We start from the raw sequence: 851,723 nt of genomic DNA, 5'->3' as shown, positions 1-851,723 counted from the left end.
ATAAATTAGACCTGCACTTCTCAGCCATTCAAAAGACATCTCATAGGTACTTGCTCTCGCATTACTATTGACATCTTTGTACTTAAATTTTTTATTTTCTTTAGCTAGCTGATAAGGAATAGAGTTCCAGATTTCAGAAATTTTTAGAGATTGCGACTTGTCTGCATATTTCGAAAAGTCTCTTTGATACGATTTAAGGATCTCCATTTGAATCTGTCTCACCTGGCGTATATCTTTATTCGTGATATAGTCTTGAATCACCTCTGGCATACCTCCTAAAAACATATATCTTTTGAGCAGCTCGAGGAGTTTTTCGTGTAAAAAGTCAGGAATGGCCTCTAAGGAAGTATTTTTTATTACAAAGTCTAAAGCCATTTTTTCTCCAATAGCCTCTAAAAACTCAGAAAAGCTCAGTGGATACAGCGTTAAAAAATTTACCTTTCCAACCGGAAAACTACTTTGTTTCCCAATACTTACACCCAGTAGCGAACCAGCGGAAATGATATGATATTCAGGCGCTTTCTCTTGGAAGTATTTGAGGCTGGTCAACGCTTCAGTACATAGTTGTATTTCATCAAAACAAATCAAAGTATCCTCGGATACAATTTTCTTATTTAGCTTGAGACTAAGTTTTTCGATTAATTGTGCGGGATCTTTGTTTCCGCTGAAAATATTATTTAATTCAGGATCATCTTCAAAATTGAAGTAATAAAATTCTTTATATTCATGCGTTGCAAATTCTCTGATGAGCCATGTCTTACCAACCTGCCTTGCACCCTCCAAGAGCAAAGGTTTGCGGCTCTTGCTTTGTTTCCATTCCAGTAATTTTAAATAGCTATTTCGCTTCACTTATACCTTTGATTTGAACAAATTTAACATTTTTGTGTCAAAAAGTGTATAAGTAAGACAAATTTATGTGTCAAAAAATGTTTTATTTAACTAAAATAAGGTGTCAAAAAATGTAAAAAACGGCAAATTTATGTGTCAAAAAATGTAACCCTCCACTTAATAGCCCGCAGCCTGGCCATCTTTCCTGGACTCACTAGCCCCAAAATAAACCTTTCTGATCGGATCAAACCGAATGCACTGGTAGCCTCCGTAACCTCCCAGTCCATAGCCCACTTTGTGTCCCTTACGCATAAGCTCCCGAATCGTTTCATACGGAAATCCGGACTCCAGCATCACAGTACCGGACCCTTCCATTTTTTCTCCCGTAGGCTCTGAAGACCCGTCATGGTCTATACGCGGGGCATCGCCTGCTTCCTGTATGTTCATGCCGAAATCGACGACATCCATCACGATCTCTACATGACCCAGTGGCTGATACCCTCCGCCCATGACTCCAAAACTCATGATGGGCTGCCCATCTTTAGTCATGAAAGCAGGAATAATCGTGTGAAATGGCCTTTTATGAGGAGCATAGGTATTGTTTTGACCATCTGTGAGGCTATATAGCTCTCCACGATCCTGAAACATAAAACCAAGCCCGTCTGCCATCATACCTGAGCCAAAGCCCCTGTAATTACTTTGAATCAGCGATACCATATTACCATCCTTGTCGGCTACCGTCAGATAAATGGTATCCCCATCTTTGAGCGCAGGATTGCCGGCGTCGATGCGACTCAAAGCGCGATCAGGATTGATCAGTTTTCGTCTTTCATCAGCATATTCTTTTGAGATAAGGGATCGCACCGGGATCTTTACGAAGTCCATGTCTGAATAAAATTTGGCCCGATCTTCAAATACAATTTTTTTGGCCTCTACAAATAGATGAATATGCTCCGGACTACCCCAGGGAATTTTAGAAAAATCATAGCCTTCCAGGATATTGAGCATTTGGAGCGCAGCGATGCCCTGACCATTTGGAGGCAATTCCCAGACATCGTAACCGCGATAGTTGGTAGAGACTGGTTCTACCCAGGTACTGGTATGATCCGCCAGGTCTTTATAACTGAGATAGCCCCCTACTTTTTTAAAGAAAGCATCGATGGTTCTTGCGATCTCTCCTTTATAAAAAACATCCCGACCACCTTTAGCGATTTTCTCAAGTGTATTGGCCAGGTTGGGATTTTTAAAGATATCTCCTTTTTTAGGCACTTCACCATTGGGGTAATAATGTTCTTTGACATTGGGATACTGACCATAGATACGGGGTATGGCCCGCAATGATCCTGCGAGCTCATCATGCACCGGAAAACCATTCCGGGCATATTGAATGGCGTGACTCAAAATCCGCTCCATTGGCATGCTTCCAAATTTTTTATGTAGCTCAAACCAGCCATCGACACATCCGGGTACACTCACCGGCAATGGTCCGGTCGATGGGATATGGGTGAGTCCTCTTTTTTTGAATTCGGCCAATGTCAGCGAATACGGGGACCGACCTGATCCATTGAGTCCATATAGTTTTTTAGTTTTATTGTCCCAGACGATGGCAAAGATGTCTCCGCCTATACCGTTGACATGGGGCTCTACGACTCCTTCCATTGCATTGGCAGCGATCGCTGCATCGATGGCATTCCCACCGGCACGCAAGATCTCTATGCCGGCTTGGGTACTCAATGGATGGGAAGTACAGACCATTCCGTTTTGTGCGATGACTTCACTGCGCCCAGCCCAGGTCTTACCTGATATACGGTCCTGGCCAGAGGCTGAAACCAAAATCATCATTTGGCACAAGCTTAATAGAATAAGTTTTTTCATTTTTAAAAATTTGAGGATTGAATTTATTCAAATTATCCTGAATACAATTAATAAGACTCTTCAAGTCAAAGATAGGGAGGATACTCTGGGTGTAAATAAATGAAATAGCTTTTGTACTGGTCTGAGTACAAAAACTAAAATATTTTATGATTGAAGAATGGAATAGTTGGACAATTCCTTTAGATATTCCATCTTTGTAGGCAGTGGGGTCACGGATAAAGTATCTCGAATACTTCGATCGGATCTCCAATAATTAAATGTATTAATCTTACTTAAAAAAACAACAACATGGGTACTTTTGTCATCAAAACAAGAACTAACGGAGAATTCCAGTTTAACCTTCAGGCAGGAAATGGTCAAAACATTCTAAGCTCCGAAGGATATTCTGCTAAAAGCGGTTGCCTGAATGGTATTGAATCTGTCAAAAAGAATTCTCAAGACGATGCGAGATATGAAAAGAAGACTTCTACAAATGGCAAATTATATTTTAACCTAAAAGCTACTAATGGACAAGTGATTGGTGTCAGTGAAATGTATGAATCTGAATCAGGCAGGGACAACGGTATAGAATCCGTCAAAAAGAACGCCGCAGAAGCTTCCGTCAAAGATCAAACTGTCTAAGCACTGAATATTTTTCCAGTTTTGAGTGGCTGGGATAAGACTAAAATTAGTCAAAGTGGTATGATTTAAAGATATTTGTGGGATAAGCACCACTTACAAACCATGTCAGAAATAATACCTCTTGCTAAATCATATGTCCAACAATTATTAACGCAACTCCCTGAGTCTCATTATTACCATGATTGGAAGCATACACAGGAGGTGTATGATGAAGCTTCCCATTTGGGGGTAATGGCCAAACTATCTGAAGATCAGATGGAACAACTTCAATTAGCTGCCTTGTTTCACGATACCGGATTCGTCAAGTCGTACGAGGACCATGAGACCAATAGTAAAGCAATAGCCGCCGAATATCTGCAGAGCATTGATTATCCTCCGGTTCAGATCAGAATGATTCAAGAGGTGATTGAGGCAACCAGGATGCCACAGCAGCCTACTGATAAAGTTGGGGCACTTTTACAAGATGCTGATCTTGCTTCATTGGGTAGTACTACCTGGGAGACCAGGTCGGATCTGCTGAGAAAAGAACTCTTTGCCGTCCATCAAAAAGAATATACCGATGCCGAGTGGGTAAGGTACAATATGGATTTTTTCAAACAGACGGTCTATCAAACCATGGAGGGCAAGTCTAAATATGATGCTATCAAAGACCGCAACAGGGATGAACTCAAAGAAAAGAATAAGTCATTGAAAAAAGAGCAAATAAAGTCACTCATCAGCGGCAATCGGACTGCGGATATGCTTTTTAAAACTGCACTCAGAAATCACATCAGTCTGACCCAGATCGCAGATAATAAGGCCAATATCATGCTCACACTTAATGCACTGATACTCACGTTTGCCTTGCCCATCTTATTTAAATCGTCCTCTTCTTCTGACTATACCATTTATAGCATGATTATTACCGGGGTGGTGCTTGGAGTCGCTTGTGTGATCTCCATGATCTATGCGGCCCTGGCTACTCAACCAGGCAAATTCAAAGGCAAGTTTAACCTGGATGATATACAAGCAGGCAAGGGCAGTTTGTTTTTTTTCGGCAATTTTTATAATAGTTCGCTTAAAGAATATACCGAAGGAATGAAAACGGTCCTTGCCAAAGAAGAAGGACTCGATGACAGTGCGATCCTGGATCTTTATTTTCTTGGGAAATCTCTTGGGCGAAAATTTCATCTTTTGCGGATGTGTTATTCGTTTTTCCTGATTGGCATTATGGTATCAAGCGTTCTATTTGTTGCGGGATTTATAATTTCTTATCTGGTGCAGCATTAATAACTGCTGATTATTTCAGCCGACTTGACAGATCTCAAGGATTGTCCATTCCGAAAATTAACGGTTGATTACCAATCATAAATTTTCTATAATACCAACAAGCCAGCTGCCCTAAGCTTCTTTAATGATTCGCTTTCCCAATATTTTTCAAACGAATACGATCTGTTATTCTGCTCATCGTACATTTCCTTTAAATTTTTATATGTCATTGATCCTGAATTTTGGGGTGAAGTCAGCTTCAAAATCTCCACCAACCAGTCAGCTTGTTTTTTTTCTACATCAAACCGGGTCGTTTTTTGGTTTTCATGCACGGTCACTGTGACAAGATTATTTTGATCATCTGAAGAGACCTTGATCTCAGGAGTATTGCCGATCCATACAATCTTGCTGGAAGAGGTGAGTGTATCCCGTTCTTTTTCCAGCAATACATTTTTAATATAGGTTTTCTCTATTTTGTCCTTAGGTACTTTAAATTCAAACCAATCCTGCAATCTATAATCGAAGCAAAGGCCGTGCATGTAGTTGAGGATGGATTTTTTAAGGCCATAACTGAATGCATCATGATCGGTGCCGGTGGGGTCTTTAAATTCCAGATCATTGTTGGCGAAAGTACCCAAAGGTCGATCCGATTTTTGCACTTTAAATAAATCAGGATATAAACCAACCGGGCTGTGCACTGTCATGGCAAATTGATGCCAAAATCCTGATTGAATGATACCTGCTTCAAACATTTGTCGAACCATCTCCAGTGAATCGATCGTCTCCTGGGTGGTCTGCGTTGGAAAGCCATACATCAGGTAGGCATGGACCATGATACCACACTCAGTAAAATTGCGACATACCTGTGCTACCTGTGCGACAGTCACCCCTTTTTGTATCAGCTCCAGCAATCTGTCTGAAGCTACTTCTAACCCTCCGGACACGGCGATGCATCCGGATGCCTTGAGCAGTTTACAAAGATCGCGGTTAAAGCTTTTTTCAAATCGGATATTGGTCCACCAGGTGACATTTAATTTTCGTTTGAGTATCTCCAGCGCAAGGTCGCGCATGCGTGCGGGAGGAGCCGCTTCGTCTACGAAATGAAAGCCAGACTGACCTGTCTGACTGATCATCTCCTCCATTCTGTCACAGATTAGTTGCGCAGCCAGAGGTTCGAATACCTTGATATAGTCAAGAGAGGTATCGCAAAAAGTACATTTGCCCCAATAGCAACCATGAGCAAGGGTAAGTTTATTCCACCGCCCATCACTCCAGAGCCGATGCATAGGATTGACGATTTCGATGACCGAGATATAAGAATCTAATAAGAGATCACTGTAGTCTGGAGTGCCTGTTTGGGCTTGGGGGTAATCCGGAAGGGGTGAATTGTTCAAATACTCTACCTGTCCATCCACCAGCATAAAAGTGCGTTTAAAAAAATCCGATTCTAGAATGATATTTTTTCCAGGATCACTTTGTGACGGCAGTGTCGATACATAATTTACCAGGCATTCGAGAGGTCGTTCACCATCATCGAGGGTGATAAAATCAAAAAATTCAAAGACACGTGCATCGGACAAGGATCTTAATTCTGTATTGGCAAACCCACCACCCATAGCAATTTTTACTTCGGGATGATATTTTTTAATCCATTGAGCACATCGAAAAGCACTAAATAAATTTCCGGGAAAAGGCACAGATATGGCGACCAATTTGGGCGAAACTAAAGTCATTTTAATTTCCAATATCTTCACCAAAAGTAGATCGATATAGGAATACTCGTGTTGTAGAAGCTGATAGATTTCGTCAAAACTATTGGCTGACCTCCCCAATCGCTCCGCATAGCGGCTAAATCCAAAATGAGGATCTACGCACTCTTTGATCAAATCTGAGATGTCTTCGATATAGAGCGTAGCCAGGTGTTTGGCTTCATCTTGTGATCGCATGGATCCAAAGGTTTTACCGTGATAAGTCTCCAACTGCTCAAACCGCGAAGCCTCAGGCAAATACCCTTTCTGGCAGATCTGGTGTACCAGGGTGGCATTGTGACCTTGAAGGAATGATATCACCGAGTCAATGGTATGAATATATTGGTGCCGCATGCCGATGATGCGCAGTGCATTGTCTGAAAAGTCTACGGGATTTTTTTCGATATAAGCAAATAGATCTTCAAACCCTTTTTTAGAATACAATTCCAGGATCACTTCGATGCCCAGGTCTGCCTGACGACAAGCTATGGCTTTGGTGTTGAGAAATCCTTTGAGGTAGGCCGTAGCAGGATAGGGGGTATTGAGCTGGGTAAATGGAGGGGTGATAGCAAAAACAGTGGTATTCAAGTAAACCTGATTGTAGTGATTTGAGCCCATAAAGGTAGTGAAAATGCGTGCGGAATGAGTGAGACATTTGAAGGCATGCGGACTTCTTTGAAAGTAAGTGGTTGATTTTTTTAAATCTTAGCAATGATTTAACCAATCTGCTACTTGAAGATTTAGCGAACGGAATAATTTTTAAAGGCTACCAATAGTAAAAAAAATTCGTTTTAGTCTTTATATGAAATCAAATCTATATAACCGATGGTTTTCGGTACTTCTGGTATGCCTGTTGATTTTTGTTGTTTCAGGATGCTCTAAAGATGAAGGTGGAACTCAGGTGTCCCCGGATGAAATTCTGGGAGTGAAAGGGGATTTGACCGTACAATTCTCAGCTCGTTTTGGAACGGAACCATTTGCAGCAGCTAAAGGCTACGCCTATCAGGGAAAGCAAAAAGTGATGTTTTCAAAGGTAGAGTTTTACATCACAGATATCCAATTAGTGGGTACTAACAAGGCTGCTAGTGATCAGGCAGGTCTGATAAATCTCACCGGTTCCACTGAAGCATCCAAAAATATATCCCTGACGGGCCTGGCCAGCGGCCATTATACCGGAATCGAATTTACTTTGGGGGTGACCCCAGCTTTGAACAAAAAATCACCCAGGGATTTTCCGCCGTCTAATCCGCTTTCATTGTCCGGTGGCTTTTGGGAGGATTGGGGATCATACATTTTCACCCAGATTCTCGGATTAGTAGATCCGGAAGGGAGTGGTCATTTTACTAATGGCTTTGCTATCCAGACAGGCACTGATGAATGCAGCGTCAAGGTGACCATAGAAAAAGACATTACCATCAAGGAAAGTAAACCGGCGTCCATCACCCTGGATGTAGATGTATTACAATTTTTTAAACAAGGCAATACATATTATGATTTGATAGCCGATCCACTAAGTCATAATATTGGTGATCTCGGTTCCCTGCGATTATTTGCAGAGGCTATAGCTAAAGCGATCGTCGTCAAGCTATAAGTTAAGATTTGGATAAATGAAGGTGTCTTGATTTTGATCCAAATTAGAAAATTATTTTTTCTACCTAATATTAAGTTGCGTCCCCCCCCCACCGCTAAACTACACTCTAATTTGGGACATTCACCACAGGTTCCTAGCAAACCCCCCCCCCCCCCCCCCTTCACTTGCTCCCCACTTGCTTTCATTCAATTTTTTTCAATTCACCTTTCTGACCGGTATTTAAAAACCACGCCTTGGTCACTTTGCCTTCGGTATCCACTTCAAACTCTATCTGCCTGTCAGTACCATCACCATAAAAGAATTTTGTTTCAGATTCGGGGATAAGTTCGATATTACCCGTGCCTGGACGAGTCCGGAAGAGTTTACCATTTTCGACGATAAACTCCAGGGTCATAAAAGCAAAATACTTGCCGGCATACCGATCGATCAAGCCCGGTGGTAAGGTCACTGACTGGTGCTCATAGGGCATGACCAGTTCTTCTGCGGCCAGGATGGATTCAATGGCTGCTCTTATATTTCCATTGCTGGTTTGATTATTGGATAATACGATAATCGTCTCCTTCATGTCACTTCTGCGCACCAGCATCGTAGCATAGCCGGGCCACCCCCCCGTATGGGACACTACCTTGCCAACCGTTGTGAAAGGTTGCACCCGTACCCCGAAACCGTAGAAGGTGGTGGAGTCGCCAGGTGTAATACGCACGAGGGGTGCCATCATCTCATTAATCGATTTACTTTTGACCAGGGTATTGGAATCCAGCGCACGATCCCAGATCAATAAATCACCGGTGGTGGAATTGACACACCCGTCGCCAACTATACCATCCAGATAGTATACTTCATCATATGCTGCCAGACTATCCGGCAGCGTATACCGATGCAAACTATCTGAATAGACATAACCCAGGGCATAATTGTCTGGAATCACGCGGGCAGATCGCCTCGAATTATACACGAAGGTATGGTTCATGCCCAGCGGCTTAAAAATATTTTGGCTCATAAAATCATTGTAACGCATACCGGATACTTTTTCAATGATGAGGGCCAATAAGGCGTAACCGGTATTGCTGTATCTCCATTGACTGCCTGGCTCAAAAAATAACGTATCCCGATGTGCAGCCAGCATGGTCAGGACATCCTTATTATAAGCTATTTGATGGTGATCCCAGAACTTCTCAAATTGGTCTTCATAAGCAGGCAATCCCGAAGTGTGGGTCAATAAATGCCGGATCGTGATTCCATCATAGGGAAAATCCGGGAGGAACATTTTTATGTCGTCGACCAGGTCCAGCAGACTCCGGTCCCGGCAGATCAGGATACCCAAGGCTGTAAATTGCTTTGACACGGAGGCCAGTTCGAAAACTGTATTCTCATTTAAGGTCCGCTGGGTATTAAAGTCGGCATAGCCAAAAGACGCCTGATAGATCGGGACTCCACCTTTGGCGATCAATACATTTCCGTTAAAATGGTAATAATCGTGCTGACCTTTAAAAAACTGGCTGAGTAAGGATTTTTGATCTTGCTGTGCACCCAACAGGATGGGCAGAAAGAGAAGAATAAGAATTTTTTTCATTAGGAAAATATTGAACTTTTTAAATGGGCCTCAAAGATAAGGATTGTATTCCCACCGGGCATCTGTGTGTAATCCTATACGAACTATCAAACTGGAATACATTGATTTCAAAATGAGCTGGTAAGGTTAGAACATAAAAAATTGATTCAACTGAATAGAGACCTCTAAATATTTTCTATATTACCCTTGATTAAAACCCTTATTTAAAATTCCTTCTTATGCAATCCTCTCCTTACTGGCCTTTTGTGGTATTGTTCATTAGCATGGCCGCGGTGATCTACATGATTTCAAAACTGAAGATCCATGCCTTTATCGCGCTGATGGTAGCTGCCATGATCGTGGGTTTATTTTCATATCATATTGCTGCTATGGATGGAGTCAATCATCTCATCAAATCCATCGAGTTGCCCATGGTCGAATTTGGCAATACAGCCGGTAAGATCGCCTGGGTGATCGCACTTGCGTCAGTGATCGGTACAGCTATGTTGGAGTCCGGAGCTGCTGAAAGAATGGTCAATGCGATCATCTCTCTGCTAGGAGAAAAAAGAGCTCCTATCGCTTTATTGATCAGTGGATTTATTCTTTCAATTCCCATTTTTTTTGACACGGTATTTTTTCTAATGATTCCACTGGCTATCGCTTTGGTCAAAAAGACCGGCAAAGACTACCTCTTATATATCCTGGCGATCAGTGGCGGAGCCCTGGTCACCCACTGCCTCGTACCACCTACTCCAGGACCGCTGATCATGGCAGAAAACATGAAGATCGACCTGGGAGTCACGATTATGGCAGGTTTGGCCTTGGGTTTGATCCCGGCATGGGGAGTGTATAAGGTAGCACAGTATAGAAATAAAAAGTTTGTCTTACCGCTGCGGGTAGCCGGTGATCAAAGTTCCGTCACTACTGCTGTGCCCAGCTTGTTTTATTCAATCATCCCAGTCATGCTGCCCTTGGTATTGATCAGTATGTCCTCTGTTGCCGATATCCTGATGCAGGGAACCAAGCCAAACTGGATTTCCTTTTTGGGGAATAAAAATGTTGCTATGACGATCGGTACAGCAATGGCGCTATGGGTCTGGGCCAAACAAAAAAATTATTCAGGATCTCAACTTTGGGACGCCTGCGCCAAACCGCTGGAGATCGCCGGTATCATCATCCTCATCACTTCTGCTGGTGGTGCTTTCGGAGCCATGCTGGGACACAGTGGCATCGGAGCAGCTATCAAAGAGCTCACCAGCCATTTCAGCATCCACTACGTATTATTAGCCTGGCTCATCGCAGCGATCATGAAGGTAGCGCAGGGATCCAGCACAGTAGCGATGATCACTACCTCGAGTATCATGTACGCATTGATCCAAAGTGGCGATGCTTTGGCCTACCATCCTGTATACATCTTGATGGCGATAGGATTTGGTAGTTTGTTCGTGCCGTGGATGAATGACAGTGGATTTTGGGTGGTATCCAGGATGTCTGGTATGACTCCAGATGAAGCATTGAAAAACTTTAGTGTGACAGTGGGCAGTTTGGCTGTGATGGGATTGGTAGAGATACTGATCTTATCCACGGTTTTGCCTTTTGCTTAGACTCCTTTCACAGAGTCGATAATATTGCTACTCATAAGTTATGAGATTTTGTTTAATCTTTCTGTTTCTCATACGTAGAGAAATTGAGACTAATAAACTTTTTAAGGTGATGAATATAATTTTAATTCAATCGCTCTTGCTCTGCTAGTGAACTAGCCTTTTGTACTGGAGGTTTGGCAGAAAGAGAAATATTAAAATTATTAAATTTCCATTCATCTATATATTCCAGATCACCGATTGAGGCTGCACTGATCATACTGTTTGTAAAATTAAAATTGGATAAAGTAGACTGTTGTAATCCTGTCACTTCAAATACTTTTTTAGAGTTGGTAGCCTGGAGATTAGATACGAATATATTTTTTGCTGCAGGAATTCCTTTTGATTCCGGTTCTACTTTATGCAGCATGACTTTCCACAGCTCAGGGATAGAATCATAAATATATCCATCAGGAAGCAGAGAATAACTGAAAGCCGGATACCAGTTGAGATTAAACTGAAACACATTGATAGTGGAATCGAGTTCTGAGTTTTGAAAATATATATTCTCCAAAGTACCTCCCCGGGTAGTCGCTGATTTGATACGAAGACCATTGTCCGTATGTCTGGCCGACAAATCTGTAGCGAGGATATTTCTGATACCACCTGCGGTTTCACTACCCAGGGTCACCAGACCTGCTCCTCTTCTGGCTATGCATTTACGGATCACCACATACTCTGTGGGTCTGTTGACCCGCAAGCCGTCCCAATCTCTTCCAGCTTTTAAACAAAAATTGTCATCATTGCAGTCAATATCACAGTTTTGGATCAATACCCAACTGGATGAATCCACATCAATGCCGTCTGTCGAAGGTCCACTACCATCTTCATTGTTTTTGATCACCAAACCATCGACAGTCAGGTGATGGGAATACAATAACTGGACTGTCCAGAATCCTGCATTTTTAAAGGTCAGTCCTTTGAGCGTCACATCCGAAGCGTTTTGTACCAACAGTGTTCTCACCCGTTTGGCATCATAATCCACAATCCATCTTAGTCCCTTTGCTACGTACTCTTCACGCATCTTCCAGTACTTGTTCCAGCAAAATTTGCCTCTGGCATTGACAATTCCTTCGCCGGTGACTGCGACATTCTGAGCGTCTATTACATTGATCAAGGCTGCAGGCCAGGTAGTTTCTATCCCTGCTATTCTGGTTTTTATCTCCGGATAGTCATCAAAATCCTGAGACCCCAGTAGGAGCACCTCTCTGTCTATCCTGAGATGCACATTTGACTTTATAAATATCGAGCCGGTGACATATACTCCGGGTGAAAATGTCACTATGCCTCCTCCTGCGAGCGCGCATGCATCGATGGCATCCTGTATATCTTTAGTCACTGTTTTGGAGGAATCACCAGATGCTTTGACTAAAAATGTTTTTTCAGTTTTGGGAAATCGTTGAGCACCTACTTTTATTGCCCAATCCAATTCCTTTGTTTGATCACATGCCTGGATCATAATAAATATAGAAAGTATTAAAATTATTCGTGTCAGCATATATGATATTTAAGCAGTAAGAATATTAAAAATCATTTAGGCAACCGTTTAAACTCTTCCTGGGTGATCATGAATACGGTACCATGCCGGGTCCCTCCGGGGAAACTCACTTTTTCTGATATATCGGTCCAGTGGATCAAGTCATTCGAAGTGACAGCGCCATATTTGTGCTCAGTATACTTATCAAAATACACTACCCAATCATCCCCAACTTTGATCGCGGAGGGTCCTTCCGCCCAATAATGACCAGTGATAGGTGATGATGCGAAGCTGTAATTTTTTGAAAGCTTATTACTTGTGGCTGTACGAATATTTTTTTGCGGCGGTGTCCTGGTCTCGTCTTTTAAAAACATGGTGTACTGTTTGCCGATTTTATGAATGGTAGCATCTATCACATTGAAGCCTCTGTCATACAATAATCTGGTTTTGCTGAACTTCTTAAAATCTTTTGTGACTACGTAGTAGAGCCGATGATTGTATTTACTGTCTCCGGATATATCTCCCTGGCTAAACCGACCGGGAATAGTAGTCGACCAGTAGATCATATATTGTTTTTTGCGCTCATCATAAGTGATCTCGGGAGCCCAACAGTTTCTGGCTGCCACTTCCTGTTCCATCACCGGTATATATTGTTGCTCACTCCAGTGGATAAGATCCGGAGAAGATGCATACCCGATGCCTTTAGCATTCCAGCTCACTGTCCACACCATATGAAACTTAAGGTCTGCTCCGCGGATGATGCAGGGGTCCCGCATGAGTTGGTCTTTGCTGATGACCGGGGTCAAAAATGAACTGTCCTGTTTTAGTGCAGTGTACGTATATCCATCATGACTATATGCCAGATGCAGTCCATCCTGCCCATTGTCTTTAAAATAAGAGAACATATATATTGGCTGCTGAGCCTGGCTGCTGACTCCACCCAGTATACATAAAATGGTTATCGTAAAGTTTTTCACCCTCATTTATTTTCAGTCAAGGCTTAGTTTTGAATCGATTCGGTCAGTATGCCCACGCAGGTTTGTATGCCTTCCAGAAAATTGCCCACACGAATGTTTTCATCCGGACTATGGATATTATTGTCGGGGTTGGGTATGCGTACTGACACAGCCGGCAGATCAAGGGTGGTGATAAACGGGGAGATCGGTTGCGAACCTCCGGTGGTACGCATTCTCACTGGTTTTTTTCCAAAGGTCCTGGTCAGGGCACCGGTGAGCCATATATCAATGGGGGAATTATATGGGGTTCGATATGCTTTGTATCCAACTTTAGATTTGAAGGAAATGAGTTTGTCATATTTAGCTCTCTCGTCTACCGTAGGAGCTCCATCGACAAAGTGATATCCCAGGTCTGCAATATATTTTCTGATCAACTCTATCATATGATCACCATCAGACTCAGGTACCAACCTGATATCGAGCTCAGCTAATGCTTCCGAAGGTATGATCGTGCGGGACTCATCGCCTACCCAGGCTGCCTGAAGACCTCTGACATTTAAAGTGGGATATGCCAGTGCCTCCTGGTAGGTGCCCCCTATTTTCTCAGGACTGGATATGCCCAGTTCTGCCACGATTTCATGTTGATCTTCCGGGACATCATTCATGATCGTTTTATCAGATTCACTCAGGGTGATACCATCATAATATCCGGGTATGGTGACCCGACCATCTTCATCTTTCATGCCTGCCAGTATCCTCGACAATCCAAATACCGGGTTAGGAGCATAATTGCCGTATTGACCACTGTGCAGGGGGACGAATCCGCCAAATACTTTTAAAGAAACAGTAGCTATACCCCGGGCACCAAACATGAGAGTAGGCTCATTGGACAAATGCCGGGTGCCATCCATGACTACCAGCATATCGGCAGCAAGTTTTTCTTTGAATTGCATGACTACCTTTGGCAACTGAGGTGAACTCATCTCTTCCTGAAAGTCCATGATCACCTTGATATTAAAATCAGGTTTGATCGTTTGTTCGTTCATGATATCCAGGGCTGCCATAAAAGCCATTGCAGGTCCCTTGGAATCTGAGGATGATCTGGCAAATATTTTCCAGGTGGGATTGATCTCTTTGGCCAATAAATTCCAATCGATGATATGCCACAGGCCATCTGCATTCGATTCTTTTAATACTGCCTGGAATGGATCCGGCTGTGACCACTTGGCAGGATCGACAGGCTGACCATCGATCTGTAAATAAAATAATACTGTCTTCTTATTGCCGGCAAAGTTGCGCTGAGCCAGGACAAATGGAACTCCACCACTTTCAATGACTTCGGTGCTAAATTTTCTTTTATTGAATGCCTTGACACACCACTGGAGATTAGTCTGGATCTGATCCGGATAGTGACCATCATTGTGCAGGCTCAAAAATTCTCTGTATTCAGGAATGATCTTGTGAAATTGTACTCTGGAAAGTTGTTCTATTTTTTGTTTGGTGAAGGTCTGTGCAGAGGTTGGAGAATAAATGGCATTACTAACCATGCCTAGTAATAAAAAATAAATGTATCGATTCATTTCAATTAGGTGTATTATTGGGTAAAAGATAAAAGTATCGTTTATTATCCATTTCTATTTTGTTCACCCTAGCCCAGCTGATGCCTGCAACTGTACAATAGAGATTATTAATTGCTTTTTTCTATTTCTACTGCATATACATTGGTCGTACCTTCAAAATTGGCTCTGAAGATTACCTGTTTTTCATCAGGACTAAAATGCACTTTAGGTTCTAAACTGTACCGATGGTGTTTCATAAATAATAAGCTTTAGCAGGCATTAGATTTAAACAATTCTTTTTCCTGGTCACTGGATTTGGCTCCAGCCAGCAAGGTCCCATCAGTGTTGATACAAGTGATATTTGCTTTAAAATCATCCGGGAAAACATAGATCAGTGTTTCTTTTTTTGTATATATATTGACACTAAACACAGAATCCATCACCTGATAAAAAACCTCTTTTCTCACCGTCGAAACAATCTCTCCATTCATCGCAGCCGCATGATGCGTGAGTTGTTCGATCTGAAGGGTCGATAGATCCACGAGATACAATTGTTTGTCCTTACCATTGATATTAGAAGTCTCCTGTTTGGCTGCTTTGTCAGCCTCAGGTTGTGGGGCCATATTGTAAAAAACCATTTTATTATCTACAAATGGATTGTTGTGAAAATAAAAACCCATATTGTCACCGGGCTGCCCGGTCAGCCTGATTATTTTGTGGTGCGTTTCCTGGTCTATCCATTCGTTTGGCATGTTATGGCCACCTGTCTCCAGGATTGGCTGGGCGGCAATCCTTCCTGTCGAAAGAAAAACTATTAGATGATATAAAACGTATTTTTTATTCCACATAAAATCAATGCTTAGTACCTTTAAGTTAATTCAATTTCAATAAGGAAACTCCTTGTCTTGGTAAAGTAATTTTTATTTGCACCTTGCCTTTAGGGGTCTTAAGTTTATATGGATTTCCTATAGCGCTCAGCATGCCTGCTTTTTCCAGCAAAGCGATCTGGTCGGGACTCGGATTTTGTGGCGAACCCATTTTCTTCCACACTTCATACGAGTTGCAATGCTCCTGATCTATTCGATATTCTGTCAGGGTCACAGATCTTCTTCGCAGTCCATCTACATTGATCATTATTTCTTCCGGAGCTTGCAATTTGTCTGCATCGTGATAGTTCCAGACCATGATGGTAGTAGATTTTTTATATTTCGCAGCGAGCCCTCCTATATCCGGTAGAGCTCGTGCACTGGAATCAACAAATGTTTTGAGATCTAACATACGATTGCCGACTACCTGTACCCGTTTTCCTTTCATCATGCCAAACATCCTGAATACATTGAGCACCGGCTTATCGACTCCATTGGTAGCCAGATCGCGGAATCCTGCAAACCAGGGTTGGTTTTCAAATTCAAAAGACCAGGAGACAGCTCCGATCAGGTTGACTTTGTATTGATCTGCCAATAAAAATTTTCGTGCGAAGGAGGCTGCTGTATAACTGGAGTACATCGTCCCGTTGCGATAGGCATTTTCAGGATTGGTGCTCATCCCACAGGCGGCGCATCCTTCCGGATCTGATTCTCCGATGACCAGCGGGATGTTTTTTAAAGATGGAAATTCATTGACTGTATTCATCGCATCCCTGATGTTGCGCATCTGCGCCCCAACATTCATGACGACAGTTCCATCAATTACTTTTGGCTGACCTTTGGCATGAAACAACACCATATCGAGGGGTGAACCTTTTTGGCCAGTAGCATAATTGATACCCTGAAGACAATGCTCTATAAACGCATGGAGAAATTTTGACCCACCTCCGGTGATATCACAGCCACCGATTCGTGCGGTCGGCAATGCTTTTTTCAAACCATCGGCTGCATAGTCATATGTTTTTAAAAATTCTTCCTGGGTTCCTTGCCAGTAACCAATGTTGGGTTCGTTCCACACTTCCCAATACCAGCTTTCAACTTCTTTTTTTCCATATCGTTCTACACAATGGTGGACCCATTGGAAGATGAGCTCCCGCCATTTGTTATAATCATTTGGAGGATAAGCCCAACCGGTAAAAACCTCTTTGTAAGATATACCCGGCTTCCAATAATGACGATAAGGCTCCGGCTTGGAAGAAAGTGCCTCAGGCATAAACCCGATCTGTGCCAATGGTTTCATGCCCCGATCAATATAGGTATCAAAAATACTGTCTACGATGGTCCAGTTGTATACAGGCTTGCCTTGCTCGTCCTCCGTATAGGCATTGGTAGAGCCCCATTTTAACGCAGCGATGCCATTGCCGGAAGTCAATAGATTGTGCGCGCGTACATATACCGGTACCGGACTGAGGGCTGCGAGCTCTGATAATAATTTTTTTCCATCTTTCATATAAGTATAGTTGGGCTCATCGTATCCAAACCAGGCCCAAATGGGGGTCATATCGCCGGTGACTTTATGTAAATCTATTTTCAAACTGGCAGTTTGAGCAGAGACGATATAGGAAAAGAACACATATAGGATAGTCGGAAATAATTTCATCCTTGCAATGTAAAAAGAAACTACGGTTTCATTTGGGTTGTAGCAGAAGTCAAATTTCGAGCGCAGCATGATTTGTTAGCTTTTGACTTCTTTGTGCATAGGCTTCATTAGGTTAAAGAAGTTCCCATCAACACAGCACAATGAGCATCCACTCCTCTACAAAACAGAAAAGTTTATATATTACTCTCCTAATAAAAATTTATGCACATTTTAATACTTGGTGGTGGTGGATTCCTGGGGCAAAAACTTGCCAAACAACTTATTACCAATCAGTCCATCACCGTAAATGGAGTGCCGGGCCAGATCACAAAAATCGAATTACTCGATAGATTTTGGCCGCAGCATAAAGTAGAAGATCCGATTCTCATCTATACTCAGGGTGATATCACGGACGAAGCTGTGGTACAGTACGCTTTAAATGCAAAGCCTCATGTCATCTTTCAACTGGCTGCCATCGTCAGCGGCGAAGCCGAAAAAAACTTCGATCTCGGTATGCAGGTCAATCTGCTCGCCAATCTGCGACTATTAGAGATGATCCGTACCATGGGAACACGACCGGTCGTGGTCTTTGCGAGTACCTGTGCGGCATTTGGTGGAGAGGTATCCAGGGTGATCGATGATTTTACGGCTCCTGCCCCGCAAAGCTCGTATGGAACACAAAAAGTCATGACCGAACTCTTGATTAATGATTACAGTCGTAAAGGTTTTTTTCATGGAAGGGTTCTACGCCTGCCTACTATAGTCGTGCGTCCCGGCAAAGCCAACGCAGCCACTTCCTCCTTTGTCAGCTCCATCATCCGGGAACCGCTCCAGGGACTAGCCGCTAACTGCCCTGTATCCGAAGATGTAAATGTCTGGATACTTTCGCCCCGCGCAGTCACTTATAATTTTATTCACGCAGCCGGACTGACCAACGCACAACTGGGCACTAAAAGAATCATCAACCTCCCCGGCAATACGATACAAATAAAAGATATGGTCACTGCCCTGGATGACATCGCCGGATCGCCGGTGAGTCAATGGATCGATTGGACTCCTGATGCATTTATACAAAGTATAGTCCTCACCTGGCCACCTTTTTTTAAAACGGCCTGGGCTGATCATTTGGGATTTATCAAAGATGAATCTATACAGGATATCATCAAAGGGTTTATAGAAGATGAATTGTGTGGAAGGGTAATAAGCCGGTGATTTTAGTCTAAGGTGGTGTATTCGGGTTCTTCTTTTAATTCAAAACCTGTCTCCACTATTATGTGGGTATCCTCTGCTTTGACAAGTTTAAGTTTTTCAAAAAAATCTCTTTCTTTTATTTCAAGAAGTGCGCCTGGTGGCAGCTGGCCGAGTGCCAGATCTTCTATACTCACCCGGATCAATCGCTTGCATTTATGCCTGATCGCTGTAATCATTTTGCGTACCTGGTGATACTTGCCTTCCGTAAGGGTGATCAAGATCCAGGTATACGGTGGGTAGGCAGTCAGCCTGTCTTCTAAGGTATATAACTTCTCCGGGTTATCTACGATATTGACCTGGCAAGGTGGTGTTGTATAAAATTGCCCGGCTTTTATTTTAATGGCTACTCCTGTTCTCAAAGCCTCCAGGTTTTCTATCGAAAGCTGATGATTGACCTGTACTAGATAGGTCCTTTGGTGTGGAGTCTGACTTTGAAACAATAAGCGGGTTACTTTTTTGTTGGTAGTCAGGATCAGCAAACCTTCTGAGTCTTTGTCCAGCCTGCCGATCGCATGTATGTCTTGCGGAAAATCAATATCCAGGTCCGCCAGGCATCTTACCTCATGAGATACTATGAATTGAGAGACCATATCAAAGGGCTTGTGTAGGATAAAATATCGGTGGGGAGAGCTAGTCATATTTATCGGCGGGAAATTTAGCTGAATTCGTTGAGAATGTATTTTTTAAGTATAATTACAAAGTAAATGCTCAGATTTTCGGACATTATTTTCAGTCAAAGTTTAAGATCAGGCTGAGTACGCTTATAAAAATTAATTCATTATCTTATGATGAAAGTGGGTGTTTTGCTTTTTGAAAATTTTGAAACGCTGGATGTTTTTGGCCCTGTGGAAATACTCGGACGGCTTACAGAAGAGTATCAGATATATTATTACTCGCTGGTTGGTGGGCTGGTCACCAATCAGCATGGGATCAAAATCATGTCAGAGCGTTTGTTAGATGGAGCCTCGGCGCTTGATATTTTTCTCCTTCCCGGAGGGCCGGGCACCAGGGTAGAAGTACATAATCGTGAGTTGATATCAGCCATCCAACGCCAATCTCAGATATCAAAGTATGTGCTGACTGTATGCACCGGAAGCGCCTTACTCGCTATGACCGGGCTATTGGATCATAAGAAAGCGACTACCAACAAAAGAGCTTATGATTGGGTAATATCTCTTAATAAAGAAGTCGAGTGGGTCAAACAAGCGAGATGGGTCGTGGATGATAAATATTATACCTCATCAGGAGTGAGTGCCGGCATGGATATGACTCTGGGGTTCTTAAGTGATCGGCATGGAATAGAGTTTGCCAGAAAGGTTGCTTTTCAGATAGAGTACACCTGGACGGAAGACCGTAGTTACGATCCTTTTTGCAATCAATAAATATGATCTTTAGGAAAAATGTGTACTGTGGCTATCATTGACTATGCCTGTTTGAATTGTTCAAATGAATCAGGTTGTAAAGGATTGTCTTAGGTGGCAAATAACTGACTGATGTCCTGAAAAGATTTGAACTCAAGGGCATTGCCCGAAGGATCTAAAAAAAACATAGTAGCTTGCTCACCGGGCATCCCTTTGAATCGAATATAGGGCTCGATGATAAATTTTATCTGATGGTCCCTCAGTCTTTTTTCTAATACATGCCAGTCATCCCAGTCCAAAACTACTCCAAAATGTGGAACGGGCACATCGTGACCATCTACCGGATTAAAATGATGTTTTGCTTCTGCCTCCGGCCTTGGCTTCAGATGGATCACAAACTGATGCCCATATAAGTCAAAATCTGTCCAGTTCGTATCACTCCTTCCTTCACCACAGCCCAGTACTTCACGATAAAATTTTCTGGATTCTTCCAGGTCATATACGGGTACCGCTACATGGAAAGGAGTTAATTTTTTCATGTTTGATTTGTTTTTATAATGGATGGCTGGTGATGGGTTGAGGGTTGAAAATTACAAATTATTTAAGTGAAATTTGTCACAAAATGTATAGCCCTTGATCCATTCCGATAGATAGAAGTGATATTTCCAACCAAGTGTGCAGGGGTCATAAAAAATAATTTTGGAGCAGTTACGCTGTAAGAGTTGACTGGAGTGTTGTAGTCCAGATAGGTAGTATGATTCACCTCAGGACGATATGCAGCATGCCTTACCAGGTATGGGCTTTTATTCAACTTTAAATAATTTAATAGTGTAATCCAATAAATCAATATTTCCCGGCTTACCATGTCCAGGTATAATTACTTTAGCTTTTTCGTATTTGGATTTAACAGCCTGTACTGTATTTGACCAGTCCATTACATTAGCATCTCCTAGATATCCTTTACTTGCACCTAATTCCTTAATTAAACATCCACCAAATAGAACTTTTTCATCTGGAAAATAGGATACAATGTTATCAATGGTATGTCCTTCTCCAAAGTATTCATTGACTACTTTTTTATCTCCAACAATGAGCTCTAAAGATTTTTCAAATCCTATTTGTGGAATCTGTACACTATCTGCACGTGCCAGTTCAATTGTTTTAAATGAAGCATAGGAGGGAATTTGCCTTGCATGAAATTCATGTAGACCACCTAAACAGTCAGCATGAAAATGTGTAACAACAATACCAATTACTTTAGATTTTAAAGTATTTTCTACCCAATCGATTAATTCTTTGGAATCGGTATCATTTGTAGGCGTGTCAAAAATTAATGCTTCGCTGCCATCCATTACGATCATTCCATTACAATTTACTTTACCAAAATCTTCTGTGGAGAGATAGGATATATGCCTATACGTGCGGTTCGTAAGTTTTTCTACTTTCAGGTTACTGCTTTCGTGCATGGAGATATATTTCTGAGTCTTACAACTTAGAATTCCTAAAAGCAGGATGGAAATAATAGGCGTGGTTAAACTCAATTTCATGGTTTTATTGGGATATGCTGTGAGTGGTTCGGATCTTTTATCGATGTCGTTGGTTTCCTGTCTTTTCAACAAGTAGCTTCCAGTTCTATTATTAGGTAATTCATTCATTTATGATTTAAAATTTATAATAATCCCACCTATTATTTAAGTATTTGTGACCGCTTTCCCCACCTCAATATCCCGCCAATGCAAACAACGCCTTCCAAACTCTATTTCCATATCTCGTCACTTGTAGCACCGGCACCCTGACACTGCCAAACGATCTAAACATACGCTCCGGCCCTTCTAACATACTTCCTTCAAAATCAAAAGTCTCATGTTGATCGATGTGCTCCAGGATACAAGTCCACAGGATACCATGGATACTTCCTCCAGGATCCAGATGGTGATCACGACCAAGTACCAGGTTGTAGACCTTGTCCTCATCTTTGACCATAAACATACAGGCCACCGGTGTATCATCGTTGGTCAGCCTGGCAAGGTAGATATCACCGGCATGATGTGCTTTGACTGCTGCATACAATCTTTGAAACTGGACAAGGCTATACGGAGTCTGCAGCCCCTGTTTATTAAAAGTCTTGCTGACTAAATCATAGGCTATCCGGGTATCATCACTTTTGGTGACGGTCACTAACTTCAGCGTTTTGAGAAGTTGGGTCCTGGCCGAGCCTTCCATCTGCTCCCAAAGGGCTTGCTCTGTCTGGCGCAGCGATAGATGATAGGTGTATCTCCAGTCCAGGCGATAGCCCTTCCAAAAAAATGGAAGCCCATAAGTAAGGTCCGGGAAAAATTTTTGTTGCAAATAGGGGGTATGGGGCAATTGGCTGATCAATTGATCCAGGACCGACTTTTCAAAATCATACCTCGAGTTGAGTTTTTGCCCGTAGGGGTATTGCAGATGGATACCCATATAAGGTGTCAGAAAGGGCATCCCTGTGACGCGAATACCACGCTTGACAAACTGATAGTGCGGTAAGGCACCGATGATCTTCTGTTCTTTATTATAAGCCAGGCAGGCATCCCAGTGGTCTGGCATACAGACCGCATCAAGCCACCATGGCCTTAGAAATATAGGCAGTGAGTCTTCTTTATCAGCACTCCACGATCGATAAGCATCTTGATAAGCCAATTGGATTATTGCCTGTTAAGCGATAGAGGTTTTATTTTTTTTCCAGAGGATATAACAACCGACTACTCCGGTCAGGAACACCAGTAAACTGATGATTTCTGCCTGGGTCATAGAAAGACTACCTATATGGATCTTTTCATTGACACGTATTTTTTCAATAAAAAACCGCTCGACTCCATTAAATATACAATAGATGAAGAACAGCATACCGGCGATTTTGACCCTTTTGCGAATAGCCCAAAGGATGCCAAATATCGCTAATCCCATCAGGGCCTCCCACAATGGAGTAGGGTATACCGGCTCGGGAAGTTGCATACAATGTCGATAAGTACAATCTGCGATCTGCACCCCATCATTGAGGATATTGTGAGGATAAGTATAGGCCCACCAACTATCAGGTAGAAAGAACCAGCCTGGTTTGGGCAGGTGGTTGACAACACCCCAATCACCATCACCAGACAATTGACATCCAATACGGCCCACCGCATAGCCCAGGATCAAAGCAGGCGCCACAATATCCATAACATGTATTGGTTTGAGCCCCTTTTTCCTGACATAAATATAAACGGTGATGAAAGCAACGATCAGGCCTCCATAGATAGCTAGTCCACTACCGGAGAAAAATGCTTTCACCGGATCACGCATAAATGAACTCCAGGTCTGCTCTCCTTCAAACAATGCGAAAATCTTTGCGCCCAGTATCCCTGAGATGGCAGATACGACGGTAATGTCAGGCACCAATTGATAGGGGTGAAACAACACCTCCTGAGGAGCAGCATTGGTTTTTTTTACTTTGAGATAATCCCAATATTTTATTGCACCAAAGACCAAAGCGCCGATGATGCCGCCGATCAAATTACCTTTAGTAGACAAAAGCACTGCTACAGCATCGCCTTTCATCGCATCGAGGTGCTGATAAGCATACACAGCTTTGAATCCGATCACAAACCCAAACAGGGCATTGATCAATATATCCACAGGTCTGGCAGCAGCAGCAGGGTCAATCCAGATTTTATGGGGAGTCAGGATACCTTCTTGTTCTTTGCGCTTAAACTCAAGATAAAGTATGTAGGCACTGGTCAAAAAAGCCAGCGTAAGAAATAATCCAAAGGTTTTGACTATTGAGGAGGCACCATCAGGAGCTGAGCCAAATAGGAATTGCAAAATATAAGACAGATCTGGAAACATGCAGCAGAGATTATTGTAAAGGTAAAAATAACCCAATTTGATAGATACTCCATAAGACTTATCGATCAGCGTATGGATTCGATTAGATAAAAATAGGGTATGGGTATACTATTTGTACTATAATTGCATTTATTAAAAGGATATGACTAAGATAACTGTACTATGGGTGACATTGATATTTGGGATACAGACCATCCTCGCTCAGGAAGTCAATTTGAAAACCTCGGTATCAAGCTCCATTTTTACAGACGAACAGTGGCCGGGTACCAGCACGCGTCGCCAGGGTTATAGCGTTGGTTTTGATGTGATTATTAAAGATGGGAGTTCAGTCATCATGCCGGGCTTGCATTTCCAAAAGACCAGCTTGTTTCCAGTGACAGTAGATTGGAAAAAACCATATCAGGAGTACACTGATTTCAAAACTATAAAAATGCCCCTGCAGTTAGGACTCTATGCCTTGACCAATAAGTATGCTCATATTTTGCTACATGGCGGCCTGGTGGCCCATTTTCTGCTGGGTATGGATGAGAATGACAAAGTCATCGAAGAAGATCTCAACGAAATCAGAGGTGGCGCCATCATAGGGGTGTCTGCAAGGATACTTTTTTTGACTGCCCATGCCTCCTATGAGTACGGGCTTACACCGGTTTTTGTCAAAAATGGCCCATCCGGCATTATTAATAAAAGTAAAGAGAATGCATTTGCAATAGGAGTAGGCGTTTTTTTCTAGATTTAACTTAGTTCTTCACATTCTTGAATACCAATAATCATTGAGCGCCTTCTGACTTTTTTAATCAACTTCCAGGCGAACTACATTAATTATTAAGTAACGGGAGCTTCCTTCAAATCAATTTTTCTGTTCAAAATCTTTCATTTCATATGCCATGCCTCTGCCGACCGTACTATTCTTGATATTCCTGACTTGTCCACCGCCTACCTGGTCGGTCTGATGGCCAAATGCTCCTCTTACATAGGTGAGTATATCCCCAATATTTGGATTTGTCAGATCAGGGACGCTGCGGTGCCCAGGCATGATGGAGGTATTCGTGCCATAGGGTTTACCATTGATCAATATCGGTCCTTTCAGTCCATCCAGGACCACCCTGATGAGTCGATCTTTGTCCCCCATGACCCAGTCAGAATTGACCAGGCTTGGTGCAAGGCCAGGGGTACCTGTCCCGTTTTTGCCATGGCAGATAGCACAGTGATGCGAAAACAATTCATATCCTCGTTTAAAAGACTGCATAGCCAGCGGATCCATTTTCAGAAGTTGATCCGGCAAGTTTTTCTTTTTTTCGACCATCTCCTCCAGGATCTTTTGATAACCCAGGGTATGTTTTAAATAAGCTGTTTCGTGTCCGCTAATGGTTTTTATAATGGCATCTTGTACCAGGGTGTCCCCGGGATATTTTTTCTCCAGACGAGCCAGCCAGGCCAGCCCTGGTTGCTCATGACTGACTAAAAGTTTTTTTATGATAGGCAATGCGGAGAGATAGTCTATTTTTTTACTACATAAAGAATCGATGGTGGGTATGGTATTTACAGCAACTGGCCTGTTTTGAATCAATTTGAGTAAGGTCAGGTTCACTCCGGCCAATTTCATTTCTGCAAGGCCATGAATCATCTGAAGGTTGAACAGTCCCAATCCATCCAAAGTCCATATGAAAGGCAGAAGGTTGTTTTCAGTAACGACGGTCACCAGGGTCTGCATTGCATTCATGACAGCAGTACCTGCTTTTCGCTGTATCAATAATTCACGGGCCCTGTCCCGGTAATAAGCTGCGGGGTTTATAAGCATCATAGACAAGGCTTCGTCGGATTTGTCTGATAAGGTCTCTATAGGCAACCGATCTCCCTGGTAACAAATTCTAAATATTCTGCCCAGTTCCTGCCGAGATTGTAGATCCCTGTACCCAATCTGTCTTTTGAGGTAGGAGGTAAGGTAATTTTTATGTTGGATGACCCCCCGATGCATGTCTACCAGGTAAATACATCCGTCAGGGCCATCAAACAAATCTACCGGTCTGAATCGTTCATCCCTGGACCTTAAAAATTCACGGTTCAGGTCTGCTGGAGTAGCATGAATAAATCCCTCCTCATCAGTAGAGATCTTGATCCTCTGAACCAGGTTAGCCGCTGGTTCGCAGACAAAATAATTTTGATCATATGCCGGAGGAAACTGATGATTGCGATATACCAATGCCCCGCAGGCAGCTGTCACTTCGGTGAGTTTACCGGTGGAGTCAAGCACTCCTTTGGAGTATGCTCTGTTGACACCGGGATTGATGCCTGAGGGATGCACCAGGTTGTCCGTCCGGGGCAGACCGATGATGCCTCTGCTGCTGGCTTCATAGTATGGATTTTCAGTCAACCAATCTGCCAGTCCGTCATCACACTGCAGGGCTGTACTATTATTGTTGTAATATAAACGCCCAAAATCATCTGAGGAGATACCCCACTGACCACGAAACTCGGTGTTAGAACTGATCCATTCGCCGGTGCTATCCTGTTTAAATCTTTTGGCAGATTTTGCGCTATAAATCCAATTATCAAGGTTCCAGTACAGGGCATTGGGTTTGTGTTCAATATCTCCTTCGGTCGCATACATAGAGTCGATGAGCGTACGCGCTGACATGGTACCATCAGCCAGAGGATACCACCAAAGGTTTGGAGGCTCCGCCAATAAGATTCCTTTGTCGAGTACCTTAAATGCACGAGCCAAAATCAGGCCATCTATTTTGACTTCTTTGGTTTCATAATATCCGTCATGGTCTTTATCACTCAGTTTCAGGAGCTGCCCGGAAGGGTTGTTTTCGTTGGAACCAAGGGTGTCAGTCATGTAGGAGGGCATCGTCAATAACCATAGGTGTCCATCATAATCAAAATGCGCCACGATGGGTGTTTCGATTAAAGGCTCGGCGGCTACCAGTTCAATTTTAAATCCGGGTTCGAGGTCAAATTCCTTCAGTGCCTCCTCAGGGCTCAGGATTTTTGAAGCAGGTGTCAAAGATGGGTCGATAGGATCGTCTTTCATATCTCCCGTAGGCCTGGAGCTGATGGGCTGGTCTTCACGACAACTGAACAGGATAAAAAGGGTAACTAGAATCGTAATTAAGCGCATAATTCTGTTTGAAGGCACAAATTAGATTAACCAATTTTTATGAGCGGATTTTTTGAAATAAATTTTCATTTTTATCCGATTTAATGATCTTATATACTTGATTTCGTCACTCTGGCATGTCATCGTATCTTTGCGTCCTTTATTATGAATATATCACTTAATTGGCTCAAAGAATTTTTGACTATACATCAATCACCTGCCGAGCTGGCAGAGACCTTGACCAATCTTGGCCTCGCCGTGGATGGGTATGCTGACTACGAGAGTATACCAGGAGGCTTGAAGGGAGTAGTAGTCGGTAAAATAATCGAATGTCATAAGCATCCCAATGCAGACCGTCTTTCCTTGACCAAAGTCGACATCGGAGCAGGTGACTTGCTACACATCGTCTGTGGTGCCCCAAATGTCGCTGCCGGCCAGACGGTGCTCGTCGCCACGATCGGCTGCACTTTGTATACCATCAAAGGGGACAAAATAGAGATCAAAAAGGGGAAAATCAGGGGAGAGGTATCAGAAGGCATGATTTGTGCATCAGATGAGCTCGGACTGGGAGAGGATCACAGCGGTATCATGGTATTAGAAGACCACTATTCCGCCGGCACACCGGCTAGTGATATATATAAGGTATACACGGACACTATTTTTGAAGTAGACCTCACACCCAATCGATCTGATGCCACCAGTCATATGGGCGTAGCCAAAGATCTGGCCGCTTATTATGCCATTCATCATCCTGATCAGGGAGGATGGATCGCGCGGCCTGACATCACCTTGGATGCTCCATCGGATACACGGGCTGCCACCATTGTGCTGGAAGATGAAAAAGCCTGCCCCCGATACACCGGCATCACGCTTACCGATGTGACCATCGCTGAGTCACCATCATGGCTCAAGGACAAACTCAAAGCGATAGGTGTAAGAGCCATCAACAATGTAGTCGATATCACCAATTATATACTGCACGGCTATGGACAACCACTGCATGCTTTTGATCTGGACCAGGTAGAAGCCGGTCAGGACCTGGCTCCGGTCATCCGGGTCAGGCGTCTACCTGCCGGTACCAGGTTTGTGACCCTGGATGGCATTGATCGAACCTTGCACCAGGATGACCTCATGATTTGTAATAGCCAGGCTCAACCTTTATGTATCGCTGGTGTATTTGGTGGCCTTCATTCGGGTATCACGGGAAAAACCAAAAACATATTTTTAGAAAGCGCTCACTTCAATGCTTCCTCCATACGGCGCACCAGTATGCGACAAGTACTGCGGACAGATGCTGCTACACGGTATGAAAAAGGGACCGATCCTAATCTAACTGTACGGGCTATCCATGAAGCTGCACACCTGATCATGACGCTGGCTGGAGGCAAATTGGGCTCCCGGGTGATCGATCAGTACCCCCGGGTGGTGGAGCCGGCTGTGATCAATGTATCTCCTGACAAAGTGAGGGCAGTCATAGGCCAATCCATCTCGGATGAGCGCATTCTCCAAATACTCCACGCTCTCGAGATGCAACCAGAAATGATCGCTAATGATCAGATTAGAGTCAAAGTGCCTACCAATAAAGCAGATGTAAAGAGGGACATCGATGTGATCGAAGAGATCCTGAGGATCCATGGATTTAATAATGTACCTATGCCCGCCAAGATGGAGGTATCCTTTGCGATATCGTCTGAAGCCAGCAAAAAGCAACAATTGGTGGAAACCACGGCATCCTTGCTGTGTCATCAGGGATTTCATGAGATGATGGGGCTGTCCTTGATGGAATCGAGAGTGGTCACCGGCTCAGGCTTTGACACCAAAGACCTGGTATCTATCAATAATACCAGCAATGTGCACCTTGATGTCATGCGGCCAGATATGCTGCGCAGCGGCCTGAGTGCTTTGCAATACAATCAAAACCGGCAGCAATCCGACCTGAAACTATTCGAGTTTGGCAAAACTTATCTACCCAGACCCAATGATTCCTGGCCATTTGCGGAGCAGGATTATTTGTCCATTTTTGTTTCAGGTGCGGTCAGCCCACCTCATTGGCAATTAAAAGAAAATAAAGAAGCCTTTTTCTACCTCAAGGGACTGGTAGACCAATTGTTACGATTATGGGGAGTGACCAAAGCCCAATTTGAAGAAGTACCTCATCCTGATTTGAATCAGAGCCAGGAGGTCAAAATTGGTCCAAAGGCCTTGCTGCACTTTGGGCGTCTTTCCCCCGAACTGGCCAAAAAATTTGACCTCAGGGGAGAGGTATATTATGCACAGGTCGATATGCTCACCTTGTGGCAACACCTGAAAAATCTCCAAACTGAAAAAGTAGTTGCCCCCGGCAAATTTCCAAGCGTCCGAAGGGACCTGGCTGTCATCGTAGATAAAACGGTCAGATGGGCGGATATTTCCACCGTACTAAAGTCAATTAAATCTAATCACCTGAAGACCTTCGACCTTTTTGATGTGTTTGAGCAGGAGGAGCGGTTAGGAAAAGACAAAAAATCTTTGGCAATAAGCCTTATATTTGAAAATCCAAATCAGACCCTTACGGAGAATGAATTGGAAAAATCAATGGCCTTGATCCAGGATAAGCTGAGGGAAAAAACCGGAGCTACTTTGAGATAGACCAGCGAAAAATTGAGTTTTATACATTATTAAAAAATATTATATATTTGTTCGTGAAAGCTGTTCCTGTTATATTAGATCGATTGGAAGAGAAGATCAAAACAGCTGCTCAAAAAGTTGAGTTGCTCAGACAGGAGAATAAATTGCTTCATGACGAAAATGTCAAGTTGAATAAAGAGTTGAAATTAAGAGAAAAGCTCATCAGGGAATTGGAAGACCAACGCAATCTTTTTTCAGAGTATGCCGACTCACCCAAAGTAAGTCATCGTAAAGTAGAGCATGCCCTGGATCAATATATTCGTCAGGTAGATCAATGTGTCGAAATGGTCAAAAATATAGGATAGTCAAGTAGAATGAAAACACTACAAGTCATGATCGAAGGTCGTAACTACTCACTACAAGTCAGTGAGCAAGATGCCCCGTCGATGCAAAAGATTGTAGATGAAGTCAATGAGACCCTTAAATCGCTGCATATTTCATTTCCCAATAAAGATCGCCAGGATTGTATGGCCATGGCCTTACTGACCGTAGCGGTAAAACTGTATGAATCCAGGGCAGAAAGTATCTCGCCCGAAGTCCAGGATAAACTGGATACCATGGAGCACATGCTGGATGAGGTCCTGACTCATTGATTCCTTCCCCTTTATTCATTTTTTTATTTAACTTATTTTAAAAACTATAGAGTACTATGGAATGGATAGTAGGATTGATCGCAGGTCTACTCGGAGGAGGAGGTGCCTGTTATGTGTTGCTGACGAATATCAATAAAAAATCACAACAAAAACTTATAGAACAGTCAAATCAAAAATCTGATCTGATCTTAGAGCAGGCCAAAATCGCGGCCAAACGCATCACGGATGAAGCGGAGGTAAATTCAGAAAAATTGCTTTCAAAAGCGGAAGTAAGAAATGAACAAATAAAACAAAAAAAGATCCAGGAAGCCAAGGATCATTTTAATAGCAAACGATCTGAATTTGAAAAAGAAAAATCATCCCATGTAGTAGAGATGAAGGAACGTGAGCTGACCGTAGTCTCCATGGAAAATGACTTTAAACGCAAACAATCCGACTTTAAAGCCAAGATGGACGCTATCGAATTAAAAGAAAGTGAGCTCACTGCCGTCCGGGATAATCTCGAAAAACAACTTAAAATCGTCAGCAAACGCAAAGAAGAGCTCGATGCCTCTACAGAAAAACAAATCAAAGCATTGGAGAATATCGCCAAGCTCTCTGAATCTGAGGCCAAAGAGCAACTGATCGATGCGATCAAGGCCAAAGCAGAATCTGATGCCATGTCTTATGTAAAAGATGCAGCAGAACAAGCCAAAGTCACTGCCAGCAAAGAAGCTAAAAAAATAGTCATCCAGTCGATTCAGCGGATGGCTTCTGAGATTACGATTGAAAACACCGTATCGGTATTCCACCTGGACAATGATGATATCAAAGGCCAGATCATCGGTAGAGAAGGTCGTAATATCCGTGCTCTTGAAGCAGCCACTGGGGCAGAAATCGTGGTTGATGATACACCTGAAGCCATCGTAATCTCCAGTTTTGACCCTATACGCAGAGAGATATGCCGATTGGCTTTGCAAAGATTGGTGGCCGATGGTCGTATACACCCGGCCCGTATAGAAGAAGTCGTAGCCAAAGTCAAGAAACAGCTCGAAGAGCAAATCAGGGAGATCGGCGAACGGGCGGTGATAGAGCTGGATATCCATGGACTGGACCCTTACCTTATCTGGATGGTCGGTAGGATGCGATTCAGATCTTCTTACGGTCAGAACCTGCTCAAGCACTCTATCGAAACTGCCAATCTCTGCGCTACTATGTGTGCTGAACTTGGTCTCAATACCAAACTGATCAAACTCGCCAAACGGGCAGGTCTGCTACATGATATAGGAAAGGTCACTGAAGAAGAAAGTGAGCTGTCTCATGCCATCATCGGCATGAAGCTCTGCGAAAAATACAATGAACATCCGGCGATCATCAATGCAGTAGGTGCTCACCATGACGAGATAGAGATGAATAGCATCATATCTCCCATCACCCAGGCGTGTGATGCTATATCAGGTGCCAGACCAGGTGCCCGTCGTGAAATTCTCGAGTCTTACCTTAAGCGTATCGGCGAGCTGGAAGATCTGGCGATGTCTTACGATGGGGTTCAAAAAGCCTATGCACTGCAAGCCGGTCGAGAACTACGCGTAATCGTAGAAAGTGATAAAGTCTCTGACGGTTTTGCAGATGAGCTGGCATTTATGATTTCTCAGCGTATAGAAAAGGAGATGCAATATCCCGGTCAGGTGAGAGTCACTGTGATCCGGGAGAAAAGGGCTACTTCCATTGCGAGATAGAAATCTGCTTTGAGCTAAGTCTATTGGTTGAAACCAGGTATTTCTTAATTCGGAATAGTTTTTTAATCCCGGGACTGGCTGGTTTTACCAGGAATTGTCTACTTTCATTCTTAGTGGCGTTAGAATACTATATTTCCATTGCAGCGCCTACATATATATATAAGTATGCAGGGATTACAAATCATAGACAAGACAGCCAATCGCTTTGACGCTATCGTCATCGGATCAGGCATGAGTGGTGGTTGGGCCGCAAAAGAATTGTGCGAACAAGGGTTCAAGACCCTGGTACTCGAAAAAGGCCGGCTCGTCAATCACGTAAGAGATTACCCTACGATGAATCAGGAACCCTGGCAAATGGACCATCGTGGGGGCCTGACTCCGGACCAGGTTAGCCGTCAGCATATTCAGATCCGAAGTGGTTTTGTAGGAGAAAGTGGTCACCATTTTTTCACCGATGATATCGATAATCCCTACCAGGAAGACCGTCGGTTTGATTGGATACGAGGCAATCAGACAGGGGGTAGATCGCTCACCTGGGGCAGACATACCTATCGATGGAGTGATCTTGACTTTAGTGCCAATGCCAGGGAAGGAATAGCCATAGACTGGCCGGTGCGATACCAGGAGCTAGCTCCTTGGTACAGTTATGTTGAAAAATTCATAGGCATTTGTGGAGAAAAGCTTGGTTTGGCCCATGTGCCCGATGGTGAGTTTTTAAAACCTTTTGATCTCAACTGTTTAGAGCAGGAGTTTAAGAAAAAAGTAGCTCAAAAATTGGATGGAAGGATCGTCACGATAGGCCGGGTAGCTCATCTGACTGAGCCGCAACCCTGGCACCTGGCATTGGGTAGAGGTAAATGTCAGACACGCAATAAGTGTTCAAGGGGTTGTCCTTTTGGAGCATATTTTAGCAGTAATGCCGCTACCCTACCTGCCGCCAACCTGACCGGCAATCTTTCAGTCCGTCCTGACTCGATCGTTCATTCCCTCCTATTTGATCAAAAAACACAGCAGGTCACCGGCGTAAGAGTCATAGACAGCACTGATCATACCGAACACGAATATTTTGCCAAAATTGTATTTATGTGTGCCTCTGCGCCTGCTTCGGCCCAGATCATGCTTCACTCCGTATCCGATCGATTTCCCGATGGACTGGGCAATGACAGTGGTGAGCTGGGCCATAATATCATGGATCACCATTATCATGTTGGAGCGATGGGTGAGTATGAAGGACTGGAAGATCAATACTATACAGGCAAAAGACCAACCGGCATCTATATCCCTAAATATGTCAACTTAGACCCAAAATCCAACCATTCGGATTTTTTGCGTGGCTTTGGCTACCAGGGTGATTCTGGCAGAGCTGGATGGGGTCGCGGAAATGACTTGCCGGAAGTCGGTGCTGATTTTAAGGAAAGTTTATTTAAACCAGGAGGCTGGAAAATGAGCCTGATGGGCTTTGGCGAAGTATTGCCAGATCATAAAAATCGTATGTATCTGAGTAAGGACAGAGTGGATAAATGGGGCATCCCTCAAATCGTCTTTGATGCTTCCCATGGAGAAAACGAAATGAAGATGCGTGGTAAAATCAAAACCGATGCCATGGAAATGTTAGAGATATCCGGATTTAAAAATATTATCGGTTTTGATCACATTGGGGGCCTGGGCAATGGAGTGCATGAGATGGGCACGGCCAGGATGGGACATGATCCTAAGTCCTCGGTATTGAATAAATGGAACCAGGTGCATGCTGTCAAAAACCTGTATGTCACAGACGGATCATTTATGGTGTCGTCTAACTGTGTCAATCCTTCCTTAACATATATGGCCTTTACTGCGCGCGCAGTGGATCATGTTGTAAAGGAGATCAAAAAGGGTAACTTATAAAAATTTTCTAATAGGGATCAATGAATCGCAGAGAATATATCAAATACACGACGGGACTTTTGGGTTATGCTGTATCCTCTACAGCAGTACTTCAATTAATGGCATCCTGCAATAACCAACCGGGGCTTGAGTGGAAACCGGTTTTTTTTAGTCTAGCACAAGCCTCGCTGATCACAGAAGTGGCTGGCACTATCCTGCCTGAGACCCAGACACCGGGAGCGATTTCTTTGGGTATTCCACAATTGGTGGATCGATTGTTTGCAGAGTTGTTATCAGCGGACGACAAAAAAAGTTTCCTGGAAGGAATGTCCACTTTTGAAGAAGATTGTATCAAAAAATATGGTAGGGGCTTTCAATCGCTGGATAAAGCACAAAAAGAGCAGTACTTAATCGACCAGGATAAAAACGCTCCAAAATTTCCCATCTCGATGTGGGGTATCAATCTCGATCCGCACCCTCAACCAATCACTTTTTACAGGCGACTCAAAAGTATGGTGTTGATGGGATATTACACTTCAGAAAAAATAAGTAAAGAGGTATTGGTATATGCGCCGGTACCTGGTGATTATATTGGTTGTGTGCCGATCGGTGCTCGTAATAGTTATGCTGATTGAGTTCATTCTTTATTTAATTATTTCAATTATATCTATGTCCCGGTTATTAAATAAAATCAAAATTTTTATCATAGGGCTTGCCTTATTATTTCCAATTTGGATTATTGAAATCCATGCACAATCAGGTTCTCTGCCCTTTCTCTATGGAGACGCATTACCGGATGCACCTGAGCTAGCGACAAGAGGAGAATTTAAAGTGGGTGTACGCACCCTGGAATTAATCAATAAAAATCAGGTCGATATATTACATTCAAGGGGCGTCCAGGATACCCTATACGACCGTAAGCTCAAAGTAGAGATCTGGTATCCGGCAGTCCTGGCCACCAATGCGCAGGAGTTGGTCGTTTATGACGAGGTGATGGGCCAGTTTAATAATCCAGCCCGCCCGATCATACCATTTACTTTTCAAGGCCGGGCTGCCCGCGATGCTGCCCCTGATTTAGTTGCAGGTGGATATCCGTTGATTATAGTATCGCATGGATATACCGGATCGCGACTGATATTCACTTATCTCACCGAAAACTTAGCTTCCAAAGGATATGTCGTAGTCTCTATTGATCATACCGAATCTACTTTTCTGGACGCAGCTGCTTTCACTAGCACTTTACTTAATCGCGCCAAAGATGATTTATTTGTACTCAATAAAATGGCGGAACTGGGCAAACCGGGAAGCAATAGTTTTTTGACAGGATTGGTCGATGCTGACCATACCGCATTGATCGGATATTCTATGGGTGGATATGGAGCATTGAACGCAGCAGGGGCAGGGTATAGTAAAACTGCTGCAGCGCTGGTAGCTGGTTTTTCCGGAGGAAACAAATCGTTTGATTCAAGAACTACAGGACATCCTCAATATGTAGCTTCATATGATACACGCATCAAAGCAGTCGTCGCTTTTGCTCCCTGGGGTATGGAGCGAAATGTATGGGATGCAGAGGGTCTGCAAGGATTAAAAGTGCCTACTTTTTTTGTAGCTGGCAGCCAGGATGATATATCCGGTTATGAAAAAGGCACCAAAGCGATTTACCTGGGTGCCATCCATGCCGACCGATATTTATTGACTTATCAAAATGCCAGACACAATGTGGCTACCAATCCACCTCCACCAGAATCTTTACAGCCTGGGCTCCACTTTGACGAATACTACCGATATGCTGATCCTGTCTGGAATGAAGCACGCATCAATAATATCAATCAACATTTTGTAACTGCTTTTTTAGGTATTCATTTGAAGCATAGAGATTTTGGAAAATATTTGGAATTGCAGGAGAATGCTAATGAAAAAACATGGACTGGATTTAAACCACGTGCGTCAACAGGACTTGAATTGTTACACGCATTGCCTTCCCAATAGTAATTCCAAAATGAATATCGATGAGGGGCATTAGCCCAATTTCCTGGTATGACTATTCAATTTACCAAAGGAGACACTGCCAGGCGAAGCACGATCTTCTGCATAAGGGAAGACGGATCATCTACTTATTCTTATCTGCATCCAGGCATTGAAGTACATGACCTGGCACATTATGCAGTAGAGACCATATTGAGTTTTGATCAGAGTTTTTTTGGTTTGCTTCGGGCAGGATATCAAATCGCTGACTTTGAGGCACCGAGGGATAAAAGAGTCGAAGCGCTTCTACCAGCTAATATACCAGTACAATCTATTCAAACGGAATACCTGGTCAATCAGTTGATGACAGAATTAAACTCAGGACCCATCGATCATTTTATAGAAATGTTTAAGTCGACTTTGCAGCAGAGGTCTATAGATTATCCATCAGTGCTGGATGAAGATAAGCTCAAGGAGATACGATCACTTTTTTCAGATTTAATCCGGCAATGGAACTGTATCCGCTCCGGCGAAAGACTAGAACTCTGCTTTTGATACTAAAAAATCCACCCTTTTGGTTTTATTTTAGTCCTAAATTGTCCCTCAATGCATGGAGCTACTGAAAATGGATCGCCAACAAATGGAGTAGGGTCAGAGATTACTTTTTGAGTGGCACCCGCTATCGGAGAATCCAGATCTATATAAATTATTTTTTTCTCATAGGAGAATACGCTAAATACTCCAAGTAGTTTTTCGGAAGGATCCGATTGATTAAATACATTGGGATTGAACCTGGTCTGTGGAGGAATGTCAAATAAGGTACCCAGGTTTTCTGTAGTGGATTCTAAAGATCGAAGATATTCAAAAACAAGTGGCGTAATAGCCCTCTGTTCTACCTGGATATAATATTGTTTTGGAGGATTGGCATATGGGACACGTACTACTTTTTGAGTCAATGGCTGTCCATCACGCTGCTTGTCCTGTTGTATAATGACTTTCTGGTTATACACTATATTCCAACACTCGGGTGGAACACAAGGCTGCAACACTTCTCTACCCTCTGCCCTGCTGAATATTTTATTGCAAGAACTTGCCTTTTCATAATGAACCCAACTCCATTGATAATAATTTTCAACCCCGGGTATATCATTTGCTTGTGCATAGACATCAAAGCCATCATAGGGTAGATCTGATGGCGAACGAAATTGTTCACGGGTGTATAAAACGACCACACTATCCAGTTTAGGACTTGGCCGCATAGTTTCTTTGGACGATGTGTAGACCTGTCCATTCGCCTCTATAAATAATTGATAAGAATTGCCTACTTTCCCTTTGAAAGTGGTATCCGCAATGCCAAGTGTATTTTTAAAATCAAACCTTTCGCCTTTATCATCCAATAAATAAGCGACAGACTTTGGTGGTTGAGGTAGGGTGTAGGCACCTTTAGAGGTCACTTCGTCAAGGCTATAGTATACATTAATAGCTGCATAATCCTGAGTCACCTGGGCATCAATGATTAAGAATTTTTCGGTCTCAGGAAGTGAAGAGATACTCACCGGGTACTGGCATTGGACAAATACAAAGGAGAGCATCATCCATTGAATAAGGTATTTCATTTTTTCTGAAATTTAAAATTATAGGTGAGAGAAAATATAGGGGTTGGAAATACGCTGATCTTAAAAGGCTTGAAGGATGACTGATCAGGATTGAAATAATAGGAAAATGCATTTTTTCTCCCATAAAGATTATAGACAGTGATCACCCAGGACCCTTCCCAATCATGATCTTTCATAGATGGATTGGTAATGATCCAGGAAAAATCAAGTCGATGATAATCGGATATTCTACCATTATTACGCTCAGTATATATGGGTACATACTTAAATCCATTTCGATAAAAACTTACGGGGGCAGTAAAGGGTCGTCCGGTACTGTAGGTAAAAGTAAGCGATACCGCATTGTGTTTTTCTGTTTGAAAATTGAGGAGGGTATTTACCGTATGTGGTTTATCTATAATGCTGTTGTACCACTGTCCACCATTAAGTTGTTGTATAGCTGGGTAGTCACCTCTTATTTGTTGGAAGCTGCGTGCATAAGTGTAGCTGGTCCAGCCAGTCATAATGCCTTTCTTTTTATTGATCATAAGCTCAGCACCATAAGCCTTTCCTTTGCCGGAGATCAATTGGTTCTCCACATCCTGATTGATGCTGAGTTCGGCTCCGTTGACATAGTCAAATATCGATTTTTGCCATCGATAATACCCTTCCAGTGACCACTCCCATCGATGAGATCGGGTATCCTTAAACAGTCCCATGGTGACAAGGTCACTTTGCTGAGGTGGTGTATATCTATCAGCGGTTTTCCATCTTACGGTTGGAAGCGGGGTAGAATTACTCGACACCATATGAATGAATTGATTCATTCTGTTATAACCAGCTTTTATTGAAGTAATATCATTGATCTTGTATCGGATACCCAGCCGGGGTTCGATCCTGAAATGATTTGATTCCACTCCCCCAACAGCCAGTCGATTGATGATAGTACCTTTTGATTTTGGAGTGCCAGGTTCGTATTCGGCAATATCTTTATTGCCAAAATTGCTAAAATTTACTATTCTAATACCTCCTTCAAATAAGGTATTTCTATCAAGCTCGATCTCGTCAGAGAAATAAAAGGCAGACTCTAGTCCACTTTCCCGGGCCAATACTATGGGTTGGATCGAAGATCCTTCTATTGATTGTAATTCACCGGGTTTTATTCCCCAATGCACTATGGATATTCCAGCATTGATACGGTTTAATGAGTTAGGTGCATAGGCGACTTCTGCCTTTAGGTTTTGATAAAGCAGATTGGTTTTAAACTTAAATCCACTTTTTAATTCATCTGAGGTAGTAGATGTTTGATAATCAGATCTCACTCCCAGGATATTGAGGTTTAATTTTGGAGAAAAATAATGATTCCATCTCATAGCCCAGTTGATATGACCATAACGCATATTGGCCTGTGTGGGTACTATCCCTGCTATGCTAAAGAGTGAATCTATTCGATAAGCATCGTGGCTGATATAACTAATCAGAGAGAGATTGTCCTTCCCACTCAGCCTCCAACTTATTTTATTTGCCAAGTCGAAAAATTCAGGTTTATTGTCTGGCAACCTCCTATCGCCAATCGATTTAACCAGATTGTTATTATAAAATTTGATCAGATATTCGTTAAAAGATACTCTCGCTGAAGTCATAAACCCCATTTTTTCCTGGATTAGCGGTATTTCAGCATGAAGTCTGTTGGAGATAAGGCCTATACCCCCTTTTATGCTAAACTGCTCCATATCAGGTTCTGCCATTTTGATATCTAATACCCCGGCCGTGCGACCTCCGTATTTGGCAGGGATAGATCCTTTATACAACTGCAACTCCCGGATACCATCAGTCGGAAATAAGGAGAACAGTCCCAATAAATGAGTAGGATTGAAGATGGGCATATTGTCGATATAAATCAGATTTTGATCTACTGATCCTCCCCTGATATTAATACCGTTAGCTCCTTCGCCCACTGCGGAGACTCCGGGCAAGTTTTGCAAGCTCCGTAGTATATCTATTTCGCCGGCAGCAGGAGGCAGTTTTTGTACTGCTTTAAGATTCATCATACTTACACCTAAAGAAGGACTTTCCAGATTACGCGAATCACTCTGGCTGCTGATCACAATCTCCTCCAGCATGGTCGATATATTTTCCATTCGGATCTCTATGGGTTTGGTCCGTGCTTGAATGTCAAAAGGTCGAGCATATGGTTTGTATCCGTATACCTGAAAAGCAAAATCATGTACCCCGCACTTGACACCTACCCTGACCATACCTGCACTATCTGTAATTCTGAAAGTCTCATTGCCATCAATCCTTAATACGGCACCTGCTAAAGGATCGCCGGTTTGATCGTCTACTACTCTTCCTGTAAAATAACAAGGTTTGGGCTGCTGTTGAGCGAGTATAAATGGACTTTTGCAAAAAAGAAAAAGGGAAGCAAGAATTAAGTATTTATTCATTAGCAATACCAACCGGTTTTATCGACTCAGGAAGGGGGGCTGAATTTAAAGAATATACTTAAGAAAAATATACTTTAGAAGAATATAATTTAGATGAGCACACATTTTGACATGGAAATAATTTAGTTTATTCTAATGATGTATGCTCTTGATGGACAATAGTAATTTTCTTATTATTTTAAAGCTTTAATTAGCAATACTAAATCATGTTGGTAAAAGCACACGCGAGCGCCGTCCATGGAGTAGATGCCTTCCCTATCACGGTAGAAGTCAATGCAGGTGGTATAGTGGCTGCCGGCAAACAATATTATTTTTTGGTTGGCTTGCCGGACAATGCTGTCAAAGAAGGACAGCAGCGTATAGAATCTGCCCTGAAAAACATGGGCTACAATATGCCTCGCATGAAGATCGTAGTTAATCTCGCCCCGGCTGATATCCGCAAAGAAGGCTCTGCTTATGATCTCCCTATCGCAATGGGTATACTAGCGGGCTCGAGACAAATACAATCCACCCATCTGGAAGATTTTCTCATCATCGGCGAGCTCTCCCTCGATGGCACCTTGCGTCCAATCAAAGGAGCCCTTCCTATCGCCGTGATGGCGCAAAAAAACAAATACAAAGGACTCATCCTACCCATAGCCAATGCCCGCGAAGCAGCGATAGTATCCGGATTGCCTGTGTATGGTATCGATAATCTCCAGGAAGCCATCGACTTGATTGAAGGCAAAGTCAGAGCTCCAATCATGGTGGATATCAATGCCGAATTTAATGCTGCCGTCAATATTTATGATGTGGACTTTTCTGATGTCAAAGGGCAGGAAAATATCAAGCGCGCCTTAGAACTCGCTGCTGCTGGTGGACACAATGTAATTCTCATAGGGCCGCCAGGGGCCGGCAAAACCATGCTGGCTAAAAGACTGCCGACCATCCTTCCTCCACTCAGCCTGGATGAAGCGCTGGAGACTACCAAGATCCATAGTGTGTCCGGCATGTTACCCATCGGTGCCAGCCTGGTCACCACGCGTCCGTTTAGATCACCCCACCATACGATCAGCGATGTCGCCCTGGTAGGTGGTGGTTCCAATCCTTCACCAGGAGAAATCTCCCTCGCTCACCACGGAGTACTGTTTCTGGATGAATTGCCCGAATTTAAAAGAGCAGTCCTCGAAGTGCTGCGCCAACCCATGGAAGAAAGAAGAGTCACTATATCCCGCGCCAAAATAAGTGTAGACTACCCTGCGAGTTTTATGCTGATCGCCTCGATGAACCCATGCCCCTGTGGTTATTACAATCATCCTGATAAAGAATGCGTCTGTGGTCCCGGGGTCGTCAAAAGATACCTTAATCGGATCAGTGGTCCACTGCTCGATCGAATCGATCTGCATGTAGAGGTCACTCCGGTCTCTGTCCACGAACTATCCAATTATACATCCAATACAGAGCCCAGCAAAAACATCGTCGAACGCGTGATCCGTGCAAGAAAAATTCAGGAACAACGATATCAGAACATAGCGGATGTATATTGCAATGCACAGGTGGGTGGTAAGATGCTCCGTGAAATCTGTGAGCTGCAACCCGAGGGTGTAGCCCTGTTGCGCAACGCCATGGAGCGCCTGCAGCTGTCTGCCAGAGCGCATGACCGAATCCTCAAAGTAGCGCGCACAGCAGCTGACCTCGAAGGCAGCCCATCAATACAAAATCATCATCTTGCCGAAGCGATCAACTACAGGAATCTCGATCGCGAGGGATGGGCCGGATGATAAATTATTGTTTTGCAATATGACTTCTCACCATTCGTACGTGGCCACTGCTTTGCCGATCAAGCTGGTTTGAATTATTTTTCCACCTGCCTCGATATTAAATTTTTTAGCCTCGATGCTTTCATTCAAAACGATCAAAACTGTTTTTCCTCCAGGCGTGATAAAAGCCACGTTAGCGAGCTCATCAGGCATATTCGAATCAATTCGGATAGATCCAGGTACCACATATTTTGAAGCATGAGCAATGATATAATAAGCTACATTTTTTTGGATGTGCTCTCCATCAATGGTCAGAGACCCCAGGCATTCTGTGCAACCTCCATCCGTATGAGGTCCATATTGAATATCATTGGCCAGGTTCCATTCGAGTGCTGTCCGACTCCAATGCCGCATAGACCCGATGATCACATTTTTGATATGCCAGTTGAGGTCGCCTTCAAAATCGCTTTTGGCTCCAGTCCATTGTTCTGTAAAATATAGATCCTTGGCAGGAAAGGAGTCATGCACCCTACTCAGCGCATGGATATCACCCCCATATAAATGAAAAGCGCTGCCACTGACAAAAGGATAAGCCGAAGTGTCGCTCAGGATCTCAAGTGGAAATTCTGGTTGATCACAATTATGATCCCAGATCAGTATTTTGGTTTTTAAATTTTTAGATCTAAACAAAGGCCCCAGATGATTTTTAATAAAATTTGCTTGTTCGCGTGATGACATCAGGAGGCTTGGATTGTTTTTGTCATTTTGTGGTTCGTTCTGAATAGTAATAGCGTCAATAGTGATACCGTTGGATGCCATCAATGATATGTAGTGAGTGAGATAAAGTGCATAAGTCTCATAATATGCAGGCAACAAACTCCCCCCGTTGCTTTGAAGATTCGTTTTCATCCAGGGAGGCGGGCTCCAGGGTGAAGCGATGATCATTAAATCAGCTTGGATAGCTAATATTTCTTTTAATATTGGAATTAAATGCAGTGTGTCCCTCGATAGAGAGAAGCTTTTTAACTGAGGGTCGACCTTGCCCGGCGGTAAGTCATCGTAGCTGAAAACTTCCGGATCCAGGTCAGAAGCACCGATGCTAAGCCGCAGACAAGAAATATCAATGGAGCTATCCTTTGCCCCAAATAATTCTTTTAATATGTCGTGCCTGGTGCCTTGAGACAATTGATGCAACAATAAAGCACTGGATCCCGTGAGTGTAAACCCAAATCCGTCGACCGACTGAAATGTTTTGGTCGGATCAATATGGATGACAGGCAGTGTATCTTCCACCCTGGCAGAAAAATCAATGGATGACTGTGAGAATAATAAAGAACGATCACCGGAAGTAGTTACTACACGAATGGGTAGCAAGCCCAAGACATCACTTTCATGATGGCAACCGCAGCATAAGGATAGATACACTCCTAATATTATGATACCATGTATTGGATTTAAAAAACGAAGCGGTAAGAAAATTAATTGGCAGAACATCATCTGTTATTTATTTATCTATTCGTAATGTCCCGGCGGAAATTATACAATGATTTTATTGCCTTCTGTCTCGACTTTATATAACATCAGACCTGCAATACTTTTTGCTCTGTACTTGGCTTCTGACACTTTCTCACCCGAGTACAACTCATCCGCTGTATCATTAAAGAGTCTCAGCCATTCATCAAAATGGACATTCGTTAAAGCTGATTTTCTATGTAAGCTAATATGGACCTCCATTGCATTGCGAGTATAAGACATATCTCCTAAGAGCAGTGTACACCAAAAGTCATACAGTATCGGCATATGAGCGTCAAAATCCAGTTGTGCAACATCCACAAATATTGGTCTGAGCAGGGTATTGACTTTTATTTTTTCATAAAACTGATCCATGAGTATGATGATATCTGCTCGGGTCTCAATATCTTTTTTCATAATCAAAAATCCATCATTAAATTAAAAGCAAGGTACGGTGAATTTGGCAGCTGGTTTTTTGCAGCGTATCTTCAGTCCATTCAATTTAGAAATATGACAATAAAACATGGATATTTGTAATGATCAATTGACAGTATGAAATTTAAACTCACCACCACCATCCCAACTTCGCCGGAACGTGTATACCAGGCCTGGTTATCTTCAAAACAACATACCTCGATGACAGGTGGCGAAGCCAAATGTACCAAACGCAGTGGTGGTACCTTTACTGCCTGGGACGGATACATCCATGGTAAAAACCTGGAGTTGCGACCCAATGAATATATCAAACAATCCTGGAGGACAGTAGAGTTTGAAGAGGATCAACCAGACTCCGTCATAGAAATTATCCTGGAGGCCAAAGGAGCTGACCAATGTAAACTCACCTTGTTGCATTCGGATTTGTCATCAAAAGATAAAAAATATAAACAGGGATGGGTAGATAGCTATTTTGATCCCATGAAATCATATTTTAAATCCACCGGCAAATGATAGAATTGGTTTGCCTAAAATGTCATTCGAAAGAGGTCATGACCGGAATAGGGCTGATGACCAATACCACGGATGGGAATAAAATCGCAGAGTTATTTATTGATGAAGATCCCGACGCCATTTTTTTTAAATCCCGAATTACCTCAGCCTTAAATGCCAGGGTATGTAGTGTCTGTGGATTTGTAGAGTTTTATGCTCAAGATCCTGGAAAGCTCAAGGAGGCCCATGATAGAATAATGCAAAAGCTGGCTGGAATGATAAGTCGCGGAAAAAGCAAGTTTCCCCCTAAATAATATGATTTAAACAAATTTATTTTTTAATTGTAGACATAAACTATTTTCAAAAATGAAATTACTTTCTATATCCTTTTGCCTATTTATAATTGTACGCATCCATGCTCAGAATCCCAATGCTTTTCCAGTAAGAGCTACTATCGAACATGGGATCATTGAAGGAGATTACGATACCAAGTCCGGGATCCAGACTTATTTTGGAATACCTTTTGCCAAACCACCGGTTGGATCTCTCAGATGGAAAGCCCCGCAACCACTATCACCCTGGACTGGAATAAAACAGACTAAAAAATTTGGTCCTCGTCCAATGCAAAAACTGATCTGGGATGATATGCATTCCCGATCAAATGGCGTCAGCGAAGACTGCCTGTATCTCAATGTGTGGACACCTGCAAAACGCAACACCAAAGATCTACCTGTATTGGTGTATTTCTATGGCGGGGGATTTGTAGCCGGCGATGCTTCTGAGCCCAGATACGATGGAGAAAGCATGGCAAAACAAGGGATCGTCGTGGTCACCTGCAACTATCGATTGAATATATTTGGTTTTTTTGCACATCCTGCCTTGAGCGCGGAGACCAGTTACAAAGGATCAGGCAACTATGGATTGATGGATCAGGCTGCAGCCTTAAAATGGGTCAATAAAAATATTGGAGCCTTTGGTGGAGATCCTAAAAAAGTAACCATCGCAGGCGAGTCTGCAGGATCTATATCCGTGAGCTATATGATGGCTACTCCACTAGCCAAAAACCTGATAGCCGGAGCCATTGGCGAAAGTGGCGCTGGTATCAATCCTACACTGGCTCCTGTAGCACTGTCAGAGGCAGAAAAAGTAGGCGTAGAGTGGGCTCAGAAAGCCAGCGTCAACAGCCTGGCAAAATTAAGATCTATGCCTGCGAGAGATATCTATGAATTGTATGAAGAGTCAAAAAGGTTTGGATTCCCGGTAGTGATTGATCATTATGTATTACCTAAAACCTTACCAGAGATCTTTAGTGCCAAAGAACAAGCACAGGTACCTTTATTATTAGGATGGAATTCTGCTGAAATACCTGGTCAGGCATTTATGCAAGGTCAGGCCTACACCGACGAAAACTATAAATCGAAGCTCAAATCCGTCTATCCGGATATGTTTGAAGAAGCACTCAAAGTGTATCCTTCCGGATCCGAGCAAGAGATCGAGCGGGCAGCGACTGCGCTGGCTTCTGATCGTTTCATTGCCTATAGTACCTGGAAATGGTTTGACTTGCATCGCAATAACAGCAACCAACCTGTGTATAGATATTTATTTAGCAAATTACGACCCTCTACTATCAATTCAGCAGGGATCGTCACTCCACAAAGCAATACGGTCGGTGCGCCCCATGCCTGTGAAATAGAGTATTGTATGGGCAATCTCCGATTGATCAAAGACTTCGTCTGGATCGACGCAGATCACAAAGTGTCGGAGACCATGTTTAATTATTTTGCCAATTTTATTAAGTCCGGAGATCCAAATAGTATGGGGGCTGCACTTACATTGCCTGAGTGGCACCGCTCCATTCCAGGTGATCCCAATCCTGCTGTGATGATCATCAATACAGAATCCAAATCAGTACCTGCAACTGAGGATGCACGTTACCAGTTTTTGGATAAGACATATAAGAATAAATAGCCTGATGATGCAGACTACTTGAAATAGTCGAATTTGGATTTGAAATCATGTCCTTTTTGGAAAATAGATACACGCTCCAACATGTTCGGAGTCATTATTTCTTATTCCTCACATAAAATACAGCAGGTACAGGTCTTTGCCCCGTAGCATCTGAAGGGGTGATCGTCTCTACTCCATGGATGAGCATACAACTACTGCCCCCACCATCCAGGTTAAGTGCCTCGACACATCCCAGGTCTTTTAATATTTGTGCCTCCTGCATCAGACTCACTCCATCTGCAATGCCAGGATGCCTGCCTTCAATACTCAGGATGATGAGGTGATGATCTGAAGTATATCCCATGGCAGTACGAGGATGTTTGACATCGGCTGATTCTACAAACATTCTTTCTTCCCGATTGGTGATATGTATCTCGCCATCCTGGATAAGCACGGGGCCTCCTCCAATGGCAGTTTTCACACGCCACTTTTTATTAAAATCATGCTGATGGGCTTTTATTATATCTGCAAGGTGCTCATGAATCGAAATGGTCGAAAGTTCATTTTTTATGACAAGGTGTGCCTGTTGGAATGCATAGGGTTTGCGCCGGGTAGAATCTGCAAACAACCAGGCCACATCTGCTTTGCGGTGTCGACTGATCCCCAATGCACTTCTTAGTGGATGATAATAGTAGAGGGAATCCCTGCCACTTCCTTTGATGGTTGTAGGACCAAAAGCCAGCTGTTTGCCATGGCCTATTACTGTGTTTAGATTTTGATTGGTGACGAAAGAGAAAAACGTGCCATTGATGACCAGGAGTGGAGAGTCGAGACGGTCATAAAATTGTGATGGAGTCAATCTGCGGCCTTGCGTAGTGTCTACATCAAAGTCGAGCTTTTTGTCCAGGAGGTCTATTTTGGCAAAATATCCTCTAAATGGTGCTCCTTCTAACGGTTGATGATTATAATAAATCTCCATACCTTGAGGCAGTCCTGCTTGTAACGAGCTGTCGCGATCCCATTGCACTGATTGCCCAGTCAATACCCCAGAAAACAAAAAAATAGAAAAAAAAGAAATGCTACGGAAGTCAAACAAAATCATGACCGCAAGATCATCATTTTAAGCTGGCCATTTTGGCTTCCAGTTCTTTTTCGCTGCCAGGTACATACCCGCTTGCCTGATAGACGATATTACCTTTTTGATCTAGCATATACAGTTGCGGGATACTATTGAACCCAAGCTGTCGCTGCAGATCACTGTTGCTATCTACCAACACAGTATATGGCCATTTTTTTTCAGAGACCATTGGTTTAATCTTTGCCTGACCACGGATATCATCGATACTGATCGCCAATAGTTGGGCCCCATATTTTTTTGACCAATCCTCATAATGCGGTGCATAGGCATCCAATTCTTTTTTACAAGGTCCACACCAGGTGGCCCAAAAGCTGACGATGGTGATTTTGCCGGATTGGGTATAGGTACTCAAATCCATTACTTTACCATTGGTGTCTTTGACCTTACCATCAGGCAAAAGTTTTAAAGCAGTAGATTTTTGTGCTTGTATGGTTAAAGAAAAAGCAATAAATAATATCAAAGAAAAAGTCTTGTTCATGGATTGGAGACTGTGTTTGTGATAAAGTTGTTACAAAACTAAGGTTAAATTTGTGCAAATCATTTAAATGCTTCTTTGGTTTAACTCCATATTAACCTCCCTGTCCAAGTTGCGATTGACTAAAACTGTTTTTCTCTTCTTGTTTATTCCTACATTGATTTTTGCACAGCAGGAGGAGCATCAAGGCGTATTCAATGCATATCTCACTACCCAGGCTGGTATTTTTATTCGCGACAGCTCCATCGGAGCCAGTGGCACTCCACAGTATGATCATCAGCTTTTTGGTGGTGAAACCTGGCTTGATGCCCGGTATAGCAATTGGGGTTTTGATTTTGGTATCCGGATGGACTTTTATCAAAATAGCAACCTGATCAATCCGCAAGCTTCCTTTAATCAACAGGGTATCGGCAGGTGGTTTGTTAAAAAATCTTTTTCTAAGCTGGGATTTGAAGCTGGATATATCTATGATCAGATCGGAAGTGGCATCCTCTACAGAGCGTACGAACAAAGAAACCTGGGTCTGGACAATGCCCTTTATGGACTCAAGCTTAATTATGACATCTCACCGGACTGGCGTTTGAAAGCATTCTCCGGAAAACAAAAAAAACAATTTGAAACCTACGAATCATTGATCAAAGGACTGTCTATCGAAGGGTATCTACAGGGATCAGACTCCTCACATTGGTCCTGGGCTCCCGGCTTTGGAATGACCAATCGTACACTGGATGATGCAAGCATGAACAATCTCCTCGCAACGCTGGGTACTTATCAACCTGCAGATCAGTTTTTACCTGCTTATAATTCGTATTCATTTACTCTGTTCAATACCGTTCAGATCAAGGATGTGGGATTTTATCTGGAGACCGCCATTAAAAATGATGATGTATTGCAGGATGCTAATGGTAGGAGGTTAAATGCTGCCGGGGAGACTATACTGGGGCCAAAATTTATAAAAAAATCAGGGCATGTGATTTACGGATCGATGAACTATAGCAATGCGGACTGGGGTCTTTCTATTGAAGGCAAGCGCACTCAATATTTTGGGCTTCGCACGCGCCCGCAGGAAGGGGGTAATAATGGCCTGATCCACTTTATTCCTCCCATGTCCAGACAAAACTCCTATCGATTGCTTTCATTTTACCAGCCTGCTACGCAGGAGCTCGGTGAACTTGCTTTCCAGGGGGAAATGCGTATCACCCTCACCAGTGATTGGGACCTGCTGCTTCATCACAGCAATATTGATGACCTTCATCAGAACAAACTTTACCGTGAATATCTGGTAGAATCTACAATTACCAAGAGCGACAAGTATACTTTAATCTTCGGTACACAGCTGCAGCAATACAACCAGGAGGTCTACGAAGGTAAGCCCCAGGCTCCTTTGGTCAAGACACTGACTCCATTTGTCGATTTCACCCACCAATGGCGGGAAACCCGTGCCTTGCGCATCGATGCTGAATATATGATGACCGCCCAGGATCAGGGAGACTGGACCAATTTATTGATCGAATACAGCGTGGCGCCGCGCTGGATTTTTTCAATATCTGATATGTACAATTTAAAACCACTGCAAGGTCCCAAAAACAATTATTACACAGGAGGCGTTACTTATGCCAAAGATGCAGGTCGTGCTTCCATCAATTATGTACGACAGCGGGCCGGCATCGTATGTTCCGGAGGTATATGCAGGTATGAGCCGGCTTTCAATGGAGTGAAATTTAATCTAGAAACCAGGTTTTAAATGCAAAATGGACTTTTTTATATAGCTGTTATCTTTCAATGCTGCCTGTATAGTTGCATCGAAGTGCCGGTGGTATTGCCCACAGGCTCTGATCCTACTACTAATCAGACCACCCAAAATGTATTGATCGAAGAGTATACAGGTGTACGATGTCAAAACTGCCCGGCCGGTGCACAACTCCTGGAAGAACTCAAAACGATCCATGGAGATCAGCTCATCGTTCTTTCGATTCATGGAGGATTTTTTGCTCAACCCACCAATAAGGAAAACAAACTCACTCTGGATAATACTTTTGGTGCACAACTCATCTCCCGATTTAATCAACCTCAGGGCTATCCCTCCGCCATGATCAATCGGAAAGTGTTTGGTGGTCAATCTTCCATATTTGTCGGAGGAAGCTTTTGGCCGGGATATGTCGTGGAGGAAAAATCAAAGACCCCCACCATCAAACTGTCACTCACGCTGCAACACCTGCCTGCTCAGCGTCTTATAAATATACAATGTAGTATCTCGGGTATGAAGGATTTGACTGCTCAGTCGCTCGGACTTTCACTGGTAGTGGCAGAAAACAATATTAAAGATGCACAACTCACTCCTACCGGCGTCGATACCAACTATATACACAGGCATGTGATGAGATCCTTTGTCACCGGCACCCAGGGAGATGCCATCCAACCCATTGTCTCCGGAGCTTCTAATACATATAATTACACCACCACTTATCAGGCAGATTGGAACCCCGACCAATTGTCCATCATCGCCTTTGTCCATCAAATGGGTGGAGACAATGTAGTGATCCAGACGGTAGAGAAGAAGCTGTAACTTAAAACAAGATCTTTTTCTAAGCACTAACGAAAGCCCCTCAAACATTCCTGTACAAACATTCCTGTTCAACCCCATTTAGCTCTATCTTAGATTCTCCAATAATAACAGCATGTTTCGAATCCTACTATTTCTTCTACTCACCATCCCGAGCTTCGCTCAAACCTGGCAGCCTTTGACTACAATTAACTCCTGTACTGCCCGGGGAGAAAGTGCTCTCGCACACATTCAAAATCATATCTACCTATTGGGGAGTCGCAAAATCAGGCCTGTAGATGCGCTCGATCTAAAGACGAATACCTGGACTCCGATGCAGAGCCCACCTATAGAATTGCACCATTTCCAGGCAGTAGTTTTTAAAAAGGAGATTTGGGTTCTCGGTGCGCTGACCGGCAACTATCCACATGAACTGCCTGTCGATCATGCTTATATCTTCAACCCTGACAAAAATGAATGGAGACAAGGCCCCGCTTTACCCCAAGACAGAGTACGGGGATCGGCTGGTGTCACAGTATATAAAAATAAAATCTACCTCGTCAGTGGCATTCAAGATGGCCATTGGGATGGTCATGTCACCTGGTTTGATGAATACAGTCCCAAAACCAATACCTGGCAATCCCTCGCGGATGCACCTCATGCGCGTGACCATATCTCTGTCACGGTATATAAACACAAACTCTACGTGATCGGCGGCAGACGCACCACTGCCAAAACCAACAATGTCCTGAATATCAAAGAAGCCGCTGTAGACATTTTTGATTTTAAATCCCACGCCTGGAGCACACTGCCTGCCTCCTCCAATCTCCCTACCCTGCGCGCCGGTGCCAATGTCATTGCTTATAAAGGCCTGATCATCGTCATCGGAGGCGAAAGTGATACGCAAGTGCCTGCTCACGCTGACACAGAAGCTTTAAATATCAGGACGCTGACCTGGACTAAACTACCTGACTTACATCAAGGCCGGCATGGCACTGGGTCGGTGAGAATAAAAAATAAAATCTATATCATTGGAGGTGTAGGCAATCGTGGGGGGAGTCCGGAATTGGGGAATGGAGAGATATTGGTTTTCTGATAAAGCACAAGTAAAAAATTGAATTAAGGCTATCTCTAAATACCCTGAAAGTAATTGAAAATAATCAAAATGAATTTAGACGAGGCGATTCGAAGAAGCATAGCAGGGCTTCTCTGTGACTGAGAATCAACGAAGTATAAATTCATTTTCATTTTTAATAAAATTGATAAATTTTATGTTTCAATACTTGAATGGGTTTTTAGAGATAGCCTTAATAATTTTTTATTATAAATCAAGTTTATAAAAAACATTTAAATGTCAATTAAAATAGCTGATAATTCAAACATTTCATCTGACATTTGGGAAATAAGAAATACACAGTGATCTGCCTGCGAATTTAATCTTGAAAATAAAAAATTCGCTATGCGGCATTTGATATTATGCTATGAGTATTTAAGAGGATATGACCTGACTATATCGATCGGAGGTCAAATCCAGATTAATTGCGATCTGGATCAATTTGTATCCAATCAGTTCCATGAAAAGGATGATATGATGGTATGTGTACATCATGAAAGGAATTGGATTTATGACTAAGCTGAAGTATGTAAGCAAGACGCAATTGATGTACCTGAACGCATAGACATTCAAATGAAAAAATATCACGAAGAAGGATATCCGCCCAATCACGGCCTGATATATCAACTGAATTGGGTAAAAATGCAGAAAACATTTTTTTTTGCGTTGATCACCCCAATTTGGAGCGGTAGGAGAGTTTTATTTCCAATCCCGACGATTACAAAAGCAGATTTTTTATTCTTAAAAAAACTTGTAGATAAAGGGGTGTTTAAACCAATCATCGACAGGCTCTTTAATTTGGACCAAATCGTAGATGCCTACAAATATGTTGATTCGGGTCAAAAAACTGGTAATGTCGTATTAAAAATAGGTGAATGATATCGACTATAAAAACCGTAAGCATAAGCATGGGAATTGATTATATTTAGTGGTTGCTACTAAATCTTCTTTTTCCGATTTGGATTGTATTTAATTGAATATCATGTATCTGTACCAAAAATTAACCTTAGTCTCCTTATGCTTCACACTTGTTGTACTATCCGGCTGCAGTTCTGCCAAATCAAAGGCAGCGCATTCGAAAAAAAACATAGAGGACTTTGACCGATTCTATGATAAATTCCATCAGGATGGAGCATTTCAGATGTCCAGGTTAAAATTTCCACTTCAGGGGCACGACGGAGTTGGAAATAAATGGACCAAAACTAATTGGACCTTGATGAAAGGCCGGATCTATGAGGTGGACAAATCGCAATACAAAGTAGAATACAAGAAGACCGACAAATCATTTTTTCAAAAAGTCTGGATTGAAAACTCAGGATTTAATTCCGAATGCAGATTTGAATTAATAGATACCAAATGGTACCTGGTCTATGCACTCGAAATCGATAATTAAATTCCGAAAACCTAGTTCTTAGGCTTTTCTATCAGGTACTGCTGTCAAACCCACTTCAAAATAAGTATCGGCTAATCTATACCTGCTCTCAAAAAACAACTTCCGGATAAAATGAAACTTTGAAAAACAAGCTTCGTCAGCGATATTGTCAAGGGTTGTCGATTAACCAGTACTGTGGTTATTTAATTAGCAAAACTATTGGACGCTCTAAAGAATTAATAGATTGATAAACGAAAGTATAACAGCACATTTGCGATAGGCTGGGAATCTCAGCTAAGGTGGGGGCGGCTGTGTTCCAAGGACAGTTTTAAGGTTACAGAATGGTAGCCTATTTTGAAAACTGTAATCATAGAGTAATAGATTCGGTCACTTTGGGAAAATCTTTATATCGTTTCAATGGCTGTCATTAGTAGTCCTACATTCACAGTTCAATTGAAGTGCCCTCTTGTGCCAAAGTGCAGGAAAATGTATAATTCTTGTTGGCAATTACTTTTTGGCAAAATTCAGAAATCTGATCCATGAAGGCGTCGTCATGATCAGGGTCATGATGAATGATAGCCAACCGTTTTACGTTTGCTTCAGCTGCACGTTCCAAAGCATCGAGGAAAGTGCTGTGACCCCATCCCTTTTTCTCTACATACTCCTCCTCAGTATATTGCGCTTCAGAGATCAGCAAATCCGCATTCTCGGCAAAGCGGGCTATTTCCAGGTCGAGTGGATGCGGACCTGCCCCACCAGGCGACAAACGCCCATAATTCTCGTGATCGCTAATATAAACCAAAGATCGGCCCGCAAACGACATACGGAACCCTATTGCAAGACCCGGATGGTTCAGGAACATATAAGAAACCTGGATTTCTCCCAAGTTCACTGCTGACTCCAATTCGCGAAACTCCAGGTTTGCCTTCATTTCGGTCAAAGGGACAGGAAAGTAGTCGTTATCCATCAGTCCCCTGAATACTTTTTCGAGTGGTTTTTCCGCACCGTGCAGGCTGTAAATTGTAAATTCATTTCCTTGGATGAAAGCTGGTGCAAAAAAAGGGAATCCCTGAATATGATCCCAGTGAGTGTGCCCTACAAAGATGTGTCCATTGATCGGTTTTTGCTTAAATTCATGGAGTAGGGAAAGCCCCAGCTGGCGAATCCCTGTTCCGGCATCCAGAATCAGCAATTGTTCGCCGCATCGTACTTCAGTGCAGGCGGTATTCCCACCATATTTCACTGTGTCTGGTCCTGGCGTTGCAATCGACCCGCGTACTCCCCAGAACCGAATGTTAAAAGGTAATTTGGTTTCTCCCAGAAGGTCAGCGATAGTTTTCCAGAACACCTGCAAGTCGAACGGTTTGCTCAAATATCGATCTGCCCCGAGCCGAATAGTTCTTTCTAAGTCTGCTGTATACGTTTTGGCAGAGATCACAAGGATCTTGACCTTGCTCAGGTTGGTATCATTGCGGATCTCTTGAATGAGGGTGTAGCCGTGCATCTTAGGCATCATCAAGTCCAGAACCACCACATCTGGGTAGTGTTCTCTTGCTATTCGCAATCCATCTGCTCCATTGTCAGCAGTCAAGGTCTCGACATTTTCTGATTTTAGCCGTGCAGCCATGAAAGTCAAAATCGCAGCATTATCGTCAATCAGTAGAACTTTTGTCATAAACTAAATCTTATGGGTTGATAAAAGATAAATCTAGTACAATAGGCACGATGCACCGTCCTGGGTTTATTTGGTTTGTCGAAGTCATTTCATGAAATATTAAGCGCCAAATTCAATGCATCCATAAATGCATTGATCCTGATCGGTTTGGTGAGATACAAAAAGAAACCTGCCTGCAGGCCCTTTTCAATGTCGCGTTCCATAGCACTTGCAGTAAGGGCGATGACGGGGATGTGTGCTGTAGCCGGGTTTTCGCGCAAGATTTTCAGGGCTTCGATACCGCTCATACCTGGTAAATTGATATCCATCAGGATCACATCCGGTTGGCTTGAACATGCAAGCTCGATTCCCAGATTCCCGTTTATGGCGCTTAGAAGACGCATGTCAGGGCGGCGTGCTATGAGTTGCTCCACCAGTTTTAAGTTAGCCGGGTTATCCTCAATGTATAGCACGGTGTGTAATGTCGCGCCATAATCAACTTCCGATTGGTCAACTACGGTGTGCTCAGCCTGGTCAACGATATGTTGTGGCGCTTCCACCGAGCCCAGTTCAATCCAAAACTTGCTTCCCGTGCCTTCCTTGCTTTCCACTCCAATCGAGCCACCCATCAGTTCGACCAATCGTTTGGTTACCACAAGACCGATACCTGTACCTTGATTGTTTCCACCCTCTTGTCCGAGGCGATTAAACGGCTGGAAAAGCTGAGCCAGTTTTTCTTCAGATAATCCCTGGCCTGTGTCTTCAATATTGATATACATGCGTCCAGAAGTGCCCGGTGTGGAGGTAACCATCACCATTCCCCCTGATCGGTTGTATTTTATAGCATTGGATAACAGGTTGATGAGAACTTGCTTTAACCGGGTCCGGTCAGCATGGACAAAACAAGGGATTTCGAATCGTGGAAAGGAAATGTGAATATTACTTTGTTGCGCCTGTGGCTCGATCATGGCCTGGCATTCGAGCATGACTTCAGACAACAAAACCGGTTCTGGTGACAGAGACACCTTTCCGGACTCGATAACTGCGAGATCTAGAATTTCGTTGATCAGTTTCAGAAGGTGCCATCCCGCTTGAAGAATCTGGGTAACATTTCCCATTTGAGTGGAAGTAGGCGGAGGAGTACTAGACTCCATGAGTTGTGCGAATCCAAGGATGGCGCTGAGCGGAGTGCGAAGCTCATGGCTCATGTTGGAAAGGAAATCTGATTTCGCAAAGTTAGCCTGCTCCGCCGCTAATTTAGCGATCTCCAGTTCGACATTCTTATCCTGTAGTGTTCTTTCAAAGCGTTTGAGTTCAGTGACATCGCGTGCCGCCGCGAATACTCCCTGCAGTTTCCGGTCCCGGTTATAAAAGGTCGTTGCATTGTAAGATACCACGGTCTCATTTCCGTTTCTGGCGCGGGCAGTCAGCTCATAGTTGGTGACCTTTTTTTCGTTGAGCACTAGTTTAATACCCGCCTCAGCCCGCTCCGGGTCAGTGAAGTAGTTCTTAAATGGTGCACCGATTAGTTCGTCGCGGGTGCAGCCGGTGAGCGCTTCCATCTGCTTGTTTACATCGGTGATGATACCGTATGGGTCAGTGGTCATCAACGCGTCTATATTGGATTCGATTAGAGAACGGGTGTAGAACTGCTGATCGCGCAGACGCTGATCAAGCTTCTTCTGCTCTTCTTCGACCTCCTTACGCGCTGTATTATCAGTCCCTATCAGAAGATATCCGATGATGGTGTCCTGATCATCGCGTAGTGCAGTCACTGATACGACTGCCGGAAAGCGACTGCCATCTTTGCGGATGTAGGTCAATTCGTAGATGTCTTCGATTCCACGCGAGGCCTTGAAGACCAGGGCCTCAAAACCCGGAGTAATGGTGGTTGCAAGCTCAAGGCTTAAAGTCTTAGCACGAGCGATTACTTCCTGCGGATCGGAAATGTCAGCCGGGGTGATCTTATCTAACACTTCAGCAGCTGAATAGCCCAGCATACGCTCAGCTCCGACATTAAATATTTGAATGACCCCTTTTGCATCGGTGGCAATACTTGAGAAGTTAGCACTATTGAAAATCGCGTTCTGCAAAGCCCCAGCTCTTAACAGTGCATCTTCTGCCTGTTTGCGCGCCGTGTTATCGGTACCGATCAATAAGTAACCTATGATGTCGCTTTGAGCGTCGCGCAGCGCGGTGACCGATACAACGGCTGGGAAACGGCTGCTGTCCTTGCGGATGTAGGTCAATTCATAGATGTCTTCAATTCCGCGTGAAGCCTTAAAGACCAAGGCCTCGAAACCTGGTGCTATCGGGGTAGCTAGTTCGAGGCTCAATGACTGGGCGCGCGCGATCACTTCGTGAGAATCAGAAATCTCAGCAGGAGTGATTTTGTTCAGCACATCGGAGGCAGTGTAGCCGAGCATTATTTCGGCTCCGACATTGAATAGTTGAATAACTCCATTCGCGTCGGTAGCGATAATCGAGAAGTTAGCGCTGTTGAAAATCGCGTTTTGTAAGGCTCCTGCTGCAAGTAGTACTTCTTTTCTTCGTACCTCGCTAATGACATCTATTGCTTCAGCGGCCACGGTAATAACGGTAGAGTCAAGATTCCTGTTAGACATTGCTCATCCTCCTCTTAATAATGGCTGAAATTTCATTATTCATGATTCAATCTTGTATTTAATAGTCGGCTTAATATTGGGTTAAGAATTATGCCTCAGGCGCACAGGTCTCAATTTTTAATCAGCTCATTAATATTGCTATCATCCCCAATTTACGATTTATTGATACCATCTGGTTATAAATTAATTAATAAGCCCCAGTTCAGGAGATAATACGTTTTCAATCCTTTGCCTCTATACTGCATGAAGGATGGAAGCCAATGGCGAAGTTGGCAAGATTTATATCTCAAAGATCACTTATACCTTAGTCAGGGAAAAATACAATTGTTTGCCCAGAGCCCAGCTGTATGTAAAAGGAAGTTTGAATATGTATTTTGTAGAATGATAAAGAATTAATATTAATGATATTGAGTTAGGCGAGAAGATGGATAGAAATAACCACTGTCTATTGGCAATTGACTATATTTAATGTTGGGCTGCAATTTGTTGTTATTCTATGCAGTTTAAAAATTAACCAACACTTATGATCAATTTAATTGCCTTTCTATAACAATCAAATGAACAAACTTCAACTTTTGAGCACGATTGTGTTCGTTTGCTGTCTACTGCTGTCCTGTAATGGTCCTTCTAAAAATCAGGTGGAATTTTCGATTGAACAAAATAAAGCTTTTACGCAGGCACATACCAATGGAATATTAGTCAACGAAGGATTAGAGAGATGTAGACACTTTGTGAAAGATTGGCTGGCTTATTCAGATCCTGTTTCCGGTCTCATCCCCAGAAATTTGTACGAGGATGCTGATATCTGGAATGCAAAGGACGCCGCCGCGGACAATTATCCATTTATGGTATTAACTGCATCGATAACTGATCAAGCACTTTTCCTGGGACAGATGACTGAAATGCTGAAAAACGAAACTCGACTTACCTCACGTATCGACAGACTCCCGGATACCTATTCTTTTAGTAAAAAAGGGTTTGATAATCCAAAAGCTGATTTAGAAAGTATACTGTTTGGCTCCTCTGAGTATGTTAAAGATGGGTTATTACCTCTAACTGAATGGTTGGGAGAGAGCCCGTGGTCTACCAGGATGATTGGTATCCTGGATGATATTTGGTTACATGCACCGGTGGAGACAGTTTATGGCAATATAGTCTCTACCAATGTAGAACTCAATGGTGAAATGCTCCAAGTGCTTTCACGTATCTACTGGATGACCGGAGAACAAAAATATCTTGATTGGGCCATACGCTTAGGCGATTATTATTTATTAGGGACCCATCATCCAACCAGAGATTTTTCTGAACTCAGGTTGCGTGATCATGGATGTGAGATTGTATCCGGACTCTGTGAACTTTATGTGACCACGAGTTTTGCAGCCAGCGAAAAGAAGGAGGAATACCAGTCTCATATCCACGAAATGCTGGAAAGGATCCTGGAAGTTGGTAGAAACGAAGACGGACTTTTTTATGATGCCGTTAATCCACAAAACGGAGTTATAACTGAAAATCGAATTGCTGATAATTTTGGATATACTTTCAATGGATTCTATTCTGTTTATCAGGTTGACTCTGTAGAAGCCTACAGGATGGCCACTTTGAAGGGACTGGCCGCTTTAAATGATAATTATCGCAATTTTGATTGGGAGTCTGGATCTTCAGATGGTTATGCAGATGCTATCGAGGGTGCTTTGAATTTGTATGCCAGAGAACCTTTAGCGTCTACAGCTGCCTGGATAGACAGCGAAATCACGGTGATGTGGTCTATGCAAGACTCGAGTCACCGGTCCAATACCTCACAATGGCGCTCATCTGGTATCATTGAAGGATGGCATGGTGATGGGAATTTTGCCAGGACTACCATCATGTATTGTCTTTGGAAAACCCAGGGCGTGACAGCCTACCCCTGGCGATCTGATTTACAGATAGGTGCTGTGTTAGATAAGGATGATTTACTTATAAACATTACCCTTGAAAAAGATTGGGATGGTGTGTTGAAATTTGATACTCCCAGGCACCAAACTATCATGCATATGCCCTTGGATTGGCCTCGAATCAACCAGTTTCCAGAGTGGTTTACAATTGGAAAAAACGGAAATTATGAATTAATCGAATTTAGTAATAAAACCAAAAAGGTCATATCCGACCGGGAGTTGATCAATGGAATTCCACTTTCATTGCATAAGGGAGTAAATAGATTCATATTGAAAAAGCAAAACCCAGGAATATGATATTTGGCATGAATCAGGTACATTGTCTCAAGTCACTTGAAAGAGCTTGGGTTTTATGCAATAAATCGTCATGGAGACTATGTTCATTTAGAGCAGAGAGTTTCACCTTGGGCTATAAGTATTTGAAACTATTACATTTTGCTTATTTTTAATCTCCTGCTGCTAAACCTGCTTATTCAACCAATGTAAAGTGTTGACCAAACACGTATGATCAAATATTCAAAATGGACCATGCTTTCATTCTGCTTTGCCTTGGCTTTATTGCCAAGTTGTAGCTCGACCAAATCGAAGGCAAGTAGGGCGAAAAAAAAATAATAATAGAGGACTTTGACCGTTTCTACGATAAATTCCATAAAGACAGGGTATTTCAACTATCCAGGCTCAAGTTTCCACTGCAGGGGCATAGCGAGACCGGCAAAAAGTGGACTAAGGCTAATTGGAATATCATGAAGGGTCGCATCTATGATGTGGACAAATCCCAATACAAAGTCGAATGCAAAAAGACTGACAAATCATTTTTCCAGCTAGTCTGGATTGAAAATGCAGGATTCAACTCCGAATGCAGGTTTGAATTAATAGATAACAAATGGTACCTGGTCTATGCACTCGCAATAGATATTTAAACCAGTATCTTATTCTTTAGGTTTTTCTGTGAGTGAAAACCAATTTCCTGAATCGTCGCAAAACAAGGCTTCATATGCATAAAATTCTTTCGTAGGCGGTTTTTTGAATACGACTCCTTTAGTTTTCAGCTCTTCATAAGTAGCATTGAGGTCATTGCATTGAAACACCCCAAATCCAAAAGTCCCTTTCTTCACAAGATCTCTCATTTGATCTGCGGCCTCTTCTTTAAACATCATACCTTTTTCAATAGCCATGAGGGATATTTCTAAATCCGGTTGATCCGGCGGACACACCGTCAGCCAACGCATACCTGGCCCGATAGGTGCGTCAGTATGAACTTTGAAACCAAGTTTGTTTACGTAAAATTCGAAAGCATGGTCCTGGTTTAAGACAAAGATGCTCACATGATTCATTTTAGTGATCATAAATTTCTATTTTTAGTTTAGTGAAATATAGCATCGAAGATCCGAAGGCTTCAATCAAACCACTTCTTGAAAATTGCTTTTTTTCGTCCAACCTTTTTGTTCAGCAAAACAGTTTGGAATAAAATGAAGGGGACTTTCCTGAATTCGTTTTTGCCTTGCTTTATATTGGCGCTGATATACTGAAGGCGACACTCCTTCGTTTTTTTTGAATAAACCTGTAAAAGAGGTTACGCTGTCAAAACCCACCTCAAAACAAGTCTCTGCCACGGTACAACCACTTCTCAAAAATAATTTTGAATTATCAATCCTCACCTGTATCAGATATTGATGTGGCGTTTTTCCATAGAGGGTTTTGAACAACCGAATTAAATGAAATTTTGAAAAACAGGCTTCGTCAGCGATATTGTCAAGATCTAGTGATTCACTGAAATGGGTGTCCATGAATAGTTTAGCTTGCACTATTCTTTGATACAGAAAATATTTAGGATAGGTTTTGAGCATATTGGTATTTTGTGCCCGGCGTAAAGTTTATTTATCTACTAATTTCAACCATGCCCTTATGGTTTTACTCAGTAATTTTTCTTTGGTCTTCACATCAGCCAGATCATTAAATACAATAGTCTTCCGGCCATCTTTAAAATCACCTTCCAACAGACCCGAGGAGTCTTTTACTTTTGCTCCGCTCGGCCATACCAGCATGATCTTGCCTTTGTGGAGATTCATCACGATGATTTCCCTTTTATATTCCTTCGGATCGAAGGGTTTCATTTCACCGGTATAATAAAAACTTGGATTGTTCCATTTGATTCTTTCACTGATCTCAGGGTCTGTGCTCAGTATGAATTGGCGGATATATTCTATGATCTTACCCAAAGATGGTTCCAGTTTTTGGATATGCTGAGAGACTTGTTGTTGATCAGACAATACTTGTTTAGCCATAATAAACATTTCTTTTATGTACCTGCGAAATTACTGATCTCCATTGAATTTCATTGACTCATGAACTATTATGTTTTAGTATGATATTGTAAGTCTCAAGATATATTCATTTCAAATTGCAGACTTCATAGTCCCGATAGAAGCCAAATTTGCATCAAAGTAAATGAAACCATTTTAGTTAGGATCATTTCCAGTTAACTTTTCTAGTCTGCCAGATCATGAATTCAAAAAATTGAGTACATTGGATTGTTAAAGTATCATTTGATACAAAACCCGAATATGATGATCGCTGCTAAAATCTTAATCATAATTGTCGTCCTGGAGCACTTTTATTTTTTATGGTTGGAGATGTTTGCCTGGGAGACCAGTGGCAAAAAAGCATTTAAAGGAATCATGCCTGATCACTTATTTACACCTACCAAAGGCCTGGCTGCAAACCAGGGATTATACAATGGATTTCTGGCTGCAGGTCTGATCTGGTCATTGCTTATTACTGATACGATGTGGAGTCGTAATGTGGCTCTGTTCTTTTTAGGATGTGTGGTCGTAGCCGGACTGTATGGGGGCATCACAGCGAGTAAAAAAATACTCTACATCCAGGCGATGCCGTCGATTCTGGCTTTGATATTGGTATACTTTAGTAAATAGAAGATCATCATTCTGACTTGCGGAAGATTTAACTCTGATACACCAATTAATTTTTATTGACAGATGGTGACTCCGGGTATTTCACCGGCCTCAAACAATATTAAAATTCCTTCCTGCTTCAAATTTTCCACTCCTGAGCGATTCCTTTTTTGGATCAATTCCTAACTTAATTTCAAAGACTATAATGAAGCATTTTTTTATGCCATAAGTAGTAGGAAAGGAATAAAACAGCCATAAAGATGAACATGAGTGTCATGGAAAGGTGAAATCCCTCTTTGTAAATAGCCGAATAAGTAGCCCCAGCGAGGTCAAAAAACAAACCCGCATATGCCCATTCTTTTACCCGGTCAAAGTTTGGAATAAGAATGGCAATAGCACCCAGTAACTTGGCTACTCCTATAAAGGGGATAAAATAATCCGGATAGCCCAGCCCGGTGATCATATTTACCGCATCTGGCGACATCATGATATCTGGTATAGCAGTAAATGCCATAAAAGCAGCAAATAGTCCGGTTACGATCCAATACCAAAGGTTTAAGTTTTTTTTCATCTAGCTTTTATTTATAAGATTTATACTTTTTCTGCACAATTAAACATCCAGTTGATTCCATATTTATCAATACAGCTTCCAAAATAGCCACCCCAAAACATTTCTTGTAGGGGCATGGAGATATTACCTTCTGCAGAGAGTGCTTCAAACAGTTTTTTTGTTTCTTCCCTGGTAGCAGGTTCCAGGTTGATATGCATATTATTGCCGGTAGTCACTGTAAATCCCATACTGGCCGGTGCATCGGTAGCCATCAATATATGACCTCCGAGTATAGGCAGTTCAATATGCAGGATCAATTTTTTATCTTCATCTGATAGCGATGGATGCTCCGTATCCACAGGGATATCTCCAAAACGCTGGATACCTCCTCCTGAAAATTCGCCTCCAAATACTGATCTGTAAAAAAGAAAAGCCTCCTCTGTATTGCCTGGAAAATTAAGATAGGTGCTGACTCGGGACATTATATTATTTTTTAATTGATAACGTAATTTGATTTGAGAGGCCAGGTAAGTTTCTAATTGATTGAAGGTGCCACCAAACCCTTGTTGCATACTTTCGTGCATAGCATCATATGTGGCCAATTGGGCATCGGTAGCTTGACAAGGTCCTCCAGTCAGGGTCAAGGTGGTCACTCCCTGATGCTCTTCCAACGAGATTTGATTAAAGATTTCCTCAGGGAAATCTATATCGAATGGGGCCTTACAAACATTACCTGATTCGTCAGAAAATGAATTGACAAATTCGATTTTATTCGGTTTTTGGATGGTTACATATTTAAATAGTCCCCACATCGTATTAACTGGCCCTTCCATTTTGTAGTGAAAACTACCGCCTGGTCTAAAATCTAATTTTTTTACTGTGATCGCCATTCCTGCAGGACCCCACCAATCAGCCATTGCAGCAGCGTTTTCAAAAGCTTCAAATACCATTGATATAGGTGCATTGAAAGTCCGTACTAATTGAAACCTTCCAGACCTAATATTTGTCCGAACATTTGGTAGTTGCCTTGCCAGGTATGCAGTAAGTTTCTCTACATTTTGTTTTAGTCCTTCGTCTGCTTTAAAGGTTTTCACTACCTGGATAAATTGATCACGGGATTCGAATAACATATGCCAGTTGAGTAAGGTATTTTGACCTTGAGCTTCAAATTGAATGGTGGCTATAAAAGGCGGTACAGAGACATGCTTATACACCAGTTTTTGATGATGGATGACTTCACTAAATATGCTTTTGTTATTGTAATCCGTACCATCCGGCCCATGCATGGTTAGGTTCCATATTCCCCCGGCTTGTACTTCCATATCCTGAATTGTATTGGTAAATCCATTAGGTCCCCACCATTGAGCAATATGTGCGGGCTGGGTCCACACATCCCATACCAATTCGATCGGTGCTGACAATAACCGGGATATCCTGAGCTCACGATCTGCAGTGTTTTCTTCTTGCTGTATCATGATGATTATTTTTTTTGAATTTTATCGAGATAGACTTCGAGTGCGTCTAGTTTGGATTTCCAAAACTGTTTATATTGATCTATCCAGGCAGATACCTCACCGAGCTGTTCCAGTTTTGCTTCGCAGATGCGCTCACGGCCATGTTGTTTGATTTCGATGAGCCCACATTCGCTGAGTACTTTTACATGTTTTGATACAGCGGGTCTGCTGATATTAAAATTCTCCGCCACCGCATTGAGCGATAATGTCTGTACCGCTAAAAGGCCCAGAATAGCCCTGCGGGTTGGGTCTGCGATAGCTTGAAATACATCTCTTCTGGTCTTCATAATGTAACTACTTGGTTACGCAAATATATATGAAACCTTATGGTTACACAATAGAAGTTGAACTTTTATTTTTTGCTATAAATTTTTGAAACTTTTTTTGCCGCATTTTCAAGACCCAATCCAGAGCTAATAACTTGATTATCTTTGTCATAATGTTAAAGCCGGGTTCATATCATAAACTCAGACTATTGCGGGAGACTGCTCAGGGGGCCTACCTGGATGATGGGGCTGATGGGGTATTGTTGCCGAAAAGGTTTTTGCCACCTGATGTAAAATTTGGTGACGAGATAGAAGTGTTCATCTATCATGACAAAGAAGGCAGGCCGATCGCTACCACCCAAAAACCATATGGCGTGGTAGGGGAAATCGTAAGGCTCCGTGCTGTCACCGTCACTCCACATGGTGCTTTCCTGGACAATGGATTGATGAAAGATCTTTTCGTGCCCAAAAGCAAGCAACTGCGTGGTATGGCGCCGGACAATGAATACCTCGTGATGATCTACCTGGATGAGATCACAGATCGGCTTTGCGCTACGGAGAGACTGGAGCCCTTCCTCACTAACGAAACATTGACGGTCAAAGAGCAGGAAGAAGTCGACTTGCTCGTATACCGCAAAACCAATATTGGGTACCAGGTCATCATCAATAAGAGACATCTGGGGGTGTTGCACCACAATGAGATCTATCGTCCCATAGCTATTGGTGACACCTTTAGAGGATATATCAAAAAAATATTGCCTGATAATAAAATCGATGTTGTTGCAGGTAAACTAGGATTCAAAAGGGTAGAGGATGAAGCGCAAAAAATCGTCCGCTTACTGCAGGAGCATGATGGATATCTTCCCTATCACGACAAATCTGATCCGGAAGCTATTTATGCCTTTTTTGGAATGAGTAAAAAAACTTTTAAAATGACCCTCGGCGGATTGTATAAATCGAAAAAAATAGAATTAGAAAAGGAGGGGATCAAGTTGATACCCGGTATAAAATAAAAAACCATTTCGTGCACGGAGCACCTCCTGATGCTTCTTGGAATCGACATATTTTATGTCAGAAGTTTCATGATTAGTGGAGACTACACTATCACGCTGCTGACTACTCATAAAGAATTTCTCTCTGCCATTGAATACCCCACAAAGGTTATGGAACAAGGCAAAAACAAATAATTTTTGCTCATCAATGCCGCACAGGACTTCGAGCCCACCTATCCCCCTGCGATTTCACTTACCAGGTTACCTTTAGTTTCTCCCTGCATAGATACCCGAAACAACCTTTTTATTTAACCTATTTAATTTATTACATCATGTTATCATTAATGATTCTTTACACGATTTTATTTCCATTGATGACGATGAAATCAACACTGATCATCATGTAGGAAATACCGCAAACTTTATTTTAAAGTTACACTCCAGAGTCTAATCTGAAATAAAAGAAGCTTGGTAAAACTTTGTCAGTACTTTCCAATATCAGAAATGAATGTCAACCAGTCACTGACAAAGCTTTGCCTCTCAAAGCAGGCGACATCAACCAAAGGCCCCACCCACCACTGATCACACTACTTCCGATCCAGAACCAGGTACCAAAATATCCCCAATCCACTTTATGGAGCTGAGCATCTACCAATAATAGACCTGCTACTGCACCAAGCCCAAATACCACGAGCACTGCACCATAGGTCTGATACTCTCTGGCATGAGCTCCTTTCCACATCAGGTAGTTGCCATACAAGGTCAAGGCAAACAGCGCCGCATAAAATCTACCGCTAAATGCATCCAGCATCCAGGGCCAGTAATTGGACGAAAATGCAACCGGAGACATAAGCAATCCCATGATATGAATGCCCATAAGGGTAGAATGGACGATGAGTATGATTTTCGTCAAAGTAGAATTGCGGACGAGGTCCTTCATACTATATTCTCTGGTCAGGTATAAAAACCATCCGGTGATGAGGCATGAGCCGCCATAGAGCCCAAACCATAGGGCGATTTTCCAGGTTTTAGTGAAAGGCACCGTGTCGCAATATATCAAGGTCAGTAAGGTAGCCCATAGTGTAAATAGAAAGGATGCCGTGATCACAAAGCGGGCAGGACTCCACCGGTTATATTTGATCAACAGACCAACGGCAGCCATTTCGGCAGTATAGAAAAAGCCAAGAAATCGGGTATTGAAAGGCTTTAAGGGCCAGAAAAAAGCTGGACCCGTCTGCTGAGGTAGAAAGATCAACCCCAGTGCAATCGGCAGTACCAGGATGATGATGAGGATAAAAAAATAATAGATAGATTTTGGCAGGATTGAGTCTTGATGCATACGAATGATCAATGGTGTAAATAAAGATAATTAATCAGCCATAATTTGTCCAATTAAACATTTTTGTCATGAGGAACCCGGCTTGCGATAGTTAAGTCTGATGCTATCTTTATTTACAGCTTTGACATTCCCCCTCAATCACCTATTTTTGCAGCTCAATCATCAGATACTCCATAATCAATGAAAAGAATCATCCTGACCCTTAGTATTGTTGTCACTGCTTTAGTAGCATGTAAAAATGAACATCCAGACCTCAAGACAGCTTTTGACCTGTTTAAAGATGCTCAATCCACCAGGCAAAATATAATTACTACCAGTGCTGACCTTAAAAATCAAGCTAAAATGGTAGATGGCAAGATCAGAAATGAAGACGAGGAAAGTGTATTTGCCATATCCGAAGTGTACAATCACCTCGAGTTTGTAGAGAAGGGTCTGGGCAAGTTGGCTGGTAGAGAAAGAGCTGTGCCCGGGCATGAAAAAGAATCCGGTGGGGCACCAGCGATAGAAGGGAAACTAGGCCCGTCAGAAGTGTTGATGCTTCAAAAAAACTATCGTGATTCCATCTTGCTCATCAAAAACGACCTCGATGCGGCAGCGACCCTGCTTAATCACCTCAAAACCAAATTTAACCAATAAGGCGTTTTGAGGAAGTGGCTGATATTCACTTCATTCTGCCTTTTTTACATCTCGTGCACTAGCTGGCAGGATAAGGATCTGTACATTCCGGAGATCTTCGTCAATGCCAGGCAAGAAGTATACCTTATAATTAAAAATCAAGGCCATACCCCCATCGATGAATCCAATATCGATCTCGAGGTCTATTGGGACCGGCTTCTGCCGATAACATTTAATTTAGATAGCCTGGACCCCCACTTTCGAAAACCTGGCGACAGCAGTATTATCAAACTACCCTTTAACCCGGGTACTAAACCTCATATTGTTTCTGCCAGGATTGATACCAAAAATGCTGTTCAGGAAACAGATGAAGATCACAATGTATACCTCAGGACCATTTCGTCGGATTCAATTCCACAATCCCTCATATTTAACTATCCAACACCGACTCATCAGTTTGACGAAGCCGTCTACGATAACTTGATAGACCATAGTGTGATGACAGATCAGGTCATTTGGTACGAAGGCAAGCATCCTTATGTGTTAAAATACTGGCAAGCCGCCTGGAAGGATCGCCTCAAACTGGAGATTCAAGACATATATAATGGTGTCGCGGTTTCTTATCCGGATACTTTAACCAGTGAATTTTCAAGGGAACAAGCTTTCGATATTTTTCTTCGGTACGTGGCCCACAGTCTATATATCGAACAAGAGCATTTGGTCCCATGGTCTGTCAATGAATTTGCCCCGGGTGATTACAACACACTGTGGGATGCGCGATCTTACTTTGATTGGGATAGCCTCCAACATACCTATCATTATGACTATCAGGCTGGTGGTGCTGTCAGAGTCTTCCACCCTCTGATAAGCTATCTGGCAGCCAGATCGGTACTGACAGGATCAGCTACGCAGCTTGATAAGGCATTGAGCGATCTATTTGGCTTTATCCGCGGATACTTTAACCATACAGAGCGGTCTGGACTGATCTTTTACCAAGATGTAAGGAGCACCTGGTTTCCTCAACCCGGGCAACAGCATACTGTATTTACATGTTGGGCGACTGGTGGTATGATCCTGGAATTTTGCCGGGCGATGAATATGCCGGTGAGGCGGGCTGACATCGAATTGTATAATGGACTGCACACTCAATTGCATTTCCCGACCCTGGGCTGGCATCTGACCCATGCCGATGATTTGTACGACCCCATGTTTTATCCAATTCACAAACAAGTACTCTCTACAGAGGTCCTGATGAATGAAAATGAATATTATTCTTTTCAAAAAAACCACCCCATTTGTATCCTTGACTCCTGTCACACCCGTCGAACTCAAAACACCTATGACCGCAGGAGGTGGATGGTGCAAAAAGCAGCATCACATGGATCCAACGGACTCGGCACAGGCTTCCTTTCTTTAAAACTCGATGAGAGCCAACTTGCTTTTAAGTCTTATCTCTCTGGCGATGAATTTCCCGATATCCTGGCACCTTTATTTTCTGTCGAAGAGCAGAAAAGAATCAACCAGTCGTTATTGTGTCCAAGGTCCGATATAAAAATGATGAAAGAGCGATATCAACGCTACCTTGCTTGTAAAAACAACACGAGGTGATTTTTTTTTATTGTTACTATTTAATTCCCAATATCAAAGGCTACAAAATATCTTTGCACACTTTTTTATAACCATACAGCAACAAGATGAAAATAATGAAATTTGGCGGTACCTCCGTGGGCAAACCAGAACGCATGAAGGAAGTATCCCGATTGATCACAGCAGATCAGGAAAGCAAGATCGTAGTACTCAGTGCATTGAGTGGTACTACCAATAAGCTCGTGGAGATCAGTAAACACTGCTTCAACAGAGACAAGGTGACGGCCAAAGCCGAAATAGATGCCCTGGAAGTACATTACCGAAATTTTATCAAAGAACTCCTCCATCAGGACCCAACCTATCAAAAGGCAGAATCCATCTTAAATGAGCATTTTGATTTTTTAAATATCACGACCAAGGTATCTTACAGTGAAGCTCTAAACAAAGATATTCTCGCCCAGGGTGAGCTGTTATCGACCAAATTGTTTAGCTGTTACCTTGAAGAAAATGGTATAGCACATCATCTGTTGCCTGCACTTGATTTTATGGTGATCGATGTCAATGATGAGCCCCAGATCCCAATGATCAGATCCAAACTGTTGCCCATCCTGGCAGCTACCAGCGATAGCCAGATCTATGTGACCCAGGGGTATATCTGCCTCAATGCCCGTGGCGAGGTAGACAATCTCAAACGGGGAGGCAGTGATTACAGTGCTTCTTTGATCGCGGCAGCTGTGCAAGCCAGTGTCTGCGAGATATGGACGGATATCGATGGTATGCATAACAATGATCCACGGATCGTCAAAAGTACCCGCCCGGTAGAGCAGTTGAGTTTTGATGAAGCGGCTGAGTTGGCTTATTTCGGTGCCAAGATCCTGCATCCAGCCACGATCTGGCCGGCTCAACAAGAACATATCCCGGTAAAACTTTTAAATACCATGGCGCCTCAGGCCAAGGGAACCCTGATCTCTAAATCTGCTGCCAGCCAGGGGGTCAAAGCAGTTGCGGCCAAAGATGGCATCGTCTCGATCAATATAAAAAGCAGCCGAATGCTCCTGGCATATGGGTTTTTGAGAAGTGTATTTGCTGTATTTGAAAAATATAAGACGCCTATCGATATGATCACCACTTCAGAAGTGGCGGTATCCATGACCATAGATCAAATGGCCTATATCAATGAAATCATCGCTGAGCTCGGTCAATTTGGTGCAGTGTCAGTCACGCCCAACCAAACCATCATATCTATCGTAGGTCACAATCTCGTCAAGTCTGAAGATCTTCTGGAAAATATTTTTGCATGTATCACTCATATTCCTGTGAGTATGGTCAGTTATGGGGGCAGCCCTCACAACGTATCTATCCTGGTACCAGCCGATCATAAAAATGAAACACTGGTTGCTTTGAATAAGAAGTTGTTTGGTTTGGATTAGGCGTTATTTTTTAAATCTTCATTTCCAACATTTGCCAATTTTACCAGTTTGGTGTCTTTTGTTTAAGATAGAATCTATAAGTATATAAAATGATTAATTAAATATTCAAACCCCCAAAGGTTACTATAGTTATTTTATGATCAATAACGATGACCAATACCATGAACTTCCCGAATGGCAGGATGACTTTATGGATGAAGAAGAAGAAGGTGAATCATGGAAGCCCAATCCTACCCGTGATGCCTGCAAAGCTATGTATGAGCAATGGAATGAAGTAGTACTTATACTCAAGGCTGCGTTCGACAGTTTAAAAGAACCCAAAGACAATGATCGTTTTGACAAAGAATATACAGAAGAGTTTAAAGCATCGTTGTTGTCAGATGCCTTCCAGGTCGCTATCAAAATCAGAAGCTCAGTGGTGGATCTGTATATGCTCAAAATGGAAAATGCGTGCCTGATCAGAAAAAATGCAGAAAATATTCGGGTAGCTACCAATCATTTTTTATTGACCGGTACCATGGAAGAAAAACATTATTATATCGTACGTGCCGAGATAGATCAGTTTAGAGAATTATTTAAAATCTGGGTTTCCACTTTTGAAAAAGATGAACATGAAGACGAATGGGGCTTATTCAATTAAGTCGATCAAGCTTACATTTGTACGTATATAATATTCTCCATTGAAATCATTTTTCAAAAAAGGTCTTATTGAAGCAGGTGTAGACGAAGCAGGTCGGGGTTGTCTCGCAGGACCGGTCTATGCCGCTGCGGTGATTTTGCCTCGGGGATTTCGCAATCCGGGTATAGATGATTCAAAAAAGCTAAATCGCAAAGAAAGAGATCGTCTACGCTCCATTATTGAAAAAAAAGCGATTCACTGGGCAGTAGCGGCCTGCGATCCCCTGGAGATCGATCGACTCAATATCTTATGGGCTTCTGTCCGGGCCATGCATCTGGCTTTGGATCAGATACCCCTGGAGCCTGATATGATCCTTGTAGATGGCAATAGATTCAAACCTTATCGATCGGTAGCCCATACCTGTGTCATAGAGGGGGATGCCATCTATCTCTCTATCGCAGCTGCTTCTATCCTGGCCAAGACGCATCGTGACGAACGCATGCAAGCCCTGCACCAATCTTTTCCACAGTATGGATGGGATACAAACAAAGGTTATCCAACTCCTGACCATAAAAAAGCACTTAGGATGTATGGAGACTGTGATCATCATAGAAAAAGTTTTCGTTGGGACTTACCTGTCCAGGGCGTATTATTTGAATAGAATGCTAAAATATTATGCCATTATGGCTTGACTTTCAACTAAAGCAAGGCCCTAAATTGTCTTTTTGGCTGAAAAACAAAGAAGGAATGTTATTTGTTGATCGAATGTTGGCGTTATATTGCCCTTTCAAATTATGTTCAATACTGATTTATATAGACTGTCAAGCCCCGATGAATTGGAGTTTCCCATTATGGCTACGGACGAGGAGGAAGAAACTACTGAAGATGGTGATCAGCCAGAAGAGCTGACCATACTGCCCATGATCAATGCAGTTCATTTTCCCGGAGTCGTGATGCCCACCACGATCACCCGAGAAAAGTCGATTCAGGCAGTCAATCAAGCTTACAGGGAAAAGAAAAGAATCGCGGTCCTGACACAAAAGGATGCCAACTCAGAAGATCCGGGGTTCAATGATCTGTACAAAATAGGCACAGTCGCCAGAATTCTGAAAGTACTCAGAATGCCCGATGGTACCACTACGGCTATTTTGCAGGGCCGTAAAAGAATAAAAATCATTCATGAGATCTCAGACGAACCTGTATTAAAAGCCAGCTTTCAGGGACTTAATTATAAAGAACCCTCTGAAAAGCTTGAATTTGAGGCATTGATCTCCACCATTAAGGATCTGGCCAAGAAAATTATTGATCTTTCTCCGCATATCCCCGGCGAAGCCGCTACGATGTTGAGAAATATCAACGACAATGTATTCTTGCTCAATTTTATCGCGTCTAATCTTGGTGTCAATCTCAGCCAAAGACAACAATTGCTGGAGAATAATGACCTGGTAAAAAAAGGCCAGGCCATCCTCGAATACATTCATAAAGATCTCCGACTCCTGGAGCTTAAAGATCAGATAGAAAGCAAAGTCAGAGGAGATATCGAAAAACAGCAACGCGACTATTTCCTCAATGCACAACTTAAAACCATCCAGGATGAACTGGGTCAAAATCCTCAGGAGGACGATCTGAAAAAACTGGAAGTCAGAGGAGCTGAAAAAAAATGGCCCAAAACCGCCAAAGAAGCCTTTAATCGCGAGCTCGGCAAACTGCGTCGCACTAATCCTCAAATGGCGGAATATGGAGTGACGCTCAATTATGTGGAGTTATTGCTTGATCTTCCCTGGGAGGAGTATACCAAGGACAATTTTGATTTGAAAAAAGTAAAAACAGTTCTGGATAAAGATCATTTTGGCCTGGAAGATGTCAAAGAGCGCTTGCTAGAGCATCTTGCAGTCCTCAAATTAAAAGGTGATATGAAGTCACCTATACTGTGCCTGGTGGGCCCTCCGGGAGTTGGTAAAACCTCTCTCGGCAAGTCAGTGGCCAAAGCCTTAAAACGCAAATTTGTCAGAATGTCCCTCGGAGGATTACATGATGAAGCCGAAATCAGAGGCCATCGAAAGACCTATATCGGTGCACTGCCTGGTCGGATCATGCAGTCAATCAAAAAGGCAGGTTCTTCCAATCCTGTATTCATCCTGGACGAAATAGACAAATTGGGCAAAGACTTTAGAGGCGATCCATCTTCTGCTTTGCTGGAAGTCCTCGATCCGGAGCAAAACACCGCTTTTTATGACAATTACCTGGAGCTGGAATACGATCTGTCCAAGGTATTGTTTATAGCTACTTCCAATTCACTCAATAGTATACAGCCGGCCTTATTAGACAGGATGGAGATTATAGAACTCAGCGGTTACTCTACCCAGGAGAAAATAGAGATCGCCAAGCGTCACCTCATCCCAAAGCAGCTCGAAGCACATGGACTAAAACCAAAACATATCAAATGGAGTGACGAAGTCCTCACATTTGTAGTAGATAGTTATACCAGGGAATCTGGAGTGAGATCTATGGAGCGCCAACTGGCAGGTATCATGAGGCGGGTAGCCAAAGAAGTGGCTATGAAGTCTACTTATACCATTACCCTCAAAAAAGCAGATGTCATCAAAAAGTTGGGACCAGAGAAAGTAAATCCCGAGATGTACCAGGATGTCTCTATGGCCGGAGTTGCCATCGGTCTGGCCTGGACCCGGGTAGGTGGTGATATCCTCTACATTGAGTCTAGTTTAAGTAAAGGCAAAGGCAAGCTCACCCTGACCGGCAATCTTGGTGATGTGATGAAAGAGTCAGCCCACACCGCGCTGAGTTTTGTCAAGTCCAGAAGCAAACAGTTTGGTATTGATGACACCATGTTTGAAAATTTCGACATCCATATCCATATACCCGAAGGTGCTATTCCCAAAGATGGACCTTCTGCAGGTATCACTATGCTGACTACACTGGTATCCGCTTACACTAATACTCCCATCAAACCACATTTGGCGATGAGTGGCGAGATCACACTGAGAGGCAAAGTCCTTCCGGTAGGAGGTATCAAAGAAAAAGTACTTGCAGCCAAGCGAGCTGGTATCAAAGAGATTATCCTATGCAAAGAAAATGAAAAGGATGTCAATGAGATAAAAGCTGACTACATCAAAGGCTTGCATTTTAAATATGTAGACAGAATGGAGGAGGTGATCAGCCTCGCTATCTAGGGACTGGTTAGATTGAAAGCCTCACTATAGAGGATGAATAACCTTAACTACGTTAAATGTGATTTCTTTTTTGTGCAAAAACCAAATGTATTAATCCAAACGGGATAACATACCATCCTGGGTTTTCACTTCTGCTGTGGTTTATTGCGATATTTAAAATTTGATAGGCACCATGGCTACAGTATGATCCCATCCGAGATACATCGATACTCCACCATCTTCAGATTTTTCGATCACCATGGAAAAATTTTCAATCACAGCATCTGAATTGCTCACACGCGCTTTGAATCGAACCAGGTCTTTTTTGTCATCATAACTGTAGGCACCCCATTGATCCAGATCTTTATTTAGTATTATCGTCCATTCAGTGGCTTCAGGTATAGCAAACAAGGTGTAGGTACCTGCCTTCACCGCCTGGCCACCCAATATCGCATCACGATATAGTTTGATCTCCGTATTTTCATTGGCACCTAATCTCCAGACCTTACTATAGGGTACCAGCGTACCAAAGACTTCGCGATTATTTTTGGATGGACGACTATAGATCACTCTGATCATAGCCGGATCATCACCGATTTTCTGCGGAGCAAACTTTCGATCATGAGCAAACTCATTAGGATAATAACAGATGTCCAGGGGACTTTTATCTACTTTGCTAAATTTTTGAGCCGAAGCAGCCAAGCCAACCAATATCAATAAAGTCATCAAAATTGTTTTCATTTCGTATTATTTTGGTTATAAAGATAGGCCTCCCACAGCTAAATAGATATCTTTATTCTGATGAAACAATCACTACTATCGCACAAAGGCGCTAAGTCGCAACGGATTACTTTGCTATAATTCAGGACCACATGATGAAACAATCACCGCTGTCGCGCAAAGGCGCTAAGCCGCAACGGATTACTTTGCTCACTATTCAAGACCACATGAAGGAAATACATTCAAAACCAACTTTGCGCCTTCGCGCCTGCCTGCCGGTAGGCAGGTCTTTGTGCGCTAACTATTATTCTGATGAAACAATCGCTGGCATATATAGCACTCCTGGTCAATGATTATGACGAAGCGATCGACTATTACACTTCGATCCTGCATTTTAAGCTGATACAAGATATACCCATGGAGGAGGGTAAACGCTGGGTCCTGATAGGTCCTTCAGAGGGCAGCGGCTCACAAATATTGCTGGCCAGAGCAGTCAATGAGGTGCAGACCCAAGCAGTTGGTCATCAGTCCGGAGGAAGGGTTTTCTTGTTTTTATATACAGACGATTTTTATAGAGATTATGACTCCATGATATCCAAAGGAGTCGAATTTGTCAGAGCTCCTTCTTCGGAAGCTTATGGTATGGTAGCAGTATTTAAAGATTTATATGGCAATCTTTGGGATTTGATAGAACCTAAGGATGGGTTTTAGAGAGGTCACTTGTTTAATTTGTATACTTTTAACCAAACTACTCTTCCCCCGCCCAAACATTGTCCATTACGCTGATTATATTACCTTTGCGCGCTTAATTTAATTTTAAAAGATATCAATGAAAAATCTACCTTGGATATTGACTGCCATTCTGGCGTTGGCTGTAATCAACTTATATTTTAAAGTCTACAACTTAACCGGTCCTTCAAAATCTGCTTCAATGACAGCATCTGACGGGAGTGCTACGCTAAGACTTGCCTATGTCAATGCAGATTCGATCCTTGAAAATTTTACACAGTTTAGAAAGGAGAAAGATGTTTTGGATAAAAAACAGATGGATATAGATGTGAGCCTTGGAAGTAAAGGCAGGACACTGGAGAACGAAGTGGCTTCTATACAGCAAAAAATTCAATCTGGCTTACTTACTCCAAAGGAAATACAACAGCAAGAGCAACGATTCAGTGCCCGGCAGCAGGCACTCATGGCCGAAAGAGATAAGCTGGCCAAAGAGGTGATGGATGAGGGGACTGCTATCAATGAAAGGTTACAAAAAGTACTTATGGCTTCTTTGGAGACCCTCAAAAAAGATAAGGGCTACAATTATATATTTTCTTATGTCAAAGGAGGACAGATCCTGATTGGCAACCCTGCGGATGACATTACTGGTGATGTATTAAAGATGTTGAACAATCCAGGGACAGCCCCAGCCGATTCTACAGGCAAATAAAAGAATTGCACCCTGGAGCCCTGGGTATGATGGTTTATGTGACAAGCTGCTTCAAATAGTGGAAGAATTTTATTACTAATGAAGGATGCATGTCTATATAATTAATTAAAGTGCTACCTTGAATTATCAAAATCAGCACTTGTAATATGAAAAATAGTTTTTCCAGACGAGCGTTTATCCAAAAATCAGCCTTTGGGGCATTAAGTATCTCCTTAATCCCACAAGAAAATATTCTTTTTAAAATCAAAGGCATCAAACTGGGGGTGATCTCATACTCCTTCAGAAGTATTCCGCATACCATCGATCAATTACTTGGCTTTTGCCGGACCAGCGGAGTGAATGCTCTTGAGATGATGGGGGATCCTATGGAAACTTATGCGGGCAAACCTGCTAATCCAATCGTTTTCACTCCTCCCACCCAGGGTCAAAGGCCCAGCTTGTCAGAGGAGCAAAGAGCTCAACTAGCTGCTTACAACAAACAGGTAGCTGATTGGAGATCGACGGTGTCTATGGATAAATATGTAGAAGTGGGCAAAAAATTTAAAAAGGCGGGGATCAATATCTATGCATTCAAACCCAATGCCTTTGGGGTCAATAATTCCGATGCAGAAATAGAATATGGGATGAGAGCCGCCAAAGCGCTGGGTGCTACTTCGGTTACGGTAGAGTTGCCAAATGACGCCAAACAGTCTCAGCGATTGGGTGACTTGGGTGCGAAGCACAAGATATATGTGGGTTATCATGCCCACCTGCAAGCCACGGATACACTTTGGGATGTAGCTCTCAGCCAGTCACCTTATAATTCGCTCAACCTGGATTGTGGACATTATATAGCCGCTGGAGGCAGCAATACCAAAGAATCATTGCTCGCCCTCATTGAACGCAAACACGATCGCATTACGAGTATGCATATTAAAGACAGGACTACAGCCGCCAACGGGGCTAAAAATCTACCCTGGGGTACTGGCGATACACCGATCGTCGAGATTTTGCAACTCATGAAATCCCGTAAATACAAATTTCCTGCTACCGTAGAGCTTGAATACGATGTACCCGCTGGATCTGATGCCGTAAAAGAAGTCCAAAAATGTATTGCATATGCCAGGAAGGCCCTTAGTTGATATTTTGATGATTTTTTAAAGTCTATTTTGAAAAGACTTGTTCGATCTGAGTGGCCGGTTATCCTGGGAATCAGCCTCTATTGCATCTTTTATTATTATGCATCGACCTTGTATCCGGGAGGCTCACAAGCTAATATTCATACCTATGGATTTGACTGGATCAACAACTATTGGTGTAACCTATTGAATGAAAGAGCTCTCAACGGACAGGTCAATCCTGCCAGAACTTATGCCATATTTGGGACCGTGGTATTGTCCCTCACTATGATTTGGTTTTTTGTGCGATTTGCTCTCCTCCTTAGTGTGAATAAGTCTTACCAATCTACTATCATTGCTTTTGGAATCATTTCAATGGTATTTGCCATATTTTTATATACGAGCTACCACGATATTGCTTCGATATTGTCTGGTGGAGCCGGTGTAATAGCCTTGACAGCCTCATTCTATCAACTATATCTGCATAAAAGATTTTCGTCGGTGTACTACGGTTTATGGTGCATGGCGATTATCGCGATTAATAATTTTATTTATTTCTCCGGCTTTAAACTCGAATGGCTTCCTTTGATCCAGAAGGCAACCTTGCTCTTCATATTCGGATGGGTACTCACTGTCAACCAGGCTTTGAGCAAAATCTGAAACTCCAGTATTGTGTCCAAAAGAGGGTTGATGGGCGATTGTGCCTTAATGATCAGGCAAAAATTATTTTACAAAAATTAATATTAGATATGGTTTGAATTAAGGTAGGATCATTATAATTTTAGGTCCAATTAATTACCCTTCATACTTCATAAGATTTGTAACTATTTAAAAATCAAATGAATATGAAAAATTTTCCTCATGTACCAATCATGATGGCCTTTATGGCTGTTTTCTTTGTCTTTTCAAATATGTCTGGGTCAATAGATCTCAATCCACCTGGTGAAGTATTAGAATATAACGCTGACCTGGATCTGTACCTGGACAATTGCGTAGAGCAAGTTCATCTTACCGGGAAGCTCACCAGCAAATTTAGATTAGACAAAAACCCAGAGGATAATCAGTATAAAACCAATTTCCATTTGACAGCCCACGGCGTAGGCGAAGGTCTTGTATCTGGCAAAAAATACAGCTATTCTGAAAATAGGGCGGAAATCATTCACTCCACCCTGATCAATGGTCATTTTAATTTCATCTCAAAGTCCAAAGTTAAATTGATTGGACGGGGATCAGCACCTAACTCAGAAATGATATTTACACTGCATATTACGATCAATGCCAATGGCGAATTGGTAGTCGTAATAATAGATGCCTCCAGTGAATGTAGTTAAAGAAAGATCTTAGTCTTTCCAGTTCCACCATTTTAGTTTTTCAGGCTCTCTGGACTGTGCAGGAGTTTCTGCAAAATACACTGCCTCCCGAAATACATAAAGAAGACATCGGTCTTGTATACACCCGGCATATTGGTTGGATCGATCATATAAAGACTGAGGATCCTGACCATCTAACTGGTCGATGGAAGTGATACCGATATGAATAAGGTCTTGAGCGATAGATCTGCCTACTCCTGGTATCTGGCAAAGCTCTTGGATGATAAGTTTGTCAGTAGGTATATGTTGGAGGTTTTTCAATCTTATAAAATAAATATTTTTTTACAATTCCTCATCCTTCATGGTCGCGAATGCCCTCACCGGAAAAGTACCCATGCCTTTTATTTTTGGTGGTACTGCTGAAAACAAGAACTCATCCACAGTGATCCTGCTAAGCTGGCAGAGGTGTTCTACGATGAGGATTTCATTTTTAAGTAAAATACTGTGTACAGGCCTCGCATTGCTGCGGGTGTCATCTATATTGTGTGAATCGATGCCTACCAGTAAGACTCCCTGATCTACCAAATAGGCTGCTGCATCAGTAGCTAAATAGGGATGATCATGATAATATCCATCTGTCATCCAATGGTCTGACCAATCCGTTTGAATTAAAACAGCCTTGTTTTTTACGTTTATTTGTTCAAAATGATGTAGATCTACTTTTAATCCGGCGGAATAGGGAACATGAATTTTTACTGCAGGCAAGTCTACAAACCGCGTTAACAAAACCTCGGACAAGTCTTTTCCATTTTCGTATCGATGAAAAGGACAGTCGATATAAGTGCCGGTATTGCCGACCATATCGATCCTGCCTATCTGAAAGCTGGTGCCTTCTGAATAATATTTTTTGCTTTCAGCTCTCGAAAGATAATCACATATCAATGGGGCAGGCAGCCCTTTATAACTAATTACATTTTGGTCAATGACATGACTGAGATCCACATAGGTCGACATAGTAATCTGGTTAATTATGCATTCTAATTTTTTTGATCAAAGCTATCATCGATACTAAAGCCCAGGTAGCTTCGAGTATGGTAAAAGGCATAGATTTTATCAGCACAGAAGACCAGCAAGCAAGCCCCGCACCGACCAGGTTCATCAGGATATATGCCAGGTGTTCAGGCTCAATCTTATCAAATAAGTTGAGAAAATACGCGATTAGGATCAGCGAGACACCTCCTGTACCCAGTAGATCAGCCATAATATACTACAGTTATCTTCTTAATGATCGTACCAAACTCAAGCTTTGCCTTTCTGCGCTACTTTAAATAGCTTTCCGGCAGGCACTACATCTTTAAGTTGCATACCATTGAGTATGGCAAATTCTTCGAGTCGTGCTTGGGTGATACCGTAGCTGGTGAGTAATTCACTGAGGGTAGCAGTTCTGGGTGCATTCACTACAGAGATATATTCTGGGAAGACATTTATTTTGTTAGGATCTGTCAGGTTATTAAACCCTTCCATCGTGTTGAGAAAAAGATTTTGATAGCTCTGGTAGTCCTTATTGGCACAGACTCCGTGCAGACAAAAAATGTTTTGTTCTTTCTGAATATAATAACTCAATACAAGGGTTTTCTCGGCTTCCGCAGGTGCTTGTTGCCCGGCGGCTATAGTAGGTGAAGCCAGTACAACTACTGCCCGATAACCATTGACCGTCCTGTTTTCTGATCTGATCGCAGTCAATCCAAACTGGGTATTGCTATTAGCGATCACTTCGTCAAAGGTGGCGCCCTGTCCCATGGTCAGCAACATCATGGCTTTGCCAGCCGGTTCTGCCATGACTAGCTGTGAAGGTGAGTTTTGTACTTGCCAACCTGTAGGTACAGGAAATCGGAATCTTAGCTGCGGATGATAAAATACACCTCCATCTACATAGCCTTCATTTGGATCTTCGCCATACATCAATCCGTGGATGCGCCTAAGATATTCATCTCTGTTGACCTTAAGAGAAGCCTTATTGATAGTGGATGCTGTCTGCGCTTGCTCCGCTAATTTATGCACTCTATTGAATCGGTCTCCAGGGTCAGGATGGGTACTTAAAAATACGGGAATGCGAGCCCCTGCCTGATCTGATATTCTGCCGATAGTCTGAAAAAATTGGGCCATCTGGTGAGCATCATATCCAATCTTGGTGGAGTATTCGACTCCTAATTCATCAGATTGAGACTCATGTGCACGGCTAAATTTGAGCAATAATAATTGGGCTCCCTGCATGAGGGACTCAGCCATCGAAGCTGCAGCCGGAGAGATGACTAAAAGCCCAATCACACCGACCTGGGTAAGCAGTTGATCTTTAGCCTGGGCATTGGCATGCCTTGCTGTGATGTGGCCAATCTCATGTCCAAGCACCCCGGCAAACTCTGCCTCATTATTAAAATGTGCCATGATACCCCTGGTGAAGTACACATAACCCCCTGGTACAGCAAAAGCATTTACTATGGGAGACCCTATAATCTGAAAGGTATAACCATGATCTGGTCGGTGACTGATCTTGGCCATCTCCTGACCTTTTTCGTTGATAAAAGCCTGCAAAGCAGGGTCATCATATTTGCCAAATTCGGCGAGGACTTGCGGATTACTTTCAAGGCCCATTTGCTTTTCCTGTGCTTCCGACATCAGGTTGAGCTGCTTCTTGCCGGTCACGGGATTACGAGAACATTGATAAAACAGCATCGCAAGGATGAGGATGCTTATAAAATAATTGAGTCTTTTCATTTTAAGTTGATGTTTAAATATAAATCTATCCGATATAACCGTAGAAATTAATTAATTCAATGGAAGGTATGGTGAAATACAGCTTTTCAAATTTGGTTTTTTAGCTGCCAGGCAATTTTATTGCCGTTAGGTTTATGTATCAAAGATACTGATGCCTATTTAGATTAGCTGTATTATTTTTTTCGGTTTCAGGTGCCTTGTACGAGGTCATTTGATTAAGGTGTTTAATGGTTAGCTTTGCCTGGCCAATTCAAATTTATGCACGCTTCTTTCCATAAGCCCCCTATTTTTTCGACCATACTCTTTTTCAAGATTGGTATTTTCTTTTTACTCCTGGCACCGGGGTCGATGTCTGCTCAGTTACTTTCCTGGGCACCCGCTTTTCCGAAGGCATCTGATCCAATTACGATCACCCTCGATGCTACCAAAGGCGATTTGGGCCTGATGGGATATAACGGTAATGTGTATGTGCATGTTGGCGTGATCACCTCCTCCAGCAAAAATGCTGCAGATTGGAAATATGTTCCTTTTGCCTGGGGCGGTACTGCCATTACTTCTCTAACTACTGCGGTCGGAGTCAATCGTTGGCGATATACTATCTCCAATATCAGGTCCTTTTTTAATGTACCTGCCAGTGAACAAATTCTCAAGATAGCTGTCCTGTACAGGCAAGGTGGATGTACTAACTGTGCTTCACATAGGAATGCAGATGGCAGTGATATGTATATCCCCGTATATGATGATCAATTGGCATTGAGATTTGAGCAACCACCGCTCGTCCCGCTATATCGTCCACAACCTGAACCGATCAAAATCAGCCAGGGTCAAAGTCTGCAAATAAAAATAATCAGCAATCAATCAGCAGATCTCAGCATCAAGCTCAGTCAGGTCACCCTATCGCAAGCATCGGGCATGGACAGCCTTGGCGGTATGATAGCCATGATCGGTCCAGGTCAATATACAGTCACAGCCAGTGCATCCGCTGGTGGCAAAGAGGTTAAAGATTCGTTCGCATTTACGGTGCCAGGTACTGTCACAGGTACTAAACCATTGCCATCCGGCTTAAGACCCGGCATCAATCGGGGAGATGGAGATAGTTCTCTAACCCTGGTGCTGGTCGCTCCTGGCAAAAACAAAATAAGTGTGTTGGGTGATTTTCCCGGCAATGATTGGTCTGATCAGCCTGCCTACCAGATGAATCTTGACCCCGATGGTCGTACCTGGTGGTTGAAGATACCTGGTTTGGACCCGAAGGTAGAATATAGTTACCAATATGAGGTAGATGGCGCACAGAAGATCGCTGATCCTTACGCTGAAAAAATTCTGGACCCTACCTATGATGCTGTGATCACGAGCCAAACTTATCCCGGACTCAAAGCATATCCTTCAGGCAAAACCAATGGGATCGTCAGTGTAGTCAGGACAAACAATTCAGCCTATCAATGGAAGCATCCATTTATACGGCCTGATAAATCTCAATTGGTGATCTACGAAGTTCTGTTGAGGGATTACCTTGCAAATCATGATTTTAAATCTCTGACGGATACGCTAGGATATCTTTCACGCCTAGGCATCAATGCCATCGAACTAATGCCAGTCAATGAATTTGAAGGCAATCAATCCTGGGGATACAATCCGGATTTCTTTTTTGCAGTAGACAAATATTATGGTACAGAGCATGATTTCAAAAGTTTTATAGATTCATGTCACGGCAGAGGCATCGCGGTGATCATGGACATGGTATTGAATCATGCGACCGGCAGTTGCCCCCTGGCAGCTTTGTACTGGGATGGAGTCAATCAAAGACCTTCTGCAGACAATCCCTGGTTTAACGTGACCGCGCGTCACCCGTTTAATGTATTCAATGATTTTAATCACGAAAGCCCCGATACGAAGTATTTCAGCAGCCGGGTTATGCAGTACTGGCTCAAAGAATACCAGGTCGATGGATTCCGGTTTGACCTATCCAAAGGGTTTACTCAAAAAAACAATCCCAATGATGTAGGGGCCTGGAGCGCTTACGATGCCAGCAGAATCGCCATTTGGAAACAATATTATGACAGCATTCAATCTTATGTTCCCGGAGCATATGTCATCCTGGAACATTTTGCTGACAATGCTGAAGAATTTGCATTGGCAGATGCAGGTATGCTGCTTTGGGGGAATCATAATGGCGCTTATAGTGAAGCGGCTATGGGTTATGTCAATAATGCCAATCTGACCAATTCTTTGTACCAATCCCGCGGCTGGACCAAACCACATCTGGTCAGCTATATGGAATCCCATGATGAAGAACGACTCATGTATAAAAATCTTCAATTTGGGAATGTTGCAGGAGCCTATTCGACAAAAAATCTTACTACTGCGCTGGACCGGATGAAACTCGCCACTTCATTTTTTTTATTATCCCCCGGGCCCAAAATGATCTGGCAGTTTGGTGAGTTGGGCTATGACTATTCGGTCAATACCTGTAGCAATGGTACTGTCAATACCAACTGCCGCCTGGACGGTAAACCCATCACCTGGCAATACACCCAGGTTCCTGCCAGAAGTTTAGTTTTAGATTGGTATCAAAGATTGTTGCAATTGAGAAAATCAGATGCCTTTCAAAATGCAATGAAACAATTTGATTATAGCCTTACATCGGCTTTTAAATATCTTACGTTTAAATCCAATGATCTCAATGTAGTCGTCGTGGGCAATTTTGATGTCACCAATGCCAGTGGCACGGTTACTTTCCCCAGGACCGGAATGTGGGTAGACCTGAAAGACAATCAAACCAAAGTGATTAACCAGACTAATAATTCCTTTACACTGGCACCAGGAGAATATCATGTATACCTCGATCGCCCTCTGGATCAAGTGACAGCCAATCGGGAGACACTCAGCACTTCGGTCAAAGTAAAAGTGTACCCCAATCCATCTTTGGGTGCCGGCACTTTACAATTAGAGTTAGTCAAAGCTGCTACCATCCACCTGGTCATTACTAATATCCATGGGCAGACCATACTTCAAACGAAAAACCAAAAATGGCCTGCCGGTACCCACCAGCTACCAATCGGGATCGATGTACCCGGCACCTATTTTATCAAAGTCAGAAGTTCGGAAGGGATGCAGGTCCTGAAGTATGTGCGATGGTAAAAAGGATGATCTTATGCGAGACTTTGCATGACCAACCGATAAAACTCAGGGTGTGATTGCCAGGTCTGACCGGTAATGATCTTGCCATCTTGTACCGCTTCCTGATCTTTAATATAGGTACCACCGCAAGAAGTGACTTCAAACTTGACATGTTCATAGCAGGTGATGTTTTTGTTTTCAACCAGTCCGGCAGTGACCAGTATCTGAATACCATGGCAGATGGCAAATATGTATTTACCTTGAACATTAAACTCTTGCACCAGCCTGATCACTCGTGCGTCATTGCGCAAGTATTCAGGGGCTCTGCCACCGATACAAATTACAGCATCATAGTCTTGCGAGGCTACGTGGTCAAAGTCCACATCGGACATCACCTGGTAGCCCGGGCTTTCTTTGTAGGTATCCCATCCTGGTTCAAAATCATGGATGACCAGATTCATTCTTTTGACTGCAGGGGCAGCGATCACAGGAAGATGGCCAGCCTCGATCATACGTTGTTTGGCATAGAGTACCTCGAAGCTTTCGCCGGCATCGCCTGTGATGATGAGTATTTTTTTGGATGACATGAGCTATTAATTATTGGAATAAAGGTTAATGGGATCGAAGATAAACAAGATGGCCGAAAAAGGACAAAAACAGCGTTTTAGTTATAACTTATCTATTTCTTAAATTCTTAATCAAAGGCATGATCTTCGAATTGTCATATCGATATAGGTAGACAAGCCCAATGATGCCCATCAATGCTGAAAAGTAAAACATATAGGGTACCCGTCCTACATGATCACCGATATATGATCCAGATATGAAGGCACCTCCGCCGATCGCTATCTCCAGCGAGATATACATCGTAGCCATGGCTCGGCCTCTTTTGTCATGCTCCCCTAAATCAATCGTCCAGGCAGAGATAGCCGGGAAGAATATCCCGATACCGAATCCAAACAAGACAGAGGCTATGTAAAATAAGGCAGGGGTATGACAAAGAGCATAAACCAACATCGCCAGGATGATAATAAAGATCGATGCTTTAATGACTGGCACTCTGCCCACTCTATCTGCTATTTTACCTGCAAAAAACCTGGTGGCGATGCTGGATAATGTAAATACCGTAAAATAAATACCCCGATTGCCCAATTGTAATCGGTCACTGATATCGGGCGCTAAGGTCAAAAGGACTCCGTAAGAAAAATAACAGCAGATCATCACGATGGCTGCCGGCAACACTAAAGGATCAAATATATCCTGCTTATCGACTTTTAGATGACTTAATTTAAATTTTTTATTTCCTACCAGGGTCTCTGGCAGCTGAATTAAAATAATGAGAGAAATAAATGCAAGCAAAGAAGATACATAAAACATCATATTGATTCCATAGGAGGATACAACCCAGCTTCCCAAAGGTGGTGTAGCAGAGGACCCTACGCTGGAACATATACCTAAGATGCCAAGCGCTTCACCCCGGCGATTCCAGGGCACGATATCCGCTACATAAGCCGAAGAAGCGGTCGGTTTGAATCCCGTAGAAAACCCATGAAAAAACCGTATCCACAAAAAACCCGCTACAGTATGCATCACCGGGTATAAAAACCCACAAATAATACAAGCAAAAACGCCAAAATACATGACCGGCAGCCGACCAATCGTATCGGTCAGTTTACCACTAAATGGACGGGATGCTCCTGCAGTCACCGTAAAAAGTGCAATGATCAAGCCAATATATTGTGCACCGCCCATTGATCGCAGATAATTTGGCAGCTCAGGGATCATCATATTGAAGCTGCCGGCAAACAAAGCATGGGACAAACAAAGTAATAAAAAAGGGGTGGTATACAGTCGGGTGGCCTCAGGCACAGGTGGCATGGTGCGAAGATAGGGATTGGCTTGCTTTCGTCACTGATCACTTATTTTAACTACCGAACTTAATTATTTTATTTACCTATCTGACCATTATAACATTGATCGGTAAGACATTAAGTATTAGACAATCCTGTATGATGATTTTAACCATAAAAAATGCTATTACTTATATATGTTTTTCGGATATTTGATTGCCCCCTGATTATTGTGTATCAATCGGTTAATCAGAATACTATGAAAAAAATTCTACTTGGTTTTATTATCATTTGCCTCCATAGCCTGGCTACCTCCGGTCAAAACTGCAACCTCAATTGCCCTAAAAATTTAAGCACTTCTCTGCACCCTGAATTTGGATGTACCAGAGCTTTGAGTCCGTATGACCTGATGACCAATCCATCTGATATCTCGCCGACTTGCCAGGCCTATCAGCTCAAGTTAGACTATCCCTATGGCACCCATCAAATGAATACTGACGGTGCGCTGGACATTAGTCATTCCGGTTATAGCATGACCTATCATATTATAGACTCCGTCTCAAAAAACTCTTGCTGGGGGACATTAAAAGTAAATAGTTGTGACCTCTGCCAGATACCTACCCCTCCGGTGATCACCAGCTTTACGGTTACGCCCGAACCTATAATCCCAGGCACCACAATCAATCTGAGTGTAACTGCTATGGATAATATCTCTATCAGCAAAGTTGAATTTTATAATGGAACTAGCTTGTTCAAAACAGATTATAGTGCTCCGTATTCAACTACTTATACCACGCACGCAGAATATGCTTCTAAAAATTACTTTAAAGCCATCGTTTACGACAATTGCGGTGACAAGGATACTTCCGATGTGCTCGTGCGTACGACTCTTTTTCCCACATGTTATGATGGAGTAAAAAATGGTTCTGAAACCGGAGTAGACTGTGGTGGTGGCTGTCATGATATATGTCCAGTAGCATGTTACAAGCCTTCTGGTTTGACTGCGTCAGTGAGTGGTTCTTACGTGACATTAAGCTGGTATGGCACCGTGACCCAATACGATCTTGAAATCTTTAATATTTCAACCTCTACCCTGGTAGTCACTATACCCATCGCCACAAACCCCTATCATATCAACCTGGTAGATGGCAATTATAAGTACAGGGTAAGACAGGGCAGTTCCTGCCTTTGGAGTGATTACGTTTCATTTTCAGTCAATACATACTATGGTCATTGTTATGTACCAACCAACCTGGCTCATACTATCAATGGATCCCAGGTGAGTCTATCCTGGACGGGTTATGCCTCCCAATATCATCTCGAGATCATCAATACCACTACCCATGCTACTGTGGTGACCAGCCTGATATCTACTACCAACTATCAAATCTCCCTGCCCAACGGATATTATAAATGGCGAGTTAAGAGCGTCTGTGGAAGCCAATACAGTGATTGGTGTACAGATCAGATCTTTGCTGTTAATTATACAGACCCGCATTGTTATGCTCCCAGTTATTTGACCTCGTCCGTCAGTGGCGATAAAGTCACTTTGACCTGGTCGGGATCCGCTGCTGATTATCATCTGGAGATCATCAATGTCAATACTTATGCCACGGTGGTTTCAGCTACCTGGGCTAGCTCACCTTACCAGGCTACTTTGCCCAATGGTACCTATAAAGCTAAGGTGCGCACCGTATGCGGATCAGGCTATAGCTCCTGGACCTCTGAGGTAATATTTACAATCAATTATGCTTCGCATCCTCCTTGTGCCAAGCCTTATCATATGCTATTTTCCATCAATGGTACCTATGCCACTATTTCGTGGTCAGGAGATGGTAGTCAATATCAGATAGAATTGGAGAACACCGATAAGAATGTCATGGTCAATAACGATATCATGGCAGGCACGATTTTTCAATCTACGCTGGCTCCCGGCAATTACCGATGCAGAGTAAAGAGCAAGTGTCCACCTGATTGGAGTGATTGGTGTGATTATGGTTGGTTTACCATCCAGGGTGATCATCCAATCCCAGGACCGGGCAGCCCACCAAGTACTTGTGCAGCTCCAACTCAACTTTTTCCATCTGTCGCCTTACATGATGTGACTTTATCCTGGTCGGGATCGGCAGATCAATACCAGCTCCAGGCTGAAAACAGGGTCACCGGCGAGGCTGTGATTTCGGCAGGCTTGAATACAAAATCCTATCTGGCTACCCTTCCAAATGGTGGTTATCATTACCGAGTAAGAAGCCAGTGTGGCAATGATTATAGCGAGTGGAGTTCCTGGTCAGAGTTCACCGTCAATGCTGCAAGTCCTGTGGTCACCACCCCCGAACCAGATACTTGTCATCGTGTTCCTACCGGACTATCTGCGATGGTAGTTGGTCATGCAGTGACCCTTACCTGGGCTGGAGGGACAGCTCAATATATGCTTCAGTTAAATAACACTAATGCAGCTACCAATCTTATTGAAGAGGTTTTGCTTGATAAGACTTATTCGACCACTTTGACTGAGGGTGTATATGAATTTAAAGTGCAAGGTGTATGTGGAACTCAACAGACTTCGTGGAGTCAGACTGCTATCGTGGTCATTGGAGGATCGGATGACGAAGCCATCGGCCATTATGCTCCTGTCGATTCAAGTTGTACCAATTCAATTTCACCACGGATCATTCAAGCAACCAAAAATTCTGTGACCTTAAAATGGAACAAAGGAAGTGGCGCTGCAAACTACACCATAGAAGTAATCGATGTGGCCCATCCGGAGGTATACCGATATATCACTACGCAGTATACTGATTCCACCATCACCATCACTGGTCTGTTGCCCAATAATGTTTATAATATTTTCGTAAAAACTATCTGTGGCACTGGGGTATCTCAGCGTACCAGCCATACGATAGTGACTACGCCAGCCACCAACAGCACTGCTACCAGCAAATTTGATTGCGATGCACCTCCGGGCCTCGCTGTGAATTTCATCTCTGCCACAAGTGCTCTCGTATCCTGGGGGCCAGTGACGGGATTGAAATATTACAAACTAGTGGCAGAATCCACCGGCGATACACCTGCCTTCAGCTTGCTTCAAACTGTGCTCAACAATCAATTTACGGTGACCAACCTGGCCCCCGGAGGCAGCTATCAGTTTAAGGTAGGAGCTGAATGTTTCTTTTCTAAAAGCGTGTATACTCCTAATATGGCTTTTACCATGCCAGATGCCCCTTCTGCGTTGTTTTCTCTGGAGGCAAGATCTGCTCCAATACATCCGATGACCGTAGAAGTATTTCCAAACCCGGTACGGTCTACCTTAAACATCAAGTTACATGATAACGTAGACCATCAGGGATGGTTAGAACTCACCAATATCAATGGTCAGATTCAATCCACCTGGAAAAATATACCACTTCATGAATCTATGTCATTAAATGTAGAGCAGCTTTCATCAGGAGTATATTTTCTAAGGATAAATACTGGCCGTAATCAAATCGTCAAAAAAATAGTGGTCGAGTAGATTCTATTATTGCTGGCGGTGAAAATAGGCGGCATTATTGCGTAACTTCTGTTTGAAGTCATTGATATTGGTCGTATGACTATCTATCCGTACACATTCTATACCGGCTAAGTCTGCATAATCTTGCAAAGCATCCGCACCTATATTTTGACTAAAGCAGGTGTGATGGGCACCTCCTGCTACTATCCAGGCTTCAGCTGCCAGGGCAAGATCCGGCAAGGGCTTCCAAAGGGTCCTCGCGACAGGAAGGTAGGGCATGTCCTCGCTGATCTCAAGGGCTACGACCTCGTTAATCACCAATCTGAATCGATCTCCCAGGTCTATCAGCGATGCATTGATGGCTGGTCCGGGATCACCTTCAAAAACCAATCTTACAGGATCATCTTTGCCACCTATCCCCAATGGATGTACCTCACACCGCGCCTTAGATGAACTTATTGAAGGACAGATCTCTAACATATGGGCTCCCAGTACCAGGTCATCAGCCTCGTCAAAATGGTAGGTATAGTCTTCCATAAAACTATTGCCCCCAGGCAGCCCTGTGGCCATGACTTTCATGCTACGTACCAATGCAGCGGTCTTCCAGTCGCCTTCTCCGGCGAATCCATATCCTTCTGCCATCAATCGTTGGACTGCGATGCCCGGGAGCTGGCGTAAACCGTGGAGATCTTCGAAAGTATCTGTAAAAGCTTGAAATCCTCCATCATTCAAAAAATGTCTCAATCCGACCTCTATACGGGCTGCTTCTACCAGGGATTGTCTTTTTTCGAAACCGTGATGCAGGCTTATCATCACCTCGTACTGATCTTCGTAAGCTTGCATAGTATGGATGATTTCGCTTTCAGTGACATCATCGACATATCCGACCAGGTCACCTACACCGTACGTGTTTACCTGGTAACCAAATTGGATTTGTGCAGATACTTTATTGCCTTCTGTGACCGCTACTTGTCGCATATTATCACCTATCCTGGCCACTTTCATGGTTTGACTGTCCTGCCAGGCAGCTGCTATTCTGGTCCAGGTGGATATTTTATTGATGACAGCTTGATTTTTCCAGTGACCGACGATGACCTTCCTTCTCAGGTGCATCCTGCTGGCCATAAACCCAAACTCTCTATCACCATGAGCGGACTGATTCAGGTTCATAAAATCCATGTCGATAGATGACCATGGGATACTGGCGTTGTATTGAGTGTGCAGGTGAGCAAATGGTTTGTGCAGGATATTCAGACCATTGATCCACATTTTAGCCGGGGAGAAAGTGTGCATCCAAAGGATCAAACCGATACAGGAATCCTGATAGTTAGCCTCTTTGATCAATGCAAAGATCTCTTCAGGAGTAGTGAGGACGGGTTTGAAAATGATCTTGACCGGAATCGAGGGCTGCTCATCCAGGTATCTGGCGATTTCTTTTGAATGGGTATTGACTTTGGTCAGGGTGGTATCACCATACAAATGTTGACTACCGGTGACAAACCAGATTTCGAATTCAGCTAATGAAGGAAGCATAAAAAGATCAAATTTTTAAGAGTTATAAAACCAGGGTAATATAATAAGAAAGGTGCTACTGGTGCCATATTTCAGACTGGGATTATTCTGTATCTTTCTTCCATCGTTTTTTTGAAAAAACAGACCCTTCATGAAACCTGATCTTTTTTTGAATCGAAGTGCCATCTACGTGTTTATTATTTTTTTCCTGTTTGCACTCTGGGCATTTTGGCCGGGTTATTTCTCCCCGTTGATCGAATCTAAAGAAGTAGCTATAAAATATCATACCCATGGCCTGGGTATGATGATGTGGTGTATGATGTTGATATCGCAGGCCCTGCTCATCAGAATCAATAAAAATTCTATTCACCGGTTGATTGGAAAATTTTCTTACCTACTGGTTCCTTATATATTTTTTTCCACCCTAGACCTGGTACATTCGTTGATGGCTGAGGTAACTACCTGGAGGGCTATAGACCTTTTTAACCTGGCCCTCATGGTCAATGCAACTTTTCTTTTTGTCCTTTTATTTGCCCTGGCGATCTATCATCGAAAACATCCAGGTTTGCATGCCAGGTATATGGTATCAACTATTTTTCCTTTGTTTACGCCGGTCACAGATAGGCTCATCCATCATCATTTTAAGCCCATATTGGCTTTGGTGCCGAAGTTGGAGGGTATACCCCTGGTGCCTACAGCCGGATTTTTGCTGGCAGATATCCTTTTGCTTTGCCTGGTAGTTTGGGACTGGAGCGCTAATAAGAGAAAAGATGCATTTCTAACTGCTTTGATTTTAGTCATGGTCTACCATATCACTACTTTGACGCTCTATCAATTTGATTTTTGGAGATCATTCGGGGTATGGTTTGCGGGACTGTGGTAATTTTTTCAACCTGTCGCTCAAGTATAAAATTCACTTCTTTTTTGAGAAACCAATTTTATTCCTGTCCATAATAAGAACCTTGTCCGTGTTTTCGGGCAAAGTGTTTATCGATGAGGGAAGATTTCATGCGTTTGGTTTCAGGGTCGATTTGCAGGGAGATAAAAGCCATCTTGGCTATGGCTTCGCAGACAGCGCTGTTGTAGACTGCCTTGTAGACATCTTTGCCCCAGGTAAACGGGGCATGATTACCCACCAGGATCATCTCCACATCCAGATAGGACAAGTCACGATTACGCAAGGTCTCCGTGATTTGATGACCGGTCATATGTTCATAATCCCCCTGTATATATTGGTCATTCATTGGTGGCGCACAAGGGATATCTACCGTAAGGTGATCCGCATGGGTGGTACCCAGGATCGGGATATCCTGGAGGCTTTGGGCCCAGGCAGTAGCATAGGTAGAGTGGGTATGTGCTATGCCACCGATCTCCGGCCAGGTTTTATACAACACCGCATGGGTCCTGGTATCAGAGGAAGGCTTTAACCTACCTTCTACCACTTTGGCATCGAAGTCTACGATGACCATATCTTCCGGAGACAATAATTCGTAAGCGACTCCGCTAGGTTTGATAGCAAAGACTCCTGCCGATCTATCTACTGCACTGGCATTGCCAAAAGTAAATAATACCAAACCTAATTTGGGGAGTTGCAGATTAGCTTCGTAGGCGGCTTGTTTTATTGATTGGTATTTGCTCATATTACTGTTTGAAAAAAAAATAAAATTATTGGTCCATCACCGCACAAAGCTGTTTGTAGGATTGATAAAGTTTTTCGTATTGATCGACTGATCCTGTTTGTGGCAGATATTCTTTATCAAAACCTGATCCCATGACCTCCATGGCCTCATTAATATCGCGATACACTCCTGCGGCTACGGCGGCAAACATGGCGGCACCCAAAGCACAAGTCTGCTCGGACTTGACGATGCGGATAGGCATATTCATCACATCGGCCATAATCTGCATGATAAAGGGTGATTTTTTGGCTACACCTCCCAGGCCTATCAATCCTTTGATTGGAATGCCTTCTTCAATAAACCGATCTACGATCAATCTTGCCCCATAACAAGTAGCCTCTACCAGTGACCGGAAGATCTGCGGAGCATCACTACCGAGATTGAGCCCACTGATCACGCCTTTGAGCATTTGATTGGCATCTGGAGTCCTGCGTCCATTCATCCAATCGAGAGATAGTATGCCACCCGAGCCAATAGGGACGGCTGAAGCATCCTGACTGATTTGTAGCATTAATTTATCAGCAGACTCCTGTATTAATTGCGATTTAGTTGCTGCATCCAGCATGGAGGATGATTCTATTATTTCACGCACTCCATAGGTCAATACTTTGACAAACCAGGCATAGATATCTCCAAATCCGGATTGACCTGCTTCCAGCCCTAGCATCCCGGGTATCACTGATCCATCTACCTGACCACAAATGCCTCTGACCAGGGATTCTTTATCTTGATTGGGTGCCACGAGAATGTCACATGTAGATGTCCCCATCACTTTGGATAGGTAATATGGTTGGATCTGTCCTCCGACGGCCCCCATATGTGCATCAAAAGCACCGACGGACACGACCACTTCCGTAGTCAGTCCCAACTTTGTCGCCCAGGCAGCGGACAGATGCCCTGCCACAGTATCCGAAGTAAAGGTCTCCTCAAACATCCTTTCCCTCATACCGTCCAACACTGGATCCAGTGCTGCAAAAAAATCATTGGAAGGCAATCCATTCCAGGAGGGATGCCATAATGCTTTATGACCGGCTGCGCAGCGACTTCTTTTCATCGATTTTACATCTTTACCGCCCGTCAATAAAAATGGAATATAATCGCAATGCTCTACCCATGAATAAGCGTGTGCCAATATAGATCGATCTTCCCGGGAGACCTTCAATATCTTTGCCCAAAACCATTCTGAAGAATAGATACCACCTTCAAATTGTGTGTAATCTGTAGTCCATCGTCTGCAGAGGGCATTGATTTCTGCAGCTTCCTGCACTGCAGTGTGATCTTTCCACAAGACGAACATGGCATGAGGATTAGATTCAAATCCGGAAAGCAAGGCCAGTGGGGTGCCACTTTTATCCACAGCGACCGGAGTGGAGCCAGTGGTATCTACACTAATCCCTACGACCGAGGAGGTGATTTCCGGACCAGCCAATTTGAGGGCTCCTTTGATAGCAGCTTCCAATCCCTCGATATAATCCAGGGGATGTTGTCTCCACAGATTAGTGGAAGGATCACAATACCATCCTTTTGCCCAACGGGAATAAAAATGTACATGAGAGGCTATCTCGTATCCGGTAGCAGCATCGACTACCAATGCCCTCACAGAATCTGTACCAAAATCAATACCAATTACTGTCTTCATCCTGACAGCTAAGATGAGGATTTATCCAGAAAACTGTTAAATGAAAGCAATTAATCTTTAAAGACCTCTATCTCTTTGGTCTCCATAATGAGATCAGTGAATTTGCCTTTAAACCGGGTAGCACGGACGATATGATTATCAATCCAATGGTAATTGCCACCGCGTGGTTTGCCCATCAGCATGCCATGATATTTAAACCCGTGTTTGCGGAGCCATTCTTCGGTGATCTGGCGATGTTCTTCAGTTCTTGAAGTAAAATAATAAATGATATGGCCTTGATCGTACCACTTATTGATGATCTCGAGGGCATCAGCATAGGGTTCGATATGACGCATTCTCTCGGGTTGTTCATTAGGTACATCATCACAAATAGTACCATCTATATCGATCAGATAGTTTTTGACGCCTTCAGGTAATATGGGGCTGAGTGCATTCCCTTGATCATCATAAATTTTCTTTAGTTCAAGATTTTGATCGTGATCCATTGATTGTATTAAAGAGATTAAAAAGCCGCAAAGTTAAACTTGTTTTTATACTCTATCATGTATTACGCCAAAAAACTATCATCGGTGGAAATGTAAATTTCGAGATAAGTTGGTTGCTAAATACAGTCCAACTAATTGTAATTCAATGAGTTTAAAACCGCATATAGTCTTCAGGATTCATGGCCTTTCCCTGGTACCATAGTTCGAAGTGCAGGTGAGGGCCGTTGGTGAGCTCGCCGCTATTGCCGGCGATGGCGACGACTTCACCGGCTTTGACATAGTCACCGGCTTTTTTGAGTAGTTTAGAATTATGCCTGTAGACACTGAGCACTTCATTGTGGTGTTGAATGACCAGGCTATTGCCCGTCTCCTGGGTCCAGTCCGCGGAGATTATATAACCATCCATAATCGATTTGACTTCAGTGTTTTTAGGCACGATGATGTCGATACCCAGGTGATTTTTTTCAACAGACATTTTTTCGCTGATCTCTCCCTGCACTGGCGGAACAAAATACAGTTGTTCTAAAGGAAGGTTGACCGCAAAATTGGATAGTTTTTGGTTTTTCACATTGGAGATCTGCCTTTCGAGCAATTGTTCGTCTTCCAAAGCGATTTCTTCTTTGCTTTTAAGCACCGGGTCCGAATTGAAGGGCTTAACCATAGAATCAATCAACATATCTTTCGGGTCATCCATGATTATCTCGCCATTGATCAGGCTTTGCATTTTCGAAATATAGAGGGTTTGGGCCTCCATTCCTTTCTCGAGCGTCTGCACTTTTTTATACAAATTGGTGTAGTCATCGTGATTGGTATTGCCATAGCCGGGGATCAATCGTTTGACAGGGGTAAAAAACAACAGCATCGTCACCAATAATGCACCAATGACCATCAGCATACTAAGCAACGTATATACATTGAGCAGGTTGAGCTGATAGGAACCTATTTCTTTATAGGTCTCATGGTTTAAAATGACCAATCTATAAGGAGTTTTTATTCTATGTAAAATCCTTTGTATCAATGTCTTTTGCATTTCTGATTTGATTTCCTGAAGAAAATAAAATAAATTTGCATTTTATCGGTTTATAATAGGCCAACAAATAATGCATTTCGATGAATCTAAACGCTGTTTCCCGTAGTTTTTTAATCATACTGGTTTTTATACTGGGGGCATGCTCAGTACAGAAAAGCAGGAATGATGTTTCCAAAACGGGATTGTTTTATCATAATCTAACGGCCAAATATAACGGCTATTTTAATGCTAAAGAATTATTGGATCAATCAGCCGAAGCGCTGGATACCCGATATGTAGACAATTACACCAATGTCCTTGAATTATATAAATACAATGGCATAGAAGATGCCAGTGACGCTTCTGCCAACCTGGACATCGCCATCAAAAAAGCTAGTACGGTGATCAACCTGCATCGACCCAGCCATTGGGTAGGCGACAGCTACTTGCTCATCGGGCAGGCACAGTATTACAAAAAGGATTACGAGACGGCAGAGGAGACTTTCAAATTCATGACTCAGAATTATAATAAACTGCATGAAAGTCCCAAAACAGACTCTAAGGCTCAAGCGGCCAAAGACCGGGCTGTCCGCGTCCAGGAGCAAATAGAAAAAAGAGAAACTGCTCAAAAGGATAAAGAAAAGCTCAAAAAGACGCAGGACAAAGAACGGAAAGCAAAACTCAAGACCAGGGATCAGGAAAATAAAGAAAAAGCAAAAGCGAGAAAACAGCTCATCAAAGATCGTAAAAAAGGTATCAAGCGACCTGCGCCTGCTACATCTAAGACTACACCAAAGCCTGCCGTCAATGGTCGGGATTCCAGCGCGACGATCGCCAAAACTTCGAAAAAGGAGGAGAAGCCAAAACCAGAAGATGTCCCAGAAAAAACCAAGGCACCTAAACAAAAAGGCAAACACAGACCAGTTTTGCAAGATGCTCAAATGTGGCTGGCCAAGACTTATATCATGCGCAAAAACAGTATAGCTGCAGGCATCATACTCCATCAACTAAAATCTGATCCGGCGCTTTACAAAGAACTGCAACCGGAGATCCCGATCCTGCAGGCATACAATCATATCAGAGCAGAAGAATATGAAGATGCTATCCCTTACCTCGAAGAGGCTTTAGCGCTCAGAGAGGTCCCCAATCGCCGAAAAGCCAGGCTGGCGTTTGTATTGGGGCAGCTCTATAGCATTCAGAAGAACGATGTAGCGGCCTATGATGCTTTTGAGAAAGTATCCAAACTAAGTCCAAATTATGAGCTTGAGTTTTTTGCAAAATTGAACAGTGCCCAAAAAGGAATGGCCGCAGGCAAAAAAAGCAAAGATCAATTGTTGGATGAATTAAAAAGACTCACCAAAGACGATAAAAATACGGATTACGGCACCGCCATCTATCATACCATGGCATTGGTGACCCTGGCAGATGGTCAGCGGGATCAAGCCAAAGAATACCTGGTAACCGGACTTTCCCATGGAGGCAGCGCTACTCAAAAAACGGAGAGCTTTTATCTCCTCGCAACTTTATACAATGATGACGAGGTCTATCTCAAAGCAAAAAATTATTATGACAGCACGCTCTCTGTCATGGGCGAAAAAGATCTTAGAAGACCCGAGGTGATGAAATACAGTGCGTCGCTGACTGATATTGCCCAGCATATATCCATCATAGAGGTACAGGACAGCCTGCTTTTAGTCAGTACCTGGCCTGAAAAAGATCAAAAACAATGGGCGAGAAAACTTTTAAAAGAGCGTGAAAAAAATCTTAATGTAAAAGTTGGACTCACCCCTCCCAGCAGGCAGTTTGACGCAAGTGCATTGTCCCGCGGCAATATCGATATCAATCCTGCCAAAAGCACTTTCTTTGCATATGATGAAAAAGCGCTGAAAAAAGGAATCAAAGATTTTGAAAATACCTGGGGTAATATCAAATTGCAGGATAACTGGAGGATAAGCCAAAAAATACAAAACAGTTTTGTCGACAATAATGCCCAGGATCCTAACAAACCCAACCAGGAAACTGCTGATGCCAGCGAGGACCTCGCCTCTGTACTAAAAGACATCCCCAATACCCCGGAGCTAAAAGATCAGGCACACGAGAAAATACGCAACAGCATGTACGCGCTGGGTGTATTGTATCGCGAAAAACTGGAGAACTATCCTAAGTCTATCGCTGTTCTGGAAGAATTGCTGCAAAAATATCCGGCTTCCTCTATCGAACAGGATGTACTGTACCAGCTCTATCTCGCCAGCATGCAACATGGTGACCAGATCAGGGCTACTAAATACAAAGAGCGGATCATCACAGAGTATCCCGGCAGCAAGTATGCACAATCCCTGTTACATCCTGATTTTATAGAAACCACTGAAGACAAAATCGCACAACTCAATAAATACTACGATGAGACCTATCGTATTTTTAATTCCGGAGAATGTGGCGAAGCCATGGGCCGGATCCACCAGGTAGATAGTCTGTTTAAGGAAAACCCCCTTCGGGCCAAATTTGCCATGGTAGAAGTGCTTTGCACCGGTAAAACGCAGGGAAAAGAAGCTTATCAGCTGGCGCTTAAGGATTTTATCGCCCGCTATCCTCAATCTGCCGAAAGGGACAAAGCCAAAGACATGCTCCGCTACCTGATGGGTGATGAAAAAGCTTTTGAAACGCCTGATATATTAAAAGTCAATACGGATCCCAATGCCTTTGAATACCTGGAAGATGAATTGCATTACGTGATCGCGATCGTCTATGACAGAAAAGCCGCCACCTTGTCTGATCTAAAAATATCGATCTCTGACTTCAATCAAAAGTATTTTCAAAACGACGATCTGAAGATATCCAATATTTTCCTGGATCAGGATGCTACCATCCCCATCATCATGATCAGGAAATTTGACAATGCCTCTAAAGCAATCCGGTATTATGAGACGGTAAAAAATAATAGCAAACAATTTATCGCTCCCGAGATCAATAATGAAGTATTCGCCATCTCCCAATCGAATTATCGGAAGTTATATGCCACCAAGGATGTAGAATCTTATAAAAGCTTTTTTAAAGCGAAGTATGGCAAGTAGGTGGGAGTGAAACCGTCAAGGCTTTCACATGTGATTACACTCAAACCAAGTCTTTTTGTTTATCATCATATGGTGGAGCTTAACATTTCGCTACACTGCCAGGCTTCATTTTTAAACCTTTCTGTTTCCTCCACTGCAAAAATATAATCGTTGTGCGCCAGACGGTAGGACGACCAAAAAGTGATGAGAAATGGTTAAATTTGAAATTATGAAAACAGGGACCTATAATATTGACTTGGGTTTTGACCAGATTTTGGACTTAGTAAGACAATTACCCAGGAAGGAAAAAATACGACTTTCAAAAGAACTTGAGAGAGAGATTATTGATGCTAAACTGTCCGCCTTATTGAAGGCATTCAAAACTGACGACCTGGACCAAGAAACGATTGATACGGAAGTAGAAATCGTAAGAACTAAATTGTATGTCAAGTCAAAAGCCAAGTAAGGTAATTATTGACACGAATCTTTGGATTAGCTTTTTAATTGGCAAGGAACTCCAAAATCTTAAAGACATAATTGTTACAGAGAAAATAAGACTAGTCATGACTGACCTGTTAGTCAATGAAATTAAATTCGTTACAGCACGACCAAAGCTCCAAAAATACTTTAACCAGGAAAAAGTAAATGAGTTAATTTCTTTACTCGACATAGTATCGGATAAAATCAAGATTAAAAAAATTGAAAAAATATGTCGTGACCCTAAAGACGATTTTCTACTAGCCTTATGCAAAGAGAGTAAAGCAAATTATTTAGTAACTGGCGACAGCGACTTGTTAGCGATAAGAGTTTACGGTAGAACAGAAATATTGACAGTAAATAAATTTAAAGAGAAGATTAAGAATTAAGACCCAATCCAGGTAGTAGTGGTATAGAGCAAAGCTATATAATATACCCCAAAAGGAGCCCAACGGCCAAAGCTGTCCATTTCGATTTCATAGCTCCAGTCGAATCAATGCTCTAATTGGTTTTTATCCTCAAAACCTTTAGCATATTTGAACTTGCGAAGTAGAAACCAAAACTCAGAGCCGAGAATGGGACTTGAACCCACGACCTGCTGATTACGAATCAGCTGCTCTACCAGCTGAGCTATCTCGGCTTTTATAAAAAATATCCGGACGAAGTTATCAAAAAAACCACCCTCAAGGGTAAGACATTCCGATTAGCAAGTAAATAACTTTGTACGACAGTTAAACCTAATCGCTATCATGGCATCTAAGCAGAATATACTTCGATATTAAAAGCCATAAACTATAATTAACTTGATAAAATCATACATCTTATGAAAAATTTAATCTTAACCCTAAGTCTGATCCTGGCTCTATCCCCATGGATGAAAGGCCAGTCAGACGAACCTGCCGGCCTGCCCGGCGACCAATTTAGCCTGGAAGGTGCTCTGGAAATGTTTAAAAAAGCGTCCAGTCCTGAAGATTTTGAGAAAATGCTCAATCAAGACGACAATCATGTCAATAACCTGGACCTCAATGATGATGGCGAAGTAGATTATATCCGGGTCATAGACAATATGGATGGGGATGCACATGCCCTGGTCCTGCAGGTAGTGGTATCTGCTACAGAAAACCAGGACATCGCTGTCATCGAAATAGAAAAAAGCGGCAAAGAATCAGCGATGCTTCAGATCATCGGTGATGAAGACATCTTTGGTGAAAGCACCATTATCGAACCGGGAGACGGCTCGGAGGATGCCAATAAGATTAAAAAAGGCCCCAGCCTCAATGATTTTGATGAAGATATCGTCGTCGTCAATGTGTGGTTATGGCCTTCTGTGAGATATGTATATGCCCCGGTCTACCGACCCTGGGTGTCCCCTTTCCGCTGGGCTTTTTATCCTACCTGGTATAGACCTTGGAGACCCCTGGCCTGGTCTGTGTACCATCCATTTAGAGTGAGATATCATGCAGGATACGTGGTGGCGCCCATGCATCGTATGACTGTGGCCCATCGGGTATATAGCCCTGTGAGAGTCACTTCAGTCACCGTGAGGACCCGTAATCATACTGCTGTCAATAACTATAGAGTCAATCGCACCAAAACCAATATCAACACTTCCAAAGGCAATAAAGAAATGCATGCCACCAAGACGACGACCAGTGTGACCGGCAAACGTGGGAATACGGCTACCAAAACAAATACCACGGTATCCGGAGAAAACAATCGACGCAAGGTGAAATCTACCAGGTCCACGACCACTGTTGCCGGCAAAGAAGGCAAGGTAAAAGCCAGTAGGACTAAAACAAAAGTCTCCAGGAAAAAGAACTAATCACTCAGGCAACTTTAAAAGCAAAAGCCCCGAAGTGCTCGATGCTTCGGGGCTTTTTTAAACTACCAATCAAGTTCTAAAGGTCATTATACAGCTATTACTTCTCAAAGTCGTTTATAAAGGTTTGTCCTGCCATGTGCACCTCCAGGTAATAATTGCCATGATCTAATTTTTTGATATTAAATCTCCTGGTGACACTCACTTCATTTTCGATTTTCTCAGTAATCATGACCTTTCCTTCTTCGTTTTTGATCATAATTTCGGCCGACTTGCCTTGGGTCATGAGATTCATATCCAGAAACTGGTTGTTCACCTTAATGTTTGGCTTGTAGATCGTAGAGATCGCTTTGCTCTGTAAGATGCCATCATGTAAAGACATGGTCTGAATTCTTATCTTTTGATCATTTTCTACTTCGAGGATATACTCACCATCGGGTACATTTTTGAGATTGTACTTTGTGGTTTGACCGATGCTTTCATGGATCAGAACAGCTCCACTATTTTCCCGGATCAAAACATCTATTGAAGGTGAATTCCACTTTGCTTTTTCGACGATGATCCATTTATTGGCGGCATTGATATGTACAGGTATGTCAGCAGCCATCAGCCCGGTATTCACCGCGGCCATCGTAAGGATTAAAAGATACTTCATCATAATAAATTCGATTTAAATTAGTTTTTTAAAATTTTTATAATAATTCCTAGTCCATGCATCGAACACAAGATTCAATGCGTGGGACGATAGCAGTAGATTATACACACAGCGGTCTAGATCCGAAGGCGTACAGGATCACTGCCATCAATCAAAAAAATAAAGGAGTCTTCGGGAGAGTACAACATCCTGGATTTTTACCCAATCCGGAAATTGTACTATTTAGGTGAGTCAATTTATAATAATGAGACAATGTTACTATAAAGGTTGCTTACCTGTCAAGTGTATTGGATGAAAACAGGTTTATTGACGACAAAATTTAAGGCAGACCGGAAAGGTAAAGGTTAAAAAATAAAAACATTGTCGTGCTCAAAGTACTAGTGCTGCAAGGACTTTAGGGGATACCTTTCTTATTTAATTTTTAAGCTACCGGCCTCTTATTAAAATTTTATTAAAAAAAATTACGAATGAACTTTGACAAGGCATAGTCACCATGTACTCAGATTCTTCAAAAATATTTTATCCTGGCTGTAACCTTTATGTTAATTTCCTGTATATAATTCATAAGCGGCCAAAATAGCGGAGGATGACTGACGGACTACTAATGCAAAAAGTTAAAGAGGGTGATCTTTCACAAGCTTCATTATTGTTCCAACGGTATCATCGAAGGATATATCTGTACCTGGGTAAGATGGCAGGCGACTATCACCTCGCTGAAGATCTTACACAGAATGTTTTTGAAAAATTGATCCTCTACAGAAAAAGTTTTGAACTGGATCAAAATTTTGAAGGGTGGGTGTACAGAATTGCTAAAAATGTATTTCTGGATCACACCAAACTTCAAAATCGCATGCGCAAAGGAAGTGAAGAAGAGCTCATCAAAGCAGCGGAGCTGCCTGATCACCAACCCAGTCCGGATGAGGCAGAACAGAAACTGCATACGGCCCTTGCAGCACTGCCGGAACAAGATAGGGAGGTCTTGATCCTGACCAGGTTTCAAAAGATGAAATATATAGAAGTTGCGGCATTATTAGGAACTACTGAATCGAATATTAAAGTAAAAGTATACAGAGCCATGGATAAACTCAGAACTCAATACTTTCAAATAGAATCAATATGAATATAGAACAAGATCATATCCTCGAAAAATTGGTCCAATATATCGATGGCACTTTGAGTGAAAAGGAAAACCTGGAAATCAAACATTGGATCGAAACCAATAAGGAGATGGAGACTCAATACAACCAATTAAAACAGGCAGATACACTCATGAACAGCAACCTTGACACGATACCGTCGGATAGAATGACAGCCCGCTTCGAGCATTGGCTGGACCACTATGAGACAGATATCAAGAAGACAAAACTAAAAAGACTGAATTGGTATAGGATTGCTGCCGGCCTGGCCATCCTCCTGGTCGGATATGGAGGTGCAATGACGATCAGCAAATTGAATCAACAAAAGCAGGAGCTGACTAAAATAAAGGTGGAACTGCAGGCCACCAAAGACCTCGTGATGGACAATCTTAATAATCAAAATTCTGCCAGTCAGCGGATGAGCGGGATCTATGCGTCACAAGACCTTACCACTCCCGACCTGGAAATCCTGCAGGTACTCATCAAGACCATGAATACCGACCCTAGCTCTAACGTGCGGGTAGCTGCACTGGAAGCGCTGGGCAAATATTATCATCTTCCTTCAGTGAGATCGGCTTTGATACAATCTCTCACCCACCAGGAAGACCCGGTAGTACAGATCGCACTCATACAAATGCTGGTACAAAAGAAAGAAACGGTCATCGTAGATGAGTTGGAGACACTCACGCGTCAAGAAGATCTGATCAAAGCGGTCAAAGACGAAGCATACAAAGGCATATTCAAGTTAACTTAAATAAATATCGATTAAAAAACATTCATTTATCACAATCATTAAAAATTAAATCAACCCATGAAAAATAGTAGATTAATCCTGGCTTTTTGTTTAGCCATATCTTCCTTGCATCTGTTTAGCCAGGAGTACAAAGTCCAAAAAAGTTCCGGCAGGCTGGAGCTGCATATAGGCAATGTATCGGTCGAAGGGACCACCGGAAGTGAAATCATTTTTACTTCCAGGGATGGACATGACAACAAAGACGAGCGCGCTGCAGGTTTGGTGGCGATCAATGGTTCAGGCCTGCAGGACAACACAGGCCTTGGCATCAATGTGAATAATTCCGGGAGTGCCGTCGTAGTCAATCAATTGCAAAAAACTAAATCCCCGGGTATAAAAATCCTGGTACCCAAAGGTGTGATCATCTCCTACGAATATGAGTCACAATATGGACATGAGGCAAAGTTTAAAAATTTGGAAAATGAGCTGGAGATTTCAGCAACCTATAATAGTATTGAATTGGAAAACATCACCGGACCTGCCACTGTCAAAACCATATACAGCAGCATCGATGCAGAGTTCTCTACCAATGTGAAAGGCCCAATCTCTCTTATTTCCATATACAGCACCGTAGATGTTACCTTGCCTGCTAGCCTCAAAGCCGATCTGAATATGAAGACATCCTATGGAGAAATGTATGTCGCTCCGGAATTTAAAATAGAACTAGATCGTACTACCGACAAGGACTCTGACATGGTCAATATGAGCGCTAATAAAGTGCTGGGCAAGATCAATGGTGGAGGTCTTAAACTTGACTTAAGATCTGATTACAGCAAAATCTACCTTCGCAAAAAATAACCATACTTTTCATAGAGTAGATTTGAACACCCTTATTTTAAATTTTGTAATCTAAGTCTATAGATTAATTTTTTCATCATCCAAATCAATTTGTAATGAAATATCTATATCTCCTGGTCACCATGGGATGGGGGCTGATGAGCCTTGCTCAAACTCAAATCAACAAATCTATCCCTGTAGCCTCAGGCCAAAAAGTGAATCTTCACTTTGATTATCCTCAGCTCATCAAAGTCTCCAGCTGGGATAAAAATGAAGTGCTCATCACAGGTACTGTCAGTATCAATGGAGGGGAAAACGACGAAGCTTTTAAACTCACCTCTAATTCAAGTGGCCGGGAAGTCAATATAAAAGGGGAAATACCTAATATCAAAGATCTGCCTCAACGTATCACGGTAAAACACAATGGCGAAAAAATAGTTTTCAAAAACAAGCAGGAGTTTGAGAAATATAAAAAAGATCATGGCGTTGGTTTTGATATGACTTCGTGGGGACATGATGTGGATATCGTGCTCGATATTAAAGTACCAAAAGGTATGGCGACCGACATCGTATCCGTGTATGGTATCGTGGAGCTCAAAGATCTGCAACAATCAATGGAATTGACTGCAACATCCACTTACGGCGGAGTAGATGCTGCGATCAATACAACCCAGGTAGGAGAGTTGTATGCCACCACAGATTATGGTCAGATCTATTCTAACCTGGATATCAAATTTAAAGGTGATGGTTTAGTCCAGAGAGACTTTCATACAGAGCTCATGGCTCGACCAGGTAAAGGTCCTAAATACAGTTTTGAGTCAAAATATGGCAATGTCTATCTGAGGAAAAAATAAATTCTTCTAGTCATGCCCTGTAACCTTTGACTTAAACGAAGGTTATGATATCTGAAACCAGCTTTGAAGTAATAGGGTAATATGAATGATGGGTTAGATATGGTTTGTAGTATTAAAAGCATAGATTAACTTTTTATTAATAAGAAAACGATCTTCTTTCCCCCTACTTGGGTGAGTGATTAGATATTCTTCTGACTATTTTTGAGCCTTGCGTCACATCAGAACATAGAAATTTAGAGTGAGTCTTTTTATATTAAAGCCCACCATATTTTTTTTACCCAAAAAATATGTGTGGGTTTTTTGTTAAATTTATTTAGGCTGAGGAAACTTGATCACCATTCGATCCAGGGGTATTTTTGTTTAAATAGATTGATCTCTTCTTCTAACTTTATTTTAAATCTTAAATGATCGGCTGAATCCTGGTGATGAGGCCTGTGTAACCTTGCTCTGTGTAACTTTTCTATTTTTTCATTAATCAACAAGGTATCTTCTTCAAAATAGGATCGTGAAAATTTATTCCAGATATAATTGATCGCCTGATCGCCAGGATGGATCATGTCATCTTTGTAAAACCGATAATCTCTAAGATCGTCAAGCAGGATTTCATAGGAAGGAAAATAATGTACAAAATCATATTGACTGCAGAGGGTTTGAATCATGAGATATAAACTGGCTTTGCTCAGCGTGTTGTCAGTGAATCCTTCTTTAAGATATCGGACCGGACTGAGTGTAAGCAGTATCTGTAGCTCCGGCCTGGCTCGATGAAAATCTTCTATCCACTGCTGGCTAGCGTTGACCATTTCATCGGGGCTTAATATCTTTCTTATAAATTGACTGGCTGGAATTTTGTGGCAGTTAGCGACCAATTGCGATGTCAATGTATGGGTATAGGTGATCGCCGATCCAAAGGTTACGATCAGACGATCCATCTTTGAGATATAGGATCTGAATGTAGATGCAGTTTCGTTCATATTCTTCAAAACACCTTCTTTAGAAATTCCGGAAAAATTTCCATGATGGTGTATTCCATGATACAGTCCCTGATCAAATAAGATATCCTCCTCTGCCCAAATACGTTGACTCAATAAACCCAATAGTTGAGTTCCAATACTTATCGGATTATATACAATTCCATTTGGATTGCACCTGGAATTAAAACCGGCATCTTTAAGCCTCTCATGAATGTGCTCGGAAAAGCAGGACCCTATACTCAATAAGGTATTGGCATGATCGATTTTAAAATGACCCGGACTGATTCTGATTTCAGTTCGGAAATTCTGATTTGTCATAGTCAAAGGTAAATGTATAATAAATGTCTCCGGCAAACATGATCTGGAGAATTTTGTCGTTGTCATTTTTTAGTTGGCCATACGAGAACAAGCCTTGAAGGAAATATTTTTGAAGAGCAGGTAGCTATTACTTCCTTATTTTGTGCCACTTTACGCTACAGTTATGAGTCTTTGGGATAAAATATTTAGTAAGAAAGAGGAGGTGAAGGATGTCGAAGGGATCAAAGCTTATTTTGGTCGATTTACAGATGCCTATAAATCTACTGAGCAATACGAGGCCTGGGACAAAGCCGTTTTACATTTTGAAAACAGAGACTTTCAGGATGCTATTGCAGAATTTATCAATTATATCCAGGATACATCAGAACATAATGTAAGCAAGTTAGCCAGTGGTGCCCTGGATTTCGATATCCTGCAAGGATCTAAGACCATTATGGTTAGAACAAAAAATGGCCAAATAAGAGTAAACTGTAAGATAGCCCATGCAGACCAATTGCACATTGGATTTATGCGTCGATTGCTGGATCTCAACTACGAATTAAAATATGTCAGGTATGGACTATCCGAAGACGAGGTAATCCAACTTTTATTTGACACCGCGCTGGAAGACGCCTCGCCCTATAAACTATATTTTGCACTCAAAGAGCTGGCGATCCATGCAGACAAACAAGATGATCTATTGGTGGATGAGTTCAGTTTTTTAAAACCCATCCGATCAGGTCAGATTGAATCATTGCCTGTAGCAGAAGTAAAACTAAAAACCGATTTTTTCTATTCATCTATTAATAAAGCCCTTCAGATAGTAGACCAGGGAAAACTCAAAATAGAGCAATACCCTGCCGCGGGAGGTTACATTCTTTTGGCGCTTTTATACAAACTGGATTACCTGGTGCGGCCTGAAGGTTCTATGATGGATAGGATCGAACAAATCCACAAATCCTATTTTAGCCAGGATAATAAAAATCAACTCCATAAATTAAAGTCCTTGCGACAGGATTTAAGTTTGATGGGTCAGCAAAATGAAGAGACACTAATAAGAGATCTCCACCATTCTATTTTTACTTTTGGCGTCACCTCACCAGGCAATACCGCCATGGTAATGGAAGTATTGGATCGGGAGATCAACAATATACAGTGGTATCTCGATAATCATCATCATGAATATGCCATAGCTATAGTGGAATATGCCGTAGGAATCTGCTTGTTTAATTTTGCCCTGCCGGATCCAATCAAGGACCTTTTTACTTTGGTATATCGAGTCACTGAGCCAGCGTTTTTTGACTCTATAGATAATTATGAAAAATTGGCCTTGCCGTCCGGTTTGCCTGACAAATCAGCTATCAAGTCAGCATTGCACCGTATAGAAAAAATGCATCAAAAAGTCTACCCGGGCTTTGCACTGGATGCAAGACAATTGGATTATAGCCAGGTAAGTTATTTTGTGCATAGCCTGATACTACAGGTGCGTAAAATTCAAATGCAAAAGTCGAAATGAAAGGCATTATAGAAAAATACAGAGACTATGTAGTTCAGATCGCTACTCCTTATAATACAGGTACTGGCTTTGCCTTGCCTGATGATCATATCATCGTCACCAACGAACATGTAGTGCGTGACAACCAGGAGATAGTAGTGGAAGGCAGATTGATAGCTAAACAAATCGTCAGGGTAGTTTTTTTGGATCAGAAATATGATCTGGCATTTATCCAATTGCCTGTCTCCACTCCGTCTGATCAGCATATTGAAATAGAAAAAACAGAAAAACTTCATGAAGGTGACCTGGTCATCGCTGTAGGCCATCCTTTTGGACTAAAATATACTGCTACACAAGGGATTGTATCGAATACGATGCATCTGCAGAATGATATCCAATATATCCAACACGACGCTGCCCTCAATCCCGGCAACAGTGGAGGCCCACTGATTAATGAATCCGGCAGGGTAGTAGGGGTGAATACTTTCGTGATGCAGAATGGAAATAGTATTGGGTTTTCTTTGCCTGCAAACTATTTGGATGACACCCTTACTGCCTTTAAAGCAGGCGGAGGTAAGGAAGCAACGAGATGTGACTCCTGCTCCAATATCGTATTTGAATCACCGGACAAAAGTCATTATTGTATTCACTGTGGGGCCAAAATAAAATTCCCTTCAGATGCTGTGCCTTATGAGGCAGTCGGGTTGCCAAGGACCATCGAAGATATATTGATCAAACTCGGATTTCCGGTTAATATCTGCCGGCGAGGCCCCAATAATTGGGAGCTCAATCATGGCAGTGCTACGATAGAGATCGCCTATCACGATCAAAGTGGTCTCATCTTATGCGATGCCACGCTCTGTCACCTGCCCAGGACCCAGATCCAGGAATTATACGAATATCTACTGCGCCAGAACTTTGCGATGAAGCAATCCAGCTTAAGTCTTCGCGGCAATGAGATTATACTTTCATCTATGTTGATTGACAGGCAGCTGGATGTCGTACAAGGATATCATCAAATTAAAAATCTCATGAACCTGGCCGACTATTATGATGATCAATTAGTGAACAAGTTCGGCGCACATAGGGAAAGGTGCTGAAGGGTGCGCAGACACCCATCGGCTGAGTAGGGCGGGGCGTTGCAAAGCGCTGCAAACACCCTTCATGGCCGGGCTAGTGCGAAAGCGTGAGGTTACGAAATATGCGGCAGACACCCATCAGGGCTTGGGTAGTGCGAAAGCGTGAATTTGAGAAATTGCAGCCGACTCCCTTAGGGTTGGAGAAATCAAATCTCTTACTCTTGGACGAAGGTCCTTTTTACTTGTTTTTCGTTCTCAATAATGCTAAAAAAGGACCCTAAAAATTTATTTACATTGTTTTTCGCCTTATCGTCCAATCCCTGGCAATCGGTCACTGCCTGGAGAAGTTGTGGCTTTTTTTCAAGAAAATATTTTGCTGTGGCCATAGCGTCCTCTTCGGAAACACCATGTCCCTGATACAATCTTTCGAAGATACTCTTTATAGGGAGTGACTCATGGGGTACCGCATAGGAGGCTCCTACTAAAGCGGAATAATCAAAGTCATAAGCCAAGGGAATGATTTTTTGATTTTCCGGGACTTTGATCATTTCTATGTTATGTCGGTTGGGTAGTGACCAATCCGTGTTGCCTATCATATATTGAAAAAAAGTCATGCGCTGATAAATAGTCTTATCCAAAGAAGGAGACATCACTTTGCCGGTCTCTACTATCCTGGCATTGAATCGGTCACCAAGTTTTTCTTCGTCTTCGACGATCAGGGCATCCAGGGTATATTTTACTTTACCCTCATCGATGCACTCTATTTTGACTTGTTTTTGAAAGACATAATATTCAGGGTTGATGATTTTGTATAGTTCATAAGCCAGTTTCTCCCTCATTAGCAACTCTGTATTGGCATCACCGGTCCGACACTGGAACACTACTTTTAGTTTATCCGTAGCAGTATCCAATTTGTTTTTCATCAAGGCTCCTTTTTTGAAATCAATTTTTATTGGAGGGAAAAAACAAACCTGCTTCCTCATATTCCCACGTGCGCGCGTGCGGATTTCGAATTTTAATGTTTCTCCATGACAAGGCATCTCTATCGTACCAGGTAAATATTCCTCATCCATTTTTTGATTGATCACTTTGTTCCAATTGGTTTCAATTTTGATCACTGGGATGCCTTCAGTTTCATAGATACAATCAAAAACTGTCGGGCCTTTTTGGGCGTGAATTAAAGTAAATACTCCAAGAAGGAGAAAAGAAAATACAATCTTTTTCATGCGTAGGTTTGGGTAAAGTGATTGGTACATAACATAAAGGTGTAAAATGAATAAAAATAGTTACTGCAAAACTAAGTGAATTATATTAATTGCTTAAAATTACCAAACAAAGCAATAGTTTTCTATTTTATTTTACTCCTTAGTGTGTAGCCAATTGGAGGGCGTGAGTAGTGGTATAATATTTTGCTATCATATTGGGTACTTCCCAGGAAGGCATATCCCCTGCTTGCACATACTGTAAAAACTTTTCCATAACCCTGGCAAAATGAGCCTCATGGCCTTCCTGGATAGCAGGTGGAATATTTAATTTCCAACCTCGCGGAGTGGTTTCAAGGTTTATACCAGGCCATTGCTGGCTCTGAGCTGATAATTTGTTATTGATAGCCATGGCGATAGATGAGTCTTTTGAATCGTTGGCTTCTATGTACAAGGTGGGTTTGTACCCCTCTTCTTTTCCCTGGCGAATCATCAGGTTACACTTAGTGCCACGCATGATTGAATAATGGGTATCTCCAGTGCCCTCCGGAGCCTGGTAATTCCATATCACGGAAGTTTTGGCATGTTTACCGTTGATGGTATAATTGATCTCTCCATTAGAATACACATGCAGACTATCCGCATGAACATCCTTTTTTAAATATTCCGGATAAGTGGATGATTGGGTGATCGTGTTAAATTGATCGGCCGACATGATGGTAGGCCAGCGCCTGGCGAGATCAATATGGATAAGATTGGTATCTATGACCTGGTCCGGGAAACACTCCCATTGTACAAGATCTACCAGGTGGGTCATCACATCTACAAGACCTTCTCCCTGTTGATTTACATCCAGAAACCAGGCTGGTCTGACCAAGACATTACCGGAAACAAACTTGTAAAAATGATGAACGCTTTCTTTGGTGATAGCAGGTTGGTCCATAGTACCATCGACGAGCTCACCAAAGATAGCCTGATCCATAGAAAACAGCCTTTGAAGTTGAGTAGTGATCTCATAACGCTCGGTCATGATATCGTACAATAAAATATTTTGTTGTGTTGCCAGGTCGAAAGAAGATTTGAGCCTGCCAAAGTCTTCATATCGGATGATCATCGGTTTGTCTGCAAATACATGCATGCCGGCATTTAAAGAGGCATCGATATATTCAGGTTTGATTCTATTGTTACCGGAGAGTACGACCACATTGCCTTTGTGTTCAGTTGCCATTTTTTGTAGATAGTCAGCACCGGTATATTGCACCAGGTTCCAATGAGTAGGATGATCAGCACGCGTGTTGTAATTTTTTATCCTGGCCAAATGCATATCCAGGTCGGGACCTCCTTCACTATAGATATACACTGTACTGTCCACAGAAGGATACATTGATTTTTGCACCAGGGCAGCATGAAAATGTCCGGGATCGAGCGTAACCAATCTGATGGGCTTTTGTATCGGCTCCTTGGTAGGAGAGCATGCAGTCATAATAATAATGAATAGGAATAAACCAGGTATAATATTTTTCATCTACAGCGTTATTTCTTGAATATCCGGCGTAAGATAGCGAGACCTGGCTTCAGATGAAAGCAATCTTTCTTTTGTGTAAAATTTAAATCCAATATCCCTGGCACTATAAGGCGATGATAAAAAAGCATCACACAGGTCTTCGTAGGAAAATTCCCTATGTCGCTCGACAAATAAGTGAATCAGACTCCACCAGAGTATGGTGATGGTTTCATGATATCCATTCTGTCCCGTATTCTCTCCTCCTACTGCGAGATTGTACGCTATGATACCAGATTTGATGCGGCAGAGTGCATCATCTGGCTCATAGTGCATCAAAAACCAAATGGCAGTGATCTGATGTGCATCATGAGTCCATAAGGATTTATCGAGCGTGCGGGATATAAAACCATCGACTATATCCATTCTTGGGTTTTGCATAGGACAAATTTAGGTACAAACCTGAAATTGTACTATTCGCTACCACCCTTTAGTGTTAATCCTATTCTTGTATACTATTTGCGCCCAAATAAGAGGTAAAGCAAGGTAAAAATTTACGTACCTATTATACTCCAAAAGGCTCTCGCTGTGCTCTGGATAACATGGCCCTGGCCTCGGCATCATAGATGAAGTTTTCTTTAGCAGGATCCCAATATATCTTTCGATCAAGTTTCATCGCAATATGATTTAACAGGCAGGCGGTACAAGATCTATGGGCTTCCTCCACCGGAGCTATAGGGTTTTTATTGTCGCGAATGGCTTCTAGCCAGTTACCATGATGTTCTGCACTGACTTCAAAATGAAATTCATTAGGTCCTATGACGGAAGTAAGGAGCTTTGGATCACTCGCGTCTAGTGGTTTGGTACCATCAGAGTTGACAGGATCAGAATCGGTCGCACGATAATTTCCTCTGGTCACCCAGATCCAACCATCTGTCCCTTCAAACTTGATCCCATTGGGCAATTCGTTGCTGACGATCATATGTACTCCATTGGCATATTTGGCTTCGGTACGAAAGATACCATGTACATTCCAAAGGCCGCTTTTAGGAAAGTCAGCATGACCCCAGATCTCAATAGGACCCGTACGTTCTGTACCCATGCCCCAATGAGCGGAATCAATATGGTGCGCTCCCCAACCGGTGATCATGCCGGCGCCAAACTGTTCGCAACGCAGCCAACCCGGTCGGTCATATCCCACCTGGGGATGAACTCTCTTCTCCGTGTAATACACTTCGGGGGTGCTACCGAGCCATTTGTTATAATCAAAACCGGCAGGTACGGGCATTGCAGGCTCTTCATCGCCGGAAGGATCACCAGGCAACCCAACATATACTTTTTGTAACTGACCAATTCGGCCGTTGCGTACCAGCTCTGCTGCATATCTAAATTGCGTGGAAGATCTTTGTTGGCTGCCTACCTGGAACTTTATATTACTGGCCTGTACGGCATTGGACATTTTACGACCTTCTACGATGGTTAGCGAAGCAGGTTTTTGCATATAGATATGTTTGCCGGCTTTGGCGGCATCAATAGCTATCCGGGCATGCCAATGATCAGGAGTAGATATCAATACTGCATCGACATCTTTATTTTGTAACAGCTCTTCATAATTGTTATATACGGTGACGCCATCATAATCTTTGCCTGTTTTTTTTGCATAGACACCGTTCACCAGTTTTTTAGCATCCTGGGCACGATTATTGTCCAGATCACATACAGCCATGATCCTGGCATAGTCATACTGCCATACACCAGGCATGTCATGTGTGCGTGAGATACGACCTGTACCGATAGCCCCTACATTGATTCTATTGCTGGGAGCGTTTTTGCCAAATACACTGGAAGGTACGATCGAGGGAAGGCTTATAGCAAAAGCTGTCTGAGCAGATTTTTTAATAAAGTCTCTTCGGCTTTTGTTGGATAAATTTGTTTTCATATCAATCAAAATAATAAATGAAGATTAAAGATACTCGATCTTAGCATTCATCATTGGAGTTTCCATTTTATATAAAAACATAAATTTATGCATTTACCTATAGATAAATCAATATCAGCTTTGTCGAAGCAATCATCCCCTTTTATCAAACTTTTTACCCATGGTAGTTTGAATATTGAACTGTATGCACCACACCTGGTAGATGATCAAAAACCTCATACCAGGGATGAAGTATATATCATTGTTTCAGGAAGTGGTCGATTTCGAAATGGTGACCAAATAGTCGATTTTGGACCAAAAGATTTTTTATTTGTACCTGCCGGAGTAGAACATAAGTTTTTTGATTTTACAGATGACTTTTGTACCTGGGTGATATTTTATGGGCCTGAAGGTGGTGAGAAAGCCGCTGAATACGATGGCGTCAAGGAGCAATAGATGGTATGCAATTTTCAATTATCCCTCGAAAGTTCAAACACTTTGCTGACCAGAATCATCTTTCATTTTTGCTCACTAGCAGGATAAACTTGTATTTTTATGCCCATGTGCAGAAGGTGGTGTCTTATTATATTTTTTGGGTTCGCTGTTTTTGGAATTAATCGGTCAGACCAATATCAACATAAAAGGCGAGGTCCGATCAGCGTATACTTCCGGCGCTATAGCATTAGCCACTATCGTCTATACCAGCCAGGATGGGCATGTGTGGGAGGCTATCACTGACAGCACAGGACGATTTGAGATACTTCAGATTGTGCCGGGCAGATATAATATTACGATCAAAGGTGAAGGTTACCGTACCAACGAGATCGCCAGATACCTGATCGGCAGGACCAATATTCTTCAAAAATTTGAACTTACTCCAGCTTCCACAGATCTGCCGGAGCTCGTGATTACAGAACAAAGGTCTGGTCTGTTTATACACCCTCTTTCCAATGCACTGTTGGTCACCCGGGAAGAAACAGAAAAATTGCCTGCTGGATTTTTTGATCCCGCTCGCCTGTTTACCAGTCAATCAGGGGTCACATCGATGAATGACGGGGCCAATCATTTGGTGATCAGGGGCAATAATCCTGCCTTCGTCAAATGGATGATCCACGGCACCGAAATACTCAATCCCAATCATCTAAGCAATGCCGGTACTTTCAGCGATCAGGCGAGTCCCAGCGGAGGAGGTGTCAATATGGTGAGTGCCTCTGTCCTGGACAATACCTATCTGTACAAAGCTCCGTACTCTGCTATGCAGGGCAATGCTTTGGCAGGTGCCATCGATCTGAACTTAAGAAATGGCAATATCGAAAAACTGACCACCGAAGCTCAAATCAGCTTGTTGGGGATGGAGCTTGGGCTGGAAGGGCCCCTCTCCAAAAATGGAGCTTCATTCATCACGAGGTACAGATATTCTACCGTAGGGCTGCTTTCACAACTTGGAGCACAATTTGGGGATGAAAACATCAACTACCAGGATGTCATGGCCTCCGCTTCGTTTCCTTCCAAAAAGAAAGATTTGAATTTTTTCTTTTTCACCGGTAATAATATGAATGACTATGTGGGTAAAAAAGATCTGGCTGAAAGAACTATACCAAAAGAATGGAGCAATATTCTATTCAAAGGCAATCAAACTCTTGGTGGCATCCTTTATGAATACAGAATCAATGCACATCATCGATTGATGACGGACCTGGTGTATTCTCAACTTAAAAACAAACACTACACGGAGTTGATAGACCGCCCATCTACCTCCTCAGAAAATCAACTCTACGAACGAAAGTGGAATCTTCACCCCAGGTGGATAGCTGTATTGAATGATAACCAGGTATGGACGACAGGATTTCAACTTCAGGCTAACAAGGATACCTATAATTACCTGGCCGGAGGTATTCCGACTGAATTTGCCTGTTGTAATGATCAGGACAATACCACCCTCCAACCTTACAGCAATCTATTGATAGAATCCGGCAGGCTTTCTGTCCAGACCGGGCTGCATGCTATGGTGGCTCACGAGACTTCGATCGATCCGAGAGCCCAGATCTCCTATAAACTCGGCGCTCAGCATTCCATTCAATTCAGTGCAGGAAAATATTCTCAAATCGCGACTCCATTTGCTTACTATTTGTCCAATAATAATCTGTTGATGCGCTCACTGCAAGCTCAGTTAAGTATCCAGGGAGAAAAGAAAAATACCCAATGGAGCATAGAGGGGTATTATCAATATCACTATAATGTGCCTGGGGCAGCAAATACACTTTCCTTAATCAATGAAGCACCTGCACCACAGTTGTTTGTTACGGGCGACGAATCCACCGGCAAAGTGGTCGGTATGGAAGGGAACCTCTCAGGCAATCTCGGCTTATGGCGATATACTGCCAACCTGGCATTGTTTCATGCAACTTATGAATCTGTAGCAGGCAATACTTATAACAGCCGATTTGACCAAAAATATCTTGTTCATACGAGCATTGGTCGTGAGTGGGAAAAACAAAAAACAAAATTTAAAAAATTGTTTGGATGGTATACCGCGTTCCAGGCAGGGGGAGCCTTAAGGGATAGCCCATTGCTATTTTTTCCTGCTCCCATCGAACCATTTTCCATCACGCGGCAGGGACTGTTCAGAGCAGATCTGAGAGTATATCGAAGACGGTTTTATAAACATCTCAATACCATGCTCGCACTGGATATACAGAATCTGACCAATCAACAAAACTTCGGTTCATCTTATTATGATGGCTATACAGGAAGAGTCGGCTATAACTATCAGTTAGGTATCCTTCCAAATATTTCGTTTACTATAGAATATTGATATGAAATACATTTATCTCGTACTCGCTTTGATGTTTGTACTTTTTGCCCTGGTACAATACAATGATCCTGATCCCTATATCTGGGCTCCTTATTATCTTTTGATCGCAGCTATCTGCTTTATCCAATTCAGACAGCGGAAATATCCCTGGCTGGTGTGGTCAGCGCTTTTATTGACTATCGCCTGGTCGGCTTTTTATATACCCGATGTGATAGACTATTTTAAAATGGGTGAGCCTAATATCGCCTCGGAGATGAAAGCGACCACACCGTATATTGAAAACATGCGGGAGTTTCTCGGCCTGGTCATCTGTCTGATTACCTTGGGCAGTATCCTGATTAAAAAGGACATTATTACTTAGTAAGGAAGAATTTTTACCGTTAGCAACCGGATTTTACAACAAAGTATTCTCCAAAAATCCATGTTCCTCCGGATAATCGGTAGTAAAATGAAGGCCACGACTTTCCTTGCGAAGATCGGCTGACCGGGTGACTAAATATCCGATAGATATTAAATTGCGCAATTCACATAGCTGGGGAGACAGCACAGTGGTATTGTAGAGGTCTTCAGTCTCATTGTATAATATATGTAGTCTATCCATAGCCCGCTTAAGACGGACATTGGATCGCACGATACCCACATAGCTACTCATGATCTCCTTGAGTTCTTTCCAGCTTTGTGTGATGAGGACCATCTCTTTAGGTTCGGTAGTGCCGCTGGCATTCCACTCAGGGATAGCATTTTGATAATCGACGCCATCTATCACTGCATGGATGTCCTCAGCGATGCGTTTACCATATACCAGGGCCTCAAGGAGTGAATTGGATGCCAGGCGATTGGCCCCATGGAGTCCGGTACTGCTGCATTCTCCTGCAGCATATAGGTGGTTGATGGTAGTTCGTCCACGCTGGTCTACTTGCACCCCTCCACACATATAATGGCATGCCGGCACCACCGGGATCATAGCTTTCATGGGGTCTATGCCGATGCTGATACATTTATCATAGATAGTGGGAAAATGGGCTACAAAGGCTTCTTTCTCCAGGTGCCTGCAATCGAGATAGACAAAGTCATCTCCCCGTACTTTCATCTCGTTGTCGATGGCGCGTGCGACGATGTCCCTGGGAGCAAGCGATTTGCGGGGATCATAACGTTGCATAAATTCTTCGCCATCTTTGGTTTTGAGAATAGCGCCAAATCCCCGTACGGCTTCTGAAACGAGAAAATCCGGATTGTCGCCGGCAGGATTATACAAAGCTGTAGGGTGAAACTGTACAAACTCCATATTCTCCACCCTGCCTTTGGCTCTGTAGACCATGGCTGGTCCATCACCGGTCGCGATTTGAGGGTTGGTGGTATTGCGATAGATTTGGCCGGCTCCTCCACTGGCCAGGATGGTGATCCGTGCTACCCAGGTCTCTATTTCTTTGGTGGCTTTATTTAAGATATAGGCGCCGTAACATTCTATATTGGGTGATACCCGTGTCAGGGAATATCCCAGGTGATGCTGGGTAATCAGGTTGATGGCATAATAATGCTCTTTGACAGTAATATTGGGAAAGGAATTGGCCTTTTCAATCAGGGCTCTCTGCATTTCGGCCCCACTGAGGTCTTTATAATGCAAGATGCGATTGACACTATGGCCACCTTCGCGACCCAGGTCGTAATCGGCCTCTGACTTAGTCTTGTCAAAATGCGTACCCCACTCGATGATCTCACGCACACGCGCAGGACCCTCTGTGACTACATTGTACACAGCTTCTTTGTTACAGAGCCCATCGCCTGCATCGAGAGTGTCTTCGATATGTTTGTCAAAATTGTCTTTGGTCTCGTCCCAGACAGCGGCGATACCGCCCTGGGCATACCTTGTATTGCTTTCGAATTGCACAGTTTTGCTTAGGAGGGTTATTGAAAGTTCCGGCCTGAGCATGGCCATCTGTATCGCTGATGAAAGTCCCGCTACCCCTGATCCGATTATTAATACATCCGTCTTATTCAAAATGATTCCGTTTTTTAACTTTTAGCAAAAATAAGATTACTCTATTGGTTTGTGGTTTTTAAATAAGTGATTTGTCATCTAATGGACCAGTTTTAGAAAGATAAGCTTGGTTGGCACCTTGATCTTTTAGTCAAAATATGGATGAGCTACACGGGCTATTTAGAAGTAAAAAGTTCAGTGAGTACCACAGTAGTTGATCATTTGAAACCGCCAGAACAAACAATTGTATTCAACTAAGCTATAATACTATAATCCGGGATATGAATCGTATGATCTATCTCCGCATGGGTAGCAGAAATCGTTTCACCAAAAAGACACTCGCCCGGCTATCAAAATCATTTTCGGAGTCCGTGGTGTAAAACTTATAATCACTGTGTTGCCCGATCCGTGCCTCAATTTCCGGATGCCTTTGCAGATAATCTGCCAGGCTATGCGCGACGATAGGACCCTGGCTTAGGATATTCACTTCGGGCCAAAACTTTTTGATCTTGGGTACTAAAAGCGGGTAATGGGTACAGGCCATCAGGACCGTGTCTATATCTGGTGATTGAGCTCTGAGGGCATCGATGTACTTTTTGATATAATAATCGGCTCCTTCATTATCATATTCATTGTTTTCCACCATAGGCACCCACATTGGACATGCTTGTTGAAAGACTTGGAGTTCAGGGAATGATCTGTGTACCTCTATCAGATAGGATCCGGAGACTACTGTGCCTGTAGTCGCCAGTATACCGATTTGCCCGGATTGAGTATGGTGACCTATTACTTCTGCGGTTGGTCTGATCACACCCAATACCCGGTTGTCCGGAGCCATATGGGGTAAAGCAAAATGTTGGATATTTTTCAGCGCTTTGGCAGAAGCGGTATTGCATGCAAGGATGACCAGGGGACAGCCTTGATTAAAAAACCATTGTACACATTCTAAAGTGTATTGATATATGGTTTCAAATGATCGTTGACCATAAGGTGCTCTGGCATTGTCACCGAGATAGATATAATCATACTGTGGTAATACCCGGGTGATCTCTTTAAGGATGGTCAGTCCTCCGTAGCCGGAGTCAAATATTCCTATGGGTCCTTTACTCATATTGTATGCAAAGGTAGTGTGTCAGGGTTTAATTTTTTTGGAATAGGTTAGAGCAGAAGCTTTTGGTATAATGGGTAAAACTTTAACTAGGCGGGGGGAGGACATAGGGTGGTTGGGGTGAAACTCCTCCAAAACGGCTATGCTTTGCGACGGTTTTGAATAGCCAAACTGGCGTCAAAGTACTTGTTCTAACAGGTTTTTTAATTTAAGGTGATAGTGCATTTAATATCAAAATATCAAACGATTTTTTTAAAATTTCTGCAAGCATCTCTGTCTGTCAATTTTTAGTTTTTGTATGTCTGTTGTGAACTGTCTTAGCATGACGCATAACGTTTTAGTGTAGCAACAGTGAGGGATTGAGGGCTTCAAACCTGTCAAGTTACACCGAAGTTTATGCGGGGCAGGGTGCTTGAATTACCACAGAAACCCTTATTGCTGCTACACTTTGTTGGCAGCAGTTTTTCTTTTCTTTCGCCATACTTCAGTCCCTATTACTAAAACACTAATCAAAAGTATTCCTGTCAATATTATTTTGGTCATTTTCCCAAGTAACATAGTAAAAAGCAATGTGTCAGTTTCTCCTGTTTCCAAAAATACCCAGTCGCTTGCTATTCTTGTGGCTAAATCTGGGTTACCTGTTTCTAAAATAATTATCCCGTCACCAGTAATTGGATTTATTCTTATTGCAGTATTAATTGGTGGAGTACTTTTCCCATCGTGTCCAAAAATGTCTTCATTGTTTTCAATACCGATATATAGCATACAGCCCAAACCATATATTCTTTCACCCATTATATCCCAATGTGATTTTCTCATTAATTTTAAGGATTCAGGACTTATTTGCCCTCTGCCAATAGGTTCACCGTTTTTGCCTTTTAAGAAAAGTTGAAAAAATTTCTCTAAATCTGATAATGAAGAATATAAAGAGGTCGCAGCCAAAGATGTGTAATACAAATGTGGAGCTTTAGTATTATCGGAATTATAAAACTCACAAAGTCTATTTTGTAAAGTGTCATTTAAAATATAAGTACTGATAGTCATATTTAATGGTTTGAACAATCGGTCTTTCATAAAATCATTGTAAGATTGACCACTTGCTTCCTCAACCAATAACTGCAAAAGAGTAAACCCACCGCCAGAGTACTTCCATTTTGAACCGGGTTCAATCCCTACTTTTACTATACCGCTTGTTCCTTTATCAGCGTCTTTTGCATTGGTAAGCGATTGTTCCAGTGATTGAACAGAATCCCTGCTTTCAAAACCATTGTAGCCTAGCTCATCAGTTAAACCGGCAGTGTGGCTTAATAACCCCCTTACTGTCACCTGTTCATTATCAAATTCACTTGGTGGTAGTTGCCATCTTTTGAGGTACTTACTAACAGGAGTATCTAAATTTAATTTACCTAATTCAACCAATTTCATTATTCCTACTGCAGATACAAATTTTGAAAGAGACGATACTTGAAATATCGTGTTATTGTCAACTTTTTTATTTTTTGAGTAAAACAGTTCATTTTCTATCGCACCATCTTTCATTATTGCCATAGCAAAGTTGCCTACAAATTCTTTTTCTATTTGTTGATTTACGGCTTCGGTAAATAGTTTAGGGTTCTTATTGTCTGTAAAAGGCTTGTGCCACCAACCTTTCAGTGTGCCGTAAAATGCAATACCACTCCATAAAATAGATAGTAAAATAAATGTAAAAATGTATTTAAAGATTCTTTTCATTTCCTAAATTATTGAACTCGCGGTCTTTTTTTAAAATTGCTGCCAACGGACAGTATATGCGTAGTTCGACCGTTTAGGGAGGATTATCGCATATACATTGTGTGTGCTTTCGTTATTGCAATAACATTTGGGTATTCAATTTTTTTAATATTTCATCAATTTCCCGATTAGTGTCAATTAATTGACTTTGATACCAGGCCATATGCACAAAATGGTGATACATATCATCCAAGAGTTCAGAAAGCTGTGAAGCACTCATGTTTTTTTTAATTCCAATTCGTCTTTCATGACTGTATTTCTTACCAAGGTAATCCCATCTTTCATCGCTTATTTCACCATTGTCAATTAATCGTGTATAAGTGGTATTATAAAGCACAATAAGTGAACTTATAATGTCCTTGTTTTTATAAGAATTGATTTGATTACCTGAAACTGCTGACTGAAAAGAGCCAGAGATTGGATAAAATGTTCGTTGACTGGTAAAATAGATTTTAAATAAAGAATCCACTGCCATTTGATTCTCATGGTAGATTTCCGGTAAATGTGTGTTAAAGATATTAAATACTTTAATCTTTGGAATTTGTAGTTGTATAATAATGTTAAGGTATTCTTGGTCCTTCTTTAAATCAGTTTTGATGCCTTCCAGAAATTCCATTTCAGCAAAAGCGAGTTTTCTGTTTTCATTCCAGCTATTAATTTGAAAGGCAATCAAAATTCCTATAACGACCAATACAATTTCCCCGATGGCATATTTTAGGTATTTGCTAGGTGCATTTTCTTCCAGTAATTTTTGTCTAATTTGTCTAAAGAATTTTATCATTGGTTAAGTTTGTTATAATGAAGCACAACATCTGCGTTTACGCATGTTCTATTTCGTGTATTTTCTAATATCCACTTAAGCTCATACCTTATTGTATTAGCCCTTTTTTCAATAATTATCTGATATTCAATAAATTACTTTACATTATATGGACACAAACGGCTACAATTATTTACATTCACATATACTATAAATTCTAAGTCGTAATTTTTATTTAAAACAATTTAAAATCTCTATCACCACTTTTCTACCCAAATCTAATTGCTTACCTAGCAATCTAAAATCATAATCAGGTATTTCAAAATTGCGCGCTGACTCTATAAATTTAATCAAGAGATTGAATATTACAACACTTTGGTAGGTCGGAGTGAAACTCCTCCAAAACAACGGGAATGGAAGACTGAAAACTCTAAGACTTCTTTTTTAAGATGTCTTTTTTGATCCAGGCAAGACAATCATCAAACCAGTCTACTGGTGATGTAGGGTTGTGCATACCATATCCATGACCACCTGCAGTATAAAAAAAGGATTTTACGGGCACTTTATTGCGTTGACAGGCCGCGATAAAAACGATGCTGTTGGCTACCGGAACTGCCGGATCATCGTAGCTGTGCGTGATATACACCGGAGGGGTAGAGGGAGTCACCTGCAGTTCGTTGGAATAAAGCAATACCAGTTTTTCATCCAGGGGATGGTTGGGCGACTCCCGGATAAGGTTGTCCCTGCTTCCGTGGTGTGAAATACTATCGGCAAAGCTAATGACCGGATAATTGAGGATCATAAAATCAGGTCTCAAACTGGCCTGGCCTGGATTGTCAATCACAGCGGTAGCAAAATGGGTGCCAGCCGTTGAAGCGAGGTGTCCACCTGCAGAAGACCCAAGAATACCTATGAGGTTGGGTTTTATTTTCCAGGCTTTTGCATTTTCCCTGACCAATTGAATAGCGCGCTGAGCATCCTGCAGTGGCACGGTCGATTTATTGATTACATAGAGTGGATTGGGCATCCTGTTTTTCAAGACGATGCCTGCTATTCCTTGATCTGCAAATCGCCTGGCCATATCGTGACCTTCATGATCTATAGCCAAGCCTGAGTATCCGCCACCAGGACAGATGATGACAGCAGCACCTGTATTCTTTGTAGTTGGCAAATAAACATATACTTCAGGTGCGATGATCCTGGTAAGGAAATGTCCTGTCTGACCATTGGCTGTGATAAAAGTGCGGGCAGTGTCCCTAAGCCCTTCATTAACCTTGTTATTTGGTATAGTACCCGAATACAGCGGCATAGATCGTTGAGCTGAACTGTGCAGAGCTATTGCCATAAGTAAAATAAAAAGAAAGCGGTATTTCAAAATGGAGGGGTTAATTCAGGTTCACTTTTGGCCAAAGGCTTACTGAATTGTTGAATATAAATAAGGAATGAATTTCGTAAGTAAAATAATCCCGAATCGGGAAGTTATCCAGCATAGCTCTGACTTGATTTTCATTCTCCACCTGGAATACTATCCAACCCTGGGAGCGATCCTCATTGATAGCATACATCTCTATAATGCCCTCCACTAAAAGGTCATTGACTATTTTGCGGTGAGCTGGTAGCAACTCCCAAAAGTCGGCATCAAATGGAGCTAAATCAAGATGAACAATAAAACTTCCCATGTAAGTGGTTAAAATTAGACATTTATATTTATGTGCCCTAAAAACAATGGAATTCTTTTTTTAAAAATCTGAGCCCAGGGAAATATAAAACCTGGGTTTGAGAATCTCCCTGGTTTCTATTCCCCAGGCATAATCCACTTTCAACTGATAGCCCATCAAAGACATCCGCACACCGGTACCATAGCCTAATACCAATGGATCCCTGGCGTAGACCAGATCTATGGTCACCTTAGGGTTGGATACAGAAGTAGTGTTGAGGGGACTGTTTTGGTCAAATGGATTTTTACCAAACCAGGCGGTACCTGCATCTGCAAATGCTACTACCTGCAAGTTACGTAGAAACACAGAACGCAGCTCTCTATTGACCAGGTATTGGACGATAGGTACTCTCAGTTCGGTATTAAAGAGCACATAACTGGCACCATTGCGTATATTTTGTTTGAATCCCCTGAGATTGGTGCCTAAAGCATTATAAGCATAGTTATTGTCATTTGGGATCGGTGTGTCCTCATCGTATTGTGGGGTCAACCAATTATCCACGCCGCCGAGGAAAAACAAAATTCGCTCAGATCCAAAAGAAGTGGCGCCACTCAATCTGAAAGCCAATATACTTTTGCGATCGAGCCCAAGGTAATGTCTTGCATCAAATCCCAATACAGTCATAAAACCTTTGGCCAGATCCAACTTCCAATCGTCTACAACCTGAATTTGCATCTTTTTGATTACCTCTCCGTATATCTTTCCTCTTGTACCGGTAAATCGATTGATATCTATAGGCGTAGTATTGTCATAGACATATTCTCCTCTTAAGCCCAGTCTTTGCGTTGAGGAAGCTATTTGATCTAAACTGGCTGGATCTGTGGCCAGCACAGTAGATCGATCAAATCGCAAAGTAGTAGCTAACCTGGCGCTTTGATAGGTGTCAAACGGATATTTCCATTGATAAATAGCGATCATGGTCTTGTTGCGGATCCGCTGAGAAAGGATCGTACTGAGGTCTTCAGTGACATAACGTGTCTGTCTGTATATAGCCAGTCGTTTATCTATCCGTTGTTTATTATTGTCAAAAGTTAGAAAGTATTCGGTGCCGTTAAAATTGGTGGGTATACGCACCCCACCTTCCATGACATAGTCTTCAAATATATCCTTGATTTGAGCTTTGATCAAAAATCCGGCTGGAGGATATTCAAATCCACGTTTTTGGCCAGCATAACTATTGAGCCCACCGAATAACAATCCATTGTCCATGGTGGTGACCATGTCATCCAGCTTAAACTTTAACCTGGAGGCAATCATCCGTGTAAACTGAAATTTATCTGGTATTTCTGTTTTTAGTGGATGAAACTCAGTGGAATCCAATTTGTTCTGAATGTCCGCTATTTGTGTTTCATTTGCTTTTTGCTGAGCAGTGATGATGCCCGCCGGATCAGGAAATTCACTTTGAAACAAACTAATTTCCTTTTTAGGTGAAGCAGGAGCAGGGCTGCTTATTTCACCAGGAGAATTATAGATCAGTTGGGAGGAGTAGATTTTCTTTTCCTTTACCTGATGATATCGGTAAGTAGTGAGACTGGCATCTATGGTGTCTGTCTTGTTGACTACATCTTTATACAGTTGATAGTATTTGCCATTTTTGATCACTCCTGCACCCACCTGGTCAGCTGCATGATAGGATAAATAATCATGATCACCGTGAGTGGAGAGGGTTTGTAAAACTTGCCCCTGCGCATTGAGTTTAATGGTTTTTCTTTGTTTTACACCCTGGTCATCCTGCAGAAAACTAATCTGATCCGGGCCTGAGATAGAAGGAAGATCCAGGTCGTAAAACTGGTTTTGTGTAAGCCTTATCAGTTTTTTACTTTGCTGATCACCAGATACTTCGTAAGGATAAAAGTACAAGTTAAAAGGTTGGATAGGCATCAGTGTGTCTACAGGCATGGTGAACAAGGTATCCAGAGCCCGATTGGATTTGAACAGGATACCTTTTTGGCCGAAGAGTGTACCATAGGAAGCATTCAGATCATCGTAAAAGTCCTGCGTCAGGCGCTTACTCTCCCTGGTCAATGGCAGATAAAGATATAGATCAGACAGTGCATCTGTGCTTGCATTGAGTAATAATGTCTTGTCATCCATCCAATCGACCTGGTATATCCGCTGATATTCGGGTGATATTTTATCCTTGCTGAGATCACCGGATTCTACATCTAATCGGTAGAGCATCCACGTATCATGTTTTTCTGTGACTAGTGCCAGCTCTCTATTATTTGGGTGCCAGGCAAATACCGGTATAGTATAGTCCGTCTCCTGTACATTGTTTTTTACACCTCCGGACAAGACTTTACGAGGTTTGCCTGATCTGAAGGATTGTACATATACTTTGTATCTGCCACGATTATTCACTGCATAAGCTAAAAGGTTGCCATCCGGTGATACTCTGACTGAATGCACCGGCAGTCTTTTTTTGTTTTTAATGGCCAGTGCTTGTTGAGGATGAAAAGATTTGAAAGCATTTTTGTCATCCTGATAGTTTTTTCTAAAATAATCCAGCGTAGATGAAGCAATCTGCTCGAATGGAATACCCAGGATGTATAAAAAAGAGGATTTAATGTTGCGGTTGATCCTGGCCAGGTAGAGGATATTGGAGACATTGGACTTGCCGTACTCCCGGGTCAGGTAATTCCAAAACGCATACCCCATGAGCCGTGGATGGTCCCTGGCCAAAGTTTCAAATTTCTTTTTACTGGATACCGTCTGCAGTAAGTCTCTGAATTCATTGTCAGTTTTGACACTCCATTCTTCGCCCAGATATGCGATCAGCCCTTCTTTAAACCAATCCGGGATTTTTAATTGTATGGATTTTTGGACCAGGCCGGATAATCCACTACCATAGATCATGGCATTTAAGTATACTTCGCCGATACCTTCTCTGATTTGTTTTCTCAGGTGATTGTGATCGCCATCAAAATAGACAAATACTTTATTGCCCAAGACCGTAGTCCTGTTGTTTTGACTGATAAATACTTCGTCAATACCAATATTAGACTGTTTGAGGTCACTCAGATCGGTATAACAGATCAGTTCTATTTTGTCATTGAGTTTGTGCTCCAGGATGCTTTCGATACTTTTAAAATCGTATTCAGCCATAGACAATGCCAACTGCCCTACATTACGTGCCTTGCCATACCAATAGGTGACGAAATTTTGGGTTTCATACATGTACCAGTCATCAAAATCATCATGATGCTGCACCCGATTCTTACCAAACTCTGTCTCAATACCACTCTGGGCCCGCACACCAGTAGTCAGCCAAAAACAAAATAAACATAATAAGTATCGAGACATGAGCAATAAAGATAAAGGATTTTTGTATTCAGATTGAGCGGTCCAAAATTAGTTTGAGCTGCACTAGCACATTAACGATATATTTTGGTGTTGAGTAGGCTTGTAGCTATAAAGTTTGCAGGCAAATACATATTAAAGTTTCCTACATTTAGAAGATAAATAAAAACTAACATTAAAAGGATAGCGCCATCACCTATGAAGTACATCGTCCATTCAAGTTCCGGTCTATTAAAAAAATTGATAGGAGGTATCTGCATCATCTCCGCAGGCATACTAGGATGGTATTTGGTAAAAAAACCGGCGGCGATAGGAGATCAGGCTCCGCTTGAAAAAAGCTTCAAATTAAGTTTTGTAGATGACAACATGAGATATGCCCAGGATGTATGGCCTGAAATCCAGGAGGTCAGAACGCTTGCGCGCGCAGGATGGAAAGGTGAAACCTTGAATGCCCAGGTGTTAATATGGAGTGAAAAACCCATTAAAGCTATACACGTTATACCTACTGAATTGACCGGTACCAAAGGAAATGTCCTGGCCAAGGAAATAATTGGACATGCTTTTGTGCGCTATGTACTGACAGACAGTTATGGTGAAGGATGTGGTGAGCATGCTATCGACTTTAATGGTACTTATACTGTACCAGATCTATTGGATAACACACCTGCCTCTTCGATGCCCGGGCTTTCGGCGATGCCGATTTGGATCAGTATCTCCCTTCCGCCCAATATCGATGCGGATAATTATACCGGTTTCATCCAGGTCATCACGGATGACAAAAAAACACAACTCCAGATACAAATAAAAGTCATCGATCGGACCTTACCCCCACCAGATCATTGGTCGTTTGATCTGGATCTCTGGCAACATCCTGCAGCGATAGCACGTATACACCAGGTACCTTTGTGGAGCACTGCTCACTATGATGCTATGCGACCCTATTATCAAAAACTGGCTAGCCTTGGCCAAAAATGTATCACAACCGGTATCATTCATGAGCCATGGAACCATCAGACCTTTGATGATTATCCTTCACTGATCCGTTGGACCAAACACTATAATGACCATTGGAGTTATGATTATTCGCTTTTTGATGAATATGTATCCTTTGTCTTAAGTTGTGGGATCACCGGGCGGATCAACTGTTATACCATGATACCCTGGAAACTTTCATTTGGATATTATGACGAGGCTTTGGCCAAAGATACTTTTCTGTTGGCAGAGCCGGGTAGCACAGCCTACAAAAAACTGTGGTTGCCCATGCTGAAGGACTTTGCCCAACATTTGAAAACAAAAGGATGGTTTGATAAGACCAGCATCTCGGTTGACGAAAGACCCTTAAAAAGTATGCAGGTGGCCATCAGCATACTCCATCAAGCCGATCCGGATTGGAAAATAGCTTTGGCAGGAGCCTATCATCCGGAGATTGCGCACGATGTTTATGATTACAGTATTGCATCTGCCTGGATGTTTGATTCCACCATCCTGGCAAAAAGAAAATCGGAGCATAAGCCAAGTACATTTTATACCTGTTGTGTTGAAGCATTCCCTAATGGCTACACGTTTTCACCGCCTGCAGAAAGCACCTGGCTGGCCTGGTACGCGGCTGCGAAGGATTTTACGGGATACCTTCGATGGGCATTCAATAGTTGGACAGTGGACCCTTTAAAAGATTCCCGATTTACTTCCTGGCCGGGTGGAGATACCTACCAGATATATCCCGGGCCCCGGTCTTCGATTCGATTGGAAAAATTGAGGGAAGGCATTCAGGACTATGAAAAAATTCAGATCATCCTGCAGGACAATTCAACTTCCGGTATCCAGCGGGCAGAAGAATTAAAAAATTTTCTGACTACTATTAATATATCCGAATTGAAGCAGACCAAGGCTCAGGACATGTTGCAGCCAGGAAAAAAGATTTTAAACTCGGAATAATTATTCATTGGAGGATCTGTGCTGCATGGGACTTTGATTTGACTTCATCTATTATGCGTCTGACAATTCCATTTTCTAAAACAAAAGTAGTCCGGAGTACACCATCATATTCCCGACCAAATAATTTTTTTGGTCCCCATACTCCAAATTTTTTTATAAGCGTCAGCTCCGGATCGGAGATCAGTTCAAATGGCAGTTGGTATTTTTTTATGAAATTCTGATGTTTGCGCTCAGAGTCAGGACTCACTCCATAAATTTTAAAACCGGCATGCTGGAGCGCAGCATAGTGATCTCTAAGATTGCACGCTTCTTCCGTACAAGTTGGTGTATTGTCTTGAGGATAAAAATACAGTATAACTTTGCCTTTGGACAAGTCCTCCTGCGTGATAGTAGCACCACTTTGTAGCCTGTTTGTAAATGATGGAATTTTGGAACCTTCTTTGAGCTTAACCATAATCGCCAATTAATTTATAAATCTTTGATGAATGAAGTCCGACCTAATATGTTCATTTATTATTTTATGAAAGTCCGACTTAATCTTTTTATTTGTTATTTAAGAAAAGTCTGAACGAAGGTCTTTGCATTGCCCCGGTCGTCTTTGACCTGAATGCGCAAGGAATGTTTGCCTGATTTTGTCCGATAATCAAATCTGTGGGTGATCACATCATTTCTCGAGTCTAGTTCCATCAATATCCATTGACCGTCAATATATGCGTCGTAGACCAGTTCTTTAGCATCCCCGGATACTCCAAAATTGTCTAATATTTTAAATTTCATGTAAGTATTTTTGGTCATATCCGTCTTAAAAGTGACAGGTTTGATCGTCGGAGGGATCGTATCTATTTTAACCGCAAAGCTTCCGAAAGAATTTACATTGGTTTCCAGCCAATCTCCATTCCATTTTCCACCCTGATTGGATACTGAGTTGCCACTGATTGAAGCTATGACTGCTTTCTTCATCAAGTTGGCGGGGAGTCCAGATGGTTTAATGGCAAGTTTGTAGGATCTGTGGAGCGGAGTAGAAGGATCATGAATCTTATGGACTAATGAATAAGAATTTTCTTTGGCTTGGGTGGAATAATCCAAGTAAGTATCTGTGTATAATCGATTGGCAGGAATATCGATTTTTACCTCACCTTTTTGCATAGAAAATGGTTGGTCAAAAGATACTAATTGTGATCCGCCCGGTAGTGATTTGGGTGGGCCATCACTGCGTTTTAAGAATAATTTAATCTCAGATTTATTGTTTTCATGGTCGTAGACTTCAATTCTGATCCGGCGTAAACCATCTGTAGATCCTGGTAGCGATATCCAGCCATCATCTTTTTTCTGATAGATAGGCAGCTTGTTTCCAGCCAGTCTAAAAAGCCTGTGATAAACCTGCCTGCTCTTGGATTGCTCTTCATAGTCACGATGGGCATTGGAATATCTCATCTGATCAAAAGAAAATGTGTTCATGTCAAATTCATATTGAAGGGATTCATCCACAAATAGTTTGATGCCGTATACCCCCAATCGCTGGCTGCTCTGGAAACTTTGATCATACGTTTTGATTGCCATTCCTGCAAAATCACTATTGAGCAATATGGTATCCTGTTCTAGCTCAAACCTGGAAGGGATCTTATTGCTTACCGGGAGTGTCATAAGTGGAAAAGGGATACCTTGTTGTTTACCATAAACTTTAAGTGAAAAGATTTTGGGAGCATCTGTATCTTTTACCGTAATGCCAAACTCTAGCGGATTAAGTACTTCTTCCGTCATGCTGTTACGTACTTCAAAATGCAGATGGGGTCCCGTGGAGCTGCCGGTATTGCCGAGATAAGCAATGATTTGACCTTGCGTTACAGGAAAAGTAGTTGCAGTCAATGAAAGATCCAACTCGAAGCGTTGTCTTTTGTAATGCTCTTTGTCAATGTATTGTTCAAGCTCTGGCATAAATCTGTCCAGATGTCCGTAGACGGTAGTATGCCCATTGGGATGTGTAAGATAAAGGGCTCTTCCATATCCGTAGGCTGATATTTTGATTCTGGATACATATCCTTTAGCTGCTGCATAGATGGGTTCACCGACTTGTCCATTGGAGGATTTGATATCGAGGCCTGCATGAAAATGGTTAGAGCGAAGCTCACCAAAGGTACCTGATACGGATATCGCTCTTTTTAAGGGAGAAGAAAATAAAGCAGCCACCTCGTTGGAAGGATCTCCAACATGTTCTATAGGCAGCCTGTATGCCGGCGTTTCAACCTTTTCACCAATCCCAATCAATAAGATAAACCACCAAAACAATAATCTCAACATCAAGTGAATAAATTTGAAGCCAAAGATATATTAAATATATTTTTAATATGTTACTTTAACATTTTTACTAAATTAGTGAAAATTTTTTTATTTATTAGCAAAGCCGATTCAATGTAATAAAAGGAACTCATGGATATTTATTCCCGGCTGATTAAATTTTTTAATTTTTTGATATAATCCAGGCTCAATTTATTCAGATCCTGGTCAGGCTCGAGGGTTTTGGATTCTATTGATTTTAAGATTTTGTGGTTACTCCATTTGTGCCATTCCGAAAGCCATGCATATTGTGTCTGGGTCTTAAAGATTTTGAGTCTTTGTGATTTTCTTTTTTTATACCAGGCTCCTGATTTTTTTTGGTCGTTTATCCACAGAGTTAAATAAGCCTCTATAAGTTCTATCCCTTTTGAATAGGTGCTGGAGCAACGCATTACTTTTATTTTTTTATCGGCTAAAAGATTCAAGGCTTGCTGATATTGATGCTGCGTAGTTTTAGCAGCATCTTCAAGTCCTGAATCATCTTTATTGACTATGATAAGATCAGCTATTTCGGTGATACCTCTTTTGATACCCTGCAGTTCGTCGCCGCCTCCGGGACTGATCAGTAAGATGGTGAGGTCAGTAAGATCTTTGACCGTTAATTCGGATTGACCTACACCTACCGTCTCAATAAGAATATAATCGTACCCGGCGTATTCACAGAGTTGGATGCATTCGCTGGTACGTAAATGAACTCCTCCAAGGTCGTCGCCTGCAGGAGAAGGTCGGACAAACACACCAGGCATCTGTGACAAGGTCTGCATGCGAGTTTTGTCACCAAGTATACTTCCTCCTTTTATGGGACTGCTAGGGTCTATGGATAACACGGCTATCTTTTTAGTATCATCATCTAATAGATTTGATGCCGAAAGATTCTATAAAAGAGCTTTTGCCTACACCTGGAGGCCCCGTGATGCCTATTCTTATCGAGCCTGCTTTATTAGGTTTGCACTTGCCCAATAGGGTAATTGCTTTTATTCTGTCCGATGCTGATTTGCTTTCAATCAGCGTAATAGCTTGCGACAAAATAGCCACATTGTTTTTTTTTATTTCAGACGGCCATGTATTATAGGCAATAGCAGACCTTCCGGAAGAAATTATTTTTTTCGCGAGAGGATTGATATAACCAGCACCTGATGATTTCACGTAGTTAAGCTTTTTAAGGAAAAAAATAATATGGTTAATTACATTAATTGGGGATCAAAATCGTCAATTTATTTGATTATATGTATAAGCAATGGGAGAAAGGCCGGCGACCCGGAAAAGTTTCGGGTGATTTGGTGGTACGCTTACTGCTCGCCGGCCTTATTTTATCTTCTCTTCCTGTAGCTTAATATATTCCGCCCATACTTTTTCTACAATCAATTTAGTCAATCCTTCAATTACAAAGGACCCTTTCAGCGGATCTGCTATTTGTTGAAAAAACGATTCCTCTCTCATGATATATTGGGTTTTGATACCCCAGGCAGGATTTTGATGCTGACGCTCCGGAGCTTCGATTGATAATGCATCAACTCCTCCCACCAGGACACCCACTGCCAAGGCACTGCTGCGGATCATATGGTCATATTTGCCTCCATCAGGATTATTTTTAATGATCGCCGAAATATATATCGGATGATGATGGTCATCCAGTCCTGCGCTCCAAAGTAATTGCATCCATAGCAGGCGCATAGCTCTGATCATACAAATATTTAATACCAGGTCATCACCCGGCATATAATCGATAGCTACTGAGGATATCAATTGCTGTGGGTCATGATGTAAACTTAGAGATTCAATAGAGCGTGCGAGGTGATTCCAATAAGCAGCAAGATCTGCAGCAGTATCATTGTGATTAAAATTAAAAGTAAGCTGTTTAAATGCAGAAAATTTTGAAAAATAGGGACCCTGTGTTTTGTTGACCATGACAGGAAGATTCCACCAGATACCTTTTAGTCCGGTATTCTTTTGCATGACCAGGTACTTACGCAAAGCATCATTGGCTTGTGATGACTGCAGATCAACTTGTATTCCAATCCAATCCAGATGAACATCCTGAAACAAGGTGTTCCAATCGTAATCCGTTTTTTGACCTCTCAGCCGGATATAGCCGGCGCCTAGCTGTAAAGACTCCAACAGGTCTTTGTTGGTGTGCAGATCGAGATTGATGTCAGCGACGATATGCCATGGAGTCGCGGCCTTCAGGCATGTAGGATGAAAGAATAATTTTTTTTCTTCAAATGGCGAAATTCGTGCTCCATCCCAGATATAATCATAGGTTGAGAGATCACCCTGTTTTAGTTCTGATCGAACCTTCTCTAACCAGGTAGGGTAATCTACATTTGATCGAATGACACCATCCATGCTATTTAGCTCTTGATACCAGATCAGCGCGAGGGATGGCGGCCATACGACCTAAAATTTTTCCATCCTTTACAGTGACGAATCTCAAAGTCACATCCCCCATAGGTATCTCGAAAGGACTGTTATATTTTGTAGAATATTGGTCAGGAAAGGTATTGTCCATCGAGTAATAAATGTCAGTCCCCGGCATTTCTGTGGATAAGGTACAGATGATATCATCCCCTTGTTTTTTGACGGTCGCTGTAGCATCGTGAAGTGATCGGGATACATTCCATTGCAATTGATCAAATAATTTAAAATGGTGTTCAGTACGTTGGATAAATGAATCCCAATTTTTAAGGGACTTAGGACTCCAGGCCGTTTCCGCCAGGGCAAATGCTCGCGGATAAGTCATATAAAATGCGTGTCTGATGGTTGGCACTTTTTCTGACCAAAGATTGGCTTGAGCTCCAAGGATATATTTAGGGTCTACCTCATCTGGTACTGGTTCGAGGGAATATACCTTTTGCAGGGTGAGCGAAGCATAGATCCAAAATTCAAGTGCACGATCTCCCTGCATATAGTCTATATAGGTGTAAGCCTGTGGAGTCATAACGACTTCATGTCCTTGCTGTGCTGCTTCTATTCCGCCTTTCATACCACGCCAGCTCATCACTGAAGCTCCAGGAGCCAGTCCACCTTCTAAAATCTCGTCCCAGCCGAGTAATTTTTTGTTTTTTGAAGCTACTATTTTTTCAAGGCGTTTGATAAAATAGCTTTGCACCTGGTGGATATCTGTAAAGTTTTCTTTGGCCATCAATGCTTTGACTGCGGCATTTTCCTCCCAATATCCATGGTAACACTCATCCCCTCCGATGTGGATATAAGGATTGGGAAATAACATAGCTACTTCTGTAAATACTTTGTCGAGATATTCATATACCAGTTCATTGGCGGGATTGAGGGTATTATCGATGAGCATCTTAAAAGTGCCATTACCATACCACTCAGCGAAATTAGTCCCGGGATTGACATATACTTTTTCGTGGGTGCAGGAGAGCTCAGGGTATGCAGCCAGCATCGCCATAGAATGACCGGGTACATCTATTTCAGGTACAATGGTTATCTGATGATCGGCGGCATAACGAACCAATTCCCTGACCTGCTCATGGGTATAAAAACCACCGTAGGGAGTTGCCTCCCCTTCTTTAGGACTTTCCCGATCACCAAAGGTGCCTGCCCGCTCCACTCTCCAGGCACCTACCGAAGTCAGTTTGGGCAGAGATTTTATTTCGATTCTCCAACCATTGTCGTCCGTGAGATGAAGATGAAGTGTATTTAATTTGTAGAGTGCCATGGCATCGATATACTGCTTGACCTCATCCACGGTAAAAAAATGCCTGCTGACATCCAGCATCAAACCACGCCACCCAAACCTGGGGTGATCCTTAATCATGGCGGATGGTATTTTGTAGATGCCCCGATCCGATTCCAGTGGCACCATTTGCAATAGTGATTGGATACCATAGAAAATGCCTGCTGGTTTGTTGGCAGCGATCTGGATGATCTTTGACTTGATGGTTAGAGAATAACCTTCGTCGCCCAGATCAGCGGAGGGAGATTTGAGTATTTCTAAGTTGATCACATTGGTCGATCGATTTTTGGCCTGCAGACGGAGAGATTTGACGATCGGGCTGGAGATAAGATGATCTGCCAGCTTTTTCAGATCTTCACTTTTGGAGGATATACCCACTGCGGAACCCGGCTTCAGTGCAAAATACCCCGAGCCGGCCTGGTAATCTACAGGCATCGGTATGATCGGTGACTGAGCCCTGAGCAGGGAAATGGTGGAAAACAAAAGTATAAATAGTCGTTTCATCTAGTAAATAATGATAAATTAATAAATTACAGCTCCAAATTTAGTCATACTATAGCAGCTATTGGCTTAGCAAACAAAGAAAAACAAATCCATTGAAATCAAAGAAACACCTTCAACCAGACCCGGCGTCGAGCATTATGCCTTCACGAAAATGGAAATGGTTCGTCATAATCCTTGCATTGGTAGTCAACCTGGACACCATCCGATATGATTTTACCCTTGACGATCCCCTGGTCATCACGGGCAATGCATTTGTACAAGAAGGGTGGAAGTCTATTCCTAAAATATTTTCTACTGTCAATCTTGAAGGCTACAGTGGTGAAAAGGAATCCAACTACCGTCCATTGTCTATCAGCCAATTTGCTATCGAAAAAAGCATATTTGGGTTGAACCCGACAGGATTTCACCTTTTGCACATACTCTATTACAGTTTGGTCTGTATGCTGGTCCTTGTATTTCTGACTTTAATTCTTAGAGGTTTGGACCCATGGATTCCTTTTATCATCACGATATTATATACTATACATCCTATCCATGTCGAAGTGGTAGCCAATCTCAAAAGCCGTGATGAAATCATGGGTATGATCGGCATTCTATCCAGTCTGATTTTAATTCTCCGTCCGACAAATTCACTGATGAGCAGACTGGCCCTGGGATTAACTGCATGTGTGGCATTTTTCTCAAAAGAATCCGCCTTGCCATTGATTCTTGTTGCCCCTTTGACTTTATATTTTTTTAGAGAAAAGAGTATTCGACAGATCGTGTCGGATTGTGCGCCGATCTGGATCGCTGCGATCCTTTATCTGTTTATGAGGCAAGTCATCGCCAGAACACCAGGGCCCAACTTTACTCTTGAAGAAAATGCTTTATTCTACTTTAGTGCCCCTGAGCGATGGTTTGCAGCTTTGGCTTTGATAGGACACTATATTCAATTGATGTTATTTCCTTTGACTTTGAGGGCTGACTATTCTTTTGATCAATTGCATTTGAGGGGGTGGTCTGATCCCTGGGCGTACGCAGGTCTATTGATATTGACCATCGCTGTGTATATGGTAGTCAGAGGGTTCAAATCAAAAAGTATGTGGAGTTATGCCTTGATTTTTGCCGGACTGTTTTATAGTGTAACAGCCAATATCCTGGTGATGACCGGGGCTACTTTGGCAGAACGATTTATGTTTGTCCCTTCTTTGGCTTTGATGATATTGTTTGTGTATGCGGTTCAGTCACTTTCTAACAAACTAGCCTTATCGAGAAAGGTAATGTTTGGAATATGTGGTGTATTTGGACTTTTTTGGGTGATTAAAACATTGGATCGCAATCCGGACTGGAAGACCAATGACCTTATCTATGAAGTGTCTGTCAGGGACTCTCCTCAAAGTATCAGAACAATGACCAAAATGGCCAGAAGTAAATACAATCAGGCCCTGGATCCCATGAATCAAGCGAGCAAAGAGGCACTCCTTGCTGAAAGTCAAAGCTTGCTTGATAAATCTATTGGTCTTTATGATGGATATGGATTGTCCCATTTACTCAAAGGGCTTATCCTTAGATTGCGGAATGATTACCCCGGAGCCATAAAACAGCTGACGATGGCAAGTACTTCCAGACAGGAAGCGCCGACTGCACATTTGCAGCTGGGAATTACCTACAGAATGATGCAAAATGATGCAATGGCTACCAGAGAATATCAAATGGCAGAATCCAAAGGGCTGAAGTCGGCTCTATTGTATCATGAGATGGCAACCTTATATGCTGATACGAATCAACCCCAAAAAGCAGTAGAATATTACAAAAAATTGAACGACCTGGATCCAAAAGATAAAAACACCCTCAGCCAATTGGTCAAAATCTACCGGGACGAGTTAAATGATACGGAGCATGCCAGGTTTTACAATGAAAAGCTAAAACAACTGATAGAAGCTAAGCAATGAAAGATCATCAAATGGCTTAAAATTTTATTCATCATGGTACATCTATGGTTCTTAAAACCTTGTTGATGTCTATTCTGCCCAGGATGATCTCACTCACTTTATCTATCGACACCCGATCTTGTATTAAAGTATCTCTGTCGCGAATGGTTACGGTATTATTTTCTAAGGTGTCATGATCGATGGTCACGCAATAGGGAGTACCGATGGCATCCTGGCGACGATAGCGCCGGCCGATCGCATCTTTTTCATCATATTGACAATTAAAAGAATATTTGAGTTGATTGAATACCTCCTGGGCTTTGGAAGTAAGGCGGTCATCATTTTTTAGCAAGGGTAAGATCGCACACTTCACAGGCGCAAGTGCAGGATGGAGTTTGAGTACCAGTCGTGTACTTTCTTTGCCATCTGCGTCTGGCACGATATCTTCCTGAAAAGCCTGGGACATGATCGCAAGGAACATTCTATCCAACCCTATCGAAGTCTCTACCACATAAGGCACATAAGACTCGTTGGCTTCGGGATCAAAGTATTGCATTTTCTTGCCACTGTATTTTTGATGCTGGGTGAGATCAAAATCAGTCCTGCTATGGATGCCTTCTATTTCTTTAAAGCCGAAAGGAAAATCGTATTGAATGTCGACTGCTGCATTGGCATAATGGGCCAGGTTTTCATGGTCATGGTAGCGCAGTTTTTCTGCCGGGCTCCCGATGGCCAGATGCCAGGCGAGGCGCATTTTCTTCCAATAATTATACCATTTCATTTCTTCGCCGGGCTTGACAAAAAATTGCATTTCCATTTGTTCAAATTCGCGCATACGAAAGATAAACTGGCGGGCTACGATTTCATTTCTAAATGCTTTGCCGATCTGGGCTATACCGAATGGAAGTTTTTGACGGGTAGTTTTCTGCACATTGAGAAAATTGACAAAAATACCCTGTGCAGTCTCCGGTCTCAGATAAAGCTTGCCTTCTTCGCCGGCGATATTGCCGAGCTGGGTGCTGAACATGAGATTGAACTGCCTCACTTCGGTCCAATTGCGTGAGCCGCTGTCTGGATCTGCTATTTCACAATCTTCAATAATCTGCTTGAGGGCTGCCATATCTTTGTCCCGCATCGCAGCCTGGAGCCGATCATTGACTTCAATGGATTGGCTATGCCATTTTGAGGCTTGAGGATGCGTTGCCTTAAACTGAGCCTCATCGAAAGCCTCGCCGAATCGCTTTCGTCCTTTTTCTGCTTCTTTATTGACCTTGTCTTCCAGTTTGGCGATAAAGTCCTCAATCAGTACATCTGCGCGATATCTTTTTTTGGAGTCCTTATTGTCCACCAGAGGATCATTAAAGGCATCTACATGTCCTGAAGCCTTCCAGGTAGTCGGATGCATAAAGATGGCAGCGTCAATACCTACGATATTCTCGTGCATCTGGACCATGGCTTTCCACCAATATTCTTTGATATGGTTGCGCAACTGCGCACCGTATGGTCCATAGTCGTATATGGCCCCTGGTCCATCATAGATCTCGGAGGCGGGAAATACAAAGCCATATTCTTTACAATGGGACACTAATTTTTTAAAGACATCTTCCGGAGCAATAGCCATATTTTTAAGTTTTTTAACCCAATTCCAAGGATAAGAGTCTGCATCACTGCCCGTGGCATGACCCTACTCAGAAATTGGAGCCCGCAAAGATAATCAATCTGGCTATTGTGTAATTAGGAGGTTTGAATGAAAGTAATTACGGTGTATTTTAACATTTAATGATAGCAAAGCGAAAATTAATTTGCCTGGGAGTATCATCTAGATTATCAAATCCAAGACCAACGCATATAAAATTTAATCTTCAGAATCATCATCGGTCTCTTTTTTGCCTGCATTTTTAGATGGGTACAAGACTTCGGCATGCACACTTTCCAGATAGGTCATCAATCTTGTTTCCAGCTCTTTCACTTTTGGCTTATTGGATGAGGATATATCATTTAACTCACCTAAATCATTTTTCAGATCATACAGTTCAACCTTTTTTGATTTCCAAAACTTGATGAGTTTATAATCACCAACCCGAATGGAAGAATGGGCGTTTCCAAAATAATGAAATACCAGCTGATCATTTTCCCTTTTGAATGGATGAGTGGATGAGGATGCAAACAAAGGCTTGAAGCTCTTGCCATCCAAATTGGGCGGAAGCGCATGCTTGTTTTCTGCCAAATCACTCAAAGTAGGCAAGATATCCCAACCTGTGACAGGGACATCCGATTGGCTGCCAGGCTTGATGCCAGGTCCAATCACCATGAAAGGTACTCTGATACCACCTTCGTACAGGGTCCACTTGCCGCCCCTCAAAGGATAATTCCTAGTTTTCCTGGCAAAAGTCGAGGGGTGATCAAACTTGTTTTTTACAGGAGGGATAAATTCGACGCCACCATTATCGGTCATGAGTATGATATAGGTGTTGTCACCAATGCCCAATTTATCCACCATGTTTAATATTTTACCTATACCCGTATCCATGTCTTCCAACATTCCTGCATAACCGGGATTGTTATGAATCGCTCCTTTCGTTTTATTGCTGTATTTCTCGTAGGTTTTTTCTCTGGTTTGGAAATCCACATGCGTAGCATAATGGGAAACCTGAAGGTAAAAGGGATGACCACTTTTTGCCTGGCGATTCATGAAGTTTAAGGCTCTTTTGGTAATGCTCTCAATGCGTTTCGGATCATTGTTCAAAAAAAGATCCGACCACTTAGTCTTTTTGGTGGAGTTCATGTCACCATTATTGTTTCCGGTATCACCATCGCTTTCGTCATAGCCCAGGTCTTCAGGAAAAATATCAGCACGTAAATCCCACTTCCCAAAATGGGCAGCCCGGTACTCCGGTGAAATGGATTTCAACATTTGGGGAATAGCTGTAACTTTTTTGAAATCAGGATGATAGTTCTGTTTGAAATCTGCATCTCCCTGGCGTGCAGGTGTCTGCCCAAATTGGATACTTCTCCTGGTGGGACAGCACAAAGCACATGGAGCATAGCCATTGGTAAAACGCATTCCCTTTGCAGCGAATCGTTCGAACTGCAGCGTTTCAAAGTAATCACTTTTTGAATTCGGCAGCTTATCGTCCATCAACTGAGAGGTGCTTGTCCAACCTTGATCATCTGTAAGAATGAAGATAAAATTTGGTTTATTGGCTGGCACTGATTTATGGGAAGAAAATAACAGCACAGACAAAACCCCAATTCCAATGAACGCAAAAGGTAACAAACTAAAGACTTTCTTGGCTGGATTACTCATTTTGTTGATTTTAAATATTTGTATTGCGATTGGCTTTTTGCTCTTTGGTGCTTTAAGATAGGGTCAATAATCAATGATTCCTATTCAATACTATTTTGATTGAATTTGGTATTTGGTCCATTGTTTCCTGAAAAGATTGTTTTCCATCGATGATCTCCAGGAGCTTAGAACTTTCAGAGGTAGCTCCATTAAATGTAGTACCCTTGCTGATCAAACTGCCTTCAGAAACCAAACTGGCGCCCAACCGATCACTCCAAACTTTGATACTGGCCGGCTTTGATACATCCATTTCTGCTTTGATTTCCCAACCGCCAAAGCTAAACACACCAAGGGTTTCTTTAGCATCAATTTCCTCAAACTTTCCATCAGGCTTTATTTGAAAAATGGCCAAATACCGCATCTTCCTAGTTTTTTCCCTGGTGACTCCACTAAAATGCCATTGGTTTTTCATCTCCAAAAGTTCACCATCCTCATCCCTTTTCTGTTTCCAATTTTCTACAGATACTGAAAATGTATCCGTCAAAACGAAATCTATTGGTGAAGAACTGTATAAAGAAACCTTAGCTTTGGCTGTCTGATTATGAGCGAGCAGTGTTTTAGATAATGGGTCTGCCTGGAATCCATCTTCATTGTGCAAAAGCCAAGTCCATGCTGCTGGATGATCTGCTTCCAATTCATCATATAGCACCATAACGGAAGGTCGAAGCATGATATAATGACGCCGGAAGGTTTTCATACCCAGATCAATCTTTTCGCCTTCATCGAATCCTGAATAAGCATTCGAAGCATCACCTACTGCATATGAAATTACTTTACCATGTAGAAATCTTGGAATCCATCCATAAGCACCTGCATTGAATGGTTGCCCAAGGCCATCTATCAAAACACCATTGTGCCCACGGGTATCTTTATACCAACCCATGAAGTGTGGATCGCCCATATTGATGCGGTACCCGGTGTTGTAAAAAGCTTTTTGCCACCGTACGCTAAGTTGAAGGTGTTCTGCTCCGCATGTGCGTGAGCCAAAGGCCCAAATGGACTGCTGCGCAGGGACAGCATTAAATCATTTTTGGAGTCCTGCAAGGCAGTATGCATATAAGCAACACCTCCCTCTAGAAAGACAGCCGCTTGTGGAAGATCAAAGTGATCGATGGGCTTCGGCATGTTCCATGTATTTCCTCGCACAATCCGAAACCAATAGAACTCCGGATCATCGTGAACAGAATAATTAAGTGTCTTCAAAGATTCAGCAGCATACCAAGCTGAATATGGATCATTGAATATAGCAGAAGATAAGTGCACATACGCTGCATTTCGAATGACAGTTTGAGCATTGCCATCACTACCATTGCAAAAACCATCCGTGACTGAACCCGGAGGAAATGCGTACATCATCCACCTAGGATTGTTCTTGTACCACGGATTGCTTAAAAAATCTACTCCAGTGAGGTCTTTTAGTGAAAAAGCAATTTCAAGCATAGCCAAGGTATTCAACTTGAAATAACCAATTCCATTAAACCAACTACCATCCGTCTCCGCCATTTTAGGAGCCTGGGCTATCCACAATTCATATACGTATTCCATCCATTTAGGTGCGTCTCCTGTCTCATGCATCAAAGCCATAGAGGTCCTGTAAAGATCCAAAAGAAGACCTTGCCATACATGCATAGAAGACGATCTTACCTCAACCTGATTGCGCCATTGATCATAGAATCGATTGGCACGGGCAGAGACCTGTTTAACTATGGTTTCACGTTCTGCAGTAGTGAGCAATTCCCAAAAGGTATCTACACCAATGGCCAGACTTGACATGATGCTGCCATCACCAAAGTTGCCCAACACTGTTATGCCATCGGGATCAAGCGCCGAAGCATCCAGCATCCATTTTTTTGCAGCGACAAAATATTTTTGATCTCCGGTCAGGATGAATGCTTTGGACATGAAAGCCAAAGGCTCACTAATTCTACCTCCTAATTCTTTGCTGGCATGAAGGGCTAGCTTTTCGTTTTCATAATCATTTTTGCCTTGAATTTTAGGCTTGCCTGAGCTTTCATCAGGGAGAGATTCGTTAAGATACTTATTAGCTTCGTTAATGACAAAAATGTATTCCTTGTAATTCAGCGTTCTATATCTTAAATCAGGTAATAATTCTTTTGAAGCAAGAACTCTCGGGTGTGAGACACTTATTTTATCGACCAACTTACTAAATTCAGGTACCAAAAAATTCGGTGTTGACCGGGTGATTTCAAAGGAATCTATTTTTCCCCAATTGCCTTTTTCGGTTTTGAATTGCCAGTACCACTTACCGACTGAAAGTTTAGTATGTGGATTAAAAATAGCAAAAGGGATTCCGTGTTTTTCGATCCGGTGATCAGAAAAATCTTTTAAAGTCGACATTCTGATCCCATAAGATCCTTTCTTTGTTGACGGCCATTGAAAACTGGGAGAGTTGAATGCAGGTTCTTCATCTAATGCCGGACTGGTCCAAATACGAATTTTGGGGTAGATCACAGGAGCATCAACTTTGAACATCGCCTGTTCATTCTGCGAAATAGCAGATCCATTACACATCAAAATAAAAAAGAAAAAGTATAACAGATGTTTCATTTGAATTTATAAAATTTTGGAAAGATCACAACTTACTGTTTATCTATTTTGAAACAGGTTTTTAAGCACTCGTGGTACTTCATCAACAACTTCTTGAAATTTTTCATTGTTGTCAATGACTTCAAACAATTTAGAGCTTTCACTTTGCTTTCCATTAAATGCTTTACCCCGGCTCATCAAAGGCCCATTCGAAACCAAACCGGCGCCGGTTTTATCATTCCAAACTTTAATACTGGCCGGCTTAGAGGCATCTAATGCGGCGTCGACTTTCCAATCTCCCACGGCGAATAAACCGGTATGACTTCCAGGAACTATTTTTTCAAATGAACCATCGGGTTTAACCTGTATGATAGCCAGGTAACGCATGTCTGTAGATTTTTGATCACTGGTACCTTTGAAATGCCATTGATTTTTAAAGGTAATGGTATCGCCTTCTTCATCAATCTTTTTTGTCCAATTGTCAACAGGAATGGTAAACTGATCAGTGATATTATATGAAATTGGAGCAGATGAATAAAGCATGACCATTGATCTGGCGACTTCACTCTCTGCGGTAATACAATGTGTCTCTTCGTCAACTGCCAATCCATTATCATTGTGCAACAGCCAGGTCCATTCAGCAGGGTGATCAGCTTTTAGTTCATCATATATGATTATAATTGAAGGTCGGAGCATGATATAATGACGCCTAAAGGTTTTCATTCCATAGTCTATTTTTTGACCTTCATCAAAGGCGGCATAAGCATTGGACGCATCACCGACGGCATAGGAGATGTCTTTGCCGTGCAGAAATCTTGGTATCCAACCATAAGCACTGGCATTGAATGGCTGACCCTGGCCATCGATCAATATACCATTGTGCCCTCGGGTATGCTTGTACCAGTCTAAGAAATGCGGATCACCCATGGCAGGTCGATAACCAGTGTTATTAAAAAGCCTTTTTCCTCCATAAGCGATATTGAAGGTGTTTTGATCAGCGTGTGCATGACCCATAGGCCCAAAAGGACTACTTCGTAAAGACAGCATCAGGTCGTTCGCTTCATGCTGAACGGTGGTATGCATGTAAGCGACGCCACCTTCCGGGAATACTGCAGCTTGTGGAATGACCGATTCATCTACAGGCATAGGTGTTTTGAGCTTGGACCCGGTTTTTATCCTGAACCAGCTAAAGTCTTGGTCATCAGAAAGTTCTTTGGTCAGTGAGTTGGTCACGGCCTTTGAATACCAGGCAGCGTATGGATCCTGGAAGATCTTTGACAAGACATCTGTATATCCGGCATAATTAAGCGGAGGGCGAGGATGTTTATCGCCATCATTTGAAAATCCGTCAGCGATGGAACCGGGGGGGAAAGCATACATCAACCACCTTGGATTGTTTTTAAACCAGGGAGAAACCATAAAATCGACCCCGGTCAGATCTTTGAAAATGGTTGAGACATCTACCAAAGTCAACATGTTCATACCAAAATAGGAAGTACCATTAAACCAGGCACCATCTTCTTCTGCCATCTTAGGTGATTGCGCTATCCACAGTTCATAGATGTATTCCATCCATTTAGAGGCAGCCGGCAACTCTCCTTTCAAGGCCAATGAAGTTTGCAGTAGGTGATGCATGATGTGTTGCCATACATGCATGGAGGAGGACCGACTCTCTACCTGACCAATCCACAGCTTATAAAATTGATCAGCACGAACAGCCACATGACTCATGATAAGACTTCTTTCATCTGGTGACAAAAGGTCCCAAAAAGAATCGACACCAACTGCAAGTCCGGACATAATGCCGGCATCACCAAAATTATTAGTATGGGTAGCTCCGTTTGGATCCCATTTTGCGACTTGCAGCATCCATTTTTTTGCAGCGATAAAATATTTTTCATCCCCTGTAAGCAGGTAAGCCTGACTGAAACCTAATACCGCCTGATGTACTCGCCACCCCAGCACTTTACTGGCGTTCTGGGCTATTTTCTCATTTTCAAAATCGTCTTTGCCAGAAAAGGTAGGAAGCGCCAATGATTCATCTGGCAGTAGCTGGGTTAGATCAAGATTTGCCTTTTCTATGATAAGATTGGATTCTTTAAGGTTTTTTGAGGTGGTACGCAATGTAGCGATATCCTTTTTTTGAATAAGTACTCTAGGGTGTACCACAGGAATATTGGCCAACACTGTATTGATGGCAGGGGCATCAAATGTAGGGGTGGTAGACTTTATGGTAAAGGAATCTATAGGGCTCCAGGCGTCGGCATTAATCTTATGCTGCCAATACCATATACCTGATTGAAGCTCCTGGTGAGGATTGAAAATAGCATACGGCAGATCAGTACGTTCAATCAGGTTTACTTGAAAACTTCTGGATGTGGAAACACGGATACTGTATTTTGATTTTTTTCTTGAAGGCCACTCAAAACTCGGTGAATTCCACCTGGGCTCTTCCCCCGAAGATGGTGAGGTCCAAACCCGGTATTTTGGATACGGAGCAGTAGCCTTTGTTTTTTTGATAAAATTGGTTTGAGCACTTATGAGGCCAATCTCCACTGACAAAAAACAAAACCAAAAAATCACATGTCTCATGTTTATTTATTTTTATTGTGCGATAACCACTGCTGATACTGCTTGTTCAATTCCTCCACTTTTTCAGGATATAATTTTGCAATATTCTTCATTTCGCCAGGGTCAGATTCTAAGTCTACCAGGAAGAGGGCATCGTCTTTAGTCAATTCACCTTTATTGCTTTTGTCATCAGGATTTCCCAATAGCTTCCACTTTCCTTTTCTGGCAGCCCACATGTCTTTACCGAATGCCCAACAATATCCTTCTTCATGAGGAGATGATGCGGTTTGATTTTTGATTACAGGGACAAGACTCTTTCCATCCAATTTATTATCATCTAAAGGAACATTGCACAATTGAGCAAGTGTAGGCATCCAGTCTGTGTTGACAGCAAATTGGTCCCTGACCTGATTTGCAGGGATTTGACCGGGCCAGCTGATCATGGATGGTACCCGGATTCCTCCTTCAAACAGACAAGCTTTGGCGCCTCTGTATATCCCTGCGTTCCCTCCACCAAAATGAGCCCGTTCTTCGGTTGAATAGCCATTGTCAGATTGAAATAGGATGATCGTATTTTCCATTAAACCAAGCTCAGATACTTTATCCAGCAACTGTCCAATCTTATCATCCAGGGTAGACATAAAAGCTGCATACAGATTACGAGGATAAGGCACTCCCTTTGTATTATAATATTCAAGCCATTTGGGATCGCCCTGATACGGATAATGAGGCATATTGATAGCAAAATACATAAAGAAAGGATCCTTTTTGGCTTGAGCCATATAGGTGCTGGCTTCCTGCACCATCAGGTCTGGAAAATATTGTCCCGGATAATATACCTCTACCCCGTTTCTAAAGAGATCATGCTTGTTCGGGCCATTCCAATAAAAAAAATGTGAATAATTATCTATGCAGCCCGCAATATGACCAAAGGAATAATCAAAGCCCTGAGCATTTGGAGACATCTCCGGAGTATACCCTAAATGCCACTTACCTATATGCGCTGTTTTGTATCCGGCATCTTTGAACATTTCTGCCATGGTGTATCGATTATTTGGCATGCCGCCATTCAAATTGGTTGCGCTGGCATTGCCCGGCATTCCCGCTCTTTGTGGTGTCATACCCGTCAGTAAGGATGCCCTGGATGGTGAACAAACCGGTGAGGCATAAAACTGGGTAAACATAACCCCGCTTCGAGCCAATTTGTCAATATGAGGTGTTTCCAAATCTTTCGAACCATAGCAGTTGAGGTCTATTGCCCCCTGGTCGTCGGAGTAGATTAGGATCACATTAGGCCTTTGTTGTGCTTTAGAAAATATGGAACACAACAATAATAAAAGGAGTCCAATGTACTTTTTCAAATCAACTATGCTCATCCACTATCTTTTTTATTTAATGAGAAATTTAATAAAGGGGTCATTATTTGCCTTGGCCCATTCCATCAATTGTGTACGGCACTCATTCAATTGGGTCTTATAGGATGGGTCATTGATAAGATTGACCATTTCGCCAGGGTCATTTTTGAGGTCATATAGGGTTTCTCTTTGATTACCCAGATCATATATCCAATATTTAAATTGTTTGTTTCTGATCATTCGACCTTCTGGTTCTGGTTTTTGTCCATCTATAGCCTCTCCTTGTGTAAGATGATCTGATACGACAATATATTTTCTTTCCGGAGCAGCCTGGTTATTTAATATTTGTCCTTTCAAGCTTACACCTTTTTTGTTGGAAGGAAGGGGAATACCTGCAAAATCACACAAGCTAGGCAGCATATCTATACCGGATTGAACCAGAAATTCAGATTGTCGGGCTTTCATACCCGGGTAGCTAAAGATCAAAGGCACTTTTGCAGATTCTTCATACAAAACAGTCTTTTGGTTCCAACGGTGTGCACCCTGCATGTCTCCATGATCGGAGGTGAACACAATTAACGTGTTTTTGTCAAGTCCTGATTCGCGAAGCGCAGCAAGCACTTGTCCTATCTGCTCGTCTACCTTTTCTATGAGTCGATAATAAGCCCATAGGTACTGTCGCCACTTATCATTAGAAAAATCGCCTACCGGAAATAGATGACTTTTTTGCATCGATGTTCTGATCAACTGCATAATATCTGTTTCGTCCACAGAAGGCAGTGCATTGGGCCTCAAAGGCGGGCAGGAATCAGGCGAGGGTGCTTCACCGATTGCCCCATCCGGCAAATCTTCATCCCTGGCCCATTGACAAATATTATGTGGATTCATGAAAGAAACCACTAAAAGAAAGGGAGCATTTCGCTTAGTTTGAATGAATATCTTTGCTTTTTGTGGAGATAGGCTATCATCTCCATTTCCTTTCTTGTCAGGAAGAAAACTAAATCCATGAGACGCAGTATTGTTTCTGTCATAGGGCAAGTGCCATTTGCCTACAAAACCGGTTTCATATCCGACATTTTTGAATATGGTACCCATGGAAGGAAATTCTTTCGGATCGATCAATTTTTCATCATTCGTCTGGATACCTGTCTCGTGTGGGTATCTTCCAGTAAACAATGAACTTCTGGATGGAGTACACAGTGGATTCGCACAGTAGGCATTGGTGAAGCTAACACCTTTAGAAGCCAACAAATCCATGTTAGGGGTATTGATATATTTATTTCCCAAACGGTGGCTCATAACATCTGCTGATTGTTGATCGGTGATGATGATTAATATATTGGGCTTTTCTTGAGCTGATAAGGTCAGTTGAGAATGTACCAATATGAAAAACATGCAGGTCTTTAGCCAGGTGGCTTTAAGCTGTAGTCGTTTTTTTAAATTTTTCATTACGCCTATTTTGATTTTCATTGATTAGCTGTAGTCTTGGTTTTGAATACCTGATTGCCAGGATAAAGTTATCATACCAGGAGTCATAAATTACTTTTTATTGTCTCCAGTCTTTTCTATGCTATTAAGAATTCGTTTCATATCATGTGCATAACGCTCTCCCATCAAAATGGCACTTTGAACATCGAAGTGTGTACCATCCTGGGTAAGGGTACCTTGAGAAATCGCAACTGCGGTATGATCCATAAAGTCTGGTAGCTGGAGGATCATTTCGTTGAATGTAAACCGCCTTCCGTTAAAAAGAAATGCACGATCTACAACAGCACTATCTTCTTTTCTTATAGGAGCTCTACCTGACATATTTGATTGCCCAATGACCAAATAAATATCCAAAGATCCAGGAGTTTGAGGTGGTACGATGTCTGTGTCAAATATTAAGACCTGGCCAATAGCAATCTGTTGAAGATGAAAAGTAAGTAGTAGAAGAATAAAACACCGATACTTCAACCTGTTAATTTGCATTCTTTATTTTTTTATATCCCAGACCTGGAAATTTCTATATTGAAAATCGGTCCATTGCATTTGCCTGAATCCCATCTTGCCATCGCGTAAGACAGGTCCGTATTTCTGCCCATCATCCTGCCAGTCAATAATTTTTCTGCCATCAATAAACATAAGGATATGGGCTTCCTCTTTGATTAAGGTTATTTTATGGATAGCTTTCGATTTAATGGGAATGCCTGGCTCAACTTCCTGTACTAAATTGAATCCTGTATTTTTCCGGAGATGGGATATTTCTCTACCGGGAGCGTCCCTCCCGTTAGCGTAATAGGATATATGATAGCTGTTGAACAGATCACTTTTGGTATATTGACGAAAGGTTCCGTCCCTTACAGGAAAAGAAGGATCAAATATGCTTTCCCCTTTGGCGCCTTTAGCCGCAAAAAATATAATGCACAAGCCGGCTTCTGTTTTTAGGTTTTGCACCTCCCACTCAGCCATAAAGCTGGAAGGAAAATCTTGTGGACACCAAAAAACATGATGGAATTTTTCATTGGGTGAGTACATCCTCATCCAACCTTCCTTAAAAGAAATCACTCCTGGTCCTTCCATTCTCCAACCCATGACATCAGCATCCATAGCCAGGGCATTGTCATAAATCAATGTTCCTTTTGAGAAGTCTGATATCTTATCCTGGGCAGATATATTGATCCACAAAAAACAGATTAAAATCAACCAAAGTGTTTTAGATATCATATTCAAAACTAGTTTATTGAAGCGGCCTCCATTAGAATCCATCATCATCATCATCTGGAGACTTTGGTTTTTTATCTTTTTTATCCGCTTTTTCTTTTTTCACTTCAACTCTAACCATCTTTGGGAATACTTCTCTGAATGAGGTGATGAGTTTTATTTGATCCTCCGTTAAACTACTTTCCGACACACGATTTTCCTCCAATGGATCCTTGAGAACATTGAAAATCTCTCCGGACTCATATAACTTCCATTCTTTATTGTGTACAAACCTGGCTTTTGCAAAACCACCTTTGTGGGGATCATAATGAGAAAACAACCAAGGGTGAGGTTCATATTTATTGCCCATGATCAAAGGCAGGAAACTCTTTCCATCAGTAACAAAATCATAGGGTAAATCAATGTTGGCAACCTCAACCATGGTTGGAAGAAAATCTGAAAAATCAATCAAGTTATCCGTGACCTGTCCCGGTTTTATTTTTCCTTTCCAATAAGCTACCAGCGGAACATGGTTGCCATATTCATTGGTATGGCCTTTCATGCCGGGTATGATTCTGCCATCTTTCATAGTAGAAGATATTCCAACCCCGGTACCATTATCACCAGTAAATAAAATGAGTGTATTCTCAGCCAGTCCCAATTCGTTCACTTTATCTATAATTGCTCCAACATTCTTGTCCAGATAGGACATTTCATCTTTGAAAAATGAATTATTTGAAGGAGATCCACCTGTACCACCTTTAGGGACTACTTTAAAATCCTGATAAACCTTGCCATTGCCAGGGGTTGGCACGAAAGGCCGATGCGAAAGGACCATCGGATAATAGACTAAAAATGGAACATCCTTTTTGCGGGTGATAAAACTTTTGATAAACTTAACAAAGAGCTCAGGACCATACTCTGAGTTTTCATACTTTTTCATTTTGCCATTCTCAATCAACTGCGGATTTTTATAACGCTCATTGTAAGTCGAGGTTGTATCAGTGAGGTTCCAAAGTAAATATTCATCAAACCCTGCTTTATAGGGCACGAACTGATCTCCCCGCAATTGCCATTTGCCTGCGATGCAAGTGGCATAGCCAGCTGATTTCATGATATGAGCAAAATTTGTTTCGTTTTGATCCAGATATCCCCAACTTTCGTAATTCCGGAAATTGGATTTACCGGTCATAATCTGAACCCTGGAAGGAGAACACAAAGGCTGAGAATAACAATGCTCAAACCTGATGCCGCCTTTGGCCATTTGATCGATCCTGGGCGTATGATAGGAAGTACTGCCATAAGCACTAATGGTTTCAAATCCAATATCGTCCGCCAGGATGAGGATGATGTTTGGTTTTTTGGCAGTTGGGCTGTTTTTCTTATCCACATTGATGAAGGCAAAGGTGACGACCATGCCCAAAACAGATAATAGGATGAATAACAATTTTGACTTTTTCATAAGTAGTTCTATTAAAAGAATTATGATGTGTAAAATCCTGACTTAGGATATCTGCTCTTAAATTACGCTTACACTTGCTTTTACTTGGTAACTAGTAGCATCAAAACCGGTTCGGTGTATTGATGAAAAAGCATTGAACTTCCGCAAGCTGGCCATACCCTATGATTTTTTGTCTCTATAACCTAAGATTTTACAGGCAATAAAGATATAACTTATTTGCCAAAGTCTGTCCAGCTGATTTATGTCAAATAAGTGTACTAAATATTTTTTGAAGGCAATGAATTTAATATCAGGCGCTCCCTAAAATTGGTGAGAAAATCGTTTTAGATTACCTGCACTAGATATTATCCGACGAGTTTTACTTTTTTTCCAGTTTTCACTGCTTTAAATATGGCATCTATAATCTTGAGATCTTTCAACCCCTCCGCTCCATCTACAGGAACGACTGGTTTTTTCCCCTGCAGAATAATGTCAGACATTTCATCCATTTGGACGGTCTGATGGGTGATATGTTCGTATATGATTTCCCCTTTATTGCTCCTGGCTTTGATAGGACCATACCCGGTAGATGGTTGCATTTCGGCAAATCCTTTTTCACAATTGAGATAGAATTTGTCCAGGCCATTCATCGCATAGGTAGACAGGCAGGAAGCAGTGGCACCGCTTGGGAATCCAAATTGGAAAGTGATGGTTTCATCTACGCCATCTTTAAATTTGACTTTGTCATTTTTAGTCTCCTGGGCAGTGACCCAGATAGGTTCTTCGCCGATCATATATCGGGCGCCATTGACCGCATAGATACCGATGTCCATCATAGACCCTCCACCTGCTAGTTTTTTATTGAGTCGCCATTGGGTAGGATCCCCTATTCTAAATCCTGCCAAGCCCTGGAAAAAAAGTGGTTTGCCCAATTCGCCATCCTTCCTCATACGGATGATCTCCAGTGTCTTTGGTTCCAGGTGCATGCGGTAACCGACCAAAAGTTTAACATTGGCTTGTCGACATACATCGATCATTTCCTGCCCCTCCTTTGCATTCAAGGCCATCGGCTTCTCAGAGATCACATGTTTGCCGGCTTTGGCTACACGGGCTGCAAAAGGTTTGTGCAAAGAGTTGGGAGTTATGATATACACCGCATCAATATCAGGATTGTCCTTGATGGCATCCATGTTTTCATAATTGTAACAATTGGCAGCAGGGATATTATATTTTGATTGCCACGTAGTGAGCTTAGCAGGGGTACCACTAATGGCTCCTACGAGTTTGGCCCGGGAACAAGCTTGCATCGCATCGGCTACCCGTGTACCATAACTGCCTAGTCCTAGAATAGCTACTCTTAATATCGGGCCGTCGTACGGTTTTTCTTCTGAATCAGACAAAAACTTAGTTTGAGTTAAGTTCAACAGAGGCAAAGCCAGCACCGGGGCTGTCAGCTTTTGAATAAATTTTCTTCGAGAACTCATGATAGTTGTAAGTTTAAAATTAGTTTATTGAATATACGGTGAATATACAAACTGAATCGACTTTTGGGGAATAGAGATCTTAGTTTTATTTCTATTGTATTAATAATTCATAAGTTTTCATTAATAAAAATACCCGGTATGGAGGAATATTTATGAGCAGTGAGTTGAGTAGTCAATTTAATTTTGACAATAGGTGTAACAAATGATTTTTATATTTGAACCTACCTTTCAAAAACAATGGGATGCGAAATAGCCTTCTTGTTTTATACGCTACACTTTTTTTTAATTCCGTTTTTTCGCAGATAGCATCTGGTAAAGGTAAATGGCTGGGAAATGTAATCAACTCCACTACCCCAGCTAATTTTATTACTTATTGGAATCAGGTTACTCCGGAGAATGCCGGTAAATGGGGATCTGTAGAAAATAGCCAGGATGTAATGCAATGGGGCATCCTCGATATGGTATATGACCAATCACGCACGAAAGGTATCCCATTTAAGTTTCACACGCTTATATGGGGCCAACAAGAGCCGGCATTTATAAAAAATCTCTCATCCTCATTGCAGCTCAAAGAAGTAGAATCCTGGATCATGCAAGCCTGCAGCCGATACCCTGAGGCGGAATATATAGATGTGGTCAATGAACCCTTGCATGCACCTCCATCGTATGCTGCTGCTTTGGGAGGTCAGGGCATTACAGGTTGGGACTGGATAGTTTGGGCCTTTGAAACTGCCAGGAAATATTGCCCTAAAGCAAAGCTAATACTCAATGACTACAACATCCTCAGCAATGATGAAAATACTTCCAAATTTATCGAAATCATAGAGGTGCTCAAAAGTAAAAAATTAATCGATGGAATAGGAGAGCAAGGTCATTTTTTTGAAACTACTCCGCTCCAAACAATACAGGACAACCTGGGTCGCTTAATATCGACCGGACTACCGATTTATATTTCAGAATTTGATGTCAATATAGCCAATGACCAGGATCAATTAGAAAAATATAAACAACTGTTTCCAATATGGTGGGAGCATCCGGCGGTGAAAGGTGTGACACTGTGGGGATATCAGCAAAACCAAATTTGGAGGACCAACGCATATCTTTTGCGGTCGGATGGATCTGAAAGACCTGCCATGACCTGGCTTAAAGGTTATATAGGACTATCCACCTCGATTCGACCATTGCAATTGCCTGATCAATACTTAAAGATTGTAACCAACCCTGTAACCAACCATCGTCTGAGGTTGGAGTATGACGAACAAATAAAAAAATTGGAAATACTATCTGTTATGGGTAGTCTGCTGCAAACCTATAGAAATGTCAGCACCAATGCCAGCACGATGGATATCGATCTCCCTCATGGATTATATTTTGTTAAAGCTTATTCTGCTCAAGGATTTGTATTAAAAAAATTTATTTTAGATTAATTCCTTTACTGTTGGCTGATCTATCATGATAACGCTTCAAAACTTTCAACTCATAGCACTTTCATTTCCTGACACCGACCAGGCTGTTCATTTTGATCTAATTTCTTTTCGGGGTCCATAAAAAATATTTGCGACCCTCAACCTTCTGAAAAAAAGATGCACCTTAAAATTTTATACCACGTATCAGGATATATTCACTTCTTTAGGTAAAGGAAAGATATATGCTGAGCCCACGCCTGGGGCAAATATGGTTAGACCACAGTGGAGCTCACAGGTGTCGATAATGAATTCTTGAAGGATGCGTTATTGATTGCCTGGAGATGTACAGCGCCTAAGAAGTTTAAAAAAGTTTATCCCGCTTATTAACAGGATGAATAGCTGCCTGGATGTCACTTCTAAAAAACAAAGGCATTGGCCATCGGGGCCAACACCTTTGACATCATTAAACTTATTACGATTATCCTAAATAATGAAGCGCTTCCTTTTGAGTAAAAAATTCTTTTTTGGCTTCAAGTTTTTTTAAGGGATCAGGTATTTCGCCATAAAAAATGTGATCGTTGTTTTCTAATTTATAATGATCAGTGAAACCTTTCAGTATCAACGATATATTTTTAGATTTGACGATATTAGACTGGAACTCCTTGATGATCTCCACTACATCATGATCGATATAGGTGGCATGGGAAGCATCGATAAGCACTTTGCTGTTTGGAGGAAGTTTGTCCAGGGTCAGGCGAATAGCTGCTTTATTTAAAAACGAAACCTCTTCAGCCAGAAGAATGGTGATCAGCTTGCCATCTTGATATTCTTCAGATTTAAAAAAGTAAGAATGTTTGATATTGCCAATCAGGATACTCAGGATACTAAAAGCTAATCCGATCATAACTCCTGTCAGCAAATTGGTCAAAACAATTGCCACCACAGTGATGATAAAAGGTAACCACTGATATTTTGACATGCTGAACATACCTTTAAACAAAGCTGGATTAGCCAGTTTATATCCAGTGGCGATCAGGATCGCTGCCAGGGATGCTAATGGAATATTGTTTAATTGAGTTGCAAAAAACAATACACCGAGCAATAAGATCAGTCCATGAATGATGCTAGATAGCTTTGATTGAGCACCTGCGTTGAGATTGGCAGTAGATCTTACGATGACGGAAGTCAATGGCAAGCCACCGATTAAGCCTGAAATAATATTGCCTGTGCCTTGCGCGAGTAGTTCACGGTTAGTTGGGGTTACTCTTTTAAGTGGATCTATTTTATCTGTAGCCTCAATGGTGAGCAAGGTCTCTAATGAAGCTACTATACCCAAAGTGAATGCCACGATCCAGACCTCTTTATTAAATATACCTGAAAAGTCTGGAAATGACAACTGGCTTATCAATCCGGAAGTACTCTCGAATACAGGTAGATGGACCATATGAGCATCAATGACGACTAGATGCGCTTGAGCTGTGGCTATAAAAACCTGATTGAGAATCACACCCAACACAACGGCAATCAAAGCCCCCGGCAATAATTTTAGGCTAGCAGGTTTCATTTTATCCCAGGCAAATATTACGATAAGACATACTATTCCTATGATAGCAGCTCCAGGGTGAATATTGTTAAACATGCTAAAGATGGAAGAAAAGCTATTTTCTCCATCAGCCTGGAAAAAGTCGAGGTCACCTTCTGTATCTCTATCATATCCAACTAAGTGAGGTATTTGTTTGAGAATAATAATGATGCCTATACCAGTGAGCATTCCTTTGATCACATTGGAAGGAAAATAGTATGCTATGCTTCCCGCCTTCAAGACAGATAATATAAGCTGGATAAAGCCAGCCAATACGGTTGCCATGAGAAATAATTCAAAACTGCCTAAACTCGTGATACCGGCAAGACAAATCGCTGTAAGCCCTGCTGCAGGGCCGCTTACGCTCAATGGAGATTTACTGAGTGTGCCGATCACCAGCCCGCCGACTATACCAGAGATCATGCCTGCAAATAGTGGAGCACCGGATGCAAGCGCTATCCCAAGACAGAGAGGTACTGCTATTAGGAAAACTACAAATCCAGACAAAATGTCTGTCTTCAGATTAGATTTAATACTCGTTAAAGTCATATGATTTTTATTTTTCAAAGTTGATTTATGCAATTCCTACCATTGATTTATTACGTATATGATCGGCGATTTTTTCATCAAATAATACGGTGCCGGTCTTGATATCATACACAGCTCCTACAATGTTGATCTGGTATTGGTAATACATATCTTTGAGAATATCACTTTGATCCAATATGGTTTGTATCTGGTATTCGACATTATGCCAGAGCACCTTATCTACAAAATCCTTGTTTTTAGAGGTTCGATTGGTTAGGATGGAGGTTTCTTTATCCACTGCAGGTTCAATGTGTTTTAACAAGGCGGTGATATGGCCCAATTCCGTATGGTCACAAGCTGCTTTGACTGCACCACATTCGGTATGGCCCAAGACCACGATGATTTTGGATCCAAGTACCTTGCAAGTAAATTCAAGGCTACCTATAGCATTATTGCTGGCTATATTGCCTGCCAACCGTACTACAAAAGATCACCAAGTCCCTGATCAAATATGAATTCAACAGGCACCCGGCTATCACTACATCCCAGGACGGCGGCAAATGGAAACTGTCCTGTTGAATACTGGTCCACAAGCTGTAATAAATTGCGGTTTAGACTCAGGTTATTGATAAATCGAAGATTACCTTCTTTGAGATAATTTAAGGCATTGGCAGGGGTGAGGGTCTCACTATTTTCAAATGTATGTATACGCATGATGATGGTTATTTAAAAGATTATTGATATATATTGTTTTTCTAAAAAAGTTGACACATGAATAGTGCACAGCTACTTCGTAGTTAGAAGTTTATAAATTATTCAGTATTACCGATTGAAAATTGGGGAATCAATTAAGCTTTGAAAATTCAAAAAACTTAATACTGCTTAAACTCCAAAAAATGGTTAGGAAAAGTCGGGAGGAGGAGTCTCAGTGCTCCTGTATGCTTTAGAAAAAATCAAATGCAGAACAAAAATGGATTGACTTTCAACCGGTTCGGTGATAGACAGGGAATGTTTACTGGCCGCGAACTTGTCTTTTAAATCTTTTTCTGGATCATCCTTTGATTCAGAGCTCTGTTTCTCAAGGTCTAAAAGAACAGTGATACCTGACTCCTTTTTGATGGAGTGTAGCACAGATTCAACTGGAAAAATGCCAATTAGTAGAATAAATAAAGTGATATGTTTGAGAAAACATTTCATGTCAGCCTTTAAAACAAAGTTAATATTACAAAGGTTCTCAATATTTTGTTAAAAAAATTACTTTTTTGAGTTTGGGTTTTCCAATCTCAAAATATAACTAACACAATCGTCAAATCGATCAAAAAGCTGCCCTTCCAGAATAAGATCCGGGATAAGATGGATGGCCTCCAATCGCTGTCTTGGTTGAGGCTGCAACCCGACAAACAGTACTTCAATGCCTCTTTTTTCCAGCATAATAATAGAATCTTCCAGGGCGTATAAGCCAGTCTGATCGATATAAGGCACTTTTTCTAATCGGATAATGACATATAAAGTCTCCGGCATTTTTTGTAAAATATTTTGAAAACCGGTCGCCGAGCCAAAAAACAATGGTCCATCCACATGTTTTACAAATATTTTAGTACTCAATGGGGCAGGAATAGACTCGTCCGGTCGCATAAAATCTTGAGAAATATTATCTAAGGAGACTAATTTGGAATTTTCTTCCATGAGGTCACCCATCTTTTTCATGAATAATAAGGATGATAATAGTATACCCACGCCTACAGCTATCAACAAATCAAAAAATACTGTAATCAAGAGGACAAAAACCATGATCACAGCGTCTGTGCGAGGAATTTTCGAAATATGTTTCAAAGATTTATAATCCAAAATGCCAATACCTACGGTAATCAATATACCTGCCAGGACAGACTTCGGAATCAGGCTTGCATATTGGCCAAGCCCCAGTACGATGATCAACAATATTACGGAATGGATAATACCCGAAATTCGATTTTTGCCTCCGGACCTGACATTGACCAAGGTCCGCATAGTTGCACCTGCTCCCGGCAAGCCGCCAAACAAACCCGCTATCGAATTGCCAATACCTTGTCCGATCAATTCTTTATTGCTATCGTGTTTTGTCTTGGTGACATTGTCAGCAACTACAGAAGTCAGCAGGGAGTCTATAGCTCCTAGTGCAGCTAAAGTAATCGCTGCCTCTATTACTGTCCAGGTCCATTTGGTATCAAAAGCTAACAGGTGGTGGAGATGCAATTTTGGAAAACCCTGCGGGATATCTCCAATGATAGGTATTTCTATCTTCAACACCAATGATAAAATGGTGATGGCCAGCAAAGCAACCAGTGTGCTGGGCACTGATTTTAAAATTTTTGGAAGTAGGTAAATAATTACAATAGTCAGTGTCGTATACAATAAGGAAGTAAAGTTTATAGACGACAACGCACCCGGAAGTTGTGTTACGACAGCAATGGTGCTGGACGGAGAGGCCAATCCTAAAGCAGGAAATAGTTGGTATAAAATAATAATCAGACCTATACCACTCATAAAGCCTGATACAACTGGGTAGGGAATATAACGAATATAACTCCCCAGTTTCAACACTCCCATCAAAATTTGAAAAAGGCCGGCCAGGATAAATGTGGCAATGATCGCATGCAGCACACCTTCTAGACCACTAGCTCCGCCCACAAAGGAAGCTATGGTGGCCGCAGACACCACCGTCATTGGGCCGGTAGGTCCGCTGATTTGCACAGGCGTTCCTCCAAATAAAGCAGCAAAAAAGCCTAAAAATATAGCCCCATATAATCCAGCTGCTGCACCCATCCCGGATTGTACACCAAAGGCGAGTGCCAGGGGCAAGGCTACAATGCCGGCAGTCAGTCCGCCGAATATGTCCCCTTTGTCTGGAATGCTGATTAAGCTTTTTTGCATAGGAAGAATTAAATTCTAAAATATTAAACCTTTAAACCATTAAATAATTAGGAGTTAGATTTAAATAGAATCCACCTAGATAAAACCTCACCCGAAAAGATTACCTGCCAACAATAATTAATAAAGAAGCCTTCCGGAAAATTTATTAGTTGTTAGGAGGAGGGGTCTCCGTATCCGGGTGGTATTTTGGAAGATGAATAGCAATTTCTAAACTCAAAATACAAGGCTGTATTGGCGACACTAATAATCTTGCAAAGTCTGCGACCATGATGTCCTTGACTTTTTGCTCTACCTCTTCTTCATTGTCCGATGGATAGTCTTTCTGGATAGCATTTACAGAATAACCTGAATCCTTGAGTAGATATGCTGCGAGCTCACCTGAAGGACTCAAGCACAATATCGTTAAGATAGCAAAAAACCTTAAAAATCTCATCAATTGGCAACAAAGATAAAACAATGATGCTCAATGCCATTACTTCTTGTATTGTTATGACTAATTTAATATTTGATAAATTTTGCGTTCATTTGAATGGTTTAACCTGGTTAAAACTTTGACTCAAGCCCAAGCTTTTGAATCTTTTCATGAATTATTTTATTTTTTTATATTTATTTTTTTTAGGTGTCCCTTTAAATTTAGATGCAGCATCCCCGATAGATCGGTATGCATTGGTGCACAGGCACTCAGTCATTATAAAAAAATGGATAGCCTTTCATCCCTTTCTGTAGGTAATGGAAAATTTGCATTTACAGTTGATCCTACCGGATTTCAAAGCTTTCCATCCCATTACGAACGTGGAGTGCCTTTGGGTACTCAGAGTGAATGGGGGTGGCATAGTTTCCCAAATCGGGAACATTATGGTTTTGATGAAACTTTTAAAGAATATGATTTCCATGGAAAAAAAATAAACTATAGCGTACAAGGTCATTCATCAGACAGAAAAAATAAAGCAACAGAATATTTTAGATCTAATCCTCATCGATTACAATTGGCCAATATAGGACTCGAGATCGAGATGAAGTCCGGGGCGATGTTCCAGGTCGAAGATATATCCAGCATTGAACAGACATTGGATCTTTGGGAGGGTATGATCCATAGTCGTTTCAGTGTTGATGGGCATGTGGTGAAAGTGATTACAGCGGCCCACCCGACCAATGATGCAGTGTCTTTTAAGATTGAAAGTGACCTGCTGCAATCACATAAAATAAAAATCAGGGTACGAATCCCAGCTCCCAATGGTGCCTGGAAGGATGCAGGAACTTTGTGGCAATATGGTCCCGGTCAGACTTCTACCAGTCACTTTAATCGAAGAGTCGCTCAGATCACCAGTATCATCGACAGCACACAGTATCTTATTCGGCTGCATTGGAAGCATGACGCTCAACTCATTAAAAAAGCAGAGCAATATTATATTTTAGATCCAGCTCCAGCCTCAAGCTTTGAGTTGACGATTGGATTTGACCCGAACTTTAGAAAAACTTCCAACCCTTCCTACAATAAAACAATACAAGCCAGTAAATCGGCCTGGAAAAAATTTTGGATGAGCGGAGGCGCAATAGACTTGTCTGAATCTACTGACTCAAGAGCATTCGAATTAGAACGAAGAATCATTTTGTCTCAATACCTCACGCGGATACAATGTGCGTCTGCCAATCCTCCCCAGGAGACCGGCCTGACATTCAATAGCTGGTATGGCAAACCTCATATGGAGATGCACTGGTGGCATAGCCTGCATTTTGCACTTTGGGGTAGACCGGAATTATTAGAGCAAAGTCTGCAATGGTACCTGAAAAATGTCCTTCAGGCCCAGGCTCTGGCCACTCGTCAAGGGTACAAAGGGGTTCGATGGCCCAAAATGACCGATCCGGAAGGACAGGAAACACCTTCGTCCGTGGGATCTTTTCTTATTTGGCAGCAACCTCATATCATTTATTTTAGCGAACTGCTGTATAAAATCAATCCATCTCAAAAAGTACTGACCAGGTACAGGGAGCTTATTAATTCCACCGCGGAGTTTATGGTAGATTATTTGAGCTATGATTCATTGGGCTCGAGATATGTTCTGGGGCCTGGATTGATACCTGCACAAGAAAGCTTTTCCCCTTTAACCACCATCAATCCTACCTATGAGCTAGCGTACTGGCGTTGGGCTTTAAATGTAGCCCAATCCTGGAGGACTCGAACAGGATTGTCCAGGGAGGCTCGTTGGGACGAAGTGATTTCAAAACTCTCGGCTTTACCGCAAAAAGATAGCACTTATCTCGCCTGTGAGTCGGCACCTGACAGTTATAGCGATCCTAGACATATGACGGATCATCCGGCGGTGCTTGGAGCTGTTGCAGGCTTACCTATTGATCATTTCATAGATACTGGTGTGATGAAAAATACTTTCCTGACCATCTGGCAAAAATGGGATTGGGCCTCCACCTGGGGTTGGGACTATCCTATGATGGCCATGGCTGCCACCAGGTTGAATATGCCGCAATATGCACTGGAGGCCATACTCATGAGGCAACAAAAAAACACCTACCTCATCAATGGCCATAACTATCAAACAGAACGATTGCCTATCTATCTCCCAGGCAATGGTGGCCTGCTGGCTGTGATCGCTATGATGTGTACTGGTGTCGAAGGAAAACAAATTGAGTCACCAGGCTTTCCAAAAAATGGTGCCTGGAAAGTGAGGTGGGAAGGATTAAATAAAATATTTTGATCTCAGATTCACTCAGCAAGAAACGGGTCTATATGACTAGATGATCCATGTAGCTTTGCATCATCATGACAGACTACCAAAGAATAGAAAAAGCCATCCTCTATCTAAAGGAAAACTTCAAATCTCAACCGGATCTTGACGAGGTGGCAAAGCAGGTTTATTTGAGCCCTTTTCATTTTCAAAGATTATTTAAAGATTGGGCAGGAGTCACGCCTAAAAAGTTTTTACAATTCACCAGCCTGGAGTATGCCAAAAAATTATTAACCCAACAATTATCTGTTTCACAAACCAGTTTTGAAACCGGATTTTCAGGCACCAGCAGATTACATGATCTCTTTGTAGGAATAGAAGGAATGACTCCTGGAGAATACAAAAACGGTGGAGAGACATTATCTATCCAATACAGTTATGCCGAGACTTTATTTGGAGATGTTCTGTTAGGTTCTACGACCAAAGGAGTATGTCACCTGGCATTTGTACAGAATGAAAAAGATGGTTTGGAAAATCTACGACACCTATTCCCCAGGGCAAAGCTTGCACAAAAGACAGATTTTTTTCAACAAAATGCCTTACAGGTTTTTACCAAAGATTGGACTGATCTGACTAAAATAAAGCTTCATTTGAAGGGTACTGCTTTTCAATTAAAAGTATGGCAGGCATTATTAAAAATTCCTATTGGCGATATTTCTACATATACTCACCTGGCTCAATCCATACAACATCCCTCTGCCAACAGAGCGGTTGGTACTGCTGTGGGTAGCAATCCTGTGGCTTATCTCATCCCTTGTCATCGGGTGATAAAATCTACAGGTGTCCTGGGCGAGTATCATTGGGGGAGTACAAAGAAAGCTGCCATCTTAGGCTGGGAGGCTGCTCAAAAACATGGAGATCAGGATTCCAATGATACAGATAATTAATCATGAAGATCATCCTTCATATTGCGCTCTCAGACCTGGCGGTCAGAGAAAAAATACACCATAAAGAAATCACTTTGGCTGGCAATAGTAGATTGAATATTTATGGGCATCTTCGATGTGCTTCGGGAAAAAGAATGAAAAGATTAAATAGGGTGTTTTTTAGATCTGAACAAGAAGCGATAGACTCAGGATACAGGCCATGTGGTCATTGCATGAAGGCAGCTTATAAAAAGTACAAACAAAAATTATAGAGTATATGTCAATTCAAGATATTAAAAGAATGCCCAACATACTTCCTTATGACGGAGAGGTCTATTATTATGGATTGATGATGTCCCTGGAAGCGTCACAGTATTACCTGAAAATATTCCTCGATCAAATACAATGGAAAAACGATGAAGCCCGAATCTTTGGCAAACATTTTATCACCAAACGCAAGGTGGCCTGGTATGGTGACCAGGGATATCAATATACTTACTCGAAGACCACTAAACAAGCGTTAGCCTGGACTCCAGAATTGTTAACGCTGAGGGACCAGGTACAAGACCTCACCCAGTCAGCTTATAATTCATGCCTGCTCAATCTCTACCATACTGGAAGTGAAGGTATGGCCTGGCATAGCGATGATGAAAAAGCATTGGGCAAGGGTGCCGCCATTGCATCGGTGAGCTTTGGTACGGAGAGGCGCTTTTTATTTAGACATCGTCATACTAAAGAAACGATAGAAATAGTGCTGGCTCCGGGAAGTTTATTGGTGATGCAGGGAGAGACTCAATTTCATTGGGTTCATCGACTTCCTGTCACAAAAAAAGTGACCGAAGCCCGGGTAAACCTTACTTTCAGGATGATGGTGCAGGAGGCTATAGAGTAAAGTAGTGTTACAAAACCATGCTCATTTTTTCGTCAGCATTTCGTACACCCAATTATTTAATCGCTCAGATTCTTCGGGGTAGATCCAGTGGCCTGAGTCAAGGTACAACCATAAGTCCTTAGGAGCTGTGATGATATTGTACGCCGGGTACATCGAAGTCGGTGGGCAAGTTTCGTCATTAAATCCCCAGGCATATCTGCCAGGCACTTTGATCTGCCGTGCAAAATTGACTACATCATAATAACTTGCAGTGGTCAGTTTGGATTCCGTGAGATTGGCCGCGTTATTTTTATCAAACATATGGGGCCATCCTCCTGCTCTATTTTGAGTATAACCGGCCATATCAGACATAGCGGGGTGTATAGCTGCCAGGTATTTGACTCGTGAGTCCAGGCCGGCGGTTACGATCGACAAAGCTCCACCTTGACTACTACCCATGACCGCCAGGTTACTGCCATCATATTGTGGTAGGCTATTGATAAAATCATTTGCCCGGATACAACCAAGGTAGACCCGCTTGTAATAATATTTGTCTTTGTCATCGAGATTATAGACCCAGTACCCTGCAAGTGGACCCGCTCCAAGATTTTGATATACCACCGGATCCATATTGACCGGCACACCATGGATACCGATCTCAAAAGTAATCACTCCCCGATCAGCCATGCTGACATCTCCATTATAAGGCCGTACGCCCGCTCCCGGTACTCTCAACAAAGCCGGATATTTGCCCTCTGCTTTGGGCACACAGAGGATGCCGTACAACCTGGCGGTGCCGCCATCTCTGTAATTTTGCAGATTGACCTGATATACATTTGATTTTTCTGTACATCGCTCAGGCATTAAAGTCATGCGCGCATCCATAGGTACTTTGGCGAGGTCGGCTTTGGCCTGATCCCAATAAGTCATAAAGTCTGCAGGATACTTTACTACCGGTTTAAGGTTGAGGGGATTAAAACCGGCAGTAGCTAGTCCGCGATAAATTTTCCCATCTATGGTTGTTGACACCACACACCTGGTAAAACCTTCATTGGTCATCGTACCACCATCCAGTTTGACCGTTCCATTGGTCAATATCATTGAATCTTTTTTCATGGGGGTCATTTTCTCCTGGCCGATTTCGTACCGGATCATACAGTTAGGCACCAGCTCCTCATTGCGGGTGACCGTGACGGTATAGGTTACTTTTTCGCCGGGTTTGTAGGTCCAGTCAGTGTGATCGGGTGATACATGGATTTTGATGGGTCGCTCAGGAGGTTGTGCACTCATTCGAAGTATAAACAACAGAAACACCGAGAGAAATGAAAACTTAATAAAAGAATTCATAGATCATATTTTGAGTTTACAAAGTAAAAATATTGAATAAGTAAATAGATTGTAACCGGTCATTTTAAATGGATGGAATAAATTTTGGAGCTCTTCGCGCTTTAGTCAATTGTTCGAAAGCAAAAGCCAGCTTGATCAGATTCTGTTCATCATAAGCGGTACCCATAAAACTCAAGCCTATAGGGAGCTCGTGGATATAACCCATCGGTACCGTCACACTGGGATAGCCTGCGACTGCAGAAATACCATAAGCACCATAGCCGGTCCAATGATCCCCATTGACTTTATCTATGCACCAACTGGCCCCGGTGGCAGGACCTATCAAAGCATTCAATTTGTTTTGTTTAAGCAGACTGTCGATCGCTATTCGAGCCACTTCATGTGAATTTTTAAGGGCAAGCAGATATTCTTTGGTCTGCAGATCACCCAGTTCAGCACATTGTTCCAGGATCTCTTGTTGGAAGTAAGGCATAGCTTCCTCTTTATGGTCTTTATTAAATTGAATGATATCTTTCAGCGTTTTATATTTAAAATTTTCAGTTTGTAGATATTTTTCAACCCCATATTTAAATTCATATTTGAGGACCATAAATTCAGGATCATTGATTTTGCCATTTGGCCCCATATAATCTACCTCGACTATAGCAGCGCCGTTTGACCGGAGAAGGTCCAGGGTCTTTCCAAGCAAGTCATCGATCTCCTCATGCCGTTTAAGTAATGAAGCATCGATACCCAACCGCATGCCTTGCATGGTCGCCAGGTTTAAATCTTTGGCATAATTCAAGCCAGAATCCGGATTTGCATTCGTAGCCTCATCCTGAGGATCTTTGCCCTGCAAAGCGGTTAATAATACAGCAGCATCCGTCACCGTTCGAGCCATCGGACCTGCCGTATCTTGAGTATGCGAGATAGGGATGATGCCTGAGCGGCTCCAAAGTCCTACAGTAGGTTTGATGCCAACCACTCCATTGATACTGGCCGGACAAGCTACAGATCCGTCTGTCTCTGTACCTATAGCTATTGTACACAGATTGGCAGATACCGCTGAGCCTGACCCTGAACTGGATCCACAGGGACTGTGGTCCAGGACATAAGGGTTTTTGGTTTGACCACCACGACTACTCCACCCGCTGCTGCTTCGGGTGCTTCTAAAATTGGCCCATTCACTGAGATTGGTTTTGCCCAGCAGCACTACTCCTGCTTGTCTGAGTTTTTCTACAATGAAAGCATCTTTGGAGGCAATATTGCCTACCAAAGCCAAGGCTCCTGCAGTAGTCATCATTTTGTCAGCCGTATTGATATTGTCTTTGATCAGGATTGGGATGCCATGGAGCGGTCCTCGTATGGTACCGGCTTTGCGCTCAGCATCCAATGCTTTTGCTATCAGGAGTGCATCAGGATTGATCTCTATGATAGCATTGAGTTTGATACCAGCCTGATCGATGGCGGCAATCCGTTCGAGATAGGCTTGAGTCACCTTTTCAGCGGAAGTAGAACCGGCACTATACATTTTTTGCAATGATTCAATCGTCACCTCATCCAGGTCAAATACATCGGTTACTTCAGATTTAGACTGCACAGTTAGGTCTTTGCACCGACTCAGGAGGAGTGTATTGATACCAGCTGCAGCCAGGATTGAATGGTGTATAAAACGGCGTCTGGAAGACATAAAGATTAATTTAAGTTGTTGAAAATAAGCTAATTTTAATAAGGATCACAAGATTTTCCATTAATCCAGTTATAAAAATGAAAACATTTAAGAGCGATATTTCTGATAAAGAATTTCCTGAGACAGATAGAATATCAGGTAGGACTATCCGCCCAATGATCATGGATTTGATAAGACAGGATAGTTCTTCATTTGGCCAGGAAAGCAATATATCACTGAGTGAACTTAATTTTTACAGAGAAAAATACATCTCCCAGTTTTTACTCAAAGAAATCGGCGAACTGTCTGAATTGGAAAAAAATGTGATGACTTCTGTATCTGAAGAATCCACCTTGTCGGATAAAATAAATAAAGAGGATACCGATTCCATCACATATGGTCAGCATATTGCAGATAAAGTAGCCATATTCGGTGGAAGCTGGACCTTTATCATTTCTTTCGGAGTTTTTCTGGTCATTTGGATCATGGTGAATGCGTTTTGGTTGTCCAATAAAGGCTTTGATCCATATCCATTTATCTTGCTCAATCTGATCTTGTCTTGCCTGGCTGCTATGCAAGCTCCGGTGATTATGATGAGTCAAAACCGGCAGGAAGAAAAAGACAGAGAGCGGGCAAAAAAAGATTATATGATCAATCTCAAATCAGAGCTGGAGATCAGAATATTGCACGAAAAAATTGACCACCTAATCATGAAACAACAACAAGAGCTGTTAGAAATACAAAAAGTTCAAATTGATATGATGAATGATATTTTAACACAAGTCAATCTAAAAAAATCAGCTTAAAATGGTTCTGAATTCTGAGAGATTATTTTATGCATTTTATAAAAACTTCTTGAAAAAATTTAAATCTTTTAAACAATCTCATTTTGAAGGAAATAAGCATGCTCAGTACTTGACTAGCAATATTTTACGTAGTCTAAAGCCTATACACCAACAGGTTATCCACACCAAACCAACAGGGTGAAAACCCGAATGCACCGTTATAAAGATTTTTAATTGCAACAGCCTCACTACATTTGAGACGATGACTGATATTAAAGTTCAGTTATATATATTTTTTAAGATTATGTTTGTCACTGTATAATGGAAAAACCTGATTCAATAGTCAATATCAATACCGCGGGACGACGAGCGATCAAGAAAGTGGAGGACGATGCGAGTGTCATGACTTATGGCAGGATACAACCACAGGCAGTACCACTCGAAGAGGCAGTGCTTGGAGCCATTATGATCGACAAAGATGCACTCGCCGTAGTTATCAATATACTCAAGCCTGAAAGTTTTTATAAACCACAAAATCAGCTGATATACCGATCTATGTTGGGGCTTTTTGAAAAGACTCAGCCTATAGACCTGCTCACGGTACACGAAGCGCTCAAAAAAGCTGCTGAACTAGAAAATGCAGGCGGGATCCAATACCTGGTAGATCTGTCGAATAAAGTAGGCTCTGCAGCCAATAGTGAGTATCACGCCCGCATCGTGGCTCAAAAATTTATCCAACGTGAATTGATCCGTATAGGTACATCGACGATTAGTGGTGCTTTTGACGAGACCATGGATGTCTTTGACTTGCTGGACGAGACAGAAAAAAACCTGTATGATGTCACCCAGGGCAACCTCAACCGGGGTTATGAGACCTTAGGTGCTTTGGCAGCCAAAGCTCAAAAACATCTGGAGCAAATATCTCAAAGGGAAGAAGGTCTCACCGGAGTTCCTTCCGGATTTACAGCCCTGGACCGTCTAACCTCCGGCTGGCAACCATCAGATTTGATCATCGTAGCGGCCAGACCGGGTATGGGTAAAACTGCATTTACCCTAGCTATGGCACGCAATGCAGCATTTGATCACAAAATGCCGATCGCTATATTTTCTTTGGAGATGGCCAGTCAACAATTAGTGACCAGGTTGCTCTCCCTCGAAGCTGAGATTGAAGGTGGCAAAATGCGGAATGGTCGCCTCGAGCCGGAGGAGTGGTCCAAACTTCATCAGGCCATCGAAAAAATGAGTGATGTGCCGATCTATATCGATGATACACCTGGTATCAACATTTTCGAGCTCCGGGCTAAATGCCGAAGGCTCAAAATGCATCATGACATCAAAATGATCATCATAGATTATCTGCAGCTCATGAGTGGCCGCAGCGATAACAAATCGGGTACTCGTGAGCAAGAGATATCGTCTATCTCCAGAGCACTCAAAGGGCTTGCCAAAGAATTAAATGTACCCGTAATAGCCTTATCTCAGCTCAGCAGGGCGGTCGAGACCAGGGGTGGAGCTAAAAGGCCCATGCTATCAGACTTGAGGGAATCTGGCGCCATCGAGCAGGACGCGGATATCGTCACTTTTATATACAGGCCGGATTATTATGAAATGGAAGGCGTAGACGATTCCTTGCCCAAAGGTGTGGTAGAAATCATTATTGCCAAACATCGAAATGGTCCGCTAGATACTGTTCAACTCAAATTTATTGATCGATTTGCTAAGTTTACAGACCTGGAGGATTTTGATTTTACAAAATTACGTGGGGATATGCCTACTCCTGCACAAACGCCATTTAGTGGATTAATCACCCGACAAAGCAGGATGAATTCTGACGACGATGTGCCATTTTGATTAGAGGGTAGCAGTCAGAATCGGCAGTCAGCAGTCAGAAGGTAGCAGTCAGTAGATAGCAGTCACATTTCTGAGTCTGAGTCTAATCTCTGAAATCTGAAGTCTGATCTATTAAAACCCTATAGAATTACCACCATCCACACAAAGAACAGTTCCGGTGACAAAACCTGAATCCGCTGAAGCATAATAAGCTGCCGCAGCACCGATATCGGAGGGTTGGCCCATCCTACCCATAGGCGTACGCGCGAAGACTTTGGCTTTGCGAGCAGGATCGTCATTGAGCGCTTTAGCTGTCATAGCAGTTTCGATAAAGCCGGGGGCGATACAATTGACTCGGATACCCCTGCCGGAGAGTTCAGCTGCCATCGCCCTCGTAAATCCTTCAATAGCGGTCTTGGAAGCTGAATAGGCAATGACCCTGGGCAATCCATACTGAGCAGCCATAGAGCTAATATTGATGATAGACCCTTGCTCGCGAAGTAACATGTCTTTCACTACTTCCCGAGTGATGGCAAATACTGCGCAGAGGTTGGTCGTCAATACTTTTTGAAAATCTTCGTCGGTCACTTCGACAAAATCTTTTTTCATATTGATACCGGCATTATTGACCAGGATATCTATTTGACCAAACTCTTTGACCAGATTAGCTATGAATGGTGGTATAGAGGAGAGGTCAGACAGGTCACATGCCCGGGCATAAGCTCCATCGCCAATCTCGGAAAGTGCAGCATTGAGTTTAACCTCGTCCCTACCGACGATAATGGTCCTGATACCTGCTTTTACAAATTTCTGGGCAATACCCAATCCGATGCCTGAGCCACCGCCGGTTACAATAGCTATTGGTGAAGTTTCACTCATGATTCTGTTTGTTGTGATAATGGTTTTGTATAGATAGGAAGCACAAAATATAAAATTACTTTCTAAGACTGGATTGCCGGACCAGCAATTCGTGATGAAGAACAATAGTTTTGGTCATTTGTAATGAATGTGATCCTCGGAGATGACTGATGAGCTGACTGGCGGCGAGCTCACCCATTTCGTATCCCGGATAATTGATGGTAGTCAAATTGGGTTCGATCACAATAGATATAGGGTCATTGTTAAATCCAACTATGGCGATGTCTTCAGGAAACTTGATACCGTTTTCTTTAAGTTTAATCATACATCCTACTGCTGAGCTATCGTTGGCAGCAAAGATACCATCTGGTCTTTTTCTCATAGCGAGTATGCGCTTAGCAATTTCATGCCCTGATTCCATGCTTAGGTTGGCTTCCAGCACAAGTTCTTCTTTAAATTCTATTTGATGTTTGGCCAGGGCATTTTGATAGCCTTGCAGACGGTGACGGTATATCTCCAAACCTGTATCGGCAGTGATATGTACGATCTGTCTACATCCCTGGTCTATCAGATGCTGCGTGGCGTCAAAAGCTGCTTTTTCATTGTCCAGCACTATATTGGTAAAAGGAGATTGTGATGAGGTCCTGTCAAAAAATATGAGGGGAATCTTTTTATGGAGAAATTGATCAAAATGATTAAGATTGGTGGTGCCATATCCAAGTGAAACAAGGAGGCCATCTACCCTGTTTTTAAACATTGTTTGCGCACTATCTATCTCTTTTTCAAGGGCTTCGGCGGATTGAGATATTATCAGATTATATCCGGCCCGATTGGCTATAGATTCCATCCCTGCTATGACTGTAGACATAAAATAGCTGTTGAGACGGGGGATAATGACTCCGATCGTATTTGTTTTTTGTGTCCTTAGGTTTTTTGCAAAATGATTGGTCCTGTACCCGAGGGATTCTGCTAATTCTATAATTCTCTTTTTAGTCTTTTTGTTGACGACAGGGTCGTCTTTTAAAGCTCTGCTTACAGTCGCAATAGAAAGTTTGAGCGATTTAGCCAGGTCATATATGGTGATGTCTTTTTCTCTCATCATTGTTGAGGAAGAAGACAAATTTAAAAAAAAATTATGAAAAAATTGTAAGCGATTACATTTTTATCAAAATCGTGTTATATATTCGTTCTTTCTAAAAAACGCTTGCTTTTTTCTGTATTTAATCAAAAAATGATATGATAAAAAAACTTTACTTAACACTGTTTCAAGCCAAAACGGCTTTTTTACTGATGTTACTAGGCAGTTCCTTTACGATTCTTGCCCAGGACATCAAGGTTTCTGGTATTATACGGGACGAAAACGGGGATGGTGTGCCGGGTGCTACTATTCTAGTTAAAGGTACTAATTCAGGCACAGCCTCAGATGTAAACGGTTACTATTCACTCTCTGCACCTGCCACTGGTATTCTTACCGTCTCATACATAGGTTATCAATCCATGGATATTTCTATCAATGGGCAATCAACACTGGACATTACTATTACCCCGGCGGCCTCTTCACTAGATGAAATCGTGGTAATAGGCTATGGATCTCAGAAAAAAAGAGATGTGACCGGATCGGTTACCTCTGTCAGTGAAGTTACGCTCAAAGAAGTACCAGCTCCCAATATTCTTAGTCAACTGAAAGGTAGAGCAGCTGGTGTTTCAATAGTAAGTAATGGATCTACTCCCGGATCTCAAGGATCTATTCGCATACGGGGAAACAGGACTTTGACTACCGGAAACGGCGATGGTTTGGATGGTCCCCTGGTGGTGGTAGATGGTATCCCATATGGAGGCTTAAATGATATCAATCCGGATGATATAGCTAGTATGGAGATATTGAAAGATGCTTCTGCGACTGCCATCTATGGTTCGAGGGGTGCAGGTGGGGTCATTTTGATTACTACCAAAAGAGGAAAAGTGGGTAAGCCGGTCCTGACATATGATGGTTACCATGGTGTGACTGATGTTTTAGCTAAATACCATGTAATGAATGGCCAGGAATATGCCCAGTTTAAAGATGATGCAGCCAAATACAACACGGTCTCTCCAGGGACTACACCTTATCCGTTGACGGCCTTAGAATCGGCTAATCTGGCAGCTGGGGTAAACACGGATTGGCAAGACTTACTTTATCAACAAGGATTTAATACCAGCCATCAACTCGGCTTACAAGGTGGAGTAGAAAATACGCAGTATTCTCTTGGACTTGGTTATTTTAATGAGAAAGGTGTTATTTCTCAGCAAAATTTTGACAGAATGAGCATCCGGGCCACGCTGGATCAAAAATTAGGAAAAAGCATAAAAATTGGATTAAACACCATCAATACACTTTCTCATACCAATAATCCTGGCGGCGGTGGCGTACCGGGATTTTTGACTGGCCTTTCTCCATTGTCAAAACCTTATAATGATGATGGATCTGTAAATTTATTTCCAAAACTCGGTTCCATCGATGCCGCTCAAATCTCCCCACTTACCTTGATATCCAGGGCAGATGACATCGTATCGAATTCAAGAAGCATTCGCACATTTAACAGCTTATATGGAGAAGTAAATATCCTGGATGGTTTTAAATACAGATTCAATGCAGGTTTGAACTTTAGCCAGTCTGCATTCAATGGTTATGGACCTCCAAATACATATGTCAATAATGCAACAGTACAGAGTTCATCGAATGCTGATCTGAGTAATACAGAGTTTTGGGATGTAAATCTTCAGCACTTATTATATTACGACAAAGTCTTTGCTCAAAAACACAAATTAGGCTTGACTGCCTTGTTTGAAGTAACCAAAAATCATTCTTTGGGATCCAACTTCAATGTCAAAGGGGTGCCTGCTGATTATATTCAAACTGCCAATTTCGCTTTGGCATCCGGTGCTCCTACTGCTAATGCCAACAATGGAAATTTCTTTTCCGAGACAGGTCTATTATCCTACATGGCACGGGCAAACTATTCCTATGATGGAAAATACATGATCACTGCTACTTATCGCAGAGATGGTTCTTCTACACTCTCCCCTGGAAATCAATATTTTGATTACCCTGCTATTGGTCTTGGATGGAATGTAACGAACGAACCCTTTATGAAAGACCTTTCATTCCTGACTAATTTGAAGCTTAGAGGTGGATGGGGTATCTCAGGTAACAGAAATGTTGGGGCATACTCCACCCTAGGAGCATTATCTGCCGGATATTACAATTTTGGCACTACGACCGCCGGTCAGGTTCTGGCGTATACCGTGACTAATTTGCCTGCGAGTGATCTTGGGTGGCAGTCTACATCACAAATAGACTTTGGATTAGAGATTGGCCTGTTTAAAGATCGTATTACCGGCAATTTTGATGTCTATCATCAGAAGACCAAGGACATCTTACTTTCTGTGAGTCTGCCACCGAGTAACGGTGCCGGCTCTACATTAAAAAACCTGGGAAGGACTGAAGGCAAAGGATTTGAATCTTCTGTGACGGTTGATATTTTTAGAAACCCTTCTGGCTTTAATTGGAGTACAGATCTGATATACTTTTACAACCGGGAGGAAATCACTCAGCTCACTACACCTAAGGAGTTGGATAACAAAGGCAATGGCTGGTTTGTAGGCCAACCGCTCACCGTAATCTATGATTATAAGAAATTAGGCAACTGGCAATTGACTGATGCCAGCGATGGCACTTTGGCCAAACAAACTTCGCCAATACAATTACCTGGACAGATCCGTGTGGAAGATGTAGATGGCAATGGCAAAATAGATGCAGCAGATCGACAAATTATAGGCAATTTCCAACCTAAATGGGAAGGAGGATTTACAAACAGAATTAGTTACAAGGGATTCGATTTTTCAACAGTAATATATGCACGCATGGGTATGAAAGCCTTAGTGCCTTATTTATCAGGTACCTCAGGCGGCGGGTCTGGTTTTGGATTCTTTAACCAGGGTCGATCAAATCAATACAAGGTCGACTATTGGACCAATGAAAATCCTACCAATGCATTTCCCCGCCCTGATGGCAATGCTGGGGTAAAAGATTTTGCTTCAGTGAATACTTATTATGATGGTTCTTTTATAAAAATGCGAAGCATCAATCTTGGCTATACTTTTAATTCAAAATCTTTGAGTAAAGCCGGGATATCAGGGGCCAGGGTTTATTTAAATGCAACAAATCCTTTCATTATATGGGCACCATTGGTCAGGGATGATTTGGGGGTTGATCCTGAAGGCAATAGTAATGCGACTACCGGAACTGTCATTGGAGATGGCGTTCCTACACGACAAATAAGTGTGAACCTAAACAATCCGCCTGTCAAACAAATTACTGGTGGTATAAATCTTAAATTCTAAATTGAATACAAAATGAAAAAAATACAATCATTTATTATAGCATGTTTTTTACTCGTTACATTGGGATGTGAAAAAATACTTGAAGAGCACCCCCAATCACAGATCGTACCGTCTTTTTTTACCTCTTCTGCCGGAGTACTGGGTGGAATAGCCGGAGTATATAATGATATAAGAAGTCAATGGGGTACCGAAGGATTTTCTATAGAAATGCAGGCCGGTACCGACGAATTCTTGCAAGGAGCCAGCAGCGGAGGAGGACCGGTGCATACTTATAATGGCCTCAATGCAACCAATTTTGGTTCTGCGTGGGGAGTAGCTTTTACGGATATTAATACTTTAAATGGAGTGTTAAAGTTTGGCCAGGAACTCAATGAATCAGAGACTATCAAAAAACAATATTTAGCGCAGGCCAAATTTCTCAGGGCATTTTGGTATTTTTATTTGGTTCAGACCTGGGGAGATGTGCCTCTTCACACGGAGTTTATCACAGTAGCCTCACAAAGTGCTACAAGGGATCCAGCTTCAGAAGTATATAAACTAATAATCCAGGATCTCACAGATGCCTCCGCCGACCTGCCTGATAAACCTACCGCTCCCTTCCTGGGGAAAGCTGCTACAAAGCCTGTCGCCAAATTTTTCCTGGCAAAGGCTTATCTTACCAGAGGTTGGTTGACTAATTCACAAGCAGATTTTGCAGAAGCGGCAAAAATTTCGAGTGAAATCATTGCCAACAAAGGAACCTATGGATTGGATTTGTGGCAAGATTTTGGGGATGCTTATCTACAGGCCAATGATTATGGAAAAGAAACCATGTTTGTCAGTGACCATGCCAATGATGCCAAATACGGTTATTATACGGTAGGGGGCGCTGCCTCAGGTGGTGCCGCTCAAAATCTTACGCCCTGGTTTACTAACTGGAATTACCCGGCTGTAAGTGGTATCAATTCTTTTTTAAATGCAAATGGCGCCCTCTCCAACAGTGGTACTGCGGGCATGGTCAGGGATGCATTTTACGGTCGGCCATATATTCGTATCAGGCCTAATAGTTATAAGTGGCCCACAGGACCCAATGCAGGCAAAAATTACTTTTTAGACCAGGCTTTTGTGAAAAGAGATATTGATTCAAGATTTGCCAATACTTTCTACACGGTATATATCTCCAATACGGCTACCAACAATCCTTCTACAGCTGCTAATAATAAACGTGGGATCGGATACACCATGCGGGTAGGCGTAGATACAGCTGTTTTGTTTACCGATTACGAAGTCCCAGGCGCACCGCAGTTCATGGGCACCACTCCTTTCAAGGGAATAATCGTACCTCCCAGTCTTTGGAAATCAGATATATACCCGGCGGTTAAAAAGTTTATGGATCCGACCCGAGGTTCCAACTTCAATGATCCTTCTACGAGGCCGGTAGTGCTGACTCGTTTTTCTGAAGTATATCTTGTTGGAGCCGAAGCTTATTTACAAGCCGGCGATAAAGCCAAAGCAGCAGAACTACTCAATGTAATTCGCCAAAGAGCCGCGTATCGAAAATCTAATACCGCTGATCAAAATACTGCAGCTGCCGAAGCCATGAAAATTACCGCTAGTGATGTGACAGTTGATTTTATTTTGGATGAAAGAAGTCGTGAACTTTTTGGCGAGTGGATGAGATGGCATGACCTGGTTCGTACCAAATCTTTAGTCAGTCGCATCAAAGCATGGAATCCTGAGTCAGGCGCTAATATTAAAGATTTTCACGTGTTGCGACCGATCCCACAATCGCAAATCGATCGAACCGTGGAAGGGCCTGCATTTCCTCAAAATACTGGATATTGATTTCCCTGGAGCATTTATTATAAAAATTGTTTAAAAATAGAGGTAGTTCGAACTGCCTCTTTTTTTTGTGCAGTTCGGTAACTGATCATCCCAGGCTAAGGATCTCCTCCCACACCTTTTTCAAAACAGGGATACCATGTTCCGTGTTATGTTTCCTGTTATTTAAAACCCTTTCTCCTGGATAAGTGATCTTGGTCGAAGGGTTCATCTTGATGGATTGATGATAGTCGTCTATGATTTGTTGGACGGTTTTTGGGATAACCGAATGATTGCCCAACCTGCCCAATTCGATGGCGATAAATACCTGGGATATATCCGTTTCGATACCCGCTTTAGTGATTTCGTGTCCGGCCAGCCCAGCGGATAATACGGAAGATAAAATGTCCAGCAAAAGTGATAATCCGGCACCTTTCCAATAGCCGATTGGCAAAGCTCTTCGGCTGGTAAGGACAGAGGCTGGATCGAGTGTCAATTGGCCTTCCGGATCATAACCGCCGTATACGGCTAAAGGTTGATCATTGAAAACGGCCAATTCCATGGCACCAAATGAGTACTGGGACATCGCCATATCCAATACAATTGCTTCGTCCTGATAAGGCAAGGCCATGACGAAAGGATTGTTGCCCAATCTGGAGTCCAAGGCTCCCCAGGCAGGCATGACACCAATCGTGTTGGTCATACCTATAAATACATATCCGGCTTTGGCGGCATGCCAACCATAGGTTCCACCCCTGATCCAATGATTGGTATTGGCCAATGCTACGCATCCGATACCATACTCATGCGCGAGCCGCATTGCAGCGTCCGTGGCATGTAGTGCATTCAAGGCACCGGGCCCACGATGACCCACCCATTGCTCGATCGCCCCAAATTTGTGATGCAAGGTAGGTACTGCCTGAGGCACCACGTACCCATCTTTTACATATTGCACAAACCTTGGAAACCGATTTACCCCATGGGTATAGATGCCGTCCACACTATTGACTGTAAATATTTCGGCCAGGGCAGTGGCTCTGGATTCAGTAAATCCCAACGGCAATAAGATGGATGTAAACCGATCCCGCATCTCGTCAGCGGCAATGATTATAGTAGGAGCAGACATGTACTATTGTTTTAAAAATGATTCACTTTGGAGCTTCAGATAGGAGGATTTTCCTGAAGGTTGCCGGACTACCGTTCTGAAAAATGATTAAACCTGGAGCTGCACTTTTAATGAAGTCACCTTATCAGCAGCAAGGTGCATCGCCTGATTGACATCATTCAAAGGGAGCACGCCGGTAATAAATGGGTTTAAGTCAATTCTGCCAGACATAACCAACCTGATGGCTTCATCAAATACATTGCCATACCGAAAGGATCCTAAAAACTGAATTTCTTTGACCATCACCATATTGGCTGGCAAGGGCACATCTATAGTACCCAAAGTACCTATCTGAACTATCGTACCGCCCGGTCTGACCAGGTCAAAAGCTTGTCGTAGAGCAGGTCTGGCTCCGGAAGCTTCAAATATCACATCAAATCCGTCACCGGTCATTTCTTTTACCTTGCTTTCTATCTGTGGGTCTGTTGGATCCAGGGTATAGTCGATCTTACATTTCGAGGCAAAGGTGCGTCTCTCCTGAACGATATCACTCACCACGACCGGTACCGCACCAAAGGCTTTGGCTGTGATCGCTGTCAGCAGTCCTATAGTGCCACCTCCCGTCACCAATACTCTTTTACCAGCTACTGTCATCGGTCTTTTGACTGCGTGGAGGGCGACAGCCAGTGGCTCGATCATCGCACCATGTCCGTCATCCATGCCATCGGGTAAGAGATGGCATTGATCTGCTCTCACTGTGAGATACTCCGCCATAGCCCCATTGGTGGGAGGGTTGGTACTGCCACTACCCAGCATGACAGTATGCCGGCAAAGGTTGCCCCGACCACCTTTGCAGTAATCGCAGTATCCGCAGGCTCGGGCAGGATTGACAGTGACCCGGTCTCCGGTACGCAAAGAAGATGCTCCGTTGGCATCAGCAACTTCAGCTGTTAGTTCATGACCTAATATGAATGGCCGGGTAGGAGTAAAACTGCCACAATATCCATCCTCAAAATAGTGAAGATCGGATCCGCAGATGCCTACTCGCTTCACCCGGAGCAGTACCATACCGGGCAGGAGGTCAGGTTGATTAAATTTTTCGAGCCTAAGGTCTTTAGCACCGTGCAGCACTGCCGCGTTCATAGAATTGTCCACTCAGTAGATATTGAATTGTTTTAAATTTATAACTCATAGACAAAATAAGGGTTTCATCCTGATTTGTTTCTGATTATAATCTACAATTTTATGAAGAAATATTTGCATTTCAATTAAATTTCAAACGAGATGTAATTAGGCTTAGGATAAACCAGGTTTTTAATCTAATGGATAAATAAATAAAGTTTTACTTTTTATATGGAATCAATAACCAGGAAAAAATTTTTACAGCGCACGGCACTGGCAGGTGTAAGTATTCTTTTAAACTCGCTGCAGGGCTGGTCTTCAGCCAACGGGGATAAAAAACTGCGGGTGGGCCTGATCGGATGTGGAAGTGTCAGCAATCGATATATACCACACCTTCAATCATCCCCTTTGGTAGAGATAGTCAGCCTTTGTGATATAAAGTATGAACGGGCGGTAGCTCAAAATAAGCTATACCAGGTGAATGCCGCTACTTATCCTCATATCGATCAGATGCTGGCCGGTGTACCTTTTGATATGATGATCACGACGACTGATATGCAGCTGCATGGAGCACTCAATAAAAAAGCTTTGATGGCCGGCAAACATGTATGGAGCGAAAAGCCTATGGCCAACACTTATGCAGAAGGCAAGGCCTTGCTCGACCTGGCCAGGAGTAAGAATCTTCGGTTTTGGGGTGCGCCGGCCGTAGTTAATAGTCCTCAATTTGCTTTTATGAGCAAATGCATCCAGGAAGGCAAACTCGGCAGAATCGCCAGTGCACATGGTCAATATGGGCATACAGGACCAGGCTGGAGCGCCTTTTTTTATGAGAAAAATGGTGGGAGTATGCCTGATCTTGGCGTGTACAATATAGCCTCCCTCACAGGTCTTTTGGGTCCGGCAAGATCAATAGTATCCATGTTGAGTATAGTCAATCCCGATCGGACTGTCGACGATAAAGGCAAAATCAAAGTCGAAGCTGAAGACAATGCACATATCCTGATGCAGCACGATCATCATGTGATCAGTCATGTCATGTGTGGTTTTAATTATTTTGACCCTCATGGTCATGAAGCCAAAGATCAAAAATTACACTCGATTCAGATCTATGGGGATCAGGGTAATCTCAGATTGATTGGTTATGATTGGGAGTCCAATGGCGTATACCTCGATAATTCGTGGGACCACCCTCCAGTCCTGTATCAGGAAGATTCCGAGGGTTATGTCTGGCAAGAAGGAGCTACCAGGGTAGCTGAGTCTTTAATCAATCATGCAGAGCCAAGGATCAATGTCGAGCATGCACTCCATGTGCTTGAAATCATTGAAGCTGCCAGGAAATCTTCCGCCTCTGGCAAAAAAATTCCGTTGAAGAGCACATTTAAATGGCCCATGGTTTGATATGGACTCAATAACATTTAATTTAACCATACTGAATATCCGCAAACGCTGCTCTGGGGGCATACCCAATATTTTTGTAGATATGATTGGATGTCGGATTGGCTTTGTCAGTAAATAAACCGCAGTATCTGAATCCTTGTGATAAGATGACTTCACTCAACCTATGAACGCAGGAGGTGGCATATCCTCTGCCTCTCAGGTTTTCTGGAGTATATACGTAGCCTACGATCCCGATATTTTTTGTTTTGCGTGCGATCGCAGCCATGCTGACTATCTCACGGTGGTCTACCCATTTGAAAAAATTACCTGCATTGATTTTACCCAACACGCTTTTATGTATTTGTTCTAAAGGTTGTTTAGGAAATATATTTGCATCTTTTTCGAACTGGATCGTCCATGCAGTCAACAGATCCAAATCATCACTCGTGGCTGATTCAAAATCGCCGGATGCCAAAGGCAATGGATTGACTTTGTCTAATTGGTGCACAATTACAGTTTCCGTTTTGATTTGTTTTTTACCATAAAAATTTGAAAATTCGGTGGCATAAAATGTTTCTCCAATGGCTCCATAAACCTCTATACCTTGATCCAGGTAATAATCAGCCAAAGGTCTTATCTGCGCTGTATTTTTTGTGGACCCTGTCACGATGACTTTGGCTATTGTTTTGATAGAAGAAGCTTGAATCTGGTCAGCTTCGATCGAGTTGATAAAAACACATTGATCATACACTTTCATTTTATCCTCGAAACCATAACAGATACCCAGCATGAGGTTGTTCTCAAGTTCTTTCTGCTCCAAAACGGATTCGGTAGCATCGAGGAAAGCTTGTGGAGTGTTATAGGATACAATCGTGGACATTGCAGTTCAATTTTTTTTTACAGAATTGCCGGTTTCAACAAAGCACCGGCTTCTTTGTCTATGAATACGTAACCCTCCGGATGAATCTGCATAATACTGGCAGGAAATGAGGTAGTGATCGGCCCTTCGACGGTGTTTTTGATGACTTCAGCTTTTTTGCCTCCTGTGGCTATAAGTATTACCCTGATAGCTTCGATTAAGTAAGATAGCCCCAGGGTGATCCCTTTGGTAAGAGTCACCGGTTGGTCAAAATATTTTTTACTTACCTCGATTGTAGTTTTGTCCAGTAGGATGACATGGGATTTGAGATCGATATCCACCTCTGGTTCATTAAACCCGATATGACCATTCATACCCAATCCTACGATCATGATATCGATGCGGCCGCCCCGTGCTTGAATAAAGTCGTCCATGAGGTCACATTCCTCATGAAGATCGCGCGAAAGCCCATTGAATAGGTGATATTGATCTTTAGATAGATGTAATGGATGGGCCAGTCTATGCATAAAATCATAATGACAACTTCCTTTGATCTCAGGGGATACACCTACCCATTCATCCAATTCGATAAAACTGCATCGAGATATATCTATTTTTTCCTCTAACACCCTTTGTACAAATATTTCACAAGTGAGTTTGGGGGAATCTCCGGATGCAAAGCATATCAATGCATTTGGTTTTTTTGCTATCACACTGAGAAGGTCTGTGGCTGCCTGTACCGCGAGTGAATAAGTATCTTCAAAAATTTTTATTTTCATGGGTGTAGATTGATAATGAATAAGGCTATTTTTAGACTGGCATCCGGTGGTCCATATAACAATGCATGCCCTCCGCAGAAAAAGATCGATCCCAGTATCAGAAGAAGCACTTTGAGCATGAAGAAATTATATATTGGCCTCTAAGATAATTTATAGTTCCCAACAAGGCTTCATACACGCTTGATTTAAAATATTTATAAAATTTCTAATCAAAAAGGTGAATGTTTTTTTTTCGAATCTATTTTCTTCAGCTGGAGCATTAACTTTAACCCTTTCTCTTTTAATTAAAATGCTGCATCATGAAATCAAAAATCATTATTTTCTTTTTTTTCAATATCCTAAGTACCCTTTCAATTAATGTGCAAGGGCAATCTGACACCAATATCCTGGTCAAGCCAGAACGGATCGTTACGAAGCACACCGTCAAAATTGATAATAAGGTCATCAATTATACAGCCGTCGTAGGTACTTTAATATTAAAAAACGAAAAAGACGAATCCATTGCTTCGATAGGGTATACCGCTTATACTAAAGAAGGTGAAGCAGATCTTTCGAAAAGACCCATCACCTATTCATACAATGGAGGACCTGGATCCTCCTCTATGTGGTTGCATATGGGTATCATGGGGCCGCGTCGGGTAGTTGTCAATGATCCTTTGCCCAATGGTCCTGCTCCATATAAAATTGAAGACAACAACTATTCATTGCTCGATATCTCAGACATCGTGATGATAGACCCTGTGGGCACTGGCCTTAGCCGGGCTGTTGGCAAATCCAAAAACAGTGAATTTTGGGGTGTCGATTCGGACATAAAATCTGTCAGTCAATTTATCAGGGATTACACGAATGAAAATGAAAGATGGAATTCGCCCAAGTATTTGTTAGGAGAAAGCTATGGCACTTTTCGTTCAGCAGGAGTGGCTGATTACCTGCAATCCAGACTTGGAATAGCATTGAATGGTATTGTCCTGGTATCCAATGTCCTGGATATCCGGACCCTTTCTTTTAATCCCGGCGATGATATTTCTTATATTCTCAACCTTCCATCCTATGCTGCTGTAGCGTGGTACCACAATAAAATCAGTCCCAAACCAGGCAGTTTGACAGATTTTTTAATGGAGGTGAGAGCTTTTGCTTTAAAAGAATATGCCCTTGCATTAATCCAGGGGGATCAGTTGACTGCGGGAGATCATGACAGCATGATCAAAAAATTGGCCGGTTATACAGGGATTTCCACTTCCTATTGGGCCAAAGCCAACCTGAGGGTCAATCAACCACAATTTTGCCAGGAACTTTTAAGAGATGAAGGCCTGATCGTCGGGCGTTTAGATGCCAGATATACCGGGGTCACACAGAATTTATTGAGTGAGTATGCTTTTGAAGATCCACAATCGTCTGACATCAGCCCAGCTTATATTTCTTCTTTTATGCATTATTTTACGACCGAGTTAAAAGTAGGTAAAGACAAAAAGTATAATTCAAGTGCTTATGGTCTCACAGGATTTGACTGGGACTGGAAACATAAAAGAAGTGAAGGGCTATTTGGAGATGCCACATCTCCCAATACTGGCCCAGATCTCATCCATGCAATGTCCAATAATCCCAGGTTGAAAGTACTGGTCTTGAATGGCATATATGATCTGGCCACTCCTTTTGGAGCTTCAGAGTATACATTTGATCACCTTGGGTTACAGCCTAAAATCAGATCCAATATCTCCCATAAATATTATGAAGCGGGTCATATGATGTATGTGCAATCAGAGTCCGCATCTAAGTTTAAAAAGGATGTTGCGGAATTTATTTTAAGTGGTTTGAAATAATTAATTTTTACAAGATGAATGGTACTTTATTAATCGCGCTGATACTTAATCTCAATCTATACACTGCTGCTTCTATCCAGGGTGCCTGGCAATTAAAAGGGTCAGGTGATCCCGGAGAAGTAGCTTCGCTCATCATCACTGCTGATTACATGTCGGTAGCAGTGTACAATGAGTCTACCCATGAATTTTTGCGGACCTACGGAGGGACCTACACTTTGACTGATCAAAAACTTAAATGGTCCCTGGAATATGATTCAAAGGATACCATGATGATCGGTAAAATAGTAGATTTTTCATACCAACTTTCCTCCAATGCTCTGACGCTGGAGCGAGAGTCCAAAGTCACCTGGACCAGGATAGATGACCATCAATCCGACCTCGCAGGCTGTTGGCGAATCACTGCACGTGTGGGTAACGATGGCACAATGAATGCCATGCCTCAAGGAGCTCGAAAAACGTTAAAAATCATGAGTGGGACAAGATTCCAATGGTTTGCGATCAATCCATCTACCAGACAGTTTTCCGGCACGGGAGGAGGTACCTACACCTTGGTGGATGGCAAGTATACAGAGACCATTGAATTTTTCTCCCGAGATAAATCAAGGGTGGGCAGTTCTTTAAGCTTTGATGCAAAGGTGGATGGCGGGACCTGGGACCATAGTGGCAAAAGTTCTACAGGCAATCCGGTACATGAGATTTGGACCAGGCAGTAGCTATTGACCATAGGCAATCCGAAACATCGGTAGATAATGAGCAATAAAAAATGGCCAATTCGGGGTGAATTGACCATTTTTAAATTGAACCACGGAGCTCTTTTCTTATCAGCTTATAGGCATCCGACTGATATTATGAGACAACCACATATCAAAAGATTGTAATTCAGGATTGAGTTCTTTAGAAAAATTGACATCCCGAGTTTTAGTGCATTGTTCTTCAAATTCCTGGTAAAACTGAAACATATTGCCCAGGTCTTCAGCTCCCGGAAAACCAAAACTTCTATAAGCCGCAGGAGATACTTCATTATAAGTGACTTGCTCTCCAAGCGCTTTGGTGAGCGAATCAGCCATTTGTTGGCAGGTCGGTTCGCCTCCGGCTATACCGATTCGTTTTCCAATCATGTCTGCACCAAGTTTAAAAATGCCATAGGCACACTTTCCTATATCCTCTCCGGCGATGCCGGATAGTTTTTTGTCACCCATGGGGAAGGTGATCGATAATTTGCCATCAGCACCTCTTTTGGGGCCCATACCAAAATGGATCAAATTGTCCCAATAAAAAGAAGCCAGCAAAAATGTAGTAGGTACACCAGCTTCGGTAAAAAACCGGTCTGACTCTCCTTTCCCATCAAAATGCGGTACGGTATACTTTTCCATCAGGGTCGGCATCCTGTCATCGGTGATAGGCACCCATAGACGGGTATGTTCCAGGGTAGACCAGATGACATGTTTTAAACCGGTCGCTTTGGCAGCATCTGCCATATACTTGACATGCATACCTTCTTTTTCCGGTGAAAAATGATCCCAAAAAAAAGTGACACAGTAAGCACCGTAAGCACCTTCCATAGCGTGTTTGACACTTTCAGGATCATCGATATTGGCGACTATTACCTCTGCTCCCAGCGCAGCCAGTGCCTTCGCCTTGTCGGTGTTGGCATCACGAGTCACCGCCCGCACTGCGAACTCAGAATTTTTGTCATTCAAAATAGCCCGGGCCAGACCCCCGCCCTGGGCACCTGTAGCACCAAAAATGGTAATTATTTTTTTCTGCGACATATAGATTTATTTAATTGTTTACGATGATGGAATATACTCCTAAAAAGAGCTCTGATTTGATTAACATTTTGTTTTCATTTTAGTTCAAGGTCATATGAATAAAAACAATTACTTCTTACATTTAAAAAAAGTGGTTTGAGATGAACCTCAACTCCATCTTTGTGATCAATCTGTGACAAAAGTCCTTTTATCTTTATACTCATCAAAAGTCTTTAATCATGAAATGCCTGGCTCTACTGACCTACGCCCTTATCTTACACACAATAAGCTTCTCTCAAAACCCTGTCGAACTAGGAGATGTGCATTGGCTCCGTGATCTCGCCCAGGCTCAGTCCCAATCTAAAGCCAGTGGCAAACCAATTCTCATCCTCTTCCAGGAGATACCCGGCTGTGCTACTTGTCAGCGGTATGGCACTCAGGTCATGAAACATCCGTTGATTGTAGAAGCTATTGAGACAGAATTCATACCTCTGGCGATCCACAATAATAAGGGTGGTGAAGATGGCAGAGTGCTTAAATTATTTAAAGAACCCTCCTGGAACAATCCGGTAGTTCGGATCGTAGATGCCCAGCTTAATGATTTGGTGCATCGATTGGATGGTGATTATTCTCCAAAAGGAGTGATTGTATCTATGGTCAATGCTTTGAAAGCAGCTCAAAAGCTTATCCCAACTTACCTTCAGCTCCTGAGAGAATCTTTTACAGAGAATACTCGGCAATTGACTTTTGGCATGTATTGTTTCTGGGAAGGAGAAAAGCGATTGGGGCGATTAGATGGGGTCATAAGCACTACACCCGGATATATGCATGGTCACGAAGTAGTCAAAGTAGATTTTGATCCTACCATCATCAGCCCTAAGACCTTGGTGGCAGAAGCGAAAAAGCAAGAATGTGCCAGTCAGATATACACCAGGTCGGAAGATATACAAGGTTTGAACCAGGACAATCCTGCTATTCAGCTCGAAGGAAAATTTAGGGAAGATCAGGAGCCACAGTATTATCTGCGTCATACTCCGTATATATTTGTATCCATGCTCCCCATACAAGCCAGTCGGATCAATAGTGCTCTGGGGCATCAGCAGGATCCTTCGGTATTTCTATCACCCAGGCAAAAGCTTACTTTGGAATACTTCAAAAAACATCCTGATGAAGGTCAATCTCAAGCGTATTTGGGATCCAATTTTAAATGACAAAATTTCGTGTATTTATTATTATTTCACTGACCAATGGTATCATTAGTGTCCTCATACCAACGTATTTGGTGGTATGTATTGGCTCAAAATCAAGGATGAGAAAAACAATGAAAAGACATTGGTACTTGCGGTTACTAGCTAGCAGTCTGATTATTGCTTACTTCTTTTTGTATCATAAAATATCATAGGGTTTCAACTGAAGCCCTTTTTGTTGATATTTGCTGGATGAAGTTCTGCCTCCTTCTATTCATTTTTGGAAGTTTTATTAGTTCCACCTTTGGTCAGCTCAGCACTGACATCCCCAAAGAAAAATACCATTGGGGTATCATCACTCAGGATACCGTGTATGGTTATGCAGGTGTGGTGAGGCAGGGCAATACACTTTACTTTTCCGGTGTCACTGCCTCCGGGGATTTTCCTACCCAGGTCAACAAGGTGTACATCACCCATGAAAACAATCTCAAAAGGTTTGGAGCTACTTTTCAAAATGTGGTCAAGGAAAATATATTTACCACCAGCATCGATTCTATCAAAAAATATGCTTATATCCGAAAATCCTTCTACCATCAGGATTATCCCGCGGCTACCTGGATCGGCATCAATGAATTGTTTTTACCAGACCGGAATATTGAGGTAGAACTGATCGCTCAATTGCCTTCAGTAGATCCCAAAGCGTCCATGAAAGAAGTCACCTGGCCGGCTGAATGGCTCCAGGGTCAATGGCTGATGAATACGCCACGAGGCCAGATCATGGAATCCTGGTCTGTGCTTTCATCGAACAATATACTGGGCCATACTTATAGCATCAGCAATGGTGATACCTCCCTGATCGAATCTATCAACCTGCTCAAAGAATCCGATGGGATATACTATGTACCCATCGTCAAAGATCAGAATCAAGGCAAAGCGACCAGGTTTAAAATGACCAGCGCTCAGAAAAACACCTTTGTTTTTGAAAACCATACACATGATTTTCCCAAAAGGATAGTCTATGATTTTAAATCGCCTGACATCCTCCATGCCTGGGTAGATGGTGGGGTAGACATGCTGTCGAAGCGGTCAGATTTTTTCTATCACCGGATCAGGTAAGCATTGGAAACAATCATAGTCAGATTGGGTACGCAAACTGAAGATGATTTACTTTGATCCTGCTATCTTCCCTGCGGACTCTTGGATCAGCCTTGCTCCTGCTGACCATTCTTGACATTTATTTTTTATTCTGTTAACTTGCATGTCCGCGGAATACCCAACAGTTAGGATCTGCATTTTTAATATTAATTTAATTTTTATGAAAGCACTATTACCAATAATTTTTTCAATTTTTATATTGAGTTCAGTAAAACTCATGGCAGTCGATATCCCTTCATCAAATGGTTATACGGTTCATGTGACTTTTGGTGCCATCTCTATAGTACCAAGCAATGGTTGCAGTTCGGGTGTCTACAATGTTCACATACCTTACAGCATCACATTTACAGGCAGCAATATTCCTGGCAACTTATACACTTTGCAGGCTACGATTGATTGCAGTTCCGCCTCCGGGATATTTTTTAATTTGCCCAAAACGGGGGGCAACGGCACTGCAATAGCTTCTAATGCATCCACTGGTAACAATCAGTGTGGATCAGTCACTTGTAGTACTATTCACCTTACTATTGGAGGCCCGGGCATTAGTAATCAAACCATCGATGTGAATACTACCTTACCTCTCGGGCTAGCCTACTTTAATGTGTTTAGGGAGAAGAATGCTGCCAGGATTGAGTGGGAAGCATACCAGGTCATTGCTATGGATCAAGTCGAAATTCAAAAATCTTCTAACCTAAATGATTGGAGTACTATCAAAATTATTGACCAAATTAATTCAAACCAATTAATCAGGTATACTGATATGTATCCCTTTGCTCACAAGACCTATTATAGACTAAAGATGGTTGATCTTGATGGTGATTTCACTTATTCACCTATCCGAATTTTAAAAATGGCAGCTGCTGATCTCTGGAGTATCTATCCTAATCCTGTCCGAACAAACTTGCAATTTGACTTGAGTGATCCTAATGCTACGGTATTGATCAAAGATCTGTCAGGAAGAACCCTGATTCATTATAACTCAAATACTAAGAATATCAATCTCAATCTTTCATCATTGAACAGTGGAATGTATTTGATATCTGTCAACGGAAGTACTCAGAAACTGATCAAGGTGGATTAATTGGTTTAAATCAGTTATAGTGCATTTCTGGAATTACAGTTGGTTTGAAAAGGGCAACTGAAATATCAGCGTAAAATTTTTCCAATTTAAATCGAATTAAGGTCTGATTACTGTACCATCTTTCCTCCGCGTAGTCCCCCAGGAATAATCAAAAGTATGGCCTTCGGGAAATGGGAATTTTGCAGCCAGCTTTTCATCAATGTCCATACCAAGACCTGGTCTTTCCTGTGCGTACATATAGCCATTTTTAGTCTCCGGACAGCCAGGGAATACATCCTTGGTGTTTTGCGGAAAGACATATCCCTCGTGGACTCCAAAATTATATGAACATAACTCCAGGGAGAGTTGGGCAGCATGGGCGATGGGTGAGGCATCGCCAGGGCCATGCCAGGCAGTTTTTACGCCAAAAAACTCACATAGTGCCTGCACTTTTCTGGCAGGGGAAAGACCTCCTATCTGGGAAATGTGGATACGTATAAAATCGATGAGTTTGTCTTTGATGAGTGGCAAATACTCCTGCTGGGTATTGAATAGCTCGCCCATAGCGATCGGAACACTGGTCTGCTGGCGCAATATACGGAAGTGCTCATTGTCTTCCGGTGGGAAAGGATCCTCGATAAAGAATGGTCGAAATTCTTCCAATGACTTACAGAGATTGACTGCCATATTGAGTGGTACCCGTTCGTGCATGTCGTGCAGGAGCTCTACTTCTTCGCCAAATTTTGACCGGATATGTTCAAACATTTTGGGGACCTGGCGGGCATAGACTGCAGGCTCAAAAATAATCTTGGGATCCGTCGGTCCAGCCTGCTCAGGTGGTAATCCAACCGAACTGGCAGGGGTACCGGTAGGACCATGCACTCCATAGTTGGCATTGCCTTTTTGACCCATTTGGATACGCACATGTCTGTAACCGCTTTCTATTGCAAAAGATACTTTTTCATCGAGTTCTGCAAAGTCCAAACCCTGTGCATGGTAATATAAGTCTGCTCCAGCCCTCACTTTACCGCCCAGCAACTGGTATAAAGGCATATTAGCCCTTTTGGCTTTAATATCCCAAAGGGCAATATCGATACCAGACATGGCATTGAACAGCACAGGTCCATTACGCCAATACGAGCTCACATAAGATGATTGCCAGATATCTTCGATCTCATCGACATTGCGGCCGATGAGGAAAGGTTTGAGATATTGTTCGATCGCAGTAGCTACAACGAGTGCTCTTTGAGTAAACGTGGCACAACCGATACCGTATAAACCCGGCTCCGAAGTCATGATTTTAACCACCACCAGTCGAATACCATTGGGTGCTGTGAGGATGGTTTTGACATCGGTGATTTTGACGGTACCTAGTCCTACTGTTTTAGGTACACTGGATTGAGCCAAAGCCTGATGGAGAGGCAGTGTCACTGCCGCTGAGGCAGCCACCAGGTTTTTGAGCATATTGCGTCGTTTCATAGAGAAGGATTTTTATTATTCAATTGATCCCTCTAAAGTAGGAAACATTTATTATTTAATCTCTTCGGATATTGCCGAAGGAATGAGCAGATGTATAATCTTTTGAATTATGCCAGCAGTGTATTCTAGAGTGCGCCTATCTCTGATTCTTTGACATGTACGGTCCTTTTAATCTCCGTCCTGGTATCTATATCGAGGCTGCCATTCTCCAATCTCAACACACCTCGAGGACATACTGCAGAGCAAATACCACATCCCACACAGGACGATCTCACGATGTCCTGGCCTTGTTGGGCATACGCTTTGACATCGATACCCATCTCACAATAAGTAGAACAGTTGCCACAGCTGATGCATTGACCTCCATTGGTTGTAATGCGGAATTTTGATTTTGCTTTCTGAAGGATTCCAAGGTACGCAGCCATCGGACAGCCAAATCGGCACCAAACCCTGCTACCCATCAGCGGATAAAATCCCACCCCTACAACTCCGGAGAAAGCAGCTCCGATCAAAAACCCATACCATGAACTCAACTGATAACTACTGAACAAAAACAGATTGCTGAATCCGGTAAAACGGGTCACCAGTACAGCGACCGTCATCAATACCACAAAGGCCAGTACTCCGTGGATGAGCCAGCGCTCGATCTTCCAGGCCCGGGTAGACTTGTCTGATAACTGTCTGAATGGATCACCCGCTGTCTCTGCCAGGCCACCGCATCCGCAGACCCAGCTACAATACCACCTTTTGCCAAAAAAATAAGTCAGTATCGGGGTAAAAACCAGGAAGGATAAAATACCCCAGAATAATATGAAATATCCAAACACTCCATTTTTTATCAATTCGTCGATATGCCAGTCAAAGAAAAAATAGTAATTCAATGGCCAGATATTTTTAAAATCATTGTAAGGCATATTGAGGCCTTGCAGGATCTCCGGAAGAATAAAGGCGATCACTGTCTGAAAAAACATCACCGAGATGGTACGAAAGACCTGGTATCTATTGTGACGATATTTGTGAATGAATTTGACCCCCATCAGTAGTATCAGGAGCGTATACAAGGTCCCATACACAAACCATTGACTCGCCGGCTTGCCTTTTAAAAACAGGCTTAATGGATCAAACAAGCCGACCAATCCTTTGTTTGCCTGACCATCAGACCCCATACCCAGCCATTGCGGATACCAGTACAGTAGCACATAAAATCCGGTCAGAAAAATAGCTAATACCCATGCCCAGGATCCCCGGTTGGTGAGAGCAGCATGCCAGACATGATTGTTTTTGATGCCGGGAGATTCGCCCTGGTAGTGCAGACGAATGTACCAAAGAGACCCTATGACTGCCAGTAAAATCGATATCCATAACCAGGAAGCAGCCTGATCAGTTTTGAAACTAAACCAATAGACTAACTGCATCAGACAGGCTATACCGACCAGGCTTAGAGCTATTTTTTTGGGATAGTTGATTGTGTTTTGATTAGCGGCATTATTGATTGCCATGCTGGGTTCGATCGCCATAAACTTATGATATTTTTTTGTTTAAAAATCTGGTGACCTGATCCAGTTTGCGTTGAGATTTGAGTGCCAGTTTATTTCCGGTAGTACGTTGAAACTGTTCAATCAGATTATGTTCATATTCATCAAAGAACTCCGGATCAAAATTGGCCAGGGAGAGATTTTGTAAAACTTCTTCAATCCGGGTATTAGTATGAATCCATTTTTCACAGACCTCATGACGATACCTAATACCCATCAGGTTGAATCCTGTCACGACCTGATCAGCTTTATTAAAGTTGATTCGGATAGATTTTTTGCTGAGAGGGTGCTGCCAATAAAGTGTGTCCGTGGAATCCGGTAATTGTGCAGGTATGTCACCGTATACCTGATATTCAATATTGAAAAATTTTGCTGAATTATACCAGATACCTGGGTCGTAAGCCAGTGGTGAACTACAGATGGTATGAGCCAGCGTCTGTCCCATCATACGGCCGGTATACCAAATAGCTTCAATCGGTCTTCTGCCCGGCCTGGGAGCCATTAATTCGGCACAATCTCCTATCGCATAGATGTCTTCCTGCGAGGTCTGTAGATATTCATTGACCAGCACGCCCCTTTTTGTATCTATACCTGAATCCTTCAGAAAAGCGATATTAGGACTGACCCCCACAGTCAGACCTACAAACTCAGCTTCTATTCGTTCGCCGCTGGCGGTCATGACTGCTTGTACGTGGCCAGCTCCATCATCCAGAATTTCTTTAAGTTCATGTTGAAGTCTCAAGTCTATCCCATGCTCCAGGATCTCCTGGTTGATCATGGCAGATTCTTCGGCAGGTAAGATATTATCCCAAAAGCTAGTCTCTCTGACCAGGAAAGTCACCGGAATGTGTCGACTGTGAAACATCTCTGCCATCTCAATACCGATAAGGCCTCCGCCTACGATCACCGCTGCTTTAATATCTTTTGACTTTTTTTCCATCGTCTCAAGATCCTGAAGATGGTATAGCCCCTGCACTCCGTGGAGGTCCTGACCTGGCCAACCGAATTTATTGGATTTGGATCCGGTCGCGATGATTAACTTATCATAGTGAAGCTCAAGGCCACCGAGGAGGAACAGGGTATGGCTGGAAGGATCTATTTTTTTGACTAAGTCTTTAATCCTGTTGATCCTGTTTTTCTCCCAAAATTGATCTTCGTAAAGCTTGATGTTATTAAACTGCATATGCCCCATATAGATATACATCAGGGCAGTCCTGGAAAATGGATAGTCCGATTCGTTCGAGATCATGGTGATCTCGTGATCGCTGTATTTGCGGATGTATCGCGCGGCATTGGTTCCGGCTATTCCATTGCCTATGATGATGATTTTCATTCGTTTATTTTTGATTGCTACAGAGGGTATGATAGTAAGTTAAAATTAGTCAAAAAGTATTTGGTCAAACAATTTCCCTTTGGGAGAGTCATGTTTTGTCAGGCGATGTACCCTGCGTGTAGCTGGAAAGGTCGATAGTATTTTGGTTGAATTCAATTCTGATGTGGCTTAAAAATAAACATCACAAAAATGGATAGGAGATATCACGAAAGTATCACGCTGGCAGAGAGATTGATTAAATTGTGCTGATTAATATTTAAAGCAGTTAAAAAATGAATAAGCTATTATCCCTCTTTATGCTTTGCATTGTTTTCGGATGGCGCTTTCAGGTTGATCCTGATCCGCTTCTTCCAAAAAAAGAAAACTTTTGGATTTTTATTTTGGCGGGGCAATCCAATATGGCTGGAAGAGGACTTCTTGAGCCGATAGACACCATCCCGGATCCAAGAATTTTTACGCTCGATGTATCGGACCATTGGGTCCAGGCCAAAGAGCCCTTACATTATTACGAACCAGGCAGAACAGGACTGGACTGCGGGCTTTCCTTTGGAAAAGATATGATCCGACAACTAGACACTTCGATTTATATTGGGCTCATACCCTGTGCAGTAGGAGGAAGTTCCGTAGAACAGTGGTTGGGAGATTCTACCCACAGAGGGGTGACCTTGTTTTCAAACCTTAGACATAAAGCTGAGCTAGCTGAAAAAGTGGGTACTATAAAAGGTATTCTTTGGCACCAGGGTGAAAACAATGCCAATCCTACCCTGATAAAAGATTATGAAAATAAGGTGCTGGAACTATTCCATCAATTCAGGTCTGCAGTGCACAATGATCATTTGCAAATAATGGTCGGAGAACTGGCTAATTTTTTAAGTAAAAACGAATATGGACATTATCCGGATACTATCAATAGGATACTCCATCATCTGCCTGTCAGAGATCCATTTATCTCAGTGATTCCAACAGCGGATCTGATACACAAGGGAGATTCAGTTCATTTTGATGGACCTTCTCAGCGTGTGTTAGGCAGAAGGTTTGCTGCTGCAGTAAAACTATGACAGTGGAAGCCAAAATCTAAAGGTAGTCACCTGGTCAGTGGCCTCAGCACGGATTCCCCCATGATGAATGTCCACTATTTTTTTTACTATTGCCAGACCGAGTCCGCTGGAGCTTTGTGTCTTTCGATTGGTCGATCGGAAATACCGATCAAAGACATAAGGCAGATGTGCCTGAGGTATGGGATCACCCGAATTGCAGACTTTGACCTCCTGGGTGGTTTGATTGTTTTCTGATATAGTTATTTTTATGAAACCACCATGGTTACAATGCTTCACTGCATTGTCCAGCAGATTTTGCAAGAGTCGATCGATCCAGCTGATATCCCCATGGATCAAATGTAAATCAGATTGAAAATCGGTCAGCAAATCAATATTTTTTTCTTTGCAGTCTACCTGGTATTTATTGAGTACATCCTGCGCAAGTTCAGGCAGTGAAAACCTTTCTTCTTGGAGCTTCACCTGGCCGGATTCCAGTTTAGACAGTTCAAATAATTCATTGACCAATCTTTTTAACCTTTGCGCTTCCGAGTAGGCGATCTTTAGGTAATTTTCTTTATCCTCCGGGTTGATGAGATTTCCTTGATCTTGTAACAGCAACTCCAGGTATCCGGATACACTAGCCAAAGGTGTCCTCAGATCGTGCGAAAAATTGGCTATCATCTCTTTGCGAAATTCGTCCGTCTTTTTCAATTCATCCAGACTCTGAGCCAGTTGGAGGCTCATATTTTTATTGGACTCATTCGCTTCATTGAGCGCTACTTTATCTTTTAACTCTCTGGAAAGTATATGATGAAGTATCCGCATTAATACAAAAAACAATACTCCGATCAGTACCAGGCTTAAGATGACATTTTGCCAGACTGCACTGCGAGCCTGAGCTATAAACAAATCATATCTTTCATCCGCCTGGAGGACCGCTACAGTTTTTCCCAATTTATTCTTGATAGGTGCGAAGGCTGACAACCAATGCCCAAATTCATCCTTATACGGAGGAATGGTGCCCCCCTGATTGTATTGTTCGAGCAATTGAGCGGGAAAACCCTTGTATACATGTCTAAAATAAGGTTTGTCTGCAGAAGTAATCCCAAACTCATAAGCCATGATCGTCGAGTCATACACGATCGTATATATCGGTGTCTTGAGCATATTTGCCTTTTCATTGATCATGAGCTTTTGATGGATGAGCTGGTAGTACATATCATCTCCTACACTGTCAATTCCATCTTTGAGCGGGTATTTGTCCATAAGCATCTGGTGCATATCGCCATCGATCAGCAGGGCCGTAGAGTTGGCGATACCTGCCAGGCGCATCAGAGAAGTGTCTTTATGTGTTCTGATCAGAGATCGATACGTATATATCGTAAAGTATAGACTTAGCGCCAGAAAGGTTACAAAAGTCGCTAGCAATATTCTGCGGGTCCGGTGATTGGATAATAATCCTGTATTGAAGATTCTTTTCAAGGAAGGACAATTATAGTTCAAATATTTTTAAAACGGTAGCCTACTCCCCAGGCGGTAAGGATATACTCAGGTTTGTTGAGATCCGTTTCTATTTTTGATCTCAGCCGGTTGATGGTAGAATTGATGGTATGCTCCAACCCATCAAAATGTGGCCCCCATACCTCGTCCAGCAATTGTTGGCGGGTAAAGGCCCTTCCCGGATTTTTCATAAAAAAATGGATCAAATCAAACTCCTTGGCCGTCAGTTCGATCTCCTGGCCATTCCGATACATCTGGTGATTTTCGAGATCGATCCGCAGTTCGTGATTTTGAATGTAGGCTGTTTTATCTGAGGTGGTGGTTTCTGTATGCGTGCGACGCAACAAGGCTTTGATTCTGGCCATGAGCTCCCCATTGCTGAATGGTTTGGTGAGATAATCATCGGCTCCGATGTTGAAGCCATCGATTTTGTCCTGTTCTTCAGATTTGGCTGTAAGCATCAGGATAGGGAGGGATTTATTGACCTGACGGATCTTGCGACAAATCTCCAGTCCATTGAGTCCGGGGAGCATGAGATCCAATATCATCAGATCATAATGGTGACTCATGACCTGGTCGAGTGCTTTCCATCCGTTTTCGATGATGTCTGCAGAGGCTGGGAGGGCAGTGACCTGGATGGATACCAATTGTGCAAGATGATGGTCATCTTCTACTATTAGGACTTTGATAGACTTAGCCATGTGTGGATAATCGGTTGATTCTAACCTTCAAGTTTAAAGCCAAGATATCACAAAGTTGTTTCAACCCTCCGGTTTATTAAACGTGAATGCCCCCACTGACTTCGATTCTTTGACCATTGATCCATTTAGCTTCCGGAGAGCACAGAAAGGCTATGACCCCACCTATATCGTCTGCATTGCCAACTCTGCCGAGCGGAGAAAAAGAAGATAACCGGGCTTTAAACTCAGGATTGTTTCTGATGGCAGCATGATTAAAATCAGTTTCTACTGGACCGGGTGCCACGATATTGGCACTGATGCCTTTGGCGCCAAGCTCTTTGGCCAGGTACTTTGTAAATGTTTCTACTGCTCCTTTCATGGAGGCGTAGACAGAATAACCTGGATTGCTGATTCGGGTAGTCCCACTGGATATATTGATGATTCGCCCGCCGGATTGGATCATAGGTACACATTTTTGAGTCAGAAAAAACACCCCTTTAAAATGTACGTTCAAAAACTCATCGAATAACGCTTCTTTCACCTCCAGAAAAGGCACTGTCGCGCCCATACCTGCATTATTGATCAGAAAGTCAAATGAGTCCGTAGACCATTGATCAGCCAGTGTCTTTGTTAAGTTTTCGACGAATTGATCCAGAGATCCAAAATCTGCCATATCCAACTGTAGGGAGACTGCTTTTCTACCCATCGCTTCTATATTCATTATAGTGGTGTATGCCTCAGACTGTTTGGTTCGATAGGTGAGGATGATGTCTGTGCCTTGCCGAGCCAGGCTCAATGCCATGTCTCTACCCAATCCTCTGCTTCCGCCGGTGATGAGGGCAATTTTGTTTTTTGTCATATATTATAAAATTACTTCAGTACAAAGATCAGTATTAATTGAAATGGATAGGGGTACTGATTCATGCACCACATTTATTAAAAACTATCTCAATGAAATTGTTACACGGTAGTTAATAACCCGTCTTTAAACATTGACACATTATTGACAATATTTACAATTCAGTATATAACAGACATTCTAATTTTGCTGCCCTTATGAAAAAAACAGCAATTCTTACTTTTGGCTTGATCGCGATTCTCGGTGTCGCTTGCCAAAACAATAAAACTACTTCCGAAACTACTGCTCCTGTAGAAGCTGCCACCGAAATGGCAACTGCTGCCATGGATACTATGCACATGATGATGGACACTACTGCTACCATGATGTCTGACACCACAGCGATGGTCTATGCTTGCCAGATGCACCCTGAAGTAACCGGCAAAGCGGGCGACAAATGCCCTAAGTGTAATATGGCCCTGACTGCCACCCATAAGCACGAAGACCATACGCACTAATCGCTAATATATACCGCTACCCCATCACGCCTGTTGGTGATGTGGATGGTGAACTGAAAGCCATAAGGGTCCTTGATCATTGTGGCTTTTTCATTTTGTCCTTTTTCTTACATCGGCGCCCTTTGATTCCTGTTATTGAAAATTGATTTATTTTGCTTCCTAAAACAACAGTATGCACTATAAAAAACTCACTTCCGGCAATACGATTATTGAGTTTCATAATAACTGGCTTGGAGAAGAAACAGTAGTAGTAAATGGCCAGGTCGTATCCAAAAAATCTTCCATTCTGGGTATCGATCATCCTTTTACGATCATGGAAAACGGGGCCAGCGCCAGGTATATCCTGACTTCAAAAGTTAATGATCGCCTCGAGGTCTTCCTTGATTTGAGAAAGAATCGCCAACTTATCCAGGAGAATGTACCTGTCCTGAACGGAGCTGCTTCCAGAAAGCCTTCAGACACCTCCTATAAACTATCCGGCCTGAACAAATTAAAAGAATTCAAACTCGAAGAGGCGCTGGAGGATTTTGAGCTGGCTTTGGACAAAACTCCCGACGATCCGGAGATTTATTTCCATCTCGCCTGCGTGTACTCGGTATTGGAACAGCCATTGAAAGGGTTCGAAAGCCTGCGGGAAGCTATAAGACTTGGTCTAAGAAACCAGGATGAGATCCTTACCCATGAAATGCTCGCCTTTCTGCGCATTCATCCTGAGTTTGAAATATTCATCAATAGTGGTTATACTCATATAGATGCTTCCAAATTATAGATCGATAGTATGTGGCCCACGATTCAATTATCTTGCATCCTGTGATCCAGTTACTCTCCGAAAAACAATTTGAGGCGCTCTACCATGAATATAAAAACCTGGTGTATAACCTGGCATTGCATTATATCCAGCAGAAGGAAAGTGCTGAAGACATCACACAGGAAGTATTCGTCAAAATTTACCGACAATACCATCGATATGATCCTGCCGCCGCTTCTTTGAAAACCTGGATCTATAGAATCACTATCAATCATTGCCTCGATGTGATTAAAGCCGGTAAAACAAAAAGGAGATTTGCCAGGGTGATCAGCCTGTTTCAATCTGATACTTCCAGCGATGTCATGCCGGATCGACATTTTAGTCACCCCGGTATTGAAGCAGAAGACAAAGCAGCATTGGAGGCTTTGTTTAAACTGATCAATGAATTGCCAGATACCCAAAAAACAGCGCTTATCCTGAGCAAAATCGAAGGGCATCCTCATAAAGAAATTGCAGAAATCATGGACACAACTGTTAAAGCAGTCGAGTCACTCATCCAGCGAGCTAAAACGACCCTTGCAAAAAAAATTAAATCCAGCGCATGATCAGATTGTTTTCATCGTATAATAGATTGATATGGAAATAGACGACCAACTACACTTATTAAAAAAAATAAAGGCGGTAGAGCCCCCGGCAAATTTATTGCCGGGGATTAAATACAGATTAAAGCTAAATGAATCGAATCCAATATCGATGACCTGGTCGTGGACGATTGCCGCCGCTGCTTTGTTGATCCTCTGCATCAATATTGGGATCTTAATGAATTATCAACATAAGGATAATCCACCCAAGGTCGAACAATTGGCGTCATCCATGCATCTCTCCAACTCAAACGATCTTTACTATGAATAAAATAAAACTACTCACCATTGGCGTCATAGGCTTATTGCTTTTAAACCTCGTATTAATGGGTATGATGTATATGCATAGACCTATCGGCCCCCGACCGGGTGATAGGCACATGAAGGATGATGGGCCCAAACAACTGATCATTGACAGATTGCACTTGAGTGATGACCAGGTAAAACAATATGATATCCTTATTGACCAACATCAGTCTTCTATTAATGAGCTTGACTCTAAAATAAAAACCGCCAAACACGACTTGTATGCCACCCTCTCTGATCCCACCTACGCTGGTGCTGATTCCATACTACAGAGGCTAAATGAATGGCACTCACAGATTGAAAAACTTCATTATGATCATTTTAAAAGTGTCAGAGAGATATGCAGTGAAGATCAATTGCCGGCGTATAACAGACTGACTACGGAACTGGCTCATTTATTTCAACCAAATAAAAATACCCGCTTACCGAGGGATTGATCCACAGGTATCGTATAGTATAAAAAAGACAATTATGAAAATGAGAAGGATTATTAACACGACCGCTATAGCGTTACTTTTATTCACCACGATTTACTGCAAAAAAGACAATACTACTGACCCGTCCACGAATGACATCAATGTTCCAGCTGTATATAACAAAATCTATGGCGCTACCAGCATCACCTCAGACGGAACTTATATCACCATCAAAAGTAATGGAGTGCCTGACCATACGAGTATATACTATCCTACTTCTAACAACTTATATGAAAATTTTAGTGGGACTACTTTTGGTGGAAACAAATTCAATAAAAATCCTAATTCCATCAGCACCCAAAATCTAACTTTTAAAATTCCATTATATCCCAAAGTGGCTACTAATCATGCCGCAACTCCCCTGGGCCCCATAGGTGTCGCCATCAATGGAGTAGCTATTTTTAATCAATATGCCGGACCCAATCAGCCCTTGACCAATGAAGTAACCAGCTTTGATCAATACTGGGGACATCCTCAACAAACTGGTCAATATCATTATCACGTAGAACCCCTTTATCTTACGACGGTCAAGGCTACGCCTTCGTCACTCTTAGGATTTTTATTGGATGGATTTCCCGTATACGGGCCTGAAGAAAATGGCAGCAAAGTGTCCAATAGTATGCTGGACGCCTATCATGGTCACAGCCACGCTACTGCTGATTTTCCGGATGGCATCTATCATTATCATATCACCAATGCCGATCCCTATATCAATGGGAGTGGATTCTATGGAACAGCCGGCACAGTATCTAGGTAGTCTGACAGTTTTTCTTTTGCTCTTTTCCTGCGGAGCATCAGATGTAAAGCTTGTACTCAATGCCAATGACCCTTCCTTATCCAGTCTTAATGGAAGAGTATTTTTTCAGCAGCGTTTATTATCGGGGGAGGTCTTTACACTTTACGAAGGTTCGACAGATACGGCTACCATACAGAATTATCTACATGGTCAGGAGCATGGCCAGTGGGTTCAATATTATCCATCCGGTGAATTAAGAGAAACCAGGTCTTTTATCGAAGGTAAAAAAACCGGTGAATATCTGGCCTGGTGGAAAAACGGAAATCTCATGTTGACTTACCAATTTGAAGATGACGAGTACGAAGGCACCTGCAGAGAATGGAATGAAAGTGGGCGGCTCATTACCGAAATGAATTATCACCGGGGATATGAGTCAGGCAGCCAAAAAGTCTGGTATGACAATGGTAAAATAAAATCAAATTATGTCATGGAATCAGGTCGTCGCTATGGATTGCTGGGTACCAAAAACTGTGTGAATGTATCTGACAGTATCTTTTAGATTTTTGGCTTTTATGCTATTGATTCTGGCCACTGCCTGCAAGGAAGTGCCTAAGGATCACCGATTGCCTTATTACAATACTCCTGATTTTACTCCTCTGTTCTTAGATCATCAGGAGGAAGCCGAGCTTCTGGTGCCACATCAGATAGGTCATTTTACCATGATGGATCAGCATGGCGATACTATCACAGATACCATCCTACATGGCAAGATTCATGTAGCCAATTTTATTTTTACCAGCTGTATGAGTATCTGCCCGGTGATGACAGATCATATGAAGTCAGTCTCCCAGGCATTTGGAGATCGTGAAGAGGTAGCCATCCTCTCCTTCAGTGTGACCCCATGGATTGATACAGTAGGGCGTTTGAAAGCCTACGCTGTTAAAAACAATATTCAATCAAAAAACTGGCACCTGCTCACTGGTGATAAAAGTGAAATCTACACCCTGGCCCGTCAATCTTATTTTGCTGAAGAAGACCTGGGTTTTACCAGGGACAGCACTGATTTTTTGCATACAGAACATGTACTGCTCGTAGACGGTCATCAGCGCATCCGAGGTATCTATAACGGTACTTTAGAGGTAGAGATAGACCAAATGATCGCCGATATAAGGGTATTATTGGAAGAACAGTAATTTTTTTAATGGGTTATTTCCCAGGCTACTATTTTTAGCCGCTACACTGTCATGTATAGGCAGAAGGCACTTATTATAGTCCTTCCGGACAACTCATGATTGTTTTTTTTCCACTCCATTACGCATTTCAACGTATGATTTTCAGCACTTCCGCTCATGCGCAAACGATGGCCAGGGAGAGATCTTTGTTTCATTAAAAACATTAAATCATAAAATCAATTTAAAAAAAATGAAAAAGAATTTATCAGCAGCCGTAATGACCATCATGATGTTTGGTATTGCAAATTTGGCCTTTGCTCAAAATCAAAAAAGTGAAGAAGCGCTATTAAAAATGTGGAAGGATGTCTGGACTGCGTATCAATCCAATAATGAGTCTGCTATGTGGAGCTTTTACAGCGCAACTGCTACCGAAGTATATCCAGATGGTAGCATCCTGGTCGGCAAGGAAGCCATCAAAAAAGGATATGAAGAATTTAAGACCATGATTGAAGGTACTCCTGTATGGACATCCTCTACACCCACGATTACCTTTATAGAACCTACTGTGGCCATGTTGATCGCAGATATCGATTCAGACATTAAGCTCAAGGGCGGGCAACAAATAGGAGGTAAAGCCAAATTTATCACGCTGGTACACAAAGTAAATGGCAAGTGGTTAATTGAAATGGACACTCAGGTTCCAGTCATATCGATGCCCATGGAGTCCGGCAAATAATATCTTTTTGCATTAGTGGATAAGGTGTATCAGGAGATCCGGGTATACCTTTTTTTAATTTATGCCAGGAGGATTATTCTATCTTTGATCATTATGTCTATGCGTGGTGGCGGCGGCCCTCCTCCGGAAATGGAAGGTGCTCCTAAAAAAGGTTTTGTCGAAAGTCTCAAATCGCTCAAACTGCTGATTCCTTTTTTTAAAATGATCTGGCGAACCTCGCCAGCCCTGACCCTGACTAATATTATTTTGAGATTGGTCAAATCTGCAGTACCCCTGGCTCAACTGTATATAGGCAAGTTGATTATAGACGAGATCGTTCATCTCATCAATAACAAAGGGGGTGATCCACACAATCTATGGGTATGGATAGGCCTGGAGTTTGGTGTGACGATGGTTTCTGAGCTGATCAGCCGGGTGATGAATTTATCTGAAAGTTTGCTCGGTGATCTATATGGCAATGTTTCTTCGGTTGAGTTGATGAACAAAGCGGCTACCATAGATCTGAGCATGTATGAAAACCCTGACTTTTATGATAAACTGGAAAGGGCTCGTCGACAGACTACCGGACGGGTAGTGTTGATGTCGATGGTATTGAGCCAATTTCAAGATATCATTACGATCTTGTTTTTGTCAGCCGGGTTGATAGCCTTCGAACCCTGGTTGATCGTATTATTGATTGTAGCAGTGTTGCCTTCCTTTATTAGTGAAGCTTATTTTTCGAGATTCAGCTACTCACTGGTACGCAGTTGGACCCCGCAGCGGCGGGAGCTTGACTATTTGCGATACATCGGTGCCAGTGTAGAGACAGCCAAAGAGGTCAAGGTATTTGGGTTGGACCATTTTCTCTCCAAGCGATTTGCTAAAATTGCTGATGAATATTACCAGGCCAATAAAGCGCTTGCGATCAAAAGGACGATATGGGGTACTCTCTTACAACTGGTCAGTACCACGGCATATTATGGAGCCTATATTTTGATCGTGATTAGGACATTGGCTGGTGCGTTGACCATAGGAGATCTTACCTTTTTATCCGGATCATTCAACAGACTGCAAAATCAACTGCAAAATATATTATCCACTTTTACCCGAATCACAGAGTCTGCCTTGTATTTACAGGATTATTATGATTTTTTGGCTATAGAGCCCTTGATCATGGACCAACCGGGTGCGATTCAAGCTCCAACTACGATTAAGCATGGTGTCCGATTTGATAAGGTCGGTTTTAAATACCCGGGCACCGAAATTTGGGCTTTGAGAAATATCAGTTTTACCTTGAATGCTGGTGAAAAACTGGCCCTGGTAGGAGAAAATGGCTCGGGTAAAACCACCCTGGTCAAATTGATCGCCAAGATGTATGATCCGACAGAAAATACTATCTATCTCGATGAAGTCGATATCAAAAAATTCTCCCTGACCTCCTATCGACAGATGATTGGGGTCATCTTTCAGGACTTCGTCCGGTTCAATTTCAAAGCCGACGAAAACATAGCCGTTGGAAAAATCGAGTCGCTGAGTGAAGAGGAGACCGTGATCAGTTCAGCCCACCTCAGCCTCGCAGATGCAGTCATCGAAAAACTACCTGCCAAATACAAACAAATGCTCGGCAGACGATTTGCCGATGGGGTAGATCTGAGTGGCGGTGAATGGCAGAAAATCGCCCTCGCGCGTGCCTATATGCGCAATGCATCTATCGTGATCCTGGATGAACCCACTGCTGCCCTGGATGCCCGTGCAGAATTTGAAGTTTTTAAGAGATTTTCTGAATTGACGGCGGGCAAGACGGCTGTAATTATCTCCCATAGATTCAGCACAGTTCGGATGGCTGATCGTATCCTTGTATTAAAAAATGGGCAAATGCTGGAGTTAGGCAGTCATGAAGAACTTCTCGCACATCAGGGTTTATACCATGAATTATTTACTTTACAAGCCCAGGGATATTTGTGAGGAAGGAGTGAAGGAGGGTGAATGGTGGAGAGCTAATATGGTGAATTGGTAAAGTGGTGAAGTGGCCCATTTACACACTTAAACCTTATTTTTGCACCATGATACCCGTAGCGATAATTGGAGGAGCCGGCTACACCGGAGGAGAATTGATCAGGATTTTACTCAATCACCCTTTTGTAGAATTGAGCGCCGTCGTCAGTGAAAGCCAGGCTGGCAAATTAGTGTCTTCTATTCACACTGATTTAGTAGGAGATACCGACCTGGTGTTTAGTTCAGCATTAAATGGTATGCCGGAGGTGATTTTTTTATGTACCGGGCATGGAAAAGCAAAAGAGTTTCTAGCCAGGACTACCCTGGACAAAAAAACGCGCATTATAGACCTGAGTATGGATTATAGATTGGCTGATCCTTCTCATGATTTTGTATATGGATTGCCGGAGCTCAATCGTGAAAAAATCAGGATCAGCAGGCATATAGCCAATTGTGGATGTTTTGCCACTGCGATCCAGCTGGCCTTATTACCCCTGGCGGAGGCAAAATTATTAAATCATGAGATCCATGTCAACGCGATCACAGGGAGCACCGGCGCTGGTCAGGCTTTGAGTGATACGGTACATTACAGTTGGCGTACCAACAATATCAGTGTATACAAGCCCTTTACACACCAACATGTACCGGAGATCAGGCAGTCGCTATCCCAATTATACCCTGATTTCGTCGCTCCAATACATTTTATACCGGTGCGGGGCAATTTTACCAGGGGCATATTTGCTACAGTATACTTTACGGTGGATATTTCAATCGCAGAAGCGAAAGATCTCTTCACTCAATATTATATCGAAGAGCCTTTTGTAAAGCTCACCGATGAAAATCCTGATCTAAAACAAGTCGTCAACACCAATAAATGTTTGTTGCATCTCGAAAAGCATCAAGACAAATTGCTGATCATCTCGGCGTTGGACAATTTATTGAAAGGAGCCAGCGGCCAGGCTGTACAGAATATGAATATCATGTATGGTTGGCCTGAAGAAAGCGGGTTAAAATTGAAGGGCGTGGTGTATTAAGGAGGTCGGTCTATTGTGATCATAGATTGACGATACACGATTGGTATAAATCCAATCGACGATCGTCAACCTATAATCGTCTTTGCGCAAGCTATTTGCCTTTTGCTTTTTTATCAGCTCGTTTTTCTTTCAGAGACTTAGCTGGCGCTTTTTTAGTTTCCTTTTTCGTGTCTTTTGTCTTTGCCATAATATTGATAATTTAAGACTGTAAATATATTATAGAAAATCTGCATTTGACAAAATTTTTTAGTAGAGGATGTAGGTCAGGTTTTTCAACATCGAACCAAAATTCCAAAACTTATCCACTTTGATTGTACCATAATCTAATTTGATAAAAGTTTTCAAAAATGGGTTAATTTTACCAAGAAAGAATTAGTATGGAAACTCAATTGAATGTGTATGGCTCCTTTGCTGATTTTATTGCTTCCCTGGACCCAATAAAAGTTTTGAGTTATCATGCTCCTGAATCCATCCAAATGCGACTAGATGAGCTTTTGGAAATGCAAAAGGATACTTCTCTCAGTAAAGCTGAACAAGAGGAACTAGATCATTTCCTGATATTAGAGCATATCGTGAGACTATCTAAGTCAAAAGCCAGGCTTCAGATTTCCCAAAAAATTTAGAAATATGAGTCAGAACATACCTGACTACTTAAGGAGGCAAGTTGGAGCTAGAGCCAATTTTCGATGTGAGTATTGTAGAAGATTAGAAGTCGATTCATTCTTTCGATATCAGTGCGATCATATTATTAGTCGCAAACACGGCGGAGATACAAAGTTTGAAAATTTAGCCTATGCTTGTCCAATATTCAACTCAGCTAAAGGGAGTGATCTAGCCACATTATCAAAGGATTTGAAGAATCTTGTTCGCTTATTTAACCCGAGGATAGATACTTGGTCTGAGCATTTCAAACTAGAATCAGGAACCATAATTTCTTCCACTGAAATCGGAACAGCAACGATCAAACTTTTGAAGTTAAACGAAGTAAATCGTATTCTGGAGAGATTGGATCTCATACAGGCAGGACTGTACCCTTAAATCGACAAAATAGATATGAGAATAATTTGATTTATAAACTTATTAGAAAATATATATGCAATACAGACTTTTTGGAGACACCAACATACCACTTTCCGCGATAGGATTAGGATGTATGGGCATGAATCATGCCTATGGCCAGCCGGATGATGAGGAGTCCTGGGCCACGCTTGAAAAATCGATAGAACTCGGTATCAACTTTTGGGATACAGCAGACATATATGCCAATGGCGCTAACGAAACACTCATCTCGAAAGTATTAAAACCTAATCGTTCTAAAATATTCCTGGCTACCAAGTTTGGTTTCAAGCCATACAGTGCGGGCAGCTTTGGAGGATTCGATGGATCTCCTGACAATGTGCGTAAAGCAATAGACCAGAGCTTAAGCAGACTACAAACCGATGTCATTGATTTGTATTATGCTCACAGGATAGACCCAAATGTACCCATAGAAGAGATGGTAGGTGCTATGGCAGAGTTGGTACACCAGGGCAAGGTTAGATATCTTGGCTTGTCCGAGGCATCGGCCAATACTATCCGAAGGGCCCATGTCGTCCATCCCATCAGTGCGCTGCAAAGCGAGTACTCCCTGATTTGTAGAGAGGTAGAAGCTGAGATCTTGCCGCTCTGCGAAGCATTGAATATTACTTTCGTGCCATTCAGTCCTCTTGCACGCGGATTGATGACCAATACCTTAAAGTTTGAAGATATTAATGACCAGGACTTCAGAAAAAAACTACCCAGGTATCAAAAAGAATATGAAGCGAATAATCAGGCACTGGCTTCGGCTTTTGCCCAACTAGCCATGGACAAAGGGTGCACTCCAGCTCAATTGGCTTTGGCCTGGGTCCTTGCACAAGGGGATCATATTATTCCTATTCCCGGAACAAAAAAACGCCGGTACCTGCAAGAAAATGTTGGGGCCATCGGCCTGGAATTGACCGATGAAGAATTGACTGCCATGGAGGATATCATTGCAAAATACCCGCATACCGGCCCCAGGTACAACGAAGACAATATGAAGTATGTAGATAAAAATTAAATCTTATTTTAGCCTAAATCTGAATTGCATGCCACGAACTGATCCTCGTATAGATGCCTATATCGACCAAGCGGCTCCTTTCGCTCAACCCATCTTGAATCATATCCGCCAATTAGTACATGAGGCTTGCCCTGAAGTAGAAGAGACCATAAAATGGAGCTTTCCCCATTTTGATTATAAGGACAATGTCATGTGTTCTATGGCAGCATTCAAGGCTCATTGTGCTTTTACTTTTTGGAAAGCTGAACTCATTCAATCGGGCAAAGGCGTTTTGCAGATGGCTGAAAAAAATGCCATGGGTGACCTTGGTAAAATCACTTCACTGAAGGATCTACCCGCTGATAAAGTAATGATCAAAATGATTAAGGAAGCCAGCAAATTAAATGAAGCCGGCATTAAAACACCCCGACCTAAGCCTCTGCCGAATGACAAAAAAGTACTCGATATGCCGGAAGACCTCATCAGGGCTTTGGCCAAAAATGAAATAGCAAAAAACACATTTAATGCCGCTTCTTATTCCCATCAAAAAGAATATGTCCAATGGATTAATGAAGCAAAGACGGAAGCTACTCGACTAAAAAGGATTATCACCACGGTAGAATGGAATGCAGAAGGCAAAGGCAGGAATTGGAAATACGAAAAACCTAAATAATCATCTCCGGATATAATTATTGCTAAAAGATCCGTGCGGGCATCTTTGACTTTAAAATATTACAATTCAGCTTTTTCAAAATTGATCCTTTTCGAAAAGTACATGACCGCAGCCAATACCACAAACAATCCTACGCTCCCGATCAATAAAGCCCAATCCTGCAATTGAATCAATATAAAAATAAAGCCATACAACAAAGTCAGTACTAAGCTGAAAGTCCCTGCAATTTTTTTGCTCTTAAATACAAAAGTAGTGTACCAGGTCACCAACAAAACTATGGAGCCAGCGGCGATCAAATAAGCCCAATTATAATTAAGGTATTCTGATATCGACAACAGCAGCGTATAAAACACACATAGGGCCAGGCCCACTAAAACATATTGAAAAGCATGCACTTCTTTTTGCTGCAATATTTCAATAAAATAATACAATGCCAGCGTAAGGCCGATAAACAGGAGCGCGTATTTTACTGACCTCGTCGTCTTTGAATAATGATCGGATCCCTTCAAAAAATTCACACCAAAATCTGCTGCATGTACCTCATATTTGGTATCCTTAAAACTTTGAGGAAAATTGCGGTTCAGGTCTAATATTTTCCAGTCTGCTATAAAACCTTGTTCGGTGATTTGAGCCTGGTCCGTGGGTAAAAAAGCGCCGGTAAAAGAAGGGTCCGGCCAGCTGGATTCCATATGCACCTTTGTAGTTTTTCCGGTAGGCACGAAGGATAAATTTTGTGATCCTCGAAGACCCAGCTCCAGCGAAAATGAATGTTGGGATGAGGTAAGTGAGTTATTTGGGATATTTACTTTCAGCCCATTAGGAATAAAATCATTCATTGGCGCACCTACTTCAAAAGTATATTGTTGTGTGTCCCAGATTATATTAATTTGATCTTCCAGACCTCTAAAGTCCGTCAACCCAAGACAAATAAATGCTTCATTCCACAATATGGCTGTGGTAGGAATATTAAGAGTGCTGATATTCAAACTATCAAATTTTCCGGTGACAATGACCTTTGATTGATATACGACAATGTCAAAGATACTTCTGTGTCGTGTTTGAGGTGTGACCAATACTGCTGCATTCAAATCTGATGGCAGGAAATAAGCCAGTTTTCTAAAGGTGTTTTTTTGATCTAAGGATAATTCTATATACGGAATGATCAAAACGGGTCCATTGATGGTTTGATTGGATGCCCATTTATTGCTTACTTCCTGGCTCACTTCCGTTTGGCGATTTTGTCGCTCCTGAACCAGGCTCGAGATATTGGCCATGGGGATCATTAAGACCAATATGATAAAACCGACCATTATACCACGAAGGGTTAGCTGGTTTTTTTTAAAAAAATTATTTTCCATGTTAAATTATTTTTCGTCTTAATAATTGCACCTTATTACTTGAATGCTTCTATTTTCTGGGGCAAATCAGCTCGTGTTATTAATGACCACTCAGTGGTGTCCCGAGGATGCCTACGGCAAGTTCTGCCCATAAGAGGAGGAGTATCGTAAGCAAGGCTACACAGATGACTATTCGGAGTCCTCTTTGATTTACTTTCCTGATCACAAGCTCACAGAGGAGTCCGGTGCCGAGCAACAAGACTCCAGCGACTACAAAATCTGACAGATTCCAACTTACTTCTTCAGTGTACTGCATCGCTATGAATGGTATCAGCAAAAGGAAGGCTACGATGACCACGATGATGAGGAGTCGGTTATTATTCTTAATCATATTAAATTTATTTTCCTTGGTAATTGTTTAATTGAATGTGGTGGATTATTTTAATTGGTTGATAAGATGCTCGAGGGCGGCCAGGTGTTCTTTGAATGCCTTTTGCCCTGCGTCTGTGACTTCATAGGTCGTGTTGGTTTTGCGACCAATAAAGCCTTTGTTCACTTTGATATAGGCATGATCTTCAAGTGATTTGAGATGAGAGGCGAGATTGCCATCGGTGACATTGGTCCACTCTTTCAATTGATTAAAATTGACCTCTTCATTGATCAATAAACTGCCCATGATGCCCAGGCGCACCCGACTGTCAAATACTTTATTGAATGGAAGAACGGGGTTTTTCATCAGGAACTTTTTTTGTCATATTTATTCCACATGTATCCTCCATATAGTATGTGGGCCACCCCAAAACCTAAGGCCCAAAAATACAAGCCATACCCGGATAACAATAAATTGATGGCTCCCAGGCCTATTTCTATATACCCCAGGTATCTGATATCACCCAGTGTGTACTTACTCGCATTGACCAGCGCAAGTCCATAAAATAGCAGACACCCAGGGGCTATCATACTTATATAACCCAGGTCCATCAATTTTAAAAGGTAGAGACCGCCTGCTACTAGGGGCAGACCAAGATTGATCAGCATTCGGCGACTGGCGTGATTCCATAGTGTGCCCTGAAGTTTTTTGGATTTGAGGTAAGTAAACAGAAAGCCGACCATCAAGGATATAATTAAGGTGACTATGGCGATACAAAACAAGGGAGAAGTAAAATACCCATCCAATGAAGGGATATCCTTGGCTTCATATTGCTGGGAAGTTAATTCCAGGTAAGCAAAACCGGCTCCTGCAAGGCCTATCAATCCTGCAGCCACTCCACTCAATCCGCTCAGACTGAGAAATCGGCTGCTTTTTTCCATCATAGATTTGATTTCATTCAGCGAGGAGAAAGGATCGGTTAACTGTGTCATAAAAAGTACTTTGAAATGCAAAGTGAACGCTTTTTCCAATTTGTCAAGCGAAATGGCATTTTTTCATAAAATAAAGTCCGAATGGGGGTGTTGCGGGCGGCATTTTCAGATATCTGAAATGTTTTGGTTCAGCATTTTAAATGATGGGTAAAGAGCCTTAATCGTTGAGACTCACATAATTCTAAAAAACTTTATTACTTTTTAAACCATTTGAGTGTAAATTTGTCCTTACTTAGACAAAATCCAAATAGGGTTTAAAAAAGTTAATAATCTATAAAGCGCTTAAAATGAAAAGAGTATATCTTGACAACAATGCCACTACCCCTTGTGATCCTAGAGTAGTAGAGACCATGGTGCCCTATTTTTTCGAAAAATTTGGCAATGCAGCCAGCCGCAGTCACCCCTACGGATGGGAAGCTGAAGAAGCAGTAGATTATGCCCGGGAGCAAATTGCTACCCTGATTCATGCTGATTCAAAAGAAATCATTTTCACCTCTGGCGCTACAGAGGCCGATAACCTGGCTTTGAAAGGGGTCTTTGACATGTATAAGAAAAAAGGCAACCATATTATCACCGTGACCACAGAGCACAAAGCAGTGTTGGATACCTGCAAGCACCTGTCTGAGCTGGGTGGCGACATTACTTATCTCCAGGTGAACGATAAAGGATTGATCAATCTGGCAGAACTGGAAGCGGCTATCAAACCTACTACTATATTGGTATCGGTGATGTGGGCCAATAATGAGACCGGGGTCATCCAACCTATGAAAGAAATTGGAGATATCTGTGCCCGGCATGGTGTGTTATTTATGAGTGATGCGACCCAGGCTGTAGGTAAAATCGATGTCAATCCCCGCGAAATGGGAGTGCATCTGATGGCATTTACCGCCCATAAAATGTATGGCCCAAAAGGAGTAGGTGCACTCTATGTAAGTCGCAAAAACCCCCGGGTAAAAGTCACGGCCCAGATGGACGGTGGTGGTCATGAGCGGGGTATGCGTTCAGGCACTCTGAATGTCACCGGCATCGTAGGTTTTGGCAAAGCGGCAGAGCTTTGCAGACTGGAGATGGCTACAGATATGGCTAGAATCACTGTCATGAGAGATCGACTGGAGACAACCCTCAAAAATGCTATGGAAGAAGTTTATATCAACGGAGATCCGGCCCATAGAATGCCTCATGTCACCAATATGTCATTTAAACATGTCGAAGGCGAAGGCCTCATGATGACCTTTAATCAGCGGATGGCCTTGTCATCAGGATCAGCTTGTACTTCGGCCTCCCTGGAGCCTTCTTATGTTTTGGTAGCTCTGGGCTTGGGCGATGACCTGGCCCATTCTTCTTTGAGATTTAGCTTAGGCCGGTTTACCACAGATGAAGACATTGATATTGCTATAGAGTCAATCAAAGAAGGAGTCAATCATATGCGGGAGTTGAGTCCGATCTGGGAAATGTATAAAGAAGGTATTGACTTGACTCAAGTCAGTTGGGCCTCTCATTAATGAAAACTTTTTAATCAACAATATTGTTTCTATAATCAATAAATAAAATAAATACTATGGCTTATTCAGAAAAAGTACTCGATCACTTCCAGCATCCTAAAAATGTCGGCACCCTGGACAAAGGCAAAAAGAATGTCGGTACCGGGCTCGTTGGTGCTCCGGAGTGTGGTGATGTGATGAGACTTCAAATAGAAGTAGATGAGGCTTCCGGTACCATCACCGATGCTAAGTTTAAAACCTTTGGTTGCGGATCAGCTATTGCTTCTTCTTCTCTGGCTACTGAATGGCTCAAAGGTAAATCACTGGAAGATGCGATGAAAATCGACAATATGGATATCGTGGAAGAGTTGGCGCTGCCTCCTGTTAAGATCCACTGTTCTGTATTAGCAGAAGATGCCATCAAAGCAGCCATCAAAGATTATCAAACTAAAAACGGGATCGTCGTCACCGAACCTACTGCGACGGCCCAGGCTTAATCGTAAATCAGTATGATCTATATATCTGACATAGCCAAGCAAAGAGTTGAAGAGATCATAGCTAAGGAAAAACTTACTCCGGATTATTTTGTCCGGGTTAGCGTGACCAGTGGTGGATGCTCCGGGCTAACGTATAATATGGATTTTGACAATGAGAGCCGTCCCAAAGACCAGGTCTTTGAAGACAAAGGCATCAAGATCGTCACAGACACTAAAAGCTTCCTCTATTTATTTGATACCATTCTTGAATTTTCAGGGGGTCTTCAAGGCAAAGGATTTTATTTTGAAAATCCCAATGCCAGCAGGACTTGTGGCTGCGGGGAGAGTTTTGCGGTGTAGATCATAAGTCAAATCATCAGTGGGGTAATCTTTTGCGAAAATAACCATAAGCAAAAGTACCTGACATCGCTGCTAATAAAAATACAATCAGTACAGTATAACCACTGCCTAATAAAATAAACATAGGTCCCGGGCATACGCCAGCCAAAGCCCATCCAAGCCCGAAAATGAATCCTCCGATGATATACCTCTTCCAACTGGTATCCTTTGGATTGATCACGATCTCTTTACCTTCAATAGATCTGAGGTGTTTTCGTTTGATGATTTGAACCATGACGATTCCAACAGCGATGGCACTCATGATGATCCCATACATATGAAAAGACTGAAAGTGGAACATCTCAAATATTCTAAACCAGGATACAGCTTCAGTTTTATACAAGGTGATTCCGAGCAGAATACCCACCAAAATATATCTTGACATTTTCATTGGTAAAGAGAATTAATTAGTTGTGAAAAATGAATGGGAATAAAACGTAGGTCATAAACAAACCCCCGGCAAAAAATCCTATGACCGCGTAGAGGGAGCCCAGCTGTAAAGCCGACATGCCACTGATCGCATGACCGGAAGTACAACCACCGGCATAGCGGGCACCAAATCCTACTAATAGACCCCCGACTACGATGACCAGAAATCCAGGGAGCGTAAATAATGCAGGCCATTCATAAAACGGAGGCACCAGCGGCACTTCTCCAGGCTGGTAATTAAACCCCAATCCTTTGAGTTGCTCCACGGTCGCATCTGATACATGGGCTATATTTTGTCCTGCAGGAGTAAAATAATGGGCAGCTACATATCCGCCAAACATGGACCCCAGGGCGACCAATAGATTCCACCCCTGTGATTGCCAATCGAACTTAAAAAAATCAGCCATCTCATCTGCACCATCTGCGGCACACATCACTCTGAAGTTGGCCGAAATGCCAAATTCCTTGCCAAAAAGCAGCAAGATGAACATAATGCCCGCGATCATTGGTCCTCCAACCCACCAGGGCCAGGGCTGACTCACAAAATCTTTTATTTGAGTAAAAAAATCAATTACCATTGTCTGCAAAATTTTTCTAAAAATACAGATCTAAACGGATATACCAAGATGAAGATTTCAGGTAGTCTCTCCTTTAAATTTTAGCATAATCTAAATCGATCGAAGCTCTCATCCTCGCTACAATAGAAATGATAAAATGCTGTATCAGCATTCCATCTATCATGAGCTACATAGGTTAATGGAGTTAAAATAAATCCGATGCCAGGAAGTTGATCTTCTTTCGCAGGGTTTAAGAAAAATTAATCATAATACCTGCCTATATGATCGGCGATGGCTCTTCTCAGTTTGAGCACATCGATCTCCCCCATTTGCCGATGCACGATCTCACCGCTGGGAGATACTAGCAAGGTATAGGGCAGTGCTCCCTGCCATTGAGGATCTACTGCTTCTATCAAAGCATATTTGTCCTCACCATCATAGATTACATTTTTGTTGGAGGCAAATTTTTCTTTGAGGAAGGCAAGTGCTTTGTCATAGCTTTTAGGGGCATCCATTGATACACTGACAAATTCAAAATCTCTGCGTCTATACATATGATCGGATTCGACCAGGCTGGAGAATTCTGCTACGCAGGGTCCGCACCAGGTAGCCCAAACATTGATGAGTCGATATTTTTTATTGCCTTCATTTTTAACCAAAGCCTGGATGGCAGTTATATCTGCTTTTTGAAGGTTGACCGGTTCGGCTGCCCATTTTTGTACTTCTGATATTTTGTTAACTGATTTTTCAGCCCATTTGACACTACAGCCAAAGACTTTGGTCGTGGCAGGCATTACAGGTTTGTTCGTCAGCATGGCATCGACTGCATCACGCAGATTGTGTATGGACTCTTTGCCTATATATTCATTGTCATCAATACGGCCCTGATATTGTAGTTTTCGGGATTTGTCAAATACAAAAACATGAGGAGTAGCGACCGCGCCATATTTATGCGAAGTCTCCTGGGTAGCTCCATCATATAGATAAGGGAAATTAAAACTTTTATCTTTTGACCGGATGATCATCTCCTCATAGCTATCATTGAGGTCGGTATAACCCATCTCATTGAAAAGAACTGATTTGTCCGAATTGGGGCTGATCGCTACCAGGCGGACATTTTTGGACTTATAATCATTGACAAATTTTATAACACGATCTTCATAGGCCTGGGCAGTGGGGCAGTGATTGCAGGTAAATAACACAACCAAAATATTTGCGGATGCAAAGCTTTTTAAAGAATACATTTTGCCATCAGTGCTCTTGAGATTAAAATCCGGAGCAGCGGCTCCTATCTCCAGGGTTTTAGGATCCTCAGCGGCTTTTATCATACTTGAAAAGCAAAAACTAAAAAACAATAAAATTGAAATTTTCCTGATCATAGGTTTGATGATTATTTTTTTTAAAGTGCTAAAGATACTAAGAAAGCAAAGTTTATGCAATCGATTGATTAAAATCGGTTTGCTTCCACTTTATATTGCACCCTACACTGGGATATTGACGATCAGGTACCGCTGTTCCTGACAGTACAGCATCTATCGCAGCCCTTAGATCCTGACCAGTGGGGAGAAGATCGTTTTTTGGCCTGGACCCATCTAATCTGCCCCGGTACACCAGGCTTGCTTCGCCATTGAATACATAAAAATCAGGTGTACAGGCAGCATCATAGGCTCTGGCGACTTCCTGACTTTCATCATACAAATAGACAAATGGGTAACCCAATGCCAGGGCATGAGATCGCATCTGGTCAGGGCCATCCGCAGGATACTTCACAGCATCATTAGCACTTATAGCTATGAAAGCGACTCCTTTAGGCAGATAATCATTGGCGATTCGGATGATCTCTGCATTGACATGTAGTACATAAGGACAATGATTGCAAATAAACATGATGACGGTGCATCGATCAGACTGTAATTCTTTTAATGAAATGCTTTTGCCTGAAATAGTATCCGGCAATCTAAAATCAGGTGCAGCAGTACCTAAGGCAAGCATCTTTGATTCTGTTTGTGACATAGGATGCAAAGATAGCCATTAGAACAGGTATCCGTCAAATGTGAATGATTTATCCTTCCTCTTATTGACCCTGACAAGAAATTGAAAATCAACTTCTTTTAACATCCGAAGGATAAAAAATTAAACGGATTATTTTGCAAGTTAAAGGCTGATTAGTAATTCCTAAAGTTAGAGACATCGCTAGCAGGGATTTCTAAACAACAAAACTCTTTGGCCGCAGGTAGACTTTAGGTACAACCAGATATAACATCAAAGTCGAAATCTATGACCAATCAGACTGCCCTGGTAGGCACCAGTGATCATGGTTCAGAATTTTGGGTAAAAACATCATGACAAACTATGAAGATATTGTCGAGTTTTGGCCCCACCATTCTATTTCATTGTACAAGATTCTGAAATTTTTTATGTTGAAACGCGAGGTTTACCAATGTTACCAATGTTATTATAGACATGGGATGATGGCGGAAAAATTGAAACTTTAGACAAGGTGCGTTGGTCAAAAATAGCAGATTCTCTTCTTCCGTTTTCGTACCAAACACATTCGACATCATGACCACTATGAGAATTCCCTCCGAATACATGCTGTCTAAGACAATACTTTTGTACTATCATGATAGGGCCACCACTTCGTTTCTGTACTCTATCTCCAGCTACAAATTTTCTAATAGTCATATCAATTAATAATTTTAGTTAAACCATTAAATCAGACTTTCGGGACTCTGCTGTGACCAGAACTTAATCATATATCTTCCGAAAAGCAATCGGATCCAGTAAAAACATTGACCCACAATGCCTACCTGAATTGCGGTCTGTTCGATTTGAGGCCTTTCGCAATCTGATCTTTGGGGAAATTCTTTATATTAAAATATCCATTTTCTAACCTTGGATTAAAAAATTGATAGTTCATGTCTATGGGAATATTTAAAAAAGGTAATTTAACTTTTATGAAGTCCTGATTCATTTCAAGGATTTCTATATCAATTGTTTTTGTCTCCATTTCAATAAAGATTTTATATTAATTATTGAATTTCAAATGTTGCGAAAATCTATGGTTATAATATAGGTTAATTTAATTGACGATGTCGGAGCCTGGCTTGATTTGCCTTATTTAATCAATGCTGCCGCATCGAAATTAATCGATTCCATTATAAACAATACCCAATGTGAAAAAACTTACATCTCCTTACTGGTCAAACCCGGACAAAATTATTTTCATTGAGAAAATAGTTTTCGTCAGATTCCCTAGGAGGTTAGGGTTTAAAGCGGCTGGTCAAAAAGTCCAGCCGCTTTATCGCTTAGGCAATAGCAATCTGCTTAGGAGGAAGTGATTTGGCCTCTTCTTTTTTGGGAATGATTACCCTCAAAATTCCATTTTCGTAGCTTGCCTTTATTTTAGATTCATCTACTACGGTCTTAGGCAAATTGAAAGATCGACGAAAGGACTGATAGCTAAACTCCCTGCGTGTATATCGTTCGCCTTCTTTGAGTTCGTCCAAATTCTCTTTTTGAGAAGTAATCGTCAAAATTTCGTTGTTCAGTTCTACACAAAAATCTTTCTTGCTCATACCGGGTGCAGCCATCTGCACTGAAAATTCGTCATTGTTTTCGACAATATTGACAGTGGGCAAGGTAGTATTGGTGAAAGAATGGTTGCGGTTCTCCCAGTCGAATAAATCTCTCGTGAAAAAATCATCGAACAGTTGTGGTACTGTCGGAAAAAGTGAATTTCTTTTTAGCAGTGTCATAATTACCAGGTTTTAAAAGGTTATACAATTGATTTAAAAAAATAAATTATTAAACGATTAATACAAGGTTTTATAAAAGAGATTCATGCATGAATACATTCTAATCCATCAAAGTGAATGCCATTTGAATGAAACTGAAAAATTGTCAGTATTTGTTAATAATCTTTAACATTAAAGTGAAATTTTGACCAATCTAATATATTTAAGAATCTGTCATTTTGACTATCATAGGGTGCCCACTACAGGGTATAGAATTTTCTTTATAGTGTATACCTTAATGCCCACCAGAGAGCAGGAATAAATTTGTGGATCAATAAAAATTTAGAATTATTTTTTCGGACGGATCAATGCCTTTGCCAGAGCATAATTTAATACTTTTTTTCTGGTAGCCGGTATATCTATAGGTGTATTAGACAAGATGCAATAAAAGAAACCTTCCTCTGGAATGCTCACATAATCAGCAGTAAATCCCCCCTGCGAGCCGGTGTGCGCGTACATAGGATGCCCCTCAAAAGTGGAGATAAACCAACTCAATCCAAGCTGACTGGGTTTGTCACCTACCCAGGCATTGTGCGGATAAATAGTCCTGGCCATTAATTTAACCTCAGGACTCACGAACTCGACGCGCTCTATGGCTTTTTCATATTGAATCAATTCATTCACACTGCTCCATATACCGCCATTGCCCGCAGCATTAAAAGTTGGTTCCTCCCCATAATCCAGTTCTCGCCAGGAACCATCTACCTTCGGTACATAAGCATGAGTAACCCCGGAATCAGGCAATGCGCCATCAGTAATCGTGCTGGTCAGCATCCTGGCTGGCGTGAATATTTTTATTTTGATATAATCCTGCCATTTAAAATGAGTCACCTGCTGTATAATCAGGGCCAGGGCGTTAAAAGCGGGATTAGAGTAGGTATATTGAGAGCCGGGTGCAAAAAGTAAAGTATCATTTTGCAGTATGGGTGCCCAATTTTGAGCGTCATCGGCTGTGAGATAATATATGCTGTCTTGTTGGACAGGCCGGTTATCAGGCAGTCCCGAGGTATGAGTCAGCAAATGATAGATGCGCACCTGCCTCCCGATATCCGGGTTTTTAAAATCTGGAAAAAATTTAATCAGGCTGTCTGTCAGGCTTAGTTTTCCTTCGTCTGCCAGGTTGAGTATGGCATAGGCGACAAAAGTCTTAGTGATAGATCCCACATTAAACAGTGAGTGTTCGCCGATAGGCTTCATTGATTTAATGTCTTCTACACCTTGATAAGATTGTAATGCCAGGGAGTCCCAGGACATGATCTTCATGGCGAAGCCAGGCGTTTTTGTACCGGCTGACGCAGGCATACCTTGTACCAAATCGTGCGCTCCGTTCGTTGTATTTTCAGTTTTACAAGCGATCAGGATGGAGCTGGCTAGAAATATAAGAGTAAGTTTGTGATGCATAGCTTGACAATATAGTTCGACTTGGGTTACCAAACAATATCGATTATCTTTATGGCCTCACGAATGTAAATAATTTAATTTATGAAGATAAGATTTTGCGGAGCTGCAAAGGAGGTGACAGGGTCATGTCATATGATCACGCTGGATGATGGATTTAAATTGCTGCTGGATTGTGGTATGTTCCAGGGTGAAAATAATGACGAACTCAATCGACAGTGGTTTTTTAAAGCGAATGAGATCGACGCAGTAGTGCTCTCTCATGCACATATCGACCACTGTGGCAGGATCCCCAAGCTGGCAAAAGACGGTTTTGAAGGCAATATATTTTGTACTCCTGCTACCAGGGATCTTGCAGCGATCATGCTGATGGACAGTGCCAAGATCCAGGAATCAGATGCTATGTACGAAAATAAAAAGCTTACGAAGAACCAAAACTATCGTGGCGAACTGGTACAACCGCTGTATACCATCAAGGATGCAGGCCGGGTCATGCGTCAGTTTGTAGGGTTTAATTATAATCGCTGGTTTAGGATTCATGACAATGTCGAAGTGCTTTTTAGGGATGCCGGTCATATCTTGGGGAGTGCCAATGTCACTTTAAGGGTCAGGGAAGGAAAAGGCATCACGATGCTGGGCTTTACGGCAGATATCGGACGACCGGCCAGACCTATATTGAGAGATCCGGAGCCAATGCTGCCTGTGGATTATCTGATCTGCGAATCTACTTATGGTGACCGATTGCATCATGATGCGCCCAGCGAAGACAATAGATTTCTGGATATCATACACGAGACCTGTGTGGTAAAAAAAGGTAAATTAATCATACCGGCATTCAGTGTAGGTCGTACCCAAGAGATCGTGTATCTGTTGGATCAGGCGTCTAATCGTAAACTGTTGCCTCCAATTCAAGTATATGTGGACAGCCCACTCGCGGTCAATGCCACCAACGTGTTCCAGATACATCCGGAATGTTTTGATGCTGAGTTGCACGAATATATGTTGTTTGATAAAAACCCATTTGGATTCAATGGCCTCAATTATGTAAAATCAGTCGAGGAATCCAAGTCATTAAATAACAATAACGAACCCTGCATCATCATCAGCAGCTCTGGTATGGCCAATGCCGGTCGGGTAAAACATCACCTGTCCAACAATATCGAAGATCCTAAAAACACTATTTTGATCGTTGGTTATTGTTCACCCAACACGCCCGGTGGCATGCTGAGAAATGGAATAGATAGAATCAAATTTTTTGGTGAAGAAAAAATGGTTCGCGCCAAAGTCGAGATCATGGATAGTTTTTCTGCTCATGGAGACCAGCTGGAGATGTATAATTTTATAAAAAATCAAATTCCATCTGCACAAAAGATCTATTTAGTCCACGGAGATGAAAAAGTGCTTCCCGAATGGAAACATTTTCTTTCTGAAAAAGGATTTTCTAATATCATCGTCCCTTCTCTTGGGCAAGAGTTGGATGTATAAAAACATCGCAGGATAAGGATGAATTTATCAAAATGTACACTTTTTGCCATCCTTACCTTATGTGCTTGTAGTACAGTAGATATACAGGTAGATAGCTCGGCCGCATCATGGTCTTTGCCCCTGGTATATGGTGAAATCAGGGTGGATGATCTGGTCAAAAAAGCTTCAGCTGCGTCTCAGTTATTTATACAACCTGATGGCAGTCTCTTACTCAGGTATACAGGAGATATATTGGAGAAAACTAAAAAGGAGATTTTTTCCCCGATCCCCGGAGGCATCCCCATCCCCTTGTTTGATACCTTGAACCTGGTGACCTTGCCCATAGTCAACAATTTTGTCATTAAGAAAGCGATATTGTCCAATACGAATTATTATGTGGCTTATTCGCACAGCAGGATGGAACCCGTGCAAGTAGAATTCTGGTTGCCGGAGATGCAATTGAACAATAAGCCATTGAACCTGGTGCTGGATATTCCATACACCGGCAGTGTGCCTGTGACAGGATCTTCCCCAAAAACATCATTGGAAGATATAGTCATGATGCCGGTCAATAACAAAATAGGTCTTCATTACCAGGCAAGGACACTTAATAATGTCCTTTTCAAATTGAACAGCCTGTTTTTTTATTATGATCAATTGGATTTTAAATATATTGAAGGGTATATCGGCCAAAATGTGTACGATCTCAAAAAAGATAGCCTGGAGATAGATTTGTATGATGGTTTTAGCCAAGGGGGTATATATATAGATGACCCTAAAGTAACCTTAACCGTATATAATTCTTTTGGTTTTCCGACCAAAGCACTGATCAATACTTTTTTGATGCAGACCGTGAGCGGCACCCTTATTGAATTTAAAAGCCCATTATTGGATCAGGGACTGTATTTTAATTATCCTAACAAAGGTGAAATCGGTCAAACGAAAGCCACCACTTATGTATTTACCAAAGACAATTCTAATATCAAAGAGGTGTTTAATGCCCAGGCGACCAGATTGATATATGACATTGATGCTTTGTCCAATCCACTGTTGACCAATGACTCTGCTTCGTTTATCCTGGATAGCAGCAAGTTTACCATCAATCTCACTGTAGAATTACCACTCGTAGGTCGGATCAGCAATTATCCTGCAATACAAACTTTTGATGCTAACCTGGACCAATTGAAAAATTTTAAAGAGGGCTCTTTGCTGATAGAGACAGACAATGCGATTCCCATGTCAGCCAATGCACAGATCTATTTGCTCAATGACGCAAGCCAAACCTTAGATTCGCTTTTTAGTAAATCGCAACTTCTGTTTCAATCAGCCGCCACCGATGTCAACGGTGTGTCTTCAAAATCGACACTTTATAATGTGGTCGTGCCGGTACCTTCCAATAAAGTGGTCGCATGGTCTCAGGCAAAAAAAATAAAAGTAGTGGCCTATTTTGACACTCCTGCAGATAAGAATACGGTCAAAATAAATGATCGTGATCGACTCAGGATTAAAATAGGAATTGCCGGAAAATTTAAATGATGAGGTACATGGCTAAATCGATCATTTGCATATTGTTTTTTTGTGGGTATGCCCTACTGCCAGCGCAGGACCCCGGGCCTCTCTTTATGGCTAAGGATCAAATGTACCAGGACAGAAATCCCGCCATGCCTTACCCTAAGAAAAACATCATAGGCCTTCCTGAAATGCGTGGACAGATATACAGTGAGACCGGTACCTTGAATGATTGGAACAGAAAAAATCCTGACGGTACACAATCCATCTATCTACAGGATATCTGGAAGAGCCTGGAGCGAAAGGATTATACGACCGAGGCAGGGTTTTCGATTAAATCATTTTCTTTTGGCAAAAAGTATGATCGATGGCAGTTCAACCTGAGTCATCGTATCCGTGGAGATGTAGACTTTACCTACAATAAGGACCTGGTCGGTTTGGTCGCTTATGGCAATTATGGCTTACTGAATGTAGAGCCCCTTGCTATGACACAAGCTCTCGACCTACGACCCCGGCTCAGTACATCATTGTATCAGTCTTTGGGTATAGAGGCAGCTTATTTTATCAACGATCAGTGGAGCCTGGGTATCGGTGCTGATTATTTGGCTGGTTGGTATGAGGTCGACGCGAAGGTGAGAAAGTTTGATTTGGATATACATGATCCACTGACTATAAGTGCCAAAGAGGATTGGACCCTTCGGTCTGCAGATCTGATTCAATCGGTTTCGATCGATAGTTTTAATGTAAAATACGATGGTCAGGCACTAGGCAAACATCCCGGTGCAGCGTTTGCAGTGGGTCTTTTTCACCATACTTCGCAATGGCAGTTTGGATTGCAAGTCAGAGATCTGGGTTGGATATCCTGGGAAGGCAAAGCCTACTCAAGAAAAGCAGAGACGAATTATTCCGGATTGCAAGTCAACGATTTTTTGAATGTAGATGGTGGGATTTTTGATCATATAAAAGACACTCTTCGAACATTGACCAATGTCGACGAATCAAACATAAAGTACAGGACGAGTCTGCAATCAAGAATCATCCTCGATGCACAATATCATTTGTCTGATAGATGGTCTGGTGGTGGTGCTATCTATATGGTCAATAATGCACCTGCAACTTATTGGAGGGTCATGGCGGGTACCGTATACAGACCATCACAGGTCTTTGAGTTTGGCGGAGATATTTCACTGGACTCCTATCATAAAATCAACCTTGGCTTGTTTGGGGCATTAAGATTGTCGATATTCAATATATATATGAGTATGGAGCATTTGCCCGGCTTTTTTAACCCCAATGGCACGAGTCGGCTCGGAGGAAGTATGGGGATCAACTTGATGTGGGGAGAATAAGCTACAACTTTTGGGTACTTTCAGAACTGAATTTATCTAAGCTTAAAATCGTTTGCAAAATATCCCGGCCTTACTGAAGCTGCTTTAGCGTCCCATTTTTTATTGACGACCATCAAATTTTGAGGAGCAAATAAAAATATGGCGGGCTGCTCGTCATAAATTATTTTCTGAAACTGTTTGTACAGATTAGTCCTTTCATCGCCTGGCTCACTGTGCCGAATCAAGTCGATGATGCTATCACTGACGGCACCACCAAATCCAGTATAGTTTTGACCATCTTCTACATAACTCTTCGTGCTCCATGATGGATATGGATCATCCGGTCCCGGGTACTGACTATCAGCCAATGCAGCTAATTCAAAATCGTGATGTTGCATATCTTCCAGCATCAAATGAATTGGCTTGGATATGATTTCAATGGCGATACCTGCTTTGCGTGCTTGCTCCTGCATATGAATAGCTACTTGTTGGCCTAATCCTCCCGGTGTAGCCACAAAACGAAGCTTTAAGTCCAATCTTTTATTTAACCATTTTTTGTCCAGAATGCCATTGTGATCGCTGTCGATCCATCCAGCGGCAGCTAAAAGACTTTGAGCTCGATTAATATCGAATGGGATGGGCTGCAAGGATGTATCATAATAAGATTTTGAAGGTTGGAAAGGTGCTGTGATCCTGTCTGCATAACCTTTAAACAGGTTTTGTTTCAGCTGATCAAGATCTAATAATTGGGCCAGAGCACGACGCGTATTTTTATCTTCCAGGATGGGATTTTTATTATTGATAGAAATATAAACATATCGATTGGATGGCCCGGTGATAAAATTAATTTTAGTAGATAGCAAGCTGTCGTTTTTCATATTCTCAAACATGGCTGGGCTAATATCAGTAGCTATGACATCGAGCAGTCCATCCTTGAGTGCAGTGACTGCATTGGCTTCTTCTGGTATGATGTAGTATATGATCTCGTCAGGATAAGCAGCAAAATTGACAGCAGAGTCACTCAGTCGATGGCCCCACCAATTAGTTTTCTTTTTTAACCTTAAGTATTGGTTAGAGACCCATTGATCTATTTTGTAAGGACCTGCTCCGGCAGCTCCTTCACGGCCGAAATAAGGATCAGCAAATTGATCAGCAAATTTCTGCGCAATTGCTCTGTACTCTGAGGTACTGTCTGCTATATTTAAATATTTTAAAGTATTCCAGTCTACCTTTCTCAACAATTGTGTAGAATCAAATACAGACTCCTGGAGTATGAAATTATTGGTGAACGATTGTTCGTCCAGAAAATAATTATCATCCGTCCAGAATGTAAACACCTTTGGGTTGTCGCTCAAGGATATACTATCTATCGGCTCTATGACACTTCTTTTGCTATCTGATTTGACAAATGGATCGAGTGTAGCCTTTAAAGTAAAGAGTACATCTTGGGCTGTAATAGGGCTACCATCATCCCATACAGCTTCTTGTCTAATCGTGATCCGGTATCCGGTCATTCCGCCCTCATGTAGGGTCTCTGCCAATTGAGCAGCCAAAATCGGAACATACTCTTGCGTGTAAGGGTCATAATCCATTAATGGTAAGTGCAATAAATTTTGAATGTTGGCAGCAATGGAAGTTACTGACAATACGGGATTTAACTGATCTGGTTCTCTCGAAATTCTAACCGAAAGTGAACCGGGTACTGACTCAGTAGGTTTGCAATTAAAACCCACACTGATAATCATGATGACCAGGATCTGGGACTTGAAAAATAAACGCATCAGGTAGATAAGAAATGGTATTTGGGATTAGTAAGTTATGGTTTCTCAACTACTTTTTCAAATTATGAAAAAGAAATCTCTACGGAGGACGCATTGAACTATATTTAGAAATAACATTCATTTTACTACTCGCACAAAAATTGTAATGTCATTCTGTGACTCGTAAAAGAATGCTCAGGTAGCCAAATAAAATATTGAAAACTTTAAAAAGTAATAATTTATGAAATAATTTCTTTGGAAAATTAAAATCCCGGGATTTATAAGGCCCCGGGATAAATTTAAATTTTACATTTTAAACATCAGCAGATTTCAGGTACTGCTGTTTATTTTAATTATTTGCTCCAGGGTGGAGTGACTCCTACTGATCGGGCATAGGCTATCAACTGACCTTTATGTTCGCCGGTGTGATCCACCAGTAAAAACATCACTGCTTGTTTGGACATTTCAGCCCAGGGAAATTTGACCATTTCGCCAAGCTGAGCATCTTTTACTGAAAGAAGATTATCATTAACAAATTTGAAGGAGGCATGCACTGCATCAAGGATTTTGTCTTTGCCTTCCATTTTTTCCATGTTCATCATATCAATGTTCGCAGGTGGCTTAATACCCAAATTCATCAATATAAAGTAATTACTGGCAGCGGTATGCATCAGGACTTCGCCTACGGTACGTACACCTTCGGCCGGTTTCCAATTGAATTTTTCAGCAGGAATAGCCATACCAAGGCCGGTGATCGCTTCTTCATTGTGAGAGAGAAAAGAGATCGATTCTTTTTGTACAGATTGATCAGTACTTTGAGACCAAAGACCAAAACCTGCAAAGCAAAGGATGAATAATAATAAATGTTTCATAAACTAAATTAATTAAAGTGAAAAGTAAAGTTAATCGTGTTAAAATTAAACGTATGTAAAATTTTATTATTAAATCTCTTCAGCAGCTTCTTCCAGGGCTTTTTGTTCGTATGATTTGAGACCAAAGCGAGACTTTGTTTGCGACACAATGACCATCAATGCAGGCACAAGAATCAGGGTCAATAAAGTAGCAAACCCCAAACCAAAAATCATGGTCCAGCTCAAGGGCCCCCAGAAAGCCACATTGTCTCCTCCAAGAAAAATATTGGGTTTCCACTCCGTAAATAGTGAGACAAAATCAATGTTAAATCCTATAGCCAATGGAATCAAGCCAAATACAGTAGCCATAGCCGTTAATATGACCGGGGTCATACGGGTGCGACCTGCTTCGATGGTTGCCTCCCTGATATTGTAGCCTTGCTTCATCATCATATCCGCAAATTCTACCAATAATATACCATTCCTAACTACCACGCCCGCCAAAGCGACTACGCCTATTCCGGTCATGATGATCGAAAACTCCATACGGATCATCGTAAATCCAAGCAATACCCCAATGATGCTGAATACGATTTCTATCAGGATCACCATTGGTTTGCTGAAGGAGTTAAACTGAGTTACTAAAATTAAAAAGATCAAACCAAGAGATATTAATAAGGATCGTCCCAAAAACCCCATGGCCTCAGCCTGGTCTTCTTGCTCACCTGCAAAACCAATCGTCACACCGGGTGCGCCCTGAAACTTAGCAGTAGCTGCCTGTACATTGGCCAGTACTTCATTAGGATTAAATCCATTGAGTACATTAGAAGATATCGTGACGATCCGCTTGAGGTTTTTTCTTTTAATAGACCCTACCGTATTGCCATATTCCATTTTAGTCAATGAAGCCATTGGTACCTGGCGCATCTGACCACCCATATTCATATCCCTGTAGATAATGCTTTGATTGAGCAGGAGGTTGATATTGTTTCTTTGATCTTCCTGAAAGCGAAGCATGATGGGGTGTTGATCTTCACCATCCCGGAGTTTAGATATTTCTTTACCAAAGACAGCATTCCTTAGGTCAGAACCGATTTGGGCTGTAGAGATGCCTTCCCGGTTAGCGCGCTGACGATCTACGGTGATTTTTAATTGAGGGTTGGTGATCGATATATCAGATTTTAATTCTTCGACTCCACCTATCTGCAGTTCATCCAAATACTGTTTTAATAATTTTGCTGTAGAAGTGAGTTCATCAAAGTCATCCCCGGAGATTTCAATACTAATGGGTTTGCCAGCCGGTGGACCATTGTTTTCTTTTTCTACAATGATTTCGGCACCAGGAATATCTTGCACCACCTCTCTGATTTTGGACAAATAGTCTGCGGATGATTGACCATGCCGTTTTTCGAACTCCACAAAGGCTACAGTGACTTTGCCCAGATGCGGGCTTGTTTGCTGCTCAAAATTGGAAGGATCGCCCGCTCCAATAGCTACGTTGGAGATGACCGACTCTACAATAGGATTGTTTTCTCCGACTACTCCAATGATTCGATCTTCTACCATCGAAGTGATTTTATTGGTATATGCCTGCGAAGTACCTACCGGTAAAGCAATGTAAGTATAGACAAAATTGGGATCGGACTCAGGAAACAAACGGACTCCTGGAATGAATTTTGCAGTAATCACAATACTGGCAATCAATAAAAATATCGTAAACAACAGCAAAGCTATCGGCCTATAACCTTTCAATACGGTCCTCAACATGGAGGCATATCCATTTTGCACCCTTGGCCACACGTTGTTTTGAAAAGCACGAATAATGCCTCCCAGTACAAATTTGTTGAGCAAATAAAATAAGAACACGCAAAAAGTGAGGTTTCGCAAAAACATATTATGCCCCAGGTGGGACAACAGCATGATCACTCCAAACACTACCAGCGTTATGATAAATCCTTTATTGAATATTTTCTCTTTGTGATCAGGATCATGTGGTTTCATAAAATCCACTGCAAACACAGGATTAATGATGTATGCCACAAATAATGATGCCAATAAAGTTGTAATCAGGGTGATCGGCAAGCCAAACATAAAGTTACCTATCAACCCTGGCCAGAAAGCCAATGGTATAAACGGAGCCAGGGAAGTGAGCGTCCCGGATAGCACAGGCAAAAAGACTTCACCTGCAGCTAATTTGGCTGCTTTTTTAATCGGCACTTTGCCATTGTCAAATATCCTATGCGTATTTTCGATGACCACGATGGCATCGTCGACTACGATCCCAAGGGCCAGAAGAAAGCCAAACAACACGATCACATTTAAAGTAAAACCATAAGTCGGCATGATCAAAAATGCCACGAACATAGAGAGTGGGACCGACAATGCTACAAACAATGCATTGGTAGTGCCCATAAAAAACATCAATATAAAGGTCACCAGTATAAAACCGATGATGATGGTATTGATCAGCTCTTTTAGTCCTGATCTGGTCTTGATACTCAAGTCACCCGTGATATTTACATTGAGATCAGCCGGGAATGCATTTGCCTTCATATCCTCACAGATGGCTTTGATTTTGTCAGAAGTGGCTATGAGGTTTTCGCCGCTACGTTTGATGATATTGAGTGTGAGTACATTTTTTTTATTGAGCCTGGCATAACTTTCCTGTTCCTTAAATGTATCGCTCACTTCAGCAATATCTTTTAAATAAGTGATGGCACCGGTACCGCCCCGTATTACAATGTCTCCTAACTTCCTCGCATCCCGATATTCCCCCACCACACTGATAGCTCGTTTGACATTGCCCATATCGATCTGACCTCCGGAGATCGTCATGTTCTCCATAGCGACAGCGCTTTCAATGTCTCGCATAGTGATTTTGGCAGCGGTCATTTTATACATATCCACATTGATCTGGATTTCGCGTGTGAGCGCCCCCACCAGGTCCGCACGGGTGATTTCCTTCAGACTTTCTACTCTGTCCTTAATATCATCCGCATAATTTTTAAGCCGGTCCAGATCATAATCTCCTGAGACATGGATATTCATGATCGGGATGCTGGATACATCGATGTCTATGACTGAGGGATCTTGTGGCAGATCACTTGGCAAGTCTGCCCGTGCCCTATCCACGGCATCCTTTACTTTCAGTTTTGCTTCTGCCACATCTACATCAGTGCCAAATTCAGCAACCACCAGGCAAAAATCCTGTAAGGAGCTACTTCTTACTTTTTTGATTCCGGAGATCCCTTTGAGCTGTTTCTCGATTGGCTTGGCTACGAGATTTTCCATATCAGCAGGAGAGGTACCCGGATAAATGGTATTGACAAGTATTTGTGGAAATGCGACTTCCGGAAATTGTTCTTTGGGTAGTCGGATATAAGAAAAAATACCAGCAATGGTAATGATAATGGTCAGAATGTAAATACTGGTTTTATTATCTATGGCCCAACTGCTGGGTTTGAATTCTTTGATAATATCTTTCATGGATTAAAAGGATTGGTCCAGAGGTAGCTCCGGGAGATGAATGGAATGGAGTGAGTGGTCAGATCAATTTTCAATTAGGTTGTAATCTTAATTTTTCACCAGCTACCAGGTCTTGATACCCGAGCGTAATCACCTGCTGATTGGGATTGATGCCAGACTTTATTTCTACCTGATCATTATAATATCTACCTATACTAACAGGTTGTTTCCCTGAAATCCATCCTTCTGTAGTGGAATCTGCTACCATTACAAAGTCGCCTTCGTGGTCTTTTTGCAATAAATTGATCGGAAGTATAAATGCCTTGTCATTGCTGTAATCCAGGATTTTGATGATGGAGATCATATTGGGCAAAACTCCGTTCATGTTAGCAGGTAGTGCTGCTTCAGCTTTAAACGTACGATTGACCTGGTTGATGATTGGGCTTACATAAGTGATTCGAGAATCAAATTCTTTCTGAATATCTGGAAAATAAATTTTGATCGCATTGCCGGGTTTGATCCTGCCGGCATAGGATTCGGGCACCTCAGCGGTAATTTTAAGTTTCGAAAAATTCACCAGACGGGCTATCGGTATACCTGGTGAAATCATCTGTCCGGGTTTGATCATGACTTCATCGATGACACCTGAGATCGGTGCTGTGACTTTTGACATTTGCCATTGCTCTTTGGTGGTAGCTATTCTTTTCTCTATAGATTCTTTATTGTTTTTGGCACCAAGGTATTGGACCTCTGTGCCTAATTTTTGATCCCAAAGAGCTTTTTGTTTATCGTACAGGTTAGTGGCAAAGGCTAGTTGTGTTTCAAGTTCTGCCAGACCTTGTTGGATCAGGGCATCGTCCAGATGAACCAGGGTCTGCCCACGAGTGACACGATCACCTGTTTTGATCAAAATCTGGGTGGCAGTACCAGCCATTTTTGAATTAACAAAAAGATCCTGGTCAGCTGTCACTGCTCCCTGGAGGTCTATATAATTTTTAAAAGTGGATTGTGGAAACGTAGTGACCCCAACGAGTTTGGTTCGCACTGTTTTGCCCGCCGGATTTAACTCGGCTTCAAGAGCATTTGCTTCTTTTTCAAGTGTGGCTATCTGAGTTTTGAGCGTGGTTAATTTTGCTTGCTTGTCCATAGAAGGATCAGCAGCATCTTTTGATTTACAACTTACCATATAGATAATTGATATGGCTAAAACAAGGAGAGAGAATATATTTTTCATGTTGATGGATTTCGTAGATAAAAAAATAGGTTTATGTTTATTCAGCAAGTTTATTTACCAAGCGCTTTGTCCAGGTCAGTTTTGGCGACCAACAGAGCGTATAATGCATTGACATAATTGCCCTGTGCCTGGGATAATGCTGATTCAGCCTGACTGATTTCCAAGCTGGATCCTACACCGCCTTTAAATTTTGCCTGTGCCTGGTCATAGATTTTTTTAGCCAGGTCCATATTGTTTTTGTTGCTTTCGACTGTTTTTTTTGCGTTGGCAAACTGGATTCTGGCATTGCTGACTTCCAGGGTCATGGCTCTTTCAAATTCAGTCATTTGCAGATTGAGCTTGTCCTTTTCGATGGTGGCCCTCTGATACTGTGCTTTTCGGGCAAAACCATCAAATATGGGGACATTCAGTTTAAAACCAGCGATGGCCGTTGGAAACCAAAATGATTTTTTACTAAACAAATTATTGGTCTGCGTACCATATGAAGCATTGGCGAATCCCGATAGATTTGGATAAGCACCCAATTTGATGCTTTTCAACTTGATATCATTAAGTTCCTGTGCCATCTGTATGCTCCGATACTCAGGCCTTTGATCTGCTTTGAAGGCATCAGCGAGGTTAACATTTTCTACCTGTAGCTTTAAGATGAGATCGTCGATGTTCTCAGTGAGCTGTATGGTGTTTTGAAGTGGATAGCCCATTTGCATTTTCAATACATTATAGGTCACCTCCTGCATTTGTCCCATATTATCAGATTGTGTCTGCAAGGTGCTCAGGGAAAGGTCTAATCTATCTACATCGATTTGTTCTATGAATCCCTGATCATAGACAGCCCTGGTATCTCCTGTGATCCTGGTCAGCGTACGGATGTTTTCATCTAAGATAGACTTGCCTTTGAGCGCGATAAGTGCACCGAGATAGGCTTTGGTGACTGTCTCCCGGATGGTGATGTCCGTAACAGAATTTTGCCTTGTGATCAGTTCTTTATATAGTTTCGTCGCTTTTAGTCCAAGTAGAAAAGCAGGATCATATAATATAGTATTCAGTCCGGCACCAAATGAAAAGGAATTAGCTTGTCCAAACTTTGCAGGAAATCCGCCTGATCCTGGAGGGTCTTTTTGATTTTGGGTGATCAGGTTATAGTTGACCAATCTATCATCTACTACCGGGCTTAAGAAGTCCGGAATGACGGTAGATGGTATCGCGAAATAGTGAGAATAATCTACTGAGCCACTGACTTTAGGATATCCTATGGATTTGTACTCTATGAGTTGAGCATCAGCATCGACTAGATTGAGTTGATTGAGTTTGATTTGGCTGCTATTTTTTAAAGCATATTGTACGGATTCTTCCAGGGAAAACGCAGATTGTGCATGAGTCCATGAGCTCGCTAAAGCCAATAGAAAGCAGCTGAATGAAGACACTGTTTTGTATAGTTTCATATGGTCGTATTGTCGAGTTTGTTGAAGTGTTTGAGGCAAAGCTCCCAACCTTCAGGAGTGGTTATCCCCTTAAGATGGTAGAGTATAGTTTCTTTGAATATTTTTTCTATCGTAAATATATTGGAAGGAAACAGGTCCTGATCTACAATAGAACTACTCAGGGTGACATAGTGCCTCGCTATCACATCGATGGGTAAGTCGGTGCGATAATAACCTTGTTCGATACCACTCTTTAGATTTTGTTGAATGACACTGAGGATGTGTTCGTTATTAAGTTTTTCCAGCTTTTTCCAGGTATCCCAATAGTATTTTTTCATCTCAAAAACAATATTGGGAGAGACTAATTTGAGCATTTGTATTACATATCGCGCAATCAGGATCATTTCTTCGACTGCATTTTCAGACTGAGCTTTGATCTGGCTAATGGCTTTTTTTTCCTCCTTGATATGGAGTAAAGTCATCTGTTCTATTAGCATAGCTTTGCTTGGAATCTGCTCGTACAAGGTCTTTTTAGAAATACCCATGCCTTTGGCCAGATCGTCCATAGTGACGGACTTTATCCCACATCGTATGAAGAGGCTTTTGGCCCTTAATATAATCTCTGAAGACAGGTTCATAAAAAAATCGCGGGGGCAAAAGTAAACTTTTATTCCGTTGGAAACTATTGAAGTTTAAAAAGTTTCCAAAGATTCGACGAAGGTGGATTTTATCCGGATAAATATCAATAGAAACAGGCTGGAATTATAGGTATTGGCATTAACTTGTTGAAATCTATGGCAGATCATCCAGCGCTGATGCATTTCCAATCGATTGAGTAAGAAATACCGAGATTAATTCTATTGATTTTATTGCCGGATTTCTACTGCATATTAGATTGATTGGTATACATTTGCATCCAAAAATACATTTTAATGAAAAAATTAGCTTTTCTTGCCACTCTTTTAATACTTGGACTTTCATTTACTTCCTGTGAGGGTAAAAAAGGTGATGATTCGTCCGATAAAGCTGCTGCAACAGCACCAGCAGCTCCTGCAGCTAATGATGCAGTCGCGTCTGCTGAGGCTCCAATCAATCTGGAAGGCAAAAAAACCTTTGAAACCTATTGTATCCTATGTCATGGAGCGGATGGCAAGCTGGGACTCAACGGATCTAAGGATCTGTCCATCTCGACCATTTCACTGGAAGAGCGCATCACGCAAGTGACTAATGGCAAAGGACTTATGACTCCATTCAAAGAGATTTTGACTGAAGCGGAGATCAAAGCGGTTGCTGAATATACCTTGTCCTTAAAAAAATAACATGGCTGGTGAAACCTATCATGTCATAGGTTTACTGTCAGGGTCTTCTCTGGATGGTGCAGATATTGCCTTGCTAAGATTTGAGGTAGACAGACATGATCCGAAGTTACTTTTAGATTGGAGCATAGTCGATGCAGTGACCGTACCATATGATGGATCCTGGTCTCAGCGACTAAAAAATCTTCCTACTGGATCGGCCAGAGAATTGGTAATAGCAGATACCTCTCTGGGACATTATTACGGGGATTTGATCAATACTTTTGTCAAAGAGATTGCTCCTTCCCAAAAAATAGATTTGATTGCATCACATGGACATACCATTTTCCATTTTCCGGATCTAAAGACTACTACTCAAATCGGTGACGGAGCTGCCATATTGAGTAAGACAGGTATAGATACTGTCACTCAATTGCGCAGTGTAGATGTGGCATTTGGGGGACAAGGTGCGCCGCTTGCTCCATTAGGCGATCAGTTTCTATTCCCGGGGTATACGTATTACTTGAATCTTGGAGGCATCGCCAATATCACTACCCATATTGAAAAAGAAATCATTGCTTTCGATATCTGTACTTGCAATCAGATCTTTAATGGTCTGGCTGCTTTGGTTGGAAAGGCGTATGACCACAATGGTGAAATGGCATCCAGGGGTCAAGTCAATCAGAGTTTATTGACTTTATTGCAATCGGATGAATATCATGCACTGCCCTATCCTAAATCTTTGGATAATACCTGGTCGCAGACTCATCAGGTGATTCCTGCTATCGAGTTTGAGGATTCTATAGAAAATAAATTGTGCACCGGCGTAGAATTCGTGGCAATAGAACTCTCCAAAGCATGCTCTCTATTAAAAGCTCGTCAGCCTCCAAAGTCTCGCAGTATTTATGTGACCGGAGGTGGCGCTTTGAATCAATATTTGATCTCCAGGATGAAATATCATTGTGCAGATCTAGAGTTTGTGCTGCCTTCTAAACAGCTCATAGAATATAAAGAGGTGAGTTTTATTGCCTTGGCAGGGCTCTGGAGAATACTGGGTATGCCCAACCTTTATGCCTCTGTGACCGGCGCCCCGATAGATACTGTCAATGGGGCCATGTACTCCAATCATCCTCAGACTTATCCCTAATGAGTCTCAACATATTTGTCACCGGAGGCACCGGTTTCGTCGGCTACTACATCGTCAGGAGACTACTGAGTGCCGGACATCAAATCACCGTATTGGCAAGAAAAGAAAATATTAAAGCCAGGGAATTACAAACGATCGATCCGGGTGTACGAGTGGTCTATGGAGATATCTCAGACTTTGATCTTTTGACAGAGATCTGCCTGGGTCAGGATGTCATCGTTCATGCAGCAGCTATAGTTTCATTTGACCCCTCTATCAAAAAACATATTTTGCAGACCAATGTGGACGGGACCATCCATCTGGTTAATGCCGCCCTGGCCGCTTCAGTCAAAAAATTTATTTACATCAGCTCTATATCCACCTTAAGTCATTCTATAGACGATCATCATTATAAGGAGACCATACCGTGGAATCCCAAAATAAACCACTCGGTGTATGCACTCTCCAAACATGCTGCTGAGATGGAAGTTTGGCGGGGATCTGCCGAAGGTCTGGAAGTAGGCATCTTAAACCCATCAGTGGTGTTGGGTAGATGGGATTCAACACATCACTCCATGCAGCTGTTTGAAAAAATGAAAAAAAGTATTGCCTTCTACCCTTCCGGGAGTACTGGTTGGGTGGATGTACGTGATGTGGCTGAGTCAGTTCATTTGTATTTGGAAAAATGCCTGGTGAACGAGCAGATCATCATCAATGGACACAATGTATCTTATAGGGAGGTGATGAATAAGATAGCAAAAGCTTTTGGGAAAAAGTCGCCGAGGTATGCACTTTCCAAAAGGGTAGCCTCCGTGATGGGTGGCTTCTATACCTTGTTTAGTAGATGGCCTGGAAATAAAGGATGGTTAAGCTCCGGCATCATTAATTCTTTATATACTCCGCATTTCTTTGACCATTCAAAATCCGATAAGCTCCTGGGGATTCAGTATCATGAGTTAGATGAAACCATTGACTGGGTCATTCAATCAAAGTATTGATTACTTCACTTCGGCGATCATCATACCGTATGCACTTATTTTGAACCATTCCTGGTCAGGCCCAATCACCATCGCCTCTCCTCCCCAATGATCAAATAAGACTTCGCCTTCTTCTGCATGTTCTTTAAAAATATACCAGCTCAGATACAAGGCATGTGCACTAAAATTGAACAAACAAAAGATTTTTTGATCTTGCTCATACCTTAAGAAGGCAGATAAATGAATATTTTCGTTTGGTAGCCAGATTATATTATTGAGGTCAGCAAAAGAGGTAAATTTTTGCCTGATGGATAATAAATGTCTTGTACCATAATAGAGATTGGATTCGATGGTACCGATCTTATGGATTCGATCATTTTTTAACCAATCAATCACTGGTCTATGCATCCATCGGTTATCGTAAGACTTTGACAGATCAGCGAGATAACCATAATCATTAGTATAACCTACCTCGTCTCCGTAAAACAACATGGGCAGACCGCCTATAAAAAAGCTATGGGCTTGCATCAGCAGGATTTTGTCTATAGACCTTTGAATGGCTATGGTGTCATTGGCATCAAATGCTTTCTCCAGGCCACAGAGGGAAGCGAGTGTACCACTTATGCGAGCATCATTGGTACGGGGATTGACAGAAAACAAGGCTCCTGCTGCAGGTGAATCCGCATATGACCCAGCATAATACTCTTGTAAGAACTTTCGATGCAGATATGGATCAAAACCTGACTTGCTGATGTCCTCATCTGAAAAACCGAGTCCAATATCATCGTGACATCGGGTATAAGAAATCCAGGAAGCACCCAGGGGTTTGGAGGACAATTGCAACTGGGCATTGCGCATGATCTGCGTTTTGCCCGTCGCCAAAGCATCCCACTGCAAAGCCATCAAAGTCGCATTGTAGGCAAAATCACATTCCCGGGCCGAATAAGCACCCTCTCCAAAATACTTCATGATTTCCTTAGGCGCTACAATAGCTTCTCCCAGCAAGGTCATGCCCGGAGTGGCGATCTGTACACAGTGCTTTATCAGTCGGAGTATCTCATGTGCCTGAGGCAGATTTTGACAGTTGGTGCCGATTTCTTTCCAGATAAATGCCGGCGCGTCTATACGTAGTATATCTACTCCAAGGTTGGCATAGTATAGTATATGATCAAGCATTTCTACCAATACCCTGGGATTTTTAAAATTAAGGTCCCATTGATAACTGTGAAATACAGTCATCACCCATTGATTGCACTCTTTTATATAGGTAAAACTGCCGGGAGAACTCTCCGGAAAAATTTCCGGCATCGTCTGATCCATCTTATCGGGAATCGTTCTATCCTCATACATGTAATAATATTCCTGATACTTCGATTCGCCCTTTTTGGCCTTTAGAGCCCACTCGTGATGGTGAGAAGTATGATTAAGCACTATATCCAACATGAGGTACATACCTCTTTTATTCATCTCCTCAATTAATAACTCCAGGTCTGCAGATGTTCCAAACCGGGGATCAACTTTTCTAAAATCAGATACAGCATAACCTCCATCACTTTCAGCAGGCGGACTCTGGAATATTGGCATCAGGTGCAACACATTGATGCCAAGGTGCTGTAGGTAGTCCAGCTTGCTGCATATACCTTTAATATCCTTGTTAAAACGATCTACGTAAAGGCTTATCCCTGCTAGGTTATTAGAAAGGTGCCATCCCTTGGATTGGGCTTTGAGTTTGTCCTTTTTATTCAATGCAGCCGCTCTGGAAGAAAATGCCTTAGATATACTTTGATACAACAGATGCCAACACGCTGTTTGGTATGGATGATCATTATACAAAGTATCATAAATCTGCCTGATCTCTATCTGGTGGGAAGCCCACACGTATTCAATATCTACAATAGTATTATCGCCTCGATACAAGGTAGTATTTGGGTCTGTCAACTCTGCGGCGCCTGGCTCAATCATTTATTAAAAAAATCAAAATCTGAAAATGAAAAGCTAAGCTTACTGATCACACATTATCTAAGAAAGGAGCTCAAAATTAATATTAATTCCCAGTTTGTCAGACCCCATTTTATTTCAACCAAATCAAACAATGAAAAAAACAAGATTCTAATATATCTTGTGGTATGAAGATAGATCTTGAGGAGCTCGTCCAAGCGCAAGTGATTGACCAGGAAGCTGCTACCAGGATTACTGACTATTATCAAGCTACCCGTAAAGCTGACCAAAAAAATCATCTCATCAGGTTGGTCTCCATCATCGGTGTGACTATGGTAGGTCTGGGCCTCTTATTGATTGTAGCTTATAACTGGGATCAGATGCCAAAGTCAATAAAACTTTTATTTGCCATACTGCCATTGGCCGGAGCACAAACCAGCGGACTCTTCACTTTAACTAAAAAGAGTACGAGTATTACATGGAAGGAGGTTTCTTCATTGGCCATTCTGTTTGGAGTGGGTATTGCATTGGCTTTGATCACCCAGATCTACCAATTGGACTATGCTCTATCAGTGTATTTGAAATGGTGGATCTTACTTAGTTTGCCGCTGATCTATGTGTTTGATTCGTCTGTGACTTCTTGTGCCATATGGATTGGCATAGCCTGGTATTTGAGTGATAGCCGGTGGACGGACGGTTCATATCATTTGGGTCTGACTCTTGGGATTATTTTAGTCGCAGCGGTCCCTTATGCCTGGAGGTTGATAAAAAAACAAACACCCTATGCCTGGACCTGGCACCACTGGTTAGTTCCTTTGGTATTGATACAGTTTCTTTTCACACTCAATCCTCTGGTATGCAATAAATTGACTTTGATCCACCTGGTCATTTTAATCATGATCTATGATTCGATCAGTGAGACTTTATTTAACGGTTCATTGACCTTGAGCCATGGATATAAGGTGATTTCATTTGTTGGGCTGACTATCATGGGTTTTATGATGTCATTTAAGTTTTTTTGGTTAGGAACGGAGATTACACGGTGGCGTAGTTGCGCAGCCACTACTCATTGGATCATACCGGCTGTATTTGCAGTATTATTGATTGCTGTCTTAGTTTATAAATGGAGTCTTAGAAAAGATATCAAAAGCCATCTCATACCAGGCATCAGCATCTTATTGGTTTTACTGATAGCATCTGCAGAATGGCTTGGGTCCGGCGGACGCATAATTGCCAATCTTTTATTGCTCTCTGGAGCGGGTTATATGATGTACAGAGGGATATTAACCGAACGATTAGCGACACTCAACTTAGGCGTCATCTTATTGGCTATCTGGGTTATCTGCCGATTTTTTGAGTCTGATATTTCCTTCGTCTGGCGCGGGATCATTTTTATTGCACTTGGTCTGTTGTGTTTCTTGTTAAACTTTTCATTGATAAGAAAAAAGAAGTCATGAATGTAAAAAACTGGCCCCTGATATTATTTGTCCTTGGCAGCATATTCCAATGGTATATCCTATCCGGTTGGATCTCAAGATCTGAACAAGTAATCAGCAAAGGCATCTATGCCAAAATACCTTGCAGGCAAGTCGACCCCATCGATCCATTTAGGGGAGCCTATCTAACAGTCAATCCAGACCCGGCTGTTTTTGAGTTCGATGATAGCCTTCAATACATGCAGGGACAAGAGATCTGGGTCAACTACTCTTGTTATACAGATGATGTGTGTTCTTATTACTCTATACAGCAGATCGATCAAAGTCCCGAGATGCCGGTACATCTCCGATGTAAGATATCCTCCGTCTATCCTTATCGCAAAGATGATGCAAGTCATAGCTCGTTCACCGGAACTATCGAATATCCTATCTCGAGATTTTATTTTAATGAAAAATTGTCTGATGATATCACCGACAGATATAATAAAGCTCTGCGGGATACTACTCAAAAGGTCCTGGCAGGCATCTATGTGACAGAAGATGGCCGTGCGATCTTAGAAGGTATATGGCTTGGCGATACCCGATTGACTCAAGCTCAATAGTTTACCCTTCGAATAATTTTGCGATTCCAAAGGCTGCAGCGGCTGCCAAAGCTCCAATAGACATGACTTTTAAAGCTCCAAGCCACGGATTGACACCGGTGATCTTGCTCTTGACATAACCAAATACAAACAAACAGATCAAGGTGGCTACTACAGAATATTTTAAAGCTGTAATAGAATCGTCTATAAAAAAATAAGGGCTGAGTGGAATGATGCCCCCGGCGATATAAGCGAGTCCTATATTCAACGCACTTTTGGTAGCTCTTCTTGGGTCTGGTGCTTCAAGATCGAGCTCATATTTCATCATAAAATCTACCCATCGATCCGGATTTTGAGATATTTCTTCGGTTGCCCTGTTTTGTAACTCTTCGCTCAGTCCCAGGTGAGCAAAAAACTCTTTAGTCTCTTCTATTTCCCTTTGACGCAGATGTTCGATCTCATAATATTCTCTTTTACGTTCACTTTGGTAGTGTTCTTGTTCTGTTTTGCCCGCCAGGTAGCCACCCAGCCCCATAGCGATAGAGCCAGCCGCAATCTCTGCTATACCAGCTATCAGGATGATACTACTGGTGTCTACCGCTCCACTAAGCCCCGCTGCCAGTGCAAATGGAACAGTCAAACCATCACTCATCCCGATTACTACATCAGACAATGCCTGAGAGCTTTTGAGATGTGATTCGACATGAAAGTCATGATGTAGATGAGTATCCATTGAGTAAAGATATTACAATTGGATATGACTTAAGCAAGGCACGGTCAATCTTTTAATCGACTATATTTGCAGAATGTTATTCTTTACAAAAATATTTTACTTCATAAGGATACGATCATAAGCAATAGATATATGGCAATTAAAAAAATTTCGCATCTAAGGAACTCGTATGAAAAAGGTGCCCTTCTGGAAAAAGATGTTTCTGAAGATCCATTTGTACAATTTAAAAAATGGTTTAATCTGCACCTCAAATCAGATGTGGTGGAGCCTACCGCCATGACTTTGGCCACTGCTTCCAAAACTGGCAGACCTTCAGCACGGACAGTCCTGCTCAAAGGATTTGATCTGAAGGATGGGTTTATGTTTTTTACCAACTACCAAAGTAAAAAGGGGACGGATCTCAAGGAAAACCCTTATGCTTCTTTATTGTTTTATTGGGCCTCGACAGAACGGCAGATCAGGATTGAGGGGAAGGTAAAAAAGGTAAGTAGGGATATTTCTGCCAAATATTTCCAGTCAAGACCACTTCCATCACAATTGGGTGCCTGGTCTTCTGAACAAAGCAAAGTCATCCCGAATCGGGCATTTTTGGAGCAGGTCAAAGCAGGCATGGAGTCATATTTTAAAAATAGCAAAACGCTACCCTTACCTCCTTTTTGGGGCGGGTATATGTTAGTGCCCACTTATTTTGAGTTTTGGCAGGGTCGCCAGGATCGCCTGCATGATAGGATCTCTTATAGACTGCATCGCAAAAAATGGATCATGGAGCGACTGGCACCTTAATCACAGACTTAATACCCCAATTAACTACAATGTTTAAAAAAATTTCTGACTTTTTTTACTCAATTTCGACAGGTAGGGCTGTACTTGTCCTGTTTGTAATCTATCTATTATTCAATGCAGTTATATTGCCGTATTGCTCCGAGCGCATCGATCCGGGAGGTACCGTCAAAGTACTTGACCTGGCCTTTGGCTATCATACTCAGGAAGCAAAGCAAGTGCTGGAGGCATTTGGTGAAGAAGGCAGAAAAACCTATTTCTTCGTCGACAGTGTCATCGACATTGCTTATCCTATCATCTATACCTTATTTAATATCCTGCTATTTGGTTTTTTTCTCAGACAGTTTTTTCCAAAAGGGACTAAATACCAATGGATCAATCTTGTACCATTGATCACCATGTTATTTGACTTTGGCGAAAATATCCATATCCTCAGATTAATTCGTCAATATCCTGATCTGCATAGCAGTACGGTCCTGATGGCATCCGTATTGGGTATGATCAAATGGATCCTGGGCATAAGCATTATGCTGTTTAGTGTGTTGTTGTTTATTGCCTGGATGATTAAAAAATATATTCAGCGAAAGACCATATCCTGAGAAATGCTGACATTAATCCCTAATCTAGTCTAATGACCTAGCCCTTTTTTACCTAGGAAAGCCGGTTTTTTGAAGACCTGGTATCAACCGTAAAGCATTTTTATAGTACACTTTTTGCAGCACTTCATCAGACAGATCCAATCCGTACATCCTCCAGAAGGCATGATATCTTTTGTGATAAGGAAAATATTCATCTGCGGTCTCAAGCACTCTAAAATAAGTAGGGAATTCACTGACCACATAAGAATCCTTGCCAAATAAGATCCGATCCTGATATTTGGTGAAAAACGCTTTGGCTTGTCGGGGTTGACGCCCTAGTTCAGCAATCACTGCCCCAATCTCAACATACATATTGGGTTTATCCTCCAGCAGTTCTGCGAGTTTATCCAGATTATTGGGATACCAGCCCATGTGGGCTACGATGAAAGTCGTGTTTTTATGCTTTTTGACTATGTTCATTTGCTCCGTCATGATTTGTTCCCAACTAGCTTCAAAACCTACTCTGGAACGGCCTCCACGGGTTTTGAGCTCGAGCCATCTCTCATTGGTCTCATCTGCAGGCTGCCAGAATGGAGCAGGATCACCGGAGTGTATCAAGATCGGGATCCCCAGACGACCGCATGCATCCCAAACCGGGGCTATACGAGGATCATCTATTTTGATGCGTTTGCCTTGACTATCTTTGTCATCCATGCCCTGGCTTTTATAGATCTTAAGTCCTTTAGCACCATTTTTTACATCATTTTCCAGCGCCTTTACTGTGTTTTCAGCCCAATCAGCATCATCGATACTCCTGATATTGATATTGGCGAATACTACGAATCTGCCTGGCAGATATCGGTTGGCACTGTCCACCATATTTTTTAAATTTTCACCTGTGCCCCCACTTAGATTGACAATGATCTGCATATTCATTTCTGTCATTTCTTTTCCCAATTTTTGGAGATATGCTTTGTCTACCCCTCTGAAGTGGTGGCTATGGACATCTATAAAAGGCATCTTGGCTTTGGTGAGCATATGTTCGGGGACGACCAAAGTAGATGGGGGATCATATTTTTCAAAATCCATGATTTTGTCTGCATTGGATTGAGCCTGGCATAACGAAACCATCAAGACCAAACTAAAGATGGAAAAGTTTGTATTTAACATTATCTAGATTTGTTGTTTAATTTGCTGCTAATATAGGGATTAAACTTTATGCATTCTGAACTACAGAAAATGATACTGGCAGAACACAGTCGGGCTCAAATGGAGCGTATCGTCCGTTGGGTGGGAATGGATGACAAAAAATTGAAGATGTTGATTGAGTTGTTTATGAGTGAAGAGAAGGTCATCAGTCAACGAGCAGGATACCCTTTGTCGGCTATTGGAGAATATTATCCTCAAAGGCTTTCGCCCTATCTGGCTAAATTAATCTATTATGCGCGCACCCCCAATAAACATGACGCTGTCTATCGAAGTATTGCCAGAATATTAGATTACGCTTTAATTCCAAGCCGGCTGCATGGTAAAGCTATGGAACTTTGCTTTGATTGGTTGATGGATACTCATCAAAAAGTCGCTGTGAAGGCATTTGCTCTATCGGTTTTAGGGGATCTGCTAGACCTTTATCCGGAGATCGGGTCAGAGCTCAAAATAATAATTGAAGACCAAATCATCCACCAAACTCCGGCATTTAAATCAAGAGCAAAAAAAATACTGAAAAAACTGGCTTAGACGCTGCTTTCAGCATAATGGAATACCTTTGCATTCCTTTAAATCATTTTTTCTAAAAATATGCACAGCATCTCCACACTCATCAGACAACGAAGAGCTATTTTCCCAAAATCCTATCTTGATAAAGAAATATCAGCAGAGCTAATCACCGAAATACTGGAGAATGCGCACTGGGCTCCCACCCACAAACGCACTGAGCCCTGGCGATTTAAAATATTTCACTCCCTTAAGTCCAGGCAAAATCTTGCAGACTTTATAGCCGATGATTACAAGCAACATACTAATCCTGATCTGTTTTCAGAGGTAAAACAAAATGAAATCTCTGGAAAGCCGCTCCAATCTGCTTGCACCATCGCCATCTGCATGCAGCGTGATCCTGCACAATCCTTGCCGGAATGGGAAGAAATAGCCGCAGTGGCTTGTGCAGTACAAAATATGTGGCTCACTTGCACTGCTTATGATATAGGATCTTATTGGGCCTCTCCGGGATTTATTAATAGGATGGGCTCCTATTTGGACCTGGCAGATGGGGAGAAATGTCTTGGATTGTTTTATATGGGGCATATCGATCCCTCACTTCAGATTCCAGGATTGAGAAGTCCATTAGCCGATAAATTGAGATTTATGAAATGATCATTTTGTGATCACGGTAAATCATTCTATTTTCGCACTTTCAAATTTTTAATAGTTTAGAATTAACTTATTATGGCACAAACAATTATGTATATTATCCCCTTGCTTGGAATCGTGGGATTGTTATTCACTTATTTTAAAAGCAATTGGGTAGAAAAACAAGATGCCGGCACAGAAAAAATGCAAATTATAGCCAAAGCTATCTCAGAAGGGGCTATGGCTTTCTTAAAAGCTGAATACAAAATCTTAGTATGGTTTGTACTTGCGGTAGCCATCTTGATGGCGTTAGGGGGTTCTGGCAATACGGGGTCGTCCTGGATCGCTGGCCTGTCGTTTGTCATTGGTGCATTTTGTTCAGTATTAGCTGGTTATATAGGTATGAAAGTTGCCACTAAATCCAATGTAAGGACTACAGCAGCAGCTCGAACGAGCCTGAATAAAGCTTTAGAAGTGGCTTTTTCAGGTGGATCCGTCATGGGGATGGGTGTTGTCGGATTAGGCGTGTTGGGGCTTGGTTCACTCTTTCTGATATACAATAATATGGGATGGGACATCAATAAAGTGATCACTGTCATTACAGGATTTTCATTTGGTGCTTCTTCTATAGCCTTGTTTGCCAGAGTAGGCGGAGGTATTTATACTAAAGCTGCTGATGTGGGAGCTGACTTGGTAGGTAAAGTAGAAGCAGGCATCCCGGAGGATCACCCATTAAATCCGGCGACTATCGCTGATAACGTAGGAGATAATGTAGGTGATGTGGCTGGTATGGGAGCAGACTTGTTTGAATCTTACGTGGGATCTATCATCGGTACAATGGTACTTGGAGCTACCTATATTGGTATCGCTGGTTACGAAAGTAGCAATGAATTTAATGGCTTGAATGCAGTATTATTGCCATTAGTATTGTCCGGTGTGGGTATATTGACTTCAATCCTCGGTACTTTCTTCGTCAAAACCAAAGAAGGTGGTGATCCTCAAAAAGCTTTAAACTTAGGGGTGAACCTGTCGAGTGTGATCATGTTAGGCCTCACCCTGGTTATTACGCAATGGATGTTGCCAAGCGCCTGGGAATTTCAAGGTTTGCATTATACCAATTGGGGCGTATTCTGGGCCGTTTGTATTGGATTAGTTTCAGGAGTTGCTATTGGTTATGTTACTGAATATTATACTGGTACCGGAGGCAAACCGGTACGATCTATCGTCAATCAAAGTATGACGGGTACTGCCACCAATATTATTGCTGGTTTGGGTGTAGGGATGCAATCCACTGCTATTCCTACCATCATATTAGCTGCAGCTATCATGGGATCCTATCATTTTGCTGGGTTATATGGTATAGCGATCGCCGCTGTCGGGATGCTTTCAAATACAGGTATCCAATTGGCAGTAGATGCCTACGGGCCTGTGGCTGACAATGCAGGGGGTATAGCAGAAATGGCAGAACTCCCTAAAGAGGTGCGTCAACGTACAGACACCCTTGATGCGGTAGGCAACACTACAGCCGCTATCGGAAAAGGATTCGCCATCGCTTCTGCAGCTTTGACTGCCCTGGCTTTGTTCGCAGCTTTTATGAGCAGTGCCAAGATGAATAGTATCGATATTTCTAAACCTATGGTAATGTCCGGTTTGTTATTAGGAGCCATGCTTCCATTTTTATTTTCATCCATGGCCATGAATGCGGTAGGTAAAGCTGCAATGGAAATGATACAGGAGGTACGCAGACAGTTTAGTGAAATACCTGCACTTAAAGCAGCACTTGCTGTAATGAAGAAAAATGATGGAGTGGAGCATGATGATTGGTCAGCTGCAGACAAACATGTTTTTGAAGAGGCCAATGGTAAAGCGGAGTATGCCAAATGTGTAGAGATATCCACTAAGGCAGCTGTCAGACAAATGATGCTTCCGGGTCTGCTTGCAGTAGCGTCTCCTATATTTATTGGGTTTGTGTTTGGCAAAGAAATGTTGGGTGGATTACTGGCCGGAGTAACAGTGACAGGAGTGCTTATGGCTATTTTTCAATCTAATGCCGGAGGAGCCTGGGACAATGCAAAAAAGCTATTTGAGGGTGGAGTCGAAATTCAGGGTAAGACTTATTATAAAGGGTCTGATCCACACAAGGCCGCTGTAGTCGGTGATACGGTCGGCGATCCATTTAAAGATACTTCAGGTCCTTCCTTAAATATCTTATTGAAATTGATCTCGGTGATTGCTTTGGTAATTGCCCCATTCTTGTAGTATTTACAAAATATTCATTCTTACAATAATTGGGGGTTGGTGAAAATCGACCCCTTTTTTTATTTTATGATAATCTGTCGACATAGTATATTCATGTACACCCAAGTCCTTCAGGGATGAATAAAGGCATTGAAAATCTGCCTAAGAAAGCAAGGCCTTGAATGGTATTAATCTTAGACGAATGAATGACCCTTCCGTCAGAGAAAATTGATATTGATCGAAGTAATTTTTTTTAAGCAGACTTAATAGATTCCAAAAAGTGGTATTTATGCTAAATCAAAACTTCAATTTTTTGATTCTCTGATAATCAGTCTTCATCGCAGCCATAGACCCGGTACGATAAGCCTCTTGTTCAACGAGAAAATAATCAGCACCAATTTTTTTAGTCTCTTTAAATATTTTGTTGAAGTCGATACTACCATCACCGATCTCTATACTTTCTCTTTTGTCAGACTTAGCCATATCCTTGACATGATACAGTGCAAATCGTCCAGGGTGCTGCTTGATGAAGGCAATCGGGTCTACATTGGCAAAAACCACCCAATACAGATCTAATTCAAATTTGACCAGGTTGGGATCGGTATTGTTCATGAAGATGCTCATCATATTAGTGTCACCGATGGGATCAAACTCAAAATTATGATTGTGATAGCCAAATTGAAGCCCTCGATTTTTGGATTCAGCTCCAGCTTTATTAAATAGCTCAGCTATCCGCATGGCATTGTCTTTGTCGTTTCTGAAAGCAGGCTGCAAAAATGGCCACACAAAAAACTTCTGACCCATGTACACAGCATCATCCATGGCCTTAAGATAATCCGCCGGAAGCATCTTGTTTTTAAAATACATGACGAGATCACCTGCTACGTGACTGCTGGGTATCTTCATGCCTTCACTGTCTGCCAGTGTTTTGACCTCTTTAGGGCTGAGGCCATAAAATTTGCCTTCATTGTATCCTGCCAGCTCAATATTTTTATATCCTGCTGCAGCGATGGCTTGGAGAGATCCAGTAGCATCCTTCTGCATAAAATCACGGATTGTATATATCTGGATGCCGATATTTTTTTTCCTGGCTGACTCTAGCTCAAGATTGCCGATAAATGGAGCTGTTGCTGCGAGTGTGATGCCATTTTTTACGAAGTTGCGCCTATTCATTTGAGTATTGATTTAAAAATGAAAGACTAAGATATACGAATTCCGGCAATCACCGCAATCGATTGCTAAAAGGTGCAATTGAACAGATATTTTTATACAAAAAAAGCCTTGCGAGTGTCCTCACAAGGCCAAAATGAATATGAATAAAAAAACCTTAAATGTCCCTTATAGATTGTGTTGAAAAAGGCTGTTCACATATGGTGTCCCTAAAAATATTATATCACGATGACGCTGTTTTGTTCAGCACCATAACCATTGTATTCAAGTCGATCAGCATTAGATTCGTTTTCCCAAAGTTTGCCATCTATATTGTATCTGAACTGATATTCAGAAGCAGTAGGAAGATCAACAGTCTTTGTAAAAGAACCATCTTTCAATTTCTTCATCGAAGTCTCTTTTGAAGGTTTCCAATTATTAAAAGAGCCTAACAATTCAACTTTTTTAGCTTTAAGAACCTTCTCAGATTCAAGTTTAAAGGTGACTTTACAGACTTCGTTAGATTTTAAATACTTTTTAGAAATAGCCATAGGAAAATATTAATTTGATTTCAGCCACAAAAATACATGCAATCACAATAAAGATTGGTAAATGACATGTTAACGAATCATAAAGTATGTATGAATAAATCTTCCTCTTTTGTCTTCGTTATAAAATGAATGGAGTACTATAACCGATTGACAAAGAATTAATTAATCTATGCCATCCTAGTTATTTCCAAATACAAGCCGAAAACGTTAAAATATTACAAGAAGAATCTGGTCCAGGAAAAAAATCTAAAAAACCGATTCAGCGATTTTGCGGGTGGTATCACTATCTCCCATCGTGTAAAAATGCAAGGAAGGCACTTTGGCAGCTTTTAATTCCTTGCACTGAGCGATGCCCCATTCTATCCCTACTTGTTTGACAGCTTCAGAAGATTTTGCTTTAGTGATGGCTTTTACCAGGTCCTCTGGCAAGTGAATAAAAAATGAGGCCGGAAGCGAAGTGAGCTGACTTTTACGGGTCAATGGTTTTAATCCCGGCACGATGGGTACTTGAATATCATTTGCCCTGCACAATGCCACAAACTCAAAATACTTCTGATTGTCAAAAAACATTTGAGTGACGATGTATTCTCCACCAGCATTTATTTTTTCTTTGAGATATTGAATATCCGTTTCAAGAGTAGGAGCTTCAAAATGTTTTTCAGGATAACCTGCGATACCTATACAAAAGTTGGATTTGGCACCCTCGACAATGTCTTTATCCAGATAATTACCATTGTTCATTTCTTTGATCTGCCGGATAAGGTCTATTGCATAATGATGTCCTCCTGGTTCTGAAACAAAATTTTCTTCAAATTTTCTAGCATCGCCCCTCAGAGCTAAAACATTATTGATTTTGGCATAAGCCATATCGATCAATGCATCTTCAGTTTCTTCCTTGGTAAATCCTCCACAAAGCAGATGAGGCACCGTATCTACACCATATCGGTTTTGTATAGCCTGTGAGATCACTACCGTACCTGGTCTTTTCCTCATGGATATTTTTTCAGGCTGACCAGCATGGTTATTGCGATACACAAAATCCTCACGATGATAAGTCACATCTACAAAGGGTGGTCTGAACTCCATCAATGGATCCAGGATATTAAATATAGAGTCTATGCTCCCACCTTTGAGGGGTGGTAGGATTTCAAATGATATCAAAGTATCGCCATTGGCGCGAGCAAAGTAATCCGTTACTTTCATTTTTAGTTTCAAAAAAATAAGGTGCAAATATAGAGCTTCAGTATTTGGTATTTTTTATTAACTTCAGGGCCTTAAACCTTTAAATGTATTAATATGAATAGTAAAGTAATTATTGCCGCCTTAATTGGTGGTATCGTCGCCTTTCTTTTAGGATGGCTTCTCTACGGAGTGTTGCTAATGGATTTTATGGCCTCCAATGCGGGCTCTGCAACCGGGGTCATGAAGACTGATCCTCAAGCAAGTGATTTTATATTTGTTTTTTTGGGAAATGTAGGCTATGCCTTGTTGTTGGCTTATATTTTTGATCAATGGGCCAATATCAAGACGCTTGCCACCGGAGCAAAAGCAGGCGCTCTTATTGGTTTATTAATAGGTATTTCCTATGATTTTCTCAACTATGGAATGACCAATTTGATGAATATGACAGGGGCAGTTGCCGACATCCTGATGTCTGCAGTGATGGGTGCTGTGACCGGAGCTGTGGTGGCCTGGTGGTTAGGCAGAGGGACAGCTACCAACTGATTATTTACTCAAAAGAGATATTTTTACTAAACAGATTTAGGTTTACCCTATAGCGTTTAAGGTAAACCTAAGTCTCATATTGGTGGTATTTGTCAAAAAACTTCTTAGCTTGATTTTCAATTTGACATTAAATTTTTCCTGAGAGGTGATGTTACGGGTATCTACCAGAGTGGGAAATAGTTGAAGAATGTTGGCCGATGAATACGGTACTTCTTCAAGATATCCTATTTCGACTTCGTTTTGAAATCCAACCTTACTCATCAAGAGGGAGATTTTTTCAATTCTGCTGAAATCAAATTGATTGAATTCATCAGACAACCTGATGGCACCGGGTTTGATGGCAGTGATCGCAGCGGTATCGACCTGAAAAGTGTTTAATAAAGCTTTGTAATTGGTAGGCAGTTCCCTTAACACAAACGAATAAGTCTCCAGGGTATTGAGTCCTCCGGGTACGACTATAAATTGGTCATATTCAAATTTAAACAGGATCTCATCCTGGTTTTTGGTACATGCAAAACTGGATATTGTTATTAAAAAAAGCCCAAGTAGCCGGTTTCGCAGGATCAATGATATCATGTATTGACCCAATAACGTATTATTTGATGACTTTCATTTGCTTCGCATCCCATTTTATGATTTTGTTTTTAAAATAACTTTCGTTTGCGGCAAGACAGGGCGCAGCAGCGCGGAATCCAAAAGTAGCATCTTCGATATTAGGTCGGTTGTTGCGGATGGTTTCAAAAAAGTTATTAAAATGATTGACATGAGCATTATGTCCCTCAGGAGCTACAAATTCCATGCCTTCCCGGGTAGGTCGTTTTTTATCTTCCTCTGACCATTTAGCATTATATTCTGCCATCATTTTATCCTGCAAACCTTGAGGAAAGGTAAATAAGGAATCATATCCGCCGATACCAGGTGCCTTGGACATCAGACTATGACTGATCTTAACACCATTGCCGGTCTTGGTCATCACGCCTTCGCTGCCTATAAATTTTGTACTGCCTGCACCGCCAGCTCCGCTGATAAAATTAACCCTCAATGTCACCTGGAAAGCTGGATGAGTCTCTGTGGCTGGGTAATCCAGCAGGGTAGTCATCACATCCGGTACATCGCGACCGTCTTTCCAATAACATAATTGGCCTGAGGACATGATCCTGGCTGGACCCAAAGAGCCTGTAACATAATGAATGCCGGTGACCAGGTGCACATAAAGATCACCGGATACTCCTGTGCCAAAATCACGATAATTGCGCCACCAAAATAATTTCTTTGGATCGTAAGCCGGCTTTTTATTCATGATACCAACATATCGATCCCAGTCAACCGTTTCAGGAGATTGATCAGTAGGGATACTGTATTCCCAGGCGCCAATGGCGTTTTGCCTGTCATTGACGGCTTCGATACAATTGAGCTGACCGATAGTACCGGATTGGTATATTTCTTTGGCTTTGGCATAATCTACTCCGCTGATCCCCTGACTACCTACCTGCAGGACTTTTCCATAGAGCTTTTGGGCGGCGATTACTTTCTGTCCTTGCTCAAACTTATGGACCATAGGTTTTTCACAATAGACATTTTTGCCGGCTTTGAGCGCATCGATGGTGATCGTGCTATGCCACAGATCGCAGGTCGCTATGATGACGGCATCAATATCAGATCGGTTGAGCAGCTCGCGATAATCCCGGGTAGTATACAGATCAGCTCCGTATACTTCTTTCATGCGCGTGAGCCTACCTGTATATAAATCACAGGCACCGGCCATTTCAACTCCAGGAACTTTCAAAGCAGCCTCAAGATCTGAATTGCCTTGAATGCCACAACCGATCACTCCCAATCGAATAGTGTCCGAAGCAGAATAGCGTAACTCAAACGGCAGTATGTGCTGATGCATGTATTCTTCTGCAAAGGCTTTATTCCATAAGGATCCAGACACCAACATCGATCCTGCTCCCAGATTTTTGATAAAATTGCGCCGAGATTTTTTCATAAATAGCTGTTTTTATACAAATATGTCCTGAATATATAGTTTTTTTTGATTGGTCAGAGAGATCCTCTTTTTATTTTTTTTATCTTCTGAGGATTTTCCAAAGAAACTCAATGATATTTCATTAATACCTACCCTAAAGAAGGTGAATCATCAAAGACTAAGGATTTCGTCACTAAGGGAGATCCATCTACTTTTAATCTCGCACTGGAGGCTGAAAGTAACATTTGCAGGCGCTTTAGAATCCCTCCCTTTTCTATTTGGATGCGCTAATTCATAAAAACCTGATTTCGAATAAAAACATATATTTCTGCTATAAAGCCATCATTTTTAAACCAGATTTGACTCAAAAAGTCTAAATTATTTAAATAATAGCTGTTTTTTAAAGCATAAAATGAAGAATATGAATATTACAATTTTAAACCAATTTTGGATTTTCGGACTCAAAAGCCCGGCTTACTTTTGACTCATAACAAAAAAATTACTATGAAAATTTTGGACAAAACTTTAGTACTACTTATCCTGATGGGATTGACTTTTTCGATGCAAGCTCAGGAAGATTCGATAGTCAAGCCATCGATCACGATCTCAGGTTATGCCGACGCATATTACAATCTTTCCTTCAATGCTCCAGGGGTGGGACCTCAATTGTGGGGACCAGCCGCAGGAGCGAGGGCTTTTGACATCAACAATAATCAATTTTCACTCGGAGCCATCCAGGGCAAAGTGACTTATGACTTTAAAAACATTGAAGTGGTAGGCGATTTTTTAGCAGGTCCCAATACTTCGCTGGCTACATTGTTGTTTTTTCCTTCTAGTTCCATAGGCAATGGACTGCTTGGTGGAGGTTCTTTTGGGATAAAACAATTGTATGGAGTATGGAAGGCTTCAGACAAAGTGTCTTTCACAATTGGTCAGTTCGGTACCCATATAGGTTATGAAGTGATCGAACCCTATATTAATTTTAATTATTCACTGTCCAACTTATTCAATAATGGACCTTTCTTTCATACGGGTCTGAAAATGAATTATGCCATCTCCGACAAAGTAGGATTGATGTTGGGCCTGGTCAATAGCTGGGACAATTTTGATGATAATAATGGATTCAAATCTCCCGTAGTACAACTTTCGTTGATGCCAGTAGAGGGCATGTCTATTTATCTCAATTATCTGACAGGTAAAGGTGATCAGGCAGGATCGATCACTATAGGAGATGCTCTGGAGGGTGCCAGCAAACCCAATGGATTTAATACATCTATCTATGACCTCACTGCTGCATATGCCATAGGCAAAGTCAATCTTGGTGTAAATGCGGCGTACGGTATATATAAAGCAACAGATAGTTCACTCAAAACAAAATTTAAAGCCATCACCTCTGGTGAAAAAGACAATCCAACCTGGGGAGGTATCGCCGGCTATTTTAATGTGGCTGCCACAGACGAGTTTTCGATAGGAGCAAGGGTGGAACAATTTAACGACTTCTATGGGGTGCGCTATATTGGAGCCAAAAATACCTCTGTGACGATCACTGGTAGTATTAGTATAGCCGATGGAAGTTTGTTATTAAAACCTGAGCTCAGATTTGACAGTTCTACAGGTAAGAATAATGTCAATGGGCATACTGACCTATATTTTGGTAAAGATGGCAAAACCGAAGCCAGCCAAACTACCCTGGGCATGTCTGCCATATTCAAGTTCTAAATATCTTTGACAACCCTAACCAAATGACAACCCAATAATTCCTAATCAATTTTTTATTCATACAATCAAGTTAATCAAAAGCGCATGGACTGCAGAGACCGTGCGCTTTTTGGTTTTAAATGAGATTAGAGAAATTAAATGACAGTATTTACCTTCGGAGGATGATTCGGGTAGCGACTTTACTTAGTAGTTTCTGTCTATTTATGGCTTGCAAATCCATGGTAAAGGACGAATTAACAATCACCGAATTGCATATTCCTGTTGCCAGGCACATCCAGACGGAGACTCCAAATTGGCACTTATCTCCTCAGGACAACTTGTACCTTACCTGGACTTCTCACCTTTCAGATAGCCTGTATGGATTAAATTATAGTTCATTGCATAATGATACTTTTACCAGGGCTACGATCATATCCACTGGTACTGACTGGTTTGTCAACTGGGCTGATTTTCCTTCAATAGCTGTTTTTCCGGGCAGTGAGCTCAACCTCCTGGCTCATTTTCTTCAAAAAAGACCGGGTGACAAAACCTATGATTATGATGTGAAGCTGGCCTTGTCACGAAGTGGAGGTGATGAATGGAAGGTCATTGATTCACTGCATGATAACGCTCCCGCGGAGCATGGTTTTGTGAGCCTGGTGCCCTTTAGTTATGATAAAATACTGGCTATGTGGTTAGATGGCAGAGCCATGATTTCAGCAGAAGGTGACCATAATGATCATGACCATGGGAGTGGATCGATGCAACTGCGGTCTGCCCTGGTGGATATCCAAGGTGGCGTCAGTCAGCCTCAAATCATAGATGATCGTGTGTGCGAATGTTGCCAGACAGATGCTACCATGACACCTAAAGGACCCGTATTGATATATAGAAATCGATCCAATGATGAGGAAAGAGACATCTATATCACCCGCCTTGAATCAGGTCAATGGTCTGATCCCAAGCCTGTGTGTGAAGATCACTGGAAAATCAACGGTTGTCCAGTCAATGGCCCGGCTATAGCGAGTATAAACAGCCAGCTTGCGGTAGCATGGTATACTGAAGCTGAGGGCAAACCCACGATTAAGCTCAGTTTTTCCAATGGTCCTGATTTAAACTTTGGTCCTCCTCTCATCATTGATACCAAAAATACGCCCGGAAGAGTTAGTATCGCCTGGATTGATAAAGACAGGGTTGCTATCAGTTTATTGGATAAAGACTCCAAAGAAAGCCCGACAACATCGATTTATTTAATGATCTATTCCAAAGAAGGGCACCTGATCAGCCGAAATATGATTGCTCAAACTTCTGCTTTGAGAAAAAGTGGATTCCCGGTCTTGACTGCTCATCAGGGTCAGCTTTATCTGGCTTATACCTCGATCAGTCAGGACAATAAGACCAGTATAAAAGCTAAAAAGATTTTAATGAGCCAATGATCTAACCAGGCTCTCAAACTCTTCGATATCGGCTATATGCCTCACGGAATCGTTTAACAGTGGTTTTTTGCACATCTCAGGGCATCCTGAAAAATACAAAGTCAGTCCCGGGGCACCGGTGTGGATGATCTGTAGATATTCTTTTAGTTTTTCCATCGGGGAGCTAGACATAAATAGCGTAAATACATGCGTAGCATTGGATTGTAAAGCAGCCTGTGCTATCATCTCTGCCGGCACAGAAGCACCCAGATAGAGGGTATGGATATTTTTTTCTAACAGGATATAGTGGGCCAGTAATAAAGGTAGTTCGTGAAACTCCTCAGAGGGCAGACATAAAATAAATGAAGGAATACCCTTAGGGATCACCGGCATGGCATCTATGGCATTCAATAGTTTTCGCCGGATGATCGCTGAGGCAAAGTGCTCTTGCGCGGGACTAATATCATTGACCTGCCACAATACACCTATTCTTTTCAGGAAAGGATATACAATTTGAAGGATGGTTTTTTTAATGCCAAACCTATCTATGGAATGCTGGAGTACCTCTGTAAACCTGGCTTCATCATAATTAAGCATGTGTACCATCAGTCCATTGATCAAAAAGTCGGTTTTAGGACTTTCAATCTTGCCCAACATCAAGGACTTTACCTCACTTTCAATGTCTTCCTCGGTCAGGCCGACGATCCGGGATATCTTCCATCCGGATTGTAACAGCGTGTGGATATTGATCAGTTTTCTAAGTTCTTCATAACCATATCCCCTGATATTGGTACAGCTCCGGGTAGGGGACAGCAGATTAAATCTTTTTTCCCATATCCTGATAGTATGGGGTTTTACACCTGAGTAATGTGCAAGTTCTGATATGGTATATTGAGCGGTATTAGACATTTTTAAAACTTGGCTTGACGGCGAAGCATGGGCAGGATCCATTCATACATATGGCAAAACAAAATTTAAAGCAAAATGTTTTACCATTTTTTTACTTTTTTGTAGAGTACGGAAGGAGTGAGGTAAATAAGTGAGACGGCATACTTGGCTTCAGCAATTAGCCAACCGACCACACTCCAATCTTGCTTTAAAATATTTTTGACTATAGATTTAAACACAATATAATATACCAATTTTGAAAAAAGGAATACCAAAAGAATTGGCGGCCAGAACCAGTACATCAATATGGGCAAAGCCCAACTCAAAATAAAAGTTGAATAAAAACATACCAATAACAATTGATGTAAGGGTCGGTAATACCTGGCTGTGCTCACATGTCTTGACTTTTGCTGCAGCCATTGTCCCCAATTGGGTTTTGGAATACTGTAGACGAAGGAGTCCGGGTCCAGTTGAATTCCGATATTATTGTTAGTGCTGAGTTCGTTGATCGTGAGGTCATCATCCCCTGACAGCACATGCTGGTAAGCAGTAAGAGTTTGACTGGTCACCAGGACTTTTTTTCTATACAATAGATTTCTACCCACACCCATATAACCTATATTGCGTACAGCAAGCCCCAAATAGAGTAAGGCGGTATAGCTGGTCTCCAACTGAATCAACCCTTGAATATGATTTTTAAGCGGCATATAAGGGGAGTAACCAAGTACAAAGCCATCCTCTGTCCCAAGTGCCAGAACCATTTTTTGAATCCAATGTACTGACGCAGGTCTGCAATCTGCATCAGTCATTAACAACAGATCTTGTGTAGATTGCTCCAGACCGAATAGGAAAGCTTTTTTTTTGCCACCGGCCTGATCATGTTGAAGCGTGTGGAGGAAGATTTTCTTAGGGTACAAAGATTGCCAGGTTTGTATTGCTTCCTGAGTGCCATCTGTAGACTGGTCGTCAACCAGGTGGATATCAAAGCTGCCTTCGTAAACCTGATTTAATAAAAGTGGCATCAAAACATCAAGATTCTCCTTTTCGTTCTTTACTATAATGAATAAGCTGACAGGCATAAAATCGGTAGCTTTTGACTTGGAACCCCTATTTTTGGGGCCATATCCTCCCAAAGGACTGAACACCCCGATCAAATAAATGAACTGTATACCTATAACAATGATATATATAATGTACCATGCAATCACTGAAGTCAAAACTAATTCAAAAATTGCATTGACTTATTCAATCTTGAAAAAGTCTTGGTTAAGTACAAGTTTATGGGCAGGATTGATGTTGTTTTCATTTTCCATGACAGCGCAAATCATCCAGGGCAAGGATACCCTGTATGGTAATGAGTGGATAAAATCTGATCAGACTTATTTAAAGTTTTTTACTGACAAAGATGGATTATATCAAATTACATTCGAAGATCTGACCAAGGCCGGTGTACCATTGGCCTCCATCAGAGGATCCCAGCTCCAGGTATGGCGATTAGGAGTAGAACGGCCATTATGGATAAGCAATGCAGGTATTTGGACTGCAGGAGATAATCTCAAGTTTTGGGGATATAAAAACCGGTCAGAGCTGGATGCACCTTTATTCTCTAACGCTCCGCTTGAAATGCTCAATCCAGCCTATAGCCTGGTCACGGATAGCAGTGCTTATTTTCTCACCTGGGTGCCCAATGGTATGCCTACCAAACGGATAAACTTAAAATCAAGTAATAACCAGGTAGCGATTTCACCCTTCTTAATGGTAGACCAATTTTATGAATTTCATACCAATCCCCTGGACAAAAGATATGATTCAGGCAATGAGATCGCATTCTCCAGTTTCGATGAATGCGAAGGTTTTGCAACCCGATTAAACAGAGAGTATGCTCAGACATTGAAGCTCAAAGATGCCTTTGAAGGCAAAGTGGATGGTAAGCTTTCCATCCGGTTGGGTACCGGCAATCAACAGCATCTCATTAAAATATCCATCAATGATGAAACCATAAAACTGGATACTTTTTTTGGATTTAGAGTGAGAGTCTACGATTTTGTATTGTCCAATGATCTACTGCAGAAGGATATTAGACTCAAAATAGAATCTATTGGCCCGGGTAGTGATCAGTTTGCAGTAGCCAATATTCACTTAATCTATCCAAAGACCGCCGGAGGTACTCTCGGAAGCCAGGAATCTCTCATGCCTGCAGCGACTATCATCGTGAGCAGGATCTCAGGGACTAACAATCAATCAATCCTGATCGATCCGGCCGGCAGTGACTGGTATCAAAGTACCACGGTCAATGGTGAGCATTATGTAGAAATCCCTGCATCAGGATCTCGAGATTTGTATACTCTTGAGCTAGCGGATGCTACTACTATCTCAAAACTAATACCCACGAAGTTTGAGCTGATAGCAGAAGATCCCAAAGCAAATTATATCATCATCACACATAAAAAGTTGATGACTTCGGCCCAGGAGTATGCGGCCTATAGAAGGTCTGCTCCAGGCGGATCATATGCGGTCACTGTAGTCGATATCGATCAGATCTATGATCAGTTTGGTTATGGACAGTCGAGGCATGTGATCGGTTTGAAAAACTTCGGTCAGTATATCCATCGGCATTGGTCAGCACCGGAATACATTTTTTTGATCGGCAGGAGCCTCAACTATCGTGACCGACGAATAGACAATAATTTTAATGAATATGCTCATCTGGACCTGGTGCCTTCCTTTGGTTATCCCGGATCAGACAATCTGACTTTTGCAGCCCCGGGAAAAAACCTTCCGGTATTCAGTATAGCCCGACTGGCCGCGACCAGCCCTGATCAGGTATCCAACTATCTAAAGAAGGTCAAAGAATATGAATCAAAACTTAAATCCCCCGGGTCAAATGATGACTTATACTGGCGGAAAAAGATCTTGCACCTGGCAGGAGGGTCCCCTACGGATGGATTTGACCGCTTGTTGGATGGCTTTAAAAGTGCCATCCAGGGCAGTCTGATGAATCCTGAAGTCTTTTCTGTCAAAAAAACTTCCTCCGACCCGATTCAGGGGGGGGTGTCCGAAATCGTAAAAAACCTGATCAATGAAGGAGTGGTAGTGCACAGTTACCTGGGACATGGAGCGATCAGTGCTACTGAAGTGGGACTGGATGATCCCGAGATTTTTGACAATGTGGGCAAGTATCCCATTTGTTTTACGCTGGGATGTAATTCGGGTAATATGCATACTACCGGAGTAAGCCTCAGCGAGTCCTTTATATTTTCTTCTAAAGGAGATATAGTTTACATTGCCTCCTCAGGTATCGGCACGGATGGGGATTATGGCAATTATGGAAAAAGGTTGTATGGCCATATGGGGAGCGATTATTATAACCAGACGATTTCGAGTCTGCATTTTCAGGCTTTGCGTGAACTTGCTACTTCCAGTTCTTTTACCGTACAGGCACTTACTCAGCAGTTGTCTATTCAAGGAGATCCGGCGATACAGCTTAACTATCATACAGGACCGGATTATACTTTAGACACAAAAAGTTTTAAGACCATCCCACAAAATGTGCAGGCAGATCAGGACAGTCTACGGTTTAGTTTTACACTCTGGAACCTGGGCCGATACAACAGTGATGTGATCCCCTTCGAAGTGAGTCATACCTTGCCTGATGGGAAAGTACTTACTTATCGCTTTCAGGAAAAATTAGAGCAGGCCTACAAGGAGGTTTTTATTGCCCTGCCCATGCCTGAAAATGTGATTGGTAATAATACCCTCAATATCAAAATCGATCCTGACAATATATTTAATGAATTGCCGCAGCCTTTTGCAGAAAACAATAATGAATTAAAAATCAATGGTACGACCGGCATTATCGTCGGGATATTTAACAACGAAGTCACACCTGCCTATCCTCAGGATTATGGCATCGTCGGATCATCACCGATCACCTTAAAAGCCTTCACCAGCAATGCCCTGGGTAATCCCGCCAACTATATATTTGAGCTGGACACCACGGCTTTATTTAACTCTGCTTTCCTTCAAAAAATAAATACAAAGCAAAGGGGAGGGCTCATTACGTGGAGTCCTACCTTCAATGCACAGGCGGGTACAGTCTATTATTGGCGGGTAGCGGCAGATACTGTTGGAACAGGAAGGCCTGTCCTTTGGAGTCAAAGGTCATTTATTTATTTGCCCGGGCAGGGTCCTGGTTGGAATCAGTCTCATGGGTATCAGTACGCTGAAAATAAACCCAATCAAACACTTAATTTTAATTTGGATGCCAATCAGTGGCAACTCGCTACACAGCCCACAAGCTTTGTCGCCTCCAGTATAAATAGTATTCTGGATCCATCTGAATATTCTAAAGTATTGATCAATGGAGAAAGGTACACACGAAATAATGGCAATTTTCAATCAGAGTTTATCCTAACTATTTGGGATCCAAAAGTAGGCTTAGTCCGTAATCCGGTAGGCGGTCGTGATGGGGCCACTAACGTATTCTCCATCCCGGCACCGGGATATTATTTTCCAATGGACAAAAACACTTCTGAAGAAAGAGGCAATCTCATGAGGTTTATGAACGAAGGAATTCAAGATGGTCAGTATGTCATCGTGATCAATCATATTCAACCCGGGGCTAGTTATTTTCCGGAATTTTGGGCGATGGATTCTTTGAGTCTCGGAAAGAATTTATACCAGGTGTTTGAACAAAATGGAGCAACACTTATTCGCAACCTCATAGGCGATAATTATTCTTATCCCTATGTGTTTGTTTATCAAAAAGGAAAAAAAATCATAGACGAAGGCATCTCTTCTAATGGCCTTGAGATCAGATCGGCTTTCGAACTGCCCTTGATAAGACAATCCGGCATGCACGAATCCCCACTAATTGGTCCTGCCTCCTCCTGGGAAAAATTTGAATGGTTACATCAGGATGGAAGGAACAAGGAGGACAATGAAATAAGCATCCAGGGACTAAACGGGGATCACCTGGATACTCTGTATCGTGGCAGAGCAACTAATTTTGATTTGACCAAGGTAAATGCTTCCACTTACCCTTATCTCAAATTAAATTGGTTAGCTAATGACAGCCTTCGTACAGGATCTATCCATATGGATTATTGGCGCATTCATTTTAAGAGATGGGCTGATTTGGCTATCGCTTCTAATGATGAATTTGAATTTTTCAAAGACTCGATAGATCAGGGCGATCCCAGTCGTTTAAAATTTACCATTCAAAATATTGGTGATCAACCTATAGATTCGTCTATGGTGATTTATACTATCACCGACGAGCAAAACAGATCGCACAAGGATACCACTTACAATACACTGCTTTCTCCAGGAGCAAAAAAAACACTCACCAAAGAGATCTCTACAGAAGGCCGTGTGCGGGATCAATCCATCCTGGTCAACCTTATCAATCTGACGGCTTTGCCTGAAATAACCCTGCGCAATAATGCGGGCCAAATTAATTATGTAGTAGTGACTGACCTTACACCACCTACGGTGACCGTATTTTTCGATGGAACACAAATCATCAATAATGAAATCGTCTCTAAACAACCTCTGATCCTCATTGACTTAAAGGATAATAAAGCCTGGACAGGCACCGATACCTCTGCCGTGACCATCAGCCTCAAATTGCCTGGTACGGATAAGTTCGTCCCGGTGTCATTAAAAGAGTATACTATTGATGTCAACAAAAACGAATTGTCCGTGCAATATCATCCACAGTTTACCCTGAATGGTTTGTACACGCTACGGGTGCAAGGAAAAGATAGATCAGGCAATCCTGCTGCCACGGCAGCTTATGAGATCAGCTTTAAAGTGATCACTGAAAATTCAGTTTCGTCCATATTGCCTTATCCCAATCCTTTTAGCACCCAGTGCAGGTTTGCCTATACTTTGACAGGAGAGGCGCCTACCGTATTCAAAATCCAGGTGATGACAGTCAGTGGCCGGGTCGTGCGCGAGCTCACTGAAATGGACCTGGGACCATTGCGCGAAGGGACTCACCTGACTGAAGGCTACTGGGACGGCCACGATGAGTACGGCAATATATTGGCCAATGGTACTTACTTGTACCGGGTGATCCTAAAAGATTTGAATGGGAAAACTTACTCCTCTTTTGAAGCATTGAATGATGCCGAAGGCAAAGATGCGAGGAGATTTTTTACCAAGGGGATTGGTAAACTCGTTATACTACGGTGAGTATGAAATGTGATTCCAACTTTGTGCTATGGTATAATGATTCATTGAACTCAGTGAGTTTTGGAATGGTCAAGGATATTTGCGTACACCTTTAGATATTGAGAGGTTATTTTATCCTTTCCATAGATAGCGTAACTAGCCGATTGAATATGTTGGGCTTCAAACGATTGAAGGTGGTTGATCATATATATCATACCTTCTGCCATTTTATTCATATCGTTTTTCTCTACCAGTATTCCATTGAACGGTTGGATGATTTCTTCAGGACCGCCACATCGGGTACTTAGTACTGGTAGACCATAGGAATGGGCCTCAATGGCGGTGATGCCAAAAGTCTCTTCTTCACTTGATATGATTAAGGCATGACTTCTTATTAATAAGTTCATTTTTTTAGGTTCATCGGTCAAGCCAAACCAGGTGATATGATCATTCAATCCTAATGCCGCACTTTGTTTCATCAAATCTTTTTTCATAGAGCCCTCGCCTGCTATAATTAGCTGCACTTCAGAAACATTTTTTAATACCAGGCTTAGCGCATAAATTACCAACCCAATTTTTTTTCTAGGGTCATTTAATAGAGCAATAATCAGAAAGGTGAATGGGGGTGCCTTGGGTGTAAGAACAGGTTTCTGCCAGGTTATAAAATTTGGGATGATATAGTCCGCCACCTTGCCATAGCATAAAAATTTGTTGCCTAAATGTTGACTTACTGCAATTGTAGCTGAACATGCTATAAAAGCTTCAGCAATTTGATCGTGAGAATAACCAAAGTCTTCAAATCGTCTATCAGGAAACCTCGTAGAATGCTCGGTCAAAATATAAGGGATATTATACTTTTTTGAAATCACCTGGGCAATAAGTAAAGAGGGGTAGCTCACATGCGCATGTATAAGATCTGGTTTTGACGGTAATGATTCTATTACCTTGAGATGTTTGTTGGTTAAAGATTGAATGTAGTTTATGCCGGTGATAGGGTTCATACCAATAGTGCGCTTTATGACCTTATAATGGATATTGGCTTCGTTTCGCAATACTGCATGATCTTTATTAAAGAAGTTGATAGTGTCCTTAATGATATTTCGTGGAGATATCCACTGGAGATTGGTAGAATGAATGGCGATGGTGTGTTGATGATTTGGATTGGCTTCTGCCAGCGCGTCTATCAGGTTCAATATAAATATGCCATTGAAAGGTTTTTGTTCACTTGGCCACCAGGTCGGAATATGGTAAATATGCGCCATCAGGTATTTAATGGACTTACTGAGCAAAAAACATTTAAGGATGCCACAGAGCTGAGTATCTCGGGTATGTTCAGCTGTTTCAGCAAGCCTCTTCTACCTGCCTGGTAAAAATGAATATAACCGAGGTTTTGTAAAAACAGGACCAATTGCTCAAAGGTCGCCTCATAATGATGAAGGGCGACGGGATTCATTTCGAGCATAACGTTAGGCTGATATTGTTTCAAGACATCGACACCCCCTTTTAAGATTTCCAATTCCATCCCCTCCGTATCAATTTTTATCCAATCAATTTTTTTTATGGTTTGTTTTTCTACAAATTCATCCAATCGATATATGCTAACTGATCTGGCGGAACTTTTTTTGTCCAGTGCGATTCTGCTCATTCCGTAATTTTTATCATTTCCGGGAGGGGGTTCTTCGATCCATGCTTCCTGAGCCACATTGCCAAAAGCACATTGAAAAGTTTTAATATTTTTAAAAGAATTGATAGCAATATTTTTTTCTAAAAGTTCAAACCAGGTGGATGGTTCTATGGCATATACTGTTCCCTCTTGGGCCAGCTTAGAAAAGAGTAAGGACCAGGATCCGATATTGGCACCTATGTCGATAATGCACATACTTGGGGTTATTAATTTCTTCAATACCCTCCATTCAGATCCTTCATAATATCCATCAAAGTAGATTCGACGACCGATGTGTTCATTTGGATTGACATACATCGAAAGATTACCATCATAGTTTTTTATGAGTTTCCATTGATCTGGTGCTGTTTTGTCTAAGGCTGTTTTTTTTAATATTCCGTTTATCAGGTACGCAATATGTCTACATCGGTATGAAGAGATTAGCTGCCTGTTTATCGCCGTGATTCTATCCAGCCAGCTACTCAAACCTGAGACTTTATGAGTTTTAAATAACTGCCATATAAGGTGACAGAGATCGCCAAATAAGTGATAAGAGAAGCCATGGCGGCACCCCAGATTCCCCAGGTAGGTATCAACATCCTGTTTAAAACGATATTTATTATGAGACCAGTGGCGGCAGATAATAAATTGTATTTCGGTATATTTTTATACACAAAGTATGCACTGATAGGCATAGTCAATGAGACAAAAAAAATGCCTGCTACCAACAAATACAATATTGGGTAGCCGGCCCGGTATTCAGTGCCAAGGAAAAAATAAAATAAAATGGATGCAGCCAGGAGGAATAGTAAAATTATTCCAGCCAACTCCCTGATCAATGTTTTGGTCTCGTCTTTTATTAGTTTGTAATTAACTTGCTCATCTGTAATGGAAAATGAGTTGATCAATGTCCTTTGAGCATTGCGGGCACGAAGAAGTAAAAATATGGATATAGAAGCAGCGACACTATATATGCCTACCTGATCTGTGGTGCGATATGCTGACAAAAACCATAAATCGAGTCGATAATTTAATTTTTGGCAAAAATCGGCCAACAAATAAATCCACCCTGATTGGGCTATCAGGCTCCAAACGGAATGTTGTGTATTGATACTCGGAGCTTGAATCGGTGTGCCGGATAAAATCTGGAGCATGATAAGGGCCATCACTACGGACTGAATAATAAATACATACCAAACAGCTGTAACCAGCAGGATCATCTCTTTTTGATAAATGAAATAACATATTACCACTGCAAAGCCCAACGCTATATTTATAATCAATCGAATACTGGATACATGAGCCAATTTATTTTTAGCATCAGCCCATGCAGCAAGGATATTCATAGCGATGATAAAAAGTATCTGGAGACTCATGAGTAGGTAGCCACCTGTATGATAGGCTAGCTTTGAAATAAGAAATTCGTACCTGGGCCATAATGTCAGGATAAAACAAATGGCCCCAATCACAATACCCATTGTGAGTAAGTAGTTCAAAAGTCTTTTGGCGATAGATGCCTCATTTATTTTTTTTCTTCTGATCAATGAAATCAGAACAGATGGCAGCCCGGCAGTAACCACCATAGCCACTGTAGCTGTAAAATTGTTAAGTATGGACCATTGGCCTTGCCATTCTGGTCCCCAGGATTTTGCCAGGAATAGTGAAATAAAGGCTCCGATTAAACCTGCAGCCAATTCCACTCTAAACAATCTGGAACCCCGATGATCTGGTAGCCATTTCATTTTAACCCTTGTGTCATCACAGAGACGATTTGATTTATTTTTTCACTCTGTACCTGCCTGGAATGCCTTTGAATTATTTCCCAATTCGGTGTATTGGTCACTTCTCCTTTAATCACCCATTCATCATACCATACATGGAGCTGTTGAGCAGCGATGCCGGGATCTGTAAATGACTTTCCGGTTTGAGTCTCCAACAATAATGCATCTATGACATCTCCGTCTGCGGGCAGAATCCAGATTTTTTTACCACTCCTTATGTACTCATAAATCTTTGCACTGGGGTAGCCGGAATATCCTTTCCACCCGTGATAGGCCAGCACTTGAGCTGCAGCCATATGCTCTAAGGTCGCTTCATAACTGATACGTGCGGGTAATATTTTTACATCATCAAAAGGCAAAGCCTCTCGTATGCGCTCGATGACAGATGGAGGGCCCGGTGCTATAAACAATACTTCTACTTTTTTCAGTCCTTTGCTCAGGAATAGTTGTAGCCCTTCCAGAAAGATTTTTAAAATCTCCCTATCATACAAAGTACCGGCAATAATAATGCTGAATATGTCTGCATCAGGATTATTTTTTAATTTACTCCAGGCAACTTCATCATATCCATTGACTATGACTTTTTGTTTGCCTGGCGGTACTTGAAGTATGTTTAATAAAGTGGAGGATAAGCTGATACAATAGTGAGCAGAGGTAATCGGCCTACGCATGTAATATTTTTCCAACCCAAGTTTTATTTTTTTAGAAAACCCAATCTTAGAGGGGTCCTTCAGGTACATTTCATGATAATAAGCATCTCTAAAATCTATGATATAAGGGATGCGGAGGGTGGAAGCGATCCTGGCTACTGCCCTCACCAGGTTGGTGGGGCCGGATTCTACCAGGATAGCATCATATGGTGTGCTTTTTAATAGATGTTTGAGATAATAACCGATCCACTTACTATACGATTCCTGTGTAGTGCGGCCACATAACAATTGGGTGAAATAGATTAATTTCCATAGTCCCAGGGATCGCATGCCGGGCCAATTATAATATCCAAACCAACTATTGTGATGCGGGACTCGGTGCACCATGACACCTGATTCTAAGGTATAACTATAAGGAGTGTGGTTAGGTTGATTGTATTCATCAAACGATTCTGATCCTGTAAAATGGCGGGTCAGCACCTCTACCTTCCATCCATATTGCTCCATGGCTCTGGCAAAATAAAGGGGCCTGAAACCATTGACACTTTTGGCAGGAGGATAAGTATATGTGACGATTAAGATTTTCAATTATTGCAGAAGCTTAAGCAGAGGTTCTCCTTTGATGCCCCAGGCGTAAGAGCTTACTATGTCTTTGGCTATGGTTGGGACTTGGCCTGTTTTTTTCCAATATTGATAGATATCCAGGATATATTTTTTGATCGCTTTGATTTGGTCTGTCTGATTTAAGACGATGATGCTATTGGAAAAAGGTTGGTATAATGCTTCCAGTTCAGGATCCCGATCTCCTTCTATAAGACAGAGGATGGGTCGACCAGCTGCTACGTATTCATTGAACTTGCCGTGAATAAACCCCCAGACATCAGAGGTAGTCCAGGTCAAAAGTAGATTGATCTGTGCCTGGTTTTGTGCTTGCCAGGATGCGTGGATAGGTTGATGATGTTCGGAGATACTGTTGGAATCAATATGATGAGTTTTGATCCACTGATCCCAGGTAGATTTATTGATGCCTGCATAATGTATCAGTAGATCACTGGAGAAATCCGACGATTCATTTTTTAATTCATGAAGTGCTGTAAAAAAACAATCTGCTTTTTGAAACTGTGTATATATCCTGCCTGTATAATTAATTATAAACCGGTCGGCATATTTATTTTGAACGCTATCATCTACCTGGATCGCCGGCAGGCCATTGTAGACCGTCGTCACTGGCCGGCCGACTATCGAGGCCCAAAAATCAGCTATCCCTTGTGTGATGGCAGTGATCTGATCCATCTGGAGCAATAGGTTTTGGACCCAGGCTTGTTGATAATGCCGGTCACTTCGGGTCCACCACAATATATCTCTAAAGTCACCGATCCAATACAGGGAGGGGTGATGTTTTTTCAATCTGGATGCGATGAAATGATCTGTGATAGGTCTATATGAGGAATAGATAATGCTGATCTGATTTTTAGCAATAATGGTTCGCCCTGTTTTAATGGCCTTGCGATAATACCACCCACCGCCTTCACCAAAGATCAGGTTTAAAGGGTAAGTAAGTAAAAGTTTAAACCCCCACTCGATTAATTTTCCGGGCCTGATGACACTGCTCGTCACGCCATCCGGGAACCCCAATGATTTTAATACTCGTCTATAATCCCAGGCATCGACTGTATGAAAATGAATAGGCTTATCCATTCGAAATTTTTCTAAGTCCGGAGAAGGCCTGGTCAGTATATGCACTTCAAAGCCGGCATCTGAGAGCATCTGACTCAAATAATAATTACGCATGGCCGTCAACATCTCCGGATGGTAATAATAGGCTATGAAAAGAATGTTTTTTTTCAGGTAGTTTTGATTGAGTCGATGTTGTAAAAAGATAAGTATTGGCTGGCGACTACAGGATAATCCAATCGGGACTTTAATTTTTCTCTTAAGTTTATAAAATGGACATTACCTTTTTTAATGACTTGCTCAATACCATCCAATACCTCTCTTTCGGTCGAAGTGACAGGTAATATGGCGATCTCTTCATTATTTGTGATCTCATTGATTCCATTGTTTTCCAGGGCCACTACGGGGACACCACAAGCCAGGGCTTCAGCTGCTACCACTCCAAAGGTTTCAAATTTGGACAATAACATCAGGCAAGCCGCTGATTGGAGTAGGTGTAGCCATTCATTTGGATGCTGCTCGCCGTAAAAAAGGATATGGTCACTTTGGCCAAGGTTATTGATCAGAATAGTCAGGTCTTCTTTTTCAGGTCCATCGCCGATGATATGAAGTTTGGCATGGGGATGATGTTTTTGCCACAGTAGATAAGTTTTGATACCCAGGTCGACCTGTTTATTTTTATTAAGCAGATTGATCATGATGAGGTCCTCCGTATGGATCTTTTTGTCCGGATAAAAATAGTCGAAATCCAGGGTATTGGGTATCACTTTTACAGGTCGATGGATGATTTTGCCTAGTGTATGTGCCAAATGGTGGCCAACAGCACTGACTCCTTTCGCTTGAATGGTATATTTTCGAATAAGGGTCTTTTCAATATAGTTTAAATTATCTTGAGCCACCTTTGAGCTATGCTCTGTGTAAAAAAAGGGTATACCATAAATTTTATTAAAATAGGCTGCTATCGCGAGGCTTGGATAACTGTGAATATGGATCAGGTCCGGCACGCCATGTTTTTTGGTGTAGTTCTGAAAAACCTTGTTATAGGATCGGATAGAGTAGGTGTTCCACACCGGATACAACTTGCCGCGTTGGTCACAATGGCTATGCCAGAGCTCTATTTGGTTGTCGAGCGTTTGAGTAAGGGGTAGGGAATCGGGAGATTGGTATAAGATATGGATCGTGAGGTCGTGACCATACCGGGCGAGGGCATAGGCGAGATCTTTTACAGCCTTGCCGGAGGTAGGGTGGGTAGGGGTCTCAAACCAGGTGGGAATAAAAAGTATGTGCACAAATCAGGGAAAATACTGTTGGACAAATGCTATTCTATTTTGTAGAAATATCTAAGAATTCAAATAAATATTCTTCTTTAAACTCGATATCATATTCATTTAAAGATTCAATATACTCTTGTTTGAAGGTTTTTTTTTATGGTGTTCTTTTTGGTTCAAGATATATTTTACCACCCGGTCTATATGGGAGATGCTGTAGGAAAATGCTCCACCGACTCTGAAGGAGTCGTATCAGAATAAATTTTGATCTTGGCAACACTTTCAATTCCTAAGGAGTTAGGGCACAATTGTGCAGGCATACAAAATCCCGTAGGGATTCATTGTGTTTGGCAAAACCAAAAAGATGTTTTCCCCAAACTGAAGAAGTCGTATCAGCATATTTTGATCTTGGGAAAATCCTGGTCTATCCTATGTATTCGTCATTTTCTGGATACTGCTTTTGAGGTCAGCTTCGGCTTTTCTCGGATAGATCAAGAGCGCTTCACCGCTGTCGACGATGATCATTTCTTTTAAGCCGCGGATGATTGCTTTTTTACCGTGCGGTAGTATGATGAGATTATCACCTGATGATTCTATTATCTCTTTACCGCCTATTTGCACATTGCCCTGTGCATCCATGGCGCTGGCTTCGTATACAGATGACCAGATACCCAGATCAGACCAGTCAAAATCTGCAGATAAAGTATATACACAGTCAGATTTTTCCATAATCGCAAAATCAACAGAAATGTTGGGGTCTGCGCATAATGATCCGCTAAAAATTGTTTTTCCTGCGCAGTGTTATAGGCATCTGAGCCAGTTGAAAGTATATTGAAGACCTCTGGCGACAAGGATTGATATTGTTGCACAATGGTGTTGACATGCCAGGCAAACATACCTGCATTCCATAGATAATTCCCGGAGGCGACATACAGTCTGGCTGTATCTATATTTGGTTTTTCAACAAATTGCTCGACTCGTTTTATTTCTTCGTCCTGCAAAGGATCAAATTTGATATAACCATATCCTGTCTCAGAACGAGTAGGGACGATGCCGATGGTCACTATGGCGTGATGGGTCGATGCATGGTGTAGTGCTGCCAGGATATTTTGTTGATAGGATGCGGTGTTGATGATCAGGTGATCGGCCGGTACAAAAACACAACAAGCCTCCGGGTCTTTTTTCTGCACTTTTAATGCGGCCAGCAGGATGCATGGTGCGGTATTGTTGCGGCTGGGCTCGGCAATGATTTGATGGTCATTTAAATCCGGCAATTGTTCATGAATGAGAGCCCGGTATTTTTCATTGGTGACGATATAAATATTTTCGGTTCGAATGATTCCTTTAAACCGTTCGACCGTCATCTGGATAAAGGTTTTACCAGTCCCCAGGATGTCCAGAAATTGTTTAGGTTTTTCTTCTGTACTCAGCGGCCAGAAGCGGGTACCGGCTCCCCCGGCCATGATGATTGCGTAATTCATTTATTTACAATTGGATTTAATGTGCACCACTCATAGGCTGGTATTACATTAATTTTTTTATTATTTATTACGAAATAATCCGTTTGAGCAAAGGAGATAAGTGTGCCCTCCTCCAATTTAAAAAATTCCAGTGCTTCTACCAAACCATTTAATTCCCTTTTTAGATTATCATCATTTAATTGATAACATACCTGGTAACACTGAAATTCCTGATTTGGACATCTAACCACAAAATCACATTCAAATTCTTTTTTGTAATAAAAAATTTCCCTGATATATCTACGTAAATGCAGAAATATGGTATTTTCAAACAATCTACCAATATCCTGATTCACTTTGACAGTGACACTATTTACCATAGCTGTATCAATGGCATAAATCTTTTTATTATTAATGAGTTGTCGTTTATAACTTAGATCATATATTGGTACACTGAACAAGAGATAAACATCTTCCAGATAAGTTATATAGGTAGAAAGTGTGTTGACCGATTTGACATCCAATGCTTTTTTTATGTTTTGTATACTGTATAATCGTGCAATATTATTCATCAAATACATCGTAAGTCGGTTTAAATCTTCGGTATTGACTACTGAATACCTTCTGATAATATCTCTATTTAATATATCAATTAGGTATTGCCTTAATATTTCTGTATTGGGATGGAATAAATATTCCGGGAAGCCTCCTTCTTTAATATAGGACTGAAATGAGTCGTTCCCTTTTGCATAATTTCTTAAGGATAAGTATTCATTATACGAAAGCGGGAAAAGTTCCTGAGGAAGATTTCGACCTGTGAGTAAGGTCCCATATTCCGGACCGATTAAGTTTGCATTGGAGCCGGTAACTATCGCCTTGCCTTTTCTTTCAGTAAGATGCCGGATGTATTTTTCCCATTCAGGGATATTGCTCAGTTCATCGAATAAGTATATACTATCCATACCATATATTTCTTCTATTTTATAGAAATCCAGTACCTCAAATTCAACTAACCTTGGGTCATCAAAATGTAAATATAGACTCGGCCGAACGGATTCAGAAAACTGTTTGAGCAAGGTACTCTTTCCCGATCTTCGGACACCTGTTAAAACTAATACATAACCGCTAATTAATTTTGAGCCAATGTCTGTTTCGCGTTTTAACCATTGACCTTGCCCTTCAAATAAAACAGATTGACTTTTTACTATTTCTTTTATTTTATCAGCAGATATCATCCAGGATATTGTACAATAAGTTGCACAATATTACACAATTCATTGCACAATATTGTGTAATGAATTATACATTACATTATATAATTGATATTCAGTATATTACGAATAATTAAAATTTATCTTTCACATTTTGGTAGACCATTTCTATACCTGTTTCCAAAGGGATATTGGCTGACCAGCCCAATGCATTGATTTTGGATACATCCATCAATTTTCTGGGAGTCCCATCTGGTTTGTCGATATCATAAACTATTTTGCCTTCGAAGCCTACCACTTGAGCGATCAAAGCAGCTAAGTCTTTTATCTGAAGATCAATGCCGGTACCTATATTGACATGTCCCTCCTGGTCATAGTGCTGCATGAGATAGATACATCCTGCTGCACAATCATCGACATGCATAAATTCACGATAAGGAGAGCCTGTGCCCCATAAGGTGACAGTAGGAAGACCTTGTTTTTTTGCTTCGATAAATTTTCTTAACAAAGCCGGCAGCACATGACTGTTCTGCAGATCATAATTGTCATTGGGTCCATACAGGTTTGTCGGCATGGCTGAGATAAAATGGCATCCATACTGAGCTCTGTAAGCATCACACATTTTGACACCGGCTATTTTGGCTATAGCATAGGGTTCATTGGTGGTTTCCAGCAAACCGGTGAGTAAATATTCTTCCTTGAGCGGTTGAGGAGCCAATTTAGGATAGATACAGGATGATCCAAGAAATAATAATTTTTGTACACCAGACTGATAAGCTCCATGGATGACATTATTTTGCATCTGAAGATTTTCATAGAGAAAGTCGGCGCGGTAGGTATTATTCGCAATGATCCCCCCCACTTTCGCAGCGGCCATAAATACATATTCAGGACGATGGCTCACGAAGAAGTCATTTACAGCTAACTGGTCCATTAAATTTAGCTCAGAAGAGGTGGCATAGACTATGTTAGTATAACCCTGCGATTGTAAGTTTCTCAGGATAGCTGAGCCCACCATTCCGCGGTGACCAGCGATATATATTTTGGAATTTAGGTTCATTTAATCAGCTTGCAAAGATGCGAATAATTTTGTCGCGTGGAGGGGTGAAGGAGTGAAATAGCTGGCGTACATGTAAGGGTGTAGAGGTATCGCGCAAAGGCGCTAAGAGTTTTAAGAGATATCGCGCAACGGCGCAACGGCGCTAAGAGTTTTAAGATGTATCGCGCAAAGGCGCAACGGCGCTAAGAGTTTAAGAGATATCGCGCAAAGGCGCAACGGCGCTAAGAGTTTTAAGATGTATCGCGCAAAGGGGCTAAGGCACTAAGGCTTTTAAGATGTATCGCGCAACGGCGCAAAGGCGCTAAGGCTTTTAAGATTTATCGCGCAAAGGCTTGCCTACTGACAGGCAGGCGCAAAGGCGCGAAGGATTTAAGAGATATCGCGCAACGGCGCTAAGAGTTTTTTGAGATATCGCGCAAGGAGCGAAGATGTAAAGAGTTGCCTTCTGGCAATCAGACGCCAGGCATATTTGTTCATAGATTATTGACGAGTCGATGGATGCCATCTTTGAGCAAAGCTTGTTTGAAGTTAATGAGTAAGCCTAATTTGATACCAGTTAATTTTAAATAGGTCAGCGTTTGCTTTTATGAACTGCAAGCAAATTTTCAACTGATTTTATTTCTAACAAAAGCTTATCTTCTAAAATGATATCAGCTCTAAACCCCAATTCCAATTTTTTTCCATTCCATATAACCGGGACTGCTTTTTGCCTATCGAATCGATAACCTTCCAGGGACAATTCATGGCAAATAATTTCTTCATATACGGATTCATACAGGCCAGGCCCTAATTGTTTATGAATATCAAAACAAATATCAAGTATTATTTTGGATAAATCATTTTCAGTCATCAACTATATGGATTATCGCGCAAAGCGGCAAAGGCGCTAAGACTTGCCTAATGGCAGGCAGGCGCAAAGCTTTATTGTACTAGATTTGATTTATTTGATTTTTCGCTCTAAGACCCAAAGATTCAATGTACAAATTATATTTACCGATTTTCGCCTTCTATTTAATGTATTCTTTGCGGCTTTGCGGCTTTGCGCGTCATTAAATAGTATATTTTCATTCAAAACGCACTCATCCAGTTCTTTGCGCCTTTGCGGCTTTGCGCGCCATTAAATAGTATATTTTCATTCAAAACGCACTCATCCAGTTCTTTGTGCCTTTGCGGCTTTGCGCGCCATTAAATAGTATATTTTCATTCAAAACGCACTCATCCAGTTCTTTGCGCCTTTGCGGCTTTGCGCGTCATTACATAGTATATTTTCATTCAAAACGCACTCATCCAGTTCTTTGCGCCTTTGCGGCTTTGCGCGCCATTAAATAGTATATTTTCATTCAAAACGCACTCATCCAGTTCTTTGCGCCTTGCGGCTTTGCCGCATTAAATAGTATATTTTCATTCCAAACGCACTCATCCAGTTCTTTGCGGCTTTGCGGCTTTGCGCGCCATTAAATAGTATATTTTCATTCTAAACGCACTCATCCAGTTCTTTGCGCCTTTGCGGCTTTGCGCGCCATTAAATAGTATATTTTCATTCAAAACGCACTCATCCAGTTCTTTGCGCCTTTGCGGCTTTGCGCGCCATTAAATAGTATATTTTCATTCAAAACGCACTCATCCAGTTCTTTGCGCCTTTGCGGCTTTGCGCGCCATTAAATAGTATATTTTCATTCAAAACGCACTCATCCAGTTCTTTGCGGCTTTGCGGCTTTGCGCGTCATTAAATAGTATATTTTCATTCTAAAACGCACTCATCCAGTTCTTTGCGCCTTTGCGGCTTTGCGCGCCATTAAATAGTATATTTTCATTCAAAACGCACTCATCCAGTTCTTTGCGCCTTTGCGGCTTTGCGCGCCATTAAATAGTATATTTTCATTCTAAACGCACTCATCCAGTTCTTTGCGGCTTTGCGGCTTTGCGCGCCATTAAATAGTATATTTTCATTCAAATTCATTCTTCACCCTATACCCCGCATCCCGCAACACCTGGTCCCGCCGGAACAATTCTACATCTGCCGCCACCATTTCTGCACAAAGCGTTTCGACTGTATACTTTGGCTTCCATTTTAGTATTTTTTTAGCTTTGCTGGGATCGCCGATTAAAAGGTCCACTTCAGTAGGGCGGAAATAATTAGGATCCACCTTTACTACGACTTTGCCTTTGGGTACCTGATACTCCGGATTTTTACATTCAACAATGACCGCATACTCTTTTTTGCCTTTCCCTTTAAACATCAACTCTATGCCAACCTCTCTGAATGCCATTTTTACAAACTCCCTAATCTCTGTGGTCACTCCTGTGGCTATGACCCAATCCTCCGGTTTTTTATATTGAAGGATTTTCCACATGAGCTCCACATAGTCTTTGGCATGGCCCCAATCCCGCTTAGCATTGAGATTACCCAGAAACAGGGTGTCCTGCAATCCCAAAGCAATTTTGGCTACAGCCCGGGTAATTTTGCGGGTGACAAAAGTCTCTCCCCTCAGAGGAGATTCATGATTGAACAAGATTCCATTGCAGGCAAATATATTATACGCCTCCCGGTAATTGACGGTGATCCAATATGCATACAATTTTGCTACCCCGTAAGGAGACCGTGGATAAAAAGGTGTCTTTTCTGATTGAGGGACTTCCTGCACCAAACCATATAATTCTGAAGTAGAGGCCTGGTATACTTTCGTTTTTTTCTCCAGGCCGAGGATTCGTATTGCCTCCAAAATTCTAAGTGTACCGATACCATCCACATCTGCTGAATATTCCGGTTCCTCAAAACTAACCTGTACATGACTCATTGCCCCGAGGTTGTATATTTCATCAGGCTGCACCAATTGGATGATGCGGATGATATTCGTGCTGTCCGACAAGTCCCCATGATGCAGGATAAATTTTTTATTTTCTATGTGCGGGTCCTGGTAGATATCATCGATGCGACCCGTGTTGAACATAGACGCTCTGCGCTTGATACCGTGTACTGTATATCCTTTTTTTAATAATAAATGAGAGAGGTAGGCACCGTCCTGACCTGTGACACCGGTGATGAGGGCTGTTTTAGACATTTTGCAAAGGTATTAAACCAAAACATTATATTAAATAAATTTATAATATTAATTCAAGCATTTAGGTCTGGTGTAGTGTATTTTTTTTGCAGGGTTCATCGAAATATGATTAATTCCTAGTTACAAAATCTACAATCTTTTGCGTAACTCTTTCTGCACCAACACTATTCACATGTGAATTATTATAAAAATTTTCTTTGTGAGTGCACATGGTATCCATGGTCATATCATAAAATTGGACCAGCGGGTTTTGCATGGCATCATAAGTGTTTCGATAAGCATCCAAATTTAACATCAACTCCTGCCCCTTTATATAAGTTGGCATAAAACGATCAAAACTTTAATATTTTTTTCATTCAAAAGTTTGATGGTGGACCTATATTTTTCAAGGATAAAGGAATCCAATCCCATAATAATAGGTTTCGAATTAGCATTCAATTCATCTACATCGACTTGCCAATCAGCATATTTTGGAGTGTACCCTAAATTTGGATCGCTCAAATCGGTATGTTTTAATTTATTTACCCAGCCTATCATACTTGCTTTATAATATGGATGTTCCATAATTATGAATTTGTAAAATGGTACATACCTAACTTTAAATGCCAGGTCAGGCTGCACATCCCGTAGGGATTGATAAATATTGGAATTACTGATATTTGCAACATATCGATCAATGCTCGTCACAGCCTTATTATTTTCCAGGTTCATGATAGTCTCTGTCAAAATGACCAATTCCAGGCTATCATTGTTTTGCGCATGTTCTTTTATAAGCCCATTATACTGAAGAAATCTTGTACCATCTATGGAAAAATTATAACAAGACTTATTCAGTAAATGCACCAACTTTGGGGAGCTTATACCCACCTCTCCTACTGAAGAGCCAAAAATGGCCACTTGTGGCTTGATTGAATTGCTACAGATAAGGTTTACTTTATAAAAATGACTGTAACTACTGTTTTTGATCCCAATGCTAATAAGGGTCTCTATGAGGTACAAGAAAGTTGCTACTAAAAACCAAAACAAAATTGTTTTTATGATATTACCTTTATTCAAGGGGCCTTAGAACTGAAAATAAATAAATTGGTTGGTATTAAATACTCCGATAAGCAATATACCGGTGATCAATCCAAGGTAAACGCTCCATTGTATCAATAGCGGTGATTTTTCAAACCGAACTACCCAACCTCTTACAATCATGGCCTCTAATATGAAAAGCATCAGCGCTAAGCATAAGGTCAAGCAAAACTTCCACCAGGGTAAACCCAAATAGGTAATATTGCCGTGAAAATCATCATTGAATAAATGAAAATATCCTCCGGCATTATGTGGATGAAACAAATTGGTCACTATGTGCAAGGCATTTTGAAAACCATTCGCTCGAAAAAAAATCCAGGCAAAATTGACTAACAAAAATGTAAAAAGTATATTAAACCATTTGATTTTATTAAAAGGATTTGCTCCGTTAATAATAGTCCAAATCCAAAGAAAAATAAAATGTAAACCTCCCCAAATAACAAAATTCCAACTGGCTCCGTGCCAAAATCCGCTCAATAAGAATACAATCAGTACATTTAGCACTAGTTTTGTCTGACCCACTCTATTTCCTCCTAAAGGTATATACACATAGTCCCTAAACCAGGAAGACAATGAGATATGCCATCTCTTCCAAAATTCATTAATGTTTTGAGAGAAATAGGGCATTTTAAAGTTTGTCATTAATTTAAAGCCCATGGTCCTGGCTGAGCCAATAGCGATGTCACTATAACCTGAAAAATCACAATAAATTTGAATTCCAAAACACATTGTGGCCAAAACATATGCAAATCCAGTGTGATCTCCCAAATGATTATATACACTATCTGTCATGGCTCCAAATCGATCTGCCACTACTGTTTTTTTAAAAAGTCCCCATAACATAAGCCTGAGTCCGGAAATCATTGCCTGGTGATTATATCGATGATCGATGTGCAGTTGTGGTAAGATATGCTGCGGCCTTTCTATTGGTCCAGCCACCAACTGTGGATAAAACATAACATACAAGGCATAATATCCTAGATGTCTCTCGGCTTTAAATCTTCCTTTATATATCTCAAAATTGTAGGCCATTGCCTGGAATGTATGAAATGACAAACCTATCGGCAATATAATGTTGAGATATTTTAAAGGGTGGTGGACAATATGCAAATCATCCAAAAATGAATTGATATTCTCAATAAAAAAGTCATAATATTTGAAATAGGCCAAAACACCAATATTGGCCACTATGCTAAGCAATAGGTATACCCTTTTTCTTTTACCACTGGTTTGTTCTATTTGTATACCGGCTATATAATCAATGCCAATCGTGAAAAATAAGATAAGAATGTAAACAGGAATAAAGGCCATGTAAAATATACTGCTGGCCAATAACAAATGCAACCATCTGTATTTGTGGGGCAACAAAAAGTATATCAGTGTAACAATGGGGAAAAAGATAACGAACTGTAAAGAATTAAATAACATTGACTAGGCTAATGAACTGTCCATTGGAGGGACACCCTTGATTATTTTTGAATGCAGATTACTTCCTGGGAATATGATCGTCCAGGCAGTTAGAAATATTAATTTTAAATCTAACAGAGTTGATTTGTTATTGTTATACCATATTTCAAGTTGACCCTTATAAGGCGCTATTACTGATTTATAGAATTCTTTTGGTTCAAGGGATGACGCTGAAATTAATTTTTCTTCATCTCTAAAAATGACAGACCCGATTCCGGTGATACCTGGCTTAGACCTGTATACCTGGCTTTTAATGTTTTCAGGATAATAGTCAAAGGTTTCCTGGGTGAGTGGCCTGGGGCCGACAATGCTCATATCTCCTATCAGTACATTGATCACCTGGGGTATTTCGTTTAACTTGGTTATTCTCAAAATTTGCCTATTGGCAGGACCCTGGCATCATTTCTTAAAGTAATGCTTCCTGTACCTATTTGCGGACTATTTTTTAACATAGTAGCAAATTTGAGAATGTTAAATGGCTGATTTTTATATCCTATTCTTTTTTGCCGATAAAATATTTCTCCTTCGCCCGTAAATCGTAAAAGGATCATGAACACTAAAAATACAGGTGAGAAAAGTATTAATGCTATTAGCGCTAAAATAATGTCTATGATTCTTTTAATGAACGGATACATGAATCACATTTTTTGATCCAGATTCATACCAGTCTCATGATGATTAAACTCGGGAATCACCGACTCTAAGATCTGCACGATTATTTTTTTGTCTGTCAGGCCCTCAAAAGCTAATTCAAGCTGGCTAATGGCGTTAAATAATTTATCGGAATTGGTGGAATCTAAGTGTGGAATCACACCCAGGGATTCATAGGTAGTCATGTCCGGAGATTCCTGTGGAGTAAAAAATTCTTCATATAATTTCTCTCCACTGGTTTCACTTTTAAAAAAATAAACAGGATACACGCCTGCTTGAATCAAACTGGTATTTTCTTTAGCTTCCTGCTCAGATTGACATATTTTGACTTCATAATTAAGACTTTTTAATAGCTCCAGCGTGATATCAGCAAACGATACAAGGTCATGAGTATCTAATTTTGGGAAAAATATTTCACCAGAGTTGCCCAATACTGAAGCCAAGAGGCAAATTTGTCCTGCTTCTTCCGGAGATACAAAAAACCTTTTTACATCATTTGGACAAGACAGCGGTTGATGCTTGGGGATTCTTTCCAGATAACCCGCCAAAAGACTCCCATTCGAAAAGGCCACATTCGCAAATCTTGCAGTGGTAACATTTATTTTGGATGCATAGGACATGATCAAAAGTTCCATCAATTTCTTGCTGGCTCCCATAATATTGATGGGGTTAGCTGCTTTGTCTGTGGACACACAGAAAAAATGTTTTGGTGGATATTTTACAAGCTTTTCTAATAATTTGCCGGCTTCAATCACATTATTTTTCAATAGAGCTTCAATGGAATAAATATCTTTTTCACTCCGCACGTGTTTATGTGCTGCAAAATTAGCAATAATATCAAAGGGTCCTTCTGCGGCCAGAATTTTATCAAAAACCCGATCATTAAAATTGATAGGGTAGGATTTAAACTCATTGGGCAGGCTGATGTCTGTTCTGCTTCTGCACTCACGCACCAGTTCAGTAAGTCCGTTTTCATTGATATCGACTACAACCAGTTTATATGGGCTATATTTCAGTAAAGTCAAGATGTAAGATGACCCTATGGTTCCGGCTCCACCTATGACGAGTACAGATTGATTCTTGATTTCTTTTTCAATCCTTGTTTTGTGAATGGATAGATCCTGAGCGAAAAAACTAGAATCTCTATTTGTAATTTTCTTCGAAATAAAATCTTTTATATCAAATGTGGAAATCATGGTAGCGGATTGTAAGAATGAGGTGATTTCTGTATATTTTGTTTAAAAAGGGGTGAAATGTATTCATGTATTTTAAAGAGATATTTCCCAAAAAGTATCAACAGGTTGGTATACACTCCATTGGTTTTGCAGGCTGCTATTATTTCTTTATTGAGGGCATATTTTACCATAGGCGACTTATTACTGGCGCCCCCAGTTCTCATAAAGGCTTCAATATTGTTATTAAATACACTTTTTACGTATTGATCATAGATCGATTTCTTGGCAAAAATGTCGGATGCGGAGGAGTGTAACCAAATGCAAACATCCAGAGTCTAAAATTTTGGAAGAATAATCCCTGACTATTTTTACTAAATTGTCCGGCTTAACAAAGTACACATTGCCATAGATTGCATCCAGGCTATTGTTTTTAAAAGCAGCAGCTACGTACTCCAGCACTTTGTCGTGTGCATAATAATCATCTGAATTAAGGATGCCTACTATGTCACCGGTTGATGATCGAATGCCCTTATTCATAGCATCAAATATACCAAGGTCTGGTTCTGATATGATTTTGCTTACGTGCGGAAAAGTGCTGGCAATATTCAGAGTATTATCAGTAGACATACCATCTACAATAATATGCTCGACCTCTTTATATGATTGTGTTGCGATACTTTGGAGGGTATCTTTTATTGTGCCTGCACTATTAAAAGTAGGGGTGATAATTGAAATTTTCAAGCTAATTTTTTTTGAACCACTTAGACTATTAAGGAATATTGAGGAATTTTGTTTTGAACCACTAAGACCACAGAGGAACACTATGGAATTTATTCTTTTTTCGATTACCTGAGGCTCACTCTTAGTGTATCTTAGTGTACTTAATGTTTAATATTATGGTCTTTAGTGGTTGCTCTCACGAGTAATCACACAGTTCTCCATGACCAGCATATCCATACTGGTCCTCAGATAGCAGCTCAATGCTTCTTCCGGTGTATTCACGATGGGTTCATTTTCGTTAAACGAAGTGTTCAGTAAGATAGGAATACCCGTCTTCTGCCTGAATTTTTCTATAAGGGCATAATATCTTGGTGATACTTCTTTATCTACTGTCTGTAACCTGCCTGTACCATCCACATGAGTCACTGCCGGGATGAGAGATCTTTTTTCTTCTTTGATCGGATACACCTTTTCCATAAATGGCACTGCATCCGTTTTGGTAAAATATTCTCCTGTGTATTCTTTTAAAATGGAAGGAGCAAAAGGGCGAAAACTTTCTCTGCGTTTAATTTTTAAGTTTAAAAGTTCTTTAGCCTGGTTGTTGCGCGGATCAGCCAGAATAGACCGTGCCCCCAGCGCTCTCGGTCCGAACTCCGCTCTGCCATTGAACCAACCCACTACTCCTGGTTTGATCAATAGATCTGTTACGACTTCATAGAGCGTATCGTCATCGTATTTTTTATATTCAATTCCTTTTGCTTTTAATAAAGATTCTATCTGATCATTTGAATACTTTGCACCGGTATAGGCCGAATATACTGGTGCAACCCGCTGATTGCCCAGAATATGGTGATACCCATACATGGCACTCCCCATGGAGATACCTGCATCATGCCCCGCAGAAGGTATATAGACATCTTTAAATCCGGTAGCATCTATCAATTTGCCATTAGCTACTGAATTTTGGGCGACACCACCAGCCAGGCACAAATAAGTCTCGCCGGTTTTTTTCTTAAATGACCGGCTATATGAAATATTAATTCTTCCGTCACTCTTTGTACCGATGCTGCCAGATCCTTGTGATACTGGGTTAATTCATCTTCTTTTTTTCTGGCAGGACCAAACAAGGATATAAACTTTGATGAATATAAATGTCCTACGTTGGGGATATTGTTTTCATAGTGCATGCCTGCTTTGGTGGGGTTGACAAAGTATGATTGATCCCATGAGAATAGACCACTTGGCAGAAAGTTCAATAACTTTTTAACTTCAGTAGTATGCTTTGGTTGGCCATAAGGAGCAAGACCCATTACCTTGTATTCATCTCCATAATGAGGAAAGCCTAGAAATTGAGTGAATGCGGTGTAAAATAAACCGCAAGAGGTAGGAAAGTCTACGCTATCCAGTACTTTGAGTTCATTACCTTGACCTACACCAATCATCGTGGTCGTAAAATCTCCGGATCCATCGATGGATAGTACCGCCGCCCGATCGAAAGGGGAAGCATAAAATGCGGAGGCGAGATGACTCCTGTGGTGTTCCAGCAGCATCAATCTTTTTTTGATCAATAGTGTATCCAGGCTCCCATCCACTTCAAATAACGCCTTTTTCATATCGACCACCACAGATTGATTTTTGAGCCGATCTCTTATGGTCAATAGAAGCGAAGGATCAGAAATCAATAGCTTTAATTTTTTCCAAAGCTTTGCTTTCGGATCTCGCCCAATAGTGATGTAGTCTATGTCTTTTAATTGTATTCCCTCCTCTCTGAGACAAAATCGAATCGCTTCCATGGGGAATCCCGCCCAATGTTTGATACGGGTGAATCTTTCTTCTTCCGTAGCGACGAGGAGCTTGCCGTCTTTAAGAAGGGCTGCTGAGGAATCAGCGTGAAATGCGTTGAGGCCTAGTATGTACAAAGTTTATATGAATTATTGAATTTTCAATTATGAAGAGGGGGTATATATTATTGACTTGCTTCCGCACACTCCCAGCCCCGTGCCGACGGCAGGCAGGCCTGAAGGGGAGGTCAACCGCACTTCAGGTAATGCCATTGGTCATTATTATTGACTTGCTTCCGCACACCCCCAACCCCGTGCCGACGGCAGGCAGGCCTGAAGGGGAGGTAAACCGCACTTCGGGTAATGTCCAACTTTTCATTCCCAAGGGTTATCTATATATTATTGACTTGCTTCCGCACACCCCCAGCCCCGTGCCGACGGCAGGCAGGTCTGAAGGGGAGGTCAACCGCAATTCGGGTAATGCCATTGGTTATTATTATTGTCTTGCTTCCGCACACCCCCAGCCCCATGGATTACAATTCAACTTCAAGATTTTGATTTCGACAATTACTGTCAAAGGAATTAATCAAATATCATCACGCTTTTTGAAAATGATGACCTCATCTTTCTGCCTGAATTCAATATTAAATTGATCAAAAACCACTTCCCTGCCCAACAAGATATCCTCGCATTCCGGATTTAATAACCAGGCAATCGGAGCTTTAAATGTATGTTCTTCAATAATCATCTCTATATTGCGCAGCACATACTCTACTGTACCATTCACACTTGCTGCCATTTCAACCACTTCACTTTCAAATCGATCGAACCCTAATTTTTTTCCTACTTCCAAAGAAATGCTAGATATATCGGCTCCTGAGTCAACCAGCATCTCTAATAATTCCTGATTATTTTTAAAGCGAATGGATACAACGATATTTGGCTCCCAGACATCTTTGTGCAGTGGCCTGAAATGAATAGGAACTAATCGCCTTAAACCACCATAGGTATACGGGTTTAAGTATTTAATAATATGCCATGCTCCTGTATTGTTGGCTACTTCCATCACTTCTGCAGCATTTCTGTTATGTGCAATGATACCCACATCGCCATTGTAAGCAATCCATTGGCCCTTATATTTTCGCAGCAAATTTTGGTTCTCCTTTAACCATATTTTTGCATTGGCCAGTAATTTTTTTGAATCTTCCATAGTGATGGCTTTGACTTTTAATCTTAGTTAAATATTATAAATCTTAAAATTACCTACTTTTTAATTAAGTAAGATGGCCTTGCTTCCGCACCCTCCTGCCTACAGTGGAGGTCAACCGCACTTCGGGTAATGCCATTGGTTATCATTATTGTCTTGTTTCCGCACACCCCCACCCCTGCCGACGGCAGGCAGGCCTGAATGGGAGGTCAACCGTACTTCGTTATTCTTAGTATGTACAAAGTTTATATGAATTATTGAATTTTCAATTAGGAACACGAATTATCTATTATTGTCTTGCTTCCGCACACCCCCAGCCCCGTGCCGACGGCAGGCAGGCCTGAAGGGTAGGTCAATCGCACTTCGGGTAATGTCCAACTTTTCATTCCCAAGGGTCATCTATATATTATCGACTTGCTTCCGCACACCCCCAGCCCCGTGCCGACGGCAGGCAGGCCTGAAGGGGAGGTCAACCGCACTTCGGGTAATGCCATTGGTTATTTATTTATTTATTGTTGTCTTGCTTCCGCACACCCCCAACCCCCTGAAGGGGAGTTCAACCGCACTTCGTTTCATTACCAATGGTTATTATTGTCATGCTTCCGCTCACCCCCAGACCCCATGCCGACGGCAAGCAGGCCTGAAGGGGAGGTCAACCGCACTTCGTTAGTCCTGGTATGTACAAAGTATATATGAATTATTGAATTTTCAATTATGAACACGGGACTAATGTAGACTTTCAAACTTGCCGCGGCCCAAGAACTATCGAGACTGGTTACTGTGCCATATTCTTTCCTCCGATACTATTGGTTATCAACCTATTATACAACATTTCAGCAAAAAAAATGTTTTTACATTCACAGATTATTAGTATATATGTTTGATAGTTAGACAATTGTAATGATTTATTCAGATTGAATATTCAGTTCATCAGTCCGCTACTTTATACAGAAATGCCTTCGAGGTCCTTTGATTAAAAATATTCCTGGTGGCCAGTTTATAAGATGTGCTATCAATCAGGATGCCGGCAGTACTCGATAATGTATCAAATAAATAATAAGTTGATTTACCGCTCAAAATAGGCGATGAATCAAAGTACCTGGTTTCATAAGGCACATAATTTTGATTGATAAATAAGTGAGCTCTCAAGCTGGGTACTACTACTGACTCAGCTGGAAGACTCAAGGTATCCATCCAACGATAAAGTGAGAAGGTATAGGCCTTGTCTTGTAAACATTTTATCCTGTAACTCTTGAAAAAATTGGCAGGCAGTGTCGAGTACAACAAACTGCAAATGAGGATAAAATTAATGGTTAGTTGCGTGATCAACACCATCTTGATAAAAGGAAAGGCATATAATTTGGTGCTAAAAAGTAAACTCAAATTCATCAGCAAAAATGCTGTCATCATAAATCTGGCGGCCTCCATTTTTAACAGAAGATCTATTATCAATAAGAAGCATCCCATTGCAAAAAAAAAGCAACTCGATATACCGATTTAAAGTCACCGAATAAAAAAAAGAATTCCTGCCAAACCAATTGTGGTCGTATATATGCCCAGACTGGGTGGCACCCAAATATAGGCTATATTAAATCCAGGATCGCCAGTTAGGTAATGAATAAAATTGGTCAACCCAGTGGAAGACCCGGATAAAAATGGAGAGACTGGGTCCCTATAATTAAAATAATTAAAAAGATGAATGGGTGATAAAAATGCAAGATAAAATCCGGCCAGCACAATAAACAGTTTAACCAATGAATGTCCAGTCTTTTGCATGATGCTTGTCGCTATAAAAACTATAATTAATACTATAACCGGCAAATAAAAAGTATATTTTAAAGTGAGTGAGTAAAACAAAGGTAATCCCAGCACCATTAGATATTTATAATCATGTCTCTGGCTTTGCAAGGATAAAAATGCTATTACACCAGTTAATATGGCTAAATCTCCTGACAACTGAGGTTTTTGCGTGCTAACCAAGAAAAGAATACAAGGCATACTCAACAGGGCATATAGAAATAATTCCTTGCCCGGTCCTTTGAAATAAGTTCTGATGGTTAATACAAACAACAAGAGCCCGGTCCATTGGATGACCGCGCCCAAACAATCTATCCCATTGGCTATTCCAAGCAAATTGATATACTCGCCGTACCCCAACAGTCGTGCATGTAACCAATATTCACCGATACCTTGATTACTACCATTTCGCAATATCTGCAATGGAGTCGCCAGGTGATACGAAATGGAATCCGCATCTGTCACCGGTGCAATAGCTATTAGGAATAAAGCTAACAACATTAGGTTCTGAATCGAGTCCTTTGAAAATATTTTCTTATAACCAGCCCGTTGAAATTGGATGATCTTTATTGAACCTATATAGACTCCATTAAAAATAAATAAACTGCCAAGCACTTTCAATAGTATGGTTTGATGAAAGGCCAAGGCAGAAATACTAAATAAACTCTCCCCCAATACAAGCAACAGGGCATAAAATGAAACTGAGACCCGTAGCCAGTGATTTTCAACCAGGGTAATAAATTTGCTTCCCTTGACTGCCAGGTTCCAGAAAGACAATACCAGCATACATGCTCCAAACCAAGACCAAACAGGATTACTCACTAATCCTTCATACGTAATCTGATTAATTTGAAAAGGTATCAAGATTGTTTATTAAATATAGTCACTTCTTTCTCATTATTTAAGAGGAACACCTAGTCCTACCTTGGTCAGTCAGGCTCCCCCCAAACATCTCCCTATACTTCTCAACCAATTCCTCCACCTTCGTATGCGCGCGCGCGTACACCAACGCCCCCTGGCAGTGCTTATCAAACTCAGCCTGATCCCAGGATGCTGCTTCTTCTATAGCCTTGATCCAGGCTTGTTTGTCTGATAGCGGTAGCTCCCAACCGGCATGGTATTCTTGAAGTTTTTTCCAGGGAGTCTGGTCGGAGATGAGGACTGGACGGCTGGCAGCCAGGGATTCTATGATGGCATTCCCATAGTTTTCACCAAGAGTAGGCAGGACCATGAGATGATGAGCCTGTAGTAGCTCCTTTATTTTATGATTGGGAATTTCTTCAATGAGGTGCACTTTTATATTTGCGGGCAGGTCCTTTATTGTTTTATTACACCGGTCAAAATAATGGTGGTCTTCTTTGCTTCCGACAATGGTAAAACATATGGAACTAGTCTTCATAGCTTGTAGCAGCTCTAAAACAAAATGAATGTTTTTTATCGGATGAAATCTGCCTATACAACAGATATTCAATGCGGAAGACTCTTTTTTAAAAAAACTGATACACTCCTCTATTGGCGGTGGGAGATTGTCGATCACATAGGTCCTGGAAGGACCAAAGATCTGCTCTACCTCGTGCTTTTCCTGTTCATTGGTAGCGTGGAAACTAAATTTTTTATGCAGGTTAAAAATTTTGATTAGCTGAAAATATACTGATTTTAAAAACTTATTTTTTTTGAGTGCGCTTGGTTTAAGTGTACCTCTTGGTGCCAGGATATACCGTGGGTTTAATTTAACTGCATGGGCTGCCCTGACAACATCAATGGTACTGTTCCTGGAAAAAGGGCTGTAGAAATAAATCGAGTCCGGCTGTAGTTCGGACAATAATTTCTTTATTAAATTGAATGAATATTTTTCTTTGGAGGCATAATAAACTTTGACACCTGGTGCAAAAGGCACCCATTGATTGATGACAATGTTCTCCATCATCTTTTCCTCCTTTAAATCGTAAGCACTGGTGAGAATAAAGATCTCAAACGAATCAGATAATGCAGAGACTAATCTAAAAACCGAGTGAATAGGGCCGCCGGCTTTGAAGGCAGGATAGTACCAGTCGATACAAATTAGGATAGATCTCATGAGGCTATTTGAAAACCTGGATTCACCACTTTTGGCCTCAATAGTCCCGGGACTAGCTTAAATAAAACGTAAAGAAATACTGTGATCTTAACCAATGAATTTAGGGCTTGCATAGTATCGTTTTCCATGCAATAAATGGTCTCGTAAAACAGAAGGGGCATCCACATAAAAAGCAATGGCTTATGGGATGCTATTTCAATAAATTTATTATGTACAAAACCTATTGTTAATCCAAATAAAAACATGAAAGCTATACCGCCAACAACACCAAAACTACCATAGGCTTCACCAATAGGGCCAACATTCACAGTATGTCTGACCCTTAAATTGGCATAATATTTCATATTAGCTATGCCACCAGCCTCCGGCTTTGAAGGCCAAAATAAGCGGGGAACTAAAGTTGATAATATCTTTGTACCTAAGACTGCTCCATTGTCAAAGGCCTGCCTTTTGGGAATGTTTTTCATGACTAAGCCAAGGTAAAATCCATTATTAAACCTTAGTGTCAATGGAAATATATTTTTAATATTCAAAACTTCTTTAATATTCAGGAGATTATTAATAAATACATCACTAAAGCGAGTTACTGTTACTTCAGATTCAACTTTAGATTTCAATAAAGACCTAAAATTACTTTTTGTGAATTGCAATGTCATAGTAATAATTAACGCCACGGAAATCATTATTGCTTTATTTTTGAATTTGTATTCTTTTCCAATAAAAATTACTGAGACCACTGTAACACCCATATAGAAAACAATAGTAAACATAGTAGCCTTAATTCCAGTATATAATATCCATAGAGTAATAGCAGTAACCAAAGCATAATCAAGATGCGACTTCTTCTTCTTAAAGATTAATATAAATAGAGCAGGAAAAATCATTAAGAATAGTAGCATGTCAATATAATTCAAAAAAGACGGCATATAGTTCCTGGCGTAAAAGGAAGGGATAGAAATCAATATCATTGGATAAGCCCATTTCGGATCCAGTTGTTCTTTAAATGACCTTATTATATTTTTACCAATTTCCTTTTCATTCCTAAATCTATTCAGGTTCATTCCAAGTATAAACAAAAGAATAACGGGGTATGCATATTGAAAGTATACTGCAGATTTTACTGGCATAACAAAATCAAAAATAACCGCTTGTCTAAAAGTGCTATTAAAATAAGTATAAGATAAAATAGGTCCCACAAAATAAAGAATACAACTATACAAGCTAATGATATCAAGTATAATAAATTTTTTAGAAAACAATAGTATTGTTTGTAAAAATACTAAAAGAGTAAAATATAGTGCTAAATTTTGGTATGATAAGCCAAATATTGGAGCAATGACAAACAAAAGGATAATGCTGGTGTACTTCCTTTTGCTCAATTAGTTTTATTTAGTATCTGAGTAAGTCTTATTTCGTATGTATGGCACCTGAATGCCTTCTGGTGTCCATTTTCTCGAATTTTCAAAGTATCTTTTACATATTTAGATGCAAAATTTATATGCTCTTTTAATTCTTCAAAAGTTCTAAATGTTAGTATTTCTTTTCGGGTTCAAAGCATTCTTCTATTGCGGGACGATGCTCCATGATCTGTAATCCCAGCTCCTGCAATTTCGAATGCGCGACAATTCAATGAATCAAACTCTGTCATGCTGGTCGAGTTTATACAGGCTAGTGCACTTCCAAACTCCATGCTTTTTTCTTCTTTTACTATATATTTGTGTGTATATACTGGTAATATTTCTGGTGCTACCCATCTAGGAAGTTTATTTCCGAATAGCGTAATTTGATATTGATTTTCTGCTATTAATTTTCTTAGCAAAAAATGCCTGTATTCATATGTATTTCCGGCAAATAGTAAGTTATTATTTCCTTCAATACTATTCCACTTATGCCAATCAGGGTTCATAGCCTCATGCAAATGATGTGCATTGATATCCAGGGAGCGCAGTTTTTGAACGGCAAACCGGTCCTTGATGAATACAAAGTCCCAACCATAACACAACAAACCCTGTTTTTGCATATTGGCAGCTGTATCACCCCACCAGCATATGGTAAGTATGGATTTGGACTTAAGTTCTAACAATACTTCTTCATTCAACGCTTGTGTCAGGCAAAGTACCAGGTCCGGTTTAAATTCTTTGTATACTTGTAGCAACCATTTTTCCTGCAAGCTAAATCGATTGGGAAATAACCTGGCTTCCACTTGTTGGATGATATGGCGGGCATTGTCATTGAGTACCCGTAACTGCCTCGGCATGGTGAGTACTTCATGGCCCATTTTCCTTAGGGTGTAAGAGACATTGTCTTCAAAATTGTCCTCGTAGCAGATATTGGGAATAATGATCTTCAAGTTATCGCTATACTGCCTGATTATTTATTAAATACGTATTGCTCCAATATCTCCCTGTTGGACTCGATCCACGAAGCCATCTGATCTATCCCTTGCTCAATGGCCACCATGGGCCGCCAACCTAAATCTTGCCGGACTTTGTGAATATCGGATACATATACTTTCTGATCACCGGGGCGCCAGGTCCGAAGCCCGGATTAATTTCTTTGTTAAAGCGCCTGGCCAATATTTTTACCAGTTCATTTAATGATAGGGTATGCTGAGGGCCACCGCCCACATTGTACACTTTGCCTGCGCATTGGTCCTTATTCAGGATAGCGAGTTCATACAGTCTGACCAGGTCCTCTACAAATAGTACATCCCTGATCTGCTTGCCGTCTCCAAAAATGGTGATGTTTTTACCCAGCAGAGTGGCTATGGTAAACCATGCTACCCAGCCCTGGTCTTCGATGCCAAATTGCCTGTTTCCATAGATACAGGACTGTCTCATGACCACTGTAGGCAGGCCATACATGCGCGCATAATCCCTGACATACTGATCACCAGATCCTTTACTACAACCGTAGGGCGAATAAAAATCCAATTGCATATCTTCAGACACGCCGGATACCATGGTGTCATATTCATATCTTCCATTGCGTTCGGTGATCCCTACCTGGTCCATTTTGCCATACACCTTATTGGTAGATGAAAATATCAATAAGGGGTGCTGACGGTTTATTCTTAAAGCTTCCAACACATTAAACGTACCCAAGGCATTGATTTCAAAATCTTCCCTTGGATTAGTCACAGAGGTAGTCACGGCCACTTGTCCAGCGAGGAGCAATACGCCATCTATATGCCCCAGATCAGCCAAACTGGTGCATATCAGCTCAAAATCCCGGATATCCGCCCTGATAAAAGGGATCGTATATTTCTGTTGGATTTGCTGCAAATTATATTCACTGCCTATCCTGGACAGATTGTCGATGATGATGACTTCATGGCCTCTTTCGACAAAATAATATGCACTGTTGACTCCTATAAATCCGGCACCGCCAAATATGACTATTTTCATTCTAAATATTAAATTTTAGCTTGTTAATTGGTGATAGATAGCAGCATATTGCTGTGCAATCATCACAGGATTAAAACGTTTTATATTTTCAAATCCTTTATTGACTAAACCTGCCCGGTAGGTAGGGTCTCCGATGAGTTTTAATATACCCCTTCTTATATCCAGGACATCGAAAGGATCTACCAGTTGGGCTGCCTCCCCAGCTACCTCAGGCATAGAGGAGATATTGCTGGTGACAACCGGCAGGCCCATCGCTTGTGCTTCGATAATCGGCATACCAAAACCTTCGTAAGTAGAGGCGAATAACAATATATCCATCTCGCGATATTTAGCAGACATCTGCACCTGGTTTAATCCTGACTCATAATAATAAGGATGCCCGCTTTGCTCCAATAGCTTCATATACTGATCTTCCTTTTGAGCCACCATATGTATTTCACAAGGAATATCCTGTAAGGCCTCCAGGCATCGGAGAATGTTTTTGTTAGGAGCACTCCCGATCATAAGTATTCTGGGAGTGGACGAAAAGGGCTTAAAGGTCCTTGGCTTAAAAACAGCAGAAAGGGCGATGGGCACTACTTTCACTTTATCTTCCGGGCACCCTGTGAGTTCTATAATTTCCTTTTGAACCTGAGAAGATATGGTCGTTGACCGCACACCTTTTGACTGGTAGATCCAGCCATAAATATTTTAAAATCTTCCTTTTAATACCCGAATTATTTTTTAAGAACACACAGTCGAGGATGGTCTGGACAGTCCTGTTCTTTTTCAACAAAATACCTACAAAAGAAATATCACCGGTGATGTGATTGACCTCGCCCTGATTCATCCAAGCTGCTACCATATTGTATATACGTGGTAATATGCCTTTACTATAAAATGGGGCTATCCAGGTATTAGCGGCAATCATAGTCGGAAGGTAATTTCTAACATCATTAAATATAATCTCCACTGAGAAATGAAAATCACGAATGGGCTTCCGCTGAAAAAAAAGTAACTTTGATTGAATCTTGATTGTTCATTGTTCAAGCTAACAAGGCTTTCAAATTTTCATTACACCTGGTTATATTAAAATCAGAATCTTTGATCATGTGGTTTATTTCTTCAGAGCGGATAGCAGGTGCAAACTTGTGAATAGCATCCAGCCATAATCTTTCTGTTAAAGGCAATATTTTGACCAATTGAGAATCTACCATGGCTTCTATTGGAACACGATCAGACATTATCACTGGCAATTGATTAGCTTGCGCTTCTACGGCTACCATTCCAAGTCCCTCAAATAAACTGGGAAATAATAAGATATCCGCTCCGGACATTAATGCAGGGATATCTTTCCTGGGGCCTGTAAAATAAATTTTATTGCTGAGGTCCATCTCTGCTATATTCTTTTCCATCTCTAAGCCGGAATGTCCCTTATCTCCTACAAAAAGAAAGTGATATTTATCGCTCGACATCGACAATTTCTTGGCCAGGTCAAGGGCAAACAATGGATTTTTTTGATTGGCATAAGGATTATCAACCTCTAATCTTAATCTTCCTATAAATAAAATTAGGATTTGACCTGGTTTTGTTTTGAATTCGTCTCTGATCTTCCTTCTGGAAAGATTAGAAAATGTGAATTTGTTTATGTCAAATGCACAGTGAATGGATTTGATTCGAATACGAAGGTACGGCCACCTATCGTATCCATACTCATTCATAACCTGCTCAGAAGTACCCGTTAATTTATCAGATAAAAAAGCCATTAGCCATCTGCCAATCTTATATGTTAATTTCCTGGTTAGATTGCTTTTATAATGCCAGGTTTGATTTAGAGGGTTATGTAAATAGGCTACCTTCAACATTGAAAATTTGTAAAGCGCCAGAAAGTGCCATCCTGCACCATAATCCGTATGGTCAAGAATCATATCATAGTTAGTATCTTTCAAAACTGAGACACAATAACTTCGAAATTTGAATATATGCTTGGTGCTATATTTAAAATAAAAAATAGTACAACCTAATTTTTTGAGTTCCTGATCAAAATATCTTTCCTCCCCCCCCGTGCACAAAAAATCATGAGACAAAGAGTCGCTATTTAAAAATGAAAACCTAGCTAGCTCAACTAGCCAAACTTCGGCACCTCCAATTCCGAATCCGTCAAGAACATGTAAAATCTTCAATTTTAGACAAATTAACTCTTAATAAATAACCGTTTAAAACTGCTTAATAAGAGTATTTTGCAATATATAGTATTTAATTCCATATTAATCCTTAATATCGGCATCTATTTGTAGAGCTTGCAAAATATTTATATTAGTAGGAGTAAATTAATTCTTAAAAGTAAATTGAATCTAAATACTAACCTGAAGCAAATAACAGACTAATATATATAAGGCTAATATTGAAATGTTTCTACTATCTTATTGCTATAATGTAAACACAATATATAAAAAAGAAATTTGTATAAGGACATTTGTCGACTTTCTACGCTATTTGGCAGTTCGAAATAAAAACTATATAACACTTAGATATAGAAGCAACTATAAAAATACAAGGCAATAAATTGGTTATGAATATTTTGTATATAGTTGAATTAACTTTAGAGCTCCATTCTTAATATTAAAGTTAGACTCTTCCATAATTTTTAAAGTATGGGGATATTTAATTTTATTTCCAGCATTTAAAATGTCAGATACTTTTCGAGCCCATTGTTTAGATGAATTTTCAATAGAATAAAATTCAACCAAAGAGGGGATTTGGACAACATCTTGTGGAACACCAAAACTTGTTAATGATGGTATGCCTACTGTTTGAGCTTCCAAAATATTTAAACCAAAACCTTCTTTTGGACTCTCAATTCTGGGAAATAGTAATAAGTCACCACCAAACATAATGTCATATACATCATTTCGAAATCCTAAAAGGCGAACTCTATTCGTTAAATTATTTTCAGTAATATTTCTTAAAATTACATCATAAAGCTCACCTTCACCTACAAAAAACAAATATGTATCATCTCGAAGTTTTAATAACTCATTAATAATATCTATACAAAACAGTGGATTTTTTAATGAATACATTCTGCCAACGAAAAGTAATATTTTGGAATTATTTGATATACCAGCCTCCTGCTTTAACCAGTTCTTACTTAAAGTAAAATTAAATCTATTAAGATTAAGACCGAGTTCAAAAACCATCATATCTTTTGAGTAGTGTTTCATATTAATAAAATCATGTAAGGTTGAATATGAATTGGCCCAGATCTCATCACTGATAAAAAATGACAACTTTCTAAAAATAAACAAACCCATTTTTTTTATAAAAATATTACTTGTTGGAAGTGATCTTTCCTGGTTGTGTAGGTGTAAAATAATTCTCTTTTTATTCTTTAATAGTATAGTTGACAATAAATAAAACCCACTTAAATAATCATGATGTACATGTATAATATTAAACCTATTAAAAGAAAGAAACTTTCTCAGCTCCTTTAAAAACAAAAACTTATGACTAATGGTTATAGGGCTATGCACAACTTTTGCGCCACTTTCCAAAACAAGGTGCTCATACTTCCCCTTTTCTGGCAACAAACAATAGAAAGTCCAATCCCAATCAGGTTTGATAATTTTTGATTCACTATAAAGTTCGAACAACCATTTTTCAACTGCTCCGTTATCAAAGTTTTCAATAATATGCAAAATTTTCAATTAGAAAATATTTCTTTTATTAAACATAATTATATACTAACATTGCGGCCAAGCAAAATTTGGTTGCGCTATACTTTTTAAATAGTTAGAGTCACTATGTCGTGGGAACTTAATAAATTTGTCAAAGAAGAAGCTTGTTGTTTGAGCATAACCACTTCCTGGAACAAACCCCATAAAATCAATCTGAACTAACTCTAAACTTCGTAAATATTCACAGGAAAGAGGACATTGATCACTATTGTCTAAAATAATTGTACCTCCAGAACTCAATTTATTAACTGCAGCCTTGCAACAATCTAATCTAAATCCACCATAGTTATCCACTATAATAATGTCAAATAATGAATTTTGAAGTTCAAACATTTTTATTGAATCTGTTATAGTTTGTTCTATTAAAGAATAATTTACATTATTTCCCAACTTTGGCTTGATGAAATAATACCATTCAGGAAGGCATTCAACACTAACAACTTCCTTACACCTCTTTGATAACCAAATAGTTGAATTACCGCTTCCCCACTCAAAAACACGAATATCCTCCAAATTAAACTGATTTAAGAAATCTATTGCAGGATAAGTCCACCATGGGACTGGCTTTTTGTTTTTATCCATAGGTCTATTAGAATACCAAGACCTCAACCATGCATATTTAAATAAAAATCCATGAATTACCTGAAATATTGGCCTATATCTATTATTTAAATAATTAATCATAATACAATCAATAAAAAGAATTTAAAATTTATTTAATGGAACTGTAACCAAAAAATTCTCCCACTCGTTCTTAATTTCTAAACCATATTCATTTTTAGTTTAATACATTCTGAATGTGGATAATCTTTACTTGTAAAACAAACTTTCCGTTGATAATCTAATTTAGAAAATTCATCAACTAATTCAGCATTACAAAGATCTCTCTCGCAAAACTTATTAATTAGATTATTATAATTTAATCTCATAACTCTATAATTCCATTTCTTGGAAGCTTCTAATTCATTTTGATAATGCATAAAGTGAATTTCAATATCAGCCAATAATGCAACAGGGTATTTTTATATTCTTTAATATAACTATAATATTTTGATTTATCAAAATCAATAAATTTTAATTCTAGCTTTAAATAATTAGTTAGATTCTTTAACAACCTAATGTAATCTGGTGAAAAAATAAATAATCCAATAAATGGTGTGTTATATACTAATCCATAATGTTGGTAAATGAATCCACCCCAACAATTGTCTGAAATAATACAAAATTTGGAGTCTTTAAGAAACATCCGTCTAGTAAATTTTAAATACTTTGAATAATAATAATTTAGCATTTAGATACTATTTAGGGTTAATAAACTTATAAGCATCTAATTCTCCCCTTAGGCAAGAAAATTGTATTATTCTGTCACATGAGGGTAGTGTGATTAAAAGAATAATTCTTTTAAATAAGGTTTTAAATTTTATCCTTTCTACACCATAGCCGCGTACATATTTTAATATCACGCTAGAGAAATAAATATTATATGCTAACTGTTTTAGATATTCTATCTCTGTTCTAAATCTTGGTATATAGTGAGACAATTTTAGTGATTCAAAAATTCCAACACCCATACCCAAGTCAATCGCACACATTGCTAAATCATTATCTCCACCTGATAGTAAACTGCCCTTAGTTCTATCCAATATGATAGATCTTGGGCCATTATAATGCGTTTCAGAGTATTTTTCAGCAACGCTTCTTCGAACGCATAAACCTGCTCCGCATGGCATACAATTATTATCAAAGTATACATTAGACCAATGATTTCCGTTAAATTTACGAAATGCTAATAAATTCCAATACTTTTTAGTCCAAGCAGGAGGAACATGTTCAAATTTTAAGTCAATTTGACCGCTAAATGAACCTATCCAAGGAAATTCGTTGAAAACTCTCAAAGCTTCATTTATAAAATTTACAGCTACAAAATTATCGTCATCAAGAAATACAAGATACTCACTATTTGAGTTTTTAATTCCCAAAAGTCTTGCATGAGTTAAGCCTTGCTTATTTTCAAAAATGTATTTAATTTTTTTGACTTTAAAGCAATATTATTGAATAATTCAACATTAAATATACTTGGATCACTATTATTATTTATTATTAGTACTTCTCTAATGCTTTCAAAATTCGAAATATTAATAATATCATCAATGCACCTTTCAAGTAACAGTATTTCAGGATTATAGGTACATATTATCACACTTATCTCATTCATAAAATTATAATTTTAAAAACAATCATTTCTTAACTACATTGATAATCTTTGATACAATATCCCAATCGAACTCATTTTTTATTTTTATTTTAACATTATTACAAAAATTGTATTCTGCATTAGAGATGCAATAAATTCCTGCTACAAATCCCTACAATAAATATCGTGATGCTGACAAAATCGTCAGTTGGTAATAATAAAGTCTTTTCCTTTAGAAAAAACTTTGTTAGGGTTAACCTTGACCAATGAACAATGTCCTCCTGACTCATTAATTAATAATAGAAAGTCAGGCAGGTTTCTAAAAGATGATTCTATTGCAATGCATTTAGTGTGCATTTTTCATTGCGTAACCCTGCTGGCAATCCTTGCCTAATATATGGCTTAGGTTTAATTATTTATTCCTGTTAAAATATTAATTAAAATTGAATCCCAATTATATTCCTCATCCATTTTTTTAATTACTGATTGGCGTATTAGGTTATATTGGCTGGAATTCATATTGGCTATATATTTGAATGTTTCAACCAGCTTATTAATGTTTGACTCTATCAACCAACCTGTCTTAAGGTGTTCAATGGCTTCTGGTATAGCATTTAGAGGATTAGCTATGGTGGGACATCCCAATAGCCCTCCCTCTATTATTGTTAATGGCAATATATCCTTTCTAGTTAATAGAATCATGCTCTTTGATTCTTGGAATAATTGATTAAGATTTTCCAGGCCTTTTGGGGAAGATTTGTCAATGTAACCTAAATATATAACATTAGGAATCTTAATGAATTTAGAAGGCGGCTTTTGTCCTACAATAAGCAGGCTATACGCTAAATTATTTTTTTGAAACAAAGAAAAGGCCTTAACTATTAGCTCTCCTCCTTTACCCTTAAAATCTGATGCAATAAATATGAATTGATTTTTAACAGATACTTGTTTATTAATATTAGATTTAAGGAGCATCGTTGGGCCTGACCCATATGAATAAAATTTTTATCGTAAAGATCATATTCTATGGTCGTTTTTTTTATTGCCCAGTGGGATGTAAAAAAAACAGTATGCGCATTTTTAAGAAATTCTATTTCTTTTCTTTTTATTCGATTAAAATCATTGGGGTTAAAATGATTTATATTATGATATGTGTTAAGGTAACTTTCAAAACTACAATCAATTATTATACTATATTTAACTTTAGGCTTATAGTTTATCCATGGGGTTGATCCATGAAAAATCAGATAAGTAGCATCTGTCGATACAGCCTCATCTAACAATTTCTTTATTTTAATTAATCTGTTTTCATTAAATAATGGAAAAATTCTTTTTAGGCTTAATAACTTTTGAAATTTGTAGATCCATTTTGAATATACATTTATGGCTGGATTAACCTTATCAATTAGGGTAACGTTGGTTAATTTTAGTTTAAGCAAATCATACACCTTTCCACCTAATCCATCCCAGCCACCCCGCCTGCGACTAAAGTCAGTATTGGTTATATATACATATGAGTTCAATGTTTAGAATATAATAGTACCATAATATGGCAAATCGGAAAATGTTTTTTTAGGGTCCAATACCAATATCTTGCGGTCGTATGATTTTAGTAGTGCTAAAAATTCATCCCAACTATTGTCCTTATACCAACCCCATGCAAAAGGATGCAATTCACAAACAAATATTATAGACGGAATTTCCAAAAGTTTTGTTGCTCCTTTAATTATATCAAATTCAGCACCTTCTGTATCAATTTTTAAAAGTGTTGGGATTGGTAACGAAAGAATTAAATTGTTTAATGTATCAGTTTTACAGAAGTTAGTTTTCCTTTATATTTCGGTTCTAAATTTGTGACCAAGTGAGACATCGAATTACCATTCTGCATATTAAAAGATAAATTTCCTACGGTAGATGATATAGCTATTTCTTTTATTTTGATTCGATTATTAAGGTTATTGTAGTTTATGTTTTTATGAAGTATTTTCAATGATGCGTATCCGGTTCAAATGCATAGATTGAATTGTCACCTTGCAAAATGGATGATGCTAACATGCTGTACGTTCCAAAATGGGCCCCTATATCGTAGAAAATACTATTGCTTTTAAGTTCTCTTAGTACAAAGTCAAATTGCAAGATATCATTACGTACAACATCGCTTTTAGAGTTAATGTACTTATCCTGATGGGTCTGCTACCTATTTGAAAATAGTATTTTTTTTTATTTAAATAATATGGTTCTCCTCTATCTCCAAAATATAAATCTTTTAAAATTGCAATTGTTTTTTCTATTAACATAAGAGGCATTAAATATTAAAACATTTAATAATATTGTCTGCGAATTTAGGCCAACTAAATAATTTTGAACGGTCTATACCTAATCTGCTAAGCCTTTCTCTATCTAATTGGTTGGAATATATCTTGTCAAGAGCATTGATAAACTCGGAACTATTTTTTGGATCAATCAAGATGGCAGCATCTCCTGCAACTTCAGGCATAGATGAAGTGTTTGAGCAAATAACAGGAGTTCCGCATTGGAAGGCTTCTAAAATGGGGAGTCCAAAACCTTCATAATGAGACATATATAAAAAGCAAGTAGCTGCGGAATAAATTCCCGCTAAATCTGAATCTGGAACGTTTTCTAGAAATATCAAATTTGAAATGTTTGAGTATTTGCTTTTCAATTTATTTGTAAAATTGTTATCTAAAGGCCTTCCAATAACAACTAGATGGGTATCTTGAATTGTATTGGAATAGACCCAATCTAAAAAGTTTAATATTACAAATTCTGAATTTTTATAAGGAGCTAAACTATTTATTGTTAAGAAATATTGATCTGATTTAATTTTGTACTTGTTCTTAACTTCGGACAATCTCTTTTCATTGTCCTCTTTATAGAATATAGTTTCATTCGCTGCAAGATATGATACAAATATGTTGTTTGGTTCTAAGTCTGGCCGGAACTTTAAAATATCATTTTTAGTTGAATTGCTTATAGATATTATCTTGGTGGTAAGGTCTAATTTTTTATATAGATTCAATGTATAATCGTAAAATAGAGTTGAAATATCCGGTCTAATGAGAGGAATTAAATCGAGAGCAGTAAAAAATTTATTTATTCGTTTGTTTTTTCTAATTATAAACGGTACTGAATCAAGAAAAGAATAATATATATCAGACTTGCTAATCAACCATGGGTAAATAAAGGGAATTAATGAATTAAGAGGCAATTTTCTATTCAAGAATGAATACCATTTCAGCGTTATAGATCTATTTAATAATTTGAATGAAACAGCTGATACAAATATATTTTTAGGAGAAGCAATATCCTTGTGATATCTTTTCAAATTTTCAGTGTAGCTTTCCCTATGGGTTGTATGGGTAAGGTAAAAGACATGTTGTGGATATTTGTACAGTTGTCTTATAAAATTATCAATAACTCTGTACCCGCCATTTATGTTATTATTACCAAATTGTCCGGCAATCCATGTCGCATCGATAATTATTTTCATACGAAATTAAATCTTAAGACAAAGTTTCTTTTTTGAAAAATAATTTTAAACCCAAAACGATAATAATATTATGTCTAAGAATATAATATACATAGTCAAAAGATTTCTTTAATTTAAAACAGTTAGAAACAATAACTGTATATGTCTTAAAGATATTATTTGCTTTTTGTTTATAAAGTCTAAGGGCCAAATCATATATTTTTGAATCGTATATTTCGGTTACGCTAAGCTTTTTTGCAATTTGTCTATGTTTAATATAGGTTTGAAGCCACCCATTAAGTAAAATTGGAGCTACAATTTTATTAACAGTAAAGCTATTACTCCTCTTAATATACTTTGAAGTCGAAATAGAATTGTATCCTCTTTAAAATTTGCACACAATCTTATTGCCATATCTAAATCTTCAACTGCTAATTTTCGTCATAACCACCTATCTTTAAAATATTTTCTTTATAAACTATCATTGTTACAGGGTGCAAATAGCCATTATAAAAGGATGCTCGCAGGATTCATCTTTATCTAATAGTTTACAATTTTCTTCATTTGTAAATAATAAGTTATCAGCCTCTAAATAGTGTGATTTTAGTAAATGATCTTGAATATAATAAATGTGATTAAGATTACTATCAGTAACACTGATATTACTAAATATTGCATCAAATGAATTTTCCAATAATGATGAAATGTTAGTTTGTAAATGAATTGGATCCCAATAATCATCGCAATTAATAGCAATCAATTTGCCACTGCTTTTATTTAGTAAAATATTAAAAGATTTCGAAATCCCGAAATTTATACTATTTTTATATAACCTAGCATTATAATTATTATCAATAATCCATTTTTTTATTAAGTTGTATGAATTATTTGTGGAACAATCGTCTAAGATTAAGTGCTCTATATTAGAATAAGTTTGCGATTTTACCGATTTTATAGTTTCAATTACTTCGATTCCGTTATTGTAACACAAGGTTAATACTGATATTTTGGGATTAGGAGAAATTCCTTTATATTCCATAGAATCTATTTATACAATTACAGATATATATAACCATTGCTTTACTCATACCTGGCCATAGTAGGCTCAATGATGTATTCGCCAATTCATTTGCAATTATATACTTATTTTATCATATTCTTTTTATATATATTTTGTTTATATGGCGGTATTGGATAATGAATGATTGTACTTATATTGTTTTCGGATAAGTATTTTTGTAGTTCAGATCTTTTATTGGTTCGTATAACAAAAAGATGAAAAACACTAGTTGAGTTGGGGCATATAATTGGGAGAATGATATTTTTATTATCTTTTAAATTAGTATAATACAAGGAGGCTATTTTTTTTCTTTCAAGATTGTATTTAGTCAGTTCTTTTAATTTTATATTTAAAAAAGCAGCTTGAATTTCATCCATTCTCATATTATTACCATAATAATTATGAATGTATTTAACTTTGAGCCATAATTTTTAGCGCTATCGCTTTCTGCGCTAACTCCTGGTTATTTGTTGTAACTGCCCCTGCATCCCAATCGCACCTAAATTTTTTCCAGGATAAAAACTTGTAGCGTTTATTTGCCCAAAAGAACCTGTTAATTTATTGTTATATGTCGCGCCTTGCGACTGAGCATTATCTTCTATTATATTAAGGTTATAATCTTTAGCTATTTTTAATATTTTATCCATTTCGCAAGCTTGGCCAAATAAATGTACTGGTATTATACATTTTGTTTTTGTGGTTATGTTTTTGATTAATAAATTTGGATCTAAATTGTAAGTGCATATGTCTGGTTCAACAAAACAGGCTTTGCACCAACATATGAGACCGCTAAAGCAGTAGCTATAAATGTATTTGAAGGGACTATTACTTCATCACCATGTTTTATATTTAATGATTTAAGACATATGATTAGTGAATCTAAACCATTACTTGTTCCTATTGTATACTTTACTTTATTAAAGTGTGAATAAGAATTTTCAAATTTAGTTAATTGATTTCCTAGAATAAACCAATTTGAATCATACACTTCTTCAAATGCTTTTACCGCAGATTCTCTAATTTTATTATGAATAATTTCGAGTGATAGAAAAGGAACTTTCATATTACCATTAGACCTTTAGAAGTTACTTTGTAAAATATATCAATTTTGGGATTATAGTAAATATTATTTTCTATTTGTATGATTTTATCGCCATCAGCATCCATCCATCCATTAATCTTTGCTGGATTTCCGTAGACTAAAGCAAAATCTGGGACATTTTTGGTTATTATAGAGCCTAGCCCAATTAACGAATAGTTTCCAATTTTAACGCCACCCAGAATTGTAGCGTTTGCTCCGATTGAAGCTCCTTTGCCAATTATAACTTTTTACACTTAAAATCTTTTTTGCTTCTGGGATATATATCGTTAGTAAATACCATTTTGGGCCTATAAATACATCATCTTTAATTCTAGTTCCATTCCAAAGATACACACCACTTTTTATAGTAACATTATTTCCGATTATAACATCGTCTTCAATAAAGGTATGGCAATTGATATTGCAATTTGAACCAATTCTTGCTCCTTTTAGAATTATTGCAAATTGCCATATTTTTGTATATTTCCCAATTTTATGAGAATTAACAATTGCATGTTCACTGATTAATATATTTTCTTTTGAACTCTTCATAATCTCTTATATAATCTGATTCTGAATAAATATTTGAGGCAAATACCAACTGAACCGCATTATGTGAATATTTCATATTATGCCACGAAAGTGGTGGAATATATAGACCATTTGATGGCGTATTTAGCAAGTGGTTGCTTTTGACTCCATGTTTTGTTTCAATTTCCACTGAAATATTTCCTGCAATTGCAATTAGAATCATTTCCTTTTCAATATTTGCATGGCCACCTCTTATTACATCATGTGGCGTATAATATGTCCAGTATACTCTTTTAATAGAAAAAGGAATATTCTTTAATGATTCGGCTACTGATATAAATCCTAATTGACGCGATCCAATTGAATCAAAATTAATCAAGTATGGGTTTTTCATTAATATAATTTATTTTGTAATCTATATTTGGCCTTATTATACCAGGTAGTACATTTGCGTTAGATCCTAACATTTCATTTAGTACTTCAAATTTTATTATATCTTCAATAGAATGCAATAATATCTGCTGATCTTACAAATATTAATTTAAATTTGTAAGTGATCGCATTTAATAAATAAGGAGGGATTTCACCTTCAATAGTGTATATTCCCTTTTTGGAATCCATATTTACGCTTAATAAAGCTCCGTGATGAAAAACAACGATTTCATCAAGAGTTTTTAATTCAAAAGTAATATCTAAATTAATGTTTTCTATATTGCAATAAAATATTACCAAAAATTTTATACCAGAGGAAATATTATATCACTTCCATAAGACGCAATACATTGAATGAAATTACATTTATTAGATCAGATCCTTTTCGATAACATCATTTTTATCGTAAATGTAGGTTGAATTTATATTCTGAAAGTCTTGATAAACTGCTATAATTGAGTCTATTTCATCAAATTTTTCTAATTTTCCTGTAACAAGCAATATTCCCTTATTGCAAAATGTTTTTACGGCAGCAATATTATGACTTACAAACAGTACTGTCCTCCCTTCATTCCTACTGACATCCTCCATTTTTCCCAGGCATTTTTTTTGAAACTGTGCATCGCCCACTGCCAGTACTTCATCTACTATCAGGATTTCAGGCTCCAAGTGAGCAGCTACAGCAAAAGCCAGGCGCACGTACATACCCGCAGAATATCTTTTAACAGGCGTGTCCAAAAATTTTTCAACTTCTGCAAAATCTACTACTTCGTCAAATTTTCTTTGAATCTCCGATCTGCTCATACCCAGGATAGCACCATTTAAGAAAATATTTTCTCTTCCAGTCAATTCAGGATGGAAGCCGGTGCCCACTTCCAATAAACTCGCCACTCTGCCCTGATACTTATTTTACCCTTTGATGGTGGTGTGATCCTGCTGAGAATCTTCAGTAAAGTACTTTTGCCCGCTCCATTGCGACCAATGATCCCTATTCTGTCACCGGCATGGACGGTAAAATTGACATCCTTCAATGCCCAAAACTCTTCTGAGGTGGAAGCGGCTTTTTGTTTTTTTGATGGAATGATTGATAAGATTTTTTCCGTCATAGCATCCCGCATGGACCGATAGCTTTGGGGGGCTTCATGGGAAATGATAAACTTTTTGGATAGATGTTCTACCTCAATGATGGGCTTGGTACTCATTTGGATGGATTCGATTCCTGCCATTCCTGAAAATGGATTTCGTCCCGGATCAATAAATCCAGGAGTTGCAGGTTAGTGAGATTATATTGCCAGCCCAGCAAGGACTTGGCTTTGGATGGATCACCGTAAATAGCCAGTAGTTCGTTGGGACGGTATAGTGCAGAGTCATGCCGGATAATGCCGTCGCGGTCCAGATCTAATCGTAAACAAGCAGCCTCTATAAACTCATCCAGGGTCCAAACATTGCCGGAACAGATCAAATAGTCATCTGAGCCGGCCTGTTGCAATACGAGATGCATGGCTTTGACATACTCGGGTGCATAACCCCAATCTCTTTTTAATACTGGTATTGCCCACCAGCAGGGGTCGGTCGATGCCGGTCCGATGGATCGTGACCAGGTGGCTGAGTATTTTCTTGATGACATAAGCAAAACCCCGGAGGGGAGATTCATGATTGAACAAGATACCACAGGCACAATACAGCTGATGTGACTCCCGGTAATTGACAGCTATCCAATGGGCGGTAGCTTTGGAGATACCATAGGGACTGGCAGGATGAAAGATGACATTTTCTTTTAAAGGAAGTACCTCCGGTGAAATATTGCCAAACATCTCACTGCTGGAAGCCTGGTAAAATCGGGTATGCGGAGCATAATCAGATATAGCTTTGACCCAGGCCAATACAGTAAGGACATTGTACTCTATGGTATCAAACGGATCTTTAAATGAAGCGGCTACACTGCTCTGGGCTGTAAGATTATATACTTCATCGGGTTGGTAAGTAAATAACAGGTCCGCCATGGCAGAAATATTGACTTCCCGCAAGCGGATGATTTCGACCGATAGATGGATGCCGAGATAGCGGAGCCGATAATCCTCAAATGTGGCCACCGACCTCGTCGTGCCTACCACCCGATAGCCCTGCTGCAATAAATGCTGCGCGAGATAGGCCCCGTCCTGGCCACCAATACCGGTGATGATCGCAGTTTTCAAGGTTTAGGCATACTATTATTTAAAAAATCAGTCTCAACTTTGGACAAAATGAAAGACCTTATATTGTTTTTTGCCAGGAGCCTGGTCCAGGCCGGAAGATTTGTACTCCATGGTGACATTGGTCCCTGAGCCGGTAGGTTTGAATACGACACCCTGCTGATATGCCGGTGTACTCACTTTGAAAGGAAAATATATAGTCCGGGCGCCACTGAGTCCCTGGATATAGCAGTAGATCTGTCTGCCAAATCGTTTTAATTCAGGCTGCCTCCCTTAGCAGTGATCTGGTCCCGCATGGCTGCATGGTCAGCCCTGCCAAACCATCCATACCAGGTCGTATCTGACCTGGTGAGCTGATAGGCACCCGGATAAAGGAGCAGCTGCGTACCACCGATCCGATAGCTCCATTCATTAGACTCAGAGATCTGTATCCGGTGAGTGAGGTCCTCCCCTTTAAGATAAGGACAAAGCACATTGGTGACCGGAGCGGTGATCCTGAGACGAAGGATCTGCTGTTCTTCTGTATAATCTGTGAGATTGGATTTTTTATAGTCGATCACTTCATTGTCATTCTGCCAGGTAGTACCCCAATGTGCCAGGCTAAACTGAGAGGCCCCCGGGGACCAGGTATACAAGTTCCAGTCAATACCCCGTAGGGATGTTTGCGCCAGGGCTGTCCGTTGAATTTGAATTGGTTCCATCCGGAGCTCAGAGGTTTTGCCAGGGTGCCAGTGGGTAATTGTTTGAGGTCGACATTATTATGCATTTTTTGACCGGGAGCCAGGGGCCGGCCGGCGTAAGCACAGGGCCGTCGGACATCATCATCATACTCCAGACCGCAGGCGTGGATACCGAATCGTAAAAACATAGATCGGCACCGAATCATTGAGGTGGATCTCCAGGATTTTCCTGGTCCAGGTGCCGCTGTCCGAATTGGACATCTCGATAAGGGAATAAGCTGCATTATTAAAGGATACGAATTCGACCTGTTTACTTATACCCCAGGCAGTCCCACCCGACCCCATCATCGATCGGCTGATCTGCTCCTGCCCAATCCGGAAACCTGGACGAGGGTACCACCATCGATCGGATATGGGCGCCTGCTGCATGGGCATATAAAAACTGCTACTGCTCAATGATAATGGAGCGCCGAGTGCATATATCGCCACCTCACCCCGATCATCCCCCCGGTGATCATAAAAAGTATCCCCATTCAATACCCACAGTGCGCTCTCGAGGCGATGGTTGGCACCTAGCCGGAAGTGGGTGACATATCCATTGTACGAACAATCCGTCAGGGTGATTTGAGTCGCCGGCGGCTGATAGGTACTGGAGATGGCCAAAGGCGCCGGGCCGGCAAATATATAGGTAGGGGGTCCATTGTAATACAGGCTCAAAAGTGTCCGGGAAAGTGCCGGGTCTATATCTTTGAGCCCGGTGGCGAGCAGGCCAAAACTTCCGGCGCTTTCCTCCGAGCCATCCCCAAAACTGATCAGTTTGCGATTGAGATTAAACCTCGCGGAGGGTGGGGTGAGCAGACTGGTCAGAAAAACTGCGTATTTTTTGATCAGGGGTTGGGAAAACATATTGCCCAGGCCGGCTTGTTTGATCTGAAGCAGGGTAAACCAGATCGGATCTATCCCGGTCTGGGTATAATGCGGGCTGCCAAAACTGGATCCATTGGCAAAGATGCCTTTTTCGATTTCTTCTGTAAGCCGCTTTTTGATCGCAACTGTCCTGGCTGCAAACTCCGGGTCTTTGCTCATCAGCAGAGCGAAAAAATAACGCCCTGAATTTTGGTATTGGAACACCATATTAGCCGGCCCATATTGACTCCGGCAGAGTCAATGATGGGCACATTATTATCATCCCAGACGATACGGGCGAGCATACCTACCAATTGCTCCAGGCTGGTCCTTTCTTTGGCGGTCAGCAGGATAGATCGGTCAGCAAATAGTCCTGCCACCGTCATGGTCATGATCTTAAAATTGCGGACTCCATACCAATACCTGGTGTTCAGTTGGAAGGTGCCGTCTCCGGTCTCATAATTTTTGACCAAGTCCTCCCGGGTAGCCACCAGCCGATCGATGATGGCCCTGGCTGAATCTTTGAATCGCCACGCATCCCAGATAGACCGATACGAACCATCCATCTGCATCAGATGGGTATAATAACTATAGTCTGCCTTGGTACGGCGAATCATCTCCTGCACTTCTGCCGCCGGCATAAAAATGGCACATTGGTAAAACGAGGGATTGAGCAGGATCTTTTTTTCACTCTTCTGCCGGATGGTTGAACCCAGGGAGGATCTCATATTGAGCTCTTTCATGATGGGCTGATCCTGTGTGGGATCCCGTACATCATCTGTATTACTTATAAATATATTCCATTCGTAGCGTTTGTGTGGAAACCACATATTATCTCCGGTGCGGCGGGAATAGTTACACCGATATCGGCACAGGCTGGTTCTTTATTGATGTCATCTTGCTGGCGGGTGATTAACTGTGGTCCGCTAAGCCTGGCACCGATCAATAATTTGGGTTTGCCTTGATAAAAGCCAAAAAGATTAGATCGGGTTTGATGGCTATTGAATACCATCCAGTATCGGCCAGTATTTTGCTCGGCCCCTGCCTGGTCCCATAACGACAGTTGAGGGTAATAAAAAGTCCTGTTATAAGTCAAGTCTACTGTCGCATCTACACTTCCGGACAATAAATTAGCATTATTATATACAGTGCCATCCGGACTGTATCCGTATTCTTTGGATTGAGCATTCCAGCCACGGTACCGTGCTCTGTCCGGATGTAATCCATTGCTAATCTTAAAAGCATAAAATATATCGAAATCCGTCTCTTCCAAGATGGTGATTGATTTTTGTCCTCGTGCGAGGGTCAGCTTAAAAGTTTCCATGGGATTATGATGCCCAGTAAACCATTCGATATATGCAGATACCCGGTGGCGGGGTCTATTTTCATTTCACCCGATGCTCTTTGGAAGCGGAGCTGGACTGACCTACCGTGTTAGAACACATCAGTGAAAATATCCAACTGATCAATAAACCCCATTTGATCCCTGCTGACAATTCGAGTTTCATCATGAGGCCGGCGAGGAATAATATTTATGTAATAATGAGTGGAGATATACATTTTTATCTACTTGTTTAAAGGAAGGAATATCCCCCAAATCGATATCCTCTCCTGGCTGATTTTCTTCTACATCGGAAAAAACAATATTGGCTTTTTTGTGCAGAAAAGACTCGATCTCCGATATAATCTCAGGTACCCTGTAAGAATAGGGATAGCCGATATTGATGATTTGGTTGGAATACAAAGCTCGGCTTAAAATATCGGAAACGATAATATAGAGGTCATCTATATCAATGAGGTTGCGTACACATTTATATTGCATGTATACGATCATATGATTCGAAATCCGATTGACGAGATAGTTTAATAAAGTATTTGGATTGTGAGAGGTGCCTACTACATTGGTAACCCTGCAGATCAGATAATCTTTTTTACTACTGCGGATGAGGTCTTCCATCTTCAACTTGTGTGCTGTGTAGGGAGAGTTTTTGAGGGTGACACTAAAACTGCTAAAATAGATCAGTCTGCCCTGGTCCATTTGATCTATGGTATCAATCAGAAGTTGTTTCTCTCTATTAAATTGAAGTTGATCATTTTCACTTGAATTGGATACACCGGAAGCAAAAATAATATTGGATGGATCATCTGCATATCCTGCAAATGCACGTGCAATCATACCATGACCTATGATCATCTTAAACTACTAAGGCTTTTTTTGAACCACAGGAAAACTGAGTACTTTTTTTGAACCACCGCCTTGCAGGTTAAGTTCACTAAGGAACCTGCCTACCGTCAGGCAGGCACCAAGTAAGTTTTTTAACCACTAAGTTCACTAAGGAACACTAAGGAAATTTTCAAATTTGACTTAAATACTCTTAGTGACCTTAGTGACCTTAGTGGTTTTAGTGGTTTTAGCGGTTTCAATGGTTTTTAGTGGTTTCAATGGTTTCATTCAAAGTATCAATAAACTTCATAATTCCAAAGTCACCTTAAACTCCTCCCCGATTTCTTCCAGCATCAGTTTTTTCCCTAATTTAATGGATTCTTGCAGCACCATAGGGATCCCTCTGCCCAGTTTATCCACATATCTGAGATTTTCCATAAATTTTAAAATGACCGGATTATTACTATAGGATACACCACTCATCATTTTAGGAATAGTGACGGTATTGGGTAGCCTGCCCGGGCTATAAAACTCCAGACGATCAGAAAACATAAATACACGAATTCTGCTACCATCAATTGAATAATTTCTATGGATGCAAGCATTTACGCATAATTCCCTAAAACCTTATCGGGATAGTATGGTTTAAGATCAACTGTTTTAGATCCAATGATATCGGATCCTTTGATCAGATTATTTTGAATAATTCTTATCAGATTATCCACTTGATTATCCAGGGTGCCTTCAATATTTTTTTTATCGATTAACTCAGAAGTGATATGATTCCCATGAAAATGTGCAAATGATATAGAGGCATTTGGCAACCATCGCTGGGGATTGATCCCAAACAGAAGATTTCCGGCTACGGTCATTTCGCCTTCTTCTGTAATGATATCTGTATTGATTAATAGTTGCTTTTTATTATCCTCTGCATTAAAATCTATATCATATCGTTCAAAATAGCGCTGAAGTTTACTAAAGTCCAGATCATTCAAGCCAGACTTAGTAATGGCTGTAAGGTCAAAATGAAACATGCCGGATTGTTGGAATAATCTTAATAATTCCCTGCATCCGAAGACACCTGTTTTAAATTCAATGTCAGTTTTCACCTTGTTTGATTTGTCCCGAATCTCATGATACATAAGTTTTTTCCTTAGGTTTTTTTATTTCCACTAGGCCATGTTACTGAACTACATTTTGATCAACGGACACTGGTTATTTTTTTGAACCACTGAGGACACTTAGGTACACTGAGTAATTTTTTCACCACTAAGGCGCCGACTGTAGATTCAATAAGAAAAAAATGAATTTAGATTCCTTAGTGACCCTCAGTGCTCTTAGTGGTTCCATCATAAATTACATCCGCAAAACTCTTCTCCGTCTTCCGGAAATGCCTCACTCCAACCCACAAAAACAATACACATACTGCCATCGATATCCAGAATCCCGGCCAATACATCTGCTCTCCTAATAAACACCATCTGAATCCATCGATAACTCCTACCATCGGGTTGAGTGCATAGAGTAACCTATATTCTGCAGGCACTACACTGCTACTGAATCCTACCGGGGTGACATACAAACCAAACTGGATGATAAAAGGAATGATATATCTAAAGTCGCGGTACTTGACATTGAGGGCTGTGATGTATAAACCAATGCCGAAAGAAGCGATGAAGGCGATCAAAATAAATACAGGTAAAAAGATCACATGCCAGCCTGGCAAAAACTGATAGATGACAAACATAATCACCATGATGCCGAGCGAGATCAAAAGATCGACCATGGAAGTAATCACCGAACTCGCCGGGATAATCATGCGGGGAAAATACACTTTAGAGATCAGGTTGGAATTGCCCACCAGGCTATTGCTGGCCTCGCTGAGGGCATTACTAAAAAACTGCCAGGGCACCATACCTGCAAAGATCATCAGCATGTATGGGGCTGTGCCCGGAGTGGGCAATTTGGCTATCCGGTTAAAGACTACGTAAAATATAATAGTCGTGAGTACCGGCCTGATCACTGACCAGGCTACACCGAGTGCCGTCTGTTTGTACCGCACTTTGAGGTCGCGCCAGGAGAGGATATAGAAGAGCTCCCGGAAACGCCATAGGTCGCGCCAGTAGTTTTTTTCAACTGAATCGGGGGTAATGATTATTTGTTCGGTGACCACTTTTTTACCACTAATTTTTTTGAAACACTAATTTTTTTTCTCAACCACTAAGGACACTGAGGGGCCTGCCTACCGTAAGGCAGGCACTAAGGTTTTTTACCACTAATTTTTTTTTAACCACTAAGGACACTGAGGGGCACTAAGGTTTTTTAACCACTGAGGGCACTAAGGACACTAAGGTTTTATCTATAATTTTTCTTAGTGTAACTTAGTGCCTGCCTGACGGTAGACAGGATATTTGTGGTTAAATCATTTACCATATTCAAAAGCTTACTATTTCCAATCCATTAATTTTTCTAAAAGATCTATCAGCAGTGATTAATGTGGCATTAATTAGCATTGCTGTAGCAGCTATAATCGCGTCTGGTAGTCTTACTTTATTTGTTTTTCTTATTTCAATGATTTTTTGGATCATATTCGAATCAAAAGATAGAATATCATATACATCTATTCTAGAAATGAATTTTTCAAACAATTTGGCATCGTGTTCAGACAAGTTGCTAAAAGCTAAAAATTCGATTTGAGTGATTACCGAAATACCTATTGAGTCAGCCTTTTGAACATATTCAAGCATTTTTTGATTGCTTTATAATAAAGCAACTACTGCATTAGTGTCTAATATAATTAATCTCCCCATTCCTTACGAAGTCTCTTTTGCTCCTTCAATGCATTTCCACTCCACTCCAACTTACCGACTAAGTCTTTGAAATCAAAGGGTTTTGGATCGGGCTTTTTACTTATTACAATCAATACTTCTACTTCTTCATTTAAAAAGGGAGTATCTGCATCTACTGTAAGCTTACCTTTTTTGGATGTTTTCTGGGTCGTTGTAATGGTATGCATGTGACTAAGTTACTATTAATTTAAATTCTTTGTATTCGGACGCTGTAACCACCGCCTTGCAGGCTAAGTGCCTGCCTACCGTCAGGCAGGCACTTAGAAAGTTTTATAGGTGCCTTCCTGAGGATAGGCAGCTTCTTAGTGGTTTTATTGGTTAAAGATAAGAAGTGATCTCGATGGTTAGTAAATTCAAAAAACAAATGAATAACCTTTGCCTTTATTTGGTTCTTTCTTAATCGATTGAAATCCTTCTATTTCGTTGCTAATGAATTTTTGAAATTGATTCAACATGAAGTCGGGGGTGATGATTATTTGTTCGGTTACCACTTTTTTACCACTATTTTCAAATAACAAACATATAAGGGCACTAAGGGCACTAAGTTTTTTTGAGCACTGAGGAACATGCCTACAGTCAGGCAGGCACTAAGGGAATTACTATTTTCTAAATTCTTAGTGCTTCTTAGTGATCTTAGCCTGCAAGGCGGTGGTTTCAATGGTTTCTGTGGTTACTCAAGGTCAAGCCACTTCATATTCAACTTTGGAAGGTTGAATACTAGATTTAGACGCATTTAAAATTTCAATTCCAACTAATAAATTTTCCTCGGAGTAATCCAGTATGATGCCTTTCCTGCTTTCATCCGATTCTGCTACCTTATCCTCTGATAATTTGATATAAAGGATATCGGTTTCCTTGTCATATTTTACTTTCATAAATATTTATTGATTTTTGAAGTTCGATATACTGTAAGTACTAAATTAGGCATTACTGCTGGATTTATGATTACTCTTATCAAATAGGTTTTCTGATTTTCAAACGTAATCAATTTTTGATAAACTCTCTCATTAACAGATTCTTCGACTATTGAATCCGGCTCTTTAATAGTCTGCATTACATTTGAATATGAAATGCCTCTCGCCTCCATTTGCTCTAAGGCATGTTTTGATAATTTTGTATCTGATGGCATGATACTATTAATATTCTTATTTGGTTGCGGGTTTTCGCCAATATTTAGTACCGCCCCATTGCTTACGAAGTCTTTTTTGGTCTTTCAAAGCATTTCCACTCCACTCCAACTTACCGACTAAATTCTTTGTATTCGGACGCTGTAACCACCGCCTTGCAGGCTAAGTGCCTGCCTACCGTCAGGCAGGCACTAAGAAAGTTTTATAGGTGCCTTCCTGAGGATAGGCAGCTTCTTAGTGGTTTTATTGGTTAAAGCTAAGAAGTGATCTCGATGGTTAGTAAATTCAAAAAACAAATGAATAACCTTTGCCTTTATTTGGTTCTTTCTTAATCGATTGAAATCCTTCTATTTCGTTGCTAATGAATTTTTGAAATTGATTCAACATGAATGTTCTAAATGGACTAAGTGACTCATCTTTCCTGGAAGCTTCCAAGGCATCAAAATATTCTGATTTATCTTCTTTGAATACGATGCCCAGCGGCAAGCTGAAATAACTCTGGATAAAATTCATTAACAATCTTGCGGTCCTCCCGTTGCCATCATAAAAAGAATGTATACTGACTAAATCAAAGTGTGCATCGAAAGAGAGATACAACTGATCTTCGATGGAGGCTGAATGTTCCATCTGACTTTGAACTTTATGACAAAATTCTGTCACAAGTTGTGGTACTTTGACATAGTTTACGAAATATCGATGGCCGGCTCTCACATTATTTAGTCTATACTCGCCGCTGCTACTATCTACGGTGCCTAGAGCAGTATTATAAATAGCTCCGGTGCTTTTCAGTACTTGAGCATTGATATTTTTAATAAAGGCTTCTGCCACTGGGACTTTTTGTTCAGCTGCGTTTAATACATATTGGAGTGCTGAATAGTGATCTTTGGTCATCAGGCTATCAGTTAAAGGCTTGCCTTTTGGCGTAATGTCCTCATCCAGGAGCAGCCTGGTCTCCGTCTCAGACAATGAACTTCCCTCAATAACCGTAGAATGATGCGTGATGGCATAATGATTAAACTTATTGTAATCAATGACCTCGGTTAAACCAAGAGACTTATAGGTGTCGATTAATGAAAGGATGTTATCAAATGATGTCATCGCTTTGTGCTAATTATTGAATGTGTTTGAGTTAACAAAATTAAATCCACACAGCTTCATCCCCCAATACCTGCTCCAGCTCATTTTACCTGATTCAAACTGCTGAAAATATTTTTCTTCTTTTTTATTAGTGGGTTTCGCGAGCTCACTTTCCTTCATCCACATGGCAAATGGAAAGGTAAATCCCTGTTTAGGTCTGTTCCATATCTCTATGGGAAGTATATCTTTAAAAGCCTCAGTGAGTGCATACTTAGGCTTGACATCGCTGAATCGCAAAGCGGGAGGTAAGGATCTGGCCAGGGCGATCACATTTTTATCCAGGAATGGAACCCTGATCTCCAGGGCATGCCACATACTCATAAAGTCAGCATCCCGCAGCAGTTGATTCTGCATATACAGATGGTACTCGATGTCAGAGGCTTTTTCTTTGGGTGTCTCCCCATTCCAGTGGATGGGGTGAATGGCATCGAGTTTGTGGATGACTTCGCTCTCGTCCATATCCAATATATCGCTGATGGTAAGCGTATCATGAAGTCCACGGTAGAATAAATAATCGTAGGTGCTGGATGAATGAGTTAAATAAGCGATTTTTTTAAAACGATCTGCTTGGGCATGGGATGATAAGGAAAGAATACTGCTGGGTAGTTTTTGTAAGGCTGTTTTCCATGCAGACATTTTAATCGAGGGATAGCCTCCAAATAATTCGTCAGCACCGATGCCGGAAAGCACTGCGGTAAGGCCGTACTCATGCGCATACTTTGAAATGAAATAACTGTTGATCCCATCCGTGGTAGGCTGATCCATCGCACTCAAAGCATCGGGCAATGAATGATTAAACACTTGAGCGGTCACCAAAAATGATTGGTGATGGGCGCCGGTCTTTTTGATGGTGATGTCCTGGTATTTTTTCTCAGAATACTTTTCCTCGGAAAAATAAATAGATAGCGTCTTCAGATGGTTGCCCAAATGTGGCTGTGCCAATAATGTCAATAAGCTGGAATCTATGCCACCACTTAAAAATAATCCTATCGGTGCATCTGAAATTAAATGTCGCTGGACTGCTGCTTTTAATACCGTTCTTAGTTCGTCAAAGATTTCTTCGGGTTTATGCTGAGTATAAGCAGTATGTGTGTAATGGTAATACCTTTTAACAGTGTGTTTTTTATCCTCCAGGTTGTATTCGAGAAATGTTCCTTTGGGTAAGGGGACCACATCTTCCAAAGTAGTGATCGGTTCGGGCAAATGCCCGAATGCAAGAAAATACACTTTCCAGTCTGATCTTTCTTTCCAGCCGGGCTTCAGCGCTTTGAATGCTTTGATCTCTGATGCGAAGTAGATTTGATCTTTTTGAATGGAATAATATAGTGGTTTGATCCCGGCGTGGTCTCTGGCAAGGATCAATTTATTTTCCAGCTTATCATACAAAGCCAAAGCAAACATACCATTGAAACGATCAAAACAATTGGTGCCCCACTGGAGGTAGGATTGTAAGATGACTTCTGTATCGGATAGTGAGTGAAAAGATCTTCCAAGGGATATCAGCTCTGACTTTATTTCTTTGAAATTATAGATTTCTCCATTATATACGATCTGCAATCTGCCTGTAGCTTCTGTCATAGGTTGATGTCCTGCAGGTGATAGATCGATAAGGGCTAGTCTGCGATGACCGAGGAATACATGTTGAGCCGGGTCATGATAGATGCCAGCGTCGTCGGGGCCTCCGCGGTGCATGGAGTCGCGCATGCGGGTGAGGTCGGACTGGTTAAAGGTGGGTGATATGAAGCCGGTTATTCTGCACATGGAATTCGCTTTGCGAATTTTTTAAGCACATAGGGATATAGGACACAGAGGACAATTGGATTGAAGGGTGGTTATTCATGGCGGAGTGTTCTATACATGGAATTCGCTTTGCGAATTTTTTAAGCATATAGGACACAGAGGTACATAGGGCACAAAGGAAAATTGACTTGAATATTGGTTATTCATAAGAGAGTGTTCTGCACATGGAATTCGCTTTGCGAATTTTTTTAAGCCATAGGGATATAGGACACAGAGGACAATTGGATTGAAGGGTGGTTATTCATGGCGGAGTGTTCTATACATGGAATTCGCTTTGCGAATTTTTTAAGCACATAGGACACAGAGGAACATAGGGCACAAAGGAAAATTGAATTGAATGTTGGTTAATCATCGGGTAGCGATCTATACAATTCGTTTACAAAAGTCTTTTTTCCTTCTTTAGTTATATTAATTACATTGAAGTTGATCATGATCCCTTTTGGAGAATTTAAAAACTTCATGTAGGATAAAGCTTTTACTGCGTGCACGGGAGGAATTACATCCATTGCCTTTAATTCAGTCAAAATACAATCGTCCACAAATAAATCACACCGTAGATCAGTAATTGAAAAAAAATCTTTAAAAATTATAGGGACGGGCATTTCTGATTTAAACTCAATACCGCGCAGAGTCAATTCATGCTTCATGCATTTGTGATAGATACTCTCCAAGAGCCCGGGCCCGAGGCATTTATGAACTTCGATGGCAGCTCCCAATATTTCATAAGTGAGATCGTCCAGGTATTTTTTGGTAAGGCCCGGCTTCATTTAGGTAGGGTTCTGGGTAATTGAATTCGCTTTGCGAATTTTTTAAGCATAGAGGGCATAGAGGAACATAGGGCACAAAGAAAATTGATTTGAGTTTGGAGTAGTCATTAGTAGAGTTCTAGATAATTGAATTCGCTTTGCGAATTTTTTAAACATATGGGTCAAAAAGTATTGAATGCGGTTCACTTTGTGTCCTATGTGTCCTATGTGTCCTTTGTGATTCATTGGTAGAGTATAGATAATTGAATTCGCTTTGCGAATTTTTTTAAACACATAGGACACAGAGGTACAAAGGGCACAAAGGAGGTTGGTTTGAGTTTGGAGTTGTCATTAGTAGAGTTCTAGAGTATTGAAAGAGGTTCACTCTGTGTCCTTTGTGATTTAAATAAATCACAGATGTCCAATCGACTCAAAGGAGGTTGTTTTGAGTTTGCAGATTCATTTGCAGAGAAATAGATAATTGAATTACCTGCGTCACTTAGCAGTTTTTTAAACAATGGGTTCACAATGTATTGAATGTGGTTCCCTTTGTGTCCCTTTGTGTCCTATGTGTCCTTTGTGATTCATTTGTAGAGTACTAGATTATTGAATTCGTTTTTCGAATTTTTTAATCGATCTCTGTGTTCTATGTCTTCTTTATGCTCTTTGTGATTCAAATAAATCACGAAGTGATTTCCAATTCAATACTATAATTCTGGCAATTTCATTCATCAGCCTAAATTGACCAAATTGACATAACCATCCTTTAATACGTAGGTTTCTCCACTCTCAGGACAAACACCAATCCCATTCTCATCAAATTTCAACTTATATCCATTCCTACTCATCCAACCCGTCTGCCTGGCAGGATTACCCATCACTAGTGCATAAGCTGGAACATGCTTAGTTACGACCGCGCCTGCCCCGATAAAGGCATATTCTCCGATTTCTATTCCACAAACGATGGTGGCATTGGCGCCGATGGTCGCTCCCTTGCGGACATACGTGGTTTTGTACTCATGCTTGCGGACGATAGTGCTGCGCGGATTGATCACATTGGTAAATACCATCGATGGGCCGAGGAATACATCGTCTTCGCAATGGACCCCGGTATATATACTGACATTGTTTTGTACTTTGACATTGTCGCCCAGGCTGGCTCCGGACATCATCACCACATTCTGCCCAAGAGAACAATTTTTGCCAATAATGCTGTCGGGCATGACATGCGAGAAGTGCCAGATCTTCGTGCCTTCACCGATGCTGGCGCCGGGGTCAATGATGGCAGTTGGATGAATGGTTGTAGTGGATGGGTTCAATGAAAAAGATTATTTCTCTTGATCATAATGATGCAGGACGACTTTATAAAATAGTTCCAGATCAATCAAGTGCTTCGACAGAATGGCTTTTAGTATTTCTTTATTTAGTTTTCGATATTCATGAATGGCGATATTCCTGAATCCACACATGGACTTTAGGGAAGCATACATGGCTTCATCAATTAATTTGTTTTCAAAAAGTAATTCGAAACTTTTTCTATACGTATCCGGGATGCCCAATTTTTTATTTTTGCATACCCAGGAAGCCAGATCTATAGTAGCTTGGACACTCCTCTGAACATTTAATACAAACGCATCCTGAATCAATTGGCTATCCAGCATGGAAGGATCCATATTGGTAGTCAGTTTTATTTGCTGAATACAATTATGTATAATCGAAATCTTTTGTTTGGCTACAACAGGAATCATTGGGGATCACTTTTGGTCAATATTCCTTCTCTTAATACATCATCAAATTGTTTGCTCCATGCTTGGTGGTCGATGAATTTACTGGATTGAGTGCAATAGAAAAGGTCGTGAACTAATTCGTCTTTGACAAACAAAGGCTGACCGTGCTCCATAATTTGATGAATCAGGACAGGTGCGTCTGTCATCAGGTCTACCATATCTACCTCAGGGTGGCCGGGTAATAGGTCCGAGATATCCATAGCCATCTCCTGAAGATCATAAAAGGTAAATTCTTTATCTGCTCCCATGATTGCCAGATCAATATCAGATTTGCCTTCGATAAAATACTCAGTCAGGACCGATCCAAATACGTAGGCGAAAGTGATATCAGGTCGCTGTGAGAGGTAGGATATGATGGGTGTGAAGTCTATCAATTGTGAATTGTTAGGGTCGTGTAATCAGAGGTATTAATTTTATAGTTTTTGCCTGCTTTTATCCTCAGCACATTTTTATTAGATTCGGAATTAACCTCATTGCAAGTTTATAAAAAGTTTACGCAAAGATTAATTTGCCTTTAGGTTCAGGGATAACTCTGCCGATTTGATGAGCTGTTTCAATCCATTCATTAATAATAATTTCGGCATGGAGTAGCGCCTCTTGATAACTATCACCATCAGCCATTGCTCCGGAAAGTTCTGGTATTTCAGCCAGGTATTTTGAATCTTCCTTGCTCCAATAAATAATTATTTCATATTTATGATTCATGATCAATAAGTTAATTTATTGGCTTTTGTCATTTTTTAGCATTAGGCGAATAAATTCTCTCCGTTTCAAAAAAAGGGGGTTTTTTTTTTTTTTTAATTCAAATTTTAAAACTAACAACAAATTTATTTCTTCCTTGTTTTAAATATTTTTTTTTGTATTTTCCCATAAAATTTTATAAAAAAAATTTTTTTGTTTTTTTCAAATTGGGTAATTAAAATTTTCTCTGCTATACTGCGGCCAATACTCAAACTCGAAGTAGCTGCCGGGGAAGGTGCATTAACCACATGTAGTAGGTTTTTACCTTCTAGAAATAAAAAATCATCTATCAGATTGCCTTGCCGATCGCACGCCTGCGCGCGTACACCTGAGCCACCTGGTATCAAATCTTCCGCAGTAATAGAAGGCACTAGTTTTTGTAAAGCCCGGACAAAAGCTGCTTTCGAAAAGGAACGGTACATCTCGTACAAACCATCTTTCCAATACTTCATTGCTATCTTTCTGAATCCAGGGTATGCAAGGGTCTCCGCAGCGTCTTTGAGATTGACTGGAGCACCTCGATAGGCTTCTCGACCCAGTGCCCAGACCGCATTGGGTCCGGCCTCTACGCTTCCACTAATATGACTGGTAAAATGGACACCCAAAAACGGGAAATTGGGATTGGGTACGGGATAAATCATGGTGTTGACGAGGTGATAAGCTTCCGGTTTGAGGTAATAATATTCCCCACGGAAAGGAAGAATTTTTAAATCAAAGTCGGGGTGGGTCATCCGGGCTAGCCTATCAGATTGCAGTCCTGCACAGGAAACAAGATAGTTAGATTGTAGATCACCCTGGGTGGTAGAGACGACCCATTCACTATTCGATGCACTGATAGACCTCACTGCATGTTGGGTCAAAATCTCGCCGCCTTGAGCCAGTACAAGAGATTTTAATTTTAATGCCACCTTTTGATAACTGATGATTCCAGCCTGTGGGACCCAGATGGCCTGTGCTCCGGTAGCCTGGGGTTCGATCTCTTTTAATTGCTCCGGGTTGATGATGGTGAGACCTTGTAGACCATTTGCCACACCTCTGTCAAATATCTTTTTTAATGCCGGAAGTTCCGCCTGGTTGGTAGCCACGATGACCTTACCGCATTTTTTATAAGGGATGTCCTGTTGATCACAAAAATCCAGCATCATTTGGTAGCCCCTGGTGCAGTTGAGCGCTTTCTCGCTGCCGGGTTTGTAATAAATGCCGGAGTGAATGACTCCACTATTGTGACTGGTTTGATGGGCTGCTACTTCTGATTCCTTTTCGAGGACAGTTACTTTAATGCCAGGATCAAGTAATTGGAGCTGGTAGGCTGTTGCGAGGCCTACGATGCCGCCACCGATGATGATTACTGAGGACAATTTGTTATGAATCTAGGCTTGAGAAATAAATTCTAAGTATGGGTGACATTTTCTGTTATTTCCACTCCCTAACTCCCTCCGAAGCCTGCCTGTCCGGTAGGCAGGGGGGACAACGCATAAATCCTTTCAATCAACTCCACCGTCTTCATAGCTTCGTAGGCACTTTGTACATTATAGACATTGCTTTGCAAACCATTCAATACCTGATCATATACAAAATGATGATTGGAAACGGATCCGGCGTAATTGGGGTATTGATTGATATGAGTGGTGGTATCGGGGATAGAAAAAGCTGAGCCTGATTTATGCTGATACTCAATCGTATTGGCTGACAGTCCACCGATTCGGATGGAGCCATGTTCGGCCAGGACAGTTAGTGAGGATTCCATATTTTTTTCAAAAGCATTGATGCTGTAATGGATAGTCCCCAACACTCCGGATTCAAAGCGCAGGATGGCTACTCCCTGGTCGTCAAAATCGATGATCTCTCTGTGACAGACATTGGAGGCCAAGCTTTTTATCTCTATTACTTCGCCAAAGATCCAGTACAAAAAATCTATATAATGACTAAACTGGGTGTACAAGATGCCTCCATCCAGTTCTTTGGTACCTCGCCAGGTGGAAGAGGTATAATAATGAGTGTCCCGGTTCCACAGACAATTCATGGATAGGGAGTATACTTGTCCTGAGGCGCCGGAAGCTATCCATTGCTGCAACTGCAGGATGGGGCCATTAAATCTATTTTGTTTGACGATGGACAAAGATTTATTCGTTTGTTTGGCCACGGCTAGCATGAGTGCCGCATCCTTACTCTTCAAGGCCATTGGTTTTTCGCAAATGACATGATATCCTTGTTGCATAGCCTGGATACTTTGACTGGCATGATATCCATTAGGGGTACAAAGGACTACGATGTCAGCAGTCAAACCGGCAGACATCAGTGTGTCGAAAGAGGCATACCCGGGGATATGATACATGGTCATATATTCAGATAATCTCTCCGGATCTGTATCACATACGGCTGTGAGAGTGCCGGTGCGCAGGATCTCCCGAATATGCCTCGGAGCGATGGCGCCACAACCGACCAGAATATATTTATACAAAGGCGTATCCATCAAGCTCAGAATAATTTATAATCGCCAATAATCATACTGATCCTTTAAGTTGTAATAGATGCCTTTCAGATCAAATAATATCGGGTGATCCCCGGTCAGGATCTGATCAAAATAAGTTTTGTCCAGGGATTTGAAGTCCTGGTGAGCAACCGCTATGATCACGGCATCGTATGGTCCATTGACTTGCGATAATATCTTCAGGCCATACTCATGGTTGAATTCTTCGGCATTGACATTGGGATCAGCGATATCTACCCTGATGGAATAATCTTTTAATTCCCTGATCAGGTCCACTACTTTCGAATTGCGTATATCGGATACATTTTCTTTAAAAGTAACACCCATGATCAACACCCTGGCTTCGCCAGGATTCTTCCTATGGGCTATTAATTTCTGAACCAGTTTTTTGGCTATATGAGCAGGCATGCCATCATTGATGCGTCGGCCGCTGGCGATCACCTGTGGATCTATTCCCAACTCTTTGGCTTTGTGTAAAAGATAATAAGGATCTACCCCTATACAATGACCACCGACGAGGCCCGGGTAAAGTTTGATAAAATTCCATTTGGTCGCGGCAGCTTCTATCACTTCATGGGTATCAATGTCCATCTGATCAAAGATGATGGAAAGCTCATTCATCAGGGAGATGTTGAGGTCGCGTTGCGTATTTTCTATGACCTTGGCCGCTTCGGCTACTTTGATGCTCTCTGCCCGATATAGGCCGGCAGTAATGATGGACCCATAAAGCGAAGAGATATTTTCAAGCGCTTCCGGATCAGAACCGGATACGATTTTTAAGATAGAAGTCAAGGTTCTGGACTTGTCACCCGGGTTGATGCGCTCCGGAGAATAGCCAGCCTTAAAATCTTTACCAAAGGTCAATCCTGAAAGATTTTCGATGATCGGGATACAATCGTCTTCGGTACATCCGGGATAGACGGTAGATTCAAAGATCACATAATCACCAGGCTTGATGACCTGACCCACGGTCGCGGAAGCTGACAATAATGGTTTAAGATTAGGCACTTTATTTTCATCGATATCTGTCGGAACAGCCACTATATAGACAGAACATTTTTTTAGATCATCCAGGTGATCTGAAAATTCAATATCACTACCCTCAAAAGCGGTAGTATCCAGCTCATTGGATGGATCTATATGTCGTCGCATCATAGAGATGCGGTCCGCATTAATATCGAATCCCAATACTTTGTATTTTTTGGCAAATTCAAGTGCGAGTGGGAGTCCGACATACCCAAGGCCTATAATGCCGATGGAGGATTGTTTAGATTTTATTTGTTCGAACAAAGGTGGTGAGCTTACTTATAACATTATGCAAGATTTGGTTTCCCTTTAGGGGTCAGGGGCCTAGGAATAAATCCTTCTAAATCTTTATTCATTCATAGTGTTAGTCAAAATCGTTTAACACCCCTGACCCCTGAAGGGGAACAACGCTCCTGGCGATTAGGGCGAATTGGATCTTTAGTATTCCATTCAAGAAAAAATAGCTTCATTTTGGAAAAATCCGGTTCCCCTTTAGGGGTCAGGGGTCTGGGTATTAATTCTTTATTCAAAGCGTTAGTCAAAATCGTTGTCACCCCTGACCCCTGAAGGGGAACAACGCTCCTGGCGATTCGGGCGAATTGGATCTTTAGTATTCCATTCAAAAAAAAATAATTCACAAATGATAGATACATCTAGGAAAAAATTTGGTTTCCCTTTAGGGGTCAGGGGCCTAGGAATAAATCCTTAGTCAAAATCGTTGTCACCCCTGACCCCTGAAGGGGAACAACGCTCCTGGCGATTCGGGCGAATTGGATCTTTAGTATTCCATTCAAAAAAAATAATTCACAAAGGATAGATACATCTAGGAAAAAATTTGGTTCCCCTTTAGGGGTCAGGGGCCTAGGTATTAATTCTTTATTCATAGTGTTAGTCAAAATCGTTTAACACCCCTGACCCCTGAAGGGGAACAACGCTCTAGCGAATAAATTTTTTTAATAAATACCTCACCTAAATGATATTTTTCTTTAAGTCTGATACCGTAAGTTTCAGTAATTCTATAACACCAGGGAGTTTTTCTAGTACTTCTTTGTCATTTATTCTCAATACAGTACACCCTGATCCCAATAATTCTAAATCCTTCTCCTGATCAACACCCTGTTGATGAACTGAAGTGTGATATTCTCCATCCAATTCAATAACAAGCCTTAGTTCGTGACAGTAAAAATCTACTACGTATGCTCCTAATGGGTGCTGTCTTCTAAATTTAACTCCAAGCTTTTTATTTCTAACTTCTTCCCATAAAATACTTTCCGTCAATGTAACATTATTCCTCAGCCATTTTGCATGTTCAAATATCTGCTGAGTAGCGTTTTGATGAAGTGACAAACTTGACATTAGAAATATTGATTCAACTCACCCATAAAACAATTCCTCCAATCCCTTCAATGCAGGATGTTTGACCAAATCATTATGAACAATAGTGACCCATTCACCGCCGTGTTTTTTACATTCATTTTTGAGCTGAAGCAAGTCGCCTGCGTCCCAGTTGCGCTGGTAATAGATCAGCGTAGCATCCATTAAGATCAACGGCTTCTCTTTGACTTTCATTTTTTTTCCTGCTTTGCAATCAAAGACGGTGTAGGTATAGCAGGTGCCACATCTAAATCCGGGAATATCGGCATATCCGAGGGTGCTTTCCCATTCCATCGATGCCTGATCCCAGAGCCTCCAGGTGTCGGGCACTTTAAATCTTAGATAATGTTGTCTGCCGGCCATGATTTTTTGCTTTACCAATAGTTGGAGAGTGGCCAACTCTTCATTGAATATTTTTTGATCAAGGTATACTTCGTATCCCGGATGATAGCCGATGAGATGACCTGCTGTTTCAATAGAATCAATCATTGCTTTTAACCTGGGGTCTGAGCTGGAAAGTGACTGATCAAATTTGGACCTGTTGCTGACGATGAAGTTAAAACATGCCTGGTGCTGATATTTGTATGCCAGATCAAGTAGATATTGATGCTGGTCAAAAGGGTCTGACTTGCCTTTTACTTTGGTTGCATACAGACTTTTAATATGGGTGGTAGCCAGGGATATATCTTTTCGCTTGAGGAGATCTCCGCCCAGGTGTTTAAGACTTGTGTGCCAATCAGGCCATTGGTAGGGCTGGTCTACATCGTGGGTAGCGAATGCCTGATACTGATGTAGTTTTCTTTGACCCCGGTAACCGGATTTTACCAAGAGGGTCCACAGCAAATCTGCATATTCATTGACAATAGGGCGATGCAGAAAATTGTATTTATTGGCTATACTGTTTTTACCCTGTACTCTTAGATGAATGTCCAATTGAGTATCGATGACTTCTTCCCATCGGCTAAGCATAAAATAGGAAGAGGAAATAATGTCCGCCTGGAGTATATAGCCTTCATTAGTTTCTTCCAGCCTGGGCAATCCATATAAAACAGGAAGATCTTGAATAGTCAGCGTCGCATCTGACCAATACTGGATGGCTCTGGGTAAATACCCGGGCTTAAAATATCCAGCGGATTCAGTGATCTGTGAAAAGAAGTGATTGATGATTTTGACCGACTTCATATCATCTGCGGAAAGAATATAATCTTTTGCCGTAGGCGAAATAATAAACTTAATATCAATGCCTAAAAATTCCTGCATCAGGATTTCAAAAGTATATTGAATTTCAGGGCTGAATGAGCTGGGGATGGTAATAAGCACATTAACCTATTGAATGAATTTTCTTTAATTCAACAGCCAAAAGAGGCTTAATGATCAATCTTTCCTTAGGAAGATCGTGTGATTTTCAAAGTATTAAAGTACAGCTAATCAGGCTTAACATTTGTCTTATCTATCCTGCGGGCTAAGACTCAAAAATCTTTTTGCACGGATCAATGCCAGCTCATCATCGGTGATAGGGTGATCATGAATGAAGAGCTTTGCCATAATTTTATTTAAAAAAACTCAGGACAGTGTCGATGATACGGTGCAAATCATCATCCTGCATCTCTGTATGGATGGGCAGGGAGATCACTTCTTTGCACAAACGATCCGTCACAGGTAAAAAATCAACCTTCCCCTTTAAAGCACTAAAGGCTTTTTGATCATACAGCGGAACCGGATAATAGATCATATTGGGTATCCCCTTAGATGAAAGATATTCCGCCAGTTGATCTCTGCGTCCATCGATCACCTTGAGCGTATACTGATGATATACGTGGGTAGAATGTGGAACTTCATACGGCGTGGTCAATGAAGCAACTTCGCGGAATGCAGTAGAATAGGCCTGTGCCACTGTATACCTGGCCTGGCAATAACTGTCGAGATGTTTTATTTTGACATTTAACACCGCCGCCTGAATACTGTCCAGTCTCGAATTGACTCCGATCAGGTCATGGTAATATTTTTTTTGTTGGCCGTGGTTGGCTATCATCCTGATTTTTTCTGCCAGCGCTGTATCGTGACATAAAATCGCTCCACCATCACCATAACAGCCGAGGTTTTTAGATGGAAAAAACGAAGTACAGCCAATGTGCGCAGCAGTGCCTGATTTTTTTCTCGTACCGTCCTGATAAATAAGGTCGGCACCGATAGCTTGTGCATTGTCTTCAATCACATATAACCTGTGCCTGGATGCAAGCTCCATGATAGCTTCCATATCAGCACATTGTCCATATAAATGAACCGGCACAATGGCTTTCGTCTTAGAAGTTATGGCTGCTTCAATCAGCTCCGGGGTGCTCAAAAAACTTTGATAATCTACATCGATCATCACCGGAGTCAGATGCAACAGACCAATCACTTCAGCGGTAGCAACATAGGTAAATGCCGGTACGATGATCTCATCACCGGGTTTGCAGTCAAGTGCCATCAAGGCTATCTGAAGGGCATCCGTACCGTTGGCGCAGGGTATAACATGGGTCGTATCGCCATGATAAGCCTCTAAAGCTTGTTGTATTTCTTTTACTTCCGGACCATTGATATACTGACCATGATCCAGTACCCGATGTATGGCGGCATCGATCTCTGGTTTTATTCGAAGGTATTGTGATTTAAGATCTACCATTTGCATAGTATAGCGATTTTGGAGGTTAGGCTGGTACTGTTTTTCTTCCAATGCTTTCATAGTGAAAGCCAGCTGGAATATCATCCAATTCATACAAATTTCTGCCATCGAAGATGATACATTGCTTCATCAGGGATTTTATCTTATTAAAATCAGGAGAACGGAACAAGCTCCACTCCGTCGCAATGAGCAGCGCATTGGCTTCATGTAGTATAGCATATTCATCTATGCCGTAATTGATTTTTTCGCCATAGATTTTGCGAATATTTTCTGTAGCCTCAGGGTCAAATACGGACACCTTGGCGCCTCTGGATAATAATTCATCGATCATGGTGATAGATGGTGCATCGCGGATATCATCGGTGTTTGGTTTGAATGCAAGACCCCAAATAACTATTTTTTTACCATTCAGATCCTGGTTAAAAAACTGATCGACTTTGCGAATCAGGCTTTGTTTTTGGTCTTCATTGAGCCCCACCACCATCTGCAGGATTTTAAATTCATAATCATGCTCTTTGGCTGTATGGATGAGGGCTTTGACATCTTTTGGGAAACAGCTTCCCCCATAGCCAATCCCCGGAAACAAAAATCGTTTGCCAATTCTGTTGTCACTGCCCATTCCTTTGCGCACCATATCTACATCAGCTCCGGTTCGTTCGCAAAGGTTGGCGATCTCATTCATAAAGGTGATGCGGGTGGCCAGGTAAGCGTTAGCGGCATATTTGGTCATCTCGGAGGATCGTTCGTCCATGATATAGATTGGATTACCTTGTCTTACAAATGGCTCGTATAAGTGTTTCATTTTTTCTATCGCCCTGGGGCTGGAACTTCCTATCACCACGCGGTCAGGCTTCATAAAGTCGTCTACGGCGACTCCTTCTCGCAAAAACTCCGGATTGGATATCACATCAAATAGGGAGGCATCCAGTTTTGCCGCTAATACGGCCGCCACTTTCTCCGCTGTCCCTACAGGTACCGTACTTTTATTGACAATGATCTTATAATCTTCGATCATGGAACTCAGGTCCTCTGCCACTTTAAGGATAAAACTGAGGTCAGCGGATCCATCCCCACCTGGGGGAGTAGGCAACGCCAGAAATATGATCTCTGCTGATTGTATCGCAGCTTGTAGATCAGTGGTAAAACGTAAGCGATGTTGGCGGGTATTGCGCTCAAACAAGGTGTCGAGTCCAGGTTCATAAATCGGTATTTGCCCTTCCTGGAGGGTGGTGACTTTATGTGCATCTATGTCGACACAGGTCACATGGTTGCCCATTTCTGCAAAACAGGTGCCGGTGACCAGACCTACATATCCTGTACCTACTACTGCGATATTCATTTATTGATGGTGGATTGTTTGTTCATTGACAGGCCCTTTGGCGATGTTAGCGACTACAGATCCGGATGACCTTTTTAATTGCCCGGCGATGACCAACCTTTCTTTTTTGAGAATAGTGAGAATCAGGCCCATTTTCGCATGGCTTCGCCGTCGATATGTCGCAATGACTATCGCGTAAATAAATTTAAATTGCACAGAATGAGTCTCTTACCTCAATTTGCGCAAATGGCTTGGATCGATCTGAATCCTTAGACCAAATCCTATATGATCTAACTCAATGAGCAACTCGTGTTTACTCAAAGATTCGATTAATTTTCCTTTTAAACCGGTCAGGTTACCCAAAACCACCTCGACGGCATCACCTTCACTAAAAGGCTGATTTTCAAGGGTGATATCATTGACTTCTCCTGTGACCCGTTGCAACCATTCTATTTCCTGATCGGGAATGGAAATGATCTGTTTATTAAATCGGACGAAACCTTCCACATTTGGTGTTTCCAGTACCCTTACATATTCGTTTTTTTTGATATGAACGAAGATGTAACGATAGATCAAAGGGACCATACTTGTCCTTCTTTTCCTGGTATATATACGTGTGACTCTCTGTAAAGGCACATAATTGGTAATGCCAGCCGTAGTTAAAGTTTGACAAACGGATTTTTCTGCTTTGACTCGTGTCAATACTGCAAACCATTTAGCGGTGTCTACCGTTAGATCATTTTGATATGTCGCGGCGGCCAAACCCATCAGTTGATTTCTTTTAAAGGTTTGGATTGAACTGAAATAGGTAATACCTTGGATGACCATATAAGGAATGGCTCATGTTCAAAGGTATGACGCCAAACATCCAGCTCAGATTCTTCCTCATAGATCACATACCGGACCTTTCGTTTGATTAATTTTTCAGCTTTTTCTATCAGATTGATCAGGTAAGACTTATCAAGCTTGCCGATTAGAATGAGATCGATGACCCCGCTGTCCCTGCCCTCAGCAAAGGTGCCTGTCAGAAAAGCCTTTTCCAGCTGACCCAATCGACTCAATACATTGTCGAGGACCTGGTCTATACCAATATATTTGAGTAATATACTGTGTATCTCATGATAGAGGGGATACTTATGGTTAGCTTTAAAATACTTTTTATTTCCTTCAAGAAAAGATTCCAGCATGCCAGCTTCTTCCATCTTATTGAGCTCCAGGCGTATGGCATTGGTAGATTCGCCAAACTCTGACTCCAGTCCGCGCAAATAGGAGGTAGTATTGCCATTCAAGAAAAACTTGAGCAATAATTTTATACGTGTTTTTGAAGAAATTAGGGCCTCAATCAAAATTGAGTAGTTTTAGTACTCAAATTTACCACATAAAATCAGCTTTTTAAAGCTTTGAGCACTATATTTTTGCCGATCACCCAAGCCCCGGCAAGGGCACAACCCAGTATAAATCCTATGATACTCTGTCTCAGTCTGTTAGCGCCCATTGCATCCAAAGGAAAAAATGGCTTGTCTATTTCTCTGATAAATGGGGTGCTGTTTTTTAAAGCATAATCGGCAATCTCCAGATTTTTAAGAGCTTCTGTGTAAGCAGTGGCATACATTAATGACTGCTTGGAGCGAATATTTTTATTGGTCCTGTCCTGCGGTGCCCACAGCGCCCCCTGGGTCTGGTCCATTTTACCTACGGCATATTCTGAGGAAGTCCAGGCATTGAACAGGGAGTCAGCTTTTGCTTTGACGAGGTCGAAAGTCTGTTTTTGTTTGTCGCTGGATTGTTGCACATAAAACCTTGATAACCTATTAAATATGTTTTCCGTCAAGGCAAGGGAAAGGGCATCATTTTCCGTCTTGGAGTCCAGGGTAAAGATGGTGCTTTCATTATCATAATTACAAGTGACCAGGCCGGGCTTGAGCCCACCTACTGTAAACCAGTATATGCCTTTGAGGGCGGAATTTTCATCCAGGGTAAATGTATCTAATGAGTCTGATTTGAATCTAAAGCCTTTGTAAGCCGGATTGTACTTAGCCCATTTTTCGTCCATTTTATACAGGTCAATGATATGGTTGGCGATGAAATCTTCTTTTCCATTCACTGTGGTTTTGTCAAATAACGCTTTGTTGACGATACGCATCGATTTGGACAGGGCCACGATTTTGTCCATGGATACCTTGCCACTGGTGTTTCCCCCCAGACCAAATTGGCCCAAAAGACCTGAAATGGCTCCCATACTGCTATTGCCATCTCCTTCATTAAGCGCAAAAGTTAAAGGAGCACTATACGTAGTAGGGGTGAGGTAAGCTTTCAAATAAAGGGCGCCAGCTCCCAGCAAACCAATAAACAGGATCAGCCATTTATGCCGCCAAAGCAAAAAGAAGTATTCCAATCCTTTATTGATCAGGTCTTTGAGACTAAAATCGTCTTCACCAGGATGGATATGCTGCATATTTTCTTCACTCATAATATTATATATCATAGCTGAGCACCGGGGCCAGCCATTTTTCGGTCACGCTAAGATCCTGATTTTTTCGCTTAGTATAATCCTCGACCTGGTCTTTGGCGATATTGCCCAATCCAAAGTACCTGGCCTGAGGATGACTAAAATACCATCCACTGACTGAAGAGGCAGGATACATGGCCAGGCTCTCTGTCAGCATCACATTGATGTGCTCACTCGCGTGTAATAAGTCAAACAACATGGCTTTCTCCGTATGATCCGGGCAGGCAGGATATCCCGGAGCTGGTCTGATGCCTTGATATTTCTCTGCGATTAGTTCGTCATTGGACAAAGATTCATGGGAGTAAGCCCAATATTGAGTCCTTACTTTGTAATGGAGATATTCGGTAAATGCCTCAGCCAATCTATCACCCAACGCTTTTAATAAAATGGCATTATAATCGTCATGATTTGCCTCGAGGGTCTTGGCTCTTTCGTCGAGCCCTACCCCCGCTGTCACTATAAAAGCACCCAGGTAGTCTTTAAGTCCGGTGCTTTTAGGAGCTATAAAATCAGCCAGGCAGAGGTAAGGTAGTCCTGCAGATTTTTCTCTTTGCTGGCGAAGATGGTGACTGACGGTCATCAGCTCACCAGAATCAGGATGGTAGATTTCGATATCGTCGCCTACACTATTGGCTGGAAACAATCCAATGATGGCTTCTGCAGTGATCCATTCTTCTTCAATGATCGTGGTCAATAACTCCTGGGCGTCCTGAAAGAGTTTTGTAGCTTCTACACCCACTATCGGGTCTGTCAGGATAGCGGGATATTTTCCTGCCAGCTGCCAGGACTGGAAAAAAGGCGTCCAGTCAATATATTTACCAATCTCCCTTAACGATGGATTTTTGATGGTTTGTATACCTAACCAGGCAGGAGTCGGCGGGGTATAATTGTTCCAGTCAATGACTATTTTTTGGTCGCGTGCGCGTGCGAGACTGACGAATGCTTTGCCGGCTTCTCTCTTTTCTCTTGCGACGCGCATGGCTTCATATTCTGCTTTGATGCCCAGGATGAAAATATCACGATTGACTTCATCTTTAGTCAGAAGTGAACTGACTACTGCTACACTGCGGGAAGCATCCAGGACATGCACGACAGGTGCGCGGTTATACTGTGGTTCGATCTTGACGGCAGTATGAATGCGGGAGGTAGTAGCGCCGCCGATCAATAAAGGGATCTGAATATTGCGTCGCTGCATCTCTTTGGCTACGAAAACCATTTCATCCAGTGAAGGCGTGATCAAGCCACTGAGTCCGATGATGTCTACTTTTTGTTCCAATGCAGTATCCAGGATTTTGTCACATGGCACCATCACGCCGAGGTCTACGATATCATAATTGTTACAAGCAAGTACTACTCCAACGATATTTTTTCCAATGTCATGCACATCTCCTTTGACAGTAGCCATCAGTATTTTTGCTGCAGCATGGCCCGAGGTGCCCGACCGCTTTTTTTCTTCTTCGAGGTAAGGCGTGAGGTAGGCCACTGATTTTTTCATGACCCGGGCAGACTTGACGACTTGAGGTAAAAACATTTTGCCTGAACCAAACAAGTCGCCCACAACATTCATGCCTGCCATCAGAGGGCCTTCGATCACATCCAAAGGCTTATTATATTTCAGGCGAGCTTCTTCAGTATCGGCATCGATGAAGTCAATGATGCCCTTGACCAGGGCATGTGTGATACGATCCTCCACGGTGCCTTTGCGCCATACATCTTCGACTTCTTTTTTCTTTACCCCTCCTTTGACAGATTCAGCATATTCGAGCAATCTTTCCGTAGAGTCTTCGCGGCGGTTGAGCAAAACATCTTCGACATACTCCAGCAGGTCCTTGTCGATTTCGTCATATACTTCCAGCATGGCGGGATTGACGATGCCCATATCCATGCCTGCTTTGATCGCGTGATATAAAAATGCGGAGTGCATGGCTTCACGTACTTTTTGATTGCCTCTAAAACTGAAGGAGACATTGCTCACACCTCCGCTTACATGGGCGTAGGGCAAGTTTTCTTTGATCCACTGGGTCGCACGGAAAAAATCAACCGCATAATTCCGGTGTTCTTCGATGCCGGTAGCTACGGGAAAAATATTTGGGTCGAAAATGATGTCTTCTGGAGAAAATTTGACCTGGCGTACCAATATATCGTAAGCGCGTTGGCAGATGTCGATTCTTCTTTGGTAAGTATCGGCCTGGCCGAGCTCGTCGAAAGCCATGACTACAGTGGCTGCGCCATATTTTTTGACCAGCTTAGCCTGGCGAATAAATTCTTCTTCACCGGCTTTGAGCGAAATGGAGTTGACGATGCTTTTTCCCTGGAGACATTTCAGGCCGGCTTCGATCACCTCCCACTTGGAGGAATCCACCATGACTGGAATGACTGCAATCTCGGGTTCAGAAGCCATCAGGTTAAGAAATTTGACCATTGCTTCTTTGGAGTCCAGCATGCCTTCGTCCATATTGACATCGATCACCTGAGCTCCTCCCCGTACCTGGTCGAGTGCTACCGCGAGGGCATCATCATATTTATCTTCTTTGATGAGTTTGAGAAATTTGGCTGAGCCTGTGACATTCGTCCGTTCGCCGATATTGATAAAATTACTTTGAGGAGTGACTTCGAGGCTTTCGAGCCCACTCAGTTTTAAATGATGTAATCCGCTCATCCGATGCTTGCTGAGGGTTGTAGTTGCGGTTGAAAGGAAGATTCGGACTCAACCGCTTCTTTTTCTATGGATCGTGGGACATACCTGGAAGCTTTCTCTGCAATCTTGCGGATATGATCCGGGGTAGATCCACAACATCCACCAACTATATTGATCAGGCCCAATTTGAGATATTCTTCGATTTGATCCGCCATTTCCTGCGGGGTTTGGTCATAGGCTCCCATTTCGTTGGGGAGGCCAGCATTGGGGTGGGCGCTGACCAAACAGGTAGCTTTCTCATCCAGCACCTGGAGGTATGGTCTCAAAGCCGAGGCACCCAAAGCGCAATTGAATCCTATGCTGAATAAAGGCATATGTGATACAGATACGAGGAAAGCTTCTGCAGTCTGACCGGACAAAATCCGGCCACTGGCATCGGTGATCGTACCTGAGATCATAATGGGCAATTCGATTTCTCTTTCTTCGAAAATCTCCTGAATAGCAAATAAGGCTGCTTTGGCATTTAAGGTATCGGTGATCGTCTCAATCAATAAGAGGTCCACGCCTCCATCGATCAATCCGGTCGCTTGCTCTTTAAATGCGACCACCAGCTGATCAAAGGTGATCGCACGATAACCAGGATTGCCTACTTCCGGGGACATGGAGGCCAATTTGGTGGTAGGTCCCATGGAGCCTGCTACAAACCGGGGTTTGTCCGGTTGCTTTAAAGTATAAGCGTCTGCCACTTCCCTGGCTATTTTAGCGCCTTCATAATTGATCTCATAGACCCATGACTCCAGGTGGTAATCTGCCTGGGCTACCGTAGTGCCACCGAAGGTGTTGGTCTCTATGATATCGGCACCAGCATCAAAATATTGAGCATGTATCTCCTTGATCACATCCGGTCGGGTGATACAGAGCAGATCATTATTGCCTTTGAGTGACCCTGGGTGATCTTTTAACCGATCGTTTCTAAAATCATTTTCTGTAAGATCATAGCGCTGAATCATGGTACCCATAGCACCATCCAATATTAGGATTCGATTTTTGACTATATCATAGATGGATGTATTCATAAAATTGGGTGCAAAGTTACATACTTAGCACTATTCTTTTCTCTTAAACACCGCCATAGACAAGGTGCTTTAAAACGGCAGTCGATATTAACAGGAAATTTTAGGAACTTACCTGTGTAACGAATCAATAATCCTGGTCTTTTGGACAAACAAAAGTATTAACCTATAAAGTGAATTTAAAATTTGATAGTCTGGTAGTCCTTCCTGCATGATATCACTACCTTTAAGTTTCATAGTTAAACTAATGTGCAAGCCATGCAAGTAATTCTTTTTATCCTGCTTCTCATACCTGCCCTGGTACTCAAGCCAAAACCGCTTCAACCCTATGGAGCACTTCCGAGCGAAAGACAGCTGGCGTGGCAGGAGACGGAAGTATATGGGCTGATTCATTTTACCCCTACTACCTTTGAAAATAAGGAATGGGGTTATGGGGACGCTGATCCTGCTGTTTTTAATCCTGCGCATTTCGATGCAGACCAAATAGTCGGCGCTGCCAAATCAGGAGGCTTAAAGGGTTTGATCCTGGTAGCCAAACACCATGATGGGTTTTGCCTGTGGCCTACCCAGACTACCTCTTATAATATCAGTAAAAGCCCCTGGAAAAACGGCGAGGGGGATATGGTCAAGGAGGTAGAGCAAGCATGCAGAAAGGCGGGATTAAAGTTTGGCATTTATTGTTCGCCCTGGGATCGTAACAATGCTCAATATGGTACCCCTGACTACCTGGAGACTTATCGCAACCAACTCAAGGAATTGTACAGCCGCTACGGAACTTTGTTCATGAGCTGGCATGATGGAGCCAATGGGGGTGATGGGTATTACGGTGGGGCCCGGGAAAAACGAAAAATCGACAATACTGTATATTATGATTGGGAACATACCTGGAACGACCTGACGAGAAAGATGCAGCCGTCCGCCAATATCTTTAGTGACATTGGATGGGATGTGCGGTGGGTTGGCAATGAAAAAGGTTATGCGGCTGAGACGCACTGGGCTACTTTCAATCCGGTCCCCGAATCAGGACCAAAGGCCGTGCCTGGCAATGTCAATACCCGGACCAGCAGCGAAGGCACCCGCCACGGTGACCATTGGATCCCGGCAGAATGTGATGTACCCTTGAGGCCGGGATGGTTCTATCATCCCGAACAGGATGGCAAAGAAAAGTCAGTCGATCAGCTTTTCGAACTTTACCTAAAAAGTGTGGGCAGAGGGGCTTGCCTGGACCTTGGATTGGCACCCACCACCGACGGCCTGTTGCATACTAATGATGTGCAGATCCTGGGTGAGTTTGGCAACAAACTGAAGAACACATTTAAAACCAACCTGATCCTGGGAGCAAGGATCAAAGCTTCCAATACCAGAGGTAAGTCATTCAATACCTCCTTGCTGATGGATGGTGACCGCTATAGCTATTGGGCGACTAAAGATGGAGTACATACGGCAAGCCTGGATATCCAACTACCTAAGACTACGACATTCGATTTGATTCAACTCCGCGAAAATATAAAACTCGGTCAACGGGTAGAGCAAGTCCAAGTAGCGTATTTGGTAAATGGTGAATGGGTACCGTTAGCAGAAGTAAAATCGGTCGGTGCCAATAGATTGATCCCTTTGACATCCCCTATCACTACGGACAGAATCAGAATCAGCCTGGAGGCTCCTGTCGAATTGTGTATGAGCGAAATCGGACTCTACAAAATCAAGTGAGTGTTCCCCAGGCTTAAGTTCAAATCCACACTGCATTATTTTGTCCAACCTGAAATAAACCCTGAAGCTTTGGTTGAACGCTTTCAGTACAATGAAGGCCCACTTTTAATTGGATAAAACAGGCATTAATCTTACTGAATTCGGGATGCCCCAGATGCCATGTCATCAAACTCAGACCAATGGGGCTAGTAAGCGCAGGGTGTAAGGATTTTGATTCCCATTCTATAAAAAAGGGAAATACGCCTGAATAATTATTTTCAGGGAATAACAGTTTCCATCGAAGTGTTTGCCCATCCGGTTTTATTCGGGCACCTGGTATAATATCACTATGTTTCATATTCATAGCGTCCAGGGTAGTTTTGACAGCCAGGATATCCTCAGTCCGGGCTGCCCAGGTGAGCCATTTTGGTGTGGAAAAGTCTGGAAGGGAGTCAAAAGGATAGTTGGTGGCTTGTCCGGGTATAGGTGCCATGACTTCCAGATAGCTGTTTTGGCCAAGGGACAGTAAGGCATTTTGTGTCCCCCATTGAGGGTGCCGGCCACCCTTTTGAGGCATCACTGAAGTTTTTTGATAGATAAATTGAATGCCTTCATCTATCTCTTTACAACCGAGGATAATATGGTCTATCATATGTATGGATTAAAAACAAACTACCTATATTTAAACTATGAAGCTTAAATATATGCCGGCTTTGATCATTCTATATTTTTCAATAGAATCCCATAGCCAAAATATTATCTCTACATCCACGCTCCTCGATAAGATCAAAGGTGGCTGGGCAGGTCAGACCATTGGAGTCACCTTTGGTGGGCCGGTAGAGTTTCGGTACAACGGTACCATGATCCAGACTTATCATCCGATCCCGTGGTACAAAGGTTATGTGGCCGAGATGATGACGCACAACGATGGTTTGTACGATGACCTGTATATGGATCTTACCTGGGTAGAGGTCCTGGAGCGGGATGGGTTGAAGGCTACGCCTGATGCATTCGCACAAGCATTTGCACATAAAGGGTATAAGCTCTGGCATGCCAACCAGGCAGCCAGGTACAATATATTGAATGGGATCAACCCTCCGATGTCCGGTCATTGGATCAATAATCCTCATGCAGATTGTATTGATTATCAGATAGAAGCCGACTTTGCAGGATTGATGTCACCAGGTATGCCACTCGCAGCCAATGAGATCAGCGATAGGGTAGGTCATATCATGAACTATGGAGATGGCTGGTATGGTGGGGTCTTTATCGCCAATCTATATGCGCAAGCCTTCTTTTCATCGGATATTCCATACATCATTCAGCAAGCTTTAAAATCTATCCCTGTAAAATCAAAATATTACCAGGTGATCAGTGATGTACTTAAGTGGCACAAATTATATCCTACGGATTGGAAAAGGACCTGGCTGGAAGTACAGGATAAATGGTCTGAAGATATCGGGTGCCCGGATGGAGTATATGCGCCATTTAATATAGATGCCACCATCAATTCTGCCTATGTAGTCATCGGATTATTGTACGGCAAAGGCGATTTTACCCAGACCATCGAGATCACTACCCGCTGTGGCCAAGATGCAGACTGCAATCCATCTTCTGCCGCCGGCATCCTGGGGACCATCCTGGGATACAGAAAAATACCCGAATACTGGATGCAGGGTCTGGAAGGCGCGGAAGATCTCAACTTTGCTTATACGGACATTTCTCTTAACAAGACCTATGCACTGAGTATGAAACATGCCCTGGAAAATATATTGGCCAATGGCGGCAAAGTAGAAGGCGAAAAGATCACCATCAAAGTACAAAAACCTATGCCGGTAGCTTATGAGCAGTCGTTTGATCATACTTTCCCTGCCAGCAAGACTTACCTGGGTAAGGTACTGGAAGATACTTTGAGTCTTCTTTTTGAAGGCGTAGGTATTGTCATCAAAGGTTATGTCACCAATTGGGATGGCAAATCAGATAAATACACTGCTCAATTGCTCACTACCCTTGATCAGGGCACTACAGAAACGGTCCTACTTCCGGCAGATTTTAAAGAAAGAAGGCATGAAATCTATTGGAAGTATCAGCTGCCAAAAGGGAGCCACCAGGTACAGTTGCGATTGCTCAATAAAGATCCAAAATATGATGTGAGGATTTCAGAATACATAGTTTACACTGACACATATGCTCCAATTGAAAATGTGTATCAGTTTGGCAAAGTGCCTAAGAAAAATTAAGGCATTCAGTATCCAGACTATTTTATTCACCAAAAGCAATAAGGATACTCTATGCATACTCCCTCTTATTTTAAAGTCTCTGATCCGGACACGATCGACGCGTTTATTCGGGCCAATAGTTTTGCGACTTTAATCTCTACTGGAGACATTTACCCATTGGCTACTCATATACCTTTGGAATTAGAAATAAATGCGAAAGGCCAACAAGTGCTTTGGGGACATATCTCCAAGGGCAATCCTCAATGGCAGGTGTTTGAAAAGGCACCCAAAGTATTGGCTACCTTTCTATCACCAATACATCATTATATTTCATCTTCCTGGTATGGCCAGGCCAATGTGCCTACCTGGAACTATCTGAGTGCTCAAGTCAGTGGCCATATCCGCATCATCCAGGGAGAAGAAATGATAGAATCTTTGCGGCGCATAGTTGATAAGTATGAGCGAGACTCTGTCCATCCGGTTTCCTTTGACACTATGCCCGAGCAGGTACAGCAACAAATGAATGGGATCGTCGCATTTGAGATACAGATAGAACGCAAAGAAGCTTCCTTTAAATTGAGTCAAAATAGAAACGATGTTGACTTTGAAAATGTGATTCGGGAATTAAGGTTGAGTAAGGATCCGCTGGCTAATGCGTTGGCATTAGAGATGGTTAAGTATAGAAATGGGTAAAATTTATGGCTTTGGTTGCTTCGCAACTTTGATTGCCACGCAAGACGCGTAGAAGCACGCAACAAATTTCTGAATGGGGTCTGGCTGGAGGCTTGTAGTCCTATCTCTGTACCACGATTTTTTCCGTCCAATTGGCATTGAAAGATTGGTAATTAAATAAGTAGACTCCGCTGCTCAGATTAGAGGGTAGGTTCATACCAGAGGCTGGGAATCGTGCGGTACTGAGTACTTTGCCCTCTACACTCATGATGGTCAGGAGCTCGATAGGATATTGACTGGAGAAAAATAATTTGTCCTGGAGTGGATTGGGCCAGGATCGAAAGTTTAACTGAGGAATACTTATTTTAAGGATTTGGGTATAATCAATCGAACCATCCGCATAAGTGATTTTTAAACGATAATAATTGTCTTTGGTGGTCTTGAAATCTGTAAAATTGGAGGCAAGGTTGGCGGGAAGAAGCTGCGGTGGAAGGATTTCTTTGATGGCCGTAAAGGATTTGCCTTCATTGCTTTTCTCCAATACGATCGTGAGGATGGGCACATTGATGACGCTGGTGATGTCTAATTGGATAGATTGATCAGGCTGTACTGCGCCATCCAGATTGAATGATTTGATGGCCAAAGCAGAATTATTGAGTCGGAAGACCCAAAGCCCTGACTGAATATCACTGGCCAGGATATTGCCTGACGGTAAAAACGGGTATACTCCCCAGCAACCTCTGAATACCGGCGAGTAGGAGGTAGAAGATCTGTCGGTATCAAAATAAGCGATTCGATGAATATTGTTAGGATCACTGGCATCGAAAATCTGGACTCCATCAGTGTAATAAGAAGAATAGATGAGGTTGCCTACAAAATAGGGGTTGTGGGCTATATTGGCTGTATCAGCGGCGTTGCCTTGTGGGTATTGTTCGCGCAAGGTAAGTGATTTGAATTTGATCACACCGGCAGGTTCCATATGGGTAGCGCTGGTCAATGGCACCATTCGAAGGGGGTTACCCCCGGTCTCTGTCGCATTGATCAACCAGTTTCCTCCTGGATCCATCCAACTGCTATGATTGTACCCTCCGAATACGATCCGGTCCAACTCCGGGCCACAGGCATTGCCGGTACAGTTATAGATGGATAATCCATTGCCCCCATGCGAAGCATACATAATATTGTTGCGAACATAGATATCGTGGATGTAAGATCTTGGCAATGCCTGATTGATAACTACAGTAGGACTATCCGGCTTCAGTGACAGATCCAATACAATGACCCCATTACTTCTTGTGTTGGTGCCGGCACAATACAAGCGAGCATTGGCTTCATCTATAAAAGGCATATGGCAGGTGTTGAAAAACTGGTTGGTTTGATTGACCAATACCACCGAATCCGGCAAATACTGCAGGTCAAATATCCTCAAACCACTTTGATCGACCTCGCTCACGGCATAGGCATAATGACTATAGGTCTTAAATTCGCGCCAGGCAGTCGAAGTGTAAGGACCAAATGCTTTGATCAGGGTCGGATTAGAGGGGTTGGTGATATCGAAGAAAAAGATTTTAGTAGCTCCTCCCAGGATGGCATACTCTCTGCCGGCTGCAGCATATCCCCATACATCGCTGTAATCAGTGCCTGCCTGATTCCATTGAGCTAGCCGTGTGGTTTTATACTCAAAAACCTGGCTGGATGCTTTCGTGAGCCAAAGGCTTAAAAAACCAATTAAAACTATATTTATACGTTTCATGTGTTCTACTCTATAATCAAAACAATCAAATTTGACGGTTTAGTATCTTTACCGCATGCCGATTTCAAAACTTAAAATTACCAGACATTTAGCAAAAGATCCTGTATTTCAGCCTTTGATTGAAGAAATACCTTTCCCCAAACTCAATACCACACCGACGCCTCTCAGCGATGCCCTGATCGAATCCATCGTCTACCAACAGCTGTCTATCAAAGCCGCTGCGGTCATACATAAACGTTTGTTAAGTCTGTTTGAAGAGGAAAAACTTGATTTAAAAAAGCTCACCCGGATGAAGACAGAAACCTTGCGTGGCCTGGGTCTGTCCTACTCCAAGGCAGATTATGTTCGCAATATCGCCCGGTTTTTTCTGGAAAAGGAAAACCAGGACATCGACTGGCATGGGCTACACGAAGATGACCTGGTCAAAAAACTCACGGTAATCAAAGGAGTCGGTACCTGGACCGTTCAAATGACCATGATCAGCCCTATGGGCAAGCTCGATGTATTCCCAGCACTTGATCTGGGTGTTCAGCAAGGCATCGTCCGGCTATACAATCTGGAGGAAACCGGCAAGCCCTTGGTTCAAAAAATGCATGCCATTGCAGAGCAGTGGCGGCCTTATCGGACGATTGCCTGCATGTATTTGTGGAGGTGGAAGGATCAATTTAGAAAGTAGGGGATGTAAATTAAATTTGAAGCTCAATATTTTCTACAGTGGCATTCATTACGAATCAAGATGAATAAGTCAATGCTCTGTTCACCCGGGCTCAGATTAACCTGCTTGGATAGAACACGTGATCAACATTATTTTAGGTCACTTTTTCTTTCAAAGTCAGTAATATAAAACCAGAATAAGTCAACATCCAGAAATGGCAATCCTTATAATTATTGATTTATGTTTATTGTTTGTGTAGCTGCCACTCGCAAACTAAACGACATATCTCTTTCCTGAGTAGAACATTGGTGTATTTCTACTGCTATTTCGTTCCATCCCGCTTGAAAACCTGAAGCAGACCAGCTCATCTTATAAAGTGTCTTTTCACTCAAAGGACCGACATATCCTTCCATAGGACTTATGGCCAAAGTATTGGATTTTATAGTGCCCTTGGGCATATTTGACCGTATTTTTTCACTACCATTCACATAGACAAGCGCTCCGTCATCCCGGTGCAAATAAAATGTGACCTCACTCGCTCCTATAGTGAGTTCAGAAGGAATAAAAATCCGTTTTCTAAAATAGGTGGTGATGTTTGTTGTCCTGGATACCAGGAGGTTATTTCTGGGTACAACGGTAATTTCATCACTATCACCATAGCCAAATTCTTGAAATCCTTCCTTCCAAAGGCTATCATTATAATTCAATAGTTTCCATTTCCCTGCCGGTTCTGCATTGGACACCAGGTATCTCCAGATGCCATCCTGGGTGATCAACGTATCATACACATTGACTCTCATTTCAAGGCGATCATTTAAGCCTGGATGATCTAAACTTTTAGTGCATCCTAAAAGGCACCCGGAAATAATTAAAAAGTAATAAAAGTGTTTCATTATAATTTTTTTTTTACAAACATAAGCCAGGGAAATTGGTGGAGGAATACCACATTGGGGTAATTTTAGGCTGGTTTGAGACCGACGCTTACATAAAGGAGGTTCCAGTCCAGAGTTTATATCTCCAATGGTAAAACCAGCTTCCTCAGCTTTTGGCATTAATTTCAACCAGTTTAATTAATAAAAACAAGTCAAATAAAAAGCCCAGGGAAACGATTCCCTGAGCTTATTAATTGGTTATAAATTTATACGAAGAAACTTTGAGACCTCATTGAATTAATTTTTATATAGCTTGATCACTTTATGATCTGTTTTAGAAGTAGGTTTTTAAACCTGCTTTCCCAAAGCTCAATCAAGTAATTCGAATTTTTATTAGAATGACTCTGGTAGAGATTCGCGGCAATCAAGAAGTTAGTTGCTTGGACGACTCAGATGATCAGGATCAGTCCAATGGGTAAGTTTAATATAATCCCTGCTTCCTATGTGAGATTAAAGCCTAAAAAACATATTGTCAATTGAGGAAATGGGTCAATATTTATTTTTTTGGGTAAATAACGGCATTCCAAATATCCGGTTTTCCAAACCCAGATTGATTAGAATTATCTCCTGCAGAAAGCTGTGCACTTAGGGATCCAGTTTTTATCGTCACCAGCAATTTGCAACATGGATCACCTAAGCAAGCGATAATATCATCTGTGAAATCGACTGGGCAAGAAGTAGCCGGTGTAGCCTTGCAACTACATTTAAAGGTTCCAGTCGTTTCACCATTTGCTTTTCCTTTTTGCGAACAGTCGCATTAAGGCCACCATTTGTATTGACTATTTCATAATCATCTGTTATTTTTACTTTTCCGTCTTTATAATACGTTCCTTTCGGCAATGCAGATCCATTTGATTGAGCAACACTGAGATAGTAACACAGAAAAAAGGTTTGAATTAATAATATCTTTTTCATAAATATATACTATTATTTTAATTACAAGGAAAACAAATTTTATGTTTGCAGAATTTTAAATTGCCGGAAGCATCGGTTCCACATATTATATCGACCACAGTGCATACCAGGTTGGAATACGGTTTCTGGGGAGAGCTCGAACTCTTACTTTTCTTTTTTCTGCTTGCCATAGTATTTACTTCGTTTATAAACGGCAAATTTTTTCCCTTTTCATCTAATGCCTTCCATGAAACTATTGTTCCATTATTGACTATAGCTACTAAGTTTATTTTACCTTCGGAAAGTGAACAAATTTCATTTTCTCCCTCAGTCAAATGCTTTGAATTCACCACATCTTCTAATGAATTTCCGCAATTCATTAGAAGACTTTGCGCACTCAGGAGTCCATATTGAAAAATAAATGCAAAGGCGATAGAGTACAATTTTAATTTTTTCATTTTCATTTTATTTAGATTTGATTAAAGATTTAGATTTAGTGGGTTCGCAAAATCGATTCTCAGGAATATAGTCTCAATTATTTTCCATTCCTGTAGTGCAATTTGTTAATCATTTTTGCTGTATTTATTTCTTACAATGGCATGAGACACATAACATTGGCTGTCGGTAATATTGATGCGAGTTTAAAGTGTTGATCTAGATTGGTTCGAATGCCAAAATTTAACTGGATAATGTTATTTAATTTGAGCTCTCCTCCGTAGCAAAAGGTTGTTTTTTCTAATTGCCTGATCTGCTTTGAATCTGAAGATCCAGGAAGCGAAGGATTTTTCCAAATGTCATGAACAAGTTCTGTATAAAAGTTAAACCGTGGATTACCGTATCGGATATTAGCACCAACCATTAAGTGGGTGTTTAATTGGTCGAAGTGAAGTAATTTTATCATTCCAGTTGCTTGAAATTTTCGACCAAGATCTTTTGATCCTATTAACCATAAACCTAATCCGTCATTTATCTTGAATGTGCTGTCAGTTTGAATGTCGTAGTTGTTGATTTTTCCGAACCCAAGATCTACAGCAGTCGCATTCCAATTTTCTTTATAGTATTGGTTTTTTATTTCATCATTATAATAAGCTTGATCTATCGAAATAGAATGAAGGCTATCCATCTCGTTTGATATATTTCTTTGTATACTTCTTTTCTCATTCATGTTTTTTGTTTTTAACAGTGAATTTTTTAATGCTTTAATTCGAAATTTGTGTTCAGATTTATAGTCTTCATAAGTTTCAATTGATTCTTCCAAGCTTGGTTCTAATAATGGATCATGATCGGTATATAGGTTTATTTTGCCTGCATAGGCGATAGTTCTTTGTGGCCCCCAGTTTACCGTCCCAATTGAGATTGAAACTTTACTTAGGGCCCTGTAAAAATTTGTAGCGCGTCTATATTCCCTTATGTGTCCATTATTATAATATAGTAGCCATAGAGGTTGAAGTTCGATAGCAAGATTTGGAGTTGATTTGTAGGATCTCAGCGTCCAGTCCACTTTTACAGAGCGACATGTTCCTGCCTGGAATACTTTGTTGGGTGCTACATCTATCAGGAGAAAAGCCGATGCTGGAGGAATACTCATAAAAGTACTTTTCGATATTTCATCTAGAGTATTATAGTCCTCTTGCTCTTGGGCAATTGTTATATAAATTGATAAAAGTAAAAGTGTAAGGCATAATACTAGTCTGAATTTCCATTTCATAATTGAGCTAATTTTAATTCAATTGATTTTGTTTAATCTATTGTGTCACATCATATTAATTCGTTCTAATTTTTATTGATGACTTTTGTTATCACCCCTGTCCCCATATTGTATTAAGGCTTCCATCTTGTTAGCAACCTTTAATTTTTTATATGTGCGATGTGCATACTGCCTGACTGCTGCTAATGAAATATTCATATCGGATGCAATGGCTTTATAAGACTGGCCATTCAATAATTTCACCAACACTTGTTTTTGAATTTCATTGAAGTGAATTTCGTTAGGCATGGAGCTTAAGACGATTGGGTGTGATTGGTTCATAGCTATTATTTATTAAGTAATTAGTAATGAATCAAATTTCTTTTATAGTATAAGCTTTCACAATACCCCATTGAGGTAAATTGCTTTTTAATGTTTGTTTCTGTATTATTTGGAAACGTAGGCTTTTGATAAAGGGTACAATTAACTATGATCCATCATGCACATTTAAAGCTTGTCCAAGATGTGTGCCCGAGACAGTTTAAAAAATTCTTACTAAGGGATTTGTATCTATGCCACCCCTTCAGAATCGATAGATAATTTGAAGTTCTATTATGAATATTAAATCCCTTCTGGAGTAATTGATGGCATCTAAAATATTAATGTGCGGGACAAAAAGCTAGCAGTGATATCAGTGGAGTTTATGAATAGCTGGCTAGCATTAAGGTGTTCGAGTTAATCCAAATTACCACTATGCGTTAAGACTAATCTTATTAAGAATGGTATAATGATTTATCCTTCCGGCTATTGTGCTGACTTTTAAATTAAAACTTTCAGATTTAAAAACTTATTACTGGTATGACAAGTTAGTATTAATCTATTCTTGGAAGGTCAAGGATTGCAAAATACCCATACATATCAATTTGATAACCTATTTTCAGATTAGCGCTGTATACAATAGAAAGATCTACTTCTATTCCTTTGAACATTTTTACGGTTTGTGTGGATTGGTGGATTACTTTATCTTCTCTAAGTATTCGCCAGCCACTTGTAATGCAACCTCCAAATTTTGACGAAGACATATTCCAAATAGCATTGGCAGACGCCATAATGGTCCACTGTATAGGAATAAAACCATACTCAGTACCTTCTGGCAGGATAGGCAGCAGTGATTTGGCCCTATTGATTACGGAATCCATCTTCATATTAAAATCGCGTATAGATACTTTTTGAATATTTAAAGTAGATGCTATGTAGAAATCTGATTTAAACCTGGCCACTCCAGATAGGCCAACATTAAAATTTTGAGCTTCAGGAGATTGAAAGCGAGTTTCTGGCAAGACCTTAAAGTGAGGACTTGAAACTCCTTGAACTTCGAATTGACTCATTATTATTAAATTTTAAGCAAATGATTTAAATAGTATTCCAAATATAGATGATTTAGGTCAAGCATAGACTTATCTGAGTATATTTTGTTGTACCGCTTTCATCACCGCTTCACTTCTACAGGCCACATGCAACTTTTTATAAATCCTTTTTACGTGAGTTCGTACGGTCTCGTAACTGATAAATGCTTTTCCTGCTATTGAATAGAAATCATCTCCATGAACCATCATGCCCAGGATTTCCTTTTCTCTATCACTTAACATATAGTCTTCAGTGTTTGGTTGGACCAGGATTACATTTTTTGATGTAAAAAAGCCAAGTACTTTTTTGGCTATGTTTGCGCTCATTGGAGCTCCGCCATTATAGATTTCATTGATGGCTTCCAGGTATTTATGCGGAGCATCGTTTTTGAGGATGTAGCCTGATGCCCCATTACACAAGGCATCAAATATCTTATCATTGTCTTCAAAGATAGTCTGAATCAGTATTTTAACTTCTGGATATTTGGCCTTGATCTTATGACTTAACACTATTCCATTGAGGCCCGGCATCTCGATATCCATCGGTATGACATCAGGTCTTGTAAGTTGTAGATTTATGTCCCAACCATCTCCATTTGGGAAAGCACCACTGCAAGTATACCCCACAGTTCCATTGAGTATGGCGGTGAGTGCCTCCCGCATCAGCATATTATCTTCAAATATGACTACCCTGATATCCATATGAATAGGTATTTAACTAAGATACACCATTAATTTGATCTTGTGACATATAGAATGATTTATTTATTGCGGAAATAATGGATGACTTTTAATTCTTCGGATCTGCCTTAAATGTCGGTCAACATGACCATAGTGTATCATGTAAATCTGGACCAGATTTTTATTATAAGTCGGAATCTTGCGGATGTACAATCTAAAGTTTAAATCAGAGGTCTCTATCTCCTTTATTAGTTCGTCGCATTTTGAATTGAACAATTTAAGCACGGCATCACCAGGGATAAATCCTGTGGGAATAGTATAATCAGGAGAGGTATGAGGTTTGTCCTCATAGATCCAATGGGTAGCGGTGGAATCATCCTCCAAAAGATTTTTTACATCGTCCATAATTATTCCATTCCAAATAGCTCCGCGAGTATCGCGCTGGGTGATTAGTTCCCACATATAGAGGTGCTCCATGACTTGTCCTATGGACCAGGATTTAGGGGTTTCTTTAAAGCTCCATTGCGAAGGGGTGAGGTATTGAGTTGCAGCATTTATTTCTGCTTTAGTCCTTACATACTCCTTCACCAGGTTGGTTCTATCATGTATGGTCCAGGAAGTATCTTGAGCTGAGGTCAGATGATAGAAGCCTAATACAATTAAACTTACGAGATACCAATTCTTCATTTTTAAGCATTTAAATAGTACGTACAAAGTAAATAAAAGGCCTTTCAGCACCCAATACCTCAATGGGGTAATTAAGTTTGATCTTATACAGGTAGCGTTAAGAGGATTTCAGTCCCCTGATTTTTAATGGATTTGATGGAAACTTGGGCATGCACATCAGCAGCTCTTTTTTCAATATTTCTTAATCCGTTACCTTGACCGCTGGTTGCAACATCAAATCCAATACCATTGTCCCACAAAAGAAACAGGATGGAATCTTTATCAGTTGTTATCTTTAGATCTATGGTAGTAGCCTCACTATATTTTAGAGCATTGTTGATAGCTTCTTTTAAGATCAAATAGAGGTTTCTTCTTTTGTGTTCTGGGATATGGTATTCGTCCAGGTCTAAGGTTGATTTGAAAGAATATTTAACCTCTTTTGCCTTGCACAGTTTGACTGCATAGTCGTTGATTTTATCTAATAAATTTGATAAATGATCTTGATCAGGATTGATTAACCAAACTATCTCATTGAGCTTATTTACCATTTCACTTGATGATTCCCGTATTATGTCTAAAGATTTCTTCAAAGAGGTATCTTTAGCATCAAATTGGGATTGAGCTAAATGAGTATACATACTGATACCACTTAGATTGGCTCCAAGATCGTCATGAAGCTCCCGACTCAACCTCAAGCGTTCATTCAACAAAGATGCTTTGATTTCGTTTTGTTTTTTGTTTCGGTATAGGATAAAGACACTAAAAAATCCTAAAATGGATGTAATTAATATACTCCACCACCTTAGCTGTCGTTTAAAGTTTGATTTAATAAAAATAAGATCCTGCTGCCTGATCTTCTCTGCAAAGTCAATGTTTTGAAATTCCTGATCTTGCCTGGATCTATTGAGCAATTCGTTGGTCTTAATGATTAATGCCTGGTACTTAACTATGCTGTCTTTAATCCCTTTCTCTTTAAAGTATTCATTGTAGGAAGTATAGCACCTCAGTAATAGATCAGGACTATTTAATTTAATAGCTTCTACGAATGCTTGATGGAGGTAGTCTAATCTTGACATTTCTGAGTTTTCGTGTTTTAGATTGGACAATAATAGACTGGATGCAACTACCCCCCTAAGATAATTTTCTTTATAGCTATGGTGAATAGCTATTTTAATCATTTTAATCCCCAGAGAAACACTGTCTTTAGCGATAAATTCTCTGCCTAAATTCAAATAGATACTGCCCAGATAGCGGTTATAATTGTTGTCCTGAGCTAGTTTAAGCGATAACTTGCCTGCTATTAAAGCGGAGTCCTTCTGTTTATTTCCTAAAAAGATCCTCCCTAAAGTAATATAGGTAATACATTGAATGATTTTATTATTAGTTCGAGTAGAAAGATCCAATGCTTGCCTGAATGAATAAATGGCTTGATTATAATTGGCATAATTGCCATAAAGAATTCCCAGATACTGTAATATCCTGGCTTTTTTATCCATTTTCTGAAATTCAATGGTTTGTGTTCTGTCAGTAAATTCATCCGGTGCTTGATATTGTGCTCCTAATACTGAAAAATTGTTAGATAAATTATCTATCACAGAGATAGCGTCTAAAAACATTTTGAGTGCTCTGGAGTAATTATTTTTATTTAAGTACGAGTAGCCCATCTTTGCCAATGAATGGGCCTCCTCAAGAGGGAGTTGTAGCTTTTGGGAAATGTTCAATGATTTTTCAGCAAAATATAAACTGCTGTCGGGATTTATTTCCGTAAAAATTTCAGTCAATAAGTGATAGTGAGTTAAGTTTAGAGTGTCATTGTTAATAGGAGGTCTGTAGGATGTGTCCTGGCCTATGCAAACCATGGATTGAAGTATCAAAATGATTTTGACAGCTTGTCGCCAAAGGCCGTCTGATTTATTTTTTATAAGAGATAGAGTAGTCAATATTTTTACCTAGATATTAGAGCAGCAGTGTTAAGAGAATTTCAGTCCCCTGATTTTTAATGGATTTGATGGAAACTTGGGCATGCACATCAGCAGCTCTTTTTTCAATATTTCTTAATCCGTTACCTTGACCGCTGGTTGCAACATCAAATCCAATACCATTGTCCCACAAAAGAAACAGGATGGAATCTTTATCAGTTGTTATCTTTAGATCTATGGTAGTAGCCTCACTATATTTTAGAGCATTGTTGATAGCTTCTTTTAAGATAAGGTAAATTTGTCTTTTTGCTTTAGGAGGTACGAAAGTATTACCACTAATCTCCATCGAAGAACTAAAATAAATATTTTTAGCAGCAGCCATTGGGATGGCATATCCTTCCAGATGCTCCAGGAGCATTGCCATCGTATCTTGTGATGGTTTGACACCCCAAATCAGATCTTTAACCTGAGTGTTTATTTCATTGGTAGAATGCTGAAGTATCTTCAAAGAGTCATTGGCTTGTCTTATTTTTCCTTGATTTAATTGTTCATGTACTAAATGTAAATACATTGAAATACCACTTAGCGTGCTTCCGACCTCATCGTGTAATTCACTTGAAAACTGAAGCCTGGCTCTTTCTTCAATTAATTGGCCTTTAATTTTTTCAACAGCCAGCTCTTTTTCCTGGTAGTGCCATTTCTTGAGTATGGCTGCCAGGTAGAAGATCATATCGCCCAAAATGCCCAACCTTATAAATAATAAAGGATACCCATCTGTAAATAGGTGATGGTATCCATAGTTACGAAGCACGATCATTAAGACGGTGGTACAAGTGCCTACGATGGTACATATCAAACCGCTTGATATTAAAGCCGAAAACAGACTGTTGTTTTTGCGAATTACGTGGATAACCCAAAAAGCCGGTAAAACAGCTATTAATTTAACTGAGTAAAAAATAAATTGCTTGTCAATTTTTGCCAGGGTAAGTAAAATGAATAACACACTAAAGCCAGCGATCAACCAAAGGATCGATACAAATAATTTGTTGATAGACTGGTCCGCGCTTATATCCTGATAAAATGATTTAAGGAATAAGATGTAACAAAGATTCTCAAGAATAACCAATGGTGTGTTGATGAAGTCGTACCATGCAGAGTTCCATACAACATCTTCCGATATTCCAAAAAAGGTATAGGGTGCATTGACAAAAAAGTATACAGCAGCAAAAAATAGAAATAGCGCGTAGAAAAGGGTATCTCTTCTTTTAGTCATTACATATATAAAACCAAAAGTGATGATCTGAAATACAAGTATACCTTGAAAGAATAAATAAAAGACTTCTATAAATTGGTTTTGCACTAAAAGAAATATTTAATAGCAATACAAATATAGAAATGTATGCCGGCTTTGGTCAAACCGGAAGAAGTCTATATCTAAAAAGAGAGTATGAAGGGCGGTAATTTAAAAACGCTACAACCTAATTTTTACTCTTAGCCACCTTGATATTGCTGGTCCTGATCATATCCTGTACGATCTGTGCACACTCTTCGAGGTATATATCTTTGCGGATACTTCTAAACCATTCTTCTTGTCGTTCCTGGAGTACTGATTCGGAAGTATTGGACTTGTCTATAGCGGAGAAGTCTGCAGAAGGAGTAGGCACCAATTTTGTAGTACGATTATTGAGAAGGGTAAATTTTTCTGATTCGTTTTCACGTATTTTTTCCTCCTTCATCAACTTGTCTAGATTGAGCGAGGCAATAGTCATATCACCGCGATTTTTCAGTCGTAATGCATTTTCATCCAGAAGTTTGAAGATGGTGCTGGTATCTGTCCTGGCAGCACTCGCAGCTCTCAACTGATCAATATTGTCGACTACATATACATTTTGACTGTAGTTGAGCTTGGATATTTCTGTCCACTCCATAGCATGTTTGCTTTCTTTTTCTCCTACTTCAAGGTATTTAAAGTTATCGGCAAGTACGATATCTGGCACGACCCCTCTGAGTTGGGTAGATCCACCGTTGATTCTATAAAATTTTTGCACACTAACTTTGATCTCACCAAGTGGTTTGTACTGATCGACCCCACTGACCATTTTGTCCAGAGGGAAAAATCGTTGTACAGTGCCCTTGCCATAAGTACTGGGAGATCCCACAATGACAGCTCGTTTATAATCCTGCAGCGCTGCAGCAAGAATCTCCGAAGCCGATGCACTGTAAGCATTGGTCATAATCAGAAGGGGACCATCGTAATTGACCGAATTGTCCCGGTCATTCATCACATAGGGATTGCCAGACTTGGATTTTACTTGTACGACAGGTCCTGTCTCAATAAACTGGCCAGCCATGTCTACCACCTCTGTCAGGGAGCCACCACCATTGTATCTTAAATCAATGATAATGCCTTTTACTCCTGCTTTTTGCAGCTTAGAGGTTTCTTTGGCGATATCCCGGGCGCAACTTTTCCCATTATTATCTTCAAAGTCCGCGTAAAAACTAGGCAACAAAATATAGCCAATTTTGTCGGTGGTACCTGGTATCTCTATGATAGAAGATTTGGCATAGCCTTCTTCTAAGATCACTTCATCTCGTATCAGGTGGATCGCTTTGGTATTGCCATCTTTTTTCTTGACATTGATGGTCACCCCGGTACCTTTCTTGCCCCTGATATAGGTGATCACTTCATCCACACGCATGCCTACTACTTCTTTGGCCTGCCCCCCATCTTGGGTGACGCTTAATAAAAGGTCATCTACCTCCAATTCTTTATTCCTGGCAGCAGGTCCCCCAAGGATGATATTGCTGACTTTGACATATTCTTTATCCTGCATCAGCCGGGCCCCAATGCCTTCATATTTGCCAGACATCTGCATATTGAAGTCTTCTTTGTCCTTCGGCGAAAAATAATTGGAGTGAGGATCAAAATATCCGGTGATAGCGTTGAGATAAGCTTCAAACCAAACACCACTTTCAGAGTTTTTTAACCTGAAAAAATAGTCGTCATATACTTCTTTGACTTTGGCCTGAACTTCTTTTTCCAGATCGGCAGTGCTCTTTTTGGCTTTATCGGTTGATTTCAACTGTTCTTCCAGGCGGTCGGCCAATCTTGACTCTATCTCATATTCGATGAGTGTATTCCAGTAGGTTTTGAGCGCAGCATCTGATTTGGCATAAGCCAGCTTGTCAGGATCCAGCTCAATGGTTTTATCGGACTTAAAATCATAGGTCCTGGCCATCGCATCCTTGTAATAACCCTCTGCCTTCAACACTGATGCTTTGATCAGTTTGACCATGAGGTAATGAAAGTCCAGGTTGCGGGCTTTGACATCTTCATCGAGCCTGGTCTCATACACTTTAAGCTGATCTATATCGTTTTGAGTAAAAAACCTTTTAGAGCCATCTACAGCATCGAGATATTCATCATATACCGCTTTAGAAAACTGATCGTCAATCGACTGGGGCCTGAAGTGGGCCTGATCCAATACCTGCATCACGGTATGCAGGATCACCGCTTCTTTTGTACCATCTGTAGCCGGAGGCTGTTTTTTAGTGATGGTGAAAACATACATTAAGGACACTACTCCGAAAGCAAACAATGAACCTCTCATAAACCATTTAATTATTGTATTCATCTTAATAAACCAAAATATTCAACAAAAGTTATCTTAAAGGGGATTAAGATTTTTAATTTGAAGAAATAAATATACCAGAAATCAGGCACTCGTCCGTACAATGGTAAATATTAACTTTCTTCTAACTAATTTGGGTAATACATAGGAACGGGTGAAGGCGCGCAAAGGCGCAAAGGCGCGAAGATAATTTGGTCAATACATAGGAACAGGTGAAGGCGCGCAAAGGGCAAAGGCGCAAAGGCGCGAAGATAATTTGGGTAATAAATAGGAACAGGTGAAGGCGCGCAAAGGCGCAAAGGCGCGAAGATAATTTGGTACATACATAGGAACAGGTGAAGGCGCGCAATGGCGCGAAGATAATTTGGGTAATACATAGGAACAGGTGAAGGCGCGTAATGGCGCGAAGATAATTTGGGTAATATATAGGAACAGGTGAAGGCGCGCAAAGGCGCAAAGGCGCGAAGATAATTTGGGTAATACATAGGAACAGGTGAAGGCGCGCAAAGGCGCAAAGGCGCGAAGATAATTTGGTAAATACATAGGAATAGGTGAAGGCGCGCAAAGGCGCAAAGGCGCGAAGATAATTTTGGTAATACATAGGAATAGGTGAAGGGGCGCAAAGGCGCGAAGGCGCGAAGATAATTTTGGTAATACATAGGAATAGGTGAAGGCGCGCAAAGGCGCGAAGTATAATTGGGCTATACCTTGGCGGATACGATGGCGAGCAAAGGTTCAAAGGGATGAAGGAATAAACTAAAAAACTCAATACATCGGTACATACACGATACATTTTCCTTCAAAATAAGGATCGTTTATTTTCTTTTCTATCATAAATATTTCGTGCGGTTTTTTTCTGACTGCAACCCCTTCGTCTTTCAATGGATGCCCTTTGTAGGCGATCAATCCATTGGGTCGGGCATTGATGTTTTTACTTTTGATCCGAGGGCGTGCTAATCGAATGAGGTCTGCCAGGTTGGTGACTGCCCTGGCGGCGACGAAATCGTAGGTCGATGTGACATCTTCGATGCGAATGTGCTCCGCAGTCACATTGGCCAGTTGCAGATGGGTGATAGCTTCTTTGACCACTTTGATTTTTTTGCCGGTACCATCTATCAAGTGAAATTTAACTTCGGGAAATACGATGGCCAGAGGTATACCTGGAAATCCGCCACCAGTGCCGAGGTCCAGGATGTCTGTGTCCGGCTTAAAAGTCATAAATTTAATAAGGGATAGACTGTGGATCACATGGTGTAGCATAAAATGCTCCATGTCCTTGCGGGAAATAAGATTTATTTTTTCATTCCATTCCTGATAAAAGGGAAGCAGGCTGCGCAGTTGCGTTAATTGATGCTCTGATAAATTGGGGAAATTAATTTTAAGGTCCAAAGTCATAAGTAATAGCTCTTCATATAAAAGTCAAGAAGGTGCGTTGATAAAATCTTTTAGTGCGCCCAGTCTTCTAGTTTAATCCCCTTTATTATTTTAAAATGACTGGTATTGTTTGAAACCATCACTAGATTGTGAGTTATTGCTGTGGTCCCAATCAATAAATCAAAGTCGTCAATCCGAGTACCTGCTTTTTGTAATCTAACTTTTTCTTTAGCGTATAAATCTAAAGCATGAAAAATGGGTAGGATTTTAACACCAGTCAAAAACAGGTCAAGCACTTTTCTGTTTTTTTCAGTGTGCTCACTATTCTCAACACCATATTTTAGTTCAGCAAGCGTAATTTCAGAAATAAATAAATTGCCTGGAGTAATGTTTCCAAACCTTTCGTCTAGATTATATTTGCCTTTCATGTAAAAAATGGCAATATTGGTGTCGAGCAGGTATTTTTTCAAAATTGATCAACTAGCCTATTAGTCATCCTGCTTGATCTGATTTCGGTAATTATCTCTTCGGCCGATTTTTTCGATTCAAAAGCACCAAATGATTTTTGAAACAATGATTTTTCACTCTTTAAATCGGATTTGATTGAATCAGACAGCTTAGCAATTAAATCTAACTTCATGCTTGAACTAAGGCTATCAAGTAATTCTGCATAACCTTTAACGATTGAATTATCGGCTTCAAAGTCTTTCATAAAAAAATCAAAGATAAGGGATTAAAAAATTTATATAACTAATTTAGTGAATAAGTATTGATAATCAAAATATTATGAAATGGTTTTCACATTTGCTCATATACTTTCAACCAGGCATTGGCCATTAATTTTGCGCCAGCCAGGGATGGATGTACACCATCAGGGCACCAATAAGCGGCACCTCCTTTGGGCAATACTTTATCAAACTCACTTTGAAAGGGCACAAAACTGGTCTTGAACTCAGTGGCTAATTTTTTGCAGGAAACTCTATATCCCGGGAAGACAGTCTTCCATTTTTCATCTCCGACAGCAGTCCCGCCATCTACCACAAACGGTTCACAAAGAATGATCCTGGTCATAGGTAAGGCATCTTTGGTCCTTTTCAATAGAGCCCTCAGATCATTTTCAAACACTTCCACAGTACCATTATAACCTCCGGTGAGTGTATGCCAAAAATCATTGACTCCGATCAGAATGCTGAGTACATCCGGTTTGAGATTCAAAGCGTCGTCATCCCACCTTCCAGCCAATTGAAATACTTTATGGCCTGAAATCCCCCGATTGTATATTCGAATGTGTTTTTCTGGATATTTTTCAAGCAGCGAAGCTGCAGCCATGTGCACATAGCCTGTGCCCATACCCGAAGCATTGTTTGCATAATATTGGGCTTTATCACGACCAGCATCCGTGATCGAATCTCCCTGGAAAAGGATGGTGATCTTGCCATCATCGATACTATGCGTGAAGGAAGCAAATGGAGCTGCCATGGAACCTAGCAGGCTTGTTTTGAGAAAAGTACGTTTATCCATAAGGTTGATAGATTAAAATTTAAAAAATTGAAGATAGGGTTTAGTTATTATTTATTCCACCAAATAGCCACATCAGCCAGTAATAACTAATTGAAACCTACCCCAAAAATTGAATTAAGGCTATCTCTAATAACCTAGTTTTGTTCAGAAATTGGTTGTTATAAAATTAGACGAGGCGAGTTGAAGGCGCATAGCGGGGCTTCTCTGTAACTGAAAATCAACGAAGTATAATTTTATAAGAACCTATTAGGTAATTTTATTAAAATTGCCGTTCGGGCAAAAGGAGGTTGTTAGAGATAGCCTTAAATCATAATGTGACTTCAAATCTCCCTCAAAATACGATGTCACCTTTCCATACATGCGTATTGGCTTGTGAGCCGCCGAAGACATAGATCCTGTCTTTCCACCGGGTGAATGCAAACCGGTCGGTCCAAAAAGGGCAAGTACCGAAATCTGACCATTTGCTGTTTTTGATATCCAGTTTTTCCATAGTGGAGAATGCACCTGGTGTTTTTCCTCCAAAAGTGACTATAAAATCACCTATGGACACCCCTCCCATATTGCCCCTGGGCCTGGGCATCTGAGGTTTGAATCCGAATTCCCGTTTGGCGTGGTTGATATAAAAAGTGCCGACTTTGGGGTCAAATCCATTGCCACCGACTAAATAAATTTCATCCCCTTTAGAGATAGCCACATGATCAAATCTACCAGTCGTCAGCTTGTTTTGAATTTTCCAGGATTTGGCGGCATCATCAAAAAATAATAGCTCCTGGCAGTTGATAAAACTATGAGTATTGTCCCCACAGATACCACAAGAAGCATATAGTTTATCCTCATTGACCGTTAGTGAAAACCTGGCCCTGGGAGCTGGAAGCGAGGGCAATTCTTTCCACACAAAATCTACGAGGTCATAATAATCTACCCGGCGCATGATGTGGGCAGAGTCATCTATGCCTCCGGCGACGACCACTTTATCGCCCCATAAGGTCATAGCAGCTTCGCTTCGAGGACCGGGCAGACCAGCAAGGTCAGTCCAGATATAAGTAGCGGGATTGTATTTCATAAATCTGCCTTCTAACCCTGCCAGCACATAGATCTCATCTTTATAGGTGATGGCACTGCCATTGAGAATAGGGTGTTTGGCAGGTACATCTTTGGACCAATTGATGGCTTTTGGTTCTTTTTCAGTGACCGGGTTGGCACCAGGATTTGATTTGCAATAAAGGAAGCAGGTGCAGAGGAAAGTTAAATAAACCAAATTTTTTGACATAAGCCGCAAAGGTAGGAATATCACACCATTTTGATATTATTATTTTATTTAATATGTTTTTATAAATCATTCCTTTAATTTTGACCCCATGTCCTCTTTGATTCAGATCGAAGGTATCGTACTCAAAACAAATAAATATGGTGAGACCAGCATCATATCCCAGATACTGACCCGTGACCATGGGTTGCAGTCTTTTATCATGGGCGGAGTCAATGGTAATCACGGCAAAGCTGGTATGTTTCAGATCATGAATCAATTAGACATAGTAACTTATTTTAATGAACACAAATCTATCCATAGGATTAAAGAAGCCCGGTATGCCAAAATCTACCAGACTTTGCCTTTTGAGATGCAACGCACGGCCGTAGGAGTATTCATGCTGGAGCTATTGAGGAAATGTATCCAGGACAATGATTTTGACCAGGAGATGTATGATTGGGTGGTGACCTGCCTGGACCACACTGATGATCCGCCAATGAAAGTCACCTGGATTCCTCTATACTTTTTATTGGGTCTGACCAGGTATTTGGGTATCTATCCGCTGAAGCCTCATGTGCTCGTTGGGCAATATTTTGACCTGCGTGAAGGTAGGTTTATTGACCATGAGCCTTATCATCGCGATGCGCTCAATGCAGCTTGCACCAGATTGCTCAGTATACTGATGGAGCATCATGATGCCGGCGTCTGGACTGCACCTTTGGAGAGTAGCAAACAAGACAGAAAGGATCTTTTGTATGGTTTGTTGGACTATTATAAGTTTCATCTGGGCCACTTTAACGGATTAGAATCTCCGCATATCCTGGAAGAAATATTGACAGCATAAATACTAAACTCGTTCAATTTTACTTTTTACAGAGTACATGATATTTAAATCGACAGCTTTTATTCCAAGATTGATAGCCTCGAGTTATAAAGGGCTAGGCACTGTTGAGAAGATTTTTAGGGTGGGGTCCCTGATCCTGATCCTGGCTTTATTTTTTATTTTTATTTTCACTGGCATGGTCAGGTTGGGTGTGTTTGGATCTCTGCCGTCTATCGCAGAAATCAAGAGCATCAAAAACCCGGTATCTTCAGTACTATTGGATGACAATGGCAAATCTTTTGGAAAATATTTTATTGAAAACCGGACCAATGTCAATTACAACTCTATATCGCCTCATATCATCCAGGCGCTGATCGCGACGGAAGACCAAAGATTCTACCAACATCATGGCATCGATATTCGTAGTTGGGCCAGGGTGCTCTTCAAGTCAATACTCCTTTCGGACCAATCTTCAGGTGGAGGAAGTACGATCAGTCAACAGTTGGCCAAAAACCTCTATCCCCGAAAAGATTATTGGATATGTACTACTCCGATCAATAAAATTACAGAGATGATGATCGCTCTTCGGTTAGAGCGAACCTATAATAAGGAAGAAATACTCACCTGGTATCTCAATACAGTGCCTTTTGGCAATAGCATCTTTGGTATCGATGTAGCTTGTAAACAATTGTTCAATTCGGACCCGGAGGATATCAATATTGAAGAGGCGGCAGTACTCGTAGGTATGCTCAAAGCTACAGGAGTGTACAGTCCTCTCAGAAATGAAGAGAAGGCCACTGAAAGAAGAAATATTGTTTTGGGTCAAATGGTCAAAAGTGAGTTTATTTCTACAGCAGCTTACGACTCCCTCATCAAGCTGCCTATCAGGTTGCAATACAAAAAAGAAGGACATACGGTAGGCCTCGGCACTTATATACGCGAACAAATCAGACTTGATCTCAATCGCTTGCTCAAAGATTACCAGACACCTCAAGGTCAGCCATATAACTTGTACACGGACGGACTGAAAATATATACGACACTGGATGCACAAATGCAGCGACTGGCTGAAGACGCTGTGCATGAACGAATGACTAAACTACAGACCGATTTTGACAGGCATTGGAAGAAAAAGATCCCTGGGAGCAAGCTTCCTTTGTCTCAGATCTCATCCCGAAAACAGAAAGATATATCGGTATGAAAAAAGAAGGTAGTACAGAGGTGGAGATAGAGTCCGCTTTTAAACAAAAAAGGCCGATGACCATTTTTACCCATGCCGGAGAAAAAGACACTTTGATGACACCCCTGGATTCTTTAAAATATTATATCAAAATACTCAATGCAGGTTTTGTAGCGATGGAACAAAGTAGTGGAAAAATCAAAGCCTGGGTAGGAGGTGTAGATTATGCCCACTTCAAATATGATCATGTCCGATCAAAGCGCCAGGTAGGTTCCACTTTTAAGCCGATCGTGATGGCTGCTGCGCTCGAAGAAGGGTATACTCCCTGTGATTATTTTTCCAATGACCATATCGTCTATAGTCAATATGATAATTGGGAGCCACAGAATTCGGACAATACTTATGGTGGCTTGTACTCTATGGAAGGCACCCTGGTGCACTCCGTCAATTGCGCCGCAGTAGACGCTATCATCCAATTAGGGTCCAAGCCTGTGATCGACATGGCCAAAAGGCTAGGCATACAATCTTCACTTCCTTCAGTACCTTCTTTGGCCCTTGGCACAGCGGATATTTCTTTGATGGAAATGGTACAGGCTTTTAGCGTATTTCCCAATAAGGGTATGAAAAACAAGCCGTACTACCTCCGCAAGATTGAGAACAATAAGGGGGAAGTCATCGTGGATTTTGAAAAAGACCTGCCTCCGGCAGAGAATATACTTTCCGAAGTCAATGCGCAACTTATGACGCAGATGCTTAAATCAGTGGCCGAATCCGGCACTGCCAGAAGCCTCAAAAGTGCATATTCTATTGGATCAGAAGTGGGTGCAAAAACAGGTACCACTCAAAATCAAAGCGACGGCTGGCTGATAGGTTTCACTCCAAAACTATCTTTTGGTGCCTGGGTAGGAGGAGAGATGCCTACGATACGATTTAGATCACTGGATCTGGGTCAAGGCTCTTATATGGCACTGCCGATCTGCGGCAGTTTTTTACAAAAAATGAATGCCAATAAAAGTTTGAAAAAATTTCAGGGAGGAAGTTTTCCCGCATTGTCTGATGAGGCGATGAGCATGCTGGGCTGTCCTTATTATATTGAAGAAGAATACGACGAGACACTTGTCGCTGATAATCTGGCTCCGGCTGACAGTATGATGACGGTGCCGGTCTCCCGCCATCGGGTGGATACTATCAATAATATTAAAAATCGCAAACGGGAGCGAAGGAAAGATGGGGGCGGTATTGGGGGCTTTTTAGAAAGACTATTTAAGAAAAAAGAAAAGCCTGTCGATGCAGAGGATCATCGTTGATGGGCCTGAAACCCCTACTGACCATTGTGTTCAAACCAATCGTACCGGGCCGTATTTACGGTGTGGGTTCCATTGGAGGTGGCATACATTCCGTACATACATCCTACAAAACCACCAGCGGTTTCTGTGCTTAAAAAAGTTCGATCCATATCTGATCTCAGCAATAGCCATTCACCTTTTTTGACAGAATAATAAAAATTGTATCCCTGGTCATTGACTTCTATTTTAAAGATGATGGCACTATTTTTTTTTTCGTAAAGGGATAGAGGTAAGGAGTGTAGGACCGTCGGCTTTTCGATCATTGCCCGGGCCTTTATACAGTTGTACTACAGGCCTGGCATTGTCCGCTGACTTGCACATAAAATAATAATGATTCTCATTCTGGAATACGATCAGTCCAGCTTGTTCATTAGCAGCAAGTGTTTGAAATTGCATGCGGGTCGTAACATACCCGGATAAGTGATTCTGTCGATCGGCTACCATGGCAATAGGGTTTTTTCCACTACAGGTATTTGAATCGAGCTCTAAAGTCAATTTGCTTTTTTTTACCCGGTAAAACTTTTTGGTTGGAGTTCGTAGAAAGGTATATCGTTTGTTGAGTTCAGTACCGTCAAAGTGGTCAAAAAATAATTGATTGGTGGCAAACTCGTTGATCCTGGAGGTAAAATTAGGACCGTCTATTTTGGGCCACGGGTATTGAGACTGGATTGTTTTAAAACCAGGATTGATGATTGGCCATCCATCTATCCATTGAACCGGGGTCATAAAAGTTTCTCGACCTGTATTGTAATGCCCATCATCGTAGGGCCTGCAACCGAGGAATACGGCATACCATTCACCGGCAGCAGTTTCCACCAATTGTGCATGACCGGTAGAAGTGACCGGATCTTTTCTCGCCGGATCCAGATCCCGCTGTGTTAGGATAGGGTTGTTTGGATAAGATAGATAAGGTCCCGTGAGTGATTTTGATCTGAAAACCACCTCGCTGTGATTATACCCGGTTCCACCCTCAGCACAATAGAGATAATACCAACCATCTTTTTTAAGCACATGGGGTGCTTCTATCCATACTGGTTGCTTACTGAGGTCTGTTCCGCCATTGATCAAAATTATCTCTTGCTCTTTAGTCTTAAGGCTATCCTTGTCGAGCGGGTACATTCTGATAGTCCTATGACCATTATATAGCGAGACATTGTCCGGAGGAATACTATTGTACAAAATATAAGCCTGATCATCTTCAAAATACAATGATGGATCTATGCCATTGACCTGAGGCAGGTAGGTGGGATTGCTCCAGGGTCCTTTGGGATCTTTGGCTGTAATAATAAAATTGCCGCCTTTGTCCACTAAGGTACAAGTGATATAATATAGACCATCATGGTAGGAAATTGCTGGGGCAAATAATCCTCTTGAGACGCCGGCTCCGGTGAGATCCAACTGCTCTTTGCGATCCATGGCATATCCAATCTGATGCCAGCTCACCAGGTCCTTGCTATGGAATATGGGTAGCCCGGGAAAATAGGCAAAGGAAGAAGTCACCAGGTAATAGTCTTCGGCTACCCGGATGATACTCGGGTCAGGATAAAACCCTGATAGAATCGGGTTGGTATAAGTACCCTGGGCCTGTAAAGAATTAGTGCCAATAATAGCAGAAAAAATCCTAGCAGGGTAAATAAAACTATTTTTCGGTGAATCATATACATTGAATTCATAAGCTTAGTTTAAGTATTGTCCGGGCAAATAGACAAGTTATAAATCACCTTGATCACATTCACTGGACAGATTTAATTTTGCTTAAAACTTCCATTTATTGTCAAAAATTGTAATAAATGAAATGATTTTTAATTTCAGCTGAAGATACTCCCGATTTATTGATTTTGTATTTATCTAATCAGGGTCACGGATCCTGATTTTTGAATTATCCGCCCTGAAGATATTGCCTGACCTGTAATAAGATATACGTATACACCATCACTGAGGTCCTTTCTGTGCAGCTGTCCATCCCAACGGAAATTCGGATCATTTGATTCAAATACTACCTGGCCTATCCTGTTAAATATTGATATTTTATTAAAAGCCACTCCTGTTGAATGCATTGAAAAATCATCGTTATAACCATCATTATTGGGAGTAAATATATTAGGTAAAAAGAGTGAATAACTACAATTTGAATCTTTGATATTGATGTTATACTCAGACCTCACACAATTGGTCCGGTCAAAAACGAGTTTATAAAAGCCTTCTTTTTCTATCAATCTGCTGCTGTTGTTTATGACCCCATCCCATAACCAGGAAGTAGTGTCTATCAGAGTTTGGTTTTGAACTATATCGGTTCCGTCTAATACAAATGGAAATGATTTATCACAAACGGGGTATTGCACTTCAATTGTTGAAGGGTCTTCCACAGCTGTCAGTGAAACTTCATCCATAAAATAATAGGAGATATCACCATCAAGACAATTGTGATGAGCTTCCGGGTAAGTGAAATCTCCAAAAGTCAGATACTTCTCTCCACCGACAGCGGTGTAACAAAACTCAGAATATTGCCATTTTTCGTCTGGATAATCTACCATGCCATGTAAAGAAGGAGGAATAGCAAATCTAACCCGGTGGATTTACATCGATTTTGTCGAATAATCGAGGTATAGAAGCTGAGATGGTATCGCCTGCCTTTTATCAGGGTGGAGGATAGCTGGACTGTGATATATTCTCTAAAAGCATTGCTGGTCATGATACCCACATATGCTGAACCTTTATAAGCTGCTTTATGTCCAAAATAATTCTGAGGGACTCCGACTTCTGGACTGGCAGCACAAGCATGATAAAAATTGGGAGTGCCTGTCGTAGGTGTAAACCAGTCTTTGATCACTCCATTAAACTCACTCAAATGTGAAGGGCAGCTGATATGATCTTCAAAGCCAGGATTAGGTATCAGATTGCCTTGCGCTCTTGCCGATAAGGCTAGCAAAACCAACCACCAACCATGGAAATACCTACTCACAGGTTAAAAGTAGACTTTTTGACTGAGTTTAAGGCCCTTAGGTCTCTCTAAATCAATGATTAATCACTAAATACCGACCCCTTGGTCGGATTTTTTCTTCAGTCAGTCGTGTAGATTTTACAGTACTAGGTTACGCATAGATCTTTGCTATATAATTAAATTAAAAAATGAAAACTTTCAAATTGGTATTTCTGATCATCGTGTTAACTGGTACTACCTGGTTGATGGTCCTGGGAGCCAAAGTAAATGCAACACATCCAATCGATACAGCTTCGATAGAGACTATTTCAAACCCTCCTGTTTCAACTAATGCAGTCTTCAAATCTGAATAATTAGATCTATTTTCGCGGCTTTCCTTATATGAAAACCCGGAAAGCAGCCATTGGATTTATATTCTTTACCATCCTGATAGATGTCATCGGATTTGGCATCATCATCCCGGTGATACCTCGTCTGATCACCAGTATGACCGGCGGAACGATCTCCGATGCAAGTAAGTATGGCGGCATGCTGATGTTTTCCTTTGCGATCATGCAGTTTGTTTTTTCACCTATCCTGGGTGCTTTAAGTGATCAATATGGGCGCAGAAAAATCCTGTTGATATCGTTGTTTGGGTTTGGTCTGGACTATTTATTGGCAGCCTGGGCTCCGACCATTGCCTGGCTTTTTGTTGGGAGATTATTGGCCGGTGTGATGGGAGCCAGTTTTACCACTGCCAGTGCTTACATCGCAGATGTGAGTACAGACGAAAACCGATCCCAAAATTTTGGAATGTTGGGAGCCGCCTTTGGTCTCGGATTCATCATAGGGCCTACATTGGGAGGCATCCTTGGGCAGATAGGGCCCAGGGTACCGTTTTTAGTATCAGCAGGTCTCACTTTTATCAATTGGATGTATGGTTATTTTATTCTGCCCGAATCATTGGACGAAGAGCATCGTAGACCTTTTGACTGGAAGCGGGCGAACCCGGTTGGCAGCCTCCTGCAATTAAAAAAATATCCGACAGTCTTTGGATTAGTGGGTTCATTGATCTTAATTTACCTGGCGGCACACTCTGTCCAGAGCACCTGGACATTTTTTAATATGCACACTTTTGGCTGGAATGAACAGACAGTAGGATATTCATTGGGTTTTGTCGGTATCCTGGTAGCCTTAGTACAAGCTGTACTGATACGCTATACGATCCCAAAACTAGGGCAGAAAAAAAGTCTATACCTGGGATTTGCTTTTTATGCTTTAGGACTGCTGTTGTTTGCTTTTGCTACCAAAGGATGGATGATGTTTTTATTTTCTATCCCTTATTGCCTGGGTGGGATAGCGGGCCCTGCATTGCAAGGCATCATCACCGGCCAGATACCCCGTAATGCCCAGGGTGAACTCCAGGGAGCTTTGACCAGTCTCATGAGTGTGACGACCATCATCGGCCCTCCGTTGATGACCGGTATTTTTTATTATTTCACCAGAGATACAGCACCGATCCATTTGCCGGGATCTGCATTTTTGCTTGGATCGATCTTTATTGTATTGAGCACTTTGATGGCTTATAGGACGCTGGGGAAACCTTGACTCCAAAGTACAATGTCGAGTAAAACTCCTTCCGCATGCTCGACATTGGTAAAACCCTCAACTTAAATATTTCCCCACAATAGGCATCCTCCGTCCAGCTCCAAATGCTTTAGGGGAAACGCGGACGACCGGGGCCGTTTGTTCTCGTTTAAACTCATTGATATTGACCATCCGAAGGATCCGTTTGACGAGTGCCGGGTCGTAACCCAGGGTGATGATTTCATTGGGTCCCTTTCTTTTTTCGATGTATTGATATAATATAGTATCGAGCGCATCATAGGGCGGCAGGCTGTCAGAATCTTTTTGATCGGGTCTGAGCTCAGCAGAAGGTGGTTTAGTGATCGAATTTTGAGGGATCACTCCGCCTGGCTCACTGGCGCTTTCATTTACGTATTTTACTAAATTGTAGACTTCGGTTTTGTAGACATCACCGAGTACAGACAATCCACCGCAAAGGTCGCCGTACAAAGTGCCATAACCCACTGCCATCTCGCTTTTATTGGTCGTGTTAAGGAGGATGGGTCCTAGCTTGTTGGAGGCAGCCATGAGTAGGGTGCCTCGAATCCTGGCTTGGATATTTTCTTCAGTCACATTAAAAGGCCTGTCTTGCAATATGGGAGCGAGTTGCGCTAGAAATCGATCGAACATAGGTTCTATTTCTATGATTTCGTATCGGATACCGAGATTCCTGGCCAGGGCCACGGCATCGTCCACACTGCCTTTACTGCTGTATCTTGATGGCATCATCAGCCCCATCACATTGTCTTTGCCCAATGCCCGTACCGCCAGGGCACAAGTCAGTGCAGAATCTATACCGCCGCTGAGGCCCAGGATAGCCTGCTTAAATCCAAGCTTGCCAAAATAGTCGCTGATGCCTAAGAGGATAGCATCATGCATGAGTTTATACTTTTCCTTAGGCTGCTCACCTGTTCTGCTGGGGTGACCACCATCAGTTCGAAGGATGGTTTCATTGGATTTTACTTCGTAAGTCCTGATGCATTCTTCAAAATAAGGCAATTCGTCATAGAGCGTACCATCTGCATTAAATACCAGGGATCCTCCATCAAAAACCACATCGGTCTGGGCGCCTACCGTATTGCAATAAAATAATGGCAGTTTGTATTTCAGCACGTTAGCACGCACCACCTCTATTCTTTCCTGGGCATGATCGTAAGCAAACGGCGAAGCTGAAATATTGAAGATGATATCCGGTATCTGATCGATCATTTTGTCCAGGGGACATACGGTGTACAGTGGATTTTCATTTTCCAGATTCCAGAGATCTTCGCAAACGGTCAGCGCGATGCGATAGCCTTTGAACTCAAACACTTTAAAATCATGGGATGGCTCAAAGTACCTGTATTCGTCAAATATATCATAGGTCGGGAGCAAGGTTTTATTGTGTTGATATAAGATCTTTTGATCAGCTAAAAAAAAGGCAGCATTGTGCAGGTCCTTACCCTCTTTGACAGGATTGATCGCCGGACTGCCTACCAGCACAGCGATGTCCCTGGCGGCATGTCGTATTTGATCCAGGACAGATTCAGATTGAGCGATAAAGTCACTAAACTCTAAAAAATCTCTGGGTGGATAGCCGCAGGTGGCCAATTCTGGAAAAACCACCAGATCGGATCCCTGGCTTCTGGCTAGTTCAATATAATGTAGTATTTTCTCCAGATTACCTTCAAAATTGCCAATGTGGGAGTTGATCTGTGCTAAACTTATCTGCATAAGTCAAAGGTACTATGATGGAGGGAATTGAATATGTTTACTTCAATGCTATTTAGGTCATTCAGACGAGTTTTTTAGCGATGTGATGACCAGTTTTTTTACCATGCATCCATAAAAAAAAATAGGTCTACCCAAACATCAGGCTTTCTGTAACATCGTCAATAACTTTCTGTCCAATTTGTATCCATGCCAGTCTTCGTACCCGACATCAGTGCGTCCAGAATCGATGAGGCCAAAGGATCCTTTAAATTCCCAGAGGGCGAAACCAATGTCATGGGTACCGAGTATATCGAGCACATCCGTAAACCATGCCAGGAATACTTCATGAGGGGTCTTATTAAAACAACCACATTCGCCACAATGCACCCCGATACCACTTTGTGCCAGTTTGATCCAGGGGGCATATAGATCTTCGAGCATTTTTCTGCTGAGATCCTGGTCACCCACTCTGCCAGGCCATACTGGAGTAGGCAGGCTTTCGGGATCTTTATATACCCAGCCTGCTTTATAATGAGAGATGATAGAAGGTACATATCCACGACAGCTTTGTGCTATATCCAGGTCGGTGAGCTCAGGGGTGACATCTTTGCCTACATTATTGCCATCTGCGATGATGAGGTGTTTTTTATTGACTTTTTTGATGGTGTTGTATGCTGCGAAAACTATTTTTCGATAGACTTCCCTGGCAAGGCTGTTTTTTTCCTAATTGATCATTCATATCATCGCGCCAGGCAGGTTCATTAAGCAAATCAAAACTGATTTTTTCTTGGAGGTGTTTTTAAATCGTTTTGCCCAAAACTCCCAATGAAAACAAAAATCATCTAAGGCTTGTGCATCAGTCCATAGATTGTAAGGTTCGTGAAATCCTGCGTTGATACAATAACCGGGAGCCCGGTGCAGATTGAGGGAGACATGTAAGCCATGTTTTTGAGCGTTAAACACCAGTTGTTCTATTTTATCAGTCACCGCAGAATCGATATTTCTGGTTTCCTCCGGAAGGATATTTCTGGATCGATCAAATTTGAGATATGAGGGATAGGCCATCGGTATCCTTACAAAATCAAATCCCCAATCAGCCATCCATTGAAAAAAAACTTCTGGAGTAGCATTGTGACCATTGTAGGGATTGGGAGAAAAGAAATCAAGAAAATTAAATCCTTTCCACCGCGGCAATTTGTTTTTGGTTTTTAATATTTGGGAAGGATGGGTCAGGAGACCGGCAGTAGCCAGGGAAGAAGAGCGTATAAATTCGCGTCGATTGATTTCCATGAGATAATGTTTTAAAGAGTCGTCTAATTTAGGTAAAAAAGTCAACAATCAGGATTTGGGTTTACGCCTTAATTAAAATATGATCATGAAGTCTTAAGCTAAATTCTAATTATGTTTCGAATAGTATTATGAAGGGATAAAATAATCTGTAAAAAGTAATCATTTATTGGATTTTTATCATTTATTACAAATCAAAGATGAAGATGTCCTATATTTAAAAGCTAAGAAGTTCATGCCCAAATTGAATCTTAATATATCTATGCCCATCAGCTATTTTTTTATAATCCTACACCATGATTAAAAATACTATCATTATATTTTTTGTGTTATCTCTTACCGGTCTCCACTATTTAAATGCTCAAATAGGCCAGTTCGAAAAGTCTGAAGACATAGGCAATCCTAAAATAAAAGGCTCAGCCGGTTATGATCCAACTACTCAAACCTATACGCTGAAGGGTGGAGGATCCAATATTTGGTTTAACCATGATGAGTTTCATTTTCTGTATAAAAAGATCAAAGGTGATTTTTTATTGACAGCTAATTTTCAACTCATAGGCAATGATGGAGGCAATGGCCACCGCAAGACAGGGTGGATGATTCGTGAATCAACTGACCATGATGCTGTCAGTGTCAACACTTGTTTGCACGGCGATGGACTCGTCGTGATACAATGGCGACCACTGCGCGGGGCTTATATGCGTGACCCTGAAGAGGAAATATTTTTTGCCAAACAATACTTTGGAGAAAATATCATTCAGTTAGAGCGGATTGGCAAAAAAATCACGATGCGCATAGCTCATCCGGGGGAAGCATTTGAAGAAATGGGTACGGTCGACCTGCCCACATTAAAAGATGAGGTATTGATAGGTCCTTATGCATTGGCACATGATCCTGATGGTATGCAAGAAGCACGTGTGTGGAATGTGCGTGTCTCTACCCCTATAGCTCCTGATTGGAACCCAAATCACTATGTACAGACCGTGAATTATGATAGTGTCCGGATAGGATCCAGGCTGGAAATGTTGGATGTTAATACCGGCAATACCAAGATCATGTATGAAACCCCTGTGGCCATTACCGCTGCTGCTTTTTCTAAAGATGGCAAATCGCTTCAATATATGGAAAATGGAAAGAGCTTTCGTATTCCTGCGGCAGGTGGATCCCCAGCATCCCTATCAAATGCCAGTATCTTACCTGTAACTGAATCTGACGGACAGTTTATATATTACAACGATGCCAAATCCGGCACCAATCAGATCTGGCGAAAAAAACCAGATGGGTCCGGCGCCCAACAACTCACGTATGACGCTAACCACGCCTGGTACCCTCACCTTTCTCCTGACAAAAAATCTATCGTCTACCTGGCATACCCGCATGATGTCAATCCCAAAATGCCTGTAGCCTATCAAAGAGTAGCTCTCAAATTATTGCCTCTCACCGGAGGTGGTCCCAGGACCATCGCTTATTTTTTGGAGGTAAAGGCTGTTTTGAGGTCAATGGCTGGTCTCCTGATGGTTCAAAAATCACCTTTGTGAGCAATGGAATCAGAACCCAATAAAATTAATTAGCTTACCGAATGCTGATCCCTGCTTATCAGGCCTTTGAAGCGACTGGGGAGTATAATGCTTTACCAGTTTTGATACTTTTATTTTAGGCAAATATGGGGGTGTATTGATAGGTTTTGAGTATATTTTTTTTAGTTTTACCGATCTATGGCAGAAGCGATTACTAAAGCAGAACTCAAAAAGCTACCTATCATTCCTTATGATAAAATCAGACCTTTTCTTAAAACGGGTGATCTTTTTTTTAGCTCTGGAAGTTACCTGTTTTCTGGAGCCATTCAGAATCTGACCAAGAGTGTGTGGAGTCATGTGGCAGTCGTCTATGTAGATCAGGAACTGGGTAGAGTCATGCTCCTGGAAGCGGAGCCGTATATCGGTATCCGACTCATACCTCTCTCTAAATACATTAAAGATTATAACGGCAAAAGGCGTCCATATAAAGGGCAGATCGTGGTCGCACAACTCAAAGAACCTATCCCAAAAGAAAACTTGAACAGAGGAATAAGTTTTGGTTTGGACGAACTGACCAGACCTTATGACAATTACGAGATCGCCAGAATAATGGTTCGTATATTATTAAGAATCAGCAGACGAGAGAAAAACAGGGCGTATATATGTAGCGAATTAGTGCGTGACATCCTGGCCAAATCTGGTGTAGTGATCCATTACAATGACACGTATATCAGCCCGGAAGAGGTGTATAAAGATCATAGAATCCAAGTGAAATATAGGATACTTTAATAGATTATTCCATAACCAGAAATTAAACATGGCAGTGATCGCAATTGATTTGGGAGGCACGAAAATAGCAGCTGCCTTGTTTCTTCAAAATGGTGAGTTGGTTCATAGAAAAATAACTATGCTTGATGATGCTGAAGGTGATTCAGTAGGTTCTATGATTGTGGACCTTGTCCTGGAAATGTTACACGAAGAGCACGAAATCATTTCTGGAATTGGGATTTCAGTTCCTGGGATCAGTAGAAAAAAGACAGGAAGTGTATGGGCTCCCAATATCAATGACTGGGAAGATTATCCCCTGCAGTCCAAAGTCCAATCGGCTGTACCTGGCATCCCGGTGATCATCGACAGCGATAGAGCCTGTTGTATCCTGGGAGAAGTATGGCAAGGCAATGCTCAAGGATGTTCGGATGCCATTTTCCTGACCATTGGGACCGGAATAGGAGCCGGCATTCTGGCAGATCACAAGATATTACATGGAGCACACGATATATCCGGCGCGATCGGATGGATGGCCCTTCAAAAACCATATAGTCAAAAGTATGATGCCTGCGGGTGTTTTGAATACTATGCTTCCGGGGATGGAATAGCACGGTTAGCTCAGGAGTTAGTAGAAGAAAATCAAGGTTATGGAGGAAGACTCCTTCATTCTAAAATTACTGCTCATGAGGTGTTTGATGCGTTTTCGGCTGGTGATCCGGTGGCCGTGGAAGTATTGAAACAATGCGTACAGTATTGGGGCATGGCATGCGCCAACCTGATCAGTATTTTTAATCCGGAGAAAATTATTTTTGGAGGAGGTGTCTTTGGACCGGCATTGCAGTTTTTGGATGCTATCAAAGCTGAAGCGAGTCTTTGGGCCCAGCCCATCAGCATGACCCAGGTCCGTTTTGCCCCTTCTGTCCTTGGTAGTGACACCCCTTTGTACGGAGCAGCCTACCTGGCTTTAAGCAACGTATCTTCACCATAAATTAAAAGTCAGGTAGCCATCCATGCAATCAAAACGTGTTTTTATCTCTGCCTGCCTGGGCATGTTGCTGTTCGGGATTGGATTGATCACGCTGGGCTCTGTGGCTATCGGATTGCAGGAAAAATTCCATCTGGATAAAATTTCTTCCGGCACCTTATTTTCAATTTTGCCCCTTGGCATCCTCTTAGGCTCCCTGGTATTCGGGCCTGTCTGTGATCGGTATGGATACAAGGTGTTTTTAGTCTTGTCTTGTTTCCTGATGTTTATTGGTTTTCAGGGAATTGCTCATGCCGGAACTTTATGCGTGTTAAAAATTTGTGTATTTCTATTTGGCTTTGGAGGTGGTGCTATCAACGGGGCAACCAATGCAGTGGTGTCGGATATCAGTGAATCACACAAAGCAGCCAATCTGAGTTTATTGGGGGTATTCTTTGCTTTGGGTGCCTTGGGTATGCCTCTGCTGCTGGGCATATTAAATAAGTTATATTCCTTTCAAAGTATCCTGTCTGGGGTAAGTATACTGCCTGTGCTGATTGGTACTTTCATACTATTGACTAAGTATCCGGAAGCGAAACATTCCGGTCAAATGTCTGTCCGGCATTCAATAAAATTGATCAAAGAGCCTCTATTATTACTGATTGGTTTTTTTCTGTTTTGTCAAAGTAGCTTTGAAGGTGTCATCAATAACTGGACTACGCTTTATTTGTCACAGCAGTGGCTGGCTACGGAGAGCAATGCACTGTATGGATTATCCTTATTTGTAGTAGGTATGGCGGTCATCAGATTATTGTTGGGGAGTGTATTTCGCACTATATCCTCAGCAAAGATCATGATGATGTCTTTTATTATGTTGGGTATCGGTTGTTTGATTATACAATTGGCTGGATCTTTTGCTCATGCCGTGATAGGATTGGTCGTCTGTGGTGGAGGGTTGGCAGCAGGATTTCCGGTGATGCTCGCTATATTGGGTGGCAGATATGCTCAGTTTTCCGGGACTGCCTTTGGATTGGTACTTACGATAGCTTTATTTGGAAATATGATGATGAATTATGGTATGGGTTGGATCGCAGAAGTTTTGGTATGCAGTATTACCCGGCAGTATTATTCGCCTTGTTTACCTTGATGGCAGTATTGTCCTACGGAGTGTTCAAAAAATCAAATATATAATCACTAAAAAATTAAATACGAATATGCTTGCAAAACAATGGCTGACCAACGCACTGGAGATCATGTCTCGCATCGAAGAAACTCAAATGGAACAAATACACCAGGCTGCAGTTATCATGGCTGATAGTATAGAAGCCGGCAGGTGGGTGCATACTTTTGGCTGTGGCCACGCGACCATACCGGTAGAGGAAATGTATCCACGAATCGGTGGTTTTGTAGGATTTCATCCTATGGTCGAGCTGCCCCTGACTTTTTTTTACCCGCATCACCGGAGAGATTGGGGTGCACCAATTTGTATTTTTAGAGCGTGTAGAAGGATATGGTGTTGAGATCATGAAAGGATATACTTTTGACCCCCGCGATACCATGTGGATATTTTCTCACTCTGGTATCAATAATGTCAATATCGATGTAGCCCTGGAAGCCAAGAAAAAAGGGATGAAAGTGATCGCCTATGGCTCGGCAGCTGCTGCCAAAGGCAAGGTATCCCGACACTCTAGTGGCAAGACCATATTCGATATAGCTGATTTGGTGGTAGATACCTGTGCTCCGGTGGGCGACGCTTCTGTGCCATTAAAAAATCATATAGATAAAGTCGGTCCGGTGTCCACCATGGCCTTTATCACTACGGTATGGATGACGGTGGTGACTGTAGCCGAAATATTGGCAGAACGAGGCGTTAAGCTGTATATCCATCCGTCGCACAATGTGCCTGGAGATGAGACTGCCAAAGAACGACTGGAGGATGCATTAAGTGAGTACAAGCGCAGGATTGCCGGGGTGTGATCATATTGTCCATTTTGCTATGGCTTAAGTCTAATATTAATTTATGGATATTTGCATAATCTATAAGTTTTGAATTTAATATTTTAGATAAATTTTAATCAACATGTTTACATCGAAACAATTACGATACTTGTTGCTGGCTACAATCCTCGGGATGAGTGCCTATGCATTTATAGAAAAATCCAAACCGGTCGTGCCCAATATCGTGCTTATTTTTTTTGATGACTTGGGATATGGTGACTTGTCGTGTTATGGCGCTTTGGATATTTTGACGCCTAACCTGGATCGGTTGGCTTCAGAGGGCATCCGATTTACCAATTTTCTTTCAGCCCAGGCGGTTTGTTCAGCTTCGAGGGCGGCGTTGATGACGGGTTGTTATCCCAACCGGATTGGAATCAGTGGTGCTTTGTTTCCAGGTGCCAATACAGGTATCAGCAGTGGAGAAACTACCATGGCACAATTGCTTAAACAAAAAGGGTACCATACAGCAATATATGGCAAATGGCATCTGGGCGACAAAAAAGAATATCTTCCTTTGCAACATGGCTTTGATGAATACTTTGGCATACCTTATTCCAATGATATGTGGCCGGTTGATTATGATGGCAAACCTGCAACCGCTGCAAATAAGCTGAGGTTTCCAACGCTCCCCTTAATTGATGGCAATGATATAGCGGACTCAGTGCTCACGCTGGATGATCAGGCACTACTGACCAAAAGGTATACCCAGAAAGCCATTTCTTTCATTGAGCGAAATAAAAAGGGTCCTTTTTTCCTGTACATGCCGCACAGCATGCCCCATGTCCCGATCGCTGCATCCAAAGATTTTAAAGGATCGAGTCGACAAGGCACCTATGGCGATGTGGTGCAGGAATTGGATTGGTCCGTAGGAGAAGTGATGAAAGCGTTGACCAAAAATAAACTGGATAAAAACACGCTGGTCATCGTCACCAGCGACAATGGTCCCTGGCTCAATTTTGGCAATCATGCTGGCAGTGCAGGAGGCCTTCGTGAGGGCAAAGGAACTTCATTTGAAGGAGGCCAGCGTGAACCTTGTATAGTGAGATGGCAGTCAGTCATCCCGGAGGGAAAGATCTGCAATCAGTTATGTTCCACGATTGATTTATTTCCCACTATTGCCAAACTGACTGATGCCTCGCTGCCGGAACATAAAATTGATGGCTTGGATATTTCTACCTTGTTGTTTCACCCTGCTTCACCATCCCCTAGAACTACTTTTTATTATTATTACCGCAAGAATGCCCTCGAAGCAGTGCGCAAAGATCATTGGAAGTATGTATTTCCGCATCCTGGTCGATCCTATTTGAATCAAAAGCCTGGAAAAGACGGATTCCCCGGTCCTGCTCCTGAAAATGTGGCTATTGCTGCAGGCTTATATGACTTGCGACGCGATCCTGCGGAGCAGTATGATGTATCCGAATTCAACCCTGAAGTCGTCGCTGAATTGATGAAACTAGGCGAAGTCGCAAGGGCAGACCTGGGGGACGACCTGACAAATAAAAAGGGGACAGGAGTGAGAGGAAACTGAGCTTAAATAAAAGGTTTATTCAGGTTTTTTTAATACGAAATACAGGTATTCATACTGATGATTGGCAAAGGCTTCAAACATCGAACTGCCTTGTATGGCGGCAAATTTTTTTGCTATACCGTGTAAAAAGGTGGGTACCAATTTTTGTATTAATGACAATCGTTCGTTCGTAGTTTTTGTAAGAGCCTCAAATACGTGATCTGTAATATTTTTTTCACGTATGATAATCAAATTAGAGGAGCCTAGTTGTGCTTTTAAAGTTTTGATGTCCTCCTGAAGTCTAAAGTCAGCAAACAGGAAATAACCTCCCGGTTTTAAAACCCGGTGTACCTGAGCGAGAAATTTATCCATGTGGGGGTAGCCATGCGAGGACTCTACATTGAGGAGGACATCGAAACTACAGTCTTCGAAACTCAAATTTTCAGCATCTGCCTGCAAAAACTTAATGCTTTCATTCTGGTAACGCCGATTGCAAAATTGAACAGCCTTTTCATTTAAGTCTATTCCTGTGGCAGATCCCGGATGTAAATACCGGAACAAATAATCTAACCCACCCCCTCTGCCGGCACCTACTTCCAGTATATCTTTTCCTGAAATATCGACTCCGGTAGCTACCAGATGATATAGTTGCGCGGAATATCTGTTTTTCTCATCTGACACTTTGAGAGTGATGGGCTGCTCATTGTCTGCGTAGCCGTAGTTCATGAACATTACTTCTCCATTTTTGTCAAGGGTGCTGATATACCAGTACCATATCCTGAAAAAAATACGCATCAAAAAACTATTCACTTGCAACCAATTTTATCAAACCTTCTATTTTTCGCTCCATCAATATACAATAAAGGCAGTGCATATTGCGCCGGATTCATCCTTGTCCAGGGTGCCGTTTTTAAATCTCCTTCAATTCCTTATCTTTCCCACATGATCAGACCATATATCCTGGAAGAAACCAATTGGAAACAAGTCAAAACCACGGACTACGAAGTAGCCATCTTGCCCTGGGGAGCAACGGAGGCTCACAACTACCACATGCCTTATGGTACTGACAACTACCAGGTCAATCATATCGCACAGACAGCTGCAGCAGCAGCATGGTCAGCAGGCGCAAAAGTTTTGATCTTGCCAACCTTGAGTTATGGAATACAGACTGGTCAGCTCGACATACCCTTTAGCATGAATTTATTGCCCAGTACCCAGATGATCATTATGAAAGATATCTGTGATATTTTGGTCCGGTCTGGTTGTAACAAACTGGTTATCGTCAACGGTCATGGGGGGAATAATTTTAAAAATATAATCCGGGAGCTTTCTTTTTATTTTCCTTCACTGTTTGTATGTTCTGTCAATTGGTGGGAGGCTGTGCCGACCAAAGACTATTTTGATCAGCCAGGAGATCATGCTGACGAATTCGAGACCAGTAGCATGATGCATATCCGTCCTGATCTATTATTGCCACTGGAAGAAGCTGGTGACGGAAGTACCAAAAAATTCAAAATAGATGCTTTGCGCAAAGGATGGGCTCAGGCACAGCGTAGCTGGACGGCTATCACTAAAGATACAGGTTCCGGAGATCCATCCTTATCCACACCTGATAAAGGAAAACAATATACGGAAGCTTGTATCTCCAAGCTTTCTGATTTTCTTCAATCCCTTGCAAAAGCCGACCTGGAGGACCTGTATGAATGAAACGAATAGTTGCTTTTGATGCTTTTTGATGATGTTGGTTGCATGCAAATCTTACCCTGCACTCGTCAGAATCCCTTCTGCCGATACGACCCCACCTGCTCTCAAGTTGGGAACTGACAATTAATCTGCGACGCCCATTGCTGTCATCACCGAGTTTAAAGAATCAACGAATGTCACCACCATCCATCGAGCTGACAAAGTGCACCTCTACCTCGTGGCGGAGGATATGGAAAGTGGCATTAGGCATGCTATACTGACAGGCCAGTTTGATTATCTATGGATTGATCCTTCTGCACCGGATCAGGTCACTAATTCGCATGGTAGTATCCCAGGTCAAACCATCCACCTCGATATGCTGACGCTTCAATCACTTAAAGAATGGATATTGGACGGAAATAGGCTATTGGCCAATTTTGAATGCGGAACAGGATTGGATTATTCCAAAGGAAAGTTTGAAAAAGTGGCATGGCCGTGAAACAATTGAAAGGATACCAGTAAGTCATCATTGACCATCCAGGTTTTACCCTAGACAATAGATACCGCTTATTTCTTCGGATTTCATCCAGCCCCTACTTGGAATTAACCGGTCGGGTAGCCCAAAAACTTGCCAATAAAGAACCTGTGATATTCATCAATGGGCCAAACAGGGCAGAAGCCAAACCCACGGTCGCTATTTTACCCATTTGCACTGCCAGTGCCGAAGCAAGTCCACCATTTTGCAAGCCGACTTCGATCGCTACTGTACGACAATCTTGTTCCGGAAGTTTGAATAATAATTTGGAGCTGAAGTAGCCGATTACAAAACCACCCAGGTTATGCAACAATACTGCTACCAATAATAATCCTCCTACGGTAGCCAGTGATTCGTGACCTGCAGCTGTAACCGTGACGATGACAAAGCCGATTCCCGCCATAGAAATCAAAGGGAGTACTTTTTGTAATCGTTTGGATAATGCAGGCAATAGGGCATTGATCCCTACACCCAATAAGATCGGTAGAATCACAATCTTGGTGATATCCCACATCATTTTCCACACATCAATATTGATATACCCTCCGCCCAAAAACTTCATAAAAAATGGAGTAAGAAATGGTGCTAACAAAGTAGCACACGAAGTAATCGTAATAGACAAGGCAACATTGGCTTTTGCGATATAGGCCATCACATTGGATGCAAGACCACTTGGGCTGCTGCCGATCAGGATGATACCCGCAGCGATCTCAGGAGGAAAATTGAACATTTTGGCAATACCAAATCCCAAAAAAGGCATGATGGCAAACTGGCACATCAGACCGACCAATACTCCTTTTGGATTTTGTATGACTCCTTTGAAGTCATCTGCAGACATGGTAGTCCCCATCCCAAACATGATCACTTGCAACATTGGCATGATGAGGGTAGTGAGCTTTATACCTCCAGCTTCTATAAATAAACCGGGAAAAAAATAAGCTACGATGACAGCTAGAATAATGAAGATGGTATAAGTATAGTTTTTCATGCAATCGATTGAATTGTGAACAAAATACAAAAGGTTTTTAGATATCGATACCCATTTTTTTCATCAGGAAGCTGGCATTGGCTGAGGTACAGACACCTTCTTTTATTTTATAATCAAATTTGAGTGTATCCTGATCGATATACGAATCGAAATAATAGTTTTTGACTGCCTCGTCGAATTGGTCTTTGAAGGTAGACAAAGCAGTATCATGGGAGGCGATGATGCCTACGGCGCCTGATTGGATCAATTGATGGATGAGTCCTCTGGACCCAAGTTTTCTATCTTCAGTATTGGTGCCACGGAGCATTTCATCTATCAGGATGATCACCTGTAGCTTTTGTTGAACTGCATCGAGTATGGCTTTGATTTTTTTGAGTTCTGCGTAAAAAGTAGATGTTTCTTCCTGGAGATTGTCTGAGATACGCATCGAGGTCATTACTTTTCCGGGACTGAGGATAAATGACTGTGCGTGCACTGGTGATCCTATCCCTGCCAGGATCATATTGGTACCTAAGGCTCTCAGGAAAGTACTTTTCCCCGCCATATTGGAGCCGGTGATCAAATCGATGCGATTAGGAGATTTCATGGTAAAATCATTGACCACAGCTTTAGATTTTGGCAACAACGGATGTGCCAGCCCTTTTGCTTCTAATACAAACCACTCATCCTGGATTTCAGGATAGGCCCAGTCGGGATGATTGTGTGCAAGATTGGCAAAGGAGTTTAGTGCTTCTATTTCTGCCAGTGCTTCAAACCAGTGTTGAATATCTCCTTTAAATTCTTTTCTCCAGGCGATCAGTGCTATCCAGTTTTGCAGATCCCACCACGTAAAAAAATTGAGCGGGATATGTACTATGGGGTTGAGTCTGTAGTCGTACCGCTCCAGGATGAGTCTTAATTTTTTGATACTGGCAGCAGAGGAATGAGGCTTTTTGACTTTTTGAGCGATGTCCTGCAACAATGGATTGATGAAGGATTCTTGTTCTATCGCTTCAATACAGGGGAGTAAGGTGGACAGCTCTTTAGAGATACGATCCAAGTGTTTGAACCATTTATTCGCTCGAAATGCAATGAACCCTATTACTCCAAACATCAGCAATACAAAAAGGGTATACCTGTTGATCGAAATGCGGTGAAAAGCATATGCCAGCGTAACAGTGATAGACAACATAGATAAAATGACGGCAAAAACTTTTTTTAATAAAAGCTCCTCAGAAAGATCTTTCTGGCCAATCCAATCCGTCAATAAGTCCTGCGTTTGTTGTCTGACAGGATGTTGCATTTGGATCGCCATCAATAACTGACGCCAATCCAATTTGGCGCTCAATTCCTTAAGTGCCTCCTGACGCAATAAAATCTGAGTCTTGTTGTTTAGACTACCAAGCATATGAGCCACCTTATCTGACCCTTGCTGAGAAACAGAGCGATTGATATATTGGTACAAAGAGCCGGGTCCAAAGATATCCAAATCATTATCCTGACCAGGTATTTTTGAGATATATTGATCGCCAGCAGGACGATCAGCGTACTGGCCTGACAATACGGCGTGCTCATTTTGATTGATGAGCAAAAGATTTTTATGCAATATCAGACTGTTTTCGATGTGTTTTGATTTTGAAACCAAAAATAGAAATATGACAATGATAACAGGCAGGCCCCCAGCCAAAAAAAGCGTGTAGTTCCACAAATAGATGACCGAGGCGATGCCGATGACAAAAGTCAGAAGTCGGGCACGGCCGATCAGTTGACTTTGGTGGGTAAGAGCGTTGATAATGGATTGAAACCGATCGATTCTTTGATTATAATTAACTGACATTCTTTTGTGTGATCTACTGGAGTTTAAGATTAGCTTTGAACAAAATTACTTTTGTCCAATTTAAGCTCGCCATGCCAGCGATAGGCAGTGATGGATTCAGATTTTGCTACGCCAAAATCAAGGCAACAGATGTTTTTTCCCAATAAGCGGGGATGCCCACTCAAGTTATAATGACCAAAAAACACCGGAACAGCCTTTTCAAGATATTTCAGATCTAAACTTATCAAATTAGAAGGGACCTTATAATTAGGGAGCTTGCTTTTGGCTTGCGTGGATAGTTGTCTATAGGTTTTGCCATGGTGATCCTCCCACCATTTCACCCGTGTAAATCCGCGGCGCACAGACTCTGCGTCCAGTCCCCTCTTATTCCTGGGTAATGGGATCTCTACCCCTTTTAAGATAATATTGAGGGCTTTATTTTCCTGGTCCCGGGATTGAAAAGTTTTGATTAACAATTCTCTATTGAGTTTATTGTGTGGAAAATGTTTTCTCACATAGTCAATACTCTCCTGGTGCCAACAGGCATGAACTACCCTAAAATCTTCAAATTCTAAAAATAAAGGCAGTGAAAACATCCAATCTATATAATCATGTAGTTCCGCCTCGGCATTTTTAAAACTTTCTAAGACCGGTACCAATTGCAGGATGTTGCGGATATTATGGCTCTGCAGGGGTTTGTTATGATCGTTGAGGCAGAAAAAAGCCATCAGATTAAGCTCATGATTCCCAAGTATGGCTTTCGCATGTCCCGATTGGACCATAGGTCTGACGATCTCCAACACTGCTTTTGAGTCCGGACCGCGATTGATCAGGTCACCAACGAAGATGGCTTTTCGTTTTTCGTGTTGGTACAATCCTTTTTTGGGTTTATATCCAAGCTTGTCCAAAAGCTTGATCAATTGTAAGGCATGTCCATGAATATCTCCTATTATATCAAACATAGCTGGTCCGTTTTTAGAATTTGGACCGATCAGGGCAAAGATATAGATCTCCTTATACTTTAACCAAAGTAGTGTTGGAATACCTTAATTGATTGAAAATTGAGGCTCTGGGGAGAGGCCTAAAAAGCATTTTACAGTTGTCCTTATTGGTTGTACTTTTGGCAAATGCAAAAAATTATTTGTTTCGTGCTCTTTTCCATCGCCGGCCTGATGGCAAATCCATTGGCAGGGCAAGCCGACTATTTTTTAGTAGTAGGTACCTATTCGACAACTCCCTCTGATGGTATTGAAGTTTTTAGCTTTGATAGCCATAACGGGGCTTTTCAGTTCGTGCAAAAGACTGCTGCAAAAAATCCTTCTTTTCTAGCTATTTCTCCGGTTCAAAAGCACTTATATGCTGTTGGTGAATCGGGTCAGCCAAGTGGTGGAATCGTATCTTCTTATACTCTAAATGCATCCAATGGGCATCTGGAGTGGTTAAATAGCCAATCCTCGATGGGTAATCATCCTTGCTACGTTTCTGTACATAAATCAGGGCATTGGATAGCTGCCTCTAATTATTCCAGTGGCAACCTGGTATATTATCCCACCGCTGCTGATGGCTCACTCCAGGCTCCGATCAACATTCAGCATCAGGGTAGCAGTGTAGTCAAAGGTCGCCAGGATGGTCCTCATGCTCATTCTGCGGTATTTTCTCCTGACTATAAATACTTGCTGGTCCAGGATCTGGGTATGGACAAAATTATGATCTATCCCATCGATGGTACCGGCAAGATCAATCAAAATAAACCGAGTTTTTATAAAACAAAACCCGGGGCAGGTCCCCGTCATCTGGAGTTTCATCCCAATGGCAAGTGGGCTTATCTCATGGAAGAGCTCTCTGGCAATTTGACAGCACTTTCTTATAGTAAAGGTAAATTGAAAGAACTTAACTCTCTCAACGCGTATCCATCAGACTACAAAGGACCTTATGGATCAGCCGATGTACATGTATCGCCTGATGGGAAATATGTATATGGGTCTAATCGGGGTGAATCCAATACGCTGGGTATCTTCAAAATAGATCAGTCTAATGGCAAAATATCGATGGTAGGAACTCAGTCCACCCTGGGACAAATGCCCAGAAATTTTAGTTTTGATCCTACGGGCAATTATCTGTTGGCAGCCAACCAAAATAGCAATGATGTAGTGGTCTTTAAAGTGAATAAGGATACCGGGTTACTCACAGATACCGGTACCAGGCTGACAGTCAACAAACCTGTTTGTCTTAAATGGGTTAAAAAACAATGATGGGAAAGTGATAAGTGAATTGCACGAATTAGCAACCTTAATATGTCCTTTCCTAAAAGCAACAATTTGAAGCTTTTGACCTTTTACCTATTCAAGTCTACCTATTAAAAGTTATTGGATGATTTCTAACCTGAAATCAAAGTAACCATGCTCAATTCTTTAGCGAGCTGATGAATGGCGTGTTCTATTTTTTGAGTTTGTTTGAACGAAGGAAACTTGTTTCCGGAAGAGTACTGACGAAGTAATGAGGCATTTATGTTAGTTAATTGAGCAATCTTTGATTGGTTTAGAAAATTAAAATTGTCAAAAAAAGCACTGATATCGTACGCATGATCTAATTGTTCAATATTCATATCATGAAATTGATTCAAAAGAGCTTTCATTTTTAAATCTAATTCACCTACGGTTTCTGCTGAATCAACAATCAGATTGTCTTCAATAAGGATACGACCCCAAAATTTTTTATCAGGCCCTCTTTCGATTATTAATTGTATTTTTTTCATGGTATATTTATATAGCTATTTTAATCCAGCTTGCTTCAAGATTGAATTTACAATTCCTTTTGGCATGTCTCCTGAATGGATGGGTATAGTAACTTTTCCTTTTTTTATTGGATGAATTAATTGAAGATGACTGCCTTTTTGAGATATCTTCAACCATCCATCTTTATAAAGTATTTTTAAAATTTCCCGGGCAGTCATCATCAAAGGTAACATATTTGTTACTTAATTTAGATGTTTATTTTTGGATAACATCCTTAATGGCAAGATTTAAATAAAGCCCTATATTCAATTCATGAACAAGATATTTTTATCAATAGCTTTGTTGTCTTTATCCTATTTGTCCCAGGCTCAGACAGGACGCTATATATATGTAGCCGAGGATCAGGGGTGGATCTATATCTATGATATTGAAAATCAACATCAATTGGTCAAAAAGTTTGAAGTGCCCGGTACAGGAGAATACAAAGGCGTCAGTGCCGATGCAACACGGGGCAGGCTATATCTTAGTTCTTATACCAATGATCAGTTTGTATGTGTAGACCTACGGACTGAAAAAATATTGTGGTCGATTCCGATCATTGGTTATCCTGACAGCCATGCCCAGACTCCGGATGGCAAATATATCTACCTCCCTAAAAGGCATGCCCGGAGTTGGGATGTAATAGATGCAGACCAGGGCAAGATCGTCGCCAATATACCCATACCTTATGGCAATCCTCACAATACCTGGGCCAGTAAAGATGGCACCAAAATGTATCTGGCAGCCCTTGGCAATGAATATCTATATGTAGCTGATGTTAAGACCAATAAAATAATCAGCCAGGTAGGCCCGTTTCAGCCCAACCAGGAGGACCCCTGGGGTTGGACGCAGAAAAAGCACAATGGGCCCAAAGGGATCAGGCCTTTTGCGGTATCCAATGATGATCATTATTGTTATGTCAATCTGGATGGTGTGCTGGGCTATGAGATCGGTGATATCACTACCGGCAAACGGATAGGTCGGGTAGATGTAGCAGGGTTTGAATTAAAACGTGGAGGCCATCTCACCACCAGTCATGGGGTAAATTTTCCGCCTGATGAGAAAGAAATCTGGGTTTCCAATGATGCCGGACCTTTTATCCATGTCTTCGATGCCACTGTCAATCCGCACCATAAAATAGCAGATATACCGCTCTCCGGCCGCAATGGATGGATCACTTTTAGCATACCTGGCGATTATGCATATGCAGCCAGTGGGGATGTGATTGATGCAAAAACCAAAAAAATCGTTGCCCACCTGGTAGTCAGTGAAAAGCTGTTGGAAATCGATTTCAAAGACGGCAAGGCTGTACAGGCTGGTACCAGGTAAGCCTCAGTTATGGTTGATAAATGGCTAAATAACAGGAATCTCTGAGTGGCTCACCAAAAGAATTGGACGCATTGTGAAGTCTCCTGATCTCAAGAGTTGGGGGTCAAACCAATTATATGGTGATCTACTGTTTTAATTTAGCGGTGATGTTAAAGTCCTGAAGCACTGCATCGAGAATGGGCTCATCCCCTTTTTGATATTTCTCCCGGAGGCGATATCCATAGAATCTGCTGAAAGTATCCCAATAGCTTGCTGTAAAACCACCCCTGACATCTTTGATCAGATCAAAAAAGGAGACATCAAGCTCTCTTTCTATCATTTTGATCATCACCTTGCCCTGGGTCCTGGTCATATTTTTAAAAGTCTCCTTGTAATCGCTTTTATACTCTTTATTGAGATCACGGATGAATTTTTTTCTTTTTCCGCGTTTAAGATCCTCCGTTTCTTCTTTTATTTTCCGAAAGACCTCGATAGCTTCTTTGGCAAAAGGATAGACATCAGCAGCGTATCTTTTATAGCGCATGTATAACCGATAATCATCATAACTATTAAAACTCCTTGGCGAAGAGATATTTACATCTTGCAGATCTGCCATATATAAGGTATCATCCCCATTGATCAATAATTTTACGACTTGACCCTGGACTACTTTTTTTACCTCCAGATCTGCTTGTGTAGCAGCTGGCCCCTGTACTTGCGCAGGTGTAGGTATGGATGATTGAGCCTGTACAGCCTGTAAACTGACAGAAATAATAACATAAATCAGGAACCACCGCCTATACATTGTGCTTAAAACATGCGAACTTCGCGCAAAAGTTTGACTCCCATCAAATCTTAATACTTTAATAACTAAATTCTCGTTGTTAGTCATGCGTGGATACGATCTTTATTCTCATAAATGATGCAAAGTAAATCAGGCAAAATTGGTTTTATTTTATGGATTGTAGGCACACAAATTCTAACTGCGCAATATAAAATCGAAAAATTGGGGCCTGAGATCAATTCAGACCAATATGATGAGATCTCACCGGTAGTCACCCGCAATGGCCGGACCCTTTATTTTACCCGGATAGGGACCCCTGAGTTTAACCGTACCCTGATACAAGACGAGGTGGATTTGTCTAAGACACTGACGGAAAGGGAATATTTTGAAATGCTTCGATCTGTTTATTCTCAGATCGCTGAGAAAGATGTGCCCAATCCGGTCTCTTCCAATATCAACCAGGATATATGGGTAGCTGACTCCAGAGACCAACTGTTTGATCGGGTTTATCAGCCGGGTTTTCCACTCAATAATGCCTTGCCCAACAGTGTTTGTTCACTTTCGCCGGATGACAATACATTGGTGATCATCAATCATTTTAGCAGGGATGGTAGCATGTTCAAAGGTTTTTCTTTTATGGATCGTAGAGCAGATGGTTCATATTCCTTTCCTGATCCGATCTATGTACATGATTTTTACAGTTATTCTCCGGAAGTGAATATCAGCATGAGCAAGGACGGAGATGTGATCATTTTATCATTGAAAAGAAAAGAAGGCTTTGGCGAGAATGATTTGTATGTAAGTTTTAAATTGAAATATAATCTATGGAGTGAACCAGTGAATCTTGGTCTAGTCATTAATACACCGGCACGGGAGGTCACTCCTTTTCTATCAGAAGACAAGACCAGGTTATTCTTTGCGAGTAATCGTCCCGGAGGGAAGGGGGGAATGGATATTTATGTAAGCCGAAGACTGGATTATTCCTGGACCAAATGGACCGACCCTCAACCCCTGGCAGAGCCTATAAATTCTATTTACGATGATAGTAACCCCATCATGATAGAACCCAATACCTATATCTACTTTACTTCTAAAAGGGATGGCACCAGTGATATCTTTAGAGCTGACCTAAACCCCGTCGTCAAGCTCGACCAATCCATCACCTTGCGGGGTACGATTAAAAATAGTTTGACCCAGGAGCTCATGACCGCAGACCTGTATTATGGCCCGAGTCGACTGCCGACCTCAGATCTATTTGTGAAAACAACAGATGGTAAGTTTGAGTTGACCGTAGAAAAAAAAGATCTACTGAGGTTGTCTCCGCGAAAAATCGGATTCGTCGGAAAAAATCAATTGGTGGATGTATCGATATTAGCCCAATCTAAAACCCTGATTTATGAGATCGATTTTTATCTCACTCCCCTTGAAAATGAACAAAAAGTAGAGCTTCAAAATATTTACTTCGAGCGAGGTACACCTGAAGTATTGGCTTCCTCCTTTCCTGAACTGGATAAGCTGGCCAATCTCATGAATCAAAACAAAAGTATGCAGGTACGGATAGAAGGTCATACAGATAGTGTAGGCATCGCTCACGAATTGTTGGACTTGTCAAGGTCCAGGGCAGAATCGATCAAAAAATACCTGGTGATCAACAAGCATATAGGTTCAGACAGAATCAACACGGTCGGTTATGGTGGCACCAGACCTATTTCTCCAAATAACTCTGAATCAAACAGATCTAAAAACCGAAGGGTGGAGATATACATCACCCAATCTGACCTAAGCAAAAAAATAAAATTGAGTGACTTGCCAGATCCCATAGTCAAGCCAATAGGCCAGGATGGACAGGTAATTACTTCTGCTGAGGAAATGGAATTTGTTCCCGAATTAAAAGAAGAGAAACCAAATCAGGCAGTATCCGAAAGCCCCTTCCCTCCACCAGTGAACCCTCCCGCGGTCACCCTGCATCATTTTGGAGACATAATTTTTATACCCAATCAACTGGCAATCAAAGAATCTTCTTTTGTGGAGATTAGAAAACTGGTAGATCACCTTATCAATAATGGATCTAAAAAAATCACCCTGGTAGGGATGTGTTCTAAAACCGAACTACTGTCTGATCCCGGTAAATATGCACTGCAAAGAGCTATGGGTGTAAAAGAATACCTTATTTTTAAATCAATTGATGGTGCACGTGTCACTGTAGATGAGTCTCAGACCAGTCTATCTGAGTTTGCAGGAGTAAAGATTTTAATCACTGAATAATCTTTCTGACTCATCTCCACCGATATGCAATTCCAATGGAATGTATGGAGCCAGCCAAATGGTAATTAGCCAGGCCATAATCAATATCAAGCCTGGAAAGGTGGATGCCAAAGCCTCCGGCAAAGCCTGATAGGCCACGATAGGACAAATCTTTAAGTTCCTGGTGACGCTGGTGATGATAGCTCAGTCTCAATCTAAGCGGGGCATATTTGCCGAGCAATATTTCAGTACTGAAGATCAAATGTCGAAACAAATTATCAACTCCTTGAGAAAAGGCCGAAGGAGCAGCTGCAGGCTCTCCAAATATCGAGACTTCGTTACTTACAGATTCATATCTCAATTGCCATCGGTTCAGGTCATGAGCACTGATCGTGAAAATCACGGGTACATGTTCTAAGCGTTGAGAATAGCCTAGTAATATGTCCAGGGGTAATGACTCTCGTGTGTCTTGATACAGATCCCACTGAGTACCCATATTTCTTATAGTCAAGCCCATAGATTGCCTGCCATCTTTAAAGGTATAGAGTGCTCCGAGATCGATACCAAGTCCGCTACTATTATAGGACTCAAGTTGTGAAAAAATATATTTGAGATTGATACCTATACTCAATGGGTCAAACAATTTTTTGGAAGCACCTATCAGCATGACCATTTCACTGGCATGGAAAGTGCCGGTTTTATTGCCGTATTCGTCTGCAGCAGTAAGATCACCATGTTGGAGATATTGAAATCCTCCTATCAAGGTGATATTTTCCTTCAGAAGATGATGGGCAACGCCTATGTTGGAATATCCTGAACCTCCATAATAAAAGCTTTGGTTAAAGTGAATACTCCTTGTGCTGGAGAGGGACGCTATAGCAGGATTGAATTGTGCCAGTACGATATCACTATCCCTTACACTGATATAGTTTCCTCCGAGAGCAGCGGTCCTGGCTGAAGGAGCCAAAGTAAGTACCTGAAATACTGACTTCCCTCCTGATTGTGCCCTTAGATCTATTATCATCAACAAACTTACCAAGGCAACTAATACCACTAAGGCTCTTGTGTTAATCCTCATATAAATTTCAAAAATACCATAAAAGGACTAATAGATAGGTTAAAGAAAATTCATGCTTAGTCGACGCGAGACGGGAGAAATAAGTAAATAATATTTAATTTAGAGCACATGCAGACACTTAAAAGAATAATGATCATCCTATTATCCGCTTTTGCCGGAGCATTTTTAGGTATGAAGTTGTATTCGGCGTTTGCAGATAACCAATCAGGTTTTGTGGGATCGGCTATGCTGTTTTGGACAGGTGTGATAGGCATGGTAGTCGGGATAGTAGCTGGATGGAGCAGCATCAAAAAATTAGATCATAAACAACACAAAATCTTGCTTGCAGGTCTCTTTATTCTGACCATAATCATTATCGGATGGGTAACTTATAGAATGTCTTTATCGGGAAAAGCGAATGAAGTGGGATCGATCGACCAGGAATCTCCATCCTTTTTTTCAGCAGTTTCCAGGCACGATCATATTTTTATACAAAAGTCTGATTCGACGATGGGCATGGGACTTGCCAAACCTGGGCTGTCTGATCAGAGAAAATTATATTTTTACCAACAGAGCTCACCCTCCGTTTCGGAGGTTCGATATGTGGTCTTTGATAGTCTACTAATATCCCTTGGCTCACTCAATTATCAAATAGATTATGCTCCTGCCTGGTTTTATCCAGAACATTTAAAATTGGACTATGATATTTTTTACCTAAAAACTAAAACGATCACTCGGAATTATTTAGAAGTCATCGGCAATAAAATCACAGGCCAAACTATATGGATAGATTCTGAAAGTGCCGAATATCTTGAATGGCCCGGCTTTCTATTGAATGTATATGCTGTATCCATGCTGGACCCCGTGCACCATCCGATCAAAGCAAAACCAGTCGACAATGCCAGTGTGGTGAAGATTCAGGATCTAGATAACTTAACGCTGCAGCCTATCGCTATACAAGGTGAATGGATGGAGGTGCTATTAGTAGATAACGATGATAAACCGATTTCCAAAGGGTGGATCCGATGGAAGAAAAATGATAGAATGTTGATCTCTTATTCGCTACTAAGTTGAATCGTGTGACTTTATTTGTTCAATCGCCATTTTAAGGTAGCCATGACACTGCGCAAAGGCCCTGAGTTATAAAATCGGTTCACAGCGGCATTGATATCCGGCCCAGAACTGTAGTCAGCATTTAAAAGATTTTCGCCAGATACTCCAATATTCAGAGTTTGGGTCAAATCATACACCATATGTGCATTAAGAAGCTGATAGGCAGGCAATAGAAATGTATTGGCATCATTGAGGGGCAAGGTAGATTGGTAATACCAGGTTATTCCAATATTGGTTTTAGGGATTCCCCGCCAATTTAGCTGGCTGGATACGGTATGAGCAGGCACTCCGGTCACATCGAGCCCGCTGAAGTCAGTAGTGCGTTGTTTATAACTGACGAATTCATAAGGCTGCCAGGCAGTAGTCGCAGACCAACTTAAGGTTTTATAATCATATTTTAGCCAAGCCTCAGCTCCGGTGATATCGGCGCCACCGGCATTGACAAAATATTCCACTCCGGCAGCATCATTTCGTCGCACAATGGCATTTTTCAACTGCATAGTGTATACATTGATATTATAGGACCAGCGTGGCCCATAAGATTTTAAGCCCAATTCAAGATTCCAACCGCTTTCAGGCAGTAGTTGATCATTGTATTCTCCGGAGGAGGGCCTGATCTCGGCGACGGTAGGTGGAGAATTACCCTTGGCAGCTGAAATGAATATACTCTTACGATTAGAGATGCTGTACGACATAGAAATCCTGGGCATCAGGACTGAACCACTTTGTTTTTTGATAAAAGAGGAGGCACTTCTGTCTTTGTATTGAAATGTTTGTTGATTAAGGCTCAGTCCAGCCAGCCATTGCCAACTTCGATGGTTGACTTGTAATTGGGTGAATACATTGTTTTGGCTAGAATTGATATTGGAGGCCGCCTGAAGCGTATCGATCTTGCCTTTATTATTTCCAAAATTTTTGATCAAATTGGCCTGGCTCAGATATTCCAGTCCGGTGATCCACTCCATATTGCCATGCGGAGTAGGATTGAAATATTTAATCTCCGGTTTGATAGAGGCATTTTTCTCAAACCTTACTTCGTAATTAGTGATAAAAGGGTTTCTAAAATCAGTATACCACAGACTAGCTTTTGGGTCTATACTCCACTTAGGTGATAGGTCGTATCGGTAGCCGGCCCCAATCATGGTAGTTTTATTATTGATACTGGCGTGTTGCTCTACGGCCCCTGGCAGACGACCCGCTGCTGGTCTAGCTTGCCTTGGATCCGCCGTTTTCTGATCCAAATTTAATCCTCCGGGAGTTTCGTAGAAAAGGTCTCCATAGAGTTGGAATAGCTTCAAGTCAGACCTGGTGGTATGATAAGATTGTGAGGCAAATATAAGATCCCGATCCATAGCAGATTGCTGCCGATAGCCTTGGCTTTGTTGGTGATTCTGGAAGACTTGAACCTTCCATTTTTTATACTGATGATGGAATTTTATAGATTCCTGCCACCGGGAGTAGGAACCCAACGATAGAGATAATTGATTCACTTCATCATCAGTAGACAGCAGTAATGCACCTCCGGACCCTGCACCATACATACTGGAAGCCGGGCCTTTGAGTAGTTCGGCTTTGGAGATCAGCTCCGGGCTCAACAACTGCAGATAGGTATTTCCTCCTCCGTCTGAGAGAGAAAATCCATCCAGGTAGACTTTTACATTTCTAACTCCAAAGGGAGACCTTAAGGTAGAGCCCCGGATGCTTAAGCGATAACTGCCTGGTGATCGCTCTTCAAGTCTCACTCCAGGTGCATGGTTAAAGACTGAAGCCAGTGAAAAAGAATGGTCTACATGGAGGGTATCCTTAATAACCTGTAATGCTGCAGGTATCCTGATCAAATCACTCCGATTTGAATAAGCGCTGATGTGAATTTCTGGTAAATCGGTTGATAGGGAGGACAGTGTATCTTGAGCCAGACTTTTTATGGGCGAGGTAAAAAAGAACACGCAAAATAAGATGGTAGGAGTGAAAATTTTATACATTTTTCGTGCTCAATTAAACATCATTAATATTCTAAAAAAAAATAATAGGCCAAAGCTTTTAGATTAAATTTTCAAAGTGCAATATCTACTTGATCGGGACCTTCACGCCCCATCCAATATTAAATAATCCTACGCCTAAATTGCTGTCTTGCAACCCTTCTGGAGTATTTGCCAAGGCTCCAGCATAACTTAGATCTATGCCAAATTTAACTTTGCGCCCAAATAAAACGCCTATTGAAGAACCTAAGTAATTGACATTGCCCTGACCAAAAATCCCTTGATTGATAAATCTTGGAGTCAGGTACCAGGCTATTCTTTCGGAAGGATGTAATGAAAGATATAAAGGAAGATGGAATTGATGTACAAATTCGCCTGCCAAAAAACCTCCGGCTGCACCTCCTATAGCGAGCGCAAATTTTGACTGCTGATCCCCTACCAGCTGTTGCTTGACATCAAATACAAATGTAAGGCCGGTACTGAGCTTCAGACCCAGGTCCGTTTTCTCGCCGACACCATATCGTCCCCAAAGTTCTACTACGCCCCCTCCGTAACTTCCACCATCAAATCCATCGCTAATCCCTGCGACATTGATACTGGCTCCAAATTCGCCTTCGTTTTTAGGAGTGGTGCGAGCGGATTGAAAGGAAGATATCTGGGCGCAGGAAGAGACCAGGATCAATCCCAACAGAAAAAATGAAGTACGTGTGATAGCCATATTTGTTTTCCGAAAAATGATGGTGAAGCGTCAAATATATAGAAGTTTCTGCTTAGGATTTTATCCATTCATAGCACGGACTATTATTTTATTTTATTCCGGTGGGCAATACATCCAAAAATTCCTATATTCGACCGAATAAAAAACCTTAATTGTAAAACTTATGATCAATAAAAATCGATTATTCATGGCAAGTTGTTTTGCCTTGATCACTACTGCATTCGCTTTTGCCATTCGCGCGGGTATCATGAATGACCTGTCCAGTGCTTTCAGCTTGTCGGATACTCAACTTGGATGGATAAACTTTATGGGTGCTTTTGGCTTTCCGATAGCGACCCTGGTAGGCGGTCCATTATACAATTCTATCGGGCCAAAGAGGCTTGGGTGGGTAGCATTCTTCTGTCATTTATTAGGGATTACTTTTAGTATCCTGTCACATAGTTTTATGCCTTTATTTCTCTCCACCTTTTTTGTCAGTTTTGGTAACGGTATGGTAGAAGCTGCATACAACCCGATGATCTCTGACATGTATGAAGACAATAAAGCTACCATGCTCAATCGATTCCATGTATGGTTTCCAGGAGGTCTTGCCATCGGATCTTTGGTAGCATTGTTTATAGCCAATATGGGCGGTACCTGGCAGATGAAAATCGCTGTCATGTATATTCCTTTGGCTATATATGGATTTTTGTTTTATGGTCAGCAGTTTCCAAAGACTGCCAATGAGATGGACAAAGCGAGTACTGCTTCGAACATGAAAGCTATATTTTCATCCCCATTGTATTTGTTTATGCTGGCTTGTATGGTACTTACCGCCACCACAGAGCTCGGTACTCAATCGTGGGTGGAGCGTATCCTTGGTGCTACTGGTGCTCAGCCTTTAGTGGTATTATTTCTTGTGACCGGCTTGATGGCTATCGGCCGATTATTTGCAGGTCCTATCATCCACAGATTAAGCATACCTGGTGTTTTACTGGGTTCAGCTATTGTATCTTTAGCAGGCATCTATCTTATGAGCGTAGCTTCTGGTGGAATGGTGTATTTGGCAGCGATCATGTTTGCCATCGGGGTATGTTTTTTCTGGCCCAATATGATATCCTTTGTAGCTGTTTATTTGCCAAAAACAGGAGCTTTGGGAATGTCACTCATCGGTGGAGTAGGGATGGTAGGTTTGGCCATATGTCAGCCTATCATTGGAAAGTGGCTAGATACTGAAAAGGCCCAGGCAGTCGCTAGTGGTCTGACCGGTGATGCTATGGAGCTTGCTGCAGGAAGAGCTACTCTGGATAATATTGCCTGGTTTCCGATGATCCTCATTATTGCATTCGGTCTGCTGTATTTCTTTAGAGATAAGTATTCAGCCGGAGTAAAGGCATCCCATTAAATAATATTTTTTTATAAGAAGGCCTTGAAGTAAGTTGATTGCTTCAAGGTTTTTTTTTGTCCAAACAAAAATTAGCCTTAAACCATATTATATTTAGAACAAAGAGTAAATTGCTCTTCGAAGGAAAATGGAAAGACTATTTCTTTGACTTCTTACAAAAAGATACTACTGCTTAATTTATTACAGTCTTATGATAGAATCACTACGCAATTGGTACAACGCTTCCTTTAACGATCAAAAATATGCTGCCTATCTAAAAGCAGTGTCGGACTCTTTGGGTGAGTCAGCTCAATTTCACCTTGCTGAGACCCCTGTTTTTATCCCCAAAGACTTTAGGGTAAAGTTGCTCCAAGCGTGTGAAGACTTGATAGATACCATCGTGGCCCCACAATTTTTAAATACTTCCGAAAAAGCGATTCTACCGGACCTGAGATTCGCCAATGATCCAGGTTATTGTCCTACTTTGATCTTTGATTTCGGCATCTGCCAGGACGATCAAGGGGTGATCAATCCTCAATTGATTGAAATGCAGGGGTTTCCTTCATTATATTGTTTCCAGGTCATTGAAGCGGATGCATACAGGCAGGCTTTTGATATACCTATGGAATATGACAATTTCGTAAATATTTCCAAAGAAGAATATATCTCTTTGCTTAAAAAAACCTTTGTAGGTGATACTCCTGTCGAAGAAGTGGTATTGATGGATTATCAGCCAGAGTCACAAAAAACCAGGATCGACTTTGCAGCCACTAAAAAACTATTGGGGATCGATGCGGTTTGTATCACGAGGGTGATGCAGGATGGGCGTCAGTTATATTATGAGAAAAATGGTATAAAACAAAAGATATCCAAGATCTACAATCGGTTGATTTTTGATGAATTTTATTCTATGAATATTCCTCATGTCGATATGCGCCAGGACCTGGATGTCACCTGGATACCTCATCCGAACTGGTTTTGCAGGATATCCAAGCACACTTTACCTTATATTAAAAGTGATTTTGTGCCTGAGACCACCTTTGTATCTGATCTTAAAAACATTCCTGATGATCTCAGCCAATATGTACTCAAGCCGGTATACTCGTACGCGGGTATGGGTGTCGTCATCGATGTAACCCAAAAAGATATCGAAAACATCAAAGATCCCAATGAATGGATTTTGCAGAAAAAAGTCCACTACCACCCAATCATTAAAACACCGGATGTGCCGGCAAAATGTGAGATTCGCATGATGGCCATTTGGGAGAGTCCTGACAAAAGACCCAGAGTAGTCCACAACCTAGCCCGACTGAGTAAAGGAAAAATGATAGGAGTGCGATATAATGCCGATTTTAAGTGGGTAGGATCCTCCTCCTGTTTTTTTGAATCTTAAGTCCGATATTGAGTAATGGAATCTGTATCCTTAGTGACCTCTGTTCCGGACCTGCATACTGCAAGGATTTGTGCTGCAGCCGGTGTGCCTATGATCTCTTTGGTCCAGACTCATCCCAATCTTATTGAAATCAGAGATTGGTTGGAAGGAACAGAAGTGTTTGTTCAAATCACAGATCCGGATTTGCCCTTGCCTTTAGTAGATCATCTGATCATCCCTTTTGAATGGTATGATGCTTTTTCATTTATAGACAAAAAAGTATTTTGGATTACAGATGATCACACGATCTCCAGGCCAGATGGCATGATCTACACGAGTCTATACCAAAATCCGCCTCCCACCGGTCAAGATTTGAAATTATTTCCTTACTATGAAGGCTGTCTCTGTGCTGTATGGTTAGACTATCAATCGGATTACAAGAGCTTTGAAAGGCTTTTTTTATCGTAGTTATCAACCCTGTTAGCGATATACATCAATAGATAGTTTTGAATCAAATTTTGCCTCGATATCCTACAAGATTAATCAACAAAAGCATGCTTTTTCCAACGGATATTTATTAAAATGGCGCCAAAGACAATATTGACAGTAATAAAAGTGAAAACCCACCCTATGATCGGTGTCGATCCAATCATTTTGAACACGACGAAAAACCCAAAAGCCAATAAAACCACCTGCCAAAAATTATATTGTTTGCCATACTGTATCATAAACCATTGCGCTGAGGTCACTGCCACGATGCAACTTGCCAGAATGATCAAGGAGATAAGCGCAAATAATAGGATCAAGCCGATCGGTAATCCAATGACGGTAACAAAAGTAATGAGGATGGTTATTGGCAATCCTATAAAAAATAAGAGCCCCCACAAGAATGATTTCAGCGTCATAATTTGAGTAGTGCCCACGGCTTGTCTCAAGACAGGAGCAAAAAAATATTGAATGAGCATAATCATGAGCAGGGCTGTACCCAGATACCACCACAAAATCATTAAGGATCCCCAGCCCAATTTGTACCAGGTCGCTTCAGACATTTTTAAACTCGAATCGAATATCGTCTGAGTCGGAGGTCTCAATGCTTCTGTGAAATTAGGGGTAGGGCCAGGTACCCAATAGGTTATATTCCCATTAAAGACAGTTTTTGATCCACATTGGATACTTTCGGATGCAGCCAGCGTGCCATTTCCATCGACAGTTCCCAGGATGGATATGGTAGCCCCCTTGATATTCATATCTTTTTTTACGGTGCCATGGAGCTTAAACTCGTTCACACCAGCTTTTAAAATGCCATTTACGGTACCATTTATTTCGACATTTCCTGCTCCTATGATGAGATCGCCTATTTGAGCTTGCTCGTACAAGACCAGTGACCCACTCCCTATCAATACATCACCAGCGATGGTATTATAAATTTTAATGTCCCCCGCGCCAGCTCTGAGATCTTGTGCGATATATCCCTGGAGGATGATGGTACCACCTGCCATCAATACATCCCCAAAAATGCTGTCATTGATTGTGATGGTGCCTCCTGCCACAGTGAGGTCACCATATATTGGAGCATTGATAGTTATAGTGCCTCCGGAGATATATACATTTTCATGAATTGGTTGAGATAGGATCACTGTATTACCATATTCAATTTTTAAGGCTGATACCAGGGAAGGTAAAGCTAGAAATACTACCAGCCATATCATTTTAGGTATCGAATAAGCATGGTTTTTCATAAGGCATTGATTTATCATATTCTTTATGAGGTTAAATCAGTGTGTTCGCCTTGATAGTTTCTTTAATTTCAGGTGCTGATCTACCCATCAAAGTTGAACTTAAACCCAATACCTTGACCTGATGATTATATCTGGTTTTGCTGATCCATATCAATGTATTTATGCTGTCAAGAATATTTTGATTTGAGACATTATAACTATTTTTGGCACCATGCTCAATCAATCAAGTTTTCGACATGTGAGTTACCTATGGGAAGAAACCAAAGCGTTGGCTCTAAAAGATGAAGTAGATCTTTTTATCTATCGATCCAATCTGCTGGGTGCTGATCTGCGATTGACCAATTATGGAGGTGGTAATACATCGGTAAAAATCCAGGACAAGGACCCATTGACCGGAGATCCTGTCGAAGTGATGTGGATCAAAGGTTCTGGTGGTGATATCGGCACCTTAAAAAAATCTGGATGTGCTGCTCTATACCTGGACAGACTTCTGGCTCTGGAGCGGGTATATCGTGGACTGGAGCATGAAGACGAAATGGTAGCACTGTTCAACCATTGTATATTTGATCTTAACTCTAAGGCACCGTCTATTGATACTCCACTCCACGGATTTCTGCCATTTAAGCACATCGATCATCTGCATCCTGATGCTGCCATCGCCATAGCAGCAGCAAAAGACGGCAAAAAGATCACCGAAGATTTATTTGGTGGAAGCATCGGTTGGGTGGATTGGCAACGACCCGGCTTCGACTTGGGTCTGAAGCTCAGATCATGCCTGGAAGATAGTCTTGCCCAGGGGATCCAACTTAAAGGCATCATGTTGGGTTCCCATGGATTATTTACCTGGGGAGATACTTCGTATGAGAGTTATATCAATACCCTGGAGGTGATAGAGGCTTGTGCCATATATTTAGAAAATAACATGGGCCATCCCCGGCCTGTCTTTGGAGGCATGAAAATGCACTCGCTGAATGGGATCGACCGACATACACAGGCGGCGGCTATCGCTCCCATCCTTCGGGGACTCTGTTCGTCACACAAACCCATGATAGGACACTATTCAGATGATGCCAGAATATTGGAATTTGTCAATTCCCATGATTTGGAAAGGTTAGCCCCGATGGGCACTTCCTGCCCTGATCATTTTCTGCGCACCAAAATAAGCCCACTCATATTGCCATTGGCACCGGATGCAGACCTCACTAACCCTGAAGAGATAAAAAAAGAATTATTGCCTGGTTTTGAGGAATATCGCAACATGTATGCGGCATATTATCATGCCTGTGCTCATGTAGATAGCCCTGCTATGAGGGACCCCAATCCTGTGGTGTTATTATATCCGGGCATCGGTATGTTTACATTTGCTAAAGACAAAACCACTGCCCGGCTTGCCAGCGAGTATTATATCAATGCTGTTAACGTGATGAAGGGGGCTGAGGCAGTCTCAGCGTATACGGCACTACCTCGCCAGGAAGCTTTTGATATCGAATACTGGCTTTTGGAAGAGGCCAAATTGAAACGGATGCCTAAACCAAAAGCCTTGTCAGGCAAAATAGCCTTAATCACCGGATCGGCAGGAGGTATTGGCAAAGCGATTGCCAAAAAATTTGCCGAAGAAGGGGCTTGTATATTACTTAATGATATCCATTCCGGTAGATTGGATGAAACAAAAGAGGAATTTGTCAAACTTTTTGGCAAAGATGTGATCGATGCCACCCTGATGGATGTCACCAGCGAAGCATCTATTGAGCTGGCATTTGAACAGTTGGCTTTAAAATTTGGAGGCATCGATATCATCGTCAACAATGCTGGCATCAGTCTCTCTAAGTCAATCACTGATCACACAGTAAAAGACTGGGATAAAATCTATGATATCCTGGTGAAAGGCCAGTTTTTGGTATCCAAAGAAGCGATTAAGGTCATGAAAAAGCAAAATATTGGTGGAGACATCCTCAATATCGTGTCTAAAAATGCCGTCGTAGCAGGGCCAAACAATACTGCATACGGATCTGCTAAATCAGCGCAGGGCCATCTCTCCCGTCTACTCGCTGCAGAATTAGGACCGGACAGAATCAGAGTCAATATGATCAATCCAGATGCTGTAATCGCTGGCAGCAATATCTGGTCGGGTGGTTGGGCTGAAGGACGGGCGAAGGCTTATGGCATTACAGTAGAAGAACTGCCTGCCTACTATGCCAAGCGAACCTTACTCAATGAAATCATCCTGCCGGAGGATATAGCCAATGCAGCCTTTGCTTTTGTAAGCGGTCTGCTCAATAAAACTACTGGTAATGCCCTGAATGTAGATGGAGGCATTGCTATGGGCTTTTATCGTTGAATAAGTTTTTTTGCTGAGAATCTGACTGTTTCATAAGCAGTTTTGTCTTCCCTGCAAAATTGCGCGGAGTTACCTTATTATTGATAATTCACAAAGTGGTTCCAGACGGCCTCTGCCACCTCTGCCATAATCCTGTCATTGGTAGCCTCATTTTCTGATGACTGGGTCACAAAAACCGCCAGTGATATTTTTTTGCCATTGGGTAGTACCATGATGCCAATGTCATTGGATGCTGCAGTGATGCCTTGATCATTGGTGCCGGAGTATCCGGTTTTATGACCCACGATGGCATCATGAGGAAGAAGTCCTTTTAGTTTATTAGGTCCCGTGGTGGTCTTTACCATGGTATTCCAAAGAAAATTCTTTGTAGTCGGAGATAGGATGAGCTTATTGTCGAATATTTTTAATGCTTCGATCGCTGCTGTCGGAGTGGTCCAGTTGGCAAATTGGGCTTTATACTTTTTATGCATTTGCTCTTCAGTGGCTTTGATAGCTATATCCTTGATGCCAAGAGAATGAATATATTTGTTGACTTTGGCAGGACCACCTATCAACCTGAACAAGATATCACAACCATTATTATCACTTTGGGCAACGGTATAGGTGAGGATTTCACGAAGTGGAAGATAGAGCTCACCGTTAGGATATTTATCGCGTAATGGGCTCCAGGTATCAGGCAATAAATCTTTCTTCGATATCCAAATTTTTTGATCTATGTCCCATTTTCCACGATCTACCTGATTCAAGACCGCCAAGGCTAAATGAAATTTATATACACTTTGCATTGGATAGTGTATATGATCATTATACGTGATGGTGCCCTCCTGTTCCAATGCTTGAATGGCAAATCCTATGGTCGCTTTTTTATCCTGGCAGATAAGGACTAATTGATTGAGCAAAAGATCATCCTGTCCCAGACTATAAGTGGTGCATAAAGATATCAGAAAAATAGTGGTGAAGATAGATTTCATCAATGTGAAGATAGAATCACCAACAAATATAATGATAGGTTTTGAAGGTTAATATTCGAATGTTGTTCGAGAGAGGCTTATCCATATCAGTGTGGAGATGCCAAACTTAAAATTTTCAATCGTGTCAGCTGGTTATAATTTATAATTGCCAATCTGTTTTTCACTTTCTCTGAGTTTGGCATTTTGCTGTCTATATTTGAAGATGCCTACGATGAGAATGATTAAAGCGATGACCCCAAAACCAACCTCCAGTATCAATCCGTATTGAACCCTGAGCAATTGGTTGATGCTTAGTCCTGCTACATAAAAATATAAGGCAGTTCTTATGAAAGCCAGCAATGTAGTATCGTTGGCCATAGTAGTCCGTTCAATGGCCAATCGTTCTCTCAGGATGAGGTCTTTATTTTGAAGGTTTAGTTGTTTGTCTTCCATGTTATTAAGTGCAAATTACATTGAAATAATTTTATAAATCGATAGCTTCTCCTTTGTATTAATCTTTAAATGAGCAATTTGCACTACAAAGTTTTAATTCAAGCCGGATAAGACAGTAAAGTGGTATGTAACTTTTGTAACCATCAGCTCGTACTGAAAAGCTCAATTTTGCACTTCAAATAAATATAATGGAGATTCTTGGATTTTTTTTAGCAGCTATCGTAGGTGTTTCTTTGGGACTGATTGGAAGTGGAGGCTCTATTTTGACGGTGCCTATTCTTGTATATATTTTAGCAGTATCTCCGGTGTTGGCTACAGCTTATTCTTTGTTTATCGTAGGAGTCACCGCCCTGGTAGGTGGGATACAGAGTGCCTTTCACAAAAAAGTAGATTTTAAAACTGTTATTATATTTGGGATTCCCTCTATAATCGCTGTGTTCGTGACCAGGATGTGGATAGTCCCTCTGATCCCGAAAGAACTCTTTTCAATAGGTTCCTTTATGGTCACTAAGTCGGTGGCATTGATGTTGCTTTTTGCTTTGGTCATGGTACTGGCTTCGATCAGCATGATTAAGCCTGGCAAAAGCGAACCAGAATCTGATGAACCTGTGGCTATGAAATATAATTATCCTATGATATTATTGGAGGGTGCCCTGGTAGGTTTGCTCACAGGTTTGGTAGGAGCAGGCGGAGGATTTCTCATCATCCCTGCTTTAGTGATACTAGCTAAGATGCCTATGAAACTGGCGGTGGGTACCTCCTTGTTTATTATAGCAGCTAAGTCCCTCATCGGATTTATTGGCGATCTGCAAGGCAGTGAAGTTATTGACTGGAGGCTTCTGGGAGGATTTACCGTTTTTGCAGCTGCAGGCATATTTATCGGTATCTATTTGTCAAAAAAAATACACGGAGATAAACTGAAGAAATCCTTTGGATGGTTTGTGCTCGTCATGGGCATTTACATTTTTGTGAAGGAAATCTACTTTCCTACGCTCGGTGGTCATTAAGCCAGAAAAAACATTTGTTATTCTGTGCAACAAATGTTACCAAAACGGGCTGAAAGTCCAGGCATCTTTGCACATTCATTAACTAAAAAAATTAAAAGATAACTATGTATTTTCAACACATTTATGACAAAAGTCTGGCGCAAGCCAGTTATTTTATCGGGTGTCAAAAAGCGGGTGTAGCCGCTGTGATTGATGCAAAAAGGGATGTAGACACCTATATTGAAATCGCCAAGGCCAATAATATGAAGATAACTCATATTTTCGAGACACATATTCATGCTGATTTTCTGGCGGGGTCCCGGGAGCTAGCTCAGCTTACAGGAGCTGACTTATACCTGAGTGATGAAGGTGGTGAAGGATGGCAATATCAGTTTCCACATGTTGGTTTGAAGGATGGTGATAAAATCAAAATAGGTAATCTCACGATGGAAGTCTTGCATACACCGGGCCATACGCCTGAGAGTGTAAGCTTCTTACTGACTGATAATCCGGCCAGTAATAAACCAGTCATGCTCTTTACAGGTGATTTTGTTTTTGTCGGGGATGTAGGAAGACCTGACTTGCTCGAAAAGGCAGCAGGAATCACAGGCACCTCAGCTGTAGGCGCGCATCAGATGTATGATTCAATTAGAAAATTTAATGCCCTGGAAGATTATATACAGGTATGGCCAGGTCATGGCGCCGGCAGTGCTTGTGGCAAGGCATTAGGCTCTGTACCCAGCACTACAGTGGGTTATGAAAAAGCCAGAAACTGGGCTTTCCAATATGCAGATGATGAAACCGGATTTGTCCAGTATTTATTAGCTGATCAGCCTGAACCGCCCAAGTATTTTGCCATGATGAAACATCTTAACAAGGTAGATCGTCCTTTGCTTACTTCGGTACCGGTATTAAGTAAACTTTCAGCGGATGAATTAAAGGCAGCATTGGCTAAGGATATAAAATTGATAGATGCCCGCAGTAAATCTGATTTTGCAAATGCGTTTATCCCAGGCAGTATCAATATACAAGGCAATAATTCTTTTGCTACCTGGGCGGGTTGGTTTATCAAGTATGATGAACCCTTTATGCTGTTGGCGGACGAAAGCCAACTCGATGATCTCACCAGAAAACTCATGCGCATAGGCTTGGATAATATTTATGGTTATGTACCGTCTACTTCCATTTGGACTGAGGCTGGGGGTACCCTTCAAAAAGCAAATGTGATTACTATTGAGGAAGCCAAACAGTTGATACATAATAATGGTGTCCAGGTAGTAGACTTGAGAGGTGCTGCTGAGTTTAATGCAGGACATATCTCCAAAGCAGAGAATATTTTTGTCGGTACGCTTCCTGAAAATTTAGAAAAGATTAAAAAGGACAGAAAGGTCATCATCCATTGCCAGGGAGGGGACAGGTCGTCCATCGCTTACTCCCTATTGGTAAAAAAAGGATATACTAATCTGGTAAACTTTTCCGGAGGAATCAATGAATGGGTAAATGCAGCTGAAGCTGTTGTTTCATAATAGTTGAAAAGGTAGAGGTTGCCTTTTCCGGCAACCTCTTTTTCTGGAACCACATAAATAAATACGAAGTATAAAATTTGATAAACTCGTCTACCATGGATGAAAAGTTAAAAATATTGATTCCTACAGATTTCTCTGTGCAGGCAGAATATGCCTACTTAATGGTAAGAAAACTTGCGGAAAAAACCCCTGTAGAAATACATTTTCTTCATGTACTCAATGCACCTGATTCGGTCACCATGGACAGTAACGAAAACATACAATCTTGTGACGATATAGACATTCAATACCTGGTTCATCAAAAGGATATTGCTAATCGGAAGCTGGATAATCTCCATGTGCTCTATAGCAATGAAATTCATACCCATTTTGTATTAGGCAAACTTATAGATAGCATTTTGAGTTTTGCGGAGTCGCATGAGTTTGATTTGATCGTCATGGGCACGAAAGGCGCTTGGGGCTTAAAAGAAAAACTGTCTGGTTCTGAGACCCAAATAGTCGCGCGCAATTCAAGGATTCCCCTGCTTTCTTTAATGTGTGACCGGTCTGACCTTAATATTCAAAATATTCTGTTGGTGCACAATTTTAATCACCCGGAAAAGGAAGATCTTCAATTTTTACATAAAATAATTAAGGCATTCGATACCAGGATTCACCTGCTCCAGATTACTTCAAAAAATGTAACTGAGGTGCCTAATAATGTGATGGAGAATATGAACACTTTTGCGGCACTGAATGATATAGGCAATTATGCTTGTCATACCATCAGTGATGAGGATGTGGAAGATGGTGTCATTCATTTTAATGAGCAGAATAATATGGATATAGTTTGTATAGGCACTCATGGCAAAGGTGGACTGTTTCACCACAGTGCGACCGAAAAACTGATCAATCATCTTTTTAAGCCTATCATTTCATTTCATTTAAAATAATATCATTTAAAAATAATGGGAGAATTTATTACACAATCATGGTCATGGTGGTTTTCAGGAACTATGATAGCTGCTATCATGTTTTTTCTTTTATACTTTGGCCAGGCGTTTGGGTTCTCTTCAAACCTGAGGACAATATGCGCCGCAGTCGGATTAGGCAAAAAAGTCAAATTTTTTAATTTTAATTGGCGCAGCCAGACTTGGAATTTGGTCTTTTTGGTTGGAGCTATTTTAGGTGGATTTGTGTCAAAACAATTTCTGTCCGGTAAAAATGAGGTGATTAAAATTTCGGAGGCGACTATCTATAATCTGAACGAATTAGGTATGGCAGCCCCTTCTTCTTTTCAACCTGATGAGCTGTTTGGTTTAAAAGCCATCACTTCGATCAAAGGGTTTTTGGTTTTGGCGTTGGGAGGGTTGATGGTTGGATTTGGTGCAAGATATGCAGGTGGGTGTACATCGGGACATGCTATTAGCGGACTATCTGATTTGCAGGGGCCTTCCTTAATCGCAGTTGTTGGTTTTTTTATTGGAGGATTGATAATGACTTTTTTGATTCTCCCTTTAATTTTTTAATCAAATGAAATTATTAAAATTTTTATTGCTTGGTATTGTATTTGGAATAGTGATGGCCAAGTCAGAAGTAATATCCTGGTATAGAATTCAGGAAATGTTTCGCTTTCAATCTTTTCATATGTATGGCATTATTGGAACTGCTGTCATTTTAGGAGTGATGGGCGTCTATTTAATAAAAAAGTTTGAACTAAGGGATTATCATGGCAATCCTATTACTTTTTATCCCAAAGAAAAATCAATCATTCGATACCTGATTGGAGGCACCATCTTTGGTTTAGGATGGGCTTTGAGTGGAGCATGCCCTGGTCCTATGGTTGTTAATATAGGATATGGTTTTTTGTCCATGGCTATTGTTTTTCTGTTTTCTGTTGTAGGTACCTTTTTATATGGATATTTCAGAGAAAATCTGCCTCACTAAAGTATATTAGAGAAACCCTTAAGGTAAAAGGAAGATTTTAAAAGGAAACGAAATAAATTGCCTTGAAAGCAATAAATCAGGATGTTTTCCCTATAAACTATAAATACGAATGCAGTGTGTTAATAGCATGCTCTTATACCATTGATTTTTTATGCAGCATATATACAAACTTATAATCACCTTGATTGGACTGATCGGATATCCAACTCTGTGGGGCCAGCATCAGGAAATTTTAGAAAAACCGGCTTTATATCAAAACGAACAAATTAAAGTGGAGGATTCTACTTCACTATGGTCGGCATTTAAAAGAGGTCAGGTCAATGGTCACTTTCGGTATTTTTTTATGAGTACCCAAAATAAAAGTGACTATTCAGATTATTATGCTCATGCTGCCGGTGGGGGCTTGCGATTTAAAACGGCTCAATTTCATAAATTTCAGTTTACGCTTAGCGGCTTTTATACATTTAACGTTGGTTCCTCTGATCTGGGAAAACAAGACTCAGCTACAGGTCAATCTAATAGATATGAAATCGGGCTGTTTGATATTCAGGATCCTTATAACAAAAAAGATATTTCCAGGCTGGAAGAATTTAATCTGACATATTTCTATAAAAAATCCTCTATTATATTTGGGAGGCAATTAATAAATACTCCCTTTATTAATTTACAAGACGGAAGGATGCGAGCTACCGGTGTTGAAGGGCTATGGTTTGAATTAAATGATATTAAAAATACTACACTGGAAGGAGGTTGGCTATATAGCATTTCTCCCAGATCTACTACCAAATGGTTTGATATTGGAAAATCCATGGCCATTTATCCGGTTGGAGTAAATCCTGACGGTACAAAATCTCAGTATATCAATAACCTAAGCAGTGCAGGCGTTTTCATGTTGGGTATGCACTTTAAAATCAAAAAGCATCTTGAAATACAAGCATGGAATCTATATACTCAAAATATATTTAACTCCTTATTGTTGCAAGCCGATTGGCGGTTTCCTTTAAAGAACCAAAGTGCCCTTACCCTTGCTGGACAATTTGTCAGAGAAGATGCAATCGGCCACGGAGGCAATGAAGACAACTCAAAAACCTATATGGCGAAGGATGCCAAAGCAGTGACCTTTGGAGCTAAAGTGGGTTGGAAAAATAAAGCTTGGGAGGCAAGCCTAAATTATAACCGCATTACCTCAGCTGGTCGCTATTTGATTCCAAGAGAGTGGGGCAGAGACCCTTTTTTTACTTTTATGCCGCGAGAGCGAAATGAAGGCTTGGGCGATACGCACGCTTTTATGAGCAAGATTAATCACAATTTCCAAAAATCAAACTTTAAAACATCCTTGGCTTTGGGGTATTTCAAATTGCCAGATGTTAAAAGTTATCGTTTAAATAAATATGGCTTACCTTCATATGCTCAGATAAATGGTGATATGCGATATATCTTTGATCATTCAATAAAGGGATTGGAACTTCAGATTTTAGTTGTTGGAAAACTCAAAGTAGGCGACACCTATGGGATTGGGAAATATGAAATTAATAAAGTAGATATGATGCAGTATAATGTGGTTTTAAACTACCGTTTTTAGATATTATGATTAGTAAAAATATCTTTGCTTCCATTTTTGAGCCAGCCCTGGTGGAAGAAATTTATCAGTATGGAGAAGTGAGGCATTATAAGGAAGGAGAGATTATTATAGAGTATGGCAAGATTATCAGAATCATGCCTATCGTCGTCGAAGGAACTATTAAAGTATTTAGCAGAGATGACTCAGGTAAAGAAATCTTACTGTATTATTTGAGCTCTAATGACAGTTGTTCTTTTGCATACAGTTGTTGTATGGAGGCTAAAAAAAGTGAAATCAAAGCTATTGCTGATGAAGATGTCGAGTTAATAGCCATTCCGCATCAAAAACTTGAGGAATGGCTGTGTAAATATCCTACCTGGAAGCGATATATAATGCAAAGCTTTAATGTTAGATTTTTGGAGCTTTTAAAATCTATCGAGAGTATAGCCTTCCATAAGTTAGACGAAAGGTTAGTAGCCTATCTGAAGGAAAAACAACGTATCACCGGATCGAGTGTCATTAAAGTCTCTCATTATCTCATAGCCGATGACTTAGCTACTTCGCGTGTCGTTATTTCCAGTCTACTTAAGCAGCTGGAAAATGATGAGAAAATATTATTGTATAGAAACGAAATCAAGCTGTTGAATTCGTTTGGATGATGAGAATTGCTAACGAGAGCCTTACTTGTCCCAATAAGGTGATGGATTTTATTTCCGCACTTAGCTGCCTTAGATAAGCCATTATAGTAAGACTAATCGCACGACCTGCGCTCAACTTTACTTTGTCCCATAGATATAAAATATTTTAGTAGTGGAACAAATGAGGCAAAGGCATTTTTAATGTCAGTGTCTTTATAATTCAAGGTATTGTATTAATTTTAGTGATGAAATTATTTTCTTTCATTGCTTCACGTTACAAGCTTATTTTTCTTATTTTTTTCTGTTGTACTCTGTTTTATGAGACTGGAGCGCAGAACCCACCACGTGAAATCTCTGCCACCAGTTTTACTTGTATAGTCAATCAAATACCCCTGAAGCTCAATTATTTTTCATCTCCGGCTTTGGATTTATCGGATAAAAAGATAAACCGTCTGGTCATTGTCATTCACGGCAATAGCCGTAATCCTTACACTTATCATCAGAATATGAAGATCGCTGCGGCCAAAGCGAAGGCTACGGATCGAACCTTGATCATGACCCCCGGGTTAGTGATGGAGCGGGATTTTAATGGCAATGAGGATCTATTGACTGAAGATCATATTTTTTGGACTAGTAATGGATGGAAACAAGGAGATACTTCTATCATGCACTCAACTCAACACCCGAGAGAGGCACAAATAAGCTCTTTTGAAATCATGGATAGCCTTATTTTGCGTATACTGAGTTCGGGACATTTTCCGAATATCAGGCATATCATTGTGGCGGGCAATTCTGCCGGAGGACAATATGTCAACAGGTACTGTGCAGGCAATCTGATTCATGATAAAGTGAAGAAATTGTATGGTATCGAGATTAAATACCTGGTGGCAGCACCTTCCACTTATACCTATCTTACTCCGGAGAGGCCTGTTTTAAATACCCCAGGTCGGTTTTCTATTCCAGCAGATACCAGTTGCAATGCTGGCTATGACATCTATAAGTATGGGCTTGTCGGATTTAATGAATACATGAATCGTACAGGCGCCGACAGATATAAATCTCAGTTAGCTGATCGCAAAGTTGCTTATTTCGTTGGAGCACTTGACAACGACCCCAACGACAGCTCCATGGATCGCACCTGTCCGGCGCTACTTCAAGGTCTTCAGAGAAGGGAAAGGGCTGTGCTTTTTATGGATTATCTGCAACACATATATGGTAAAAGGTGGAAACTAACTATCGTCGAGGGATCAGCACATGATCATGCTAAAATGTTTGCTTCCAAAGAAGGTATGAAGTGGATATTCAAGAGTTAATGTTCAAATTCTTTTTGAAAAAATTTAGTCATATGAGGTATACTATCAGCTTTCTGTTTCTAATAATTTTGATTTCCTGCCAGGATCATGTAAAACCTGACAACAAATTAGTTACACCCTTTAGACCCAATATATTGTGGCTGGTGACAGAAGACCTTAGCCCGGTGATTCCACCTTTTGGCGATTCAACGATCACCACACCTGTATTGAGCAGGTTGGCTGCAGAAGGTGTACGATATCCAAATTGTTTTAGCCCGTCAGGAGTATGTGCACCCAGTAGGGCAGCGCTCTCGATGGGTATGTATCCCACGCACATAGGGGCTATGCATATGCGCACCGGGTTTTGGGCCGGCGGCAGACCTTCAAAAGCACAGTCAGAAACACAACGAAAATCTTTTCCTCCTGGTTTGCCATACTACGAAGCTATGCCACCAGCAGATGCAAGAATGCACAGTGAGTATATGAGAATGCAAGGCTATTACTGTACAAACAGGGCTAAGCAAGATTATCAGTTTGTTGCACCGGTCACCGCATGGGATGAGTGTGGCCGGGAGGCACATTGGCGAAACCGACAGCCCGGTCAGCCATTTTTCTCCATTTTCAATTTTGAAGTCACTCACGAGTCGCAGATTTGGGTCAAAGCCAATGATTCCTTGTGGATTGATTCAAATCAACAAGTTATAGTGCCTCCCTACCTACCCAATACTCCGGTTGCAATGAAGGATATCAGGCGGATGTATTCCAATGTAAAGCAGATGGATGATCAGGTCGGCAAAATACTTGCCCAATTGGAAGCTGATGGCTTATTGGATAGTACGATCATATTTTGGTATCCAGATCATGGGGGACCTTTACCCAGACAAAAACGCTTGTGTTATGATTCCGGTCTGAAAGTGCCTTTGATCATTCGATATCCTGACCATTGGAAGGCAGGTACCATCGACAGCCAGTTGATCAGTTTTATAGATTTTCTCCCAACTATACTGTCCATGACCGGAGTAGATCCTCCCAAGAATATCGATGGTAGAAGTTTCGCCGGATCCCATGTCGCCAGTGAAAAAAGACAATATATTCATGCGGCAGCAGATCGGTTTGACGAGCGATATGATATGATTAGGGCTGTTAGAGATCAAAGATTTAAGTATTTGCGCAATTTTTCACCAGAAAAAGGATATTATCTCCCTGTAGCTTATCGCGAACAAATGCCCATCATGCAAGAGCTGTTGAGGTTGCGCGATGCACATGCATTAAATGAATACCAGGCTCAATGGTTTAGGCCAAAGAAACCCGCCGAAGAACTTTTTGATACTCAGGCTGATCCTTATGAGTTGCACAATCTTGCCGCGGATCCGACCTATGAAAAAAAACTGGCCGAGCTTAGAAATGAATGCGATCGATGGATGCAAGCGATGGATGACAAAGGATTGATGGAGGAAAAAGATTACATCAAATCAATATGGCATGGAGATCAACAACCAACGACTGCTGTGCCATCAATGGTCAAGCGCAATGGAAAGATCTCTATGGCGTCCGAAACTCCGGGCGCATCGATTGGTTATAAAATTTTACATCATGAGCAAAATGCTAAATCCTGGTCCATTTATACTCAGCCAATTCCCATCAATCAGGGCGATACCATCATAGCCATAGCACATCGTATTGGTTATCTGCCAAGCGAAGAAAAAAGATTAACACTGGATATTATTCAATGATTGCCTCGCCTGATCGATAGCTTGATTAAACTCGGCACCCTGACCAGCTGCAGTAGCACAGGATTGAACATCATCAGCTTTGTTTAAATAATTAGTGCCGGCAGTTTTATAAGCAGCACAGTTTGCAGGCGTGGGATTTTGACCATAAGCTGAGGCAGCTTGAGTCAATGCACTGGTTTCTGCGGACAATTCTTGCTGCCAACTAAAATTTTTGGCGCAAGTAGCATTGTTGCTTTTGGAGCAGTTCATGTGTGCCAAAGCCATAGCTAAAAACAAAATATAATAAATCCTGGTTTTCATCTTTTTGGAATTTTATGATTTAATAGGCGCACCTTGGTTGATTCCTCTTACATCTAAAGCTTATTTAACAGGTATTAGTATACTGCTGGGAAACTCTTTTATTTTATCTCTGGCACTGAACTGTTTGTGAAAGGTAAAATGTATCTTTATAGGATCCAATTTTATTAAATATTACAGCATGCGATTAGATCCTCAGCAGATCCAATTTTATAACGAAAGCTATTTAAATGCTCACAGTCTTCATTTTGAATTTTTCAAAAAAACGCACTCATCTTCAGAAGTGATTATTCAAAAACTGATTGACTTTCAGGTGGCCATTCCAAGCTGGGCACTTGGCACCGGAGGTACAAGGTTTGGGAGATTTTCAGGAGGAGGTGAGCCTCGTAATCTCGAAGAAAAAATAGAAGATGTAGGTTTGATTCATGCTTTGAATCAATCCAGTGGCGCGATATCCCTGCACATACCCTGGGACATACCTGAAGATGCTGACAAAGTCAAGTCGTTAGCAGCATCTTATAATCTGAGTTTTGACGCAGTCAATTCCAATACCTTCCAGGATCAACCAGGGCAGGTATTGAGTTATAAATTTGGATCTTTACAACATACAGATAAAGCTACCCGGAGACAGGCCATTGACCATAATATTGAGGTCATCCGACATGGGGTCGCCCTTGGATCCAAGTCTATCACGGTGTGGTTATCGGATGGATCTTGTTTTCCCGGACAATTAAATTTTAGAGAGGCCTTTCAAAGGACATTGGACGGATTGTCTCAGATATATAGTCATCTTCCTGTTGATTGGAAGATGTTTGTAGAATATAAAGCATACGAACCAAATTTTTATTCGATGACGGTAGGGGACTGGGGCCAGTCTTTATTATATGCTCAAAAACTGGGAGAACAAGCCTATACCTTAGTCGATCTCGGACATCATCTGCCCAATGCCAATATAGAACAGATCGTATCCCTCCTGCTCATGGAAAAAAAATTAGGGGGCTTTCATTTCAATGACAGCAAATACGGTGATGATGATCTTACTGTGGGTAGTATCAAACCATATCAATTATTCCTTATTTTTAATGAATTGGTTGAAGGCATGGATAACCGGCAGATGAATCATGCCACAGACCTGGGATGGATGATCGATGCTTCGCATAATGTAAAAGATCCGCTGGAAGATTTGTTACAATCTGTTGAGGCCATCATGCAAGCTTATGCCAAAGCCCTGTTGATAGATACGCATGCTTTGAAAGCAGCTCAGTGGAATAATGATGTAAGCCTTTGCGAAGAAATCCTTAAAGACGCCTACCAAACCGATGTAAGAACATTGGTCGCTGAAGCGCGTTTGAGGTCGGGAGCAGCACTCGAACCGATTAAATTGTATAGATCAGTCGGCGGACGCTCTATCCTGGTGAAAGAAAGAGGGTCTAATACAGTTGCTACCGGCCTTTAAAGTGTCCACCAATTTGAATCAGATCAGGTATTGTTAGATGAGTGCTCACATAGCCATATTAGATATAGGTAAGACCAATAAAAAACTATTGGTCTTTGATGAAGATTATCAATTGGTCTTTGAGCTTGCAGACCAATTAGCTGAAACGGTGGATGAAGATGGTTTTCCCTGTGAAGATATTGCAGCCTTAAGTTTATGGTGCAAAACCCGAATCGAGGAGATACTCATTCATCCGGAATTTAATATCACGGCAATCCAATTTTCAGGGTATGGCGCAAGTTTTGTTCATTTGGATAAAATCACCCATATTCCGACCTTGCCTTTATACAATTATTTAAAGCCATTAGACAGATCGATCACAGATCAATTTTATGCCTCTTATGGTGAACCAAATGTGCTTGCACTGCAGACTTGTTCACCATCGCTCGGCATGCTCAATTCTGGTCTTCAATTGTATAGGCTTAAACATAGTCGGGCAGCATTGTTTGCCACGATTGGTGCAGCATTGCATTTGCCGCAATACCTGAGTTTCCTTTTTACCAATCATCCTGTCACGGAAATGACCAGCATAGGCTGTCATACGATGTTGTGGAATTATGCAGATCACGATTATCATTCCTGGGTCTACAAGGAAAACCTGGATCACCTTTTTCCAGCGATCCATTCCTCTACAGAAGTATTTTCCATCAAAATTGATCAAAAAGAAATTAATGTTGGTATAGGGCTGCATGATAGTTCCGCGGCATTGATTCCATACCTCGCTTCCATTCAAGAGCCATTTATATTTTTATCTACCGGTACCTGGTGCATCGCCATGAATCCATTTATGAAAAATCCACTCACTGCCTACCAGCTCAGACAGGATACTTTATGTTATATCAGTTATCAAGGACAATATGTCAAGGCTTCCCGATTATTTCTTGGCCATGAACACCAGGTGCAATTGGATAGACTTTGTGTGCATTTTGGAGTGAACCCAACTTATATCGATAGCATCTCTTATGATCCAGGATATTTAAATTATTCAGGTCTGCATTCGGATCTATCCTATTACGGATCCAATGGATTGATGGAGTGTGGTTTTGATAAAAGATACTTGTTTGAAATCGATGATTTCGATACGGCATACCATGTCTTGATTCATGACCTGGTCAGACTGCAAAAAAGATCAATCCTGTTGGTGCAGGATCAACATATAAAATCCATATATGTTGATGGTGGCTTTGCAAAAAATAAAATCTTTATGAAAATGCTGGCAATGGCTTTTCACGAACTGGAGGTTTATAGTGCCTCTGCTTCGCAAGCATCAGCATTGGGAGCAGCGATGTCGATTCATGGGAGTTGGAATAGGAAGGAGATCTTTCCGCAGGTGATCCAATCTACATTAATAATTCAATCTTAAGTGGTCAGCAATAAAATACTGTCCCTTCAAATTACCAAAATTTTATTTTACCAGCAGCAAACATCACCATACGTAAAAGCAAAAAACCATGAGAAAATCGGGAGATATTGGTATCCCCATAAGTTCGATCTTTATATCTTATAGGGAGATCAATGATTTTAAGATTGAGCTTATATGCTCCAAATAATAGATCAAAATCACCGAAGGGATCAAAATTGCCAAAAAATGATCTGTTTAAAATGAGCTGTTCATAATCTTTTCGGAATAATACTTTGGTGCCACAAAGTGTGTCCTTAATAGGTTGTTCGAGCAGCCAGGAAAATGCTTTGCTAAAAAAATGATTTCCCAGCGTGTTAAGCGTGCGCATTGCCTGAGATTCCATTGGATAGATTAATCGACAGCCGTTAATAAAATCTCCCTTGCCAGAGGCTATCGCGTGATAAAATTTAGGCAAGTCTTCCGGAGGCATCGTCAGATCAGCATCCAGGATCATGAGAATATCTCCTGTACAATGTTCGAAAGCTTTGCGCACCGCATCCCCTTTGCCTTTTCCTGTCTGTTGCAGGATCTTAATATCATGTGTATCCTTATACTTTGACTGGACCTGGTGTATAGTATGCCAGGTATCATCCGTAGAATTTCCTTCAATAAAGACGATCTCTATATGTTTTCCAAATGTTGGAATCCTAAGAATAGCATTTTCAATATTTCCACTTTCATTTCTTGCAGGAATCACTATCGAAGTAGAATATAATTTATCGATATCACCATCAGCTTTTGCTGATGGTTTCAAACGTGCAAACGTATATTGATTCAATGAAAAAAAATTAAATATAGGCAGCCTTGATAAATATTGATTAAACAAGGTGGATAGAATAGGTATATATACTGGTAGCAGAACATTATTGTTTTGCTTATAGGGTTCGAGTCCTGCCAGGTAACAAAGGTTTTTCAAATCATAACTGCTCAACCAATTTTGCAATGGGGTTTTTCTCTTAACTCCAATAAACTCTGAAAAATGAATCGGTATCTCCCAGATTCTATTATAATAAGTGATAAATATTTTAGTATCTCTATGGCAAAAAAGTTTTAATCGTTCGAACACCGATTGTACATCTTCTAAATAACCAACCAGGTTGGACAAAATCACAACATCAAAGGTGCGATCTACCAGCATCGTTTCAGCTGTTTCGCAGGTAAAGTGAATATCCGGATACTTTTGTTGAGCGATGGCAATCAATTTGTCAGAGATATCTATACCCATCTTATAGGAGCCGGGGACAGTAGCTAATAAATCACCCGTAGCACAACCAATCTCAAGGACGGATTGATTGGCATTGATAAAATATCCGCAATACCTGGCGATGTGATGATGATAATAGGATCTTTTTTTACGATACTGCTCAAAAACAGGTGAAAAAGCATCAAAATAATCCTTTATATATTGTTGGTGTTTGGTCATACTGATTTATTATAAGCACTAAGTATTTTGATGGACTCCCGGGTTGTAGATTTACCGGATTTATTTTATAGAAGGTGGATAATTTATTTTGCAAAGGTGTGTAGGCCTGTCCTTGCCTCCGAATTGTTTATAACTCTTAAAAGTACCCGGATACCTGGCTTCGACCGTATTATAGATACCCGAAAAAGTGCCCAGGCATTGATCCAATATAAATGTATTGACCCCAGCATCCTTTAGTTTTTTAAGAAATTCATCCACATTATTTGCTTCCGCTGCCTGGTTGATTCCATAAAAATTACGACCTCCACTATAAATCTGCGCCAATTCGGCTTTGCGTGTGGCAGCAAAGGTGGTTTTAGGTTCACTTTTGCCAATATATTGTATAGCCTCGATATAGTTTTTCCACTCCGTAGTATAATTGTACAACCGATTGCCAAGGAGCCCTTCCTGAATACTTTTGATATTTACGCTGCGTGTATATCTATTCAGAGAAATGAGCGGCAATAAAATCATTAATACGTACACTACCGGACGCAGTGCCGGCCATTTATCTTTAAATAATTGCAATAAAGACCCAAATAAAAATAACAGGACAAATGGGAAAAACGGGATGATGAGCCGGTCCTGATTCCAGAATACATGCAGTATCACAAAAGTGATGACACACATACTCAGTCCATATAAACCTGAAAAAAATAAATATTTATTCCTTTTAAAAATATATATTAATAGTGTGGCCGACAATATATATATCATACCATATCCGTATACATTTTTAGTCTCATTGTCAAAAGGCAAAAATCCCAGCATTCTGAAAAAATGGCGTGAAAGATATTGGATAGAATTCTGGTGAAACCTGGTCACAAAACCCATAAGAGATTCATTGCCTTTGCTCGCGTCATAAGCATTTTTGGCCAGAAACATACTTGCCTGTCCATTTGAAAATGGAGCAATATCCCAAAAAACATATCTAATCACCATGATGGCGCAAATGCCTGCTATACTCCCAAGAATGAGTGCAACGGCAGCCTGATACTTTTTATGAAATATCAAAAAAAGAAATAGAGATCCAATTATAAATATTCCAACAGTGCGGGTGAGATATAGCGCTACGATCAAGCTTATGAGTATCAGGAGGGTTTTACTATGAATTTTGATTTTGAAATCACTTTGGCCTAAAAGATCAAAAAACTTAAAAAACCAAATCACACGACCTATTGAAATAAGCATAAATACAGTCTCAGAATAATTGATGCTTGCATAAGGCATGATGATCGGACTCAGCAACAGGATGACCAGGGTAGTCAGCAATACACCCGGAGACACATGATGGACAAAAAACTTCCAAAAATAATAAACGAAACCTATGATGCCCACCAGCGACAATAACTTGAGAAGGGTCAGATTCATACCTGCTATAAGGATTACGACTCCCAGCAATACACAATAAAGTGGACCCTGCTCCCCCGGCCAGGCCCCAAGACTAAAAAATTCCTTGCCTCTGATGATATACGATGCATCATCTGCTGCCGCAGTGAGACCAAATTGATATACGAATAAGGCAGTCAAAGCGGCAAGTACCATCAACCCAATGCCAATAGATCTTGATCGATTCAGGAGAAAATCATCGGTCAAATCCGGAAAAGATACGGGGCGCGTAGTCGTATTTTTCTTTTTACCCATATTTTAGCTAAAGTATATGATTGAGTGAGCACTAAATTAGTTTCTTATAATCAAATTGTACTTCAGGATACACCACAAAGCCCTAAACCCATCTCTCCATCCTATCTTTTTACCCTCCTCATAAGTCCTGCCATAGTAGGATATTCCTACCTCATATATTCTTACTCCTTTAATTTTCGAAACTTTGGCAGTAACTTCCGGCTCGAATCCAAATCGATTTTCTTTTAGGTCAATTTTTTTGAGAAGGTCTGATTTGAATAATTTATAACAAGTTTCCATGTCCGTCAGATTGATATTCGTAAAGAGATTGGAGACAAAAGTCAAAAACTTATTGCCCAGACTATGTACAAAAAACAACACCCGATGAGGATGGCTACCCATAAATCTGGATCCATATACCACATCTGCCCTCCCTGCAAGCATTGGTTGTAATAAGTTGTTGTACTCATGAGGGTCATATTCAAGATCAGCATCTTGTATAATGATATAGTCTCCAGTGGCATTTTTTATACCAGTCCGGATGGCACTACCTTTTCCTTGATTTATAGTATGCCTTAATAGCCGTATTTGTGATGTACCATGTTCCTGAGTATATCTATTTAATTCTTTAACAGTATGGTCAGTAGAACCATCATCAATGACGATAATTTCAAGATGCCCGGCACCCTCTAACTGCACAGATGCCAACTCAGATAGTATCCGATATATAGTTTGACCTTCGTTGAAAACAGGTATGAGCACTGTTAAAATATAGGAGGAGTTATTCGAAAAGGATGCTGACATCTCTAGTCTCAATGGAGGTGGGGCAGAAAATGGTAAGTTTGTATCAATATAAAGTCCTTTAAAGTAGGCTCAAACATATTAAATATTTTTTTAATTTTACATGATTTTTTAATCTATAGCTCATGGAACCCTCACGGTTATTGATATTTATAGTAGCATATAATGCTGAAAGGCATATTGAGAAGGTGCTCGACCGGATCCCAAAGGAGAAATTAAACAAGTACGATTATGAAATCCTGATCATCGATGACCAGTCAAAAGACTCCACTTTTGAACGGGCTCTTGCTTATCAAAAGGCTCATCCAGAAATCAATCTCACTGTCTTATATAATCCTCAAAATCAAGGGTATGGAGGCAATCAAAAACTGGGGTACCACTATGCCAAGATCCATCAATTTGATGTCGTTCTGTTATTGCACGGAGATGGTCAATATGCCCCTGAGGAGTTTGATCGATTGGTTCTGCCCATCGTCGAAGGAGACGCCGACGCCGTGTTTGGCTCCCGGATGTTGAATAAAAAGGACGCCCTTAAGGGCAAAATGCCTTACTACAAATTTGTAGGAAATATCATTTTGACTAAAATGCAAAATCGAATTTTGCATACCAATCTATCGGAATTTCACTCTGGTTATCGCGCTTACAGAGTGAATGCACTCAATAGATTACCCATCGAGCGCAACTCCAACGATTTTCACTTTGATACACAGATCATCATCCAGTTGGTAATGGGTAAGATGAAAATTCATGAAGTACCCATACCTACCCATTACGGTGATGAGATCTGTTATGTCAATGGCATGGAGTATGCTTACAATATTATTAAAGCTTCGATCCACAGTAGGTTGCAGCAAATGGGTATATTTTACAAACGCGAGTATGATCTGGATGACGCAGATTTTCCCTATCAACTTAAGTTGGGGTATATGTCTTCCCATACTATGGCCATTGCTGGCATTGAAGATGGATCGAAGGTCTTGGATATTGGAGCTGGAAAAGGCTTGATAGCTCGGGAATTGCTCAAAAAAGGATGTAAGGTCACAGGGCTAGACCAATTGGCTATCGTGCCCCTTGAAAATTTTACTGATTACATTCAATTGAATTTTGACAATCAACCTCTTGACCTTAATATGGACCAATACAATTACATTATTGCATTGGATATTATAGAACATCTCAGTTCACCAGAAGCATTTTTAGATCAAATCAGATTTAACACCCGGCTTTCTAAAACTAAAATCATTCTTACTACTCCTAATATTGGTTTCATCATTGTAAGGCTTCAATTACTTTTTGGTGGATTTAATTATGGAAAAAAAGGAATACTGGACTATACGCATAAGAGACTGTTTACTTTTAAGTCCTTAAAAAGACTATGTGAGCAATCGGGATACAAAGTTAAGGTTCAGAAAGGAGTACCGGCGCCTTTTCCTGTGGCCATCGGTAATAATTGGTTGTCCAGGTTTTTATTGGAAGCAAATCGGGCATTCATCGGAGTTAGAAAATCATTGTTTGCTTATCAGATTTATGCAGAATTAGAGCCGTTGCCAATGGTAGAACATCTGATGAAATACACCATGCATCAAAGTGAAGAAAAAAGAAAAAATATTGTAAATACCGCCAATACTATTGCATGAGTTCTAAGAAAAAAGGTAAACTACCCAAAAAAGACGATGTCCCAACGCTATCAAAGAAAATCAACTTTGTGTTTCTTCGACCTGAATCCTCTCAGCTGGAAGCCACCTATAAAAACCTCATGTCAAATAACTTGCTTGCCGATAGCTCGATTTATATTATTGACGAAAACGGATTAAATAAATTAAACGCTGAGATTGACGGTCATATTCTGCTCAAAACTATCGATCTTGAAAGCATTGAGGTTCAGGGCTCTTTTGTAATAATTGATCATACCGATAGCTGTGGTGAAGAAATTAAAAATTGGATCCAGCTTAAAAATCAGGTATTAAAAGAGCAAACACAAAGGATTATCTACCGCCCCAACTGGCTGGATTCATCGATTTCTAATCAGAGTATTTGTGTACCCAGCTCGCATATTAAAGATATACTGAAGTTGATCCAGGATGGAGTTTCTTTAGATGTAATCACCTCATCGATATTTGATCCAACCTTAAAAAGTCAGCTTATACCTGCCGCTTCGGCCATGCCAAATTCTTTAAGTTGGATTAATAGGGTTAAATCGAATTTATTGTTTTTTACAAAAGACACTTTACATCAAGTTAAAAATTGGTCCATTTCATCAAAGGTTCAATCCATAGAACATCCAATGTGGAGAGGACTACTAATAGGCCTTCTAAGCTTGTCCTTGATCTATTTGATTATTGGCGGCATACACGCTGGTATTGGTGGCGATGAATTTCGATACTTAAATCAGGCAGAAAAGGTTGGAAAGTTCTATTCTACCTTTGGTAAAGATACCACTGCCTATACCAAAGTTGGGGTAGATCCTCAACACTACAACGGTCAGATCTTTGACAATGTAATCTCACTGATAGGAAAGCCATTTGGACTAATGCAAAATTTCACTTACCGGCATGTATTGACAGGGATCATGACCTGGCTTTGTTTGTTAGCTTGCGCCTTCACTGTAGTCTGCTTAATGAATTATCAAACGGCTGTATTTGCTATGTTATTGATGATATTGACCCCGGTATTTATGGGCAATGGATTTAATAATCACCGTGATATACCCCTGGCTACGGGTATTGCTATATGTATGTATGCTGTCACTCAGTTGAGAAGGCGATATCCTGCATTGAGCAAGAAATATCTTTTTTTGTTGTTATTAGGGATGTTGATTTCTTTTGGTCAAAGGATCGCAGGTGGTTTCATGGCAGCTTTTTTAATGGGAGTTTATGTCGTCATTATTGTTCTGGAACATGGCGATCTTATGAAGTTGTTGAAATTTAATAAAGCTACCTGGACATGGTCTATTGGAAGCGCAGTGACTACCATTTTAGGGCTTGCCTTGTCGATATTGACCTGGCCTTACGGATTGATCAATCCTATAAAAAATGCTTATGAGGTATTTACCCAGTCTGGTAATTTATCGGTGTCATTATACCAAACTTTTGAAGGTAAATACAATCTGTCATCGCAGATGCCTAATTATTATGTGTTTAAATATATGGGCATAACCATCCCCATAATTGTATTGATCTCCTTTGTATTGTTCGTATACTACACCTTAACTAACAAAATTCGCAACCTCGGACTGGTTTCATTGTTTTTAATATTTGCATTTTTATTTCCAGTCATTTATTCTTACTTAAAATTGGGAAATTTTTATGGGAGCTGGAGGCATTTTCTGTTCACTTACCCTTTCCTTGTTATAGGTGCGGCTATAGGATGGAATACTTTAATGCAGTCGATTCCTGCTTTAAAATCTTGTTTCCTGTCCTTGGGGATACTGGCTTTGACGCTCTTACACCCACTTCAATACATCATTCGAAATCACCCGTTTGAATATTTATACTACAATGAAATTGAGGGTGGCCCCAGCGGCGCCTACAGTAAATACGAATTGGATTATTCGCTCAATAGCCTCAAACAAGGATCTGAATGGCTCAAAGATTATATCCGTAAGAATCACCCTAAAGGGACTAAGCTTGTAGTAGCATCCAATGGGGGTTCTGAATTGACCCAGTATTTTAATGGTTTCGATGACAGTGTCTCTACAATTTATACCCGATATTATGAGCGAGGCACTCAGCTTTGGGATTATGCGATATTCCCCAATATGTACATTCATCCATTTCAATTAAAAAATAATATTTTCCCCTCGGGTGACTCACTCCATACTATAAAAATCGATGGCAAACCTCTATGTTTTATTTACAAGAGGAGAAGTACGGAGGACTATCAAGCTGTTCAGGCCTTGAATAAAGGTGACGCCAATTTGGCTGTCCAAAAATTTCAGGCTTATTTGAAACACAATCCTAAAAGTGAATGGGCGTGGTTTCAACTCGCATATATTTTTGCTCAAAATAGTAATTGGGCTCAGGCACAGACCTATGTCACCGAATCTTTTAAATTTCATCCGGAGTTTTTACCTTCCAGGGCATTGCAAGGACTGATTTATATCAATACTAATCGACTCAAAGATGCACAGCCGATATTCGATAAATTGATTGAAGATAAGTATGACTTAGTCAACAGCTATAAATGGAGTGGTATGACTTATGAAAATGAAAAGAATTACAGGAAAGCATTACAACAATATGGTTTTGCCCTTGGCGCTGGCAACCAACAAAAAGATACTTATGCCAAAATAGCAAATTGTTTTAGACAGTTAGGCGATGTCAACCAGGCTCAAAAGTATGAGGCGATGTCGCAGTGAGAGGTCAAATAGTCAATAGTTTATTTCAAATGATCCTGTAAGAGACTCTCTATTCTATCCATGGCAGTATTCAATATATCCGTATCTGCCAGAAATACGATTCTAAAATGCGAAGCATCGGTATGATTGAATCCAGTCCCCGGTACGAGCAATACTTTTTGCTCTGCCAGCAGTTTATACACAAATTCGTTGTCGTCTTTAAAAGTATATCGGGTGAGATCCAGTTTGGGAAACAAATACAGTGCCCCTTTAGGCTTCATGCAGGACATACCCGGGATACTATTAATCCTTTCGTAACTCAGCATTCCCTGGCGGTAAATCCTACCTTTAGGTGCTACCAGGTCATTGATGCTTTGATAACCACCCAGAGCAGTCTGGATTGCAAACTGAGCAGGCACATTGGCACACAGTCTCATACTGGCCAGCAGTATCAGACCTTCTATATAAGAACTTGCTTTGTGCTTCGCACCACTGAGTATGACCCATCCGCTGCGAAATCCGGTGGCTCTATAGTTTTTGGACAAGCCACCAAAGGTCATATAAAAAACATCCTGGTTGAGCGTAGCGATCGGGGTATGTATATGTCCCTCAAACAATATTTTATCATAGATCTCATCTGAGAATATGATCAGGTTTTTTTCGGCAGCCAGGTCAGCGATTTGTTGGAGTATTTCTTTTGGATATACAGCTCCGGTAGGGTTATTTGGGCTGATGACTACGATGGCTTTGGTTTTGGAAGTAATCTTGGTGCGTATATCCTGTAGGTCCGGTACCCAATCACTTTCTTCATCGCAGATATAATGAACCGGTTTACCTCCGGCCAGCGATACGGCAGTGGTCCACAGCGGATAGTCGGGCGAAGGGATTAATATTTCATCATCATCATTGAGCAATGCCTGCAGCGTCATCACGATCAATTCACTGACTCCATTACCAATGAATATATCGTCTATACTTACATCCGGAATGCCGATTTGCTGCGTATAATGCATCACCGCTTTGCGCGCAGGAAAGATGCCCAGGTGATGAGAATAACCCTGCGCTTCCTGTATATTTAAGATCATATCCTGCACGATTTCATCGGGTACATGTAACCCAAATGGAGCAGGGTTGCCTATATTGAGATTGATGATATTGGCACCTGCGAGTTGCATCTCATGTGCCTTGTCAAAAATGGGTCCGCGTATAGCATAGCTCAGCGTAGTGAGTCGATTACTTTTTAAATAAAGTTTGGATGTCGTATCCACTGTATCAGATTTTATCATCAGGGGAGGCGAAATTAATGGAATTGCGTGAGTTTATCCACTTCAGGCATGAATACAAACTTTCCACTAAGAAGATAGATCATATATAAACCTATAAAAAGTTTATCTCGCCGCCTGGTAGATGGCTTTGAGCAGTGATTTTTTTCCTGTGGCATCTCCCAGCACCTGCCAAATCATGATGCCGGAAGCCTTTTGACTGGCAAGGCGAGTCTTCTGTTGGATAGTCGGGGTACCATTATAATAGAGGAGCTTGCCATCAGGCAGCAGCCATTCGTCTACCTGGTCTGCATCCGGATAGGTATTGACTATTTTATCAAAAGACATGCTGATTGCTTTGGATTCTAGTGAAGGCCCATATCCGTAGCCATAAAACGGAACCCCGAGGGTCATTTTGCCTTTTGGGATGTTTCGCTCCTCTCCAAAGTATCGGAGATCTTCTACCGCATGGGTAAAGGTAGCATGAGGCCCGGGTTTGTCCGGTCGCCACGGTCCGGTGCGATCATAGGACATGATATTCACAAAATCATATGCACTCAAAGCAAGATCAGTAAATTGGTTTTTATAATAGACTGCCACTGCTGCAGTGATCAGTTTTTGGTTTGCATGAAGCTTCGATGCCATTTCCACAATAAACTTTTCGTAGTTTTCATCTATATCACTTCCTTCAAGATCCACATCTATACCATCCAGGTCATATTTACGTAATTCACTCAGGATATTTTCTATAAAGCCAGCCCTTTGATCATCCTGCAGTAACCGATGGTATTGAGATTGTTTACTGCCACCGCCCAGTGAAAACAAAACTTTGATATTTCTCTTGTGTGCTTTTCGAATAAAGGGAGTTATAGCAGCCAGATCCTGGGTGAAATGACCCAAAGTGTCAGGATTGAAAAACCATAAATTGATATGAGTGAGATATTTAAAGGATTTGGTATCGGGGTCCGACATCGCCGCTTTTAAAGAATAATAACCAACGATCTTAAATGATGCAGGTTGCACCTGGGCTATTAATTGATAGTTGACAATGATCAGAAGAAAAGTGATCGTAATAAGCTTCATGGTGTATATTCAATAATTTAAATGCAATCTATTATATCTTCAACCGCACTCCATTTTTGTTTAATAATCCGGTAATGCCTACGCACAACAGTGCAAACAATAAAGATTTGATTAATCCAATGCTACCCTCTAACATAAACCCAGGCAAATGAACCCCAATAAGTCTAGTCGTAGCATAGGCGAAATAAGGAATCAGATAACACAGTAACGTATTGGTCCCGGCCGGTCGGACGATGGCAGTCCAGGCATCCCGGCCATATACATCTACCATCCAATAGATAACCATGAAAGCGATGATGGTAAAAGCACTGCAGAGAAACAACCATGCTGGTGTAGCACCTAATTTGGCCAATCCCCAATAGGGTCGGGTCAGCACGGATAATACGATCAAGACTGCAGAAAAAACCAGTAAGGTAATGGTCAGCTTTTTATCATCATCCTTGTTTCTAAAATATTGAAATATATAAGCGGTCAGAACACCTCCCATGGTCAGGCCTGTCAAGGTGCCTCCCCGGATAGCATCAGGGATAAAGGATAAAGATGCAGGCAGCATACCTGCATGTGAAACCATACTCAGGATAGCAAAAAAGATCCAGGCCCCGGCAATGATATAAAAATTGTCTTTTGCAAATACGGTCACTAATCCACTGGCCAAATAAGCCCACCCTATCAATCCAAGTATGCCCCACCAATGAGGTGCAAAATATTCTATATTGGGATCTTTACCTCCTCGATAATAGTAGGCCAAAATCAGCAAAGTGATCACACCTATCATTTTTGAAATATTTGCCAGAAATTTGTTGGCATTTTTGCCCTCTACATTCCAGATTAAGATAAAAGACAGACAACACATCGTATTGTATAGCAGGCGAGGCAAGCCGGATGCTGTGGCATTGATGCTTTCACCGTTGACTAAAAACACACCCATTATTAATAAAGCAAGGGTTCGCGTCAATACATGTTGCACCAACTGCCAGGTTGTATCCCCTTTTTGTTTCCTGGCTTGCAAAGCAAAGGGCATCGACATTCCTACAATAAATAAGAATGCAGGAAAAACGGTGTCTGCCAGTCCAATACCATCCACCCCATGCTCTACATGTCCCAGCCAGGCCGGAATGTTTTTTAAAGACCAGAGATCATTGACAAAGATCATGAGGATCATAGTGAGTGCCCTGAGGATATCAATGGAGTTGATCCGGGTAGCTATTGAGGAGACGCTGGTAGCCATTTTTATAGATTTTTTTAAGTATCCTCAATAAAAATAATTAAAAATTCAATGGATACATTGGCTATTTAAAAAAGAGCATAAGATCGGTTGTGGTGACAAATATTTAAATTGGAAGGGATAGTTATCAAATCAAGCTTAAGATTCCGGTTTATGATCACTCCCTGTTTTAAAAACATATTTGGGCACCATGCTTGAAACCCTAATCTAATTGAATCAAAATACAATATCCTCTTTCAACATTAACTTGTGTAAATTGAGAATGCAATCTTCCATAATAAGGATATCATGATCAAAGTCAACTATCGTCCATGGCCCTTCTAAGGCACTAATTACTATTTTTTTCTCCTTGGTCAATACCCAAACCACCTTTTCAGCTCCAAAATCGAGTAATTTTTTTGATTTAGAGATAATGTAATCTGTGTCAGTATGATAAGGGGTATCCGAAAGGTCAACTTTGGTGTCAACTTCAATAGCAATTATAGGGGCCACATCAAAATACTGGTCTTTAATAGGATGCCTCAGTTTTCGAAAAATTGCGATATCATTCGACAGATTAGTGCCTTTATTTATATGAAGACCAGATTCATTGGTGGCCAATATGTAATTTTTACGATCTATTTGACTGAAAAGATAACCATGTATCAGACTTACTAATACCGCTTGTAATGCACTGCTACCCATAATATCATCAGGAGTTTTATTTCCAAGTATTACTTCTTTATATCCTTTGTAAGGCAAAGCAAAGCCATCAATTTCCTCGAACACCAGGTAAGAAGCAATTTTTGTATTTTTCTTTCTTCGATTTTCTAATACAAGCATGTAAAATTATAGATGTACTACAAATTTAAGTAAAAAACTCGCACACTGCATTCCAAAACAAAGAGTCTAATCCACAATAGCTTTTTTAAAATACTCCTCTACTTCTTCTTTGCTCAGGGGTTTCATCGGGCTCGCCAATCTGAATCCCACATAAGGTGAGTCGGTGTTCCACCACTTGCTTTTAGGGATCTGTGGATCTCTCACCTGCCACCTGGGCTCTGACTTGAGTCGGTAGGAAGGCAATAATTGATCGGTATCATCATCTACATAGGATCCACCTTTGACTGTGCGGCTATGTTTTTTTGAAGGTATCATCCACGGATTGGAGGTTTGATCAGCTAACAATTTATAATAATCTGTCCTATAATCATCGGCTGTCCATTCGGCGACATTGCCCAGCATATCGTACAATCCCCAGGGGTTAGGCTTTTTTTCGCCTATTTTGTGGTACTTATCATCGGAATTTTCATAGTACCAGGCATAATCACCGATGGCAGTATCATCGTCACCAAAAAAGTATTTCGTGCTAGTGCCTGCGCGACAGGCATATTCCCACTCTGCTTCGGTAGGCAATCTATAAAATCGACCGGTTTTAGAGTACAGCCAGCGACAATATTTGAGTGCAGCTTGCTGCGTCATGCTGACCATTGGATATCCGCCCCGATCACCCATACCGAAGGTAAGATTGACATATTGAGGGGTTGGACGGGTGACGGCATCAGCTTTATACGTAATAGCCGGATTGGTGCTTTCATCTTTGTCCTGCTCACGCTCCTTAAAACAATTAAATTCATCAAAAGTCACTTCGTAGATGCCTATATAAAAAGAGTCGAGGCTGACCATGATTTTTGAAGGCCCCAGCGTAAGTGTTCCACCAGGGATAGGTTTCATCTTAAAAGAAAATGGAGTGCCGGGAATGGTTTGTGTTAATTCATCAGATTGTGCCTGCAGATTGAAGCCTGCCACCACCAAACAAATTGCCAATAAATACGATTTAGTCATGGATAGATATAAAATTAAATACGCAAAGATATTGGCTTAGTTTCATTTGTTACTTTTATTCCATGATATTGGACAAAATTTCATGGTAGCCTCTTGCTTTATGAAAGGCTAGTATCGTTTTGAATCAAATCTTAAGCTTGAAAAAGTATCCAAGGCTAAATAACAAGTTTTATCAGCGAACTGATGTGGTACTGATATGCGAGGAACTTATCGGAAAAGTGTTGGTTTCCCGGATAGATGGTGTCCTTACTTCAGGCATCATCGTGGAGACTGAAGCTTATCGTGGCCCGGACGATCGGGCTTGTCATGCGTATGACTATCGCCGTACGCCAAGGACGGAAATCATGTATGCTGCCGGTGGAGTGGCTTATATCTATTTATGTTATGGTATTCATCATCTTTTTAATGTGGTGACCGGTCCGATGGATGCTGCTCATGCAGTGCTGATCCGGGCTCTGGAGCCACTGGAAGGCATAGATACGATGTTAGAAAGGAGGCATATGAACCGATTGGATTATAAAGTAACCCGTGGACCGGGGGCATTATCCATGGCGATGGGATTCAACAGTAAGCAGTCAGGATCCAGCTTGATTGATAAAGATGCGTGCTTTTATATTGAAGACAGAAATATGCTCTTACCATACCTTAAGATAGTATCTGGCCCTCGTATAGGAGTAGAGCGTGCCGGTGAGGCGGCATCCTGGCCCTGGAGATATTATGTTCAAAACAATAAATTTGTAAGCGCCAAAAGATCATGATTTCAACAGGACCTACCAGGATAAAACTGATCATATTAATTTGTTGCATAGGTATTCTATTGTATTGTATGGTCATAAATAATGAACCTATGGGACTTCCTTCGGATGGATGTTACTTTAAGTCTTCCTTTGGTATAGCTTGTGCCGGCTGTGGAGGAAGCCATGCGATACAAGCATTTTTTCATGGTCATTTCGTTGATGCCCTAGAGTTTAATCTGCTTTCTACAGGCATGGTCATATTGGCGCTGGTGATTCCTTTTATCCTCATGATAGACCTGTTGTTTAAGACTAGATGGTATGACTTTATCTACACCCAAATAAGCAAAGCTTTAAAAATAAAAAAGTTCAGCCTGGTCCTGGCCGTCGGATTGATTATTTTTTGGATGTATAATAGCTGGAAGTATAGATGAAAATAAAGGATTCAAAATGGTCGTAAGTTTGTCTATCTATTGGATGAATAAAATATTATTTTTTTAATCCTCTACGACCAATCATCTTTGTGGTTTAATTAGGGTGAGCGCAGTAACATGTTAAATTTTAATACAAAAGAATCCAGGTGGAAAATATATCTATCAGCTGCGGGAGCACTCGTAATGATATTGTCCATGTTTTATGTCAACTACCTGGCCAATAAGCTAAAAGACATAGAACGGACCAGTGTAGAGTTGTTTGTAAAGGCACAGGTCGCAGTAGCCAAGGCAGGCAATGATTTTAATAAAGATGTCAATTTTGAACTCCAGGCTATTGAAGCTAACCAAACACCCATCATCGCCACCGACGAAAATGACAATGTGGCCCTGGGACGCAACTACGGGTCGATCAAGGATACAGACAAAGTATTTCTCAACAAACGATTGATTAAGTTGAAAAATCAGGGCATACAGCCTATCAAGTCTGAGCTCAACAATGTTTATTTTGAAAATTCCAGAGTATTGCGATGGCTCAAGTTCTTTCCACTCATCCAATTAATGTTATTGCTTGGATTCCTTACCCTGGGGGCTATCGGCTTTGGGGCCAGCCAACGAGAACAACAAAACAGGGTATGGGTAGGCATGGCAAAGGAAACAGCACATCAACTAGGCACTCCCATTGGCGCCATCGTAGCCTGGGTCGAAAACCTCAAACTATTATCCTATGATGATCCTGAAAAAATGGAACTCCTGGATGAACTCAGAAGTGATGTCACCCGACTGGAACTCATAGCCGAGCGGTTTTCCAAAATAGGCTCCAAGCCCAATCTTGAAAAAACCAATCTCAATCAACAACTAGACCAATGTCGATCTTATATGGAAAAGCGTGCTTCCAAAAAAGTGCGCTTCGACTTTCCGGATCCCAATGAAAATGTAGTTTTTGCCAATATTAATGCTCCTTTATTTGATTGGGTAATGGAAAACCTGATGCGAAATTCACTGGATGCCATGGATGGTACCGGCACCATCAAAGCAGAGATCTATCGGGACGAAGAATATATCAGCATTGATCTGTCCGATACAGGTAAGGGCATGTCCACCAGCCAGTTTAAACAGGTATTCGAGCCGGGTTATACTACCAAAAAAAGAGGCTGGGGTCTTGGCTTGTCCCTGGCCAAACGCATCATTGAAAATTATCATAAAGGTAAAATATATGTAAAAAAATCAGTGATTGGCACAGGGACTACCTTTAGTGTGAAATTGCCGGTATAAAATTTGAAAAAAGTTTTCTGTGCTTAGCTTAACTTCATCTTTATAATAAATGAAAAACTTATTTTAACTCTAATAATTATATTCTATGGTAAAACTTTTGATATCCCTCCACATCGCTGTCATTGGCCTTTTCTCCTATCTGTATTCTTTTGATAACGCACGAACAGTACCAATGCATGAAGTAACGCTATGTCATACACAACCTGAAATAGACGGCATGAAGCAGTTTGCTTTGGATCCTGCCTTTCAGGCTTTGCATCCCAGCCCGATGGCGATTGACTATCAAAGTTTGGGTCAAGCGGTCTCATTTAAAACTGCTGATGGGGTCGATGGTACAGGCTATCTGGTTAAAGCCAAAAAGAAAAGTGACCAATGGCTCTTCGTCTACCAGGAGTGGTGGGGTTTGAATGACTTTATCAAAAAACAATCAGATACCTATTATGCAGACTTGGGAGAAAATGTAAATGTGCTGGCCATTGATCTCTATGATGGTAAAATCGCAGTCACTCCCCAGGAAGCCGGCAAATTGGTATCTGAGGCTAATGAGACGAGACTGGAATCCATCATCAATGGGGCTGTAGGTTTCGCAGGGGCCAAAGCCAAAATAGCCAATGTCGGGTGGTGCTTCGGCGGCGGTTGGTCATTAAGATCAGGGTTGTTGGGTCGTCAGCACACCATAGGTACCGTGATGTATTATGGCATGCCTGTAAAAGATGTAGAAAAATTAAAAATGCTGAGCGGAGATGTCCTGGGTTTATTTGCCACAGAGACCCGCATATCAAAAGAAGTCATCGAAGAGTTTGCTTCAAATATGAAACTTGCTGATAAATCTCTTGAATACAAAATTTTTAACGGAGTCCATGGTTTTGCCAATCCTAGCAACCCAAAATATGATGAAGCTTTGGGCAAAGAAGCCTATGCCATGTCATTGCAATATTTGAAGAAGAAATTTAAATAATCATGATGATAAAGACAATCCGGGCGATTGCCTTGGCTATGGCGGCTATGGCCCTGAATGCACAGACCAGTCAGTCAATTGAGGTAATCAAACTCCAAAACGACCAGGGATCCCTCCTCGCATATACCCCAACTTCAGGTATCAAGATACTAACTGTACACGGATTAAAGTTTAAAGATCTCAACCGCAATGGTGTCCTGGATATTTATGAAGATTGGCGAAAGCCGGTAGAAAAAAGAGCAAAAGATCTGGCTTCCAAACTGTCTATACCACAAATAGCAGGCCTCATGTTGTATAGCGCCCATCAGGCTATACCTGCCAGGCCGGGTGGATTTATGTCAGGTACTTATAATGGAATGCCCTTTCCACAAAGTGGTGCCAACCCTGAAGCACTCACAGACCAACAAAGGCAATTTTTAGAAAATGATAATTTAAGGCATGTCTTGATTACTACGGTTGCCTCACCAGAGGTGGCAGCTAAGTGGAATAATAATGTACAAGCTTTCTGTGAAGGCATAGGGATGGGCATCCCAGCCAATAATAGCTCAGATCCTCGACATGCTCCTGTAGCCAGCGCTGAATATGACGCTGCATCTGGCGGTGAGATCTCTATGTGGCCCGGATCTCTTGGAATGGCTGCAACTTTTGACCCTGAAATGGTGAAAAGATTTGGACAGGTCGCAGCCATCGAATATCGTGCTTTGGGTATCACCACAGCGCTTTCGCCTCAGATCGATATAGCGACTGATCCCAGGTGGGCTCGAGTCAATGGCACTTTTGGGGAGAATCCTTTTTTGTCAGCCTCCATGGCACAAGCTTATTGCGACGGTTTTCAAACATCTGGTGCTGAGCGAGAAATCAAAAATGGCTGGGGGTATGGAAGTGTCAATGCTATGGTAAAACATTGGCCGGGAGGTGGCTCCGGCGAAGGGGGCCGTGATGCACACTACGCAATAGGTAAATATGCGGTCTACCCATCAGGAAATTTTAAATCCCATTTGATTCCTTTCGTCAAAGGTGCATTCAAATTGCAAGGTAAAACCCGAATGGCATCGGCGGTAATGCCTTATTATACTATCTCCTGGAACCAGGACCAACAAAACAAAGAGAATATAGGTAACAGTTACAATAAACATCTGATCACAGAACTTCTACGAAAGAAATACAAATTTGATGGAGTAGCGTGTACCGATTGGTCTGTGACTCATGATCACAATGTAATGGACTCTTTTATCGATGGCAAACCCTGGGGTATGGAGACGCTCTCTGAGGCACAGCGTCATTATAAATTATTAATGGCAGGAGTAGATCAATTTGGAGGGAATAACCAGGTACAACCTATCCTGGATGCTTATGAGATAGGTGTCAAAGAAGTCGGTGAAACGAATATGAGAGCTCGCATGGAAGTCTCAGCAGTTCGCTTACTGAAAAATATATTCAGAGTTGGATTATTTGAAAATCCTTACCTGGATTTCAATGACACAAAAAATACGGTCGGCAAGTCTTCCTTCATGAAAGAGGGATACAATGCACAATTGAAGTCAATCGTCATGCTGAAAAACAAGTCAAATGTCCTGCCTTTGACCCCAGGTAAAACAGTTTATGTTCCGAAAAAATTTACCCCCAAAAGCAGAAATTTCCTTGGTATGGAAACTCCTGAAAAACTAGACTATCCTGTCAATATGAATATTTTGAAAAAGTATTTTAAAGTCACAGATCAGCCTCAGGCAGCAGATTATGCGGTGGTATTTATAGAAAATCCAAAAACAGGAATCGGATATGACAAGACAGATGCCGAGCATGGAGGTAATGGGTATTTGCCAATCAGTTTACAATACAGTCCCTATACTGCTGCTACCGCCAGAGAGATCAGCATTGCAGGAGGAGATCCTTTAGAGACTTTCACCAATAGATCTTACAAAAACAAATCAGTGACGAGCAGTAATATCACAGACCTGGCTATGGTGATAGATACATATCATAAGATGAATGGCAAGCCGGTCATTGTCTGCGTAGCTATGGACAATCCAATGGTGTTCTCCGAATTTGAAAAGCAAGCTGATGCTATTTTAGTTGGGTTTAGAGTTCAGGATCAGGCATTATTGGATATTCTGATTGGAAAATCACAACCAAGTGGTTTATTGCCTGTGCAGATGCCTGCCGATATGCAAGTAGTGGAATCTCAAAGTGAAGACTCTCCCGGAGACTTAAAATGTCACATAGACTCTGAAGGGCATGTTTATGATTTTGGATTTGGTCTCGATTGGAAAGGGATCATCAACGATGCCAGGACAATCAAATACGCTAAGCACTGAACCCCAGGGAGTAGAATAATTACATGAAGATTTAATCAGAGCTTAATCACCACCTCTTTGATCCGTTGTCTTTTCCAGGTATAGGTGATGTGCAACAATCCGTCCTTATCCTCAATCATGTAGGGATATGAAAATTCCATCCCTGCATCATCTTCCAAAGTATAGATCATCTTAAAATCGGTCCCATTGTCACTAATCGCTACATTTAATGGTGATCTTCCTTCTGTAGTATGGTTATAGACCAGTGCTATTCTGCCATCCCGGAGGGTCATAGCATCAATGCCGGAATTTGGATTAGGAAGATTTAAGATTTTGCCGGGTGACCAGGTTAGGCCCTGGTCATAAGAATCTGAGATCACAATATGACCGATCTGGCTGGTTGATCTGGCGTATAATCTCAGATGTTTTTTACCCAGGGTGACGATAGATGGTTGTATGATACCATAAGTGTGCTCCCAATCATTGGCTCCGCTGTCATGTCCTTCTGACTCACGTGCTTTTGGTCTGGGTACAGTGATCGGACCTATCTTTTTGAAGGTCACACCATGATCTTTGCTGCGTTCTATCCAAACCGCCCAGTTTCTATAACTTTCCACCGAAGTGCCACTGACTACTATTCCATTTTTAAGGACCAGGGGCTTGGTTCTGATCGGACCGTACCAACCAGCCGGCAGATATTCGGTCTCTGACCAGGTAGTTCCATCGTCAAGGCTAGATCTCCGGGCAGCCGACCATATCGAAGGATGCGTGCCGTATTTGTAATAAAACCACAACTTACCATCATTTGTATAAAACAGCACTGGATTATAACAAGGTGTATTGTTTTCCTTTGCCAACACCTGAGGAGCAGACCATTCCGAACCGTGTTTTATTGACCACCAAATGGCTACATCAGGATCGCCTTCCCGGGTGCCACCAAACCATGCAGCCATAAAATCACCATCGGAGGATTCGACCAGGGTCGATGCATGGCAGGATAAAAATGGAGCCTCGGTAAAAATGTACTGAGAGCTGATGATCTGCGACTTGAGTGCTACGATTAAAAAACAACAAACTATCAAACAACCCAATCTTATTCCCGGCCTATGACTTAATTTCATGCTTTGAATATACAGTGAAAATATTATTTTCGATGGTAGGAGGCCTCCTGGACAATGGCCTCCTTAGTCTTCCGTCATATAAATAGTAATTTTACTTAATATAGAATCACATATGAAAAATTTTATTTTAATATTTTTAGTCCTTATACCCTTATTGAATCATGCTCAATCCCTGGTAGAAGATTATCCGATTACGCCGGTTGATTTTACCAAAGTCCATATTACAGGTGGCTTTTGGAAAAGCAGACTGGATACCGTATCGCACCGGACTATTCCTTATGCATTCGCCAAATGTGAAGAGACTGGCCGCATTAATAATTTTATATATGCAGGTAAGATTAAAGATGGAAAGTTCCAGGGACGCTTTGGGTTTGATGATTCAGATGTATATAAAATAATGGAAGGCGCAGCTTACGCATTGATGAACGAACCCAATCCGGCATTGCGTGCCTACCTTGATAAAGTGATCTCTTATATAGCTGCCGCCCAGGAATCAGATGGCTACCTGTATACGGCATGGACCTTGAAGGCCAATGATTATAATAAATTTTCCTGCTGCACTTATGATCCCAAGGGTCAGTTTTTGGGTACCCATAGCAGCCACGAATTATACAATGTAGGGCATATGTACGAGGCAGCAGTGGCACATTACAGGGCGACCGGCCAGGATAATTTTTTGAAGATCGCCATAAAGAATGCAGACCTTATCTATCAAAAGTGTGTAATAGAAAAAATGGGGTTTTACCCCGGACACCAGGAAATCGAATTAGGATTGATCAAACTGTACAGAGTCACCAATGACAAAAAATACCTTGACCTGGCTAAGCTCTTTTTGGAGCGCCGCGGACATCAACCTAATCTCGATGAAAAGGGTCTTCAAAATGCTTCTTACTCTCAGAATCATATACCCGTGACCGAGCAGTCAGAAGCAGTAGGTCATTCTGTAAGAGCAGGATACATGTATGCTGCTATGACAGATATTGCGGCGATCACCGGTGACCAGGCCTATCTGAAAGCAGTCGACAAAATATGGAACGATATCATCAGTAAAAAAATGTATATCACCGGAGGCCTGGGGGCTGCCCATGGTATAGAAGGATTTGACAGAGCATACGAACTGCCTAACGATGCTTATGCAGAGACCTGTGCAGCTATCGCATATGTCTATTGGAATCATCGCATGTTTTTATTACATGGTGATTCAAAATATATTGATGTGATGGAGCGTACACTGTACAATGGATTGATGTCAGGCATCGCACTCGAAGGAGAAAAGTTTTTTTATCCTAACCCACTCGTATTCGATGGCAGTGAAAAATTTAACCAGGGAGCGGTATGTCGCAGCCCATGGTTTGACTGTTCTTGTTGTCCCTCCAATTTGTCCCGGTTTGTCCCTTCGGTTTCCGGGTATGCCTATGCAGTGAAAGACAATAATATCTATGTCAATCTATTCATGGCTTCCAAGGCTTCGTTGAATGTAAATAGCCACGCTGTCGAAATCCAACAAAAGACCGATTATCCCTGGAGCGGAGCGGTAGAGCTTTTGATAGATGGCACGATCGATGCCACGACGAATATATACATCAGGATACCCGGCTGGGCTCAAAATGAAGTGGTGCCAAGTGACCTGTATCGATTTAATGCAACTTCAAAGACCAAAACAAATATTGCCATCAATGGTAAAAAAATCAACTTTTCTGTCGAACATGGATATGCGGTCCTTCACAGCAACTGGAAGAAAGGTGATAAAATTAGTGTACAGTTTCCTATGGAAAGTAAGTCAGTCTCCAGTCATCCTAATATCAAAGCCAACACTGGTGCGATTGCTATAGAAAGAGGCCCCATATTATACTGTGCGGAAGAAATGGACAATGGCCATCATGGTTTGGCATTGAATAATAATACCAACTGGAAAGCGGAGTATAAGCCTGATCTTTTAAATGGAGTGACTATCTTAAAGGGAAAAGCATTTGATGATAAAGGCAGTAACACTACGGCAACACTTATCCCCTATGTGGTGTGGGGACATCGCGAAACCAGCCCGATGGCTGTATGGATAAAGAAAAAATAGATAAGTCTATTAACGCTTGTGAATCGATTTCCTTTTAATTGGAATTATCTAAAAACTCCAGGACCATTTCTTTTAATCTAACCGGTTGATCTGCATGGACCCAATGTCCTGCACCATCAATCTGTTTGACCTCAGCATGCGTAAACAATTCTTTGATCAGAACTGCATCATCTGGAAGGATATAATTGGAATTTTCTCCTTTTATAAATAAGGCAGGTTTAGAAAATGGGTGATCGCTTGAAAGCGGAATATTGATATTGTCATAATGTCGATATAGTGCCTGGAGGTTAAATCTCCATTTGAATGTCCCGGCATCATCTCGCATAAGATTTTTTAGCAAAAACTGCCTGATGCCGGCATCTGTGATCTGCTTACTCAACCAATGGTCGGCTTGCGTCCTGGTGGTCACCTCCTCCAGATTCAAACCTAACATCGCATTGAAATAAAGTTCATGGTGTGGAGGGTAGGATTTTGGAGCTATATCTATGACTATCAGTGAACGCAGATAAGAAGGATGATTTAAAGCGAAATAACCGGCTACTTTCCCACCCAGCGAATGCCCCATCAGGTTTATTTTCGATAGATTCAAAGTATCAAAAGTCTCTTGTAGATCTCCTGCCATACATTCAAAATCAAACTCCGGATCATGAGGAGAAAGACCGTGATTGCGCAGATCTATCGTAATCACCTGATACCGATCAGCTATTGATTTTGCGAAAGTCTGCCAATTATCCGAAGAGCCAAATAGCCCATGCAGGATGACCAGGGTAGCTCGGCCTTCACCATAAATCTTAGAATAAAGGTTCATATCTTTTCCTTACCAGACCAGGGCTCCGGTGTGAGCTCTCTATAACAAAGCTTCGATGATTTTGTCTTCTGACACACCTTCAGCTTCCGCCTTATAATTTCGCACGATACGATGTCTGAGTACCAGCTTGGCGACGGCCTGAACATCTTCGATATCCGGAGAGTATTTGCCATTAATAGCACCATGTGCTTTGGCCCCTAGTACCAAAAACTGAGAAGCTCTGGGGCCTGCACCCCATGATATATATTGTTTGACCTGAGCAATGGCACGATCAGTATTTGGCCTGGTTTTGCTTGCCAGATTGACTGCATACTCGAGGACATTATCTGCAATAGGTATTTTCCTGATGACATCCTGGTAAAAACTGATATCATCACCATTCATCACCAATCTAAGCTCTGGTTTGTGAGTAGAGGTAGTGTTTCTGACCACCTGGAGCTCATCTTTAAAGCTAGGATAATCCAGTAATATATTAAACATAAATCGGTCCAGCTGGGCTTCGGGCAGTGGATACGTACCTTCTTGCTCAATGGGGTTTTGGGTAGCCAATACAAAAAATGGCTTTGGCAACAAATGTCGCTGTCCACTTACTGTCACAGATCGTTCCTGCATGGCTTCAAGCAGGGCTGCCTGCGTTTTAGGCGGAGTTCGGTTGATTTCGTCTGCTAGGACTATATTGGCAAATACAGGCCCGCGGTTGAATCTAAACCTTCTTTCTTCGTCCAGAATCTCAGATCCCGTGATATCACTAGGCATCAGGTCAGGGGTAAACTGGATCCTGTTAAACTCCAGATCGAGCACTTGTGCTATCGTCGATACCAGCAAAGTTTTGGCCAAACCAGGCACCCCTACCAACAAACTATGCCCGTTAGAAAAAAGAGATATGATCACCGCCTTGACGACTTCATCCTGCCCAATGATCACCTTGCCTACTTCATGGCTCAATGCTTTAAATCCCTGGCCCAGAGCATCTACTGCCTGTACATCTGTCATGTTTTCTCGCTGCATATTGATTAATTGGTTACAAAAATAACATAATTAACCTTGGCGCTTACGATTGATAGGATTTGAAATATTAAAGAAATGTTATTACCCGGGCCATCTGATTATGAGCGGAGTATCTTTTTAATCCTTGTTCGGAGGCAAATGGCATATACCCCTGTCTAAAAAATCCTAATATTACATCAGTCTAACGAAATAGCACAATTAGAAATTAAAATGTTTGAAAATAGCGATCATACTCATTTGTAATTCTACATTTGTCTTTTTATCAATTTTAATTGTTTTAATGGATTCTTTATATTTAAAAATCAATCAGGCCTGGGATGATCCATCAATGATAGCCTCACTTGAGATCATCGATGCGATACATGAATCGATGACATTGCTCGATCAAGGTAAAATCAGGGTCGCAGAACCTACCGACCAGGGATGGATAGTCAATGAATGGATAAAAAAAGCCATTTTATTGTACTTCAGGATCAGCAAAATGGAAACCATCGAATCAGGTGCATTTGAATATCATGACAAAATTCCTTTGAAGAAAAATTTTGCAGCCCAACAGGTTAGGGTGGTACCTCAGGCTATAGCTCGTTACGGCTCCTATCTCGAGCCAGGTGTCATATTGATGCCCAGCTATGTCAATATCGGCGCTTACGTTGGCAGTGGTACCATGGTCGATACCTGGGCCACCGTGGGCAGTTGTGCGCAGATTGGCAAAAATGTACATCTCAGTGGTGGGGTTGGGATCGGTGGTGTGTTGGAGCCTCCCCAGGCAGCTCCGGTTATTATAGAAGACCATGCTTTCATAGGATCCCGATGCATCGTCGTCGAAGGAGTGAAAGTAGGTGCCGAAGCAGTATTAGGCGCTAATGTCGTACTCACACAGTCTACTCATATCATCGATGTTTCAGGACCTAAGGCCATCACCTACCGTGGTGAAGTACCCCCTCGCTCAGTCGTCATACCCGGCTCTTATAACAAAGAGTTTCCATCTGGGACTTATCAGGTACCCTGTGCCCTGATTATCGGGACCCGCAAGGAGAGTACTGACAAAAAGGTGTCCCTCAATGATACCTTGAGAGATTATAATGTAGCGGTGTAAAGTAGAGGACTTATTGAATCTATCTCTATATGGTTAGTTATTAGATCGATGTACAAACGGACTTACCAAATGGTTATCACTATTACGATTATAGTTTTGGAAGAAGCTGTTTAACAAGCACTAACATATATTATTTATGTGCATCAATTTTTTTATAATAGTTCCACTATCTTTTGAAGCCAAAAGGCATCCACCTCGTCAAACATTTCCAGGGATTCACTGTCCGCATCCAATACTGCCATTACCTCACCTTCTTTGATTAATGGTACGACGATCTCCGACCGGGACAAGCTGCTACAAGCGATATGCCCGGGAAATAACTCCACATCTGGCACGATGATCGTTTCTGTGGTGGCCCAGGCAGTTCCACAGACTCCTTTATTGTATTGGATTCGCGTGCACGCGATAGGCCCCTGGAAGGGTCCGAGCACCAATTGGCCTTCCTTAACCAGGTAAAACCCAACCCATAACCAGCCAAACTGTTCTTTTAATGCAGCAGAGATATTGGCCATATTGGCGATGAGATCCGCTTCCCCTTGCAGGAGGGCGACGATCTGAGGATAAATAGAGTTATATTGTGATGTCTTGTCTCCCTGGATTATTTGTATAGATTCCGCCATTTAACTTGGTCGTTAATTATTTAGATTGAAGATACTGATTCTATTAAATTATTCATCGTTCCCCAAGCTTCTGGAGCGATAGGACTTATTGTGCAATCGTATAAGGTTTTCATCGCGGTGCCCAGGTTTTGTCTCCGACATATATTATTGACCAGGCTGATGGGTATCATGATTTTACCTGCTGTATCCACCTAACTTTGATAATCACAAAAATTAATTATTATGAAAAGTGATTATCGTTCCATCGCGACCTTGCATGATTTATTTGATTTCGACATTCGTCGTTTCATTTATGCTGAGATCGTATTAAAGAAGCACTTGTCTTCATGGATTGAAAAAGCCAATTCATTGACATTAAAAACCTCCCTTCAAGTTTATCTTGATTATTTAAAACAAAATGTACAACAATTTGAAACGCTGCTAAAATCGGAGGAGATACTTTCTCTTTCTTTGTCGAATAAAATCATGCAGGCTTTTATCGAAGAGACTGAAGAAAAAATGGATCAGTGTGCAGATCCTGAAGTCAACGACGCATGCTTATTGGCCAGTGTTCAATCCATCAATCACTATAAAATGAGTGCTTATGGTACGGCCGCAGCATTTGCCAGGGCATTGGGCCTTGAAAAACCCGGTACTGTATTTCATCATGCCGAAGCAAATGAAAAGCAAATAGATGAGCATTTATCCCATCTTGCAAAAAGTGAAATCAATATCAGAGCTCAGGCTCCTATATTATTATCCTGATGTTAGCTAAGGCAATAAAGTGACTTTGAAGTAAAGTAAAAATTATGCAAAAAAAATGTTAGGATTGTTGACTCCACACCAGATCGAAGATGTATTGCAAAAGGAATTGATCGGACGCATCGGTTGTCATGCCGATTTGATTACTTATGTGGTGCCTGTGACCTATGTCTATGATGAAGATTGTATCTATGCTCATTCTGCAGAAGGCACGAAGTTAGAAATGATGCGTAAGAATCCATCGGTTTGTTTTGAAGTAGATCATATGCACAGCATGGTGGACTGGCAAAGTGTAATCGCCTGGGGCGAATATGAAGAAATAATAAATGAGACCGAGCGGAGCACAGCCATGTACAAGCTGATTAATAAGTTTAAACCCTTACTCACAAGCAAAACAGCATTGCCAGTGCATGCGAATCTGGCTCAAAACAATACGCCTGCAGTAATATTTAAAATAAAATTGAATAAGAAGACCGGAAGGTTTGAGAGTCCTGAGTAAAAACTTGATGCATCGATAGGAATTTGCCTCAAAAAAAAGTCAGCAAATTTGGGTATTTGCTGACTTTTTATATGTTCAATATTGTATTATTATTTTGGTCGGCCCGAATAACTTACAAAAGCGATTTTTTTGCTGTCTGGTGACCATGAAGGAGTATTGATCGTGCCCTGGCCACCATATAAATAAGCAATAGCTCTTGGAGCACCTCCACTGACCGGCATAAGTTTTAAAGTAACTGACTTATTGCCCGGATGTTGGGTAGGATCGATATCATCTGTAAAGGAGATATAAGCTATCCATTTATTATCAGGTGATATATGTGGAAACCAATTGTTGTATTGATCGAAAGTTAATTGCTCAATACCGGAACCATCAGGCTTCATTCTATAGAGTTGCATGGTGCCCGTTTGGTTGCCATTATAATACACCCACTGGCCGTCAGGTGAGCCTTCGGGACCATCAACATGGCCAAATTTGAAATTAGTGAGTTGTGTCTCTATGCCGTTGTCGATATTGGCTTTGTACACATGGTACGGGGAGTTGCGAGCAGTATCTCGCCGACCAACATAATATACTTCTTTGTTATTTGCAGCCCAACCATGAAGATACGATGGGGTTTTCTCCGTCACTAATTTTGGAGTTCCACCTGCCAGGGGTAATACATAGATAGTAGATCCACCGCCAAACATACCCTGCCGGGAAGAGCTTACTCCTAACATTTTGCCGTCAAATGAGATGACATGATCATTGTTATTGCGTTGTACAAAATCAGTATTAAGTTTTGTAGGCATTGCATTGCCATTGATGGGAACAGTGTAGATTCCCCCCTTGCTATTATACAGTAGTTTGTTTCCATCAGGCATCCAGTTAGGGGCTTCAAATCGAACCTGGCTTTCATAAACCACCTGGCGCTTGCCTGAAAATACATCCATGACCTCCAATCTACTGCCGATCGAATCAGCTCCATTAAAATTAAAATTGATAGGCATGACTCGATCTACCCGGACATTCCAAATACGGACTTCTTCTATTACATCAGGATTGTGTGAGCCTACGAAAAGTCCTATGTATGGATTATCCCCGATATTATCCATGGTGACAGAACCAGAGGATTGTAGTGGTTCGCCGGCATTTGCTACGCGCATGGTATATACTTTTCCTCTGCGCTCTAGTTGAATGGTGCGTACTTTCTTTTTAGGGAAAAATAGTTCATCTTGTGGGTCACGCATAAATGCACCACGCATGACGCGCCATTGCGTGACAGTGAGTCCATCGCCATGCATGGTCGCAGTCAGGTGGGCTGCATCCTCCTGGAGCGTCTGTCTGACCATCCAGCCAAATTTGCGATGACCCTCCACGCCTGCCTTTGGGAATTCAAAATCAGCAGTTACTATAAAATCACCTTGTATCCGGGTGGCCAGATAATGAAATTCATCCCGGTTAAACCAGATATTGTAACCGGCACCTTTTAGTGTATATTCTTGTTTGGCAGCATCATAAGAAGAGCTTCCTTTCAATTTAGGATTGCCTACATCCACTGCAGTGTCAAATACTCCGATCATAGATTGTCCTGTGGTAACTTCCATCATAGAAAACAAGAAAGCTAAACAAATAAAAACTTTTCTATTCATAATAAAAACAATTAATTGATTTGATTTGTAATTTAAAAAAATCAGGCTATCCTGTTTTTTGGGTTTTACGCCATCGATTCAGAATAGCCCTAATGATATAAAAAATGTATGATATCCTAGTTGTCACCCGGCAATTGTTTCAATATGATTTCTTCATTGACATTCTTAATATCTGTCCGGGTTGTACTGAAGTAGTTGGGGCCGTATGTTTAGATGATGTCGCATTGATATATACCCAGATTGCAGGATTGGTAGTCTGTATTCAAACCCTGATGATATACTTTTCTAGTGCCTGATTCTGGACATTGCATAGATGCCCAATATGCGGAGGTGACTAAGCGAATCATCTGAAAGTTACATATTACGATAGATTGGTGTTTCATACAGGTTATGTTTTCAACTGTTTAAAAATTCAGGTCATTAGATTGAGTAAAACAATCCAATCATTCAGGGAATTTTAGGATATGAGCGTAAAAATATTATATTAAATGTTAATGCGCAATCGATTGCGTTTATTTTTTGAAAAAATTTTTCCGAAAGAAGTTAAACACCTAATTGGCGGCGAGCCGGCCACAAACATACATTTCCATACAAAATCCTGTAAATATATCGTTCCAATAAGTTTTATTACGAAGGAACAGGATGATATTAAAGATTGAAAAATTTTAACTGAAAGTCTATTTTAGCTGCATTAAATGTAGATGGCTGTGCTATTAAATTTAAATTTGTATTTCCAAACCGAAAAACAACCTTGAGAAAAAAGACCCACGTTACTATTTATGATCTGGCCACTGAGATGGGCGTATCCCCTTCGACGATATCCCGGGCACTGAAAGGCCATAAAAGTATCAGTGCTGATAAAATCAAAGCTATTACAAAACTGGCTAAAAAGCGCAACTATGTGCCCAATGATCTTGCTGCCAGTCTTCGCCAGGCCACGAGCAATAATATAGGGGTCATCACTACCTGGATCAATCGCAATTTTCATGCACAGATCATCAGTGGAGTCGAAGAAGAGGCTTCTAATAAAGGCATGAATGTCATCATCCTGCAGTCACATGACCGATATCTGGATGAAGTGCACAATGCTCAGGCCTTACTCAACAGCAGGGTCAGTGGTTTGATTGTGTCCCTGGCTATGGAGACCCTGGATTACAATCATTTTAAACCTTTTTTTAAAAATCATATACCTGTGGTTTTCGCAGATAGAGTCCCACCTGACGCTATCAAAAGCCACCGGGTACTGATAGATAATTTTAAAGCAGCCTATATGGCGACTCAACATTTGATTGATCAGGGTTGTAAAAGAATCGCGCATTTGTCAGGTCAAAGGCATCGCGAAAACTATAGAGAACGGATAGAAGGTTATAGTAAAGCACTTAAGGATCATGGGATAAAAGTAGATAAGCGGTATATCTATGAATGTGAAACCAAGAGCAACGAAGAAGGTGTGATGGCTGCCCGTCAATTATTGTCCTTGTCAGAACCTCCGGATGCCATCTGGTGTACAAACGATAATATGGCCGTCGCAATAGTACAATATTGCAAAAAAGTAGGTATCAAGGTGCCGGAGCAATTAGCCGTGCTTGGATTTAACAATGATCCCATCACCACTATTATTGAACCCAATCTATCTACGTTGATCAATCCGGGATTTGAAATCGGCAAGCATGCCGCCCGGCTCATCATAGATCATCATCGGCTAAAATGGACGGAGAAGGACTACGCCACCATAAAATTAGAGACTGAGCTCGTTGTCCGTGAATCGTCCATGAAAAAATCAGCTCACCATCACTAATGCAGGTCTTTTAAATAAGCCAGGCTTTGAGGCACTTGATCCATAGATCTGGATGATTCGTCTTCGATAAAGAAATACTTCACACCTGCTTTTTTGCCTGCGCGGTATATTTCTTTGATACCCAGATCACCCGTGCCCAGTACGACATTGGTCTCTACATCAGCTCTGCCCAACATATTGCCGGGAGTCCCGGGCAATCTATCCTTGAGGTGTACCAAAGGATACCTGCCCGGATATTTGCTAAACAATGCCACCGGATCCTGCCCCGGATGTTTCATCCAGAATATATCCATTTCAAAATTGGCATATCGGGGGTCCATGTTTTTCATCATATAATCATAGATGGTGCCTCCTTCATACGGCGCAAATTCATATCCATGGGCATGATAGACTAATTTTATGCCTTTTGCTGCCAATACTTTGCCGGCATCGTTAAATACCCTGACCGCAGCTTTGGCAAGCTCGATGGTCAGAGGAGCTTCTGGGTGGGGTATCCAGGCGCACATGACATAAGTCGCGCCGTAAGCATTGGCTTTTTCTATAAATTGTGCCGGGTCTTTCTCCAGCTCATTGTAATCAGCTTGTATGCTGACCACTTTAAATTTGCTTTTGTCGAGGAGCAGCTTGATGTCTTTGATTGGCATGCCATAGCTGTCTCCTCCTTCTATATATTTAAATCCCATTTTTTCGATAGCAGCCAAAGTACCAGGGACATCAGTCTTGAATTGGTTACGGAAGCTATATAATTGTACGCCGATATTGTCCTGGGCTTGGGTTAAAAAGTAGGAGGATATCATCACCACCAGGCTAAAGAGTATCTTTTTCATGATTTTTATTTTATTTGATGGACAATAATAACCATTTTGTAAAACATTTCTTGAATTGTAAATTTCTTATGTAGGCAGGAGACAGCAAATTTCCGTAATGATGTCCCATCTGTAAAGGGCTGGATCAATCCAATTCAGAAACTACCAGGATATCCACATCAGGCCAGGTCATAGGTATTCCGTCCGGGCCCTGATGAAGATCGCCTACCTGATCATGAAGTGCGTTCAGCGCATTCATGGCATCAAAGTCAGCCAGTTCAAGATGGCACCTGAGTTCTATTGTATTATCTATGATGGAATAATTAGCATCATATATTTTTTTCACTCCATTAAAAATTAATTCTAAACTTAGTAGCCCGCCTTCTGTATTTGTACTTTTGATAGAAAGTACCTTTGCGGATATTTTTTTAGAGCTCAGTTTATTAAAAAAATAGGTTTGTATATTTTGATTTCGCAACGAGGTAGCTTCGCCCTTGATCAAATTGGGTTCGGATTCAAATTGAAAATCAGTTAAAATATTTTTTATATCTTTTTGATCTTCCACACTTTTTATACTTGGTTTGAAGATGATATCAGGCAGATCTCCACTGACTCCCAATTTGGAAGTGTATTTATAAGCAGTCCAGCTCACTGTGGTTTTCATTGGATTAAAATTGTATGGCCCGGTGCTCACTGCTTCTATACTTTCATGCACACATGCATTCAGAATAAGGCATAAGCCTATGACATAAAATGAATTTTGAATTTTGTTCATGGATAGTTATATTTTATTTTGTTAATTAAATATTTAGCGATGGCAAAGCCCTACCATGTTTGGAATGCTCATTTTTAACATACAAAAGTGGATGTATACTCCTGGTTACAATTTTACTATGCGATACCAGAATTTACTTTATGCTTCCAGAGCAAATAGTTTTTTACAGAGTAATAATAAAAAAATGGAGCAGGTACCTTGCTCTAAATAATAATCGCATAAAGGAAATAAGTGGATAGTTTGAATAATACTATAATGTAAATACCAATGTTATTTTTTTTAAAAGAACTTATTAGTATAATCGAAACATATCCAATTAACGCCAGTGATATTGGCTTATTATGTAATGAAATATTGTTAACACCTCATTGTCCAGAACCTGCAGTTTATTTATAAAAAGGCGGGGATAGAACAATTGAGTAAGAATTATTTTTTAAGTTAAAAGGGCTGGAATTATTATTTATTTTTTGGCTATTTGATTAGCCAGGATAGCTGGTCATTGAACCACTAAAGGTGAATTGTGCAAGGCATGGACTTTAACACAAGTCGAAGTTAAAATGGAATGTAATAACTGGAGATAAATTAATAGAATAAGATCTAAAGCCTTATTACCTGCTTACAAAGTTCAAATACCATTGAGTTCTCTTACAAAGGTACAAGGTTTTTTATCCAATCAATTTTAATGATATCACCAAATCTATTTCTTCTTTTTCTTAGGTTTTGGCATTGGCAATTCTTTCACAGTGACCCTGACCAGCTCGCTCAACCAGGTTCTGTCTTCTAATGCATCTTCAATCAAAAAGCTAGGTTTGGCCCCAGGGTAGGCTGGTGCCTCTATTACTTTGCCTATAAAGGCCCTGCCTGCCACAGTCGGCTTGATGAATAATTTATTATCGCAGATCAGTCCGAATATTTTTTCATCGGAATAGATAGCATATTCTCCAAACATTTTCACAGCAGTGATGACACCGGCTTTTTCTATTTGATCTGTTACAAAGTCTACGAATTTTTGGTCAGAAGCCATAATTTTTTTATTTAAAGAAATGTATAAGGAATTTTTTTCGATAATAAAGTTAATCTGATATCAGTAATGAAAGAACTGCAACGACCCAATAAGAAGCAATTATTGCAGATCTACCAATTCAAAATTACCGCATGTTTCTTATCAATATTTCAAAGTCGCGCACCTACTTTTAATCCATACCATTTTTACCCGTATTGATTATAAATCCTTTTCACATGGTGCCTCCTTACTCAGCCAAAATGCCTAATCGTTAGGTTTGTTTTTTTTAAGAGTATAGATATAATATGTGACCAATTGAATCTTAAGTTAGTTGACACCGGGCTACCAACTACCCTTCACTCAACGACAACCATTCATCCTCTTTCAACTCTAGCTGGCTCTCGACTTCTTTTATCTCAGCGGACCACTTGATGAGGTCGTCTGTCTTAATATCAGGATTTTCAAATCTTGCCTGGATTTCCTTCTTCTTTTTAGTGAGTTGCTCGATTTGTTTTTCGATTCGACTTATATTTTTTTGGGCTTCGCGATCTTGTTTGCCGCTATTGGAAGCAGATTCTTTTGGTTTAAGATCATCATATTTTTTAGATTCTTGTTCGAGACGATATTGTGTGTAATTGCCATTATAATCCCGGATGACACCTTCTCCCTCGAAAATAAAAAGATGATCCACCACTTTGTCCAGGAAAAACCGGTCGTGTGACACAATGATCAGGCATCCGGGGTACTCCGCCAGGTATTGTTCGATCACTTGTAGTGTAAATATGTCCAGGTCATTGGTCGGCTCATCGAGTATCAGGAAATTAGGTTGCTGCATGAGGATGGTCAATAAATACAATCTTCTCTTTTCACCCCCACTGATCTGGCTGACAAATACCTGCTGTTTTTTTCTGTCAAACATAAATCGTTCGAGTAGTTGTGCTACCCCGATCACGGAGCCGTCAGGTTGCTTCCAATTGTCTGCGATATCGCGGATTACATCGATCACTCGTTTATCTTCATCAAACTGCATACCTGCCTGTTCGTAATAAGCAAACTTTACGGTCGAGCCTCGTACGATTTTACCATGATCAGGCTGCAACTGGCCCATAAGAATATTGAGCAATGTAGATTTGCCAGCCCCATTGGGTCCGACGATGCCGATGCGTTCGCCTTTTTTAAATATGTAATGGAAGTCTTTGATCAAAGTGACTCCATTAAATGCTTTGTTGATATAATTCAGTTCGAGGATTTTACTACCCAACCGGGCTGAGGAAAATTCAAGTTTCAATTTTTGATCTTCACGCCGGGCATTGAGGGCAGTCTCTATCACATTAAATTTATCCACTCGGCTTTTAGCTTTGGTGGTTCTGGCTTTGGGCTGTCTTCGTACCCAGTTGAGCTCCTGCTTATAAAGTTGTTTGAGTTTATCATGTCGGATTTGATCGTTTTCGAGCATGAGTTCTTTTTTCTCCAAAAACTCAGAATAATTGCCTTTGTACCGATACAAGGTCTCATTATGCAATTCGAGGATAGTGTCACATACATTGTCCAGAAAATACCTGTCGTGGGTCACCATCAGCACGGTTAACGAATCCTGGCTGAGGTATTCTTCCAACCATTCGATCATGTCCATATCCAGGTGATTGCTGGGTTCGTCGAGGATGATCAGATCCGCCTGAGCTAGCAATACATGTGCCAGCGCGAGTCTTTTGACTTGTCCCCCTGAGAGCGTTTTTACTTTTTGCTCCAGGTTTTGAAGGTTGAGTTTGAACAGGATTTCCTTGACTTTGGATTCAATATCCCAGGCCTTATGCAGATCCATTTCGTGCAAAGCTTCTTCGAGATCCTTTGGGTTTTCGGTAGCATGCAGCTGGGCCAATTCATATTTTTTGACCGCTTTGATGGCCGGTACATCGGCATCCAGCACACTATCGATGACAGATGATTCGGGATCAAAATTTGGGTCCTGATCCAGAAATGCCACTTTGACATTTTTTGAAAGAAGAAAAGTAGCCAGTTCGCCCTCCGGTTTGTCTATCCCTGCTATCATCCTGAGCAGAGAACTTTTTCCTGTGCCGTTGGGGGCAATAAGGGCTATTTTTTCACCTTTATTGATCATCAGGTCTACATCTTTAAATAATATTTTTTCGCCAAAAGACTTGCTGGCACGTTCGAGGGTAAGGTAATGCATGTATCACTTAGAAGTTAATATTTGCCGGCTGCACCAGCAAACGGCAAAGATAAGGATCTCCTGGCAGTGAGGCTTTGTTTTACCGCGCATTAGGTGGTCTTCGCATAAAAGAAAATACAAGAAAAAAGTGCATTTATCGTCACTGTGAGGAATTCAACTTGTACTTTGAACTCTCTCGTACAATTCAAAAGTATGATCCAATTTATTGGTTTGATCAGCAAGGTGAGCTTCCGAAGACACCAATTGCCAATGATTCAAATCCACCGCTGGAAAAAAAGCATCTGCTTGCTCAGCGATAGTCTTTACACGCGTGAGATAGATTTTGTCCCACAGATGCTGGCTGGCCTGGTAGATTTGAGCACCTCCTATGATAAACGCTTCACTTTCGCCATGATCTATAGCTATTTCTAAAGCTTCCTCAATGGAGTGGGCTATAAGGCAGCCGGTGGATAGATAATACATATCTCGGGTGATCACCATATTGATCCTGTGAGGCAAGGGTTTTCCGATGCTTTCATAGGTTTGTCTACCCATGATGATATGGTGTGGTGTAGTTTGTTTTTTGAAATACTTGAGGTCTGCAGGCAGAAACCAGGGAATTTGCCCCTGAGCTCCAATAGCATTTTGTTCATCTACCGCTACTATACAAGAAACTATCATTGATTAAAATCTAGATCAGGGTTTAGCAGCTATTGCGTTTTTGTGAATGAGGTCTTGCTCCATGGTACGGGTTTCTAACCATAGGCGGGACGAATCGATTTGCCCTTTGATATATTTCTCCATCAGCAGACTTGCGATTGGAGCTGCATAGGTGGCGCCAAAACCTGAATTTTCTACGATGACTGCAATGGCTATTTTGGGATTGTCTCTCGGTGCAAAAGCGCAAAATACAGAATGATCCAACCCATGAGGGTTTTGAGCTGTACCGGTCTTGCCACAAACTTCTATGTCTTTAATCGCCGCTACCCGGGAGGTTCCGGAGATCACAGCCCTCGACATACCATCGATAACAATCTCAAATTTTGCCTTGTCGATGGCTATTTGATGAGGTTCTACAAATTTGGTCTGGGGATAAAACTTTTGATCTTTATATTTTCCTTTGTAAAAATGAGGGGTGATCCACGAACCACGGTTGGCGATGGCGGCACAAAGATTGGCCATTTGAGCTGGCGTGAGTTGTATCACACCTTGTCCTATCCCAATAGAGATTTCGTAGGCCGCTTTCCAGGAAGAAGTCTTATACAGCCTGGTATAATAGGCATCCGAAGGAATGGTTCCTGTCAACTCATTAAAATAATCCATACCCAGGGTCCTGCCCAATCCAAATTGCCTCATATATTCCGCAAATTCATCGATTCCCTTGCCTGGATTATTAGACCCATATTTATTCATTATGTCCTGGATCTTTTGGTAAAAATAAATATTGCAGGAGTGGCTGATGGCTTCCTGTACATTAGGGACATGACCATGTACATGGGTACATTTATATACTCTTCCCATCATATAGGAACCATTGCAATAGATTCCTGCATCCGGGTTGATTACGCCCATTTGCATGCCAGCCAACGCGACCACCGTTTTAAAAATAGAACCCGGTGGGTACTGAGCCTGGACTGTCCTGTCAAATAAGGGTTTGAGCGTGTCTTGAAGCAAGGAACTAAAGTATTTACCTCTGTCCCGGTCCACTGTCAAAAGATTAGGGTCATAGGTGGGAGCACTGACCAGGCATAATATCTCTCCGGTGGAAGGTTCGATAGCTACGATAGAGCCTAGTTTATTTTGCATGAGTTTCTCTCCATAGGCTTGCAAATCAGCATCGAGGCTTACTACCAGTTCATCCCCGCTGATGGCTGCCGAATCCTGGATACCATTCTGATAGGATCCTACCGTCACTCCGAGATTGTCTTTTAACAGATATTTCCATCCTTTGGTGCCTTTTAACTGGCTTTCATAGGCTCTTTCAATGCCACTCGTACCTTTATAATCCCCTCTTTCGTAGACACCATTAGATTTTTCTATTTCACCGGGATCTACTTCGCTGATATAACCCATCACGTGGGCGGCGATTGGCCTCGGATATCCACGGATATATCTTAGGTTAGCCGAAAACCCCGGAAACTCGTGCATCATCTCCTGAAACTTGGCAAATTGAGTGACTGATACCCCTTTGATGAAGGGAAATGGTTTGCTTTTGGAAAATTGTTTGTTTGACCAATCCTTATTTAAACCAGTGATAAAAGTTGCTTTGTCTATACCCAAAAGTTCACAGAATCGCAACGTATCCATCTTAGGGTCGATCTTCTTATAAGTAGCCTCAATATCATATACCGGATTATTGTACACGATTAATTGGCCGTTTCTATCATAGATCGCACCACGCGCAGGGTAACTCACTGCTTTCTCCAAAGCTGCAAACTTGGCCTTATTTCGAATATTCTTATCCAGAAACTGGATATATAATGTCTGGAACATAATCATTCCACTCAATAGAAGTATTGCAAACTGAATTATCCATTTGGCATCGTATCTCATTCCGGATCAAATATAAACATGTAAAGTAGCACCAATAATATCGATATTATAAAACTAAAGACAGTCTTTAACAGTATAGTGACAAAAAAGGCAGGCGTAAATACTTCCATAGAAAAGTAAAAAACCAAATAGGCTATCATGCCCAGGCTTGCATAAGAGACAAACCAATTGAGACCAAGGTGATACTTGCTGGGTAGGGGGATTCGATTATAACCTCCTTTTGGTTCGAGGTAACGGAGCAGCATGGGCCTGATAAACCCGAGAAAAGTGCCGGCACTGGCATGGACTCCCGGTGAGTCGTAAAACCAATCGACACAGAGCCCAGCCAGAAAACCCAGCAATACCAATAACCACCTGGGAGTAGTAATGGGTAGTAACAATACCCAAAGTGGAATCACAATCAGAGAAATATAATTAAATGATCCCCAAAAGAGATGCACTTGTTTTAATACCAATACCTGGAAAAGCAATAAAAACACAAATCTCAAGCTTTGTCGAAGCCAGGTACTGTTCATTTGATTGAGTTTAATAGTTCGAGACTGTCCAGTTCACTCCGATGCAGATCGCTGACTACGTATACTTTGTCCGTGCGAGCGATATCATTAAAAAGGCGGGCCTCAATTTCATAAAAGTTACCACCTGGTTCGATCGTGGCGCTGATGATTTCACCCACTACATGACCTCTGGGAAAATGGGAGAATTCCGTGGTTACGATCGTATCTCCTACCTTGATATCAGCATGTTTCGGTATGGCCTCGATGCTGACCAGGATGGGTGAGTGGCCATCCCAAACCATGTTGCCAATATTGTGATTTCTTTTGATCATGACACTCACCCTGGCATTGCTATTGAGGATAGAGATTACAGAGGAGTATCGTTGGCCTACATTTTTTACAAATCCAACAATGCCATTGGATTCTATGACAGTTGAATATTTTTTTATCCCGTCCAGGGCACCTTTGTTGATCGTCATCATATTGTTGCGGAACTCGATGGAGTTGTTGACGATCTGAGCGGGTATCAGTAGGAATCGTTGTTGTCCGATGGTGTCATTGACCGAATCGATTCGTGTATTTACTGTACCGGTCAAATTATAGACCTGAGCCTTTAAACTGGCATTTTCAGCAGCGAGATCATGATTGACCTTACGCAGTCCAAAATAATTTTTAACATTATTTACTTTCTCTAATAGCTTGCCACTGAATATAGTAGAAGAATTGAGGAAAATCTCCCGTTGACTCTCATTCCTGCGAATAATCAGCCGAATACTGACAAACTCCAATATCAAGAAAAGGAATACAAACGCATACCGGTAAAAAAAAGCAAAAAGATTTTGCATAATCCGGCATCAAAGATCAAACACTTTTCCGGTCAATCAAAAAAGAATATCGATCAGAATTTTTTAAAGCAAGTCCCGTACCTCTGACTACGGCTCTTAATGGATCATCTACGACCCTGACAGGTAGTTTTGTTTTGGCAGAAATCCTTTTGTCCAGTCCTCTCAGCAATGCACCTCCACCGGTCAGGTAAAGGCCATTTTTGTAGATATCAGCGGCTAGTTCAGGAGGGGTCGATTCCAGGGCTTTGAGGATAGCATCCTCTATTTTTGCGATGGATTTGTCCAAAGCAGTCGCTATTTCTGTATGATTGACGGTGATCTGCTTAGGGATACCAGTCATTAGATCACGACCATTGACGGCGTAGTCATCTGGAGGAGACTCCAGTTGTTTAAGTGCAGAACCTACATTGATCTTCAGCTGCTCAGCAGTGCGCTCGCCGATGAGGATATTATGGGCACGCTTCATATACTCCATTATATCGTAGTTAAACTCATCTCCTGCTGTCCTGATCGATTGGTCTGTAACGATGCCGGACATAGCTATTACTGCAATTTCTGTGGTACCTCCTCCGATATCGATGATGATATGACCTACTGGCTCTTCGACATCCAGGCCTATACCTAATGCAGCAGCCATGGGCTCATGAATGAGGTAAGTTTCTTTGGAGTCTACATGGTCAGCTGAGTCAAAAACGGCTCTTTTTTCCACTTCTGTGATACCGGACGGTATACAGATCACCATTTTAAGGTGAGAAAAAAAGTTTCGTTTGGTCCCTATCATGTTGATGAGGCCTTCTATTAGTTTTTCGGCAGCCTGAAAATCAGCAATCACTCCATCTTTTAATGGCCTGATTGTCTTGATATTTTCATGCGTTTTTTCGTGCATCTGCATAGCCCTGGAGCCTACAGCGATAGTTTCACCTGTTTTCCTATTGATAGCCACGATAGATGGCTCATCAATAACGATCACATCATTTTGCATGATCAGCGTATTCGCTGTACCCAGGTCAATTGCTAATTCCTGTTTAAAAAAATTAAACCACTTCATTCGTATTTGTTAAATCCCATATTTGTTTAAGCAAAAACTTTGCCTAAAATTAAATTAATCTAATATTCACGGGATTGGAACGCAAAGGAAACAAATAATATTAGAATAATGTTATGAGGTAATGAATTTATTTTCAGGATTTTAACTTAAAATTAGCCTACGGTGATCAAGGTGAGATCTTTTTCTTGAAAATATTTTTTTGCAATCCTTTGAATATCTTCTGCGGTCACATTTTTGATGCCTTCGATTAATTGAACAAAAGCTGCCTTTCCCCCCTCTAAGGAAAGGACGCGGATCAATTCGGATTCGGCAAAAGCGTTTTCAAAATATTGCAGGAAGCTGCCCAATAGGTAGTTTTTGACAGTCTGCAGTTCAGATGCTTTGACGGGCTTGGCTTTCAATCTATTGATTTCAGCATAGATCTCCCTGATTGCCAGCGGACTCCTAAGTTTATCTACTTCTGTTGAAATCAAAAAATACCCATCCAGCATAAAGGTATCCAGGCTGGAATAGATATGATAGGTGAGCCCATTTTTTTCTCTTAGATTTTGCATTAGATTGGATCCGTAGTATCCGCCTAACAGGGTATTAAACACATACATGCTTACATAATCCGGATGCTGACGGTTAAATAGCCGCCTTCCTAATCTGATGGAGGTTTGAACCGAATCCTGGAGCAAAATTTGAAAATTGCCTGGTGGTGGAAACTTATGTGGTAAATGCCTTCGGGGTGGCCGGTGGTTTTTGAGACGGAGGTTACCCAAAGTGTCCTGTATCAAGTTTGCTGTACTTTCCTCGAATGACCCTGATAGAAATATTTTACAGCGATCCATGCAGTAATGTGATTGAAAATGGTTGATTAAATCCTCGCGATTGATTTCTTCAATAGATTCTACTGTACTGTTGTAACCATAAGGGTGTTTGGTTCCAAAAAGATGCTCCGTAAAGGTTCTATATGCCACTACATCACCTCTCAGGTCATCGCTTCTCAGTTTTTCCTTTTGTTGCCTTTTGTATAATTTGAGCTCACTGGCTGGAAAAACCGCCTCACTCAGCATCTCGATCAGAAGTGGCAATACTTTGGCCAGGTATTTTTCCAATACATAGACTTTGATCCCACACTGGTCCACATAATAATCAAAGTTGACGGAACTGCCCCAGTGATCGAAGCCTTCTGCTACCTTGGTAGCGGATTTTTTGGTAGTGCCTCCTTTGATCAGTTGCAGGGTAGCGGTAGCCAGACCTTTTTTGGCTTCATAGGGCCGGCCTGCCGGAAACATGAGTTCAAGCTTGAGTGCAGGCACGGTGCCTCTGTGAATCTGGAAAAAACTAGCCCCATTCTTGCAGCGAGACTGATTTATAATAGGTGAAGGCGGAGTATATTGTTTGATAGAAGATCGTGAGCGCATTGAATGGATCCTGATGGGGTGCAAAAGTAATGATATTCGACTGGTCTGAGGCTCTAAGACTTATCTAGAATCTCTCTTTTCTTCTAAAGGTCTTGTGATAAAATGGTTCAAATAGGATAGAATATTGGCTGCCTAACTGCTTTTAGTTATTTTTGCAGCCTCAATCAATATATACCTCAATGAAATTTAGCGTATCCTCAGCAGAATTGCTTAAACAGATTCAAGTAGCTTCTGGCGCCATTGGTACCAATCCTGTGCTACCAATTCTTGAAGATTTTCTGTTTCATGTGAAAGGGAAAATCCTGACCATTTCTGCTACTGACCTCGAAACATCAGTCAAGACTGAGATGGAGATCAAAGCTGACCAAAATGGCTCTGTAGCTATCCCAGCCAAGATCCTCAATGATACCTTAAAGTCGCTTCCGGAACAGCCTGTATCAGTATCGGTAGATCCTGCCAACAATAGCATCGAGATCACTTCCAGTTATGGCAGGTATCGACTGGCAGGTGAAAATGCAGGGGATTTCCCAAGTTTTCCTTCTACCAGCACCCAGGATACGATCAAAATCAATTCTGACATCCTGCATGAGGCTTTTAATAAAACACTGTTCGCCACCTCCAACGACGAACTAAGATTGGCCATGACCGGAGTACTGGTGCAACTTGATTTTAATAAAATATTGTTTGTATCGACGGATGCCCATAAACTGGTCAAATATGCCTTCCATGGGATCTCCAATGATGTCGCTACCCAATTTATTCTGCCTAAAAAGACCTGCAATCTGCTCAAAAATGTATTGCCTGCTGATACGGAGGTAGAGGTTTCGTTTAATAAATCAAATGCTTTTTTTACGTTTGGTCATACCATCATGGCTTGTAGGCTGCTGGATGCCAAATATCCTGACTACAATGCAGTCATTCCGGTTGACAACCCAAATGTCCTCACTGTCAATCGACCACAACTACTTCAATCTCTCAGAAGGATATCGATCTATGCCAATAAGACTACCAACCAGGTAGCGCTGCATATCGATGACGGAAGCCTGACTATCACCTCCCAGGATCTAGATTTTTCCAATGAGGCTACTGAACAACTGGCCTGCTCCTTCAAGGGCAGCCCTATGAGTATTGCATTTAATGGTAAGTTTTTGATTGAGATGTTAAGTGTGTTGACTTATGATGAAGTTTGTTTTAAGCTTTCCACTCCTAATCGTGCTGGTATAGTGACCCCTGCGGAAGAAGTCAAAGGTCAGGATTTGCTCATGTTGGTGATGCCGGTACTGATTAATCAATCGCATTAGAGCATCCCGAAGCTTCGGGAGGCAATGGACAATAAGCAACGGGCAATGGTCAATAGGCAATGGGCAATAGTGCGTCCCGAAGCTTCGGGAGACACCCTTTAGGGATGGGGTAGTGCGGTCGAATGAAGGACACAATAGACAATAAGCAATAGACAAAAGTGCGTCCCGAAGACTTCGGGAGACTCCCTTTAGGGTAGGAGTTGTGCGGTCGAATGAAGGAAAAAAGCAATTTTCAATGGTCAATGTTCAATATGCAATAGACAATAATCCAATAGATAACATTCAATTGTCAATTGTCAATTTGCCCATTGTCAATTGCATATTGTCAATTGAAAATCGCCATTGAAATTTAATATATGAAAATCGGCCTATTCTTTGGTTCTTTCAATCCGGTGCATACAGGGCATATGATCATAGCTAATTTTATGGCTTATCGGACGGATCTGCACCAGGTCTGGATGGTCGTGTCTCCTCAAAATCCTCTAAAACCTGCCTCGAGTTTAGCAAAAGACTATGATAGGCTGCATATGGTCCAATTGGCTATCGGTCAAAATCCAAGGCTAAGAGCATCCAATATCGAATTCTCATTGTCCAAACCTTCCTATACCATAGATACACTGACTTACCTCAAGGAGAAGTATCCCGAAAATGAATTTGTGCTGATCATGGGAGGAGATAACCTCGCCACCCTGCATAAATGGAAAAACTTTGAAAAGATCCTGGAGCTATATCAAATATATCTGTACAAACGGCCCAAATACGAGCTTGGGTCGCTGGCTCATCATGAGCACATAAGTCATTTTGATGCGCCTCTGTTAGATCTGTCGGCTACCTATATCAGGGAGTCGATCAGAGATGGTTTAAGTGTGCAATACCTGGTACCTGAGCCGGTATTTGAATATCTCCAGGGGAGCTCTATGTATAGTTAGAGTGGTTATTCTAACCGTATTTCACTCCAGTCATAGTCAAAGATCCTCCTACCAAATGGTCATTGAAAAAGCTCACCTTGTCTTTAGTAGTTTTTGCACCTAATACATACATCAGGGGAAGGTAGTGATCCGGTGTAGGTATAGCCAGCATGGCGGATTTGTGCAGATCAGGATAATTGATCAATGCATTATTGTCATGATCTTTGAGCTTGGACTTAAAGATAGTATTCATTTCCTTGGCCCAGTCAAAACCAAAATCTGGTGTGGAGATCTTGTTCCAGGCGACCATGCCAAGGTTGTGTACCATATTGCCACTACCGATGATCAAAACGCCTCGTTTGCGTAGAGATGCAAGGTCTCGCCCTAATTCATAATGATAGGCTGCAGGACGATTGTAGTCAATACTCAATTGTAATACAGGGATATTCGCTTCTGGATACATGTGGCGTACTACAGTCCAGGTGCCATGATCCAGGCCCCAATCATGGTCCAGAGAGATGGTCGTTTTTTTGATCAGGGATTTGGTTTGTTCGGCCAGGTCAGGGCTTCCTGGAGCAGGATATTTGACCTGATATAGCTCAGAGGGAAATCCTCCAAAATCATGAATGGTCCTGGGATAAGTCATCGCAGTCACCGCCGTACCTTTGGTCAGCCAGTGAGCAGAGATACATAGGACAGCTTTTGGAGTAGGTATTTCTGCCCCGAGGCGCGCCCAGGTTTGACTAAAATCGTTGATTTCTATACCATTCATTGGCGACCCATGCCCGATAAACAGAGCTGGCAGCGTTGTATCTATTTCTTCAAACTGGTTGATCAATTTTTCAATATTCATAATATGTTTATTTGTATATACTTATGAATAAAATTATATTTAATATGTACATTTTTTAAAATATCTTCGTTTCGGGGTGACATTATTAAAACAAATTACATTAATAATCTGTGAGGTATCACGCACTTTTAGTTCTATTCTAATCATTGTACTCAAACCCCAAGTTTAAAAGATTGTTGCGACCCGGCGACAATCTTTTTTTTATTCATATCGAATCGCTTCATGCAAGACTGCTGCCTTTCTGGCGGGCAATATTGATGCTACAATACCTATACCAGTTACAGTCAGGCCTACTACTAAAAAATCAAACCATTTGATTTCTATTGGATATCTGTCTACCAAAAATCCTTCGGGGATAGGTACCAGACCATATTTTTGCTGCAACAAAAACAATATAACAGCCAGTGCAAAACCGATGCATATCCCCAATCCGGTGATCAATAAACCGGTGCTCAAAACGATGAGTTTGACCCGATGATCTTTCATGCCCATGGATTTTAGGACCATCAGATCCTTTTTCTTTTCCAATACGATCATCCATAGCGCTCCAACAATATTAAAAGCCACCAATACCAACACAAAACTCAAGATGGCATATGAAACCCATTTTTCAATTTGCATCAGTTTGTAGAATGCGGCATCCTGTTGGTCTCTATCCTGTATTTTATACTCTTGGCCAAGCACTTTTTGTATGGCTGCGCTCACCAGGTTCCGCTTAGTATAGTCCTGAAGGGCTATTTCGATACCGCTTACCTGGTTCGTTTTTCCTACCAGGTCCTGTATAAAGCCCAAATCGACAAAGACATATTTATTATCATATTCTTGTTGGATGCTAAATACACCTGACGGTATCAATATCCTTTTTTTGAATGGCTGAAAGGTCGAACCTTTGGGGTCTGGCATAAAGGCAGACAATCTGGCGAAGTCATCATCTATGCTGATGGCTAGTTTATTGCGGATTCCGATGCCGGTTACAGCATGATACCCCAGTGGAGATTTTAAAACAAAATTGCCTTCGCTTAATTGGGCAGGCAAAGCTGATTGGTGTATAAAATTTGAATCTACCCCTTTTAAAATGGCAAAATCTTTGATCCCTTTATATTCCAAAAGAGCAGTTTCTTCCAAAATGGCGCTGACCGATAACACATCCGGTACGGTTCCCAATTTTGCAAGCAGGGTGTCATCCATTGGGAAAGTTTTTCCTTCAACCAGGGTGATTTTAAGATCCGGGTTAAAACTATTCATCAATCCTTTGATCAGACCTTCAAATCCATTGAGTACGGACATGACCAATATAAGTGCAGCAGTCCCTATACTGATACCCAGGACGGAGACGCCGGAAATGATATTGATCGCATTGGTAGATTTTTTGCCGAATAGATATCGCTTTGAAAAAGACAATGCTGCCATGTAATTACAAAGGTGGGTAGAATTTTAAACAATAGCTCCATATAAGCTTTCAAATTAGCCTAATCCATGGACCAAAACCCAGTGTCTATGGTTTTTCTTCGCAGAGGTCGGGTGAGGCAGGTAGGTCCACCGCCACCTTTTATGCTGATCTCTGAGCCAGGGTACTCGTCCACGATACAACCTGCATGACGCAAGGCAGCTGCCGTCTGCGGGTTGCCAGACACCATGATACAATGTCGTGGAGCAATAGCCAGCACATTGCAGCCCATGGATTCAAATTCAGCTGCAGGTACTTCTATCAAATGATAATGCAAGTCAAGTAAATGATTGCGGAATGAAATAGGCATCAGCGGAGAATATACCAGTGCAAGGTCACGATCTACAGGACTGAATACTGACATGAGATGGAAGACATCGCCAGGGCCTTTGTAATGAGGCATTTCTGCAACGACTACTTCAATATCCAGTGGCATCAGTAGCTGCCTTAGTTGGTTGATACCATCATCATTCGTGCGATAGGTATGTCCTACAGCCATAGTGTTAGAGGTGATCCAGGCAGTATCTCCGCCTTCCACTGTGCCTGGTGATTTGATCTCGCCCAGGATAGGAAGATCATGCGTCGAGCATAATGAGCGGATGGCTTGAGGTTCAAGCGCACGCTGCGCTTTGCCCATATTGCATAAGATCAGTCCATGATCAGTGATCAGCGCTGCATCCCTGCAATAGATAGAATCCATCGTCACCTCTTCAGCAACAGGAAGATGATATACGTGTGAGCATTTTTTAATGATCAACTGTTCAAATTGATCATATTCATGGATTGCCTGATCCAAATCAGGTGGATTGACAAAAGCCAGGTCCTGCCATTGAGCAGAAATCACCTCTTTTGATACAAAGGCATCCTTGGGTCTTTTGAGTATGATGCTGTCTATTTCATCGTATTCTGACTGGTAGGTAAATTTTTTTCTCAAGGTTGGATTGATTTATTCTGTTGGACAATGGAAGACGCCGAATTCATTTTCATTAAAACATATAGAGGCAGTCCGGCCAATAATAGAACAAAACCCCAGAACACCGTATCCGCTCCAGAACCTACCACAGCCCATACCGAAAATACAAATGCGATGATGGCTACCAGAAAGTGAATGGGTTTTAGCGGGTATTTTGTTTGATGAGAAGCAAGTATAATATAGGATACGACTGAAAAAAGATAGGGCATTAAAACGGCGAGGGTGGATAACAAAATAGCGAATTCGTAAGCTGAAGCCAGGCTTTTATTGTAATTCATGATCATCAAAAAAGATACCAGGATACTGGAGATGACCAATCCAAATACCGGTGTCTGCTTATGATTCATTTTGGCGAAAATAGCAGGCAAAAGCTTGTCTACAGCAGCTGCTGCCGGGATTTGTCCTTGGACCAGGATCCAGCCATTGAGTGCGCCAAAAGTTGATATGACTGCACCCGCTCCGATCAGATATCGGGCCCAGTCACCCCAAATAGAACCAGCTGCATCTGCCAATGGCGCTTTGGAAACAATCAGGGACTCTGGAGGAAGTATGCCCATGACAGCTACAGTACACAATATATATATGGCGGTGCTGATGAGTGTACCATATATGGTGGCTTTAGGAATGTTTTTCTCAGGTGACTCCATGGATGTAGAAGGTATGGTCGCACATTCGAGTCCTAAAAAAGCAAAAAAAGTGAGCGTAGTAGCCTTTACTATGGCCATCAGGCTGGATGACTCCGTCCGATTAAAAACCTCAAAATGAGCCGTGTTTAAATAAAATAAACCACCAATGGCGATCAAAGCCAATGGAACTATCTTGGCTACGGTTGTGATCAGCTGCATGACGCCTGCATTGCGGATCCCTGTAGTATTGAGCCAGGTCAAAAACCATATCAAAAACAAGCCTGACAAAACGGAATTAACCGGACTGTAACCGATAAACGGAAAAAAAGTAGTGAGATAACTTACACAAGCGATGGCCAGGGCAGCATTGGTACACCATACGCTGATCCAATAACTCCAGGCTACCCAAAATCCTGCAAACTCACCCATACCTGCGCGCGAATATGCATATGGCCCGCCTTGAGCCAAGGGCATAATGCGGCTCAGCCAACTGTAAACCAAGGCCAGGGTGATGGCACCCAAACCTGACAATAACCAACCTATCAAACTGAGCGTGCCATAAGAAGCAAGGGTAGCCGGAAGCATAAAGATGCCTGAAGCAACCATATTGCCGACTACCAGGGAAGTTCCTGTCCAAAGTCCTATTTTTTTTATTTGATCGGTCATGCACTCAAGGTTATCCCTGCAAGGTATGAAATGTCATGAGCTTTGTAAGGCAATTCCCTGTACATGCGTGAGTCTGTTGGAAAGTGAGTACGAACTGCAAAAATCTGGCAAGTCTATAACTATATCCGAATCATCTCTTCCCTTGTTGAAGATATTCCTCCCTTCGTTGAATCGCATTTTCGCGTATATCCAGATAGAAAAAATTGAAATCAGCGATATGAAAATTATTGCTTCTGTATAAAAAACTGCCTGGAAACTTTGGTTTGTGTACCCATAAAATGTTTTTGTGTATCTGGGCATCGGTGATACCTTTTAAAACACCCCCCTTAAATTTTTTTAAAACAGCTCCTCTGTTTAAGTCCTTAGACGCCAACGCCGGCGCTGCATCCCAGGTCAGGGGATTGACGACGATCATTGGTGGTTCTTTGACTAAAAACTCTGGTTCATAACCGTATTTATAAGTGCGCCAGCTATTGACACAAGCAAGCTCATCTGAGGAGGTACATGGTTGTATAGATTTAAAATAGCCTTGAGGAATAGGGATGCCGGGCAGATAAGCGACTACAAGTTGGTGCTGTAATGGCGTTCCGTCAAAAAATTCTTTTACCAGCCTCATGCCGTGAGTCGTACCCTGGCTATGCCCTGCTATGATGATAGGTTTGCCATGATTATAATGATCCAAATAATATTGGAAGGCAGTCTTGATGTCATTGTAAGCCAGGTCAAAAGCCTTTTTAGCTTGCAATCTGTCTGCAGAAAAATACGCGTAATAATGGGCTTGACGATACCTGGGGGCATAGATATTGCCTACCTGATTGAATATACTTGCCTGGTATTTTATAGAAGATTGATCCGTAAGCTTATTGACTTTCTGATTGTCGATGGCTGCATTCCAAAGTGAACGATCTCTTTTGGCCAAAAAAGAAGTCGGATAGAGGAAAAACACATCAATAGGCAAATCGGTGGGCTCAGTCAAACCATCAGGCGAATTATCTGAAGGATCTTGTTTGCCTGGTAAGGCCGCCCAATGTGCCTCGTCTCCATAATCGACAGCCTTATCCGCATTGAGAATTTGTTTGGAGGGGCCACAGCAAACCAGAAAAAATAAACACAACAACAAAGGAAATCGCTTCATGCCACAAAAGTAAGGCTAGTACTGAAGAGTATGTTCGTACTGGTGTCCATTTAAGATCCTTTAACCAAATCGTCGTTTGACCTTTGGCGCCGTCAAGATATAATACAAGAGTTTTTAATTTACTAATTTTACTCAAATGAACCTTAAAGTCATCATCACAGGAACCACCGGTATGGTAGGAGAGGGAGTACTACATGAGTGTCTCTTCCATCCGCAGGTAGAGTCGATCCTGGTCATCAACCGAAAGCCATGTGGCGTACAACATGCTAAGCTCTCTGAGATCATCCATCAGGATTTTTTTGATATTTCGGGCCTGGATAAATCTGTAACCGGCTATAATGCTTGTTTTTTTTGCCTCGGAGTATCTTCGGTAGGGATGAATGAGTCTGACTATACCAGGATGACCCATACCCTCACCATGCATATAGCTGGCGTATTGTGCAAGGTCAATCCTGATATGACTTTTTGTTATATCTCCGGAGCTGGCACTGACAGCACGGAGCTAGGTAGGAGTATGTGGGCAAGGGTAAAGGGCAGGACTGAAAACGACCTGATGAAATTGCCCTTCAGAGCAGTATACTGTTTTCGACCTCCAATGATAGAACCAACTAAAGGATTGCACAATACGCTGTCGATGTACAAATACCTGGGATGGATAGCGCCGATATTAAGATCATTAGCACCCAATTATATCATTACCTTAAAACAATTAGGGCAGGCTATGATTCGATCGGCCTTGGAGGGATATAAAAGCCCCATTCTCGAAGCTGCTGATATCAAATCAAGTGGTCAGTCAAACACTATCTGATCTATGATCACTTATTTGCACTGTTGGTTGATGCCTAATACATAATCCTCTACAATATTGATCTGGCTGGCGGTTTGAGCACCATCAAAACCCTGTATTGCCTCATTGTGGAGATGGTTTAAACAATAATCTGTCAATGGCCGGGCAACCGGCATATAACTCCAGTGCCATTTTTCTACATGATACCCACTAAGTCTTCCGGCAGTATATGGCTGGCAAAACCCAAATTCATGACCATGCTTTACTAACCAATCGTAGATCTTTTTACCTTCACCCGCAGAAAAATAAGCATTTTCAAGGGCGTTAAGATCCATATCTGTACCCCAATGATGGCGTGAACTCCCTGGCATAGAAGAATATTCGAGTATTTTAAGTGCCCGCTTGATGGGGTCGGGAGTGGTAATTGCCAGATTTTGCCCATTTTCTACCAGTCTTCTACCATTCCATTTATCTTCCCAAATATTTTTTTGAGCATAAAAGTTTCTGGTAGCAGAGATTATTTTGAGATGGATGCCTTCTCTGGTGGCGGCAGTACTCATATTAATAAAAGCTTCTAAAGCCTCTGAGCGAAGGTACATACCTGACCTTGATGCATATATCAAAGGTACCTGGCTAAAGGATGGATGTTCTGCCGGATCGAACTTACCCATGACATAGGTCAAGGTATCTACCCCGCCGGTCGGCAAGGATTGATCTGAAACCAACGTGCTGGTCGTCCCATCCAAAAGAGGTGGAATCAGTTTAGGCTTGCAGAACAGTATACTACACACCATCAATATCACTCCACTTTTAAGCCCATTCGGACTTAATAACGCGATAATAAAATTCATTGAAAACTCATTATTTATTGGAGACGACCAGATACTTTTCCAGCGCCATACTCATGGATGGCACATCTGGTGCCGGAGCCTTAATATTGAGGCTGAGTCCAATTTCTTCTACAGCCTTAGAAGTAGAACTGCCAAAAGCGGCTATCCGAGTTTCATCCTGTTTGAAGTCAGGAAAATTGTCATACAAAGACTTCAAACAAAGCGGGGAGAAAAACACCAGGACATCGTATTTGATATGTTTTAAATGTGATAGGTCACAACTAACTGTACGATACATAATAGCTTCTACGACCTTGATACCTTTGGTAGCGAGATAATCCTGTATATCACTGGAGCCGGCATCACTGCTTGGCAGGAGAAATTTTTCGTTTTTGTGCTTGTTAAAATATGAACTAAGATCTTCAATATTTTTGGTCCCGACGAATACCTTTCGTTTTCGGTACAGGATAAATTTCTGAAGATAATTACCTATGGCCTCAGTAAGGCAAAAGTATTTCATATCGGGATTGACCTTAATGCGCATTTCTTCGCAGATACGAAAATAGTGTTCGATGGCGGTTTTACTGGTAAAGATGACGGCAGTAAATTCATCGGGGCGGATCCTGGCTTTTCTAAATTCCTTTTCAGTAACCGGATCGATCTGGTTAAAAGGAATAAAGTCTATTTTTAGATCGTATTTTTTTTCTATATTGGTATATGGCGAATGATCAGGCTTAGGCTGAGATACCAATATAGTTTTGATCCGTTTAAATTTTTCAGTAGAGGTCTTGCCTGTAGTACCCATCAATAAGATTCAAGTTTTCGGTTTTTAAAATCAACCCCCTTCGATTGACTTGAACCTTATTATTTGAGTATCATCCCAGCCAATAAGATCCAAGGGGCTATTTCCACGGTGCAAAGGTAAATAATAAAATGAAATTTACCTGAGAGGATGGTAGGTATATTATTGAGCAAGCCCCTGATTTGCCTTAGGGCATATAAGACTAGAATGAGACTTAATCCACTAAATATCAGCATTTTACCTGTTTCTTCATCCACAAATGACAGGCAAATATTGATCAACATAAGGGCCAAGCCCAAAGCTAGATTATGTATCCCGATGGTAAAACTAAAAAAAGCGGCCTCTTTCTCCAGTGGAAATACTTGCGCCAGCACCAACATTACCAGGTGCCGGACCAGATATACCACCAGGACTATCAGGATGCACATGAATAAGGAAAGCGATGCCATCTGAAATATTTTAAAACTCAGATAGGTGAATATACCGGCATTGATGATGAATATAAAATAAAGGATCCCAAAGATCATCATGTGATTACCTTTAAATGCCTCTTTAAAAAGTGATCTGAGTTGATTTTGATTGTACGTAGCCTTGATCAAAGCTATTGGATATGATCTGTTAAAATTAATTGCAATGGCTGCCATCAAAAACAAGAAGATATAGATGATAAACCAGGCATTTTTGCTGATAGTGCTATTATTATTGGTAGTTGCTTCTTTAAAATCAACGACTTTTTCCTTAATCTCTTGTACACCGGGCTGGACATTAGGTTCGTTTGATTTGACTGTAGGAGATGGGTTAGTCGCTGAGGGAGGGATGATATTAAAGGGATTGTTTCCTCCATCCAGGCCTGAAGTTGGAGATTTAGGGAGGTTAAGATGACCGGTAGGCGCAATTGACCCAGAGGTCGTGCTGTTTAAGATAGAAGCTGGCGTGGATGCTTGTGGTTTTTCTGTTATGAGGGTTTTTGTGGTATCCTGTAAGATGGAAGAGCCATTGGAAGTAGATCGAATGACAGTGTCTGCTTTTTTTACAACTGCAGGAGGATTGAGTTTTTTAACCACGGTTGGAGGCACCTCAGAACCAGGTTTTTTGATATCAAAAGGATTCTGACTAATTGTCTTGTAGGCACAAGTCAGCGTTAAAAGTAAGATGAGGAAATTGTTGAAAATGTTTCTTTTCATAAAGTAGAATAACCATTACCCTGATGCACTACGACTTTTTTGACATCATTTAGATCCCAATCTATGACCAGGCCTTTTGCAATTTTGTCCGTTACAGCCTTGCCATACAAAAGTTGGATCAAATATAAGGCAGCATCAAATGATTTGGCACCTCCTGACGAAGTAATCACGTTTTTGTCATGCACCAATACCACATTCTCGTATATTCTGATAGAAGGAAATGATTCTTTAAAACTTTTGATGTCTGCAGGAAAGGTGGTGCAGGCAATTCCATTGAGCAATCCTGCCTGTGCAAGCACAAAGGCCCCATCGCAATGTGAGGTGACGAACATTGCCTTCTGCCCGATGTCCTTCACCCAGGCTATCATGGCGGTATCCTTAAGATCTGTATCTATATGATGCTCGGCACTTGGCACGACCAGGATGTCTATATTGGGCAGGTCATCCTCAAGATAATTGTAGTCTGGTTTTATATGAAGGCCTTCAAATGTCCTGATATAATCATTGGTATTGGCTACCGTAAAGACATTCATAGATTTAATGTTTTCTCTATACTGGGTATGCTGAAATACATCATAGGGTGCGGTCAATTCCGTATTAAAGACACCATTCATGACCAAAAAAGCAACATTGTACCTTTCTGGCAAAATTTTTAAAGCCTCTGCTTTGACTGCCTTGGCTTTAAGCTCGCTTTGGCCATTCTTATCTGCCACGCATCCAGGCCATAAAAGCCCAAGCATACCAATGAAAAATAGATAGCTGCCCAGGATGTTCTTTAAATATTTCATTTCAGTCTCAAACGTATTTAATAGCAAAATTGTTATTTTTTTTATTGTAGCACAATTTTGTGATGTATTAGGTTGGATAATCAAGATTACGGCAAATAATATAATAGATTACCAAAATTCGGAAATTTGGCAAATCTTTAACCCATCGAAAGAATTACAATATTCGGTAAGCAGATAAAAAACATCAGGTCAACCATGGAGATTAAAAATAGAAAAGCTCAACATGAATTTCTCTTTAAACAATCGTTTGAAGCGGGAATCATATTGGATGGAGCTGAAGTAAAATCTATACGGGAAGGTAATGCTAATATCAACGATGCTTTTTGTTATTTCAGAGATAATGAGTTGTTTATCCGCAATTTCCATGTAGCTCCCTTTAAACAAGCTGCGGCCTGGGCTACCCATGACTCACTCAGGGAGAGAAAGCTATTATTGAAGAAAAACGAGCTAAAAAAATTAAAAACCAAGGTGGAAGAAAAAGGTATGACCATAGTACCTTTCAGACTCTACCTTTCCGATAGAGGATTGATCAAGATGGAGATTGTACTCGCTGAAGGTAAAAAGTCCTTTGACAAAAGAGAGGCCATCAAAGCTAAAGACACCCGGCGGGAATTAGAGAGAATGGATAAAACCAGGCGGGAATAGTATAAAAAATAAAAAAGTTCTTTGTTTTCCAGATCTATCATTCAGATTATCTCTGACGATGGTGATTTTTTTTCAAGTTTGAAAGGTTGGTTTCTTCCTTTGCTCTGCAAGGCAACCAAAGCCCGCAATCGTTCCATCGGTGAAAGTGTATAATAATAGCCCAAAAAATAGAGCTCCTGGGCTTCAAAAGTTTCAAACTTAACTATTTTTCTTTCCATGCCCATTGAAATTAGACTGAGGACCTGATCTCTTCATAAAACTGCTCATACAAAGGCAAAATTTTATCTATGTCAAACTCCCGGGACCGCTCGTAGGCTTGATTCTTGTATTTGGCCAATAGATCAGGGTCTTGCAATAATTCGATCGCATGCTTCGACATATCATCTACATCCCCTATGGGTAAAACGCAGCCACTATAGCCGTGAATATTGAGCTCGGGTAATCCACCTGCATCGGAAGAAATCACGGGTACATGGCAGGCCATAGCCTCCAGGGCGGCAAGACCGAAACTTTCATTTTCACTGGGTATCAAAAAGAGGTCACTGACTGCCAACAACTCCTCTATAGCATCTTGTTTACCTAAAAATCGCACATCGTCGCAGATCTCCATTTTGCGACAAAGATCTTCGAGTCGCTGGCGTTCAGGTCCATCACCAATCAACAAGAGTTTGCTGGGTATGGCTTGATTTACTTTGGCAAAAATCTTAATAACATCGTCGACCCGCTTCACTTTCCTGAAGTTGGAAGTGTGGATCAGTATTTTTTCGCCTTCAGGGGCAAGTGCTTTTTTAAAATGTTCTTTGTCAATCTTTCTAAATCGTTCAAAATCAATGAAGTTATAGATGACTCTAATATCCTTTTCGATACTAAAGTTTCTGAGCGTATCTTTTTTAAGGTCTTCAGATACAGCAGTGACTCCATCGGATTGATTGATACTAAACTCCACTACCGGAGTAAAAGAGGGATCTGTACCTACAAGTGTAATGTCAGTACCATGCAAGGTAGTGACTACCGGTATTTTGATTCCTTTGGTGGCCAATATACTTTTTACGATATAAGCTATAGTGGCATGGGGGATTGCATAATGAACATGCAGCAGGTCTATTTTTTCAAATTTGATGACATCGATCAATTTGCTGGCCAGGGTAGTATCATACGGGGTATATTCAAAAAGGGGATAGTCAAGGGCATTGACTTCATGATAATAGATATTGGTGTAAAAATGACTCAATCTTGCTGGTCGCTTATAGGTGATAAAATGCACCTGGTGACCTCTTTTCGCCAATCCAATGCCTAATTCGGTGGCGACCACACCTGATCCACCAAAAGTGGGATAACATACAATGCCAATTCTCATTAAATTATATTATTAGTTAAGATGCTTGATGGACAATTTTTAAATCAATTGGTTCATTTTAGGAGAAAATAAATTACTTCTTTTAAAAAAATATATTTACAAAATATTCATTTTTAGGTACTTATGCATATTTGCAGCATTTTTCCTAAAATTGTATTTTCAAAGATGAAAGAAAAATTTAAAATTTGGACTCATTTTTGAGATAATACTTATTTTGAATTAAATATTAAGAGTCAAGGATCACCATTCAACACTCTAAGTATATCAATATTAATATGAAAATAGCAGCTCCGGATTATAAAGCAGCCGAAATTGCGATAAAGAATAAGCTGGAGAAAGATCTCCCCGATGACCTGTCTTATCATGGTCTGCATCATACCATGGATGTCATGCAAGCAGGCTTGACTATTGCAGAAACTGAAAACATCAGTGACAAAGACATGAGCTTGTTGAGATTGGCCATCCTATTACATGACTCCGGATTTACTACTACCTATAGAGGCCACGAAGAAGCAGGATGTGAAATAGCCAAAAAGATGCTTCCCAAGTACAAAATAAGCAAAGAAGATATAGAGGTAATCTGTGGTTTGATCAGAGCTACCAAAATACCCCAAACCCCGGACTCACTTCTGGAGAGAATCATCTGTGATGCAGACCTTGACTATTTAGGAAGGAAAGATGTGTTTGAGATCGCAGACACTTTGTATACAGAGATCAAGAGTCATATCAGGCAAATGAATGAAGAAGATTGGAACGAGCTACAGATAAGTTTTCTTGAGGCTCATAGTTATTTTACAAAATATTCTAAAAAACACAGAGCACCAGCGAAATTGAAGTACCTCAAAGCTTTAAAGAAAAATAAAATTACCGCCTGAGAACGATACCATGCACGTGATATCCAGTAAAGATTCTACACTCAACGTACCTACTAATATAGATGAGGTCACTGAAAACTATTGGCGAATCCTTGATGTCAACCTGGCTTGGATCAGGCAGTCTGATACCAAAGCTTATACCATTTTTATGATCTATGGCATCTCGATTTCTCTTGTCTTTTCTAATGTGGAGATGATCGCTGCCATGGTCAAAAACTCTTATATAGTGCTGATATTGAGTGTATTGTATTTAGTTGCTTCTTTGGTAGCCATTGTATTTGGTTTTAGATGTATTCAACCTTCCTTAAAACTCAAGTTCCCTCCTTCTATTATCTTTTTCGGAAGTATAGCCAGAAGTGTAAGTTCTCCCGAGGAATATTATGCCAAATCCTTAAAAGTGCTCGAAGCCCATGATAAAATCCATATGGAATTGTGCAATCAGATCTATATCAACTCTATCATCGCAAGCGGCAAATTTGATGATATCAGCAAGTCCATATCTGCCTTCCTGGTCAGCCTGATCACCATCCTGTTGATAGTGCTCAATTATTTTATAGCCTGACAGGATTTTCCAACAACAATAAAGTCCGTTACTGTAAGATTACAAGATGAGTTTTTCGGATCCTATCTTAAGTTCGGCCTGGGCAGACCTGCGGGGATCATGAAAATTCTTTTGTTAAACCATTACACCTATAACAACATGCCTTGCGGTACCAAAATATCTATATGCTCCTGCCTGCTCCGGTTTAGTCTTCTTTAGCGTTAGTTTCTAAAAAAGTTGGAAGCCGGCTAGAATAACAGTCGTGACTGATCAGATCATCTGCAAGCTTTTCTTTACAAAGTCTGTAAGGTCAGCTCCTGAAAGCATATTTTGATTGAGTAAGGCCAGCCTGTACAGATGTTTGGATATGTCGACTTGTTGTTCTGCTGTGGCATGCATCAATTTTTCGGCGATGATCGGATGATTGCCGTTGACAATCACCTGGTAAGAATCAGGAAACATATCTGCTCCCAACCCTTGCATCATCTGCATTTCTTTCATCCGACGCATGAATTCAGGTTTAATGATGTGTACCGGAGCTTCTGATGGGGATAGTGATTGTACCTCTACTTTATTCATCGACCCCTGTACATAGGGTTCAAATATTTTTTTGACCTTGTCGAGTTCATCCGCAGATAATACTGATTCTATTTTCTCCTCTTTTTCTATGAGTTTGTCCAGCGTCTCGCTATCGATGCGGGCAAAATGAGTTTTTTCAATTTTGGACTCAAGATGTTGGGCAAAATGATTGTCAATAGGTTGATCTAATACCAATACATCATAACCACGATCACCAGCCGCAGATATCTGGGCATGGTATTGAGCAGGCGCATGGGTGTACAGGTAAATGACCTCTCCGTTTTTGTTGGTTTGATTGACTTTGATTTTGTCCCGATATTCATTAAGAGTATGATAGGCTCCATCCTGGCTTTTAAATAGAGCGAATCCAACCGCTTTTTCATAAAATTTTTCGTCTGTGAGCATGCCATATTTTACGAAAGGACCGATGTCATTCCACTTGGATTCAAAACCAGGGCGATCGTTTTTAAATAGCTCTTCTAGTTTTTCGGCGACTTTTTTGGAGATATAGCTGGTGATTTTCTTCACCTGCCGGTCGCTCTGGAGATAACTGCGGGATACATTGAGCGGGATATCTGGTGAGTCGATCACTCCATGCAACATCATCAGAAAATCAGGTACGATATCTTTCACTTCGTCAGTGACATAGACCTGGTTACTGTACAGCTGAATTTTATTTTTTTGCCAATCCATCCCCGTCGTCATCTTGGGGAAATAAAGAATTCCGGTCAGGTTAAAGGGATAATCAATATTGAGATGTATCCAGAATAAAGGTGGCGCGCTGAACAAATATAAATCGCTATAGAACTTCTTATAGTCTTCATCTGTCAGATCGGTGGGGGATTTTTTCCAGATCGGGTGAGTGATGTTGATGATATTATCTACTTCTGTCTTCTTCTCTTTTCGATCCTCCCCTTCTCCTTCCCAGTCGTATTCTGTTTTGGTACCAAATCGAATAGGGAAGGGTAAAAATCTGCAGTATTTTTTGAGTAGATCTTCGATCTTGTTTTTTTCAAGATATTCTTTACCATCTTCATTGATGTGTAAGATGATGTCTGTGCCACGGCTCTTTTTCTTAACCTCTTTGAGCGTGTATTCAGGACTGCCATCACAAGTCCAGAGGATAGGTGATTCGTCTTCATTATACGACTTGCTGAGCACATCGACCTTGTCGGCAACCATAAAAGCAGAGTAAAAACCAAGTCCAAAATGGCCGATGATATTAGCCTCGCCTGAATACTTTTCGATAAAGTCCTGAGCGGATGATAAGGCAACCTGATTGAGGTATTTTCTGGCTTCGTCGGCACTCAGCCCGATGCCTTGATCCCTGATGGTCAGGGTTTTCTTTTTTTCATCGATCAGGATGTCGATGGTCAGATCCCCAAGATCCCCTTTGACCAATCCTTTAGAGGACAAGGTCTGCAGCTTGGAAGTCGCGTCAATGGCATTGGATACCAATTCTCTTAAAAAGATTTCCTGATCAGAATAAAGAAATTTTTTAATGATTGGAAAGATATTTTCGGTTTGAACCGCTATTTGGCCTTTTTCACTCATGGCTATTTGATTTTATGTTGAAATATTAGATGCTTAAAGCCAATGACAAAGGCTATGCCATTGGAGAAATACCTGACAATTTGACGAGTAAGGAATGAGCCGGGCTCAATAAAAGCCAGAAAGTCAGTATTTTTCTTAACTTTTGGGTGCAGGTTTTTTGGCAGCAAAATTTTGCCTGTTCCACCAATCATTTTCCAGATTGTTAAGATGAGTCTTACGGGCACCGCCCCAGCCATGTCGGACATTCGGATAAACCATCATCTCAAACTGCTTGCCGGTCAGTTGTAACTTTTCAATAAGGTGGAATGTATTTTGCATATGTACGTTGTCATCTGCACTACCATGTACAATAAATAATTTTCCTTTAAGTTGATCTGTATAATTCAATACATCGCCGGCTTCATAGCCTTCAGGATTGTCTTGTGGTGTGTCCATGTAGCGCTCTGTATATACATTGTCATATAATCTCCAATCGATGACGGGTGCAAAAGACATACCATGTGTAAATAAATTAGGAGCTTTGGTTAGAGCCAGCGCGGTCATATAACCACCATAACTGCCACCTTCGATGGCGATATGGGTAGTGTCTATGTAAGGTAATGTTTTGAGCCATTCTGCGACCTTACTATAATCGTGGATTTCCCATTTGCCAAGGTTGCGGTGCATAAAATCCAATCCTTTTTTGCCAAACTTACCGGAGGCCCGGTGATCTGTGGATAATGTGATGACTCCCTGGTTGAGCAATTTATTTTGGGTATTGTCACGGTAGGCATTTCTTAAGGTGCCTGCATCAGGACCACCATAAATACTGAATATCACGGGATATACTTTGCCCGCTGCTTTGCCTTCTTCAAAGTCTGCCGGTAGCGTCCATACTACCGGCAGATCGAATCCATCGCCAGAGGGCACGGTAAAATATTCGGTTTTGAGCCTTGCTATTTTGTTGGGATCGGGAGAAGATCCTATATCTCTTAGTTTTTTCCCTTCGGTAGTGGCCACATACATGGCTTTGGGTGATTGCAGACTACTCCAGGAATCAATAAAGTAAGTACCTCCCGGAGATAAGCTCGCCTGATGAGTACCCTCTCCCTGAGACAATTGTTTTAAAGAGGATCCGTCCAGTTTGATGCTGTATAACTGTTTGTTGAGTGCGAAGTCACCAGTACCAGTAAACAGGATTCTGTTTTTAGATTCGTCTACTTCTACGATGTCATTGATCCTCCATTTATATTTAGTCAGTTGGCGGACTTGTTTGGATTGTTGGTCATATTTATAAATATTCCACCATCCATCTAAAGGGTGGATCATCAAAAAACTATTATCTTTTAAAAACCAGATATCTTCATGAAATTCTACCCACGTAGGATATTTTTCATCAAATAAAAATGTCTTGGATTTTTGCTGAATATCATAACTGTAAAAGCTAAGGTGAGTCTGATCCCGATTGAGTTCCTGAAAAATCAACTGTTTGCTGTCAGGTGTCCAGAAAGGCCAGGCAGTATACATGTCTGCTGTGGCATCTTCCTCTATTTTTGTAATCGAACCGGTGCTCAGGTCCACGATCTCCATATGAACCAAAGGATTGGGATCTCCAGACTTAGGATAATGCTCCATCTCGAGACTGCCATGCACACCTTCAGATCTATACACTGGAAATTTTGGTACAGGGTTGTCATCTGAATGGAGATAGGCTATCCGGCTACCATCCGGGCTCCACCAGAATGCTCTGTATCTGGAAGATCTGCCCAGGATCTCTTCATAATAGACCCAGGAGGCATTGCCATTGTAAACATCTTCGTTGCCATCCGTGGTCAATTGTTGATGTAGATTTTTTTGAAGGGAGACCACCCAAAGATTTCCGCCTTTGACATATGCTATGCTTTTGCCGTCAGGAGAAAAAGCAGGGACTTTTTCTTCCAATGCATCCGAAGTCAAAGCACGCAAGGTTCCATCAAATAGAAAAAGATCATTTTGTTTTTTTAATAAATAATGTCCCTCTGGCGAAATACCCCAACTATAAGATCTGAGGCTATCTGGCAGCTTGATAGTTTGAGGCGCAATATATGGAGTACTCTGGCCTGAGGCTGCATTTACTTTATAGGTTCCGGTGACCATGTTATCCATCCTGGACTCGAGATAGTTATTGTCATCCAGCCAGCCGGTTATATTAGGAAGACTTTGTGTTTGTGCATGAAATAAAAAGCAAACGATCAAAGCTGTGAGGAATTGTTTCATATAAGGTAGAGATTGAAAATTTTTAATTTGGAGATTTATATAAACAAATTTTATGCTTCAAAAATGATGTTTTTTTTCTCCAATAAGAAATTTGAATTACAATTGAATACCAAAAGCTACTCAGTTTCTTTTAAAATCAAAGCAGTTGTCCGGTTGTAGATTTCTTGTGCGCGATCGGGACTGGAGCCGATAGACAGTATACCCAGCTTGCCATGTTGAGCAATGGCGCCAATCAGGTGGAACATGACTCCTTCCTGCGTAGTAGCATCAAAATGCAGGCCATTGCAGATAGCCACATCGATCAGATCTGTGGGGGTCAGTTTTTTGAAATTGTCATATGTCAGGGCGTCAGTAGCCATATAATACCTGGTCTGTCCATTGGGCATTATGTATTCGCCGGCTGTATAATTATAATGACCATTTGTGAGCAATTGTAACATGAGATAAGGATGGGTAGTGCCCCCTTTACGCAGATTGATTTCTATTGCATAGTGATCCCAATGATCGTCTTTTTTGACCGAGACAAAGTCTACGCCAAACCTACCCAATACGCCCAAGGTAGCCATGTGAGCAGCTACTTTATAACCAAGAACTCCTATTTCTTTTCTATATGCCGGATCAGCTGGAAACCTTGCCCCTAGATACACCTGGCCGGACTCTCCTCCCAGGATTTGATCGTGGGTAGACGCTATCTCTATCTCTTTCAGTGGATTGATGACACATTGCACAGAAGGGGAAGTCTTGATATCACCATCTATGAATGCTTCCAGCACACCGCCCATCGAAGCCATCTTAGAAAGGAATAGATCAATGGAGAGATCTTCTGCGACTGTTTTAAGATCATTCAACAAGCTATCTGATGTGACCTGTTTGTTTTCCTGATATTTATACACTGCATTGCCGTCACCAGAAAAACCTTCGTTGAGTTTGAGTACCGCCTTTCTAACCTCAGGATGTTCTGATTTTAATTGGTTTAAAGCATGAATCAGATCATCCACCGTGTATAAATTTTCAAAGCCTGGAGGCATTGGAATGCCAGCCTGCCGGAATATCTCCCGACTACCTGTCTTGGATCCCCAATGAGACAAGTCAGATGGACATCCATACAAGGGAAACCCCAGCGCTAATGCTAGTTTTTCCTCCAAAGGGGTAACATTAAAGGCAGCTATATGAGCTACATGATCCGCAGGCACCAAAGCTTTTATCTGGGTCAATAACCTTGGCTTGCTCAGTATCTTGGCAGTCAATGAAATGTTGGAACTGTCATAGCAGGACAGTAGGGTCAGTCGCTGCCTCGCATGCATCGCTGTCACTCCGGGGATCAAATGGAGGTAATAATCTACGATGACATCATCTATTGGGGTGCTGGTGATATAAATAACCCTCGTACGCGGCATGCGCAGGAGTAGGAGCAGGCAGAGCAATCGCTCTTCGTAATGTATATGACCAGATATTTTGGACAGAATCTCAGTATCCATTGTCAGGCTAGGCACAATGATGACCGTCTTAGGAGCCAGAGAGTTGGGAAACTGGATTTGAAATTGGCCTATCAGCTGCTCCTGTTGTTTTATAAATTGGTTTTTTTCTTGATCTGTGAGCATAAATTCTGAAAGTTGGTCCATCGGTAATCTATGATGTTTTTTTTCAATAAAATCAAATTCAAAGAAAACAATTTATAAATATATAGAGATTAAAATCATTATCTTCATTGAATTCATATCCCTTTTAAAAACGCTCTTCATATGTACCCGATCATATCAAAATGGACTATTCTGGACCACTTTCGGGATGAGGCTATCGCGGCACTCAAAGCTTTAGTCATAAAAGTTCAGCAAGCCGAGCCGGACACCTGGGCCTATACTGTGCATACTCCGGATTTTAACCAACCCAGCCTGCCAACACCCGCTGCCGGGGAGGTCATATTTTTTGAGATATACAAAGACGAAGCAGCTTTTCTTTCACATGTCAGTGGTCCGGTATTTACAGACTTCGTGGCTACATTTGGTGATATGTTTTTATCAAGTCATGGCAGGCCTTATACCACCCTGGAGATCATGATTCAGGAGGCAGGCTTTTTTAGACCGAATTGCCTGCCTTAAGCTTACAAGGTTTTTTGGTAGGTGCGTCTTCGTTTATGCTGTCGATACTCATATCCCTTCCAAAGCAGCTGCACCTGTACATTGGTCTCCAGTTCTGGATTGGACTCTACCTTTTTTATTCCATGCCGGATCGCGGCACTGGTGATCTCATAAAATATAAGTGCATGGACCCCTTTGTTTCGCCAGGCTGGGTCTGTGCCGATCAGATATAAGTCCAGGCGATCATTGTGACGCAAAGATCGCCACAGATGATACCAACCGGTGGGAAACAGCCTGCCCTTTGCTTTTTGAAGTGCTTTACTCACGGAAGGGAGCGCGATGCCAAAAGCTATCAGTTCATCGTGTGCATCAGCCACCAGGGATATAAACTCCGGTTTGAGAATTCGTGAATATTTACGAACATATAATTTGACTTGTTCTGGTTCGAAGGCAACAAATCCATGCAGATCCCGATGGGTCTTATTGATCAACTCAAACATTTTATACGCGTATTTGGTCGTTTCATCCTTACTACGGATTTGTATGGTATGAAGGTTGTACTTTTCTTTGAGGATATCATTGAATTTGATAAACCTTTCGGACAAGACTGTCGGACACTCTAGTTCGTGCTCTATCCAATCTACTGCTTTGGTATAGCCTATGGATTCCAGATGCGTAGCATAGTAGGGTGGATTGTACATGGTCGCCATGGTAGGAAGCTGATCAAAACCTTCGACCAACAAGCCTGCTTTGTCCAGGTTGGTAAAACTCATCGGACCCTCTATCTCCTGCATCTGTGATTGACGGGCCCAGGTCTCGATCACTTCAAGTAGAAGTTCGGTGACTGCCGGATCGTCTACTACATCATACCAGCCAAACCGGGCCTTTGACTTGCCATACAGTTTGTTTTCCCGGTGATTGATGATGCCCGCAACCCTGCCTTTGACGACATTATTTTCTATGACGACAAATAATTTGAGCTGGCAATGTTGTAGCACAGGATTGTGCACCGGTGAAAACATATCATATTCATCAGCCCACAATGGAGGTACCCAATAAGGATGGTCTTTATATAAGTCAAAAGGAAATTGGATAAATTGTTTTAATTCCTTTTTATGGAGATGATTTATTTCTACAAGTTCTAAACCCATTATTTATTTCTATTCAATAATTCTGTCAATAAAGTTTCGAGATTTGTTTTTCGACTTTGAGCGACTGAGATCGAGTCGAGTGCTTTCATTGATTTTTGGCCATAAGACTGAACCATGTTTTTGACAAATGAAGGCACCTGGTATTTTTCAAACAAATGTAATACGCCCGATATTTTTTCGTCAGAAGGTGTCTGTATTTGATACCAGTTTAATAGTTGATTGCGGTCAGTTTCGTTCGCTTCTTGCAGGCAGTGAATAAACAAAATGGTCTTTTTATTTTGCAGCACATCTCCACCTTTTATTTTGCCACTTGTAGGACTGAAAGCATCCAGATAGTCATCCATCAATTGGAATGAGATCCCGGCGTTGATACCCGTCAGATATAAGGCATCCAGATCACTGGCAGGCGCACCTGCTGTATATCCTCCCATCTGCAAAGATGCTCCCAGCAGCACGGCTGTCTTATCCTGGATCATCTGGATATATGCGGCTTCGCTCACGTTCATTGTCGATTCAAAATTGATATCCCGCTGCTGACCCTCACACACTTCTGCTCCGGTTTTGTTGAGCAATTTGATCATTGGTAATGCTTTAGAGGCATCATATCCGGCCAGGAGTTCATAAGAATGGATCAGCATCCAATCACCGGAGAGGATCGCAGCATTAAGATCATACTGCATATGGACGGTAGGATGATCGCGGCGCAGGGGAGATTCGTCCATGATATCGTCATGCATGAGCGAAAAATTGTGAAAAACCTCCATCGCTAAGGCCGCCGGCAAGGCCAGGTCTACTTCGTCGTGATAAAGTTGATGCGCCACCAGGGTACTCAGAGGCCTTATCCGCTTTCCACCAAGATCCATCAGGTATTGTGCCGGGGCATAAAGCTCTGCTACCGTACCCTTAAAAGCATGTGCTCTTCGATAAGATTCAAACAGTTGGCCCAGTTCTGGTAATGAAAGCATGGCGGAAAAATAAGGAAATCTTGCGGAGCAGCACAGACTGGATAGATTTTGGGGGTACCATTCATTTTATTGCTGCTGGCTATCTACTCGTTTGGCTCCAGGTTTATTTTCAATTTTCCTTCAGTGGGCTCCAGACATTAGAGTCAGAAGAACCAAATAAAACCTTTTGAAGGTGCAAAGGAAAATTTGTTCCAATGAGAAGAAAGTATTAGGGTAGACAAAATATTTTCCACGAAAATGCAGCATTTGGAAAATATTTTCTTTTAAAATAACCTCTTCTACAAAGCGTTTGAAGTCTACGACCCGGACAAGCCCTTATCTTGAAATTGCCTCATTGGGTTTTGAAAAGGTAGTATGATTGTCTTCAAAATTTAGTACTTCGCTTCATTTAAATTAGTTAAAGCTTATTCACGAGGATCCAAAATTTGACACCTCCAAATTATGTCATTGACCTACCCTCCTCCACCCAACATCGCAGCACCCACCACACCGGCACTATCTCCCAGCGCCGGCTTGAGTAACGGAGTATCACATCTATCATTGAACATATGATTTAAAATCTCGGCTTGCCCATATTCATAGAGTTCATCGATTTGGCCTACGCCTCCTCCTATCACGATGGCATCAGGGTCTATGAGGTTGACAATATAAGAACATGCCAGGCCAAAATTGTGCAGCATGCGATCACGCGTAGCGAGGGCATGTACATCATGACCGGAGCGCCAGGCTTGCACGATCTCCTTCATCGATTTTTTAAGACCCGATGTTTGGAAATAATAATTTTCAAGGGCTGGACCTGACATCACATTTTCGTTGCAACCTGTATGGCCGCAATAACAGACAATGTCATTGTCCTCAGTACGGATATGGCCAAACTCTCCTCCTATACCATGACGCCCATGGATCACCTGGCCATTGACCACCAATCCTCCACCGACTCCGGTACCCATGATGATGCCAAAGACTACCCTGGCACCCGGGATCTGCATCGGCACCGAGCCCAGCGTAGCTTCTGCGATCGCAAAACAATTGGCATCATTAGCCATAAAGAGTGGTATACCTAGTTTTTTTTGAAGGTCAGACTTAAAGGTCCGGTGATTGAGACAGGTCGTATTAGAGTTTTTGTGAATGAAGGTGATCGGATCATAACTGCCAGGAGTGCCAATGCCCAACTGGGTGGGAGACTCTCCGGTTTCTTTTTTAAGATCTTCTACCAGGTCTGCGATGCGATCGATGATATGATCATACCCATATTGGCTCTCTGTAGACACTCTTTGTCGGATGATAAAATCTGGCTGATCATTTTTTATACGCAGGACAGCACCTTCTATTTTGGTGCCGCCCAGGTCTATTCCCCATTTAAGTTGCGACATTTTTCTTCTTCTTTGGTTTGACTGGAAAATTAGGCTTTAGCACACTTACACCCAGAGGAGGGAGTTCTACCTCTAAGGAATGTGTCCTGAAATGTTTTGGCACTTCGATTACGGGGATAGGCTGGCTATTGACGATACCACTGCCCCAATATTTGCTGTCATCGGAATTAAATATTTCAGTATAACTATCACAGGGAGGGCAGCCTAATTGATATCCATGCCTTGGCACGGGAGTAAAATTGCAGATGATCATTAAGAAATCTTGTGGATCGCTGGATTTTCTGATATAGGAGATGACGGAAGAATCTACATCATTGCAATCCAACCATTCAAAACCTTCACTTTGATATTGATGTTCGTGTAAGGCTTTTTCTGACTGATAGAGGTGATTGAGTGCCTTCACTACATTTTGAACACCCAGATGTGAAAACTCACTCAATAAATTCCAGTCAAGGCTGCTGTCAAACTTCCATTCATGAAACTGAGCTATTTCGCCGCCCATAAAGAGTAGTTTGGATCCGGGATGAGTAAACATATAAGAAAACAAGGTCCGGAGGTTGGCAAACTGCTGCCAATAGTCACCGGGCATTTTATTGATCAGTGAAGCTTTGCCGTGTACGACCTCATCATGAGACAATGGCAAGGTAAAATTTTCGGTGAAGGCATACATCATACTAAAGGTGAGGGTGTTCTGATGATAACGCCTAAAGAAAGGATCAGTCTTGAAATACCGCAAGGTGTCGTTCATCCATCCCATCATCCACTTGAGCCCAAAGCCGAGTCCTCCCATAAATACCGGCCTGGACACCCTCGCAAAAGAAGTAGATTCCTCCGCAATAGTCTGCACATCAGGAAAAGCAACATATACTGCTTCGTTAAAATCTTTGAGAAAGGAGATAGCAGCCAGATTCTCATTGCCACCGTAGATATTGGGTTCCCAGCCGCCAGCTTCTCTGGAATAATCCAGGTATAACATGGAGGCTACAGCGTCTACCCGTAGACCATCGATATGATATTGATGCAACCAAAATATTGCACTGGAGATCAAAAAAGACCTCACTTCGTTGCGCTCATAGTTAAATATCAAACTTTTCCAATCCTGGTGGTATCCTTTGCGAAGATCAGGATGCTCATAGACCGCAGTGCCATCAAATTTGCCCAGGCCGTGGGCATCTTCAGGAAAGTGCGAAGGTACCCAATCGAGGATTACTCCTATTCCTTCAGCATGAAACGCATCGATCAATCGTTTAAAATCCTGCGGGGTGCCAAATCGACTCGTAGGAGCATAAAACCCGGTGATCTGATATCCCCAGCTGGGAGTGTAGGGGTGTTCCATCACCGGCATCAGCTCGACATGTGTAAATCCCATCTCTTTGACATAGGGTACTAACTGGTCTATATGCTCCTGGTAGCTAAACGGTCGGTCTTCATGCCACGGTCTTCGCCAGCTGCCCAGGTGTACTTCGTAGACTGACATGGGTTGAGAAAGTTTTTGTTTTTCTTTCCTGGTCTCCATCCAATGTCCATCGGACCAGGTGTAGTCAATAGGCCACACCAATGATGCTGTGTATGGAGGATGCTCACAATAGCGGGCATATGGATCTGCTTTTTCAGTGACCACGCCGTCATGGTTGGAAAAGATCCTATACTTATATTTATCACCTTGCTTGAGGCCGGGTACAAATCCTTCCCAGATGCCCGAGGCATCCCACCTCACCTGGAGTATATGTTGGTCTCCTGCCCAAAAATTGAAGTCGCCTATCACAGTCACCACCTTGGCAGCTGGTGCGTAGACCGCAAAATACACTCCCATTTCCCCATCATGCTCAACGATATGAGATCCAAAGTGCTCATACAATCTGAAGTGTTTGCCGGATTTAAACAAACTGATATCGAAGTCTGTAAATCGCGAATATGGTTTTACATGGTTTGGCATGGTGGAAAGTTAAGCAATTAGATGGAAGGGGTAAAATCGGGTTTAAAACTTTTTAGAATAACCGTCGGATTAATTTTAAAGTATCTTTAGGGGAAGTTATTAAAATGGTATTGCAAGGTAGCTGATGGTCACAGAAACTGAAAATATTTTCAAAAGGTTTTGACTCCACTAAAAAAAAAGTATTTGGCTTAGAAAGAGGTCATTTACTTGAATAAAAAAGTAATCATATCGCTATAATCACAACCTATGTGTGGAAGATCTTCACTGACTAAAACCGAGAAAGAGCTGGAAGAGCGCTTCCAGGCTAGTTTTTATTCTGAAGACCTGGAGCGATACAATCCATTGCCCAATTTTAATGTTGCGCCTACGCATGTAATGCCGGTGATAGCCAACAATGATCCGCAACACTTCCGACCGATGCGTTGGGGTCTCATCCCTTTCTGGGCAAAAGATCAAAAAGTAGGCTATAAAATGATCAATGCCCGTATCGAAACAGTAGAAGAAAAATCTTTTAAGCAAGCTTTGGAAAGACGAAGGTGTATCGTGCCTGTAGATGGTTTTTATGAATGGAAAACGATCGGTAAAAAGAAAAAACCCTATCGCATAGTGGTAGAGCATGGCAAACTATTTGCCATAGCGGGACTTTGGGAAAAATGGAAATCTCCGCAGGGTGAAGTCATTGAATCATTTACCCTCATCACCCAGCCTGCTAATAAAATGATGTCGGCCATCCATGATCGCATGCCCGCCATCTTATTGCCCGGACAGGAAAAACTATGGATCGATCCAACTCTCTCCGTCAAAGAAGCATTGCTATTGATCATCCCATATCCTGATGACGAAATGTCTGCATATCCTGTGAGTGAAAGAGTCGGTAAAGTGAGTGAAAATGACGCGTCATTGATAGAAGAAGTAAAAGTCGGAGACCAAAGTGAACAAATAGATTTATTCAGTGGAAGCTGAAGTGATGGTAATTCATCTGTTTTCAGTTGTTTTGATACTCAAAAATTCCTTCGTATTTTCCCAAGATGAATAAAAGGGAATTTATAAAAAGCATAAGTAAAGCAGGATTGATGTCCGGTACTTTTATGTCGACCCTCGACAAGTTAATGGCTTCCAACGAACTGCGAAGTGCCAATGACTTGTCTACCGACGAAGATTTTTGGGCTAAAGTGCGTGAAGGATATCGTCTGAAACCTGACTACATCAATCTTGAAAACGGATACTACTGCATCATGCCGCAGGAGATCATGGATCGGCATATCCAAAGGGAGAGAGAGGTCAACTTCCAGGGATCATGGTATATGCGAAACCACCGTTTAAAAGACAATATAGAAATCAGAAAAAAACTTGCCCAGGTTGTCGGTGCCAAAACTGAAGAAGTCATCCTCACCCGCAATGCAACCGAATCACTCGATACCATTATCGCAGCATATGATTGGCGACCAGGTGATGAAGCTGTAATGGCTATACAAGACTATGGCTCTATGCTGGACATGTTCCGATTGCAGGCTCGCCGATATGGGCTGGTCAATAAAAAAGTTGATGTGCCATTGCATCCCAAAGATGATGAGGAGATCGTGTCCTTATATGAAAAAGCAATCACGCCCAATACCAGGCTGCTTATGGTCAGTCATATGATCAATATCACCGGCCAAATACTGCCTATCCAGAAGATCTGTGCGATGGCCCATACACACGGAGTCGATGTACTCGTAGACGGAGCTCATTGTGTAGGCCATTTTGAATACAGCATCTCTTCATTAGATTGTGATTATTATGCAAGCAGCTTGCATAAATGGCTCAGTACCCCTTTGGGTGCAGGATTATTGTATGTACGACAAGATAAAATCAATAATTTGTGGCAAATGTTTGGTGACACCGGCTATAAGGATGATGATATACGCAAGTTAAACCATACCGGCACACCTCCTGTACATACTCACCTGGCAGTAATGGATGCTATCGATTATTATAATTTGATAGGTCCTGCGAGGAAGGAAGCAAGGATGAGATATCTGCAGCAATACTGGACAACTCAAGTGCGCGATTTGCCCCATATCGATCTGAATACACCTGAAGACCCATCCAGATCCTGTGGCATAGCCAATGTTGGTGTTAAAGGCATGAAGCCGGCTGATCTGGCGAAAACATTGCTGGAAAAATATAAAATCTTTACTGTGGCGATCGATGGTGCCAATGTACATGGTTGCAGGATATCCCCCAATATCTATACCACCACAGCAGAACTTGATACCTTTATAGCTGCGCTGAAAGAAATGAGTACGTAATAGGCTGCTGATGGATTCATTGACACATATAGTACTGGGTGGCTGTCTTGGTCACCTTGCCCTGGGCAAAAAAGCGGGTAGAAAGGCAGTGGTGTGGGGTGCCATCGCAGATACCATTCCTGATTTGGATGTATTTGCAGGCTTTTGGGTGCATCCTGTAGATTCATTATTGATCCATCGGGGATTTACTCACTCTATCCTGTTTGCCATTTTGTGCTCGATCTTTGGAGGTTGGGGGCTGAGTCAATGGTATAAAAAATATGAGATTCCATGGAAAGACTGGTCCCTGGTGATGGCGTTAGGACTAAGCTCTCATTTATTTATAGATTCATTGACCAATTACGGGACAGGACTGTTAGAGCCTTTTTCCAACATTAGATTTGCATATACCACGATTTTTATAGCTGATCCGGCATTCACCTTGCCTATGTTGATGGCTTTTGTGGTGCTTTTGAGAAAAAAACCATCCATTGATACTAAGACTACATGGGCAAAATATGCGATCGTGATCTCTTCCATCTATCTGGTCTGGACTTTTATTAACCGCTCACATTTTGAAACCTTATTTAAGAATCAATTTCAAGTGCAAAAGCTGAGTATTTCAGATCAGAGCCTCACTCCGGGGCCCCTTAATAATGTCCTTTGGAGCACCATGGCAAGGTCCGACTCAGGGTATTACTCAGGGTATCATTCATTATTGGGCAAAGACCCTAATGTAAAATTTACCTTCATTCCAGCCAATGATCAGCTCTCCGAAGGCTTTGGGTCGCAGGAAGAATATCTCAAGCTGAAGCGGTTTGCCAAAGGTTATTCCTGTATCAGCCTCATGGATGGTACACCTTACTTTCACGACCTGAGGTTTGGCACTTCAACCGGATGGACTGATCAATTGGGCCGATTTACATTCAGTTATCCCCTGGAGCGTCAGGCTGGAGATACTGCTCATCTGATCAAAGTCAACCCCTGGCCCCAGGGCGGATTTGAAGCTATGGGTGCCTTATGGCAGAAGATCAAAGGAAATTGATTGTATTGTGAAATTGATCAATTTGAGTCTGACAACTCTTTTTTTCCGATCTTTGCACCCTCTTTCAAAAAAATAATACAGGTACATTATGAGGTCGATAGTTGTTTTATGTTTAGGATTATTGAGTTTTCACTTGGTTCAAGCCCAAGGCGCTCATCTTGGCTTGCGCATTGGACTCAACTCAGCCCATTTTCAAGGTACTGCAGAAGAAAACTCTTCTTTTAGCAATTTGCCGGGATTCCATGTCGGACCTACCTTTTCCTATGGTTTTACAGATATCATGGGTCTTCGGGGTGAACTCATCTTTTCTCAGAAAGGATCGAAATATACTTACGATGGACCGAGTTATTTTACGATTAGAAAGAATGGTCAGTTTATTACGACCAGTGGTACCCGCAATATGAGCGTGGCGATAAACAATAATTATATTGATGTCCCGCTGATGTTTTACACTTTATTGTTTGAAAGGTTGGATGTATCTGTCGGCGGATATGCTTCCATCCTGGTCGGGTCTACTGGTAGAGGGGATCTGAACTATTCAGGTAAAAGAGATAACAGCAATGCCGTAGTAGGACCTATTAAGTTCCTGTTGGATCAAAATTTCTTTAGAGACAAAGCAGGCACTACTTCTTCGACTGCTACGCAGACCATCAAACTGGAGGGTGACCAAATCGTATTGCCGGAGAGATTGGGGGCTTATTATGAGTATAAGACCAAACCGGATGGTAGTAAATACAATGTATTGGACTATGGTCTATGTGGTGCCCTTCATTATAGATTGAGCAGTGGATTGTATGCAGGTGTCCGATATCAGTTGGGGTTGTCTGATGTATCAAATGATGATTTTGACATTAGTTATAAGTCCCTCGATCAGGCGAAGGAGTTTAATCTCATTCCGGCTAAATATCTAAATCGAAGTTTGCAGTTTTCTATTATGCTGCAGTTATAGATCGTTTCCTTTCTAGTTTATGCCTACATTAAAAAGGTACATAGAGATCGTGGTGCAAGCTCTGCGCGGAGAAGAGACTGACTACACTCAAGGCAATATGCGGACTGCGATCGTGCTCCTGGCTATCCCTATGATCCTGGAGCTGAGCCTCGAGAGTGTCTTTGCCGTCGTTGATATGTTTTTCGTGGGTAAGCTGGGATCCGGAGCCATCGCGACTGTTGCATTGACAGAGGCTGTGGTCACCCTGATTTATTCTGCTGCGATCGGCTTGAGTACTGCTGCTACCGCGATGGTCGCTCGCAGGATCGGCGAAAAGGATCCCGAAGCCGCCAGTCATGCTGCAGTACAATCGCTTATGATCTCACTGTTGGTCACTACGGTTATTAGTATACTTGGGGTAATCTACGCGGAAGATATCCTAAAATTTATGGGTGCTCAACCCGATGTAGTTGCACAAGGACATATTTTTTCCAAAATCATGCTGGGCGGCAGTGTGGCCATCATATTATTGTTTTTGATCAATGGTATCTATCGGGGGGCGGGTGATGCAGCGATGGCGATGCGCAGCCTTTGGATAGCAAGTGGGTTGAATATCATACTATGTCCCATCATGATCTACGGACTGGGCTCATGGCAGGGGTTTGGTTTGACAGGGGCAGCTATTGCCACCACTATTGGGCGGAGTTCAGGGGTAGTCTACCAGTGTTACCATTTATTTAAAGGAAGAGGTCCAATCAAAATCAAACTGAGCCAATTCAAAATTGATTGGCCGGTCATGAAAGGGTTGATCGACATCGCCTGGCCAGCTACTTTACAATTCGTCATAGCTTCCGGAAGCTGGATCATCTTAGCCAAAATCGTTGCTGAGACAGGTGGTACTGATGCAAGTGCTGGGTATCAGATAGCTATCAGAAATGTGGTCTTTTTTATTCTCCCTGCCTGGGGATTGAGCAATGCAGCTGCCACTTTGGTGGGTCAAAACCTCGGTGCTAAGCAACCAGAACGTGCAGAACAATCGGTATTGCTCACCGCGAGATACAATGTTTATTTCATGATCTTCGTGACCTTGTTGTTCCTTGGCTTGCCTGGTCCTATCATCAGGATATTTTCAGAACAACCTGAAGTAGTCCGTGTAGGCATTCAATCGCTAAGGATCATCGGCACCGGATATATTTTTTACGGGATAGGTATGGTGATGATGCAGGCCTTTAACGGAGCAGGGGATACACGCACGCCAACCTGGATTAATTTTGTTGGGTTCTGGTGTTTTCAGATACCCCTGGCTTATGTCTTGTCTAAACCATTTGGTATGGGGTCGACCGGAGCCTTTATATCGATCCCGGTGGCTGAGACGGCTATTGCATTGGCATGTTATTATTTTTTCAGAAAAGGTAGGTGGAAAGAGATTAAGGTGTAAATCGAGTCCATGATCTCAATAATCTTCGCTCCATTGCGTCTGCCTGCAGGCAAGCCTTTGCTTCTTAGCGCGCCATATATTGATATGATGACAAATTCGTTACGCTTGCCTTTGCTCTTTGCGCGCCATTTAAAAATCAATAACTTTACCTTCAATGATTGAAATAAAACCTATCGAGATCTCTGTCAATGCAACAAAAGAAGCCATCGATAGAAGTTATCTTCATCAGCAACAATACATTTTGCAAGCCGGTAAGTCTGACATAAATGACCGGATCAAAAGGCTAAAACAGCTGCGAAGTGTTTTTGTTGGGTATCGCACACAATTGCAGGAGGCCATGTACAATGACTTCCATAAACCTAAGTCTGAAGTAGATCTGGCCGAAATCTTCGTCGTACTTAACGAGCTCAATCATACCATTAGAAAGTTAAAGACCTGGGCAGGAAAACATCGGGTAGGTACTCCCTGGTTTTTATTTGGTGCCTCGAGTTATGTACACTATGAAGCCAAAGGGCATTGTATGGTAGTATCACCCTGGAATTTTCCTATTCAACTTACACTGGTACCTTTAATTCACTCTTTTGCCGCAGGCAATGTGACGCTCATCAAACCCTCAGAGTTTACCCCGTTTACGATTAAAATAGTCAGGCAAATTGTGGAGGAAGTATTCAGTCCTGAAGAAGCGGTCATCATTGAAGGTGATTCCTCCGTAGGAGCCTATCTTTTGTCTTTAAAATTTAATCATATATTTTTTACCGGCAGTCCAAAAATTGGAAAAAAAGTCATGAAAGCGGCTGCAGACCATTTGTGTTCTGTGACCCTGGAGCTGGGGGGCAAATCACCACTGATTATTGATGCTTCTGCTGACCTGGAGCTGGCAAGCATCTCTACGGCTGCTTCCAAATTTATCAATGCCGGCCAGTTTTGTATTTCTCCGGATTATATTTACATAGAGGCAAGTATCAAAAATAAATTTGTATCAGCTTTTATCGAACAAATAAATTATCGTTTTGGGCAGGATGATCAGGCAAGGGTAGAAGGAGATTATTCGCGTATTGTCAATGGACCTCATTTTTCAAGAGTAAGTACCCTGATCCAGGATGCTGTAGACAAAGGGGCTTCTATACTGTATGGAGGTAAGCTGGGGGAAAAGGAATATATAGGTCCGACAATCCTTGAAAACGTGACAGAAGATATGTCTATTTGTTCTACTGAAATATTCGGACCTATTCTGTACATCAAAACTTTTCAAAACATTCAGGAGGTAATAGATCAAGTCAATCAAGGGGAAAAACCACTTGCCTTATACTTATTCAGCAAGAACAAAAAAGTAAAACAGCAGGTGCGTAAAGAAATTTCTGCAGGGGGAATGGGGATCAACACGATCTCTACGCATTATTACAATTATAACCTGCCTTTTGGAGGTGTTAATAATAGCGGTATGGGGAAGGCACATGGTTTTTATTCTTTCCAGGAGTTTTCAAATGCAAAAGGTGTGTTTTATCAATGGTTGAGCAAACCTGGTATCATGGCGATGTTTCCTCCTTTTGATAAATTGACCAGGAGACTAATTGATTTATTGATAAAAATTCATAGCTGATCTTTGATGTCTATGTCGTTGCCAAACCAGCATTACTTTCGAGCATGTAACTCATCGATATCAATCGCCAGGTACAAATAGGTGCTGATCCTTTCCTCGTCAATGTCCTTTAGTGACTTAAAATCATGATAGGCGACTTGTTTTCTATCTCCCATATCGAGATAGCCGGTCTGATCTTGCAGCAGATGGCCATTGGTAAATCCTAACCGTACACCATCATACATTTTTGTCTTTCCCCAAAGCACCGACCCGGGCCATAAAAAGCAGATGTCTTTATTTATTTTATAGAAGGGCACTTGAAAGGAAAGTCTTTCTCTGGCCTGTGGAGCATGTTCCTGGATGATGGATCGGAGCTTGATCAATAGTTTTCTTTCATCCTCCGGTAAATAATCTATTAAATCAGCAATGTGTTTAAAAGATACATTTTGCATTTTTTGCTTTTCCTTCACAGCAGCCGATGATTTAATTCAATTTATTTAGCCATTAATATTGCTTCGGGGATTTGAGTGATGGGCGTGATGGTCATCTCCCGATAATAGATCTCAGCACCTTCCGATTGAATCTGGATTTTGCCTTTGGTCAACGGGGTCTCTACACCATCCCTGATATGTCTTGAGTTGAGCAAAACCATATTGACTTTGCCATTGATCATATGGATAGCGGTACCTCCCAGGCAATATAGATCCAGGGTGTTCCACTGACCGGTAGGGAGTTCAGGGTCTACGTTTTTCACACAATGTCTTCCAATAGGATTGTCTACATTAAAAGTCATGATTGCTCCCTGCGGGTCATACACATAGTCCCCTTTGGCATTTTTGGTCGCCCTGATATCAAAAGATGCACGATCTAATCCCCAATAGTCTCCGCAATCGTGCTCCTGGACCTGGAATTCCTGTGATCGCATCCAGAATCCCCAGTCCACTCCATGCGGACCCACTGCATGATACAGGATGCCACTGTCCATACGGGATTTGTCTTTTGGAGGCCACTTGAGTGTGCCCCACTTAAACTTGCACTGAAAATGGTAGTTAGCATATTCTTCTTTGGTAGAGATGCCTCCAAATCGCTCTCCGGTGATATGGATGGCTTTGAGCCCGTCAGTTTCAGCTACTGAAAATACATTTTGTACCGGGTTGAGCCCCAATGCAGGTACATCGGCTCTATGTTTGCCATCAGCGTCTAATCCCGGGCCTATATAGACATCCCAATTGCTGAGATCTTTGAGATTAAATAGTTGAATCGTTTTTGTTCCCGCTACAGAAGGAGCACTCTTATGGGTACAATTGCCCATAACCAAAATGGCAGCCAGGATCGTAAGAATTTGTTTCATTGAAAGTTTAAGATTTTAGAAAAGATTTTAAAAATGGAATCAACTGTACTGCTAATATCTGATGATCTTCTTTGCTGGGATGATAAGAGCAACCGCCTGGTACCATCGTCTGGAATTGAAATATTTTTATCGGGGGACGATTGATTTTGAGACTATTGTATCGGAGAGCAATCTGATTTAAATGTCGAATTAATCTGGCTGATTTTTCACCAGATAGCATAGGGCTGGCGATCAGTACGATTTGGGGAGTCCGATATTGAGTATAGACTGTATTGACAAGCTCAAGATATCTGTCTATAAATGTAACCGAATCAAAAGGATTACGATGCTGGACGCCGTCACCATCCGAAAAGTCATTGGTTCCAAGACAAATGCTGACAATATCAGGCGTGTACTCACCAAAATTCCACAATTGAGTGCTATCAGTGCCGAGCTCCAGGTTAGTGTATACATCAGGCATGACAGGTCCCTCACTGTTCCAATTGCGATAAGCGCCTATGCCACTGACCGCACTAAGCATAGGTATTGCATTTAAAGCCCTTGCAGTGATGCATGCATATGAAAAATAGGCATTGTGCTGATCGTACCACTGGCCGGCGCCGCATGAAAGATAGGAAGTATCACTGCCCATGCCACAGGTGATGGAGTTGCCGATGAATTCAATGCGATAAGGTGAAGAAGCCTGCGTGGTCAACAATCGTGGCGCTTCAATGGACTGAATCGATATCCTGCCATTTTGTGCCTCAGTCGCTTTAAATACTTTTACCACATGCCTTTGTTGCAGCTTAGCCCCAATCCTGATACGTTGACCTGCAACATCAGAGATTTTGTATCTTCCTACGTATTGTCCATCTAATTCTATGGAGGCGTATCCATGGTTGCCAGGCCCTGACAAATTATTAAACAAAATGCTACAACTATCTCCTTCGTAATCAAATACAATACCTGAGGCAGAAGTAATCAATTCTAAACCGTTTTCACTTACGAAAGTTCTACCAAAATGACGGATGCGAGCATCCGTCAGCTCATATTTGACAGGGGTAGCATGCTTGCAGCCCAAGCTTATGATCAATGTCACGACTACAAAAAACGTAAAGTACTTACCCATCTTAAAACTTAAAGGGATAAGTTTACAGAATTCAATTCATTATCAGGCAGATATACGGTTAAAATTATACTATTAGATAAAATCGTAAAAAAATCAGTTTTGGGATAAAAAACGGTTTGATGCCAAAATCCATATTTAACCTATCTTTGCCACCTTCCAAAATCGCGGCAAGGGGCCCACTCAAACGCAGTAAAATCGGTATAATTATTGTCAATTATCTAAACTCATCGCAATCGCTAGTAGTATGTATGTATTAAAATTTGGAGGATCCAGCGTAGGTACACCTTCCAGGATCATTTCTGTCATAGATATTCTAAAGGATTATCATAAAAAGAACATTGCGTTTACCGTCGTTTTTTCAGCTTTCAGCGGCGTTACTGACGAATTGCTGAAAATGGCCCAGACGGCAGCTCGCGGAGAGGTTACCTACCTGGAAATGTGGGAAAAATTTCATCAACGACACCTGGATGCTATTCATGAACTTGTTGCGGAAGGGGCAGCTCAGACCGAAATAAAGGGTCGGTATACCGAGATGGCTGCGACCTTAAAAAACTTGCTTCAGGGCACCTTTCTGGTGATGGAAGCGTCACCCCGCACGCTGGATTATGTCCTTAGTTTTGGTGAAAGAGCCTCCTGCATGATCATCACTAAAACCATGATTTCCAGAGGATTGGATGCAGAATATGTTGATGCACGGGAGATCATTAAGACGGATAAAAACTTTGGGTCCGCACGGGTGGACTTTGATCTGACCTACAAGTTGATCAGAGAGCGGTATAAAAAGGGCAAAAAGGTCAGGATAGTTACAGGTTTTATCAGCAGTGCCAAAGGCGGCCTTACTACCACACTGGGGAGAGGAGGGTCTGACTATACCGCTTCCCTGCTGGGGGCAGGACTTGGGGCCAAAGCTATTGAGATCTGGACTGATGTCGATGGAGTACTTACTGCAGATCCGCGGCTGGTGGCTAATGCTTTTACCATACCAAAACTATCCTACGTAGAGGCTATGGAAATGTCTCATTTTGGGGCCAAGGTCATCTACCCACCGACCATCAAGCCGGCGATGGACCTGGGCATCCCCATTTATATCAAAAATACTTTCAATCCGAAGTTTGTCGGATCACTTATCACCAAAGACAAGGTAAAGCACCCTCATCCGGTCACCGGCATTTCTTCTATCAGCAAAGTTTCATTATTGACGCTGCAGGGAAGTGGATTGTTTGGAGTGCCGGGGGTAGCGGGTAGATTGTTTGATGCTTTAGCTCAGAAAAGCATCAATGTCATGCTCATCACTCAGGGTTCGTCAGAGTCCTCCATCAGTTTTGCGGTGAGACCTGAAGATGCACAAGCCGCCAAAGAGGCCGCTGATCAGGCTTTTAGCAGGGATATACTCGCCAAGACAGTAGATCCTACCAATATTGAATCCGACCTTTCAGTAGTGGCTTTGATCGGTGAAAATATGCGATATACGCCGGGCATTGCAGGGAGGATGTTCAGATCCTTGGGTAAAAACGGGGTCAATGTAGTCGCGATCGCTCAAGGATCATCAGAACTCAATATATCGGCTGTGATCAATAGAGCCGATGAGGCCAAAGCACTGAATGCATTGCATGAAGGCCTGTTTTTATCAGAGATCAAAGTACTCAATGTATTTATGATCGGTTGTGGGTTGATCGGTGGAACTCTGATCAAACAAATCCAGGCACAATCAGGGTACCTTGACAAAGCTAAACATTTACAGATACGCCTGGTCGGCCTGGCCAATAGCACCAAAATGATATTTTCTGCCCAGGGGTTGGACCTGGGACAGTGGAAAGAATCGCTGCTCACTCAAGGAAGACCTATGAAACTGACCCGCTTTATAGATCAAATGAAAAGTCTCAACCTGGCCAACTCCATATTTATAGATAATACTGCCTCAGAAGAAGTAGCATCGAAATATGACAAAATATTGGACGCCAGTATCAGTATCAGTACACCCAATAAGGTAGCGGCCTCCAGCCCATATCGCAACTACAAAAAACTCAAAGAGATCGCTGACCTACGCGGGGTCCAGTTTCAATATGAGACCAATGTGGGAGCTGGACTACCGGTGCTGTCTACATTAAAAAATCTGATGATCTCAGGGGATCGCATCCTCAAGATTGAGGGAGTGCTGTCAGGGTCGCTTTCATTTATTTTTAACAAATTTAATTCGAAAACCAAATTTTCTGACCTGGTAAAAGAAGCCCGCACTCAAGGGTATACAGAGCCTGACCCCAGAGATGATCTGTCGCTCAAAGATATTAGCCGAAAGATCTGTATCCTGGCCAGGGAGGCGGGTATGCCCATAGATCTTGAAGATGTGCACCTGGAAAAAATATTGTCTGACAAAGCGACACGTGCGCGCACGGTGGATGAATTTTTAAAAGTGTTGGAAGCGGACGAAAACAGGTATACCCAGATGATCAAACAAGCTGAAGACCATGGTTGCAAAATCAGGGTCATCGCTAAAGTAGAAACCGGCCAACCAGTCACCGTAGGCTTGCAGGAAGTAGGACCTGAAAATCCATTTTACCAACTGGGAGGCAGTGACAATATGATCGTATTTACCACAGAGAGGTACCATGAAAGACCTCTTGTCATCAGGGGGCCAGGCGCCGGAGCAGAAGTGACAGCTGCAGGCGTATTTGCAGAAATTATTACAATTGGAGATTATTTATCAGGATATGGGTATTGAAAAAAAGAAAGCATTTGCACCGGCTACGGTGTCGAATATATGTGTCGGATTTGATGTAATGGGCTTTGCCATGGAAGCTCCAGGAGATGAGGTGATCGCCAGTGTGACGACGACTCCCGGGGTTCAGATCCTATCTACCAACCATGCTAAGATCCCTATGGACGCCAAGCTCAATACCGCCTCGGTCGCCGTACAAGCTATGCTGGACAAGTTAGGTGATCATCAAATAGGTATTGGGTTGGAAGTGATCAAAAAATGCCGGTTGGTACTGGTATGGGCTCCAGTGCAGCCAGTGCTGCTGCAGCTCTTGTAGCGGCCAATGCCTTGTTGGGAGATCCTTTTAGAAAGCCAGATTTGTTGGAGTTTGCTGTCAAAGGCGAAAAAGCTGCCGATGGGGCTGTACATGCTGATAATGTAGCGCCATCTTTGCTGGGTGGTTTTGTCCTGATCCGGTCTCTTGAGCCTAGTGATGTGATCCAGTTGCCTATACCATCAGACCTGTATGTAGCATTGTTATTTCCGCATATCACCATTCTCACAAAAGAAGCAAGAGGCATATTATCTCCTTATGTTGACATGAAAAAATTTATTCAACAAACTGCCAATATGGGAGCTGTGGTAGCTGCCTTGTATCGTCAGGATTGGGAACTGCTCCGCAGGTCCTTGATCGATGTAGTGATCGAACCTCAGCGTGCTAAACTCATTCCATTCTTGAGCGAAGTAAAAAAAGCCGCCTATGATGCAGGAGCAATCACTTGTTCAATTTCAGGTGCTGGACCAGCTATATTTTCATTAGCTCAAGGTATAGCACAAATACAAAAAATACAAGATGCAATCGAAGTGGTGATGCATGATATCAAGGTGCCTTTTGATATGCATATTTCCAAAATCAATCAGAAGGGGAGTGTATTGATGGAAGGGAAATAGAGATCATTTCAGGCAAAAGCTCAAATCGCGCAAAGTCGCAAAGAATGACACTTTATACCTAGATATTTCGCGCAAAGTCCTGCCTACTGACAGGTAAGCGCTAAGAATTAAGCTTTATTTCATCACAGTTTTTGACCTTGACTAAGTTATTTTTCTGACTTAATACTGGATCAAAAGTTAATCCCACTTTTTAGGAAGCGAAATGAGGCAATTCGAAGTGATCCTTTTGGGGCCATTTTCTCATCTTCTCCCAAACACGATCACATTGGCAGTTCCACCTCTTAATCTCCCTATGGTCTTATACCTAAACTCTATACGATCTATTCTGCGCTCTGCTCCGGGCAGGTCTATGATTCGACTCTCTCCGCCCTGACGGATATTTTCTTTGATAGACACATCGAATCGCTCGCCGTTTTCAAAGATGACATCAAAGTCACTGATGTGCAGTGGCGCATCAACGACTTTAATCTTGAGTTTAGAGTACCAATCGTTACCATGGACTTTGATGACATCTTTGTCTGAAGTAAACTTGACCGAGCGTTCTCCGATGACAGACCAGTCTCCTGGTAGGGTAAAGGACAATGTCAACCATACCACTATGCCTAAAAGCAAGGTGATTTTTGAATAAAGTAGTTTTTTCATAATTTATTGAAGTTTAAGTATAGATAGTTTGAATGAATAAAAGTTTAATCAGGGTCCAAAAATATAAATCAATGGCGAACCACAACCCTTTCATCATTCATGTTAAAAAAAATCTATTGTCAAACATACACATTGTATTCATCCATTCTCTACATTTGTCGGGTGTTACCACAGGTTTTAGGCCATATCGAGTCCTTTATAAGCAAAGATCTGCTTTCTCCCAGGTCATTTCAACCTATTCGCTGATCCACGCGGCGAAGGATTTTATCATTTTCTTAAATAAATAATAGTCTTCGTTGGATTTATTTCAATCTAATCTATGTTATTCAATCCATTGCTATAAAAGATGAACCAGGAAAATCAAACATCAGAAACCATAACAGAACCAGAAGTACCGATCACTATTGTGGTCGCAGGACCTGAACATGCAGAATTTGCGGAGGACATTTGTCTGATGATCGAAGACTCTGCCAAAGCCCGTAAGACCGGTATTGCGAAGAGATCACCCGAATATATTATTAAGAAATTAAACAATGGAGACGCGGTGATTGCATTACAAGGCAAGAAATTGGCTGGATTCTGTTATATCGAGACCTGGAGTCACGGTCAATACGTGGCCAATTCAGGTTTGATAGTCAACCCGGATATGCGCAAGGGAGGCCTGGGTAGAGAGATTAAGATCAAAGCATTTAATCTGGCCCGTGACAAATATCCCTATGCTAAAGTATTTGGTATTACCACCAGCCTGGCTGTAATGAAAATCAATACGGAGCTTGGATACAAACCGGTTACTTTTTCCGAACTGACTCCAGACGATGCTTTTTGGCAGGGCTGCAGCAGTTGCCCCAACTACGATATCCTTCAGCGAAATGAGCACAAAATGTGCCTTTGTACCGGTATGTTGGCACCATCCAAAATGGAAGAAATGCCTTATGACCTATCCCGAATGATTATTAATGACCTAGCTCAAAACAATGGCTCAATCTGATAAAGTAATACTGGCTTATAGTGGAGGGCTCGATACCTCCTATTGTGTAAAATATCTCCAACTTGAAAAAAACCTTGAAGTACACTGTGCGATAGTCAATACAGGCGGTTTTACAGATGCTGAACTCAAAGGGATAGGTGCGCGTGCCAAACAAATGGGCGCAGCCTCTTTCAAAGTATTGGACTATACTCAGGAATTTTATCAACGATGCCTTCGATTCTTGATCTATGGCAATGTGCTGCGCAACAATACTTATCCACTATCGGTATCAGCAGAGCGCGTATTCCAGGCACTGGCCATTATCGAATACGCTCAGAAAAAAAGGGTCAAATACATCGCTCATGGCAGCACCGGTGCTGGCAATGATCAGATTCGCTTTGATTTGATATTTAATATACTGGGCTCTGGTCTTGAAGTGATCACCCCGATCCGCGATCTCAAACTGTCACGCCAGGAAGAGGTAGATTATCTCAAAAAGCATGGAGTAGAAATGTCCTGGGAGAAAGCTCAGTATTCGATCAACAAAGGGCTTTGGGGTACCAGTGTAGGCGGCAAAGAAACATTGACCTCCAATCAGTACCTGCCTGAGTCAGCGTTCCCCTCACAAGTGACAGCAACAGAGCCCAAAGAGATTACTTTGCAATTTACCCAAGGTCAGCTCACAGGCATCAACAATCATCATTACGCCAACAATGTAGAAGCTATTCAGGCACTTTCCGCCATAGCCTCCCCTTTTGGTATTGGTAGAGATATCCATGTAGGTGACACGATCATCGGCATCAAAGGCCGTGTAGGTTTTGAAGCAGCTGCTCCATTACTTATCATCAAAGCCCATCATTTGCTTGAAAAACATACGCTGGGCAAATGGCAGCAATATTGGAAAGAACAAATGGGCAATTGGTATGGTATGATGTTGCACGAAGGGCAATATCTCGATCCTGTGATGAGAGATATAGAATCTTTCCTGGAGCATACCCAGGAGCGGGTCAATGGGACTGTATTTATCAAACTCTATCCATATCGGTTTGAACTGCACGGTGTAGACTCACCCCATGATATGATGCGTAGTAAAATGGGTCAGTATGGCGAAATGAATAATGCCTGGAGTGGGGAAGATGCCAAGGGATTTACGAAGATAGCTGCAATAGCTGGCAAGATTTACGGGGCGAGTAAGTAAGTTATTGAATTTGACTTTTCAACAAATTTTGAGTCCTAGACTGGAATCAAATCTGAAAGAATAAATACTTAATTTTATTGCATGAAATTCAGAATTGAATCCCTGATACTTTTTGTCCAAAATATAGAACTACTTAAAAATTTTTATACTCAGGTTTTTGAATTTGAAGCCCTGGAAGAAATTCCAAAGCAATGGGTTTTATTGAAAGCAGGGTCCTGCAATATCGGCTTGCATCAAATTGGTGAAGCATATATGCATTTGGATCCTGCATCTGCTGCGTCGGAAAGTAATACTAAGATTGTATTTGAAGTGGATGAAGATTTATTCTCGTTAAGAACTGATCTGTTATCCCGAGGTGTGCGTTTGAAGGAGACCCAGGAGTGGGAAGGATATGATTATATAATTTGTGATGGCGAGGATCCCGAAGGCAATGTATTTCAATTAAAGCAAAGGATATCCAGGATATAAACAAGTCCTTGAAGGTATGTTACCGAAACATTGATCTGTATGGGTAGGGATGATACGAAAAAATGGGCTGAGTCAGATTATCAAAATTAAAACTCAATTGCATTGAACCTTTTTTATATGGACATTATTAAAAATTGGGCAGAAATTCGTGCTCATTTCAACAAGAGCTTTTCATCTAACTTTCATGTGTCAATTGCATCAGTCGACAAAGAAAATAATCCGACTACGACACCTATAGGGTCACTATTTCTCAATAAGGACCAGACAGGTTTCTACTTTGAGAAATTTCCTTCAAAACTTCCGGCTAATGAGAGATTTAATAAAAATATTTGTGTTTTGGCCGTTAATAGTAATACCTGGTTTTGGCTAAGTTCACTATTTAAAGGAAAATTCAAAGCTGACCCTGCAATAAAATTATATGGACAACTGGGTGCCAGGAGAACAGCAACCCCAATTGAAAAAAATCTATTAACCAGGAGAATGAAGCTCACTTCGGGTTTAAAAGGAAATAAACATCTATGGGATAATATGGAGGAAGTACGAGAAATATATTTTACCAAAGCAGAAGGAATCAATCTGGGTAAAATGACAGAGTCATTACATTTATAGGAAGCCGTTACATGGAAATTTTAAATTGGTTGAATACTTTATGATCTGGTAATTACTTTGAAGATGGAATAATACTTACAGATGCTGTTCATGCTTTTTATCCTGGCTAACAGAAGAAAGCCCTGATTTCGAGATCAAGTTTATAGGTAATTAGCCTACCCGGAATTTTTATTGCTGATAAAATAATATTAATCTGAGAATAAGGAGTTTGCAGGGAGGGTCGAAGGATGGACTCAATAATATTAGTTAATTAATTAAGAATTTAACAAATGCAAAGTAATAATGGTAATGATAAGCATTGATATTCAGTACATTAAAATTTGTTTCATTTTCATTGAAGAATGGGCTGACATTCATCCTACATCTTACACTACCTATAGATTGCCTTAAACCACCAATCAAAACAACCTTTATTAATACCTATATTCATGGCAAAAAAAGTTATTATTATGGGCGGCGGTATTGCCGGCATGACCGCAGCCCACGAATTGATCGAAAGAGGATTTGATGTTGAAATATATGAATCCAATACCAAATATGTTGGGGGAAAAGCGCGGTCTGAAGATGCTACAGTAGGACCTTTCAATAATATTCCGGGTGAGCATGGGTTTAGATTTTTTCCGGGCTTCTACAGACACCTTTCGCATACCATGAAAAGAATTCCTATTGGGTCAGGAACAGTATTTAATAATTTGAAGAAGACCGAAAAGATAATGTTTGCGAGAGACGGCAAGGAGCCCTTAACAGCTTTGGTTCACTTCCCACTGACTGCTTTTGATGTAGACCTGGTCTTTAAAACCTTAAATGGGGCACCTGCAACAGGATTGTCTTCTGGAGAAAAGGCTTTGATCAAAGAGAAATTATTTCAATTATTGACTTCGAGCAATACCAGATTTAATGATGAATATGAGCAGACCGGTTGGTGGTATTTTGTAGAAGCTGACGATAATAGTCCTACTTATCAAAATTTATTTGCAGATGGTCTTACCAAATCACTGGTGGCTGCGCAGGCCAAGACCATGTCTACCCGTGTCGGAGGTTCGATTCTCCTTCAATTGTTATATTCGATGGCGGATCCGACTATGGCGCCAAGCAGAGTACTAAATGGTCCTACCAATGAACAGTTTTTAATCCCCTGGTATGATTATTTACTTACCAAAGGGGTGGTCTACCACAAAAGTCATGAAGTACAAAGTATTAATCTGGTCGGTTCTCAGATAATCAATATCACTGTGAAAGATGAAATCACAAATACCATACTCAATATTAAAGGGGACTATTATTTATTAGCAGTTCCTGTGGAGAAAGCCTCGACCTTATTGAATAATCTAATTACTTCGAGAGATCCGGTATTATCTAATCCGGCTCTATTAGCAGCCAACGTTGAGTGGATGAATGGAGTTCAATTTTATTTAAATGCAGATTTGCCACTCAATGATGGTCATATCGTACATAGTAATAGTGCGTGGGCCCTCACCTCCATTTCACAAGTACAATACTGGGCACCTAATTATGACATAAATATGGCTACCGGGGGTTTGGTCAAAGGAGTTTTGTCAGTAGATGTTTCAAATTGGGATGCTATATTCAATGGTAAAACGGCTAAAAACTGCTCCGAATTAGAATTGGTAACTGGGATATATGATCAATTACGACAAAGTCTTGCCTTATCTTCAACTCCACTGCCAGCAAATATGAATACTATAGTTGTGGGATATCATATAGGTAGTAGTTTAAAACGCGTAGCGCCAACTGTATTGGTAAATGAAGAACCTCTACTGGTCAATGTAGTCAACTCTTGGGGATTAATGCCGAAATCATGGAGTACAATTACCAATTTGTTTCTGGCCGGAGATTATGTACGCACCAATACCAATCTTGCCTGTATGGAGACTGCTAATGAATCTGCCCGCAGAGCCGTCAATTGTATTATAGATGCTTCCGGTACAGGCAAACCCTATGCTAAAGTATGGAAATTGAGGTCTTGGAAAATGCTCATGCCCTATAAATGGTGGGATAAAAAAAGATATACTAAAGGATTGCCCTATAAAAGCAAATACCCGTGGTGGTTGCATGTTATAGCCTTCATTTGGGCAATCCTATGCATCATTGCTTGGGTTTTCCTCTATCTATTTACCTTAATATTTGGGCCCATTTAAAAATCAAAAAAAATGAACATCATGCAGTGGCTGGAAAACCTATGCCAGCATAATCAATATACTTATAAGGATATAAGCCGATCACGATTAATCTGCCGGGGCAATGCTATTACAATAGTGTATATGATTTTCTATGGGATCATTAGTTTTTTGATTGGTTTTCATCATGGGGTGTGGATACAAATCTGGCTGGTATGCTTGTTTGCAGTTGCATTTATCTTATTGAAACAACGGGTTGCGCTCGACCTGGTAGGCAATTATATTCCGGCAATAGGGTTTATAGGTGTGGTAAGTTTATGCTTTTATTCCGGTGGACTGGATTCTCCGGTCCTTCCCTGGATCAGCTTAGTGCCTATCGTTTCTCTACTCTTTACCCATCAGCGATGGGCTATTGGTTGGCTTATTTTTATACTGGCTTTTATATTAATTTATAGGATATATCTGATGCCTTTGATCCAGGTAGAAATAGACTACAACAACAGGTATAAAGATTTTTTTTATTTAAGCAGCTTGTTTGGCCTCATAAGTACTTATTTATTATTTAATCTTATCTACAAAAGGTCTATTATTCAAATCAACGAAGTGCTGGAGAGCAAAAACCTGGAGATCGAATTGCAAAACACCGCCCTTCAAGATCAATCCAGACACATAAAGACTCATTTGGAACAAATTGAAGTAGAAAAAGCAAAGTCCGATGAATTGTTAAAAAATATCCTGCCTGAAAACATAGCTGAGAGCCTAAAGGTGAATGGAAAAACAGAAGCCAAATTATATGAGAATGTATCTATTCTTTTTACTGACTTTGTAGGATTTACCAAATATTGCGAGACCATTAGTCCACAAAAACTGATCAGTATCTTACACCAATATTTTCAGGCGTTTGATGACATCACTGAAAAATACGGTCTCGAAAAAATTAAAACGATTGGTGATGCCTATATGGCAGTGAGTGGACTGCCTGATTCTAGTCCCGATCATGCAGTCAATGCTGTAAAAGCGGCTATAGAAATGAGGCATTTCGTGGAAAATTACAATGCCAATGCGGGTAAGTCGGAGCAGGAGCACCATAGTTCACCAACATTTCAGGTGAGAATAGGCATTCATTCCGGAACGGTCATTGCCGGAATCATCGGAAATAAAAAATTTGCATTTGATATTTGGGGCGATGCAGTAAATATCGCTGCCAGAATACAACAAATCGGCGCCCCTCAAAAAGTAAGTTTGTCCCAGACTACTTATTCATTGGTAAAAGATCTTTTTCCGTGTGAATACCAGGGAAAGATCAATGCTAAGAATAAGGGAGATTTGGATTTGTATACTATCCGGTAATCCAATAAATTTTGGAAGTTAATGAAGGGTTATTCTTTCAGCATACAGATTACACGAACTGCCAGGAACATAGTCGCCTATGTAAAATTTTTAATCCGCTATAAGACCCGGAGGATAACTTTCTTTTAAACTCAAATAGCTGCTACTTTGTTTGTTTATACTCTTCAAATGCCCTGGCAATATTCGCTTCCTGATGATCACCTCCGTGGACCAATACCCGGTAACGAAGCACCAAATTGTCTCCTTTTTTCATAAAAGTCTCCTCGTTATTCTGAGGCCAGTACATGGGTGTAGGTGAAATAAATCCATAATCTCTGGTAAACCAGGGAGAGGGAAACCAGGGGTTGGCAGGATGTTGCAGAATAGCCAGGCCTTCAATCATATCACCTCGTTTCCCATAATAATCAATCCATGCTGAGCTTTTACCAAATGTTTCTTTTTCTCCTGTAGCGCCTTCGGCATTAATCATAGTCCCTCCATTCTTCACAGATAAGTCAGCTGCCATGCGAGCACTAAACAAAGAGTGATTCGTTTTTTTAATGTGGACCTCCATCAAAGGTTCCATATTAATTTCTACATCGATCTGCCGCAGCGTCGCTGAAGGAGCAGTAATAATAAATTTTCGTGTGTCTTTAATAGGAGATGCAGCTCCGGGACGACTCCATATACATTCATCCGTAATGATTACAGTATCCCCACCTTCTTTGATTATTTCAGCATTGATGGAGATGATGCGACCACGTTCTAATCCATCTTGCCAATAGTTTCCACCATTGACCTGATCACAGCCAAAAAACAATGAACTGTGATGAGGGTATTCTCCATTTCGCATGGAAGTAACTGAGCCTCCCGAACCCGGGCCATTGACCGGGTAGAAAAAAGGATATTTCTCGTCAGAAGAAAAAATGTAGCTGGTGAAATATTTTCCTTCAATAGTCACATTGATCTTAGATCCAATTTTGACAGCATTAATTTTTGTACCCCATACTGCCTGTGAGGTCATGAAGCAGCTAATGAAAAGGAATAGTTTTATTTTATTAATGATGTTCATCAGGACATTTTTATATTTTTGGTTCCATAAGGAGCTCGTTGAGGACGGGATAATAAAGCGTTTGCTTCCGGGTCGTTTACAAATACTTCTTTGTCTGGATTCCAGGTCAGTTTTCGGCTAAGTTTCATAGCAATATGCGTCAACAAACAAACACTGCATGCCCGGTGACCGATCTCTGCCGGAGAGATTGGCGTTTTACGGCTTTTGATACAATCTAGCCAATTGCCATGTTGGTCTTCGCTGACATATAAATGTGTTTCATTTGCACCGATTACTGAAGTGAGTATTTTGGGGTCACTGGCATCCAGTGCTTTGCTGCTCTTTTCCTTTGACACCGGATCACTTGGAGATGCGGTATAACTACCTCTGGAGACAAATATCCAGCCTTCAGTTCCTTCATATCTAATCCCATTTGGATATCCGCCACTTGTATACATGGTTACACCGTTTTTATATTCTGCTTTTGCCATAAAATCTCCATGGACATTCCATAGGCCTGATTTTGGGAATTCGGCAACTGCTTCAATGGAAATTGGACCAGTATACTCCGTATCCATACCCCATGCTGCAGAATCAAAATGGTGTTGTCCCCAACCAGTGATCATACCGGCACCGAATTGTTCGCATCTAAGCCACCCCGGACGATCGGTCATACTATTTTGAGGATGAACGCGTATTTCTGTATAATAAACTTCCGGTGTGGATCCGAGCCACATATTGTAATTCAGATTTTTAGGGATCGGCATCTCAGAGGCATCCGGGCCGGAAGGATCACCAGGAAGTCCGACCCTTACAGTATGCAATTTGCCTATTCTTCCATTGCGAACAAGTTCTGCAGCGATTCTAAACTGAGCCGTAGATCGTTGTTGAGTGCCTACCTGCAAGATGGTGCCCTTTTTTTTGATTACATCAGCCAGCATGCGTCCTTCCTCTATCGTCAATGAAGTGGGCTTCTGTACATACACATCTTTTCCGGCTAAGGCAGCTTCGATGGCGGGTTGAGAATGCCAATGGTCCGGGGTCGAAATGATCACGGCATCGATATCTTTATTCAAAAGCATGTCCCGGTAATCTCCGTAAGTCTTGACATCGACATAATTGGTCTTACCTGTTTTCTTAGTATAAAAATTTTCAATAAACTGCTTGCCCTTGACTGCCCGATTGGCATCGACATCAGCCACGGCGATTACCCGGGCGACATCAAATGGAAGCGTATCCTTGAGATCGTGAGTCATCGCGATCCGACCGAATCCAATTTGGGCGATATTAATCTTATTGCTAGGAGCATTTCTCCCAAATACAGAAGATGGAACGATGGAAGGCAGTGCTATGGCGACGGAAGTTTGAAGTGTTTGGTTTATAAACTCCCTCCTTCCTAATTTGGATTTCTTTTTCATGTTTTGATATTTTGACAATGAATATAAAAAATTTATGCTCAAATCTAAATGATATTTTACAATCAATATCCAAAAAGGACCCTGAAGTCAAATAAGCTCAATCGCGAAATGACGGAGGGCGTTTATTCATCATTCAAAAGACCAATTCACCAATATGCTTAAACTCTCATATCCATCAATCACCTTCAAACTACCGGACTCTTTTTTGACTCCATACACCGCTCTTGGAAATTCTAGCTCCTGACCCAGTACCTCATCAGAAGCACTTTCCAATAACTCATTCATTAAGTTCGCCAATACCAGTTTACGAGGTGCAATACAGCCCATCAAATCAGGCAAATCATACCCCCTTAATACTCCGGCTATACCCCAGGAAAAATCAACTTCGTAAGGATGATGATAACCACCTCCTTCGCGGGCCGTCAAGCCAATTTTGTGTATCCTGTTCATGATGATGGAACGATAGGAGATCAATGGACTGATGAGTATAACCGACTTTATAGAAGGATCGAATACAGCGGCATGGAGCAGAGGCAAGCACATTTCTTTATTGGCAACAGCAACGATCTGTAATGGATCTACTCCCGTGTGTAATTTGAGATAATTTACCACCCTAACGATATCTCCTGCCTGGATCCCCACCAGGCTCCGCCCAATCAGTACACCAGTATAAGCATCTGCCATACCTCGGGTTACGCTGCAAACGGTTTCACCCACCCCCAGGAGATCTGCTGCTGCGACGATATAACCTTTCATTACCAATTCTTCTATCTCGCCACCTGGTTTTGCTTCCTTTGCTTTTCCATCAGCATGGAGATAGACTATTGCCCGATGCTTAGGCTTAAGATCATCAGGAACGAAAAGCAAAAAAGGTATAGCATAGTCTCCCTCACCAGGTAATGCATATTTGTTCACCGTGTATCCATTGCGTTGGTAACGGCCATTGATGATAGGTTCCACATTTTCACAACAGGGCTTGATATATCCTGATATTTCTTTTGCTTTTTCCCGGACGGAGGCCAAATGTTTTGTTATACTTTTTCTTGATAGTTCAAGATGTTCTATCAATTTCTGGCTTGACTTTTTATTGATATCAAAAACCATATCCCCCCCGATAGAAGTCGCAATCTGGCCGCTAGCTGTCACTAATAATTCTTTGCCCGGTATGATCTCGGCTTCTACCTCAGCAGGATCTCCTGGCATATTAAAGTGTTTCATGAAGAAGGAGTAGATAGCTAATCTTATTTTCGGTGTCAACCAATGTTTGGAGTCATCTTCTACCATGTCAAGTTGATCGGCGGCTCCAAATGAAACGTATGCTTTCTTAGCTTCACGGTATGTGTCACGAGCACCTTGCAGACTCAGATATTCATCACGAGAGGTAAAAGTTAAAAGGGTTGGCTTTGGCGCCCGAACTTCTAAAAGATCTTCAACCGTGATTCCTTTTTTTAGTCCATGGATAAAAAAGGTCTCTGCATCCTGAGTTCCTTTCATTTCACTCACCCTTCTGCAAGTGTTGGACCAGCTGCTGGGTATGGATACCTTGACTCTTGGATCGAGTGCTGCAAGATAGTTGGTCACTGTCTCACCTCCGGAAAACCCGGTCACTCCGATACGTTCGGGATCGACTTCTGATCTTGATACTAAATAATCAATTGCCCGGATGCCATCCCAGATAAAATATTTTGCTGAAGATTCACCGGATAAAAAACATAAGTTTCCAAAATAGCTATGTTCGATCACACTATACCCAATGGAGGAAAAATTTATTTTGGGATCAAAATATTGAACGTGCTCCCCTTGCCCAAGTGGATCAATCGTAAATACGATCATGCCTTTTTTAACCAAATTTTGAATTATAACCTGATCTAGTGGTTCATGGTAAGACTCTTGTTCATGCCCAATGAGATTTAACACTGCTGGTAATGTAGTATTTCTATTTTCCGGAATAAAAAGACATCCTGTTACATAAAATCCGGGCCTGGATTCAAATAGTATTTTCTCTATTCGATAGCCATCTTTATTAATGATACCGGTAATCTTTGGATTTAATGGCGTTTTTTCAGGAAATATACCAATCGATTCTAATAGCTTGCCTTTCATTTTTATTTGACGGTCCTGCCAATCCCTCTTAGTGTGTAATTGTGCAATTTCTCTGTCGCGCGCTTCATACAATTTTGAAGCAAGACTATTCAAAAAGTTAGTGCGCATACTGCCCGGTGCGTTCCATCGAATCCAATCATGAAAAACATTCAGATTTTCTTCCTCCACTGGTTTAAGATCTACCGTGATATTTACCGATTTTGATTGAGCGACAACGATGTGTACATTGACGATAAAAATAAATACTATGTTGAAAATGATTGATGAAATGAAAGTCTGCTTCATACCTTTAAAATAATAATTTATTTGGTGAATTGACTTTCAGATGGTGTATAGGGCTTGCTAAGTATTGATAGCTTTCCTGGCGAACCTGGAGAAGACGGTCCAAATCCTACAGAGTAAAATTTTTTTCCTTTTAAATAAAAATGACCTACATATTCTCCGGAAACTTAAACTCTAACACAGAAGGCTTAAAACTTGCAGAAGCTTCCACTTTGTCAGCTTTGAATACGAAATAGATCGCGTGGAATCCTTTTGTAAATTTTAAATCTGACATGCCGCTCAACTCTTTTAAACCTGCTACACCGTCACTGGGACTCACCATCAATTCACCTATTTGTGTGCCGTTTTCCGGATCATCCAGTCTAACTTCTATTTTGCCTGTAGTGCTGGCAGTATAATTCATCATGACTCCTTTGAGGTCTTTAAAATCTATGTCATTCAATCCGATATAATCATTGTGATGCAGGGTGATAGTCTTTGCACCATTGGCTTCATTTGTGGTGACCTTGCTGGATTTGATATCTGCATCGGTAGCTTGGATTAAACTATTTTTTAAAGTCCAGGCAGCTTGATTGGATAGAGCAGGGATCCCATTATAACCTCTGTCCGTATAGCTTGCGGAGATCACATAATTGCCCTTGCCGGAGGATTTGACATCCACCACCCCACTGAGCATATTGGAGATAGCCGTTTTATTGTCCTGCGAACCCCCGGCAAAAGAGAGTATATAATTGACCATTTGTTTCACTTCTCCTTCACTGAGTTGAGGGTGGGCTGCCATGGCACGGTCGCCCCAGTTGCCAGTACCACCAGTGATCACTTTATGAGCCAGTACCTTATCTATGCCTTCTTTACCTTGATAGCGTTGGGCGACCTGGGTATAGGAGGGTCCATTGATAGCCTGGGTCGGGCTGTGGCAGGTCTTGCAATCTGACTTTTCAATTAACAGACGACCAGATTCATTGGGTGATTGATTCATGCCTGCCAGGTGTCCACTTGCCTGGAGCGCGGCCAGGTCCTGGCCTTCCTGGATAAATGCAGAGGAGACCTGGATGTTAGCAGGACTAAGGGTGCCGGTTTCGTTGGACCCATCTTCTTTATCTTGAATGGAGATAGAATAGGGTATTTTTCGACCTGGCCAGAAAAAAGTCTTGTTGCCAAAAACTTCGATATCTACCAGAGGCATATCATTGCCTACTTGAATTTTGGTATTGGTCTGGGCTGTGGCGCCACTTTTATCATTCACTCTAAGTTGAAGATCGTAGGTCCCGGGTGATGGGATCTCGATTTTTGCTTTTAACCCTTGGGCCTTTTCTGCCCCATTGATCAGCCAGGTGTAGCTAAGGTCATCGCGATCCGCATCTGAGGATTCACTGGCATTGACATTGACGGTCATTGGTGCTGCCCCATTATATTTATCCACACTAAATTTAGCCACCGGCCTCCGATTACCTCCATTAAAATCGATTTTGAATAATTGAGCATCTTCATTTTGCGCAAACCATTTGGTACCATAGTTGAGTACATAGAGCGATCCATCTGGCCCAAACTTCATGTCCATCGGGTTGGCAAAAGTGGTGCCCTCCATAAATCGATCGAACTTGATAAAGTTGTTTTCTTTGTCGAGACTCACGACATAGATCCATCGGCGCATCCATTCGTAGATGAATAATTTCCCATCAAAATAATCAGGAAAAGAGCCTGCAGCAGGAGTATAATCTTCTTTATAGTATACCGGTCCACCCATTGGATTTTTACCTCCTATCTCCACAAAAGGGAATTCACGACTGCGATCATAAGAGTACCAGACTTTTGGAGCCTTGTATGGAGGCAGGTCTGTCATACCGGTGTTGTTAGGAGAATTATTGACTAAATGGTTTGGGTCAAAGAGTGGACCACTTTTTTGGGCAGCAAAGTCATAGTCATTGTATGAGTGACCATTGCCACGAACATAGGGCCATCCATAATATCCGCCGCCTTCTCCTGCCTGACCAAAAAAGTCATAGCCCTTAGGTCCGCGACCCAGGCTGTCTCGTCCTGCATCGGGTCCTACATCACCCCAATGCACCAGTTTTCGCCGATCATCTACGGAAAATCTAAAAGGATTGCGACAGCCCATTACGAATATTTCAGGCCTGGTCTTAGGCGTGCCGGGTTTAAAAAGATTGCCTTCAGGGATTTCATAGCTGCCGTCGGGCAAAACCCTGATGCGAAGTATTTTTCCGCGGAGATCATTGGTGTTGGAAGAAGATTTTTGAGCATCCCAGGGCATGCGACCCGGCCTCTCGTCGATCGGATTGAAACCATCAGAAGCAAAGGGATTGGTATTGTCACCCACTGAAATATACAACAATCCATCTCCCCCGATTTTGAGATAGCCGGCACTATGACAACACTCGTCTCGTTGCACAGGAATCTTGAGTATGATTTTTTCGGAAGCCATATCCAGGGACTTATCTTTTAATACAAATCTCGATACATGTTGTGTCGGAATATCACCTACCGGAGAATAAAACATATACACATAGTGATTGGTCTCATATGCGGGATCCAAAACTATTCCTAATAGGCCATCTTCGTACTTGGTATGTACAGGCATACTGGTGATATATTCGATGAGGCCGGTCGATGGATTGTACAATTTGATATTGCCTTTTCGCTCTGCGATCAGGACGCTGCCATCTTGCATGATATCCATTTGCATGGGCTCATCAAGGTTAGCGGCCAGCACCGATTTTTCGAACCGGTTTTCTTCAGGCATGGCGATGGTATAAGCCTTGGAATAATCCAGTTTTTTATGATCCATGGCATACTCTATGCCGCCGAGGAGGTGCCCGAGAAAGGCGGGCTCTATATAGGAGCTGTCAGTATGGCCGAGACCGGTATAAAATGCCCGTCCTCCATCAAACTCGTGATACCAGGCGATAGGATGATTACCCTGCATATTACCCCCTTCATAAGAAGTCTCGTCTAACGAGGCAATCACATGGAGATCCGGCTGTACATCCCGGTAGTTGTACCACTCATCCCACCTTGACCAGACCGATGGCAAGTCCTTACAGGCTGCCGATCCATCACAAGTGATCTTGATGGCGGCATTGGCTTGCTTGGGATGGCTGTGAAAATAGGCTCCTGCCAGTTTGCCATACCAGGGCCAACTATACTCCGTATCGGCAGCAGCGTGTACTCCCACATATCCCCCACCTGCCTGGATATATCGCATAAACGCTGCTTCCTGCTGACTATTGAGAATATCTCCGGTAGTACTCAAAAAAACGATGGCAGCATATTGGCTTAGAGATTCATCTGTGAAAACAGTTGGGTCTTCGCTTATACTTACTTCAAAACCGTGTTCCTGACCAAGTTTTTTGATGGCTGCCTGACCCGGTTCGATGGAGGCATGTCTATACCCTGTAGTATAAGAAAACACGAGGATATGATGCCCCCCCGTAGAGGTGCAGGACTGTTGGAACGGAGCTATAAAAACCAAAGTAAAAAGGAGCAGCAAAAACATTCGCATGATGACAAGTATTAAGGTTTAATGTAAGGAGGGTAAAAATAGGCCTATTTTATTGTAAAAAATACTCATAAAAAGCACAAAAACTATCTGGTTACGACACATCAGGATGGATGAAGCCGGATACCGGATCAGCTTTGATTAAGATTGGATTATCCTTTATCTACTTCCTTTAGAAAGGAGATCAATCCCTTGAAATAAACCTCCTGGTCATCCCACATGGCCATATGACTGCCATTTGGGCAGAGTAAAAATCTTCCATTTGGAAACTGGGTTGACATCCACTTCATATGTTCAGGATCCATCGTGTCGTGGGTTGCGCCGATTACTAAAGTGGGAACATTGATATTCTTGAGTTCCTTGGAGCGATCCCAGTTTTCAAGTCTTCCGCTGATACCAAACTCAGATGGACCTTGCATCAGTACATAGACCTGGCTATTGGTATGAGCAAAATTTCGATTGACCGGATCGGGCCATTCGTCTAATCGGCAAAGATGTTTTTTGTAAAAATGCGGCAAAAGCAAACCCATATATCTTGGATCTGAATACTTGCCTTGAGATTCGAGTAGCATGATGGAATCTAAAACGATTGGATCCATTTGTTTCGATAGCACATCAGCAGCGTAACGATCATAAGCGACACAGTCAGACATCATATTGGAGATGATCAGACCTTTGATATGTTGTTGATATTTGAGTGCATAGTCCATCGCCAGGATCCCTCCCCAACTGTGACCAACGAGGTAAAAATTGTTTTCATCCAGTTGTAATGCCTGGCGCACCTGCTCTACTTCTTCTACAAACCTTTCATTAGTCCAGAGTGAGCTATCCATCGGCTGATCAGAATAATGTGATCCTAACTGATCATACAGTATAAACTCGATGCCTTCCCGTGGGAAAAAACTCTCTGCACATTCCCAATATTCGTGGGTAGAGCCTGGTCCTCCATGCAACAATAATACTTTGATGGTAGGATGGTGCCCAATAGTTTTAGTCCATACTTTAAAATCACCTTTTGGAGTATGGATCGGAATCATCCTGATACCTCCTGACTGGACTCCGGGTGTACTGACTTGATGATATTGAGCAAGGGTAAGTACTGTCGGATCTACCGAAGCATTTCTGCAAGCAGCATAAAACACTAAACTAATGACCGATAAAATGAGCGACTTCATAAAAAAATATTTTCCTAAACATAGTTAATTCTAGCCTAAGTATAGAACCTTAGATTAATAATTCAATAAGAGAAATTAAAATAAAGTATATGGAAAATATGCGCTGCTTACCGTGGACTGAATCATCCGAAGATCATCTATTGGCAAATCCGAGAGGAGGTTGACAGGTAAATCATTTTTGTTTTCAATCCTTATTCAGTCATCTGGTAGTTTTATAACCCTTGTTCATTTGTGTGAAGTTTAAATAGCTATTCGAATAGACTTTTTTCGGATATGATCATTTAGGATAAATCGCATGTAATAGTAAATTCTTCAAAGCTTTATATATTTTAATAATTACTATCTTAATATATTTGGAAATTTCTTCCGCCCTTGTCTCCGTTAAATTCAAGTTAAACCAATTCTATTGCAATCATATACTTTGCCCGCTTCGTTGGTACATATGAATTATTACAAGTATTTTGTAGCCTAAATGCATCACAGGAATCTATTATCTCTGGCTTTTTTTTTGATCACTATTGGTTTGTGGGGCCAGAATTATATTGATAGCAACCTGGTGCAATTCAGCGGCATGGTGGTCACTGATCAGAAAAACGAACCCCTGCCAATACCTTATGCCCACGTAGGTGTCGAAAATACGCGTCGAGGTACTTATGCAGATCGCAATGGTTTTTTCTCCCTGGTAGTGCAAAAAGGCGACAAACTGGTTTTTAGTGCTGTAGGGTTTAAATCTGCTCATTATGAAGTTGCTGTAGATCTCAAGGATAATCGGTATTCGGTATTCCAGATCCTTTACAGTGATACACTCACCTTGCCTGAAACGGTGATTTACCCCTGGCCTAGTAGAGAACATTTTAAATTGGAGTTTCTAGCACTCGATGTGTCAGACAAAATGAGGGAGATTGCAGCCAAAAATCTTGCAAACAATGCTATGGCTAACCTCAGAAAATCACTCCCTAGGGATGGAGGTGAAAACTTTAGCAATTACCAACAGCAGGTAGTGCAGAATTATTATTATGCAGGCCAGTATAAACCTATAAACCTCTTTAATGTGGTGGCTTGGAAAAAATTCTTCGATGCCTGGAAAGAAGGGCAATTCAAAAAGAAGAAGAAATCCGACGATGAATAGTCAATGGTGATTGACTAGCCCCAGTAATCTTCTATCGAAACCGCCTAATTCTTTAGGGTGCCAAGCATTTTGTACCCATTATCCTCCTTTTCCTGGGGCATTGCCAAATCAAATGACTATCAGGTTGTACACCTAAATTAACCAATTCTAATCTAAAATTAACTGTAGATATATTATTATATTCTGATTTATTCAATTTTAATACTTAATATTCTGTAAATACAAAATTTAACAAAGAGTTGACAAATTTAATTCTGAAATCTCAAACTTACCAGCTTACATTTGCGTTTTAATCGCAATATGAAATATCTTTATTTACAGGATTTGAGATGGCTTAAAATGTTGGTGTTGATTGCCTCAGTCCTGCTTTTAGTTTACATCCTCACACTAACACAGTAATTACCTACACGTACCAGATTGGATAGAATCGTCAGACAAAGTGCAATGTTGCAACTCAAGCTGGCCCTTCTGATCTATTGCTTGATTTTGAGTGTGGATCCTTTTTTAATATATTTGGAATAAAACAACCAACAATAAAGCTTCCATGCATTCCAAAGCCATTTCTGTCGAAGTTTATCTCCGTGAGTTCCCTGAAAAACGGATCGTTCCAATGACGCAACTTCGCAAATCACTCAAAAAATAAAGCGCTATTCACCAATGATTAAGGCAGATGAATTATGGGTAGGCGACTGGTTGCGTGTGATGGCTTCAGGTCAAAGGGGCCGGTTTGAAAAACAAGATCCAGGCGGAAAAATGGTCCTTAGGATGAAAGATGATCGGCTGATTTCATTTAACTCAGAGGAGCTGGAGATCAGCCAGGACGAAGATATCCCGGAATCTATCGAATATAAAAGGTCCTCTGAAGATGCCTATATTCCGGACTCGGGCGGTATAACAGAATACCTGTTCACAGATACTATAGACTTGCATTACGAATTGCTGCGAAACTTGTTTTCTCATGACCAGGGCAGTATCCTCGATTTTCAAAAAGATATATGTGAAAGATTTTTAGAACATGCTGTAGACAAGGGGCTGCCTCATATTAGAATCATTCATGGTGTAGGCCAGGGAATTTTAAAACAGGAGGTAGAGTATCTGCTAAGCTTGTATCCCGAAGTCACTTTAGTATCTTCCAATCCCAACCTTGCTTCGATCGATGTTTGGCTAAAACAATAATTATAAGGATTGCTAGTATGCGGCCGTGTAAAAACTGAGCGTTGAAGGGCTACCTTAAAATGCTAGGAATGGATAAAACTCTTTTGTAGCTTATCCTTACATTTAAAGCCTTATAACAATCAGATGCAGAAAGATCCATACGAAATAACCGTAGACACCATCAAAGAACCACCTATCCGTTTTTTTGATAAACTTAAATTTTTAGGACCAGGTTTTATACTCTCGGCTTCAATCGTTGGTTCCGGTGAGCTTATAGCTACTACCATATTAGGAGCTAAAGCTGGATTTGCAGCATTTTGGATCATTATACTCAGCTGTTTGATCAAAGTGGCTGTCCAGCTCCAATTTGGCAAACATGCCATTCAAAGTGGTGAAACCACCATGCGTGCTTTTGATAAGATACCTGGTCCCAGGTTTAAGAAAAGCTCCTGGGCGGTATGGACGGTCCTCGGCTTGACATTTCTCAAAATCATTCAGCTTGGAGGCATGGTGGGAAGCACAGCCCTGGTACTCCGGATGCTGTTTAGCGGGGGCTCTACTTTTATGTGGGCAGTGATCGTAGCCCTGATGGCTGCCATCCTTATTTACAAAGACTATTATCCCCTGGTTGAAAAAGGCTCATTGGTCATGATAGCTTGCTTCACCGTGCTGACACTTGGTTCTCTTTATTTGTTGAGCAAAACGCCCTATGCATTTACGGTGAGTGATGTATGGAATGGGATGAAATTCAAATTGCCGCCGGATCTTATCCTGGTCGCTATCGGAGCCTTTGGAATCACCGGTGTCGCTGCTGATGAGACGATAGCGTACAATTATTGGTGCCTGGAGAAAGGTTATGCAGCTTACACCGGACCTAAAACACCAGGAGTAGATGATCCACAGCGAAATGCCAGGGCGCAAGGATGGATCAAAGTCATGACCCTGGATGCCATTTTTGCAATGATTATTTATACCCTGGTGACAGCGGCTTTTTACTTATTAGGAGCTGCCATCCTATTTAAACGAGGAGAAATCCCGGAAGGAAACTTTTTGATAGAAAAGCTCGCCCTGATCTATACAGAGTCCCTGGGGCCCGGCGTGAAAACAGCCTATCTCATCGGAGCATTTTTTGTGTTGTTCAGCAGTGTATTTGCCACTTGTGCTGCCATGACCAGGTTGTACAGCGATGGGACCGGTGTATTGGGATGGTATGATTTTAAAGATGTAGTCAAAAGGAAAAAAGTGGTTGCCTTCCTGGCATTTTTGTTTCCAGCTTTGTGGGTTCTCATGTACAAGACGATCAATCTGCCCGTTTTGATGATTTTATCGGGTGGTGTGGTTGGCTCAGTATTACTCTTGCTGGTTGGATATGCAGCTATTCATTTTAAATATCAGCGCAAGCTTGATCAGGCCGAGAGCAAGATCTATGATTTGTTTTTTTGGTTAAGTATTTTGTCCATCGTATTTGTCGCTATTTATGGATTGTATAGTTTGTTTTAAGGGTATCCAGGCATTGATATTCTTACCTGGTCGAAAGTATTAAAGGCCATACCCCATTGCTTAAAAGTGCAGAGACGACTTCAGCGAACCTGGAATATTTCAGGCATTTTTTTCACACTAAAAAATCAAAAAAAAGGTAACTTTTTATTGATCATTTCAAACATAAGCTGATTTTATCCATTGTTGATACTCTGTCTTAATTCTATCTTTCTCTTTGTCATTTATGATATATTTATCAAATGAAATATACGGTCCTGTTATTAATCTGCTACATTCAAAGTGTCGCTCAAACACAAATTCATCTCTGGCCCAATGGTGCTCCGGGATTTGAAGCCCGGAAGGATGAGCCAGAACAAGCCAAAGATTGGTGGGTAAAAAATATTCACAATCCTTCTATCACGGTGTATCAGCCAGCCACCGGCACGGCCAATGGTACAGCAGTATTGATCTGTCCCGGGGGTGGACATAGGGAGTTGGTGTTTAATCCCGAAGGCAAGGATGCGGCAGCGTATTTTAATAGCATCGGCGTGACTGGTTTTGTATTAAAATATCGACTGGCCAGGGAAGAAAACTCGCCTTATTTATTGGATGTACATCCTCGCCAGGATATCAATAGGGCTATGCGTATGATCAGAAGCAAGGCTGCTGAGTGGCATCTCATGCAAGACAAAATCGGGGTGATGGGATTTTCGGCCGGTGGGGAGGTCGCCGCTATGGTGGCATATTCAGGTGGCAGTATCCTGGGCTCCATGGATTCAATAGATTTGGCAGATAGTAGACCAAATTTTCAGATTTTGATCTATCCGGGGCCATATGGTATTCCTGAGACTGTACCGGATAATGCTCCTGCTACCTTTATGTTAGTCGCCAATGACGATCCTTGCTGTTCTCAGCCGGTGGTGGACCTGCTCAGTAAGTATCGAAAAGCCAAGCGACCCATCGAGGCCCATATCTATGCACAGGGATCTCATGCTTTCAATATGGGTTTACGTAGCAAGCTGCGTACCCTGCACAGCTGGCCGGATCGATTGACTGATTGGATGATCGACAATGGTTGGGTCAAAGAATGAATATTGTTTTTTTAATGAAATCAATTTTATAGTTGTTCGGTTGTTCTAAACAATTTGCCAACCTCCCCCAAAAAAATTAAGACAAATCTTTTTATATTACCTCTCAATAAAAAACCTACAAATAATGGAAAAGAAAATCTTGCTCACCGAAAATGAGATTCCCACGCATTGGTACAATATCGTGGCCAGTATGACCAACAAACCGCTGCCACCGCTGCATCCCGGCACCAAAGAACCGATAGGACCAGAGATGCTCGCCCCCTTATTCCCGATGGAGCTCATCCTGCAAGAAGTATCTGGTGAAAAATATATTGAGATCCCTGATGCAGTACGGGAAGCCTATAAAATCTATCGACCTACGCCAATGTATAGGGCATACGGTCTCGAAGCTTTACTTGACACTCCAGCTCATATCTATTACAAATACGAAGGGGTAAGCCCAAGCGGTTCTCACAAACCCAATACAGCTATCCCCCAAGCCTATTACAATAAACAACAAGGGGTAAAACGGATCGTGACAGAGACCGGCGCTGGACAATGGGGCAGTGCTCTGGCTTTTGCCTGCAATATGTTTGGTATCGAATGCGAAGTTTATATGGTCAAAGTAAGTTATGATCAAAAACCTTATCGAAGGGTCATGATGGAGACTTTTGGGGCTAAAGTCCATGCATCCCCAACAGATCATACAGCGTCGGGCAGGAAGATATTGGCGGGTGACCCCAACTCCCCAGGGAGTCTGGGGATAGCTATATCTGAAGCGATCGAAAGAGCTGCTCCCGATGCTGATACGAAGTATGCCTTGGGCAGCGTGCTTAATCATGTATTGTTGCACCAGACCGTCGTGGGCCAGGAGGCCATGCTTCAAATGGAGAAAGCCGGTGAAATGCCAGATATCATTGTAGCCCCTTTTGGCGGCGGCTCTAATTTTGCCGGATTGACTTTTCCGTTTTTGAGATTAAACCTGGAGGAAGGCAAGTCGATCCGTGCGATCGCCAGTGAACCACTCTCCTGCCCAAAACTAACCCGAGGCGTATTTAGTTATGATTTTGGAGATTCTATAGGTATGACACCATTGTTGCCTATGTATACACTGGGACATGAGTTTGTACCAGCATCCATCCATGCCGGAGGGCTGAGATATCATGGTGCCGGTGTCATCGTCTCCCAACTATTAAGAGACAAGCTTATCGAGGCCAGAGCACATGCACAGCTGGAGTGTTTCGATGCCGGCGTAAAGTTTGCTCGGGCAGAAGGTATCATCCCTGCGCCAGAAGCTACTCATGCAATCGCCACGGTTTTTCAGGAAGCCATTAAAGCGAGAGAAGAAGGAACTAAAAAAACCATTCTATTTAATCTGTGTGGACATGGTCATTTTGACATGCAGGCTTATGCTGATTATTTTGCTGGCAAACTGCAAGATCATGTACTGAGTGAAGCAGAAATTGCAGATTTGACGAGTAAATTGATACCAGCTTAACAGACTTTAAATACTACAAATGATTAAGGAGCTTGTATTTATTATGAGCTCTTTTTTTATATTGAAAAGTATGTTAACCTGGAGATATGACTAATTTTATCTGTGATTATTTTAATTAATGCTTAACAACTCAATGCCCCTTTACCACAGCAAATTAATCTACACAGCATCCAGTGCTGACCCCTTATATGATCATGTGATCTCTACTGAAGAAGATGGAACCATATTGGATATCAGACCATATGCCGACATCGAGCGTGAGGCTGCTGTCCAAATGCTACCGGGTATTATAGTCCCGGGATTTATCAATGCACATTGTCACCTGGAGCTGTCGCATATGCGTGGCATGATCCCTACAGGCACCGGTTTGGTTGAATTTATCAGGCAGGTGGTGACGCGAAGGGGTGCTGAGGCAGCCCATATTGCAGCCCATATAGCAGAAGCAGATAATGAAATGTATCGGCAAGGGATCGTGGCAGTAGGCGATATCAGTAATGTCTCAGACAGCTTCGAGCAAAAAGGTAGGTCAGATCTCCGGTACAATACGTTTGTGGAAGCCTTTGATCTTATGCAACCGGATAATGCAACTGCAGAATTTGAAAAATCCAACCAGATTTTTGAAGCCTTGCATTGTAAAAAGGGTGATTATAAATCTATAGTGCCACACGCTACCTATAGCGTATCTGACCCATTGTTTCGGTTGATTCGAGCGCACCAGGCCCCGGGAGGGACTGCCAGTATTCATCACCAGGAGACGGAAGCTGAAAACCAATTTATTGCCAGCAAATCCGGATCATTAGTGTCTTTTTTTCTAAGTTTCGGATTGAACCTGGACCAATATCATGCTCATGGATTGCTTGCCTCCAGCGTGCCAATCAAGGCCATGTCGGAGACACAACGGACTTTATTAGTACACAATACGATGAGTACTGCAGAAGATATCCAGGCTATCGAGGACTGGAATAAAAATGTCTACTGGGTGACCTGCCCCAATGCCAACCTGTACATTGAAAACAGAATGCCAAAATATCAATATTGGTTAGATACTCCCACCAAAATGTGCATTGGCACTGATAGCCTCGCATCTAATTGGCAACTATCGATCCTCGAAGAGATAAAGACGATTCAAAAATATCAATCCTATGTGCCATTCAATGAATTGATTAAATGGGGTACGATCAATGGGGCTGAGGCTCTTGGCATGGAAGATCGCCTGGGCTCAATCGAAATTGGCAAGAAACCCGGATTAGTACACGTTTATCCCTTTGATGAACATAAATCGATGTTTTTACCAGATAGCAGAGCAACTCGTCTGATCTGATTTAGGATTTATTTGATTGCAGCGCTGCCTCTTACCTGGGTAGAAATCCGAATGGCATCCATAACATCGTAGATGAAAATCTTGCCATCACCTACCTGGCCTGAAGAGGCGTGTTCCATAAAAACATTGATGCATTTTTCAAGATTTTCATCACTGACTACGCATATGATCATGACCCTGGTCTGAAGGATCATGGTTTGCTCCGAACCCCGATAGTGCTCAGCATAACTTTTTTGCAATCCTGTTCCTTTGACTGGAACCACCGTAAGGCAAGGTATATCTGCTTCTTTAAGTCCTATTTGAACAGCTTTTAGCTTGGATGGTCTGATGATGGCTTCTATTTTTTTCATAGAATGACAAATTAAATAAATTATTCAAAAGTAGAATAAGACTCTACACCAAATGAACCTGCATCTATACCAGAAAGTTCTTCTTCGCGTGATACTCTCAACCCGATGGTCTTTTTAAACAAGGTCATGATGGCAAAAGTAATAGCAAATGAAAAGAGCGAAATCACCACCACGCCTAATGCCTGAGTAAGAAAAAATTGGCTTCCTCCTCCAGTGAATAATCCTTTTTCTGTGGCGAATAGCCCTACTGCCAGGGTACCAAACAAGCCGTTGCAGCCATGGACAGCAATCGCTCCTACCGGGTCATCTATACCTTTTCGGTCTATCCATACTACTGCGAGATCGACCAATATCCCGGCAATCAAACCTGTCAGGATCGCGGATAATGGATTGACCAGGTTACATCCTGCTGTGATAGCTACCAGACCTGCCAGGACCCCATTGATGACCATCGTAATGTCTATCTGGCCGTACCTAAAGTAAGTGTAGATCATGGTAGACACCCCACCGGCTGCAGAAGCAAGAAAAGTATTGGCAGCGACATGCGCGATCAGATCCCATTTTCCCACAGCGCCTAAGGTAGAGCCTGGGTTAAATCCAAACCATCCAAACCAAAGTATAAAAGCTCCAACAGCAGCCAAAGGAAGGTTGTGACCAGGTATAGGCGTAGTGGCCAGCACTCCTGATTCCTTGCTATATTTTCCAATCCTGGGTCCTACGACGATGGCTGCTGCGAGTGCAGCAAAGCCGCCAGTAGCATGTACGGCCGCTGAACCTGCAAAGTCATTGAATCCTTTGAGAAATAACCAGCCATGCGGGTTCCATACCCAATTGGAGATCACAGGATAGATGACCGCACAGAAGATGATTACAAATAGAGCATAAGACCAGATTTTCATGCGCTCTGCCACAGCACCTGATACGATGGATATGGCTGCCAAAGCAAAGCCTAATTGTAAAAACCAAAACAGTTTATTGGATACCGTGAGACCAAGGCCTAAATCACCCTCGCTAATCCCAAAACCAAATGCAAACCAACCATTGGACACTCCATATGCTATGCCAAAACCAACGATATAATATGCCAAACCACCAAAACAGATATCCACGATCACCTTCGCGATGATACTCATGGCATTCTTGGCACGAACAAAACCTGCTTCTAATAAAGCAAATCCTCCTTCCATTAAAAATATAAAGGCCGCACAAATAGCTACCCAGACAGTATCAATACTATGTATCAGGTCTGCTTGCTGGGCAGCGACATCGGTGACTTCTTGCATAAAGACTAAGATTTAAGTAGGTTATTTATCGGGGAGTGAAAATAACCTATGTCTTAGAAAAATACTCTCTAACAGACCTGATTCTTTGAAGAAAATTATTTTTAGTTCAAAAAAGGTTAAAAATCAATGCACATATAACCTAAAAAAGACTTTTGGGGCAATTTGAACATTCAGACTTTTACTGACTCAAAGTCACTATTTCTTTGATTTACCGATAGCACCAATACCGGCTTCCCAAAGTTTCTGATTCAAATCAGGTAGGTTTTTATTGGTGATTTCATTGGCCATAGACTGAAGGGTATTCCATTCTGCCGTAAGTACTTTAAGCCTATCCAAGGAGGGTTGATTGACTTTAGGCATATCACTCTCCGTTTGATTGACCATAAAAAGATAGTTGGCTGTAAACTTATTTGGAAAATTTTCGACATCATCATAGGCTTTGGATTTCCTTTGGATCATATCTTCATCCCAGAGTTTCATTTTTTTGATTGTTTCATTGCCTTCTTTTCGTAGGTCGTCATATTTTGAATCTGCAGGCAAGGATTGGAGTACTGACTCCAGGCGTATGCGTTGATCATTCAAATCATTGACCATCTGGTGCATTTTGCTGGCTTCAGTTTCCATTTTAGTCATCAGTTCGTCATACTCCATATAATCCTTTGGGCTGGTTGCATATAACGGATTGGGTAATATCCGGGCAGCTGTGACCATACTTTGATTTCCTTTTTTCAGGGTAAAAGTATATTTGCCGGGAGGTGCTTTGTGACCATCAAAATTGCTTTCGATATAAACGCCAGCCACTCCTTTGATCGTAGGAAAGCGCAAGTTCCACACAAATCTATTAAGTCCTTTTTTCTTGGACAAAGTAGGTTCTTCAGATGGACCGCCCTCCCATTCCGAAAATGTACTATCTCCGACAGAACTGAATGACCTGATTAATTTTCCACTTGCATCGGCGACTTCAAGGGTCAATACTTCTGAGGCTTCCAATTCGGGGAGATTATAATAGAGCACGATACCGGTAGCAGGATTGACTCCTCTTGATTTCTGACTTCCCTTGAACTCTGAAGAAGTGTGATCCAGGTCGCTGGATCCATTGACCAGGTAAGTGTCCTCTGGTTGATATAAGGTCATCGCGTTATCTATAGGTTGGTATTGTCTGATTAAGCCCAAATCGTCTAAAATCCAAAATGAACGACCTGAGGTAGCTGCTATCAAGTCACCCTGATGTACCCGCAGATCGGTGATAGGAGTGACAGGCAGATTGAGGTTGAATGGCATCCAGTTCATGCCCCCATTCATAGAGATGTATATGCCAGTCTCAGTGCCAGCGAATAAAAGATCCCGGCGTTGGTCATCTTCTCTGACTACCCGGGTAAATGCACCGTAAGGGATACCATTATTGATGCTGGTCCAGGTCTTGCCATAATCTTTGGTTTTATACAAGCCGGGTGTATGGTCATTAAACTTGTACCTGGTGGTGGCTATATATGCCGTCGCCGGGTCATGAGGAGACACTTCAATAGAGTTGATCAGGCATTCTTTGAGATCCGGTGGAGTCACATTGAGCCACCGGGCTCCTCCATCGCGGGTCACATAGACCAGGCCGTCATCGCTGCCGGTCCAAATGACTCCTTTTTCAGAGGGTGATTCGATGACATATGCCAGGGTACCATAGTTTTCTGCTCCTACGGCTTCGTTGGTATAAGGACCGCCGCCTTTACCCTGTTTGTCTTTTTCATTCCTGGTGAGGTCTGGAGACGCTTCTGTCCAGGTGACCCCCATATCGGTGGTTTTTAATAATTTTTGAGCCCCATGGTAATAGGTATTGGGTTCGTGCTTAGACCAGATGATCGGAGCATTCCAATTAAAACGGTATAGCATGTCTTTGGCATCCATACCGAGATATTGTATAGGTGCAGCCATGATATTGGTGCTGGCTTTGGCTTTGTTGTCCAATACTTCTATGGTGCCCTGGTAGCTACCCCCCAATACATATCTCGGATCGTCCGGATTAAAAGCTAAAAAGGCACTTTCACCACCTGCTGAAGAAGTCCAGCTTTCTCCGGTGATGCCGCCACTGCCGAGTTCACGATGCGCTATAGATACCGACGAATTATCTTGTTGTCCACCATAGATCCGGTAAGGAAATTGGTTATCGACATTGATGCGGTAAAATTGAGCAGTAGGCATATTGCTCTGCGGGGTCCAGGTTTGACCTTGGTTGAAAGAGATGGCAGCGCCACCATCATTGGAGATCACCATGTTTTTAGGATTTTGTGGATTGATCCAGAGGTTGTGGTAGTCTCCATGAGTACCAGTGATCCTATCCCATGATTTTCCTCCGTCTATAGACTTAAATGCAGAGGCGCTGAGAACATAGATGGTGTTTTCATCCGCAGGATCAGTAAATAATTCAATGTAATACCATGCACGTTGTAAGAGGCGATGGTCGTTGGTGATTCTTTTCCAGCTTTTACCTGCATTGGAAGACATAAATAGCCCTCCTAACTCATTGTCCGAGTCACTTTCGATCAGGGCATACACGCGTTCGGAGTTGGATCGGCAGACGGAGATCGCCATTTTACCCATTTCTTTAGGCAGTCCCTCCGTCATTTTGTCCCAATGCTCCCCTCCGTCGGTACTTTTATACAATCCGCTACCCGGTCCACCACTGATGACTTTCCATGGCAAGCGACCACCTTCCCACATAGCGGTATAGAGGATCCGCGGGTTATTCATATCCATACTCAACTCTACGGCTCCGGTCTTATCATCTACATACAATACTTTGGTCCAGGTAGTCCCGCCATCTGTAGAGCGGTAGATACCCCGCTCCGAGGATTTACTATAGAGTGCTCCCTGTGCAGCGACATAGACTACATTGGGGTCCTTTGGGTGGATAACTATCCGGGAAATATGCTGAGAAAGTTCTAAACCAATATTTTTCCAGGTTTTGCCGGCATCGGTGGATTTGTATACTCCGTCGCCGTGGTGGGTCATTACTCCTCTGACAGGATGCTCGCCCATACCTACATAGACCACATTGGGATCACTTTCGGCTACTGCTACGGCTCCTACTGATCCGGTCTTAAAAAATCCATCGGATATATTGGACCAGGTGAGACCAATATCATCCGTTTTCCAAAGCCCTCCTCCTGTCGTGCCCATATAGTAGGCAGTCACATCCCCCACCACTCCGGAGGCGGCCACAGATCTCCCTCCTCTAAAAGGGCCTATACTGCGCCATTTGACCGGCTTAAAATAGGCGTTGAGATCGTCTGCAGGTTTGGCAGGTGCCGAAGGCACTGCGGAAGCAGTTACGGAAGCAGTCGTTGATTTGGATTTTTTCTGAGACCAGGATGTTGGTAGGATCATCGTGATCAAGAATAGAATTAGAAGAGGTCTTTGTAGCATAAGTAATAAGAATTATTTGCGGGAGAAATATAGGCCAAATAATCCGGATGCGAAAGCCTGGATTACCCACAAGTATCAAGTGGGGTCCTTGTATGTAAGGATTCCAAATAAACAGGTGTTATAAATTGGTCAAACCAGACTATAAACTAACTCAATTAAATTGCTTCAATAAATCTTTAAGTTGTATATCAGTCTCTTTCTCTTTGATCTGCTGAATCCAGGATTTTAATATATTGACTTTTGATTCAAGACTTGATTTTGTAGCACTATCTTTTTCATGGACCATGTCAGTAAGTAAAAGGTCTTTTAATTCGAATAACCCCCGGGTGTACAAAAATTTATTGTTTTTGTCCAGATCTGCTACCGTCGCTTGTTTGAATAAAAAACCAGCTTTATCAAAGATTACATCAGGTGATTGATTGCTGAGCATCATGATATATTTCTCCATCAGGTTTTGGGTCTGAGCGGGATTCTCTATCAGTTTATTTTCTATGAAATCCAGGCTGGAAGGATCATTGTCTGTGGTAATGATGTCAGAGATAGCTTCCTGTATCTGGTCGTTTTTTTCTTTCTGCATGGACATCGCCAGTGATTTTGCTTTTGAAGGATTGACCTGCCCCATAATCTGCATAGCTTGTGAGATCACCGAATACGCACTGTCACTGGCGATGCGCTGATCTGCTATCGTTTCGATCGATTTGTAATCTGCTTCGCCCAATATCCGCAGTGCTGCTGCTCTGACTTGAGAGTGAGGGTCTTCGGAGGTCAGCCTGACCAACTGTTCTACATCGGTTTTGTCGAGTTTGGGTGTATAATCCATTGCCCGCAACCGGATATACCAAAATGGATCTTTAATAGCTTCGCCCCAGACTGTATGATAATCTTTGTCTTCTGTGAGTGCTGACAGTGCATTGAGTTTGAGTTGTAGATTATTGCAGTTTCTCCATTGATATTTATACTGATCGGAGGTGAGTTCAGCTTCATTCCACTCGGTTAGAATCACCCTGTTGGGATCAAGGACTACCAGCTGGGGGTTTGCATCACATGGGATGTCAATTTGTTGTTCGCGTTGATCCATGGTGATCCTGATTCGTTCTTTAGTCCCATCGGCATGGTGAATGTCAAGGTCCATAGGTAGGATGAATGGGTTAGGAAATGTCTTGTCCTGAGTTTGTTTGAGGTCGATGATTATTTTTTTATTGTCGCGATCATAGGACCAGGCGTAAGTAAGGTTAGGGTGACCGTCATCGAGATACCATTGATTAAAAAACCAATTGAGATCTTCTCCGGTGACTTCTTCAAAAGCGAGACGGAGGTGGTGTACTTCGACCGATTTATAAGCATTGCTGACCAGATAATGATGGAGTCCGGCATAAAATGCTTCGTCGCCCAGATAACTGCGCAGCATGTGTAATACCAAGCCCCCTTTGTTATAGCTGTGGGCATCAAACATATTTTCTTTGTCCGTGTATCTAAAATCAATCAGGTTATGAGGCTGGCCAAAAGATACCGACGAAATATAACCGGACAGCTCTTCTTCGCGATGACGATCAGCTTCGTACCGGCCATATTTGTATTCAGACCATAGGTATTCAGCATAGTTGGCAAATCCTTCATTGAGGGTGAGATTGGACCAGGATTCGCAGGTCACATAATCACCAAACCAATGGTGAAACATCTCATGGGCTACGATCTTATCATTAGGATCATCGATGAGTTCACGACGGGTCTTTTCGATAAAGTCTCCAAAAACCACCGCAGTGGTATTTTCCATTGCACCACTGACATATTTTTTGACGATGATCTGGCTAAATTTTTTCCAGGGATATTGTACGCCGAGTTTTTCACTAAAAAAGCTGAGCATCTCCGGGGTATGATTGAAGATATCTTTGGCATACGAGGCATAGGGTTTGTCTACATAATATTCCAGGGGGATATCATTCCATTTATCGGTGACTCTGGCAAAAGGTCCTGCAGCGATCATCACCAGGTAAGGCGCGATGGGTTGGTCCATCACCCAGGTGTCTGTGCGGGTGTGGTCAGTATTTTTACTGGTTTTTGTCATAAGCCCGTTGGACAAGGTCAGCATGCTGTCTGGTACCGTCAAGGTGATGTCGATGGTCATCCGTTCGTTCGGTTTGTCTATGGTAGGCATCCAATGACTGTTGTTTTCTGTTTCACCCTGGCTCCATAATTGAGTAGGCAGCTTAGGATCTGTACTGCGTGGATCGATAAAATAGAGTCCATTGTCATCGGTGATGGCAGCGCTTCCTCTGGTCGTATTCTCAGAGGGTTTGGCAGTATAGTCTATGGATAATAGCAAGGTGTCGGTACGCGTATATTTTTTTCCAAGGTGAATGGTTACCATATTTCCATCATACGTATAATTTAATGTTTTACCGGATGCTGTGATTGAATTAAAATCAAAAGTTTTGGCATCCAACTGCACCGTGTCAGTGGTATAAAACAAAGGCACCAGTTTCAGGGTGGCCAAGCCGATTACATGTTCCTTTTCCCAGTCAAATTTCAATTGGAGTGAAGTATGAATTAAGTCCCATCGGCGGGTATAAGCAGACCTGTAAGGCATGACAGGTTCGTTGGTGATCATGGTCTCCTCTTCCTCCTCGGGAGTGACTACCAGTGGATCGAGCTGCCTGTATTCGATGTCACCCACACCAGCAGTATCGCCTTCTTCAGGCCGAACTACAGACTTAGAGGCCAATTTACTTCCGGTACATGCACCAAACAGTATAACCGAAAAAATGACCAGCGATAAATATTTCATATTGATAGATAAAAAATTTTAGAAAATTATTATTTCATTGAGCCTCGGCTTGGTTAGTGTCGACCAGATATCTCGATGCGATAGCTGCTGTAAAAATCAGCCCGGTCAGTACGATGGGTGGTAGAAAAGTAAAGAACAACATTACTAAAAACAAGGCGCCAAAGACGATGATTTCTATTTTTAAAAGCCCTTTCCAAAGATGGGCACTTAAATCATTTTTTAGAAAATAAAGATTGACCCAACCTCCAAGGATACAGATCAGCGTAAAGCATGCACTCAGTCCTCTGAACAAATCGTACATGCTGCGATTAAATCCCATACCCAGGTCTTGCTTATAATTGGTAAATAAATCGATCAATTGTTTTTCGGTCTCGTTGGCTGAGACTGGAGAGGTAAAAAAGCTAAGGGAGTGAAAAAAAGCAGTTAAAAATTGCAAAGTAAGGAGTGAGAATATTGCTTTTCTAAACATAGTAGAATGACCCTAAAGGGACACAAATGTACCAACTATTGAGGACAGCTCGACAGATATTCTGCAGGCACTCCTGAGCTCATTGAAATATATTTTGACTTCTTTTTATGATTTGTTGAGTGCCACTGGATGGTAGTTGCCCACTTTGGTCAGATCCAGGATTACTTTTTCGGATTTGGGATCCTGGTAATAGGGTTTCTCAAATTTTCCTCCCCAGACCATATCCTGGCTGAGATAACTTTTGCGTGAATAAATCGTTTGGGAAAAAGTGTCATCATAAGCTTTGATCAAGACAAATATCTGTACACTTTCATTGAAACAATCCTCTTGAGACAATGCATACAATGGGCTGGTCTGGTCGATGATATGGACCACTACCCAATTGGTGGCAAACAAGGTGATTTTCGGTACATCCAATTTGAGATTGGTAAAGTGCCTTTTAGGCCCTGTGCTTGTTTTCTCCTCCCAACTAAGATTGACAGTCGCTTCTACCTCCATCAGGCTGGTATGGTACACATTGGCCAACATAAACATTAGCGCATTTTTGTCTTCAAGCGGGGATATGAGGATCTTTTCACTGTATTTTAGTTTAGTATGGGGCTTTGAAAATCTGCTGTACAAAGTACCCGTAGCTAACGCAAACAACATCAATCCAACAAAAGCTTCTAAAGCCGATACAGTGCTCGCCAGGAAGCCGACTGGATGCATGCCTCCGTAGCCAACAGTGGTGATTGTCTGAGCAGAAAAGAAAAAACTTTGTACCCATTGATCCCAACCTGAGGTAGTCGTCATGCCCGCTATTTGTTCTGTACCGATCAAACAATAAATGATGGCAAAGAAAATATTGGCCACGAAATACAGACAGGAAATGGCTAAGAAATAGACTGGCCAGGATATATTGGTGATCCAGTGATATACGTTAAAATGGTGCCACCAATGGGTACTGATTTTTTTAACATTAAATGTGCCGTCTGACAAAACAAACTTCGTTTGACCGGTGACACTTTGATCCAGGCCAAATTCTGAATCTTTTCTGGATGAAAAAAATCGCAATGGATTGAGCTTTGCCATATTGGGATGAGTATAACAGGTTTTGTCAGGAATTGTTTAACGGACCCGGGTTTAAAAGTCTTTCGATAATGTGCTGGTCTGGGTAGAAAGGTTTAACAGCATTTAATCCCAAAATGTTGATCGCAACAGTGACTTTGTCTTCTCTAGACATTTTGTTTTCGGGTATGGCATTATCCGTAGTATCAATCAAACATTGCTCGGGGATCAAGCCTATCAATTCGCTACCCACTGTATCTGCTCCATATTCTTTGGCGATAGAAGTACACATATTAAATACCTGATGCAAAGGAGTCTGACCTATGTCTACCAGGTTAGTGGACACCTGGGCACAGTGATATTCCGGCATATACCAACCGATGGCCCTGACAGCGGCCAATCCACCATTTTTTTCGCGCAAGCGGGAAGCAATCTTTTTTGCTATACTGACTTCTTTGGTGTTGAGATTGATATTATAGGCTATGAGTATTTTTCTGGCACCGATGATTAAAGCGCCTGATCTTTCATTCATGGTCGAAGGTCCAAAATCAGGTTGACCTGTAGGCGTGGTCAATTTTTGAGCCAACCCTTCGTATTCACCAGAGCGAAGATCACCAAGATTTTTTCTATCAGCGCTCTTAGCTGATTCATTATAGAGATAGACAGGGAGTAAAAGTTCAGAGCCGACTCTTTGAGCCACCTCCAGCACACAATCTATGGCTTCCTGCATGGTGGTGTTGACGAGTGGCACGAATGGGAATACATCTACTGCGCCTATGCGTGGATGCGCTCCCTGGTGCGTGCGCATGTCGATCAATTGAGTCGCAGTCAGGATACTACGGTAGGCTGCTTCCTTGCATGCTTCGGGATAACCTACAAAGGTGATCACTGTCCGATGAGCATCCTGGCCCATATCTATGTGGAGGATTTTGACCCCTGGTACGGACTCGATGCTCTGGGCTATGGCATCGATGGTGGATTTGTCCCGACCTTCGCTAAAATTAGGTACACATTCTATGAGTTTGTCTTGTAGCATAGTCAGCTTTTTTTAATTCAGCAACTCAAGGATACTGTCAAGGTTCGTTTTATCAATTGGTCACCTTGATCACCCAGGCATGATCACAGGATGATTGAGCGGAAGGTGGAACCGTAATATTGACTGCCTGGTCATTCTGCTTCCAGCTTAATGTTGAATTGCTCCCAAGCATCCGGATGGAGGTGTTTTTTGAAAATCTTATTTTAGTCAGGCTTATTGGGTCTTTTGGGAAATCAAGGAGGAAAATATAAGTTGTTTTGCCATCCTTGGATTTTGTGTATCGGATCCGGTCACCTTCTCCAAACACGGTATACATCCTGGTATTGTAGATGGCCTCTCCATTGATTTTCATCCAGGCCCCGATTTCTTTTAACCGGCTGTAAGCAATATCGTCAAACTCACCTTCCGGGCTCGGGCCTATATTTAAAAGATAGTTTCCGCCTTTGCTGACGATGTCCACCAATTTTTCGATGATCTCGTTGGTCGGTTTATACACATCATTGGGTACATAACTCCAGCTGCCCGCCATAGTCATACAAGTCTCCCACGGATAGGGTAGTCCCTCGTCCGGGATGTGTTGCTCCGGGGTAAGATAATTTTGTTGTTCTCCGGGCACAGCTCTGTCCACGACGATGAGCTTGGGTTGTTTGGCTCTAACTTCTTTAACCAGTCGAGGCATATCTATATCCTGGTTTTGAGGATTGCGAGCCCACCTCACCCCATCATACACCTCCGTTAAATAATTCTGAACTTCTTCGTCGGTGGGTTTGCGTACCCAACCACCGTCCAGCCAGAGGATATCTACTTTTCCATAATCACTGACCAGTTCATCAATCTGATTGTGCGTAAAATCGATAAATTTTTGCCATTGTTCAGGATGTTTGGGAATGTAATAGTTGGCGTTTCTATCCACGGGAGGAAATTTTTTCCACCAATAATAATCTGAATGCCAGTCTGGTTTGGAGAAATAAGCGCCTATCCAAAAATCTTGTTGACGGAAGGCATTGAATATTTCTTTCGTGACATTGCTGCGCGGGTTGGATGAAAACGGTGTACCCTTATCCGTGATTTTGTAATCCGTGTATTTAGTGTCAAACATACTAAAGCCGTCATGGTGTTTCGTGGTAAACACCATATACTTCATACCGGCATCTTTGGCAGCCGCGGCCCATTTTTCTGGATTGAATTGGGTCGGGTTAAAACTAGTCTTTAGGTTTTCGTAGGCTTTTACATATTCAAAATAATTGTCAGAGGCGATGCCTTTTTTTCTGGCTCCAGTCGCCCATCCCAGGTCCTCTGGGCAAATGCTCCAGCTTTCCACTACGCCCCACTGGCTATATGGCCCCCAATGCATCAGCAACCCAAATTTTAAATCTTTCCATTCTTCCAGGCGGTGCTGAATGGCTGTGTCAGGATCAGGGAAGTATTCATTGTGCTGAGCCATTATACCATAGCTCGAGCAGAAAAAAAGACAGAATAATAATTTTTTGGCAATAGAAATATTCATATAACAAAAATAGTTAATATGAATGGATTGGTGATTTTTAAATTAATAACATGGTATGGGTGACCCAATTTGCAGGATGGTCAAGCCACCTTAATCATTGTTTTTGTATAACCCGGTATAGTCGCTGCCCTGGTAAGCACCCCATTTAATTTTTTTCTTCACCGGCACGGTCGTCACGATACGATGTATCTGCATCCCATCAAAAGTATAGGTATGTCTTAGATTGGTCCCATGTATATATAAGATGTCCAGGAAACCATCATGGTCCAGGTCACCTACCCAGGGAGTAGAGGACACATTATTACCTTCGTAGGTATCACCGATTTGCAGGACTTCATTGGTTTTAAAATCGATGAGGGCCAGAATGTTATAAAAATATTTGTGGATATCGTTTTTGATCTCTTGTATATTGACACTCATCAGTACCTCATCGCGACCGTCACCATCCCAGTCGACAGCCACCGCCGAACTGTTTTGGTAAAACCCCAGAGAATCTATAAATTGAATTTTGCCTGTTTTGCCATCAGCCATAAACTGAGTACTCCAGTCCAGTTTGGGCCAGCTGCCCATCGCATAGGAGGCGAAAAAATCCGGAATAGTATCTTCATTAAATAGACCGACGGTGATAGAACTGTAAGTCTCTGTCTCCGGCCGTTTGATCTCCCAAAGTTTTTGATAGGTGACCCCATCATAGGCAAGCATGCGACCATTGACTGAATTGACAAATAGGTCCAGCACCCCATCCCCATTGACATCAGCCCGTGCTGCAGGGCCGATATAACCCCTATCTACGGTGCTATCCAATATCCTCGCTTTGGACAGGTCACCAGCTCTTAGTTGGGATAATAATCCTAGATACAAATGGCCTCCTAATGTCTCGCCCCCACTACCAAACAAAATCTCATAGTCCATATGATCGGGTGTTGGATTGACCGTGACAGACATATAGATCTCTTTGCGGTCAGGCATGGTCGCCAAATGCAGGATAGCCCCGGTAGCAGCGCTCATGATCAGGAGATACCCCGGCCTTCGATTGGGATCGTAGGCAGCGACCTTGACATCCCCACCATTAGAAACCACGATATCCTGCAGACCGTCTCCGTCTTCATCAGGGATCCACTGCGGATTGTAGAAATTGTAGAAATCATGTTTTCTGTTGTCGCGGCTCTTAGGATTAAATCGCCAGAGGACTTTACCCGATATACCACTGATCATGATCAATTCACTGGATCTTCCACAGATCAAGGCATCAGGATGCCCATCCTTATCAATATCCTGGAAGATAGCTGATCCAAAAATTTGATCAGTCGCAGCTACATGCCAAAGCAACTTGCCTGTCTTACCATCCAGGGCTATTACAGCAGAGTCACAGGCTTCAAACTCCAGCCTTCCTGCCCCCATGATGATGTCATCCGTACCGTCTCCGTTGAGATCCGCCACGCGACAAGAGGAAAAAGAGCCCAGGCCAGGTAGCGTGGTCGTCCAATTGGTTTGCCCAGACGCTTGAGAAAGGAGCCCGATAAAGGACAATAAAATAGTATATCTAAGTGCCATGAATCAGGTGCGAAGATAAGGGGATAGGTTAAAATGCAAGGGGAAAGATATTGGGGCGATTAGACAAAGTCAATAATTATATTCAGGTTTAAGGGGTGGGTTTTGTAGAAAACTATCCAATTAAAAAGTTGTCTCATTCGATCGTCTATTTTCAACGATTATTCCCAAATTGATTATATTTGCGCCTCTTTAGTGGGGCCCATAGCTCAGTTGGTTAGAGCAAATGACTCATAATCATTAGGCCCAAGGTTCAAGTCCTTGTGGGCCCACTTTTTTAACATCTCTTTTTATTATTGCGCAAAGTGGCTGAGTGGGTTAGAGAAAATGTCTCTCCCACTCTAAGGGCGATATCCCACAATTTTGCGGTAGCCTAAAGTTCAAGTCCCAACGCCCACCTTTTCACCTCCAACGTTCATCCATGGCTTTATCTCGTCGAGGATATAAGTCATTAGCAGTACTTTTAACAAGAAGTATCAACCAAACTATAAACATGAATAAAATAATATACCTTCTCATCATAATTGCCGTTGCAGGTTGTAATTCTAATATAAAACAACAGCCCACAGCATCCAATCCATCTCTGGCTACCCTGCTGGAAGAATACTATAATGAAAGAATGCAATTGTTGCCCCTCGAGGCGACTGCTAATGGGGATGACCGTTACAACGACCTGCTTCCTGCCGACTTTACCGATAGTTATCGAGCCAAATTGAAAGATTTTTTTACCCGCTACAAAAATGCCATCGGCAAATTTGATCCTGTTACTTTAAATGATAATGATACGAAGAGCTACCAGCTATTTACCTATGAAATGGACATGGGGCTGGCAGGACTGGAAGTAAATTTTTTGGGAAGTCCTGATAAATCGGACAATTCTTATATGCCATTTGATCAGTTTAATGGCGTACCGCTTTTGCTGGGTCAGATGGGTTCCGGGTCGGGCAATCAACCTTTTAAAACTGTGAAGGATTATGATAACTGGTTACTGAGAGCAGGTGCTTTTTCGGCCTGGGCTGATAGTGCCATAGTTTATTTTAAAAAAGGAATTACCCGAAATGAAGTACTACCGAGGGCCGTTGTACTAAAAATGATTCCGCAAATGCAAGACCTGGTGACCACCGATGCCACCAAAAGTTTGTTTTATGGCCCGGTGACTTTGATGCCAGCCACATTTGGTGAAGCAGATAAAAAAAGATTGACTGCCGCGTATATGGAAATGATCAACCATACGATAGTACCTTCTTATAAAAAGCTTGGTGATTTTTTACAAAATGAATACCTGGCTAAAGCAAGAAGTACCACGGGTATCAATGCGTTGCCCGGTGGAGATAAATTATACACTTACCTGGTAAAGTTCTGGACTACCACCAACAAAACGCCTGAAGAAATATATCAAACCGGACTGTCAGAAGTAAAGCGCATCAAAACCGCCATGGAGGAAACAAAGGCTCAGGTGCATTTTGAAGGCAGTCTTGATTCCTTTTTTACTTTTATGAAAGAGGATAAACAATTCATGCCCTATAAAACTGCCGAAGAAGTGCTGGCAGCTACAAGGGATATTGAGACAAGGATCGAACCCAATCTTAAAAAAATGTTTACCCTTACCCCAAAAACAAAATTCGAAATCAGGCAAACAGAAGCATTTCGCGCAGCCAGTGCCAGTGCCGAATATTATCCTGGCCTGCCCGATGGTACCCGACCGGGTATTTATTATATCCCCATTGTAGATGCCACCAAATTCAATGTCACGGCCGGCATGGAAAGCACTTTCCTGCATGAAGCTTTGCCAGGCCATCATTACCAGACCAGTATTCAGATTGAAAACACGGACCTGCCATCTTTTCGCCGTTTTATTTGGTATGGCGCCTATGGAGAAGGCTATGCTTTGTATTGTGAAAGTTTGGGTAAAGAACTCGGATTGTACACCGACCCGTATCAGTATATGGGAGCATTGGGTGATGAGATGCATCGGGCCATTAGGTTGGTAGTGGATGTGGCCATGCACACCGGTAAAATGACCAGAGAACAAGCCATCGCATACTCGATGGAAAATGAAGCCATCAGTGAAGAAGGAGCCATCGCAGAGATCGAACGATATATGGTTTATCCCGGGCAGGCATTGAGTTATAAAACCGGTGCTTTAAAGATTTGGGAGCTTAGAAATAAATACAGCCGCTTGTTAGGTGATAAATTCAGTCTTGCTGCATTTCATACTGAATATTTAAAAGATGGGTGTATGCCTTTGGAAATACTGGAAAAATCAATGGATGAATGGGCAAAGAAACAATGATGCCCGATAAATTGAGATAAAAAATTTCAATTTATTGTCTCCCCACTTCACTTAGATCATATTCAACATCTTCTGCGTCGCCTTGATCGCTGATACCGTCTGATCACTATCCAATCCGTGGGTCTTAAACTCGCGACCATTGGTGATCTTCCAGGTGATGATGGTCTCGCAGAGTGCGTCTGATTTGCCTCCGGGAGGGATATGCACATTATAATCGGATAGCGTAGGTAGCTCTTTTGCTTTGAGACCATAAACCTTTTTGAGTGCATTCATGAAGGCATCATACTGACCATCACCAAAAGCTTGCTCTTCGTAGGATTCACCTTCGATGCAGATTTTGAGCGAAACGCACGGTTTTAGATCTTTGGCATGAGTGAGTACGTAGTTGCTGATATTGACTTTTTCTTCGGTTTCATCCGAGTCGAGGATATCAGAGATGATGTAGGGTAGATCTGCCTGTGTGACGGTCTCCTTACGATCGCCCAGCTCTATGATTCGTTGGGTGACTTTTTTAAGATCTTCTTCGGGAAGGGTGATACCAAGTTCTTTGAGATTGTTTTCGATATTGGCTTTACCGCTCATTTTGCCCAGGGCATACATCCTCTGTCTGCCAAACCGCTCCGGCAGCAAAGCATTAAAATAAAGTCCATTTTTTTTGTCCCCATCTGCATGGATACCTGCTGTCTGGGTGAATACATTTTCCCCTACGATGGGTTTATTTGCCGGGACCCTGAATCCGGTAAAGGTCTCTACCAATTTGCTCACTGAATACAGAGACATCTCATCGACGGAAGTCTCCACTTCAGGCATATAATCATTCAATACTGCTACTACACTCGCCAGGGAGGCGTTGCCTGCGCGCTCTCCCATGCCGTTGACCGTCAGATGCAGGCCATGAATGCCGGCTTTGACAGCTTCGAGTGCATTGGCGGTACCGAGATCATAATCATTGTGCCCATGAAAATCAAAATGAATACCCGGATAACTATGGATCAAGAGAGATACAAATTCAAAGGTTTCCTGAGGTATGAGTACCCCCAGGGTATCGGGCAATAAGATTCGCTGGATGGGTTGATTTTTTAAAAACTCGACGAACCTGAGCACATAATCCCGAGAATGACGCATACCATTACTCCAGTCTTCCAGGTAGATATTGCTTTTTAAACCCAATTTTGCTGCTTTGTCCAGGACCTCAGCGATCTCACCAAAATGTTGGGCTTCTGATTTATGGAGTTGGTGGGTCAGGTGATTTAAAGAGCCTTTAGTGAGAAGATTCATCACCTTGGCGCCAGCCTTCTCCATCCATTGGATCGAAGCAATCCCATCGACGAAGGTGAGTACTTCTATCCTGTCAAGGTAATCATGCTCTGATGCCCAATAGGTGACTTTTTTGACTGCTTCCATTTCTCCCTGTGACACCCTGGCGGAGGCTATTTCGATGCGATCTACATTTACCTCCGTTAAAAGTACCTGGGCAATCGTTAGTTTTTCGATTGCAGAAAAAGAGACTCCACTGGTCTGCTCACCATCTCTAAGGGTGGTGTCCATGATCTCGATATGTCGTCTGGTCACAGTCATTATATTGTCAGGCCATTTGAGTCGTGGCAAAAGCCTTGATATCTTCTTTCATAGCCTGGAGATAATCTATATCATCATAACCATGAGTCATATTATGTTTTTTATAGGTGTTGATGGTGAAACTTTCTTGTTCGCCAGTCGAGAGGATGGTCACCATCTGAGCTGGAAGGTCGATCACAAATTCATTGTTTGGATTTTCCTCAATGCTTTTAAATATTTTGTCCAGAAAGTCTTCACTCACGGTCACTGGCAACAGGCCAATATTCATGGAGTTACCCTTAAAGATATCTGCAAAAAAACTGGAGATCACCGCCCTGAATCCATAGTCGTAGATGGCCCAGGCGGCATGCTCCCGGCTACTGCCACTGCCAAAATTTTTACCACCAATCAGGATTTTTCCTCTATAAGTCGGGTTATTCAGGACGAAGTCTGATTTTGGGCTATTATCGGGGTTGTATCTCCAGTCCCTAAACAGATTATCGCCAAATCCCTTGCGCTCGGTTGCTTTAAGAAATCTAGCAGGGATGATCTGATCTGTATCTACATTTTCTATCGGCATAGGAACCGCCGTGCTGCGCAATACTGTAAATTTATCGTAAGCCATTTCTATTATAATTCTTGAAAGTTGAATATTAATTGTCGCTCATTAAAGTCCTCGGATCAGTCACTACGCCGGTCACAGCTGCTGCTGCGGCTACCAGTGGACTAGCCAGCATCGTCCTGGCACCTGGTCCCTGGCGACCTTCAAAATTGCGGTTGCTGGTACTGACGGCATATTTGCCTGCAGGGATCTTATCATCGTTCATCGCCAGGCAAGCAGAGCAACCAGGTTGTCTAAGACTGAATCCTGCTTCGTGCAGGATGTCGAGGATGCCTTCGTCTTTGATTTGTTGTTCGACGATATGGGATCCGGGTACTACCCAGGCGGTTACATGATCAGCTTTTTTCCTTCCCTTGATGATGGAAGCAAAGGCTCTGAAATCTTCTATCCGACCATTGGTGCAGCTACCTATAAACACGTAATCGACTTTTTTGCCAATCATGTTATCACCTTCATGAAAATCCATATAAGCCAGTGATTTGTCATAAGATGCTTTTGATCCATCCATCGAGGATGCCAGCGGTACTCCTTGTGAAATACCTACACCCATACCTGGATTGGTACCATAAGTGATCATTGGTTCTATATCAGCTGCATCAAAATGATACTCTTTGTCAAACACAGCGTCATCATCTGTTTTTAAGGTCTTCCAATAGGTGACTGCTTTGTCCCAATCAGCGCCTTTGGGCGATTTTTCCCTTCCCCGGAGATAATTAAAGGTAGTCTCATCCGGTGCGATCATGCCACCACGCGCACCCATCTCAATACTCATATTACACACAGTCATGCGACCCTCCATAGACATATCTTCGAATACATTGCCGGCATATTCTACAAAGTATCCTGTAGCACCACTGGCAGTAGTCCTGGAGATAATATAAAGGATCACATCCTTGGGCATCACTCCTTTGGAGAGCTTACCATTGACGAGGATACGCATTTTTTTAGCTTTTGGCTGCATGATGCATTGTGAAGAAAGCACCATCTCTACTTCTGAAGTCCCGATACCAAAGGCGATGGCTCCAAAAGCACCGTGGGTCGAGGTATGGGAATCGCCACATACAATCGTCATACCCGGCTGAGTGATGCCGTTTTCTGGTCCGATGACATGGACTATACCGTTTTTGGGATTGTTGAGCCCCCAATGAGTAATACCATATTTTGTCGTATTGGTCTCCAGCGCGAGCAACTGATTGGCAGAGAGTGGGTCCTGGACAGGAAGGTGCTGGTTGATCGTGGGTGTATTATGATCAGCAGTGGCAAATGTTCGCTGGGGATACAAGACCTTGAGGCCCCTTTGCTCCAGGCTGAGAAAAGCTACCGGGCTGGTGACTTCGTGAATAAAATGACGATCGATAAACAGGATATCGGGTCCATCCTCGATCTTGCGGACTACGTGAGAGTCCCATACTTTGTCAAAAAGAGTACTCATAAAAAGGATATGGGTTTAAATTGCTTTACAGTACAAAAATGATGAATAAAGCCAATACTATATCCTCAAATACTGGGGAAACTACGGTATGTAACTTCAGCTCTTATAGTTGATTAAAAATGGCATGTGTAATGTTTTTTATATCAATGTATTAAGTTCACTTTCGATAATAATTTTGATTTTTTAAAATATTAGCTGGTGTCATATGGGAAGTCTCGTAGTCATGGTCAAAAAGCAAATGAAGTATAAAAAAATTTATTTTTGTTAAAAAAACTATTGTTAGATATGGCCTACTCAACCAAAATACTCCCTCACTACACATTCGACGATTGGAAGCTTTGGGAAGGTAATTGGGAACTGCACGAAGGTCATCCTATTGCAATGAGTCCACATGCAGTCCCCAGGCATCAAGAAGTGGCAGCTTCGCTCATGGCTGAGTTTCATACAGCACTTAAAGCATGCAAAACATGTACAGTATATGATACCCTGGATTATAAAATAAGTGAGGGCAGTGGCTCCGGATGTACTGATAGTATGTCAGACAATTAATAAAAAATATCTTGATTTCCCTCCAACCTTAGTGATTGAAATACTTTCTCCCAGCACTGCACTTCGCGATGGGCACTCTAAATTTGAGATCTATGAAAATCAAGGCATAAAATATTACCTAATCATAGATGCTGTAAATAACGAAGCGGAGAACTATGAACTAAAAGATCATCGATATATGAGGGTCGATGGTCCTGATTGTATCTACTTGTTTGAATTCGATCCTGAAGGTAGGAAAGCCCGCATCAATTTTAATGAAATTTGGTAAAGCCTCAGATCTGGGAGCCGTAAATGTTTTTAAATAAACTCTTTAAGCGCTCACGAACCCGGCCAATCTGTCAAAAGTAGAACCCCATCCGTTGTAGAATCCCATTTTCTCCTGCTGGCGGCAATATTCTTCAGTAGGATGTACTACATTAAAGGTAAAATGTGTTTGATCTGCATCTTCTTCAAAAAGTGCCTGGATCTCTACGCCTTCGGTCATGGGTTTGAAGTCAGCTGACGAAATTATTTTTTTAAACTCTTCTATTTCAGAATAGATGCCTTCGGTGATGAATTCCATTCCATTAGGCATATCCATGGTATACTTCCATTTACCGCCGACTTTAAAATCGTGTTCTACGACTTTGACCACCATACCCTTTGGGCCCCACCATTGTGCGATATGATCCGGTTCTGTCCAGGCACGCCACACAATACTTACCGGTGCATCAAATGTCCTTTTTAAGGATAAGGTTCGATTACTTGCTTCATTCATTTCACTCATTTTTTTTAGTTTGATTTTTTAATTTGTTTAAATAGTTTTCAAAGGAATCCAGTTTGTCTTCCCATATTTTTTGGTACGGTTCCATCCAGACGAATGCTGGTACCAGGCTTTTAGATTGGATCGCATAGATTTGTTCTCTTCCTTCTTTAGTGATATTGACGATCCCGCATTCTTTGAGGATTTTTAGATGTTTGGAGATGGCAGGGCGGCTGATGTCAAAATGTTGAGCTACCTCATTGACTGTAAGCGTCTCCTTAGAAAGTAAGTCAATGATATCCCTTCTTACAGGGTCGGCTATAGCTTGAAAAACATCTCTCCTCATTGAATAGGTAACTGATCGGTTACAAATATATAGGTAATCGATCGGTTACGCAAATAAATTTTTCGTGTGGTGGATAGCAGGTGGCGCCTTTCGGGCCGCCTCCTGCTTTGTGGGTTTGTAGCAGGCGGCACCTTCCGAGGTTTGTAGCAGGCGGCGCCTTTCAGGCCGCCTCCTGCTTTGTGGGTTTGTAGCAGGTGGCGCCTTCCAGGCCTCCTCCTGCTTTGTGCGTTTATAAAGGCAATCTCCTTGTGCATCGAAGTTTAATCCTAATTTTACACCAGTGAAACTTAAGCCATTATTAGCCTATACTTCGAGGGGACTATACTGTGCGATCGCAGATGTCTATATCGATCCACACAAACCTGTATCCAAAGCCATCATTACACACGGACATAGCGATCATGCTACGCCGGGTCACCGCTACTACTTGTGTACTCCTATGACAGGAGCTATCATCAAGTTTAGACTAGGCGGTTTTATCCAGACCCAGATCTTGCCGTTTGGAGAAACACTTTCTATCAACCAGGTACAGTTTAGTTTTCATCCGGCCGGACATATACCCGGATCAGCACAGGTGAAGGTAGAATACAAAGGAGAGGTATGGGTAGTGACCGGTGATTACAAAACAGAGATCGATCCGGTGAGCGGTACTTATGAATCTATCCCCTGTCATACCCTGATTACCGAGACTACTTTTGCCCTACCGATCTATCAGTGGAGGCCCCAGGAATTCATCTTCCGGGATATATTGGCATGGCATGCGAAAAATAAAAGCGAGGGCAAGACAACGGTACTGCTGGCATATGCCCTGGGAAAATCACAACGCCTGATAGCAAGTATTCCACCTGAGATACCGGTGTACACCCATGGTTCCATAGAGAGTACCAATGAGGTCTTGAGATCATCAGGTCTTCCATTAAGACCCACCATCAAAGTATCTTCCAAAATCAGTAAAAAAGAAATCCAAAAAGGAATCACCATCGCCCCGGGATCTGTATTGAATTCTCCCTGGATCCGGAGTCTGCAACAACCTGTGACTGCCAATATATCAGGATGGATGACGCTTAGAGGCAATATTAAAAGACAGACAGCAGATCAGGGATTTGCTTTGTCAGATCATGTGGATTGGACTGCTCTCAATCAAGTGGTGGAATCAAGTGGAGCAGAAAATATAGGATTGACTCACGGCTATACTGTGGAGTATGCACAATGGCTCCAATCACGAGGAAAAAATACTTTTATCCTTCCGGAAACGAATGCACTGAATCCTGCCAACCTGGAGGCCTCACTTTCTGAAGAAGACTAATAATCGGATGCAAAAATTTATTACACTTTACAAAAATTTAAATTCTACGGAGGACGAACTTTCCAGAACAACCATAGTGCAAGGTTATCTGTCAGAATTGTCGGATGTAGAAAAAAAACCTGCTATTTCTTTATTGCTTAACCAAAAAAAATATACCCTTTTATCCACATCCTACCTGGTGCATCTGGCCGAAGAATATAAAAACTACCCCCTGTGGTTATTAAAAAGGTGTAATGAGTCAGTAAAAGATTGGTCAGAAACTATCAGCCTGATTGTAATGAAGCCGGATCTGCCTGCTCCCCAAGATATTACGCTACATGATTGGCTGGATCATATCCACTCCCTGGCTCTAAAAAAAGGCAGTGCAGACGAAGACATCAGGCGATATATCTTTGATCAATGGCAGACGCTCGATACGGATACTCTTTATGTTTTTCACAAACTCATCACCGGAAGCTGGAAAGCACTGTTTTCTCCTTTGGACTTATCAAAGGTTTTAGCGGCTGCTTATAAAACAGATATAGCCTTGATCGGCATGAGGATCAATGATTATTTATATGGAGCGTATGGTTTTGATGCATTGATCGATCCTGTCTGGACGGAGGCTGAAGATGCAGTCAGACCTTATGCTTTTACCAAACCTTTACTCCTGGATCAGCCACTCGATAGTCTCGGCCACCCTGCTCAGTGGATTGTCGAGCCTTTTATCCATGGCCTGAAGGTCCAGATTCATAAACGAACAGATAAAATCATGATATGGGCTGAAGACCAGTATTGGCTCCATACCATAGATAAAAGTTTGAAAAAAACTCTGGACGCACTACCCGGCCATTGTATCCTCGAAGCTATCATCGTCTCTTCCGATCCACCAGGAAAGAAAGTAGAAAAAGAGGTGAATATGGATAATCTCATAGGTACGGATATCATCCTCTGGGATAGTCTTCCTCAAGACACGATCGGAGATCTCCTCACCAGAAAATCAAAATTAACTCAATGGGCAGAAGAGCAGGAGCAATCATGGCCAGCTACTATTCCCCATCAGACTTTCCTGTCCTGGGACCTGGTAAAAAATGTGCCGCTCTCCGCCGGTCATGTAGCAAAACATGGCTTGCATAGCCTCAACAGCCCGCTATGGTATCGACTGAAACCGCCACCGGTAGTGATCCTAACAGCGCTGATGTATGCAGAGCTGCCCAACCAGACCATGGAAGCAGATTTTGAACTTACCCTTGGCCTCAAAGACCCGGACGACACCCTGGTGCCGGTAGTGAAGCTATCCTCTTCAAGCTTGTCTGACTCTAAAAAAACCAGTCTCTATTACTGGATTCAAAACAATACGGTCAAAAGATTCGGGCCGGTGAGATTGTTACGCCAGGGCCAGGTATTTAAAATATCCTTCGAGCGCGTTGAAATCAATAAGAAGGTAAAAGCAGGACTAAAACTAGTGCATGTAGAGATCCTGGATATTTATCAAACTGCAGATCTGGAAAAGGTGGATAGTATGGATGTTTTTGAGAGAAACTAAAAAACACAGCGAAAGCGCCTTTTTAAAAATACTGTATGCAGAGAGCCCTGACACTTCGGGAGTGTAAGGCACTCATAGAGTTTGATTTTTAGGTATTTATTTAAACCCTATCCGTAACCTTAACATCCTATCTATCTATACTGTCACCGTTTTCTGAAGCGCATGTCGAAAACCGCCCTGCCCAAAGCAGACTCGGACTCCAGGAGCTCAGAAAGTATACTAAAATGATTAACCCCGGGCAACACAAGTGGAGTGATATGTCCATTTGAGGGACTCCATCGATCATATAAGTCTTTTTGCTGACAGTGGTATTCGTCAGACTCGGCGCCTCCAACTGCAAGGATAAGGGGTATAGTGATAGGTTGGTACTGGATAGGACTGCATCTGATAGCAGTCTCAATGCTCATATCTATCGGCCCATTGACATGAGATCGTTGGATAGGGATCAGGTCATACAGCCCACTGAGTGCACAGATGCCTCGCAGGGTGATCCCAGGGGGATGATATGGATGTGTCATCATCATAGTCGCCAGATGGCCACCGGCCGAATGTCCGCAAAGGTAGATTTGATCAGGATCGCCGCCAAAGTCTTGTATATGATCATGAACCCAGGTGATGGCGGCTCGTACCGATTCCACGATCTGCCCCATCGTCACCACAGGTGCCAACGGATATCCAATGATCACGGTACATAAGTCCCGGGGCACAAAAGCCTGTGCCATAAAACTAAAATCTGTTTTGTCCATCATCTGCCAGTAGCCTCCATGGATAAATATCATAGTCGGGCTCTTAGGCTTAGCTGATGGATAGATATCTAATTTCTCCGCTGCCAGATGGCCATACTCAAGGTCCCGGAAAACGGTATAGGAGGTCTGGGTCTCTACATTGAGGCGAGCCCAGAGGTCAAAATAATCCTGATATCCTGGTACCAGCTCCCGATTGTTGTACTGGTGGTTAAGGGCTGCCTGGTCATACTGTTTGTAGATATACATATATATGGTTTCGAGGCTAGGGGTTATCCTTTACGCAGTTTGCCTAAAGCCGTCCTCGCCTCTGAGGTCATTATCAGGTGGCCGCTGATCGCAGCTCTAGCATGGAGCAGCTCTTGCCAGTCCGGGCTACCAGACCAAAGCATGCGTTTAATACCCTGCAAGGCCTGTCGACTATAGCCTGACCATTCCTCCAGTTTGTGGGAGATGGCCTGATCGAGGGCTGGCAGGTCGGGTGTCACTTCGTCATAGAGTCCAATAGTCTCTGCGAGCGAGGCAGGCATCCACTGATTTGGAGAGAGAGACATATGCCCGAAGGCAGCTACCCCGATTTTGCGTTCGATAGCCGGGCCCACAACGAATGGACCTATGCCATTCAGGAGTTCACTCAACCGGAGCTGGGCACTTTCGTTGGCGATCACAAAGTCTGCTGTTGCGATGATACCCAGACCGCCTCCTATGGTTTTTCCCTGCACGCGGCAAAGGATCAGGTGCGGGCTCGCGCGCATAATGAGGATCAATCTCGCAAACCGGTAAAAAAAAGCAGTCCCGCTAGCTTCGTCTTCTATGGCGAGCAGTTCCTGTAAGTTGGCGCCTGCACAAAAGGTTTTATCTCCCGCACTTTGAATCAGGATCATTTTGAGGGTAGGATCCTGATCGAGTGACTGGATATGATCTGCCATCTGATCCAGCATGGTAGAGGACATAGCATTGTGTACCGGAGAGCTGAACTCAAGGGTGGCTACGGCAGGAGTACGGGTGAGGTTGCAGAAGGAGTCAAGGTCAGCCATGGGTTCAAAGGTCGTAATTATAATGGAGGTATAATACTGCAAAAATGGTTTTCTGTCTTCAAATCAACTGACGAAGACAAGGTTCGTACTACCTACTCCTTAAGTAAGAAATTCATGACTAAGTTTGCATTGTAAAAAAATATTTTTTTTAACACCAGAATATCCAATAGATTGGGCAAAGCCCTTGCTCAATCTATCATCTAAATTGAAGATATTGTAATTAGAACTTTTCGTATACAAATGCCGGTAAATGTTTGTAACAACTCACCTAAGAAGAATCATTCGATATGACTTTGGATGTCATTAAAGCATATTAAATAGATGAACCGGACAATTGTACCTTTATCATTTAGAAAACCGCCACCACAAGCAATGCCAGAAGGTGGCAAAGCCACAAATGGCTGGTGGAATATGAAAAAGAAAATAACTTGATTTTCAGCTATGCTTTAACATTCAATAATAACGCAACTTTAGAAACAATAACGATATAACTAATGAAACAAACCATTTTAGGTTCAGGGGGTGCGATAGGCATCGAACTGGCAAAAGCGCTAACGACATATACCACTGATATACGGTTAGTGAGCCGCAACCCGAAGAAAGTAAATCCTAATGATGAAGTGTTTCCGGCAGACCTTACTAATCGCGAAGATATTTTTAAAGCTATAGAAGGCAGCGAAATAGTTTATGTTACAGTGGGTTTTGCTTACAACAGTAAGGTATGGCAAAAGTTATGGACGCCGTTTATCAGGAATGTAATAGATGCCTGCATTCAACACCACGCGAAATTAGTGTTCTTCGATAACGTGTACGCCATTGGAGGTGATAATGTAAAGCATATCACAGAGGATTCGCCAATCAGTCCGAGTAGTAAAAAGGGGGAAGTAAGAGCTGAAGTGGATCGGCTGATTTTAGAGGCCATTGATAAAATGGATTTGAAAGCCATCATTGCCCGATCGGCTGATTTCTTCAGCGAAGTAAAAGGCAATAGTATGGTAATGAACTTGATCTACGATAACCTTGTCAAAGGGAAAAAAGCACAATGGCTTGGTGATGCCAGTAATATTCACAGTATAGGTTATACTCCCGACCTTGCCAAAGGGACTGCTATACTTGGCAATACCCCGGATGCTTATAATCAGATATGGAACCTGCCCACCGATCCTGAAAAAATAACCGGCGAAGGCTGGGTAAATCTATTTGCTAAAGAAATGAACACAAGCAATAAATACCAGACACTGCCAAATTGGCTGTTAAAAATTTTGGGATTATTTATTCCCGTAATGAAGGAATTACCGGAGATGAACTACCAATATGATCGTGATTATTTTTTCGATAGTTCAAAGTTTAATAAGCGATTTAACTATACCCCCACTAAAAACGCAATGGCAGTAAAACAAACCGTTGACAAATTAAAAAACAACGAATCGTAAGCACTGTATTTCGACATTATAGAATTATTGGATTATGATCTATTGAAGCCATTTCTGTGAGGTAGCATAACAACAGGTGTTAGCCCTATTAAAAACTTGATTGATAAAACCTTTGATGCTAGCCTCCATAAATCATTTTTGATTATTTTTGACTAAAATGAAAAAGGAATTGTCATCAAAACAACTTGAAGAACTACTCCTTACCTTAAAAACCCGCTTTGAAAAAAATAAGGACCGGCATAAAGGGATAGAGTGGGCTAAGGTGGAGGCAAGGTTGGGATCTAATACAGATAGACTGTGGTCACTCCATGAAATGGAAAAAACAGGTGGCGAGCCAGATGTAGTAGGTCATGATAAAAAATCTGGCGAATATTTTTTCTATGATTGTTCACCGGAGAGTCCAAGGGATCGCCGAAGCCTTTGTTATGACCGCGAAGCATTACAATCAAGGAAAGAAAATAAACCGAAAAATAATGTTTTGGATATGGCGGCCAGCATGGGCATAGAGCTCTTATCTGAAGAACAGTATAGAGCCTTGCAGCAACTTGGAAATTTCGATACAAAAACTTCGAGCTGGGTCAAGACACCTGCTGCTATCAGAAAACTTGGCGGAGCCATTTTTTGTGATCGGCGATATGACACGGTATTCGTGTATCACAATGGTGCAGAGTCGTATTATGCTTCCAGGGCTTTCCGCGGCTCCCTAAAAGTCTAAAATTTCCCTATCCCTGTTCTATGTCAAAAAGCAGAATGAATCCTTAGTCGGAATTCTACTTTCTTCAAGCCGGAATCAAATAAAATGACGGGAAGAATAACATTGATTTTGAAGGATCTTTCCTGATTGTGTTTGGACCAAAGAATTGAATTTCGCATGTCCTTGAAATACCATGAAAAAAAAATCGTTTTGATACAAGTGTTTAAAAGGTAGGTGTCCGTTTGTTTCATTCTCCAACGCTGACATTCTTCAAGCCGTAATCCGTTAGCTATTGGATCACTGTAACGAATTATACTCTAAAGAATATTTTTTTCTTCCACAACCACCAACACATACCCCATTCCAATACAAAAATGCAGAGTGAACTGATGATCGCTGAAAGTGCTGGCGGACTGTTCACGATATTCATCAAACCTGTAGCGATAGCAGTGATATATCCATTAAACCATCTTGAACCGATGATCTCAAAAAACAGGTAGATAAACATGGAGTTCATGCCCAGGATGGTAAAAAATCGAACATAATTACGGTGATCCTTGAGGTCGATCCACCAATAAAACCAAGCCAAACCGGCCAGACACCACCCCAGAGAGCTCAAAGTAAAAGAGCTGGTTGCTATTCTTTTGATGATCGGAGTCAATCCTGAAAGATCAATGAGATAGCCCATGGCGAGGCAAACCAGGGCTCCATACACAATACTCTTTAATGCCTGGCCCCGCTGGCTGATCAATAACTTTCCGGTCAGAGCTCCGGCGATGGTATGTACAGCAGTAGGGATACAATTGATTGCGACCCAACCCCCACCATTGATTTTATTCATCAGGACCAGGTCCATCCAATTGCCAAAATTATGTTGATCAGTAAAAGGCTGATCAAAACCAGGGATACCTGTAAATCGGTAAAGGATCTCTGTAAGTATTAATAAGCCTGTGCAAAATGCGATTTGATAACTGGCCTTCCAATTAAAGATCAAAAAAGCAACCAGGATGGTAAAAGACAATTGTGTCAGGACATCCCAAAGCTCAAATGAAAGCCCCGAGGGCCGAACAGCATAGTCGAGAACACCCCAGAAAAATAACCAGCCGCAGCGCTTCAAGGTCTTTTTAAATGACTGGCTCCAGGTGAATCCTTTTTCACGTTGCGATTTTAGGGAATAAGCCAGAGAAATGCCGGCCATATACATAAATGCCGGCTGAATCAAATCCCAAAACCGCAACCCATGCCAGGGATGATGAAAAAATTGTTTGAGAAAACCATGAGCTAAACCTCCTTCCCGGGTCATTTCTATCAAATGTTCATAGAGTCCGGTACTCTCCAAAGCCAATAAGGTCATGATGACTCCACGGTACACATCCAGCGATAACAAGCGGTCTTTTACTGCAACCATATTTTTTAAAATTATTTCTTGAAAATAGATAATTCGTTTAGCATTGCGAGTGTATTTTTTTAAAAACTTGATTTCGAAAAGGCGGCTATGGCACTTAAGCGGTAGTTATTTTTGATCTCATCACCAACTAATTGAAAGAATAATTCGTTTTTGGGATTATGTACAGGATGTCGTTTTTTTTATTAATTCTATTTTTGATCTCTTGTGATAAAGATGAAGCTGGGCAATCTGTATGTTATACGTTGATAGAGCGGCAGTGTGCGATGGACCCCTACAATGCCTATTTTAAAGACATAAAAAATGCGGATGACAGAATAAGGGCTATCAAAGACTACCTTCAGGATAAAGAAATCTCCCCAGTAAATATAACAGCTAACCCCCTTTCTATGGATGCAGTTTGCCTGGCCTGCATATGCCCAAATGGAAATAGTTATCGATTGACTTTGGAAGTGAAAGACACTATTAGGCTATTAGCTTTAGATTTATTATTGGTTCACGTAGATTGTGCCAAGTAATGTGACTTTAAGTACATTGAGGCATATAAGTCGATTCCAATAATTAGGAGGTATAGCCTGAGTTCAGAGAGAAAAGTTTGCCATCATTATGTGTGGAACTACTTTGCTCTTACCTTTGCATAAACTATGTATAGGCCCATTCTTTTTGTAACAACCATTCTTCTTTGTAGCTTGACAGCACATCTACGATGTCAATCATCGAGTCCGGTGACGGGCAAAGTAGCCAATCCAGCTTTTGATCAGACTATTTCCTCGATGATATCCTTTTCTGTTCCGATCCTGTCTGTCAAGGAAGCCAAAGTCATGGAACAGGTGACCTACCTTGATGCCCGCGAACCTGCCGAGTTTGACACCAGCCATATCCCCGGAGCAGTATTCATTGGTTTCGATCATTGGGATAGCCAGGCAGTCCAGGCTCTACCTAAAGACCACACGCTCGTGGTATATTGTTCTATTGGCTATCGCAGTGAAAAAATAGCTGGCAAACTAAAAAAAATGGGCTTTCAAAATGTATACAACTTGTATGGTAGCATATTTGAGTGGGCCAATGAAGGCAATTCATTAGTAAGCAATAATAATACCCCCACGCTCAAATTGCATACCTACAATAAAAAATGGGGCAAATGGGTAGACAACCCCTCCATCCAAAAGGTCTGGTAGGTTACATTTCATTATTTTTACGATCACATGGAGATCACCGAAGAGCTGCTTTATTTTATCTGGAAGTTTCGGTATTATGATTTTCAACATCTGGTGACTGCTGATGGAGAAAAGCTCGAAATCGTACATCCAGGTTTCCGCAATGATAATGCAGGGCCCGATTTTTCTCAAGCTAAAATCAAAATCGACGATACGCTATGGGCTGGCTCGGTAGAAATACATATCATGGCATCTGAATGGCAATCACATAAACATCAGCTCGATCCGGCTTACAATAATGTCACGCTACATGTGGTCTGGAAAAAAGATGCTATGACTTTAAATGAGGCTGGTGTCGAAATCCCTTGTCTCGAATTGTATGATCGGGTCGATAGTAGCATGATCCGGCAGTATGATTTTCTCATGAAAAATGAAAAATGGGTGCCTTGTGCAGACCAGATCCATACAACCCCTGACCTTGTAAAAAAAAATTGGTTGCAAAGATTGATGGCAGAAAGATTAGCGTCCAAATCTGCGTCGATCTTAGTAGCACTTAAGCATCAAAAAGAAGATTGGCAGTCGGTAGCCTATCAAAAGTTGGCCAGAGCCCTGGGTACCCAGGTCAATGGTGAGGCCATGGAGATGCTCGCAAGGATATGCCCGCTGAGTATTATCGGCAAACACAAGGATCAGCTATTACAAATTGAGGCTTTGCTCTTTGGTCAGTCAGGTCTTTTACCTACAGCTCATAGTGAACAGGAATACCTCAATAAGCTTCGCCTGGAATATGATTTTTTGAAAAATAAATATACCCTGATACCGATGCAACGCGTGCAATGGAAATTTCTGCGCATGCGTCCTACCAATTTTCCAACCATTCGCATAGCACAATTGGCGAGACTCTTGTTTCAATCACAACATCTTTTTTCAAAACTGATAGCGGCTGAAGAAGTCAAAGAAATCATTCATTTATTAGATGTCACTGTATCCCATTACTGGAAAGATCATTTCACTTTTGACACGGAAGCCTCGTCACCTAAAGAAAAAAGACTTGGAAAACTATCTATCCATACGATCGTGATCAATACGGTATGTCCTTTGTTATTTGCTTATGGTCTGAGTACCGATGATGAAAAATATAAAGAAAAGGCTTTGAGGTTTTTGAGTGAATTGCCGGCAGAGGTCAATGCTATCACCAGGTCCTGGGCAGCACTGGGAGTGCAGGCAGACAGTGCGATGGACAGTCAAGCTTTAATTCAATTGAAAAACAATTTTTGCAATGAGAAAAAATGCCTTTATTGCAGTATCGGGCATCAACTCTTAAAACAAACGAAGTGATCAGGGAATACCTTGTAAAAGTTTTATTGTCTCCATTTTCATTATTATATGGCCTGGGAGTAAGTATTCGCAACCTATTATACCAAAAAGGAGTACTGCGACCGGCCCGATTTGATATCCCGATCATCAGTGTGGGTAACTTGAGCATCGGTGGTACCGGCAAATCACCTCATATCGAATACCTGGTTCGATGGCTCAAAGAATATATGCCCGTAGCCATTTTAAGCAGGGGGTATAAAAGAGAAAGTACCGGATTTCAGCTTGGCCAACAATTTCCCTCTGTAAAAATCATCGGAGATGAGCCTTATCAGTTTCTGTCAAAATTTCCTGATGTCCCGATAGCAGTATCAGAAAATAGAGAGTTGGGCATACCGTATTTGTTAAAGTCTTATCCTGATACCAGGCTCGTGCTTTTAGACGATGCTTTTCAACATCTCAGTGTCAAACCGTATATCAATATCCTACTGACTTCTTACGAGGCCCCTTTTACCAGGGATTATCTGTTGCCTTCCGGGAGACTGAGAGAATGGAGATCAAGTTATACCCGTGCAGATATCATCATCGTGACCAAGTGCCCTCCGGGATTGATCAGTACTGAAGCCAGCACCCTCCTCAAAGAAATAAATCCGGCAAGTCATCAATCTATATTCTTCACCGAGTACAACTACCAATTGCCGTATTATATTTTCAACCCACGATATCGTATCAATTGGAATAAAGAGATGTATGTCCTACTGCTCTCAGGTATCGCCAATACGGATTACCTGGAACTCTATTTAAAAGATCGGGTGGCCCATGTACAGCTTTTATCTTTTGCTGATCATCATTGGTATAGCAACTTTGATCTGGGCCAGATCAAACGACAATTTGATGAACTGCCCGGGCCCAACAAGCTGATATTGACCACAGAAAAAGACGCTTCCAGGCTCAGCCTGCATCGGGGCTATTTGATCGAGAATAAAATCCCGATGTTTGTCCTTCCGGTAGAAGTCAATTTTCTATGGAATGAAGAACAAAGATTTAAAGATACTATAGCTCAAAAACTCATTGAATTTAAATCATAAATCATATCGATCGCTTTTATACAGTCTGATCTGTATCATAGCCACTTCCGTACAGCTACAAGCACAAAGTACCACGATCCCAATAGGTTCGGATCAGGAATATTGGGTCGACAGAATGTGTATGGACCATGGGACACCACCTTTTTTTCACAGAAATATCAAACCCTATTCCAGAAAAGACATCATCGATTTGTTGATTTTTTGGGAAAGCAAGAAATTGCTTAAACCCTCAGATGCTCCTTTTGTAGAGTACATGAAAAATGACAATAATGAGTGGGTCTGGAAGTTAGATCAAAACCTGCCACCAGAGGCATCGGAAAAAAAATACATAGACACTACGGGGACTCATTATTATTTAGAAATCGGTGACTCCGGTAGCAGGAGTGCCTTACATTATACCTATAGTGAAAAGCCCATTCTCAAATATTTCTACCAGTCGCCTGCGCACCTGGTAGAGGTCAATCATAAGGATTTTTACCTTCGGGTCAATCCTGTAATCAATGTCCAGGCGGGCAGAGAACTCAATCAAAGTGAAAACATCCTCTCCAATCAGCGAGGTGTCGATTTTAGAATGGGCATCGATGATAAAATATATATACAGAGTTCTATCCTCGAAAATCAACAGTCCTTCCCTTCCTTTTTTAGAGATAAAATAGAAAAACACAGATCCTTGCCCGGAGCAGGATTTTATAAATATCTTAATACGAGTTCGATCTATAAGCCATTGGGCTATGATTATTTTAAAGCCAATGCGCAGTTTGGAGTGCAAGTGAGCAAGCATGTGCATGTACAGCTTGGTCATGGCACCAATTTTATCGGTGATGGTATGAGGTCCTTATTTTTATCAGACTATGCCCAGGAATATTTTTTTCTCAAGCTGAATACCCGGATTTGGAAATTGCATTATCAAAATATCTTCGCGGAGCTGAGCGCATCTACTCAAACCAATTCAGTGATTGGCAATGAATTACTTCCCAAAAAATATATGGCGGCACATACCCTTCAGATGCAGCTATTGCCCCGTTTGAACATCGGATTATTTGAGACAGTTATATTTCATCGCAAAGATCATTTCGAATTTCAATACATCAATCCGGTCATCCTCTATAGATCGGTAGAAGGGTCTATCGGCAGTCCGGACAATGTCATGCTGGGTATTAATAGTCGATGGGATATTCATCATGATCTTTCCATTTATGGTCAGCTCCTGATCGACGAATTTGTGAGCAAAGAAGCTTTTAATCCAAAGAGAGGCTGGTGGGGGAACAAATTTGGTGGTCAGTTGGGCATCAAATATATCAATGCATTAGGGATAGATCATTTGGACCTGCAAGGGGAATACAATTCGGTGAGGCCTTATACTTATTCTCATTTTGACAGTACAGCCAACTATACCCATCAGTTGACTCCCCTGGCTCATCCCCTTGGAGCAAATTTTAAAGAATGGTTGTTAAGGGCGAGGTATGCACCTACCACCAGGTGGCAAGCTTCCGCCTACTTATTAGCATCAAAGCAAGGAGATGATCCTGATCCTGCCAAAAACTTTGGCGGAGATCTGACCAAACCATATACTACTCGTGCCAGTGATTACGGCAATACGACCACTCAAGGTGAGCTTAAAAGTATCTATAACCTGGGGCTAACACTATCCTACCAGGTATTTCACAATTATTACCTTGACTTGCATACTTTTTATCGCAAAGACATCAAACATCCTGAGGAAGTGACCAAGTATATAGGAGGTGGTTTGAGAGTAAATTTTTGGAGAAGGGATTTGGTTGAGTGAGAAGGGCTCGGCTGGGCCTCGCTGGGGATTGCCACGTAAATCACGGAGGAGCACAGAAGGGTTTTAAAACTGCATGATCCTCATAATGCCTCTGAGCGGTATGATAGCCCAGGCTGGCCTACTATTTAATTCGTATCCTAATTCGTAGACTGCTTTTTCGAGCAAGTGATATCGAAGTAAATAATGGATCTCCGGTTTATAGCCAATGTCCAGCCCGCCTTTTATAGCTGTACGGATGAACCCCTGAAGATAAAGGCCGCACAATAAATGGTAAAATCTTTCTGCAAGGTCAAATAAATCATCCTGTGACAAGGACCATTTAATATCCTCATTGAATAAAGTGGCATAGATAGCATAATGAAAAGAGCGCAGCATGCCAGCGACATCTTTGAGTGGGCTTTGTTTTACTTTCCGGTCACGGATAGTACTTTCGGGCTCGCCTTCGAAGTCGAGAATATAAAAATCGTCTGTGTGCACCAACATCTGTCCAAGATGAAAATCACCATGTACCCTCGTGCGCATACTCCTGAGCTTACTTTCATCAAAACCAAGGATTTCCTCCAATACTTCATTGCGCTTATCCAGAAAGGTCTGCCCATATTCTCGTGCGAGTCCTCTCAGCTTGGTGATATTTTTTTCTAAAAGCCCTATACGTTGGTCAAAAAGATAACTTACTTTGTTTTTTAGCCAAACACTGTAGTCCGGATTAAAGGGTACCGGAGTAAAGGATACCTGCCCATTGTCCTTGGCCAGGGCGATATGCATTTGGGCGGTGCGTTTCCCCATGGTGATAACCGCTTTGATAAAATCCTTCGTCAAAAGCTCTGTAACCTGCGGCGACAAATTACTGGCCTTGATGGGTTCAAACAGCTTTTCTTTGCTGGCCCAGCTCAACCGGAGCTTAGGGTCTTTATCAAAATTTTCAAAAAATACATTGACTTTGTCCAGCATCCACCTCCAGGCATCCCCTTCGTTATCTACTTTTTGTTGCATCAAACCCAGGGAGATGGGCGATTTATCCGGCCTCAACCAACTGATGCCGCCAAGATATTGGGCAGTGTATGGAAATTGATTTAGATTCAAAAATCGGGAAATCTCCAAATCAGGGTTGCTCTCAGGAAATACCCTTCTAAACCATTTGAAAAAATAATGGTCATTGTATACTATAGAGGTATTGCTTTGTTCAGCTTTTAATATTTCTGAAGTTTTCTTTGATTTGGACGAGACCTGAAAAGCATCAGCTCGCTCGAATTGTATGACCCCATATCCGGGGTTGATCGACTTGTTTTTGATCAGATAGGCAAATAATAATTCTCTGAATAAAGGGATGTACAAAGCATCATATAATACGCCTTCTATTTCTGCTGTCTCTATTCTGCAGATATAGGGCAAAAGTGCGTAGGCACTCTCTTCTTGTTCAGGTACCAGAGCGAGAGGTAAAAGATATTGCTGACTGAAGGCTTCTTTAAACTGCACTTCGAGGATCAGGATGTAAAACAAATTGGTTTTGTCATTGATCTTAAGGTGATGTTGGATGCGGATATGTTTGATGGTGCTGCTTTTGCCGGCAAACCATCGGCAGTTCTGGATATAATCAGGCAGGCTCAGCTCTTCGAGATCTCTTTGGAATGCTTTATTGTCAAACACGGCATCCCAGGAGATAGGGGTGATGATTTTTTTTCCGATTTCCATATTTAGATAGTATTCGCAAGGTAATCAGGATTCCCGTAATCAGCAGTAAGCAGAGGTGATAAAAAACCTAAAATGAAGAATCCACCAGAGGATTATACTGTGACCTGCGACCGAACCCTGGAAGATTTTAAAACTCACGTTATTTTTGTGTTTGTATCTTGAGCCATGCTTTTGAATAGAGCCCGTCAGTTGTTGAATCATAAATGGATAGAGTGGAGTATCATTTGCTCTATGATATTGGTGATGTCCATGATTTTTTTTACACCGGATTATGCTATCATCAGGAAACTGACAGCGCATGCCTTTGAAGCTGTGATTTTGTTTTTGGTATCGGCCATGGTATTTATGGTTTTAAAATCGCCCAGAGTGATGTTTACTTGCCTGGGCATATGTGCAATATTGTGTCTCTATCTCAAACAAAAAAGTAATAGTGGCATCAAATCGCTCTTCAATATATCGAGCCCCGATTTTAGTATCTGTCAGGTATTGATATCCGGAGGATCAGATCAATATGAGATGGTCTCCAAAAGCCTGCTCAACAGTAAAGCCGATATCATCAGCATTCAAGAAGTGACTCCAGATTGGGCTATAGTATTAAATGATGCATTGAGTGAGGTCTACACCTATGAAGCTATGCTCAGTAGGATCGACCCCTATGGCATGGTTATCTACTCAAAATTTCCCATTAAAAAAGTGGACACTTTGATGTCTGTTGATACTTCAGGAGCGATGCTGATACCTGCGCTCAAACTGAGCCTGGATGTCAATGGTCACCAGCTTGAATTTATTGGTTGCCACGTGTTGCCCAGGCTAAGTGTAGGTGATTTTGAAAAAGTACAAGGATTTTTTAATATGATCAGCCAAAATGCACAATCCAATACCGGTGAAAATATCATGATTTCCGGTGATCTGGGAGTGACTCCCTGGGATGGAGTGCTTCAGAGCCTTATCCAATCTTCAGGACTGACATTGAGCCGTCGCGAACCCCATCTGTTCGTCCAACCATTTGAACATATACTGTATTCTTCTGACATCACCTGCAACCAATTAAGGGAAGTGCTTACCCCTGAGCGATTTCATCTCGGCATTCAGGGATATTATGTTTTTGCAAAAACTCAGTAACTCCCGATCCAGATTATTCATCGCAGCTTCTTCTCAAATCATTTGATAGGAGCGATATTCTTAAAACATTTCTACTCCAATACAAACTCGCCCCCGGTATATATCTTGCCATTCACCTGTACATCTATTTTGTGAATGCCTTTGTAGTGCACTCTGGTACTAAAATCCACTATTTTTTGGTTTTTAAGAATTTCGACTACTTCTCCTTTATTCAAAGTAAACTCTTTTAGTTTGAATACCTTCGGAGCATGGCTGCCCCCTTTTTTTACATAGTGAACAATATAGTCTATTAGGATTTTCTGAGGATTATTTGATATCGACCTGATCTTACATTTAAATTGTATCGTCCCACCTAGTTTAATTCGAGATGGAGTAATCTGAAAATCTTCTACATTGATGCAAGCTTCTGATTTCACACCAAACATGGATAGCGCCGCAGAATTCCCTTTTTTGACCAAGGTACGACTGGCATGTTTGATGATCCAGGCGGTGTGCTCATGAGATTGATCCCAACTTTCAACCAGGGATAGCATATACTCCGGATTTTCTTTGGAGATATCGTTGAGGTGATTGGCTACTGATTTTCTGACATACAGCTCCTTGTCTGATTTTAAGTTATTTAGAATGGGCGTAGTCAGGGAGGGATCCTTGATGATCTCATCCAGCTTAAAGGACCAGGGCAGTCTGGGTCGGCTGCCCTCTGAGGACAGCCGCCGTACATGGTAGTCCCGATCCAAAGACCAAGCCTTCATAATGTGTAAAGTCTGTTCAAAGTCCTTCTTTAAAAATGATCGCACTGCAAATTCTGAGGAGCCATACTGCGTATAATTTTTAAGCGCTTGCATAGACAAAGTCAGGTGATCCAATCCATACAATGATACATAATCTGGAAACACCAGCGTGGTATATCCCTTGTCCATTTTTGGGATCAAATCATCGAGGATTTGGAGCGCTGACTTATAATCATCCGGCAGATATTTTTTAAGTACCATCGAAGTATGTCTCATTCTTTGATTGAGCGATCGTGCCGGTAGCCCCACTATCAGGTCCTGATACATTTTTTTCTTGTCGACCCGGAGATATACTTCTGATACATTTTTAACTAATTTTTTAAAATAAGTCTCATTAAACATTTCTTTTAACGGGTCCATTCGCCTGTAGAATAATATCAGTGATTAAATAAATAGAGATCGTCTATATTTGTGTATGGCTAAAAATAATGTAAAAAAGGAAAGCAGAAGAAAATTTATAGGTGATTTGAGCAAAGCATCTTTAGCAACCGGCATGATGGCAACTACAACAAAAAATAGTGGGAATGAATTGAAAAAAGCATTTATACATCATGTTTTTTTCTGGTTAAAAAACAGCGATAGCACTGAGGATAAGGCTAAGCTGATACAAGGGCTGAGAAAACTATCCAAAGTCAAAACCATTCAGCAGTTTCACATCGGTGTGCCCGCTGATACCCGCCGGGAGGTGATCGATAGCAGTTATTCTGTGTCCTGGTTTGTTTTATTTAAAAATGGTAAAGATCAAGCCAGTTATCAGACAGATCCGATTCATCTCAAATTTGTAGATGAATGCGCCCAGCTGTGGGGAAGAGTGGTCGTGCATGATACGGTCGATGCTATTGTGTAAGCCTTCCGATACCAAACTGATCTGCACTGCTGGTGGCCATTTTGCCAGCAAAATCGATCTCAACCATTTTTTCACTTTGCACTGGGATCCCGTGTTCATCTTGTAAGGTCAGTAGTATCTTTTTCGTTTTCACATCGATGACTTCGCCGGTAGCAGGATATGCATAGTCCCCGGTTCGGGTAAAGGTGATCCAGCCCGGCTGATCGCGGAGCGCAATACTTTGAGTTTGTACCGGAGGCGTGTCGCCATTCAGTTTAAAAATGTGCATTTGTTGATTAAATGCATCCGATAGCCACAGCTCAGTTTCGTCCGGAGTCAGACCTATACCGTGACTGGGACAACCATGTCTTTTGACAGGCCCCTTTTCAAATCCATTGACTTTTATAGCATACATTTTATTGCCATGGACCAGGTCGCCAACTTCAAACCCCAGGAAATCATTGATATTGACATAGACTCTGGTTTGTTTTCCATTCACAGTAAATGGTCGGATGGAATTGGCAAAAGGACCGACCTTCCGGGATTGGGTTGGGTCTGAAGCATTTACAACAGTTAGATAGGGAGATCTTAAGCCTTCCAGGTAGACCTCTTTGCCATTTAGTCCGTAGATCGTATTGTGTGCTCCACTATTAGGACTGACTGTATGTTTTAAGTCACCGGTGACTGCATCCAGTACATACCAATCTTCTTGCTCAAAGCTTGGTACATATATTTCCTTTCCATCCGGAGAAATGGACAGGCGGTCACATCCTTTTGCAAATGGTTTTTCCCAAAGGATTTTTTCAGTCTGAAGCTGAATGCATTGCAGGCTATGTATAGTGGTGACATAGACGCATTGAGTCGCAAGGCTGACGGCGATACCTTTTACATTGGCCGGCTTGCCATCCAACCCCATACCCTGAGTAGATATTCTTTTGACGAATTTGTGACCCTTGTCGATATCATAGACCAGGATGCCATGTCCACCGTATTCGAGGTAGTTTCTGATACCCGGCACAGCCACATAAAGATATCGGTGGGGCTTAGCATCCAAACTGTCAGGTCCAATTGATAGATGGTTCGCAAAAGGCCATCCAAAGGCCCACCAGATTAGGAGATAAACTATATTCATTCAATAAAGATATATCAACTAAAATTTATTATCTGCATTTAGTAGTTTTATGGTTTTAATCTATCTCTATCTCTATCATGGAAGCTACCATACTGAAGGATCTCTCCGCCACCTATATACTCAATGAGGATCAAATAAATTTTTTTCAAAAAAATGGTTTCATCAAACTCAAACAAGTATTGTCCGAGGCCACTCTGAAATATATGAATGCGATCATCTCTCAGGAGGTAAAGCGACTTAATACCCAGGATCTGCCTATGGAGCTGCGTGACACCTATGCTAAAGCATTTTTGCAGATTATGAATCTTTGGACCAAGTCTGAGGAGGTCAGGGAGATCGTCTTTGGAACGAAGCTGGCGAAGATCGCGGCTGAGCTACTCCAGGTCACCGGAGTCCGGATGTATCATGATCAGGCACTGTATAAAGAACCAGGAGGAGGTCACACCCCATGGCATGCAGACCAATACTACTGGCCGCTGGTGACCGATCGGGCCGTGACGGTATGGATCCCATTACAGAAAACGCCTTTAGAAATGGGCCCGCTAGAATTTAGTGCCGGCAGCCAGAATTTGCGTACTGGCAGAAATAAAAAAATCAGTGATGAAAGTCAGGCCCTCTTAGAACAAGCACTCAAAGATCACGATTATCCTCATGTCATCGAGCCTTTCGACGCCGGTGAAGTCAGTTTTCACCTGGGCTGGCTTTTTCACAGAGCCGGGCCCAATAAAACCCAAACTATGCGCAGCGTCATGACGATCATCTATATGGACGAAGATATGCGTCTAAAAACTCCTGAAAATGAAAACCAGGTGGCTGATTGGGAAACATGGTGTCCCGGTGCTGAAGTAGATCAGGTAGTCGATACGCCTTTAAATCCGGTTATATATACTACCAAGAAAGAAGTCTAAAATTTCTTGTTAATGCTTCTATCCAACCAGTTTTCGATGACAGGTAGGAACCTTATCAGAAAAAAATAAGCTGCAAAAATGACACTGATCAACGCAGCCAACAAAATCATATTTTGCTTCCTCATAGCCTGGCGTTTTTCAGAATAATATTCATTGTACTTGCCTTGAAAACGACGCGAGATCCTGGTTTTGACTGCTTCAATACTGTCATCCTGCATGGCTTTTATTTCTTTAAGCCTCGCTTCACGCTGTTCTTTGACAGGATCCCAATAGCGAGCGCGCATCTCGAATTTGAGCGGTTTGATTTGTTTAAATTTGATCAGACCCATCTTTTACAGGATTGATGATTAAAGGTAAAGTTATGGGACAATGATTAAGCGTATGCTCTTTCATTGATTTTTTCCATATAATAGATAAAAGCCTTGTTGACTACTTTATTTCCCCCTGGGGTAGGATAGTCACCAGAGAAATACCAGTCACCAGTATGATTGGGGCATGCTTCATGCAAGCCTTCAAGGGTCTGGTAGATAACTTCAATCTCCAAATCCAAATCTACAGGTTTGACGATTTGAGCGATCTCGGCAGATATTTGTTCTGGAGTAAACTCCTTATACAAGGCTTTTACTTCATTAGTGACTTCTTCTTTTGGCTTCTTCTCCTGTGCTTTACATCTTTGATAGGCTTCGTCCAGCAGATATTCTTTATTGTTTTTACGAAGTAACTCTACTAAAGCCTGGAAAGCTACAAACTCTGACATTTTGGACATATCAATACCATAGCAGTCTGGAAACCTGATCTGTGGGCAAGAAGACAAAACGATGATCTTTTTTGGTTTTAATCTAGCCAGGTTGCGCAATATGCTGTTGCGAAGCGTAGTGCCCCGCACGATGCTGTCGTCGATCAGTACGAGGGTGTCGATTTTGTTTCTAACGATCCCATAAGTTACATCATATACATATCCCACCATTTCATTTCGGATTTCTTCATCCGCTATAAAGGTCCTGAGTTTTTCATCTTTGATGACTAACTTCTCTATCCTCGGCCGCCAATTCATGATTTCATTGATCTTGGCTTCTGTGAGATTGTCTTTTAGATCGAGTAGTTTTTGTTTTTTATAAGCATCTATACTGATCTGCAGGCCTTCTACGAGGCCAAAAAAAGCAGTTTCTGCAGTATTAGGCACATAGGAGAATACTGTGTTTTCAAAATCATAGTTGACTGAACGCAGTACAGGATCTACTAACTGGACTCCGAGTTTTTTCCTTTCCAGATAGATGTCCCTGTCTGTCCCCTTAGAAAAATAGATTCGTTCAAAGGAGCATGCCTTCCGCTCGGGTATGTCATCGATAAAAGGCACTTCTGACACCTGGCCATTTCTTTTAATGATCAGTGCATGACCGGGTTTGAGCTCTTTGACATATTTAGCAGATACGGTCAGTGCAGTCTGGATAGCTGGTCTTTCGGAGGCCATCGCCACAATCTCGTCATCTTCATACCAATAAGCTGGTCTGATGCCGTGAGGGTCTCTGATTACGAATGCGTCCCCGTGACCGATCAATCCGCCCATCACATAACCACCATCAAATTTTTTACAAGCTCGGCGCAGCAATCTTTGCAGATCGAGATTGTCAAATATAAATTGATTGATCTCCTCGTTGGAGTAACCATCCGGTTTGTACCAGTTAAAGAGTCGTTGCACTTCATCGTCGAGGAAGTGACCGATTTTTTCTAGGATAGTTACTGTGTCTGATTTTTCTTTGGGATATTGACCAAAGGATACCAGCTCTGAAAAAAGCTCTTCTACATTGGTGAGGTTAAAATTGCCTGCGAGCACCAGGTTTCGGCTGATCCAGTTGTTTTGTCTTAGAAAAGGGTGGACTGTTTCTATGGTATTGGCACCGTGTGTGCCATATCGTAAGTGACCCATGAGTAATTCGCCGGTATAGGGCATTTGCTTCCTAAGCCAGGCTGGATTGTCTAATAATGCCGGTTTAAGCCCCCTGAAATTGTTGAATACATCATTAAATAAGTCCGTGAGATAATTGACACTGTTGCTCCTTTTACGACTGATGTATCGGGTACCGGGCTGAGCATCCAGTTTGATGGTGACCAGGCCGGCTCCATCCTGACCACGGTTGCGCATTTTCTGCATGAGCAATTGGAGTCTATAGAGCCCATAGAGTGCCGTACCATATTTTTCATGATAGTACTCGAGTGGTTTTTTGAGTCTTACTAAGGCCAGACCGCATTCGTGTTTGATGCTATCACTCATACTATTGGGTTGGTAAAGTAATGTAAAATTAAGCCAAAGTTAAGTATATCCCTATAAGGAGAACTTATATAAAAACAAATAAAATGTGATAACCAGACTACAGGCTTCGTATCTCAAAGAACTTCAGTAGCTTAACTCAGAGGAATTAATATTGACCATTGGCATTACTGCCCATATATCCTCCCCATTTGACAGGTTTTTTCATTTTTATAGAGGTGCTCACTCTTTTGGTTCGCATACCAAGAAAGATCAAAAGATCATCCGTGGGACTATAAAACTGGCTGTAGACGATGTCCAGATAACCATCATGATCCAGATCACCCAGGTAGGGAGTCGAGAATATATTTTTAAAACCCTTGAGCTGTTCTATATTCTGTATTTCATGATTTTTGAAGTTAATGGCTAACAGTTTGTTTTCGATATCCAGTCTGCTGGTGGCAGTATAACCACGATTGCAGTCATACTCATTGATACTGATGATCACTTCGTCCGTGCCATCATGATTGAGGTCATATGCTACAGGCGATGAGAATCCTGCGCAGCCAATAGAATCGGTGAAAGCGATACGGCCATCTTTGCCATCTAACAGGACCTGCACTGAGCCTGTGCTATGCGGCCACACCCCTCTGCTCACGAAAGTAAAAAAATCAGGGGTCTCATCTCCGGTAAATTGACCGACGGCGAAGCTATTGCTGGATTCTGAAGCAGGGATCGTCGTGCTCCAGATCATCTTTGAAGTACGGCCATCTATCGCAAATACAGAACTACCATGAGATATAGATATAATATCAAGATATTGGTCATGATTGATATCCGCCAGCACGGGAGGACCTATAAATCCCTGGCTGGTGGGCTCGGTTGCAATGATAACGGCATTCTTAAGTTGTCGATGCATCAGATCTTCCAATCGGGCGAGGAATAGATGACCGCCAAAAGTCTCTCCACCACTACCAAAGACGATCCATTGACTTTTGTCAGGTTGTTCAAAATATAAAGGAGCCATATAGGACTCTCTCCCATCTGGCATCAAGTCGGCTGCAAGCACTTGACCTGACTTACCATCAAATACCATCAGTACGCCTGGGTATCGGTGGATGGAATCATTGGGGCTGGCAGCATGATTGCCCCCGTTTTGAATTAAAATGTCCTTCACGCCATCATTATTTTGATCGGGTACCAATACACTGTTGTAAAAATTGTAGTGAGCATATTTGAGTACCGGATCAGTGGAGTCCGGCCTGGTATATGACCAGATCACCTTGCCATTGCTACCATCTATCGCTTTTAAAAAAGCCCATCTACCACCTATGATGACATCTTGGGTTTGATCACCATTGATGTCTTCGAGGGTAGCTGAGCCATATACCTGATCATCGGACGCCACTTGCCAAAGCACCTTACCGGTCTTGCCATCGAGAGCCAGAACCCCCATATCTGTAGGCTGATATTCGTTTTTGCAAGCCCCCATTACCAGGTCATCCACTCCATCGTGATTGATATCGATCGGCCTGGGTGAAGACTGAGAGCCAATACCTGCAAAGCTTTGATCCCAAACGATCTTTGTAGGGTGAGAGCGGCAAGCCTGGGTTAAAAAAATAGTTAATACTGCGTAAAGAGGAAATGAATATACGACTGTCTTTTTAATCATATTGAGTTATAAATGGAAGTTCAAAGGTAATGATATAACGCTCAATACAGATTTTTGAAATCGCTTCCAGTACCTGGTCATAGGTCAAGAATGCCTTGCAGGCCATGATGGTCGGTTCAAAAAAATTGAATCAAATTTTTTTCGGAACTTGTTACCCTGATATGATGAAGCATAAATATATTTTCCTTGGGTCATTGCTCTTGATCTTTAGTACTACGCTGCATGTGAGCGCCGACGATGGATATCGTCTTTGGCTTAAATATGATAAGATCACTGACGCTGCCATTTTAAAAAGCTACTCCGGTGTCATTAAAAGTATTTCACTGCAAGCTCCATCCTCTGCTCTCAACGACAATGCGCTCAAAGAATTAAAAACCGGTCTCCATGGATTGTTGGGCAGCTCGATTCCAATCTCTGCCGCTTCAAGATCTAAACAAATAGTGCTCCAACTTATTCCACCCGAGGGAGTGATCGACCATGAAGAAGGCTATCGACTGAGTTATGATAAGAAGTTGATCCGGATCCAGGCGACGACTGACCGGGGTCTTTTATACGGTGCATTTGGACTACTCCGGCATCTACAAATGTGGCTACCTCTTGAGCAACTGGATCAGACTAGAGCTCCTAAAATCAATCTCCGAATACTCAATCACTGGGATAATCCCAACGGCACAATCGAAAGGGGATATGCTGGTTCTACTCTGTGGAAATGGGCTGATCTGCCGGATTGTGTGGATGAGCGATACACTGATTATGCACGGGCCAATGCTTCTATAGGGATCAATGGAACGGTAGTCAATAATGTCAATGCCAGCGCCAGGTTTTTAGACAAAGAATATTTATACAAAGTAGCAGCCTTAGCCAAGTTATTTCGCGGTTATGGTATCAAGACCTATCTATCCATCCGATTTACTGCACCTACCTACCTGAGTGGATTAAAGTCCGCTGATCCGCTGGATCCTGCTGTTAGACAATGGTGGAAAGACAAAGTCGATGAGATCTACCAGATCATCCCTGACTTTGGTGGTTTTCTGGTAAAAGCCAATAGCGAAGGTGAGCCTGGTCCCCAGGATTACAATCGTACCCATGCTGATGGCGCCAATATGCTTGCAGAAGCCCTGGCGCCACACGGAGGCATTGTGATGTGGAGAGCATTCGTGTATAAAGCCGATCCCAACAATGACCGCGCCGCAGAGTCCTACAATGAATTTAAGCCTCTGGATGGGGCTTTTAAAGCCAATGTAATGGTTCAGGTCAAAAATGGTCCTATTGATTTTCAACCCAGAGAGCCATTTCATCCGTTGTTTGGAGCTATGCCTCAGACCCCGCTGATGATGGAGTTTCAGATCACCCAGGAGTATCTGGGTCAATCAACCCATTGGGTCTATCTGGCCAATTTATTTAAAGAAGTATTAGAGTCGGATACTTATGCCCGGGGACCAGGATCTACTGTGGCCAAAGTGATCGACGGGAGCCTGGATCATCATCAACTCACCGGCATCGCAGGGGTAGCAAATACCGGCTCCGATCGCAACTGGTGTGGTCATATTGGCAACCAGGCCAATTGGTATAGTTTTGGCCGTCTGTCCTGGGACCCATCACTAGCCACCACTGTCATTGCAGACGAATGGATCAAAATGACCCTAACACACCAACCAACTGCCATCTCTATGATCAATGACCTCATGATGAAAAGCCATGAAGCTTGTGTGGACTATATGACACCGTTGGGGCTCCATCATATCATGGGTGAAAGTATCCATTTTGGCCCTCAGCCCTGGTTAGAAAAAAGCCGCCGCGCAGATTGGACATCCGCTTATTATCATCGGGCTGATAGTGTGGGGCTGGGTTTTGATCGCACGATCACCGGTAGTAACGCGCTTGGATTATATGCCAAAGAGATACAGCAACGCTGGGGAGATCCTGACAAAATCCCACTCCAATATTTATTATGGTTTCATCATGTAGCCTGGGATAAACAATTGCCTGGGGGCAAGACTTTGTGGGAAACGCTTTGTGCCCATTATTATAAAGGGGTATCACAGGCGACTAAAGCGTTACAACAATGGCAATCGCTAAAACCTTCATCCATAGATCCTGAAGTATATGCATCTATCGAAGGCAAACTCAAACGACAGCAGTGGGAAGCAGAATGGTGGAAAGATGCCTGTTTACTTTATTTTCAAACCTATAGTAAGATGGATGTTCCCTCCCAGTACCCTAAAATCATTCGTTCTTTGGAGGAACTCAAGGAATTAGTGCGCTTATACCAGATGCGGTGAGGTGGGTGATGCTAAAACCAAAAGGTCGTCCCTCTGGGACTAGGTTGAAGGTAGGTGGGACTCCGTATACCAAAAAGTCGTCCCTCTGGGACTAAGAAAATCCTTGTGACTTAAAAACAGTTTCTTAGTGTATTTTGCATCATAAACTACAGATTGATTTATAAAAAGAATTTTCGTTCATGAAAAATATCCCAATCTTATTAACCTTCCTTTTCCTCAGCCAGGTCATTTACGGTCAAAAAATATTATCCAATGTCTATGCGGCTACTTCACCTGGCATCATCCTCCATGGAGAAAATAACCCGATGAAATATTTTCAACTTGAACTCATCCAACTCGCCCCAAATAAAAGGTATAAAAAAAAGACTCATACTACAGAACATCTCATCCTTGCAAAATCCGGCTCTCCACTGTTGACCTCAGGCACCATCCATAATATCCTGACCCCTACCAGCCTGGCCATGATCGTAAAAGGACAAAAGTACCAGATGAAGAATACTTCTGCACAAGACGCCTGGTTTTATGTCCTGTCCTATGAAGATCGTGATCCATCCAAAGGCTCCGATACAGCAAAATCATTCGTACGACTGGTAGATGATCTTGCCTTTCATGCGCACGAGCGCGGAGGGGTGCGAAGCTATTTTGACAAAGCTACTTCCCAGACTAAGCGCTTTGAAGTACATGCTACCACGCTCAAAGCAGGCCTCAAAAGCCACGACCCGCATACGCATAAATCAGAAGAGATCATCCTCATGATTGAAGGTGATACCGAGATGTTGATCGGAGAGCGACATTATCAGGCTCATGGCGGTGATACATATTATGTAGAGTCGATGGATTTGCACGGGATCCAAAATAAGGGGATGGGGCTGTGCAGTTATTATGCGATACAGTGGGAGTAGCGCCAAGACAGGAGGTGGCGTTGAAAGCACTGACTGCCATCCAGCTTCGACTACGTGCCATTGCAGAGGACGCCTCTGAAGTCATGATCTATCAGCCTCTACACATCTCAAATCTTCACTACATTTGCCCGTGCTTAATCCCATTACCCCCAGGCTGTCCTTATTATTGGGTGCTTTGTGCATCGCTTTTTCGCCGATATTCACTAAGATGACTGGGTTGCCGGGTTTGAGCTCGGCTTTTTATAGAGTGGCGATTGCATTTGTACTTTTTCTGCCTTATGTACTTTATAAAAGGTGTTATATCATCGATCTTAAGAAGTTGGCTTTGCCTTTGTTTTGTGGCCTGTTATTTGCCCTGGACCTGGCCTGTTGGAATCAATCGCTCATGATCACCAATACGGCAGTCGCTACTGTATTGGGCAACCTGGCACCGGTATGGGCGGGTATGTTGCTCTTTGCATTTACCGATTATAAGCCGACGATGTTTTATTGGACGGGTGTGGTCATCGCCCTGGTGGGTTTGATCGTCATGATCGGCTGGGGGATCGTGAGTCATCTGGCATTTGATCGTGGGAGTACATTGGCATTGATGGCCAGTGGTTTTTACGCTTGTTATATAGTGGTCACTTCGAGAGCGAGGTTGGGACTGTCTACTTTGACTTTTATGTTTTATTCGATGATGGGTTATTTGATCTCAGCAGCGGTGTTTGCAGTGTGGTCGGGTGCTCCTTTGGGTGGATTTAGCACTTACAGTTGGATTGCGCTGATCTTGCTGGCGGTAGTGCCTCAGCTGTTGGGTTGGTTATTTGTCAATTATGCTTTGGGGAGTCTGCCATCTACAGAGGTATCGATGGTGTTGCTGAGCCAGATTGTCCTGGCTAGTTTGCTTGCCACTGTAGTATTTAAAGAAGTCCTGACTATAACAGAGATCCTGGGAGGGTGTATCGTCATACTGGGTATAGCCATTACTTATATAAAACCTAGATGGAGCTTTAGAAAGATCTCAAAGGTTTAATTGAATACTATGTTACCCTACTGTGACAGGAGGTGTTAAAAAGCTGGGGAACGGTTGAAAAAAGCAAATCTTACTTTTTCCATCAATCCATTTCAACTTGCTGCACTTGTACCGCAGGCGGTATCAGATAATATAACAGCGGTGTCACTATTCTACTGAGTAAAGTCGAACTGATCAGACCTCCAATCAATACCATAGCCAACGGAGATATGAGCGGAGAATTTTCTAATACCAGAGGCACCATACCTCCGATGGCTGTCATAGAGGTAAGGAGGATGGGTAAAAATCTCGTCTCTGCACCATTCATGATGGCTTGTTTAAGATCCATACCGCCTTCGCGCAGCTGATTGGTATAGTCCACCAGTAGGATGGAATTCTTTATTTCGATACCCATCAAGGCAATGATGCCGATGGTTGCTACAAAAGACAGGGTCTCCCCTCCAACCCAAAGCGCGCAAAGTGCACCGATTACTCCGAGCGGTACCACAGACAATACGATCATAGTACTTTTGAAAGTGCGAAATTCCAGGACCAGAATAGCAAATAGACAGAATATGGATATCAGCACGATAGTACCCATACCACCAAACGATTCTTCCTGGCTTTCTTTTTCTCCTGCTGCAACGAATCGGTAGCCAGGAGGCAATTGGACCGCTTTGGTTTTTTCTTCGATCTCTTCGATGAGCTGCATGGTATTGTACCCGGTTTTGACAAAAGAAGTCACAGAGGTAGTGCGCTCCTTATTATAATGTCTGATGAGTAGCGGTGAGTCATCCAGGGAGATGGTCGCGATTTGTTTTAAGGGTACCTGGGCTCCAGACATGGACTGTACATACAATTGGTCGAAGACCTCGAGGCTTTGGGAGAGATCGGGTTTGCCAACACTGACCCTGATTGTTTTTTCATCACCTCCGTCTTCCAATAAGCTTCCTACTTCGAGACCAGCGAGGCCTAACCGGACTGTCTTGGCTACTTCAGCGGGCAACACGCCCAACATGCCTGCTTTGGCTTTATCTATATTGACTCCCAGATCGGTTTTTGGAGTTTTGATGGTATTTCTGACGGTCTGGGTGCCTTGAGTGTTGCTGATGATTTTTTCCACCTCGCCAGCGTATTTTTTAAGGGTATCGAGGTTTTCTCCGATGATTCTAAATTCGATAGGAGCCAGGATGGGAGTGCCTTGCTGAAACATTTTTACTTCTACTTCGGCTTCAGGCATGCCTTCATATCTTTTTCGCAAGCTGTCAGTCAGGGTAGTGATGGCCGGTACATCGAGGTTGGAGGGCACCTGCACGAGTAGTTGGGCAAAAGTGGGAGAATAATTTTGTTGAAATTCGTTGTAGTAGACCCTGGGATTGCCCTTGCCCACATTGGTACTCACGGAGACGATATTGGGCTGACGCAGGAGATCTTGTTCTAATTGCCGAGCGATATGATTGGTCTGGTTGATGCTGGATCCGGAGGCTGCCTTGATGTCTACGACAAACATAGGTTTGTCAGATTTGGGAAATAAACTAAAACCAATGCGCGGTACGATCATCAGGCTGGACATAAAGATCAGGATAGTCCCCAAAATGGTTAATATTGGATGTTTGAAAGCCCATTTGAGCACGGAGGCATAGGGGTCATTGATGTATTTTTTAAAGGCACGCATAAAAAAATTGCCTTCGGCCCGTTCATGTTTTTTTAATAATAGACTGGATAAAAACGGGATGATCGTCAAGGCTACAAACAATGAAGCAATAATGGTCACTAATACCGCAATAGGCAGACTGCGTATAAACTCCCCGGAGCCTTCGGGCAAAAAAGCCAAAGGCAAAAAAGCAAAGATCAAAGTTGCGGTACAGCCCAATACAGCCACAAAAATCTGTTTGGTGGCTACGATGGAGGCTTCTTTTCGTGAATACCCCTGTCGCATAAATCGTTCGATGTTTTCTACAACGACGATGGAGTCATCTACTAACAGGCCCAATGCGATCACCATACCAACGATGCTCAATTGATTGAGGGTAAAACCCAAAAGATGAAGCAATGCAAGCCCTATAGCCAGGGACAAAGGAATGCTGATCAGTACCACCAACGAAGCCCTGATCCCGAGAGGTACCAGGGTCAGCAGTACGAGGAAGATTGCTATTGAAAAATCTCTGCTCAAACCTCCAAGGCGGTGCTCTACACTCACTTCCTGATCAAAGGCATGTTGCAATTTGATATGTGAAGGCAGGCGAGACTCATATTCATCCAGGATGGTTTGCATCCTGGCACGAGTCTGGATGATGTTTTTTCGGTCATTGAGCGCAGAGAGTACCCATACGGCAGGTTTGCCATTAAACCGGGCAATATGCGTTTGTTCTTCATTAGTGGCATAGACATCGGCGACTTCGTGGAGTCGGACTAGTTGGCCACGGCTACCGGTATGCACGATAATATTGCGAATGTCATCCAGCGTTTTGAGGTCGCTGTTGGTTTTGATATTATACCTCTTAGTGTTTAGGTCGATCGTGCCTCCCGGGATATTGATATTATTCTGTGCGATTGCACCCATGACTTGATTGATCCCGATGCCCATGCTGGCCATACGGCTGAGTCTGAGTTGGATATCGATGATCTCATTGGGCTCTCCCTGGATGTGGACCCACTTGAGGTCCCGCACACGCTCGAGGCTTTTCTTCAGATCTTCAGCATAATCATTAATCTCCGTGGTCGTGGCAGTCTCTGAGACGAGAGCACTTTGTAAGATGACTACATCAGAAGAAGAAGCCCTCTGTACCCGCAATTCCAGTAATCCATCCGGCAGGTCGCGCCTGATTTTATTCATTTCCCGATTGACATCATTGTTTTTATTGTCGACATTGACACCATAATTGAAATCAATCTGGGTCATCATCAACCCATCAGAACATGTGGTAACTATTTTTTTGACATCTCCCAGGTTGTACAAAGCTTCTTCTATAGGATCCGCGACCAATTGTTCCATATCTGCAGGACTGGTACCCGGATAGACGGCCAACACAATAAATATCGGAGCCCCAAATGGAGGATCTTCACCCCTGGGCATATTCAATAGAGAATTAAGCCCGAGGGCAAGTGCGAGGATAAATATAATGATGGTAAACTGATAGTTCTTTACCGAAAATGAAGTCAGATTCATTCTTTGATTTTTTTAAGATTGAGCAATGCGTGTATGGATCGGATCCACCTTATTTTTCAATAGATATTTTGTCCCCATCCTGGAGATAGACGGCCCCGGCAGTGATGACTTCGCGGATCCCGTCCAGTCCGGATCTTATCGTCACCCGGTCACCCAGGATTTTATCTATCATGACCGATTTTTTCATAGCAGTGCCTTCTGCCGTTGGCACGTAGATGATCGCCTGGCCGTCATTGGAAGATACCAGGGATTCGATAGGTATGCTTGGATAGGTGCCGACTTTGGTGCCGGAAGATTTGATATCCATATTAGCGATCAGTCCTGCCGCGAGTTGGACACTGGTCCTGGGTAGTTTGATTTCTATATCGAGGGTTGCGGTACCGGGGTTACTGATATCGGCGATTTTGTCCACCAGACCATCTAGTTGCATTTCGGGAAAAGCCTCAAATCTGATAACAGCATGATCTCCTTTTTTGATCCTTGCCCATTCTTTGTCAGACACAGCTGCTTTGATGACCCAATGGGCCTGGCCTACGCCCATAATGACGCATATGGGCATGCCGGGTCCTATGATTTCGCCTTCGCGGGAGATTTGTTTTACGAGGATACCTGATTCAGGGGCTATGACTTTGGAATAACTTTGGTTAAACTCTGCGATTTTGACAGATTCGAGGGACATATCGTAAGCGGTCTGAGCATTTTGCAAAACTTCGAGGGTGGCGACGCTGTCTATGTAGAGATTTTTTACACGGGCGAGATCACGGGCGGTTTTTTCTACAGCCTTTTTTGCCTGATCTACCTGCGCCGTGATTTCCGTCATTTTTAAAGTCGCCAGCAAAGCTCCTTTCGAAATACGATCACCTTCTTTAAAATAAGTTCTTTCTATCACTCCTCCGGTTTTGAACGCTGGTTTTGATTCCAGATCTGACATCAGGACCCCAGTAGCGGAGATGACATTTTGACCTGAGACTGAAGATACCGGTGCTGTACGCACATTAAATACATCCAGGGCGGTCAATGTATTTTGATATACAGGTTCGTCGGTTTTGTGTTTGCAGGACAAGACCAGGATGAAGAGGCTGATGATCAGTATAGATTGTTTCATGATGATTTTATTTATGATGGAAGATGGGATTTGTTATTGTTTGTCCAGGGTGAGGCGCTCCAGTTCGGCGGCATTGATCCAGGCCTGGTACAAGGATACATTCTGTTGTAAATCGGCAAAAGTGATCTGCGATTGAGCATCGATCAGCTCGGCAGGATTGGCCTGACCTTCTTTAAATTTTTTGAGAATTTCGTAATAATATCGTTTGGACATGTCGAGCAGGGGGGTATAGGATTGGTACTGATCGATGGCAGTGATCAATTGTCGTCGCGCTTGTTGTAGTAGCAGAGAAATGCCTTCACTCACGTATTTTTTCTTTTCGCTGATGGCTTGCATACCGGCGATCACTTCTGATTGTTGAGCTTCGTTTTTCTTGTTATTCCACAGGGGGATATCCAGCTGCAGACCCGCCAGTACATAACCTCCCCATTGAAAATTAAAATTTTGTGATCCTACATCCAGTTGGGCTCCAAGACGCGGAGCATGATATTTTTTTTGCAAGTCGAGGGCCAATTGTTGCATGCGCAGGCCTTGGTCAATGGTGTGGAGTTCTTCCGTTTTTATTTCTTCGCTGTACATGGCAGGATCAGGGAGGCTGACCAGCGGTATGAGGTCTATGTCTTCGCCAGCACTCCTGCCTACCAGGTAATTGAAATATTCTTTTGCATCCTTCTGTTGGTTTTGAGCTGAGAAGATTTGGGTATTGATTTTGGACCTTTCTGCTTGGAGCCTCAGGATGGATGAAGGGAGGGCTACTCCATTGGTGATCATACTGCGACTGATTCTTTCACTTTCATCCAGGATGACGAGGCTTTGTTTGAGTATGTCGATCATTTTACCAGCCTGGATGTATTGGTAATAAGCTTTTTTTACATCGCGAATGAGGTCCCGGCCAGTGATACGGGTTTGTATCTCCTGTTGGTGTACTTGCTCTTCTTTGAGGAGTTGATTGGTTTTGATTTCGGGACGCAGGATCGGCTGAGTCAAGCGTGCTCTCAGATCATAAAAATTGTTTGGCAGAAACTGGATTTTCTGATTTTCCAATGTAGGGAACCTGGATGTTTGGGTGATGCGGTTCAATTCGCTGTTGATGGGGTTGAGGAGGTCTCCAATGGGAAACCCTATACTCCTGCCTCCTGCAGCCAGTGTATAATTGCCTCCAAAACTTATCTCAGGGCTCCAGAGTTTTTTTGCAACAGCCACTCCTGCTTTTTTTTCGTTGACCCATGCCTGTTGTTCTTTGATACTGCCATTGTGTTCGAGGGCTAGCCTGATGTATTCATTCAAAGGATCGTTGAGGACCTGGCCTGGAAGGTTTTGGGTGAGTGCCAGGAGCAACACGATCACATAACTTGCCAGCGTGGTAGATGTATGCATGATGAAAATTTTATGAATTGGAATTTGAGTGATAAGACCGTCGGTAAGACTATCTATAACATTTTAAAAATTTAATAAAAGCGTCGTAAGATTCTTCGACGATGCGCTTGATATCCTTATTCTCAAACATTTCGAGCCTGTCGCGCAGGTAAAGTGTGACCAGTCCGTGAACCTGGGCCCATAACATAGTAGCAGTCGCTTCCACACTGAGATCAGGCTTGAAATAACCGTGATCTTTGCAATCCTGTACCATAGACTTGACGAGTTCAAAAGCTTTGAGCCCATCACACCATACTTCATGTCGAAACTGGAGTGCTTCCAGCGGTGCTTTTAGTAAAAATTTGAGATCGTACTCTTCAGGATTGTTGATGCCATATTCGATATATGCTCTACCCAACGCAGTGAGTCGTTCAAAAGGATCGGGTACGGATGCCACTGAAGACAACGCACTGAAAAATCGTTGGAAAGACTCTTCGTGGAGAGCAAGGAACAGTTCATTTTTGTCCTTAAAATATAAATAGATAGTCGTAGGACTGTACTCGATGCGTTCTGCTATTTTACGCAAAGATGTTTTCTCAAACCCTTCTTCCAGAAACAAGGCACGTGCTTCTTTGAGGATCAGATCCCTCAGTTCTTGTTTTTCTCTTTCTTTTCTATCGGGTATACCCATGGATAATTATTTATACTGCAAATATAGTTTACAGTGTTAAGTTTGTCAATGGTGTAATCAAAAAAAATAGTTGGATTTATTTTAAATAATTGATAACCAATTAGTTAAGCGATAAAATATTTTTTGAACCAGCGAATAAAAGTGCTTTAGTAAGGATATTAAGATGTTTGAGCGCAAAGCATGAGGTGACCCTAAAGGCTGTTATCCTTCTCAAAGACCATACAAGCTAAATGGGGAGTGGACAGTGCGAAACGGTTATAAAGTAGCCATTCATATGTCAGCAAAGCCATTAATAGAAAGAGATGCCCTAAGGCTACCTTCAACCTTACTTAGATATTTTAGGACAAGGCAGAGGATTAAAAAAATACATCAGACCTACCGTCAGCATGCCGAAACCATCCGTTTCGCGACGATCACCTCGCTGGCGGCCGGGCTCGATATTAGGAGTAAGGCTTCTATTGCTCAGAATAGAGGTGAGTGGATCCCGCCCAGCCAATTGGTCAGGAGAAGGGTATACACTACTGACATCATCGAGGTAATCTGTGTAGAGGGTACGGGCATTGATTTCAATATTAAGACTCCAGGCGGGACTGAGGTCATATTTGAAGCCTACACCATATAATAAAGCCGGTTGGAACAGGGGGTATTCCTTACCAATAGCCTGACCTTCTGTGCCTAAGGGTTGTAGACGGACCACTGCTCCATTGTATCTGGTTTTAGGATCGAAATGATATGCAGAGGCGCCAACAAACAAATAAGGAGTCATATAATGCTCTTTGTCTCCATGTTTATAAGGGAAAAAATTAAACTCGATCTGTGCACTGACTTCAAATAGATTGGTAAAAAAACTAAGATTGCGATCACGTTCAAAGGCATTGGTCGATTTAAAATCATCCCCAGCCAGTCTCATGGCAGATACTTTAGCCATGGCCGCGATGCGTTGATTGACATTGTATCGGAGGGCTAAGCTACCTTCTGCTCCGGGTTTATCGATTTGATAAGTAGTATTGAGATCGCCAAAATAATGGGCCGCCCCCAACCAGGGACCCGCTTCAAAACCTTTCTGAGGCTGCGCATACAATGCCAATCCAGCCACCGAAAAGAAAAGAATGAACGAAAATTTTGACATAAAGGGAACAAAGGTAATAATAGACCATTGAAACGCTTAGAATAACTAAATGTGTATTCAAAGTCAATGCCATTGAATGCTAATGTTTTCTTAAAGAGCTACTTAGATTGATTGATTCCTTTAAGAATGAGTCAAATAAAAAATGATGTGCAGCTCCTTTCGCTTATGTTTGAAGTATTATATCCTGATTCCATGTCTGTTAAAACTATCCTGGCTATCTGTGGCTCTACGCGCACGCAATCAACCAATCTCCATTTGATTAATGCTATCCGAAGCATATTTGCGCACCGATTAAATGTTCAGGTTTTCACTTCGCTTGCTGAGCTGCCGCAGTTCAATCCGGATGAAGACCATGAGAATCCGCCTTCTTTTATCATATTATTTCGTCAGTTACTGAGATCGGTTGATGGTATACTGATCTGCACGCCGGAGTATGCGATGGGTGTACCGGGCAGCCTTAAAAACGCCATTGACTGGACCGTATCCTCCTGCGAGTTTTCACATAAACCAACTGCTTTGATCACTGCCTCCTCCATGGGTCAAACAGGTCATGAGTCCATGCTGGCAACCTTAAAAATCATTGAAGCGAATATCACCGACGATACTCAACTGCTCATACCCTATGCAAAGACCAAGATCAAAGCCGATGGTATCTCTGATGAAGTGACAGCACGACAAGTCACTCATTTAATTCATTCTTTTATCGACATTTTGGATTAATAAATCAGATCCGGTCTTATTTTTAACCAATATTAAACCTATCTAATCTATGCGCATATTTTCAAATAAATATTTTTTGACCTGCTTATTCATGGCATTGATGCTTGTCTCAGGATATAACCAGGATGCATTAAACAATGATATCGTGGTGGCCAAAGGAGCTACTCCACATTTGATAGCATCCAATTTTAGTTTTACTGAAGGTCCGGCTGCTGATGCCAAAGGCAATGTATATTTTACAGACCAACCTAATGATCGCATCATGTTATGGAAGACCGATGGTACCCTGACAGAATATATGAAAGGTGCCGGCAGATCCAATGGACTATTTTTTGACAAAAAAGGAAATTTAATGTCTTGCGCAGACGAGCACAATCAACTCTGGCAGATCGATCAAAATAAAAATGTAACAGTACTGATCAAAGATTTTGAAGGAAAAAGGTTGAATGGCCCAAACGATCTATGGATTCATCCTGGTGGAGGGATTTATTTTACAGATCCATTTTATAAACGCGATTATTGGGACCACAGTACGCAGGAAATCACTCAGCAAAGAGTTTATTACTTTGATCCCATGCAAAACAAAATAAAGATTGTAGCAGATGATATGGTTCGTCCAAATGGCATCATTGGAACGCATGACGGTAAAACTTTATATGTAGCGGATATTGGAGGTCAGAAGACCTATGTATATCAGATCAATTCGGATGGATCACTCTCCGGCAAAAAGTTATTTTATGAGCTGGGTTCTGATGGCATGACTATAGATAAAAAAGGCAATGTATACCTCACAGGCAAAGGCGTGACGGTCGTAGATCATACCGGGCATAAAATAGCCCAGATCCCCATTGATGCTCCATGGACCGCCAATGTCACCTTCGGTGGTAAAAACAGAAAAACACTCTTTATCACCGCCTCCAAATCAGTATATACACTGGATATGAAAGTGAAAGGGGTAAAATGAATTCTTCCTCATAAATAACTAATAGATGTTTGTTGGAGATTGATAGACCTATCCTCATTTCTGCATATTCTTCACTAATTTGTACCTTTTCGAGCTAAAGAATGGCCCATTACAAACGTGAACTCATCATCAATGTGACCTTTTTGATCCTGGCCAATCTTTTGATCAAGCCCTATTATATCTTTTTTGTCGAACGAAAAATTCAAAATCAGGTGGGCACTGCTGCCTGGGGCGCTTATTTTACACTGTTCTCCCTGTCTATGTTGCCCCAGATCATCCTGGATCTCGGGCTCACTTCATATATCAATCAAAGATTGTCAGGACATCGGGACCAGCTCCATATGATTTGGAAAGATACTGCCTGGGTCAAACCAATACTGGCTTTGATTTTTGCCGTGATATTTTTATTGATATGTTACGTAGGAGGATATTTTTTGACTTACCGTACCTGGATTCTTTGGATCACCCTCAACCAGGTGCTGATCTCTATGATATTATTTCTTCGGGCTTATATCTCCGGACTTGGACATTATAGATTGGACAGTGCTTTTTCGGTTGCAGATAAGTTTTTATTTATCCTTCTTTTTTCCCTATGGGCATGGACGGGTACTATCACAAGCATCGATACTTTTTTGTGGATTCAGACGGTTTCGCTGGGAGTGCCGCTGATATTGGGAACAGCCTGGTTATTGATGCGTACTGGAATTTCATTCAAAAGACTAGACTTCGGGCAGACCCTGAATATTCTGAAGCAAAGTCTGCCTTTTGCAGGAATCTTTGTGTTGATGGTTTTATACTGCCGGATGGAACCTGTCTGGATCGGCTGGTTGAGACCCGATGGTGCTTACCAGGCAGGTATCTATGCAGCAGGATATCGCCTTCTGGATGCTGCCAATATGATGGGATTTTTATTTGCCGGAATATTGTTGCCGATGTTTTCACACACCATCAGTCTGGGAGATAAAAAGGAATATCAATCCGTTTTTGATCTCTCCTGGAATCTGATGATCTCTCTTTCCGTATTGATTTGTTTCCCCATCATAAATCATCATACTTTTATCATGGCTCAACTTTATACGGATAGTTATCCCGGGATTCTGCCTATTTTGATGATATGCCTTATTCCACTGACTATTAATTATCTATTGAGTACTATACTTACGGCAGCAGGCAGAGTGGTCATGATGAATTATTTCTTTCTGATTTCGATAGGAGTGAGTATAGTGGGTCATATGCTCCTGACCCCCACGATGGGTGCAGGTGGAGCAGCTATTGTTTTGTTGATCACCCAGGTCGTAACTAGTTTTCTGCTTTCCTACCTGGTGGAAAAGGAAAAATTAATCACACTTACCGGAGGCATTCATTTACTCGTTTTGGTTAAAGCGATAGCATTGGGGCTGCTGTCAGGTTGGTTGGTGTCTTTGTTGATTGATCATCCGGTTCTGAGCCTGATTACGCATATGGTAGCATTATTATTGGCATTGGCCTGGTTTAATGTTTTGCCGTGGCAGGCTCTGATCCGCCTGATTTTTAAAAAATAGTGCTTCAAGTTCATTCCTTCCCCCCTGCTTCAAAAGCATCATCACTTCCTTTGTTGGAAAGAAAATTCCTACTTTCGTCAGATGGAAGAGACAGAGCATATCCGGGATGCGATCAGAATCATATGGGGTAAAAGAAAAACCATTTTGCAATGGACAGCCCTGGTATTTATCTGCTCAGCCCTGCTGTCATTATTATTAAAAAACTATTACCAGGCGACGACTACTTTTTATCCTGCCAGCCTGGATCTGTCTAAGCCGGACCAATTATTTGGCCATTCGACGCACGAAATGGATTTTTATGGCAGCAGCCAGGATCTAGATCGACTGCTGACCATCTGTCATAGCAATGAGATCAAAGATCAACTGGTGCGAAATTTTAATTTGTATCAGCATTATGATATCGATTCGACTGGTGCACTGGCACATCATAAGATCAGAAAAAAACTGGACAAACTTATGACCATCATCAAGACTAAATATGATGCAATAGATCTCAGCATAGAGGATAAAGATAAAATACTGGCGGCCTCCATGGCCAATGCTGCAAGGAACTATGTCAATGCCGCGTCCAGTCAGCTCATCACTACCAGACTCATGGATGTAGTCCGTACCTATCAATCCAGTATCGATGACAAACAGCGTCGGATCGATCTGCTGGATGACAGCCTCATGCACATACGTATAAAATATCCAATTTACAATATCGATGCACAAACTGAGTCAATGATCAGTATCGCCACCAATGTGTCCAACGACCTGTCAGGGGAACAGGCCAGGTATGAGGCTCTTAAAAAAAGTGGTGCGCCACGAGATACGCTCATGTACTTATCAGCGAGGATCAAAGGTCTTGAATCCCAACTCAAGTCGATCAATAGCGGTGAGTCCTTTAACCTGACCAATTTTAATGAAGGGGTCAGTAAAGTATCCTCGATCGAACAAGCCATCGAACGGCTACAATCTCAAATCAATGAAGACAGGATCAGGCATCAACAGACCGTCACCACGATAGAGTCAGGTGCTCTATCACTTATCACTGTCAACCAGGCAGAAGTGCCTATCTATAAATCCAGACCTATGCGAAGTATCCTCGTTTTGGCTACTACTTTTTTATCCTTTGTCAGTTTGTGCCTTTATTATTTACTGAAAAAGCCTGGCGTTTAAGGATTGATATCATGCAGGCATTATCTTATTATATCCAAGATCGACTTTCAAAAAGCCTGGTTTCCTTTGTTGGTTTTTCTGTCCGCTTTGGTGAGTGTATTGACCCACGAGTGGAGTTGTATGTTGATCGCAGTTGGGGTACTTTTTGTATGGGCAAGCAATCAATATATTCCATTGATCTATTTATTGCTGCTCGCTGTCATTCCATTTAGTACAGAAATGGAGCTGCCTGGAGGATTTTCGACTGACTTTCCGGACGAACCATTGATGTGGTGGCTGTTTGGCCTTGGAATGGTATACCTGGTAATGAATCCTGAAAAAATCCGGTCGATGATTAAACATCCATTGACCCTCGTTTTGTTTTTTCACTGGACCTGGATTTTTTTGGTGAGTTTAAGCAGCCAGGATGTAATGGTTTCGGTCAAATATTGGGCATCAAAATCATGGTACATTTTTGTGTTTTATTTTCTGGCCTATATCATTCTTAAAAATGAAAAGCGATGGATGCAATTTGTATGGTGCTCCATCCTTAGTGCCACGGTCACTGTGCTGATCATTGAATACCGGCATGCGTTGACAGGGTTTTCATTTAGCGCTATCAATACCCTGGTCAATCCTTTTTACCGTAATCATGTCAACTATGCCTGTTTATTGGCTTGTATTTTCCCTTATTTGTGGCCCGCCTGGAAAAAATTTGAGCAAAAACCAATTTTTAGGATGGGGCTAGGAGGGATAGCGGTCACCCTGCTAGCAGGCATCATATTCTCATATACCCGCGCTGCTTACCTTGCTTTGTTTAGCATCCTGATTATTTACCCAATATTAAAATTTAAACTGCTTCGTATCACAGCCATGATCACTGTAGTGGCATCGATCGTGGTATTGATCTATTTTCTTTCTGCCAATCGATATTTGGAACTTGCCCCAGATTATAATCAGGCGATTTCGCACACAGATTTCGGTTCTCTTTTGCAGGCCACACCAAAGGGAAAAGACATCTCTACTATGGAGCGTCTGTATCGTTGGGTTGCAGGCACCAGGATGGTCGGTGAGCGGTATTTCGTTGGTTTTGGGCCAGGCAATTTTCATAATTTTTATGATTCATATACCCTAAAGCAGTTTGCAACATATGTCAGTGAAAACAAAGACCGAAGTGGCATCCACAATTATTATCTGATGACTGCCGTGGAGCAGGGTATACCGGGATTGCTATTGTTTTTAGTAGTACTTTATTTTTATTTCCAGACTGCTCAAAATGTATTGACCAGGATTTCGCTGAGGCTCCGGCCCTGGGCTATCGCTTCGATCTGGTCTATGGGAGTGATTCTGAGTATCCTGTTGTTTAATGACATGATAGAAACCGACAAAGTAGGATCTTATTTTTTTATAAATATGGCTATATTAGTCCGACTTAACAGAATGACGGATCAAGATTGATGGCTGGTACCTTGATAATTTTCCTGCAAGAAGTTATCATTCATTTTTAATGTTGGTGCTCATTCGTAAAAACCTTACTTGTCATGCCTATAGAACGTGTATTTGAATTTTTAGATTATCAGGTCGCCCATTATCCACAAGAGAAAGCATTTGGCTCCCGCGCCAATGGCCAATGGAATTTCTACAGCATTAATCAAATAATGGATTCCGCCAAAAGGTTGGCTCAGGGTTTGATGCATGCTGGATATCTTCGGGGGGATAATATAGCGATCATCTCCTATAAAAATCAACCGGAATGGATCATCGCCGACCTTGCGATTCAATATGCCGGTATGGTATCAGTGCCTTTATACCCTACTATCAGTCCCAGCGAATATGAATACATCCTGAAAGAAGCAGAATGCAAAGCTGCTTTTATCGGCGAAGGTGATTTGGAACAGAAAGTTAATGATATAAGAAGTCATCTGCCAGGTTTTAAACAAATTATTGGACTAGATGAAGGGGTAGGAACCATGCACTGGAAGTCCATGTTACGTGACGATCTCGCGACTGAAGTCAATGACTCAATCAACAGGGTAAAGCCGGCCGATTTAATGACTATCATCTATACCAGTGGAACTACAGGTAAACCGAAAGGCGTCATGTTATCTCACCTCAATTTGGCCAGCAATGTCAGGCAGGTTAAAGATTTATTACCGGTTAAGCCGGGTGAACGTGCCATCAGTTTTTTGCCTGTTTGTCATATATTCGAAAGGGCTGCAACTTATGCTTTTATATACTTTGGATTGTCTGTATATCAAACCGGTACCGACAATTTAGGTGGTGACTCCGGCGATCTCAAATCAGTGCACCCTCATTTTTTTACCTGTGTACCCCGTTTGCTTGAGAAGGTCTACGAGAAAATTTACAATAAAGGCGCGGAGCTTACCGGTATCAAGAAAAACTTTTCTTCTGGGCTTTATCACTTACAGATCAGTATGAGTTTGACTTCAAGCCGTCAGGGTTGGATGCTATAAAGTGGGCCATTGCAGATAAACTAATTTTTTCAAAATGGAGAGAGGCACTCGGAGGGTCTGTAAAAGGTATCGTCACCGGCTCAGCCCCCTGTCCTGCTAAAATCATCAGGGTGTTTTCTGCCGCAGGTATACCGGTGAGAGAAGCATATGGATTGACGGAGGCTTCACCGGGTATTAGCTTTAATGAATTTCATCCTTATAAAGCCATCATAGGTACTGTGGGTCCCCTACTACCTGAGGTCGAGGTGAGATTAGACAATTCTGAAGGTATCTATAAAGAAGGTGATGGCGAAATATTGGCCGCAGGAGAAAACATTATGTTGGGATACTACCACCAACCTCAGTGGACTGCCGATGTGATTAAGGAAATAGATGGTAAGATCTGGCTATGCACAGGAGATGTCGGGACTTTTGTGATCGGAAACGATGGAACCAAATTTCTCAAAATAACTGATCGTAAAAAGGAACTGTTCAAGACCTCCGGAGGCAAATATGTCGCACCAGCTCCTATAGAAAGCAAAATCAAAGAAGACTTTATGATCGATAATGTCATGCTGGTGGGCGATGGATTAAAATTCGTGAGTGCATTGATCGTGCCGGTCGAACAGGGTCTGATGAAATGGTGTGCAGACCATCAAATCAGCTGGACCAATATGGAAGATATTTGCAAGCATCCCAAAGTCATCGAATTGTATCAGTCTATTGTGGATAAATACAATCCGCTATTTGGTCATATCGAGCAAATCAAAAAATTTAAATTGATACCTGAAGTCTGGCAACCGATCAAAGCGGATGGCAGTGAAGGAGAGTTGACTCCAACTTTAAAATTGAAAAGAAGGCTGCTCAAAGCAAAGTATGCTTCGTTGATAGAGGGTATGTATGCGGAGTAGATGATTGGGCTCGGCTTCGCCTCGCATTGGTTGCAACGATTCTTTCCGTGCTTTTCCGAGTCCTCCATGGCAACCAAAGTTGCTAAGCAACATAGGTAGAATTGGAGAACTGGAACACTAAATCTGTACAATTTTAGTGAATACAGCTATAACTTCGATTAAAAAATGACATCTACCAACTCCTATTTCGAACTTGTATACGAAGTCACCCGCAATATCCCCAAAGGCCGGGTGACCAACTATGGAGCAATCGCTGATTTTCTTTCACTTGGGTCTGCTCGTATGGTCGGCTGGGCGCTCAATCAATGTCATGGTATGCCGGATGTGCCAGCCCACCGGGTCGTCAATCGATTGGGTGAACTGAGTGGACGATCCCATTTTAAGCCGCCATCAGCTATGGCATCCAGGTTGCGCAAAGAAGGGGTGAAAGTCAAGGAAGATAAGGTCGTGGATTTTGAGTTGATCCTCTGGCACCCAAGAGAAATGAATTTGGAGTGAGAGATCATGGTACTGACCGTGCAACCCCTTGATGGGAAGGACTGTCTATAATTGTATCTCTTGAAACTATAAATTTATTGATATGAAGCAATTTTTATTACTTATTATTTTTTGTATAATAGCCATGAGCGCAGCTGCTCAGCGCGAAGAAACCATATTGTCCAACATGCATTTTTCAGGCATCTGGGGATCCTGGAACAGCATGATCGGCAAGGTAAAAGACGAAAATGTTTATTTCAGAGGAGGGTATGGAGGCTTTGAATTTGGCAAAGACCTTTTATTGGGCTGGGGTGGATATCGGTCCAATGGCAATATCAGGCAAGATGATCTGAGATACCATATGAAGTGGAATGGCCCGGTGGTCAGTTATGCCCCAAAATCATATAAGGCAGTACATCCGATATTTACCTTGATGGTGGCCAATGGCAAACTAGATCCTGATACAGAGCCTTACGATAGGATATTTGTGGTACAACCTTCTTTAGGAGCAGAGCTCAACTTACTTCATTGGTGTCATGCCAGCGTGCACGGCGGATACCGGTTCGTCAATGATGTAGACCTGGGCAATTATACAGATACTGATTTTTCAGGATTGTATGGAGAGTTGGTGTTGAAGTTTGGGATCAGTTGGGGAAGATGGTAGTTGGGCGAGCCGCTAGGTTTGTAAGGACAAGATTGTAGGGGGTACCAAAATGTCGTCCCTACGGGACTTGTGAGGATAGGTCGTCTCGGCAGGACTTAGGAGGATCTCAGTTAAGTTTAATGGAAGTTGGTGCCTTTCGGCCCTTCGTTTATCTCCAGCCCTAAGACCTCCAAATCCTTCCAATACTCATAATAAGACTTTGATACGACCTCAGGATCTTCGATTTCTATCGGATGTTGTAATGCGAGGGGAGCCAGGCACATGGCCATGCGATGATCTTCATATGTTTTAAAGACAGGCGTATCTTTATATGTTGTTTGGCCTTCGATCATATAATATTCGAGACCGCTGATCTTGGACATTTTAGCCGGTAATTGATAGAAGGGCACATGCACTTTTTTGAGTTCTGTTTTCATCGCTGCTATGCGGTCAGTCTCTTTGATACGCAGTGTTTGCAGGCCGGTAAAAATGCCGGTCATACCAGTTGCAGCGCACATAGCCAATACGGTCTGGGCGAGGTCAGGGCATTTGATAAAATCCCATTCGATATGGTCTGGAAGCGGGTCATTTGTTTTAATAAGATGTACGTGATCTGAATGATACGTAGTATGCACATTAAACAGTCTGCCGATATCAGCGATAGCAGCATCGCCCTGGAGACTTTGTTGGGTGACGCCATACAATCTTAGATCAGCATGTTCAGCGATAGCAGCCAGGCTGTAATAATAAGACGCCGCCGACCAGTCACCTTCTACAAATAGATGATTGGCTTGATAAGATTGGGGTTCTATCGTGATCTTGTCATCGACCCAGTCGCTGGCGATACCGAAATGCCGCATCATGGCTAAAGTCATGTCGATATATGGCCTGGAGATGACTTCTCCGATCATGGTGAGTTCTAATCCATTGGGCAGCGAAGGGCCGATCATAAGCAAAGCTGTGATATACTGACTACTGATGGTGGATTTAATGGAGATTTTTCTTTTGAAAGTGGTTAGGTCTACAGGATGAAATTTCAGCGGTGGATATCCCTGTTTTTCGAGATATTCAATGTTTGCACCCATATCATTGAGTGTATTGGCCAGTTCTCCAATAGGCCGTTGTTTCATCCTTTCAGAGCCAGTGAGTATCACGGATCGATTTTGGATGGCCAGGTAAGCAGTCAAAAATCTAAATGTCGTACCTGCTGCTCCGGCATCTAATACTTCATCCGAAGCGTCTAATAGCGATTGCATCAAGTTAGTGTCTTTGGATGTAGACAGGTGGTCCAGCTTGATATCAGCTACTTTAGAAAGTGCCTGCATGATCAGAGCACGATTACTGATACTCTTGGACCCATCGAGATGGATATCCCCTTTGATGGATGGGTTTTTAAAATGTATTTTGATTTTATGAACACTCATGGATAATCTTAGATTAGGTAGGAGATTGCGAGAAATGCTGATTGCTATAAAATGGAATGCTTATTCGGTCAATATGCTCCTTCAAGGAGCTGTCTTGCAGAGAAGGATAATGTATCACATCCACAAAATAGGGCAGTGCACTTTCTTCAAAATCTGATAATAAGCGGAGGATCGTTATTGAATCAACCTGCTTATTCATAATGACCAAATCAATATCACTGCCAGGTTTAAAATTTCCCTTTGCTCGGCTGCCAAACAAACGAACAGCCTTAATTTCAGAGTATTTACTCAATATATCATTTATTGTAAGTTTGTCCCTTTGAGATAGCCCTGTGTCCATCTTTTTTATAATTCTGATTTTAAAAAGAAATAAAGTTTTTCAATTACCGGGTAAATACTGGTTCTTAATTGATACTCTAATTGTAGAAATTTTTGACCGCTGTAATCATGTGATAATTCGTTTCTAAGTTCCAATCCATCCATTAATTCCTGGGCATAATTGATATAACCACTTTGCTGGGCAAGTCGAATAGTTTCTTTTGGGGAGGGTTTGAAATTAAATTCCTTTTCTTCCAAAAAGTCTTTTAGAGTCTTCCAGGCAACTTCGATTGTGAATTCAAACCTTTGGACTATTCCATTTCTTTCCAATTCAGAAGGTTCTTTTAACTCAATAGCTTCTTTCAGCCTAAAAAATGCTTTTTCAAAATTCTCAAATCGTTGCTTCCATCTTACATCTTTATTCTCCTGCATCACAAGTGATTTTAAAAACCTTTTTTACCAATGTACTCTAATCTCCTGGATCAAATCAGGATGCAAGCTCCTGGCCACCGGACAGGTCAAAGCTGTACGCTCCATCAATTCTTTTTCAGCATCGCTGTAAGATTTGTCTTTGGGCATCTGGATGGTCATCTCTATCTTGCTGACCCTTCGTGGATCAGAGGCCATGTGCTTGATGATCTCGGCAGCAGCTCCATCTATATTGATATTGTTTTTATTACCCACGATACCCATCGTAGTCAATGCACAGCTAGCGAGAGAGGTCGCCAATAAATCGGTGGGAGAAAAGGCTTCCCCTTTGCCCTGATTGTCGACAGGAGCATCTGTCTCGATAGATTTGCCGGATCGCACATGGATCGCTGTGGCGTGGAGGCCACCTTCGTAGTACACGGTAGAAGTAATCATGAAGCAAAAATACGAAGAATGTGTAAGAGCGAAGCTCAGTCGAAAATGGATCGACCCAAAATAAATGACCGCATCATTGGTAGCTGAACGTATTCGGGTCCGAACGACTTAATTTTGATGAAAAGCCTGCGAAACAAAATCCAATACTTCCGGTAAAGCAGCTCGCCAATATACCCAGCTATGTTTACCATCGCGGGTTCTGAACTCATGGGGTATCTCCTGTTTACGCATGGCGATATGGGCCAAAGAATTGCCTTCGTACAAAAAATCATCATCGCCACAATCGATATACCATCTTACTGCTTTCTTTTGATCTTCCGGGACATTGTTGATCAGGTGCAATACACTTTGTTTTTCATAATACGCTTTGATTTGAGCGTCGGTAGCCGTTGAATCTGATCTTTTGACTCTCGTCATAGCATCTTCCAGGCTTAGTGGACCGGTCCCGGCACTGAGCGGGCAGGCTGAGGAGAACAACTCCGGATGATGCAAAGCATAGGTGAAACTACCATCACCACCCATAGACAGCCCTGCTATGGCCCGATATCTTTTATCGCTTTTGATTCTGTATTTTTTTTCTACAAAAGGCATAAGCTCTTTAAAGAAAAAATCTTCGTAGAGCCAGGTACCTGTAGCATTGTTGGAATAACCTCGTCTTCCGGTATTAGCATCCGGCATGATGATGATCATCGGTGTAGCCTTGCCTTCATTGATGGCTTTGTCTGTGATATTCTGTACTTCGCCAAACTGTACCCACCCTGTCTGATCATCGCCTCCACCGTGAAGTAAGTAGAGCACGGGGTAGCTGCGTGAGGAAGTCTCATAATCCGGAGGCAAATAGATCGCATACTTACGTTCCATATTGAGGATTTTGCTGGGCAGAGAGAGATTGTCATAGACTTTGCCTGATTGTGCAGTCATGCCAAAAGCGAAAATACTGCTGACCAGGAATGAAACAAATCGAATCATAGTTGAATGATTTTATGAATGAAACTACAAGATATTAAATTCTTGAAGAATAAGGATTGTCCCATGTCAATAGTCCTCAATCAAATTATCCATGACTGCAGTCTTTATCACCGGGAAAATGTATTAAAAATTGTTGCATTGCCAGGTATTCCCCAAAGACGGAATCAATCTGTGCATTGAATCAGGTGTTTAATCTGTAGTGTACAAGAGTTTATCTAAATGAACCTGACTGTTACCATGGAGATCCAAGGGATATTTAATACATTTGATCAAACTCTTTTTCTAAAATTATTATGAAGCAAATCATATTTTTTTTATCGATAATTCTTTTGGGGGTAACCTGCAAAATGGATACATCCAGGGACCATGCTTTTTCTACCTGGACCTTCAAGGGGGGAGATGCCGGTAGTCGGAATTACAGCAGTCACGATCAGATCAATACGACTAATGTGGGCCAGTTGCATCTGGCATGGTCTTATGCATGTGGAGGGGCAGATCCTACAGGGAGAAGCCAAATTCAATGCAGTCCGATCATCGTCGACAGCATTCTATATGGCACATCGCCTACCCTGGATCTTTTTGCTTTAAATGCTTCATCCGGAAAGGAAATCTGGCGTAGCAGGCCACCGGGAAGAAATTCCGGACTTGGGGTCAATCGTGGAGTGATGTATTGGACAGATGGCAGTCAGCGACGCATATATTATTCATTCACACATCGCTTATATGCATTTGATGCCATGACCGGTGCACCGGTACTGGACTTTGGTGACAAAGGAAGTATAGATATGCATGATGGACTGGGTGTCGCTGCTGATAGCTTGTACGTAATGGCCAATACTCCCGGGGTCATCTATAAAAATAATATCATCATGGGATCCCGTGTGTCCGAGGGTCCTGATGCCGCCCCGGGATACATCAGGGCTTATGATGCCCTGAGCGGCAAATTGGTCTGGGTTTTTCATACCATCCCTCATCCTGGCGAACCCGGTTATGAGACCTGGCCGGCTGATGCATGGAAAAAAGTAGGTGCAGCCAACAGTTGGTCGGGCATGTCTTTGGATCCGGATCGGGGAGTAGTCTATGTACCTACCGGGTCTGCCGCTTTTGATTTTTATGGCGGCAATAGAAAGGGGCAAAATTTATATGCAAATTGCGTTTTGGCTCTTGATGCTGCAACGGGAAAACTAAAATGGCATTATCAAACGACGCATCATGATATCCTGGATCGTGATCTGCCGGCTCCGCCGGTCTTGATTCAAGTGAAGAAAGATGGCAAGACTATCGATGCTTTGGCCCAGGCCACCAAACAAGGATATTTGTTTGTACTTGATCGGGATACGGGTCTGCCTGTTTTTCCTGTCGATGAAGTCCCGATGCCCAAGTCAGATTTGCCCGGTGAAGAATCCTGGCCCACACAACCTGTCCCTACCTTACCCAAACCCTATGCGAGGCAAAACTTTGACGCAAGCATGGTCAACGATCTGCATGCAGATTCATACGACTACTTAATGAAGCAATTTAATACAGTCAGGTCTGGCGGACCTTATCTGCCACCCGGGTTAAAAACAGGGATTGTATATCCCGGGTATGATGGCGGAGCAGAATGGGGTGGTCAATCCTATGATCCCAATACAGGAATATTGTACCTGAATAGCAATGAAATGCCCTGGCTGCTCACGATGGTCGACCTCACTCCGGACAAATCGATGGACAATGCCAAAAATTATGCCAGAGGATTGTTTCTGCGTAATTGTGCTATTTGCCACGGGGCCGATCGAAAAGGTGACGGCGGCAAAGTATACCCGGCTATAGACCAAACGCAAAAAAAATATACCGTTGCTCAATTACGAGCTTTATTGCATGAAGGACGGCGATTGATGCCTTCATTTAAATACATTGACTCCTCCGATCTTGATGCCATCATGGCCTATATACGGGATGAACCTGTCAAACCTTTGAAGGGCGCTTCAAAATTTACACCCGAAATACCTTATAGTATGACGGGATATATCCGGTTTACTGATCATCATGGATTTCCGGCAGTCAAACCACCCTGGGGCACGCTCAACGCCATCAACCTAAATACCGGTCAATATGAGTGGACGGTGCCTTTAGGTGAGATCGATTCTTTGACCCGCAAAGGCATCCCCATCACAGGCACAGAAAACTATGGTGGACTATTGAATACGGCAGGAGGACTGATATTTATCGGGGCCACCAAAGATGAAAGATTCAGAGCTTTTGATAAAAAAACCGGCAAAATGCTTTGGCAATATGATCTTCCAGCGGGTGGATATGCTGCTCCGGCTACTTACAGTGTCAGCGGTAAACAATATGTCGTGATCGCTTGTGGAGGTGGTAAAATGGGCACCAGGAGTGGGGATCAGTACCTGGCTTTTGCATTGCCGTGATTTCGATTGCCTCCAAATTCAATTTAATTGCAATAATTTAATTACTTCGTTTCTATACAGTTTCCCAATAGGTATTTCTTTATTGCCCATTCCAATGGTCTCTGGTGTAAATGTTTTTACCTGGTGCAGAGCAACGATAAAAGATCTGTGGACCCGTATGAATTTTGATTCCGGCAGCATGTCTTCTACGGAGCTGATTGATTGCCTGGTGACGATCAGACCGGTGGTGGTATATACTTTGATATAGTCTTTCATACTTTCGATATAAAGCATGTCTGCAAGCATGACCTTGACCATTTTACGATCTGCTCTAAAATAGACAAAGGGTTCGTTTTTAAAAACTTCTTCCCGAATGAATTCTGTAGGGATAACTTCTTTTGTAGGGAATGATTTATTAATAGCTTTGAGAAATCTGTCAAATGCAATCGGTTTTAGCAGATAATCCGTGATATCGAGTTCATACCCTTCCAGGGCATATTCCTGAAAAGCTGTGGTGATGATGGTTTTTGGAGGTTTTTTTAATGTTTTTAGAAAGTCATTGCCATTCAATTGGGGCATTCGGATGTCGAGAAACATCAGTTCCACTTCATGTTGATGTAGAAAGACCAAAGCTTCCAAGGCATTGGCGCATGACCCGATCATTTCGAGTGTAGGGACTTGCGAGATATATTGACGCAGCACCTCTCTCGCTCTGGGTTCATCATCTACCACCAGGCATTGGACTTTTTTAGATTCTATCATAGACCATTTCTGTGGTTTGTGTTGATAAAGGTTGCTCTACACTATTGGGTTGAAGTTCTATTCTGAGATTGACTATAAATACATCAGCTTCATTCGTAAAAGTTAGGTCATGACGCCCAGGATAAATTAGGGATAGTCTTTTAATGACATTTTCTATGCCGATACCCTGGGTCAGTGATTTGGGCTCTGGCTCAAATGCTTTGCCGTTGATCAATTTCATTTTCATTTGCTGTCCTTTTAATTGTACGGAGAGGCTGATCCACGGATGATCAATTAATTGGCTGGTACCGTGTTTAAAACAGTTTTCTATCAACGGCAATAAAAGTAAGGGTGCGATGTACAGATCGTTGGTGAGATCTGGCAGGTCTATCTGAAGATCCAGTTTATTGCCATACCTGATTTCTTCCAGTTCGATATAGTCTTTTACCAATTTTAATTCTTTTTCGAGGGAGACGACAGTTTGATCGCTTTCATATAAGATAAATCGCAACAGGTCTGACAGGCTGGTGATCATTTTAGCAGCTACCGGCGCTGTAGTTTGAGTATAAGAATATATATTGTTCAAAGTGTTAAATAGAAAATGAGGATGTACCTGTGCTTTAAGTAATTGTAACTGGGCAGCCGTATTTTCGTTTTGCAACTGCATATTGCGTTGGTTCTTAATATACCAATGTTTCATCAGTTTGATTGCCGCCGCCAAGCCACCAATGGTGATGCCCCCTCTCAATCCGGCCAGCAGGGACAGCAGAAAAGAAGTATTGATCGAATCCCATTTTTGAACATCAAATAAATGGTATCGTACTATTGGTAAAAAATATGTGCCGATGACCGCCGAAATGCATGCAGTCATAATAAATAATAACAGGATCCAGCCTATAGCTTGTACATATAATCCTTTGATCACATATCGCGGAATGACAAAATACATCAAAGAATAGGTCAAAAACATGTGCGATGTGAGGAAAAATAAGGAATCAACCAACGCGATTGGAAGGCGATCCAGGCTGGGTAGAAAACTGAATTTTGCCGTGTAAGAGTATAGTATCCCAAAAAACAGCCACCAGAATATCCAGAATACCAAATGCCTTTGCCATCTGAATTTTTTTTCTTCGGAAAAGATGAATAAGTGTTGATCCATGACTTTGCGATAAAGTTAAGGGGTAAAGTGCTTAATTTTATTTCCTTGAAAGAGAAGCAGCTAGAAAGCCTGATTTCGTAGACTAAATGACTTCATCGCTAAAAAGATGTGCTAATTCCTTTTTTGTCCTTCCTTATTTTTTAAGGATGGCCGCTACGTAGTTTTTTCCCGGATTGTTTTTGGTTTGAAGCCCATAAGCTTTAATGACCTGGTCGAGAGCATATTCGAGTTTCAGCTTTACGGTTACATTTTTAATATTCAGTCTACGGCTGCCAAGGATTTCCGTATATATCAATTCACTGGTGGAATCATAAAATTTTATGACATTGCCCATCAAAGGTTGTTTATTATACTCTACTACCCAATAGCCGTTGGAAGATACATATGGGTGAGGCTTTTTTATTCCTTGCTGAGCCTGCATGGGTAGTGCTGATAAATAGAGGAAGAAAAGGATGACCGTTTTTTGAATTAATTTTTTCATATTTATTTTTATTTAAGGCAAACCTAGTCTCCTTGTAAAGCGGAAGTATTTCAAAAAGGCTCAAAGTGGATTGTAGAGAGACAGACAGGCTAAAAAAACAGACAAAGTCTTTTTGAAGTCAATAGGCCCTCCTTGTATTGATTAATGAACGTGCAGATAAGTGAGAAGCACCTCGATCATCTTGATTCAAATTCATTCAGGCAAGGCAGTTTATGGTGCCGCCAGGGTTGCCCTTACTTACTAATTACTAATTACTATATTTGACTTTATATGGTAAAACAGTTTTCAGTCATACTCCTGGTCGTTTTTCTCAGTGCATGTGGTTCTAAAAACTCAGCGGATGTAATCCTGATCAATGGTCATTTCTATACGATGGTCACGGAGGGTGATACGATAGCTGCACTGGCAATAAAAGCCGGGAAAATTATAGATCTGGGGAGTACTCAAAATATATTGAATTATAAAAACAGTGAGACCACGCTGATCGACCTGGAGGGTCATACAGTTCTACCCGGATTTACCGACTCGCACATCCACCCTATCAGTGGAGGCCTGGCCCTATTGGAGTGCGATCTGACAGACCTCAATACTGCCGACCAAATCATAGATAGTATCAGGAATTATGCAGCAAGGAATCCAAGCCATACCTGGATCAGGGGAGAAAGCATGTGGTTATCAGCTTTCAAACAGGGCAATCCACAAAAATCTGTTTTGGATTCGATCATTCCAGACCGGCCTGTATTTATCTCTTCTAGTGACGGTCACAATGCATGGGTCAATAGTAAAGCACTTGCGCTAGCCAATATCACCCGCGAGACACCGGACCCACTCAATGGTAGGATCGAAAGAGATCCGATCACACAGGAACCCAGCGGCACCTTGCGTGAGACTGCTCAGGACCTGGTCAGTCACCTGCTGCCAAAATATACCACAGAAGAAAGAAAACAAGCTTTGCTGGTAGCACTCCAACTGGCCAATCAATATGGTCTCACCAGCCTGGTAGAAGCCTCAGCCGGTCCGGAATACATTGAGACCTATCTCGAACTGGAAAAAGAAAATAAACTCACGGCCCATATCAATATTTCTATTTACGGTGATATCAGCAAGGGTATGTCCATGGTGGACGAAGTCATAGCCCTCAGAGCTAAATATGGACCCCTATCAAATGGGATCAATCTCAACCAAGTCAAGCTGTTTATGGATGGCGTCGTAGAAGGCAAAACTGCAGCTATGCTGACAGATTATGCCGATGATCATCACAAAGGCATAGCCAATACCTCGCCGGATACAGCTATGGCGGTGATAGCTGCCCTGGACAAAGCGGGATTTCAGATCCATGTACATTCGATCGGCGATGCAGCTACGCGCATGACCCTGGACGCTTTTGAGTATGCCCTGAAAACGAACGGACCCAGAGACAGCAGGCATCATATCGCACACTTGCATGTGATCCACCCGGATGATTATGATAGATTTAAATCCCTGGGAGTGATCGCTAATATTCAGGCATTGTGGGCGACCCTCGAAGACAGCTATATGACTGAATTAAATTTTCCTTATCTGGGCAAGGAGCGTATCGAATGGCAGTACCCTATCGGATCATTGAAGCGGGCAGGTGCCACCCTGGCATTTGGAAGTGACTGGAATGTGAGTACTCAAAATCCATTTTATTGTATGCAGGTGGCAGTGACCCGCAGAGGACCTGATAGTATATCCCGCCCACCATGGACACCCCAGCACCTGATCGACCGATATAGTGTAGTGCATGGATATACGGCAAATGGGGCCTATCTCACCTTTAGAGAAAAAGAATCAGGCACTTTAGAAAAAGGGAAATGGGCAGATCTAATCGTATTGGATCAGGATCCACTGCTTTGCGATACTTTCTCCATCTATAAAACGAAAGTGTTGAAGACCTATTTTAAAGGGAAATTGGTATATAAAGAGTACTAGAAGTATACTGCTTTCAGTCCCTGCTGGCACTCACCCGATCAAAATACTCTGCGGAGGGAAGGTTTTTGATGCATAAGGACTCCAGTTGTTGATAAGTGCCATTAAACGCATTGAAGTCAACTTCCTGCCGGATACCTTCTATCTTGCCACTGTTGGCGTACTGCCAGAAATTCCATTGCCGGTTGTTGCCCAGTTCAGGCGCTTTATCGTTATACCGGGCTATCCAGATGGGGTAGTCCTCGAAGCGACCTGCTATAAACCTATAATAGGCCTTAAGATTGGTGTAGATGATAGGTTTGGTATTGAATGCAGTGGATATGATATCCAGCCAGATAGTCACATTTTTGACTAATTCTTCCGGGTCATCGTAATCTGTCACTTCCATGTCCAGCACCGGAGGGAGGTCACCATTTTGCATGCTTACATTCATCATAAAATTTTGTGCCTGCAGGGATGGATCGAGATTTGGCCGAAAAAAATGGTAAGCACCCCTTTTGACTCCTGCGAGCTTTAACGCCTTCCAGTTTGAATAAAACAGCGTGTCACAGTGTTCTTCTCCTTCAGTGGCTTTGATGAAAGCAAAAGAAACTCCCTGTTCTTTTACTGCTGACCAATCCACTTTGCCTTGAAAATGAGAGACATCTATGCCATGAATCTCGTAAGCCATAGGTCGATCATTGGAAACTCCGCAGCCGACTATAAACAAAATGTTGGTGACAAAAAGAAACTTTAAAATCATGATTACCTAACCCTAACGTTAAGATGGCCTCTAAGTCACATATTTATTATGATATATTTATCAACATTCTGTTAATTTTCTGTATTATATGAGGTTATTTTTGCGGAAATTCCAACCTAAGCATGACTTTAAGATCACAATACAATACTGCCATAGCTAAAACGAGTCCTTTTCCGCTAAGCCTGGAAATCACTTCAGCCCGGGGAGCAAACCTATATGGTATTGATGAAAAAAAATATCTGGATTTCATCTCCGGTATCGGGGTAAGCAATCTTGGACACCACCATCCGGACATTATACAAGCCATACATGACCAGGCAGACCTTTTTTTGCATACAATGGTTTATGGCGAGCATATCCAGGCCCCCCAGGTATTATTGGCTGATTTGTTGACAAGCCAGTTGCCACCTTCATTGAACCAGGTATACTTTCATTCATCAGGCACAGAAGCGATTGAGGCAGCGATGAAACTAGCAAGAAAACTTTCAGGTAGGCCGACCCTGATCTCTTGCACCAATGCCTATCATGGCAGCACCTACGGGGCGATGAGTTTGATGAGTGATGAGACCAAGACCAATCCTTATGGGCCCTTGGTGCCCGAGATCGAGCACATTGTATTTAATGATATCAGCTCCCTGGATGTGTTAAATGACCAAGTGGCAGCGGTGATCCTGGAGGTCGTGCAGGCTGAAGCCGGTATCTATGTGCCTACAGCGGAATTTTTAAAGGCGCTGCGGTCAAGTTGTGATACCTATGGCATCCTGCTGATCATCGACGAGATCCAATCCGCCATGGGCAGGACCGGCAGTTTATTTGCGTTTTCTTCTTATGACCTGGTACCGGATGTTTTAGTGTTGGGTAAAAGTTTTGGAGGTGGCTTACCATTGTCAGCGGTGATCGCAGACTATGAAAAAATGAGGTCACTCGCTGAAGACCCGCCTTTGACCCATATGACTACTTTTGGAGGTCACCCTCTATCTTGCGCTGCCGGGCTGGCTTCATTAAAAATATTGTTGGCGAGTGATATCATCCATCAAAGCCGGTTAAAAGCTGAGCGGTTTATCGAAAAAATAAATCACCCATTGATCAAAGAATTAAGACTCACTGGAGGATTGTGGATGGCTATTGATTTTCAGGATGCTGAACTGGTACAAAAATTGATTCCCCTTGCGCAGGAAGGGGGGCTATTGATCGATTGGTTCTTATTTAATGATAGTTCCATACGGATTGCCCCACCTTTGACCATCACTGATATGGAGCTGGATGAAGCTGCTGATATATTGATCAATGCATTGGATATGCTTGCAGTCAATCATTCTGTCCCTTTCGTTTAACCACAAATTGTCATTTTTTTTCAATTCAAGTCAGAGATTTTTGAGCATCCCTTTATATGCTGTCACAACCTGAGCCTGGCGCAGATTGGATTGTTTTATATTTGGGTATAATTCTATCTAAAACTATACGAATATGATTTCAGGAGATGCATTGGTATTTACATTAGGCCTGTTGGATCAGGGATTTGCCAAAACAGCCCATGGCCTGATAAGAGGTTCCGATCGATTCAAAGTGAGGGCAGTGGTAGATCCTGCTTTCGAAGGCAAAGATGCAGGTATTGTCATGGATGGCCACCACCGAGACATCCCAGTGCTTGGATCAGTGGATGAAGCGCTTCGGATATATCCTGAAATCAAATATGCTATCGTGGGCATTGCGCCCATTGGCGGTAAACTACCTGCTGAATTATTAGATCAGTTACTCTTCAGCGCCAGGAGAGGACTCTCCCTCGTCAGTGGTTTGCACGAATATGTCAGTGATCAGCGGGCCATTGCAGAAGCCGCCAATCAATTCGGTGGCACCATCACCGATATCCGAAAACCAAAACCTAAATCGGAACTGCATTTTTGGTCAGGCAAAATCTTTGAAGTTAAGTGTCCGATCATAGCAGTGATCGGCATGGATTGCGCCATTGGTAAAAGAAGTACTGTCCGATTTTTATTAGACGGATGTAAGGCAGCCGGCCTCAAAGCGGAAATGATTTTTACCGGGCAGACCGGATGGATGCAAAGCGGAAAGTATGGTTTTGTGCTCGACTCTACTTACAACGATTTTGTATCTGGTGAATTGGAACACGCCATCGTAGCTTGTTATGAGCATGAAAAACCGGATGTTATTTTTTTGGAAGGTCAGTCCTCCCTGCGGAATCCGAGTGGGCCATGCGGGTCTGAATTGCTGATATCAGGCAATGCCAAAAAAGTGATCTTGCTTCATGCTCCTAAGCGGATATTTTTCGATGATGATCCTGCCTGGGGTAAAATACCTTCGGTACAGTCTGAAATCAATCTTATCAAAGCATATGGAGCTGAGGTCATCGGTCTGGCTTTAAATACCAATGGATGTACTGCGTCAGAAGCACTACAATTTAAACTGGAACTGGAAAATGAAATTCAATTGCCTGTGGCTTTGCCTTTGGAAGAAGGGGTTGATGCTCTCGTTTCTACTGTACAAAATTGCTTGTTAACTCTTAAATAGTATTTCATGTCCTCTAAACTGCTATTACGCCTGGCCGCTTTCACTATGTTTGTTTATTATATCTTACATTTTACATCCATCCCAAATAAAGGCATGCTGAATGACACTCTTCCAGATAGTTTGTCAACTCCTATGACCCAACTAAAAATAAATTATATCGGACGGGACACTGATTTTCAGATCTTCTATGAATCCAATATATATGCTTTCAGTATGGCCCTGGCACTCGTGTTTATCCTGTTATGGATGTTATCTGATCTGACTGAAAAATATAAAATCATTGCCGCGAGGCTATTGATCCCATTCATCTTTTTTTTAATATTACTGGGTGGAGAAGAGTTACTGTACGGGCATTCATTTGCTGGAGCCCTCAGCCTTATATCCGCTCTATTAACCGGAATTGCTTTCTTTAAGATGCGGGGACTATCCATTAAAATCAATTTGATCCCAGATGAGGACTGAGCCCTTGGATTTTATGCCGGAGTGCTACCAGGTTGGTATAAAGATCCTGAGAAATGGCTGGAGCTTCTTTCCACCATAGATCAATTCAAACAGTATAAGATTACTGGTAAGTACTTTATACAGTTTACCGGGTTTTATTTTATCGTGCAGGCTATAGTTTATCTGTTCTTCTGGCAGCTATTTGATTGGAACCGTCATCTTAAAAAAGTCAATGTGGCCAACCGGGCCATTTCGCACATCGCCAATATTCAAATAACAAATTTATTCCTATTGGTATCCAGGTTGTGTTTTTTATTTACGGTTGAGCTGCATCATACCGCCAATGGTAAGTTTTTTTAGGCGGCATGGCCGGATTCTGGTTGATGCGTAAGATACAACAATTTGTTTTTTCGCGCTTCCATAATCGGTTCGTTCACTTGCTGACCATGGTGTTTATCGCAGGAGTTTTATTATTTACCTTGCCGTGGTTTATAAAAATGTGATTAAGTCATATCTTAGTTTTTTCACAACTTAACTTCAATTAAAATGAACTCAACCTCCATCTTGAAAAATTCCAGAAGAGCCTTCATCAAAAAAACAGTGGCTGCTAGTTCCCTAGTGGCAGCCGGACGAGCATTGCCTGGATGGAGCGCAGCCAGTTACCGAAGGATCATAGGCGCCAACGAATTGTTCCGTGTTTCGATTATGGGAGTCAATTCGCGTGGTGCAGCATTGGGGGCGACTTTTGCAAATCAACCAAATTGCGACCTTATCCACGTGTGTGATGTAGATAGCCGGGCCCTGGCATCTTTTCGAAAGACTATCTCCGGGATACAAGCGGCGCCGACTAAAGGCTTTAAAGATTTTAGACTTTCGTTGGAGTCAAAAGATATAGATGCATTGGTGATATCGGCACCGGACCATTGGCATGCACCGGCAGCACTGATGGCTATGAAAGCAGGCAAACATGTATATCTTGAAAAACCATGCAGCCACAATCCCCACGAAGGCGAGATCATCGTCGAAGCAGCCACCAAATACAATAGAAAAGTACAAATGGGCAATCAGCGCCGTTCTTACCCTCATGTAGTGCAAGGTATAGAGGAACTCCAATCTGGAGCCATCGGCCGGGTGTATATTGGCAAAGGATGGTATACCAACAATCGGGCATCTATCGGGATTGGAAAAGAAACCGCTGTGCCAGACTGGTTGGATTGGAATCTCTGGCAGGGACCGGCTCCACGAAGCGCTTTTAAAGACAATGTCGTACATTATAATTGGCATTGGTTCTGGCACTGGGGTACTGGTGAAGCGTTAAACAATGGTACCCATATGATCGACTTACTGCGTTGGGGCATGAAAGCGGATTTTCCTGTCAAAGTCAGTTCAAACGGGGGAAGGTATCGATATAAGGATGATTGGCAGACCCCGGATACCCAGGTCATCAATCTTGATTTTAAAGAAGGCATGTCCATGACCTGGGAAGGCAGGTCCTGCAATGGCCGGTATATCGAAGGCAGCTCAGTCGGAGTCGAGTTTTATGGTGAAAAAGGAAGTCTGTTTATGGATGGAGGAGATAGCTATACCCTCTACGATTTAAACAATAAAGTGATCAAAGAAGTAAAGCCATCTCAGCAATCCGATCCACGCAATGTGGCCAATCCCTCAGAATACCTCGATGGATTACATGTGCAGAATTTTTTTCAAAGTATCAATGGCAAGGAATCTTTGCATTCGGATATCGACTCGGGGTATAAAAGTACGCTATTGATGCAATTGGGCAATATCGCCTATCGCATGGGTCACTCATTGGATATTGATCCCTTGAATGGTCATATTCTCAATGATTCGGCAGCTATGAAATTGTGGTCGAGAGCATATGAGCCCGGGTGGGAGATGAAATTATAAGGTGTAGAAAAATCTGTCAAAACTAGCTGATCCCAGTCGGCTTACAAAATATAGTACATGAGCTAATATAAGCCGTAAATTTTATCTACTTTAGACACGCGCTAATAACTTATTTATAGTTGACTTGAAGATTTAAAGCGTTATTTATGCTTTCATTTAAATCCAGGTTGTTAGAGCAGACCTTTATTCATTAATAATTTTTTGTATGAGTTCAAGACGATCATTTGTAAAAACAGTAGGAGCTGGTGCTGCATGGGCATCGGTAGCACCATTTGCCGTGGAAAAAATTATTGTTTCTCCGGCTTTATCTCCGCTGCGTATAGGGATCATCGGTGCTGAAAATTCGCACACGATTGGTTTTGGCAAAATGTTTAATATCGACAAAAAATTTCCGGAGGTTTCACTTACACATGTATGGGGAGAGACGGACACATTTGCACAGAAAGCAGCGGAGGGTGGGCACATACCCAATATCGTTAAAGATCCATCAGAAATGCTCGGCAAGATCGATGCCTTGATCGTAGATCATCGCCATGCTCAGTATCACCTGGCTGCTGCAACTCCTTTTGTCAAAGCCGGAATCCCTACTTTTATAGATAAACCATTTTGTTACCGGGTAGAAGAAGGTAAGGCTTTTTTGGAATTGGCCCGAGCTCATAAGACACCTGTGACCTCTTTTAGCACTGTGGCACACACTGCCGCCACTTACGATATCAAACAGCAGGTCTCTGAGATGAAAGATATCAATCATGTTATATGTCATGGACCTGTAGATCTTGGTTCTCCGTATGGGGGTATCTTTTTCTATGGGATTCATCTTGTCCAGCCCCTGATGTTCGTCTTTGGAGATGAAATCGCCAGGGTCAAAATCACCAGGGACGGCATAAAGGGTAGTGCTGCGCTGGTATTTAAAAATGGTTTATATGCCACTTTGATTTTTAAAAATAAAGCCTATGGGTGGGAGACCTTCGTAGAAACCCCCAAGGCCCTGGTTCAATTAAAATCCCGTACCGAGGAAAAAGAACCCGGTATGGTCTACACGGATATGATTCAAATGTTCAGGACCAGGGTAGAACCCCGGTCACATAAAAGCATGTTGACCGAAGTAGCCATCCTGGAGGCATTAGAGCGCTCTGCACAAAACGATCTCTGGGTGGATGTAAACGCTATTGATTAAGATGGCTGGTGCTTCCTCTCCATCTACAATGACGAAGGCTTTCGATTGGTCGAGGTTTGTCTCCATGAGTATCCTTGGGCTGATGTTTTTTATTTTTGGGTTCGTATCCTGGCTCAATGCCATTTTGATCCCTTATTTTAAGATTGCCTGCGAACTGACCAATTTTCAATCCTACCTGGTAGCCTTTGCTTTTTACCTGGCCTATTTTTTTATGTCGGTGCCTTCAGGTTATTTATTAGAAAGGATAGGATTTAAGCGAGGCATCATGTATGGTTTTTTTATGATGGCAGCAGGGGCTTTTGTATTTATCCCGGCGGCACTAAGCAGAGCTTATGCTATATTTTTATTGGGCTTATTTATGATTGGTACCGGGCTGGCTTTGCTGCAGTCTGCAGCCAATCCTTTCGTGACGATCATAGGACCAATAGACCGGGCTGCACAACGCATCAGTATCGTCGGCATGTGCAATAAAGTGGCGGGGATATTGGCACCACTCATCTTTGCAGCAGTCGTGTTGAAAGTGACGGATAACGAATTGTTTAAAACCATCAATAGTGGCACTTTGTCCCTCGTCGAGAAGTCGGGTTTGTTGGATCAGTTGGTGCAGAGGGTGATCGTGCCTTATACCATACTTGGTTTTGCCTTGATCCTCATCGGTTTGATGATCAGATATTCTCCTTTGCCGGACATCAATCCTGAACAAAACAATCAGGAAGAAAAGACTGAAGGTGCCTTGAGCAAAACAAGTGTCTTCCAGTTTCCCTATTTGATCCTTGGGGCACTGGCCATATTTTTTCACGTTGGATCTCAGATCATAGCGATTGATACCATCATCGGTTATGCCGGTACGATGGGTCTCAATTTGTTGGAAGCTAAGGCATTTCCCTCTTATGTATTGTTCGCGACGATGTGTGGATATATTATTGGCATAGTGACTATCCCAAAATGGATCAGTCAAAAGAAAGCACTCCTGCTATGCACTTTATTGGGCTTCGTATTGTCGATAGGGGTTTTACTTTTTAAGGGCCCGGTAGTGGTATTTGGGCATCCAACAGACATATCGATATGGTTTTTGGTAGCTCTTGGCTTGCCCAACTCATTGATCTTTGCCAATATCTGGCCATTGGCTATTAAGGGATTGGGCAGGTTTACCAAGCTGGGATCTTCGATTATGATCATGGGATTGTGTGGCAATGCGATCACCCCTTTGATTTACGGTCGACTGGTAGATATATTTGATGCGCGGATAGCATATGCGATCCTGATCCCATGCTATCTTTATCTGATCTTCTATGCCCTTTTTGGTCATAAAATAAAACACTGGAGCCCGGTACCTCAATCTATACTCAGGGATGGAAAAAATTAAAATTATCAATGGCAGGTTGATTACCCCTTACAGAATCATCGATCAGGGTTCTATACTGATAGAAGAAGGCAAGATCACCGCTATTAATCAAAATGATCAGGAGCATGCAGGTGTACATATCATAGATGCCCGGCATCAGTACGTAGCTCCGGGATTTATCGATATCCACGTGCATGGAGGAGGTGGTCATGATTTTATGGATGGCACTGTAGAGGCTTTTCTTGGAGCAGCTAAATTGCATGCCCGGCATGGCACGACTTCTATGGTGCCCACCACCCTTACTGCAGAGGCTGAAGATCTGATCCGTACTTTTAAAATGTATGATATCAAAAAAAGAAAATCACCAGGGTTCTGAGTTTTTGGGATTACATATCGAAGGACCCTATTTCGCTATGAATCAAAAAGGTGCCCAGGATCCAAGATATATCCGGCTACCAAGGCGCGTAGAATACGAAGAGATTTTAAAACATACATCCGATATAATGAGGTGGAGTGCTGCTCCGGAATTGGAAGGCGCTATGGAGTTTGCCAGGTATATCCAGACTAAAAATATATTGCCTTGTATCGCCCATTCTGATGCTACCTCTGAGGAAGTAGTGCTGGCGTTGGAACAAGGCTTTACGCATGTGACGCACCTATATTCCGCCATGTCAGGAGTGATGCGACGCCATGCCTATCGTTATGCAGGAATCATTGAGAGTGCATTTTTGTACGACCAATTGACGGTAGAAATCATTGCCGATGGATGTCATCTGCCTGCCAGTTTATTGCAATTGATTTACAAACAAAAAGGACCAGCCAGTATCGCCCTGATCACAGATGCCATGCGGGCCGCCGGGACTGATGTATCTGAAAGTATATTGGGCAGCATTAGAGATGGACTTCAGGTAATCGTAGAGGATGGGGTGGCCAAATTGCCTGATCGGACTTCGTTCGCCGGTAGCGTAGCTACTGCAGATAGGTTGGTTAGAAATATGATTCGTTTGGGTGGTGTTCCTTTGACACATGCTGTACAGATGATATCAAGCACACCTGCCAAAATCAGCCGCGTGGATCATAAGAAGGGCAGCCTCACTATCGGCAAAGATGCGGACATCGTCATTTTTGATGAGGATATAGATATCAAATCGACCATCATAGGAGGGAGGGTGGTGTTTAATACGTTATAGACCTGTGATATATAAATCGTGCTATAAGGAGATGTATAAAACAAAATTTAATTACTTGGTCGGGATCAGGTCGCGTTTAAATTGTGCAATGGACATAATATAAACTTTCAGGTCGGATCAATATTCTATCGGGTGGAATGGCTTTATGACATTTCATACAAATCCCAAAGTCAGGGCTGCCTATTTTTGATATCACTTGTTTTAAACCGTAATCATGCATTAGAATACAATGATTACCTCCCGAAACTGATCAGTTTCCTTTCAGCTTGTCTGAGTACTGCTTCTGTGACACTTTTATTGTTTATGGCATCCATTCTGGATATCCGACCAATAGCTACATCCGGAGCTACTGGTTTAGTCATTTCACTATTTTCCAATATGACTTGTTCACTTTTAGCAATTTCTTCCAGAAATTTTTGTCGAAGTTGGTCATTATCCATTGTCCAAAGGTAAGGTTATTACTTTTTGGATATAACTTCTAGCATTGCAGTAGGATTTGAAGAAAGGTTTCCGATTTTTTTTAATTGCCTTTATCCCCAATATTGGACTATCACTTGACTACCATCACTTTTACCTGCCTGTTAAATCCCAAATCAACCGGAAGCAAAGTGCCGTTGTAAAAAGAAACTTTTATGATATCCGGCTCTGTTACGAAAAAGGTCATTTGCAGGCCATTGAGATTGGCATCGATAGATCCATAGATAATACTGCCTAGATCTACTCCCGGGACCAAAATGGATGGTGATATCCAGGTATCTTTTGGATCTATTATGCCGGGGAATATCGTTCCTGCAGATGAAGTGACGATAGCTTGCAATACAGAAGAGATGATGATCGAGTCGGAGGTGACTGACACGTTTACTCCGTTCTGACCAGAGATCACTTTTAACTTGGGCATAGAGTCTGTGACGCCCACAGCTATCTGGCCATCTGTTGCTTGGCCAAGGGATAACAAAGCGCCTTGCGTATTGCCTATGATGAGTGAATTGGCCAGGAGGGTGTCTGTACCTGTTCCTCCATTTTTTACAGGCAGGATCCCCCTGACTTTTGAAGTGAGATCTATAATCGAATCCGCTATGTCTTCATTTAAAATGCTTCCATTTAAAATCGAACGGGAATCAACCGCTCCGGTACGTAGGTCTTGATTAAGTATAGTCGAATCCAATAAGATTCTTGAATCCACCGCTCCGGTTTGAATATCTTTATTTAAGATAGTAGAATCAAGCAGCGTTCTTGAATCAACCGACCCAGTCATCAGGTCTTTATTCAGGATAGTCGAATCCAGTATTTCAGATGTGGTTACCGCACCGGTATCAATGTCTTCAGCTATTATAGATTCATTCAAAATGGTTCTGGAATCTACAGCACTTGTATGAATATCCCTGTTGAGTATAGCTGAGTCGAGTATTTTTTCTGTAGTAATCGCATCATCCGCAATGTCATCGGTATAAAACGAATAAGGGACGGACATAAACTGTTGATTACTGACCAGTTTATAATTGCCATCATTTTTAGTAGATATTTCGACTTTCAAAAACTGATCTGCATCGATCCAGGGAATGTCAAGGAGCCTGGGGTACTTACTATTGCCGGTGGGGGTGCCTTGGCCTATAATTAAAGTAAACAAACCATATTTATCTGTGTTGGTGGTATGGGTCTCTTCCCATTCAATCGCTCCATCTATCCCTTGGGTAATTGTAAATCGGACACCTATCGCTTTTTTGTTTAGTGGTTTTCCATTAATATCCATTCCTACTATTTCTTTCCCGATATCATCCACCGCAACAGCCTGGTAATAGATACCATTTAAATTTCCTATTTTCTGAGAAAGGATAGACGACACACTACCCAGCAAACATATGATGACTATATAAATCTGTTTTTTCATTTTTTTTATAATTTAAGGGATACACATTATTTTTCGATCAGGGAAGCGGCCACACCAATGCTAACTCCCACCGATGAATTTTTAGCATTTTGGTTGGACCCCAATTCGATATTGGCCAAGCCAAGCAGATAGTTGAATTCTATAAAACTGGATATAAATTTTGAGAACCTGATATCAATACCCGGGCTGAACACCAATCCATAATCTCTGTTAGATAGAGCACTGGATTTGAGTACATTGATATGTTCATTGTTTATAATTTGGGTACCCCGAAGCATAGTAGCATAATACCCCGAGGCGGTAATATAGGGTTTCACTGTTTTAAAATTGACTCTATACCCAAGCCCAAGTTTTAGATCCCCGTATTGTAGTTTCCAGGAATAATTGGTTTCATCATATAACAAATTTGCTCCCCCGGTACGCATACCAATACCTCCTTTAAAGATGATGCCACCTTCGGTGATAAATCGAAGTCCAATGCCATAGGCTCCGGTGATTAAACTTTGATATTCACTATTGAGTTTGACACCTTCACTATCTTTAAATTTAAAGGATGGAAATATTTGAGAAACCTCAGCGGTAAACGCAGGCTGTGCACTACTCGTGTTCAGGTAGGTCACCAGGTAGATAAGGAAGGCAAATTGTTTAATTTTTTTCATCGTATCTATTATTTAGAAATTATTAATCTTAATGTTTTATTATTTTGATGGGCATCAAAAATGGTGATGAAGTACACCCCGCTGGCCCATAAGGCACAATCAATTTGATGACGATAGAGATTCTGCACTTTTTCGGTCAATAGATATTTTCCATTTATATCGGTCACCTGGATAAAAGAAGATGGTATTTCCTCTTTGCTGGATATGGTGATAGATCGGGTAGCAGGATTGGGATAGACCAAAACATTTAAATCAGTATAGACTTGGTCTTCGATCTCTTCCAAAGCAATTGTAACGGGTTGTTGAAACCCCTGGGAGACAGTTACTCCATTGATACTCATCGTCGTGTTGAAACTTTGCCCGGCAGTTTGTCCTATAAATACATGATCCGACATACCGGAAGAGCCATAACTTGAGATCACCTGCCGTTTGATAGATTGTGCGTAATTGTCAGACGGCAGCGAAGATAGAAGAGCAAGAATACAGCACAATAAATATGTTTTAGAGTCTACATTTTTTATCATATCCATTTATTTTCACTGTTATAATATTATTAGCGTCGATTTTATTCTAAATTGATAAAGTCTTTATTTAACATAATTCCTTAAGCATGCATACTGATGACGAACTCCAACCAGCAAGCCTAGCAAGAGAATTCCGTCTAATGTAGACAGGCATCGCAAGACACACAGTACTGTCTAAGTATTTGGTCCATGGTATCAACTCATACAGTCCTATTTATGTAGATCAAACTCTGAGCTGACGACTTTTATTATGATTTTGGTCTGAAATATTTAAAAAAACCTTAAGATTTAACCTAGGTACCTTCAACCTGAATTTCTCGCTGTTTATCAGGTAGCATGATAGCCAAAAGTGAATAAATTTCGGCGAATTAAGAAGTTATATATAGGTGTGATTTGGAATTCGCCTGGCAAGTCAAGGATTAAGGGTAGTATATTACTGATTTGATTTTTGAGCTGTTAAATAGGGGTTACAGCGTCCAGGTGGTTAAAATGTAAAACCAGCCTCCTAAGCTCGAGTGACAGGTCCAGTTCTTCTTTTAATCGATCAGCAACGACGAAAAAATTAATTTAAAAAAGCTTCGCTTTTTTTATGCGGGTTGCCGGGACCACGATATTACTTTGACCCCATCGGAATAGTGAGCAAGATCCGGCCTAAGATCCGTTAGAATTATTTTGCCCAAATTATAATTCAGGTTCAAATGGATTGTCTCCACCTCGCTAAGAGGCCACTCTTCATGATGAATGTCGTAGCGGTAGCAATGATGCTGTAGATCCAAATACAAACTATAGCGTTCTGTAAGCCATCGGTCTAAAGCACTTTTATGTTTTATTTTTTCAGACACGGTATAGGTAGTATCCAGGGAAGTGACTTTCCTGGCATTATTGGATACAAAGACATTGCCGGTTCGGTGGATGTCTGCTTTTTCGTAAGGTAGCCCTGACAAGAGTTTGGCTATAAAGACGGAGATTGATTTTTCGGCTTCGATATTTAAAAAATAAACTCCTGGTTTATTATCATTAAGGATATAAGTCCTCAGATTTATTTCATGAAAATTTGAAATTAAGGGTATGGCTGGAAAATATTTGGGTCTGATCCTACACATGGAGAAAGCCACCAGGGAGATATAACAGGCTCCATCGAAAGTGTCTAAAGTTAGTTTTTGAGGAAGGAGGTTTCTTAAATCTTCATAAGGGACTTTCCAATGTAAAAAAAGCACTTGATTCCATTCCTGATAATAGCTCCAGGATCCCGTGGGTAAAGGATAAGGTCTATGACTAATGGATGAAAGAATGGTTTTGATGCGATTCATTTTTATTTATGTCAGAGGTATGTATTGTGATTGATGTTCACCCTGCATTTTTGGATGTGTAGAATAAAACGTACGATAATACTGTGTTCCACTATTATAAGGAGGGTACAATTCATGAACAGTGCATTAGTTCAAGCACACAAATATAGAAACTCCACCACCTTTAGTTGCGAATTAAAGTAATAGAACCTTTAATCAGTTTACTGGACTGGTCAGCTATACTGATTAGGATTTCGTAGATATAGACGCCGGGAGGAGCCATTTGTCCAGTTGGATTATTACCATCCCAACCATATGCTGGATCAGTGCTGCTAAAAACTAATCCTCCCCATCGATTGAACACATTTAATTTATACTCTGTGTAAGCAGCTAGAATATTTGGAATAAATTCATCATTTTGTCCATCCCCATTGGGAGTAAATATATTGGGTACATATATATCTGTATTTGCACGGAGTATCACATTTTTACTCAGACTATCTACACAACCATTGTCTTTCATAGCATACAAGGTCACTGTAAATATCCCTGTACGGTTATAAGGGTGCGTAGGCGCTAAGGCTATAGAGGATGTATTATCACCAAAATCCCAACGATAAGTGTCGGCTTTCTTTGAATTGTTTACCAATCTGAGAACGGGATTTTTGAGCGTTAAGTCAGTATTCTCTATTTCAAAATCTGCACTTGGCTTTTCTGATGGCACCAGTATTTTATCAAAAGTTTTATCCACGACACATCCTGAAGGGGTGATGAGCGTTAGGCTTAATCTGAGCTGTTCAGGTGAAGTGAAAATAGCATTTACTTTGAATCCGGCAAACGACCTTCCATCACTCAATCTCCATATAAACCGGTAAGTAGTATCTATTATTTCTTTAATGGAAAACTGGATGGTGCCGGGGTAACATATGGTTGAATCATTTAATGACAGACTTACTAGGGCAGGTGGAGGATATAATCGAATCGTCCTTGTTATTTCTTGAGCACAATAAGATTCATTGCCTTTCAACAAATTTAATTTTAAAGTATATGTGCCCGCATTTTTATATTGGTGTGGGAGCAAGGTACTCCCATTTGAAAAAGTGTCCAGGATACCATCACCATAATCCAATACATAGGTGCTGTCCTTTATAGGTATATCTGGTAGTACTGGGCCTACACTGCAGGAGTCATAGATTAAATTAATTGCAGGGACATCAGTCTGAGGATTAATTTTCAATTTAAGATTTATTGAATCCGAACAATTATATCCTCTATTGATGTACATCCTGCCGTTATAGATACCTCCAAGAGGGAATGATTTTGAAAAATGAAATGCGGAGTCAGAGATTTTGATTCCCTGAGGACCCGTAAATTCCCAATGCACTTTTTTGATGTATTGACTGTCCTGGCTGGTATTAATAATTTTTACTACGGAGTTTGCTTCGCACCTGATGATGGTAGGCACTCCATCTTCTATTTGATCGTAGTGGACTTCGGCTTTGAGATTGATATTACAGGGCACAAAATTGAACTGGAGATCTCGGTATTGTACAGTCATCAACAATCCATTTCTATATTCTTTAATACAGACACCTAAAATAAACTGACCTGCGACATTTGGCTTGGCTTTTAACAGGCCTCCTGATAGGGTGATCGGGATAGAGGAAGGGAATGGAATTAAGGCATTGATATTAGTACCAACCCAATTTACTTCTTTTAACAAGGGGACACAGAGGGCTGGGTCGGGCGAGATTCCGCCACATTCTTTTGGATTTCCGGCACCACCTCCCAAACCCCTTGGTCCTCCACCTGAAAAGGGTGTACATAGTTCATAAGTGATGTCGTCATCTTCTTTGTCTGTTCCCTTGAGATTCAATTGGAGTTCTTCATCCAAACAAGCTACAATAGGCAAGGTGTTTTCAAATTGCGGGCTGGAGTTGCATGGTCTTTGAGATTCCGGTGTAAGAAGGAGGGCCACTGTGCTGCCGGTTCGGCCTGGGTCTGTGATATTCGATATGGTTATATTTCTGCAGCAGCGTTCATAAGAGATCAAATAGTTTTCACTGATGATAGGCAAGTCGCGGACAAAAGCAGTATAGGTGACTACATTCACGCACACATCACGAATCAAGTCAGCACATGACTTGGTGTATTCAAACAGGGCAGGGTTGAGGTCTATTGCGGCAGTAGTTTTACTGTGAAAAGCATAAGTATTGCCGGTGCCTTTGAATGTTCCGATTTCTATATTGCGTTCGTAAGAATTATCATTGGAGCAATCGTAGAAGAGGCGAATAGTCAATTTATATGTATTAGAATTGGGGATAGCCCCTGGACCCTGGCATTCGTAGGATATCAGGCCACCGACGATGTGTTCTGAATAGGCGAGTTGATTGACCATCAGGCAAATACCAGCTAATAGGTTAAATTTTATGATCGAACTAATGGACATTTGCTTAGCGATGCATTCAACATGCAAATTAATTCAAAATATTTGTTATTAGTACCTTCCCCATACTTTGCCGTCTATTACATGATAGTTACATCGACTATTCAATGATCGTCGGGCAATACCAATTTTTGAAATTCATCTTTCCTGATTTCGAGGGTATGGCATCCATTAGTGATCAGTGCTTGTTCTACCTTATAATCCTCCGCTAAGAACTGATAATACTGGGCATCGGTCATACTGGGAGCAAGTATACCTAAAAAGTGATGCGCTTTGGGTTCATAATGGTTGTGGAGGTGCGATCGGAAGATCCAACCTTGCTGCAAATCTTTTTGCATTGCTTCTAAAATTACTGCGGGTTTAGGGAGGCCATGGTTGATCGCTTGCAGCAAAATATACTTTGATGAGATTTAGTGTATCATGCATTAATATCATACCATGAAATTCTGTTGGGTGGCTTAATAGGGGATATCGACTCAACTGGTAGTTTAATAATTGTGCTTCCAAAAGTTGATAGGCCTTATCTTGCCTACAGTGTTAGAGTGAATAAGTTGAGCATTGATGGAATCTCCATTATCAGTTTTACAGATGGGTATGAAGCACTTTGATATGCCAGCATAGTAGAAATCAGATTAAAGGTGTCCTGACCAAGTTCGTTTTCTAAAGAATCTCTGAAAGATTTTAATGCCAAAGGTGGAATAAAATTGGTGTTCCATAAATAAGACTGATTTTTAAATTCCCAATATTGAAATCTCTCTGCACCATTCCTTTTGATCATAACAGGAGCGAGGGTCATTAAAGAAAGGTCCTGTGGATTAAGAGAGCTTTGACAAGCAAAGAAAGAAATAATTATAGCAGAAAAAATGGCAATGTTGTGAAAAATAATTTTTTTCATTTGAAAATGGCTATATCTTATTTCTTTGCCTTCTTAGATTCCAAATACGCTTCTTTCATCTTTAGGAGATCAATTAGGGAACAATCAGTGATTAATTCTTTGACTATATCTAAAGGCATATCCAGCTCGTGTATGAAATTGATACAGCCCTTTTGAAAACTTGCTGTAGGTAAAAGGGTCTTATATTTTGAGTGCAGCACGGTAGATCCATAAATAGGCAGGGCATGTAAGGATATATAGTTTTTGACACTTGAAAGACCATATTTCATTAGCCCTTTTCCTTTATAAATTATCATTGTTTTTCCCATCATGGACCCTACTTCGGCTTTTACACTTTTGTCATGCTTCAGGATGGTCTCATGGATAGTCATCAAAAGGTTTTGCCTTTCAAGCGGTTGGTTGGAGATATAAGTTGTTATTTCCATATTGTTTTATTTACTTTCTGTTTTCTGTGAGTTCTATGCGCATGTCAGGTTAGAGTGCTGCACCTGGTTAGTGGCTTCTTTTTATTTCCTAGGTATTACATGGTCGTAACTCAGTATTCTTTTTAATTTCCATTCACCACCTTCAATTATCCAAACATGGGTGAACTTTGCTGTACTTGTCAAGTATCTAGGTTTGTCTTTTTCTTCACCATAGAATTCGTGGATACCTGTTTGTATTGCACCATATATTTTTCCATTTGAGAACAATGGAAAAACTTGGAGACTATTGTCAATTAATACTCTTATGGGTTTGTAATCCATTTTACATAGGTTGGGAATACTTTGGATCAAGATTTCTTTTGATTTTAAAATGCCATTTTGGTCATGATAGAATTCTAGGTCATCACTTAATAACATCCTTAATTGAGTTGAATCACAATGATTGAATCCGAGATTAAAAACCAGGCTGTCTTTTGTCTTAATTCATAAAATATTTCTTGAGAATTAAATTCGCTTTCTTGAGAATAGACAGACCCTATTGAAATAGAAAATACTGCTATGTAAAAATGTAATTTTTCATTGGGCAATTATTTTTTTGATTAATTGAAAGTTTATAGTCGTTTGTGTTGGTTTTGATTCCAAAGGAAGTAGGATTAGCGTATGAGAAATAGCAAGTTTTAAACATACCATGTCTGAAAACAACTGACAATAATGAGTAATTATAATTTTGAATAGGCATTTATTCCAGTAATTTTTTGTACATTATTCACTGGATCGATTAATTTGTCATTTCCGTTATTGTTTTCCCGTCAAATTTCCAAAATTTACATTTTCACTAAATCATATATTTTCTACAGCATCTTCAATTATAAATAGGATTCCATTAAATCTTGACTTTCTTTTGTAGCAAAATGGACAATGGTCATTTCCATTCAAAAATACTTAAAATTTCTCTACCGTGCCGTGCCTAAATATTGCCATCGAGAAACAATTTATTTTGGTCAGATCTTTATAAATGGTGTTCGTAATACTTCAATACCGGCTGATTTTGATAAACGCCACAGTTATCAAAGGCTAGCTGAACCATGGTATTGATTAGTGATGGTTTATTTTTTTTTCTTACTTTCCTGCAACTGTTCATAATCCTGCAAAACGATTCTAATACTCGAAATGAGTAATTCAGGATCATCGAAATGCACAAAATGACCTGCATCTCCACTATAGAATAACATACCTTTATCGACAGATTGAACTACATCAGTCCATCTTTCAATTCGATTTTCATTTTGGCTCTAAACAAAAGTGAATCATTAAGTTCCTTAATACGAAATCTGGGCGGTGTGTCGTAGCGACCTCCCGTCAAAATATGAACAGGGATATTAGGTAGTTTTGAATCTGAAATTTCTTTAAAATCGGTTTCTCTGAGTTGAGCAAGCACCTCACTTTCTTCAAAAACAGATTTTGGTATAGTGGAAGGCTTGTTTTTATTTGCTACATCTTCCAAATTCCACTTGTTAAATAATGTGTCTACTTGTTCACTTGTCATTCCAATGTCAAGGAAAGATTTCCTCTTATTTAATCTAATTTCTGTAAAGTCAGCAGGATCAATAATTACTAAACCTGCTAATAATTCAGGATAGTACACTGCAAACCCTCGGACATAAGCACCACCTAAAGAATGTCCGACAAGAACATAAGGTGGTTTAACATCAAGGTGTTTTAATATCTTAACTAGTTTATTCGATACATTTTTGATAGTAGGCATTTCATTATCTGGTTCTGATTCACCGATACCTGGTCTATCATAAGTTATCAAAGGAGCTAAATCAGATACCCCGGCTAATATTCTGTCCCAATGGTCCATCGGAGTACCATGTCCACTCTCAAAAACAATCACTGGTTGTCTTTCTTTGCGGTTCTCTAGCCCAATGGTATTTATCCAAATTTTAGTACTATCAATGGTTATAAAACATTTCTGTGAAAAGGAAGTGTGACTTATCAAGTAGGTTACTGTAACTAAAGCTAATCTTATTTTTATCATAGTTATTATTTTGGAAGTTTTAGGAAACTGAGTGGTCACTTTTCCAGATCAGGTATGAGTGATTCAGCTTTTTTATGGCTAATTAATTATCCTATTTTTTCTATGGTGGTGAATTGTTACTACACCAAAAAATATGAACGTAATTGTTGAAATTATTATTTTGTAATTTATATCCATTAATCCAATCACAAACATAAAACCCAGCAGTAGTCCTAATCCCATTATACTAATGTAGGTCAAGATTTTATTCGGATTCTTTTGGAATAGGGTTGTCATTAAAAGTATTTGACTCGCCAAAGGGAGTAAAATTTGTGGATGAAGTACAGAAAGCAGGTTATTAAATATTTTAGAAAGGATGTCTAGCTCAGTTTTTAGAAGAAAGATTTGATTATTGCCACCCCATTCTAAATAGCCGAATAGCGAAGTGATAATCAATGGGAAATTGAAAAACTTACTTTTCATTTTACGCTCAGAAGGTATGTTAAATTTTAAATTTTCCCATTTCAGGTATTTCTGCCAGTTATGTTGTTCTTTAAATCCCAGCACTTCACGGATTTTGCGATTGGAAAACAAAGCTTCATGCTCCCCTAATTCGTGTTTTATTGGCACATTGGGGAAAAACTTTTCTGCCAATTCTTTGCTAGGCATGATGGCACCATTGTGATCGTTGCCAGCATTGAAAACCTGGTAACCAAGGCCATCTTTTTTCAAACATAAATCCACAATCTGTCCCAGGTCCCGTGCATCTATATAACAAAAGGCATTCCTGCGTCGCACTTCAGGGTGAATAAAATAATGGGGAAAGAGCTCGGTGTATTCATGCGGTTCAATCACATTTCCGATACGAAGCGCATAAATATCAAAGCCAGATCGCCTCTGGAAGCTGCGAGCTGTTTTTTCATTGACAACCTTAGATAGTCCATAACTATCCATTGGATCAACATCATAATCTTCTTCTAAAGGCAGTACATTAGGATTCGTCTGTCCATCGGAAAAACAGATGCCGTAGGTGGTCTCTGACGAAGCTATTATAATCTTTTTAATTCCAAGTTTGACTGCTGCTTCAATCACATTGTAGGTGCCGATGGTGTTGACCCGGAAAGTTTCATTATCCGGTTTAAGCAAGATCCTGGGTACTGCAGCAAAATGTACTACGGCATCAAATTTTGGTGTGCCTGTACCTGCTTCCAGTTCATCAAACCCACAATACGAACTCATCGCATTGAACATTTGTCCGGAATCCGTAATATCAGCTACCAGATTGTCTACCCCTGAATGATCCAAAGGCCGAAGGTCTGCATTCATCACTCTGTGTCCCTGGTCGAGGAGGTAGGGGATCACGTGCTTCCCTGCCTTACCCGATCCTCCAGTAAAAAATATTCGCATTTTGGCCATGTATTTTCTTATTTAAAATGATTTTTACTAGTTGCTTGCAGGTAGTTTGTGCATTGCAAATTACTTCTCAATTTTACAATTAATTTTTCATTTTAATTAGATTGAAAAAGAGTTAGTAAAAGAAAAGTCGCCATTTATGAACTTCATTCCTTTCAAAATACTAGTGAGTTGAAGCGTGCTGCAGTGCCATAATTTATTGCTATCTTAGCTATAAACTTTATCCACTTTTATGAACCTTTTGGCCTTTCCAGTATTTTTATGATACGGTTATATACGATTTCCGATAGATTCCAACTGTATCCACCACTTGTATTTACAAACTGAATCACGACCGCATCAATCTCTTTATGATACCTGGCAATACTAGAGTAGCCAGGCAATAATCCTGTATGTTCATATTCATAAATGGATGAATAAATATCTTGTTCATTATCATTTAGCAAAGAGCCATCGTTCAATGCCCGCAAGAATATGCCCACATCCTGTGCTGTAGCTACCATTGAGCCGGCAGGGTTTATAAAATCATTATACTTCAAATCGCCAGCATTACCTACGGTATACCCACTCATAACATTGTCCAAATTTACTTCACTTAGCACACTGAAAGTATTATTCAGCTCTAACGGTATCAAAATTTCTCTCTTGATATATTGGTGATGGCTATATCCCAATGTTTTGTCAAGGATTTTGCCTATCAACAAATAATTCGTATTTGAATAACTATATTTTTTATCAGGTTTAAAATCAGCAGGCTTATCCAGTACCAAATTGAGCGATGCTTCATTGCTTATCGAAGAATCGTTTTCCCAAAAGCCAGGGTAGTCAGTGTAGTTGGGAATGCCACTTCTATGTTGCACCATCATTTTCAAAGTGATTTTATCGGCATTTTCAATCGTTCCCACAAGTTCTGGAAGGTATTCAGCCAGGGTTTTATATAAAGACAAATGTTTGTCATTAACCAATTTAGCGACAGCCACTGCAAGATATAACTTGCTTATGCTGGCAATCTTGAAAAGGCTTGCGGGTAGGCAGGTATTTTATTTTTTCGATCCTGCCAGCCTGCGGTGTAAAGCTCTGATGACTTTCCAGCTTGGTCCACGTAAACAATTATTCCATCAAATCCATGACCAATTGCTTCATTTACTTGTTCTTGAACCGTATCAGGTATTGGTAAAATCCAAGCCTTTACCAAAATCCATGGTACAAAGAACAAGGAGATTATTGTTCCAATAAGCAATACTATTCTAAGTATTTGTTTTGTTTGTTTCTTCTTCATACTATTTCATGAAAGTGCATTTTTATTAAATTACTCATAACGGCCGCGCATATTGAACGTTTGGCATTTGAAAACAATTTCTTATGAAACTTGTATTATTTACATTAATTGATCCGGATCTAAATTAGGCATTTTCTACCGGATGCTGCTCCACATGCTGTTGTTGTTTCGGTTTTAAAATTGCTACTAATTTTAAACTGTTTCTATATTTTTCCAATTCCATGACAGCCAACCGATATATACGGTTGTTGCTATTTCTACCAAACAAAAAAGAAGTAATGCATCGTAAAGTCACCACTTACTAGTGTTCCGGCCTGATTTTGTGTGAATGGAACTCCAGCTCTGCTTGAGTTGCCTATTCGATGAATCTTTATCGAAGGTTGCTCGTAATACTAGAATAGAAGGTAGTTCAGCTGCTTGCCTACATGAAAGAGACTGTCTATCCTAATGATTCCACTTTACAGCTACTTGTGCATTTGAAATACTAAAATCTGCCGAAGTACTTGAAAAGGTCAATTCGTTTTCGTTAGCAAATGTAAAGTGGCTGAATGTTGCATATTTTTCCATTGCTTTTCCTTGCTTATCAAAGTCCAAATTTCGGTTCTTATTGTTGTCAATAAATGTTAGCATTGAATATTTTCCGTTCTTTAAACCGTAAATGTGTACCATAAGTGTTCCATTGTTTGGAACTGTTCCATAAAGATATCCGCCGGTAACTACCTCCCGTTTTTTAAATTGCTCCTCACTGTCCATTACGGCTATAAACACCGTTTGTTTTTCTTCTTCTAACGGAATTGAAATTTCAAAATGAAAATAATTGCTGGCAAAGTAGCTTGATACGCCTTTCGATTGCAGGAATTGGTGTTGGCTAATGTCTTTTGTAACTGTTTCATCAAAACCAAGGTGTATCAGTGAAGGGGACAGATAGGAATAACTAATATGTTCTGTAAACGACTTTAATTCTCTACTCAAATTGATTATCTCGTTTTGGTGGAGAGGGAAATAAGTTAGTTCTTCTCCGAAATCTAAATCTGGTAGTCTAATGTTTTTTATTTCCTTATGCGTATCTGTTAAAAAGGAAATGCTTTTTTGATGTACATTATAAACGATGCTCCACATTGTCCTAAAGTCCCCTTTCGGGATGGTAACTTTTTGCAGGACATTAAAAGCATATGCTTCGTTTAATTCGGTTTTAATCTTAAAGTTAGAAATTTTCTGCTCCAACTGATAATAGCGATATGTTGGAGCAGTATTGTTTTTTCTTATTCCCTTTATTTGATTTTTGTAAGGTTCTGATTGATGAACAGAATGGTTGGTAATAGTTTGGCAAACATTGGCTTCTTTTTTATAAGTTGTCGGCATACCGTTTAGATACTCAATGATGACTGATTCGCCTGTTTTGTCCGTAAGTATATAGTGAATTTTGCCTTTGATTGGATAAATTTTAACTTCATTTAAATGGTCAATAACTTGCTGAACAGTTTCAAAATTATCTAATTGATATTGTATCCATTCCAGTTCGTTCAAATACTTTTTTTCTTCGTTGATATTATACTTGGTTAGATCAAGCCAAAGCATTTCAACCACTAATCCTTTTTCATTCATTCCGCCATAAGGCATTTCCTTGCCGTTTTGGTTGAAAGTAATACTCCCATACTTGCTCGTCCATTGAGCAGGTTCACCTTGATGTGTATAGTATGCAGTTTTTGATATGCTACGAAGGTTTTTGATGATGATGCCATCATGATAAGTCCAATCAAAATTTTTTGCTAGCAGTATTTGATTTTCATTTTTCAGTACAATGGCAGAGCAAGGATAAATAAGGTTGGATGTAATCATTGCTATCAGAAGGCTTAAGTAGATCTTTTTTATCATTGTGCTTATGTTTTGCGATATCTGTGTTGCGCTTAGTGCTAACGTTGTGGTTTTGACGCACGCGGATTTGGAACCTCGTTTTGTCCTGCTGAACACACAAAGTAAAGATAACAAACTTAATGTGGACTGCTATATACTCGCTTGGCTAAATGACATTGTGGGCATCAATTGTCCATGGCAAATTAGGTTAAATATCGTTTTTTATGTTACCTATCCCCAATCTTTAGAGTAAATGGTCCGGGTAATATTTAAGACTTAATTTTTTCGACTTCATCAGTCTCGGCTGTCTTAAAACGCATCTTGCCAGCTTTGCTGTTTTAGCTATTCAGTCAGATTTTCTTTTGTATTTGCCAAAAGTGTCCAAAGGGGTCTTTGAACATGCCTTGTCTGTAGCCATAATCATGGTCTGTGGTAGGGTTAATTTCAGTAGCACCTGCCTGAATAGCTTTCTGCATAACTTCTTCCACATTAGAAACAAACAAACCTATAATTGAAGTTACCCCTTTAGCACTTATGGGTTCAAGAGCTTCACGCATTATTTCGTGGACATGAAAAATGGCACCATTGATTTCTAACTCGGCTACGTGAATACTCCCATCATCGTTCCTGAAGCAAAAATTTTCAGTAGCACCGAATTTTGTGTAAAAATCAATATTGATGGTCCTATTGGGGATGTGCAATTCGGGAGCAAAATGCGTTGTGTTGTCTGTTGTTGCCATATTATTTATTTTGTATTGAGTTCAATGTATTTAGATGTTTTTTTGCATGGTATTTTCTACGTAGTCAAGTTCCATCAGCCAAAATTAGGCAGCTGCCTGCAAGAAGTGAAATTTCAGTTAGAAGTGTCATAGTATAATCGTCTATTTATTGGAGGTATTGAAATAGTTAAGACTGATGGGTGGCTATACGGTGTTTAGCCGCTATGATCAGTGTAGGTTGTGTTGAGTTACATTATTTTTTTATTCTTTCCAATTTTGGAGCCTTTCGAGATATAAATAGGATTCTACAAATTTTCTATGTTCAAGATTAGTCATTTTCTCTAATAATTTCAGGGCAGAAATATAACTTGTTAAATTCCCATTAGAAGAGCTAAATTTTCCATCTTCGACAAATGTTACCGAACTGTCGTTTTGGACTTTTAGGTTTGGATAATCCTTCTGTAATTGTTCTCGTCCACCAATCCAAGTCACAATTTTCTTCCCATCTGCAATTCCCGAGACACCAATCAATTGAGCTCCTGCACAATTGCTCACTATGTATTTTGCTTCTTCATTCTTTTCCTTTATAAAATCTACTATTTCTTTATTCTGGACCTGTGAATACATATCATAGGCACTAGGAACAAATAGTGCTTCCAATTTGGGACAATTTCTAAAAGTATAATCAGGTACAATTCTTATTCCTTCTTCGGTTGTAATTGGTTTTTCGGTTTGAGCGATTGTTACCACATTAAACAGCTGTTTGCTTGCTTCGCTAGGTTTGGCGAAAACATCGGAAGTTGCAATCACCTCACTTTGAAGCACTCCATTATACATTAATAACCCAATAGTGGGTAATTCAGGTTTATAAGGTTTTATATGTTTGGTCAAGGGATCTATTTGTGTTTCCCAATTGTTGACATTCTGAATTTCCTTGTTCAATTTGGTCTTATCTGAATTACAACTGACTATAACAATTGAAAGAATTACTACTGATATAATTTTGAATTTTGTCATATATATTTGGTTTCTTTTGCTTTATGTAATAAACGACTGGCAATACGCAGTTGCTGGGTTTTAAACCGCGCCTGTCCTTTTGAACAACTTTGGATGGAGATAAATCTTAGGTTAAACACTTCACTCTGCAATTACATTTAGCATTTGTTTGCAGTAGAAGGGCGCTTCTCCTCACTTCATTCATAATATTGTCCTTCGTCTTATGTCAATATCTACCGATCTTTTCTTTGTCATGCGATTGGGTATTTTTTATTACCTACATTTAATTACACTAAACTGAATGCACTCTTTGTACGGGTTTGATTGGTTACTGTTAATCGGCAACTAACACATTAGTAAATATTTCCGCATAATACAATTTCTTTTCCTTACTTATTTACCTTTATACCATTTTTGTAAAGTATAAAAAGCCATTTTTTTAATACCATTGTCTGAAACCAGACCTTTGCGATTGAAAAAATCTTGTTTTCGTGGTAGCAGACGCAAGGGGGAGCGAAAATCCATTAAAACCCAAGCTGTTGTCCCGCTTAGTAATGTAATGTTATCAAACATTTTTACCTGGTTTTCATAAATACGGTTTTGATATTCTTCTGTCCAAATTTCGTCTGCTTTACCATGCAATCCCGCCACGCTTTCACCACCAAACTCACTCATAATTAAAGGCTTTTGGTATTTAGATGTCCATTTAATGGTCGGTGCAAGTTCAGCAGGGAGTGTATACCATCCAATGTATTCATTACAACCCATCACATCTACATACTCGCCCAATGGGTCTTCGATGGTTTGAAGACCTTTGCTTGGTTTTGAAAATAGGGCTGCTGCAGTAAGTCGGGTGGCATCAATGCTTTTGGTTTTTGTAATAAGATTTTTTAGAAAGTTGAGTCTATCCCCTGTCTCGGGTGTTTCATTTGCCATTGACCAAATAATTATAGAAGCTCTATTTTTATCCCGACTGATATTTTCAACTAATTGAGTTTCAGCTTTTGCATATACATCAGGCTTTTCAAATTTAACTGCCCAATACACTGGAATTTCCGACCATACCATTAAACCCATTTCGTCTGCCATACGAGTCATGATTTCGTTGTGCGGGTAATGCGCCAAACGAACATAATTACTGCCCAGCTCTTTTGCCCAGGTCAATAAAGTACGTGCATCACCTTCTGAATAACATCTACCGGTGCGGTATGGAGCTTCTTCATGAATGCTTGCTCCTTTTAAAAAGATAGGCTTTCCGTTCAACAGGATTTCTGTTCCCCGTGTCTCGATAGTACGAAAACCAATTTTATCATTAACCGTATCAGAAGTAGAATTTAGTTTTACTGGGTATAGTTTCGGGTTTTCAGGTGACCAAAGTTGTAGTTTTTTGGTACTGATACTTAGGAGGGCTAGACCAGCAGTATCTGTTTGGAGCGTTTGCTTTACACCGATTTCAGGAATTTCTATTGTAATATTTTGATTCTTTTGTGATCCTTCTAACTTTACCCAGCCCTTGATATCAGTAGTCTTTCCCTTTTCTAATTGGATAAAATAGTCAGAAATATATGTTTCAGGTACTTCAATAAGATTTACAGATCGGGTAATTCCTCCGTAATTCCACCAGTCTGTAATATTGGTCGGTATATTATTTTCTCCTCGAATATTATTTGCATTAACCAACACTGTATTTTCTCCTGATTGAAGTAATGAAGTGACTTCGAATTGAAATGCTGTAAAACCACCTTCGTGTTGTCCTAATTTTGTGCCGTTCAAGTAAACAACTGCCTCATAGTTAACTGCCCCAAAATGCAGAAAATAGCGTTTACCTGTTTGTGGTGTAATAGGTATTTTTTTTCTGTACCACATATTTCCTTCATAAAAGAATAAATTTTCGCGTTGTGTATTCCAGTCACCAGGTACTTGCAGTTGTTCTCCAACATCTAAATCTTGCTCAACCAGTTCTGTATTCCTTAAATTGTCACCCTTGAACTCATACTTTACAGGCTTTCTATCCTTGACAAGTCCCGAACGATCTCCTGAAGCTACCCCATACATATCAATTTGAGATTGCCAGCGACCATCAAGTGAAATCGTTTTTCTACCTGATACATTTTGCAACAAAGGGGCTTGTGCTGAAAGCGTTAAATAGGCCATCATACTTATTTGTAGGACAATTAGAAGGAATTTATTTTTCATAATTCAATAGTAATTATTTTTTTGCAATAAAGTTTATTTTGACTTAACTAAATTCTTAATTTTCATCAAAAGTCCAAATTATCCAGAGTAAGGCGGTTAATGTATCCATGTTTAATTGAAATAATTAGAAATAGAGTTTCATTTCTTAGATGATAAAATTGCTTGAAGGCCTTATTACCGCCAAAGTGTAGCATTTTAAAAAGAACTGGAATTGGAATTCCTTCTGCCCAAATGTAGCACAAAAGTATTATAGTATTCCAATCGTTCAATTACCTTCGTTCGATAGTCTTTTTTTCAATCTACTCTGTCTAGGATCATAAGATACTCGTCTGAGTCGTCAGATCTGTTATAGAAAGAAGACAGGGCCGTCTACTTAATGATGGGCAGTTTTAATTCTTACTAGTGTTCAAATTCTGAATAGTCCTTCTTAACCGAAATTATTCAGTTCATTTAAGTTCTGAAAGTATTAATTTTTTCTGATTAAATGTATTCTTCATTGCCTTTTCTCTAACTTTAGGATCATCGCTGTTAATAAGCTCAAAATATTCAACGGGAACAACCTGCCACGATAAACCATATTTGTCTTTACACCACCCACAAGAACTTTCTTCACCACCGTTTGCAGTCAAAGCATCCCAATAGTAATCTACTTCTGCCTGGTCTTTACAATTTATAACAAACGAAACAGATTCATTAAACTTGAAGTATGGACCTGCAGCTAAAATACTAAATTCAATATCACCAATTTCTATAACCGCAGTTTCGAAGTTATCTGGACCGTCTTGCCCTGTTTCTTGCGGTGGATTCTTATATTGGTGATATTCTTTCAGTTTACCATCTTTGAAAATAGTAAGGTAATAATCTACTACTGCTTTCGCATCCTTATCAACCCAAAGACAAGGTGTTATTTTTTGAGTAATCATATTTGGCTTTTTTGCTAAAGTTTCATTGGAAATTGTATCAATGTTATTGTTTTGGTGAGAATTCTGCTGAGAATCTCCACAACCTATTAGACTCGCTATCACTAATACGGTCAAGAATTTTAGTTTATACGCTTTCATTGCGATATTTATTTAATGTGGATAATAAATTTTCTAATTCGTTTAATGTAGCTGTAAAGCCTTCTTTGAAGCCCATTTTAATCATTTTTTCCATGCGTTCAAGCGATTCATTGTAAATGGTAATACTTACTTTAGTTATTCCATGGATGACTGGGTCGTCCGGGTGGGCATTTTGTTCAGTAAAATTCAAGTCCCAATTTGAACCTGGTAAATGAGGGGTTTCATCTTTGTCTGCAAAAGCACTAATGAATTTGAAATTAGTTTTTGGAGTTATTGAAGTATATTTCTGAACAGACCACATTTCTTGTCCTTCAGGACTAACCATTGCATAAAATCTTCGGCCACCAACTTCAAAGTTCATTACTTTCGTTTTTGATTCGAAAGGCTTAGGTGCCCACCATTGGTCTAGAATTTCTTTTGAAGTAAACGCATCCCAAACAAGTGGCAGTTCCGCATCAAATTCTCTGGTTACTAAAACAGTGTTGGTTGATTTGTCAACTATAAAATCAAATTGTAAAATATTCATTTTTTATTTTTTTTATTAGTGGTTAATAAATTATCTCATTGATTGAATCGGGTTTCCCAAATTTTTCTGAATTACTCTATCCATTGGTCTATTTTTTTCATTTTGTCACTTTTAAGCGAGTAGTAAATCTCTCTGCCTTTTTGATTCTTTCTTACAAGGTCACATTCTGTAAGTGTACGCAGGTGTTTTGACACAGCCTGCCGTGTACTCTTAAAGTTTTCGGCAACAGCGTTTGGTGTTGTAGCATGTACTGCAAGTAGAACGAGGACGGCTCTCCTGGTTGGGTCAGCAATGGCTTGAAATATGTCTCTACGCATAAGTCATTTTGTTTAGTAGTGAAACTAATCGGTTGCAAATATAAGTGCAACATACCTTTTTCGCAAAATATTTTTTCAGATGGGTAAGAAGTCAGCAGAAATTGTTGGCTTTTCCCAAATTGTCAAGCGTGGATATTACATCCGTCTTAATCTTGTCTGTGATCTGGTTATTGAGGGCTGTAATGCCAGGGAAACTTTTTCTAAGATACTCCTGTACTCTTTTAAGTCTATTCCATCAAGAATCAGGTGAATGGCAAATGTATGTCGGAGGGTATTTACATAAGTATTTTTTATTTACATGGAAAATTTATTCTTATTGATATCTTATTCCCAAATGATTTGTTTTAAGTAAATATAAAAATAAAATCATTAAGCCAGACCCTATCGCTGCTATTAAATTGATGAAATTGTGCGCTTTAGATTGCTTAAAAAAAGCTCGTAGAATTGCTTTATAAGTCATGAATCCAATTATCCCACCTAAAGTGTTGGTAACTACATCCGTAATATCAAAAGCCCCAATCTTAAAAGTAAACTGAATACTTTCAATTATTAATGTGAGTATTAGAAAAGAGAGCATATGGGTACTAAAATTCCATTTTTTAATTAGAGTACCAGTATAAATGCCTAGCGGTAAAAATATAATCACATTCATGATGCTTTCATCATATTCCGTTTTACCATTTAAGATAAGGTCTTTAAATGGAATTAAATTTACTTGCCTGTGTTCCATGTAGGAAAATCGTACGCCTAATTTAAACAACAATATCCACACTATAGCAATCAGATAAATGACTAACAGAACCAGCGTTAACTTGTCTGCCTTGCTTTTTGCTTTCCAAATGAATCTCCAGGACTTTTGCAAATTCATGATTTATAGAGATATATTCTAGAATTGTTTTTACGATAGAAAGTACGAATTAGTAAGCCCTCCTACTTAAAATACCTGGCAGCAAATTCCAAAAACACCGGCCAGTTAGGTCCAGGGGTATGCCCACTATTATGTTGTCTGAAAGAAATTTCGCCAGACATTAATCCTGTTTCTACCGATGGAAAAACTGTAGTACCCAAATCTTTTTTGCCTAACAATTTGTAGACTGGCCCGGCTGCAGCGGCAGCCATAAACATGCCCCTGGAATCAACCCAGCCATCTCCTACATTGCCTCCACTGATGAATATAGGCCTGGGAGCACATAAGGCGATCAATTCATGGGAATCTACAGGCAGATCACCCCAGTTTTTAGGACCGGCATATTTGATAAAATTACCTGCCATCCAATGGTATTCATTGCTGCCGGCTACATTCTCTACGATCTCTCCGGCGTTGCGGCGATGGAGTTTGGCGCCACCTTCGCCTGAGGAGCTGATGAAGCCGGTCGCAAACCTTGTATCATAAGCGAGGGTGACCAAAGCTGCTTTGCCATATCTGGAGTGGCCCTCGATCGCTACTTTGGAAGCATCTACCCTGGGGTTGGTACTGAAGTAATCCATTGCTCTGCTCGCTCCCCAGGCCCAGGCACGGAGACTGCCCCAATCATCGGGTTTGCGTCGTGCACCTTTATTCATCAGTCCTATGATGCCTTGGGTCAGACCGGCTCCATTGTCAGCCTGGATGCTTGAGAGGACCAGCACAGCGTAGCCCCAGCCTTTGTCGAGGCACTGTTGCTGCCACGATGGTTCGTTTGAGGTAGGGGGCCTGGCAGGTCTGAAACCTGGCGGAAATCCAAATCCAAGCTCCATGACTACGGGAACCTTTGCAGAGGAGCCGATAGGAATCGTCAGGCTCAGTTGGATATCGACGCTGATGGCAGGATAGGAGGTATTGTCTACATGGCCTATCAGCTGCGTGGTGTTCACAGGATGAGTACTATATAATATGGTATCCCTGCTACTCACGATCTCCCACCGGACCTGGGGTGTATTGGCGGGCATCCGGCCATAAACTTCTCTGTCAAAATCCTCAAAGAGCTCTAGCTTGCGCTGATCCCATTTTTTAGCAGTATTGACTTTTTTGCCGTTATTGAATTTTAGTGGATCCGGGAGCTTGGGATAGGGGTTGGCCTTGGATTCGTCATAGTTAGCGGCGTTGGGGGCGTTGGGATTGCTGCCGTTGGCGCCCGGCCTGAGGGAGGTGATGCCCAGCTGTCGCAGTATATCCTGGTGATCTTCATTGGTAAGCTTACGGATATTGTCACGGGTCTGCCAGTCGCGGATATGATCGGCCAGCTCTACCATGGGGGCGACCATGATGTCTTTTTCATTGGCTTTGATGTACTGCAAGAGCTCCCGATGGGCTTCGAGGTCAACATTGATATTGTGTTCTCCCCCTACACCGTGAAATAAAAAGACCAGCAGTGAATTGGTCGCCATGGCTTTTTCGACCAGGTCGATCATCTGGGCTCCTGACTCGCCGTTGATGGCATAACAGTCGATATTGTACAGATCGACTGCCTGGATAGGATGCATCTCATGTCGCACTGCCCGGGCTCCATTAAAATCAGGCTTGATCTGCTCGACGAAAGAACCATCGCTGACCATCATATCCCCACAGGTAAAAGCAAAGGTTCTTTTCTTGAGTCCATCGATGGCCTCCAACATGACATTGGTCATCCTGATTTCGTCGGACATCCTACGGATAGTATAAGTAGACATATCGTACTCAGGTCGTACCCAGGACCGGCCAGGCGTGCCCCCGAGGCAAGGGTGGAATAAAGTATGATTTCCTAGTTCATGCCCTTCGGCTGCTACAGCTTTCCACTCAAACATCCTGTTTTTAAAAGCAGGAGTATAGGTGGTCAGATAAAAAGTAGCCTTCAGTCCCAAAGAATCCAATATCGGAAGTGCATGGTCCAGGTGTACATTTAAAGCATCGTCGTAAGTAATGGCTACGGCGCATTTTTTGCCTCGCCAGGCCTGGGTGTTAAATTGTGCCTGGGCGGAATAGACTGATAGAAGAATGGCACCAAACAATATTAATTTTTTCATCTGCAGAATAAGGTAAGCTATTTTAAAAATCGATCAGTGGTAGGAAGGTTATTCCTCTTCCACCTCTGTCCAAGGTATTGGATGAAGATATAAAATAACCAAATAACCGGGCTTGGAAATAAATAGGTTTTGCAATCCCGGAGCAGGAGATATCGTTAGCGTTACGACTTTATTTGTAATTCGTTACTCCTTTCCCTGGGATTAATTTTCTCAGTTTTAGTACATCGAATTTCGTCTACAAATTAAAATCAACAAAGTCCTGTCTTACCATGACCCGGGCATAAACGTGTTGGGTTCTCCATAATATGTAAATAAGGCAGGAACTAGTAGCGGACAACCATAAACCAACTATTTTGCAATCATAACTATTTTGGAAGTTACTGCGTGCTCACTTGAAATTTTAAGTAGATAGGTTCCTGAATGAACAAGGGTAGTCTCCAGCCGTGCGGTGGTGGCTTTAGCAGCTATTCTCGATTTTTGAACCATCCTGCCCGATACATCAAAGAGCTCCACAGTTAAGGGCTTACTATTTGGCCCCAAAAATTGAATGTCTATATAATCATTTGCCGGATTTGGAAAAACAATCGCTTTTAATGCTTCCGCTTGATTGTTGAGATTTACCTCACCTAAGGCGGTGGTCAAACAATTTTCTGCACCAAAAGAAGGTGTGTACAATTTAAAAGTACCGCTTCCATTTGGGCACCTCAAATAAGAAATATCTTTGGTTTGCGCACCAAAGCTGATGCTATCTACTACGTAGCTATCAGCATATGATAAAATAGCTTGCTCGCCGGTGGCTGATAATTTGAAGGTAGCATGAATGCCTTCCTGATCTTCATCATCATCTGCCCACACGATTAAATAGGATTTTGGACCTATGGTCGTTCCATCAGGAAATTTCCACTTTTGTGTAGAGGTATAAGAATCAGACAAATACAGATTGTCAAGACTAATTGTGTTAGAGGTAGTATTGTATAGTTCGATCCAATCATCGTAGTCTCCATGTGCATCAGCTATCGTAGCACCATTATCAGCCATCAGTTCATTGATGACTAACTCTCCTTTTTGAATAGTTGATTGTACAGCATATAAATTATAAAACTCATGTTCAGCTCTTACTGGGGAGAAAATACCGGCGTTCGAATTGTCGGCGTAAAAATAATACTCCGCAAAAGCAGTCTTCATGGTGATATCTATTCCAAATACCTGGTCGCCTGCCGTACCATCATTGTGTACTCCATCATCAAACATTTTGACTTTGGTGAATGGGCTTTCTTTTGAAAACCGATATCCGATAAATACTTCTTTAGCATTGGTCACTGTTGCATTAATATACAAAGTGCTATTGATGGCCGGAGCGTTATTGGATGCACTGACATTGGAGATGGAAGGTGCCGTCGCTGTAAAATCTGTCAATGCCAACAAATAGGTACTTCTCCCGTCCATGAGGTTTTTAATACCCGGTGTCCCGCCCATACCTCCCGAAATGTCAGAAGTCAGATTGCTTTGAAATTGTGCATAGCTAAAAAACTTATTTGGGTCAGCCTGGACTGCTGCATTGATGATGGTTTGCAATTCGTTAGCCCTGGTAAAATAGGTACCGCTGGCAAAAAATTCTGAAATCATTGTCTTCATATGGGCAATATACATATGCTTATATCGGGGGATAGCGAGCAGTTTTTGTATCAACGGCCATGCAGCATCATTGAGATGGAGCAGATGGGTCATTTGCTGTTTGGCAATGGTATTCTGCAAGTTGATCGTACCTGTTTGACTAAAAGTGCCTAATGACTCATTGAGATCCCAGACTACTGGATTGAATAAACCGTTGTCGTCCTGGTATAAATAATAGTTTTGAGAAAATACACCGATATAACTATCCAGGTTGACAAAAACATTATCAAAAGCCAACATCCACAATACCCGATCTACATCCAGTATGTTTTCTATGCCATTGATATTGTTTGCGAGCGTATCACAAAGAGCAATCAACGCGCTCCAGCCATCATCGGATTTTAATTCGTAGGCCGCATCATAAGCGCTGCTATCCTTTCCCAGGTATACAAGATTGGGTTTAGCCATGGTACCTTGGCCGGCTCCTGCTATAGGATTACATTTTATAAAAGCATTGTTATTAGAATAGAAGTGGTTATTTACAAATTTTTTGGAAATGGATTCAACATTAGGATACAGGCCTATCAAGGAGCCGTTGATATACACATTGGCATAGTTGGCAAGAGGCGCATCCATGTAGTTCCTTAATATTTCATAAGATAGCACTTCTCTAATAAAAGTGGGGTCTTTGGCACTATTGCTTAGTTTGATGTCAGTATAACCCTGGTAGTCCTGCTCTTTGTAAGTATTAAGCTCAATGTGGAAAGGGTTCTTTTTTTGATTAGCATTATAGGTGCTGTTGCCTTTATATTTTATACCGACACTATCAAATACAACTCCATTGACCGCTACGGATTTTGCCATGATGTAACCTTCAGCACCGGCTTTGGAGGTATCGAGTTGATAATCCCAATTGTTTTGTGAAAAGGTGATTTCAATTTTTTGAATGGTTTTAATATCATAAAAATTCTGTCCTGATCCAGGTAGAATGGACAACGATGAAATTAACACTATTGATAGAGTCAATACATACGAAGGTGTAATTCGAATTGATTTAAGCATTTTTTGAGCTTTGGCTGGTTTGATACTTCAATATATACGACTATTTTTTGAAGAACCTTTGACCTGTTGAAATTTTTTTAATGACTAAGCTGAGATCTGAGTAAAACCTACTAGCCCATGCAAAAAAAAGCCCTTCCGTCGTGGAAGGGCTTCATACTGCTCTTATAAGTATTACTCTAAATCAATTCACTTTGCGTTCCTTTACTTCTTTCTGTACTTCTTTGGCGGCCTCTTTTACTTCTTTTACCGCTTTTTTGACTTCATCCTTTGCTTCATCGACTGCCTGGTGGGCATCTTCGACGGCTTTTTTTATTTCATCTTTGACATCTTGTGCATCACCTACTGATTGCTGTGCATCTTCGATCACTTTGGGATGAGCAGCATCATATTCCGGGCAGATCAATCCATCTTTGGTCATGACCCAGGTGAGCCCATTCATATTCCAGGGATAATCGTTGGATTCTATTTTGTCACCATCGACCGGATACATGTCTTCACCGATCCTGACACTTTTTCCAACAGGCACTTCGATAAAGACCGAAGTATGCTGATCCCTGATTTTAGTCTGGCGATCGATACCAATATAATTGTCTACATAGAGCGTATTGCCATCTATCCTGGCTACATCATCTATTTTCAGGGCGCGTCGTCTGGCTTCTGCATTGCTGGAGCCTGCTGCGTGTAAGTCCTGGCGTATGTGAAACTGGTCATCATTGGAAGCAGAGATATGCACCGGCACTTTAGGGTAGATTACTTTGCCGTCTTCGATCCAAACCTCTCCAAATAATTTGAAGAAATCATTGCGGTCTTTTTTGTCACCTACTTGCACATTGAGTACATCGCTGTTGATCTTTCCTTCATACACTATTCGATCTTGGTGGGCATGGTTGCTAAATTGGCGAGCGGTATTCAGGCCAAAGAAGGCACCACCCATGAGATTGAGTAACCAAAGTCCTCCCAGTCCGGCAGCCAGGGATTTGGGCAGTCGTGTACCATTATACATCCGCGCACCCATAAAAATCACAAAAACCATAGGGATCAAGACCAGGAAAAATGCATTCATCATAGACAAAGCCGAAGTAGCTTTAGAACCAGAAAAGAAAAAAGATGCATAAGGCCAGAGCATAGACCAACCAAAGATCATGCTGATAATGAAAAGTGACAGACAAATCAAAGCAACCACTGCAAATACTTTTAATGCGATCGGGACCAGGTTACGGAGAATATTGCCAATTAAAAGGAATAAACCACTTAACAAGCCGGATCCGGCAGATACTACCTTGCCTGCAGTAGAAAAGCTGGCTTTAAATTGTTTTTTCGTCTCAGGATCCAAATTGCTATTGAATTCATTGGACAAATGCTCTATCTCTTCCTGTACTGTTTTAGCAATGGAATTGTAATCTATGGGCTCGCCCTTCATGGCCAGTCTGTCCGCAGCAGTGGTGGCCTTAGGCAAGATGATACTCAATATGATATATACAGGAAAGCCGATGCCTCCACCAAATATCAATACAGAAAAGATCAATCGTACCCACACAGGATCCTGGATTCCAAAATAGGCAGCTATACCGGAACAGACACCAGAGATGATCTTGTCATCAGGGTCTTTAAACAATTTTTTGCCTTTATGGGTTTTTCTGGGCCGGTCAGGATCGATGATCGTTTCATCAATCGGATCAGCTCCGAATTCTTCCGGGGATCCCATGATAGAGATGACCTCTTTGACCTCCCGTAGGGTCACAATAGTCCTGCCATCAAGACGCTCTGTCAATAACTCAGCGAGCCGGGATTCGATATCACCGATGATCTCCTCACATCCGGCGGAGTTTTTGAAATGTTTGCGAAGACTTCTTATATAGGCTTGTAAATATTCGAAGGCATCTTCATCGACCGTAAAAGGGTGACCTCCTAAATTTATGGTATGAATCTTATTCATTATTTGTTATTTGTAGTTTGATTAACACTATGGACTAAATCATTCCAGGAATCATGCAACTCCAGGTAGAGCTGTTTTCCATGTTCAGTGATTTGGTAATATTTTCTCGGTGGTCCTGATCTGGACTCTTGCCAGTTATATTCCAAATATCCCGCATCCTTGAGCCTGTTGAGCAGCGGATACAATGTGCCTTCTACCACGATGAGCTGTGATTCCTTCAACCGTTTGATGATGTCCGACGGATAGATGGGTTGCTCATGGATGATAGCTAGGATACAAAGCTCCAGAACTCCTTTTCGAAGTTGGGCTTTGCTGTTGGCGATGTTTAATGTATTTCCATCCATGTAGCAAATATATGGTTAAATCAGGTATTGTGTGATACATAGTACTTAAGTTGGCAAGGATCTAGGTTTGATAATTTTGTTAATGACAGATATACAATACTATACATATATTACTATTGTTTATTTAAATATTTTTAGGTCCTCAAAGAGCAGCATTTATCCTTTGTATCCTATATTTTATAGTTAAAAATAATACGCTGGTCGAATTAATCGAAAGAAAGGAATAGGGTAGGATGGAGTTTTAAAAAAATTAAGCTTCAAGCCGGCAGTATAATATATATATGTGTCGAATTATCTTTAATATCGTCCTCAACTGAAAAGGATATTACCTAATACAAACAATATGGCACATTACCTGGAAGAGCTGGGAGTCACCGATGATCTTTTGACGCAGGCTGAAAAGGTATTTCTGGATACTCAAGGTTACCTGGTCCTGGGGGAAATATTAAGTGACGAAGAAGTGACCCAAATCAGGGATCACTTGATGATTTTGATGCAGAGGGAAGGTGAAAACGCGGGAGCGGAGCTGATGGACTCGCCTTATATCCGACATCCAAAAGAAGCTGGAGCTGACAGGCTCGCAGACCTCGTCAATAAAGGCCAGGTCTTTGATATTTTTTATACTCATCCCAAAGTCCTGGCTGCTATCAGTCGGGTGCTCGGTAAGGAGATGAAACTTTCATCACTCAATTACAGGGCAGCAAAACCCGGCGCAGGAGAGCAAAAACTTCATGTAGACTGGCATGAAGCGGTAGCAACAGGTGATTACAAAGTATGCAATTCAATTTGGTTGCTGGACGACTTTAGTGTGGCCAATGGAGCTACCCGCATGGTCCCTGGCACGCACCTGCATGGGCGATTGCCGCAGGATGTATTGAAAGATCCACAATCGATTCATCCCGACCAATTGATACTCGAGGCTCCTGCCGGTACAGTAGCTATATTTAACTCGCACACCTGGCATGGTGGTACCCGCAATGATACCAATGATCTTCGCAGAGCTGTGCACAGCTATTTTTGCAGAAGAGATCAACCTCAACAAATAGATCAAAAGCGCTATATCCTTCCAGCCACCAGGGAGCGCCTGAACGAGGCAGCTTTAAAATTGCTGGATGTATGACAGACAGATATATGTTATAAAACACCTTTTGCCCTGCAAGGAAGGAATTGGTCGTATCTACGTAACGTAAATAAAATTTGACTCTTATCTTTGCAGCGAATATGGCCAAACAGCTTCATAATAAATACAACCGCAAAGAACTTAAAAAACTGTATGCGTCCCAGGTAGAAGATCGTACCGTTGTATCATTTTACAAGTACATTAAGATCGATCAACCTCAGCTATTTAGAAATCAGCTTTACCAATGGTTTGATGCCCTTGAAGTCAAAGGGCGCATTTATGTGGCCTATGAAGGGATCAATGCCCAGATCAGCCTGCCGACTCCTCGATGGGACGAGTTTAAAAGCCTCATTGATTCGATCGAATCTTTGAGGGGTATACGATTAAATGTAGCGGTAGAGCATGATGCCAAATCATTTTTTGCACTCATCATCAAAGTGCGCGATAAAATAGTCGCAGACGGGATTGAAGATCCTGATTTTGATGTGACTAAAAGTGGAGTGCACCTGGATGCAGCGAACTTTAATCGATTAGCCTCTCAGAGCGATACCGTGATCGTAGACATGCGCAATCATTATGAGAGTGAGATAGGCCATTTTAAAAAAGCCATTACCCCTGAAGTAGTGACTTTTAGAGAATCTCTCCCTTTGGTCGCGGAAGCATTGGCTGACAAAAAAGACCAACCCATCATCATGTATTGTACCGGTGGGATCCGATGTGAAAAAGCCTCAGCCTATCTCAAGCATCATGGTTTTAATGAAGTATACCAGCTAGACGGAGGCATCATCAAATATGCGCATGATGTTGAATACCTGGGTCTGCCCAATCTGTTTATTGGCAAAAACTTTGTGTTTGATGAAAGGTTGGGCGAACGAATCAGCGAGGATGTGATCGCCCACTGCCACCAGTGTGGAGCCCCGAGTGATGACCATGTCAACTGCGCCAATGATGCCTGTCATATCCTCTTCATTCAATGCAGCTCTTGTGGTGAGCAGTTTGATCACTGCTGTTCTCAAAAGTGTGCTGACTTTATCCGATTACCACAGGAAGAACAGGCAGCAAAGAGAAAAACAGAGACTTTTAATGGAAGTAAATTTAGCAAGGGGCGGTATAAAGCTTCCAATAAAGATTTAGTTATTTAGGAAGCACCTCTTTTATCTCCAGGGATGAAGCATACTGCAGTACCAGGACTTAATTTTTACGGGAGATACCCCCAATTTAAATGCTGAAAATGCAATCAGGTTAGCCATCTGCACTTTGAGATAAGCGTTAGTTTGATATTTGCGATTTGAGACGACGATGGTTTTGTCCATGACTACAGTTTTGATAGGATGTTTCCACAATCTTCTGACCAGGTCAAAATCTTCCATAATCACATAGGAGTCATTGTAACCACCTATTTTTTCAAAAGTGGAGCGACCTATAAATAAACTTTGATCTCCGCCGCCCTGGAAAATCAGCCAGCGGAATTTGGTAAAAAATGAATTGATGGCTAATAGACCGCTTTTTTGCTCTCCCAATTGCAAGCGGTATGATCCGGATTCATATCCGGCGGATCGCTGCTCAAAAATATCTTGGATGAATGAAGCAGGCGGCATCGTATCGACATGTAAAAAATACAATACCTCACCTTTGGCCATTTTGGCACCCAGATTTAATTGAGAGGCACGATTAGATTTGATGGTCTCGAGGAGTAGTACCGGATATGATTTGGCGATGGATATGGTATCATCCTTTGATCCTCCGTCCACTACAATGATTTCTATACCTTCACTCAGAAAATCGACCAGAAAGTTCAACAAACCCGGCAATAATTTTTCCTCATTGAGGACTGGTATGATTACAGACAGCTGCATAGTGTAAAGCATAAACCTACATATTTTTTTGTTTCAATCCCAACGAGCTGGTGTACAGACATGAATCTTCACTTAAATCAAAACCAAGACGGAATATTATCTTTAGCCCCATGAATGTAGGATTGAGCCAGGTCTGTGTCTATTGCGCTTCAAGCAATCAGATAGACATCAAATATTTTGAGGCTGCCGGTAGGTTGGGTGATTTGCTGGCAGAGCATCATATTACCCTGGTATATGGGGGAGGGGCTTCCGGCCTCATGGGGCGTATCGCTGATCATGTCATGTACGCCGGTGGCAAGGTGATTGGGATCATTCCGGATTTTATGAAGCAAGTAGAGTGGGCACACAATAAAATCACCGAACTCCATATAGTAGGGGATATGCATGAGAGGAAAAAAAGATTTCTGGATGGCACTGATGCATTGGTGGCCATGGCTGGCGGATGTGGGACCCTGGAAGAACTTCTGGAGGCTATTACACTCAAAAGGCTGGGTCTGTTTAATAAGCCTATCATCCTGCTTAACACAGATGGGTTTTATGATGATCTGATAGCAATGTTGCATAAATGTATCGATGAGCGATTTATGAATGCGGACTCTACCCAAATGTGGACCGTAGTGCATCACCCTGAAGAGGTAATCCCGGCCATACGCACAGCACCCAAATGGCACGACGATGCGATCACGCGCGCGACCCTCAAATAAGCCATGTTTCATTTATTTTCAAAAATCTTATCCTTGGTCATCTCTCCATATAATTGGATAGTGGTTTCATTCCTGTTGTCTTTTGTTTTCAAAAAACAGCGGGTAAAATTTGTTTTAAGAATTGGCGCTTTGATTGGTTTTCTGATATTTGGAAATCGTGCACTGATCAATCAAGTCTATAAAAGTATTGAGCCCGCCCCTTTAATGCAGGCAAGTATCCAGGTGCCGTATGCATATGCCGTCGTCCTGGGCGGTGGTTTGGCCCATTCCAACCATAATTTTCCGGATCGTATATTTTTTAATGATCATATCAACAGACTTACGGAATGTATGGAGCTAGTCCAGTCAGGTCGGGTGAATAAAGTGATCCTGAGCGGTGGCGTAGGTGGCTTGTCCCGGTTTAGGGATATAGAGACCGATCATATGAAAACTTTTTTGGTGGAAAATAATTGGCCTGATTCCACCATCCTCGTAGAGGCTAATAGTAGAAATACGTATGAGAATGCCCTGGAGGTAAAAAAGATATTGGATTCGTTGCATTGTACCTTAAAAATCTTATTGATCACTTCAGCAGTGCATATGTCCCGTGCCGAAGGATGTTTTAGAAAACAAGGTATTCCTTTGGATACTTACCCGGCTGATTATCAGCAAAAGGACAAACTGGAGTACCTGGAGTACATCAACCCCGATACCAAAGCATTGGGAGAATGGCAGGCCCTGATTCACGAATGGGTAGGCAGCCTGGTCTATAAATGGAAAGGGTATCTATAAGCTGCAGGTAGATCTATGGTTTAAAAATTGATCGGTATAAAGACAGGTCTTTGGAGACTAGCATTCATGTAGAAATGCATATTTTTTTATCATAGATACATGAAAAATGCAAAAAAAATTATCAAATATCACTTATTCTGAACACCAGCTCAGATAATATTACGATTAAAAAACGTGAAAATCAATACTTTAAGCTACTTCCAGCGCTTTGGATTTTTCTGATTTTTTTCGATCTTCTTCTCCAAGGACCACTTTGCGTAATCGAACATTTTTAGGAGTCACTTCGATACATTCGTCACTCTCTATATATTCCATACACTCTTCTAAGGTGAGGTCTATTTTGGGGAATATACGAGCAGCATCATCAGAACCTGAAGCACGAACGTTGCTGAGCTTTTTTGGTTCACAGGCATTGACTACGAGATCACCGGGTTTGGTAGTTTCACCAATGATTTGACCTGGATATACTTCATCGCCGGGTTCTATAAAAAACGAACCGCGATCCTGTAATTTATCGATAGAGTAACCTGTGGCGGATCCTTGAGATTTGGCTATGAGGACACCATTATTTCTTCCCGGGATAGGACCTTTCCAGGGCTTATACTCTGTAAATCGGTGGGACATGATAGCTTCACCGGCAGTCTGCACCAGGATCCGTGACCTAAGACCGATCAAACCTCTGGAAGGTATTTCAAACTCAAGATGCTGGATATCATTGCGGGTCTCCATCACATGCATCTCGCCTTTGCGCGAAGTCACCAGGTCGATCACCTTGCCGCTATACTCAGACAGTACATCGACGACCAGCAATTCGAAGGGCTCACATTTTTGACCATCAATGACTTTGGTGATGACTTTTGGTTGGCCTACAGTAAGTTCATAACCTTCACGACGCATGGTTTCTACCAATACCCCTAAGTGGAGTATACCTCTGCCAAATACCATCAGTGTATCTGCACTGTTGGTCTCTTCTACTCTGAGGGCGAGATTTTTTTCAATTTCTTTAGCTAGTCTTTCTTTGATATGGCGCGAGGTTACATATTTGCCGTCCCGACCATAGAAAGGAGAATTATTTATTCCAAAAGACATATTCATTGTTGGTTCGTCCACTGTGATGGTAGGCAGTCCTTCCGGAGAATCTATGTCTGCGATGGTATCACCGATATTAAATGATTCAAGTCCGACAACAGCGCAAATATCGCCTGCCATTACTTCATTCACTTTTTTCTTACCCATCCCTTCGAAGATAAAAAGCTCTTTGATCCGGGTTCTGATCGTTTTTTCTGCTTGCACAAGGCTGATGGTTTGATTTTCTTTGATCTTGCCACGGCTGACTTTGCCGATGCCGATACGACCATGGTAAGAGGAATAGTCAATAGAGGTGAGCTGCATCTGAAGGTTGCCTTCTTCTATTTTGGGTTCTGGTACATATTTAAGGATGCCATCTAATAATGGGGTGATGTCATCACTGGGAGTCATGGAGTCATTGAACCATCCGTGTTTGCCTGATCCATAAAAAGTAGGAAAATCCAACTGCTCTTCGGTTGCATTTAGATTATAGAATAGTTCGAATATCTGTTCTTGTACTTCTGCAGGCCGACAATTTGGTTTGTCTACTTTATTGATGACCACCATCGGTCTGAGGTTAAGCTCGAGTGCTTTTTGGAGCACAAATCGGGTCTGAGGCATGGTTCCTTCAAAAGCATCTACTAATAGCAGTACTCCATCAGCCATTTTGAGTACCCGCTCTACTTCACCACCGAAATCGGCGTGACCAGGGGTGTCGATGACATTGATCTTGGTGCCTTTGTATACGACGGATGCATTTTTTGAAAATATCGTGATCCCACGTTCTCTTTCCAATTCATTGGAGTCCATGATCAGATCACCCGTCTCCTGATTGTCACGAAATACTTTTGTAGCATGGAGGATTTTGTCTACCAGGGTAGTTTTCCCATGATCTACGTGGGCGATGATCGCAATATTCCGAATATCCATAAAAAGACTGATTTTGTGTTAAAAGGAGTGCAAAGGTAATACTTTTCGTTTGTTTGAAGAGTAAGGTGGGTATAACAAGTTGTTAATTAATCATTTATTCATAAAGTAGCCAACTCAGTCAATGGGCAGCCAAAGAGCTAATGCATGAGACAGAGGAAGTTAGCGGAGCATAGAGCTGCCTGTGATCCCAGAGATTGAGCTTATTTAAGAAATTGGTTCATAATAGATATCTTCTACTTTTGTAGCTTATACCTATTAAATATGGACAACAGGCCAAGGGTAGAATTAGAATTGAGCCGTATGGATAAAGTACTTCATACCGGCTCCCGGATCGCATTGATCTTGACATGGATGACCTTTTTCTTTATTTATACCGACCTCCCTGAGATCAGTCCTACTCATTTTAATTTGCATGGAGAAGCGGATGGTTTTGGCCATAAAAAAATATTCTTCATACTACCAATCATCTGCAGCCTCACTTTTGGGCTTTTGTGGTATTTGGAAGACAAACCCTATTTATACAATTATCCTGTAAAAATCACCCCGGAAAATGCAAAAAAACAATACGTAATGGCATCAAGATTAATGAGATATATAAATGTTATCTTGCCCTTGATGTTTACATTTATCCTTGTTGCCGTGTACGATTCAGTACATGGCAATAAGTTAGGTCTGAGTAAAGGGTTGCTGCCATTTGTCTTCGTATTGGTCATAATACCTTCCTTTTATTTGGTTTATAAAGCGTTAAAAAATTAACGTAACCAGCCAATAGGTAGTATGGAAGGTTTAGTAGCCTGCGCGCTGGATAATTAGATGCACGGTGGTTCTATTATTTGGCACTATTCCTGACCGCCAATCCATAAATGCCCAAAGGCAAAACTACTCCACTCTCCGCTGTGATATACAATTCTTTTGCTTCAATATGCCAGCCTTTAAAATGCAGTTCTAAAAGCTGCTGAGCAATCATAGGAGAAAAGCCCATTGAATACATATTGAGCAGGATAAACTTTCCGGCGGGCTTGAGTAGCTGAGCGCATTTATCCAATAGCTCATCGATTTGGTCTGCCAATAGCCATTTTTCACCTTTAGGACCCCGACCGTAGGCTGGAGGATCGAGGATGATTCCGTCATAGGATTTGCTTCGATTGACTTCCCGCGACACAAATTTAAAGGCATCCTCAGCTACCCACCGGATGTCACTCAGGTCACTTTGCTCCATATTGGTTCGGGCCCAGGTAAGCATAGAGGGGACAGCATCGACATGATAGACCTCTGCGCCGGCCTGCCTTGCTACCAGGCTGGCTGCACCGGTATAAGCAAAGAGGTTTAGGACTTTAGGTTGGGTAAGTTTTTGTATCAACTGATCAAGTTTAGCCCAATTTTCTATTTGTTCGGGAAATACCCCCACGTGACCAAAGGAAGTGCATTGCAGCTGTAACTTCACCTTTTGATAGTGGATCCACCAGGGTTGGATCGGTGCTTTTGTAAAGGTCCAACCTCCGGCTTTCTCCTGATTGCTACGGGTAAAAGATGCATCATATCGATGCCAGATGGATGCTTCAGCCTGTTTGCTCCAGATCGCCTGCGGTTCAGGACGGCGCAATACATAAGGCCCAAAGCGTTCGAGTTTTTCTTGCCCACCGCAGTCTAAAAGCGAATAATCCGGCCAATGCATCATACTTGTTAAATTAGGAATACTTAGTGCGAAACTATGGTTTTTTAAAAACTTATCTTTGAGGCTCTATGCATCATTCGACTTCTATTGAGGAATGGTTGCAGGCTACCGACCTGCCTATACTGGATGTCCGGTCACCATCGGAATATGCCCATGGTCATGTGCCCGGGGCGCATTCGATACCCTTATTTGATGATGAGGGTAGGGCTTTGGTAGGTACCACGTACAAACAAGCCGGCAAATCCGAAGCTTTGATCCAGGGGCTTGAATTGGCTGGCCCAAAATTGGCGGACATAGTAAAAGCGGCTTTGGCCATCGCCCCGTTGAAAAAGGTCAGGTTGCATTGCTGGCGTGGCGGAATGCGCAGTGGCAGCGTAGCCTGGTTGCTACATACCATGGGTTTTGAACAGGTGCTCACCCTGACCGGGGGGTATAAAGTATATCGAAACTGGGTGCTCGCTCAATTTGAAAAAAATATGAACTGTACATTCTCGGTGGGCGTACAGGAAGTGCTAAAACGGATGTGCTGAAACAATTGGCTGCTCACCAACTACCCGTCATCGATTTGGAAGGCCTTGCACATCACAAAGGATCGGCATTTGGTTGGATCGGAGAACAGGCACAGCCCACTCAGGAACAATTTGAAAACAATCTTGCTCAAAACCTGCACCCCCAAGCATCAGCTAGTATCTGGATGGAGGATGAAAGCGAACGAATAGGGATGGTGCGCATACCCAATACTGTATATGAACAAATCAGATCAGCCCCCGTTTTTTTTCTGGATATACCTATTACCGTAAGGATACCCCATTTAGTCAAAACCTACTCCCATTTTGGGGATGAAAAATTAGAAACCAGTATCCTTCGTATCAGTAAAAGGTTGGGCGGATTGAATACCAAACTTGCTTTAGACGCACTGAAGATCAAAGACTACACAGAAGTGGCGCGAATCACTTTAGGTTATTATGACAAATATTATGAAGCCGGAGTCGGTCGTCGGGTGCCCTCTTCTGTACATAAACTACCCACTGAAACCATCGATCCTGCCTTCAATGCGGATCTCATCTTAAAACATAAATCAGACTTATTATATGGAATCCATCAAACTCACGCAGTATAGTCATGGTGCGGGCTGCGGCTGCAAAATCTCTCCCAAAAACCTTGAAGTGATACTCCAATCTACCCAGTCGATATTGCCTGATCCAAAACTATTGGTGGGATATGACTCCCGGGATGATGCGGCAGTCTATGATATCGGTCATGGCCAGGCTGTGATCAGTACTACCGATTTTTTTATGCCGATTGTAGACGATGCTTTTGATTTCGGACGCATAGCGGCTACCAATTCGATCAGTGATATCTACGCTATGGGAGGCACACCCATCATGGCGATTTCAGTATTGGGTTGGCCTGTCAATAAAATTCCCTTAGAAGTCGCCCGACAAGTGGTCGACGGAGGCAGAGCAGTATGCCAGGCTGCAGGAATCCCACTGGCAGGAGGCCATAGCATAGATAGTCCGGAACCAATATTTGGACTGGCCGTCACCGGTACCATTGACAAAACCAGGATCAAAAAAAATGATACTGCACAGGAAGGGGATGTATTATTCCTGACCAAACCCATCGGTATCGGAATCTTAAGCACTGCTCAGAAAAAGGGCTTACTCACCAAAGCCGATGAAAAAATAATGGTAGAGACAATGTGTACTTTGAACAAGGTGGGTATCGAGCTGGCAGCTATAGAAGGGGTGCATGCCATGACAGATGTCACGGGATTTGGATTATTAGGTCACTTACTTGAAATGGCGAGAGGAAGTGATCTTTCGGCAGAGATCGAAGTCGATCAGGTGTCACTTTTACCCAATGTTTCATCATATCTTGAAGCTGGTGCTTTCCCCGGAGGCACTACACGCAACCTGGATAGTTATGCACAACACGTATCCTTTGATATTTCATCTGATAGGGCGAGCCGCTTAGGGTCCAGTGAGCACTGGCGCTTGATATTGGCTGATCCTCAGACGAGCGGAGGGCTGTTGATAGCAGTAGGAGCTCAAGATGTCAGCAAAGTGAAATCTATATTGGAAAAAGAAGGATTGTGCTCTAACATTATTGGAAAAATCGGACCACGCTCTTCAAAATTTATTTCGCTGAATTAATATGATGCTTATTGAAAAAAATTTCGACACAAGTCTCACACTTTCTATCTTCATCCTATGAATCAAATCAATACAGCACTATGTTCTTACGGTATGAGTGGTACCGTATTTCATGCACCATTCATTTCTATCCATCCTGGCTTTAATTTTTATGGAGTATGGGAGCGATCCAAAAACCTGGCGCAGGAAAAATATCCAGCAGTCAAAGTCTTTCGTACTTATGAAGAGATGCTGATGGATCCGGCTGTAGAGTTGGTAGTGGTCAATACACCAAGCTACACCCACTACGATTATGCCAAACAAGCTCTGGTGGCAGGCAAAAATGTCATTGTCGAAAAGCCATTTACCGCTACGGTTGAGCAAGCTCGTGAGTTGGTCTCCATAGCAAAGGAAAATGGTTTGAAGCTTTCAGTTTTTCAAAATCGCCGCTGGGACAGTGATTTTCTTACTGTCAAAAGTGTATTGGATAGCGGGGTGTTGGGAGATATATTGGAAGCAGAGTTTCATTACGACCGGTACAATCTTGTATTGAGTCCTAAGGCACACAAAGAAACGCCTGGTCCTGCAGTAGGAGGTCTGTACGATCTGGGACCTCATCTTATCGATCAGGCGCTTGTTTTATTCGGGATGCCGGAGCGTGTATTTGCAGATATTATGATGACCAGGCCGGGCTCCAAAGTGGATGATTATTTTGAAATACTATTATATTATCCTCAGATGCGGGTGAGATTGAAATCAGGATATCAGTTTCGCGAACCCATACCATCTTTTGCTTTGCATGGATCTAATGGTTCGTTTTTAAAATCACGGGCGGATGTGCAGGAGACCAGATTGCAAGCTGGAGTATCACCTACAGCGGATGATTGGGGAGTGGAGCCTGTATCACAACAAGGCTTACTGCATGCTACGATCGATGGAACCGTATTCAGAGGTATGATCCCAACATTACCCGGCAACTATCTTAATTATTATGATGGTGTATACAAAGCTTTTAGGCTGGGTGATGCGCTTCCGGTCAGTGGTGTGGATGGCTTGAATGTGATCACCATTATTGCATCTTCACAAAAAAGCAATGCTGAAAAAAGAGTAGTAGATCTGTAAAGTAGTCTATATCCCGGTGGCACATCTAGAACTAACCCTGGTTGCGATCTCTGATTTTGATGATCAGGCATACAATCATAACGCCAAGCAACAGTAGTTTCAACCATAGAAAATTACCTAACCAAAATCGATTGACCAGGAACAGCACAAGGCAAAATACACTGATGATATCTACGATTTGTGACTTTTGCATAAGAGTTCCTTTGTAAATTAAAAAACTGAAATTAAAAATTATCTTTGGGATCAACTCAGATTTGATATGAAAATGAATAATGTTTGCCTGGCTATGTTGGTTTTGATATTAGTGGGCATCAGTGCTTGTAAAACGGCTAATTCAAAGTTTAAGTTTGGATTTCAGGATACAGGGATGCCCATTGATCAGCGAGTAGATGATCTGGTTTCCAGGCTCACCCTGGATCAAAAAATCGAACAACTGATGAACCAGGCACCAGGTATAGATAGCCTGGGTATCCCGCAGTACAATTGGTGGTCGGAAGGATTGCATGGCATAGCGCGGGCAGGACTGGCGACGGTGTTTCCACAGGCGATCGGCATGGCAGCGACCTGGGATGATGCATTGATTTACGAAGTGGCTAATGTCATCTCCGATGAGACCAGGGCCAAACATGAGGAATTTGTAAGACGGGGCAAAAGATTTCTCTACCAGGGATTGACTTTGTGGTCGCCCAATATCAATATATTTCGTGATCCGCGATGGGGTCGTGGGCAGGAGACTTATGGGGAGGACCCATTTTTGACGGGTACTTTGGGTATACAATTTATCAGAGGACTGCAAGGGGACGATCCATATTTTTTTAAGACCATTGCTACAGTCAAACACTTTGCGGTGCATAGCGGTCCGGAACCGGAGCGTCATGAATTTGATGCTAAGGCCAGCCTCAAGGATATGAATGAAACTTATCTCCCCCAATTTGAGATGGGCATTAAAGAGGGAAAGGCTTATTCGTTGATGTGTGCCTACAATAGTTTGAATGGAGTGCCTTGTTGTGGCAATTCAACTTTGTTGGGTAATATCCTGAGGCAAGACTGGGATTTTAAAGGATACGTAGTATCAGATTGTGATGCGATAGATGACATTACACTGCATCATAAATTTACTTCTACACCGGAAGAAGGCGTCGCCCTGGCCATCAAAGCAGGTACCGATCTTGAATGTGGCAGGTTTTTTAAAAATCTAAAATCAGCAGTGGAGCAAAATCTGATTTCGGAGAAAGAATTGGATATCGCTTTAAAAAGATTGTTTACAGCACGGATGAAACTTGGTATGTTTGATGACAGCACGACCAATAAATGGGCCAGGCTGCCTTATACTATAGTAGATCAACCCAAACATCGCGCACTCGCTTTGGATGTGGCGAGAAAATCCATGGTGTTGCTTAAAAATGAAGCCAATTTTTTACCGCTCAAAAAGGATTTAAAAAATATCGCCGTCATAGGGCCCAATGCAGACCAATGGCTCATGTTGCTGGGCAATTACAATGGTGTACCTGCAGACGCCATCACCCCTTTGCGTGGCATCAGAGAAAAACTCCCACAGGCCCGGGTTAATTTTGCACAAGGGTGTGAATTGTCCGATGGTATCCCGATGTTTTATACCATCCCCGTCGATGTTTTATTTCATAACGACGAGCGAGGCTTGTCAGTAGAATATTTTAATAATAAAGACTTTAATGGGCCTGCATTGTATAAAGGTGTCGATACGGTGTTGGATGTCAATTGGAAAGACAGGGCTCCCAGAGAAGATATGGATGATGATGATTTTTCAGTCCGCTGGACAGGTCAGATCAGGCCTGCACTCACAGGGATTTACCAGCTCGGTGTCATCACCACCTGCAATACGCAATTATATCTCGATGATAGTATGGTAGCCAGGACAGTTTACCATTTTAGAAACGAATACGGAGATCCGAGACTTAGAAAATCAATTCCGATAAAGTTAGAAAAGGGTAAAACTTACCATATCAGAATTGATGCCAGCGAAACTTTTGCGGACGCCCAGGTGCAGTTGGTATGGGCTGCCCCAAAACCTGACCTGGTCGCCAAAGCTCTGGCAATTGCAAAGGAAGCGGAAGTAGTGATCCTGTGCATGGGGATCACACCGAGGATGGAAGGAGAGGAGATGGATGTGGCGGCAGATGGATTTAAAGGTGGTGATAGAACCAAACTAGCCTTGCCACAAGTGCAACAGGATTTGATCAGGTCTATACAGGCTTTGGGCAAACCCACGGTCCTGGTACTGCTCAATGGTAGTGCATTGGCCGTCAATTGGGAAAATGAGCATCTCCCGGCGATCCTGGAGGCATGGTATCCGGGTCAGGCTGCGGGCACAGCCATCGCTGATGTGCTGTTTGGAGATTATAACCCAGGGGGAAGATTGCCGGTTACTTTTTACAAGAGTGAAAATGACCTGCCACCTTTTACCCAATATGCTATGACCAGCCAAACCTATCGATACTTCAAAGGAGATGCTTTATATCCTTTCGGCTACGGACTGAGCTATACTACTTTTAAATACGATTCATTGATATTGGATGAGGTTGTAGAAAAAAATCTTCCTGCTGTCGTGAAAGTGCGGGTGAGCAATACAGGCGCACGTGCAGGCGACGAAGTGGTACAGCTCTATATCAAAAACTTAAATGATATTCCCAACCAGCCGATCCATTCTCTCAAAGCGTATAAGAGAATTCACCTGGACCCCGGCGAAAGTCAAATGGTTAACCTGAATCTCAGGGCAGATGCGTTCGCTTATATTGACGATCAGGGAGAAAAAAAATTCGATGGCGAAAAATTTAAAGTTTTTGTGGGAGGTGGACAGCCTGGATTTGATAATACTTCCCAGGTAGTCAGTAAAGTTGTTAGCTTGAAATCTAGAGATTAGAATGTATATCTTTGATGAAAAAGTGAAACATATTAAGCGTCACTTCCTCAGGATTAGACAAATAGATTCATATTAATCTGCCTGGTACGGAAATTTTCTGGAAGCATTCCTCATCAATGCGCTTACCAATTGATCTGTAGAGGATCCCACAGAGCCGGAAGCTTCAAAGTCATATTTCCATAATAGATCGCTGGAAGCACCATCATAAATATTGATGGTGGTCTTGACTTTGTTGGTTGCTCCCCAGGTACCAAGGATAGCAACTAAAGCGATAGCCGCTCCATCTGACATGGGTTTGTCCATAACCGTGATATCCTGTATTACGGCGTCGACACCCAGTAGTTGAGCCAATGTATTTCGATCTTTCGTTTTGATCTCCGCATACTCCAGGTCGGCTTCCTTAAGTAATGTATTGGTTTTCGCGATGTCTTGAAATTTTACAGTATAATTATAATTCATAGACCTGTGCAATAACCATCCATACATTGCTTCCTGTATCTCATAACCGGTATTTTCTTCCTGTTCTTTGATTTGCTCAGAAGTTAAATTTTTCATTTGGTTTGGCCGCAAATGAATTGCGACATCTGCAGGTAAAATAGCCACCAATTTATGACGGCGGGTGACTTTGTCAAAGTCGGGTGATTGATAGATTTTCGGGGTGCATGCGGCAAGGCCGCAAATGGTTAATACTATGAGCGTGAAGTATTTCATGACTAATAATTTATACTAAAATTAGGGCATTCGTGGGACACCTTTCAGTATATTACTTCCTCATTTGATTAAATTGTAGAATCAAAAAAAATCCAGACAACTCCAAATCTCAATATTGGCCAAGCTTTTTATCTAATTCCTCCAATTCTTTCAGGATCCAGGTAGCCATCATAAGATTGTCTTTGAGGTCAATCAACAGGCCTTCGCCGGTAAGGTTATTAAGTAGTTTCCCAGCGTCATCGTTTGGCTGAAGATTTAGTATTTCATCCATGTTGATATAAATTTTTGCATCAGTTCTCCCCGGTTTTGAACATCGAATTTGGACATGATGTTTTTGATATGGTATTTCAAAGTGTTGTTGGAGATAAACATAGATGTAATAATTTGTTCATTGTTTAGCCCTCTAAGCATTTCAGCAATCACTTTGTATTCCTGGTTAGTGACTGGATCCAGAGCAAGCGTATCTAACTTCTCTCTCGTGATTGCCATTTGCTCCAGCTCCTGGCTGTATTTGTACAGTGCCATTTCGATACTGGCGAGTAAGTCTTTTTCATTGAATGGTTTTACAATATAGCCGTAGGGGAGTGTTTTTTTTGCTCTTTCGAGGGTCGGTCGATCGGTCAGGGAAGTCAGGTAGATAAAAGGCATTTTTTTCTTCGACCTGATGAGCTCCGCGACTTCGATCCCATCCTTATCTCCCCGGATCATAATATCACATAATACCAGGTCAGGAGTATGGAAGCCCAGGTAGTCTATAGCCTTGCCGCTGTCATGGATTATGCCACTGACATCATATCCCAATGCCTTTAACATGTCGCTAATGTCTTCTGCAATGATTGCTTCATCTTCGATGATCAGAATACTGATATTACTCATGATAGTTAGCCTAAATAATTGATCAATTTAAGCAATATTCAGGATCCAAGGATATTGTAGAAAGTGCTATCCTATTATGACCACAATAGAAAAAATCTTTCGCTTTTGAATTGAAAACGATACAAGAAAAATTAACGAACCCTATCATTTTTGTGACATCCATAGACGACAAAGATGATATCAGAGAAATCCTCATACACCACCCTAAGGGGTAGTTTCGATTGGGTCAGGCAGCTTTCTTATATTGTTTGATCATCATGATGACACTGGTACCCTTCGTATTGGTGACGGTGAGATCGGCGTCGAGCTGATTTTTGAATGCATGGATCAGCCTATAACCAAAAGATTGACCACGCTGATTTAATTGATCCTCAGGCATGCCAATCCCATTGTCATCAACGCTCAACAACAGCTCATTGTTTTTTTCTTTTAATGCAACATGGATGGTGCCGGTAGCATCTCCGGGAAAAGCATATTTTAGTGAATTGCTGATTAATTCATTCAAAATGAGTCCAATCGGGATCATGCTGTCTACATCGATCTGTACAGGGTCTATGTCCATGATCAGATTTATTTTGCCGGGCTGGATATTATAGGATTGAAACAAACTTTTGACCAGCATTTCAAAATAAGTTTTGCTGTCAATAGAAGTAAAATTATGGTCTCTATATAAATTTTGATGTATCAATGCCATAGATCTCACCCTATCCTGACTCTCTTTGAGCGCTGCCAGTGCTACAGCATCATCGACATGCCTTGATTGTAGATTGAGCAGAGAGGAGATAAACTGCAGATTGTTTTTTACCCGGTGGTGTATCTCTTTTATCAGGGTTTCCTTTTCCTGGAGCGATTTGCTGATGACATTGTTTTGATTTTTTGTCGTTTGCCAAAGCCGATAGATATAATAGCTTCCCAATGAAAAAATAATCAAACCGATCAGCGAGGCCAGTAGCCCCAGCCTGGAGGATTTTAACCGGGTACTGGCCAATTCATTCTCGGTGGTCAGGAGAGTGATCTGATCTTCTTTACGCTGAGACTCAAACCGGACATTGAGACCCGTGATTTGTGCTGCTATATCTTTGCTGAGCTGTTGATCATTTTCATCTACGTATGATTTTAAATAACTGGTAGCTTGCTTATAATTGCCTGTTTTTTCATACCAGGTGGCTTTGATCTTTTTTTGTTCTATTGAATAATCTGCAGCAGTTAGATTTTTTGCGATCTTATCAGCAAGGGTTAAATATTTTTCGACAGAGTCCAATTGATTTTTTACTAAATAGTTTCTGGCCAATCCCTGGTAGTTGACGGCAAAATCATAATGATCCGCATCATTGTTGAGATGTTGCAGCGCGATATTATATGAAAGGATGGCACTGTCCGTAATATTGGTCGATTCAAATATTTTAGCCAGGCTTCTGTAGGATCTACTTATTCCCAGGTCCCACTTGGAAGCCAGGTCTATTTCCAGGGATTCATTGATATATTTTCTGGCGTTATCAAACGATTTTTGTTCTATGGCATTTGCGGTGAGGTTGCGTAGGCTGACAGATTGACCTGGAGGATATTTCAGATCTTTGGATAATTGATAAGATTTTAAGAAGTATTTATTGGCCTCATCCCATTGTTTGAGATTAGAATACAGATTGCCCAGTTCATTGTAAAAAAAACCATTTTCATTGTCCCGGTTAAGCGCCACACCGATCGCTACTCCGCGCAGGGAGGCTTTGATCCCCATTGGCAAATCTCCGGTCTCTCTATAAATCATCGCCAATTGACTCACTGCATACCATTCTCTTTCAATATTTTTAGTTTTTATCGTCCAGTCCTGGTATTTTAAAGCTGATTCAAGGGATTTTGTGTAATCTCCGGCACTATAAGCCAGTACAGCATCGAGGTAGACCCGCTGTTGGATACCAGCGTCATGATGCAGCTTTTGGTAGAGGTATAATCCGGAGTCAGCATATTTTTTAGCAGCAGGGAGGTCCGTGTATCTTGTGATCTGGCTTAATTGATAGTATCCTTCCGCTTTAATAGAATCTATATCGCTAGTATGTATTTTTTTTAAGAGGTCCTCTGCTTTAGGAGGTTGGGCTTTTAAATCAACTAAGCAAATACTTAGAAACACAATTAAAGTCACCAATAAAGTTGTTATCCTCATGCCTGAATGATTTACAGGTGAAAATACTGTAAATCCTCTGTCATTCGCCTCGATTCCTGTTAAGGTTTAAAGTTTCAATTTATTAGAAGTGATTCAAACTAATTACATATGCTTCCAACCCTGAGCCTCTAGTGGAACAAATCGTCCCCCGGTAGTTTGAAGTAAAGTATTTTCTTTTGCAGGACGAATCTCACCAATCACATAAAATCCGGGCAAGTACTTGATTTTTTCAAATTCTTTTTCAGATATGGTGAATAACAACTCATAATCTTCTCCACCATTGAGTGCAGCAGTTATAGGATTGATATTAAACTCCAAAGCCAGCTCGGTAGCGATCGGGACTATTGGGATTAATTTTTCTTCTATCAAAGCGCCACAGCCTGACTGCTTACAAATATGCATGATCTCTGAACTGAGGCCGTCACTGATGTCGATCATGGCATGGGGTCGAATATTTAACCGATGAAAAGTTTCTATCACATCTTTTCTGGCTTCAGGTTTAAGCTGTTTGCTCAAAAGATAACTATATTTTTCATTGAGTTCAGGTTGGATGCCTGGCGTACTATCGAATATTTGCTTTTCTCTTTCAAGGAGTTGGAGTCCAAGATAGGCTGCTCCCAATTCGCCAGTGATACAGATGAGATCACCAATTTGTGCTCCTGATCTATATACTACCTCGTCTTCGGTCGCCTGGCCGATGGCCGTCACACTGATAAACAGCCCTTTGGGAGAAGAGGTAGTGTCACCACCCACCAAATCTACCTGATAATGTTTGCATGCGAGATGGATGCCTTCATACAATTCTTCCAGCGCTTCGACAGAAAAACGATTGGATAAGGCCATGCTGAAGGTCACCTGCGTAGGGATGCCATTCATCGCATAGATATCCGAAAGGTTGACGATGACACTTTTGTATCCGAGGTGCTTGAGGGGCGTATAACCCAGATCAAAATGAATACCTTCCACCAGGGTGTCTGTACTGACCAGGCAGAGCGGTTTGGTCAGTGCGATGACAGCAGCATCATCACCAACTGCTTTGACCGTCTCAGGATTGTATTGTATTGTATCTTTAGTGAGGTGGTCTATTAATCCAAATTCACCCAGGGTGTTGACATCTGTTCTTTTTTCAGTCATGTTTTTGAAACGGTTTTAAATCTATTATTTTAGAGAAGCATGTTGCCATACACCTGTGACCGGCGGAGGAGCTTCGATAGCAATTGTTTTATGATCTATGGGATGTTTAAAAGATAGTTTCCACGCATGCAGACAGATCGAGCGATCTTCCTGACCAGACTTAGCTCCGTATTTTATATCACCAAAAATAGGGCATCCTATATCCCCCAATTGAGCTCGAATCTGGTGATGACGGCCGGTATGGAGTTTTATTTGCAAAAGGTGCAACTGATCTGGCAGCTCTTGGATCCATTCGTAGTCCAACTGGGCTGGTTTGCCTTCTTTATGCTTTTCATCCACTACGTAGGATTTATTGCTTTTTTTGTGAGCGAATAAAAAGTGATGCAAGGATCCTTTTTCTTTTTCCGGTTTTCCTTGTACGATGGCCAGATAGGTGCGTTCTATATCATGCGATTGCAACAGTTCGTTCAAATAAGAAGCCATCGGTTTTTTCTTGGCAAATAAGACCACTCCGGTACAAGGTTGATCTATGCGATGGATCAGATGCAGTGGCACCTTACAATATTGTTGCAATTTGACCTCCAGCGAATCTTCTTTGTTTTGAACAGATTGGACGGCTATACCTCCCGGTTTATTATAGGCTATAAAGTGGTGATTAGAGAGTATGATGCCATCTTTTATGCTTATCATGATTTTTTTTCTATGTAGTCTATATCCTCAATGACCTCATTCTGCTCGCGAGAACCGGGATGATTGATAAACGGTGATGATTTTTGTGCTATAGATGAATCTCTGCCTATCAGCTTGAATATGTAGAAGATAACACCGCCTAAAATTATTAATTTGAGCATATAAAGTTTTCTTAATGCGTGAGTACAACGGTGCAAATTTATTAGCTTTGCAGCTTTCTTTTAGACAAATAGTCATTTTCTTTATATAATACTATGTTTAGTTTCAAAAAACAATCCAATTTAGCAGGGTGGGTAGTGTTTGCAGTAGCTTTTGCTGTCTACTTCGTCTGTGCGGAGCGATCTGGTAGTCTCTGGGACTGCGGTGAGTTTATTCTTGGTGCAGCCAAGCTTCAGGTGGTACACCCTCCGGGAGCACCTTTATTTATCCTTGTTGGCCGATTATTTGCCTGGGTAGGTTCCCTGGTGAGCTCCAACCCTTCTGCTCCAGCCTTTGCAGTAAATCTAATGTCCGCCATGTGTACAGCCTTTGCGGCTACTTTTTTCTGTTGGTCTGCTATTATCCTGGCTAAGCTGGCCTGGCTCGGTAGAGACAAAGATGCTGATACAGAACAAGGCTGGGTGCTTGCAGCAGTTGGCGTAGTGACTGGCCTGACAGGGGCTTTTTGTACTTCTGTTTGGTTTAGTGCGGTGGAGGGTGAAGTATATGCCATGTCTACCTTTTTTACTGGTTTGACGATCTGGACTGCACTAAAATGGTATTATCTTCCTACCAGTTCCCAAAATGAAAAATGGTTGGTATTGTGCCTGTATGTCGCTGCCTTGTCTATTGGTGTGCATTTGCTCAGTTTGTTAGCTTTTCCTTTTCTGGGCTTGCTCTATTACTATAAGAGATTTCAAAATCATAATCTACGCGGAGCTGCTCTTTCGATCTTGGGATCCTTGGTGGTCCTGGCTTTGTATCAAAAATTAGTCATTGTAGGACTTCCGCAATTGTGGAGCACCTTTGATTATATGATGGTCAATGGTCTCGGCATGCCCTTTCATTCGGGAATTTTCCCGTTTTTATTGTTGATTGGGGCAGGTCTTTATTATGGAATCCATTATGCCAATAAGCATAGCAATGCCATCGTCCAAAATGTGATGGTAACCACGCTCTTAATCATCCTGGGCTTTTCGACAGTCGCTGTGGTGGTGATCCGGGCCAATGCAGATACCCCCATTAATATGAACAGCCCGACGGATGCCATGCGTCTAATACCTTATCTTAATCGGGAACAATATGGTGACAGACCCTTACTCAAAGGCCCTGCATATTATTCTTCACCTATACGATATGAGTCTGATGACCGATACGGGAGGGTGGGAGATCGCTACGAAGTAGTTGATAAAAAATATACCCCTATCTACAAATCATCTGATGAAAAGTTTTTCCCAAGGATGGGTCATACAGATCGTGCCACACTCTATCAATATTGGATGGATGGTAAAACCCGACCTACTCAAGCCGATAATATGAGTTTTTTCGTCCGCTACCAGGTAATGTGGATGTACTGGCGATATTTCATGTGGAATTTTGTTGGTCGTGAAAATTTTGATCAGGGATATTTTCCTTGGAATTTAAAAAGTGGTCATTGGCTCTCAGGCATCAAACCGATAGATGAAGCGCGCCTCTATAATATGGAGGAAGAACCTGTCAGGATGAAGACCGACCCGGGCAGAAACAAGTATTATTTTATTCCCCTATTGTTTGGAATCATGGGTCTGCTCTGGCATTACAAAAACAATAAAAGAGATTTTCTGGCTTTATTGATGCTCTTCATCATTACGGGATTAGGCATTATCATATATTCCAATGAGCCGCCCAACGAACCCCGGGAGCGGGATTATGTATTGGTAGGTTCGTTCCTGACCTTTTCGATTTGGGTAGGCATGGGTGTCATCTATCTTTACCAGTTTTTGGCTGCAAAAATGAAAGGAAGTCGGATGATCCCGGTAGCGATATCTGCAGGTCTTGGATTGGTAGCCCCATTGCTGATGGTGACATCCGGTATAGATGATCACTCCAGGCAGCATCTGTCCGGATCAAGAGATTATGCCAATAATTTCTTAGAATCGTGTGCGCCCAATGCCATCTTATTTACCTATGGCGATAATGACACCTATCCTCTATGGTATGCCCAGGAGATGGAGGGCATTCGTACTGATGTGAGAGTCATCAACCTGAGCTTGATCGCTGTAGACTGGTATATCAACCAGGTCAGACGAAAAATCAATAAGTCAGACCCGGTCAAATTGTCTATATCAGAAGAAAATTATCGGGGAGATAGTCGCATGCAGTTGGTCATCAATGCTCCTGAAGGCACCACCAGAAGCGCGTATGATGTGCTGAAATTTGCCAATGAAAAGCATCCACTGCCATTACAAGGTGGGCAGACCATGGAGACTTATATCCCTGCCAGGAAAGTAATCATCCCTATCGACAGGGCCAAAGCACTTGCTGTAGGTATGATCACGCCCGCTGATACCAATGTCGCCAATCAGATTGAAATCACCCTCAATGGCAACTATATCATGAAGGATGACCTGGCCGTATTGGATATTATTGCCTCCAATATCTATGAAAGACCGATATATTTTGCTACCACAGCCAATCCTGACAAGTTGATTGGGCTTAATAATTACTCTCAGCTTGAAGGTATGGCTACACGCATCGTACCTATTCTATCCACTCCTGATGGTCGTTTTGGATCTTATGGGGCCGGACGAGTAGCCGGTGATATTATCTATGACAATGTCATCAAAAAGTTTCAGTGGGGAGGATTTGACAAATACAAGATGTTCAATTTTGCCAATAGCTTCAATCCTAGTTTCTCAGCGATGCGTATAGCGTTTATGAGAGGTATAGATAATTTGATCAAATCTGGTCAGATGAAAAAAGCGGAAGATCTCAATGATCAATACTTCAAGGCTTTTCCACAGAAAAATTTTGAATACGACTCGCAGCGATTGGTGTTTATCGAATTTTATTACCAGATGAGTCAACTTGCCAAGTGTAAGGAAGAATCCTTGAAACTGGCGGCTGAAGCTGCTGAATATTTGAATTTTTATAACTCCTTGTCACCTGGAAGATCTCGAAGCCGGATTTAAAGAAGATTATAATCAGTACATGTCCATACCCCCTCGTCTGCTGACACTCGCAAAACAAATGCAGGATCCTGCATTTGAAAAGCAAATCACTGACCTGGTAGGTAAATACACTACTACTCCGGTAAAGAGATAAAATACATTACTTCGTAAAAAAGACTGGAAGTAGCTGTCAGCGGCTTCCAGTCTTTTTTTTTAATCAGGCTGGTGATTATAACCAATTCAAATTCACAAAGGATTACGTTTCTGAATGCATTTTTATTACTTTTGGTGATATGATCCTCTGCCGTTATTTTATCGTGTTCTCAGCCGTTTTGCTGACTGGCATTACCTTATCACAATCCGACCTTCAACGATGGCAAGCTCAATCCTCCCGGGTGGAAATCATTCGTGACGAATACGGCATCCCACACATATACGGTGATTCTGATGCAGACGCAGTATTTGGCCTCATGTATGCCCAGTGCGAAGATGATTTTAACCGGGTCGAGCTTAATTACATCGAAAAGTTAGGCCGGCTTAGCGAGATCCATGGTGTACAGGACTTATATAGAGACCTTTACACCCGGTTGATCATTGACTCTGCAGATGCCATCAAAGACTATAAAAAAAGCCCAGCCTGGCTTAAGAAATTATTAGTGGCTTTTGCAGATGGTATTAATTATTATTTATACACCCATCCAGACAAAAAACCAAGTTTATTACATCGCTTCCAGCCCTGGTATCCACTGCTTTGGACAGATGGAAGTATAGGCGCCATCAATACCGCTGATATGGATGACACGGATGTAAAAAACTTTTATTCCGGTGAATCGACCTCCATGAGAGAGATAAAAATTAAAGAACCCAGCGGTTCGAATGGATTTGCGATTGCACCAGCTCGATCTGCTTCAGGACATGCCTTGTTATATATCAATCCGCATGTTACTTTTTATTTCAGGCCAGAGGTACATATGGTGAGCAAAGAAGGGCTCAATGCTTATGGGGCAGTCACCTGGGGACAGTTTTTTGTTTACCAGGGATTTAATGAAAAATGTGGTTGGATGCATACCAGTTGCAATGTGGATGTAGCGGATGTATACAAAGAGAAAACCAGTCAGAAAAAGAATAAAAGATATTATGAATATGATGGTAAGCAAAAGAGAATGGTCGAGAAAAATGTTGTGCTCAAATATCAACAAGCCGGTCAAATAAAGGCTAAAACTTTTAAAACATTTTATACCCAGCATGGGCCGATCATGGGCCTGCGCGACGGTCAGTGGGCCAGCGTCAGGTCTTACAATCGTGCCATGAACGGACTTATACAAAGTTGGACGCGGACCAAAGCAGATGGATTGCCGGCATTTAAAAAGGCCATGGAGCTTCGGGGTAATATATCTAACAGTACAGTATATGCAGACGCTGGTGGCAATATCGCTTTCTGGCATGGCAATTATATTCCGGTCAGAGACCCTTCGGTAGATTGGAGTAAACCCGTTGATGGCAGTGTCTCTAAATATGAATGGCGTGGTATCCATGCCGTCGATGAGACTGTTCACTCCTACAATCCTTCGTCCGGTTGGCTTCAAAACTGTAACTCCACTGCGTATACCTGCGCCGGTACTGCAAGTCCTAAAAAAGAAAATTATCCTCCATATATGGCTCCTGATGGCGAAAATTTTAGGGGGATCAATGCGGTGCGCATTTTGAGCGAAAGTGCTCCATTGACTATTGAAAGCCTCATCGTGGCAGGGTATGACCGCAGACTGGCCGCCTTCGAAGTATTGGTGCCGGCACTCATTAAAGCATATGATGATTATAGCAATGGTGGAGACAATAAATACGATCAGCTCGAAGCACCTATAAGGGTTTTAAATGGCTGGGATTATAAGGTAGACACCAGTTCGATAGCGACGACCCTTGCGGTCACCTGGGCAGAACGACTCCAATCCTCACTGCGCAAAGTATACGTAGATCAGGGTGAAGACGACCAGGTCACTCGAGTGAGGGCCTTTGCTGCCCAGGGCGATCAGGATGCCTTATTAGCACCACTTGCTACTGCAGTGGACTATCTCCGCACCACCTACGGATCCTGGCAACAACCCTGGGGTAGGATCAATCGATTCCAAAGATTGACTGGTGATATCGTACAAAAGCCGCATGATTCCCAACCAAGCATAGCCGTACCTTTTGCCTCTTCTCTTTGGGGTATGATACCCTCCTACAATAGTCGCAGATTCAATGACACGAATAATCGGTATGGGGTCAGTGGAAATAGTTTTATCTGCGCAGTAGAGTTTGGCTCGAGGGTGAAAGCAAAATCATTGCTCGCCGGTGGGGAAAGTGGAGATCCGGCTTCACCGCATTTTTTTGATCAGGCAGAGATGTATGCGGAGGGGCGATTTAAGGATGTGCTGTATTATCGGGAGGATGTGGAGAGGCATGTCATTAAAGATGCGAGAAAAGATATCGAAAACCTGGCACAAATTTTAAAGGAATTCTATTCATTCGAAGAGCAAACTTTGCTTTTTGATGAAGAAGCTACGAGAGCCAAAATCATCAATACACTGAGTGAATTGCGCAGAGTAATTGTGCCTGAAGATAAATTGATCATATACTATTCTGGCCATGGCAATTGGAAGAGGATGATTTTAGCAATGGATATTGGATCCCTATAGATGGCAAAACAGATGAAGTTTCGACTTATGTCACCAATGCCGATATCACCAACAGGATCAAAGCTATTAATGCTCGCCATATCTTATTGATTTCTGATAGTTGTTTCTCTGCTTCTTTGTTGGAGCAGGGGCGCTCCCTTGGAGTGAACGACACGACCTTTGACGAGATGGAAAAAACGAAGTCCCGATGGGCATTTGTATCCGGCAAAGCTATAGTCAGTGATGGTGATCCTGGGAGCAACAGTCCATTTGCCAAAGGCATTATCAAACACCTGGAGAAGACCACAGACAGGATCAATATCAGTTTGTTGGCCGATCAGGTGACTAAGGAGGTCAGTTTGAATTATCACCAACAGCCAATTGCACTTGCCCTGACTTTTGTGGGTGAGAGCGATGGTGGTCAATTTGTATTCGTCAAAAAACAAACGGAACAGGATGATTGGGCTACAGCACGGAGAGAGGATGATGAAGGTGCTTGCCTGGCTTACCAGAAAAAATATCCGGCAGGAAAATATTACCAAGATGCTGACCAAAGATTGCAGGTGCTCGGAGATGAAAACGAGTGGAAACTAGCCACTTTTCGAAATGCTGCATTTGATTATACTCTTTATCTAAAAAAATATGAAAAAGGTATACATGTTGATGAAGCTAAATCAAGATTGGATGAAATCGAACAACAAGATTTGAAGGATAAAGAGGAGATAAGAAAACAGGAGCAGGAAGAAGCTTTTCGATTAGCTGCTGAGAAAAAGGAAAAAGAACGTGCAGCTCAGCGCGACCCTAAGACTCCAACCGGAACCAAATCTTTAAAAAACAATCCTGTAACTGGAGGAAAAAATACAACTGGAGTAGCTGAAAAAGCAGCAATTATACCAAGTATATTTTATTTGTCATCGGAACTTTCATAGCAGTCTATGGCGGTTATGTATGGTTCAGCAATCATAGCAAGCCGGCAGAATCCGCAGAACTGGTGAAAGATATTACAGGGGCCCCAACCCCCGCTGTAATTATACCACCAGCTTTGACCGATGATTCCAGAGAGATCGAAGGCAAAGTACTGGTAGTAAAAAACACTCTGATACCGCTGAAAGGTGCCACTGTTACCAACAAAAGGAATTCGCTGAGTATCCTTACCGATGAGGTGGGTAATTATAAACTGGCCCAGACAAAAGATGGAGATACACTGCTGACTACGTATAATGATGAATACTATGAGTCAATCAATATTGTTGAAAAAGATCAAAAATCAATAGTCATATCCTTAAAGCCTATCATACGGGTGAATAAAACTATCACCGGAATTGTGGAAGATATGACTGGAAATCCTTTTAAATATGGTGCTTGGGTCTATGTTGAAAGAAATGGAAAATCGGTGAAAGGAACCAACGGTATTGTTGGCACCAAAACCAATCCTCAAGGAAGATACACCCTGACAAAAGTAAATGAAGGTGATTTACTCACGATCGATATCGGTACAATAAAGTATCATGCTTTAGTGACCAAGGATAATATGTACAATATCATTAATGGAAAGGAAATAACGGGCAGTCACTAAATTATGTTTTGAAATATCAAGATATCCTATTTATCTCATCGGTATCCTTACCACCTTCCCATCCTTCATGATCACCAGGTCACTTTTATTTTGCTTTTTAAATTCAAGCATTTTAGCGTAAGCGAGTTCGAGGCCCTTGATGATTTTAGATACCCATTCGTCATCTTTCAATTTATCCATTGTATTGTGATTTTAATTTATAGAATATTTTATCATCTAAAATTTGAAATTCATTTTCCATTGTTTTTTTCCCAATCAATTTTGGTTGACCAAATGAATTATCAAATAGAAGGATATTATCTGCTAAGGGAATATAAATATCAAACAGATTTTTCAATCCATATATATATCGTCTTTTAATGACATCCGTCGGAATGTCGTGCCCGCCTTCCCTGACTCTGGTAGCTACCCTTTCGATAGCAATTTGTACTTTCTCTAACCAAAAAAAGACTAAAGATATTTGATAATTTTTGGACTTTGCCTCAAGGATTAAATTTTTATAACTTTTAGTAGCCAAGGTAGTTTCGAAGGCGAAAGTCTGATCTTTAGCCAAAAGTTCTTTGATCCTGTGGAGCATGATCCTGCCGGCTTCAAAAGCTACTTTCTCCGGCTGGAATGGTGATATTCCACGCGCGATTTCATCTGCATTTACAAATTCATTGCATTCCAGGATATGTGGCATCAAGGTAAATGAAGCTGTCGTCTTGCCTGCACCATTACACCCTCCTATGATATAGAGATTTTTATCCACCTATCAAAGGTAACAAGTTTGTCCTATTCTCTTACCTTTGCAATTCCATGATAGATCTACCTGTCACCACAGATCCAAACCCATCGCGAGCCAAAAAACCAGATTGGCTCCGCGTCAAACTACCTATCGGAGAAAACTACCGTAAGGTCAGAGAACTCGTAGATCACTACAAGCTCCATACGATCTGTCAAAGTGGCAACTGTCCCAATATGGGCGAATGCTGGGGTGAGGGTACCGCCACCTTTATGATCCTCGGCAATGTATGTACCCGCTCCTGCAGTTTCTGCGCAGTCAAGACCGGCCGTCCCAACGAATATGACACCGATGAACCTGCCCGCGTAGCGGAAGCCATCCATCTGATGAAAGTAAAACATGCTGTGATCACTAGTGTCAATCGGGATGAGCTTAAAGATAAAGGTGCAGATATCTGGCATCGAACAGTCAAAGAAGTCAAACGCCTGAGTCCAGCTACTACGATCGAAACCCTGATCCCCGATACCAAGGCAGATTGGGACGCACTCGAGACCATGATCAGCGCTGGCCAGGAGGTGGTATCTCATAATATGGAGACCGTCCGAAGGCTGTATCGACCCGTGCGGCCCCAAGCCAAATATGAACGCTCTCTGGAGCAAATCAGAAGAACCAAAGCCTATGGCAAACGCACCAAAAGCGGTATCATGCTGGGCCTGGGCGAAACCAGGGAGGAAGTGATTCAAATCCTCGAAGATCTACAGGAGCATCAGTGCGATGTAGTCACCCTGGGCCAATATTTACAACCTACCAAACTCCATCATCCGGTGATCTCCTTTGTGCATCCGGATCAGTTTGCCGAATATAAAGAGATCGGGTTAGCCATGGGGTTTGATTATGTAGAGAGCGGGCCACTGGTGAGGTCCAGCTATCATGCGGAGAGGCATATTTGATTTGATTCGCCTGTATCTCAAAATTGCTCAGCTTGCCAACCCGATTTCTTTCAAACCATCCTGCCAGTGAAGACAATGAATTCCATTTATCATTTTAGGTAATTCATCTAACGAAAAACAAAAGCATTGTCCGTTGGGAATATCTAATCCAAGGCTTTGCAAGCCCCGAAGATCTGATTCGCCTATGATTTTGATTTAATTTCAATCACAGCTCTCGGTAGTCCGGGTCGCTCTATAATAAGATCGATCTCCAAAAAGGAAAAGACTACAGGATTCAATAAATTCAATGATTCGCTTAATCATACTTTATATTTGTCATGCAAATATTAAGTATACGTAAGTAAGGTGGTATTATATTGAATATCATATAGTTATCTAAAATTATTCGGACAAAATTCTTGTGATTTCGCTTTAAAATAGCATAAAATATGCCTTCATACTGACTGTTAAGCATCCCTTTGCGCCGATACCTCCGCATAAAACTCTTCCAGGTATCTTTCCATAAATTCATGCCTACCCATGGCCATTTTTTTGCCAGTCTCCGTTTTGAATAAATCTTTTAGGCGCAGCAACTTCTCATAAAAATGATTGATGGTAGGTCCCTGGCTGTTTTTATATTCTTCTTTGCTCATGTTTAATTGCGGAGCAATGCTAGGATTGTAGATTTCCCTATTTTTAAAACCACCATAATGAAAGGCTCGTGCGATACCTATGGCGCCGATAGCATCCAGGCGATCTGCATCCTGGACGATGTCAAGCTCAGCGGATTGAAAAGATACCTCACCGAGATTGGTTTTATAAGATATATTTTCAATGATGGCTACTACATGATCGATGAGTTTGGCCTCAACAGCCATTGATTCTAAAAATTCTTTTGCTATGCGAGGGCCCATCGTTTCATCGCCCTGGTGAAACTTAGCATCCGCGATGTCATGGAGCAAAGCACTGAGCGCGATGGTGAGTTGATCTCCATGTTCATGTGCCGATATTTTCAATGCATTGTTATACACTCGTTCAATATGCCACCAATCGTGTCCTCGTTCACTACCTTCCAGCGCTTTTTTTACAAAATTTATTGTTTTTTCAATCAGTGTTTCATTCATCAATATGTAGTTTTTTAATTGCTCTACTGGTTATAAAAAAAATACTGTTTTCAATTCCATCTTGGGTGAAGGACCACTGCAGCGATTAAAAAAATCAAATATCCGACCATCGGCAAAGCAGGTATACTCAATAATAGCAGGGCCAATTTTACCCACCCATGCAGCTTCAACCAATAAGTCGCAGCCAGGAGGGCAGGAAACCCAATGACTATGCCCGTCCAGATACCGAAATTGAAACCCGACACGGATCCATCAGTTAGGCCTGCAAAGAAAAAATAAAAAAACACCAAAGTCCCTGCGGCCACCACCCACCAAAGTGCCCAAAAAAGGATGTTCATAAAATTAATGTTTTAAAAAGGTTTAGTTTTTTAATTGACTATTGATGATATGATCATAAATAATCTGCTGGATACAAGGCCGGATTGAATACTGACTTATTTTATTGTTCACCCTGGAAGGATACACCCGGTTAGTCAATAATATATAAGTAAGATGATATGCTGGATCGATCCAAACAAAAGTACCGGTAAAACCAGAGTGCCCGAAACTTAGAGGACTTGCATCCCGGGCTACATGGCTGGTATTGACATTGTATTCCAACAGCGGTTTGTCAAAACCCAACGCTCTCCGGTTATTTAGTTCGGGATACTGATACCTAATATACTGATCTACCGTAGCAGGTTTTATATATTCCTTGCCGCCATATGATCCTTTATTTAAAAGCATTTGCGAGATGATCGCCATATCATTGGCAGTACTAAACAAGCCTGCATGGCCTGAAATGCCTCCCAGCAGGGCTGCATTTTCATCATGAACATAGCCTTGCACCAGGGTATGCCGGAAAAAGGAATCTATTTCCGTAGGGACGATCTGGTCTTTGGTAAAAAAATTGGTAGGCAAAAATCTTGTATGATGGAGACCGAGAGGCTGATATAAAGATTGATTTAAAAATTGGTCAAATGGGAGCTTGGTGATGTTTTGTAAGGAGCGGTACAATAATATCATGGACAGATCGGAATATACATAATCATTGTTAGCGCGCAATGGAAGCTGCTTGATGTTATTTAAGATCTTAACCTGTGTATTTTTATTTGAATATAGGTGCTCATTGATGATATTGGGATATTTACGGGAGTTAGAGGGTTTGATGGTTCTGGGTTGGAACCGACCATCTGTGCCGAGTACATTTTTATAATATACTATCGAAGCAGGAAGTCCTGATCGATGGGTGAGGATGTCTTTCCACTTTAGATTCGCTTTATTGGATCTCTTGAAGCTGGGTAGATATGTGCTGAGTGTTCGTTCAGGATCGAAGAGCCCTTTGCTATGCAGGTACATGCTGCCTAGTGTGGCGCCGAATATTTTGGTCACCGAAGCCAAATCATATAAATCGTCCTTTTGGAGGTAGCGAGGACTATCATACATTGATTTCCCAAAAGCCTCATGAAAAATGACCATACCATCTTTGGCTACCAGGAGGTTGGCCCCGGGGAATACCTGGTCTTTGATAGCCTCCTCGACAGCCATGCGCAGTGCTGCATTGAAGGAGCTACCGGAGATATTAACCATCTCAGGCGGACCATATTGGAGACGCTGTATCGCGGTAGTCGATATACCGCTACCGCTACCATATACATTATTCAGAAAAAAAGGAAGTCGCCCGGAAGCTGCCGATGCGCCAAAGATGACCTGCGCCAGATGGTTGGGCATGTATGCGGATTGGCCCCAGGAGAATAGAATCGCACGTGACCTTGGAAATAATTCCGCATTCAAAGAAGCAAAATAACCATGTTCGAGTACTACCATATAAAACAAGCCGGTGCTTTCTATCAAAGCAGACAAGCGCGTGATTTCGTTCATTGATTGTTTGGAAAGATCTACTGCGAGTATGAATAAATTAGTGCCCGAAGGCCATGTTCTCTGCTCTATTTTTTTAGAATCGATCTGAGGGACCTCATCATACTTATTAAGGGCCTTTGCCAAAGCCATATTTTCACTCTCAGACACCAGCACAGGATGTAAATTGCTAATAGAAGTTATGGGTATTATATTCCTCTCATTTTTTAATAAAACCACCTGGCTTGCTGCTTGCTTATAAGCGTGTTGCACTGCCGATATACTCTGGGCATAAGCTCCTACAGCACTGATGCCAATAACAAGAAAGATAAACAGTGGTTTAATTGAATACATAGACTAATCAGGGATGAAAATACCAACTTTAGTTTTCATATTTTTACTAAATGTATTTGTACAGGTCAAGCTTGTTTGTCACATCTATGGTCATCTTAAACCTATTCACCTCTTGTGGGTCCGCTCATCATACGACTGAAGCCAAAGTAGATCTGTCGACCTTAATAGAACATTCCCAGGTATTTAATAATCATTTTACGGGATTTTCACTATACGATCCTGTGATTCACAAAACTCTTTATGCTTATAATGATCAAAAGTATTTTACTCCTGCTTCCAACACCAAGATCCTGACTTTTTATACTGCATTGTCTTTCTTGCCTGATCCCTTGCCTGCATTTAAGTATCTGATCCACGGAGATAGCCTCATCATTAAAGGCATGGGCGATCCTACTTTGTTACATCCTCTTTGGCCCCAACATCCGGGATTGAGTTTTATCATCAATTCTGACAAAAGAGTATTTATCGTCACCGATGCTTTACAAGATGAAGCGATGGGCGATGGTTGGGCCTGGGATGATTATAGTTATTATTACCAGGCTGAAAAATCTGCCCTGCCAATGTATGGCAATCTGATTCGGATTGAATATGATTCTCTGGTTCAATCACATAAGGTGTTTCCTGCCTATTTTCAAGGTACCTGGAGTAACCTGACTGGTAAAAGCAGTTCCAATCCGTACTACAGGATGCAAAATGATAATGATTTTAGAATAAATGTAAATAGGAAAACGTTGACTTATATACCCTTCAAAACAGATGCCGCTACTATAAATAACCTGTTGTCAGATACGATCCATCGTTCAGTCAGGGCACTTTGGAGCGCACAAGTAGACCCAGACAGTACATGGGCGTTAATGCCCGGAGTGTCCGCTGATTCGGTGTACGCTCAGATGATGAAGGTAAGTGACAATTTTATCGCCGAACAATTACTGTTGGAGACAGGGGCCTATATTTTGGATACCCTCAATACGACCAAAGCGATTCAATATGCCAAGACACACCTATTCCAGAACATACCGGATCCCTTGCAATGGGTAGACGGCAGTGGATTGTCCAGATACAATCTTTTTACACCGCGCTCTATCATATATGTATTGGAGCAGATTTACCATAAAATATCGGAGGACAGAATTAAAAGTATCTTTCCAGGTGGAGGTGTTAGTGGGACCATACAAACGATATATGGTGCCCAGACACCATATATATATGCCAAAACCGGTTCATTGATGAATAATTACGCACTGAGTGGGTATCTTTTTACAAAAAGCGGCAAGATCTTGATATTCTCTTTTATGCACTCTAATTACACGGGTAGTGTAATGCCTATTCGAGAGGAGATGCAAAAGACCCTCGAATTTGTACGAGACCATTATTAAAATGGCTGGCAGCTGGACTATTTGGTGCTATTGAGAAAGACGATATTGGTATTCATTTGGATTCGTTCCGGGGTATTCCAAAGGAGATTGTTGTTTTTAGCATTTATGTACTGAATGATTTTTTGAGCACTCAGGCTTCCCAATTCTAACCCATCGTGTTTCATATGACTCACTGTTGGAATCATAAATTGAGCAAGGTGTCCATCACTAATAGCCAAAACTGATATTTGTTCAGGTACCTTCAAGTCTAATTCAGCGATGGCTGGCATGACGCCCAGCATAATTTCGTCTGTCATCACGTACAATCCATCTGGATGGTGATGTTGGATCATATCCAGGGCTATAGTGTACGCTTCTGAGCTGCTATTGACGAAAGCTATTTGGCTGGTTTCGTGCGGAAGATTTAAGTCAGCCAGTGCCTGGGCAAATCCCCGATATCGGAGATGAGAAATGGTGAGACTGGCTTTTCCAAAAATGCCAATAATCTTTTGACAGCCAGTTTTATACAGGTGTTGGACCATTTGATAAGATACTTTGTAGTCATCTATCGTGATACTACTATAAGGAGTGCCTTCGATCACTTTGTCTATAAGTACAACCGGAATATTAGAATCTTTAAGTGTTTGAAAATGATCCAGATTGACGGTTTCCTTGGTTAAAGCGATTAATACTCCTGCGACATCATGATCATAGGCAATACCTATATTTTCTTCTTCCCGCTCCAGGCTATCATTGGTCGGAAGAATCATCAAGGTATATCCCTGGCTATGGAGAACTGCTTCGATACCATGTATCACCAAAGGATAGAAAAAAGAAGTGATTTGTGGAATGATGAGTGCTATCGTTTTATTTGATCCTCTCTTTAAATGAAGTGCAGCGGCACTTGGCCTGTATTTCATGGCTTGCGCCACTTCCTTAATCTTGATTTTGAGTGCTTCACTGATATCAGGGTGATTGCTCAATGCTCTCGATATAGTAGATGGACTTACTTCCAACCTATGGGCTATATCCTTGATGGTTGTCTTTTTCAATCAAAAAATTAAGAATTAATAAACAACTCAAATTTAATATATTTTCCACAATTTTCCTCAATTTATCAACAACAATCGTTTGCGGTAAGGTTTGCGGGATAAATTATAGGTATGAAAGGGTAAATCGGTATTGGAAAGCTTATATAAGTTCCTACTTTTGAAGCACTTTATGTAAAGAGAATATTAGGATTTTGTGATTTTTATTTTTCACTATTAACTTTTTGAAACGTTATCAGGGTATTAAAAATTCCAAATATTCTACCTTTTCTCTTCACTTAAAATGCTCTTTCTAATATTAATAAAAATTTTTGAATGATTATGAATAGACTTTTTACTCGTATGCTTAAAGCGACTATTGCCTTGCTCCTCTTGGCAGGAATGCAGTCTTTTGCTTTGGCACAACGCACTGTCACCGGCACCGTCAAGGAAGCCGGTTCAGGCGAGACTTTGATTGGTGCCAATGTACTGGTTCGGGGAACTAGTATTGGGACCATTACTGACATTGATGGCACCTTTTCTATAGAAGTGCCAGCAGGAAGCAATGTGTTGGAGATTTCTTACACAGGTTTTGGTACAGAAGTTTTTACACTCGACGGTGCTACTAACAATATTGAGATCACACTTACTCCAGGTAAGTTGCTCGAAGAGGTAGTCGTCACTGGATATGGTACCCAGCGTCAGAAAGAAATCACTTCTGCAGTTGCATCTATCAAAGCAGAGGATTTCAACAAAGGTGCTATCACCAGCCCGGCTCAATTGCTACAAGGTAAAGTACCCGGATTGGTTATCGCCAAACCCAACGGAGATCCTAATGGCGGATTCACCATCCGACTAAGAGGTCTTTCTACCGTGGGTGGTAATACTGAACCATTGATCATTATTGATGGTGTTCCAGGTGCCAACTTACGTAGCGTTGATCCCAATGACATTGAGACCATGGATGTACTTAAAGATGGTTCTGCAGCAGCGATATATGGGACGCGAGGTTCAAATGGGGTTATTTTGATCACCACCAAAAAAGGCCATGAAGGCAAATCTTCCATTGAATACAACGGCGTTTTTTCAGTTGAAAATATTGCAAGAACACCTCAAATCATGAATGCTGCAGAATATAAGGCAGCAGGAGGCCTTGACAAAGGCACTAGCACTGACTGGTTTGATGTCATCACTCGAACAGGCTTATCTCAACAGCACAACCTGGCGATGTCAGGTGGTGCCAAGGGCTTGGCTTACAGAGTTTCTTTTAACTATAGAGATGTTCAGGGAGTTGCGCTTGACAATGGATTTAAGCAACTTAACGGTCGTGTCAACCTGGCACAGAAAGCGATTAATGACAGATTATTAATCAATTTTGATTTATCTGCTACTAATCGCAATCAGAATACAGGATTTAGCAATGCTGCATTTAGATATGCCACCATTTTTAATCCAACCGCTCCTGTTTATGATGCCACCAATACAGTCAATGGAGGTTATAATGAACCTGGAGGATTTGATATTTTTAATCCGCTGGCGATCATCGAACAAAACCAGGCGAAAGGTGTATTAAACAATATATTGGGTACAGTTCGTGCGGAATACGAACTCGCCAAAGGTCTGAGATACTCTATAGCCTACACACTCGGTCGTGATAATGGCGGTGATGGCAACGGTGTAACTGAGGCCTATATCAGCAAACAAAGCCAGTTTGGTCAAGGTATTGGCCGCAATGGTCTTGCTACCAGGAATTCAAGTTCTGCCCAAAATGATTATTTGTCCTCTACACTTAACTATGCCTTTAGAGTAAATAATATAGACTTAACGGCTTTAGCAGGATACGATTACCAAAAATTCGTCACTGAAGGATTCGGTATACAAGGAGGTAACTTCCTGACTGATTTCTTTACAAGCAATAACATCGGTGCGAGTTTGGACTTTCCTCGAGGACTTGGAGGTGTTGGTAGTGGAAAAAACAGTAATAAACTGATCGCGTTCTTTGGTAGATTGAGTGCCAATATCAATGATACCTGGTTTGCCAGTGCATCAGTGAGAAGAGAGGGATCTTCCAGGTTTGGAGAAAATAATAAATGGGGGGTATTCCCAGCTGTTTCAGCAGGAGTAAACTTGACTAAATTGATGGATATCAGTTTTGTTGACAACCTCAAGTTGAGAATAGGATATGGTGTCACTGGAGCTAATATTACCCAGGATTATCTGTCTCAATTCAGATACGGTCCTACCGGTAGCTTCTTTTACAATGGTGCTTATGTGCCTACTTATGGTCCGGTATCTAACCCTAACGCTGATCTTAAATGGGAGCGAAAAGGTGAAACCAATATTGGATTGGATTTTGGTTTATTGGACTATAAAATCACAGGAACATTTGATTTGTTTAATCGAAAAGTCAATGACCTATTATACAACTTCCCAGTACCGGTTCCACCAAATTCATTTGGTCGTACCTGGGCTAACGTGGGAGAACTAACCAGCACAGGTCTGGAAGCTTCTGTGGCATTAAATGACCTCAAATTTGGTGGGTTGAAGTATACTCCTTCATTAAATGCTACTTTCTATTTGGATAATAAATTAGTGAGTTTGTCTCAAGGTGATCTTAAATTCGGATCTGGAGGGGTACTCGACCTGGCAGGTGTAGGATCTCCTGGACAAAATAACTTCACCATGATTCGAGTAGCAGAAGGCGAAAAAATTGGTCAAATTTATGGCCCGATTTACACAGGCCCGGATGCTGCAGGGAACCCAACTTTTAAAGATCTTAATGGAGATGGTACCGGTACTACAGATGACAAGGCGGTGTTGGGTAATGGTATTCCTAACTTCACCCTTGGTTTTAACAATAGTTTCACTCTGGGCAATTTTACCTTAAATGCATTTTTGAGGGGTGCATTCGGACATTCTTTGATCAACCAATTCAGGGTGTTTTATGAAGATCGCAATCCTGGTTCTATCCTGAGCTACAATAGGGTAAATACCAAGTATGCTGATCCTAAATTAAAAGATGCTAAATACTCTAGTTTACACGTAGAAAAAGGCGATTTCATTAGATTGGACAATATGCAATTGGGTTATACTTTGCCTGTAAAAGGAGTATTTAATAAAGCTTTTGTGTATCTCGCAGGTAACAATCTGTTTACCATCACAGGGTATACCGGCGTTGATCCTGAAGTTCGATTTGGTGATTCTGAGGACAATGGCAATCCATTGGCCCCAGGTATTGACAGAAGAGATAATTATTTTACTACACGATCCTTTTCTTTAGGCGTCAATTTTGGATTTTAATTTTAAATAAAAAAATAATCATAGCGATATGAAAAAACTTATAAAATATTCTAAAGCTTTATTGATAGCCGGTGCTTTACTGACTTTCAATAATTCCTGTACCAATCTCGATGAAGAGTTGTATTCAACAGTGACTTTTGATAATTTCTTCAAAACAGACGAAGAGTTTATTTCTGCATTGGGAGCAGCTTATTCGAGCCTGATTGGAGTAATGGGAAATCACAATGCTACCTGGTCTATCCAGGAAGTGTCTTCTGACGAATTAATGATTCCACAAAGAGGTGGTGACTGGTTTGATGGAGGCATTTGGTTACGTATGTTCAGGCATGAATACCTTCCTACGGAAGATGCATTTAATAATTCCTGGGGACAATTGTTTGGAGGAGTCAGTGCCTGTAATCGTTTGATTGAGCAGTTTTCTGCCATCCAAAGTGATCGTGCTAAAGCATTCGTATCAGAGCTAAGATCTGTTCGTGCATTGTACTACTATTGGTTGCTTGATCTTTTTGGCAATGTGCCTATCGTGACTTCCTTTGCGACAGCGGAGGCCAACCCGACTACCAAGTCCAGAGCCGAAGTGTACGCTTTTGTTGAAAAAGAGTTGCTTGAAAGTACTCCGAATCTGACAGACGAAGTATCTGGTTCTACCTATGCCAGGATGACTCAACATGCTGCCAATTCAATATTAGCTAAGCTTTATATCAATGCACAAAGATATACGGGCACCGCACAGTGGGATAAAGCCATAGCAGCTGCTGATAAAGTGATCAACTCCGGCAAGTATAGCCTGGAAGACAATTTTTTTACGAACTTCCAAACTGAAAATGCAGGTTCTAAAGAAACCATTTTTGCTATACCTTATGACAAAGTATTTGCACAGGGATTTAACCTTCCGGTGATGACACTGCATTATGAAAGTCAAAAAACTTTTAACCTTACCGATCAACCATGGAATGGTTACTGTTCACTTCAAGAGTTTTACAATTCTTTTGAAGCGAATGATGTTCGAAAAAGAAGTCTGTTAGCAGGCCCTCAAAAGAGTGCTGCAGGCAAACAATTGGTCGATCCAAGTGCTGAAGCCAATGACCCTGATGGTAAAGATTTAAATTTCACACCTGCCATCAATGAGCATTTTCCAAACTGTCTAAGACAAGCTGGAGCAAGGATCGCTAAATTTGAATATATAGCTGGTTCTACTGCTAACTTGAGCAATGATTTCCCAATATTCCGGTTAGCCGACATTATGTTGGTGAAAGCTGAAGCGCTTTGGAGAAAGAATGCTGGCGATGCTACCGCCCTCGCTATCGTCAATCAGATCCGAAACCGTGCCTTGGCTACTCCGCTAACTTCCCTGACAGCTGAAAATCTTTTGGCAGAGAGAGGTCGTGAGATGTTTGCTGAAGGATGGAGGAGACAAGATCTTATTCGCTTCGGTACTTACCAGGATGCAAGACCTTGGAAACCAGCAGATACAAAACCTTGTTTTGATATCTTCCCTATTCCCAAGGCTCAACTTGATGCTAACAAAAGTTTGTCTCAAAATCCTTGTTATTAATTTATTGAGCAATTTGCTCAGATAGGTACTAATCTAAGTTTCCTAATCATATCAAATCGAAAGGCTGACTCGCAATGGCGAGTCGGCCTTTTTTCATGTGGGTTGACTGGTCATGTTACATAACCGATTCGCTCCTAGGGCGTTTCAAAGTTGTCCTAAATGAAAGATTGTACCATGGAGCTTACCAAATGCAGATTCCTCATAAATTATTCCCATTTTTGCATTAAATAATCGCATCAATGGCTAAAGTGAACTGGCAAGGTGTATATCCTGCCCTTACTACTAAATTTAAGGAAGATCATAGCCTGGATATACCAGCATTCCAAAAGCATCTTGATTTTCAACTCAACAATGGGATCCATGGGGTGATTTTGGCCGGCAGCCTCGGTGAAGCCAGCACGCTTCAATTGCAGGAAACCCTGGAATTATTGGCAGCAGCCAAAGAAAAGACGGATGACGATACTCCCGTATTAATCAACATAGCCGAATCGAATACTGCCAGCGCAGTGGAGATCGCCAAAGCAGCAGAAGCTGCAGGAGCCGACGGTCTGATGCTGTTGCCACCAATGCGATATAAGGCAGATGATCACGAGACAGTGGTCTATTTTAAAACCATCGCCGACTGTACTGATCTCCCTATCATGATCTATAACAACCCTCATGATTATAAGATCGCTGTGACGATAGACATGTTTGAGCAACTCACCCTGCATCCCAATATTCAGGCAGTCAAAGAAAGTAGTAGGGATATCACCAATATCACCCGAATGATCAATGCTTTTGGGTCAAGGTTTAAAATAATGGGAGGGGTGGATACCCTGGCATTGGAATGCCTGGTGGCTGGCGCAGATGGTTGGGTCGCAGGACTAGTCAATGCATTTCCAGAAGAGACGGTAACTATATTTAATTTGGTCAAAAAAGGTCGAATAGATGATGCATTGAAGATATACAGGTGGTTTATGCCTCTGCTCGAGCTGGATATACACCCTAAACTGGTACAGTATATAAAACTTGCTGAGGCTGCAGCCGGAGTAGGAACTGAACACGTGCGCCCGCCCAGGTTAAAACTAAGCGGTATTGAACGAATCCAGGTGTTATCTGTTATAAATGACGCCATCCAAAGCAGGCCTAACCTCAAAATTTACAATTTATGATTACAGAGAATATAGTGGGATTTGACACCAGAGGGGGATCCACATTTGTTCAAGGAGTAGAAGCTTCCAGTCAAACTTATCTGGCTGAAAAATTTACCATCGCAGATCAGTCTACTATCGACGAAGCGCTCGACAAGGCTGTGATGGCCTTTGAGATCTACCGCCATTGGAGTCCCGACCAAAGAGCTTCTTTTCTTAACAAAATATCAGAGAATATCCTCGAACTAGGGGATACACTTATTTCAAGAGCTTGTGCAGAATCCGGATTGCCGGAAGGAAGGATGATGGGTGAACGGGGCAGAACTATTGGTCAAATCAATATGATGGCCACCGCACTCAGAAATGGTAGCTGGGAAGAAAATTTTATTGATCAGGCTTTGCCGGACCGTCAACCGCTGCCCAGACCCGATATTAGAAAAAGATTGGTGCCTCTTGGGCCTGTGGTAGTATTCGCGGCAAGCAATTTTCCCCTGGCCTTCTCTACCGGCGGTGGGGATGTAGCCAGCGCACTGGCAGTAGGATGTCCGGTGATTGTCAAAGCACATGATTCTCATCCCGGGACCAATGCTTTGGTTGCTCAAGCCATTATGGAAGCTGCCAGAACAGTAGGGGCACCTGATGGGGTATTTTCCTCTTTATATGGAGCAGGACAGGATCTTGGCCAGGTTTTGGTCAAAGACCCACGGATCAAAGCTGTAGGTTTTACAGGCTCCTATCGTGCCGGAAGGGCCATCATGGATGCTTCGGCTGCCAGACCAGAGCCTATCCCGGTCTATGCGGAGATGGGCAGTATCAATCCAGTCGTGGTGATGGCATCAGCCCTCGAGAAAAGGGCCGCATTTATTGGTGAACAATTAGGCGGATCTATGACGCTTGGAGTAGGGCAGTTTTGCACTAAACCTGGGATTATCCTGGTACAGGAAAGTCCAGAATTTAATGCTTTTTATAAAGGATTGCACGACAAAGCCGCTGGCATGGCTGCCTCGCCGATGCTCAATAAAAGAATCCAATCCAGTTTTGTCCAATCTCTTCAAAATCTTTCAGGTGAAGTGACTATGGTCAATATGAATGAAGGCTCATCACATCTCATGAAAGCCGCTTTTGCAGTGGTAGCTGGCAGAGATTTTTTGACCCATCCAAAATGGCATGAAGAAGTCTTTGGCCCATTTGCAGTCATAGTCAAATGTGATGATCCGGATCAAATGATCGAAATCGTAAGGGCACTCAGAGGTCAGCTCACTGCTACTATCTGGAGTGAACCTGAAGATGCCCTTAATGCAAAAATGATCGATGCACTGGAGCAGGCTGCAGGTAGATTGGTTTGGAATGGAGTTCCTACCGGGGTAGAGGTGTGTGATGCACAGATGCATGGCGGTCCTTTCCCTGCAACGAGCCATCCTTTTTTTGGCGCTGTTGGCATGGGATCCATGAAGCGCTGGACCCGACCGGTTGCTTATCAAAATTTTCCCGGAAGTCTGTTGCCGAATGAATTGAAGGATTGATTTTAGGAGAGCTCTTTTGCTTTATTAGCGCCATTGAGTTTGGTGTAAAGAAAGTATTCAAACCCGTAGGTAAATACATGGTAGTGGGTGATTTAAACATGATTGAACCATTATCATTTCTAGTCATCGTACAAATCAACAAAACTAAAAACTCCCCGGACCGAAATCTGGATTCTTTAGGAAATTAACCATTTCTCTAAGTAGCATTTTTTTTCATTATGTTTTCTTTTGATTTTCAATAATTTACAAATTTGTTATTCAAAATGCTTAAAATCAATATAATATAAATAGCATTTTATTTTAATATTTAAAATTCCTGGTTATATTTACGGTCTGAATCACTTTATACGACTATTATAACCGGACAGTATGGGCAAGAAGAAAAACAGTAAACCTTTTTGGAAAAGGCTAAATTTTAAGGACGAGCGATGGACAAAAGTATTGGGGCTTTTCACCTTATTTTTTTCAATTTTACTTTTGATCAGTATGATCTCCTACCTTTTTACCTGGAGATTTGATCAGGACAAAGTGCTTAATTTTTCATGGCATATATTTTTTCAAAAGGACCTGGAAGTAGCCAATACTTTCGGTCGATTGGGGGCTTTTCTTTCACATCAGGTGATGTACTGGAGTTTTGGTCTTCCGGCTTTCATCCTCGTATATATCAGTCTCATGTATACCTGGAAGTGGGTGCGCAATGCAAAATATTCACTGGCCATGAAAACCTTGTCAGCTTTATGGATCATGGTATACTCCTCTGTTTTATTAGAGAGTCTGCTCGGTAGATTTGCCTTCCCGTTTGGTGGTGCCATTGGTGAATGGATCGCTTTTTATTTACGTAATATGCTGGGCATGGTGGGCTTGATTGGATTATTATTATTGATAGTCGCAGTGATATTCATTTGGAATTTTAACCCCGACTTTTCAGGTCTGCGGATGCCGTCTTACCAATTGTCCGGTGGCGAATCACCTTCTATCAATATGGGCTCCTTTTTAAGTTTTTTCAAAAAGAATCAGTCAGATCAACCTTCAGGCACTGTATCTGATGAGACTAATGGATCTAATAAAAAACCCATTGACATGGACTTCACAGATGAAGTGCCGGACCTCCGGGACGATCGTGAGCCCATCACACTTGATCAAGATCACTATAAACCACAATATGCCGATCTGAAAGACCTTCGGAAAAATGAACCGGTACTGGAATTTGAAGAAATAAATATAAATACGCCCGGGACCAGGACCGATGCAGAAGCTTTATTAGACTTAGAGATCCATCATCTATCAGAAGGTCCGGAGATGTCTTTGGATCCGCTTTCTCCCAATATTGAAGACCTTACCCTGACTGAAGATCACTACGCCAATCTGCAACCGTATGATCCCGATGCTGAACTTTCTAAGTTTCAGCTGCCATCCGTAGAGTTATTGCATGATTATACTGATCAAAACTTTGAAGTAGATCGCGCTGAACTCGAAGCCAACAAAGATCAGATCATAGAGACTCTGATGCACTACAAAATCGAGATCACTAAAATCAGAGCGACCGTAGGCCCGACTGTAACCCTTTATGAAATCATCCCTGCACCTGGAGTAAGAATTTCGAAAATCAAAAACCTTGAAGATGATATCGCCCTCAATCTTTCTGCCCTCGGTATAAGGATCATTGCACCTATCCCAGGTAAGGGCACCATCGGTATTGAAGTACCTAATAAGAAAAAACAAATCGTCAGCCTCAAAGAGGTATTGATGTCTGATAAATTTCAGCAGTCCAAAATGGATCTTCCGATCGCACTTGGTCGCACTATTTCGAATGAAGTCTTTGTAGCAGATCTTGCTAAAATGCCGCACTTGCTGATAGCCGGTGCTACAGGTCAGGGCAAGTCAGTGGGTATCAATACCATCCTGATGTCCCTACTGTACAAAAAACATCCGGCCCAGGTCAAACTGGTTTTGATTGATCCCAAAAAAGTGGAACTCTTCCCTTACTCTAAATTGGAAAACCATTTTCTGGCTTATCTACCGGACCAGGACGAACCCATCGTGACGGAAACCAATAAAGTCATTTTTACCCTCAATTCACTTTGCATTGAGATGGATAACCGGTACGACTTATTGAAAAAAGCAGAGTCCCGTAATATCAAAGAATACAATAAAAAGTTTACTGCCCGACAGCTTAATCCTGAAAAAGGCCATAAATTCCTCCCCTTCATCATCCTCGTGATCGATGAGTTTGCAGATATGATCATGACTGCCGGTAAAGAGGTCGAGCTGCCCATAGGTCGATTGGCTCAGCTGGCCAGAGCGGTAGGCATCCACTTGATCATTGCTACGCAAAGACCTTCGGTCAATATCATTACAGGGGTGATCAAGGCAAATTTTCCGGCACGCCTGGCCTTCAAAGTTTCATCTAAGGTTGATTCCAGGACCATCCTGGACACCGGAGGTGCAGACCAGCTCATCGGAAGTGGAGATATGTTGTTGAGCGTTGGAGGAGACATGATTCGATTGCAGTGTGCATTTGTAGACACTCCTGAAGTAGAAAATGTGCTGAAATTTATCCATGATCAGCGCGGATTTTCTACTCCCTACTTCCTCCCCGAATACACCGGTGAAGAAGGAGCCTCCGGTGCCGAAAAAGCGGTCCTGGAAGATCTGGATGACATGCTCGACGAAGCAGGTCGTTTGGTGGTGCAAAATCAGCATGGCAGCACCTCCATGATTCAACGAAGACTTAAGTTGGGTTACAACCGTGCAGGACGCATCATGGATCAGCTTGAGTTGCTCGGGATAGTTGGTGCCGGCGAAGGATCTAAACCGCGCGAAGTACTGGTGTCCACAGAGGCTGAACTTGGCAGGATCTTGGATAGAATCAGAGGAGGCAAAGAAAAAGATACTTTGTTTTAGAATAGATTACCGAGTCGGAGTTCAACTCCTCCTAAACCTCTCCCGTCCGATTCGAAGCAGTTATACTGCGACCATTCCATCACCCTCGTTGGTAAACAGTGACATTTTTAAACTTCCACTATTATTGATTTAGTACCGTCGCGAGTTTTTAATTAATTTCAAACGAGTAAATCAATATAAAATGAAGATCGATTTGAAGAATAGTCTATTTATCTATAGTCTTTATTTAATTGGCTACTTGCTCCTGGGTGGATGCAACTCAAACAATCCTGACAAGCAACTGGCTGACGAAACACAAACCACAGATTGGCCAGCCTATGGCCGTACGCACAATGAACGACGGTTTAGCCCATTGACAGCAGTAGATACCAATACAGTAAGTGCGCTCAAGGTAGATTGGTACATCGACTTGCCCAATGACAAGGCCCTGGTCTCAACACCCCTGGTGATAGACGGCATCATGTATTTTACAGGTACTGCCAATATCGTTCGCGCGGTGGACGCTACTTCCGGCCGGCTGATCTGGCAATATGATCCTGAAAATGCAAAACACATCGGTCAACATCGTCGTGCAGGTTGGTCGCACAGCAGAGGCATCTCCTATTACGAGGGCAAAATATTTGATGCTACCTGGGATGGTAGGTTGATTGCAATAGATAGCAAGACTGGCCAAGAGATCTGGAGTGTACAGACGACAGATCCATCAAAAGCATTTACTATCACCGGAGCTCCAAAAGCATTTAAGCACAAAGTCCTGATCGGCAATGGCGGCTCAGAAGCGGGTCCAACCAGAGGGTATGTCACAGCCTATGACACTGAGACAGGGGCACAAGCCTGGCGATTTTATATTGTGCCTGGTGATCCTGCCAAAGGATTTGAAAATGAGGCCATGAAGATGGCTGCGGAGACCTGGACCGGCGAGTGGTGGAAATACGGTGGCGGTGGCCATGCCTGGCATGGATTTACCTATGATCCGGACCTCGATGTACTATATATCGGCACGGGGAATGGTGGACCCTGGAATAGAAATATCAGGAGCCCGCAGGGAGGTGATAATCTTTTCTTGTGCTCTATCGTCGCGCTGGATCCGGATGATGGTCATTACCTATGGCACTACCAGACCACACCGGGTGAGAGCTGGGATTATAACTCTAATATGGATATCGTCCTGGCAGATCTGATGATCGAAGGTAAACCTATAAAAGCCATCTTACACGCTCCTAAAAATGGTTTTTTTTACGTGATCAATCGGGAAACCGGCAAGTTGGTATCTGCCGAGCCCTTTGTGGAAACCTCCTGGGCATCTCGCATCGATCTGAAAACCGGCCGACCGGTAGAAGCACCTGGGGCACGATATAAAAATGATACTTTTCAGTTAACTCCTGGCCCTCATGGTGCTCATAGTTGGCATGCGATGTCTTATAATCCAATGACAGGATTGGCTTATATCCCTACCATACATGATGCGCTCGCGTACACAGATGTAGGGGTTGATACCAATTTTGTCTCCATAGATTTTAAAGGCGGTATAGGCGCCAGGTTATTTCCTCCTAAAAAACAACCAAGGCCTTATCCCGGCTCTTTGCAAGCCTGGGATCCTGTCAAACAAAAAATGATCTGGCAGGTACCCCAGGATGAATTGTGGAATGCGGGTACCCTGACCACTGCCGGTTACCTGGTTTTCCAGGGCAGAGCAGAAGGAAAACTATTGGCCTATCATGCAGCTACAGGTAAGGTACTTTGGACTTTTGACACAGGATTAGGCATCTCTGCTCCTCCAATTACTTACAGCATTAAAGGCAGGCAGTATATCTCGTTATTGGTGGGCTGGGGTGGTGCCTTTGCCGGAGTAGGTGACAAAGTCCTTGGCTGGGATTATGGCCGTCATATGCGTCGGCTAATCACTTTTTCTCTGGAAGGTAAAGTGGGTCTACCTCCCTTGCCGCCACCTTATTTTCCTACTCCAATCATTGATAAAGCATTTAAAGTAGACGCTGGACTGGTCGCACTGGGAGAAAAAGAATACGGCCCTTGCCGCGGCTGCCATGGGGGTAATGTAGTGTCAATGGGTATGGCTCCTGATCTGAGAGCTTCTGCTGTGCCGCTCAATTTGGATTTATTCAGACAGGTAGTCAAAAAAGGATCAAGTCTAAAGATGGGTATGCCTATTTATGCAGATATGACCGATACGCAGCTGCTTGGGCTGATGCATTATATAAGAGATAGGGCTCAGCAATGAATAGGATTTCTCTCCATTAAAAAATTTTCTTTGGTTACTTCGAGATCAATATAAGAGTTGTCAGATTTGTTTGCATCGTTTATAATTTTTTAAGAGGAACCTGGAAAAAATCAATCGCTTTAATTATCTCACGTTACCCAAAATGGAGTTTGTGTTTTCAACTTATCTGTTCAGTAATCCTTAGATTATTTAATTTCGAGAATGAAATTAAAACAAGCATTGTTCCTGATCATTCACCTTTGCGGATTCACTTTTGGAATCACACAATCCAATTCAAAACCAAATATTATCATTGTCCTGGCCGATGACTTGGGTTATGGTGATTTAGGTTGTTATGGTCAAAAGATAATTCCTACGCCTAACCTTGATCGAATGGCTGCAGATGGCTGCCGGTTTACCAATTTTTATTCAGGCAGTACAGTATGTGCCCCTTCCCGTTTTGCCCTGATGACAGGTATGGATATGGGACATGCATATATACGGGGCAATAAAGAGACTCCTTTGCGTGAATCCACGCTGACCTTACCACGAATGGCCAAACAACTAGGTTATGTGACAGGCATGTTTGGCAAATGGGGCTTAGGACATGAAAATAATTCAGGCTCTCCTGAAAAACAAGGCTGGGATGAGTTTATTGGGTACTTAACCCACAAAAGTGCCCATAATTATTATGTTAAAAGTCTTTGGGAGACTAAGGATGGTGTGACCAGGACCCATCCAATGGACTCAACCCAAAATACAGCACCTTATATTTTTAAAGCAGCATTGGATTTTATCAAGGCTAATTCGCAAGCTCCTTTTTTATTGTACTTGCCGATGACTTTACCGCATGCTGAAATGACGATACCCACCGAAGAGTCCATTAAGCCCTTTTTAAAGGCCAATGGTAAAAGTGTATTTGTAGAGACCCCTTTTGTCCAGGGAACCGGTATGAGTCCGACTTATAGTTCACAATCTATGCCCAATGCGGCTACGGCAGCCATGATCAGACAAGTAGATATGGACATGGGTAAGTTAATGACTTTGCTTAAAGAGCTTGGCTTGGATAAAAATACGTTCGTGCTTTTTACTTCGGACAATGGAGCTCACCAGGAAGGGGGCAGAAACATCAAAGAATTTGAGAGTACCGGTGGATTGCGGGGTTATAAGAGAGACTTGTACGAAGGTGGTATCCGGGTGCCGACCATCGCCTGGGGAATGGGCATGAGTAAAAAACTCATCCATGAGCCCCTGGCCAATTGGGATATCCTCCCAACTATTGCGGAGCTCCTCCATGCCGAAAAGCCAAATAATATCAATGGACTATCTTTTTTGAATGTATTATCCAAATCCCAATCTAAACCGATCCATCCTTATTTGTATTGGGAATTTCATGAGCGAGGGTTTGATCAGGCCATCCGGAAGGGTAAATGGAAAGCCATCAAGCGAAGCATCAACGGGTCAGCCTGTGAACTGTATGATCTTAATAGTGATCCGTCCGAAAACAAAAACCTTGCATCCCTATATCCCATAATCGTAAAAGAGATGGAAAAATTATTTTTAATATCCAGGGTTGATGAGGCAAATTACCCCATCAATAAATAGAGCTGAATGGTAGATTTTATTCCTGGTATAATAAATCCTACCGACATTGAGACTGAATCTCATCCTTTTGAGTTTTGTGGTCATTATTGAATTATATTTTGACATACCTGATATCTTGTTTTACGGTACATTTGATCAGATGAACTTTGCACTTTTGAATTGCAATATCCATTTTCACTAATGATGGAACTTCTTAAATCGTTGAGGCTTATTTGGGCTTTTTACCGGGGTTTTAGCCTGGTTACATGGGTGATTACTTTGGGATGTATCAGTATTTTTTGGAGTCATGGGCTGCGAACTTTTAGTTTGCTTTTTTGGTTCAAAATAATTTCTTTGGGGTTGGTATATTATGTTATATCGGACTACAAATCAAAAGAATTTTTTTATTACCAAAACCTGGGGGTTTCAAAATGTTTTTTGGACGTTACTCTCTCGTTTGACTTCTTTCTCTTCATTTTTGCCATCATCATCAGTTATAAACTAAAATGACCCACCTCTTTGAAGCTGATGGAATTATGCTGGAATTTGGCGATAGACGAATTCTGTCTGATATTTACTTTAAGTGTGAAACCGGCAAAATCACCGGCATATTAGGTAGAAATGGGCAAGGAAAAACCTGCCTAATAAATATCATCTACGGGAGCCTGCCAGCTATGAGCAAATCTATTCGATTTGATAGCGTTTCCGTGCCAAAGGCATTTAAACGGCCTGACCTGATAACCTACTTGCCACAATTTAATTTTATACCTTCCATGCTTTCAGTCCAACGGATCTTCTCAAACTTTGAGTTGAATTATACCGATTTTGAAGATTTGTTCCCTGAGTGTGGACCTATTGGAAACGTTTCCATCAAGAACCTATCTGGAGGACAAAGGCGACTGATAGAAGTATATGTCATCATAAAATCTAAATCCCTTTTTTCTATGCTGGACGAACCTTTTTCTCATGTAATGCCTTTGCATATAGAAAAAATTAAAGAACTTTTGCATCAGGCAAAACTCATAAAGGGTTTTCTTATAACGGATCATATGTATCGGCATGTCATCGATCTATGCGATTATTTGTATGTCCTGTCAGAAGGTAAGGCTCATCTCACCAAAGACCACAGAGATATCGAGAGACTGGGTTACGCACGGCTTTAACGATTATGCCATAAGTATTTGAATAAGCTCCAAGAAAGCATTTTCATGTATGTCAGACTCACAATTCTTTGCGAACTTTATGCAGCTGCTTAACAAGCTAATTCAATGAATATCAAGAACCTGATTTTATGGATAGGATTGATTTTGATTCCGGTGAATGGAAGGAGTCAGAATTTTCCAGTCCTCAAACACTACGACCAAAATCATTTGTATAGGATAGCCCTACCGATTGGGGGTATCGGAACTGGAACCGTTTCTTTAAGTGGCAAAGGCGAATTGAGGGACTGGGAGATTATGAATCGGCCTGCTAAAAATTTTAGCGGAGGTCAGATGGGCAATGGAGTGCCTTTTTTTTCCATTTATGTGCAGGAAAAGAATGGCAAAAAATATATCAAGGGACTCATGGGGCCGTTGGATGCTATAGACTACCAGGATAAAGAAGGCCGTCCTGTTGACAATCATGGCATCCCTCGGTTTAGCCACGCTAGTTTTGATGCTACCTATCCATTTGGTCAAGTCAATCTCTCGGATGATCAAATGCCGGTGGATGTTACCCTGAAGGCTTATAATCCGCTCATTCCGACAGACGCATCCTCCAGCGGAATACCCATAGCTATCTTAAAGTATGAAGTCAGGAATAAAACTGATCAGCCGATTGAAGCATCAGTTTGTGGACTGATGAGAAATTTTATAGGAAATGATGGATCCAAGACCAGGATGGATTGGAAAGGTGACCAGGTGCCGATTGGGGCCAATCACAATCAAAATATTTTCAGAAAATCCGCGGGTGTCCAGGGAATCTTCATGTATTCGGATAGCGTCCCCCATACTTCAGAAGCTTGGGGGACTATGGCACTTACTACCAATAGTGATCAGCAAGTGAGCTATCGCAGATCGTCCCGATCCAATGATTGGGAAAATGCCCTCCTTGATTTTTGGGACGATTTTAGCGCTGACGGCATCCTTACAGACAAAGATCAATTGACAGACCATGATCCGCAAGCTTCCTTGGCAGTAAAACTTTCGATCCCAGCACATAAATCTCGGGAGATTACTTTTTATATCACCTGGCATTTCCCTAATCGATTTGCCTGGTCAAATGAAGTGGTTGGCAATTATTACACTTCTCAATACAAGGATGCCTGGGATGTATTGGATAAAACCGTAGATAAACTACCAGCCCTGGAAAACAAAACACTCGAATTTGTAACTGCATTTGTGGAAAGTGATCTTCCGACCGTGGTCAAAGAAGCTGCCCTGTTCAATCTAAGCACCCTTCGATCACAGACTGTATTTAGGATAAAAGACGGAACCATGATGGGATGGGAAGGCTGTATGGACAATTATGGCTCCTGCCAGGGATCTTGTACTCATGTATGGAATTATGAGCAAGCTACCGGATTTCTATTTGGTGATCTCGCACAAACGATGCGAAGGACTGAGTTTGGCCCGGCTACGGACCCAACAGGGTTTATGAGTTTCAGGGTAGGCTTGCCACTGGAGACCAAAGCACAATCCATCAAGGCAGCTGCTGCAGATGGACAGATGGGCACCATCATGCGCATGTATCGCGATTGGCAATTGTCGGGCAATCAAGATTTGTTAAAAGAACTTTATCCTTCGATCAAGCGTACGATGCAGTTTGCCTGGCTGCCTGGAGGATGGGATGGCAATAAAGATGGCGTCATGGAAGGGTGTCAGCACAATACCATGGATGTAGAATATTATGGGCCTAATCCACAGATGCAGATCTGGTACCTTGGTGCTTTGCGTGCTATGGAAGAGATGGCCAAAGCGATGAAGGAAAATGCTGTTGCTTCAGATTGTCATCGTTTGTATGAGCAGGGCAGAAAATTTACTGACGAAAAATTATTTAATGGAGAATACTATGAGCAGATTGTGCAAACAGCATTTAGTGAAGACCAGGTATTAAAAGCTACCGTGGCCAGTGGCAAGGTCTATACGAGTGATCCTCCATATCAATTGGGCAAAGGTTGCCTGGTAGATCAGCTTATAGGTCAGTATATGGCACATGTGTATGGATTAGGTTACCTGGTTGATCGTGATCATGTCCAAACTGCGCTGCAAAGTATCATGAAGTACAATCTCCGCTCCTCTATGCTCGATCATTTTAATAATATGCGGTCCTATGCACTGGGAGATGAAGCGGCCTTACTCATGGCCAGTTATCCAAGGGGAGGAAGACCCAAAATACCTTTCCCCTATTTTTCAGAAGTCATGACCGGCTTTGAATATACAGCCGCCATCGGGATGTTGTATGAAGGGCAGATAGATCAGGGACTCACTTGTATCAGCAACATCAGGGACCGCTATGACGGCCTCAAAAGAAGCCCATTTGACGAAGCGGAGTGTGGACACCATTATGCGCGCGCGATGACCAGTTGGGGAGCTACACTTGCGCTGACCGGATTTCATTATTCTGCCATTGCAAAATCCATGGAGTTCAAAGCGCAGGAGGGCCAATTTTTCTGGTCCAATGGATACGCCTACGGTCAGGTGAAGATGAAAAAATCTGGTTCCGGCTGGGTAGCAGAGCTAAAGGTTTTGAAGGGAGATTTACAGCTGGAATCATTTAGATTGGATCAGGCAGTCAAATTATTTCCAGCTGGCAAAGAGATCAAAGAACATCAGTCTTTGACCATTGAGATTTGAAGATAGCACTATTAATAATGATCAAACACAGGTTAATACACTGAAACCACCCCTGAGGGTAGGATGATTGACGAATCCTATTTTTAAACTTGCAGGAACAAATAATAAGTTACATTATGAAAAAATTCCTGTTTATTTTATCGATCGCTTTCGCTCTGTCTGTAGTCGTGACTTCTTGTTCCAAAAAAGATCCATGTGAAGACATTATTTGTCAAAACGGCGGCACTTGTGAAAACGGAGATTGTAAATGCCCCGTGGGATATGAAGGTAATTTATGCCAGACAGAGTCGTTGCCTAAAGCAGTGAATGTCACTGCTATCAAAATACTCAAAATACCTGCTACTCAAAAGGACGGCAAACCCTGGGATTCCGATGGCACACAACCAGATATATATCCTTCTCTATTTACGCTAAAAGCTGATAATTCTACCGATGTAAGACTATGGTCCAGCCAGTTGACTAAGATTAATGCAGATGTGTCCAAACAACACGATTTTAATATTATTCTTCCAGCGCTCAGCCTCACCGATATGAACCAGACTTATGGCATGTTTTTACACGATTCAGATGATGGCAATGTCTATACCAGTATGGGTGGGATCGCATTTGTATTGAAAAATTTTGTTCAGGGCCGACCATCCACGATTAAATTGGATTGTTCTACTTGCACCATAGCTTTTGAGTTGACGGTCAATTATGAGTTTTGAAAGTCTTTTCAAGAATTAAATTGATTTATTGGTTCAAAGGGTACAAAAAAACCTCGGTGTGATCTATTTTGTAACCGATTGCCGAATGATGGTTTTTAATTTTTCCGGAGCGGTGCGCCGCATATCATTGAGATAGATCTCCCGGTGCTTTCCCTTTAATTTATACCCTTGCGATGCAATATACTCATGAAGTTTTATGATCGTCGGTGGCTCCTGATTATATGGACCGATATAAAGAACCTGTGCACATAACCCTTCTTGCATAGATGCTAATCTGAGGGATGGAAGTACGGGAAAGTTTTTCTTTTTGGCAACTGCGAGCCTGGCTTCCTCCACCAATGAAGGAGTGATAAAGTCTGGTTGCAGGATCATGATCGTCCATTTCCAGGCAGCTTTATTAGCCATCGAAAAATCGTTCATATCATCTGTCCACCAAAGACCCTCCAGGGGCATCACACCATAATCGATTTGTTGGGCTCCTTTTTTGATCATAAACTTTAAAGTATAAGACATACTGTACAGGGCTTCTATCGCCTCCTGAAAAGATTTTGCCGAATTGGGATCTCCCTGGCCATCGACCATTAGATATTGAAGTTTAGGGACAGTGATTAAAGCAGGCGTGTTGGAGGCCTTATAAAGCTGGAGATGTTCTTTTTTTAAATCAATTTTTTTCATCGGGCATTTCAATTTAGATTCTAAAGTGGCATTTTCAAGGATTCAAGTTATTGAACCTTGTCATTTACCTGGATGACCTGCATCAGTTTTGGAAAGTCAATTTGCCTAATGGCCAAAAATTATTTTTTATTCAGATTTGAAAGCGTATACACATCTTCGGGATGCACCGAGCCATCTCCCAGGGGTCCAATGTTAAGCAATAAGTTATAGTGCTTTTCATAAGATTCATTCAGAAGTGCGCGGACTTCCAGCACCTTTAGATGATGGCCATCCAATCCTTTATTATAGCCCCAATTTTCTCCTTGTATGTTTTTTACATGTTTTTGCATGGTATTGCATACTTCTTTTAGTTTGTCCTGATTTAATACATACACTTGTTGCGCCAGGGGATTGTCTACTGAGACTCTCGTATTGCCACCTCTTTCGGGGGCCATAAAATCTTCTTCCCCATTAGCTCCTTGCTTGAAAGATATGAGTGCATGTGGGGATAATTGGCGGATGAGTTTGTAGGTATCCTCTATGGGGAATAGTTCTGGTCGATTGTATACTCCTTTGATGGGATCAAACCAAATGCCCGCTATAGTTGGATATTGGGTCAATAATTCTCTGAGTTGAGCATGTACATAAGTAATATAATGACGAAAGTCTTCCCGTTTCTCATACTGGTATTCCGGTTGCTTTTCCAGGTAAAAAGGGCGGGAAAATCCATTTAGCTCTGCAGCATAGAAATAGGGATGGTGCCAATCGGCCGCATAAGAATAATATAAAAACAGGCCGAGACCGGCTTTTTCACATGCTATGGCCAACTCTCCGATCAGGTCACGTTTTGCAGGTGAATTGACACTATTATAATCAGTTTCTTTAGTGTCAAACAAACAAAATCCTTCGTGGTGCTTGCTGGTGATCGTTATGTATTTCATGCCTGCTCTCCTGGCCAGGGCAACTATACGTTTGGCATTGAATCCTTGAGCTGTGAAGGCATCTTTAAGTTGGGCATATTCATGTACCGGTATAGTATCTCTAAACTGTACCCATTCTCCTTTACCTAATTGACTGTACAGGCCATAATGAATAAACAAACCAAAGTGGGCATCTTCAAACCATTGTTTATTTGCGGCTCTTGGGTCAATCTGGTATAATGACTTGTAGTTAGATAGATATCTGGGGACCTGGGCTATAGATGAGGTCGATCTGAGCAAAACCAGTATTATTAAAATGGTCCCTAACTGTAATCTCATCTTCTTTTTACATGACAAGTTAAAAGAATTTAATCGACCGATCAGTATAAACAAGGGTATGGTATGTAAAATAACTCAAGCCTTACATGGGTATGCAGCTTACCAAATGAATCATACAATTCTCTAACCATGTGAGATCAGGATTGGGGTTTATTTATTTTCTCTTCTATCCCCCTATCGTAATCATACTCCTATTATGAATCTCCTCTGCATGCACTTCTTTCACATCTCCTTCAAACTGGCCACCTAAAGCTTTGGCTTTAGCCTTGATATTTTGATGGATGAGTGGCACTATATCTTCGCCCTTTCTCAAGGCAGTCAACAGGTCAGTCTCCCCTTTGGAGAATAAACAATTTTTAATCTTACCATCCGCCGTAAGCCGTATCCGGTTACATCCTTCACAGAAGGGTGCACTCATAGTACTGATCACCGCGAAGGTCCCTTGGTGGCCGACAGCCCTAAATTTTTTGTCAGTATCATGGAAACCATTGTGCAAAGCTTCTATATCATACCGTGTGTGGATGGTTTCGAGTATTTCAGCGAGGGTCACTACTTTATTGCTGGTCCAGCGATTGCCTTCGAAGGGCATAAACTCTATAAATCGGATATGAATCGGATGGTCTTTGGTCCAGGCTACGAATTCGAGCAGCTCTGCATCGTTGAGGCCTTTCATCACGACGACATTGATCTTGACATGAAAGCCACGGTCTATCAGGAGGTTGATATTGTCTATAGTGCGTTGGAATTGATCGCGGCGGGTCATGAAAATAAACCGATCCTTGTCCAACGTGTCCAGGCTGACATTGAGCGAAGTGAGGTCAGCTTTGGTAAATACATCGATAAAGTCATGAACCCGGGTCGCATTGGTAGTCAAAGTGAGTTTGACCGGTAGTTTGGAGAGTCGCAGGATGATGTCAGCGGCGTCCTTGCGTACCAAGGGCTCTCCTCCGGTAAGGCGGATTTTATTCACCCCAAGATCGACAAAGGTCTTTGCCAAAGATGCTATCTCCTCGGCCTGCATAAGTCGGGAGGCTGGTGTAAAATCATAATCTTCCTCCGGCATACAATAAAAACAACGGAGATTGCAATTATCTGTCAGGGATATACGCAGGTACGTGTGTGTGCGGCCGTGTGTGTCCTGGATCATTTATGTAGAAGAGCTTGCTTTGAAGAAGGCATAATTTAGATTCCAAAAATAAGGGAATTGTAGCGGATTGACATCAGGTCTTATTATACGATATACATTATTCAGCTAAAGGACTTGGAAACACTTAAATACAGCTATTTAACATGGTGGTATAGTTTTTTTTAGGATATTGGATGTATTTGAACAACAAGAGGGTAATTTTAGAAGATTTCCTCATGAACTTTACGAACTTTACATCAAACCTGAAAGCAAAGTTATGCAAAGAAGAAAATTTCTCCAATCTACTACAAGTGCCTTTCTACTGTTGGCCAGTGGCGAAGTCGTCAAAGCGGAAGGGTCCTGGCTTACCAATCTAAGTGCAAAAAAACTGAAGTTGCGATTTGCTGTTGCTTCAGATGGACACTACGGTCAGCCTGGTACGGACTATGAAAATTATTTTAAAGCTGTCGTCGATCATATCAATGCCCAGCATGCTTCCAATCCATTCGCTTTTTGTATGATCAATGGAGATATCATACACGATGATAAAGCTCACTGCCCTGCCGCCAAAGCTGCGCTGGATCAGCTACAGGTAAAATATTATGTGAGTCAAGGCAACCATGATAAACTAACTGCCGACGAATGGATGCAAACCTGGAAGATGCCCATCAACTTGCACTTCAGTATTAAGAAAAACAGTTTTGTCATCGCCTCTACTTCTAACGAAACCGGCACTTATCTCTGTCCCGATCTTGGGTGGATGAGTACCACGCTCGAAAAACTTAAGCGGCAGAAAAATGTATTTGTTTTCATTCATATCAATCCTGTCAAGCTGACCACCAATGCAGTAGACTGCCCTGAACTGTTGCAGTTACTGACCAAATACAAAAATGTTAGAGCAGTGTTTAACGGTCACGATCATGACGAAGAGAAAATCAAAGTCAAAGAAAATGTTCCATTTGTGTTTGATGCCCATTTTGGTGGCAGTTGGGGCACAGACTACCGTGGCTACCGTATCGTAGAACTTTACAGTGATAATTCGGTGGCTACCTGGGTGATGAATCCTGAAAACAGGATTAATGAAGCTATGTTATGATCTCTAACCTGCTGAATAGATTATACTTTTTAACTTTATATCGATATTTGACTAGAAATTCTATTAGCTTATATGAAAAAAATTGCTTGGTCTTTTTATATTCTTATTTTTGGTTGCGTACAACTTTTCTCCCAAGCTTCGCTTGAAAAGCAGATCCAAACTCAAATGATTCTGGCCGAGGATGGTTCTGTCATCGAACTCCAGTCAGGACTCATACATCTGACCAAAAGCTTGTCGATGGAAGGCAAAAAGAATATCACTATAAAAGGAATGGGGATAGATAAAACCATTCTCTCATTTAAAAACCAGTCAGAAGGCGCTGAAGGGATCAAGATCACCAATTGTGAGCATATCACCCTGGAAGATATGACTGTGCAGGATTCTAATGGTGACCTCATCAAAACCATGCATGTCAATGGCATCACGATGAGGCGTGTCAAAGCTGAATGGACCGGCAAGCCCTCTAAGAATAATGGCAGCTATGCGCTCTATCCGGTATTGTGTGATAATGTACTGATCGACAGTTGCATCGCTATTGGGGCATCTGACGCAGGTATCTATGTTGGACAATCGAAAAATATCGTCGTCAAAAATTGTACAGCTTATCACAATGTAGCAGGGATAGAGATTGAAAATTCGCTATACGCTGAAGTACATCATAATACTGCAACGAATAATACTGGTGGTATTCTGATTTTTGATTTACCTGACCTGGTGCAAAAAAAAGGCGGTTACGTACGCGTGTATGACAATCTGGTAAAAGAAAATAATTTAAAAAACTTTGCGCCTAAAGGAAACATTGTAGGCAAAGTACCCAAAGGCACTGGGGTCCTGGTGCTGGCTACCAATCATGTCGAAATTTTGTCTAACCAAATTCTAAATAATAAAACCTCCGGGGTAGGCATCATTAGTTATTTTATGACAGAGAATAAAATTAAGGACAAAGACTATTATCCTTATCCCTCAGGTATCTATATTCATGACAATAATTTTGAGCGAAAACATCGCCGCGTTCCTTTTGCTGGAAGGTTTGCCAAAATATACTGGTTTAAGCTAAAGTTTGGCAGGGATGTTCCACACATTGTATATGATGGTATCGTCGACAAAGAATCCCTCGACGCTGACGGAAATGTGAAACCGGAAAATAGAATCTGCATACGTAACAATACAAATCAAAGTGTAGGGAATATGGATGCTGAACACGGATTTAAAAATGTATCCCGGGATGCTAAGCCCTTTGATTGTGCTTTGAACATGATTTATATGCGTTAGTCCGCGATGTCTATGAAGAGCAAAAAGTACTTGTTTCTAATTATTTTATCGACCCTGGTTTTGCTTTCTTCCACTAAGAAGGAACTACCTGAGTTGAGGATCCCTTCCTACAAAATTAAATTATCTGACTATGGTTTTTTTGAAGGGAAATTAAGTGAACAAATACCTTCCTCCGGAGTAGTGCCCTATGCACTCAATGCGCCACTGTTTTCTGACTATGCATATAAATTGAGATTTGTTTCCTTTCCTGAGGCGGCGGCGGTTATTTTTAATCCTGACTCTGTCTTTCAGTTTCCGATTGGCACAGCGCTTATCAAAACATTTTTTTATTATCAGGATGAACGGAATGTAAAGAAGGGGCGGCGCTTAGTGGAGACCAGGGTGTTGCTGCACGAAGAGAAAGGCTGGGTGGCTTTGCCTTATGTCTGGGATGACCTGCAGACGGAAGCCTATCTGGAAGTGGCAGGCGCCACTACCCAGGTGACCTGGAGGGATCATCATGGTGATAAACAAACCTCAGACTATCTGGTGCCCAATATGAATCAATGCAAAGCATGTCACGAACGTAATGGAGTAATGACACCTATAGGCCCTTCTGCAAGACAACTTAATGGAGATTTTGTCTATCAGGATAAGCCAGAAAATCAATTGCAAAGATGGAGTCAACTAAATAAATTAAAAGTGATGCCGGATGATCTGCAGACGCTACCCAAAATGGCAAATTATGAAGTCAGTACCAATGAGCTTGATGCGAGGGCCAGGGCTTACCTGGATGCCAACTGTGCCCATTGCCACAATATATCAGGACCAGCACAGTCTTCTGGGTTGTTCTTGGATTGGAACATCAAAGACAGCACGGCATATGGGTTTTACAAAACTCCTGTAGCTGCCGGTAGGGGCTCAGGCAATTTATCATATGATATAGTACCCGGAAAACCTAATGAAAGTATTTTGCTGTATAGAATGGAGTCTTTAGATCCTGGTGTCATGATGCCGGAATTGGGCAGACATAGGTCTCATGTGGAAGGGATTAAATTGATTAAGGATTGGATAAAAGCTATGCCGTAATTCCTCACAACTACGATTTTTCTAAAATATATTTTCCAGGCTCTTTCTCGAAACTCACTTTGCAGCCGTCGCAACAGAAATAAACTTTTTCCCCATGGTATTCAATCACATGTTTAGGATTGTTTTTATCTACAGGCACTCCGCAGACAGGATTGATATAGTATTGAGCGAGTATTTTTTCTTTTTCCATGGCAGGTGATTGATTGGCCTGCCCGGATTTTAATTGGATGATTTGGGCAAGGATACTGATGGCTACTTCTTCCGGTTTTTTTGCATTGATATCGATGCCTGCCGGGCTATATACTTTGTCCAATTGATCTTGAGCGACACCGGAGTCCAAAAGATATTTCCATACCGCTTCTTTCTTTTTTCGGCTGGCGATGAATCCAATATATGGCGCATCCTGGGCGAGCGCAAGTTCCAGGGCTTGTTCATCAGATTCGCCTTGCGTAGCTACCAGGATGAAGGGTCGTGGATGGATGGGTATGCTACTAAAATCAAATTTACCAAATAGTGCATCTGCCTCATCAAAAAAACCGGTATCTGCGTCCTGGGCCATTGCTGATACGCGATAGCCTAAAGTTTTAGCCAACCTGGCTACTGATCGGGCGATCATGGTTTTGCCCATGACGATTAGATGGGGAGCGACCACTTGTGGTTCGATAAATACTTATACGGTGCCTTCGCTTTGACAGGTCATTTTATAAATTTTTATGTCAGATGTTGAATTAGATTCTTTTTGTCCTATGATCACCCGTCGCGCCAGGCCTGATTGGATGGCATCCACGGCTTCTTTGCAAACAATGGATTTGACACAACCACCCCCAATCCAACCTGTGAGCTTTCCGTATTGATCGACGATGGCTTTGTCGCCTACTTTGCCTGAAGAGGGTTCATGACGACTGATGACGGTGACAGTGGCAAAGTCTTCGTGATTTTTTTTGAATTGAAGGATGGTATTTAAAAATTCGTCAGACATGATGCAATAGATCCTCCAATTCTAATAAACTTTGAAGATTATGAGCAGATTTAAAATGATGGATGGAGGGTAGGGCGGCACGCATACCGGCCGCGATCGGTTCATATCCTTGCATGCCTTTCAAGGGATTGAGCCAGATCACTGATTTGCTTCTTCGCTTGATTTTTTCCATCTCTTTGCTCAAAAGTACGGGATTGCCGGTTTCCAAGCCGTCACTTAGTATGATCACGACAGGTGAGCCATGCAACATGTACCTGGCGAATCGTTGATTAAAGGCTTGTAAAGACCCTCCTATTCGAGTGCCACCAGACCAATGATCTGCCTGGGAGGTGATCTCCCGGAGCACTTCATCGATTTGCATCCATTTCATCGCTTTGGAGATGGATACAAGTTTGGTACTAAATACAAAAGCCTCTAAACTTCTGAAATATCGTTTTAATGCATAGATGAAACGGAGCAAATAAAAACTGTATTTGTCCATGGATCCACTGACATCCAATAATATGATGAGTCTACGTTTTTTATTTTTCCGCACAGATCGGTAGATGTTCATCGGATCTCCACCTGTCTCAATACTTTTGCGTATAGTTTTTGCCATATGTAGCTTTATACCCCGATCGCGACGCGCTTTTTGTTTTCGTCTCATGCGAATAGCAAATTCTTTAAAGAGGCGATCCGCTAGTTCATTCAACGGGGTTTCATCAATGGTCAATATTTTAGTGAAATCTGTTTTTTGCAATCTTTCTTGTGAATTGGATCCCGATATGGCCTTCGCATCTTCTTTTGGATCCTCATTGGATTTGCCCTGGCCGAGCATGACCAGGGAAGTATTTGTTTTTTTTTGCACCTGCCCCAATCGTGTAGTCTTATAGGTCATTTCACTAAGATCCAATGGATTGGTGTCCCAATAGTTTGTAAATAGTTGTAGGAAAATGCCTTGTTCTTCTTTGGAGGTGCAACACAAAGCAGTAAGAGCTATTTTGAACTGAACCTTATCCGCCAGCAGCGTTGTCTGGCCGATGAGCAATGCTTCATGGGTCTGATCCAAACCAACATTGAATCCATAGCCTCGAATAAACTGAAAGAAACCGAGGATGGAGTCTGTGATGGATTTAGCAGAATAAGCTTGAGGTATCATAATTCATTAAAAAAAACTGAAAATGCATTGGAAAGCTTATTGAAAATTTGAGGATGCATAATCCCTAAATTTTTGCAGATTTTTCTTGCCAAATTATTTTTTATTTCTTTATTCCTGGGAAGGCCTGAAGTTTTGTTATTTATAATATTCCGAATAATTGTGTGATTTCCACCTTCACGATAAGGAGCGCAATTTTTTCATTTTCATAAGAAAGCAATCTTTAAGTTGTCAAATTTACATGAAAACTTGTTTACTGGATAAAATGGTTTGAAAGGAGGATCAATATCTTTTTATTGTATTTTGAGCCAATGTTAAATTCGTTTATAGTAAGGATATTTTTCAGGGTAGCCTATTGGTATATCAATTCAGTGGATAAACTTGGGGAAGTTACTTTTTTAAATTATGGGTATTTTGATAAAGATCAGTATCTGGAACTCAAGGCCCAGGATGAGAAAAACAGGTATTCTATCCAATTATATCACTTGGTCGCCACTGCTGTTGATGTTCAAGGCAAGGACATCTTAGAGGTAGCTTGTGGTAGGGGAGGAGGCTTAAACTATATACTACATTATTTATATCCCAAGTCTGCCACAGGAGTCGATCTTAATGAAAAAGCAATCCTTTTTTGTAAAAATCAGTATCAGGACAAAAGAATCAGTTTTTTAAAATCAAATGCAGAGCATTTAAATTTAATGGATGAGTCCTTCGATGTGGTGATCAATATTGAATCCTGCCATGCATACCCTCATCTGAACAGATTTTTATCAGAAGTGCACAGGGTCCTTAGGCCGGGTGGATATTTATTGTTGGCTGATTTCAGGCCACGATCTGGACTTAAGGATTTACGAATTAAATTGGTGAATTCAGGTTTGAAAATAATCCGGGAGGAAATGATCACCAACCAAGTTTATCAAGCTTTGAAATTGATACATCCCCAAAGGTCTTTTTTGATCAAAAGATTGGTGCCTTGGATCTTTAGAGCGATGTCAAATCAATTTGCTGCTTTGGAAGGCACTTCGATATTCAAAAGATTTTCAAAACATAAAATGGAGTATGTACATTATGTTTTACAGAAAGCAGAAGGACTAAGCATCCAGTTATAAATTTATTGTACAAATGATTCCACTCCAGCTTCGCTAACTAATTTTATATCCTCTTTAGACTTTAGCAATACACCAAGGGTCTCTTCAAATGCCTTGGTATTGAGATTCCGATATCCGAGTGCCACTAAAGATTCTGCCCAGTCTAAAGTCTCAGAGATGCCGGGTTGTTTGGCCAATTGTTTAGTTCTCAAAATTTGGACACAATTGACCACTTGCTGCAAGAGTTCATTTTCGATGCCTGGCAATCTTTTTTCTATGATCTTCATTTCTTTTTCCTTGGAAGGGAAATCGATCCAATGATACAGACATCTACGTTTAAGCGCATCGCTGAGTTCGCGGGTGCGATTGGAAGTAAGGATGACAATGGGCTTGTGGGTGGCTTTGATGGTGCCTAGTTCTGGTATACTGATTTGATAAGCAGACAATAATTCAAGGAGATAGGCTTCGAATTCTTCATCGGCGCGATCTATCTCATCGATCAACAATACAGGAGCTTGTGTTGATTCGGTAATGGCTTGTAGCAAGGGTCTTTTGAGAATGTAATCATCAGAGAAAATGATGTTTTCTTTTTCTCTGAGACTTGATCCGGACTGCTCTAAAAGTTTAATGCTGAGTAATTGTTTTTGATAATTCCATTCATAGACGGCATTGTTGATATCAAGTCCTTCATAACATTGTAGGCGAATCAATGGTGCGTTTAACAATCGGGACAATGCTAGCCCTATTTCTGTTTTTCCTACTCCAGGGGGCCCTTCGACAAGTAATGGTTTGTTGAGTTTTAATACCAAATACAGGACTACCGCCAGATCGGGATCTGCTACATAGGAATCATTGAAGAGAGATTCGATGATGGATTCCGGTGAGTCTATGTTTGAATTATTCATAATCTAAGTTGGGTCAAAACTGTATCGGGGTGGAGGAGCAAAGAAAGTAATTTATTTCGAGAGTTCGCGCAAAGTCGCGAAGGCGCAAAAAAGTAATGGTTTCAAAGAGTTCGCGCAAAGTCGCGGAGGCGCAAAAGTTTAATTTACTTACGAAATCAGCGCTCCCGAGACTTCGGGAGTTGTAGCGGAACGAAGGTTCAAAGAAAATAATTTATTTAAACAATCCTTTGACTACACTTCCAATGATGGATCCGGTATGTACATCTTTATCCACCTCGCCACCAGCCAGCTGAGCTTCTAAGTTTTTACCAAACTGATCTAATAATTGATTGGAGACATCATTGATCAGTCTTGATCCAAACTGGGCCATCATACCAGATACATTAATGTCCATGGTTAGACTGATTTCAGTACCGGCATCTACTTCGTTAAGCGCTGCATCCATTTGCATTTCTGCATTGCCTTTACCTTTACTTTCAAGGCCTAGTCCTTTTAGCGAAAGCTTTTTAGTCTCAGCATCTCTGGTTAGAAAAGTGACGAGACCATCGTATTTTGCTTTTACAGGGCCCATTTTAAATTCTACCTGCCCCTTGTATTCTGTATCACTTTCTTTTGAAGTGAGCGAAGCTCCAGGCACACAACTGACGATTTTTTCCGGGTTGATGAGAAGTTCCCATACCGTATTTATCGGATGATTGACGATGATGGTTTTGTCGATTTTTGCATTCATAGTATTATTGTTTTTCTCGAAAACGAATTATTTTATAAAAATATCCGCAAACTATATGAAAATACTGAAATCAATTTTTGAGTCTTTTCACATAATTTGCGGATAAATAAGATTTAAATTACTCCTTTTTCTTTCAAGGCTTTCCAGACTTTAAAAGGCGTGATGGGTATGTCCAGATGTTTGATACCATAGGGCGATAAAGCATCCACGATGGCATTGGCTATGGCTGGAGGGGCACCCACAGTCGGAGATTCACCTACACCCTTAGCTCCAATGGGATGATGTGGTGAAGGGGTTACGGTATGGCCGGTCTCCCAACTTGGCGATTCTACCGCAGTAGGTACCAGGTAATCCATAAACGTACCGTTGAGCATATTGCCCTCTTCATCATAAATCAACTCTTCATACATCGCTGGTGCAATGCCTTGTGTTAGTCCACCATGAACCTGGCCTTGTACGATCATGGGATTGATGATATGACCACAGTCGTCAATGGCTACAAATCTACGCACCGTGATATGACCGGTCTCTTTGTCGATATCTACCACACAGATATATGCTCCTGATGGGAAGGTAAGGTTTGGTGGATCATAATAATGAGTTGCTTCAAATCCGGCTTCCAGTCCTTGTGGAAAATTGGTGTAGGCTGCAAATACTATCTCTTGAATCGATTTTGATTTTTCAGGAGCGCCTTTGACCCAAAATTTTCCTGGTTCCCATTCAAGATCGTCTTCACTGACTTCCAAAAGATGGGCGGCTATTTTCCTTGCTTTGTCGACTAATTTCTTAGCTGCTACCGCTGCTGCAGCACCGGCAGTCGGAGTGGATCTACTGGCATAGGTACCCAAGCCATAAGGAGCTGTATCCGTATCACCTTCTTCTACCTGGATATTTTCTGCAGGGATACCAAGTACTTCCGCGACTATCTGGGCATACGTAGTCTCGTGTCCCTGGCCTTGAGATTTGGTGCCGAATCGTGCGATAGCTTTGCCGGTAGGATGCACTCTGATCTCAGCACTGTCAAACATTTTGATGCCCAGGATATCAAAGTCTTTTGACGGACCAGCACCTACGATCTCAGTGAATGTGGAAATGCCTATGCCCATGAGTTTGCCTTCGGCTCTTTTTTGAATTTGTTCTTTGCGCAGACCTTCATAATCGATGGCTTCCATCGCTTTTTTCAAACCTGCATGGTAATCTCCACTGTCATAGGACCAACCCGTTGGTGATTTCCAGGGGAAGTCTTCTTTTTTGATAAAATTTTGAAACCTTAGATCGGCTGGGTCTCTACCAAGTTCTAAAGCAAACCGATCGGTGATCCGTTCGATAGCATGCACAGCCTCGGTCACCCTGAATGAACAACGATAGGCTACACCCCCGGGAGGTTTATTGGTATATACGGCATCCGCTTCCATAAAGGTAGTGTCGTAATCATAGGATCCTGTCCCAATGGAAAACATGCCTGTTGGAAACTTAGATGGGTTGGCTGCGGCATCTGTATATCCATGATCAGCCAATACTTTAAATCGGGTCGCTTGTATTTTGCCTGCTTTGGTGCCAGCCATTTCTACTTTGATATGATAGTCCCTGGCAAATGAATCCGCTTGAAGATTTTCACTGCGATCTTCTATCCACTTCACCGGCTTGCCTACTAAAAATGAGACTGCAATGGCAATCACATATCCTGGATATACGGGTACTTTACCCCCAAAGCCTCCGCCAATATCAGGTGATACTACTCTGATCTTTTCTTCTGTAAGGCCCACATGCCCTGCCACCAGGGCGATCACCGTGCGTATGGCATGGGGTGCCTGCGTAGTCATATACATGGTAAGGTGATTATTGATCTTGTCATAATCTGCGACACAACCGCAGGTCTCTATAGAAGCTACGTGGATGCGGGGGATATACATATCTTGCTCGACGACGACTTCTGCATTTTTAAAGACTTCTTCCGTTTTGTTTTTATCTCCTACTTCCCAATGCCAGATATGATTGTCTTTCTTATCTTTTTTATCAGTTCGTAAGACAGGTGACGAAGGATCCATGGCTTTGTAAGGATCCATCAAGGGCTTCATTGGTTCGTATTCTACTTTTACAGCTTCGCGGCCATCCCGGGCGGCATACCTGCTGGTAGCTATGACAGCGGCCACTTCCTGGGATTGATACATCACTGTGTCTGTAGGCAATACCATCTGGGTATCGGACATCAGTGTAGGCATCCAGTGGAGATTATATTTTTCGAGGTCTTTGCCAGTCACTACCGCAGCGACACCAGGCACTTTCATGGCTTCCGAGATATCGATATTCTTGATTTTTGCATAGGCATAGGGACTTCGTACAATATCCATATAGAGCATGCCCTCGAGTTTGATGTCATCGACATAATGGCCTTTGCCCTGGATGAACCGGGCATCTTCTTTTCGTTTCATGGAGTGACCCATTCCACCGATCGCTTTCGAAGTTTTACATTGAATCATGATGAATAAAATTTTATTAGTATGAAAGAATGGGTTGATTAGACAAATTGGGGTTCAGTGGATGCGGGTGTCTCGCCACGCATCTTGGCAGAAGCATATTGAATAGACTTCACGATATTATTGTATCCGGTACATCGGCATAGATTGCCTGAGATGCCCCAGCGGATCTCGTCTTCGGTGGGATTGGGATTATTGGCCAATAGTTCCGAAGCACGCATAATCATACCGGGAGTACAATATCCACAGTGTAGACCGTGATTTTCATGAAAGCCTTCCTGAAGCGGATGCAGGCCATTCGCTGCCATTCCTTCAATCGTCTGTATGGTCTTGTCATTGGCCTGGACAGCCAGAATAGTGCAGGATTTTACAGACTGACCATCCAATAATATAGTGCATGCACCACAGTGAGAAGTATCGCAACCTATATGGGTGCCTGTAAGATTGAGGTTTTCACGGATAAAATGCACTAATAATGTGCGAGGCTCTATATCGGCTTCATGTGCAGTGCCATTGACTGTTACATTTATTTTCATGTTGTTGATATTTTCTTTTGTTTAAAAAATGTTATTTCACTCTGGATAATGCTGAAGCAATCATCCTTCTGACCAGAACGGCGCCCATATCTCGTTTATAAGCTTCGCTTCCTCGCAGATCACTGGAAGGAGCACAATCTTCAGAAGCAAGTTTGCCAGCTTCTTTTACATTTTGATCGGTCAAAGGTTTGCCTTTGAGGAATTCTTCAGATCGAAGGGCACGCATGGGTACTGCATTGACATTGGTAAGCCCTATGCCAATGTTTTTGCAGATATCACCATCCATGGTCAATACCACCGCTACACCAGCTGTGGCATAATCTCCGACTTTGCGTTCGAGTTTATGATATGCACTTCCCGTATGATCAGGAGGGACTGGAATGTATATTTCAGTGAGAACCTCGTTTTGTTCCAGAGCGGTAGTATAAAACCCCTGAAAAAAATCATTGATGTCGATGCTTCGGCTGCCATCGGGGCCGGTGGCTATCACAGAAGCACCTAAGGCCAACATGACAGCGGGATGGTCATTGGCAGCATCACCATGAGCCAGGTTACCTCCCAGGGTACCCCTATTGCGTACCTGAGGATCGGCGATTTGTTTGGTGACATCTGCAAAGATTGGATAGTGCTCCTTGAGCAAATCTGAATGTTCAAGTTGAACCTCGCGGGTAAGCGCACCGATTTTAATGGTATCGCCATCTATTATAATATCCGATAGCCCCGGTATATTATTGATGTCGATGAGTACTGCAGGACTGGCAAATCTGAGCTTCATCATGGGGATGAGGCTATGACCACCAGACAAGATTTTGGCATCGTCGCCATAGTGCTGAAGCAGATGGATCGCCTCCGTCAGCGTATGAGGGGCTTCGTAATTAAAAGATTGTGCAATCATGATGTAAAGATTTTATTTTAAGGATTTTTTATTAGCTAAAATGAAATTTGTGTCCAAAGCAAGATTAAACTTCTGAAAAATGAATTTTATGAATGAAAACATACTCCCATTGAACCAAGTACCTAAGGTGATCAGGATGACTCCTGTATAGTATTGAATGAATGCTGCACGATTCAGGATAGACATCATAGTCACCAGTAATCCTATCCCGACGACCAGCATAGCGATTAATGTCTTAGATCCCTTGTATTTCATGATCAGGGAGATGGCGATCGCGACCCCACTGATACCAACCAACCAGATAGCATAATGAAAGTCATCATTCATGGACAAATCCGGCGAGGCGGAGCATAATGCGATAGTACTGCTGTAGGCTAAAACACAAAAAGGACATTTGGGTAATAAAATCAAAAGCAAAGTGCCCCATAACCCAGAGGATTTAGTATCAATCAGATGTGATTTTTTACAAGAGTTGCACTGCATGAAATGGCTTTTTATTTAGTGGTATTTTGGGGTTTTCAGCAGCTTTTGCTCTAAGTTATACTTTATTGATCAAAGGTTTGTTTTTTTTTTGAGAAATTAATGAAAGGAGGTCATAATTATTTGAATTCAGGTTTCTGCATTGATCTCCGGGATTATAGCCCATTCTTGGGCAATTTTATTTTCTACTTTTGCAATAATTAATGTTTGACCATACTCTAAATTAATAGAATGAAATACCATTGGTTTGAAGTCATCTATATAGTTTTAGTGACCAGTGCCGCTCCTGCTCAGTCTAAGGATGTGCCAACTAAGATTGAGACAGGAAATTTTAACCCTGCTACCCTCAGCTGGTATCAATCTCCAGCCTCCAAATGGGAGGAAGCACTTCCAGTCGGTAATGGTAGATTGGGGGCTATGGTGTTTGGTAAAAATCAGGAAGAAAGGATTCAACTAAACGAAGAGACTTATTGGTCAGGAGGGCCTTATTCCACTGTTGTCAAAGGCGGCTACAAAGTATTGCCGGAGATTCAAAGCCTGGTTTTTAAGGAGAAATACCTTGCAGCTCACAACCTTTTTGGCCGTCACCTCATGGGTTATCCAGTGGAGCAACAGAAATATCAAAGCCTGGCCAACTTGCATTTATTTTTCGAAAACCAGGACACAATAACTCAATATAAGCGTTGGCTCGATCTTGAAACCGGGATTGCAGGAGTGTCATATCGATCCCAGGGAGTAACCTACCATCGGGAAGTATTTGCTTCTGCCCCGGACCAGGTCATTGTAATAAGACTCACCGCAGATAGGCCCAATAGTATTTCTTTTGCAGCCAATCTCAGAGGTGTTAGAAATCAGGCACACTCTAATTATGCTACGGATTATTTTAGAATGGATGGCTTCGATCGGGATGGTTTGATCTTGACAGGCAAATCGGCTGATTATATGGGCATAGAAGGAAAGCTGCGGTATGAAGCTCGTATCAAAGCAGTCCCTGAAGGCGGCTCCATGAAAACCGATGGCGTCGATCTGATCATCGATCATGCCAATGCGGTCACCTTGTATTTTTCAGCGGCTACCAATTTTGTGAATTATAAAAATGTCAACGCTGATCCACATCAAAGGATGGAAGCTTGTTTTAAGAGCATTCAAAGAAAATCTTATCTGGAGATTTTTAAAGCTGCTTTGAAAGATTATCAAAATTATTTTAATAGAGTCTCGCTGACCTTACCTGTCACTGAAAATTCGTTTCTTCCTACACCGGATCGAATAAGGAAGATTCAAACAGCCCCTGATCCTGCACTCTCGGCTTTAAGTTATCAATTCGGAAGATACCTGATGATCGCCTCCTCGCGCGCGGGCACGCAACCCGCCAATCTGCAAGGCATCTGGAATGACGATATGAATCCAGCCTGGGATTCAAAATATACGACCAATATCAATACTGAAATGAATTATTGGCCTGTAGAAAGCAGTAACTTATCTGAATGTGCTGAGCCATTAATCACCATGATCAAAGAACTCTCGGATCAGGGCAGGCAGGTAGCACGCCAACATTATGGTGCTAAAGGTTGGGTCTTTCATCAGAACACGGACTTATGGCGGGTGGCTGCACCGATGGATGGACCTACCTGGGGCACATTTACTGTCGGTGGCGCCTGGCTATGCACCCATCTGTGGGAACACTACCAATACACGATGGATGTCAATTATTTGAATCAAATATATTCCACTTTGGAGGGATCCGTACAATTTTTTATGGATTTTTTGGTGCCGCATCCAAATGGCAAATGGCTAGTGACCAATCCCTCTACTTCGCCGGAAAATTTTCCAGATGGTGGAGGTAATAAACCTTATTTTGATGAAGTCACTGCAGGATTTAGAGAGGGCACTACCATCTGTGCAGGATCCTCTATCGATATGCAGATATTGTATGATTTGTTTGGATATTTTGTAGAAGCTTCTGCAGTACTGCAAAAGAAAAATTCCTTTATTCAAGAAGTGAAAGTAGCCAGAGAAAAACTGGTCCCTCCGCAAATCGGCAAGGATGGTTCATTGCAAGAATGGGCAGATGACTGGACTTCATTAGAAAAAAATCATCGGCACTTCTCTCATATGTACGGTTTATACCCTGGTAAAGTATTGTATGATAAGAAAAACCTGGCTTTGATCGGGGCTTATAAAAAGGTATTGGAAGAAAGAGGGGACGGATCTGCAGGTTGGTCAAGAGCTTGGAAAATGGCTTTGTGGGCAAGACTGGGCGATGGCAACAGGGCAAATAAAATCTACAAAGGATTATTAAAAGATCAAACCTGTACTTCTTTGTTTTCTATATGCAGCAGAGCCATGCAAGTAGATGGCAGCTTTGGCACTACCGCAGCTATCACCGAAATGTTGATCCAGTCACAAGATGGAAGTATACGATTGCTGCCCGCTTTACCTGATGAATGGAATGATGGGCAGTATAAAGGGGTCTGTGCACGAGGCGGATTTGAATTGGATTATGCCTGGAAGGATAGACAGATTACGCACCTGGTAATAAAATCCAAAGCTGGTGGATTATGTAGAATGGAAGACAAACCAAATTTAAAAATAAGTAGTGAGGGACATCGTATAGAATTCAATAGAACTACCGGCGGGAGTGTTGAATTCAATACAGATAAAGGTCATATTTATATTATTGAATAGCTTTTGATTTATTCATTCCGGATCTCAACATGACTACGGCAGTATACAATATCACCAATATCACTAACCACCTCAATGTATCCAAAGGCAATGATTTCACAATCAATGCAGCAATCAATACGGCTACTATAGAAGGAATAGCCATACCGATGGCTGCTTTTCTGTTATACGCTCCCTCTCGAATAAACCGTATCGATGCAGGTGGCATTAAAAATGCACATGAACCCATCATGATAGGAAAAGCTACCTGGGGCGATAATCCGAGTGCATACACCAAGGCCATACAAGGTGCATATAAGCCGATGCCCGCTGTCATCAAAGCACCTAAAATAAAATTTACAATTACTGCAATAATGAGTTTACTATAAGGAAGCCCAATCGCCGTGCCACCTCCTTTGATCCAATCCAGCTTTCCTGCAAGCATAAAGCCGGCGGTAATCAACAAAGCGATGCCCATGGTCAACCTTATCTTTCTTTCTGACATCTTAGCGACGATACCCGCCCCCAGGATTGCTCCGGCTGTCGCCGCAAGGAGCATAGAGATCAATGTTGTCGCATCCACTTTTATTACCGTTATAAATATTATAGCCTGAATCAGTACCGGTATCGTATTGGCCACATTCATCGTGCCTGGTATGAGCCGATCTTCCGTTTGGTTCGTGAATTTTAATAGTGCTGTCTGTGGTGCAAAGGCTCCGATACCAAGGACATCAAAAAAATTAACCACAAAACCAATGGCGCCAGTTTTTAACCAGCTGACAGGTTCGAGATAATTTTTGTGTTTAATATAATCTGTAACCAAGACTATAGTATAGCCTATAGTCAATAGTGCAAGTGAAATCCAGATAAAGATTATCATTTCCGATCAAATGTATAATTAATTTAAATTTAATTATTTTGGGGAATTATACATGAAGATATATTTTAAAATAAGCACGTTAATTTTTTTTTTGACTTATCATCTCACTTCTGCTCAGCAGATCAAGTCGCCCTTAGAAGCATCTTTTGATGATTATCAGCATTTTAAAGAGGATTCCCACTTTCATCTCGATTGGGTTTCACTTGGACCAATGCTCAATTCTGCACGGGCAGATGTCGTGCAGTTAGATGCCAGGCATCCCGGCACGATGTATGTAGGCTTTGGTTCAGGGGGGCTGTGGAAGACCATCGATCATGGTGTCACCTGGCACTGCGTATTCGAAAATCAGGCTTCAATGGGCATTGGAGATATGGAGCTTGCTCCTTCTGATCCTTCTATTATTTACGTAGGTACCGGAGAAAACTTGAAGAAACCAAGAAATTTTACCTTGCCTGGCACAGGGATGTATCGATCAGGTGATGCTGGTAAAACCTGGACGCATATTGGTCTTGAAGACTCCTGGTCGATCGGAGAAATAGCCATTGATCCAAAAAATCCCGATATCGTTATGGTAGCCGTGCTGGGGCATCTTTGGTCAAAAAATAAAAATAGAGGATTATATAAGACGATCAACGGTGGAAAGACCTGGCAACAAGTATTGTATAAAGATGAATCAACCGGAGCGAATGATATTGTCATCGCTCCTGCTAACCCTAAGATCATGTATGCCTCTATGTGGGAAGTTTATCCGGGAGTCAGTGGTAAAAACAGCGGAGTATATAGAAGCAAAAATGGAGGGAAAACGTGGACTCCCTGCGTTGATGGATTGCCATCAGGTGCCTTAGTGGGTCGCATTGGACTTACAGTCTCTCATACTAATCCATTAAAAGCTTATGCATTCGTGGATAATCTAAACAATCCCGAAGGGCAGACTGCGGAATTATATAAAACCATTGATGGAGGTGTTACGTGGAGTAAAACGAACACACAACCATTCTTTATTTTTTCTGTGATCGGCTGGTATTTTACAGATGTCTATGTTAACCCAAAAAATGATGAGGAGGTTTATTGCCTTGGAATAAGATTAGCCCACAGTATAGATGGAGGTAAGACTTTTTCATTTATTGGCGGCCAGGTCAATCGGGTGATGCCCAGTGCAGCAAAGGGATTCCATTTGGATCAATCCGAACTTTGGATTAATCCAGAAAATCCCAATCATATTGCAGCAGGAAATGATGGTGGCTTTTATGAAAGTTTTGACAAAGGCCTGTCCTGGATACATTACAACAATATTCCGGTAGGAGAATTTTATGATATTGAGATCGATCACAAGAATTATACCATCTATGGAGGTACTCAGGATGATGCCACTGTCTACGGGCCGGCCAAAGAACTAAATATTCATCACCCCGATCGATGGAAATATCTATGGATAGATCCCTGGGACGGAGGGGACGGTTGCGTATCTGCTATAGATCCGGATGATGACAATACAGTATATTACAGTGCACAGCATGGCGATGCCAGGCGGTATGATAAAAAAGCAGATACGGCCACAAATATCAAACCTGAGCTTCCAAAAGTGATCAAGGATACGCTTACCTTTAATTATATCACGCCTTACTTCGTTTCAAACTACGATAGTAAAACTTTATACCACGGAGGAAACTATATCTTTAAAAGCAATGACCGGGGGGATAGCTGGAAGGTCATCAGTCCCAATCTTGCCCGATCCTCTAACGCAGATAAGAAATCTTTTTCTATGGGTGCTCTGGCTGAGTCATTGATAGAAAAAGGATTATTGTATGCCGGCACAGATCATGGCGCACTTTGGGTCACTCACAATGAGGGTGAAAGCTGGACAGAAATAGATAATGGAATTGCTGATAATTACATCCGGAGCATCTGCCCTTCAAGATTCTCCAAGTCAAGAGTTTATTTGGCTATGACCGGCATTAATTACGATGACCTCCATAGCTATGTCTATGTATCTGAAGATTATGGGAATAACTGGATCAGTATAACCAGGGGCTTGCCGGACGAACCAGTGAATGTAATCTTAGAAGACCCTACCTATGAAAATATCCTATATGCGGGTAGTATACGTGGTGTATATATCTCGACCGATAGAGGTCGTACCTGGTCGTATCTTGGCAAGCATATGCCCGGCACAGCCATTGCTGATCTCGAAATTCATACCCCGACCAGAGAATTAATTGCCGCAACGCATGGACGAGGGATATACAAATTAAACCTTGAGCCTATCTACACCTTGTTGGCTAATAATCTGTCAATAAATCAGGATCATTTATTTGAGCTCAAACCAATCACCTTACCCTGGTTTCATTCCGTTTCAGGTGTTGCTGATTATCGTACCGTTGAAAAGACCAGTATTTCTTTTTGGATGCATGAGACAAAGCCCGTTAAGATTACCATTAAAGATAAAACGGGTAAAGAACTATGGAAGGTAGATATGACGGGTCAGCAAGGGTTTAATGAATACCGGTGGGATTTAATTACAAAGAGACAGGACAGCTTATTGCCTTATTTTACAGAATATGAGACCTATATTCGACCGGGGGATTATACTTTGGTGTGGTCCGATGGAAGATCAGAATTGAAGCGTGATATTAGAGTGCAAACCAGGGAAAGGCCACACAAGGAATAATACTGATTTAATTAATAGCCAAATACAGGATCGAACAGAAAAATCCAAACAAGAATATTTTTTCTTCAGTTGCTACAAAATACTTTGATGGTTTTAGTGGTGATTAGTTTTTAATAAGGCTAAACACATTTTTGCCCTGCATGACTAATTTTTTACTATTCAATACAATGCGTTGGACCTGGTGGCCATCCCATTTGGTTTTAAAGCTACTGTATTCCATCCCTTCGGTAGAAGGAAATTCTGTACTCACTGACCATAGGTTCGGATCATATTGAATCGAATACGATGCTTTTTTGGGTGTGGTTAATACGATTTTACCCGGTTTTGATAGATCTACCTGGCAGACAGTCATAAAAATTTGTTGCAACGAAGTTGGTTTTTGTGTCAGTACATAGTCGTCTGTGATCTCCAACTGGTTTTTGAAGCGATTGAGATTTACGGTACGATTCCAGGAGGTTATGCCAGCATCCTTATCATAGGCACCTGCAATATCCATATTCAGTGAAGCCTGACTTTCATTTATTTTGTTTTGCACATTTTTTGCTTCATAGTCCCGGCCGGCCCTTTGACCATATCCATTGACTATCGGAAGATTGTGATATTGTGCTTGAGTAAACCATAACTCATATCGTTGGGCTGAAAATGTACGAGCTGTATAGTTGCCTCTTCCTGCATCAATGATCACTGGTTCACCATCAGCATACAATAGAAAATCACCTACATCATTGTGATTATGACTTTCGGCATTGTGTCCGCCGTGGGTAGCTAAATAGAATCCATTGGAAGCACGAGCTGTGAGCACTTGAATATCACTGATCCAGGCATCAGGCAAAGGAGTATATACCGGAGTGTTTTGACCGAGCTGATGTATTGTAAGCAGGTTCTCCACTTTTCTTGGTCGCTGGAAACCGGAAAGTCCTATGGAAGCAGATGGGAAGGTATTGAACGCCCATTTACCCATACCGATCATGGTGTTGTCCCTGATAGCTTTGCCAAAACGATACAACATCAGACCATCCGGCATCAATTTTGGATCGGCATCAGCAAAATTGACAAAATAGTGGCCATCGATATGTGTCTTATAGATGTAGGAGGCCATTTTTTTGATGAGAGGATCATCGTAGATATTTATTTTGGCTTTTGTTGCTCCTTCAAGTAATTCAAGGCAATCGAAGGCACTTGCTCCAGCTGCAAACCAATAGCTGGGACCTTCATCGCAACCACCATCTTCACCCAAGCCATTGAAGTATAAGTCAAGGCCGTTCATGGATTTATAGGTCATCTCTGCTCTTCGGTCCTGATCAGGTTCGAGGAGCAAAGTGGCTGCTATCCAATTGGACATGATCCAGGGATTCCAATTATTGACGGTTCTGTTTTTACTCATCCAGCTATAACTATCGGATTTAGTGAGCAGCGGAATAAAAAATCGTTTATTGGTTTCGAGGTAAATGCGTTTGCGTATAAGAGGATTGATTTTGTCCAGTTTTTCACCTATAAAATAATCGGCCAAACTCAGGGTAGCGGCTGTTTCTGCAGTAAATAAATCAACAACCGGGTCATCGACATCCGGCAAGCCGGTAGGTCTAATATGAGCAGGCACTCCCCAATAACTTTCCTCACAAATGGACCAAATACCATTCAGGATAGCCTCAGTAAACCGGCCCTTATCTTCCATACTTTCCGCCAAACTCAGATTTATCAGTGCATTGCGTTTTTCAAAAGAAATAGTAGAATGCCTGATGCGGTCGCCGGACCGGACAAAATCCAATGCGATGGTAGCGGAGATCGGCTCAAATTTGTAATCCAGGAGCTCTTCTGCTGTTTTTATAATGGATGCTAAAACTGAATCAGGCACTGCTGAGGCCCAAGTTGCAGGTGTCTTTGGATAGGGTTCATATTCTGCCCGGGACAAAAGGGATTGTTGCACTTGCTGCAAAGTATATTTTTTGCTTAAAATATTGCGCTGGATGACCTGAGCCACAGAAAGTGTACTCGTAAAAAATAGAATTAAAAGGACATGATTTTTCATGGAATATATTTTTTTACTGGTGAATAATACGCTCCTGATTTGACAGGTCACTCGTTTTTACAGGATTAATTTATTGTAAGATTGAAGTTAATGCAATTGTCGAATAATTCTCCAACTTGGGGGTTTGCCAAATTGTACAAAAATTTTGCTATTTACCCCATCCCTTAAGGAAGAACAATTATTGTAGAATGCGATTTGTCATTCACATTCCAATCTGGAGGATATGCTGAGAACCAAAAAGATTCTATATTTTACAGAATAAATTTACTCTTATTCATTATGCGACTTAAATTTTCAATCAGTTTGTTTTTCGTCATCTCGGCTTTTTTAACTGCTTATACTCAGCAAAAAACTTTGACGCTGGAAGATATTTATACCCATAACCTTTATGCGGCCAGGGGAGTTGGCTCACTGCGCTGGATGAAAGACAACATGGGATATTCCACCCTTGAAAAAAATGAAACTGCTCATGGCAATGATCTCGTGCGGTATGATGTACTGAGTGGTAAAAGATCAATCCTGGTAAGCGCCAATCAATTAATTCCCGCTGGGAGCTCCCTTCCACTGACGATTGAAGACTATACCTGGTCGGAAGACAACAAGTCAGTCCTGATCTTTACCAATACCCGAAAAGTCTGGCGCCTAAACTCCAGGGGAGATTATTGGGTACTTCATCTCAATACCGGTAAGCTGAAAAAGTTAGGTAAAGGCTTAGAGGGAGCCACCTTGATGTTTGCTAAATTTTCCCCAAAAGCGGATAGGGTAGCTTATGTGAGTAAACTGAATATTTACGTGGAAAACTTACTGACGGGGGTTATCACTTCCTTGACTAGAGATGGGGGCAAAAATATCATCAATGGTACTTTCGATTGGGTATATGAAGAAGAATTAGATGATCGGGATGGATTTAGATGGAGCCCGGATGGGAAAAATATAGTCTATTGGCAGTCTGATACAAAAGGAGTAGGTACATTTTATCTGATAGACAATGTCGATTCGATATATTCAAGACCAATTCCTTTGCCTTATCCCAAAGTAGGTACGGATAATTCTGCTGTAAAGATCGGCGTAGTGGCTGCCGGCGGAGGTGCTACCAAATGGTTCAATATACCCGGTGATCCACGCAATCATTATTTGGCTCGCATGGATTTTATACCTGGTTCTGATGAAGTCATGATTCAACAATTAAATCGTCTGCAGAATACCAACAAGGTTTGGGTCGGAAATGTTAAGACCATGTCAGTTAAAAACATAATGACTGATCAGGACGAGGCCTTCCTGGATGTACACGACAATATAGCCTGGCTGGATCAAAATCAATCTTTTACCTGGACTAGTGAGCGGGATGGATGGTTGCATCTCTATAAAGTGTCCCGTGATGGTAAAAATATCGCTCTGATCACAAAGGGCGATTTTGATGTGGTGAACATTAATTGTATTGACCCGGTAGGAGGTTATGTATATTATATCGCTTCGCCGGAGAATTATACCCAGCGATATCTATATAGAAGCAAGCTGGATGGAAGTGGCGATGCCCAAAGGGTTTCTCCGTCGTCAATGGCTGGGCAACATAGTTATCAGATATCTGCGGATGCCAAATACGCCATTCATACTTTTGAAAATGCAGCCACTCCCCGTCGCATCTCCGTTATTGATCTGGCTGATCACCGTGAAATCAGGATTTTAGAAGACAATGCAATTTTAAAATCCAGAATAAATGAATTGGGACTAAGGTCCAAAGAGTTTTTTAAAGTCGATATCGGTGATGTAGTGCTCGATGCCTGGATGATAAAACCCAAAGATTTTGATCCATCGAAAAAATACCCGCTCATCATGTACGTGTATGGAGAACCGGCTGGATCAACGGTGCAGGATAATTGGGCGGGCGGAGACCTATGGCATCAGTATTTGGCCCAACAGGGATATGTGGTCATGAGTGTGGACAATCTGGGGACCCGGGTACCTCGTGGCAGGGAATTTAGAAAATCTATTTATCGCCAGATCGGATTATTAGCCTCTGATGATCAGGCCAAAGCTGTGAAGAAAATTACTGAAACCTATCCCTTCGTAGATGCCACCAGAATCGGAAGCTGGGGATGGAGCGGTGGTGGTCAAATGACTTTGATGGCGATGTTTCGGCATCCTGAAATATATAAAGCAGGTATAGCCGTTTCGTTTGTAGCGCTGCAAAATTTATATGACAATATTTACCAGGAACGGTATATGGGACTGCCTAAAGATAATGTTGATGGATATCGGGAAGGTTCACCCTTGAATCATGCCAAAAACCTGCGGGGAAATCTCCTGATCATGCATGGCACCGGCGACGACAATGTACATTACCAGAACTTCGAAATGCTGGTCAATGAATTGGTCAAACATAATAAGCTCTTTAGCATGATGTCCTACCCCATGAGAGATCATGGTATCTATCAGGGGGAGAATACTACCCTGCATCTGCGTAGAACGATGGAGCAGTATTGGAAAAAGAATTTGTAATAGTTGATGACCATCCAGACGATTTAATGACGAACTATACCCGAAAACAAGAGATCGTGCATGGCCTTACAGCCGGTCCGGGTATCTTATTTGGAGTGAGCGGCATACCCGTATTGATTGGATTGGCTATCGCTCATGACAATGTACCAGGCATTATTGGATCAGGTATCTATGGTTTTTGTTTTTTATTTCTATTCACCAGTTCGACGATTTATCATTTTGTGCAGGAGCCCGGGCTGAAAAAATTATTTAGAATCATCGATCATATCAGTATTTACTTTTTAATAGCGGGCACCTACACTCCTTTTTTATTGGTGTATATGTACAATGGTTTTGGCCTTACCCTCTTATCTATTCTATGGGTGATGACAGCCCTGGGTATTATTTTCAAAATTTATCTAACGGGCAAATATGAATTTGTGTCTACCCTCATGTATGTTTTGATGGGTTGGATTATGCTTGCGGGTGGGAGGAGATTTTTCCATGGGCTGCCTTTGCCTGTAATTGTATTGGTTGCTGGAGGAGGCTTTTTATACACGGCAGGGGTGATATTTTATACCAGGGACAGGCATACGTATTCTCATACGGTTTGGCATCTTTTTGTACTGGTAGCTGCTATATTTCATTTTGTGGCGGTGATGATGTCTATGTGAGGTTTTCGGGACGATGTGCCTATGTATTTAATTTTTCGTATTATTGATTGCCAAATAATTCAGTCTAATGTCTACCTATCCCAGCATATTTAATGATGTCATCGGCCCTGTGATGCGTGGCCCCTCCAGTTCACATTGTGCCGCGTCCCTGCGCATCGCTCGCATGTGTAGAGATCTGATGGATGATCAAATCAAAGATATTGTCATCGAATTTGATCCTCATGGTTCACTAGCTACCACGCACAAAAGCCAGGGTTCGGACATGGGGCTGTTCGGTGGATTCCTGGGGTGGGAGGCTTATGACGAACGATTGCCTGAATCTGAAAAATATCTATCAACAGCTGGTATCTCTGTCAGCATCAATATAGCTCCTTTAGATTTTGATCATCCTAATACCTATAAGATCCATCTAAGCAATGATCATGAGGCCAGGCACTTGATAGCGATCTCAACAGGTGGTGGTATGATCGAAGTGATCCAAATAGATGGCGCTGCTGTGTCTATGGCTGGAGATTATTTTGAAACATTGATTTATTGCAAAAACCCGGAGCACATCATTGCATTTATAGAAGCATCTATGGTCTACGATGACATTGTATTCCATCCGGGAGAAAAAAGTTTTATTGAAGTCAAATCGCAGGCTGCATTTAAGGATATCCTTCTTGACGAATTAAAGGCAATGGAGAGTGTCAATGCCATTAAAACATTAAAACCTGTATTGCCCATATTAGCGAGAAAAGATATGCAGGTACCTTTTATTACTTGCAACGAGATGTTGGATTACAACCGGAATAAAAATTTCTCTTTATGGGAATTGGCTATGGCTTATGAGTCGGCCAGAGGAAATGTCTCCGACCAGGAAGTTTTTGAAAAAATGCGGAGCATCATCCGGATCATGGGCAGCGCGATCGACACCGGGTTAAAGGGTACACAGTATCATGATCGCATCCTCGGCAGTCAGTCTCTGCAACTACAGGAAAAATTAGCTGGGCATCAATTGGTTGGAGGTGATGCCAATAATCGTGTCATCTTATATGTCTCCGCCATCATGGAGGTAAAAAGCTCGATGGGTGTGATCGTTGCAGCGCCGACTGCAGGGTCTTGTGGTGCCTTACCCGGCGCGATCTTTGGCATTGCCCATTCCCTCGGCCTCCATGAAGATGAAATCGTAAAAGCGATGTTGTCCGCCGGGCTGATAGGTGTATTTATCGCCGCACATGCCACCTTTGCAGCCGAGGTTGGCGGATGTATGGCCGAGACGGGATCCGGAGGTGGCATGGCAGCAGCTGCCATCGTAGGTATGAAAGGCGGTAGTTTGGCTCAATGTCTCACTGCCTCTTCCCTGGCTTTGCAAAACTCTTTAGGTATCATCTGCGATCCCATCGGTAACCGTGTGGAAGCACCCTGTCTGGGTAGAAATGTAATGGCCGCAACCAATGCCATCTCCTGCGCCAATATGGCACTATCCGATTATGTGCAGCTCATACCGTTAGATGAGGTGATCGAAACGATGAAACTCGTCGGAGATCAGATCCACCATACTCTGAGATGTACTAACCTGGGTGGTTTGTCGATTACCAAAGCGGCCAAGGAGATCGAGGCGATGTTGGAAGAAGAGCCGAGTCGGTTTTTTAAGAACTGTTAGGGTGGGTAAGTAATTGCTGATTAGGTTAGTAATCCCAATCCATTTCACTTCCGATTAACCTCAGTCATCAACCCCTCTCCACTTTTTCATCAACCTCTCCCATAAAAGGCTGCTCGTAATACCGCTTATTAGTGGCTTTGTACAAAGCATTTGCAACGGCTCCAAATATCGGAGGAAACAATGGTTCGCCTAAGCCGGTAGGGTCGATTTCGTTTTGTACAAAATGTACTTCAATCGATTTTGGTGACTCTATTTGGCGGATCATGCGATTTCTTTTAGCAGCAAATTGATAGAGTAAGCCTAACAATGTTTTATTAGCTGTACGGGCTTCTTCTATATCTGGGTAGGCTATTTCGAATATCCACTTCGGCAAACTTCGTTTGGTCATCAATTTTTCCTTCCAAGAATCCTTTTACAAGCGGACTAAAGGCCACCAGTCCAATCCCAAGTGCTTCTATTTCGGTTATGATCTCGTTTTCATGTTGCCTGGTCCAAAGCGAATATTCGCTCTGCAAAGCTGTGACCGGTTGTACCTCATAGGCCTTACGGATAGTATTTGTTCCAGAGAATTATTTTGTCAAAGAGGCAAATTGCACAAGGCTGTTTTAAATAAAAAGGCAGCTTTTTACTGCTGCCTTTATTGATTTTTTTATCGTAAATCTTACCTCTTACAAATAGGAGATATTCTTCACCTCATACAAGAATGCATTTTTGGCTTTGTCCACCACCCGCATCATCATATCCAGATCATCTGGACAATTGACCAGTGGAATTCGATTTCTTTGACGGCCATCCAGCGCTCTTTCATCACCAAAATAATTGAGACCTGTTTGAGTAAAACAATCGTCAAGAACCATATTTTTTGAATAGCTCAGATTGCCGGTCTGCATATTGATGACCTCCATGCGGCCGGTGATGTATGCTCTTTTAGTTTGGATGGTTTCGACTACTGTCGCTCTGACTTTCAATTTTCGATCCTTCCTGATATCATTTCCAAGTGAGTCTTTAGCTACATTGCCTTTGGCGTCCAATACATAATCCCAGCCATCTACGACTTCGCGATAGAAATTGTTTTCAATGTTTCTTATTTGTACAGGTTCTGCATAAAGGTCTTCTATACGGAAGACTACTTTGTAATCAGGCTTGAAACCTTCATCTATTGCAGTGTAAAATTGATTCCAGTTGTTTCTGGTATTGTTTACGGGTAGATAAAATAACTCGTCTTCAGATCTCCTTGGCAATCTGGCATAGGATCTGTCTTCTATCGTAACCCAGATTTTATTGATACCTACTTCAAGCATATCTTTTCTTAAGCTGGTGAGTTCATATTCAGAAGAAAGCGTATTGATGCGATCGATGATCTCTACAGCTTCCCGGGCAGCTGGTTTATAACCCAGGTCAGCTTCGCTGGTGAGAGCACTTAGTTTGGTGTAATATAAAGCAGCTGCATTTTTAGTGGCCTCCACCATGATAGGAGTGGTACTGATAAATTCGAAATGTGCCCTATGACCAGTCTCGGAAACAAGTGGTAATAAGGGAGAGATCATTTTTTGAATTTTGTCCATAGTAGCAGCTATTCGATTTATACTTTCCCAGGCACTCGCAGTATTTCTAATTTTTAATTTTTCTATTTCTGCCATTTTATCTTGAGAGAGTTTCTCAAAACCCAATTCAATCGCTGTGACATAAGTGTCTTTCTTTTTTTTGCCTGCGAGTTTTCGCGTAGCGAGCGCGACAAGACCTTCATAATCGCCGTTTTCCAGCATTTTTTCAGTAGAAGCGCAGGATGTAAGCAGCGCCATGGTCATGATGAGATGTATAAATTTTTTCATAGCTCTTGGGTTTAAAAGGTTACTATTATTGTTAAGACGGATGGAGATTGTGGGTAGAGGGTAAAGGGAATGTTAAAAAATGTCGGCCTATGGACAATTTATTTTAAATTTCGAAATCTTGATGTCCTCTGGGTATTGTTTAAACTCAATACACATTCTATAATCCAAAGAATGTCCACTACTGCCCGGTAAAACTTTCGATTATCAACCTAGCGATTCAGAATTAAGCGGAGTACAACTCGTAGTCTCTTTGAGTATCTATGTCAAATAGGCCATCCTCAAAATCAATCATGGCAACCCGGTCTGAATGATCATGGATTACTTTGCCCGCACCGCGATCACCTTCCAACAGTAACAGCACCGGAAAAAAGGATCGATCAAATAAGGCGGGAGTGCCTAAGATATTTTGATAATGGCTGGCCACGATAGGTTGTCCGGATTTGAAGTATTGATATATCACTTGATGAAGAATTTTCTCGTCCACAAAAGGTTGATCACATACTAAAAATAGTAAGGCCTCCAGGTCTGGAAATTGTGAATTCACAGTATGTACGGCCAATTTTATGGAAGAGGCTATGCCCTGACTCCAGAGGTCATTGATGACTATAGTAGCTTTGAGATCTTTGAGTTCCTGTGCGATAGCCGGGTGATTGGCTCCCAATATGCAGAGTACTTTTTTACAGGATAACGAAAGGGCAAGAGCAGTGATTCTTTTGATGAAAGATACACCATTTTTATCTTTAAGTAATTGTTTCGCCGTGCCTAACCGGGAGGAATTACCAGCTGCCAGCACGATAATACCTATTTTTTGAAGATCAGCATGGGATGTCATCCTTCAGAATTTAAGAATTTCCCGAAGGAATGATGATTAATTCTTCCCTTGAATGAATAAATTCACCGGCATCCCGCAAAGATTTGGCCGAGGCAGAGGTCAATCTCGATTGTATCTCAGCCAAAATAGAAAGGGCTATTTCTTCAGCCGTTTCAGCTCCGAGGTCTAATCCTGTAGGTCCAAAGATTTTATCCAATTTTTCTGGAGAGAGTAGGATGCCTTCCTCCTGTATTTCCTCTAACATGCGATCCAATTTTTTCTTTGGACCCAAGGAACCGATATAAGGAGTATCTACGCTAAGCAAAGCTTTAAGCATAGACAGGTCATAATTATAATTGTGCGTCATCAGTACAAAGACTGTGCGATGATCGATGTGGATCTGCTCCAGCACTTTTTCTGGCTTGGCTACTATAATGCTACAGGCTGCGGCAAATCGATCTTGCGTGGCATAATTGGCTCTGCCATCGATCACATGTGGTTCCCAACCTAGCGTATTGGCCATATCGACCAAAGGGTGCGCATCATTGCCGCCCCCTATGATCATCAATGCCACAGGCAACTCCACGTATTCGATAAAAGCAGTTATGGTCGAAGCTGCCAAATCATAGGCTTTAAAAGCTGATTTTTTCCTAGTCAGTGAATTTTTTATGTCCTCACCAATAGTTGGGGGTAAAATAGTTGAATTCCTTAATTGATCGTCCTCATCTCTATATATTATGCAGGTACCCGCCTGGTCGGATTTTCGATCCCGGAGGTTAAAGAATGTGACTAAAACTGATTCTTTGCGGAGTCGCGTAATCTCTTTTAGGAGTTCAATGGGATTGAGTGTATCCTGGTCGTCTATGGGCTCGATCAGCACCTGGATGATTCCATTACAACCAAGGCCAACTCCAAATTTGGCATCATCATCGTCCATGGTGTCATAAGTGACCAACATGGCCCTATTTTGAGTGATTACATGGAGAGCTTTGCGCAGGGCATCTCCTTCAAGGCAACCACCGCTGATGGCACCCGTAAGGTTGCCATCGTCTTCTATCAGCATTCGGGCACCGGGACGACGATACGAGGATCCTTCGAGGTGGACGACAGTGGCAAGGGCAGTTTTTTTGCCTTTTGCCGTTGCCTGGTCATATTGTTTTATGATGGATTTGATTTCTTTCACTACCAGGATATAAAAGTGAAAGTTAAGAAGAATACTTTTTACATAAATGAAATCATCTTTCCATCAGTACGTAGAATTTGTATTTTAGAGTCTTTCTTTAAGTGTCAAACTCTCTAATTATGAAAGCCAGATTCCCTGTTTTATTGCTTCTATTTTCTATATCGGTATGCTTGGTTTCAGCGCAAAAAACCAAACCTTCCAAGCCACTAACGACTGCAGCTGTAACAATTGAAAAAACAGTATCCTATGACCCAATGCTTCTTAATGGCATCACCTGGCGGGAGGTGGGTCCATTCAGAGGCGGTCGCTCCTGTACGGTGACCGGGATCAAAGGCAACCGCGACCTATATTATTTTGGAAGTGTCGGCGGTGGCGTGTGGCGTACCCAGGATGGAGGGGCTAATTATGAAAATATCACTGACAAATATTTTGGAGGAACGATTGGAGCAGTGGCAGTAGCCCCTTCAGATCCCAATGTCATCTATGTAGGTGAAGGAGAGCAAACCCTTCGGGGCAATGTATCCTCCGGATGGGGTGTTTGGCGAAGCACCGATGCCGGTAAGTCCTGGGCACATATAGGTCTAAAAGATTCAAGGCATATCTCCAGGATCAGGATACATCCTACCAATCCTGATATCGTCTATGTCGCTGCTCTGGGCAATCTATGGCAACCCAATGAAATGCGAGGGGTGTACAAAACTACAGATGGGGGCAAAACCTGGAATCGGGTATTATATGTAAATGACAAAGCAGGAGCTGCCGACCTGGTGATGGATCCGAATAACCCACGAATCTTATATGCAAGTACCTGGAACATGACTCGCAATGGCTGGAGAATGGATAGCGGAGGCCCTGATTGCCATATCTGGAAAAGTACTGATAGCGGAGACCATTGGGAAAAATTGACGAATAAACCGGGGCTGCCGAATGGTACCCTGGGGATCATAGGGCTTGCAGTATCCCCGGTCAATTCTGAGCGGATATTTGCTCAAATTGAAGCTGATAACGGTGGATTATTCAGATCAGATGACGCCGGCGAAACCTGGACAAAAATGAATGATGATCGGGGTATGCGCCAAAGGGCCTGGTACTATACCCGCATCTATGCTGATACAAAAAATGAAGACATCGTCTATATCTGTAATGTAGCCTTTTTCAGAAGCAAAGACGGGGGCAAGACATTCAGCACATTGCGCACACCCCACGGGGATCATCACGATCTTTGGATCGATCCGGAGGATAATCAACGGATGATCCTGGCAGATGATGGTGGCGCTCAGATCAGTACCGATGGAGGTAATAACTGGACGACTTACTACAATCAACCGACCGCTCAATTTTACAGGGTGATTACTGACGATCATTTCCCTTATAGAATCTACGGTGCTCAGCAGGACAACAGCAGTATCCGTATCAGTCACCGTACCACTGGCAATTCAATCACAGAACGAGATTGGGAGCCTTCTGCAGGTGGAGAAAGTTCTTACCTGGCCATAGACCCTGCCAATGACAATGTAGTCTATGGTGGTGAATACAAAGGATATATGGATAGGTATGATCATGAGACCGGTCAACACAGATCGGTCAATATATGGCCTGATAATCCGGTGGGCCGCGGAGCAGAAGTGATGAAATATCGATTTAACTGGAACTATCCGGTCATGTTTTCGCCCCATGATCCTACCAAATTATATGCAGGCTCGCATTATTTGCACGTATCGTACGACGCGGGCACGCATTGGGAAGTAATCAGTCCTGACCTTACTCGTGGAGAACCAGAGACCATCAGATCAAGCGGTGGGCCGATCACCCAGGACAATACCGGAGCGGAGTTTTATGCCAATATCTTATGTATGCAGGAATCTGTTTTAGAAAAAGATGTGATCTATACAGGATCTGACGATGGATTGTTATATGTGACGCGGGATGGTGGAAAAAATTGGAAAAACATCACTCCCCCGACTTCGCCGAAATACAATATGATGAACAGTATCGAGCCCAGCACCTTGGAAAAAGGTAAGGTTTATGTGGTGGCTACTTCGTATAAATTTGGTGACTATACCCCCTATATCTATAAGTCTTCGGATTATGGAGCTAGCTGGACGACGATTACCTCCGGCATCCCCAAAGAAGAATTTGCTCGTGTAGTCAGAGCAGATCATACACGCAAAGGATTATTGTATGCAGGTACCGAAAAAGGCATGTGGATTTCCTTTGATGATGGGACCTTGTGGTCGCGCTTCCAATTGAATTTGCCTCCGGTGCCGATCCATGACCTGGCCATTAAAAACGACAACCTCATCGCCGCAACCCATGGCCGTAGCTTCTGGATGATAGATGATATCACCCCACTCCAGCAAATCAATGATCAGGTAGCAGGCAAATCCTCCTACCTATATCAGCCTATGCCTTCATATAGAATGGCCGGTGGTGAAGGTCGCTTTAATCCCGATCGTCAATTGGAGGGGCAAAATCACCCAGGAGGAGTCCTGATTCATTATTTCGCCAAAAATGTTTCCGAAAGGACAGATGCCAAACTTGAAATCTTGGAATTGGACGGTGATCTCATCAGGGCCTATTCCAATAAATCAAAAGAACGGGCTGACCAGTTTGACCTGAAGTCCGGCGGTGGTAGATTTGTCTGGGATATGCGGTATGCCGGCTACAAGACTTTTCCGGGTATGGTATTTTATTCTTCTCCCAATCTTGGCCCCAAAGCAGTGCCGGGAAAATACAAAGCCAGGCTTACAGTAGATGGGCAGGTGTCCGAGCAGGAGTTTGAGATCATCGGTGACCCTAGAATAAAAACCACTCCCGCCGAATATCAGGAGCAATTTGATTTCCTGATTAGTGTACGCGATAAAGTGAGCGAAGCACACCAGGCTATCCTGGACATTAGAAAGACCAAAGAAGATCTCGCCTACCTGCGTAAAAAATTTGGTGATGATAAAATGATGCTAGATAGAATAAAAAAATTTGACGACGAACTGACTGTCATTGAAAACAATATCCATGAAACCAGAAATAAAAGTAGCCAGGACCCTATCAACTATGGTATCAAGCTCAACAATCGATTGGCATTTTTATTGGGCGAGCAGGGCCAAGGTGATTTTCCACCTACCGAACAAGCACGACAGGTGAAAGCGTTGGTGACCAAACTCATGGACCAGGAATTAAAATCCTTATCAGAAACTATGAAAAACAATCTACCTTCAGTCAACCAATTAATCAAACCTTAAATATGGATATAAAAGCGCGCAATCTTTCCCTCGATGTATTCAGAGGGATTACGATATGTTTTATGATTATCGTCAATACACCGGGTAATGGCGATTGTGTATTTGGGCCCCTCAATCACGCCAGGTGGCATGGGTTCACTCCAACCGATTTGGTGTTTCCTTCCTTTTTGTTCGCAGTGGGCAATGCAATCTATTTTGGTATGAAATCCTGGCAGTCCATGAATTCGTCAGCGGTGTATTCAAAAATTTTAAAGCGTACTGCGATCATATTTCTTTTGGGGTTTTTGATGTATTGGTTTCCGTTTGTGCATCATACCAATAATGGTTTGGCTTTTAATCCTTTCAGTCACACCAGAATCCTGGGTGTCCTTCAGCGAATTGCTTTATGTTATGGTATTGGGGCCATCCTGATCTATCGATTTTCATGGAAAACCATTTTGATAATAGCTTGTAGCCTCTTGCTTGTTTATTGGGGCCTGATGGCCTGGGGAGGTGATTATAATATGCTTACTCAACTTGGGCAAAAAATCGATCTTGCAATTTTAGGTGAAAATCATATGTATCATGGAGAAGGTGTCGCATTCGAGCCGGAAGGTATATTAAGTACTTTGCCTTCGATTGTCAATGTATTGGCTGGGTATCTTACTGCACTTTTTATGCTCAATGGGGGTGTGGACAAAAACAAACTGATGCGACTCGCTATACTTGGACTCGGATTATTATTATTGAGTTGGGGCTGGAACGAATTTTTTCCAATCAACAAAAAATTATGGACATCATCTTTTGTGCTCCAAACAGTTGGCTGGGATCTGATCATATTATCATTTTTGACTTATTCCATTGATATTTTAAACGCACGGGTCGGCGTATCTTTTTTTAGAACGGCTGGTCGCAATCCACTCGTGATCTATCTATTATCAGAAGTACTGGCCATTTTGCTGGGATTCTTAAGCAATTCAAATGGTCAGTCCTGGTCATCGGGGATATATGACGCTGTTTTTTCGCATGCCGGCTGTTATGTGGGTTCCTTCCTATATGCTGTTTGTTTTATGCTGGTGTGCTGGAGCCTGGGCTGGTGGTTAGATAAACGAGGAGTGTATATTAAAGTGTAAATAGTCGGGCGTATTGACATACAGGTGAGTCTTACAGTTAAATTTTAATTCTGGCGTTGTTGTAACGGATGTCCAGACGGGAGGTTTTTTCACCAAATCGGGATACCCAGGTACACTAAGATATTGATTTGGCATTGCTGTCTGCACAAAATGGAATAATTCAAATTTTGGCTATTGCACCCGATGGATCCAGGGTTGTATTCAATTTTTCGTTGGGAACCTAGGTGACACTTTTAATGAAAATATACGGACAGTTTTCTTCATACCTATCTTGGATGGATTGGTAAAGCAGGTATCCCAAAAACTATTGACTAAGCTGATACGCCCCGATATCGATGCTTTGTTTTTCACTTAGACTATTGCCCCAAAAATCTTTAACTGACAGGTTTTTCGTATAGCCCATATCGGCAAAACTTAAGCCTTTTCCTTTCAAGGGAGATTTAAGGTGCAGTTGATATTTGATCCATGCGTCCAGGTCCTCAGTTCTGGCTGGATTTGATTTTTGATTTAACTCCCAATCGGGATTCATGGAGTATTCCTTAAATGGGTTAGGTAGAGTAAGGTTGGAGTACCAGTTATTTTTTTCTGTATGGAAGACGATGGAGGAAGGTATATCGTGGTTAAAAAAAGTTGATCGGACTTGAAGCGCATTATTGTAAAATCTGATCGTATCATCGACTGCAGTTGATTTAAAATCTATTACGGGCTTGGTGTCATTGATCCAGATATTGTTGTGCAGCAAGACTTTTATCTTACCCTGTCCTGATATCGATAGAGATCCGGCCACTTCCAGACCATCATTATCACTGATATTGTATCTTAGGATGTTTTCTCCCCAGGGTGCAGTCCCTTCGCTTGTCAAATATTGTGCGTAACCACTGTTTTGATAGGTCAGATTTCTTTCCACGATACAAGCCTTGGTATCATTGCCAAGTGCGATTCCATGCCCCCCTTGATTATTAAAAGTGTTGTTTTGGTAGATGAGGGATTCGCTAATAGTGACTTGCTCACTATTGGTAATCGTGATGCCCCCGCTACTTTGATCTGCACTTCCGTTAAGATACGAGGCACAAAGCCTGATTGCCCCAAGGATTAAATGTCGAATGATGATTCCTCCATGTGTACTTTGGGTTTGATGATCGAGCCCGTTTTGATAGGTGCGACAATTGAGGATATCAACATTGTGATTGACAGTGGTGCCCAGGCTGTCAAGTAGGATGCCTGCTTCTCCATTCTCATAAGCATATACCAATCTGACGATCGAATTGGATATCCCTTTTATTAATAACCCGGCTTGTTTAAATCCGCTGATCTCCAGGTCTTCTAAAACTATATTGTTGCCGCTTTCTATGATGATACCTGAGGACTGGTTAGTAGTACTTCCACTGCCGATCACTCTAAAATTATTAATATTGACATTAGAGGCTTTACAGACGATGCCGGGTCCGTCCCCTCCATCTATATACGCACGGCTGGCATCATAACTACTGATGGTGATTTCTTTACCTGGCTCTCCGGATTCTTCTTTTTCTAATACTAAGGTGCCCGGGTAGGTATTGGCACTAAAGAAAAGCACTTTATCTCCCGGCACCAGGTGTATTTGATTGACCCGATCTATCGTCTTAAAGGGCTCGGTGATGGTACCGGGATTTTGGTCTTTGCCATCAATAGGGTGTACAAAAAAAGAAGTTGGCTCCCTGGCTGTATCTGACTTGTTTGATACACATCCTAACAAGCCAGCAAAGGCAAGCAATATGATGATTTGTTTATTGATCATTTGCTAATCTTCCGATAGGCGGTTTTTTGATCGAGGAGCTTGAGTGATTCTACACTGCCTTTGGCATTGAAATCAAAAGTGATAAAACCAAAATTGCCATCTGACGGATCTTCATATCTCCAGGTGTCGTAATGATAGTGTGTGAGTAATACCCGGGGCATAGCGTGATGCACATAATATAACTGGTCGTGATCAAAAAAGATGGCTATTTTGCCTGCCATCGGGTGTTCGAACTCACCAGCATAGGCAGCGATAGGTAACCTCGCATTGGTATTGAGTATTTGAGTAGGCAGGCTTTGAAGATACTCTTGTTTTTCATCTTCTATACTTTTGAGCTGATCGGGCATAAAACGAGAGGTCCAATCGATGGCCGGCAGATTCAACAAAAGGTCATAGATACGATAGGTGATAGCCTGGTACATCGGTCTATTGGTCCCATTTTGCAATACGATTACACCGATACTGTCAAAGGGCATATAGCTGGTATAAGCCCTGAATCCACCGAGACCACCTGTATGAGCTGCGAGTGTATGACCGCGGTAGGTATTTGTCCACCATCCCATGGCATAAAAAGTGTTGAAATACTCAGGCCAGCGTTGGTCTTCGTCCATCAGATTTATAGGCTTTCTTATTTCTTTGACTATTTGCTGCGGAAGTATGGTCTGCCCCTTGTAACCGCCTCCATTGATATGCATACGTAACCACTTGCTCATATCTGTGACTGTACTCGTGATAGCTCCAGCAGGTTCAAAGGTCTCACCCCCTACATAAAATGGTTGTGGCCTAAATGCACTTTTTTCGCGGTCATAGGTATATCCAATAGCATAATTTGATTCCCCTGGGTGATCTACAGGATCGAATGAAAACTGTGTGCGATCCATGCCAAGCGGCTTGAAAAACTTATTACTGATCACCACTCTATATGGCAGTTGGTACAGATGGGCTATCAGATCACCCGCCAGTACAAACATCCAATTATTATAAATATAGCCTTCGCGAAGTCGTTTGGTAGGGGCAAACTCAGGAAGATGGCTGTACAAATAGGAAGGAGTGACCTTTTCACCGAACCATGCTTCGTCATACCTGGGTATGCCGCTCCGGTGAGACAAAATATCCCGTATGGTAAGATTGCCAGTCAGTTCATCATTGTACATTTTAAGATCAGGCAGGTATTTTTTGACAGGGTCATCCCAGCTAATTTTTTTCTCTGCAACTAATAGCCCCAGTGCGCTGCTGGTGAATGCTTTGGTGCAGGATGCGATGGCGAATAAGGTGTGCTCATTGGCAGGAAGCTGATGGGCCACATCCCTATAGCCATATCCTTTACTATAAATTATTTGATCTTTATACACGATGGCAATAGCACACCCCGGATTTTTCCAGGTATCTAATTGGTTCTCCACGAATCTATCCAGGTCTGCCAGTCTAGAGATAAAATCTGCCTTCGACTGACCAAAAATAGCAGACAGTGGAATCCAATAAAATAAAATAAGCCAGAATTTCATGCGAGCGGATTTTTGAAACTTAAAAAGATAAAGATATTAAGTAGTTCGTGTAAAATCATCTAATTCATAAGCAGGTAAAGATATTAAGTTACATAATTTAAGAATGTGTTTATCACCTAATATGAATCGTTTATGTTTGCTAATTATTCTTAATATTAAATTCTTGATTTTTTTTTGGAAGTGTAATGCATTCTTTTTAATTTAAAGGAGATAAACAAAAACATCACTCCTATGAATTTTGAATCGAAGGATATACGGAATGTGGTCTTACTGGGTCATGCGCACTCAGGTAAGACCAGTTTGATCGAATGCATGCTTTTCGAAGCACACGGTATCACCCGAAGAGGGAATGTAGAAGAAGGCAATACTGTCTCTGACTACAATCCATTGGAACAGGAAAGGCAGAGCAGTTTGTTTAGTTCTCTTGAACACTCCCTTTGGAAAGATTCAAAAATCAACATTATCGATACTCCTGGATCCGATGACTTTATCGGAGAAGTCATAGCCGCTCTAAAAGTAGCAGATACTGCAGTCATGGTGCTGAATGGAGCCCATGGAGTGGAAGTCGGAACTGAGATCATGTGGGAGTATGTGCAGAACTTTGCTACTCCCTCGATATTTGTGATTAATCAACTGGATCATGAAAAATCAGATTATGATGCTACCATGGAGCAGGCTATCAGTAGGTTTGGCCCAAAGGTCCTTCCAATTCAATATCCTATCAATGAAGGAACCGGGTTCCATTCAATAGTGGATGCACTTCGTATGGTTGTTTATGAATTTCCCGCCGATGGAGGTAAGCCTATCAAAAAACCTATTCCTGAAAGTGAAAAATCCAGAGCATTGGAAATGCATAACAAATTGGTCGAAGCTGCAGCAGAAAATGAAGAAGAACTCATGGCTCGATTTTTTGATCAGGGCACACTCAGTGAGGAAGACCTGGCGTATGGCCTCCGCGTGGCGATCGCCCATCAAAGCATCTATCCTGTATTTTGTGCATCTGCCAAGAAAAATATGGGCACTGGTCGTATAATGGGATTTATCAATGATATCTGCCCTTCGCCAGCTGATCGGCCGGCAGCTCCATTGGAAGGTGGTGGTTCTTTGGCCTGTGATGTCAATGATCAAACTACCATATTTATATACAAAACCCTGTCTGAACCCAAGGTGGGCAATGTATCTTATTTTAAAGTATACTCCGGAAAACTCAAATCAGGCGATGAATTAATCAATGCCAATAATCGAAATAGTGAACGATTTGGCCAATTATTTATAGCCAATGGGAAAAATAGAGAGCCTGTGGATCATCTGAATGCAGGTGACATCGGAGTCGTCGTAAAATTAAAAGACGCTCATACCAACAATACACTCAATGCCAAAGGCACAGATCGCAAAATAGAGCCTATCCATTTTCCGGAGCCTCGGGTAAGAGTCGCTGTGCAACCTCCATCCAAAAACGATATCGAAAAGTTGGCTAAAGCCCTGCATGTCATTCAAGAGGAAGATCCAACCATCATCATAGAACAGTCTGCTGAGTTGAGGCAAATGCTTCTTTTTGGGCAAGGCCAATTACACCTCGACATGGTCAAACACAGGCTGGAGAAAAATCAGGATCTCCATATGGAGTTTATCAAGCCCAGGATACCTTATCGTGAGACCATCACCAGGGTAGCTAATGGAGACTATCGACATAAAAAACAATCAGGTGGCGCAGGTCAATTTGGCGAAGTGCATATGAGATTAGAACCATATCATGATGGAATGGAAGATCCTGCTGATCTCAATGTCAGAATCCGTGAAGAGGAGATTATGCCCTGGGGAGGAAAATTAGTATTCTACTGGTGTATTGTAGGAGGTGCTATTGATACCAAGTTTTCAAGCGCCATTAAAAAGGGTATCCTGAGTAAAATGTCAGAGGGGCCTCTCACAGGCAGTCGCTGCAGAGATATCAGGGTCTGTGTCTATGATGGAAAAATGCACCCGGTAGATAGCAATGACATGGCTTTCCAGCTGGCTGGTACCATGGCCTTTAAAAATATCTTTCAAACGGCAGGACCTCAACTTCTGGAGCCTATCTACGACCTGGAGGTGTTGTGCGGTGACACAGTGATGGGTGACATCATGGGAGATCTGCAGACCAGGCGGGCTATCATCATGGGTATGGACAGTGATGGCCATTATCAGAAAATTAAAGCAAGGGTACCACTCGCAGAACTGGATGGTTATTCTTCAACGCTGCGTTCATTGACCCAGGGCAAGGCAAAGTTTACCACCCGATTTGCGGAGTATGGGCCTGTACCAGGGGATCTGCAGAAAAAATTGATGGAAGAATATGCGCTGGAATACCAGGAGGAGCATGCCTAAACTAGTGGATCATTTTTTAGGAAAATAAAATTGTAGTATAAAACGATTGCATTTAAATAATTAAACAATTCTTGACTGCAAAACTTTTAGTTCAATTAGTTGACTTGATACTATCGGCCATTCAAATTTTTATAAATCACACTTACCAGGCCATTGACTGGTTTGTCCTGGCTTAGTTCCCAAAACATGATTCCACCCAAATGATGTTTTCGGATGAATGCGGTTTTGGCTTTCAAAGACCGCTCATCGTCAAAGGTGGCAAACATTTTTTGAGCAGCATTGTACCGGTAAGGAGCTTTTGCTTTTTTGTCAAAATAATAGTGATATCCGGGAGTCGAGGTGAAAAAAGTATCTGCATTTTTATAAGAGACACCTTGTTTGAATTTTCCTGCCTGGTAGAGCCCATGATCTATATCTGCCACCTCCTCCCATACCCGGGCGTAAAAAGCCGCCCCCATGACTAGTTTTGATGCAGGCACCTTATGTTGTATCAGCCAGTTTATACAATTGCTAGCAGATTGTTTTTGAGTATTGTTATTGTTGAGCGGAGTATGGTGTCCGGTGGTTTTACTGGCTCCACTGGTCAGGTCATAGGTCATCAGATTGACAAAATCCAGGTAAGGCATCAGTGCACCCCAATCTACTGATTCCTCTAGAAATCGGGTAAATCCCCCGGCAGCAAAACTGAGGATATACCCGGGTCCCATCTCCTGTCTCAAAGTCTTGACTAATTCTGTAAAATTGTTTTTATCCTCCGGAGCATAATTATGACCGGGATATCCGGCGATGGTAGGATATTCCCAGTCAAGGTCTATGCCATCCACATGGTATTTTTTAAAAAGTGCTACCGTCGTTTTAGCAAAGGTAGACCTGTGCGCTTCAGAAGCAAACAAATCCGAACAAGGCGCACAACCTCCCCAGCCCCCAACCGAAACCATTATTTTTAGTTCTGGATTCCGCTTCTTTAATTCGACCAATTGGATGAGCGACTCTTCCTGCTTTGGGCTCTTAAATGTAAGCGTGTCATTCTGAATTTTTAAAAAACTGTATATGATATGTGTGAGTTGCTCGACTGGATATTGATTGATTACCTCCCCGTTGCCGGTATAATAGGCTATGATATGATAAGGCTGCTTTTGAGCAAATGATACGCTGCATAATAAAATAAACAGCGAGGCGAGTATTGATTTTGAACGGATCATAAGATATTTATTTGTTGTAAAATTATGATATTTTGTTAATTATGTATATAGATAAATTAAATGTATTGCCCATCTGCCCCTAAAGGGAGTCTTCCCCCATTCAACCCCACAACCCCATCCCTAAAGGGAGTCTCCCGAAGCTTCGGGATGCCCATTACCCCTCCTTTCCACTCACTACAATCACAAACTCTCCCTTTACAACTCCTTTACCTTCATAAAAAGCTTTTTGGTCCATTAAACTACCGGTATGTACTTCTTCAAATTTTTTGGTCAATTCCCGGCAGACCGCTATATGTCTTTCACTACCACAATAGGTGATCAATTCGTCAAGGCATTTGATGAACCGATGTGGGGATTCATACAATATAAAGGTATGTGGCAATGTAGCCAGATACTTTAATCGGGTCTGTCTGCCTTTTTTATGAGGTAAAAATCCTTCAAAATGAAATGGTTCAGTAGGTATACCAGACGCTACAACCGCATTGACCAGGGCACAAGCACCGGGGAGTACAGTCAACTCCAGTCCCTCCTGCCTGCACGCGCGTACGAGCAAGAATCCCGGATCGGAAATCCCAGGCATACCTGCTTCAGATACCAAGGCGATTTCTTTGCCGGATTTAAGGTCTGCAATCACAGAAGGAAGACGCCCATGTTCGTTGTGATCATGGAAGGATCGGATATCGTTGGAGATTTGATAGTGTCCAAGCAGCGATTGGGTGGTACGGGTGTCTTCAGAAAGGATGTAATCCACTCCAGCCAGGACTTTGACAGCTCGGTAGGTGATATCATCCAGATTGCCGATTGGTGTCGGCACCAGGTACAGCATTAATGGACTTCCGTGAGCGAATATTCAAAATACTCCATGATAGGATTGGTCAGCAGTTTTTCACAAGCTGACTTGACCAGTGAATCTGCAGTGGAAGCATCCGTGGCCTCTACTTCCATTTGGATGTTTTTGCCGATACGCACATTGGTGAGCCCTTCAAGGCCCATGTGTTTGAGGTTATTGGATACGGTTTTTCCTTGAGGATCCAATAGGACTTTATGTGGCATGACTCTAATCTGTGCGGCAAATTTCATAATCTGATTTTTTTTTAGAATTTGAGGGGGGTCACCATGTGCCCACCATCAATTGCGATAAATAATCAAGGACAAAATTACATAAACAAGGGGAAGTATCATCAGCGCCGGACCTTTAAATATGATCGCCAGTGGAATACATAATGCCATAAATACGATCGGCAGTTTATGGTCAGCCCAGCCTGAGCGGACTGATTTGATGCTAAACATCCGGATTGGAGCTAACATAAGTACAAATAACAGGATTGCAGCGCCGATCAGTACATATTCATTATTTATCCAGTCGTACCATGGGCCGGTCCCTTTTTGATGGACTAACATCATGCCGATGACCACGACGGTAGCCCCGGGTGTAGCTAATCCAATAAATTCCTGAGTCTGCCTTTCATCAATATTAAATCGGGCCAGTCTCAAAGCTGCCCCAAGGGTAAAAATAAATCCCGAAAATGCAAGCCCAACGCTCATAGCACTGGTGCCGAACCCCTGATGTCCCTGGTCAAATGCATATCGGATCAGTTGAAATAAAATAGCTCCCGGCACCACTCCAAAAGATACCACATCAGCCAATGAATCGAGTTGTTTCCCCAAACCTCCATCTACCTTCAACCATCGGGCGACCATCCCATCGAATACATCTGCTATTGCGGCAAGCAGGATCAACCAAAAAACAATGTCAAATTGTTGAGTGAATATAAAATACAAGGAACAGCAACCCATCAATAGGTTGAATAAGGTGAGTATATTTGGGATCTGATTTCTAACCATTCGTGTAAATATAGCGTCTATCTTTCACGAATGGAGCTACAAGTTTTAAGATTTTTAAAACAAATTTGTGAAATCAATTCAATGAGTATCAACGTTAAAGTAGGGTAAGATTTATATGATAAAGTTTTTTGGTATTTTTTTGCTGGTGATGGGTTGGTCTGCCAGCCTGGTTGCACAGCCTGACAATGATTTTTGCCTGGACGCTATTCGGATCAGTGATGTGACAAAGTATTGTTCGCCGATTGGCGCTTATACCAATGCCGGGGCCACTTTTGACCCGGATAATGGGGACATCGCCAAAGCGACCTGTTGGGCAAGTGCCTCCAATGATGTTTGGTTTAAATTTGTGGCTATAGCTTCAGATGTGCTGATCACCATAAATGGGACTACCCTTAAAAGGCCGGAACTATCCATTTATACAGGTGACTGCCGGAATATGTCAGAGATATTTCCTTGTGTGACCTCGCCGGTAAATCTCAATACTGCTACGCTATATAAAGGAGGTTTGGTCATTGGTGCTACTTATTATATTCGTGTGGACGGTGTAGACCAAAATGTAGGGACTTTTCAGTTATGTATCAATAACTATAACCCTCCTGCCAGTGCTAACGGTGATTGTGCGACCGCGACGGTACTTTGTAGTAAAGACCCATTCCACGTAGAAAGTGTAGTGGGAGCCGGTCGGGACAATGATGAAGCGGACAATTCTTGCCTTGATTTTAATAATTCTGACCCAAGAAATAATAATTCGGAGTCAAATTCTACTTGGTACAGATGGACGGCTTTGAATGATGGCCCTCTTACATTTAAAATCACCCCCGACGCTGCCAATGATGACATTGATTTTGCGGTATTTGAATATCCCAATGGATTGTCTAATTGTAATAATAAAAAACTGGTTCGGTGCATGGCCACTGCTTGCCTGGGGCCAACCGGGCTCAATGCCACTTCAAGGGACCTTGAAGAAAGTCCTAATTGTGATCCGGGAGAGGATGGTTTTGTGAGGCAACTAGACATGGTCAAAGGCATGAGTTATGGGGTCATGATCAATAATTTTACCTCTTCCAATCATGGTTTTTTCATCGAATTTGGTGGCCTCGGGGATTTTCTGGGCCCTGAAACCAAAATCGAGGTTGCCCCTGAGACAGGACTCAAATGTGAACAAGCATTTACCATCCGTGACAGTACTTTTTTTGCCGCCGGCCAGATTGTAAAATATACCTGGAATTTTGGCGATGGCGCTACACCCAGCGAAGTCGCATTTACCAAAGGCCCCCACCAGGTGCGATATAAATCCTTTGGCGCCAAGACCATAGTACTTGTGGTAGAATCTGACAAAGGGTGTACCTATTCTTTCACCAGGACCATCAATGTCGAACCATGCTGCGAAGATCTTCCTACGCTTAAGGCGGTACCTGACGCCAAAGATCTTACTTGCAATGGTATCCCCAGTGGATCTATATCCATAGGCGGTAGCGGGGGGACTCCGGAATATCTTTATGCCTTGGGTAATGGTAAATTTAAACGCCAATTTAAGTACACCAATCTGGATAAAGGTACTTACCAGGTCAAAGTCACTGATGCCCGGGGATGCAGAGATTCTACCAATGTGAGCCTGGCTGAACCACCTCCGATCATCGTCGATGCTGGTCCTGACCTCACTGGAAGGTTAGGTTACGAAGTAAGGTTGAATGGCTCTTACAATCCTACTAATGCTACCAATGTCACTGCCTGGGTGCCACCTGATGGAATAGTCTGTACTACCTGTTTATCGACGGATGCCATTCCTCCTGGCAGTACTCAATATAAATTAGTCGTCACCACCGCCGATGGTTGTGTGGCAGCTGACTCGATGTTTGTCGATGTGACCCTTGATAGGGCGATTTATATTCCCAATACTTTTACCCCCGACAGGGACACCAGGAATAAAATATTCAAGCTGTTTGGCAATCGGGCTATCGAGTCCATCGAATACCTCAGAGTATTTAACCGGTGGGGAGGGCTGGTCTACGAAGGCACTAACCTCGATATCAATGATGATTCGTCTGGTTGGGATGGCACTGCTAACGGACAGGCTTTGCCCTCAGGAGTATATGCATATTCAGCATCAGTATTATTTGTGGATAAAGTCACCAGAATTATAAAAGGAGATGTTACGTTACTGCGCTAGTATTTTGATTCTTGCAGTTTTTATTTCTTGTGAAAACGACATCAATCTGATCAATGAATTTAACCGAAAAAAAGGCAACGAAGAGTTTGTCGAAAATGTCACCATGCAGTATACCGACTCCGGTAAGCTGATGGTTTTACTTCGTGCCCCTTTGATCAAAAGAACCATTCAAAACAACAGTGCTTTTCAGGAATTCCCCAAAGGGATCTACTGCGAATTTTATGATGATAGTACTCATATCAAAGCTACTTTGACTGCAAAATATGCGATCAGGGATGAAAACAAACGTGTCATGACAGCCAGGAATCAGGTTCATCTGGTATCGGCTGTTGACAGTACGCACCTGGAGGGCGAGGAACTCATCTGGGATGAAAACAGGCAGTTGATCTATAGCAACAAATTTGTCAAATGGACTCGGGGCAAGGAGGTAGGCACCGGCTTTTTCTTTGAAGCCGACCAGTCATTTAAGAAAATCAAGATGCGTCAGACAGAAGCGGACAATATCGTATTGCCTGGTCTGCAAGGTTTGCAGAATTGATGTCTTAGATCACCACCCATTTTAAAGAAGAGGTCCAGTTTCTACCCTGAGTTTTGATCAGGTATATACCCGTGGCAAGTGGGCCAGGTGTCAATAAAGAAGATTGGACACCACTGTCAGGGTAGGATTCAGTATGCCGGTATAATTGTTTTCCTTGCAGATTAAAAATAGAAATAGTGACTTTGTCTTGAGCAGAGGATTTAAAAGAAAGTACCGCTTGTGATTGAGAGCCGCTAGGATTAGGGCTTAGGGAGACATTTCGTTTTTCTAGTCTGATGTCAGAAGCCCCTGAAACTAGCGAAGCGCTAGAATCAATGATGATTTTCTCATCGCCATTCTGATATAAAGCAAATAAAAAATAAGTGAGCATCATCTCATCTGTCGTGGCTTCGCCGACTCTTACTTCTTTTGGAGGAAAATTAGGATTGTGATGGTTAGAAGAAGTGTTGTCATAACTCGCTTCTGAAAAAAGCGTGGATCCGGCCGGTATTTTTTTAATCGTTGGAAATTGATAGATGCCTTGCCAATGAAAATCCCATTCCGGGATAGAGATCAAAGGAATTTCTTTTTGATCAGGCCCGACTGCCCAGGTTTTGATGGAACTACCGATCAAATGCATGTGTGGGGCGACACCGATGAGTGAAAAAGAGAGCGGAGTAACAAATTTTTCAGTAAAGGTCTTTTTGCTGTTGGCAGGTATGACAAGCGGACCATTGACCATGCTGGTTTCATGATTTAATGCAGGGACGAGGTAGGCCTCTCTTTGCGGAGCTTCGGTCAACCTGAGCTTGATCTTCGTTTGATCCGTTTTTCCTTTGAAACCACCCGGGTAATGCACTTGTATGATGATATTGGTTCCTGCATTCAACTTTACGCCGAAGCCCTTGGGCAAAGAAAACGGTTGGGCTCCGGGCACCCAGGCAGCGATTAGCTCAGCACTGGAAGACCCAGAGCTGCCAAAGCAAACATAACCTGGCCCTGCATCACGGCTATCCATCGTAAATCCTCTTTCGCTATTATCTTTAAATATCAACACGTGGTGTACGATTTCTGCATTGCCCGGAATGCATTCCAGTGCAGTCATCCACATGTCTTTCTTGAGGGAAGTACTGTCGATAAAACAACGATATTCATCCTGGCTGCTGGATAATGTGTAGGCTGGTATGGAGATAGAAAGTTCAGGATCTTTAATAAAACCGGCTGCATCATTGTATACAGGTGGAAGCGGTGCTTTTGCCAGATCACCCGATTGGGCACCTGATTCTATCCATCTGGTGATCGCTTCTATGTCCTGAGCAGGCAACGCTCTGCTAAACGCGTGTTGACTATAGTTTATGTCCGGAGGCCATGGGGGCATAATTTTTTGGGAAACCACGGACTTGATGGAGGTCCGATTGTTAAAAGTCTGGTTGTAGGACATCATCGAGAAAGGTCCTGAACCTCCGGTATGATGACATCCGGTGCAGTTTTTGTAGATGATCTCAGCGATCCCGCCTGACCAGGTCGGCGATTGAGCCAAAGTCACTAAAGACAAACAAAATCCATAAATTCCCAGAACTATCTTCTTTTTCATAGCCAATTTTAATCATTCTTTAAACCTATACTGGAGGACAATCTTTGCCGGACCATTTAAAATTAAAGACTCAAAGTTATAGATCTATACCGGGTGTTGCCATAAAAATCTTGTTAATTCGAAGAATAGGGCTGCAATAGTTTAGACCTGAATAAAGCTGGACAGATTCTTAAAATAAATGAAAACATGATGATGGCCGTTGGCATCCTCGGTAACTATTGATTTTTGTTAATGACTCACCAGGAGTTTATACACTTCCGAACCGTGTTGAATCAAATAAATGCCATTTTTTAAATTCCTGATGTCAATCCTTTTCGTATCAGATGGGCTCGAACATACTTCCCTGCCCATGAGATCGGAGATGATTATTTGTTCAGTTTGAACCGGGAAAATGATAAAGTCTTTCGCCGGATTGGGATAATATGATAAAGTACGGCAGGGAAGGCAAGATATTATTTTAGAATAGTTAACAGCAGCATTAGGTCCCGTTTGTTTGATCCGGTAATAGGACCTTCCAAGGGGGGATGTTGGATCCACAAACAGGTACTCCGCGACTTTGGCGACTGCATAGATTTCGCGACTTACGTGCACGGTCTGCCAGACTTTGGCATCGTTACTCCGTTCGACTGAAAACTCGTTGTCACCAGATGAGGACGAGGCCTGCCAGCGAAGTACCGTTTTTTGATCATCACAACGCACAGCTGCTGTGAAGGATATTATGGGTAAGTTGGCAGCCTGCATGGGCCCGATATACTTCCGGGCCACCACAATATGGTCATAATTGACACTGTTGACTTGACCAGGCTGATCATGATCCACAAAATGAGTTAAATTGAAGTAATTGAATTTTAAATTTGGATCATTTCTCCATTGGAATCCTTCAAAAGTGGTACCACCAGATTGTGGTATAAAGTTGTCTTCCGTCCAGATTCCTTCGGTTCCTGTTTTAATCTCTGATACTTTGGCACCGTTGATCCACATAGTGATCTCCCCATTAAAGCTGCTAACCGGATTATTTAATTTCAGTCGCACTTCGATGCAATTCCAGGTGTTCAGATCGATCGATACGGCCGGATCGTTGACAAAACTATTGCCATAATACAGCCCCGGAAAAAAAGTAGTGCCCCGCATATGCATCCAGTAGTTATAATAATCGAAGGTGGATTGATTAACCGGGCTCGTTTTGCCCTGAGTCGTTTCTGCACCCAGGTAAAAAAAGTCGGATCCACTGGGTCTGACCCCTGCAGGAGAATTTGGATTTACTGCATTGGGTGGATTATTGCCCCCAAGCCTTGGGCCGGAATGATGTAGGGTGCCCGAAGAATTATATTTTACATACCATCTGGCAAAAATGGAGTCATTCACCCCTCCCGGAAAAAATTTATACAGGATGGCCGTTTGGACAGTTCCCGGTTGACCCAATACCCCCGCTGTGGTAAATAGCCGTACCGATTGATGTCCGGGACTGCCTGGTGGATAAGTTGAGGGGTCCAAAGCAATGGATTTGACGCCGCTATTCGAACTCCAGTTGCTAAAAAAGCTATTTAGGTCAGATTGCTCACACATTTCGGTAAAGAGCACAGCAGGATCGGAGGCAATATTGTTATCACCAGGAAATTTTGCTGCTATCTGACCATAGCATGTGTTTACTTTTAAAAACACTCCTATCCATAGAACAATATGGTTAAACGAGACATATTTTTTCCAATAGAACATTTTGAATAGATTACTTCAGTATTAAATAGCCTTTATGACCATAGTGTGCTTGTTAATACTGTACGCAACCTATATACAATAAGTTAGGACTATGACATCAATAATTTTATAAAAATTAAATTAGGAAGTATCAGCCAATATATTCCTTCCGCTTGACCAGTGCATACCAGTCATTGTCCAGTGGCAAATAACCCTGATCATAACAGAAGTAATAGGTATGCCCGTTTTTAGTATGATACAAATTGGTGAAATAATCAAATTTAAAGCCTTTTTTGGCCAATACATCACCGGTGACTTTGCTTTTGCCGTCCGGATTTTGCTCCATCAAAATGCGCCTGTTTTTACGCAAAGTATTATTGATATTGCGCATCAGATTATTGCTATCACTGTTCAGTTTATTATTATAGGCACTACGACATTGATCTGAACAAAATTTTTTGTCAGATCTTCCGGCGATTTTATCACCACACTCGATGCATTTGGCGCTCATGCCAACAAATATAGGCAAATGAAGTGCAGATGCAAAATACCATATGTAAAAAAAGGACCATGTAGGGTGGTGCTATTAATTATGGGGAGCTACGGGATTGGGCGGAAACTTCTCGCCTGAAGATAATCTACCACCTATTAAAGAATTGTTTATTTTCGCAGTCCTTAAACCTTTTAGGCATTTTATTCGTTTCAGTAAAAATAACAAGATCCAATGTATCCTATAGATTTAGTAAAACCCATGGAAAATGAACTGCTCCAGGCAGGTTTTGAGTCTTTGACTGACGAACAAGAAGTAGAACAAGCGCTCAATGATAAATCCGGTACCATTTTGCTCATGGTCAATAGTGTTTGTGGCTGTGCAGCAGCTCACGCTCGTCCGGGAGTTGCTATGGCGTTAAAATCATCCAAAATACCTGAAAAATTATACACCGTATTTGCTGGAGTGGATAGGGAAGCTACCGCCAAAGCGCGGGAATTTTTAGCTCCTTACCCCCCATCCTCTCCTTCCATAGCGCTGTTTAAAGATGGTGAGCTGGTTCATATGATAGAGCGTTATCAAATCGAAGGTCGCAATGCTGATATAGTAGCTGCCAACCTTAAAATGGCTTTTGATACTTATTGTTAAATTGTGCCCGGGAGCCCTGGAAAATTTCAAATTTAGGCTGGTAGAATCGGATTGTTCAGAAACTTGCCTGGATTCATTTCTGAGGTAGGGGATTAAATTCCAACGCTTCGACGCGTAAATCTGACTAACTTTTTCAAAAAAATTGGTAATTATACAAGTTATTCTTCCATATCTACCAATACAGTCTATTATCTGATGAATCTCTAACTAATTGGTATCATGGATGGTATTTTAGCCCTATTCGTGATATAAGCTACAATTTGGCTGGAACTTATGCCTTTTGTATTTTGGTTTTATGGATATGAATAGATCAGCGCTCTTCCTTTTACTGCTTTGGTTCAGTCTTGATAGTGCAATTGCACAGGATTTTATAATTAAAAATTTTGAAGTTTCGATTCAGATTGATAGATCCGGAGTGATCAATACCCATGAGAAGATCACCGTGGACTTTAGTGCTCAAAAAAGGGGTATCATCCGGAATATTCCATATCAATACACCTATCAGAAGAAGTCCTACAAGGCTAATATCACCAGCATTGCGGTCAAAGACCAACCATCGAAAATAACGGATCAGTCCGGTCAAAAATCGATCCGTATTGGTGATCCAGATCGTTATATCACCGGCCGGCAGGTCTATGATATCACTTACAAAGTCAAAGGTCCGTTTATCACAGCGGACACTTACGATGAATTTTACTGGAACATCACTGGTAATGAATGGACTGCTCCCATTGAAAAAGTCAATTTTGACATAACCTTGCCGGATGACATCGCACTCGACTATGCCGATCTCAAACTCTATGCCGGCAAAACAGGTTCCAGGGCAGACAGTGGGTTTATTCAACAAGAAGGCCGCCATATCACAGGTCAAAACATCAATATTTTACAACCCGGAGAAGGTCTCACCATAGCCCTCAAACTTCCCTCAGGATATATCGATCCAGTCAATACGGTGCATTTGAGCGAATCCAGGACCCAGGAAGTGATGCGAAAGCTTAAAACCCAATGGCCATTAGCTATCCTTCCAGCGATATTAATTTCCCTGATGGTAGGGTGGTGGAATAAAATGAAAACCCGATTTAATCCCGAGCCTATCACCGAGCCGCAACCTTATCCCCCATTGGATATGAACCCTGCTGAAGTCGGTGCTTTTTTTGATCATATAGTCAACGATCGTGATGTGATCTCATTGTTGCCTTATTGGGCAGCCCAGGGTTTTATCAAAATGGAATATGATCAGCGCTCTGAGGATACTTATCTGATCAAACTTCAAAATCTGGATGAAAAACATACGGCCTACGAATACACTTTATTTAATAAAATTTTCGAGGGTAGGCTGAGTGTGAGCCTTTCTTCTCTGCGTAATAATTTTCATCAAACCCATGCTGCTGTCAAATCCATGATCAAACAAGAGATTATAGACAAAGAGCTCTATGATCCTGAGTATCGGCATTGGTTTAAATCCTGGAGATCCTGGATAGGGATTACTGCATTTATGGTGCTGGCGATCCTTTGTATGGCCTTGGGCTATTGGCTTGCTGGAATTTTCTTCATCATAGGATTTATTATTGGGATCATTTTAATCACCACAAGCCAGGTACTCTCCCAGCGAGGCCAACTCATGCATCAAAAACTCAAAGCCTTTTATGCTTTCCTCAAGGGGGATCAAAATCAATCTCTGGAATCCGTCATCAAGGATGACCCCAATTATTTTGACAAAGTATATCCTTATGCAGTGGCGTTAAAATTGGACAAATCTTTCATCACCAAGGTCAGACCATATATCCCACAAGCGCCTATTTGGTATGGATATTATGGTATGGGTATGGGCCAGCATCATCAAACCATGAATGATTTTGGAACCCACTTTGAGCCAAAAGAGATCAGCTCTGCATTTACCTCTTATCCACAACCTACAGTAGGATCTGGCGGCGGTAGTTTTGGAGGTGGCGGAGGTGGCTTTAGTGGTGGTGGATTTGGCGGTGGCGGCGGTAGCAGCTGGTAAAATGAGTTTTTTATCATATTCCAGTATATTGTACAGAATTATTGAACAATTAAGTACTTATGACAGTGTGCTGGAGTGATTCTAATTTTCCTCAATAACATTTATTTGACATTCAATGAAGGCATAGGTCAAGGTCGCTTGATGCTGGGCATTCTGCCTGGTGTATAAGGAGCACCTGCTTGCTCAAGTAAGGTCTCCAGTTTGGCTATCTCGGCATTGATGGTATTGATTTCATTGACTACTTTGTCGAGATCCTGATTGGTCTCCTGATAAGTTTTGAGCATGGTTCCTGTGGGTCCACCGGAAATATCCCATAAACTGCCGATGATACTAAACACCCTGCTGTTGATGCCTGGTTCTGTCTCAAATTCGCGGGAAGATTTCGTCTGATCGCCATTCATCTCTATTCCTACTTTTTTGAGCCTATCTTCCAAAGCCTGCGCGTCAGTATTGACAGTCAGCGGCAATCTTGGAGTTTGTAAGTAAGCTGCTTTGATAAACTTAAGTTTGTTCATCAGGTCGCCATAATATCGTTGGCTCATACTGGACACCCTTCTCATTTCGGCGACTTGTTTGTTGAAGGCATCTACAGCCACTTTGTCCTCGGCCTTGATACTGGCATTGTTGAGAGGCACCGCCTTGATGATAGCCTTATCTCCCAGGTTGGAGTAGACACCATTTTCAAATTTGCTCAATCGTACGGTATAATTTCCCGGCAATACAGGATACCCTTTTTCTCTACTTGTAAAAGGGTTGGTGCTTTCTGATTCGGATACATTGACAGCGCTGACCGGAGCTGAGCGCAGGTCCCAATAAAATTGTTTGCTACCTTTTTTTGCGGGCAGTTTGATCCGACGGACGATCTCCCCTGTCTCATCAGTGATCGTGGCGAGCACATAGGGATCGGGTTCATTATCTTCCAGGCGCAGGCTTTCAATACTTGGGTAATAAACCGGCTCCCCTTTTTTAATTTTTTCTTTTTCAGCTTCTGTTCGTTTTTCTTTCAGTGTCTTGATGTCTTCTTTGACATTATATACGACACTCACACCAGGCAGGGGATTGGGTGAGGTAAAATAGGACTCGCCCTGAAATCCCTTGTCTCGCAGGCCAAGAGGATACCAGGGGTTGTACATCAAAGCTTCTTTGGTAGGATAGATATGGGCATCCTTGGTCAAGATGTTTTTGTCAAAATTTCTAAGGATAGCATAGTTTTCAAGTATCCAATATCCACGACCAAAGGTTGCGAGTACCAGGTCATTCTCCCGTCGTTGAATCTCCAGGTCTCTTACCGCTATGGTAGGCAAGCCATTTTTGATCTGAGTCCAGGTTTTAGCTCCATTGACAGTGACGAATAAACCAAATTCGGTACCTACGAACAGTAGATTTGGATCTATATGGTCCTCAGCTATGGTGTATACACTGCCTCTTTCCGGAAGGTTGGTCACGATGGAGGTCCAGGTTTTTCCCATATCTGTCGTTTTAAACAGATAAGGTTTAAAATCCCCATATCGATGGTGGTTAAAGGCGACATAAGCCGTGTTTTTATCATGCAGCGAGGTGATGATTTGGTTGACATACGATTGCGCTGGTGCTCCATTGACAGCATTGAGTTTGGTCCAATGTGCTCCACCATCGGTCGTGAGGTGGATGAGGCCATCGTCTGTACCCGCCCACAAGATATTTTCATCCTGCTTGGCTTCCGCTAATGCAACAATATTGCCATATATATCCGTACTGCCATTCTTAGCCACAGCATCCACGCTCCATATCTTGCCCATCACCTCAAGTTTATTGCGATCGACATTGCCTGTAAGGTCGGGGCTGACTACCCTCCAACTATCACCTCGATCATCAGTCCGAAAGACTTTATTGGCAGCGAAGTATAATCTTTTATGATCGTGTTGAGAGATGAGTAAGGGAGCATCCCAATTCCATCGATATGCTGAATCATTTTGAAATTCGATAGGTCTGACATCAGTTTGTTCCCCGCTTCGTTTGTCAAAACGGACTAGTCCGCCGTACTGCGATTGAGCATAGACGATATTATCATCTTCATAGTCGGCTTGTGATTCAAACCCGTCTCCTCCACAAGTGATATACCAGTCACTATTGGTTACTCCATTGGCACTGGTCGATCTCGAAGGCCCACCCAGTGAAAAATTATCCTGAGTACCTCCATACACATTATAGAACGGAAGCGCATAGTCCACGGAGACTTTATAAAATTGTGTGATGGGCAGATTGGGTTTGAATTGCCAGTTTTTGCCATCATCCCAGGATTCGTACAGACCTCCATCGCAACCAACCAGGGTATGATCTGTATTGGTTGGATCTATCCATACATGGTGATTGTCTACGTGTTTGTTTTTTTCACCAAACTGATGCCAGTTTTTTCCTCCATCATCGGAGACCATGAGAAAAGTATTGGCACTCCACAGTCTTTCAGGGTTGATAGGATCACAGAATAATTCCTGGTAGTAATTGCCACTTGTTTGATAGCTGCTTCTTTTTTCCCAACTGGCCCCACGATCCATACTTCGGTAAACCCCGGTTTCATCGCCTTCGACTATAGCATAGACCATATCAGGGTTGGCAGGAGAGATAGCCATACCGATACGACCCAGGTCTTTGCCTGAAGGAAATCCACCTCCCACTTTGTTCCAGGTAGCACCTGCATCTGTGCTTTTATACATGGCTGACTCTGGCCCTCCGCCGATATAGGTAAATACTTTTCTTTGCCGCTGATGAGCGCAGGCATAGAGTACATTGACATTTCTGGGATCCATATGGATTTCATTGAAGCCTGTATGTTCACTTACGTTCAGAATAGACTTCCAGTTCTTGCCACCATCGATGGTTTTATAGATGCCACGTTCCCCGCCACTACTCCAGAGAGGACCATAAACGGCTACATATACGATATCACTGTTGGTCGGATCTACTACGATACTTCCGATATGCTCTGAGCTTTTGAGGCCCATATTTTTCCACGATTTTCCGGCGTCTTCCGACTTGTAGATACCATCCCCATAGGCGATAGATCGTTGATTATTATTCTCGCCGGTACCCAGCCAAAGTACTGCGCTGTTAGAAGGGTCCATGGTAAGGGTACCCATGCTATAGGACCCATATTTATCAAAGATTGGGGTATAGGTCGTGCCTGCGTTGATGGTTTTCCAGATTCCACCCGAGGCGGTTACTACATAATATTCACTAAACTTTTTAGGATTGACTACCACCTGAGTGATGCGGCCTGATACGAGTGCAGGGCCTATGCTACGCATATTGAGACCAGCAAATACATCGGACTTAAAAGTGTCGACTGCAGGCATCGTAGCGGTCATGACTGCAGGACTGACAGTTTTTGATTTTTTCTTTTGGCCAAAAACGCAAAGGGATAGACATAAAAAGACCAACACTGGGACGAGTTTCATATGGATTTGAGTTTTAGACTGGAAAAATAAGAAAAAAAGGAGAGTGGTTGATGTTCAATTGGACATATTCCTGTCAAAGTGTTGCCACTAAACATCAAGCTAAACCAATATAAATCTCTGATTAAGATGATTCATTGCAATCTAATTACCTTAATTTTGCTTTGATGGCTGAAAGTAAAAAACCAAAAAGTAAACCCAAATTTAATAAGCGCATCTTTTGGGATGTAGCTTTTGACAAAATCGATTATGACGCCAAAGCTAATTTTGTAATCGAAAGGGTATTTGAACGCGGGGATGTAAGTGATATACGCAATTGCCGGCGATATTATGGAGATGATAAAGTGAGGGCAGCTTTGTTAAATGCAAAGTTTTTGCCAGAAATTACTATGTATCTTGCTAGTGCAGTCATCGACAGACCTATAGAAGAATTTAGATGTTACACTTTGAGACAGTTGAACCCTACACTTTTTCCGTATTAGAAAAGCTTATGAAAATGCCTGAGATGAAGGCTTTTTCACTAGTTGGAGGTACGGCTTTGTCCTTGATGTACGGTCATCGTACCTCGGTGGATCTTGACCTTTTTTCTATAACTCCCTTTGAAAATGAAAGAATTGCACATGCGTTAAAAGTAAAATTTAAAAATTCCTTTGATAATAGGACTTCAACACCTCATTTTGGCATTTTTTGTTTTATTGATAATGTAAAAGTGGATTTGGTCCGATATCCGCACCCGGAAATAAGACCTACTCAGGTACTAGATGGCATCCGAATGTATTCTACCGAAGACATCATTGCTATGAAAGTGCAGGCTATCCTCGGCAGAGGCAAGAAAAAAGATTTTTGGGATGTCGCTGAATTGTTAGCGCATTATACTGTCGCTGATTTTATAAAATTTCACAAGGAAAAGTTTAATACTCAAAACTTATTGATCTCAGTGCCCCAGGCTTTGACTTATTTTGTCGATGCGGACGATAGTGAAGAACCGATCAGTTTAAAAAAACAGACCTGGTCAGGGGTGAAAAAATCCATCACCGAAAAAGTCAGGAAGTATTTGAAATAAATATCAATCAAAATGATTTCCGTACAACAGGCCTGTCATCTCGTTCTGGAACATACCCAGCCATTGATTCCGAAAATGGTCCCCTTGCGCAAGGCCTTGAATCAGGTTCTGGCAGTGGATCTATATGCTCCTATCGATCTTCCGCCCTTTCCACAATCGTCTATGGATGGATATGCTTTTGCGTTTGAGAGCCTGGTCGATAGCAAGGTGCTTGAAGTAAAGCATATCATCGCTGCGGGCGATACTGCCACCTATAGGGTCAAGCGCGGGGAGGCCGTCAGGATATTCACTGGTGCACCAGTGCCTGCTGGAGCCGATACCGTAGTCATGCAAGAGAAAACAGTTTTGCAGGACGGGAAGATCTCCATCCAGGACCCCTCCCTTGTATTAGGATCCAATCGAAGACTTGCTGGATCTGAGATTAATGCTAACGCGGTTGCGCTTTCAAAGGGGACTCATTTAGGACCTGCAGCTATTGGTTTTCTGGCCAGTATGGGGATCGAAGAAGTATTGACATATCCATACCCAGTGATTAGTATCCTGGTCACCGGCAACGAACTGGCTCACCCAGGTCAGCCTCTCCAATACGGCAAAGTGTATGACTCTAACTCATATACTTTAGATGCTGGTTTTCGTCAAATGGGGGTGGATCAAATATCCGTGAGGCACTTGCCAGACGACATGGAGTCACTTAAAATAGCACTACATGATTCGGTCAATACCTCTGATGTCATCGTACTCACCGGTGGAGTAAGTGTCGGTGATTTTGATTTTGTGACCCGGGCTTCAGAAGAAATTGGAGTCAAGACCATTTTTCATAAAATCAAACAAAAACCAGGTAAACCAATGTATTTCGGTGCTTTTGACCATGAAAATTCAAAGTCACCATTGGTTTTTGGCCTTCCTGGAAATCCTGCTTCTGCGCTAACCTGTCTTTATCTGTATGTCGAGCCATGTATAAAAAAAATGGCCAATCAACCGAGTTCCATAAAATCTATCACTGCCCCGATCACTGCCGATTATAAAAAGCCTTCCGGGATCACTCATTTTTTAAAAGCACACTTTGACGGCACCATGGTGACACCACTGGATGCGCAGGAATCTTTCAGACTGAAATCTTTTGCCAGGGCGAATGCAATAATCCATATAAATGAAGATGCCGTAGAGATATTCTCCGGAGATCCTGTGGATGTTTATTTATTACCTTCGTGTTGATTTTATGGAATATGGTTATTGGTTGTATTTAGTACTTTTTGTAGTCGCTTTTTTGTATGCAAGCGTGGGACATGGAGGAGCGAGTGGATACCTGGCATTGATGGCTTTGGCAGGCACAGCACCTGCCGAAATGAAACCGACAGCCTTGATCCTTAATCTATTTGTTTCATTCATAGCTTTCATCCAATATTACAGAGGGGGTCATTTCAGATTTAATTTGATCTGGCCGTTTTTAGTGACTTCAGTTCCGCTTGCGTTCATTGGTGGAAAAATGCAATTGGGAGATGATGTATACAAACAAATTCTTGGGGTCTTGCTGTTGATTCCTGCATTAAGGTTTATGTTCTTCACCAGCCCTACAACTCAAGAACTGAAATCGTCGCACCTTGTAGGGTCATTGATCATTGGAGGGGCAATAGGTTTTTTATCCGGATTGATTGGCATCGGTGGTGGCGTGATTTTGTCACCCATTTTACTACTGCTCTATTGGTCAGATCAAAAACAAACCGCTTCAGTCAGCGCATTATTTATTTTTGTCAATTCTTTGTCCGGGTTGGCGGGCCAGCTGTCCAACGGGATCACCATCAGTACCAATATGCTGACCATGATTGTGATGGCCGTGTGTGGTGGTTTAGGCGGAGCCTATTTTGGAGCTCTACGATTTGATCAGCGTATATTGAGGTATATTCTTTCGATCGTTTTGATCCTCGCTGCAGTCAAACTGCTATTCAAGGTTTAAAGTATTATTCATTTACAGTAATGTGCCGATTTTTTCTGATTCGAAGGATATACAAAATCAGTAATGTGAGCAACAACAAACCTAAGAACATCGCAATGGGGTGATTGTTTTTTTCCAAGGGTAGATTATTGCCTTGTATGACTAAACCTGCCCAATAAAAAGGATGACTTTGTCTGCGACCGATCTCCTGGTCCCGGATATAAATTAGTTGAGCTTTGCGAAGAGCTTCGCCTTTGGTTTCACCGTTTTTTAATTGTTTATAAAAATTGGACATTAACAGGGCATTGGCTTTGTCATGGACCTGCCAAAGAGTTTGGACTACGCTTTTAGCTCCTGCGCTCAGAAATCCCCTGGCCAGGCTGATCAGCCCTTCACCTTCTTTCCATTCTCCGACCCCAGACTCGCATGCGCTTAATACCACCATATCCGACTGTAGATTTAAATTTCTCACATCCCTTACATCCAATAGATAACTGAAGCTATCCAAAATGACTTCGTGCCCTCCCCGGCTATCAGTCGTTGGTAAAAAAGTATCTGTGCGATAAAAACTTACGCTGGAACTGGATCCGTCATAAGTATTGGAAAATGCATGGGTAGCCAGGTGCAAAATTTTATAATCCGGAGCAATCTGGCAAAATAATTGTTTGGTGGCTTGATGATTAAAGATAGACTTAGACAAAGTATATCTGGATATTTGCTCCAGTTCATATTGAGATTCTTTGAGCTGCTGACTCGCAAAGGGGGCCATCGCCAGGACGGATTGCAAAGCATGGTCTGAGGGCATACGATTAAGTTGCATCCAGATAGAAGATGAATGTTCGTAGTTAATAGCATGATTACATACCCAATAAGGCATCTCCTTAAAATTGGACGAAGTCGTTTTTTGAATCAAAAGACTTGCAAAGGGGATAAGATGAAAATTGCCATCCGGAATGATCAGGATTTGACCGCGTAAAATCGACTCCCAATCGCCGATGAGCACTTGAAAAAGACGGGTTGCTGATACCTGATATAATGAATCCAGCGCACGGGGATTAAAACTATAGTCAGTGTGGATGGGTGCTGTCAAAGCCAGATGATAGTATTGGATCTGCTCGTCTAAATCTTTAGATCTGGGTATTGCTTTGATGTCTAATTTGTTTGTCTGCATGAGCAGGATATAGATCATATCCAGGCCTTGATAAAACTCCAGGATGGATTGGTTTTTGGTCAGGCTGTGTAATACTTCGTGTAAGGAATAGGTTTTAAATAATTGCAGGTTTTGAGTCGATTCGTTATTTAAAAAAGGCAATTGATTGGTCCATCGGTCCAATGAATCATGGATGTTAGCTATCCTTGATATCAAATTGACATTGTTAGGTTCATAGATTTTCCTACGATCCAGCGAGACCAGGATGTTTTTTAGAGAATCGATTTTGTCAGTTTCATAGTTTGTAGTGGCATATGATTTATTGAATGTGTTCACCCGGACAATCTCCTCTGCCAGGTTGAGCGATTTATTGCTTTCGATGAATTCGAACAATGCATGAAGGTATTGAGGATTTTGGGTGAGTTTGAAAAGCCTGGTGTTGGTATAGATCCCTTGCTCTATGATTTTTTGGTTGTATCCTACTAAAGCAGACTTATCATCTCCTATTAAAAACTTGCTTCTTTCTGCTAGGATACCATCCATAGCCCATTTGGCCAACAAAGCATGATCGATTAAGGCAGTGGTATCGCTTGAAACGGAAATTTCTATTTTTGAAAACCTGAAATACATTTCCAGGGCAGCTAATACATCCATTCTATTATATATACTTTGCCAGGAGACAAAGGGCCAATCTTTGTAATCAGGTATACCTGTAAAAAGACGAATAGCTTGGGAGATATGCATTTTTGCCAATGATGTGGAGTCCAGAACCTGGTACTCGGCAGCCAACTTCAAATGAATATTGGACAAAAGAGAAATATTGCTGGATTGATTTTTTAAGGTGATGTTCAATGATTGATTTAATAATGGAATGACCTTGTTTTTATCTCCAAATAGACTTTCATACTCAGCCTTGCGTAGGATAAGTTGAGGCATGGCTTGCATTGCAGTCAAAGAAGTCAATTTCTGATAATATGGTTCTACCACCAATCTTTGGGAACCAACAGCCAGGAGATAATCTATCCATGCATTATAATAATTGTACAAAAATCGTTGACGATATTTTTTAACCCAGGTTTTGTAATATTTAGCTTTATTCAATCGATCAAGGGCTTGCGGTAATCGGCCCAGTTTGATCAGCGCATTGGCTGAAAACACATAGGCATCGACGGGCCATCGATTGATGAGGTCAGTTTGTTTAAAGGAATCAATGGATTGGGCCAGGTACCTTTCTGCTCGTGCATATTGGCCGCCTCTAAAATAAATTTCTCCCAACCACTGATTGACTTGAGAAGGACTCCTTGGTGTGGTTTTTCGGGCAATTAACTTTTCTATGGACCCGTGATAGTCGCCTTTGTAGGCAAGATTCAAAGCACGGGTACTGAGCAACATTTCTTCATAATTGGCAGCAGCAGGATCTTTGGCTTCATGAGCTGACGATGTCATATGATCCATAATTTCTATGATGGAGTCCGCCCGGTCCAGGTAACCATATTTATTAAAATAGTCCGCCAGCAGTCCATAAGTATAAATAGAATCTACAAATCCGGGATGGGATCCTGGTGCTAACAGTCTCGGATACTGTTTTTCAAATGCTGCAAATTGCTCATTTTCGTGCAGTTCATTGTTGAGGTAAATATACAATGGGTGCATATCCTCTTTTCTCTGACCATATCCCTGAGTGATACAGTTAAGAAAAATAAATACGATAAAAAAAAACTTAAGGTAAGGAAACAATCTGAATAAAACTTGTTTATCCGACTAAAGTTATGTCATATGTGTATCTGCTCCAAGTATTAAATTTTTGGACTTCTATGATCAGCTGAGCTTTTTTGACACCTTTGATCCTGGTTATTTTGGGCATCAATATCGAAAAGGAATTGCCTTGGATGGTTTGGATCGATTCCACATAATTGACTACTACCTTATCTTGTGTACCCCTGGTCTTGCTGATGAGTTGGCATTTGATGTGTCTTGAGGGGTCTACATTCAATATGGGTCTTGCTGTGAACTCCAGGGTAGCTTTTGCACCTTTGGCTTGAATGGCTGCTTTGTCTTCGGATACGCATGGTGGGGGCCAGCAACGCATCAAAAATTGATAGCTGTCTTTAGATTTTTCGATTAAAGTCGCTTTAGAAAATGCATTTATGACACTGTGATTTTCAAATAGTCCATTCCTGATAAAAGTAGACTCAGTGGTCAGTACATCGATAGTGTCATTGTAATATTCTATAGCTTCCAGGTCCGGTTGATTGGAGTATTTCTCCTGGTCTCTGGACTGAAGTTGGCTGCGGATCATCCACTCTTCGAGAATAAATACCTGATCATAATCGAAGGGGAATTGAATGGTAGTATTAGTTTGGTTCATAGGTAGTTGATTAATTAAAACTCACAAAATAATAAAAATCAGATTTTTATGCAAAACACCTATGATCATTATTTAGTAATTTTGAACATCTATCATGCCTATTAATCAAATTACTGTATTATTCTTTGGCCCATTGGCAGAACAAGCAGGTGTGAAAACATTACAACTTGTCGACCAACTCGATACGGATATGCTCCTCACTACATTAAAGGCTCAATATCCTTTTTTAGGTCAATCTCCTTATCAACTGGCCATGGACCTGGAGATCATAGTGGGCAATATAAAGTTTGAAAAAGATCATACCATCGCAATACTGCCTCCCTACGCCGGAGGTTGACACATTAATTAATATTATTATATGTCTGAGCATAGAATTAGAAATATATTCGTCCAGGGCCCCATTTCCCCGGCTTTTATAAGTGAAAAAATCGGAGCACATGCCAGTAAAATGAATATTGGAGGTCATAGTATATTTCTGGGCCAGGTGAGGGCCGATGTCAAAAACGGGCAAGTAGTGACTGGTATAGAATATTCGTGTTATGAGGAAATGGCACTACTAATCATGCACAAGATCAGGCAAGACATATTCGGTGAGTATGAATTGACTTGTTTGCATGTATATCATAGCTTGGGACTGGTCCCTACCGGTGAAATCTCCCTTTTTGTATTTACCTCTTCTGTTCATAGAAAACCGGCGATCGATGCTTGCGCAGCCATGGTGGAAAGGATCAAAAAGGAACTGCCCGTGTGGGGGAAAGAATTGTTGCCTGATCAAAGCCATATTTGGAAAGAAAACAATATTTAATCAGCCCCTAAAAGCTATGAAAGCATACATTGTATATGGTAGATATCACACATAAGACATTCACACTTCGTAAAGCCATTGCTACTGCTGTAGTCAAAGTTTCTAAAAAGGAAACCATGGAGGCCATCCAAAACAAGACAGTGCCCAAAGGGGATATCTTCGAATTTGCCAAAGTGGCCGGCTTGTTTGGAGTTAAAAAAACCAGCGAACTAATCCCTGACTGTCATCCCCTGCCTATAGAATTCACCCAGATCACCTACGATGTCAAAGACCTGGAGATCCATATCTTCGTCGAAGTCCATACCATTTATAAGACAGGGGTTGAAGTGGAAGCCATGCACGGCGCCTCTATCGTGGCACTCACGATGTATGATATGCTAAAGCCCATCGACAAAGGAGTTGAGATCCATCATATAAGGCTAGTCTCCAAAAAAGGAGGTAAGTCTGATATCAACAAAGAAGAATACACACACCTGCGGGTCGCCATCATCGTATGTTCTGATAGCGTATCTAAAGGGACTACGGAGGATACTTCCGGAGGGATTGCTAAAGACAGGCTTGAAATATTAGGTTTGACCATCACCACCCAGGAGACGATCCCCGATGATTTTGACCGGATCCAATCATTGGCAAAACAGTACAGCCAGGATCATGATTTGCTATTATTCATTGGTGGGACAGGATTGTCACCCAGGGATATTACCCCGGATGCCCTGAGGCCTTTGATTGATAGAGAGATACCCGGTGTGGTAGAAACTGCCAGGCAATATGGCCAGCAGAGAATGCCCACTGCTATGCTATCCAGGGGGATCGCCGGTTTTATAGGAGATGCACTTGTGGTCACTACACCGGGGTCGCCCGGAGGCGCACGCGAGACCATTGATGCTTTATTTCCTGCTATCCTGCACGTATTTAGGATTAAAGAAGGTAAAAGGCATTGATTCCTCGTTTATGTCAAAACTATTTTTTTATGTATCCCAACACGATTGAAACTTCTATTACTGACTTCATACAGTCCACTTACCATCTGCTGACTAAAATCCCAGAAATGGAATGGAATGCCAAACCTAATCCTGATGGGTGGTCCAAAAAAGAAATCATAGGTCACCTCATCGACAGTGCTATGACCAATATACGCAGACTGGTAGTCACCCAATATCAGCCAAATGAAAAGATCCAATACCGGCAAAACGAATGGGTCGCCTTTCAAGCTTATCAATCCGCAGACACCACCGAACTGGTCGAGCTTTGGCGACTGATCAATCTCCATTTTGATCGGGTCTCTAAAAACATCCCTATCACTTCAATCGATCTCACAAGTGATACCGGCATGGATGAACCATCGCTGCATACTCTGGCTTTTTTGATGGAGGATTATTGGGGGCATCAGCAACATCATTTGAAGGCGGTGCTGGGGGAGTAGTGTATAAAGATTGTTAAAGTGCTATAGTTTATTCGAAGTGTTTTTTAGAAACTACCATTCATTAAAATGGCCTTGGGGGCCAATCTGAATTTTTTCCATTCAGTTAGTAAGTCAAATATCTCTGCATTGTGTTCAACGAGCGAATTATTGATTTTTAAGTTGAAGTACAAAATTTTGTATTTTAAAGTTCTTTATATTGAAGTCTTTTGTACTTGCTAACATCAATAATCCATCACCACCGCACCATGATTCACCAACCCCATATAGACAAAACTCACCATCCCTGATTTATAAGTAAATGGAATCGCCAGATTGTTATCCAGGTTTTTGACCACCCTTGGCGTACGGGGTGTAACTATTTTAATATGTATCTGATCCTGTCTGGAAGGTTTGAAATAAGTGTTGCCACTAAAACCAGTTAGATTGATTAGATGTAAGATCAACCCTTTCGCTTCAAAGGGTTTTCTGTAGGTTGCTTCATTATTGAGCATATATTCGTGGAGGATGGTCTCTATGCGGGGATGCGCATCGGTCACGATCGCCTGGTCAGCCAGAGGATACAGCAGCTGGATCAAATCCAGCACGATATGTTTATGATCTTCGTAGCCATGCAGATAATACAACCGACCGAGGTTGAGCGGAAGTATTGCATTTTTTGCCAGGCCTGCTCTCTTAATTCCTACGGAAAAATAGCCAGTTGGATCATGGCCGCCGATCATCTCCGGAGGACCAGGACGACCCACCGCCAGGATAGGCAAGTACTTTTCATCACATCCGGACAGATCATATTCTCCAAGGTTAAACTTTAGCAACACCATAGACTGTCCGGGCAGAGAGGGGAAGTGAGTATGATCATCGACACCAATATAATGCCCACTGCCGTCCTCTATAGCCTTTTTTATTTCTGCTCCGAATAGGTTTTTCAAATCTTCAGGATGATTCTTGAAGCTGCCATTGGTAGCGAGCATAGAGACACCGGCTTCATTGAGTTTGCGGATGCATTCGAGACTGGAGGTATTGAGTGACTGGATGTCGGGGAGAATGACAAGCTTGTATTGTTTGAGCTTTTCATATTGATCGCTGAGTTGGGAGTCTTCGATCCTGTCGTAAGGAATATGGGCTTCGTTGAGCATGAGTTGGATGCCTCGGTACTCTTGCATTGTGGGACCATGTGGCCACCAGCCTGGGGCCACAAGTGCAATGCGTGCGATGGATTGATATCTGCCATAGTAGGATTCAAATTTTTTATGATGGTTATAGATTTTTTCGATCACCGGATAGTTGCGCTCATCTTCATAACCCCGCAGATCACCCATAAGGCTGAGGTCGAGTCCTGAACCATTAGCTATATTTTCCCAGAGCCTGACCTCGCTTTCTTCGGGTTCGATGGCATTATACCTGCTTTGAAACGAGATCTGTTGGATGCTGGCATTGCTTACGATATGATCAGGATAGGTCGTCATCATGACATTGACATTGTCAGAGGCATTGTAGGGAAAATAGGGCAGGCTATTGGTCTGTGATTCATGGCGGATGATATCCACATGATCTGTCGCATAGGTGCAGATGGCGATATCGGGATTTTTGGATTTTACTACCTGGGCGAGTTTCATCTGCCATTCGTCGGTAGTAAACTTTCTGAATTGCAGGTATTGGAGATAGACCGGATCATTGCGATCTTCTACTGTTGGTAAAGTCAGGCCACCGCTCCAGGTATTAAATCTTTTTTTATCGTGTTCGTTCTGGTCTATACCATGATATTTACCCACATAGGCATTGCTGTTTTGATATCCCGGCATATTGAGAAAAATGCCATCTACGGGATAAAGATCGATGACTTCGCTGACGATCTTGAAAGCTTCTTCTTGTACATAGGGTGCATTAATGCAGGTCACATATTTATCTGTGTTGATCATATGCTGACCCTCTTTATCTACATAGACCCAATCAGGATGTTTTTCGAAAATCGATTGGTCGAGCCTGCTAAAATCAAATCGTACAATGACTTTGATCTTTTGTCGGTGACATTTATCGACCACATCTCTAAGCATAGTAGGCTGCATGTATGGATTGATATAATGTGATTCGAGCCCGGAAGGATAAAATGCCATGATACCCCCGGCGTTTATAATAAGGGTATTGGCAGCAAAGTGTACGAGGTCAGCAACCAATGAATCAGGATTCAGCGTAGCTGCTTCGTAAGCGGGGAGATTGCATTGGATGACCCGGAGATTGTTTTTTTTCCACCATGGAATGGCAGACTCAGGGATAGATTGGGTGTATCCCACTGAGAGACTACATAAACAAAGTAGAAAAAAACATTTAGCTAAGATTGTCTTCATAACCTGCACAATTTACTATTATTGATACTATTCTATTGGCGAATACCTGTTCGTTTTTTTCGAGTACAAATGGATAAGAATGGACAATATGGAAGTACATTAATCCATTAAATTCCCCTTATATTTGACAAAAACCTTACGCAATGATAAATAGAAGAAATTTTGTCAAACAATCCTCCCTGGCAGCACTTGCATTTTCATCCCTCGACCATGAATTATTGGCTATACCCAAGCGTCGCAAAAATATCGGAGTACAACTTTATTCTGTAAGAGTGGAGATGAACCAGGATGCCAAAGGTACCCTGGCCAAAATAGCCAAAATGGGTTATAATCAAATCGAAAGTTTTAGAGGACCAAAAGGTCTATATAGTGGATTGTCACCAAAAGATATGCGTCAGACCTGTGTTGATTTAGGCATGACATTGCGCAGCGGACATGTCCATATCGATAAGGACTGGTTGAATACTATTGACCAGGCTGCGGAGGCTGGGCAGGAATACCTCATCGTAGCAAGCATGCCTACCAACGGCCAGACCGTGAGTAATTACCAGGAGGTCGCCGATACATTTAATAAAGCAGGCGAGCAGTGTAAATCCAGAGGGCTCAAATTTGGTTATCACAATCATGCTTATGAGTTTGACACTGTTGACGGCCAGGTACTATATGATATTTTAGTTAAAAATACCCAGCCAGACCTGGTCAACCTGGAATTGGATTTAGGTTGGGTGGTCGCCGCCGGCAAGAGCCCATTTGATTATTTTAATAAATACCCTGGAAGATTTCCTTTATGGCATTTGAAAGACATGAATCTCGTAGAGAAAAAAAGTACAGAATTTGGCAAGGGCTCCCTGGACATCCTTGGAATGCTTAAATCATATAAAAAATCAGGTATGAAGTACTTTTTTATCGAGCAGGAAGAGTATGGCAAAGATGCTTACGATGCATTGGACTACGATATCAAGTATTATAAGAAATTGAAGTGGTAGGTTGTTGACAGACATTTCAATCCGGGTCTAGAATCTGTATTAATTTTCACCAAATCAGGTATTTATGTTTGGGTTAAGTGGATTTGAAGCTGGTTTTATGCTTTGACCCAAGCATACCAAATCTAATAAGGTTGCAAGGTGGAATCAGGTCCTAATCTACTAATGCACCTTAATTTGCCTTATCTTTGCGGAATAATTCAACCATTATATTAAATGCGTATCTTATTAATCTCGATTGTCCTCACTCTAGGTCTTATTTCCTGCAAAAAAGACAATCCCAACTACCTGACGGTGGTCAGCGACCCAAACTATTTTCATGCAGCGATGAAACAAGTAACCGATATCATGGTCTATGATATTTTTTCTCCACCTGTAGCCGGACGCATCTATAGCCGTTGTGCTATAGCGGGGTATGAAGCGATGGCCGCGGGTGATCCAGCATATCGGTCGCTGGCTGGTCAAGTCAAGGATTTTCCGCCGATGCCCAAACCCGAAGCAGGTAAAGAATATGCTTATGCAATCGCTAGTACAAAAGCGATCATCAAAACAGGCCTCACCCTTTTATTTTCTGAAGATAAAATGAATGCCTATGAAGCAATGCTTCTGCATCAATACGATTCGATCGGTGTGCCAAAAGATGTGTTACAAAGATCCTGGGCTTTTGGTGATAGTATAGGCAATGCCATCATTAAATGGACCAATGCTGACAATTACAAACAATCGCGCACCTTTCCAAAATTCTCTGTCACTAATGATCCGGAACGATGGAAGCCGATTTCTCCGGCATATATGGATGCCATAGAACCACATTGGAACAAACAAAGACCTTTGATCATGGACAGTGCCGCTCAGTTCAAACCAGTGCCACCAACGCCATACTCCACTGATAATAATAGTTTGTTTTATAAAGAGGCCGCCGATGTCATGGTAGAAGGCAATAGCAAGGATAGTTTGCACCAGGCTATCGCTTTGTTTTGGGACTGCAATCCCTTCATTGTACACCAGCAGGGCCATGTCATGTTTGCTACTAAAAAAATAAGCCCTGGTGGACATTGGATTGGAATCACAGAGACACTTTGTAAAAAACTAAACAAACCTTTTGGTGCGACTGCAGAAGCTTATGCCCTGGTGGCCATCGGGCTCAATGAAGGGTTTATATCTTGCTGGGATGAAAAATATCGTAGTAACCTGGTTCGCCCCGAAACCTATATCAATGAACATATAGACCCTGAGTGGATACCCTTGTTGCAGACCCCTCCTTTTCCAGAGTATACAAGTGGTCATAGTGTAGTATCCAGTGTGTCTGCAGAGATATTGACTCAGTTATTTGGAGATAATATCGCTTATACAGACAGCGTAGAAGTAGAGTATGGGCTGTTTCCAAGATCTTTCACCAGTCCTAAAAAAGCAGCCCAGGAGGCATGTATCAGCAGGTTTTACGGGGGTATTCATTATATGCCAGCCATCAATAATGGGATCACTCAAGGGGTGGATATTGGTAAGTTTGTCATGGATAAAATCAAGACTAAAAACTAAGCTTATCTCCTATTGAGCTGTAAAGTTTTTAAAGTTCAATGGATGATTGAAAATCAATGTCAGTGATAAAGGTCAGGCAAATTTCGGACCTATGGGATTACATCTTCAACAATTTATGAAGATAAATGTCTTAGCCCGTTCATAAGTGTTAGACCCTTGGGCAAATAGTGTTATTGAATTTTTTGTTTTATTTCAATAGTGCTTTCGTTAAAATAAAAAAACCAACCGAAGGATTCGGTTGGTTCTAAATAAATGAGGTCTGACAGAGTTGCCTGTACCTCCTTCATTCAATCCATCTATTCTTTGCCTATATAAAAACTCCTATTGAGTCTAAATCCCATTGCGAACTTGCCGTCTTTGATAAAATTAAGGTTGCGACTCAGTTGCTCAATATTAGATGCACTGGTAGTATTGCCGATGTAAAACTGAAATACGTGTCCACCTGTGTTGAATTCGACTCCAACAGCGAATAAGTCAGGAGCATAATTCGATATACTACCGGAAATGTCCAGGACATCTTCATACATATTTAATTGACGACTGTATTCCATCGTTAATGCTGTATTTGGTTTAGCTTGATATTTGCCAGCCAATCCCAATGAAAAAACATTGTTGCTGTTGTTGATACCATAGGGAATGATATTATAATGTACCAGGGTAGGCATCACCTGCAACGATAACTTGGGACTCAATTTTCTTGCTATAAGTAGCTGATGTAAAAAGGAAAATTTATTCCAGGCTACATAATTGGGATTGTCATCATTAGACGGATCTTCCTGTGCATTGGCATTGGTGAGTGAAAGCCATGCTATGGAAACAGGCACATTTTTAGGCCCTGTCTGTTGTCGCAAAAGTTTCAGTTTGATCCAGCCTTCGAAGGTTAGATTGCCAGCAAAGGCTATACCGAGGTTAGTATGATCAAACAGGGAGTAATCCAGGGATATATAGGTTTTGGCTATTCCCGAATTAAGGCCTAATACCTGGGCCAAATTTTGCCCGGTAGTTGCATCTTTATTCCAGGCTACTCCAAAATGGTGAGCTACCTGAAATTGCAAGTTTGATTTATTGACCATCTCTACACTATGCATGTTGATGATGTTGGTTGCCTGAAAAGTATTTTTAGCGTATTTAGGCTTTAATTTTGGAGCCTCCTCCTGCGAAGGTTCATTAGCATCCTGTGCATAGTTTTGCCCCGCAATGGTTACCAGGATAAAAAGGAGAAATATATATTTTTTCATAAATTTTATGTTTAACATTGTTTGAGGTTGTTTTTGAACCTATTTATCTGGGTTGTCCAGCGGCAATCCAGGCTTTAAATTTGTCTACCGTACACGATGTCAGCCCTATCCTTCCTGCTGGATGCCCGTTGGATCCTCCGCTGGCCATCATCGCCGTCAGGATTGATTTATCGGATGTTAATTTAGCATAGTCCAATACCGGACCTCTTCCTCCATGACAGCCTGCAGATTTGCAAGTGACATTGTAGATTGGCACTATATCTTTGGTGTAAGTGATATTCCCAGAAGCATCACAGGCTGCACTGCCACCATCATAAGGTGGGCCCTGATCAATCCAACTTTTGATTATTTCCCGTTGGTTTTCAGTTAAATCAATAATACCACCACCAGGATGTCCAATGGTGCCATTGGCCCAAAGTCTCATAGTATCTATCCTGGCTATGATGGTGCCATAGTCTACTACATTATTAATCCTGATGATGGTAGTGCCATCTTTGATGGTATCAAAATGTGTAAAAGGCACTGCGTTATTATTTGTGCTATTGGACTGTGCATTGTTATGACATCCACATCCTCCTGAAGTCATGATAGGAACCACCTCTCCCAGAAAAGAAACTTTAGGCAGTATCGTGATATCCTCTTTGTTGTTGTAACACGATGAAAAATACATCATGATGAGCAAACTCAGCTTCAGTGTATTGAAAACGAACTTCTTCATATATTTTTATTATTTAGATTTAATAATATTGCCGGATTTGGTATACTTAAATATTCCATTGCCATCGAGCCCATACTTCCACACTACAGGTACATTAGGATCTGCGAAATACCATGATTTGATCAGCGCTATTTCTGATGAATTGATACCACCATCACCATAGGACATGTCTCCCTGATGTTTAGAGGCAAAGACGCCTGTAGCAGGATTCGCAAGTACCAGCGTGGAGTCGATTCGGGAAATCAATGAACTGGTGGAGTTCAATGGGTTGCTACGTACATAATATTTATTTCCTTCAGGCGAAGTATATACTACACTAGTCACACTTCGATTGCTTTTTGGGTAGGATATATCTAATAAAATATCATCATAACTATCCAGGGATCCTCTTACACTAGATTTATTGACAGGAGTTGAAAAAGTTTTATATGGTCTCCAGCTCGCATTTGCCAAAGTATCCATGTAGTATCGTCGTACACTATCCTTATATGCTTGCCAGACTTTAGATCTGAGTGGTTCCTTTAAAATAGTATACACAGTCACTCCATTAGATCTGGTGAGGACAAATTGACTGGTATCGGAAGCGGTTAATCCAGGAACCAAGCCACTTTTTGCCCAATTTCCTGTGGCGGTACCCACACTATGACAGTTAGCAGAAGTGCAACCATTATTTATAATTTTTATGGCGGCTGGTCTGAAATCTTCCAATCCGGGATTTTCTTTGGCTCCATTTTTAATCCAATTATATAGTATGGTTTTGTCAGTGAGTGATAGTTCATGGCCTGCATGTACAGGGGGCATGGCTGCATCCAGGTCATTGGTCGTAATAAGGTTCCACAATTTGCTTTGTAGTGGTTCTCCAGCTACAGTATAATTTCTAATCTCAGCATAAGTGGATAATTTGGGAGCGATGGGTCCTCCATGACAAGTACCTACCCCGCAGTATTCTTTGATGACAGACTGAACTCCCCGTGCCTCTATTTTGTCATTGACATCAGGTGTAAGATCTGCTTTGGCAAAAGTGGTGACATCGTAAAACGGCGAAAAATGAGTAGAGTCCGGTGTACCTTTAAAAGATCGGTCCAGCTTACCGACATTAGCCCCTTCTTTGGTACATTGGTATAAGATGAGCAAGGAAATTGATAGCCAGAAAATCCTGGTTAACTTCCTGGATGAATGTTCAAGTTTCATATTTTTCATTTTTCTTGGATTGAATACTTTGATTTGATGGTTAAAAGTAGCTAGCTGATTTTTCGATTCGACTGATGACCGACAGTGGTCTGAATGATCTCAATAGTCTAATAATATGATTTGTATCAGTGGTAGAGCTTCACCTGTGTGTTTACTTTGATTCGTCATTTAATCCATTTAATCTATGAAAATTTTTTTATTGACCTTGGCTTCTTCTTTGCTGATTGCACTCATGATGTCCTTTAGATTGGGTAGACCCTGGCCGGTACTGGACAATTATAAAGACATGAAAAATCGTGAAGATGGAGATACAGACTCTTTAGCTCAAAGTCAATCTTGCCGTGGCTTTAATAGACGGCTTTTCAAATTGTTTGCAGGTAATTATTCAAACACAATTACCAATTAAACAAAAAGTACAATCAAAACGATTTTCGAGATAGTGATTTTATTAATGACTTGAATGTCAAATATTTATGTAGATTTTAACAAATAATAAAGATGGAAAAACCACGTAAGACCAGTCGCAGACAATTTTTGACACTTGAGTTTAAAAATGGGAGTGCTCTAAATTCTCAGAATTTGAACGGGAATCCCAAAAATAAAAAAGAGGAAACTCAATTGCTGCTCACGCCTGAAGGTACTTTAGTTGAAGTGAATAAAACTATTGTTGATAAAGCAAAACTTGGGATAAAGGCATCAAATAAGGATATTCTGTCCTGGACTAAATCTAATCAGTAAAAACCATCATTATATATGAATAGCATAGAGGAAAACAGCGATAACACGCGTCGGGATTTTCTTAAAATAGGAACCCTCGGTGCCTTAGCAGCTTGCGGAAGTGCGGTATGCTCCTGCAAATCGGATCCTAATCCGATTGTTATAGAGCCCGGGAAAAAAGTAAAACTGCTTTCTCCTGACGGTGAAATGGTAGAAGTAGATGAATCAGAACTGAGACATATTCATAAAACCATTGGCGTAAGCCGCGAGGAGGCGAGACAAGGGATACCAGGTAAAAAATTTGTGATGGTTATTGATTTGGCAAAATGCAAAAATGCCAGGAAATGTGTCAGCGCATGCCAAAAAATGCACCATCTCCCTGAAGAAAAAGAATGGCTTTCGGTCAAATTGATGCAAGATAGTGATTTGGGTTCGCCTTATTGGTTTCCTAAAACCTGCTTTCATTGCGATAACCCACCTTGTGTCAAGGTCTGTCCTGTTGATGCTACTTTTAAAAGATCAGATGGACTGGTACTGATCGATAATGAACGCTGCATTGGTTGTAAATTTTGTATGGCCGCCTGTCCTTATTCCACCCGGGTGTTTAACTGGGATGACCCGGAAATATCAAAAGAGTTGGCTTGTATTCCTTATTCCCCGGAGACTAGTGTTCCGAGTAAAGTTGGAACTGTGGAGAAGTGTGATTTCTGTCCGGATATGGTACGAGAAGGTAAGCTTCCTGATTGCGTCACAGCATGCCCCAATGGAGTGTTTTATTTTGGAGATGAGATAGAAGATGTAGTAACTAATGGCGATGAAACTATCGGATTCAGTCAGATCATCAAAGAAAGAGGCGGTTACCGCTATGCAGAAGATTTGGGCACTCAACCGCGTGTTTACTATTTACCTCCCCGGGATCGTATTTTCCCGGTGGAGAGAGGCCTGGAGGGTAAGTCAGATGAAATTAAAGAAAGATATAAAGGGATTTTGGGCACAGAAAATGAATAATTATTTCAACAAACCAAAGTAAATAATTTTATCAACCAATTATGAATCTAAATCAACAACAATCGGCCGCCTTACGCAAATTTGCTCCTCAGATAGAATCCTTTAGCCGGAAAGCTATGCTTTGGATTTATATCTTATTAATCCCTATATTTTTGGCGGCTTATGCTCTTTATGTCCAGGTTTCAAAAGGTCATATTGTGACAGGTATGCGGGACAATGTTGTATGGGGATTGTATATCGCAAATTTTATTTTTTTCATTGGCATTAGTTATGCCGGGGCAGTAATATCTGGTTTCCTGCACCTGCTCCATGTGGAATGGCGAAAACCAATCATACGTATCGCTGAATTAATCACGGTCATCGCTACCATCATCGGTCCGGTATACATCTTATTATGTGTAGGCCGATTGGATAGATTGCATCATTTGGTCATCTTTGCCCGCCTTCAATCGCCGATAACCTGGGATGTTCTGGCTATTTCAACTTATTTTGTAGGTGGCATTCTGTTCCTTTATCTGGCTTCTGTAAAAGATTTTGCAATTTATCGCGATGACACAGAATTAAAAATTCCGGGTTGGCGAAGGAGGCTCTACAAAGTGTTGGCTTTAAATTACAGTGATAGCGCTGAACAAAAAAAATCAATTTCGGTTTCGATGAACCTGTTGTCTATCATGATAATTCCGTTGGCAATTATTGTGCATTCTGTTTTGTCATGGATTTTCGGAATGACACTTCGCCCGGGATGGCATAGTACTATTTTTGGGCCTTATTTTGTATTGGCCGCGATATATTCGGGCACTGGGGTCTTGATAGTTTCCATGTGGATTTTTAGAAAAGTATATGATCTAAAAGACTATTTGATGGACAAACATTTTATTTATCTGGGTTATATTATGATGGTCTTAGGTGCCGGATACGGATATTTTACTTTTTCTGAATATCTGACTGACTGGTATAGCTCTGAGAAATGGAGCAGTGAGGTTATAACTAAACTGTTTGATTTAAATCAATATGGGTGGCATTTTCTCTTTACCAATGTGGTTGGAGTGCTCTTACCTATCTTAGTGGTGGCCATCCCAAAATTTAGAAAACCTGGATGGATAACTATGTCCGCTGGATTGATGGTGATTGCCATGTGGGTTAAAAGATATTTAATAGTCGTGCCCACCTTAGAGTCACCTTTATTGCCCATGCAAGACACGAGAATAGAGTATGTACACTATGCTGCTACTTGGGTTGAATGGGCATTGACCCTGGGGGGTATTGCGACTTTTCTCCTGATGTTTACCCTGGCATCTAAATTTGTCACTATTATTTCGATTTCTGAATTTGAATCCCAAAAAGATGAAAAACTCTAATATGTCGGTCTCCTATTTTACATCTGCAACCAGCTTGTTAAAAAGAATGCGTCTTTTATTTCTATGGAGCATTTGTATTTTTTTGCCTCAAAGTCCTCTTTCAAGCCAGGATAAAAATAACGAGGATACCCTGGAGAAAGCGGCTTCGAAAATTATTTTCAGTGCAACTCAATCAGATGGTAATACTATTTTGCTAAGAGCTCAAGTTAAAGCTCGAATAAATGGATCGAATGAGGCCGTGGATTATGAGACAATGACATTTTCTGAATTTGGTGAAAATGTATCTAAGCCAATTGGGGCTGTTTTGACCAATGACAAAGGAGTTGCAGTCTTGTCTGTCCCTATGAATGTTTTAAGTACCCAAAATGGCCCCTGGAGCTTCAAAGCTGCCTTCGAAGGTAATAGAAAGGTTGAGGAGGGAGACGCCGATGTAACCCTTCATAAAGCAGAAATCAGGATCAATGGTGAAGAGATAGACAGTTTGCTCACCATTACAATTAAATTAGGTGTTCCAGATAAAGGAGAGGTAGCACCAATGGCTAATACGGAGATCGTTTTATATGTGCAAAGATATTTCAGTAAATTAAAGATCGGTGAAGGTATAACAGATGAAAATGGTGAAGTTACCATTGAGTGTCCACGGAATTTACATGGCGATGGTGAAGGAAACATAATGCTCATCGGTCAGGCTGAAGATTTGGAAGACTTTGGAACTGTTTCGGCAAGTGTAACAAAAGCCTGGGGTGTTCCGTCACAAAGTAAAGTAAGTAAGAATGCCAGGGCATTGTGGAGCCATGCCCCTCCGCTTTGGATGTTAGTGGTATTCGTAATTTTGATGACAGTTGTATGGGGCCATTATTTCGTAATTATTTATAAATTATTAAAACTTAGAAAACAATAAATTCATGAAAACAAAATTTTTATTTTCCGCATTGCTTCTGATTGGAGGTTTGATGCTTTTATCTTCGGTCACACTTCAGCCAAAACCTTGGGAGGTGCCTGATAAATATAGTAAGATGGTTAATCCTGTGAAGGCAGATGCCGAATCCATCACAGCAGGAAAGGCTTTGTGGCTCAAACATTGTCAGTCATGTCATGGTAAAACCGGTAAAGGAGATGGTCCAAAAGCAGATCAACTTAAAACTGAAGTAGGTGACTTAGCTAGTGCAAGTACACAAAAACAACCTGATGGAGCTTTGTTTTATAAGACGCTCGAAGGTCGCGATGACATGCCTTCATTTAAGAAAAAAATACCCGAAGTAGACGAAGTCTGGCAATTAGTAAATTTTATGAGATCCTTGAAAAAATAAGGTCAAATTTATTTGTAATAAACTTCCTTGTACTTTTTTTCTAAATGCAATGGGTTGTTTTGTTTGAGTTATTAGGTGATTTTTTGAAACCTAAATAGCATTTTATTCATGAATCATTTTAATTTAGGTATCCACCTGGGTACCTTTTTTTTTATATATGATATATGCCTCCCCAAACTTTTTCTCCAAAAATGGCTCCTCCCTGAAAATTAAAAATAAGGTGTTGTTCACAAAAAAATGAGCGCCCAGATCAATATTGGGATTGACCTCCACCAAAGCCCTTCCGCTAACAGTATTAACCCTTACAAGAAATTGATTTTCAATTTCTTCGTCAATTAGTGACGATAAATGTCACAATTCCGATATTCATCATCGGGATCCGGAGGATAAAAAATTCATCCCTAATGAATTTTTCCATCTAACTTCCCGCCAAGCGTTGACTACCAATAATTAATTCATCTGTATTTATTTCCATATGTTTTATTAATTTATTGATTGTCTTCAACGTTCTTTGTCTTTTTTTAATTTGTACTGATCCATATCTATTGGCTTATATGGTTGTTTTTTGTGATCATATTCCAAATAATCACAGCCATTTTCTGGCGGTTGCAGTTGCCGCTCCTCTTCCTTTTTGTAGCTATTTTTTGAAAAAATGAAGCAGGTAACCTGTTTTTTTCTACTAATTGTATTGGCTGCATTTCGTAGTGTCAATGTAAATTTATTGGTAGTCTGTGGGGCTTGAGCTTATGATTTTACCTCCGTTTCTTATTATTTGGAGCCAACCGTAACCAACTGACAAACTTCGAGGCTGTACTAAATTTGAATATTCTCTTCCTACTTCCCCAATAATGACATCACAGTGGCTTCACTGACACACCTATTTCCATTAGGTCAACACCATAATATTGATAACTTGTTGTACAGACATTTAAACTGCTGCTATTTCTGACTTTTGTTTCTTCGTCAGATTAATTTTACCAGCTTCTTCTGCCCCGTGTCAATAATTTGATCAAAACAATTCTTCATTTGTTGATCGCAATTTTCATTCGATTACGAACATACTGATAGCTTGATGGAGACTTCGAATAAGAGTTGATTATCATTCCACCTTCCTTGAAGGTATTGTGCTAGTTCTTGATGATTTTTCTGATTCGCGAATCGGCCAGTATAGCTAATTTATTTCCATCTCGTTGACCTTCTACAATTGCCTGTATTATCGATTGTCCTGTTTTGCCTCCCAAATCATTGATGGCTACATCCAGACGGATATTCATTTGTCTCATGCATTGGCCTATTCGGTTCAATAACCTAGAACTCCGTCGATCAGATTATTTCGATGTCGATTTAATGTTCTTATTTCCATAGTTGCATTGGATGGCAAAACGATTTCAAAAACCCATAGGTGAATAATTTTTGTATCCATTTACAATCTTTTACATCTGTTTTTGACCGCCGATACCCTTAGTAGGCTTCCATGCACCAGGCTAACTTCAAATCCTGCTTCTTGAAGTGCCAAGAATAAAGTCTGAAAATAACTCCCTGTACTCTCCATTGCTACATGAGTTATTTGGTGAACTTTGAGAAAATCTATCATCAAATTATGATCATCGGTATTGATTCCAAATTTCCTTACCTGATCATCAGACTGTCCCACCGCTACTATGTGGAATCGAGACCCTACATCAATCCCTGCGCTGTGAGGGTAAACAATTTGCCATACTTCTTCCTTTTTCGGGCTTCTTTTTCAAGAGCTATCAAAATGGAAGTTAGCTGTATAATTTTACTATTGTTTTCAATAGTCTCTTTGTTTTGGGTTAATAATATAGCGCAGATCATAGGATTTCTATAATATTTATAAGGTCCCGTCGAATACCAGTTTTGTTTCTCTGACCAGGGTGCCAAGGTTCCCTTTGCAATCAATTGGAACAGATAGTTGGTCCAGGCAAACAAAGCTAATCCAGGGATTGACAAAGTTAAAGCCAGGATCCTGATGGACAAAAACCCGGGAATAATGTGATAGGTTGATGCATAGATTAGCAAGGGTATTACTATCACAACCGAACAAGGCAATAAAAGAATATCTCTAAGGTGACAGAGTACATTCTTTAAAATCATAATAAAAAAATGAGTTTAATTATTGTTTGCTGCGATTGCTTATCGGGGTATTTTTTATTCTCGATCCTGGCTACCGCAAAGGCAGGGTTCGACATAGAATATTGTCTATTAAACTTGCCGGTTTGGGGAGATAGATATTTTGACTAAATGAAAATTTGAATTATTTATCTCCTTCCTTTTTTTTGGACGCTCGTCCGGCATTTTTCAAAGCCTGACTTAATATGTACTCTATCTGACCATTAAGGCTGCGGAATTCGTCCGCAGCCCATTTCTCCAGGGCTTTCATGGATTGTTCGTCCATGCGTAGTACAAATTTTTTCTTTTCCATAAAAGGTAGATCCTACTGATGCAAAGTGCCGGTATTGACTATAGGTGTTGCATCTTTATCACTGCATAACACGACCATCAGGTTACTGACCATTGCAGCCTTTTTCTCGTCATCAAGATCAATTATATTTTTGGCAGATAAGTGTTGTAAGGCCAGATCTACCATGCCGACAGCACCTTCGACTATTTTCATACGAGCTGCTACTACTGCTTCAGCTTGTTGTCTGCGGAGCATAGCACTTGCGATTTCAGGAGCATAAGCCAGATAGCCCAGGCGAGCTTCAATCACCTCAATACCAGCTATGGCCAGGCGATCACGCAATTGTGATTCAAGCGCATGGTTTACTTCTTCATGGCCGGAGCGAAGGGTCACCTCGTGTACTCCTTCATCAAAATTGTCGTAGGCATAGGTGCCGGCGAGTTCTCTTAAGGCTGCTTCTGATTGGACCTTGACAAAACTTTGATAATCGGTCACATCAAAGCCGGCTTTGTAGGTGTCTTCCACCCTCCATACGACGATGCCACTAATCATAATAGGATTTCCCTTTTTGTCATTTACTTTGATGCGTTCGCTGTCAAAGTTCTGAGCCCTCAGGGAGATCATTTTCTTTGTAAAAAATGGATTAGCCCAGAAAAATCCATTGTCCTTGGCGGTGCCTTTGTACTCACCAAAAAGCAGCAGTACTTTAGCCTCATTAGGATTGACTAAAAAGAAGCCAGGCAGGATAAAGATGCTGGCTACTATTAGAATGACCCCTAACCAATGCGGATCAATTAGAACGGTTGTCACCAATCCGCCAAAAAAGAGAACCAGAAAAATAATCAGCCAAGGATAACCACTGGAAGGTATTGTAATAAATTCATTTTTCATAATAATATCATTTTGATATCAAATATACATCATTTTAACTTTTTGTCCAATCTTTTTTCTACAGGTCATACTTTTTTGGCTTGCCCGCTTGTTTATTCAAGATTAATAAGTGATCGCAAATCGAATTTAATCCCCTGCCTATCATGGGTAAATTGTAATTTTGAAAAACCTGAAAATCAAGGCTGTGATTGATCTGACCCAAGGCCAGTGGATACCCTTCTGTATAACTGTGATCGTGCTGACCACTGCCATATTTATTCGTTACCTGCTGATGGCGGGTTTGTTTTATTATCTTTTTAATATCAGGTATGCTGCAAAGTTTGCTCCAAATAGAATAAATACCAGAGTCAGTAAGAAAGGCCAAATTAAATCAGAGATATTGTACGCCTTGATAGCCTCCCTTCTCTTCGGTATCCTGGGAACCTGGATATTGCATGCATGGCAACTTGGCAAGACAGCCATTTATCATGAAGTATCCCACTATCATTGGAGTTGGATGATCGGAAGTGTATTGGTCCTTTTGGTATTGCATGAGACTTATTATTACTGGTTGCATCGTTGGATGCATCTGCCATCTGTGTATCGCAGGTTCCATCGAGCACACCATGAGAGCCTGGTGACTACCGCCTGGACCTCTTTTTCCTTCCACCCGATCGAAAGTTTGTTGCAGGCCCTGCCTATTGTGCTGATGATTTATTTTATTCCGATGCACCTGATTTCATTGGTCGTTTTTTTGATAATAATGACAGTAACTTCTGTGATTAATCATCTCAATAGCGAGATTTATCCGGCTGGCACCCATCGCCATTGGTTTGGGCGGTGGTGGATCGGGGCTACCCACCATGCTTTGCACCATAGCCAGTTTAAATACAATTTTGGTTTGTATTTTACATTTTGGGATCATTGGATGTGTACAGAGAGCCCTGACTTTAATACCTTGTTTGAAGAAAAATCAAAACATGATCACTAGGGTATTAAAGAGCATAGGATGGTCTTTATTGGATCTGATTTTATTTCTGATACTGTCTGCGGTGATCCTTTTGATTTTGTTTGGATTACTGAGCCTGGTCGGCCTCCATCCATTTTCTTCCATTTCCATCGGTAATATCGACGAGCAGACGAGTCCCTATCCGATGTTATTGATTAATTATCTGCCATTATTGATTGCTTTTGTGGGTGCATCGTTATTGACTCATTTTAAGGTATTCCACAGATCCTATGGTGCCTTGGGTTATAATATGACTACAGCTGGGGGCCTATTTGGTCGGGGATGGCTTTGGAGCCTGATCATGGTCTTACCGGGATTTTTTATACTCTGGGGTGCACATCAGTTAGCCATGCTCCCTTTTTCCTGGCACTGGGGCTTTGTGGTGGGCTATCTATTGTTTTTTTTGGTGCAGAGTGCAGGTGAAGAAGTGCTCACGAGGGCCTACCTGATATCCATGTTGGAGACGAGGCTCGGCACCATTGTGGCCATCGTATTATCAGGCAGTTTATTTGCAGTGTTGCACATCGGCAATGACCATTTTACGTGGATAGGATTTGTCAATATTCTGCTTGGCGGATTTATCATGGCTCTGTTGTTTGTAGAATATAGAAGTATCTGGGTCTGTACCGGATACCATGCCGGGTGGAATTTTCTTCAAGCCGGATTGTTGGATTTTAATGTGAGTGGTGTGGATGTATACAGCCTGGTTCAATGGAAGGATATAGGATACCCCAGGCTCACCGGATCGTCCTTTGGCTATGAAGGTTCTTTAGTAGCAGTATTATTACAAGGTGTTTTACTGGCATATCTGCTAAAGAATAATTCGATTGAACTTAATAATCCTTTCACCAATTCAAATGTACAGGAGGTCCCGCCAGCTGACAATGATTATGATACTTTAATCTCAGATGAAGTAAAAACAGAATCTTAGTATGACTACTTTTATATTTAAGAAATAGGCTCACTTTAATCAAACTAACAATATGAAAAAATTGCTTTTTATTTATTTTCTTTTGCCGTTGGCGCTCCAGGGGCAGGACAAAATCATGGGTTTTAGCAGCGAAAATGCAAAAAGTCAACTGGATTGGGAAAAACAATTTGATGCTGCCCTCAATCCCAAAGACCAGGATACCTGGATGAAATTTTTAAGTTCTCATCCCCACCATGTGGGCTCACCACAGGGTAAGGCCAATGCGGATTATATGCTCAACCTGTTTAAATCGTGGGGCTACCAGGCACAAATTGAAGAATTTTATGTTTTATTTCCTACACCAAAATTTCGCCAGGTAGAACTCTTAGGGTCAAAACCATATAAATTAAAACTTGAAGAGTCGACGCTTGCCGAGGATCGTACTTCCGGGCAAAAATCAGAACAATTGCCTACCTATAATGCCTATTCTGCTGATGGAGATGTCACCGCCGAATTGGTCTTTGTCAATCGGGGCATACCTGCTGACTATGACGAATTGGAGCGGATGGGCATCGATGTAAAAGGCAAAATCGTGATCGCAAAATATGGTGGTTCGTGGCGTGGTATCAAGCCCAAAGTAGCCTATGAACACGGGGCGATAGGTTGCCTGATCTATTCTGATCCTGAAGATGATGGTTACACACAAGGTGATGTGTATCCAGTCGGAGCCTTCAAGCCGAAAGACGGAGCTCAAAGAGGATCAGTGATGGATATGCCCGTATATCCCGGCGATCCTTTGACTCCAGGCTATGCTGCGACGAAAGATGCCAAGCGACTGACCAAAGAGGAAGCCGTCACCATCATGAAAATACCTGTATTGCCCATTTCTTATGAGGATGCGCAACCCTTATTGCAGGCACTCAAAGGTCCTGTAGCTCCGGCCGGTTGGCGTGGGTCGTTACCTATCACTTATCATGTAGGCCCCAGTACAGACAAAGTACATATGAATTTGAAGTTTAACTGGGACATCAAACCACTCTATAATGTGATCGCCAAACTGCCAGGCAGTGAGTATCCCGATGAATGGATACTGAGAGGCAATCACCACGATGGATGGGTCAATGGGGCTGCCGATCCGTTGAGCGGCATGGTCGCAGAACTAGCCGAAGCAAAAGCTATCGGTGAACTGGTCAAAAAAGGTATGAAATTGAAGCGAACCATGGTTTACTGTGCCTGGGATGGAGAGGAGCCCAGTCTTTTGGGATCCACGGAGTGGACAGAGTTCCATGCAGACGAACTGAGAAAAAAAGCAGTCACCTATATCAATACAGATGGCAACAGCCGAGGATTTCTTGGAGCCGGAGGTTCGCATACGCTGGAAGCTATGTTTAATGAGGTAGCGGATAAAGTGATCGATCCTCAGACTGGGGTAACTGTCAAAGAAAGAACATATGCCAGGACTATAATGAATGCAGATCCTTCCGCCCGGGCCAAACTCCTGGGCAACAAGTATATGAAACTATCTGCTTTAGGCGCAGGGTCTGATTGGTCAGGCTTCCTGCAGTTTTTAGGTATCGCATCGCTCAACCTCGGCTATGGAGGAGAAGGTAGCGGGGGTGAATACCATTCTATCTATGATTCTTATGACCACTTCACCAGGTTTAAAGATCCCGGATTTGCCTATGGGGTAACCTTATCAAAAACTGCCGGGAGGTTGATGATGAGGCTGTCCAATGCAGAGGTTCTGCCTTTTGAGTTTAATCAGCTTCAAAAGACGATCAATGAGTATGTAGAGGAATTAAAAACGATGATCGATAAAATGCGATCCGAGACAGAGACGGAAAACAAACTCATCACAGAAAATATTTACAACCTGGCCAAAGATCCTCAAAAACCATACAAGTCTCCGGACGAAAAGGACCTGGTGCCTTATATCAATTTTAGCAATCTGGAAAACACGATGGTTTCTTTAAAAAACAGTGCTGATGCATTTCAAAAATTGAGTGCCAATGCAATGCAAGCCAGCCCGGACAAACAAAAAGAGGTCAACCAATTACTCTTCCATATAGAGCAGAGCCTGTTGCAGGCTGATGGATTGCCGGGGAGAAAATGGTACAAACACCAGATATATGCTCCCGGACTATACACCGGGTATGGGGTGAAGACCATTCCTGGAGTCCGAGAAGGGATCGAGCAACGCAATTTTGTGCAAGCACAGGAAAATATAGAGATCGTCGCGGGTACCTTAAATACCTACGTATCTGAATTGAATAAAGCGATCATGGTGATCAAACCGAATCCCAAACCTTGACAGCCCAAAAATCAACTATGAAAAAGAAAATCAATCGTCGAGCTTTTCTGGAAAATACTTCCACGGCCTCAGTAGGAGCACTGGCATTTCACATCGTGCCTGGTAGGGTACTTGGAGGCTGGCGTCATATTGCTCCGAGTGACAAACTCAATATCGCTTATATCGGTTGTGGGACACAAGGTCTTAGAGAAATGTGTCAGCTTATCCAAAATCCCAAAATTCAAATCAATGCTGTCTGTGATGTAAATAAAATGAGTACCAATTATGTAGATTGGTCTCCCAATGGCATTCGCGATGGCATCAGAAAAGTCCTGGGAGATGACACCTGGGGAGCGAATTTTAAAGGCATACCAGGTGGGAGAGATATAGGCAAAAATGTGGTCGACCAATATTATAATAAGGTTAACAATAAGTCAAATACTAACTGTGCGGCCTATGAAGATTTTAGGGAGCTGTTTATAAAAGAGAAAGATTTTGATGCTGTTAAAATCATGACTCCGGATCATTTGCATGGATATATTTCCATCGAAGCTATGAAACATGGCAAACAAGTAGTCATCCACAAACCCATCGCTAACAGAATGTACGAGGCCAAAAAGACGATCCAGACTGCGAAAGAAACCGGCATGAGCACCCATCTGCTTGCATGGGCAAAATTTAAAGGCCTTGAGCAGATCAATACCTGGATTCAGGAAGGACAGATCGGTGATCTTAAAGAAATACATAATTGGAGCAACAGGCCGGTATGGCCACAGTGGACCTCTAATCCGAGTGACACTCCTCCCGTCCCTGATGGCTTTAATTGGGACCTTTGGTTGGGCCCGGTACCCGATAGACCATATCATCCAAATTATACCTTTAATGTGTTCAGAGGATGGTATGATTTTGGAGGGGGTAGTATCGCGGACATGGGGCATTATAGTCTATGGCCGTTGTTTTTGACTATTGGCGTGGAGTCAGCTCCTCTGAGTGCAGAAGCGACAGGCACCACTACTAGTGCTATAGAAAATCAAGTATGCAAAGTGGTGCAGAATGAGGTAGCATTTCCATATTCTACTTCAGTTAAGTTTAAATTTCCGCGCCAAAGTAGATTGCCTGCCTTTGACTTGTTTTGGTATGATGGCGGTATCAGACCTTCTACACCGGAAGAAATGGGGGACACCAACCTCGAAAGAGAAGGCATGATGTTTAAAGGCGACCAGGGAATGATCACAGCAGGATTCAGGGGCGAAAACCCTAAGTTGATCAATAAGGACAATAAATTTAACAATGCCCCTTTGCCCAGAGAGACCTCCGATAGAAAGGATGATTATTGGATCGATGCCTTTAAGAATAAAAAAGAATCTCCCGGCAGTTTTTTGCTGGCGGGTCCGGTTACTGAAACGATATTACTCGGTGCAGTATCGATGAGAGCCAAAAAAAGATTGAAATACGATTCGGCGAGTATGAAAATCACGAATGACGAAGCTGCAAATAAGTATCTTTATAGAGAATACAGGAAAGGCTGGGAGCTTTAAGACAACATAAAGAGTACATAATTTATAGGCTAACTTTTTAAATAAATACCATATGCTAAGGCGAAAATTTTTGGAGTCCACGACTGTAGGCTTGATGGGCATGCCTTTACTTTCGACCGGCAGCTTGTTGAATCATCAAAACTGGATTATGAAATCAGATATCTCTCTAGCCCAATGGGCTTTGGTCGACGAAGTCAAATCCGGCAAATGGAAAAACCTGGATTTTCCTAAAATTGCCCGGGAAGACTTTGGCTTGAATGGCATCGAATTTGTCAATACCTTGTTTGAGGTCCCTACGGAAGGATACTTAAAAAAATTAAAGGCCAATGCCGCCACGCATGGCGTTACTATGGTCCTGATCATGGTCGATGATGAAGGTGATGGCGCCTCAGACACCAGTGCTGGCCGTAAACAATTCGATATCAACCATCGCAAGTGGATCGACATCGCACATTATCTTGGCTGTCATGCTATCCGCACCAATTGTCGTGGTCCCAAGGATGCTGACAAAAAGGAAGCGCTCAAATGGGCGATCGAATCCTACAGTATGTTACTCGATTACACCAAGTCCTCCGGTATAAAAGTCGTCATTGAAAATCATGGTGGTGTGTCCAATGATCCTGATTGGATGGTCTCCTTAATGAAATCCATTAATCATCCGCTCTTTGGTACCTATCCAGATTGGCGGAGCCCCAGTCCGGAGTTTGACAATGTGACTTACCTTGAAAAAATGTTGCCCTATGCTATGGGAATGTCTTATCGAAATCAACCAACAGAAGAGCTCACTGCACGGATGATTAAGATGTCTAAAGAGGGAGGTTATATCGGATGGTATGGCATAGAATCCACAGGCAGAGACGCTATCCATCAGGGTATCAGTCTGTTGAAGAAATACTTATGACGACCTTCGTTTTAATTGTATCATAACGTGCTCCGCAGCTGAGGTAGGGAATATTTGACGAGTCTTCATAAAATCTCCCGTTTTATGATAAAGTCATTAATTATAGGTACTGTGATTTTAATAATGACTTGGCTTGTGCTACGCTCGAATGTAGCGGAATTAAAAAAACATACTGATCAGACATTTGAGCCATTGGCTCTAAGGCCTTCCAAATAGACTAATAATCTTCGGATAGATGTATGGAGAAAGAAAATAGACCAGGGTAGTACGGATGCAGCAGGATCTTATGTACTGGATGAGCAAAATATGCTTTACCATCCAATTGGTCTTGATCTTGGAAACAGCCTGTTTTATGATTTATATGGTAATTTGAGTATCCGGATAGACCGCCTTTTAAAAGTACCTGATATCCACAGCTTTAAAATCCAGGAAGTGTGTCATGGCATTGAAAACAGGGTTAAAACATATGCCTTTACCTCCGACACATTAAAAGTAAAACCCTTTCTGGCTGAAAAAATAAAATACAAATATCACCTTACTAAAAATGGGGAGACAGTCACCTATCTTCAGGGCGATGATATATGTTACACCATAAATCAAACAGATTCTACCCTGTTTTATCAAAAAAATAAACGAAAAAAAGCAGAATTAAAGTTAGGGCAGGGCCGGGTATACTCAATTAATACCAGAGATGATCCGGAAACTTTCGCTCACAATGATAGGTCTATTGTGCTTTCCTCTAAATATCGCTTTGATTATCATGAGAACTTAATAACCTTTTCTCGCACCTATTCTAAAAGATCAGTTGTCCTGGTGATTTTGCAAAAAACTGAAGATGGATTTCTTGTATACGACGCTCATTTTAAAGGGTATCAAATTAAATTGCTTCCAGAGGTCATTCAAAAAATACAAGGCAAGACTATTAAAGATGAATATGCTTTGATAAGCGAATAAGGTAGGTCATTCCCACTCTGTATGATAGGATATACCATATGGGTCGTCTTGCTTACGATAAGTATGGGCGCCAAAAAAATCCCGCTGAGCCTGAATTAAGTTTGCGGGCAAATTTTCTGAACTATAAGCTAAAATAAAATTTAACGCGGCAGACAAGGCTGGTATAGGGATGCCGGAAGACAAACTATTGGCCACTACCTGAGCCAGTGCAGCTCTCTGTTCACCCACAGCCTGCTTTTGAGCCACTAATAGGTTTTGTTCCCCAATGATAGTAGTTTGTATAGATTGCATTAATACTGATCGGATGATACACCCATTGGTCCAGATCCGGGCTACTTCTGATAAATTGAGATTCCACCCATATTGTTCACTAGCTGTGCGCATGATCTCAAACCCCTGGTGATGATTGATGAGGCGCGCCAATTCGAATGCCTCATACAGTTGATCGAGGGTGATGGCGACCGGTTTGATCTCGATCTCTGCAAAGGAAGCAGCTTGTTTTCTCTCAGTTTTAAGTGATGAGACGAATCTTGCAAACAATGACTCACTGATCAAATTGGCGGACATGCCCAATTCTGCCGCTGCTGTGAGGCTCCAGCTTCCGGTCCCTTTACTGCCACTGAGGTCTGCAATCAGGTCCAGAGTATAATCAATGCCTGTCTTATGGCGTAGGATTTTATAGGTGATTTCAAGTAGGTAGCTAGCAGCTGATTTTTTGTTCCATTCTTCCAGGGATAAGGCTATCTGTTCATTATCAAATCCCAAACCTTTTTTCAAAATCCAGTAGACCTCAGCCAATATCTGCATCTCTGCATATTCGATGCCATTGTGGATCATTTTGACGAAATGGCCAGCACCTCCTGGGCCAATATAAGTACTGCAGGGTAATCCCTGATGGTCTTTGGCAGCAATCGCATTGAGGATAGGTTTGATAGAATCATAGGCGACTTCATCACCACCAGGCATAATGGCAGGCCCTGTCAGTGCACCTTGCTCACCCCCTGATACACCAATGCCCACAAAGTGAATATGGTTTGATTTCAGTGCTTCATGTCGCCGCTCGGTATCTTTAAAATGAGAATTGCCTCCATCCATTACGATGTCTCCCGGTGATAGGTAAGGCAATAACGCGGTGATCATATGGTCTACGACTTTTCCTGCAGGTACCATCAAAAAGATTTTTCGGGGCTTGCTCAGGGATTGCACGAAGGGCTCGATGAGATCAAATCCTTTGGCAGATCGCAATTCTTCAAACTGGGCTATTGAATTCAAGGCAACATTTTCCTCTTTGCCAGCTACATGTTGATTAAACAGTGACAACTTCAGGCCATGTGCTCCTAGGTTTCGAGCCAGGCTCTTACCCATCACACCTAATCCAGCCAGGCCAAACTCGGATAAGGATTCATTATGTAGGATGAGGTCCATCATGCCGGCAGGAGACTGGCCTATATCAATATGAATGCCATAAGGAGGGTATTCCATCGATTCTAACTGCGAGGTTAAAAGGCCGGCAGGCATAAAATGGTCTACACGGGCAGTCATCCTCTGATGAATAAGCTCAAACCCTCCCATAAGCACGATCCAACGTACATCTACAGGTACTCTTTGTGTCAATATCTTACGGTAGGATTCTTTCAGCGCTGAGCAAGCTATGACTGCACCATCAGCGTGGGATTGTTTTATAGCGAGTTTGTTCAATGTATCCAGCCAGCCTTTGCGATCTTCATCGTTCAGTGGCTGGCCGGCGCTCATTTTGGCTTTATTTTCTGTCGAATGAAAGTCATCAGCATCAAATAGAGGTATGTTTTTTAGTTCGGAAAGTCGCTGGGCGATAGTGGTTTTGCCAGATCCGGAGACACCCATTACAAAATAAATCACGGCCATATGGATTAAATATCAAGGTGCAAGATACTCGATGTAAGCGCTATTATTTATACTTCTGTCTAGCCAAACATAATATTCACAATCGCTTCATTTCTTAATAATAATTCGTGCATTCAATTCCTATCTTTACATCTTATGAATGACTTTTTGATCCCATCCTCCAACCAAATGGCTAAGGTAAAAGCCGGACATCTTGCATGGCGATCCCCGTCAAATATCGCGATCATCAAATATTGGGGTAAGTACGGCAATCAGTTGCCTGCCAACCCATCTTTGAGTATTACGCTAGAGCAATCTTATACTGAGACCCATTTATTCTATCGCCCAAGAAAACCAAATGAAGAGCTCGTCCAATATTTTTTCGACACTAAGCAAGAGTTGGCATTTGAGGCCAAGATCAAAAGGGTATTGCAGGCCTGGAAGGAATATCTACCTTTTCTGGATGCTGTAGCTCTGGAGTTTCATTCAAAAAATTCATTTCCACATTCTGCTGGCATTGCTTCCTCAGCGTCGAGCATGAGTGCCCTGGCTTTGTGTATGCTCAGCCTGGAGCAGATATTGTATCAGCGATATACAGACGAACAATTTTTTCGCAAAGCATCCTACCTGGCTCGATTGGCATCGGGTAGTGCTTGCAGATCGGTATTTCCTTGCTTTGCTATTTGGGGGAGGACAGACCATATATCAGGCAGTCATGATGCCTATGCGATCCCTTGTGAGCGCTTTCATCCGATTTTCGCCACATTACACGATGACATCATTATAGTCAATAGCGAATCAAAATCTGTGAGCAGCACCGCGGGCCATGCACTGATGAATGACCACCCGTTTGCAGAAAGCAGGTATCAGCAGGCACGCCAACACACGGAAGAGTTAAACCAAGTTTTAAAATCAGGCGATATACATCGATTTGGTGAGATTGCTGAGACCGAAGCGATGACCCTTCATGCATTGATGATGTGTTCCAGACCCAGCTATACTTTATTGTTGCCAAATACTTTGCACGTGATCAATAAAATAAAAGCATTTCGTGCAGATACCTTATTGCCGATATATTTTTCTATAGATGCTGGACCAAATCCTCACATCTTATATCCGGACGAAGCGAAAGTAGAAATTCAAAAATTTATTGAAAGTGAGATCAAACCATTTGCACATCAGGGACATATCATCCGGGATCATTGTGGTAAAGGACCGGTTCAGTTAAGTTGATACCTGGAGTGGATGTTTAAAATCTAACCCTGCCTGGGATTTTTATAAGGCGTCCAGCACCTTATAGGCAATCACCAGATTAGCTTTGTTCTTGAGTGCTACTTCTCCTAATTTTTCAAAGCGAAAGGAATCTTTTGCTCTAAGATAGCAGGATTCCGGAATGGCGATTTCGCCTTCGCCTGCTATAGATTGCATTCTTTTGGCAGTATTGACCACATCACCGATCACGGTATAATCCAGTCTGCGAAGCCCTTCAGACCCAATATTGCCAGATATCATTTCACCTGAATTAACGCCAATAGATACCTTCGGGTGATAATGTCTCAACCCTACTTCTGGCAGGGCTTCTATTGTTTTACAGATACCCAGGCTGGCTGCCAGAGCATGATGTAGATGATCTTCTCCTTTAAATACAGCCATCACCTCGTCACCAATAAATTTATCCACGTAACCGCCCGCTTTAATGATCTCCTTTCCGATGAGGTCAAAGTATTGGTTGAGGATGCCGACCACAATATCTGGTTTTTCTAATTCAGTGATTTTGGTAAATCCGGCGATATCAATGAATGCAACTGTAGCATCAATCGTTTCATTGGCCAGGATTGATTGGTTAGCTGCCTGATTTTGATGCATAAATTGTAGTACGGATTCGTCTACATACATCCTGAGTATATTGTTTTCTTTGAGTGCTTTGACTGTGGCCTGGAGTTGTTTGACATAAGTGATGGTTTTTTCCATCGTGATCATCAGGTCGTCAAAATTGACAGGTTTGGTGATGAAGTCAAATGCTCCCCGATTCATCGCTGTACGAATATTGTCCATATCACCATATGCTGATATAATGACGGATTTTAGCAGGGGATATAACTCTTTGGTTTTGGCTAGCAATGTGAGGCCATCCATTTCGGGCATATTGATATCACTGAGCATGATATCTACATCTTGGTGTGATAACAGTTTTTCCATGGCATCACGGCCATTTACAGCAAATACAAATTCATATTCCTGTTCGCGAATTTGTTTTCTGAACTTCTGTTTAATGAGGGATTCCAGGTCCGCTTCGTCGTCTGCAACCAGGATTTTTGTCATGAGGTAATATTTTTTAATTTCTCTTTCAAAGTAGCAAAATCCAGAGGTTTGGTCAAAAAATCGTCTGCACCCAGTGTCATCGCTGAATTATAATTGTCCGTATCGCCATAAGCGGTGATCATCATGACTAAAGGAGGGGGAGTTTTGTATTTGACCTTAATCTGCCTGAGTAGTTCTAGTCCACTCATACCCGGCATATTTATATCAGACAAAATCAATATGGCTTCATGGTCATTATCTTTCAAAAATTGTAAAGCTTCTTCTCCGGAAAATGCAAATACTAACTGGATCTCACCATTGCGTATTTCTTTTCGAAACTTTTGTTCGAATAAAGCCTTTACATCATGTTCGTCGTCTACTATTAAGACTTTCATCGTTTTTGGGTGGTATTTAGTAAAATATAGATGTAATAATAATAATAAATGTCCTTTTGGCAGGCATGCACTGAGCTATATTTCCAAATTGATGATCGAGGTTTATCACGGAATTTAGATTTTTTTGCTTTTTGTAATAATCTTTTCCCCAAAGGAAATATCATTAAATATATGATTGTCAACAAGTTATGTTACGGGGTTATATTTTATATTATCTTTACATTTTGTATTTAATTATTGCTCTTCAGAAAATTCTACCTTTTTTCTCCAGTGTAATACTCAAATTAAAAAAGTCTTCCTGTTTTAAAGGCAGGGTATTATTTACTTTAAACATTTTATATGGCTGAGACCTGGAATAAAAAAGAAAGAGAAAAGAAAAAGAAGCAAAAGAAAAAGCAAAAAGAAGAGCGTAAGCAAGATAGATTGGAAACTGCCAAATCTAAAGATCCTAATGATATTTTTTCTTATGTAGATGAATACGGCAATGTCTCTTCAACCCCTCCTGATCCTACTAAAAAATTTGCTATAAAATTAGAAGATGTTGAGATTGGTGTTCCCAAACGGCAAGCTGCGGATCCAGCTGATCTGATCAGAAGAGGGACGGTGACTTTTTTTAATACCTCCAAAGGGTATGGTTTTATTGAAGATGCTGAGTCTAAACAAAGTGTTTTCGTGCATGTCAATGGCTTGGAAGAAGAAGTCAAAGAATTTAGCAAAGTTATCTTTGAAGTGGAAATGGGACCTAAAGGTGCGAGCGCCTATAATGTAAAAATAGACCGCGGTGAAAAGAAACCCGATAAGAAAGTCGAGCCTAAAGCTGAAGTGAAGGCAGAGGTCAATCCTGAAATATCAGATGAAGTCAAAGACTAATGTCCTGACTGGAGATAATGAGCCTTTAAGATATCCTCCCCAAAATTGTTGCCTTTCTCTCTGAATATGGCATGAATGTGGTTGCCATCATTTTGAAATCCGACATTGTCGTATTCTATTAAAAAATCAGGTCCATTGATGATATAATAATGTGGTTTATTATTCTCAAGACTCCCTATCCAGGCAAAAAATATTTTCTTCATACCTGATTTTTCGATTTTCTGAATCAATTGATGAGCGTAGTTATGGTCAAAATTGTGCAAATACTCTTCCATTAGTAATTTGAGCATAGATACCTGTTGTTTGGACATTTGTTTGGCAGGCAAGCCATAATATCCATCAATACGCTGTGGACTGTTGGGATTGGTGATGATATCTTTTGGAATCTCCCCGGAAAGTATCGCCTTTGCTTTTTGAACTGATGTCAACATATTGATGAGCATAAATCCATAATCTTCTTCTTTGCTCAAGACCCTTAAACCTGCATATTTTGCAGACTTGACTTCGGAAGGGTCAGTTCCGATAAAATAGGGCGACATGGTCACCTGATCACCAACCGCCGTAAATGAAATAGCAATATGGTGGCCGCCAAAATTGAGTCCCCAGGGTTGAGTTCTGTTGGGACTACCCCAGATAGAGATATAATAGTTGCCATGAGCCCAGCGTAAATTTTGCATCCTCTTCAATGCGGCACCATCAATTTTTCCTTCGTCATAAGCAGTTTGATACAATTCATTGAGGATGTCATCCAGCCGCATGATGCTGGTAGTTTTGAGGTACCCTTGTGAGCTAAGCAGTGCAGTCAATACTCTGTGAAATGCCATCCGGCTTTGATCTGACAGGGATCCGTATTGAATACCTGGTCGTGGTACCAAACCTACAGGCAGATTGGTCCATTTGTGCCGCAATGTATCGTTGAAGTCATAGAGCGCACGCTTAGATTCATCACCGGTCAAGGTGCCAATAAAACGCGTCACTGCGGCAGAGACCGAAAAATCATTTTGACCGTTCAAGCCGGGATGATAACAGGCAGTTAAGATCATGCCACAAAAAATAGGCGCCAAAAATTTGAATGTAGATTTTTGCATGGATTTTTTCTTATATAGACAAAAATACCTTCCAGTCATCGGTGATATACTGGAAGGTAGGAAAAATCTAACATTTAAAATATTTATTTTTTCTTGCTGGTGCTTTTTGATGGCATTATTGGCTCCGATGGAGGAGGTAGCGGCGCAGGGACAGTATTGGCGATGGGTTTGATCGTTTTAAGATAAGCAAAGATCGCTTTGATCTCATAATCACTCATATGCTTAAACATTTCCCAGGGCATAGGTGGCAATAAAGATCTGGAAGAAGCCATGCCTTTGTACTTGCCTTCGCGCAAAGCCATTGTAAAATTGTCAATAGTCCAATCACCAGTACCGGTAGGATCGGGAGTGAGATTGGCTGCATAAGAAGTGCCCCAAGGGCCTACCCATTCTGTTAGATCTTGAGTGACGGTAAGGCCTTTTTGCAACATAGCCCATTTGTCAACTTCAATTTTGGGCATCATCGAAGGATGCCCGGATAGGCGAAGTGAAGTGTCCAATTCTGGCCCCATAGGCCCCATTTTCTTAGGCGTGTGGCAGTCGTTACAACCGGTGATGGTGACCAGGTGCTCTCCCCACTGAACCTGGCTGTCAAAGCCGCCGTATTCAGGATTTGACAATACCACCGTAGGGCTGCTTGGTTCAGGTTTTGGCTCGGTACATTGTAGGATAATAAAAGATAGACAAGCCGCAAGGACGGCTAAAAACTTGTTATTCATGATTTTGATTTTTTACGAGGTTGTTAGAAATTAAAAAATGGGTTCGTTTTTTATAATTCCGCAATTAAATTTATAAAAATAGTATCACTCGATTTAATTCCTTTTTAAAACGTAGTAGCCATACACCTGGTCCAGTTGCAACCCAACGATTTCACCACCGTCTCTTTTAAAGTGGTAGGAGGCATTCCCTTCTTTCCAGGTATCCTCATTTTTAAACTGCAATTGAAAGGGTTGGTTTTGACCTGGCTCACCTTGCACAGCCATCAAACTGTCACTCTGTGTCGTAATTGTAATAGAGATGTCCTGGCCTCTGCCTCTTCCGGTGTATTTTCCGGTATAAGCTGACAGATCCCCATTAAAATTGGTTGTATCGGAAATAGGTTTTCCCCAAAGATCATCCGCTATTTGATTTGCAATACTGGTAGGCGAAACCGGTCCGGTAGAATTGACCAGTACTACTATGCTCAAATCTTCCTTTGGATAATATCTGTTTTCAGAGAGAAAACCATTGATACCCCCTCCATGCTCTATCATGGTCTTGCTATGATCTTCGGTCACGGTGATACCTTTGGCATAATGTGTGGCGGATCCATCTGATAGGATCGTGGGATTCAGAAATTCACTGTACATTTTTTCGCTGAGTATCCTGCCATGGTGCAGCGCATTGTTCCACTTTACCAGGTCTTCGGTAGTGGAACACAAAGACCCGGCGGCATACGGCCAGGTATGGTCCAGGTAGGCGGCACGCACCAGGCCCTCCTGTTCAGTATCATAGCCATGAGCCCGGTTGGTTATCACTTTTCGTTCATTGCAATAATAGGAGTGGCTCATGCCAGCTTTGCCAAAAAGGTTATGTTGAATGTAGGATTCATAGGATATCCCGGTGACTTTTTCTATGATCAGGCCGAGCATAAAGAATCCGGTATTATTATAGATCAAGGCCTCCCCGGGTTTAAAATCAAATTTTTCTTTTTCCACTATCCTCAATAAGGTGTCTCTTGGATATTTTTGAATGGACAAAGAGCCGAAGTTTGGCATTTCTGTATAACCTTGGATGCCTGAGGTATGGCTGAGCAAATGTCGGATAGTCACCGTATGCCCTTGGGTATTAAATGGAATATATTTGGTCAGATCATCTTCGAGGTTGATTTTGCCCGAATCAACCAATTGAAGTATAGCCGCAGCGGTAAATTGTTTGGTCACTGAGCCAATTTCAAAGGAGGCGTCTACCGGAAGGGGTGTTTTGAATTCCAGATCAGCATAACCATAACTTTTTAATAATACTGGATTCGTTCCATGGTAGACCGCTACGGCAATACCTGCCGCCCGAACACTGTCAATAAAAGGCTTGACGATACTATCCAGGGATTTGGCCAGGTGAGTGGTAGATTTATCAGTGGAGATGGTTGGTGTTTGTTTACAAGCCGATATACCGATCAACCAGATTAATATTGAATAAATGTATTTCATTAGGTTAGGAATTTATTGAATTTAATTTTTTTGATGCCCGATCAATCTTTGCGCAATCCTTTTATGACGACATTGCCCGTCCCGTTTTTGTCGCAAGGGTATAAAAATTCTTTTTCCAGGCTTTAGGATCGTCCAATACTTCATAAAATTCATCCAGAAACTTGAGGGTAGCTTTCGAATATTTTTCATCGATGTAAGGATCATTTTTGTAGAGCTCGTAGAACGAAGTTTTTAAATTTTTGAAAGTATCAATAACGGCTTCATACAGTTTAAGATTGTTTTCGCAATAACCTCTAAATCTACGCTCTTTAACCGAGTTTAGTTTCAGTTCCGGAGCTGGTTTGGCATAGGGTGCGCTTATGATGCCTGCATGATCAAAGTCATAGGGCACCACGATGGGTGTAGCAGTAGAGTCTTTGGCCAAAAGTTTGATATTTTGAAGATATTGTACTGACCAGTCAGTGTTGCCAATGAGGTATTGAAATACGGCTACCTTAAGAAAATGAGGAACTTGAGTCTGGGTAGGATGCAATTTTTTTTCGACAGAGATCATATTATTTCGCTGGGCGACTTGATCTTCTTCTTCCAGTAAGATGCCAAAAAAAGGTGTTGGTGCTTTATTGCTTCGGCTGTCCATCAACGAAACTTTTACCAATCTTGCTTTAAAACTATAAGGTGTCACGAATTGATAGGCCCGATAGGCCAGCCATTCTCGTACGATATAATCGTCCCCGCGACAGGGCATGACCAGCTTGAGTTTTTTTTGTTTTTCAAATAGGGTGTTTTCTTTTTTTCCTTTATCCAGAAATCGGATCAGCAATGGCGGGTAGGTACAATTTGCTTTTATCCTTCTGAAATGTCCCCTGGTACTAAGAACGATAGGAATAGATACCAATTTTCCTTCCTGGCTTGCATAAGACAGCGCAGCTTGATAATCTTTTGGCTCGCCAGTGCGATTATTCAACACTTCTTTTAATTGACCACTTAAGGTGATTTCGAGGACTTCATCGGAATCGAATAATTCATTTCTTTTGAATGAAGAAACAAGGTGTGGGTCTGAGGATGAAAACGGATGGACCAGAGGCTGTTCAATCAAAAGTGATATGATTGGAAGAAGGAATAGTATATTTTTTTTCAGCATAGTTGTTTTAATAATAATGTCAGAAAGAAATCAAGTCAAGGCAGCCAATGGGACCCTTACCGTGCGCCTTGTCAGCAGATGTATCACAAGATAGGCTATCAAATAAGTACAGCCACATATAGAGAAAATGATATTGTATCCGGCAGTGATATTGCCCATGGCTTTAAATTGGTCCAGTATATTTCCCACAAAGATTGGAAACAAGATGCCGCCTACTGCGCCTGCCATACCTCCAATCCCTACTACAGAACTCACTGCTTCCTTTGGAAACATGTCTGAAGCTAAAGTAAATATATTGGTAGCCCATGCCTGGTGTATCGCTACTGCCAGACTCAACAAGGCTACTGCCATCCATGCCTGTGTAGCAAATTGTGCCAGGATAATAGACAATTCAAAAAAAGCAAAAATCAATAAAACGGTTTTGCGTGCCTTGATCACAGGCCATCCTCTTTTGATGAGGTAAGAGGACAGGTAGCCACCTCCGATACTGCCTAAGGTAGTAGAGAAATAAATAATCATGAGTTCCAGGCTGGGTTTTTTGAGATCAAGACTGAAAGTCGAAGAAAAATAAGAAGGGAGCCAAAACAGAAAAAACCAAAAGATGGGATCGATCAATGCTTTGCCTGTGATATATGCCCAGGTTTGGGGGATGCGGAAGAGTCTGGACCATTTTATCGATGTGGTAGTTGCAAGGACTTCTGGTTCCTGACCCTCGGTGATCAATCGATACTCTTCCTCGGTAATTCTCTTTTGCTTGGAAGGAATATCATACAGGAATATCCATAAGATCAACCAAACGAATCCGAGAGCACCAGTGATCCAAAACACTTCTTGCCATCCGGCATAGTTAAGAATCATCGGTACTATAAATAATGCCATCACGACGCCAACACTGGTACCTGCATTGAAAATACCGGTAGCTAATCCTCTTTCATCCTTTGGAAACCATTCGGCTACTGTTTTTACACCTGCCGGAAAATTGCCTGCTTCACCGATCCCCAATCCGATCCGTGCAAATACAAAACCAGTGACACTTCGGGCTACAGCATGCAGCATTCCTGCGATACTCCACACGACGATCGTGATGGCATAGCCAAGTTTAGTCCCTATCCGGTCTATCCATGCACCAGCGACCAATAGACCGATCGCATAAGCTGCTGTAAAAGCCATGACTATCCTGGCAAAATCTGTCTCAGACCAATCAAATTCTTTTTCTAAGATAGGTTTGAGCAAGCCGATGATTTGGCGGTCCAGGTAATTGATGCAAGTGGCAAAAAATATCAGCCCAAGTACGATCCACCTATAATTTTTTAGTTTCAGCATATTGATTCGATCCAATGATTATTTACTTACCATCCATGCACTGATCCATCCGGAGCAAAGAGAATAGGGTGAGGGTATTTAGTATTGGTGGTGACTTCCATGACCAGGTCAGCTTTGGCGGGATTGAAGGACACCCCCAGACCCGGTTTTGGATTTAAGTATAATCTACCTTCTTTAAATAAGATATAATCCATGTCAAAATAAGCAGGTTGTTCTACAGCACCTCCTGCCAGTTCGATCAGGCATCTTGTCGGGCTGGAGGAGCCCAGCACATGCACCAGTGCAGCAGTTGAAAGTGGCCCGGTGAAGTGGGGTATCATACCAATATAGTGCGTCTCGCAAAGTGCGGCTATCTTTTTTAATTCGTTTAATCCACCGGAATTGGGTGTAGTGATTCTGCTATAATCTATCAACCTGTTTTCGATGAGTTCATTGATGTCCCACCGATCACCATATTGTTCACCTACAGCGATAGGTACATTGGTCATTTGCCGGATCGTCTTATACACTCCTGGATTTTCAGATCGAATAATATCTTCTACAAAATAGGGCTGCAGCGCTTCGATAGCCTTACAAATTTTTAAACCATCCGTAGTGTCAAACCGGGTATGCAGATCGATGGCCCAATTACCCTTGCCTCCAACGGCCGCATCCATCTTCTGGCAATGTTCTATGGTCTTTTGTACATTTTCATAAAAGTCAAATGGTTGATCGCCATTACCTCCGGTAGGTCCGGTACGATAAGTCCTAAAGCCGGCAGCCAGGCAGTCTTTGGCCCGATCATACTCTGACGCAGCTTTGGAGGCGCCATACCCGGTGGCATAACATTCTATATAGTCCCTCGTAGCACCTCCTAATAGGTCATAGACGGGTACCCCCAGGGCTTTTCCTTTGAGGTCCCACAGGGCCATTTCGATAGCACCTACGGCGAGTAGTTTTTCTCGTCCTGGGGGGTAGAACATACCCCGGTACATCAACTGCCAGATATGTTCGATTCGGAAAGGATCCTGGCCTATGATCATCTGGGCACATTGTTGAATTACATCCTTAAATCCGCCTTCGCCAATGCCTGTGATACCACTATCGGTTTCTATCTCCACAATGCCCCGTGCCTGGTTAAACAGGGGTTTGGTATAGCCGGGAGCACTATAATATTTTATTTTTTTTATTTTTAATCCGGATAGCTCAGTATGTTTATTGATTGTCAATGCATTCAATCGGGAAGCTCCCAATCCAATGGCTGTAGAAGCTAAAATGGATGATTTGATAAACCTTCTTCTCTGCATAATATTGGATTTAATTTTTTGTGAAACCAGGCTATAATGTAGCAATTTCCTCTTTTAAATTGAAAGCAATATATGGCTTTGTGGTTTTTTAAAGTTTTCGACCAGGGTATCTTCCATTACTTATCCACACCCGGACACCTATAGGTAAATGGATAATTTTGCTGGTGCTTTTTTGAAATGATGCTTAGCTATCTTGGAACATGCAATCTCATTCTTCATATGATCTAAGAGCTACCTTTTTATTATTTTTATCAAAAATTACTAATTGACAATATGAACAGAAAACTTAGAATGGGCATGGTGGGCGGAGGCCGCGGCGCTTTTATAGGAGGAGTACATCGTATAGCTGCGAATATGGATGGTTTGATTGAATTGGTAGCTGGAGCATTCTCCAGTGATCCCGCCAAGTCTAAAGCCTCCGGGGCAGATCTGATGTTGGCCCCTGATCGCTGCTATGGTTCTTACGAAGAGATGATCCTGAGTGAAAAACAGCTTCCGGAAGACAAAAGAATTGATATCATATCTATAGTGACTCCCAATCATATGCATTATGAGCCAGCGAAGCTCGCACTGGAAAGTGGTTTTGATGTTATTTGTGACAAGCCACTCAGCTTTACGATGTCAGAGGCATTGGATCTGCAAAAAACAGTAACAGAGACGGGCCGCATATTTGCATTGACCCATAATTACACCGGTTATCCCATGGTCAAACAAGCCAGGTGTATGATCCGGGATGGTAAACTCGGCACCATCAGAAAATTGGTGGTAGAATATCCTCAAGGCTGGTTGACAGACAAGATTGAAGGTTCTGATCACTCCAGTGGCAAGCAAGCTACCTGGCGCACCGATCCCCTTAGATCGGGTATTGCAGGATCTATGGGTGATATTGGTACGCATGCAGAAAACCTGGCAGAATACATCACCGGTCTTCAAATCGAAGAAATGTGTGCTGATATCAGCGTCATGGTACCAGGTAGATTATTGGACGATGACGGTAATGTACTCCTGCATATGAATAATGGGGCAAGAGGTATTTTGTTTGCCAGTCAAATCTCCGCAGGAGAAGAAAATAACCTCAAAATCCGGGTATATGGTGAATATGGTGGACTGGAATGGTCTCAACACGAACCCAATACCCTGATACTTAAATGGCATGACAGACCTACTGAGATTTATCGCACAGGCGTGGGCGATTTGTATCCTGAAGCCAATGCACATCGCAGGATTCCAGCGGGTCATCCTGAAGGTTACCTTGAGGCTTTTGCCAATATCTACCGAAATTTTGCACTTGCAGTCATAGCTAAAAAAGAAGGCAGATCGCAAGATCCTTTGTATGATTTTCCTACAGTGGCTGACGGCGTTCGTGGCATGCAGTTTATTGAAAGCGTTATAGCTAGCGGAAAGTCTGATACCAAATGGGTCAAATTTTAGTCGATTCTATCCTTATAAGATTTTTGGATCACATATATAAATTCACATTATTGGAAAAAATAGGAGGTTCGATAATAATCTTTTTGGTCTTTTCTTTTACCAGGCCCGGTATTTGCCAGACGGTTAATTTTAGTAGCACGACACTCCCAATTGTACTCATCAATACCAATGGCATCGCAATACCCAATGAGCCAAAGATAGTAGGTGATATGGAAATCATCTATAACGGTCCTGGCAAAATCAATGCACTGACCGATCCTAACCGTCACTTTAAGGGGAAGATTGGTGTGGAATTGAGAGGATCTACTTCACAAGATCTTTCTCCTAAAAAGCCGCTAGGTGTAGAGACAAGAAAGGAGGATGGAGAAACCAATCTCAATATCAGTCTCCTGGGCATGCCCAAAGAAAATGATTGGATCCTGCTCGCCCCCTATAGTGATAAATCCCTGATCAGAGATGTACTCATCCATCGGATTGCCTCTGAGATCTTGCCTTACTCTTCAAGAACCCAGATGTGTGAGCTTTTAGTCAACGGCGAATACCAGGGAGTCTATGTGCTGATGGAAAAAATTAAGCGGGACAAAAAAAGGGTAAACATCAATGAGCTCACCCAGACAGCGGACAGTGGAGATTCTTTGACCGGGGGGTATATTTTAAAAATAGACAAAACTACTGGTAGCACCCCGCAAGGGGGTTTTAATTCAGATTATTTATCCGGAATTGTTTCATCAGGCCGCAGGACCTATTATCAATATGAAGAGCCTGAAGCAGATGTCATCACGGCCGCACAGAAAAGCTACATCCAATCTTTGGTCAAATCATTCGAGTCTTCATTTTTTAAACCCAACTATGCTGATCCCGTAGAAGGTTTTAGAAAGTATGTGAATGAAAATTCGATGATAGATTTTTTAATCCTCAATGAAGTAGCCAATAATGTCGATGGGTATCGGCTCAGCACTTTTCTTTATAAAGATGTCGATAGTAAAGATACCAGGCTCAGATTTGGGCCGATTTGGGATTTTAACCTGGGTTTTGGCAATGCTGATTATTGTGCTGGTGGAACGACAGATGTACTGGCGCTGGACTTTGCCACCAGGTGTCCTCAAGACTTTTGGACGGTACCATTCTATTGGCCCCAAGTGCTCCAGGATTCAGCATTTGGGCAAAATTTATATGACAGGTGGTCTGCGCTCAGAAAGTCTACGCTGACTGATCAAAATGTCCTGAGACTAGTTGATTCCCTGGTAGGGGTGATAGGCAATGCCTCAATCAGAAATTTTCAGAAATGGAATATCCTTTCTCAATACGTTTGGCCGAATGCCTACGTAGGAGGCTCTTATGCTAATGAGATCAAATATCTTAAAGATTGGGTGGTGAAACGAATGATATACCTGGATGGTGAATTCAAGCAACTGACGGTGCCCAAATATTATCCGGATCGATATTTTGATGCCAAGGTATTCCCTAACCCTGCGCGACCTAACCAGGACATTACCTTTTCGTATTATATACACGACTACGATCACATGAGGTTCGAAATATTCGATATGACGGGCCATCACCTGCTCACCCGTCTGGATGGTGATCATTTCAATGGTGTCAATCAATTAAAAACTACCACATTTAACCTTCCTGCCGGCGTCTACATCTATAAAGTTTTGATGACCGATCGATTAGTAAAGGCAGGGAGGATAATAGTATTGTAAGTTTGGCAGTCAGCAGGTACTATACATTTTATTATTTCATATATTGTAATCTCAACTCACTCACAAATGCAAAGTATTCAGATCAAAGAAAATCCTGTCGAATATGATGTGGTCATTGTAGGCTCCGGTGCAGGAGGAGGAATGGCTACCTATATGTTGGGCAACGCCGGTCTCAAAGTGTGCCTTTTAGAAGCAGGTCCTATGTACGACCCCAAAAAAGATATCACCCAGTTTAAATGGAATTGGGAGTCTCCACGACGCGGTGCGAGTACAGATTATAGAAATAACGGGGATATGGATGCATGTTATGGTGGCTGGGAATTAGAAGGCGAGCCTTATACCCAACATCCCGGATCCAAATTTGACTGGTTCAGAGCAAGGATGATGGGTGGAAGGACCAATCACTGGGGCAGAATATCCCTGCGATTCGGGCCTCGTGATTTTAAGCATCGCAGTTATGACGGCCTCGGAGAGGATTGGCCTATCAGCTATGATGAAATCAAACCTTACTACGATCGGGTAGACCAGATGTTAGGAGTATTTGGTACCAACGAAGGATTGCCTAATGACCCAGATGGATATTTTTTACCTCCTCCTAAACCCCGATTACACGAATTATATATCAAAAAAGCTGCTTTGAAGACAGGGGTCAATGTCATACCCAACCGATTATCGATGTTGACAAAAAAAATTAACGATGAGCGGGGTGTTTGCGTGTATTGTCGACAATGTTATAGAGGCTGTCAGTATTATGCAGATTTTTCTGCTTCTTCCTGCCTGGTGATTCCTGCGTTAAAAAACAAAAATGTCGAGTTGATTTGTAATGCGATGGCCCGGGAGGTTACAACCAATTCAGAAGGCTTGGCCACAGGCATATCCTATATCGATAAAAATACCCTCCAGGAATACCATGTCAAGGCCAGGTCCGTGATCCTGACAGCGAGTGCCTGCGAGTCAGCAAGGTTATTATTAAATTCCAAATCCACTCAACACTCTAATGGCCTGGCCAATTCCAGCAATATGGTAGGAAAATATCTGCACGATTCTACCGGTAAAGGTATGCGTGGTATTCTGCCGGCCTTGATGGATCATCCTAGATACAATGAAGATGGAGTAGGCGGGGCACATGTATACTCCCCATGGTGGTTGGACAATAAAAAACTGGATTTCCCCAGAGGTTACCATATAGAATATTCTGGAGGCTTGAGCATGCCTTCCTATGGATTTGGATGGGGCATCGAAAACTCCACTGGTCTTGGCGCCAAGCATGAAGCTGGAGGATACGGTTCCTCTCTAAAACAAGACTACCGGAGATTATTCGGTGCTTCGGTGGGTATGGCAGGCAGAGGAGAGGCCATAGCGCGCATGGATAATTTTTGTGAGATTGATCCGTCAGTAGTAGACAAATATGGTATACCTGTACTGAAATTTCAGTACAAATGGTCTGACTATGAAATCAAACAAGCCAAACATATGCAACAGACTTTTCAAGAGATTCTGACCAATATGGGGGCTACCATCACCAGTGGCTTAGATAGTGCCGAAAATAATTGGGGCCTGGCTGCACCTGGTCGTATCATCCACGAAGTGGGTACAGTTCGTATGATGGATGATTCTAAAAAGGGGCCTTTGAATAGAAACTGCCAGGCCCATGATTGCAAAAACCTTTTTGTAGCGGATGGAGGACCTTTTGTATCTCAGGCTGATAAAAACCCAACCTGGACGATCCTCGCCTTGTCTATGCGCGCGGCAGATTATATCATCGACCAAATGAAAAAGAAAGAAATCTAACCAACTATTCCCCGTCAACTCCTAACTTCTATCTACCTTAGACTTATCAAAATTTAATCGAATGCAAAGTATTCAGATCAAGGAAAATCCGGTAGAGTATGATGTCGTCATAGTAGGGTCGGGTGCAGGTGGAGGTATGGTGACTAATATGCTTGGCAATGCCGGACTGAAAGTATGTCTGCTCGAAGCAGGACCCATGTATGATCCAAAAAAAGATATTACACAATTTAAATGGAACTGGGAGTCGCCCCGTCGGGGAGCTGGCACCAAAATCAGGCCATTTGGAGATATGGATGCCTGTCTCGGTGGTTGGGAAATAGAGGGTGAGCCTTACACACAAAAGAATGGATCTCAGTTTGACTGGTGGCGGGCACGTATGATGGGCGGTCGTACCAATCATTGGGGTCGGATATCCCTGCGTTTTGGGCCGACTGACTTTAAACATCGCAGTAAAGATGGACTGGGGGATGATTGGCCAATATCATATGACGAAGTCAAGCCGTATTATGACCGTGTAGATCAGATGTTGGGTGTATTCGGGACCAATGAAGGGTTGCCGAATGATCCGGATGGATTTTTTCTGCCTCCCCCAAAACCTCGGTTACACGAATTGTATTTAAAAAATGCAGCGATCAAATCAGGCGTCAATGTCATTCCCTCCAGGCTGTCAATGCTCACCAAAAAAATCAATGACGATCGGGGTGTCTGTGTGTATTGTGGCCAATGCAACAGGGCATGCCAATATTATGCTGATTTTTCTTCTTCCTCCTGCCTGGTGATCCCGGCACTCAAAAATAAAAATGTAGAATTGATCTGCAATGCGATGGCTCGTGAAGTCACCACCAATGATGAAGGACTGGCTAGCGGCATCTCCTATGTTGATCGCAATACGATGCAGGAGTATCATATCAAAGCCAGATCAGTAGTTCTGGCAGCGAGTGCCTGCGAATCTGCAAGATTATTATTGAATTCAAAATCAAGCCGACACTCCAATGGCTTAGCCAATTCAAGTGGAATGGTCGGAAAATACCTTCATGACTCTACCGGTAAGGATATGGGTGGAGTATTCCCTAAACTCATGGATCATCCGAGATACAATGAAGATGGAGTCGGAGGGGCACATATCTATTCACCCTGGTGGGGAGATAATAAAAAACTTGATTTTCCCCGTGGATACCATATCGAATATTGGGGGGGGCTGTCTATGCCAGGTTATGGATTTGGCTGGGGCCTCGAAGGGCTCAATGGAAAACTGACTAAAGATGGCAAACCAAAAGAAGCCGGAGGATATGGTGCCGCACTCAAACAAGATTATCGAAACTTCTATGGAGCGAGCGTGGGTATGTCAGGCCGCGGAGAATCCATTGCACGTGAAGGCAATTATTGTGAAATAGATCCAAATACTGTGGACAAATATGGTATACCGGTGCTTCGATTTAATTATAAATGGACGGACTACGAAGTGAAACAAGCGAAACACATGCAAGATACCTTTCATGAAATACTTACCAATTTGGGCGCTACCATCACTTTCGGTATTGATTCTGCCGCTAATGATTGGGGCCTCGCTGCCCCCGGCCGCATTATCCATGAAGTTGGTACCGTTCGTATGATGGACGATCCTAAGAAAGGACCTTTGAATCGCAACTGCCAGGCACATGATTGTAAAAATATTTTTGTCGCTGACGCAAGCCCATTCGTCCAGCAGGGCGATAAAAACCCAACCTGGACGATATTGGCCCTGGCCATGCGCACCTCTGAGTATATCGTGGATCAAATGAAAAAGAAGGAGATTTAGGGTCTGAAGTTCAAATTCAAAGTTTAAATACAAAGTATAACGCTCAAATAAATAGCTAACATGAAAAGAAGAGAATCATTAAAAACCTTAGCGCTTGGCGGATTGTCCGCTGCTGCATTGGTCCAGTCTTGTAAAGTCGAAGACAAAAAGGTCGATACGAATGTTGCTACCGATGGAGATCTGATGAAGGCCGCAGGTCCGGCTCGACAACCTGAAGAATTAGCTAGATACAAAGAAGTCATTTCTAAAACTTTTTTTACGGCGGACGAAATGGCCACCATCGCCATATTATCAGATATCATCATTCCTAAAGACGAAAGCAGTGGAAGTGCTACAGAAGCAGGAGTACCTGATTTTATTGAGTTTATAGTCAAAGATCAGCCCAATCACCAGGTGCCTATGCGGGGTGGCTTGCGCTGGCTGGACTTGCAATGCCTGCGTCAGTATCAAAAACCTTTTAAAGATTGCACTGCGGCTCAACAATTGGAGTTAGTCGATCAGATAGCTTATCCTGCCAAAGCCAAACCAGCTATGTCTCAAGGAGTAAGTTTTTTTAACCTTATGCGCAATCTGACAGCTACCGGATTTTATACCTCCGCCATGGGTGTCAAAGACCTTCAGTATAAAGGCAATGTGCCTAACCAGTGGGCCGGAGTACCTGATGAAGTGTTGAAGGCGCATGGCCTGGCATACACCGAGAAGGAATTGAAGGAGTGTATATGATCAAATAATATGAGTACGGGGTTCAAATTATAATATTCTGGAAGTCTGCAAATGGATATCTGCATATTTCCAACTTTGTTGAAGTTCATTTATAATTGTATTCAGCGATTTCACATCCTTAAGTTCGGTATAAGCTTTTTTCAGTCCATGTTGAGCCCATCCATTTTTTGGCAGCCATTTTAAATCCTCCTGATATACTTTGATCGCCTCCTCATAGTTTTTATTTTCCAAAAGAACAGCACCCAGGTGATGCCTTACAGAAAAGAACCAATCAGGTGGTTCATTGTAATTTAATTGATCTTCCATCGCTACAGCTTCCCGAAGGAGTTTGATGCTGCTTGCAAAATCACCTTCTTTTGCCAATATCTCACCCTTTAAAATATGGGCAGCAATGTCTACAATTTCTTTTACCGAGTTGATCCCCCAAATGGTTAATTCGATCAGGGTGGAATCTGTCGATGTAGTTTCAATTTGAGTCAATTCAGCTTTTGCGTTTACCAGGTCTCCCTTGCCCAGGAAAGCCATGCCCCGGGCAAAACTCCGAATCGATTTGATATAGGCCAAAGAGTCGTTTGATTCCGGTGTGGCAAGAATAGAATCCCATAACCCAAATTTGACTTTGACAAAATAAGGTATCAGGTAATAATGTTGTAAGGTTGCCCAATTGGGGTCCTTCATCAATGCGGTGTTAGCATGGGCTCTAACTTTTTCTGCTCCCATCAGAGCCCAGTCTCTATTGCCTTCAAAGGTAGCAGTCGCTGCCAAAAAATGAAAATTATGAGGAAAGTAAGCCAGCGGATAAATACCCAGAGCATGACAGGTCTCCACATACTGGCTGTCGATTTTTACAGCATTGATATTAGCCAAAGACCCCTGGTGATAGTCACCGGTCCGAATATATATATGAGATGGCATGTGGACAAGGTGTCCGGCTCCAGGCATCAACCCCTGGTCAAAAAGGTTTGCGCTTTTCAATCCTTTCTCAGGTTGATTAGATGCTTCGACGGCATGAATATAAAAGTGATTGAGTCCTGGATGATCTGGAAATTGTTTGAGTAGATTCTCCAGGATACTTATGATCTCCGGGGTCCATGCTTTTGGTTGCCCTTGTTTATCCCAAAGATCCCAGGGATGCAGGTCAAGAATGGATTCTACATAAAGTGCAGCTATCTCCGGGTCGTTCGGATAGATTGCAAAGAGTTTTGTCAACTCCCGGGAGTAAGTGCTATCCAATGAATACCTATTCTCTACCGGTTCTTTTACGTAGCGGCTGGACAGTGCTGTTATTAATTCTTTTTCTTTTTTGGATACATCGCCAGACCACTGTATGGCTTTTTGTACGGCAGCATAGGCCCTGGTATAATTATCAGGTTCCATCCCTGCATTATAATTTGGACCCAATACATATGCAAATCCCCAATGACACATAGCGCAAGTTGAATCTATCTGTATCGCAGTATAAAATGATCTTGCTGCTTCTGCATGATTAAATGCATAAGCCAATTTTAGTCCCTGGTTAAAATATTGTTGAACTAAAGGGTTGGCTGTGGTTATTTTGTAATTTAAACTGCCCAAACCTTCCAATAGGGGTGCATGCTGATGTGTAGCGTACCAATCCATGTCAGAAGTCAGTGTACCACAAAGGGTCATGGGCGACACTTTCAGAGTCGGTTCATTTTTTTTGATAAGGGTACAGGAGAACCAAAAAACAATAAAGCTCGTATATAGGATTTTCATAACAAACTTTTTATAATATTACTAAAAAATTACATTGTCAAATCAAAAAGTTATTCAGGATCTACCTTAAGTCCCGATATAGAATAGCATTTGCACCATCTACTTTTATTCATTTTTCTGGAGCTGCTCGCCAAACTACACGGCTTGCCCATGGAGGTCAGCGGTGGAACACCTGAACGAAGAACTAGTTTAACCTAGATACTTTTACGAATAATAAATTTTGGCCACGAAGTAACTTTATTACTACTTCAACTTGCATTACTTTTCTTAATTTTAATCCCATGAAATCTTTCCTTTTCCTTGCTCTACTGTGCTTCAGCCAATTACTCTTAGCTCAAGCCAATATGGATGATGCCACCATCACCACCCTCAAAATCAATGATCATATGCACCTGCTGCAATGGTCGGGTGCAGGCAATATGATGTTGCTCTCCGGGAAAGATGGAAACATCCTGATCGACGACCAGTTTGCGCCTTTATCTCAAAAGATTAATGCAGCTGCCCAGGCAATCCAGCCTGGTCCAATTAAATTTTTGTTTAATACCCACTATCATGGAGATCATACCGGAGGCAATGAAAACTTCGGCAAAATGGGGGCTACCATCATCGCTCATGACAATGTCCGGGCTCGCCTCACCGCAGATCAACGCATCATCAATTTTACGCAACCTCAAAAAGCGGCCCCTGAAGCAGCCTGGCCGGTCATCACCTTCGCAGATGGACTCAATGTGCATCTCAATGGAGAGGATATAGTGATCTTTCATGTGGATCATGCTCATACCGACGGGGATGCCTTGTATTATTTTCCAAAGAGCAATGTCCTTCATACGGGTGATTGTTTTATGAAAGGCCGGTTTCCGTTTATTGACCGTAACTCAGGAGGTTCGGTGGACGGATGGTTGTCAGGTGTATCCAGAGCCATCACCATGATCGATGACGAAACAGTGATCATACCAGGGCATGGCGATCTGGCCAATAAAAAAGACTATCGCGAAGTCAGAGATGCTGTCATGAGTATCAGAGATGCCGTCAAAATGAAAATAAAAGCAGGTATGGATCTGGACCAGATCAAAACGGCCAAGATCACCTCAGCCCTAGATGCCACGATGGGAAGTGGTTTTATAAAAAGTGATGCATTTATCACCACGATTTATAATGAACTTACCGGCGAAAAATAATTTTTTCAAGCTTGATTCCTAAAGGTGGCTAATAGATTCAAGCAAAATAAAAAAAAACAGTGGGTTCGCGGTGAGAATAGTATGCTTTTGATTTTAATATTCCTCCATGATAGGGATTGAACATCGCGCAGTGAGCTTTGAAGTATTTTGAGCTCCATTTTTGATTAACTTTCTAATCGGTATTTTTGTCTCATGAATTTAAGAAAACTAACAGAGATCACCGACTATCATATGCATCCGGAGAGCAAGGCTTTGATACGGTTTCATGATTGTGATCCATTCAGACATTTAAATCAATCCCGGTATCTCGATTATTTTGTATCGGCCCGCGAGGATCAATTGAGAGATAATTATGGCCTGGACATTCATAAGTTTGCCCAGGAAAACGGTCATGCCTGGATGGTGACCAAAAACCAAATAGCCTATATCCGTCAGGTCCTGGTCAACGAAATGGTCACCATGCAGACCCATGTAGTCGGATATGATCAGAGCAATATCCATGTCGAGATGATCATGTGGGATGAGGCCAAAGTCAAAACCAAAGCCTTGTTATGGGGCACATTTGCTTATGTCAATTTGATGGAAAGTAAACGAGCAATTCACCCACCAGAGCTCATGGAGTTTTTTGGAAAATTAAAATGGAATGGTACAGATGGTATGACTTTCGATCAAAGGGCTGCAGCTATGTACATTATTGGCAAATGAGTCAGAAAAATAGTGATTACTAAAATTGAATAATAGAACGCTGACGACCTGACTTGTGGCAAAAGCGGGATTCGGCAAGGAAATACTAGAAAGCACGAACCTCGTTTATAATTTAAGTGCAACACACTTATCCAAAGATTTTTGCAATAAACTCCTCTATATTGACCTTTGGATTGAACCAATGATCCATCACTTTTAATCTGCTATCTTTTTCCTCCTCCGTAAACTCCCTACCAACCAAAGTTTGAATTTGATCGATCCAGTCTGTATCCTCGTCACACGCAAAATGTAGGCAAGGGCTCAGCTCCTGGTAAACTCTGACATTTGAAGTTGTAATGATATGTCTTCCTTTAGTAAGTGATTCCAACAACTTGATCTTATAGCCAGTGGTCTGAGAAAATGGTGCCAATATAATATGTGCGTCGCGGATAAGTTCTTGCATCATACCAGTAGAGGGCGTGTCATGAAGCGTAAATTTTTTATTTTTGAAGATGAGAGACTTTATTTTAGAAGATGGTTTTTTGCCTGCCACTACTAACGCATAGTCCAATTGTTTAAAAACCTTTTCAATTAAAAATAGGGCAGCAGCTTCATTTTCTTTGATACTGAGATCGCCGTGATATAAAGCATAGCTTCCTCTTCCAGTCTTGGAAGTAAAAGTATGATCGAGGAAAGGTGGTAGCCAGGTAACATTATATCCCAGTGTCTTGTAAGTCTGGTTTTCTAGCTCCGAAATTGCAAATAAATGATCAGCATCGAATAGTACAGCAGGTTCGTATTTTTTGACTAAATAAGTCTCAATAGCATAATATATTTTTTTCAATGGATTTGTTTCTTGGGACCGGAGATGATGATAGTATGCTGCCTCCATATTATGCTGGCGGATATATTTTTTTTTGTGTCTTAGTCTTTGATCGGTCAGCGTAAAAGTGGTGTGCAAGCCTTCATATAAGATAGGATGGTCATCCTGGCTGAGCATGTCGATCAATTGGTCATTTCGCCGGCTTTGCACAAATAAGGGTATGCTCAAAGAGTGGATTTTCCACAATGGTTTACGCGCATACAGGTACACGACTTTGCAGTATGGTGCTAAAGCAGTTTCTACCACAAAGGATTTATAAAAACAATGTAATATAATCTCGACTCCTGCTTCAGCGAGGGCTTTAATTCTATAATACATATCAAAAGTACTCCCCTTATTCGGGGGATACGGGATCTCCAAAGTGACGATATGAAGTGTTTTTTTGTCCAAATAGTCGTTTGCAATGATACCATATTTTAGCTTTGTACTAAATATTTTAAAAACTATTATGACCAGATTCAGTTATTTCCTGTTCTTTTTCTTCATTGTCCTTGCGGCTCATGGCCAGGCAAAATACACTTCAATGCAGGATGCACTCTTTAGTAGTGGCAAACTCAATGGCTCAGGTGGCCCACAAAGTGTAAATTGGATCAGGGATGGCAATCAGTTTTCGTATATAAAATCCCCGGGCAAAATAAATACCTACGACCCGGCTACCGGGATAGATGATATTGTATTTGATGGCAGCAATTTAAAACTGCCCGGGACGGGCCAACCATTTCAATATGACGCTTTCGAATGGACCAGTGATTTTAATTATTTATTATTTAGGACAAACTTCAGACAAGTCTGGCGCAACAGTGGCAATGCTGATTATTATCTGTATTCACTAAAAGACAAATCTCTTCGCTTGGTCGCTAAAGACGCCTACACATCCCAAGTCTCACCCGACGGTGAGTCAGTGGCGTATGAGCGTAATGGCAATTTGTATGTATTAAACCTGGCATCTAAAAAAGAAAAACAATTGACCAAAGATGGTACCAATACCATTTATAACGGTCGTTTTGGTTGGGTATACGAGGAAGAATTTGGCCTGGTCAGGGCCTGGGAGTGGAATCCCGATAGTAAAAGCATAGCTTATTGGCATATAGATGAAAGTGCAGTGCCCATCTATCAATACTCAGATCTGAGTGGCATGCATCCCGATTACAAAAAGATCCCTTATCCACGCGTTGGCGATCCGGTGCCCATGGCCAAAATAGGTATTGTCGAAATAAAAAAAGGCAAGACTACCTGGGCTGACATTCCATTGGCAGGGGGATTTTTTCCACGGATTTATTGGACTTCTGACCCTCAAAAACTTGCCGTAGTGCACCTCGACCGAAAACAAAAGAAATTAGACTTATACATGGTCAATCGCAAGACAGGCCAGGCTGGCAGTACTATGCAGGAAGACTCCAAAGGATGGATGGATATCTTCAATTTCTTTTCAGGGATCATGCACCATTTTTTCTTTCCCAAAAATGTAAACGAATATTATTGGATATCTGATAGGGATGGTTATCAGCATGTATACCGATATGATTATAATGGAAAAATGCTGAGCCAGGTGACCAAAGGTGACTGGGATGTAATGACTGTCGAGTCGGTAGATCCGCAGACCAGGCTTTTATATTATACCAGTACCGAAGCTTCTGGATTGGAAAGGCATTTGTATAAAATAAATCTGGATGGTTCCGGTAAGACGCAAATTACCACTACCCATGGCCGACATATCATCCAGTTTGCCCCGGGAGGAGGATTTTTTATCGATACCTGGTCCAATACACAAATGCCAAAGCAGGTAGAGATCCGTAATACTGACGGGGTGCTTAAAAAAAGCTGGCAAACCAATGAAGGTGTCAAAGCCTTCGTGCAGGCACATGCATATGCTCCTAAAGAATTAGAGTCAATCCGGACTCAGGATGGCCGCAATCTGGATATCTACCTGATTAAACCGATGGACTTTGACCCAAATAAAAAATACCCGATGGTCTTGTCCATATATGGTGGTCCTGGTGCCCAAAGCGTATACGATCAATGGGGCGCCAATCCGTATGAACAATATCTGGCACAAAGCGGCTACGTAATAGCTTCAGTCAACAATCGGGGTAGTACAGGATATGGAAGGGATTTTATGGAATCGGTATATGAACAACTTGGCAAGTTGGAGACAGAGGATTTCGTAGCCACTGCAGATGCCCTTGCAGCTAAGTACACCTGGTTGGACAGATCTCGGATGGCTATCCAAGGTCACAGTTATGGCGGTTTCACTACGACTTATACCCTGACCAAACACCCTGGCGCCTTTAAAGTAGGGATAGCTGGGGCTCCGGTGACCAACTATAAACTTTATGACAATATCTGGACCGAGCGATACATGGGATTAATTCCTGAGAACGAGGAGCTTTATCAAGACAACGCACCACAAAATTTTGTCAAAAACCTGACAGACCATTTGATGATAGCACACTCCCTGGAAGACGACAATGTCCATGTGATCAACACATTTCAGTTTGTCAAATTAGCCACTGACGCAGGCAAAGAAATAGAGCTGAGGATATACCCTCCCGGACATCATGGCGTAGCCTACAGTGGAGCCAGCCAGGTAAGGTTATGGCAGACTTATTTGGACTACCTCGATCATTGGCTTAAGTGAGAATCAGATCTCAGAAATCAGACATCTGACTTCACTCCACCGTCCTGCCCTTAGCTACCCGTGCTTCGGTATTATATTGGTCTATATTTTTTAAATTGATTTCGAGGCCGGCAAAAGCACTGTGGCTGCTGGTCTCCCATTTTTTGCCTTGATAGGTGACTTCTCCGGAGCGTTTGTCCCAATCTGCCGCCAATAATACATATTGATTGTTGACCGTAGGATTAGGGCCAAACATGAGATAATTGGCATCATTGGCTTTTCCTTCTTCAAAGCTGATAGCCATCCTGTTTTCTTTGGGCATAAAGAGCAGCACGCCCGGAGTACCTCGTTTAAATTTTACGATTTCATATCTGGTGCCATCGATCACTTTGATCTGCCCCTGATTGATCTCTGCCTTGCCTGATCCTGCTTTTCTTCTAAGTACGATGTCATCGCTAAGGTAAAACTGGACTTTTTTGAGATCGGCCTCTTTCCATTCATATCGATCATATAGTTTCTGAGTATAAGGGCTCAGTGAGGGCGCACAGGAAGAAAGTATTATCAAAGCAATTCCGGTGTAAATAAGTTTTGTCATGGTTGCGTTTTTATTGCTATACAAATTAGACTGTGTTAAGATCTATTATGTATCATCTTAAGACTATTTAACTCGGGATTTAACTGACTTTAAGAGAATCTGAATTTCAAAGGAGGGCTTTACTTTCTTTTTGACTTGAAAAATTGTTTGATGATTGCACTACATTCTGATTCCAGCAGACCATATTCCAGTTTGGTCTTGGGATGTAATATTTCTTTGCCAAATTTCATGAAGCCGTATTTATCATCTCCGGCTCCGTAGACTATCCTGCCGATCTGTGCCCACCTAAGTGCTCCTGCGCACATCACGCAAGGCTCCAGGGTCACGTACAGCGTGCAGTCTTCCAGATACTTGGACCCTAATAATTCAAATCCGGCACTCATGGCGATCATTTCCGCATGCGCGGTAATATCCTGCAGATGTTCTGTTTGATTTTGCCCGCGGCCTATGATATGTAGATTACTTACTAAGATGGCCCCTATAGGTACTTCATCTTGTTCATATGCCTGAAGCGCTTGTTCAAGCGCTTTCTCCATAAAAAATTGGTCTGTCATCGCCGGCTAAAAGTAAAAAACTTTCTGTCCTTATTAGATGACCAGAGTTTTCTTTAAATAAATAGGTACAAATAAAGTGATATGGTTTCTTTGAAAATCAGATAGTGAAACCATTTTTCAAATTTCTTCCCAGCAAACCATTTGCCTCTGCATCCCCTTTGAACATTTCTTTTTTGGGATTCCACTTCAATGGCCTGCCTAATTGATACGCGATGTTGCCAATATTGCACACGGAGGCGGTGCGATGCCCGATCTCAACATCACAGATGGGCAGTTTACGCGTGCGCATAGACGCTATAAAATCTTTATAATGATTGTCACTTCTGTACACGTGTTTTTCTGTTTCACCGATGACTTTATCTTTTAAGGCAGGGGGAGTAGTTTCTAATTTTTTGCGTTGTACTTTTATTTCGCCCTCAGTGCCGACAAAATGGATCGCATTGTTCCAGTCCCATTTTTCATGTGTCATGGTGATGCCATTCTTGTATCTATAGGTTAGGAATGGATGTTCTTTGCCATCAGGAGGAATTACCTCCACTGGTCCACTCTGATCCATATCCAAAGACCACTGCACGATATCAAACATATGGGCTCCCCAGTCAGTCACCATACCTCCTCCAAACTCTTTGTACAGCCTCCAGTTAGGGAATACATCTTTGGAAATTGGTGGAGCCAGTTCGCTATTGAAAACTACCGGATCATTTGGTCCCAACCATCTGGTCCAATCCAGTCCGGTCGGTATAATCTCTTCAGGCAGGTTGTATTTGATGGGAGGAGGCCCTACATTGACTTTGATATGTTTGATGTCGCCGATATATCCATTGCGCACCAACTCTGCAGTTTGTCTGAATTCAGGCCAGGAGCGTTGCATACTGCCTGTTTGAAAAATGCGATTATTCTTCCTGACTGCTTCTACCATTGCCCGGCCTTCACGGACTGTTAGAGATAAGGGTTTTTCACCATAGATGTCTTTGCCTGCTTTGGCAGCTTCCACGGCTATGACCGCATGCCAGTGATCTGGGGTGGCTATAAGTACCGCATCAATATCTTTTCGAGCTAAGAGTTCTCTATAGTTTTTGTACACGGGCAGATCTTGATACTTACCCAGGGTAGGGGCTTCAGAATAAATCGATTTCAATCTTTCTTTGAGCACCTGAGCTTTGGCATCATATACCTCACTCAACGCTACAAATCGAGCTTCTCCGGTAGTTATAAAAGAGTTTACCAGTGACTTGCTTTGTTTGCCACATCCGATCATACCTAAGGAGATGATGTCACTGGGGGCTATATATCTTGAACCGTCTTTTTTATAACCGCCCAATACATGTCTGGGAATGATAAAAAATCCGGTTGCCGTAGCAGCCGACTGTTTAATGAATGCCCGACGGGATAGTGAACTTTGATTAAGTTTTTTCATAAGAAGTATATTAAAAGAATGAAAATACACAAACCATCTGTTATCTAATAGAATACCCAATAGATACTGTTTTTTATTACTTGAAAAGCGAATGGCTCAAATATTTCGTTTATAAAAAAAGTTTAAATCAATCGACTATGCCCATTCGCTTTACTCTGGGATTATTAGGTGTCTCATTTTTCGTGCTGACTTCCATGCACCGTGAAGTTTTCGTTCCTGCATCTCCTGCGGCTTTTACAGATTCACTACAGGCTGAACGCCAGAAATACATAGATAAGGTTAAACTAGCCATAAAAGGCAAAGAGCAAATTACTGTAGATTCAATCTTTGTTAACTTGCAGGTATTGGGCGGATTTCCGGCAGAAAATCTGGTCTATGCAATGGACGCATGGAGCAAAGCGCTTGGCGTGAGCTGCAGCCATTGTCATCGTACGGATGATTTTGCATCTGATGAAAAAAAGCAAAAATCCATCGCCCGCGATATGGTCAATCTCGGTACAATGATTAATGAAAAACTCAAAACTATCGATGGTTTGAGCAAAAGACCAGTAGTCAACTGCATATCCTGCCATCGAGGGACTTTAAAACCCGCCTTAAAGCTGGAAGTCAAAAACTAGCCTACCGTTCCTCCCAATCCAGACTTCGGCTTACAGCTTTTTTCCATCCTTTGTGCAGGGCATCAGAAGTTTCTTTGGAGATGTCTGGGCTGAATTGGGCATCAATCAACCAAAGCTCATTAATCTCTTTCTTGGTCCACAGACCGATCGCCAGGCCTGCCAGGTAAGCTGCACCTAGCGCCGTGGTCTCTATGATGGTAGGTCGCTGCACTTCCGTCATCAGGATATCAGCTTGAAATTGCATCAAAAAATTATTGGCAGATGCGCCTCCGTCGACACGCAAAGCCTGGAGTCGAATGCCAGATTCCTGCGCCATGATATCAAGTACATCTCGGGTTTGGTAAGCCATAGATTCCAACGTAGCCCTGACGATATGTGCCCTGGTAGTACCACGGGTGAGCCCTTGTATTGTACCCCTTGCATACATGTCCCAGTAAGGGGCTCCCATACCGGTAAACGCAGGTACCAGGTAGACTCCACCCGTATCCTTTACGGATGCTGCTATGAGTTCAGTTTCGTGAGAAGCCTGGATGATACCCAGACCATCGCGCAACCATTGCACAGCAGATCCTGCATTGAACACACTTCCCTCCAGGGCATAGGTGACTTTGCCATCTAAGCCCCAGGCGATCGTGGTCAACAGACCATTTTTAGACCGGATACATTTGTCGCCGGTATTCATCAACATAAAACATCCGGTACCGTATGTATTCTTGGCCATACCAGCAGTGAAGCAAGCCTGGCCAAAAAGGGCAGCCTGCTGGTCACCGGCAATGCCTGTGATCGGTATAGAAGATCCGAACAAACTGATCTCGGTTTCTCCAAAGTGACCACTAGACGGCAAGACTTCCGGTAAAATGTTTTTTGGAATATCAAGGATAGAGAGCATTTTAGTATCCCATTCCAGGGATCGGATATTGTAGACCATGGTACGGGAGGCATTGCTGTAGTCGGTAGCATGAACCTGGCCATTGGTCAGATTCCATAACAGCCACGTATCGATGGTGCCAAACAATAAATGGCCCGCTTCGGCTTTTTCTCTGGCTCCCAACACATTATCCAGTATCCACTTAATCTTAGTCCCGGAAAAATAGGCGTCCACCACCAGTCCGGTATACTCTGAGATATAGTCAGCATGATTATCACTTTTCAATTGTTCACAGATAGGGGCTGTGCGTCGATCTTGCCATACAATGGCATTATATATAGGTATCCCGGTTATTTTATCCCATAGGACGGTAGTCTCGCGTTGATTGGTGATGCCTATCGCAGCGATCTGATCTGCCTGCACCTGGTGATCTTTAAGCACCTGGCGAGCAACCATCAACTGAGTATCCCAAATCTCCAGCGCATTGTGCTCTACCCATCCGGGTTGTGGAAAGATTTGAGTAAATTCTTGTTGGGCTACACCGGCTATCAGCCCTTTTTCATCAAAGAGGATGGCCCTGGAACTTGTTGTGCCTTGATCTAAGGCTAGGATATATCTTTCGCTGGACATGAATTGCGTTTTTTTTTAAAATGCCCAAGCTACTAATAAAATCATAAAATTAAAAATCTTTGAAATCTGCTTTTGGCGATCATACATTATATTTTTATTTAATATTATTAGCTACTTTTGACCCACCAATGATTCCATTTTCAGCAGGCGATAGAAGCACCTATCTTGATAAACTTTCAAGGCAAAGAGTGCATATTTTAGTGATCGGAGGAGGTATCACCGGGGCAGGTATTCTGCTGGATGGGGTCAACAGAGGTTTTGATGTTGCCTTGTTGGAGAAAAAGGATTTTGCCAGTGGTACTTCGAGCAGATCTACCAAACTGATACATGGTGGCCTGAGATATCTGAAACAACTTCAATTTGGAGTGGTCAAAGAGACCGGAGCAGAGCGTAAAATCGTATACAACAATGCGCGGCATCTTGTAAAAAAAAGTAAAATGCTGCTCCCGTTTTACAAAGGCGGGACACTGGGACCTGTGACGACTTCTATTGCTTTGTGGATGTATGATTGGTTGGCTAAAGTGAGCAATAATGAGCACAAATTAATGCTCAAGAAACAAACTGCCCGCAAAACAGAACCTCTCCTTAATGAGGATAAACTCAAAGGTGCCGGATTATATTATGAATACAAAGTAGATGATACGAGACTCACCCTGGAGATCATCAAAAAGTCCGTCGAAAGTGGAGCCACTGCCCTTAATTATACTGAGGTCATAGATTTTATCTACGAAATGGATAAAGTCGCAGGTGTAAAGGTATTGGATCACCTGAATCAACAAACCTATGAGCTTTATGCCGATCATATAGTGAATGCCACCGGGCCCTGGACCGATGGAGTAGCTCAATTAGATGCTCAAAAAAATTCTTCCAAAAAAGTGATTTTATCCAAGGGCATTCATATCGTAGTGCCTTTCAGAAAATTACCTTTAAAGCAGCCTATGTACTTTGAGTCTATCGTAGATAAGCGAATGATTTTTGCTATTCCACATGATGACTATACATACATAGGTACGACTGATACTCCATATGAAGAGGATAAGGATCACCCACAAGCCACCGGAAAGGAAGTTGAATATTTACTCCAGAGCTGCAATCATCTATTCCCAAAGGCACCACTTACTGATTCGGACATTAGTTCTACCTGGGCTGGACTGAGGCCTTTGATTTATAAACCGGGTAAATCATTTTCGGAGTTGTCTCGAAAAGACGAAGTCTTTATAAGTCAAACCGGGCTGATTAGTATCGCAGGGGGTAAACTTACCGGTTATCGAAAAATGGCAGAGAGAGTCATACAAACGATCATTGATGAATTTAAAAAGACAGAACATAAGTCAGTACCTGTACTCCATGAAGAAGCGCTCACAGATCTGTCTAATGTCAGTGGTTCTGAGTTTAAATCGGAAGAAGAATTTCAAAAATTATATAGTTATTGTATTTCATTAGGCAGACACCTGGAAGTAGAGGATAAGACCATGCGAAAGCTTTTTGATATGTATGGTACCAACACAGAACAGGTGATTGCCCTGGCAGAAAATTATCGCGGCAAAGTCAGCGATCCGGAACTGAGGTTGCAAATGGGCCAATTGATCTATGGTATCCAACAGGAAATGGTCTGCACTATCTCTGATTTTCTGATCAGGAGGACTGGCCAATTATATTTCGGCCGGGAAAAAATTAAAAAGTATTTTGAACCGCTCTGCCAGTTATTGGCAACAGAATTAAAGTATAATCCTACTCAGATGGCCGGGATGATTGCAGACTTTGAAAAAGAGTTCGAAGCGGTTATGCTTTGGAAAAACGAAAAAACCCTTTAAAAGATACGTTTATCAATAAAGGGTTTATATGAAAAGACTCACTCTTTTTAAATACGGGGAGCACAAGTATCTTACTTTGCTGCCATGATCTAACAAATCTAGAAGGACGGCTCCTTGATGCCAAGTATTATGGATTAAGGGATTATTATCTTCGACGAAAGAGGAAGGGGCGTATGGATTAAATATCATTCAGACCCAATATCTTTAAGTTATGAATAGACGAGCATTTAATAAGACCATGGTAGGGGCAAGTATGATTATCTTGCAGGGTATGCCGGAGAAAACAAAATCTCGTTATTTAATGCCAGGAGATAAAGTAGGCTTGATCTGTCCTGCTAGCCCGATTACCCAGGAAAAGCTCGACAAAGCCATCGATAATTTGAAGTCCATCGGACTCATTCCGGTGCCCGGCAGGCATATTTTGGATCAGGCCGGATATCTCGCCGGAAAGGATCAGAATAGACTCTCCGATCTGCATGAGATGTATCGCGACGACACCATAAAGGCCATCTGGTGCATTAGAGGTGGGTATGGATGTACCCATTTATTGCCTGATCTGGACCTGGATCTTATCAGGACACATCCCAAATTATTGATTGGTTATAGCGATGTGACAGCCTTGCATCTCGCCTTGTACACTGAAGCAGGACAACACAACCTGCATGGCCCGGTGGCATCTTCAGATTTTACTGCTTATAGTGTGGACATGCTCAGGAAAGTGATTTTTGGATCTTCAGGACAAAGCTTTCAGATAAAACCTTGTGAGGAAAATGATGCAGTGTCGGCGGAAGGCAAGACCACTTTTGATAGATTCGTCATCAACGATGGTCAGGCACGAGGTCATCTTTGGGGTGGCAATCTTTCCTTACTTTCAGCCATGAGTGGGACTGAATATCTTAAGATTAAAAAAGATACCTTGCTTTTTCTCGAAGATATTGAGGAAGCACCCTACCGGATTGACAGGATGCTTACTCAGATGTTTCAGGCATTGCCGCTTTCAAAAATAAAAGGAGTCATAGTAGGCGTATGTGAAGGCTGTGAGAAAAAACCAGATTCTAATTCTTTTACACTGAGGGAAGTCATGATGGATCGAATAGCGAAATTAAAGGTGCCGGCGGTGTATGGATTCCCGATTGGGCACATTGCAAATCAATGTACCTTGCCCATCGGCGCTAGTGCAATATTAAATACCAGTGAATTTAGCCTTGAAGTGAGATTGCCATGAAATTAACGATACATACTTATAATCTACAGACAAGAAAAGTATTCACCACTTCTCATGGCAGTGCGGCCAATAGAAGATGTATGATATTGGAATTGAAGCATGAAGGATCATCCGGATATGGCGAAGCCACAGAGATTCTATATTATGGCAAAAATCTTGAGAAAATGGTTCAATTGGTGCTGGATCATAAATCATGGATCGAATCCATGGATATCATACCACCAGGGGCGAGATATAAGGAGTTGCTTAAAATGTTTGGACAAGATCGATTTGTCCTGTGTGCTTTGGATATGGCCTATCACGATTTGTATGGCAAACTTCAAGGAAAGAGATTGATAGATCTGTGGGGCATGGAGACAGATTCATGTCCATTGTCCAGTCTTACCGTAGGTATTGACGATACGGCGGCCATGCTGAGACATATTGATGAACATCCCTGGCCCATCTATAAAGTCAAACTGGGCACAGATCATGATATGGATATTATGCGCGCGATCAGGGCCCATACTGACAAGTCTTTGAGAGTAGATGTCAATGAAGGTTGGACCAAAGAGCAGACCATCGAATATTCATTCATCCTGCAAGAACTCAATGTGGACTATATAGAGCAGCCCCTCCCTGCGATGATGGACGATGAAATGTCAGAAGTATACGATGAAAGCGCCCTCCCTTTATTTGCTGATGAATCTTGTCATACTGCCGAGGATATAGAAAAATGTGCTGATCTTTTTCATGGCATCAATATTAAACTTATGAAGTGTGGTGGGCTCACACCTGCAATCGCCATGATCCAAATGGCCAGACAGTATGAGCTTAAGATTATGATTGGCTGTATGACCGAGACTTCCATAGGTATTTCAGCATTGGCTCAAATTCTTCCCCTGGTAGACTACGCTGATTTAGATGGGTCTATGCTGATCTCCAATGATCCTGCCAAAGGTGTTTATCTCCATTACGGCAGCGTAGTATTTTCGGATAAGTTTGGCACAGGTGCTGAGCTGTTGGTCAAAAACCCTATCTAAGATTATATTGTTGAAGTACGCAAGACATATTCCGAACAGAACCATTTGGCATAAGGATCAGGAATATTTATATTATGGAGGTACCGGATACCTGGGTATTCATGCCAATCAGGATTTTGGTGATTTGGTCAAACAAGGATTGGACCTTTATGGTACTAATTATGGCGCGAGCAGATTAGGCATTGATATTCCGGTTTTTAATCAAGCTGAAGAAAAATTGGCTGCATGGATAGGGGCTCAATCCTCTGTTTTGGTGTCTTCCGGGACATTGGCCGGCAGATTGATGCTTGAAGTCCTCGGCGATGATTATTTCTACCATTTTGCTACCAATGCCCACGTAGCTATTCATCCCGGGTATCATCATCACTCACCCAACAATTTTAGTTGTTCTATCGAAGATTCATTGGATCATATCCACCTCTCTGAACATAATCGGCATGTAATCACTTTTAATAGCGTCGACGCACTTACAGGGACCCGTCCTGACTTATCGTGGATCACCAGTTTGCCTAAAGACAAAGAAATTGTATTGATCATGGATGACTCCCATGCGATTGGATTGATAGGGCATAATTGCGGTGGGCTTTATCACGAAGTCTTAGCATTGCATCCAAATACTATAGTCATCGCATCATTGGGCAAGGCCATGGGGTTGCCTGGAGGTGTGATTGCTGGCCCGGTGCAATATATCTCTTCGATCCGTACACACCCTTTATTTGGAGGCAGCTCACCGATGGTGCCCGCTTATGTTCACGCCTACCTGCATGCAGATCAAATCTATGCCCAGGCACAACATGCTCTCTTAAACAATACCACATATTTTATATCTATGACCAAGGATCTTGCGATGTTTACATTCACGCAGGGCTTACCTGTTTATTGCACTGACCGGCATGCGCTTACAGATTATTTGGAATTAAAGAAAATCAAGATATCACATTTTGCTTATCCAAGTCCTAAAGACAGACTATACACGCGGATTATTATTAGTGCCTTGCATTCTTTACAGGATTTGGATAAGTTAGTTGCCGAAATTAAAAAGTTTTAATCAAAATTGGTTTACCGCTATCAACAGATCATGCAGGATTCGATTTCAGATGATACAACATATAATATTCCATTTTTGGTATCACGCAAAAGATGGATGTCTTTACTGAGTGGACTGACCTTTTTGTTGTTTTGCCTTGTAGCCTGTCAGTCGCTCCCTGGCCACCATTCTACAATGATTGAATTTGAAAAAAGGCAGATTGACCGTAATCCATCGCCCATTCCATTGTCACCGGCAGAAAGTATAAAAAAAATACAATTACCACCGGGGTATTCGATCGAATTAGTAGCCTCCGAACCAATGATCCAGGATCCGGTGGCGTTAACCTGGGATGGCAATGGCGCCATGTATGTGGTACAGATGAATACTTTTATGAATGATGCCAGAGGCACAGACCAATTCGCATCCACCAGTCAGATAAAAAAATTGGAAGATACCAATGGAGACGGCAAGATGGACAAAGTAAGTGTGTTTATTGATAGTCTGTTATTGCCTCGGGTCATTTTGACCATTGGGAATGAACTGATCGTAGGCGTCACGAATGTGCAACATCTTTATGCTTACAAAGACACTGATCATGATGGTAAAGCTGATCAGAAAAGGCTGGTTTTTGAAAATTCAGCATTAGATGCCCGCAATATGGAACACCAGAATGGAGGCCTGATTTGGAACCTGGACAATTGGATTTATCCTAGTAGGGACAATCTCCGCTTTAAGTACAAAAATGGTTTGTTAGTAGCCGATACGATGATCGATAATATGATCGGTCAGTGGGGTATGACATCCGATGATTATGGTCGTCTGTATTATTCTGAGGCTGGTCCGGGTCTGCCCGTAGTACAATTTAATCAGATGCCTGCATATGGATCTCTCAATTTCACTGATCAGTATTCTGATGAATTTACTGTGCCATATCCTATCATGAGTACGCTAGATGCTCAGGGAGGTCCTGATGTGTTAAGTTCCTCAGACAGCACGCTCACGCATTTTACTTCAGGCTGCGGGCAATCAGTTTTTAGAGGAGATCGTATGCCTGCTGATATGTATGGCGATTATTTTATTGCGGAGCCCGTGGCTAGAATAATTAAGCGTGGCACTATAAACAATCAACTGGGTAAAAGAACCGTGGACAATGTATACCAGGAGAAAGAGTGGCTTGCTTCATCCGATTTCAACTTCAGACCAGTCAATACCTACACTGGACCTGATGGATGTTTTTATATCGTAGATATGTATCATGGCATCATCCAGGAGGGCGAGTTCGCAGAAGAAGATTCGTATCTCAATAAAAAAATAAAAGCATTAGGCCTGGACAAGAATAGGCATATGGGTAGAATTTATAGAGTAAGACATAAAGACTTTCGACCAGATTATATTCTTCCATCCTTGCTAGACAAATCACCGCTGGAACTAATCTCGTACCTTTCCCATCCCAATGGTTGGTGGAGGGATATGGCTCAACAACTTATGATCATACATGGTGATACCTCCATAAAATCAAGGTTGGAAAAAATAATTCTGGATGATATTAAAACCGGGCAAAATCATCTTGCAGCTTTGCATGCACTGTGGACTTTAGAAGGATTGGGTGTGATAGATCTATCCGTTATTAAAAATGTATTGCATTCTGTACACCCTCAAATCAGAAAAGCAGCCATTTGGGTTGGAGAAAAATGGATAAGGCAGGAAGATACAGCCTTTATGCTGTCGCTCGCAGTTTTAAAAAATGACCCTGAGCAAGATGTGGTATTCCAATTGTACTTATCCCTTAGGACCAGTGGCTCTGCTACTGCAAGATCTATAGTAGAGGATATTCTTGAGACCAATTCTGGCAATGAACTCATACAATTTTCGCATGCAGTATTTTTAGACTCTCATGCACGGGCAAAGGCAGAAGCATCCAGGATTAAACTTCTCAACAAGGGAGATAAAAAATTGTTAGCCCAGGGGGCCATCACATTTAAACAATTCTGTTCCAATTGTCATGGGGCAGACGGCAAAGGCGTACTCGTACAAGGTATCCCCTCTATAGCTCCTCCACTGGCAGGATCACCTCGGGTGAATGGCGATAAAATCATGCTTATTCAGATTTTGCTGTATGGATTAAAGGGGCCCGTAGATGGTAAAAACTATCCTGGTGTCATGCTACCGCAAAAACATCAAAGTGACGAGTGGATAGCCTCTGTATTGAGTTATATTCGCAATAGCAATGACCTGGGCAATAGGGTATCAACAGTAACGGTCGAAGAAGTGGAAGATATTCGTCAGACCGCTTATATGGATGCTATGCCGGATCAACGACTATTGGAAATATTCAAGTTGGGTAGGGGAGAAGCGCAAAACTGGTCTCAGGGCAAACCAGGTAGTAATGGTCAAAGATGGGGTGGTCATTTTAGATCAGCATTAAATGACAGTTTGAAAAAGCAGAACGCTCAGTAATGAAATCATATTGGATATTATGCTATTGTATATTGACCACATTGGTTTATGGTCAGGAAGTTTATACCGATAATTTTGGAATAGAATTTGTCAGAATCCCTAAAGGTGAATATATCTCAGGCAGATTCCAGCCGACAGTTTCAAATATGGTGCTCTGGGGCTCAGACTTACCCCTGGATGAATCTATGCGGCAGGAGGCAGTCCGCCTTGCCGCGCGCGATGCTCGACCTGGCTTTAGGGTCCAAATTAAAAAACCTTATTATATTGGAAAATACGAAGTCACTCAAGGCCAATGGAGCTCTGTAATAAAAAAGAATCCTTCCTTTTTTCAAAATGGCAAAGTTATGGATCAAAGTGACTTACATCCGGTCGAAAATGTTACCTGGATGATGGCTCAGCGGTTTATAAAAAAATTAAATCGATTGGAAAAAAAATACGCCCACTACAGGCTGCCCACGGAATTTGAATGGGAATATGCCGCGCGGGCAGGCATAACAGAAGATATTAGCTGGGACAAGATCCAGTCCAGTGCGGTGATAGCCTGTCAATCCACTTCCATGGTAGGTCAAAAGAACCCCAATAGCTGGGGTATTTACGACATGCTGGGCAACGTGTGGGAATGGACCCGGGATTATTACAATGAAAAATTATTTGCCGATGAGCTATCACCTGATAAAGGCAAACAACACGTGTTAAAAGGAGCCTCTTTTTTTGGCGATGTCAAAAATGCAACTTATATGACCCATGCGGGTGGACCGGGTAGTGGTTACGATGTAGGTTTTAGATTGGTCATGGAATTAAAAAGAGATCCATGAGAGTAATAATGATTGTTTTGTTTTTTTTCTGTGGCAGTTTCAATTGTAATGATTTGCTACAGGCGCAAATACCACGTGGTTTTAAATCTATTTTTAATGGTAAGAATTTAAAAGGATGGCATATCAGCCGGTCTTCACACCAGGGCACCACGCCCGATTTTAAAGTAATAGATGGCATGATAACAGTGCATCAATATCCGTTCGGCCAGGGCGGTGTATTGTTGTCTGATAAGAAGTACTCGGATTTTGAGTTGTACCTCGAAGCGAAGATTGACTCTTTTTCCAATGGAGGTATTTTTTTGCGATCCAATGAAGGTGGGGCAGCATATCAGATAGAATTGGATATCCTTGGTGGGCTTGGTGATCTTATGGGCGAAAGAATTCAGGTGGGTGTGCCCGCACAAGCCACAGAAATTAGAAAAGTATGGAACACAAAAGATTGGAATTCAATAAAAGTCAAAATGGTAGGTGCGATACCATCAGTAACTTTATGGGTCAATGGCATTAAAATGTACGAAGTGCAACAATCAAAAAATGATTTTATAGCTGGTACTGAGGATGGCATGATTGGCTTGCAGTGTCACTGGACTGCATTATATGATTCGACAGCAGAATCTGAGCTTATGCCGATAGATTCGTGGCGTCCTGGTGCGCTCCACCGATTTCGGAATATCGCAATAAAAATCTTAAATCAATCACACTAACTTATTATTTAGGATTTAATTGGCTATTGAGATTAAATTTCCATTTTTCAATAAAAAAATTAATTTTTCTCCCTGGTAGATTAAGGCATTGGGATTGCTTCCGGGCATGAAGGTGTTATTTTTAGTTTCATTTATCTTTAGTATACTTATCAGGGATGTGTCCTTTGACTTTGTGGTGGGAACTTTTTTTAACCTGACTTCCGTATACCCTTGATGCAGCAGGTTGTCCAGATCCAGTTTGTCCAGTTTTTTTAGGTTTTTTATGAGTGCTGGATACAATTTGCCGGACACCAACCTTTTGCCTGTTCCATCCCATTCTGCATAACCTTTATACACGGTGAGGTCACCCATATCCTGGATAGAGGCTAGTCCGGAAAACTCTGATCGATTGTAGGATATATCGGTGAGATACTGAACTCCATGATCTTCCATAGTGATGTTTTTGATGATAAAATCATTGAGCCTGTTTTTATTTTCGGGGATGGACCAGTAATCTTGCAGATCGACCGAATAATAGGCCTTGTTAGAGATAGATTCTAATGCGCTCAAGAGGGCTATAAAATTCACTTTTCTTAAAAATTGTTTTTCTGGATCATTTTCAAAGGCCCCCGTTTCAATAAGAATAGTACTGGTTCCCCACTTTTGGATATTGTCCCCAAATGCTCGTGGTTCGTGTTCATCATCATAACGGCCTATATGCATGGGGATGATTTTTTTTAAAGTATTATGTATTACGCCTGCCACTTGCATCGCATGTTCTCTTACTGCGTTTACTTCTTTTTCTTGATTGTAAGCAGGTGCCAATAAGGAGATGGAAGCAGGAGTTTTTTGATCTCCGGCAGCGTGATATTTATGTTGATCGTGTAGATTAAAACCAAAATCAGGTTGTAGACTGTCACGAACAGATTTTAGTATTCTGGCTTCCGGACTTTGTAGGTAGATGGCATCGCGGTTGATATCGATTTGTTGTGCATTGCGCCGGACAAATAATTCTGCCCCATCAGGGTTGAGCATTGGGATGAAATATAGAGTGCATTCGTCTAAAATATTTTCCTTCAAGCCACTCCACCTCCCAGTGGTAGTGAAAAAATTAAATAGATCAAGTATGGCCATAGTGGCTGTAGATTCATCTCCATGCATTTGACTCCACAACAAGACTTTGGTATCTCCCTGGCCGACCTTTACCAGGTGAATATTTCTCCCTAAAAATGATTTACCTAATAATTTTACTTCAAATCCTGGAATTGTTTTAAGCTGAATAATCTTAGCTTCCAGGTCCACGTGACGCACCCTTCGATTGTTGAAGGTAGTATCCTCAAAATCTGAATGAATATGGAGCAGGGGTTCCGGATCAAATTGAGCTTGAGCTGACATTGTAAACATCAAGAGGACGCAGAGGCCCCAAAATTTGAAGGCGGATATTTTACTGTAGTTCATTGCACACATATTTGTAAATTCACTATAAATATAAAACTCAATTCCTCCTTTGATGTACTTATTCTTCATAGGCAATCCAACAGCTGGAGCTGGCAAAGCAAAAAAATCCTGGATGGAGCTTGAAGTTAAACTCCTAGAGTTGGGTTGGCGGTTCGACATTCGTTGGTCTGCATCGCAAGCACAGATCAGTACTTTGGTGAAGGATGCTTTGCTCCATCATCCCGATATGATCGTCAGCCTTGGAGGTGATGGTACCGCTCATGAAGTGATCAAAGCGATGTATGCTGCTCAGCTGCAAGAGACGGGGCCTCTCTTTACAGTATTCCCCAAAGGCACCGGCAACGATTGGGCAAGGTATTGGAGGATCCCTCACAAGATCCATGAGTGGATAGAAATGGTTAAAATGAAAAAAACTTATGTCCAGGACTTGGGTCAGGTAGCATATATGGATGAGACCGGACTTAAAAAGTCTGAGGTTTTTAATAATGTTGCCGGTATGGCTTACGATGCCTATGTCGCTGACTATATTGAGTCCAAAAAGAAGAAGACGGGTGTAGGCCGTTTACAATATCTTTGGTTCATATTCCGCTGTCTTTTTGGTTATAAATTACAACAGAGTAAACTATCCTGGTCCAGTGGATCTGCACAAGATTTTTTTTATACAATCAATGTTGGTATCTGCCCTTATTCTGGAGGTGGGCTTAGCCTGGTCCCGCATGCGGTGCATGATGACGGGCTTTTGGCTGTTACTGCAGTAAGACCTTTGACAAAGTGGCAGGTTTTATTATTTAGCAGACATTTCTATAGCGGACAGATACATCAGCATAGAAAAGTGTTAGCTTTTAACACGGATGAGCTACTGCTGGAGCCTTGTGATCCGCATGATATCATTAAGCTGGAGACAGAGGGTGAGTATCTTGGCCACCTTCCAGCGAGATTTACTGTCCTTAAAAATGCATTAAAATTATGCGCACCTTAAATTGAAGAATAGTAACTTTATCATCATATTAATCGTCAGTCCTAAAAAATATTAAACTTATGAAGTATCCAATAATCGCGTTTTGTCTTGTACTTTTTGGCTTTGTCTCCTCTGCTCAGGTCATGGAAGACAGCAAAGTAATGAGTAAAGGCCAGCAGACCAGTCTCTCCATTGAAATCCCAGAAGTTTCTGCAGATTATGTGGATGATGTATTTAAAGATTTCATCAAGGATTTCAAGGGCAAAACCAAAAAGGATAAAAAATTGAATGAATGGTTTAGTGACAATGCCAAAGTACCCACGATAGCTAACGGTGCTCCCATAGATATCTATAGCAAAATAGAATCCGTAGGCAGCAAATCAGTGGTGAATATGTGGATTGACCTGGGCACAGGGTATATAAGCTCAGGCACTTATCCTGCAGAATACCAGGAAGCAGGAAAATTGCTTGCTAAATTTGCTACTACTGTAAAAGTCAGACAAGCTGAAGATGAGCTGGCTTTGGTTGAAAAAGACCTTAAAAAGTTAGACGGCGATATGAAGAAACTCAAAAAAGACAATGAAGACTATCACAAAGAAATCGAGCGTTGCAACGAAAAAATAAAAGAAGCAGAAAAAAATATTGAGAAAAACGAAGAGGAACAAAAAGGTAAACAAATGGCTCTCGAAAATCAAGCTTCAAAAGTAGAAGACGCCAAAACCAAGGTCGAAAATATTAAAAAGAATTAGGGCTGAGCGGCTCTTGTAGATGGTGAATACCAGCAAAATTAAAGCGCACCCAAAGCCGCAGGAGAGCTGTGATGCAAAAAAGCGACCTGCTAATTTTATAGAATTTACAAAGCCCGGAAGCCACCGTGGTGCGAAAATACCCTAGGTTAATGTACTGAGAGTATAAAACTTTAGGCTATTAACTCGCTAAAACCAACCTGAGGTATATTGCTGAAAGGGCCATGGTATACTGACCAAAATGATAATTAGTGCAATAAGGTAATACCAGAATATTTTTTTGAACGCGAGACCGTTTTGATTTCTCTTGGCCTGGAGATAACCTATCGTAATAAGACCTAATGCGATCAACATCATGGTCGGATGTTCGACCGCAAAAAATCGCATGACTTTATCTTTCATCATGCCTTCACTTTGCGTGATCCGTGGAGTGATGAAAAAGAGTATAATCCCAATCAATAATTGTGTGTGAGCCAGCACAAAAGCTAAAAATGAGGGTCGGCTGTGTTCTTTATTATAAGCAATGCTGGATTTCCACTTGTTATATGCATCATAGATTGCCCAGATCAGGGCTATTAAAAGCAGCCATCTGATTCCTGAATGAAGATGTTTGATGATACTATACATAATATTGATTTTGAGTAAAGTTAAGATTAATTGAATGCGACTCGTGTTTAGTTTTTATTATTTATTTTATCCATAGCGTATTCAGCAAGGCAAGTGATAGTTAAGCTTGGATTGACCCCGATGTTGGCAGGTATCACACTTCCGTCCAGGATATACATGTTTTTATAATTATGCACTGCAAAATTTTTATCTATGACCCCGGTGGTGTCATCAAGACCCATAGGGCATCCTCCGAGGATGTGGGCAGTAGTGGCCATATTGAGGAGGCTTTCGGTCAGTGCATGTACTGCGACACCATTTGTCTTTCTGGCCAGTATATTCATCGCTTTATACCCCGCAGGGATAAAAACCGGTATAGTGGGTTCACCCGGCCCGGTAGTCAAACTCATTTTCCTTCCTGTCCATTTCATCGCCAACGCATTTTTAAGACTCTGCATGACCAGGACGACCAGGCCGTGTCGGGCATCATGACCCTTTATGATCCATTTAATCGTAGTGATCGGATGTCTGACTACATTTGTGATCACCTTCAAGGCTCTGATCCAAGGGGCACCATCCCCTGTGGCCAGAAAAGCCATTCTAAACAATGATCCTGATCCATCTGGAAATTTACATAGCTCTATCTGTGTGTGTTCGTCCGCTTGAATGATCGAACTGATCGCAACTCCATAATTCATTTTTTCTTTGGTAGCGATGACACCACTGATGGACTCTGAATTGCTGAGGATGTTTTTACCCAAAGTGTCAGACAGGCCAGGTAATGTTTTATACTGATATTTTTGTCTGAATAAAAGGTTTAACGTACCAAGTACACCGCCAGAAAAAACGATGCCTTTCGAAATGAATACACCGGACTCACCTGAGGCATTTACTTTTTTAGTGGTTATTTTATAACATTCACCGATGGGTTCTGTCTCAACTTTTATGACTTCTGTGTTAGCGAGTATGGTTGCTCCATATTTTTGAGCAAACCAGAGATAGTTTTTATCCAGCGTATTTTTTGCATTGTACCTGCACCCAACCATGCAGCCCGCACATTCGATACAGGGTTTTCTGATAGGGCCTTCGCCATTAAAATAGGGATCTTTGGGGGTTTGGTCTTCATCGTAATAAACGCCTACATCGACACCCTTATAGCTCTTCTCAAATCCCATTTCTACAGCAGTCTCTTTGAGCAGTACATCATCTGCATAATGATTTTTTGCAGGAGTGGCTCCCAACATAAATTTGGCTTTTTCAAAAAATGGCCTTAGGGTTGACTTCCAATCGTGATCCTGAAGGGGTATATGCTTATAAAATGGATCCATGGGTTCCATTAAAGTATTGGCATACACCAGGCTGCCACCACCTACGCCTACTCCAGACAGCACAAATAATTTTTTAAAAAAGGTTAGTTTAAGAAACCCAAACCAATGGAGTGCAGGTACCCACAGATATTTGCGCAAATTCCAGTTAGACTTGGGAAAATCACTCGAGGTATAGTGACGGCCTTTTTCTATTATAAGTACCCGGTATCCTTTCTGTGCCAGTCTCATGGCTGACACACTGCCACCAAAGCCGGAGCCTACGACGATATAGTCATATGCTGGCTTATTATCTGGCGATCCTTCCTTTCCACTCATAATTCCGTTTAAAAATACTCAAGATGAAGACAAAACTGATATAAAAAGGATAGATCAGAGATGATAACAAATATTTGCCGACCGGCATACCATAATGATAAAATGAGGACATTGACTTGAGGTATAAATAATCAATTGTCAATTTACTCACCCACATCATCAAAGTAGCTGGAAATAAGGATGGATAGAATAAGGTCAAAATGACAAATAGGACATTGGTCACATTGATAGACAATGCAATAGCAAGTGCTACTTTCATGCCCCCGTCTTTGGAACTATAATTTTTTGTACTCCACCTCAGTCTTTGACTGATCAAATGGTTCATTCCATTGATAGAAGGGGTAGTCACAATGGAATCTGGATGAAGATTAAATTTTATTTTATAATTGGGTTCAGATGCGGCCGCATAGACCAAACCCATATCATCACCTGAGGCAAATGCTTTCTCAGGGGCCTTGTCTGAGTAGTGCCTGATAGCCAGCTCTCTTGAATAATACATATTTGCTCCATTAGCCATATACCAGCGGCCAGACTCTATGCCAGCCAGTGTCATGCCCATCAACGCCATCATTTCTAACATCTGGAGATGATCTAAAATACTGAGTGGTTGAACAATCACCACTGGGGCAGTACAGAATATATTTTCATCCTTCCCAGCCAAAGATTGGTAAGACGACAGCCAAGCCTCCCCCATCAAACAATCAGCATCAGTCTGCACGATCGATCTGGTCTCTATGCTGGCTAATGCCGTTTTGATGGCATTTTTTTTCCCTGACCCGATGGCATCCAGCATCCTGTAGTTGGGTTTTAAGCGGGAAGCTATCATCTGTGGTCCCTCATCTTCCGAATGGTCATTTACAAAAAAACAAGTCCATAACGCGGGGTCCAAATCCTGTCGATCAAGGTGAGACAAAAGCTGAGGTAAGGAGCGTGCTTCATTCCTATATGGGATGATTATGCTGATGGATTGGCCAGACGGTATGGAGTGGTTTACGGGGGCTTGTATCACTCTATGCCATGTCAACAAGCCCAAACCTATCAAAGCTGAATAAATACATAGGATCATCAGAGCCAGAACTGCCATATCGGGCAAGATAATAATAAGCAATTCAATTTTAAGGCCTATCGGAAATAGAACTCAAATATGGTCACGCCAGCAGGTTGATTTTAACAGGCCTGGGTTATTTTTTCAAGTTTGCAGAAAAAGAAAAAATAAGGCTCAGATTATTTTTTAAAAAGCTCATCATATTCTTTTTTAGGTGCAGAAGACAACTCTCTGAAATCTGTCGGAATCCCATCTCTTTTTAAGCGCTCGCCCTCGATGATCGTATCTGCTTTTTTATTCATGATCGCCAGTGCAAGTAAGATCGCCGCTACAAATGGAAACGCAAAAATGGTAAGTAAAACGGCCAATACTCCGGTGATGGTATTTTTCTGCAGGAGCCCAAGTACCATCTTGCCATAACTCAATACGACTTTGCGATTGATGACCAGGGCAGCGATAATCAAAAATGGTGCTGCTAACGCAAGGATACTATATATGCTTTTAAATAAAAAGAAAATAAACCATACTATGGCTGCCATAAATATCAGTCCCATAATGGTCTCTGTTGTAGAAAATCGTTTGGTTTGCATGATAGTTTGATTTCTGTTTGTAAAAAGTATAACAAATTTAACCTCAAATAGGGTTCATTTCTCCAGGTTTATCGACGAACTAATGCAATAAGTCTTTTAAACTGCCTAATCTACCTCTGCCATACGCGAAAACTGATATTCATACAGCTTTCTATAGAATCCACTTGGGTGATCCAGGAGCTCTTCATGGGTGCCGATTTCTTTGATTTCTCCATGATCCATGACCATGACCTGGTTAGCATGGCGTATGGTGCTTAGCCGGTGAGCTATGATGATAGAGGTTCGTTTTTCGATGAGTTTTTCTATGGCATATTGTATCACAGATTCTGATTCGGGATCTATGGACGATGTGGCTTCATCCAGGATCAGGATATCCGGATTAAACACCAGGGCCCTCACAAAAGAGATGAGTTGTCTCTGTCCCATAGATAGATTGGATCCCCGCTCTGAGATGATAAAATCATACCCTCCAGGCAATTTCTCGATGAATTCATGAGCCCCGATCTGTTTGGCGGCATTAATTACTTCCGCTTCGGGAATATCTCCTTGTCTAAAAGTAATGTTTTCCAATACGGTGCCACCAAACAAAAACACATCCTGCAAGACCACTCCGATTCTGCTACGCAGATAGCTGAGTTCGTAGTCTTGAATGTTTTTACCATCTATTTTTATCGTACCCTGTTGAATGTCGTAGAGCCTGTCAAGGACACTGATGATGGTCGTTTTGCCTGAGCCTGTACTTCCTACAATCGCCAAAGTGGTGTGGCCTGGCACTTTGAAGCTTATACCTTTGAGCACTTCCTGATTTTCAATATATCCAAATCTCACCGCATCAAACTCAATATCACCGTTTAATTTTTTTCCAACTACAGTGCCTTTATTATCAATTCTTTCAGTATTGTCGAGAATGCCAAATACTCTCTCCGCTGCCACAAGCCCCATTTGCAGCGTATTAAATTTGTCTGCCATAAATCGAATAGGCCTGAATAGCATCGTAAGATAGATCGGGAAGGCCACTAAAGCGCCGAGAGTAACCTCTCCTTGAATCACCCCGTTAGCCCCCCACCACACCATGAGTGCCAGGGAGGTCGCCGAGATCAATTCTACTACTGGAAAAAAGACAGCATAATAAAATATACCATTGATATTGGCTGTGGTATAGTCTTTGTTGATTTTTTTAAATTTGGATTTTTCTTGCTCCTCAGAATTGAAAATTTGAATAATCCTCATGCCGGAAATTCTCTCTTGTAAAAATGAATTCATCCGTGCTATATGACTTCTTACTTGCTGAAAAGATATTCTTACTTTTTCTTTGAAGAGGTAACTGGCATAAATTAAGAAGGGCAAAGTAGTCAAACAAACCAGGCTAAGCTTCCAGCTCACCACAAACATGATGATTAATACTGCTATCAAACCCAATATATCTGCAAGTATAGTGATGACGCCTTCGGAGAACACTTCATTGATCGATTCGATATCATTGATGGTACGCGTAGTAGAAGTGCCGATAGGAGTCTTGTCAAAAAAAGCCAGCTTAAGATCTATAATATGATTAAATACCCGTGTCCTTAAATCTCTCACAATGGATTGCCCTAATTGATTGGTAGCCAATATAAAAATATATCTCAGCCAAACTGACCCCACCAGCACAAGCATATACCACATCACCAGTCTGCCCAATCCGGACAGTGTATTTTTCATGATGTTTTCATCCACCATCACATTGATCAGGTGAGGCCTCAGGATGCCTATTGGGGCTTGGATGATCGCAAGAAATATCGTCCAATAAAAAAGTTTTTTATAGGGAAATGAAAGTTGTAGTACTCTGCGCAGCAGAGAATAATTAAATTTTTGTTTTGCTTCCGCCATGGATGGATGCAAAAATACGGAACTTGTGATTATGGATTTTAGATCATATCAATCCTTCGTCTGCAAAACTAAAATAAGCGTCTTCGGTCAGTATCAGGTGATCGGTTAGTTTGATCTCCAGCAAGTCTCCTGCAGATTTAAGCATTTTGGTGACCTCCAGATCAGCTTTGCTGGGTTTGAGTGTGCCGCTGGGATGATTATGTGCCACGATGATGGAGGATGCATGATGTTCCAATGCTGTTTTGTAAATGATCCGCTGGTCTGCCGAAACCGCTGAGATGCCACCCAGATGTACTCTTCCTACGTATACAGGGATCATGGCCCGATTGAAGCAGGCTAACCAGAACTCTTCCTGTTTGCTATGCCGGATAATCTCGAACAAGAAAGCACTTTCTGCGCTTTTCGTGATGGGTTGTTTTTGCGGCCTGATCTCATGAAGTCTTCGCATACCCAGTTCTATGGCAGCGAGTATGGTCACTCCTTTAGCACTTCCGATACCCTTTATTTTTCGCAAATCTTTCAGGGACATTCCTGACAGATTGTGTAAACTGTTGTCTGCCAGATTAAGGAGATTGCGGGCAACATCCAGCGCACTAAGATCCTTCGTACCGGAAGATATGAGAATAGCGAGCAATTCAGAATCACTTAAAGTCCCAACACCTTTATCCATCAGTTTTTCCCGTGGTTTATCTTGGGTGGACCACTGTTTGATACTCTGCCTGTGATCAGCCATAGGTAAGTGCACGATCGAGATCTTCAATCAGGTCCTCCACATCTTCTATACCTACACTCAGGCGAATGAGTGAATCAGTCAACCCTGTTTTGAGTCGTTCTTCTTTTGGAATAGAGGCATGAGTCATGGACGCCGGATGTCCAATCAATGATTCGACTCCGCCCAAAGATTCAGCGAGGGAAAACAATTTGGTATTGCTCAATATCTTAAATACAGGATCTTGTCTGTTATCTACAAGGTCAAAGGAGACCATGGCGCCAAAATCACGCATTTGTTTTTTAGCGACCGCATGATTGGGGTGCGAAGCAAACCCCGGATAATACACTTTAGATACTTTGGGATGCTGTGCCAGATGATGAGCGATGCGGGCAGCGTTCTGACATGCCCGTTGTACTCGTATATGCATCGTCTTAATGCCACGCAAGACCAGAAAACAATCCATGGGGCCAGGCACAGCTCCAGTCGCGTTTTGAATGAAATGTAACTGATCAGCCAGTTCCTGGGATTTGACGATCAAGGCACCGTGCACCACATCTGAGTGGCCATTGATATACTTTGTGGCTGAATGTAATACAATGTCTGCCCCATAATCAAGTGGATTCTGCAGATAAGGTGATGCAAATGTATTGTCTACACATACCAGGATCCCATGTTTTTTTGCCAGGCCACATACCAGTTCGAGATCAATGATATTCAACATGGGATTGGTAGGGGTCTCTACCCACAGGAGCTTGATGCCTGGCTTGATATGTTCCTCTGCTGTCTTTGCATCTGATAGATTGACGAAAGTGGATTTGATGCCATACTTCTCGTACACCCGACGCATCTGACGAAAGGATCCACCATACAGATCATTGGTAGATAGTATCTCCTCGCCGGGAGAAAGCAGTTTCATGACGGCATCCTGGGCCGCTAAACCACTCGCAAAGCAGATCCCATGGCGACCATTTTCTAAAGCCGCCAGGTTGGCTTCCAGGACGGATCGGGTAGGATTTTGAGTTCGTGCATATTCATATCCTTTGTGATCACCTGGAGCAGCCTGCACATACGTAGATGTTTGATAGATAGGCGTCATAATGGCTCCTGTAGAGGGATCAGGTTCTATACCCGAATGGATGACTTTGGTAGCAAATTTCATTTGGTGAAGGTAGGGCTTCCACTTGAAAGTTTGCATTGCAATTCGATATTTGAAGCCTTCAAAGGTTGCTATAAATCTGTTAAAGGAAGATATTTATTTAGGTAATTCATTGAGTCTAAACGCGACGCCAACAATAAATATCAATGGTCGAAAAGCTGACAATATTGAAGAAGGTGCTTTGCTCAGCATGAATTGGATTTTGCTACTAAAAGTAAATCAAAATAATTCTATACTTCTAGTTTCCAACCATTCTCATACTTAGGCATGAGGTACTGCTTATTCACTGATTTGTCAGTAAATTGTTGTTTAGACTTATCCCAGGTGAGTTTTTTGCCGCTTCTGTAAGCGATATTGCCCATTTGGCACACTTTTGCCACCAGGGCGGCTGTCTCGATGGGGCAGTTGAGTTCATTCATTTTCCTGTTTCTCACTACACCTGCAAAGTTTTCCATATGCAATTGTACTCCATTGTCTTCTTTGAGATGCATGGGCTCCATTACCTTGGTCTTCACCGCAGCTTCCTCAATCACTTCCCAGCCATTACGATCCACTACGAGGGTACCGTTATTGCCTATAAATCCAATGCCATGATCGCGATGATAAGGCCCATTGTCTATCGCCAAAGCGTGCTCCCAACTCAGGATAAAATTATCAAATTCGTAGATCGTAGATTGAGTATCCGGGGTCTCATGGCTAAGATCAGGATAGGCAAACTTGCCTCCAAGAGCAGCTACCGTTTTAGGCATCGTGGCATTCATCCCAAAGAGTGCATAGTCTATAATATGGACCCCCCAATCACACATCAAGCCCCCTGCATATTCCCAAAACCATCTGAAATTGAAGTGGAAATGTTCTGTCTTGAACGGCCGGTGTTTGGCAGGTCCCTGCCACATATCATAGTCTACACCGGGTGGTACTGGCAGCACCACGCCTTTCGGAGCCGGTTTCATCCAACCCTGGAAGGCCCAGGTTTTTACCATGCGGATCTGACCCAACTTACCTGAATGAACATAATCGATAGCATCTCTGAAATGTTTTTGACTGCGTTGCCATTGACCAACCTGGATGACACGGTTATATTTTTTTTGTGCTTGTTCCATCATTAAAACCTCCCCGATGCTGTTGGCGATAGGTTTTTCACAATACACATCTTTGCCGGCCTGGCAGGCAGCTATCGTAATCAATGGATGCCAGTGGTCCGGGGTGCCGATGATCACAAAGTCAATCTCTTTTTCTTCCAAAAGCTTCCGGTAGTCTTTATAGGTTTTTACTTTTGCAGCATCGACCCCGAGACCTTTAAGATCGCCCATCCTTTTATCTAGCACTGACTGATCAATATCGCAAAGCGCTACGAGCTGAGCATTAGGCATTTTGATGTCAGCCCTGGTATTGCTCCATCCCATCCCGTTGATGCCGATGGCTCCAAATCGCAGCGTGTCAGAGGGAGGGTTTTTTCTGTTAATCGTAACAAATGGTGATCCTTGTACACCTGACCACAAAGTGGATCCTGCCAGCGCCAATCCCGTGGTTTTGATAAATTTTCTTCGATCAGACATAGATAGATGTTTTTATAAAGGCCAATTTACTATAATATTGAAGCAAAACAGAAGGTTATTGAGATCTTAAAATAAACTTTTTAAATTTTACAATTAAAATTAAATCCAATTCACAAATAATATTGCTACTAAAAGGCATTATTTTTACAAACACTTTGAATCGAATTGATTAAGCGGGAGTAGCTCAGTTGGTAGAGCATTAGCTTCCCAAGCTAAGGGCCGCGGGTTCGAGTCCCGTTTCCCGCTCAGATTTTTAGGGTTCCTGAGCCATTTTAAACACTGCACCCCGTAGAAAAAACTCTCGTAGAGAGGACTATAAATTCTTGATAAAATTTCAATAATAGGTATCATTTTTTATAGCTACTAGCCTAATATTCTAATAGTTGCATAAAACCGCTCTAAATGAACCAGTTTCTCGTATTTTTGTTCCTTATTTACATTCAGTCTTAATAACAATGGAAACTTTAGCTAAAAGCCCCGTCATGTTGTACACAGAGCAGACTCCCAACCCGGAGACCCTCAAGTTTGTACTCAATCGTATCCTCTATAAAGGTATCGCTGACTTTAAACAGGCCGATCAGGCCTTTGACTGGTCGCCTTTTGCATCTGCTTTATTCGAATTTCCTTTTGTCAAGGGGGTGTATATGTGCAATAATTTTGTCACGATCACCAAAGAAAGCGCTGTCGAGTGGAATGACATCATGCTCGAGCTGAAAGAATATATCAAATCCTGGATAGCTGATGACAAGCCGATTATCGCCGAAGGGTACCAGGCATATATGGATCAACAGGAAAAAGACAACTCTACCATCCAATACAGCGAGGCCGATGCCGAACTGGTCAAAAGGATCAAAGAGCTGATCGAGACATATGTCAAACCAGCCGTAGAAATGGATGGTGGCAATATAGAGTTTAAAGCTTTCGACCAGGGCACCGTATATGTGATCATGCAGGGTTCTTGTAGCGGTTGTCCTTCTTCTACTGTGACGCTCAAAGCAGGGATTGAAGGTATGCTCAAACGCATGATTCCGGAAGTGAAGGAAGTCGTGTCTGAAATGGGGTAATCAGTGTGGAAATAGCTCAGATATATCCCTCTGTTCAAAACCTGGTAGTCGAAGTAGGGGATTGGATCTCCGGCCAGCAAAAACTTTTTTCAAATAGCGATATTGAAGAAAAGGGACTGAATAATTTAGTCTCCTATGTGGATAAAACGGCAGAGCAACAGCTGGTATCAGGCTTAAAACTCATCTTGCCGGGCTCACATTTCCTCACAGAAGAAGCCACCATTGAGCATCATCCCGGCGGAGAATGGGAATGGGTCATCGATCCACTGGATGGTACTACCAATTTTTTGCACCGCATACCTTTGTATTGTGTGAGCGTAGCTCTAAGGCATGATGGCGAGATAGTGCTTGGTATTATATATGTACCTAACCTGCAGGAAATATTCCATGCGGTCAAGGGCGCCGGAGCCTATCTCAACGGTCAGCGAATCAAGGTCAGTGAGGCACCGGCATTGTCTTCAGCGTTGATTGCTACAGGTTTTCCACATCGAAATTTTGAAGGCATGGACGCTTATATTAAAGCCCTGGAATACTTTTTTTATAATACTCAAAGTTTGCGCCGGATGGGAGCTGCTGCAATAGATCTGGCATATATAGCTTGTGGCAGGATGGATGGCTTTTTTGAGTTAAAACTGAGTCCTTGGGACATCGCGGCGGGTGCTCTCCTCATTACTGAAGCCGGAGGCATGATATCTGACTTTAATGGCAGTGATGATTATCTGTTTAAATCAGAATTATTGGCAGGTAACCCTGTGATTTACAACGAGATGCGCGAAGTACTTCATCGTTATTTTGCCATATAGCTTTGAATTTTAGCCCCAATGAGATTGAAGTTGCCCTTTGACATTTGAGCTTGTATTTGTATTTGTCCTTTGAATTTGATCTTTACATTTGAGTTTGATTTGTATATGTCCTTTTAATTTGAATTTTCCATAGAGTTTTCCATTTAACCTCCCCCATTTCAATCCTAAATCAAGCCTTTCATTAGTCTAATAATTCTTGTACTTGATCTAAGCTTTTCTCCCGACCCGACTATTTTCGGTAAGTTTATAACCTTAATTGTATTAAAAAAGCTGATGTAGATGCTTCTTCTCGAAAATTTCAAAATGGCGCTGTCTGCGATCAGGGCCAATCTCACCCGCGCTACGCTCACCCTGATGATCATTGCTGTTGGGATCATCTGCCTCGTGGGTATCCTGACCGCCATCGATGCTTTGATATTTTCACTGAGCGACAATTTTTCGTCTTTAGGTGCCAATTCATTTAGTATCAGCCCAAAAGGGGGTGATTTCCAGACACGGCAAAATGGTCGTACCAATAAAAGAGGTGAGGAGATCAGTTTTAGCCAGGCCATGGATTTTAAAGAGAAGCTCAATATTGATGGCGTGGTAGCAGTATCTTTCAATGGGACCAACCGGGCAGCCTTGAAATATGAGAATGAAAAAACCAATCCTACGGTCTCTGTCATGGGGGTGGATGAAAATTATCTGGATGTCAAAGGGTATGACATCGAATATGGTCGATGGTTTACCAATCTGGAAGTCATCAATGGCACTCCGAGAGCGATTATAGGCAAAGACATTGTAAAGCTTTTATTCAAAGAAAGACCATTGACTGCCATCGGTAAGACCATGCTCGTCGGGAACATTCGTGTCCAGGTCATCGGTATACTCAAATCAAAAGGATCCTCCATGAATAGCTCCGCTGACAGGGTCGTATTGTTACCTCTTATCCAGGCAAAACAATATTATGCTTCTTCCAATGAAAATTATGATCTCGCCGTCAAAGTAAATCAGGTGAGTGCCCTCGATGATGCCGTCAATGATGCTACGGGCCAGATGCGTATCGCCCGCGGACTCCGGGTCAATGAAGAAAATGATTTTGAAATACAAAAAAGCGAAGGCCTGGTCTCCATTATTAAAGAGAACACTGTCAAGATACGACTGGCGACCATAGGGATAGGTTTGATCACCCTCCTCGGAGCAGCCATCGGGCTCATGAATATCATGCTGGTGTCTGTCACCGAACGCACGCGCGAGATCGGTATCAGCAAAGCCATCGGGGCCACCAGCCGAAATGTAATGATCCAGTTTCTCACTGAGGCTGTGCTGATCAGCCTGATGGGGGGGGTCGTAGGCATCATCCTGGGGATATTGGTTGGGAATATTGTCACTGTGCTGATCGGTGGTAAATTTTTAGTTCCCTGGAACTGGATTGGTCTGGGAGTATTTGTTTGTATTGTCGTAGGGGTATTTTCAGGATTGTATCCAGCGCTCAAGGCATCAAGACTGGATCCGATAGAATCTTTGCGATACGAGTAAGCAATACTAGTCTAAGTCTGGTCTTAAATTAGGGACCACTTCACTTCACGATCACTTCATCTCTTCCCACACCTACAGAGATCAACGAAAACTTCCTTCCCAGTTGCTCCTCCAGTGCATCAATATATGACCTGGTTGCTATCGGGAGCGAGTCATAACTCTGATAGGACCCAAGATCAGATTGCCAACCTTCATAAGATGTATATACTGGTGAGACTTCATGGTCCAGTTCAAATGGGATATAATTGATGTCTCCACCATGATATTTATAGTGGGTACAGGCTTTGACGGTCTCAAATTCATTCATCACATCGATCTTAGTCATAATCAGTTCATCCACCCCATTGATCATGATCGAATAACGGAGCTGTACCAGGTCTATCCAGCCGCACCGTCTCGGCCGACCTGTAGTGGAGCCAAACTCCATACCAGCTTTACGCAGTTCATCCCCGGTCTCATCGTGTAGTTCTGTAGGGAAGGGACCGCTGCCTACCCGGGTACAGTATGCTTTGGTGACGCCCATGATTTTTCGGATACGATTGGGGGCTATACCGACACCGGTACAGACACCGGCACTGATGGTATTGGAGGAAGTGACATAAGGGTAGGTACCAAAATCTACATCGAGCATGGAGCCCTGGGCACCTTCTGCCAGTATATTTTTTCCCTCACTTAGGGCTTGATCGACATAATATTCACTGTCTACTTTGGGGAAAGAACGCAGTACCTCCAGGCTTTCAAACCATCGCTGTTCCAATGCTTCGAGGTCAAATTCTATCTCCGGATATATTTTGGCCAGGCTGAGGTGTTTTTCCTTAAGGATTCTATATTTCTGATCAAAGTCTTTGGCATCGAGGTCGCCGACGCGTATGCCATTACGACCTGTCTTGTCCATATAAGTGGGGCCTATACCTTTTAAAGTAGATCCGATTTTATTTTGACCTTTGGAAGCTTCAGAAGCTATATCCAGCATCTGGTGAGTAGGCAGGATCAGGTGTGCTTTCCGCGCTACGATCAGTTTTTGGCTGATATCATACCCAAAAGTGCTCAGTTTTTCAATCTCTTTTTTGAATATAACCGGGTCAATCACTACACCGTTGCCGATAAGATTGATAATGCCGTCATGTAGTATAGCGGAAGGTATGGTGTGCAATACTATTTTTTGATCTCCTACATAGAGGGTATGTCCGGCATTTGGACCTCCTTGAAATCTGCATACGATCTGGTAATCTGGGCAGAGTCTGTCTATGATTTTACCTTTACCCTCATCGCCCCATTGTAAACCTAATAATACATCTACACCCATGTGTGATAGTTATGAATAGTGAGGCGCAAATATAAGTGAACCATGTGACTAATCGACTTATAACTTTGAGAATGTCTTATGCTACAAAGGCATTGAAGTATAGCTTGGATATCACATTCTCTGAAAACTTTACAAAGTAAAAAATCGTAAGAATGTAGCGTGGGTTGAGTATCTGCTTTCTTAGAGCCTGACTGTTGGATCTAACAATTTTCTAATTCTGAAAAAAACAGGGTTACTCTGTCCATTCATCAGGAAATAAAAGTCGTCTACCTGTGGTTTTATTGAAGGGCATGGGTGCAGCCCAGGATCTTAATTGGTTGCTCAGCAAAGTACTCAACCGATTTGTTATATGGGGCAGGCTTTTGGATAGATCGAGTTTTTCTCCAATATCATCCTTCAAATTGTACAGCTCTTTTGAGCCCGTCCTTTGATTATAGACCAGCTTCCAGGCTCCTTTCCTGATAGCACTAAAATAATTAATCCCAGGACCACCTTGTGCCTGCCATTTATTGGGATAGTGCCAGATCAATGCTCGGGTAGTATCAATCAGGTTGGAATTCTTAAGGTAAGGTACTATGCTTTTGCCATCAATGGCCTGATAATGGGTCTGTTTGACTTTGGCCATTTCGAGGATAGTAGGCAGAAAATCATCGATCATCACATATTGATCACTTGTTGATCCGGAATGAGTGATTCCTGGCCAGGACACGATCATGGGTACCCTGATGCCTCCTTCATAGACAGACCCTTTACCTGCTCTCAGTGGAAGATTCTGAGTGTGCGCTTCACCACCTCGGGGAGGGGCCAAGCTCAGACCACCATTGTCACTCATAAAAATGATGATGGTATTTTTAGCAACGCCTTCAGAGTGGAGAAAATCCATGAGGTCTCCCAGGCTTTTATCCATGCCTTCTACAAGACTTGCATAGGCAGCCTCGATGGAGTCAAGACCTGCGTGAATATATTCAGGATAATATCGCTGATCGCGCATGATGGGGGTGTGCACTGCATAGTGTGCCATATTTAGAAAAAATGGCTGATTGTTTCGAATAGGTGCCATCAATGATTTTATAGCTTCCAGCGTAAGGGCCTCTGTCAAAAAAGTGTCAGTGCCATAGTATTCTTCCAGGTCTGGCACAGCTTGCATAACGGCTTTGCCAGGCTGGTTACCAAAATTTTCACGAGCCAGATAACTTTGAGGATGGCCGGCAGCATGACCGGAGATATTGACCATAAATCCCATATTATAAGGGTTAGCTCCCGGAGTACCGGCTGATGCCCAGTGAGCTTTTCCTACGTGGATCGTAAAATAACCATCGTCTTGTAGTATTTGTGGAAAAGGGGTAGCAAAATAGGTGCTTTCAATATTTTTTACCGGGCTCAGCCCATTGATATTCCATATGGCAGGACTTAAATCCTCATCTACAGCATCAGTATTGTTATTTTTTCTGGGCGAAGTCCAGTTGGTTATATGATGATGTGCCGCATTTAATCCAGTGAGCATGCTAGACCTGGTAGGGGTACATACTGGCGTGGCGTAAGCCGAGGTAAACTTCATACCGGCCGCTGCCAGTTTCTCCATATTAGGAGTATGATATCGGTGATTAAGTGGGGTAGGACTGCTCCAGAAAGGCACAGAGCAATCTTGCCAGCCCATATCATCGACTAAAAAGACAATGATATTAGGTCTTATTTTATATGTATGTCGGTTTCCAAGTAATAATAAGCTCCCTGTTATGGCTATGAGGATGGCAATATGGCCTCGAAATTTGGTCAATGTGTTAGATTAAAATAAAAATATGAATCCCTGAGTAAAATTATTTTTCAGATACAACTTCTTCCAAAATCACCTGGGTCTTTCTATTGGCACAGTCTTTTTTCATGCAATTTCCGTAAAGGTTGAGCGAATGATTCTCAATTTTAAATTGTAACAGATCAGACATGGTCTGTATGATTGGCTGTATCCTTGGATCACAAAACTCATGGACCTGACCACAGTCTATGCAGATGAGATGATCATGTTGTTTATAGCCAAAAGACTTCTCGTATTGTGCAAGATTTTTGCCAAACTGATGCTTTTTGACCATTTCACAATTGACCAATAGTTCGAGGGTATTGTATACGGTGGCTCTACTTACTCGATAGTTTTTATTCTTCATCTCGATATAAAGGGCTTCCGCATCAAAATGGTCGGAGCGCTCATAAATCTCTTCAAGGATAGCATAGCGTTCGGGAGTCTTGCGAAAACCGCTTTTATCCAGATGAGCCGAAAATATATTTTTTACCTGGTCAAAATTCATGGGTACAAAATTATTTTATTTGTTGCACAAGCATAGTTTTTTGTCCTATTCTATTTGTTCCACCGTGGAACTGTGTTTATTTATTCTATACGTTCCACCGTGGAACTGTGTTTATTTATTCTATACGTTCCACTGTAGCGATATCATTGAGCTTAGAGAGGCTTTTGATGGCATGTTGTAATTGGACTTTGTTTTTTACCATCAAGCTCATTTTGCCTTCAAAATAACCTTCCTTTCCTTCAATGCTAAAAGATCGGATATTCAGATTCAGATCATTGGATATAGCTTTTGATATCCTTTCAATCACACCGGGACCATCATCGATGCCAGTGATGAGTAAGTTCGCTACAAAGTCTGATTGATTCATATCGCCCCATTCAGCTTTTACCACTCGGTATCCAAAATTGGCCAATAAATTGGTGGAATTAGGACAGTTGGTCCGATGAATTTTTAGTCCGGATGATGAGGTGACATAACCAAATATGTCATCACCGGGCAAAGGCCCACAGCAGCTGGCAAAACTATATTCATATTGTTCTGCCGGCTCACCATTGATATAGAGCTTATTATTTAGGCCAATGTTTTTATTGATCGTAGCTGGAGTTTCTGTTACGACAGTACTGTTGGCGGTAGGTTCTGGTACAATAAATACAAGTTTTCCATTTTCAACAGGGAGCTGATTGATTTCAGCAGGGTCAATTTCACCTGATGCAATAGCTTCATATAAGTCCAGTCGGGTTTTGTATTGATAGTGTTTTACCAGTCGATCCAGATTGTCTTCCAGATCCAGTTTGAGGTTTTTAAATTTTCTCTCCAGGGCTTCTTTCCCCAGGTCAGCCCGCTGTTTGCGTTCATCTTTGAGTGATTGACGAATCTTAGCTTTTGCTTTTCCGGTAACCACCAGTTTGAGCCAACCTTCGGAAGGTTTTTGCTTGCTATTGGTGATGATTTGGACCTGGTCTCCATGCTCCAGACGATATCCCATTGGGACTAGCTTGTTATTGACTTTGATGCCAGTACATCGGGAGCCAAGGTCTGTGTGAATGCTAAAAGCAAAATCCAGGGCGGTAGCCCCTTTAGGCAAGATCCTTACATCACCTTTTGGGGTGTAAACATAAATCTCTTCATTGAATAGATTGGTTTTGAAGTCACTCATAAACTCAATCGCATCAGTATGTTGTGATTCAAGTATGTCCCTGATATTATCCAACCAGTTTTCGTAGAGTTTTTGTTGGTTCGAGATACCTTTATACTTCCAATGGGCAGCAAATCCTCGCTCAGCAATCTCATCCATTCTAGATGATCGAATTTGCACTTCTACATACCTGCCACTGGGCCCTATCACCGTAGTATGCAGAGATTCGTAGCCATTGGCCTTTGGGGTAGTGACCCAATCTTTTAATCTTTCAGGGATAGGGGTATGTACATCTGTGACAATTGAATAAATCTGCCAACAAATAGATTTTTCCATTTTGGAAGGCACATCTACGATGATTCTGACTGCAAAAAGGTCATATATTTCTTCAAAAGGGACTTTTTTTTGCTTGATTTTGTTGAGTATACTCGAGATAGATTTAGGTCTGCCATGGATTTTATAGGGTACAGCCAGTTGGTCAAGTTCCGTTTTTAGAGGCTCAATAAATTTTTCAATATATTTATTCCTCTCTAGCTCTGACTCTTCTAGCTTGTGCCGAATCTCGTTATAGGCGTCTGGTTCCTGGATCTGCAGACAAATGTCCTGAAACTCTGATCTTATATTATATAGCCCTAAGCGATGGGCCAGAGGGGCATATATATAATCTGTTTCTGCAGCGATCTTGAGCTGCTTATGCCTGGGCATGGAGGAGATCGTGCGAAGATTGTGCAGACGGTCTGCCATTTTAATCAGGATCACACGCACATCTGACACCAGGGTGCTAAGCACTTTTTTGAAGTTTTCAGCCTGGGCCGTCTCCATATTGTATAACCCGTCCAATTTGGTCAGACCATCCACGATCATACCGATTTTAGGCCCAAACTCTTGCCGTACCGTCTCTAAAGTCACACTGGTGTCTTCAACCACATCATGCAGTAGTGCGCAAATGACCGCAGTCGGTCCCAGTCCAATTTCTTCCAGGCAGATTTGAGCGACCTCAATTGGATGTAATATATAGGGCTCCCCTGATTTTCTCCGCTGCTCCCTGTGAGCTACCACGGCCATTTCATACGCCTTTCGGATATTGGACCGGTCGGTTTCTTCAAGCGGAGTCTTAAAAGATTTGAGGAGTGTACGGTAAGCGTTCTGAATCAATAGGCGATCATTTTCGTCATCGATAGGGATCTCTTCGATATGTGGTGCCGGTTGGGACATATAATTAATTAAAGATAACGAAAATAAGATGGTATTTGTTCGAATGGATTAATGTATCTTTGCACTCCCAATTTATGCGGGTATGGCGAAATTGGTAGACGCGCCAGACTTAGGATCTGGTGCCGTGAGGCATGGGGGTTCGAGTCCCTTTACCCGCACTTGTTGTTTTATTCATTTCATTTTATTTGCTTTCATGGCAGTTTCATTTAATTCTACAGACCAGAATCAGGGTGTTTTGATCATTCAAATCCCTGTGACTGAATACCAACCTTCCTTGCTCAAAGAGTTGAATAATTATAAAAATAAAGCCCAGCTCAAAGGCTTTAGAAAGGGGAAGACTTCGGTCGATGTGATTAAAAAAATGTATGGCAATGGTATTCTCCAGGAAGTGGTAGAGAATAACCTCCAAAAACAGTTGTTCGATCATATTCAAGAAGCCAATATCAATATTCTTGGTCAGCCATTACCCAATGCAGAACAAGAGGCCATTTATTACAATATCATGTCTCCCACGGATTATACCTTTAAGTTTGACATTGGTTTTGCGCCGGATTTTGAGGTTAAAGGGTTAGACCAGACTTATGACTATCGTCAGGTCGCAGCTGACCAAAAATCTGTTGATGACCAGTTGGCTAAGCTTCGTGATAGATCTGGCGAATTAAAGATAATAGAGACAGAGGTCCAGGAGGAACATTTGGTTACCATAGATGCCAGAGAGGTTGAAAATGGTCAGATCAAAGAAAATGGGGTCAGATCCGAGTTTTCGATATGGTTATCCCAACTGGAGCCTGAAGCTCAAAAAGAATTTTTAGGTAAAAAAACCGGTGACGAATGGATATTGGCCATCAGAGGTCTGCACCAAGACAAAGATGATGCTTTTATCAGGCAGCGTTATTTTAATACCCTGGAAGAAAATGTTGCTATTCCGGAGATGTTTTCTCTTCAGGTTACAGAAATTAAAGCCAATGAGCCTGCAGTATTGGATCAGGCATTTTTTGATAAAATGTTTGGAGAAAATAAAGTAACCACCATTGATCAAGCCAATGAAAAAATCAGGGAAGAAATAGAAAAACAAATCGGGTTTCAGGCTGATGCATTGTTGTTTAGAGATATCCAGGACAATTTACTTAAAATCAATAAACAAGATTTGCCAGACACTTTTTTGAAGCGATGGTTAAAAGTTCAAAATGCAGAATTGACCGACGAAAGGGTAGAGGCAGAATACCCTGATTTTGTTCAAAACCTCTTATGGACTTTGATTAGAGAAAAATTAGTCAAAAAATACACGATAGAAGTCTCCAAAGAAGATATTAAGAATAGATTCAGGCAGCAGATACTCAGTTATTTTGGAGGTATGGCCATGGGCGATTTATCTTTTATGGAGCCCACCATAGATAAGATGATGCAAAACCGTGAACAGGTCGAAAAATTGCATGAAGAAATACTGACCGATAAAATATTTGATCAAATCAAGTCTAATGTCGACCTCAATCTTGTCCCTACTTCAGAATCAGAATTTAAAGAGCTCATGGAAGCTGCCCGCAAAGATACAGAAGCCAGAAGGCAAAAGAGCCTGATTGATGATCATGACCATGATCACGACCACAATCATGATCACCACCACCACGATCACTCAGACCACAGTCACAGTCATTAAATAAACTATTTATTGTAATTTTTGTTCCTGTATTTTTGGAAGTCTAAATTTAAAACTTAAACAATTTATCAGATGAACGAACAACAGGAGTTTAAAAAATATGCCACCCACCATTTGGGTATGAATTCTGCTCATCTTGAAAAATATATGAGCCAGGTATCTGTGCCAAATATTCATGATTTTACACCAACTGTAATAGAAGAGAGGTCGATGAATGTTGTGGGTATGGATGTCTTTTCGAGACTCATGATGGACAGAATTATCTTTATGGGTGTTGCCGTCAACGATTATGTAGCTAATGTCATCCAGGCTCAATTGCTTTTCCTTGAATCTTTGGATCCAAAAAGGGATATCCAGATTTTTATTAATAGTCCTGGAGGTAGCGTCATTGATGGCCTTGGAATATATGACACCATGCAGTATGTTTCTCCTGAGATTGGGACTATATGTACAGGATTGGCAGCTTCCATGGGAGCAGTTTTATTGGCTGCTGGAACCAAAGGCAAAAGAACCTGTCTGCAACACAGCCGGGTGATGATCCACCAACCTTCAGGAGGGATGCAGGGCCAGTTTAAAGACATGGAGATTTCATACAATCTCATCAAAGGGATGAAAAAAGAATTGTATGAGATTTTAAGCCACCATACCGGAAAGCCTGTAGAAATCATCGAACAAGATTGCGATAGGGATAATTGGATGTCTTCAACTGAAGCAAAAGAATATGGTTTGGTGGATGAAGTCCTTACGAGGGATAATCCACGCAAAAAAAACTAACTTTATCTATCTACTTTAGTCTTAATAATGAGCAAACAACACGATCAAAATACACAATGTGCTTTTTGTGGAAAAGCAAAAAATGAGGTAGCCATCCTCGTGGCAGGATTAGATGCTCATATCTGTGAAATGTGCATTGAGCAAGCTCATCATATCATAAAAGAGGAGTTTGATACTAAAAAGAAAAAGACGCCAAAGGCTTATTCACCGCCCAAAAACCTCACCCCTGCCAAAATCAAAGCTCACCTTGATGAGTATGTTATTGGTCAGCATGAAGCAAAAAAATGCCTCTCAGTCGCTGTGTACAATCACTATAAAAGATTGCAATCCATTGTAACTGATGAAGTCGAAATAGAAAAATCAAATGTGCTGTTTATAGGTCAGACGGGGACAGGTAAAACCCTTATGGCAAGGACTATAGCCAAAGTCCTTAATGTTCCATTTGCTATAGTAGATGCTACTGTTTTTACGGAAGCAGGCTATGTGGGCGAAGATGTGGAAAGCATGCTGAGTAGGCTGCTACAAGTCAGTGACTATGATGTGGCTGCTGCTCAAAAAGGCATTATTTATATCGATGAAATTGATAAAATCGCCCGAAAATCTGATAATCCATCTATCACAAGGGATGTATCCGGCGAAGGAGTTCAGCAAGCCCTTCTGAAAATGCTGGAAGGGGCGGAAGTCAGCGTGCCACCGCAGGGAGGTAGAAAGCATCCGGAACAAAAACTCGTGACTGTCAATACTCAAAATATTTTGTTCATATGCGGAGGTGCATTTGACGGAATCGAAAAAGTAATTGCAAGAAGAATCAATTCTCAGACCATCGGTTACAATGTGCAGGATAAGGAATGGGTTGAAAAGGATCGGTTGCTGAGTTTTGTTACTCACCAGGATATAAAGGGGTTCGGACTCATACCCGAGTTGGTGGGACGATTGCCTGTCCTGGCACATCTCGAACCGTTGGATAAAGAGACTCTTATTCAGATTCTTACCGAGCCAAAAAATGCTTTGGTCAAACAGTATACTAAGATATTTGATCAGGAAAACTGCAAGTTGGAATTTACGCATGAAGCATTGGAATACATTGCACTCAAAGCACTTGATTACAAACTAGGTGCAAGAGGTCTTAGATCTATGCTCGAAGCTATTTTGCTTGAGGAGATGTTTGACACTCCTTCTTCGGATAAAGAGCAAAAGCACCTCTTAGTTGATTTGGACTATGTTCGGCATAAAATCGAAAAATCTAAGTTTTCAAAATTAAAGGCTGCTTAAATTCAGTTCTATTTCTGACTGGATCCTTTATATGTATTTTTACTTTTAATTGTAAAGATGCGATATCTCATTTCTTGTTCATTTAAGGGTACTCGGTATCATGGATGGCAATCCCAGGCTGGAACGGATATCACTGTGCAGACCACTTTAGAAAAAGCTTGTGCTACTATCCTGCACAAAGCTAAAATTGATATCGTAGGTTGCGGGCGAACTGATGCCGGCGTTCATGCATTACAGTATTTTGCTCATTTTGACGAGCAGGATAATCTGCCCCCAGATGTTGCGTATCATCTGAATGCCATTTTACCACCGGATATTGCAGTGTCATCGGTCACTCAGACTTTAGACGATTTTCATGCTCGGTATGATGCAGTCCTCAGAACCTATGAATATCATCTGCATGGGTACAAATCCCCTTTTCTTGATGATTTGTCTTATCATTTCAAATTCTTAAATAGTCTTGATGTTTTGATTCTGCGGTCAGCTGCCGATCTTATATTATCCTATGATTCCTTTTTTCCTTTTTGCTTAAGTGGTAGCAATTTGAAGCATTATCATGTCCAATTGAAATCGGTTTTATGGGAATGTCCGGAGCCCGGAAAATTAGTATTTCGGATTTCAGCCAATCGATTTCTGCGTGGTATGGTAAGGCTGATTATAGGCATGTGTATCAATGTCGCTTTGGGAAAATTGAGCTTAGATCAGGTCAAAACATCATTGGATAGTCAAATTTTATTGCCTAAAAGTCTAAGCGTGCCTGCTCACGGACTTTATTTGAAGAATATTCAATACCCGATTCGATGATTTCAGGATACAGTGGAAATCCCGGATTGTTAAGATATTTCAGGATACAGTGGAAATCCCGGATTGTTAAGATATTTCAGGATATAGTGGAAATCCTGCCATCATATTATTGACCTTCTTTCTGATTTGTACAATGAGTTGATGATCCGTATGGTTATTTATGATTTGATCCATCCATTGTACTATTTGAATACATTCTGACTCCAGAAGCCCCCTGGTGGTGATGGCAGGTGTACCTATTCTAATTCCTGAAGTGACCATCGGGCTTTTTTGATCAAAAGGAACCATATTTTTATTGACGGTGATGTCTGCCTGAACCAGAGCCTCTTCAGCTTCTTTTCCGGATATATTTTTATTGCTTAAGTCTACCAGCATAAGGTGATTATCCGTACCACCGGATATAATTTTATAGTCCAAATCTGCCAGGATGCCAGCCATAGCCTGAGCATTTTTCTTCACCTGTATTACGTAGGATTTGTATTCATCAGTCAACGCCTCGCCAAAAGCGATGGCTTTGGCTGCGATCACATGTTCTAAAGGACCACCTTGCATACCGGGGAATACGCCACTATCCAATATACTTGACATTTTGATTACAGAGCCTTTGGAGGTCTTGCGCCCCCAGGGATTTTCGAAATTTTTTCCCATCATGATGGCGCCGCCTCTGGGCCCGCGCAGCGTCTTATGTGTAGTCGTGGTCACGATATGGCAGTGCGGCATTGGGTCATTGAGCAAACCTTTGGCTATCAAACCGGCAGGATGGGCTATATCAGCCATCAGGAGGGCTCCCACAGCGTCTGCTATACTTCTAAACCTTCGATAATCCCAATCTCGTGAGTAGGCGCTGGCACCGCATATGATCAGTTTAGGTTTGTTCTCTAAAGCCAATCGCTCTACTTTATCCATGTCTATGGTGCCAGTCTCAGCTTCTACGCCATAAAACACAGGCTGGAAGGTTTTGCCGCTGTAATTGACAGGTGAGCCATGGGTGAGATGACCACCATGTGAGAGGTCAAAGCCTAAAATCGTATCACCAGGCTTCAAACAAGCTAAAAACACCGCACTATTTGCCTGAGCTCCACTATGTGGTTGTACATTGGCGTAAGACGCCCCAAACAATTCTTTAAGTCTTTCAATCGCTATGGTTTCTATTTCATCGACCACTTCACAGCCACCATAATAGCGTTTACCAGGGTATCCTTCGGCATATTTATTGGTCAGACAGCTTCCCATAGCTTCGATGGTCTCATAGCTGGCAAAATTTTCGCTGGCTATCAGCTCTATTCCATGTCTTTGTCTTTCGAGTTCTTTGGATATGAGGCCAGATATTAACAGGTCTTTCATACTTTGATATTATGAGTAAAATAGTATTAAAAATGAGAAGGTAAAGATACTGTTTGTATGTATAGAAAAAGAAAAAGGTCAGCCACATTGGCTGACCTTTTTCTTTTTGAAGACGACAAAATTGAATTAGTGCCATCTAAAGCATAATATATTAGTTAAGTCCTAAAGCTTTTAATGTTACCAGGTCCAATGATCCGATAGGAAGATTATTATCTTTTTGGAATTTAATCAAAGCGGTCTTAGTTCTAATACACAATACATTGTCAAATGCTCCTGGATCGTACCCATTTCTTTCAAAGCTGCCTGGATCTGACGAACCATAGCACTGGAGATAATTGATTCACAAACTACTTCTCGCCACTCTGTAAAGCCACCTTTTTTAACCAGGTTTCTTTTTGATACAGTGGTATATTGAGCAGGTACATCAACAGTCCTGGTGCTGTAGTGCTCACTAATTTTTGATAAGTACGGTTTTGGTAAACAGCAGGTATGTCTTCTGATCTGGTAGATGCAGGTGATTTTAATTTTTTATTCGTTCTGGAAGCATACCTGCAGGTACTTCTACAGTTTTAGATGAAGATGGGCTTACCAGTTTCTGATAAGTGCGATTTTCATACACAACAGGTATTTCTAGAGTAGTCGTAGATGCAGCACTTACCAATTTTTTGTAGGTTCGATTAGCACATACAGCAGGTACTTCTTCACACCTTGTTGAACCAGGAGGTTAATACTGAGGCTGAGGACACTAAAATTCCTGCCAGCATTATACAAATCTTTTCACGGAAAATAAGGTTTTGATTAAATTTATAAAATAGGCTTAATAATAGATAATATAATGTTTGATTTCCAGGCCTGATTTAATATTAAATTGTGATGTTTTTGAAAGGGATACCAAAGATTTGTTACTATCTTTCAGTAATATCATAATTTCATTTGCATCAATTGTATATCCTTCATTGCTTTCTCTCCCGATGAAAACCAAATCAGGATATTCGCTTTTTTTCTTACAATTTCTTATAAAAGACTTAGAAAACGAATGATCAGACAATTGGCATTTAAACAGATTTCTGTTTAATAAACCATTTGCAAGAACTTGTATATTGGAATTTCGGGAGTTTAGACTGAATTTCAGTGCGGATATAATATCTGTATCGTCAATATTAGCATATAGCTTTAACAATTTTTTACGTTCTTTTATTTTTGGGTCATTCGACAGGATTTTTTTCAGATTTGGTAGGGCTTTGTCTCTCATAGGATCTTGTAACAGAAGCCCAAACCAATGAATCAACATTTTTTCAGCAGCCAATACAGTTTTATGCAGATATACCTGCCAATACATAATCCGTCGTGATTGAAGGAACTTTTCAATCGAATAGATGCCTTTTTCCTCAACGACAATCTGATTGTCTACTACACTAAGCATTTTTATAATGCGCTCATAACCAATCACTCCTTCTGCTACTCCGGTAAAAAAACTATCCCGGTTCAGATAGTCCATTCGGTCTACATCCAATTGGCTGGACACGAGTTGACTAAGAAATCTTTTAGGGTGTTTATTAGAAAATATATTTATGGCTTCTGAAAGCTTTCCATCAAATTCGTCATTGAGTTCTTTCATAAACATCAAGGAAAGGGTTTCGTGCTTTAACGGGATGATTTTTTTCTCCAGAGCATGAGAATAAGGCGAATGTCCAATGTCATGTAATAGAATGGCAATCATAGCACCCTGGGCCTCCTTTTCAGTAATTTCTACACCCTTAGATCTTAGGCTATCGATCGCTATGGTCATTAAATGCAAAGCTCCTAATGCATGCTGAAATCTACTGTGGGTAGCTCCTGGGTAAACATAGTCTGTCAGGCCAAGCTGCCTGATTCTTCGCAATCTTTGAAAGTAAGGATGCTGGATGAGATCATAGATCAATTCATCAGGGATGGTAGTAAATCCATATACAGGATCGTTGATGATTTTTCTTTTGTTCATGTTTACGAAAATATAATTTGACAGATAGGCGTTAGCATTGTGAAATCCTCGAAGGTCGAATGAGTTTGTGATAGAATCATGCTGTTCTTGTAAGGATATTTGTTTAATCTTGTCAAAATTGATAATTAACTAGATTTATGGAAGCAGCAAAGATACTGTGGGCGGACGACGAACTCGACCTCTTAAAACCCCAGGTTTATTTTTTAGAGAAAAAGGGCTATCGTTTTGTCCTGGTGAGTAACGGACATGACGCGCTTGAGGAGTATACCCAACACAAAGACATCGATGTAGTATTTCTGGATGAATCGATGCCCGGACTGTCAGGGCTGGAGACCCTTGCCAAGTTCAAAGCCATCAATCCAAATCTGCCTGTAGTCATGATTACCAAAAATGAGACAGAAAATATCATGGAGGAAGCGATTGGATCACAGATAGACGATTATTTGATCAAACCAGTCAATCCCCACCAGGTACTATTGACCTTGAAAAAACTAATTGACAACAAGCGTTTGGTGCAGGAGAAAACCACTTCAAGTTATTTGCAGGACTTTAGGAATATTTCGCTTCAAATTAACTCTGTATCGGATCTAAAAGGTTGGATCGAGATCTATAAAGGCATCATTGGTTGGGAGCTAAAATTGGACCAATCTGAAAACACAGAGATGACCAATATCCTGGCTACTCAAAAAACAGAAGCCAACAATGAGTTTGCCAAATTTGTTGGCAAGCATTACCAGGAATGGATCGATAAGCCTGAAAAAGCCCCGATCATGTCGCATCGCCTGATCAAAGAAAAAATTATTCCTCTGATGGCACCAAATAAAACGGTAGTCATGATTCTGTTGGACAATCTGAGATTCGATCAATGGAAAGCGATTGAGCCAAAAATAAGCGAAAGATACAGGATACACGAAGAGGAACAGTTTATCAGTATTTTACCAACTTCTACTCAATATAGCCGCAATGCGATTTTTGCTGGTATGCTACCTGCACAAATAGAGCAACGATATGAAGATTGGTGGTTAAATGATAATGAGAAAGGGGGTAAAAACATGCACGAAGCGGAGTTGTTGGAAAAACAACTGGCTCGTCATTTTAAGACCATGCCCAAATTCTCTTACAATAAAATCACCCAGGTCCAGGATGCCAAAGCACTCCCAGATGCTTACGCTAACCTATTGGACAATCAACTGAGTGTCATAGTATATAACTTTATAGATATGCTCTCACACGCCCGGACAGAAATGGAAGTTTTGAAGGAGCTGGCCGGTGACGAAAAAGCCTACAGATCATTGACTTCCAGTTGGTTTTCTAATTCACCTTTGTGGGCTTTATTGCAAAAACTAGCCGAGAAAAAAGTTACTGTTGTCATCACGACTGATCACGGTACCATCAGAGTCAAATCTCCCGTCAAAGTGGTGGGTGACAGAGAAACTACAACCAATCTCAGATACAAAGTAGGGCGTAACTTAAACTATGACCGCAAGGATGTTTTCGAAATCAAAGACCCTAAAAAGGCTGGCCTCCCTAGCCCCAACCTGAGTTCTACCTTCATCTTCACCAAAAACGATGGCTTTTTTTTATATCCCAATAACTACAATTATTATCACAATTATTTCCTCCACTCCTTTCAACATGGGGGCATATCCATGGAAGAGATGATCTGCCCGATCATTACTTTGTTTCCGAAATAGTGGAGATTAAATTTTGAACAGGTGCGTTCGCAGCCAGGTAATCGTTCCAGAGGTCTTTTTCCAACAAAATGTAGAATTTTTGCCCCAGGCTACCTCTTTCTTTTAATTCTATTTTCAGAAACCTAAACCATCCAATGGAAAAGGTATCCAAAGAAGCAATGCTATCGAGCGAATACCGAAAGGTCTTGAAATAATCGGTTAAGTAAAAGTGGGTGGAGGTCACATCCAACCTTTTAAGACGCCAAACGGTGGCTCGTATGATGACGGCCCCTATCAACACAAGACCTACCATACTAATTCGATATATCCAGGATTCAAACAGTGGAGATACCTCGTCACCTGCCCGAATCGTGGCAATGGTCCAGGATCCCATAAATGCCAAATAAAATATTGGAAGAAATATCCTGTAAAACAAGGTCCAACCAGTCGAAACTCTGATCATTTATTTAATCAGATTTGGATTCGTCATAATCGTATTCATCTTTATTTTCATCCTTATCATCATCGTCAGGCTCGTCATCGTCATCATCTTCCTCCACAGCTCTGATGGTCCTTGAAGCTATGAGGATACTTACTTCGTATAACATGATGAGCGGTAGACTGACCAGGATCTGAGAGACCACATCAGGAGGTGTTATAACGGCTGCGACAATGATGATGACTACTATAGCATGCTTACGGAAGGAACGAAGCATTTCTGCGTTTACGATCCCTACTTTGGCTAAAAAGTACACGATCACAGGCAGTTCAAAGACCAGGCCTAAAGGCAGGATAAACATGGTGAGATAACTTACATAAGAGTCAAGACTCACCGTGTTTTCAATGCCGGTTGCGATTTCGTAATTACTTAAGAAGGAGATGCCAAATGGTGCAATCACATAATATCCGAATAATACTCCCAGGAAGAACAATCCTGAACAAATAGCTACGACTCCTCGAATAGCCTTTTGCTCTTTTTTATACAAGCCCGGTTTTACAAATCGCCATATTTCCCACATAATATATGGAAACGCAATGATCAGCCCTATCCAAAAAGAGGATACAAAGTGCATCATAAACTGCTCACCAAAATCACGTGTGAATACTTGAATATTATCAGGTCCAAAACAAAGGCTCGGAGATAAATTGCAGAAAAACCTATAAGTTGCAAAATCAGCATTTTTAGGTCCAAATATGATTTTATTCCATACAAATTCTTTATTGAGGAATGCTATAATGGCACCTACCAGAATGGCACCTACAGCTCGAATGATATGCCACCTTAGTTCTTCAAGATGGTCCAGGAAAGACATTTCTTGATCATTCACTTTTTTCATTGGGAGGCAAAAATAATTGCATTATTTGTTAAACCTTGGTTTTTCATTTATAGAATTTTTAAAATACCTGGGATTTGTCCAAATGTCAGCCAGGACGGATTAATATTATAGTGATGGAAGCATATTTCTCAATTCAATATTTTAGGTTTTAAGCTTTACTATGCCATGATT

At 41.7% G+C, this 851,723-nt stretch carries 722 protein-coding genes, 4 tRNA genes and 22 pseudogenes; 316 read left to right on the top strand and 432 right to left on the bottom strand.

Going from position 1 to position 851,723, the window contains the following annotated elements:
- The coding region (locus tag IPJ09_14420) for an ATP-binding protein (protein MBK7372607.1) at nt 1–849 on the bottom strand (849 nt) is incomplete at its 3' end.
- 156 nt (nt 850–1,005) lie between these two features.
- Nucleotides 1,006–2,703 carry a gamma-glutamyltransferase gene (gene ggt / locus IPJ09_14415; GenBank protein MBK7372606.1) on the bottom strand — a complete coding sequence of 566 codons (1,698 nt, stop codon included), beginning with the start codon at nt 2,701–2,703 and terminating at the stop codon, nt 1,006–1,008.
- A gap of 288 nt (nt 2,704–2,991) precedes the next feature.
- Here ggt and IPJ09_14410 point away from each other — a divergent pair, with 288 nt between their 5' ends.
- Together IPJ09_14410 and IPJ09_14405 are read left to right on the top strand one after the other, a co-directional pair.
- Entirely contained in the window at nt 2,992–3,324 is a 333-nt protein-coding gene (locus IPJ09_14410; GenBank protein MBK7372605.1) for a YegP family protein, read from the top strand.
- A 102-nt stretch (nt 3,325–3,426) separates the two neighbouring features.
- The gene (locus IPJ09_14405; GenBank protein ID MBK7372604.1) at nt 3,427–4,593 is read left to right on the top strand and encodes an HD domain-containing protein; all 1,167 of its coding nucleotides are present in this window, start codon (nt 3,427–3,429) and stop codon (nt 4,591–4,593) included.
- Nucleotides 4,594–4,679: 86 nt separating this feature from the next.
- On the opposite strand, the gene IPJ09_14400 is transcribed toward IPJ09_14405, so the two are convergent.
- Nucleotides 4,680–6,908, bottom strand: a complete 2,229-nt coding sequence (locus IPJ09_14400; protein ID MBK7372603.1) for a radical SAM protein — start codon at nt 6,906–6,908, stop codon at nt 4,680–4,682.
- 214 nt (nt 6,909–7,122) lie between these two features.
- Between IPJ09_14400 and IPJ09_14395 the strand changes: the two genes are divergently transcribed.
- Nucleotides 7,123–7,911 carry a hypothetical protein gene (locus IPJ09_14395; protein MBK7372602.1) on the top strand — a complete coding sequence of 263 codons (789 nt, stop codon included), beginning with the start codon at nt 7,123–7,125 and terminating at the stop codon, nt 7,909–7,911.
- Nucleotides 7,912–8,092: 181 nt separating this feature from the next.
- On the opposite strand, the gene IPJ09_14390 is transcribed toward IPJ09_14395, so the two are convergent.
- Nucleotides 8,093–9,484, bottom strand: a complete 1,392-nt coding sequence (locus tag IPJ09_14390) for a serine hydrolase (GenBank protein MBK7372601.1) — start codon at nt 9,482–9,484, stop codon at nt 8,093–8,095.
- A gap of 218 nt (nt 9,485–9,702) precedes the next feature.
- On the opposite strand from IPJ09_14390, the gene IPJ09_14385 reads away from it, so the two are divergent.
- Nucleotides 9,703–11,067, top strand: a complete 1,365-nt coding sequence (locus IPJ09_14385) for a GntP family permease (protein MBK7372600.1) — start codon at nt 9,703–9,705, stop codon at nt 11,065–11,067.
- Between the two features lie 121 nt (nt 11,068–11,188).
- Here IPJ09_14385 and IPJ09_14380 read toward each other — a convergent pair whose 3' ends face one another.
- The 5 genes from IPJ09_14380 to IPJ09_14360 all read right to left on the bottom strand — a co-directional run bounded on the left by IPJ09_14380 (nt 11,189) and on the right by IPJ09_14360 (nt 17,621).
- On the bottom strand, nt 11,189–12,601 hold the full coding sequence (locus IPJ09_14380) for a glycoside hydrolase family 28 protein (GenBank protein ID MBK7372599.1): 1,413 nt from the start codon (nt 12,599–12,601) through the stop codon (nt 11,189–11,191).
- A 32-nt stretch (nt 12,602–12,633) separates the two neighbouring features.
- Complete coding sequence (locus IPJ09_14375) at nt 12,634–13,563, bottom strand: glycoside hydrolase family 43 protein (protein MBK7372598.1); 930 nt, start codon at nt 13,561–13,563, stop codon at nt 12,634–12,636.
- A 17-nt stretch (nt 13,564–13,580) separates the two neighbouring features.
- Nucleotides 13,581–15,083 (bottom strand): M20/M25/M40 family metallo-hydrolase, encoded by a 1,503-nt coding sequence (locus IPJ09_14370; GenBank protein MBK7372597.1) that lies wholly within the window; start codon nt 15,081–15,083, stop codon nt 13,581–13,583.
- A 281-nt stretch (nt 15,084–15,364) separates the two neighbouring features.
- Nucleotides 15,365–15,943, bottom strand: a complete 579-nt coding sequence (locus IPJ09_14365; protein MBK7372596.1) for a hypothetical protein — start codon at nt 15,941–15,943, stop codon at nt 15,365–15,367.
- Nucleotides 15,944–15,968: 25 nt separating this feature from the next.
- Nucleotides 15,969–17,621, bottom strand: a complete 1,653-nt coding sequence (locus IPJ09_14360) for a beta-xylosidase (GenBank protein ID MBK7372595.1) — start codon at nt 17,619–17,621, stop codon at nt 15,969–15,971.
- Between the two features lie 201 nt (nt 17,622–17,822).
- Here IPJ09_14360 and IPJ09_14355 point away from each other — a divergent pair, with 201 nt between their 5' ends.
- Complete coding sequence (locus IPJ09_14355; GenBank protein MBK7372594.1) at nt 17,823–18,812, top strand: NAD-dependent epimerase/dehydratase family protein; 990 nt, start codon at nt 17,823–17,825, stop codon at nt 18,810–18,812.
- A 2-nt stretch (nt 18,813–18,814) separates the two neighbouring features.
- On the opposite strand, the gene IPJ09_14350 is transcribed toward IPJ09_14355, so the two are convergent.
- Nucleotides 18,815–19,489, bottom strand: a complete 675-nt coding sequence (locus tag IPJ09_14350; GenBank protein MBK7372593.1) for an rRNA pseudouridine synthase — start codon at nt 19,487–19,489, stop codon at nt 18,815–18,817.
- 150 nt (nt 19,490–19,639) lie between these two features.
- Between IPJ09_14350 and IPJ09_14345 the strand changes: the two genes are divergently transcribed.
- The gene (locus IPJ09_14345) at nt 19,640–20,233 is read left to right on the top strand and encodes a DJ-1/PfpI family protein (protein MBK7372592.1); all 594 of its coding nucleotides are present in this window, start codon (nt 19,640–19,642) and stop codon (nt 20,231–20,233) included.
- 89 nt (nt 20,234–20,322) lie between these two features.
- Here the strand turns inward: IPJ09_14345 and IPJ09_14340 are convergent, their stop codons facing one another.
- The 5 genes from IPJ09_14340 to IPJ09_14320 all read right to left on the bottom strand — a co-directional run bounded on the left by IPJ09_14340 (nt 20,323) and on the right by IPJ09_14320 (nt 24,076).
- On the bottom strand, nt 20,323–20,751 hold the full coding sequence (locus IPJ09_14340; GenBank protein MBK7372591.1) for a VOC family protein: 429 nt from the start codon (nt 20,749–20,751) through the stop codon (nt 20,323–20,325).
- A gap of 62 nt (nt 20,752–20,813) precedes the next feature.
- Nucleotides 20,814–21,023: a hypothetical protein gene (locus IPJ09_14335; protein ID MBK7372590.1), complete on the bottom strand. Its 210-nt coding sequence runs from the start codon at nt 21,021–21,023 to the stop codon at nt 20,814–20,816.
- The gene (bla, locus tag IPJ09_14330; GenBank protein MBK7372589.1) at nt 21,016–21,759 is read right to left on the bottom strand and encodes a subclass B1 metallo-beta-lactamase; all 744 of its coding nucleotides are present in this window, start codon (nt 21,757–21,759) and stop codon (nt 21,016–21,018) included. The genes IPJ09_14335 and bla (IPJ09_14330) overlap by 8 nt, the downstream gene beginning before the upstream one ends.
- A 172-nt stretch (nt 21,760–21,931) precedes the next feature.
- Entirely contained in the window at nt 21,932–22,888 is a 957-nt protein-coding gene (locus tag IPJ09_14325) for a GNAT family N-acetyltransferase (protein MBK7372588.1), read from the bottom strand.
- A 15-nt stretch (nt 22,889–22,903) separates the two neighbouring features.
- Nucleotides 22,904–24,076 carry a prolipoprotein diacylglyceryl transferase gene (locus IPJ09_14320; GenBank protein MBK7372587.1) on the bottom strand — a complete coding sequence of 391 codons (1,173 nt, stop codon included), beginning with the start codon at nt 24,074–24,076 and terminating at the stop codon, nt 22,904–22,906.
- Nucleotides 24,077–24,218: 142 nt separating this feature from the next.
- Here IPJ09_14320 and IPJ09_14315 point away from each other — a divergent pair, with 142 nt between their 5' ends.
- Nucleotides 24,219–24,806 (top strand): hypothetical protein, encoded by a 588-nt coding sequence (locus IPJ09_14315; GenBank protein ID MBK7372586.1) that lies wholly within the window; start codon nt 24,219–24,221, stop codon nt 24,804–24,806.
- Nucleotides 24,807–24,923: 117 nt separating this feature from the next.
- Here IPJ09_14315 and IPJ09_14310 read toward each other — a convergent pair whose 3' ends face one another.
- Nucleotides 24,924–27,197, bottom strand: coding sequence for a c-type cytochrome (locus IPJ09_14310; GenBank protein ID MBK7372585.1), 2,274 nt, complete (start codon nt 27,195–27,197; stop codon nt 24,924–24,926).
- Nucleotides 27,198–27,341: 144 nt separating this feature from the next.
- Between IPJ09_14310 and IPJ09_14305 the strand changes: the two genes are divergently transcribed.
- The 8 genes from IPJ09_14305 (at nt 27,342) to IPJ09_14270 (ending at nt 36,540) form a co-directional block, all read left to right on the top strand.
- Nucleotides 27,342–29,804, top strand: coding sequence for a phenylalanine--tRNA ligase subunit beta (locus IPJ09_14305; GenBank protein MBK7372584.1), 2,463 nt, complete (start codon nt 27,342–27,344; stop codon nt 29,802–29,804).
- Nucleotides 29,805–29,857: 53 nt separating this feature from the next.
- A complete protein-coding gene (locus tag IPJ09_14300) occupies nt 29,858–30,148 on the top strand; it encodes a hypothetical protein (GenBank protein MBK7372583.1) in 291 nt (96 codons plus the stop codon).
- Nucleotides 30,149–30,157: 9 nt separating this feature from the next.
- The gene (locus IPJ09_14295) at nt 30,158–30,436 is read left to right on the top strand and encodes a cell division protein ZapA (protein ID MBK7372582.1); all 279 of its coding nucleotides are present in this window, start codon (nt 30,158–30,160) and stop codon (nt 30,434–30,436) included.
- Between the two features lie 56 nt (nt 30,437–30,492).
- Complete coding sequence (gene rny, locus IPJ09_14290; GenBank protein MBK7372581.1) at nt 30,493–32,154, top strand: ribonuclease Y; 1,662 nt, start codon at nt 30,493–30,495, stop codon at nt 32,152–32,154.
- 165 nt (nt 32,155–32,319) lie between these two features.
- Nucleotides 32,320–34,041, top strand: a complete 1,722-nt coding sequence (locus IPJ09_14285; protein MBK7372580.1) for a GMC family oxidoreductase — start codon at nt 32,320–32,322, stop codon at nt 34,039–34,041.
- A 20-nt stretch (nt 34,042–34,061) separates the two neighbouring features.
- On the top strand, nt 34,062–34,655 hold the full coding sequence (locus tag IPJ09_14280) for a gluconate 2-dehydrogenase subunit 3 family protein (protein ID MBK7372579.1): 594 nt from the start codon (nt 34,062–34,064) through the stop codon (nt 34,653–34,655).
- 34 nt (nt 34,656–34,689) lie between these two features.
- Nucleotides 34,690–36,009 carry a dienelactone hydrolase gene (locus IPJ09_14275; GenBank protein ID MBK7372578.1) on the top strand — a complete coding sequence of 440 codons (1,320 nt, stop codon included), beginning with the start codon at nt 34,690–34,692 and terminating at the stop codon, nt 36,007–36,009.
- A gap of 48 nt (nt 36,010–36,057) precedes the next feature.
- Nucleotides 36,058–36,540 carry a hypothetical protein gene (locus IPJ09_14270; protein MBK7372577.1) on the top strand — a complete coding sequence of 161 codons (483 nt, stop codon included), beginning with the start codon at nt 36,058–36,060 and terminating at the stop codon, nt 36,538–36,540.
- A 2-nt stretch (nt 36,541–36,542) separates the two neighbouring features.
- Here IPJ09_14270 and IPJ09_14265 read toward each other — a convergent pair whose 3' ends face one another.
- Nucleotides 36,543–37,601: a DUF4249 family protein gene (locus IPJ09_14265; GenBank protein ID MBK7372576.1), complete on the bottom strand. Its 1,059-nt coding sequence runs from the start codon at nt 37,599–37,601 to the stop codon at nt 36,543–36,545.
- Nucleotides 37,598–40,027 (bottom strand): TonB-dependent receptor plug domain-containing protein, encoded by a 2,430-nt coding sequence (locus IPJ09_14260; protein ID MBK7372575.1) that lies wholly within the window; start codon nt 40,025–40,027, stop codon nt 37,598–37,600. The genes IPJ09_14265 and IPJ09_14260 overlap by 4 nt, the downstream gene beginning before the upstream one ends.
- A 206-nt stretch (nt 40,028–40,233) precedes the next feature.
- On the opposite strand from IPJ09_14260, the gene IPJ09_14255 reads away from it, so the two are divergent.
- Nucleotides 40,234–41,787: a YifB family Mg chelatase-like AAA ATPase gene (locus IPJ09_14255; protein MBK7372574.1), complete on the top strand. Its 1,554-nt coding sequence runs from the start codon at nt 40,234–40,236 to the stop codon at nt 41,785–41,787.
- A gap of 27 nt (nt 41,788–41,814) precedes the next feature.
- Here IPJ09_14255 and IPJ09_14250 read toward each other — a convergent pair whose 3' ends face one another.
- Together IPJ09_14250 and IPJ09_14245 are read right to left on the bottom strand one after the other, a co-directional pair.
- The gene (locus IPJ09_14250; GenBank protein MBK7372573.1) at nt 41,815–43,260 is read right to left on the bottom strand and encodes a glucosylceramidase; all 1,446 of its coding nucleotides are present in this window, start codon (nt 43,258–43,260) and stop codon (nt 41,815–41,817) included.
- A 42-nt stretch (nt 43,261–43,302) separates the two neighbouring features.
- Nucleotides 43,303–43,695, bottom strand: coding sequence for a group III truncated hemoglobin (locus IPJ09_14245; GenBank protein ID MBK7372572.1), 393 nt, complete (start codon nt 43,693–43,695; stop codon nt 43,303–43,305).
- A gap of 135 nt (nt 43,696–43,830) precedes the next feature.
- Between IPJ09_14245 and IPJ09_14240 the strand changes: the two genes are divergently transcribed.
- The 3 genes from IPJ09_14240 to IPJ09_14230 are packed head-to-tail and all read left to right on the top strand — an operon-like array spanning nt 43,831 to nt 46,173.
- Nucleotides 43,831–44,226 carry an SRPBCC domain-containing protein gene (locus IPJ09_14240; protein ID MBK7372571.1) on the top strand — a complete coding sequence of 132 codons (396 nt, stop codon included), beginning with the start codon at nt 43,831–43,833 and terminating at the stop codon, nt 44,224–44,226.
- Entirely contained in the window at nt 44,223–44,519 is a 297-nt protein-coding gene (locus IPJ09_14235) for a hypothetical protein (GenBank protein MBK7372570.1), read from the top strand. Before IPJ09_14240 ends, IPJ09_14235 begins: the two co-directional genes overlap by 4 nt.
- Nucleotides 44,520–44,571: 52 nt before the next feature.
- Nucleotides 44,572–46,173 (top strand): carboxylesterase family protein, encoded by a 1,602-nt coding sequence (locus IPJ09_14230; GenBank protein MBK7372569.1) that lies wholly within the window; start codon nt 44,572–44,574, stop codon nt 46,171–46,173.
- Between the two features lie 94 nt (nt 46,174–46,267).
- Here IPJ09_14230 and IPJ09_14225 read toward each other — a convergent pair whose 3' ends face one another.
- Both IPJ09_14225 and IPJ09_14220 read right to left on the bottom strand, forming a co-directional pair.
- Nucleotides 46,268–47,254, bottom strand: a complete 987-nt coding sequence (locus tag IPJ09_14225) for a phosphodiester glycosidase family protein (GenBank protein ID MBK7372568.1) — start codon at nt 47,252–47,254, stop codon at nt 46,268–46,270.
- 13 nt (nt 47,255–47,267) lie between these two features.
- Nucleotides 47,268–47,768, bottom strand: a complete 501-nt coding sequence (locus IPJ09_14220; protein ID MBK7372567.1) for a TlpA family protein disulfide reductase — start codon at nt 47,766–47,768, stop codon at nt 47,268–47,270.
- A 67-nt stretch (nt 47,769–47,835) separates the two neighbouring features.
- Here IPJ09_14220 and IPJ09_14215 point away from each other — a divergent pair, with 67 nt between their 5' ends.
- From IPJ09_14215 to IPJ09_14195, 5 genes and pseudogenes are all read left to right on the top strand, one after another.
- The gene (locus tag IPJ09_14215; GenBank protein MBK7372566.1) at nt 47,836–49,509 is read left to right on the top strand and encodes a hypothetical protein; all 1,674 of its coding nucleotides are present in this window, start codon (nt 47,836–47,838) and stop codon (nt 49,507–49,509) included.
- On the top strand, nt 49,510–50,331 hold the full coding sequence (locus IPJ09_14210) for an Omp28 family outer membrane lipoprotein (GenBank protein MBK7372565.1): 822 nt from the start codon (nt 49,510–49,512) through the stop codon (nt 50,329–50,331).
- 112 nt (nt 50,332–50,443) lie between these two features.
- A complete protein-coding gene (locus tag IPJ09_14205; GenBank protein ID MBK7372564.1) occupies nt 50,444–51,403 on the top strand; it encodes a galactose oxidase in 960 nt (319 codons plus the stop codon).
- Nucleotides 51,404–52,002: 599 nt separating this feature from the next.
- Nucleotides 52,003–52,300: pseudogene (locus IPJ09_14200) on the top strand (zinc-binding dehydrogenase).
- Nucleotides 52,301–52,403: 103 nt separating this feature from the next.
- Nucleotides 52,404–52,814 carry a hypothetical protein gene (locus IPJ09_14195; protein ID MBK7372563.1) on the top strand — a complete coding sequence of 137 codons (411 nt, stop codon included), beginning with the start codon at nt 52,404–52,406 and terminating at the stop codon, nt 52,812–52,814.
- A 421-nt stretch (nt 52,815–53,235) separates the two neighbouring features.
- Here the strand turns inward: IPJ09_14195 and IPJ09_14190 are convergent, their stop codons facing one another.
- Both IPJ09_14190 and IPJ09_14185 read right to left on the bottom strand, forming a co-directional pair.
- Nucleotides 53,236–54,468 carry a response regulator gene (locus IPJ09_14190; GenBank protein MBK7372562.1) on the bottom strand — a complete coding sequence of 411 codons (1,233 nt, stop codon included), beginning with the start codon at nt 54,466–54,468 and terminating at the stop codon, nt 53,236–53,238.
- 89 nt (nt 54,469–54,557) lie between these two features.
- Nucleotides 54,558–57,071 carry a PAS domain S-box protein gene (locus tag IPJ09_14185; GenBank protein MBK7372561.1) on the bottom strand — a complete coding sequence of 838 codons (2,514 nt, stop codon included), beginning with the start codon at nt 57,069–57,071 and terminating at the stop codon, nt 54,558–54,560.
- 650 nt (nt 57,072–57,721) lie between these two features.
- On the opposite strand from IPJ09_14185, the gene IPJ09_14180 reads away from it, so the two are divergent.
- Nucleotides 57,722–59,302: a hypothetical protein gene (locus IPJ09_14180; GenBank protein ID MBK7372560.1), complete on the top strand. Its 1,581-nt coding sequence runs from the start codon at nt 57,722–57,724 to the stop codon at nt 59,300–59,302.
- Nucleotides 59,303–59,748: 446 nt separating this feature from the next.
- Complete coding sequence (locus IPJ09_14175) at nt 59,749–59,925, top strand: hypothetical protein (GenBank protein ID MBK7372559.1); 177 nt, start codon at nt 59,749–59,751, stop codon at nt 59,923–59,925.
- A gap of 9 nt (nt 59,926–59,934) precedes the next feature.
- Here IPJ09_14175 and IPJ09_14170 read toward each other — a convergent pair whose 3' ends face one another.
- From IPJ09_14170 to IPJ09_14160, 3 genes are read right to left on the bottom strand one after another with little or no spacing between them, the layout of a single operon-like run.
- Nucleotides 59,935–60,351 carry a VOC family protein gene (locus IPJ09_14170; GenBank protein ID MBK7372558.1) on the bottom strand — a complete coding sequence of 139 codons (417 nt, stop codon included), beginning with the start codon at nt 60,349–60,351 and terminating at the stop codon, nt 59,935–59,937.
- 54 nt (nt 60,352–60,405) lie between these two features.
- Nucleotides 60,406–60,852, bottom strand: a complete 447-nt coding sequence (locus IPJ09_14165) for a helix-turn-helix transcriptional regulator (GenBank protein MBK7372557.1) — start codon at nt 60,850–60,852, stop codon at nt 60,406–60,408.
- Nucleotides 60,853–60,879: 27 nt separating this feature from the next.
- Nucleotides 60,880–61,290, bottom strand: a complete 411-nt coding sequence (locus IPJ09_14160; GenBank protein MBK7372556.1) for a DUF1801 domain-containing protein — start codon at nt 61,288–61,290, stop codon at nt 60,880–60,882.
- A gap of 279 nt (nt 61,291–61,569) precedes the next feature.
- On the opposite strand from IPJ09_14160, the gene IPJ09_14155 reads away from it, so the two are divergent.
- On the top strand, nt 61,570–61,938 hold the full coding sequence (locus IPJ09_14155; protein ID MBK7372555.1) for a DUF1304 domain-containing protein: 369 nt from the start codon (nt 61,570–61,572) through the stop codon (nt 61,936–61,938).
- Nucleotides 61,939–62,110: 172 nt separating this feature from the next.
- Here the strand turns inward: IPJ09_14155 and IPJ09_14150 are convergent, their stop codons facing one another.
- The 3 genes from IPJ09_14150 to IPJ09_14140 are packed head-to-tail and all read right to left on the bottom strand — an operon-like array spanning nt 62,111 to nt 64,268.
- Nucleotides 62,111–62,488 carry a DoxX family protein gene (locus IPJ09_14150; GenBank protein ID MBK7372554.1) on the bottom strand — a complete coding sequence of 126 codons (378 nt, stop codon included), beginning with the start codon at nt 62,486–62,488 and terminating at the stop codon, nt 62,111–62,113.
- Nucleotides 62,489–62,508: 20 nt separating this feature from the next.
- Nucleotides 62,509–63,942 carry an SRPBCC domain-containing protein gene (locus tag IPJ09_14145; GenBank protein ID MBK7372553.1) on the bottom strand — a complete coding sequence of 478 codons (1,434 nt, stop codon included), beginning with the start codon at nt 63,940–63,942 and terminating at the stop codon, nt 62,509–62,511.
- 5 nt (nt 63,943–63,947) lie between these two features.
- Nucleotides 63,948–64,268 carry a winged helix-turn-helix transcriptional regulator gene (locus tag IPJ09_14140; protein MBK7372552.1) on the bottom strand — a complete coding sequence of 107 codons (321 nt, stop codon included), beginning with the start codon at nt 64,266–64,268 and terminating at the stop codon, nt 63,948–63,950.
- Nucleotides 64,269–64,420: 152 nt separating this feature from the next.
- On the opposite strand from IPJ09_14140, the gene IPJ09_14135 reads away from it, so the two are divergent.
- On the top strand, nt 64,421–65,260 hold the full coding sequence (locus IPJ09_14135; GenBank protein ID MBK7372551.1) for an RNA-binding protein: 840 nt from the start codon (nt 64,421–64,423) through the stop codon (nt 65,258–65,260).
- Between the two features lie 490 nt (nt 65,261–65,750).
- Here the strand turns inward: IPJ09_14135 and IPJ09_14130 are convergent, their stop codons facing one another.
- A complete protein-coding gene (locus tag IPJ09_14130; protein ID MBK7372550.1) occupies nt 65,751–66,578 on the bottom strand; it encodes a hypothetical protein in 828 nt (275 codons plus the stop codon).
- A gap of 180 nt (nt 66,579–66,758) precedes the next feature.
- On the opposite strand from IPJ09_14130, the gene IPJ09_14125 reads away from it, so the two are divergent.
- From IPJ09_14125 to lon, 6 genes are all read left to right on the top strand, one after another.
- Complete coding sequence (locus IPJ09_14125) at nt 66,759–67,214, top strand: hypothetical protein (protein MBK7372549.1); 456 nt, start codon at nt 66,759–66,761, stop codon at nt 67,212–67,214.
- Nucleotides 67,215–67,220: 6 nt separating this feature from the next.
- A complete protein-coding gene (locus tag IPJ09_14120) occupies nt 67,221–68,801 on the top strand; it encodes a hypothetical protein (GenBank protein ID MBK7372548.1) in 1,581 nt (526 codons plus the stop codon).
- A gap of 86 nt (nt 68,802–68,887) precedes the next feature.
- Entirely contained in the window at nt 68,888–70,210 is a 1,323-nt protein-coding gene (locus tag IPJ09_14115) for an aspartate kinase (protein MBK7372547.1), read from the top strand.
- A gap of 136 nt (nt 70,211–70,346) precedes the next feature.
- The gene (locus IPJ09_14110) at nt 70,347–70,850 is read left to right on the top strand and encodes a hypothetical protein (GenBank protein ID MBK7372546.1); all 504 of its coding nucleotides are present in this window, start codon (nt 70,347–70,349) and stop codon (nt 70,848–70,850) included.
- Nucleotides 70,851–70,890: 40 nt separating this feature from the next.
- Nucleotides 70,891–71,490, top strand: a complete 600-nt coding sequence (locus tag IPJ09_14105) for a ribonuclease HII (GenBank protein ID MBK7372545.1) — start codon at nt 70,891–70,893, stop codon at nt 71,488–71,490.
- A gap of 133 nt (nt 71,491–71,623) precedes the next feature.
- Entirely contained in the window at nt 71,624–74,020 is a 2,397-nt protein-coding gene (gene lon / locus IPJ09_14100; GenBank protein ID MBK7372544.1) for an endopeptidase La, read from the top strand.
- Between the two features lie 153 nt (nt 74,021–74,173).
- Here lon and IPJ09_14095 read toward each other — a convergent pair whose 3' ends face one another.
- Nucleotides 74,174–74,740 (bottom strand): DUF2911 domain-containing protein, encoded by a 567-nt coding sequence (locus IPJ09_14095; GenBank protein MBK7372543.1) that lies wholly within the window; start codon nt 74,738–74,740, stop codon nt 74,174–74,176.
- A gap of 291 nt (nt 74,741–75,031) precedes the next feature.
- Here IPJ09_14095 and IPJ09_14090 point away from each other — a divergent pair, with 291 nt between their 5' ends.
- The 5 genes from IPJ09_14090 (at nt 75,032) to IPJ09_14070 (ending at nt 78,585) form a co-directional block, all read left to right on the top strand.
- On the top strand, nt 75,032–75,430 hold the full coding sequence (locus IPJ09_14090; protein MBK7372542.1) for a VOC family protein: 399 nt from the start codon (nt 75,032–75,034) through the stop codon (nt 75,428–75,430).
- Nucleotides 75,431–75,548: 118 nt separating this feature from the next.
- Complete coding sequence (locus IPJ09_14085; GenBank protein MBK7372541.1) at nt 75,549–76,157, top strand: OmpH family outer membrane protein; 609 nt, start codon at nt 75,549–75,551, stop codon at nt 76,155–76,157.
- Between the two features lie 146 nt (nt 76,158–76,303).
- Nucleotides 76,304–77,278, top strand: coding sequence for a sugar phosphate isomerase/epimerase (locus tag IPJ09_14080; protein MBK7372540.1), 975 nt, complete (start codon nt 76,304–76,306; stop codon nt 77,276–77,278).
- Between the two features lie 27 nt (nt 77,279–77,305).
- Nucleotides 77,306–77,914, top strand: a complete 609-nt coding sequence (locus IPJ09_14075; protein MBK7372539.1) for a hypothetical protein — start codon at nt 77,306–77,308, stop codon at nt 77,912–77,914.
- Nucleotides 77,915–78,099: 185 nt separating this feature from the next.
- Nucleotides 78,100–78,585, top strand: a complete 486-nt coding sequence (locus IPJ09_14070) for a hypothetical protein (protein MBK7372538.1) — start codon at nt 78,100–78,102, stop codon at nt 78,583–78,585.
- 9 nt (nt 78,586–78,594) lie between these two features.
- On the opposite strand, the gene IPJ09_14065 is transcribed toward IPJ09_14070, so the two are convergent.
- From IPJ09_14065 to IPJ09_14050, 4 genes are read right to left on the bottom strand one after another with little or no spacing between them, the layout of a single operon-like run.
- Nucleotides 78,595–78,846, bottom strand: a complete 252-nt coding sequence (locus tag IPJ09_14065; GenBank protein ID MBK7372537.1) for a DUF4332 domain-containing protein — start codon at nt 78,844–78,846, stop codon at nt 78,595–78,597.
- A 60-nt stretch (nt 78,847–78,906) separates the two neighbouring features.
- Nucleotides 78,907–79,578 (bottom strand): cyclase family protein, encoded by a 672-nt coding sequence (locus IPJ09_14060; protein ID MBK7372536.1) that lies wholly within the window; start codon nt 79,576–79,578, stop codon nt 78,907–78,909.
- A gap of 10 nt (nt 79,579–79,588) precedes the next feature.
- Nucleotides 79,589–79,825, bottom strand: coding sequence for a hypothetical protein (locus IPJ09_14055; GenBank protein MBK7372535.1), 237 nt, complete (start codon nt 79,823–79,825; stop codon nt 79,589–79,591).
- Nucleotides 79,826–79,863: 38 nt separating this feature from the next.
- Nucleotides 79,864–81,339 (bottom strand): M48 family metalloprotease, encoded by a 1,476-nt coding sequence (locus tag IPJ09_14050; protein MBK7372534.1) that lies wholly within the window; start codon nt 81,337–81,339, stop codon nt 79,864–79,866.
- A gap of 258 nt (nt 81,340–81,597) precedes the next feature.
- On the opposite strand from IPJ09_14050, the gene IPJ09_14045 reads away from it, so the two are divergent.
- On the top strand, nt 81,598–84,480 hold the full coding sequence (locus tag IPJ09_14045) for a T9SS type A sorting domain-containing protein (GenBank protein ID MBK7372533.1): 2,883 nt from the start codon (nt 81,598–81,600) through the stop codon (nt 84,478–84,480).
- Nucleotides 84,481–84,491: 11 nt separating this feature from the next.
- On the opposite strand, the gene IPJ09_14040 is transcribed toward IPJ09_14045, so the two are convergent.
- Together IPJ09_14040 and IPJ09_14035 are read right to left on the bottom strand one after the other, a co-directional pair.
- Nucleotides 84,492–85,046 (bottom strand): DJ-1/PfpI family protein, encoded by a 555-nt coding sequence (locus tag IPJ09_14040; GenBank protein ID MBK7372532.1) that lies wholly within the window; start codon nt 85,044–85,046, stop codon nt 84,492–84,494.
- A gap of 88 nt (nt 85,047–85,134) precedes the next feature.
- Nucleotides 85,135–86,337, bottom strand: a complete 1,203-nt coding sequence (locus IPJ09_14035; protein ID MBK7372531.1) for an MFS transporter — start codon at nt 86,335–86,337, stop codon at nt 85,135–85,137.
- A 231-nt stretch (nt 86,338–86,568) separates the two neighbouring features.
- Here IPJ09_14035 and IPJ09_14030 point away from each other — a divergent pair, with 231 nt between their 5' ends.
- Nucleotides 86,569–89,820: a T9SS type A sorting domain-containing protein gene (locus IPJ09_14030; protein ID MBK7372530.1), complete on the top strand. Its 3,252-nt coding sequence runs from the start codon at nt 86,569–86,571 to the stop codon at nt 89,818–89,820.
- Between the two features lie 6 nt (nt 89,821–89,826).
- On the opposite strand, the gene araA is transcribed toward IPJ09_14030, so the two are convergent.
- Nucleotides 89,827–91,332 (bottom strand): L-arabinose isomerase, encoded by a 1,506-nt coding sequence (gene araA, locus IPJ09_14025; protein ID MBK7372529.1) that lies wholly within the window; start codon nt 91,330–91,332, stop codon nt 89,827–89,829.
- A gap of 130 nt (nt 91,333–91,462) precedes the next feature.
- Here araA and IPJ09_14020 point away from each other — a divergent pair, with 130 nt between their 5' ends.
- On the top strand, nt 91,463–92,194 hold the full coding sequence (locus IPJ09_14020; GenBank protein ID MBK7372528.1) for a hypothetical protein: 732 nt from the start codon (nt 91,463–91,465) through the stop codon (nt 92,192–92,194).
- Between the two features lie 55 nt (nt 92,195–92,249).
- On the opposite strand, the gene IPJ09_14015 is transcribed toward IPJ09_14020, so the two are convergent.
- The 4 genes from IPJ09_14015 to IPJ09_14000 all read right to left on the bottom strand — a co-directional run bounded on the left by IPJ09_14015 (nt 92,250) and on the right by IPJ09_14000 (nt 96,144).
- Nucleotides 92,250–92,951: an L-ribulose-5-phosphate 4-epimerase gene (locus tag IPJ09_14015; protein ID MBK7372527.1), complete on the bottom strand. Its 702-nt coding sequence runs from the start codon at nt 92,949–92,951 to the stop codon at nt 92,250–92,252.
- A gap of 25 nt (nt 92,952–92,976) precedes the next feature.
- Nucleotides 92,977–94,629, bottom strand: a complete 1,653-nt coding sequence (locus IPJ09_14010; protein MBK7372526.1) for a ribulokinase — start codon at nt 94,627–94,629, stop codon at nt 92,977–92,979.
- A 50-nt stretch (nt 94,630–94,679) separates the two neighbouring features.
- Nucleotides 94,680–95,114 (bottom strand): phosphoheptose isomerase, encoded by a 435-nt coding sequence (locus IPJ09_14005; protein MBK7372525.1) that lies wholly within the window; start codon nt 95,112–95,114, stop codon nt 94,680–94,682.
- Nucleotides 95,115–95,265: 151 nt separating this feature from the next.
- Nucleotides 95,266–96,144: a M23 family metallopeptidase gene (locus tag IPJ09_14000; protein MBK7372524.1), complete on the bottom strand. Its 879-nt coding sequence runs from the start codon at nt 96,142–96,144 to the stop codon at nt 95,266–95,268.
- An 80-nt stretch (nt 96,145–96,224) separates the two neighbouring features.
- Here IPJ09_14000 and IPJ09_13995 point away from each other — a divergent pair, with 80 nt between their 5' ends.
- The 3 genes from IPJ09_13995 to IPJ09_13985 all read left to right on the top strand — a co-directional run bounded on the left by IPJ09_13995 (nt 96,225) and on the right by IPJ09_13985 (nt 100,039).
- Entirely contained in the window at nt 96,225–99,194 is a 2,970-nt protein-coding gene (locus IPJ09_13995) for a tetratricopeptide repeat protein (GenBank protein ID MBK7372523.1), read from the top strand.
- A gap of 208 nt (nt 99,195–99,402) precedes the next feature.
- Nucleotides 99,403–99,639 carry a hypothetical protein gene (locus tag IPJ09_13990; protein MBK7372522.1) on the top strand — a complete coding sequence of 79 codons (237 nt, stop codon included), beginning with the start codon at nt 99,403–99,405 and terminating at the stop codon, nt 99,637–99,639.
- Nucleotides 99,617–100,039: a putative toxin-antitoxin system toxin component, PIN family gene (locus IPJ09_13985; protein ID MBK7372521.1), complete on the top strand. Its 423-nt coding sequence runs from the start codon at nt 99,617–99,619 to the stop codon at nt 100,037–100,039. Before IPJ09_13990 ends, IPJ09_13985 begins: the two co-directional genes overlap by 23 nt.
- Nucleotides 100,040–100,217: 178 nt before the next feature.
- Here the strand turns inward: IPJ09_13985 and IPJ09_13980 are convergent.
- Nucleotides 100,218–100,290: transfer RNA gene (locus IPJ09_13980), tRNA-Thr, on the bottom strand.
- Between the two features lie 183 nt (nt 100,291–100,473).
- Between IPJ09_13980 and IPJ09_13975 the strand changes: the two genes are divergently transcribed.
- The gene (locus IPJ09_13975; protein ID MBK7372520.1) at nt 100,474–101,472 is read left to right on the top strand and encodes a hypothetical protein; all 999 of its coding nucleotides are present in this window, start codon (nt 100,474–100,476) and stop codon (nt 101,470–101,472) included.
- Between the two features lie 97 nt (nt 101,473–101,569).
- Here IPJ09_13975 and IPJ09_13970 read toward each other — a convergent pair whose 3' ends face one another.
- Nucleotides 101,570–102,127 (bottom strand): DUF3244 domain-containing protein, encoded by a 558-nt coding sequence (locus IPJ09_13970; protein MBK7372519.1) that lies wholly within the window; start codon nt 102,125–102,127, stop codon nt 101,570–101,572.
- A gap of 53 nt (nt 102,128–102,180) precedes the next feature.
- Here IPJ09_13970 and IPJ09_13965 point away from each other — a divergent pair, with 53 nt between their 5' ends.
- From IPJ09_13965 to IPJ09_13945, 5 genes are all read left to right on the top strand, one after another.
- Complete coding sequence (locus IPJ09_13965) at nt 102,181–102,354, top strand: hypothetical protein (GenBank protein MBK7372518.1); 174 nt, start codon at nt 102,181–102,183, stop codon at nt 102,352–102,354.
- 356 nt (nt 102,355–102,710) lie between these two features.
- Nucleotides 102,711–103,244 (top strand): RNA polymerase sigma factor, encoded by a 534-nt coding sequence (locus tag IPJ09_13960; protein MBK7372517.1) that lies wholly within the window; start codon nt 102,711–102,713, stop codon nt 103,242–103,244.
- Complete coding sequence (locus IPJ09_13955; GenBank protein ID MBK7372516.1) at nt 103,241–104,014, top strand: HEAT repeat domain-containing protein; 774 nt, start codon at nt 103,241–103,243, stop codon at nt 104,012–104,014. The genes IPJ09_13960 and IPJ09_13955 overlap by 4 nt, the downstream gene beginning before the upstream one ends.
- A 57-nt stretch (nt 104,015–104,071) precedes the next feature.
- A complete protein-coding gene (locus IPJ09_13950) occupies nt 104,072–104,851 on the top strand; it encodes a hypothetical protein (GenBank protein MBK7372515.1) in 780 nt (259 codons plus the stop codon).
- A 95-nt stretch (nt 104,852–104,946) separates the two neighbouring features.
- The gene (locus IPJ09_13945; GenBank protein ID MBK7372514.1) at nt 104,947–105,684 is read left to right on the top strand and encodes a hypothetical protein; all 738 of its coding nucleotides are present in this window, start codon (nt 104,947–104,949) and stop codon (nt 105,682–105,684) included.
- Between the two features lie 332 nt (nt 105,685–106,016).
- Here IPJ09_13945 and IPJ09_13940 read toward each other — a convergent pair whose 3' ends face one another.
- A complete protein-coding gene (locus IPJ09_13940) occupies nt 106,017–106,973 on the bottom strand; it encodes a GSCFA domain-containing protein (GenBank protein MBK7372513.1) in 957 nt (318 codons plus the stop codon).
- A 163-nt stretch (nt 106,974–107,136) separates the two neighbouring features.
- Here IPJ09_13940 and IPJ09_13935 point away from each other — a divergent pair, with 163 nt between their 5' ends.
- Complete coding sequence (locus IPJ09_13935; protein MBK7372512.1) at nt 107,137–108,468, top strand: hypothetical protein; 1,332 nt, start codon at nt 107,137–107,139, stop codon at nt 108,466–108,468.
- A complete protein-coding gene (locus IPJ09_13930; protein ID MBK7372511.1) occupies nt 108,465–109,547 on the top strand; it encodes a trypsin-like peptidase domain-containing protein in 1,083 nt (360 codons plus the stop codon). Before IPJ09_13935 ends, IPJ09_13930 begins: the two co-directional genes overlap by 4 nt.
- Before the next feature lie 194 nt (nt 109,548–109,741).
- Here the strand turns inward: IPJ09_13930 and IPJ09_13925 are convergent, their stop codons facing one another.
- The 4 genes from IPJ09_13925 to IPJ09_13910 all read right to left on the bottom strand — a co-directional run bounded on the left by IPJ09_13925 (nt 109,742) and on the right by IPJ09_13910 (nt 114,168).
- Complete coding sequence (locus tag IPJ09_13925; protein ID MBK7372510.1) at nt 109,742–110,752, bottom strand: hypothetical protein; 1,011 nt, start codon at nt 110,750–110,752, stop codon at nt 109,742–109,744.
- A 139-nt stretch (nt 110,753–110,891) separates the two neighbouring features.
- Nucleotides 110,892–112,253, bottom strand: coding sequence for an oxidoreductase (locus IPJ09_13920; protein ID MBK7372509.1), 1,362 nt, complete (start codon nt 112,251–112,253; stop codon nt 110,892–110,894).
- A complete protein-coding gene (locus IPJ09_13915; protein MBK7372508.1) occupies nt 112,254–112,670 on the bottom strand; it encodes a hypothetical protein in 417 nt (138 codons plus the stop codon).
- 124 nt (nt 112,671–112,794) lie between these two features.
- Nucleotides 112,795–114,168 carry a Gfo/Idh/MocA family oxidoreductase gene (locus tag IPJ09_13910; GenBank protein MBK7372507.1) on the bottom strand — a complete coding sequence of 458 codons (1,374 nt, stop codon included), beginning with the start codon at nt 114,166–114,168 and terminating at the stop codon, nt 112,795–112,797.
- Nucleotides 114,169–114,255: 87 nt separating this feature from the next.
- Between IPJ09_13910 and IPJ09_13905 the strand changes: the two genes are divergently transcribed.
- The 3 genes from IPJ09_13905 to IPJ09_13895 all read left to right on the top strand — a co-directional run bounded on the left by IPJ09_13905 (nt 114,256) and on the right by IPJ09_13895 (nt 117,323).
- Nucleotides 114,256–114,603, top strand: a complete 348-nt coding sequence (locus tag IPJ09_13905; protein ID MBK7372506.1) for a cupin domain-containing protein — start codon at nt 114,256–114,258, stop codon at nt 114,601–114,603.
- A 151-nt stretch (nt 114,604–114,754) separates the two neighbouring features.
- The gene (locus IPJ09_13900) at nt 114,755–116,962 is read left to right on the top strand and encodes a TonB-dependent receptor (GenBank protein MBK7372505.1); all 2,208 of its coding nucleotides are present in this window, start codon (nt 114,755–114,757) and stop codon (nt 116,960–116,962) included.
- A gap of 1 nt (nt 116,963) precedes the next feature.
- Nucleotides 116,964–117,323, top strand: coding sequence for a transmembrane 220 family protein (locus IPJ09_13895; protein MBK7372504.1), 360 nt, complete (start codon nt 116,964–116,966; stop codon nt 117,321–117,323).
- Nucleotides 117,324–117,356: 33 nt separating this feature from the next.
- On the opposite strand, the gene nadB is transcribed toward IPJ09_13895, so the two are convergent.
- The 7 genes from nadB to IPJ09_13860 form a co-directional block, all read right to left on the bottom strand.
- The gene (gene nadB / locus IPJ09_13890; GenBank protein ID MBK7372503.1) at nt 117,357–118,961 is read right to left on the bottom strand and encodes an L-aspartate oxidase; all 1,605 of its coding nucleotides are present in this window, start codon (nt 118,959–118,961) and stop codon (nt 117,357–117,359) included.
- Nucleotides 118,962–119,235: 274 nt separating this feature from the next.
- Nucleotides 119,236–120,051 carry a glutamate racemase gene (gene murI / locus IPJ09_13885; GenBank protein ID MBK7372502.1) on the bottom strand — a complete coding sequence of 272 codons (816 nt, stop codon included), beginning with the start codon at nt 120,049–120,051 and terminating at the stop codon, nt 119,236–119,238.
- 438 nt (nt 120,052–120,489) lie between these two features.
- Complete coding sequence (locus IPJ09_13880) at nt 120,490–121,779, bottom strand: beta-lactamase family protein (GenBank protein MBK7372501.1); 1,290 nt, start codon at nt 121,777–121,779, stop codon at nt 120,490–120,492.
- Nucleotides 121,780–121,891: 112 nt separating this feature from the next.
- Nucleotides 121,892–122,599, bottom strand: a complete 708-nt coding sequence (locus IPJ09_13875; protein ID MBK7372500.1) for a hypothetical protein — start codon at nt 122,597–122,599, stop codon at nt 121,892–121,894.
- 409 nt (nt 122,600–123,008) lie between these two features.
- Nucleotides 123,009–123,923, bottom strand: a complete 915-nt coding sequence (locus IPJ09_13870) for an alpha/beta hydrolase (protein MBK7372499.1) — start codon at nt 123,921–123,923, stop codon at nt 123,009–123,011.
- Between the two features lie 40 nt (nt 123,924–123,963).
- Nucleotides 123,964–124,257, bottom strand: a complete 294-nt coding sequence (locus IPJ09_13865; protein MBK7372498.1) for a hypothetical protein — start codon at nt 124,255–124,257, stop codon at nt 123,964–123,966.
- 60 nt (nt 124,258–124,317) lie between these two features.
- A complete protein-coding gene (locus IPJ09_13860; GenBank protein MBK7372497.1) occupies nt 124,318–127,599 on the bottom strand; it encodes a hypothetical protein in 3,282 nt (1,093 codons plus the stop codon).
- A gap of 195 nt (nt 127,600–127,794) precedes the next feature.
- Between IPJ09_13860 and IPJ09_13855 the strand changes: the two genes are divergently transcribed.
- On the top strand, nt 127,795–129,531 hold the full coding sequence (locus tag IPJ09_13855; protein MBK7372496.1) for a DUF4091 domain-containing protein: 1,737 nt from the start codon (nt 127,795–127,797) through the stop codon (nt 129,529–129,531).
- Nucleotides 129,532–129,535: 4 nt separating this feature from the next.
- On the opposite strand, the gene bcp is transcribed toward IPJ09_13855, so the two are convergent.
- From bcp to IPJ09_13830, 5 genes and pseudogenes are all read right to left on the bottom strand, one after another.
- Complete coding sequence (bcp, locus tag IPJ09_13850; protein ID MBK7372495.1) at nt 129,536–129,985, bottom strand: thioredoxin-dependent thiol peroxidase; 450 nt, start codon at nt 129,983–129,985, stop codon at nt 129,536–129,538.
- A gap of 95 nt (nt 129,986–130,080) precedes the next feature.
- On the bottom strand, nt 130,081–131,829 hold the full coding sequence (locus IPJ09_13845) for a M23 family metallopeptidase (GenBank protein ID MBK7372494.1): 1,749 nt from the start codon (nt 131,827–131,829) through the stop codon (nt 130,081–130,083).
- Nucleotides 131,830–131,966: 137 nt separating this feature from the next.
- Nucleotides 131,967–133,041: pseudogene (gene meaB, locus IPJ09_13840) on the bottom strand (methylmalonyl Co-A mutase-associated GTPase MeaB).
- A gap of 129 nt (nt 133,042–133,170) precedes the next feature.
- Complete coding sequence (locus tag IPJ09_13835) at nt 133,171–134,211, bottom strand: hypothetical protein (GenBank protein MBK7372493.1); 1,041 nt, start codon at nt 134,209–134,211, stop codon at nt 133,171–133,173.
- Nucleotide 134,212: 1 nt separating this feature from the next.
- A complete protein-coding gene (locus IPJ09_13830; protein ID MBK7372492.1) occupies nt 134,213–136,069 on the bottom strand; it encodes a family 20 glycosylhydrolase in 1,857 nt (618 codons plus the stop codon).
- Between the two features lie 92 nt (nt 136,070–136,161).
- Here IPJ09_13830 and IPJ09_13825 point away from each other — a divergent pair, with 92 nt between their 5' ends.
- The gene (locus IPJ09_13825; protein ID MBK7372491.1) at nt 136,162–138,000 is read left to right on the top strand and encodes a hypothetical protein; all 1,839 of its coding nucleotides are present in this window, start codon (nt 136,162–136,164) and stop codon (nt 137,998–138,000) included.
- Nucleotides 138,001–138,031: 31 nt separating this feature from the next.
- Here IPJ09_13825 and IPJ09_13820 read toward each other — a convergent pair whose 3' ends face one another.
- The 11 genes from IPJ09_13820 to IPJ09_13770 all read right to left on the bottom strand — a co-directional run bounded on the left by IPJ09_13820 (nt 138,032) and on the right by IPJ09_13770 (nt 153,405).
- The gene (locus IPJ09_13820) at nt 138,032–139,594 is read right to left on the bottom strand and encodes a glycine--tRNA ligase (protein MBK7372490.1); all 1,563 of its coding nucleotides are present in this window, start codon (nt 139,592–139,594) and stop codon (nt 138,032–138,034) included.
- Between the two features lie 240 nt (nt 139,595–139,834).
- The gene (locus tag IPJ09_13815) at nt 139,835–141,286 is read right to left on the bottom strand and encodes a sulfatase (protein MBK7372489.1); all 1,452 of its coding nucleotides are present in this window, start codon (nt 141,284–141,286) and stop codon (nt 139,835–139,837) included.
- Nucleotides 141,287–141,356: 70 nt separating this feature from the next.
- Nucleotides 141,357–142,208, bottom strand: a complete 852-nt coding sequence (locus tag IPJ09_13810; GenBank protein ID MBK7372488.1) for a hypothetical protein — start codon at nt 142,206–142,208, stop codon at nt 141,357–141,359.
- Complete coding sequence (locus tag IPJ09_13805) at nt 142,166–143,893, bottom strand: DUF4962 domain-containing protein (GenBank protein MBK7372487.1); 1,728 nt, start codon at nt 143,891–143,893, stop codon at nt 142,166–142,168. The genes IPJ09_13810 and IPJ09_13805 overlap by 43 nt, the downstream gene beginning before the upstream one ends.
- Nucleotides 143,894–143,932: 39 nt before the next feature.
- Nucleotides 143,933–146,464, bottom strand: a complete 2,532-nt coding sequence (locus IPJ09_13800) for a DUF4962 domain-containing protein (protein MBK7372486.1) — start codon at nt 146,462–146,464, stop codon at nt 143,933–143,935.
- A 2-nt stretch (nt 146,465–146,466) separates the two neighbouring features.
- On the bottom strand, nt 146,467–147,819 hold the full coding sequence (locus IPJ09_13795; protein MBK7372485.1) for a sulfatase-like hydrolase/transferase: 1,353 nt from the start codon (nt 147,817–147,819) through the stop codon (nt 146,467–146,469).
- A 12-nt stretch (nt 147,820–147,831) separates the two neighbouring features.
- The gene (locus IPJ09_13790) at nt 147,832–149,247 is read right to left on the bottom strand and encodes a sulfatase-like hydrolase/transferase (GenBank protein ID MBK7372484.1); all 1,416 of its coding nucleotides are present in this window, start codon (nt 149,245–149,247) and stop codon (nt 147,832–147,834) included.
- A gap of 90 nt (nt 149,248–149,337) precedes the next feature.
- Nucleotides 149,338–149,769 (bottom strand): hypothetical protein, encoded by a 432-nt coding sequence (locus tag IPJ09_13785; protein ID MBK7372483.1) that lies wholly within the window; start codon nt 149,767–149,769, stop codon nt 149,338–149,340.
- Nucleotides 149,770–149,772: 3 nt separating this feature from the next.
- Entirely contained in the window at nt 149,773–150,504 is a 732-nt protein-coding gene (locus IPJ09_13780) for a DUF1961 family protein (GenBank protein ID MBK7372482.1), read from the bottom strand.
- Nucleotides 150,505–150,535: 31 nt separating this feature from the next.
- A complete protein-coding gene (locus tag IPJ09_13775; GenBank protein ID MBK7372481.1) occupies nt 150,536–151,897 on the bottom strand; it encodes a sulfatase-like hydrolase/transferase in 1,362 nt (453 codons plus the stop codon).
- 389 nt (nt 151,898–152,286) lie between these two features.
- Nucleotides 152,287–153,405 carry a Gfo/Idh/MocA family oxidoreductase gene (locus tag IPJ09_13770; protein ID MBK7372480.1) on the bottom strand — a complete coding sequence of 373 codons (1,119 nt, stop codon included), beginning with the start codon at nt 153,403–153,405 and terminating at the stop codon, nt 152,287–152,289.
- A gap of 242 nt (nt 153,406–153,647) precedes the next feature.
- Between IPJ09_13770 and IPJ09_13765 the strand changes: the two genes are divergently transcribed.
- Entirely contained in the window at nt 153,648–154,832 is a 1,185-nt protein-coding gene (locus tag IPJ09_13765) for an endo-1,4-beta-xylanase (GenBank protein ID MBK7372479.1), read from the top strand.
- A 457-nt stretch (nt 154,833–155,289) separates the two neighbouring features.
- Here the strand turns inward: IPJ09_13765 and IPJ09_13760 are convergent, their stop codons facing one another.
- From IPJ09_13760 to IPJ09_13745, 4 genes and pseudogenes are all read right to left on the bottom strand, one after another.
- Nucleotides 155,290–156,942 carry a SulP family inorganic anion transporter gene (locus tag IPJ09_13760; GenBank protein ID MBK7372478.1) on the bottom strand — a complete coding sequence of 551 codons (1,653 nt, stop codon included), beginning with the start codon at nt 156,940–156,942 and terminating at the stop codon, nt 155,290–155,292.
- 25 nt (nt 156,943–156,967) lie between these two features.
- Nucleotides 156,968–157,635 (bottom strand): annotated as a pseudogene (locus tag IPJ09_13755) (carbonic anhydrase).
- Nucleotides 157,636–158,175: 540 nt separating this feature from the next.
- Nucleotides 158,176–159,834, bottom strand: a complete 1,659-nt coding sequence (locus IPJ09_13750) for a SulP family inorganic anion transporter (GenBank protein MBK7372477.1) — start codon at nt 159,832–159,834, stop codon at nt 158,176–158,178.
- A gap of 145 nt (nt 159,835–159,979) precedes the next feature.
- The gene (locus tag IPJ09_13745) at nt 159,980–160,225 is read right to left on the bottom strand and encodes a hypothetical protein (protein MBK7372476.1); all 246 of its coding nucleotides are present in this window, start codon (nt 160,223–160,225) and stop codon (nt 159,980–159,982) included.
- Nucleotides 160,226–160,436: 211 nt separating this feature from the next.
- Here IPJ09_13745 and IPJ09_13740 point away from each other — a divergent pair, with 211 nt between their 5' ends.
- The 4 genes from IPJ09_13740 (at nt 160,437) to IPJ09_13725 (ending at nt 164,333) form a co-directional block, all read left to right on the top strand.
- On the top strand, nt 160,437–162,545 hold the full coding sequence (locus tag IPJ09_13740; protein ID MBK7372475.1) for a hypothetical protein: 2,109 nt from the start codon (nt 160,437–160,439) through the stop codon (nt 162,543–162,545).
- A 65-nt stretch (nt 162,546–162,610) separates the two neighbouring features.
- Nucleotides 162,611–163,462 carry a methylated-DNA--[protein]-cysteine S-methyltransferase gene (locus IPJ09_13735; protein ID MBK7372474.1) on the top strand — a complete coding sequence of 284 codons (852 nt, stop codon included), beginning with the start codon at nt 162,611–162,613 and terminating at the stop codon, nt 163,460–163,462.
- Nucleotides 163,463–163,464: 2 nt separating this feature from the next.
- A complete protein-coding gene (locus tag IPJ09_13730; GenBank protein MBK7372473.1) occupies nt 163,465–163,713 on the top strand; it encodes a metal-binding protein in 249 nt (82 codons plus the stop codon).
- A 5-nt stretch (nt 163,714–163,718) separates the two neighbouring features.
- Nucleotides 163,719–164,333, top strand: a complete 615-nt coding sequence (locus IPJ09_13725) for an alpha-ketoglutarate-dependent dioxygenase AlkB (GenBank protein MBK7372472.1) — start codon at nt 163,719–163,721, stop codon at nt 164,331–164,333.
- A 21-nt stretch (nt 164,334–164,354) separates the two neighbouring features.
- Here IPJ09_13725 and IPJ09_13720 read toward each other — a convergent pair whose 3' ends face one another.
- Both IPJ09_13720 and IPJ09_13715 read right to left on the bottom strand, forming a co-directional pair.
- Nucleotides 164,355–165,659, bottom strand: a complete 1,305-nt coding sequence (locus IPJ09_13720) for an acetylxylan esterase (protein MBK7372471.1) — start codon at nt 165,657–165,659, stop codon at nt 164,355–164,357.
- 64 nt (nt 165,660–165,723) lie between these two features.
- A complete protein-coding gene (locus IPJ09_13715; GenBank protein ID MBK7372470.1) occupies nt 165,724–167,328 on the bottom strand; it encodes an amidase in 1,605 nt (534 codons plus the stop codon).
- Nucleotides 167,329–167,405: 77 nt separating this feature from the next.
- Here IPJ09_13715 and IPJ09_13710 point away from each other — a divergent pair, with 77 nt between their 5' ends.
- On the top strand, nt 167,406–168,113 hold the full coding sequence (locus IPJ09_13710) for a DUF1003 domain-containing protein (protein ID MBK7372469.1): 708 nt from the start codon (nt 167,406–167,408) through the stop codon (nt 168,111–168,113).
- Nucleotides 168,114–168,494: 381 nt separating this feature from the next.
- Nucleotides 168,495–169,943, top strand: a complete 1,449-nt coding sequence (dnaB, locus tag IPJ09_13705; GenBank protein ID MBK7372468.1) for a replicative DNA helicase — start codon at nt 168,495–168,497, stop codon at nt 169,941–169,943.
- 111 nt (nt 169,944–170,054) lie between these two features.
- Here dnaB and IPJ09_13700 read toward each other — a convergent pair whose 3' ends face one another.
- Together IPJ09_13700 and IPJ09_13695 are read right to left on the bottom strand one after the other, a co-directional pair.
- A complete protein-coding gene (locus IPJ09_13700; protein ID MBK7372467.1) occupies nt 170,055–170,801 on the bottom strand; it encodes a glucose 1-dehydrogenase in 747 nt (248 codons plus the stop codon).
- A 55-nt stretch (nt 170,802–170,856) separates the two neighbouring features.
- Nucleotides 170,857–171,882, bottom strand: a complete 1,026-nt coding sequence (locus tag IPJ09_13695) for a LacI family DNA-binding transcriptional regulator (protein MBK7372466.1) — start codon at nt 171,880–171,882, stop codon at nt 170,857–170,859.
- Between the two features lie 134 nt (nt 171,883–172,016).
- Here IPJ09_13695 and IPJ09_13690 point away from each other — a divergent pair, with 134 nt between their 5' ends.
- Together IPJ09_13690 and IPJ09_13685 are read left to right on the top strand one after the other, a co-directional pair.
- A complete protein-coding gene (locus tag IPJ09_13690) occupies nt 172,017–175,163 on the top strand; it encodes a TonB-dependent receptor (protein ID MBK7372465.1) in 3,147 nt (1,048 codons plus the stop codon).
- A gap of 12 nt (nt 175,164–175,175) precedes the next feature.
- Entirely contained in the window at nt 175,176–176,987 is a 1,812-nt protein-coding gene (locus IPJ09_13685) for a RagB/SusD family nutrient uptake outer membrane protein (protein MBK7372464.1), read from the top strand.
- 85 nt (nt 176,988–177,072) lie between these two features.
- Here IPJ09_13685 and yiaK read toward each other — a convergent pair whose 3' ends face one another.
- Nucleotides 177,073–178,089 carry a 3-dehydro-L-gulonate 2-dehydrogenase gene (gene yiaK, locus IPJ09_13680; GenBank protein ID MBK7372463.1) on the bottom strand — a complete coding sequence of 339 codons (1,017 nt, stop codon included), beginning with the start codon at nt 178,087–178,089 and terminating at the stop codon, nt 177,073–177,075.
- A gap of 87 nt (nt 178,090–178,176) precedes the next feature.
- Nucleotides 178,177–179,223, bottom strand: a complete 1,047-nt coding sequence (locus IPJ09_13675) for an L-idonate 5-dehydrogenase (GenBank protein ID MBK7372462.1) — start codon at nt 179,221–179,223, stop codon at nt 178,177–178,179.
- Between the two features lie 207 nt (nt 179,224–179,430).
- On the opposite strand from IPJ09_13675, the gene IPJ09_13670 reads away from it, so the two are divergent.
- Nucleotides 179,431–180,588: a Gfo/Idh/MocA family oxidoreductase gene (locus IPJ09_13670; protein ID MBK7372461.1), complete on the top strand. Its 1,158-nt coding sequence runs from the start codon at nt 179,431–179,433 to the stop codon at nt 180,586–180,588.
- 22 nt (nt 180,589–180,610) lie between these two features.
- On the opposite strand, the gene IPJ09_13665 is transcribed toward IPJ09_13670, so the two are convergent.
- Both IPJ09_13665 and IPJ09_13660 read right to left on the bottom strand, forming a co-directional pair.
- A complete protein-coding gene (locus IPJ09_13665) occupies nt 180,611–181,447 on the bottom strand; it encodes a GNAT family N-acetyltransferase (GenBank protein ID MBK7372460.1) in 837 nt (278 codons plus the stop codon).
- A gap of 17 nt (nt 181,448–181,464) precedes the next feature.
- The gene (locus tag IPJ09_13660) at nt 181,465–182,205 is read right to left on the bottom strand and encodes a glucosamine-6-phosphate deaminase (GenBank protein ID MBK7372459.1); all 741 of its coding nucleotides are present in this window, start codon (nt 182,203–182,205) and stop codon (nt 181,465–181,467) included.
- 299 nt (nt 182,206–182,504) lie between these two features.
- On the opposite strand from IPJ09_13660, the gene IPJ09_13655 reads away from it, so the two are divergent.
- Together IPJ09_13655 and IPJ09_13650 are read left to right on the top strand one after the other, a co-directional pair.
- Nucleotides 182,505–184,025, top strand: coding sequence for a carboxypeptidase (locus IPJ09_13655; GenBank protein MBK7372458.1), 1,521 nt, complete (start codon nt 182,505–182,507; stop codon nt 184,023–184,025).
- A gap of 14 nt (nt 184,026–184,039) precedes the next feature.
- Complete coding sequence (locus IPJ09_13650; GenBank protein MBK7372457.1) at nt 184,040–184,738, top strand: membrane or secreted protein; 699 nt, start codon at nt 184,040–184,042, stop codon at nt 184,736–184,738.
- Between the two features lie 108 nt (nt 184,739–184,846).
- Here the strand turns inward: IPJ09_13650 and IPJ09_13645 are convergent, their stop codons facing one another.
- A complete protein-coding gene (locus IPJ09_13645; GenBank protein MBK7372456.1) occupies nt 184,847–185,797 on the bottom strand; it encodes an NmrA/HSCARG family protein in 951 nt (316 codons plus the stop codon).
- A gap of 218 nt (nt 185,798–186,015) precedes the next feature.
- Here IPJ09_13645 and IPJ09_13640 point away from each other — a divergent pair, with 218 nt between their 5' ends.
- The 3 genes from IPJ09_13640 to IPJ09_13630 all read left to right on the top strand — a co-directional run bounded on the left by IPJ09_13640 (nt 186,016) and on the right by IPJ09_13630 (nt 189,199).
- Complete coding sequence (locus IPJ09_13640; protein MBK7372455.1) at nt 186,016–186,987, top strand: thioredoxin family protein; 972 nt, start codon at nt 186,016–186,018, stop codon at nt 186,985–186,987.
- 228 nt (nt 186,988–187,215) lie between these two features.
- The gene (locus IPJ09_13635) at nt 187,216–188,079 is read left to right on the top strand and encodes a RidA family protein (GenBank protein MBK7372454.1); all 864 of its coding nucleotides are present in this window, start codon (nt 187,216–187,218) and stop codon (nt 188,077–188,079) included.
- A gap of 199 nt (nt 188,080–188,278) precedes the next feature.
- Nucleotides 188,279–189,199, top strand: a complete 921-nt coding sequence (locus IPJ09_13630) for a T9SS type A sorting domain-containing protein (GenBank protein MBK7372453.1) — start codon at nt 188,279–188,281, stop codon at nt 189,197–189,199.
- A 96-nt stretch (nt 189,200–189,295) separates the two neighbouring features.
- On the opposite strand, the gene IPJ09_13625 is transcribed toward IPJ09_13630, so the two are convergent.
- The 3 genes from IPJ09_13625 to IPJ09_13615 form a co-directional block, all read right to left on the bottom strand.
- Nucleotides 189,296–190,657: a starvation-sensing protein RspA gene (locus IPJ09_13625; GenBank protein MBK7372452.1), complete on the bottom strand. Its 1,362-nt coding sequence runs from the start codon at nt 190,655–190,657 to the stop codon at nt 189,296–189,298.
- A gap of 125 nt (nt 190,658–190,782) precedes the next feature.
- Nucleotides 190,783–192,174 (bottom strand): 4Fe-4S binding protein, encoded by a 1,392-nt coding sequence (locus IPJ09_13620; protein MBK7372451.1) that lies wholly within the window; start codon nt 192,172–192,174, stop codon nt 190,783–190,785.
- Nucleotides 192,175–192,178: 4 nt separating this feature from the next.
- Nucleotides 192,179–193,525, bottom strand: a complete 1,347-nt coding sequence (locus tag IPJ09_13615) for an NAD(P)/FAD-dependent oxidoreductase (GenBank protein MBK7372450.1) — start codon at nt 193,523–193,525, stop codon at nt 192,179–192,181.
- A 272-nt stretch (nt 193,526–193,797) separates the two neighbouring features.
- On the opposite strand from IPJ09_13615, the gene IPJ09_13610 reads away from it, so the two are divergent.
- Nucleotides 193,798–194,583 carry a sialate O-acetylesterase gene (locus tag IPJ09_13610; GenBank protein MBK7372449.1) on the top strand — a complete coding sequence of 262 codons (786 nt, stop codon included), beginning with the start codon at nt 193,798–193,800 and terminating at the stop codon, nt 194,581–194,583.
- Here the strand turns inward: IPJ09_13610 and IPJ09_13605 are convergent.
- From IPJ09_13605 to IPJ09_13595, 3 genes are all read right to left on the bottom strand, one after another.
- Nucleotides 194,578–196,044, bottom strand: a complete 1,467-nt coding sequence (locus IPJ09_13605) for a HAMP domain-containing histidine kinase (protein ID MBK7372448.1) — start codon at nt 196,042–196,044, stop codon at nt 194,578–194,580. The two genes, IPJ09_13610 and IPJ09_13605, sit on opposite strands and share 6 nt — an antisense overlap.
- 17 nt (nt 196,045–196,061) lie before the next feature.
- Nucleotides 196,062–196,763: a response regulator transcription factor gene (locus IPJ09_13600; protein ID MBK7372447.1), complete on the bottom strand. Its 702-nt coding sequence runs from the start codon at nt 196,761–196,763 to the stop codon at nt 196,062–196,064.
- Nucleotides 196,764–196,839: 76 nt separating this feature from the next.
- Nucleotides 196,840–197,601: an SDR family oxidoreductase gene (locus IPJ09_13595; protein MBK7372446.1), complete on the bottom strand. Its 762-nt coding sequence runs from the start codon at nt 197,599–197,601 to the stop codon at nt 196,840–196,842.
- 197 nt (nt 197,602–197,798) lie between these two features.
- Between IPJ09_13595 and IPJ09_13590 the strand changes: the two genes are divergently transcribed.
- The 15 genes from IPJ09_13590 (at nt 197,799) to IPJ09_13520 (ending at nt 208,653) form a co-directional block, all read left to right on the top strand.
- Complete coding sequence (locus IPJ09_13590) at nt 197,799–198,098, top strand: hypothetical protein (protein MBK7372445.1); 300 nt, start codon at nt 197,799–197,801, stop codon at nt 198,096–198,098.
- A gap of 172 nt (nt 198,099–198,270) precedes the next feature.
- Nucleotides 198,271–198,867, top strand: a complete 597-nt coding sequence (locus IPJ09_13585) for a hypothetical protein (protein ID MBK7372444.1) — start codon at nt 198,271–198,273, stop codon at nt 198,865–198,867.
- Nucleotides 198,868–198,878: 11 nt separating this feature from the next.
- Complete coding sequence (locus tag IPJ09_13580) at nt 198,879–199,451, top strand: RNA polymerase sigma factor (GenBank protein MBK7372443.1); 573 nt, start codon at nt 198,879–198,881, stop codon at nt 199,449–199,451.
- A gap of 31 nt (nt 199,452–199,482) precedes the next feature.
- On the top strand, nt 199,483–199,758 hold the full coding sequence (locus tag IPJ09_13575; GenBank protein ID MBK7372442.1) for a hypothetical protein: 276 nt from the start codon (nt 199,483–199,485) through the stop codon (nt 199,756–199,758).
- The gene (locus IPJ09_13570; GenBank protein MBK7372441.1) at nt 199,751–200,230 is read left to right on the top strand and encodes a periplasmic heavy metal sensor; all 480 of its coding nucleotides are present in this window, start codon (nt 199,751–199,753) and stop codon (nt 200,228–200,230) included. The genes IPJ09_13575 and IPJ09_13570 overlap by 8 nt, the downstream gene beginning before the upstream one ends.
- Nucleotides 200,231–200,264: 34 nt before the next feature.
- Nucleotides 200,265–201,026, top strand: coding sequence for a YHYH protein (locus IPJ09_13565; GenBank protein MBK7372440.1), 762 nt, complete (start codon nt 200,265–200,267; stop codon nt 201,024–201,026).
- Complete coding sequence (locus IPJ09_13560) at nt 200,998–201,564, top strand: toxin-antitoxin system YwqK family antitoxin (protein MBK7372439.1); 567 nt, start codon at nt 200,998–201,000, stop codon at nt 201,562–201,564. The genes IPJ09_13565 and IPJ09_13560 overlap by 29 nt, the downstream gene beginning before the upstream one ends.
- Nucleotides 201,542–202,198, top strand: a complete 657-nt coding sequence (locus tag IPJ09_13555; protein ID MBK7372438.1) for an SCO family protein — start codon at nt 201,542–201,544, stop codon at nt 202,196–202,198. The genes IPJ09_13560 and IPJ09_13555 overlap by 23 nt, the downstream gene beginning before the upstream one ends.
- Nucleotides 202,199–202,427: 229 nt before the next feature.
- Nucleotides 202,428–202,913, top strand: coding sequence for a DUF4440 domain-containing protein (locus IPJ09_13550; GenBank protein MBK7372437.1), 486 nt, complete (start codon nt 202,428–202,430; stop codon nt 202,911–202,913).
- A 129-nt stretch (nt 202,914–203,042) separates the two neighbouring features.
- Nucleotides 203,043–204,857 (top strand): ABC transporter ATP-binding protein, encoded by a 1,815-nt coding sequence (locus IPJ09_13545; protein ID MBK7372436.1) that lies wholly within the window; start codon nt 203,043–203,045, stop codon nt 204,855–204,857.
- 98 nt (nt 204,858–204,955) lie between these two features.
- Nucleotides 204,956–205,921: an N-acetyl-gamma-glutamyl-phosphate reductase gene (locus IPJ09_13540; protein MBK7372435.1), complete on the top strand. Its 966-nt coding sequence runs from the start codon at nt 204,956–204,958 to the stop codon at nt 205,919–205,921.
- Between the two features lie 377 nt (nt 205,922–206,298).
- Complete coding sequence (locus IPJ09_13535) at nt 206,299–206,544, top strand: hypothetical protein (GenBank protein MBK7372434.1); 246 nt, start codon at nt 206,299–206,301, stop codon at nt 206,542–206,544.
- A 4-nt stretch (nt 206,545–206,548) separates the two neighbouring features.
- Nucleotides 206,549–206,959: an HNH endonuclease gene (locus tag IPJ09_13530; GenBank protein ID MBK7372433.1), complete on the top strand. Its 411-nt coding sequence runs from the start codon at nt 206,549–206,551 to the stop codon at nt 206,957–206,959.
- Nucleotides 206,960–207,014: 55 nt separating this feature from the next.
- Nucleotides 207,015–208,001 carry an aldo/keto reductase gene (locus IPJ09_13525; GenBank protein MBK7372432.1) on the top strand — a complete coding sequence of 329 codons (987 nt, stop codon included), beginning with the start codon at nt 207,015–207,017 and terminating at the stop codon, nt 207,999–208,001.
- A gap of 28 nt (nt 208,002–208,029) precedes the next feature.
- Entirely contained in the window at nt 208,030–208,653 is a 624-nt protein-coding gene (locus IPJ09_13520; GenBank protein MBK7372431.1) for a YdeI/OmpD-associated family protein, read from the top strand.
- A 59-nt stretch (nt 208,654–208,712) separates the two neighbouring features.
- Here IPJ09_13520 and creD read toward each other — a convergent pair whose 3' ends face one another.
- From creD to IPJ09_13500, 4 genes are all read right to left on the bottom strand, one after another.
- Nucleotides 208,713–210,011 (bottom strand): cell envelope integrity protein CreD, encoded by a 1,299-nt coding sequence (gene creD / locus IPJ09_13515; GenBank protein ID MBK7372430.1) that lies wholly within the window; start codon nt 210,009–210,011, stop codon nt 208,713–208,715.
- A 79-nt stretch (nt 210,012–210,090) separates the two neighbouring features.
- Nucleotides 210,091–210,381: a hypothetical protein gene (locus IPJ09_13510; protein MBK7372429.1), complete on the bottom strand. Its 291-nt coding sequence runs from the start codon at nt 210,379–210,381 to the stop codon at nt 210,091–210,093.
- Nucleotides 210,382–210,426: 45 nt separating this feature from the next.
- Complete coding sequence (locus tag IPJ09_13505; protein MBK7372428.1) at nt 210,427–210,726, bottom strand: transcriptional regulator; 300 nt, start codon at nt 210,724–210,726, stop codon at nt 210,427–210,429.
- Nucleotides 210,726–211,352, bottom strand: a complete 627-nt coding sequence (locus IPJ09_13500) for a hypothetical protein (GenBank protein MBK7372427.1) — start codon at nt 211,350–211,352, stop codon at nt 210,726–210,728. Before IPJ09_13500 ends, IPJ09_13505 begins: the two co-directional genes overlap by 1 nt.
- A gap of 287 nt (nt 211,353–211,639) precedes the next feature.
- Between IPJ09_13500 and IPJ09_13495 the strand changes: the two genes are divergently transcribed.
- Genes IPJ09_13495 through IPJ09_13485 form a run of 3 tightly spaced genes read left to right on the top strand, consistent with a single transcriptional unit; the run spans nt 211,640 to nt 213,669 of the window.
- On the top strand, nt 211,640–212,854 hold the full coding sequence (locus IPJ09_13495) for an IscS subfamily cysteine desulfurase (protein ID MBK7372426.1): 1,215 nt from the start codon (nt 211,640–211,642) through the stop codon (nt 212,852–212,854).
- Between the two features lie 56 nt (nt 212,855–212,910).
- Nucleotides 212,911–213,330: a Fe-S cluster assembly scaffold IscU gene (gene iscU / locus IPJ09_13490; GenBank protein ID MBK7372425.1), complete on the top strand. Its 420-nt coding sequence runs from the start codon at nt 212,911–212,913 to the stop codon at nt 213,328–213,330.
- A 12-nt stretch (nt 213,331–213,342) separates the two neighbouring features.
- Nucleotides 213,343–213,669, top strand: coding sequence for an iron-sulfur cluster assembly accessory protein (locus IPJ09_13485; protein MBK7372424.1), 327 nt, complete (start codon nt 213,343–213,345; stop codon nt 213,667–213,669).
- Between the two features lie 16 nt (nt 213,670–213,685).
- Here IPJ09_13485 and IPJ09_13480 read toward each other — a convergent pair whose 3' ends face one another.
- The 7 genes from IPJ09_13480 to IPJ09_13450 all read right to left on the bottom strand — a co-directional run bounded on the left by IPJ09_13480 (nt 213,686) and on the right by IPJ09_13450 (nt 219,892).
- Complete coding sequence (locus IPJ09_13480) at nt 213,686–214,099, bottom strand: YeeE/YedE family protein (GenBank protein MBK7372423.1); 414 nt, start codon at nt 214,097–214,099, stop codon at nt 213,686–213,688.
- A 16-nt stretch (nt 214,100–214,115) separates the two neighbouring features.
- Nucleotides 214,116–214,715, bottom strand: a complete 600-nt coding sequence (locus tag IPJ09_13475; GenBank protein MBK7372422.1) for a YeeE/YedE family protein — start codon at nt 214,713–214,715, stop codon at nt 214,116–214,118.
- A 239-nt stretch (nt 214,716–214,954) separates the two neighbouring features.
- Nucleotides 214,955–216,073 carry a redoxin domain-containing protein gene (locus tag IPJ09_13470; GenBank protein MBK7372421.1) on the bottom strand — a complete coding sequence of 373 codons (1,119 nt, stop codon included), beginning with the start codon at nt 216,071–216,073 and terminating at the stop codon, nt 214,955–214,957.
- A 52-nt stretch (nt 216,074–216,125) separates the two neighbouring features.
- Nucleotides 216,126–216,707: a thioredoxin family protein gene (locus tag IPJ09_13465; protein ID MBK7372420.1), complete on the bottom strand. Its 582-nt coding sequence runs from the start codon at nt 216,705–216,707 to the stop codon at nt 216,126–216,128.
- A gap of 402 nt (nt 216,708–217,109) precedes the next feature.
- On the bottom strand, nt 217,110–217,379 hold the full coding sequence (locus tag IPJ09_13460; protein ID MBK7372419.1) for a DUF2158 domain-containing protein: 270 nt from the start codon (nt 217,377–217,379) through the stop codon (nt 217,110–217,112).
- Between the two features lie 623 nt (nt 217,380–218,002).
- Complete coding sequence (locus tag IPJ09_13455; protein ID MBK7372418.1) at nt 218,003–218,452, bottom strand: Hsp20/alpha crystallin family protein; 450 nt, start codon at nt 218,450–218,452, stop codon at nt 218,003–218,005.
- A 327-nt stretch (nt 218,453–218,779) separates the two neighbouring features.
- Nucleotides 218,780–219,892 carry a beta-lactamase family protein gene (locus tag IPJ09_13450; GenBank protein MBK7372417.1) on the bottom strand — a complete coding sequence of 371 codons (1,113 nt, stop codon included), beginning with the start codon at nt 219,890–219,892 and terminating at the stop codon, nt 218,780–218,782.
- Between the two features lie 81 nt (nt 219,893–219,973).
- Here IPJ09_13450 and IPJ09_13445 point away from each other — a divergent pair, with 81 nt between their 5' ends.
- The 3 genes from IPJ09_13445 to IPJ09_13435 are packed head-to-tail and all read left to right on the top strand — an operon-like array spanning nt 219,974 to nt 224,211.
- Complete coding sequence (locus tag IPJ09_13445) at nt 219,974–221,374, top strand: MBL fold metallo-hydrolase (GenBank protein MBK7372416.1); 1,401 nt, start codon at nt 219,974–219,976, stop codon at nt 221,372–221,374.
- Nucleotides 221,375–221,392: 18 nt separating this feature from the next.
- Nucleotides 221,393–222,889, top strand: a complete 1,497-nt coding sequence (locus IPJ09_13440) for a hypothetical protein (protein MBK7372415.1) — start codon at nt 221,393–221,395, stop codon at nt 222,887–222,889.
- An 8-nt stretch (nt 222,890–222,897) separates the two neighbouring features.
- Complete coding sequence (locus IPJ09_13435; protein MBK7372414.1) at nt 222,898–224,211, top strand: hypothetical protein; 1,314 nt, start codon at nt 222,898–222,900, stop codon at nt 224,209–224,211.
- Nucleotides 224,212–224,243: 32 nt separating this feature from the next.
- On the opposite strand, the gene IPJ09_13430 is transcribed toward IPJ09_13435, so the two are convergent.
- The 6 genes from IPJ09_13430 to IPJ09_13405 form a co-directional block, all read right to left on the bottom strand.
- Nucleotides 224,244–225,971 (bottom strand): hypothetical protein, encoded by a 1,728-nt coding sequence (locus tag IPJ09_13430; protein ID MBK7372413.1) that lies wholly within the window; start codon nt 225,969–225,971, stop codon nt 224,244–224,246.
- A 332-nt stretch (nt 225,972–226,303) separates the two neighbouring features.
- Nucleotides 226,304–226,822: a DinB family protein gene (locus IPJ09_13425; protein MBK7372412.1), complete on the bottom strand. Its 519-nt coding sequence runs from the start codon at nt 226,820–226,822 to the stop codon at nt 226,304–226,306.
- Between the two features lie 69 nt (nt 226,823–226,891).
- Nucleotides 226,892–230,287 carry an efflux RND transporter permease subunit gene (locus tag IPJ09_13420; GenBank protein ID MBK7372411.1) on the bottom strand — a complete coding sequence of 1,132 codons (3,396 nt, stop codon included), beginning with the start codon at nt 230,285–230,287 and terminating at the stop codon, nt 226,892–226,894.
- A 70-nt stretch (nt 230,288–230,357) separates the two neighbouring features.
- Nucleotides 230,358–231,500 carry an efflux RND transporter periplasmic adaptor subunit gene (locus IPJ09_13415; protein MBK7372410.1) on the bottom strand — a complete coding sequence of 381 codons (1,143 nt, stop codon included), beginning with the start codon at nt 231,498–231,500 and terminating at the stop codon, nt 230,358–230,360.
- A gap of 50 nt (nt 231,501–231,550) precedes the next feature.
- Nucleotides 231,551–232,942 carry a TolC family protein gene (locus IPJ09_13410; GenBank protein ID MBK7372409.1) on the bottom strand — a complete coding sequence of 464 codons (1,392 nt, stop codon included), beginning with the start codon at nt 232,940–232,942 and terminating at the stop codon, nt 231,551–231,553.
- Nucleotides 232,939–233,559 carry a TetR/AcrR family transcriptional regulator gene (locus IPJ09_13405; protein ID MBK7372408.1) on the bottom strand — a complete coding sequence of 207 codons (621 nt, stop codon included), beginning with the start codon at nt 233,557–233,559 and terminating at the stop codon, nt 232,939–232,941. Before IPJ09_13405 ends, IPJ09_13410 begins: the two co-directional genes overlap by 4 nt.
- Nucleotides 233,560–233,853: 294 nt before the next feature.
- Here IPJ09_13405 and IPJ09_13400 point away from each other — a divergent pair, with 294 nt between their 5' ends.
- From IPJ09_13400 to IPJ09_13390, 3 genes are read left to right on the top strand one after another with little or no spacing between them, the layout of a single operon-like run.
- Nucleotides 233,854–234,240, top strand: a complete 387-nt coding sequence (locus IPJ09_13400; protein ID MBK7372407.1) for a cytochrome c — start codon at nt 233,854–233,856, stop codon at nt 234,238–234,240.
- A gap of 1 nt (nt 234,241) precedes the next feature.
- The gene (locus IPJ09_13395) at nt 234,242–235,363 is read left to right on the top strand and encodes an anhydro-N-acetylmuramic acid kinase (protein ID MBK7372406.1); all 1,122 of its coding nucleotides are present in this window, start codon (nt 234,242–234,244) and stop codon (nt 235,361–235,363) included.
- Nucleotides 235,363–236,340: an NAD-dependent epimerase/dehydratase family protein gene (locus IPJ09_13390; GenBank protein ID MBK7372405.1), complete on the top strand. Its 978-nt coding sequence runs from the start codon at nt 235,363–235,365 to the stop codon at nt 236,338–236,340. The genes IPJ09_13395 and IPJ09_13390 overlap by 1 nt, the downstream gene beginning before the upstream one ends.
- On the opposite strand, the gene IPJ09_13385 is transcribed toward IPJ09_13390, so the two are convergent.
- Complete coding sequence (locus tag IPJ09_13385) at nt 236,341–238,281, bottom strand: alpha-amylase (GenBank protein MBK7372404.1); 1,941 nt, start codon at nt 238,279–238,281, stop codon at nt 236,341–236,343.
- Between the two features lie 164 nt (nt 238,282–238,445).
- On the opposite strand from IPJ09_13385, the gene IPJ09_13380 reads away from it, so the two are divergent.
- Both IPJ09_13380 and IPJ09_13375 read left to right on the top strand, forming a co-directional pair.
- Complete coding sequence (locus IPJ09_13380) at nt 238,446–239,714, top strand: DUF2157 domain-containing protein (protein MBK7372403.1); 1,269 nt, start codon at nt 238,446–238,448, stop codon at nt 239,712–239,714.
- Complete coding sequence (locus tag IPJ09_13375; protein ID MBK7372402.1) at nt 239,711–240,295, top strand: GDYXXLXY domain-containing protein; 585 nt, start codon at nt 239,711–239,713, stop codon at nt 240,293–240,295. Before IPJ09_13380 ends, IPJ09_13375 begins: the two co-directional genes overlap by 4 nt.
- 1 nt (nt 240,296) lies before the next feature.
- On the opposite strand, the gene IPJ09_13370 is transcribed toward IPJ09_13375, so the two are convergent.
- A complete protein-coding gene (locus IPJ09_13370) occupies nt 240,297–241,007 on the bottom strand; it encodes a VIT1/CCC1 transporter family protein (protein MBK7372401.1) in 711 nt (236 codons plus the stop codon).
- 132 nt (nt 241,008–241,139) lie between these two features.
- Here IPJ09_13370 and pdxH point away from each other — a divergent pair, with 132 nt between their 5' ends.
- Together pdxH and IPJ09_13360 are read left to right on the top strand one after the other, a co-directional pair.
- A complete protein-coding gene (gene pdxH, locus IPJ09_13365; protein MBK7372400.1) occupies nt 241,140–241,790 on the top strand; it encodes a pyridoxamine 5'-phosphate oxidase in 651 nt (216 codons plus the stop codon).
- A gap of 29 nt (nt 241,791–241,819) precedes the next feature.
- Nucleotides 241,820–242,386 (top strand): hypothetical protein, encoded by a 567-nt coding sequence (locus IPJ09_13360; protein MBK7372399.1) that lies wholly within the window; start codon nt 241,820–241,822, stop codon nt 242,384–242,386.
- Nucleotides 242,387–242,434: 48 nt separating this feature from the next.
- Here IPJ09_13360 and IPJ09_13355 read toward each other — a convergent pair whose 3' ends face one another.
- Nucleotides 242,435–243,535 carry an amidohydrolase family protein gene (locus tag IPJ09_13355; GenBank protein MBK7372398.1) on the bottom strand — a complete coding sequence of 367 codons (1,101 nt, stop codon included), beginning with the start codon at nt 243,533–243,535 and terminating at the stop codon, nt 242,435–242,437.
- A gap of 48 nt (nt 243,536–243,583) precedes the next feature.
- On the opposite strand from IPJ09_13355, the gene IPJ09_13350 reads away from it, so the two are divergent.
- The 3 genes from IPJ09_13350 to IPJ09_13340 all read left to right on the top strand — a co-directional run bounded on the left by IPJ09_13350 (nt 243,584) and on the right by IPJ09_13340 (nt 246,970).
- Entirely contained in the window at nt 243,584–244,102 is a 519-nt protein-coding gene (locus IPJ09_13350; protein ID MBK7372397.1) for a hypothetical protein, read from the top strand.
- Nucleotides 244,103–244,162: 60 nt separating this feature from the next.
- Nucleotides 244,163–244,735, top strand: a complete 573-nt coding sequence (locus IPJ09_13345) for a nitroreductase (protein ID MBK7372396.1) — start codon at nt 244,163–244,165, stop codon at nt 244,733–244,735.
- Nucleotides 244,736–244,807: 72 nt separating this feature from the next.
- Nucleotides 244,808–246,970 carry a sodium-translocating pyrophosphatase gene (locus IPJ09_13340; GenBank protein MBK7372395.1) on the top strand — a complete coding sequence of 721 codons (2,163 nt, stop codon included), beginning with the start codon at nt 244,808–244,810 and terminating at the stop codon, nt 246,968–246,970.
- Nucleotides 246,971–247,246: 276 nt separating this feature from the next.
- Here IPJ09_13340 and IPJ09_13335 read toward each other — a convergent pair whose 3' ends face one another.
- The 3 genes from IPJ09_13335 to metF form a co-directional block, all read right to left on the bottom strand.
- Nucleotides 247,247–248,122 carry a sugar phosphate isomerase/epimerase gene (locus IPJ09_13335; GenBank protein MBK7372394.1) on the bottom strand — a complete coding sequence of 292 codons (876 nt, stop codon included), beginning with the start codon at nt 248,120–248,122 and terminating at the stop codon, nt 247,247–247,249.
- 215 nt (nt 248,123–248,337) lie between these two features.
- A complete protein-coding gene (locus tag IPJ09_13330) occupies nt 248,338–248,649 on the bottom strand; it encodes an isoamylase early set domain-containing protein (protein MBK7372393.1) in 312 nt (103 codons plus the stop codon).
- 246 nt (nt 248,650–248,895) lie between these two features.
- Nucleotides 248,896–249,852: a methylenetetrahydrofolate reductase [NAD(P)H] gene (metF, locus tag IPJ09_13325; GenBank protein MBK7372392.1), complete on the bottom strand. Its 957-nt coding sequence runs from the start codon at nt 249,850–249,852 to the stop codon at nt 248,896–248,898.
- Nucleotides 249,853–249,945: 93 nt separating this feature from the next.
- Here metF and IPJ09_13320 point away from each other — a divergent pair, with 93 nt between their 5' ends.
- Entirely contained in the window at nt 249,946–250,374 is a 429-nt protein-coding gene (locus IPJ09_13320; GenBank protein MBK7372391.1) for a hypothetical protein, read from the top strand.
- Between the two features lie 42 nt (nt 250,375–250,416).
- On the opposite strand, the gene IPJ09_13315 is transcribed toward IPJ09_13320, so the two are convergent.
- A complete protein-coding gene (locus IPJ09_13315; GenBank protein MBK7372390.1) occupies nt 250,417–250,950 on the bottom strand; it encodes a hypothetical protein in 534 nt (177 codons plus the stop codon).
- Nucleotides 250,951–250,969: 19 nt separating this feature from the next.
- Nucleotides 250,970–252,364, bottom strand: coding sequence for a Gfo/Idh/MocA family oxidoreductase (locus tag IPJ09_13310; protein ID MBK7372389.1), 1,395 nt, complete (start codon nt 252,362–252,364; stop codon nt 250,970–250,972).
- Nucleotides 252,365–252,847: 483 nt separating this feature from the next.
- Here IPJ09_13310 and IPJ09_13305 point away from each other — a divergent pair, with 483 nt between their 5' ends.
- Together IPJ09_13305 and IPJ09_13300 are read left to right on the top strand one after the other, a co-directional pair.
- Complete coding sequence (locus IPJ09_13305) at nt 252,848–254,062, top strand: porin (protein ID MBK7372388.1); 1,215 nt, start codon at nt 252,848–252,850, stop codon at nt 254,060–254,062.
- Between the two features lie 203 nt (nt 254,063–254,265).
- A complete protein-coding gene (locus tag IPJ09_13300) occupies nt 254,266–255,477 on the top strand; it encodes an exo-alpha-sialidase (GenBank protein ID MBK7372387.1) in 1,212 nt (403 codons plus the stop codon).
- Here the strand turns inward: IPJ09_13300 and IPJ09_13295 are convergent.
- Nucleotides 255,463–256,365 (bottom strand): MerR family transcriptional regulator, encoded by a 903-nt coding sequence (locus tag IPJ09_13295; GenBank protein ID MBK7372386.1) that lies wholly within the window; start codon nt 256,363–256,365, stop codon nt 255,463–255,465. The genes IPJ09_13300 and IPJ09_13295 overlap by 15 nt on opposite strands.
- A gap of 80 nt (nt 256,366–256,445) precedes the next feature.
- Nucleotides 256,446–257,489 carry a glycosyltransferase gene (locus IPJ09_13290; protein MBK7372385.1) on the bottom strand — a complete coding sequence of 348 codons (1,044 nt, stop codon included), beginning with the start codon at nt 257,487–257,489 and terminating at the stop codon, nt 256,446–256,448.
- 106 nt (nt 257,490–257,595) lie between these two features.
- On the opposite strand from IPJ09_13290, the gene IPJ09_13285 reads away from it, so the two are divergent.
- On the top strand, nt 257,596–262,542 hold the full coding sequence (locus IPJ09_13285) for a hypothetical protein (protein ID MBK7372384.1): 4,947 nt from the start codon (nt 257,596–257,598) through the stop codon (nt 262,540–262,542).
- A gap of 50 nt (nt 262,543–262,592) precedes the next feature.
- Here IPJ09_13285 and IPJ09_13280 read toward each other — a convergent pair whose 3' ends face one another.
- The 19 genes and pseudogenes from IPJ09_13280 to IPJ09_13190 form a co-directional block, all read right to left on the bottom strand.
- The gene (locus IPJ09_13280) at nt 262,593–263,783 is read right to left on the bottom strand and encodes a glycosyltransferase (protein MBK7372383.1); all 1,191 of its coding nucleotides are present in this window, start codon (nt 263,781–263,783) and stop codon (nt 262,593–262,595) included.
- Nucleotides 263,783–264,670 carry an FkbM family methyltransferase gene (locus IPJ09_13275; protein ID MBK7372382.1) on the bottom strand — a complete coding sequence of 296 codons (888 nt, stop codon included), beginning with the start codon at nt 264,668–264,670 and terminating at the stop codon, nt 263,783–263,785. Before IPJ09_13275 ends, IPJ09_13280 begins: the two co-directional genes overlap by 1 nt.
- Entirely contained in the window at nt 264,667–265,926 is a 1,260-nt protein-coding gene (locus tag IPJ09_13270) for a polysaccharide biosynthesis C-terminal domain-containing protein (GenBank protein MBK7372381.1), read from the bottom strand. Before IPJ09_13270 ends, IPJ09_13275 begins: the two co-directional genes overlap by 4 nt.
- On the bottom strand, nt 265,923–267,203 hold the full coding sequence (locus tag IPJ09_13265; GenBank protein MBK7372380.1) for a hypothetical protein: 1,281 nt from the start codon (nt 267,201–267,203) through the stop codon (nt 265,923–265,925). The genes IPJ09_13270 and IPJ09_13265 overlap by 4 nt, the downstream gene beginning before the upstream one ends.
- Entirely contained in the window at nt 267,204–268,406 is a 1,203-nt protein-coding gene (locus IPJ09_13260) for a hypothetical protein (GenBank protein MBK7372379.1), read from the bottom strand.
- A 53-nt stretch (nt 268,407–268,459) separates the two neighbouring features.
- Nucleotides 268,460–269,578, bottom strand: a complete 1,119-nt coding sequence (locus tag IPJ09_13255; protein MBK7372378.1) for a glycosyltransferase family 4 protein — start codon at nt 269,576–269,578, stop codon at nt 268,460–268,462.
- Between the two features lie 408 nt (nt 269,579–269,986).
- Nucleotides 269,987–270,196, bottom strand: a complete 210-nt coding sequence (locus tag IPJ09_13250) for a hypothetical protein (GenBank protein ID MBK7372377.1) — start codon at nt 270,194–270,196, stop codon at nt 269,987–269,989.
- Nucleotides 270,169–271,038 carry a mannose-1-phosphate guanylyltransferase gene (locus IPJ09_13245; GenBank protein ID MBK7372376.1) on the bottom strand — a complete coding sequence of 290 codons (870 nt, stop codon included), beginning with the start codon at nt 271,036–271,038 and terminating at the stop codon, nt 270,169–270,171. The genes IPJ09_13250 and IPJ09_13245 overlap by 28 nt, the downstream gene beginning before the upstream one ends.
- Nucleotides 271,035–272,252, bottom strand: coding sequence for an ATP-binding protein (locus IPJ09_13240; protein MBK7372375.1), 1,218 nt, complete (start codon nt 272,250–272,252; stop codon nt 271,035–271,037). The genes IPJ09_13245 and IPJ09_13240 overlap by 4 nt, the downstream gene beginning before the upstream one ends.
- Before the next feature lie 109 nt (nt 272,253–272,361).
- Nucleotides 272,362–273,288, bottom strand: a complete 927-nt coding sequence (locus IPJ09_13235; GenBank protein ID MBK7372374.1) for a GDP-L-fucose synthase — start codon at nt 273,286–273,288, stop codon at nt 272,362–272,364.
- 473 nt (nt 273,289–273,761) lie between these two features.
- Nucleotides 273,762–274,138 (bottom strand): annotated as a pseudogene (locus IPJ09_13230) (GxxExxY protein).
- A gap of 1,096 nt (nt 274,139–275,234) precedes the next feature.
- A complete protein-coding gene (gene gmd / locus IPJ09_13225; GenBank protein ID MBK7372373.1) occupies nt 275,235–276,350 on the bottom strand; it encodes a GDP-mannose 4,6-dehydratase in 1,116 nt (371 codons plus the stop codon).
- A 309-nt stretch (nt 276,351–276,659) separates the two neighbouring features.
- Nucleotides 276,660–277,376, bottom strand: coding sequence for a hypothetical protein (locus tag IPJ09_13220; GenBank protein ID MBK7372372.1), 717 nt, complete (start codon nt 277,374–277,376; stop codon nt 276,660–276,662).
- Nucleotides 277,377–277,412: 36 nt separating this feature from the next.
- Nucleotides 277,413–278,855 carry an MBOAT family protein gene (locus IPJ09_13215; GenBank protein MBK7372371.1) on the bottom strand — a complete coding sequence of 481 codons (1,443 nt, stop codon included), beginning with the start codon at nt 278,853–278,855 and terminating at the stop codon, nt 277,413–277,415.
- Nucleotides 278,856–278,858: 3 nt separating this feature from the next.
- Nucleotides 278,859–279,529, bottom strand: a pseudogene (locus IPJ09_13210) (sugar transferase).
- Between the two features lie 3 nt (nt 279,530–279,532).
- Nucleotides 279,533–280,741 carry a polysaccharide biosynthesis protein gene (locus tag IPJ09_13205; protein ID MBK7372370.1) on the bottom strand — a complete coding sequence of 403 codons (1,209 nt, stop codon included), beginning with the start codon at nt 280,739–280,741 and terminating at the stop codon, nt 279,533–279,535.
- 246 nt (nt 280,742–280,987) lie between these two features.
- Nucleotides 280,988–281,461 (bottom strand): glycosyltransferase, encoded by a 474-nt coding sequence (locus IPJ09_13200; protein MBK7372369.1) that lies wholly within the window; start codon nt 281,459–281,461, stop codon nt 280,988–280,990.
- A gap of 162 nt (nt 281,462–281,623) precedes the next feature.
- Nucleotides 281,624–283,359, bottom strand: a pseudogene (locus IPJ09_13195) (carbamoyltransferase).
- 448 nt (nt 283,360–283,807) lie between these two features.
- Nucleotides 283,808–284,431 (bottom strand): retropepsin-like domain-containing protein, encoded by a 624-nt coding sequence (locus tag IPJ09_13190; GenBank protein ID MBK7372368.1) that lies wholly within the window; start codon nt 284,429–284,431, stop codon nt 283,808–283,810.
- A 411-nt stretch (nt 284,432–284,842) separates the two neighbouring features.
- Between IPJ09_13190 and IPJ09_13185 the strand changes: the two genes are divergently transcribed.
- Complete coding sequence (locus IPJ09_13185) at nt 284,843–285,124, top strand: hypothetical protein (GenBank protein MBK7372367.1); 282 nt, start codon at nt 284,843–284,845, stop codon at nt 285,122–285,124.
- A gap of 234 nt (nt 285,125–285,358) precedes the next feature.
- Here IPJ09_13185 and IPJ09_13180 read toward each other — a convergent pair whose 3' ends face one another.
- The 57 genes and pseudogenes from IPJ09_13180 to IPJ09_12900 form a co-directional block, all read right to left on the bottom strand.
- Nucleotides 285,359–285,856, bottom strand: coding sequence for a DUF1420 family protein (locus IPJ09_13180; protein ID MBK7372366.1), 498 nt, complete (start codon nt 285,854–285,856; stop codon nt 285,359–285,361).
- A 75-nt stretch (nt 285,857–285,931) separates the two neighbouring features.
- Nucleotides 285,932–287,089, bottom strand: a complete 1,158-nt coding sequence (locus IPJ09_13175) for a DUF1420 family protein (protein MBK7372365.1) — start codon at nt 287,087–287,089, stop codon at nt 285,932–285,934.
- A 37-nt stretch (nt 287,090–287,126) separates the two neighbouring features.
- Entirely contained in the window at nt 287,127–288,302 is a 1,176-nt protein-coding gene (locus IPJ09_13170; protein ID MBK7372364.1) for a glycosyltransferase, read from the bottom strand.
- Nucleotides 288,299–289,429, bottom strand: a complete 1,131-nt coding sequence (locus IPJ09_13165; GenBank protein MBK7372363.1) for a hypothetical protein — start codon at nt 289,427–289,429, stop codon at nt 288,299–288,301. The genes IPJ09_13170 and IPJ09_13165 overlap by 4 nt, the downstream gene beginning before the upstream one ends.
- Nucleotides 289,430–289,677: 248 nt before the next feature.
- The gene (locus IPJ09_13160; protein ID MBK7372362.1) at nt 289,678–289,839 is read right to left on the bottom strand and encodes a hypothetical protein; all 162 of its coding nucleotides are present in this window, start codon (nt 289,837–289,839) and stop codon (nt 289,678–289,680) included.
- A 12-nt stretch (nt 289,840–289,851) separates the two neighbouring features.
- Nucleotides 289,852–290,652: a hypothetical protein gene (locus tag IPJ09_13155; GenBank protein ID MBK7372361.1), complete on the bottom strand. Its 801-nt coding sequence runs from the start codon at nt 290,650–290,652 to the stop codon at nt 289,852–289,854.
- Nucleotides 290,653–290,672: 20 nt separating this feature from the next.
- A pseudogene (locus IPJ09_13150) lies at nt 290,673–291,709 on the bottom strand (GDP-mannose 4,6-dehydratase).
- 15 nt (nt 291,710–291,724) lie between these two features.
- Nucleotides 291,725–292,366 (bottom strand): glycosyltransferase family 4 protein, encoded by a 642-nt coding sequence (locus tag IPJ09_13145; GenBank protein MBK7372360.1) that lies wholly within the window; start codon nt 292,364–292,366, stop codon nt 291,725–291,727.
- Nucleotides 292,296–292,619 (bottom strand): hypothetical protein, encoded by a 324-nt coding sequence (locus IPJ09_13140; protein MBK7372359.1) that lies wholly within the window; start codon nt 292,617–292,619, stop codon nt 292,296–292,298. The genes IPJ09_13145 and IPJ09_13140 overlap by 71 nt, the downstream gene beginning before the upstream one ends.
- Nucleotides 292,620–292,734: 115 nt before the next feature.
- Nucleotides 292,735–293,871, bottom strand: coding sequence for a glycosyltransferase (locus IPJ09_13135; GenBank protein MBK7372358.1), 1,137 nt, complete (start codon nt 293,869–293,871; stop codon nt 292,735–292,737).
- A gap of 387 nt (nt 293,872–294,258) precedes the next feature.
- Nucleotides 294,259–295,395 (bottom strand): glycosyltransferase, encoded by a 1,137-nt coding sequence (locus IPJ09_13130; protein MBK7372357.1) that lies wholly within the window; start codon nt 295,393–295,395, stop codon nt 294,259–294,261.
- A 36-nt stretch (nt 295,396–295,431) separates the two neighbouring features.
- A complete protein-coding gene (locus tag IPJ09_13125) occupies nt 295,432–296,007 on the bottom strand; it encodes a hypothetical protein (GenBank protein ID MBK7372356.1) in 576 nt (191 codons plus the stop codon).
- Between the two features lie 123 nt (nt 296,008–296,130).
- Nucleotides 296,131–296,716: pseudogene (locus tag IPJ09_13120) on the bottom strand (DUF1919 domain-containing protein).
- Nucleotides 296,717–296,723: 7 nt separating this feature from the next.
- Nucleotides 296,724–297,452: a glycosyltransferase gene (locus tag IPJ09_13115; GenBank protein ID MBK7372355.1), complete on the bottom strand. Its 729-nt coding sequence runs from the start codon at nt 297,450–297,452 to the stop codon at nt 296,724–296,726.
- 575 nt (nt 297,453–298,027) lie between these two features.
- Nucleotides 298,028–298,594, bottom strand: a complete 567-nt coding sequence (locus IPJ09_13110; GenBank protein MBK7372354.1) for a glycosyltransferase — start codon at nt 298,592–298,594, stop codon at nt 298,028–298,030.
- A gap of 551 nt (nt 298,595–299,145) precedes the next feature.
- The gene (locus IPJ09_13105; GenBank protein ID MBK7372353.1) at nt 299,146–299,409 is read right to left on the bottom strand and encodes an FkbM family methyltransferase; all 264 of its coding nucleotides are present in this window, start codon (nt 299,407–299,409) and stop codon (nt 299,146–299,148) included.
- A gap of 515 nt (nt 299,410–299,924) precedes the next feature.
- The gene (locus tag IPJ09_13100) at nt 299,925–301,130 is read right to left on the bottom strand and encodes a glycosyltransferase family 4 protein (GenBank protein ID MBK7372352.1); all 1,206 of its coding nucleotides are present in this window, start codon (nt 301,128–301,130) and stop codon (nt 299,925–299,927) included.
- Between the two features lie 466 nt (nt 301,131–301,596).
- On the bottom strand, nt 301,597–302,148 hold the full coding sequence (locus IPJ09_13095; GenBank protein ID MBK7372351.1) for a glycosyltransferase family 2 protein: 552 nt from the start codon (nt 302,146–302,148) through the stop codon (nt 301,597–301,599).
- Nucleotides 302,138–303,232: pseudogene (locus tag IPJ09_13090) on the bottom strand (DegT/DnrJ/EryC1/StrS family aminotransferase). Before IPJ09_13090 ends, IPJ09_13095 begins: the two are co-directional and overlap by 11 nt.
- Nucleotides 303,229–303,802, bottom strand: a pseudogene (locus IPJ09_13085) (N-acetyltransferase). The pseudogenes IPJ09_13090 and IPJ09_13085 overlap by 4 nt, the downstream one beginning before the upstream one ends.
- Nucleotides 303,768–304,175, bottom strand: a complete 408-nt coding sequence (locus IPJ09_13080; protein ID MBK7372350.1) for an FdtA/QdtA family cupin domain-containing protein — start codon at nt 304,173–304,175, stop codon at nt 303,768–303,770. The pseudogene IPJ09_13085 and the gene IPJ09_13080 overlap by 35 nt, the downstream one beginning before the upstream one ends.
- Before the next feature lie 407 nt (nt 304,176–304,582).
- Nucleotides 304,583–305,415 (bottom strand): annotated as a pseudogene (locus IPJ09_13075) (ABC transporter ATP-binding protein).
- Nucleotides 305,412–305,714, bottom strand: coding sequence for a GDP-mannose 4,6-dehydratase (locus tag IPJ09_13070; protein MBK7372349.1), 303 nt, complete (start codon nt 305,712–305,714; stop codon nt 305,412–305,414). The pseudogene IPJ09_13075 and the gene IPJ09_13070 overlap by 4 nt, the downstream one beginning before the upstream one ends.
- Complete coding sequence (locus IPJ09_13065; GenBank protein ID MBK7372348.1) at nt 305,680–306,408, bottom strand: GDP-mannose 4,6-dehydratase; 729 nt, start codon at nt 306,406–306,408, stop codon at nt 305,680–305,682. Before IPJ09_13065 ends, IPJ09_13070 begins: the two co-directional genes overlap by 35 nt.
- Nucleotides 306,409–306,441: 33 nt before the next feature.
- Entirely contained in the window at nt 306,442–306,585 is a 144-nt protein-coding gene (locus tag IPJ09_13060) for a hypothetical protein (GenBank protein MBK7372347.1), read from the bottom strand.
- Nucleotides 306,586–306,659: 74 nt separating this feature from the next.
- Nucleotides 306,660–307,106 (bottom strand): hypothetical protein, encoded by a 447-nt coding sequence (locus IPJ09_13055; protein ID MBK7372346.1) that lies wholly within the window; start codon nt 307,104–307,106, stop codon nt 306,660–306,662.
- A gap of 123 nt (nt 307,107–307,229) precedes the next feature.
- Nucleotides 307,230–308,171, bottom strand: coding sequence for a hypothetical protein (locus tag IPJ09_13050; protein ID MBK7372345.1), 942 nt, complete (start codon nt 308,169–308,171; stop codon nt 307,230–307,232).
- Nucleotides 308,171–308,821: a hypothetical protein gene (locus IPJ09_13045; GenBank protein MBK7372344.1), complete on the bottom strand. Its 651-nt coding sequence runs from the start codon at nt 308,819–308,821 to the stop codon at nt 308,171–308,173. The genes IPJ09_13050 and IPJ09_13045 overlap by 1 nt, the downstream gene beginning before the upstream one ends.
- Nucleotides 308,779–309,315 carry a hypothetical protein gene (locus tag IPJ09_13040; protein ID MBK7372343.1) on the bottom strand — a complete coding sequence of 179 codons (537 nt, stop codon included), beginning with the start codon at nt 309,313–309,315 and terminating at the stop codon, nt 308,779–308,781. The genes IPJ09_13045 and IPJ09_13040 overlap by 43 nt, the downstream gene beginning before the upstream one ends.
- A gap of 183 nt (nt 309,316–309,498) precedes the next feature.
- Nucleotides 309,499–310,185, bottom strand: coding sequence for an NAD-dependent epimerase/dehydratase family protein (locus IPJ09_13035; GenBank protein MBK7372342.1), 687 nt, complete (start codon nt 310,183–310,185; stop codon nt 309,499–309,501).
- 276 nt (nt 310,186–310,461) lie between these two features.
- Nucleotides 310,462–310,707, bottom strand: coding sequence for a hypothetical protein (locus tag IPJ09_13030; GenBank protein ID MBK7372341.1), 246 nt, complete (start codon nt 310,705–310,707; stop codon nt 310,462–310,464).
- A gap of 53 nt (nt 310,708–310,760) precedes the next feature.
- Nucleotides 310,761–311,264, bottom strand: coding sequence for a hypothetical protein (locus IPJ09_13025; GenBank protein MBK7372340.1), 504 nt, complete (start codon nt 311,262–311,264; stop codon nt 310,761–310,763).
- Between the two features lie 209 nt (nt 311,265–311,473).
- On the bottom strand, nt 311,474–312,343 hold the full coding sequence (locus IPJ09_13020) for an ABC transporter permease (GenBank protein MBK7372339.1): 870 nt from the start codon (nt 312,341–312,343) through the stop codon (nt 311,474–311,476).
- 247 nt (nt 312,344–312,590) lie between these two features.
- Entirely contained in the window at nt 312,591–312,902 is a 312-nt protein-coding gene (locus IPJ09_13015; protein ID MBK7372338.1) for a type II toxin-antitoxin system VapC family toxin, read from the bottom strand.
- 50 nt (nt 312,903–312,952) lie between these two features.
- Complete coding sequence (locus IPJ09_13010; GenBank protein ID MBK7372337.1) at nt 312,953–313,171, bottom strand: hypothetical protein; 219 nt, start codon at nt 313,169–313,171, stop codon at nt 312,953–312,955.
- 513 nt (nt 313,172–313,684) lie between these two features.
- Nucleotides 313,685–313,879: a DUF2283 domain-containing protein gene (locus IPJ09_13005; protein MBK7372336.1), complete on the bottom strand. Its 195-nt coding sequence runs from the start codon at nt 313,877–313,879 to the stop codon at nt 313,685–313,687.
- On the bottom strand, nt 313,876–314,133 hold the full coding sequence (locus tag IPJ09_13000; GenBank protein ID MBK7372335.1) for a DUF4258 domain-containing protein: 258 nt from the start codon (nt 314,131–314,133) through the stop codon (nt 313,876–313,878). The genes IPJ09_13005 and IPJ09_13000 overlap by 4 nt, the downstream gene beginning before the upstream one ends.
- A 283-nt stretch (nt 314,134–314,416) precedes the next feature.
- Complete coding sequence (locus IPJ09_12995; protein ID MBK7372334.1) at nt 314,417–315,229, bottom strand: Fic family protein; 813 nt, start codon at nt 315,227–315,229, stop codon at nt 314,417–314,419.
- Nucleotides 315,230–315,238: 9 nt separating this feature from the next.
- The gene (asnB, locus tag IPJ09_12990) at nt 315,239–317,029 is read right to left on the bottom strand and encodes an asparagine synthase (glutamine-hydrolyzing) (protein ID MBK7372333.1); all 1,791 of its coding nucleotides are present in this window, start codon (nt 317,027–317,029) and stop codon (nt 315,239–315,241) included.
- A 383-nt stretch (nt 317,030–317,412) separates the two neighbouring features.
- Nucleotides 317,413–317,835: a GxxExxY protein gene (locus IPJ09_12985; GenBank protein MBK7372332.1), complete on the bottom strand. Its 423-nt coding sequence runs from the start codon at nt 317,833–317,835 to the stop codon at nt 317,413–317,415.
- 710 nt (nt 317,836–318,545) lie between these two features.
- The gene (locus IPJ09_12980) at nt 318,546–319,037 is read right to left on the bottom strand and encodes an N-acetyltransferase (protein MBK7372331.1); all 492 of its coding nucleotides are present in this window, start codon (nt 319,035–319,037) and stop codon (nt 318,546–318,548) included.
- A 105-nt stretch (nt 319,038–319,142) separates the two neighbouring features.
- Nucleotides 319,143–319,562 carry a DUF86 domain-containing protein gene (locus IPJ09_12975; GenBank protein ID MBK7372330.1) on the bottom strand — a complete coding sequence of 140 codons (420 nt, stop codon included), beginning with the start codon at nt 319,560–319,562 and terminating at the stop codon, nt 319,143–319,145.
- Nucleotides 319,559–319,975: a hypothetical protein gene (locus IPJ09_12970; GenBank protein MBK7372329.1), complete on the bottom strand. Its 417-nt coding sequence runs from the start codon at nt 319,973–319,975 to the stop codon at nt 319,559–319,561. Before IPJ09_12970 ends, IPJ09_12975 begins: the two co-directional genes overlap by 4 nt.
- Before the next feature lie 118 nt (nt 319,976–320,093).
- Nucleotides 320,094–320,306, bottom strand: coding sequence for a type II toxin-antitoxin system HicB family antitoxin (locus IPJ09_12965; GenBank protein MBK7372328.1), 213 nt, complete (start codon nt 320,304–320,306; stop codon nt 320,094–320,096).
- Between the two features lie 122 nt (nt 320,307–320,428).
- On the bottom strand, nt 320,429–321,700 hold the full coding sequence (gene lhgO, locus IPJ09_12960; GenBank protein ID MBK7372327.1) for an L-2-hydroxyglutarate oxidase: 1,272 nt from the start codon (nt 321,698–321,700) through the stop codon (nt 320,429–320,431).
- Nucleotides 321,701–321,768: 68 nt separating this feature from the next.
- The gene (locus tag IPJ09_12955; protein ID MBK7372326.1) at nt 321,769–322,815 is read right to left on the bottom strand and encodes a Gfo/Idh/MocA family oxidoreductase; all 1,047 of its coding nucleotides are present in this window, start codon (nt 322,813–322,815) and stop codon (nt 321,769–321,771) included.
- 15 nt (nt 322,816–322,830) lie between these two features.
- Entirely contained in the window at nt 322,831–324,123 is a 1,293-nt protein-coding gene (locus IPJ09_12950) for a nucleotide sugar dehydrogenase (GenBank protein MBK7372325.1), read from the bottom strand.
- Nucleotides 324,124–324,828: 705 nt separating this feature from the next.
- Nucleotides 324,829–325,215 (bottom strand): endonuclease domain-containing protein, encoded by a 387-nt coding sequence (locus IPJ09_12945; protein MBK7372324.1) that lies wholly within the window; start codon nt 325,213–325,215, stop codon nt 324,829–324,831.
- An 18-nt stretch (nt 325,216–325,233) separates the two neighbouring features.
- Nucleotides 325,234–326,553, bottom strand: a complete 1,320-nt coding sequence (locus IPJ09_12940; GenBank protein ID MBK7372323.1) for a hypothetical protein — start codon at nt 326,551–326,553, stop codon at nt 325,234–325,236.
- A gap of 229 nt (nt 326,554–326,782) precedes the next feature.
- On the bottom strand, nt 326,783–327,904 hold the full coding sequence (locus IPJ09_12935) for a DegT/DnrJ/EryC1/StrS family aminotransferase (GenBank protein MBK7372322.1): 1,122 nt from the start codon (nt 327,902–327,904) through the stop codon (nt 326,783–326,785).
- A gap of 19 nt (nt 327,905–327,923) precedes the next feature.
- Entirely contained in the window at nt 327,924–329,237 is a 1,314-nt protein-coding gene (locus IPJ09_12930) for a UDP-glucose/GDP-mannose dehydrogenase family protein (GenBank protein MBK7372321.1), read from the bottom strand.
- Nucleotides 329,238–329,369, bottom strand: a complete 132-nt coding sequence (locus IPJ09_12925; GenBank protein MBK7372320.1) for a four helix bundle protein — start codon at nt 329,367–329,369, stop codon at nt 329,238–329,240.
- 75 nt (nt 329,370–329,444) lie between these two features.
- Nucleotides 329,445–329,978 (bottom strand): UpxY family transcription antiterminator, encoded by a 534-nt coding sequence (locus IPJ09_12920; GenBank protein ID MBK7372319.1) that lies wholly within the window; start codon nt 329,976–329,978, stop codon nt 329,445–329,447.
- A 5-nt stretch (nt 329,979–329,983) separates the two neighbouring features.
- Entirely contained in the window at nt 329,984–330,562 is a 579-nt protein-coding gene (locus IPJ09_12915; protein MBK7372318.1) for an ArsR family transcriptional regulator, read from the bottom strand.
- 38 nt (nt 330,563–330,600) lie between these two features.
- Nucleotides 330,601–331,686: a hypothetical protein gene (locus IPJ09_12910; GenBank protein ID MBK7372317.1), complete on the bottom strand. Its 1,086-nt coding sequence runs from the start codon at nt 331,684–331,686 to the stop codon at nt 330,601–330,603.
- A 4-nt stretch (nt 331,687–331,690) separates the two neighbouring features.
- A complete protein-coding gene (gene metH, locus IPJ09_12905) occupies nt 331,691–334,384 on the bottom strand; it encodes a methionine synthase (GenBank protein MBK7372316.1) in 2,694 nt (897 codons plus the stop codon).
- Nucleotides 334,381–335,439 carry a homocysteine S-methyltransferase family protein gene (locus tag IPJ09_12900; protein MBK7372315.1) on the bottom strand — a complete coding sequence of 353 codons (1,059 nt, stop codon included), beginning with the start codon at nt 335,437–335,439 and terminating at the stop codon, nt 334,381–334,383. Before IPJ09_12900 ends, metH begins: the two co-directional genes overlap by 4 nt.
- Nucleotides 335,440–335,694: 255 nt before the next feature.
- On the opposite strand from IPJ09_12900, the gene IPJ09_12895 reads away from it, so the two are divergent.
- Nucleotides 335,695–337,146 carry an alpha-L-fucosidase gene (locus IPJ09_12895; GenBank protein ID MBK7372314.1) on the top strand — a complete coding sequence of 484 codons (1,452 nt, stop codon included), beginning with the start codon at nt 335,695–335,697 and terminating at the stop codon, nt 337,144–337,146.
- Nucleotides 337,147–337,165: 19 nt separating this feature from the next.
- Here the strand turns inward: IPJ09_12895 and IPJ09_12890 are convergent, their stop codons facing one another.
- Nucleotides 337,166–337,777, bottom strand: a complete 612-nt coding sequence (locus IPJ09_12890) for a VOC family protein (protein MBK7372313.1) — start codon at nt 337,775–337,777, stop codon at nt 337,166–337,168.
- Nucleotides 337,778–337,814: 37 nt separating this feature from the next.
- Between IPJ09_12890 and IPJ09_12885 the strand changes: the two genes are divergently transcribed.
- Together IPJ09_12885 and IPJ09_12880 are read left to right on the top strand one after the other, a co-directional pair.
- The gene (locus IPJ09_12885; protein MBK7372312.1) at nt 337,815–339,365 is read left to right on the top strand and encodes an ADP-ribosylglycohydrolase family protein; all 1,551 of its coding nucleotides are present in this window, start codon (nt 337,815–337,817) and stop codon (nt 339,363–339,365) included.
- A gap of 51 nt (nt 339,366–339,416) precedes the next feature.
- Complete coding sequence (locus IPJ09_12880) at nt 339,417–340,037, top strand: FMN-binding negative transcriptional regulator (GenBank protein MBK7372311.1); 621 nt, start codon at nt 339,417–339,419, stop codon at nt 340,035–340,037.
- 100 nt (nt 340,038–340,137) lie between these two features.
- On the opposite strand, the gene IPJ09_12875 is transcribed toward IPJ09_12880, so the two are convergent.
- Nucleotides 340,138–341,769, bottom strand: coding sequence for a choice-of-anchor B family protein (locus IPJ09_12875; protein ID MBK7372310.1), 1,632 nt, complete (start codon nt 341,767–341,769; stop codon nt 340,138–340,140).
- Between the two features lie 55 nt (nt 341,770–341,824).
- Between IPJ09_12875 and IPJ09_12870 the strand changes: the two genes are divergently transcribed.
- Nucleotides 341,825–342,445 carry a DNA-3-methyladenine glycosylase 2 family protein gene (locus IPJ09_12870; protein MBK7372309.1) on the top strand — a complete coding sequence of 207 codons (621 nt, stop codon included), beginning with the start codon at nt 341,825–341,827 and terminating at the stop codon, nt 342,443–342,445.
- A 209-nt stretch (nt 342,446–342,654) separates the two neighbouring features.
- On the opposite strand, the gene IPJ09_12865 is transcribed toward IPJ09_12870, so the two are convergent.
- The 16 genes from IPJ09_12865 to IPJ09_12790 all read right to left on the bottom strand — a co-directional run bounded on the left by IPJ09_12865 (nt 342,655) and on the right by IPJ09_12790 (nt 358,406).
- Entirely contained in the window at nt 342,655–343,317 is a 663-nt protein-coding gene (locus IPJ09_12865) for a hypothetical protein (protein MBK7372308.1), read from the bottom strand.
- A gap of 672 nt (nt 343,318–343,989) precedes the next feature.
- Nucleotides 343,990–344,271 carry a hypothetical protein gene (locus IPJ09_12860; protein MBK7372307.1) on the bottom strand — a complete coding sequence of 94 codons (282 nt, stop codon included), beginning with the start codon at nt 344,269–344,271 and terminating at the stop codon, nt 343,990–343,992.
- Between the two features lie 17 nt (nt 344,272–344,288).
- On the bottom strand, nt 344,289–344,708 hold the full coding sequence (locus IPJ09_12855; GenBank protein ID MBK7372306.1) for a hypothetical protein: 420 nt from the start codon (nt 344,706–344,708) through the stop codon (nt 344,289–344,291).
- A gap of 131 nt (nt 344,709–344,839) precedes the next feature.
- Nucleotides 344,840–345,958, bottom strand: a complete 1,119-nt coding sequence (locus tag IPJ09_12850; protein MBK7372305.1) for a hypothetical protein — start codon at nt 345,956–345,958, stop codon at nt 344,840–344,842.
- Nucleotides 345,959–346,030: 72 nt separating this feature from the next.
- Complete coding sequence (locus tag IPJ09_12845; GenBank protein MBK7372304.1) at nt 346,031–346,279, bottom strand: helix-turn-helix transcriptional regulator; 249 nt, start codon at nt 346,277–346,279, stop codon at nt 346,031–346,033.
- 530 nt (nt 346,280–346,809) lie between these two features.
- Nucleotides 346,810–347,325 carry a hypothetical protein gene (locus tag IPJ09_12840; protein MBK7372303.1) on the bottom strand — a complete coding sequence of 172 codons (516 nt, stop codon included), beginning with the start codon at nt 347,323–347,325 and terminating at the stop codon, nt 346,810–346,812.
- Nucleotides 347,326–347,394: 69 nt separating this feature from the next.
- Nucleotides 347,395–348,045: a response regulator transcription factor gene (locus IPJ09_12835; protein ID MBK7372302.1), complete on the bottom strand. Its 651-nt coding sequence runs from the start codon at nt 348,043–348,045 to the stop codon at nt 347,395–347,397.
- Between the two features lie 63 nt (nt 348,046–348,108).
- On the bottom strand, nt 348,109–348,711 hold the full coding sequence (locus IPJ09_12830) for a DinB family protein (GenBank protein MBK7372301.1): 603 nt from the start codon (nt 348,709–348,711) through the stop codon (nt 348,109–348,111).
- An 83-nt stretch (nt 348,712–348,794) separates the two neighbouring features.
- Nucleotides 348,795–350,354 carry a hypothetical protein gene (locus tag IPJ09_12825; GenBank protein ID MBK7372300.1) on the bottom strand — a complete coding sequence of 520 codons (1,560 nt, stop codon included), beginning with the start codon at nt 350,352–350,354 and terminating at the stop codon, nt 348,795–348,797.
- Nucleotides 350,355–350,646: 292 nt separating this feature from the next.
- The gene (locus tag IPJ09_12820) at nt 350,647–351,969 is read right to left on the bottom strand and encodes a hypothetical protein (GenBank protein MBK7372299.1); all 1,323 of its coding nucleotides are present in this window, start codon (nt 351,967–351,969) and stop codon (nt 350,647–350,649) included.
- Between the two features lie 118 nt (nt 351,970–352,087).
- A complete protein-coding gene (locus IPJ09_12815) occupies nt 352,088–354,244 on the bottom strand; it encodes a carboxy terminal-processing peptidase (GenBank protein MBK7372298.1) in 2,157 nt (718 codons plus the stop codon).
- A 762-nt stretch (nt 354,245–355,006) separates the two neighbouring features.
- Entirely contained in the window at nt 355,007–355,636 is a 630-nt protein-coding gene (gene rsmG, locus IPJ09_12810; protein MBK7372297.1) for a 16S rRNA (guanine(527)-N(7))-methyltransferase RsmG, read from the bottom strand.
- A 50-nt stretch (nt 355,637–355,686) separates the two neighbouring features.
- Nucleotides 355,687–356,085 carry a type II toxin-antitoxin system VapC family toxin gene (locus IPJ09_12805; protein MBK7372296.1) on the bottom strand — a complete coding sequence of 133 codons (399 nt, stop codon included), beginning with the start codon at nt 356,083–356,085 and terminating at the stop codon, nt 355,687–355,689.
- Nucleotides 356,082–356,327 carry a hypothetical protein gene (locus IPJ09_12800; GenBank protein ID MBK7372295.1) on the bottom strand — a complete coding sequence of 82 codons (246 nt, stop codon included), beginning with the start codon at nt 356,325–356,327 and terminating at the stop codon, nt 356,082–356,084. Before IPJ09_12800 ends, IPJ09_12805 begins: the two co-directional genes overlap by 4 nt.
- 86 nt (nt 356,328–356,413) lie before the next feature.
- A complete protein-coding gene (locus IPJ09_12795; GenBank protein MBK7372294.1) occupies nt 356,414–357,136 on the bottom strand; it encodes an SGNH/GDSL hydrolase family protein in 723 nt (240 codons plus the stop codon).
- 331 nt (nt 357,137–357,467) lie between these two features.
- Nucleotides 357,468–358,406, bottom strand: coding sequence for a hypothetical protein (locus IPJ09_12790; protein MBK7372293.1), 939 nt, complete (start codon nt 358,404–358,406; stop codon nt 357,468–357,470).
- 88 nt (nt 358,407–358,494) lie between these two features.
- On the opposite strand from IPJ09_12790, the gene recO reads away from it, so the two are divergent.
- The 3 genes from recO to IPJ09_12775 are packed head-to-tail and all read left to right on the top strand — an operon-like array spanning nt 358,495 to nt 361,695.
- The gene (recO, locus tag IPJ09_12785) at nt 358,495–359,229 is read left to right on the top strand and encodes a DNA repair protein RecO (GenBank protein ID MBK7372292.1); all 735 of its coding nucleotides are present in this window, start codon (nt 358,495–358,497) and stop codon (nt 359,227–359,229) included.
- 37 nt (nt 359,230–359,266) lie between these two features.
- Nucleotides 359,267–360,409: a penicillin-binding protein gene (locus IPJ09_12780; protein MBK7372291.1), complete on the top strand. Its 1,143-nt coding sequence runs from the start codon at nt 359,267–359,269 to the stop codon at nt 360,407–360,409.
- Entirely contained in the window at nt 360,331–361,695 is a 1,365-nt protein-coding gene (locus tag IPJ09_12775) for a hypothetical protein (protein MBK7372290.1), read from the top strand. The genes IPJ09_12780 and IPJ09_12775 overlap by 79 nt, the downstream gene beginning before the upstream one ends.
- A 14-nt stretch (nt 361,696–361,709) precedes the next feature.
- Here IPJ09_12775 and IPJ09_12770 read toward each other — a convergent pair.
- From IPJ09_12770 to IPJ09_12760, 3 genes and pseudogenes are all read right to left on the bottom strand, one after another.
- A pseudogene (locus IPJ09_12770) lies at nt 361,710–363,354 on the bottom strand (glycoside hydrolase family 43 protein).
- Nucleotides 363,355–363,578: 224 nt separating this feature from the next.
- Nucleotides 363,579–364,268 carry a gliding motility-associated C-terminal domain-containing protein gene (locus IPJ09_12765; protein ID MBK7372289.1) on the bottom strand — a complete coding sequence of 230 codons (690 nt, stop codon included), beginning with the start codon at nt 364,266–364,268 and terminating at the stop codon, nt 363,579–363,581.
- On the bottom strand, nt 364,262–364,696 hold the full coding sequence (locus IPJ09_12760) for a hypothetical protein (protein ID MBK7372288.1): 435 nt from the start codon (nt 364,694–364,696) through the stop codon (nt 364,262–364,264). The genes IPJ09_12765 and IPJ09_12760 overlap by 7 nt, the downstream gene beginning before the upstream one ends.
- A gap of 167 nt (nt 364,697–364,863) precedes the next feature.
- On the opposite strand from IPJ09_12760, the gene IPJ09_12755 reads away from it, so the two are divergent.
- Both IPJ09_12755 and IPJ09_12750 read left to right on the top strand, forming a co-directional pair.
- A complete protein-coding gene (locus IPJ09_12755) occupies nt 364,864–365,028 on the top strand; it encodes a hypothetical protein (GenBank protein MBK7372287.1) in 165 nt (54 codons plus the stop codon).
- Between the two features lie 28 nt (nt 365,029–365,056).
- A complete protein-coding gene (locus tag IPJ09_12750; protein ID MBK7372286.1) occupies nt 365,057–366,262 on the top strand; it encodes a TCR/Tet family MFS transporter in 1,206 nt (401 codons plus the stop codon).
- A gap of 57 nt (nt 366,263–366,319) precedes the next feature.
- Here IPJ09_12750 and IPJ09_12745 read toward each other — a convergent pair whose 3' ends face one another.
- Nucleotides 366,320–367,993, bottom strand: coding sequence for an NAD+ synthase (locus IPJ09_12745; GenBank protein ID MBK7372285.1), 1,674 nt, complete (start codon nt 367,991–367,993; stop codon nt 366,320–366,322).
- Nucleotides 367,994–368,131: 138 nt separating this feature from the next.
- Nucleotides 368,132–369,256, bottom strand: a pseudogene (locus tag IPJ09_12740) (cellulase family glycosylhydrolase).
- A gap of 1,429 nt (nt 369,257–370,685) precedes the next feature.
- On the opposite strand from IPJ09_12740, the gene IPJ09_12735 reads away from it, so the two are divergent.
- The 6 genes and pseudogenes from IPJ09_12735 to IPJ09_12710 all read left to right on the top strand — a co-directional run bounded on the left by IPJ09_12735 (nt 370,686) and on the right by IPJ09_12710 (nt 376,034).
- The gene (locus IPJ09_12735; protein MBK7372284.1) at nt 370,686–370,820 is read left to right on the top strand and encodes a PD40 domain-containing protein; all 135 of its coding nucleotides are present in this window, start codon (nt 370,686–370,688) and stop codon (nt 370,818–370,820) included.
- Between the two features lie 154 nt (nt 370,821–370,974).
- Nucleotides 370,975–371,565 (top strand): hypothetical protein, encoded by a 591-nt coding sequence (locus IPJ09_12730; GenBank protein ID MBK7372283.1) that lies wholly within the window; start codon nt 370,975–370,977, stop codon nt 371,563–371,565.
- Between the two features lie 28 nt (nt 371,566–371,593).
- A complete protein-coding gene (locus IPJ09_12725; GenBank protein ID MBK7372282.1) occupies nt 371,594–372,532 on the top strand; it encodes an ROK family protein in 939 nt (312 codons plus the stop codon).
- A 22-nt stretch (nt 372,533–372,554) separates the two neighbouring features.
- Nucleotides 372,555–373,655 (top strand): MFS transporter, encoded by a 1,101-nt coding sequence (locus tag IPJ09_12720; protein ID MBK7372281.1) that lies wholly within the window; start codon nt 372,555–372,557, stop codon nt 373,653–373,655.
- A 67-nt stretch (nt 373,656–373,722) separates the two neighbouring features.
- Nucleotides 373,723–374,485: pseudogene (locus IPJ09_12715) on the top strand (sugar isomerase domain-containing protein).
- Between the two features lie 103 nt (nt 374,486–374,588).
- Complete coding sequence (locus tag IPJ09_12710; protein MBK7372280.1) at nt 374,589–376,034, top strand: sulfatase; 1,446 nt, start codon at nt 374,589–374,591, stop codon at nt 376,032–376,034.
- A 15-nt stretch (nt 376,035–376,049) separates the two neighbouring features.
- On the opposite strand, the gene IPJ09_12705 is transcribed toward IPJ09_12710, so the two are convergent.
- Nucleotides 376,050–376,823 (bottom strand): class I SAM-dependent methyltransferase, encoded by a 774-nt coding sequence (locus IPJ09_12705; protein MBK7372279.1) that lies wholly within the window; start codon nt 376,821–376,823, stop codon nt 376,050–376,052.
- A 135-nt stretch (nt 376,824–376,958) separates the two neighbouring features.
- Here IPJ09_12705 and IPJ09_12700 point away from each other — a divergent pair, with 135 nt between their 5' ends.
- Together IPJ09_12700 and IPJ09_12695 are read left to right on the top strand one after the other, a co-directional pair.
- Nucleotides 376,959–377,720, top strand: coding sequence for a creatininase family protein (locus tag IPJ09_12700; GenBank protein MBK7372278.1), 762 nt, complete (start codon nt 376,959–376,961; stop codon nt 377,718–377,720).
- Between the two features lie 199 nt (nt 377,721–377,919).
- Nucleotides 377,920–378,195, top strand: coding sequence for a hypothetical protein (locus IPJ09_12695; protein ID MBK7372277.1), 276 nt, complete (start codon nt 377,920–377,922; stop codon nt 378,193–378,195).
- Between the two features lie 94 nt (nt 378,196–378,289).
- Here the strand turns inward: IPJ09_12695 and IPJ09_12690 are convergent, their stop codons facing one another.
- Genes IPJ09_12690 through IPJ09_12680 form a run of 3 tightly spaced genes read right to left on the bottom strand, consistent with a single transcriptional unit; the run spans nt 378,290 to nt 381,976 of the window.
- Nucleotides 378,290–379,219 (bottom strand): bile acid:sodium symporter family protein, encoded by a 930-nt coding sequence (locus IPJ09_12690; protein MBK7372276.1) that lies wholly within the window; start codon nt 379,217–379,219, stop codon nt 378,290–378,292.
- A gap of 37 nt (nt 379,220–379,256) precedes the next feature.
- Nucleotides 379,257–381,035, bottom strand: coding sequence for a hypothetical protein (locus IPJ09_12685; GenBank protein ID MBK7372275.1), 1,779 nt, complete (start codon nt 381,033–381,035; stop codon nt 379,257–379,259).
- A 29-nt stretch (nt 381,036–381,064) separates the two neighbouring features.
- Nucleotides 381,065–381,976, bottom strand: coding sequence for a metallophosphoesterase (locus tag IPJ09_12680; GenBank protein MBK7372274.1), 912 nt, complete (start codon nt 381,974–381,976; stop codon nt 381,065–381,067).
- A gap of 186 nt (nt 381,977–382,162) precedes the next feature.
- Here IPJ09_12680 and IPJ09_12675 point away from each other — a divergent pair, with 186 nt between their 5' ends.
- Nucleotides 382,163–383,266 carry a lactonase family protein gene (locus IPJ09_12675; protein MBK7372273.1) on the top strand — a complete coding sequence of 368 codons (1,104 nt, stop codon included), beginning with the start codon at nt 382,163–382,165 and terminating at the stop codon, nt 383,264–383,266.
- A 125-nt stretch (nt 383,267–383,391) separates the two neighbouring features.
- Here the strand turns inward: IPJ09_12675 and IPJ09_12670 are convergent, their stop codons facing one another.
- Nucleotides 383,392–383,769: a hypothetical protein gene (locus IPJ09_12670; protein MBK7372272.1), complete on the bottom strand. Its 378-nt coding sequence runs from the start codon at nt 383,767–383,769 to the stop codon at nt 383,392–383,394.
- 15 nt (nt 383,770–383,784) lie between these two features.
- A complete protein-coding gene (locus IPJ09_12665) occupies nt 383,785–383,967 on the bottom strand; it encodes a type II toxin-antitoxin system HicA family toxin (protein ID MBK7372271.1) in 183 nt (60 codons plus the stop codon).
- A gap of 94 nt (nt 383,968–384,061) precedes the next feature.
- On the opposite strand from IPJ09_12665, the gene IPJ09_12660 reads away from it, so the two are divergent.
- A complete protein-coding gene (locus IPJ09_12660) occupies nt 384,062–385,117 on the top strand; it encodes a YncE family protein (GenBank protein ID MBK7372270.1) in 1,056 nt (351 codons plus the stop codon).
- Between the two features lie 124 nt (nt 385,118–385,241).
- Here the strand turns inward: IPJ09_12660 and IPJ09_12655 are convergent, their stop codons facing one another.
- Nucleotides 385,242–385,901, bottom strand: a complete 660-nt coding sequence (locus IPJ09_12655; GenBank protein MBK7372269.1) for a DUF4294 domain-containing protein — start codon at nt 385,899–385,901, stop codon at nt 385,242–385,244.
- 114 nt (nt 385,902–386,015) lie between these two features.
- On the opposite strand from IPJ09_12655, the gene IPJ09_12650 reads away from it, so the two are divergent.
- Nucleotides 386,016–388,145: an OmpA family protein gene (locus IPJ09_12650; protein ID MBK7372268.1), complete on the top strand. Its 2,130-nt coding sequence runs from the start codon at nt 386,016–386,018 to the stop codon at nt 388,143–388,145.
- Between the two features lie 10 nt (nt 388,146–388,155).
- Here IPJ09_12650 and porQ read toward each other — a convergent pair whose 3' ends face one another.
- A complete protein-coding gene (porQ, locus tag IPJ09_12645; GenBank protein MBK7372267.1) occupies nt 388,156–389,202 on the bottom strand; it encodes a type IX secretion system protein PorQ in 1,047 nt (348 codons plus the stop codon).
- Nucleotides 389,203–389,310: 108 nt separating this feature from the next.
- Between porQ and IPJ09_12640 the strand changes: the two genes are divergently transcribed.
- A complete protein-coding gene (locus tag IPJ09_12640; GenBank protein ID MBK7372266.1) occupies nt 389,311–390,255 on the top strand; it encodes a hypothetical protein in 945 nt (314 codons plus the stop codon).
- Between the two features lie 11 nt (nt 390,256–390,266).
- Here the strand turns inward: IPJ09_12640 and IPJ09_12635 are convergent, their stop codons facing one another.
- Both IPJ09_12635 and IPJ09_12630 read right to left on the bottom strand, forming a co-directional pair.
- Nucleotides 390,267–392,276 (bottom strand): TonB-dependent receptor, encoded by a 2,010-nt coding sequence (locus IPJ09_12635; GenBank protein ID MBK7372265.1) that lies wholly within the window; start codon nt 392,274–392,276, stop codon nt 390,267–390,269.
- Between the two features lie 85 nt (nt 392,277–392,361).
- The gene (locus IPJ09_12630) at nt 392,362–392,991 is read right to left on the bottom strand and encodes a hypothetical protein (protein ID MBK7372264.1); all 630 of its coding nucleotides are present in this window, start codon (nt 392,989–392,991) and stop codon (nt 392,362–392,364) included.
- 163 nt (nt 392,992–393,154) lie between these two features.
- Between IPJ09_12630 and IPJ09_12625 the strand changes: the two genes are divergently transcribed.
- The 3 genes from IPJ09_12625 to IPJ09_12615 all read left to right on the top strand — a co-directional run bounded on the left by IPJ09_12625 (nt 393,155) and on the right by IPJ09_12615 (nt 396,194).
- Complete coding sequence (locus IPJ09_12625) at nt 393,155–394,375, top strand: MFS transporter (GenBank protein MBK7372263.1); 1,221 nt, start codon at nt 393,155–393,157, stop codon at nt 394,373–394,375.
- Between the two features lie 190 nt (nt 394,376–394,565).
- Nucleotides 394,566–395,747 (top strand): hypothetical protein, encoded by a 1,182-nt coding sequence (locus IPJ09_12620; GenBank protein ID MBK7372262.1) that lies wholly within the window; start codon nt 394,566–394,568, stop codon nt 395,745–395,747.
- Between the two features lie 15 nt (nt 395,748–395,762).
- The gene (locus IPJ09_12615; protein MBK7372261.1) at nt 395,763–396,194 is read left to right on the top strand and encodes a hypothetical protein; all 432 of its coding nucleotides are present in this window, start codon (nt 395,763–395,765) and stop codon (nt 396,192–396,194) included.
- Nucleotides 396,195–396,265: 71 nt separating this feature from the next.
- Here the strand turns inward: IPJ09_12615 and IPJ09_12610 are convergent, their stop codons facing one another.
- Nucleotides 396,266–397,465 carry a hypothetical protein gene (locus IPJ09_12610; GenBank protein MBK7372260.1) on the bottom strand — a complete coding sequence of 400 codons (1,200 nt, stop codon included), beginning with the start codon at nt 397,463–397,465 and terminating at the stop codon, nt 396,266–396,268.
- A gap of 211 nt (nt 397,466–397,676) precedes the next feature.
- Between IPJ09_12610 and IPJ09_12605 the strand changes: the two genes are divergently transcribed.
- Nucleotides 397,677–399,803, top strand: a complete 2,127-nt coding sequence (locus IPJ09_12605; protein ID MBK7372259.1) for a bifunctional aldolase/short-chain dehydrogenase — start codon at nt 397,677–397,679, stop codon at nt 399,801–399,803.
- A gap of 77 nt (nt 399,804–399,880) precedes the next feature.
- Here IPJ09_12605 and bla (IPJ09_12600) read toward each other — a convergent pair whose 3' ends face one another.
- Both bla (IPJ09_12600) and IPJ09_12595 read right to left on the bottom strand, forming a co-directional pair.
- The gene (gene bla, locus IPJ09_12600; protein MBK7372258.1) at nt 399,881–400,774 is read right to left on the bottom strand and encodes a class A beta-lactamase, subclass A2; all 894 of its coding nucleotides are present in this window, start codon (nt 400,772–400,774) and stop codon (nt 399,881–399,883) included.
- Between the two features lie 132 nt (nt 400,775–400,906).
- Nucleotides 400,907–401,206, bottom strand: coding sequence for a DUF202 domain-containing protein (locus IPJ09_12595; protein MBK7372257.1), 300 nt, complete (start codon nt 401,204–401,206; stop codon nt 400,907–400,909).
- A gap of 179 nt (nt 401,207–401,385) precedes the next feature.
- On the opposite strand from IPJ09_12595, the gene IPJ09_12590 reads away from it, so the two are divergent.
- The 9 genes from IPJ09_12590 (at nt 401,386) to IPJ09_12550 (ending at nt 410,868) form a co-directional block, all read left to right on the top strand.
- Entirely contained in the window at nt 401,386–402,213 is an 828-nt protein-coding gene (locus IPJ09_12590) for a sulfite exporter TauE/SafE family protein (protein ID MBK7372256.1), read from the top strand.
- 104 nt (nt 402,214–402,317) lie between these two features.
- Nucleotides 402,318–403,718, top strand: coding sequence for an MBL fold metallo-hydrolase (locus IPJ09_12585; GenBank protein MBK7372255.1), 1,401 nt, complete (start codon nt 402,318–402,320; stop codon nt 403,716–403,718).
- A gap of 95 nt (nt 403,719–403,813) precedes the next feature.
- Nucleotides 403,814–404,650, top strand: coding sequence for a universal stress protein (locus IPJ09_12580; GenBank protein ID MBK7372254.1), 837 nt, complete (start codon nt 403,814–403,816; stop codon nt 404,648–404,650).
- A gap of 63 nt (nt 404,651–404,713) precedes the next feature.
- Nucleotides 404,714–405,226, top strand: coding sequence for a YeeE/YedE family protein (locus IPJ09_12575; GenBank protein ID MBK7372253.1), 513 nt, complete (start codon nt 404,714–404,716; stop codon nt 405,224–405,226).
- Between the two features lie 4 nt (nt 405,227–405,230).
- Complete coding sequence (locus IPJ09_12570) at nt 405,231–405,644, top strand: YeeE/YedE family protein (protein ID MBK7372252.1); 414 nt, start codon at nt 405,231–405,233, stop codon at nt 405,642–405,644.
- Nucleotides 405,645–405,795: 151 nt separating this feature from the next.
- Nucleotides 405,796–407,226 (top strand): outer membrane porin, OprD family, encoded by a 1,431-nt coding sequence (locus IPJ09_12565; GenBank protein MBK7372251.1) that lies wholly within the window; start codon nt 405,796–405,798, stop codon nt 407,224–407,226.
- 5 nt (nt 407,227–407,231) lie between these two features.
- Nucleotides 407,232–407,864 carry a Crp/Fnr family transcriptional regulator gene (locus tag IPJ09_12560; GenBank protein MBK7372250.1) on the top strand — a complete coding sequence of 211 codons (633 nt, stop codon included), beginning with the start codon at nt 407,232–407,234 and terminating at the stop codon, nt 407,862–407,864.
- Between the two features lie 224 nt (nt 407,865–408,088).
- Nucleotides 408,089–409,156 carry a hypothetical protein gene (locus IPJ09_12555; GenBank protein MBK7372249.1) on the top strand — a complete coding sequence of 356 codons (1,068 nt, stop codon included), beginning with the start codon at nt 408,089–408,091 and terminating at the stop codon, nt 409,154–409,156.
- Nucleotides 409,156–410,868, top strand: a complete 1,713-nt coding sequence (locus IPJ09_12550) for a sulfatase-like hydrolase/transferase (GenBank protein MBK7372248.1) — start codon at nt 409,156–409,158, stop codon at nt 410,866–410,868. Before IPJ09_12555 ends, IPJ09_12550 begins: the two co-directional genes overlap by 1 nt.
- Here the strand turns inward: IPJ09_12550 and IPJ09_12545 are convergent.
- On the bottom strand, nt 410,845–411,168 hold the full coding sequence (locus IPJ09_12545; GenBank protein MBK7372247.1) for a hypothetical protein: 324 nt from the start codon (nt 411,166–411,168) through the stop codon (nt 410,845–410,847). The genes IPJ09_12550 and IPJ09_12545 overlap by 24 nt on opposite strands.
- 178 nt (nt 411,169–411,346) lie before the next feature.
- On the opposite strand from IPJ09_12545, the gene IPJ09_12540 reads away from it, so the two are divergent.
- Nucleotides 411,347–412,621: a sugar isomerase gene (locus tag IPJ09_12540; GenBank protein MBK7372246.1), complete on the top strand. Its 1,275-nt coding sequence runs from the start codon at nt 411,347–411,349 to the stop codon at nt 412,619–412,621.
- Nucleotides 412,622–412,658: 37 nt separating this feature from the next.
- A complete protein-coding gene (locus IPJ09_12535; protein MBK7372245.1) occupies nt 412,659–414,023 on the top strand; it encodes a carbohydrate kinase in 1,365 nt (454 codons plus the stop codon).
- Nucleotides 414,024–414,054: 31 nt separating this feature from the next.
- On the opposite strand, the gene IPJ09_12530 is transcribed toward IPJ09_12535, so the two are convergent.
- From IPJ09_12530 to IPJ09_12520, 3 genes are read right to left on the bottom strand one after another with little or no spacing between them, the layout of a single operon-like run.
- The gene (locus IPJ09_12530) at nt 414,055–415,485 is read right to left on the bottom strand and encodes a glycosyltransferase (GenBank protein ID MBK7372244.1); all 1,431 of its coding nucleotides are present in this window, start codon (nt 415,483–415,485) and stop codon (nt 414,055–414,057) included.
- 60 nt (nt 415,486–415,545) lie between these two features.
- Nucleotides 415,546–417,168, bottom strand: coding sequence for a hypothetical protein (locus IPJ09_12525; GenBank protein MBK7372243.1), 1,623 nt, complete (start codon nt 417,166–417,168; stop codon nt 415,546–415,548).
- A 36-nt stretch (nt 417,169–417,204) separates the two neighbouring features.
- Nucleotides 417,205–417,951, bottom strand: coding sequence for a glycosyltransferase family 2 protein (locus tag IPJ09_12520; GenBank protein MBK7372242.1), 747 nt, complete (start codon nt 417,949–417,951; stop codon nt 417,205–417,207).
- A 122-nt stretch (nt 417,952–418,073) separates the two neighbouring features.
- Here IPJ09_12520 and IPJ09_12515 point away from each other — a divergent pair, with 122 nt between their 5' ends.
- A complete protein-coding gene (locus IPJ09_12515; GenBank protein MBK7372241.1) occupies nt 418,074–419,585 on the top strand; it encodes a glycosyltransferase in 1,512 nt (503 codons plus the stop codon).
- Entirely contained in the window at nt 419,582–422,305 is a 2,724-nt protein-coding gene (locus IPJ09_12510; GenBank protein MBK7372240.1) for a hypothetical protein, read from the top strand. The genes IPJ09_12515 and IPJ09_12510 overlap by 4 nt, the downstream gene beginning before the upstream one ends.
- A gap of 20 nt (nt 422,306–422,325) precedes the next feature.
- Here the strand turns inward: IPJ09_12510 and IPJ09_12505 are convergent, their stop codons facing one another.
- The 5 genes from IPJ09_12505 to IPJ09_12485 form a co-directional block, all read right to left on the bottom strand.
- The gene (locus tag IPJ09_12505; GenBank protein MBK7372239.1) at nt 422,326–423,570 is read right to left on the bottom strand and encodes a pyridoxal phosphate-dependent aminotransferase; all 1,245 of its coding nucleotides are present in this window, start codon (nt 423,568–423,570) and stop codon (nt 422,326–422,328) included.
- Nucleotides 423,571–423,672: 102 nt separating this feature from the next.
- The gene (locus IPJ09_12500; GenBank protein ID MBK7372238.1) at nt 423,673–424,629 is read right to left on the bottom strand and encodes a hypothetical protein; all 957 of its coding nucleotides are present in this window, start codon (nt 424,627–424,629) and stop codon (nt 423,673–423,675) included.
- 31 nt (nt 424,630–424,660) lie between these two features.
- The gene (locus IPJ09_12495; protein MBK7372237.1) at nt 424,661–425,857 is read right to left on the bottom strand and encodes a DUF5009 domain-containing protein; all 1,197 of its coding nucleotides are present in this window, start codon (nt 425,855–425,857) and stop codon (nt 424,661–424,663) included.
- Between the two features lie 213 nt (nt 425,858–426,070).
- On the bottom strand, nt 426,071–426,676 hold the full coding sequence (locus IPJ09_12490; GenBank protein ID MBK7372236.1) for a Uma2 family endonuclease: 606 nt from the start codon (nt 426,674–426,676) through the stop codon (nt 426,071–426,073).
- Between the two features lie 66 nt (nt 426,677–426,742).
- Nucleotides 426,743–427,678 (bottom strand): SUMF1/EgtB/PvdO family nonheme iron enzyme, encoded by a 936-nt coding sequence (locus tag IPJ09_12485; protein MBK7372235.1) that lies wholly within the window; start codon nt 427,676–427,678, stop codon nt 426,743–426,745.
- Nucleotides 427,679–427,815: 137 nt separating this feature from the next.
- Between IPJ09_12485 and IPJ09_12480 the strand changes: the two genes are divergently transcribed.
- The 5 genes from IPJ09_12480 to IPJ09_12460 all read left to right on the top strand — a co-directional run bounded on the left by IPJ09_12480 (nt 427,816) and on the right by IPJ09_12460 (nt 433,391).
- A complete protein-coding gene (locus tag IPJ09_12480; protein MBK7372234.1) occupies nt 427,816–428,436 on the top strand; it encodes a DNA-3-methyladenine glycosylase in 621 nt (206 codons plus the stop codon).
- Entirely contained in the window at nt 428,433–428,846 is a 414-nt protein-coding gene (locus IPJ09_12475; protein ID MBK7372233.1) for a DUF2752 domain-containing protein, read from the top strand. The genes IPJ09_12480 and IPJ09_12475 overlap by 4 nt, the downstream gene beginning before the upstream one ends.
- 117 nt (nt 428,847–428,963) lie before the next feature.
- The gene (locus IPJ09_12470) at nt 428,964–430,118 is read left to right on the top strand and encodes a HAMP domain-containing histidine kinase (GenBank protein ID MBK7372232.1); all 1,155 of its coding nucleotides are present in this window, start codon (nt 428,964–428,966) and stop codon (nt 430,116–430,118) included.
- 85 nt (nt 430,119–430,203) lie between these two features.
- A complete protein-coding gene (locus IPJ09_12465; GenBank protein MBK7372231.1) occupies nt 430,204–431,076 on the top strand; it encodes a dienelactone hydrolase family protein in 873 nt (290 codons plus the stop codon).
- Nucleotides 431,077–431,078: 2 nt separating this feature from the next.
- The gene (locus IPJ09_12460) at nt 431,079–433,391 is read left to right on the top strand and encodes a glycoside hydrolase family 3 C-terminal domain-containing protein (protein ID MBK7372230.1); all 2,313 of its coding nucleotides are present in this window, start codon (nt 431,079–431,081) and stop codon (nt 433,389–433,391) included.
- Between the two features lie 35 nt (nt 433,392–433,426).
- Here IPJ09_12460 and IPJ09_12455 read toward each other — a convergent pair whose 3' ends face one another.
- Nucleotides 433,427–434,491: an exo-alpha-sialidase gene (locus IPJ09_12455; GenBank protein ID MBK7372229.1), complete on the bottom strand. Its 1,065-nt coding sequence runs from the start codon at nt 434,489–434,491 to the stop codon at nt 433,427–433,429.
- Between the two features lie 112 nt (nt 434,492–434,603).
- Between IPJ09_12455 and IPJ09_12450 the strand changes: the two genes are divergently transcribed.
- Nucleotides 434,604–436,562: a glycoside hydrolase family 127 protein gene (locus IPJ09_12450; protein ID MBK7372228.1), complete on the top strand. Its 1,959-nt coding sequence runs from the start codon at nt 434,604–434,606 to the stop codon at nt 436,560–436,562.
- Nucleotides 436,563–436,596: 34 nt separating this feature from the next.
- Here IPJ09_12450 and IPJ09_12445 read toward each other — a convergent pair whose 3' ends face one another.
- Both IPJ09_12445 and IPJ09_12440 read right to left on the bottom strand, forming a co-directional pair.
- Nucleotides 436,597–437,370 (bottom strand): alpha/beta fold hydrolase, encoded by a 774-nt coding sequence (locus IPJ09_12445; protein ID MBK7372227.1) that lies wholly within the window; start codon nt 437,368–437,370, stop codon nt 436,597–436,599.
- A gap of 39 nt (nt 437,371–437,409) precedes the next feature.
- On the bottom strand, nt 437,410–438,378 hold the full coding sequence (locus IPJ09_12440; GenBank protein MBK7372226.1) for an AAA family ATPase: 969 nt from the start codon (nt 438,376–438,378) through the stop codon (nt 437,410–437,412).
- Nucleotides 438,379–438,658: 280 nt separating this feature from the next.
- Between IPJ09_12440 and IPJ09_12435 the strand changes: the two genes are divergently transcribed.
- Nucleotides 438,659–439,474, top strand: a complete 816-nt coding sequence (locus tag IPJ09_12435; GenBank protein MBK7372225.1) for a 2,3,4,5-tetrahydropyridine-2,6-dicarboxylate N-succinyltransferase — start codon at nt 438,659–438,661, stop codon at nt 439,472–439,474.
- A 152-nt stretch (nt 439,475–439,626) separates the two neighbouring features.
- On the opposite strand, the gene IPJ09_12430 is transcribed toward IPJ09_12435, so the two are convergent.
- Nucleotides 439,627–440,094, bottom strand: coding sequence for a GAF domain-containing protein (locus IPJ09_12430; protein ID MBK7372224.1), 468 nt, complete (start codon nt 440,092–440,094; stop codon nt 439,627–439,629).
- Between the two features lie 222 nt (nt 440,095–440,316).
- Between IPJ09_12430 and IPJ09_12425 the strand changes: the two genes are divergently transcribed.
- Nucleotides 440,317–440,838, top strand: coding sequence for a DUF892 family protein (locus tag IPJ09_12425; GenBank protein ID MBK7372223.1), 522 nt, complete (start codon nt 440,317–440,319; stop codon nt 440,836–440,838).
- 55 nt (nt 440,839–440,893) lie between these two features.
- Nucleotides 440,894–441,334 (top strand): pyridoxamine 5'-phosphate oxidase family protein, encoded by a 441-nt coding sequence (locus tag IPJ09_12420; protein MBK7372222.1) that lies wholly within the window; start codon nt 440,894–440,896, stop codon nt 441,332–441,334.
- A gap of 89 nt (nt 441,335–441,423) precedes the next feature.
- Here IPJ09_12420 and IPJ09_12415 read toward each other — a convergent pair whose 3' ends face one another.
- Nucleotides 441,424–442,965 (bottom strand): PD40 domain-containing protein, encoded by a 1,542-nt coding sequence (locus IPJ09_12415; GenBank protein MBK7372221.1) that lies wholly within the window; start codon nt 442,963–442,965, stop codon nt 441,424–441,426.
- A gap of 796 nt (nt 442,966–443,761) precedes the next feature.
- On the opposite strand from IPJ09_12415, the gene IPJ09_12410 reads away from it, so the two are divergent.
- Nucleotides 443,762–444,763, top strand: coding sequence for a LacI family DNA-binding transcriptional regulator (locus IPJ09_12410; GenBank protein ID MBK7372220.1), 1,002 nt, complete (start codon nt 443,762–443,764; stop codon nt 444,761–444,763).
- On the opposite strand, the gene IPJ09_12405 is transcribed toward IPJ09_12410, so the two are convergent.
- From IPJ09_12405 to IPJ09_12360, 10 genes are all read right to left on the bottom strand, one after another.
- Complete coding sequence (locus IPJ09_12405; GenBank protein MBK7372219.1) at nt 444,760–445,590, bottom strand: sugar phosphate isomerase/epimerase; 831 nt, start codon at nt 445,588–445,590, stop codon at nt 444,760–444,762. The two genes, IPJ09_12410 and IPJ09_12405, sit on opposite strands and share 4 nt — an antisense overlap.
- A gap of 124 nt (nt 445,591–445,714) precedes the next feature.
- Entirely contained in the window at nt 445,715–446,344 is a 630-nt protein-coding gene (locus IPJ09_12400; protein ID MBK7372218.1) for a hypothetical protein, read from the bottom strand.
- A gap of 697 nt (nt 446,345–447,041) precedes the next feature.
- The gene (locus IPJ09_12395) at nt 447,042–447,368 is read right to left on the bottom strand and encodes a TfoX/Sxy family protein (GenBank protein ID MBK7372217.1); all 327 of its coding nucleotides are present in this window, start codon (nt 447,366–447,368) and stop codon (nt 447,042–447,044) included.
- Nucleotides 447,369–447,696: 328 nt separating this feature from the next.
- Nucleotides 447,697–449,538 carry an ABC-F family ATP-binding cassette domain-containing protein gene (locus IPJ09_12390; GenBank protein MBK7372216.1) on the bottom strand — a complete coding sequence of 614 codons (1,842 nt, stop codon included), beginning with the start codon at nt 449,536–449,538 and terminating at the stop codon, nt 447,697–447,699.
- A 153-nt stretch (nt 449,539–449,691) separates the two neighbouring features.
- Nucleotides 449,692–450,198, bottom strand: a complete 507-nt coding sequence (locus IPJ09_12385; GenBank protein MBK7372215.1) for a dihydrofolate reductase — start codon at nt 450,196–450,198, stop codon at nt 449,692–449,694.
- A 15-nt stretch (nt 450,199–450,213) separates the two neighbouring features.
- Nucleotides 450,214–452,010 carry a penicillin-binding protein 2 gene (mrdA, locus tag IPJ09_12380; GenBank protein MBK7372214.1) on the bottom strand — a complete coding sequence of 599 codons (1,797 nt, stop codon included), beginning with the start codon at nt 452,008–452,010 and terminating at the stop codon, nt 450,214–450,216.
- A gap of 56 nt (nt 452,011–452,066) precedes the next feature.
- The gene (locus tag IPJ09_12375; protein ID MBK7372213.1) at nt 452,067–452,585 is read right to left on the bottom strand and encodes a hypothetical protein; all 519 of its coding nucleotides are present in this window, start codon (nt 452,583–452,585) and stop codon (nt 452,067–452,069) included.
- Entirely contained in the window at nt 452,582–453,409 is an 828-nt protein-coding gene (mreC, locus tag IPJ09_12370; protein ID MBK7372212.1) for a rod shape-determining protein MreC, read from the bottom strand. Before mreC ends, IPJ09_12375 begins: the two co-directional genes overlap by 4 nt.
- A 16-nt stretch (nt 453,410–453,425) precedes the next feature.
- Complete coding sequence (locus IPJ09_12365; GenBank protein MBK7372211.1) at nt 453,426–454,457, bottom strand: rod shape-determining protein; 1,032 nt, start codon at nt 454,455–454,457, stop codon at nt 453,426–453,428.
- Nucleotides 454,458–454,609: 152 nt separating this feature from the next.
- A complete protein-coding gene (locus tag IPJ09_12360) occupies nt 454,610–455,866 on the bottom strand; it encodes an insulinase family protein (protein ID MBK7372210.1) in 1,257 nt (418 codons plus the stop codon).
- A 179-nt stretch (nt 455,867–456,045) separates the two neighbouring features.
- Between IPJ09_12360 and dnaN the strand changes: the two genes are divergently transcribed.
- Nucleotides 456,046–457,167, top strand: a complete 1,122-nt coding sequence (gene dnaN / locus IPJ09_12355; GenBank protein ID MBK7372209.1) for a DNA polymerase III subunit beta — start codon at nt 456,046–456,048, stop codon at nt 457,165–457,167.
- A gap of 356 nt (nt 457,168–457,523) precedes the next feature.
- The gene (locus IPJ09_12350) at nt 457,524–458,096 is read left to right on the top strand and encodes a nicotinate-nucleotide adenylyltransferase (GenBank protein ID MBK7372208.1); all 573 of its coding nucleotides are present in this window, start codon (nt 457,524–457,526) and stop codon (nt 458,094–458,096) included.
- A 10-nt stretch (nt 458,097–458,106) separates the two neighbouring features.
- Here the strand turns inward: IPJ09_12350 and ygiD are convergent, their stop codons facing one another.
- From ygiD to IPJ09_12325, 5 genes are all read right to left on the bottom strand, one after another.
- Complete coding sequence (gene ygiD / locus IPJ09_12345; protein ID MBK7372207.1) at nt 458,107–458,928, bottom strand: 4,5-DOPA dioxygenase extradiol; 822 nt, start codon at nt 458,926–458,928, stop codon at nt 458,107–458,109.
- 201 nt (nt 458,929–459,129) lie between these two features.
- The gene (locus tag IPJ09_12340) at nt 459,130–460,338 is read right to left on the bottom strand and encodes an FtsX-like permease family protein (GenBank protein ID MBK7372206.1); all 1,209 of its coding nucleotides are present in this window, start codon (nt 460,336–460,338) and stop codon (nt 459,130–459,132) included.
- A 59-nt stretch (nt 460,339–460,397) separates the two neighbouring features.
- Complete coding sequence (locus IPJ09_12335) at nt 460,398–461,309, bottom strand: hypothetical protein (protein MBK7372205.1); 912 nt, start codon at nt 461,307–461,309, stop codon at nt 460,398–460,400.
- On the bottom strand, nt 461,306–462,640 hold the full coding sequence (locus IPJ09_12330; GenBank protein ID MBK7372204.1) for an amino acid permease: 1,335 nt from the start codon (nt 462,638–462,640) through the stop codon (nt 461,306–461,308). The genes IPJ09_12335 and IPJ09_12330 overlap by 4 nt, the downstream gene beginning before the upstream one ends.
- A 130-nt stretch (nt 462,641–462,770) precedes the next feature.
- The gene (locus IPJ09_12325) at nt 462,771–463,775 is read right to left on the bottom strand and encodes a DUF3089 domain-containing protein (GenBank protein ID MBK7372203.1); all 1,005 of its coding nucleotides are present in this window, start codon (nt 463,773–463,775) and stop codon (nt 462,771–462,773) included.
- 136 nt (nt 463,776–463,911) lie between these two features.
- Between IPJ09_12325 and IPJ09_12320 the strand changes: the two genes are divergently transcribed.
- Entirely contained in the window at nt 463,912–464,583 is a 672-nt protein-coding gene (locus tag IPJ09_12320) for an epimerase (protein MBK7372202.1), read from the top strand.
- Between the two features lie 11 nt (nt 464,584–464,594).
- On the opposite strand, the gene IPJ09_12315 is transcribed toward IPJ09_12320, so the two are convergent.
- The 4 genes from IPJ09_12315 to IPJ09_12300 are packed head-to-tail and all read right to left on the bottom strand — an operon-like array spanning nt 464,595 to nt 468,118.
- Nucleotides 464,595–465,413, bottom strand: coding sequence for a M15 family metallopeptidase (locus tag IPJ09_12315; GenBank protein ID MBK7372201.1), 819 nt, complete (start codon nt 465,411–465,413; stop codon nt 464,595–464,597).
- Between the two features lie 10 nt (nt 465,414–465,423).
- Entirely contained in the window at nt 465,424–466,197 is a 774-nt protein-coding gene (locus IPJ09_12310; GenBank protein ID MBK7372200.1) for a uroporphyrinogen-III synthase, read from the bottom strand.
- A 59-nt stretch (nt 466,198–466,256) separates the two neighbouring features.
- Nucleotides 466,257–467,378, bottom strand: a complete 1,122-nt coding sequence (locus IPJ09_12305) for a DUF4271 domain-containing protein (GenBank protein ID MBK7372199.1) — start codon at nt 467,376–467,378, stop codon at nt 466,257–466,259.
- Complete coding sequence (locus tag IPJ09_12300; protein MBK7372198.1) at nt 467,375–468,118, bottom strand: DJ-1/PfpI family protein; 744 nt, start codon at nt 468,116–468,118, stop codon at nt 467,375–467,377. The genes IPJ09_12305 and IPJ09_12300 overlap by 4 nt, the downstream gene beginning before the upstream one ends.
- A 243-nt stretch (nt 468,119–468,361) precedes the next feature.
- On the opposite strand from IPJ09_12300, the gene smpB reads away from it, so the two are divergent.
- Nucleotides 468,362–468,811 (top strand): SsrA-binding protein SmpB, encoded by a 450-nt coding sequence (gene smpB, locus IPJ09_12295; GenBank protein MBK7372197.1) that lies wholly within the window; start codon nt 468,362–468,364, stop codon nt 468,809–468,811.
- Nucleotides 468,812–468,852: 41 nt separating this feature from the next.
- On the opposite strand, the gene IPJ09_12290 is transcribed toward smpB, so the two are convergent.
- Together IPJ09_12290 and bshA are read right to left on the bottom strand one after the other, a co-directional pair.
- On the bottom strand, nt 468,853–469,029 hold the full coding sequence (locus IPJ09_12290) for a hypothetical protein (protein MBK7372196.1): 177 nt from the start codon (nt 469,027–469,029) through the stop codon (nt 468,853–468,855).
- 11 nt (nt 469,030–469,040) lie between these two features.
- The gene (gene bshA / locus IPJ09_12285) at nt 469,041–470,168 is read right to left on the bottom strand and encodes an N-acetyl-alpha-D-glucosaminyl L-malate synthase BshA (GenBank protein MBK7372195.1); all 1,128 of its coding nucleotides are present in this window, start codon (nt 470,166–470,168) and stop codon (nt 469,041–469,043) included.
- 275 nt (nt 470,169–470,443) lie between these two features.
- On the opposite strand from bshA, the gene IPJ09_12280 reads away from it, so the two are divergent.
- On the top strand, nt 470,444–471,043 hold the full coding sequence (locus IPJ09_12280; protein ID MBK7372194.1) for an HD domain-containing protein: 600 nt from the start codon (nt 470,444–470,446) through the stop codon (nt 471,041–471,043).
- Nucleotides 471,044–471,053: 10 nt separating this feature from the next.
- The gene (locus IPJ09_12275) at nt 471,054–471,605 is read left to right on the top strand and encodes a hypothetical protein (GenBank protein MBK7372193.1); all 552 of its coding nucleotides are present in this window, start codon (nt 471,054–471,056) and stop codon (nt 471,603–471,605) included.
- 249 nt (nt 471,606–471,854) lie between these two features.
- Here the strand turns inward: IPJ09_12275 and htpG are convergent, their stop codons facing one another.
- The 3 genes from htpG to IPJ09_12260 form a co-directional block, all read right to left on the bottom strand.
- On the bottom strand, nt 471,855–473,717 hold the full coding sequence (gene htpG, locus IPJ09_12270) for a molecular chaperone HtpG (GenBank protein ID MBK7372192.1): 1,863 nt from the start codon (nt 473,715–473,717) through the stop codon (nt 471,855–471,857).
- Between the two features lie 135 nt (nt 473,718–473,852).
- Nucleotides 473,853–475,952, bottom strand: coding sequence for a DPP IV N-terminal domain-containing protein (locus tag IPJ09_12265; GenBank protein ID MBK7372191.1), 2,100 nt, complete (start codon nt 475,950–475,952; stop codon nt 473,853–473,855).
- A 116-nt stretch (nt 475,953–476,068) separates the two neighbouring features.
- Nucleotides 476,069–477,574: an ATP-grasp domain-containing protein gene (locus tag IPJ09_12260; GenBank protein MBK7372190.1), complete on the bottom strand. Its 1,506-nt coding sequence runs from the start codon at nt 477,572–477,574 to the stop codon at nt 476,069–476,071.
- A 120-nt stretch (nt 477,575–477,694) separates the two neighbouring features.
- Here IPJ09_12260 and IPJ09_12255 point away from each other — a divergent pair, with 120 nt between their 5' ends.
- The gene (locus IPJ09_12255; GenBank protein ID MBK7372189.1) at nt 477,695–478,051 is read left to right on the top strand and encodes an antibiotic biosynthesis monooxygenase; all 357 of its coding nucleotides are present in this window, start codon (nt 477,695–477,697) and stop codon (nt 478,049–478,051) included.
- A 2-nt stretch (nt 478,052–478,053) separates the two neighbouring features.
- Here IPJ09_12255 and IPJ09_12250 read toward each other — a convergent pair whose 3' ends face one another.
- The 4 genes from IPJ09_12250 to glgB all read right to left on the bottom strand — a co-directional run bounded on the left by IPJ09_12250 (nt 478,054) and on the right by glgB (nt 483,455).
- Entirely contained in the window at nt 478,054–479,181 is a 1,128-nt protein-coding gene (locus IPJ09_12250) for a hypothetical protein (protein ID MBK7372188.1), read from the bottom strand.
- Entirely contained in the window at nt 479,181–480,146 is a 966-nt protein-coding gene (locus IPJ09_12245) for a polyprenyl synthetase family protein (GenBank protein ID MBK7372187.1), read from the bottom strand. The genes IPJ09_12250 and IPJ09_12245 overlap by 1 nt, the downstream gene beginning before the upstream one ends.
- Nucleotides 480,147–480,598: 452 nt before the next feature.
- The gene (locus tag IPJ09_12240; protein MBK7372186.1) at nt 480,599–481,519 is read right to left on the bottom strand and encodes an ROK family protein; all 921 of its coding nucleotides are present in this window, start codon (nt 481,517–481,519) and stop codon (nt 480,599–480,601) included.
- A complete protein-coding gene (gene glgB / locus IPJ09_12235) occupies nt 481,506–483,455 on the bottom strand; it encodes a 1,4-alpha-glucan branching protein GlgB (protein ID MBK7372185.1) in 1,950 nt (649 codons plus the stop codon). Before glgB ends, IPJ09_12240 begins: the two co-directional genes overlap by 14 nt.
- A 246-nt stretch (nt 483,456–483,701) precedes the next feature.
- On the opposite strand from glgB, the gene IPJ09_12230 reads away from it, so the two are divergent.
- The 6 genes from IPJ09_12230 (at nt 483,702) to IPJ09_12205 (ending at nt 490,736) form a co-directional block, all read left to right on the top strand.
- On the top strand, nt 483,702–484,418 hold the full coding sequence (locus IPJ09_12230) for an SOS response-associated peptidase (protein ID MBK7372184.1): 717 nt from the start codon (nt 483,702–483,704) through the stop codon (nt 484,416–484,418).
- A 65-nt stretch (nt 484,419–484,483) separates the two neighbouring features.
- Entirely contained in the window at nt 484,484–485,746 is a 1,263-nt protein-coding gene (locus tag IPJ09_12225) for an aminotransferase class V-fold PLP-dependent enzyme (GenBank protein MBK7372183.1), read from the top strand.
- 10 nt (nt 485,747–485,756) lie between these two features.
- Nucleotides 485,757–486,770, top strand: coding sequence for a metal-dependent hydrolase (locus IPJ09_12220; GenBank protein MBK7372182.1), 1,014 nt, complete (start codon nt 485,757–485,759; stop codon nt 486,768–486,770).
- A gap of 88 nt (nt 486,771–486,858) precedes the next feature.
- Complete coding sequence (locus IPJ09_12215; protein ID MBK7372181.1) at nt 486,859–487,719, top strand: PorT family protein; 861 nt, start codon at nt 486,859–486,861, stop codon at nt 487,717–487,719.
- A gap of 19 nt (nt 487,720–487,738) precedes the next feature.
- Nucleotides 487,739–489,136 carry an MATE family efflux transporter gene (locus IPJ09_12210; GenBank protein MBK7372180.1) on the top strand — a complete coding sequence of 466 codons (1,398 nt, stop codon included), beginning with the start codon at nt 487,739–487,741 and terminating at the stop codon, nt 489,134–489,136.
- Between the two features lie 154 nt (nt 489,137–489,290).
- Nucleotides 489,291–490,736 carry an aldehyde dehydrogenase family protein gene (locus tag IPJ09_12205; GenBank protein MBK7372179.1) on the top strand — a complete coding sequence of 482 codons (1,446 nt, stop codon included), beginning with the start codon at nt 489,291–489,293 and terminating at the stop codon, nt 490,734–490,736.
- A 32-nt stretch (nt 490,737–490,768) separates the two neighbouring features.
- On the opposite strand, the gene IPJ09_12200 is transcribed toward IPJ09_12205, so the two are convergent.
- From IPJ09_12200 to IPJ09_12190, 3 genes are read right to left on the bottom strand one after another with little or no spacing between them, the layout of a single operon-like run.
- Nucleotides 490,769–491,167 (bottom strand): DUF1801 domain-containing protein, encoded by a 399-nt coding sequence (locus tag IPJ09_12200; protein ID MBK7372178.1) that lies wholly within the window; start codon nt 491,165–491,167, stop codon nt 490,769–490,771.
- A gap of 41 nt (nt 491,168–491,208) precedes the next feature.
- Nucleotides 491,209–492,066 carry a DUF1080 domain-containing protein gene (locus IPJ09_12195; protein ID MBK7372177.1) on the bottom strand — a complete coding sequence of 286 codons (858 nt, stop codon included), beginning with the start codon at nt 492,064–492,066 and terminating at the stop codon, nt 491,209–491,211.
- A 7-nt stretch (nt 492,067–492,073) separates the two neighbouring features.
- The gene (locus tag IPJ09_12190; protein ID MBK7372176.1) at nt 492,074–493,174 is read right to left on the bottom strand and encodes a GDSL family lipase; all 1,101 of its coding nucleotides are present in this window, start codon (nt 493,172–493,174) and stop codon (nt 492,074–492,076) included.
- A 244-nt stretch (nt 493,175–493,418) separates the two neighbouring features.
- Between IPJ09_12190 and thrA the strand changes: the two genes are divergently transcribed.
- Genes thrA through IPJ09_12175 form a run of 3 tightly spaced genes read left to right on the top strand, consistent with a single transcriptional unit; the run spans nt 493,419 to nt 496,820 of the window.
- Nucleotides 493,419–495,893, top strand: a complete 2,475-nt coding sequence (gene thrA / locus IPJ09_12185) for a bifunctional aspartate kinase/homoserine dehydrogenase I (GenBank protein MBK7372175.1) — start codon at nt 493,419–493,421, stop codon at nt 495,891–495,893.
- Nucleotides 495,883–496,206, top strand: coding sequence for a hypothetical protein (locus tag IPJ09_12180; GenBank protein MBK7372174.1), 324 nt, complete (start codon nt 495,883–495,885; stop codon nt 496,204–496,206). Before thrA ends, IPJ09_12180 begins: the two co-directional genes overlap by 11 nt.
- Entirely contained in the window at nt 496,149–496,820 is a 672-nt protein-coding gene (locus IPJ09_12175; GenBank protein MBK7372173.1) for a homoserine kinase, read from the top strand. The genes IPJ09_12180 and IPJ09_12175 overlap by 58 nt, the downstream gene beginning before the upstream one ends.
- A 240-nt stretch (nt 496,821–497,060) precedes the next feature.
- Here IPJ09_12175 and IPJ09_12170 read toward each other — a convergent pair whose 3' ends face one another.
- Nucleotides 497,061–497,462 (bottom strand): hypothetical protein, encoded by a 402-nt coding sequence (locus tag IPJ09_12170; protein ID MBK7372172.1) that lies wholly within the window; start codon nt 497,460–497,462, stop codon nt 497,061–497,063.
- A 346-nt stretch (nt 497,463–497,808) separates the two neighbouring features.
- On the opposite strand from IPJ09_12170, the gene IPJ09_12165 reads away from it, so the two are divergent.
- From IPJ09_12165 to IPJ09_12140, 6 genes are all read left to right on the top strand, one after another.
- On the top strand, nt 497,809–498,450 hold the full coding sequence (locus tag IPJ09_12165; GenBank protein ID MBK7372171.1) for a GNAT family N-acetyltransferase: 642 nt from the start codon (nt 497,809–497,811) through the stop codon (nt 498,448–498,450).
- Nucleotides 498,437–499,627, top strand: coding sequence for an argininosuccinate synthase (locus IPJ09_12160; protein ID MBK7372170.1), 1,191 nt, complete (start codon nt 498,437–498,439; stop codon nt 499,625–499,627). The genes IPJ09_12165 and IPJ09_12160 overlap by 14 nt, the downstream gene beginning before the upstream one ends.
- A gap of 81 nt (nt 499,628–499,708) precedes the next feature.
- A complete protein-coding gene (locus IPJ09_12155) occupies nt 499,709–500,095 on the top strand; it encodes a VOC family protein (protein ID MBK7372169.1) in 387 nt (128 codons plus the stop codon).
- Nucleotides 500,096–500,212: 117 nt separating this feature from the next.
- Nucleotides 500,213–500,704 carry a pyridoxamine 5'-phosphate oxidase family protein gene (locus tag IPJ09_12150; protein ID MBK7372168.1) on the top strand — a complete coding sequence of 164 codons (492 nt, stop codon included), beginning with the start codon at nt 500,213–500,215 and terminating at the stop codon, nt 500,702–500,704.
- 428 nt (nt 500,705–501,132) lie between these two features.
- Nucleotides 501,133–502,863: an FAD-dependent oxidoreductase gene (locus IPJ09_12145; GenBank protein MBK7372167.1), complete on the top strand. Its 1,731-nt coding sequence runs from the start codon at nt 501,133–501,135 to the stop codon at nt 502,861–502,863.
- Between the two features lie 21 nt (nt 502,864–502,884).
- The gene (locus IPJ09_12140) at nt 502,885–504,192 is read left to right on the top strand and encodes a hypothetical protein (protein ID MBK7372166.1); all 1,308 of its coding nucleotides are present in this window, start codon (nt 502,885–502,887) and stop codon (nt 504,190–504,192) included.
- A 142-nt stretch (nt 504,193–504,334) separates the two neighbouring features.
- Here IPJ09_12140 and IPJ09_12135 read toward each other — a convergent pair whose 3' ends face one another.
- The 5 genes from IPJ09_12135 to IPJ09_12115 form a co-directional block, all read right to left on the bottom strand.
- The gene (locus tag IPJ09_12135) at nt 504,335–505,195 is read right to left on the bottom strand and encodes a PmoA family protein (protein MBK7372165.1); all 861 of its coding nucleotides are present in this window, start codon (nt 505,193–505,195) and stop codon (nt 504,335–504,337) included.
- 47 nt (nt 505,196–505,242) lie between these two features.
- Nucleotides 505,243–506,640: a Gfo/Idh/MocA family oxidoreductase gene (locus tag IPJ09_12130; GenBank protein ID MBK7372164.1), complete on the bottom strand. Its 1,398-nt coding sequence runs from the start codon at nt 506,638–506,640 to the stop codon at nt 505,243–505,245.
- A gap of 129 nt (nt 506,641–506,769) precedes the next feature.
- Nucleotides 506,770–509,028: an acetylxylan esterase gene (locus IPJ09_12125; protein MBK7372163.1), complete on the bottom strand. Its 2,259-nt coding sequence runs from the start codon at nt 509,026–509,028 to the stop codon at nt 506,770–506,772.
- 145 nt (nt 509,029–509,173) lie between these two features.
- Nucleotides 509,174–512,545 (bottom strand): ThuA domain-containing protein, encoded by a 3,372-nt coding sequence (locus tag IPJ09_12120; protein ID MBK7372162.1) that lies wholly within the window; start codon nt 512,543–512,545, stop codon nt 509,174–509,176.
- 149 nt (nt 512,546–512,694) lie between these two features.
- Entirely contained in the window at nt 512,695–513,717 is a 1,023-nt protein-coding gene (locus IPJ09_12115) for a proline iminopeptidase-family hydrolase (GenBank protein MBK7372161.1), read from the bottom strand.
- A 472-nt stretch (nt 513,718–514,189) separates the two neighbouring features.
- Between IPJ09_12115 and IPJ09_12110 the strand changes: the two genes are divergently transcribed.
- The 6 genes from IPJ09_12110 (at nt 514,190) to IPJ09_12085 (ending at nt 521,369) form a co-directional block, all read left to right on the top strand.
- Nucleotides 514,190–514,846: a carboxypeptidase-like regulatory domain-containing protein gene (locus IPJ09_12110; protein MBK7372160.1), complete on the top strand. Its 657-nt coding sequence runs from the start codon at nt 514,190–514,192 to the stop codon at nt 514,844–514,846.
- A gap of 657 nt (nt 514,847–515,503) precedes the next feature.
- Nucleotides 515,504–516,022: a Smr/MutS family protein gene (locus IPJ09_12105; protein MBK7372159.1), complete on the top strand. Its 519-nt coding sequence runs from the start codon at nt 515,504–515,506 to the stop codon at nt 516,020–516,022.
- 123 nt (nt 516,023–516,145) lie between these two features.
- Nucleotides 516,146–517,501: an Nramp family divalent metal transporter gene (locus IPJ09_12100; protein ID MBK7372158.1), complete on the top strand. Its 1,356-nt coding sequence runs from the start codon at nt 516,146–516,148 to the stop codon at nt 517,499–517,501.
- A 239-nt stretch (nt 517,502–517,740) separates the two neighbouring features.
- Nucleotides 517,741–518,571, top strand: coding sequence for an alpha/beta hydrolase (locus IPJ09_12095; GenBank protein MBK7372157.1), 831 nt, complete (start codon nt 517,741–517,743; stop codon nt 518,569–518,571).
- A 124-nt stretch (nt 518,572–518,695) separates the two neighbouring features.
- Nucleotides 518,696–520,048: a TrpB-like pyridoxal phosphate-dependent enzyme gene (locus IPJ09_12090; GenBank protein MBK7372156.1), complete on the top strand. Its 1,353-nt coding sequence runs from the start codon at nt 518,696–518,698 to the stop codon at nt 520,046–520,048.
- A gap of 133 nt (nt 520,049–520,181) precedes the next feature.
- Nucleotides 520,182–521,369 carry an amidohydrolase family protein gene (locus IPJ09_12085; protein ID MBK7372155.1) on the top strand — a complete coding sequence of 396 codons (1,188 nt, stop codon included), beginning with the start codon at nt 520,182–520,184 and terminating at the stop codon, nt 521,367–521,369.
- 8 nt (nt 521,370–521,377) lie between these two features.
- Here IPJ09_12085 and IPJ09_12080 read toward each other — a convergent pair whose 3' ends face one another.
- The 9 genes from IPJ09_12080 to IPJ09_12040 all read right to left on the bottom strand — a co-directional run bounded on the left by IPJ09_12080 (nt 521,378) and on the right by IPJ09_12040 (nt 534,817).
- A complete protein-coding gene (locus IPJ09_12080) occupies nt 521,378–521,719 on the bottom strand; it encodes a P-II family nitrogen regulator (GenBank protein MBK7372154.1) in 342 nt (113 codons plus the stop codon).
- 20 nt (nt 521,720–521,739) lie between these two features.
- Nucleotides 521,740–523,002 (bottom strand): ammonium transporter, encoded by a 1,263-nt coding sequence (locus tag IPJ09_12075; protein MBK7372153.1) that lies wholly within the window; start codon nt 523,000–523,002, stop codon nt 521,740–521,742.
- A 195-nt stretch (nt 523,003–523,197) separates the two neighbouring features.
- A complete protein-coding gene (locus IPJ09_12070; protein MBK7372152.1) occupies nt 523,198–526,380 on the bottom strand; it encodes a glycosyl hydrolase in 3,183 nt (1,060 codons plus the stop codon).
- A 190-nt stretch (nt 526,381–526,570) separates the two neighbouring features.
- A complete protein-coding gene (locus tag IPJ09_12065) occupies nt 526,571–529,204 on the bottom strand; it encodes a M1 family metallopeptidase (GenBank protein ID MBK7372151.1) in 2,634 nt (877 codons plus the stop codon).
- A 34-nt stretch (nt 529,205–529,238) separates the two neighbouring features.
- Nucleotides 529,239–529,673, bottom strand: coding sequence for a hypothetical protein (locus IPJ09_12060; protein MBK7372150.1), 435 nt, complete (start codon nt 529,671–529,673; stop codon nt 529,239–529,241).
- 105 nt (nt 529,674–529,778) lie between these two features.
- Nucleotides 529,779–530,744: a hypothetical protein gene (locus tag IPJ09_12055; protein ID MBK7372149.1), complete on the bottom strand. Its 966-nt coding sequence runs from the start codon at nt 530,742–530,744 to the stop codon at nt 529,779–529,781.
- 25 nt (nt 530,745–530,769) lie between these two features.
- On the bottom strand, nt 530,770–531,756 hold the full coding sequence (gene ftcD / locus IPJ09_12050; protein MBK7372148.1) for a glutamate formimidoyltransferase: 987 nt from the start codon (nt 531,754–531,756) through the stop codon (nt 530,770–530,772).
- A 52-nt stretch (nt 531,757–531,808) separates the two neighbouring features.
- The gene (locus tag IPJ09_12045) at nt 531,809–533,263 is read right to left on the bottom strand and encodes an alpha-L-fucosidase (protein MBK7372147.1); all 1,455 of its coding nucleotides are present in this window, start codon (nt 533,261–533,263) and stop codon (nt 531,809–531,811) included.
- Between the two features lie 90 nt (nt 533,264–533,353).
- Entirely contained in the window at nt 533,354–534,817 is a 1,464-nt protein-coding gene (locus IPJ09_12040) for a PQQ-binding-like beta-propeller repeat protein (GenBank protein ID MBK7372146.1), read from the bottom strand.
- A gap of 195 nt (nt 534,818–535,012) precedes the next feature.
- Here IPJ09_12040 and IPJ09_12035 point away from each other — a divergent pair.
- Both IPJ09_12035 and IPJ09_12030 read left to right on the top strand, forming a co-directional pair.
- Nucleotides 535,013–535,086, top strand: a tRNA-Ile gene (locus tag IPJ09_12035).
- A 221-nt stretch (nt 535,087–535,307) separates the two neighbouring features.
- Nucleotides 535,308–537,107 carry a DUF885 domain-containing protein gene (locus IPJ09_12030; GenBank protein ID MBK7372145.1) on the top strand — a complete coding sequence of 600 codons (1,800 nt, stop codon included), beginning with the start codon at nt 535,308–535,310 and terminating at the stop codon, nt 537,105–537,107.
- A 51-nt stretch (nt 537,108–537,158) separates the two neighbouring features.
- On the opposite strand, the gene IPJ09_12025 is transcribed toward IPJ09_12030, so the two are convergent.
- From IPJ09_12025 to leuC, 3 genes are read right to left on the bottom strand one after another with little or no spacing between them, the layout of a single operon-like run.
- Nucleotides 537,159–538,679, bottom strand: coding sequence for a 2-isopropylmalate synthase (locus IPJ09_12025; GenBank protein ID MBK7372144.1), 1,521 nt, complete (start codon nt 538,677–538,679; stop codon nt 537,159–537,161).
- Nucleotides 538,680–538,692: 13 nt separating this feature from the next.
- On the bottom strand, nt 538,693–539,289 hold the full coding sequence (gene leuD / locus IPJ09_12020) for a 3-isopropylmalate dehydratase small subunit (protein MBK7372143.1): 597 nt from the start codon (nt 539,287–539,289) through the stop codon (nt 538,693–538,695).
- Nucleotides 539,290–539,317: 28 nt separating this feature from the next.
- Nucleotides 539,318–540,718 (bottom strand): 3-isopropylmalate dehydratase large subunit, encoded by a 1,401-nt coding sequence (gene leuC, locus IPJ09_12015; GenBank protein ID MBK7372142.1) that lies wholly within the window; start codon nt 540,716–540,718, stop codon nt 539,318–539,320.
- Between the two features lie 285 nt (nt 540,719–541,003).
- Here leuC and IPJ09_12010 point away from each other — a divergent pair, with 285 nt between their 5' ends.
- Nucleotides 541,004–541,267: a Uma2 family endonuclease gene (locus IPJ09_12010; GenBank protein MBK7372141.1), complete on the top strand. Its 264-nt coding sequence runs from the start codon at nt 541,004–541,006 to the stop codon at nt 541,265–541,267.
- Nucleotides 541,230–541,535, top strand: coding sequence for a Uma2 family endonuclease (locus IPJ09_12005; protein MBK7372140.1), 306 nt, complete (start codon nt 541,230–541,232; stop codon nt 541,533–541,535). Before IPJ09_12010 ends, IPJ09_12005 begins: the two co-directional genes overlap by 38 nt.
- 42 nt (nt 541,536–541,577) lie before the next feature.
- Here IPJ09_12005 and IPJ09_12000 read toward each other — a convergent pair whose 3' ends face one another.
- On the bottom strand, nt 541,578–542,033 hold the full coding sequence (locus tag IPJ09_12000; protein MBK7372139.1) for an SRPBCC domain-containing protein: 456 nt from the start codon (nt 542,031–542,033) through the stop codon (nt 541,578–541,580).
- Nucleotides 542,026–542,355, bottom strand: a complete 330-nt coding sequence (locus IPJ09_11995; GenBank protein MBK7372138.1) for a winged helix-turn-helix transcriptional regulator — start codon at nt 542,353–542,355, stop codon at nt 542,026–542,028. Before IPJ09_11995 ends, IPJ09_12000 begins: the two co-directional genes overlap by 8 nt.
- Before the next feature lie 280 nt (nt 542,356–542,635).
- Here IPJ09_11995 and IPJ09_11990 point away from each other — a divergent pair, with 280 nt between their 5' ends.
- Entirely contained in the window at nt 542,636–543,661 is a 1,026-nt protein-coding gene (locus IPJ09_11990) for a ligase-associated DNA damage response exonuclease (protein MBK7372137.1), read from the top strand.
- Nucleotides 543,662–543,668: 7 nt separating this feature from the next.
- Nucleotides 543,669–545,186: a hypothetical protein gene (locus IPJ09_11985; GenBank protein MBK7372136.1), complete on the top strand. Its 1,518-nt coding sequence runs from the start codon at nt 543,669–543,671 to the stop codon at nt 545,184–545,186.
- Nucleotides 545,187–545,329: 143 nt separating this feature from the next.
- On the opposite strand, the gene IPJ09_11980 is transcribed toward IPJ09_11985, so the two are convergent.
- Nucleotides 545,330–546,178 carry an alpha/beta hydrolase gene (locus IPJ09_11980; GenBank protein ID MBK7372135.1) on the bottom strand — a complete coding sequence of 283 codons (849 nt, stop codon included), beginning with the start codon at nt 546,176–546,178 and terminating at the stop codon, nt 545,330–545,332.
- A gap of 23 nt (nt 546,179–546,201) precedes the next feature.
- Nucleotides 546,202–546,966, bottom strand: a complete 765-nt coding sequence (locus IPJ09_11975; GenBank protein MBK7372134.1) for an enoyl-CoA hydratase/isomerase family protein — start codon at nt 546,964–546,966, stop codon at nt 546,202–546,204.
- A 494-nt stretch (nt 546,967–547,460) separates the two neighbouring features.
- On the opposite strand from IPJ09_11975, the gene IPJ09_11970 reads away from it, so the two are divergent.
- Nucleotides 547,461–548,399, top strand: coding sequence for an NAD-dependent epimerase/dehydratase family protein (locus IPJ09_11970; GenBank protein MBK7372133.1), 939 nt, complete (start codon nt 547,461–547,463; stop codon nt 548,397–548,399).
- A 148-nt stretch (nt 548,400–548,547) separates the two neighbouring features.
- Entirely contained in the window at nt 548,548–549,114 is a 567-nt protein-coding gene (locus tag IPJ09_11965; protein ID MBK7372132.1) for a DUF4256 domain-containing protein, read from the top strand.
- A 289-nt stretch (nt 549,115–549,403) separates the two neighbouring features.
- On the opposite strand, the gene IPJ09_11960 is transcribed toward IPJ09_11965, so the two are convergent.
- Nucleotides 549,404–550,480, bottom strand: coding sequence for a DUF5009 domain-containing protein (locus IPJ09_11960; GenBank protein MBK7372131.1), 1,077 nt, complete (start codon nt 550,478–550,480; stop codon nt 549,404–549,406).
- A gap of 215 nt (nt 550,481–550,695) precedes the next feature.
- Here IPJ09_11960 and IPJ09_11955 point away from each other — a divergent pair, with 215 nt between their 5' ends.
- From IPJ09_11955 to IPJ09_11935, 5 genes are all read left to right on the top strand, one after another.
- Nucleotides 550,696–551,016 (top strand): hypothetical protein, encoded by a 321-nt coding sequence (locus tag IPJ09_11955; GenBank protein ID MBK7372130.1) that lies wholly within the window; start codon nt 550,696–550,698, stop codon nt 551,014–551,016.
- A gap of 171 nt (nt 551,017–551,187) precedes the next feature.
- Nucleotides 551,188–551,676, top strand: coding sequence for a rhodanese-like domain-containing protein (locus tag IPJ09_11950; GenBank protein ID MBK7372129.1), 489 nt, complete (start codon nt 551,188–551,190; stop codon nt 551,674–551,676).
- A gap of 27 nt (nt 551,677–551,703) precedes the next feature.
- Nucleotides 551,704–552,993 (top strand): DUF2851 family protein, encoded by a 1,290-nt coding sequence (locus IPJ09_11945; protein ID MBK7372128.1) that lies wholly within the window; start codon nt 551,704–551,706, stop codon nt 552,991–552,993.
- Nucleotides 552,990–554,057, top strand: coding sequence for a tetraacyldisaccharide 4'-kinase (gene lpxK, locus IPJ09_11940; protein MBK7372127.1), 1,068 nt, complete (start codon nt 552,990–552,992; stop codon nt 554,055–554,057). The genes IPJ09_11945 and lpxK overlap by 4 nt, the downstream gene beginning before the upstream one ends.
- On the top strand, nt 554,041–555,843 hold the full coding sequence (locus IPJ09_11935) for a hypothetical protein (protein MBK7372126.1): 1,803 nt from the start codon (nt 554,041–554,043) through the stop codon (nt 555,841–555,843). Before lpxK ends, IPJ09_11935 begins: the two co-directional genes overlap by 17 nt.
- Before the next feature lie 63 nt (nt 555,844–555,906).
- Here IPJ09_11935 and IPJ09_11930 read toward each other — a convergent pair whose 3' ends face one another.
- On the bottom strand, nt 555,907–557,535 hold the full coding sequence (locus IPJ09_11930; GenBank protein MBK7372125.1) for a trehalose synthase: 1,629 nt from the start codon (nt 557,533–557,535) through the stop codon (nt 555,907–555,909).
- Between the two features lie 165 nt (nt 557,536–557,700).
- Here IPJ09_11930 and IPJ09_11925 point away from each other — a divergent pair, with 165 nt between their 5' ends.
- Nucleotides 557,701–558,657 (top strand): endonuclease/exonuclease/phosphatase family protein, encoded by a 957-nt coding sequence (locus tag IPJ09_11925; protein MBK7372124.1) that lies wholly within the window; start codon nt 557,701–557,703, stop codon nt 558,655–558,657.
- 71 nt (nt 558,658–558,728) lie between these two features.
- Here the strand turns inward: IPJ09_11925 and IPJ09_11920 are convergent, their stop codons facing one another.
- Nucleotides 558,729–559,808 (bottom strand): DNA alkylation repair protein, encoded by a 1,080-nt coding sequence (locus tag IPJ09_11920; GenBank protein MBK7372123.1) that lies wholly within the window; start codon nt 559,806–559,808, stop codon nt 558,729–558,731.
- A 55-nt stretch (nt 559,809–559,863) separates the two neighbouring features.
- Here IPJ09_11920 and IPJ09_11915 point away from each other — a divergent pair, with 55 nt between their 5' ends.
- Nucleotides 559,864–560,295 (top strand): Dabb family protein, encoded by a 432-nt coding sequence (locus tag IPJ09_11915; GenBank protein MBK7372122.1) that lies wholly within the window; start codon nt 559,864–559,866, stop codon nt 560,293–560,295.
- On the opposite strand, the gene IPJ09_11910 is transcribed toward IPJ09_11915, so the two are convergent.
- The gene (locus tag IPJ09_11910; GenBank protein MBK7372121.1) at nt 560,285–561,406 is read right to left on the bottom strand and encodes a hypothetical protein; all 1,122 of its coding nucleotides are present in this window, start codon (nt 561,404–561,406) and stop codon (nt 560,285–560,287) included. The genes IPJ09_11915 and IPJ09_11910 overlap by 11 nt on opposite strands.
- A 77-nt stretch (nt 561,407–561,483) precedes the next feature.
- On the opposite strand from IPJ09_11910, the gene IPJ09_11905 reads away from it, so the two are divergent.
- Nucleotides 561,484–562,314 carry a phytanoyl-CoA dioxygenase family protein gene (locus tag IPJ09_11905; protein MBK7372120.1) on the top strand — a complete coding sequence of 277 codons (831 nt, stop codon included), beginning with the start codon at nt 561,484–561,486 and terminating at the stop codon, nt 562,312–562,314.
- Here the strand turns inward: IPJ09_11905 and IPJ09_11900 are convergent.
- From IPJ09_11900 to IPJ09_11890, 3 genes are all read right to left on the bottom strand, one after another.
- Nucleotides 562,311–562,643, bottom strand: a complete 333-nt coding sequence (locus tag IPJ09_11900; GenBank protein MBK7372119.1) for a hypothetical protein — start codon at nt 562,641–562,643, stop codon at nt 562,311–562,313. The genes IPJ09_11905 and IPJ09_11900 overlap by 4 nt on opposite strands.
- A 44-nt stretch (nt 562,644–562,687) precedes the next feature.
- Complete coding sequence (locus tag IPJ09_11895) at nt 562,688–564,586, bottom strand: amidophosphoribosyltransferase (protein MBK7372118.1); 1,899 nt, start codon at nt 564,584–564,586, stop codon at nt 562,688–562,690.
- A gap of 145 nt (nt 564,587–564,731) precedes the next feature.
- Complete coding sequence (locus tag IPJ09_11890; protein MBK7372117.1) at nt 564,732–566,234, bottom strand: PQQ-binding-like beta-propeller repeat protein; 1,503 nt, start codon at nt 566,232–566,234, stop codon at nt 564,732–564,734.
- Between the two features lie 164 nt (nt 566,235–566,398).
- On the opposite strand from IPJ09_11890, the gene IPJ09_11885 reads away from it, so the two are divergent.
- The 3 genes from IPJ09_11885 to IPJ09_11875 all read left to right on the top strand — a co-directional run bounded on the left by IPJ09_11885 (nt 566,399) and on the right by IPJ09_11875 (nt 570,433).
- Nucleotides 566,399–568,516: an alpha-glucuronidase gene (locus tag IPJ09_11885; GenBank protein ID MBK7372116.1), complete on the top strand. Its 2,118-nt coding sequence runs from the start codon at nt 566,399–566,401 to the stop codon at nt 568,514–568,516.
- Between the two features lie 179 nt (nt 568,517–568,695).
- On the top strand, nt 568,696–569,418 hold the full coding sequence (locus IPJ09_11880) for a cupin domain-containing protein (GenBank protein ID MBK7372115.1): 723 nt from the start codon (nt 568,696–568,698) through the stop codon (nt 569,416–569,418).
- Between the two features lie 130 nt (nt 569,419–569,548).
- Entirely contained in the window at nt 569,549–570,433 is an 885-nt protein-coding gene (locus IPJ09_11875; protein MBK7372114.1) for a DMT family transporter, read from the top strand.
- Between the two features lie 82 nt (nt 570,434–570,515).
- Here IPJ09_11875 and IPJ09_11870 read toward each other — a convergent pair whose 3' ends face one another.
- The 5 genes from IPJ09_11870 to IPJ09_11850 form a co-directional block, all read right to left on the bottom strand.
- Nucleotides 570,516–573,581, bottom strand: a complete 3,066-nt coding sequence (locus IPJ09_11870) for an efflux RND transporter permease subunit (GenBank protein MBK7372113.1) — start codon at nt 573,579–573,581, stop codon at nt 570,516–570,518.
- 49 nt (nt 573,582–573,630) lie between these two features.
- Nucleotides 573,631–574,686, bottom strand: a complete 1,056-nt coding sequence (locus tag IPJ09_11865; GenBank protein ID MBK7372112.1) for an efflux RND transporter periplasmic adaptor subunit — start codon at nt 574,684–574,686, stop codon at nt 573,631–573,633.
- Between the two features lie 33 nt (nt 574,687–574,719).
- Nucleotides 574,720–576,063 (bottom strand): TolC family protein, encoded by a 1,344-nt coding sequence (locus tag IPJ09_11860; GenBank protein ID MBK7372111.1) that lies wholly within the window; start codon nt 576,061–576,063, stop codon nt 574,720–574,722.
- A 49-nt stretch (nt 576,064–576,112) separates the two neighbouring features.
- Nucleotides 576,113–576,733 carry a TetR/AcrR family transcriptional regulator gene (locus tag IPJ09_11855; GenBank protein ID MBK7372110.1) on the bottom strand — a complete coding sequence of 207 codons (621 nt, stop codon included), beginning with the start codon at nt 576,731–576,733 and terminating at the stop codon, nt 576,113–576,115.
- Between the two features lie 325 nt (nt 576,734–577,058).
- Nucleotides 577,059–577,862, bottom strand: coding sequence for an outer membrane beta-barrel protein (locus tag IPJ09_11850; GenBank protein MBK7372109.1), 804 nt, complete (start codon nt 577,860–577,862; stop codon nt 577,059–577,061).
- A gap of 165 nt (nt 577,863–578,027) precedes the next feature.
- Between IPJ09_11850 and IPJ09_11845 the strand changes: the two genes are divergently transcribed.
- The 8 genes and pseudogenes from IPJ09_11845 (at nt 578,028) to IPJ09_11810 (ending at nt 586,732) form a co-directional block, all read left to right on the top strand.
- Nucleotides 578,028–578,582, top strand: coding sequence for an NAD(P)H-dependent oxidoreductase (locus IPJ09_11845; GenBank protein MBK7372108.1), 555 nt, complete (start codon nt 578,028–578,030; stop codon nt 578,580–578,582).
- A gap of 91 nt (nt 578,583–578,673) precedes the next feature.
- The gene (locus IPJ09_11840; GenBank protein ID MBK7372107.1) at nt 578,674–579,546 is read left to right on the top strand and encodes an SMP-30/gluconolactonase/LRE family protein; all 873 of its coding nucleotides are present in this window, start codon (nt 578,674–578,676) and stop codon (nt 579,544–579,546) included.
- Nucleotides 579,547–579,647: 101 nt separating this feature from the next.
- Nucleotides 579,648–581,087 (top strand): polysaccharide biosynthesis C-terminal domain-containing protein, encoded by a 1,440-nt coding sequence (locus tag IPJ09_11835; protein ID MBK7372106.1) that lies wholly within the window; start codon nt 579,648–579,650, stop codon nt 581,085–581,087.
- Between the two features lie 81 nt (nt 581,088–581,168).
- Nucleotides 581,169–582,248 carry a hypothetical protein gene (locus IPJ09_11830; GenBank protein MBK7372105.1) on the top strand — a complete coding sequence of 360 codons (1,080 nt, stop codon included), beginning with the start codon at nt 581,169–581,171 and terminating at the stop codon, nt 582,246–582,248.
- Nucleotides 582,249–582,251: 3 nt separating this feature from the next.
- Complete coding sequence (locus tag IPJ09_11825; protein MBK7372104.1) at nt 582,252–583,685, top strand: O-antigen ligase family protein; 1,434 nt, start codon at nt 582,252–582,254, stop codon at nt 583,683–583,685.
- An 83-nt stretch (nt 583,686–583,768) separates the two neighbouring features.
- Nucleotides 583,769–585,591, top strand: a pseudogene (locus IPJ09_11820) (long-chain fatty acid--CoA ligase).
- A 165-nt stretch (nt 585,592–585,756) separates the two neighbouring features.
- Nucleotides 585,757–586,089, top strand: a complete 333-nt coding sequence (locus IPJ09_11815; protein ID MBK7372103.1) for an MGMT family protein — start codon at nt 585,757–585,759, stop codon at nt 586,087–586,089.
- Nucleotides 586,090–586,171: 82 nt separating this feature from the next.
- Entirely contained in the window at nt 586,172–586,732 is a 561-nt protein-coding gene (locus IPJ09_11810; GenBank protein ID MBK7372102.1) for a hypothetical protein, read from the top strand.
- Nucleotides 586,733–586,848: 116 nt separating this feature from the next.
- On the opposite strand, the gene IPJ09_11805 is transcribed toward IPJ09_11810, so the two are convergent.
- The 5 genes from IPJ09_11805 to IPJ09_11785 all read right to left on the bottom strand — a co-directional run bounded on the left by IPJ09_11805 (nt 586,849) and on the right by IPJ09_11785 (nt 590,286).
- The gene (locus IPJ09_11805) at nt 586,849–588,135 is read right to left on the bottom strand and encodes a 3-phosphoshikimate 1-carboxyvinyltransferase (GenBank protein MBK7372101.1); all 1,287 of its coding nucleotides are present in this window, start codon (nt 588,133–588,135) and stop codon (nt 586,849–586,851) included.
- Nucleotides 588,136–588,148: 13 nt separating this feature from the next.
- Entirely contained in the window at nt 588,149–588,475 is a 327-nt protein-coding gene (locus IPJ09_11800; GenBank protein MBK7372100.1) for a nucleotidyltransferase domain-containing protein, read from the bottom strand.
- A gap of 5 nt (nt 588,476–588,480) precedes the next feature.
- The gene (locus IPJ09_11795) at nt 588,481–588,885 is read right to left on the bottom strand and encodes a nucleotidyltransferase substrate binding protein (GenBank protein MBK7372099.1); all 405 of its coding nucleotides are present in this window, start codon (nt 588,883–588,885) and stop codon (nt 588,481–588,483) included.
- Between the two features lie 24 nt (nt 588,886–588,909).
- Nucleotides 588,910–589,317 (bottom strand): OsmC family protein, encoded by a 408-nt coding sequence (locus tag IPJ09_11790; protein ID MBK7372098.1) that lies wholly within the window; start codon nt 589,315–589,317, stop codon nt 588,910–588,912.
- A 108-nt stretch (nt 589,318–589,425) separates the two neighbouring features.
- The gene (locus IPJ09_11785; GenBank protein MBK7372097.1) at nt 589,426–590,286 is read right to left on the bottom strand and encodes an esterase family protein; all 861 of its coding nucleotides are present in this window, start codon (nt 590,284–590,286) and stop codon (nt 589,426–589,428) included.
- 293 nt (nt 590,287–590,579) lie between these two features.
- Between IPJ09_11785 and IPJ09_11780 the strand changes: the two genes are divergently transcribed.
- Nucleotides 590,580–592,697 (top strand): PQQ-binding-like beta-propeller repeat protein, encoded by a 2,118-nt coding sequence (locus IPJ09_11780; protein ID MBK7372096.1) that lies wholly within the window; start codon nt 590,580–590,582, stop codon nt 592,695–592,697.
- An 18-nt stretch (nt 592,698–592,715) separates the two neighbouring features.
- On the opposite strand, the gene IPJ09_11775 is transcribed toward IPJ09_11780, so the two are convergent.
- The 3 genes from IPJ09_11775 to IPJ09_11765 all read right to left on the bottom strand — a co-directional run bounded on the left by IPJ09_11775 (nt 592,716) and on the right by IPJ09_11765 (nt 595,057).
- Complete coding sequence (locus IPJ09_11775) at nt 592,716–593,438, bottom strand: response regulator transcription factor (GenBank protein ID MBK7372095.1); 723 nt, start codon at nt 593,436–593,438, stop codon at nt 592,716–592,718.
- The gene (locus tag IPJ09_11770) at nt 593,425–594,177 is read right to left on the bottom strand and encodes a sensor histidine kinase (protein ID MBK7372094.1); all 753 of its coding nucleotides are present in this window, start codon (nt 594,175–594,177) and stop codon (nt 593,425–593,427) included. Before IPJ09_11770 ends, IPJ09_11775 begins: the two co-directional genes overlap by 14 nt.
- Before the next feature lie 532 nt (nt 594,178–594,709).
- Complete coding sequence (locus tag IPJ09_11765; protein MBK7372093.1) at nt 594,710–595,057, bottom strand: hypothetical protein; 348 nt, start codon at nt 595,055–595,057, stop codon at nt 594,710–594,712.
- A gap of 270 nt (nt 595,058–595,327) precedes the next feature.
- On the opposite strand from IPJ09_11765, the gene IPJ09_11760 reads away from it, so the two are divergent.
- On the top strand, nt 595,328–597,010 hold the full coding sequence (locus tag IPJ09_11760; GenBank protein MBK7372092.1) for an amidohydrolase: 1,683 nt from the start codon (nt 595,328–595,330) through the stop codon (nt 597,008–597,010).
- Between the two features lie 13 nt (nt 597,011–597,023).
- On the opposite strand, the gene IPJ09_11755 is transcribed toward IPJ09_11760, so the two are convergent.
- Nucleotides 597,024–597,749 carry a glycoside hydrolase family 25 protein gene (locus IPJ09_11755; GenBank protein ID MBK7372091.1) on the bottom strand — a complete coding sequence of 242 codons (726 nt, stop codon included), beginning with the start codon at nt 597,747–597,749 and terminating at the stop codon, nt 597,024–597,026.
- 122 nt (nt 597,750–597,871) lie between these two features.
- Here IPJ09_11755 and IPJ09_11750 point away from each other — a divergent pair, with 122 nt between their 5' ends.
- The 8 genes and pseudogenes from IPJ09_11750 (at nt 597,872) to nagA (ending at nt 606,339) form a co-directional block, all read left to right on the top strand.
- Nucleotides 597,872–599,083, top strand: a complete 1,212-nt coding sequence (locus tag IPJ09_11750; GenBank protein MBK7372090.1) for an aspartate aminotransferase family protein — start codon at nt 597,872–597,874, stop codon at nt 599,081–599,083.
- 133 nt (nt 599,084–599,216) lie between these two features.
- Nucleotides 599,217–600,278, top strand: coding sequence for a DUF1611 domain-containing protein (locus IPJ09_11745; protein ID MBK7372089.1), 1,062 nt, complete (start codon nt 599,217–599,219; stop codon nt 600,276–600,278).
- A 6-nt stretch (nt 600,279–600,284) separates the two neighbouring features.
- Entirely contained in the window at nt 600,285–600,740 is a 456-nt protein-coding gene (locus tag IPJ09_11740) for a hypothetical protein (protein ID MBK7372088.1), read from the top strand.
- Nucleotides 600,741–600,761: 21 nt separating this feature from the next.
- Complete coding sequence (locus IPJ09_11735; GenBank protein ID MBK7372087.1) at nt 600,762–601,079, top strand: hypothetical protein; 318 nt, start codon at nt 600,762–600,764, stop codon at nt 601,077–601,079.
- 186 nt (nt 601,080–601,265) lie between these two features.
- Nucleotides 601,266–602,627 carry a Gfo/Idh/MocA family oxidoreductase gene (locus IPJ09_11730; protein ID MBK7372086.1) on the top strand — a complete coding sequence of 454 codons (1,362 nt, stop codon included), beginning with the start codon at nt 601,266–601,268 and terminating at the stop codon, nt 602,625–602,627.
- Between the two features lie 205 nt (nt 602,628–602,832).
- Nucleotides 602,833–603,804: a Gfo/Idh/MocA family oxidoreductase gene (locus IPJ09_11725; GenBank protein MBK7372085.1), complete on the top strand. Its 972-nt coding sequence runs from the start codon at nt 602,833–602,835 to the stop codon at nt 603,802–603,804.
- Nucleotides 603,805–603,832: 28 nt separating this feature from the next.
- On the top strand, nt 603,833–605,170 hold the full coding sequence (locus IPJ09_11720; GenBank protein ID MBK7372084.1) for a sugar MFS transporter: 1,338 nt from the start codon (nt 603,833–603,835) through the stop codon (nt 605,168–605,170).
- A pseudogene (gene nagA, locus IPJ09_11715) lies at nt 605,157–606,339 on the top strand (N-acetylglucosamine-6-phosphate deacetylase). Before IPJ09_11720 ends, nagA begins: the two are co-directional and overlap by 14 nt.
- A 76-nt stretch (nt 606,340–606,415) precedes the next feature.
- Here the strand turns inward: nagA and IPJ09_11710 are convergent.
- From IPJ09_11710 to IPJ09_11590, 25 genes and pseudogenes are all read right to left on the bottom strand, one after another.
- Nucleotides 606,416–606,779: pseudogene (locus IPJ09_11710) on the bottom strand (TraR/DksA family transcriptional regulator).
- Between the two features lie 110 nt (nt 606,780–606,889).
- On the bottom strand, nt 606,890–608,227 hold the full coding sequence (locus IPJ09_11705) for a hypothetical protein (GenBank protein ID MBK7372083.1): 1,338 nt from the start codon (nt 608,225–608,227) through the stop codon (nt 606,890–606,892).
- Between the two features lie 26 nt (nt 608,228–608,253).
- Nucleotides 608,254–608,886 carry a hypothetical protein gene (locus IPJ09_11700; protein MBK7372082.1) on the bottom strand — a complete coding sequence of 211 codons (633 nt, stop codon included), beginning with the start codon at nt 608,884–608,886 and terminating at the stop codon, nt 608,254–608,256.
- Nucleotides 608,887–608,894: 8 nt separating this feature from the next.
- Complete coding sequence (locus tag IPJ09_11695) at nt 608,895–609,410, bottom strand: T9SS type A sorting domain-containing protein (GenBank protein ID MBK7372081.1); 516 nt, start codon at nt 609,408–609,410, stop codon at nt 608,895–608,897.
- A gap of 587 nt (nt 609,411–609,997) precedes the next feature.
- Complete coding sequence (locus IPJ09_11690; protein MBK7372080.1) at nt 609,998–610,720, bottom strand: DUF2071 domain-containing protein; 723 nt, start codon at nt 610,718–610,720, stop codon at nt 609,998–610,000.
- 163 nt (nt 610,721–610,883) lie between these two features.
- Nucleotides 610,884–613,148, bottom strand: a complete 2,265-nt coding sequence (locus tag IPJ09_11685; protein ID MBK7372079.1) for a gliding motility-associated C-terminal domain-containing protein — start codon at nt 613,146–613,148, stop codon at nt 610,884–610,886.
- Between the two features lie 101 nt (nt 613,149–613,249).
- Nucleotides 613,250–613,483: a hypothetical protein gene (locus IPJ09_11680; GenBank protein ID MBK7372078.1), complete on the bottom strand. Its 234-nt coding sequence runs from the start codon at nt 613,481–613,483 to the stop codon at nt 613,250–613,252.
- A gap of 191 nt (nt 613,484–613,674) precedes the next feature.
- A complete protein-coding gene (locus tag IPJ09_11675; GenBank protein MBK7372077.1) occupies nt 613,675–614,040 on the bottom strand; it encodes a hypothetical protein in 366 nt (121 codons plus the stop codon).
- A 17-nt stretch (nt 614,041–614,057) separates the two neighbouring features.
- A complete protein-coding gene (locus IPJ09_11670; GenBank protein MBK7372076.1) occupies nt 614,058–614,465 on the bottom strand; it encodes a hypothetical protein in 408 nt (135 codons plus the stop codon).
- 81 nt (nt 614,466–614,546) lie between these two features.
- On the bottom strand, nt 614,547–614,882 hold the full coding sequence (locus IPJ09_11665) for a nuclear transport factor 2 family protein (GenBank protein ID MBK7372075.1): 336 nt from the start codon (nt 614,880–614,882) through the stop codon (nt 614,547–614,549).
- Between the two features lie 835 nt (nt 614,883–615,717).
- Nucleotides 615,718–616,506, bottom strand: a complete 789-nt coding sequence (locus IPJ09_11660) for an alpha/beta hydrolase (protein ID MBK7372074.1) — start codon at nt 616,504–616,506, stop codon at nt 615,718–615,720.
- 495 nt (nt 616,507–617,001) lie between these two features.
- Nucleotides 617,002–617,901: pseudogene (locus tag IPJ09_11655) on the bottom strand (NAD(P)-dependent oxidoreductase).
- A gap of 227 nt (nt 617,902–618,128) precedes the next feature.
- Nucleotides 618,129–619,177: pseudogene (locus tag IPJ09_11650) on the bottom strand (beta-lactamase family protein).
- Nucleotides 619,178–619,621: 444 nt separating this feature from the next.
- Nucleotides 619,622–621,052 carry a linear amide C-N hydrolase gene (locus tag IPJ09_11645; GenBank protein ID MBK7372073.1) on the bottom strand — a complete coding sequence of 477 codons (1,431 nt, stop codon included), beginning with the start codon at nt 621,050–621,052 and terminating at the stop codon, nt 619,622–619,624.
- Nucleotides 621,053–621,381: 329 nt separating this feature from the next.
- A complete protein-coding gene (locus IPJ09_11640) occupies nt 621,382–621,771 on the bottom strand; it encodes a VOC family protein (GenBank protein ID MBK7372072.1) in 390 nt (129 codons plus the stop codon).
- Between the two features lie 240 nt (nt 621,772–622,011).
- Nucleotides 622,012–622,767, bottom strand: coding sequence for a DJ-1/PfpI family protein (locus tag IPJ09_11635; protein MBK7372071.1), 756 nt, complete (start codon nt 622,765–622,767; stop codon nt 622,012–622,014).
- A gap of 372 nt (nt 622,768–623,139) precedes the next feature.
- Nucleotides 623,140–624,942 (bottom strand): beta-glucuronidase, encoded by a 1,803-nt coding sequence (locus IPJ09_11630; protein MBK7372070.1) that lies wholly within the window; start codon nt 624,940–624,942, stop codon nt 623,140–623,142.
- Between the two features lie 446 nt (nt 624,943–625,388).
- On the bottom strand, nt 625,389–625,865 hold the full coding sequence (locus IPJ09_11625; protein ID MBK7372069.1) for a VOC family protein: 477 nt from the start codon (nt 625,863–625,865) through the stop codon (nt 625,389–625,391).
- A 124-nt stretch (nt 625,866–625,989) separates the two neighbouring features.
- Nucleotides 625,990–626,529 carry an SRPBCC domain-containing protein gene (locus tag IPJ09_11620; protein MBK7372068.1) on the bottom strand — a complete coding sequence of 180 codons (540 nt, stop codon included), beginning with the start codon at nt 626,527–626,529 and terminating at the stop codon, nt 625,990–625,992.
- A 35-nt stretch (nt 626,530–626,564) separates the two neighbouring features.
- A pseudogene (locus tag IPJ09_11615) lies at nt 626,565–626,846 on the bottom strand (winged helix-turn-helix transcriptional regulator).
- Nucleotides 626,847–627,159: 313 nt separating this feature from the next.
- On the bottom strand, nt 627,160–627,714 hold the full coding sequence (locus IPJ09_11610) for a VanZ family protein (GenBank protein ID MBK7372067.1): 555 nt from the start codon (nt 627,712–627,714) through the stop codon (nt 627,160–627,162).
- 62 nt (nt 627,715–627,776) lie between these two features.
- The gene (locus IPJ09_11605; protein MBK7372066.1) at nt 627,777–629,828 is read right to left on the bottom strand and encodes a polysaccharide deacetylase family protein; all 2,052 of its coding nucleotides are present in this window, start codon (nt 629,826–629,828) and stop codon (nt 627,777–627,779) included.
- 348 nt (nt 629,829–630,176) lie between these two features.
- Nucleotides 630,177–632,504 (bottom strand): CotH kinase family protein, encoded by a 2,328-nt coding sequence (locus tag IPJ09_11600; protein MBK7372065.1) that lies wholly within the window; start codon nt 632,502–632,504, stop codon nt 630,177–630,179.
- Between the two features lie 181 nt (nt 632,505–632,685).
- The gene (locus IPJ09_11595; protein ID MBK7372064.1) at nt 632,686–634,440 is read right to left on the bottom strand and encodes a PspC domain-containing protein; all 1,755 of its coding nucleotides are present in this window, start codon (nt 634,438–634,440) and stop codon (nt 632,686–632,688) included.
- Entirely contained in the window at nt 634,440–634,784 is a 345-nt protein-coding gene (locus IPJ09_11590; GenBank protein MBK7372063.1) for a PadR family transcriptional regulator, read from the bottom strand. Before IPJ09_11590 ends, IPJ09_11595 begins: the two co-directional genes overlap by 1 nt.
- A gap of 343 nt (nt 634,785–635,127) precedes the next feature.
- On the opposite strand from IPJ09_11590, the gene IPJ09_11585 reads away from it, so the two are divergent.
- Nucleotides 635,128–635,904, top strand: coding sequence for a phytanoyl-CoA dioxygenase family protein (locus IPJ09_11585; protein ID MBK7372062.1), 777 nt, complete (start codon nt 635,128–635,130; stop codon nt 635,902–635,904).
- A 101-nt stretch (nt 635,905–636,005) separates the two neighbouring features.
- Nucleotides 636,006–637,046, top strand: coding sequence for a rhodanese-related sulfurtransferase (locus IPJ09_11580; protein MBK7372061.1), 1,041 nt, complete (start codon nt 636,006–636,008; stop codon nt 637,044–637,046).
- Between the two features lie 12 nt (nt 637,047–637,058).
- Here IPJ09_11580 and IPJ09_11575 read toward each other — a convergent pair whose 3' ends face one another.
- A complete protein-coding gene (locus IPJ09_11575; protein MBK7372060.1) occupies nt 637,059–637,760 on the bottom strand; it encodes a TIGR04283 family arsenosugar biosynthesis glycosyltransferase in 702 nt (233 codons plus the stop codon).
- Between the two features lie 110 nt (nt 637,761–637,870).
- Here IPJ09_11575 and IPJ09_11570 point away from each other — a divergent pair, with 110 nt between their 5' ends.
- Nucleotides 637,871–638,464, top strand: coding sequence for a TIGR00730 family Rossman fold protein (locus tag IPJ09_11570; GenBank protein MBK7372059.1), 594 nt, complete (start codon nt 637,871–637,873; stop codon nt 638,462–638,464).
- Nucleotides 638,465–638,467: 3 nt separating this feature from the next.
- Complete coding sequence (locus IPJ09_11565) at nt 638,468–639,235, top strand: YdcF family protein (GenBank protein ID MBK7372058.1); 768 nt, start codon at nt 638,468–638,470, stop codon at nt 639,233–639,235.
- A 189-nt stretch (nt 639,236–639,424) separates the two neighbouring features.
- On the opposite strand, the gene typA is transcribed toward IPJ09_11565, so the two are convergent.
- Complete coding sequence (gene typA / locus IPJ09_11560) at nt 639,425–641,233, bottom strand: translational GTPase TypA (GenBank protein ID MBK7372057.1); 1,809 nt, start codon at nt 641,231–641,233, stop codon at nt 639,425–639,427.
- Between the two features lie 261 nt (nt 641,234–641,494).
- On the opposite strand from typA, the gene IPJ09_11555 reads away from it, so the two are divergent.
- Entirely contained in the window at nt 641,495–641,989 is a 495-nt protein-coding gene (locus tag IPJ09_11555) for a DUF1648 domain-containing protein (protein ID MBK7372056.1), read from the top strand.
- Between the two features lie 73 nt (nt 641,990–642,062).
- Here IPJ09_11555 and IPJ09_11550 read toward each other — a convergent pair whose 3' ends face one another.
- Nucleotides 642,063–642,911, bottom strand: coding sequence for a class I SAM-dependent methyltransferase (locus tag IPJ09_11550; GenBank protein MBK7372055.1), 849 nt, complete (start codon nt 642,909–642,911; stop codon nt 642,063–642,065).
- A gap of 65 nt (nt 642,912–642,976) precedes the next feature.
- Here IPJ09_11550 and mnmH point away from each other — a divergent pair.
- From mnmH to IPJ09_11535, 3 genes and pseudogenes are all read left to right on the top strand, one after another.
- Nucleotides 642,977–644,028: pseudogene (gene mnmH, locus IPJ09_11545) on the top strand (tRNA 2-selenouridine(34) synthase MnmH).
- Nucleotides 644,000–645,064, top strand: coding sequence for a selenide, water dikinase SelD (gene selD, locus IPJ09_11540; GenBank protein ID MBK7372054.1), 1,065 nt, complete (start codon nt 644,000–644,002; stop codon nt 645,062–645,064). The pseudogene mnmH and the gene selD overlap by 29 nt, the downstream one beginning before the upstream one ends.
- Before the next feature lie 57 nt (nt 645,065–645,121).
- Complete coding sequence (locus IPJ09_11535; GenBank protein MBK7372053.1) at nt 645,122–646,165, top strand: Gfo/Idh/MocA family oxidoreductase; 1,044 nt, start codon at nt 645,122–645,124, stop codon at nt 646,163–646,165.
- Nucleotides 646,166–646,196: 31 nt separating this feature from the next.
- On the opposite strand, the gene IPJ09_11530 is transcribed toward IPJ09_11535, so the two are convergent.
- Complete coding sequence (locus IPJ09_11530) at nt 646,197–646,358, bottom strand: hypothetical protein (protein ID MBK7372052.1); 162 nt, start codon at nt 646,356–646,358, stop codon at nt 646,197–646,199.
- 66 nt (nt 646,359–646,424) lie between these two features.
- Here IPJ09_11530 and IPJ09_11525 point away from each other — a divergent pair, with 66 nt between their 5' ends.
- On the top strand, nt 646,425–649,064 hold the full coding sequence (locus tag IPJ09_11525) for a glycoside hydrolase family 3 C-terminal domain-containing protein (protein MBK7372051.1): 2,640 nt from the start codon (nt 646,425–646,427) through the stop codon (nt 649,062–649,064).
- 72 nt (nt 649,065–649,136) lie between these two features.
- On the opposite strand, the gene IPJ09_11520 is transcribed toward IPJ09_11525, so the two are convergent.
- The 6 genes from IPJ09_11520 to IPJ09_11495 all read right to left on the bottom strand — a co-directional run bounded on the left by IPJ09_11520 (nt 649,137) and on the right by IPJ09_11495 (nt 654,633).
- Entirely contained in the window at nt 649,137–649,775 is a 639-nt protein-coding gene (locus IPJ09_11520; protein ID MBK7372050.1) for a hypothetical protein, read from the bottom strand.
- Between the two features lie 109 nt (nt 649,776–649,884).
- Complete coding sequence (locus tag IPJ09_11515; protein MBK7372049.1) at nt 649,885–650,046, bottom strand: hypothetical protein; 162 nt, start codon at nt 650,044–650,046, stop codon at nt 649,885–649,887.
- Entirely contained in the window at nt 650,031–650,651 is a 621-nt protein-coding gene (locus tag IPJ09_11510; protein ID MBK7372048.1) for a response regulator transcription factor, read from the bottom strand. The genes IPJ09_11515 and IPJ09_11510 overlap by 16 nt, the downstream gene beginning before the upstream one ends.
- A 226-nt stretch (nt 650,652–650,877) precedes the next feature.
- A complete protein-coding gene (locus IPJ09_11505; GenBank protein MBK7372047.1) occupies nt 650,878–652,809 on the bottom strand; it encodes a hypothetical protein in 1,932 nt (643 codons plus the stop codon).
- A gap of 102 nt (nt 652,810–652,911) precedes the next feature.
- Nucleotides 652,912–653,943, bottom strand: coding sequence for a thiamine-phosphate kinase (gene thiL, locus IPJ09_11500; GenBank protein ID MBK7372046.1), 1,032 nt, complete (start codon nt 653,941–653,943; stop codon nt 652,912–652,914).
- A gap of 24 nt (nt 653,944–653,967) precedes the next feature.
- Nucleotides 653,968–654,633: an RluA family pseudouridine synthase gene (locus IPJ09_11495; GenBank protein MBK7372045.1), complete on the bottom strand. Its 666-nt coding sequence runs from the start codon at nt 654,631–654,633 to the stop codon at nt 653,968–653,970.
- A gap of 254 nt (nt 654,634–654,887) precedes the next feature.
- Here IPJ09_11495 and IPJ09_11490 point away from each other — a divergent pair, with 254 nt between their 5' ends.
- From IPJ09_11490 to IPJ09_11475, 4 genes are all read left to right on the top strand, one after another.
- On the top strand, nt 654,888–657,782 hold the full coding sequence (locus tag IPJ09_11490; GenBank protein MBK7372044.1) for a DUF2723 domain-containing protein: 2,895 nt from the start codon (nt 654,888–654,890) through the stop codon (nt 657,780–657,782).
- A gap of 272 nt (nt 657,783–658,054) precedes the next feature.
- Nucleotides 658,055–660,436 carry a penicillin acylase family protein gene (locus tag IPJ09_11485; GenBank protein MBK7372043.1) on the top strand — a complete coding sequence of 794 codons (2,382 nt, stop codon included), beginning with the start codon at nt 658,055–658,057 and terminating at the stop codon, nt 660,434–660,436.
- Nucleotides 660,394–661,344, top strand: a complete 951-nt coding sequence (locus IPJ09_11480; protein ID MBK7372042.1) for a hypothetical protein — start codon at nt 660,394–660,396, stop codon at nt 661,342–661,344. Before IPJ09_11485 ends, IPJ09_11480 begins: the two co-directional genes overlap by 43 nt.
- 62 nt (nt 661,345–661,406) lie before the next feature.
- Nucleotides 661,407–661,991, top strand: a complete 585-nt coding sequence (locus IPJ09_11475) for a hypothetical protein (protein MBK7372041.1) — start codon at nt 661,407–661,409, stop codon at nt 661,989–661,991.
- Between the two features lie 30 nt (nt 661,992–662,021).
- On the opposite strand, the gene IPJ09_11470 is transcribed toward IPJ09_11475, so the two are convergent.
- Both IPJ09_11470 and IPJ09_11465 read right to left on the bottom strand, forming a co-directional pair.
- Complete coding sequence (locus IPJ09_11470) at nt 662,022–662,171, bottom strand: hypothetical protein (GenBank protein ID MBK7372040.1); 150 nt, start codon at nt 662,169–662,171, stop codon at nt 662,022–662,024.
- The gene (locus IPJ09_11465; GenBank protein ID MBK7372039.1) at nt 662,164–662,742 is read right to left on the bottom strand and encodes a zeta toxin; all 579 of its coding nucleotides are present in this window, start codon (nt 662,740–662,742) and stop codon (nt 662,164–662,166) included. Before IPJ09_11465 ends, IPJ09_11470 begins: the two co-directional genes overlap by 8 nt.
- A 47-nt stretch (nt 662,743–662,789) precedes the next feature.
- Here IPJ09_11465 and lipA point away from each other — a divergent pair, with 47 nt between their 5' ends.
- Nucleotides 662,790–663,665 carry a lipoyl synthase gene (lipA, locus tag IPJ09_11460; protein ID MBK7372038.1) on the top strand — a complete coding sequence of 292 codons (876 nt, stop codon included), beginning with the start codon at nt 662,790–662,792 and terminating at the stop codon, nt 663,663–663,665.
- A gap of 446 nt (nt 663,666–664,111) precedes the next feature.
- Here lipA and IPJ09_11455 read toward each other — a convergent pair whose 3' ends face one another.
- From IPJ09_11455 to IPJ09_11445, 3 genes are read right to left on the bottom strand one after another with little or no spacing between them, the layout of a single operon-like run.
- The gene (locus IPJ09_11455; GenBank protein MBK7372037.1) at nt 664,112–664,768 is read right to left on the bottom strand and encodes an HD domain-containing protein; all 657 of its coding nucleotides are present in this window, start codon (nt 664,766–664,768) and stop codon (nt 664,112–664,114) included.
- 50 nt (nt 664,769–664,818) lie between these two features.
- On the bottom strand, nt 664,819–665,106 hold the full coding sequence (locus IPJ09_11450; protein MBK7372036.1) for an osmoprotectant transporter permease: 288 nt from the start codon (nt 665,104–665,106) through the stop codon (nt 664,819–664,821).
- Between the two features lie 22 nt (nt 665,107–665,128).
- Nucleotides 665,129–666,958, bottom strand: a complete 1,830-nt coding sequence (locus tag IPJ09_11445) for a serine hydrolase (protein ID MBK7372035.1) — start codon at nt 666,956–666,958, stop codon at nt 665,129–665,131.
- Between the two features lie 50 nt (nt 666,959–667,008).
- On the opposite strand from IPJ09_11445, the gene IPJ09_11440 reads away from it, so the two are divergent.
- A complete protein-coding gene (locus tag IPJ09_11440; GenBank protein ID MBK7372034.1) occupies nt 667,009–668,334 on the top strand; it encodes a D-alanyl-D-alanine carboxypeptidase in 1,326 nt (441 codons plus the stop codon).
- A 17-nt stretch (nt 668,335–668,351) separates the two neighbouring features.
- Here IPJ09_11440 and IPJ09_11435 read toward each other — a convergent pair whose 3' ends face one another.
- On the bottom strand, nt 668,352–669,365 hold the full coding sequence (locus IPJ09_11435; GenBank protein MBK7372033.1) for a LacI family DNA-binding transcriptional regulator: 1,014 nt from the start codon (nt 669,363–669,365) through the stop codon (nt 668,352–668,354).
- A 318-nt stretch (nt 669,366–669,683) separates the two neighbouring features.
- On the opposite strand from IPJ09_11435, the gene IPJ09_11430 reads away from it, so the two are divergent.
- The 10 genes from IPJ09_11430 (at nt 669,684) to IPJ09_11385 (ending at nt 688,101) form a co-directional block, all read left to right on the top strand.
- Nucleotides 669,684–672,641, top strand: coding sequence for a SusC/RagA family TonB-linked outer membrane protein (locus IPJ09_11430; GenBank protein MBK7372032.1), 2,958 nt, complete (start codon nt 669,684–669,686; stop codon nt 672,639–672,641).
- A gap of 28 nt (nt 672,642–672,669) precedes the next feature.
- Complete coding sequence (locus IPJ09_11425; protein ID MBK7372031.1) at nt 672,670–674,196, top strand: RagB/SusD family nutrient uptake outer membrane protein; 1,527 nt, start codon at nt 672,670–672,672, stop codon at nt 674,194–674,196.
- 239 nt (nt 674,197–674,435) lie between these two features.
- A complete protein-coding gene (locus IPJ09_11420) occupies nt 674,436–675,350 on the top strand; it encodes a dihydrodipicolinate synthase family protein (GenBank protein ID MBK7372030.1) in 915 nt (304 codons plus the stop codon).
- Nucleotides 675,347–676,852, top strand: a complete 1,506-nt coding sequence (locus IPJ09_11415) for an aldehyde dehydrogenase (NADP(+)) (protein MBK7372029.1) — start codon at nt 675,347–675,349, stop codon at nt 676,850–676,852. Before IPJ09_11420 ends, IPJ09_11415 begins: the two co-directional genes overlap by 4 nt.
- Nucleotides 676,853–677,221: 369 nt before the next feature.
- Nucleotides 677,222–679,756, top strand: a complete 2,535-nt coding sequence (locus IPJ09_11410) for a DNA translocase FtsK (protein ID MBK7372028.1) — start codon at nt 677,222–677,224, stop codon at nt 679,754–679,756.
- Between the two features lie 181 nt (nt 679,757–679,937).
- Nucleotides 679,938–681,995, top strand: coding sequence for a PQQ-dependent dehydrogenase, methanol/ethanol family (locus tag IPJ09_11405; GenBank protein MBK7372027.1), 2,058 nt, complete (start codon nt 679,938–679,940; stop codon nt 681,993–681,995).
- A gap of 201 nt (nt 681,996–682,196) precedes the next feature.
- Nucleotides 682,197–683,579: an arylsulfatase gene (locus tag IPJ09_11400; protein MBK7372026.1), complete on the top strand. Its 1,383-nt coding sequence runs from the start codon at nt 682,197–682,199 to the stop codon at nt 683,577–683,579.
- Between the two features lie 485 nt (nt 683,580–684,064).
- Nucleotides 684,065–684,721, top strand: a complete 657-nt coding sequence (locus IPJ09_11395) for an ATP-binding cassette domain-containing protein (GenBank protein ID MBK7372025.1) — start codon at nt 684,065–684,067, stop codon at nt 684,719–684,721.
- 105 nt (nt 684,722–684,826) lie between these two features.
- Nucleotides 684,827–687,394, top strand: coding sequence for a hypothetical protein (locus IPJ09_11390; protein MBK7372024.1), 2,568 nt, complete (start codon nt 684,827–684,829; stop codon nt 687,392–687,394).
- 116 nt (nt 687,395–687,510) lie between these two features.
- Entirely contained in the window at nt 687,511–688,101 is a 591-nt protein-coding gene (locus IPJ09_11385) for a calcium-binding EGF-like domain-containing protein (GenBank protein ID MBK7372023.1), read from the top strand.
- A 63-nt stretch (nt 688,102–688,164) separates the two neighbouring features.
- Here IPJ09_11385 and IPJ09_11380 read toward each other — a convergent pair whose 3' ends face one another.
- The 3 genes from IPJ09_11380 to moaA all read right to left on the bottom strand — a co-directional run bounded on the left by IPJ09_11380 (nt 688,165) and on the right by moaA (nt 691,161).
- Nucleotides 688,165–688,776, bottom strand: coding sequence for a GyrI-like domain-containing protein (locus IPJ09_11380; protein MBK7372022.1), 612 nt, complete (start codon nt 688,774–688,776; stop codon nt 688,165–688,167).
- 119 nt (nt 688,777–688,895) lie between these two features.
- Nucleotides 688,896–689,975 carry an alpha-L-fucosidase gene (locus IPJ09_11375; GenBank protein ID MBK7372021.1) on the bottom strand — a complete coding sequence of 360 codons (1,080 nt, stop codon included), beginning with the start codon at nt 689,973–689,975 and terminating at the stop codon, nt 688,896–688,898.
- Nucleotides 689,976–690,180: 205 nt separating this feature from the next.
- Complete coding sequence (gene moaA / locus IPJ09_11370; GenBank protein ID MBK7372020.1) at nt 690,181–691,161, bottom strand: GTP 3',8-cyclase MoaA; 981 nt, start codon at nt 691,159–691,161, stop codon at nt 690,181–690,183.
- 256 nt (nt 691,162–691,417) lie between these two features.
- On the opposite strand from moaA, the gene IPJ09_11365 reads away from it, so the two are divergent.
- The 3 genes from IPJ09_11365 to IPJ09_11355 all read left to right on the top strand — a co-directional run bounded on the left by IPJ09_11365 (nt 691,418) and on the right by IPJ09_11355 (nt 694,576).
- Nucleotides 691,418–692,236, top strand: a complete 819-nt coding sequence (locus IPJ09_11365; protein ID MBK7372019.1) for a metallophosphoesterase — start codon at nt 691,418–691,420, stop codon at nt 692,234–692,236.
- 72 nt (nt 692,237–692,308) lie between these two features.
- Nucleotides 692,309–693,508 (top strand): right-handed parallel beta-helix repeat-containing protein, encoded by a 1,200-nt coding sequence (locus IPJ09_11360; GenBank protein MBK7372018.1) that lies wholly within the window; start codon nt 692,309–692,311, stop codon nt 693,506–693,508.
- A gap of 12 nt (nt 693,509–693,520) precedes the next feature.
- Nucleotides 693,521–694,576: a hypothetical protein gene (locus tag IPJ09_11355; GenBank protein ID MBK7372017.1), complete on the top strand. Its 1,056-nt coding sequence runs from the start codon at nt 693,521–693,523 to the stop codon at nt 694,574–694,576.
- Between the two features lie 10 nt (nt 694,577–694,586).
- On the opposite strand, the gene IPJ09_11350 is transcribed toward IPJ09_11355, so the two are convergent.
- The 3 genes from IPJ09_11350 to IPJ09_11340 are packed head-to-tail and all read right to left on the bottom strand — an operon-like array spanning nt 694,587 to nt 696,693.
- Nucleotides 694,587–695,204 carry an XdhC family protein gene (locus IPJ09_11350; GenBank protein ID MBK7372016.1) on the bottom strand — a complete coding sequence of 206 codons (618 nt, stop codon included), beginning with the start codon at nt 695,202–695,204 and terminating at the stop codon, nt 694,587–694,589.
- Between the two features lie 42 nt (nt 695,205–695,246).
- A complete protein-coding gene (locus tag IPJ09_11345; protein ID MBK7372015.1) occupies nt 695,247–695,555 on the bottom strand; it encodes an XdhC family protein in 309 nt (102 codons plus the stop codon).
- Entirely contained in the window at nt 695,548–696,693 is a 1,146-nt protein-coding gene (locus IPJ09_11340) for a VWA domain-containing protein (protein ID MBK7372014.1), read from the bottom strand. The genes IPJ09_11345 and IPJ09_11340 overlap by 8 nt, the downstream gene beginning before the upstream one ends.
- A 308-nt stretch (nt 696,694–697,001) precedes the next feature.
- Here IPJ09_11340 and IPJ09_11335 point away from each other — a divergent pair, with 308 nt between their 5' ends.
- Entirely contained in the window at nt 697,002–697,796 is a 795-nt protein-coding gene (locus tag IPJ09_11335) for a class I SAM-dependent methyltransferase (GenBank protein ID MBK7372013.1), read from the top strand.
- A 2-nt stretch (nt 697,797–697,798) separates the two neighbouring features.
- Here the strand turns inward: IPJ09_11335 and IPJ09_11330 are convergent, their stop codons facing one another.
- From IPJ09_11330 to IPJ09_11305, 6 genes are all read right to left on the bottom strand, one after another.
- Nucleotides 697,799–698,680 (bottom strand): MoxR family ATPase, encoded by an 882-nt coding sequence (locus tag IPJ09_11330; GenBank protein ID MBK7372012.1) that lies wholly within the window; start codon nt 698,678–698,680, stop codon nt 697,799–697,801.
- Nucleotides 698,681–698,891: 211 nt separating this feature from the next.
- A complete protein-coding gene (locus tag IPJ09_11325) occupies nt 698,892–699,410 on the bottom strand; it encodes an SRPBCC family protein (protein MBK7372011.1) in 519 nt (172 codons plus the stop codon).
- A 113-nt stretch (nt 699,411–699,523) separates the two neighbouring features.
- Complete coding sequence (locus tag IPJ09_11320; GenBank protein MBK7372010.1) at nt 699,524–701,890, bottom strand: carbon-monoxide dehydrogenase large subunit; 2,367 nt, start codon at nt 701,888–701,890, stop codon at nt 699,524–699,526.
- A 38-nt stretch (nt 701,891–701,928) separates the two neighbouring features.
- Nucleotides 701,929–702,423, bottom strand: coding sequence for a (2Fe-2S)-binding protein (locus tag IPJ09_11315; GenBank protein MBK7372009.1), 495 nt, complete (start codon nt 702,421–702,423; stop codon nt 701,929–701,931).
- A gap of 31 nt (nt 702,424–702,454) precedes the next feature.
- Nucleotides 702,455–703,318 (bottom strand): xanthine dehydrogenase family protein subunit M, encoded by an 864-nt coding sequence (locus tag IPJ09_11310; GenBank protein MBK7372008.1) that lies wholly within the window; start codon nt 703,316–703,318, stop codon nt 702,455–702,457.
- 12 nt (nt 703,319–703,330) lie between these two features.
- The gene (locus tag IPJ09_11305) at nt 703,331–703,801 is read right to left on the bottom strand and encodes a hypothetical protein (GenBank protein MBK7372007.1); all 471 of its coding nucleotides are present in this window, start codon (nt 703,799–703,801) and stop codon (nt 703,331–703,333) included.
- Between the two features lie 228 nt (nt 703,802–704,029).
- Between IPJ09_11305 and IPJ09_11300 the strand changes: the two genes are divergently transcribed.
- Nucleotides 704,030–706,483, top strand: coding sequence for a glycoside hydrolase family 95 protein (locus tag IPJ09_11300; GenBank protein ID MBK7372006.1), 2,454 nt, complete (start codon nt 704,030–704,032; stop codon nt 706,481–706,483).
- On the opposite strand, the gene IPJ09_11295 is transcribed toward IPJ09_11300, so the two are convergent.
- Nucleotides 706,473–707,342 carry a sulfite exporter TauE/SafE family protein gene (locus IPJ09_11295; GenBank protein MBK7372005.1) on the bottom strand — a complete coding sequence of 290 codons (870 nt, stop codon included), beginning with the start codon at nt 707,340–707,342 and terminating at the stop codon, nt 706,473–706,475. The two genes, IPJ09_11300 and IPJ09_11295, sit on opposite strands and share 11 nt — an antisense overlap.
- A 52-nt stretch (nt 707,343–707,394) precedes the next feature.
- On the opposite strand from IPJ09_11295, the gene IPJ09_11290 reads away from it, so the two are divergent.
- A complete protein-coding gene (locus tag IPJ09_11290; protein MBK7372004.1) occupies nt 707,395–710,010 on the top strand; it encodes a hypothetical protein in 2,616 nt (871 codons plus the stop codon).
- Between the two features lie 103 nt (nt 710,011–710,113).
- Here IPJ09_11290 and IPJ09_11285 read toward each other — a convergent pair whose 3' ends face one another.
- Entirely contained in the window at nt 710,114–712,039 is a 1,926-nt protein-coding gene (locus tag IPJ09_11285) for a heparinase II/III family protein (GenBank protein ID MBK7372003.1), read from the bottom strand.
- Between the two features lie 279 nt (nt 712,040–712,318).
- Here IPJ09_11285 and IPJ09_11280 point away from each other — a divergent pair, with 279 nt between their 5' ends.
- From IPJ09_11280 to IPJ09_11270, 3 genes are all read left to right on the top strand, one after another.
- The gene (locus tag IPJ09_11280) at nt 712,319–714,538 is read left to right on the top strand and encodes a DPP IV N-terminal domain-containing protein (GenBank protein MBK7372002.1); all 2,220 of its coding nucleotides are present in this window, start codon (nt 712,319–712,321) and stop codon (nt 714,536–714,538) included.
- Nucleotides 714,539–714,564: 26 nt separating this feature from the next.
- Complete coding sequence (locus tag IPJ09_11275) at nt 714,565–715,191, top strand: hemolysin III family protein (GenBank protein ID MBK7372001.1); 627 nt, start codon at nt 714,565–714,567, stop codon at nt 715,189–715,191.
- 67 nt (nt 715,192–715,258) lie between these two features.
- The gene (locus IPJ09_11270; GenBank protein MBK7372000.1) at nt 715,259–716,836 is read left to right on the top strand and encodes an L-serine ammonia-lyase, iron-sulfur-dependent, subunit alpha; all 1,578 of its coding nucleotides are present in this window, start codon (nt 715,259–715,261) and stop codon (nt 716,834–716,836) included.
- A 67-nt stretch (nt 716,837–716,903) separates the two neighbouring features.
- On the opposite strand, the pseudogene IPJ09_11265 reads toward IPJ09_11270, so the two are convergent.
- From IPJ09_11265 to IPJ09_11250, 4 genes and pseudogenes are all read right to left on the bottom strand, one after another.
- Nucleotides 716,904–717,432 (bottom strand): annotated as a pseudogene (locus IPJ09_11265) (aldo/keto reductase).
- A 72-nt stretch (nt 717,433–717,504) separates the two neighbouring features.
- Nucleotides 717,505–718,668 (bottom strand): hypothetical protein, encoded by a 1,164-nt coding sequence (locus IPJ09_11260; protein MBK7371999.1) that lies wholly within the window; start codon nt 718,666–718,668, stop codon nt 717,505–717,507.
- 223 nt (nt 718,669–718,891) lie between these two features.
- Nucleotides 718,892–719,500: a nucleotidyltransferase family protein gene (locus tag IPJ09_11255; GenBank protein ID MBK7371998.1), complete on the bottom strand. Its 609-nt coding sequence runs from the start codon at nt 719,498–719,500 to the stop codon at nt 718,892–718,894.
- Between the two features lie 10 nt (nt 719,501–719,510).
- Nucleotides 719,511–720,662 (bottom strand): XdhC family protein, encoded by a 1,152-nt coding sequence (locus tag IPJ09_11250; GenBank protein MBK7371997.1) that lies wholly within the window; start codon nt 720,660–720,662, stop codon nt 719,511–719,513.
- Between the two features lie 119 nt (nt 720,663–720,781).
- On the opposite strand from IPJ09_11250, the gene IPJ09_11245 reads away from it, so the two are divergent.
- Nucleotides 720,782–723,901, top strand: coding sequence for a glycosyl hydrolase (locus tag IPJ09_11245; GenBank protein ID MBK7371996.1), 3,120 nt, complete (start codon nt 720,782–720,784; stop codon nt 723,899–723,901).
- Nucleotides 723,902–723,903: 2 nt separating this feature from the next.
- Nucleotides 723,904–725,013 carry a DUF5009 domain-containing protein gene (locus IPJ09_11240; protein ID MBK7371995.1) on the top strand — a complete coding sequence of 370 codons (1,110 nt, stop codon included), beginning with the start codon at nt 723,904–723,906 and terminating at the stop codon, nt 725,011–725,013.
- Between the two features lie 304 nt (nt 725,014–725,317).
- Here the strand turns inward: IPJ09_11240 and IPJ09_11235 are convergent, their stop codons facing one another.
- Nucleotides 725,318–726,790, bottom strand: coding sequence for a right-handed parallel beta-helix repeat-containing protein (locus IPJ09_11235; GenBank protein MBK7371994.1), 1,473 nt, complete (start codon nt 726,788–726,790; stop codon nt 725,318–725,320).
- Nucleotides 726,787–728,295 carry a serine hydrolase gene (locus IPJ09_11230; GenBank protein ID MBK7371993.1) on the bottom strand — a complete coding sequence of 503 codons (1,509 nt, stop codon included), beginning with the start codon at nt 728,293–728,295 and terminating at the stop codon, nt 726,787–726,789. The genes IPJ09_11235 and IPJ09_11230 overlap by 4 nt, the downstream gene beginning before the upstream one ends.
- Nucleotides 728,296–728,526: 231 nt before the next feature.
- On the opposite strand from IPJ09_11230, the gene IPJ09_11225 reads away from it, so the two are divergent.
- On the top strand, nt 728,527–730,659 hold the full coding sequence (locus IPJ09_11225; GenBank protein MBK7371992.1) for an elongation factor G: 2,133 nt from the start codon (nt 728,527–728,529) through the stop codon (nt 730,657–730,659).
- Between the two features lie 110 nt (nt 730,660–730,769).
- Here the strand turns inward: IPJ09_11225 and IPJ09_11220 are convergent, their stop codons facing one another.
- The 4 genes from IPJ09_11220 to IPJ09_11205 form a co-directional block, all read right to left on the bottom strand.
- The gene (locus IPJ09_11220; protein ID MBK7371991.1) at nt 730,770–731,861 is read right to left on the bottom strand and encodes a glycoside hydrolase family 18 protein; all 1,092 of its coding nucleotides are present in this window, start codon (nt 731,859–731,861) and stop codon (nt 730,770–730,772) included.
- 154 nt (nt 731,862–732,015) lie between these two features.
- A complete protein-coding gene (gene rsmI / locus IPJ09_11215; protein ID MBK7371990.1) occupies nt 732,016–732,687 on the bottom strand; it encodes a 16S rRNA (cytidine(1402)-2'-O)-methyltransferase in 672 nt (223 codons plus the stop codon).
- Entirely contained in the window at nt 732,687–732,941 is a 255-nt protein-coding gene (purS, locus tag IPJ09_11210) for a phosphoribosylformylglycinamidine synthase subunit PurS (protein ID MBK7371989.1), read from the bottom strand. Before purS ends, rsmI begins: the two co-directional genes overlap by 1 nt.
- A 48-nt stretch (nt 732,942–732,989) precedes the next feature.
- Nucleotides 732,990–733,706: a CDP-alcohol phosphatidyltransferase family protein gene (locus IPJ09_11205; GenBank protein MBK7371988.1), complete on the bottom strand. Its 717-nt coding sequence runs from the start codon at nt 733,704–733,706 to the stop codon at nt 732,990–732,992.
- Nucleotides 733,707–733,821: 115 nt separating this feature from the next.
- On the opposite strand from IPJ09_11205, the gene IPJ09_11200 reads away from it, so the two are divergent.
- Nucleotides 733,822–735,876, top strand: coding sequence for a gliding motility-associated C-terminal domain-containing protein (locus IPJ09_11200; GenBank protein MBK7371987.1), 2,055 nt, complete (start codon nt 733,822–733,824; stop codon nt 735,874–735,876).
- Nucleotides 735,857–736,414 (top strand): LPS export ABC transporter periplasmic protein LptC, encoded by a 558-nt coding sequence (gene lptC / locus IPJ09_11195; protein ID MBK7371986.1) that lies wholly within the window; start codon nt 735,857–735,859, stop codon nt 736,412–736,414. Before IPJ09_11200 ends, lptC begins: the two co-directional genes overlap by 20 nt.
- A gap of 4 nt (nt 736,415–736,418) precedes the next feature.
- Here the strand turns inward: lptC and IPJ09_11190 are convergent, their stop codons facing one another.
- From IPJ09_11190 to IPJ09_11180, 3 genes are all read right to left on the bottom strand, one after another.
- Entirely contained in the window at nt 736,419–737,987 is a 1,569-nt protein-coding gene (locus tag IPJ09_11190; protein MBK7371985.1) for a T9SS type A sorting domain-containing protein, read from the bottom strand.
- Between the two features lie 228 nt (nt 737,988–738,215).
- Entirely contained in the window at nt 738,216–739,703 is a 1,488-nt protein-coding gene (locus IPJ09_11185; protein ID MBK7371984.1) for a T9SS type A sorting domain-containing protein, read from the bottom strand.
- Between the two features lie 130 nt (nt 739,704–739,833).
- Complete coding sequence (locus tag IPJ09_11180) at nt 739,834–740,193, bottom strand: DUF2116 family Zn-ribbon domain-containing protein (GenBank protein ID MBK7371983.1); 360 nt, start codon at nt 740,191–740,193, stop codon at nt 739,834–739,836.
- Nucleotides 740,194–740,406: 213 nt separating this feature from the next.
- Between IPJ09_11180 and IPJ09_11175 the strand changes: the two genes are divergently transcribed.
- Entirely contained in the window at nt 740,407–740,820 is a 414-nt protein-coding gene (locus IPJ09_11175; protein MBK7371982.1) for a BrxA/BrxB family bacilliredoxin, read from the top strand.
- 301 nt (nt 740,821–741,121) lie between these two features.
- Entirely contained in the window at nt 741,122–742,825 is a 1,704-nt protein-coding gene (locus IPJ09_11170) for a DUF2207 domain-containing protein (GenBank protein MBK7371981.1), read from the top strand.
- 128 nt (nt 742,826–742,953) lie between these two features.
- Here IPJ09_11170 and IPJ09_11165 read toward each other — a convergent pair whose 3' ends face one another.
- Nucleotides 742,954–746,259, bottom strand: a complete 3,306-nt coding sequence (locus IPJ09_11165; GenBank protein ID MBK7371980.1) for a glycosyl hydrolase — start codon at nt 746,257–746,259, stop codon at nt 742,954–742,956.
- Nucleotides 746,260–746,423: 164 nt separating this feature from the next.
- On the opposite strand from IPJ09_11165, the gene IPJ09_11160 reads away from it, so the two are divergent.
- The 4 genes from IPJ09_11160 to IPJ09_11145 are packed head-to-tail and all read left to right on the top strand — an operon-like array spanning nt 746,424 to nt 749,273.
- Nucleotides 746,424–746,738 (top strand): hypothetical protein, encoded by a 315-nt coding sequence (locus IPJ09_11160; protein ID MBK7371979.1) that lies wholly within the window; start codon nt 746,424–746,426, stop codon nt 746,736–746,738.
- 14 nt (nt 746,739–746,752) lie between these two features.
- Complete coding sequence (locus IPJ09_11155; GenBank protein ID MBK7371978.1) at nt 746,753–747,319, top strand: nucleotidyl transferase AbiEii/AbiGii toxin family protein; 567 nt, start codon at nt 746,753–746,755, stop codon at nt 747,317–747,319.
- A gap of 12 nt (nt 747,320–747,331) precedes the next feature.
- Nucleotides 747,332–748,534, top strand: coding sequence for a molybdopterin molybdotransferase MoeA (locus IPJ09_11150; GenBank protein ID MBK7371977.1), 1,203 nt, complete (start codon nt 747,332–747,334; stop codon nt 748,532–748,534).
- A gap of 4 nt (nt 748,535–748,538) precedes the next feature.
- The gene (locus tag IPJ09_11145) at nt 748,539–749,273 is read left to right on the top strand and encodes a sulfite exporter TauE/SafE family protein (GenBank protein ID MBK7371976.1); all 735 of its coding nucleotides are present in this window, start codon (nt 748,539–748,541) and stop codon (nt 749,271–749,273) included.
- Between the two features lie 4 nt (nt 749,274–749,277).
- Here IPJ09_11145 and IPJ09_11140 read toward each other — a convergent pair whose 3' ends face one another.
- Nucleotides 749,278–752,139: a CHAT domain-containing protein gene (locus IPJ09_11140; protein ID MBK7371975.1), complete on the bottom strand. Its 2,862-nt coding sequence runs from the start codon at nt 752,137–752,139 to the stop codon at nt 749,278–749,280.
- Nucleotides 752,140–752,155: 16 nt separating this feature from the next.
- Nucleotides 752,156–752,770 carry a hypothetical protein gene (locus IPJ09_11135; GenBank protein MBK7371974.1) on the bottom strand — a complete coding sequence of 205 codons (615 nt, stop codon included), beginning with the start codon at nt 752,768–752,770 and terminating at the stop codon, nt 752,156–752,158.
- A 94-nt stretch (nt 752,771–752,864) separates the two neighbouring features.
- Here IPJ09_11135 and IPJ09_11130 point away from each other — a divergent pair, with 94 nt between their 5' ends.
- From IPJ09_11130 to IPJ09_11115, 4 genes are read left to right on the top strand one after another with little or no spacing between them, the layout of a single operon-like run.
- Nucleotides 752,865–753,107: a MoaD/ThiS family protein gene (locus tag IPJ09_11130; protein ID MBK7371973.1), complete on the top strand. Its 243-nt coding sequence runs from the start codon at nt 752,865–752,867 to the stop codon at nt 753,105–753,107.
- A gap of 21 nt (nt 753,108–753,128) precedes the next feature.
- A complete protein-coding gene (locus IPJ09_11125) occupies nt 753,129–753,575 on the top strand; it encodes a molybdenum cofactor biosynthesis protein MoaE (protein MBK7371972.1) in 447 nt (148 codons plus the stop codon).
- Nucleotides 753,576–753,610: 35 nt separating this feature from the next.
- Nucleotides 753,611–754,516, top strand: coding sequence for a bifunctional molybdenum cofactor biosynthesis protein MoaC/MoaB (locus IPJ09_11120; GenBank protein MBK7371971.1), 906 nt, complete (start codon nt 753,611–753,613; stop codon nt 754,514–754,516).
- 29 nt (nt 754,517–754,545) lie between these two features.
- On the top strand, nt 754,546–754,998 hold the full coding sequence (locus tag IPJ09_11115; protein ID MBK7371970.1) for a DinB family protein: 453 nt from the start codon (nt 754,546–754,548) through the stop codon (nt 754,996–754,998).
- Nucleotides 754,999–755,219: 221 nt separating this feature from the next.
- Here IPJ09_11115 and IPJ09_11110 read toward each other — a convergent pair whose 3' ends face one another.
- A complete protein-coding gene (locus tag IPJ09_11110; protein MBK7371969.1) occupies nt 755,220–757,340 on the bottom strand; it encodes a family 10 glycosylhydrolase in 2,121 nt (706 codons plus the stop codon).
- Between the two features lie 143 nt (nt 757,341–757,483).
- Between IPJ09_11110 and IPJ09_11105 the strand changes: the two genes are divergently transcribed.
- Nucleotides 757,484–758,326 carry a sugar phosphate isomerase/epimerase gene (locus IPJ09_11105; GenBank protein ID MBK7371968.1) on the top strand — a complete coding sequence of 281 codons (843 nt, stop codon included), beginning with the start codon at nt 757,484–757,486 and terminating at the stop codon, nt 758,324–758,326.
- Nucleotides 758,327–758,539: 213 nt separating this feature from the next.
- Entirely contained in the window at nt 758,540–759,862 is a 1,323-nt protein-coding gene (locus tag IPJ09_11100; GenBank protein ID MBK7371967.1) for a vanadium-dependent haloperoxidase, read from the top strand.
- A 296-nt stretch (nt 759,863–760,158) separates the two neighbouring features.
- On the opposite strand, the gene IPJ09_11095 is transcribed toward IPJ09_11100, so the two are convergent.
- The 3 genes from IPJ09_11095 to IPJ09_11085 are packed head-to-tail and all read right to left on the bottom strand — an operon-like array spanning nt 760,159 to nt 763,009.
- Nucleotides 760,159–761,100, bottom strand: coding sequence for a hypothetical protein (locus IPJ09_11095; protein MBK7371966.1), 942 nt, complete (start codon nt 761,098–761,100; stop codon nt 760,159–760,161).
- Nucleotides 761,101–761,143: 43 nt separating this feature from the next.
- A complete protein-coding gene (locus IPJ09_11090) occupies nt 761,144–761,818 on the bottom strand; it encodes a hypothetical protein (GenBank protein ID MBK7371965.1) in 675 nt (224 codons plus the stop codon).
- Nucleotides 761,819–761,827: 9 nt separating this feature from the next.
- Nucleotides 761,828–763,009, bottom strand: a complete 1,182-nt coding sequence (locus IPJ09_11085; protein ID MBK7371964.1) for a hypothetical protein — start codon at nt 763,007–763,009, stop codon at nt 761,828–761,830.
- Between the two features lie 184 nt (nt 763,010–763,193).
- Here IPJ09_11085 and IPJ09_11080 point away from each other — a divergent pair, with 184 nt between their 5' ends.
- The 6 genes from IPJ09_11080 to IPJ09_11055 all read left to right on the top strand — a co-directional run bounded on the left by IPJ09_11080 (nt 763,194) and on the right by IPJ09_11055 (nt 767,402).
- Entirely contained in the window at nt 763,194–763,415 is a 222-nt protein-coding gene (locus tag IPJ09_11080) for a hypothetical protein (protein ID MBK7371963.1), read from the top strand.
- Nucleotides 763,416–763,507: 92 nt separating this feature from the next.
- Nucleotides 763,508–763,747 carry a hypothetical protein gene (locus IPJ09_11075; protein MBK7371962.1) on the top strand — a complete coding sequence of 80 codons (240 nt, stop codon included), beginning with the start codon at nt 763,508–763,510 and terminating at the stop codon, nt 763,745–763,747.
- Nucleotides 763,748–763,762: 15 nt separating this feature from the next.
- The gene (locus IPJ09_11070; GenBank protein MBK7371961.1) at nt 763,763–764,734 is read left to right on the top strand and encodes a 4Fe-4S dicluster domain-containing protein; all 972 of its coding nucleotides are present in this window, start codon (nt 763,763–763,765) and stop codon (nt 764,732–764,734) included.
- 41 nt (nt 764,735–764,775) lie between these two features.
- On the top strand, nt 764,776–766,092 hold the full coding sequence (gene nrfD, locus IPJ09_11065) for a polysulfide reductase NrfD (GenBank protein MBK7371960.1): 1,317 nt from the start codon (nt 764,776–764,778) through the stop codon (nt 766,090–766,092).
- Nucleotides 766,079–766,993, top strand: coding sequence for a hypothetical protein (locus IPJ09_11060; protein ID MBK7371959.1), 915 nt, complete (start codon nt 766,079–766,081; stop codon nt 766,991–766,993). The genes nrfD and IPJ09_11060 overlap by 14 nt, the downstream gene beginning before the upstream one ends.
- 4 nt (nt 766,994–766,997) lie before the next feature.
- Nucleotides 766,998–767,402 (top strand): cytochrome c, encoded by a 405-nt coding sequence (locus tag IPJ09_11055; protein MBK7371958.1) that lies wholly within the window; start codon nt 766,998–767,000, stop codon nt 767,400–767,402.
- A gap of 1,127 nt (nt 767,403–768,529) precedes the next feature.
- On the opposite strand, the gene IPJ09_11050 is transcribed toward IPJ09_11055, so the two are convergent.
- From IPJ09_11050 to IPJ09_11030, 5 genes are all read right to left on the bottom strand, one after another.
- Nucleotides 768,530–768,685 (bottom strand): hypothetical protein, encoded by a 156-nt coding sequence (locus tag IPJ09_11050; protein ID MBK7371957.1) that lies wholly within the window; start codon nt 768,683–768,685, stop codon nt 768,530–768,532.
- Nucleotides 768,686–768,825: 140 nt separating this feature from the next.
- Nucleotides 768,826–769,056 carry a hypothetical protein gene (locus IPJ09_11045; GenBank protein ID MBK7371956.1) on the bottom strand — a complete coding sequence of 77 codons (231 nt, stop codon included), beginning with the start codon at nt 769,054–769,056 and terminating at the stop codon, nt 768,826–768,828.
- A 23-nt stretch (nt 769,057–769,079) separates the two neighbouring features.
- A complete protein-coding gene (locus tag IPJ09_11040) occupies nt 769,080–769,517 on the bottom strand; it encodes a hypothetical protein (protein ID MBK7371955.1) in 438 nt (145 codons plus the stop codon).
- A 160-nt stretch (nt 769,518–769,677) separates the two neighbouring features.
- Nucleotides 769,678–769,845, bottom strand: coding sequence for an Arc family DNA-binding protein (locus IPJ09_11035; protein ID MBK7371954.1), 168 nt, complete (start codon nt 769,843–769,845; stop codon nt 769,678–769,680).
- A gap of 12 nt (nt 769,846–769,857) precedes the next feature.
- Nucleotides 769,858–770,715, bottom strand: a complete 858-nt coding sequence (locus IPJ09_11030; GenBank protein MBK7371953.1) for an SPFH domain-containing protein — start codon at nt 770,713–770,715, stop codon at nt 769,858–769,860.
- Between the two features lie 271 nt (nt 770,716–770,986).
- Here IPJ09_11030 and IPJ09_11025 point away from each other — a divergent pair, with 271 nt between their 5' ends.
- The 6 genes from IPJ09_11025 (at nt 770,987) to IPJ09_11000 (ending at nt 778,296) form a co-directional block, all read left to right on the top strand.
- Nucleotides 770,987–771,685, top strand: coding sequence for a sterol desaturase family protein (locus IPJ09_11025; GenBank protein ID MBK7371952.1), 699 nt, complete (start codon nt 770,987–770,989; stop codon nt 771,683–771,685).
- Complete coding sequence (locus IPJ09_11020; GenBank protein ID MBK7371951.1) at nt 771,675–772,634, top strand: CPBP family intramembrane metalloprotease; 960 nt, start codon at nt 771,675–771,677, stop codon at nt 772,632–772,634. Before IPJ09_11025 ends, IPJ09_11020 begins: the two co-directional genes overlap by 11 nt.
- Nucleotides 772,635–772,686: 52 nt before the next feature.
- Complete coding sequence (locus tag IPJ09_11015; protein MBK7371950.1) at nt 772,687–774,924, top strand: M28 family peptidase; 2,238 nt, start codon at nt 772,687–772,689, stop codon at nt 774,922–774,924.
- A gap of 17 nt (nt 774,925–774,941) precedes the next feature.
- On the top strand, nt 774,942–776,441 hold the full coding sequence (locus IPJ09_11010) for a Gfo/Idh/MocA family oxidoreductase (GenBank protein MBK7371949.1): 1,500 nt from the start codon (nt 774,942–774,944) through the stop codon (nt 776,439–776,441).
- Between the two features lie 52 nt (nt 776,442–776,493).
- Nucleotides 776,494–777,342 (top strand): sugar phosphate isomerase/epimerase, encoded by an 849-nt coding sequence (locus tag IPJ09_11005; protein ID MBK7371948.1) that lies wholly within the window; start codon nt 776,494–776,496, stop codon nt 777,340–777,342.
- 306 nt (nt 777,343–777,648) lie between these two features.
- A complete protein-coding gene (locus IPJ09_11000) occupies nt 777,649–778,296 on the top strand; it encodes a hypothetical protein (protein MBK7371947.1) in 648 nt (215 codons plus the stop codon).
- 6 nt (nt 778,297–778,302) lie between these two features.
- Here IPJ09_11000 and gndA read toward each other — a convergent pair whose 3' ends face one another.
- Nucleotides 778,303–780,180: an NADP-dependent phosphogluconate dehydrogenase gene (gene gndA, locus IPJ09_10995; protein ID MBK7371946.1), complete on the bottom strand. Its 1,878-nt coding sequence runs from the start codon at nt 780,178–780,180 to the stop codon at nt 778,303–778,305.
- 135 nt (nt 780,181–780,315) lie between these two features.
- On the opposite strand from gndA, the gene IPJ09_10990 reads away from it, so the two are divergent.
- Complete coding sequence (locus tag IPJ09_10990; GenBank protein ID MBK7371945.1) at nt 780,316–781,392, top strand: diphosphomevalonate decarboxylase; 1,077 nt, start codon at nt 780,316–780,318, stop codon at nt 781,390–781,392.
- A 42-nt stretch (nt 781,393–781,434) separates the two neighbouring features.
- Here IPJ09_10990 and IPJ09_10985 read toward each other — a convergent pair whose 3' ends face one another.
- Both IPJ09_10985 and IPJ09_10980 read right to left on the bottom strand, forming a co-directional pair.
- Nucleotides 781,435–782,481 carry a response regulator gene (locus IPJ09_10985; protein ID MBK7371944.1) on the bottom strand — a complete coding sequence of 349 codons (1,047 nt, stop codon included), beginning with the start codon at nt 782,479–782,481 and terminating at the stop codon, nt 781,435–781,437.
- Nucleotides 782,478–782,855, bottom strand: a complete 378-nt coding sequence (locus IPJ09_10980; protein MBK7371943.1) for a response regulator — start codon at nt 782,853–782,855, stop codon at nt 782,478–782,480. The genes IPJ09_10985 and IPJ09_10980 overlap by 4 nt, the downstream gene beginning before the upstream one ends.
- A gap of 339 nt (nt 782,856–783,194) precedes the next feature.
- On the opposite strand from IPJ09_10980, the gene IPJ09_10975 reads away from it, so the two are divergent.
- Entirely contained in the window at nt 783,195–783,725 is a 531-nt protein-coding gene (locus IPJ09_10975) for a cold shock domain-containing protein (protein ID MBK7371942.1), read from the top strand.
- Here IPJ09_10975 and IPJ09_10970 read toward each other — a convergent pair.
- The 6 genes from IPJ09_10970 to IPJ09_10945 form a co-directional block, all read right to left on the bottom strand.
- Complete coding sequence (locus IPJ09_10970) at nt 783,722–784,813, bottom strand: DUF3500 domain-containing protein (GenBank protein MBK7371941.1); 1,092 nt, start codon at nt 784,811–784,813, stop codon at nt 783,722–783,724. The two genes, IPJ09_10975 and IPJ09_10970, sit on opposite strands and share 4 nt — an antisense overlap.
- 83 nt (nt 784,814–784,896) lie before the next feature.
- The gene (locus IPJ09_10965) at nt 784,897–785,532 is read right to left on the bottom strand and encodes a diheme cytochrome c-553 (protein MBK7371940.1); all 636 of its coding nucleotides are present in this window, start codon (nt 785,530–785,532) and stop codon (nt 784,897–784,899) included.
- A gap of 93 nt (nt 785,533–785,625) precedes the next feature.
- Nucleotides 785,626–787,002: a beta-lactamase family protein gene (locus IPJ09_10960; protein MBK7371939.1), complete on the bottom strand. Its 1,377-nt coding sequence runs from the start codon at nt 787,000–787,002 to the stop codon at nt 785,626–785,628.
- 61 nt (nt 787,003–787,063) lie between these two features.
- Nucleotides 787,064–788,098, bottom strand: a complete 1,035-nt coding sequence (locus IPJ09_10955) for a hypothetical protein (GenBank protein MBK7371938.1) — start codon at nt 788,096–788,098, stop codon at nt 787,064–787,066.
- Between the two features lie 75 nt (nt 788,099–788,173).
- Entirely contained in the window at nt 788,174–789,466 is a 1,293-nt protein-coding gene (locus IPJ09_10950) for an MFS transporter (GenBank protein ID MBK7371937.1), read from the bottom strand.
- Between the two features lie 26 nt (nt 789,467–789,492).
- A complete protein-coding gene (locus tag IPJ09_10945) occupies nt 789,493–790,752 on the bottom strand; it encodes a mandelate racemase/muconate lactonizing enzyme family protein (protein MBK7371936.1) in 1,260 nt (419 codons plus the stop codon).
- A 273-nt stretch (nt 790,753–791,025) separates the two neighbouring features.
- On the opposite strand from IPJ09_10945, the gene IPJ09_10940 reads away from it, so the two are divergent.
- The 5 genes from IPJ09_10940 (at nt 791,026) to IPJ09_10920 (ending at nt 798,201) form a co-directional block, all read left to right on the top strand.
- Nucleotides 791,026–792,183, top strand: a complete 1,158-nt coding sequence (locus tag IPJ09_10940) for a Gfo/Idh/MocA family oxidoreductase (GenBank protein MBK7371935.1) — start codon at nt 791,026–791,028, stop codon at nt 792,181–792,183.
- Nucleotides 792,184–792,233: 50 nt separating this feature from the next.
- Nucleotides 792,234–793,889 carry a CotH kinase family protein gene (locus IPJ09_10935; protein ID MBK7371934.1) on the top strand — a complete coding sequence of 552 codons (1,656 nt, stop codon included), beginning with the start codon at nt 792,234–792,236 and terminating at the stop codon, nt 793,887–793,889.
- Between the two features lie 66 nt (nt 793,890–793,955).
- Nucleotides 793,956–795,680, top strand: a complete 1,725-nt coding sequence (locus IPJ09_10930) for a GMC family oxidoreductase (GenBank protein MBK7371933.1) — start codon at nt 793,956–793,958, stop codon at nt 795,678–795,680.
- Between the two features lie 61 nt (nt 795,681–795,741).
- Entirely contained in the window at nt 795,742–797,478 is a 1,737-nt protein-coding gene (locus IPJ09_10925; protein ID MBK7371932.1) for a GMC family oxidoreductase, read from the top strand.
- A gap of 60 nt (nt 797,479–797,538) precedes the next feature.
- Complete coding sequence (locus IPJ09_10920) at nt 797,539–798,201, top strand: gluconate 2-dehydrogenase subunit 3 family protein (protein MBK7371931.1); 663 nt, start codon at nt 797,539–797,541, stop codon at nt 798,199–798,201.
- Nucleotides 798,202–798,228: 27 nt separating this feature from the next.
- Here the strand turns inward: IPJ09_10920 and IPJ09_10915 are convergent, their stop codons facing one another.
- Nucleotides 798,229–799,938, bottom strand: coding sequence for a hypothetical protein (locus tag IPJ09_10915; protein ID MBK7371930.1), 1,710 nt, complete (start codon nt 799,936–799,938; stop codon nt 798,229–798,231).
- Nucleotides 799,939–800,219: 281 nt separating this feature from the next.
- Here IPJ09_10915 and IPJ09_10910 point away from each other — a divergent pair, with 281 nt between their 5' ends.
- Complete coding sequence (locus tag IPJ09_10910; protein MBK7371929.1) at nt 800,220–801,116, top strand: MBL fold metallo-hydrolase; 897 nt, start codon at nt 800,220–800,222, stop codon at nt 801,114–801,116.
- A gap of 192 nt (nt 801,117–801,308) precedes the next feature.
- Nucleotides 801,309–801,821, top strand: coding sequence for an acyl-CoA thioesterase (locus IPJ09_10905; GenBank protein ID MBK7371928.1), 513 nt, complete (start codon nt 801,309–801,311; stop codon nt 801,819–801,821).
- A 127-nt stretch (nt 801,822–801,948) separates the two neighbouring features.
- Here IPJ09_10905 and IPJ09_10900 read toward each other — a convergent pair whose 3' ends face one another.
- Entirely contained in the window at nt 801,949–803,073 is a 1,125-nt protein-coding gene (locus tag IPJ09_10900; protein MBK7371927.1) for a glycosyltransferase, read from the bottom strand.
- 58 nt (nt 803,074–803,131) lie between these two features.
- On the opposite strand from IPJ09_10900, the gene IPJ09_10895 reads away from it, so the two are divergent.
- Entirely contained in the window at nt 803,132–805,321 is a 2,190-nt protein-coding gene (locus tag IPJ09_10895; protein ID MBK7371926.1) for a S9 family peptidase, read from the top strand.
- Nucleotides 805,322–805,352: 31 nt separating this feature from the next.
- On the opposite strand, the gene IPJ09_10890 is transcribed toward IPJ09_10895, so the two are convergent.
- The 3 genes from IPJ09_10890 to IPJ09_10880 form a co-directional block, all read right to left on the bottom strand.
- Nucleotides 805,353–805,895 (bottom strand): hypothetical protein, encoded by a 543-nt coding sequence (locus tag IPJ09_10890; GenBank protein ID MBK7371925.1) that lies wholly within the window; start codon nt 805,893–805,895, stop codon nt 805,353–805,355.
- A gap of 119 nt (nt 805,896–806,014) precedes the next feature.
- A complete protein-coding gene (locus IPJ09_10885; GenBank protein MBK7371924.1) occupies nt 806,015–806,449 on the bottom strand; it encodes a nucleoside deaminase in 435 nt (144 codons plus the stop codon).
- Nucleotides 806,450–806,546: 97 nt separating this feature from the next.
- Entirely contained in the window at nt 806,547–807,866 is a 1,320-nt protein-coding gene (locus IPJ09_10880) for a Gfo/Idh/MocA family oxidoreductase (GenBank protein ID MBK7371923.1), read from the bottom strand.
- Between the two features lie 137 nt (nt 807,867–808,003).
- Between IPJ09_10880 and IPJ09_10875 the strand changes: the two genes are divergently transcribed.
- A complete protein-coding gene (locus IPJ09_10875) occupies nt 808,004–808,483 on the top strand; it encodes a c-type cytochrome (protein MBK7371922.1) in 480 nt (159 codons plus the stop codon).
- A gap of 1 nt (nt 808,484) precedes the next feature.
- Here IPJ09_10875 and glpK read toward each other — a convergent pair whose 3' ends face one another.
- Nucleotides 808,485–809,981 carry a glycerol kinase GlpK gene (glpK, locus tag IPJ09_10870; GenBank protein ID MBK7371921.1) on the bottom strand — a complete coding sequence of 499 codons (1,497 nt, stop codon included), beginning with the start codon at nt 809,979–809,981 and terminating at the stop codon, nt 808,485–808,487.
- Nucleotides 809,982–810,040: 59 nt separating this feature from the next.
- Between glpK and IPJ09_10865 the strand changes: the two genes are divergently transcribed.
- The 7 genes from IPJ09_10865 to IPJ09_10835 all read left to right on the top strand — a co-directional run bounded on the left by IPJ09_10865 (nt 810,041) and on the right by IPJ09_10835 (nt 819,048).
- Complete coding sequence (locus tag IPJ09_10865; protein MBK7371920.1) at nt 810,041–811,795, top strand: glycerol-3-phosphate dehydrogenase/oxidase; 1,755 nt, start codon at nt 810,041–810,043, stop codon at nt 811,793–811,795.
- A gap of 211 nt (nt 811,796–812,006) precedes the next feature.
- Nucleotides 812,007–813,020, top strand: a complete 1,014-nt coding sequence (locus tag IPJ09_10860) for an LD-carboxypeptidase (protein ID MBK7371919.1) — start codon at nt 812,007–812,009, stop codon at nt 813,018–813,020.
- Nucleotides 813,017–814,042 carry a dipeptide epimerase gene (locus IPJ09_10855; GenBank protein MBK7371918.1) on the top strand — a complete coding sequence of 342 codons (1,026 nt, stop codon included), beginning with the start codon at nt 813,017–813,019 and terminating at the stop codon, nt 814,040–814,042. The genes IPJ09_10860 and IPJ09_10855 overlap by 4 nt, the downstream gene beginning before the upstream one ends.
- Before the next feature lie 10 nt (nt 814,043–814,052).
- Nucleotides 814,053–815,090 (top strand): pyridoxal phosphate-dependent aminotransferase family protein, encoded by a 1,038-nt coding sequence (locus tag IPJ09_10850; GenBank protein MBK7371917.1) that lies wholly within the window; start codon nt 814,053–814,055, stop codon nt 815,088–815,090.
- 75 nt (nt 815,091–815,165) lie between these two features.
- Nucleotides 815,166–817,529 (top strand): cytochrome C, encoded by a 2,364-nt coding sequence (locus tag IPJ09_10845; protein ID MBK7371916.1) that lies wholly within the window; start codon nt 815,166–815,168, stop codon nt 817,527–817,529.
- On the top strand, nt 817,529–818,344 hold the full coding sequence (locus IPJ09_10840) for a formylglycine-generating enzyme family protein (protein MBK7371915.1): 816 nt from the start codon (nt 817,529–817,531) through the stop codon (nt 818,342–818,344). The genes IPJ09_10845 and IPJ09_10840 overlap by 1 nt, the downstream gene beginning before the upstream one ends.
- Nucleotides 818,341–819,048 carry a DUF1080 domain-containing protein gene (locus IPJ09_10835; GenBank protein ID MBK7371914.1) on the top strand — a complete coding sequence of 236 codons (708 nt, stop codon included), beginning with the start codon at nt 818,341–818,343 and terminating at the stop codon, nt 819,046–819,048. Before IPJ09_10840 ends, IPJ09_10835 begins: the two co-directional genes overlap by 4 nt.
- A gap of 15 nt (nt 819,049–819,063) precedes the next feature.
- Here IPJ09_10835 and IPJ09_10830 read toward each other — a convergent pair whose 3' ends face one another.
- Nucleotides 819,064–820,485, bottom strand: a complete 1,422-nt coding sequence (locus IPJ09_10830; GenBank protein MBK7371913.1) for a peptidase M14 — start codon at nt 820,483–820,485, stop codon at nt 819,064–819,066.
- Between the two features lie 52 nt (nt 820,486–820,537).
- On the opposite strand from IPJ09_10830, the gene IPJ09_10825 reads away from it, so the two are divergent.
- Both IPJ09_10825 and IPJ09_10820 read left to right on the top strand, forming a co-directional pair.
- Nucleotides 820,538–821,464, top strand: coding sequence for a hypothetical protein (locus IPJ09_10825; GenBank protein ID MBK7371912.1), 927 nt, complete (start codon nt 820,538–820,540; stop codon nt 821,462–821,464).
- A 59-nt stretch (nt 821,465–821,523) separates the two neighbouring features.
- Nucleotides 821,524–822,192: a hypothetical protein gene (locus IPJ09_10820; GenBank protein ID MBK7371911.1), complete on the top strand. Its 669-nt coding sequence runs from the start codon at nt 821,524–821,526 to the stop codon at nt 822,190–822,192.
- 186 nt (nt 822,193–822,378) lie between these two features.
- Here IPJ09_10820 and IPJ09_10815 read toward each other — a convergent pair whose 3' ends face one another.
- The 8 genes from IPJ09_10815 to IPJ09_10780 form a co-directional block, all read right to left on the bottom strand.
- The gene (locus IPJ09_10815) at nt 822,379–822,816 is read right to left on the bottom strand and encodes a cytochrome B (GenBank protein ID MBK7371910.1); all 438 of its coding nucleotides are present in this window, start codon (nt 822,814–822,816) and stop codon (nt 822,379–822,381) included.
- A gap of 47 nt (nt 822,817–822,863) precedes the next feature.
- Nucleotides 822,864–824,438 (bottom strand): GMC family oxidoreductase, encoded by a 1,575-nt coding sequence (locus IPJ09_10810; GenBank protein MBK7371909.1) that lies wholly within the window; start codon nt 824,436–824,438, stop codon nt 822,864–822,866.
- Complete coding sequence (locus tag IPJ09_10805) at nt 824,410–825,522, bottom strand: glycosyltransferase (GenBank protein ID MBK7371908.1); 1,113 nt, start codon at nt 825,520–825,522, stop codon at nt 824,410–824,412. Before IPJ09_10805 ends, IPJ09_10810 begins: the two co-directional genes overlap by 29 nt.
- Nucleotides 825,523–825,662: 140 nt before the next feature.
- On the bottom strand, nt 825,663–826,073 hold the full coding sequence (locus tag IPJ09_10800) for a hypothetical protein (GenBank protein MBK7371907.1): 411 nt from the start codon (nt 826,071–826,073) through the stop codon (nt 825,663–825,665).
- Nucleotides 826,074–826,178: 105 nt separating this feature from the next.
- Complete coding sequence (locus IPJ09_10795; protein ID MBK7371906.1) at nt 826,179–827,942, bottom strand: ABC transporter ATP-binding protein; 1,764 nt, start codon at nt 827,940–827,942, stop codon at nt 826,179–826,181.
- A 43-nt stretch (nt 827,943–827,985) separates the two neighbouring features.
- Nucleotides 827,986–828,675: a DNA repair protein RadC gene (radC, locus tag IPJ09_10790; protein MBK7371905.1), complete on the bottom strand. Its 690-nt coding sequence runs from the start codon at nt 828,673–828,675 to the stop codon at nt 827,986–827,988.
- Nucleotides 828,668–829,813, bottom strand: coding sequence for a PLP-dependent transferase (locus tag IPJ09_10785; GenBank protein ID MBK7371904.1), 1,146 nt, complete (start codon nt 829,811–829,813; stop codon nt 828,668–828,670). The genes radC and IPJ09_10785 overlap by 8 nt, the downstream gene beginning before the upstream one ends.
- Nucleotides 829,814–830,040: 227 nt before the next feature.
- Nucleotides 830,041–831,369, bottom strand: a complete 1,329-nt coding sequence (locus tag IPJ09_10780) for a Gfo/Idh/MocA family oxidoreductase (protein MBK7371903.1) — start codon at nt 831,367–831,369, stop codon at nt 830,041–830,043.
- Nucleotides 831,370–831,542: 173 nt separating this feature from the next.
- Between IPJ09_10780 and IPJ09_10775 the strand changes: the two genes are divergently transcribed.
- The 4 genes from IPJ09_10775 to IPJ09_10760 all read left to right on the top strand — a co-directional run bounded on the left by IPJ09_10775 (nt 831,543) and on the right by IPJ09_10760 (nt 834,754).
- Nucleotides 831,543–831,615: transfer RNA gene (locus tag IPJ09_10775), tRNA-Gly, on the top strand.
- A gap of 209 nt (nt 831,616–831,824) precedes the next feature.
- A complete protein-coding gene (locus tag IPJ09_10770) occupies nt 831,825–832,433 on the top strand; it encodes a NifU family protein (protein ID MBK7371902.1) in 609 nt (202 codons plus the stop codon).
- A 5-nt stretch (nt 832,434–832,438) separates the two neighbouring features.
- On the top strand, nt 832,439–833,236 hold the full coding sequence (locus IPJ09_10765) for an inositol monophosphatase (protein MBK7371901.1): 798 nt from the start codon (nt 832,439–832,441) through the stop codon (nt 833,234–833,236).
- 279 nt (nt 833,237–833,515) lie between these two features.
- Nucleotides 833,516–834,754, top strand: a complete 1,239-nt coding sequence (locus tag IPJ09_10760; GenBank protein ID MBK7371900.1) for an ABC transporter permease — start codon at nt 833,516–833,518, stop codon at nt 834,752–834,754.
- 40 nt (nt 834,755–834,794) lie between these two features.
- Here IPJ09_10760 and IPJ09_10755 read toward each other — a convergent pair whose 3' ends face one another.
- The 4 genes from IPJ09_10755 to IPJ09_10740 all read right to left on the bottom strand — a co-directional run bounded on the left by IPJ09_10755 (nt 834,795) and on the right by IPJ09_10740 (nt 840,710).
- Nucleotides 834,795–836,060 carry an adenylosuccinate synthase gene (locus IPJ09_10755; GenBank protein ID MBK7371899.1) on the bottom strand — a complete coding sequence of 422 codons (1,266 nt, stop codon included), beginning with the start codon at nt 836,058–836,060 and terminating at the stop codon, nt 834,795–834,797.
- A gap of 232 nt (nt 836,061–836,292) precedes the next feature.
- Nucleotides 836,293–837,837 carry a sulfatase gene (locus tag IPJ09_10750; protein ID MBK7371898.1) on the bottom strand — a complete coding sequence of 515 codons (1,545 nt, stop codon included), beginning with the start codon at nt 837,835–837,837 and terminating at the stop codon, nt 836,293–836,295.
- A gap of 40 nt (nt 837,838–837,877) precedes the next feature.
- Nucleotides 837,878–838,360 (bottom strand): transcriptional repressor, encoded by a 483-nt coding sequence (locus IPJ09_10745; protein ID MBK7371897.1) that lies wholly within the window; start codon nt 838,358–838,360, stop codon nt 837,878–837,880.
- A gap of 115 nt (nt 838,361–838,475) precedes the next feature.
- The gene (locus tag IPJ09_10740) at nt 838,476–840,710 is read right to left on the bottom strand and encodes a bifunctional (p)ppGpp synthetase/guanosine-3',5'-bis(diphosphate) 3'-pyrophosphohydrolase (protein ID MBK7371896.1); all 2,235 of its coding nucleotides are present in this window, start codon (nt 840,708–840,710) and stop codon (nt 838,476–838,478) included.
- A 76-nt stretch (nt 840,711–840,786) separates the two neighbouring features.
- Between IPJ09_10740 and IPJ09_10735 the strand changes: the two genes are divergently transcribed.
- The 5 genes from IPJ09_10735 (at nt 840,787) to IPJ09_10715 (ending at nt 845,217) form a co-directional block, all read left to right on the top strand.
- Nucleotides 840,787–840,868: transfer RNA gene (locus IPJ09_10735), tRNA-Leu, on the top strand.
- 35 nt (nt 840,869–840,903) lie between these two features.
- A complete protein-coding gene (gene tig, locus IPJ09_10730) occupies nt 840,904–842,367 on the top strand; it encodes a trigger factor (GenBank protein ID MBK7371895.1) in 1,464 nt (487 codons plus the stop codon).
- Between the two features lie 72 nt (nt 842,368–842,439).
- Complete coding sequence (locus IPJ09_10725; GenBank protein MBK7371894.1) at nt 842,440–843,141, top strand: ATP-dependent Clp protease proteolytic subunit; 702 nt, start codon at nt 842,440–842,442, stop codon at nt 843,139–843,141.
- A gap of 27 nt (nt 843,142–843,168) precedes the next feature.
- Complete coding sequence (gene clpX, locus IPJ09_10720) at nt 843,169–844,413, top strand: ATP-dependent Clp protease ATP-binding subunit ClpX (GenBank protein ID MBK7371893.1); 1,245 nt, start codon at nt 843,169–843,171, stop codon at nt 844,411–844,413.
- Between the two features lie 57 nt (nt 844,414–844,470).
- Nucleotides 844,471–845,217 carry a tRNA pseudouridine synthase A gene (locus IPJ09_10715; GenBank protein MBK7371892.1) on the top strand — a complete coding sequence of 249 codons (747 nt, stop codon included), beginning with the start codon at nt 844,471–844,473 and terminating at the stop codon, nt 845,215–845,217.
- 66 nt (nt 845,218–845,283) lie between these two features.
- On the opposite strand, the gene IPJ09_10710 is transcribed toward IPJ09_10715, so the two are convergent.
- The 3 genes from IPJ09_10710 to IPJ09_10700 all read right to left on the bottom strand — a co-directional run bounded on the left by IPJ09_10710 (nt 845,284) and on the right by IPJ09_10700 (nt 848,542).
- Complete coding sequence (locus IPJ09_10710; GenBank protein ID MBK7371891.1) at nt 845,284–846,561, bottom strand: serine hydroxymethyltransferase; 1,278 nt, start codon at nt 846,559–846,561, stop codon at nt 845,284–845,286.
- A 151-nt stretch (nt 846,562–846,712) separates the two neighbouring features.
- Nucleotides 846,713–846,817, bottom strand: coding sequence for a hypothetical protein (locus tag IPJ09_10705; protein MBK7371890.1), 105 nt, complete (start codon nt 846,815–846,817; stop codon nt 846,713–846,715).
- Between the two features lie 561 nt (nt 846,818–847,378).
- Nucleotides 847,379–848,542, bottom strand: a complete 1,164-nt coding sequence (locus IPJ09_10700; GenBank protein ID MBK7371889.1) for an HD domain-containing protein — start codon at nt 848,540–848,542, stop codon at nt 847,379–847,381.
- Between the two features lie 137 nt (nt 848,543–848,679).
- Here IPJ09_10700 and IPJ09_10695 point away from each other — a divergent pair, with 137 nt between their 5' ends.
- A complete protein-coding gene (locus tag IPJ09_10695) occupies nt 848,680–850,236 on the top strand; it encodes a PglZ domain-containing protein (protein ID MBK7371888.1) in 1,557 nt (518 codons plus the stop codon).
- Here the strand turns inward: IPJ09_10695 and IPJ09_10690 are convergent.
- Together IPJ09_10690 and tatC are read right to left on the bottom strand one after the other, a co-directional pair.
- Nucleotides 850,217–850,678, bottom strand: a complete 462-nt coding sequence (locus IPJ09_10690; protein ID MBK7371887.1) for a hypothetical protein — start codon at nt 850,676–850,678, stop codon at nt 850,217–850,219. The two genes, IPJ09_10695 and IPJ09_10690, sit on opposite strands and share 20 nt — an antisense overlap.
- 4 nt (nt 850,679–850,682) lie before the next feature.
- On the bottom strand, nt 850,683–851,552 hold the full coding sequence (gene tatC / locus IPJ09_10685; protein ID MBK7371886.1) for a twin-arginine translocase subunit TatC: 870 nt from the start codon (nt 851,550–851,552) through the stop codon (nt 850,683–850,685).
- Between the last annotated feature and the right edge of the window lie 171 nt (nt 851,553–851,723).

The organism is Saprospiraceae bacterium, from assembly GCA_016709995.1.
In the GTDB taxonomy this organism is placed as follows: Bacteria; Bacteroidota; Bacteroidia; order Chitinophagales; family Saprospiraceae; genus JADJLQ01.
This window is presented reverse-complemented; position numbering and strand designations above follow the sequence as displayed.

Bases quoted from the DNA above. Each gene is read 5' to 3' on its own strand.
- IPJ09_13560 (MBK7372439.1), top strand. From the start codon at position 200,998: ATGGAACAGCCGGCACAGTATCTAGGTAGTCTGACAGTTTTTCTTTTG.
- IPJ09_11185 (MBK7371984.1), bottom strand. From the start codon at position 739,703: ATGTTCTATTGGAAAAAATATGTCTCGTTTAACCATATTGTTCTATGG.
- IPJ09_13855 (MBK7372496.1), top strand. From the start codon at position 127,795: ATGAAGTACATCGTCCATTCAAGTTCCGGTCTATTAAAAAAATTGATA.
- IPJ09_11300 (MBK7372006.1), top strand. From the start codon at position 704,030: ATGAAATACCATTGGTTTGAAGTCATCTATATAGTTTTAGTGACCAGT.
- IPJ09_13935 (MBK7372512.1), top strand. From the start codon at position 107,137: ATGAGTCTTTGGGATAAAATATTTAGTAAGAAAGAGGAGGTGAAGGAT.
- IPJ09_12570 (MBK7372252.1), top strand. From the start codon at position 405,231: ATGAAATTATTAAAATTTTTATTGCTTGGTATTGTATTTGGAATAGTG.
- IPJ09_11235 (MBK7371994.1), bottom strand. From the start codon at position 726,790: ATGATCAATAAACAAATCATCATATTGCTTGCCTTTGCTGGCTTGTTA.
- IPJ09_11320 (MBK7372010.1), bottom strand. From the start codon at position 701,890: ATGATTCAATGTAAAACTTCGAAAGCGATCGGTGGAATGGGTCACTCC.
- IPJ09_12000 (MBK7372139.1), bottom strand. From the start codon at position 542,033: ATGAGTGAAATGAATGAAGCAAGTAATCGAACCTTATCCTTAAAAAGG.
- IPJ09_11130 (MBK7371973.1), top strand. From the start codon at position 752,865: ATGCCTATTAATCAAATTACTGTATTATTCTTTGGCCCATTGGCAGAA.
- IPJ09_13190 (MBK7372368.1), bottom strand. From the start codon at position 284,431: ATGGAAGATTCAAAAAAATTACTGGCCAATGCAAAAATATGGTTAAAG.
- IPJ09_12280 (MBK7372194.1), top strand. From the start codon at position 470,444: ATGAAAATAGCAGCTCCGGATTATAAAGCAGCCGAAATTGCGATAAAG.
- IPJ09_11920 (MBK7372123.1), bottom strand. From the start codon at position 559,808: ATGGACCCGTTAAAAGAAATGTTTAATGAGACTTATTTTAAAAAATTA.
- IPJ09_11740 (MBK7372088.1), top strand. From the start codon at position 600,285: ATGTCCTCTAAACTGCTATTACGCCTGGCCGCTTTCACTATGTTTGTT.
- IPJ09_11125 (MBK7371972.1), top strand. From the start codon at position 753,129: ATGTCTGAGCATAGAATTAGAAATATATTCGTCCAGGGCCCCATTTCC.
- IPJ09_12250 (MBK7372188.1), bottom strand. From the start codon at position 479,181: ATGGGTTTAGAACTTGTAGAAATAAATCATCTCCATAAAAAGGAATTA.
- IPJ09_14220 (MBK7372567.1), bottom strand. From the start codon at position 47,768: ATGAACAAGACTTTTTCTTTGATATTATTTATTGCTTTTTCTTTAACC.
- IPJ09_13545 (MBK7372436.1), top strand. From the start codon at position 203,043: ATGGAAGGTGCTCCTAAAAAAGGTTTTGTCGAAAGTCTCAAATCGCTC.
- IPJ09_11850 (MBK7372109.1), bottom strand. From the start codon at position 577,862: ATGTCAAAATTTTCGTTCATTCTTTTCTTTTCGGTGGCTGGATTGGCA.
- IPJ09_11730 (MBK7372086.1), top strand. From the start codon at position 601,266: ATGAACTCAACCTCCATCTTGAAAAATTCCAGAAGAGCCTTCATCAAA.
- IPJ09_11995 (MBK7372138.1), bottom strand. From the start codon at position 542,355: ATGAGGAGAGATGTTTTTCAAGCTATAGCCGACCCTGTAAGAAGGGAT.
- IPJ09_13575 (MBK7372442.1), top strand. From the start codon at position 199,483: ATGGAAATAGACGACCAACTACACTTATTAAAAAAAATAAAGGCGGTA.
- IPJ09_12100 (MBK7372158.1), top strand. From the start codon at position 516,146: ATGCAGAAAGATCCATACGAAATAACCGTAGACACCATCAAAGAACCA.
- IPJ09_14115 (MBK7372547.1), top strand. From the start codon at position 68,888: ATGAAAATAATGAAATTTGGCGGTACCTCCGTGGGCAAACCAGAACGC.
- IPJ09_11795 (MBK7372099.1), bottom strand. From the start codon at position 588,885: ATGCAGGAGAATAAAGATGTAAGATGGAAGCAACGATTTGAGAATTTT.
- IPJ09_13990 (MBK7372522.1), top strand. From the start codon at position 99,403: ATGAAAACAGGGACCTATAATATTGACTTGGGTTTTGACCAGATTTTG.
- IPJ09_12535 (MBK7372245.1), top strand. From the start codon at position 412,659: ATGAGTGCTCACATAGCCATATTAGATATAGGTAAGACCAATAAAAAA.
- IPJ09_13040 (MBK7372343.1), bottom strand. From the start codon at position 309,315: ATGGAAACTTTTAAGCTGACCCTCGCACGAGGACAAAAATCAATCACC.
- IPJ09_11580 (MBK7372061.1), top strand. From the start codon at position 636,006: ATGGCCAAACAGCTTCATAATAAATACAACCGCAAAGAACTTAAAAAA.
- IPJ09_11865 (MBK7372112.1), bottom strand. From the start codon at position 574,686: ATGAAACAATCTATACTGATCATCAGCCTCTTCATCCTGGTCTTGTCC.
- IPJ09_10695 (MBK7371888.1), top strand. From the start codon at position 848,680: ATGGAAGCAGCAAAGATACTGTGGGCGGACGACGAACTCGACCTCTTA.
- lptC (MBK7371986.1), top strand. From the start codon at position 735,857: ATGTTACGTTACTGCGCTAGTATTTTGATTCTTGCAGTTTTTATTTCT.
- IPJ09_12870 (MBK7372309.1), top strand. From the start codon at position 341,825: ATGCCGATTTCAAAACTTAAAATTACCAGACATTTAGCAAAAGATCCT.
- IPJ09_13395 (MBK7372406.1), top strand. From the start codon at position 234,242: ATGGCTGGTGAAACCTATCATGTCATAGGTTTACTGTCAGGGTCTTCT.
- IPJ09_11030 (MBK7371953.1), bottom strand. From the start codon at position 770,715: ATGAAAAATGAATTTATTACAATACCTTCCAGTGGTTATCCTTGGCTG.
- IPJ09_13810 (MBK7372488.1), bottom strand. From the start codon at position 142,208: ATGGGTTGGTATAAAGATACCCGTGGGCACAATGGTGTTTTGATAGAT.
- IPJ09_13355 (MBK7372398.1), bottom strand. From the start codon at position 243,535: ATGTTAAATACAAACTTTTCCATCTTTAGTTTGGTCTTGATGGTTTCG.
- IPJ09_11455 (MBK7372037.1), bottom strand. From the start codon at position 664,768: ATGAATGAAACACTGATTGAAAAAACAATAAATTTTGTAAAAAAAGCG.
- IPJ09_12860 (MBK7372307.1), bottom strand. From the start codon at position 344,271: ATGAAAAAGATATTATTAATTCAAACCTTTTTTCTGTGTTACTATCTC.
- IPJ09_10930 (MBK7371933.1), top strand. From the start codon at position 793,956: ATGCAAAGTATTCAGATCAAAGAAAATCCTGTCGAATATGATGTGGTC.
- IPJ09_11390 (MBK7372024.1), top strand. From the start codon at position 684,827: ATGAATATCAAGAACCTGATTTTATGGATAGGATTGATTTTGATTCCG.
- IPJ09_14275 (MBK7372578.1), top strand. From the start codon at position 34,690: ATGTCCCGGTTATTAAATAAAATCAAAATTTTTATCATAGGGCTTGCC.
- IPJ09_13760 (MBK7372478.1), bottom strand. From the start codon at position 156,942: ATGACTTTAACGAGTATTAAATCTAATCTGAAGACAGACATTTTGTCT.
- IPJ09_12505 (MBK7372239.1), bottom strand. From the start codon at position 423,570: ATGATAAAATCTGATACAGTGGATACGACATCCAAACTTTATTTAAAA.
- IPJ09_12265 (MBK7372191.1), bottom strand. From the start codon at position 475,952: ATGAAACAATTCCTCACAGCTTTGATCGTTTGCTTTTTATTTCATGCA.
- IPJ09_11180 (MBK7371983.1), bottom strand. From the start codon at position 740,193: ATGAGCGCCAAATGCATCGAGTGTGGTGATAAAATCGCCGGAAGATCT.
- IPJ09_13050 (MBK7372345.1), bottom strand. From the start codon at position 308,171: ATGAGCAAAGACCCGGAGTTTGCAGCCAGGACAGTTGCGATCAAAAAG.
- IPJ09_11980 (MBK7372135.1), bottom strand. From the start codon at position 546,178: ATGTATATCTACAAACAGTATGACCAGGCAGCCCTTAACCACCAGTAC.
- IPJ09_14205 (MBK7372564.1), top strand. From the start codon at position 50,444: ATGTTTCGAATCCTACTATTTCTTCTACTCACCATCCCGAGCTTCGCT.
- IPJ09_11015 (MBK7371950.1), top strand. From the start codon at position 772,687: ATGAAAAAATTGCTTTTTATTTATTTTCTTTTGCCGTTGGCGCTCCAG.
- IPJ09_14255 (MBK7372574.1), top strand. From the start codon at position 40,234: ATGTTGGTAAAAGCACACGCGAGCGCCGTCCATGGAGTAGATGCCTTC.
- IPJ09_13345 (MBK7372396.1), top strand. From the start codon at position 244,163: ATGCACAGCATCTCCACACTCATCAGACAACGAAGAGCTATTTTCCCA.
- IPJ09_13425 (MBK7372412.1), bottom strand. From the start codon at position 226,822: ATGAAACATTTATTATTATTCATCCTTTGCTTTGCAGGTTTTGGTCTT.
- IPJ09_10965 (MBK7371940.1), bottom strand. From the start codon at position 785,532: ATGAATAACAAGTTTTTAGCCGTCCTTGCGGCTTGTCTATCTTTTATT.
- IPJ09_13665 (MBK7372460.1), bottom strand. From the start codon at position 181,447: ATGTCCACGATTGTATCCTATAACACTCCACAAGCTTTCCTCGATGCT.
- IPJ09_11080 (MBK7371963.1), top strand. From the start codon at position 763,194: ATGAAAATTTTTTTATTGACCTTGGCTTCTTCTTTGCTGATTGCACTC.
- glpK (MBK7371921.1), bottom strand. From the start codon at position 809,981: ATGTCCAGCGAAAGATATATCCTAGCCTTAGATCAAGGCACAACAAGT.
- IPJ09_13495 (MBK7372426.1), top strand. From the start codon at position 211,640: ATGAAAAGAGTATATCTTGACAACAATGCCACTACCCCTTGTGATCCT.
- IPJ09_10875 (MBK7371922.1), top strand. From the start codon at position 808,004: ATGCCCATTCGCTTTACTCTGGGATTATTAGGTGTCTCATTTTTCGTG.
- IPJ09_11895 (MBK7372118.1), bottom strand. From the start codon at position 564,586: ATGAGTGATAGCATCAAACACGAATGCGGTCTGGCCTTAGTAAGACTC.
- IPJ09_11350 (MBK7372016.1), bottom strand. From the start codon at position 695,204: ATGGGCAAAACCATGATCGCCCGATCAGTAGCCAGGTTGGCTAAAACT.
- IPJ09_11585 (MBK7372062.1), top strand. From the start codon at position 635,128: ATGGCACATTACCTGGAAGAGCTGGGAGTCACCGATGATCTTTTGACG.
- IPJ09_12620 (MBK7372262.1), top strand. From the start codon at position 394,566: ATGATAGAATCACTACGCAATTGGTACAACGCTTCCTTTAACGATCAA.
- IPJ09_12815 (MBK7372298.1), bottom strand. From the start codon at position 354,244: ATGAATACAATAATTAAATGGTTTATGAGAGGTTCATTGTTTGCTTTC.
- IPJ09_12670 (MBK7372272.1), bottom strand. From the start codon at position 383,769: ATGAAAAAAATACAATTAATAATCGAAAGAGGGCCTGATAAAAAATTT.
- IPJ09_12655 (MBK7372269.1), bottom strand. From the start codon at position 385,901: ATGTATAGGCGGTGGTTCCTGATTTATGTTATTATTTCTGTCAGTTTA.
- IPJ09_14090 (MBK7372542.1), top strand. From the start codon at position 75,032: ATGAAACAATCGCTGGCATATATAGCACTCCTGGTCAATGATTATGAC.
- IPJ09_12135 (MBK7372165.1), bottom strand. From the start codon at position 505,195: ATGACCTCACAGGCAGTATGGGGTACAAAAATTAATGCTGTCAAAATT.
- IPJ09_13445 (MBK7372416.1), top strand. From the start codon at position 219,974: ATGAAGATAAGATTTTGCGGAGCTGCAAAGGAGGTGACAGGGTCATGT.
- IPJ09_13710 (MBK7372469.1), top strand. From the start codon at position 167,406: ATGAAAACATTTAAGAGCGATATTTCTGATAAAGAATTTCCTGAGACA.
- IPJ09_12340 (MBK7372206.1), bottom strand. From the start codon at position 460,338: ATGGCAGCATTGTCTTTTTCAAAGCGATATCTATTCGGCAAAAAATCT.
- smpB (MBK7372197.1), top strand. From the start codon at position 468,362: ATGGAGATTAAAAATAGAAAAGCTCAACATGAATTTCTCTTTAAACAA.
- IPJ09_12550 (MBK7372248.1), top strand. From the start codon at position 409,156: ATGTTCAAATTCTTTTTGAAAAAATTTAGTCATATGAGGTATACTATC.
- IPJ09_13555 (MBK7372438.1), top strand. From the start codon at position 201,542: ATGTATCTGACAGTATCTTTTAGATTTTTGGCTTTTATGCTATTGATT.
- IPJ09_14095 (MBK7372543.1), bottom strand. From the start codon at position 74,740: ATGAAAACAATTTTGATGACTTTATTGATATTGGTTGGCTTGGCTGCT.
- IPJ09_10975 (MBK7371942.1), top strand. From the start codon at position 783,195: ATGGCTGAGACCTGGAATAAAAAAGAAAGAGAAAAGAAAAAGAAGCAA.
- IPJ09_10815 (MBK7371910.1), bottom strand. From the start codon at position 822,816: ATGTATAGTATCATCAAACATCTTCATTCAGGAATCAGATGGCTGCTT.
- IPJ09_12150 (MBK7372168.1), top strand. From the start codon at position 500,213: ATGGACATTATTAAAAATTGGGCAGAAATTCGTGCTCATTTCAACAAG.
- IPJ09_11310 (MBK7372008.1), bottom strand. From the start codon at position 703,318: ATGATTGCACAATCTTTTAATTACGAAGCCCCTCATACGCTGACGGAG.
- IPJ09_14375 (MBK7372598.1), bottom strand. From the start codon at position 13,563: ATGAGGGTGAAAAACTTTACGATAACCATTTTATGTATACTGGGTGGA.
- IPJ09_14345 (MBK7372592.1), top strand. From the start codon at position 19,640: ATGAAAGTGGGTGTTTTGCTTTTTGAAAATTTTGAAACGCTGGATGTT.
- IPJ09_11035 (MBK7371954.1), bottom strand. From the start codon at position 769,845: ATGGAAAAGAAAAAATTTGTACTACGCATGGACGAACAATCCATGAAA.
- IPJ09_12310 (MBK7372200.1), bottom strand. From the start codon at position 466,197: ATGGGTACTACAGGCAAGACCTCTACTGAAAAATTTAAACGGATCAAA.
- IPJ09_10755 (MBK7371899.1), bottom strand. From the start codon at position 836,060: ATGGGTGTAGATGTATTATTAGGTTTACAATGGGGCGATGAGGGTAAA.
- IPJ09_14405 (MBK7372604.1), top strand. From the start codon at position 3,427: ATGTCAGAAATAATACCTCTTGCTAAATCATATGTCCAACAATTATTA.
- IPJ09_13030 (MBK7372341.1), bottom strand. From the start codon at position 310,707: ATGTTTTCTGATCGTCTGGAGTTTTATAGCCCGGGCAGGCTACCCAAT.
- IPJ09_10960 (MBK7371939.1), bottom strand. From the start codon at position 787,002: ATGAAATACATTTATTCAATATTAATCTGGTTGATCGGTATATCGGCT.
- IPJ09_14130 (MBK7372550.1), bottom strand. From the start codon at position 66,578: ATGCATCAAGACTCAATCCTGCCAAAATCTATCTATTATTTTTTTATC.
- IPJ09_13630 (MBK7372453.1), top strand. From the start codon at position 188,279: ATGAAAGCACTATTACCAATAATTTTTTCAATTTTTATATTGAGTTCA.
- IPJ09_10840 (MBK7371915.1), top strand. From the start codon at position 817,529: ATGAAATCATATTGGATATTATGCTATTGTATATTGACCACATTGGTT.
- IPJ09_14060 (MBK7372536.1), bottom strand. From the start codon at position 79,578: ATGTCGACCTATGTGGATCTCAGTCATGTCATTGACCAAAATGTAATT.
- IPJ09_13410 (MBK7372409.1), bottom strand. From the start codon at position 232,942: ATGAAACTATACAAAACAGTGTCTTCATTCAGCTGCTTTCTATTGGCT.
- IPJ09_11055 (MBK7371958.1), top strand. From the start codon at position 766,998: ATGAAAACAAAATTTTTATTTTCCGCATTGCTTCTGATTGGAGGTTTG.
- IPJ09_11575 (MBK7372060.1), bottom strand. From the start codon at position 637,760: ATGCAGCTGTCTGTAATCATACCAGTCCTCAATGAGGAAAAATTATTG.
- IPJ09_13205 (MBK7372370.1), bottom strand. From the start codon at position 280,741: ATGATTTCCACATTTGATATAAAAGATTTTATTTCGAAGAAAATTACA.
- IPJ09_11775 (MBK7372095.1), bottom strand. From the start codon at position 593,438: ATGATAGAATCTAAAAAAGTCCAATGCCTGGTGGTAGATGATGAACCC.
- mrdA (MBK7372214.1), bottom strand. From the start codon at position 452,010: ATGTTCCAGACATTATATATCCAGTTTCTGGATAAGAATATTCGAAAT.
- IPJ09_13070 (MBK7372349.1), bottom strand. From the start codon at position 305,714: ATGCATCTCGTATTGCAACAGGCCGGCTCAGATGACTATTTGATCTGT.
- IPJ09_12985 (MBK7372332.1), bottom strand. From the start codon at position 317,835: ATGAAGCCGGGCCTTACCAAAAAATACCTGGACGATCTCACTTATGAA.
- IPJ09_13800 (MBK7372486.1), bottom strand. From the start codon at position 146,464: ATGAGACATGTGATTTTTTGGTTTTGTTTTTTGTCAGTGGAGATTGGC.
- IPJ09_10800 (MBK7371907.1), bottom strand. From the start codon at position 826,073: ATGCAAACCAAACGATTTTCTACAACAGAGACCATTATGGGACTGATA.
- IPJ09_12195 (MBK7372177.1), bottom strand. From the start codon at position 492,066: ATGAAACAAATTCTTACGATCCTGGCTGCCATTTTGGTTATGGGCAAT.
- IPJ09_11355 (MBK7372017.1), top strand. From the start codon at position 693,521: ATGAAGAGCAAAAAGTACTTGTTTCTAATTATTTTATCGACCCTGGTT.
- IPJ09_11145 (MBK7371976.1), top strand. From the start codon at position 748,539: ATGGAATATGGTTATTGGTTGTATTTAGTACTTTTTGTAGTCGCTTTT.
- IPJ09_13245 (MBK7372376.1), bottom strand. From the start codon at position 271,038: ATGAATTACGCAATCATCATGGCCGGGGGAGCCGGTACCCGCTTCTGG.
- IPJ09_12545 (MBK7372247.1), bottom strand. From the start codon at position 411,168: ATGAAAACCAGGATTTATTATATTTTGTTTTTAGCTATGGCTTTGGCA.
- IPJ09_12105 (MBK7372159.1), top strand. From the start codon at position 515,504: ATGATTAAGGCAGATGAATTATGGGTAGGCGACTGGTTGCGTGTGATG.
- IPJ09_14085 (MBK7372541.1), top strand. From the start codon at position 75,549: ATGAAAAATCTACCTTGGATATTGACTGCCATTCTGGCGTTGGCTGTA.
- IPJ09_13440 (MBK7372415.1), top strand. From the start codon at position 221,393: ATGAATTTATCAAAATGTACACTTTTTGCCATCCTTACCTTATGTGCT.
- IPJ09_10830 (MBK7371913.1), bottom strand. From the start codon at position 820,485: ATGAACTACAGTAAAATATCCGCCTTCAAATTTTGGGGCCTCTGCGTC.
- IPJ09_11785 (MBK7372097.1), bottom strand. From the start codon at position 590,286: ATGATTCGATTTGTTTCATTCCTGGTCAGCAGTATTTTCGCTTTTGGC.
- IPJ09_10885 (MBK7371924.1), bottom strand. From the start codon at position 806,449: ATGACAGACCAATTTTTTATGGAGAAAGCGCTTGAACAAGCGCTTCAG.
- IPJ09_11830 (MBK7372105.1), top strand. From the start codon at position 581,169: ATGGAAGAGACAGAGCATATCCGGGATGCGATCAGAATCATATGGGGT.
- IPJ09_12040 (MBK7372146.1), bottom strand. From the start codon at position 534,817: ATGGCACTTAGATATACTATTTTATTGTCCTTTATCGGGCTCCTTTCT.
- IPJ09_11930 (MBK7372125.1), bottom strand. From the start codon at position 557,535: ATGGAAATCGGAAAAAAAATCATCACCCCTATCTCCTGGGATGCCGTG.
- IPJ09_10715 (MBK7371892.1), top strand. From the start codon at position 844,471: ATGCGATATCTCATTTCTTGTTCATTTAAGGGTACTCGGTATCATGGA.
- IPJ09_12260 (MBK7372190.1), bottom strand. From the start codon at position 477,574: ATGGACCAACTTTCAGAATTTATGCTCACAGATCAAGAAAAAAACCAA.
- IPJ09_13360 (MBK7372399.1), top strand. From the start codon at position 241,820: ATGTTTAAAAAAATTTCTGACTTTTTTTACTCAATTTCGACAGGTAGG.
- IPJ09_12840 (MBK7372303.1), bottom strand. From the start codon at position 347,325: ATGAGTCAATTCGAAGTTCAAGGAGTTTCAAGTCCTCACTTTAAGGTC.
- IPJ09_13330 (MBK7372393.1), bottom strand. From the start codon at position 248,649: ATGGCTATTTCTAAAAAGTATTTAAAATCTAACGAAGTCTGTAAAGTC.
- IPJ09_12835 (MBK7372302.1), bottom strand. From the start codon at position 348,045: ATGGATATCAGGGTAGTCATATTTGAAGATAATATGCTGATGCGGGAG.
- tig (MBK7371895.1), top strand. From the start codon at position 840,904: ATGGCAGTTTCATTTAATTCTACAGACCAGAATCAGGGTGTTTTGATC.
- IPJ09_14385 (MBK7372600.1), top strand. From the start codon at position 9,703: ATGCAATCCTCTCCTTACTGGCCTTTTGTGGTATTGTTCATTAGCATG.
- IPJ09_12030 (MBK7372145.1), top strand. From the start codon at position 535,308: ATGAATAAAATAATATACCTTCTCATCATAATTGCCGTTGCAGGTTGT.
- IPJ09_12580 (MBK7372254.1), top strand. From the start codon at position 403,814: ATGGATGAAAAGTTAAAAATATTGATTCCTACAGATTTCTCTGTGCAG.
- IPJ09_11400 (MBK7372026.1), top strand. From the start codon at position 682,197: ATGAAATTAAAACAAGCATTGTTCCTGATCATTCACCTTTGCGGATTC.
- IPJ09_12465 (MBK7372231.1), top strand. From the start codon at position 430,204: ATGGTAAAACTTTTGATATCCCTCCACATCGCTGTCATTGGCCTTTTC.
- IPJ09_12455 (MBK7372229.1), bottom strand. From the start codon at position 434,491: ATGAAATTAAGTCATAGGCCGGGAATAAGATTGGGTTGTTTGATAGTT.
- IPJ09_12795 (MBK7372294.1), bottom strand. From the start codon at position 357,136: ATGGATAAACGTACTTTTCTCAAAACAAGCCTGCTAGGTTCCATGGCA.
- IPJ09_12090 (MBK7372156.1), top strand. From the start codon at position 518,696: ATGGAAAAGAAAATCTTGCTCACCGAAAATGAGATTCCCACGCATTGG.
- IPJ09_11635 (MBK7372071.1), bottom strand. From the start codon at position 622,767: ATGACAAAATTCAAAATTATATCAGTAGTAATTCTTTCAATTGTTATA.
- IPJ09_10690 (MBK7371887.1), bottom strand. From the start codon at position 850,678: ATGATCAGAGTTTCGACTGGTTGGACCTTGTTTTACAGGATATTTCTT.
- IPJ09_11470 (MBK7372040.1), bottom strand. From the start codon at position 662,171: ATGGATAAATTGAAAGATGACGAATGGGTATCTAAAATCATCAAGGGC.
- IPJ09_14365 (MBK7372596.1), bottom strand. From the start codon at position 15,943: ATGTGGAATAAAAAATACGTTTTATATCATCTAATAGTTTTTCTTTCG.
- IPJ09_12095 (MBK7372157.1), top strand. From the start codon at position 517,741: ATGAAATATACGGTCCTGTTATTAATCTGCTACATTCAAAGTGTCGCT.
- IPJ09_10820 (MBK7371911.1), top strand. From the start codon at position 821,524: ATGAAGTATCCAATAATCGCGTTTTGTCTTGTACTTTTTGGCTTTGTC.
- IPJ09_12360 (MBK7372210.1), bottom strand. From the start codon at position 455,866: ATGCGCTCACGATCTTCTATCAAACAATATACTCCGCCTTCACCTATT.
- IPJ09_12510 (MBK7372240.1), top strand. From the start codon at position 419,582: ATGAGTTCTAAGAAAAAAGGTAAACTACCCAAAAAAGACGATGTCCCA.
- araA (MBK7372529.1), bottom strand. From the start codon at position 91,332: ATGCTTCCTTCATTAGCTGAATTCGAAATCTGGTTTGTCACCGGTAGT.
- IPJ09_12420 (MBK7372222.1), top strand. From the start codon at position 440,894: ATGTTAGGATTGTTGACTCCACACCAGATCGAAGATGTATTGCAAAAG.
- IPJ09_12245 (MBK7372187.1), bottom strand. From the start codon at position 480,146: ATGCTTTCATTACCAGAACTGGGCCAACTGTTTGAATCTTATCGAAGA.
- IPJ09_13375 (MBK7372402.1), top strand. From the start codon at position 239,711: ATGAATGTAAAAAACTGGCCCCTGATATTATTTGTCCTTGGCAGCATA.
- gndA (MBK7371946.1), bottom strand. From the start codon at position 780,180: ATGGCCGTGATTTATTTTGTAATGGGTGTCTCCGGATCTGGCAAAACC.
- IPJ09_11490 (MBK7372044.1), top strand. From the start codon at position 654,888: ATGTTTAGTTTCAAAAAACAATCCAATTTAGCAGGGTGGGTAGTGTTT.
- IPJ09_12930 (MBK7372321.1), bottom strand. From the start codon at position 329,237: ATGAATATCGCAGTAGTAGGTACAGGATATGTAGGTCTGGTCACCGGC.
- IPJ09_12850 (MBK7372305.1), bottom strand. From the start codon at position 345,958: ATGAAATGGAAATTCAGACTAGTATTATGCCTTACACTTTTACTTTTA.
- IPJ09_13570 (MBK7372441.1), top strand. From the start codon at position 199,751: ATGAATAAAATAAAACTACTCACCATTGGCGTCATAGGCTTATTGCTT.
- IPJ09_12485 (MBK7372235.1), bottom strand. From the start codon at position 427,678: ATGACTAAATCGTATTTATTGGCAATTTGTTTGGTGGTGGCAGGCTTC.
- IPJ09_13480 (MBK7372423.1), bottom strand. From the start codon at position 214,099: ATGAAAATGTCAAGATATATTTTGGTGGGTATTCTGCTCGGAATCACC.
- IPJ09_11135 (MBK7371974.1), bottom strand. From the start codon at position 752,770: ATGAACCAAACTAATACTACCATTCAATTCCCCTTCGATTATGATCAG.
- IPJ09_12565 (MBK7372251.1), top strand. From the start codon at position 405,796: ATGCAGCATATATACAAACTTATAATCACCTTGATTGGACTGATCGGA.
- IPJ09_11325 (MBK7372011.1), bottom strand. From the start codon at position 699,410: ATGAATGCAAAAATCGACAAAACCATCATCGTCAATCATCCGATAAAT.
- IPJ09_11860 (MBK7372111.1), bottom strand. From the start codon at position 576,063: ATGCATACATCTACCACGCTGGCAAGTTATGTGATCGTGTTGCTCCTG.
- IPJ09_12765 (MBK7372289.1), bottom strand. From the start codon at position 364,268: ATGGTAGATTATCCAGACGAAAAATGGCAATATTCTGAGTTTTGTTAC.
- IPJ09_11255 (MBK7371998.1), bottom strand. From the start codon at position 719,500: ATGACATCCCATGCTGATCTTCAAAAAATAGGTATTATCGTGCTGGCA.
- IPJ09_11705 (MBK7372083.1), bottom strand. From the start codon at position 608,227: ATGAAAAAACAGATTTATATAGTCATCATATGTTTGCTGGGTAGTGTG.
- IPJ09_11900 (MBK7372119.1), bottom strand. From the start codon at position 562,643: ATGGGTCTGATCAAATTTAAACAAATCAAACCGCTCAAATTCGAGATG.
- IPJ09_14285 (MBK7372580.1), top strand. From the start codon at position 32,320: ATGCAGGGATTACAAATCATAGACAAGACAGCCAATCGCTTTGACGCT.
- IPJ09_11050 (MBK7371957.1), bottom strand. From the start codon at position 768,685: ATGAGACAAATGAATATCCGTCTGGATGTAGCCATCAATGATTTGGGA.
- IPJ09_13725 (MBK7372472.1), top strand. From the start codon at position 163,719: ATGTCAATTCAAGATATTAAAAGAATGCCCAACATACTTCCTTATGAC.
- htpG (MBK7372192.1), bottom strand. From the start codon at position 473,717: ATGAGTGAAAAAGGCCAAATAGCGGTTCAAACCGAAAATATCTTTCCA.
- IPJ09_12625 (MBK7372263.1), top strand. From the start codon at position 393,155: ATGATCAATAAAAATCGATTATTCATGGCAAGTTGTTTTGCCTTGATC.
- IPJ09_11605 (MBK7372066.1), bottom strand. From the start codon at position 629,828: ATGAAAAAATTAATATTGTTTGGTGCCATTCTTCTATCAGTCTATTCC.
- IPJ09_13875 (MBK7372500.1), bottom strand. From the start codon at position 122,599: ATGATAAAATTCTTTAGACAAATTAGACAAAAATTACTGGAAGAAAAT.
- IPJ09_11405 (MBK7372027.1), top strand. From the start codon at position 679,938: ATGAAGATCGATTTGAAGAATAGTCTATTTATCTATAGTCTTTATTTA.
- tatC (MBK7371886.1), bottom strand. From the start codon at position 851,552: ATGAAAAAAGTGAATGATCAAGAAATGTCTTTCCTGGACCATCTTGAA.
- IPJ09_12210 (MBK7372180.1), top strand. From the start codon at position 487,739: ATGCCTACATTAAAAAGGTACATAGAGATCGTGGTGCAAGCTCTGCGC.
- IPJ09_11680 (MBK7372078.1), bottom strand. From the start codon at position 613,483: ATGCAAAAAGATTTGCAGCAAGGTTGGATCTTCCGATCGCACCTCCAC.
- IPJ09_12205 (MBK7372179.1), top strand. From the start codon at position 489,291: ATGATTGAAATAAAACCTATCGAGATCTCTGTCAATGCAACAAAAGAA.
- IPJ09_12325 (MBK7372203.1), bottom strand. From the start codon at position 463,775: ATGAAGCGATTTCCTTTGTTGTTGTGTTTATTTTTTCTGGTTTGCTGT.
- IPJ09_12720 (MBK7372281.1), top strand. From the start codon at position 372,555: ATGCAATCAAAACGTGTTTTTATCTCTGCCTGCCTGGGCATGTTGCTG.
- IPJ09_13335 (MBK7372394.1), bottom strand. From the start codon at position 248,122: ATGAATAGGCGCAACTTCGTAAAAAATGGCATCACACTCGCAGCAACA.
- IPJ09_10860 (MBK7371919.1), top strand. From the start codon at position 812,007: ATGAATAGACGAGCATTTAATAAGACCATGGTAGGGGCAAGTATGATT.
- IPJ09_14110 (MBK7372546.1), top strand. From the start codon at position 70,347: ATGATCAATAACGATGACCAATACCATGAACTTCCCGAATGGCAGGAT.
- IPJ09_10740 (MBK7371896.1), bottom strand. From the start codon at position 840,710: ATGTCCCAACCGGCACCACATATCGAAGAGATCCCTATCGATGACGAA.
- IPJ09_14050 (MBK7372534.1), bottom strand. From the start codon at position 81,339: ATGAAAAGACTCAATTATTTTATAAGCATCCTCATCCTTGCGATGCTG.
- IPJ09_12530 (MBK7372244.1), bottom strand. From the start codon at position 415,485: ATGACCAAACACCAACAATATATAAAGGATTATTTTGATGCTTTTTCA.
- IPJ09_14080 (MBK7372540.1), top strand. From the start codon at position 76,304: ATGAAAAATAGTTTTTCCAGACGAGCGTTTATCCAAAAATCAGCCTTT.
- IPJ09_13695 (MBK7372466.1), bottom strand. From the start codon at position 171,882: ATGATGAGAGAAAAAGACATCACCATATATGACCTGGCTAAATCGCTC.
- IPJ09_10810 (MBK7371909.1), bottom strand. From the start codon at position 824,438: ATGAGTGGAAAGGAAGGATCGCCAGATAATAAGCCAGCATATGACTAT.
- IPJ09_13315 (MBK7372390.1), bottom strand. From the start codon at position 250,950: ATGATATCATTGATCCTGCGAAACCGGCTACTTGGGCTTTTTTTAATA.
- IPJ09_11200 (MBK7371987.1), top strand. From the start codon at position 733,822: ATGATAAAGTTTTTTGGTATTTTTTTGCTGGTGATGGGTTGGTCTGCC.
- IPJ09_11085 (MBK7371964.1), bottom strand. From the start codon at position 763,009: ATGAAACTTGAACATTCATCCAGGAAGTTAACCAGGATTTTCTGGCTA.
- IPJ09_11280 (MBK7372002.1), top strand. From the start codon at position 712,319: ATGCGACTTAAATTTTCAATCAGTTTGTTTTTCGTCATCTCGGCTTTT.
- IPJ09_13460 (MBK7372419.1), bottom strand. From the start codon at position 217,379: ATGACTATTAGAAAATTTGTAGCTGGAGATAGAGTACAGAAACGAAGT.
- IPJ09_13815 (MBK7372489.1), bottom strand. From the start codon at position 141,286: ATGAGTAATCCAGCCAAGAAAGTCTTTAGTTTGTTACCTTTTGCGTTC.
- IPJ09_13415 (MBK7372410.1), bottom strand. From the start codon at position 231,500: ATGAAAAATATATTCTCTCTCCTTGTTTTAGCCATATCAATTATCTAT.
- IPJ09_13600 (MBK7372447.1), bottom strand. From the start codon at position 196,763: ATGGCTAAGTCTATCAAAGTCCTAATAGTAGAAGATGACCATCATCTT.
- IPJ09_11005 (MBK7371948.1), top strand. From the start codon at position 776,494: ATGCTAAGGCGAAAATTTTTGGAGTCCACGACTGTAGGCTTGATGGGC.
- IPJ09_12890 (MBK7372313.1), bottom strand. From the start codon at position 337,777: ATGATAGACCATATTATCCTCGGTTGTAAAGAGATAGATGAAGGCATT.
- IPJ09_14240 (MBK7372571.1), top strand. From the start codon at position 43,831: ATGAAATTTAAACTCACCACCACCATCCCAACTTCGCCGGAACGTGTA.
- IPJ09_11760 (MBK7372092.1), top strand. From the start codon at position 595,328: ATGGTAAAACAGTTTTCAGTCATACTCCTGGTCGTTTTTCTCAGTGCA.
- IPJ09_13550 (MBK7372437.1), top strand. From the start codon at position 202,428: ATGAAAAAGAATTTATCAGCAGCCGTAATGACCATCATGATGTTTGGT.
- dnaB (MBK7372468.1), top strand. From the start codon at position 168,495: ATGACTTATGGCAGGATACAACCACAGGCAGTACCACTCGAAGAGGCA.
- IPJ09_12060 (MBK7372150.1), bottom strand. From the start codon at position 529,673: ATGTTTAGAAAAGCAATATTCTCACTCCTTACTTTGCAATTTTTAACT.
- IPJ09_11665 (MBK7372075.1), bottom strand. From the start codon at position 614,882: ATGTTATTAAGTGATGACCTAGAATTCTATCATGACCAAAATGGCATT.
- IPJ09_12365 (MBK7372211.1), bottom strand. From the start codon at position 454,457: ATGAAGTGGTTTAATTTTTTTAAACAGGAATTAGCAATTGACCTGGGT.
- IPJ09_12965 (MBK7372328.1), bottom strand. From the start codon at position 320,306: ATGAATCATAAATATGAAATAATTATTTATTGGAGCAAGGAAGATTCA.
- purS (MBK7371989.1), bottom strand. From the start codon at position 732,941: ATGAAATTTGCCGCACAGATTAGAGTCATGCCACATAAAGTCCTATTG.
- bcp (MBK7372495.1), bottom strand. From the start codon at position 129,985: ATGGTTAAGCTCAAAGAAGGTTCCAAAATTCCATCATTTACAAACAGG.
- IPJ09_12460 (MBK7372230.1), top strand. From the start codon at position 431,079: ATGATGATAAAGACAATCCGGGCGATTGCCTTGGCTATGGCGGCTATG.
- IPJ09_13125 (MBK7372356.1), bottom strand. From the start codon at position 296,007: ATGGATAAAAACAAAAAGCCAGTCCCATGGTGGACTTATCCTGCAATA.
- IPJ09_12075 (MBK7372153.1), bottom strand. From the start codon at position 523,002: ATGCAAGAAGTCACCGATGTCGCTGCCCAGCAAGCAGACCTGATACAT.
- IPJ09_10990 (MBK7371945.1), top strand. From the start codon at position 780,316: ATGAATGACTTTTTGATCCCATCCTCCAACCAAATGGCTAAGGTAAAA.
- IPJ09_11165 (MBK7371980.1), bottom strand. From the start codon at position 746,259: ATGAAACTCGTCCCAGTGTTGGTCTTTTTATGTCTATCCCTTTGCGTT.
- IPJ09_13510 (MBK7372429.1), bottom strand. From the start codon at position 210,381: ATGATTAAGAATAATAACCGACTCCTCATCATCGTGGTCATCGTAGCC.
- IPJ09_11315 (MBK7372009.1), bottom strand. From the start codon at position 702,423: ATGAAAATAAATGTAACAGTCAATGGCACTGCACATGAAGCCGATATA.
- IPJ09_12690 (MBK7372276.1), bottom strand. From the start codon at position 379,219: ATGAAAAACTATACTTATACCATCTTCATTATTCTAGCTGTCATCGTA.
- IPJ09_11110 (MBK7371969.1), bottom strand. From the start codon at position 757,340: ATGAAGACAATCTTAGCTAAATGTTTTTTTCTACTTTGTTTATGTAGT.
- IPJ09_13080 (MBK7372350.1), bottom strand. From the start codon at position 304,175: ATGAAAAACCCATACTTGATTAATTTTGATTCAATTGGATCGCGTCAA.
- IPJ09_13685 (MBK7372464.1), top strand. From the start codon at position 175,176: ATGAAAAAAATACAATCATTTATTATAGCATGTTTTTTACTCGTTACA.
- IPJ09_14215 (MBK7372566.1), top strand. From the start codon at position 47,836: ATGCTTCTTTGGTTTAACTCCATATTAACCTCCCTGTCCAAGTTGCGA.
- IPJ09_12475 (MBK7372233.1), top strand. From the start codon at position 428,433: ATGATTTCAACAGGACCTACCAGGATAAAACTGATCATATTAATTTGT.
- IPJ09_14185 (MBK7372561.1), bottom strand. From the start codon at position 57,071: ATGTCTAACAGGAATCTTGACTCTACCGTTATTACCGTGGCCGCTGAA.
- IPJ09_13435 (MBK7372414.1), top strand. From the start codon at position 222,898: ATGGCTAAATCGATCATTTGCATATTGTTTTTTTGTGGGTATGCCCTA.
- IPJ09_12445 (MBK7372227.1), bottom strand. From the start codon at position 437,370: ATGAACCTTTATTCTAAGATTTATGGTGAAGGCCGAGCTACCCTGGTC.
- IPJ09_13565 (MBK7372440.1), top strand. From the start codon at position 200,265: ATGAAAATGAGAAGGATTATTAACACGACCGCTATAGCGTTACTTTTA.
- IPJ09_14395 (MBK7372602.1), top strand. From the start codon at position 7,123: ATGAAATCAAATCTATATAACCGATGGTTTTCGGTACTTCTGGTATGC.
- IPJ09_12390 (MBK7372216.1), bottom strand. From the start codon at position 449,538: ATGCATTACCTTACCCTCGAACGTGCCAGCAAGTCTTTTGGCGAAAAA.
- IPJ09_11450 (MBK7372036.1), bottom strand. From the start codon at position 665,106: ATGAACATCCTTTTTTGGGCACTTTGGTGGGTGGTGGCCGCAGGGACT.
- IPJ09_11840 (MBK7372107.1), top strand. From the start codon at position 578,674: ATGGCATTGATGCTTGTCTCAGGATATAACCAGGATGCATTAAACAAT.
- IPJ09_11640 (MBK7372072.1), bottom strand. From the start codon at position 621,771: ATGGCAACAACAGACAACACAACGCATTTTGCTCCCGAATTGCACATC.
- IPJ09_12275 (MBK7372193.1), top strand. From the start codon at position 471,054: ATGCACGTGATATCCAGTAAAGATTCTACACTCAACGTACCTACTAAT.
- IPJ09_12520 (MBK7372242.1), bottom strand. From the start codon at position 417,951: ATGTCAGCATCCTTTTCGAATAACTCCTCCTATATTTTAACAGTGCTC.
- IPJ09_12450 (MBK7372228.1), top strand. From the start codon at position 434,604: ATGAAAAATTTTATTTTAATATTTTTAGTCCTTATACCCTTATTGAAT.
- IPJ09_12350 (MBK7372208.1), top strand. From the start codon at position 457,524: ATGAAAATCGGCCTATTCTTTGGTTCTTTCAATCCGGTGCATACAGGG.
- IPJ09_11495 (MBK7372045.1), bottom strand. From the start codon at position 654,633: ATGATAAGCATAAAAGATGGCATCATACTCTCTAATCACCACTTTATA.
- IPJ09_11420 (MBK7372030.1), top strand. From the start codon at position 674,436: ATGGCTAAAGTGAACTGGCAAGGTGTATATCCTGCCCTTACTACTAAA.
- IPJ09_11485 (MBK7372043.1), top strand. From the start codon at position 658,055: ATGATCCTCTGCCGTTATTTTATCGTGTTCTCAGCCGTTTTGCTGACT.
- IPJ09_11515 (MBK7372049.1), bottom strand. From the start codon at position 650,046: ATGGATGAAATACTAAATCTTCAGCCAAACGATGACGCTGGGAAACTA.
- rsmI (MBK7371990.1), bottom strand. From the start codon at position 732,687: ATGCTGTACCTGGTGCCGACACCAATCGGCAATCTGGATGATATCACC.
- IPJ09_12140 (MBK7372166.1), top strand. From the start codon at position 502,885: ATGCAGTGGCTGGAAAACCTATGCCAGCATAATCAATATACTTATAAG.
- IPJ09_13975 (MBK7372520.1), top strand. From the start codon at position 100,474: ATGAAAAATTTAATCTTAACCCTAAGTCTGATCCTGGCTCTATCCCCA.
- selD (MBK7372054.1), top strand. From the start codon at position 644,000: ATGGAATCCATCAAACTCACGCAGTATAGTCATGGTGCGGGCTGCGGC.
- IPJ09_13170 (MBK7372364.1), bottom strand. From the start codon at position 288,302: ATGAGATCTATCCTAATTTGTATCGACTGGTACTATCCTGCCTTCAAA.
- IPJ09_11765 (MBK7372093.1), bottom strand. From the start codon at position 595,057: ATGAAAAAATTAATTCAAAAAACGGTCATCCTTTTCTTCCTCTATTTA.
- IPJ09_10920 (MBK7371931.1), top strand. From the start codon at position 797,539: ATGAAAAGAAGAGAATCATTAAAAACCTTAGCGCTTGGCGGATTGTCC.
- IPJ09_11535 (MBK7372053.1), top strand. From the start codon at position 645,122: ATGAATCAAATCAATACAGCACTATGTTCTTACGGTATGAGTGGTACC.
- IPJ09_13180 (MBK7372366.1), bottom strand. From the start codon at position 285,856: ATGGAGGCCGCCAGATTTATGATGACAGCATTTTTGCTGATGAATTTG.
- IPJ09_13830 (MBK7372492.1), bottom strand. From the start codon at position 136,069: ATGAAACGACTATTTATACTTTTGTTTTCCACCATTTCCCTGCTCAGG.
- IPJ09_13100 (MBK7372352.1), bottom strand. From the start codon at position 301,130: ATGAAAATAATTATCGATGCGACATGGATTGCCGGACAATTTGGTAAT.
- IPJ09_13985 (MBK7372521.1), top strand. From the start codon at position 99,617: ATGTCAAGTCAAAAGCCAAGTAAGGTAATTATTGACACGAATCTTTGG.
- IPJ09_11815 (MBK7372103.1), top strand. From the start codon at position 585,757: ATGACATCTACCAACTCCTATTTCGAACTTGTATACGAAGTCACCCGC.
- IPJ09_12415 (MBK7372221.1), bottom strand. From the start codon at position 442,965: ATGAATAGAAAAGTTTTTATTTGTTTAGCTTTCTTGTTTTCTATGATG.
- lon (MBK7372544.1), top strand. From the start codon at position 71,624: ATGTTCAATACTGATTTATATAGACTGTCAAGCCCCGATGAATTGGAG.
- IPJ09_12640 (MBK7372266.1), top strand. From the start codon at position 389,311: ATGCAGACACTTAAAAGAATAATGATCATCCTATTATCCGCTTTTGCC.
- IPJ09_10890 (MBK7371925.1), bottom strand. From the start codon at position 805,895: ATGACAAAACTTATTTACACCGGAATTGCTTTGATAATACTTTCTTCC.
- IPJ09_14190 (MBK7372562.1), bottom strand. From the start codon at position 54,468: ATGACAAAAGTTCTACTGATTGACGATAATGCTGCGATTTTGACTTTC.
- IPJ09_11610 (MBK7372067.1), bottom strand. From the start codon at position 627,714: ATGAATTTGCAAAAGTCCTGGAGATTCATTTGGAAAGCAAAAAGCAAG.
- IPJ09_13305 (MBK7372388.1), top strand. From the start codon at position 252,848: ATGAAAATTTTGGACAAAACTTTAGTACTACTTATCCTGATGGGATTG.
- IPJ09_12575 (MBK7372253.1), top strand. From the start codon at position 404,714: ATGATAGCTGCTATCATGTTTTTTCTTTTATACTTTGGCCAGGCGTTT.
- IPJ09_10770 (MBK7371902.1), top strand. From the start codon at position 831,825: ATGGAAACTTTAGCTAAAAGCCCCGTCATGTTGTACACAGAGCAGACT.
- IPJ09_11675 (MBK7372077.1), bottom strand. From the start codon at position 614,040: ATGAAAAAAATTATTTTTCACAACATTGCCATTTTTTCTGCTATAATT.
- IPJ09_13950 (MBK7372515.1), top strand. From the start codon at position 104,072: ATGAAAAATAGTAGATTAATCCTGGCTTTTTGTTTAGCCATATCTTCC.
- IPJ09_11890 (MBK7372117.1), bottom strand. From the start codon at position 566,234: ATGATTAAAAAGACAGTCGTATATTCATTTCCTCTTTACGCAGTATTA.
- IPJ09_12330 (MBK7372204.1), bottom strand. From the start codon at position 462,640: ATGACCGATCAAATAAAAAAAATAGGACTTTGGACAGGAACTTCCCTG.
- IPJ09_12080 (MBK7372154.1), bottom strand. From the start codon at position 521,719: ATGAAAAAAATAGAAGCCATCATCAGACCATCCAAGCTAAAAGCTGTT.
- IPJ09_11835 (MBK7372106.1), top strand. From the start codon at position 579,648: ATGGCCCATTACAAACGTGAACTCATCATCAATGTGACCTTTTTGATC.
- IPJ09_13420 (MBK7372411.1), bottom strand. From the start codon at position 230,287: ATGAAAGATATTATCAAAGAATTCAAACCCAGCAGTTGGGCCATAGAT.
- IPJ09_12400 (MBK7372218.1), bottom strand. From the start codon at position 446,344: ATGAACAAAATTCAAAATTCATTTTATGTCATAGGCTTATGCCTTATT.
- IPJ09_11425 (MBK7372031.1), top strand. From the start codon at position 672,670: ATGAAAAAACTTATAAAATATTCTAAAGCTTTATTGATAGCCGGTGCT.
- IPJ09_12430 (MBK7372224.1), bottom strand. From the start codon at position 440,094: ATGGCGGAATCTATACAAATAATCCAGGGAGACAAGACATCACAATAT.
- IPJ09_13920 (MBK7372509.1), bottom strand. From the start codon at position 112,253: ATGAAAAATATTATACCTGGTTTATTCCTATTCATTATTATTATGACT.
- lipA (MBK7372038.1), top strand. From the start codon at position 662,790: ATGATAGATCTACCTGTCACCACAGATCCAAACCCATCGCGAGCCAAA.
- ygiD (MBK7372207.1), bottom strand. From the start codon at position 458,928: ATGAATATTGAAAAATTGATCAACCAGTTTGAAGAAATAGATACAACG.
- IPJ09_11910 (MBK7372121.1), bottom strand. From the start codon at position 561,406: ATGAATATAGTTTATCTCCTAATCTGGTGGGCCTTTGGATGGCCTTTT.
- IPJ09_11295 (MBK7372005.1), bottom strand. From the start codon at position 707,342: ATGATAATCTTTATCTGGATTTCACTTGCACTATTGACTATAGGCTAT.
- IPJ09_10950 (MBK7371937.1), bottom strand. From the start codon at position 789,466: ATGCTGAAACTAAAAAATTATAGGTGGATCGTACTTGGGCTGATATTT.
- IPJ09_12155 (MBK7372169.1), top strand. From the start codon at position 499,709: ATGAAATTCAGAATTGAATCCCTGATACTTTTTGTCCAAAATATAGAA.
- IPJ09_11150 (MBK7371977.1), top strand. From the start codon at position 747,332: ATGATTTCCGTACAACAGGCCTGTCATCTCGTTCTGGAACATACCCAG.
- IPJ09_13590 (MBK7372445.1), top strand. From the start codon at position 197,799: ATGAAAAAAACAGCAATTCTTACTTTTGGCTTGATCGCGATTCTCGGT.
- IPJ09_12200 (MBK7372178.1), bottom strand. From the start codon at position 491,167: ATGCAAAATGTATCTTTTAAACACATTGCTGATTTAATAGATTATTTA.
- IPJ09_12665 (MBK7372271.1), bottom strand. From the start codon at position 383,967: ATGACTGCCCGGGAAATTTTAAAAATACTTTATAAAGATGGATGGTTG.
- IPJ09_12995 (MBK7372334.1), bottom strand. From the start codon at position 315,229: ATGACATCATTTGATAACATCCTTTCATTAATCGACACCTATAAGTCT.
- IPJ09_12290 (MBK7372196.1), bottom strand. From the start codon at position 469,029: ATGGAAAGAAAAATAGTTAAGTTTGAAACTTTTGAAGCCCAGGAGCTC.
- IPJ09_12780 (MBK7372291.1), top strand. From the start codon at position 359,267: ATGATATTTAAATCGACAGCTTTTATTCCAAGATTGATAGCCTCGAGT.
- IPJ09_11025 (MBK7371952.1), top strand. From the start codon at position 770,987: ATGGCGGGTTTGTTTTATTATCTTTTTAATATCAGGTATGCTGCAAAG.
- IPJ09_13915 (MBK7372508.1), bottom strand. From the start codon at position 112,670: ATGCAAAACCCAAGAATGGATATAGTCGATGGTTTTATATCCCGCACG.
- IPJ09_14235 (MBK7372570.1), top strand. From the start codon at position 44,223: ATGATAGAATTGGTTTGCCTAAAATGTCATTCGAAAGAGGTCATGACC.
- IPJ09_12320 (MBK7372202.1), top strand. From the start codon at position 463,912: ATGAACCTTAAAGTCATCATCACAGGAACCACCGGTATGGTAGGAGAG.
- bla (MBK7372589.1), bottom strand. From the start codon at position 21,759: ATGAAATTGAGTTTAACCACGCCTATTATTTCCATCCTGCTTTTAGGA.
- metF (MBK7372392.1), bottom strand. From the start codon at position 249,852: ATGAAAGTAACGGATTACTTTGCTCGCGCCAATGGCGATACTTTGATA.
- IPJ09_12225 (MBK7372183.1), top strand. From the start codon at position 484,484: ATGAATAAAAGGGAATTTATAAAAAGCATAAGTAAAGCAGGATTGATG.
- IPJ09_11305 (MBK7372007.1), bottom strand. From the start codon at position 703,801: ATGCAGTGCAACTCTTGTAAAAAATCACATCTGATTGATACTAAATCC.
- IPJ09_11915 (MBK7372122.1), top strand. From the start codon at position 559,864: ATGGCTAAAAATAATGTAAAAAAGGAAAGCAGAAGAAAATTTATAGGT.
- IPJ09_13390 (MBK7372405.1), top strand. From the start codon at position 235,363: ATGAGTCTCAACATATTTGTCACCGGAGGCACCGGTTTCGTCGGCTAC.
- IPJ09_11160 (MBK7371979.1), top strand. From the start codon at position 746,424: ATGGCTGAAAGTAAAAAACCAAAAAGTAAACCCAAATTTAATAAGCGC.
- IPJ09_11805 (MBK7372101.1), bottom strand. From the start codon at position 588,135: ATGAGTGTTCATAAAATCAAAATACATTTTAAAAACCCATCCATCAAA.
- IPJ09_14305 (MBK7372584.1), top strand. From the start codon at position 27,342: ATGAATATATCACTTAATTGGCTCAAAGAATTTTTGACTATACATCAA.
- gmd (MBK7372373.1), bottom strand. From the start codon at position 276,350: ATGTCTAAAACAGCCCTCATCACCGGTGTCACAGGTCAGGACGGTGCC.
- IPJ09_12405 (MBK7372219.1), bottom strand. From the start codon at position 445,590: ATGAAAAAGATACTCTTTAGCCTGGTGGTGATGATATCCTCCTACTTT.
- murI (MBK7372502.1), bottom strand. From the start codon at position 120,051: ATGAGTAAAGGACCCATAGGAATATTTGACTCCGGCTACGGAGGACTG.
- IPJ09_14015 (MBK7372527.1), bottom strand. From the start codon at position 92,951: ATGAGCAAATACCAATCAATAAAACAAGCCGCCTACGAAGCTAATCTG.
- IPJ09_12305 (MBK7372199.1), bottom strand. From the start codon at position 467,378: ATGAAAAGAAACATTTTCAACAATTTCCTCATCTTACTTTTAACGCTG.
- IPJ09_14165 (MBK7372557.1), bottom strand. From the start codon at position 60,852: ATGCTCAAAACCTATCCTAAATATTTTCTGTATCAAAGAATAGTGCAA.
- IPJ09_11790 (MBK7372098.1), bottom strand. From the start codon at position 589,317: ATGATTACTTCTACCGTGTACTACGAAGGTGGCCTCCACGCCACAGCG.
- IPJ09_13780 (MBK7372482.1), bottom strand. From the start codon at position 150,504: ATGATATCTAAAACACTTTGGTTGATTTTAATCTGTTTTTTGTGGATC.
- IPJ09_12825 (MBK7372300.1), bottom strand. From the start codon at position 350,354: ATGGGCTACTCGTACTTAAATAAAAATAATTACTCCAGAGCACTCAAA.
- IPJ09_10905 (MBK7371928.1), top strand. From the start codon at position 801,309: ATGAATTTAAGAAAACTAACAGAGATCACCGACTATCATATGCATCCG.
- IPJ09_12750 (MBK7372286.1), top strand. From the start codon at position 365,057: ATGAAAACCCGGAAAGCAGCCATTGGATTTATATTCTTTACCATCCTG.
- IPJ09_14280 (MBK7372579.1), top strand. From the start codon at position 34,062: ATGAATCGCAGAGAATATATCAAATACACGACGGGACTTTTGGGTTAT.
- IPJ09_11225 (MBK7371992.1), top strand. From the start codon at position 728,527: ATGAATTTTGAATCGAAGGATATACGGAATGTGGTCTTACTGGGTCAT.
- IPJ09_12680 (MBK7372274.1), bottom strand. From the start codon at position 381,976: ATGTTTGATATAATAGGAGATATTCATGGACATGCCTTACAATTGATC.
- IPJ09_11695 (MBK7372081.1), bottom strand. From the start codon at position 609,410: ATGATAAAAAATGTAGACTCTAAAACATATTTATTGTGCTGTATTCTT.
- IPJ09_11230 (MBK7371993.1), bottom strand. From the start codon at position 728,295: ATGAAATTCTGGCTTATTTTATTTTATTGGATTCCACTGTCTGCTATT.
- IPJ09_10700 (MBK7371889.1), bottom strand. From the start codon at position 848,542: ATGAACAAAAGAAAAATCATCAACGATCCTGTATATGGATTTACTACC.
- IPJ09_13000 (MBK7372335.1), bottom strand. From the start codon at position 314,133: ATGCCATCAGATACAAAATTATCAAAACATGCCTTAGAGCAAATGGAG.
- IPJ09_10940 (MBK7371935.1), top strand. From the start codon at position 791,026: ATGAACAGAAAACTTAGAATGGGCATGGTGGGCGGAGGCCGCGGCGCT.
- IPJ09_13770 (MBK7372480.1), bottom strand. From the start codon at position 153,405: ATGAGTTCTCGAAGAAAATTTATTCAAAAGCTGACAGCCCCGGTGCTG.
- IPJ09_10785 (MBK7371904.1), bottom strand. From the start codon at position 829,813: ATGAAATTTGCTACCAAAGTCATCCATTCGGGTATAGAACCTGATCCC.
- IPJ09_13615 (MBK7372450.1), bottom strand. From the start codon at position 193,525: ATGAAAATCATCATCATAGGCAATGGAATAGCCGGAACCAATGCCGCG.
- IPJ09_13995 (MBK7372523.1), top strand. From the start codon at position 96,225: ATGAATCTAAACGCTGTTTCCCGTAGTTTTTTAATCATACTGGTTTTT.
- IPJ09_11550 (MBK7372055.1), bottom strand. From the start codon at position 642,911: ATGATGCATTGGCCGGATTATTCGCTTTTAGACTGCGGTGGGCAAGAA.
- IPJ09_10745 (MBK7371897.1), bottom strand. From the start codon at position 838,360: ATGAATTTTGACCAGGTAAAAAATATATTTTCGGCTCATCTGGATAAA.
- IPJ09_13035 (MBK7372342.1), bottom strand. From the start codon at position 310,185: ATGATCATAGGTCATGGTATGATTGCACGTGCATTTGCAGGATATGCA.
- IPJ09_13465 (MBK7372420.1), bottom strand. From the start codon at position 216,707: ATGTCACAAACAGAATCAAAGATGCTTGCCTTAGGTACTGCTGCACCT.
- IPJ09_11645 (MBK7372073.1), bottom strand. From the start codon at position 621,052: ATGATAAAAAAGATCTACTTAAGCCTTCTGATAGCAATGATTACATCC.
- IPJ09_14315 (MBK7372586.1), top strand. From the start codon at position 24,219: ATGACTAAGATAACTGTACTATGGGTGACATTGATATTTGGGATACAG.
- IPJ09_14175 (MBK7372559.1), top strand. From the start codon at position 59,749: ATGAAGGGTCGCATCTATGATGTGGACAAATCCCAATACAAAGTCGAA.
- IPJ09_13400 (MBK7372407.1), top strand. From the start codon at position 233,854: ATGAAAAAATTAGCTTTTCTTGCCACTCTTTTAATACTTGGACTTTCA.
- IPJ09_11510 (MBK7372048.1), bottom strand. From the start codon at position 650,651: ATGAGTAATATCAGTATTCTGATCATCGAAGATGAAGCAATCATTGCA.
- IPJ09_11925 (MBK7372124.1), top strand. From the start codon at position 557,701: ATGCTTTTGAATAGAGCCCGTCAGTTGTTGAATCATAAATGGATAGAG.
- IPJ09_11870 (MBK7372113.1), bottom strand. From the start codon at position 573,581: ATGAATCTGACTTCATTTTCGGTAAAGAACTATCAGTTTACCATCATT.
- IPJ09_13015 (MBK7372338.1), bottom strand. From the start codon at position 312,902: ATGCTTGAATATGTTCAAAAGGCTGACTCAATAGGTATTTCGGTAATC.
- IPJ09_11100 (MBK7371967.1), top strand. From the start codon at position 758,540: ATGCGTATCTTATTAATCTCGATTGTCCTCACTCTAGGTCTTATTTCC.
- IPJ09_11260 (MBK7371999.1), bottom strand. From the start codon at position 718,668: ATGAAAAAATTTATACATCTCATCATGACCATGGCGCTGCTTACATCC.
- IPJ09_11670 (MBK7372076.1), bottom strand. From the start codon at position 614,465: ATGGAAATAACAACTTATATCTCCAACCAACCGCTTGAAAGGCAAAAC.
- IPJ09_11725 (MBK7372085.1), top strand. From the start codon at position 602,833: ATGAGTTCAAGACGATCATTTGTAAAAACAGTAGGAGCTGGTGCTGCA.
- IPJ09_11335 (MBK7372013.1), top strand. From the start codon at position 697,002: ATGTTAAATTCGTTTATAGTAAGGATATTTTTCAGGGTAGCCTATTGG.
- IPJ09_12880 (MBK7372311.1), top strand. From the start codon at position 339,417: ATGCATACTCCCTCTTATTTTAAAGTCTCTGATCCGGACACGATCGAC.
- bshA (MBK7372195.1), bottom strand. From the start codon at position 470,168: ATGAGAATTGGCATTGTATGTTATCCCACTTTTGGTGGATCAGGTGTG.
- IPJ09_13250 (MBK7372377.1), bottom strand. From the start codon at position 270,196: ATGGATGCACAGGGCAATGTGCAAATAGGCGGTAAAGAGATAATAGAA.
- IPJ09_14390 (MBK7372601.1), bottom strand. From the start codon at position 9,484: ATGAAAAAAATTCTTATTCTTCTCTTTCTGCCCATCCTGTTGGGTGCA.
- typA (MBK7372057.1), bottom strand. From the start codon at position 641,233: ATGGATATTCGGAATATTGCGATCATCGCCCACGTAGATCATGGGAAA.
- IPJ09_11970 (MBK7372133.1), top strand. From the start codon at position 547,461: ATGAAACAAACCATTTTAGGTTCAGGGGGTGCGATAGGCATCGAACTG.
- pdxH (MBK7372400.1), top strand. From the start codon at position 241,140: ATGGCAATTAAAAAAATTTCGCATCTAAGGAACTCGTATGAAAAAGGT.
- IPJ09_11010 (MBK7371949.1), top strand. From the start codon at position 774,942: ATGAAAAAGAAAATCAATCGTCGAGCTTTTCTGGAAAATACTTCCACG.
- IPJ09_12130 (MBK7372164.1), bottom strand. From the start codon at position 506,640: ATGAAAAAGAAATCCAAATTAGGAAGGAGGGAGTTTATAAACCAAACA.
- moaA (MBK7372020.1), bottom strand. From the start codon at position 691,161: ATGATCCAGGACACACACGGCCGCACACACACGTACCTGCGTATATCC.
- IPJ09_11505 (MBK7372047.1), bottom strand. From the start codon at position 652,809: ATGAGGATAACAACTTTATTGGTGACTTTAATTGTGTTTCTAAGTATT.
- IPJ09_11190 (MBK7371985.1), bottom strand. From the start codon at position 737,987: ATGAAAAAGAAGATAGTTCTGGGAATTTATGGATTTTGTTTGTCTTTA.
- IPJ09_13520 (MBK7372431.1), top strand. From the start codon at position 208,030: ATGCCACGAACTGATCCTCGTATAGATGCCTATATCGACCAAGCGGCT.
- IPJ09_13280 (MBK7372383.1), bottom strand. From the start codon at position 263,783: ATGGCGCATATTTACCATATTCCGACCTGGTGGCCAAGTGAACAAAAA.
- IPJ09_14135 (MBK7372551.1), top strand. From the start codon at position 64,421: ATGTTAAAGCCGGGTTCATATCATAAACTCAGACTATTGCGGGAGACT.
- IPJ09_13295 (MBK7372386.1), bottom strand. From the start codon at position 256,365: ATGTCTAATACCGCTCAATATACCATATCAGAACTTGCACATTACTCA.
- IPJ09_13165 (MBK7372363.1), bottom strand. From the start codon at position 289,429: ATGCCAGTAAAATCTGCAGTATACTTTCAATATGCATACCCCGTTATT.
- IPJ09_12215 (MBK7372181.1), top strand. From the start codon at position 486,859: ATGAGGTCGATAGTTGTTTTATGTTTAGGATTATTGAGTTTTCACTTG.
- IPJ09_13455 (MBK7372418.1), bottom strand. From the start codon at position 218,452: ATGACACTGCTAAAAAGAAATTCACTTTTTCCGACAGTACCACAACTG.
- IPJ09_14030 (MBK7372530.1), top strand. From the start codon at position 86,569: ATGAAAAAAATTCTACTTGGTTTTATTATCATTTGCCTCCATAGCCTG.
- IPJ09_11095 (MBK7371966.1), bottom strand. From the start codon at position 761,100: ATGAAAAAATATATATTTCTCCTTTTTATCCTGGTAACCATTGCGGGG.
- IPJ09_13610 (MBK7372449.1), top strand. From the start codon at position 193,798: ATGAATAAGCTATTATCCCTCTTTATGCTTTGCATTGTTTTCGGATGG.
- IPJ09_12170 (MBK7372172.1), bottom strand. From the start codon at position 497,462: ATGAAAAAACTACTTTATTCAAAAATCACCTTGCTTTTAGGCATAGTG.
- IPJ09_12160 (MBK7372170.1), top strand. From the start codon at position 498,437: ATGGCTCAATCTGATAAAGTAATACTGGCTTATAGTGGAGGGCTCGAT.
- IPJ09_12525 (MBK7372243.1), bottom strand. From the start codon at position 417,168: ATGGGTAAAAAGAAAAATACGACTACGCGCCCCGTATCTTTTCCGGAT.
- IPJ09_11625 (MBK7372069.1), bottom strand. From the start codon at position 625,865: ATGATTACTCAAAAAATAACACCTTGTCTTTGGGTTGATAAGGATGCG.
- IPJ09_12315 (MBK7372201.1), bottom strand. From the start codon at position 465,413: ATGAATTTTATTATCGCGTTATTAAGTCCGAATGGGCTTAAAAGTGGA.
- IPJ09_13835 (MBK7372493.1), bottom strand. From the start codon at position 134,211: ATGGATGGTGTCATTCGATCAAATGTAGATTACCCTACCTGGTTAGAG.
- IPJ09_11120 (MBK7371971.1), top strand. From the start codon at position 753,611: ATGGTAGATATCACACATAAGACATTCACACTTCGTAAAGCCATTGCT.
- IPJ09_13750 (MBK7372477.1), bottom strand. From the start codon at position 159,834: ATGCAAAAAAGCTTAATCAGCATTCCAGACAAAGGGGACATATTCGGC.
- IPJ09_12375 (MBK7372213.1), bottom strand. From the start codon at position 452,585: ATGAACAGTACCTGGCTTCGACAAAGCTTGAGATTTGTGTTTTTATTG.
- IPJ09_14155 (MBK7372555.1), top strand. From the start codon at position 61,570: ATGATGATCGCTGCTAAAATCTTAATCATAATTGTCGTCCTGGAGCAC.
- IPJ09_12180 (MBK7372174.1), top strand. From the start codon at position 495,883: ATGGGTATTGAAAAAAAGAAAGCATTTGCACCGGCTACGGTGTCGAAT.
- IPJ09_10895 (MBK7371926.1), top strand. From the start codon at position 803,132: ATGACCAGATTCAGTTATTTCCTGTTCTTTTTCTTCATTGTCCTTGCG.
- IPJ09_12470 (MBK7372232.1), top strand. From the start codon at position 428,964: ATGTTAAATTTTAATACAAAAGAATCCAGGTGGAAAATATATCTATCA.
- IPJ09_11430 (MBK7372032.1), top strand. From the start codon at position 669,684: ATGAATAGACTTTTTACTCGTATGCTTAAAGCGACTATTGCCTTGCTC.
- IPJ09_13350 (MBK7372397.1), top strand. From the start codon at position 243,584: ATGCATTCTGAACTACAGAAAATGATACTGGCAGAACACAGTCGGGCT.
- thrA (MBK7372175.1), top strand. From the start codon at position 493,419: ATGTATGTATTAAAATTTGGAGGATCCAGCGTAGGTACACCTTCCAGG.
- IPJ09_13500 (MBK7372427.1), bottom strand. From the start codon at position 211,352: ATGACACAGTTAACCGATCCTTTCTCCTCGCTGAATGAAATCAAATCT.
- IPJ09_11340 (MBK7372014.1), bottom strand. From the start codon at position 696,693: ATGATACCTCAAGCTTATTCTGCTAAATCCATCACAGACTCCATCCTC.
- clpX (MBK7371893.1), top strand. From the start codon at position 843,169: ATGAGCAAACAACACGATCAAAATACACAATGTGCTTTTTGTGGAAAA.
- IPJ09_11330 (MBK7372012.1), bottom strand. From the start codon at position 698,680: ATGAATAATTCAAACATAGACTCACCGGAATCCATCATCGAATCTCTC.
- IPJ09_13785 (MBK7372483.1), bottom strand. From the start codon at position 149,769: ATGCAAATTAACAGGTTGAAGTATCGGTGTTTTATTCTTCTACTACTT.
- IPJ09_14150 (MBK7372554.1), bottom strand. From the start codon at position 62,488: ATGAAAAAAAACTTAAACCTTTGGTATTGGATCGTAACCGGACTATTT.
- IPJ09_11975 (MBK7372134.1), bottom strand. From the start codon at position 546,966: ATGGCTGACCTTGACTCCTTCTGCAACCTCACCCGTACTCCTGCCGTA.
- IPJ09_13880 (MBK7372501.1), bottom strand. From the start codon at position 121,779: ATGAAAAGAATCTTTAAATACATTTTTACATTTATTTTACTATCTATT.
- IPJ09_13585 (MBK7372444.1), top strand. From the start codon at position 198,271: ATGCACTATAAAAAACTCACTTCCGGCAATACGATTATTGAGTTTCAT.
- IPJ09_13270 (MBK7372381.1), bottom strand. From the start codon at position 265,926: ATGAAATGGCTACCAGATCATCGGGGTTCCAGATTGTTTAGAGTGGAA.
- IPJ09_11275 (MBK7372001.1), top strand. From the start codon at position 714,565: ATGACGAACTATACCCGAAAACAAGAGATCGTGCATGGCCTTACAGCC.
- IPJ09_14380 (MBK7372599.1), bottom strand. From the start codon at position 12,601: ATGCTGACACGAATAATTTTAATACTTTCTATATTTATTATGATCCAG.
- IPJ09_11685 (MBK7372079.1), bottom strand. From the start codon at position 613,148: ATGTCCATTAGTTCGATCATAAAATTTAACCTATTAGCTGGTATTTGC.
- IPJ09_12515 (MBK7372241.1), top strand. From the start codon at position 418,074: ATGGAACCCTCACGGTTATTGATATTTATAGTAGCATATAATGCTGAA.
- IPJ09_13215 (MBK7372371.1), bottom strand. From the start codon at position 278,855: ATGTTATTTAATTCTTTACAGTTCGTTATCTTTTTCCCCATTGTTACA.
- IPJ09_13910 (MBK7372507.1), bottom strand. From the start codon at position 114,168: ATGAAAACAAATTTATCCAACAAAAGCCGAAGAGACTTTATTAAAAAA.
- IPJ09_13010 (MBK7372337.1), bottom strand. From the start codon at position 313,171: ATGCATACCATTACAACGACCCAGAAAACATCCAAAAAAGGTAAGCTT.
- IPJ09_11755 (MBK7372091.1), bottom strand. From the start codon at position 597,749: ATGATTTTAAAGTTTCTTTTTGTCACCAACATTTTGTTTATAGTCGGC.
- IPJ09_13805 (MBK7372487.1), bottom strand. From the start codon at position 143,893: ATGAAACATCTGTTATACTTTTTCTTTTTTATTTTGATGTGTAATGGA.
- IPJ09_12085 (MBK7372155.1), top strand. From the start codon at position 520,182: ATGCCCCTTTACCACAGCAAATTAATCTACACAGCATCCAGTGCTGAC.
- IPJ09_13340 (MBK7372395.1), top strand. From the start codon at position 244,808: ATGGCACAAACAATTATGTATATTATCCCCTTGCTTGGAATCGTGGGA.
- IPJ09_14020 (MBK7372528.1), top strand. From the start codon at position 91,463: ATGAAACCTGATCTTTTTTTGAATCGAAGTGCCATCTACGTGTTTATT.
- IPJ09_12945 (MBK7372324.1), bottom strand. From the start codon at position 325,215: ATGTCAAGTTTGTCACTTCATCAAAACGCTACTCAGCAGATATTTGAA.
- IPJ09_12630 (MBK7372264.1), bottom strand. From the start codon at position 392,991: ATGGCTATCACACGTACTTCATTTTTTCTGTTGGGATTGATCCTGGTC.
- IPJ09_11105 (MBK7371968.1), top strand. From the start codon at position 757,484: ATGATAAATAGAAGAAATTTTGTCAAACAATCCTCCCTGGCAGCACTT.
- IPJ09_14125 (MBK7372549.1), top strand. From the start codon at position 66,759: ATGAAAAGAATCATCCTGACCCTTAGTATTGTTGTCACTGCTTTAGTA.
- IPJ09_11555 (MBK7372056.1), top strand. From the start codon at position 641,495: ATGGACAACAGGCCAAGGGTAGAATTAGAATTGAGCCGTATGGATAAA.
- IPJ09_12175 (MBK7372173.1), top strand. From the start codon at position 496,149: ATGCCGGTTGGTACTGGTATGGGCTCCAGTGCAGCCAGTGCTGCTGCA.
- IPJ09_14360 (MBK7372595.1), bottom strand. From the start codon at position 17,621: ATGAAATTATTTCCGACTATCCTATATGTGTTCTTTTCCTATATCGTC.
- IPJ09_13870 (MBK7372499.1), bottom strand. From the start codon at position 123,923: ATGGCAATAGCTCTGCACAGTTCAGCTCAACGATCTATGCCGCTGTAT.
- IPJ09_11220 (MBK7371991.1), bottom strand. From the start codon at position 731,861: ATGATCCGTTCAAAATCAATACTCGCCTCGCTGTTTATTTTATTATGC.
- IPJ09_12230 (MBK7372184.1), top strand. From the start codon at position 483,702: ATGTGTGGAAGATCTTCACTGACTAAAACCGAGAAAGAGCTGGAAGAG.
- IPJ09_14160 (MBK7372556.1), bottom strand. From the start codon at position 61,290: ATGGCTAAACAAGTATTGTCTGATCAACAACAAGTCTCTCAGCATATC.
- IPJ09_10825 (MBK7371912.1), top strand. From the start codon at position 820,538: ATGTACTTATTCTTCATAGGCAATCCAACAGCTGGAGCTGGCAAAGCA.
- IPJ09_11365 (MBK7372019.1), top strand. From the start codon at position 691,418: ATGCAAAGAAGAAAATTTCTCCAATCTACTACAAGTGCCTTTCTACTG.
- IPJ09_10780 (MBK7371903.1), bottom strand. From the start codon at position 831,369: ATGTCTGATCGAAGAAAATTTATCAAAACCACGGGATTGGCGCTGGCA.
- IPJ09_13905 (MBK7372506.1), top strand. From the start codon at position 114,256: ATGCATTTACCTATAGATAAATCAATATCAGCTTTGTCGAAGCAATCA.
- IPJ09_14230 (MBK7372569.1), top strand. From the start codon at position 44,572: ATGAAATTACTTTCTATATCCTTTTGCCTATTTATAATTGTACGCATC.
- IPJ09_11600 (MBK7372065.1), bottom strand. From the start codon at position 632,504: ATGCTTAAATCAATTCGAATTACACCTTCGTATGTATTGACTCTATCA.
- IPJ09_14295 (MBK7372582.1), top strand. From the start codon at position 30,158: ATGAAAACACTACAAGTCATGATCGAAGGTCGTAACTACTCACTACAA.
- porQ (MBK7372267.1), bottom strand. From the start codon at position 389,202: ATGAGGATTAACACAAGAGCCTTAGTGGTATTAGTTGCCTTGGTAAGT.
- IPJ09_13385 (MBK7372404.1), bottom strand. From the start codon at position 238,281: ATGATTGAGCCAGGCGCCGCAGAGTTGACAGACCCAAATACTACCTTG.
- IPJ09_11745 (MBK7372089.1), top strand. From the start codon at position 599,217: ATGATTTCAGGAGATGCATTGGTATTTACATTAGGCCTGTTGGATCAG.
- IPJ09_11525 (MBK7372051.1), top strand. From the start codon at position 646,425: ATGAAAATGAATAATGTTTGCCTGGCTATGTTGGTTTTGATATTAGTG.
- IPJ09_13865 (MBK7372498.1), bottom strand. From the start codon at position 124,257: ATGGGAAGTTTTATTGTTCATCTTGATTTAGCTCCATTTGATGCCGAC.
- IPJ09_12410 (MBK7372220.1), top strand. From the start codon at position 443,762: ATGGGCGTATCCCCTTCGACGATATCCCGGGCACTGAAAGGCCATAAA.
- IPJ09_10760 (MBK7371900.1), top strand. From the start codon at position 833,516: ATGCTTCTTCTCGAAAATTTCAAAATGGCGCTGTCTGCGATCAGGGCC.
- IPJ09_11985 (MBK7372136.1), top strand. From the start codon at position 543,669: ATGCAAAAATTTATTACACTTTACAAAAATTTAAATTCTACGGAGGAC.
- IPJ09_13635 (MBK7372454.1), top strand. From the start codon at position 187,216: ATGAAGTTCTGCCTCCTTCTATTCATTTTTGGAAGTTTTATTAGTTCC.
- IPJ09_12115 (MBK7372161.1), bottom strand. From the start codon at position 513,717: ATGAAGTCGCTCATTTTATCGGTCATTAGTTTAGTGTTTTATGCTGCT.
- IPJ09_11040 (MBK7371955.1), bottom strand. From the start codon at position 769,517: ATGATTTTAAAGAATGTACTCTGTCACCTTAGAGATATTCTTTTATTG.
- radC (MBK7371905.1), bottom strand. From the start codon at position 828,675: ATGGCTGATCACAGGCAGAGTATCAAACAGTGGTCCACCCAAGATAAA.
- ftcD (MBK7372148.1), bottom strand. From the start codon at position 531,756: ATGCTACAAGACAAACTCATAGAATGTGTACCTAATTTTAGCGAAGGT.
- IPJ09_13720 (MBK7372471.1), bottom strand. From the start codon at position 165,659: ATGAATTCTTTTATTAAGTTTTCATTTCTCTCGGTGTTTCTGTTGTTT.
- IPJ09_10970 (MBK7371941.1), bottom strand. From the start codon at position 784,813: ATGCAAAAATCTACATTCAAATTTTTGGCGCCTATTTTTTGTGGCATG.
- IPJ09_11885 (MBK7372116.1), top strand. From the start codon at position 566,399: ATGAAGCATAAATATATTTTCCTTGGGTCATTGCTCTTGATCTTTAGT.
- IPJ09_12725 (MBK7372282.1), top strand. From the start codon at position 371,594: ATGGCAGTGATCGCAATTGATTTGGGAGGCACGAAAATAGCAGCTGCC.
- leuD (MBK7372143.1), bottom strand. From the start codon at position 539,289: ATGGCTTACGATAAATTTACAGTATTGCGCAGCACGGCGGTTCCTATG.
- IPJ09_11205 (MBK7371988.1), bottom strand. From the start codon at position 733,706: ATGGTTAGAAATCAGATCCCAAATATACTCACCTTATTCAACCTATTG.
- IPJ09_11520 (MBK7372050.1), bottom strand. From the start codon at position 649,775: ATGAAATACTTCACGCTCATAGTATTAACCATTTGCGGCCTTGCCGCA.
- IPJ09_12980 (MBK7372331.1), bottom strand. From the start codon at position 319,037: ATGCCCGACAGCATTATTGGCAAAAATTGTTCTCTTGGGCAGAATGTG.
- IPJ09_11175 (MBK7371982.1), top strand. From the start codon at position 740,407: ATGTATCCTATAGATTTAGTAAAACCCATGGAAAATGAACTGCTCCAG.
- IPJ09_13055 (MBK7372346.1), bottom strand. From the start codon at position 307,106: ATGGAACCAATTCAAATTCAACGGACAGCCCTGGCGCAAACATCCCTA.
- IPJ09_12895 (MBK7372314.1), top strand. From the start codon at position 335,695: ATGCAAGTAATTCTTTTTATCCTGCTTCTCATACCTGCCCTGGTACTC.
- IPJ09_12055 (MBK7372149.1), bottom strand. From the start codon at position 530,744: ATGGCAAAGCTCAATCCATTGCGATTTTTTTCATCCAGAAAAGATTCA.
- IPJ09_12800 (MBK7372295.1), bottom strand. From the start codon at position 356,327: ATGAAAGACTTTGAAGCCGATAATTCAATCGTTAAAGGTTATGCAGAA.
- IPJ09_12145 (MBK7372167.1), top strand. From the start codon at position 501,133: ATGGCAAAAAAAGTTATTATTATGGGCGGCGGTATTGCCGGCATGACC.
- IPJ09_14370 (MBK7372597.1), bottom strand. From the start codon at position 15,083: ATGGTTAGTAATGCCATTTATTCTCCAACCTCTGCACAGACCTTCACC.
- IPJ09_13240 (MBK7372375.1), bottom strand. From the start codon at position 272,252: ATGATATCTGCTGATAAAATAAAAGAAATAGTAAAAAGTCAATCTGTT.
- IPJ09_12830 (MBK7372301.1), bottom strand. From the start codon at position 348,711: ATGAAGAATTGGTATCTCGTAAGTTTAATTGTATTAGGCTTCTATCAT.
- IPJ09_12955 (MBK7372326.1), bottom strand. From the start codon at position 322,815: ATGGATACGCCTTTGTATAAATATATTCTGGTCGGTTGTGGCGCCATC.
- IPJ09_14070 (MBK7372538.1), top strand. From the start codon at position 78,100: ATGAAAAATTTTCCTCATGTACCAATCATGATGGCCTTTATGGCTGTT.
- IPJ09_12635 (MBK7372265.1), bottom strand. From the start codon at position 392,276: ATGTATAAAATTTTCACTCCTACCATCTTATTTTGCGTGTTCTTTTTT.
- IPJ09_11380 (MBK7372022.1), bottom strand. From the start codon at position 688,776: ATGAAAAAAATTGATTTAAAAAAAGAACATCTCCAGCTTTATAAGGCC.
- bla (MBK7372258.1), bottom strand. From the start codon at position 400,774: ATGAAATCTATCTTCACCACTATTTTTCTGATATCTTTATGCACCACT.
- IPJ09_12560 (MBK7372250.1), top strand. From the start codon at position 407,232: ATGATTAGTAAAAATATCTTTGCTTCCATTTTTGAGCCAGCCCTGGTG.
- IPJ09_13260 (MBK7372379.1), bottom strand. From the start codon at position 268,406: ATGCGTAATTATTATTTGAGTCAGATGCTCTCAGATGCCGGCTTTGAA.
- IPJ09_13095 (MBK7372351.1), bottom strand. From the start codon at position 302,148: ATGGAATATAAAGGAATTTCTCCTAATCCCAAAATATCAGTATTAACC.
- IPJ09_12935 (MBK7372322.1), bottom strand. From the start codon at position 327,904: ATGCAAATGGTAGATCTTAAATCACAATACCTTCGAATAAAACCAGAG.
- IPJ09_12190 (MBK7372176.1), bottom strand. From the start codon at position 493,174: ATGGGTAAGTACTTTACGTTTTTTGTAGTCGTGACATTGATCATAAGC.
- IPJ09_11290 (MBK7372004.1), top strand. From the start codon at position 707,395: ATGAAGATATATTTTAAAATAAGCACGTTAATTTTTTTTTTGACTTAT.
- IPJ09_11800 (MBK7372100.1), bottom strand. From the start codon at position 588,475: ATGGACACAGGGCTATCTCAAAGGGACAAACTTACAATAAATGATATA.
- IPJ09_14170 (MBK7372558.1), bottom strand. From the start codon at position 60,351: ATGATCACTAAAATGAATCATGTGAGCATCTTTGTCTTAAACCAGGAC.
- IPJ09_12495 (MBK7372237.1), bottom strand. From the start codon at position 425,857: ATGGCTACCAGCGTCTCCTCAATAGCTACCCGGATCAACTCCATTGAT.
- rny (MBK7372581.1), top strand. From the start codon at position 30,493: ATGGAATGGATAGTAGGATTGATCGCAGGTCTACTCGGAGGAGGAGGT.
- IPJ09_12490 (MBK7372236.1), bottom strand. From the start codon at position 426,676: ATGCTTGTATTAGAAAATCGAAGAAAGAAAAATACAAAAATTGCTTCT.
- IPJ09_11060 (MBK7371959.1), top strand. From the start codon at position 766,079: ATGAAAAACTCTAATATGTCGGTCTCCTATTTTACATCTGCAACCAGC.
- IPJ09_11395 (MBK7372025.1), top strand. From the start codon at position 684,065: ATGACCCACCTCTTTGAAGCTGATGGAATTATGCTGGAATTTGGCGAT.
- IPJ09_14145 (MBK7372553.1), bottom strand. From the start codon at position 63,942: ATGATACAGCAAGAAGAAAACACTGCAGATCGTGAGCTCAGGATATCC.
- IPJ09_11285 (MBK7372003.1), bottom strand. From the start codon at position 712,039: ATGAAAAATCATGTCCTTTTAATTCTATTTTTTACGAGTACACTTTCT.
- IPJ09_10980 (MBK7371943.1), bottom strand. From the start codon at position 782,855: ATGAAAGTCTTAATAGTAGACGACGAACATGATGTAAAGGCTTTATTC.
- IPJ09_11245 (MBK7371996.1), top strand. From the start codon at position 720,782: ATGAAAGCCAGATTCCCTGTTTTATTGCTTCTATTTTCTATATCGGTA.
- IPJ09_11750 (MBK7372090.1), top strand. From the start codon at position 597,872: ATGACTTTAAGATCACAATACAATACTGCCATAGCTAAAACGAGTCCT.
- IPJ09_11620 (MBK7372068.1), bottom strand. From the start codon at position 626,529: ATGAATATTTTACAATTTGATTTTATAGTTGACAAATCAACCAACACT.
- IPJ09_12660 (MBK7372270.1), top strand. From the start codon at position 384,062: ATGAACAAGATATTTTTATCAATAGCTTTGTTGTCTTTATCCTATTTG.
- IPJ09_12855 (MBK7372306.1), bottom strand. From the start codon at position 344,708: ATGAAAAAATTAAAATTGTACTCTATCGCCTTTGCATTTATTTTTCAA.
- IPJ09_13540 (MBK7372435.1), top strand. From the start codon at position 204,956: ATGATACCCGTAGCGATAATTGGAGGAGCCGGCTACACCGGAGGAGAA.
- IPJ09_10835 (MBK7371914.1), top strand. From the start codon at position 818,341: ATGAGAGTAATAATGATTGTTTTGTTTTTTTTCTGTGGCAGTTTCAAT.
- IPJ09_13660 (MBK7372459.1), bottom strand. From the start codon at position 182,205: ATGAAAATAAAAATTTTTGAAGATACTTATTCACTCGCGGTACAGGCA.
- IPJ09_12555 (MBK7372249.1), top strand. From the start codon at position 408,089: ATGAAATTATTTTCTTTCATTGCTTCACGTTACAAGCTTATTTTTCTT.
- mreC (MBK7372212.1), bottom strand. From the start codon at position 453,409: ATGCAAAATCTTTTTGCTTTTTTTTACCGGTATGCGTTTGTATTCCTT.
- IPJ09_13235 (MBK7372374.1), bottom strand. From the start codon at position 273,288: ATGAACCTAAATTCCAAAATATATATCGCTGGTCACCGCGGAATGGTG.
- IPJ09_10880 (MBK7371923.1), bottom strand. From the start codon at position 807,866: ATGAAAAAACTTAATCAAAGTTCACTATCCCGTCGGGCATTCATTAAA.
- IPJ09_12710 (MBK7372280.1), top strand. From the start codon at position 374,589: ATGTTTACATCGAAACAATTACGATACTTGTTGCTGGCTACAATCCTC.
- IPJ09_11270 (MBK7372000.1), top strand. From the start codon at position 715,259: ATGTCTACCTATCCCAGCATATTTAATGATGTCATCGGCCCTGTGATG.
- IPJ09_12910 (MBK7372317.1), bottom strand. From the start codon at position 331,686: ATGAGTGAAGAAAATATGCAGCATATCCATCCTGGTGAAGACGATTTT.
- IPJ09_11070 (MBK7371961.1), top strand. From the start codon at position 763,763: ATGAATAGCATAGAGGAAAACAGCGATAACACGCGTCGGGATTTTCTT.
- IPJ09_13530 (MBK7372433.1), top strand. From the start codon at position 206,549: ATGAGTCAGAACATACCTGACTACTTAAGGAGGCAAGTTGGAGCTAGA.
- IPJ09_12125 (MBK7372163.1), bottom strand. From the start codon at position 509,028: ATGAAGCAGACTTTCATTTCATCAATCATTTTCAACATAGTATTTATT.
- IPJ09_11075 (MBK7371962.1), top strand. From the start codon at position 763,508: ATGGAAAAACCACGTAAGACCAGTCGCAGACAATTTTTGACACTTGAG.
- leuC (MBK7372142.1), bottom strand. From the start codon at position 540,718: ATGAGTACTCTTTTTGACAAAGTATGGGACTCTCACGTAGTCCGCAAG.
- metH (MBK7372316.1), bottom strand. From the start codon at position 334,384: ATGAGCGGATTACATCATTTAAAACTGAGTGGGCTCGAAAGCCTCGAA.
- IPJ09_13475 (MBK7372422.1), bottom strand. From the start codon at position 214,715: ATGGTAATTGATTTTTTTACTCAAATAAAAGATTTTGTGAGTCAGCCC.
- IPJ09_13895 (MBK7372504.1), top strand. From the start codon at position 116,964: ATGAAATACATTTATCTCGTACTCGCTTTGATGTTTGTACTTTTTGCC.
- IPJ09_11385 (MBK7372023.1), top strand. From the start codon at position 687,511: ATGAAAAAATTCCTGTTTATTTTATCGATCGCTTTCGCTCTGTCTGTA.
- IPJ09_14270 (MBK7372577.1), top strand. From the start codon at position 36,058: ATGACTATTCAATTTACCAAAGGAGACACTGCCAGGCGAAGCACGATC.
- IPJ09_13925 (MBK7372510.1), bottom strand. From the start codon at position 110,752: ATGAAAAAGATTGTATTTTCTTTTCTCCTTCTTGGAGTATTTACTTTA.
- IPJ09_13730 (MBK7372473.1), top strand. From the start codon at position 163,465: ATGAAGATCATCCTTCATATTGCGCTCTCAGACCTGGCGGTCAGAGAA.
- IPJ09_12885 (MBK7372312.1), top strand. From the start codon at position 337,815: ATGAAGCTTAAATATATGCCGGCTTTGATCATTCTATATTTTTCAATA.
- IPJ09_11660 (MBK7372074.1), bottom strand. From the start codon at position 616,506: ATGATAAAAATAAGATTAGCTTTAGTTACAGTAACCTACTTGATAAGT.
- IPJ09_14225 (MBK7372568.1), bottom strand. From the start codon at position 47,254: ATGATTTTGTTTGACTTCCGTAGCATTTCTTTTTTTTCTATTTTTTTG.
- IPJ09_12240 (MBK7372186.1), bottom strand. From the start codon at position 481,519: ATGTCGCAACTTAAATGGGGAATAGACCTGGGCGGCACCAAAATAGAA.
- IPJ09_12010 (MBK7372141.1), top strand. From the start codon at position 541,004: ATGGCCTACTCAACCAAAATACTCCCTCACTACACATTCGACGATTGG.
- ggt (MBK7372606.1), bottom strand. From the start codon at position 2,703: ATGAAAAAACTTATTCTATTAAGCTTGTGCCAAATGATGATTTTGGTT.
- IPJ09_13700 (MBK7372467.1), bottom strand. From the start codon at position 170,801: ATGAGTGAAACTTCACCAATAGCTATTGTAACCGGCGGTGGCTCAGGC.
- IPJ09_12875 (MBK7372310.1), bottom strand. From the start codon at position 341,769: ATGAAACGTATAAATATAGTTTTAATTGGTTTTTTAAGCCTTTGGCTC.
- IPJ09_12065 (MBK7372151.1), bottom strand. From the start codon at position 529,204: ATGAAATATTTATCGCTGGTCATTTTTTCGGTTATACTGTTTGGTGCA.
- recO (MBK7372292.1), top strand. From the start codon at position 358,495: ATGTCCTCTTTGATTCAGATCGAAGGTATCGTACTCAAAACAAATAAA.
- IPJ09_11845 (MBK7372108.1), top strand. From the start codon at position 578,028: ATGTTTGAAGTATTATATCCTGATTCCATGTCTGTTAAAACTATCCTG.
- IPJ09_11440 (MBK7372034.1), top strand. From the start codon at position 667,009: ATGTATTTGTACAGGTCAAGCTTGTTTGTCACATCTATGGTCATCTTA.
- creD (MBK7372430.1), bottom strand. From the start codon at position 210,011: ATGGAAAATAATTTTTTTAAAAAAAACCAGCTAACCCTTCGTGGTATA.
- IPJ09_12120 (MBK7372162.1), bottom strand. From the start codon at position 512,545: ATGCGAATGTTTTTGCTGCTCCTTTTTACTTTGGTTTTTATAGCTCCG.
- IPJ09_13620 (MBK7372451.1), bottom strand. From the start codon at position 192,174: ATGGCGATCGAACCCAGCATGGCAATCAATAATGCCGCTAATCAAAAC.
- IPJ09_11410 (MBK7372028.1), top strand. From the start codon at position 677,222: ATGGGCAAGAAGAAAAACAGTAAACCTTTTTGGAAAAGGCTAAATTTT.
- IPJ09_12745 (MBK7372285.1), bottom strand. From the start codon at position 367,993: ATGCAGATAAGTTTAGCACAGATCAACTCCCACATTGGCAATTTTGAA.
- IPJ09_13535 (MBK7372434.1), top strand. From the start codon at position 206,299: ATGGAAACTCAATTGAATGTGTATGGCTCCTTTGCTGATTTTATTGCT.
- IPJ09_10795 (MBK7371906.1), bottom strand. From the start codon at position 827,942: ATGGCGGAAGCAAAACAAAAATTTAATTATTCTCTGCTGCGCAGAGTA.
- IPJ09_13645 (MBK7372456.1), bottom strand. From the start codon at position 185,797: ATGTCGCAGAAAAAAATAATTACCATTTTTGGTGCTACAGGTGCCCAG.
- glgB (MBK7372185.1), bottom strand. From the start codon at position 483,455: ATGCCAAACCATGTAAAACCATATTCGCGATTTACAGACTTCGATATC.
- IPJ09_11905 (MBK7372120.1), top strand. From the start codon at position 561,484: ATGGAAGCTACCATACTGAAGGATCTCTCCGCCACCTATATACTCAAT.
- IPJ09_11415 (MBK7372029.1), top strand. From the start codon at position 675,347: ATGATTACAGAGAATATAGTGGGATTTGACACCAGAGGGGGATCCACA.
- IPJ09_11565 (MBK7372058.1), top strand. From the start codon at position 638,468: ATGTTTCATTTATTTTCAAAAATCTTATCCTTGGTCATCTCTCCATAT.
- IPJ09_11445 (MBK7372035.1), bottom strand. From the start codon at position 666,958: ATGTATTCAATTAAACCACTGTTTATCTTTCTTGTTATTGGCATCAGT.
- IPJ09_13775 (MBK7372481.1), bottom strand. From the start codon at position 151,897: ATGGTCGTCACCTTTGCCTTCATCAATGTGGATAAGAAAAACAGCCCA.
- IPJ09_12610 (MBK7372260.1), bottom strand. From the start codon at position 397,465: ATGAAAAACCATGCTTATTCGATACCTAAAATGATATGGCTGGTAGTA.
- iscU (MBK7372425.1), top strand. From the start codon at position 212,911: ATGGCTTATTCAGAAAAAGTACTCGATCACTTCCAGCATCCTAAAAAT.
- IPJ09_11360 (MBK7372018.1), top strand. From the start codon at position 692,309: ATGAAAAAAATTGCTTGGTCTTTTTATATTCTTATTTTTGGTTGCGTA.
- IPJ09_11345 (MBK7372015.1), bottom strand. From the start codon at position 695,555: ATGTCTGACGAATTTTTAAATACCATCCTTCAATTCAAAAAAAATCAC.
- IPJ09_10945 (MBK7371936.1), bottom strand. From the start codon at position 790,752: ATGCAGAGAAGAAGGTTTATCAAATCATCCATTTTAGCTTCTACAGCC.
- IPJ09_11810 (MBK7372102.1), top strand. From the start codon at position 586,172: ATGAAGCAATTTTTATTACTTATTATTTTTTGTATAATAGCCATGAGC.
- IPJ09_13405 (MBK7372408.1), bottom strand. From the start codon at position 233,559: ATGAACCTGTCTTCAGAGATTATATTAAGGGCCAAAAGCCTCTTCATA.
- IPJ09_12425 (MBK7372223.1), top strand. From the start codon at position 440,317: ATGAAAAGTGATTATCGTTCCATCGCGACCTTGCATGATTTATTTGAT.
- IPJ09_13945 (MBK7372514.1), top strand. From the start codon at position 104,947: ATGAAATATCTATATCTCCTGGTCACCATGGGATGGGGGCTGATGAGC.
- IPJ09_11690 (MBK7372080.1), bottom strand. From the start codon at position 610,720: ATGAATCGCATCAAAACCATTCTTTCATCCATTAGTCATAGACCTTAT.
- IPJ09_13690 (MBK7372465.1), top strand. From the start codon at position 172,017: ATGATAAAAAAACTTTACTTAACACTGTTTCAAGCCAAAACGGCTTTT.
- IPJ09_12865 (MBK7372308.1), bottom strand. From the start codon at position 343,317: ATGAAACACTTTTATTACTTTTTAATTATTTCCGGGTGCCTTTTAGGA.
- IPJ09_12395 (MBK7372217.1), bottom strand. From the start codon at position 447,368: ATGGCTTCTGACCAAAAATTCGTAGACTTTGTAACAGATCAAATAGAA.
- IPJ09_12845 (MBK7372304.1), bottom strand. From the start codon at position 346,279: ATGAACCAATCACACCCAATCGTCTTAAGCTCCATGCCTAACGAAATT.
- IPJ09_12500 (MBK7372238.1), bottom strand. From the start codon at position 424,629: ATGAAGCTTATTACGATCACTTTTCTTCTGATCATTGTCAACTATCAA.
- IPJ09_10915 (MBK7371930.1), bottom strand. From the start codon at position 799,938: ATGAAAATCCTATATACGAGCTTTATTGTTTTTTGGTTCTCCTGTACC.
- IPJ09_14245 (MBK7372572.1), bottom strand. From the start codon at position 43,695: ATGAAAAAAGATATTGAGACCCGAGCAGATATCATCATACTCATGGAT.
- IPJ09_14320 (MBK7372587.1), bottom strand. From the start codon at position 24,076: ATGTTTCCAGATCTGTCTTATATTTTGCAATTCCTATTTGGCTCAGCT.
- IPJ09_14210 (MBK7372565.1), top strand. From the start codon at position 49,510: ATGCAAAATGGACTTTTTTATATAGCTGTTATCTTTCAATGCTGCCTG.
- IPJ09_13310 (MBK7372389.1), bottom strand. From the start codon at position 252,364: ATGAAAAAATCTCGGCGCAATTTTATCAAAAATCTGGGAGCAGGATCG.
- IPJ09_13940 (MBK7372513.1), bottom strand. From the start codon at position 106,973: ATGACAAATCAGAATTTCCGAACTGAAATCAGAATCAGTCCGGGTCAT.
- IPJ09_14265 (MBK7372576.1), bottom strand. From the start codon at position 37,601: ATGAAATACCTTATTCAATGGATGATGCTCTCCTTTGTATTTGTCCAA.
- IPJ09_12755 (MBK7372287.1), top strand. From the start codon at position 364,864: ATGAAAACTTTCAAATTGGTATTTCTGATCATCGTGTTAACTGGTACT.
- IPJ09_11595 (MBK7372064.1), bottom strand. From the start codon at position 634,440: ATGAATAAGATTCATACCATAAATTTAGGAGGTCACCCTTTTACGGTC.
- IPJ09_13640 (MBK7372455.1), top strand. From the start codon at position 186,016: ATGAAATGCCTGGCTCTACTGACCTACGCCCTTATCTTACACACAATA.
- IPJ09_13625 (MBK7372452.1), bottom strand. From the start codon at position 190,657: ATGAAACGACGCAATATGCTCAAAAACCTGGTGGCTGCCTCAGCGGCA.
- IPJ09_12975 (MBK7372330.1), bottom strand. From the start codon at position 319,562: ATGATTCCTGTTGTAGCCAAACAAAAGATTTCGATTATACATAATTGT.
- IPJ09_12585 (MBK7372255.1), top strand. From the start codon at position 402,318: ATGTATTTTCAACACATTTATGACAAAAGTCTGGCGCAAGCCAGTTAT.
- IPJ09_12790 (MBK7372293.1), bottom strand. From the start codon at position 358,406: ATGTCAAAAAATTTGGTTTATTTAACTTTCCTCTGCACCTGCTTCCTT.
- IPJ09_13005 (MBK7372336.1), bottom strand. From the start codon at position 313,879: ATGAAAGTAAAATATGACAAGGAAACCGATATCCTTTATATCAAATTA.
- IPJ09_13790 (MBK7372484.1), bottom strand. From the start codon at position 149,247: ATGAAAAATTTAAAAAAACGACTACAGCTTAAAGCCACCTGGCTAAAG.
- IPJ09_13735 (MBK7372474.1), top strand. From the start codon at position 162,611: ATGACAGACTACCAAAGAATAGAAAAAGCCATCCTCTATCTAAAGGAA.
- IPJ09_13930 (MBK7372511.1), top strand. From the start codon at position 108,465: ATGAAAGGCATTATAGAAAAATACAGAGACTATGTAGTTCAGATCGCT.
- IPJ09_14040 (MBK7372532.1), bottom strand. From the start codon at position 85,046: ATGTCATCCAAAAAAATACTCATCATCACAGGCGATGCCGGCGAAAGC.
- IPJ09_12385 (MBK7372215.1), bottom strand. From the start codon at position 450,198: ATGATAGTTTCTTGTATAGTAGCGGTAGATGAACAAAATGCTATTGGA.
- IPJ09_14000 (MBK7372524.1), bottom strand. From the start codon at position 96,144: ATGCAAAAGACATTGATACAAAGGATTTTACATAGAATAAAAACTCCT.
- IPJ09_12300 (MBK7372198.1), bottom strand. From the start codon at position 468,118: ATGCTTGGGCTTTTATGGCCTGGATGCGTGGCAGATAAGAATGGCCAA.
- IPJ09_11170 (MBK7371981.1), top strand. From the start codon at position 741,122: ATGAATAGATCAGCGCTCTTCCTTTTACTGCTTTGGTTCAGTCTTGAT.
- IPJ09_12255 (MBK7372189.1), top strand. From the start codon at position 477,695: ATGTACCCGATCATATCAAAATGGACTATTCTGGACCACTTTCGGGAT.
- IPJ09_14035 (MBK7372531.1), bottom strand. From the start codon at position 86,337: ATGCCACCTGTGCCTGAGGCCACCCGACTGTATACCACCCCTTTTTTA.
- dnaN (MBK7372209.1), top strand. From the start codon at position 456,046: ATGAAATTTAGCGTATCCTCAGCAGAATTGCTTAAACAGATTCAAGTA.
- IPJ09_12650 (MBK7372268.1), top strand. From the start codon at position 386,016: ATGATGCAAAGTAAATCAGGCAAAATTGGTTTTATTTTATGGATTGTA.
- IPJ09_12110 (MBK7372160.1), top strand. From the start codon at position 514,190: ATGCATCACAGGAATCTATTATCTCTGGCTTTTTTTTTGATCACTATT.
- IPJ09_14340 (MBK7372591.1), bottom strand. From the start codon at position 20,751: ATGAAAAAATTAACTCCTTTCCATGTAGCGGTACCCGTATATGACCTG.
- IPJ09_14250 (MBK7372573.1), bottom strand. From the start codon at position 43,260: ATGTTCTGCCAATTAATTTTCTTACCGCTTCGTTTTTTAAATCCAATA.
- IPJ09_14195 (MBK7372563.1), top strand. From the start codon at position 52,404: ATGTATCTGTACCAAAAATTAACCTTAGTCTCCTTATGCTTCACACTT.
- IPJ09_14260 (MBK7372575.1), bottom strand. From the start codon at position 40,027: ATGAATAAATACTTAATTCTTGCTTCCCTTTTTCTTTTTTGCAAAAGT.
- IPJ09_13795 (MBK7372485.1), bottom strand. From the start codon at position 147,819: ATGAGCATAGTTGATTTGAAAAAGTACATTGGACTCCTTTTATTATTG.
- IPJ09_14005 (MBK7372525.1), bottom strand. From the start codon at position 95,114: ATGGATCACGATCAAAATCTTGAACTAAAGAAAATTTATGATGATCAA.
- IPJ09_14010 (MBK7372526.1), bottom strand. From the start codon at position 94,629: ATGAAGACAGTAATTGGTATTGATTTTGGTACAGATTCTGTGAGGGCA.
- IPJ09_14350 (MBK7372593.1), bottom strand. From the start codon at position 19,489: ATGACTAGCTCTCCCCACCGATATTTTATCCTACACAAGCCCTTTGAT.
- IPJ09_13765 (MBK7372479.1), top strand. From the start codon at position 153,648: ATGCGAAATAGCCTTCTTGTTTTATACGCTACACTTTTTTTTAATTCC.
- IPJ09_11020 (MBK7371951.1), top strand. From the start codon at position 771,675: ATGATCACTAGGGTATTAAAGAGCATAGGATGGTCTTTATTGGATCTG.
- IPJ09_11720 (MBK7372084.1), top strand. From the start codon at position 603,833: ATGACGAAGGCTTTCGATTGGTCGAGGTTTGTCTCCATGAGTATCCTT.
- IPJ09_11000 (MBK7371947.1), top strand. From the start codon at position 777,649: ATGCTTTACCATCCAATTGGTCTTGATCTTGGAAACAGCCTGTTTTAT.
- IPJ09_11240 (MBK7371995.1), top strand. From the start codon at position 723,904: ATGGATATAAAAGCGCGCAATCTTTCCCTCGATGTATTCAGAGGGATT.
- IPJ09_13320 (MBK7372391.1), top strand. From the start codon at position 249,946: ATGAATAGTAAAGTAATTATTGCCGCCTTAATTGGTGGTATCGTCGCC.
- IPJ09_13110 (MBK7372354.1), bottom strand. From the start codon at position 298,594: ATGCTCCTTAAATCTAATATTAATAAACAAGTATCTGTTAAAAATCAA.
- IPJ09_12925 (MBK7372320.1), bottom strand. From the start codon at position 329,369: ATGGGCCTGATTCTCACTATTCTCAAAAAAGAAAGGTTGGTCATCGCC.
- IPJ09_10805 (MBK7371908.1), bottom strand. From the start codon at position 825,522: ATGGCAGTTCTGGCTCTGATGATCCTATGTATTTATTCAGCTTTGATA.
- thiL (MBK7372046.1), bottom strand. From the start codon at position 653,943: ATGACTGAAAAAAGAACAGATGTCAACACCCTGGGTGAATTTGGATTA.
- IPJ09_13970 (MBK7372519.1), bottom strand. From the start codon at position 102,127: ATGATGAAGTATCTTTTAATCCTTACGATGGCCGCGGTGAATACCGGG.
- IPJ09_13505 (MBK7372428.1), bottom strand. From the start codon at position 210,726: ATGAAAAACCCCGTTCTTCCATTCAATAAAGTATTTGACAGTCGGGTG.
- IPJ09_12435 (MBK7372225.1), top strand. From the start codon at position 438,659: ATGGATTCTTTATATTTAAAAATCAATCAGGCCTGGGATGATCCATCA.
- IPJ09_10710 (MBK7371891.1), bottom strand. From the start codon at position 846,561: ATGAAAGACCTGTTAATATCTGGCCTCATATCCAAAGAACTCGAAAGA.
- IPJ09_13655 (MBK7372458.1), top strand. From the start codon at position 182,505: ATGAAATCAAAAATCATTATTTTCTTTTTTTTCAATATCCTAAGTACC.
- IPJ09_13860 (MBK7372497.1), bottom strand. From the start codon at position 127,599: ATGTCTCGATACTTATTATGTTTATTTTGTTTTTGGCTGACTACTGGT.
- IPJ09_13370 (MBK7372401.1), bottom strand. From the start codon at position 241,007: ATGGATACTCATCTACATCATGACTTTCATGTCGAATCACATCTCAAA.
- IPJ09_12685 (MBK7372275.1), bottom strand. From the start codon at position 381,035: ATGTCAGTTAATTATAATCAAAGAATCGATCGGTTTCAATCCATTATC.
- IPJ09_13960 (MBK7372517.1), top strand. From the start codon at position 102,711: ATGACTGACGGACTACTAATGCAAAAAGTTAAAGAGGGTGATCTTTCA.
- IPJ09_13045 (MBK7372344.1), bottom strand. From the start codon at position 308,821: ATGTGGTTTCCACACAAACGCTACGAATGGAATATATTTATAAGTAAT.
- IPJ09_10855 (MBK7371918.1), top strand. From the start codon at position 813,017: ATGAAATTAACGATACATACTTATAATCTACAGACAAGAAAAGTATTC.
- IPJ09_13715 (MBK7372470.1), bottom strand. From the start codon at position 167,328: ATGTCTTCCAGACGCCGTTTTATACACCATTCAATCCTGGCTGCAGCT.
- IPJ09_10910 (MBK7371929.1), top strand. From the start codon at position 800,220: ATGAAATCTTTCCTTTTCCTTGCTCTACTGTGCTTCAGCCAATTACTC.
- IPJ09_11630 (MBK7372070.1), bottom strand. From the start codon at position 624,942: ATGAAAAATAAATTCCTTCTAATTGTCCTACAAATAAGTATGATGGCC.
- IPJ09_12165 (MBK7372171.1), top strand. From the start codon at position 497,809: ATGAACCAGGAAAATCAAACATCAGAAACCATAACAGAACCAGAAGTA.
- IPJ09_11530 (MBK7372052.1), bottom strand. From the start codon at position 646,358: ATGCAAAAGTCACAAATCGTAGATATCATCAGTGTATTTTGCCTTGTG.
- IPJ09_11590 (MBK7372063.1), bottom strand. From the start codon at position 634,784: ATGGATGGAAATACATTAAACATCGCCAACAGCAAAGCCCAACTTCGA.
- IPJ09_14310 (MBK7372585.1), bottom strand. From the start codon at position 27,197: ATGCGCTTAATTACGATTCTAGTTACCCTTTTTATCCTGTTCAGTTGT.
- IPJ09_12900 (MBK7372315.1), bottom strand. From the start codon at position 335,439: ATGAATACATCCATCTATGATATAGTCAAAAATCGAATCCTAATATTG.
- yiaK (MBK7372463.1), bottom strand. From the start codon at position 178,089: ATGTCTGCTCCTACTATAATCATTGCCGCTGACGAGATGCGGGATCGG.
- IPJ09_13965 (MBK7372518.1), top strand. From the start codon at position 102,181: ATGCATCGAACACAAGATTCAATGCGTGGGACGATAGCAGTAGATTAT.
- IPJ09_12045 (MBK7372147.1), bottom strand. From the start codon at position 533,263: ATGAATATTTCTATTGCCAAAAAATTATTATTCTGTCTTTTTTTCTGC.
- IPJ09_13525 (MBK7372432.1), top strand. From the start codon at position 207,015: ATGCAATACAGACTTTTTGGAGACACCAACATACCACTTTCCGCGATA.
- IPJ09_12440 (MBK7372226.1), bottom strand. From the start codon at position 438,378: ATGCAGCGAGAAAACATGACAGATGTACAGGCAGTAGATGCTCTGGGC.
- IPJ09_14045 (MBK7372533.1), top strand. From the start codon at position 81,598: ATGCACGCTTCTTTCCATAAGCCCCCTATTTTTTCGACCATACTCTTT.
- IPJ09_13430 (MBK7372413.1), bottom strand. From the start codon at position 225,971: ATGCGTTTATTTTTCAAGTCCCAGATCCTGGTCATCATGATTATCAGT.
- IPJ09_11945 (MBK7372128.1), top strand. From the start codon at position 551,704: ATGGAGATCACCGAAGAGCTGCTTTATTTTATCTGGAAGTTTCGGTAT.
- IPJ09_11570 (MBK7372059.1), top strand. From the start codon at position 637,871: ATGAATGTAGGATTGAGCCAGGTCTGTGTCTATTGCGCTTCAAGCAAT.
- IPJ09_11090 (MBK7371965.1), bottom strand. From the start codon at position 761,818: ATGAAGAAGTTCGTTTTCAATACACTGAAGCTGAGTTTGCTCATCATG.
- IPJ09_13470 (MBK7372421.1), bottom strand. From the start codon at position 216,073: ATGATCAGGAAAATTTCAATTTTATTGTTTTTTAGTTTTTGCTTTTCA.
- nrfD (MBK7371960.1), top strand. From the start codon at position 764,776: ATGAATCTAAATCAACAACAATCGGCCGCCTTACGCAAATTTGCTCCT.
- IPJ09_12220 (MBK7372182.1), top strand. From the start codon at position 485,757: ATGGATTCATTGACACATATAGTACTGGGTGGCTGTCTTGGTCACCTT.
- IPJ09_13485 (MBK7372424.1), top strand. From the start codon at position 213,343: ATGATCTATATATCTGACATAGCCAAGCAAAGAGTTGAAGAGATCATA.
- rsmG (MBK7372297.1), bottom strand. From the start codon at position 355,636: ATGACTTTGGACCTTAAAATTAATTTCCCCAATTTATCAGAGCATCAA.
- IPJ09_12070 (MBK7372152.1), bottom strand. From the start codon at position 526,380: ATGATCCTACCAACATCCTGGTCTCAGAAAAAATCCAAATCAACGACT.
- IPJ09_13140 (MBK7372359.1), bottom strand. From the start codon at position 292,619: ATGATTGCCGCTAATACCTGGATAGCCCCATTTTATAGTAAAGGCATA.
- IPJ09_14410 (MBK7372605.1), top strand. From the start codon at position 2,992: ATGGGTACTTTTGTCATCAAAACAAGAACTAACGGAGAATTCCAGTTT.
- IPJ09_12595 (MBK7372257.1), bottom strand. From the start codon at position 401,206: ATGGAAGACAAACAACTAAACCTTCAAAATAAAGACCTCATCCTGAGA.
- IPJ09_13300 (MBK7372387.1), top strand. From the start codon at position 254,266: ATGGCTTGCAAATCCATGGTAAAGGACGAATTAACAATCACCGAATTG.
- IPJ09_11855 (MBK7372110.1), bottom strand. From the start codon at position 576,733: ATGGGTATACCCGATAGAAAAGAAAGAGAAAAACAAGAACTGAGGGAT.
- IPJ09_11700 (MBK7372082.1), bottom strand. From the start codon at position 608,886: ATGAAAAAAATTAAACAATTTGCCTTCCTTATCTACCTGGTGACCTAC.
- IPJ09_12605 (MBK7372259.1), top strand. From the start codon at position 397,677: ATGCTCAATCAATCAAGTTTTCGACATGTGAGTTACCTATGGGAAGAA.
- asnB (MBK7372333.1), bottom strand. From the start codon at position 317,029: ATGTGCAGAATAACCGGCTTCATATCACCCACCTTTAACCAGTCCGAC.
- IPJ09_11880 (MBK7372115.1), top strand. From the start codon at position 568,696: ATGAAAAATATCCCAATCTTATTAACCTTCCTTTTCCTCAGCCAGGTC.
- IPJ09_14140 (MBK7372552.1), bottom strand. From the start codon at position 64,268: ATGAAGACCAGAAGAGATGTATTTCAAGCTATCGCAGACCCAACCCGC.
- IPJ09_14055 (MBK7372535.1), bottom strand. From the start codon at position 79,825: ATGGCTGATCTACTGGGTACAGGAGGTGTCTCGCTGATCCTAATCGCG.
- IPJ09_11155 (MBK7371978.1), top strand. From the start codon at position 746,753: ATGCCTGAGATGAAGGCTTTTTCACTAGTTGGAGGTACGGCTTTGTCC.
- IPJ09_10725 (MBK7371894.1), top strand. From the start codon at position 842,440: ATGAACGAACAACAGGAGTTTAAAAAATATGCCACCCACCATTTGGGT.
- IPJ09_10985 (MBK7371944.1), bottom strand. From the start codon at position 782,481: ATGACAAAAATCCTGGTTGCAGACGACGAAGCGGACCTGGAATCCCTC.
- IPJ09_14355 (MBK7372594.1), top strand. From the start codon at position 17,823: ATGCACATTTTAATACTTGGTGGTGGTGGATTCCTGGGGCAAAAACTT.
- IPJ09_12615 (MBK7372261.1), top strand. From the start codon at position 395,763: ATGGAATCTGTATCCTTAGTGACCTCTGTTCCGGACCTGCATACTGCA.
- IPJ09_12730 (MBK7372283.1), top strand. From the start codon at position 370,975: ATGGCAGAAGCGATTACTAAAGCAGAACTCAAAAAGCTACCTATCATT.
- IPJ09_13650 (MBK7372457.1), top strand. From the start codon at position 184,040: ATGAATGGTACTTTATTAATCGCGCTGATACTTAATCTCAATCTATAC.
- IPJ09_11115 (MBK7371970.1), top strand. From the start codon at position 754,546: ATGTATCCCAACACGATTGAAACTTCTATTACTGACTTCATACAGTCC.
- IPJ09_12540 (MBK7372246.1), top strand. From the start codon at position 411,347: ATGCGATTAGATCCTCAGCAGATCCAATTTTATAACGAAAGCTATTTA.
- IPJ09_13955 (MBK7372516.1), top strand. From the start codon at position 103,241: ATGAATATAGAACAAGATCATATCCTCGAAAAATTGGTCCAATATATC.
- IPJ09_11780 (MBK7372096.1), top strand. From the start codon at position 590,580: ATGAAGCAAATCATATTTTTTTTATCGATAATTCTTTTGGGGGTAACC.
- IPJ09_13380 (MBK7372403.1), top strand. From the start codon at position 238,446: ATGAAGATAGATCTTGAGGAGCTCGTCCAAGCGCAAGTGATTGACCAG.
- IPJ09_13595 (MBK7372446.1), bottom strand. From the start codon at position 197,601: ATGACAAAAAACAAAATTGCCCTCATCACCGGCGGAAGCAGAGGATTG.
- IPJ09_13450 (MBK7372417.1), bottom strand. From the start codon at position 219,892: ATGCATCACAAACTTACTCTTATATTTCTAGCCAGCTCCATCCTGATC.
- IPJ09_10925 (MBK7371932.1), top strand. From the start codon at position 795,742: ATGCAAAGTATTCAGATCAAGGAAAATCCGGTAGAGTATGATGTCGTC.
- IPJ09_13845 (MBK7372494.1), bottom strand. From the start codon at position 131,829: ATGTTGAGATTATTGTTTTGGTGGTTTATCTTATTGATTGGGATTGGT.